The organism is Haemophilus parainfluenzae (assembly GCF_014931415.1).
GTDB lineage: Bacteria > Pseudomonadota > Gammaproteobacteria > Enterobacterales > Pasteurellaceae > Haemophilus_D > Haemophilus_D parainfluenzae_AF.
Map to the genome: position 1 here is coordinate 633,628 of NZ_CP063121.1, position 922,746 is coordinate 1,556,373.

Annotated in this window: 838 protein-coding genes, 41 tRNA genes, 13 rRNA genes, 1 other RNA gene, 8 pseudogenes, 4 riboswitches and 2 other annotated features (2 of these 907 cut by a window edge); of the genes and pseudogenes, 519 read left to right on the plus strand and 382 right to left on the minus strand. The window is 39.7% G+C overall.

Annotated features, from left to right (window positions below):
- Nucleotides 1-66, plus strand: the 3' portion of a protein-coding gene (locus tag INP93_RS03135) for a DNA-3-methyladenine glycosylase I (RefSeq protein ID WP_197545114.1). 486 nt of this gene lie to the left of the window's left edge; 66 of the gene's 552 nt are visible here — the last part of the coding sequence; its start codon lies off the left edge, out of view; its stop codon occupies nucleotides 64-66.
- A 46-nt stretch (nucleotides 67-112) separates the two neighbouring features.
- Nucleotides 113-2,455 carry an LPS assembly protein LptD gene (gene lptD / locus INP93_RS03140; protein ID WP_197545115.1) on the plus strand — a complete coding sequence of 781 codons (2,343 nt, stop codon included), beginning with the start codon at nucleotides 113-115 and terminating at the stop codon, nucleotides 2,453-2,455.
- A gap of 84 nt (nucleotides 2,456-2,539) precedes the next feature.
- On the opposite strand, the gene xerC is transcribed toward lptD, so the two are convergent.
- Both xerC and INP93_RS03150 read right to left on the minus strand, forming a co-directional pair.
- Nucleotides 2,540-3,427 (minus strand): tyrosine recombinase XerC, encoded by an 888-nt coding sequence (gene xerC / locus INP93_RS03145; RefSeq protein WP_197545116.1) that lies wholly within the window; start codon nucleotides 3,425-3,427, stop codon nucleotides 2,540-2,542.
- On the minus strand, nucleotides 3,427-3,861 hold the full coding sequence (locus tag INP93_RS03150) for a GNAT family N-acetyltransferase (RefSeq protein ID WP_070868226.1): 435 nt from the start codon (nucleotides 3,859-3,861) through the stop codon (nucleotides 3,427-3,429). Before INP93_RS03150 ends, xerC begins: the two co-directional genes overlap by 1 nt.
- Nucleotides 3,862-4,059: 198 nt before the next feature.
- On the opposite strand from INP93_RS03150, the gene tpiA reads away from it, so the two are divergent.
- Nucleotides 4,060-4,827, plus strand: a complete 768-nt coding sequence (gene tpiA / locus INP93_RS03155; RefSeq protein ID WP_197545117.1) for a triose-phosphate isomerase — start codon at nucleotides 4,060-4,062, stop codon at nucleotides 4,825-4,827.
- Nucleotides 4,828-4,888: 61 nt separating this feature from the next.
- Here tpiA and INP93_RS03160 read toward each other — a convergent pair whose 3' ends face one another.
- Nucleotides 4,889-5,647 (minus strand): glycosyltransferase family 2 protein, encoded by a 759-nt coding sequence (locus INP93_RS03160; RefSeq protein WP_197545118.1) that lies wholly within the window; start codon nucleotides 5,645-5,647, stop codon nucleotides 4,889-4,891.
- A 61-nt stretch (nucleotides 5,648-5,708) separates the two neighbouring features.
- On the opposite strand from INP93_RS03160, the gene waaA reads away from it, so the two are divergent.
- The 7 genes from waaA to INP93_RS03195 all read left to right on the plus strand — a co-directional run bounded on the left by waaA (nucleotide 5,709) and on the right by INP93_RS03195 (nucleotide 10,197).
- On the plus strand, nucleotides 5,709-7,004 hold the full coding sequence (waaA, locus tag INP93_RS03165; protein WP_197545119.1) for a lipid IV(A) 3-deoxy-D-manno-octulosonic acid transferase: 1,296 nt from the start codon (nucleotides 5,709-5,711) through the stop codon (nucleotides 7,002-7,004).
- Nucleotides 7,001-7,477: a pantetheine-phosphate adenylyltransferase gene (coaD, locus tag INP93_RS03170; protein ID WP_197545120.1), complete on the plus strand. Its 477-nt coding sequence runs from the start codon at nucleotides 7,001-7,003 to the stop codon at nucleotides 7,475-7,477. The genes waaA and coaD overlap by 4 nt, the downstream gene beginning before the upstream one ends.
- Nucleotides 7,474-7,686, plus strand: coding sequence for a YceK/YidQ family lipoprotein (locus INP93_RS03175; protein ID WP_049374416.1), 213 nt, complete (start codon nucleotides 7,474-7,476; stop codon nucleotides 7,684-7,686). Before coaD ends, INP93_RS03175 begins: the two co-directional genes overlap by 4 nt.
- Nucleotides 7,687-7,699: 13 nt before the next feature.
- Nucleotides 7,700-9,712, plus strand: a complete 2,013-nt coding sequence (gene rep, locus INP93_RS03180) for a DNA helicase Rep (protein WP_197545121.1) — start codon at nucleotides 7,700-7,702, stop codon at nucleotides 9,710-9,712.
- A gap of 160 nt (nucleotides 9,713-9,872) precedes the next feature.
- Nucleotides 9,873-9,966, plus strand: a tRNA-Ser gene (locus INP93_RS03185).
- A gap of 24 nt (nucleotides 9,967-9,990) precedes the next feature.
- Nucleotides 9,991-10,067, plus strand: a tRNA-Arg gene (locus INP93_RS03190).
- A 53-nt stretch (nucleotides 10,068-10,120) separates the two neighbouring features.
- Nucleotides 10,121-10,197: transfer RNA gene (locus tag INP93_RS03195), tRNA-Arg, on the plus strand.
- Between the two features lie 53 nt (nucleotides 10,198-10,250).
- On the opposite strand, the gene INP93_RS03200 is transcribed toward INP93_RS03195, so the two are convergent.
- Nucleotides 10,251-10,931, minus strand: coding sequence for a metallophosphoesterase family protein (locus tag INP93_RS03200; protein WP_197545122.1), 681 nt, complete (start codon nucleotides 10,929-10,931; stop codon nucleotides 10,251-10,253).
- A 1-nt stretch (nucleotide 10,932) separates the two neighbouring features.
- A complete protein-coding gene (gene nadR / locus INP93_RS03205) occupies nucleotides 10,933-12,042 on the minus strand; it encodes a multifunctional transcriptional regulator/nicotinamide-nucleotide adenylyltransferase/ribosylnicotinamide kinase NadR (RefSeq protein WP_197545123.1) in 1,110 nt (369 codons plus the stop codon).
- Nucleotides 12,043-12,169: 127 nt separating this feature from the next.
- A riboswitch (FMN riboswitch) is annotated at nucleotides 12,170-12,345 on the plus strand.
- 88 nt (nucleotides 12,346-12,433) lie between these two features.
- Between nadR and ribB the strand changes: the two genes are divergently transcribed.
- Complete coding sequence (gene ribB / locus INP93_RS03210; RefSeq protein WP_014064365.1) at nucleotides 12,434-13,081, plus strand: 3,4-dihydroxy-2-butanone-4-phosphate synthase; 648 nt, start codon at nucleotides 12,434-12,436, stop codon at nucleotides 13,079-13,081.
- A 70-nt stretch (nucleotides 13,082-13,151) separates the two neighbouring features.
- Here the strand turns inward: ribB and dusA are convergent, their stop codons facing one another.
- Both dusA and INP93_RS03220 read right to left on the minus strand, forming a co-directional pair.
- Nucleotides 13,152-14,138: a tRNA dihydrouridine(20/20a) synthase DusA gene (dusA, locus tag INP93_RS03215; RefSeq protein WP_197545124.1), complete on the minus strand. Its 987-nt coding sequence runs from the start codon at nucleotides 14,136-14,138 to the stop codon at nucleotides 13,152-13,154.
- Nucleotides 14,139-14,141: 3 nt separating this feature from the next.
- A complete protein-coding gene (locus INP93_RS03220) occupies nucleotides 14,142-15,527 on the minus strand; it encodes a chloride channel protein (protein WP_197545125.1) in 1,386 nt (461 codons plus the stop codon).
- A gap of 258 nt (nucleotides 15,528-15,785) precedes the next feature.
- Here INP93_RS03220 and rpsL point away from each other — a divergent pair, with 258 nt between their 5' ends.
- From rpsL to tuf, 4 genes are all read left to right on the plus strand, one after another.
- The gene (rpsL, locus tag INP93_RS03225; RefSeq protein ID WP_005543325.1) at nucleotides 15,786-16,160 is read left to right on the plus strand and encodes a 30S ribosomal protein S12; all 375 of its coding nucleotides are present in this window, start codon (nucleotides 15,786-15,788) and stop codon (nucleotides 16,158-16,160) included.
- A gap of 146 nt (nucleotides 16,161-16,306) precedes the next feature.
- Complete coding sequence (gene rpsG / locus INP93_RS03230; protein ID WP_005699184.1) at nucleotides 16,307-16,777, plus strand: 30S ribosomal protein S7; 471 nt, start codon at nucleotides 16,307-16,309, stop codon at nucleotides 16,775-16,777.
- An 84-nt stretch (nucleotides 16,778-16,861) separates the two neighbouring features.
- Nucleotides 16,862-18,964: an elongation factor G gene (gene fusA, locus INP93_RS03235; RefSeq protein WP_197545126.1), complete on the plus strand. Its 2,103-nt coding sequence runs from the start codon at nucleotides 16,862-16,864 to the stop codon at nucleotides 18,962-18,964.
- A 65-nt stretch (nucleotides 18,965-19,029) separates the two neighbouring features.
- Complete coding sequence (gene tuf / locus INP93_RS03240) at nucleotides 19,030-20,214, plus strand: elongation factor Tu (protein ID WP_005635637.1); 1,185 nt, start codon at nucleotides 19,030-19,032, stop codon at nucleotides 20,212-20,214.
- Nucleotides 20,215-20,365: 151 nt separating this feature from the next.
- Here the strand turns inward: tuf and INP93_RS03245 are convergent.
- A tRNA-Sec gene (locus INP93_RS03245) sits at nucleotides 20,366-20,460 on the minus strand.
- A 72-nt stretch (nucleotides 20,461-20,532) separates the two neighbouring features.
- On the opposite strand from INP93_RS03245, the gene selA reads away from it, so the two are divergent.
- Genes selA through INP93_RS03260 form a run of 3 tightly spaced genes read left to right on the plus strand, consistent with a single transcriptional unit; the run spans nucleotide 20,533 to nucleotide 24,684 of the window.
- Nucleotides 20,533-21,915, plus strand: a complete 1,383-nt coding sequence (gene selA / locus INP93_RS03250; RefSeq protein ID WP_197545127.1) for an L-seryl-tRNA(Sec) selenium transferase — start codon at nucleotides 20,533-20,535, stop codon at nucleotides 21,913-21,915.
- Nucleotides 21,912-23,771: a selenocysteine-specific translation elongation factor gene (gene selB, locus INP93_RS03255; protein ID WP_197545128.1), complete on the plus strand. Its 1,860-nt coding sequence runs from the start codon at nucleotides 21,912-21,914 to the stop codon at nucleotides 23,769-23,771. Before selA ends, selB begins: the two co-directional genes overlap by 4 nt.
- 7 nt (nucleotides 23,772-23,778) lie before the next feature.
- Nucleotides 23,779-24,684 (plus strand): RsiV family protein, encoded by a 906-nt coding sequence (locus tag INP93_RS03260; protein ID WP_197545129.1) that lies wholly within the window; start codon nucleotides 23,779-23,781, stop codon nucleotides 24,682-24,684.
- A 28-nt stretch (nucleotides 24,685-24,712) separates the two neighbouring features.
- On the opposite strand, the gene tusA is transcribed toward INP93_RS03260, so the two are convergent.
- Nucleotides 24,713-24,952 carry a sulfurtransferase TusA gene (gene tusA, locus INP93_RS03265; protein WP_005697464.1) on the minus strand — a complete coding sequence of 80 codons (240 nt, stop codon included), beginning with the start codon at nucleotides 24,950-24,952 and terminating at the stop codon, nucleotides 24,713-24,715.
- Between the two features lie 115 nt (nucleotides 24,953-25,067).
- Here tusA and INP93_RS03270 point away from each other — a divergent pair, with 115 nt between their 5' ends.
- From INP93_RS03270 to mazG, 11 genes are all read left to right on the plus strand, one after another.
- Nucleotides 25,068-25,679, plus strand: a complete 612-nt coding sequence (locus INP93_RS03270; RefSeq protein ID WP_197545130.1) for a YigZ family protein — start codon at nucleotides 25,068-25,070, stop codon at nucleotides 25,677-25,679.
- A gap of 10 nt (nucleotides 25,680-25,689) precedes the next feature.
- Nucleotides 25,690-27,153, plus strand: a complete 1,464-nt coding sequence (locus tag INP93_RS03275) for a TrkH family potassium uptake protein (protein WP_197545131.1) — start codon at nucleotides 25,690-25,692, stop codon at nucleotides 27,151-27,153.
- Nucleotides 27,153-27,659 (plus strand): menaquinone-dependent protoporphyrinogen IX dehydrogenase, encoded by a 507-nt coding sequence (gene hemG / locus INP93_RS03280; RefSeq protein ID WP_197545132.1) that lies wholly within the window; start codon nucleotides 27,153-27,155, stop codon nucleotides 27,657-27,659. The genes INP93_RS03275 and hemG overlap by 1 nt, the downstream gene beginning before the upstream one ends.
- A 339-nt stretch (nucleotides 27,660-27,998) precedes the next feature.
- A 16S ribosomal RNA gene (locus tag INP93_RS03285) occupies nucleotides 27,999-29,538 on the plus strand.
- Nucleotides 29,539-29,650: 112 nt separating this feature from the next.
- A tRNA-Glu gene (locus tag INP93_RS03290) sits at nucleotides 29,651-29,726 on the plus strand.
- A 180-nt stretch (nucleotides 29,727-29,906) separates the two neighbouring features.
- A 23S ribosomal RNA gene (locus INP93_RS03295) occupies nucleotides 29,907-32,804 on the plus strand.
- Between the two features lie 146 nt (nucleotides 32,805-32,950).
- Nucleotides 32,951-33,066, plus strand: a 5S ribosomal RNA gene (rrf, locus tag INP93_RS03300).
- 50 nt (nucleotides 33,067-33,116) lie between these two features.
- Nucleotides 33,117-33,232 (plus strand): 5S ribosomal RNA (gene rrf / locus INP93_RS03305).
- The 16S, 23S and 5S rRNA genes sit together here with 3 tRNA genes alongside, the layout of an rRNA operon.
- Before the next feature lie 14 nt (nucleotides 33,233-33,246).
- Nucleotides 33,247-33,323 (plus strand) — tRNA-Asp (locus INP93_RS03310).
- A 15-nt stretch (nucleotides 33,324-33,338) separates the two neighbouring features.
- Nucleotides 33,339-33,414, plus strand: a tRNA-Trp gene (locus INP93_RS03315).
- A gap of 98 nt (nucleotides 33,415-33,512) precedes the next feature.
- The gene (gene mazG / locus INP93_RS03320) at nucleotides 33,513-34,301 is read left to right on the plus strand and encodes a nucleoside triphosphate pyrophosphohydrolase (protein WP_197545133.1); all 789 of its coding nucleotides are present in this window, start codon (nucleotides 33,513-33,515) and stop codon (nucleotides 34,299-34,301) included.
- Between the two features lie 35 nt (nucleotides 34,302-34,336).
- Here mazG and INP93_RS03325 read toward each other — a convergent pair whose 3' ends face one another.
- Entirely contained in the window at nucleotides 34,337-35,131 is a 795-nt protein-coding gene (locus INP93_RS03325) for a sulfite exporter TauE/SafE family protein (protein ID WP_111388061.1), read from the minus strand.
- A 213-nt stretch (nucleotides 35,132-35,344) separates the two neighbouring features.
- On the opposite strand from INP93_RS03325, the gene INP93_RS03330 reads away from it, so the two are divergent.
- The 8 genes from INP93_RS03330 to INP93_RS03365 all read left to right on the plus strand — a co-directional run bounded on the left by INP93_RS03330 (nucleotide 35,345) and on the right by INP93_RS03365 (nucleotide 44,032).
- Nucleotides 35,345-37,057 (plus strand): solute:sodium symporter family transporter, encoded by a 1,713-nt coding sequence (locus tag INP93_RS03330; protein WP_197545134.1) that lies wholly within the window; start codon nucleotides 35,345-35,347, stop codon nucleotides 37,055-37,057.
- A 49-nt stretch (nucleotides 37,058-37,106) separates the two neighbouring features.
- Nucleotides 37,107-38,552 (plus strand): sulfatase family protein, encoded by a 1,446-nt coding sequence (locus INP93_RS03335; protein ID WP_197545135.1) that lies wholly within the window; start codon nucleotides 37,107-37,109, stop codon nucleotides 38,550-38,552.
- A gap of 38 nt (nucleotides 38,553-38,590) precedes the next feature.
- Nucleotides 38,591-39,178: a Crp/Fnr family transcriptional regulator gene (locus INP93_RS03340; RefSeq protein ID WP_197545136.1), complete on the plus strand. Its 588-nt coding sequence runs from the start codon at nucleotides 38,591-38,593 to the stop codon at nucleotides 39,176-39,178.
- A 21-nt stretch (nucleotides 39,179-39,199) separates the two neighbouring features.
- Nucleotides 39,200-40,345 (plus strand): anaerobic sulfatase maturase, encoded by a 1,146-nt coding sequence (locus INP93_RS03345; RefSeq protein ID WP_197545137.1) that lies wholly within the window; start codon nucleotides 39,200-39,202, stop codon nucleotides 40,343-40,345.
- Nucleotides 40,346-40,383: 38 nt separating this feature from the next.
- Entirely contained in the window at nucleotides 40,384-40,713 is a 330-nt protein-coding gene (locus INP93_RS03350; protein WP_197545138.1) for a DMT family transporter, read from the plus strand.
- Nucleotides 40,714-40,845: 132 nt separating this feature from the next.
- Nucleotides 40,846-42,510 carry a bifunctional metallophosphatase/5'-nucleotidase gene (locus INP93_RS03355; RefSeq protein ID WP_049365708.1) on the plus strand — a complete coding sequence of 555 codons (1,665 nt, stop codon included), beginning with the start codon at nucleotides 40,846-40,848 and terminating at the stop codon, nucleotides 42,508-42,510.
- Nucleotides 42,511-42,673: 163 nt separating this feature from the next.
- A complete protein-coding gene (gene rpe / locus INP93_RS03360) occupies nucleotides 42,674-43,345 on the plus strand; it encodes a ribulose-phosphate 3-epimerase (protein WP_193452041.1) in 672 nt (223 codons plus the stop codon).
- A 12-nt stretch (nucleotides 43,346-43,357) separates the two neighbouring features.
- Nucleotides 43,358-44,032, plus strand: coding sequence for a phosphoglycolate phosphatase (locus INP93_RS03365; RefSeq protein ID WP_193452042.1), 675 nt, complete (start codon nucleotides 43,358-43,360; stop codon nucleotides 44,030-44,032).
- 46 nt (nucleotides 44,033-44,078) lie between these two features.
- On the opposite strand, the gene INP93_RS03370 is transcribed toward INP93_RS03365, so the two are convergent.
- Complete coding sequence (locus INP93_RS03370) at nucleotides 44,079-44,876, minus strand: SAM-dependent methyltransferase (protein WP_197545139.1); 798 nt, start codon at nucleotides 44,874-44,876, stop codon at nucleotides 44,079-44,081.
- A 176-nt stretch (nucleotides 44,877-45,052) separates the two neighbouring features.
- Between INP93_RS03370 and purL the strand changes: the two genes are divergently transcribed.
- The 3 genes from purL to INP93_RS03385 all read left to right on the plus strand — a co-directional run bounded on the left by purL (nucleotide 45,053) and on the right by INP93_RS03385 (nucleotide 51,202).
- The gene (gene purL / locus INP93_RS03375) at nucleotides 45,053-48,946 is read left to right on the plus strand and encodes a phosphoribosylformylglycinamidine synthase (RefSeq protein ID WP_197545140.1); all 3,894 of its coding nucleotides are present in this window, start codon (nucleotides 45,053-45,055) and stop codon (nucleotides 48,944-48,946) included.
- Nucleotides 48,947-49,133: 187 nt separating this feature from the next.
- Nucleotides 49,134-49,763, plus strand: a complete 630-nt coding sequence (locus INP93_RS03380) for a YkgB family protein (RefSeq protein ID WP_005697450.1) — start codon at nucleotides 49,134-49,136, stop codon at nucleotides 49,761-49,763.
- Nucleotides 49,764-49,954: 191 nt separating this feature from the next.
- The gene (locus tag INP93_RS03385; protein WP_197545141.1) at nucleotides 49,955-51,202 is read left to right on the plus strand and encodes a hypothetical protein; all 1,248 of its coding nucleotides are present in this window, start codon (nucleotides 49,955-49,957) and stop codon (nucleotides 51,200-51,202) included.
- A gap of 127 nt (nucleotides 51,203-51,329) precedes the next feature.
- Here the strand turns inward: INP93_RS03385 and glpQ are convergent, their stop codons facing one another.
- From glpQ to glpT, 3 genes are all read right to left on the minus strand, one after another.
- Nucleotides 51,330-52,415, minus strand: coding sequence for a glycerophosphodiester phosphodiesterase (gene glpQ, locus INP93_RS03390; RefSeq protein ID WP_049371947.1), 1,086 nt, complete (start codon nucleotides 52,413-52,415; stop codon nucleotides 51,330-51,332).
- Nucleotides 52,416-52,432: 17 nt separating this feature from the next.
- Entirely contained in the window at nucleotides 52,433-53,344 is a 912-nt protein-coding gene (locus INP93_RS03395) for a hypothetical protein (RefSeq protein ID WP_049365712.1), read from the minus strand.
- A gap of 94 nt (nucleotides 53,345-53,438) precedes the next feature.
- A complete protein-coding gene (gene glpT / locus INP93_RS03400; RefSeq protein ID WP_049365713.1) occupies nucleotides 53,439-54,878 on the minus strand; it encodes a glycerol-3-phosphate transporter in 1,440 nt (479 codons plus the stop codon).
- A 291-nt stretch (nucleotides 54,879-55,169) separates the two neighbouring features.
- Here glpT and glpA point away from each other — a divergent pair, with 291 nt between their 5' ends.
- From glpA to INP93_RS03420, 4 genes are all read left to right on the plus strand, one after another.
- Nucleotides 55,170-56,861, plus strand: a complete 1,692-nt coding sequence (gene glpA, locus INP93_RS03405; RefSeq protein ID WP_032803913.1) for an anaerobic glycerol-3-phosphate dehydrogenase subunit A — start codon at nucleotides 55,170-55,172, stop codon at nucleotides 56,859-56,861.
- Nucleotides 56,851-58,140, plus strand: coding sequence for a glycerol-3-phosphate dehydrogenase subunit GlpB (gene glpB / locus INP93_RS03410; RefSeq protein ID WP_197545142.1), 1,290 nt, complete (start codon nucleotides 56,851-56,853; stop codon nucleotides 58,138-58,140). The genes glpA and glpB overlap by 11 nt, the downstream gene beginning before the upstream one ends.
- Nucleotides 58,141-58,149: 9 nt before the next feature.
- Complete coding sequence (gene glpC / locus INP93_RS03415; RefSeq protein ID WP_049385118.1) at nucleotides 58,150-59,427, plus strand: anaerobic glycerol-3-phosphate dehydrogenase subunit GlpC; 1,278 nt, start codon at nucleotides 58,150-58,152, stop codon at nucleotides 59,425-59,427.
- A gap of 70 nt (nucleotides 59,428-59,497) precedes the next feature.
- Nucleotides 59,498-60,589, plus strand: a complete 1,092-nt coding sequence (locus tag INP93_RS03420; protein ID WP_197545143.1) for an ElyC/SanA/YdcF family protein — start codon at nucleotides 59,498-59,500, stop codon at nucleotides 60,587-60,589.
- Nucleotides 60,590-60,653: 64 nt separating this feature from the next.
- Here the strand turns inward: INP93_RS03420 and asnA are convergent, their stop codons facing one another.
- The gene (gene asnA, locus INP93_RS03425; protein ID WP_054420329.1) at nucleotides 60,654-61,646 is read right to left on the minus strand and encodes an aspartate--ammonia ligase; all 993 of its coding nucleotides are present in this window, start codon (nucleotides 61,644-61,646) and stop codon (nucleotides 60,654-60,656) included.
- Nucleotides 61,647-61,802: 156 nt separating this feature from the next.
- On the opposite strand from asnA, the gene asnC reads away from it, so the two are divergent.
- Nucleotides 61,803-62,255 (plus strand): transcriptional regulator AsnC, encoded by a 453-nt coding sequence (asnC, locus tag INP93_RS03430; protein ID WP_005694780.1) that lies wholly within the window; start codon nucleotides 61,803-61,805, stop codon nucleotides 62,253-62,255.
- A gap of 52 nt (nucleotides 62,256-62,307) precedes the next feature.
- On the opposite strand, the gene INP93_RS03435 is transcribed toward asnC, so the two are convergent.
- Nucleotides 62,308-63,603 carry an NAD(P)/FAD-dependent oxidoreductase gene (locus INP93_RS03435; RefSeq protein ID WP_197545144.1) on the minus strand — a complete coding sequence of 432 codons (1,296 nt, stop codon included), beginning with the start codon at nucleotides 63,601-63,603 and terminating at the stop codon, nucleotides 62,308-62,310.
- Nucleotides 63,604-63,761: 158 nt separating this feature from the next.
- On the opposite strand from INP93_RS03435, the gene INP93_RS03440 reads away from it, so the two are divergent.
- Entirely contained in the window at nucleotides 63,762-64,817 is a 1,056-nt protein-coding gene (locus tag INP93_RS03440) for an extracellular solute-binding protein (protein WP_197545145.1), read from the plus strand.
- Nucleotides 64,818-64,878: 61 nt separating this feature from the next.
- The gene (locus INP93_RS03445; RefSeq protein WP_197545146.1) at nucleotides 64,879-65,292 is read left to right on the plus strand and encodes a PACE efflux transporter; all 414 of its coding nucleotides are present in this window, start codon (nucleotides 64,879-64,881) and stop codon (nucleotides 65,290-65,292) included.
- 102 nt (nucleotides 65,293-65,394) lie between these two features.
- Here the strand turns inward: INP93_RS03445 and purB are convergent, their stop codons facing one another.
- Together purB and hflD are read right to left on the minus strand one after the other, a co-directional pair.
- Nucleotides 65,395-66,762 (minus strand): adenylosuccinate lyase, encoded by a 1,368-nt coding sequence (purB, locus tag INP93_RS03450; protein ID WP_054420333.1) that lies wholly within the window; start codon nucleotides 66,760-66,762, stop codon nucleotides 65,395-65,397.
- Between the two features lie 16 nt (nucleotides 66,763-66,778).
- Nucleotides 66,779-67,402, minus strand: coding sequence for a high frequency lysogenization protein HflD (hflD, locus tag INP93_RS03455; protein ID WP_005694773.1), 624 nt, complete (start codon nucleotides 67,400-67,402; stop codon nucleotides 66,779-66,781).
- Nucleotides 67,403-67,542: 140 nt separating this feature from the next.
- Between hflD and trpS the strand changes: the two genes are divergently transcribed.
- The 5 genes from trpS (at nucleotide 67,543) to deoD (ending at nucleotide 71,913) form a co-directional block, all read left to right on the plus strand.
- A complete protein-coding gene (gene trpS / locus INP93_RS03460) occupies nucleotides 67,543-68,547 on the plus strand; it encodes a tryptophan--tRNA ligase (protein WP_075876143.1) in 1,005 nt (334 codons plus the stop codon).
- A 55-nt stretch (nucleotides 68,548-68,602) separates the two neighbouring features.
- Entirely contained in the window at nucleotides 68,603-68,893 is a 291-nt protein-coding gene (locus tag INP93_RS03465) for a YfcZ/YiiS family protein (RefSeq protein ID WP_005697358.1), read from the plus strand.
- Between the two features lie 32 nt (nucleotides 68,894-68,925).
- Nucleotides 68,926-69,714: a 4Fe-4S cluster-binding domain-containing protein gene (locus INP93_RS03470; protein WP_197545147.1), complete on the plus strand. Its 789-nt coding sequence runs from the start codon at nucleotides 68,926-68,928 to the stop codon at nucleotides 69,712-69,714.
- A 106-nt stretch (nucleotides 69,715-69,820) separates the two neighbouring features.
- Nucleotides 69,821-71,068, plus strand: a complete 1,248-nt coding sequence (locus INP93_RS03475; protein WP_049362430.1) for a NupC/NupG family nucleoside CNT transporter — start codon at nucleotides 69,821-69,823, stop codon at nucleotides 71,066-71,068.
- A gap of 128 nt (nucleotides 71,069-71,196) precedes the next feature.
- Nucleotides 71,197-71,913, plus strand: a complete 717-nt coding sequence (gene deoD, locus INP93_RS03480) for a purine-nucleoside phosphorylase (RefSeq protein WP_197545148.1) — start codon at nucleotides 71,197-71,199, stop codon at nucleotides 71,911-71,913.
- A gap of 63 nt (nucleotides 71,914-71,976) precedes the next feature.
- On the opposite strand, the gene greB is transcribed toward deoD, so the two are convergent.
- Entirely contained in the window at nucleotides 71,977-72,453 is a 477-nt protein-coding gene (gene greB, locus INP93_RS03485) for a transcription elongation factor GreB (RefSeq protein WP_197545149.1), read from the minus strand.
- 105 nt (nucleotides 72,454-72,558) lie between these two features.
- On the opposite strand from greB, the gene INP93_RS03490 reads away from it, so the two are divergent.
- The 4 genes from INP93_RS03490 to INP93_RS03505 all read left to right on the plus strand — a co-directional run bounded on the left by INP93_RS03490 (nucleotide 72,559) and on the right by INP93_RS03505 (nucleotide 76,916).
- Nucleotides 72,559-74,871 carry a Tex family protein gene (locus INP93_RS03490; protein WP_197545150.1) on the plus strand — a complete coding sequence of 771 codons (2,313 nt, stop codon included), beginning with the start codon at nucleotides 72,559-72,561 and terminating at the stop codon, nucleotides 74,869-74,871.
- 102 nt (nucleotides 74,872-74,973) lie between these two features.
- The gene (locus tag INP93_RS03495) at nucleotides 74,974-75,357 is read left to right on the plus strand and encodes a hypothetical protein (protein WP_197545151.1); all 384 of its coding nucleotides are present in this window, start codon (nucleotides 74,974-74,976) and stop codon (nucleotides 75,355-75,357) included.
- 105 nt (nucleotides 75,358-75,462) lie between these two features.
- A complete protein-coding gene (locus tag INP93_RS03500; RefSeq protein ID WP_197545152.1) occupies nucleotides 75,463-76,059 on the plus strand; it encodes an HNH endonuclease family protein in 597 nt (198 codons plus the stop codon).
- Nucleotides 76,060-76,064: 5 nt separating this feature from the next.
- Nucleotides 76,065-76,916 (plus strand): hypothetical protein, encoded by an 852-nt coding sequence (locus tag INP93_RS03505; RefSeq protein ID WP_232087616.1) that lies wholly within the window; start codon nucleotides 76,065-76,067, stop codon nucleotides 76,914-76,916.
- Nucleotides 76,917-77,005: 89 nt separating this feature from the next.
- Here INP93_RS03505 and glpK read toward each other — a convergent pair whose 3' ends face one another.
- Nucleotides 77,006-78,517, minus strand: coding sequence for a glycerol kinase GlpK (glpK, locus tag INP93_RS03510; protein ID WP_111315802.1), 1,512 nt, complete (start codon nucleotides 78,515-78,517; stop codon nucleotides 77,006-77,008).
- A gap of 372 nt (nucleotides 78,518-78,889) precedes the next feature.
- On the opposite strand from glpK, the gene INP93_RS03515 reads away from it, so the two are divergent.
- Nucleotides 78,890-79,633 carry an MIP/aquaporin family protein gene (locus INP93_RS03515; protein WP_197545154.1) on the plus strand — a complete coding sequence of 248 codons (744 nt, stop codon included), beginning with the start codon at nucleotides 78,890-78,892 and terminating at the stop codon, nucleotides 79,631-79,633.
- Between the two features lie 72 nt (nucleotides 79,634-79,705).
- On the opposite strand, the gene INP93_RS03520 is transcribed toward INP93_RS03515, so the two are convergent.
- From INP93_RS03520 to cysZ, 5 genes are all read right to left on the minus strand, one after another.
- On the minus strand, nucleotides 79,706-80,476 hold the full coding sequence (locus INP93_RS03520; protein WP_197545155.1) for an amino acid ABC transporter ATP-binding protein: 771 nt from the start codon (nucleotides 80,474-80,476) through the stop codon (nucleotides 79,706-79,708).
- A gap of 9 nt (nucleotides 80,477-80,485) precedes the next feature.
- Nucleotides 80,486-81,202 carry an amino acid ABC transporter permease gene (locus tag INP93_RS03525; RefSeq protein ID WP_197545156.1) on the minus strand — a complete coding sequence of 239 codons (717 nt, stop codon included), beginning with the start codon at nucleotides 81,200-81,202 and terminating at the stop codon, nucleotides 80,486-80,488.
- Nucleotides 81,186-81,959, minus strand: a complete 774-nt coding sequence (locus INP93_RS03530; RefSeq protein ID WP_049362446.1) for an amino acid ABC transporter substrate-binding protein — start codon at nucleotides 81,957-81,959, stop codon at nucleotides 81,186-81,188. Before INP93_RS03530 ends, INP93_RS03525 begins: the two co-directional genes overlap by 17 nt.
- Before the next feature lie 183 nt (nucleotides 81,960-82,142).
- A complete protein-coding gene (gene cysK / locus INP93_RS03535) occupies nucleotides 82,143-83,093 on the minus strand; it encodes a cysteine synthase A (RefSeq protein WP_197545157.1) in 951 nt (316 codons plus the stop codon).
- Between the two features lie 100 nt (nucleotides 83,094-83,193).
- Nucleotides 83,194-84,039 (minus strand): sulfate transporter CysZ, encoded by an 846-nt coding sequence (gene cysZ, locus INP93_RS03540; protein ID WP_049373827.1) that lies wholly within the window; start codon nucleotides 84,037-84,039, stop codon nucleotides 83,194-83,196.
- A 171-nt stretch (nucleotides 84,040-84,210) separates the two neighbouring features.
- Here cysZ and zipA point away from each other — a divergent pair, with 171 nt between their 5' ends.
- Both zipA and ligA read left to right on the plus strand, forming a co-directional pair.
- A complete protein-coding gene (gene zipA, locus INP93_RS03545; RefSeq protein WP_197545158.1) occupies nucleotides 84,211-85,245 on the plus strand; it encodes a cell division protein ZipA in 1,035 nt (344 codons plus the stop codon).
- An 82-nt stretch (nucleotides 85,246-85,327) separates the two neighbouring features.
- On the plus strand, nucleotides 85,328-87,331 hold the full coding sequence (gene ligA / locus INP93_RS03550; protein ID WP_232087617.1) for an NAD-dependent DNA ligase LigA: 2,004 nt from the start codon (nucleotides 85,328-85,330) through the stop codon (nucleotides 87,329-87,331).
- A 102-nt stretch (nucleotides 87,332-87,433) separates the two neighbouring features.
- On the opposite strand, the gene INP93_RS03555 is transcribed toward ligA, so the two are convergent.
- The 6 genes from INP93_RS03555 to tsaD all read right to left on the minus strand — a co-directional run bounded on the left by INP93_RS03555 (nucleotide 87,434) and on the right by tsaD (nucleotide 91,830).
- On the minus strand, nucleotides 87,434-87,997 hold the full coding sequence (locus tag INP93_RS03555; protein WP_032822367.1) for a hypothetical protein: 564 nt from the start codon (nucleotides 87,995-87,997) through the stop codon (nucleotides 87,434-87,436).
- Nucleotides 87,998-88,054: 57 nt separating this feature from the next.
- On the minus strand, nucleotides 88,055-88,441 hold the full coding sequence (locus INP93_RS03560) for a YgiW/YdeI family stress tolerance OB fold protein (protein ID WP_005694737.1): 387 nt from the start codon (nucleotides 88,439-88,441) through the stop codon (nucleotides 88,055-88,057).
- A 276-nt stretch (nucleotides 88,442-88,717) separates the two neighbouring features.
- Entirely contained in the window at nucleotides 88,718-89,938 is a 1,221-nt protein-coding gene (locus INP93_RS03565; protein ID WP_075876134.1) for an aromatic amino acid transporter, read from the minus strand.
- A 36-nt stretch (nucleotides 89,939-89,974) separates the two neighbouring features.
- On the minus strand, nucleotides 89,975-90,556 hold the full coding sequence (locus INP93_RS03570) for a thymidine kinase (RefSeq protein WP_065243624.1): 582 nt from the start codon (nucleotides 90,554-90,556) through the stop codon (nucleotides 89,975-89,977).
- A complete protein-coding gene (locus INP93_RS03575) occupies nucleotides 90,556-90,792 on the minus strand; it encodes a hypothetical protein (protein WP_197545159.1) in 237 nt (78 codons plus the stop codon). Before INP93_RS03575 ends, INP93_RS03570 begins: the two co-directional genes overlap by 1 nt.
- A gap of 9 nt (nucleotides 90,793-90,801) precedes the next feature.
- Nucleotides 90,802-91,830: a tRNA (adenosine(37)-N6)-threonylcarbamoyltransferase complex transferase subunit TsaD gene (tsaD, locus tag INP93_RS03580; RefSeq protein WP_197545160.1), complete on the minus strand. Its 1,029-nt coding sequence runs from the start codon at nucleotides 91,828-91,830 to the stop codon at nucleotides 90,802-90,804.
- 218 nt (nucleotides 91,831-92,048) lie between these two features.
- On the opposite strand from tsaD, the gene rpsU reads away from it, so the two are divergent.
- The 4 genes from rpsU to psiE all read left to right on the plus strand — a co-directional run bounded on the left by rpsU (nucleotide 92,049) and on the right by psiE (nucleotide 96,696).
- Nucleotides 92,049-92,264 carry a 30S ribosomal protein S21 gene (rpsU, locus tag INP93_RS03585; protein WP_005694732.1) on the plus strand — a complete coding sequence of 72 codons (216 nt, stop codon included), beginning with the start codon at nucleotides 92,049-92,051 and terminating at the stop codon, nucleotides 92,262-92,264.
- Between the two features lie 137 nt (nucleotides 92,265-92,401).
- A complete protein-coding gene (gene dnaG, locus INP93_RS03590) occupies nucleotides 92,402-94,186 on the plus strand; it encodes a DNA primase (protein WP_197545161.1) in 1,785 nt (594 codons plus the stop codon).
- 69 nt (nucleotides 94,187-94,255) lie between these two features.
- A complete protein-coding gene (rpoD, locus tag INP93_RS03595; RefSeq protein WP_197545162.1) occupies nucleotides 94,256-96,145 on the plus strand; it encodes an RNA polymerase sigma factor RpoD in 1,890 nt (629 codons plus the stop codon).
- Nucleotides 96,146-96,279: 134 nt separating this feature from the next.
- Nucleotides 96,280-96,696: a phosphate-starvation-inducible protein PsiE gene (gene psiE, locus INP93_RS03600; protein WP_178165508.1), complete on the plus strand. Its 417-nt coding sequence runs from the start codon at nucleotides 96,280-96,282 to the stop codon at nucleotides 96,694-96,696.
- A gap of 35 nt (nucleotides 96,697-96,731) precedes the next feature.
- On the opposite strand, the gene INP93_RS03605 is transcribed toward psiE, so the two are convergent.
- The 3 genes and pseudogenes from INP93_RS03605 to INP93_RS03610 form a co-directional block, all read right to left on the minus strand.
- Nucleotides 96,732-97,577: a 23S rRNA (adenine(2030)-N(6))-methyltransferase RlmJ gene (locus tag INP93_RS03605; protein ID WP_049373837.1), complete on the minus strand. Its 846-nt coding sequence runs from the start codon at nucleotides 97,575-97,577 to the stop codon at nucleotides 96,732-96,734.
- 66 nt (nucleotides 97,578-97,643) lie between these two features.
- A pseudogene (locus tag INP93_RS09750) lies at nucleotides 97,644-98,336 on the minus strand (penicillin-binding protein 1A); the annotation flags it as partial.
- Between the two features lie 75 nt (nucleotides 98,337-98,411).
- Nucleotides 98,412-100,262 (minus strand): annotated as a pseudogene (locus INP93_RS03610) (penicillin-binding protein 1A); the annotation flags it as partial.
- A 99-nt stretch (nucleotides 100,263-100,361) separates the two neighbouring features.
- Here INP93_RS03610 and INP93_RS03615 point away from each other — a divergent pair.
- From INP93_RS03615 to nfuA, 7 genes are all read left to right on the plus strand, one after another.
- Nucleotides 100,362-101,210, plus strand: a complete 849-nt coding sequence (locus INP93_RS03615) for a pilus assembly protein PilM (protein WP_197545163.1) — start codon at nucleotides 100,362-100,364, stop codon at nucleotides 101,208-101,210.
- Nucleotides 101,197-101,709 (plus strand): PilN domain-containing protein, encoded by a 513-nt coding sequence (locus tag INP93_RS03620; RefSeq protein WP_197545164.1) that lies wholly within the window; start codon nucleotides 101,197-101,199, stop codon nucleotides 101,707-101,709. The genes INP93_RS03615 and INP93_RS03620 overlap by 14 nt, the downstream gene beginning before the upstream one ends.
- A complete protein-coding gene (locus tag INP93_RS03625) occupies nucleotides 101,706-102,248 on the plus strand; it encodes a hypothetical protein (protein ID WP_049369637.1) in 543 nt (180 codons plus the stop codon). Before INP93_RS03620 ends, INP93_RS03625 begins: the two co-directional genes overlap by 4 nt.
- Nucleotides 102,248-102,631 (plus strand): pilus assembly protein PilP, encoded by a 384-nt coding sequence (locus tag INP93_RS03630; protein WP_197545165.1) that lies wholly within the window; start codon nucleotides 102,248-102,250, stop codon nucleotides 102,629-102,631. Before INP93_RS03625 ends, INP93_RS03630 begins: the two co-directional genes overlap by 1 nt.
- Before the next feature lies 1 nt (nucleotide 102,632).
- On the plus strand, nucleotides 102,633-104,015 hold the full coding sequence (locus INP93_RS03635) for a type IV pilus secretin PilQ (protein ID WP_049369641.1): 1,383 nt from the start codon (nucleotides 102,633-102,635) through the stop codon (nucleotides 104,013-104,015).
- A 19-nt stretch (nucleotides 104,016-104,034) separates the two neighbouring features.
- The gene (locus INP93_RS03640; RefSeq protein ID WP_049369643.1) at nucleotides 104,035-104,724 is read left to right on the plus strand and encodes a ComF family protein; all 690 of its coding nucleotides are present in this window, start codon (nucleotides 104,035-104,037) and stop codon (nucleotides 104,722-104,724) included.
- A 114-nt stretch (nucleotides 104,725-104,838) separates the two neighbouring features.
- Nucleotides 104,839-105,423: a Fe-S biogenesis protein NfuA gene (gene nfuA / locus INP93_RS03645; RefSeq protein WP_197545166.1), complete on the plus strand. Its 585-nt coding sequence runs from the start codon at nucleotides 104,839-104,841 to the stop codon at nucleotides 105,421-105,423.
- 43 nt (nucleotides 105,424-105,466) lie between these two features.
- On the opposite strand, the gene INP93_RS03650 is transcribed toward nfuA, so the two are convergent.
- Both INP93_RS03650 and yihA read right to left on the minus strand, forming a co-directional pair.
- Nucleotides 105,467-106,996 (minus strand): YifB family Mg chelatase-like AAA ATPase, encoded by a 1,530-nt coding sequence (locus tag INP93_RS03650; RefSeq protein ID WP_197545167.1) that lies wholly within the window; start codon nucleotides 106,994-106,996, stop codon nucleotides 105,467-105,469.
- 129 nt (nucleotides 106,997-107,125) lie between these two features.
- On the minus strand, nucleotides 107,126-107,740 hold the full coding sequence (gene yihA / locus INP93_RS03655; RefSeq protein WP_065243638.1) for a ribosome biogenesis GTP-binding protein YihA/YsxC: 615 nt from the start codon (nucleotides 107,738-107,740) through the stop codon (nucleotides 107,126-107,128).
- 113 nt (nucleotides 107,741-107,853) lie between these two features.
- On the opposite strand from yihA, the gene INP93_RS03660 reads away from it, so the two are divergent.
- Nucleotides 107,854-108,723: a VirK/YbjX family protein gene (locus INP93_RS03660; RefSeq protein WP_197545168.1), complete on the plus strand. Its 870-nt coding sequence runs from the start codon at nucleotides 107,854-107,856 to the stop codon at nucleotides 108,721-108,723.
- A 38-nt stretch (nucleotides 108,724-108,761) separates the two neighbouring features.
- Here the strand turns inward: INP93_RS03660 and oppF are convergent, their stop codons facing one another.
- From oppF to INP93_RS03685, 5 genes are all read right to left on the minus strand, one after another.
- Nucleotides 108,762-109,760 (minus strand): murein tripeptide/oligopeptide ABC transporter ATP binding protein OppF, encoded by a 999-nt coding sequence (oppF, locus tag INP93_RS03665; RefSeq protein WP_111327710.1) that lies wholly within the window; start codon nucleotides 109,758-109,760, stop codon nucleotides 108,762-108,764.
- Complete coding sequence (locus INP93_RS03670) at nucleotides 109,757-110,728, minus strand: ABC transporter ATP-binding protein (protein ID WP_111327711.1); 972 nt, start codon at nucleotides 110,726-110,728, stop codon at nucleotides 109,757-109,759. Before INP93_RS03670 ends, oppF begins: the two co-directional genes overlap by 4 nt.
- A 9-nt stretch (nucleotides 110,729-110,737) precedes the next feature.
- A complete protein-coding gene (gene oppC / locus INP93_RS03675) occupies nucleotides 110,738-111,673 on the minus strand; it encodes an oligopeptide ABC transporter permease OppC (RefSeq protein WP_111327712.1) in 936 nt (311 codons plus the stop codon).
- Between the two features lie 9 nt (nucleotides 111,674-111,682).
- Nucleotides 111,683-112,603: an oligopeptide ABC transporter permease OppB gene (gene oppB / locus INP93_RS03680; protein ID WP_005700169.1), complete on the minus strand. Its 921-nt coding sequence runs from the start codon at nucleotides 112,601-112,603 to the stop codon at nucleotides 111,683-111,685.
- Nucleotides 112,604-112,683: 80 nt separating this feature from the next.
- The gene (locus INP93_RS03685) at nucleotides 112,684-114,309 is read right to left on the minus strand and encodes an ABC transporter substrate-binding protein (protein WP_197545169.1); all 1,626 of its coding nucleotides are present in this window, start codon (nucleotides 114,307-114,309) and stop codon (nucleotides 112,684-112,686) included.
- A 292-nt stretch (nucleotides 114,310-114,601) separates the two neighbouring features.
- Between INP93_RS03685 and tal the strand changes: the two genes are divergently transcribed.
- From tal to rpoC, 8 genes are all read left to right on the plus strand, one after another.
- Entirely contained in the window at nucleotides 114,602-115,555 is a 954-nt protein-coding gene (tal, locus tag INP93_RS03690; protein ID WP_005694697.1) for a transaldolase, read from the plus strand.
- Between the two features lie 197 nt (nucleotides 115,556-115,752).
- Entirely contained in the window at nucleotides 115,753-116,376 is a 624-nt protein-coding gene (locus INP93_RS03695) for a YagU family protein (RefSeq protein WP_005700166.1), read from the plus strand.
- Nucleotides 116,377-116,575: 199 nt separating this feature from the next.
- Complete coding sequence (locus tag INP93_RS03700; RefSeq protein WP_049369660.1) at nucleotides 116,576-117,322, plus strand: MlaA family lipoprotein; 747 nt, start codon at nucleotides 116,576-116,578, stop codon at nucleotides 117,320-117,322.
- An 80-nt stretch (nucleotides 117,323-117,402) separates the two neighbouring features.
- Entirely contained in the window at nucleotides 117,403-117,792 is a 390-nt protein-coding gene (locus INP93_RS03705) for a RidA family protein (protein ID WP_197545170.1), read from the plus strand.
- 312 nt (nucleotides 117,793-118,104) lie between these two features.
- On the plus strand, nucleotides 118,105-118,596 hold the full coding sequence (gene rplJ / locus INP93_RS03710; protein WP_005694693.1) for a 50S ribosomal protein L10: 492 nt from the start codon (nucleotides 118,105-118,107) through the stop codon (nucleotides 118,594-118,596).
- A gap of 54 nt (nucleotides 118,597-118,650) precedes the next feature.
- Nucleotides 118,651-119,022, plus strand: a complete 372-nt coding sequence (gene rplL / locus INP93_RS03715; protein WP_005697375.1) for a 50S ribosomal protein L7/L12 — start codon at nucleotides 118,651-118,653, stop codon at nucleotides 119,020-119,022.
- A gap of 297 nt (nucleotides 119,023-119,319) precedes the next feature.
- Nucleotides 119,320-123,348 carry a DNA-directed RNA polymerase subunit beta gene (gene rpoB / locus INP93_RS03720; RefSeq protein ID WP_049369662.1) on the plus strand — a complete coding sequence of 1,343 codons (4,029 nt, stop codon included), beginning with the start codon at nucleotides 119,320-119,322 and terminating at the stop codon, nucleotides 123,346-123,348.
- A gap of 124 nt (nucleotides 123,349-123,472) precedes the next feature.
- The gene (gene rpoC / locus INP93_RS03725; protein ID WP_005697359.1) at nucleotides 123,473-127,723 is read left to right on the plus strand and encodes a DNA-directed RNA polymerase subunit beta'; all 4,251 of its coding nucleotides are present in this window, start codon (nucleotides 123,473-123,475) and stop codon (nucleotides 127,721-127,723) included.
- A 187-nt stretch (nucleotides 127,724-127,910) separates the two neighbouring features.
- Here the strand turns inward: rpoC and INP93_RS03730 are convergent, their stop codons facing one another.
- From INP93_RS03730 to metN, 3 genes are read right to left on the minus strand one after another with little or no spacing between them, the layout of a single operon-like run.
- Nucleotides 127,911-128,741 carry a MetQ/NlpA family lipoprotein gene (locus tag INP93_RS03730; protein WP_197545171.1) on the minus strand — a complete coding sequence of 277 codons (831 nt, stop codon included), beginning with the start codon at nucleotides 128,739-128,741 and terminating at the stop codon, nucleotides 127,911-127,913.
- Nucleotides 128,742-128,780: 39 nt separating this feature from the next.
- Nucleotides 128,781-129,473, minus strand: coding sequence for a methionine ABC transporter permease (locus INP93_RS03735; RefSeq protein ID WP_049373857.1), 693 nt, complete (start codon nucleotides 129,471-129,473; stop codon nucleotides 128,781-128,783).
- Entirely contained in the window at nucleotides 129,463-130,500 is a 1,038-nt protein-coding gene (gene metN, locus INP93_RS03740; protein WP_049373858.1) for a methionine ABC transporter ATP-binding protein MetN, read from the minus strand. Before metN ends, INP93_RS03735 begins: the two co-directional genes overlap by 11 nt.
- A 173-nt stretch (nucleotides 130,501-130,673) precedes the next feature.
- Between metN and gmhB the strand changes: the two genes are divergently transcribed.
- From gmhB to hemN, 8 genes are all read left to right on the plus strand, one after another.
- Nucleotides 130,674-131,228: a D-glycero-beta-D-manno-heptose 1,7-bisphosphate 7-phosphatase gene (gmhB, locus tag INP93_RS03745; RefSeq protein WP_049373859.1), complete on the plus strand. Its 555-nt coding sequence runs from the start codon at nucleotides 130,674-130,676 to the stop codon at nucleotides 131,226-131,228.
- Between the two features lie 331 nt (nucleotides 131,229-131,559).
- Nucleotides 131,560-133,099 (plus strand): 16S ribosomal RNA (locus INP93_RS03750).
- A gap of 112 nt (nucleotides 133,100-133,211) precedes the next feature.
- Nucleotides 133,212-133,287: transfer RNA gene (locus tag INP93_RS03755), tRNA-Glu, on the plus strand.
- A gap of 180 nt (nucleotides 133,288-133,467) precedes the next feature.
- A 23S ribosomal RNA gene (locus INP93_RS03760) occupies nucleotides 133,468-136,365 on the plus strand.
- 146 nt (nucleotides 136,366-136,511) lie between these two features.
- Nucleotides 136,512-136,627: ribosomal RNA gene (gene rrf, locus INP93_RS03765) — 5S ribosomal RNA — on the plus strand.
- A gap of 178 nt (nucleotides 136,628-136,805) precedes the next feature.
- Nucleotides 136,806-137,363, plus strand: a complete 558-nt coding sequence (yihI, locus tag INP93_RS03770; protein WP_197545172.1) for a Der GTPase-activating protein YihI — start codon at nucleotides 136,806-136,808, stop codon at nucleotides 137,361-137,363.
- A 5-nt stretch (nucleotides 137,364-137,368) separates the two neighbouring features.
- On the plus strand, nucleotides 137,369-137,812 hold the full coding sequence (locus tag INP93_RS03775; protein WP_197545173.1) for a DUF2489 domain-containing protein: 444 nt from the start codon (nucleotides 137,369-137,371) through the stop codon (nucleotides 137,810-137,812).
- Complete coding sequence (gene hemN, locus INP93_RS03780; RefSeq protein ID WP_197545174.1) at nucleotides 137,812-139,179, plus strand: oxygen-independent coproporphyrinogen III oxidase; 1,368 nt, start codon at nucleotides 137,812-137,814, stop codon at nucleotides 139,177-139,179. The genes INP93_RS03775 and hemN overlap by 1 nt, the downstream gene beginning before the upstream one ends.
- Nucleotides 139,180-139,235: 56 nt before the next feature.
- Here the strand turns inward: hemN and lysA are convergent, their stop codons facing one another.
- Nucleotides 139,236-140,486 carry a diaminopimelate decarboxylase gene (lysA, locus tag INP93_RS03785; RefSeq protein WP_197545175.1) on the minus strand — a complete coding sequence of 417 codons (1,251 nt, stop codon included), beginning with the start codon at nucleotides 140,484-140,486 and terminating at the stop codon, nucleotides 139,236-139,238.
- A gap of 27 nt (nucleotides 140,487-140,513) precedes the next feature.
- Nucleotides 140,514-140,639 (minus strand): LPS translocon maturation chaperone LptM, encoded by a 126-nt coding sequence (gene lptM / locus INP93_RS09690; RefSeq protein WP_005697346.1) that lies wholly within the window; start codon nucleotides 140,637-140,639, stop codon nucleotides 140,514-140,516.
- A 95-nt stretch (nucleotides 140,640-140,734) separates the two neighbouring features.
- Between lptM and cyaY the strand changes: the two genes are divergently transcribed.
- On the plus strand, nucleotides 140,735-141,040 hold the full coding sequence (gene cyaY, locus INP93_RS03790; protein ID WP_197545176.1) for an iron donor protein CyaY: 306 nt from the start codon (nucleotides 140,735-140,737) through the stop codon (nucleotides 141,038-141,040).
- Nucleotides 141,040-142,905: a DNA helicase RecQ gene (recQ, locus tag INP93_RS03795; protein ID WP_197545177.1), complete on the plus strand. Its 1,866-nt coding sequence runs from the start codon at nucleotides 141,040-141,042 to the stop codon at nucleotides 142,903-142,905. The genes cyaY and recQ overlap by 1 nt, the downstream gene beginning before the upstream one ends.
- Nucleotides 142,906-142,947: 42 nt before the next feature.
- Here the strand turns inward: recQ and INP93_RS03800 are convergent, their stop codons facing one another.
- Nucleotides 142,948-144,489, minus strand: a complete 1,542-nt coding sequence (locus INP93_RS03800) for a YjjI family glycine radical enzyme (protein WP_197545178.1) — start codon at nucleotides 144,487-144,489, stop codon at nucleotides 142,948-142,950.
- Nucleotides 144,490-144,679: 190 nt separating this feature from the next.
- Here INP93_RS03800 and yczE point away from each other — a divergent pair, with 190 nt between their 5' ends.
- Complete coding sequence (yczE, locus tag INP93_RS03805; RefSeq protein ID WP_197545179.1) at nucleotides 144,680-145,345, plus strand: membrane protein YczE; 666 nt, start codon at nucleotides 144,680-144,682, stop codon at nucleotides 145,343-145,345.
- On the opposite strand, the gene INP93_RS03810 is transcribed toward yczE, so the two are convergent.
- The 5 genes from INP93_RS03810 to INP93_RS03830 form a co-directional block, all read right to left on the minus strand.
- A complete protein-coding gene (locus tag INP93_RS03810; protein WP_197545316.1) occupies nucleotides 145,295-146,326 on the minus strand; it encodes a glycosyltransferase family 9 protein in 1,032 nt (343 codons plus the stop codon). The genes yczE and INP93_RS03810 overlap by 51 nt on opposite strands.
- On the minus strand, nucleotides 146,323-147,309 hold the full coding sequence (locus INP93_RS03815) for an O-antigen ligase family protein (RefSeq protein ID WP_232087618.1): 987 nt from the start codon (nucleotides 147,307-147,309) through the stop codon (nucleotides 146,323-146,325). Before INP93_RS03815 ends, INP93_RS03810 begins: the two co-directional genes overlap by 4 nt.
- Nucleotides 147,310-147,650: 341 nt before the next feature.
- Complete coding sequence (gene fbaA / locus INP93_RS03820; protein WP_054418981.1) at nucleotides 147,651-148,730, minus strand: class II fructose-bisphosphate aldolase; 1,080 nt, start codon at nucleotides 148,728-148,730, stop codon at nucleotides 147,651-147,653.
- A gap of 92 nt (nucleotides 148,731-148,822) precedes the next feature.
- Nucleotides 148,823-149,983, minus strand: coding sequence for a phosphoglycerate kinase (gene pgk, locus INP93_RS03825; RefSeq protein ID WP_197545181.1), 1,161 nt, complete (start codon nucleotides 149,981-149,983; stop codon nucleotides 148,823-148,825).
- Nucleotides 149,984-150,081: 98 nt separating this feature from the next.
- Nucleotides 150,082-150,795 (minus strand): ribonuclease T2 family protein, encoded by a 714-nt coding sequence (locus tag INP93_RS03830; protein ID WP_197545182.1) that lies wholly within the window; start codon nucleotides 150,793-150,795, stop codon nucleotides 150,082-150,084.
- Between the two features lie 75 nt (nucleotides 150,796-150,870).
- On the opposite strand from INP93_RS03830, the gene INP93_RS03835 reads away from it, so the two are divergent.
- The 7 genes from INP93_RS03835 to rpoH all read left to right on the plus strand — a co-directional run bounded on the left by INP93_RS03835 (nucleotide 150,871) and on the right by rpoH (nucleotide 156,868).
- Entirely contained in the window at nucleotides 150,871-151,131 is a 261-nt protein-coding gene (locus INP93_RS03835) for a YfhL family 4Fe-4S dicluster ferredoxin (RefSeq protein ID WP_014064693.1), read from the plus strand.
- 35 nt (nucleotides 151,132-151,166) lie between these two features.
- The gene (locus INP93_RS03840) at nucleotides 151,167-151,319 is read left to right on the plus strand and encodes a DUF1232 domain-containing protein (RefSeq protein WP_005696968.1); all 153 of its coding nucleotides are present in this window, start codon (nucleotides 151,167-151,169) and stop codon (nucleotides 151,317-151,319) included.
- Nucleotides 151,320-151,461: 142 nt separating this feature from the next.
- On the plus strand, nucleotides 151,462-152,676 hold the full coding sequence (locus INP93_RS03845; RefSeq protein ID WP_197545183.1) for an MFS transporter: 1,215 nt from the start codon (nucleotides 151,462-151,464) through the stop codon (nucleotides 152,674-152,676).
- A gap of 134 nt (nucleotides 152,677-152,810) precedes the next feature.
- Complete coding sequence (narQ, locus tag INP93_RS03850) at nucleotides 152,811-154,514, plus strand: nitrate/nitrite two-component system sensor histidine kinase NarQ (protein ID WP_049365257.1); 1,704 nt, start codon at nucleotides 152,811-152,813, stop codon at nucleotides 154,512-154,514.
- Between the two features lie 9 nt (nucleotides 154,515-154,523).
- The gene (murB, locus tag INP93_RS03855; RefSeq protein WP_197545184.1) at nucleotides 154,524-155,549 is read left to right on the plus strand and encodes a UDP-N-acetylmuramate dehydrogenase; all 1,026 of its coding nucleotides are present in this window, start codon (nucleotides 154,524-154,526) and stop codon (nucleotides 155,547-155,549) included.
- Between the two features lie 19 nt (nucleotides 155,550-155,568).
- On the plus strand, nucleotides 155,569-155,880 hold the full coding sequence (locus INP93_RS03860; protein WP_049356180.1) for a DUF2322 family protein: 312 nt from the start codon (nucleotides 155,569-155,571) through the stop codon (nucleotides 155,878-155,880).
- A gap of 145 nt (nucleotides 155,881-156,025) precedes the next feature.
- Nucleotides 156,026-156,868: an RNA polymerase sigma factor RpoH gene (rpoH, locus tag INP93_RS03865; RefSeq protein WP_197545185.1), complete on the plus strand. Its 843-nt coding sequence runs from the start codon at nucleotides 156,026-156,028 to the stop codon at nucleotides 156,866-156,868.
- A gap of 49 nt (nucleotides 156,869-156,917) precedes the next feature.
- Here rpoH and plsY read toward each other — a convergent pair whose 3' ends face one another.
- Entirely contained in the window at nucleotides 156,918-157,517 is a 600-nt protein-coding gene (gene plsY / locus INP93_RS03870; protein ID WP_197545186.1) for a glycerol-3-phosphate 1-O-acyltransferase PlsY, read from the minus strand.
- A 97-nt stretch (nucleotides 157,518-157,614) separates the two neighbouring features.
- On the opposite strand from plsY, the gene folB reads away from it, so the two are divergent.
- Nucleotides 157,615-157,971, plus strand: a complete 357-nt coding sequence (gene folB, locus INP93_RS03875) for a dihydroneopterin aldolase (RefSeq protein ID WP_049368269.1) — start codon at nucleotides 157,615-157,617, stop codon at nucleotides 157,969-157,971.
- 54 nt (nucleotides 157,972-158,025) lie between these two features.
- Here the strand turns inward: folB and INP93_RS03880 are convergent, their stop codons facing one another.
- Nucleotides 158,026-158,637, minus strand: a complete 612-nt coding sequence (locus INP93_RS03880; protein WP_197545187.1) for a cation diffusion facilitator family transporter — start codon at nucleotides 158,635-158,637, stop codon at nucleotides 158,026-158,028.
- Nucleotides 158,638-158,722: 85 nt separating this feature from the next.
- Here INP93_RS03880 and INP93_RS03885 point away from each other — a divergent pair, with 85 nt between their 5' ends.
- Complete coding sequence (locus tag INP93_RS03885) at nucleotides 158,723-159,106, plus strand: MerR family transcriptional regulator (protein ID WP_054419001.1); 384 nt, start codon at nucleotides 158,723-158,725, stop codon at nucleotides 159,104-159,106.
- A 50-nt stretch (nucleotides 159,107-159,156) separates the two neighbouring features.
- Here INP93_RS03885 and INP93_RS03890 read toward each other — a convergent pair whose 3' ends face one another.
- The 7 genes from INP93_RS03890 to INP93_RS03920 all read right to left on the minus strand — a co-directional run bounded on the left by INP93_RS03890 (nucleotide 159,157) and on the right by INP93_RS03920 (nucleotide 165,562).
- On the minus strand, nucleotides 159,157-160,254 hold the full coding sequence (locus tag INP93_RS03890; RefSeq protein WP_197545188.1) for an NnrS family protein: 1,098 nt from the start codon (nucleotides 160,252-160,254) through the stop codon (nucleotides 159,157-159,159).
- Nucleotides 160,247-160,939, minus strand: coding sequence for an ATP-binding cassette domain-containing protein (locus tag INP93_RS03895; RefSeq protein ID WP_197545189.1), 693 nt, complete (start codon nucleotides 160,937-160,939; stop codon nucleotides 160,247-160,249). Before INP93_RS03895 ends, INP93_RS03890 begins: the two co-directional genes overlap by 8 nt.
- Nucleotides 160,939-161,736: an ABC transporter permease gene (locus tag INP93_RS03900; RefSeq protein ID WP_197545190.1), complete on the minus strand. Its 798-nt coding sequence runs from the start codon at nucleotides 161,734-161,736 to the stop codon at nucleotides 160,939-160,941. Before INP93_RS03900 ends, INP93_RS03895 begins: the two co-directional genes overlap by 1 nt.
- 21 nt (nucleotides 161,737-161,757) lie before the next feature.
- Nucleotides 161,758-162,735, minus strand: coding sequence for an ABC transporter substrate-binding protein (locus INP93_RS03905; protein WP_197545191.1), 978 nt, complete (start codon nucleotides 162,733-162,735; stop codon nucleotides 161,758-161,760).
- A 181-nt stretch (nucleotides 162,736-162,916) separates the two neighbouring features.
- Complete coding sequence (locus INP93_RS03910) at nucleotides 162,917-163,402, minus strand: PM0630 family protein (RefSeq protein WP_197545192.1); 486 nt, start codon at nucleotides 163,400-163,402, stop codon at nucleotides 162,917-162,919.
- 26 nt (nucleotides 163,403-163,428) lie between these two features.
- The gene (locus INP93_RS03915; RefSeq protein WP_197545193.1) at nucleotides 163,429-164,838 is read right to left on the minus strand and encodes a multicopper oxidase domain-containing protein; all 1,410 of its coding nucleotides are present in this window, start codon (nucleotides 164,836-164,838) and stop codon (nucleotides 163,429-163,431) included.
- Between the two features lies 1 nt (nucleotide 164,839).
- A complete protein-coding gene (locus tag INP93_RS03920) occupies nucleotides 164,840-165,562 on the minus strand; it encodes a 1-acylglycerol-3-phosphate O-acyltransferase (protein ID WP_049373535.1) in 723 nt (240 codons plus the stop codon).
- A gap of 87 nt (nucleotides 165,563-165,649) precedes the next feature.
- Here INP93_RS03920 and lpxH point away from each other — a divergent pair, with 87 nt between their 5' ends.
- Nucleotides 165,650-166,354 carry a UDP-2,3-diacylglucosamine diphosphatase gene (lpxH, locus tag INP93_RS03925; RefSeq protein ID WP_070868555.1) on the plus strand — a complete coding sequence of 235 codons (705 nt, stop codon included), beginning with the start codon at nucleotides 165,650-165,652 and terminating at the stop codon, nucleotides 166,352-166,354.
- Nucleotides 166,355-166,418: 64 nt separating this feature from the next.
- On the opposite strand, the gene glmS is transcribed toward lpxH, so the two are convergent.
- The 6 genes from glmS to nudC all read right to left on the minus strand — a co-directional run bounded on the left by glmS (nucleotide 166,419) and on the right by nudC (nucleotide 172,093).
- Nucleotides 166,419-168,251, minus strand: coding sequence for a glutamine--fructose-6-phosphate transaminase (isomerizing) (gene glmS, locus INP93_RS03930; protein ID WP_014064713.1), 1,833 nt, complete (start codon nucleotides 168,249-168,251; stop codon nucleotides 166,419-166,421).
- Nucleotides 168,252-168,301: 50 nt separating this feature from the next.
- A complete protein-coding gene (locus tag INP93_RS03935; protein ID WP_197545194.1) occupies nucleotides 168,302-169,084 on the minus strand; it encodes a DeoR/GlpR family DNA-binding transcription regulator in 783 nt (260 codons plus the stop codon).
- A gap of 126 nt (nucleotides 169,085-169,210) precedes the next feature.
- A complete protein-coding gene (locus tag INP93_RS03940; protein ID WP_005696943.1) occupies nucleotides 169,211-169,483 on the minus strand; it encodes an HU family DNA-binding protein in 273 nt (90 codons plus the stop codon).
- A 138-nt stretch (nucleotides 169,484-169,621) separates the two neighbouring features.
- On the minus strand, nucleotides 169,622-170,212 hold the full coding sequence (locus INP93_RS03945) for a YjaG family protein (RefSeq protein ID WP_197545195.1): 591 nt from the start codon (nucleotides 170,210-170,212) through the stop codon (nucleotides 169,622-169,624).
- Nucleotides 170,213-170,223: 11 nt separating this feature from the next.
- On the minus strand, nucleotides 170,224-171,288 hold the full coding sequence (gene hemE / locus INP93_RS03950) for a uroporphyrinogen decarboxylase (RefSeq protein ID WP_197545196.1): 1,065 nt from the start codon (nucleotides 171,286-171,288) through the stop codon (nucleotides 170,224-170,226).
- 10 nt (nucleotides 171,289-171,298) lie between these two features.
- Nucleotides 171,299-172,093, minus strand: coding sequence for an NAD(+) diphosphatase (gene nudC / locus INP93_RS03955; protein ID WP_197545197.1), 795 nt, complete (start codon nucleotides 172,091-172,093; stop codon nucleotides 171,299-171,301).
- A 147-nt stretch (nucleotides 172,094-172,240) separates the two neighbouring features.
- Between nudC and INP93_RS03960 the strand changes: the two genes are divergently transcribed.
- The gene (locus INP93_RS03960; protein WP_049365274.1) at nucleotides 172,241-172,696 is read left to right on the plus strand and encodes a DUF3290 family protein; all 456 of its coding nucleotides are present in this window, start codon (nucleotides 172,241-172,243) and stop codon (nucleotides 172,694-172,696) included.
- A complete protein-coding gene (locus INP93_RS03965; RefSeq protein ID WP_193451241.1) occupies nucleotides 172,696-173,331 on the plus strand; it encodes a DUF421 domain-containing protein in 636 nt (211 codons plus the stop codon). Before INP93_RS03960 ends, INP93_RS03965 begins: the two co-directional genes overlap by 1 nt.
- A 42-nt stretch (nucleotides 173,332-173,373) precedes the next feature.
- On the opposite strand, the gene INP93_RS03970 is transcribed toward INP93_RS03965, so the two are convergent.
- Nucleotides 173,374-174,588 (minus strand): aromatic amino acid transporter, encoded by a 1,215-nt coding sequence (locus tag INP93_RS03970; protein ID WP_197545198.1) that lies wholly within the window; start codon nucleotides 174,586-174,588, stop codon nucleotides 173,374-173,376.
- A 176-nt stretch (nucleotides 174,589-174,764) separates the two neighbouring features.
- On the opposite strand from INP93_RS03970, the gene INP93_RS03975 reads away from it, so the two are divergent.
- The 4 genes from INP93_RS03975 to murQ all read left to right on the plus strand — a co-directional run bounded on the left by INP93_RS03975 (nucleotide 174,765) and on the right by murQ (nucleotide 178,633).
- A complete protein-coding gene (locus INP93_RS03975; RefSeq protein ID WP_197545199.1) occupies nucleotides 174,765-175,628 on the plus strand; it encodes a YicC/YloC family endoribonuclease in 864 nt (287 codons plus the stop codon).
- Nucleotides 175,629-175,636: 8 nt separating this feature from the next.
- Nucleotides 175,637-176,476, plus strand: a complete 840-nt coding sequence (gene ygfZ / locus INP93_RS03980; RefSeq protein WP_197545200.1) for a CAF17-like 4Fe-4S cluster assembly/insertion protein YgfZ — start codon at nucleotides 175,637-175,639, stop codon at nucleotides 176,474-176,476.
- 126 nt (nucleotides 176,477-176,602) lie between these two features.
- A complete protein-coding gene (locus tag INP93_RS03985; RefSeq protein ID WP_197545201.1) occupies nucleotides 176,603-177,721 on the plus strand; it encodes an anhydro-N-acetylmuramic acid kinase in 1,119 nt (372 codons plus the stop codon).
- 3 nt (nucleotides 177,722-177,724) lie between these two features.
- Nucleotides 177,725-178,633, plus strand: coding sequence for an N-acetylmuramic acid 6-phosphate etherase (gene murQ / locus INP93_RS03990; protein ID WP_197545202.1), 909 nt, complete (start codon nucleotides 177,725-177,727; stop codon nucleotides 178,631-178,633).
- Between the two features lie 61 nt (nucleotides 178,634-178,694).
- On the opposite strand, the gene INP93_RS03995 is transcribed toward murQ, so the two are convergent.
- Nucleotides 178,695-180,353 carry a phospho-sugar mutase gene (locus INP93_RS03995; RefSeq protein ID WP_197545203.1) on the minus strand — a complete coding sequence of 553 codons (1,659 nt, stop codon included), beginning with the start codon at nucleotides 180,351-180,353 and terminating at the stop codon, nucleotides 178,695-178,697.
- Nucleotides 180,354-180,543: 190 nt separating this feature from the next.
- The gene (locus INP93_RS04000; RefSeq protein WP_420026361.1) at nucleotides 180,544-181,113 is read right to left on the minus strand and encodes a DUF5358 domain-containing protein; all 570 of its coding nucleotides are present in this window, start codon (nucleotides 181,111-181,113) and stop codon (nucleotides 180,544-180,546) included.
- A gap of 152 nt (nucleotides 181,114-181,265) precedes the next feature.
- On the opposite strand from INP93_RS04000, the gene menB reads away from it, so the two are divergent.
- From menB to fis, 14 genes are all read left to right on the plus strand, one after another.
- A complete protein-coding gene (gene menB / locus INP93_RS04005) occupies nucleotides 181,266-182,123 on the plus strand; it encodes a 1,4-dihydroxy-2-naphthoyl-CoA synthase (RefSeq protein ID WP_197545204.1) in 858 nt (285 codons plus the stop codon).
- 69 nt (nucleotides 182,124-182,192) lie between these two features.
- On the plus strand, nucleotides 182,193-183,182 hold the full coding sequence (gene menC, locus INP93_RS04010) for an o-succinylbenzoate synthase (RefSeq protein ID WP_197545205.1): 990 nt from the start codon (nucleotides 182,193-182,195) through the stop codon (nucleotides 183,180-183,182).
- A gap of 60 nt (nucleotides 183,183-183,242) precedes the next feature.
- Nucleotides 183,243-183,695, plus strand: a complete 453-nt coding sequence (gene aroQ / locus INP93_RS04015) for a type II 3-dehydroquinate dehydratase (RefSeq protein ID WP_115911477.1) — start codon at nucleotides 183,243-183,245, stop codon at nucleotides 183,693-183,695.
- A gap of 159 nt (nucleotides 183,696-183,854) precedes the next feature.
- A complete protein-coding gene (gene accB, locus INP93_RS04020; protein WP_049363387.1) occupies nucleotides 183,855-184,313 on the plus strand; it encodes an acetyl-CoA carboxylase biotin carboxyl carrier protein in 459 nt (152 codons plus the stop codon).
- Nucleotides 184,314-184,373: 60 nt separating this feature from the next.
- A complete protein-coding gene (accC, locus tag INP93_RS04025; protein WP_197545206.1) occupies nucleotides 184,374-185,720 on the plus strand; it encodes an acetyl-CoA carboxylase biotin carboxylase subunit in 1,347 nt (448 codons plus the stop codon).
- 158 nt (nucleotides 185,721-185,878) lie between these two features.
- Nucleotides 185,879-186,721 (plus strand): Slam-dependent surface lipoprotein, encoded by an 843-nt coding sequence (locus tag INP93_RS04030; protein WP_197545207.1) that lies wholly within the window; start codon nucleotides 185,879-185,881, stop codon nucleotides 186,719-186,721.
- A 264-nt stretch (nucleotides 186,722-186,985) separates the two neighbouring features.
- Nucleotides 186,986-188,059, plus strand: a complete 1,074-nt coding sequence (locus INP93_RS04035) for a transferrin-binding protein-like solute binding protein (protein WP_197545208.1) — start codon at nucleotides 186,986-186,988, stop codon at nucleotides 188,057-188,059.
- A 64-nt stretch (nucleotides 188,060-188,123) separates the two neighbouring features.
- Nucleotides 188,124-189,572: a surface lipoprotein assembly modifier gene (locus INP93_RS04040; RefSeq protein ID WP_197545209.1), complete on the plus strand. Its 1,449-nt coding sequence runs from the start codon at nucleotides 188,124-188,126 to the stop codon at nucleotides 189,570-189,572.
- A gap of 14 nt (nucleotides 189,573-189,586) precedes the next feature.
- Nucleotides 189,587-189,841 (plus strand): YhdT family protein, encoded by a 255-nt coding sequence (locus INP93_RS04045; protein WP_049384736.1) that lies wholly within the window; start codon nucleotides 189,587-189,589, stop codon nucleotides 189,839-189,841.
- Nucleotides 189,841-191,265, plus strand: a complete 1,425-nt coding sequence (gene panF / locus INP93_RS04050; protein ID WP_014064733.1) for a sodium/pantothenate symporter — start codon at nucleotides 189,841-189,843, stop codon at nucleotides 191,263-191,265. The genes INP93_RS04045 and panF overlap by 1 nt, the downstream gene beginning before the upstream one ends.
- A gap of 16 nt (nucleotides 191,266-191,281) precedes the next feature.
- Nucleotides 191,282-192,157, plus strand: a complete 876-nt coding sequence (locus tag INP93_RS04055) for a DMT family transporter (protein ID WP_049384735.1) — start codon at nucleotides 191,282-191,284, stop codon at nucleotides 192,155-192,157.
- A gap of 12 nt (nucleotides 192,158-192,169) precedes the next feature.
- Complete coding sequence (prmA, locus tag INP93_RS04060; protein WP_197545210.1) at nucleotides 192,170-193,057, plus strand: 50S ribosomal protein L11 methyltransferase; 888 nt, start codon at nucleotides 192,170-192,172, stop codon at nucleotides 193,055-193,057.
- A 147-nt stretch (nucleotides 193,058-193,204) separates the two neighbouring features.
- On the plus strand, nucleotides 193,205-194,185 hold the full coding sequence (gene dusB, locus INP93_RS04065) for a tRNA dihydrouridine synthase DusB (RefSeq protein ID WP_197545211.1): 981 nt from the start codon (nucleotides 193,205-193,207) through the stop codon (nucleotides 194,183-194,185).
- On the plus strand, nucleotides 194,179-194,478 hold the full coding sequence (gene fis / locus INP93_RS04070) for a DNA-binding transcriptional regulator Fis (protein WP_005696908.1): 300 nt from the start codon (nucleotides 194,179-194,181) through the stop codon (nucleotides 194,476-194,478). Before dusB ends, fis begins: the two co-directional genes overlap by 7 nt.
- 52 nt (nucleotides 194,479-194,530) lie before the next feature.
- Here fis and INP93_RS04075 read toward each other — a convergent pair whose 3' ends face one another.
- From INP93_RS04075 to bcp, 4 genes are all read right to left on the minus strand, one after another.
- Nucleotides 194,531-195,331 (minus strand): energy transducer TonB, encoded by an 801-nt coding sequence (locus INP93_RS04075; RefSeq protein WP_197544151.1) that lies wholly within the window; start codon nucleotides 195,329-195,331, stop codon nucleotides 194,531-194,533.
- Entirely contained in the window at nucleotides 195,328-195,804 is a 477-nt protein-coding gene (gene exbD, locus INP93_RS04080; RefSeq protein WP_049368661.1) for a TonB system transport protein ExbD, read from the minus strand. The genes INP93_RS04075 and exbD overlap by 4 nt, the downstream gene beginning before the upstream one ends.
- Before the next feature lie 2 nt (nucleotides 195,805-195,806).
- Entirely contained in the window at nucleotides 195,807-196,259 is a 453-nt protein-coding gene (gene exbB, locus INP93_RS04085) for a TonB-system energizer ExbB (RefSeq protein ID WP_049368660.1), read from the minus strand.
- Between the two features lie 174 nt (nucleotides 196,260-196,433).
- Nucleotides 196,434-196,901 carry a thioredoxin-dependent thiol peroxidase gene (bcp, locus tag INP93_RS04090; RefSeq protein ID WP_197544152.1) on the minus strand — a complete coding sequence of 156 codons (468 nt, stop codon included), beginning with the start codon at nucleotides 196,899-196,901 and terminating at the stop codon, nucleotides 196,434-196,436.
- Nucleotides 196,902-197,017: 116 nt separating this feature from the next.
- Here bcp and dapA point away from each other — a divergent pair, with 116 nt between their 5' ends.
- Nucleotides 197,018-197,914 carry a 4-hydroxy-tetrahydrodipicolinate synthase gene (dapA, locus tag INP93_RS04095; RefSeq protein ID WP_178164328.1) on the plus strand — a complete coding sequence of 299 codons (897 nt, stop codon included), beginning with the start codon at nucleotides 197,018-197,020 and terminating at the stop codon, nucleotides 197,912-197,914.
- Nucleotides 197,915-198,015: 101 nt separating this feature from the next.
- The gene (bamC, locus tag INP93_RS04100; RefSeq protein ID WP_049373582.1) at nucleotides 198,016-199,017 is read left to right on the plus strand and encodes an NlpB/DapX family lipoprotein; all 1,002 of its coding nucleotides are present in this window, start codon (nucleotides 198,016-198,018) and stop codon (nucleotides 199,015-199,017) included.
- 62 nt (nucleotides 199,018-199,079) lie between these two features.
- On the opposite strand, the gene INP93_RS04105 is transcribed toward bamC, so the two are convergent.
- The 3 genes from INP93_RS04105 to arsC form a co-directional block, all read right to left on the minus strand.
- Nucleotides 199,080-199,376, minus strand: coding sequence for a DUF5377 family protein (locus INP93_RS04105; RefSeq protein WP_049365297.1), 297 nt, complete (start codon nucleotides 199,374-199,376; stop codon nucleotides 199,080-199,082).
- A 25-nt stretch (nucleotides 199,377-199,401) separates the two neighbouring features.
- Complete coding sequence (locus INP93_RS04110) at nucleotides 199,402-199,656, minus strand: alternative ribosome-rescue factor A (RefSeq protein ID WP_014064744.1); 255 nt, start codon at nucleotides 199,654-199,656, stop codon at nucleotides 199,402-199,404.
- A 65-nt stretch (nucleotides 199,657-199,721) separates the two neighbouring features.
- Nucleotides 199,722-200,072: an arsenate reductase (glutaredoxin) gene (gene arsC / locus INP93_RS04115; protein ID WP_049373584.1), complete on the minus strand. Its 351-nt coding sequence runs from the start codon at nucleotides 200,070-200,072 to the stop codon at nucleotides 199,722-199,724.
- A gap of 94 nt (nucleotides 200,073-200,166) precedes the next feature.
- Between arsC and INP93_RS04120 the strand changes: the two genes are divergently transcribed.
- Nucleotides 200,167-201,213 carry an AI-2E family transporter gene (locus INP93_RS04120; protein WP_049373586.1) on the plus strand — a complete coding sequence of 349 codons (1,047 nt, stop codon included), beginning with the start codon at nucleotides 200,167-200,169 and terminating at the stop codon, nucleotides 201,211-201,213.
- Nucleotides 201,214-201,249: 36 nt separating this feature from the next.
- Here INP93_RS04120 and tsaA read toward each other — a convergent pair whose 3' ends face one another.
- A complete protein-coding gene (gene tsaA, locus INP93_RS04125) occupies nucleotides 201,250-201,987 on the minus strand; it encodes a tRNA (N6-threonylcarbamoyladenosine(37)-N6)-methyltransferase TrmO (RefSeq protein WP_197545212.1) in 738 nt (245 codons plus the stop codon).
- 61 nt (nucleotides 201,988-202,048) lie between these two features.
- Here tsaA and INP93_RS04130 point away from each other — a divergent pair, with 61 nt between their 5' ends.
- The 3 genes from INP93_RS04130 to INP93_RS04140 all read left to right on the plus strand — a co-directional run bounded on the left by INP93_RS04130 (nucleotide 202,049) and on the right by INP93_RS04140 (nucleotide 205,055).
- Nucleotides 202,049-202,960 carry a 1,4-dihydroxy-2-naphthoate polyprenyltransferase gene (locus INP93_RS04130; RefSeq protein ID WP_197545213.1) on the plus strand — a complete coding sequence of 304 codons (912 nt, stop codon included), beginning with the start codon at nucleotides 202,049-202,051 and terminating at the stop codon, nucleotides 202,958-202,960.
- 45 nt (nucleotides 202,961-203,005) lie between these two features.
- Nucleotides 203,006-203,506 (plus strand): ribonuclease E activity regulator RraA, encoded by a 501-nt coding sequence (rraA, locus tag INP93_RS04135; RefSeq protein ID WP_049368652.1) that lies wholly within the window; start codon nucleotides 203,006-203,008, stop codon nucleotides 203,504-203,506.
- 163 nt (nucleotides 203,507-203,669) lie between these two features.
- Entirely contained in the window at nucleotides 203,670-205,055 is a 1,386-nt protein-coding gene (locus INP93_RS04140) for a DASS family sodium-coupled anion symporter (RefSeq protein WP_197545214.1), read from the plus strand.
- A gap of 64 nt (nucleotides 205,056-205,119) precedes the next feature.
- Here the strand turns inward: INP93_RS04140 and plsB are convergent, their stop codons facing one another.
- On the minus strand, nucleotides 205,120-207,576 hold the full coding sequence (gene plsB / locus INP93_RS04145) for a glycerol-3-phosphate 1-O-acyltransferase PlsB (RefSeq protein ID WP_197545215.1): 2,457 nt from the start codon (nucleotides 207,574-207,576) through the stop codon (nucleotides 205,120-205,122).
- Nucleotides 207,577-207,793: 217 nt separating this feature from the next.
- Here plsB and lexA point away from each other — a divergent pair, with 217 nt between their 5' ends.
- Together lexA and dapF are read left to right on the plus strand one after the other, a co-directional pair.
- Nucleotides 207,794-208,420, plus strand: coding sequence for a transcriptional repressor LexA (gene lexA / locus INP93_RS04150; protein ID WP_005698192.1), 627 nt, complete (start codon nucleotides 207,794-207,796; stop codon nucleotides 208,418-208,420).
- Nucleotides 208,421-208,541: 121 nt separating this feature from the next.
- On the plus strand, nucleotides 208,542-209,366 hold the full coding sequence (gene dapF / locus INP93_RS04155; protein WP_197545216.1) for a diaminopimelate epimerase: 825 nt from the start codon (nucleotides 208,542-208,544) through the stop codon (nucleotides 209,364-209,366).
- A 53-nt stretch (nucleotides 209,367-209,419) separates the two neighbouring features.
- Here the strand turns inward: dapF and INP93_RS04160 are convergent, their stop codons facing one another.
- The 6 genes from INP93_RS04160 to dauA form a co-directional block, all read right to left on the minus strand.
- Complete coding sequence (locus INP93_RS04160) at nucleotides 209,420-210,172, minus strand: carbonic anhydrase (RefSeq protein ID WP_197545217.1); 753 nt, start codon at nucleotides 210,170-210,172, stop codon at nucleotides 209,420-209,422.
- Nucleotides 210,173-210,325: 153 nt separating this feature from the next.
- A complete protein-coding gene (dusC, locus tag INP93_RS04165) occupies nucleotides 210,326-211,258 on the minus strand; it encodes a tRNA dihydrouridine(16) synthase DusC (protein ID WP_065242893.1) in 933 nt (310 codons plus the stop codon).
- A complete protein-coding gene (djlA, locus tag INP93_RS04170) occupies nucleotides 211,258-212,124 on the minus strand; it encodes a co-chaperone DjlA (protein ID WP_197545218.1) in 867 nt (288 codons plus the stop codon). The genes dusC and djlA overlap by 1 nt, the downstream gene beginning before the upstream one ends.
- Nucleotides 212,125-212,230: 106 nt before the next feature.
- Nucleotides 212,231-212,872, minus strand: a complete 642-nt coding sequence (gene pyrE, locus INP93_RS04175) for an orotate phosphoribosyltransferase (RefSeq protein WP_197545219.1) — start codon at nucleotides 212,870-212,872, stop codon at nucleotides 212,231-212,233.
- 9 nt (nucleotides 212,873-212,881) lie between these two features.
- Nucleotides 212,882-213,598 carry a ribonuclease PH gene (rph, locus tag INP93_RS04180; RefSeq protein WP_197545220.1) on the minus strand — a complete coding sequence of 239 codons (717 nt, stop codon included), beginning with the start codon at nucleotides 213,596-213,598 and terminating at the stop codon, nucleotides 212,882-212,884.
- Between the two features lie 63 nt (nucleotides 213,599-213,661).
- Nucleotides 213,662-215,404 (minus strand): C4-dicarboxylic acid transporter DauA, encoded by a 1,743-nt coding sequence (gene dauA, locus INP93_RS04185; RefSeq protein ID WP_197545221.1) that lies wholly within the window; start codon nucleotides 215,402-215,404, stop codon nucleotides 213,662-213,664.
- Nucleotides 215,405-215,529: 125 nt separating this feature from the next.
- Between dauA and INP93_RS04190 the strand changes: the two genes are divergently transcribed.
- Nucleotides 215,530-215,619: transfer RNA gene (locus INP93_RS04190), tRNA-Ser, on the plus strand.
- 118 nt (nucleotides 215,620-215,737) lie between these two features.
- Here INP93_RS04190 and INP93_RS04195 read toward each other — a convergent pair.
- The 3 genes from INP93_RS04195 to INP93_RS04205 form a co-directional block, all read right to left on the minus strand.
- Nucleotides 215,738-216,958 carry a YadA-like family protein gene (locus INP93_RS04195; protein WP_197545222.1) on the minus strand — a complete coding sequence of 407 codons (1,221 nt, stop codon included), beginning with the start codon at nucleotides 216,956-216,958 and terminating at the stop codon, nucleotides 215,738-215,740.
- Nucleotides 216,959-217,149: 191 nt separating this feature from the next.
- Nucleotides 217,150-217,226, minus strand: a tRNA-Arg gene (locus INP93_RS04200).
- Nucleotides 217,227-217,278: 52 nt separating this feature from the next.
- Nucleotides 217,279-217,355: transfer RNA gene (locus INP93_RS04205), tRNA-Pro, on the minus strand.
- Nucleotides 217,356-217,532: 177 nt separating this feature from the next.
- Between INP93_RS04205 and folD the strand changes: the two genes are divergently transcribed.
- Nucleotides 217,533-218,390, plus strand: a complete 858-nt coding sequence (gene folD / locus INP93_RS04210; protein ID WP_197545223.1) for a bifunctional methylenetetrahydrofolate dehydrogenase/methenyltetrahydrofolate cyclohydrolase FolD — start codon at nucleotides 217,533-217,535, stop codon at nucleotides 218,388-218,390.
- 41 nt (nucleotides 218,391-218,431) lie between these two features.
- On the opposite strand, the gene INP93_RS04215 is transcribed toward folD, so the two are convergent.
- The 3 genes from INP93_RS04215 to apaH form a co-directional block, all read right to left on the minus strand.
- The gene (locus INP93_RS04215) at nucleotides 218,432-219,766 is read right to left on the minus strand and encodes an NAD(P)/FAD-dependent oxidoreductase (RefSeq protein WP_005698634.1); all 1,335 of its coding nucleotides are present in this window, start codon (nucleotides 219,764-219,766) and stop codon (nucleotides 218,432-218,434) included.
- Between the two features lie 101 nt (nucleotides 219,767-219,867).
- Nucleotides 219,868-220,491, minus strand: coding sequence for a glucose-6-phosphate 1-dehydrogenase family protein (locus INP93_RS04220; RefSeq protein ID WP_197545224.1), 624 nt, complete (start codon nucleotides 220,489-220,491; stop codon nucleotides 219,868-219,870).
- A gap of 9 nt (nucleotides 220,492-220,500) precedes the next feature.
- Nucleotides 220,501-221,328: a bis(5'-nucleosyl)-tetraphosphatase (symmetrical) ApaH gene (gene apaH, locus INP93_RS04225; RefSeq protein ID WP_197545225.1), complete on the minus strand. Its 828-nt coding sequence runs from the start codon at nucleotides 221,326-221,328 to the stop codon at nucleotides 220,501-220,503.
- Nucleotides 221,329-221,489: 161 nt separating this feature from the next.
- Here apaH and INP93_RS04230 point away from each other — a divergent pair, with 161 nt between their 5' ends.
- Entirely contained in the window at nucleotides 221,490-222,338 is an 849-nt protein-coding gene (locus INP93_RS04230; protein ID WP_197545226.1) for a glycosyltransferase family 25 protein, read from the plus strand.
- A gap of 134 nt (nucleotides 222,339-222,472) precedes the next feature.
- Here INP93_RS04230 and INP93_RS04235 read toward each other — a convergent pair whose 3' ends face one another.
- Genes INP93_RS04235 through INP93_RS04250 form a run of 4 tightly spaced genes read right to left on the minus strand, consistent with a single transcriptional unit; the run spans nucleotide 222,473 to nucleotide 225,973 of the window.
- On the minus strand, nucleotides 222,473-223,363 hold the full coding sequence (locus INP93_RS04235) for a glycosyltransferase family 8 protein (protein WP_197545227.1): 891 nt from the start codon (nucleotides 223,361-223,363) through the stop codon (nucleotides 222,473-222,475).
- Nucleotide 223,364: 1 nt separating this feature from the next.
- Nucleotides 223,365-224,231, minus strand: a complete 867-nt coding sequence (rsmA, locus tag INP93_RS04240; RefSeq protein WP_197545228.1) for a 16S rRNA (adenine(1518)-N(6)/adenine(1519)-N(6))-dimethyltransferase RsmA — start codon at nucleotides 224,229-224,231, stop codon at nucleotides 223,365-223,367.
- Nucleotides 224,232-224,271: 40 nt separating this feature from the next.
- Nucleotides 224,272-225,303, minus strand: a complete 1,032-nt coding sequence (locus INP93_RS04245) for a glycosyltransferase family 9 protein (protein WP_197545229.1) — start codon at nucleotides 225,301-225,303, stop codon at nucleotides 224,272-224,274.
- Nucleotides 225,296-225,973 (minus strand): glycosyltransferase family 25 protein, encoded by a 678-nt coding sequence (locus INP93_RS04250; RefSeq protein WP_197545230.1) that lies wholly within the window; start codon nucleotides 225,971-225,973, stop codon nucleotides 225,296-225,298. The genes INP93_RS04245 and INP93_RS04250 overlap by 8 nt, the downstream gene beginning before the upstream one ends.
- Before the next feature lie 328 nt (nucleotides 225,974-226,301).
- Between INP93_RS04250 and infA the strand changes: the two genes are divergently transcribed.
- The 5 genes from infA (at nucleotide 226,302) to rplI (ending at nucleotide 228,106) form a co-directional block, all read left to right on the plus strand.
- On the plus strand, nucleotides 226,302-226,520 hold the full coding sequence (infA, locus tag INP93_RS04255) for a translation initiation factor IF-1 (RefSeq protein ID WP_005627617.1): 219 nt from the start codon (nucleotides 226,302-226,304) through the stop codon (nucleotides 226,518-226,520).
- Nucleotides 226,521-226,709: 189 nt separating this feature from the next.
- Entirely contained in the window at nucleotides 226,710-227,087 is a 378-nt protein-coding gene (gene rpsF / locus INP93_RS04260) for a 30S ribosomal protein S6 (RefSeq protein WP_005627620.1), read from the plus strand.
- Nucleotides 227,074-227,400: a primosomal replication protein N gene (gene priB / locus INP93_RS04265; protein ID WP_005627623.1), complete on the plus strand. Its 327-nt coding sequence runs from the start codon at nucleotides 227,074-227,076 to the stop codon at nucleotides 227,398-227,400. The genes rpsF and priB overlap by 14 nt, the downstream gene beginning before the upstream one ends.
- A gap of 11 nt (nucleotides 227,401-227,411) precedes the next feature.
- On the plus strand, nucleotides 227,412-227,642 hold the full coding sequence (gene rpsR, locus INP93_RS04270; protein ID WP_005696867.1) for a 30S ribosomal protein S18: 231 nt from the start codon (nucleotides 227,412-227,414) through the stop codon (nucleotides 227,640-227,642).
- A gap of 14 nt (nucleotides 227,643-227,656) precedes the next feature.
- Nucleotides 227,657-228,106 (plus strand): 50S ribosomal protein L9, encoded by a 450-nt coding sequence (gene rplI, locus INP93_RS04275; protein WP_049368816.1) that lies wholly within the window; start codon nucleotides 227,657-227,659, stop codon nucleotides 228,104-228,106.
- 146 nt (nucleotides 228,107-228,252) lie between these two features.
- On the opposite strand, the gene frdD is transcribed toward rplI, so the two are convergent.
- From frdD to frdA, 4 genes are read right to left on the minus strand one after another with little or no spacing between them, the layout of a single operon-like run.
- Complete coding sequence (gene frdD / locus INP93_RS04280) at nucleotides 228,253-228,597, minus strand: fumarate reductase subunit FrdD (RefSeq protein ID WP_005696863.1); 345 nt, start codon at nucleotides 228,595-228,597, stop codon at nucleotides 228,253-228,255.
- An 11-nt stretch (nucleotides 228,598-228,608) separates the two neighbouring features.
- On the minus strand, nucleotides 228,609-229,019 hold the full coding sequence (gene frdC / locus INP93_RS04285; RefSeq protein ID WP_005696862.1) for a fumarate reductase subunit FrdC: 411 nt from the start codon (nucleotides 229,017-229,019) through the stop codon (nucleotides 228,609-228,611).
- 10 nt (nucleotides 229,020-229,029) lie between these two features.
- Nucleotides 229,030-229,800 carry a succinate dehydrogenase/fumarate reductase iron-sulfur subunit gene (locus INP93_RS04290; RefSeq protein ID WP_005696861.1) on the minus strand — a complete coding sequence of 257 codons (771 nt, stop codon included), beginning with the start codon at nucleotides 229,798-229,800 and terminating at the stop codon, nucleotides 229,030-229,032.
- Nucleotides 229,793-231,592 (minus strand): fumarate reductase (quinol) flavoprotein subunit, encoded by a 1,800-nt coding sequence (gene frdA, locus INP93_RS04295; protein WP_032825757.1) that lies wholly within the window; start codon nucleotides 231,590-231,592, stop codon nucleotides 229,793-229,795. The genes INP93_RS04290 and frdA overlap by 8 nt, the downstream gene beginning before the upstream one ends.
- A gap of 278 nt (nucleotides 231,593-231,870) precedes the next feature.
- Here frdA and epmA point away from each other — a divergent pair, with 278 nt between their 5' ends.
- Together epmA and INP93_RS04305 are read left to right on the plus strand one after the other, a co-directional pair.
- Nucleotides 231,871-232,854: an elongation factor P--(R)-beta-lysine ligase gene (gene epmA / locus INP93_RS04300; RefSeq protein ID WP_197545231.1), complete on the plus strand. Its 984-nt coding sequence runs from the start codon at nucleotides 231,871-231,873 to the stop codon at nucleotides 232,852-232,854.
- Between the two features lie 310 nt (nucleotides 232,855-233,164).
- On the plus strand, nucleotides 233,165-234,229 hold the full coding sequence (locus INP93_RS04305; protein ID WP_197545232.1) for a porin: 1,065 nt from the start codon (nucleotides 233,165-233,167) through the stop codon (nucleotides 234,227-234,229).
- Between the two features lie 222 nt (nucleotides 234,230-234,451).
- On the opposite strand, the gene hemH is transcribed toward INP93_RS04305, so the two are convergent.
- Nucleotides 234,452-235,423, minus strand: coding sequence for a ferrochelatase (hemH, locus tag INP93_RS04310; RefSeq protein ID WP_197545233.1), 972 nt, complete (start codon nucleotides 235,421-235,423; stop codon nucleotides 234,452-234,454).
- Nucleotides 235,420-235,839, minus strand: coding sequence for a hotdog fold thioesterase (locus tag INP93_RS04315; RefSeq protein WP_049365336.1), 420 nt, complete (start codon nucleotides 235,837-235,839; stop codon nucleotides 235,420-235,422). Before INP93_RS04315 ends, hemH begins: the two co-directional genes overlap by 4 nt.
- Nucleotides 235,840-236,235: 396 nt before the next feature.
- Here INP93_RS04315 and INP93_RS04320 point away from each other — a divergent pair, with 396 nt between their 5' ends.
- A complete protein-coding gene (locus INP93_RS04320) occupies nucleotides 236,236-241,611 on the plus strand; it encodes a collagen-flanked surface repeat-containing protein (protein WP_197545234.1) in 5,376 nt (1,791 codons plus the stop codon).
- Between the two features lie 155 nt (nucleotides 241,612-241,766).
- Nucleotides 241,767-242,603 carry a glycosyltransferase family 8 protein gene (locus tag INP93_RS04325; RefSeq protein WP_197545235.1) on the plus strand — a complete coding sequence of 279 codons (837 nt, stop codon included), beginning with the start codon at nucleotides 241,767-241,769 and terminating at the stop codon, nucleotides 242,601-242,603.
- Between the two features lie 21 nt (nucleotides 242,604-242,624).
- On the opposite strand, the gene INP93_RS04330 is transcribed toward INP93_RS04325, so the two are convergent.
- Nucleotides 242,625-242,864: a hypothetical protein gene (locus tag INP93_RS04330; protein WP_232087619.1), complete on the minus strand. Its 240-nt coding sequence runs from the start codon at nucleotides 242,862-242,864 to the stop codon at nucleotides 242,625-242,627.
- 61 nt (nucleotides 242,865-242,925) lie between these two features.
- Nucleotides 242,926-244,053 carry a glycosyltransferase gene (locus tag INP93_RS04335; protein WP_197545236.1) on the minus strand — a complete coding sequence of 376 codons (1,128 nt, stop codon included), beginning with the start codon at nucleotides 244,051-244,053 and terminating at the stop codon, nucleotides 242,926-242,928.
- 218 nt (nucleotides 244,054-244,271) lie between these two features.
- On the opposite strand from INP93_RS04335, the gene gorA reads away from it, so the two are divergent.
- Nucleotides 244,272-245,642 (plus strand): glutathione-disulfide reductase, encoded by a 1,371-nt coding sequence (gene gorA / locus INP93_RS04340; protein ID WP_197545237.1) that lies wholly within the window; start codon nucleotides 244,272-244,274, stop codon nucleotides 245,640-245,642.
- Between the two features lie 68 nt (nucleotides 245,643-245,710).
- On the opposite strand, the gene INP93_RS04345 is transcribed toward gorA, so the two are convergent.
- The 3 genes from INP93_RS04345 to INP93_RS04355 all read right to left on the minus strand — a co-directional run bounded on the left by INP93_RS04345 (nucleotide 245,711) and on the right by INP93_RS04355 (nucleotide 248,799).
- The gene (locus tag INP93_RS04345; protein WP_070582978.1) at nucleotides 245,711-246,538 is read right to left on the minus strand and encodes a class II glutamine amidotransferase; all 828 of its coding nucleotides are present in this window, start codon (nucleotides 246,536-246,538) and stop codon (nucleotides 245,711-245,713) included.
- A gap of 222 nt (nucleotides 246,539-246,760) precedes the next feature.
- Nucleotides 246,761-248,077 (minus strand): MFS transporter, encoded by a 1,317-nt coding sequence (locus INP93_RS04350; protein ID WP_197545238.1) that lies wholly within the window; start codon nucleotides 248,075-248,077, stop codon nucleotides 246,761-246,763.
- Between the two features lie 14 nt (nucleotides 248,078-248,091).
- On the minus strand, nucleotides 248,092-248,799 hold the full coding sequence (locus tag INP93_RS04355) for a 7-cyano-7-deazaguanine/7-aminomethyl-7-deazaguanine transporter (RefSeq protein WP_049381572.1): 708 nt from the start codon (nucleotides 248,797-248,799) through the stop codon (nucleotides 248,092-248,094).
- A 239-nt stretch (nucleotides 248,800-249,038) separates the two neighbouring features.
- Between INP93_RS04355 and INP93_RS04360 the strand changes: the two genes are divergently transcribed.
- A complete protein-coding gene (locus INP93_RS04360; RefSeq protein ID WP_197545239.1) occupies nucleotides 249,039-251,279 on the plus strand; it encodes a FepA family TonB-dependent siderophore receptor in 2,241 nt (746 codons plus the stop codon).
- 132 nt (nucleotides 251,280-251,411) lie between these two features.
- On the opposite strand, the gene rpmE is transcribed toward INP93_RS04360, so the two are convergent.
- Complete coding sequence (rpmE, locus tag INP93_RS04365; RefSeq protein ID WP_005696847.1) at nucleotides 251,412-251,624, minus strand: 50S ribosomal protein L31; 213 nt, start codon at nucleotides 251,622-251,624, stop codon at nucleotides 251,412-251,414.
- Between the two features lie 193 nt (nucleotides 251,625-251,817).
- Between rpmE and mutY the strand changes: the two genes are divergently transcribed.
- From mutY to INP93_RS04400, 7 genes are all read left to right on the plus strand, one after another.
- Nucleotides 251,818-252,936: an A/G-specific adenine glycosylase gene (gene mutY, locus INP93_RS04370; protein WP_197545240.1), complete on the plus strand. Its 1,119-nt coding sequence runs from the start codon at nucleotides 251,818-251,820 to the stop codon at nucleotides 252,934-252,936.
- Nucleotides 252,929-253,201: an oxidative damage protection protein gene (locus INP93_RS04375; protein WP_049365232.1), complete on the plus strand. Its 273-nt coding sequence runs from the start codon at nucleotides 252,929-252,931 to the stop codon at nucleotides 253,199-253,201. Before mutY ends, INP93_RS04375 begins: the two co-directional genes overlap by 8 nt.
- A gap of 9 nt (nucleotides 253,202-253,210) precedes the next feature.
- Nucleotides 253,211-254,290: a membrane-bound lytic murein transglycosylase MltC gene (gene mltC / locus INP93_RS04380; RefSeq protein WP_005696844.1), complete on the plus strand. Its 1,080-nt coding sequence runs from the start codon at nucleotides 253,211-253,213 to the stop codon at nucleotides 254,288-254,290.
- A 228-nt stretch (nucleotides 254,291-254,518) separates the two neighbouring features.
- Nucleotides 254,519-254,594, plus strand: a tRNA-Phe gene (locus INP93_RS04385).
- Between the two features lie 2 nt (nucleotides 254,595-254,596).
- Nucleotides 254,597-254,672 (plus strand) — tRNA-Asn (locus INP93_RS04390).
- Between the two features lie 284 nt (nucleotides 254,673-254,956).
- Nucleotides 254,957-256,195 carry an HAAAP family serine/threonine permease gene (locus INP93_RS04395; RefSeq protein ID WP_197545241.1) on the plus strand — a complete coding sequence of 413 codons (1,239 nt, stop codon included), beginning with the start codon at nucleotides 254,957-254,959 and terminating at the stop codon, nucleotides 256,193-256,195.
- Nucleotides 256,196-256,230: 35 nt separating this feature from the next.
- Nucleotides 256,231-257,601: an L-serine ammonia-lyase gene (locus INP93_RS04400; protein WP_197545242.1), complete on the plus strand. Its 1,371-nt coding sequence runs from the start codon at nucleotides 256,231-256,233 to the stop codon at nucleotides 257,599-257,601.
- A 45-nt stretch (nucleotides 257,602-257,646) separates the two neighbouring features.
- Here the strand turns inward: INP93_RS04400 and INP93_RS04405 are convergent, their stop codons facing one another.
- Nucleotides 257,647-258,738, minus strand: coding sequence for a metallophosphoesterase (locus tag INP93_RS04405; RefSeq protein WP_197545243.1), 1,092 nt, complete (start codon nucleotides 258,736-258,738; stop codon nucleotides 257,647-257,649).
- Nucleotides 258,739-258,873: 135 nt separating this feature from the next.
- On the opposite strand from INP93_RS04405, the gene INP93_RS04410 reads away from it, so the two are divergent.
- The 6 genes from INP93_RS04410 to INP93_RS04435 all read left to right on the plus strand — a co-directional run bounded on the left by INP93_RS04410 (nucleotide 258,874) and on the right by INP93_RS04435 (nucleotide 263,940).
- Entirely contained in the window at nucleotides 258,874-259,203 is a 330-nt protein-coding gene (locus INP93_RS04410) for a YbaB/EbfC family nucleoid-associated protein (protein ID WP_005696839.1), read from the plus strand.
- Nucleotides 259,204-259,264: 61 nt separating this feature from the next.
- A complete protein-coding gene (recR, locus tag INP93_RS04415; protein ID WP_005696838.1) occupies nucleotides 259,265-259,867 on the plus strand; it encodes a recombination mediator RecR in 603 nt (200 codons plus the stop codon).
- Between the two features lie 4 nt (nucleotides 259,868-259,871).
- Entirely contained in the window at nucleotides 259,872-261,815 is a 1,944-nt protein-coding gene (locus INP93_RS04420) for a DNA topoisomerase III (RefSeq protein ID WP_197545244.1), read from the plus strand.
- A gap of 116 nt (nucleotides 261,816-261,931) precedes the next feature.
- Nucleotides 261,932-262,279, plus strand: coding sequence for a preprotein translocase subunit SecG (secG, locus tag INP93_RS04425; protein ID WP_197545245.1), 348 nt, complete (start codon nucleotides 261,932-261,934; stop codon nucleotides 262,277-262,279).
- A gap of 20 nt (nucleotides 262,280-262,299) precedes the next feature.
- Nucleotides 262,300-262,385 (plus strand) — tRNA-Leu (locus INP93_RS04430).
- Nucleotides 262,386-262,512: 127 nt separating this feature from the next.
- Nucleotides 262,513-263,940, plus strand: coding sequence for a sucrose-specific PTS transporter subunit IIBC (locus tag INP93_RS04435; RefSeq protein WP_197545246.1), 1,428 nt, complete (start codon nucleotides 262,513-262,515; stop codon nucleotides 263,938-263,940).
- Nucleotides 263,941-264,030: 90 nt separating this feature from the next.
- Here INP93_RS04435 and INP93_RS04440 read toward each other — a convergent pair whose 3' ends face one another.
- Entirely contained in the window at nucleotides 264,031-264,498 is a 468-nt protein-coding gene (locus tag INP93_RS04440) for a hypothetical protein (protein WP_197545247.1), read from the minus strand.
- Nucleotides 264,499-264,765: 267 nt separating this feature from the next.
- Here INP93_RS04440 and INP93_RS04445 point away from each other — a divergent pair, with 267 nt between their 5' ends.
- A complete protein-coding gene (locus INP93_RS04445; protein ID WP_197545248.1) occupies nucleotides 264,766-266,091 on the plus strand; it encodes a hypothetical protein in 1,326 nt (441 codons plus the stop codon).
- Between the two features lie 46 nt (nucleotides 266,092-266,137).
- Here INP93_RS04445 and metH read toward each other — a convergent pair whose 3' ends face one another.
- Nucleotides 266,138-269,827, minus strand: coding sequence for a methionine synthase (gene metH / locus INP93_RS04450; RefSeq protein WP_197545249.1), 3,690 nt, complete (start codon nucleotides 269,825-269,827; stop codon nucleotides 266,138-266,140).
- A 170-nt stretch (nucleotides 269,828-269,997) separates the two neighbouring features.
- Between metH and INP93_RS04455 the strand changes: the two genes are divergently transcribed.
- Nucleotides 269,998-270,615 (plus strand): hypothetical protein, encoded by a 618-nt coding sequence (locus tag INP93_RS04455; RefSeq protein ID WP_197545250.1) that lies wholly within the window; start codon nucleotides 269,998-270,000, stop codon nucleotides 270,613-270,615.
- Nucleotides 270,616-270,701: 86 nt separating this feature from the next.
- Here INP93_RS04455 and leuD read toward each other — a convergent pair whose 3' ends face one another.
- The 5 genes from leuD to leuA all read right to left on the minus strand — a co-directional run bounded on the left by leuD (nucleotide 270,702) and on the right by leuA (nucleotide 275,923).
- Entirely contained in the window at nucleotides 270,702-271,304 is a 603-nt protein-coding gene (leuD, locus tag INP93_RS04460; RefSeq protein ID WP_005696826.1) for a 3-isopropylmalate dehydratase small subunit, read from the minus strand.
- 10 nt (nucleotides 271,305-271,314) lie between these two features.
- On the minus strand, nucleotides 271,315-272,724 hold the full coding sequence (gene leuC, locus INP93_RS04465) for a 3-isopropylmalate dehydratase large subunit (protein ID WP_197545251.1): 1,410 nt from the start codon (nucleotides 272,722-272,724) through the stop codon (nucleotides 271,315-271,317).
- A 43-nt stretch (nucleotides 272,725-272,767) separates the two neighbouring features.
- On the minus strand, nucleotides 272,768-273,061 hold the full coding sequence (locus INP93_RS04470; RefSeq protein ID WP_049373133.1) for a YciI family protein: 294 nt from the start codon (nucleotides 273,059-273,061) through the stop codon (nucleotides 272,768-272,770).
- A gap of 78 nt (nucleotides 273,062-273,139) precedes the next feature.
- Nucleotides 273,140-274,216: a 3-isopropylmalate dehydrogenase gene (gene leuB / locus INP93_RS04475; RefSeq protein ID WP_197545252.1), complete on the minus strand. Its 1,077-nt coding sequence runs from the start codon at nucleotides 274,214-274,216 to the stop codon at nucleotides 273,140-273,142.
- 159 nt (nucleotides 274,217-274,375) lie between these two features.
- Nucleotides 274,376-275,923, minus strand: a complete 1,548-nt coding sequence (gene leuA / locus INP93_RS04480; protein ID WP_005696823.1) for a 2-isopropylmalate synthase — start codon at nucleotides 275,921-275,923, stop codon at nucleotides 274,376-274,378.
- Nucleotides 275,924-276,445: 522 nt separating this feature from the next.
- On the opposite strand from leuA, the gene dprA reads away from it, so the two are divergent.
- The 4 genes from dprA to pfkA all read left to right on the plus strand — a co-directional run bounded on the left by dprA (nucleotide 276,446) and on the right by pfkA (nucleotide 280,066).
- On the plus strand, nucleotides 276,446-277,564 hold the full coding sequence (gene dprA / locus INP93_RS04485) for a DNA-processing protein DprA (protein WP_197544194.1): 1,119 nt from the start codon (nucleotides 276,446-276,448) through the stop codon (nucleotides 277,562-277,564).
- Nucleotides 277,565-277,628: 64 nt separating this feature from the next.
- A complete protein-coding gene (yaaA, locus tag INP93_RS04490) occupies nucleotides 277,629-278,405 on the plus strand; it encodes a peroxide stress protein YaaA (protein ID WP_049375008.1) in 777 nt (258 codons plus the stop codon).
- The gene (locus INP93_RS04495) at nucleotides 278,398-278,988 is read left to right on the plus strand and encodes an HI_0983 family protein (RefSeq protein WP_197544195.1); all 591 of its coding nucleotides are present in this window, start codon (nucleotides 278,398-278,400) and stop codon (nucleotides 278,986-278,988) included. The genes yaaA and INP93_RS04495 overlap by 8 nt, the downstream gene beginning before the upstream one ends.
- A gap of 112 nt (nucleotides 278,989-279,100) precedes the next feature.
- Nucleotides 279,101-280,066: a 6-phosphofructokinase gene (gene pfkA / locus INP93_RS04500; protein ID WP_070591696.1), complete on the plus strand. Its 966-nt coding sequence runs from the start codon at nucleotides 279,101-279,103 to the stop codon at nucleotides 280,064-280,066.
- Nucleotides 280,067-280,143: 77 nt separating this feature from the next.
- Here the strand turns inward: pfkA and uhpC are convergent, their stop codons facing one another.
- Nucleotides 280,144-281,469: an MFS transporter family glucose-6-phosphate receptor UhpC gene (gene uhpC, locus INP93_RS04505; protein ID WP_197545253.1), complete on the minus strand. Its 1,326-nt coding sequence runs from the start codon at nucleotides 281,467-281,469 to the stop codon at nucleotides 280,144-280,146.
- Between the two features lie 203 nt (nucleotides 281,470-281,672).
- On the minus strand, nucleotides 281,673-282,158 hold the full coding sequence (gene folA / locus INP93_RS04510) for a type 3 dihydrofolate reductase (RefSeq protein ID WP_197545254.1): 486 nt from the start codon (nucleotides 282,156-282,158) through the stop codon (nucleotides 281,673-281,675).
- 141 nt (nucleotides 282,159-282,299) lie between these two features.
- Between folA and proB the strand changes: the two genes are divergently transcribed.
- Together proB and INP93_RS04520 are read left to right on the plus strand one after the other, a co-directional pair.
- On the plus strand, nucleotides 282,300-283,409 hold the full coding sequence (gene proB / locus INP93_RS04515; RefSeq protein ID WP_197545255.1) for a glutamate 5-kinase: 1,110 nt from the start codon (nucleotides 282,300-282,302) through the stop codon (nucleotides 283,407-283,409).
- Between the two features lie 112 nt (nucleotides 283,410-283,521).
- Nucleotides 283,522-283,902 (plus strand): hypothetical protein, encoded by a 381-nt coding sequence (locus INP93_RS04520; protein ID WP_049363267.1) that lies wholly within the window; start codon nucleotides 283,522-283,524, stop codon nucleotides 283,900-283,902.
- A 36-nt stretch (nucleotides 283,903-283,938) separates the two neighbouring features.
- Here the strand turns inward: INP93_RS04520 and bamJ are convergent, their stop codons facing one another.
- From bamJ to pssA, 3 genes are all read right to left on the minus strand, one after another.
- Nucleotides 283,939-284,571 carry a BamJ family beta-barrel-assembly machinery protein gene (bamJ, locus tag INP93_RS04525; RefSeq protein WP_197545256.1) on the minus strand — a complete coding sequence of 211 codons (633 nt, stop codon included), beginning with the start codon at nucleotides 284,569-284,571 and terminating at the stop codon, nucleotides 283,939-283,941.
- A gap of 21 nt (nucleotides 284,572-284,592) precedes the next feature.
- Nucleotides 284,593-285,462 carry an archaetidylserine decarboxylase gene (gene asd / locus INP93_RS04530; RefSeq protein WP_049363264.1) on the minus strand — a complete coding sequence of 290 codons (870 nt, stop codon included), beginning with the start codon at nucleotides 285,460-285,462 and terminating at the stop codon, nucleotides 284,593-284,595.
- 125 nt (nucleotides 285,463-285,587) lie between these two features.
- Nucleotides 285,588-286,955, minus strand: coding sequence for a CDP-diacylglycerol--serine O-phosphatidyltransferase (gene pssA / locus INP93_RS04535; RefSeq protein ID WP_049363263.1), 1,368 nt, complete (start codon nucleotides 286,953-286,955; stop codon nucleotides 285,588-285,590).
- A gap of 149 nt (nucleotides 286,956-287,104) precedes the next feature.
- Between pssA and INP93_RS04540 the strand changes: the two genes are divergently transcribed.
- Nucleotides 287,105-288,178: a TrmH family RNA methyltransferase gene (locus INP93_RS04540; RefSeq protein WP_197545257.1), complete on the plus strand. Its 1,074-nt coding sequence runs from the start codon at nucleotides 287,105-287,107 to the stop codon at nucleotides 288,176-288,178.
- Between the two features lie 170 nt (nucleotides 288,179-288,348).
- Complete coding sequence (gene gss / locus INP93_RS04545; RefSeq protein WP_197545258.1) at nucleotides 288,349-290,238, plus strand: bifunctional glutathionylspermidine amidase/synthase; 1,890 nt, start codon at nucleotides 288,349-288,351, stop codon at nucleotides 290,236-290,238.
- Between the two features lie 51 nt (nucleotides 290,239-290,289).
- Here gss and INP93_RS04550 read toward each other — a convergent pair whose 3' ends face one another.
- The 9 genes from INP93_RS04550 to trmB all read right to left on the minus strand — a co-directional run bounded on the left by INP93_RS04550 (nucleotide 290,290) and on the right by trmB (nucleotide 298,005).
- Nucleotides 290,290-290,928 carry a NapC/NirT family cytochrome c gene (locus tag INP93_RS04550; RefSeq protein WP_054419210.1) on the minus strand — a complete coding sequence of 213 codons (639 nt, stop codon included), beginning with the start codon at nucleotides 290,926-290,928 and terminating at the stop codon, nucleotides 290,290-290,292.
- A gap of 11 nt (nucleotides 290,929-290,939) precedes the next feature.
- Nucleotides 290,940-291,368, minus strand: a complete 429-nt coding sequence (locus INP93_RS04555) for a nitrate reductase cytochrome c-type subunit (RefSeq protein WP_054419212.1) — start codon at nucleotides 291,366-291,368, stop codon at nucleotides 290,940-290,942.
- Between the two features lie 21 nt (nucleotides 291,369-291,389).
- A complete protein-coding gene (napH, locus tag INP93_RS04560) occupies nucleotides 291,390-292,280 on the minus strand; it encodes a quinol dehydrogenase ferredoxin subunit NapH (protein WP_197545259.1) in 891 nt (296 codons plus the stop codon).
- Complete coding sequence (napG, locus tag INP93_RS04565) at nucleotides 292,280-293,185, minus strand: ferredoxin-type protein NapG (protein WP_049384758.1); 906 nt, start codon at nucleotides 293,183-293,185, stop codon at nucleotides 292,280-292,282. The genes napH and napG overlap by 1 nt, the downstream gene beginning before the upstream one ends.
- 116 nt (nucleotides 293,186-293,301) lie before the next feature.
- Entirely contained in the window at nucleotides 293,302-295,788 is a 2,487-nt protein-coding gene (napA, locus tag INP93_RS04570; protein ID WP_197545260.1) for a nitrate reductase catalytic subunit NapA, read from the minus strand.
- A gap of 63 nt (nucleotides 295,789-295,851) precedes the next feature.
- Nucleotides 295,852-296,115 carry a chaperone NapD gene (locus INP93_RS04575; protein ID WP_049367905.1) on the minus strand — a complete coding sequence of 88 codons (264 nt, stop codon included), beginning with the start codon at nucleotides 296,113-296,115 and terminating at the stop codon, nucleotides 295,852-295,854.
- Nucleotides 296,102-296,644 (minus strand): ferredoxin-type protein NapF, encoded by a 543-nt coding sequence (gene napF, locus INP93_RS04580; RefSeq protein ID WP_197545261.1) that lies wholly within the window; start codon nucleotides 296,642-296,644, stop codon nucleotides 296,102-296,104. Before napF ends, INP93_RS04575 begins: the two co-directional genes overlap by 14 nt.
- A gap of 222 nt (nucleotides 296,645-296,866) precedes the next feature.
- Nucleotides 296,867-297,208, minus strand: coding sequence for a YggL family protein (locus INP93_RS04585; protein WP_049368907.1), 342 nt, complete (start codon nucleotides 297,206-297,208; stop codon nucleotides 296,867-296,869).
- 50 nt (nucleotides 297,209-297,258) lie between these two features.
- Nucleotides 297,259-298,005 carry a tRNA (guanosine(46)-N7)-methyltransferase TrmB gene (trmB, locus tag INP93_RS04590; RefSeq protein WP_197545262.1) on the minus strand — a complete coding sequence of 249 codons (747 nt, stop codon included), beginning with the start codon at nucleotides 298,003-298,005 and terminating at the stop codon, nucleotides 297,259-297,261.
- Between the two features lie 113 nt (nucleotides 298,006-298,118).
- Here trmB and priA point away from each other — a divergent pair, with 113 nt between their 5' ends.
- The 5 genes from priA to acrB all read left to right on the plus strand — a co-directional run bounded on the left by priA (nucleotide 298,119) and on the right by acrB (nucleotide 306,334).
- Nucleotides 298,119-300,308 (plus strand): primosomal protein N', encoded by a 2,190-nt coding sequence (gene priA, locus INP93_RS04595; RefSeq protein WP_197545263.1) that lies wholly within the window; start codon nucleotides 298,119-298,121, stop codon nucleotides 300,306-300,308.
- Between the two features lie 93 nt (nucleotides 300,309-300,401).
- Nucleotides 300,402-301,253 (plus strand): cell division protein FtsN, encoded by an 852-nt coding sequence (ftsN, locus tag INP93_RS04600; RefSeq protein ID WP_197545264.1) that lies wholly within the window; start codon nucleotides 300,402-300,404, stop codon nucleotides 301,251-301,253.
- Nucleotides 301,254-301,410: 157 nt separating this feature from the next.
- Nucleotides 301,411-301,989: a TetR/AcrR family transcriptional regulator gene (locus INP93_RS04605; protein ID WP_197545265.1), complete on the plus strand. Its 579-nt coding sequence runs from the start codon at nucleotides 301,411-301,413 to the stop codon at nucleotides 301,987-301,989.
- Between the two features lie 30 nt (nucleotides 301,990-302,019).
- Nucleotides 302,020-303,216 carry a multidrug efflux RND transporter periplasmic adaptor subunit AcrA gene (gene acrA / locus INP93_RS04610; protein WP_049383209.1) on the plus strand — a complete coding sequence of 399 codons (1,197 nt, stop codon included), beginning with the start codon at nucleotides 302,020-302,022 and terminating at the stop codon, nucleotides 303,214-303,216.
- Nucleotides 303,217-303,229: 13 nt separating this feature from the next.
- Complete coding sequence (acrB, locus tag INP93_RS04615; RefSeq protein WP_197545266.1) at nucleotides 303,230-306,334, plus strand: multidrug efflux RND transporter permease subunit AcrB; 3,105 nt, start codon at nucleotides 303,230-303,232, stop codon at nucleotides 306,332-306,334.
- Between the two features lie 127 nt (nucleotides 306,335-306,461).
- Here acrB and INP93_RS04620 read toward each other — a convergent pair whose 3' ends face one another.
- Nucleotides 306,462-307,241, minus strand: a complete 780-nt coding sequence (locus INP93_RS04620; protein WP_005699798.1) for a M48 family metallopeptidase — start codon at nucleotides 307,239-307,241, stop codon at nucleotides 306,462-306,464.
- Between the two features lie 121 nt (nucleotides 307,242-307,362).
- Here INP93_RS04620 and mtr point away from each other — a divergent pair, with 121 nt between their 5' ends.
- From mtr to tsf, 4 genes are all read left to right on the plus strand, one after another.
- Entirely contained in the window at nucleotides 307,363-308,619 is a 1,257-nt protein-coding gene (gene mtr / locus INP93_RS04625; protein ID WP_070868695.1) for a tryptophan permease, read from the plus strand.
- Nucleotides 308,620-308,684: 65 nt separating this feature from the next.
- The gene (locus INP93_RS04630; RefSeq protein WP_197545267.1) at nucleotides 308,685-309,458 is read left to right on the plus strand and encodes a class I SAM-dependent methyltransferase; all 774 of its coding nucleotides are present in this window, start codon (nucleotides 308,685-308,687) and stop codon (nucleotides 309,456-309,458) included.
- Between the two features lie 169 nt (nucleotides 309,459-309,627).
- Entirely contained in the window at nucleotides 309,628-310,350 is a 723-nt protein-coding gene (rpsB, locus tag INP93_RS04635; protein WP_005698638.1) for a 30S ribosomal protein S2, read from the plus strand.
- A gap of 133 nt (nucleotides 310,351-310,483) precedes the next feature.
- A complete protein-coding gene (tsf, locus tag INP93_RS04640; RefSeq protein WP_005699805.1) occupies nucleotides 310,484-311,335 on the plus strand; it encodes a translation elongation factor Ts in 852 nt (283 codons plus the stop codon).
- A 71-nt stretch (nucleotides 311,336-311,406) separates the two neighbouring features.
- Here tsf and INP93_RS04645 read toward each other — a convergent pair whose 3' ends face one another.
- Nucleotides 311,407-312,966, minus strand: coding sequence for a phosphoethanolamine transferase (locus INP93_RS04645; protein WP_197545268.1), 1,560 nt, complete (start codon nucleotides 312,964-312,966; stop codon nucleotides 311,407-311,409).
- Between the two features lie 125 nt (nucleotides 312,967-313,091).
- On the opposite strand from INP93_RS04645, the gene pyrH reads away from it, so the two are divergent.
- The 14 genes from pyrH (at nucleotide 313,092) to INP93_RS04715 (ending at nucleotide 326,762) form a co-directional block, all read left to right on the plus strand.
- Nucleotides 313,092-313,805: a UMP kinase gene (pyrH, locus tag INP93_RS04650; protein ID WP_005698626.1), complete on the plus strand. Its 714-nt coding sequence runs from the start codon at nucleotides 313,092-313,094 to the stop codon at nucleotides 313,803-313,805.
- Nucleotides 313,806-313,929: 124 nt separating this feature from the next.
- A complete protein-coding gene (gene frr / locus INP93_RS04655) occupies nucleotides 313,930-314,487 on the plus strand; it encodes a ribosome recycling factor (protein WP_005696784.1) in 558 nt (185 codons plus the stop codon).
- Nucleotides 314,488-314,576: 89 nt separating this feature from the next.
- On the plus strand, nucleotides 314,577-315,776 hold the full coding sequence (gene ispC, locus INP93_RS04660; RefSeq protein WP_197545269.1) for a 1-deoxy-D-xylulose-5-phosphate reductoisomerase: 1,200 nt from the start codon (nucleotides 314,577-314,579) through the stop codon (nucleotides 315,774-315,776).
- Between the two features lie 40 nt (nucleotides 315,777-315,816).
- Nucleotides 315,817-316,536: a polyprenyl diphosphate synthase gene (uppS, locus tag INP93_RS04665; RefSeq protein ID WP_197545270.1), complete on the plus strand. Its 720-nt coding sequence runs from the start codon at nucleotides 315,817-315,819 to the stop codon at nucleotides 316,534-316,536.
- Between the two features lie 11 nt (nucleotides 316,537-316,547).
- Nucleotides 316,548-317,414, plus strand: a complete 867-nt coding sequence (locus tag INP93_RS04670) for a phosphatidate cytidylyltransferase (RefSeq protein ID WP_197545271.1) — start codon at nucleotides 316,548-316,550, stop codon at nucleotides 317,412-317,414.
- Between the two features lie 9 nt (nucleotides 317,415-317,423).
- Nucleotides 317,424-318,755 carry a sigma E protease regulator RseP gene (rseP, locus tag INP93_RS04675; RefSeq protein ID WP_197545272.1) on the plus strand — a complete coding sequence of 444 codons (1,332 nt, stop codon included), beginning with the start codon at nucleotides 317,424-317,426 and terminating at the stop codon, nucleotides 318,753-318,755.
- A gap of 26 nt (nucleotides 318,756-318,781) precedes the next feature.
- Nucleotides 318,782-321,160 carry an outer membrane protein assembly factor BamA gene (bamA, locus tag INP93_RS04680; RefSeq protein ID WP_070868706.1) on the plus strand — a complete coding sequence of 793 codons (2,379 nt, stop codon included), beginning with the start codon at nucleotides 318,782-318,784 and terminating at the stop codon, nucleotides 321,158-321,160.
- A gap of 103 nt (nucleotides 321,161-321,263) precedes the next feature.
- Nucleotides 321,264-321,872, plus strand: coding sequence for an OmpH/Skp family outer membrane protein (locus tag INP93_RS04685; RefSeq protein WP_049370886.1), 609 nt, complete (start codon nucleotides 321,264-321,266; stop codon nucleotides 321,870-321,872).
- A 12-nt stretch (nucleotides 321,873-321,884) separates the two neighbouring features.
- A complete protein-coding gene (lpxD, locus tag INP93_RS04690; protein WP_197545273.1) occupies nucleotides 321,885-322,910 on the plus strand; it encodes a UDP-3-O-(3-hydroxymyristoyl)glucosamine N-acyltransferase in 1,026 nt (341 codons plus the stop codon).
- Nucleotides 322,911-323,050: 140 nt separating this feature from the next.
- Nucleotides 323,051-323,455: a 3-hydroxyacyl-ACP dehydratase FabZ gene (fabZ, locus tag INP93_RS04695; protein WP_197545318.1), complete on the plus strand. Its 405-nt coding sequence runs from the start codon at nucleotides 323,051-323,053 to the stop codon at nucleotides 323,453-323,455.
- Between the two features lie 23 nt (nucleotides 323,456-323,478).
- Nucleotides 323,479-324,267, plus strand: a complete 789-nt coding sequence (gene lpxA / locus INP93_RS04700) for an acyl-ACP--UDP-N-acetylglucosamine O-acyltransferase (protein WP_049363211.1) — start codon at nucleotides 323,479-323,481, stop codon at nucleotides 324,265-324,267.
- Nucleotides 324,268-324,362: 95 nt separating this feature from the next.
- On the plus strand, nucleotides 324,363-325,532 hold the full coding sequence (gene lpxB / locus INP93_RS04705) for a lipid-A-disaccharide synthase (RefSeq protein ID WP_197545274.1): 1,170 nt from the start codon (nucleotides 324,363-324,365) through the stop codon (nucleotides 325,530-325,532).
- Nucleotides 325,525-326,127 (plus strand): ribonuclease HII, encoded by a 603-nt coding sequence (rnhB, locus tag INP93_RS04710; protein ID WP_197545275.1) that lies wholly within the window; start codon nucleotides 325,525-325,527, stop codon nucleotides 326,125-326,127. Before lpxB ends, rnhB begins: the two co-directional genes overlap by 8 nt.
- 35 nt (nucleotides 326,128-326,162) lie before the next feature.
- On the plus strand, nucleotides 326,163-326,762 hold the full coding sequence (locus tag INP93_RS04715) for a DJ-1/PfpI family protein (RefSeq protein ID WP_197545276.1): 600 nt from the start codon (nucleotides 326,163-326,165) through the stop codon (nucleotides 326,760-326,762).
- A 67-nt stretch (nucleotides 326,763-326,829) separates the two neighbouring features.
- On the opposite strand, the gene aspA is transcribed toward INP93_RS04715, so the two are convergent.
- The gene (aspA, locus tag INP93_RS04720; RefSeq protein ID WP_197545277.1) at nucleotides 326,830-328,248 is read right to left on the minus strand and encodes an aspartate ammonia-lyase; all 1,419 of its coding nucleotides are present in this window, start codon (nucleotides 328,246-328,248) and stop codon (nucleotides 326,830-326,832) included.
- Nucleotides 328,249-328,469: 221 nt separating this feature from the next.
- On the opposite strand from aspA, the gene INP93_RS04725 reads away from it, so the two are divergent.
- The 8 genes from INP93_RS04725 (at nucleotide 328,470) to galU (ending at nucleotide 337,116) form a co-directional block, all read left to right on the plus strand.
- Nucleotides 328,470-328,760, plus strand: a complete 291-nt coding sequence (locus INP93_RS04725; RefSeq protein ID WP_197545278.1) for a co-chaperone GroES — start codon at nucleotides 328,470-328,472, stop codon at nucleotides 328,758-328,760.
- Between the two features lie 22 nt (nucleotides 328,761-328,782).
- Nucleotides 328,783-330,429 (plus strand): chaperonin GroEL, encoded by a 1,647-nt coding sequence (gene groL / locus INP93_RS04730; RefSeq protein WP_005696764.1) that lies wholly within the window; start codon nucleotides 328,783-328,785, stop codon nucleotides 330,427-330,429.
- Between the two features lie 111 nt (nucleotides 330,430-330,540).
- Nucleotides 330,541-331,089, plus strand: coding sequence for a YecA/YgfB family protein (locus tag INP93_RS04735; protein WP_128787689.1), 549 nt, complete (start codon nucleotides 330,541-330,543; stop codon nucleotides 331,087-331,089).
- A 12-nt stretch (nucleotides 331,090-331,101) separates the two neighbouring features.
- On the plus strand, nucleotides 331,102-332,394 hold the full coding sequence (pepP, locus tag INP93_RS04740; RefSeq protein ID WP_197545279.1) for a Xaa-Pro aminopeptidase: 1,293 nt from the start codon (nucleotides 331,102-331,104) through the stop codon (nucleotides 332,392-332,394).
- A 103-nt stretch (nucleotides 332,395-332,497) separates the two neighbouring features.
- The gene (gene uspA, locus INP93_RS04745; protein ID WP_005698692.1) at nucleotides 332,498-332,923 is read left to right on the plus strand and encodes a universal stress protein UspA; all 426 of its coding nucleotides are present in this window, start codon (nucleotides 332,498-332,500) and stop codon (nucleotides 332,921-332,923) included.
- 187 nt (nucleotides 332,924-333,110) lie between these two features.
- Nucleotides 333,111-335,735: an alanine--tRNA ligase gene (gene alaS, locus INP93_RS04750; RefSeq protein ID WP_197545280.1), complete on the plus strand. Its 2,625-nt coding sequence runs from the start codon at nucleotides 333,111-333,113 to the stop codon at nucleotides 335,733-335,735.
- A 78-nt stretch (nucleotides 335,736-335,813) separates the two neighbouring features.
- Nucleotides 335,814-336,005, plus strand: coding sequence for a carbon storage regulator CsrA (csrA, locus tag INP93_RS04755; RefSeq protein ID WP_014064854.1), 192 nt, complete (start codon nucleotides 335,814-335,816; stop codon nucleotides 336,003-336,005).
- Between the two features lie 223 nt (nucleotides 336,006-336,228).
- On the plus strand, nucleotides 336,229-337,116 hold the full coding sequence (galU, locus tag INP93_RS04760) for a UTP--glucose-1-phosphate uridylyltransferase GalU (protein ID WP_197545281.1): 888 nt from the start codon (nucleotides 336,229-336,231) through the stop codon (nucleotides 337,114-337,116).
- Nucleotides 337,117-337,228: 112 nt separating this feature from the next.
- Here galU and aqpZ read toward each other — a convergent pair whose 3' ends face one another.
- The gene (aqpZ, locus tag INP93_RS04765; RefSeq protein ID WP_197545282.1) at nucleotides 337,229-337,918 is read right to left on the minus strand and encodes an aquaporin Z; all 690 of its coding nucleotides are present in this window, start codon (nucleotides 337,916-337,918) and stop codon (nucleotides 337,229-337,231) included.
- A 226-nt stretch (nucleotides 337,919-338,144) separates the two neighbouring features.
- On the opposite strand from aqpZ, the gene metJ reads away from it, so the two are divergent.
- A complete protein-coding gene (gene metJ, locus INP93_RS04770; RefSeq protein WP_005696757.1) occupies nucleotides 338,145-338,462 on the plus strand; it encodes a met regulon transcriptional regulator MetJ in 318 nt (105 codons plus the stop codon).
- 1 nt (nucleotide 338,463) lies between these two features.
- On the opposite strand, the gene cueR is transcribed toward metJ, so the two are convergent.
- Nucleotides 338,464-338,850: a Cu(I)-responsive transcriptional regulator gene (gene cueR, locus INP93_RS04775; RefSeq protein ID WP_005699815.1), complete on the minus strand. Its 387-nt coding sequence runs from the start codon at nucleotides 338,848-338,850 to the stop codon at nucleotides 338,464-338,466.
- 80 nt (nucleotides 338,851-338,930) lie between these two features.
- Between cueR and INP93_RS04780 the strand changes: the two genes are divergently transcribed.
- A complete protein-coding gene (locus INP93_RS04780; RefSeq protein WP_197542862.1) occupies nucleotides 338,931-339,140 on the plus strand; it encodes a heavy-metal-associated domain-containing protein in 210 nt (69 codons plus the stop codon).
- On the plus strand, nucleotides 339,127-341,295 hold the full coding sequence (locus tag INP93_RS04785) for a heavy metal translocating P-type ATPase (RefSeq protein WP_197545283.1): 2,169 nt from the start codon (nucleotides 339,127-339,129) through the stop codon (nucleotides 341,293-341,295). Before INP93_RS04780 ends, INP93_RS04785 begins: the two co-directional genes overlap by 14 nt.
- A gap of 37 nt (nucleotides 341,296-341,332) precedes the next feature.
- Here the strand turns inward: INP93_RS04785 and cpxA are convergent, their stop codons facing one another.
- From cpxA to yejK, 4 genes are all read right to left on the minus strand, one after another.
- Nucleotides 341,333-342,736 carry an envelope stress sensor histidine kinase CpxA gene (gene cpxA, locus INP93_RS04790; RefSeq protein WP_197545284.1) on the minus strand — a complete coding sequence of 468 codons (1,404 nt, stop codon included), beginning with the start codon at nucleotides 342,734-342,736 and terminating at the stop codon, nucleotides 341,333-341,335.
- The gene (locus tag INP93_RS04795) at nucleotides 342,736-343,446 is read right to left on the minus strand and encodes a response regulator (protein WP_197545285.1); all 711 of its coding nucleotides are present in this window, start codon (nucleotides 343,444-343,446) and stop codon (nucleotides 342,736-342,738) included. The genes cpxA and INP93_RS04795 overlap by 1 nt, the downstream gene beginning before the upstream one ends.
- A gap of 63 nt (nucleotides 343,447-343,509) precedes the next feature.
- Nucleotides 343,510-343,923 (minus strand): outer membrane protein assembly factor BamE, encoded by a 414-nt coding sequence (gene bamE, locus INP93_RS04800; protein WP_197545286.1) that lies wholly within the window; start codon nucleotides 343,921-343,923, stop codon nucleotides 343,510-343,512.
- A 62-nt stretch (nucleotides 343,924-343,985) separates the two neighbouring features.
- Entirely contained in the window at nucleotides 343,986-345,002 is a 1,017-nt protein-coding gene (gene yejK, locus INP93_RS04805) for a nucleoid-associated protein YejK (protein ID WP_197545287.1), read from the minus strand.
- Nucleotides 345,003-345,140: 138 nt separating this feature from the next.
- Here yejK and INP93_RS04810 point away from each other — a divergent pair, with 138 nt between their 5' ends.
- The 3 genes from INP93_RS04810 (at nucleotide 345,141) to INP93_RS04820 (ending at nucleotide 348,286) form a co-directional block, all read left to right on the plus strand.
- On the plus strand, nucleotides 345,141-345,359 hold the full coding sequence (locus tag INP93_RS04810; protein ID WP_005698664.1) for a YejL family protein: 219 nt from the start codon (nucleotides 345,141-345,143) through the stop codon (nucleotides 345,357-345,359).
- 1 nt (nucleotide 345,360) lies between these two features.
- Nucleotides 345,361-347,103, plus strand: a complete 1,743-nt coding sequence (locus INP93_RS04815) for a DUF3413 domain-containing protein (protein WP_197545288.1) — start codon at nucleotides 345,361-345,363, stop codon at nucleotides 347,101-347,103.
- Between the two features lie 190 nt (nucleotides 347,104-347,293).
- Nucleotides 347,294-348,286, plus strand: a complete 993-nt coding sequence (locus INP93_RS04820; protein ID WP_005696743.1) for an amidohydrolase family protein — start codon at nucleotides 347,294-347,296, stop codon at nucleotides 348,284-348,286.
- Nucleotides 348,287-348,404: 118 nt separating this feature from the next.
- Here INP93_RS04820 and INP93_RS04825 read toward each other — a convergent pair.
- The 4 genes from INP93_RS04825 to INP93_RS04840 form a co-directional block, all read right to left on the minus strand.
- Nucleotides 348,405-348,480 (minus strand) — tRNA-Val (locus tag INP93_RS04825).
- A gap of 47 nt (nucleotides 348,481-348,527) precedes the next feature.
- Nucleotides 348,528-348,603, minus strand: a tRNA-Val gene (locus INP93_RS04830).
- Nucleotides 348,604-348,662: 59 nt separating this feature from the next.
- A tRNA-Val gene (locus tag INP93_RS04835) sits at nucleotides 348,663-348,738 on the minus strand.
- A gap of 44 nt (nucleotides 348,739-348,782) precedes the next feature.
- Nucleotides 348,783-348,858: transfer RNA gene (locus tag INP93_RS04840), tRNA-Val, on the minus strand.
- 172 nt (nucleotides 348,859-349,030) lie between these two features.
- On the opposite strand from INP93_RS04840, the gene gltX reads away from it, so the two are divergent.
- Nucleotides 349,031-350,473 (plus strand): glutamate--tRNA ligase, encoded by a 1,443-nt coding sequence (gltX, locus tag INP93_RS04845; protein ID WP_197545289.1) that lies wholly within the window; start codon nucleotides 349,031-349,033, stop codon nucleotides 350,471-350,473.
- Between the two features lie 80 nt (nucleotides 350,474-350,553).
- Nucleotides 350,554-350,629 (plus strand) — tRNA-Ala (locus tag INP93_RS04850).
- 54 nt (nucleotides 350,630-350,683) lie between these two features.
- On the opposite strand, the gene mtgA is transcribed toward INP93_RS04850, so the two are convergent.
- The 10 genes from mtgA to INP93_RS04900 form a co-directional block, all read right to left on the minus strand.
- Nucleotides 350,684-351,430: a monofunctional biosynthetic peptidoglycan transglycosylase gene (gene mtgA, locus INP93_RS04855; RefSeq protein ID WP_197545290.1), complete on the minus strand. Its 747-nt coding sequence runs from the start codon at nucleotides 351,428-351,430 to the stop codon at nucleotides 350,684-350,686.
- Entirely contained in the window at nucleotides 351,408-351,716 is a 309-nt protein-coding gene (trpR, locus tag INP93_RS04860) for a trp operon repressor (protein WP_070868744.1), read from the minus strand. Before trpR ends, mtgA begins: the two co-directional genes overlap by 23 nt.
- 32 nt (nucleotides 351,717-351,748) lie before the next feature.
- Nucleotides 351,749-353,941 carry a transglycosylase SLT domain-containing protein gene (locus tag INP93_RS04865; protein ID WP_197545291.1) on the minus strand — a complete coding sequence of 731 codons (2,193 nt, stop codon included), beginning with the start codon at nucleotides 353,939-353,941 and terminating at the stop codon, nucleotides 351,749-351,751.
- Between the two features lie 66 nt (nucleotides 353,942-354,007).
- Complete coding sequence (locus INP93_RS04870) at nucleotides 354,008-354,304, minus strand: YciI family protein (RefSeq protein ID WP_070868746.1); 297 nt, start codon at nucleotides 354,302-354,304, stop codon at nucleotides 354,008-354,010.
- A gap of 11 nt (nucleotides 354,305-354,315) precedes the next feature.
- On the minus strand, nucleotides 354,316-354,786 hold the full coding sequence (gene yciA, locus INP93_RS04875) for an acyl-CoA thioester hydrolase YciA (protein WP_197545292.1): 471 nt from the start codon (nucleotides 354,784-354,786) through the stop codon (nucleotides 354,316-354,318).
- Nucleotides 354,786-355,340, minus strand: a complete 555-nt coding sequence (locus tag INP93_RS04880; RefSeq protein WP_049372960.1) for a septation protein A — start codon at nucleotides 355,338-355,340, stop codon at nucleotides 354,786-354,788. Before INP93_RS04880 ends, yciA begins: the two co-directional genes overlap by 1 nt.
- A 1-nt stretch (nucleotide 355,341) precedes the next feature.
- Complete coding sequence (locus tag INP93_RS04885) at nucleotides 355,342-356,097, minus strand: beta-methylgalactoside transporter (RefSeq protein ID WP_197545293.1); 756 nt, start codon at nucleotides 356,095-356,097, stop codon at nucleotides 355,342-355,344.
- A 111-nt stretch (nucleotides 356,098-356,208) separates the two neighbouring features.
- A complete protein-coding gene (purN, locus tag INP93_RS04890) occupies nucleotides 356,209-356,847 on the minus strand; it encodes a phosphoribosylglycinamide formyltransferase (RefSeq protein ID WP_197545294.1) in 639 nt (212 codons plus the stop codon).
- A gap of 68 nt (nucleotides 356,848-356,915) precedes the next feature.
- Complete coding sequence (purM, locus tag INP93_RS04895; RefSeq protein ID WP_197545295.1) at nucleotides 356,916-357,953, minus strand: phosphoribosylformylglycinamidine cyclo-ligase; 1,038 nt, start codon at nucleotides 357,951-357,953, stop codon at nucleotides 356,916-356,918.
- Between the two features lie 153 nt (nucleotides 357,954-358,106).
- Complete coding sequence (locus tag INP93_RS04900; RefSeq protein ID WP_049369142.1) at nucleotides 358,107-358,394, minus strand: YfcZ/YiiS family protein; 288 nt, start codon at nucleotides 358,392-358,394, stop codon at nucleotides 358,107-358,109.
- Nucleotides 358,395-358,603: 209 nt separating this feature from the next.
- Here INP93_RS04900 and INP93_RS04905 point away from each other — a divergent pair, with 209 nt between their 5' ends.
- The 3 genes from INP93_RS04905 to mutH all read left to right on the plus strand — a co-directional run bounded on the left by INP93_RS04905 (nucleotide 358,604) and on the right by mutH (nucleotide 361,272).
- Nucleotides 358,604-359,974: a porin gene (locus INP93_RS04905; RefSeq protein ID WP_197545296.1), complete on the plus strand. Its 1,371-nt coding sequence runs from the start codon at nucleotides 358,604-358,606 to the stop codon at nucleotides 359,972-359,974.
- A gap of 90 nt (nucleotides 359,975-360,064) precedes the next feature.
- Nucleotides 360,065-360,604, plus strand: coding sequence for a methylated-DNA--[protein]-cysteine S-methyltransferase (locus INP93_RS04910; RefSeq protein WP_197545297.1), 540 nt, complete (start codon nucleotides 360,065-360,067; stop codon nucleotides 360,602-360,604).
- Nucleotides 360,601-361,272: a DNA mismatch repair endonuclease MutH gene (mutH, locus tag INP93_RS04915; protein ID WP_197545298.1), complete on the plus strand. Its 672-nt coding sequence runs from the start codon at nucleotides 360,601-360,603 to the stop codon at nucleotides 361,270-361,272. The genes INP93_RS04910 and mutH overlap by 4 nt, the downstream gene beginning before the upstream one ends.
- Before the next feature lie 15 nt (nucleotides 361,273-361,287).
- On the opposite strand, the gene tilS is transcribed toward mutH, so the two are convergent.
- The 5 genes from tilS to znuC form a co-directional block, all read right to left on the minus strand.
- The gene (tilS, locus tag INP93_RS04920; RefSeq protein ID WP_197545299.1) at nucleotides 361,288-362,580 is read right to left on the minus strand and encodes a tRNA lysidine(34) synthetase TilS; all 1,293 of its coding nucleotides are present in this window, start codon (nucleotides 362,578-362,580) and stop codon (nucleotides 361,288-361,290) included.
- Complete coding sequence (gene pdxY / locus INP93_RS04925) at nucleotides 362,580-363,446, minus strand: pyridoxal kinase (RefSeq protein ID WP_049369150.1); 867 nt, start codon at nucleotides 363,444-363,446, stop codon at nucleotides 362,580-362,582. Before pdxY ends, tilS begins: the two co-directional genes overlap by 1 nt.
- Nucleotides 363,447-363,562: 116 nt before the next feature.
- Nucleotides 363,563-364,510 carry an acetyl-CoA carboxylase carboxyl transferase subunit alpha gene (accA, locus tag INP93_RS04930; protein WP_197545300.1) on the minus strand — a complete coding sequence of 316 codons (948 nt, stop codon included), beginning with the start codon at nucleotides 364,508-364,510 and terminating at the stop codon, nucleotides 363,563-363,565.
- Between the two features lie 88 nt (nucleotides 364,511-364,598).
- Nucleotides 364,599-365,384 (minus strand): zinc ABC transporter permease subunit ZnuB, encoded by a 786-nt coding sequence (gene znuB / locus INP93_RS04935; protein WP_049366407.1) that lies wholly within the window; start codon nucleotides 365,382-365,384, stop codon nucleotides 364,599-364,601.
- Between the two features lie 9 nt (nucleotides 365,385-365,393).
- On the minus strand, nucleotides 365,394-366,188 hold the full coding sequence (znuC, locus tag INP93_RS04940) for a zinc ABC transporter ATP-binding protein ZnuC (protein ID WP_197544315.1): 795 nt from the start codon (nucleotides 366,186-366,188) through the stop codon (nucleotides 365,394-365,396).
- A gap of 177 nt (nucleotides 366,189-366,365) precedes the next feature.
- Between znuC and mepM the strand changes: the two genes are divergently transcribed.
- The 6 genes from mepM to INP93_RS04970 all read left to right on the plus strand — a co-directional run bounded on the left by mepM (nucleotide 366,366) and on the right by INP93_RS04970 (nucleotide 372,630).
- On the plus strand, nucleotides 366,366-367,844 hold the full coding sequence (gene mepM, locus INP93_RS04945; protein WP_197544316.1) for a murein DD-endopeptidase MepM: 1,479 nt from the start codon (nucleotides 366,366-366,368) through the stop codon (nucleotides 367,842-367,844).
- Nucleotides 367,845-367,978: 134 nt separating this feature from the next.
- Nucleotides 367,979-368,932, plus strand: coding sequence for an ABC transporter permease (locus tag INP93_RS04950; RefSeq protein ID WP_065244208.1), 954 nt, complete (start codon nucleotides 367,979-367,981; stop codon nucleotides 368,930-368,932).
- On the plus strand, nucleotides 368,925-369,884 hold the full coding sequence (locus INP93_RS04955) for an iron chelate uptake ABC transporter family permease subunit (protein WP_049380439.1): 960 nt from the start codon (nucleotides 368,925-368,927) through the stop codon (nucleotides 369,882-369,884). Before INP93_RS04950 ends, INP93_RS04955 begins: the two co-directional genes overlap by 8 nt.
- Complete coding sequence (locus INP93_RS04960) at nucleotides 369,875-370,636, plus strand: iron ABC transporter ATP-binding protein (RefSeq protein WP_197544317.1); 762 nt, start codon at nucleotides 369,875-369,877, stop codon at nucleotides 370,634-370,636. Before INP93_RS04955 ends, INP93_RS04960 begins: the two co-directional genes overlap by 10 nt.
- A 14-nt stretch (nucleotides 370,637-370,650) precedes the next feature.
- Nucleotides 370,651-371,559, plus strand: coding sequence for a siderophore ABC transporter substrate-binding protein (locus INP93_RS04965; RefSeq protein WP_070583059.1), 909 nt, complete (start codon nucleotides 370,651-370,653; stop codon nucleotides 371,557-371,559).
- Between the two features lie 120 nt (nucleotides 371,560-371,679).
- Nucleotides 371,680-372,630 carry a sigma 54-interacting transcriptional regulator gene (locus tag INP93_RS04970; RefSeq protein WP_197544318.1) on the plus strand — a complete coding sequence of 317 codons (951 nt, stop codon included), beginning with the start codon at nucleotides 371,680-371,682 and terminating at the stop codon, nucleotides 372,628-372,630.
- Here INP93_RS04970 and hflX read toward each other — a convergent pair.
- From hflX to rluC, 3 genes are all read right to left on the minus strand, one after another.
- Entirely contained in the window at nucleotides 372,620-373,975 is a 1,356-nt protein-coding gene (hflX, locus tag INP93_RS04975; protein WP_197544319.1) for a ribosome rescue GTPase HflX, read from the minus strand. The genes INP93_RS04970 and hflX overlap by 11 nt on opposite strands.
- A 9-nt stretch (nucleotides 373,976-373,984) precedes the next feature.
- Nucleotides 373,985-374,269, minus strand: a complete 285-nt coding sequence (gene hfq, locus INP93_RS04980) for an RNA chaperone Hfq (RefSeq protein ID WP_005697164.1) — start codon at nucleotides 374,267-374,269, stop codon at nucleotides 373,985-373,987.
- Nucleotides 374,270-374,355: 86 nt separating this feature from the next.
- Entirely contained in the window at nucleotides 374,356-375,336 is a 981-nt protein-coding gene (gene rluC / locus INP93_RS04985) for a 23S rRNA pseudouridine(955/2504/2580) synthase RluC (protein WP_070583062.1), read from the minus strand.
- A 427-nt stretch (nucleotides 375,337-375,763) separates the two neighbouring features.
- On the opposite strand from rluC, the gene rne reads away from it, so the two are divergent.
- Both rne and INP93_RS04995 read left to right on the plus strand, forming a co-directional pair.
- Nucleotides 375,764-378,565: a ribonuclease E gene (gene rne / locus INP93_RS04990; RefSeq protein WP_197544320.1), complete on the plus strand. Its 2,802-nt coding sequence runs from the start codon at nucleotides 375,764-375,766 to the stop codon at nucleotides 378,563-378,565.
- Between the two features lie 155 nt (nucleotides 378,566-378,720).
- Nucleotides 378,721-378,810 (plus strand) — tRNA-Ser (locus INP93_RS04995).
- Between the two features lie 69 nt (nucleotides 378,811-378,879).
- Here INP93_RS04995 and priC read toward each other — a convergent pair.
- The 4 genes from priC to gloA form a co-directional block, all read right to left on the minus strand.
- Nucleotides 378,880-379,461, minus strand: a complete 582-nt coding sequence (gene priC / locus INP93_RS05000) for a primosomal replication protein PriC (RefSeq protein WP_197544321.1) — start codon at nucleotides 379,459-379,461, stop codon at nucleotides 378,880-378,882.
- 39 nt (nucleotides 379,462-379,500) lie between these two features.
- The gene (locus INP93_RS05005) at nucleotides 379,501-380,853 is read right to left on the minus strand and encodes a Na+/H+ antiporter family protein (protein WP_197544322.1); all 1,353 of its coding nucleotides are present in this window, start codon (nucleotides 380,851-380,853) and stop codon (nucleotides 379,501-379,503) included.
- Nucleotides 380,854-380,956: 103 nt separating this feature from the next.
- Nucleotides 380,957-381,084 (minus strand) — a sequence feature (His leader region).
- Between the two features lie 117 nt (nucleotides 381,085-381,201).
- Nucleotides 381,202-381,891, minus strand: a complete 690-nt coding sequence (gene rnt, locus INP93_RS05010; RefSeq protein WP_083327180.1) for a ribonuclease T — start codon at nucleotides 381,889-381,891, stop codon at nucleotides 381,202-381,204.
- Nucleotides 381,892-381,901: 10 nt separating this feature from the next.
- Complete coding sequence (gene gloA / locus INP93_RS05015; RefSeq protein WP_049372940.1) at nucleotides 381,902-382,309, minus strand: lactoylglutathione lyase; 408 nt, start codon at nucleotides 382,307-382,309, stop codon at nucleotides 381,902-381,904.
- 226 nt (nucleotides 382,310-382,535) lie between these two features.
- On the opposite strand from gloA, the gene INP93_RS05020 reads away from it, so the two are divergent.
- Nucleotides 382,536-384,245, plus strand: coding sequence for a pectate lyase family protein (locus INP93_RS05020; protein WP_232087600.1), 1,710 nt, complete (start codon nucleotides 382,536-382,538; stop codon nucleotides 384,243-384,245).
- 99 nt (nucleotides 384,246-384,344) lie between these two features.
- Here INP93_RS05020 and cmoA read toward each other — a convergent pair whose 3' ends face one another.
- Complete coding sequence (cmoA, locus tag INP93_RS05025; protein WP_197544324.1) at nucleotides 384,345-385,070, minus strand: carboxy-S-adenosyl-L-methionine synthase CmoA; 726 nt, start codon at nucleotides 385,068-385,070, stop codon at nucleotides 384,345-384,347.
- 184 nt (nucleotides 385,071-385,254) lie between these two features.
- Between cmoA and aspS the strand changes: the two genes are divergently transcribed.
- The 8 genes from aspS to ruvB all read left to right on the plus strand — a co-directional run bounded on the left by aspS (nucleotide 385,255) and on the right by ruvB (nucleotide 392,676).
- Nucleotides 385,255-387,021 carry an aspartate--tRNA ligase gene (gene aspS, locus INP93_RS05030; protein WP_197544325.1) on the plus strand — a complete coding sequence of 589 codons (1,767 nt, stop codon included), beginning with the start codon at nucleotides 385,255-385,257 and terminating at the stop codon, nucleotides 387,019-387,021.
- A 269-nt stretch (nucleotides 387,022-387,290) separates the two neighbouring features.
- On the plus strand, nucleotides 387,291-388,559 hold the full coding sequence (locus INP93_RS05035) for an NRAMP family divalent metal transporter (protein ID WP_197544326.1): 1,269 nt from the start codon (nucleotides 387,291-387,293) through the stop codon (nucleotides 388,557-388,559).
- Between the two features lie 101 nt (nucleotides 388,560-388,660).
- Nucleotides 388,661-389,119 carry a dihydroneopterin triphosphate diphosphatase gene (nudB, locus tag INP93_RS05040; RefSeq protein WP_197544327.1) on the plus strand — a complete coding sequence of 153 codons (459 nt, stop codon included), beginning with the start codon at nucleotides 388,661-388,663 and terminating at the stop codon, nucleotides 389,117-389,119.
- Between the two features lie 49 nt (nucleotides 389,120-389,168).
- A complete protein-coding gene (locus tag INP93_RS05045) occupies nucleotides 389,169-389,909 on the plus strand; it encodes a YebC/PmpR family DNA-binding transcriptional regulator (protein WP_005696686.1) in 741 nt (246 codons plus the stop codon).
- 17 nt (nucleotides 389,910-389,926) lie between these two features.
- Nucleotides 389,927-390,361: an ACP-like domain-containing protein gene (locus tag INP93_RS05050; protein WP_049372933.1), complete on the plus strand. Its 435-nt coding sequence runs from the start codon at nucleotides 389,927-389,929 to the stop codon at nucleotides 390,359-390,361.
- 51 nt (nucleotides 390,362-390,412) lie between these two features.
- On the plus strand, nucleotides 390,413-390,985 hold the full coding sequence (gene ruvC, locus INP93_RS05055; protein ID WP_005697069.1) for a crossover junction endodeoxyribonuclease RuvC: 573 nt from the start codon (nucleotides 390,413-390,415) through the stop codon (nucleotides 390,983-390,985).
- A 58-nt stretch (nucleotides 390,986-391,043) separates the two neighbouring features.
- A complete protein-coding gene (ruvA, locus tag INP93_RS05060; protein WP_049366387.1) occupies nucleotides 391,044-391,655 on the plus strand; it encodes a Holliday junction branch migration protein RuvA in 612 nt (203 codons plus the stop codon).
- A 13-nt stretch (nucleotides 391,656-391,668) separates the two neighbouring features.
- Nucleotides 391,669-392,676: a Holliday junction branch migration DNA helicase RuvB gene (gene ruvB, locus INP93_RS05065; protein ID WP_111326582.1), complete on the plus strand. Its 1,008-nt coding sequence runs from the start codon at nucleotides 391,669-391,671 to the stop codon at nucleotides 392,674-392,676.
- 55 nt (nucleotides 392,677-392,731) lie between these two features.
- On the opposite strand, the gene INP93_RS05070 is transcribed toward ruvB, so the two are convergent.
- Nucleotides 392,732-393,043, minus strand: a complete 312-nt coding sequence (locus INP93_RS05070; RefSeq protein WP_049366385.1) for a DUF5339 domain-containing protein — start codon at nucleotides 393,041-393,043, stop codon at nucleotides 392,732-392,734.
- 459 nt (nucleotides 393,044-393,502) lie between these two features.
- Between INP93_RS05070 and INP93_RS05075 the strand changes: the two genes are divergently transcribed.
- From INP93_RS05075 to iscX, 23 genes are all read left to right on the plus strand, one after another.
- Entirely contained in the window at nucleotides 393,503-395,068 is a 1,566-nt protein-coding gene (locus tag INP93_RS05075; RefSeq protein WP_070868773.1) for a cytochrome ubiquinol oxidase subunit I, read from the plus strand.
- A gap of 14 nt (nucleotides 395,069-395,082) precedes the next feature.
- Entirely contained in the window at nucleotides 395,083-396,222 is a 1,140-nt protein-coding gene (gene cydB, locus INP93_RS05080; protein WP_197544328.1) for a cytochrome d ubiquinol oxidase subunit II, read from the plus strand.
- An 11-nt stretch (nucleotides 396,223-396,233) separates the two neighbouring features.
- Nucleotides 396,234-396,332, plus strand: coding sequence for a cytochrome bd oxidase small subunit, CydX/CbdX family (locus INP93_RS05085; protein WP_101494276.1), 99 nt, complete (start codon nucleotides 396,234-396,236; stop codon nucleotides 396,330-396,332).
- A gap of 2 nt (nucleotides 396,333-396,334) precedes the next feature.
- Nucleotides 396,335-396,622, plus strand: coding sequence for a cyd operon protein YbgE (gene ybgE / locus INP93_RS05090; protein WP_014064910.1), 288 nt, complete (start codon nucleotides 396,335-396,337; stop codon nucleotides 396,620-396,622).
- Between the two features lie 71 nt (nucleotides 396,623-396,693).
- Nucleotides 396,694-397,122: a tol-pal system-associated acyl-CoA thioesterase gene (ybgC, locus tag INP93_RS05095; RefSeq protein ID WP_178162665.1), complete on the plus strand. Its 429-nt coding sequence runs from the start codon at nucleotides 396,694-396,696 to the stop codon at nucleotides 397,120-397,122.
- Between the two features lie 20 nt (nucleotides 397,123-397,142).
- On the plus strand, nucleotides 397,143-397,829 hold the full coding sequence (gene tolQ, locus INP93_RS05100; RefSeq protein ID WP_005696675.1) for a protein TolQ: 687 nt from the start codon (nucleotides 397,143-397,145) through the stop codon (nucleotides 397,827-397,829).
- A gap of 78 nt (nucleotides 397,830-397,907) precedes the next feature.
- Nucleotides 397,908-398,327 (plus strand): colicin uptake protein TolR, encoded by a 420-nt coding sequence (tolR, locus tag INP93_RS05105; protein ID WP_032803822.1) that lies wholly within the window; start codon nucleotides 397,908-397,910, stop codon nucleotides 398,325-398,327.
- 18 nt (nucleotides 398,328-398,345) lie between these two features.
- Nucleotides 398,346-399,617, plus strand: a complete 1,272-nt coding sequence (gene tolA, locus INP93_RS05110; protein WP_197544329.1) for a cell envelope integrity protein TolA — start codon at nucleotides 398,346-398,348, stop codon at nucleotides 399,615-399,617.
- 41 nt (nucleotides 399,618-399,658) lie between these two features.
- Nucleotides 399,659-400,942, plus strand: a complete 1,284-nt coding sequence (gene tolB / locus INP93_RS05115; protein WP_049364498.1) for a Tol-Pal system beta propeller repeat protein TolB — start codon at nucleotides 399,659-399,661, stop codon at nucleotides 400,940-400,942.
- Between the two features lie 24 nt (nucleotides 400,943-400,966).
- Nucleotides 400,967-401,434 carry a peptidoglycan-associated lipoprotein Pal gene (gene pal / locus INP93_RS05120; RefSeq protein WP_005696669.1) on the plus strand — a complete coding sequence of 156 codons (468 nt, stop codon included), beginning with the start codon at nucleotides 400,967-400,969 and terminating at the stop codon, nucleotides 401,432-401,434.
- Between the two features lie 176 nt (nucleotides 401,435-401,610).
- Nucleotides 401,611-401,686, plus strand: a tRNA-Lys gene (locus INP93_RS05125).
- A 25-nt stretch (nucleotides 401,687-401,711) separates the two neighbouring features.
- Nucleotides 401,712-401,787 (plus strand) — tRNA-Lys (locus INP93_RS05130).
- 30 nt (nucleotides 401,788-401,817) lie between these two features.
- Nucleotides 401,818-401,893 (plus strand) — tRNA-Lys (locus INP93_RS05135).
- A gap of 122 nt (nucleotides 401,894-402,015) precedes the next feature.
- Nucleotides 402,016-402,735 (plus strand): tRNA (cytosine(32)/uridine(32)-2'-O)-methyltransferase TrmJ, encoded by a 720-nt coding sequence (trmJ, locus tag INP93_RS05140; RefSeq protein WP_197544330.1) that lies wholly within the window; start codon nucleotides 402,016-402,018, stop codon nucleotides 402,733-402,735.
- Between the two features lie 59 nt (nucleotides 402,736-402,794).
- Nucleotides 402,795-403,250 carry a Fe-S cluster assembly transcriptional regulator IscR gene (gene iscR / locus INP93_RS05145; protein ID WP_049366379.1) on the plus strand — a complete coding sequence of 152 codons (456 nt, stop codon included), beginning with the start codon at nucleotides 402,795-402,797 and terminating at the stop codon, nucleotides 403,248-403,250.
- A gap of 63 nt (nucleotides 403,251-403,313) precedes the next feature.
- Complete coding sequence (locus INP93_RS05150) at nucleotides 403,314-404,528, plus strand: IscS subfamily cysteine desulfurase (RefSeq protein WP_197544331.1); 1,215 nt, start codon at nucleotides 403,314-403,316, stop codon at nucleotides 404,526-404,528.
- 54 nt (nucleotides 404,529-404,582) lie between these two features.
- Complete coding sequence (iscU, locus tag INP93_RS05155; protein ID WP_005696665.1) at nucleotides 404,583-404,966, plus strand: Fe-S cluster assembly scaffold IscU; 384 nt, start codon at nucleotides 404,583-404,585, stop codon at nucleotides 404,964-404,966.
- Nucleotides 404,967-405,016: 50 nt separating this feature from the next.
- On the plus strand, nucleotides 405,017-405,340 hold the full coding sequence (gene iscA, locus INP93_RS05160; RefSeq protein WP_032822628.1) for an iron-sulfur cluster assembly protein IscA: 324 nt from the start codon (nucleotides 405,017-405,019) through the stop codon (nucleotides 405,338-405,340).
- A 9-nt stretch (nucleotides 405,341-405,349) separates the two neighbouring features.
- Complete coding sequence (gene hscB, locus INP93_RS05165) at nucleotides 405,350-405,871, plus strand: Fe-S protein assembly co-chaperone HscB (RefSeq protein WP_197544332.1); 522 nt, start codon at nucleotides 405,350-405,352, stop codon at nucleotides 405,869-405,871.
- Nucleotides 405,872-405,944: 73 nt separating this feature from the next.
- The gene (locus INP93_RS05170; protein WP_197544333.1) at nucleotides 405,945-406,631 is read left to right on the plus strand and encodes a DUF2625 domain-containing protein; all 687 of its coding nucleotides are present in this window, start codon (nucleotides 405,945-405,947) and stop codon (nucleotides 406,629-406,631) included.
- A gap of 40 nt (nucleotides 406,632-406,671) precedes the next feature.
- Nucleotides 406,672-408,528, plus strand: coding sequence for a Fe-S protein assembly chaperone HscA (hscA, locus tag INP93_RS05175; protein ID WP_197544334.1), 1,857 nt, complete (start codon nucleotides 406,672-406,674; stop codon nucleotides 408,526-408,528).
- A gap of 45 nt (nucleotides 408,529-408,573) precedes the next feature.
- Complete coding sequence (gene fdx, locus INP93_RS05180; protein WP_049364506.1) at nucleotides 408,574-408,915, plus strand: ISC system 2Fe-2S type ferredoxin; 342 nt, start codon at nucleotides 408,574-408,576, stop codon at nucleotides 408,913-408,915.
- The gene (gene iscX, locus INP93_RS05185) at nucleotides 408,915-409,109 is read left to right on the plus strand and encodes a Fe-S cluster assembly protein IscX (RefSeq protein ID WP_049366368.1); all 195 of its coding nucleotides are present in this window, start codon (nucleotides 408,915-408,917) and stop codon (nucleotides 409,107-409,109) included. The genes fdx and iscX overlap by 1 nt, the downstream gene beginning before the upstream one ends.
- A 114-nt stretch (nucleotides 409,110-409,223) precedes the next feature.
- On the opposite strand, the gene mglC is transcribed toward iscX, so the two are convergent.
- From mglC to INP93_RS05205, 4 genes are all read right to left on the minus strand, one after another.
- The gene (gene mglC, locus INP93_RS05190) at nucleotides 409,224-410,234 is read right to left on the minus strand and encodes a galactose/methyl galactoside ABC transporter permease MglC (RefSeq protein ID WP_005696656.1); all 1,011 of its coding nucleotides are present in this window, start codon (nucleotides 410,232-410,234) and stop codon (nucleotides 409,224-409,226) included.
- 18 nt (nucleotides 410,235-410,252) lie between these two features.
- On the minus strand, nucleotides 410,253-411,767 hold the full coding sequence (gene mglA / locus INP93_RS05195; RefSeq protein WP_197544335.1) for a galactose/methyl galactoside ABC transporter ATP-binding protein MglA: 1,515 nt from the start codon (nucleotides 411,765-411,767) through the stop codon (nucleotides 410,253-410,255).
- Nucleotides 411,768-411,845: 78 nt separating this feature from the next.
- Nucleotides 411,846-412,841 (minus strand): galactose/glucose ABC transporter substrate-binding protein MglB, encoded by a 996-nt coding sequence (gene mglB / locus INP93_RS05200; protein WP_049364509.1) that lies wholly within the window; start codon nucleotides 412,839-412,841, stop codon nucleotides 411,846-411,848.
- A gap of 178 nt (nucleotides 412,842-413,019) precedes the next feature.
- Nucleotides 413,020-414,027, minus strand: coding sequence for a substrate-binding domain-containing protein (locus INP93_RS05205; protein ID WP_197544336.1), 1,008 nt, complete (start codon nucleotides 414,025-414,027; stop codon nucleotides 413,020-413,022).
- A 214-nt stretch (nucleotides 414,028-414,241) separates the two neighbouring features.
- Here INP93_RS05205 and galT point away from each other — a divergent pair, with 214 nt between their 5' ends.
- The 14 genes from galT (at nucleotide 414,242) to murA (ending at nucleotide 435,301) form a co-directional block, all read left to right on the plus strand.
- A complete protein-coding gene (gene galT, locus INP93_RS05210) occupies nucleotides 414,242-415,288 on the plus strand; it encodes a galactose-1-phosphate uridylyltransferase (RefSeq protein WP_197544337.1) in 1,047 nt (348 codons plus the stop codon).
- A gap of 54 nt (nucleotides 415,289-415,342) precedes the next feature.
- Nucleotides 415,343-416,497 carry a galactokinase gene (gene galK / locus INP93_RS05215; RefSeq protein WP_197544338.1) on the plus strand — a complete coding sequence of 385 codons (1,155 nt, stop codon included), beginning with the start codon at nucleotides 415,343-415,345 and terminating at the stop codon, nucleotides 416,495-416,497.
- On the plus strand, nucleotides 416,491-417,516 hold the full coding sequence (gene galM, locus INP93_RS05220; RefSeq protein WP_197544339.1) for a galactose-1-epimerase: 1,026 nt from the start codon (nucleotides 416,491-416,493) through the stop codon (nucleotides 417,514-417,516). Before galK ends, galM begins: the two co-directional genes overlap by 7 nt.
- Nucleotides 417,517-417,765: 249 nt before the next feature.
- The gene (locus INP93_RS05225; RefSeq protein WP_197544340.1) at nucleotides 417,766-419,538 is read left to right on the plus strand and encodes a ShlB/FhaC/HecB family hemolysin secretion/activation protein; all 1,773 of its coding nucleotides are present in this window, start codon (nucleotides 417,766-417,768) and stop codon (nucleotides 419,536-419,538) included.
- 71 nt (nucleotides 419,539-419,609) lie between these two features.
- Nucleotides 419,610-427,862, plus strand: a complete 8,253-nt coding sequence (locus tag INP93_RS05230) for a two-partner secretion domain-containing protein (RefSeq protein ID WP_197544341.1) — start codon at nucleotides 419,610-419,612, stop codon at nucleotides 427,860-427,862.
- A gap of 196 nt (nucleotides 427,863-428,058) precedes the next feature.
- Nucleotides 428,059-428,955, plus strand: a complete 897-nt coding sequence (gene corC / locus INP93_RS05235) for a CNNM family magnesium/cobalt transport protein CorC (protein ID WP_049369218.1) — start codon at nucleotides 428,059-428,061, stop codon at nucleotides 428,953-428,955.
- A 73-nt stretch (nucleotides 428,956-429,028) separates the two neighbouring features.
- Nucleotides 429,029-430,564, plus strand: coding sequence for an apolipoprotein N-acyltransferase (gene lnt / locus INP93_RS05240; protein WP_197544342.1), 1,536 nt, complete (start codon nucleotides 429,029-429,031; stop codon nucleotides 430,562-430,564).
- Nucleotides 430,565-430,636: 72 nt separating this feature from the next.
- The gene (gene mlaF / locus INP93_RS05245; protein WP_049369220.1) at nucleotides 430,637-431,431 is read left to right on the plus strand and encodes a phospholipid ABC transporter ATP-binding protein MlaF; all 795 of its coding nucleotides are present in this window, start codon (nucleotides 430,637-430,639) and stop codon (nucleotides 431,429-431,431) included.
- The gene (mlaE, locus tag INP93_RS05250) at nucleotides 431,428-432,213 is read left to right on the plus strand and encodes a lipid asymmetry maintenance ABC transporter permease subunit MlaE (protein WP_049366355.1); all 786 of its coding nucleotides are present in this window, start codon (nucleotides 431,428-431,430) and stop codon (nucleotides 432,211-432,213) included. The genes mlaF and mlaE overlap by 4 nt, the downstream gene beginning before the upstream one ends.
- A gap of 12 nt (nucleotides 432,214-432,225) precedes the next feature.
- Nucleotides 432,226-432,732: an outer membrane lipid asymmetry maintenance protein MlaD gene (mlaD, locus tag INP93_RS05255; RefSeq protein ID WP_197544343.1), complete on the plus strand. Its 507-nt coding sequence runs from the start codon at nucleotides 432,226-432,228 to the stop codon at nucleotides 432,730-432,732.
- Between the two features lie 21 nt (nucleotides 432,733-432,753).
- Nucleotides 432,754-433,401 carry a phospholipid-binding protein MlaC gene (gene mlaC, locus INP93_RS05260; protein ID WP_197544344.1) on the plus strand — a complete coding sequence of 216 codons (648 nt, stop codon included), beginning with the start codon at nucleotides 432,754-432,756 and terminating at the stop codon, nucleotides 433,399-433,401.
- A gap of 4 nt (nucleotides 433,402-433,405) precedes the next feature.
- Entirely contained in the window at nucleotides 433,406-433,741 is a 336-nt protein-coding gene (locus INP93_RS05265) for an STAS domain-containing protein (protein ID WP_005696639.1), read from the plus strand.
- Nucleotides 433,742-433,754: 13 nt separating this feature from the next.
- On the plus strand, nucleotides 433,755-434,012 hold the full coding sequence (locus tag INP93_RS05270) for a BolA family protein (RefSeq protein ID WP_049380103.1): 258 nt from the start codon (nucleotides 433,755-433,757) through the stop codon (nucleotides 434,010-434,012).
- Nucleotides 434,013-434,020: 8 nt separating this feature from the next.
- A complete protein-coding gene (gene murA / locus INP93_RS05275; protein ID WP_197544345.1) occupies nucleotides 434,021-435,301 on the plus strand; it encodes a UDP-N-acetylglucosamine 1-carboxyvinyltransferase in 1,281 nt (426 codons plus the stop codon).
- Nucleotides 435,302-435,358: 57 nt separating this feature from the next.
- Here the strand turns inward: murA and INP93_RS05280 are convergent, their stop codons facing one another.
- Nucleotides 435,359-436,063, minus strand: coding sequence for a YggS family pyridoxal phosphate-dependent enzyme (locus tag INP93_RS05280; protein ID WP_197544346.1), 705 nt, complete (start codon nucleotides 436,061-436,063; stop codon nucleotides 435,359-435,361).
- Between the two features lie 163 nt (nucleotides 436,064-436,226).
- Nucleotides 436,227-436,342, plus strand: a sequence feature (Thr leader region).
- Nucleotides 436,343-436,373: 31 nt separating this feature from the next.
- Between INP93_RS05280 and thrA the strand changes: the two genes are divergently transcribed.
- From thrA to thrC, 3 genes are all read left to right on the plus strand, one after another.
- On the plus strand, nucleotides 436,374-438,821 hold the full coding sequence (thrA, locus tag INP93_RS05285) for a bifunctional aspartate kinase/homoserine dehydrogenase I (protein WP_197544347.1): 2,448 nt from the start codon (nucleotides 436,374-436,376) through the stop codon (nucleotides 438,819-438,821).
- Nucleotides 438,822-438,833: 12 nt separating this feature from the next.
- Complete coding sequence (gene thrB / locus INP93_RS05290) at nucleotides 438,834-439,778, plus strand: homoserine kinase (RefSeq protein WP_197544348.1); 945 nt, start codon at nucleotides 438,834-438,836, stop codon at nucleotides 439,776-439,778.
- 77 nt (nucleotides 439,779-439,855) lie between these two features.
- Nucleotides 439,856-441,130, plus strand: coding sequence for a threonine synthase (gene thrC / locus INP93_RS05295; protein WP_197544349.1), 1,275 nt, complete (start codon nucleotides 439,856-439,858; stop codon nucleotides 441,128-441,130).
- An 81-nt stretch (nucleotides 441,131-441,211) separates the two neighbouring features.
- On the opposite strand, the gene INP93_RS05300 is transcribed toward thrC, so the two are convergent.
- The gene (locus INP93_RS05300) at nucleotides 441,212-442,705 is read right to left on the minus strand and encodes a PTS transporter subunit EIIC (protein ID WP_197544350.1); all 1,494 of its coding nucleotides are present in this window, start codon (nucleotides 442,703-442,705) and stop codon (nucleotides 441,212-441,214) included.
- Between the two features lie 172 nt (nucleotides 442,706-442,877).
- Here INP93_RS05300 and INP93_RS05305 point away from each other — a divergent pair, with 172 nt between their 5' ends.
- The 4 genes and pseudogenes from INP93_RS05305 (at nucleotide 442,878) to INP93_RS05320 (ending at nucleotide 447,464) form a co-directional block, all read left to right on the plus strand.
- Entirely contained in the window at nucleotides 442,878-443,588 is a 711-nt protein-coding gene (locus tag INP93_RS05305; protein WP_197544351.1) for a 4'-phosphopantetheinyl transferase family protein, read from the plus strand.
- Between the two features lie 128 nt (nucleotides 443,589-443,716).
- On the plus strand, nucleotides 443,717-444,958 hold the full coding sequence (hflK, locus tag INP93_RS05310) for an FtsH protease activity modulator HflK (protein ID WP_197544352.1): 1,242 nt from the start codon (nucleotides 443,717-443,719) through the stop codon (nucleotides 444,956-444,958).
- Nucleotides 444,958-445,845 carry a protease modulator HflC gene (gene hflC / locus INP93_RS05315; protein ID WP_197544353.1) on the plus strand — a complete coding sequence of 296 codons (888 nt, stop codon included), beginning with the start codon at nucleotides 444,958-444,960 and terminating at the stop codon, nucleotides 445,843-445,845. The genes hflK and hflC overlap by 1 nt, the downstream gene beginning before the upstream one ends.
- A gap of 231 nt (nucleotides 445,846-446,076) precedes the next feature.
- Nucleotides 446,077-447,464 (plus strand): annotated as a pseudogene (locus tag INP93_RS05320) (cytochrome-c peroxidase).
- Between the two features lie 477 nt (nucleotides 447,465-447,941).
- On the opposite strand, the gene INP93_RS05325 reads toward INP93_RS05320, so the two are convergent.
- Together INP93_RS05325 and mobH are read right to left on the minus strand one after the other, a co-directional pair.
- Entirely contained in the window at nucleotides 447,942-448,784 is an 843-nt protein-coding gene (locus INP93_RS05325; RefSeq protein ID WP_011271867.1) for a tyrosine-type recombinase/integrase, read from the minus strand.
- Between the two features lie 60 nt (nucleotides 448,785-448,844).
- The gene (mobH, locus tag INP93_RS05330) at nucleotides 448,845-450,746 is read right to left on the minus strand and encodes a MobH family relaxase (protein ID WP_049380302.1); all 1,902 of its coding nucleotides are present in this window, start codon (nucleotides 450,744-450,746) and stop codon (nucleotides 448,845-448,847) included.
- A gap of 298 nt (nucleotides 450,747-451,044) precedes the next feature.
- Between mobH and INP93_RS05335 the strand changes: the two genes are divergently transcribed.
- Nucleotides 451,045-451,653: a MuF-C-terminal domain-containing protein gene (locus tag INP93_RS05335; protein ID WP_076090446.1), complete on the plus strand. Its 609-nt coding sequence runs from the start codon at nucleotides 451,045-451,047 to the stop codon at nucleotides 451,651-451,653.
- Nucleotides 451,654-451,747: 94 nt separating this feature from the next.
- Here the strand turns inward: INP93_RS05335 and INP93_RS05340 are convergent, their stop codons facing one another.
- Nucleotides 451,748-452,035: a hypothetical protein gene (locus INP93_RS05340; RefSeq protein ID WP_032821675.1), complete on the minus strand. Its 288-nt coding sequence runs from the start codon at nucleotides 452,033-452,035 to the stop codon at nucleotides 451,748-451,750.
- Between the two features lie 248 nt (nucleotides 452,036-452,283).
- Here INP93_RS05340 and INP93_RS05345 point away from each other — a divergent pair, with 248 nt between their 5' ends.
- From INP93_RS05345 to INP93_RS05355, 3 genes are all read left to right on the plus strand, one after another.
- A complete protein-coding gene (locus INP93_RS05345) occupies nucleotides 452,284-452,475 on the plus strand; it encodes a hypothetical protein (RefSeq protein ID WP_005653495.1) in 192 nt (63 codons plus the stop codon).
- A 14-nt stretch (nucleotides 452,476-452,489) separates the two neighbouring features.
- Nucleotides 452,490-453,080 carry a recombinase family protein gene (locus INP93_RS05350; protein WP_105891673.1) on the plus strand — a complete coding sequence of 197 codons (591 nt, stop codon included), beginning with the start codon at nucleotides 452,490-452,492 and terminating at the stop codon, nucleotides 453,078-453,080.
- Between the two features lie 75 nt (nucleotides 453,081-453,155).
- The gene (locus tag INP93_RS05355; protein WP_105891672.1) at nucleotides 453,156-453,602 is read left to right on the plus strand and encodes a hypothetical protein; all 447 of its coding nucleotides are present in this window, start codon (nucleotides 453,156-453,158) and stop codon (nucleotides 453,600-453,602) included.
- 35 nt (nucleotides 453,603-453,637) lie between these two features.
- On the opposite strand, the gene INP93_RS05360 is transcribed toward INP93_RS05355, so the two are convergent.
- The 6 genes from INP93_RS05360 to INP93_RS05385 all read right to left on the minus strand — a co-directional run bounded on the left by INP93_RS05360 (nucleotide 453,638) and on the right by INP93_RS05385 (nucleotide 456,674).
- Nucleotides 453,638-454,399 (minus strand): N-6 DNA methylase, encoded by a 762-nt coding sequence (locus tag INP93_RS05360; protein WP_197544354.1) that lies wholly within the window; start codon nucleotides 454,397-454,399, stop codon nucleotides 453,638-453,640.
- 103 nt (nucleotides 454,400-454,502) lie between these two features.
- Nucleotides 454,503-455,456, minus strand: a complete 954-nt coding sequence (locus INP93_RS05365) for an ArdC family protein (RefSeq protein WP_197544355.1) — start codon at nucleotides 455,454-455,456, stop codon at nucleotides 454,503-454,505.
- A 130-nt stretch (nucleotides 455,457-455,586) separates the two neighbouring features.
- The gene (locus INP93_RS05370) at nucleotides 455,587-455,745 is read right to left on the minus strand and encodes a hypothetical protein (RefSeq protein ID WP_181144606.1); all 159 of its coding nucleotides are present in this window, start codon (nucleotides 455,743-455,745) and stop codon (nucleotides 455,587-455,589) included.
- A gap of 3 nt (nucleotides 455,746-455,748) precedes the next feature.
- Nucleotides 455,749-455,997, minus strand: a complete 249-nt coding sequence (locus INP93_RS05375) for a hypothetical protein (protein WP_005687602.1) — start codon at nucleotides 455,995-455,997, stop codon at nucleotides 455,749-455,751.
- 2 nt (nucleotides 455,998-455,999) lie between these two features.
- The gene (locus tag INP93_RS05380; RefSeq protein WP_005653503.1) at nucleotides 456,000-456,233 is read right to left on the minus strand and encodes a hypothetical protein; all 234 of its coding nucleotides are present in this window, start codon (nucleotides 456,231-456,233) and stop codon (nucleotides 456,000-456,002) included.
- A gap of 84 nt (nucleotides 456,234-456,317) precedes the next feature.
- Nucleotides 456,318-456,674, minus strand: a complete 357-nt coding sequence (locus INP93_RS05385; RefSeq protein WP_005653504.1) for a hypothetical protein — start codon at nucleotides 456,672-456,674, stop codon at nucleotides 456,318-456,320.
- Nucleotides 456,675-457,054: 380 nt separating this feature from the next.
- Here INP93_RS05385 and INP93_RS05390 point away from each other — a divergent pair, with 380 nt between their 5' ends.
- The 4 genes from INP93_RS05390 to INP93_RS05405 are packed head-to-tail and all read left to right on the plus strand — an operon-like array spanning nucleotide 457,055 to nucleotide 460,868.
- Complete coding sequence (locus tag INP93_RS05390; protein ID WP_005687600.1) at nucleotides 457,055-457,492, plus strand: TIGR03757 family integrating conjugative element protein; 438 nt, start codon at nucleotides 457,055-457,057, stop codon at nucleotides 457,490-457,492.
- Nucleotides 457,489-458,430 (plus strand): TIGR03756 family integrating conjugative element protein, encoded by a 942-nt coding sequence (locus INP93_RS05395; RefSeq protein ID WP_011271853.1) that lies wholly within the window; start codon nucleotides 457,489-457,491, stop codon nucleotides 458,428-458,430. Before INP93_RS05390 ends, INP93_RS05395 begins: the two co-directional genes overlap by 4 nt.
- Before the next feature lie 14 nt (nucleotides 458,431-458,444).
- Entirely contained in the window at nucleotides 458,445-460,445 is a 2,001-nt protein-coding gene (locus INP93_RS05400; protein ID WP_005687597.1) for an integrating conjugative element protein, read from the plus strand.
- A gap of 15 nt (nucleotides 460,446-460,460) precedes the next feature.
- Nucleotides 460,461-460,868: a hypothetical protein gene (locus INP93_RS05405; protein ID WP_005667853.1), complete on the plus strand. Its 408-nt coding sequence runs from the start codon at nucleotides 460,461-460,463 to the stop codon at nucleotides 460,866-460,868.
- Between the two features lie 44 nt (nucleotides 460,869-460,912).
- Here INP93_RS05405 and INP93_RS05410 read toward each other — a convergent pair whose 3' ends face one another.
- From INP93_RS05410 to INP93_RS05420, 3 genes are all read right to left on the minus strand, one after another.
- Nucleotides 460,913-461,092 (minus strand): hypothetical protein, encoded by a 180-nt coding sequence (locus INP93_RS05410; protein ID WP_005667851.1) that lies wholly within the window; start codon nucleotides 461,090-461,092, stop codon nucleotides 460,913-460,915.
- Nucleotides 461,093-461,315: 223 nt separating this feature from the next.
- Nucleotides 461,316-462,176 (minus strand): broad-spectrum class A beta-lactamase TEM-1, encoded by an 861-nt coding sequence (locus INP93_RS05415; RefSeq protein WP_000027057.1) that lies wholly within the window; start codon nucleotides 462,174-462,176, stop codon nucleotides 461,316-461,318.
- 47 nt (nucleotides 462,177-462,223) lie between these two features.
- The gene (locus tag INP93_RS05420) at nucleotides 462,224-462,781 is read right to left on the minus strand and encodes a recombinase family protein (protein WP_001235713.1); all 558 of its coding nucleotides are present in this window, start codon (nucleotides 462,779-462,781) and stop codon (nucleotides 462,224-462,226) included.
- 163 nt (nucleotides 462,782-462,944) lie between these two features.
- On the opposite strand from INP93_RS05420, the gene INP93_RS05425 reads away from it, so the two are divergent.
- Nucleotides 462,945-465,950 carry a Tn3-like element Tn3 family transposase gene (locus INP93_RS05425; RefSeq protein WP_001143760.1) on the plus strand — a complete coding sequence of 1,002 codons (3,006 nt, stop codon included), beginning with the start codon at nucleotides 462,945-462,947 and terminating at the stop codon, nucleotides 465,948-465,950.
- A gap of 157 nt (nucleotides 465,951-466,107) precedes the next feature.
- Complete coding sequence (locus tag INP93_RS05430; protein WP_005667844.1) at nucleotides 466,108-466,437, plus strand: hypothetical protein; 330 nt, start codon at nucleotides 466,108-466,110, stop codon at nucleotides 466,435-466,437.
- A 55-nt stretch (nucleotides 466,438-466,492) separates the two neighbouring features.
- On the opposite strand, the gene INP93_RS05435 is transcribed toward INP93_RS05430, so the two are convergent.
- The 25 genes from INP93_RS05435 to INP93_RS05555 form a co-directional block, all read right to left on the minus strand.
- Complete coding sequence (locus tag INP93_RS05435; RefSeq protein ID WP_011271852.1) at nucleotides 466,493-467,986, minus strand: conjugal transfer protein TraG N-terminal domain-containing protein; 1,494 nt, start codon at nucleotides 467,984-467,986, stop codon at nucleotides 466,493-466,495.
- An 8-nt stretch (nucleotides 467,987-467,994) separates the two neighbouring features.
- Complete coding sequence (locus INP93_RS05440) at nucleotides 467,995-468,318, minus strand: hypothetical protein (RefSeq protein ID WP_011271851.1); 324 nt, start codon at nucleotides 468,316-468,318, stop codon at nucleotides 467,995-467,997.
- A gap of 9 nt (nucleotides 468,319-468,327) precedes the next feature.
- The gene (locus tag INP93_RS05445; protein WP_005687593.1) at nucleotides 468,328-468,771 is read right to left on the minus strand and encodes a hypothetical protein; all 444 of its coding nucleotides are present in this window, start codon (nucleotides 468,769-468,771) and stop codon (nucleotides 468,328-468,330) included.
- Nucleotides 468,743-471,613 (minus strand): conjugative transfer ATPase, encoded by a 2,871-nt coding sequence (locus tag INP93_RS05450; protein ID WP_049370063.1) that lies wholly within the window; start codon nucleotides 471,611-471,613, stop codon nucleotides 468,743-468,745. The genes INP93_RS05445 and INP93_RS05450 overlap by 29 nt, the downstream gene beginning before the upstream one ends.
- 15 nt (nucleotides 471,614-471,628) lie before the next feature.
- Nucleotides 471,629-472,036, minus strand: coding sequence for a TIGR03751 family conjugal transfer lipoprotein (locus INP93_RS05455; RefSeq protein WP_005653518.1), 408 nt, complete (start codon nucleotides 472,034-472,036; stop codon nucleotides 471,629-471,631).
- Between the two features lie 9 nt (nucleotides 472,037-472,045).
- Nucleotides 472,046-473,446 carry a TIGR03752 family integrating conjugative element protein gene (locus INP93_RS05460; protein WP_014064977.1) on the minus strand — a complete coding sequence of 467 codons (1,401 nt, stop codon included), beginning with the start codon at nucleotides 473,444-473,446 and terminating at the stop codon, nucleotides 472,046-472,048.
- Between the two features lie 10 nt (nucleotides 473,447-473,456).
- A complete protein-coding gene (locus tag INP93_RS05465; protein WP_049370064.1) occupies nucleotides 473,457-474,326 on the minus strand; it encodes a TIGR03749 family integrating conjugative element protein in 870 nt (289 codons plus the stop codon).
- Complete coding sequence (locus tag INP93_RS05470) at nucleotides 474,326-474,970, minus strand: PFL_4703 family integrating conjugative element protein (protein ID WP_047922049.1); 645 nt, start codon at nucleotides 474,968-474,970, stop codon at nucleotides 474,326-474,328. Before INP93_RS05470 ends, INP93_RS05465 begins: the two co-directional genes overlap by 1 nt.
- 11 nt (nucleotides 474,971-474,981) lie before the next feature.
- A complete protein-coding gene (locus tag INP93_RS05475; protein ID WP_197544356.1) occupies nucleotides 474,982-475,353 on the minus strand; it encodes a TIGR03750 family conjugal transfer protein in 372 nt (123 codons plus the stop codon).
- 19 nt (nucleotides 475,354-475,372) lie between these two features.
- On the minus strand, nucleotides 475,373-475,774 hold the full coding sequence (locus tag INP93_RS05480) for a DUF2976 domain-containing protein (RefSeq protein WP_005653541.1): 402 nt from the start codon (nucleotides 475,772-475,774) through the stop codon (nucleotides 475,373-475,375).
- A gap of 19 nt (nucleotides 475,775-475,793) precedes the next feature.
- Nucleotides 475,794-476,039 (minus strand): DUF3262 family protein, encoded by a 246-nt coding sequence (locus INP93_RS05485; protein ID WP_005750915.1) that lies wholly within the window; start codon nucleotides 476,037-476,039, stop codon nucleotides 475,794-475,796.
- 3 nt (nucleotides 476,040-476,042) lie between these two features.
- Complete coding sequence (locus INP93_RS05490) at nucleotides 476,043-476,363, minus strand: integrative conjugative element protein, RAQPRD family (protein ID WP_005687583.1); 321 nt, start codon at nucleotides 476,361-476,363, stop codon at nucleotides 476,043-476,045.
- Between the two features lie 160 nt (nucleotides 476,364-476,523).
- A complete protein-coding gene (locus INP93_RS05495; protein WP_005687582.1) occupies nucleotides 476,524-477,210 on the minus strand; it encodes a TIGR03747 family integrating conjugative element membrane protein in 687 nt (228 codons plus the stop codon).
- Nucleotides 477,210-477,545 (minus strand): hypothetical protein, encoded by a 336-nt coding sequence (locus INP93_RS05500; RefSeq protein WP_049370066.1) that lies wholly within the window; start codon nucleotides 477,543-477,545, stop codon nucleotides 477,210-477,212. The genes INP93_RS05495 and INP93_RS05500 overlap by 1 nt, the downstream gene beginning before the upstream one ends.
- A complete protein-coding gene (traD, locus tag INP93_RS05505) occupies nucleotides 477,529-479,778 on the minus strand; it encodes a type IV conjugative transfer system coupling protein TraD (RefSeq protein WP_197544357.1) in 2,250 nt (749 codons plus the stop codon). Before traD ends, INP93_RS05500 begins: the two co-directional genes overlap by 17 nt.
- Nucleotides 479,775-480,281 carry an integrating conjugative element protein gene (locus INP93_RS05510; RefSeq protein ID WP_197544358.1) on the minus strand — a complete coding sequence of 169 codons (507 nt, stop codon included), beginning with the start codon at nucleotides 480,279-480,281 and terminating at the stop codon, nucleotides 479,775-479,777. Before INP93_RS05510 ends, traD begins: the two co-directional genes overlap by 4 nt.
- 15 nt (nucleotides 480,282-480,296) lie before the next feature.
- On the minus strand, nucleotides 480,297-481,055 hold the full coding sequence (locus INP93_RS05515; protein WP_197544359.1) for a transglycosylase SLT domain-containing protein: 759 nt from the start codon (nucleotides 481,053-481,055) through the stop codon (nucleotides 480,297-480,299).
- A complete protein-coding gene (locus INP93_RS05520) occupies nucleotides 481,034-481,774 on the minus strand; it encodes a TIGR03759 family integrating conjugative element protein (protein ID WP_049370069.1) in 741 nt (246 codons plus the stop codon). Before INP93_RS05520 ends, INP93_RS05515 begins: the two co-directional genes overlap by 22 nt.
- Nucleotides 481,775-481,777: 3 nt before the next feature.
- Nucleotides 481,778-482,404 carry a PFGI-1 class ICE element type IV pilus protein PilL2 gene (gene pilL2 / locus INP93_RS05525; protein ID WP_014064986.1) on the minus strand — a complete coding sequence of 209 codons (627 nt, stop codon included), beginning with the start codon at nucleotides 482,402-482,404 and terminating at the stop codon, nucleotides 481,778-481,780.
- A 98-nt stretch (nucleotides 482,405-482,502) separates the two neighbouring features.
- The gene (locus INP93_RS05530; RefSeq protein WP_197544360.1) at nucleotides 482,503-483,234 is read right to left on the minus strand and encodes a TraX family protein; all 732 of its coding nucleotides are present in this window, start codon (nucleotides 483,232-483,234) and stop codon (nucleotides 482,503-482,505) included.
- Nucleotides 483,235-483,324: 90 nt separating this feature from the next.
- On the minus strand, nucleotides 483,325-483,921 hold the full coding sequence (locus INP93_RS05535; RefSeq protein ID WP_049370071.1) for a hypothetical protein: 597 nt from the start codon (nucleotides 483,919-483,921) through the stop codon (nucleotides 483,325-483,327).
- Nucleotides 483,922-484,013: 92 nt separating this feature from the next.
- Nucleotides 484,014-484,484: a RadC family protein gene (gene radC / locus INP93_RS05540; RefSeq protein ID WP_197544361.1), complete on the minus strand. Its 471-nt coding sequence runs from the start codon at nucleotides 484,482-484,484 to the stop codon at nucleotides 484,014-484,016.
- A 138-nt stretch (nucleotides 484,485-484,622) separates the two neighbouring features.
- Nucleotides 484,623-485,264: a DUF3560 domain-containing protein gene (locus INP93_RS05545; RefSeq protein ID WP_102703741.1), complete on the minus strand. Its 642-nt coding sequence runs from the start codon at nucleotides 485,262-485,264 to the stop codon at nucleotides 484,623-484,625.
- A 114-nt stretch (nucleotides 485,265-485,378) separates the two neighbouring features.
- A complete protein-coding gene (locus tag INP93_RS05550) occupies nucleotides 485,379-485,807 on the minus strand; it encodes an STY4534 family ICE replication protein (protein ID WP_011271832.1) in 429 nt (142 codons plus the stop codon).
- Between the two features lie 884 nt (nucleotides 485,808-486,691).
- Nucleotides 486,692-488,737 (minus strand): DNA topoisomerase III, encoded by a 2,046-nt coding sequence (locus tag INP93_RS05555; protein ID WP_070868817.1) that lies wholly within the window; start codon nucleotides 488,735-488,737, stop codon nucleotides 486,692-486,694.
- 90 nt (nucleotides 488,738-488,827) lie between these two features.
- Here INP93_RS05555 and INP93_RS05560 point away from each other — a divergent pair, with 90 nt between their 5' ends.
- Nucleotides 488,828-489,385 carry a plasmid fertility inhibition factor family protein gene (locus INP93_RS05560; protein ID WP_011271830.1) on the plus strand — a complete coding sequence of 186 codons (558 nt, stop codon included), beginning with the start codon at nucleotides 488,828-488,830 and terminating at the stop codon, nucleotides 489,383-489,385.
- Nucleotides 489,386-489,600: 215 nt separating this feature from the next.
- On the opposite strand, the gene INP93_RS05565 is transcribed toward INP93_RS05560, so the two are convergent.
- The 12 genes from INP93_RS05565 to INP93_RS05620 form a co-directional block, all read right to left on the minus strand.
- Nucleotides 489,601-490,119 carry a membrane lipoprotein lipid attachment site-containing protein gene (locus tag INP93_RS05565; RefSeq protein WP_005687559.1) on the minus strand — a complete coding sequence of 173 codons (519 nt, stop codon included), beginning with the start codon at nucleotides 490,117-490,119 and terminating at the stop codon, nucleotides 489,601-489,603.
- A 26-nt stretch (nucleotides 490,120-490,145) separates the two neighbouring features.
- A complete protein-coding gene (locus INP93_RS05570; RefSeq protein WP_005687556.1) occupies nucleotides 490,146-490,568 on the minus strand; it encodes a single-stranded DNA-binding protein in 423 nt (140 codons plus the stop codon).
- Nucleotides 490,569-490,813: 245 nt separating this feature from the next.
- The gene (locus tag INP93_RS05575) at nucleotides 490,814-491,287 is read right to left on the minus strand and encodes a DUF3158 family protein (RefSeq protein ID WP_005653583.1); all 474 of its coding nucleotides are present in this window, start codon (nucleotides 491,285-491,287) and stop codon (nucleotides 490,814-490,816) included.
- 14 nt (nucleotides 491,288-491,301) lie between these two features.
- The gene (locus INP93_RS05580; RefSeq protein WP_014064999.1) at nucleotides 491,302-492,057 is read right to left on the minus strand and encodes a PFL_4669 family integrating conjugative element protein; all 756 of its coding nucleotides are present in this window, start codon (nucleotides 492,055-492,057) and stop codon (nucleotides 491,302-491,304) included.
- Nucleotides 492,058-492,245: 188 nt separating this feature from the next.
- Nucleotides 492,246-493,469, minus strand: coding sequence for an STY4528 family pathogenicity island replication protein (locus INP93_RS05585; protein ID WP_197544362.1), 1,224 nt, complete (start codon nucleotides 493,467-493,469; stop codon nucleotides 492,246-492,248).
- 149 nt (nucleotides 493,470-493,618) lie between these two features.
- Entirely contained in the window at nucleotides 493,619-494,170 is a 552-nt protein-coding gene (locus INP93_RS05590; protein ID WP_070583335.1) for a DUF2857 domain-containing protein, read from the minus strand.
- Entirely contained in the window at nucleotides 494,170-495,870 is a 1,701-nt protein-coding gene (locus INP93_RS05595; RefSeq protein ID WP_197544363.1) for a ParB family protein, read from the minus strand. The genes INP93_RS05590 and INP93_RS05595 overlap by 1 nt, the downstream gene beginning before the upstream one ends.
- On the minus strand, nucleotides 495,863-497,218 hold the full coding sequence (gene dnaB, locus INP93_RS05600) for a replicative DNA helicase (protein WP_146294048.1): 1,356 nt from the start codon (nucleotides 497,216-497,218) through the stop codon (nucleotides 495,863-495,865). Before dnaB ends, INP93_RS05595 begins: the two co-directional genes overlap by 8 nt.
- Nucleotide 497,219: 1 nt before the next feature.
- A complete protein-coding gene (locus INP93_RS05605) occupies nucleotides 497,220-498,056 on the minus strand; it encodes a ParA family protein (protein ID WP_005653598.1) in 837 nt (278 codons plus the stop codon).
- Between the two features lie 75 nt (nucleotides 498,057-498,131).
- Nucleotides 498,132-498,218 (minus strand) — tRNA-Leu (locus INP93_RS05610).
- 28 nt (nucleotides 498,219-498,246) lie between these two features.
- Nucleotides 498,247-498,320, minus strand: a tRNA-Cys gene (locus tag INP93_RS05615).
- Nucleotides 498,321-498,327: 7 nt separating this feature from the next.
- A tRNA-Gly gene (locus INP93_RS05620) sits at nucleotides 498,328-498,403 on the minus strand.
- Nucleotides 498,404-498,659: 256 nt separating this feature from the next.
- Between INP93_RS05620 and INP93_RS05625 the strand changes: the two genes are divergently transcribed.
- Nucleotides 498,660-499,769, plus strand: a complete 1,110-nt coding sequence (locus INP93_RS05625) for a methionine biosynthesis PLP-dependent protein (RefSeq protein ID WP_111326697.1) — start codon at nucleotides 498,660-498,662, stop codon at nucleotides 499,767-499,769.
- A 117-nt stretch (nucleotides 499,770-499,886) separates the two neighbouring features.
- Complete coding sequence (gene trxA, locus INP93_RS05630; RefSeq protein ID WP_005696559.1) at nucleotides 499,887-500,210, plus strand: thioredoxin; 324 nt, start codon at nucleotides 499,887-499,889, stop codon at nucleotides 500,208-500,210.
- A gap of 53 nt (nucleotides 500,211-500,263) precedes the next feature.
- Here trxA and INP93_RS05635 read toward each other — a convergent pair whose 3' ends face one another.
- Nucleotides 500,264-501,073, minus strand: a complete 810-nt coding sequence (locus INP93_RS05635) for a DNA ligase (protein WP_197544364.1) — start codon at nucleotides 501,071-501,073, stop codon at nucleotides 500,264-500,266.
- Nucleotides 501,074-501,272: 199 nt separating this feature from the next.
- On the opposite strand from INP93_RS05635, the gene lpcA reads away from it, so the two are divergent.
- The 16 genes from lpcA to INP93_RS05715 all read left to right on the plus strand — a co-directional run bounded on the left by lpcA (nucleotide 501,273) and on the right by INP93_RS05715 (nucleotide 516,368).
- Entirely contained in the window at nucleotides 501,273-501,857 is a 585-nt protein-coding gene (gene lpcA / locus INP93_RS05640) for a D-sedoheptulose 7-phosphate isomerase (protein ID WP_014065007.1), read from the plus strand.
- A gap of 149 nt (nucleotides 501,858-502,006) precedes the next feature.
- The gene (gene artP, locus INP93_RS05645) at nucleotides 502,007-502,744 is read left to right on the plus strand and encodes an arginine ABC transporter ATP-binding protein ArtP (RefSeq protein ID WP_049370083.1); all 738 of its coding nucleotides are present in this window, start codon (nucleotides 502,007-502,009) and stop codon (nucleotides 502,742-502,744) included.
- A gap of 11 nt (nucleotides 502,745-502,755) precedes the next feature.
- Nucleotides 502,756-503,475, plus strand: a complete 720-nt coding sequence (locus tag INP93_RS05650; protein WP_197544365.1) for an arginine ABC transporter substrate-binding protein — start codon at nucleotides 502,756-502,758, stop codon at nucleotides 503,473-503,475.
- A 3-nt stretch (nucleotides 503,476-503,478) separates the two neighbouring features.
- Nucleotides 503,479-504,150, plus strand: coding sequence for an arginine ABC transporter permease ArtQ (artQ, locus tag INP93_RS05655; protein WP_005696554.1), 672 nt, complete (start codon nucleotides 503,479-503,481; stop codon nucleotides 504,148-504,150).
- Nucleotides 504,150-504,833: an arginine ABC transporter permease ArtM gene (artM, locus tag INP93_RS05660; RefSeq protein ID WP_197544366.1), complete on the plus strand. Its 684-nt coding sequence runs from the start codon at nucleotides 504,150-504,152 to the stop codon at nucleotides 504,831-504,833. Before artQ ends, artM begins: the two co-directional genes overlap by 1 nt.
- An 89-nt stretch (nucleotides 504,834-504,922) precedes the next feature.
- On the plus strand, nucleotides 504,923-505,879 hold the full coding sequence (locus INP93_RS05665) for a helix-turn-helix transcriptional regulator (protein ID WP_197545319.1): 957 nt from the start codon (nucleotides 504,923-504,925) through the stop codon (nucleotides 505,877-505,879).
- A 58-nt stretch (nucleotides 505,880-505,937) separates the two neighbouring features.
- Nucleotides 505,938-506,828 (plus strand): 5' nucleotidase, NT5C type, encoded by an 891-nt coding sequence (locus INP93_RS05670; protein WP_197544367.1) that lies wholly within the window; start codon nucleotides 505,938-505,940, stop codon nucleotides 506,826-506,828.
- Nucleotides 506,829-506,831: 3 nt separating this feature from the next.
- Nucleotides 506,832-507,542 carry an SIR2 family NAD-dependent protein deacylase gene (locus INP93_RS05675; RefSeq protein ID WP_197544368.1) on the plus strand — a complete coding sequence of 237 codons (711 nt, stop codon included), beginning with the start codon at nucleotides 506,832-506,834 and terminating at the stop codon, nucleotides 507,540-507,542.
- 78 nt (nucleotides 507,543-507,620) lie between these two features.
- Nucleotides 507,621-508,115, plus strand: coding sequence for an opioid growth factor receptor-related protein (locus INP93_RS05680; protein WP_197544369.1), 495 nt, complete (start codon nucleotides 507,621-507,623; stop codon nucleotides 508,113-508,115).
- Nucleotides 508,116-508,128: 13 nt separating this feature from the next.
- Nucleotides 508,129-508,845 carry a hypothetical protein gene (locus INP93_RS05685; protein ID WP_197544370.1) on the plus strand — a complete coding sequence of 239 codons (717 nt, stop codon included), beginning with the start codon at nucleotides 508,129-508,131 and terminating at the stop codon, nucleotides 508,843-508,845.
- Nucleotides 508,846-509,224: 379 nt separating this feature from the next.
- Nucleotides 509,225-509,425 (plus strand): DNA translocase FtsK, encoded by a 201-nt coding sequence (locus INP93_RS05690; protein ID WP_197544371.1) that lies wholly within the window; start codon nucleotides 509,225-509,227, stop codon nucleotides 509,423-509,425.
- Complete coding sequence (locus tag INP93_RS05695; protein ID WP_049366194.1) at nucleotides 509,422-510,267, plus strand: SIR2 family NAD-dependent protein deacylase; 846 nt, start codon at nucleotides 509,422-509,424, stop codon at nucleotides 510,265-510,267. Before INP93_RS05690 ends, INP93_RS05695 begins: the two co-directional genes overlap by 4 nt.
- Nucleotides 510,267-511,019, plus strand: a complete 753-nt coding sequence (locus INP93_RS05700; protein ID WP_049366197.1) for a PP2C family protein-serine/threonine phosphatase — start codon at nucleotides 510,267-510,269, stop codon at nucleotides 511,017-511,019. The genes INP93_RS05695 and INP93_RS05700 overlap by 1 nt, the downstream gene beginning before the upstream one ends.
- 38 nt (nucleotides 511,020-511,057) lie before the next feature.
- Nucleotides 511,058-512,362, plus strand: coding sequence for a DUF262 domain-containing protein (locus tag INP93_RS05705; RefSeq protein ID WP_049366198.1), 1,305 nt, complete (start codon nucleotides 511,058-511,060; stop codon nucleotides 512,360-512,362).
- On the plus strand, nucleotides 512,349-514,223 hold the full coding sequence (locus INP93_RS05710; protein ID WP_049366299.1) for a DUF262 domain-containing protein: 1,875 nt from the start codon (nucleotides 512,349-512,351) through the stop codon (nucleotides 514,221-514,223). The genes INP93_RS05705 and INP93_RS05710 overlap by 14 nt, the downstream gene beginning before the upstream one ends.
- A 93-nt stretch (nucleotides 514,224-514,316) precedes the next feature.
- Nucleotides 514,317-516,368: an AAA family ATPase gene (locus INP93_RS05715; protein WP_049366200.1), complete on the plus strand. Its 2,052-nt coding sequence runs from the start codon at nucleotides 514,317-514,319 to the stop codon at nucleotides 516,366-516,368.
- 43 nt (nucleotides 516,369-516,411) lie between these two features.
- Here INP93_RS05715 and INP93_RS05720 read toward each other — a convergent pair whose 3' ends face one another.
- A complete protein-coding gene (locus tag INP93_RS05720; protein ID WP_049366202.1) occupies nucleotides 516,412-516,645 on the minus strand; it encodes a zinc ribbon domain-containing protein in 234 nt (77 codons plus the stop codon).
- 202 nt (nucleotides 516,646-516,847) lie between these two features.
- Between INP93_RS05720 and INP93_RS05725 the strand changes: the two genes are divergently transcribed.
- The 19 genes from INP93_RS05725 (at nucleotide 516,848) to pheA (ending at nucleotide 539,725) form a co-directional block, all read left to right on the plus strand.
- Nucleotides 516,848-518,422, plus strand: coding sequence for a carbon starvation CstA family protein (locus INP93_RS05725; protein WP_049366204.1), 1,575 nt, complete (start codon nucleotides 516,848-516,850; stop codon nucleotides 518,420-518,422).
- A gap of 209 nt (nucleotides 518,423-518,631) precedes the next feature.
- Entirely contained in the window at nucleotides 518,632-519,090 is a 459-nt protein-coding gene (mraZ, locus tag INP93_RS05730; protein ID WP_005696540.1) for a division/cell wall cluster transcriptional repressor MraZ, read from the plus strand.
- An 84-nt stretch (nucleotides 519,091-519,174) separates the two neighbouring features.
- Complete coding sequence (gene rsmH / locus INP93_RS05735; RefSeq protein WP_197544372.1) at nucleotides 519,175-520,143, plus strand: 16S rRNA (cytosine(1402)-N(4))-methyltransferase RsmH; 969 nt, start codon at nucleotides 519,175-519,177, stop codon at nucleotides 520,141-520,143.
- Nucleotide 520,144: 1 nt separating this feature from the next.
- The gene (ftsL, locus tag INP93_RS05740) at nucleotides 520,145-520,465 is read left to right on the plus strand and encodes a cell division protein FtsL (RefSeq protein ID WP_014065025.1); all 321 of its coding nucleotides are present in this window, start codon (nucleotides 520,145-520,147) and stop codon (nucleotides 520,463-520,465) included.
- A gap of 14 nt (nucleotides 520,466-520,479) precedes the next feature.
- Nucleotides 520,480-522,300 carry a penicillin-binding transpeptidase domain-containing protein gene (locus INP93_RS05745; protein ID WP_197544373.1) on the plus strand — a complete coding sequence of 607 codons (1,821 nt, stop codon included), beginning with the start codon at nucleotides 520,480-520,482 and terminating at the stop codon, nucleotides 522,298-522,300.
- A 14-nt stretch (nucleotides 522,301-522,314) separates the two neighbouring features.
- Nucleotides 522,315-523,784 (plus strand): UDP-N-acetylmuramoyl-L-alanyl-D-glutamate--2,6-diaminopimelate ligase, encoded by a 1,470-nt coding sequence (gene murE / locus INP93_RS05750; protein WP_197544374.1) that lies wholly within the window; start codon nucleotides 522,315-522,317, stop codon nucleotides 523,782-523,784.
- An 8-nt stretch (nucleotides 523,785-523,792) separates the two neighbouring features.
- On the plus strand, nucleotides 523,793-525,163 hold the full coding sequence (murF, locus tag INP93_RS05755; protein WP_197544375.1) for a UDP-N-acetylmuramoyl-tripeptide--D-alanyl-D-alanine ligase: 1,371 nt from the start codon (nucleotides 523,793-523,795) through the stop codon (nucleotides 525,161-525,163).
- A complete protein-coding gene (mraY, locus tag INP93_RS05760; protein WP_005696533.1) occupies nucleotides 525,157-526,239 on the plus strand; it encodes a phospho-N-acetylmuramoyl-pentapeptide-transferase in 1,083 nt (360 codons plus the stop codon). The genes murF and mraY overlap by 7 nt, the downstream gene beginning before the upstream one ends.
- Nucleotides 526,240-526,301: 62 nt before the next feature.
- Entirely contained in the window at nucleotides 526,302-527,615 is a 1,314-nt protein-coding gene (gene murD / locus INP93_RS05765) for a UDP-N-acetylmuramoyl-L-alanine--D-glutamate ligase (RefSeq protein ID WP_197544376.1), read from the plus strand.
- Between the two features lie 15 nt (nucleotides 527,616-527,630).
- Nucleotides 527,631-528,815 (plus strand): putative lipid II flippase FtsW, encoded by a 1,185-nt coding sequence (gene ftsW, locus INP93_RS05770; protein WP_049366214.1) that lies wholly within the window; start codon nucleotides 527,631-527,633, stop codon nucleotides 528,813-528,815.
- Nucleotides 528,816-528,823: 8 nt separating this feature from the next.
- On the plus strand, nucleotides 528,824-529,876 hold the full coding sequence (gene murG, locus INP93_RS05775) for an undecaprenyldiphospho-muramoylpentapeptide beta-N-acetylglucosaminyltransferase (protein WP_197544377.1): 1,053 nt from the start codon (nucleotides 528,824-528,826) through the stop codon (nucleotides 529,874-529,876).
- 71 nt (nucleotides 529,877-529,947) lie between these two features.
- Nucleotides 529,948-531,375 carry a UDP-N-acetylmuramate--L-alanine ligase gene (gene murC, locus INP93_RS05780; protein WP_197544378.1) on the plus strand — a complete coding sequence of 476 codons (1,428 nt, stop codon included), beginning with the start codon at nucleotides 529,948-529,950 and terminating at the stop codon, nucleotides 531,373-531,375.
- Between the two features lie 60 nt (nucleotides 531,376-531,435).
- Nucleotides 531,436-532,356: a D-alanine--D-alanine ligase gene (locus INP93_RS05785; RefSeq protein WP_197544379.1), complete on the plus strand. Its 921-nt coding sequence runs from the start codon at nucleotides 531,436-531,438 to the stop codon at nucleotides 532,354-532,356.
- On the plus strand, nucleotides 532,356-533,141 hold the full coding sequence (locus tag INP93_RS05790) for a cell division protein FtsQ/DivIB (protein WP_197544380.1): 786 nt from the start codon (nucleotides 532,356-532,358) through the stop codon (nucleotides 533,139-533,141). The genes INP93_RS05785 and INP93_RS05790 overlap by 1 nt, the downstream gene beginning before the upstream one ends.
- Before the next feature lie 28 nt (nucleotides 533,142-533,169).
- Complete coding sequence (gene ftsA, locus INP93_RS05795; RefSeq protein WP_005697680.1) at nucleotides 533,170-534,444, plus strand: cell division protein FtsA; 1,275 nt, start codon at nucleotides 533,170-533,172, stop codon at nucleotides 534,442-534,444.
- Between the two features lie 86 nt (nucleotides 534,445-534,530).
- A complete protein-coding gene (ftsZ, locus tag INP93_RS05800) occupies nucleotides 534,531-535,838 on the plus strand; it encodes a cell division protein FtsZ (protein WP_197544381.1) in 1,308 nt (435 codons plus the stop codon).
- Nucleotides 535,839-535,879: 41 nt separating this feature from the next.
- Nucleotides 535,880-536,797, plus strand: coding sequence for a UDP-3-O-acyl-N-acetylglucosamine deacetylase (lpxC, locus tag INP93_RS05805; RefSeq protein ID WP_049370105.1), 918 nt, complete (start codon nucleotides 535,880-535,882; stop codon nucleotides 536,795-536,797).
- Nucleotides 536,798-536,918: 121 nt separating this feature from the next.
- Nucleotides 536,919-538,559, plus strand: a complete 1,641-nt coding sequence (gene ushA / locus INP93_RS05810; protein WP_197544382.1) for a bifunctional UDP-sugar hydrolase/5'-nucleotidase UshA — start codon at nucleotides 536,919-536,921, stop codon at nucleotides 538,557-538,559.
- A gap of 8 nt (nucleotides 538,560-538,567) precedes the next feature.
- Nucleotides 538,568-539,725: a prephenate dehydratase gene (gene pheA, locus INP93_RS05815; RefSeq protein ID WP_197544383.1), complete on the plus strand. Its 1,158-nt coding sequence runs from the start codon at nucleotides 538,568-538,570 to the stop codon at nucleotides 539,723-539,725.
- Between the two features lie 68 nt (nucleotides 539,726-539,793).
- Here pheA and INP93_RS05820 read toward each other — a convergent pair whose 3' ends face one another.
- Nucleotides 539,794-540,120 (minus strand): zinc ribbon domain-containing protein YjdM, encoded by a 327-nt coding sequence (locus tag INP93_RS05820; protein WP_197544384.1) that lies wholly within the window; start codon nucleotides 540,118-540,120, stop codon nucleotides 539,794-539,796.
- A 111-nt stretch (nucleotides 540,121-540,231) separates the two neighbouring features.
- Here INP93_RS05820 and INP93_RS05825 point away from each other — a divergent pair, with 111 nt between their 5' ends.
- Nucleotides 540,232-540,792 carry a YtfJ family protein gene (locus tag INP93_RS05825; RefSeq protein ID WP_197544385.1) on the plus strand — a complete coding sequence of 187 codons (561 nt, stop codon included), beginning with the start codon at nucleotides 540,232-540,234 and terminating at the stop codon, nucleotides 540,790-540,792.
- A 33-nt stretch (nucleotides 540,793-540,825) separates the two neighbouring features.
- Here the strand turns inward: INP93_RS05825 and INP93_RS05830 are convergent, their stop codons facing one another.
- Both INP93_RS05830 and INP93_RS05835 read right to left on the minus strand, forming a co-directional pair.
- Nucleotides 540,826-540,993 carry a zf-HC2 domain-containing protein gene (locus tag INP93_RS05830; protein WP_049366225.1) on the minus strand — a complete coding sequence of 56 codons (168 nt, stop codon included), beginning with the start codon at nucleotides 540,991-540,993 and terminating at the stop codon, nucleotides 540,826-540,828.
- Nucleotides 540,994-541,004: 11 nt separating this feature from the next.
- On the minus strand, nucleotides 541,005-541,553 hold the full coding sequence (locus INP93_RS05835) for a sigma-70 family RNA polymerase sigma factor (protein WP_049370108.1): 549 nt from the start codon (nucleotides 541,551-541,553) through the stop codon (nucleotides 541,005-541,007).
- Between the two features lie 112 nt (nucleotides 541,554-541,665).
- Between INP93_RS05835 and INP93_RS05840 the strand changes: the two genes are divergently transcribed.
- On the plus strand, nucleotides 541,666-542,007 hold the full coding sequence (locus tag INP93_RS05840) for a hypothetical protein (protein WP_049370109.1): 342 nt from the start codon (nucleotides 541,666-541,668) through the stop codon (nucleotides 542,005-542,007).
- A 62-nt stretch (nucleotides 542,008-542,069) separates the two neighbouring features.
- Here INP93_RS05840 and cysS read toward each other — a convergent pair whose 3' ends face one another.
- Nucleotides 542,070-543,449, minus strand: coding sequence for a cysteine--tRNA ligase (cysS, locus tag INP93_RS05845; protein ID WP_197544386.1), 1,380 nt, complete (start codon nucleotides 543,447-543,449; stop codon nucleotides 542,070-542,072).
- A 107-nt stretch (nucleotides 543,450-543,556) separates the two neighbouring features.
- Here cysS and INP93_RS05850 point away from each other — a divergent pair, with 107 nt between their 5' ends.
- Both INP93_RS05850 and INP93_RS05855 read left to right on the plus strand, forming a co-directional pair.
- Nucleotides 543,557-544,066 (plus strand): peptidylprolyl isomerase, encoded by a 510-nt coding sequence (locus INP93_RS05850; protein WP_005699853.1) that lies wholly within the window; start codon nucleotides 543,557-543,559, stop codon nucleotides 544,064-544,066.
- Between the two features lie 59 nt (nucleotides 544,067-544,125).
- The gene (locus tag INP93_RS05855) at nucleotides 544,126-544,914 is read left to right on the plus strand and encodes a TatD family hydrolase (RefSeq protein ID WP_197544387.1); all 789 of its coding nucleotides are present in this window, start codon (nucleotides 544,126-544,128) and stop codon (nucleotides 544,912-544,914) included.
- On the opposite strand, the gene nrdG is transcribed toward INP93_RS05855, so the two are convergent.
- Nucleotides 544,911-545,378: an anaerobic ribonucleoside-triphosphate reductase-activating protein gene (gene nrdG / locus INP93_RS05860; RefSeq protein WP_111328542.1), complete on the minus strand. Its 468-nt coding sequence runs from the start codon at nucleotides 545,376-545,378 to the stop codon at nucleotides 544,911-544,913. The two genes, INP93_RS05855 and nrdG, sit on opposite strands and share 4 nt — an antisense overlap.
- 128 nt (nucleotides 545,379-545,506) lie before the next feature.
- Between nrdG and ffs the strand changes: the two genes are divergently transcribed.
- An RNA gene (ffs, locus tag INP93_RS05865) (signal recognition particle sRNA small type) lies at nucleotides 545,507-545,605 on the plus strand.
- A 26-nt stretch (nucleotides 545,606-545,631) separates the two neighbouring features.
- Here the strand turns inward: ffs and cydC are convergent.
- From cydC to grpE, 9 genes are all read right to left on the minus strand, one after another.
- The gene (gene cydC / locus INP93_RS05870; protein WP_197544388.1) at nucleotides 545,632-547,362 is read right to left on the minus strand and encodes a heme ABC transporter ATP-binding protein/permease CydC; all 1,731 of its coding nucleotides are present in this window, start codon (nucleotides 547,360-547,362) and stop codon (nucleotides 545,632-545,634) included.
- Nucleotides 547,362-549,122, minus strand: a complete 1,761-nt coding sequence (cydD, locus tag INP93_RS05875; RefSeq protein WP_197544389.1) for a heme ABC transporter permease/ATP-binding protein CydD — start codon at nucleotides 549,120-549,122, stop codon at nucleotides 547,362-547,364. Before cydD ends, cydC begins: the two co-directional genes overlap by 1 nt.
- Nucleotides 549,123-549,239: 117 nt before the next feature.
- On the minus strand, nucleotides 549,240-550,193 hold the full coding sequence (gene trxB / locus INP93_RS05880; protein ID WP_005699879.1) for a thioredoxin-disulfide reductase: 954 nt from the start codon (nucleotides 550,191-550,193) through the stop codon (nucleotides 549,240-549,242).
- An 89-nt stretch (nucleotides 550,194-550,282) separates the two neighbouring features.
- Nucleotides 550,283-551,140 carry a co-chaperone YbbN gene (locus tag INP93_RS05885; protein WP_197544390.1) on the minus strand — a complete coding sequence of 286 codons (858 nt, stop codon included), beginning with the start codon at nucleotides 551,138-551,140 and terminating at the stop codon, nucleotides 550,283-550,285.
- 119 nt (nucleotides 551,141-551,259) lie between these two features.
- On the minus strand, nucleotides 551,260-552,570 hold the full coding sequence (locus INP93_RS05890; protein WP_197544391.1) for a nucleobase:cation symporter-2 family protein: 1,311 nt from the start codon (nucleotides 552,568-552,570) through the stop codon (nucleotides 551,260-551,262).
- A 134-nt stretch (nucleotides 552,571-552,704) separates the two neighbouring features.
- A complete protein-coding gene (locus tag INP93_RS05895; RefSeq protein WP_197544392.1) occupies nucleotides 552,705-554,102 on the minus strand; it encodes a DASS family sodium-coupled anion symporter in 1,398 nt (465 codons plus the stop codon).
- Nucleotides 554,103-554,268: 166 nt separating this feature from the next.
- Nucleotides 554,269-554,850, minus strand: a complete 582-nt coding sequence (locus INP93_RS05900) for a uracil-DNA glycosylase family protein (protein ID WP_197544393.1) — start codon at nucleotides 554,848-554,850, stop codon at nucleotides 554,269-554,271.
- 74 nt (nucleotides 554,851-554,924) lie between these two features.
- Nucleotides 554,925-557,051 (minus strand): anaerobic ribonucleoside-triphosphate reductase, encoded by a 2,127-nt coding sequence (gene nrdD, locus INP93_RS05905; protein WP_197544394.1) that lies wholly within the window; start codon nucleotides 557,049-557,051, stop codon nucleotides 554,925-554,927.
- A gap of 267 nt (nucleotides 557,052-557,318) precedes the next feature.
- Nucleotides 557,319-557,894 carry a nucleotide exchange factor GrpE gene (gene grpE, locus INP93_RS05910; protein ID WP_014065056.1) on the minus strand — a complete coding sequence of 192 codons (576 nt, stop codon included), beginning with the start codon at nucleotides 557,892-557,894 and terminating at the stop codon, nucleotides 557,319-557,321.
- Nucleotides 557,895-558,024: 130 nt separating this feature from the next.
- Here grpE and INP93_RS05915 point away from each other — a divergent pair, with 130 nt between their 5' ends.
- The 8 genes from INP93_RS05915 to INP93_RS05950 all read left to right on the plus strand — a co-directional run bounded on the left by INP93_RS05915 (nucleotide 558,025) and on the right by INP93_RS05950 (nucleotide 565,486).
- Nucleotides 558,025-558,915, plus strand: coding sequence for an NAD(+) kinase (locus INP93_RS05915; RefSeq protein ID WP_005696488.1), 891 nt, complete (start codon nucleotides 558,025-558,027; stop codon nucleotides 558,913-558,915).
- A gap of 77 nt (nucleotides 558,916-558,992) precedes the next feature.
- Nucleotides 558,993-560,669, plus strand: a complete 1,677-nt coding sequence (gene recN / locus INP93_RS05920) for a DNA repair protein RecN (protein WP_197544395.1) — start codon at nucleotides 558,993-558,995, stop codon at nucleotides 560,667-560,669.
- A gap of 180 nt (nucleotides 560,670-560,849) precedes the next feature.
- On the plus strand, nucleotides 560,850-562,004 hold the full coding sequence (gene metK, locus INP93_RS05925) for a methionine adenosyltransferase (protein WP_005696483.1): 1,155 nt from the start codon (nucleotides 560,850-560,852) through the stop codon (nucleotides 562,002-562,004).
- Nucleotides 562,005-562,060: 56 nt separating this feature from the next.
- Nucleotides 562,061-562,576, plus strand: a complete 516-nt coding sequence (locus INP93_RS05930) for a SprT family zinc-dependent metalloprotease (RefSeq protein WP_197544396.1) — start codon at nucleotides 562,061-562,063, stop codon at nucleotides 562,574-562,576.
- A gap of 50 nt (nucleotides 562,577-562,626) precedes the next feature.
- The gene (locus INP93_RS05935) at nucleotides 562,627-563,145 is read left to right on the plus strand and encodes an opacity family porin (RefSeq protein ID WP_102703778.1); all 519 of its coding nucleotides are present in this window, start codon (nucleotides 562,627-562,629) and stop codon (nucleotides 563,143-563,145) included.
- 154 nt (nucleotides 563,146-563,299) lie between these two features.
- Nucleotides 563,300-563,644, plus strand: a complete 345-nt coding sequence (locus INP93_RS05940) for an ArsC family reductase (RefSeq protein WP_197544397.1) — start codon at nucleotides 563,300-563,302, stop codon at nucleotides 563,642-563,644.
- A gap of 26 nt (nucleotides 563,645-563,670) precedes the next feature.
- Nucleotides 563,671-564,804, plus strand: coding sequence for a succinyl-diaminopimelate desuccinylase (gene dapE, locus INP93_RS05945; protein ID WP_197544398.1), 1,134 nt, complete (start codon nucleotides 563,671-563,673; stop codon nucleotides 564,802-564,804).
- Between the two features lies 1 nt (nucleotide 564,805).
- Nucleotides 564,806-565,486: a M15 family metallopeptidase gene (locus INP93_RS05950; RefSeq protein WP_197544399.1), complete on the plus strand. Its 681-nt coding sequence runs from the start codon at nucleotides 564,806-564,808 to the stop codon at nucleotides 565,484-565,486.
- Between the two features lie 40 nt (nucleotides 565,487-565,526).
- On the opposite strand, the gene rapZ is transcribed toward INP93_RS05950, so the two are convergent.
- The 6 genes from rapZ to yjgA form a co-directional block, all read right to left on the minus strand.
- Nucleotides 565,527-566,384 carry an RNase adapter RapZ gene (gene rapZ / locus INP93_RS05955; RefSeq protein ID WP_197544400.1) on the minus strand — a complete coding sequence of 286 codons (858 nt, stop codon included), beginning with the start codon at nucleotides 566,382-566,384 and terminating at the stop codon, nucleotides 565,527-565,529.
- A gap of 31 nt (nucleotides 566,385-566,415) precedes the next feature.
- Complete coding sequence (ptsN, locus tag INP93_RS05960) at nucleotides 566,416-566,934, minus strand: PTS IIA-like nitrogen regulatory protein PtsN (RefSeq protein ID WP_197544401.1); 519 nt, start codon at nucleotides 566,932-566,934, stop codon at nucleotides 566,416-566,418.
- Nucleotides 566,935-566,937: 3 nt separating this feature from the next.
- Nucleotides 566,938-567,663, minus strand: coding sequence for an LPS export ABC transporter ATP-binding protein (gene lptB / locus INP93_RS05965; RefSeq protein ID WP_049364392.1), 726 nt, complete (start codon nucleotides 567,661-567,663; stop codon nucleotides 566,938-566,940).
- A gap of 3 nt (nucleotides 567,664-567,666) precedes the next feature.
- Nucleotides 567,667-568,185 (minus strand): lipopolysaccharide transport periplasmic protein LptA, encoded by a 519-nt coding sequence (gene lptA / locus INP93_RS05970; RefSeq protein WP_049367753.1) that lies wholly within the window; start codon nucleotides 568,183-568,185, stop codon nucleotides 567,667-567,669.
- On the minus strand, nucleotides 568,166-568,774 hold the full coding sequence (gene lptC, locus INP93_RS05975) for an LPS export ABC transporter periplasmic protein LptC (protein WP_197544402.1): 609 nt from the start codon (nucleotides 568,772-568,774) through the stop codon (nucleotides 568,166-568,168). Before lptC ends, lptA begins: the two co-directional genes overlap by 20 nt.
- 81 nt (nucleotides 568,775-568,855) lie before the next feature.
- On the minus strand, nucleotides 568,856-569,392 hold the full coding sequence (gene yjgA / locus INP93_RS05980; protein WP_005697713.1) for a ribosome biogenesis factor YjgA: 537 nt from the start codon (nucleotides 569,390-569,392) through the stop codon (nucleotides 568,856-568,858).
- 88 nt (nucleotides 569,393-569,480) lie between these two features.
- On the opposite strand from yjgA, the gene pmbA reads away from it, so the two are divergent.
- Both pmbA and hpt read left to right on the plus strand, forming a co-directional pair.
- Nucleotides 569,481-570,836 (plus strand): metalloprotease PmbA, encoded by a 1,356-nt coding sequence (gene pmbA / locus INP93_RS05985; protein WP_197544403.1) that lies wholly within the window; start codon nucleotides 569,481-569,483, stop codon nucleotides 570,834-570,836.
- Between the two features lie 203 nt (nucleotides 570,837-571,039).
- The gene (hpt, locus tag INP93_RS05990) at nucleotides 571,040-571,579 is read left to right on the plus strand and encodes a hypoxanthine phosphoribosyltransferase (protein ID WP_049371541.1); all 540 of its coding nucleotides are present in this window, start codon (nucleotides 571,040-571,042) and stop codon (nucleotides 571,577-571,579) included.
- A gap of 67 nt (nucleotides 571,580-571,646) precedes the next feature.
- On the opposite strand, the gene der is transcribed toward hpt, so the two are convergent.
- From der to dnaQ, 4 genes are all read right to left on the minus strand, one after another.
- Nucleotides 571,647-573,167 carry a ribosome biogenesis GTPase Der gene (der, locus tag INP93_RS05995; RefSeq protein WP_049384377.1) on the minus strand — a complete coding sequence of 507 codons (1,521 nt, stop codon included), beginning with the start codon at nucleotides 573,165-573,167 and terminating at the stop codon, nucleotides 571,647-571,649.
- Between the two features lie 111 nt (nucleotides 573,168-573,278).
- Nucleotides 573,279-573,355, minus strand: a tRNA-Asp gene (locus INP93_RS06000).
- A gap of 27 nt (nucleotides 573,356-573,382) precedes the next feature.
- Nucleotides 573,383-573,459 (minus strand) — tRNA-Asp (locus INP93_RS06005).
- 87 nt (nucleotides 573,460-573,546) lie between these two features.
- On the minus strand, nucleotides 573,547-574,308 hold the full coding sequence (gene dnaQ / locus INP93_RS06010) for a DNA polymerase III subunit epsilon (protein WP_197544404.1): 762 nt from the start codon (nucleotides 574,306-574,308) through the stop codon (nucleotides 573,547-573,549).
- A gap of 59 nt (nucleotides 574,309-574,367) precedes the next feature.
- Between dnaQ and rnhA the strand changes: the two genes are divergently transcribed.
- Nucleotides 574,368-574,829: a ribonuclease HI gene (gene rnhA, locus INP93_RS06015; RefSeq protein WP_197544405.1), complete on the plus strand. Its 462-nt coding sequence runs from the start codon at nucleotides 574,368-574,370 to the stop codon at nucleotides 574,827-574,829.
- A gap of 24 nt (nucleotides 574,830-574,853) precedes the next feature.
- Here rnhA and tesB read toward each other — a convergent pair whose 3' ends face one another.
- The 4 genes from tesB to INP93_RS06035 all read right to left on the minus strand — a co-directional run bounded on the left by tesB (nucleotide 574,854) and on the right by INP93_RS06035 (nucleotide 577,992).
- Nucleotides 574,854-575,714 carry an acyl-CoA thioesterase II gene (tesB, locus tag INP93_RS06020; RefSeq protein WP_197544406.1) on the minus strand — a complete coding sequence of 287 codons (861 nt, stop codon included), beginning with the start codon at nucleotides 575,712-575,714 and terminating at the stop codon, nucleotides 574,854-574,856.
- A 57-nt stretch (nucleotides 575,715-575,771) separates the two neighbouring features.
- Nucleotides 575,772-576,863, minus strand: a complete 1,092-nt coding sequence (ychF, locus tag INP93_RS06025) for a redox-regulated ATPase YchF (RefSeq protein ID WP_075874959.1) — start codon at nucleotides 576,861-576,863, stop codon at nucleotides 575,772-575,774.
- A gap of 67 nt (nucleotides 576,864-576,930) precedes the next feature.
- Nucleotides 576,931-577,515, minus strand: coding sequence for an aminoacyl-tRNA hydrolase (gene pth / locus INP93_RS06030; RefSeq protein WP_014065080.1), 585 nt, complete (start codon nucleotides 577,513-577,515; stop codon nucleotides 576,931-576,933).
- Between the two features lie 60 nt (nucleotides 577,516-577,575).
- Nucleotides 577,576-577,992 (minus strand): EamA family transporter, encoded by a 417-nt coding sequence (locus INP93_RS06035; RefSeq protein WP_014065081.1) that lies wholly within the window; start codon nucleotides 577,990-577,992, stop codon nucleotides 577,576-577,578.
- 81 nt (nucleotides 577,993-578,073) lie between these two features.
- Between INP93_RS06035 and INP93_RS06040 the strand changes: the two genes are divergently transcribed.
- From INP93_RS06040 to miaB, 6 genes are all read left to right on the plus strand, one after another.
- Nucleotides 578,074-578,400, plus strand: a complete 327-nt coding sequence (locus INP93_RS06040; protein WP_005696455.1) for an RnfH family protein — start codon at nucleotides 578,074-578,076, stop codon at nucleotides 578,398-578,400.
- 3 nt (nucleotides 578,401-578,403) lie between these two features.
- Nucleotides 578,404-579,615: a ribosomal protein uL16 3-hydroxylase gene (locus INP93_RS06045; RefSeq protein WP_197544407.1), complete on the plus strand. Its 1,212-nt coding sequence runs from the start codon at nucleotides 578,404-578,406 to the stop codon at nucleotides 579,613-579,615.
- Nucleotides 579,615-580,934, plus strand: a complete 1,320-nt coding sequence (gene xseA / locus INP93_RS06050; protein WP_197544408.1) for an exodeoxyribonuclease VII large subunit — start codon at nucleotides 579,615-579,617, stop codon at nucleotides 580,932-580,934. Before INP93_RS06045 ends, xseA begins: the two co-directional genes overlap by 1 nt.
- Nucleotides 580,935-581,093: 159 nt before the next feature.
- A complete protein-coding gene (nudF, locus tag INP93_RS06055; RefSeq protein ID WP_197545320.1) occupies nucleotides 581,094-581,717 on the plus strand; it encodes an ADP-ribose diphosphatase in 624 nt (207 codons plus the stop codon).
- A gap of 7 nt (nucleotides 581,718-581,724) precedes the next feature.
- The gene (gene cpdA, locus INP93_RS06060; protein ID WP_197544409.1) at nucleotides 581,725-582,549 is read left to right on the plus strand and encodes a 3',5'-cyclic-AMP phosphodiesterase; all 825 of its coding nucleotides are present in this window, start codon (nucleotides 581,725-581,727) and stop codon (nucleotides 582,547-582,549) included.
- Between the two features lie 150 nt (nucleotides 582,550-582,699).
- Nucleotides 582,700-584,124, plus strand: coding sequence for a tRNA (N6-isopentenyl adenosine(37)-C2)-methylthiotransferase MiaB (gene miaB, locus INP93_RS06065; protein ID WP_049371534.1), 1,425 nt, complete (start codon nucleotides 582,700-582,702; stop codon nucleotides 584,122-584,124).
- A 138-nt stretch (nucleotides 584,125-584,262) separates the two neighbouring features.
- Here the strand turns inward: miaB and INP93_RS06070 are convergent.
- The 5 genes from INP93_RS06070 to INP93_RS06090 all read right to left on the minus strand — a co-directional run bounded on the left by INP93_RS06070 (nucleotide 584,263) and on the right by INP93_RS06090 (nucleotide 585,929).
- Nucleotides 584,263-584,338: transfer RNA gene (locus INP93_RS06070), tRNA-Lys, on the minus strand.
- Nucleotides 584,339-584,356: 18 nt separating this feature from the next.
- Nucleotides 584,357-584,443, minus strand: a tRNA-Leu gene (locus INP93_RS06075).
- A gap of 4 nt (nucleotides 584,444-584,447) precedes the next feature.
- Nucleotides 584,448-584,523, minus strand: a tRNA-Gly gene (locus INP93_RS06080).
- A gap of 155 nt (nucleotides 584,524-584,678) precedes the next feature.
- Complete coding sequence (gene pgsA, locus INP93_RS06085) at nucleotides 584,679-585,236, minus strand: CDP-diacylglycerol--glycerol-3-phosphate 3-phosphatidyltransferase (RefSeq protein ID WP_049365349.1); 558 nt, start codon at nucleotides 585,234-585,236, stop codon at nucleotides 584,679-584,681.
- A 90-nt stretch (nucleotides 585,237-585,326) separates the two neighbouring features.
- A complete protein-coding gene (locus INP93_RS06090; RefSeq protein ID WP_197544410.1) occupies nucleotides 585,327-585,929 on the minus strand; it encodes a peroxiredoxin C in 603 nt (200 codons plus the stop codon).
- Between the two features lie 140 nt (nucleotides 585,930-586,069).
- Between INP93_RS06090 and metC the strand changes: the two genes are divergently transcribed.
- The 3 genes from metC (at nucleotide 586,070) to INP93_RS06105 (ending at nucleotide 589,288) form a co-directional block, all read left to right on the plus strand.
- Nucleotides 586,070-587,260 carry a cystathionine beta-lyase gene (metC, locus tag INP93_RS06095; RefSeq protein WP_197544411.1) on the plus strand — a complete coding sequence of 397 codons (1,191 nt, stop codon included), beginning with the start codon at nucleotides 586,070-586,072 and terminating at the stop codon, nucleotides 587,258-587,260.
- A gap of 91 nt (nucleotides 587,261-587,351) precedes the next feature.
- The gene (mpl, locus tag INP93_RS06100; protein WP_197544412.1) at nucleotides 587,352-588,707 is read left to right on the plus strand and encodes a UDP-N-acetylmuramate:L-alanyl-gamma-D-glutamyl-meso-diaminopimelate ligase; all 1,356 of its coding nucleotides are present in this window, start codon (nucleotides 587,352-587,354) and stop codon (nucleotides 588,705-588,707) included.
- Nucleotides 588,708-588,781: 74 nt separating this feature from the next.
- Complete coding sequence (locus tag INP93_RS06105; protein ID WP_197544413.1) at nucleotides 588,782-589,288, plus strand: DUF2301 domain-containing membrane protein; 507 nt, start codon at nucleotides 588,782-588,784, stop codon at nucleotides 589,286-589,288.
- Between the two features lie 113 nt (nucleotides 589,289-589,401).
- Here the strand turns inward: INP93_RS06105 and INP93_RS06110 are convergent.
- Nucleotides 589,402-589,478, minus strand: a tRNA-Met gene (locus tag INP93_RS06110).
- A gap of 191 nt (nucleotides 589,479-589,669) precedes the next feature.
- On the opposite strand from INP93_RS06110, the gene mltA reads away from it, so the two are divergent.
- From mltA to rlmKL, 4 genes are all read left to right on the plus strand, one after another.
- The gene (gene mltA / locus INP93_RS06115; RefSeq protein ID WP_049365357.1) at nucleotides 589,670-590,797 is read left to right on the plus strand and encodes a murein transglycosylase A; all 1,128 of its coding nucleotides are present in this window, start codon (nucleotides 589,670-589,672) and stop codon (nucleotides 590,795-590,797) included.
- A complete protein-coding gene (gene tcdA, locus INP93_RS06120) occupies nucleotides 590,797-591,558 on the plus strand; it encodes a tRNA cyclic N6-threonylcarbamoyladenosine(37) synthase TcdA (protein ID WP_197544414.1) in 762 nt (253 codons plus the stop codon). Before mltA ends, tcdA begins: the two co-directional genes overlap by 1 nt.
- Before the next feature lie 167 nt (nucleotides 591,559-591,725).
- Nucleotides 591,726-592,718, plus strand: a complete 993-nt coding sequence (gene znuA / locus INP93_RS06125; RefSeq protein ID WP_197544415.1) for a zinc ABC transporter substrate-binding protein ZnuA — start codon at nucleotides 591,726-591,728, stop codon at nucleotides 592,716-592,718.
- 291 nt (nucleotides 592,719-593,009) lie between these two features.
- The gene (rlmKL, locus tag INP93_RS06130; protein WP_005697231.1) at nucleotides 593,010-595,145 is read left to right on the plus strand and encodes a bifunctional 23S rRNA (guanine(2069)-N(7))-methyltransferase RlmK/23S rRNA (guanine(2445)-N(2))-methyltransferase RlmL; all 2,136 of its coding nucleotides are present in this window, start codon (nucleotides 593,010-593,012) and stop codon (nucleotides 595,143-595,145) included.
- Nucleotides 595,146-595,180: 35 nt separating this feature from the next.
- Here rlmKL and INP93_RS06135 read toward each other — a convergent pair whose 3' ends face one another.
- Nucleotides 595,181-597,085, minus strand: a complete 1,905-nt coding sequence (locus INP93_RS06135) for a monovalent cation:proton antiporter-2 (CPA2) family protein (protein ID WP_005697215.1) — start codon at nucleotides 597,083-597,085, stop codon at nucleotides 595,181-595,183.
- 167 nt (nucleotides 597,086-597,252) lie between these two features.
- Between INP93_RS06135 and INP93_RS06140 the strand changes: the two genes are divergently transcribed.
- From INP93_RS06140 to dcuC, 5 genes are all read left to right on the plus strand, one after another.
- Complete coding sequence (locus INP93_RS06140) at nucleotides 597,253-597,705, plus strand: DUF441 domain-containing protein (protein WP_005697212.1); 453 nt, start codon at nucleotides 597,253-597,255, stop codon at nucleotides 597,703-597,705.
- Nucleotides 597,706-598,095: a DUF423 domain-containing protein gene (locus INP93_RS06145; RefSeq protein ID WP_005697207.1), complete on the plus strand. Its 390-nt coding sequence runs from the start codon at nucleotides 597,706-597,708 to the stop codon at nucleotides 598,093-598,095.
- Nucleotides 598,092-602,003: an ATP-dependent RNA helicase HrpA gene (hrpA, locus tag INP93_RS06150; protein ID WP_197544416.1), complete on the plus strand. Its 3,912-nt coding sequence runs from the start codon at nucleotides 598,092-598,094 to the stop codon at nucleotides 602,001-602,003. Before INP93_RS06145 ends, hrpA begins: the two co-directional genes overlap by 4 nt.
- Before the next feature lie 22 nt (nucleotides 602,004-602,025).
- Complete coding sequence (locus tag INP93_RS06155; RefSeq protein ID WP_197544417.1) at nucleotides 602,026-602,907, plus strand: hypothetical protein; 882 nt, start codon at nucleotides 602,026-602,028, stop codon at nucleotides 602,905-602,907.
- A 268-nt stretch (nucleotides 602,908-603,175) separates the two neighbouring features.
- A complete protein-coding gene (dcuC, locus tag INP93_RS06160; RefSeq protein ID WP_070852996.1) occupies nucleotides 603,176-604,534 on the plus strand; it encodes an anaerobic C4-dicarboxylate transporter DcuC in 1,359 nt (452 codons plus the stop codon).
- 54 nt (nucleotides 604,535-604,588) lie between these two features.
- On the opposite strand, the gene folK is transcribed toward dcuC, so the two are convergent.
- The 3 genes from folK to dksA form a co-directional block, all read right to left on the minus strand.
- On the minus strand, nucleotides 604,589-605,092 hold the full coding sequence (gene folK / locus INP93_RS06165; RefSeq protein ID WP_197544418.1) for a 2-amino-4-hydroxy-6-hydroxymethyldihydropteridine diphosphokinase: 504 nt from the start codon (nucleotides 605,090-605,092) through the stop codon (nucleotides 604,589-604,591).
- Nucleotides 605,092-606,351: a polynucleotide adenylyltransferase PcnB gene (gene pcnB / locus INP93_RS06170; RefSeq protein ID WP_232087620.1), complete on the minus strand. Its 1,260-nt coding sequence runs from the start codon at nucleotides 606,349-606,351 to the stop codon at nucleotides 605,092-605,094. The genes folK and pcnB overlap by 1 nt, the downstream gene beginning before the upstream one ends.
- 333 nt (nucleotides 606,352-606,684) lie before the next feature.
- Complete coding sequence (gene dksA, locus INP93_RS06175) at nucleotides 606,685-607,122, minus strand: RNA polymerase-binding protein DksA (protein ID WP_049384440.1); 438 nt, start codon at nucleotides 607,120-607,122, stop codon at nucleotides 606,685-606,687.
- Between the two features lie 262 nt (nucleotides 607,123-607,384).
- Between dksA and INP93_RS06180 the strand changes: the two genes are divergently transcribed.
- The 7 genes from INP93_RS06180 to INP93_RS06210 all read left to right on the plus strand — a co-directional run bounded on the left by INP93_RS06180 (nucleotide 607,385) and on the right by INP93_RS06210 (nucleotide 616,209).
- On the plus strand, nucleotides 607,385-609,787 hold the full coding sequence (locus INP93_RS06180; protein ID WP_197544420.1) for a DNA internalization-related competence protein ComEC/Rec2: 2,403 nt from the start codon (nucleotides 607,385-607,387) through the stop codon (nucleotides 609,785-609,787).
- 50 nt (nucleotides 609,788-609,837) lie between these two features.
- Entirely contained in the window at nucleotides 609,838-611,586 is a 1,749-nt protein-coding gene (msbA, locus tag INP93_RS06185) for a lipid A ABC transporter ATP-binding protein/permease MsbA (protein ID WP_005697209.1), read from the plus strand.
- Nucleotides 611,587-611,639: 53 nt separating this feature from the next.
- Complete coding sequence (gene lpxK / locus INP93_RS06190; RefSeq protein ID WP_197544421.1) at nucleotides 611,640-612,620, plus strand: tetraacyldisaccharide 4'-kinase; 981 nt, start codon at nucleotides 611,640-611,642, stop codon at nucleotides 612,618-612,620.
- 16 nt (nucleotides 612,621-612,636) lie between these two features.
- Nucleotides 612,637-612,816 carry a Trm112 family protein gene (locus INP93_RS06195; protein ID WP_049372406.1) on the plus strand — a complete coding sequence of 60 codons (180 nt, stop codon included), beginning with the start codon at nucleotides 612,637-612,639 and terminating at the stop codon, nucleotides 612,814-612,816.
- 9 nt (nucleotides 612,817-612,825) lie between these two features.
- Nucleotides 612,826-613,584, plus strand: a complete 759-nt coding sequence (kdsB, locus tag INP93_RS06200; protein WP_049362145.1) for a 3-deoxy-manno-octulosonate cytidylyltransferase — start codon at nucleotides 612,826-612,828, stop codon at nucleotides 613,582-613,584.
- A gap of 9 nt (nucleotides 613,585-613,593) precedes the next feature.
- Entirely contained in the window at nucleotides 613,594-615,420 is a 1,827-nt protein-coding gene (gene uvrC / locus INP93_RS06205) for an excinuclease ABC subunit UvrC (protein WP_197544422.1), read from the plus strand.
- Nucleotides 615,421-615,489: 69 nt separating this feature from the next.
- Nucleotides 615,490-616,209, plus strand: coding sequence for a TerC family protein (locus tag INP93_RS06210; RefSeq protein WP_197544423.1), 720 nt, complete (start codon nucleotides 615,490-615,492; stop codon nucleotides 616,207-616,209).
- Nucleotides 616,210-616,245: 36 nt separating this feature from the next.
- Here INP93_RS06210 and INP93_RS06215 read toward each other — a convergent pair whose 3' ends face one another.
- From INP93_RS06215 to INP93_RS06225, 3 genes are all read right to left on the minus strand, one after another.
- A complete protein-coding gene (locus INP93_RS06215; protein WP_197544424.1) occupies nucleotides 616,246-617,298 on the minus strand; it encodes an ABC transporter ATP-binding protein in 1,053 nt (350 codons plus the stop codon).
- A 12-nt stretch (nucleotides 617,299-617,310) separates the two neighbouring features.
- The gene (locus INP93_RS06220; protein ID WP_197544425.1) at nucleotides 617,311-618,831 is read right to left on the minus strand and encodes an ABC transporter permease; all 1,521 of its coding nucleotides are present in this window, start codon (nucleotides 618,829-618,831) and stop codon (nucleotides 617,311-617,313) included.
- A gap of 83 nt (nucleotides 618,832-618,914) precedes the next feature.
- Entirely contained in the window at nucleotides 618,915-619,913 is a 999-nt protein-coding gene (locus INP93_RS06225; protein WP_049365385.1) for an iron ABC transporter substrate-binding protein, read from the minus strand.
- A gap of 207 nt (nucleotides 619,914-620,120) precedes the next feature.
- Here INP93_RS06225 and gshAB point away from each other — a divergent pair, with 207 nt between their 5' ends.
- The 4 genes from gshAB (at nucleotide 620,121) to INP93_RS06245 (ending at nucleotide 624,850) form a co-directional block, all read left to right on the plus strand.
- Nucleotides 620,121-622,394 (plus strand): bifunctional glutamate--cysteine ligase GshA/glutathione synthetase GshB, encoded by a 2,274-nt coding sequence (gene gshAB, locus INP93_RS06230; RefSeq protein WP_197544426.1) that lies wholly within the window; start codon nucleotides 620,121-620,123, stop codon nucleotides 622,392-622,394.
- Between the two features lie 97 nt (nucleotides 622,395-622,491).
- Entirely contained in the window at nucleotides 622,492-623,580 is a 1,089-nt protein-coding gene (locus INP93_RS06235; RefSeq protein WP_197544427.1) for a PhoH family protein, read from the plus strand.
- Nucleotide 623,581: 1 nt separating this feature from the next.
- Nucleotides 623,582-624,046 (plus strand): rRNA maturation RNase YbeY, encoded by a 465-nt coding sequence (ybeY, locus tag INP93_RS06240; RefSeq protein ID WP_014065120.1) that lies wholly within the window; start codon nucleotides 623,582-623,584, stop codon nucleotides 624,044-624,046.
- Between the two features lie 18 nt (nucleotides 624,047-624,064).
- Nucleotides 624,065-624,850 carry a Cof-type HAD-IIB family hydrolase gene (locus INP93_RS06245; protein WP_197544428.1) on the plus strand — a complete coding sequence of 262 codons (786 nt, stop codon included), beginning with the start codon at nucleotides 624,065-624,067 and terminating at the stop codon, nucleotides 624,848-624,850.
- A 40-nt stretch (nucleotides 624,851-624,890) separates the two neighbouring features.
- On the opposite strand, the gene hisC is transcribed toward INP93_RS06245, so the two are convergent.
- Both hisC and serC read right to left on the minus strand, forming a co-directional pair.
- Nucleotides 624,891-625,994, minus strand: coding sequence for a histidinol-phosphate transaminase (gene hisC, locus INP93_RS06250; RefSeq protein WP_197544429.1), 1,104 nt, complete (start codon nucleotides 625,992-625,994; stop codon nucleotides 624,891-624,893).
- A gap of 64 nt (nucleotides 625,995-626,058) precedes the next feature.
- Nucleotides 626,059-627,141: a 3-phosphoserine/phosphohydroxythreonine transaminase gene (gene serC / locus INP93_RS06255; RefSeq protein ID WP_197544430.1), complete on the minus strand. Its 1,083-nt coding sequence runs from the start codon at nucleotides 627,139-627,141 to the stop codon at nucleotides 626,059-626,061.
- A 178-nt stretch (nucleotides 627,142-627,319) separates the two neighbouring features.
- On the opposite strand from serC, the gene INP93_RS06260 reads away from it, so the two are divergent.
- Nucleotides 627,320-627,673: a DUF496 family protein gene (locus INP93_RS06260; RefSeq protein WP_014065125.1), complete on the plus strand. Its 354-nt coding sequence runs from the start codon at nucleotides 627,320-627,322 to the stop codon at nucleotides 627,671-627,673.
- A gap of 76 nt (nucleotides 627,674-627,749) precedes the next feature.
- Here the strand turns inward: INP93_RS06260 and INP93_RS06265 are convergent, their stop codons facing one another.
- Together INP93_RS06265 and rsmC are read right to left on the minus strand one after the other, a co-directional pair.
- On the minus strand, nucleotides 627,750-628,247 hold the full coding sequence (locus INP93_RS06265; RefSeq protein ID WP_197544431.1) for a YbhB/YbcL family Raf kinase inhibitor-like protein: 498 nt from the start codon (nucleotides 628,245-628,247) through the stop codon (nucleotides 627,750-627,752).
- 10 nt (nucleotides 628,248-628,257) lie between these two features.
- Nucleotides 628,258-629,250 (minus strand): 16S rRNA (guanine(1207)-N(2))-methyltransferase RsmC, encoded by a 993-nt coding sequence (gene rsmC, locus INP93_RS06270; protein WP_197544432.1) that lies wholly within the window; start codon nucleotides 629,248-629,250, stop codon nucleotides 628,258-628,260.
- 87 nt (nucleotides 629,251-629,337) lie between these two features.
- Between rsmC and INP93_RS06275 the strand changes: the two genes are divergently transcribed.
- The 3 genes from INP93_RS06275 to rimI are packed head-to-tail and all read left to right on the plus strand — an operon-like array spanning nucleotide 629,338 to nucleotide 630,785.
- Nucleotides 629,338-629,931 (plus strand): hypothetical protein, encoded by a 594-nt coding sequence (locus INP93_RS06275; RefSeq protein ID WP_197541873.1) that lies wholly within the window; start codon nucleotides 629,338-629,340, stop codon nucleotides 629,929-629,931.
- Nucleotides 629,932-629,934: 3 nt separating this feature from the next.
- The gene (locus INP93_RS06280) at nucleotides 629,935-630,339 is read left to right on the plus strand and encodes a DNA polymerase III subunit psi (RefSeq protein ID WP_014065129.1); all 405 of its coding nucleotides are present in this window, start codon (nucleotides 629,935-629,937) and stop codon (nucleotides 630,337-630,339) included.
- Nucleotides 630,340-630,344: 5 nt separating this feature from the next.
- Nucleotides 630,345-630,785 (plus strand): ribosomal protein S18-alanine N-acetyltransferase, encoded by a 441-nt coding sequence (gene rimI / locus INP93_RS06285; RefSeq protein ID WP_197545321.1) that lies wholly within the window; start codon nucleotides 630,345-630,347, stop codon nucleotides 630,783-630,785.
- A gap of 55 nt (nucleotides 630,786-630,840) precedes the next feature.
- Here rimI and fdhE read toward each other — a convergent pair whose 3' ends face one another.
- Genes fdhE through fdnG form a run of 4 tightly spaced genes read right to left on the minus strand, consistent with a single transcriptional unit; the run spans nucleotide 630,841 to nucleotide 636,538 of the window.
- A complete protein-coding gene (gene fdhE, locus INP93_RS06290; protein WP_197544433.1) occupies nucleotides 630,841-631,749 on the minus strand; it encodes a formate dehydrogenase accessory protein FdhE in 909 nt (302 codons plus the stop codon).
- Nucleotides 631,750-631,808: 59 nt separating this feature from the next.
- The gene (locus INP93_RS06295; RefSeq protein ID WP_049365400.1) at nucleotides 631,809-632,525 is read right to left on the minus strand and encodes a formate dehydrogenase subunit gamma; all 717 of its coding nucleotides are present in this window, start codon (nucleotides 632,523-632,525) and stop codon (nucleotides 631,809-631,811) included.
- A complete protein-coding gene (fdxH, locus tag INP93_RS06300) occupies nucleotides 632,518-633,453 on the minus strand; it encodes a formate dehydrogenase subunit beta (protein ID WP_005697790.1) in 936 nt (311 codons plus the stop codon). The genes INP93_RS06295 and fdxH overlap by 8 nt, the downstream gene beginning before the upstream one ends.
- Before the next feature lies 1 nt (nucleotide 633,454).
- Nucleotides 633,455-636,538, minus strand: a complete 3,084-nt coding sequence (gene fdnG / locus INP93_RS06305) for a formate dehydrogenase-N subunit alpha (protein WP_197544434.1) — start codon at nucleotides 636,536-636,538, stop codon at nucleotides 633,455-633,457.
- Between the two features lie 275 nt (nucleotides 636,539-636,813).
- Here fdnG and fdhD point away from each other — a divergent pair, with 275 nt between their 5' ends.
- The gene (gene fdhD / locus INP93_RS06310) at nucleotides 636,814-637,623 is read left to right on the plus strand and encodes a formate dehydrogenase accessory sulfurtransferase FdhD (RefSeq protein ID WP_197543061.1); all 810 of its coding nucleotides are present in this window, start codon (nucleotides 636,814-636,816) and stop codon (nucleotides 637,621-637,623) included.
- Between the two features lie 69 nt (nucleotides 637,624-637,692).
- On the opposite strand, the gene INP93_RS06315 is transcribed toward fdhD, so the two are convergent.
- Nucleotides 637,693-638,739, minus strand: a complete 1,047-nt coding sequence (locus INP93_RS06315) for an ABC transporter substrate-binding protein (RefSeq protein WP_197544435.1) — start codon at nucleotides 638,737-638,739, stop codon at nucleotides 637,693-637,695.
- 148 nt (nucleotides 638,740-638,887) lie between these two features.
- Here INP93_RS06315 and uvrD point away from each other — a divergent pair, with 148 nt between their 5' ends.
- The 5 genes from uvrD to INP93_RS06340 all read left to right on the plus strand — a co-directional run bounded on the left by uvrD (nucleotide 638,888) and on the right by INP93_RS06340 (nucleotide 645,056).
- A complete protein-coding gene (gene uvrD / locus INP93_RS06320) occupies nucleotides 638,888-641,065 on the plus strand; it encodes a DNA helicase II (RefSeq protein WP_197544436.1) in 2,178 nt (725 codons plus the stop codon).
- 109 nt (nucleotides 641,066-641,174) lie between these two features.
- Nucleotides 641,175-642,179 carry an ABC transporter permease subunit gene (locus INP93_RS06325; protein WP_197544437.1) on the plus strand — a complete coding sequence of 335 codons (1,005 nt, stop codon included), beginning with the start codon at nucleotides 641,175-641,177 and terminating at the stop codon, nucleotides 642,177-642,179.
- Nucleotides 642,180-642,191: 12 nt separating this feature from the next.
- A complete protein-coding gene (locus INP93_RS06330) occupies nucleotides 642,192-643,088 on the plus strand; it encodes an ABC transporter permease subunit (protein WP_049370181.1) in 897 nt (298 codons plus the stop codon).
- A gap of 8 nt (nucleotides 643,089-643,096) precedes the next feature.
- Complete coding sequence (gene dppD / locus INP93_RS06335; protein WP_197544438.1) at nucleotides 643,097-644,080, plus strand: dipeptide ABC transporter ATP-binding protein; 984 nt, start codon at nucleotides 643,097-643,099, stop codon at nucleotides 644,078-644,080.
- The gene (locus tag INP93_RS06340) at nucleotides 644,073-645,056 is read left to right on the plus strand and encodes a peptide ABC transporter ATP-binding protein (protein ID WP_197544439.1); all 984 of its coding nucleotides are present in this window, start codon (nucleotides 644,073-644,075) and stop codon (nucleotides 645,054-645,056) included. Before dppD ends, INP93_RS06340 begins: the two co-directional genes overlap by 8 nt.
- A gap of 49 nt (nucleotides 645,057-645,105) precedes the next feature.
- Here INP93_RS06340 and INP93_RS06345 read toward each other — a convergent pair whose 3' ends face one another.
- The 4 genes from INP93_RS06345 to udk are packed head-to-tail and all read right to left on the minus strand — an operon-like array spanning nucleotide 645,106 to nucleotide 648,706.
- Nucleotides 645,106-646,284, minus strand: a complete 1,179-nt coding sequence (locus tag INP93_RS06345; RefSeq protein WP_197544440.1) for a sugar transporter — start codon at nucleotides 646,282-646,284, stop codon at nucleotides 645,106-645,108.
- Nucleotides 646,284-647,471, minus strand: coding sequence for an AsmA-like C-terminal region-containing protein (locus INP93_RS06350; protein WP_197544441.1), 1,188 nt, complete (start codon nucleotides 647,469-647,471; stop codon nucleotides 646,284-646,286). Before INP93_RS06350 ends, INP93_RS06345 begins: the two co-directional genes overlap by 1 nt.
- Before the next feature lie 3 nt (nucleotides 647,472-647,474).
- On the minus strand, nucleotides 647,475-648,056 hold the full coding sequence (gene dcd, locus INP93_RS06355; protein ID WP_005696382.1) for a dCTP deaminase: 582 nt from the start codon (nucleotides 648,054-648,056) through the stop codon (nucleotides 647,475-647,477).
- Between the two features lie 8 nt (nucleotides 648,057-648,064).
- The gene (udk, locus tag INP93_RS06360; RefSeq protein WP_197544442.1) at nucleotides 648,065-648,706 is read right to left on the minus strand and encodes a uridine kinase; all 642 of its coding nucleotides are present in this window, start codon (nucleotides 648,704-648,706) and stop codon (nucleotides 648,065-648,067) included.
- Between the two features lie 185 nt (nucleotides 648,707-648,891).
- On the opposite strand from udk, the gene INP93_RS06365 reads away from it, so the two are divergent.
- From INP93_RS06365 to INP93_RS06405, 9 genes are all read left to right on the plus strand, one after another.
- Nucleotides 648,892-649,932: an ABC transporter substrate-binding protein gene (locus INP93_RS06365; RefSeq protein WP_005697792.1), complete on the plus strand. Its 1,041-nt coding sequence runs from the start codon at nucleotides 648,892-648,894 to the stop codon at nucleotides 649,930-649,932.
- A 75-nt stretch (nucleotides 649,933-650,007) separates the two neighbouring features.
- A complete protein-coding gene (locus tag INP93_RS06370) occupies nucleotides 650,008-651,045 on the plus strand; it encodes an ABC transporter substrate-binding protein (protein WP_070775814.1) in 1,038 nt (345 codons plus the stop codon).
- Nucleotides 651,046-651,056: 11 nt separating this feature from the next.
- Complete coding sequence (locus INP93_RS06375) at nucleotides 651,057-653,114, plus strand: ABC transporter permease (protein WP_070775815.1); 2,058 nt, start codon at nucleotides 651,057-651,059, stop codon at nucleotides 653,112-653,114.
- Nucleotides 653,115-653,138: 24 nt separating this feature from the next.
- On the plus strand, nucleotides 653,139-654,191 hold the full coding sequence (gene fbpC, locus INP93_RS06380; RefSeq protein WP_197544443.1) for a ferric ABC transporter ATP-binding protein: 1,053 nt from the start codon (nucleotides 653,139-653,141) through the stop codon (nucleotides 654,189-654,191).
- A 143-nt stretch (nucleotides 654,192-654,334) separates the two neighbouring features.
- Nucleotides 654,335-656,290: a site-specific recombinase gene (locus INP93_RS06385; protein ID WP_197544444.1), complete on the plus strand. Its 1,956-nt coding sequence runs from the start codon at nucleotides 654,335-654,337 to the stop codon at nucleotides 656,288-656,290.
- A gap of 114 nt (nucleotides 656,291-656,404) precedes the next feature.
- The gene (locus INP93_RS06390) at nucleotides 656,405-657,334 is read left to right on the plus strand and encodes a LysR family transcriptional regulator (protein ID WP_049370191.1); all 930 of its coding nucleotides are present in this window, start codon (nucleotides 656,405-656,407) and stop codon (nucleotides 657,332-657,334) included.
- 9 nt (nucleotides 657,335-657,343) lie between these two features.
- Nucleotides 657,344-658,069, plus strand: coding sequence for an azaleucine resistance protein AzlC (gene azlC / locus INP93_RS06395; protein ID WP_049362213.1), 726 nt, complete (start codon nucleotides 657,344-657,346; stop codon nucleotides 658,067-658,069).
- Nucleotides 658,066-658,395: a branched-chain amino acid transport AzlD family protein gene (locus tag INP93_RS06400; protein WP_049370192.1), complete on the plus strand. Its 330-nt coding sequence runs from the start codon at nucleotides 658,066-658,068 to the stop codon at nucleotides 658,393-658,395. Before azlC ends, INP93_RS06400 begins: the two co-directional genes overlap by 4 nt.
- A 121-nt stretch (nucleotides 658,396-658,516) precedes the next feature.
- Nucleotides 658,517-658,762: a YgjV family protein gene (locus INP93_RS06405; protein ID WP_049370193.1), complete on the plus strand. Its 246-nt coding sequence runs from the start codon at nucleotides 658,517-658,519 to the stop codon at nucleotides 658,760-658,762.
- A 21-nt stretch (nucleotides 658,763-658,783) separates the two neighbouring features.
- On the opposite strand, the gene INP93_RS06410 is transcribed toward INP93_RS06405, so the two are convergent.
- From INP93_RS06410 to guaB, 3 genes are all read right to left on the minus strand, one after another.
- Nucleotides 658,784-659,716, minus strand: coding sequence for an AEC family transporter (locus tag INP93_RS06410; protein WP_197544445.1), 933 nt, complete (start codon nucleotides 659,714-659,716; stop codon nucleotides 658,784-658,786).
- Nucleotides 659,717-659,792: 76 nt separating this feature from the next.
- Nucleotides 659,793-661,352, minus strand: coding sequence for a glutamine-hydrolyzing GMP synthase (gene guaA, locus INP93_RS06415; protein WP_197544446.1), 1,560 nt, complete (start codon nucleotides 661,350-661,352; stop codon nucleotides 659,793-659,795).
- A 110-nt stretch (nucleotides 661,353-661,462) separates the two neighbouring features.
- Complete coding sequence (gene guaB / locus INP93_RS06420) at nucleotides 661,463-662,926, minus strand: IMP dehydrogenase (RefSeq protein WP_197544447.1); 1,464 nt, start codon at nucleotides 662,924-662,926, stop codon at nucleotides 661,463-661,465.
- 133 nt (nucleotides 662,927-663,059) lie between these two features.
- Here guaB and birA point away from each other — a divergent pair, with 133 nt between their 5' ends.
- The gene (gene birA, locus INP93_RS06425; protein ID WP_420026352.1) at nucleotides 663,060-663,974 is read left to right on the plus strand and encodes a bifunctional biotin--[acetyl-CoA-carboxylase] ligase/biotin operon repressor BirA; all 915 of its coding nucleotides are present in this window, start codon (nucleotides 663,060-663,062) and stop codon (nucleotides 663,972-663,974) included.
- A gap of 39 nt (nucleotides 663,975-664,013) precedes the next feature.
- On the opposite strand, the gene INP93_RS06430 is transcribed toward birA, so the two are convergent.
- Nucleotides 664,014-664,835, minus strand: coding sequence for a DUF5718 family protein (locus INP93_RS06430; protein ID WP_197544449.1), 822 nt, complete (start codon nucleotides 664,833-664,835; stop codon nucleotides 664,014-664,016).
- Nucleotides 664,836-664,877: 42 nt separating this feature from the next.
- Between INP93_RS06430 and INP93_RS06435 the strand changes: the two genes are divergently transcribed.
- From INP93_RS06435 to mfd, 10 genes are all read left to right on the plus strand, one after another.
- The gene (locus INP93_RS06435) at nucleotides 664,878-665,057 is read left to right on the plus strand and encodes a hypothetical protein (RefSeq protein ID WP_197544450.1); all 180 of its coding nucleotides are present in this window, start codon (nucleotides 664,878-664,880) and stop codon (nucleotides 665,055-665,057) included.
- 151 nt (nucleotides 665,058-665,208) lie between these two features.
- Nucleotides 665,209-666,748: ribosomal RNA gene (locus tag INP93_RS06440) — 16S ribosomal RNA — on the plus strand.
- Between the two features lie 82 nt (nucleotides 666,749-666,830).
- Nucleotides 666,831-666,907: transfer RNA gene (locus INP93_RS06445), tRNA-Ile, on the plus strand.
- Nucleotides 666,908-666,960: 53 nt separating this feature from the next.
- A tRNA-Ala gene (locus INP93_RS06450) sits at nucleotides 666,961-667,036 on the plus strand.
- A gap of 231 nt (nucleotides 667,037-667,267) precedes the next feature.
- Nucleotides 667,268-670,165: ribosomal RNA gene (locus INP93_RS06455) — 23S ribosomal RNA — on the plus strand.
- A gap of 145 nt (nucleotides 670,166-670,310) precedes the next feature.
- Nucleotides 670,311-670,426 (plus strand): 5S ribosomal RNA (rrf, locus tag INP93_RS06460).
- Between the two features lie 102 nt (nucleotides 670,427-670,528).
- Nucleotides 670,529-672,295 carry an ATP-binding protein gene (locus INP93_RS06465; RefSeq protein ID WP_197544451.1) on the plus strand — a complete coding sequence of 589 codons (1,767 nt, stop codon included), beginning with the start codon at nucleotides 670,529-670,531 and terminating at the stop codon, nucleotides 672,293-672,295.
- Between the two features lie 3 nt (nucleotides 672,296-672,298).
- Nucleotides 672,299-674,143 carry a tRNA(Met) cytidine acetyltransferase TmcA gene (locus INP93_RS06470; RefSeq protein ID WP_197544452.1) on the plus strand — a complete coding sequence of 615 codons (1,845 nt, stop codon included), beginning with the start codon at nucleotides 672,299-672,301 and terminating at the stop codon, nucleotides 674,141-674,143.
- Nucleotides 674,140-674,313 carry a DUF5363 domain-containing protein gene (locus INP93_RS06475; protein ID WP_197544453.1) on the plus strand — a complete coding sequence of 58 codons (174 nt, stop codon included), beginning with the start codon at nucleotides 674,140-674,142 and terminating at the stop codon, nucleotides 674,311-674,313. Before INP93_RS06470 ends, INP93_RS06475 begins: the two co-directional genes overlap by 4 nt.
- Before the next feature lie 116 nt (nucleotides 674,314-674,429).
- Nucleotides 674,430-677,867: a transcription-repair coupling factor gene (mfd, locus tag INP93_RS06480; RefSeq protein ID WP_197544454.1), complete on the plus strand. Its 3,438-nt coding sequence runs from the start codon at nucleotides 674,430-674,432 to the stop codon at nucleotides 677,865-677,867.
- Between the two features lie 51 nt (nucleotides 677,868-677,918).
- Here mfd and gltS read toward each other — a convergent pair whose 3' ends face one another.
- The 5 genes from gltS to queC form a co-directional block, all read right to left on the minus strand.
- Entirely contained in the window at nucleotides 677,919-679,133 is a 1,215-nt protein-coding gene (gene gltS / locus INP93_RS06485; RefSeq protein ID WP_178162227.1) for a sodium/glutamate symporter, read from the minus strand.
- Nucleotides 679,134-679,169: 36 nt separating this feature from the next.
- Nucleotides 679,170-681,425, minus strand: coding sequence for a DNA topoisomerase IV subunit A (parC, locus tag INP93_RS06490; RefSeq protein WP_197544455.1), 2,256 nt, complete (start codon nucleotides 681,423-681,425; stop codon nucleotides 679,170-679,172).
- 11 nt (nucleotides 681,426-681,436) lie between these two features.
- Nucleotides 681,437-682,630, minus strand: a complete 1,194-nt coding sequence (gene nirK, locus INP93_RS06495; protein WP_197544456.1) for a copper-containing nitrite reductase — start codon at nucleotides 682,628-682,630, stop codon at nucleotides 681,437-681,439.
- A 16-nt stretch (nucleotides 682,631-682,646) separates the two neighbouring features.
- Nucleotides 682,647-684,545, minus strand: coding sequence for a DNA topoisomerase IV subunit B (parE, locus tag INP93_RS06500; RefSeq protein WP_197544457.1), 1,899 nt, complete (start codon nucleotides 684,543-684,545; stop codon nucleotides 682,647-682,649).
- Between the two features lie 195 nt (nucleotides 684,546-684,740).
- A complete protein-coding gene (gene queC / locus INP93_RS06505) occupies nucleotides 684,741-685,418 on the minus strand; it encodes a 7-cyano-7-deazaguanine synthase QueC (RefSeq protein ID WP_197544458.1) in 678 nt (225 codons plus the stop codon).
- Between the two features lies 1 nt (nucleotide 685,419).
- Nucleotides 685,420-685,464: riboswitch (PreQ1 riboswitch) on the minus strand.
- Nucleotides 685,465-685,588: 124 nt separating this feature from the next.
- On the opposite strand from queC, the gene INP93_RS06510 reads away from it, so the two are divergent.
- Entirely contained in the window at nucleotides 685,589-685,732 is a 144-nt protein-coding gene (locus tag INP93_RS06510; RefSeq protein WP_014065561.1) for a hypothetical protein, read from the plus strand.
- A 44-nt stretch (nucleotides 685,733-685,776) separates the two neighbouring features.
- On the opposite strand, the gene ribA is transcribed toward INP93_RS06510, so the two are convergent.
- Entirely contained in the window at nucleotides 685,777-686,424 is a 648-nt protein-coding gene (gene ribA / locus INP93_RS06515; RefSeq protein ID WP_197544459.1) for a GTP cyclohydrolase II, read from the minus strand.
- A gap of 67 nt (nucleotides 686,425-686,491) precedes the next feature.
- On the opposite strand from ribA, the gene INP93_RS06520 reads away from it, so the two are divergent.
- The 3 genes from INP93_RS06520 to INP93_RS06530 all read left to right on the plus strand — a co-directional run bounded on the left by INP93_RS06520 (nucleotide 686,492) and on the right by INP93_RS06530 (nucleotide 689,853).
- Entirely contained in the window at nucleotides 686,492-687,217 is a 726-nt protein-coding gene (locus INP93_RS06520; protein ID WP_049365786.1) for a phosphatase PAP2 family protein, read from the plus strand.
- Between the two features lie 143 nt (nucleotides 687,218-687,360).
- Nucleotides 687,361-688,278 carry an N-acetylglucosamine kinase gene (gene nagK, locus INP93_RS06525; RefSeq protein ID WP_070867755.1) on the plus strand — a complete coding sequence of 306 codons (918 nt, stop codon included), beginning with the start codon at nucleotides 687,361-687,363 and terminating at the stop codon, nucleotides 688,276-688,278.
- 135 nt (nucleotides 688,279-688,413) lie between these two features.
- Nucleotides 688,414-689,853, plus strand: coding sequence for an alanine/glycine:cation symporter family protein (locus INP93_RS06530; protein ID WP_197544460.1), 1,440 nt, complete (start codon nucleotides 688,414-688,416; stop codon nucleotides 689,851-689,853).
- A gap of 74 nt (nucleotides 689,854-689,927) precedes the next feature.
- On the opposite strand, the gene INP93_RS06535 is transcribed toward INP93_RS06530, so the two are convergent.
- From INP93_RS06535 to INP93_RS06545, 3 genes are read right to left on the minus strand one after another with little or no spacing between them, the layout of a single operon-like run.
- Nucleotides 689,928-691,118 carry a Bcr/CflA family multidrug efflux MFS transporter gene (locus INP93_RS06535; RefSeq protein ID WP_041918277.1) on the minus strand — a complete coding sequence of 397 codons (1,191 nt, stop codon included), beginning with the start codon at nucleotides 691,116-691,118 and terminating at the stop codon, nucleotides 689,928-689,930.
- 1 nt (nucleotide 691,119) lies between these two features.
- Nucleotides 691,120-691,818: a 16S rRNA pseudouridine(516) synthase RsuA gene (rsuA, locus tag INP93_RS06540; protein WP_197544461.1), complete on the minus strand. Its 699-nt coding sequence runs from the start codon at nucleotides 691,816-691,818 to the stop codon at nucleotides 691,120-691,122.
- Between the two features lie 9 nt (nucleotides 691,819-691,827).
- Entirely contained in the window at nucleotides 691,828-692,457 is a 630-nt protein-coding gene (locus INP93_RS06545; protein WP_049373356.1) for a DUF1919 domain-containing protein, read from the minus strand.
- Nucleotides 692,458-692,658: 201 nt separating this feature from the next.
- Here INP93_RS06545 and INP93_RS06550 point away from each other — a divergent pair, with 201 nt between their 5' ends.
- Nucleotides 692,659-693,933 carry a malic enzyme gene (locus INP93_RS06550; protein ID WP_005697259.1) on the plus strand — a complete coding sequence of 425 codons (1,275 nt, stop codon included), beginning with the start codon at nucleotides 692,659-692,661 and terminating at the stop codon, nucleotides 693,931-693,933.
- A 146-nt stretch (nucleotides 693,934-694,079) separates the two neighbouring features.
- Nucleotides 694,080-696,005 carry an LTA synthase family protein gene (locus tag INP93_RS06555; protein ID WP_197544462.1) on the plus strand — a complete coding sequence of 642 codons (1,926 nt, stop codon included), beginning with the start codon at nucleotides 694,080-694,082 and terminating at the stop codon, nucleotides 696,003-696,005.
- Nucleotides 696,006-696,073: 68 nt separating this feature from the next.
- Here the strand turns inward: INP93_RS06555 and ytfE are convergent, their stop codons facing one another.
- Nucleotides 696,074-696,748 carry an iron-sulfur cluster repair protein YtfE gene (gene ytfE / locus INP93_RS06560; RefSeq protein ID WP_197544463.1) on the minus strand — a complete coding sequence of 225 codons (675 nt, stop codon included), beginning with the start codon at nucleotides 696,746-696,748 and terminating at the stop codon, nucleotides 696,074-696,076.
- A gap of 214 nt (nucleotides 696,749-696,962) precedes the next feature.
- Between ytfE and INP93_RS06565 the strand changes: the two genes are divergently transcribed.
- Complete coding sequence (locus INP93_RS06565; protein WP_197544464.1) at nucleotides 696,963-697,814, plus strand: endonuclease/exonuclease/phosphatase family protein; 852 nt, start codon at nucleotides 696,963-696,965, stop codon at nucleotides 697,812-697,814.
- Between the two features lie 59 nt (nucleotides 697,815-697,873).
- Here INP93_RS06565 and INP93_RS06570 read toward each other — a convergent pair whose 3' ends face one another.
- The gene (locus INP93_RS06570; RefSeq protein WP_197544465.1) at nucleotides 697,874-699,349 is read right to left on the minus strand and encodes a leucyl aminopeptidase; all 1,476 of its coding nucleotides are present in this window, start codon (nucleotides 699,347-699,349) and stop codon (nucleotides 697,874-697,876) included.
- A gap of 105 nt (nucleotides 699,350-699,454) precedes the next feature.
- On the opposite strand from INP93_RS06570, the gene lptF reads away from it, so the two are divergent.
- Nucleotides 699,455-700,546 (plus strand): LPS export ABC transporter permease LptF, encoded by a 1,092-nt coding sequence (gene lptF, locus INP93_RS06575; RefSeq protein ID WP_197544466.1) that lies wholly within the window; start codon nucleotides 699,455-699,457, stop codon nucleotides 700,544-700,546.
- A 5-nt stretch (nucleotides 700,547-700,551) separates the two neighbouring features.
- Nucleotides 700,552-701,631 (plus strand): LPS export ABC transporter permease LptG, encoded by a 1,080-nt coding sequence (gene lptG / locus INP93_RS06580; protein WP_420026353.1) that lies wholly within the window; start codon nucleotides 700,552-700,554, stop codon nucleotides 701,629-701,631.
- Nucleotides 701,632-701,721: 90 nt separating this feature from the next.
- Here lptG and fbp read toward each other — a convergent pair whose 3' ends face one another.
- On the minus strand, nucleotides 701,722-702,726 hold the full coding sequence (gene fbp / locus INP93_RS06585) for a class 1 fructose-bisphosphatase (protein ID WP_049357539.1): 1,005 nt from the start codon (nucleotides 702,724-702,726) through the stop codon (nucleotides 701,722-701,724).
- Between the two features lie 209 nt (nucleotides 702,727-702,935).
- On the opposite strand from fbp, the gene pxpB reads away from it, so the two are divergent.
- The 6 genes from pxpB to INP93_RS06615 all read left to right on the plus strand — a co-directional run bounded on the left by pxpB (nucleotide 702,936) and on the right by INP93_RS06615 (nucleotide 709,309).
- A complete protein-coding gene (pxpB, locus tag INP93_RS06590) occupies nucleotides 702,936-703,577 on the plus strand; it encodes a 5-oxoprolinase subunit PxpB (protein ID WP_197544467.1) in 642 nt (213 codons plus the stop codon).
- Nucleotides 703,574-704,503 (plus strand): 5-oxoprolinase subunit C family protein, encoded by a 930-nt coding sequence (locus INP93_RS06595; RefSeq protein ID WP_197544468.1) that lies wholly within the window; start codon nucleotides 703,574-703,576, stop codon nucleotides 704,501-704,503. The genes pxpB and INP93_RS06595 overlap by 4 nt, the downstream gene beginning before the upstream one ends.
- On the plus strand, nucleotides 704,490-705,227 hold the full coding sequence (gene pxpA / locus INP93_RS06600; protein ID WP_197544469.1) for a 5-oxoprolinase subunit PxpA: 738 nt from the start codon (nucleotides 704,490-704,492) through the stop codon (nucleotides 705,225-705,227). Before INP93_RS06595 ends, pxpA begins: the two co-directional genes overlap by 14 nt.
- A gap of 48 nt (nucleotides 705,228-705,275) precedes the next feature.
- Nucleotides 705,276-706,469 carry an NRAMP family divalent metal transporter gene (locus tag INP93_RS06605; protein WP_197544470.1) on the plus strand — a complete coding sequence of 398 codons (1,194 nt, stop codon included), beginning with the start codon at nucleotides 705,276-705,278 and terminating at the stop codon, nucleotides 706,467-706,469.
- Between the two features lie 135 nt (nucleotides 706,470-706,604).
- On the plus strand, nucleotides 706,605-707,969 hold the full coding sequence (locus INP93_RS06610) for a patatin-like phospholipase family protein (RefSeq protein ID WP_197544471.1): 1,365 nt from the start codon (nucleotides 706,605-706,607) through the stop codon (nucleotides 707,967-707,969).
- Between the two features lie 194 nt (nucleotides 707,970-708,163).
- Nucleotides 708,164-709,309 carry a 5-methyltetrahydropteroyltriglutamate--homocysteine S-methyltransferase gene (locus INP93_RS06615; protein ID WP_197544472.1) on the plus strand — a complete coding sequence of 382 codons (1,146 nt, stop codon included), beginning with the start codon at nucleotides 708,164-708,166 and terminating at the stop codon, nucleotides 709,307-709,309.
- Between the two features lie 137 nt (nucleotides 709,310-709,446).
- Here INP93_RS06615 and lysS read toward each other — a convergent pair whose 3' ends face one another.
- The 12 genes and pseudogenes from lysS to INP93_RS06675 all read right to left on the minus strand — a co-directional run bounded on the left by lysS (nucleotide 709,447) and on the right by INP93_RS06675 (nucleotide 721,040).
- Nucleotides 709,447-710,955, minus strand: a complete 1,509-nt coding sequence (gene lysS / locus INP93_RS06620) for a lysine--tRNA ligase (RefSeq protein ID WP_049370475.1) — start codon at nucleotides 710,953-710,955, stop codon at nucleotides 709,447-709,449.
- Nucleotides 710,956-711,239: 284 nt separating this feature from the next.
- Complete coding sequence (gene nrdB, locus INP93_RS06625) at nucleotides 711,240-712,370, minus strand: class Ia ribonucleoside-diphosphate reductase subunit beta (RefSeq protein WP_014065539.1); 1,131 nt, start codon at nucleotides 712,368-712,370, stop codon at nucleotides 711,240-711,242.
- A 95-nt stretch (nucleotides 712,371-712,465) separates the two neighbouring features.
- Nucleotides 712,466-714,736: a class 1a ribonucleoside-diphosphate reductase subunit alpha gene (gene nrdA, locus INP93_RS06630; RefSeq protein ID WP_197544473.1), complete on the minus strand. Its 2,271-nt coding sequence runs from the start codon at nucleotides 714,734-714,736 to the stop codon at nucleotides 712,466-712,468.
- Nucleotides 714,737-715,011: 275 nt separating this feature from the next.
- Nucleotides 715,012-715,593, minus strand: coding sequence for a division/outer membrane stress-associated lipid-binding lipoprotein (gene dolP / locus INP93_RS06635; protein WP_049384187.1), 582 nt, complete (start codon nucleotides 715,591-715,593; stop codon nucleotides 715,012-715,014).
- Nucleotides 715,594-715,677: 84 nt separating this feature from the next.
- The gene (locus INP93_RS06640; RefSeq protein ID WP_049365806.1) at nucleotides 715,678-716,262 is read right to left on the minus strand and encodes a D-sedoheptulose-7-phosphate isomerase; all 585 of its coding nucleotides are present in this window, start codon (nucleotides 716,260-716,262) and stop codon (nucleotides 715,678-715,680) included.
- A 12-nt stretch (nucleotides 716,263-716,274) separates the two neighbouring features.
- Entirely contained in the window at nucleotides 716,275-716,634 is a 360-nt protein-coding gene (locus INP93_RS06645; protein ID WP_197544474.1) for a YraN family protein, read from the minus strand.
- Nucleotides 716,634-716,921, minus strand: a pseudogene (locus INP93_RS06650) (penicillin-binding protein activator); the annotation flags it as partial. The gene INP93_RS06645 and the pseudogene INP93_RS06650, both read right to left, overlap by 1 nt.
- Nucleotides 716,902-717,933, minus strand: a complete 1,032-nt coding sequence (locus INP93_RS06655) for a YeiH family protein (RefSeq protein ID WP_197544475.1) — start codon at nucleotides 717,931-717,933, stop codon at nucleotides 716,902-716,904. The pseudogene INP93_RS06650 and the gene INP93_RS06655, both read right to left, overlap by 20 nt.
- A gap of 11 nt (nucleotides 717,934-717,944) precedes the next feature.
- A pseudogene (locus INP93_RS06660) lies at nucleotides 717,945-718,322 on the minus strand (ATP-binding cassette domain-containing protein); the annotation flags it as partial.
- Nucleotides 718,323-718,358: 36 nt separating this feature from the next.
- Complete coding sequence (locus tag INP93_RS06665) at nucleotides 718,359-718,943, minus strand: D-sedoheptulose-7-phosphate isomerase (RefSeq protein ID WP_178410462.1); 585 nt, start codon at nucleotides 718,941-718,943, stop codon at nucleotides 718,359-718,361.
- A 12-nt stretch (nucleotides 718,944-718,955) separates the two neighbouring features.
- The gene (locus INP93_RS06670) at nucleotides 718,956-719,315 is read right to left on the minus strand and encodes a YraN family protein (protein ID WP_197544476.1); all 360 of its coding nucleotides are present in this window, start codon (nucleotides 719,313-719,315) and stop codon (nucleotides 718,956-718,958) included.
- Nucleotides 719,316-719,318: 3 nt separating this feature from the next.
- Nucleotides 719,319-721,040, minus strand: coding sequence for a penicillin-binding protein activator (locus tag INP93_RS06675; RefSeq protein WP_070583148.1), 1,722 nt, complete (start codon nucleotides 721,038-721,040; stop codon nucleotides 719,319-719,321).
- 69 nt (nucleotides 721,041-721,109) lie between these two features.
- On the opposite strand from INP93_RS06675, the gene rsmI reads away from it, so the two are divergent.
- The 6 genes from rsmI to INP93_RS09700 all read left to right on the plus strand — a co-directional run bounded on the left by rsmI (nucleotide 721,110) and on the right by INP93_RS09700 (nucleotide 727,760).
- Complete coding sequence (gene rsmI, locus INP93_RS06680; RefSeq protein ID WP_197544477.1) at nucleotides 721,110-721,958, plus strand: 16S rRNA (cytidine(1402)-2'-O)-methyltransferase; 849 nt, start codon at nucleotides 721,110-721,112, stop codon at nucleotides 721,956-721,958.
- 82 nt (nucleotides 721,959-722,040) lie between these two features.
- Nucleotides 722,041-723,489: a metalloprotease TldD gene (tldD, locus tag INP93_RS06685; protein WP_049373372.1), complete on the plus strand. Its 1,449-nt coding sequence runs from the start codon at nucleotides 722,041-722,043 to the stop codon at nucleotides 723,487-723,489.
- A gap of 306 nt (nucleotides 723,490-723,795) precedes the next feature.
- Nucleotides 723,796-725,337: a Re/Si-specific NAD(P)(+) transhydrogenase subunit alpha gene (pntA, locus tag INP93_RS06690; RefSeq protein WP_049367007.1), complete on the plus strand. Its 1,542-nt coding sequence runs from the start codon at nucleotides 723,796-723,798 to the stop codon at nucleotides 725,335-725,337.
- 10 nt (nucleotides 725,338-725,347) lie between these two features.
- Nucleotides 725,348-726,727, plus strand: coding sequence for a Re/Si-specific NAD(P)(+) transhydrogenase subunit beta (gene pntB, locus INP93_RS06695; RefSeq protein WP_049368844.1), 1,380 nt, complete (start codon nucleotides 725,348-725,350; stop codon nucleotides 726,725-726,727).
- Nucleotides 726,728-726,875: 148 nt separating this feature from the next.
- Nucleotides 726,876-727,235 carry a hypothetical protein gene (locus INP93_RS09695; protein WP_232087601.1) on the plus strand — a complete coding sequence of 120 codons (360 nt, stop codon included), beginning with the start codon at nucleotides 726,876-726,878 and terminating at the stop codon, nucleotides 727,233-727,235.
- Between the two features lie 165 nt (nucleotides 727,236-727,400).
- Entirely contained in the window at nucleotides 727,401-727,760 is a 360-nt protein-coding gene (locus INP93_RS09700) for a hypothetical protein (RefSeq protein ID WP_232087602.1), read from the plus strand.
- Nucleotides 727,761-727,849: 89 nt separating this feature from the next.
- Here the strand turns inward: INP93_RS09700 and yedF are convergent, their stop codons facing one another.
- From yedF to moeA, 4 genes are all read right to left on the minus strand, one after another.
- Nucleotides 727,850-728,119, minus strand: coding sequence for a sulfurtransferase-like selenium metabolism protein YedF (gene yedF / locus INP93_RS06710; RefSeq protein ID WP_005696304.1), 270 nt, complete (start codon nucleotides 728,117-728,119; stop codon nucleotides 727,850-727,852).
- A 40-nt stretch (nucleotides 728,120-728,159) separates the two neighbouring features.
- Entirely contained in the window at nucleotides 728,160-729,383 is a 1,224-nt protein-coding gene (gene yedE / locus INP93_RS06715; protein ID WP_197545325.1) for a selenium metabolism membrane protein YedE/FdhT, read from the minus strand.
- 225 nt (nucleotides 729,384-729,608) lie between these two features.
- Entirely contained in the window at nucleotides 729,609-730,331 is a 723-nt protein-coding gene (moeB, locus tag INP93_RS06720) for a molybdopterin-synthase adenylyltransferase MoeB (RefSeq protein WP_197544478.1), read from the minus strand.
- Nucleotides 730,331-731,548, minus strand: coding sequence for a molybdopterin molybdotransferase MoeA (gene moeA / locus INP93_RS06725; protein WP_197544479.1), 1,218 nt, complete (start codon nucleotides 731,546-731,548; stop codon nucleotides 730,331-730,333). Before moeA ends, moeB begins: the two co-directional genes overlap by 1 nt.
- Before the next feature lie 155 nt (nucleotides 731,549-731,703).
- Here moeA and folE point away from each other — a divergent pair, with 155 nt between their 5' ends.
- On the plus strand, nucleotides 731,704-732,360 hold the full coding sequence (gene folE, locus INP93_RS06730) for a GTP cyclohydrolase I FolE (protein WP_197544480.1): 657 nt from the start codon (nucleotides 731,704-731,706) through the stop codon (nucleotides 732,358-732,360).
- 40 nt (nucleotides 732,361-732,400) lie between these two features.
- On the opposite strand, the gene aroA is transcribed toward folE, so the two are convergent.
- From aroA to INP93_RS06745, 3 genes are all read right to left on the minus strand, one after another.
- Nucleotides 732,401-733,699: a 3-phosphoshikimate 1-carboxyvinyltransferase gene (gene aroA / locus INP93_RS06735; protein ID WP_049375990.1), complete on the minus strand. Its 1,299-nt coding sequence runs from the start codon at nucleotides 733,697-733,699 to the stop codon at nucleotides 732,401-732,403.
- Nucleotides 733,699-734,535: a formyltetrahydrofolate deformylase gene (gene purU / locus INP93_RS06740; protein ID WP_197544481.1), complete on the minus strand. Its 837-nt coding sequence runs from the start codon at nucleotides 734,533-734,535 to the stop codon at nucleotides 733,699-733,701. The genes aroA and purU overlap by 1 nt, the downstream gene beginning before the upstream one ends.
- A gap of 70 nt (nucleotides 734,536-734,605) precedes the next feature.
- Entirely contained in the window at nucleotides 734,606-735,010 is a 405-nt protein-coding gene (locus INP93_RS06745) for an H-NS family histone-like protein (RefSeq protein WP_049365820.1), read from the minus strand.
- 301 nt (nucleotides 735,011-735,311) lie between these two features.
- A riboswitch (Lysine riboswitch) is annotated at nucleotides 735,312-735,489 on the plus strand.
- Between the two features lie 60 nt (nucleotides 735,490-735,549).
- On the opposite strand from INP93_RS06745, the gene INP93_RS06750 reads away from it, so the two are divergent.
- A complete protein-coding gene (locus INP93_RS06750; RefSeq protein ID WP_049368836.1) occupies nucleotides 735,550-737,070 on the plus strand; it encodes a Na+/H+ antiporter NhaC family protein in 1,521 nt (506 codons plus the stop codon).
- Nucleotides 737,071-737,131: 61 nt separating this feature from the next.
- Here the strand turns inward: INP93_RS06750 and cls are convergent, their stop codons facing one another.
- Complete coding sequence (gene cls, locus INP93_RS06755; protein ID WP_197544482.1) at nucleotides 737,132-738,592, minus strand: cardiolipin synthase; 1,461 nt, start codon at nucleotides 738,590-738,592, stop codon at nucleotides 737,132-737,134.
- 18 nt (nucleotides 738,593-738,610) lie between these two features.
- Between cls and INP93_RS06760 the strand changes: the two genes are divergently transcribed.
- Nucleotides 738,611-739,288: a TIGR01621 family pseudouridine synthase gene (locus tag INP93_RS06760; RefSeq protein WP_197544483.1), complete on the plus strand. Its 678-nt coding sequence runs from the start codon at nucleotides 738,611-738,613 to the stop codon at nucleotides 739,286-739,288.
- A 10-nt stretch (nucleotides 739,289-739,298) separates the two neighbouring features.
- Here INP93_RS06760 and INP93_RS06765 read toward each other — a convergent pair whose 3' ends face one another.
- Nucleotides 739,299-740,609 carry a cation:proton antiporter gene (locus tag INP93_RS06765; protein WP_197544484.1) on the minus strand — a complete coding sequence of 437 codons (1,311 nt, stop codon included), beginning with the start codon at nucleotides 740,607-740,609 and terminating at the stop codon, nucleotides 739,299-739,301.
- A 232-nt stretch (nucleotides 740,610-740,841) separates the two neighbouring features.
- Here INP93_RS06765 and xthA point away from each other — a divergent pair, with 232 nt between their 5' ends.
- Both xthA and INP93_RS06775 read left to right on the plus strand, forming a co-directional pair.
- Nucleotides 740,842-741,645, plus strand: a complete 804-nt coding sequence (gene xthA / locus INP93_RS06770; RefSeq protein WP_178164097.1) for an exodeoxyribonuclease III — start codon at nucleotides 740,842-740,844, stop codon at nucleotides 741,643-741,645.
- Between the two features lie 9 nt (nucleotides 741,646-741,654).
- On the plus strand, nucleotides 741,655-742,428 hold the full coding sequence (locus tag INP93_RS06775) for a TIGR01619 family protein (protein ID WP_049365825.1): 774 nt from the start codon (nucleotides 741,655-741,657) through the stop codon (nucleotides 742,426-742,428).
- Nucleotides 742,429-742,560: 132 nt separating this feature from the next.
- On the opposite strand, the gene INP93_RS06780 is transcribed toward INP93_RS06775, so the two are convergent.
- Nucleotides 742,561-742,636: transfer RNA gene (locus tag INP93_RS06780), tRNA-Asn, on the minus strand.
- Between the two features lie 399 nt (nucleotides 742,637-743,035).
- Between INP93_RS06780 and uvrB the strand changes: the two genes are divergently transcribed.
- Complete coding sequence (gene uvrB / locus INP93_RS06785) at nucleotides 743,036-745,072, plus strand: excinuclease ABC subunit UvrB (protein ID WP_197544485.1); 2,037 nt, start codon at nucleotides 743,036-743,038, stop codon at nucleotides 745,070-745,072.
- Nucleotides 745,073-745,110: 38 nt separating this feature from the next.
- On the opposite strand, the gene INP93_RS06790 is transcribed toward uvrB, so the two are convergent.
- Entirely contained in the window at nucleotides 745,111-746,502 is a 1,392-nt protein-coding gene (locus INP93_RS06790; protein WP_197544486.1) for a DegQ family serine endoprotease, read from the minus strand.
- Nucleotides 746,503-746,916: 414 nt separating this feature from the next.
- On the opposite strand from INP93_RS06790, the gene aroG reads away from it, so the two are divergent.
- Both aroG and INP93_RS06800 read left to right on the plus strand, forming a co-directional pair.
- Complete coding sequence (gene aroG, locus INP93_RS06795; protein ID WP_197544487.1) at nucleotides 746,917-748,008, plus strand: 3-deoxy-7-phosphoheptulonate synthase AroG; 1,092 nt, start codon at nucleotides 746,917-746,919, stop codon at nucleotides 748,006-748,008.
- A gap of 120 nt (nucleotides 748,009-748,128) precedes the next feature.
- A complete protein-coding gene (locus tag INP93_RS06800) occupies nucleotides 748,129-749,046 on the plus strand; it encodes a LysO family transporter (protein ID WP_197543183.1) in 918 nt (305 codons plus the stop codon).
- A 78-nt stretch (nucleotides 749,047-749,124) separates the two neighbouring features.
- Here the strand turns inward: INP93_RS06800 and hypF are convergent, their stop codons facing one another.
- Both hypF and hybG read right to left on the minus strand, forming a co-directional pair.
- Nucleotides 749,125-751,392 (minus strand): carbamoyltransferase HypF, encoded by a 2,268-nt coding sequence (hypF, locus tag INP93_RS06805; RefSeq protein ID WP_197543184.1) that lies wholly within the window; start codon nucleotides 751,390-751,392, stop codon nucleotides 749,125-749,127.
- A 13-nt stretch (nucleotides 751,393-751,405) separates the two neighbouring features.
- Nucleotides 751,406-751,681: a hydrogenase maturation factor HybG gene (gene hybG, locus INP93_RS06810; RefSeq protein ID WP_005696275.1), complete on the minus strand. Its 276-nt coding sequence runs from the start codon at nucleotides 751,679-751,681 to the stop codon at nucleotides 751,406-751,408.
- 343 nt (nucleotides 751,682-752,024) lie between these two features.
- Here hybG and INP93_RS06815 point away from each other — a divergent pair, with 343 nt between their 5' ends.
- From INP93_RS06815 to fdhF, 12 genes are all read left to right on the plus strand, one after another.
- Entirely contained in the window at nucleotides 752,025-752,624 is a 600-nt protein-coding gene (locus INP93_RS06815) for a 4Fe-4S dicluster domain-containing protein (protein WP_049357467.1), read from the plus strand.
- Nucleotides 752,625-752,661: 37 nt separating this feature from the next.
- Nucleotides 752,662-754,683, plus strand: a complete 2,022-nt coding sequence (hyfB, locus tag INP93_RS06820; protein WP_197543185.1) for a hydrogenase 4 subunit B — start codon at nucleotides 752,662-752,664, stop codon at nucleotides 754,681-754,683.
- 10 nt (nucleotides 754,684-754,693) lie between these two features.
- Nucleotides 754,694-755,656 (plus strand): respiratory chain complex I subunit 1 family protein, encoded by a 963-nt coding sequence (locus INP93_RS06825; RefSeq protein WP_197544488.1) that lies wholly within the window; start codon nucleotides 754,694-754,696, stop codon nucleotides 755,654-755,656.
- An 11-nt stretch (nucleotides 755,657-755,667) separates the two neighbouring features.
- A complete protein-coding gene (locus INP93_RS06830) occupies nucleotides 755,668-757,113 on the plus strand; it encodes a hydrogenase 4 subunit D (RefSeq protein WP_197544489.1) in 1,446 nt (481 codons plus the stop codon).
- A 15-nt stretch (nucleotides 757,114-757,128) separates the two neighbouring features.
- The gene (gene hyfE, locus INP93_RS06835) at nucleotides 757,129-757,767 is read left to right on the plus strand and encodes a hydrogenase 4 membrane subunit (RefSeq protein ID WP_005697594.1); all 639 of its coding nucleotides are present in this window, start codon (nucleotides 757,129-757,131) and stop codon (nucleotides 757,765-757,767) included.
- Between the two features lie 4 nt (nucleotides 757,768-757,771).
- A complete protein-coding gene (locus INP93_RS06840; protein ID WP_070583125.1) occupies nucleotides 757,772-759,310 on the plus strand; it encodes a hydrogenase 4 subunit F in 1,539 nt (512 codons plus the stop codon).
- A gap of 20 nt (nucleotides 759,311-759,330) precedes the next feature.
- Nucleotides 759,331-761,061: a hydrogenase large subunit gene (locus INP93_RS06845; RefSeq protein WP_111387854.1), complete on the plus strand. Its 1,731-nt coding sequence runs from the start codon at nucleotides 759,331-759,333 to the stop codon at nucleotides 761,059-761,061.
- A gap of 12 nt (nucleotides 761,062-761,073) precedes the next feature.
- Entirely contained in the window at nucleotides 761,074-761,721 is a 648-nt protein-coding gene (locus tag INP93_RS06850) for a formate hydrogenlyase complex iron-sulfur subunit (protein ID WP_193451656.1), read from the plus strand.
- Nucleotides 761,718-762,494: an NADH-quinone oxidoreductase subunit B family protein gene (locus tag INP93_RS06855; protein WP_197544490.1), complete on the plus strand. Its 777-nt coding sequence runs from the start codon at nucleotides 761,718-761,720 to the stop codon at nucleotides 762,492-762,494. Before INP93_RS06850 ends, INP93_RS06855 begins: the two co-directional genes overlap by 4 nt.
- A 44-nt stretch (nucleotides 762,495-762,538) precedes the next feature.
- The gene (locus INP93_RS06860; protein WP_197544491.1) at nucleotides 762,539-762,946 is read left to right on the plus strand and encodes a formate hydrogenlyase maturation HycH family protein; all 408 of its coding nucleotides are present in this window, start codon (nucleotides 762,539-762,541) and stop codon (nucleotides 762,944-762,946) included.
- Nucleotides 762,947-762,971: 25 nt separating this feature from the next.
- Nucleotides 762,972-763,394 (plus strand): hydrogenase maturation peptidase HycI, encoded by a 423-nt coding sequence (gene hycI, locus INP93_RS06865; RefSeq protein ID WP_232087621.1) that lies wholly within the window; start codon nucleotides 762,972-762,974, stop codon nucleotides 763,392-763,394.
- Nucleotides 763,395-763,569: 175 nt separating this feature from the next.
- Nucleotides 763,570-765,729: a formate dehydrogenase subunit alpha gene (gene fdhF, locus INP93_RS06875; protein WP_231844663.1), complete on the plus strand. Its 2,160-nt coding sequence runs from the start codon at nucleotides 763,570-763,572 to the stop codon at nucleotides 765,727-765,729.
- Between the two features lie 84 nt (nucleotides 765,730-765,813).
- Here the strand turns inward: fdhF and INP93_RS06880 are convergent, their stop codons facing one another.
- The 5 genes from INP93_RS06880 to INP93_RS06900 are packed head-to-tail and all read right to left on the minus strand — an operon-like array spanning nucleotide 765,814 to nucleotide 768,895.
- Nucleotides 765,814-766,455 (minus strand): energy-coupling factor ABC transporter ATP-binding protein, encoded by a 642-nt coding sequence (locus INP93_RS06880; RefSeq protein WP_193451696.1) that lies wholly within the window; start codon nucleotides 766,453-766,455, stop codon nucleotides 765,814-765,816.
- The gene (locus INP93_RS06885; RefSeq protein ID WP_193451655.1) at nucleotides 766,455-767,099 is read right to left on the minus strand and encodes an energy-coupling factor transporter transmembrane component T family protein; all 645 of its coding nucleotides are present in this window, start codon (nucleotides 767,097-767,099) and stop codon (nucleotides 766,455-766,457) included. Before INP93_RS06885 ends, INP93_RS06880 begins: the two co-directional genes overlap by 1 nt.
- Nucleotides 767,096-767,707, minus strand: a complete 612-nt coding sequence (gene cbiM / locus INP93_RS06890; RefSeq protein WP_178164579.1) for a cobalt transporter CbiM — start codon at nucleotides 767,705-767,707, stop codon at nucleotides 767,096-767,098. The genes INP93_RS06885 and cbiM overlap by 4 nt, the downstream gene beginning before the upstream one ends.
- A 1-nt stretch (nucleotide 767,708) precedes the next feature.
- On the minus strand, nucleotides 767,709-768,212 hold the full coding sequence (locus INP93_RS06895; protein ID WP_049365596.1) for an HI_1622 family ECF transport-associated protein: 504 nt from the start codon (nucleotides 768,210-768,212) through the stop codon (nucleotides 767,709-767,711).
- On the minus strand, nucleotides 768,212-768,895 hold the full coding sequence (locus INP93_RS06900; protein ID WP_197542116.1) for a DUF4198 domain-containing protein: 684 nt from the start codon (nucleotides 768,893-768,895) through the stop codon (nucleotides 768,212-768,214). Before INP93_RS06900 ends, INP93_RS06895 begins: the two co-directional genes overlap by 1 nt.
- Nucleotides 768,896-768,980: 85 nt before the next feature.
- Here INP93_RS06900 and INP93_RS06905 point away from each other — a divergent pair, with 85 nt between their 5' ends.
- The 5 genes from INP93_RS06905 to hypE all read left to right on the plus strand — a co-directional run bounded on the left by INP93_RS06905 (nucleotide 768,981) and on the right by hypE (nucleotide 773,005).
- Complete coding sequence (locus tag INP93_RS06905; protein ID WP_049357439.1) at nucleotides 768,981-769,394, plus strand: MerR family transcriptional regulator; 414 nt, start codon at nucleotides 768,981-768,983, stop codon at nucleotides 769,392-769,394.
- A 136-nt stretch (nucleotides 769,395-769,530) separates the two neighbouring features.
- Nucleotides 769,531-769,872: a hydrogenase maturation nickel metallochaperone HypA gene (hypA, locus tag INP93_RS06910; RefSeq protein WP_197542115.1), complete on the plus strand. Its 342-nt coding sequence runs from the start codon at nucleotides 769,531-769,533 to the stop codon at nucleotides 769,870-769,872.
- A 186-nt stretch (nucleotides 769,873-770,058) separates the two neighbouring features.
- On the plus strand, nucleotides 770,059-770,865 hold the full coding sequence (gene hypB / locus INP93_RS06915) for a hydrogenase nickel incorporation protein HypB (RefSeq protein ID WP_005696252.1): 807 nt from the start codon (nucleotides 770,059-770,061) through the stop codon (nucleotides 770,863-770,865).
- Between the two features lie 9 nt (nucleotides 770,866-770,874).
- Nucleotides 770,875-771,987: a hydrogenase formation protein HypD gene (gene hypD / locus INP93_RS06920; protein ID WP_197544493.1), complete on the plus strand. Its 1,113-nt coding sequence runs from the start codon at nucleotides 770,875-770,877 to the stop codon at nucleotides 771,985-771,987.
- A 4-nt stretch (nucleotides 771,988-771,991) separates the two neighbouring features.
- Nucleotides 771,992-773,005 (plus strand): hydrogenase expression/formation protein HypE, encoded by a 1,014-nt coding sequence (gene hypE / locus INP93_RS06925; RefSeq protein WP_197544494.1) that lies wholly within the window; start codon nucleotides 771,992-771,994, stop codon nucleotides 773,003-773,005.
- A 67-nt stretch (nucleotides 773,006-773,072) separates the two neighbouring features.
- On the opposite strand, the gene INP93_RS06930 is transcribed toward hypE, so the two are convergent.
- Both INP93_RS06930 and INP93_RS09745 read right to left on the minus strand, forming a co-directional pair.
- On the minus strand, nucleotides 773,073-773,396 hold the full coding sequence (locus INP93_RS06930; protein ID WP_005697650.1) for an HI1450 family dsDNA-mimic protein: 324 nt from the start codon (nucleotides 773,394-773,396) through the stop codon (nucleotides 773,073-773,075).
- Between the two features lie 96 nt (nucleotides 773,397-773,492).
- Nucleotides 773,493-774,385, minus strand: a pseudogene (locus INP93_RS09745) (ABC transporter six-transmembrane domain-containing protein).
- A 103-nt stretch (nucleotides 774,386-774,488) separates the two neighbouring features.
- Between INP93_RS09745 and INP93_RS06940 the strand changes: the two are divergent.
- Nucleotides 774,489-774,920, plus strand: coding sequence for a MarR family winged helix-turn-helix transcriptional regulator (locus INP93_RS06940; protein WP_197544495.1), 432 nt, complete (start codon nucleotides 774,489-774,491; stop codon nucleotides 774,918-774,920).
- 56 nt (nucleotides 774,921-774,976) lie between these two features.
- On the opposite strand, the gene ppc is transcribed toward INP93_RS06940, so the two are convergent.
- Together ppc and purR are read right to left on the minus strand one after the other, a co-directional pair.
- Nucleotides 774,977-777,616, minus strand: a complete 2,640-nt coding sequence (gene ppc / locus INP93_RS06945; RefSeq protein WP_197544496.1) for a phosphoenolpyruvate carboxylase — start codon at nucleotides 777,614-777,616, stop codon at nucleotides 774,977-774,979.
- A gap of 173 nt (nucleotides 777,617-777,789) precedes the next feature.
- On the minus strand, nucleotides 777,790-778,800 hold the full coding sequence (gene purR / locus INP93_RS06950) for an HTH-type transcriptional repressor PurR (protein ID WP_049369309.1): 1,011 nt from the start codon (nucleotides 778,798-778,800) through the stop codon (nucleotides 777,790-777,792).
- 404 nt (nucleotides 778,801-779,204) lie between these two features.
- On the opposite strand from purR, the gene INP93_RS06955 reads away from it, so the two are divergent.
- From INP93_RS06955 to INP93_RS07005, 11 genes are all read left to right on the plus strand, one after another.
- Nucleotides 779,205-779,975, plus strand: coding sequence for a glycosyltransferase family 25 protein (locus INP93_RS06955; RefSeq protein WP_269473957.1), 771 nt, complete (start codon nucleotides 779,205-779,207; stop codon nucleotides 779,973-779,975).
- A gap of 7 nt (nucleotides 779,976-779,982) precedes the next feature.
- Nucleotides 779,983-781,182, plus strand: coding sequence for a hypothetical protein (locus tag INP93_RS06960; protein ID WP_197544497.1), 1,200 nt, complete (start codon nucleotides 779,983-779,985; stop codon nucleotides 781,180-781,182).
- Nucleotides 781,175-782,056 (plus strand): glycosyltransferase family 2 protein, encoded by an 882-nt coding sequence (locus INP93_RS06965; RefSeq protein WP_197544498.1) that lies wholly within the window; start codon nucleotides 781,175-781,177, stop codon nucleotides 782,054-782,056. The genes INP93_RS06960 and INP93_RS06965 overlap by 8 nt, the downstream gene beginning before the upstream one ends.
- A 22-nt stretch (nucleotides 782,057-782,078) precedes the next feature.
- Nucleotides 782,079-782,882, plus strand: coding sequence for a glycosyltransferase family 2 protein (locus tag INP93_RS06970; RefSeq protein WP_049373297.1), 804 nt, complete (start codon nucleotides 782,079-782,081; stop codon nucleotides 782,880-782,882).
- Nucleotides 782,883-782,915: 33 nt separating this feature from the next.
- On the plus strand, nucleotides 782,916-784,034 hold the full coding sequence (locus INP93_RS06975; protein WP_197544499.1) for a lytic murein transglycosylase: 1,119 nt from the start codon (nucleotides 782,916-782,918) through the stop codon (nucleotides 784,032-784,034).
- A gap of 79 nt (nucleotides 784,035-784,113) precedes the next feature.
- Entirely contained in the window at nucleotides 784,114-785,253 is a 1,140-nt protein-coding gene (locus INP93_RS06980) for a cytochrome-c peroxidase (protein ID WP_197544500.1), read from the plus strand.
- A 97-nt stretch (nucleotides 785,254-785,350) separates the two neighbouring features.
- The gene (locus INP93_RS06985; protein WP_197544501.1) at nucleotides 785,351-786,466 is read left to right on the plus strand and encodes an ABC transporter substrate-binding protein; all 1,116 of its coding nucleotides are present in this window, start codon (nucleotides 785,351-785,353) and stop codon (nucleotides 786,464-786,466) included.
- A gap of 15 nt (nucleotides 786,467-786,481) precedes the next feature.
- Nucleotides 786,482-787,531, plus strand: a complete 1,050-nt coding sequence (locus tag INP93_RS06990; protein ID WP_197544502.1) for a FecCD family ABC transporter permease — start codon at nucleotides 786,482-786,484, stop codon at nucleotides 787,529-787,531.
- Nucleotides 787,531-788,304 (plus strand): ABC transporter ATP-binding protein, encoded by a 774-nt coding sequence (locus tag INP93_RS06995; RefSeq protein ID WP_070775323.1) that lies wholly within the window; start codon nucleotides 787,531-787,533, stop codon nucleotides 788,302-788,304. Before INP93_RS06990 ends, INP93_RS06995 begins: the two co-directional genes overlap by 1 nt.
- A gap of 13 nt (nucleotides 788,305-788,317) precedes the next feature.
- On the plus strand, nucleotides 788,318-788,752 hold the full coding sequence (locus INP93_RS07000) for a pseudoazurin (protein WP_102704276.1): 435 nt from the start codon (nucleotides 788,318-788,320) through the stop codon (nucleotides 788,750-788,752).
- 70 nt (nucleotides 788,753-788,822) lie between these two features.
- Entirely contained in the window at nucleotides 788,823-789,644 is an 822-nt protein-coding gene (locus tag INP93_RS07005; RefSeq protein WP_197544503.1) for an ATP-grasp domain-containing protein, read from the plus strand.
- Nucleotides 789,645-789,699: 55 nt separating this feature from the next.
- On the opposite strand, the gene INP93_RS07010 is transcribed toward INP93_RS07005, so the two are convergent.
- The 12 genes from INP93_RS07010 to erpA all read right to left on the minus strand — a co-directional run bounded on the left by INP93_RS07010 (nucleotide 789,700) and on the right by erpA (nucleotide 801,665).
- Complete coding sequence (locus INP93_RS07010; protein WP_197544504.1) at nucleotides 789,700-790,323, minus strand: PM1805 family lipoprotein; 624 nt, start codon at nucleotides 790,321-790,323, stop codon at nucleotides 789,700-789,702.
- Between the two features lie 100 nt (nucleotides 790,324-790,423).
- Complete coding sequence (locus tag INP93_RS07015; protein ID WP_197544505.1) at nucleotides 790,424-790,747, minus strand: c-type cytochrome; 324 nt, start codon at nucleotides 790,745-790,747, stop codon at nucleotides 790,424-790,426.
- Between the two features lie 5 nt (nucleotides 790,748-790,752).
- The gene (locus tag INP93_RS07020; protein ID WP_197544506.1) at nucleotides 790,753-791,232 is read right to left on the minus strand and encodes a TlpA family protein disulfide reductase; all 480 of its coding nucleotides are present in this window, start codon (nucleotides 791,230-791,232) and stop codon (nucleotides 790,753-790,755) included.
- Complete coding sequence (locus INP93_RS07025; RefSeq protein WP_005696228.1) at nucleotides 791,222-791,893, minus strand: ABC transporter ATP-binding protein; 672 nt, start codon at nucleotides 791,891-791,893, stop codon at nucleotides 791,222-791,224. Before INP93_RS07025 ends, INP93_RS07020 begins: the two co-directional genes overlap by 11 nt.
- Before the next feature lies 1 nt (nucleotide 791,894).
- Nucleotides 791,895-793,028 carry an ABC transporter permease gene (locus tag INP93_RS07030; protein ID WP_197544507.1) on the minus strand — a complete coding sequence of 378 codons (1,134 nt, stop codon included), beginning with the start codon at nucleotides 793,026-793,028 and terminating at the stop codon, nucleotides 791,895-791,897.
- Entirely contained in the window at nucleotides 793,015-794,355 is a 1,341-nt protein-coding gene (locus INP93_RS07035; protein WP_197544508.1) for an ABC transporter permease, read from the minus strand. Before INP93_RS07035 ends, INP93_RS07030 begins: the two co-directional genes overlap by 14 nt.
- Nucleotides 794,355-795,749, minus strand: a complete 1,395-nt coding sequence (locus INP93_RS07040) for a Fe-S-containing protein (RefSeq protein WP_197544509.1) — start codon at nucleotides 795,747-795,749, stop codon at nucleotides 794,355-794,357. The genes INP93_RS07035 and INP93_RS07040 overlap by 1 nt, the downstream gene beginning before the upstream one ends.
- Nucleotides 795,750-795,864: 115 nt before the next feature.
- Nucleotides 795,865-796,386 carry an iron transporter gene (locus INP93_RS07045; RefSeq protein WP_049357398.1) on the minus strand — a complete coding sequence of 174 codons (522 nt, stop codon included), beginning with the start codon at nucleotides 796,384-796,386 and terminating at the stop codon, nucleotides 795,865-795,867.
- A gap of 28 nt (nucleotides 796,387-796,414) precedes the next feature.
- Nucleotides 796,415-798,319 carry an FTR1 family iron permease gene (locus tag INP93_RS07050; protein ID WP_197544510.1) on the minus strand — a complete coding sequence of 635 codons (1,905 nt, stop codon included), beginning with the start codon at nucleotides 798,317-798,319 and terminating at the stop codon, nucleotides 796,415-796,417.
- Between the two features lie 219 nt (nucleotides 798,320-798,538).
- Nucleotides 798,539-800,938 (minus strand): penicillin-binding protein 1B, encoded by a 2,400-nt coding sequence (gene mrcB / locus INP93_RS07055; RefSeq protein ID WP_197544511.1) that lies wholly within the window; start codon nucleotides 800,936-800,938, stop codon nucleotides 798,539-798,541.
- Nucleotides 800,939-800,962: 24 nt separating this feature from the next.
- A complete protein-coding gene (locus INP93_RS07060; protein WP_197545327.1) occupies nucleotides 800,963-801,316 on the minus strand; it encodes a YacL family protein in 354 nt (117 codons plus the stop codon).
- Nucleotide 801,317: 1 nt separating this feature from the next.
- Nucleotides 801,318-801,665: an iron-sulfur cluster insertion protein ErpA gene (gene erpA / locus INP93_RS07065; protein ID WP_005696219.1), complete on the minus strand. Its 348-nt coding sequence runs from the start codon at nucleotides 801,663-801,665 to the stop codon at nucleotides 801,318-801,320.
- Nucleotides 801,666-801,790: 125 nt separating this feature from the next.
- Between erpA and map the strand changes: the two genes are divergently transcribed.
- Together map and glnD are read left to right on the plus strand one after the other, a co-directional pair.
- The gene (gene map / locus INP93_RS07070; RefSeq protein ID WP_005696218.1) at nucleotides 801,791-802,594 is read left to right on the plus strand and encodes a type I methionyl aminopeptidase; all 804 of its coding nucleotides are present in this window, start codon (nucleotides 801,791-801,793) and stop codon (nucleotides 802,592-802,594) included.
- A 61-nt stretch (nucleotides 802,595-802,655) separates the two neighbouring features.
- Entirely contained in the window at nucleotides 802,656-805,241 is a 2,586-nt protein-coding gene (glnD, locus tag INP93_RS07075) for a bifunctional uridylyltransferase/uridylyl-removing protein GlnD (protein ID WP_197544512.1), read from the plus strand.
- A gap of 46 nt (nucleotides 805,242-805,287) precedes the next feature.
- Here the strand turns inward: glnD and hemL are convergent, their stop codons facing one another.
- Nucleotides 805,288-806,571: a glutamate-1-semialdehyde 2,1-aminomutase gene (hemL, locus tag INP93_RS07080; RefSeq protein WP_197544513.1), complete on the minus strand. Its 1,284-nt coding sequence runs from the start codon at nucleotides 806,569-806,571 to the stop codon at nucleotides 805,288-805,290.
- Nucleotides 806,572-806,692: 121 nt separating this feature from the next.
- Between hemL and wecA the strand changes: the two genes are divergently transcribed.
- From wecA to rnd, 14 genes are all read left to right on the plus strand, one after another.
- Nucleotides 806,693-807,757 carry a UDP-N-acetylglucosamine--undecaprenyl-phosphate N-acetylglucosaminephosphotransferase gene (gene wecA / locus INP93_RS07085; RefSeq protein ID WP_197544514.1) on the plus strand — a complete coding sequence of 355 codons (1,065 nt, stop codon included), beginning with the start codon at nucleotides 806,693-806,695 and terminating at the stop codon, nucleotides 807,755-807,757.
- Between the two features lie 182 nt (nucleotides 807,758-807,939).
- A tRNA-Arg gene (locus INP93_RS07090) sits at nucleotides 807,940-808,016 on the plus strand.
- A gap of 30 nt (nucleotides 808,017-808,046) precedes the next feature.
- Nucleotides 808,047-808,122 (plus strand) — tRNA-His (locus INP93_RS07095).
- 24 nt (nucleotides 808,123-808,146) lie between these two features.
- Nucleotides 808,147-808,223, plus strand: a tRNA-Pro gene (locus INP93_RS07100).
- A gap of 173 nt (nucleotides 808,224-808,396) precedes the next feature.
- Nucleotides 808,397-809,936, plus strand: a 16S ribosomal RNA gene (locus INP93_RS07105).
- Between the two features lie 82 nt (nucleotides 809,937-810,018).
- Nucleotides 810,019-810,095 (plus strand) — tRNA-Ile (locus tag INP93_RS07110).
- A gap of 53 nt (nucleotides 810,096-810,148) precedes the next feature.
- A tRNA-Ala gene (locus tag INP93_RS07115) sits at nucleotides 810,149-810,224 on the plus strand.
- A 231-nt stretch (nucleotides 810,225-810,455) separates the two neighbouring features.
- Nucleotides 810,456-813,353, plus strand: a 23S ribosomal RNA gene (locus tag INP93_RS07120).
- A 149-nt stretch (nucleotides 813,354-813,502) separates the two neighbouring features.
- A 5S ribosomal RNA gene (gene rrf / locus INP93_RS07125) occupies nucleotides 813,503-813,618 on the plus strand.
- A 132-nt stretch (nucleotides 813,619-813,750) separates the two neighbouring features.
- Nucleotides 813,751-815,673, plus strand: a complete 1,923-nt coding sequence (gene yoaA, locus INP93_RS07130; protein WP_420026354.1) for a DNA repair helicase YoaA — start codon at nucleotides 813,751-813,753, stop codon at nucleotides 815,671-815,673.
- A 2-nt stretch (nucleotides 815,674-815,675) separates the two neighbouring features.
- Entirely contained in the window at nucleotides 815,676-816,386 is a 711-nt protein-coding gene (gene tsaB, locus INP93_RS07135; RefSeq protein ID WP_197544515.1) for a tRNA (adenosine(37)-N6)-threonylcarbamoyltransferase complex dimerization subunit type 1 TsaB, read from the plus strand.
- 20 nt (nucleotides 816,387-816,406) lie between these two features.
- The gene (locus INP93_RS07140) at nucleotides 816,407-816,949 is read left to right on the plus strand and encodes a Slp family lipoprotein (RefSeq protein WP_049355859.1); all 543 of its coding nucleotides are present in this window, start codon (nucleotides 816,407-816,409) and stop codon (nucleotides 816,947-816,949) included.
- Between the two features lie 46 nt (nucleotides 816,950-816,995).
- Nucleotides 816,996-818,684, plus strand: a complete 1,689-nt coding sequence (gene fadD / locus INP93_RS07145; protein WP_197544516.1) for a long-chain-fatty-acid--CoA ligase FadD — start codon at nucleotides 816,996-816,998, stop codon at nucleotides 818,682-818,684.
- 69 nt (nucleotides 818,685-818,753) lie between these two features.
- Entirely contained in the window at nucleotides 818,754-819,905 is a 1,152-nt protein-coding gene (rnd, locus tag INP93_RS07150; protein ID WP_197544517.1) for a ribonuclease D, read from the plus strand.
- 87 nt (nucleotides 819,906-819,992) lie between these two features.
- Here the strand turns inward: rnd and pta are convergent.
- The 3 genes and pseudogenes from pta to INP93_RS07160 form a co-directional block, all read right to left on the minus strand.
- Nucleotides 819,993-820,982, minus strand: a pseudogene (gene pta, locus INP93_RS07155) (phosphate acetyltransferase); the annotation flags it as partial.
- A 183-nt stretch (nucleotides 820,983-821,165) separates the two neighbouring features.
- Nucleotides 821,166-821,444 (minus strand): annotated as a pseudogene (locus tag INP93_RS09755) (phosphate acetyltransferase); the annotation flags it as partial.
- A gap of 64 nt (nucleotides 821,445-821,508) precedes the next feature.
- Nucleotides 821,509-822,714, minus strand: a complete 1,206-nt coding sequence (locus tag INP93_RS07160; RefSeq protein ID WP_193451939.1) for an acetate kinase — start codon at nucleotides 822,712-822,714, stop codon at nucleotides 821,509-821,511.
- Between the two features lie 221 nt (nucleotides 822,715-822,935).
- Between INP93_RS07160 and yfbV the strand changes: the two genes are divergently transcribed.
- The 3 genes from yfbV to purF all read left to right on the plus strand — a co-directional run bounded on the left by yfbV (nucleotide 822,936) and on the right by purF (nucleotide 825,510).
- On the plus strand, nucleotides 822,936-823,382 hold the full coding sequence (yfbV, locus tag INP93_RS07165) for a terminus macrodomain insulation protein YfbV (RefSeq protein ID WP_197544519.1): 447 nt from the start codon (nucleotides 822,936-822,938) through the stop codon (nucleotides 823,380-823,382).
- 104 nt (nucleotides 823,383-823,486) lie between these two features.
- The gene (locus INP93_RS07170; RefSeq protein ID WP_005696203.1) at nucleotides 823,487-823,978 is read left to right on the plus strand and encodes a CvpA family protein; all 492 of its coding nucleotides are present in this window, start codon (nucleotides 823,487-823,489) and stop codon (nucleotides 823,976-823,978) included.
- A 14-nt stretch (nucleotides 823,979-823,992) separates the two neighbouring features.
- Complete coding sequence (gene purF / locus INP93_RS07175; RefSeq protein WP_197544520.1) at nucleotides 823,993-825,510, plus strand: amidophosphoribosyltransferase; 1,518 nt, start codon at nucleotides 823,993-823,995, stop codon at nucleotides 825,508-825,510.
- 125 nt (nucleotides 825,511-825,635) lie between these two features.
- Here purF and dacB read toward each other — a convergent pair whose 3' ends face one another.
- Nucleotides 825,636-827,075 (minus strand): serine-type D-Ala-D-Ala carboxypeptidase, encoded by a 1,440-nt coding sequence (gene dacB / locus INP93_RS07180; RefSeq protein WP_197544521.1) that lies wholly within the window; start codon nucleotides 827,073-827,075, stop codon nucleotides 825,636-825,638.
- A 152-nt stretch (nucleotides 827,076-827,227) separates the two neighbouring features.
- Between dacB and greA the strand changes: the two genes are divergently transcribed.
- A complete protein-coding gene (gene greA, locus INP93_RS07185) occupies nucleotides 827,228-827,704 on the plus strand; it encodes a transcription elongation factor GreA (protein WP_005697514.1) in 477 nt (158 codons plus the stop codon).
- A gap of 32 nt (nucleotides 827,705-827,736) precedes the next feature.
- On the opposite strand, the gene yhbY is transcribed toward greA, so the two are convergent.
- Nucleotides 827,737-828,036: a ribosome assembly RNA-binding protein YhbY gene (yhbY, locus tag INP93_RS07190; protein ID WP_005696198.1), complete on the minus strand. Its 300-nt coding sequence runs from the start codon at nucleotides 828,034-828,036 to the stop codon at nucleotides 827,737-827,739.
- Between the two features lie 166 nt (nucleotides 828,037-828,202).
- Between yhbY and rlmE the strand changes: the two genes are divergently transcribed.
- From rlmE to bioD, 9 genes are all read left to right on the plus strand, one after another.
- On the plus strand, nucleotides 828,203-828,835 hold the full coding sequence (gene rlmE / locus INP93_RS07195; RefSeq protein WP_005697532.1) for a 23S rRNA (uridine(2552)-2'-O)-methyltransferase RlmE: 633 nt from the start codon (nucleotides 828,203-828,205) through the stop codon (nucleotides 828,833-828,835).
- Between the two features lie 96 nt (nucleotides 828,836-828,931).
- The gene (gene ftsH / locus INP93_RS07200) at nucleotides 828,932-830,830 is read left to right on the plus strand and encodes an ATP-dependent zinc metalloprotease FtsH (RefSeq protein WP_197544522.1); all 1,899 of its coding nucleotides are present in this window, start codon (nucleotides 828,932-828,934) and stop codon (nucleotides 830,828-830,830) included.
- 114 nt (nucleotides 830,831-830,944) lie between these two features.
- A complete protein-coding gene (gene folP, locus INP93_RS07205; protein ID WP_197544523.1) occupies nucleotides 830,945-831,772 on the plus strand; it encodes a dihydropteroate synthase in 828 nt (275 codons plus the stop codon).
- A gap of 76 nt (nucleotides 831,773-831,848) precedes the next feature.
- The gene (glmM, locus tag INP93_RS07210) at nucleotides 831,849-833,183 is read left to right on the plus strand and encodes a phosphoglucosamine mutase (protein WP_049365547.1); all 1,335 of its coding nucleotides are present in this window, start codon (nucleotides 831,849-831,851) and stop codon (nucleotides 833,181-833,183) included.
- 70 nt (nucleotides 833,184-833,253) lie between these two features.
- Nucleotides 833,254-833,727, plus strand: a complete 474-nt coding sequence (gene sixA, locus INP93_RS07215) for a phosphohistidine phosphatase SixA (protein WP_049365546.1) — start codon at nucleotides 833,254-833,256, stop codon at nucleotides 833,725-833,727.
- Between the two features lie 180 nt (nucleotides 833,728-833,907).
- Nucleotides 833,908-835,347 carry a hypothetical protein gene (locus INP93_RS09715; protein ID WP_232087604.1) on the plus strand — a complete coding sequence of 480 codons (1,440 nt, stop codon included), beginning with the start codon at nucleotides 833,908-833,910 and terminating at the stop codon, nucleotides 835,345-835,347.
- A 300-nt stretch (nucleotides 835,348-835,647) separates the two neighbouring features.
- On the plus strand, nucleotides 835,648-836,193 hold the full coding sequence (locus tag INP93_RS07225; protein WP_049373402.1) for a histone: 546 nt from the start codon (nucleotides 835,648-835,650) through the stop codon (nucleotides 836,191-836,193).
- 69 nt (nucleotides 836,194-836,262) lie between these two features.
- Entirely contained in the window at nucleotides 836,263-836,529 is a 267-nt protein-coding gene (locus tag INP93_RS07230; RefSeq protein WP_049371326.1) for a YcgL domain-containing protein, read from the plus strand.
- Between the two features lie 102 nt (nucleotides 836,530-836,631).
- Nucleotides 836,632-837,366 carry a dethiobiotin synthase gene (gene bioD, locus INP93_RS07235; RefSeq protein ID WP_049383923.1) on the plus strand — a complete coding sequence of 245 codons (735 nt, stop codon included), beginning with the start codon at nucleotides 836,632-836,634 and terminating at the stop codon, nucleotides 837,364-837,366.
- A 54-nt stretch (nucleotides 837,367-837,420) separates the two neighbouring features.
- Here bioD and can read toward each other — a convergent pair whose 3' ends face one another.
- Nucleotides 837,421-838,113 carry a carbonate dehydratase gene (gene can, locus INP93_RS07240; protein WP_049366615.1) on the minus strand — a complete coding sequence of 231 codons (693 nt, stop codon included), beginning with the start codon at nucleotides 838,111-838,113 and terminating at the stop codon, nucleotides 837,421-837,423.
- Between the two features lie 128 nt (nucleotides 838,114-838,241).
- Complete coding sequence (asnS, locus tag INP93_RS07245; RefSeq protein WP_197544524.1) at nucleotides 838,242-839,645, minus strand: asparagine--tRNA ligase; 1,404 nt, start codon at nucleotides 839,643-839,645, stop codon at nucleotides 838,242-838,244.
- Nucleotides 839,646-839,785: 140 nt separating this feature from the next.
- On the opposite strand from asnS, the gene sohB reads away from it, so the two are divergent.
- Nucleotides 839,786-840,841, plus strand: coding sequence for a protease SohB (sohB, locus tag INP93_RS07250; RefSeq protein WP_197544525.1), 1,056 nt, complete (start codon nucleotides 839,786-839,788; stop codon nucleotides 840,839-840,841).
- 213 nt (nucleotides 840,842-841,054) lie between these two features.
- Nucleotides 841,055-841,912, plus strand: coding sequence for an OmpA family protein (locus INP93_RS07255; protein WP_178410069.1), 858 nt, complete (start codon nucleotides 841,055-841,057; stop codon nucleotides 841,910-841,912).
- 65 nt (nucleotides 841,913-841,977) lie between these two features.
- On the opposite strand, the gene INP93_RS07260 is transcribed toward INP93_RS07255, so the two are convergent.
- The gene (locus tag INP93_RS07260; protein WP_070867837.1) at nucleotides 841,978-842,841 is read right to left on the minus strand and encodes a fructosamine kinase family protein; all 864 of its coding nucleotides are present in this window, start codon (nucleotides 842,839-842,841) and stop codon (nucleotides 841,978-841,980) included.
- A 199-nt stretch (nucleotides 842,842-843,040) separates the two neighbouring features.
- Here INP93_RS07260 and pheS point away from each other — a divergent pair, with 199 nt between their 5' ends.
- From pheS to INP93_RS07280, 4 genes are all read left to right on the plus strand, one after another.
- Nucleotides 843,041-844,030 carry a phenylalanine--tRNA ligase subunit alpha gene (gene pheS / locus INP93_RS07265; protein WP_049365446.1) on the plus strand — a complete coding sequence of 330 codons (990 nt, stop codon included), beginning with the start codon at nucleotides 843,041-843,043 and terminating at the stop codon, nucleotides 844,028-844,030.
- An 81-nt stretch (nucleotides 844,031-844,111) separates the two neighbouring features.
- The gene (gene pheT, locus INP93_RS07270; RefSeq protein ID WP_197544526.1) at nucleotides 844,112-846,502 is read left to right on the plus strand and encodes a phenylalanine--tRNA ligase subunit beta; all 2,391 of its coding nucleotides are present in this window, start codon (nucleotides 844,112-844,114) and stop codon (nucleotides 846,500-846,502) included.
- 13 nt (nucleotides 846,503-846,515) lie between these two features.
- The gene (locus INP93_RS07275; protein ID WP_197544527.1) at nucleotides 846,516-846,815 is read left to right on the plus strand and encodes an integration host factor subunit alpha; all 300 of its coding nucleotides are present in this window, start codon (nucleotides 846,516-846,518) and stop codon (nucleotides 846,813-846,815) included.
- Nucleotides 846,816-846,862: 47 nt separating this feature from the next.
- Nucleotides 846,863-847,348, plus strand: a complete 486-nt coding sequence (locus tag INP93_RS07280) for a C40 family peptidase (RefSeq protein ID WP_005696176.1) — start codon at nucleotides 846,863-846,865, stop codon at nucleotides 847,346-847,348.
- Between the two features lie 43 nt (nucleotides 847,349-847,391).
- Here the strand turns inward: INP93_RS07280 and metF are convergent, their stop codons facing one another.
- Nucleotides 847,392-848,282 carry a methylenetetrahydrofolate reductase gene (metF, locus tag INP93_RS07285; protein WP_005697527.1) on the minus strand — a complete coding sequence of 297 codons (891 nt, stop codon included), beginning with the start codon at nucleotides 848,280-848,282 and terminating at the stop codon, nucleotides 847,392-847,394.
- A 329-nt stretch (nucleotides 848,283-848,611) separates the two neighbouring features.
- Between metF and rplM the strand changes: the two genes are divergently transcribed.
- The 4 genes from rplM to INP93_RS07305 all read left to right on the plus strand — a co-directional run bounded on the left by rplM (nucleotide 848,612) and on the right by INP93_RS07305 (nucleotide 850,763).
- The gene (gene rplM, locus INP93_RS07290; protein ID WP_197544528.1) at nucleotides 848,612-849,040 is read left to right on the plus strand and encodes a 50S ribosomal protein L13; all 429 of its coding nucleotides are present in this window, start codon (nucleotides 848,612-848,614) and stop codon (nucleotides 849,038-849,040) included.
- Between the two features lie 16 nt (nucleotides 849,041-849,056).
- Nucleotides 849,057-849,449 carry a 30S ribosomal protein S9 gene (rpsI, locus tag INP93_RS07295; RefSeq protein ID WP_005696173.1) on the plus strand — a complete coding sequence of 131 codons (393 nt, stop codon included), beginning with the start codon at nucleotides 849,057-849,059 and terminating at the stop codon, nucleotides 849,447-849,449.
- 229 nt (nucleotides 849,450-849,678) lie between these two features.
- Entirely contained in the window at nucleotides 849,679-850,317 is a 639-nt protein-coding gene (gene sspA / locus INP93_RS07300; RefSeq protein WP_005696172.1) for a stringent starvation protein SspA, read from the plus strand.
- Nucleotides 850,317-850,763: a ClpXP protease specificity-enhancing factor gene (locus tag INP93_RS07305; protein ID WP_197544529.1), complete on the plus strand. Its 447-nt coding sequence runs from the start codon at nucleotides 850,317-850,319 to the stop codon at nucleotides 850,761-850,763. The genes sspA and INP93_RS07305 overlap by 1 nt, the downstream gene beginning before the upstream one ends.
- Before the next feature lie 49 nt (nucleotides 850,764-850,812).
- On the opposite strand, the gene trpA is transcribed toward INP93_RS07305, so the two are convergent.
- From trpA to INP93_RS07350, 9 genes are all read right to left on the minus strand, one after another.
- Complete coding sequence (gene trpA, locus INP93_RS07310) at nucleotides 850,813-851,619, minus strand: tryptophan synthase subunit alpha (protein ID WP_197544530.1); 807 nt, start codon at nucleotides 851,617-851,619, stop codon at nucleotides 850,813-850,815.
- A complete protein-coding gene (gene trpB / locus INP93_RS07315) occupies nucleotides 851,619-852,815 on the minus strand; it encodes a tryptophan synthase subunit beta (protein WP_049363546.1) in 1,197 nt (398 codons plus the stop codon). Before trpB ends, trpA begins: the two co-directional genes overlap by 1 nt.
- Before the next feature lie 12 nt (nucleotides 852,816-852,827).
- On the minus strand, nucleotides 852,828-853,586 hold the full coding sequence (locus INP93_RS07320; RefSeq protein ID WP_197544531.1) for an SDR family oxidoreductase: 759 nt from the start codon (nucleotides 853,584-853,586) through the stop codon (nucleotides 852,828-852,830).
- Nucleotides 853,587-853,609: 23 nt separating this feature from the next.
- Entirely contained in the window at nucleotides 853,610-855,046 is a 1,437-nt protein-coding gene (trpCF, locus tag INP93_RS07325; RefSeq protein WP_197544532.1) for a bifunctional indole-3-glycerol-phosphate synthase TrpC/phosphoribosylanthranilate isomerase TrpF, read from the minus strand.
- A 41-nt stretch (nucleotides 855,047-855,087) separates the two neighbouring features.
- Nucleotides 855,088-856,089 carry an anthranilate phosphoribosyltransferase gene (gene trpD / locus INP93_RS07330; RefSeq protein ID WP_197544533.1) on the minus strand — a complete coding sequence of 334 codons (1,002 nt, stop codon included), beginning with the start codon at nucleotides 856,087-856,089 and terminating at the stop codon, nucleotides 855,088-855,090.
- A gap of 12 nt (nucleotides 856,090-856,101) precedes the next feature.
- Entirely contained in the window at nucleotides 856,102-856,488 is a 387-nt protein-coding gene (locus INP93_RS07335) for a tautomerase family protein (RefSeq protein ID WP_049380813.1), read from the minus strand.
- 11 nt (nucleotides 856,489-856,499) lie between these two features.
- Nucleotides 856,500-857,084 (minus strand): aminodeoxychorismate/anthranilate synthase component II, encoded by a 585-nt coding sequence (locus tag INP93_RS07340; RefSeq protein ID WP_005697516.1) that lies wholly within the window; start codon nucleotides 857,082-857,084, stop codon nucleotides 856,500-856,502.
- 12 nt (nucleotides 857,085-857,096) lie between these two features.
- Entirely contained in the window at nucleotides 857,097-858,647 is a 1,551-nt protein-coding gene (gene trpE, locus INP93_RS07345) for an anthranilate synthase component I (RefSeq protein WP_197544534.1), read from the minus strand.
- A 203-nt stretch (nucleotides 858,648-858,850) separates the two neighbouring features.
- Entirely contained in the window at nucleotides 858,851-859,432 is a 582-nt protein-coding gene (locus INP93_RS07350; RefSeq protein WP_197544535.1) for an FMN-dependent NADH-azoreductase, read from the minus strand.
- 260 nt (nucleotides 859,433-859,692) lie between these two features.
- Between INP93_RS07350 and thrS the strand changes: the two genes are divergently transcribed.
- The 5 genes from thrS (at nucleotide 859,693) to rplT (ending at nucleotide 864,072) form a co-directional block, all read left to right on the plus strand.
- The gene (gene thrS / locus INP93_RS07355; RefSeq protein ID WP_005697543.1) at nucleotides 859,693-861,624 is read left to right on the plus strand and encodes a threonine--tRNA ligase; all 1,932 of its coding nucleotides are present in this window, start codon (nucleotides 859,693-859,695) and stop codon (nucleotides 861,622-861,624) included.
- A gap of 127 nt (nucleotides 861,625-861,751) precedes the next feature.
- On the plus strand, nucleotides 861,752-862,570 hold the full coding sequence (locus INP93_RS07360; protein ID WP_197544536.1) for a D-hexose-6-phosphate mutarotase: 819 nt from the start codon (nucleotides 861,752-861,754) through the stop codon (nucleotides 862,568-862,570).
- Nucleotides 862,571-862,792: 222 nt separating this feature from the next.
- Complete coding sequence (gene infC, locus INP93_RS07365) at nucleotides 862,793-863,257, plus strand: translation initiation factor IF-3 (RefSeq protein ID WP_005696157.1); 465 nt, start codon at nucleotides 862,793-862,795, stop codon at nucleotides 863,255-863,257.
- 198 nt (nucleotides 863,258-863,455) lie between these two features.
- A complete protein-coding gene (gene rpmI, locus INP93_RS07370) occupies nucleotides 863,456-863,653 on the plus strand; it encodes a 50S ribosomal protein L35 (RefSeq protein WP_005596065.1) in 198 nt (65 codons plus the stop codon).
- Nucleotides 863,654-863,718: 65 nt separating this feature from the next.
- A complete protein-coding gene (gene rplT, locus INP93_RS07375; RefSeq protein ID WP_005596075.1) occupies nucleotides 863,719-864,072 on the plus strand; it encodes a 50S ribosomal protein L20 in 354 nt (117 codons plus the stop codon).
- A 244-nt stretch (nucleotides 864,073-864,316) separates the two neighbouring features.
- On the opposite strand, the gene dxs is transcribed toward rplT, so the two are convergent.
- The 3 genes from dxs to xseB all read right to left on the minus strand — a co-directional run bounded on the left by dxs (nucleotide 864,317) and on the right by xseB (nucleotide 867,379).
- Nucleotides 864,317-866,170, minus strand: a complete 1,854-nt coding sequence (gene dxs / locus INP93_RS07380; protein WP_197544537.1) for a 1-deoxy-D-xylulose-5-phosphate synthase — start codon at nucleotides 866,168-866,170, stop codon at nucleotides 864,317-864,319.
- Nucleotides 866,171-866,239: 69 nt separating this feature from the next.
- Entirely contained in the window at nucleotides 866,240-867,133 is an 894-nt protein-coding gene (gene ispA, locus INP93_RS07385; protein ID WP_197544538.1) for a (2E,6E)-farnesyl diphosphate synthase, read from the minus strand.
- Between the two features lie 3 nt (nucleotides 867,134-867,136).
- Nucleotides 867,137-867,379, minus strand: coding sequence for an exodeoxyribonuclease VII small subunit (gene xseB, locus INP93_RS07390; protein WP_197544539.1), 243 nt, complete (start codon nucleotides 867,377-867,379; stop codon nucleotides 867,137-867,139).
- Between the two features lie 167 nt (nucleotides 867,380-867,546).
- On the opposite strand from xseB, the gene thiI reads away from it, so the two are divergent.
- On the plus strand, nucleotides 867,547-868,998 hold the full coding sequence (thiI, locus tag INP93_RS07395; protein WP_197544540.1) for a tRNA uracil 4-sulfurtransferase ThiI: 1,452 nt from the start codon (nucleotides 867,547-867,549) through the stop codon (nucleotides 868,996-868,998).
- A 35-nt stretch (nucleotides 868,999-869,033) separates the two neighbouring features.
- Here thiI and INP93_RS07400 read toward each other — a convergent pair whose 3' ends face one another.
- The gene (locus INP93_RS07400; RefSeq protein WP_197544541.1) at nucleotides 869,034-869,978 is read right to left on the minus strand and encodes a gluconeogenesis factor YvcK family protein; all 945 of its coding nucleotides are present in this window, start codon (nucleotides 869,976-869,978) and stop codon (nucleotides 869,034-869,036) included.
- Between the two features lie 157 nt (nucleotides 869,979-870,135).
- Nucleotides 870,136-870,276, plus strand: a riboswitch (molybdenum cofactor riboswitch).
- On the opposite strand from INP93_RS07400, the gene moaA reads away from it, so the two are divergent.
- The 5 genes from moaA to INP93_RS07425 all read left to right on the plus strand — a co-directional run bounded on the left by moaA (nucleotide 870,265) and on the right by INP93_RS07425 (nucleotide 875,129).
- Nucleotides 870,265-871,278 carry a GTP 3',8-cyclase MoaA gene (moaA, locus tag INP93_RS07405; RefSeq protein ID WP_005696149.1) on the plus strand — a complete coding sequence of 338 codons (1,014 nt, stop codon included), beginning with the start codon at nucleotides 870,265-870,267 and terminating at the stop codon, nucleotides 871,276-871,278. (Overlaps the previous riboswitch by 12 nt.)
- Before the next feature lie 87 nt (nucleotides 871,279-871,365).
- Nucleotides 871,366-871,848: a cyclic pyranopterin monophosphate synthase MoaC gene (gene moaC / locus INP93_RS07410; protein ID WP_009499888.1), complete on the plus strand. Its 483-nt coding sequence runs from the start codon at nucleotides 871,366-871,368 to the stop codon at nucleotides 871,846-871,848.
- A 1-nt stretch (nucleotide 871,849) separates the two neighbouring features.
- A complete protein-coding gene (gene moaD, locus INP93_RS07415; RefSeq protein ID WP_005625813.1) occupies nucleotides 871,850-872,095 on the plus strand; it encodes a molybdopterin synthase sulfur carrier subunit in 246 nt (81 codons plus the stop codon).
- Nucleotides 872,096-872,548: a molybdopterin synthase catalytic subunit MoaE gene (gene moaE / locus INP93_RS07420; protein ID WP_005631888.1), complete on the plus strand. Its 453-nt coding sequence runs from the start codon at nucleotides 872,096-872,098 to the stop codon at nucleotides 872,546-872,548.
- A 289-nt stretch (nucleotides 872,549-872,837) separates the two neighbouring features.
- On the plus strand, nucleotides 872,838-875,129 hold the full coding sequence (locus INP93_RS07425; protein ID WP_197544542.1) for a YadA family autotransporter adhesin: 2,292 nt from the start codon (nucleotides 872,838-872,840) through the stop codon (nucleotides 875,127-875,129).
- Between the two features lie 99 nt (nucleotides 875,130-875,228).
- Here the strand turns inward: INP93_RS07425 and INP93_RS07430 are convergent, their stop codons facing one another.
- The 3 genes from INP93_RS07430 to purE all read right to left on the minus strand — a co-directional run bounded on the left by INP93_RS07430 (nucleotide 875,229) and on the right by purE (nucleotide 878,210).
- Entirely contained in the window at nucleotides 875,229-876,419 is a 1,191-nt protein-coding gene (locus tag INP93_RS07430; RefSeq protein WP_049368743.1) for an amino acid aminotransferase, read from the minus strand.
- A gap of 137 nt (nucleotides 876,420-876,556) precedes the next feature.
- A complete protein-coding gene (purK, locus tag INP93_RS07435; protein ID WP_197544543.1) occupies nucleotides 876,557-877,645 on the minus strand; it encodes a 5-(carboxyamino)imidazole ribonucleotide synthase in 1,089 nt (362 codons plus the stop codon).
- Between the two features lie 70 nt (nucleotides 877,646-877,715).
- Nucleotides 877,716-878,210: a 5-(carboxyamino)imidazole ribonucleotide mutase gene (gene purE / locus INP93_RS07440; RefSeq protein ID WP_197544544.1), complete on the minus strand. Its 495-nt coding sequence runs from the start codon at nucleotides 878,208-878,210 to the stop codon at nucleotides 877,716-877,718.
- 161 nt (nucleotides 878,211-878,371) lie between these two features.
- Here purE and pepN point away from each other — a divergent pair, with 161 nt between their 5' ends.
- The 4 genes from pepN to rnm all read left to right on the plus strand — a co-directional run bounded on the left by pepN (nucleotide 878,372) and on the right by rnm (nucleotide 883,536).
- Nucleotides 878,372-880,981, plus strand: coding sequence for an aminopeptidase N (gene pepN / locus INP93_RS07445; protein ID WP_197544545.1), 2,610 nt, complete (start codon nucleotides 878,372-878,374; stop codon nucleotides 880,979-880,981).
- A 69-nt stretch (nucleotides 880,982-881,050) separates the two neighbouring features.
- On the plus strand, nucleotides 881,051-882,070 hold the full coding sequence (gene pyrD / locus INP93_RS07450; RefSeq protein WP_049373431.1) for a quinone-dependent dihydroorotate dehydrogenase: 1,020 nt from the start codon (nucleotides 881,051-881,053) through the stop codon (nucleotides 882,068-882,070).
- A 12-nt stretch (nucleotides 882,071-882,082) separates the two neighbouring features.
- Nucleotides 882,083-882,703 carry a Type 1 glutamine amidotransferase-like domain-containing protein gene (locus tag INP93_RS07455; RefSeq protein WP_197544546.1) on the plus strand — a complete coding sequence of 207 codons (621 nt, stop codon included), beginning with the start codon at nucleotides 882,083-882,085 and terminating at the stop codon, nucleotides 882,701-882,703.
- Nucleotides 882,704-882,711: 8 nt separating this feature from the next.
- On the plus strand, nucleotides 882,712-883,536 hold the full coding sequence (gene rnm, locus INP93_RS07460) for an RNase RNM (protein WP_197544547.1): 825 nt from the start codon (nucleotides 882,712-882,714) through the stop codon (nucleotides 883,534-883,536).
- A gap of 28 nt (nucleotides 883,537-883,564) precedes the next feature.
- Here the strand turns inward: rnm and INP93_RS07465 are convergent, their stop codons facing one another.
- On the minus strand, nucleotides 883,565-884,464 hold the full coding sequence (locus INP93_RS07465) for a LysR family transcriptional regulator (RefSeq protein WP_197544548.1): 900 nt from the start codon (nucleotides 884,462-884,464) through the stop codon (nucleotides 883,565-883,567).
- Between the two features lie 97 nt (nucleotides 884,465-884,561).
- On the opposite strand from INP93_RS07465, the gene topA reads away from it, so the two are divergent.
- Nucleotides 884,562-887,168, plus strand: coding sequence for a type I DNA topoisomerase (topA, locus tag INP93_RS07470; RefSeq protein ID WP_197544549.1), 2,607 nt, complete (start codon nucleotides 884,562-884,564; stop codon nucleotides 887,166-887,168).
- A gap of 1 nt (nucleotide 887,169) precedes the next feature.
- Entirely contained in the window at nucleotides 887,170-887,730 is a 561-nt protein-coding gene (locus INP93_RS07475; protein WP_178163292.1) for an LOG family protein, read from the plus strand.
- Between the two features lie 37 nt (nucleotides 887,731-887,767).
- Here the strand turns inward: INP93_RS07475 and INP93_RS07480 are convergent, their stop codons facing one another.
- From INP93_RS07480 to INP93_RS07495, 4 genes are all read right to left on the minus strand, one after another.
- The gene (locus INP93_RS07480) at nucleotides 887,768-888,604 is read right to left on the minus strand and encodes a DUF4198 domain-containing protein (RefSeq protein ID WP_178163291.1); all 837 of its coding nucleotides are present in this window, start codon (nucleotides 888,602-888,604) and stop codon (nucleotides 887,768-887,770) included.
- Nucleotides 888,605-888,803: 199 nt separating this feature from the next.
- Nucleotides 888,804-889,727, minus strand: a complete 924-nt coding sequence (gene uspE / locus INP93_RS07485; protein ID WP_111386090.1) for a universal stress protein UspE — start codon at nucleotides 889,725-889,727, stop codon at nucleotides 888,804-888,806.
- A 136-nt stretch (nucleotides 889,728-889,863) separates the two neighbouring features.
- Nucleotides 889,864-890,637 (minus strand): fumarate/nitrate reduction transcriptional regulator Fnr, encoded by a 774-nt coding sequence (fnr, locus tag INP93_RS07490; RefSeq protein ID WP_049365484.1) that lies wholly within the window; start codon nucleotides 890,635-890,637, stop codon nucleotides 889,864-889,866.
- Nucleotides 890,638-890,915: 278 nt separating this feature from the next.
- Complete coding sequence (locus INP93_RS07495; protein WP_197544550.1) at nucleotides 890,916-892,652, minus strand: YadA-like family protein; 1,737 nt, start codon at nucleotides 892,650-892,652, stop codon at nucleotides 890,916-890,918.
- A gap of 426 nt (nucleotides 892,653-893,078) precedes the next feature.
- Here INP93_RS07495 and mukF point away from each other — a divergent pair, with 426 nt between their 5' ends.
- The 13 genes from mukF (at nucleotide 893,079) to metE (ending at nucleotide 908,852) form a co-directional block, all read left to right on the plus strand.
- The gene (gene mukF, locus INP93_RS07500; RefSeq protein ID WP_197544551.1) at nucleotides 893,079-894,413 is read left to right on the plus strand and encodes a chromosome partition protein MukF; all 1,335 of its coding nucleotides are present in this window, start codon (nucleotides 893,079-893,081) and stop codon (nucleotides 894,411-894,413) included.
- A gap of 46 nt (nucleotides 894,414-894,459) precedes the next feature.
- Nucleotides 894,460-895,212: a chromosome partition protein MukE gene (mukE, locus tag INP93_RS07505; protein ID WP_197544552.1), complete on the plus strand. Its 753-nt coding sequence runs from the start codon at nucleotides 894,460-894,462 to the stop codon at nucleotides 895,210-895,212.
- Nucleotides 895,212-899,729, plus strand: coding sequence for a chromosome partition protein MukB (gene mukB, locus INP93_RS07510; RefSeq protein ID WP_197544553.1), 4,518 nt, complete (start codon nucleotides 895,212-895,214; stop codon nucleotides 899,727-899,729). The genes mukE and mukB overlap by 1 nt, the downstream gene beginning before the upstream one ends.
- 68 nt (nucleotides 899,730-899,797) lie before the next feature.
- Nucleotides 899,798-900,670: a DMT family transporter gene (locus INP93_RS07515; RefSeq protein ID WP_193451855.1), complete on the plus strand. Its 873-nt coding sequence runs from the start codon at nucleotides 899,798-899,800 to the stop codon at nucleotides 900,668-900,670.
- Between the two features lie 2 nt (nucleotides 900,671-900,672).
- The gene (sbcB, locus tag INP93_RS07520) at nucleotides 900,673-902,094 is read left to right on the plus strand and encodes an exodeoxyribonuclease I (RefSeq protein WP_197544554.1); all 1,422 of its coding nucleotides are present in this window, start codon (nucleotides 900,673-900,675) and stop codon (nucleotides 902,092-902,094) included.
- Nucleotides 902,095-902,864: 770 nt separating this feature from the next.
- Nucleotides 902,865-903,350 carry a non-heme ferritin gene (gene ftnA, locus INP93_RS07525; RefSeq protein WP_005696115.1) on the plus strand — a complete coding sequence of 162 codons (486 nt, stop codon included), beginning with the start codon at nucleotides 902,865-902,867 and terminating at the stop codon, nucleotides 903,348-903,350.
- A 20-nt stretch (nucleotides 903,351-903,370) separates the two neighbouring features.
- The gene (gene ftnA / locus INP93_RS07530; protein WP_005696114.1) at nucleotides 903,371-903,871 is read left to right on the plus strand and encodes a non-heme ferritin; all 501 of its coding nucleotides are present in this window, start codon (nucleotides 903,371-903,373) and stop codon (nucleotides 903,869-903,871) included.
- A gap of 194 nt (nucleotides 903,872-904,065) precedes the next feature.
- A tRNA-Leu gene (locus tag INP93_RS07535) sits at nucleotides 904,066-904,151 on the plus strand.
- Between the two features lie 59 nt (nucleotides 904,152-904,210).
- Entirely contained in the window at nucleotides 904,211-905,140 is a 930-nt protein-coding gene (ttcA, locus tag INP93_RS07540; protein ID WP_197544555.1) for a tRNA 2-thiocytidine(32) synthetase TtcA, read from the plus strand.
- 1 nt (nucleotide 905,141) lies between these two features.
- Entirely contained in the window at nucleotides 905,142-905,471 is a 330-nt protein-coding gene (locus INP93_RS07545; protein ID WP_197544556.1) for a TusE/DsrC/DsvC family sulfur relay protein, read from the plus strand.
- Nucleotides 905,472-905,668: 197 nt separating this feature from the next.
- Entirely contained in the window at nucleotides 905,669-905,878 is a 210-nt protein-coding gene (locus INP93_RS07550; protein ID WP_007525241.1) for a TOBE domain-containing protein, read from the plus strand.
- 251 nt (nucleotides 905,879-906,129) lie between these two features.
- On the plus strand, nucleotides 906,130-906,390 hold the full coding sequence (locus tag INP93_RS07555) for a SemiSWEET family transporter (protein ID WP_049373448.1): 261 nt from the start codon (nucleotides 906,130-906,132) through the stop codon (nucleotides 906,388-906,390).
- 188 nt (nucleotides 906,391-906,578) lie between these two features.
- Complete coding sequence (metE, locus tag INP93_RS07560; RefSeq protein ID WP_197544557.1) at nucleotides 906,579-908,852, plus strand: 5-methyltetrahydropteroyltriglutamate--homocysteine S-methyltransferase; 2,274 nt, start codon at nucleotides 906,579-906,581, stop codon at nucleotides 908,850-908,852.
- Nucleotides 908,853-908,938: 86 nt separating this feature from the next.
- Here metE and cdd read toward each other — a convergent pair whose 3' ends face one another.
- The 7 genes from cdd to INP93_RS07595 all read right to left on the minus strand — a co-directional run bounded on the left by cdd (nucleotide 908,939) and on the right by INP93_RS07595 (nucleotide 916,609).
- Nucleotides 908,939-909,814, minus strand: coding sequence for a cytidine deaminase (gene cdd / locus INP93_RS07565; protein ID WP_197544558.1), 876 nt, complete (start codon nucleotides 909,812-909,814; stop codon nucleotides 908,939-908,941).
- 91 nt (nucleotides 909,815-909,905) lie between these two features.
- Nucleotides 909,906-910,448: an RNA 2'-phosphotransferase gene (locus INP93_RS07570; RefSeq protein ID WP_197544559.1), complete on the minus strand. Its 543-nt coding sequence runs from the start codon at nucleotides 910,446-910,448 to the stop codon at nucleotides 909,906-909,908.
- Nucleotide 910,449: 1 nt separating this feature from the next.
- The gene (locus tag INP93_RS07575; protein WP_070867877.1) at nucleotides 910,450-910,836 is read right to left on the minus strand and encodes an SMI1/KNR4 family protein; all 387 of its coding nucleotides are present in this window, start codon (nucleotides 910,834-910,836) and stop codon (nucleotides 910,450-910,452) included.
- A 139-nt stretch (nucleotides 910,837-910,975) separates the two neighbouring features.
- Entirely contained in the window at nucleotides 910,976-911,788 is an 813-nt protein-coding gene (locus tag INP93_RS07580) for an ABC transporter ATP-binding protein (RefSeq protein WP_005696082.1), read from the minus strand.
- Between the two features lies 1 nt (nucleotide 911,789).
- A complete protein-coding gene (locus INP93_RS07585) occupies nucleotides 911,790-913,766 on the minus strand; it encodes a dipeptide/oligopeptide/nickel ABC transporter permease/ATP-binding protein (protein WP_197544560.1) in 1,977 nt (658 codons plus the stop codon).
- Complete coding sequence (locus INP93_RS07590; protein WP_014065363.1) at nucleotides 913,766-914,719, minus strand: ABC transporter permease; 954 nt, start codon at nucleotides 914,717-914,719, stop codon at nucleotides 913,766-913,768. The genes INP93_RS07585 and INP93_RS07590 overlap by 1 nt, the downstream gene beginning before the upstream one ends.
- 291 nt (nucleotides 914,720-915,010) lie before the next feature.
- A complete protein-coding gene (locus INP93_RS07595) occupies nucleotides 915,011-916,609 on the minus strand; it encodes an ABC transporter substrate-binding protein (protein ID WP_197544561.1) in 1,599 nt (532 codons plus the stop codon).
- A gap of 352 nt (nucleotides 916,610-916,961) precedes the next feature.
- On the opposite strand from INP93_RS07595, the gene INP93_RS07600 reads away from it, so the two are divergent.
- A complete protein-coding gene (locus tag INP93_RS07600; RefSeq protein WP_197544562.1) occupies nucleotides 916,962-917,444 on the plus strand; it encodes a Dps family protein in 483 nt (160 codons plus the stop codon).
- 49 nt (nucleotides 917,445-917,493) lie between these two features.
- Here the strand turns inward: INP93_RS07600 and INP93_RS07605 are convergent, their stop codons facing one another.
- From INP93_RS07605 to recB, 5 genes are all read right to left on the minus strand, one after another.
- Nucleotides 917,494-917,955: a threonine/serine exporter family protein gene (locus INP93_RS07605; protein ID WP_197544563.1), complete on the minus strand. Its 462-nt coding sequence runs from the start codon at nucleotides 917,953-917,955 to the stop codon at nucleotides 917,494-917,496.
- 4 nt (nucleotides 917,956-917,959) lie between these two features.
- Complete coding sequence (locus INP93_RS07610) at nucleotides 917,960-918,730, minus strand: threonine/serine exporter family protein (protein WP_049384285.1); 771 nt, start codon at nucleotides 918,728-918,730, stop codon at nucleotides 917,960-917,962.
- Nucleotides 918,731-918,858: 128 nt separating this feature from the next.
- Nucleotides 918,859-919,506: a glutaredoxin 2 gene (grxB, locus tag INP93_RS07615; protein WP_197544564.1), complete on the minus strand. Its 648-nt coding sequence runs from the start codon at nucleotides 919,504-919,506 to the stop codon at nucleotides 918,859-918,861.
- A 3-nt stretch (nucleotides 919,507-919,509) separates the two neighbouring features.
- Nucleotides 919,510-921,444 (minus strand): exodeoxyribonuclease V subunit alpha, encoded by a 1,935-nt coding sequence (gene recD / locus INP93_RS07620; RefSeq protein ID WP_197544565.1) that lies wholly within the window; start codon nucleotides 921,442-921,444, stop codon nucleotides 919,510-919,512.
- Nucleotides 921,444-922,746, minus strand: the 3' portion of a protein-coding gene (gene recB / locus INP93_RS07625; RefSeq protein ID WP_197544566.1) for an exodeoxyribonuclease V subunit beta. Its footprint extends 2,339 nt past the window's final position; the window shows 1,303 of its 3,642 coding nt (coding positions 2,340-3,642); the start codon falls outside the window, past its right edge; it ends in the stop codon at nucleotides 921,444-921,446. Before recB ends, recD begins: the two co-directional genes overlap by 1 nt.

Here is a 922,746-nt window from a genome sequence, read left to right on the forward strand (position 1 = left end):
TGTTATGCCTTTATGCAATCTATGGGGTTAGTCAATGACCATATAAATGGCTGTTGTTGTAAATGATATTCCAGTATAATCCCTCTAATTTCATCTGAATAAGAACTGAATTATGAATAAAAAATATACCTTAATTTCAATCTCAATTCTGACCGCACTTTATAGTCAACAAAGTTTGGCCGATCTGCATGCTCAATGTTTGCTTGGTGTGCCTCATTTTACTGGTGAGGTCGTGAAAGGTGATGTCAATAATTTGCCGGTTTATATTGAAGCAGATAAAGCAGAGATTAATCAGCCAACTCAGGCAATTTATCAAGGCAATGTGGATTTGAAACAAGGAAACCGCCATTTGGTAGGGAATTCAGTTGAAGTCAAGCAAACAGGTGAGGGCAATCAAACTCAACGTTGGGCTTATTTGCGAGGCGGATTTGATTATAAAGATAATCAAATTAATCTATTAGGTAATGATGCGAGTTTTAATTTAGATAGTAAAAACGGTAACGTCACCGATGCAGACTACCAGCTTGTAGGACGTCAAGGTCGCGGTAAAGCACAAGAAATCGAGTTAGGTGATGATTACCGCTTAATGAAAAACGCAACATTTACCTCTTGTTTGCCAGATGATAATGCGTGGGCGGTCGATGCCTCTGAGATTCGTCAGCACATCAAAGAAGAATATGCTGAATTTTGGCATGCACGTTTTAAAGTATTAGGTGTGCCAGTGTTCTACACTCCTTATCTACAATTACCGATTGGTGATCGCCGCCGTTCAGGTTTATTAATGCCAACAGTCGGTCATTCTAGCCGTGATGGTTATTGGTATAAACAGCCAATTTATTGGAACATTGCACCAAATTACGATGCTACATTTGCACCAAAATATATGTCACGCCGTGGCTGGCAATTAAATGGTGAATTTCGTTATTTGACACCCGTTGGTGAAGGTAAACTTGCGGGAGAATATTTAGGACGTGATCGTTATGATGAATATACTAGCGATAGCCGTAAGCGTCATTTATTCTATTGGAAACATCATTCTTCTTTTCTTGAAAACTGGCGTTTAAACATCGATTACACAAAAGTGAGCGATAAACGTTATTTTACCGATTTTGATTCCGATTATGGTAGCAGTACTGATGGTTACGCAAACCAATATGCTCGTATTGCTTACTATAAACCAAATTACAACTTTGCGATTTCTGCGCGTCAATTCCAAATTTTTGATGAGGTTTCAGTGGGGCCTTACCGTGCAATGCCACAAATCGACTTTAATTATTACAAAAATGATTTAGCGAACGGTTGGGTAGATTTCAAGTTATTCTCACAAGCAGTACGTTTTGATAATGATAGTACCTTGATGCCGACAGCATGGCGTTTTCATGTTGAACCAAGTTTGGCAACAGCGATGTCAAATAAATATGGTAGCTTGAATATTGAGACTAAACTTTACGCGACCCATTATAACCAGAAAAAAGGCTCTTCTTCTTCGGCGGAAGACGTACAAAAATCGGTAAATCGTGTATTGCCACAATTAAAAGTAGATTTACAAACGGTTTTAGCGAGCAATAAAACTTTATTTGATGGTTATACACAAACGCTTGAACCTCATGTTCAATATCTGTATCGACCATACAAAGATCAAAGTAATATCGGTTCAAAACGTGTAAATAATTACCTTGGTTTTGGTTATGATTCCGCGTTAGTTCAACAAGATTATTATTCTTTGTTCCGAGATCGTCGTTATAGTGGTTTAGACCGTATTTCATCAGCAAACCAGGTGACAGTAGGGGGGACAACCCGTTTTTATGATAAAAATGCCGATGAGCGTTTCAATTTCTCAGCAGGACAAATTTATTATTTAACGGCATCAAAAATTGACGATAATCCAAATAATCGTACGCCAAAATCCTCTTCTTCTTGGGCCTTAGAGTCTAACTGGAAAATTAGCGATAAATGGAATTGGCGAGGTAGCTACCAATACGATACATTGTTAGATAAAGCCTCCTTAGCGAATAGCAGTTTAGAATTTAACCCGATGAAGAACAATCTGATTCAGTTAAATTATCGTTATGCAAGTAAAGAGTATATCAACCAAAACTTAGGTGCATCTGCTAACCGTTACCAACAAGATATTAAACAGGTTGGTGTTGTGGCTGCATGGGAAGTGTCGGATAACTGGGCTCTTGTTGGAAAATACTATCAAGATATTGCATTGAAAAAACCGGTTGAGCAATATGTGGGCGTGCAATATAACTCGTGCTGTTGGTCTTTAGGCGTTGGCGCAAGACGTTATGTGACGAGTCGCCAAAATCAACGTAACGATCAAGTGGTTTATGACAACAGCGTTGGTGTCACCTTCGAATTACGTGGTTTAGGTGAAAATGACCATCAAAGCGGTATTGAAGACATGCTGAAGAAAGGGAAACTTCCTTATATTCAAGCGTTTAGCTTATAGTGAAATGAATAAAGGCTACCAGAAGGTAGCCTTTTTGTTTAGAAGATCGGTTAAAAAAGACGATGATTTTTGACCGCACTTTGTTTATTTTTTTCGTTTTGCTCGAGGATGGGCTTGATCATACACTTCAGCAAGATGTTGGAAATTTAAATGCGTATAAATTTGCGTGGTGGACAAATTGCTGTGTCCTAAAAGCTCTTGAACAGCCCGCAAATCTGAACTCGCTTCCAACATGTGAGTGGCAAAAGAGTGACGCAGTTTATGCGGATTGAGATGGCTGTTTAATCCTTGTCGAATGCCCCAGGTTTCCATTCGTTTTTGAATAGAGCGATGAGTAAGGCGATTTCCCTGTTGGCTCACAAAAAGGGCGTCATTCTTTGGATTAAATAAAGGGCGTACTTTCAACCATTGCTGAATTGCATGAGAAGCATAGCGTCCAAAAGGCACAATACGTTCTTTGTTTCCTTTACCAATTACTCTGACTTCACGTACACGTGTGTTAATGCTATTGAGGTTTAAGCCTTGCAATTCAGATAAGCGAAGCCCTGAGCTATACATCAATTCCATCATCGCACGATCACGCAAATCAATGGGATCTTTACTGTCATTTGAAAGCAATTTTTGGACCTGTTCGGCATCAATATTTTTTGGTAAATGTTTGCCTTGTTTAGGTGCGGAGATACCTGTTGCCGGATTCACTTTCATTTGCCCTTGTTGTACAAGATATCTGAAAAACTGACGAAGAGCAGATAAACGTAATGCCAAGCTCTTTTCTTTTAAACCTTGCTTACGGCTTTCCGCCAAAATAAGGCGAACCACGCTTGGATTTACTTGCTGCCAGTGCTGAATACCTTTTTCAGCGAGAATCGCTAAAATGGCATCCAGTTGATGTTGATAATTGGTGAGGGTATGTGGGCTTACTTGGCGTTCAATTCGCAAGTAATCCCAATATTGATTGAGGAGTGTATGCATTAGAGAGTTAATTCAAACAAACTTTTTTTCGTGTTTAGCTTAAATCCTTCGCGTTCTAAAATACTCTGTTGAGCTTGGCTCAATTCCGCCACTAAACGGTTAGATTGTGTATAACGGACAAACTCTTTTGCTTTAGAAATAAGCGCTGCATAAATCTCGGCTTGATGTTTATCTTCTTTGACAAAAATATCAGTTAATTGCCAATAGCGTTGTAGTTGTAAAGAAGATAAGCGAGGATAAAGTTGAACAAAACCAATTGCCTGTGCGTTTTCGTTTACAGCAATAAAAAACATGCTTTCATTAAAACGCATACGATTTGTTAGAAAGGTTAAAGTGCGGTCAGGATTTTCACTCATTCCGTTGGCAAGTCGATAGGCTTCAAAGAGTGGAGCAAGCACTTCTATATTCCATTGTTCGGCTTTGAAAATTTTCATTGTTACCAGACCTATTTTCCGTTTATTTATAAAATTGGTTATTTTTTATCGGTTCCGTACGGTAGATTGTAGCTTTTTAGCACAAAATAATCATCATTTCCCCAAAAAAATTTTCAAAATGTGATTTTGCACAAAGAAATCTGTTCAAAGTTTGGTATAGTAAACATACTTTTATTTATTCAATATGGAGAAACAAAAATGGCACGTCGTCCTTTAGTGATGGGTAACTGGAAATTAAACGGTTCTAAAGCCTTTACCAAAGAATTAATCGAAGGATTAAAAGCTGAATTACAAGGTGTAACAGGTTGTGATGTGGCAATTGCCCCACCTGTTATGTACTTAGGTACAGCTGAAGCGGCACTTGTAGGCAGCCAAATTGCTTTAGGTGCACAAAACGTTGATGTGAATGTTAAAGGTGCTTTCACAGGTGATATTTCAACTGAAATGTTAAAAGATTTTGGTGCAAAATATATCATTATCGGTCACTCTGAGCGTCGTACTTACCATAAAGAAAGCGACGAATTCGTCGCGAAAAAATTTGGTGCATTAAAAGAAGCAGGTTTAGTGCCAGTATTATGTATCGGTGAAACTGAAGCTGAAAACGAAGCAGGTAAAACTGAAGAAGTATGTGCGCGTCAAATTGATGCAGTCATCAATGCATTAGGTGTAGAAGCATTTAATGATGCAGTGATTGCTTACGAACCAATTTGGGCAATCGGTACGGGCAAATCAGCAACTCCAGCACAAGCTCAAGCTGTTCACGCATTTATTCGTGGCCACATCGCAGCAAAATCACAAGCTGTAGCAGATCAAGTGATCATTCAATATGGCGGTTCAGTAAATGATGCTAACGCAGCAGAATTATTCACTCAACCAGATATCGATGGTGCGTTAGTGGGCGGAGCTTCACTTAAAGCGCCTGCGTTTGCAGTAATCGTGAAAGCAGCGGCAGCAGCGAAAAACTAATTTTCTTGTTCTAAAAGAGATAAAAAGTGCGGTTAATTTTAACCGCACTTTTTGTTTTTGATTAATGTTGATTGCGTTCCCACAAATCAGCATATTTCACAAAGGTGGAGTGGGCAGAAAGTACTGCAAGCAGAAAACCTTGTTTCCCATCTAAGAAACCAGCTTTTAAAATGTACATTTTCACAAAGCAGCCAATCGCATGACTAATACCTTGCCATAACGTTGCTTTTTTCCCCTTGGCTTGGCGTTGATCTGCCCAAGCTTTGGCGTAGCCCGCGGATTTCACCAAATAGTGATGAATACTTTTGTAGGTGAAATGCTCCAGATCGCCAGTTAATTTCTGTACTTTCGTGTTTTCAGGATAAACCACTTTTTCATGTACCAGAGAATCATTATATCCTGCATAATTTGTGCGATATAAACGCACCACACAATCCGGATACCAACCTGAATGACGAATCTCACGCCCAAACACTTCACTCACACGAGGAATATCATAAACCGTATTTGGCGTATCTTGTTGAACCGCTTGTTGAATGGATTCACGAAGTTTCGGAGTGACGCGTTCATCGGCATCTAACCACAAAACATAATCACTGGTGACATATTGTTGTGCACGTTGGCGTTGTTTGCCAAAGCCTGGCCAATCAGGATGCGAATAAAATTTTGCACCATATTGCTCAGCGATTTCTTGGGTATTATCAGTACTGCCTGAATCGACAATAATGATTTCATCTACCCAATCTTTTACCGTATCGAGGCATTGAGCGAGATCTGCCGCTTCATTTTTGACAATCATGGCAACGCTAATTGTTGGCATATTTTGATCCTTTTTTTGCTATACTAGCCGAAATTTTTGTAAGTATAACCGAATTTATTTTATGTGGCGTTTTTTTTATACCTGCTTGATGTATCTGATTCAGCCTTTTGTCCTGTTCTTCATGTTGCTACGAAGTCTCAAGGCGCCGAATTATCGTAAGCGTTTAGGCGAACGATATGGTATTTATGCGAATCTTGTTAAGCCTACAGAAGATGGGGTCGTCATTCATGCTGCATCGGTAGGTGAAGTGATTGCCGCTACACCGCTAGTAAAACGTATTCAGAAGGAATATCCACATTTACCAATCACGTTTACAACGGTTACACCAACAGGCTCTGAACGCGTAAAAGCCGCATTCGGGGAAAGTGTGACGCATTGTTATTTGCCTTACGATTTACCTTGTGTCATCAATCGTTTTATTGATTTTATTCAACCTAAAGTATTCATCGTGATTGAAACGGAGCTTTGGCCAAATTTGATTGATTGTTTGGCTCATCGAAATATTCCTTTCATTGTGGCGAATGCTCGTCTTTCTGCGCGTTCAGCGAGACGTTATGGCAAAGTTAAACAACATCTACAACGAATGTTTTCTCAAATCAGCTTGATTGCACCGCAAGATAGTATTAGCGGAAAGCGTTATTTAGAGTTAGGTTATGAGAAAGCTCGTCTGCAATTAACTGGTAATATTAAATATGATCTTGTAGTCAGTGACGAGTTACTCAAAGACATTGCGACACTTCATGAGAGCTGGGCGAAAGACCGTCAGATTTGGATTGCGGCAAGCACCCATGAAGGGGAAGAAGATCTTATTTTACAAGCGCATCATTTGTTACTAAAAAAACATCCAAACTTATTGTTATTGCTGGTGCCTCGTCATCCTGAACGTTTTAATCCGGTGGCAGATTTAATTGAAAAAGCCAACTTTAACTTTATTCGTCGTTCAACAGGTGAGATTCCTTCAGAGAGTACCCAAGTGATTCTAGGGGATACTATGGGTGAGTTGATGTTGATGTATGGTATTTCAGATATTGCCTTTGTCGGCGGAAGTTTGGTTAAACATGGTGGACATAATCCGCTTGAACCTTTAGCGTTTAAATTACCCGTTGTGAGTGGAAAGTATACCTTCAATTTCCCTGAAGTTTTTACCTCGTTGTTAGAGGTGCAAGGTGTATTGCAAATCAACTCAACAGAAAAAGCGTTGGCAGAGATTATTGATAAGTTATTGAATTCAAAAGAGGCTCGTCAGCGTTTAGGCAATGCAGGCTATGAGGTGTTAATTGAAAATCGTGGCGCATTACAGCGACTTTTAGATTTGCTTCATCCTTATTTAACCAATATTTCGGAGAACCATAAATGACAAGCGTAATTTACCCTGGCACGTTTGACCCGATTACCAATGGGCATTTGGATATTATTGCGCGAAGTGCGGTCATTTTCCCGAAAGTTTTTGTCGCGGTGGCGAATAGTCCAAGCAAAAAGCCATTGTTCTCATTGGAAGAACGCGTTGAGCTCGTGCGTCAATCGGTCGCTCATTTGTCTAATGTGGAAGTATTTGGATTCTCTGATTTACTGGCGAATGAAATTAAAGCGAAAAAAATTACTGCCATTATTCGTGGTGTGCGTACAACAACAGATTTCGAATATGAATTACAACTGGCTGCATTAAACCGTTTATTAACCGATGGTGTGGATAGTTTATTTTTTCCTCCAACAGAAAAATGGGCGTTTGTGTCTTCCACGATTGTTCGAGAAATTTATTTGCATCATGGCGATGTAAAAGAACTGGTGCCAGAAGCCGTTTATTTAGCCTTAAAAGCACGTCGTGAATGAAAAAAACACTTCTAATTTTAACCGCTCTTTCAGCGTTAACAGGTTGTGGTACAGTGGTGAAATTAATCGATCCATCGGAAAAATACACACCTTATGCTGGTGCGGCTTATGATTTAGAGATGGCACAAAAATGGGGCTTACCTATTTTAGATTTGCCACTGTCATTTTTATTAGATACCGCATTATTGCCTTATGCCTGGTCAAATTAATTTGCATTAAGATATGAAACTCAATCCTCAACAACAACAGGCTGTCGAATATGTCAGCGGGCCTTGCTTGGTGCTGGCTGGCGCAGGCTCTGGCAAAACTCGCGTGATCATCAATAAGATTGCTCATTTGATTGAACATTGTGGTTATTTGCCTAAACAGATCGCCGCAGTAACCTTTACCAACAAAGCCGCTCGTGAAATGAAAGAGCGTGTCGCCCATTCCATTGGTAAAGAAAAATCCAAAGGATTGATTGTTTCCACCTTCCATACCTTAGGTTTCGACATTATCAAACGGGAATATAAAGCTTTAGGCTTTAAATCAAATATGACCTTGTTTGATGAGCACGATCAACTTGCCTTACTAAAAGAACTGACGGCAGATGTGCTGCAGGAAGATAAAGACTTACTGCGTGAATTAATCTCGGTTATTTCCAACTGGAAGAATGATTTGGTTTCGCCAAAACAGGCTTATGCCCTAGCGAAAGATGCCAAATATCAAACCTTTGCAAAATGTTATGAGCGTTATGCGGCGCAAATCCGTGCTTATAATGCGTTGGATTTTGATGATTTGATTATGTTGCCAACTTTACTTTTCAAGCAGAACGAAGAAGTGCGGTCAAAATGGCAGGAGAAAATTCGCTATCTGTTGGTGGATGAATATCAAGATACCAACACCAGTCAATATGAACTCATCAAATTACTCGTCGGTGAGAGAGCTTGCTTTACGGTGGTAGGAGATGACGACCAATCCATTTATTCTTGGCGCGGTGCTCGACCGCAAAATATGGTGCGCTTGCGTGATGATTTTCCGCGTTTGCAAGTCATCAAATTGGAACAAAATTATCGTTCCACTCATCGTATTTTGCATTGTGCCAACATTTTAATTGATAACAACGAGCACGTATTCGACAAAAAGCTTTTTTCCAACTTGGGTGAAGGTGAAAAACTGCAAGTCATTGAAGCAAAAAATGAAGAGCATGAAGCTGAACGAATTGTCGCAGAATTGATCGCCCATCGCTTTAGCCGTAAAACTAAATTTAAGGATTATGCGATTTTGTATCGCGGTAACCATCAATCCCGCTTATTGGAAAAAGTGCTGATGCAAAACCGTATTCCATACAAAATTTCTGGCGGGACGTCTTTTTTCTCCCGCGCTGAAATTAAGGATATGATGGCCTACTTGCGTTTAGTGGTAAATCAAGACGATGATGCGGCCTTTTTGCGTATTGTGAATACACCGAAACGGGAAATTGGTACCGCAACATTGCAAAAACTAGGCGAGTTGGCGCAGGAAAAACATATCAGTTTATTTGAGGCGATTTTTGAGTTTGAACTGATGCAACGTGTTATACCGAAAGCCTATGATGCCTTGCAAAAATTTGGTCGTTGGATTGTGGAGTTAAACGATCAAAGTTTACGTTCCGATCCTGAAACCGCTGTGCGTTCTTTGCTCTCTTCATTGCATTACGAAGAATATTTGTATGAGTATGCCACCAGCCCGAAAGCCGCCGAAATGCAAAGTAAAAACGTGGCAACCTTATTTAGCTGGGTAGAGGAGATGCTCAAAGGCGATGAGGTGAATGAGCCGATGACTTTAAATCAAGTAGTTACCCGTTTAACCTTGCGCGATATGATGGAGCGAGGCGAAGACGATGATGAGAGTGATCAAGTGCAATTGATGACGCTGCATGCCTCTAAAGGTTTAGAGTTTCCTCATGTGTATTTAATCGGTATGGAAGAGGGGATTTTGCCGCATCAAACCAGTATTGATGAAGACAATGTGGAAGAAGAACGCCGTCTAGCTTATGTGGGCATCACGAGGGCACAACAAACGCTGACTTTTTCTCTTTGTCGTGAACGGCGTCAGTTTGGTGAGTTAATTCGTCCAGAGCCGAGTCGTTTCTTGGCAGAGTTGCCACAAGATGATGTGCAATGGGAAAAAGATAAGCCAAAATTAACGGCAGAGCAGAAGCAACAACAAACTTCTAGTCAGCTTGATCGTCTGCGGGCAATTTTAAAAGGCTAGAGATGATAAAAATTAAAGTGCGGTGAGAAATATATTTGTTTTTTCAACCGCACTTTATTTATGCAAAATGTAGATAAATCAAGCAACCAACATCGCTTTTTCAAAAAATGATTTGACATATTTTCAAAAAAACGTATTATACCGCCCACACACCGAATGTGGTGAGATGGCCGAGTAGGCTGAAGGCGCTCCCCTGCTAAGGGAGTATGGGGTCAAAAACTCCATCGAGGGTTCGAATCCCTCTCTCACCGCCATTTGTTGTTAGTTTTATTTATTCTGCACCCGTAGCTCAGCTGGATAGAGTACTCGGCTACGAACCGAGCGGTCAGAGGTTCGAATCCTCTCGGGTGCGCCATTTTAAATCGACTCTATCAGTTAGAATGGTCAGGAATAATAAAACATCACTACGCACCCGTAGCTCAGCTGGATAGAGTACTCGGCTACGAACCGAGCGGTCAAAGGTTCGAATCCTTTCGGGTGCGCCATCTTCTCTCTTCAAGCTTTTCTTTTTATCAAAAACAATTAATTACTAATTCAGTTATTTTTCTCGATCATCAATCGTTTTTAATAAATAATTTCCTTGTGCATCAGTAACACTTCTAAAACCGACATTCGTGATTTTATAAGGGTAATTTGTCTTGTACTCGACATTATCATGATGATGGCCATGGAACACGTGTCTTACCCCTAATTTTTCTGCGAGTTGATTAATTACGCGAAATCCCATTGGATGGGGCTTTGGTGCTTCGTGGCAAATCAGAATATCGGCTTGTTCGTTTTCAATGGCTTCGATATCGGAAGGGAAAATAGACGTTCGATGGCGCAATGGCACACCGCCACGCCAAATTTTTTCTTGAGAGCTATATTGGCAATAGTGGATGGGATCAAAATACATTGGCTTGTTTGGTGGCATCCAGATTTGTCCACGGAATACCCCTCCTAAGCCGGCAATGCGCTGCCCTTGAATTTCAACAACACGATTATGCAAATTACGCGATTTCCAATGTGAACCCCAAATCGCCTCAAATGCGGCGATGGTTTTACTGTCATGATTGCCGTGAATAAACCAAATATCACAATATTTTGCGAGTTTATCTAATTCATCAGGTGAAGAAAGTTGCAAGTCACCCAAAATAATGAGGGCAACATTGTTATTTTCTTGCACGAAAGGATAAAGATGTTCATAACTTCCGTGTGGATCGCCTGCGAATAAAAGCATTTTATTTCTCGGTAGTTAATGTGCGTTTAGTATGTGGTAAACCTTCAAGTTCTTCATCATTTAACACTTTTTCTACAACAGATTTTACTTGGTTATAACGGTCCAAATAACTTGGTGATTCAATTTCAATGTAAGGTACTTTGTATTTATCTAACAATTTCTTCAGTAATTGTTGGAATTGTTGACGTTGTTTTTGGTTACCTAAACTACGTAAGCCATCATCCACCCACTTTGTGTTGTTTTTCAATAAAATGGTGACATCAAATGGGTATTCTTTGATCATAGAATCCAAGAATGGATGGGCTTTGCCTTCGTATTGAATACAAAAAGCCTGCGTGGTAATGAAATCAGTATCAATAATCGCCACTTTATGAGCATGACGCACGGCATAATCAATATAGCGTTGGTGGCCTAGCGCCATTTGTGGATAGTCAGAATATTGCATGGCCTGCTCATCGCCACCTAATTTTTCAAAGACATATTCACGACCATATTCCCAGGCAGAGGTGGTATTAAATACGGCAGCCAGTTTGCTGACTAACACGCTTTTACCGCTGCTTTCACCACCTAAAATGGCAATGGTTTTCGCAAAGAACGGACGAACTTCTTTCGGAATGAACTTCCAATATTGGAAAGGTGTAGTACGAATTTTCGTTGCAGATACGTTAAAGAAAGAGCGGTCAGGATCCACTAAAGAAACCTCGAGACCCAAGTATTTTTCATATGGCGCTTTATCTTGTGGCTCACTACTAAATACCATCGTCGGGGTAAATTGTTTTTCTTCAAATAGATTTTTTACCGCTTCACTCCAAGCTTGCCAACCATTCGGATAACTTGGAATGCCATCCTCAACTAAATGATGAATAAAAATGTGATCGTTTTGATATTTAAAGATTTGTTGCATCCAACGAAGGCGATCTTGTACCGTCGGCATACGCTTCATTTTACTATCATAAAACAGCTTTAAATCACGTTCGGTATCGCTACAGACAATCACGTGAAGTTCATCCACTTTACTGAATGCTTCATAAATCATATTAATATGGCCGGTATGAACTGGGTAGAATTTCCCAAAAATCACACCCACTTTTTTATCGTGTTTGTTCGACATAATGTATCCTTCGCTAAATCGCCATTGCATAGTGGCAGTATAGCCCTATTTTATGCAATCTTTGTGCAAATAAAAACATTTTTCATTGAATGATTTTTTACCGTGACATTTTGCGTTATACTACGACCTGCATTCTCAGGGCAGGGTGAAATTCCCTACCGGTGGTAACAGCCCACGAGCACTTAAAAGTGCGGTCAATTTTGATTAAGTTTTTACAAAATTGTTTCGCTTTGTCCTTTTAAGGTTAGCAGATTTGGTGAAATTCCAAAGCCGACAGTATAGTCTGGATGAAAGAGAATAAAACGGATTGGGTTCCCAATTCCGTCCTATTTATTTGCATTTCTCAGCCCTGATTCTGGTTAATTTTAACGTAACAACAAAGGAAATTACGATGAATCAGTCAATTTTATCTGCATTTGGTGCGACCGGAGAAGAACGGGTGATTAACGCATTGAATGCATTCAAACAAGGCAATGGCGTATTGGTATTGGATGATGAAGATCGCGAAAATGAAGGCGATTTAATTTTCCCTGCAGAAACCATTACCCCAGAACAAATGGCAAAACTTATTCGTTATGGTAGCGGTATCGTGTGTTTATGTATCACCGATGAACAATGTAAACAGCTTGATTTGCCACCTATGGTTGAGCATAACAATAGCGTGAATAAAACCGCGTTTACCGTGACGATTGAAGCGGCAGAAGGTGTGTCAACAGGTGTATCGGCACAAGATCGTGTCACCACAATCAAAGCGGCAATTGCAGATCAGGCGAAACCCACAGATCTTCACCGTCCAGGACATGTTTTCCCATTACGTGCGGCAGAAGGTGGTGTTTTAACGCGTCGCGGTCATACTGAAGCGTCCGTTGATTTAGCGCGTTTAAGTGGTTTTAAACCAGCGGGTGTGATTTGTGAAATCACAAATGATGATGGCACTATGGCTCGCGCACCAGAAATTATCGAATTTGCGAAAAAATTTGGTTATGTAGTATTAACAATTGAAGATTTAGTAGCGTATCGCCAAAAACATCATTGCTAATTAAATACTCAGAAAACAAAAGTGCGGTTAGAAAATCTCTTAAATTCTGACCGCACTTTGTATTTTAGGCTTAATTGGTTTCCACAAAGCTTAATGCTGTTTCGACCACTTTGATTCCCGCGCCTTGCTTAAAGGCATTTTCACTTAAATAGCGTCGCCATTGTCTTGCCCCTTTGCAGTTTTGGAATGCGCCGAGCATATGTCGAACGATATGATTTAAATAAACACCTTGGCTCAGTTGTTTTTCAATATAAGGGAACATGGCTTCCACCGCTTGTCTTGGTGTGACGATATCCGCATTTGCATCAAAAAGCATTTGATCAATATAGCCCAACAATGATGGATTTTGATAAGCCTCACGCCCAACCATCACGCCATCCACAAATTGTAAATGATATTTCATTTCTTCGATGGTTTTAATGCCGCCATTAATAGCAATGGTTAACTGTGGAAAATCTTTCTTTAATTGATAAACACGATCATAATCCAAAGGGGGAATCTCGCGATTCTCTTTTGGACTTAATCCTGAAAGCCAGGCTTTTCGTGCATGAACAATAAATTCTTGGCAGCCTGCATGATGGACTTTTTCGATAAAGTCGCAGAGAAATTTATAGCTATCTAAGTCATCAATGCCAATACGCGTTTTCACGGTGACAGGAATATTCACAACATTTTGCATTTCAGCAATACATTCAGCTACTAAATCTGCTTTTGCCATCAAACACGCACCAAACATGCCATTTTGCACGCGATCGGAAGGGCAGCCCACATTCATATTAATTTCATGATAGCCTCTTTCTTCGGCTAATTTGGCACAATGCCTAAGTTGTGCGGGATCACTTCCGCCAAGTTGTAGGGCAACCGGGTTTTCTTGCAAATCAAAATCTAAATGATCGTATTTCGCATGAATAATGGCGGGAGCCGTGACCATTTCGGTATAAAGCAACGCATGTTTACTAAATTGGCGATGAAAATAGCGACAATGGCGTGTCGTCCAATCTAACATTGGCGCAACGGAAAAGCGTCCACGATAAAAGTGCGGTTGGTTTTCTGACATATTTTATTTCTCTTGAATCTCGTTACGGCGAAGATCTTCTGCTTGTTGTTCCTGCATTCGTTGACGGAAACGTCCAGCCGCAAAGTGGTAAAAAGGTTTCGGACTAAATTGGCGCGAAATTATGGAGGCAATGATACTGGAAATCAAGAGCCAAATCAGCACAGGTTGAGCCCCTGTCATTTCCATCACCACTACGCTGGCTGTCACAGGGGATTGTGTGCCGCCGGCTAAAAAGGCGGCCATACATAAAATGACGAGGAACCGTTGATCAACCATGCCATTGCTGATTTCCCATAACATGGTGCCAATGCCTGCACCGGTAGTGAGAGATGGCGTAAAAATTCCGCCCGCGATGCCATTCCAATAAGTCGTAACCGTTGCGAAGAGTTTTAGGATCCCTACTTCAGGTGAAACGAGTTGCCCTTCTAATGCTCTGGCGACCACATCATAACCTGTTCCATAGGTTTGCCCTTCGCTGTAAGTACCCATCGCGGCAAGTACTAAACCGAGTAATAAGGCAATGTAAATGGGGTGTTTGCGGATCCAATCACGCCATTTGAGTGGAGAGAGTCCCGCTAATCCTTTTGCAAGGAGTCGCCCAAATATACCACCCAGTACGCCACAAACTACGCCACAAACGGCAAGCCAAAGATATAAATAAGGAATAGTGGTCGCGCCTTTATAGGCTGGAAAGTAAGGGCTATTGCCTTGAATCGCTACCAAAATAAAACCCGCTGCTAATACCCCAAGTAATACGCGGCGTTCCCAGCGTAACATCACGCCTCGACCCAATTCTTCAATGGCAAAAATCACCCCAGCCAAAGGGGCATTAAATGCGGCAGCAAGACCACCTGCCGCACCGGTTGCGACGAGTTCATTCGTACTTAATCCACGGAAAGCAAAGTTATATTTACGACAGAAATTTCCCCAACTCAGCATAACAGCAGCACCGACTTGAACAGAAGGACCTTCACGCCCAACAGACGCACCGATAACCATTGCAAAAAAAGTAAGCGGAATTTTCCAAATGGTTTGGCGAAATTTAACCAGTTTCGTTTTATAGCCATTGTAAGGAAGATTAATGGAGGCAATCACTTGTGGAATACCGCTACCACCAACATAAGGCGTGTATTTAGCGGTAAACCAGGTGAGAAAAGCAAGACCAAGCGGTAAAATAATCCAAACGGCGAGAGGGTATTTGGCAGACCAATAGGCATTAAATTCAAGTCCGATATCGGCTAGCTTGGCAAATCCAAAGGAAAAGAGGGCAACAAACGTCGCACCAATCAGTAAACATACAAACTCGAGTGTTTTATGAGAGATACGATGCGTTTGTCGAAGCTTTTTGTGATAGAAATAACGTAAATGAAAAATAAATGAACGTAACATAATGATTGCCAACAAAATAATTCTGTTTGAAATTATAAAACCCTCATCATAGACAGGCAATTGATTTGGCAAAGTGTGGTCTGTTTTATCTGAATTTTTTGCTAAGCGATCCTTTGCGATCCTATTTCTGTTTAAATATTGACAATGCGAGGTGAAACCATTAAAATTCAGCGTCTATTTCTTCTGTCTATTGGATGGAGAGATAGATTTTGTAACAAACATTCTATTATGAATAACATTTAAACTGGAGCTTTTTTAATGGCAACTATCAACCAGCTAGTACGCAAACCGCGTGTGAAAAAGGTTGTAAAAAGTAACGTTCCTGCATTAGAGGCTTGCCCGCAGAAACGTGGTGTGTGCACTCGTGTATACACAACTACACCTAAAAAACCGAACTCAGCATTACGTAAAGTATGTCGTATTCGTTTAACTAATGGCTTTGAAGTAACTTCTTACATCGGCGGCGAAGGTCACAACCTTCAAGAGCACAGTGTTGTGCTTATCCGTGGTGGTCGTGTTAAAGACTTACCAGGTGTTCGTTACCACACTGTACGCGGCGCATTAGACTGTGCAGGCGTTAAAGATCGTAAACAAGGTCGTTCTAAATACGGCGTTAAACGTCCTAAAGCTTAATGGAACTCCGTTAAGTAAGGCCAAACGTCTAAATTAGTAAAAATTTAAATCAGAAACTCCAGTATCACATTAGCTCACTTTAAAGTGCGGTTAATTTTTATAGAGTTTTGGATATCCTGAAGATTAAATATACGGAGAAATTCGCAATGCCACGTCGTCGTAGTGTTGAACCACGCAAGATTCTTCCAGATCCGAAGTTCGGTTCAGAGTTACTTGCAAAATTTATTAATGTATTAATGGTAGACGGTAAAAAATCCGTTGCTGAAACCATCGTTTACGGTGCGTTAGACAAACTTGCAGAACGCACAGGTAAAGAACCTTTAGAAGCATTTGAAATTGCACTTGAAAACGTTCGCCCAACCGTTGAGGTTAAATCTCGTCGTGTTGGTGGTTCTACTTACCAAGTGCCAGTTGAAGTACGTCCAGTTCGTCGTAACGCATTAGGTATGCGTTGGATCGTTGAAGCTGCACGTAAACGCGGTGATAAATCAATGGCTTTACGTCTTGCAAATGAATTATCTGATGCATCAGATAACAAAGGCGCAGCAGTGAAAAAACGTGAAGACGTTCACCGTATGGCTGAAGCTAACAAAGCATTTGCTCACTTCCGTTGGTAATACGCTTTTAAAATTTAAGGGCTTCATCCTCGATGAAGCCTTACCCTTATATAAACAGATATTAAACTTAACAAGGTTATAATAATGGCTCGTACAACCCCTATTGAAAGATATCGTAATATCGGTATTAGTGCGCACATTGATGCTGGTAAAACTACTACCACTGAACGTATCTTATTCTACACTGGTGTAAGTCACAAAATTGGTGAAGTACACGATGGTGCAGCAACAATGGACTGGATGGAACAGGAACAAGAGCGTGGTATTACCATTACCTCTGCGGCAACTACCGCATTCTGGTCTGGTATGTCACAACAGTTCCCACAGCACCGTATTAACGTTATCGATACCCCGGGACACGTAGACTTTACTGTTGAAGTAGAACGTTCTATGCGTGTTCTTGATGGTGCGGTAATGGTTTACTGTGCAGTTGGTGGTGTTCAACCTCAGTCTGAAACTGTATGGCGTCAAGCTAACAAATATCAAGTTCCACGTATCGCGTTCGTAAACAAAATGGACCGTACTGGTGCTAACTTCTTACGTGTTGTTGAACAACTTAAAACTCGTTTAGGTGCGAATGCTGTTCCTCTTCAACTTCCAATCGGTGCAGAAGAAAGTTTCACTGGTGTTGTTGATTTGATCAAAATGAAAGCGATCAACTGGAACGAAGCTGACCAAGGTATGACCTTCACTTATGAAGATATTCCTGCAGATATGCAAGCAGCGTGTGAAGAATGGCGTCAAAACCTTGTTGATGCAGCAGCTGAAGCAACTGAAGAATTAATGGAAAAATATCTTGGTGGTGAAGACTTAAGCGAAGAAGAAATTAAAGCAGGTCTTCGTCAACGCTCATTAGCAAACGAAATCATCTTGGTAACTTGTGGTTCTGCATTCAAAAACAAAGGTGTTCAAGCAATGCTTGATGCAGTTGTTGAATACTTACCAGCACCAACTGATATTCCAGCAATCAAAGGTATCAACCCAGATGAAACTGAAGGTGAACGTCACGCAAGCGATGATGAGCCGTTCTCTTCATTAGCATTCAAAATTGCAACTGACCCATTCGTAGGTAACTTAACCTTCTTCCGTGTGTACTCAGGTGTAATTAACTCTGGTGATACAGTATTAAACTCTGTACGTCAAAAACGTGAACGTTTTGGTCGTATCGTACAGATGCACGCTAACAAACGTGAAGAAATCAAAGAAGTTCGTGCGGGCGATATCGCTGCAGCAATCGGCTTAAAAGATGTCACTACGGGTGATACATTATGTGCAATCGAAGCACCAATCATCCTTGAGCGTATGGAATTCCCAGAGCCAGTAATCTCTGTAGCAGTAGAACCTAAAACTAAAGCTGACCAAGAAAAAATGGGTCTTGCATTAGGTCGTCTTGCTCAAGAAGACCCTTCATTCCGTGTACACACTGATGAAGAATCTGGCGAAACCATTATTTCTGGTATGGGTGAGTTACACTTAGACATCATCGTTGACCGTATGAAACGTGAGTTTAAAGTGGAAGCTAACATCGGTAAACCACAAGTATCTTACCGTGAAACTATCCGCACTCGTGTTAACGATGTGGAAGGTAAACACGCAAAACAATCTGGTGGTCGCGGTCAATATGGTCACGTTGTTATTGACTTATACCCATTAGATCCAGAAGGTCCTGGTTACGAATTTGTAAACGAAATCAAAGGTGGTGTAATCCCTGGTGAATACATTCCTGCAGTTGATAAAGGTATCCAAGAACAGCTTAAATCTGGTCCATTAGCGGGTTATCCGGTAGTAGATATTGGTGTACGTTTACACTTCGGTTCATACCATGATGTTGACTCATCAGAATTAGCGTTTAAATTAGCGGCTTCTTTAGCATTTAAAGCAGCGTTCGCTAAAGCAAACCCAGTTCTACTTGAGCCAATCATGAAAGTTGAAGTAGAAACTCCACCTGAGTATGTGGGTGATGTAATCGGTGACTTAAGCCGTCGTCGTGCTATGGTTAACGGTCAAGAAGCGAATGAATTCGTTGTTAAAATCGATGCAGAAGTTCCACTTTCTGAAATGTTCGGTTATGCAACAGACTTACGTTCACAAACTCAAGGTCGTGCATCATACTCAATGGAACCGTTAAAATATGCTGAAGCGCCAACAAGTGTTGCTGCTGCAGTAATTGAAGCGCGTAAAAAATAATTTTTTGTAACAATCCGCTCTATAAGTCGAATGGCTTATAGAGCATTTTCTAGGAAACTAAACAAATGTCTAAAGAAAAATTTGAACGTACAAAACCGCACGTAAACGTGGGTACAATCGGCCACGTTGACCACGGTAAAACAACTTTAACAGCAGCAATCACAACCGTATTAGCAAAACACTACGGTGGTGCAGCTCGTGCATTCGACCAAATCGATAACGCGCCAGAAGAAAAAGCGCGTGGTATCACCATCAACACCTCACACGTTGAATACGATACTCCAACTCGTCACTACGCACACGTTGACTGCCCAGGACACGCGGACTATGTTAAAAACATGATTACCGGTGCGGCGCAAATGGACGGTGCTATTTTAGTAGTAGCAGCAACAGATGGTCCAATGCCACAAACTCGTGAGCACATCTTATTAGGTCGCCAAGTAGGTGTACCTTACATCATCGTATTCTTAAACAAATGCGACATGGTAGATGACGAAGAGTTATTAGAATTAGTAGAAATGGAAGTTCGTGAACTTCTTTCTCAATATGACTTCCCAGGTGACGATACTCCAATCGTACGTGGTTCTGCATTACAAGCATTAAACGGCGTTGCAGAATGGGAAGAAAAAATCCTTGAGTTAGCAAACCACTTAGATACTTACATTCCTGAACCAGAGCGTGCAATTGACCAACCGTTCCTTCTTCCAATCGAAGACGTGTTCTCAATTTCAGGTCGTGGTACAGTAGTAACAGGTCGTGTTGAGCGTGGTATCATCCGTACTGGTGATGAAGTTGAAATCGTTGGTATCAAACCAACAGCGAAAACAACAGTAACTGGTGTTGAAATGTTCCGTAAATTACTTGACGAAGGTCGTGCAGGTGAAAACATCGGTGCATTATTACGTGGTACCAAACGTGAAGAAATCGAACGTGGTCAAGTATTAGCGAAACCAGGTTCAATCACTCCACACACTGATTTCGAATCAGAAGTTTACGTATTATCAAAAGATGAAGGTGGTCGTCACACTCCATTCTTCAAAGGTTACCGTCCACAGTTCTATTTCCGTACAACTGACGTAACTGGTACAATCGAATTACCAGAAGGCGTGGAAATGGTAATGCCTGGTGATAACATCAAAATGACAGTAAGCTTAATCCACCCAATCGCGATGGATCAAGGTTTACGTTTCGCAATCCGTGAAGGTGGCCGTACAGTAGGTGCTGGCGTTGTTGCGAAAATCATCAAATAATTGATGTATTAACTGTAACAGTTAGATTAAGAAGGCGTATCGAAAGATACGCCTTTTTGTTTGCCTAAAATTCCGCAAAATTATAATGAAAATTCAAATTAAAAATGTGAATGTTAGGAAGAGAGAAATATTTGTTGGAGGAAAAAAAAAGTGGCGGAAGGTCATGGGAGTTGAACCCACCCGGGAACGCTGGCGTCCCCAACAGGATTTGAAGTCCTGCCACCTCACCGGAGATGACGACCTTCCGTTATTGAAATTGCGGTTACTTTAGCGTAAATTAGTTCGCAATTCAACGCCATTTTGAAATAGGAATTAAAAATGACCGCACTTTTTCAACAACTTCCTTCGGTAGATAAATTTTTAAAAACACCAGAAGGTGAAATGCTTTTAACTGAATTTGGTCATTCAGCCGTTGTACGCGAGTTGCGCCGATTATTGTCTGAAGGACGCGAGTTTATCAAACAACACCAAAACTTACCGCACTTTTTTGCCGATCATCTGAGTACATTGCATTATTTACAAGAACGATTGACTCAACAAAATCATGTGCAGATTAAATCAGTTCATAACTTAACGGGCACGGTATTACATACAAATTTAGGGCGAGCATTATGGGCTGAAAGTGCACAACAAGCGGCACTTCATGCGATGAAAGGTAACGTTGCGCTGGAATATGATTTGGAAGAAGGCAAACGCAGTCATCGAGATAATTATATTAGTGAACTACTTGCGCAACTTACCGGTGCAGAAGCTGCTTGTATTGTGAATAATAATGCGGCAGCCGTACTCTTGATGTTAGCTACTTTTGCAAAAGATAAAGAAGTGGTTATTTCTCGTGGTGAGTTAATTGAAATCGGTGGCGCATTTCGCATCCCTGACATTATGACTCAAGCAGGCTGTAAACTTGTTGAAGTGGGTACCACAAACCGCACACATTTGAAAGATTATCGTCAAGCAATTAATGAAAATACCGCCTTCTTAATGAAAGTACATTGCAGTAACTATCATATTAGTGGATTTACTGCTTCGGTTTCAGAACAAGAGTTGGTTGATCTTGGGCGAGAGTTTGATATTCCAGTAATTACGGATCTTGGTAGTGGTGCATTGATTGATCTAAGCCAATATGATTTACCAAATGAGCCAACGGTACAAGAAAAAGTTGCACAAGGCGTAAACTTGGTGTCATTCTCGGGTGATAAATTATTGGGCGGAACACAAGCTGGCATTATTGTTGGTAAAAAAGAGTGGATTGCTCAGTTACAAGCTCATCCATTAAAGCGCGTGTTGCGTTGTGATAAAGTGATTTTAGCCGGGCTTGAGGCAACATTACGCCTTTATCTCCAACCCGAAAAACTCACTGAAACGTTGCCAACTTTACATTTACTCACCCAATCGATGGATGTATTAAAAGAAAAAGCCGAACAACTTAAAGTCTGTTTAGCAAGCCGCTTAAAAGATTACCAGGTTGAAATTGAAGAAAGTTTTGCTCAGATTGGGAGTGGCTCTCAACCGATGGCGACGATTCCTTCTATTGCGGTAACGATTGCCGAAAAAACAGAGGCAAAATTGACCGCACTTTTAGCAATATTCAAAGCGTTAGAACAGCCGATAATTGGCCGTGTTGAGAAAGGAAAGATTTGGTTAGATTTACGTAGCGTGGCTGACTTTAAGGCATTATTAGATACGGTGGAAAAATTATGATCATAGTTACATCAGGGCACGTCGATCATGGTAAAACAGCCCTTTTAAAAGCACTGACAGGTACGAATACCGCCCATTTGCCGGAAGAAAAAAAACGTGGCATGACTATTGATTTAGGCTATGCCTATTTACCTTTAAAAGAGAAAGTGCTCGGGTTTATTGATGTACCTGGCCATGAAAAGTTTCTCGCCAACATGTTGGCCGGGCTTGGTGGTGTGCATTATGCCATGCTTATTGTTGCAGCCGATGAAGGGATTGCCGCACAAACTAAAGAACACTTAGCGATTTTACGTCAGCTTCAATTTACTGAAATCATGGTAGTGATTACCAAGGCTGACCGAGCAACAAATGAGCAAATTGAGGCACTAAAAACACAAATTCAGACAGATTATCCATTCTTAGCTGAATCTCATTATTTTATTACATCGGCACAAACGGGCTTAGGCATTGATGCGTTACGTGATTATTTAGCCAATTTACCGGAATTAGCCGAAATAAATAAACCGTTTCGTTATGCTATCGACCGTGTCTTTAGCGTGAAAGGGGCGGGGACAGTGGTAACGGGCACAGCATTTGCGGGTACTGTATCCATTGATGATGAACTCTTCCTTTCTACGGGACAAAAGGTTCGTGTTAAAAATATCCATGCTCAAAATACACCGAGCGAGAAAGGCTTGGCTGGTCAACGCTTAGCTCTCAATTTAAATGTCGATTTAGATCGTATTCCAATGCAACGCGGCGATTGGTTGTTAGCTTCAGAACCACTTGAGCCAACAGGTCGTATTACCATTGAAATTACGCCTGAAGTGAATTTGAAAGACAGTCAGCCTGTGCACATTTATCATGCAGCAAGCCGCACAACAGGTAAGCTTACTTTGCTTGAAAGCAAAAATGCAATGAAAAATGACCGCACTTTGGCGGAAGTCATTTTAGAGCAGCCATTATTTTTGGCCTTCGGGGATAAATTAATTTTACGTAGTGGCGATGCCAAAATATTAATTGGTGGGGCGAAGGTACTCGAAATTTATTCACCAAAACGTTATAAGCGTACAGAGGCTCGTCTAGCGTTCTTAGCTAAACTTAATCAGGCTCAAAGCGCCACACAACGCATCGGATTAACCTTACAAAAAGAGGCGGTTTCAGCTCAAGCGCTAATGTGGAGTGAGCAGCTAACTGAAAATCAACTGGCAGAAGCGTTGGCTGAAAACGGTGATATTCGTTTCCAAAATTGGTGTTTTAATCGTGATTATCAACGTGAAAAAACGCAGCAAATTTTGACCGCACTTGCTACCTATCATGAACAACATAATGATCAGCTTGGTTTAAGTAAAGCCCGTTTATACCGTATTGCGACACTAAACCAACCAGAAAATCTGATTTATCATTTCATTGAAGAAATGCTTGATGAAGGCCAATTGCAGCAAACTCGTGGTTGGTTACATTTGCCTTCACACAAAATCCAATTTTCAGCCGAAGAGCAACGCTTATGGCAAGCCGTATTAGCGGAGTTTGAGAAAGCACATGGTCAAGCCATTTGGGTGCGTGATATGGCAACAGCCTTGGCGCAAGATGAAAGTGTAATGCGTAACTTTATGTATAAAGCGGGTAAATTGGGCTATCTTACGCCAATCGTAAAAGACCGTTTTTTCCTGACTGAAAGCATTTATGCTTATGCTCGCTTAATTAAGGAAATGGCAGGCGAAGAAGGTAAAGTTGCCGTAAATGAATTACGTGATAAACTGAACTTTGGTCGAAAACTGACAGTGCAATTGATGGAATATTTTGATCGTACCGGCTTTTTACGCCGTAAAGGCAATGATCATATTCTACGTGATAAAGATACATTTGATTTATAGGTAATACATGAAAAAGACACTGATTTCAGCCTTAATTTTAACTGCACTTTTTACTACGGTAACAGGTTGCGAAGATAAAGAAGCGAAAGCAACGATTGAGCAACAAACACAGACAATTGCGCAACTGACGGCAGAAAATACGCAATTAAAAACTGAAAAAGAGAAGGCTGAGAAGGTTATTCCGGCAATTATTGCTCAAGATGATGTGATTTTTGATAAAGAGGAAACCATCAAATACCCTAAATCGACCAAAGAGGATGAATATGTTCCTACTGAAGGTAAACTTCATTACAGTATTTCTACACTAAAAACGAATATTGAGTGGCTAGATAAACTACTTTTAGAGCAAATTTCAAAAAATGCTGATGGTAAACCAAGAAGCCGCGAGCAGCTTATTGAGGATTACCAAAAAGCATATGATGAAGCTAAAAAAGAAATGTTGGAATCTCCGATAATGGGGATTGATGAAACCTTAGATTTAGCATTTAATCATCAAAGAGGTAAGCTTGCTGTATTTTTAATAAACTATTACAGCTATGGTGGTGGGGCTCATGGAGTTGGTGGCTACCATTATATTAATGTTGATTTAGAAACGAAAAAACTACTTTCATTTGATGATGTTTTTAAACCAAACCAGCAAGCTAAATTAAAAGAGTTGCTTTGGGAACGTTACACTCGATACGGCGAGGTAAAAGATGAGGAAGCATTTACATCAAAAGATGCTTTTGAGGTGACCGACAATTTCTATTTAGATCATGATGGAATTCATTTTGTATATAACGTGTATGAAATTGCGTCTTATGCAGAAGGACCACAGGAGCTGGTGATTGAGTGGTGGAATGCCTCTGCTTTATTGAAGCCTGAATTTCTTCAGAAACAGTATTATCCCATTTCGAGTAATACTGTCGAATAACAAAGTGCGGTCAGTATTGACCGCATTTTTATTGACCTTTTTTCACCCAGTATTTGAAAGGTGTGTCTTGGGTTTCACTCGCTAAAAGCGTATGTTCCATAAATTGGCAGAAGCTGGGAATATCGCGAGTAGTGGCAGGGTCGTCCGCTAAAATAAGCAATACTTCACCTTCATTCATGTGGCGAATGTTTTTTCTCACGAGCATTACAGGTTCAGGACAACGTAAACCAACGGTATCAAGGGTTTTATCGACAGTAATTTCAGTCATTGTTATTCATTAGTTTTATTGAAATTGAGCTACATCATACAATAATTATGGGGAAATTTCGATAAATCCGCTATCAATGATAAACTACGCAACAAATTTACTTGAATAATATTCCATGGCTGAATACCTTATCCCCAAAAGTGCGGTCGTTTTTGAAGAAGAAATTAAGAAAAGTCGATTTATCACGTATTTGCAACATACGGAAGGACTTGAACAAGCCAAAGCTTTTTGGGCAGAAATTAAAGCGCAGCACCCTAATGCCCGCCATCATTGTTGGGCGGCAGTGGCCGGCAAGCCAACGGATTCTCAACAATTAGGCTTTTCCGATGACGGTGAGCCAGCAGGTACTGCAGGGAAACCGATGCTGTCGGCTTTACAAGGTAGCCAAGTTGGTGAAATCAGTGCCGTTGTTGTTCGTTATTATGGCGGCATTTTATTAGGCACTGGCGGTTTAGTTCGTGCTTATGGAAATGGTGTGCAGCAAGCTTTAAAATTATTAGAAACTGAACGAAAAGTCGAACGTCAGTTATTCCAAGTTCATTGTGATTATGCACAATTAAATTGGCTCCAAATTTTATGTGAACAGCATCAAATTGAAATTTATCAGCAAGATTTTCAAGTGCAGATTACATTGCAGTTAGGCATTAGTGAAGATCAAATTAAACCTTTTGAACAAGCATTAATTGAGCGTTCGGCAGGAACGTTGAAATTAGAAGAAATGAATTAAGCGAGATATTGTGCATATTTTATCCATTATTCGGATTATCGGCATTTTGATCATGTGCTTTTCCGGTACGATGCTGATTCCAGCCTTTGTGGCGCTTATTTATGGTGATGGCGGCGGTAAAGCGTTTATGCAAGCTTTTGCATTAAGCTTAACCGTGGGCATATTGCTTTGGTGGCCTTGTCATCACCACAAACAAGAATTGCGGTCTCGAGATGGTTTCTTAATTGTGGTGGCATTTTGGTTCGTTTTGGGCGGTCTAGCAACCCTGCCATTGCTATTATTTGATTCACCTCATTTAACAGTGGCTTCCGCCGTCTTTGAAGCATTTTCCGGGTTAACAACCACGGGTGCCACTGTCATGACGGGATTAGATAATTTACCGAAAGCCATTCTGTTTTACCGCCAATTTTTACAATGGTTAGGCGGGATGGGGATCATCGTACTTGCGATTGCGATTATTCCTTTATTAGGTATTGGCGGAATGCAGTTATACCGTGCAGAAATGTCAGGCCCAATGAAAGATCAGAAAATTCAGCCACGGATAGCGGAGACGGCAAAGGCGCTGTGGTTTGTTTATTTCTTTTTAACCATGTCTTGTGCTTTGGCTTATTGGCTAGCGGGTATGACACCGTTCGATGCGATTACGCATAGTTTTTCAACCGTATCTATTGGCGGTTTTTCTACGCATGATGCCAGCATCGGCTATTTTAATAGTTCGGCGATTAATTTTATCACCGTCATTTTCCTGTGGATTTCGGCTTGTAACTTCGCATTGCACTTCAGAGCATTTTCGACTTTAGGGCGAGAAAATATTTTGAAGATTTATACAAAAGATCCAGAATTCCGCTTCTTTATGAGTATTCAAATTTTGCTTATCGTGGCTTGTACATTGGTGATGATAAGCCATCAATATTTTGACTCCTCATGGCAAGATTTTGAGCAAGTCGTATTCCAAGCGGTATCGATCTCAACAACAACAGGTTACACCACATCAAATTTCGCTGAGTGGCCTTCCTTTGTGCCGATGCTATTAATCATTGCCTCTTTTATTGGAGGCTGTGCGGGATCAGTTGGTGGCGGTTTGCGTGTTGCACGGATTTTAGTGTTATACCTTCAAGGTGCGAGAGAGCTGAAGCGATTTGTTCACCCAAATTTAGTGTATCCAATTAAATGGGGTAAAAATGTTCTTGATGAACGTGTGATTGGAAGTATTTGGGCCTTTTTCTCTGCATATCTATTGGTATTCACTATTTGTTTGTTAAGTGTGATTGCCTGCGGTGTTGCACCTTTTGATGCCTTTAATGCAGTGTTGGCAAGTATTAATAACCTTGGACCAGGCTTAGGTTCAGTAAGCAGTAATATGACAGCGATGCCAGATAGTGCTAAATGGGTACTAACTATTGCGATGGTGTGCGGTCGTTTAGAAATATTCACACTATTGGCGCTTTTCACACCGGCATTTTGGAAGGAATAATGAAAACATTAATTTTATATTCAAGCCACGATGGGCAAACAAAAAAGATTGCTGAATTTATGGCTCAGTATCTTGAAGGAGAAGTAGTGGTTTCACCGTTAACGGAGGAACTGGATCTTCCATTTTTTGATCGGGTGATTATTGGGGCATCCATTCGCTATGGTCATTTTAATAAACAGTTATACCATTTTGTGGAACGCCATCATGAATTGCTGAATGCAAAAAGTGCGGTCTTTTTTGGTGTAAATTTGACAGCGAGAAAAGAAGGAAAAGATACGCCAGAGGGAAATGTCTATGTGCGTAAGTTCCTTCAACGTATAAAATGGACGCCGGAAAAAGTTGGCGTGTTTGCAGGGGCATTGCTATATCCGCGCTATAAATGGATTGATCGTGTCATGATCCAATTGATTATGAAAATTACAAATGGCGAAACAGATACGACCAAAGAAATTGAATATACCGATTGGGGAAAAGTAAAGACATTTGCAGAAAGCCTGAATTCGTAGAATAAAACACCATAAAAATAGTGTTTTTTAGACGATTTGATTAAAAGATCTTCAACTAAGAAAAAATTTACGTTTTTTTACAAAAAGATCTTGCAAAGGTATCTGAAATGCCTATAATACGCCCCACACAACGACGCGCTGTTGTGACTCTTAAGAAAAACCAGTGCGTCGTTCTTTTTTGCTCTTTAACAATATATCAGACAATCTGTGTGGGCACTTGTTGATTGACTTGTTTTAAAAATATTTTTTAATTTTGAAGTCTTAATAGGTGCTAACTAGAAATTCATATACTTTTTAAGTAGTGACATTTTATGTCAGCAGTATTGAGCGATTGAACTTGAATTGAAGAGTTTGATCATGGCTCAGATTGAACGCTGGCGGCAGGCTTAACACATGCAAGTCGAACGGTAACATAAAGAAGCTTGCTTCTTTGATGACGAGTGGCGGACGGGTGAGTAATGCTTGGGAATCTAGCTTATGGAGGGGGATAACTACGGGAAACTGTAGCTAATACCGCGTAGTATCGAGAGATGAAAGTGTGGGACCTTCGGGCCACATGCCATAGGATGAGCCCAAGTGGGATTAGGTAGTTGGTGAGGTAAAGGCTCACCAAGCCGACGATCTCTAGCTGGTCTGAGAGGATGACCAGCCACACTGGGACTGAGACACGGCCCAGACTCCTACGGGAGGCAGCAGTGGGGAATATTGCGCAATGGGGGCAACCCTGACGCAGCCATGCCGCGTGAATGAAGAAGGCCTTCGGGTTGTAAAGTTCTTTCGGTAGCGAGGAAGGCATTTAGTTTAATAGACTAGGTGATTGACGTTAACTACAGAAGAAGCACCGGCTAACTCCGTGCCAGCAGCCGCGGTAATACGGAGGGTGCGAGCGTTAATCGGAATAACTGGGCGTAAAGGGCACGCAGGCGGTGACTTAAGTGAGGTGTGAAAGCCCCGGGCTTAACCTGGGAATTGCATTTCATACTGGGTCGCTAGAGTACTTTAGGGAGGGGTAGAATTCCACGTGTAGCGGTGAAATGCGTAGAGATGTGGAGGAATACCGAAGGCGAAGGCAGCCCCTTGGGAATGTACTGACGCTCATGTGCGAAAGCGTGGGGAGCAAACAGGATTAGATACCCTGGTAGTCCACGCTGTAAACGATGTCGATTTGGGGGTTGAGCTTTGAGCTTGGCGCCCGTAGCTAACGTGATAAATCGACCGCCTGGGGAGTACGGCCGCAAGGTTAAAACTCAAATGAATTGACGGGGGCCCGCACAAGCGGTGGAGCATGTGGTTTAATTCGATGCAACGCGAAGAACCTTACCTACTCTTGACATCCAGAGAACTTTCCAGAGATGGATTGGTGCCTTCGGGAACTCTGAGACAGGTGCTGCATGGCTGTCGTCAGCTCGTGTTGTGAAATGTTGGGTTAAGTCCCGCAACGAGCGCAACCCTTATCCTTTGTTGCCAGCGATTAGGTCGGGAACTCAAAGGAGACTGCCGGTGATAAACCGGAGGAAGGTGGGGATGACGTCAAGTCATCATGGCCCTTACGAGTAGGGCTACACACGTGCTACAATGGCGTATACAGAGGGAAGCGAGAGTGCGAGCTGGAGCGAATCTCACAAAGTACGTCTAAGTCCGGATTGGAGTCTGCAACTCGACTCCATGAAGTCGGAATCGCTAGTAATCGCAAATCAGAATGTTGCGGTGAATACGTTCCCGGGCCTTGTACACACCGCCCGTCACACCATGGGAGTGGGTTGTACCAGAAGTAGATAGCTTAACCTTTTGGAGGGCGTTTACCACGGTATGATTCATGACTGGGGTGAAGTCGTAACAAGGTAACCGTAGGGGAACCTGCGGTTGGATCACCTCCTTACCAAAAACGAGAGACAATAAGTGTCCACACAGATTGATTGATATATTGTAGAAAATGAATGAAGAGAGAAAAGTGCGTAAGCAAAGTGTAAGATAGAGTATCTTTATTTGTTGTCCCCATCGTCTAGAGGCCTAGGACATCGCCCTTTCACGGCGGTAACCGGGGTTCGAATCCCCGTGGGGACGCCAAATAAAGATAACTTTATTATCTTCTGTTCTTTAACAACCAGGAAACAAGCTGAAAAACTGAAGAGACTTTCAAGTCCTTTAAGGATAAGAAAAAGTCTGAGTAAGAAGAAAATCTTGATTGAACAAAAGCAATCAAGTGTTTAGTTGAAAACACAACATCGAGAATTTTTGAGGTTGTATAGTTAAGTGACTAAGCGTACAAGGTGGATGCCTTGGCAATCAGAGGCGAGGAAGGACGTGCTAATCTGCGAAAAGCTTGGATGAGTCGATAAGAGGCGTTTAATCCAAGATGTCCGAATGGGGAAACCCAGTAGATGAAGAATCTACTATCACTTACTGAATCCATAGGTAAGTGAGGCAAACCGGGAGAACTGAAACATCTAAGTACCCCGAGGAAAAGAAATCAACCGAGATTTCGTTAGTAGCGGCGAGCGAACGCGAAGGAGCCTGTTAGTGATAATGACAGAGACAGAGGAACAAGCTGGGAAGCTTGGCGATACAGGGTGATAGCCCCGTACTCGAAGTCCAGGTCATGGTACTAAGCTAACGACAAGTAGGGCGGGACACGTGATATCCTGTTTGAAGATGGGGGGACCATCCTCCAAGGCTAAATACTCCTGATTGACCGATAGTGAACCAGTACTGTGAAGGAAAGGCGAAAAGAACCCCGGTGAGGGGAGTGAAATAGAACCTGAAACCTTGTACGTACAAGCAGTGGGAGCCCTTTTGGGGTGACTGCGTACCTTTTGTATAATGGGTCAGCGACTTATATTTTGTAGCGAGGTTAACCGAATAGGGGAGCCGAAGGGAAACCGAGTCTTAACTGGGCGTCTAGTTGCAAGGTATAGACCCGAAACCCGGTGATCTAGCCATGGGCAGGTTGAAGGTTGGGTAACACTAACTGGAGGACCGAACCGACTAATGTTGAAAAATTAGCGGATGACTTGTGGCTGGGGGTGAAAGGCCAATCAAACCGGGAGATAGCTGGTTCTCCCCGAAATCTATTTAGGTAGAGCCTTGAGCGGACACCTTCGGGGGTAGAGCACTGTTTCGGCTAGGGGTCCATCCCGGATTACCAACCCGATGCAAACTACGAATACCGAAGAGTGATACTCAGGAGACACACGGCGGGTGCTAACGTCCGTCGTGGAGAGGGAAACAACCCAGACCGCCAGCTAAGGTCCCAAAGTCTATATTAAGTGGGAAACGAAGTGGGAAGGCTTAGACAGCTAGGATGTTGGCTTAGAAGCAGCCATCATTTAAAGAAAGCGTAATAGCTCACTAGTCGAGTCGGCCTGCGCGGAAGATGTAACGGGGCTCAAATATAGCACCGAAGCTGCGGCATCAGTAGCAATACTGTTGGGTAGGGGAGCGTTCTGTAAGCGGATGAAGGTGAATCGAGAGGTTTGCTGGACGTATCAGAAGTGCGAATGCTGACATAAGTAACGATAAAACGGGTGAAAAACCCGTTCGCCGGAAGACCAAGGGTTCCTGTCCAACGTTAATCGGGGCAGGGTGAGTCGGCCCCTAAGGCGAGGCTGAAAAGCGTAGTCGATGGGAAACGGGTTAATATTCCCGTACTTGGATAAACTGCGATGTGGGGACGGAGCAGGTTAGGTTATCGCACTGTTGGATATGTGCGTTTAAGTTGGTAGGTGAGAAGTTTAGGCAAATCCGGACTTCTTTAACACCGAGAGATGATGACGAGGCTCTACGGAGCTGAAGTAACCGATACCACACTTCCAGGAAAAGCCACTAAGCTTCAGGTTTATCTAAACCGTACTGAAAACCGACACAGGTGGTCAGGTAGAGAATACTCAGGCGCTTGAGAGAACTCGGGTGAAGGAACTAGGCAAAATAGCACCGTAACTTCGGGAGAAGGTGCGCCGGCGTAGATTGTAGTCCCTAGCGGGCGAAGGTTGAACCGGTCGAAGATACCAGCTGGCTGCAACTGTTTATTAAAAACACAGCACTCTGCAAACACGAAAGTGGACGTATAGGGTGTGATGCCTGCCCGGTGCTGGAAGGTTAATTGATGGTGTAATCGAAAGAGAAGCTCCTGATCGAAGCCCCAGTAAACGGCGGCCGTAACTATAACGGTCCTAAGGTAGCGAAATTCCTTGTCGGGTAAGTTCCGACCTGCACGAATGGCATAATGATGGCCAGGCTGTCTCCACCCGAGACTCAGTGAAATTGAAATCGCCGTGAAGATGCGGTGTACCCGCGGCTAGACGGAAAGACCCCGTGAACCTTTACTATAGCTTGACACTGAACATTGAATTTTGATGTGTAGGATAGGTGGGAGACTTAGAAGTAGTCACGCCAGTGATTATGGAGTCGTCCTTGAAATACCACCCTTTAACGTTTGATGTTCTAACGAAGATTACGAAACGTGGTCTCGGACAGTGTCTGGTGGGTAGTTTGACTGGGGCGGTCTCCTCCCAAAGAGTAACGGAGGAGCACGAAGGTTTGCTAATGACGGTCGGACATCGTCAGGTTAGTGCAATGGTATAAGCAAGCTTAACTGCGAGACAGACAAGTCGAGCAGGTACGAAAGTAGGTCATAGTGATCCGGTGGTTCTGAATGGAAGGGCCATCGCTCAACGGATAAAAGGTACTCCGGGGATAACAGGCTGATACCGCCCAAGAGTTCATATCGACGGCGGTGTTTGGCACCTCGATGTCGGCTCATCACATCCTGGGGCTGAAGTAGGTCCCAAGGGTATGGCTGTTCGCCATTTAAAGTGGTACGCGAGCTGGGTTTAGAACGTCGTGAGACAGTTCGGTCCCTATCTGCCGTGGGCGTTGGAGAATTGATTGGGGCTGCTCCTAGTACGAGAGGACCGGAGTGGACGCACCACTGGTGTTCCGGTTGTGTCGCCAGACGCATTGCCGGGTAGCTAAGTGCGGAAGAGATAAGTGCTGAAAGCATCTAAGCACGAAACTTGCCAAGAGATGAGTTCTCCCTGTTTTTAAGACAGTAAGGGTTGTTTAAGACTAAGACGTAGATAGGTCTGGTGTGTAAGCGGTGCGAGCCGTTGAGCTAACAGATACTAATTGCCCGAGAGGCTTAACTATACAACGCTCAAGGGTTTTGGGTGTTGGGTAAGACGAGACGAAACTCAGAGACGAAAGAGAAAGTTTTGAGGTTAAATCAGCTTGTTTGGTTGTGAGACACTAGAGATAGTGAGAGCAGAATAGAGAAAAGTTATTAAAGGAATAATCCTGGCGGCGATAGAGCGGTGGTCCCACCTGACCCCATACCGAACTCAGAAGTGAAACGCCGATGCGCCGATGGTAGTGTGGGGCTTCCCCATGTGAGAGTAGGACACCGCCAGGTACTTTTTATTTTGTTAGTTTATTTTTAGAGTAAATTAACAAAATAAAAATTTTGGCAGCAACAGTGCAATGGACCCACCTGAATCCATATCGAACTCAGAAGTGAAACATTGTTACGCCGATGGTAGTGTGGGGCTTCCCCATGTTAGAGTAGGTCACTGCCAATCATACCTCATTTAGCGGAGTGGTAGTTCAGCTGGTTAGAATACCTGCCTGTCACGCAGGGGGTCGCGGGTTCGAGTCCCGTCCATTCCGCCAATTCTTAATACCAATAGGGGCGTAGTTCAATTGGTAGAGCACCGGTCTCCAAAACCGGGTGTTGGGAGTTCGAGCCTCTCCGCCCCTGCCATTATTCCATATCAATTTATCTTTAATTTTTATAAGAATATTGTCTATTTTGCTATTCGTTTTATACTAATTGCATTTTAGTGTTTCAGAGATATTCTTATGCGTTATTCTATTCAAGATTTTATTCAATTAATTGCACAATTACGTAATCCTGATGGCGGCTGTCCTTGGGATCTTAAACAAAATTATGACTCCATGATTCCTTGTTTAACTGAAGAAACTTATGAAGTCATTGATGCCATCCAAAAGAAAGATATTGCTAATTTAAGGGAAGAGCTTGGTGATCTTTTATTACAGATAGTATTTTTCAGTCAGCTTGCTTCAGAGGATGGTTATTTCACATTTGATGATGTCCTTAATGATGTTTCTGAAAAGATTGTACGTCGCCATCCTCATGTATTTGGTGATGCAACAGCTGGAAATGAAGAAGAAGCTTTAGCCCGTTGGAACAGCATCAAAGCACAAGAAAAATCAGCTCAAAAGCAACAGTCTATTTTAGATAATGTTCCAAATGCTTTTCCTGCATTGTTAAGAGCACAGAAAATTCAAAAACAGTGTTCAAAGATTGGATTCGATTGGAATGAACTTGAGCCTGTATTTGCTAAAATTGAAGAAGAATTGAAGGAAGTACGAGATGAGGTCAACCAAACACCTCGCAATCAAGAAAGAATAGAAGAGGAAATTGGGGATTTATTTTTTGCGACAGTCAATTTGTCTCGTCACCTTAAATGTAACGCAGAAGAGGCTTTACGTAAGGCAAATAATAAATTTGAACAACGTTTTCGCAAAGTTGAAGGAAAAGCATTAGAACGAGGCGTATCACTTAAAGATCTTTCTTTAATCGAAATGGATATTCTGTGGGATGAAGTGAAAAAAGAAGAAAAATAACCGAAATGGCAGAGGGTGTTTTCCTCTGCCATTTTTTATTTTATGGAATGGATAAGTAACATATAAGCGCTGATTACTAATAAAATAATACCTAATAGTTTTTTGACTAAGTGCGGTGATAATTTACCTCGGATTTTCATTGAGAAAAATCCGGTTACAAAAGCACTTAGCACAACAATAATCACAATCGAAAAATTGACATAACCAATTTGCCAACCAAAGTGATAAGTCGAGCTTTTTGAAAGATAGCCATAAAGGCTACCTAACCCTCCAATAAACATCATCGCATTGGTATAAGGGGCAATTTGATGGGCTTTAACGGATTTTAATTGTCCAATTAAAGGCGCCATAATTGAGCCACCTCCAATGCCGGTCATGCCAGCAATAAATCCGCCTATAGTTGAAAGACCGATTCCTTTAATCGTGTCATCCGCTGTAGATTGCTGAATTATTGCAGTTTCTTTACTAAAAATAGTACGAATTGCTAATAGGGAAAGTGTGATAACAAACACACTGATGATGGCAATATCAGGTACATAAAAACTGGATTCGAATCCTAGCTGCACACCAATAATCATTCCCACAGACCAAATGAGCATCGCTTTGTAATTAATCGATACTTTTTGTTTGTAAAAATAAATTAAGTTAATAAAGGATGACCCCATGACAATCGTCAATGATGTTGCAGCAATCATTTGTAAAGGGAATTGTGGGAATAAGGTGTAGAGAATAGGTACCATCAATACGCCGCCACCAATGCCAAAAATAGCGGACATTATATTTGTCATCACACCACATAAAATTAAAATAAAAATTAACTGTAAACTCATTTCAAACTCCTTTTTTGTGGGAGTACGGCATTATTATTCTTTTGGATAAATAAATAATTTATGATCTTGCTCATAATTATCTATAAAAACAGACTTTATTTTAATTTTGTGATCCTTCTCACACAATCAGTATGACAATTATCATATGCTCTTTATACACCTAGCAGTAGTCTATAAATGGATATTAATAATGGCTTCTACAAGGAGGAGCGTATGCTATTAACGGTTTCGAGTTTCCTCATCGTAACAGTTTTGGTAGCCTATATTTCATGGCTACGGACGAAAAACGATGATTTAACCACCTCGAAAGGTTATTTCTTAGCGGGACGAGGATTAAGCGGTATTGTGATTGGTTGCTCAATGGTTTTAACTTCACTTTCTACTGAGCAATTGATTGGGGTGAATGCCGTTTCTTATCAAAACAACTTTTCTATTATTGCGTGGACAGTGCCAACTGTGATTCCGCTTTGTTTCTTGGCAATTTATATGTTGCCGAAATATTTGCGTAACGGTTATACCACCATTCCTGAGTTCTTTGAGAATCGCTTTGACCGTCAAACACGTTTGATTATGTCTGGATTATTCTTAGTCTTCTATCTTTTAATCGTGATTCCTACCGCACTTTATACTGGGGCGATTGCCTTTAATAAAATCTTCAATCTAGAAACGATCTTCGGATTAAGCTATGCACAGGCAATTGTCTATACCGTGATTGCTATCGGTGTAGTGGGTGCGATTTATGCAATTTTTGGTGGCTTAAAAGCGGTGGCAGTTTCCGATACTATCAATGCCGTAATTTTAGTGATTGGTGCATTGCTTGTGCCTGTATTTGCATTGCTTTATTTAGGTAATGGTAGCATTTCTGAAGGCTTGAATATTATCACCACCACTCACGTTGAAAAATGGAACGCCATTGGTAGCTCAACAGATTCTACTCCTTGGCCAACAATTTTTACCGGTATTATGGTTGTTCACTTCTTCTATTGGACAACGAACCAAGCCATCGTACAACGTTGTTTAGGGGCGAAGGATTTAGCATCGGGTCAAAAAGGGATTTTAATTGCAGCACTTTTCCTACTCACATTACCGATTATTCTTAATTTACCGGGTTTATTGAGTTTCCATATTTTAGGTGAAGGCTTAAATCCAATTGATACATCTTATCCATTGTTGGTTAATAAAGTGATGCCGACTGCATTGCAAGGCTTCTTTATTGCGGCACTTTTCGGTGCAATTTTAAGTACCTTTAACTCATTCTTAAACTCTGCAGCGACCATTTATTGTAAAGACTTATTACCATCTATCAGTAAAAAACAACGCACCGATCAAGAATTGATCGTCTATGCGAAAAAAGTCTCTACCATTATGGCGATTGTGACCATGATTATTGGACCGCTTTTGATGTTCGGTACAGATGGTATTTTCTTAATCACTAAACGCTTTGCTGGTTTTGTGAATATTCCGATTGTTGCGCTATTTGCTGTTGGTTTATTTAATAAAACAGTTTCTGGCTTGGCTGCACGTATTGCCTTACTTGTACACGTGGTACTTTATTTCAGTATTGTTTGGGTCTTCAATGTGAAAATCAATTTCGTGTATGTAATGGGCGGATTATTCGTATTTGATGTTGTTTTCATGTTGATTCTAGGTCAATTCTTAAAACGTGAACCTTATGTGGAAAATACCATCAATAAAGGCGATGTAGACTTAACCAATTGGAAATACATTAAAGTAACATCTGTTTCATTAATTCTTGGTTTAATTGCGCTTTATGCATTCTTATCACCAATTGGTATTGCTTCACCAGATGGCAATCCAATGTTAGTGTTGGAAGTATATGCGGTATTACAACTCATCGTGTTGATTGTCTTTAGACCAAAAAATGAAAAAACAGAACATCAATTACATCTTTCTAACCAACATTAAGCAGTCGGGCGTACATCACGTACGCCCTTAAAATAGATAAGGATTGTGTATGAACATTATCTATATTTTACTCGACCAAGTGCGAAAAGATATGTTGGGGGCTTATGGTCACCAGATCGTTAAAACCCCGAATATTGACCGTCTAGCTAAAGATGGCGTACGTTTTAATAATGCTTTTACGCCCGCTTCCGTTTGTGGGCCCGCTCGGACTTCGCTCTTTACCGGTTTAATGCCATCTACACATGGCATCATTCGTAATGGTGAAAAAGGCGGTACAGGTGAAGTGAGTGAAGCCGTTCCAAATATTGGTAAACTAGACGGCTATAACACCTATGTTGTGGGGAAATGGCACGTGGGTACAAAATCCGTGCCAGAAGATTATGGCATTAAAGGGCATAACTTTGATGGCTATGGTTATCCGGGCAGTGGTGTGTATAAAAATTTAGTGTTCAACCAACCACCGACACATTCCAATCGTTATAAAGAATGGTTAGATGAAAAAGGTTATGAGATTCCAGAAGTGAGTCGTGCTTATTTCGGGGATAACCCACATTTGCGTGTACAAGAACTTTGTGGTTTGCTTTCAGGCACAAAAGAACAAACCATCCCATATTTCATCATTGATGAAGCGAAAAGTTATATTAGTGAATCACTTGCTGAAAATACACCGTTCTTTACATGGATTAATTTCTGGGGACCGCATACGCCTTGTATCGTGCCAGAACCTTATTATTCCATGTATCGAAAAGAAGATGTGGTACTAGATGAAAGCTTCTTCAAGCCACTAGAAGGCAAACCAGGACACTATCGTACCATCTCTAAAATGTGGGGGATGTGGGAAGCGAGCGAAGATCATTGGAAAGAAGTCATCACAAAATTCTGGGGCTATATTACTTTAATTGATGATGCGATTGGCGAGTTGTTCACTTTTTTGGAAAACAAAGGCATTTATGACCGCACTTTTATTGTGGCAACCGCTGATCATGGTGATGCGATGGGCGCTCATCGAATGATTGAAAAAGGGGAGTTTATGTTTGATACCACTTACAACATTCCGATGATTATTAAAGACCCAAATTCAAACCGCGTTAATCAACAAGATGATAACCTTGTCTATCTCCATGATTTAACCTCAACAGTTTACGATCTCGCTCATCAGCCTATTCCTCAAGCTTTTGAAGGGGAAAGTATTTTACCGATCGTTCGTCAACATCAAGATAATCAACGCAAAGGGATATTGGCTCAGTTAGCAGGGCATTTCGTTTACTTTGAACAACGCATGTGGCACCGTAAAGATTATAAATTAGTGTTTAATGCTTCGGACATTTGTGAGCTTTATGATGTGAAAAACGATCCGGCTGAAATGCATAATTTGTTCTACAAGCCAGAATATGAAGCGGTCAAAAAAGAGATGCTGGAAGAAATGCGTCAAGAAATGAAACGCTTAAATGATCCATTAGAAAATTGGGTATATCGGATTATAAACGAAGTGTAAAACCAATAAAAAATTGACCGCACTTTTAAGGGACGATTATGGAAAATTGCGCAATCAAGCCTACTGAATTGTCACATTGTCAGTTTACTGAGCTGCATCACTTGCCGAAAGGTTCCTTCTTGTATCAACAAGGTGAGTCAGCACATGAATTTTATTATGTGCAAGCAGGCTTGGTTGGCTTATTTCATACCCTTGAAAATGGCAAGGAAAGCTTAGTGCGATTATATTCCAAGGGGGATTATTTTGGTTTTCGAACTTTGTTTTCGATGGCGGATAAACATTATCATTGCAATGCAAAAGTCTTAATTGATGCGGAGATTACTCGCATCAAACCTAATGTAGTGAGTGAATTTTTCACGCATAATACAGTGATGAGCCAATGTTTATTACAGATTTTGGCAGATGAACTACGCGAAGCAGAAGAACGTTTGGCAAAAAGTGCCTATTTGCGGACCTTAGATCGCGTGATGGATAGTTTGTATTTTCTCAAACAACATTTTCCTGATTATAATTGGACATATCGTGAAATTGCAGAATATGCCGGCTGTGAAACTGAAACCGCGATTCGTATTGCAAAAGAACTCAAACAAAATGGCGCATTAGACCGAATATCAGGTCGCAAATGATGTTATAACAAAGGATGGTTGATGTCTGTTTTTCCACCACAAGCTCATTTTCACTTAATGGCGAAACCAAGCAGTTTTCACTGTAACATTCAGTGTGAATATTGCTTTTATTTGGAAAAATCAGAACAGTTTGGGCAACATGCGCCTTTTATGTCGAAAGACACCTTAAAACATTACGTCAAAAACTATATCCAATCTCATGCTGGTAATGTGGTTGAATTTGCTTGGCAAGGGGGGGAGCCGACTCTCTTAGGCTTAGATTTTTATAAACAAGCCATTGAATATCAGCAGGAATTTGCTCAAGGCAAACAGATTACAAACGCCTTTCAAACCAATGGTATTGCTCTTAATCAGCAATGGGCTGCATTTTTCAAACAACATCATTTTCTCATTGGGCTTTCTATTGACGGTTTAAGTGCTGTGCATAATCGTTATCGTATTTCGGGTAACGGTAATCCCACTTTTGAAAAAGTCGTCAAAGCGTTAAATCTGCTACAAGAATATGGTGTGGAATTTAACACCTTAACCGTCATTAACGATCAAAACTGGCAAAAAGGAAGAGAAACCTATTTAGCTCTCAAACAGCTTGGTTCAACTTATATGCAGTTTATTCCTATCGTCGAACGTCATACCCAAACACAATCAGTAACCGATTTTTCAATACCATCAGAAGGCTACGGACAATTTCTTGTGGATGTCTTTCATGAATGGTATGCTCATGATGTGGGAAAAGTTTATGTGTCGCAGTTTGATAATTTGCTAGGACAATGGCTCGGTTATCCTTCCACAACTTGCGTTCATCAACCCACTTGCGGTCAATCTCTTGTCACAGAAGCCAATGGTGATGTGTATGCTTGCGACCATTTTGTGTATCCCGAGTACAAGATGGGGAATTTAACTCAGCAACCTTTAACGGAGATTGTACTTTCCAATAAACAGCAACAATTTGGTTTAGAAAAATCACAAAAATTGACCGCACTTTGTCGGCGTTGCGAGTTTCGTAAACTCTGTTATGGCGGCTGCACGAAACATCGTTTTATTTCTCTCGAAAATGAACCTAATCCACATAATTATTTATGTGCCTCTTACCGTTATTTCTTTGAGCAAACGGCACCTTATATGCAAGCCATGGCTCGTCAAATTTGGTTACATCCATCCGCTGCTTAAGGTAGAATGGTGTCTTTCTATTTTACTTTTTAATTGATATGAATCCTTGGACATTACTCGCTATCTCTATTTGCCTTGAAATCGTGGCAATGAATTTATTAAAAGTCAGTGATGGCTTTACCAAGCTTTTACCCACCGTTGGTTCATTAGCGCTATATGCCATTTCGTTTTATTTTGTCTCCATTGTTTTCCGAACCCTTTCCGTGGGCTTGGTTTACGCCATTTGGTCGGGCGTTGGTATTGTTCTGACCGCTATTGTGGCATATTTCGCATTTGGTCAGAAAATTGATACCGCTGGGCTGATAGGTATGGCGTTGATTATCAGTGGTGTTTTAGTGATTAACTTGTTTTCTCAAACAGGGCATTAATCCTCCAAATGAAATGTGATCAAGCTCACAAATTTTATTTTTCTTCAAAATAAAATTATGTAAGCAATCTATTCACCGCTATAATTCTCCGGCATTTTTAACCGCACTTTGTGCAACTTTAAAGGAAATTCTATGAAAAAATTACTTTGTTCATTATTTGCGCTTTCTGCTGTTAGCACAGCAATGGCACAAGAAGTGAATATTAAATTATTAGGGACCTCAGATGTTCACGGTCGTATCGTACCTTGGAGTTATGGTGCAGACGTAGAGGACAAATCTGGTTCTTATGCACAAATTGCAACTTATGTGAAAGATGTGCGTAAAAATAATAAGAACGTGGTGTTAGTGGAAGTCGGTGATGCGATCCAAGATAACCAAATCGATGTGTTCGCAAAAGATAAAAAATATTACAAAGATCACCCAATTCCAAAAGTATTAAACGAAATGAATTATGATATTTTCGTATTGGGTAACCACGAGTTTAACTTTGGGATGAAAGCATTAGATGAAATCCTAAAAGATATCAAAGCGAAAAAATTAACCGCAAACTTCTATCATAAGAAAAATGACAAACGTTATATCGATGCGACAACCATCATCGAAAAAGATGGCGTGAAGTTAGGGATTATTGGTTTAAGTACCCCAATGTCAGCAAAATTTGAAGAAGATACGGGCAACTTAAAAGACATGAAATTTACTTCGCCGACAGAAGAAGCACGTACACAAGTTGAGAAATTAAAAGCAAAAGGCGTGGATGCGATTATTGCGGTGACCCACATGGGTATCGATAATGAAAACAATATTCCTGATACTGGTATGCGTGATGTCATCAATGCAGTAGATGGTATTGATGTGGTTATCGCGGGTCACATGCACAAAGATGTACCAAGTGAAACCATTAAAAACACATTAATCACTGAACCACACCGTTACGGTACTGTGGTATCTGAAGTGGATTTAACTTTTGATATCAACGATAAAAAAGAAGTGAAATTGGTTAAGAAAGAATCCAAAACCGTTCCAGTTAAAGCACTTGAAGCAGATAAGAAAATTGTGGAAATCTACAAACCTTATCACGAGAAATTACGTGAGTTAAACAACGTAGTAATCGGTCAAACAGCGAATGAAATGGTACCTCAAGAAACTAAACACGGTGTATCTGCTGCATTCTCAAAAGATACCGGTTTATCTTCATTCATTAATGATGTTGAACAACATTACAGCGGTGCAGATGTGGTGACTTTCTCTTTCGACCATCAAAAAGCCCGTATGGATAAAGGTGACATCAAGAAAAAAGACATCATCTTTAACTATCGTTATGCAGGCGGTGATGTCACCGTTTATGAATTGACCGGTAAACAATTGAAAGAATATATGGAATGGTCTGCGAACTACTTCGATACCATCCAACCAGGTGATACTGAATACCGTTACAATGCGGAACGTAAAAAATCAAAATATGTGACTTACGACATTTTCGGTGGCGTAAATTACAAAATTGACTTACGTAATCCAAAAGGTAGCAAAATCGTTGATTTAACCCTTGCTGACGGTAAACCAGTGACAGATGATATGAAATTAAAAGTGGGCATGAACTCATATCGTTTCGCTCAATTAAACGGTAAAGGTGGCATTTGGGAAGGTCAAAAAATCCCAGTACTTTGGGAATCTAAAGTCGCAATGGGCCGTGAAAAAGGCACGATCCAAAATATGATGATCGATTACATCACCAATGTGAAAAAAGGCAAAATCGATGGTCAATCTCACAACCGTTGGGAAATCATTGGATTAAACTAATCGCTCATTTTAAAATACGATAATAACCAACCGCACTTTGAGGCAATTGAATCAAGTGCGGTTATTTTTTTCTTTGTTTTCAGCTAAAACTTGTAAATAATCAAGGTAAAATTAAGCCTAACGTAGTAAACTACAAGGACTTTTATCCTTTAGGAGATGACAAATGAAACCTTATTTAATCGCCCCTTCTATCCTTTCTGCAGATCTTGCTCGTCTTGGTGATGATGTGCAAAACGTGTTGAATGCCGGTGCGGATGTGATTCATTTTGATGTAATGGATAATCACTATGTGCCGAATTTAACCTTTGGCCCAGCCGTGTGTAAAGCTTTGCGAGATTATGGGATTAAAGCACCTATTGACGTGCATTTAATGGTGAAACCAGTCGATCGTATTATTCCTGATTTTGCCAAAGCAGGTGCAGATTACATTACGTTTCATCCTGAAGCCAGTGAACATATTGACCGCTCTCTACAACTCATTCGTGATCACGGCTGTAAAGCGGGTTTAGTGTTTAATCCTGCCACACCATTAAGTTATTTGGATTATGTATTAGATAAAGTGGATGTAATTTTGTTAATGTCCGTGAATCCAGGCTTTGGTGGACAATCCTTTTTACCTTCAACATTGAAAAAATTACAACAAGCTCGTCGTCTGATTGATGAAAGCGGTTTAGACATTCGTTTAGAAGTTGATGGTGGGGTAAAAGTGGATAATATTGCAGAAATCGCCGCCGCCGGTGCAGATATGTTTGTGGCAGGCTCAGCGATTTTTGGTAAACCAGATTATAAACAAATCATTGATCAAATGCGTATGCAATTAGCGTCAGTAAAATAAAAGGTAGTAGTAATGAAGACTCAATTTAAAGTTATCGGTTTTGATTTAGATGGTACGCTCGTGAATAGCTTGCCGGATTTAGCCTTATCAGTGAACTCAGCATTAGCGGATTTTGGTTTTGCACCAGCATCAGAAGCACAGGTTTTAACTTGGATTGGCAATGGCGCACCCGTATTAATTGCGCGCGCGTTAAAATGGACGGAAGAGCAAACAGGTAAGACATTCTCTGAGGCTGAAATCGAGCAAGTGAAAGAGCGTTTTAATGTGCATTATGCTGAAAATCTTTGCAATGTGAGTCGTTTATATCCAAATGTAAAAGAAACATTGGAAACCTTAAAGGCTCGTGGTTATACCTTGGCCGTAGTAACAAATAAACCCACTCGCCATGTTCAGCCTGTATTGGCGGCATTTAGCATCGATCATTTATTCAGTGAAATGCTTGGTGGACAATCATTACCGGCGATTAAACCACATCCAGGCCCATTGTATTATTTATGCGGTAAATTTGGTGTAGAACCTCGCCAAGTGTTATTTGTAGGTGACTCTCGAAATGACATTCTCGCGGCACATTCAGCAGGTTGTCCAGCTGTGGGATTAACTTACGGATACAACTATAATATCCCAATTGCTGAATCAAACCCTGATTGGGTGTTTGACGACTTTGCGAAGTTATTAGAGATTCTTTAATTCATCTTAAAGCGTAAAGTGCGGTCAAAAATGACCGCACTTTTTCTTAAACCTCCCACCAAATCAACGCCCATTTGCGTTGTCCGTGTTTTATCGGTTCATTATTTATTTGTTTTTGTTGATAGAATTGGGTTAAATCTTGTTTTTCTTTTTCGGTGAGATTGCCGAGAGAAAATTCCACAGAATTTAATAAATCCTCAAAGGTTTCACCTTGGAAATGACCTGATTCGGTTTCAATAAAACTGACATTCGCGTGAATACCTTTTTGGTAAAGGCGATTAACTAAATAAATATAAGTTGGAAAGCCCACATCATCACGGCCAATGGCTTCAAATACGCCTTCATCGAGAAAATGACGTTTGGTCACTGAGGTTAAAAAGACGCGTTTTTTAGCCTTGCTTTGCAGCTTTTCAATCATGTCATCCAAATCATCAACCAGCGTAGAACGAGAGGCGAGTATTACATCGGCTTGAGGCACATCATCCCAGTTATCGGACCATGATTTATGTAGAAGGGTAATATTATTCAGTTGATGCTTTTCTTTGTATTGCTGCACCATATCCAACATCCCTTGGCTGTAATCGAGAGCATACACAGCTTGACATTGTTGTGCTAAAGGAATCACAAACGTGCCGGGGCCACAGCCAATATCTAACACCGTTTCATCAGGTTGCACATTCATGACTTTAAGCAATGTCTCGTTATAACGGCTTGGTTTACCCACTAAATTCTCAGCCATTTTAGGCGCTTTTTTATCCCACTTTGTCGCTGGAAGATTATAGTGATTACAGGCTTTCAGATGTTGTTGATAGAGATCGTTGAAATTGATGTCATTGATGATCATAGTGGTGCCCCAAAGTGCGGTTAGTTTTCGGATTGTTTTTAAATTGCTTGATGATTATATGCTTTCTCCCACTTAAAATCATTTGAAAATGATTGACGCAAACGTTTTCGTTTTGGCGTATTTTCCTTTATAATAGCCCGCGATTTTCATCTCAAACACAACTCAAAGGTACCCGTATGTTTCAAACTTTTCGTGGCTCACCCGCCCTTTCTGAATTCCGTATTCAAGGTTTAATGCAAAAATTCCAACAAAATCAATTACCGGTAAAATCGGTTTACGCGGAATATTTGCATTTTGTGGAATTAAATCGACCGCTTGTTAGCGAGCAGGAAGCAAAACTAAAAGCATTGTTACATTACGGTCCAACCTTGGCAGAACATGATGCCAAAGGTGAAACCTTTATCGTGATTCCACGTGTTGGCACGATTTCTTCTTGGTCTTCTAAAGCGACGGACATTGCGCATAACTGTGGTTTAAATGAAGTAGAGCGCATTGAGCGTGGTTTGGCGTATTATTTTGAGTTAAGCCAACCGCTTGATGAAAAAACAACTGAAAAATTGACCGCACTTTTACACGACCGAATGATGGAAACCGTGGTGCGCAATCCGCAAGATGCGGAGATCTTATTCCGCCATCAAGATCCGAAACCGTTTAAAACGGTGGATATTTTAAAAGGCGGACGTGAAGCTTTGGTGACAGCCAACGTAGAATTAGGTTTGGCACTGGCAGAAGATGAAATTGATTATTTGGTGGAAAACTTCACCCAATTAGGGCGAAATCCGCACGATATTGAACTTTATATGTTCGCGCAAGCCAACTCTGAGCACTGTCGCCATAAAATCTTTAATGCGGATTGGATTATTGATGGCAAAAAACAGGATAAATCCCTGTTTAAAATGATTAAAAATACCTTTGAGAAAACCCCTGATTTCGTGCTTTCAGCCTATAAAGATAATGCTGCAGTAATGGAAGGCTCAAAAGTCGGCCGTTTCTTTGCGGATCAAGATGGGCAATATCGCTATCACAATGAAGATGCACATATCTTAATGAAAGTGGAAACCCACAACCACCCAACCGCAATTTCGCCATTCCCAGGGGCAGCAACAGGTTCAGGCGGTGAGATTCGTGATGAAGGTGCAACGGGTCGTGGTGCAAAACCAAAAGCAGGTTTAACCGGTTTCTCTGTATCAAACCTTATCATTCCAAACTTTGAACAGCCTTGGGAAAATCCGCTCTCCAAGCCAAACCGTATTGCATCAGCCTTAGATATTATGATTGAAGGTCCATTAGGTGGCGCTGCATTTAACAATGAATTTGGTCGCCCTGCGTTATTGGGTTATTTCCGTACCTATGAAGAGAAAGTTAATAGCTTCAATGGCGAAGAAGTGCGTGGTTATCATAAACCAATTATGTTAGCGGGTGGTATTGGCAACATTCGTGGCGAACACGTTCAAAAAGGTGAAATTCCAGTCGGTGCGAAATTGATCGTATTAGGTGGCCCAGCAATGAACATCGGCTTAGGCGGTGGCGCAGCGTCTTCGATGGACAGCGGGAAATCAAAAGAAGATCTGGATTTTGCCTCTGTGCAACGTGAAAACCCAGAAATGGAACGCCGTTGCCAAGAGGTGATTGACCGCTGCTGGCAATTAGGTGATGAAAACCCAATTCTCTTTATTCACGATGTGGGCGCAGGTGGTTTGTCTAACGCCATGCCTGAATTAGTACACGATGGCGAACGTGGTGGTAAATTTGATTTACGCTCCATCCTTTGCGATGAAAAAGGCATGTCGCCATTAGAAATTTGGTGTAACGAATCGCAAGAACGTTATGTCTTAGCGGTTGCGCCAGAAAAACTCGAATTATTTACCGCACTTTGTGAACGTGAGCGAGCGCCGTTTGCGGTCATTGGTGAGGCAACGGAAGAGAAACATTTAACCTTGCACGATAGCCATTTCGACAATAACCCAATTGATTTGCCAATGAATGTGTTATTAGGCAAAACCCCGAAAATGACGCGTGAGGTTTCGTCAAAAACTGTCGAAAATCGACCGCTTGCAATGGAAAATATTCAATTAAAAGAAGCCTTCCATCGCGTATTACGTTTACCGGTGGTGGCAGAAAAAACCTTCTTAATCACCATTGGCGACCGTTCGGTAACCGGTATGGTGGCGCGTGATCAAATGGTCGGCCCGTGGCAAATTCCCGTGTCTGATGTGGCCGTCACAACCGCTTCATTAGACAGCTATCACGGCGAAGCCATGGCAATGGGCGAACGTGCACCAGTAGCGTTATTAGACTTTGGTGCATCTGCACGTTTAGCGGTGGCTGAATCCATTACCAACATTGCGGGCACCAACATTGGTGATGTTAAACGCATTAAACTGTCTGCAAACTGGATGTCTGCGGCAGGTCATGGTGGTGAAGATGCCGGCTTATATGAAGCGGTGAAAGCGGTAGGTGAAGAACTTTGCCCGGCATTAGGCATTACCATTCCAGTGGGTAAAGACTCTATGTCGATGAAAACCACTTGGGAAGAAAATGGCGAGAAAAAATCCGTTACCGCTCCGCTTTCTTTAGTGATTTCATCTTTTGCGCGCGTGGAAGATGTACGTAAAACCGTGACACCACAATTACGCACAGACAAAGGCGCTAGCCGCTTATTGTTGATTGATTTAGGAGAAAGAAAAAATCGCTTAGGCGCGACCGCACTTGCGCAAGTGTATAAACAATTAGGTGACAAACCAGCCGATGTGGTGAACGTAGCCAAACTGAAAAACTTCTTCGATGCAATCCAAGCATTAGTAGCAGAACGTAAATTATTGGCTTACCACGACCGTTCAGACGGTGGTTTAATTACCACGCTTGCAGAAATGGCGTTTGCGGGTAACTGTGGCGTGGATGTGGATATTTCTGCCTTAGGTGACAATGACTTAGCCGTGTTATTCAACGAAGAATTAGGTGTGGTGATCCAAGTATCAGAAAGCGAATTAAGCGCTGTGCGTGAGGTATTAAAAGCCCATGACTTGCTTGGCTTAACTTATGAACTTGGTTCTGTAAGCTTAGAAGATCGTTTTGAAATCACGCGCGGTAGCAAAAAATTATTAAGTGAAAAACGCTCTGAATTACGCGGTATTTGGGCAGAGCTTACTCACCAAATGCAACGCTTACGTGATAATCCAGAATGTGCCGACCAAGAATTTGAAGCGAAAAAAGTAACAAATAATAAAGGTTTATCTGCTCACTTAACTTATGATGTGAATGAGGATATTGCTGCACCTTATATCAGCAAAGGTGTGAAACCAAAAGTAGCCGTATTGCGTGAACAAGGCGTAAACAGCCATGTTGAAATGGCAGCCGCGTTTGATCGCGCTGGCTTTGCGGCGATTGATGTTCACATGAGCGATTTAATGGCAGGCCGTTACAACTTAAACGACTTCAACGCGATGGTGGCCTGTGGTGGTTTCTCTTACGGTGATGTATTAGGCGCAGGTGGCGGCTGGGCGAAATCCATTTTATTTAACCCACAATTACGCGATCAATTCAGCCAATTCTTCGCCAATGAAAACACCCTTTCATTAGGTGTATGTAACGGTTGTCAATTTATCTCCACTCTTGCGGAAATCATCCCTGGTGCAGAAAATTGGCCACGTTTCGTGCGTAATAAGTCAGAACGTTTTGAAGCCCGTGCTGCGATGGTGAAAATCAACGACACCAACTCATTGTGGTTTAAAGGCATGGCAGGTTCACATATGCCGATTGCAGTTTCTCATGGCGAAGGTCGCGTAGAATTCAAAACACCTGAGAATTTGACCGCACTTCAAGCGCAAAACTTGATTGTGGCACAATATATCGACAGCCATTTGAATGTAACTGAAACTTACCCTGCTAACCCGAATGGTTCGGCATTGGGGATTACTGCCATTTCTAACGTCGATGGTCGTATTGCCGCGATGATGCCACACCCAGAACGTGTATTCCGTGCCGTGAGCAACTCATGGTATCCAGAAGATTGGTCTGAAGATGGTGCTTGGATGCGAATTTTTAGAAACGCGAGAGTGAATTTTAAATAATGTGAGATTGCTCACAGAAAATTAATTAAAAATAAGAGATACTATTAAATTGGTATCTCTTTTTTATTGCATAACCTGAGTAATAAAAAAATGCCAACAATATTAGAGAGTAATATTGTTAATGTTTATATAAAAATTCTTGGGCATTATGCCCGTAATATCAATTGAACTATATGAGGAGTTCTACATGAGTGCATTAGTTACATTGCTAGCTAATATTGTTGCGCCATTGCAACGTCAATTTATTAACTTTATCCGCATTGCGATTTGTGTTGTGATGGTTTGGATTGGAGGTTTAAAAGTTTGCCAATATGAGGCAGATGGTATCGCACACTTTGTGTCAAATAGTCCTTTCTTAAGTTTCCTTTACAAAAACGGTGCAAATGAAGTGACAAATGATAAGGGTGTTTTAGTGAAAGAATATACCTTATATAAAAATCCTGAAGGCAAAATGGTCGCAAAAAATATCGAATGGCATAAAGCCAACGGCACCTATACCGCTTCTTATATTATTGGTGCAATCATTGTGACAATTGGTATTTTAGTATTAGCGGGAATTTGGTCTCCAACATTAGGTTTATTCGGAGGCTTACTCACGTTTGGTATGTCGATAGTCACGCTGTCGTTCCTGATATTTACGCCAGAAACCTGGGTGCCGAATTTAGGTGGGGACTTCCCAACACCTAATTATGGCTTCCCATATCTCTCAGGTGCTGGCCGACTCGTGATTAAAGATATTATTATGATGGCAGGCGGCTTAGTTGCTGCAGCAGAATGTGCGAAACGCTATTTAGAGAATAAAAAGCAGTTTGCTTAATTATTTTGCATTGAAGTCTTGCTAAAAGGAAATTTACTAAGATAAAACTTAGTGATAAATAAACATCAAGATTATCTATTGTGGTGGTAAATACTAATTTTAGCAATGTATATATAATAAAGCTTAGATAATTTTATTTGAATAATGGGCAGTAACTGAATGGTTATTGCCTTTATTGTAGAGATGTCATTATGTTGAAGTATAAAAATAAACTTCATAAGTATAAAAGTGAAGATGGGATTTTAGATAAAATAATTAAGTATAAAAGCCTTTTAGGTATGCTTTCAGGTTTTTTTATTGCGTCTGGTGCGATATTGGTTTTTATTTATTGTTTTTTTTATATAAATTATATTCCATCTGAGCTAAACATTGGTGATTCATTGAGTTATATATTTATTTCATTAGGCTTTGGCTTAATGTATTTTGTTTTTATATTTTTACATTTGTATTGTGTATTTTGTTTTGTTCATAAGTGGCTATTAGGAGGCCATGAAAAAATCATATATTTTTTTGGTGTTATCACTCTCTGTTTGGTGGTTATTTTTGATTATTTTTTTATTGGGTTTGATTTTAGGTTCGTTTTTTTGATTTTCATGTATATTTTAATTATTCTTCTTGTTTTTTACACTTATATGATAGAGAGATTTAAGAATGGCCCGCTTTATATTTTTTCACTTTTTTTATTGTTATTTTTTCCTCTTTGTATTAACGGTGTTTTAAATTTATTCTTGGATAAGTCTCTATCTAATTTAGGTGTAAAAGTATATGATGCAAGCATAAAATTGTCAGATGAAGAGTTCTTATCTATAAGAAAAATTGCAAATGAGCAAGGTGTAACTTTAAAAACCTCTTGTAATATATTTGATAAAAACAAATTAATTCATGATGTAAATATATTATGGTCTATTGGTAAAGAGTCGTTAATAGAGATATCAGGGGAGAGTAATGAAGGGAATAGAAGAATAAGATTGACTGTAAATAATGATAATATGAAACCTATTAAAATTTCTTCTCCTAGAAAATGTATTTTTAAAGAATTTAGAAATATTAAATATGATGAGTTTAATAAAATTAAAGATTTTATATCTACATATAGACAAGACGAGATAAGTAAAGTAGAATTTTATATTTTTTTAGAGTCTGAGTCTTATAATGGAATGAAAAATAAAAATCTATCTGAAGTTTGGAGTGATTCTATATTGGAAAGTTTACCACTTAATATTCAGAGTGATATATTATCTTTTAAATATTTAGAAAAACTTGAATATGCTCAGTATTGCAGGGAAAATATTTTAGGTTCTTATGAGCTTCAAGATTGTAATAGTATTAATAAAGGAATTATCCTTGAGTTGGAATTAAAAAATAAAGTGCTAAAAAATAATCAGCTAGAGAAAGGTTGGTTTAAATTCGAAAGATTATTCAATTCTATATGGTTTTAGTCTGCATATACTAAATTTTTAGGAATATCTTTTAGTAAAATCACCTCTGTTTTTTACTCTTTTAATAAAAAACGGTCAAAAATCAAAATGAATTTTGACCGCTCTTTTTATTACTTTTACTTACGTATTATTTTTGTTTTTTCAAAAACTCAACGCCAGTATCTGGGAAGTCGGTGAATACACCTGTTGCACCAGATTTGTTCAATAACGCATCGTACATTTGATTTACGTCAGTGAAGAATTCAGGTAACGCATCTTTACGCACAGTGTATGGGTGTAATTCCACTTTGTATTGTGCGAGTTCTTTCACTAATGGGGTGTACACGATGTTACCTGGTTTAGATTTTTCTTTATCCACTAACATGTACCAGCCTGGGCCAACGCCGTCAGCGTATTTTACCACTTCAGCCATTGCACCTGGTTTGAACATCCAATCGTAATCGTAGTTCACCCATTTGCCTTTCGCGTCTTTTTCTTCAGTTTCATGCCAGTCGGTGTATGCTACTAATTGGACAAGTTTTAAATCCATGCCCATTTTTGGTAGCAATTCGTTTTTGATACGTTTTAACTCATTGAAGTCGAAGGTTTGTAAGTAAACCATGTCAGATTTCTTGTCGTAACCGTATTTTTTCAACACTTTAAGGGTTTCAACTGCAATGTCTTTGCCATTTTGGTGGTGGAACCAAGGCGCTTTGATTTCAGGGTAGATACCCACTTTTTTACCAGTCGATTTTTCTAAACCTTGGATGAATTCTAACTCATCTTCAAAAGTATGGATTTTGAAGTGTGATTTCCAAAGTGGGAAACGGCCCGGATATACTGCAACTTGTTTACCGTCTTTAGTTTCAAAGTTTTCAGTCATATTTAAACTTTGAATTTCTTTTAAGGTGAAGTCGATTACATAATAACGACCATCTTTACGATGACGATTTGGGAATTTTTGCGCCACGTCAGTTAAACCATCTAAGAAGTGGTCATGGATAACCACTAAACGACCATCTTTTGTCATCGCTAAGTCTTGTTCTAAGTAGTCTGCATGTTGTGCGAATGCAAGCGCTTTAGACTCAAGTGTATGCTCTGGTAAGTAACCACTTGCACCACGGTGAGCAATGATAATTTTGTCTGATTTCATAGTGTCCACAGAAGAGTGTGCGCTACATCCTGCAAGTACGCCTGCAGCTAATAAAGAAAGCGCTAAAGTTTTGAGTTTCATGGTGTGTTCTCCTTGATTTACTTATTACATCTTGGTTTCATGTCGTAAAAATAGATTTCACTAATTTCACGGTCATATCCTGGATAAAATCCTTTTGGCATCCCTAGCACAATTTGTTTGCCTCGGTTTGCATGGACAAGCAGTTGTTTCGTTTTCGGATTCACATTCAAGCCTTCGACTTCGCCGACATCTCGAATGTCATTCAATGTTTTTTCTAAAACGACGCGAGCTTCATTATTTTTATCTGAAATTTCTACACGATAAATATGATCGGGTTCTTTTTCATCTGCCGTACCATCATCAGATGTGACGTAGAGATCACCGTTGTAGGCATAAACCCCTTGAATCCATTGTGGAACAGGTTGTAAATGCACTTTACGTTTATATTTACCCGTTGAAAGATCGTATTCATATAAATAACGGCCACTTTCCTCACCAACCCAAGATGCCATCCAAACGGAATTATGAACGGTATCTACGGTGATGCCAGAAACTTCGACTTGACCTGACTCAGGATTAAAATCAACTGATCTTTTTAATGCGAGGGTTTCAGGATCGTGAATCGCAATTTGAATATTTTTACCTACGCCGGCATCAAACCATTCAGAGGAAACATAAAGTTCATTGTTGTAGATATCAATGTCGCCAATGTGGTTGGCTTCTTTTTGATAGCCGACAAAAGGATCTTTATTTTCTTTAATCAGTTTTCCATCCATATCGTATTTGGCGAGCGTTTTACTGCCCGATACGTATAAATATTTACCATCAGTGGTAATGCCTTGACGTCCGTTGACTTCGATCACTTTATCTAATTTATACGTATAAGCGGGGAGTGCTGAACGATAGGGCGCTTCACAAGTTTGATTTGCGAATGCTGCATTTGCCATAACTGCCGCGCCTAACATAATGGTTAATTTATTCAATTTCATCACATTATCTCCTTTTAAAGTGCGGTTAAAAATTCAGTTGTTTTTTGTAATAAAAAAGGCGGCAAGCCTTCGCCTGTCGCCTTTAATTTATAGATTATTTACCGTAGGTATCGCCTAATTTCGCTTTGTGTTTACCTTCTTCAACCATTACGATGAAGAGTAATAACACCGCTAAAACACCACCACCGATCATGACGTAGAAACCGCCGTCCCAGCCGTAGTGTTGTGCTGCCCAACCGATAACAGCTGACGCTGATACAGTACCACCTAAGTAACCGAATAAACCGGTGAAACCTGCTGCTGTACCTGCTGCTTTTTTCGGTGCAAGCTCAAGAGCGTGTAAGCCGATTAACATTACAGGACCGTAGATTAAGAAACCGATTAAGGTCATTAAGATGAAGTCAGTTAATTGATATGGGTTTTCATACCAAGCTGAGTAGTTTGCAAGCTCAGCTTCTGGTGTAGCTGGGTTCATCCAGTATGCTACAACTGCTGCTGTAGTTAAGATCATGAAGATGAAACCGGTTAAACCACGTTTACCTTTGAAGACTTTATCTGATACCCAACCACATAATAATGTACCTGGAACTGCTGCTAATTCATAGATTGTGTAAGCCCATGCGGTACCTTTGATGTTGAAGTGTTTTACTTCACTTAAGTAAACCGGAGACCATTTTAATACGCCGTAGCGGATTAAGTATACGAATACGTTAGCAATCGCGATGTACCATAACAATTTGTTTTTCAATACATAAGTTACGAAGATTTCTTTTGTGCTTAAATCGTTTTCGTAAGTTTTTTCGTTATAGTCATCTGGGTAGTCATTACGCCATTTTTCAATTGATGGTAAACCACAAGATTGTGGAGTATCACGCATGACGAAGTAAACTGGAATTGCACAGATCATTGCAGCAATACCCGGATAGTAGAGGGATTGTTGCCAAATATCTTTTGCTTGTGCTTCGACACCATGAGTGCTGAAGAAGACGGCACTTGCTAATAGCACCATTGCACCCGGCATCATACCACCGATGTTGTGCGCGGTATTCCAGATAGATACGATAGTACCGCGTTCTGATTTAGACCACCAGTGTACCATTGTACGACCACATGGAGGCCAACCCATACCTTGGAACCAACCATTTAAGAAGATCATTACCCACATGATGGCAATGCCTGAAGTTGCCCATGGGAATAAACCCATCATGGTCATACAAAGACCAGAAAGCAATAAACCAAATGGTAAGAATACACGAGGGTTCGAACGGTCAGACATACCTGCCATGACGAACTTAGATAAACCATAGGCAAGACCGGCAGCTGAGCCGATAACACCTAATTCCGCTTTTGAGTACAAGCCGGCTTGAATTAAACCAGGTTGTGCCAAGTCAAAGTTTGCACGTACAAAATAGTAAGCGGCATAACCAAAGAAGATCCCTGCAAACACTTGCCAACGTAAGCGTTTATACGTGGAATCAATTTTCTCCGCTGGAAGTTCCGCAATATGCGGAGCGGGTTTAAATGGTCCAAACATAATTTCTCTCCAAAATCATTTTAATTATGAGTCCACCCCCATGGTGGGGATAGCGTGCATGATAAAATAAAAATAGAAATTAAAAAGAGAAATAATTCAAAAATGTGATGCATTTCACAAAATATTTTTTAACAAATGAGCGAATTCGAAAATTGTGTGATCTATCTCACAAAACAGCTTTCTTTTTCGCTCAGAATGTTGTGAATTTAACCGCTCTCCCATACAATAGCCATGGAATTTGTAACAGTTTTTACGTTTCTTTTTATTAATATTTTGGCTTTGGGGGTAACAATGGGATTATCGCCTAATATGTATCGTGATGTGGGTGATTTTTCACCTATCTCGACGGATGTGATTATCATTGGTGGCGGTGCGACAGGTGCGGGGATTGCTCGTGACTGTGCATTGCGTGGAATTAACTGTATTTTATTAGAGCGTCGTGATATTGCGACAGGCGCAACAGGTCGTAACCACGGTTTGTTACATAGTGGTGCGCGTTATGCCGTAAACGATCAAGAATCAGCAGAAGAATGTATTAAAGAAAATAAAATTCTGCGCAATATCGCTCGTCACTGTGTGGATGAAACAGAAGGTTTATTTATCACCTTACCTGAAGATTCCCTTGATTATCAAAAAACCTTCATCGAAAGTTGTACCAAATCCGGTATTGAAGCTGTCGCCATTGATCCTAAACTTGCCCAAATTATGGAACCATCAGTAAACCCTGATTTAGTGGGTGCCGTTGTGGTGCCAGATGGTTCAATCGATCCTTTCCGTTTAACGGCTTCTAACGTGATGGATGCCACCGAAAATGGTGCGAAAATGTTCACTTATTGTGAAGTGAAAAGCTTAATTCGCGAAGGTGGCAAAGTCATCGGTGTGGATGTTTACGATCACAAAAATCGCGTAAATCGTAAATTCTTTGCGCCATTAGTCGTCAATGCCGGTGGTATTTGGGGACAAGGCATCGCAGAATATGCGGATCTCAAAATCAAAATGTTCCCGGCAAAAGGTGCATTACTTGTTATGGGGCACCGTATCAACAAAATGGTGATTAACCGTTGCCGTAAACCTGCGGATGCGGACATTCTTGTGCCAGGGGATACCATTTGTGTTATCGGTACAACCTCTAGCCGTATTCCTTACGATCAAATCGATAACATGGAAGTCACCCCAGAAGAAGTGGATATCTTATTCCGTGAAGGGGAAAAACTTGCACCAAGCTTGCGTCATACTCGTGTATTACGTGCTTATGCCGGTGTGCGTCCGTTAGTCGCGTCTGATGACGATCCATCAGGTCGTAACGTAAGTCGCGGTATCGTGTTGCTTGACCACGCAGAGCGTGATGGCTTAGATGGCTTTATCACTATCACTGGCGGTAAATTAATGACTTATCGCTTAATGGCTGAATGGGCAACGGATCTGGTTTGTAAAAAACTCAACAAAACCGCACGTTGTACGACTGCTGAGCGTCCATTGCCGGGTTCAACCGAAAGCCGCGCAGAAACCAATCAGAAAGTCATTTCACTTCCAAGTACGATTCGTTATTCAGCCGTGTATCGTCATGGTTCACGGGCAACTCGTTTATTAGATAAAGAACGTCTCGATCGTTCAATGGTGTGCGAATGTGAAGCCGTGACAGCGGGTGAAGTCCGTTATGCCGTTGATGAATTAAATGTGAATAACTTAGTGGATTTACGTCGCCGCACTCGTGTGGGTATGGGAACTTGCCAAGCTGAGCTTTGCGCATGCCGTGCGGCGGGCTTAATGAACCGTTTTGAAGTGGCAACACCTCGTCAATCAACCACACAATTAACCTCCTTTATGGAAGAGCGTTGGCGCGGTATTGAGCCTATTGCATGGGGTGAAGCGATTCGTGAAGCAGAATTTACTTCATGGATGTATGGCAGTGTGTTGGGCTTAAATGATGTTCAACCGCTTGAAACGGACAAACAGCAAGGGACGGATAACAATGAATTTTGATGTAGTGATTATTGGTGGCGGCCTTGCAGGTTTAACTTGCGGCATCGCCCTACAAGAACAAGGCAAACGTTGTGTCATTATCAATAACGGCCAAGCGGCGATTGATTTTGCATCTGGCTCATTAGATTTATTAAGCCGTTTACCAAACGGTGCGTTTGTTAAAAATATTCCTGAAAATTTGACCGCACTTGCAGCTCAATTACCACAACACCCTTATAGCATTATGGGTGCTGAACGCGTATTAGCGAAAGCGCAAGATTTCGAAAAGTTAGCGGAATCGTTGAATTTAGATTTAGTTGGCTCAAGTGAAGAAAATCATCTTCGCGTTACCGGTTTAGGGAGTTTACGTGGCGCATGGCTTTCACCAAATAGCGTGCCAACCGTGCAAGGCGAAACCCCATTCCCTTATAAAAAAATTGCGGTTTTAGGCATTGAAGGCTATCACGATTTCCAACCAGAATTATTGGCAGATAACCTTACGCTCAATCCACAATTTGCACATTGTGAAGTAAAAACAGGCTTTTTAAATATTCCAGAATTAGATCAGTTACGTGCAAACTCTCGTGAGTTCCGCAGTGTAAACATTGCTCAAGTTTTAGAATATAAACTGAAATTTGATGATCTTGTGGCTGAAATGAAAGAAGCTGCGAAAGGCACTGAAGCAATTTTCTTACCAGCTTGTTTCGGTTTAGAAAATCAAGAGTTTATGGAGTCACTTCGTAAAGCAACGGGCTTGCCATTATTTGAATTGCCAACTTTACCGCCGTCTTTATTAGGTATGCGTCAACGTATTCAATTACGTCATCGTTTTGAGATATTAGGCGGACTCATGATGAATGGTGATAGCGCATTAAAAGCACATTTTCATGGCAACAAAGTTCGTGCTATTCAAACGCGTTTGCACGAAGAGGAAGAAATCACGGCAGAGCATTTTGTCTTAGCTTCTGGCAGTTTCTTCAGTAAAGGTTTAGTTTCTGAATTCGATAAAATCTACGAACCCGTATTCCATTCTGACATCATCGGTGTGGAAGGTTTTAACGATACGGATCGCTTTACTTGGACTGATCACCGTTTCTCAAATCCACAACCGTACCAATCTGCGGGCGTGGCGATTAATGCGCAATGCCAAGTACAAAAGAGCGGTCAATTTTTAACGAATTTATATGCGGTGGGTAATGTGATTGGTGGTTTCAATGCCCTAGAGCTTGGTTGTGGTTCTGGCGTAGCAGTGGTAACAGCGCTTGCTGTTGCTGATGAAATTCTTCACAACACACATTAAGGAGGCGTTATGAACATTCAACAATTAATTGATAATGCAAAACAATCCCTTAATGCGCCACAACATCATCATGCATTTGATGAAAGCTTTGAGAGCTGCATTAAATGTACGGCGTGTACTGCAGTATGTCCGGTTTCGCGTCAAAATCCAAACTATCCAGGTCCAAAACAATCAGGCCCGGATGGTGAGCGTTTACGCTTAAAATCAGCCGAGCTTTATGATGAAGCATTGAAATACTGTACTAACTGTAAACGTTGTGAAATTGCCTGTCCGTCCGATGTAAAAATTGGTGACATTATCGTTCGCGCAAGAAACAAATACCTTGCTCAACAACACAAGCCAGCAGTGCAAAAATTACGTGATGCGATTTTAAGTAATACCGATATTATGGGTTCACTTAATACACCGCTTGCACCAATTGTGAATACAATTACAGGCTTGAAAGCGACAAAATTTGTGTTGGAAAAAGCGTTAAAAATCAGCCGTCATCGTACGTTACCAAAATATTCTTTTGGTACGTTCCGCAGCTGGTATATGAAAAAAATGTTGGAAAGCCAACAAAAATTCGAACGCAAAGTGGCGTATTATCACGGTTGTTATGTGAACTACAATAATCCACAATTGGGTAAAGAATTTATTCAAGTATTCAATGCCATGGACATTGGTGTTGTGTTATTGGAAAAGGAAAAATGCTGTGGCTTGCCATTGAGCGTGAACCAATTCCCAGAACGCGCGAAAAAAATTGCGCAATTTAACACCGATTATATCGGTAAAATGGTGGATGAAAATGGCTTGGATGTGATCAGCGAAGCATCAAGTTGTGCCTTAAATTTACGTGATGAATATCATCATATTTTAGGTATCGATAATGCGAAAGTTCGTCCGCATATCCACATGGTGACACCATTCTTATATCAACTCTTTAAAGAAGGTAAAACCTTACCGCTTAAACCATTGAAATTGCGAGTGGCTTATCACACCGCATGTCACGTGGATAAAGCAGGTTGGGCACCATACACCTTGGAAGTGTTAAAACAAATTCCAGGTTTAGAAGTGGTGATGCTCCCATCACAATGTTGTGGTATCGCAGGGACATACGGTTTCAAAGAAGAAAACTACGAGGTTTCCCAATCTATCGGTAAAAACTTATTCGATAACATCAATGCTGGCGGATTTGATTACGTGATCTCTGAATGCCAAACTTGTAAATGGCAGATCGATATGTCATCTAACGTGACTTGTATCCATCCATTGACGTTATTGTGTATGTCGATGAATCAAGCTTAGTGAAAAGAGCGGAAACTGATAAAAAAGTGACCGCTCTTTTTGTTATTCAATCCAATATGGAGAATTAATTATGCAAAAAATCTTCAAGGTTTCCTTACTTGCTGTGCTTTCATCCCTTGCGGTCAACAGCTTTGCCAGCACGGCAGAAGTGAAAGTGCTTGAGCCTCAATTAAATTACCAACAACTTCTTACTCAAAGACAGGTTGTGGATGAGTTGCTTGAACAAGCAGTGAAAATCCAAAACTCGCCGGCTCGTATGTCAAATGCAGGTTTTACGGCGAAACTTCCTTCTAATATGGAGCGTATTGCGGATCTTTTATTGGAAGCGTATAAGCTTGAGCCTTATCGTGTGGATTTTTTGTTTGGCGCAGCGAATGCCAATATTTATAACGGTAATACAGATAAAGCCATTGAGCTTTACCAAAAAGTGCTTGATGTGGCGCCAGATGATGTGAAAGCCCACACTTACTTGGCGGCATGGAATCGTTTTAAAGGCAATCAAGCGGAAGCGACAAAACATTTAGAACGCTTAAAACAACTTTCACCTGAAAGTGCAAGCAAATTAGAAAAAGTCTTTGCTGTTATTGATAAAGCGGCTAGTCAGCCAATTACTGATAAACTTGAAACCAAGTTACCAGAGCAATCGGCGATTATTACATTGGGTTACGCTTTAAATCCAGATGGCAGCATGCATGATATTTTGGTGCAACGCTTAGAAAAAACCTTGGAAATCGCGAATCAAAATCCAGATGCGTTAATTATTGTGACGGGCGGTGTGCCACAAAACAATAAAACAGAAGGTGATTTGATGAAACAATGGTTAATTGAGAAAGGCGTTGATGCAAGCCGTATTTATTCGGATAACTATGCACGTTCAACCGTCGAAAATGCGCTTTTCTCTCGTTACTCTTTAGCAAAACACAAAATCAAACATGCTGTGTTGATTAGCTCGGGTAGTCATGTTCGTCGTGGACAAGCGTTATTTGAAATTGCGACGCAAGAATCCGGTCCACAAGGCCTTGTGATTGAAACGGTCGCCGCATTAGATAAACCGTTAGATCAGTTACAAAAAATTACGGAGAAAGACTTGCTGGGTATTTATCGTGACAGCTTAAAAACCATGGGGTTGCCAATGTTTAATAGCGGTCCATTACAAGATTAATTAATCTTTCCAAAAAAACAAAAGTGCGGTGAAATTTCACCGCACTTTTTATTTTCTCTTTCGATTAAAGAATATGTTGATATTGTTCTAACATTTCTTTCGGCCATACGCTTGATTGCACTTCACCAATGTGTTTTTTGTGAAGTAAAAGCATTGCCATACGAGATTGACCGATACCACCACCGATGGTGAGAGGTAATTTGCCGTTTAATAAATCTTGGTGCCAATCCATTTTTAAGCGATCTTCATCACCGGTTAAACCAACTTGTAAACGTAATGCTGATTCATCCACACGAATACCCATTGAAGAAAGCTCAAACGCTTTACCTAACTCAGCGTTCCACACCAAAATATCGCCGTTTAAACCTTTGTAGCCGTTTTCAGATTCTGTTGTCCAGTCATCGTAGTCTGGTGCACGGCCATCATGTGGTTTACCGTCTGACAATTTGCCACCGATACCGACTAAGAAGACCGCGCCATATTCTTTACAAATGGCGTTTTCACGTTCTTTACTGCTTAAATCCGGGTAGCGTTTCACTAAATCTTCACTGTGAACGAAGGTGATTTCTTTCGGTAAGCTTGATGGAATGTCAAAGCGCGCTTCTACGGCTAATTCAGTTAAGCGGATTGCACGGTAAATAGAACGTACCGTTTCTTTTAAATAAGCAAAGTTACGGCGACCTTCAGGAATCACTTTTTCCCAGTCCCATTGGTCCACATAAACAGAGTGAGTTTGATCCAATGAATCTTCATCTGGACGTAATGCTTTCATATGAACAAATAAGCCTTCCCCTTCTTTGAAGTGGAAACGAGCGAGAGTATGGCGTTTCCATTTAGCTAATGAGTGAACCACTTCATAAACCGCATTTGGGATACATTTCACGTTTACTTGAACCGCTTTCTCAATGCCTGATAAGTTATCTTGCATACCGTTACCAACTTCACTAAGGATTGGACCCTGTACTTCGATAATGCCAAGTTGTTCAATCAAGTTTTGAGTAAAGGTGTTCTTCACAAAGCTAATTTCTTGTTGTTGTAAAATAAACGTCTTTTTCATATTTATCCTTCTTTTTGTAATAACTGGTAAGATTTGTTGCGCATTATTCAATGAAATGACAAATTATTTCAAGTAATTTCTTTACATTGTTTTAAATGTTGAATATTATCAAAAATAAAGAAGATATTTTGAAAAAGATCTAATAAGGAGTGTTTTATGAACAATATCGATACACTTGATCGCCAAATTCTCCGTGTGCTGACTAAAGATGCGCGTACACCTTATGCAGAGATGGCCAAAAACTTTGGCGTGAGCCCAGGTACGATTCATGTTCGCGTAGAGAAAATGCGTCAGTCTGGTCTGATTGAAGGCACAAAAGCGATTATTGATGAGCGTAAACTGGGTTATGATGTGTGCTGCTTTATTGGCATTATTTTGAAAAGCGCAAAAGATTACGAAAAAGTGATTAAAAAGCTAGAGACCTTTGATGAAGTGGTGGAAGCCTATTATACCACGGGTAACTATTCGATTTTTATTAAAGTAATGACACACACCATTGCTGAATTGCATTCCGTGCTGGCGACTAAGATCCAGTTAATTGATGAGATTCAATCAACAGAAACCTTGATTTCCATGCAAAATCCAATTTTGCGAGACATTAAACCTTAAATGTCATCGAAACAATAAAGGCGTGTTTGATACACGCCTTTGATTTTTTTGATTAACGATAACGATCGAGGAATTTGTAATAGAGTACGCCGATCTTGGTGGCTAAGTTTTTGAGGGATTTTCCACCGTAAAACGAAGGCACTTTCAACCCTTCAAAAATTCTCAAACGTTCGTCATTACCTAAAATTGCTTCTGCGATAATACGTCCAGCAAGTCCAGTGAGTGCGACGCCGTGTCCAGAATAGCCTTGTGCGAAATAAATGTGCGGTGAGATACGCCCGAAATGTGGGGTAGCGTTGAGTGTCATATCAATCGGTCCTGCCCAGCCATAGTCAATTTTGACGTTTTCCAATTGAGGGAAGACATGCAACATATTGCGACGCATAATTTGCACCATATCTTTTTCAGAACTCGAGTCACTGCCGAATAATAGACGGTTATCTGCACTCAAACGATAGTAATCGAGCAAAATATTGTTATCACAAACAGACATACCATTATTGATCACGGAATCAGCTGTAGCTTGATCTAAGGGTTCGGTTGCAATAATAAAGCTTTCTACTGGCAAAATTTTACGATTAATGCCGTGATGAATGGATTTTGGTAGCGCATCAATATAAGCGTTGGTGGCTAAAATAACATCTTGAGAAATGACCGCACTTTTATCGGTTTTGACTTCAATACAACCTGATTTTTCCACTAAATCCACAACGGGCGATTGTTCGTAAATCTGTACACCTAAATCCAAGCAGGCTTTTGCTAAACCTAAGCAATAATTTAATGGGTGTAGGTGGCCAGAATTGCTATCGTATAAACCGCCTACATAAATATCACTGCCTAGATGTTGTTTCAGTTTGGCTTTATCCCAAAGTTGCATTTTGTCATAGCCAAAAGTCGCGTGGCTAGCTTTTTCCATTTCAATGAGATCGTCCATACGACGTTCATTTAACGCCAATGTGGCATAGCCTTTTTTCCAATCACATTGAATGCCATATTTCGCAATGCGTTCATCAATAATATCAATGGCTTCGAGTGACATATCCCAAAGTTTTTTCGCTTTATCAAAGCCTACTTGAGCAATATATTCATCAATGCCTTCTTCAAAACCGTTGATGGCTTGACCGCCACTTCTACCAGATGCACCAAATCCGACTCGCGCGCCTTCTAGAACAATCACTTTTTTGCCTTTTTCTGCTAATTCAAGGGCAGCAGATAAGCCAAAGAAACCCGCACCGATGACACAAACATCCGCTTCTTCTTGCTGAGAGAGAGGCGGCAGTTCAAAGGTTTGATTCCGACTATCGAGGTAATAAGATTTGACGTGTTCTTGATGAGCAAATTCGAGCATAGTTGATGATTGATTAACATAAAACAGAGATAAGCGAAATCTTACCCTGATGGGAAAATATGTCAAACCTTTTACAAAAAAGGTGCTATACTCCCTAGGTTTACATAAGTAAACGATTGCTTAAGGTTTATTTTGATTGTCCTGAGGAGGTCAATAAATTGAAAAAAAATGCTGTTCAATACATTAAATCACTTTGTCTTTCTGCCGTCGCATTCGTCGCAACCTCTGCGGCATTTGCTGCTGAAAAACTTTATGTTTATAACTGGACTGACTATGTGCCATCTAATTTGGTTGCGGAATTTACCAAAGAAACGGGCATTGAAGTGATTTATTCGACATTTGAAAGTAATGAAGAAATGTATGCTAAATTGAAGCTGACCTCTAGTACAGGTAGTGGTTATGATTTAGTTTTCCCATCAAGCTATTACGTCAACAAAATGGCGAAAGAAGGCATGTTACAAGAGCTTGAGCACAGCAAATTAAGTAATTTTAAACAAATTCCAGCAAATTTATTAAACAAGGAATTTGACCCAAATAACAAATATTCTCTGCCTTACGTTTATGGCTTAACCGGTATCGGTGTGAATGCAGATGATATTGATCCAAGCAAAATTACGAGTTGGGCTGATTTCTGGAATCCAGAATATAAAGGTAAAGTATTATTAACCAGTGATGCGCGAGAAGTGTTCCATATTGCATTACTTTTAGATGGAAAATCACCAAATACCACGAATGAAGAAGACATTAAAGCGGCTTACGAGCGCTTAGTGAAATTGTTACCAAATGTGGTGACTTTTAACTCTGACTCGCCAGAAGTGCCGTTTGTTCAAGGTGAAGCTTCTATCGGTATGTTATGGAATGGTTCGGCTTATTTAGCACACAAAGAAAATCCAAGTATCCAATTTGTGTATCCAAAAGAAGGCGCGATTTTCTGGATGGATAACTACGCGATTCCAAAAGGTGCGAAAAATACAGAGGGCGCTTATAAATTTATCGACTTCTTACTTCGTCCTGAAAATGCGAAATTAGTGGTTGAAAAAATGGGCTTCTCAATGCCAAATGAAGGCGTGAAAGCGTTACTTTCACCTGAAATGGCGAATAACCCAACCTTGTTCCCATCTGCTGAAAACATTGAAAAAGGCATTATGCAAGGCGATGTGGGTGAAGCAGTGGACATTTACGAAAAATATTGGAATAAATTAAAAACCAATTAATCAAATATTGATGAAAAGTGCGGTGAATTTGACCGCACTTTTGCTTTGTAAAGGATGACAAATGAGTTTTCTTGAGCGACTTTTTCACGCAATCTTATTTGAAACCACGGTTGTGTTGCTTTCTGTTTTCGCTTTGTATTTCTTTACAGAAGAAAGTGTTTCTATTCTTTTTGGGTCCATGGTACTGGTTTCCTTAACTGCCATGCTATGGAACCTCGTTTTTAATTATTTTCTTGATAAAGTTTTTACGGGGCCGCGAGAAAAGCGAGGCGTCATATTTCGTACTTTACATGCCATTTCATTTGAGGGCGGTTTGCTTATTTTCACCGTGCCGATCATTGCTTACTTTTTAAAAGTGGATTGGATCACGGCTTGTATGATGGATTTCAGTTTAACGGTGGTGATCACCATTTATACCTTTATTTTTAATTGGGTGTATGATCACGCACGATTGCTGTTTATTAAGCGTGAATAATGCAATAGGTAAGAGAAGAAATAAAAAAGTGCGGTCAAAATCTCTGGGGTTTTTGACCGCACTTTGATTTTTTAAGGGCACTATGAAACACCCTTTTATTTCTTAAAGTTTTTCCACTAACTCAATGGCTGCACCAATGTAGGTGGCAGGAGTGAGTTGTTGTAAACGGGCTTTTTCATCGGCTGGGATATCCAGTTTTTCGATGAATTCACGCATTGCTTTTTCATCAACGCGTTTACCACGAGTCAGTTCTTTTAATTTTTCGTATGGTTTTTCAATACCATAGCGACGCATCACCGTTTGAATTGGCTCAGCTAAAACTTCCCAGTTTTGGTTGAGTTCATCACGGAGATGTTGTTCGTTCACTTCTAATTTGCTGATACCTTTACGCGTTGCGGCATACGCAATTAAGCAATAACCTAAACCCACACCTAAATTACGTAATACAGTGGAGTCGGTTAAGTCACGTTGCCAACGAGAAATCGGTAATTTTTGACCTAGGTGAGTCATCACCGCATTGGCTAAACCTAAGTTACCTTCTGAGTTTTCGAAGTCGATAGGATTTACTTTATGCGGCATGGTGGATGAACCAATTTCACCCGCAATAGTGCGCTGTTTAAAGTGATTTAACGCAATGTAACCCCATAAGTCACGGTCGAAGTCGATGATGATGGTATTAAAACGTACCACGGCATCAAAGTATTCAGCAATGTAATCATGTGGCTCAATTTGAGTAGTGTATGGGTTCCAGTCTAAACCCAATGAAGTGACAAACTCTTCGCTAAATTTGTGCCAGTTAATATTTGGATAAGCTGATAAGTGCGCATTGTAGTTACCTACTGCACCGTTGATTTTACCTAAGATTTCATTTTGTTGGAGTTGTTTGAATTGGCGTTTTAAACGGTAAACCACGTTCGCCATTTCTTTACCTACAGTACTAGGTGAGGCAGGTTGGCCGTGTGTACGAGAAAGTAATGGGATGGTTTTGTATTCGTTCGCTAGACGGGTGATTTCATCAATCAGTTTTTGCCATTCCGGTAAGATTACTTCTTCACGCGCCGTTTTTAACATTAAGGCATGAGAAAGGTTGTTAATATCTTCCGAGGTACAAGCAAAGTGGATAAATTCAGAAACTTTGGCTAATTCTGGTAAAGCTTCGCTTTTTTCTTTTAAGAAATACTCAACCGCTTTGACGTCATGATTCGTGGTACGCTCAATTTCTTTAATACGTTCAGCATCTTGAAGACTGAATTCTTCCACAATTTTATTAAGGTAATCGTTTGCTTCTTTTGACAAAGAAGAAACTTCTTGGATTTCAGCGGTCGCCGCCAATTTTTGTAACCAACGTACTTCCACGGTGACACGGAATTTGAGTAAGCCAAATTCACTGAAAATACCACGCAATGCAGTGGCTTTATCTTGATAACGACCGTCAATCGGGGAAAGAGCGGTTAATGCGGAAAGTTGCATAAGAGTTCTCCAAGGATTAATTTAAAGTTAAGTAGAGTTGTCGTGCCGCTTGCACTAATTTTTTACGATGAAATAACAGTTGCCATTTGCTGCCGCCGACTTGACGCCACAAAACGGCAGAACGAATGCCGGCAAGTAAACACGCACGAATTTTGTCTTGCACGCTTTGTTGCTGCAAATGATATGCCGAACCAATAATGTGGATGCGTTTGCCTAAAGGGCTAATCGTATCGACATAAATGTTTGCCATGATAGAAAACATCTCATCATCAAATTGATTGTCGTGATAAGCAAGTTGTTCCGGTAAACGAGCAATACGGCGGCCAAGTTCTTGTTTGATTTCAGGTTGTTTGTTTAATTTGCTCTCTAACGCTAACAAGCTACCCCAATAATTTAATAAATTTTTATCGTTTAATTGGGTGAGTTGCTCGATAAGCGTGTTTAATCCCACTTTAAGATGTTGAACATCACCGCCAAATACGGCTAATGTATCTTCAGGTTGAGTAATGAGAAGAGAATGAATGGTCGTTTGGAATGCATCTTGGTTATCAACTTCGCCTTTTTGAGCTAATTGACTGATTAATAAGACAGATTGACAAACACCGGCAAGTGCCAGAGCCATATCATTATAATTTTTCATTGGGATTATAGATTGTAAGCTGCAGAAATTTTGGGCGTAATATAGCATTTTTACACATTGTTTTGAACTCAATCATTAAAAAACGCCCTATCTTTTGTTATCATAGCGCCAATTCATTTTACAGAATAAAAGGATGACCAATGACAAAACCAATTGTATTCAGTGGCGTGCAGCCTTCCGGCGAATTAACTATCGGGAATTATTTAGGCGCACTTCGCAACTGGGTAAAAATGCAAGAAGATTATGAGTGTATTTTCTGTGTGGTGGATTTACATGCCATCACTGTACGTCAAGATCCTGCGGCGCTTCGTAAGGCGACTCTTGATGTGCTCGCCCTTTACTTGGCTTGTGGCATTGATCCGAATAAAAGCACAATCTTCGTGCAATCTCATGTACCAGAGCATACTCAACTAAGCTGGGTGTTAAACTGCTACACCTATTTTGGTGAAATGAGCCGTATGACTCAATTTAAAGATAAATCAGCACGTTATGCCGAAAATATTAACGTGGGTTTATTTGATTATCCGGTTTTAATGGCTGCAGATATCTTACTTTACCAAGCGAAAAGCGTGCCGGTAGGGGATGACCAAAAACAACATTTAGAAATTACCCGTGATATTGCTGCTCGTTTCAATGCGCTTTACGGTGATATTTTCACAATTCCTGAAATCTTCTTAGGCAAAGCCGGTGCGCGTATTATGTCTTTGCAAGATCCTGATAAAAAAATGTCTAAATCAGATGATAACCGTAATAACGTGGTGACCTTGCTTGAAGATCCAAAATCGGTGGCAAAAAAAATCAAACGTGCGGTAACAGACTCTGATGAACCACCTGTTGTACGTTATGACGTGAAAAACAAAGCGGGTGTGTCTAACTTATTAGATATCCTTTCTGCAGTGACGGATAAATCTGTGGCAGACCTTGAAAAAGAATTTGAAGGCAAAATGTACGGCCACTTAAAAACAGCGGTGGCTGACGAAGTGTCAAACTTACTTGCGGGTTTACAAGAACGTTTCTATCAATATCGTAACGATGAAGCACTTTTAGACGAGATTTTACGTCAAGGTGCAGAAAAGGCCCGTGCAAGAGCAAAAGAAACCCTTGCCAAAGTGTACGAAGCCGTCGGCTTTGTTGCAGCAAAATAATTTTAAACTTAATAAGCCGTGTTATATCACGGCTTTTTTAGATAAGGAGAAAAAGATGGCCATTCAAACTGAAAAACCAATTGAATGCGTAGGCTGTAATACTTTCGATATGAAATCATTGTTTGATAACAGTGATTGTAGTTTACCTATCGAACAGTTTTACGCGACTCGTCAAGATGCAGAAGGCGCATTGGAATATTTCACATTAAAAGCGCGTGATGTAGAAAGTGAACCTTGTCAAATTCAATCTGAAATTCAACAGGTTGAAGAGGGATATGTACTTAAAGCGGTTTTCACATTCTGCTGCCAAGCGGAATTAGTGATTTTCCAAATGAAGCTTGTGTAAGTGATAACTTACTTTAGAAAATAGCGTTTTTTGTGACCGCACTTTCTGATATTTATGTTCCCCTGCATCGTATTATTCCTTTTTCTAATGTAGAAGGGCAGGGGAATCGTACCAGTATTTTCTTACAAGGTTGTAAGTTAAACTGCCTTTATTGCCATAATCCAGAAACTATTCCTCGTTATGCAGAAGGCGCTCATCAAGTCAGCCTGCAGTATTTGTATGAGCAAGTAATGGATGCAGTACCTTTCATTCGTGGCGTAACCGTTTCTGGCGGTGAACCCACCATTCATCATAAAAAGCTCGTTCCATTGTTTCAAAAACTACGTGAGGAAGGGCTAACTTGCTATTTAGATAGCAGTGGTTTCTTTGAATTTGACGCAATTCGTCCTTTAATTGATGTCACAGACAAATTTCTCTTTGATTTGAAAGGAGAAGGACTAGGTTTACAGAGTTTGTGCTTTGATAGACAAAATCGCCAAGGCATCGTCCCTCAAAACATCATCCCTACTCACCAGCATATCAAGCAAGAAAACTTAGATCGCAATTTGAAGAACTTGGCGCAATTATTACCATTAAATAAAGTGGAAGAAGTGCGGTTAGTTTATGTGGCGAATTTTTTTGATGCAGAAAAGTTGGTGGAAAAGGTCGCTGCCTTATTGAAAGACTATCCGGATGTGTTATTCAAAATTATCCGAATGCACACAAAAGGTGCACGAGACGCCGAAGGACTCACCCCTTATGTCCCAACTGTTGAACAGACCCAAGCACTTGAAAACTATGCGAAATCTTGTGGTCTGACCAAAATTGTGACCATTTTATAAGCAAACATGACAAAAAGGAGTAAAAATATTCCGACTTTTTACCGAAAAACAAGTAGAATAGGACAATTTTATTCACTTACTTATCTAACCAACCTAGGGGAAAAAAATGGGTATTTTAGGTAGCGTTTTAGGCATTGTCGTATTACTGATCATTGCCGTATTATTTTCAAATAATCGTAAGGCGATTAATTTACGTACTGTATTAGGGGCTTTGGCGATCCAAATCGGATTTGCGGCCCTTATTTTGTATGTGCCGTTTGGCCGCGATGCATTACAAGCGACAGCAAATGGTGTATCAAATGTTATCGCTTATGGTAATGAAGGGATTAACTTCGTCTTTGGTGGCTTAGCAGATCCTTCAAATGCCGGCTTTATCTTTGCGGTGAAAGTGTTACCAATCATCGTCTTTTTCTCTGGTTTAATTTCTGTGCTTTACTATTTAGGCATCATGCAAGTGGTCATCAAAGTGATTGGTGGTGCATTGCAAGCTGCGTTAGGTACATCTAAAGCAGAATCAATGTCTGCAGCCGCGAATATCTTCGTTGGTCAAACTGAAGCACCTTTAGTGGTTCGCCCTTACATTAAAAATATGACCCAATCTGAATTGTTCGCTATTATGGCGGGTGGTACAGCTTCTATCGCGGGTTCAGTAATGGCAGGTTATGCAGGAATGGGCGTACCATTGACTTACTTAATCGCAGCATCTTTCATGGCTGCACCAGCAGGTTTATTATTTGCGAAAATTTTATTCCCACAAACTGAACAATTTAACGATAAACAACCTGAAACGGATGATAGCGAAAAACCAACCAACGTGCTTGAAGCCATGGCAGGTGGTGCGAGTGCAGGTATGCAATTAGCGTTAAACGTAGGTGCGATGTTAATCGCATTCGTGGGTTTAATCGCTTTAATTAACGGTATCTTAGGTGGCGTAGGCGGCTGGTTCGGTTACGGTGATTTAACATTACAATCAATCTTTGGTTGGATCTTCAAACCATTAGCTTACTTAATCGGTGTATCTTGGGATGAATCTGCCATCGCCGGTCAAATGATTGGTATGAAATTAGCTGTTAACGAATTCGTGGGTTACTTAGAGTTCGCGAAATACTTACAACCAGATACAGCAGTTGTATTAAGTGAAAAAACTAAAGCCATCATTACTTTCGCATTATGTGGTTTTGCTAACTTCAGCTCTATCGCAATCTTAATCGGCGGTATCGGTGGTATGGCACCAAATCGTCGTGGTGATGTGGCTCGCTTAGGTTTAAAAGCAGTTGTAGCGGGTACATTAGCTAACTTAATGAGTGCGACTATCGCAGGTTTATTCATCGAGTTAAGCGGCGTAGCAATGTAATTAAAATGTGGTGAATTTTGACCGCACTTTATCTCTCAACACCACGAATCATTCGTGGTGTTGTACTTTAAAGCAAGCGAAAACGTTTGCTTAAATGACTTTTTATTTATCAACAAGAGGAAAAAATAATGACTCCACATATTAACGCTCCTGAAGGCGCATTTGCAGATGTTGTATTAATGCCAGGCGATCCGCTTCGTGCAAAATATATTGCTGAAACATTCTTAGAAAATGCGAAAGAAGTGACTAACGTTCGCAATATGTTGGGTTATACCGGTACTTATAAAGGTCGTCGTATCTCTGTTATGGGTCACGGTATGGGTATCCCATCTTGCTCAATTTATGCGAAAGAATTAATTACTGAATACGGCGTGAAAAAAATCATCCGTGTTGGTTCTTGTGGTGCCGTACGTATGGACGTTAAAGTACGTGATGTTATTATCGGCCTTGGTGCATGTACTGATTCAAAAGTAAACCGTATCCGTTTCAAAGATAACGATTTTGCTGCAATTGCTGATTTTGATATGGCACAAGCAGCGGTTCAAGCAGCGAAAGAAAAAGGTAAGCAAGTTCGCGTAGGAAATCTTTTCTCTGCAGACCTATTCTACACGCCAGATTTCGAAATGTTTGATGTGATGGAAAAATACGGCATCTTAGGCGTAGAAATGGAAGCAGCTGGTATCTATGGCGTAGCAGCAGAATATGGTGCAAAAGCACTTTGTATCTGTACCGTTTCAGACCATATTCGTACACACGAACAAACTACTGCAGAAGAACGTCAATTAACCTTCAATGATATGATTGAAATTGCGTTAGAGTCTGTATTAATTGGTGATAAAGCATAATTATCCGATTGATAGAATAAAAAAGAGCGGTTAAATTGACCGCTCTTTTGTTTTTCTACTTCGCTATTTTTCATACCAAATTCGGTTCACATAGAGCACGACTTTGCCAGAGGGTGTTTCCACATGGATTTCATCATCAATGCTTTTCCCGATTAAAGCGCGTGCAACAGGAGAATCAATGGAAATCCAGTTTTTAGCGGGATCGAATTCATCGCAGCCAACAAGGCGATATTGCTTCACTTCACCTTCTTCATCTTCTAGCTCAACCCAGGCACCGAAAAACACTTTGCCTTCTTGTTTCGGGTGGTAATCCACGATTTGTAACACTTCTAAGCGTTTGGAAAGGAAACGCACACGGCGATCAATTTCACGTAAACGGCGTTTACCGTAAATATATTCTGCGTTTTCACTGCGGTCACCAAGCGCGGCGGCATCTGAAACCGCTTGGGTAACTTTTGGTCGTTCTTCTTTCCACAAAAATTTAAGTTCTTGGTCAAGGGCAAGCCAGCCTTGACGAGTAATGTAATTTGATTTTGCCATGATAAAAATAAAAGAATTTTTTTGAATTATATTTGAGCCTGTTGTCTAAAACCAGTATTCTATTCTCGTTTTTATCGAATCCTTTAATAACAAAGAAGTATGACAATGTTAAATCAACAAATTAGCCAAATTATTGCGGCAGAATTAACCGTTCAACCCCAACAAATCCTCGCCGCCATTCAATTATTAGATGATGGCAACACCATTCCATTTATTGCCCGTTATCGTAAAGAGGCGACAGGTGGCTTAGATGACACCCAACTTCGTCATTTTGAAACTCGTTTAATTTATTTACGTGAATTAGAAGATCGTCGTCAAACCATTTTGAAATCTATTGAAGAGCAAGGGAAATTGACCGATGAATTGCGTGATAAAATCCATGCGACACAAAGTAAAACCGAATTAGAAGATTTGTATTTGCCATATAAACCAAAACGTCGCACGAAAGGGCAAATTGCGATTGAAGCCGGTCTTGAACCATTGGCTGATTTACTGTGGAACGAGCCGAAGAATGATCCTGAAACGGCTGCAGCTGAATTTGTAAATGCCGATAAAGGCGTAACAGACACTAAAGTCGCACTTGATGGCGCGCGCTATATTTTAATGGAGCGTTTTGCTGAAGATGCGGGCTTATTAGCGAAAGTCCGTGATTATTTAGCGAAAAATGCCGTTATCGTATCCAAAGTGATCGAAGGCAAGGAAACGGAAGGCGCAAAATTCCAAGATTATTTCGACCACCAAGAATTATTGAAAAATGTGCCTTCTCACCGTGCATTAGCCATGTTCCGTGGGCGTAATGAGGGCATTTTACAATTAAGCTTAAATGCGGATCCTGATGCAGAAGAGGGAAGTCGCCAAAGTTATTGTGAAGAAATTATTCGTGATTATTTAGATGTCCGTTTCACGGGGCAGCCTGCAGATAAATGGCGTGAGCAAGTGATTGCGTGGACATGGAAAATTAAAGTTTCGTTACATTTAGAAACGGAATTAATGGCAAGTTTACGTGAAAAAGCGGAAGAAGAGGCCATTGATGTTTTTGCTAGAAATCTGACCGCACTTTTAATGGCCGCACCAGCTGGCGCGAAAAGCACTATGGGCTTGGACCCAGGCTTACGTACAGGTGTTAAAGTAGCTGTGGTGGATAACACAGGTAAATTATTAGATACCACCACCATTTATCCACACACGGGGCGTGAAGCCGAAGCGCAAGTGGTGATTTTCAGCTTGATCCGCAAACATAACGTAGAATTAATTGCCATTGGTAACGGTACAGCTTCTCGTGAAACTGAACGTTTTGCGAAAGAAGTGATTAAAGAAATCAAAGAAAATAAACCGCAAACCGTTGTAGTGAGCGAAGCGGGGGCGTCCGTTTATTCTGCTTCTGAATTTGCCGCAAATGAATTCCCGAATTTAGATGTATCTTTACGTGGAGCGGTGTCTATTGCTCGTCGTTTACAAGATCCATTGGCGGAGCTAGTGAAAATCGAACCGAAAGCCATTGGTGTAGGGCAATATCAACATGATGTAAACCAAACCCAGCTAGCGCGTAAACTTGATGCTGTGGTGGAAGACTGTGTAAACGCAGTAGGTGTGGATTTGAATACGGCATCAGCACCGTTACTTGCTCGCGTGGCGGGAATGACGAAAACCTTAGCGCAAAACATTGTGGAATATCGTGATGAAAATGGTCGTTTTGAAAGCCGTAGCGAATTGAAAAAAGTGCCGCGTTTAGGACCAAAAGCCTTTGAGCAGTGTGCAGGCTTTATGCGTATTGCAGGCGGGAAAAATCCACTTGATGCTTCGGGTGTTCACCCAGAAGCTTATCCTGTGGTCGAAAAAATCTTGCAAGCGACAGCACAATCTATCCAAGATTTAATGGGCAATGCGGGTGTGGTTCGTCAGCTTGATGCAAAACAATTTATTGATGAGCAATTTGGTTTACCAACTGTTCAAGATATTTTCAAAGAACTAGAAAAACCGGGGCGCGATCCGCGTGGTGAATTTAAAACTGCTGTATTTGCAGAAGGCGTGGAAGAAATCACTGATTTAAAACCAGGTATGATTTTAGAAGGTACTGTCACCAATGTGACTAACTTCGGTGCATTTGTGGATATTGGTGTTCACCAAGACGGTTTAGTACATATTTCATCATTAAGCGATAAATTCGTAGAAGATCCACATCAAGTGGTGAAAACGGGCGATATCGTGAAAGTGAAAGTCTTAGAAGTGGATGTGCCGCGTAAACGTATTGCGTTGACGATGCGATTAGATGAAAGTGCGGTCAAAAATGACGGTAAATCTGACCGCACTTTAAGTGCAAAACCAAGAAGTAATGCACCTCGCCAAGATCGTAATCCTAGAGGAAATAGTGCAATGGGTAATGCCTTTGCCGATGCGTTGAAAAATTGGAAAAAATAATTTCGTCATTTAGATGAACATTGTGGCCAAATAGGCGTACAATGAAGGGGATCTGGTCAATCATCCAATCCCCTTTTTTATTTCAACGAAAGGAATATTCTTATGGAAAAAGGTATTCTTGGGCCGCATGAAGGCAAGGAGCTGGAATTAATGTTAAGGGGCGAAAAGCAAGTGGCATTATTCAATCAGGAGCTCGGTATTCCTGACGCCTTTCTCCCCTATCTTGAGCTAGGAATTATTCATTCAAAAACAGTGCAACGTCATGTAAATGATGTTTGCTTAACCGATTTTATTGTCTATTTACCCCAATCTCTTGCACTCGCTGAACAAATGGAAGTACTGCTTCCTGCAAGCACTGTGAACGGTTTTGATCCAAAAGTGGAACGTGAAATCGGCCGAATTCTTGGCTACCGAGAAAAAGACATCGAGTACTATATTCAGCATTTTCAAGATAATTTAGAGAAGTATCGGCAGCAGTATAGTTAATAGATAAAATAAAAGTGCGGTCAAAAACATAAGAAATTTTGACCGCACTTTTGTATTTTCAGCGCTGCTTATCTTTAAGCTAGTTTTATAATTTTACATCCAATTTTGCATAAGCTCGTTCTACTTTTTGATAGAAATGGCTTACCATCTTTACAAGTGGTATCGCAACAGGCTACTGGAAAACTAGAAACAGTTTATAACATCGCCGTAGAAGAATTTAGCACTTACCATGTAGGGGAATTTGGTGTTTGGGTTCTCAATGCAAATTGTTGTGATTTTGTGAATGTAAAATATGGTGATATTGAGTCTAAATTTAAGCAAGGCGGTTGGGTTAATCCAAAAAATGATCGAGTGATGTATATCGATCCTTTCGATGGTAAATTTAAAGATTTTCCAGATGGAGCAAGAGCTTCGGTGGATCATATTTTGCCACAAAGCGCATTTAATAAAATTGATGGTTTTGATAAATTACCAAAACATGTTCAAAATGAATTAATTAATCACCCTATGAATTTACATCCTTTACCAAAGGAACTAAATTCATCTAAAGGTGCTAAAATTGAAACAAGAACGGAAAGTTGGCAGAGATATGTTAAGGAAAATAAAGATATATCACCAATATATAGAGCGTATTTAGAAAATACTCAAAGAAATATGGTGGCTTTAGTTGAGGAACAGATTAAAAAGAGAGGTCTTAAGTGAAATTTATGACTAAATCTGATTTATATAAAGAGTTTGACGAAGTCTATTTCAACTTATCAGAGCTATGCTTTGATAAAATAAACTTATTTTATCGAAAATTTGATGATTTTGACCCAATGAAATTTGATGGTTTAAATTTAGTAAATAAAGTTGAACCAGAAAATTATCTTATTGAACGATTTAAAGTTATACAGCCTGAGTCATATTCTCATTTATACGATGGAAGATTTTTTTATGCTATTAAAAGAAGTCAGATTCCAGTAATGAATGATATAACTGAATTTGGCGTAATAATTAATGATATTGTTTATTACATAAGTTATGACCCATTTTCATTCTCCAAGGGAGAATATAAGCTACATCATAAAAGCATTCCTTATGAATTGCTTAACTCTTGGTTATTTTTTAGTGATAAATGGATTGTCTCAGAGGATATAACTTCAAATATATATAAAAGTAATTTACCTTCATTATTATTAATGCCTCTTCATTCAATTATAGAAGGCTTTGAAGATAGTCATGGCGTTGCACTTCCTGAATATACAACATTTCTTGAGCAGAAATTTAATCATGCTTTTAGACAAAGTTATGACGATGATAAATTCAATGATGAAAAATATTTTGAATTAAGATGTTTACTTGATACCCGCTCTAATGATGATTGGAGTAAAACAGGGTATCAATTATTTGTGTCTTCACATAATGATGAACGTAATGTTTATGTGATACCTAGAGCAGATGTGATGGGTATTAAAAAGTTGACGAATCCAGCAGAGGCAATAGATCATTATGCTGCTCATTTATTCTCTCGTGCTGAGGGCGAGTTTGATTTTATGCAATATGCAGAAGATTTTTAATTAATACAATAAATTAAAGTGCGGTCTTTTTTAAAAGAGTTTTTAAACCTCTCAAAAAGTGACCGCACTTTATTATTGGCTAGGAAGGATTATTCTGCGTCTTCTTTTGCCCATTCTAATGAGCGTTTAACGGCTTTTTTCCAGCCTTTATAACGACGTTCACGTTTTTCTTCATCATTATCTGGAGTGAAAGTACGTTCTACACGTGCTTTGTCGTGAAGTTCGTCTAAATCTTTCCAGAAACCAACCGCAAGGCCTGCAAGGTAAGCCGCACCAAGTGCAGTCACTTCTTTCACCACTGGACGTTCTACGTTCACATCTAAAATATCCGCTTGGAATTGCATTAAGAAGTTATTGTTGGTTGCGCCGCCATCCACGCGTAAATATTGTAAGCGTTGACCTGAGTCAGATTGCATTGCTTCTAATACGTCACGGGTTTGGTAAGCGATAGATTCAAGGGTCGCACGTACAATATGGTTACGGTTAGAACCACGAGAAAGACCGAAAATTGCACCACGTGCATACGGATCCCAATATGGTGCGCCTAAACCGGTGAAGGCTGGAACAACGTACACACCGTTACTGTCAGGGACTTTTTGTGCAAAGTATTCGGAGTCGTGGCTGTCATGTACGATTTTGAGTTCATCACGTAACCATTGGATTGAAGCGCCAGCAATAAATACCGAACCTTCAAGGGCATATTCAGGCTCACCTTTGGCGTTACATGCGATGGTGGTTAATAGGCCATTTTTAGAGGTAATGGCTTTATCACCGGTGTGAAGCAACATAAAGCAGCCTGTACCATAGGTATTTTTTGCTTGGCCTGCGCGTGTGCATAGATGGCCGTAAAGTGCTGCTTGTTGGTCACCCGCAATACCCGCAACAGGAATACGCACGCCGCCTTTACCCCCGATGTTGGTTTTGCCATACACTTCGGACGAATTACGCACTTCAGGCAACATAGAACGTGGAATATTTAATAATTCCAACATTTTGTCATCCCATTTTTTCGTATGGATGTTAAATAGCATGGTACGGGATGCGTTGGTGTAATCCGTTACGTGAACACGACCTTGGGTTAATTTCCACACAAGCCAGGTATCTACGGTACCGAATAGAAGTTCACCGCGTTCCGCTTTTTCACGAGCACCTTCTACATTGTCTAAAATCCATTTCACTTTGGTACCTGAGAAATATGGGTCCACTACTAAACCTGTGGTGTTGCGGATATATTCTTCATGACCATCCGCTTTAAGTTTGTCTGTAATATCTGCAGTACGACGACATTGCCACACAATCGCATTATAAACCGGTGTGCCGGTTGCTTTTTCCCACACAATGGTGGTTTCACGCTGGTTAGTAATACCAATTGCCGCGATTTCATCTGAGGTAATGCCTGCTTTTGCAACTACTTCGTTTAATGTTGAACTTTGTGTTGCCCAAATTTCCATTGGATTATGTTCCACCCAGCCTGCGCGTGGATAAATTTGTGTAAATTCACGTTGGGCGATTTCGACAACATTCGCATTGTGATCTAATAATACTGCACGAGAGCTTGTGGTACCTTGGTCCAAAGCGATGATGTATTTTTTGTCTGTCATAGTTCTATTCCTTAGAGTGCTTGGCACTCTCATTAAATGAATGAAGAAATTTTGAGCTTAAACGAACAAATTGCGAACCTAACTTAATTGAATTCGAATCTAATTGGAACAAGTAATGTTTGGTTTTGTGATAGGTATCACAGATTTTTCGCTGAAGATATGCAACCGATTGCGTTAACGCACAAAATAATGTGATCCCTCTCTCATTTTTAGAAAATAGATCGGTTTCATCTATTGAATTAATTGGTTAAAACTAGATAATGAAGCCACTCACTTTGAGTATCTCAATATTTGATCAAACAACGAACTGAATTGCAAAGCAAGATTTCTTCAATGAAATCATTAAGTTAATCATTATTTGGAGATTCTCTTATGAATGCCTATTTTGCAGAATTTTTTGGCACGGCACTCTTAATCCTGTTAGGTAACGGTGTGGTAGCCAACGTATGTTTAAATAAAACGAAAGGGCAAAGTTCTGGTTGGATTGTGATTACTACCGCGTGGGCATTTGCGGTGTATGTGGCGGTTGTTGTAACGGGACCTTACAGTGGAGCACACTTAAATCCTGCGGTAACACTTGGTGTGGCAATGAAAGGCGCATTTGCTTGGGAACTGGTACCAGGCTACATTGCGGCACAAGTGGTGGGCGGCATGGTTGGTGCGTTGTTGGTTTACATTATGTATAAAGATCACTTTACAGCGACCGAAGAAGAGGGCTTAAAACGCGCTTGTTTCTGTACTGAACCTGCGATTCGTAACTATCCAATCAACTTAGTGAACGAAATTATTGGTACCTTCGTACTTGTCTTCGTGATTTTCTATCTTGCAGGGGCAAACATCACTTTACCTGGCACGGCAGAAAGCACGCCAATTGGTTTAGGTTCTATCGGGGCATTACCTGTGGCGATTTTAGTTTGGGCAATTGGTTTAAGCTTAGGTGGAACAACCGGTTATGCGATTAACCCTGCTCGAGATCTTGGGCCACGTTTAACCTTAGGTCTTTTCCTTGGTGGGACATTGAAAACTAAAGCTGACTGGGGATACAGTTGGGTGCCGGTTGTAGGTCCATTTATCGGTGCGGCTTTAGCAGCAGTATTCTACAACGCAATTATGTAATTCATTCAAATAGAAAGAGCGGTCAAAATTCATGATGTTTTTTGACCGCTCTTTTTATATTTAGGGGTTTGATTAAATACAATAATCTTCGAATTCCATTGGCATTTTAGCTTGCAATAAGAATTGTTTGGTACGTTCTTGTTGAGGGCAACTGAAGAAGTTTGTCGCTGTATTTTGTTCAACAACTTGACCATTTTCCATAAGAATTACACGATCTGCTACGTCTTTGGCAAAATTCAACTCATGTGTGACGATAATCATTGTCCAGCCTTCTTGTGCGAGCATTTTGAGTGCCTGTAACACTTCACCAACAAGTTCTGGGTCAAGAGCAGAAGTGGGCTCATCTAACAAGATAATATCGGGTTTAACTGCTAAAGCTCGGGCAATTCCGACGCGTTGCTGTTGACCACCAGAGAGTTGAGAGGGATATAAATCCGCTTTCGCTTTTAAACCAACTTTTTCCAATAATGCTAAGGCTTTTTCACGTGCAATCTCTTTCGGTTGTTTTTGTACAACTACCATGCCTTCCATCACATTTTCGAGTGCGGTGCGATGGGGAAAGAGATTGTATTGTTGGAACACCATTGAGGAACGACGCCGCAATTTTAGTTCATCGGATTTACTGATCTTCTTGCTGAAATCAATGGTTAAGCTTCCATCGGTAAATGCTAATATTCCTTTTTCTGGGCGTTCGAGTAAATTTAAACAGCGTAAAAAAGTCGTTTTGCCTGAACCTGACGGGCCCAGAATGGCAACCACTTCACCTTTATTAATTTCAAAATCAATGCCTTTTAATACATGGTGGCCATTAAAACTTTTCTGAATATTCGTGACTTTTAACATAACCAGTCCTTATAAATGGCGAGAAAGGCGTTTTTCTAAACGGGTTTGTCCCATCGATAGAACAAAACAGAATACCCAATAAATGAGAGCCGCTTCACTATAAATTAAAATAAACTCATAGTTTTCAGCCGTGATGTTTTGCGCTACACGGAATAACTCAGCGATCCAAACAAGTGACGCCAGAGACGTATCTTTCACTGTACTAATAAATGTATTTGATAGCGAAGGGACGGAAATGCGTAAAGCTTGCGGCATAATGGTGCGCACGAAAGCTTGTGTGTAATTCATGCCTATCGCATAAGAGGCTTCCCATTGACCTTTAGGAATCGCAAGAATAGAGGCTCTCACGGTTTCAGCGGCATAAGCACCAATATTAATGGAGAACGCAATAATTGCGGTTGGAAAAGGTTCAAGTTTGATACCGACTTCAGGTAAACCGTAGAAAATAATGAAGATCTGCACCAACATTGGCGTGCCGCGAATAATGGAAATATAAATGCGACAAATGCCCTGCAGAATTTTGGTCATTAAATTGGGATGTGGCAACGTGCAAATCACAGCGACGATAACCGCAATGAATAAACCACAAAAGAAGGAAATGACCGCAAGGGGAATCGTATATAAAATTGCCCCTTCCATCATAGGCCAAAACGAGCTGATTACATAATCAGCTCGTTCTGTGGTCATAAATGGAAGGCTGGCTAACCAATTATTGAGTAATGTCATCGCCAAACCATTTGATTGAAATTTGTTTTAAAGTTCCGTCTTTGCGTAGTTCTTCAAGTGCTTGGTTCACTTTTGCAATAAGTGGTTCTTCACCTTTCAAGAAAGCAAAACCAGTTGGGATTTTTTTATCACTTTCTACAGCAATCTTTAAGCCTGAGTTAGGTTGTTTTTTGAAGTAATCTAACACTGCGAGTTTATCATTTACTGTTGCATCAACACGACCTTGTTTTACCGCTTCAAGGTTTTGCGCCAAGCTATCAACGGTCACAATAATTGCACCATTATCACGTGCGTCTTTGCTCCAGTTACTGGTTGCAGATTGTGCAGATTTTTTACCTTTTAAATCAGGGAATGATTTAATGCTATCGTTATCGGCTTTCGTCACGATTACGCCAGCAGAGTAGTTATAAGGTGCACTGTAATCATATTTTTTTAAACGTTCTGGGCTTGGATTGGTTTGGTTAGCAATAACATCAAAGCGTTTTGCATTTAAACCTGCATACATACCGTCCCAAGCGGTTTCTTTAAATTCGACTTTCCAACCTAATTTTTGCGCTACTTTTTCGATAATTTCCACATCGAAACCGGTTAACTTGCCATCTTTGTCATGGAAAGTAAATGGCGCGTAAGTACCTTCAGTACCGACTAATAAGGTTTTAGTTTGTTCAACGCGATCAGCAATTTCACCGGCGTTAGCAAAAGTAGAAAGGGCTAATCCTGCCGCTAAAAGTGCGGTGCTAAAAAATGATTTTTTCATAAGTATTCCTTTTTTAGATAAATAACGAAAGTGAAATGAATTATAAGAAGCGAAAAAGAAAAGAAAAGTATTATTTATTTATGAATTATTTCTTTTTGTTATATCAAATAAAAACTGTTTAATTAATAAACAAAAAAAGGTCTGTAAAAACAGACCTTAGATTAAATGAATTCAATCAATAGATTAAGCTTCAATACCTTCAAATAACGCCGTACTTAAATAACGTTCTGATGCAGAAGGTAGGATTGCAACGATTAATTTATCTTGGAATTCAGGTAGTTTTGCTAAGCGGTCAGCCGCTGCCACAGCCGCACCAGAAGAAATACCCGCAAGAATGCCTTCTTCAGCCATTAAGCGACGAGCGGTCGCAATTGCCGTATCGCTATCTACAGTTTCCACGCGATCAATTAATGATAAATCTAAGTTTTTCGGAATGAAGCCCGCACCGATACCTTGAATTTTGTGTGGACCTGGTTTCACTTCTTGGCCAGCAAGGGTTTGGGTAATAACGGGTGATTCACTTGGTTCAACCGCCACAGAGGTGATTTTTTTACCGTGATCTAATTTGATCGCACGGGAAATACCGGTAATTGTACCACCGGTACCCACACCGGCAACTACGACATCAACTTTACCTTCCGTATCTTTCCAGATTTCTTCACCGGTAGTTTGACGGTGGATATCTGGGTTAGCCGGGTTTTCAAATTGTTTTAGCATCACATAATGATTTGGGTTAGATGCCACAATTTCTTCTGCTTTAGCAATCGCACCTTTCATCCCTTTAGAGCCTTCAGTGAGCACAAGATTCACGCCTAAACCACGTAATAAACGTTTACGTTCAAGACTCATGGTTTCAGGCATGGTTAAGGTGATTTTATAACCGCGTGCAGCAGCTACATAAGCTAAAGCAATACCGGTGTTACCGCTGGTTGCATCTACAATTTCTTTACCCGCTGTTAAAATGCCGTCTTTTTCTGCTTGCCAAATCATATTGGCACCAATACGGCATTTCACGCTAAAGCTTGGGTTGCGACCTTCAATTTTTACGACAACGTTACCATTGTGTCCGAAGTGTTTTAAACGAACTAATGGAGTATTACCGATTGAGTATGAGTTATCTGCATAAATTGTCATTTTACTGTCCTTTTATATTTTGGAATGAGTTGATGCAGTAGTTATAACACCGGTTTTTATATAAAAAAAATAGTTAATAGCTATATTTTATAACTAAATGCTATTTATTCACGATGTTATTTCCTGAAGGCTTAATTTCTGTACTCGTAGAACGTGTCACAATTTGTGTTGAACCTGAAGTGCGGTCAAAATTCATATCAAATTTTAATTGTGAGCGATAATTTTCGACCCACATTACTGTTGCACCACAGACTGCAACAGGAATAATCACTAAGTTCACGATCGGCAATGCGGTACAAAGGGTAATTAATGCCCCGAATGTCAGGCTTTGAGAACGTCTTTCGCCTAACGCATTTTTCATAATGCCAAAAGAAATTTTATGGTTATCAAACGGGTAGTCACAGTACTGAATCGCCATCATCCAACAAGTAAATAGGAAGGTGAGTACTGGAATAATGGTTTGTCCGATAACAGGGATAAAACTTAATAAGAACAAGCCCACAAATTTCGGTAAGCTGTACCATAGTTTTTGCCATTCACGATTTAGCATACGCGGCACATCTTTCATGATTTCAGCCAAACCATCATCATTAACAGCTTCACCGGTCAGCATTTTTTCGACTTTTTCTGCCAATAATCCATTAAACGGTGCGGCAATAAAGCCTGAAAGTGTCGTAAAGGCAAAATAGAAAAATAAGAGAATTGAGCCAATAGACAGCACGAGCAAAATCACACTTAAAAAGCTTAGCCAATCAGGAATAAAGCTCATCACCCAGTCGATCATCGTGGAGATTTGTGAAACAAATAGCCAAAATAAGCCTGTGAGTAGGACGACGTTAAGTAAAATCGGCATAATCACAAAACGGCGGAGGCCTTTTTGAGTAATGAAATGCCAACCCATCACGAAATGATTGAAAGCAGATTTTATTTCATTTTGATCGATCATCATTGTTCCTTTAAATTAAAAAGTAAAAAATACAAAATGTCACAGAAAGACAATATTTTTTGAGAAAAATTCCATCTCATCCCTTTTAATATCTTGTTTGCTTTCCTATTTTTTCACCTGTGGAAATGTGGTAGGATTAGCAAAAAATCATTGCGTTAAGGAGCAACAAGAATGGACTTAAATACCATTTTGATTATTTTAGGGGTAATTGCTTTAATTGCCTTAGTGGTACACGGATTATGGTCAAATCGCCGTGAGAAATCAAAATATTTTAAAAGCGCGAATACATTTAACCGCACTTCTAAAAACGGTGAGGTCAATCCTTTTTCGCAAGCCGCTGATCCTAATGCGGATATTCGTTTAACACATCGCGCTCAAACAGCACAGCCTGTACAACAAAGTGTTCAACCTAAAGTGGCACCACAGGCAGCAAGCCAACAGCAATTTAATTTTGACGAGCAACGTGCTCAAGTGGATGCGCGTCAAATAGAAAAAAGCGTGGATGATATTAAAATCTCCTTACCAAATCAGCCAGTTTATGAGATGAACACGGCGCAATCTGCTCCTGCGCCACAGCCTGAACCTGTGGTTTATCCTGAAACGAATGTACAACCGAAACCACGTGTGGCAGAAATGACAATCGAAGAGTTAGAAGCACAAAGCAATGATTTTGATGGTGTAAATTCTTCTTCGCCTGAATTACGTGAGCAGTTAGCCGAGATGTCATTAAATCCAACTCAAGAACCTGCTCATGAGAACGTACATTTTAACTATCACGAACCGGTAGAAGTGGAAAAACCAAAACAAACCACGGGATTTGTTCAACTTTATGTGATTTCAAATCAAAATCGTGAATTTTATGGTCCGCAGTTATCTCAATCGTTAGAAAACTTGGGATTCATTTTTGGCGAGCGTCAAATGTATCACCGCCACTTTGATTTAAGTGTGGCAAGCCCGGTTTTATTTAGCGTGGCAAACATTGAACAACCCGGAACGTTTGATTATTACAATATGGCCGAGTTTTCAACCATGGGTGTGGTACTCTTTATGCAGTTGCCATCTCCAGGTAATAATTTGGCGAACTTACGTATGATGATTCGCGCAGCGAAAACCATTGCAGAAGATTTAGGTGGCGTGGTGTTGACTGATCAGCAAGAGATTTTTGATGATGTAGCTGAGCAAGATTACTTATCTCGCATCGCATAAAACGCACGAAAAAATAACCGCACTTTGGGCGAGCCGATGGTTCGCCCATTTTAATTCAATGAGTAAACCGTTAGAGAACATTATGAGCCTTCAGCAACAAATTGATACATTACGTCAGGATCTTCGTCGTTATGAATATGAATATCACGTGTTGGATAATCCAACCATTCCTGATGCAGAATATGACCGTTTATTTCACCAACTTAAAGCCTTAGAAGCTGCTCATCCGGAACTCATTACGGCAGATTCACCTACTCAACGTGTGGGCGCCAAACCGCTGTCAGGCTTTGCTCAGATTCGTCATGAAATTCCAATGCTTTCTTTGGATAATGCTTTCTCAGATGAGGAATTTTATGCATTCGTAAAACGTATTGAAGATCGTCTTATTCGTTTGCCTGAACCTCTTACTTTCTGCTGTGAACCTAAGTTAGATGGTTTAGCGGTGAGTATTTTGTATGTGAATGGTGTGCTGACTCAAGCCGCGACTCGTGGTGATGGGACAACAGGGGAAGATATTACTGCGAATATCCGTACGATTAGAAATATTCCCTTGCAGCTTTTAATGGACAATCCGCCTACACGTTTAGAAGTACGTGGTGAAGTATTTATGCCACACGCAGGCTTTGAGCGTTTAAATCAACAGGCTCTAGAGAAAGGTGAGAAAACTTTTGCTAACCCACGTAATGCAGCAGCGGGATCGTTGCGCCAGCTTGATCCGAAAATTACAAGTAAACGCCCATTGGTATTGAATGCTTATGGTATTGGTATTGCGGAAGGGGTAGATTTGCCGAATACGCATTATGATCGTTTGCAATGGCTGAAGTCTATTGGGATTCCGGTAAACCCAGAAATCCGTTTATGTAACGGCACAGATGAAGTGTTGGATTTTTATCGTGATATTCAAAATAAACGCAGCTCTCTTGGTTACGATATTGATGGCACTGTGCTGAAAATAAATGATATTGCGTTACAAGAGAAATTAGGTTTTATCTCAAAAGCACCGCGTTGGGCAATTGCTTATAAATTCCCTGCGCAAGAAGAATTAACTCGCTTAAATGACGTGGAATTCCAAGTGGGAAGAACAGGGGCGATTACCCCAGTGGCTAAATTAGAACCGGTATTTGTGGCAGGTGTCACGGTGAGTAATGCTACATTGCATAATGGTGATGAAATTGAACGCTTGGATATTGCGATTGGAGATACGGTAGTGATTCGCCGTGCGGGAGATGTGATCCCTCAAATTATTGGCGTGTTGCACGATCGTCGCCCAGCGGATGCGAGACCGATCATTTTTCCTAAAACTTGTCCGGTATGTGATTCGGCCATTGTTCGTATTGAAGGCGAAGCGGTAGCGCGTTGTACGGGCGGTTTATTCTGTGCCGCACAGCGTAAAGAAGCGCTTAAACATTTCGTTTCTCGCAAGGCCATGGATATTGATGGCGTAGGGGGCAAATTAATCGAGCAGTTGGTGGATCGTGAATTAATTCATACGCCAGCCGATTTATTCAAGTTAGATTTAACCACATTGACTCGTTTAGAAAGAATGGGCGCAAAATCAGCTGAAAATGCCTTAGCGAGCCTTGAAAAAGCAAAACATACGACGTTAGCACGTTTTATTTTCGCCTTAGGAATTCGTGAGGTGGGAGAAGCTACAGCATTGAATTTAGCCAATCATTTTAAAACCCTGGAAGCCTTGCAAAATGCAGATTTAGAGGCCTTACAGCAAGTGCCAGATGTGGGAGAGGTGGTAGCAAATCGTATTTTGGCGTTTTGGCACGAACCACATAATGTCGCAGTGGTGAATGATTTAATCGCTCAAGGCGTACATTGGGAAACCGTGGAAACCAAAGAAGTGACAGAAAACCGCTTTAAAGGCAAAACGGTTGTATTAACCGGAACCTTAACTCAAATGGGACGTAATGAAGCTAAAGCCTTATTACAAGACATGGGCGCGAAAGTGAGCGGCTCGGTTTCAGCAAAAACAGATTTTGTGATTGCCGGTGATGCGGCGGGTTCTAAGCTCACAAAAGCACAAGAATTAGGTGTTACCGTTCTAACGGAAGAAGAATTTTTGGCTCAGATTTAACCGTCTCAATCGAAAAAAAAACTAAAAAAATGACCGCACTTCATCTCATCTCAAGATTAAGTGCGGTTTAACTTTTCTTCTTAATAAACGATAGCGGACATTTTAAGCTCTTAATTTACTGGCTCCACGTTCCAGTTGTTTTGCCAAGCATTCTTTTGAAGCAATAATCTGTTTACCAAAACGTTTATATAAACGTTGTTTTAATTTTGCCAACCCTTTCACTTTAGCACTTTTTTCTGCCCCAAATAACTGCTTAATATGGAGTGTCACCTGACCAATCTCTTGTAAGGCTATACCTGTTTTGGCTTTTAATTCGTTTAATTGGAACGTGATTTTTTCCTGTACATGCTGTTCCAATCGTTGCGTTAATTCTGTCGTATCGGCGGTTTCATTTTGACACAACTGTTCAAATTCGGCGATTTCTGTACTGAAATCTAGCTGTAACCCTTGTTCCAGTTCAATTAATACTGCCGTGCCGTATTCCAATTGTGATGTTAATTGCTGTTGGCTTTGAACTAATTGATTTTGAATGGCTTCACTTTGCTCAATACATTCATTTAATGACTGTTTCATTTCTGTTTGTTGCTGCATGGCAGAGGCTTTTATTGAATCAATTCGTTGTTGAATTTGCTGCATAAGATCTGACATTGTTTGTACGTTTTCCATTTTCTTCTCCTTTGGGATTTTTAACCGCACTTAAGAAAAGTGCGGTCATTTTGTTACTTATTTTTTGATGATTTGTTTCACATCCACTTCTGTTTTATTCCATTCTTTATCGACTTTACCAATAATTTGAATGTTATCTTGAGGTGCTATCGTTTCACCATTCCATGCTTTTTTGCTGACTTCAATTTGAATTTCTTTTCCACTTGCGTCTTTAAATAAGAAATCCTTTTTACCAATTTGTTTTACAATTTGTCCGTCTAAACGAACTGGAGTATCATCATTGGCATTTAATGCATCATCAACGGTTTTTACAATAACACTTTCATCGACAAAACCTTGTTGGGTGTTGTGCTTGTGACCATCATTAAATCCTTGTGCTATTGCGGTGTTATATACGGCAACAGAAGATAATGCGATAGCTGCAACAGTAAGTAATTTTTTCATAGTTTGTTCTCCTAAATAAGATAATCATAAAGTAAGTTGAAAGCTTTGCTTTCAGATGTATTAAATCATTCAAATCTTAATCTTTTCTTAAGTGATTAACATTTTTCAGATTTATTTATCGATTGGATTGTTTGCCTTTCGATGAGTGTATTTAAACAAGAGAATCTTAAGGAAAGATTAAGAGAGGTAAAAAAAATGAAAATTTTTTGAAAATAAAAAAATAGGGCGTTTAAGCCCTACTTTTATGAGAAAAATGCCCTGGAAATCTACCGCACTTTAGCCTGCTACTGCAGGTAAATAGCCTGCTTGAATTAAGAATGGCACGATCATAATCGCTACACCAATAACTAATGCAATCACTAAAGTCACATTACCACCGATTACACGATAAGGCAGATTCGGATTCGCTTGACGTGTTTTCCATGCTAGTCCGATAGGCAAAATTAAGCAGTAGAACGCACAGAGTAAACCTGCATAGCTTAATGCTGCGATAAAGCCTTCAGGATAATACAAGGCAAACGCAAGTGGTGGTGTGAAGGCTGCAACCGTCAGTGTCAAGCGATTGTGTGGCAATTTGTAACGTTTAAATAAATCGCCTAAACCTTCAAATACCCCGAGCATGACACCAAGGAAAGAGGTGATTAATGCAAGTGCAGAGAATACGCGTACGATTTCACCCATAATGTGGGAGTTCGTGATTTGACGTGTTGCATTGACCAAGCCGTTAAGGGTTGGATCCGCTTGTAATACTTGCACAAATTCATTTTGGCTTAATACACCGTGAGTCGCTAATTGCCACACTAAATAAGCTACAAGTGGAATCGCTGTACCAATTAAAATCGCTTTACGGAATTGAGTAACACTACCATCTAAATAGCTGTTTACGCTACCCATGATGATGTGGAAGCCAAAGGAGGTAAAGAAAATTGGTGCCGCAGAGATCACGAAAGCATAATTTAAAGGCAATGCCATCAGGTTATCGACAGATACTTTTGGTAACATCATGAACAACACAAAAGCAAAGGCAATTAATTTACCGATGAACAGAATACGGGTGGCACCATCAACGCCTCTTGTACCTACAACCACAAAGGCACCGAGTACGACGGTAAATAAAATGATTGAAAGTTCGGAGGAAAGACTTTCAAAGCCAAAAGCGGTTGGTAAACCCGATAATAATGAACCGCCCCCGGTGATATAGGCCGCAGAAAGGGCGTAAAGTAAAATGAGCAAACTAAAAGTCGCTAAGACACGCCCTGTAATGCCGAAGTATTTTTCGGCTAGAGTCGCTACGCCATCATTCAAGCGATCTGCAGTTTGGTAAACTTCAACAAAAAGCAAACCGCTGTAAACCAAAAGTGCCCATAAGCCGACTAATAAGAAAACGGTGTAACCAAAACCAATACCGGCAGAGGTTAATGGCATCGCGAGCATCCCTGCCCCGATGGTTGTGCCGGCAATGATTAAGGCACTGCCGAATGTTTTGTTTTTTAGCATAAAATTGTTCTCCGAGTATAAAATTGAAAAACGAGGTTAAAGCTGACCGCACTTTTCTTTGTAATGATAGCGGCAAACCGAAAGATAAGAGTCGTTTCCACCAATTTGGATTTGTTCCCCTTCCTTAATGACTTCACCTTGTTCATTTAAACGTAAAACGAAATTGGCTTTACGTCCACAATAACAGATTGTTTTTAATTCTTCTAGTTGATCTGCCCAAGCAAGTAAATACTTACTACCTTCAAATAGCTCTGCTTGGAAGTCGGTACGCAAGCCATAACAAAGCACAGGAATTTTCAGTTTATCCACGACATCGCTTAATTGATACACTTGCTGTTTCGTTAAAAACTGGGCTTCATCAACTAAAACACAATGAATTTTTTCTTGTTGTAAACGTTGGCTTACTTCGGCAAAAAGGTCACTCGTTGACGTAAATAAATTGGCGTCTTCATGAATACCAATACGCGACGTGACTTTGCCTAATCCAAAGCGGTCATCAATGGCTGCCGTATAAACCATGGTGTTCATATTGCGTTCACGATAGTTATAGGAAGACTGCAGCAACGTGGTTGATTTGCCCGCATTCATCGTAGAGTAGTAAAAATAGAGTTTTGCCATTATTTAATCACCCATTTCCAGAAATAATAGGCAATAAATCCTGCAACAGGTGGACAGGCTGCTAGCATAAAGGTCCCGTAAGTGGCGCCGCCTCCCACCATTTTTCCTGCTTCAGCAAGAGCGTCAACAATATCACTGCTTGGCGTGGTAAAAATCCATGCGCCAATAATCGCGAGTACTAAAAAACAAGCGATACCGGCTGCACGCATGGCTCTTACTTTAATCATATTTTCCATATTTATTCCTTAAATTGCAGGGAGTTCTGCCATCGCCCAACGAGGTTTAACATCAATGGCGAGATCGCTGTGCTGACCTTGTTTTAAGCGTAAAAAGCCCGTATAGGCAATCATGGCACCATTATCGGTACAAAATTGAGGTTGCGGATAAAATACTTCACCACCAAGATTTTTCATCATAGTGCCAAGGGTTTCACGTAATTTTTTGTTTGCACTCACCCCGCCAGCAATCACTAAACGCTTATAGCCGGTTTCTTTTAAGGCACGTTTACATTTAATTGCAAGTGTATCCACGACGGAATCTTGGAAGGCAAAGGCAATATCGGCTTTAGTTTGTTCGGTTAATTCGCCTTCTTGTTTGATCGCCTGATTAATGGTGTTAGCCGCTGAGGTTTTTAAGCCTGAAAAGCTAAAATCAAGACCTGGGCGATCTGTCATTGGACGTGGAAACACAAAACGATCTGGCGATCCTTTTTCGGCTAAACGTGAAAGTGCTGCACCGCCAGGGTAATCTAACCCTAATAATTTCGCGGTTTTATCAAAGGCTTCACCCGCGGCATCATCAATGGATTCGCCAATGACTTCATATTTTCCTACGCCATCAACGCGCACTAATTGCGTATGTCCACCTGAAACTAAGAGGGCAATAAATGGAAAGTGCGGTCGATTTTCATCAAGCATTGGCGCAAGTAGATGACCTTCCATGTGGTGTACGCCAATAGCTGGCACATTCCAGGCATAAGCCAGTGAACGTGCGATCGTTGCGCCCACTAATAATGCGCCCACTAAACCCGGGCCACTTGTATAGGCAATACCATCAATTTGGTCAGCGTTTAAATTGGCTTCTTCTAATGCAGCTTTGATTAATGGCGCCGTTTTGCGAATGTGATCGCGGGAAGCCAGCTCTGGCACTACACCACCGTAATCCGCATGCAAGGCTATTTGCGTGTAGAGCTGATTGGCAATTAAGCCTTTATCTTCATCATAAATCGCGACACCTGTTTCATCACAGGAGGTTTCGATCCCTAAAATACGCATTTTCTTCTCATTTTATTAAAAAAATTGGCAAAGATTTTACCTTGTTTAGTCCGCTTAAACCAGTTCAAACGCCAAATTTTCAGCAAATAGGCGATCTTTCCTTTGCTTTTGCAGGGAAGATCGATTAGAATTGCATCCTTTATTGAATTTGCCGTTCATTCGGCAGTAATAAAAATTTAAAATTGCAATTAAATTAAACTCATTGAGGTGATTGGCTTATGCCTGTAATTAAAGTACGTGAAAACGAATCATTTGACGTAGCTTTACGTCGTTTCAAACGCTCTTGCGAAAAAGCTGGTATTTTAGCAGAAGTTCGCGCTCGTGAATTCTATGAAAAACCAACTACAATCCGTAAACGTGAAAAAGCAACGCTTGCTAAACGTCACGCTAAACGTAATGCTCGCGAAAACGCGCGCAATACCCGTTTATACTAATTTGTAGTATTTTCTAACTCGAGTTAAGACAAACCGTGAAACCTTTTGGGTATCACGGTTTTGTTGCTTTAAATTCATCGAAAAAAAGTCACGCAAAATCAACCGCACTTTCGCATCGTATTCAAGGAGGCAAGGCAATGAAAGGCTCAATTCCACGCCAATTTATTGATGATCTGCTCACAAAATCGAATATTGTCGATGTGATTAATGCGCGCGTGAAACTCAAAAAAGCAGGACGAGATTATCAAGCTTGCTGTCCATTTCATCATGAAAAAACACCCTCCTTTACGGTAAGTGAAAAAAAACAATTCTATTATTGCTTCGGTTGTGGCGCGAAAGGCAATGCGATTTCATTTTTAATGGATTACGACAAGTTAGAATTTGTTGAAGCCGTTGAAGAACTTGCTGCTTCGGCAGGGCTTGAAGTGCCTTATGAAAAACGCCCAAACCAATTCGGTAATAAACCGGATGTGAGCTATCAGACAAAACGTAATTTATACGATTTGATGCAAGAGATTGCATCGTTTTATCAAGCTCAACTCCCGTTAAATATTCCTGCTCAAAGCTATCTTCAGCAACGTGGTTTATCGCCAGAAATTATTGCTCGTTTTCAAATTGGTTATGTACCCAATGCGATGGATACGGTGTTACGCCAATTCGGCAAAAATCGGGAAGAACAGAAAAAACTTTTTGATTTAGGTATGCTTTCTCGAAACGATCGTGGCAATGTGTACGATAAATTCCGTAATCGTATTATGTTTCCGATTCGGGATAAACGTGGTCGAACAGTTGCCTTTGGTGGACGTGTTTTAACGGATGAAAAACCCAAGTATTTGAACTCCCCCGAAACCATTACCTATCATAAAGGTAATGAGCTTTATGGTTTATATGAAGCTTTACAAATCAATGATGAGCCAGAAAAACTACTGGTGGTTGAAGGTTACATGGATGTGGTGGCATTAGCGCAATTTGGTGTGAATTATGCAGTGGCTTCTCTTGGTACATCGACGACCTCGGAACAAATTCAATTATTGTTCCGTTCAACAGAGCAAGTCATTTGCTGCTACGATGGTGATAGAGCAGGGCGTGATGCCGCTTGGCGCGCACTTGAAAACGCTTTGTCTTATCTGGAAGATGGACGACAAATCAAGTTTATTTTCCTACCAGATGGAGAAGACCCGGATACTTATATTCGTCAATATGGTAAAGAAAAGTTTGAAGAATATATTGATCAAGCTCAGTCTCTCACAGAATTTTTATTCGCACATTTAAGTCCACAGGTGGATTTTTCGACGCAAGAAGGACGAGGCAAATTAGTCGCACTCGCGGCGCCTTTAATTCGTCAAATTCCTGGTGATATGTTGCGTCTATCATTGCGAAATATGTTGGCACAAAAGCTTGGAATCTTTGATCAATCACAGCTTGAAAGCTTGATTCCAAATCAAATAGACAAGGCTGAACCCAAACCTAAAACGCCACAAAAAACCATTAAGAAAACGCCAATGCGTGTAGTGATTTCCCTGTTATTACAGAATTCACAATTAGTGAATCGCATTTCGGATGTGGGGTTACAAGCCTTAAAGCATGAAGCAGGTTACGAATTACTCGAAAAATTGACCGCACTTTGTCGTGAACGAGAAGGTATTACAACAGGGCAAATCTTAGAATATTTTCGTGATACAGAATTCAGCAAGCCCCTTGAAATATTAGCCTCTTGGGATCATCTATTAGATGACTTAGAAATCATTAATGCATTCTCTCAAAACTACCGTCGTTTGAATATTCAAGCGATTGAACGAGATATTGAAATGCTGATTGCAAAAGAAAGGGCGGAAGGCTTAACTGATCAAGAGCGAGCAATTTTAGTGAATTTGCTCAAGGGAAAAGAAGAGCAGAAAAAACAGTTAGTTAATCCGTCATAACAATGGTAAAATCTCCTGTTCAAAACAAGGGCTTTTATCTTCCAAAAATAACGCAAAACGGGAATAAAAATGGAACAAAATCAACAATCTACCGCAGAGCAATATTCAGAACAAATTGAACAGCTTATGGAATTGGGTCGTACGCAAGGTTATTTAACCTATGCGGAGATTAATGACTTACTTCCGGAAGATGTGATCGATCCAGAGTATTACGATAAGTTGTTGCAGACTTTACAGCATGATGCGGGTATTCCGGTTCTGGATGAAGCGCCGGAAAGTGACGAAATGATGTTGAATGACACTATTCCGGATGAAGATGCAGTGGAAGAAGCAACACAGATTTTATCCAATGTGGAATCTGAAATCGGCCGTACAACCGATCCTGTGCGTATGTATATGCGTGAAATGGGAACGGTTGATCTTCTTACCCGTGAAGATGAAATCAGCATTGCAAAACGTATTGAGGAAGGGATTGATGAAGTCCAAACAGCAATTGCGGCATACCCAGAAGCGTTAACTGAATTATTAGATAATTATGACCAAGTTGAAGTAGGCAATTACCGTTTAGCTGATTTAATCACAGGCTTTGTGGATCCAAATGTTCCAGAAGAGGAAACCGCAAACATTGATGAAAATTTTGCTGATGAAGATGAAAGTGCCGAATCTGCTGCAGATGTTGATGATGAGAGCGATGAGGAAGATGAAAGCGATAACAGCTCAAGTTCTGATGACAGTGATTCAGATAACAGTATCGATCCTGAAGTAGCGCGTGAAAGATTTGCTGCATTAAGAGAGCAGCATACTAAAACATTGGCGACCATAGCAAAACACGGTCGTAGTGGTAAACGTGCCAAAGATCAAATTGCTCAACTCGCCGATATTTTTAAACAATTTCGTTTAGTGCCAAAACAATTTGATGTACTTGTTTTATCAATGAAGAATATGATGAAACGTGTACGTGCAGAAGAGCGTCAACTACAAAAAGTATTAGTTGATATTGCAGGTATGCCAAAAGATGAATTTGAGGCGCTTATTGTTGCGAATGGCAGCAGTGATGCATGGGTAGCAAAAGCATTAAAATCAACAAAAGCTTGGGCAAAACGTTTACCAAAATATGAAGAACGTATTCGTTTATCTTTAGATAACTTAGCGAATATTGAGCAAAATACCAATCTTACCATTCAACAAATGCGTGAGATTTGTGATGCGGTATCTCGTGGTGAACAAAAAGCTCGCCGTGCGAAAAAAGAAATGGTTGAAGCCAACTTACGTTTGGTGATTTCTATTGCGAAAAAATATACCAACCGTGGTTTACAATTCTTGGATTTAATTCAAGAAGGGAATATCGGTTTGATGAAAGCGGTAGATAAATTTGAATACCGTCGTGGTTATAAATTCTCAACCTATGCAACTTGGTGGATTCGTCAGGCAATTACTCGTTCGATTGCGGATCAAGCTCGTACAATTCGTATTCCGGTTCATATGATTGAAACGATTAACAAATTAAATCGTATTTCTCGTCAAATGTTACAAGAAATGGGACGTGAAGCGACACCGGAAGAGCTTGCTGAGCGTATGGGAATGCCAGAAGATAAAATTCGTAAAGTGCTTAAAATTGCGAAAGAGCCAATTTCAATGGAAACGCCAATCGGTGATGACGATGATTCACATTTAGGTGACTTCATCGAGGATTCAACTCTTGAATTGCCATTAGATTCTGCCACTGCACAAAGCTTGAAAGTGGCGACTCATGAAGTGTTAGAAGGCTTAACCCCTCGAGAAGCTAAAGTGTTACGTATGCGTTTTGGTATTGATATGAATACCGACCATACACTTGAAGAAGTGGGTAAACAATTTGATGTAACCCGTGAGCGTATTCGTCAGATTGAAGCGAAAGCATTGCGTAAATTACGCCATCCAAGTCGTTCTGAAACCTTAAGAAGTTTCTTAGATGAGTAATTATTCATTCATATAAAAAAGAAAAGGCAGAAATATCTGCCTTTTTTATTTGATTAAATTTGGTTATTTACCACCAAATCACATTCCTTTAAAATACGCACTTTTCATCATTCAAAAAATAAAAAAGGAACTTTATGGAAGAATCTCAAGAACTAGAAAAGCTGCCTAGAGTAGTGACTGGTGTATTAAAAGTGATATTAAGTTTTTCACTTATTGCTTTGGCTTTAGTGTTGATTATTGCTTTAGCTAAAATCACCTATACCTTAGCAATTATGGTGTTTAATACATCAAGCGTAGTGCCTTATGATGTTGCCGAACAAGCCGTGATGTTTTTCTTATATTTCGGTTTTATTGGCCTTATCGTGCAATATTTTAAAAGTGGCTATCACTTTCCTTTGCGCTATTTTATTTACGCGGGGATTACCGCTATGTTGCGCCTGATTATTGTGAATCATGAGAGTTCGGTTGATACCATCTTATTCGCAGGCGCGATTTTAATTATGGTTATTGCACTTTGCTTAGTGTTGTATTCCAATAAAATTAAAATTTAAAAGTGCGGTCATTTTGACCGATATTTTGGAATGGATTATTCCGGTACAATCCATTCCACTGTCCAACTTCCCGTACCTTCAGGGACGAGCGTTTGGGTCAAATAAGGCAAAATAGATTTCATTTGCTGTTCTAATTGCCAAGGTGGGTTAATCACCACCATTCCACTTGCGGTCATACCACGTTGATCGCTATCAGGGCGAACCGCCAATTCAATTTTCAAAATTTTACGAATTCCTGTTGCTTCTAATCCTTTAAAAATGCGTTTTGTTTGTTGACGTAGAACCACTGGATACCAAATCGCATAAGTACCCGTAGCAAAGCGTTTATAACCTTCTTCTATAGCTTTCACTACCAAATCATAATCTTCTTTTAATTCATAAGGCGGATCAATAAGCACTAAGCCTCGGCGTTCTTTTGGTGGAAGCGTGGCTTTGAGTTGTTGGAAACCATTTTCTGATTTTGTGGTGATATTTTTAAATTCTTTGAAATTATTGCGTAATAATGGAAAATCACTTGGATGTAATTCTGTCAGTAATGCACGATCTTGAGGACGTAATAATTGCGCGGCAATCATAGGTGAGCCCGCATAATAACGTAATTCTTTACCGCCATAATTGAGCTTTTTAATGAGATCCACGTAGCGAGCAACTTCTTCGGGTAAATCTGTTCTTTCCCAAAGTCTCCCAATTCCCTCTTTGTATTCGCCGGTTTTTTCTGATTCGTTAGAACTTAAACGATAGCGTCCGACCCCAGAATGGGTATCGAGATAGTAAAAACCTTTTTCTTTCAGCGAAAGATTTTCCAATATCAGCATTAATACAATATGCTTTAATACATCAGCATGATTGCCTGCATGGAAACTGTGACGATAACTTAACATGATTTGTCCTTTTGACGTAAAAAAGTGCGGTCAAAATTAACCGCACTTTTAGTATTTAAATCAGGGTTAGAATAATTCTTCTGGTTGCGTTGCAGGAATTGCGTCTTTGGTTTTACCTGTTCCACCATTTAGACGTTGTTGCAACTCTGGTGGAACATAATAACCGCGCTCTTGCATTTCCGCAATGTAAGTACGTTTAGGCTCGGTACCAACGATAAAGTATTCTTTACGGCCACCACCTTCAGAAAGTAAACCAGAGTTACTATCAATGGTTTTTTCCATGATGTTTGGAGGAAGCTCAAGTTGACGTTCTGGCACATCAGAAAGTGCAGCTTTCATATAAGCAACCCAGGCAGGCATTGCGGTTTTCGCTCCCGCTTCACCTTTACCTAATATGCGTTTGTTATCATCGAAACCAACATAGGTTGTGGTGACTAAGTTTGCGCCAAAACCTGCGTACCAAGCTACTTTCGCACTATTAGTGGTACCGGTTTTACCACCGATATCACTACGTTTAATGCTTTGAGCAATACGCCAGCTGGTACCTTTCCAACTAAGTCCTTGCTCACCATAAATCGCCGTATTTAATGCACTACGAATTAAGAAGGCTAATTCACCACTAATCACACGAGGTGCGTATTCTTGTTTTGCTGCACCGTCTTTCGCATCCGCCATTAAATCAACAGAACCGTCATTTAATGCGGATGTTTGAAGTTCTGGCAAGTCAGGTACATTCTCAGGTTGCTGATCGCCCTCACCTTCATCTGTATCGGTGTTGCTATTACCTTTAGCGGATTTTAGGTTATCAGGGTTAGCCACTTCTGCGACATCTTTAAAGCCATCAATTTTATCTTTGGTTTCACCATAAATCACAGGAATGTCATTACAGGTAATACAAGCAATTTTAGGGTTCGCAATAAATAAATCTTTACCGGTATTATCTTGAATTTTTTCGATAAGGTAAGGATCAATTAAGAAACCACCATTATCAAAAACTGCGTAAGCACGCGCCATTTCCAATGGCGTGAAGGATGCAGCACCTAATGCAAGCGCTTCACTGGCAAAATATTGGTCACGTTTGAACCCAAATCGTTGTAAGAAGTCAGCCGTAAAGCCAACACCTGCAGTTTGTAGTGCTCGGATGGCAATCATATTTTTAGATTGACCTAAACCTACACGTAAACGCATAGGACCGTCATAACGATCAGGTGAGTTTTTAGGTTGCCACAAAGGTTGTCCTGGTTTTTGAATAGAGATAGGACTGTCTTGCAATACGCTTGAAAGCGTTAAACCTTTTTCTAACGCAGCCGCATAGATAAATGGTTTAATCGAAGAACCGACTTGCACTAAAGATTGGGTTGCTCGGTTAAATTTACTTTGTTCGTAGCTAAAACCACCCACCATGGCCTCAATTGCACCATTATCAGAGTTTAATGAAACTAATGCAGAGTTAGCTGCTGGAATTTGACCTAAAATCCATTCACCGTTATCACGTTTACGAATCCAAATTTGTTCGCCCACTTTAACCGGTGCTCTTCCCGCCCAACGCATTGCATTAGAAGAGAGCGTCATCGTTTCATTATTGGCTAAAAGTAATTCTGCCCCATTCTTACCTAATGCGGTTACCGCTGCTGGAATGAATGGTTCTGAATCAGGTAATTTTTTCAAGAAAGCGACAATGCGTTCATTATCCCATGGGGTTTCACCTTTTTTCCAAAGTGGTGCACCGCCACGCCAGCCATGACGCATGTCATAATCGATCAAGTTATTACGGACGGCTTTTTGAGCTTCCGCTTGATCTTTTGAAAGTACTGTCGTGAAAACTTTATAACCTTTAGTGTAAGCATCTTCTTCACCAAAGCGTTTTACCATTTCTTGACGAACCATTTCAGTCACATAGTCTGCACGGAACTCAAATTTAGCACCGTGATAGCTTGCTACAATTGGTTCTTTAATCGCTGCATCATATTCTGCTTTGGTGATCTTGTTTTCATCCAACATTCGGCTTAAAACCACATTTCGACGTTCTTCCGCACGTTTTGGCGAATACAGTGGATTCATGGTAGAAGGTGCTTTTGGCAAGCCAGCAATGATCGCCATTTCAGAAAGTGTTAATTCATCTAAGTTTTTACCAAAGTAGGTTTGAGCGGCGGCTGCAACGCCATAAGAGCGATACCCTAAGAAAATTTTATTCAAATAAAGTTCTAAAATTTCTTGTTTGCTTAAGGCATTTTCAATTTCAATGGCTAATACTGCTTCGCGAGCTTTACGAATAATGGTTTTTTCTGGCGTTAAGAAGAAGTTACGCGCAAGCTGTTGTGTAATGGTACTTGCCCCTTGAGATGCCCCACCATTGTTGACGGCAACAAAAATCGCACGAGCAATACCAACAGGGTCTAAGCCGTGATGTTCATAAAAACGGCTATCTTCTGTTGCTAAGAAGGCATCTTGCAGGCGCTGAGGTACATTTTCTAATTTCACTGGAATACGGCGTTGTTCACCGACTTCACCGATTAATTTGCCATCAGCCGTATAGATTTGCATTGGTTGTTGCAACTCAACGGTTTTTAGGCTTTCTACCGATGGTAAGGAGGATTTTAAGTGAAAATACAGTACACCACCGGCGACTAACCCCAGTATACATATCGTAAATAGGGTACTTAATATTAATTTTGCGATCCGCATCGTAAAATTCTCTCTGGTTTAATGAATATTCAAAAAATCAAAATTATGATCTTGGCTGCTAAGTATAAAAGATTAATCCCTTAAAGAATAGGAAAGAATATGGGAATTGCTCATAGAAAGCAGCGAAAACACCAAATTGGTGTGAGTAAACAACAAGATAACCTCTATTTTGTTTGGCTAGATGAATTCCACAAAGTTCAATCTATTTGCTTGAATGGACAACAAAAGGACATTTTTTCCCAGTTATTGCCTCATTTACCACAAAAAACGAACCAATGTTGTTTTATCGGCGCCATTTCACCCCATTTAACTTGGTCTAAGACGCTTATTTTACCGCAAACACTCAATGCTCAGGAGTGTGAACAACAATGTCGTTTCATTTTGCAAAAAGAATTACCGATTCCGTTGGATGAATTATGGTTTGATTATCTGACCACGCCATTAAAACAAGGTTTTCGTTTGGATATCACGGCGATTCGAAAAGAAAGTGCCAATGCAGAATTAGCAAAATATTTGCCGCTAAAATTGACCGCACTTGATTTACTGAATCACAGCATTTTGCGTGCATTTTATGCCATTTTAGGGCAAGAGCCGACGAACGCCTTGTTTTTATATCAAGATCAACAAGGTTGTCTCGCCGTTTGTGAACGCTTACAACAACGACAAGTCTTGCAATCTCAAAGTGATTTATCTGAGCTTTATCAACAATTTATCCAGCGTTTTCCTGAAACGATAGAACAGATTTATGTGTATCAAACGCCCGATATATTAAATTCACGCACAATCGAATTACTGCCTCAGGATTGGCTGCGAATTGAAACAGATTTACCTTTTATCGCTTTAGGCAATGCACTCTGGCAAACCGATTTAAAGCTAGTGGATTTATCCTCAAAAATGACCGCACTTTTGACTCCAAGTAATCGGGAGAGTGGTGATGTTAAGCCTTAATCTATTGCCTTGGCGCTTAGAACAACATCAAAAGGCTTTTCGTCGTTTTATATGGCAAGGTTTAATTTGGTTAGCTTGCTCAGTGTTGATTGTCGTTGGATTGAACCAACTCAATGAACAACAAGGGCAAGCCCTAAGTCAGACAAAAGAAAAACTGACACAAATTACTCATCAAGTTCATCAGAAACGCATTCAAGTTCAGCAACTACAAAGTAACTTAAAAGAACTGAATGAGCTGACAGAAATGGAGACGGAATATGTGTATCGAATGCTTAATTTATTAACTGAGTTGCCCTTACAACAAGGTGAGTTAGATGAATTTACGCTCAATGCGAAGCAAGTTGTCCTTTCTGGCATGACGGAAAATCAACAAGAATTTGAAGCAATACATCAATTTCTTAAACGCCATTTTACCGAGGTTAATTTAACCAAGTTTCAACCGGTGCAACAACAGTTATTCTTTCAGTTTGATATTCATTTATCGGAGCCTGTGCAATGAGGAACCTTATCAATGAGCTTATTCAAAGAAGTGCACAAAGTTGGTTTGGGCGATGGCTTCGATTACCTCAAATGGCCCATGCTGCCTTTTGGTTGTGTGCATTAAGTGCGGTTATTTTCTTACCTGTTTTTCGTTATGTTGAAAACAGTAATGAACAGTATCGGCTTGACGCAGAATTGAGTTTACAACAACAAGAGTGGGATAAACAGGAAAGGATTTTACAAACTTTAAGACAAAAGTCAGACAGCCGACAACTTTCTCCAGAATTGGCTAATTCTGTGTTGCCGATCAATCAGCATATTCAGGCGTTGTTAAATGGGCGACTTCGCACGTTAGATTTGCGTTGGGATTTTTCTCAACATACGTTGTTGCACTTATCATTACAAGGCTATTTTGTCGATTTACAACAATTTTTGACCGCACTTTTAAACGATGTTCCTAAACTTTCCTTAACGCAATTAAACATTGAAAAATTAGATGAAGAGGAAAATGCTTCTATTACATGTGAGTTAATTTTCCAATTAAATAAGGACAAATAATGAAAAAGTTCTTCTTAATCTTGATAGCGTTTTTTTCTGTATCGTCATTTTCGCAAGATCCTTTTGATCGTAAACAAAGAGAACAAACCGAATATCCAAAAGAGGGGCTCACCCTACCGCCAGTGTCGACTTGCGTATATTCGGTGCCGAGACTGGCGGAGGAACGCCCATTGGCTCAGCTACATATTGTAGGTGTCTTGCAATACGGTAAACAGGCAGAAGTGTTATTTAATGATGATGGGCATATTTTGTTGGTTCAAGTCGGGCAGAGAATTGGACAGGAAGGCTATTTAATCGAAAAAGTGAGTAAAGACAGCGTGACGCTTCAAGGTTATAAAGCTGGGCAATGTGAACAAACGACCTCAATCATAATGAGATTTTAAAATGGTAAAGCAGAAAATAAAAACAAAGTGCGGTCAGTTTTTAATGTGTTTTTTGATCCTATGGACAACGTACTCAGCGGCAGAAAATCGCGTCTTTTCACTTCGATTAAAACAGGCGCCAATGGTAGCAACTCTCCAGCAGGTTGCTCTTGAGCAAAATGCCAATTTAATGATTGATGATGAGCTAGAAGGAACGCTTTCATTGCAATTAGATAACGTGGATTTTGATCGTTTATTGCGTTCTGTGGCAAAAATCAAAGGGCTCTCTTTTTATCAAGAAAATAATATTTATTATTTGGGTAAGCCTTCTCAACATGAACAATATGCAGAGAAAATGACAGAACCTATGGCAATTAGCGGAGAAGGTTTGCCTAGTGAAACACCACTTGTGAGTACAACGGTTAAACTGCATTTTGCCAAGGCCTCTGATGTGATGAAATCTTTAACAACTGGTAGTGGTTCTTTGCTTTCACCTAGCGGCACGATTGCATTTGATGACCGAAGCAATGTATTACTGATTCAGGATGATGCACGTTCTGTCAAAAATATCAAAAAGTTAATCGCAGAGTTGGATAAACCCATTGAGCAAATCGTGATTGAGGCACGTATTGTGACGATTACTGATGAAAGCCTAAAAGAATTAGGTGTGCGTTGGGGCATTTTTAATCCTACTGAGGCAGCCCATCGAGTGGGTGGCAGTTTAGATGCGAACGGGTTTAGCAATATCAGTAATAATTTAAATGTGAATTTTGCGACAACGGTCACGCCAGCTGGCTCATTAGCTCTTCAAGTAGCTAAAATTAATGGTCGATTATTAGACCTAGAATTGACCGCACTTGAACGTGAAAATAACGTAGAAATTATTGCAAGCCCTCGCTTACTTACTACCAACAAGAAAAGCGCAAGCATCAAACAAGGGACAGAAATTCCTTATGTGGTGACAAATGGGAAAAATGACACTCAATCAGTGGAATTTCGAGAAGCGGTGTTGGGATTAGAAGTGACACCACATATTTCGAAGGATAATAATATTTTATTGGATTTATTAGTGAGTCAAAATTCTCCAGGGAATCGAGTGGCTTATGGGCAAAATGAAGTGGTATCCATTGATAAACAAGAAATTAATACGCAAGTGTTTGCCAAAGATGGCGAAACAATTGTATTAGGTGGTGTATTTCACGATACGATCACGAAAGGTGTCGATAAAGTACCATTATTGGGCGATATTCCAGGTATTAAGCGCTTATTTAGTAAGGAAAGTGAACGTCATCAAAAACGCGAACTCGTCATTTTTGTGACACCTCATATTTTAAAACAAGGTGAAAGAATGGAAATGGCTAAGAAAGAAAAGCATTTTAAGCAAGTTGAAAAAGTGAAAAAATAAAGTGCGGTCAATTTCTTTTATGTTTTCCCATTTTTTTCAGTTTAGCTGTGTGCATTGCAAGCGATCTATTCATCTTGGGCGAAATGGATTGTGCAGTCGATGTCAGAAGCAGATTAAAACTTTCCCTTATTGTGGGCGATGTGGTTCACCCTTGCAGCATTATGCAATGGGCTGTGGACATTGTTTGAAAAATGAACCTGCTTGGGATCGCATTGTGATCATTGGGCATTACCTCGAACCGCTTTCTTCACTTATTCATCGTTTTAAATTCCAAAAACAGTTTTGGTTAGATCGGAGTTTATCGCGTTTACTTTATCTTGCGGTGCGAGAGGCGAGACGAACGCATGGACTATCTCTGCCACAGGCGATTATTCCAGTACCGTTATATCATTTTCGACAGTGGCAACGGGGCTACAACCAAGCTGATTTATTAGCGAATTGGCTGAGCCGTTGGTGTGATGTACCTAACAGTCATCATGTGGTGAAACGGATTAAACATACCCACACTCAGCGAGGTTTAACGGCGAAAGATCGACGACAAAACCTTAGAAATGCTTTTGCAGTGAATACCAAAAAGCCTTTTCCTTATGAACGTGTAGCGTTGGTGGATGATGTGATTACAACCGGCTCAACGTTGGCAGAGATAGCCAAACAACTTCGAAAATTAGGTGTAAAAGAAATTCAAGTATGGGGCTTAGCTCGAGCCTAAAATCTATAAAGATAGGATTTGCCTATATCTATAAAAATAGGAATAAATGTAGAAAAAATTGCCGTATAGGAGTATCATTTCCGATATATTACATCAAGTATTAGGACTTTATTTATGGAACAAATTTTTATTTCAGAGGCTGCACAAGCGCATTTTCGGAAACTTTTAGATACACAAGAAGAAGGCACCAATATTCGTATTTTTGTTGTGAATCCTGGTACGCCGGGAGCAGAATGTGGCGTGTCTTATTGCCCGCTAAATTCAGTTGAAGCGACTGATACTGAAATGAAGTACGATACGTTTTCTGCATTTGTAGATGAAATCAGCTTACCGTTTTTAGAAGATGCGGAAATTGATTATGTAACCGAAGAGCTTGGTGCTCAACTGACTTTAAAAGCACCTAACGCCAAAATGCGTAAAGTTGCAGATGATGCGCCTTTAATTGAGCGCGTAGAGTATGTGATCCAAACACAAATCAACCCACAATTAGCCAGCCATGGCGGTAAAATCACGTTAATTGAAATTACTGATGATGGTTATGCTGTTCTACAATTCGGTGGTGGCTGTAACGGTTGTTCAATGGTGGATGTCACCTTAAAAGATGGTGTAGAGAAACAGTTAGTTTCGCTCTTCCCGAATGAATTAAAAGGTGCAAGAGACGTAACAGAACACCAACGTGGTGAACATTCTTATTATTAAGAATCGAAGACGAAAAAGGGCGAATCATTCGCCCTTTTATTTTTTAAGCAGCAGATAATTTCTGTAACAACCGATCCATCGCTCGATATCCTAGCGCTTCTGCTAAATGAGGTTGTTGTATTTCTTTTTCGCCATTTAAATCGGCAATTGTACGTGAGACTTTTAAAATCCGATGGTAGGCTCTCACTGAAAGCCCGAGTTTATTTAAAGCATTCTCTAGAAATAGCGCATCTTTATCCTGTAATTTACAGTCCCGTTCAATTTCTTTGCTTGAAAGATACGCATTGATTTTACCGGCTCGAGCAAGCTGGATTTCCCTTACTTTTAAGACTTTTTCTCGTACTTGTTGGCTTGTTTCGCCTCTATCTCCCGTATTTTGTAAACTACCTTGTGGTAGAAGAGGTACTTCAATAGATAAATCAAAACGATCTAAAAACGGCCCTGAAAGGCGGTTTAAATAACGCATCACTTGTTGTGGCGAGGTACGATTATGTGTTCCAGTATAATGCCCCGTTGGACTAGGATTCATTGCCGCAACTAATTGAAAGCGAGCAGGAAATTGGATTTTAGCATTGGCACGCGAAATAATAATTTCTCCACTTTCTAATGGTTGGCGAAGTGCATCAAGCACTTTACGCTCAAATTCAGGCAATTCATCAAGAAAAAGTACGCCGTTATGTGCGAGCGATATTTCGCCTGGTTTTGGAATGGTTCCTCCGCCAACTAAGGCAGGCAAAGAGGCGCTATGATGTGGCGCTCGAAATGGACGTTGTTTCCAATTGTGAAAATTTAACTCATTTTGGACTAAGCTCGTAACTGAAGCTGTTTCAATCGCTTCTAAGTCCGTCATTTCAGGGAGCAATGCCGTGAGACGACTTGCCAACATGGTTTTACCCGTACCGGGTGGACCTAAAAAGAGGAGATTATGCTGACCTGCGGCAGCTATTGTTAGTGCTCGTTTAGCATGTTGCTGACCAATAATATCGGTCAAATCTAAGTGATTTTTAGCTGAAAATCCGACCGCACTTTCTTGTGCGAATAATGAGGCCAAAGGTAATTTTTCTTGATTATTTAAGAATTGCACGACTTCCAAAAGGTTTTTAGCAAAATAAGTCTCTTGTTCTGAAACAAGCGAAGCCTCATTGGCATTTTGATAAGCGATAATGGGGGCTCGTTTCGCTTTTTGTGCCGCTAAAATGGCAGGAATGACACCGTGTACGCCACGTAATTCACCTGTTAATGCGAGTTCGCCAACGAATTCAAATTGTTTTAAACGGCTACCGTCGAGTTGATCTGATGCAGCCAAGATACCTATCGCAATGGGTAAATCAAATCGTCCCCCTTCTTTGGGTAAATCGGCTGGTGCAAGGTTGACGGTGATGCGTTTAGCAGGATATTTGAACTGGGCATTCATTAATGCACTTCTGACCCGATCTTGCGCTTCTTTTACGGTTTTTTCGGGGAGACCAACTAAGGTAAATCCAGGCTTCCCATTACTTAAATGTACCTCAATGGTAACAAGAGGGGCTTGTACACCCATTGAGGCACGGCTATAAACAATGGCAAGAGACATTCAGATTCCTTAAAGTGCGGTCAAAAATAATTAGATTTTCGCACTATAAAAAAAGCACAGAATGAAAGCATACATTCTGTGCTATTTTTGCGATCGAGATCGCAGAAATCATTTTTTCTTGATAAAAAACTACGAGAAAAGTGGGGCAAACCAACTATCTAATTTGGCCGCTAATTTATCAATACCAATTTTATTTTGTGCAGAAAAGGCTTCGACTTGAATATCACCTTGGAAGGGTAAAATCGCTTCACGCACCATTTTGACTTGTTTGCTACGCGCACTTTGGCTGAGTTTATCCGCTTTAGTTAAAAGTAACATAACTGGTAAATCAGCAGAAACAGCCCATTCGATCATTTGTTGATCGAGATCTTTTAAAGGATGGCGAATATCCATCAGAACAACAAGTCCGCCTAAACATTCACGCTTTTGCAAATATTCTCCGAGGGATTTTTGCCATTCAATTTTCATTTTTTCAGGAACGGCAGCATAGCCATAGCCAGGTAAATCCACTAGTTTACAATTCGGCTCAACCTCAAACAGGTTGATGAGCTGCGTACGACCTGGTGTTTTAGAAGTTCTGGCTAAGCTTTTTTGATTGGTTAATGCATTAAGTGCGGTTGATTTTCCGGCATTTGAACGTCCAGCAAAAGCAATTTCAATCCCTGTATCTTCTGGGATGGAACGAATATTGGGGGCGCTCGTAAGAAAATGTGTTTTATGATAATTCAGTTTAATTTCAGACATAATTGTTCCTTTCATCAATTGGCCCTAGCATATCACAAATAGAAAAATTGCTGAAATTATGCGAGAATGCGCACTTTGCATTGATTTAAAGCATTTTTTAATTATTTTTTACTATGGAATCTCAAGAGAATCAATATCGCTGGCCAAAAGCGGAAGCCATTTATCCCGATAGACCAGGGCGCTCTTATGCGCTTAAGCGCCTACGTTATCGTCTTCGATCTTTTTTACATCAAGGCTCAATTGTTCACTTTGAGCAATTTGTTAATCAGCATCCCTTTCTCGTCACATTATTAAATGAACATGCGGATTATAGTTATCCATTAGTTTATCGTTTTTTAGATAAACGTTTTAATAGCAAACAGCGTTTCCAAGCTATCTGCGACAATCTACTTTTTTTACCTGAAAAATTGACCGCACTTTCAGCACCTATTTATAAAACGCCGTTAAGTTTTGGTGAAGTGATTCCTGATTTCGAGATGACATTATCGATGACCACACACCAACCGATGGAAGGTTATTGGGTGCTGGAGTTATGGCATAAACCACGTAATGAATTAGTGTATTTACTTACTTTTGCCAAACTTGATGAGGCATTACTTATTTCTGTGGTGCAGGGGCCTAATTTTGAAGATTCCAAAGAGATGGTGAAGCAACTGACAAAAACTTGCCATGGTTTACGCCCTGCTTATTTAATGGTGGAAACGATGAAAGTATTGACGAAAGCGTTGGGTTTCAAGACGTTATTGGGCATTCCACAAAAATATCAAAATAAATCACGTTTTATTCAAAGCTCTCATTATGTTGTAGATTATGATGCGATTTTTGCTGAATCAGGCGGACAGTTGAAAGACTATTGGGAATTACCTTTAGAAATAGATAGAAATCTTGATGATGTGCCGAGTAAAAAGCGCTCCATGTATCGTAAGCGTTATGCGATGCTAGATGATTTGGCTAAAATAATCGAAGAAAAATTAGAATTGTAAAAATAAAAGTGCGGTGAATTTTAACCGCACTTTTTGTTTTATAAGACTTTCAAGCAAGCCACAAAATGGCTGTTGTTTTGGCTGGTGAAAGGTGGTTTTTGTTTCGCACAATTTTCATCAGCTTTCAGGCAGCGAGTTCGGAACACACAACCAGACGGTGGATTAATTGGTGAAGGTAGCTCGCCTTCAAGTAATTCGATGGATTTATTGCGTTCCAATTTCGGATCGGGAATCGGAACAGCAGACATTAAGGCTTTGGTATAAGGATGTTTAGTGTTGTTGTACACTTCCTCATCGCTGCCTAATTCCATGGCATTGCCTAAATACATGACTAATACGCGGTCAGAAATGTGTTTTACCACCGCCAAATCATGAGCGATGAAAATTAAGGAAAGCCCCATTTCTTTTTGTAGGGATTTCAATAAATTCACCACTTGAGCCTGAATCGACACATCTAACGCAGAAACGGGCTCATCACAAATGATCATTTTCGGCTCAATAATTAACGCGCGCGCAATACCGATACGCTGGCATTGACCACCAGAAAATTCATGCGGATAGCGGTTAATCAAGTTCGGTAAAAGCCCGACTTTCAACATCATGGCTTGTACTTTTTCTTTCACTTCAGCGGCACTTAAGTGCGGTTGGTAGATCTTTAATGGTTCGGCAATGATTTCGCCAATGTTCATTCGCGGGTTGAGAGAAGCGAGTGGGTCTTGGAAAATCATTTGGATATCTTTGCGAGTATCTTTCCATTGTTTAGCTGATTGTTTTCGTAAATTTTTACCAAGCCACAAGATCTCTCCTTCACTCGCTTCGACTAAGCCGATGATGGCACGTGCAAGCGTGGATTTACCACAGCCCGATTCACCTACTACACCGAGGGTTTCACCTTCATAAAGCTTAAAGGAAACATCCTTTACCGCTTTTAAGGTTTGAGGTTTGGCGAAGAAAAGGGATTTATCGTTTTTAATTTTAAAACTAACGCCTAAGTGATTGACTTCAAGGAGTAATTCTTTGTTATTTGAAATTGTCATAGGGTAAATTTCTCCACGGGTAACCAACAATTGCGTAATTGACTTTCATTAAATGCGGTCAGTTTAGGCGCAGTTTGGCATTGTTCGGTAGCAAATTGGCAACGAGGTGAGAATGGACAACCTTTTGGCAAATGCAATAAATTTGGTGGATTGCCTGGAATGGTGACCAAGTGTTCTTCATTGCCATCTAAGCGAGGAATCGCATCCATTAAGCCAATAGAATAGGGATGAGTTGGATGATAGAAAATTTGCTCTGCTGTGCCGTATTCCATGGTTCGTCCGGCATACATCACCATCACTTGATCGCAAATACCTGCCACGACACCAAGATCATGGGTAATCATAATAATCGCGGTATTAAACTCACGTTTTAACTCATTTAACAAAGTCATGATTTGCGCTTGAACGGTCACATCCAAAGCGGTGGTGGGCTCATCGGCAATGAGTAGTTTTGGACGGCATAATAAGGCCATCGCAATCATCACCCGTTGACGCATACCGCCTGAAAACTCGTGTGGATACATGCCCATGCGTTTTTTCGCTTCCGGCATTTTGACCGCATCCAGCATTTTCACGGATTCAGCAAAGGCAGTTTGTTTATCATAACCTTTGTGTAACTGTAGAACTTCCATGAGCTGTTCACCGATTTTCATGTAAGGGTTGAGAGAGGTCATCGGGTCTTGGAAAATCATGGAAATTTGCTCGGCACGGATTTTATTCAATTCATCCTTCGGTAAATTAACTAATTCTTTACCTTCAAAGATGGCGGAACCTTCCACTGTACCATTGGCCGCCAATAAGCCCATTAAGGCAAAGGCAGTTTGTGATTTGCCTGAACCACTTTCACCCACGATGCCGAGCGTGCTTCCCGCATTAAGTGTAAAGTTTAAATCATTCACCGCAGTGACGGTACCATCGGGTGTTTTGAAGCGAACGTAGAGATTTTTTACATCTAATAAAGGATTCATGATTCGCTCCTATCTATCTTTTGGATCGAGTGCATCACGCAACCCGTCACCGATAAAGTTAAAACAAAACAGTGTGAGACAAAGGAAAAATGCCGGGAAAATTAATAGCCAAGGCGAGACTTCCATTTGTGCTGCTCCATCACTTAATAGCGCACCCCAGCTACTCATCGGCTCTTGTGTTCCTAAGCCTAAGAAACTTAAGAATGATTCGAAAAGAATAAGTCCTGGCACTTCGAGTGAAGCATACACTGCTACTAAGCCCAATACGTTCGGAATAATGTGTTTGAAAATGATTTGGCGACGTGGCACGCCACAAACGATGGCGGCTTCGACGAATTCTTTATTTTTCAAACTAAGGGTTTGACCACGTACAATACGAGCAAGACCAAGCCAAGCAATGGCACCAATTGCGATGAAAATTAAGAAAATGTTTTGGCCAAAAAGGGTTACTAATAAAATGACGAAGAACATAAATGGAAATGAGCTAAGAATTTCCAAAAAGCGCATCATCAACATATCCGTTTTACCGCCTACATAGCCGGAAATCGCACCATAAATTGTGCCGATAGTCACAGAAATGAAAGCACCAGCAATACCGACCAATAATGAAATACGTCCACCAATAGCGGTACGTACCAGTAAGTCTCGACCAGAAGCATCCGTACCGAAGAAGTGATAGCCTTCCATTGTTGGTGGAGAGCTCATCATATTCCAATCGGTATCTTCATAGGTAAAGGGGAAGAACCAAGGTGCTACGGTAATAAAAACAATAATAAACGCTAGAATAATCAGACTGGCAACGGCCGCTTTGTTGCGGAAAAAACGGCGTTTCGCATCTTGCCATAGACTGCGGCCTTCCAGTTGCATTTCTTCAATACGGTCAGCCACGTGTTCCACAAAATCCGCATTTTTCTGATTAATCGGCTGAGTACGATAATCTGTCATAACTTATCCTTAATAACGAATTTTTGGATCGATGATGGCGTATAAAATATCCACAATCGCATTAAATAAAATGGTTAATGTGCCTACTAAAATGGTGAGACTCAAAACTAAAGAGTAATCACGGTTTAAGGCACCGTTTACAAATAACAAGCCCATGCCAGGCAAACCAAATACACTTTCGATGACCATTGAGCCGGTAATAATCCCTACGAAAGCCGGGCCCAAATAGGTAATCACAGGTAAAAGGGCGGGACGTAAAGCATGTTTTAAAATGATTCTTGAGGTTGAAAGCCCTTTGGCTTTAGCGGTACGAATAAAGTTGGAATGCAGTACTTCAATCATGGATCCGCGCATGATACGCGCAATCCCTGCAACATAAGCGATAGTTAATGAGGCAACGGGTAAAATAATGTACATTGCTGAACCGCCATTCCAACCGCCAGCGGGTAACCAACCCAAATAAATGGCGAAAATCAGTACTAAGACTGGTGCGAAGACAAAGCTTGGCATAATGACCCCAAGCATTGAAAAGCTCATTAGAATATAATCCCAGCGACTATTTTGATTGAGTGCGGCAAGCGTACCAGCTGTGACACCTAATACCACTGCAAAGGCGAAGGCGACCATCCCTAATTTTAAGGAAACAGGGAAGGCTGATGCGATTAAATCATTGACCGATTGATCTTTATATTTAAAAGAGGGACCAAAATCGCCTTTAGAAAGGTTTTCCAAATAAAGGAAATATTGTTTATGTAATGGTTCATTTAAATGATACTTCGCTTCGATATTTGCCATGACTTCTGGTGGATAAGCACGTTCCGATGTGAACGGGCTACCAGGGGCGAGACGCATCAGAAAGAAGGAAAAAGTAATCAAAATAAACAGCGTTGGTAAGGCCTCCAACAGCCGTTTAAAAATAAATTTGAGCATAATAACTCCAACCAAAATGGGCGAAAAGTGCGGTCAAAAAATACGATAATTTTTAACCGCACTTAAATACGAGCAACGAATTAATGTTTAATAATATAAAGGTTGCGTAAGTAAATGTGATCTTGTGGATCTTTGCCTGAATAGCCTTTTACATAAGGTTTCACTAAGCGTGGATTCACATAGTTAAAGATTGGCACGATACCGAAATCTTTTGCAAGAATTTCTTCGGCTTTCGCGTAGGCTTTTGCACGACCTTCCGCATCCGTTGCGACATAAGATTCAGCAATGGCTTTATCGTATTCTGGGTTTGCGTATTTCGCGGTATTGTTACTCGAATTAGATAAGAAATAGTTGCCGAATGTTGTGGCTTGGTTGTAATCCGCATTCCATCCAGCACGTGCTGCATCGTAACGACCTGCACGACGGCTATCAATGTAGGTTTTCCACTCTTGGTTTTCTAATTTCACATCAATTAAACCTTTGGTATTTGCTTTCCACATAGATGCCGCAGCAATGGCCACTTTTTTGTGGTTTTCATTGGTATTGTAAAGAATGCTGAATTTCAACGGATTCGCTTTGCTGTAACCAGCTTCTTCTAAGAGTTTAATGGCTTCTTCATTACGTTGTGCCATCGGTTCTTTTGAATAAGCAGGTTGTTGAATGAGCTGACCTTCTTCAATGTAAGTCGGCGTAAATACATAGGTTGGTGTTTGACCTTGACCTAAAACTTTATCGGTGATCACATTACGGTCAAGGGATAAGTTCAAGGCTTTACGAACATTCACGTTATCAAAAGGCGCTTTCTTATTGTTTAATTCATAAGAATAGGTTGCAAGCGTACGTGTCGTGAATACTTCGCCAGGCAATTCTTTCTGTAATTTAGCAAATTGTTCTGGTGGTAAGGCGTAGTTCGTCATATCTAAATCGCCTGCACGATAACGCGCTACATCAGTACTTGGGTTTTCAATCGCAAGGAATGTTGCACTGTTAATGACAGTCTCTTTATCGTTCCAGTAGAGTGGGTTGCGTTCAAATTCGATTTTTTCATTAATAATGTGGTTCGCCAGTTTATAGGCACCATTACCCACGTAGTTTTCTTTTTTCACCCATGCATCACCCAATTTTTCGACCACTTTTTGTGGTAATGGCAATAAGGATTGGTGAGTCGTTAAACTGACGGCATAAGGCACAGGATTGATTGCATGAACCACAAAGGTGTAATCATCTTTTGCTTCAACGCCTAATTCAGCCGGTTTTTTCTTACCGTCAATGATGTCTTGCGCATTTTCCACTTGTAAGTAACTTAAGTAACTTGCATAAGGCGCTGCTGTTGCAGGATCCACTAAACGACGCCAAGCAAATACGAAGTCGTGTGCGGTAACAGGATCACCATTTGACCATTTGGCATCTTTACGTAAATGGAATGTCCAAGTTTTAAAGTCTGGTGTGTTTTCCCAGCTTTCAGCTACACCCGGTTGAAGTTTACCTTCAGAGTCTGAGGTGACGAGGCCTTCAAGTAATTGATAAGCAACGGTAGATTCAGGTACACCTTCAGTTTTTTGTGGGTCAAAACTTTGTGGTTCAGCCCCGTTATTGATCACGATATGTTGTTTTTCATCTAATTGCGTTCCCTCAGGTACTATAACTGCTTGAGCAGAATAGGAAAGAGCAAGAGCAATTGCAGAGAAAAGTAGTTTGTGTTGCATTTGAGCCTCCTTGTCATTAGGCGATATTTTTATAAAGAGTCCTTCTCTTATTAGCTCAAAAATTCATGTTTGTAAAGATTTGTAAGGTGATTATTTAAAGAAAAATAACGTTTTGTGATTTGTATCTAATAAATCGCGAAAAAATTGCTAAAAGTGATGGTATGAGAGGATGAATCTAGAATATATTGGTTTTCCCTATCGTAAATATTTTCCTGGACGAATTACCCTTTTAAAGCTAATTATGCTATCGTAAGGCAGTTGAATTCAAACAAATCCATTCAAGGAGAATATAATGACAACTCAGTTAGATTCACTTCGTAGTATGACCGTCGTCGTGGCTGATACGGGCGATATTGATGCCATTAAAAAATACCAACCGCAAGATGCAACAACAAACCCATCTTTAATTTTAAGCGCTTCAGCATTACCACAATATGCACCATTAATTGATGAAGCGATTACTTATGCTAAAGCTCAAAGTGCGGATAAAGCACAACAATTAATTGATGCAGAAGATAAATTAGCGGTAAATATCGGTTTAGAAATTTTAAAAATTGTCCCAGGACGTATTTCAACTGAAGTGGATGCACGTCTCTCTTACGATACTCAAGCAACCGTTGAAAAAGCACGTAAACTTATCGCACTTTATAATGCGGCAGGTATTTCAAATGATCGTATTTTGATCAAAATTGCTTCAACATGGCAAGGTATTCGTGCAGCAGAAATTCTTGAAAAAGAAGGTATTAACTGTAACTTAACCTTATTATTCTCCGAAGCACAAGCACGTGCGTGTGCTGAAGCAGGGGTTTACTTGATTTCGCCATTCGTCGGTCGTATCTTAGACTGGTACAAAGCAAATACTGATAAAAAAGAATATGCTCCAGCAGAAGATCCAGGTGTTATTTCTGTAACCAAAATTTATAACTACTACAAAGAATATGGTTATAAAACCGTGGTGATGGGCGCAAGTTTCCGTAATGTCGGTGAAATTATTGAATTAGCAGGTTGTGACCGTTTAACTATTGCTCCTGCTTTACTTAAAGAATTACAAGAAAATTCAACCGCACTTGTGCGTAAACTAGACTACAAAGGTGAAGTAAAAGCAAAACCTCAACCATTAACTGAAGCAGAATTCTACTGGCAACATAACAGCGATGCGATGGCTGTTGAGAAATTAGCAGAGGGGATTCGCAAATTTGCAGTTGACCAAGAGAAATTAGAAGCAATGCTTTCAGCAAAACTTTAATTTAAAAAACATGAAAGTGCGGTTAGAAATAACCGCATTTTTTATTCTTACCATAAAATGTTCTAACTCTTAATAATTAGTTCTTGACTAACTCACCAAAGTCATTGAGAATTCAAGACAAGTTTTGCTAAAGCAAAATGGGAACCGCGACTTTTGATACAAAGTGCGGTCATTTTTTCTTTTTTCGGAGCAAATATATGTCAGGTATTTTTGAACAAACTCCTGCTAATCGTCGTCGTTATGGCGTAGCGATTTTTGTTGGTATTATTGCAGGTTTAATTTCTGCATTCGTAAAATGGGGTGCTGAGCATCCATTCCCACCGCGTAGCCCAATCGATTTCTTCGCAGCAGCATGTAAAGTAGACATCACAGGTTTAAGCCAAGATCAAATTCTTCAAGTGTGTTCACGTGCATTCTTAAACCCGCCGCACGTATTCTTACGTGATTATTTAGGTATTGACCCAACTCAAGCAGCATTCACTTTTGCAGATCATGGTTTTGACTGGATTGGCGTGACTCACATTACTTTCTCATTAGTATTTGCTATCGCTTACTGTTTAGTGGCAGAACGTTTTCCTAAAATCAAATTCTGGCAAGGTATTGGTGCAGGTTTAATCGCAGATATTTGTGTGCACTACATCACTTTCCCTGCATTAGGTTTAACACCACCTGTTGCAGAATGGCCGTTATATGAACATATTTCTGAATTAGTGGGACACATTTTCTGGTTCTGGACAATTGAGATTATTCGTCGTGATTTACGTAACCGTATTACTCGCGAGCCAGATGCAGAAATTCCATTAAAAAATGCAACTGAATAATTAATCTATATTGCAAAGGATGCCACCGAAAGGTGGCATTTTTGTTTATGTAGGGAACAAAAGTTATTTTTGGAAAACTAAAAAGCACCATGATTAAACATAGCTAACAGAAAAGTCATCTCTAGGTTTTAATAAATTTTTTGTAGTTATCTTTCAAGTTGGTTAGAATAAAGACAATTTTTTGTGATAGGAAAGTGGAATGAAAAAAACACCTTTACTTGCGGTCGGCTTAATGGCAACAGCTGTATTAACGGGTTGTGCAACCAAAGCAGATGGTGAACGCAATGATAAATTAGAAAGTTTTAACCGCACGATGTTTGATTTTAACTATAAAGTCATGGACCGTTATGTGTTAGAACCTGCAGCGAAAGGCTGGCGTGATTACGTGCCGACACCGGTCACAAAAGGTTTATCCAATGTGGCAAATAACTTAGATGAGCCAGTGAGCTTTGTGAACCGTTTATTAGAAGGTGAACCGAAAAAAGCCTTTGTTCACTTCAACCGTTTCTGGATTAACTCCACCTTTGGTATCGGTGGATTATTTGACTTTGCCAGTGCAAGCAAAGACTTGCAGGTTTATGATCAACGCAGTTTTGGTGAAACATTGGGCACCTACGGTGTAGATGCGGGCACTTATATTGTATTGCCAATTTATAATGCAACAACACCTCGTCAATTAACCGGTGCAGTGGTCGATGCGGCTTATACTTATCCGTTCTGGAATTGGGTAGGCGGTCCATGGTCACTGGTGAAATATGGTGTGCAAGCCGTAGATAAACGCTCGAAAACATTGGATCAAACAGAATTGCTCAATCAAGCTCAAGATCCTTATGTTACTTTCCGCGAAGCTTATTATCAGAATTTAGAATTTAAAGTGAATGATGGCAAAGTAAAAGAAAGCTCACAGAAAGAATTGTCTGATGATGTATTAAAAGAGATTGATTAAGAATACTCGTATAAGCGATAAAGTCACTTATATGTTAGGATAGCAAGCGTATTTATACGTCAATATTAAAGGAGAATATCATGACTAAAATCATTCATACAGAAAAAGCCCCGGCAGCAATCGGTCCTTATGTTCAAGCGGTAGATTTAGGTAATTTAGTTCTAACATCTGGCCAAATCCCAGTTAACCCTGCAACGGGTGAAGTGCCAAAAGATATTGTAGCTCAGGCACGTCAATCGTTAGAAAACGTGAAAGCGATTATTGAACAGGCTGGTTTGAAAGTTGGTGATATTGTGAAAACCACTGTATTTGTGAAAGATCTTAATGATTTTTCAGCAGTAAATGCAGAGTACGAGAAGTTCTTTAAAGAAAATAATCATCCGAATTTCCCAGCACGTTCTTGTGTAGAAGTTGCTCGATTACCAAAAGATGTAGGCTTAGAAATCGAAGCGATTGCGGTAAGAAAATGATAGGAAAGTGCGGTTAAAATCTGCAGATTTTTTCTACAATATGCTTTACAAGAGTGAGATTAATCACTATAATCTCGCTCCTAAATTACGCTTAGCGTAAAATTTCTGGTTGGTGCTTGACCTATTCAAGCCCCGTCCAAGACCGTAGGGAATGGTTAGCAATAATCGTCTTAATAATCCTACGTAGATGGTGAACAGAATAAGAATATTTCTTGCTTCTGGGCACCGAAGTCGTCCTAGTCTGAAAGATAACTCTTTCGATGAGGTAAATTAATTCCGAGAAATCGGAGTGTATTCAGGAGCTAAAAGCCAATGGCATTAAATCTTCAAGACAAACAAGCAATTGTTGCTGAAGTAAATGAAGCAGCCAAAGGTGCACTTTCAGCAGTAATCGCGGACTCTCGCGGTGTAACTGTTGATAAAATGACTGAATTACGTAAAGCAGCTCGTGAAGCTGGTGTAACAATGCGCGTTGTTCGTAATACTTTATTACGTCGTGCGGTTGAAGGCACTGATTTCGAATGCTTACAAGATACGTTTGTAGGTCCAACACTTATCGCATTCTCTAACGAACACCCAGGTGCAGCAGCACGTTTGTTCAAAGATTTTGCTAAAGCAAACGATAAGTTTGAAATTAAAGGTGCAGCCTTTGAAGGTAAGATCCAAGATGTTGAATTCTTAGCAACATTACCAACTTACGAAGAAGCAATTGCACGTTTAATGGGCACAATGAAAGAAGCTGCGGCAGGCAAACTTGTTCGCACTTTTGCGGCATTACGCGACAAATTACAAGAAGCAGCTTAATCATTAAGCGTTTCTTACTTCATTTAACTTTATTAATTTTAGGAATTGATTGTTATGTCATTAACTAACGAACAAATCATTGAAGCGATCGCTTCTAAATCTGTAACTGAAATCGTTGAATTAATCGCAGCGATGGAAGAAAAATTCGGTGTTTCTGCAGCAGCAGTAGCAGCAGCTCCAGCAGCTGGCGGTGCAGCAGCAGCGGCAGAAGAAAAAACTGAATTCGACGTAGTTCTTGCTGAAGCTGGTGCTAACAAAGTAGCAGTTATCAAAGCAGTACGTGGTGCAACTGGTTTAGGCTTAAAAGAAGCTAAAGACTTAGTTGAATCTGCTCCAGCTAACTTAAAAGAAGGCGTTTCTAAAGAAGAAGCTGAAGCACTTAAGAAAGAATTAGAAGAAGCTGGTGCAAAAGTAGAAATCAAATAATTTTTGATTCACTTATGTCCTGTTTCTCAGGCTTAATGGCTGGTGGTTTACCATCAGCCATTTTGTGCTATCAAAAACAGCACAAAAAAACAGATAGGCATTTTCCGTTTAATGGTATCTGTTTCCACTTAAATTAATCAGACGTTTTAATTTAAGTAGCCCACTACAGAAGTAAGGTTCAGAGTGCGGTATCCGAAACGGCGTCAATCTCCGATATAAATAAAAACGTCAATTAATTTGACCGCACTTTTTTTATATCAACTCGGTCTCACTAAAATTTACAGAGGAAAACCAATAATGGGTTACTCCTATACTGAGAAAAAACGAATTCGTAAAGACTTCGGCAAACGTCCGCAAGTTTTAAATGTACCTTATTTATTAACTATCCAATTAGATTCTTTTGATAAATTCATTCAAAAAGATCCTGAAGGTCAACAAGGCTTAGAAGCTGCATTCCGTTCTGTTTTTCCAATCGTAAGCAATAACGGTTATACAGAATTACAATATGTTGATTACCGTCTAGAAGAGCCAGAATTTGATGTACGTGAATGTCAAATTCGTGGTTCAACTTATGCAGCAGGCTTACGTGTAAAATTACGTTTAGTTAGCTACGATAAAGAGTCTTCATCACGCGCAGTCAAAGACATTAAAGAAAGCGAAGTATATATGGGTGAAATCCCATTAATGACTGACAACGGTACCTTTGTCATCAATGGTACTGAGCGTGTTATCGTTTCACAATTACACCGTAGCCCGGGCGTATTCTTTGATTCTGACAAAGGTAAAACACACTCTTCAGGTAAAGTGCTTTATAACGCACGCATTATCCCTTACCGTGGTTCTTGGTTAGATTTCGAATTTGATCCAAAAGATAACTTATATGCGCGTATTGACCGTCGTCGTAAATTACCGGCAACCATTATTTTACGTGCGTTAGGTTACACCGTTGAAGAAATCTTAAACTTATTCTTCGACAAAGTAACTTTCGAGATCGCTGGCAATAAATTACTCATGACATTAGTGCCAGAACGTTTACGTGGTGAAACGGCGACGTTTGATATCGAAGCAAATGGCAAAGTCTATGTAGAACGCGGTCGTCGTATCACTGCTCGTCACATCAAAGCATTAGAAAAAGATAATGTGACACAAGTTGAAGTGCCAACTGAATATATCGCAGGTAAAGTCGCAGCGAAAGATTACGTTGATCTTGAATCAGGTGAAATTATTTGCCCAGCAAATGGCGAGATTTCTTTAGAAGTCTTAGCGAAATTATCGCAAGCAGGCTATAAAGTGATCGAAACATTATTCACTAATGACTTAGATTACGGTCCGTATATTTCTGAAACATTACGTGTTGATCCAACTTACGATCGTGTAAGTGCATTATATGAAATCTATCGTATGATGCGTCCAGGTGAACCACCTACACCAGAATCTTCAGAAGCGTTATTCAATAACTTATTCTTCTCTGCAGAACGTTATGATTTATCTGCAGTAGGTCGAATGAAGTTTAATCGCTCGTTAGGTATTCCTGAAGGCGAGGGTACGGGGATTTTAAGTAACGACGATATCATTCGTGTGATGAAAAAACTCATCGACATCCGTAATGGTCGTGGTGAAGTGGATGATATCGACCACTTGGGTAACCGTCGTATTCGTTCTGTGGGTGAAATGGCAGAAAACCAATTCCGTATTGGTTTAGTTCGTGTAGAAAGAGCAGTTAAAGAGCGTTTATCTTTAGGCGATTTAGATGCGATCACGCCACAAGACTTAATTAATCCAAAACCAATTTCAGCGGCAGTGAAAGAATTCTTTGGTTCTTCACAACTTTCGCAATTCATGGACCAAAACAACCCATTATCAGAAGTAACACACAAACGTCGTATTTCTGCATTAGGTCCAGGCGGTTTAACGCGTGAACGTGCTGGCTTTGAGGTGCGTGACGTACATAACACTCACTATGGTCGTTTATGTCCAATCGAAACCCCTGAAGGTCCAAACATCGGTTTGATCAACTCACTTTCTGCGTTTGCTCGTACTAACGATTATGGTTTCTTAGAAACGCCATATCGTAAAGTGGTTGATGGTCAAGTAACCGAAGAAATCGAATATTTATCTGCAATTGATGAAGCAAACTACATCATTGCACAGGCGAACTCAAACCTTGATGAGAACAATCGCTTTACAGATGCATTCGTTACTGCACGTGGTGAACGTGGTGAATCAGGTCTTTATAAACCAGAAGAAATTCACTATATGGACGTTTCAACCCAACAAGTGGTATCTGTGGCAGCAGCGTTAATTCCATTCTTAGAGCATGACGATGCGAACCGTGCCTTAATGGGTGCGAACATGCAACGTCAAGCGGTTCCTACTTTACGTGCTGATAAGCCGTTAGTGGGTACAGGTATGGAAAAACCAATCGCACTAGACTCAGGTGTGGCGGTTGTCGCGAAACGTGGTGGTACAGTTCAATATGTTGATGCTTCTCGTATCGTTATCAAAGTAAATGAAGACGAAACCGTAGCAGGCGAAGCGGGTATCGATATTTATAACTTAATTAAATACACCCGTTCTAACCAAAATACCTGTATCAACCAAATTCCTTGTGTGAATTTAGGCGATCCAATTAACCGTGGTGAAGTGTTAGCAGATGGTCCTTCAACAGACTTAGGTGAATTAGCATTAGGTCAAAATATCCGTGTGGCATTCATGCCTTGGAACGGTTATAACTTTGAAGACTCAATGTTAGTTTCTGAGCGTGTTGTACAACAAGACCGCTTCACGACAATTCACATTCAAGAATTATCTTGTGTGGCGCGTGATACTAAATTAGGTTCTGAAGAAATCACTGCGGATATTCCAAATGTAGGTGAATCTGCATTAAGCAAATTGGATGAATCTGGTATCGTGTATGTGGGGGCTGAAGTAAAAGGTGGCGACATCTTAGTCGGTAAAGTCACCCCTAAAGGCGAAACTCAATTAACACCAGAAGAAAAATTGTTACGTGCAATCTTCGGTGAAAAAGCATCTGATGTGAAAGACTCTTCATTACGTGTACCAAATAGCGTAAGCGGTACTGTAATTGACGTTCAAGTCTTCACCCGTGATGGCGTAGAAAAAGACAAACGTGCATTAGAAATTGAAGAAATGCAGTTAAAACAAGCTAAGAAAGACCTTTCTGATGAATTAGAAATCTTAGAAGCTGGCCTGTTTGCTCGTGTGCGCAATGTCCTTATCGCTGGCGGTATTGATGCGGCTCAATTAGATAAAATGGATCGCACAAAATGGTTAGAACAAACCATTTCAGATGAAGAAAAACAAAACCAATTAGAACAGCTTGCTGAGCAATATGAAGAGTTACGTAAAGAGTTTGAACACAAACTTGAAGTAAAACGTAAGAAAATCATTAAAGGCGATGACCTAGCACCAGGCGTGTTAAAAGTGGTTAAAGTTTACCTAGCGGTGAAACGTCACATCCAACCGGGTGATAAAATGGCGGGTCGTCACGGTAACAAAGGTGTTATCTCAAAAATCAACCCTGTGGAAGACATGCCATACGATGAAAACGGTCAACCGGTTGAAATCGTATTGAACCCACTGGGTGTACCATCTCGTATGAACATCGGTCAGATCTTAGAGACCCACTTAGGCTTAGCTGCTAAAGGTATCGGTGATCAAATCAATGCGATGATCAAACAAAAACAAGATGTTGAGAAACTTCGTGGCTATATGCAAAAAGCATACGATTTAGGTCATGGCGCACAAAAAGTGGATTTAAGCACCTTTAGTGATGACGAAATCATGCGTTTAGCAGAAAACCTACGTAAAGGTTTACCGGTAGCAACACCAGTGTTTGATGGTGCTGATGAGCAAGAAATCAAAGAAATGTTGAAACTTGGTGGCTTACCAACTTCAGGTCAGATCACGTTATACGATGGCCGTACTGGTGAGAAATTCGAGCGTCCAGTAACCGTAGGTTATATGTACATGCTCAAATTGAACCACTTAGTTGATGACAAAATGCATGCTCGTTCAACAGGTTCTTATAGTCTTGTTACTCAACAACCACTTGGTGGTAAAGCACAATTCGGTGGTCAACGTTTCGGTGAGATGGAGGTATGGGCACTTGAAGCATATGGTGCGGCTTATACCTTACAAGAAATGTTAACTGTGAAATCCGATGACGTGAACGGCCGTACGAAGATGTATAAAAACATCGTCGGTGGCAACCAACAAATGGATCCGGGTACACCGGAATCTTTCAACGTAATTATGAAAGAAATCCGTTCACTTGGTTTGAATATCGAGCTAGACGAAGAGTAATCGACAAACCGGTCTTCCCCTGTTCGGCAGGGGAAGCAAAAGGAAGAAATCGCCGAAGTGCGGTTAAAAAACAAGATATTTTTGACCGCCCTTTGAAACCCTTAACTCCGACAGGAGACTATTTGTGAAAGACTTAGTTAAGTTTTTAAAAGCACAATCAAAAACCAGTGAAGATTTTGATGTGATTAAAATTGGGTTAGCTTCTCCAGACATGATCCGTTCTTGGTCATTTGGTGAAGTTAAAAAACCTGAAACAATCAACTATCGTACGTTCAAACCTGAGCGTGACGGTCTTTTCTGTGCACGTATTTTCGGGCCAGTAAAAGATTACGAATGTTTATGCGGTAAATATAAACGCTTAAAACACCGTGGTGTGATTTGTGAAAAATGTGGTGTTGAAGTAACACAAACTAAAGTGCGTCGTGAACGTATGGGCCACATTGAATTGGCTTGTCCAGTTGCACATATTTGGTTCTTAAAATCACTTCCGTCCCGTATCGGTTTATTACTTGATATGCCGTTACGTGATATTGAGCGTGTGCTTTACTTTGAAATGTACATCGTAACCGAACCGGGTATGACCGATTTGGAACGTGGACAGTTATTAACTGAAGAACAATTCCTTGATGCAGAAGACCGCTGGCAAGATGAATTCGAAGCGAAAATGGGTGCTGAAGCAATTCAAGATTTACTTAAAGGTATTGATCTTGAAGTGGAATGTGAAAAATTACGTGAAGAGTTACAAGAAACTAACTCTGAAACAAAACGTAAGAAAATCACTAAACGCTTAAAATTATTAGAAGCTTTCCAACAGTCTGGTAATAAACCAGAGTGGATGGTGATGACTGTATTACCAGTACTTCCACCAGATTTACGTCCGTTAGTACCATTAGATGGTGGTCGTTTTGCAACTTCTGACTTGAACGATTTATATCGTCGCGTGATCAACCGTAACAACCGTTTAAAACGTTTATTAGATTTAATCGCACCAGATATTATCGTGCGTAACGAAAAACGTATGTTACAAGAATCTGTTGATGCGTTATTAGATAATGGTCGTCGTGGTCGTGCGATTACGGGTTCTAACCGTCGTCCATTGAAATCACTTGCGGATATGATCAAAGGTAAACAAGGTCGTTTCCGTCAAAACTTATTAGGTAAACGTGTTGACTATTCAGGCCGTTCTGTAATCACTGTAGGTCCATACTTGCACTTACACCAATGTGGTTTACCGAAGAAAATGGCATTGGAATTATTCCGTCCGTTTATCTACGCAAAATTAGAAAGCCGTGGTTATGCAACTACAATCAAAGCGGCTAAGAAAATGGTTGAGCGTGAAGACGCGATCGTTTGGGATATCTTGGCAGAAGTTATTCGTGAGCACCCAATTCTATTGAACCGTGCACCGACACTTCACCGTTTAGGTATCCAAGCGTTTGAACCACTTCTAATCGAAGGTAAAGCAATCCAGTTACACCCGCTCGTTTGTGCGGCGTTCAACGCGGACTTCGATGGTGACCAAATGGCGGTTCACGTACCATTAACACTTGAAGCGCAGTTAGAAGCGCGTGCGTTAATGATGTCAACCAACAACGTACTTTCACCAGCAAACGGTGATCCTATTATCGTTCCATCACAAGACGTGGTATTAGGTCTTTACTATATGACCCGTGAAAAAGTGAACGGTAAAGGCGAAGGCATGTTATTGCAAGATCCACGCGAAGCTGAAAAAGCCTATCGCACAGGTGAAGCAGAGTTACATTCTCGCGTTAAAGTACGTATTACTGAATATGTGAAAAATGAAGCTGGCGAATTCGAAGAGAAAACCACATTAACCGATACCACTATCGGTCGTGCAATCTTATGGATGATCGCGCCAAAAGGTATGCCTTATTCATTGTTTAATCAAACATTAGGTAAAAAAGCAATTTCTAAACTTATCAACGAAGCTTATCGTCGTTTAGGTTTGAAAGAAGCGGTAATGTTTGCTGACCATATTATGTATACCGGTTTTGCTTATGCGGCTCGTTCAGGTTCTTCTGTGGGTATCGACGATATGGTTATCCCAGAGAAAAAATACGAAATTATTTCTGCAGCGGAAGCTGAAGTGGCTGAAATTCAAGAACAGTTCCAATCTGGTCTTGTAACAGCAGGTGAGCGTTATAACAAAGTAATCGATATTTGGGCTGCAGCAAATGAGCGCGTAGCGAAAGCAATGATGGAAAACTTATCTCAGGAAGAAGTCATCAACCGTGAAGGTAACCCTGAGAAACAAGCTTCTTTCAACAGTATCTTTATGATGGCAGACTCGGGTGCGCGTGGTTCTGCAGCTCAGATTCGTCAGTTAGCAGGTATGCGTGGTTTGATGGCGCGTCCAGATGGTTCGATCATCGAAACCCCAATTACAGCGAACTTCCGTGAAGGTTTGAACGTACTTCAGTACTTTATTTCAACCCACGGTGCGCGTAAAGGTTTGGCGGATACCGCATTAAAAACAGCAAACTCTGGTTACTTAACTCGTCGTTTAGTTGACGTAGCGCAAGACTTAGTGATCGTTGAAGATGACTGTGGTACACACGAAGGCTTAGTCATGACTCCATTAATTGAAGGTGGCGATGAGAAAGTTCCACTTCGCGAATTAGTGTTAGGTCGTGTTGTGGCTGAAGATGTGTATAAACCAGGTACAGAAGAAGTATTAATTGCACGTAACACTTTATTAGATGAAAAACTTTGTGATGTGTTAGATGCAAACTCAGTGGACAGCGTAAAAGTACGTTCTGTTGTAACTTGTGATACTGACTTCGGTGTATGTGCGAAATGTTACGGTCGTGACTTAGCGCGAGGTCACCTCATCAACCAAGGTGAAGCAGTTGGTGTTATCGCTGCTCAATCTATCGGTGAACCAGGTACACAGTTAACCATGCGTACGTTCCACATCGGTGGTGCAGCTTCTGCAGCAGCGAAAGAATCTAGCGTACAAATCAAAAACAACGGTACTTTACACCTTGCTAATGCGAAATTCGTTGTTAATGACGAAGGTAAATTAGTTTTAACTTCTCGTAATACTGAATTAACCGTAACTGATGCATTTGGTCGTACGAAAGAGCACTATAAAGTGCCTTACGGTACTGTATTGAATAAAGCAGACGGTCAAGAAGTATCCGCGGGTGAAACAGTGGCAAACTGGGATCCACATACTATGCCAGTTGTCTCTGAGGTATCAGGTTTTGTGAAATTCGTTGATATCGTGGATGGTTTAACTGTAACGCGTCAAACGGATGAATTAACCGGTCTTTCTTCTATCGTGGTACAAGACGTGGGTGAACGTGCAACAGCAGGTAAAGATTTACGTCCAACCATCAAATTAGTTGATGCAAAAGGTAACGATATCTTCTTACCTGAAACTGACGTTATTGCGCAATACTTCTTACCAGGTAAAGCAATCGTAAGTTTAGATGACGGTGCGGAAGTGAAAGTGGGTGAACCACTTGCACGTATTCCACAAGAATCTGTGGGTACTAAAGATATTACCGGTGGTCTTCCACGCGTTGCTGATTTATTCGAAGCACGTAAACCGAAAGAGCCTGCAATCTTGGCAGAAATTTCAGGTATCGTGTCCTTTGGTAAAGAAACCAAAGGTAAACGTCGCTTATTAATCACCCCAACTGAAGGTGAAATCTACGAAGAAATGATTCCAAAATGGCGTCAACTCAACGTATTTGAAGGTGAGATGGTTGAACGTGGTGACGTGATTTCTGATGGTGCAGAGACTCCGCATGATATCTTACGTTTACGCGGTGTTCGTGCTGTAACTGAATATATCGTGAACGAAGTGCAAGAAGTTTACCGCTTACAAGGGGTAAAAATTAACGATAAGCACATCGAAGTTATCGTACGTCAAATGTTACGTAAAGCAGTCATCACGAAAGCTTATGACAGCGAATTCCTTGAAGGGGAACAAGTTGAAGTGGCTCGCGTGAAAATTGTAAACCGTAAACGTGAAGCGGAAGGTAAACCACCAGTTGAATTCGAACGTGAATTACTTGGTATTACCAAAGCGTCATTGGCGACAGAATCCTTCATTTCTGCGGCATCGTTCCAAGAAACCACTCGCGTGCTTACTGAAGCAGCGGTGGCGGGTAAACGTGATGAATTACGCGGCTTGAAAGAGAACGTAATCGTAGGTCGTTTAATCCCTGCTGGTACTGGTTTTGCGTATCACCAAGGTCGTCACAAAAAACGTATTGTAGACGATGTTGTGATTAAATTGTCTGAAGACGATGAAGCAGCAATTGCTGATGAATTCGTGATGACAGCAGATGATGCAACAACTAACTTAGCAGAAATGCTTAATATGGCAGATGATGCGGAGTAATCGCTAATTGCTAAAAAAGAAAACCCGAGTTTAGGCTCGGGTTTTTTATTATCTTAATACAGAAAGTGCGGTCAGTTTTTGATGCGTTTTTCGTTTGGAAAAGTATCGTAAAAATGACCGCACTTTCTTTTAATCAATAAAAAAGCCACCTTATCGGTGGCTTTGAAATATTTTGCTTAAGATGAGATTACCAACCTTTTACAACGCCATCTTTAAAGTGTTTTTTCGCTTCTTGGTAAACTTCTTCAGTTTGGTATGCTTTCACGAAATCTTGGATCGCTTTGCTGTCTTTGTTATCAGTACGTGCAACGATGATGTTTACGTATGGAGAATCTTTATCTTCTACGAATACGCCATTATCTTGTGCATTTAAGCCAACTTGACCCGCATAAGTGTTATTTACAACAGCAAGATCAACATCATCTAATGCACGAGCTGCAACAGAGGTATCTACTTCAGAAATTTTTAAGTTTTTCGGATTTTCAACGATATCTGCGACAGTTGAAAGAAGATCGTTAGAATTTTTAAGTTTGATCAAACCTTGTTTCTCAAGAAGGATTAATGCACGACCACGGTTTGATGGGTCATTTGGCACCACAACTTTCGCACCGTCTTTTAATTCATTTACATTTTTGATGGTTTTAGAATAGCCAGCAAGCGGGTAAACAAAGGTATTACCAACAATCACTAAGTTGTTTAAGTTTTTTGCTTTTACATCTTCATCTAAATAAGGTTTGTGTTGCATTGCGTTAGCATCTAAATCACCTTTAGATACAGCAGTGTTTGGTAATGCGTAGTCATTGAATAAAACAAATTCAACATTTAAGTTGTATTTATCTTTTGCGACTTTTGCAGCAGTTTCTGCAACTTGGTGCTCAGGACCAGCCATTACACCAACTTTGATTGATGTTGGAGCAGGTGTAGTTGATGCTGCATCTGCTTTTTTCTCTTCTTTACAACCTGTTAATACTAATGTTGATGCGATAGCGGTGATAGCAAATAAGTTTTTTAATTTCATGTTTTTTCCTTGTTGTGAATAAAATGGTATAGAAAATAATTAACGGTGATCCACTCGTTTTGCGAGCGTGTCGCCTAATTTTTGACTGAGCATCACGATAATCACGATAACAATCGTTGCTGCCCAAGTTACCGATGGCATATTGCGATAGACACCATAGTTAATGGCAAGGCTTCCTAAACCGCCACCGCCTTGGGTTCCCGCCATGGCGGTATAGCCAATTAATGTCACGAAAGTGAGCGTAATCGCATTAATGAGCGTAGGTAGGGATTCAGGCAAATAGAATTTACGAATAATTTGCCAATTGGTTGCGCCCATAGCTTTTGCTGTTTCAGTCAAACCGGTTGGGATCTCAAAAAGTGCATTACTCGTAAGACGTGCAAAAAATGGCGTTGCGGCTGCACTTAATGAGACAATCGCTGCATTAGAACCAATACTGCCGCCAGGAAGCAACCAGCTCGTTAGCGGAATTAAAGCGAGTAATAAAATAATATAAGGAATTGAACGCCCGATATTAATAATGACGTTTAAAAACGCATTGAGTTTTTTGTTTTCTAAAATCGCCCCTTTATTGGTTAAAAAGGTTAAAAAACCCAGTGGTAAGCCTAATAAAGCGGCAATTAATGTCGATAATACTGACATATAAACCGTTTCAATGGTCGATACCGTTAATAAACTCGCAAAATTATCGGGGAATTGTTGGCTAAATGTTGCCCATAAATCATTGAACATAGCCTAGCACCTCTACTCGAACGTTATTTTCCATTAAATAAACTTTGGCTTGCGTAATCGCATCTTCATCACCTTCAACCTCCGCAATGGTAAAGCCAAATTTTACGCCACCGGCATAATCAATTTGTGAGGTTAAGATACTGAGCTCTACGCCAAATTTTTTCGATGCTTGAGAAAGTAATGGGGCATCGACGGAGCGACCAGTAAATTCAAATTTGATGATCGGATACGATTTGGCATGTTTTGGCGTATCAGATAAATTTTCTAAATATTCTTCCGGCAATGTAATGTGGAAAGTCGAACTGATAAATTCTTGGGCCAATTCTGTTTTCGGATTAGAGAAAATTTCGCTAACCGTGCCTTGTTCAATCAGACGGCCTTTATCAATTACGGCAACTTGATCGCAGATGCGTTTAACCACTTCCATTTCATGGGTAATAAGAAGAATGGTGATACCTAAAGTGCGGTTGATTTCTTTTAATAATTTTAGAATGGATTGAGTTGTAGCCGGATCTAATGCGCTAGTCGCTTCATCACAAAGTAAGACTTTTGGATCGCTTGCAAGTGCACGCGCAATAGCTACACGTTGTTTTTGACCACCAGAGAGATTAGCAGGATACACATTATGTTTATCACTTAATCCAACAAGCGCTAAAAGTGCGGTCGTTTTTTCTTGAATTTCTGCTTTCGGTTTATTTTCTAATTCAAGTGGCAATGCCACGTTTTCAAAAACGGTTCGAGAGGTCAACAAATTAAAATGTTGGAAAATCATGCCGATTTGACGGCGTGTTTTCACTAATTCTGCTTCAGAAAGTTGAGTCAGATCCACATCATCGATAATCACTGCACCGTGAGTCGGTCTTTCTAATAAGTTTACACAACGGATAAGTGTACTTTTACCAGCACCAGAGGCGCCAATGACACCGCAAATCTGTCCCTTAGGCACATGTAATGAAACATTATCAAGTGCGGTCAGTTTTTTATCTGGAAGTGTAAAAATCTTCGTAATGTTATTTAGCTTAATCATATAAGCCCTTGTTCTCAGTTAATATTTGAATTTCATTTGTATTCTAGACGTCTAGAATGCTGTGTCAATATCTTAGGGGATCTTTTTTAGACGGATCGGTTATGACTTATTATTGCTTATATTAAGGATAAAAGGGATAATTTTGTCTTAAGAAAAGATAAATGAGAAAATATATGAAGAAAGCTGTTTTTTTAGATCGTGATGGCACTTTAAATATCGACCATGGTTATGTCCATAAAATTGATGATTTCCAATTCATAGAAGGCAGCATTGATGCATTAAAAGCATTAAAAGAAATGGGATATCTTTTAGTTTTAGTGACCAATCAATCAGGCATTGCACGTGGATATTTTTCAGAAGATCAGTTTTTACAACTTACAGAATGGATGGATTGGTCGTTAGCTGATCGTGGTGTGGATTTAGATGGCATCTACTATTGTCCTCATCATCCAGAAGGGAAAGGCGAATATAAAGAAGACTGTGAATGCCGAAAACCGAAATCAGGCATGTTATTAGAGGCGATTAAAGCGCTGAGAATCGATCCTGCACAATCTATTATGGTCGGTGATAAGATTGAAGATCTTAAAGCAGGCATTGGTGCAAAAGTGAAAACGAATATTTTAGTGCGAACAGGCAAACCTATTACAGAAGAGGGTGAGAATCTCGCTGATTATGTTTTGGATTCCATTGCAGATTTGCCAAGAATAGCAAAACGATTAATTAAGTAACAAAAATGATCTATTTTTTGTGCGAATAGGCGAAAAGATCTTCAATCAATAAAAAATTTACATTTTTTTACAAAAAGATCTTGCAAAGGTGTCTGAAATGCCTATAATACGCCCCACACAACGACGCGCTGTTGTGACTCTTAAGAAAAAACAGTGCGTCGTTCTTTTTTGCTCTTTAACAATATATCAGACAATCTGTGTGGGCACTTGTTGATTGACTTGTTTTAAAAATATTTTTTAATTTTGAAGTCTTAATAGGTGCTAACTAGAAATTCATAATACTTTTTTAAGTAGTGACATTTTATGTCAGCAGTATTGAGCGATTGAACTTGAATTGAAGAGTTTGATCATGGCTCAGATTGAACGCTGGCGGCAGGCTTAACACATGCAAGTCGAACGGTAACATAAGGAAGCTTGCTTCTTTGATGACGAGTGGCGGACGGGTGAGTAATGCTTGGGAATCTAGCTTATGGAGGGGGATAACTACGGGAAACTGTAGCTAATACCGCGTAGAATCGAGAGATGAAAGTGTGGGACCTTCGGGCCACATGCCATAGGATGAGCCCAAGTGGGATTAGGTAGTTGGTGAGGTAAAGGCTCACCAAGCCGACGATCTCTAGCTGGTCTGAGAGGATGACCAGCCACACTGGGACTGAGACACGGCCCAGACTCCTACGGGAGGCAGCAGTGGGGAATATTGCGCAATGGGGGCAACCCTGACGCAGCCATGCCGCGTGAATGAAGAAGGCCTTCGGGTTGTAAAGTTCTTTCGGTAGCGAGGAAGGCATTTAGTTTAATAGACTAGGTGATTGACGTTAACTACAGAAGAAGCACCGGCTAACTCCGTGCCAGCAGCCGCGGTAATACGGAGGGTGCGAGCGTTAATCGGAATAACTGGGCGTAAAGGGCACGCAGGCGGTGACTTAAGTGAGGTGTGAAAGCCCCGGGCTTAACCTGGGAATTGCATTTCATACTGGGTCGCTAGAGTACTTTAGGGAGGGGTAGAATTCCACGTGTAGCGGTGAAATGCGTAGAGATGTGGAGGAATACCGAAGGCGAAGGCAGCCCCTTGGGAATGTACTGACGCTCATGTGCGAAAGCGTGGGGAGCAAACAGGATTAGATACCCTGGTAGTCCACGCTGTAAACGATGTCGATTTGGGGGTTGAGCTTTGAGCTTGGCGCCCGTAGCTAACGTGATAAATCGACCGCCTGGGGAGTACGGCCGCAAGGTTAAAACTCAAATGAATTGACGGGGGCCCGCACAAGCGGTGGAGCATGTGGTTTAATTCGATGCAACGCGAAGAACCTTACCTACTCTTGACATCCAGAGAACTTTCCAGAGATGGATTGGTGCCTTCGGGAACTCTGAGACAGGTGCTGCATGGCTGTCGTCAGCTCGTGTTGTGAAATGTTGGGTTAAGTCCCGCAACGAGCGCAACCCTTATCCTTTGTTGCCAGCGATTAGGTCGGGAACTCAAAGGAGACTGCCGGTGATAAACCGGAGGAAGGTGGGGATGACGTCAAGTCATCATGGCCCTTACGAGTAGGGCTACACACGTGCTACAATGGCGTATACAGAGGGAAGCGAGAGTGCGAGCTGGAGCGAATCTCACAAAGTACGTCTAAGTCCGGATTGGAGTCTGCAACTCGACTCCATGAAGTCGGAATCGCTAGTAATCGCAAATCAGAATGTTGCGGTGAATACGTTCCCGGGCCTTGTACACACCGCCCGTCACACCATGGGAGTGGGTTGTACCAGAAGTAGATAGCTTAACCTTTTGGAGGGCGTTTACCACGGTATGATTCATGACTGGGGTGAAGTCGTAACAAGGTAACCGTAGGGGAACCTGCGGTTGGATCACCTCCTTACCAAAAACGAGAGACAATAAGTGTCCACACAGATTGATTGATATATTGTAGAAAATGAATGAAGAGAGAAAAGTGCGTAAGCAAAGTGTAAGATAGAGTATCTTTATTTGTTGTCCCCATCGTCTAGAGGCCTAGGACATCGCCCTTTCACGGCGGTAACCGGGGTTCGAATCCCCGTGGGGACGCCAAATAAAGATAACTTTATTATCTTCTGTTCTTTAACAACCAGGAAACAAGCTGAAAAACTGAAGAGACTTTCAAGTCCTTTAAGGATAAGAAAAAGTCTGAGTAAGAAGAAAATCTTGATTGAACAAAAGCAATCAAGTGTTTAGTTGAAAACACAACATCGAGAATTTTTGAGGTTGTATAGTTAAGTGACTAAGCGTACAAGGTGGATGCCTTGGCAATCAGAGGCGAGGAAGGACGTGCTAATCTGCGAAAAGCTTGGATGAGTCGATAAGAGGCGTTTAATCCAAGATGTCCGAATGGGGAAACCCAGTAGATGAAGAATCTACTATCACTTACTGAATCCATAGGTAAGTGAGGCAAACCGGGAGAACTGAAACATCTAAGTACCCCGAGGAAAAGAAATCAACCGAGATTTCGTTAGTAGCGGCGAGCGAACGCGAAGGAGCCTGTTAGTGATAATGACAGAGACAGAGGAACAAGCTGGGAAGCTTGGCGATACAGGGTGATAGCCCCGTACTCGAAGTCCAGGTCATGGTACTAAGCTAACGACAAGTAGGGCGGGACACGTGATATCCTGTTTGAAGATGGGGGGACCATCCTCCAAGGCTAAATACTCCTGATTGACCGATAGTGAACCAGTACTGTGAAGGAAAGGCGAAAAGAACCCCGGTGAGGGGAGTGAAATAGAACCTGAAACCTTGTACGTACAAGCAGTGGGAGCCCTTTTGGGGTGACTGCGTACCTTTTGTATAATGGGTCAGCGACTTATATTTTGTAGCGAGGTTAACCGAATAGGGGAGCCGAAGGGAAACCGAGTCTTAACTGGGCGTCTAGTTGCAAGGTATAGACCCGAAACCCGGTGATCTAGCCATGGGCAGGTTGAAGGTTGGGTAACACTAACTGGAGGACCGAACCGACTAATGTTGAAAAATTAGCGGATGACTTGTGGCTGGGGGTGAAAGGCCAATCAAACCGGGAGATAGCTGGTTCTCCCCGAAATCTATTTAGGTAGAGCCTTGAGCGGACACCTTCGGGGGTAGAGCACTGTTTCGGCTAGGGGTCCATCCCGGATTACCAACCCGATGCAAACTACGAATACCGAAGAGTGATACTCAGGAGACACACGGCGGGTGCTAACGTCCGTCGTGGAGAGGGAAACAACCCAGACCGCCAGCTAAGGTCCCAAAGTCTATATTAAGTGGGAAACGAAGTGGGAAGGCTTAGACAGCTAGGATGTTGGCTTAGAAGCAGCCATCATTTAAAGAAAGCGTAATAGCTCACTAGTCGAGTCGGCCTGCGCGGAAGATGTAACGGGGCTCAAATATAGCACCGAAGCTGCGGCATCAGTAGCAATACTGTTGGGTAGGGGAGCGTTCTGTAAGCGGATGAAGGTGAATCGAGAGGTTTGCTGGACGTATCAGAAGTGCGAATGCTGACATAAGTAACGATAAAACGGGTGAAAAACCCGTTCGCCGGAAGACCAAGGGTTCCTGTCCAACGTTAATCGGGGCAGGGTGAGTCGGCCCCTAAGGCGAGGCTGAAAAGCGTAGTCGATGGGAAACGGGTTAATATTCCCGTACTTGGATAAACTGCGATGTGGGGACGGAGCAGGTTAGGTTATCGCACTGTTGGATATGTGCGTTTAAGTTGGTAGGTGAGAAGTTTAGGCAAATCCGGACTTCTTTAACACCGAGAGATGATGACGAGGCTCTACGGAGCTGAAGTAACCGATACCACACTTCCAGGAAAAGCCACTAAGCTTCAGGTTTATCTAAACCGTACTGAAAACCGACACAGGTGGTCAGGTAGAGAATACTCAGGCGCTTGAGAGAACTCGGGTGAAGGAACTAGGCAAAATAGCACCGTAACTTCGGGAGAAGGTGCGCCGGCGTAGATTGTAGTCCCTAGCGGGCGAAGGTTGAACCGGTCGAAGATACCAGCTGGCTGCAACTGTTTATTAAAAACACAGCACTCTGCAAACACGAAAGTGGACGTATAGGGTGTGATGCCTGCCCGGTGCTGGAAGGTTAATTGATGGTGTAATCGAAAGAGAAGCTCCTGATCGAAGCCCCAGTAAACGGCGGCCGTAACTATAACGGTCCTAAGGTAGCGAAATTCCTTGTCGGGTAAGTTCCGACCTGCACGAATGGCATAATGATGGCCAGGCTGTCTCCACCCGAGACTCAGTGAAATTGAAATCGCCGTGAAGATGCGGTGTACCCGCGGCTAGACGGAAAGACCCCGTGAACCTTTACTATAGCTTGACACTGAACATTGAATTTTGATGTGTAGGATAGGTGGGAGACTTAGAAGTAGTCACGCCAGTGATTATGGAGTCGTCCTTGAAATACCACCCTTTAACGTTTGATGTTCTAACGAAGATTACGAAACGTGGTCTCGGACAGTGTCTGGTGGGTAGTTTGACTGGGGCGGTCTCCTCCCAAAGAGTAACGGAGGAGCACGAAGGTTTGCTAATGACGGTCGGACATCGTCAGGTTAGTGCAATGGTATAAGCAAGCTTAACTGCGAGACAGACAAGTCGAGCAGGTACGAAAGTAGGTCATAGTGATCCGGTGGTTCTGAATGGAAGGGCCATCGCTCAACGGATAAAAGGTACTCCGGGGATAACAGGCTGATACCGCCCAAGAGTTCATATCGACGGCGGTGTTTGGCACCTCGATGTCGGCTCATCACATCCTGGGGCTGAAGTAGGTCCCAAGGGTATGGCTGTTCGCCATTTAAAGTGGTACGCGAGCTGGGTTTAGAACGTCGTGAGACAGTTCGGTCCCTATCTGCCGTGGGCGTTGGAGAATTGATTGGGGCTGCTCCTAGTACGAGAGGACCGGAGTGGACGCACCACTGGTGTTCCGGTTGTGTCGCCAGACGCATTGCCGGGTAGCTAAGTGCGGAAGAGATAAGTGCTGAAAGCATCTAAGCACGAAACTTGCCAAGAGATGAGTTCTCCCTGTTTTTAAGACAGTAAGGGTTGTTTAAGACTAAGACGTAGATAGGTCTGGTGTGTAAGCGGTGCGAGCCGTTGAGCTAACAGATACTAATTGCCCGAGAGGCTTAACTATACAACGCTCAAGGGTTTTGGGTGTTGGGTAAGACGAGACGAAACTCAGAGACGAAAGAGAAAGTTTTGAGGTTAAATCAGCTTGTTTGGTTGTGAGACACTAGAGATAGTGAGAGCAGAATAGAGAAAAGTTATTAAAGGAATAATCCTGGCGGCGATAGAGCGGTGGTCCCACCTGACCCCATACCGAACTCAGAAGTGAAACGCCGATGCGCCGATGGTAGTGTGGGGCTTCCCCATGTGAGAGTAGGACACCGCCAGGTACTGAATGTGAACCCCGAGCTAAATGGCTTGGGGTTTTTGTTTTTAGATTTGATTTTAATAAAGTAAAAGTGCGGTCAAAATCAGAATAGTTTTATTAAAGATGTTTAAATCTTTTAATGAGAAAATAGAGGTGGAATGGTACAATCACCAAAATTTTTTATAGGATAAATAACACAAATGGCTCGTAAAAAGAAAACTCGTAAAATTAGCGATATTATGCCAATTCGTAAATCAGATAAGAAACCTGAAGCACCGAAACTATCAGGTAAGAAATTAACACGTTATGAATTAGATGCTAAGGCAAGAGAAGATAAGAAAAAACGTAAACATAAAGGTTTAGCATCTGGTTCTCGTCATAGTAACGCAGAGCAAAATAAAAATAACCAAGTCGTTGAACAAAAAGATCCACGTATTGGCAGTCGTAAAAAGGTTCCACTGATTGTTGAATTTGTGAATAAGCCTGAGAAAGGGATGACAATTCCAGCAGTAAAAGAACCGAAAAAACTTGCGCCTGAAGTTGAGTTAGAACGTTTAGAAAATAATGAAATTCTAAATGAATTATTGGATGCCTTAGATGAAGGCAAAACGATTAGTAAAGCTGATCAACAATTTGTGGATGAATGCTTAGATCGTATTGCTCAATTAATGGAAGAATTAGGTATTCAAGATGAAGATGAGACAGAGGATGATCTCTATCGAACCTTCGAGAAAATTGATATAAACCAATTCAGATAATTGTCATGTGGCCGATTATTTTAAGTATTATTGCTTTGGGAATTATTGCTGGCGTATCATTTTATGCTTTCAAATTACTTAGGAAGTTACACCATCAAAACACTTTCATTAAACAGGCTAAAATAGCGCGTACAAAACGCCTAAAAGAGAGTATGGTAATTATCGCTAAAGCGATGCAAAATGGAGATTGTAACCATTCAGAAGGGGTAATTCGTTTATCAATGCTTTTACTCCCTTTTGGACAATCTTTGCAGCCATATCAAGCTATGTATGCACTTTATAATATTGTAAAAGAAATGCCTACGCATGAAGCTCGGAAAGCATTGTTAAAAAAAGAAAGAATGAAACTCGATCTTGAGCGAGAAAGTGCAGAAGCAAAATTTGAAGAAGAAATTATGTTGGAGTTACGTCAGTTTTTAAATGACGTAGAGAAATTTGGGGAAGCTTAATGTCTGAAATTATTTGGGATCTTGCGTTAATTCAAAAATATAACCAATCAGGACCTCGTTATACATCTTATCCAACTGCATTAGAATTTAATGAAAGTTACACAAACGAAGATTTTATTGCAGCGGCTAATCGTTATCCGGAAAGACCACTTTCCCTTTACGTACACATTCCGTTTTGTCACAAACTTTGCTATTTCTGTGGCTGTAATAAGGTGATTACTCGCCATCAACATAAGGCGGATATTTATCTTGATTACCTTGAAAAAGAAATCAAAGCGCGTTCAGAATTATTCAAAAATCGTGTTGCGACTCAAGTGCATTGGGGCGGCGGTACACCGACTTATTTGACAGAAGAGCAATCTGCTCGTTTGATGAAAATGCTTAAAGATCATTTTACGATTGCGGATAATGCAGAAGTTAGTATTGAGATGGACCCACGCGAAATTGAGCTAGACATGCTTGATCATTTACGCAATATTGGTTTTAACCGAATTAGCATGGGTGTACAAGATTTTAATAAAGCTGTTCAAAAAGCGGTAAACCGTGAACAAGATGAAGAGTTTGTGAATGCATTACTTGTTCGTGCTCGTGAGTTAGGTTTCCAATCGACTAACCTTGATTTAATTTATGGATTGCCACTTCAAAATGTGGAAAGCTTTATGTTTACATTACATAAAGTGATTGAATTAAATCCAGATCGTTTAAGTATCTTTAACTATGCCCATTTGCCAAGTCGATTTGCAGGACAAGCAAAAATTAAAGAAGATCAATTACCGCCACCGGAAACCAAATTAGAAATCTTACAGAAAACTATCGAAACCTTAGGTAATGCGGGTTATAAGTTTATCGGTATGGATCACTTTGCTAAACCTGATGATGAATTAGCGATTGCCCAAGAGAAAGGTATCTTACACCGAAATTTCCAAGGCTATACTACTCAGGAAGAATGTGATTTGCTCGGTTTAGGTGTATCAGCCATTAGTTTATTAGGTGATACATATGCTCAAAACCAAAAAGAATTAAAACATTATTATCATGATGTGGAAAATTCAGGAATCGCATTACATAAAGGTTTAGCGATGACAAAAGAAGATTGCTTACGCCGTGATGTGATTAAGCAATTGATTTGTAACTTTAAGCTTGATTTTGCACCAATTGAAAAACAATATAATATTGATTTCAAAAAGCACTTTGCTGAAGATTTACAATTATTACAGCCATTACTTGAAGATGGGTTAATTTCTGAAACGGAAACAGGCTTACAAGTTTCGCCTAAAGGTCGCTTATTAATCCGTAATATTTGTTTATGCTTTGATACCTATTCAAGAGCTGCGGCAAAACGACAACAATTCTCTCGAATTATTTAGTTATACAAAAAACGGTCAAGATACAATCCTCGACCGTTTTTTCTTTTTATCTATTTTTATTCTGCGATACTTTCTAGAGCCCATAACTCGCTGAGATTTTCTCTGCGACGAATTAAGTGAGCTTTGTTTCCATCCACTAACACTTCAGCCGTGCGTGGGCGAGAATTGTAGTTTGAGGACATGCTTGCACCATAAGCTCCAGCAGAACGTTGAGCAATATAATCCCCTTCAGCAATAGCGAGCTCACGCTGTTTACCTAGGAAGTCAGAGGTTTCGCATACCGGGCCAACAACATCATAAATGGCTTTTTCACGCCCTAAAGTGCGGTCAATTTCAATGATGTTCATATAGGCTTCATAGAGTGCCGGGCGAATCATATCGTTCATGCCAGTATCGGTAATCGCGAAGTTTCGGCTTTCATTACTTTTTAAGTATTGAACTTTAGCCACTAAAATCCCCGCATTCGCCGCGATCGCTCGACCTGGTTCTAGAATAATTTCGAGATCTTCATAATCTTTTAATTTATTCAGTAGCGCCGTCGCATAATCACTTGGATGAGGTGGCGTTTCATCAGTATAAGTTACGCCTAAACCACCACCGAGATCTAAGTGTTTTAATGTGATGCCATCTTCTTTTAATTGTTCCATTAAACGAATGAGGCGATCCGTTGCATCTAAGAAAGGTTGTAATTCAGTAAGCTGAGAGCCAATATGGCAATCCATACCCGTAATTTTTACATGAGGTAAGGTTGCAGCTAATTTATAGACTTCACGTGCTTCATCTACGCTCACACCAAATTTGTTTTCCTTTAATCCCGTAGAAATGTAAGGGTGGGTATGGGCATCAACATCGGGGTTCACGCGTAAAGAAATAGGGGCTACTTTGCCAATTTCACCCGCAATTTGGTTGATATGGTGTAATTCCGCAACAGATTCCACATTAAAACAACGAATTCCTACTTCTAATGCTCGCATAATTTCGGCACGAGATTTTGCCACGCCAGAAAAGACAACTTTTGATGCTTCTCCACCTGCTGCTAATACGCGTTCTAATTCGCCTTGCGAAACGATATCAAAACCAGAACCTAATTTTGCCATGACATTCAATATTCCAATATTAGAATTGGCTTTAACGGCATAACAAATTAAGTGTGGATGCTTTCCTAAAGCAGAATCAAAGGCATGCCAATGGCGTTCAAGTGTGGCACGAGAATAAATATAAAGCGGTGTGCCGAATTCTTCAGCGAGTTGTTTGACGGGCAAATCTTCAACATAAAGTTGCTCGTTTTTATATTGGAAAAAATCCATGACGAATCCTTTAAGTGCGGTCAGTTTTTATTGTGTTTTTTGTGTGTTTTGCGGCTGTTCTTTTTCAGGAAAATATAATGGCCCTTTTACACCACAACCTGTCGCTAAAGTACAGAATGCACTGAGTAATAAAATAGAAAGTAATTTTTTCATTTTTCAATCTCTCTAATAAGTAAAATCTGCCTTTGCCAACGAGGCGAAAGGCTTTATAATTCACGGCATTCTATCAGATTTAATCGGAAAATTTTATGAATGTTGCAGAATTTCACCAAAATATTGAACAGGTTTGGCAAAAAATTGAAGAAACGTTAGAGAATCAAGATTGCGATGTAGATTGCGAAACGCAAGGTTCGGTATTCACGATCACATTTGATGACCGTTCACAAATCGTTATCAATAAACAAGAACCACTTCTTGAGCTTTGGCTTGCGAGCCGTTTGGGTGGATTCCATTTTGCTTATAAAAATAATGATTGGGTGGCAAATGGTGGTAAACGCTTTTGGGATTCTTTAACCGAGGCGGTTGCCGCTCACGGAGAAACGGTAACATTCTAATGGCCGAACTCGCGGAACATGATCCGCAAAAAACAGACTTAAAAACGACCGCACTTAATACGTTGCGGTCTGTTTTTGGTTACCAATCTTTCCGCAAAGGGCAGGAAGAAGTGATTCATGCCGCACTAAGCGGTCAGGATGCCTTAGTGGTGATGGCTACAGGAAACGGTAAATCCTTGTGTTATCAAATTCCAGCACTTTGTTTTCCTGGTCTCACATTAGTGATTTCGCCTTTGATTTCTTTAATGAAAGATCAAGTAGATCAACTTCAAGCAAACGGTATTGAAGCCGATTTTCTAAACTCTAGTCAGACGCCAGAACAACAACAGCAAGTTGAAAATAAGCTGATTTCAGGACAATTAAAATTATTATATGTTTCGCCTGAAAAAGTGATGACAAACAGCTTTTTTCAGCTGATTTCTTATGCTCAAATTTCCTTTATCGCCATTGATGAAGCCCATTGTATTTCACAATGGGGCCATGATTTCCGCCCTGAATATACTCAGCTAGGTGGCTTAAAAGCGGCTTTTCCAAATGCGCCGATTATGGCATTAACGGCTACAGCGGATTACGCGACGAGACAGGATATTCTCACTCATCTTAAATTAGACAATCCTCATAAATACATTGGCAGTTTTGATCGTCCGAATATTCGTTATACGTTGGAAGAAAAGTTTAAGCCGATGGAGCAGCTTACGCGTTTTGTGTTGGCTCAGAAAGGCAAAAGCGGCATTGTGTATTGCAATAGTCGTTCGAAAGTAGAACGTATAGCCGAAACTTTGCGAAATAAAGGCGTGTCTGCTGCCGCGTATCATGCGGGAATGGAAACCACACTGCGAGAACGCGTCCAACAAGATTTTCAACGAGATAATGTTCAAGTTGTAGTTGCGACGATTGCGTTTGGCATGGGCATTAATAAATCTAATGTGCGTTTTGTCGCCCATTTTGATTTACCGAGAAGCATTGAATCGTATTATCAAGAAACCGGTCGCGCGGGACGGGATGATTTACCTGCAGAAGCGGTACTTTTCTACGAACCGGCTGATTATGCTTGGTTACAGAAAATTCTGCTGGAGAAACCAGAGACGCCACAACGTCAAATTGAGCAACATAAATTGGAAGCTATTGGTGAATTTGCGGAAAGTCAGACTTGCCGACGTTTAGTGTTACTCAATTATTTTGGTGAATATCGTCAAACGCCTTGTCAAAACTGTGATATTTGTCTTGACCCGCCAAAGAAATATGATGGCTTAATTGATGCACAAAAAGTGATGTCGACGATTTATCGTGTGGGACAGTGTTTCGGCGTGCAATATGTGATTGCGGTATTGCGAGGGATGCATAATCAAAAAATTGTAGAACGCCAACATGATAAGTTAAGTGTTTATGGCATTGGTAAAGATAAAAGCAAAGAACATTGGCAATCCGTGATTCGCCAGCTTATCCACCTTGGTTTTATTCAACAAGTGATCGGTGAGTTTAATAGTGCAACGCTTCAGCTCACAGAAAGCGCTCGCCCTGTTTTAAAAGGTGAAGTGCCGCTTGAATTGGCGATGCCACGCATTTCATCTATTAATAAAATTGTGCATACGTCCCATAAAAATACGGTAGCAAATTACGATAAAGATCTGTTTGCTCGTTTGCGTTTCTTAAGGAAGCAACTTGCGGATAAAGAAAATATTCCACCTTATATTGTCTTTAACGATGCAACGTTACAGGAAATGGCACAATATATGCCAACAAGTAATATTGAAATGTTACAAATTAATGGGGTGGGCGCGATCAAATTAGAACGCTTTGGGCAGCCGTTTATGGCATTGATTCGAGAGCACAAAGCGATTTTAGAAAAGGCTGAAAAAGAATAAGTGCGGTCAAAAAGCAAAGAATTTTTCGACCGCACTTTTTTTCTAGCTTGCACTTACATCTTGTTCATCGCGTAATTGACGGTCAAAGACTTGTGCACAATCATCGGTACCCGAACCATACCAAGTGGTATCACGTAATGCCACTTCACCTTTACGGTATTTTTCCACTTCGCTTTTCTTCACTAAATAGCCGGTGACACGAATTAAATCGGTGTTTTTGAGATAAGTCGTGATGTAGCGGTAACCTTGTGCAAATGAACCATCGATAATATCAACGACAGCATCTAAATGATCCACATAGGTTTGGTCAAAGGCAAACAAATCTCCCGTACCTGATGGGAAGTACTTATGGAATGGTGCCGATTGTTTTAAATGAGCTAATAATGTTGGTTCTTCACCCACACGAATACGATGCGCAGGCGCATTACGTTTATCTTCTTCATGATTGCTTGCACCCACTTGCGCATGTAATAAATAACGGTTGCCCGTGCGTTCAGCATACACGCCTTCATGGTTATCCGTGACTTCTTTCAATTTATCCATAATTAAAGTTGCAATTTCATCACCGCGTTGGCTTTTACCAAAGGTTTCGTTTAAGCCTTCTTGTTGCAATAAATGATTTGCTGCATCTGCGAGACCAACAATGGCAAACATTCCCGTAAAATTAGTCCGTTTGATAAACCCTTCTTTTTCGAGGAATGAGGTATTGAAGAAGTTGCTTTCTTCTACTACAAATTTATGGCGTTTATCCATAGTGGAAAGTGCACATTTTGCTACGCGAGGTAAAAGTTCATTGACCATTTCATCCACTGTTTTACAGGCGCGCGCGATAGTCCCTAAGCGCAAGCGAGTGAGGGTGTAAGCCCCACCACATTCAGGCAGTGCGTTATAGCAGCTTGCAATACCATATTGTTCGCCCAAGTCAGAAATGTAGTAAGCATCATTGGCAAAAGACGGTTTAGAAACCAATAAGCAGGCTTTTGCTGCTAATTCTGCAAATTCACGACTTGTTTTACTCTTATCGTAACGAATGGTCATATTTGGTGTTGGTGCTTCTAGCTCAATCACCGCTTTTAAAATCAAACGCCCTGCTTTGGTGTCATAAGGCCCAATATTGGCATGGCAGAATGAATCTGGCACAGTTTTATCCACATGATTTAAGAAACGTTTAATTTTGATGTAGTCTTGTTCTTCATCGGTAATAAACGGGTCAAGTAGCATGTCTAAACGCCCAATGTAAACTGGGAATGTGGTAATTGATGGCACGTGGGAATATAAAATCAATAAGCCATCTAATGCTTCATCAAGATCTTTGGGCGCTGGCAATTCAAGGAATTCACAGCCTTTTTTAATATACACATTGTAATCTGGCAAAATATAACGTGGGCGATAAATCGCGTAGCCTTCGTTTAAATCACAGATCATTTGATTTTGAAGGAATTGCCATTCTTCATTCGTATAGCCTAATAATTCACGAGGATCAAATAATCGCTCGGCGATATTGCCTAAACACATGAGTTTTTGTTGATAGGTGAGTGTATTGGATTTTACGGTATCCAAAATATCTTGAAGAGACGCAAGCATAATAATGTCCTAATTAAAAAGGGTAGCTTATTTTAAGTCAGTGAATGAGTGATGACAATTTTGACAATGTGATCTACATCACATTTATGATATTTATCAGTCAATTCGGTTATATCATATGACGTTAAAATGTTTGGGTTTTATCGGGTTTACCATTATGATGTCGGCGGTAAACATAAACAGGAATAATATGAAAAAAGCACGGGTGATTCCCCACACCAGTTGGGCAGCCAAATCGCTATGGTCAGTCGAAGGTAAAACCATGTCGATGCTCTTATTTGCATTGGCAATACTGGGCATTGGGGATGGTTTAATTGTGCTCGCTAATTTGGGCTCTTCACCTTGGACCGTGCTTTCTCAAGGTGTGGCATTACAAGCTAAGGTGAGTATCGGTTGGTCATCATTTTGGATTAGCTGTTTGGTAATGTTAGCCTGGATTCCCCTCAAATTAAAACTTGGGCTTGGCACCATTCTGAATATCATTGTGATTGCCTTTTTCCTTGGTTTAACCACGAAAATTGTGTCAGAACCAACCGCACTTTTTAGCCGAATTTTATTCGGTGGGATTGGGCTTTTGCTTTATGGATTAGGGACGGCATTGTATTTAACCTGTCATCAAGGAGCAGGCCCGCGGGATGGTTTAATGGTGGGGCTTTGTCAACGCCTTCATTTAAAAGTGGGGATTGTGAGAACAAGCCTTGAAGTGTCGGTTTGTGTGTTAGGTTATATTCTCGGCGGCACAGTTGGAATAGGTACCGTTGTTTTTGCCGCCGCAATAGGTTGGATTGTGCAGTTATGCTTAAATTCAATTGCTCGCTTGCCACATCTTCCGCACGAAGGGGACAATCTCCACTAAGGCATCATCAATAGAAATTAAGCCTAAGTTCATTTCGTCTTTCCCTTTTGGTGGACAGAAAGCAAGATGTTTGTCTGCATCGTTAATCGGTTTCCAACGACGAGGCTGAGATGAGCGACTGTTTGGATAGAATCCGATTGTTGGCACATTGAATGCACTGCTTAAATGCAATGGTCCAGTAGAACCCGCAATGAATAAATCCGCACAAGCCAGAGAGTGTGCAAAATCAATCAATCCTTTATTCTTATCGTAAACAACCACATTTGGGCTGTCGATTTTTGCCGCTAACTCATGGGCTTTTTCACTTTCACCCGGTCCTGCCGTTAAGATAATCTGGCAATCAAATTCGCTTAACAAACCTTGTATCAATTGAGCATATTGTGGTAATGAGAGACTTGTTGCTGAACCACCTGTTCCGCTATGCACAAATATCCATTTTTTATCTGCCGATAAACCGAATTGTTCTTGAAGAAAAACACGTTGATTTTTAACCGCACTTTCAGGAAGTGAAAGGTAAGGTGGTTTGGGTTCCACAATCGGCATGTTATGTTTCTTTAAGAACGCCCGAGCCAGATCTTGATTGTATTCTGCTTCAGATTTTTCTGAGCGTGAGCGGCGTTGTGTCAAACGATGGTTATAAAGGATTTGCACCCATTTTGTTGCGGGTGCAAGACGATAAGGAATCCCACTTTTCCATGCTAATTTACCGTTATGGGTATTGGAAAAGAAACTAATCATGCCATCAAATTGCTGCTCTTTGATTTCTTTAACAAGACGATTAAAATCCGCTTTGTCGTTCTTGGCACTATCAATGATGACATCATCTAAATGAGGGCAAATTTGTGCAAGCGGAGCGGTATAAGCTGGCACAAGTGCGGTCAGTTTTAGCTCGGGATTTGAGGCTTTCAACATCGCAAAAGCCGGAAACGCCTGAACAAAATCCCCCAGTTTATCATTACGAATGACTAAAATTTTCATTATTCTGCCTTTTGCTGTGTTCGTATTGCGGTATAAAACACAATCGTTAAGAAAAAGTAAAAAATAGTACCTGAATTATGTACCAAGAACCCTTGGCTTAAGCCATAGATCATCACAGATAAAATATGGGCAACGCCTAACGTTGCAATTAGCTTGATCTCATTATTTGCTGTTTTCAGGTTTTTCATAAAGCTACGTAGAGGGATAAATAAAACAGCAAGTAAGGCGAGCAAGCCAATAATTCCTCGTTTGGATAGGTCATCTAAATATTGGTTATGAGCATGAGTAAATTGCCCAATGTTACCTGTGGCAATTTTTTCTTTTGTTTCTTGTTTACGTTTTTCTGTTGCCCCTTGAATGCCCCAACCAAATAAAGGTTTTTCTTTTGCCATTTCAAGTGCACTTTTCCACATTTCAAAACGAGCCCCAAGAGAAGTATTTCCATCATGGTTATCCAAGTAAAGTTGAATATCTTTTTGAGCAACATCAATGCGTTCCATAATGCGGTTATTGGGCATTTGGCTAATACCAATGCTTGCTACGGCGATGATTCCAAAGAAAGTCAGGAAAAAACGTTTTGAAAGGGAATGGCGATAAATCCAAAGGATAACAATAAGTAAGATCGGTAATGCAACCCATCCTCCACGAGCGGTAGAAAGCAAACTTCCTACGATGCCACATAAGCCACCAATTACACTAAGAGCGGTCAGTTTCACCTCTCTTTTCTGATAAGCATATAGAGCAATAATCAGGCTCAAAATGCCTAATGACATAGAAATGTCACCGCCTTGAATATGCATAATTCGAGGATTTTGATCCGGATTAAGATTCAAGATAAATTTATCATAAAGCGCGATACAGACAGAAACAATACCACCAAGGGGGATAGCATAACTCAATACACAGGTTTTGATTGGATATTTTAATAATAAAAGTAAAACAGGAATTAAGAAAACAACGCGACTTGCCGTATCTAGATCACGCATTTTTCCCCCGTTAATGCAGAGGGAAAGTACAAATGTAAGAAAATAAAAAAGGTAGCTATAAATTAACCATTTATCAACTTTCGATAAGTTTAAAAGTGGTTTCTTGATTAAAGCATAAATGCCATAACTTAAACCGATTAACATCAATAGAGCAGGCGCAGCATTATATCCACCTTTGACAATAAATATCGAAAGAAAGAAAAGCGTTACCGCAAAGTTTATTAGGGTGGCTAACCAATTTTGTTTTGTTATTTGCATAGATAAGAGCCAACATTCGGGTTATGTAAAACTAAAAAACCGCACTAACAAAGTGCGGTTTCATTTTAGTCTATTTTTATGGATTATAAAACATCAACGCAGTTTAAGTCTTCGAAAGATTGTTCTAAGCGTTTAGACATTGACTCTTCCATTTTACGTAACCAAACACGTGGGTCGTAGTATTTTTTGTTTGGTACATCAGGACCTTCAGGGTTACCTAATTGACCTTGGAGGTATGCTTCGTTTGCTTTATAGAAACTTAAGATACCATTCCATGCCGCCCATTGAGTATCAGTATCGATATTCATTTTGATTGCACCATAGCTAATTGCTTCGCGGATTTCTTCGCGGCTAGAACCTGAACCACCGTGGAAGACGAAGTTGATTGGTTTAGCAGGAAGATTGCGTTCTTTTGCAACGAACTCTTGTGATGCACCTAAAATAGATGGTTTTAATTTTACGTTACCTGGTTTGTAAACACCGTGTACGTTACCGAATGCAGCCGCAACGGTAAAGTTAGGGCTTACTGGGTTTAATTGGTCGTAAACATAAAGCACATCAGATGGTTGAGTGTATAAGCGAGATTCATCGACATCTGAGTTATCTACACCATCTTCTTCACCACCGGTAATACCAATTTCGATTTCAAGGGTCATACCTAACTTGTCCATACGAGCAAGGTATTCACGGCAGATTGCCATGTTTTCTTCCATTGGTTCTTCAGATAAATCAAGCATGTGAGAAGAGAATAATGGACGACCAGTTTCTGCGAAGTGTTTTTCACCCGCTTCAAGTAAGCCATCGATCCATGGAAGTAATTTTTTCGCCGCATGGTCAGTATGAAGAATAACTGGCACACCGTATTCTTTGGCTAAAGTATGAACGTGTTTCGCACCTGCGATCGCACCTAAAACGTCTGGACGAGCACCGCTTGTTGGTTTGATACCTTTACCTGCGTAGAAAGCTGCACCACCGTTTGAGAATTGGATAATTACTGGTGCTTTCACACGTGCAGCGGTTTCCAATACAGCGTTTACGGAGTCAGAACCCACGCAGTTTACTGCAGGGATCGCGAAGTTGTTTGCTTTGGCATAAGCAAAGATTTTTTGAACATCTTCACCTGTTACTACGCCAGGTTTTACGATATCTAATAATTTAGCCATAGTTGTGTTTCCTTTTGTTTTGGAGGGCAAATCCCTCCGTTTGAAGAATCAATATTTATCCCCTCTGTGCAGAGGGGATAGAAGCCATTTAATTAACCGTTCGCACGTTTTTCAAGAATTTCTACTGCAGGTAATACTTTACCTTCAACGAATTCTAAGAATGCACCGCCACCGGTAGAGATATAAGAGATTTTATCTGCAATACCGAATAAATCGATAGCCGCTAAAGTATCACCACCACCAGCGATAGAGAATGCATCGCTGTTTGCAATCGCGTGAGAAATGATTTCAGTCCCTTTACGGAAGTTAGGGAATTCAAACACGCCAACTGGACCATTCCATAAAACAGTTTTTGCATTTTTGATGATTTCTGCTAATTGTTCTGCAGATTTGTCACCGATATCGAAGATAGATTCATCATCTTTCACTTCGGTCACTGATTTTTCTGTTGCAGATGCAGTTTCAGAGAATTCAGTACCTACACGTACATCAACTGGTACTGGAATGTCAGTGCTTGCTGCTAATTCTTTTGCTACAGGGATTAAATCTGCTTCATATAAAGATTTACCCACATTGTGGCCTGCTGCTGCGATGAAAGTATTCGCAATACCACCACCCACGATAATTTGGTCAGCAATTTTTGAAAGAGAGTTTAATACTTCTAATTTAGTGGAAACTTTTGAACCGCCTACGATCGCAACCATTGGACGAGCAGGTTCTTTTAATGCTTTACCTAACGCATCTAATTCTGCTGCAAGTAATGGACCTGCACAAGCAACCGGTGCAAACTCTGCTACGCCGTAAGTTGATGCTTGCGCACGGTGAGCTGTACCGAATGCATCCATTACGAATACGTCGCAAAGTGCGGCATATTTTTTACCTAATTCAGGATCGTTTTTCTTCTCACCTTTGTTCACACGTACGTTTTCTAAAACAACGATTTCGCCTTCTTTAACATCCACACCGTTTAAGTAGTCTTGCACTAAACGCACATTGAAACCTGCGTCTTTTAAGTAATCAACAACCGGTTGTAAAGAGTCTTCAGGTTTGAATTCACCTTCAGTTGGACGACCTAAGTGAGAGGTAACCATCACTTTTGCGCCTTTCTCTAAAGCCAGTTTTAACGTCGGGATAGTCGCACGAATACGCGCATCAGATGTCACTTTGCCATCTTTTACCGGTACGTTTAAGTCTGCGCGAATAAATACACGTTTACCTTTTAAATCTAAGTCGGTCATTTTGATTACTGACATAAGCTTTCCTCTTGGGTTAGTTAAAATTAAACGGGGATATTATACCTAGATCTTACTAGGTTGTAACGATGTAGATCAAATAAAAAAGCGAATTATGCTTATTTAGGGCAATCGATTACTTCCCACTGGCGATTGTAACAAATGAATAGTTCATTATGGCTCGCCCCTAAATAAACGCCTTTTAATTGCGGATTATGTTGCTTCATCCATTGAAATAATTCTTTACGGCTTAATTGTTCGTTTGGCAAAGAGAGTGATTCAAATAATGCTTTCTCTTGTTTGAAATAAGCTTCTGCTGAATCAAAAGCGCAGCTGCCGTGTTTTTCCCATTCGCCTTGCAATAATTTTGCGCCTGGTGAGATTGAAAGGTAAGGCTCGAGCGTTTCAATTGGAAGTGGCGCTAAATCACCCTTACAAAAACGAGGGTGATCCGTAACAGAACGTGCATTCGCATTTTGCGGCCATAAGCCATGCACTACCCAGCCAAATTGATTTTTTATATCACATTGATATTGTGCTGAATCAGGTAAATTATTGCCATATTGCTCACGTTGTTTTTCACAGAATGCTGGAGACCAAGATAAAGTCAACATATAGTAATCAACAGGAGCATTTTTGTTTTGTCCAATGGCATCATCACGCATGATGACATCATAATTCCCAAAATCTTTGGTATTTTTGACCGCGCTTTGACTTTGTTGTTGTGTGGTTTTTGGGGCGGGTTTGGTGTCTTTTTTGTGTTCAGTGAAATATTGCCAAATACTAAATGCGGCAAGGGCAATAAGGGAAAGAGTGGAAACCTGTTTTTTCATAAAAATCCTGTTTAAATTTTGTCAATTTTGCTTTTGTCGGCTATAATTCGCCGCTTTCTCATATAAAGGAATGGTATGGCGTTACTGATCACAAATAAATGCACAAACTGCGATATGTGTCTCCCCGAATGTCCGAATGAAGCAATTTCAATCGGCGAGGAGATCTATGTGATCGATCCTGTACTTTGTACGGAATGTGTTGGTCATTATGACACGCCAACTTGCCAAAAAGTTTGCCCGATTACAAACTGCATCAAGCCAGATCCTGAACATCAAGAAAGCGAAGAGCAGCTTTGGGAACGTTTTGTGATGATTCACCATTCGGATAAGTTGTAGAATTTACCTGATCTTTTTCTTTTCGTCCAATGACTATGAATAAAACGAAGTTAATTAAAATCGCCATCATTCTGATTTATTTGTTCAGTCCCATTGATATTTTGCCTGAAGCGGTACTTGGTCCATTAGGTTTAGTGGATGATGCGGCAGCCATTGCCTTATTAATTCGAATTTTATTGAAAAAATAAAAACTTGAATAAAATCAACCGCACTTTGCTTTTCTTATTCTTGCAAAATTCCGTCAATTTCTCTAAACTACGCGTCGGAAAATTTCTTTCCTCATCATTTCACTTTAAACGCTACCGGTGAGTAGCAAAAGGGACCTCAATCATGACAAACGTCAATCAATATAGCTGGAAAGCCTTGGTTGGATCAGCTGTCGGCTACGCGATGGATGGATTCGATCTTCTTATTCTTGGATTTATGCTTAGTGCCATTTCGGCAGATCTTAATTTAACTCCCGCACAATCTGGCTCATTAGTCACCTGGACACTTATTGGTGCCGTGGTGGGCGGTATTGTATTTGGTGCATTAAGCGATCGTTATGGGCGTGTACGCGTGCTGACTTGGACAATCGTCCTCTTCGCCGTATTTACCGGTTTATGTGCAATCGCACAAGGCTATTGGGATTTATTAATTTATCGCACCATCGCGGGTATCGGTTTAGGCGGTGAATTTGGTATCGGTATGGCATTAGCCATTGAAGCGTGGCCAGCAAAACACCGTGCAAAAGCTGCGTCTTATGTGGCGTTAGGTTGGCAAGTTGGTGTGTTAGCGGCTGCATTACTTACCCCTGTATTGCTTCCACATATCGGCTGGCGCGGCATGTTCGTTGTTGGTATCTTCCCAGCGTTTGTGGCCTGGTATTTACGTACCCGTTTACACGAACCTGAAATTTTCTCACAAAAACAGACCGAACTTTCAACCCAAAAAATATCGAAACTGGAATCTTTCCAACTCTTAGTAAAAGACAAAGCAACCACAAAAGTGAGCCTAGGTATAGTAGTGTTAACTTCCGTACAAAACTTCGGTTACTACGGCATTATGATTTGGATGCCAAACTTCTTATCTAAACAACTTGGCTTTAGTTTAACGAAATCAGGTTTATGGACGGCTGTTACCGTATGCGGCATGATGGCAGGGATTTGGATTTTTGGTCGTCTAGCCGATAGAATCGGACGTAAACCAAGTTTCTTATTATTCCAACTTGGTGCTGTGATCAGCATCATCACTTACTCTCAATTAACTGACCCAACGGCAATGTTGGTGGCCGGTGCCTTCTTGGGGATGTTTGTAAACGGCATGATGGGCGGTTATGGTGCATTAATGGCTGAAGCCTATCCGACAGAAGCACGAGCAACGGCACAAAATGTGTTGTTTAACTTAGGTCGTGCTGTTGGTGGGTTTGGACCAGTTGTTGTCGGAGCGATTGTCTCTGCGTACTCATTCAGTATTGCAATTGCTTTCTTGGCGGTGATTTATGTTATCGACATGGTGGCGACAGTCTTCTTAGTGCCAGAATTAAAAGGCAAAGAATTGAGCTAAGTGCGGTCAAAAAAATTCAAGTTTTTGAAAACATCGGGGTTAAAGCCGATGTTTTTTATTTGTGAAAAATCAGCCAATTTCAACCGCACTTTGTGCTAAACTATGGGCAATTTTCCTAATTTTGAAGAGTTATCGTGTACGCCAAACGTTCAGTTTCTACCCGTATTGCTAAATATTTATTTGTGGTCATTATCTTCATGGGCATTATTAGCTCGTTGAGTTTACTCGTGATGGCAAGCAATAAATCGGATGCGGAAGCCATTAATATCTCCGGTTCTTTGCGTATGCAAAGTTATCGACTATTAACGGAAATGGAACGTTCGCCGGATACAGTCGAACAGAATCTGGTGCGTTATCAACGTAGCCTCAATGCAGAGGCCTTGCTTTCTGTGCAGAATCAGCTTTTCGCACCTTCAGGGGTGAGGGAATCCTATCAAAAAATTCTACAACGCTGGGCGGTGATGTCTGATTTCGCCCGTGCGCATCAAATCGAAAAATATCATGCAGAACTGAAAAGTTATGTACAAGATGTCGACGATTTCGTGTTGGAATTACAACGCTTTGCTGAACAAAAATGGATTAGTGCGGTTTCAGTGCTATGCGTGTCGATGTTGTTAATTTTGGCCATGGTGTCTTATGTCATTTGGTATCTAAAGCGCGAAGTAGTGAAGCCTTTAGAGCTGATGACCAAAGCCAGTATGCAAGTGCAAATGGGGCAGTTTAAACATATCCAGCTTGATACAGAAAGTGGTAATGAGCTTGGTGTTTTGGCGAAAGTGTTTACGCAAATGTCCTCGGAATTAGGGCGACTTTATTCACGTTTAGAAGATGCCGTTAATGAGAAAACGCAAAAGTTGCGCCAAACTAACCGCTCTTTAACGACGCTTTATCAAAGCTCGCAGTTGCTTACGCCCACAAAGATTAATGATAAAATTCTCAGCCAAGTGCTCAATCATATTCGTGTCAGCGAACATTTACGCTACATTGAGTTAGAAATTTTTGGCTCGGAACATTGGGAAATTTCTTTTGGTCAAAAAGATCCTAAACAATCACTTCAAGTCGAAGAACTTTCTATTGAAAATGAAAACTTGGCTGTGCTCTCGTGGCAAGCCGGCTTGCCTTGTCCTGATCCCCGCATGATGAAAAACTTAGGACAAATGGTGGCAAAAGCGTTGTATTCGCACAAAACGCAACGCCAGCAAGAGCAACTCTTATTGATGGAAGAGCGGTCCATTATTGCACGGGAATTACATGACTCTTTGGCGCAAGTGCTGTCTTTCTTACAAATTCAATTAACGCTGTTAAAGCATAATTTGAAGAAAGAAGACGAGGAATCAAAAGAGAAAAGCATTGCGATCATTGGTGAATTTGAACAAGCTTTATCAGATGGGTATTCTCAATTACGAGAATTATTAGCGACCTTCCGTTTAACGGTACAAGAAGCCAACCTACAGGTTGCTTTGGAGCAAGTTATCGAAAGTTTACGTTCGCAAACGAAGATGCAAATGACGGTGGACTGCAGTTTGCCATCACAAAGTTTAAATCCACAAGAATTAGTGCACGTTCTGCAAATTGTGCGTGAAGCAACGCTGAATGCGATTAAACACTCAAAAGGTACGTTGATTGAGGTAAAAGCACACATCAATGCAGAAGGGGAATACGAAATTCTTGTGCAAGATAATGGCGTAGGGATTCCGACGTTAGACGAGCCAGAAGGGCATTATGGTTTAAATATCATGACTGAACGCAGTCGCCAATTAAATGCTCAGCTTACAATTTCAAAAAGGGAGCAAGGTGGTACGCAAGTAAAAATCACGCTTCCTCACACGTTTTTTTAAGGAAAGTTAATGCAAAGTTTACAACCGTTTCACACCTTCAATATTCCGGCAAATGCACGTGAAATCATTGAAGCCACATCGATTGAACAAATCCAACAAGCTTGGCAAAAAGCGCAAGCTGAAAATCTCCCTGTCTTATTTTTAGGTCAAGGCAGCAACATGCTGTTTTTAGAAGATTTCCAAGGTGTTGTAATTGTTAACCGTTTATCGGGTATTCAACATACAGAAGATAGAGATTACCATTATTTGCATGTTAATGGTGGCGAAAATTGGCATCAGTTAGTGGAATGGTCGCTTTCACAAGGAATTAATGGTTTAGAAAACCTTGCACTCATTCCAGGTTGTGCCGGTTCAGCACCGATTCAAAATATTGGTGCGTATGGTGTAGAATTTAAAGATGTATGTGGTTACGTGGAGGTGTTGAATCTCAACTCAGGCGAACAATTCCGCTTACAGGCAAGTGAATGTGAATTTGGTTATCGCGAAAGTATTTTTAAACACCGATATGCACAAGGTTATGTGATTACGGCGGTTGGATTGAAATTAGCCAAAAATTGGCAACCGATTTTAAAATATGGCTCATTAGTGAATTTTGATCCTCAAACCGTGACGGCAAAACAAGTGTTTGATGAAGTGTGCCATATTCGCCGCAGCAAATTGCCTGATCCAAAAGAGTTTGGTAATGCCGGCAGTTTCTTCAAAAATCCAGTGGTGAGTGCAGCACAATTTGCGAAAATCCAAAAACAGGTAGAAAATCTACCGCACTTTCCACAACCGGATGGTTCTGTGAAACTTGCTGCGGGTTGGTTAATCGATCAGTGCCATTTAAAAGGTTTTCAAATCGGTGGTGCAGCAGTTCATCAACAACAAGCGTTAGTACTGATTAATAAAGGTAATGCCACAGGTCAGGATGTTGTGAAGCTTGCGCATCATATCCGTCAAACCGTGGCAGATAAATTTGGTGTGTATTTACAGCCAGAGGTACGCTTTATGGGCGCAAATGGCGAAGTGAATTCAGAGCAAGCCATCAGTTAATTTATAGAGGAAAGCAATCATGAACTTTAAAGACATTTTAGAGACTTTACCAAGCATTGATCATCTAACAGGTTTAGACGTATTAAACGGTGAAACCGTGATTCATCATATTCCGGCAGCACCAGGTAAACTTGGCTCGCTCCGTCTTTATAATGCCTTAGCAGAAAAATTTAATGGGAAATTAGACCGCACTTCTGCGCAGCAAGGCATTGAATGGTTTGCCGAACATGTTGAAGATGCGAAACAAAACCCTGGAAAACATCCCAATATTGACTTATTGTTTAAAGTGGTGGCGGAAGATGTGGTTTATTCGCTTGTACCATTAAAATAATTTGAAAATTTTTAGTGATTAATCTGAACTTTCAATCGTTAAAAACTGTCAAATAAAACAAATTGAGGTATAATGACAATAGTTGTTATACAATAACAAATAACTAATGAGTCGGGGCGTTGCTCCGCATGCTGTGAGGAGAAGAATGAATAAAGAAACTCAAATGATGTTAGTACCTCAAGGTAGCATCGAAGGTTATATTCGAGCAGCAAACGAATATCCGATGCTAACTGCAGCGGAAGAAAAAAGCTTAGCAGAACGTTTGTATTATGACGGTGATATTGAAGCAGCGAAAAAATTAGTTTTATCACACTTACGTTTTGTTATTCATGTTGCACGTGGTTATTCAGGTTATGGATTACCACAAGCAGATTTAATTCAAGAAGGTAATATCGGATTAATGAAAGCGGTAAAACGTTTTAATCCAGAAGTGGGCGTTCGCCTTGTATCTTTTGCGGTGCATTGGATCAAAGCAGAAATCCACGAATATGTCCTTCGTAACTGGCGTATTGTGAAAGTCGCGACTACGAAAGCGCAACGTAAATTGTTCTTTAACCTACGTAAAACGAAACAACGTTTAGGTTGGTTCAATGAAAACGAAGTGGATATGGTGGCGAATGAGCTTGGCGTATCAAAAGAAGATGTCATCGAAATGGAATCTCGTATGACAGGGGCTGATGTGGGCTTTGATTTGCCAACAGACGATGATGACGAAGCTTATGTACCTTCTTTATATTTAGAAGATAAAAGCTCAAACTTTGCGGCAGAACTTGAAAGTGAAAACTTTGAAGAACAAGCGACAGAAAAATTAGGTACAGCCTTAGCAAATCTTGATGAACGTAGCCAAGAGATTATCAAAGCACGTTGGTTAGATGATGAAAAAGCGACTCTTCATGATCTTGCAGCAAAATATAATGTGTCTGCAGAACGTATTCGTCAGCTTGAAGCCAACGCATTGAAAAAGCTTAAAAGTGCGGTTGATTTCTAAGCCGTTTTGATAAAAAGAAAACCTGTCGATTATCGACAGGTTTTTTTATTTATTTCTTTTTGGATTTTCCCCACATTTTATCTTCTTGGCCTCGCCATAAGCGCTGGATATTGTCATGGTGGCGATAAATTAGTAAGCAACAAACTAAGGCAACGGGGAAGGTAAATTCAGGTTTAAGCCACCAAACATAAAATGGCACGAGAAGTGCCGTAATGACCGCACTTAATGAAGAATAGCGACTAATTAAGAAGACCAACAACCACGTCCCTAACGTTGTTCCCGCTACACCCCAAGAAATGGGCGCAATGGCACCGAATGCGGTCGCGACACCTTTCCCACCTTTAAATTGAAAGAAAATAGGGAAAATGTGTCCTAAACAGGCTCCTAATGCCACCATGCCTAATTCAAATTGCGTGAGCCCTAAATAATACCCCGCCCAAACCGGTAGCATCCCTTTTAACATATCGCAAATTAATACTGCGAGCGCCGCCCAACGTCCACCAATACGCAATACATTGGTTGCACCTGGATTATGAGAACCATTCTTTCGTGGGTCAGGTAAACCAGCAACCTTACAAATCAAAATTGCACTGGAAATCGAACCCAGTAAATAAGCAAAAATCATATAAAAAAGGGCAAATAGGCTCATTTTGTGCTCCACAATCTTGATTGTCTTTGAAAAACTTGTTCGTTATTTTAACCAAACTTGATAGCATAAGCCCACTATATTTTTACAGGAATGAGAGATGGATCGAATTTTTATTGAAGAATTAGTGGTCTTCGCACAAATTGGCGTGTATGACTGGGAACAGCAAATTAAACAAAAGCTTGTTTTTGATTTGGAAATGGCATGGGATTGTCGAAAAGCTGCAGAAATGGATGATGTGCAATACTGCCTAAATTATGCCGAAGTGAGCCAATTTATTTTAGATTATGTTCAAGCTAAGCCATTTTTATTGATTGAGCGAGTAGCTTATGAAGTAGCAGAGCAATTACAACAACGTTTTGGGATTTCATGGTTACGTCTGAAATTAAGCAAACCTAAAGCGGTTGCTCAAGCAAATAATGTCGGAATTATTGTAGAACGAGGCGAATTGAAATAATCGCGGAAAATTGACCGCACTTTGTTAATCTCAAAACAAAGTGCGGTTCATTTTTTAGATGTTTTTAAGCGCCAAACGGAACGCACTCATCCCACTTTTTAATACCAGTACGCTTAATATCATGCTTGCTAGTGGATCAACCCATAACCATCCCAGAAAATAGGCACTGAGACCCGAAAGAATGGCAATAATGGAACCGAATAAATCGGTCAGTACATGTAGATACGCCGCTTTGATATTGAGATTATCATGATCGCTGTTCAACATGATCTTTGCCACGAGAAGGTTCACCAATAATCCTAAAGATGCCACGCCAAGCATCGGTAATGCCATCATCTCGATGGGATTTTGCCAGCGTTGAATCGCCTCAAATAAAATCATCAATGCCACGACAATCAATGAGCCGCTATTAAGTAAGGCAATATATCGTTGTTTTTGAGCGGATAGAAACAACGCTAACAAGGCTAAAAATAACGATAAGCTATCATTTGCCATGTGTCCGGCATCAGCCATGAGCGCCAAACTGTTAAACCAATAGCCACCAACAAATTCGACAACCATAAAGCTCGTAATGATGGCAAAACTGAGCGCTAAGATTTTTTTATCTTGTGGAATATGCGCATGAGATGAATGGTCATGGTGTTCATGGGTATGATGTTCGGACATACTGCTCCTCATTGTGTCTTTGATTAATTTTGGATAAAGTATAAAGTCCGTAGCAACTACAAGGTCAAGGCTTAATTTTAACAAGATGAAGATTCATGAACTCAGTAAACAAAGCGGTATTCATTTAGAAACCATTCGCTATTATGAAAAAATGGGGTTAATGCCGGAGCCTAAACGTCTGGCAAACGGTTATCGAGATTATGATGAAGCCAGTTTGAAGCAATTAAAATTTATAAAAACCTGCCGAGCGTTAGATTTCAGCTTGGCGGAAATTAAATATTTTAATGCGTTGAAAACACAGCAATCTCAACATTGCGAAGTGGATAGCATGTTGGCGAAACATTTGGTTTCAGTTGAAGAAAAAATTGCCGAACTGACCGAAATTAAACATTTTCTACAAAGTTTAATTACCGAAGATGATCATCAAGCTGCAGATTGTAAAGCCATGGCTCAATTAAAAGCCTATTAAGTGCGGTCAAAAAATATTAAAAATCCGCACGTGGATGTGCGGATTGGTCATTATTCCGGATCATCTGTAAAGGCATTATTTCGGAATATAGGCACAAAGGTTGCAAGATACAGCACAAACACAATGGCAATTAAAATAGCGGGAATCGTGATAAAAAACAGCTCATCTACATACATTAAACAAGCTCGGGAAAGTGCCGCCGTGAAAAGACAAAGCACGGCAAGGCGACAGAGTTTTGGGTAATCCAGTTTCGTAAAGCCACTATGCCATAATCCCGCGGTGAGCCAAATCATCATCATACTGCCGAGAATCCCGCCGAGTGTCACCATGTGTAACGGATCGGCAGTAGGCTCATCAATTAATTTATCGATGCCCATCCACAAATAGCCAATCGCGGCGAACAATTGAAGGAAATAATAAGTGCGTACGTAATGTTTACGTAGGAGTTCGTGGTGATGTAATTCGCGTAACTTGGCCAGCAAGATAAAGCCAACGGCAAAGGCAGTAAAAGCAGCTGTTTGCGCAGGCAACCAGAGCTCTGCTGCGGTATGGATCAGCAAGAATGTAATTGCGATATTTTTATACACGACATTCGGGATAAATACGGGATCTTTTAATGTGCTTTCTTTCAGTGCTTCTGCGCCTAATAGAATGCTCACTCGAATCGATACAAACATCACTGCCGCCATATTCAAATGCACCTGTGCCCGCAATAATTTCAGGCTATCAGTCATGGCGTAAGCAGTCTGACAAACTGTAAATGCGGCAAGTAATATCAGTAAAGTAAAATTGTCGGTATTGCGATCCAACCAAAACAGCCAAGCACAAAAGAGTAACAGTGCGAGCCAATAAGCAGCCACTAAAAACGAGGCAGTTTGCGGGGAGAATGGCAATAACACCAATCCAGAAAGCAAGAGCACGGCTAAAATCGTCGCAATAGGTTTTAAATTACCTTTGTAATTTGTCCACTCAAGCATGGAAGCCGTCAGAAAACCGCCGTATGCAGCTGGTAGCATAAATTCTAAGAAAATTTTGCGATGTAGGATGAGATCATCGGGGCTGATGAAAAAGCTCAACGCCCCCACAATCGCAAGAATGGCTGCACCAACAAAAAAGGGTCGCATCGGATGGGTAAAGAAATTATTCATAATAATGGATTCCTTGAAATTCGCGTGCGACTACGGTTTCTTCAAAGGCTGAATTGCGTTCGGATAATGGCGTTGGCAAGGTAATCACATTTTGCACATCCATCCCTTTTGGAGAAAGCTGCATGATCTCTCGGCTTAATCGAGCCGCTTCAAAACGATCATGCGTCACTAAAATACAGGCCATGCCTTGTTGCTCAATTTTCTCGACTAACATGGTGGCTAAAATATCACGTAAATCGCGATCCAAACCGATAAAAGGTTCATCCAATAAGGCTAAATCACAGCCACATAGTAGTAGACGCAAAAATGCTACGCGTTTTGCCATTCCTCCCGATAATTCGGTCGGGTATTTATTCAAATCACCCGAAGAAAGTCCGATCTTTTCTGCCAGCGCAATGATTTCATTTTCATTAGGATTATCCATAAAAATGGCAATATTCTGCATGGCAGTGAGATTTTCTAATAGACGGTTTTCTTGAAACAGAAACCCCGTTTTACGGAATGTATTCTTGATTTCGCCCGATTTTGGCGTTTCTAAACCTGAAATCAAACGCAGCACTGTCGTTTTGCCACAACCGCTTGGGCCGAATAAAGTTTTCACTTCGCCCGGTTGTAAATCCATACTGAAATCGCGCACGATGGGATCACGGAGAATTTCAAAACGCACATTTTTTAAACTCAGCATTATCTTCTCCACGGCATAAACAGGATTTCCAATGGCTTGGTAATCAAATATTCAAAGAGGGAAACAAACACAATCACCAACAACACATAAGCCATGACCGTTGACGTATCTAACATGGCTCTGGCATCAGCAATTTTGGCACCTACACCCTCATTGGCACCCAAAAGCTCAGCCATAATCACGACTTTCACGCCCATGGCAACCGCGACGCCAATGCTGGAAATTACATAGCCTGTGAGATGGGGAACATACAAATAGCGGATTTTTTTCCACAACCCGAGTTTGTACGCATCAAACAATTCTTCATGTTGTTTGTTGACACTTGCCATGCCCATAGCTGCACTGGCAAAGGTCAGCGGGGCGACTAATACGATAATGGTAAATAGCACACTTGGATTGCCAAAGCCAAACCAAAATAATGCCATCACGACCCAAATAATTGGCGGCATGGCTAACAAAATCGTAATGACGGGTTTGAGCAATGCCATAGCGGTTTTAAAGCTGCCCGCAATCAGCCCAGCGGCTAAGCCAGCGACTAAGGCAATGGTAATACCCACCACAGCACGCCATAACGAAATGCCGATTTCGTTTTGTTGGAAATGCTCAAGCAGATCAAGGGCTTTTTGAAAAACATCCGCGGGAGCAGGCAGCATAAATTCACCAAATACTGCGCTGCCCCAAGCCCACAAGGCAACCACCATCATCGCCACACTCAAGCCGGTAAAGCCGCTCCAGAGATAGTCGATGATGTAAAACAGCACAGGTTGTGGTTTACGGATTTTGTCAGTTTTAATCATGTGTTGTGATTCTGTTTCAAATTAAGCCAAGAAGAATTTGTCATCTGGCAATTTACCACCTAACAGTTTTGGATTGAACTCCATCAAGGTTTCGTAGAATTGCATGATTTCATTTTTCAGTTCACTGGCTTTGGTTACTGTTAAGCGTGCACCGTCTAAACCCATTTCAATAGCGGCTTCTGGTGCTGGCAGATAATTAGCGCCAATTTCAGCCGCACTTTTGCGGTTAGCCATAATCCAGTTTAACGCATCACTTAAATCTTGATGGAATAGATCAAATTCTGCCTTATGTGCGTGGAAGTATTCTTCGTTAGCAATAATGCCAGCCATTGGAATAAGCGGTTTGGTGTTAAACGCTTGTCCCCATTCTTTCACTAAATCAAAGCCTCGCACAATCTCTGTACCGACAATTTTAGCTTTCTGCACAACGGCACTCGCCATCGGTTCTGGCAGAATGGCAGCATGGAAATCTTTAAGCAAGAACAAACCAATCGCCTCAGTTGGTGTGGCCGCATAAGTGATCTCTACTTTATTAATATCAATATTTAGTTTTTTCAGTAAAGCTTGTAATACGATGTCTGGCATATCGTTTTTAAATGGCACAAGGATTTTTTTACCTATTAATTCTTGCGGTGAAGTGATAGGCGTATCTTTACACATCAACTGCGTAATGCCATTAGTCAGAATATTCACCATGCCAACTTGTTGCCCTTGATTACGTAAATTCACGCCCACATTACTTGGGCTCATCATCACTTTAAATTGACCACTTGCTACACCTGCACGTAGTTGATCAGGTGAACGCCAAATCTCTAATGCGACATCCGCTTGTTTGGCTAATTTACCTTGTGCTGCCGCCACTGCAATGGTCACACTTGGCATCGCCGGTGCACCATAAATGGTAAATTGTTCTTTTGTTGCCGCAAAGAGAGAAGGCGACATGCCCGCTGCCGTAAGTGCTGCGCTCATTCTTAAAAAATCACGTCTATTCAGTGCCATAGCTATCTCCTTATGATGAAACAAGTCTAACGCCTATATTTTGATAATAGTTTTCATTAATTATCTTACTGGAGATGACTAAAGTAAAGAAAGACCGCCTGAAATTTGAATTTCAGACGGTCTTTGCCTTAGTCTTAAAACAGCACACATATAAGTGCGGTCGTTTTTTTGAGTGTTTTTCTTACTCAGTCACGTAGAAAATTTGTTTTTCAAATTCGTGTTTACCGATTTTGACAGTCAGCACATATTTGCCGATTGGATCTCTTCGGTCGAATGTCCAGCAGTTCATCATGTATTTACCATTTTCTAATGTTGGTCTGGTATAAGTGATGGTATGGAGTTTTTTATTTGGTGATGACACCACTTTCGCATTTTCAATCGAACTGGCGAATTCACTTTGGGCTTGAGCTTTAAAGGTTTCACTTACCGTTGCTTTTTTACCAAAATGACCTGTTGCGAGCCAACATACCTTCTCAGCTTTACTGGAACGAGAGGTTTCTTTTTTATTTAAATCAGGTGATGGCTCCTGAGTTCTATCAAACACAGAGAGATAAATAGTTGGCTCATTTGCCGTATCTTTAGCAGTGTCTTTTGATTCTGGTGATGCAGCAAATGTGGCTGTTGAAAATAGGGTTGCAATTAAAGCGAATGTTGAGATTTTTTTCATGTTAGATTCCTTTTTATATCATTATTTTATTGAACGATCATTATACCAAGGCATCCCATATCTGCCAGCATTAAATTGGATGAGCCAAATAAGAAGGGATGAGTATTTGACGAAGGTTGTTCAAATTTTACTAAAATTTGTGCTTTCTTTTTCACCCAAACCGTATCTTTCCAGGCTAGTTCCGACAAATCAACGTTGGTGTCATCTTGGCTTTCAATCACAAATTTAGCGCCTTGAATAGTGAAACCTACTGGTAGCGAGCTGTTGATGACCCAACGTTCGACGGTACCGACTTTAGCTGAAACATCAACACGGCGCGGGTCAAAGCGTTGTTTATTGATTAAGCCATTCGTTACATCCAATTCAAAGGTGCGTTCTTGGGCGATTTTACTCTCGAGTATAGCTGTGGCATCAGTATTGAATGACTCATTCATTTTTTTGCTGAATGCAGAGATTTCACCTTGTGGATGAAGTTCTAAAACGGTGTTATCTGCAAAATCATTACCTGAGCTGAACACATTTTTGATTTTGTCGAAGAAACCACGTTTAGCCCCAGAGATGAGTGATACACCTTCTCCTTCGCTTAAATTAACTAATACTTCTGCACGCTCACCCGGTGCAAGAATAAGAGAGTTAATCGCTTTACCTTGTGGTAAAAAACCTAAATCTCTTGCAACAAGCAACATGTCTTGTTCGTTATCTAAACGGAGATCATAGGCTCTTGCCAATGAGGCATTGAGTAAGCGTAAACGCACCCAGCCGCGAGGGACGTCAAGATAAGGCGCTTCTTGTCCATTCACAAGAAGACGATTACCGACAAAGTGCGGTTGATTTTGCTTAAATAATTGTAATCCGTCGCCGTTAAATTCCATGTCTTGTAAGATTAATGGAATATCGTCCACGCCGTATTTATGAGGAAGCTGTGATTTTAGGCTTTGATCATCTTCAATCAACCACATTCCTACAATGCCGCGATAGGTTTGATAAGCCGAGTTGGCCAGGGTTGCAGATCGATACCAGCAAGTTGCGGCAGGTTGCTCTATTGGGATAATCGGTGCCCAAGATTCCCCTTTTTTTAGGACTTTTGCAGCACCACCGAATAATTCGCCACTGGCTTGCAATCCTTGAATAGAGAGAGCAATGCTTTGTGGCAAATTGTTGTGATAATTGAGTTTTGCAAAGGAACCCGATTTGATGCGAATAGTGGGGCCAAGATAATTGCCGTTAAAGCCCCACACACTGACGCTATGGGAACCATCTAGCTTATAGCCGGTTTCTTCCATATTAAGAATAATGGGGCGACCACGTTTCGTTTCCATCAACGGTGGAATGGTTAATTTTTCACGGGATGCCGCTAATACCGATTGAGGTGTGGCAGCAAGTGCGGTTGAAATTGCGGTAGTTTTTAATAATTGGCGACGAGAAAGACGCAACATATTATTTTCCTTGTGCAATTTCAGCATCGAGTTCAGCGATGCGTTTTTCCATCAAATCGTGACAGTAAGTAGCAAGTTCGCGAACATTGTCTTTTGTGTAGGATGACACATCAATTGGATCCATCATTTCACAAATCACCTTACCATTATCCCAACGATTTAAATCAATTTTGTTGTGAGTCGTCGAACATACTACTGGCACGATTGGTACGCCAGCCGCAATTGCAGCATGGAATGCACCGGTTTTGAATGGCAATAAACCACGACCACGGCTACGTGTACCTTCAGGGAACATCCAAATTGACAGATTGTCTTTATTGATACGGCGAGCAAGTTCAGTCATGGTGCTGTGTGCTTTAGAACGATTTTCACGATCCAAGAAAATATTGCCGGTTACCCAATATAAAATACCGAAGAAAGGAATCCAAATTAGGCTTTTTTTACCCACACTTACCGTACGAGGTAATACCATGTAAGAGATGGTCACCATATCGAAATTATTTTGGTGGTTACCGATATAAATACAACGCGGCATATTCTCTTTATTTTGTGGAAAACGGTGTTCTACTTTTAAGCCAAATAAAGGGTATAAACGACCAAACCAGCGAGCCATAACGCCCACATTGCTTGGGTTTTTGAAACGAATAAAGGAATAGATCGTACCGAGCACACAAATTAAAATACAACAAAGTGCAACGATGAGAATTCTGGCGATTTTTAACATAGAAAATACCTAATTAAAATTTTTGGAAAGTATAGCAAATTACACAAAAATGTGTGCTAATCTAATGAAAAAAATGACGGAATAGTTATGAAACCCATTTATTTTATTGCAGATCTTCATTTAAGCGAAACGCATCCGGAATTAACCGCACTTTTTTGTGATTTTATGCAAAACCAAGCACAAGAATCGCAAGCGGTTTATATTTTGGGGGATCTTTTTGATTTTTGGATTGGTGACGATGAAACGTCACCTTTAATCTCACAAGTAAAACAGTTGATAAAAAACCTAACAGAAAAGGGCATAGCTTGTTATTTCATTCATGGTAATCGAGATTTCTTGGTAGGGAAAAAATTTGCACAAGATTGTGGTTTAACGTTATTGCCTGACTATCATTGTGTTGATCTTTATGGTGTGAAAACCTTAATTTGTCATGGTGATACCTTATGTATTGATGATGTGAAATATCAACAATTTCGCCGGAAGGTGCATCAAAAATGGCGACAAAGATTGTTTTTATGCTTGCCATTAAAAGTGCGGTTAAAAATTGCAGAGAAAATTCGCGCGAAGAGTAAACAAGATAAGCAATATAAGTCACTGGATATCATGGATGTGAATTTAGCGTTTACGGCACAAACCGTAAAAGAATTTGGCGTAAATCGATTAATTCACGGTCATACGCATCGAGAAGCCATTCATCAGGAAAAAGGGTACACGCGAATTGTGTTAGGCGATTGGCGAAAAGATTATGCTTCAATTCTGGAAGTAACAGAAAACGGTTATCGGTTTATTTAAACAAAAAGCACAGGATTAAACCTGTGCTTTTTTGTATTAAAACGTGCTGATTTTCAACCGCACTTTATTCTACGGTTACCGATTTCGCTAAGTTACGAGGTTGATCCACGTCAGTTCCTTTAATTAATGCCACATGGTATGACAATAATTGCATAGGAACGGTGTAGAAAATTGGCGCAATAATTTCATTCACTTTTGGCATCGTGATAATTTTCATGCCTTCGCTTGGTGTGAAGCCTGCTTCTTTATCAGCGAACACATAAAGTTGCCCACCACGAGCACGTACCTCTTCAATGTTTGATTTCACTTTTTCAAGTAATTCATTGTTTGGTGCGACCACGATAACCGGCATGTCTGCATCGATTAAGGCTAATGGACCGTGTTTTAATTCACCTGCCGCATAAGCTTCAGCATGGATATAAGAAATTTCTTTTAATTTCAATGAAGCTTCCATTGCGATAGGGTAGAACTCGCCACGACCTAAGAAAAGCGCATGGTTTTTCTCTGCGAAGTCTTCTGCTAATGCTTCGATGTCTTTATCAAATGCAAGGGCTTTTTCAACTTCAGCCGGAAGTGATTGTAACGCTTTTACAATTTCCACTTCTTGTTCGTTTGAGATATTGCCTTTTACTTTACCAATGGCAGTGACTAACATTAATAATGCGGCCAACTGAGTGGTAAAGGCTTTGGTTGATGCCACACCGACTTCAACGCCTGCACGTGTCATGAAGGCAAGATCAGATTCACGTACTAAAGATGAACTTGATACGTTACAGATCGTTAAGGCTGCCATGTAACCTTTTTCTTTTGCAAGACGAAGTGCGGCAAGAGTATCCGCTGTTTCACCAGATTGAGAGATAGTCACTAACAAGCTATTCGGACGAGTCACGAATTTGCGATAGCGGAATTCAGATGCGATTTCAACATCACAGCTTACGCCAGCAAGTGCTTCAAACCAGTAACGAGCAGTCATCCCTGCATTATAAGAGGTACCACAAGCCACAATTTGAATGTGTTCAACTTTTTCTAAAATTTCAGCTGCGCCATTACCAATAGCATCCACAATCACGTTGTTATGAAGGATACGACCTTCCATGGTGTTGATTAATGCATTTGGTTGCTCATAGATTTCTTTTTGCATGAAATGGCGGAATTTGCCTTTTTCTGCTGCATCATTTTCAAGGTTAGACTCGTGCACTTCACGTTCTACTTTTTGACCATTTGCATCGTAAATATCCACGGTACGACGTGTGATTTCTGCAATATCGCCTTCCTCTAAATAGATGAAACGACGAGTTACGCTTAATAGCGCAAGTTGGTCAGATGCAAGGAAGTTTTCACCAATTCCTAAACCAATCACTAACGGGCTGCCTGAACGCGCTGCCACTAAATGTTCTGGATGCTCGCGATCTAATACCACCATACCGTATGCACCAGTAAGTTGTTTTACGGTTTTTTGGACTGCTTCAAGAAGATTTGAGGCGGTACGCATTTCCCAATTAACAAGGTGAGCAATTACTTCGGTATCGGTTTGAGAATTAAACACATAACCACGTGATTTCAGTAATTCACGTAATTCTTCGTGATTTTCGATGATACCGTTATGGACAACAGCAAAGTTACCTGAAGTATGCGGATGAGCATTAGCTTCAGACGGTTCACCATGAGTTGCCCAACGGGTGTGAGCAATCCCTGTACCGCCGATTAATGGTTTTACTGCAACGGCTTCATCAAGGGCTTTTACTTTACCCAAGCAGCGTACGCGGTGTAATTCATGGTTTGGATCCACGACAGCAACACCTGCTGAGTCGTAACCACGATACTCTAAGCGGTGTAAACCATTAATTAAAATTTCTGCTACATCACGTTGTGCTACCGCACCAACAATACCACACATAGTTTTTCCTTATTTAATAAAATTAAAAGTCTTGTTTTTCTGACCGCACTTTATGCTACATCCACACAAATCACTTCCACACCTTGCGCCATTATGGCTTCTTTGTTGGCCTGAGATAATTTGTTATCGGTAATCAGCACATCAATTTGCTGCCAGGTTAATTCCACATTTGGCATTTTTCTGCCAATTTTTTGTGATTCCACCATCACAATCACTTCGCGAGATACCTCAGCCATCACTTGGCTTAAGCGAACCAACTCATTAAATGTCGTTGTACCCCGTTCTAAATCAATGCCATCAGCACCAATAAATAATTGGTCAAAATCATAAGAACGTAGCACTTGCTCGGCAATATTGCCTTGGAAGGATTCGGAACGCGTGTCCCAAGTGCCTCCCGTCATTAAGAGCGTCGGTTCATTTTCGAGTGAACGTAATGCGGTGGCCACCGAAAGCGAATTCGTCATCACAACCAAGCCTTGTTTACGATTAAGCTGTTTAATCAAGGCGGCGGTTGTGCTGCCACTATCCACAATAATGCGATTGTGATCACGAATACGTTCTGCAGCTGCCTTTGCTAAGACTAACTTTCGTTGCGAAAGTTCATTATCTTGTTCTTCTTCGATGATTTCTTGTGGCATTAAAATGGCACCACCGTATTTACGAAGAAGGAAACCATTACTTTCCAATGCAGTGAGATCTTTTCGAATCGTCACTTCAGAGGTGTCAAATAACTGTACGAGTTGCTCTACACTGACTTCACCTTGTTCTTGCAGAAGTTGCATGATGGCATGTCTGCGTTGTTGAGTATTTCGGTGTTGAATGTTTCGTTTCATTATTTATATTCCACAATAAGTTTTGGTTCGGAATTATATCGGCAAAATAATGATTGTAAAGCTAAAATTTAGGTAACAAAAAACCCTGACAAAGCAGGGTTTAATTAAAATCCGTTTTAAGACAAATTATTTGATTGCGTCTTTTAATGCTTTACCAGATACGAATGCAGGAACTTTAGATGCTGCGATTTTGATTTCTGCACCAGTTTGTGGGTTACGGCCAGTACGTGCTGCACGTTTGTTCACTTTGAATGTACCGAAACCGATTAATTGAACAGGTTCACCTTTTTTAAGGCTACCAGTGATAGCGGCTAAAGTAGCTTCTAATGCAGCTTTAGCTTGTTTTTTGTTTAATTCAGCTGCACTTGCAATTGCATCGATTAAATCTGTTTTGTTCATAAATTTGTACCTTCTGTTAAATTAAAATTTGACTCTATTTAAATAAGCGTAGCTTTTAACTGCTACGGCTTGGCAAAGTCTAATCGAACTTGGGGGGAAATAAAAGCCCGATTTGCAAAAATTGTGACAAATCTCACGTTATTGCTCAATTTTTATACCAATATTGGAGATTCCCTCCTGCTTTATCTCGTTGCGAAGGGATAAAATCAAGTCTACATCGCGTTTTTCACAGTCTTTAAGTAAGCGATAGATTTGCCATTGAAGGTCAAGTTCTTCTTCAATTTCTTCACGGCTTTTTAGCTCAGTCTCAGAAAGATCACGATCTTCTTGTGTTTCTAACAAAGAACAAACTGTGCCTAATGAAATTTGGCTAATTTGAACTGCTTTTTCTAGTGTCTCGCCCGCGATAATTGCGTGCAATAATTCACCTAACGCTTCACAAGCATCGAGAGCGGGTACTACACCAAAGAAGTCGTAATCATTCACATCAGGAATGATTTCTTCAAGTTTCTCTAATTGGTTCTCGAAATTAATCTTTGCCTCTTTAACTGTTAGAAATTCCCACACTAAGTTTAAAATGTTGTGATAGGTTTTGTCTGCAGGCTTTTGTTCCGTCATTTGGCAGAATAGGGCAAAATTAGGTGCCATACGCTCGCATAAGCAAGCCATAAAGGTCAGATGTTGCCAGCTTTCGAGATTTTCGAGACGCTTGTGAATCGGATTTCGCATTTTTTTCTCGCTTATTTATGATAGGCTTTAGAGAACTCATGAATTGCATCTACGAAGATTTTTGGTGCACTTTCAGGCACATCTTGGTGTATTCCATGACCTAAATTAAATACATGTCCGCTGCCTTGACCAAAATCAGCTAAAATTGACCGCACTTCTTGCTCAATACGCTCAGCTGGTGCATATAACACGCTTGGATCCATATTGCCTTGTAGTGCCACTTTATGGCCTACGCGTGCTTTCGCATCCGCTAAATTCACTGTCCAGTCTAATCCGAGCGCATCACAGCCTGTATTTGCCATGGCTTCTAACCATAAGCCGCCACCTTTGGTAAATAAAGTCACCGGCACTTTACGGCCATCGTATTCACGAATTAAACCATCGACGATTTTGTGCATATATTGCAAAGAGAAATCTAAATATTCACGATGACCTAACACACCGCCCCAAGTATCAAATACCATGACGGCTTGTGCACCGGCTTTGATTTGAGCGTTTAAGTATAAAATCACGGAATCTGCTACTTTATCTAATAAAAGATGCAAAGTTTGCGGTTCGGCATACATCATTTTTTTGATTTTATTGAAGGTTTTGCTGCTACCGCCTTCAACCATATAAGTCGCCAGTGTCCACGGGCTACCAGAGAAACCAATCAATGGCACTTCGCCTTTTAGTTCACGACGAATTGTGCGCACAGCATTCATCACATACTGAAGTTCGCCTTCAGGGTCAGGAATCGGTAAATTTTCGACTGCACTTTTGTTTTCAATTGGATGGGCAAACTTCGGGCCTTCACCTGCACCAAAACTTAATCCTAAGCCCATTGCATCAGGAATAGTCAGAATATCTGAAAATAAAATGGCTGCATCTAAAGCATAGCGACGAAGTGGTTGTAAGGTGACTTCACAAGCTAAATCCGCATTACGGCAAAGAGACATAAAATCGCCCGCTTCAGCGCGTGTTGCTTTATATTCAGGCAAATAGCGTCCCGCTTGGCGCATCATCCATACGGGTGTCATATCCACTGGTTCACGTAATAAAGCTTTTAAATAACGATCATTTTTTAATTCAGACATGGGCTTTCCTTTATTTATTTTGTTCCGCTTTGCAAAGCTCAAGCGTAGCATTAATTAATTTGAGTGCGATAGTACCTGTTGGCGGTAATTCTGGCAAGGGGGCAGCGCTAGAAAACCATTGTGCATCATGCAGTTCTGTTTCTTGCAGTTGAATTTCTCCGCTGTCGTAATCAGCTAAAAAGCCCACCATTTGTGAATTAGGGAATGCCCAAGGTTGGCTACCGAAATAGCGAATATTTTTAATGCGAATACCCGTTTCTTCAAAGACTTCGCGACGAACCGCATTTTCGAAGGTTTCACCCACTTCTACAAAACCGGCTAGCGTGGTGTAAATACCTGCTTTGCCTGGCGTGTAATGGCGTTTATGGTTGGCTAATAAAATCTCTGTGCCACGGCGAACGGCGACAATAATCGAAGGGCAAATAACTGGGTAAGTACGATAGCCGCAACTTGTGCATTGAACCGCTAGCTCATCGTGAGTTTGTTCCGCTTTTTGACCGCACTTTCCGCAGAATTGGTGGGTTTTCAAAAAATGATTGATTTCCACGCCTCGGCTTAATAAATGAAAATCTTCAGTCGGTAATGACAACAAACTCCGTAAGGAAAGGTATTCTCGTTCATCTTGATCATTTTCTGCCACAAGCCATAAAGGTTGTGATTTCCATTTCCCGAGCAACATTGCTTTTTGCGTTGTGAGGCCGAGTTCCTTTGCTGTTCCGAAAGGCAGATCATTTTCCTGCCAATAAAGTGTCGATCCTTTGGTGAGCAGCCAATATCCCTGATCTTCGGGCTGAATTGCTTTCATATTTTTCTCTTTTTGTTTCAAAAGTGCGGTCATTATAAAAGGGATTTTTCGGAAAAACGAATTTAATTTCTGTGATAAAGATAGCTAGTCAGTTTTCGTTGTGCTACAGTAGCAACCTGTTTTTCTCTTTAAAATTAGGAATGACAAATGTCTTTTTTCTCTTTTGCTTTTTTAGAAAATGCGATGTCTTTTGAAGGTTATTTTAAATATATCGCCATTTTTGTCTCGTTAGGTGCATTGCTTGTGGTGACAAGCTTATATTTACGTCATCGGTTACAAACCAAATATCGCGATCTCAGTATTATCTTTCTTTTATTAATTATTTTCTTGCTCGGTGTGCAATATAAGCAATATGAGCAAAATGAAGTCTATGCAGCTGATATCTCTAGCGTGGTGACATTTTTAAATTCGGTGAAAGATAGTCAAAATTTACAGAAAGAAGATATTCGTACCAATAGCCGTACATTAATGAACGGCATGATTTTAAATATTCGGGATCAGTATTTCGAAGTCCATTTTAATAATGATTTTTCAGCGTATACCTTATCCCCAATTAACTTAGTAAACCCTAATGTTACTGTGATTGATAAGGAGGATAAATAATGGATGGCTACACATTATTAGGCTTGAAATTGGCCATGGGTATTATTGGACTGGTACTCCAAATTAACTTAATGGGAAAAGGTAACCTTGCACCGACTTCCGCGATGGATCAGGTACAAAACTATGTGCTAGGTGGCATTATTGGTGGTGTGATTTATAGCGATAGTATTGGGGTATTCCAGTTCTCTCTCGTGCTCGTGCTTTGGACATTATTGGTTTTTACCCTCCGTTTTATCAAAAATCATAACAAATTAGTTAAATCTTTGATTGATGGTAAACCTGTTTGGGTGATTTCAAACGGCAAGGTAAAAACTGCTGAATGTATGAAAAACAGTATTACTGCTAATGACCTCATGTTTAAGTTACGTGCTGCCGGTATTTATGAAATCAAAACGGTTAAACGTGCGGTATTTGAACAAAATGGACAACTTTCGATTATTCGATACGGTGATGATGATTTACGTTATCCATTAATTATTGATGGACAATTAGATGATGATGTTTTAGAAATTATTGATCGTGATGAAGAATGGGTTAAAGCTGAGTTAGAAAAACAGAACCTGACGATTGAGCAAGTGTATATTGGCGAATACTTGAATGGTCAGTTAGTGGCACATTCATATGAAAACAAATAAAAAAGACCGCACCTAAAAAGTGCGGTCTTTTTTATGCTCATTTTAACCCACGACAAAAGGTAAATAACCGGCTCGGATAGCAAAAGGAATCGAAGTAATAATCACCCCAAGCACTAAGACGATCACTAACAATGCTTTCCCACCCCATACGCGGTATGGCAAGTTTGGATGAATTTTGCGTGCTTTCCAAACTAATGCTACTGGTAAAACCACTGCGTAGAACGCGAACATTTGACCGGCATAACCCAGTGCGAGAATAAAACCTTCTGGATAGAAAAGGGAGAAAAGCACCGGTGGAATAAAGGTCATTAAACCTAATGAAATGCGTCCTGCATGAATATCAAAAGATTGTTTGAGTAAGTCTTCGATACATTCTAATAAACCTAATGCCACCCCTAAGAATGAAGTCACCAACGCCAAAGTGGAGAAGATTTTTACCGCATTCGCAATAATTGGGCTTTGGGTGATTTCTAAGGTTGCTTTCACTAAGCCATTTAATGTGGCGTCTTCACGTAAAATTTGTAAGAACTCATTTTGGCTGAGTAAGCCGTGCGTAGAAAGCTGCCATAAAAAGTAAGCAAATAACGTGATGCCAGAACCGACTAAAATCGCAATGCGTAAGGATTTCACGTTGCCGTCTAAGTATTTATTTAAGCTAGGAATGGAACCATGGAAACCAAATGCTGTGAAAAATACAGGGCTTGCAGAAATAATTAAGGCATTATCAATCGGCATCGCCATTAAGTTATCAAATTTAATGTTTGGTAACATTAATGCGAGAACTAAGATAAAAGTGGCAATCATCACAAAGAATAAAACGCGATTGATTTTATCTACGCTATGGGTACCGATGACAATAAAACTGCCAAAGAAAATGGTGAATACAAGCACCGTGATCTTATTCATGGTGTCTTTATCGCCCATGGCTGGGAGTAAATCCATTAATAAGGAACCACCACCACTCACATAAGCGGCAATTAAGGCATATAAAAAGACAATTAAAACAGCAGTGGAAATAATTCGCCCTGCCTTACCAAAATATTGTGCAGCAAGTGTGCCGATCCCTGCATCACTGTCAGCGGTTTGATACAATTCCACGAATAACAACGCGGTGAATGTGAGTACCGCCCACAAGCCAATTAATAAGAAAACCGTCGCCGTTAAACCAATTCCTGCAGAGGTGAGCGGCATTGCCAACATCCCCGCACCAATCATGGTTCCTGCTACAAGCAAGGTACTTCCCACAGTCTTGTTCATTTTACTTTCCTTTGGTTGTAATGATAAATTTACGATGATTGTATTTTAATCTTTACATTGTGTAAAGTAGAAGAAACAAAATTCTTCTACAAAATGTACGGTAGAAATGACCGCACTTTCCCGATAAAATAGCCGGCAAATCAATTAAGACAAGAGACAATAGTAGGAGAGCGCTTATGATTTATAGTATGACAGCCTTTGCACGCTTTGAAATCAAGAAAGATTGGGGCGATGCAGTTTGGGAAATTCGTTCGGTTAACCAACGTTATTTGGAAAACTTTTTCCGCTTGCCAGAGCAATTCCGAGGTTTAGAAAATGCTTTGCGTGAGAAACTTCGTCAAAATCTCACCCGCGGTAAAATTGAATGTTCATTGCGTATTGATAGCAAAAAACAAGCAACGGCTGAGCTCAATTTAAATAAAGAATTAGCGAATCAAGTGATTCAATCTTTACAATGGATTAAGGCGCAAGCTGGCGAGGGTGAAATCAATTTAGCAGATGTATTGCGTTATCCTGGCGTGGTGGAATCGGCTGAGCAAGATCTAGATGCCATCAGTCAAGATTTGTTGACAGCTTTTGATGAATTGTTGGTGGAATTTATTGCAATGCGTGGCCGTGAAGGCGAAAAATTGCAAGCCATTATTCAACAGCGTCTTGATGGTATTACGGTAGAAGCTGAAAAAGTGCGGTCACAAATGCCAGCGGTTTTACAATGGCAGCGTGAGCGTTTATTGCAACGTTTTGAAGAAGCGAAGATTCAACTAGATCCACAACGTGTCGAACAAGAAATGATTTTATTGGCGCAACGTGTGGATGTGGCGGAGGAATTAGATCGTCTGCAAATGCACGTGAAAGAAACCAACAATATCTTGAAAAAAGGTGGAGCAGTGGGGCGTAAACTGGATTTTATGATGCAAGAACTGAATCGTGAATCTAACACGTTGGCATCAAAATCCATTAATGCTGATATCACCGCTTCTGCCGTGGAATTAAAAGTATTAATCGAACAAATGCGTGAGCAAATTCAAAACCTTGAATAGGGAAAATCATGGCAACATTTATTTCATTAAACCAATATGATTTGGTGGAAGTGGCGGGCGTAGATGCGGAGAAATATCTGCAAGGCCAATTAACTTGTGATGTGGTGCATTTGGCAGCAGGCGCTTCAACGCTTACAGCGCATTGTGATCCTAAAGGCAAAATGAACTCGTTGTTCCGCTTAATTAAGCTTTCTGCAGAGCAGTTTTTGATTTTAATGCCGAAAAATTTATTTGCTCCACTCGATCATTTAAAAAAATACGCCGTGTTTTCAAAAGTGACTTTTCAAGTATTGGACTGGCAAATTGTCGGCTTAATTGGTGAAAAGTGCGGTCGAATTCAAGCGCAAATTACCTTGGATATTGATGAAAATCGCACAATTTTGCTCAATCCTACACCGTTAGATGTCACCTTTAATGGCGATGAAAAACAATGGCTTTGTGCGGATATTCAAGCGGGCTTACCAAGCTTGAGTGCGGAAACACAAAATGAATTTATCCCACAGGCATTGAATCTACAAGCTATCGAACAAGCGATTTCTTTTACGAAAGGCTGTTATATCGGGCAGGAAACTGTCGCGCGAGCCAAATATCGTGGTGCCAATAAACGTGCGATGTATGTGTTTTCGGGGGAAACCACGGTTACACCGAAAATCGGCAGCGAAATAGAAATGCAGTTAGAAACAGCTTGGCGTAAAACAGGGACGATCGTAAGTGCGGTCAATTTTGACGGCGTGTTATGGTTGCAAGTGGTGATGAATAATGATTTAGAAGAAGGGACGCATTTCCGTTTACCTGAAGATGGCTCCGTTCTGAAAATTGAACCGTTACCTTATTCCATCAATAGCTAAAAAACGATTTAGTCATTGATGACTTATAAGAATCATAAATGATGAAAAGAGAGAACTACAATGTTCTCTCTTTTTTTATTTTTTTAAAATCCGCTATAATTCTGAAAAACTCATGAATTGAACACTATGACTTATTATCTTGGCATCATGTCTGGCACCAGCCTTGACGGAGTGGATATTGCCCTTATTGATATCCAATCTAATCAAACCAAATTAATTGCGGCAGATTTTACACCGATGTCGGCAAATTTACGCGAAAAAGTGACCGCACTTATTCAATCAGGCACAACTACATTACAGGCTCTGGGAGAACTTGACCATCAATTTGGTTTACTGTATGCCGATTGCGTAAATACCTTTTTACATAAATACCAGTTAAAACCAGAACAGATCGAAGCCATTGGCTGTCATGGACAAACAGTGTGGCATTCCCCAAAAGGTCAATTTCCGTTTACCATGCAAATCGGTGATATGAATTTATTAGCCGCTAAAACAGGTATTACGGTCGTTGGTGATTTGCGCCGTAAAGATATGGCATTCGGTGGACAAGGGGCGCCTTTAGTACCCGCCTTTCACCAAGCGGTATTTTTTGATCCTAACTGGGCAACAGTGGTGCTTAATATTGGCGGCATTAGTAATGTATCCTTATTGATACCCGAACAGCCTGTCATTGGCTTTGATACAGGAACCGGTAATACCTTGCTCGACCAATGGATCGAAAAGCATCAAAGAAAAGCTTATGACAAAAATGGTGAATGGGCGGAGTCAGGTCAAGTGAATTCAGATTTGTTAGCGGCATTATTAGATGAAGATTTCTTTCAATTGCCACCACCGAAAAGCACGGGGCGTGAATTATTTAATTTAGCTTGGTTAGAGAATAAAATTCAAAAAATAGTAGGCAAAACGACCGCACTTTTATCACAAGATGTGCAAGCCACTTTGGCAGAATTTACCGTGCAAAGTATCGTTTTAGCCCTTAACAATATTCAGACGACATTACCATGCCGATTACTTGTTTGTGGTGGTGGCGCTAAAAATCAGGCGATAATGAATGGCTTAAAACAAGCATTGCCAAGTTGGCGTATTCAGCTGACGACTGAATTAGATCTTGATATTGATTATGTGGAAGCGACAGCTTTTGCTTGGTTGGCCTATCGTCGTATGCATAATTTGCCGGCTAATTTGCCGAGTGTAACAGGCGCCACAAGTGCGGTCAGTTTAGGGGCAATTTTTCCAAAGGAATAAACTATGGCAGAGAATTTATTACAAACCCTTTCAACTTTAATTACTGAACAACGGAATTCCAATTCCATGCATGTGGATAGCTTGTCTGCATTAGAAATTGTGCAGTTAATGAATGAGGAAGATAAACAAGTGCCTTTGGCAATTGAGAAATGTTTACCTCAAATTGCCCAAGCGGTCGAACGTATTGTTGCAGCATTTCAACAAGGCGGTCGATTAGTCTATATTGGCGCTGGAACCAGTGGTCGATTAGGCGTACTCGATGCTTCTGAATGCCCGCCAACATTTGGTGTGTCACCTGAAATGGTGAAAGGTATTATTGCAGGCGGTGAGCGCGCATTACGTCATCCAATTGAGGGCGCAGAAGACAGCAAAACGCAAGCCGTGGTTGACTTACAAACCATTCAATTTTCCTCAAAAGATGTCTTGGTGGGTATTGCAGCTAGTGGCCGAACACCTTATGTGATTGGTGCATTGGAATATGCGAAAAGTTTAGGTTCTGTGACCGTTTCGATTGCAAGTAATCCGAATTCAGCGATGGCAAATATTGTGGATATTGCCATTGATACGGTAGTGGGGCCAGAAGTGCTGACTGGTTCGAGTCGTTTAAAATCGGGTACTGCCCAAAAATTAGTACTGAATATGCTCACTACGGCTTCCATGATCTTAATGGGCAAATGCTATCAAAACTTAATGGTGGATGTGCAGGCAAGCAATGAAAAGCTGAAAGCTCGTGCCATTCGTATCGTGATGCAAGCTACGGATTGCGATAAAGCGCTCGCAGAAGAGACATTAAAGCTTGCCGACCAAAATGCGAAATTAGCAATTATGATGATTCTGAGTGGACTAGATCGTGCTCAAGCAGAGGCTTTATTAGAAAAACATCAGGGCAAGTTACAACTTACATTGAAATAAGTAAAAATAAAAACGCTAGGCATCAAACCTAGCGTTTTTTATCATTTAATAGTTTGCTCAATTAGCAATCTTGTTTACCGTAAGCATCTTGACGCAGAATTTGACGAACGCCTTCATCAAATTGTGCTAAAACGTGATCCGCATCTTTTGGATCTTTACCGCGCGCATCAAGATAGAACTTGATTTTCGGTTCAGTACCAGATGGACGAACGATTAAGCGACTACCGTTTTCTAATACGAATACAAGGATGTCGCTTTGACGATCTGTTTTAGTGTGGTCGATGAATTGTGCCACTTTAACGCCACCTACTTCAGCTGGAGGTGTGTTACGAAGTGCGGCCATTAATTTACCAATTTCAGATAAATCGCTTACACGAATAGAAATTTGACCACTTACATAAGCACCGAATTCTTGCGTGAAGTCATTGGCGTAATCCGCTAAGGTTTTACCTTGTGCTTTTAAGTGACGCACTAAATCTAAGAACACGATCGCTGCAGAAATACCATCTTTATCGCGTACTTTATCAGGGTCAACTAAGTAACCAAGCGCTTCTTCGAAACCGAATAATAAGCCTTGAACTTTACCGATGTATTTGAAGCCGGTTAAGGTTTCTTCTGATTGGAAGCCGTATTTTTTCGCAATTTCAGCAAGCGCTGGAGAAGATACTAAAGAACACGCTAATACGCCTTTCTCACCTTTTGCATGATATTGTTTTGCTAAATACCAACCTAAGAAACAACCGACTACGTTACCGTGTAAAGGTTTCCAGTTACCTTGTGCATCTGGAACAGCTACCGCCAAGCGGTCTGCATCTGGGTCATTGGCAATAATGAATTCTGCATTGTATTCTTTTGCTACTTTAATAGCTAAATCTAATGCACCTTTTTCTTCCGGGTTAGGGAAGTTTACTGTTGGGAATGAGCCATCTGGCCATACTTGTTCTGCCACAATATGAGGTTGTGGAAGCCCCGCTTTGGTTAAGGTTTTGCTTAATACTTCATAGCCTACACCGTGCATTGCAGTATAAACGTAGTTAATGTCTGCTTCTGGTTCTTTCGCAAGAGAAGCGGTTTTTTCGATATAAGCGTTAACCACTTCATCATCTAACACCACATAATCTTGGCTACGAGGTAAATCTTTTACATTACCCGCTGCGACTTTGTCGATTAATGCAGCGATATCTTTATCTGCTGGAGAAACGATTTGGCCACCGCCGTTCGCTTTGCCTAAATACACTTTATAACCGTTATCTTCTGGTGGGTTGTGACTTGCTGTCACCATAACACCTGCGGTGGTATCAAAATATTGGATTGCGTAAGCTAATACTGGAGTTGGTAATTTACGAGGAAGTAAATAAGCTTTCACGCCTGCCCCCGCCATGATCTCAGCGGTATCACGTGCGAAAACATCAGAGTTTTTACGACCATCATAACCAATCACGATAGAAGGTTGTTTGTCGTAATCTTTTAAATAATCTGCTAAACCACCTGCTGCCTGAGCCACTAAAACACGGTTCATCCCCATAGGGCCTGCTTGTAATGGTCCACGAAGCCCAGCAGTACCAAATTGTAAACGGTCACTAAAGCGAGCTTGTAATTCAGATTGTGCTTTTTCATCACCATTTTTCGCCGCGGTTAAAAGTGCGGTTAATTCTGCATGAGTTTCTGCATCAGGATCTTGGTTTAACCAGTTTTGTGCAATATCAAAAAGCGTTGTCATGATGTTTTCTCCTTGTAAAAACTAATTCTTGTTAGACTAGCTGAAAATGACTTTAATTTAAATGACTATTTTGCTTTTTTACTGAAAATTTAAGCTTTTTTTGATCGCAACCGTTTTCTCTTGATATAAAAACGGCGTAAAAAATATTTACGCCGTGAATGAGATATAAATTTATATAAAATAATAAAAATTAGAGAAGAAGAGCAGAACCCCATTTGATAATATCAAAGAAGAATTTGTTCTGATTGGTGGCAATGCCATCACCCGTTTTCTTCAATGTGCCATCATCATTTTTGGTTTCATCCACCATACCATTTACATATTGCCCTTTCACGACATCCAAATCTTCTTTTGCCTGAGTACGTAAGACTTGGCAAGCTTTTGGCTCTAATGCATCGACATCACCAAGTTCTGCGCGGAATTTCTTAAATTGATATGTCGCATAATTCATCGATTTTTCATCTTTTTGAATCATTTTTACATAATCTTCACCGATGATTTTTTCTAACGGATAGAAAAAGACATATTGGGAATGAATATAGCTATCTTCTTTTGCAAAATGTTGTTGCTGAATACGAGTTAAATTTGGATAGATACATTGTTCAGCTTGTTTACTTGCTATAGCCCATGTTTTTGCATTGGCATCAGACAGAAGGTAGTCTGCTTGTGCGAATTCAGCAGGAATAGTTGATTGTGATGAACCAAATAAACTGCAAGCATTCAATAACATGATGCTGCTTAAAAAAATAATTTTTTTCACTTAAATTTCCTTATAACATCTAGAATGACAAAATTTTAACAACAACAATCTGATTGTAAAGTGATTCTCTAATTGAGAAGTGATTTTCTTTCCCGAACTAAAAAACTTCCGCTATAATGACCGCACTTTTTACACTTATAAAGGAAAGAACAATGCAAAATCCAAAAGATGATGTTTTATATGCACCAGTTGAGTGGGTTGACCATAGCGAAGGTTATACTGATATCCGTTTCCACAAATCGATTGATGGTATTGCAAAAATCACGATTAACCGTCCGGAAGTGCGTAATGCATTTCGTCCGCAAACAGTCAAAGAAATGATCCATGCGTTTTCTAACGCGCGTTTCGATGAAAAAATCGGCGTAATTGTATTAACCGGTGAGGGCGAAAAAGCATTCTGTTCTGGTGGTGACCAAAAAATTCGTGGCGACTACGGCGGTTACAAAGATGAAAGCGGTGTACATCACTTAAATGTATTGGATTTTCAACGTGATATTCGTACTTGTCCAAAACCAGTGGTGGCAATGGTCGCAGGTTATGCAATTGGTGGTGGTCACGTACTGCATATGTTATGTGATTTAACGATTGCGGCAGACAATGCGATTTTCGGTCAAACTGGCCCTAAAGTGGGTTCATTTGATGGTGGCTGGGGCGCAAGCTATATGGCGCGTTTAGTGGGTCAGAAAAAAGCCCGCGAAATTTGGTTCTTATGCCGCCAATATAATGCGCAAGAAGCATTAGATATGGGCTTAGTGAATACTGTTGTGCCTTATGCAGATTTAGAAAAAGAAACTGTGCGTTGGTGCCGTGAAATGTTACGTAACAGCCCAATTGCATTACGTTGCTTAAAAGCCGCATTAAATGCAGACTGTGATGGTCAATCAGGTTTACAAGAGCTCGCGGGTAACGCAACCATGCTGTTCTATATGACTGAAGAAGGTCAAGAAGGCCGTAACGCGTTTAACGAGAAACGCGCACCAGACTTCAGCAAATTCAGACGCAACCCTTAATTTGAACATAAAAGTGCGGTTAAAAATCAGTGTGTTTTTAACCGCACTTTTGTCATCAAGGAGAATAAGATGGAAACCAAATCATTTAATCTTTATCGTTATTCTATTCCTGTCGATAGTCAGTTAATTTTACGTGGACGTTTTTTAAAACGTCGTGAGGGGTTAATCGTGCGTGTTGCTTGTAGCCGTGATGGATGGGGAGAAATCGCACCTTTACCAGGGTTTAGCGAAGAAACCCTTGATCAAGCGCAAGAGCAAGCACTTGAATGGCTAACGAATTGGTGTCATGCGAGCTGTGAAGCGCCAAGGGTGCCCCTTGACGGTTGCTATCCTTCTGTTGCTTTCGGTATTAGCACGGCGATGGATGAGATGAAGCGTTATTTAAATGAGGAAGGTAACTATCATACTGCACCGTTGTGCTATGGCGATCCTGATGAATTATATGCAGAACTGAATCAAATGCCAGGTGACAAAGTGGCTAAAATTAAGGTCGGTATGTATGAAGCAAATCGTGATGGTTTGATTACGGATATGTTTCTTGAAGCTATTCCTGATTTGCAATTACGTCTAGATTCGAATCGTCAATGGACCTTAGAAAAGGCATTAAAATTTGCGGAGAAAGTAAAACTACAACATCGTTCTCGCATTCAATTTTTGGAAGAACCTTGTAAAACCCGTGAAGAAAGCCGCCAGTTTGCCGCTCAAACAGGCATAAATATTGCTTGGGATGAAAGTGTGCGAGAGCCAGATTTTCTTTTAGAAAAAGAACCGCACTTAAGCGCCATTGTGATTAAACCAACATTGATTGGCTCGCTGCAAGATTGTCAAAAGCTGATTGCACAAGCGCATAGTTTAGGTATAAAAGCGGTGATCAGCTCGAGTATTGAAAGTAGTCTTGGATTGACACAACTCGCTCGTATTGCAGCGCAATATACCCCCAATGTGACACCTGGACTGGATACATTGAACTTAATGCAACATCAGGTATTACGTGCATGGCCAGGCTCAGATTTACCGTTAATTGATTTGAATTCAGAATTTATTACCAAAATTGCATAGAGATACGACCACCATTACATAAAAAATCGCTATAATTCGCACAAGTTAAAGGATGTGAAAATGTCAAAAAAATTCAATATTTTGCTGTTAAATGGCCCGAACTTGAATATGTTGGGCGCAAGGGAACCAAAACATTATGGTTCACTTTCATTATCTGCCATTGAAGAAAATGTGGGTAAACTTGCTGCGCAGCATGATGTGAATTTGGAGTGTTTCCAAGCAAATAGCGAAGAAAAGTTAATTAATAAAATTCATCAAAGTTTTCAGAAAGTGGATTTTATTTTAATTAACCCAGCAGCTTATACGCATACCAGTGTTGCATTGCGCGATGCGTTGCTAGCGGTGTCAATTCCTTTTGTTGAAATTCATTTGTCTAATGTACATAAACGCGAGCCATTCCGTCATCATTCTTACTTTAGTGATGTGGCTGAAGGGGTAATTTGTGGCTTAGGTGCAAAAGGCTATGAGTTTGCTCTCCAATTTGCGTTAGATTTTTTAAATAAAAAAGCATAAAATTTCACAAAATTTACAGATTTTCGCAGAAATTTATCGCAAAGTGCGTGATTTTGCGGTAATCTTGCCGACACAAAAACAGGTTTCAAAATGACCGGACTTTGGAAATCAATTCTGAAAGTGCGGTTAACAATTCATTATTATTTTTAGGAAGAGCGTATGGACATTCGTAAAATCAAAAAACTGATTGAATTAGTAGAAGAATCGGGTATCACTGAATTAGAAGTGCAAGAAGAAGAAGGTACAGTACGTATTAGTCGTGCGGCACCAGCTGTTGCACCTGCTGCAATTCAATATGCAGCGGCGCCAGTCGCTCCGGTTGCGGCTCCGGCAGCAGTGCCAGCACCTGTATCACCTGCTGAAGCGCCAGCCGCTGAAGTTTCTGGCCACCAAGTGCGTTCACCAATGGTAGGTACGTTCTATCGTAGCCCAAGCCCAGAAGCGAAAGCTTTCGTTGAAGTGGGACAAACAGTCAAAGTAGGCGATGCACTTTGTATCGTTGAAGCAATGAAAATGATGAACCGTATCGAAGCAGACAAAGCTGGTGTGGTAAAAGCAATCTTAGTAAATGATGGCGAAGCAGTTGAATTTGATCAACCATTGATCGTTATCGAATAATCCCTATCAATCTGAAATGGCGAGCTTTCTCGCCATTTTTTCACCCAAGTGGAAATTGTTATGTTAGAAAAAGTTGTGATTGCTAACCGTGGTGAAATTGCACTGCGTATTTTGCGTGCCTGTAAAGAATTAGGCATTAAAACTGTGGCGGTTCACTCTACCGCCGATCGTGATTTAAAACACGTATTACTTGCAGATGAAACAGTTTGTATCGGACCTGCGCCATCTGTAAAAAGTTATTTAAATATTCCTGCCATTATTGCCGCAGCAGAAGTAACCGGTGCGGATGCGATTCACCCTGGTTATGGTTTCCTTTCTGAAAACGCAGATTTTGCAGAGCAAGTTGAGCGTTCTGGTTTTATTTTTATTGGCCCAACTGCAGACGTCATTCGTTTGATGGGGGATAAAGTTTCTGCAATTAAAGCAATGAAAAAAGCGGGCGTGCCTTGTGTACCGGGTTCTGATGGTCCTGTAGGTAGCGATATCGCGAAAAATAAAGAAATTGCAAAACGTATTGGTTATCCAATTATTATCAAAGCATCTGGCGGCGGCGGTGGTCGTGGTATGCGTGTCGTTCGTAGCGAAGATGCACTTGAAGAATCCATTGCGATGACAAAAGCTGAAGCAAAAGCAGCATTTAATAATGACATGGTTTATATGGAAAAATATTTAGAAAATCCACGCCATGTTGAAATTCAAGTTTTAGCGGATACACACGGTAATGCAATTTATCTTGCAGAACGTGATTGTTCTATGCAACGTCGCCACCAAAAAGTCGTGGAAGAAGCGCCTGCGCCAGGTATTACAGAAGAAGTTCGTCGTGATATTGGTTCTCGTTGTGCGAAGGCTTGTGTTGAAATTGGCTATCGCGGTGCAGGTACATTTGAATTCTTATATGAAAATGGTGAGTTCTATTTCATCGAAATGAATACTCGTATTCAAGTCGAACACCCAGTAACAGAAATGATTACTGGTGTGGATTTGGTGAAAGAACAATTGCGTATTGCGGCTGGTTTACCACTTTCTTATAAACAAGAAGATATTAAAGTGAAAGGTCATGCAATTGAATGTCGTATCAATGCAGAAGATCCAAAAACATTCTTACCATCTCCAGGTAAAGTGGTACACTTGCACTCACCAGGTGGTTTAGGCGTTCGTTGGGATTCTCATGTGTATGGTGGTTATACCGTTCCTCCGCATTATGATTCTATGATCGCAAAATTAATCACATACGGTGATACTCGTGATGTAGCAATCCGTCGTATGCAAAATGCATTATCAGAAACGATCATTGACGGTATCAAAACCAATATCCCTCTTCATGAAATTATTCTTGAAGATGAAAACTTCCAAAAAGGTGGTGCAAATATCCACTATTTAGAGAAGAAATTAGGAATGTATGATTAATTTATAAATTATTAAGGTAAAGACAAATATTGTCTTTACCTTATTTTTTATATAGGTATATATAATATTATTAATTTTATGATAAGATGCAAATATACATAAATTTATGTTACGTCTGTCTATTAATTGTGTTTCGTTAACAACCTAAGAGGTAAATTATGAAAAATACTATTTTAAAGTTTAGTTTAACAGCTTTAGCTGCATTAACATTAGCTGCTTGTGGAAGTAGTGGCGGTGGTGATGCTGGAAGTAGTAGTCAAGCTCCAACAAAAGATAAACAAACCGCTCAAGCGACTCAGACTACTAAAAATAAGAACAATGTAAGCGATTCAGCATCACCATCTTTAAATAATAAGACAGGTGGTGTAATCGTAATTGATTCAGATAATAAGGGAAATGTTACAACTAAAACTGTAGCGCTTACTTCAGCAAATTTATATAAAATTAATGTTGATGGAAAAGATATTCCTATCGGTTTTGGTCCAGGTATTAGTGCAAGAGGTTGGACAGTAGCTTCAGCCCAAACGATTAATGGTATGAAGTTAAATGGTAAATTAGAAGTTTGTTGTGGTTCTTATAGCAATGTTCGTTTTGGAGCAATTGAGAGCCAAGATCCTAGTCAAGATGATATCTTGTTTTATAACGGATACCCAACAACTTCAATGCCATCATCTGGTGTAGCATCCTATGTTGGAGATAGCATTATTACAGCAGATACAGATAAATTACCTGATGAAGATTATGTAAAGGGTTCTTCAAGCTTCACAGCTGATTTTGGTAATAAAAAATTAGCAGGGACGATTAGCGCTGCTAATGTTGATGTTGTGAAAATTGATGCAAATATTTCAGGAAATGGTTTTTCAGGTACTGCTAAATCAGATTTGTTAAATTCTCAAGGTACAGCTGAAGGAAAATTCTACGGCGAAAATGCGAAAGAATTAGGTGGTTTAGCTAAAGCTAATGATAACTCTTGGGGAGCGGCTTTTGCGGCTAAGAAATAGTTTTATCTATTTTTAACTACAGATATTGATAAAGTTAAATTCGCATTCCATTTGTAATATCTAACTTTTAAAAGGTGATAGAGGGTATCTATTATTTAGGTTAGAGACAAAGTTAAGGATGCGTGATAAAATCAAGCGGACAACGCAAGTTGGTCCGCTTTTTTATTAGAAGTGTTTAGTTTTTATATAATCTACAATTAATAATTTTTGAAAAAATTTTAAATCTATTTATAACTTAAATTTACTTTTTACCAGAGGAAAATAATGAAATTTAATCTCTCTAAACTAAGCTTAATTATTCTTACAAGTCTAACATTAGTAGCTTGTGGGAGTAGTAATACTCAACCTGTTGAGCAACCAAAGTCAGTTGAGCAACCAAAGTCAGTTGAGCAACCAAAGTCAGTTGAGCAACCAAAGTCAGTTGAGCAACCAAAGTCAGTTGAGCAACCAAAGTCAGTTGAGCAACCAAAGTCAGTTGAGCAACCAAAGTCAGTTGAGCAACCAAAGTCAGTTGAGCAACCAAAGTCAGTTGAGCAACCAAAGTCAGTTGAGCAGCCTAAACCAGTTGAGCAACCTAAACCAGTTGAGCAGCCTAAACCAGTTGAACAACCTAAACCAGTTGAACAACCTAAACCAGCTGAACAAATCGCGCTTAAACGAGTGGGGTTTGAGGTTAATAAAGAAGATAAAACAGTGACGTTCATTGAAAGACAAATACATGATGACAATAACGTTAATCTTGTTAATGTTGAAGGTCATGAAATTGAAATTATTCCATCAGGGTATTACGAACGTCCAGTCATTGGAACGAATGAGAAAGAAGTGCTACAGGCTGATTATCCTGAATTGCGTTCTGTTAGTGGCAAAAACTATAAAAATATTCGTTGGGGGAAATTTACGGAGCCTGCTTTAGGTTCTGATTATTATGTCGCATTTGGTGTAAATCCAACGACAGAAATGCCACAATCAGGTACTGCAAATTATACTGGAAATGGTATGCATGTAGAGAAGCGGGCTGATTACTTAGACTCTAACTTATCATTCGTAACACTAACGGCTAATTTTGCAGATAAAACATTAAATGGAACAATTTCTTTCGCTAAAACAGGCCATAAGGACGTTCTTGTATCAAATAATATTGCAGGGGGAGCTCTTTCTCCTAATGTACATTTTGATGATGTTTCCTTATCTGCCAAAATTCAAGACAATCAATTTAGTGGAACAAATAATCAAGGTGTTCAGGTTGAAGGGGGCTTCTATGGAAAAGATGCAGACGAAGTAGCCGGAACTTATCAAGGAAATGATAAATTTGGTGTTTTTGGTGCTAGAAAAAATTAGAAAATTTTTGTAAATTTTGAAGCAAGCCTTTGGCTTGCTTTATTTTTCTTTATAGGAATAAAAAATGACTTCACAATCGAAACTTGTTTTATTTTTAAGCTCCTCATTGTTGCTTAGTTCATTCTCTTTTGCAGCAGAGAAGTCTCCTCAACCTCGGGATGAGCGGTTTGATGATCAGCTTCAGCTTGCGAAACCGGATTTATCCACTCAAAAGCCACAAATTTCAAAAAAACGTGACGATAAACATACACTTTCTATTACGAAAGAAGAATTGGCAAAACATCCTGATTTGATCGTACGTGGATTGATTCCTGCAGTGTTGCAAAATAACAGTGAAGCCGTTCAACTATTATTGCCGTTGTATCAAAATTTGCCTAAACAAGATCCATTTTTACTTGAGTGGGCAAATGCGATTAATGCTCGCGAAGAGGGGCGTTTTTCAGAAGCAGTAACGCGTTATCGTACTCTATTTTCTCAAGATTCGACCATTCTGTCGTTACGTTATCAGTTAGCACAAGCACTCTTTTTAAACAATGATAATGAGGCTGCCAAAGATCAATTCCAAAAACTGAGAGCTGAACAAGTTTCGCCCGAGTCTATCGCCATGATCGACCAATATCTTTCGGCACTTAACCGCAGAGATCAGTGGAAGTTTCAAGGTGGTCTGAGTTTCTTAAACGAAAGTAATATTAACAATGCACCAAAAGCAGGTACTCGCATTGGAAATTGGAATGCCTGGGAGCGCGAAAGTGCAACAGGTTTTTCTTATTTTGCAGAAGCAGAGAAAAAATGGTCATTACCCCATAATTATTTCACTAAATTTTCTATTGAGGGAAGTGGGAAATATTACTGGGATAATAAAAAATATAATGAATTTAATGGTAGAGTTGGCACAGGATTCGGTTATCAAACCGCGCGTTTCGAGATGTCAGTAATGCCATTTACAGAAAGACGATGGTATGCAGGAGGTTCCTCGGGTAGTGAGTCAATGAAACAGTATTCGAAAAATTCAGGTGCTCGTTTAGATTTAACCTATTGGCTGAATGAAAAGTGGCAAATTTCAACCGCACTTGAATATGGTGAACAGCGTTATACCACTCGTAAACACTTGAATGGCAATAACTATCTTTGGTCAAATACGTTATCTTATTTTCCTAAGAGTGGTCAATTTTGGTTCGTAGGCGCTGATTATAATCGTGAAAATACACGAGATGAAGACAATGCTTATCAACGTAAAAATCTCCGTTTAGGTTGGGGACAAGAGTGGGGATGGGGTATTTCAACCCGCATTTCTCTTGCGTATGCACGTAGAACTTACAAAGGTGCTGATTTATTCAATATTCGTCAGAAAAATAATGAATATCAATCTGTAGTAACATTATGGCATAGAAATCTTTACTTCTGGGGAATCACGCCTAAAATTACGTGGTCTTATCAACGAGTTTCAAGTAATCACCCATTTTATAGCTACGACAAAAATCGTATTTTCCTTGAAATGGGTAAAACATTCTAACGGGGGAGTTCATAATGGATTTATCACAGCGGTATAAACAAGCGGCTGAGGAAGCTCGCTGGGCATTAGGTTTAGCAATTTTTTATGTGATTGGGTGGTGTGTGTGCGCTTATCTCCCGAAAGATTCACCCGGGCCGATAGGTTTTCCGTTATGGTTTGAATTATCTTGTATTTATTTACCCATTTTGTTTGTGGTCATTGGGTATTGGATTGTCAAAATTGTCTTTTTAGATATCCCGCTAGATGTTGAGTCAAAGGAGAATAAATAATGAATTTAGGTATTATTCTCCCTTTGGTCATCTACTTAGTCTTTATCTTTGGTGCAGCATTATTTGCTTATGTAAAACGTAGTAAAGGTGATTTCCTTACGGAATATTATGTAGGAAATCGCTCCATGACGGGCTTTGTGCTTGCGATGACAACGGCTTCCACTTATGCCAGTGCCAGTTCTTTTGTTGGAGGACCAGGGGCTGCCTATAAATATGGGCTAGGTTGGGTATTACTCGCCATGATCCAAGTGCCAGCGGTGTGGTTAGCCTTAGGTGCATTGGGCAAAAAGTTTGCATTACTTTCTCGCGAAACCAATGCACTCACCATCAATGATCTATTTCTCTATCGTTATAAAAATAAATATCTCGTTTGGATTTCCAGTCTAGCATTGTTGCTTGCCTTCTTTGCTGCCATGGTTGTGCAATTTATTGGTGGGGCGAGATTGCTCGAAACCACGATAGGTATTCCTTACACTCATGCCTTGCTTATTTTCGCCTTAACGGTTGGTATTTATACGTTTATTGGTGGTTTCCGAGCAGTCGTGTTAACCGATACGATTCAAGGTACAGTAATGATTTTTGGCACAATCGTGCTATTAGTGGGCGTTATTTACCATCTTGGTGGTGTAGAAAGTGCGGTCAATAAATTAACTGAAATTGATCCGAGCTTAGTAAGTCCTTACGGCCCGAATGAAATGCTTGATTTTCAATTTATGGCATCGTTTTGGATCCTAGTCTGTTTCGGTGTGGTTGGTTTACCACATACAGCCGTGCGTTGCATGGCTTTCAAAGACAGTAAAGCCTTACATCGAGGTATGCTCATTGGGACGATTGTCCTTTCTGTGATTATGTTAGGGATGCATTTGGCGGGTGCTTTAGGACGTGCCGTTGTGCCTGATTTGACCGTATCAGATAAAGTCATTCCAACCTTAATGTTGGAAGTGCTCCCACCTATTGTTGCAGGGATTTTCTTAGCGGCGCCGATGTCTGCGATCATGTCTACAGTTGATGCACAACTCATTCAATCCTCCTCAATTTTTGTGAAAGACTTATATCTTGCAAGCAAACCTGAAGCAGCGAAGAATGAAAAACGAATTAGCCGTATTTCATCAGTCATCACACTGATTTTATCGGCGTTGCTAATTCTCGCGGCACTGAATCCACCAGATATGATTATTTGGTTGAATCTATTTGCTTTCGGGGGATTAGAAGCCGCATTCCTTTGGGTGATTGTATTAGGCATTTATTGGGATAAAGCAAATGCAGCAGGGGCAATAAGTTCAATGGTGGTGGGATTAAGCAGTTATGTGCTTCTGACTCAATTTGGTATCAAACTATTTGGTTTTAATGCGATTGTGCCTGCACTTGTATTTGGTTTGATAGCTTTCATCTTGGGTAACCAATTCGGTACAAAAAAACAGTAAAAACGGACCGCACTTTATGGTTTATCAAATCCTAGCATTGTTTATTTGGAGTAGTGCCTTTGTAGCCGCTAAATACACCTTTACAATGATGGACACCATTTTGATGATCCAAGTTCGTTTATTCATGGCGGCAATTATTGTGATGCCACTCTTTTTTCGTCGTTGGAAAGGCGTGTCTAAACCGATGCGAAAACAGCTTTGGTGGCTAGGTTTTTTTAATTATACAGCCACCTTTTTGCTGCAATTTATTGGCTTAAAATATACGAGCGCGGCGAGCGCAACGACTATGATTGGATTAGAGCCGTTATGTGTGATTTTTATTGGGCATTTTTTCTTTCAAGATCGTGCGAAATGGTATCATTGGTTGTGTGGCGCTTTTGCCTTTTTAGGCGTGGCCATTTTAATTTTAGGTGGGCATGGCAATGAAGGCGCAAGTGAAATTAGTTTATTGGGTTGCTCATTAGTGGTTGCGGCAAGTATTGTATTTGCTTGTTGTTTACGTTGGACGAAAAAAGTGGTAGCAACGGTTTCTGCTCAAGCCTATACATCGATTTCTATCGTATTAGCGACCATCACCATGCTGCCATTTACTTTATTACTGACGGAAAGCTGGGATATCCATTTTAACTGGCTTGGTTTCTTCGGTTTGATTTATCTCGGCGTAGCATGCAGTTGGTTTGCCTTTTGGTTGTGGAATAAAGGCTTAAATTCAGTAGATGCAAAAATCTCTGGAATTTTGACCGCACTTGAGCCGATTTTCGGTGTCTTTTTGGCGGTATTATTGCTTAACGAAGAGGTTTCACTTGTTTCAGCACTTGGGATTATCATTATTGTGGCTTCAGCCCTAGGCGTAAGTTTATTACCGAAATGGTTACATAAAGAAATTAATTAAAAGGAAAAGAAGATGGCGTGGATTCAAATTCGCTTAAATAGTACAAATGAAAAAGCTGAGAAAATTAGCGATTTTTTAGAAGAAATTGGCTCAGTTTCGGTCACATTTATGGATAGCCAAGATACGCCGATTTTTGAACCACTTCCAGGCGAAACGCGTCTGTGGGGAAATACCGATGTGATCGCCTTGTTTGATGCAGAAACCGATATGAATGAAATTGTGAGCCTGCTAAAACAAGCACATCATCTAGATGAAAATACGCCTTACAAAATTGAGCAAATCGAGGATAAAGACTGGGAACGTGAATGGATGGATAACTTCCACCCAATGCAATTTGGCAAACGCTTATGGATTTGCCCAAGCTGGCGTGAAGTACCGGATCAAAATGCGGTGAATGTGATGCTTGATCCTGGTTTAGCTTTCGGGACAGGTACCCACCCGACAACCGCACTTTGTTTAGAGTGGTTAGATGGTTTAGATTTAATAGGCAAAACTGTCATCGATTTTGGCTGTGGCTCAGGCATTCTTGCCATTGCTGCTCTTAAATTAGGTGCGAAAAATGCGATCGGTATTGATATCGATCCACAAGCGATTCTCGCTAGTCGTAATAATGCGGAACAAAATGGGGTGGCAGACCGTCTTCAGCTTTTCTTATCCGATGATAAACCTGCCAATTTAAAAGCAGATGTCGTTGTGGCGAATATTCTTGCGGGCCCGTTAAAAGAACTTTACCCGATTATCTCCCAATTAGTGAAAGAGGGGGGCAATCTTGGATTATCGGGCATTTTAGAAACACAAGCACAATCGGTATGTGATGCTTATACACAATCCTTTGATTTAGATCCTGTTGCAGTGAAAGAGGAATGGTGCCGTATTACAGGTAAATTAAAATCGGCTTAATTTCTTTTTGTCAATTAAAAAAAGTGCATTTTTTGAACAAAATTCACTTTGCAAAAAAAAGAAAAATGCGTAATATAGCACCCCTTGTCGGTTGCTATTGTGACCTGACTTGATGGAGATAGGACTTGTAATTGGGGATAACATAAAATGCGAATTGGTTCTTACGAATTAAAAAATCGTATTTTATTGGCACCCATGGCAGGTATCACGGATCAGCCCTTTCGACGTTTATGTGCCCATTATGGTGCAGGATTAACGTTTTCAGAGATGATGTCTACTAATCCACAAGTTTGGCATACAGAGAAATCGAAACTTCGTTTAGCACATAGTGAAGAGTTAGGATTAAATGCGGTGCAAATCGCAGGTTCTGATCCTTTAGAAATGGCCCAAGCTGCAGCAATTAATGTAGCCTATGGTGCTGAAATTATCGACATCAATATGGGCTGTCCCGCAAAGAAAGTAAATCGAAAATTAGCGGGCTCTGCACTGCTTCAATTTCCTGATTTAGTGGAAAAAATTTTAAAAGAAGTGGTGAATGCCGTTGATGTGCCTGTGACGTTGAAAATTCGCACAGGTTGGGATAAGGCAAACCGAAACTGTGTGCAAATCGGCAAAATTGCAGAACAATCTGGTATTCAAGCTTTAACCATTCATGGGCGGACGAAAGAATGCTTATTTGAAGGGGAAGCGGAATACGACAATATTCGAGCAGTCAAACAATCCATTTCAATTCCTGTTATTGCGAATGGTGATATTGATTCTGCCTCGAAAGCGAAAAAGGTACTTGAGTACACAGGTGCCGATGCAATAATGATCGGTCGTGCTTCATTAGGCAATCCGTGGCTTTTCCGAGCAGTGGAAGCGCTAGTAGAACATGATACGATAATTCAAACACCAAGTTTACGTGAAAAGTGCGGTCATATTTTGCGTCATATTCAAGAACTTCATCAGTTCTATGGCGAGCAAAAAGGCTATCGAATAGCCCGCAAACATGTCGCTTGGTATTTACAGGGAATTCAACCCGATTCCGTTTTTAGACAGACTTTTAACGCAATTAATGAACCGAAAGAGCAATTAATTGTGCTGGAAGATTTTTTAAATTCAATTTTGGATAAAGAAAAATGTTAGAACAACAACGTAGTCCGTCTGAAGCGTTAACCGTTTCAGTTTTAAACTCTCAATCACAAGTAACAAACAAACCATTACGTGATTCAGTAAAACAAGCTTTACGCAATTACTTATCACAATTAGATGGTCAAGATGTGAATGATCTTTACGAATTAGTATTAGCGGAAGTTGAACACCCGATGTTAGATATGATTATGCAATACACCCGCGGTAACCAAACCCGTGCGGCAAACATGCTCGGTATTAACCGTGGTACATTGCGTAAGAAATTGAAAAAATACGGTATGGGCTAATTTAAGCTTAGCAAAAAGAAAGGCGAACATTATTGTTCGCCTTTTTATTTATCTATTGAATAGTGAAGCTAATTGGTACACTGACTGAAGAAGCAAATCCCGCGGGTTTTGGACCAACAGGTCTCGCACTTCTCACAGCCTCAAGCGCTGCATTATCTAAGCTTTCATCACCAGAGGAAGTTGTTACACGTTCTCCAGATAAGGAACCATCTGCTCCCACGCTAAAACTCACACTCACCACGCCTTGTTTACGCATCATCTTAGCACGAGCGGGATAGCGTTTGTGGCGTTCAATTTCACGTCGAATCGCTGCACGATAAGCATTCAGTTCATCCGTATTAGTACCAGAACCACCTTGAACACCATTTGTACCAGGTTGGCCTGTAGTCGTTGCTTTAGAATTCGCCGTAGCCGTTGAATTGATATTCTTATCACCAATCGGTAAATTCTTTGGCATCTCTACCGGTTTCTCTGTTTTTACCTCATTTTTAGGTTTTTCTTTGGGCTTCTCTTTCGGTTTTGGTTTCGGTTTTTCAATTGGTTTTTCTGGCTTTTTCTCAGGCTCTTTTTTCTTCTCGGGTTCCGGTTGCTTTGTCGGATCCGCGACAGTTTCCTGTTTTTCCTGTTCAGGCTCTGCCTGTTGAGGTTCAGGTTCCGGCTCTGGAGCTGGTTCTTCCACTCTCATTCCTTGAATCATTTCCATTGAAATCGTTGTAGAAATTTCGCCTTCCGCATTACTTGCCGCTTCACTTGGCTTATGCCAATTCCAAAGCAATGCGCCTACAATGGCACCATGAACCAATAGAGAAATAACCAAACCTAATAATGATCGTTTCGCTTGTTGGCTGTTCATTGATTATGTCCTACTCCAACGCCTCCACGTGCAACTCCGCCTAGTGTTGGCGTATTTTTTGTTTCATTTTCTTGCGTTGTTTTGTTTGGTGAACCTTTATCTTTCATCGAAACAATCGCGACATTTTTAATGTCGTTTTTCGATAACATGTCAGTAATCGTCACAAAATCCTGGAAAGAGGCTTCTGCATCAATTTTTAATGTGACTTTCTGATCTTTATTCCAGCTCGCGATCTCTTTTTCAAGGGCTTCTTGGGAGATCGGTTTATCATTAAAATAAAGTTGTTTATCTGCCGTCACGGTTAATAATTTGGCTAATTCATCTGATTTGAATGCGACCGTTGAACTGGCTTTGGGCACATTGACTTGAATTTTTCCTTGAGAAATAAAGGATGCGGTGATCAACACTATCGCTAATAACACCAACATAATGTCGATGAAAGGAATAATGTTGATTTCATCAAATTTTTTCACAATTATTCCTTATCTTTTTGAGCGTTTAACACTTTCCATTTTAAGCGGTTAACTTCCACTTTACGACCTAAACCGTTATAGAAAATCATGGAAGGGATTGCCACCAAAATACCCAAAGCAGTTGCTTTTAAGGCAAGAGAGAGATGCATCATGATTGCGCCAGCATCAACATCACCGCCCGCCTGACCAATTTGATAAAAGGTTAATAAGATACCAATTACCGTTCCTAACAAACCCACATAAGGTGCGTTTGCGCCAACGGTTGAAATGATTGTCATATTGCGATTTAAATCAATTTCAAGAGCGTGTATATTGGAATATTTAGCGACATTGACACGGCTTAAAAAGATAAAACGTTCAATCACAGTAGCAAGCATGATTACACTCATAAGAAGTAAAAGTCCGATAATGATGTAATCACTATATTGTTGTAAAAACTCAAAAAGTTTTGGCATCTGATAATCCCTTTGTGTGTTCTAAAAAATAAAAATGAATTGAGAATTAATTTCAATTAGGAGGGAATTTTATCAAATGGAAAATAGAGCGTAAATATAAATCAGAAAAATGATCATTTTTTTGACCGCACTTTGAGATAAATCATCGAAAGTGCGGTTGTTTTTAGAGGGGATTTAAAGGGATTGCAGGTAATCTAAGACAACTTGATGATGTTCGCCTGTTTTGAATTTATCAAAAACGTGTTGAATTTTGTCTTGTTCATCAATGAGGAAGCTAATACGATGAATACCATCATAAGTGCGCCCCATAAATTTCTTTTCCCCCCATACACCAAATTGCTCGGCAACCTGGTGATCTTCATCAGAAAGCAAGGTGAAATTGAGCGACTTTTTCTCAACAAATTGAGCGAGTTTTTTTGGGGAATCTGTACTGATGCCTAAAATAACCACACCTAATTTTTCTAATTCACTTTTGGTATCACGCAAACCGCATGCTTGAGTTGTACAGCCTGGTGTTAAAGCTTTTGGATAAAAATATATGAGTACTTTTTTGCCTTTAAAGTTGCTAAGTGAAACCGGTTGATTGTCTTGATTTAAAAGTGTGAATTGTGGTGCTAAGTCACCCGCTTGTAATGTTTTCATAAAAAATCCTTAAAAATGTAAAAAATGATTTGTAAATTCAAGCTATTTTAGCGATTATAACTAAGCATTTTCAAATGTTATGGTTAAAAAATAGGATAGATATAAATGGAGTGCTTATGACTACGCAAACCCCCTTATTTTCAGGCAGTATTGTTGCTTTAGTGACCCCAATGGATAATCATGGACACATTGATTTTGAAACGCTAGAAAAACTAGTTGAGTTTCATATCAATTCTGGCACAGATGCGATTGTTTCTGTGGGGACAACGGGTGAATCAGCCACTTTAAGCATTGATGAAAATGTACGAGTAATTGAGAAGACGGTTGAGTTCGCAAAAGGTCGTATTCCTATTATTGCAGGGGCGGGAGCAAATGCAACGAGCGAAGCCATTGTGATGACAAAGTTATTACATGATAGCGGTGTAGTGGGTTGCTTATCTGTGGTGCCTTACTACAATAAGCCAACTCAGGAAGGTATGTTCCAACACTTTAAAGCCATTGCAGAATGCACGGATTTACCACAACTTCTTTATAACGTACCAGGTCGTACGGGTAGTGATATGAAACCTGAAACCGTGGCACGCTTAGCAGAAATTGATAACATTGTAGGAATTAAAGAAGCGACGGGAGATGTCTCACGTGTTACTGCAATTAAAGAGCTTGCAGGTAAAGATTTCATTGTGTTAAGTGGTGATGATGCAACAGGACTAGAAGCGATGAAATTAGGCGCAGAGGGAGTTATTTCTGTGACAAATAACCTTGCAGCAAAAGATATGGCTGCAATGTGTCGCTATGCTTTAGCGGGCGATTTTGCGAAAGCGGAAGAAATTAATGCACGTTTAATGCCTTTACATAAAGATTTATTTATTGAATCAAATCCAATCCCGGTTAAATGGTCGGCATATCGTTTAGGTTTAATTAAGACTCCACATTTACGTTTACCTCTTACTGTGTTAAGTGAAAGCGCGCAAGTAAGAGTAGAAGAAGCATTAAAAATTGCTGGCTTAATTTAATAAATTAAAGGGTTGTTTTTACAGCCCTTTAAACTTTCGACTTTTTTATTTGTCAAAGAGCGGTCATTATTTTAATTATTTTTTATTGAAGGATTTAAGGAATGAAAAAAATCGTACTGAGTTTAGTCGCAGCAGCATTATTATCGGCGTGTTCAAACAGCGTAGAAAAAATGCAGACGGCTAATGACACTTATCAAAATTCTGATCGTGAAATACCGAGCTTTTCTCCTTTAGCAAGTGGTGGTGTAACATTGCCGCAAGCCGATCCGACTTATGAACTTCCTCAGCTTAATGCGAAAAAAGAACGCGTGGATATTCGTCCGCCTTCAACCCCATTAGCGATTATCAAAAATTCTTTGACACAATTTGATGGCGAACGTGCATTGATTGTTTATACGGATGCGCAAGCAGAGCTTTATAATCTCAAACAAATTGAGCGTTTATTAAAAGAAGAAGGCACGAATTCAACTTTAAATGGTGCAGTATTAATTAGCGATTGGGCGCCAACAGGTCGTGCAGATGATAAAGCCAATACAGAGATCCGTTATAAAATTGAACAAGTTACGGCGCAAGATGCAAGTGCGTTAGCGGTTTCTGTAGAGCAAATGCGTCGTGATGGTGTGATTTACACACCAAATCAAGCAGATAAACAACGCTATGCATCGGATCGTTTAAATCGTTTTGTTGCTGCGCTTACTAATGCTTATAACAAGCAACAACAAGATTTAAATAATGCTTCTGCAGGACCTTTCCAATCAGGTTTAATTACTGATACGAATGGTAGAATGGCATTAGGTATGGATGCAAGCTTTGGTCAAGCATGGCAACGTTTAGGTTCGGTTTTACCGAAATTAGGCTTTAAAGCTACATCGGAATCTGCTGGCCGTGGCTATCGCGAGTTAAAATATAAACCATTGGATAAACAAGAGTGGCTACGTTTAGGTGTGAATCCGCCTAATTTAGAAAAAGGTGTTTATCAAATGCAAATTTCTGCAGTGGGTAAACAAAGTGCGGTCGTGATCACTGATGAAGATGGCAAGGCATTACCAAATGAAGCGGCTCAATCCTTGTATTCAGCATTAAGTGTATTACTTGCACAATAATATGAGTTGAGAAATAAAAAGTGCGGTTCAATTTGACCGCACTTTTTTTATTGGTAGAGACGTTATTCAGCTTTTACGCCTAAGTTACCAATTTTTACACCAAGATTACCGAGAGAAACCGGATCCAGATAATCCCCTAAGAATTTGAATAACTCACTTAATTCTGTAAATGAGCGTTTGATTTTTACTTGATCTTCTACTTTACGCACAAATTCATAACGCACATTTTCGCCTTCAAAATAAGCCGTGAGCGTGAGATAAATGGTTTCAAAAAAATGGCTTTGAGCCCCTTCTTCACCCGGATCACTGATACGGACATTCCAAGTATTGTTAAATAAAACTTCTGTTTTGATTGACATATAGACTTCCTCTGTTTGTTATTTTTTATACTGAAATTGAAACGAAAAACCCGATGATAAAATTTCTGAAATCAAAAACTTTATCATCGGGCTTTTCAAACCAATTGCTCGCATATTTTGCTTTGCGTTGGTAACTGCCTTTACCTTTACGTTTTTTCTCAACGCGTTGGCGGAATAATTTGTCGTGTAATAGTGCCATCACGGCATTATCTTTCACGACACCTTTGGTGTGTTGATAAATGGGCTGATTTTCAACCGCACTTTTTGTTTTTTTCGTCATATTTACCTCTAAAAAATTGCCGTGAAGTCGTTCACGGCAAGTCATTATAGCGAAAATGAATAGAATTACAAAATGGTGAGTACGCTTTCAGGCGGTCGTCCAATTTTAGCTTTTTCACCTTTTACGACAATCGGGCGTTCTAATAGGGCTGAATTTTCACTGATGGCTTTTAATAAATCATCATTCGTTAATGCAGGATTAGCTAACCCTAATGATTGATAAAGCTCATCTTTGGTACGCATCATTTTTCTGACATCATCTAATCCTAATTTATTAGCCAGTTGCTGCAATGCTTCAACAGAGTAGTGTTGTTGTAAATAAAGTTCAATCGTCGGTTGAATGCCTTTTTCTTCTAATAAAGCTAAGGTTTCACGGCTTTTTGAGCAACGCGGATTATGATAAATCGTCACAGACATAACGTTTCCTTCTATTTTATGTTGAATGAGTGGATATAGGATTGATTTAAATTTTAACTTATAATGACAAAAAATACTTGTTTAGGAAGACTTTATGTTAGAAATGCTAAAAAATTGGTATAGCCGTCGCTTAAGCGATCCGCAGGCGATGGGGCTACTTGCCATTTTGTTGTTTGGCTTTATTGCGATTTATTTCTTTAGTGATTTAATCGCCCCGTTGCTGATTGCCATTGTATTAGCATATTTATTGGAAATGCCAATTAATTTCCTAACGAAAAAATTAAAATTTCCTCGAATGCTCGCCACTCTAGTCATTTTTGGTGGATTTATAACTTTGGCATTATTAATTTTCTTCGGGCTTGTACCTACACTATGGAATCAAACCATTTCTTTGTTAAGTGATTTACCGGCGATGTTCAATAAGTTACATGAATGGTTGTTAGCCCTTCCTGAGCATTATCCTGAACTCATTGACTATACCATGATTGACACCTTTTTCAGTGCTGCTCGAGCGAAGATTTTGGGCTTTGGTGAATCTGCGGTGAAATTGTCGATTACCTCATTAATGAACCTTGTATCACTGGGTATTTATGCGTTTTTAGTGCCATTAATGATGTTCTTTATGCTGAAAGATAAAACTGAGCTTCTTGCTGGCGTGAGCCGATTTTTACCTAAAAATCGTCTTTTAGCCTCTAAAGTATGGAATGAAATGCAGCAACAAATTGCGAATTATATTCATGGTAAGCTGTTGGAAATTTTGATTGTCGGCGTGGTGACTTATATCATCTTTTTAAGCTTTGGTTTGAATTATCCGCTCTTACTTTCTGTTGCCGTTGGGTTGTCTGTATTAGTGCCTTATATCGGCGCGGTATTGGTGACGATTCCTGTTGCGTTAGTGGCGATGTTCCAGTTTGGCATTTCCCCAACGTTTTGGTATTTAATTGTGGCCTTTGCGGTGAGTCAACTTCTAGATGGAAACTTGTTGGTACCGTATTTATTCTCTGAAGTCGTTAATTTACACCCTTTAGTAATCATTATTTCAGTGCTGATTTTTGGCGGATTATGGGGATTCTGGGGAGTATTCTTCGCGATTCCATTGGCAACGCTCGTCAAAGCTGTGATAAATGCATTGCCGGATTAGACAGGATTAAAACGATAAAAAGAAAGCTGACGAAAGTCAGCTTTTTTGTTCTTTTAATTTTTGGATATCCAGAATTTCGACACAATCTGTTGTCCCTGCTTTAATACGCCATTTAATATTAAATTCGTACAGACTAATACCATAAATACGATCGGTTTCTTTACCTTGTTGATAAGCGGGACGGGGATCTTGTGCGATCACTTCCGTAATAAATCTCGCTAAGTGCGGTCGGTTTTTGTGATATTTTTTCACCGCACTTTGGGCGATTTCTGTAAATTCTACGTTTAATTTTACAGGTGGTTTTTCTTGTGCAAAACTTGATTTTGCCTCAGGTTCGCTATCAGCATAGGCAATATAAGGCTTAATATCAAAAATAGGTGTGCCATCGACAAGATCCACGGAGCCCAAATGCAGAAAAACACGCCCATGAATACATTCCACTTGGCGTAATTCAACTTTGGATAAGCCTAGCGGATTTGGGCGATGTGTAGCGCGTGAGGCAAATACGCCGACACGTTGATTGCCTCCTAAACGAGGGGGGCGAACAGTGGATTGCCATTTCCCATGGGGTACTTTGTCGAATTGGAAAATAAGCCAAATATGGCTAAATTGCTCTAAGCCTCGCACCGCCTCTGGCGAATTATAAGGGGGGAGCAGTTCCACAATACCAATGCCATCCTGTACTAAATCTGGTTGGCGTGGCACCGAGAATTTTTCTTTGTAAGGCGTATGAATCACCGCAATTGGGTGAAGAGTCAGTGTTAAATCATTCATAAAAAGGCAATTTCCGTGTAGAATACGCCCTTTATTGTAATCAAAAGTGCGGTCAAAAAAAATGACAAATCATAAATTGAAAATGTGGTGGGAAACCGCTCGCCCAAAAACCTTGCCTTTGGCATTAGCTTCTATTTTTACCGGCTCTGCATTGGCATATTGGGCGGATAAAGAGAGTTTTAATCTCACCGTGATGTTACTTTGCTTACTTACTACCATTTTATTGCAAGTACTTTCTAACTTTGCTAACGATTACGGCGATCATCAAAAAGGGTCAGATACCGAAGAACGTATTGGGCCTTTACGTGGTATTCAGCAAGGTGCAATTTCCGCGAATGAGCTCAAATGGGGCTTAATTTTAATGGCGGTGGGGGCGTTTTTCTCAGGTGCATTCTTAATTGGTATCGCATATCAAAGTCTTACTGATTTATTGGCCTTTGCTGGTTTGGGTATTCTTGCCATTATTGCTGCCATTACTTATACCGTAGGCGCTAAACCTTATGGTTATTTAGGTTTAGGCGATTTGTCTGTTTTGCTCTTTTTTGGACTATTAGGTGTAGGTGGAACTTATTATCTACAAACTCACAGCATTGATAGCTTAATTACTTTACCTGCGCTAGGCTCTGGTTTATTAGCAACAGCCGTTTTAAATATCAATAATTTACGTGATATTGAGCAAGATGCGAAAGTCGGGAAAAATACCTTGGTGGTACGTATTGGTCCGAAGAAGGGACGTGTTTATCACTGTATTTTATTAAGCGTTGCCGCTTTATGTTATGTGTTATTTGCGTCATCAACAGCATTTAGCCCTTGGCATTTCTTATTTTTATTGGCATTTCCATTGTTATTAAAACACGCATTATTTGTTTATCGAAGCAAAGAGCCCGCAGTGTTGCGTCCGATGTTGGCTCAGATGTCTATGATTTCTTTATTTATCAATATCTTGTTTAGTTTAGGCTTGCTTATCGGCTAAATCGGCTTATACTAGAGAAAAAATTTTAACGACAAGGGGTACATTATGTATATCGATACTTCAGAACTTTGTGATATTTATGCTGATCAAGTGGATGTGGTTGAGCCAATTTTTTCTAGCTTTGGTGGCGTCAGCAATTTCTACGGCAAAGTGACGACAGTAAAATGTTTTGAAAATAATGGATTAATTGCCGAGATCCTTGAAGAAAATGGTGAAGGCAGAGTGCTTGTCGTAGATGGTGGTGGTGCAGTTCGCCGTGCTTTAATTGATGCTGAGCTTGCACAACTTGCCGCAGATAATGACTGGGCGGGCATCATTGTTTATGGTGCAGTGCGTCAAATTCAACAACTTGAAAATATTGATATTGGTATTCATGCGCTTGCCCCAATTCCAGTTGGTGCAGATGAAAATAATCATGGTGAAAGTGATCTTCCAGTGAATTTTGGTGGTGTAACATTCTTCCCTGAAGATTATATTTATGCCGATTTAACAGGTATCATTCTTTCACAGGAAGCATTAGATTTAGAAGACGTCGAAGAAGAATAATTTTGAAATTATTGACCTCTTTAAAGTGCGGTTAGAAATAACCGCACTTTTTTTGTTAAAATTTTTTTGAACAAGATCACATTTTAGACATTTGTTAGTTGAAAGTTTGTAACATTCATTTAACATCGAAAATAGTTCATTTGTAATCAGTTTGGAGGGACTCATGAACGAAACAAACACAACTAAAAATTATAAAAGTGGGATTATCTTTCTGCTGGCGATAGCCTGTTTTTTTATTTTATTAAAATCTTTACCTTTCGCACCTAAGGAAAATGCTGGTTTAGCATTATTAGCCTTTGTGGCGATTCTTTGGTTAACTGAGGCGTTACATGTCACCGTGACCGCTCTTTTGGTGCCATTACTTGCAATTGCTCTTGATTTGGTGACAACCAAACAAGCTTTAGTGGCGTTTGCTGATCCAACCATTTTCTTATTCTTTGGTGGTTTTGCTTTAGCGACAGCTTTGCACATACAAAAACTCGATAAAATGATTGCCAATAAAATCATGGCAATGGCACGTGGTAATTTGTTTGTCGCTGTGATGTATCTTTTTGCTATTACTGCTTTCCTTTCCATGTGGATGAGTAACACAGCAACAGCTGCCATGATGTTACCTTTAGCGATGGGGATCTTAAGCAAACTTGATAAAGAAAAAGAACATAATACTTATGTCTTCGTCTTATTAGGGATTGCGTATAGTGCAAGTATTGGTGGTATGGGAACATTAGTAGGTAGCCCACCAAATGCTATCGTTGCAAGTAACTTACATTTAACTTTCTCTGATTGGTTATGGTATGGTTTACCAATTATGCTCATTTTGATGCCGTTGATGATTGGTACACTTTTCATTGTCTTTAAACCAAGACTTCATTTACATTTTGAACAAAACTTTGAACGTATTGAAATGAATGGCCAACGTGTTTTAACGCTTGTGATTTTTGGTCTCATTGCGCTTTGTTGGGTATTTAGTAGTTATATTAATCCAATCATTTCAGGTGTATTTGGTCTTGCTAAAAATATCGGTAGTTTTGATAGCGTTGTCGCATTGCTTGCTGCTGTCATTATTTGTTCAACTGGTGTGGCAAATTGGAAACAAATCCAAGAAAGCACGGACTGGGGTGTATTAATGCTTTTCGGTGGTGGCTTAACTTTAAGCGCCGTGTTAAAAGATTCTGGTGCAAGTAAAGTATTAGCTGACGGTATTGTATTCTTAGTTCAAGGACAACATTACTATCTCATTGGTTTATTGGTCGCAACCTTCATTATTTTCTTAACTGAATTTACGTCCAATACTGCGAGTGCAGCATTATTAGTGCCAATCTTTATTTCTATCGCGCAATCTCTTGGTATGCCAGAAATTGGTCTTGCCTTAATCATCGGTTTAGGTGCTTCTTGTGCCTTTATGTTACCAGTGGCGACACCGCCAAATGCAATCGTATTTGGTACGGGACATGTTCGTCAGAGTGATATGGTGAAAGCTGGGTTTATCTTAAATATTGTGTGTATACTCGTTATCGCGACAATAGGATATTATTTCTGGTTGAATTAATCGTATAAAAGAAAAGGGCGCGTTGGATATCTTCAACACGCCCTTTTATTATTCCAAATAAAGATTATTCATCTTTATTTGATTTATCCTCTTCTTCTACTTCAATCTCAACGTCATCTGCTTTGTCTGCAGCACCGTTAATCGTTAAGCAAACTTCGCTAGAAATTAAATGCTCTAAGATTGTTGCTAGTTCGTGTAATTTTTCTTTATCATCATCGAAATAACCTTCTTCTTTTAAGTTAGCAATGAAGGCCGAGAAGACTGCTTTATCAAAGAACTCTGGTGCGTTAATACCGTGTAATACAGAAAGACGCTGTGCCACCAATTGGCTTTCTTTTTCTAATAAGCCACGAGCAATTCCAGGATCTTTACGTAAAATACTCACTGTGATGTAGTAACGTTGTAAGATTTCACGCATACCAGCAGACCAAAGTTGTAAAATACGAACTTTAGCGCGGTGAATCGATAAGAAATTATCATTGGCTTGGATAACATCCTGACGCGCAAATTCATCAATAATGGCTTCAATTTGTGTATTTAATTCTTCTTCATTGAAATGAAGGAAGAGTTCGCCTTTTAAGAATGGATAAATTTTACGAACCGCATCCAATAATAAATCTTTTTGAATCGCTTCATAATGTAAAACGATACTCGCAACAAGTGAAGGCAACACAAATAAGTGTTGAATATTATTGCGGTAATACGTCATAAGAACAGCCGAATTACGTTCTAAACGAATAATTTCCCCAAAGTTATCTTTTTCAACTAATACACCTACGCGATCTAAGCTTAATACGTGGTCAAGCATTGCTTTTGGTGTATCGGTTGGGATTACCACATCAGTAGAATATGGGACATTTTTCAACATCTCTTGATAACTAGAGAGTTGTTCTAATAGTTGTTCATGAGAAAGCGCACGCTGACGGGAAGATAGGAGTGCAGTCCCCACTAAATTCATCGCATTAACGGCTGCCGCTTTATTGATATTTACCATGACTTGATTAGAAACCGACCCAACCGCATGGTTAAACCAGTGAGGTTTATCTTCATGATGTTGTTCTTTCCATTCTGGATAATGGTGATTGAGGTAATTGGAAAGTGTGATTGGCTCACCGAAATTCACAAAGCCTTGACCTAAATTACGTAATTTTTTAATTACACGTAAAACTAAGCCGGCATTTTCTTTTTCTTTTGCAGCACCACGTAATTCTTTCGCGTAAGTATCTACTTCTAATACGTGCTCATAACCAATATACACGGGTACCACAGAAATTGGACGCGTTTGGTTATGTTGAAGTGCTTGTAGTGTCATTGACATCATACCGGTTTTCGGTGCAAGCAAGCGGCCTGTACGAGAACGACCACCTTCAATAAAGTATTCGACGGAGTAACCGCGGTGGAATAATTCCCCTAAATACTCACGGAAAATTGCAGAGTAAAGGCGGTTACCTTTAAACGTACGGCGAATAAAGAATGCCCCCCAGCTACGGAATAAAGGACCCGCTGGCCAGAAGTTTAAGTTGATTCCTGCTGCAATGTGTGGTGGTACAAGACCTTGGTGATAGAGCACATAAGAAAGTAACAAATAGTCAATGTGACTACGGTGACAAGGCACATAAACAATCTCATGTCCTTCTAATGCTAATTTACGCACGCGGTCCGCATTTTGTACATCAATACCGGAATATAGCTTGTTCCATAACCAACGTAAGAAACGATCCGCCGCACGAAGACTTGAATGGCTTACATTAGCCGCAATTTCATGAAGAATTTTTTCGGCTTCAGCATAGGCTTTCTCACGGCTGATATTTTTTGATTTTGCCTCATCTTCAATCGCATTTTGAATTGCTTGAGAATTTAAGAGTTTATTAAACATCGCTTCGCGGTTTGGCAAACGAGGTCCAGTCGCGGAAATGCGTTGTTTAGCAAAGTGCATTTTAGCCACGCGAGCCAGTTTTTGTGCAATTTTTTCATCTGAACCGTGCTCATTTACCATGTAACGCAAAGAAAGTGCCTGAGAAAAACGCACAAAAGTATCACGTCCAAACCAAATTGCCGCAAAGGTTTTTTGAAGACCATTTAATAAGCGAAGATTAGGTAAGCTTGCTTTATCTTCTTTACCTGGTGAACGCCCCCAAAGCACAGAAACCGGAATCAGTTGTACATCTAAATCAGCAACATCACGGTGCAACTCTAAATATTTATTGAAGACTTTGACAGTTTCATCTTTTGCGCCTTTTGATTTAAAAAAGCGGCGACCTTCGTCTAAATAGACATAACGTGGTAATGCTACGCCATCAATCACATTCTTTTCAGCTGGATCAGGTAAACCGACGCTCAAACAGTTACGACGGAAAATCACGAAGTCAGTTTGAGAGGTATAAGGTAAAACGTAAAGAATGGGTTGATTGATATTGAGTTGAAGCTCTTCGATGGGTTGAGCGGGAATAGGATTATTTTTTACTAGAACCGAAAGCGGTAATTCTAATAATTTACGATAAGTACTTACGATGCCAGACATAATTAATATTCTCTTTTTGTTAGACATTTCCAGGTATTGTCTGGCATTTTAACACATTCGACCAGTCAAATTCTAAAAATTTACATTTGAGATTTATGATGAACACGCAAAAATATGAAAAAATTGACCGCACTTTTATCGCTAGAAAATAGTTGTTGCAATCGCCATCTTTCTGTATATACTAACAGTTATTCTGTATAAAGTAACAGGAGTGTATATGAGACCATTAACAGCCAGACAACAAGAGGTTCTGGAACTCTTAAAACGCCATTTAGAAACCACGGGTATGCCGCCAACTCGTGCAGAAATTTCTCGTGAATTAGGCTTTAAATCCCCTAATGCGGCGGAAGAACATTTAAAAGCGCTTGCTCGGAAAGGTGCAATTGAAATTGTTGCGGGGGCTTCTCGCGGTATTCGAATTATTGATGACAGTGCAAATGATGAGGAAGAAGAAGGTTTACCACTCATTGGTCGCGTGGCCGCAGGGGAACCAATTTTAGCCGAGCAACATATTGAAGGTACCTACCGTGTTGATGCTAATATGTTTAAGCCACAAGCTGACTTTTTATTAAAAGTATACGGTCAATCCATGAAAGATATCGGCATTTTAGATGGCGATCTTCTTGCGGTTCATAGTACAAAAGATGTACGTAATGGACAGATTGTTGTCGCACGAATTGAAGATGAAGTGACAGTAAAACGCTTAGAACGCAAAGGTTCCGTTATTTATTTGCATGCAGAAAACGAAGAGTTCCAACCAATTGTGGTGAATCTTGAAGAACAGCCTCATTTTGAAATTGAAGGTATTGCAGTAGGGATTATCCGCAATAACGCTTGGATGTAATGATGAAAGTGCGGTGATAAAATAAAGTGTTTTTTGACCGCACTTTGTCTATTCTGGCTATTTGCCATTCGGCTTATTGCTCTCTATAATGCCAAAAAATTTTCAAATCAAGGAAGGAAACATGCAGTTTTCCAAAATGCATGGCCTTGGCAATGACTTTGTCGTTGTTGATGCTGTGACGCAAAATGCCTATTTTACCCCTGAAACCATTAAACGCTTAGCTGATCGTCATCGTGGCATTGGTTTTGATCAGCTTTTAATTGTTGAGCCACCTTATGATCCAGATTTAGATTTCCATTACCGTATTTTTAATGCAGATGGCAGTGAAGTATCGCAATGTGGAAACGGGGCAAGATGTTTTGCGCGTTTTGTGACTTTAAAAGGGCTGACCAATAAAAAGGATATTGCAGTAAGCACACAAAAAGGAAAAATGGTTTTAACGGTAAAAGAAGATGGGCAAATTCGCGTCAATATGGGCGAGCCGATTTGGGAGCCGAATAAAATACCTTTTACTGCAAACAAATTTGAAAAAAACTATATTCTACGTACCGATGTTCAAACGGTGCTTTGTGGTGCAGTATCAATGGGTAATCCGCATTGTGTTGTTCAAGTGGACAATATTGAAACGGCTAATGTAGCAGAATTAGGTCCATTATTAGAGAATCACGAACGTTTTCCAGAAAGGGTAAATGCTGGATTTATGCAAGTCGTCAACCGTAACCACATTAAGTTGCGTGTATATGAACGTGGTGCTGGTGAAACACAAGCTTGTGGCAGTGGGGCGTGTGCAGCGGCAGCTGTTGGGATTATGCAAGGTTTACTTGATAAAAAAGTGCAAGTTGATTTACCCGGTGGTAGCTTGCTTATTGAGTGGGAAGGCGTAGGTTCACCGCTTTATATGACTGGCGATGCGACTCATATCTATGATGGCAACATTCACCTTTAATCTTTTCTAATCTGAAGAAAAAATGCGTGGAAGATTATCCACGCATTTTTTATTTATTGTTCAACTTCCACATCACGCTGATTTAATGGTTGCGTTGGACGGTTGTTTTTCCCTTCCATTTCTTCTATCGCGGCAATTTGTGCTTTGCTTGCTTGAATTGGTGATTTAAAAATGGTCCAAGCCACGTTTTCACTACAAGGTGGAGTTGTGAGTGATCCATTTAAGCGGAAGCGTGCCATCTCTTTTGGCATTAGCGCTTTAATATCAATCTGTTGAGCCAATTTTTCTTTTTGTCCAACGGTGAGTTTTTTCTCAACTACCGGTGCTAATGCTGGATTCGCTTCGCCTTCATTGACCATTACGGCAACAACTGCCAAAGCTTTATCTTCACTTTGATGGACAAAATGAATTTCTAAAGGATAATGTTGGCGTTTAAAAGTATGTTCACTTGGTGTGTGAAAGTGAAATTGTTTTAAATAAAATGGTTTGTTGTTGAGCGTAATAAATGGTGCATTTTCTTGTGCAACGCTAACTTGCACGGTATGTCCATTGTTTTCTACTTGATACTCCGCAGGGAAGTAATTCATCTTAAGTGGTTTATTTGCCACTTTCATGCCGTTATCTGCTTCAAGATTAACAGGCGACTGAACTTTCCCTAGCTTACAGGTTTGATATTCGGTGAGCAAATCACCCCAATGTTCAGGGCTTTCTTTTCCATTATAAGACCAATGCGCTTTATGCGTTTGGGCAAATGATGATGCGCTTAATGCGATAAGTAAGCTAGAAAGCAATAGACGAGTCTTCATGAGGCACCTCTCCTTTTTTGTGGTATATGCCTCATCGATTCTACTGATTCTGTATGATAGCTTTTTGATTTTGGTCAAGTTTTGTTTGTGTGTAAGCACTCATCGTACGAGTGGGGTAATGCTAAAAAAGCCGTCTATTTTGACCGCACTTTTTTAGCTCTGACAGAGTCGCTCTCTCAGATCTTCTGCAGTTTTGCTGGTTTTAATTCGTTCAAAAACGATATCTGCTTCAGGATATTCTTTATTAAGATAGCGTAGCCATTGTTTGATCCGGGCAACATGATAAAAACCGGAATCATGGAAATTTTCCATTTCCGCATATTTTTGCAAGATTTTTTGAATATCCACCCAAGGCATTTTTTCGCAATTTTGTTTGAGTACAAGGCTTAAGTTTGGGATATTTAATGCACCACGCCCGACCATTAGATCTTCGCAACCTGTCGCTTTCAAACATGCTTGACCATCTTCCCAACGCCAAATTTCACCATTAGCAATCACTGGGATCGTCAAGCGAGATCTCACTTCACCGATTTTTTCCCAATTGATGCGATCGGCACGATAGCCATCGGCTTTAGTTCGACCGTGAATAGTGATTTCAGTGGCGCCACCTTGTTGTACGGCATCAGCAATTTCAAACGCTTGTGAAGTACAATCCCAACCTAATCTTACTTTCACACTGACAGGTAAATGACTAGGTACGGTTTGTCGCAAGGCTAGAGTCGCTTGATAAATTAATTCAGGTTGTTTGAGAAGTGCTGCTCCTCCGTTGCTCCCATTAACGGTTTTGGATGGACAGCCACAATTTAAATCAATACCATGTGAGCCAAGCTCAATGGCGCGATTAGCATTTTCAGCAAGACAGTTTGGATGTTGACCTAAAAGTTGGACACGAACAGGTGTTTTAGAAGGGGTAAAGCCCTGATTTTTGAGTTCAGGGCAAAGACGATAAAAGACTTTTTCGGGTAAGAGTTGATCCACCACGCGAACAAATTCGGTGATGCAAAGATCGTATTCATTCACTTCGGTTAAAAGCTGACGAACGAAAGGATCAAGCACTCCTTGCATAGGGGCGAGGATTACGCGCACTATTTCCAGCCTTTTGCTTTACAAATTAAATCGTAAGCAGCTTGGATTTGTTGCGCTTTTTCTTTAGCCATTTCCATCATTTCTGGCGGTAAGCCTTTTGCGACTAATTTATCTGGGTGATGTTCATTCATTAAACGACGATATGCACGTTTTACCGCATTGCGATCATCACTTTCACTCACGCCCAATACTTTATAAGCATCGCCTAATGTAGGGCCTGAAGATTGTTGGTATCCGCCTTGTTGTTGGTATTGGTAGCCACCTTGCTGTTGATAACCACCTTGTTGATATTGGCGATAGAATCCACCTTGGGTAAATTGGCGAGCCGCAATTTCCATTGCGAGCATTTGCTCAAACTGCATACGGGAAAGACCAAGCTCTTCGGCCACCACATAAAGCACTTCTTTTTCTGAGTCATGTAATTGAGAATCAGCAAATGCGGCTTGCACTTGTACGTGCAAGAACATTCTCAGCAAGTCAGCACGTTGTCCACATCCAATACGGAATTCGCGAATCACCTGACGTAGTGGAAAATCTGTTGCTTTACCTCGACTAAATGCCTCTTGAGCAAGTTTGCGATGACTCTCATCTAATTGCATCTGATTCATCAACTGATTTGCCAGTTGAATATCTTCTTCTGTCACTCGACCTTTGGATTTACTTAAATGTCCAAGTACCGCAAAAGTAGTTTGCATAAAGAGCGCTTGTCGGGTCGTTTTTTTCTTAAAAAAGCTAGAGTTAACCGAACCAAGCTCATAGAGTTTTTTATCTGCGATAGAGCCTAAAATAAGTCCAGCGATGGCGCCTAAAAAGCCACCCCATTTAAAACCGAGAAAAACGCCGATAATCTTTCCAAAAAAATACATTCTCTTCCCCTAAAGTGCGGTCAAAAGGTCTTTTGACAATAATGGGCAGACGCAAATGTCTGCCCCTACATTAATATGGCTTTATTCTTATTTTTCAAGTGATGAATTACACACCATAACTTTCACGATAAGCCCGCATCGCAGGTAAATATTGCTGATAATCGGGTTCTTTTTCAATGAATTGCATTAAATCATTCAAATCAATAATGGAAAGCACTTGGCACTGGTAGTCTCGTTCTACTTCTTGGATGGCAGAAAGTTCCCCTTTGCCTTTTTCCTGACGATTTAATGCAATAAAGACAGCGGCTAATTTCGCGTTATTGGTTTCAAGAAGCGCCATAGATTCACGAATGGCTGTGCCAGCTGTAATGACATCATCGACTAACAACACATTGCCGGTTAATGGGCTACCGATCAAATTACCGCCTTCACCGTGATCTTTGGCTTCTTTGCGGTTAAAGCAAACAGGTGTGTCACGGTTAAATTGATTGAATAGTGCAATGGAAACGCTCGTCGCAATTGGAATACCTTTGTAGGCAGGACCAAAAATGACATCAAAATCGACCGCACTTGATTGAATTGCCTTCGCATAGAATTCACCTAAACGAGCAAGATCTGCACCTGTGCTAAATAATCCTGCGTTAAAAAAATAAGGGCTTTTTCGACCTGATTTTAGTGCAAATTCACCAAATCTAAGCACGTTACGGCTCAAGGCGAATTTAATAAATTCGATTTTATAGCTTTCCATTTTTTGTTCCTATAAACCTAATGCTTCACGTTGTGCAGCGAAGATTTGTTCGCAGCCTTGTTTTGCTAAGCCTAATAAGGTGAGTAATTCTTCGTGGCTGAATGGTTCGCCTTCTGCGGTACCTTGTACTTCGATCATTCGACCATCTTCCATCATCACAACGTTCATATCTGTTTCGGCGGCTGAATCTTCTACATATTCCAAATCACATACAGTCTCACCCTCAACAATTCCAACCGAAATTGCAGCAACGAGACCTTTGATTGGATTGGCTTTTAATGTGCCGTTAGCGATTAAACCATTGATAGCATCACATAAAGCTACTGCTGCACCGGTGATAGAAGCTGTTCTTGTACCGCCATCCGCTTGAATCACATCGCAGTCTAAGGTAATAGAACGTTCGCCAAGAGCCTCTAAGTCAACCATTGCACGTAATGAACGTGCGATTAAACGTTGAATTTCCATGGTGCGTCCACCTTGTTTGCCTTTTGCCGCTTCACGTTGCATACGGCTGTGTGTAGAGCGAGGTAACATGCCATATTCTGCTGTCACCCAACCTTGATTCTGTCCTTTTAAGAAACGCGGTACGCTTTCATCGACACTCGCCGTACATAAAACTTTAGTATCACCAAATTCCACTAATACTGAGCCTTCAGCATGTTTCGTGTAATTACGGGTGATTTTAATTGGACGAGGCTGATGATTTTCACGATTATTTGGACGCATTCTGAATTCCTTTATTTTTATTGATAAAAAAAGCGTGCTTATTTTAGCACGCTTTTTAGTGTTTTATGGATTTGCTTGTTCAAACTCACGAATTTTATTAAACACATCTTGTAAATCTGTACCATAGTTAATTTTTTGCAATTCAGGCACAGAGTTAGATTTTACTAACATTCTGAGTGGTTGGAATTGCATATTGCACAAGTAGATTTGTTGATGTGGCAACATATGCTGTACAAAGTGGATGAGTGCATGAATGCCCCCTGTATCCAGAACAGTCACGGCATCGCATTGTAATACGATATGTTTGATCTCGTGATCGGTATGTACGGTTTTATCGTGCAAATCTGCAAAGAGTTTATCTGCAGCTGCAAAGAACAATGGACCGCTGATACGATAAGCTAACACATCATCTAAATCTTCTGGCACAGGTTGTTCAATCGTTTTTGTCATTTCTGCAATGGTGCGGATAAATAAGAGACTCGCTAATAATACGCCGACAGAGATGGCGATCACCATATCAAATAACACAGTGAGAATTAAGCAAGTGAACAACACAGCAATTTCATTTTTTGTTGAGCGACGCGCCAAACGAATGATTTCAGGTACATTCGCCATATGCCAAGCTACCATTAATAGCAATGCAGCCATAGAAGAGAGTGGCAAATAAGACAGGGCATTCGCAAAGAATAATAGCGAGAATAAAACTAAGAGTGCATGAATTACACTGGCTATTGGTGATACTGCTCCAGATTTAACGTTGGCTGCAGAACGTGCAATTGCTGCAGTTGCCGTAATGCCGCCTAAGAATGGTGAAATAATATTACCTAAACCTTGGGCGAGTAATTCATTATTGGAATGATGTTTGGTATCCGTCATATTATCTAAGATGACCGCACAAAGTAGCGATTCAATCGCCCCTAATACAGCCATTGAAAAGGCAGCAGGTAAGATATCTTGTATGCGATCAAAATTCCAATTGATGACTTCACCTTGGGCATTAGGAATATTCCAAGGTAAGGCAAATTCAGGCAAGACATTAGGGATACCATGTCCTGTTGTGCCATCAGATAAGGTGTATTGGAATGCCGTACCAATAGTTTCAACGGAGAAACCAAATTGCCCTAAGACTAATGCTATGAGTGTCCCAATAATGACCGCAGGTAAATGACCTGGCACGGGTAAACGAAGCTTATGCCATTGGGTGAGTACAAACAAGGTGACCACACCAACAGCGCTGTCTGCCCAGTTAATCGTCGGAAGTGCGGTCAAAATAGCTTGCACTTTTTCAATATAGTGAGGTGGCATCTGAGCAATGTCTAAACCTAAGAAATCTTTGATTTGCAGAGTACCGATGGTGATCCCAATTCCGCAGGTAAAGCCAAGTGTAACGGGGAGAGGAATGTACTCAATTAATCGCCCTAATCGAGACAACGCCATGATGACCAAAATAATCCCCGAGAGCAGTGTCGCCATAAGTAACCCGCTGAGCCCAAATTGTTGGGTAACGGGATATAAAATCACAACAAATGCCGCAGTTGGCCCAGAAATATTAAAACGTGATCCACCGGTTAATGCAATCACAATACCAGCCACGATAGCCGTATAAAGACCATGTTGTGGAGGAACACCGCTGGCAATGGCTAAAGCCATGGAGAGCGGAATCGCAATAACTCCTACAGTCAGACCCGCGATAATATCTTTAATCAATTTTTGTTTTCCGTAACCTTCACGGAAGGATTCTTTCAATGCGCTAAATGGTTTTACAGCCAGAAACACATTTTTAGAAAAGAGTAATTTGATTTGCATAAAAATACGACGATAGAAAAGAGATAAGTTTATATTTTAGCTAAAAGGAAAAGGATTTTTCATGTTCTAGCTCAAAAAACTTGACTAATCTTGGATAAATCTTTATATTTCACGCACTTCAAAACGGTGAGATGTCCGAGTGGTTGAAGGAGCACGCCTGGAAAGCGTGTATGTGCGAAAGTGCATCGGGGGTTCGAATCCCCCTCTCACCGCCATTCAAATTACAATCCTTTATAAATATCCGAGCATTTTTTAAATCATAGATTCTTGATATTTTATGGATATAAAAAAGCACGCATTAAGCGTGCTTTTGTTATTTATACGAGTGTTTAGTTAGCGCCAACGTATCCCAACACCTGCACCCGCACCAAAATCACCACGGCTACTTGCAGTACCGCCTACTTTAAATAGCAGTTTGCCATTATCAGAAGCTCGAGAATAACCGACTGCTAGCGCACTTTCATTACGGAAAGTTCCTGCACCCACACCAAGCACGCTTTCCCCAGAAGTAATTGCTTGGGGGACTTGTGTTAATGCAATAGCGCTGGAAATGCCTGCACGTAATTTTTTCACGTTGTGTTTCAAATCTGAGCGCAATGATTCAGTAGAACGTGTCATTTCAGAGCGTAAATCAGAAATCTCTTTTGTATTTGTCATCACTTGATTTGATAAGTGATCTAAACGTGAAGCGTTATTCGCAATATTTTGCACGTTATTGTTTACTTTATCAGCAAGTGCTTTGGTATTTTGAGTATTACTTGATGAATTATGGCTGATTCTATTTTTTAGATCATCGATATCAGTTCTGTTCGTTTGAATATTGTTCGTATTATTTTTTACTTGGTTATCTAGGTTATTTAGATTTTTTTGGGTATCCGTAACTCGCTCTTCTACACCCGTGATACGATTATCTAAATCTTTACGATTCTCTGTAATTCGTTCATCTAAATTTTTACGATTCTCCGTAATACGATTATCTAGATCTTTGCGATTTTCAGTAATTCTTTCATCCAGTGCTCGGCGATCTTCAGTAATGCGACCATCTAAACGACCCACTTCATCATTGATGCGATTATTTAGATTTTTATCTGTTTGGTTTAAACGTTCATCAACGCCAGTAATACGATTATTTAAATCTTTCTGAGCGTTGGTAATGCGCTCATCAAGACGACCCACTTCAGTTGTTACACGATTATCAATTTCAGTTTGAGTATTCGTAATTCGTTCATCTAATGCTCGGCGATTTTCTGTGATATCTTTATCTAAACGCCCCACTTCGTCATTAATGCGGTTGTTGAGATTTTTATCTGTTTCATTAATACGATCGTTTAAATTTTTGTCCGTTTGATTTAGTCGAACATCGACACCCGTGATGCGATCGTCAAGTTCTTTACGCTCATTTGTAATTCGATTATCAAGAACTGAACGAGTTTCAGTAATACGATCGTCGAGTCTTCCTACTTGAGCATAAACTTCAGTTTTTGTAGCGGTATCTTCTGCAAAAGCAAGAGATGCACTTCCAAATAAACATACAAATAAGAGTGTTTTTTTCATCAGGTTTAATTCCTTTAAATAAAAAATATCCGAAATATAATAAAAGTTTCATTCGGTATGAAACGAAATGAATAATACTAGTATGAAATAATTTGGTAAATATTTTAACGTAAAAATTTACAAAGATTTACATTGTAAAACAATGGCTTATAATTTTATGAGATGATTTGATTTTTTGAGAATGTATATAATGGCACGCCCTAAAGGATTCGAACCTTTGACCCACGCCTTAGAAGGGCGTTGCTCTATCCAGCTGAGCTAAGGGCGCATTTTAAGGGTTACATCTTTTGTATGGAATTTCGAGGGAAATATAAAAGAAGTGGTCGGCGAGATAGGATTTGAACCTACGACCCACTGGTCCCAAACCAGTTGCGCTACCAAGCTGCGCTACTCGCCGACGATTGAGCACAATTATAGTGAGCTTTTCTTTTCAGTCAATTAATTTTTTAGATTCCTCTTTCAATTGCTCAAAATTATTCCAGTTTTTCAACCGCACTTTTGTTGTCTTTGTAAAATAAGGCGTTGTCAGTTAAAATAGCAAACGTTTACTTAATGCTATCTTGAGGAAAAACGCATGACCGCTCAAATTATTTCAGGTACTGAACTATCAAAAAAAATTAAATCGGATGTTGCCAATAAAATTGAACATTATCGTGCTCAAGGCAAACGTGCACCAGGACTTGCGGTCATTTTGGTGGGGGCAGATCCCGCTTCTCAAGTCTATGTCGGCAGTAAACGAAAAAGTTGTGAGGAAATCGGGATGGTTTCAAAGTCCTATGATTTACCTGAAACCACTTCGGAAGCAGAACTACTGCAACTGATAGATCAATTGAATGCGGATGAAACGATTGATGGTATTCTTGTGCAACTTCCATTGCCTGAACAAATTAATAGCACATCAGTGATTGAGCGTATTAGTCCTGAAAAAGATGTAGATGGTTTCCACCCTTATAATGTGGGGCGTTTATGTCAGCGTATTCCGACCTTGCGTGCTTGCACCCCTTATGGTGTAATGAAATTATTAGAAACCACGGGCATTGATTTACATGGTAAACATGCGGTGATCGTCGGCGCATCAAATATTGTGGGGCGTCCGATGTCGCTTGAATTATTATTGGCAGGCGCTACTGTCACAGTGACGCACCGTTTCACCAAAGATTTAGAGCATCATATTCGTCAGGCAGATGTTTTAGTGGTAGCTGTGGGTAAACCTCGTTTTATTCCGGGCGATTGGATTAAAGAAGGGGCAACAGTCATTGATGTGGGGATTAACCGTATCAATGGCAAATTAGTGGGTGACGTGGAATATGATGTGGCGCTACAAAAAGCGGCTTATATTACGCCGGTACCGGGTGGAGTAGGACCAATGACAGTTGCCATGCTGATGTTTAATACACTTTATGCTTATGAGCATAACAATCAACTGGTTTAAGAAATAAAAAAGTGCGGTTAAATTTGACCGCACTTTTAGTCTTAATGTAATTTCAATCTTGGTTTTAAATAGTGGTTAAGTTTATCCACTAAAATAATCAAGCCGATCTTAATACATCCATGCAAAGCATGTTGATGCATACGATATAAAGACACATACGCAAATTGTGCAAATTTACCTTGAACAGTCAGAGGGTTTTTCCCAAATTTATTTGAGATGCTACCCAATGCGGTAAAGCTTGAAAGAGAAACCAAGGTTCCTTTATCGTTGTATTTGAATGCTTTTAATGGTTTTTGCTCAAAAAGTGCAAAGATATTTTTTGCACAAGCTTTTGCCATTTGGTGTGCCGCTTGCGCTCTTGGCGGAACTAATTTACCGTTTGGTTGCATTAATGCTGCACAGTCGCCAATGGCAAAAATACTATCATCTACCGTAGTTTGAAGGGTATCTTTTACCACTAATTGATTGATACGATTAAGCTCTAATCCATCGAATTGCTGTGTCACCGTTGAGGTGCGAACACCTGCCGCCCATACAATCAGATCAGCTTTGATTTCTTCCCCATCTTTGGTGATAAGCGTGTTAGGTTGGGCTTCTGTGATCATCGTATTTAATTTCACGTTTGCACCCATTTCTTGCAATTCATCTAATACTGCCGCAGATAAATTTTCAGGTAGAGCAGGCAATAAGCGCGGACCTGCTTCAACTAAGGTGACTTGTAAGCAAGAATTATCAATTTTACCGTAACCGTAAGAAGACAGGTCTTCAGTCGCGTGATAAAGTTCAGCAGTTAATTCCACACCAGTTGCGCCGCCGCCAACAATTGCAATATTGACTTTGTTTTCATCCACTAGTTTTTGTTTAAACTCTTCTTCACCGATATCATCTAATGCACGGTTCTCAGAGAATTTAAGGAATAATTCCAACATTCTTTGTTGAAAACGAAGCGCTTGATCAGAGCTATCTAAGAAAATACAGTTATCGGCGACGCCTTTTGTATTGAAATCATTCGATTTACTGCCGATTGCAATCACTAAGTAGTCATAAGGAATACGGCGCGCAACCACAAGCATATCGCCTTCTTGTCCATAAACAGGGGCAAGCTCAACATATTTTTGTTCACGATTAATGCGTGTGATTGAGCCTTGCTCGAAGCTAAAATGATGGTTTTTACCGTGAGCACGATAGCTCAGAGAATCCATACCATCATCCATGACACCTGTTGCAATTTCATGTAATAGAGGTTTCCACAAGTGGGTCGCATTGCGGTCAACAAGCGTTACTTTAGCTTGTTTCTTACGACCTAATTTGTCACCTAAAAATGTCGCTAATTCAATGCCGCCAGCGCCACCGCCAACGATCACGACGTTTTTCATAAAGTACTCCTAAAAGCAAAATTGTTAAAAATGTTAAACTAATGTAATGATAGCATAACAAATAAACAAGGCGAAAAAATTTAATGGAAATTGACCGCACTTTATTGATGACAGCGATCGTAAAGCGGTTGTAATTGTTGGATGGTTTGCGTGATAAATAAAACAGGATCAATTTGGCTTAGTTGATCTTTTTCAATACTTTTCCCAATACACCAAAAATCGTCCTCTGAACGCAAGAGAAGATCTTTTTCAGAAATAGTTTTCACTTGGCGAAAATCATCATATTCGCTTTCATCTTCTCGCCAAATATCAAAATCGGCAAATTGTTTGAAATCAAATTGATCAAGCCATTGATTATATTGTTGCAGATTAATTTGTGAGCGATCTGCGCGATAGCAATGCCAATCTAAACACACTCTTAACCGACGACGATTTAATAGCACCGAAAAAATGGCTGCAGAATTCTGATTAAACTCATATTTAAAATAAGCGAAGAAATGCGCGCGTACCTGCCAGCCATTGGTCCAGCTTTCAATATGTGGTTTCGCAAAAGGTGTGCCGAGTTGCTTTGCAACTTCTTGGATAATCGCTTTCCAATTATCCCAATGTAATTTGTAATTAGCTTTGATCGCAGGAATATCTTCCGGACAAAATTTCTTCATCTGGGCGAATTGGTAGAAAGGAATATTGAACAGTTCGCAAGATTCAGCATTAAGTGAGAGCATCGTGTTTCCTTAAAAATCACTGTAATTTTTGACCGCACTTTGTGTGAAGAACTTTTTGTCTTCCCAACGTAACATAGTCATTCGATTATTCCACACACAACCAGTGTCTAAGGCATAAATACCTTGTGGAGTTGGCTCATCCACTAAACTTGCCCAATGTCCAAATACAATGGGAATTTGTTTATAAAGTGGATTATCTAAATTAAACCAAGGCGTGAGTTCAGCTGGTGCATTTTTTAAAGGGGATTTACAGGCAAAATCAAAACGATGATCTAAATAACAAAAACGCATTCGAGTGAACGCATTAATAATATAACGATGACGTGCTAAGCCCTGTAAATCAGGCGACCAACGATCAGGCTGTTCAGAATACATATTTTCAATGAGATAATGAAAATCCCCATTTTGTAAAATCTGTTCCACTTCAGCTGCACAAGATTTCGCAGTTTCTAAATCCCAATCAGGCGAAATGCCTGCGTGTGCCATCAGGAAGTTTAATTCTTCATTATGCACAAGTAAGGGCTGATGGCGTAACCAATGAATCAGCTCATCAAAATCGGGCGCATTAAAAATGGCATTAACACGATCACGCGGTTTTACTTTTTTAATACCCAGTGCGGTCGCAATTAAGTGTAAATCGTGATTTCCTAGCACGGTTTGCGCGGCATTACCAAGTGATTTTACGAAACGAAGACATTCAAGTGATTTATCCCCACGCGCCACAAGATCCCCCACAAGATAAAGTTTATCTTGCGTAGGATTGAAATCTACACGCGCTAATAAAAGCTGTAATTCATCATAACAGCCTTGTAAATCACCAACGAAATAGGTTGCCATTCTTTCTACAATGCTCCAGTTGTGGTTATTAGGTTTTGGCAGTCTTTATGCTAAAAATTTACCATAAATTCTAGCATAGATTTTTTGTGAAGATACTATTCATTTCATGATCTTAAAATAGTAAGATAGCCTGCAATTTAAGGCAGATATGATGTTTTTCTATGTATTCTATTGAACATAAAAATGTAGTGATTAGTATTTCAACGGCGGATAAACGTCGAAATCACATTATCGATCAATTCGGTCAGAAACAAATTCCCTTTGAATTTTTTGATGCATTCACACCTTCTGATCGACTTGATGCTCATTTACAGCGTTATCTTCCAAATGTTGAAACCACATCAAAGCTCACGGCAGGAGAAAAGGGCTGTTTGGTGAGTCACTTTATGTTATGGAAAAAGTGTGTTGACGATAATTTAGATTATATTTCTATTTTTGAGGATGATATTCTGCTTGGAGATAATGCAGAACAATATCTTGCGAATGATGAATGGCTAAAAGAGCGGTTTGATTTTCAAGAGATTTTTGTTTTGCGTTTAGAAACATTTTTAATGCCTGTTCAACTGGAAAAACAGCAACAAATTTTACCTTTCCAAGAAAGAAACATTGATATTTTAAAATCAAAGCATTTTGGTACAGCTGGTTATATTATCTCTAATGGCGCAGCGAAATACCTCATTAATTTATTTGAAAACCTCGCGGTAGATGAAGTCAAAGCAATTGATGAGATCATGTTTAATGAACAGATTAATGTCGGCGTCTATCAAGTATATCAACTTAATCCTGCCATTTGTGTTCAAGAATTGCAGTTAAATCAAGAAAATAGCGTATTGGTAAGTGACTTGCAGCAGGAGCGTAAAAAAAATACGGCAGTGCACACCAAGAAAACATTGAAACAGCGTTTAATTCGGGTGAAGGAAAATATTATACGAGCGCTAAATAAAGAAAAATGGAAAGAACAACAGCGCCTGAAAGAAATGCAAGGTAAAGAAATTGTTCGTTTTATGTAGATAAGCTGATGAAATACTTTATATAGGCTTAATCTCTTAAGCCTATTCGTAAAAAGCGATTTACACGCAAAATCAAAGTAATGATACTTTAAGCCTTGAAAACCATCAATGAAGCTGGTTGTCATTTTAGAAAATTAAAAGATGTGATAGACAAATTTATATTTAATTTCTCTAATGAGCCTTCTTACTTTTGTTCTAAAGTCAACAACATCAAAATCAGCCTTAAAAGCAGGATAACTATTGCAGATTTCCTTAAATAGTGAATACCCTAAATTAGCTTTTAAGTGAGAACTTCGGCTAGACCAAAACTTATCTGGTCCAGGATAATGGTAAATAACTGCGGGAAATTGAATTTCTCGTTCTTTTCGATATTTTATATAGCCAGATTCAGATGGCGTGAAGTTAAATCTTGTATTTATAAGTTTAACATCGTCTTTGAAAATACCATTTAAGATATCCTGATCTTGATACTTTATAATGTCCTTATATTTATTTAACCACGTCAGACTCATCTCTAGAACATTCAGTTCTCGCCATCTTCGCATATTGATAAGAAGCACTCCAGCGTTAAAATAATGATGATTTTCTAAACCAATTTGGGCCTTGTAATCGGCTTGCTCAATTTCAATAAAGAAATCCTTACATGCGGCAAGTGAATACTGTTCGATATCAGTATTCCATAAATCATCTAATGAGCCATTTGTTAGCGTATCAACATCAATATAAAGTAACTTATCTACATCAGGGATATATTGAGTTATATTTAATCTGGCATAGGTTGCTAAAGAAATATAATTTATTGTAATGGGAAAGTTAGCAAATTCATCTTTATCCACACTTATAAACTTGATACTTTTTCCATGATTGCAAACGATATTTGCTATAATTTCTTTATTGATATTATCAATACCAAAATCCAAAATATAGAAACAAATTTCAGATTCAGAATTATTTTTTAATACACTTAATATGCTGACGGCTAAATATGGTGCATAGTTATTATCAGATGAAAACGCGATATTCATATTAGTCTTCACTTAACTCTAAAAATTTATCTCCATCTAAATCAGCTGGTGGATTATCCGCCAACCAGTTTGCTAAGCGCGCATAATCTGCGATAGCCAAATTTTCTGCACGTGCATTTAAATCAATACCAAGTGTGGTCAGATTTTCAGGTGAAAATAGTGTTGAGAGAGCATTACGCAATGTTTTACGACGTTGATTAAACGCTTGGGAGCAAACACGGTTCAGCCAATATAAATCTTTTACAGGGTGCGGTAATTCTTTATGCGGAATTAAACGCACAACGGCTGAATCTACTTTCGGTGCTGGTTTAAATGCAGAAGGTGGTACTTCAAGTACAGGCATCACTTGGCAGAAATATTGCGCCATAATGGTTAAACGACCGTAAGCTTTGCTATTTGGGCCTGCGCATAAGCGTTTTACTACTTCTTTTTGTAGCATGAAGTGCATGTCTTGAATCACATCGTGATACTTAAATAAGTGGAACATCAATGGGGTAGAAATGTTGTAAGGCAAGTTACCAAATACGCGTAATTTCTGACCTTTTTCCGCTGAATTCTCTTTTGTATAAAGCTCACCAAAATCAAATTGCATCGCATCCGTTTCAATGACGGTGAGTTTTTGATGTAAAAATGGATGATGACGTAAACGTTCGGCAAGATCTCGGTCAAGCTCGACCACCGTAAGATGATCGACAAGCTCTCCAACAGGCTCCGTTAATGCACCAAGCCCTGGGCCAATTTCTACTAAGAATTGATTCGGTTGTGGATGAATTGCCGCCACGATACCTTGAATCACAGAAGTATCATGTAAAAAGTTTTGTCCAAAGCGTTTACGGGCTGTATGGCCTAAGTGTTTTTTTGAGTTCATAAAATAGTCTAGTAAATGATAAAGTTTGTGGTTTATATCTTTAAATATCTAGCCACTCTGGTTTTATTTCTCTCGGGGAGATCTCATTAACATTATCATGGTAATGAAGAATATGGCATGCATTCTTAGAATTTGGATGCCAATGTGTAAAATTTTCTTTGTCTTGCGAGTAAAAACAAATCATAGGTTTATTTAACCCTGAAGCAATATGAATCGTTGATGTATCAACCGAAATAAGTAGGGCACAGTTTCTAATCAACTCAATTATATGGTAGATCGTTGTGTGAGGATTAGGGTAAACAAATACATTATCAAATTGATTAGCGATTCTACTTAAATGCTCATGAGTATCTGGTGTTGAGAGTAAGATCAATGGGCATTTACGATGATTTCTAATATATGCTAAGTAATCTATAACGTGAGTATCGTTAAATTTTCTATTTTTCCCCGCACCATAGAAGTTAATTGTAATGTAATTATTTAACTTGTTATCAGTAATAAATTGAAGAATTTCTTCTTTGGTTGAGCCATCTTGCGGAATGTCATAGCTATCATCACTTAGACTGATGTTTGACTGAGCTAAAGCCTCTTTGTAAATTTCTGAAAAATGGCCATCTTTATTAATATTTATATTAAAAATATTATAATCTGCTTTTCTATAGCCGATATAATTACGGGCATTGAGTATTCTCAATAGCAACAAGTCTCGGTTTCTAAGTACAAGAGTTGGATCAATGACAACATCGTATCTTTCTTTTCTAATAAACAGTGCCGTCTTGATGTAGTCGAGAATATTTCTTTTCTTTACAAGATAAATCTCATCAATGTTATGGTTTCTTTGAAACAGATAAGCGTTCTGTTTCGTGCAGATGACACCGATTTTTATCAACGGGTTAAATTTCTTTATTTCCCGAAAAACAAAAGAGCTAACGATATAATCGCCAATTTTCCCATCTTGTCGCAAAAATAAGAAACTCTTAGGATGTTCCAAACTTTGGGGATTAGCTGATCTTGATGATTTATCGAGTATCCATTTCCCTATTTTTAACCTTAGGGCTTTTAGCTTATTCATATCGATGTTCAATTTTGTCTATTTCTGAGTCACTGTTTAATCCTCTAAATACACACGGTGGTTCAATGCCATAGGCATCAACACGTGTTTTTTGGATTAATCCCGTCAGATAATCAGCAGGAAGTCTTATTGGATAAGCGTAGTTAAGTAATTTTTTAGCGCCCGATAGTGTAATTAAATAAGCGGTTGCATAGATAATACATCTTCTTGAATTTTTTGAAGGTGACTTGTAATGTGCAAGTCTATATCCTTCCACAATCCGTTTCTTAAAGAAATGTGATTTAACTTTTCCGTGATCAAAAAAGATCAGCTCATGATTTTTATTAATTTTATTGAGCGTATCCTCAACAATTTCCTTAAAGTGCTGTGAAACGATCGCATCGTCTTCAAGAATAATGGCACTTTCAATATTGTTTTCTACCATGTGCTCATAAACTTTAATATGGCTTATTGCACAGCCAATTTCGCCGAGCGTTAAGGGCTTAGGTGATAAATAGTGTTTCGGATAGAAATCATAATCAACAGATTCTAATACGGAAGCAGGCAGTTTTTTTCCATCTGTCGCATCAAAAAAAGTAAAGTCTAAGCCCAAACCAGAAAGGCGTTTAGCAATATTTTCTCTTCTTGTTGAATTTTTTAAACTAATTACAATTATTTTAGGTATAGCCATAAATAACCCTTGGGTTGAAGTCATTGGTTGACATACAAATTGACGAAAATCTAAGTAAAGTTTGCTTTAGCCTTTTTTGATAGAACAGTCCTCTTGGAAAGTGGATGTCATATAAGGCTTAGATCTTACTGGTTTCGAATGCTAAATTAAATTTCTACCAGATCTGCTTTTTGAAATATTATAATCGAATTATTGAAAAAATAATGGGGATTTCAACAAAATACCATTTTAATCTTTCGTCTAACATTAAAAACGGCTATAATTCGCCCGTTTTTCATTTATAGCCGCAAAAAGTGCGGTCAAAAAAATCATTATTTTAGAGGATAAAATGGCAAAAGAAGATTGCATTGAAATGCAAGGCACAATTTTGGAAACCTTACCAAATACCATGTTCCGCGTTGAGTTAGAAAATGGTCACGTGGTGACTGCACATATTTCTGGCAAAATGCGTAAAAACTACATTCGTATCTTAACGGGCGATAAAGTAACAGTAGAAATGACACCTTATGACTTAAGCAAAGGTCGTATCATTTTCCGTAGCCGTTAATTTAGAAATAAAAAGAAAAGCCGATATGTTGATATCGGCTTTTTTGTTTGAAAAGCGTACAAATTATTTGAAGTCTAGAAAAAAATCTGTATAATCAGCGCCCTTAGCCACGTTCATTTTTTCGTTCCTTGCCTTTGCAGATTGGTGGCTAATCTACGTCAAAGGCTGATTAACCCGTAAGGAGCAGTAATGCGTCACTACGAAATCGTGTTTATGGTTCATCCGGACCAAAGCGAGCAAGTACCAGGTATGATCGAACGTTACACAGGTTCTGTTAAAGAAGCTGGTGGTCAAGTTCATCGCCTAGAAGATTGGGGTCGTCGTCAATTAGCGTACCCAATTAACAAATTACACAAAGCACACTATGTGCTTATGAATGTAGAAGCGCCTCAACAAGTCATCGACGAGCTAGAAACGACTTTCCGTTATAACGATGCTGTATTACGCAGTCTTGTTATCCATACTAAGCACGCCGTAACCGAAGCGTCCCCAATGAAAGCGGCTAAAGAAGAACGTAAACCTTTAGCTGAAGTTGAAAACAACGATTTTGAGGATGCTGAAGAGTAATTCAAAACTTGATAATCGCTTCTCGTTAATCGGCACTGTGTGTCAATTACCCAAGCGAAGCAAAAGCCCTAACGGGATTGCGCATTGCCAGTTTTGGCTGGAACATCGTTCCGAACAAGTCGAAAGTGGTTTATCACGCCAAGCGTGGTTAAAGATGCCAGTTCAAGTCAGTGGCAATCAGTTAATAGAAAAAACTCAAAGCATTACGGTCGGCAGTAAACTTCTTGTGGTGGGGTTTATTACTTCACATAAAACCTCAAATGGTTTAACGCAGTTAGTATTACATGCCGAGCAAATCGAATTTATAGATTAGGAGACAGCCAAATGGCACGTTATTTCCGTCGTCGTAAGTTCTGCCGTTTCACAGCGGAAAATGTTGTTGAAATCGATTACAAAGATATCGCTACATTAAAGAACTACATTTCTGAAAGCGGCAAAATTGTACCAAGCCGCATTACCGGTACTCGTGCGAAGTACCAACGCCAATTAGCACGCGCAATCAAACGCGCTCGTTATTTAGCGTTATTACCTTACTCTGATTCTCATCACAATTAAGAAGGAGTTAGGAAATGCAAGTAATTCTTTTAGATAAAATCGTTCACCTAGGTAACGTAGGTGATCAAGTTAATGTTAAATCTGGTTTCGCTCGTAACTTCTTAATCCCTCAAGGTAAAGCAGTTATGGCAACTAAAGCTAACATTGAACACTTTGAAACTCGTCGTGCAGAGTTAGAAGCAGCGGCAGCAGCAAGTTTAGCAGCAGCTCAAGCTCGTGCAGCACAAGTGACTGCATTAGGTTCTGTAACTATCGCATCTAAAGCTGGTGAGGAAGGTCGTTTATTCGGCGCAATCACTACTCGTGATGTAGCAGAAGCAGTAACTGCAGCAGGCGTTGAAATCGCGAAAAGCGAAGTTCGTTTACCAAACGGTCCAATCCGTACTCTTGGTGATCACGATGTTCGTTTCCAACTTCACGGCGAAGTATTTGCAACATTAGATGTTATCGTTGTTGCAGAATAATTATCAAAGTATTTGATAAAAGAAAACCCGATGTAATGTCGGGTTTTTTGTTTTTCTAGATTAAGAAAATATTTTGGTTATTCGTCGAGAATAAAAAAGTGCGGTCATTTTTGACCGCACTTTTATTATCAATTTAGTGTTTTAAATTACAAACCTAATACAGCAAATAATACCCAGATTGTGTAAATCATGGCTAAACCGTAAAAGATAAATCCGCCTGCGGGCACGTGAATTTTAAGATCGTGCATTGCATGATGGATACGGTGTAAACCACACCACATTGGGAAAATGGTTAAAACTAAGATAACTAATTTTCCGATCCAAGAATAAGCGAATGTAATTAAGTTATGTGGATCAATTAATCCGAATGGTAACAATAAACCAAGGATTAAGATCACAACAGGGAAGAAAATCGCACTGACAGTCCCGCCAGCACCAAACATCAACCATACTGGTGGTTCACCAGAGCGTTTTGGATTTTGATCGACCATTTTTTCTCTCCCTACATATAAACTAAAATTAATGCGATAACACTAATCACAGCTGTCACTGCCCAAAGTGCATTTCTTAACACGTGATGTGGTAAACGTTCATTTTTAACAATGATGTTCATCACTTTTGGTGTCATCACGAAATAAGTTGCAGTGTGATATAAGGTCGCAATTAATGTGATGATATTTAAGAACACCACAATTGGATTTCTTAAGAAGCCAATGAAATCAACAATACCTAAGCCTGGTACAGGATTGCTTGCAAGGCAAAGTACACCGTAAAGCAATACGATACAGAACCATACAGCAAAGATAGAAGTTGCTTCACGTACCATATAAGCTTTGTAGAAATCCAATTTTTGCCACCAAGTAGCCGTCATTGGGCGAACATATTTTTTGCGTTTACTTACTGTTACTGACATATTCTTCCCCTTAGCCTTTTGGTTTTAGCATTGAGATAACATAATCTTTGGCACTTTCCACTTTGCCTTGGTTGATTGCAGAAGCTGGATCCACGTGTTTTGGACACACTTCAGAACAATAACCAACGAAAGTACAGCTCCAAACACCGTTTTTACCATTTAATAATGGCATACGTTGTGCTTTACCATGGTCACGGTTATCAAGGTTGTAACGGTGTGCCATTGTAATCGCTGCAGGGCCTAAGAATTCAGGGTTTAAACCAAATTGTGGACAGGCCGCATAGCATAAACCACAGTTGATACACATTGAGAATTGACGATATTTTTCAAGCTGTGCCGGCGTTTGTTTAGTACGGCTGACTTGCAATTCTTTTGATGGATGTGGTTTACCATCTAATGCTGGTGCTTCGTTACCAATAATATAAGGTTTAATTGCCTCTAAACTTTCAATAAAGTGGCTTAAATCAACCACTAAGTCGCGTTCAATAGGGAAGTTTGCTAATGGTTCAATACGCATATGGCCACTGTAATCACGTAAGAACGTTTTACAAGCCAATTTAGGTTTGTTATTCACCATCATCCCACAAGAACCGCAGATCGCCATACGGCAAGACCAGCGATAAGAAAGAGACGGTTCAAGTTTATCTTTAATGTAACCTAACGCATCTAAAAGAGAAGTTTGGTTATCATAAGGTACTTGATAAGAGCTTAAATGTGGCTCTTGATCGTTTTCTGGGTTGTAGCGTAATACTTCTACAGTCATTACCGGTGAATTAGCCATTTGCTTGCTCCTTAGCTTTCGCAGCCGCTTCTGCCGCTTCTGCTTCAGCACCATAAACACGTTTTGCTGGTTGAGATTTAGTGATTTTCACCGGGCTGTATTCAATACGCGGTGCATCATCGCCATTGTAGTAAGCAAGGGTGTGTTTTAAATAATTCACATCATCACGTTCAGTGTAGTCTAAGCGTTGGTGTGCACCACGAGACTCTTTACGTTCAATTGCAGAGTTGGCAATTGATTGTGCCACATCAAGGATGTAACCTAATTCTACGGTGTAAAGCACATCGGTATTGAATACGCTTGAACGGTCTGCAACACGAATACGTTTATAACGTTCTTTAAGCTCAGCAATTTTATCTACTGCTTTTTGCATGCTTTCTTGGTCACGGTAGATACCACAACCTTCTTCCATTACGGTACCCATTTCATCACGGATTTCAGACCAAGATTCGTTACCTTCTTGGTTATAAAGGGCTTCAAGGCGAGCCACAACATCTTGAGCTTGTGCATCAACTGCTGCACGGTTTGCAGGTTGTGCTTCTGCTGCACGTTGTGCGGCATATTCACCTGCAACACGGCCTAAAACCACTAATTCTGCAAGCGAGTTAGAACCTAAACGGTTTGCACCATGTAAGCCAGAAGATGCACATTCGCCTACAGCAAATAAACCTTTAATGCGAGTTTCGCTGTTGAAATCCACTTCGATACCACCCATGGTGTAGTGAACAACCGGGCGAACCGGAATTGGTTCATTAACTGGGTTTACACCTTCATAAGCACTTGCTAATTCACAAATGAATGGAAGACGTTCATGTAAATATTTTTCACCTAAGTGACGTAAGTCAAGGTGAACCACATCAACACCTTTTGCTGTTTTTAAGGTGTTGCCTTTTTTCCATTCTTGCCAGAAAGCTTGTGAAACTTTATCACGTGGACCAAGTTCCATATATTTGTTTTCAGGTTTGCCGATTGGGGTTTCAGGGCCTAGACCATAATCTTGTAAATAACGGTAGCCGTTTTTATTCACTAAGATACCGCCTTCACCACGACAACCTTCAGTCATTAAGATACCGGTGTTTGGTAAGCCGGTTGGGTGATATTGGACGAATTCCATATCACGAAGAGGAACACCGTGACGATATGCCATTGATAAACCATCACCAGTTACGATACCGCCGTTGGTGTTGAATTTAAATGCACGACAACCACCACCAGTTGCAATCACAACCGCATTTGCGTTGATTTGAACAAGTGAACCTTCCATCATATTCATCGCCACCATACCGCGAGCATGACCATCATCAACTAAGATGTCTAAAACGAAGTGCTCGTCAAAGCGTTGAATTTGTGGATATTGAATGGATGTTTGGAAAAGAGTATGTAATAAGTGGAAACCGGTTTTATCTGCCGCGAACCAAGTACGCTCGATTTTCATCCCACCGAAACGACGCACGTTCACATCACCATCAGCTTTACGGCTCCAAGGACAGCCCCAACGTTCAAGTTGAGTCATTTCTACTGGAGAATGTTCAACGAAGTATTCCACCACATCTTGTTCACATAACCAGTCACCACCGGCAACGGTATCGTGGAAGTGTTTATCGTAGGAATCTTCCTCTTTAATTACTGCGGCCGCACCACCTTCTGCTGCAACCGTATGGCTACGCATAGGATAAACCTTAGAAACTAATGCGATCTTTAAGTTAGGGTTTGCTTCTGCTGCTGCAATTGCTGCACGTAAACCGCCGCCACCGGCACCAACAATAGCAATATCGACATTAACCGTTTGCACGATATCCTCCAATCAATAGAAAGTAAAAAAATAAAATGCCCTAAATAAATAGGGGATATATTGCCATTCTGCCATTTTTGTTTACAAATTAGTAACCTTTTTTCCGGAATAAACGGATAAAATATCAAAAGTGTGATCTAACTCAAAAAAGTTACTTTTTTTATATTTTTTAGATGATAACCGTTTTCGTTTAAGAATGATTTAGTCGGATTATTGAGTTAAAAATCGCTCTTGTTTACAATAGCCTTATTCATTTTAAAGGTGAAAACGGAGAAAAAATGACCGCACTTAGTGATAAAAAAACAGAATGGCAACCTTCTGCATCAATTCAAAACTTATTGGCGCGAGCCAAAATCATTGCGGATATCCGCCAGTTTTTTACTGAACGGGGATTATTAGAAGTGGAAACCCCTGTTTTAAGTGAGTTTGGCGTAACAGATCTTCACCTTTCCACCTTTAATACGGAATTTGTTGCCCCTTTTGATGAACTCTCGAAAACGCTCTGGCTTTCTACCAGCCCCGAATATCACATGAAGCGTTTATTGGCGGCAGGCAGTGGGCCGATCTTTCAAATTGGCAAAGTATTCCGTAATGAAGAAGCAGGGAATCGCCATAATCCGGAATTCACCATGCTCGAATGGTATCGACCACACTTTGATATGTATCGTCTAATGAATGAAGTAGATGATTTGTTACAACAGATCCTCGATTGCAAACCGGCAGAAACCTTAAGTTATCAGTTTGTTTTCCAAGAATATGTCGGATTAGATCCATTATCAGCCTCTCGTCAAGAGCTGGTGGAAGCGGCGCGTAAACATAACTTTATGGCAGATGAAGATGAAGATCGTGATACCTTATTACAATTTCTATTCAGTGAAGTGGTGGAGCCTAAAATTGGGCAAGAGGCGCCTGTTGCGGTTTATCATTTCCCTTCTTCCCAAGCCGCTCTCGCACAACTTAGCCCAGAAGATAGCCGTGTGGCAGAACGTTTTGAGTTCTATTATAAAGGCTTAGAGTTAGCCAACGGTTTTCATGAACTCACGGATGCACGCGAACAACAATACCGCTTTGAAAAAGACAATCGCCTACGGGAAAAAGCAGGCTTGCCACAGCGTAAAATTGACTATCGTTTTCTCGGGGCGTTACAAGCAGGCATTCCCAATACCTCCGGTGTGGCTTTAGGGGTCGATCGATTAATTATGATTGCATTAGGCGCTGAAAGTATTAAAGAAGTGATTTCATTTTCGATAGAATGTGCTTAGTTTGCTCAAAAAGTATTCATTATTTCTTCTGAAATGAATAAAAAAGAAGAACAAATTGCTCAAAATTGAGCGATCATTGTATAGACAAAATTCTGAAAAGTTCGATGTGAAAGGATTTTTTGATTAAAAAATATCCTTTTTTGCGCAAAAAATGTGATCTTGATCCGATTTTAGAAAATTGAAACGGATCCTCCATTGACACTATAGGTTTATTTTGTAATATTTGCGACGTCTATTTCGGTGATTGAACTTTTTATGAAAAATTGCTTCAATCAAAAATCATAGGTAACAACCAAAAGGAATAACAATTATGAAAAAGACACTAGCAGCATTAATCGTTTCTGCAGTTGCAGCTTCAGCAGCAAACGCAGCAGTAGTTTATGATAACGAAGGTACTAAAGTTGAATTAGGCGGTTCTCTTCGTTTAATCATGGAAAAAGCGGATAAAAAAGAGTACGACGCCGCTAACCACTCAACCAAAAAAGCTAACTCTGCTTTACGTAATGCAGGTTCACGTTTTGTCGTTAAAGTAAAACACAATTTAGATAATGATTTCTATGCATTAGGTAACTTAGAGTTACGTTTTGATGATACAGCTTCACGTGATAAATTTGGTGGAGCTTATGCTAAACGTGCTTATGTAGGTTTAGGTAGTCAGTCAGTTGGTGAAATCAAATTTGGTCGTCAATTAACTATCGCGGATGATTTAAGTCAAGCAGTTGACTATGAATATGGTTTCATTCCAAAAGAAGATTATATTCGTACTTCAGGTACTGGTGTAGTTCGTTATGACTATAAAGGTATTGAAGGTTTACAATTAAGTGCAAACTATAACTTTGGTCAACGTCATAATGAGAAAGGTCAAGATTTACAGAAATTATCTGAACCAAAACCGTACATTAAAAATGCTTTTGCTTTAGGTGCATTATATACAGCTGGCGATCTTGATGCTCGTTTTGCTTATGGTCATACTAACTTTGAAACTGGAGCATCATACTCTGATCGTGTGGACGCTATCTTAGCGTCATTAGGTTATAAATTTGGTGATTTCAAATTAACTGGTGACTTCGGTTATGCGCACGAGAAAGATGGTGATTACAAATTAAATAAATTCTATGTGTCTCCAGGTTTTGCATATCAAGTATCTCCTGCATCTAAAGTGTACGGTAACTACCTATACGAACGTGCGAAAGGTGATGAAGGTGATAAAGCTAAAACTCACGGTTTCTTACTTGGTGCGGATTACCAACTTCATAAACAAGTTGTATTATTCGTAGAAGGTAAATATGTGACTACTAAAGAGTACGTTGCTGATACTCTCGATAAGAAAACTAAAGATAGAGCTATCGGTGTAGGTATGCGTGTATTCTTCTAATCTTTGATTAGATAAAAATCTTAAAAGGCGAATCGAAAGGTTCGCCTTTTTGTTTATCTTTTTAAATCTCCCCAAACCCCTCTTTACAAAAGAGGAGCTTTTTTATGATGTTGCTTTTAGTAGTTTTATTGGGAATATATTTGAGAGAGTTAAGAACGGAGAACGTTTATGGGCTATTAAGCTCCCCCTCTTTCGCAAAGAGGGGGCTGGGGGGAGATTTAATTATTTCAATCTATCCAAAACCAATTTCCCTATCATTTCAATATGGGCTTTTTCAGCATTCAAGGCAGGGATGTAGTGATAAGACACACCACCATGATTTAAGAATGTTTCTTTATTTTCAACCTCAATTTCTTCTAAGGTTTCTAAACAATCCACTGAAAAACCTGGGCAAATTACCGCTATTTTTTGAATCCCTTGAGAAGCGGCTTCTTCTAAAAAGTGATCGGTATAAGGTTGCAACCATTCTTCTCGGCCAAAGCGAGATTGGAAAGTCATATTCCATTGGTTTTCTGTCAAGCCTAATTTATCCACAATGGTAATGGTGGTTTGTTTGCAGTGCTGACGATAATAATCGCCCATATTCTCATAACGCAATGGAATGCCATGATAAGAAAAAAGCAAAAACTCATCGGGTTTTAACTGCACTTTAATCGAATCCACTAAGGCATTAATGTAGTTTTCATCAAGATGATAAGAATGAATAAACTCAAAAGGCACAATATTACGTTCTTGCGCAATGGCACGATTGAAGGCATCGATTAATGCGCCCGTTGTGGTACTAGAATATTGCGGATAAAGCGGCAACACAATCATGCGTTCCACGTCATTTTTAAGTAAATTTTTGACCGCACTTTGCATTGAAGGATTACCATAAGTCATGGCAATTTCGACTTGTGCATTAATGCCTTGTTCATTTAAATAAGCCTGTAAACCGGCTTGTTGTTGCTTTGTAATGGCTAGTAGGGGAGAGCCTTGTTCTGTCCAAATAGCTTGATAATTTTGAGCAATACGTTTAGAACGCATTGGTAAAATAATGGCTTTTAAAAGGGGATACCATTTCCAACGAGGCAAATCGACCACACGGGGATCCATTAAAAAATCCGCTAAATAACGGGAGATCGCAGCGGGTTGAGGGGCATCAGGCGTACCAAGGTTCGCTAAAATGATGCCAATTTTTTGAGTTGTAGTCATAAATGTTTGATATAAAGCGTTAATCGAGAAACGCAGCAAAGTTTATCTTGTTCATCGCGAATGTCAATTTGCCAAACATGGGTATTTTGACTTAAAGCAATTGGCGTTGCCTTTGCGGTAACAAAACCTTTTTTCGCTGGGCGAAGATGATTGGCGTTGATATCTAATCCCAAGGCAACTTGCCCTTCTTCTATACAGAGAAATCCTGCTAATGAACCAATGGTTTCAGCCAACGCCACAGACACACCGCCATGTAATAAACCGAAAGGCTGTGTGGTGCGATGATCAACTGGCATTTTTGCCTCAATCCAGTTTTCACCATAAGCCGAAATCTCAATGCCTAAATGCCCAACAGCGCAATGTTTTCCCATTTCATTAAGCTGCTCAAGGGTGAATGCTTTTTTCCAAATTGCCATGTACTTTTCCTTATCTTATTTGATGGCGTTAGTGTGATCTAATTCGACACTTTCGTAAAGAAAAAAGAAAGGCTAAGTTGTGCTTTTAGCCTCTAAATGTGTCTATTTTTTAAACAAAATTTTACATATCTTTAAATTTTTTGTAAAAAACGCCAGAAATCTTTACATATATTTACATAACTTAAAATTTACCTTAATTAATTGTAATTTTTAGTAAATATTTTTTTAGATGCTTCCTTTTTATACAAAGTTCGCTTAGAATAAAGTGTTCTGACCAGAAAGGTAAGGGGAACTGTTGTCAAAATTTGTGGTCGTCGCCTTTCTGACGTTGAATTTTTCGGCGCTGTTGCATCAGTGACAGCTTCTTAATCATCCTAATAAAAGGAATAATTTTATATGAACAAAGTGTTTAAAGTTATTTGGAATCATGCTACACAAACGTGGACTGCAGTTTCTGAACTTGGGCATGCTAAAGGTAAAACCAAATCTAAAAAAATCGTTAAATTGACCGCACTTGCGGGTGCTGTTCTTGGTGTAGTGGGTACTGCTCAAGCTGCAGTGGATGTAGATTCTAGTTCTATTACGATTGCATCTAATCATCCAACAGCAAATGAAGCCACAAAAGGCAAACAAAATATTAATATCGGTACCGGTGCTAATACTTACAGAAGCGCAAATGGCAAAGTATCTCATGATGCAATTGCAATTGGTTCTAACGCAACAGGTACGGGCGATGCTGCAGTGGCTATTGGTTTGGAAGCTAGTGCAACAGAACAAAATGGTGTTGCTATCGGTCATAAGGCAAAAAATACTTCACAAAGCTCAGTAGCAATTGGTGAAAATGCAACATCAAGTAAAGATATGGATGTGGCAGTTGGTAAGGGTGCTGCAGCTTCAGGTGGTGAATCTCTTGCTTTTGGTTCTGAGGCTAACTCAAGTGCTAAAGCTGCGATTTCCGTTGGTAAATCATCTGTTGCAGCAGGTGATTCTGCGGTAGCGACAGGTTATTTGGCAAATGCAGGTGCGGCTAATACTGTTGCTACAGGTAAGAGTGCTACTGCGAGTGTTGATAATGCAGTTGCTGTTGGTGTGCAAACTAATGCTAGTGCTCGTAATGCCATGGCATTAGGTGGTTATTCTTCAGCTTCTGGTGAGCGTGCAACAGCAGTGGGTGCAGCATCAAAAGCATCAGGCACTGCTTCATTTGCGGGTGGTACATCTGCAAATGCTTCTGGTACAAACTCTGTAGCTATCGGTGGCTCAATGACTCCAGCTGATGCTGCACAAGCAACAGGTGCTAATACAACTGCGATTGGTACAGGTGCAAAAGCAGAAAAAGATAATGCGGTTGCATTAGGTTCAGGGTCTACGACATCTGATTTTGTTCCAACTAGTTCAGCAACTGTTGGCACTTTAACTTATAGTGGTTTTGCAGGTAGCAATAGTTCATTAGGTAATGGTGCTGTAGTGTCAGTAGGTGGTCCAGTAACTCCGACTAATCAACTAGGTTCTGCACGCCAAATTCAAAATGTAGCAGCAGGTCGAATTGATGCTGCTTCAACCGATGCAGTGAATGGTTCACAACTTTATGTTGTAGCAAGTAAATTAGATGAAAAAATTCATAACCATCACTGGATTGCGAGTGGTAACCAAACAGCGGGCGCTCAACATGCCAATACAAGTATTTATAACAATGGTGTTGTTGATTTCCAAAATGGTAACGGTACGATTGCAACCGTAACGAATGAAACGTTAGATCAAAGCACTGGAACCAAAAAAACAGTGGTTAAATACCACGCAAATATCGTAGCTGGTGATAACACAACAGTTGACTATAACGCTGATGGTTCAGTTAAAATTAGTGCGAATGTATCTGGCGGTACAGATACTACTGCGAAAGTGATAACGGGTTCTCCAAATGCATTAATTGTAACGAATACAACAACAGATAATGTAACAACTTATAATGTAAGTGTAAAAACAGGTGATATTTCTACTACAACCGCAGGTGCAGCTACCTATGATAAAGATGGTGACAATGCAGCGAGTGGTAATTATGGTTCTCGTTTAACTAACGTAAGTACCGTAACAAATATCGTGAATAATGTTTCATGGCATTTGAATTCTGAAGCGGTACCAGGGACAAGTGGTACACTTATCACTGGTAGTGATACTGAAGCTTCAAATGTTCGTGCATCAAACACCGTAAACATTAATGCGGGTGACAACATTGCAATCAAACGTAACGGTAATACCATTGAAATCAGCTCAACTGGTGGTGCTAAAGGTGATACCGGTGCAACAGGTGCGAAAGGTGATACCGGTGCAGCAGGTGCGAAAGGTGATACTGGTGCAGCAGGTGCGAAAGGTGATACTGGTGATAGCATCACTGGTGAAGTTTTAGATAACGGCGACGGTACTCATACTATCACTATCACTAATTTAGGTGATGGCTCAGTGACCACTACTATCGTAAAAGACGGTAAAGACGGTAAAAACGGTAAAGACGGTGCAACTGGTGCAGCAGGTAAAAACGCTGAAGCAAGTGTTGTAAACAACGGTAACGGTACACACACAGTCACTATCGTAGATGGCAACGGTCAAACCACTTCAACAGTTGTTAAAGATGGTAAAAATGCAGAAGCATCTGTTACAAACAACGGTAATGGTACACATACATTAACTGTCGTAGATGGTAACGGTAACACTACCACCACTATCGTTAAAGATGGTGCAACTGGTGCGAAAGGTGATACTGGTGCAGCAGGTGCGAAAGGTGATACCGGTGCAGCAGGTGCGAAAGGTGCTGATGGTAAAAATGCTGAAGCAAGTGTTGTAAACAACGGTAACGGTACACACACAGTCACTATCGTAGATGGCAACGGTCAAACCACTTCAACAGTTGTTAAAGATGGTAAAAATGCTGAAGCATCTGTTACAAACAACGGTAATGGTACACATACATTAACTGTCGTGGATGGTAACGGTAACACTACCACCACTATCGTTAAAGATGGTGCAACCGGTGCAGCAGGTGCGAAAGGTGACACTGGTGCAACTGGTGAGAAAGGTGATAAAGGTGATAGCATTACAGGTGAGGTTGTAGATAACGGCGACGGTACTCATACTATCACTATCACTAATTTAGGTGATGGCTCAGTGACCACTACTATCGTAAAAGATGGTAAAGATGGTAAAGACGGTAAAGATGGTGCGACTGGTGCAGCAGGTAAAAACGCTGAAGCAAGTGTTGTAAACAACGGTAACGGTACACACACAGTCACTATCGTAGATGGCAACGGTCAAACCACTTCAACAGTTGTTAAAGATGGTAAAAATGCAGAAGCATCTGTTACAAACAACGGTAATGGTACACATACATTAACTGTCGTAGATGGTAACGGTAACACTACCACCACTATCGTTAAAGATGGTGCAACTGGTGCGAAAGGTGATACTGGTGCAGCAGGTGCGAAAGGTGATACCGGTGCGAAAGGTGCTGACGGTAAAAATGCTGAAGCAAGTGTTGTAAATAACGGTAACGGTACACACACAGTCACTATCGTGGATGGTAACGGTCAAACTACTTCAACAGTTGTTAAAGATGGTAAAAATGCTGAAGCATCTGTTACAAACAACGGTAACGGTACTCATACAGTAACTATCGTGGATGGTAACGGTCAAACCACTTCAACAGTTGTTAAAGATGGTAAAAATGCTGAAGCATCTGTTACAAACAACGGTAACGGTACACATACAGTCACTATCGTAGATGGTAACGGTAAAACGACCACCACTGTTGTTAAAGATGGTGCAAAAGGTGAAAAAGGTGATACCGGTGCGAAAGGTGCTGACGGTAAAAATGCTGAAGCAAGTGTTGTAAATAATGGTAACGGTACTCATACAGTCACTATCGTGGATGGTAACGGTCAAACCACTTCAACAGTTGTTAAAGATGGTAAAAATGCTGAAGCATCTGTTACAAACAACGGTAACGGTACTCATACAGTAACTATCGTTGATGGTAACGGTCAAACCACTTCAACAGTTGTTAAAGATGGTAAAGACGGTAAAGACGGTGTGATGACTTGGAATATCAAGTCTACTGGTGAGAAACCTGATGGTACCAAGGAAAACACTAAACAAAATATTAAGGACACCCATACTGTTGAAATGTCTGCAGGCAAAAATTTAACTATTGAACAAACAAATGATCCTAACGGGGTTGCAGGTGCAAAAGTTGAATTTGCCTTAAACAGCAATGTAACCAACTTAGATAAAGTTGTTGTTAATGGTAAAGATGGTGTAGATGGTAAAGATGGTGTAACCATTACTGCTCCTGGTGGTAAAGATGGTAACGACGGTTTAGACGGCAAAGTTGGAATCAGTGGTAAAGACGGCAAAGATGCAGTTTCTATCTCTGGTAAAGATGGCGTTGGTCAAATCGGCTTAACCGGACCGAAAGGTGCAGATGGTAAAGATGGTGCATCAGTAACCATTTCAACAGATAAAGGTACAACCACAGTAGCTGAACGCGATGGTGGTGAAAAGATTAACCGTGTTATCTATACTGATAAAGATAAAGATGGCAATGATATCAAACGTGAAATTGCAACGCTTGATGATGGCTTGAAATTCACAGGTGATGATGGTCAAACAGTTAATCGTACTTTAGGTTCTAACCTTAATATTAAGGGTGGTGCGACAGATTCAACAACAGCGAAAAACATTCGTGTGACCAAAGCTGCGGATGGTGAAGGCTTAGATGTGAATCTTGCGAATAACATTAAGTTAGATAACAATGGTAGCCTTAATATTGGTGGTACAACAGTTAAAGATGGTGATATCCAAATTGGCGATACTCACATTAAAAATGGTTCAGTAACCAATTTAGACCATCACATTGACAACCCAACAACAGTTGTGGATGACAGCGTGTTAAATATCACTGATGAGAAGAAAAAAGAAGCCGCAACAGTTGGTGATGTATTGAACTCAGGTTGGAACTTACAAGCAAATGGTAAACCGGTTGATGCAGTAACGCACGGCAACAACGTGAACTTTGCAAGTGATAAAGGTACTGTGACAGTTACAGCGAACTCAGATGGTAAAACATCTGTTGTAAACTTAGATGTTAACGTTGATAACGATACCATCACTGTGAATAATAAAGGACAATTAGTCGCTAGCGGTGCAACCAACTTTAATGTTGCAACTAAAGATGGTGGCAACAAAGTTGCTAAGAAAGGCGGTAGCTCAACAACGAAAATTACCGCAGGTAAAACAATTACTTACACTGCAGGTAAAAACATCGCGATTGAGCAAAATGGTGGCGACATCCTTGTTTCAACAACAAATGATGTAGACCACAACAGCGTAACCACAAATGACTTAACAGTTAACAAAGGTGGTAACATTGATATGGGTGGTAACCAAATTCACAACGTGAAAGCGGGTACTAAAGATACTGATGCGGTTAACGTATCTCAATTGAAACAATCAATTGGTGACGTACATAAACGTATCAATAAAGTGGGTAAAGAAGCTCGCGGCGGTATCGCAGGTGCTAACGCAGCAGCAGGTTTACCACAAGTTTACATCCCGGGTAAATCAATGGTTGCTGCTTCTGCAGGTACTTTCAAAGGTGAAAGTGCTGTAGCAGTAGGTTACTCACGTTCAAGCGACAATGGTAAAGTTATCTTTAAACTTCAAGGTAACGCAAATACCCAAGGCGACGTAGGTGGCTCTGTGGGTGTAGGTTACCAATGGTAATTTAACTTTCCATTAAGATAGATAAAAACCCAGCTTCGGCTGGGTTTTTTATTTGTACCAAATTAAGGATGAAATGGGATAGAGTGAGCACACAATAACATTTCTAAAAAATAGTTTTGTGATTAATTAGACAAACTTAAGGATATCTACCCTAAATGACCACTTCAGAAAAAATTAATATTGCGTTTGCGATTGATGCCAAATATACGCCCCATTTAGAAGCGTTGCTAAAATCCATTTGCTACTATAATAAGAATGTAAACTTTTATGTCTTACATAATGATATTCCACAAGAATGGTTTGAAGGGATTCAATGCAAATTAGAGAAAATGGGCTATAACCTATTTTGTATTCATATTTCTGACGATATTTTTAAAGATTATAAAACGTTGGAACATATTTCTTCGTCAAGCAGTTATTACCGACTCATGATCCCAAAACTGATTAATCAAGCACGCGTCTTGTATTTAGATGCAGATATTATTGTGAATGGATCATTATCTGATTTTTATTATAGCGATCTTAATGGCGCACCTGTTGGTGTTGTAAAGGATTATGGGATGGGGGAACACTTTCCGTTTCCTTATTTAGATGCATCCGTTTCCAAAAAATATTTCAACAGCGGTGTTCTACTTATTGATTGTGCTAAGTGGAGAAATGAGGGTTTAGTTAATACTTTATTGCAAACAGTTGAAGAGTATGGTGACCAGGTGCTATATGGGGATCAATGTATTTTGAATATCGTTTTACGAGAAAAGGCAAAATATTATAGTTTTACTGAAAATGCTCAGGTGCAATATATTGAAAAAATTAAACGTGAGCATGATATTACTCAAGTTAATCTCAATATTCCACCTCTTATTATCCATTATGCTGCAAAGCATAAGCCTTGGGATAATCATAACCCGACATTATTTGAACGTGAAAAATATTGGTTTTTCCGCCATCTAGATTGGTCTTATCTTATTATGCGACCGAATAAAATTTTATAGAGCGCTTACAAAACCCGATAATTAGCGTAATTTCTGTGCAAGGTCGAGAATGAGTTTCCCAAGTATAGGAAGTGGATCGTTATTTATTAGATGTTGATATTTCAATGCTAATTTCCTAGAGCGAAGAGGTTGTTGGCAAGCAATTTGTATTTGTTTCTCATCAGATGCACGATAGTTATAGGCAATTAGACGGAGTTCATCTAATAAGGTTAAATTATGTCGAATAAAAGTTTCAATAATATCACTTTCATTATGCACCATACTTAAGCCAACTAGTTTCTACTCATCTCCATTTACCTTATTATTAAACGGCTAATGTTTTTTAAAGGTGCTCTTTTGCAAACATCAAATTGTCTAGTAATAGTTTTCTATTTGGTTCTGGTACTGCTGGATTAAATAATAATTCGACGCAAAGATCATGGCAAAGCTGATAATTTCCCACCGAATTGGCACTCATAGCCAATTCCTCTTTAGCTTTCCATTCATAAACAGCGTGATCCACAAAAAGAATATCTTTACTTAGCGGGATGTTTGCCGCCACAGTTGCATAAATATAAGACAGTCTGGCTTTGTTGTGGTAGCGTAGTTGGCGAGCTAAATGATAAAGACTTTCCGCACGTTGTGGGCGATATTCATAAGTAGCCAATAATAAATTTTGTATTTCATTGAGTGATGCATTTAATTCAATTTTTAATAGGGCAATTTGGAGAAGTGAATAATAAACTTCTTCATACCATCCCCCTAAATTTGCACGTTTGGCATACCACTCAATGGCCTTTTCAGGCATATCTGCATCACGATAAGATTGTGCGGTATAAAACGCATAGCGATCTTTAAGATCTTCATCTTCAGGTGAATTGAAGGCTTTTTCTAACACTTGAGCATCTTGGAAATATTTTTGTGGATTGTTGCTACGCGCCCCAAAACGACCACTAATCACATAATAATCACCAAAGATTTTTTGCTCCACAACGGTTTTTTTACGTTGTTCGACAAATTCATGCAATACGCCACGCCAGTAGAATGAGCCATCATTACGAAACATAAGCGTACGGAAATAAACATTTGCACCCGTTACACTATTTGCCATGCGGAAATAATAGCGATCGCTCGTCAGTTCTTCAGGTAATACAAAATTTCCTTCAAAGCGATCATCAGCATCAAAGATTAATACATAATCTGTTTTTCCTTGTGCATGTTGTAGAGCACAATTTCGATTATGGGCAAAGTTTACCCATTCATCGTGATGAATTTCGCCTTGAATACCTTTTTCATCAAAGAATTGTTTGATAATGTCTGCAGTATTGTCGTCCGAGCCTGTATCACTAATGACATAATAATCTAATGGAACATGAGTAATAATGTTCTCTAATGTATCTCGGATGATAGCTGATTCATTTTTGACAATCATATTCAAACAGATTGTTTTTTTATCAGTTCTTTGAGGCATTTTTCTATCTCTTATGTTTATTATTCATTCAAATTTATTTCTCTTTAGAGTTGAAGAGCATTATAGCGAAAATACATTTTGCTTGCTGAAAATTATGCGAAAAATGACCGCACTTTTTCTCGCATATAGACAATTCCAATTACATCAATTTATAGCTTTCTCATTCAGTTTTAGGCACAATAGAACAAAATTCCAATGAGTAAAAAAGGATAATGAAAATGACTAAACATTATGATTATATTGCGATCGGTGGCGGCTCCGGCGGGATTGCCTCAATTAACCGTGCGGCAAGCTATGGCAAAAAATGTGCAATTATTGAAGCAAAACATCTCGGTGGCACTTGTGTGAACGTAGGTTGTGTACCGAAAAAAGTGATGTTCTATGGCGCACAAATTGCAGAAGCGATTAATAGCTATGCACCCGCTTATGGTTTTGATGTAGAAGTGAAAAAGTTTGATTACGCGAAATTAGTTGAGAGTCGTCAAGCTTATATCGATCGTATTCATACCTCTTACAATAATGTGTTAGCAAAAAATAATGTGGATGTTCTAAATGGTTTTGCGCGTTTTAAAGATGCGAAAACGATTGAAGTGAGCTATGCAGATGGTTCAACAGAATTAGTGACTGCAAATCATATCTTAATTGCTACAGGTGGCCGTCCAAGTATTCCAGCGGTAAAAGGTGCTGAATACGGAATTGATTCAAATGGTGTATTTGCTTTAAATGAATTACCAAAACGTGTTGCAGTAGTAGGTGCTGGTTATATTGCAGTTGAATTAGCGGGTGTTTTAAATAGCTTAGGCAGCGAAACCCATTTATTTGTTCGCCAACATGCCCCATTGCGTAATCAAGATCCATTAATTGTCGAAACCTTAGTTGAAGTGTTAGCACAAGATGGTATCCAATTGCATACAAAAGCGTTGCCTGAAGAAGTCGTGAAAAATGCCGATGGTTCGCTTACCTTGAAATTACAAGATGGTCGTGAAACCACAGTGGATACGTTAATTTGGGCGATTGGTCGTGAACCGGCAACGGATGTGATTAATCTTGAAGTAACCGGTGTGAAAACTAACTCACGCGGACAAATTATTGTTGATAAATACCAAAATACAAACGTACCTGGCATTTATGCGGTAGGTGATATTATCGAAGGTGGTATTGAATTAACACCAGTTGCTGTGGCGGCAGGTCGTCGTTTGTCTGAGCGTTTATTCAATAACAAACCAAATGAGCATTTGGATTACAATCTTGTGCCAACGGTTGTGTTCAGCCATCCGCCAATTGGTACAGTGGGTTTAACTGAACCGCAAGCGATTGAGCAATATGGCGAAGAAAATGTGAAAGTATATAAATCCTCTTTCACAGCAATGTACACCGCTGTCACTGAACATCGTCAACCTTGCCGCATGAAATTAGTGTGTGTCGGCAAAGAAGAGAAAATCGTGGGCTTACACGGCATTGGTTTCGGTGTGGATGAAATGATTCAAGGTTTTGCTGTGGCAATCAAAATGGGGGCAACTAAAGCAGACTTTGATAATACGGTGGCAATTCACCCAACAGGTTCTGAAGAGTTTGTGACAATGCGTTAATTGCAGATAAAAAAAGTGCGGTCAAAATCTCTGATGTTTTTGACCGCACTTTTTATTGTGATTTGTTATTAGGCTGCTGCGCGATTGCCTAATGTACCATCATCTTCCATTTCTTTAGCTACACCGACGACCTCAGCAATTTTGTCTCCTTCTTTGAAGAATACGAAACCACCATGTTCCATTTTAACCCAGGGTTCATCTTTGGTGAGCGGGAACGTCGTAATGATTGTGACTTTGTCGCCATCTTTTGCGTAATCATTAAAATCGATGACGCCATCATCATCAATTCGGTGAGCTTTACCAAAAGGAGCTTTACGCGTTAAGTAATGCAAATTGGTTGAGCAGTGGGCAATCATCCATTCTCCATTTGAAAGAATGAAGTTAAAGGTGCCTTTTTGTGATAGCTCTTTGGTAATATCTTGAATAGCTTCAAAAATTTCCATTTCAGACGGTTTACGACGGAAGCGATTTTTCAAATATTCCGCCATATAACAAAATGCGGCTTCTGAATCAGTTGAGCCAATCGGCTGACAGAAACTCTCAGACATATCTGGTAATTCTTTTAAATTACCGTTGTGAGCAAACACCCAGTTTTGTCCCCAAATTTCACGAATAAAGGGATGGGTGTTTTCAATGGTCACACCGCCTTGCGTTGCTTTACGAATGTGAGCAATCACATTGAGTGATTTAATTTTGTATTGTTTTACACAATCTGCAATAGGGGATTGTGACGCTGCGTGGTTATCGCGAAAAATACGCACACCACGACCTTCAAAAAAAGCGATACCGAAGCCATCTGAATGGCAATCAGTAAGACCTGCACGACGACGGAAACCTTCAAAAGAAAAGACAATATCCGTCGGCGTATTGCAGTTCATTCCGAGTAATTGGCACATAAATTCCTACAGCTTATTTTTATATTTTTTATAACCTTATAATGTGTGCTGATTTAACACCATAATGCGTTGAAATTCAAGATGGATAACAAAGGATTTTTAGAAGAAAATGTTACATAAAATAACCTGAAAATCTTTCTGATCTGAAGGCTAGAGATGAGCACTTTATTAAGGCAATAAAAAAGGCGTGTTTATCACGCCTTTTGCTATATTTTTTTAAGATTATGCTTTAATTTCTGAGCGGTTTTTTAAGAAAAAGAGTGCGACTGTTGAGATTAACATCACAAAGCCAACGCCAACATATAAACTCTGTTTATCCCAGCCCATATCTAATAATTGACCCGCAATCGTTGGAGCAAGAATAGCACCAATACGACCGATACCAATTGACCAGCCCACACCGGTGCTACGAATATCGGCATCATAAGTAAGTGGGTTTAAGGTATAAAGCCCGCTGATACAGCCATTCATGAGCGCACCAACTAAAATACCGAATACCATCGCAATCCATAAAACGGACGAGGATAAGATAAAGGTAATGATTGCAGCGGAAGATAATACGGTGAATAAAATCAACACGCCGCGTGCCGTCCACCGGCTAGCCAGTAAGCCATAGATTAGGGCACCACAAGTGCCGCCTAATGAGATCATCATCCCTACGCTTACACTTTGCTCTGTCGTCATACCCGCTTCTTTTAATAACGCAGGTGTCCATGAGCTAATAAAATAGAAACTGAACATGATCGCAAAGAAAGCCGTCCAAATTAACAGAGTGGAGTGTAAGTATTTTTCGCTGAATAATTGGCTAATAGGTAATTTAGTCTTAACTTTTTCCATTTTTTCTGGAAGTTTCCAATCACCGGCTAAACCAATTTTTTTTGCGATTAAATTTAACCGCACCTCTGCATTTTTAGGTTGTTTAGAAGTGAGAAAATCAATGGATTCCGGTAACCAAATAAATAAAACGACTAAAAGTAAACCGGTTAAGATAGCGCCCGCGAGAAATACTGAACGCCAGCCATACTCACCTTGCAACATTACCGCGAACATACCGCCTAATACTGCACCGACACCAAATCCTGCTGCATAGACACTGATTGCAAAGCTACGCCATTTGCGAGAAGAGTATTCGCTGGTGATCACGTTTGTACCCACTAAAATACCGCCAACACCAAGACCGGTGATAACGCGCCAGAAACCGAGCCACTGATATTGTGAAATAAATGCCGAACCTAACATCCCGATAGCAGAGAGTGATACTGCCATTAATAACACTGGGCGACGACCAATTTTATCTGCAAGTGGTGCAAGGAAAAGTGAGCCTGCGGTCATACCAAATAAGCCGGCACTTAATAAATAACCTAACTCAATCCCCGTGAGACCAAATTCGCCACGAATGGCTGTTGCCGTGAAGGCCAGGGCTAATACATCGAAGCCGTCAAGTAAATTCATAATGGCAGCCATCACCACAATCATCCATTGATAAGCCCCCATTGGGCTTTGTTCTATTTTGGCTCTAAGAGAAAGCGTTTCGGTCATTTTATTTCCTTAAGTTAAGCAAACTGACGAGAGCTTGCGAGAGATTGAAGTTTACGCAAAATCATGCTGAGTACCACGCCATAAGCGGGAACAAACAAGACGATGCCGACAAATAATTTAAATAAGTAATCGACAAATCCAAGGCTAAACCAATGTTCTGCCATAAATGGATCACTACTTTTATAAAACGCGACACAAAAGAACATAAAGGTATCGGCAAGGGAACCAAATGTCATTGAGCTGCTAGGTGCAATCCACCAAGTTTTTAATTGGCGTAAGCGGTTGAATACTAACACATCTAATAATTGACCGAAAACATAAGCACAGAAACTCGCAAATGCAATACGGAAAACAAACATATTGAATTCACTGAGAGCTCCTAAGCCTTGATATTGCCCATTAGAGAAAACAACCGACACAATGTAGCTGACGATAAGTGCTGGAATCATCACGATAAAAATGATCCAACGTGCCTCTTTCGCCCCAAATACACGTACTGTTAAATCAGTGGCTAAGAAAATGAATGGGAAAGTGAGTGTGCCCCATGTGCTGTGGAATGAGAAATCATCAGCAAAACCAAGTGCGGTCAATTTTAAATTGATTTCAAATGGAATTTGAACGAAATAGTTACTGGCTGTGATGATGAAGATGTGAAATAAGCTTAATAAAATTAAAGCAAAACGTTTTTGTTGATCATTGAAGATCGGAGTATTAATTTTCATTTTAAGACCTTTTTAGTTGGTTAATCGGGGGTAGGGAACCCGACATGAGAAATAAATCCGCCAAATTGGCGAGCCGTGAATAATACTAGAATTTATTGGGATTGCAAGAAAGTGCGGTCAAAAATTTAGGTATTTTATTTAAATTCAATAAAAATGATAAGAATTGTCATTTACACCAAAATTATATTGTACTAGAATTCTCGGGCATTATTATTCCACTATGCCAGGAGAGCATTTCAATGTATAAATCTAATCATTTAAAAACAACATCATTCTTCGCATTTAGTGCGTTAACAATCGCACTTTTTTCAAACTATTCTCATGCAGAAGAGAAACTTGAGGAAATTAAAGTTACTGCGGAAGATCAGGTAAAACAATCGCTTGGTTCTTCTCTTGTGACTGCAAAAGATTTAGAAAAACGCCCTGCGACAAATGATATTTCTGAAGTATTACGTACTATGCCAGGTGTGAATTTGACGGGTAACTCATCTACAGGACAACGCGGAAATAAACGTCAAATTGATATTCGCGGTATGGGACCTGAAAACACATTGATTTTAGTGGATGGTAAACCAGTCACCTCTCGTAATGCAGAACGTTATGGTGTGCGTGGTGAACGTAATTCTCGTGGCGACAGCAACTGGGTGCCGGTTGAAGCGATTGAAAAAATTGAAGTATTACGTGGTCCTTCAGCAGCACGTTATGGTTCAGGTGCAATGGGTGGGGTGGTGAATATCATCACTAAACCTGTTACCAATGATTTACACGGTAGCTTAAGTTATTACACCAATCAACCAGAAGACAGCGATGAAGGTGCAACGAACCGTGTCGGTTTTAATCTAAGCGGTGCGTTAATTAAAGATGTATTGCAATTCCGTTTATATGGTAACTGGAACAAAACGCAAGCGGATGAAGTCGGTATTAATGGCGATCCTGCTATTGCCGGTCGTGAAGGTGTACGTAATAAAGATATTAATGGCCGTTTAGTGTGGAATATCAATGAGAAAAATAAATTAACCTTGGATTCTGGTTTTAGTCGCCAAGGCAATATTTATAACGGTGATACGCAAAATAGTGCGACTGAGCTTTACAACAGTATTAAAGCGCCTTATACCAGACAACTTGCTAGCTCAAAGGCGGAAACTGCTCGCCTTTATCGTCAGAATTATGCGTTAACTTATGAAGGTAAGTTTGATCATTTTGATAACAAAACTTATATCGCGTTTGATAAAACTAAAAATAGCCGATTACCTGAAGGATTAGCTGGTGGGCCAGAGGGAAGCTATACTAGCACTACAGGTTTTACTAACTCAATTTTAAAAAATACACGTTTTAGTTCAGAATTCTATATTCCATTTACACTTGGTGTAGAACACATGGTGACCTTGGGATTTGAAGGTACACATAGCACCTTAGATGATAAGCAGTCAATGACACAAAATCTTGGAGAAAAAGTGATTTTTGTGACAAATGCTAAGGGGCAAAGAGTACCAAAAGTTATTACTGATCCAACAGAATCATTCCCAGGTATTACAAAAAATCGTGGTGGTTATTCTAGCCAGACCGAATGGGCTATCTTCCTAGAAGATAATATTTCGGTGACTGATAAGCTTATTTTAACACCTTCAGCTCGTTATGATCATAATAGTTATTCGGGATCGAATGTGAGTGGTGGGCTTAATTTCCTGTATGCTGTCACAGATAATGTGAATGTAAAAGGTGGAATTGCTAGAGCTTATAAAGCACCAAATCTTTATCAAACTAATCCAAACTACTTACTTTATACACGTGGACAAGGTTGCCCAACCGCAGGTGATTATTCATGTTATTTCCAAGGTAATGAAGATTTGAAACCAGAAACTAGCTGGAATAAAGAGATTGGGGTGGAATACAATAAAGACGGTTATCTTGCATCTATTACGTATTTCCGTAACGATTACCGTAACAAAATTGTGCCATCAAATAAACTTATTGGTGTGACTTCTAATAAAAATGAAGTATATCAATGGAGTAATGCGAATCGTGCGCTTGTTGAAGGTCTAGAGGGAAATTTAACCTTACCATTAATCGAGAATAAATTATCTTGGGTTAATAACTTCACTTATATGCACAAAACCAAAAATAAAGATACTGGCAATCCGCTTTCTATTGTGCCGAAATATACGTTAAATTCTAGCTTGAGCTATCAAATTACAGATGGTTTTGACGCAATGCTGACTTATACGCAATATGGTAAACAAACTGGTCGTAAAGTAAAAGAGATTAGAATGGAAAATGCGGCAGCATTAGCTAATTCAACTGAAATCGGTAGTTATGCCGTTTGGGGATTAAGTGCAGGCTATAACTGGAAAGATACGATTAGTGTGCGTATTGGTGTGAGCAACTTATTTGATAAACGTGTTTATCGTGAAAATAATGGAGCAAGCACTTACAATGAGCCTGGTCGAGCTTATTACGCAACAGTTAAATATTCATTTTAATTGAGCGTTTAGAACTGATAGAAAAAGTGCGGTCGATTTTGACCGCACTTTTTTATTGATTGAATTTTGAAAATGGTGAATTTCAGGTAATAAAAAACCCTGCATAGGCAGGGTTCTTCACACAGATTCAAATTATTTTGTACCTGGGATTTTGAAACGGCTGTTAAAGCGTTCAACACGACCACCAGTATCAACAACACGTTGTTTACCAGTGTAGAATGGGTGGCAGCTACCGCACACATCAAGGTTGATGTCTTTGCCTAAAGTAGAACGAGTTTTGATCACGTTACCGCAAGAACAAGTTGCAGTGATCTCTTTATATTCTGGGTGAATACCTTGTTTCATAGAAAACCTCAAATTGAAGCCACGCCGCTATAAATGCTTTCCACTTACACCGCGTGAGTTAATAATCGCCGACAATCCGGCACCAAATTAGACTGCGAATTATACTGAAAAAATCAAATTGATCAAGTGGTGTGCTTTAGTGATAGAATCATCGCAAAATTTTTGCTTATTTTAATCGCACTTTAGGAAAGTTATGTTAGCCCAATCCTCTGTTGATGCCCCTTTTGCCCATTCAGTTCTACAATGGTATGAAAAGTTTGGGCGTAAAAATTTGCCTTGGCAACAAAATAAAACCCTTTATGGTGTTTGGCTTTCCGAAGTAATGTTACAACAAACCCAAGTTTCTACTGTTATTCCTTATTTTGAACGCTTTATCAAAACCTTTCCTAATGTGACCGCACTTGCTAATGCATCACAAGATGAAGTGTTGCATCTGTGGACGGGACTAGGTTATTACGCACGTGCGAGAAATTTACATCAAGCCGCTCAAACCATTAGAGATGAATATCAAGGCGAATTTCCTACACAATTTGAGCAAGTTTGGGCATTAACGGGCGTGGGGCGATCGACGGCAGGTGCAATTTTATCTTCTGTGCAAAATCAACCTTATCCGATTTTAGACGGTAATGTGAAACGCGTCCTTTCTCGTTATTTTGCAGTAGAAGGTTGGCCTGGCGAGAAGAAAGTCGAAAATCAATTATGGCAGTTGAGCGAACAGGTTACACCAACAACGAGAGTCGCTGAGTTTAATCAAGCAATGATGGATATCGGTTCGGCGATTTGTACTCGAACAAAACCTAAATGCGATCTTTGTCCTTTAAGTAACGATTGTTTAGCCAATAAACTCGAAAAGTGGACAGAATTTCCTGGAAAGAAACCAAAAAAATCCTTGCCGGAAAAGCAGAGCTATTTTTTGATTTTATCTTATCAAGGAAAAGTCTGGTTGGAACAGCGTGAAAGCAAAGGCTTATGGGGCGGATTGTATTGTTTTCCTCAGTTTGATGATAAACAAACATTGCTGAATTATCTCAAAGAACAAGGGATTACCGAATATCAAGAATGGGTGACTTTTCGTCATACGTTTAGTCATTTTCATTTAGATATTCATCCTATTTATGTTGAAGTCGATCGAAAATTTGAAGAGAGCGATCGTTCAGATTGGAAAAAATTGTCAGAAAAAGGAAAAGAATCTCAATCTGGTCTATTAAGTGCGGTCAAATATTGGTATGATCCAACGTCACCTGAACAGATCGGGTTAGCTCAGCCTGTGAAAAATTTATTAACGCAATTTGTAAGGAATTATTATGGCTAGAACTGTTTTTTGCGAATATTTGAAACAAGATGCGGAAGGATTGGATTTTCAACTGTATCCCGGTGAATTAGGTAAACGTATTTTTAATTCAATTAGTAAACAAGCATGGGGCGAATGGATCAAAAAGCAAACCATGTTAGTGAACGAGAAAAAACTCAATATGATGAATGCCGAACATCGTAAATTATTAGAAGAAGAAATGGTGAATTTCTTATTTGAAGGCAAAGATGTGCATATTGAAGGTTACGTTCCCCCATCTAAATAACAAAAGATTATGAAAAAGTATTTATTATTGGCGCTACTTCCGCTTTTGTATGCTTGTAGCGATTCGCCAACCCATCGACGTGGCATTAATTATGATGAAGTGTTTTCGAAAGACACGCAAGGTTTAGATATTTTAACTGGTCAATTCTCCCATAATATCGATCGTATTTGGGGAGTGAATGAGCTTTTAGTCGCGAGCCGTAAAGACTACGTGAAATACACGGACTCTTTCTATACGCGTAGCCACGTAAGCTTTGACGAAGGTACAATTATTGTTGAAACTCAACAAGATCTTAACCGCTTACACAATGCGATTGTCCATACTTTATTAATGGGTTCTGATGCGAAAGGGATCGACTTGTTTGCTTCTGGTGATGTGCCGATTAGTACGCGTCCTTTCTTGTTAGGACAGGTCGTGGATAACAATGGTCAGCAAATTGCTAACCAAGTGATTGCAAGTAACTTTGCGACTTATTTAATCCAAAATAAATTACAAACTCGCCGCTTACAAAATGGTAACACCGTGCAATTTGTGGTGATCTCAATGATTGCAAACCACGTTGAAGTGCGTGCACAAAAATATATTCCATTAGTCCGTAAAGCCGCAGAACGCTATGGCATTGATGAAAGCTTGATTTTAGGTATTATGCAAACAGAATCCAGTTTCAACCCGTATGCGATCAGTTATGCGAATGCAATCGGCTTAATGCAAGTGGTACCAAGCACAGCAGGTCGCGATGTGTTTGCGATGAAAGGTAAAGGTGGACAACCATCTGCACGTTACCTTTATGATCCTGCAAATAACATTGATGCGGGTGTCTCTTACTTATGGATTCTGCAAAATCAATATTTAGATGGTATTACAAACCCTACCTCTAAACGTTTTGCAATGATTTCTGCCTACAACAGTGGTGCAGGTGCAGTATTACGCGTATTCGATGAGGATAAAGATGAGGCGATCTATAAGATCAACCAGATGTATCCAGAACAAGTGTATCGTATCTTAACGACTGCACACCCATCCTCACAAGCAAGAAACTACTTGTTGAAAGTGGATGCGGCGCAGAAGAAATTCCGCGTAAGACGATAATTTCTACGATGAAATACAATGCCCGAAAGAATTTTCGGGCATTATTTTTTGAGAAAGTGCGGTTATTTTTGATTGAGTTTTACAAAATACGTTCTTTTTATAGTCGTTTTGGTTATTAACCACTCAAACACACCAACTTTTTCACTTTTTTTGAATTTAATTGTTGACCGATACCCGAAAAAATAGTTTAATACGCTCCGTTGTCAGGCAGTAGCCAATAACGATAACGCCTCGATAGCTCAGTCGGTAGAGCAGGGGATTGAAAATCCCCGTGTCGGTGGTTCGATTCCGCCTCGAGGCACCATTTCCTCCTTAGTTCAGTCGGTAGAACGGTGGACTGTTAATCCATATGTCGCAGGTTCGAGTCCCGCAGGAGGAGCCAAATTCTAAGAAGCCGCTAAAGCAATTTAGCGGCTTTTTGCTTTTTTGAATTCAGCATTATTCTGTTGTTTTCCTCTCTTTAAAATTTGCTCAAATTTCTCACCGCAGTTTTTTGATCTAGATAAATATTTATGTAAAAAAGTTACATAAAATTGTTAACAAGATCACACTTTATTATTTTTCACTTTGCAATCAGCCTATAACCTTATCATAATTCTACCATTAATTTAATGAATGAATATTCATTGGATAAAGATTTTATAATTTAACTTTAGAGGGTAATGTATGGACACTACAACTAATAAAAAATGGAATAAATTTGATACAGCTTGGGTATTAAACTTATTTGGAACTGCGGTGGGCGCAGGGGTATTATTTTTACCAATTAATGCAGGGATGGGCGGTTTTTGGCCTTTGGTTGTGATGGCGATTTTAGTCGGACCGATGACATATTTTGCGCATCGTGGTTTGGCTTATTTCGTTCTGTCTTCTTCTAAACCAGGCAGCGATATTACCGAAGTGGTAGAAGAACATTTCGGCCCGACTGCTGGGAAATTAATTACATTATTATATTTCTTTGCGATCTTCCCAATTTTGTTGATTTATGGAAACGGGATTACCAATACGGTTGATTCTTTTATCGTCAACCAATTAGGCATGGCTTCACCAAACCGTGTGATTCTTTCTTTTGTATTAATTGCGATATTGATTTCAGTCATGTTGTTCAGTGAAAAAGTGATGTTGAAAATCACCGAATTACTCGTTTATCCATTGGTGTTGATTCTCTTTGCGTTATCGATTTATCTTATTCCTCAATGGAATGCTTCAATGCTTTATGAACTTCCTACTGCTGGTGGTTTTATTACGACATTGTGGTTAACCATCCCAGTATTGGTTTTCTCTTTTAACCATTCTCCGGCAATTTCATCTTTCACGCTTTCTCAACAACGTGAATATAAAGATTTTAATACAACGGAATATCACATTGGTCGTACAGAAAAAGGCACTTCAACCGTATTACTTTTCTTCGTGATGTTCTTTGTGTTTAGCTGTGTATTAACCTTAACACCAGCAGAGTTATTAGAAGCAAAAGCACAAAATATTAGTATCTTGTCTTATCTTGCTAACAAATTTGATAACCCATACATTTCTTATTTCGCACCATTAGTGGCTTTCTTCGCGATTACAAGCTCATTCTTTGGCCATTATTTAGGAGCACGTGAAGGTTTGGAAGGCTTATACCTCAAAATGAAAGGTGAAAGCGTGAATCGTAAAAAATTAAATTACGGTACTGCAATTTTCTTCTTATTGACTTTATGGGGTGTGGCAATCATTAATCCAAGTATTTTAGGTTTGATCGAATCCCTTGGCGGCCCAATCATTGCGATGATCCTTTTCATTATGCCGATGTATGCAATCCGCAATGTTCCAGCAATGAAACGCTATCAAGGTCGTTTTAGCAATATATTTGTTACAGTTATGGGATTAATTGCTATCTCCGCGGTCGTATATGGATTATTATAAGCGGCTTTTTAGTTTAGCTTAGGATTTTAAATAATATGATTAGTGTATTTGATATGTTTAAAGTGGGAGTTGGGCCATCCAGCTCCCATACTGTTGGCCCGATGAAAGCAGGCAAGCAGTTTATTGACGATTTAATCGAGCAAGGTAAATTTGATGCTGTTGCAACCTTGCATGTTGATGTGTATGGCTCTCTCTCAATGACGGGACATGGTCATAATACAGATATTGCGATCATTATGGGATTGGCCGGTTATCTACCGCATGATGTGGATATTGATTTAATCCCAACCTTTATCGAACAGGTTAAACAAACTAAAAAACTGTCGATTGCACAGGGCAAAAAAACGGTTAATTTCGATTGGGATGCCAATATGGTATTCCATAATTCCTTTTTATCATTGCATGAAAACGGTATGACCATTACTGCATTAGATGCTGATCGTAATGAGCTTTACCGTCAAACCTATTACTCTATTGGTGGTGGTTTTATCGTGGATGAAGCGCATTTTGGTCAAGAGGAAGAAAATCCGGTGACTGTGCCGTATCCTTATCAACATGCTGAAGATATTTTGAAACATTGTCAGGAGAGTGGCTTAATGCTCTCTACGGTGATGATGAAAAATGAATTAGCATTGCGTGATAAAAAAGAGGTTGAAGCACATTTACAGAATGTTTGGAAAACCATGAAAGATTGTATTAAACATGGTATTAAAACAGAAGGTGTATTACCAGGGCCTTTAAAAGTTGCTCGTCGTGCGCCATCACTTTATCGTCTCTTGGAGGCAAATAGCGGCCGTTTAGCCCATGACCCAATGTATGTGATCGACTGGGTGAATATGTTTGCCCTTGCAGTAAATGAAGAGAATGCGGCAGGTGGTCGCGTCGTAACAGCGCCAACAAATGGTGCGTGTGGTATTGTGCCAGCGGTACTTTCTTATTATGAAAAATTTGTCGCACCTTTAACGCCTGAAGTCATAGAACGCTACTTATTGGCTGCCGGTATGATTGGTTCCCTTTATAAGATGAATGCATCTATTTCGGGGGCAGAGGTCGGTTGCCAAGGTGAAGTAGGTGTGGCATGTTCAATGGCAGCAGCAGGTTTAACTGAAATCTTAGGTGGTACACCAGTACAAGTGTGTGTCGCAGCCGAAATTGCGATGGAACATAACTTGGGCTTAACTTGCGACCCGGTTGGTGGCCAAGTGCAAGTACCTTGTATTGAACGTAATGCCATTGCTTCGGTGAAAGCGATTAACGCTAGCCGTATGGCATTACGCCGAACCACGAATCCTCGCGTAACCTTGGATAAAGTGATCGAAACCATGTATGAAACAGGTAAAGACATGAATGCCAAATATCGCGAAACATCGAAAGGTGGCTTAGCGGTGAAAGTAGTGTGTTCTTAAGATTTCATTGATAATAAAAGAGCGGTCATTTTTGACCGCTCTTTTTTATTTCCCTTTCACGTCAATAATAATCACTTCCGACTGTGAACCTAAGCGCATTGGAATACCCCAGAAGCCATAACCAGAAGTGACAAAAACATGTGGATTGCCAATTTTTTCATGGCCATAATCCAAACGATACATCATTTTTGTGATTAAACTCGCGGGGAATACTTGCCCTTTATGTGCATGCCCTGAAACTTGAATATCAAGCGGGAGTGAAGCATGTTTTTCGATATCTGTTGGACGGTGATCCAATAGAATAATCGGTAAGTCAGTATTCACTTGTTTTAATAACGTCTCGGTACTTGGTCTATCGTGAGCAAGATTATCATTTCGTCCAATCAGTACCAATTCATTATTTAATGTTAATGTTTCATCTCTTAATACCGTAATACCGGCTTTGCGAATTTCTTGCTCAATTCGGTCTTGGTCACCAAATAAATCGTGATTGCCGAGTGTAGCATAAACGCCCATTGGAGCCTTGAGTTTAGCTAAATGAGGTTGCATTTTTTCGGCTAAATAGGCATTGACGTTATCGTCCATAATATCGCCAGGTAGTAAAATGATATCAACCTTTTCCTGCTGCATAATATCAGCCAATTTATCCAATTCTTTCCCGCCAAATAATTTGCCTAAATGGAGATCGCTTGCCATGCCAATTCGCAATGGTTTAATCGGTTTATCTAGCGTAATTTCATAATGAATAACACGTGTGATATAGGCGTTATACACACTTAAGGCAGTGATACCAATAAATAAAATCGGGTAAGCAATGCGTAAAGTGCGGTCGATTTTGGTGATGGATTTGGATTTTCGGAAAAGAAAATGAATACACCCTACGGCAATACTCGCAAAGGCTGAAAAAAGGAGTAGTGAGAGCATTAAAGCAATAAGTCGAAATACCGTAAAAAGCTTTAAAAAATGGCAAATAACTAAGACATTAGGAAGCAAAAAGCTGACAAAAGTAATTGCTCGTCTTGTCTTTTGAGAGAGCGGTTTGTTAAGCCACCAAATCAGCGTTTTATTAAAAATATAAATCAGCAGTTGTAACAAAATAATAGCTGCCGTAAATATGAAGTAATAACGAGTTTCCATCTGCAATTCCTAAATAAAAGTGCGGTTGTTTTTGACCCAGTTTTGAAGTGTGGAATAATAAATTTCTCTGTTCCCAAAGGCAAATTTTTTCGCTAAAATGCGGCTCGTTTTAGTTTACTTAAGAAGGAAAATCCCATGTTCGGAAAAGGCGGTTTAGGCGGCTTGATGAAACAAGCCCAACAAATGCAAGAAAAAATGCAAAAAATGCAGGAAGAAATTGCCCAATTAGAAGTAACAGGCGAAAGTGGTGCAGGTTTAGTAAAAATCACGATTAATGGTGCGCACAACTGCCGTCGTATTGAGATCGATCCTTCTTTAATGGAAGACGATAAAGAAATGTTGGAAGATTTAATCGCTGCCGCATTCAACGATGCAGTCCGTCGTGCAGAAGAATTGCAAAAAGAAAAAATGGCTTCTGTAACCGCAGGCATGCCATTACCGCCAGGAATGAAACTTCCATTTTAATTCATCGGGTGTGTGAATCTATAGGTTCACACATCATCTATTTTCTCCCATCATAAATATTATGCAAAGCAGTCCACTTTTAGAACATCTTATTGAAAACCTTCGTTGCTTGCCGGGTGTAGGCCCGAAATCAGCGCAGCGTATGGCTTATCATCTTTTACAGCGCAATCGTAGCGGTGGGATGAATTTAGCACGCGCGTTAACGGAAGCAATGTCTAAAATTGGGCATTGTTCACAGTGTCGTGATTTTACCGAAGAGGAAACGTGCAATATTTGTAACAATCCTCGTCGTCAAAATTCAGGCTTGCTTTGCGTGGTGGAAATGCCGGCGGATATTCAAGCGATTGAGCAAACCGGCCAATTTTCTGGACGTTATTTTGTCTTAATGGGACATTTATCGCCTTTAGATGGTATTGGTCCAAAAGAGATAGGTTTAGATTTATTGCAAAAACGTCTGGTAGAAGAGTCTTTCCATGAAGTGATTTTAGCGACCAATCCAACGGTGGAAGGCGATGCCACAGCTAATTATATTGCTGAAATTTGCCATCAACATAATATTAAAGTGAGCCGTATTGCTCATGGGATCCCTGTTGGAGGCGAGTTAGAAACCGTGGATGGCACTACCTTAACCCATTCTTTCTTAGGTCGTCGTCAGATCGACTAATCTTATGCGCCTGTTTATTGCCGAAAAACCTAATCTTGGGCGAGCGATTGCCGATGTATTGCCAAAACCTCATCAACGGGGTGATGGTTTTATTAAATGCGGCAATGATGATGTGGTGACTTGGTGCGTGGGGCATTTGCTCGAACAGGCAGAACCCGATGCCTATGATCCAAAATTCAAACAATGGCGTTTAGAACATTTACCTATCATTCCTGAAAAGTGGATTCTGTTACCGCGAAAGGAAGTAAAAAAACAACTTTCTGTGGTAGAAAAACTCATTCATCAAGCTGATATTTTAGTTAATGCAGGTGACCCGGATAGAGAAGGGCAGTTGTTGGTGGATGAAGTGTTTAGCTATGCCAATTTATCCGCCGAAAAACGTGATGGCATTTTGCGTTGTTTGATTAGCGATCTTAACCCAAGTGCGGTCGAAAAAGCGGTACAAAAACTCCAACCGAATCGTCATTTTATTCCATTGGCTACCTCTGCACTGGCGCGTGCTCGTGCCGATTGGCTTTATGGCATTAATATGACTCGCGCTTATACCATTCGTGGTCGCCAAGCCGGTTATGATGGTGTGCTTTCCGTTGGGCGAGTACAAACGCCCGTATTAGGCTTGATTGTTCGCCGCGATTTAGAAATTGAAAATTTCCAACCCAAAGACTTCTATGAAGTGTTGGCATGGGTGAAAGACGAGAAAACGTCTGAAAATCCGACCGCACTTTTTTCAGCACTTTGGCAACCAAGTAAGGCTTGTGAAGATTACCAAGATGAAGATGGTCGCGTGCTGTCTTTAGGCTTAGCCGAAAATGTGGTGAAGCGCATTACGGATCACCCTGCCGAAGTGACTGAATATGTGGATAAGCGAGAAAAAGAAACAGCGCCTTTGCCTTATTCCTTGTCAGCATTGCAGATTGATGCGGCAAAACGTTTTGGTATATCAGCGCAAAGCGTGTTGGATACCTGTCAGCGGTTATATGAAACCCATCGTTTGATTACCTATCCACGTTCTGATTGTCGCTATTTGCCGGAAGAGCATTTTGCTGAACGACATAAAGTGATGAATGCGATTTCACAGCATTGTCAGACTTACCAAACCTTGCCATCGGTGGTGGATAGCGAGCAACGTAATCGTTGTTGGAATGATAAAAAAGTGGAAGCGCACCATGCGATTATTCCGACGGCTAACACACGTTCGATCAATTTAAGTATTGATGAACAACGTATTTATGAATTGATTGCACGTCAGTATTTATTGCAATTCTGTCCCGATGCAGAATATCGTAAAAGTAAAATTACCTTAAGTATTGCAGGCGGTACTTTTGTTGCTCAAGCGCGCAACTTGCAAACCGCGGGGTGGAAAGAGTTGCTTGGTAAAGAAGACGAAGATGAAAATCAAGAGCCGCTATTGCCGATCGTGAAGAAAGGACAGATCCTGCATTGTGAACGAGGTGAAGTGGTGAGTAAAAAAACGCAACCGCCGAAACCTTTTACCGATGCGACATTGCTTTCGGCCATGACGGGTATTGCGCGCTTTGTGCAAGATAAAGAATTGAAAAAAATTCTGCGTGAAACAGATGGACTTGGCACAGAAGCCACGCGCGCAGGCATTATTGAATTGCTGTTTAAACGAGGCTTTTTGACGAAAAAAGGGCGTAATATTCACAGCACAGAAACGGGGCGGATCCTCATTTCAGCGCTACCGGATATTGCTACGCAACCTGATATGACAGCACATTGGGAAGCGCAATTAACGGATATCAGCCAAAAACAGGCGAGTTATCAGCAATTTATGTTTACACTCAATCAAATGCTACCGGATTTAGTGCGCTTTGTGGATTTCACCGCATTACGTCGTTTAAGTCAGATTTCAAAGGGTTTAAATGCGGCACCTGCAAAACGAAAAAGAGCGGTCAAAAAATCGGAAGATTTAAACGCTGAAAATTGATTAAACTTAATACAATTAAGTAAAAAAAATGGGAAAGCGCTTGCGAAAAGCGTGAATTTTATATAACATTTGCTCCCAGTTTTCTTGCGAAATCGCAATTTAGAGAAGAAAGAATAATGTACAATATTTTATTATTTGTTTATGTATTAATTTGTATCGCCTTAATCGGCTTTATCCTTGTTCAACAAGGTAAAGGTGCGAACGCAGGTGCGTCATTTGGTGGCGGTGCATCAGGTACCATGTTTGGTTCTGCAGGTGCAGGTAACTTTTTAACCCGTACCAGCGCAATCTTAGCAACTGGCTTTTTTGTGATTGCTTTAGTGTTGGGTAATATTAACTCTCACCGTGGTAATGTACAAAAAGGTTCATTTGACGATTTATCTCAAACTGCTGAACAAGTTCAACAACAGCAACAACAAACTGCTCCAGCAGTTGAAAACAAAAATAACGATATTCCGCAATAAGGAATAAAAACAGAATAAACGCTCTGGTGGTGGAATTGGTAGACACGCTATCTTGAGGGGGTAGTGGCCGCAGGCCGTGCGAGTTCAAGTCTCGCCCAGAGCACCAAATATAAACCGACTTAATCAAGTCGGTTTTTTTTCGTCTAAAATTTGCTTGAATAGCTAGTTATTATCCCCTGTTTTGGTTACAATCTGTCGATTTTCTTTTTCTAGAAACCCATTAGGAGAGCACTATGAACTTCCCTCAAATCGCCCAGCAAGTGATTGATAAGCTTGGCGGCAAAGAAAACATCGCCACAGCAGCACATTGTGCAACGCGTTTACGTATTGTGCTAAACGATGAAAGCAAAGTGGACAAAGAAGGCATTGATAACATTGAAGGCGTGAAAGGGCAGTTTGCTGTCGCCGGTCAATATCAAATTATCTTCGGTTCTGGCACAGTGAATAAAGTCCATGCTGAACTTACCAAATTGCTTGGTATCGGCGATGTGAGCAAAGCCGAAGTGGCAGAAGCGGCGTCAGGCAATCAAAACTTATTGCAACGTTTGGTGAAAGGCTTAGCGGATATTTTCGTGCCAATCATTCCAGCAATCGTCGCAGGCGGTTTGTTAATGGGTATTCACTCCATGCTTACAGCGAAAGGTTTCTTCGTTGATGAATTAAGCGTGATTGATATACACCCGGGTCTTGCGGATTTGGTGGACTTCATTAATACCATCGCAAACGCACCGTTTGTGTTCTTACCAGTATTACTTGGTTTCTCTGCGACTCGTAAATTCGGCGGTAACCCATTCTTAGGGGCAGCGCTTGGGATGTTATTAGTTCACCCTGCATTAGCAGATGGTTGGAACTACGCATTAACCCTTGCGCAAGGCAAAATCCAATACTGGAATGTATTCGGTCTTGAGATTGAAAAAGTCGGCTATCAAGGTACCGTTATCCCAACATTAGTTTCTGCTTGGGTGTTAGCAACCTTAGAAAAAACCTTCCGTAAGTTTGTGCCTTCTTACTTAGATAACCTCATTACCCCATTATTCTCACTCTTTATTGCGGGCTTCTTAGCGTTTACCGTAATCGGTCCAATTGGTCGTGAAGCGGGTTCATTAATTGCATCAGGCTTAACTTGGTTATATGACACCTTAGGTTTTGTTGGTGGCGCGATCTTCGGGGCATTCTATGCACCAATTGTTATCACGGGTATGCACCAAACCTTCATTGCGGTTGAAACACAATTATTAGCTGAAATGGCAAATACTGGCGGTACCTTTATTTTCCCAATCGCCGCAATGTCAAACATCGCACAAGGTGCAGCTTGTTTAGGTGTAGCAGTGGCATTAAAAGATCCAAAAGTACGCGGTTTAGCGGTGCCATCTGGTATTTCTGCACTATTAGGGATTACTGAACCGGCGATGTTCGGGGTGAACTTACGTTATCGTCAGGCGTTCTTTGCGGCGATGATTGGTTCAGGCTTAGCAAGTGCCTTTATCGCTTTCTTCAATGTAAAAGCCATTGCATTAGGCGCAGCAGGTTTCTTAGGTATTCCATCTATCAAACCAGATAGCCTTGCGATGTACTGCATCGGTATGATGATTTCATTTGTGGTGGCATTCACGCTTTCAGTCATTTTCGTGAAACGCGCACAAGCAAAAGCAAAAGCATAATCGCAATAAAAAAGAAAAAGCACGAGTTTAAGCTCGTGCTTTTTTGTTTGGAAAAAATGCGTCTAAAAATGACCGCACTTTCAGTGAGAGTTAGCCTTCTCGACAGTTTAACCAAGTGCTTCTCATGCCTTGATTATTCTTGTAGTACACAGAATTATTTTCACGAGCGATTAAATCAACATAACTGCCATCAATCGGCTCATAAGAGCGATAAATCACTTCAAAGCGGTTTCCACGTGCATTTAAGGTACGATTTTCCACATGATCAAACGGCACCGCTTTTCCACCATCTAATTGGAAATAAATTCCAAAGTTATCTTTCATTCGGCTTTCTCTTGAAAGTGGGAAGTAAGTGGTTAAATACGAACTTGAACCCGTTTCTGAATTACGACAAGAGTAATAATAACGTTTGTAATCTTTCGGATTGTTTAATTCTGCTTGGCTAATGTTATTTTTAAGGTATCGTGTTTTAACGCTTTTCTTTGGTTGCTGTGTTGTAGTACAAGCAAACAACCCTACAAATGCCGCTGTGAGTAATGCTATTTTAAATTTATTCATCGATAAAGTTCCGAGAGTAGAGTGAATTAGAAAGGGAGTATGATAGCGGAAAAATTTGGACTGTGCAAAAAGGGGATGAGATATTTGAGTTATGTATCTAGAAATACTTTATATTAAAAATAATGTTAATTTATTTTAATACATCGCAATATGAATTAAGTTTGAATTTAATTTAATGATTTATATCATAATATCTTTGAGTTAATGTGGTTGAGGATTTTTCTATTTGATAAAATACGTAAAATTATATTAACTAAAGGAACTTTTATGGGAAAACATTTATTAATAACAGGAGCTGGAGTGGATCGTTCAGAGGGAATTAATTTTCCTTTGGCTAATACTTTACTTGCAGATGTGGCTGGATATCTAGCTGATAAAGATAATTGTGTTGATTCAGAATTACGTAAGATGATTCCTGGCCTTCGTTTTAATTTTAATAATATGATTGCTAGAGCAGTAGATAAGGTGGCTACAAGAGAAATTCATGAGCAAAAACAAATGATTCAGAGAGTTCGTGAGGTGCTCAACAATCTAGAGGAAAATGATGATAAGAATAAGAAGTTAGCGCAATTATTAATCAAGTTATTTGAAAAACTAGCAACGATAGCTGAACAAAGCTATTTAGATGAAGAAACAGAAAGCCTAATTAGAGATGTGTTTCCTGATGATGCAGATGATATTATTGATAGTGATTCTATTTTAGATATACATAAGCTGTCTCTTTCTGACACTTTTAAGCTAGTGCTTAAACGAACTTTAAGAATGAGCTTAAAAGGTGATAATCCTATTGCTAGGGCAATTGGAGCGGATTTGTTAAATATAGAAACATTATTGATAGAGAAATTTTTAGGATTTTATAATGAAAATCCTGCAGATATTAAGAATTATATTTATATTTCTTGGTCTTTATGGGCTTATCTAGTACATAAACAACAAGAAGTTATTGGTAAAAATTCAGGTCTACCATTCTATAGTCAATTACACAAAGATATAAGAGCAGTAACATTAAATTATACTTATTTTCTTGAAAATCAATTGACAGGAAATAATGTTATATACTTTCATGGTGGGTTGGCAGAATATGTAAGAATGGATACAAGAGACTTATTGAATATAGAAAATATACTATCACTTAACCCGAGTGATTTTATTCGTGATGTTATTGCGCCAAGTATTAATTTAAATGATTATGATATATCAAAACAAGTTCATATAATTCCATCGCTAGTTCCACCTTTAAGGTTAAAGCCTGTATTATCAAATAAATATATTGAATTGTGGGCAAAATCAACAGAGTGGATTAAAGAGGCTGAACATATCGTCATTATAGGATATTCATTTAATAATGCTGATGAGCATTTTAATGACATATTAAGATGCTATCATAATAATAAAAAAATTGATATCGTTGTACCACATGCAGATGGTGACTATTTTAAAAATAGAATAGAAAAAGTATTTAATATTCCGCAGAATCAATTAACCAAAGTTACGGTTCAAAATAGATCTGCTCTTCAATGTAGGAATATTCGCTTAATTTCAGCTTGTGCTACAGAAATAGATGTTTCTGAATTGTTTGGATTAGGTTGTTAATAGTCATAAATGTATGAGGGGGAATAATTCTCCCCCTTTATGATTCCTACTTCATCGCCACACCCAGCCATTTCATCATCTCTCTCTCATCCCAACCTTTGCGTTTGGCATAATCTTGAGCTTGGTCTTCATCAATGCGACCTAAGGTGAAATAGTTACTTGCAGGGTGGGTGAAGTACCAGCCACAGACGGAAGCAGCCGGCCACATGGCGTAGCTTTCGGTGAGTTTCATGCCGATGCGTTGTTCCACTTCTAATAAATCCCAAATCAAGGCTTTTTCGGTATGTTCTGGGCAGCTTGGATAACCCGGTGCAGGGCGGATGCCGACATAGTTTTCATTGATTAAGCCTTGATTGTCGAATTCTTCTTGCGTGTAGCCCCAAATGCGGGTGCGAAGTTCGAAGTGTAGATATTCTGCCATGGCTTCCGCTAAGCGGTCGCCCACAGCTTGTAGTAAGATGGCATTGTAGTCATCGCCTGCTGCTTTATAGCCTTCTACTAATTCCATTTCTTCAATACCCGCGCAGACGGCGAACATGCCGAACCAGTCTTTTTTACCGCTTTCACGATCGGCAATAAAGTCGCTTAAGCAGAAGTTAAATGGGCTTTTGCTGTTTTTTCCACGTTCCGTTTGTTGGCGTAAACCGTAAGCGGTGCCAATAGGTTGTGTGCGTTCTTCATCAGCGAAAAGCATCACATCATCGCCTACACGTTCCGCAGGGAATATGCCTAAAATACCGCTTGGGTTGAGTTTGTGGTTTTGTTCTAATTCATCCAATACCACTTGTGCATCGTTCCACACTTTGCGTGCTTCTTCGCCGCCTTCTGGATAATCAAAGGCATCAGGGTAGCCACCCATTAAGCCCCAAATGCGGAAGAATGGTGACCAGTCGATAAATTTACGCAGCTCGGCAATCGGTACGTTTTTAAATTCCACAATACCGGTTTGGTTTGGTGTTGGTGGCACGTAATCTGCCCATTCACCACTAAAGCCATCAAAGCGATTTGAGCGAGCTTCTTCAATGCTGAGCTGTTTACGCAGTGGTTTACGGTTAGAGAAAGATTGCTGAATTTTTTCGTAATCCTTTTTAAATTGTTCCCACAATGCTGCTCGGCTTTCAGGATTCATCAATGCTGCACACACCGTCACTGCACGGGAGGCGTTAGAGGTATAAAATACGCCGTGTTCTTTATATTTTGGATAAAGTTTAATGGCTGTATGTTCTTTAGAAGTGGTCGCCCCGCCAATCATCACAGGCAGATTTAAGCCTAAGCGAGTCATTTCACCCAAGAAGTATTCCATTTCATCTAAAGAAGGGGTAATCAAACCACTTAACGCGATGATGTCCGCTTTTTCATCAATAGCGGTTTGAATGATTTTGTCCGCTGGCACCATCACGCCTAAGTCAATCACTTCAAAGTTATTACATTGCATCACCACGCTTACGATGTTTTTACCGATATCGTGCACGTCGCCTTTTACGGTGGCGATCACCACTTTACCGTTGCTTGAACCTTTTTGTTTGGTTGCGTTGATAAAAGGCTCTAAATACGCCACAGATTGTTTCATCACTCGTGCAGATTTCACCACTTGTGGCAGGAACATTTTACCGTCACCGAATAAATCGCCGACGACATCCATCCCTTCCATCAGCGGCCCTTCAATGACATCTAATGGGCTTGGTAATTGTTGGCGGGCTTCTTCAGTATCTTCCACAATGTAAGTGGTAATTCCTTTCACTAGCGCGTGTTTTAAACGTTCTTCCACCGGCCAAGTACGCCATTCTGCGACAGAATCGACCGCACTTTCATCGTTGCCTTGGTTACGATATTTTTCTGCAATATCGAGCAATTTTTCGGTAGCATCTGGGCTGCGGTTTAATACCGCATCTTCCACAATTTCACGTAATTCAGGATCGAGATCGTCATAAATTGCGAGCTGCCCCGCATTCACAATCCCCATATCCATGCCTTGTTTGATGGCGTGATAGAGGAAGACGGCGTGAATGGCTTCGCGCATCACGTTGTTACCACGGAATGAGAAAGAAACATTAGACACCCCGCCCGAGATTTTCGCATGTGGTAACGCGCGTTTAATACGGCCTGTAGCGTTGATGAAATCCACACCGTAGTTATTGTGCTCTTCAATCCCCGTACCGATAGCAAAAATATTCGGGTCGAAAATAATGTCTTCTGGCGGGAAGCCGACTTGGTTCACCAAAATGTCATAAGCACGGCTACAAATTTCAACTTTACGATCTTCGGTATCGGCCTGACCCACTTCGTCAAATGCCATCACCACCACGGCGGCACCGTATTTACGTACTAGTTTAGCATGGTCGATAAAGATTTCTTCGCCTTCTTTTAACGAGATGGAGTTCACAATCGGCTTACCTTGTACCGACTGCAAACCCGCTTCAATCACTTCCCATTTAGACGAGTCGATCATTACCGGCACTTTGGCTGCATCAGGTTCGGTCGCCATAATATTAAGGAAACGGGTCATACATTTTTTGCCGTCTAATAAGGCTTCGTCCATATTGACGTCGATCACTTGCGCACCGTTTTCCACTTGGTCAATAGCAATTTCAATGGCTTCGGCAAATTTGTCTTCTTTAATTAAGCGTTTGAATTTTGCCGAACCAGTCACGTTATTACGTTCGCCCACGTTCACGAATAGGCTTTCATCATCAATATTGAGTGGCTCTAAGCCCGATAAACGCATCGCAGTTTTAATTTCAGGCAATTTACGCGGCGCAATACCTTGCATTGCATCCGCAAATGCTTTGATATGTTCTGGCGTCGTACCACAACAACCCCCGACAATGTTCACAAAGCCACTTTCAGCCCATTCTTTAAGATGTGCAGCCATTTCTTCAGCCCCTAAATCGTAGCCACCAAAGGCATTTGGCAAGCCTGCATTTGGGTGAACGGATACATAGGTTTCGCTGATTTTAGACAGTTGTTCAACATATTGGCGAAGTTCTTTCGGGCCGAGCGCACAGTTTAGGCCGAATGTCAGTGGCTTAGCGTGGCGAAGTGAGTTGTAGAATGCTTCAGTGGTTTGCCCTGAAAGCGTACGACCGGAAGCATCGGTAATGGTGCCTGAAATCATAATCGGCAATTCCACACCTAATTCTTCAAATACCGTTTCAATGGCGAAAATAGCGGCTTTTGCGTTTAATGTGTCGAAAATAGTTTCGATCATGATTAAATCCGCACCACCTTCAATTAAGCCTTTAGTGGCTTCAGCATAAGCATCGACCAGTTCCATAAAGGTAATGTTACGGAAACCTGGGTCATTTACATCAGGAGAAATAGAGGCTGTACGGTTGGTGGGCCCTAACACACCTGCCACAAAGCGAGGTTTTTCTGGTGTGCTGTATTTATCTGCGGCTAAACGCGCTAATTTTGCCCCTGCAAAATTCAATTCGTAGGCAATAGACTGTAAATCATAATCCGCTTGCGCAATGGTGGTAGAGCTAAAGGTATTGGTTTCAATAATATCGGCGCCGGCTTGTAAATATTTCTCATGAATCGCAGAAATTAACAGCGGTTGGGTTAAGGTGAGCAAGTCATTATTGCCACGTAAATCAACCGCACTTTCTTTAAAACGCTCGCCTCTAAAATCAGCCTCGGTGAGTTTGTATTTTTGGATCATCGTCCCCATCGCACCATCTAAAATAAGGATGCGTTTCTCAAGGGCTTGTTTGAGTTGAGAGTTTTTGTTCAGCATAATTAAAATTCCGTAAAGCTAAGGATAGTAGAGAAATGATAGGGGGTAGATGAATAAGTGTCAAATCCAATACACTAAATGCTTTATCCTTGAAAATAAATAAAAATTTACTATAGTATTGATAACAGATTTTCTTAAAAAGAATATAACCATTTATTATTGAGGTCATTATGTGTAGAAAAATTTTTATTTCGTTTTTTTTAATTTTTATTTCTTTAAGTGATGTGATGGCAAGTGATTTCATAGATGTATCAAATTCTGATACAAATGTAAAAATGTTACCTAGCTCAGAAGCTGAACCTAAAATAAAAGATAATGATACTGAAATACAGATTATTGAAAAAAGAAAAATACAAGCATTTAATACTGCCGCTCGTTATATGAAAGCAAAATATTGTCTTTGGGAAACTGATTATGAAAAATTACCTAATAAAGAAAAAGCCAAACGAGTAATGTATGTACCTGAAATAGATAATAACGGTTATCATGCTTTTATTTTCATGGTTAAGGATGTTACATGCGGCACGGGGAATGCAGGGCCAGCATTTGAATTAGTTCATCTTTTAACTTATAGAAGTGATTTATATCCAGCTAAAGTAGAGGATAGCAATCAACATGTAGGAGATATAAATAGATATAAACAAGAGGGAAATAAAATGATTATAGAGCATATGTTACTTGCTGATGATGATGCTCGTACTTTCCCAACACTTAAGTATCGTGAAACATTTACCCTTCCTGATTTGAAACCTGTCAAAAAAGAATTTTTAGGAAAGGTTAAATATTAACGAGATAATTAATTTAAAGAAAAGAAAGGCGGACAAATTGTCCGCCGAATGGTTAGCAATATTTGCTGTCCGAGTAAAAAAACAGATTAACGTAAAAATGCCGGAATATTTTTTTCGTATTCACTGATGGCATCTTCGTGTTGTAACGTCAAACCGATGTTATCCAAGCCGTTTAACAAACAATGACGGCGGAATTCATCCAGTTCAAAGTGATAGACTTTGTCACCTACAGTGACAGTCATCGCTTCCAAATCCACATGGATTTGTTTGCCCTCATTTGCCCACACCCATTGGAAGATTTCTTCCACTTCTTCTTCGCTTAAACGAATCGGTAACATGTGGTTGTTTAAACTATTGTTATAGAAAATATCCGCAAAGCTTGGTGCGATCATCACTTTGAAACCGTAATCGGCTAATGCCCAAGGTGCGTGTTCACGTGAAGAACCACAACCAAGATTTTTACGCGCTAATAAAATGGTCGCGCCTTGATATTGTGGATAATTTAATACGAAATCTGGATTTGGCTTGGTACCTTCTACATCCAAATAACGCCATTCATGGAATAAGTGTTTGCCGAAACCTACGCGGGTAATGGCTTGTAAAAATTGTTTTGGAATAATTGCATCCGTGTCCACGTTTGCCGCATCCAATGGCACTACTAAGCCTGAAAGTTGTTTAAATCCTGCCATTTTCTGCTCCTTAGTTTAATGTGACGTCACGAATATCAACGAATTTACCGAACATTCCCGCTGCCGCAGCCATCGCAGGACTCACCAAGTGAGTACGACCATTACGGCCTTGGCGACCTTCAAAGTTACGGTTTGATGTAGAAGCACAGCGTTCCCATTCGCCTAAGCGGTCATCGTTCATCCCTAAGCACATTGAGCAACCTGGGTTACGCCATTCAGCGCCCGCTTCGATAAAGATTTTATCCAAGCCTTCTTTTTCTGCTTGTTCTTTCACTAAACCAGAGCCTGGTACCACTAAAATACGTTTTACATTGTCGGCTTTTTTACGACCTTTCATGACAGCCGCTGCGGCACGTAAATCTTCGATACGAGCATTGGTGCAAGAGCCAATAAACACTTGATCCACCGGAATGTCTTTTAAATCGGTATTCGGTTCTAAACCGATATAATTCAATGCTTTTTCTGCTGAAGCACGAGTCACAGGATCGGTCATTTCTGCTGGATTTGGCACTAATTGATCGATACCGATTACTTGGCCTGGGTTTGTTCCCCAAGTTACCTGTGGTGCAATGTCTTTGGCTTCTAACGTGATGACTGTGTCAAATTTTGCATCATCATCGGATTTTAAGGTTTTCCAATAAGCAACAGCATCATCCCAATCTTTACCTTTTGGTGCATGTGGACGACCTTTTAAGTATTCGAAAGTCGTTTCATCTGGTGCGATTAAGCCGGCTTTGGCACCCATTTCTATTGCCATATTACAAACGGTCATACGGCCTTCCATAGAAAGGTCACGAATGGCTTCACCACAGAATTCCACCACATGACCTGTACCGCCTGCCATGGTGGTTTTACCGATAATGGCAAGAATGATATCTTTTGCGGTAATGCCAGGTGCTACTTTTCCACGCACTTCAATTTTCATATTTTTCGCGCGAGCTTGTTTTAAGGTTTGTGTGGCTAATACATGTTCTACCTCGGATGTACCAATACCAAATGCTAAGGCGCCGAATGCCCCATGGGTGGCAGTATGGGAGTCACCACAAACGATAGTCATACCTGGTAAGGTTAAGCCTTGTTCAGGCCCCATGACATGCACAATACCTTGTTCTTTTGTGGTCATATCGAACAATTGAATACCGGTTGCTTTCGTGTTTTTTTCAAGTTCCAATACTTGAATTTTCGCTTGGCCTTCAAGTTTGTTCACATCACGTACTTGGGTAGAAATACTGTGATCCATGGTACCGAAAGTTTTACTGACTTGACGTACTTGGCGGCCAGCTACACGTAGACCATCAAAGGCTTGTGGACTGGTTACTTCATGGATTAAATGACGGTTAATATACAAAATCGGCGTTTCGCCTTCAGCTTCGTACACCACATGGGCATCGAATAGTTTCTCGTAGAGTGTTTTTGCCATAATTTTTCTCAATTCGTTAGGGGCTTTGTTAGAGTAGTAAGTTTTAAATTGTCTGTTGGTATTTTTCTAATCCATTCGCAACTTTAGATGGATAGAACTCTATCACTTGATAATCTGCTATTTGGTGTTGGTGAAATGGATCTTGTTCAATAATTTGATTTACTTCATCAAGATCTTTTGCATTCATAATAATGATTCCACCAGTTCTAGGTTCTTTACGCCCAGACATTAGAAACTTACCTTGTTGATAAAACTTATCTAAAAATGTTCTGTGTTCAGCTAGAAATTCTTCAATTTTCTCTAAAGGTTGAATATAGGTTAATGAAACGATAAACATATAATCTCCTTTGTTTCTAGGGCTGCTTGATCCTTTCTGTTAAATTTGTTGATGGTGGACAAAATGCCCACCCTGTTATTAGATCGCTTCAGCAATCAATGTACCCATTTGTGCAGTTGAAACAGGTGTAGAGTCATCGGCTAAATCACCCGTACGGTGACCATTTGCTAAGACTTTTTGCACGGCATTTTCAATCGCATCTGCCGCATCATTTAAGTTGAAGCTGTAACGCAACATCATCGCGGCAGAAAGAATTTGTGCGATTGGGTTAGCAATGCCTTTGCCTGCAATATCCGGTGCAGAACCGCCAGCCGGTTCATATAAACCGAAACCTTCTTCATTTAAGCTAGCAGATGGCAACATCCCCATAGAGCCCGTGATCATCGCCGCTTCATCAGAAATAATATCACCGAAAATGTTAGAGCAGAGGAGTACATCGAAAGATTCAGGCGCTTTGATTAACTGCATGGTCGCGTTGTCGATATAAATGTGATCTAAGGTGACTTCTGGATAGTCTTTCGCCACTTCTGTCACGGTTTCACGCCATAAGATTGAAGCTTGTAATACGTTAGCTTTATCGACAGAAGTGACGTGTTTACGACGTTTCATTGCCGCATCAAAAGCTGCACGTGCAATGCGTTCGATTTCATATTTGTAATAAACTTCTGTATCGAATGCTTTGGTTTGTGCGCCTTCACCTTCACGACCTTTAGGCTGACCGAAATAAATCCCACCCGTTAATTCACGTACAACCACCATATCAAACCCTTTCGCTGCAATATCTGCACGTAATGGACAGAATTTTTCGAGTCCTTTATAAAGGGTAGCAGGACGAAGATTGCAGAATAATTTAAAATGTTTACGCAATGGTAATAATGCACCGCGTTCTGGTTGTTGATCCGGTGGTAAATTTGTCCATTTAGGGCCGCCAACAGAGCCAAACAAAATCGCATCAGCCTCATCACAACCTTTTAAGGTGTCTGCCGGTAATGGGCAACCACAATGATCAATTGCAGCACCACCTACATAAAATTCATTGAAGTTAAGTTTAAAACCGAATTTTTCTTGGACTTTGTTTAATACTTTAATGGCTTCAGCCATGACTTCCGGACCGATACCGTCTCCTGGTAGAACAGCGATGTTGTATGATTGCATATTATTTTTCCTATTTCTTTCACACTAAAGTGCGGTTAATTTTCTCCCCTCTTTTGTAAAGAGGGACAGGGGGAGATTTTAACAATATAAAATTGCTGAGGTTGATGTTACTTCTGTCAAATCTCCCCTAACCCCTCTTTGCTAAAGAGGGGGATTGGATTAATGATGTTTGTGGCTTTTAATATCGGCGACTTTATGCGCACGATAAATAGCATTAATTGCATGAACTAAAGCAAGTGCGGAAGATTCAACGATGTCTGTCGCTAAACCAACGCCATGGAATTTACGGCCTTCGTGTTCAACCACGATATCCACCTGACCTAAGGCTTCAGCACCTTCGCCTTTTGCAGTTAAGTTATAGTGCGACATTTTGATATCTAAGCCGGTTAAATTCAAGATCGCATTGTAAACTGCATCAACCGGACCATTACCACCGATAGAAGAGGTGCTTAATTTTTTACCATCCAATTCCACTTGAACAAACGCAGTTGCTGGATATTCTTTAGTGGAATGTGCAGAAAGTTTATCTAACACTAAACGATCCTCATCCCCTTGTTGCATATCGATAAAGGCTAAAGCTTCTAAGTCATAATCGAATACTTGGCCTTTTTTGTCTGCTAATTTTAAGAAGGCTTCATACAATTTGTCTAAATCGTAATCTTGTTCGGTGTAGCCCATATCCGCCATGTGACCTTTTACCGCTGCGCGACCAGAACGTGCGGTTAAGTTCAATTTTTCTTTTTTCAAGCCAATAGTTTCTGGCGACATGATTTCGTAGGTATTTTGGTTTTTTAACATGCCATCTTGGTGAATACCGGATGAATGTGCAAAAGCATTTGAGCCTACAATCGCTTTATTCGGTTGGATTGGCATATTACAAAGTTGGCTCACCATTTGGCTGACACGGTGGATTTCTTGTGTGTTGATACGTGTATCCACGCCCATAAATTCTTGACGAACTTTCATTGCCATCACCACTTCTTCAAGAGAGGTGTTGCCTGCGCGTTCACCAATGCCGTTAATAGTACATTCAATTTGACGTGCACCATTTTGTACAGCGGTTAAGGAGTTAGCCGTTGCCATACCTAAGTCATTGTGACAATGTACGGAAATCACAGCTTTATCGATATTTGGTACGCGGTTACGTACTTCAGCAATAATATTGCCGAATTGATTAGGTAAGCAGAAACCAACAGTGTCAGGAATGTTTACAGTTGTTGCACCTGCATTAATTGCGGCTTCAACAATACGACAAATATTGTCGATACCGGTGCGGCCCGCATCTTCGCAAGAAAATTCTACGTCGTCTGTATAATTACGTGCATGTTTTACTGCTGCCACCGCCATTTCAACGACATCGTCAAAAGTACGTTTTAATTTGGCTTCAACGTGTAAGGCTGAAACTGCAATAAATGTATGGATACGAAACGCTTCTGCCACTTTTAAGGCTTCAGCTGCAGCATCAATATCTTTAATTACTGCACGGGAAAGTGCCGCAACACGACTATTTTTGATATGGCGTGCAATGGTTTGAACAGATTCAAAATCACCTTGAGAAGAAACCGGAAAACCGACTTCCATCACATCCACGCCGAGACGTTCAAGTGCTAAAGCAATCTGTAATTTCTCTTTAACGGTTAAGCTTGCTTTTAACGCTTGTTCGCCATCACGCAAGGTAGTATCAAAAATAATAACGCGATCTGTCATAATGTTTTCCTTCTTTTATCACTCAAAGTGCGGTCATTTTTACCGTGATTTTAAAACGAAAAAACCCGCAATCTTAAAAGTGCGGGTTGATAATAGATTTTTTACATAAAGGTGTTTTTTATCCACAACTTAGCCGCACAAAGAATGTGAGAGCAGGAGGTTGAGAGATAAAGAAACAGCTTGGTACATAAAAAGATAATCCTGTAAAAAATTCTGTAGAACGCTGTCCATATTACGGATAAAAATGTTGCTGTCAAATCATTTATCAGTGATTTATATCTAAAATGAATATCTCTACACAATCTTAAAAGTGTATTTCTCTTAATATAAGTTTTTTATCAGAATTAATCTCTAAAAATAGCTTTTAAGAAGCTGTTTTTGTCCTGTTTTATTCCTCGTTTCTGGTATGCCTATTTTTTCTAAAATTTTTTCTCTTTTTGCGATCTGAATCGCAGAATTAAGACAAACTTTTCATTTTTTGAGACAAATCTCGCCATAATTTTCTTTTTAAAGGAGAGAATTATGAGCGATTTTACGTCGATTTTGTTGCGATTAGCTCAAGTGCCCAAATTGGGCAGTGTGCGGATTCAACAAATTTTGGCCCATGTGAATATAGAAGAATTGTTAAATTATGATGAAGTGGCATTTCAACAAATGGGTTGGGAGGCTTTGCAGATTCGTCGTTGGTTTCAGCCAGAAATGAAATTTATTGAACCCGCTTTGAGCTGGGCAGAAAAAGAAGGCCATCATTTAATACACTGTTTTTCAGATGACTATCCTTTTTTACTCAAACAAATTAGTGGCTTTCCGCCCTTATTATTTGTGAAAGGTAATCTGATCGCACTTTCAGCACAGCAAATCGCCATGGTTGGAAGTCGTTATTGCTCCGCTTATGGGGAATATTGGGCAAAATATTTTGCGACAGAGCTTTCTCTCGCAGGATTAACGGTGACGAGTGGGTTGGCTGTAGGTATCGATGGATTTAGCCATCAGGCGGTGGTGGATATTCAAGGGCAGACCATTGCCGTATTGGGCAGCGGATTAGATCACATTTACCCCGCTAAACATCGCCGATTAGCCGAGCAAATTATCGAAAATAACGGGGCATTAGTTTCTGAATTTATCCCTACGCAAGCACCGATTGCTGAAAATTTTCCTCGTCGTAATCGCATTATTAGCGGGCTTTCATTAGGAACATTAGTCATTGAAGCCACAGAGAAAAGCGGTTCATTGATTACAGCACGCTATGCTTTAGAACAAAATCGCGATATTTTTGCCTTACCAGGGAATATTCAAAGTGAATACAGTCAAGGCTGCCATAAACTGATTAAGCAAGGGGCGATGTTGGTGGAAAATGTCAAAGATATTTTAGATAGCCTCAATCACAGCGTTGTTTTTCAGCCTCCAGTACATAATACGCAAATTAATAAGCCGATAGCTCAACCACTCACAGCAAAAACACTAGCCGTGGAACCAAGTCATCCTGAACTTTATCAACATATCAGTTATACACCAATAAGCCTTGATGATTTATCGGTTACATTGAATTTGCCGGTGGATTTGCTTTTAGTGCAGTTGTTAGATTTGGAGTTACAAGATTTAATCGTCAATGAGAATGGACTCTATAAGCGGATAGCATAAACGGGGTAGAGTAAGGAGACTATCCTGTGCTAAGATACGGCTCAGTGTTTAGAAAGGAGAACCTATGTTAGCCATTATTTCCCCGGCAAAAACCTTAGATTTTGAAAGTGCGGTCAGAAATCTTCCTGTTTCTCAACCGCACTTGACGGATTATAGTGAGCAACTGATTGAAATCTGTCGTCAATTATCTCCCCAAGATCTTTCTTCCTTAATGTCTATCAGCGATAAACTTGCGGGCTTAAATGCCGCTCGTTTTGCTGAATGGACAAAATCTCACAACGAAAAAAATTCACGCGCAGCCATTTGGGCATTCAAAGGTGATGTTTACACCGGTTTGGATGCGGATAGCTTATCTGATGAAGATGTGCAATTCGCACAACGCCATTTACGTATGCTTTCTGGCTTATATGGCTTACTTAAACCCCTTGATTTAATGCAACCTTACCGCTTGGAAATGGGCACGAAGTTAGCGAATCCAAAAGGGAAAGATCTTTATGCTTTTTGGGGTAACATCATCACTCAATCCGTGCAACAAGCGCTTGATGAGCAAGGCGATCGTATTTTGATCAATTTAGCCTCCGATGAATATTATAAATCAGTGAAAGAAAGCCAATTAGAGGCACAGATTGTTAAGCCTGTTTTCTTAGATAATAAGAATGGTAAATACAAAGTGGTCAGCTTTTATGCGAAAAAAGCCCGTGGTTTAATGTGTCGTTTTATCATTCAAAATCGTTTGGAACGTGTTGAACAACTGAAAGAGTTTGACCTAGGTGGTTATTGGTTTGATGCGACATCCTCAACTGAAAAAGAATTTGTATTTAAGCGAGATATCAATGAATAAAATCTTGGTTATATTGACCGCACTTTTACTCTCAGGTTGTGCGGCAAAAGTGAGTCAGCTTCAAACTCCTGAAAAAATTGAGTACAACGGCAAAACTTATAAACTTACTGCAAGCCAAGATTTGGATACGATTGCGCGCTATGTTTATCTTGCCGAGCCAGATACCTTAGAAAATTGGCAATCTCAAATTGAAGTGTTGCTTGATCGTGATTTATCCCGTTCTATTGAGCAACGCGTAGCATTGCGTGAGAAGGTATACCGTAATTTAGGCGTGACAGATTTCAAAATTCTTGCGAATTCAACGAATCCGAAAAAGCCCGCTACTGAGTTAAATGGTTATGTCATTTATGCTCCGACAGAACAAAATCCGTCCTGGCAAGTGGATATTGCTAAGGGCAAAAATGTGCCACGTTGTGGTTTCGTGCAATACCAATATTCCCAAAAAATGGAAATGAAAAAGTTTCAGCGCTTAAGCAAAGTAAAAATTGTGAAAAATTTACAAAAGTATCTTGTCGCAAAAGAAAGTAAAACATTACAAAAAGCGGATCTTTCTTGGAAATGTGAAAGTTATTTCAATCACTAAAATGTATAACTAGATCAAATCTCAAGTAAATTTTCAAAATTTTGCTAGAGCAGAAATTATGGATAGTGTAATCTTAGCACCAATTGTTCTTAAGAATTCAAAGTAGGTAAATATGATTAAAAAAATTGCTGTATTAACCAGTGGTGGTGATGCACCAGGTATGAATGCTGCCATCCGTGGCGTTGTTCGTGCAGCTCTTGCAGAAGGGCTTGAAGTATTTGGGATTTATGACGGTTATCAAGGCTTATATAATAATAAAATCCAACAGTTAAATCGTTATAGCGTATCGGATATAATTAACCGTGGTGGGACATTCTTAGGTTCTGCTCGTTTCCCTGAATTTAAGGATCCTGCCGTACGTGAGAAATGTGCAGAAATTTTACGTTCACATGGTATTGATGCCTTAGTTGTTATTGGTGGTGACGGTTCTTACATGGGGGCTAAATTGCTTACTGAAGAACATGGTTTCCCTTGCGTAGGTATCCCTGGCACAATTGATAACGATGTGGCTGGAACAGATTACACAATCGGTTATGAAACCGCACTACAAACAGCGGTGGATGCGATTGACCGTTTGCGTGACACTTCAAGTTCTCACCAACGTATTTCTATCGTGGAAATCATGGGTCGTCACTGTAGTGACTTAACCATTTCTGCAGGTATTGCTGGTGGTTGTGAATACATTGTGGCATCTGAAATGGAATTTAATCGTGAAGAATTAATTCGTCAAATTGAACGCAGTATTATTCGTGGAAAACGCCACGCCATCATTGCGATTACTGAGTTAATCACTGACGTGCATTCTCTCGCTCGTGAGATTGAGGCTCGCGTAGGTCATGAAACCCGTGCAACTGTATTAGGCCATATTCAACGTGGTGGTTCGCCTTGTGCCTTCGACCGTATTTTAGCTTCACGTATGGGCGTATATGCGGTAGATATATTGCTACAAGGTAAAGGTGGCTACTGTGTGGGTATTCAAAATGAAAAATTAGTTCATCACGATATTATTGATGCAATCAACAATATGCGCCGTGAATTTAAAGCAGATTGGTTAGAAATGGCTAAACGCTTAGAATAATTTTTTAAAGGTTATTTTAAACAAAATAAATCGGGCTAAAACAATGATTGTTTTAGCCCGATTTTTATATGCCTAGATTAGGCTTTTAGGTTATTTTTCTTACGTTGCAAGAAGTACACGAAAACGAGTAATAATGCACAAGCAAGAGACACAATAAACAAGCTACCAAAGAATCCATTCCAGTGGAGAGATTGAATAATCCACGCTAATGGGGCACCCGCCGCTGCCGCACCAATATAGGCGAAGAGACTAACGAAACCGGTAGAAGAACCTGAAGCATGTTTGTGGGAGTTTTCAGCTGCGGCCATGGCGATAAGGAATTGCGGACCAAAGATAAAGAATCCCATCAGGAAGAATAAGCCACACATCACAAAATAGTTATCGCTTGGGATGAACCATAATGCTAAGGAGGTTGAAATAATACCTAACACATAAATGATGTTCATTTGGGTACGGTTTCCGTTGAAGAACTTATCAGAGCCCCAGCCCGCAAAAAGTGCCCCTAAGAAACCGCCGATTTCAAAGAAAGAAACGGCTGAGTTTGCTTTAAGTAAGTCATAACCGTGGGTTTCTGTTAAATATAAGTTACCCCAGTCATTGATACCGGTACGGATGATATAAATAAAACACCAAGAAAATGCTAATGCCCAGATAATGCTGTTTTTGAACACATAAATTTTAAGAATTTCCCAGTTAGATAAACCTAAACCTTCACTTTCATGTTCTTTTTCAGCAATATCATTACGCCATTCACCGACTGTTGGAAGTCCCATAGATGTTGGGCGATCGCGTAATAAGAAACAAAGAGCAAAACCGATGACACAGGCAATAATCCCTGGCACGATCATGCCGTAACGCCATCCCCAATAAAGGGCAACGGCACCAGATAAAATTGGAATGAGTGCCCCACCTAAGTTATGTGAGGTGTTCCAAATAGCCCACCATAAACCACGTTCATTACGTGAGTACCAAGTATTCAGGATTTTTGAACATGGAGGCCAACCCCAACCTTGGAAAAAGGCATTGATCATCCAAAGGGTGATAAACATAAAGACAGATGAGCTCATACCGAATAGAATATTGACGACACCTGTCATCATTAAGCCTATCCCCATAAAGTAACGAGGGTTAGAGCGATCACCAAGTACACCCGATAAGAATTTAGATACACCGTAGGTGAGATAAAACGCAGTACCCATGATCCCGATATCAGCTTTTTGTAGCCCGAGCTCCGTCAGCATAGCAGGCATGACGAAGTTAAAACTTTTACGAGTAAAATAGAATACGGCATAGCCGATATAACTGGTAATCATCAAATGTAATCGCCAGTAACGATAAGTTTTATCGATCTCCTCTTTGCTTTTCGTAACCGGTAAATCCGGTGGTACACTGAAGATACCCATAATACTTCTCCTCTAATGATAATAAACCGTTCCAGTATATTACAAAGCCGGTTTTCAAAAGGGGACTCAGATCAAAAAATGGGGGATTTATAGGAAAAAATAGCTTGATGAATAGTTGATTTGATAATGAACGAATAAGTGCGGTCAGAAATTTTAGTTTTTTGACCGCACTTTATTAGGCTTAAGGATGGTTTGGGCGAGTTTTATGCTTTACGTTGCAAAATTAAAAAACGACAATCATAGAGATTGTCTTCATCAGCTTGACGATATTCTTCAAACTCGATGTTCCATTCAGACCAATTAATTTCAGGGAAGAAGGTATCGCCGTCAATGTCTGCTTGAATTTGTGTGAGATATAGTTTATCTGCTTTAGGTAAATATTGTTTAAATAACTCGCCGCCGCCAATCAACATAATTTCATCAAATTCTTTGACAAAATCGACCGCACTTTCAAAATTCTCTTTCCAGATGACACCTTCATATACGTAAGGCGTGCGTGAAAGGACGATATTGGTGCGTTTAGGTAATGGGCGACCGATGCTTTCAAAGGTTTTACGACCCATAATCACTGGTTTGCCCGTGGTATTTTTACGAAACCAGGCTAAATCAGCAGGTAAGTGCCAAGGCATTTGATTATCTTTTCCGATGACGTTATTTTTTGTTGTCGCAACGATCAAACTTAATGTCATATTTTCTATCCTATTTTTCTTTTTTTGCACTATATCATAGCTATTCACAAAATCTGTATATGAGGTTGGATTTTTCGTGATTTTTATTAATTTTAGTGCTAATTTAACCGCACTTTTCTATTTTTTCACTGAGGATAAACTATGTCGGCAAATCAGAAAACAATCGTCGTAAAATTTGGTACTAGCACATTAACACATGGTTCCCCAAAATTGAATGCATCCCACATGGTCGATATTGTTCGCCAGATTGCCCAACTTCATCAAGCAGGTTTTCGTGTAGTGATTGTGACATCAGGTGCGATTGCCGCTGGACGACATTATTTAAATCATCCTCAACTTCCTCCAACCATTGCGTCAAAACAGCTTTTAGCTGCTGTAGGGCAGAGTCAGCTTATTCAAGCCTGGGAAAAATTATTTGCGATTTATGATATTCATATTGGACAAATTTTATTAACTCGTGCCGATATTGAAGACCGTGAACGTTTTTTAAATGCACGCGATACATTACATGCGCTGTTGGACAATCATATTATTCCAGTGATTAATGAGAATGATGCGGTGGCAACGGCTGAGATTAAAGTAGGGGATAACGATAACTTATCAGCGCTAGTCGCGATTTTAGTGCAAGCGGAACAACTTTACTTATTAACGGATCAACAAGGCCTATATGAAAACGATCCGCGTAAAAATCCAGATGCGAAATTAATTCCTGTGGTTGAGCAAATTACCGATCATATTCGTTCTATTGCAGGCGGTAGCGGTACAAATCTTGGTACTGGCGGGATGAGTACAAAAATTATTGCAGCAGATGTGGCAACGCGTTCAGGTATTGAAACCATTATTGCGCCAGGCTGCCGACCTGATGTCATTGTTGATTTGGCTTACGATAAACCAATTGGCACGAAATTTATTGCTCATCACTCAGATCGTCTAGAAAGCCGTAAACAGTGGTTATTTGCAGCACCATCAGCAGGAATGCTGACGATTGATGAAGGTGCTGAAAATGCCATGTTAGTACAGAATAAATCGTTGCTGCCAGCAGGAATTACGGCTGTGGAAGGGCGTTTCTCACGCGGTGAAGTCGTCAAAATTAAGAATATCTCTGGTAAAGTGATTGCACTCGGTATGCCGCGTTATAACAGCGATGCGTTGGAATTAATCAAAGGAAAAAAATCCCAAGAAATTGAACAAATTCTTGGTTATGAGTATGGTGCAGTTGCATTACATCGTGATGACATGATTATGCTATAGCTTAAAATAGAAATCGGATCTCTTATATTTTCTGAACCTTCCTTTTATTTTGTCGGTCTATAAAAACATAAAAAGGGCAATAGCCCGATATTAAGTAGTAAAAGGAGACAACATGAGATTAATAGCGACCGTTTTAGCTGTTGGGCTATTAAGTGCTTGTACGCAGGGCTATTATGTAAAACATCGTAGCCCAATTTCAGTGAGCAAACACGTAAAGCGTTTAAATACGACGGTTTGTCATGATAAAGATGACTGGTATTTAGATGGTTATCGTGTAGGAAAAGATTTCCAAGCGCAAAGCCAATCTCAATTGAATAAACGAATTAACTTTTGTGGCCGACGTGTACCTGAGGAGCTGAGAACCGCATGGTTTAACGGTTTTGATGCAGGCTCAAATGGCGTTCAGATTGATATAGAGGGTTATGATGAGGATGCTCTCTTAACCTATGATTATGACGATGATGATCGTTATAGCGAAGACGACGAAGAATAAAAAAAGTGCGGTTAAAATTAACCGCACTTTTTCTTTTTAAAGGATATCGAGTAATTCAACTTCAAACACTAAGGTTGAGAATGGTGGGATAGATGCGCCCGCACCACGTTCACCGTAAGCCAGTTCGTGTGGAATAGTGAGTTTCCATTTAGAACCAACAGGCATCATTTGTAATGCTTCAACCCAACCACGAATTACGCCATTTACTGGGAATTCAGCTGGTGCACCACGAGCAACAGAACTGTCGAATACGGTACCATCTGGTAATGTACCTGTGTAGTGAACACGTACTTTATCAGTTGCAGATGGTTTGTTTCCGTTACCTTCGCTTAAAATTTCGTATTGTAAACCGCTGTCAGTGACGTTTACGCCTGCTTTTTTCGCGTTTTCTTCTAAGAATTTTTTACCTTCTTCTTCAATCGCTTTAAATTGCGCTTGTTGTGCTTCAGCCGCTTGTTCTTGAAGCGCTTGAACGGAATGCATTAAATCATTAATTTCTAATGCTGGTTGATTACGGTTTAAGGCATCGAAAATGCCTTTTGCTACCGCTTCAACAGAAATATCCATTTGGCTATCTGCTAATTGTTGACCGATTTGTAAACCGATACCGTAGCTGCCTTTTTCAGAAATACTTTCTAATTTTACTTGTTCAAAAATTTGAGCTGTCATGTTTTTTCCTTTGTTGTAAAACTATTTTTTCAATGCCAAGATTTCACCCATGCGAACAGGTTCATCAACACTTAAATGATCGGCAATTTTCACTTGGCCGGCTTGGAATAAGTTAATCACGGTAGAACCAAGTTGGAACCAACCCATTTCTTGACCCTTGCTTAATTTAACCGCATTTTCACCTTCATAAGTCCAGACTTTCACTTCGTTATGACGTGGCGGATTAATCACACCAGCCCAAACAGTACCGATACTCGCAGTGATTGTTGCGCCCACTAAGATTTGTACCATGGTACCGAATTCAGTATCAAAGACACAAATTACACGCTCATTACGCGCAAAGAGGTTCGGCACATGTTTCGCTAAAAACGGATTGACGGAGAATAAATCACCCGGTACGTAAATCATTTTGCGAAGAGTACCATCACATGGCATATGCACACGGTGATAATCACGTGGTGATAAATAAGTGGTGACGAATTCCCCATTTTTAAAGGTCTCGGTTAAATCTTTATTTTCCGCTAATAAATCATTTAAGCTGAAGAAGTGACCTTTTGCTTGTAATAGGCGGTCATCTTCAATGTGTCCACATTCACTTACACGACCATCCGCAGGGCAACAAAGTGCGGTTGGATTTTGGTTAATTGGTCGTGCATTTTCTTTTAATGGACGGATAAAGAATTCATTAAAACTGGCGTAATCACTGAAATTTTCTTTTTCAGCAATGCTCATATCAATGTTGTATTTTTTTGCAAACGCTTTAATCACAAAATGTGTCACTGCGCCCCATTTTTGTTTAGCTAACCAACCTGCTGCTTGTGTCATATAGATTTGAGGCATCACATATTGAAATGCAACTTTTAGGCGTTGCCAATAAGAAATTGGGTTCATTGATTTCTCCGATAAGATTAAAAAGTTGGGCGATTATAACAACTTATTTCACTTGTGCAATGTTAGTCGATGTTTTTGCGCAAGATGAAAGCAAGAAGCCGACATTTGCCGGCTTCTTTTTGTATTTATAAAATCATTTTGACCAATTTGTCTGCTTGAATCCGAGCAAACTTCTTCAACAGTTTTTGCACCGGTTCAGGATATTGCGTCAATTCTTCTAATTCAGAATAATCTTGCAATACTTTGGTATGTTGGCGGATATGTGATAATTCTTTTTCCGCTTGTGACAGAAGTTCTTGTTTTGGATCGTGGATTAATAATCCATTTTCCGCATCTAAACGCCATGCACGAGGATTCAGGTTGTTCCCTGTTAAAAGAATATACTGATTGTCCACCCAAATACCTTTGAGGTGATAGGTGTTATCGCCATCTTTCCATAAACGCACCGTTAAATGGCCATTTTTAATGTAAGCATCAAATTTTTCGCAGAAACGACGAAGATTACTTTCATATAAATAAGGCAATGCGCCTGCCATTTTAAATGGCTGCTCTGGTGGAATATAGAAATCGTTCGCGACTTTATCACCCACGATAATTTCGACACGTTTTCCTTGTTCTAATAAGCGGGCAAGTTTACTTCTTAGCGTGCGAGGGAAGTTGAAATAAGGCGTGCAAATCACCAATTTTTCCTGCACTTGTAAGAGTAAATCTTCGATAACTTGGTTTAATTCATTGCCCGATGCACCTAAACCAAAAAGTGGTGAAATGGTTAAAACATCGGAAAAACCAACCGCACTTTCCAACTGATATTCCGCATGGGCAGATAAGTTTTTACGATAAGCTTTTATTGCACTACGAATTTCTTTAGTGCGAGGGCGATTAGCCACATCTAATGGATGTACGGCACTGAAATCCAATAAATAATCATTGATGAAATTAACCATAGAATCCGCAAGTGCAGCATTATGGATTTTTTGATATCGGTCGTAACGGTATTTATCTTGCTGTTGTAAATACACGTTATTGATACTTGCGCCGCTATAAAGGACGGTATCATCAAACACAAAGCCTTTAATATGCAATACACCGAAGACTTCACGGGTATTAATAGGCACACCGAAGAACATATTTGGTTCATCGGGAAGTTGATAGGTTTGGCGTTGTTCACAATACCAATCAGCGTTAGTAGCAGATTTTTCTGCACCGAGTAAATTGCGTTGTCCGCGATGCCAATCCACTAAAATTTTCACATCCAATTCAGGATGATCTTGTTTTACGCGATAAATTTCATTGAGTATTTCTTGTCCCGCTTCATCTTTTTGCCAATAAAGTGCGGTCACGTAAATACGTTTTTTAGCTTGGCGAATTAATTCTATAATTTGTGCTTTGAATTCAAGCGGACTAAACAGAAACTCAACCTGTTCAGCCTGTAAAGGAAGAAAAGGCAAATTTTTTAAATTTTGTTCTGCTCGTTTAGCTTTATTGATTAACATAATCGATCTCTACACTAAAAATTAATGCTCTAGTTTACAATATTTCCTTTGTGGATTGATAGAAAAAAGGTTTTTTTTCGTTATAATGCTCACAAATTTTCGCATTTTTTGGCGAATTATTATCCAATTTTTCCTTCGAGAAGTAAATTATGAGCAATTCACGCAAACCATCATTCCAAACAAATTCCACCAAATCTTTTCAAGAGCGTAGCCCAAAACGTGCATTTAATGAAAAAGAACGTCGCTTTGATGATCGTCGCAATAATGAAAAACGTGAGGGAAATCGACCGCACTTTGATAAAAAAAAGGATGATCGTAAACCTTCTCGTGGCTTCCAACAGCAAGAAGTGAGAGAACCAAAAATTGCTGAACTTTCATTAAATAAAGCGAATGGTGAAAGTGGCTTAGTAAAAGTAACCGTGAAAAGCACTGGCGTGAGTTATAAACCGAAAGAAAAGAAAACGGGCGCATTATCACCACGAGCACCGGAGAAAATTAAAAAGAACCGCGCTGAAGAAATGAAAGTGTATGGTGAAAATGCGTGCTTAGAATTGTTTGCTGAGCGTCCGGAGAGCATTGTTCGCGTATGGGCAACGGTGCAAATGGCGCATCGAATTGGCGAGATTTTCAGTTATTTAGCCGCGAATAAAAAAGTGTATCACGTGGTGGACAGCGATGAGCTAAGCTTAGTAAGTGGCACTGAGCATCATGGTGGCATTTGTATGCTAGTGAAGAAGCAACGTACTTTCTCTTTACAAGGTTATTTAGATGTCCCGCGTCAAGAAGATTGTTTAGTGGTGCTTGATCAAGTTAATAATGCGCAAAACCTAGGTGGTGTTGTGCGTACTTGCGCTTTCTATGGCATTAAAAATGTGGTAACAAATCAAGTTGAACAGCTTTATGCACCGGCTGCGATGCGTGTGGCTGAAGGCGGAATGGAGCATATTCGTATTTTAGAAACAGAAAGTACGGAAATTGCGTTAGAGGCTTTACGTAAGGCGAGTTATCAGATTATTCATGTATCAACCAATAAACAGGGTATTGCGTTGGAACAACTCAAATTTGCAGCCAAAGTTGCATTAGTATTGAGTGAAGGCAGCACAGATGATATTCGTGAGAAAGAAGATGTGAATGTGCGTCTTTCTTTAAGTAATCCATTAAAAACCGGATTAAATATTGCGGTAAATACAGGAATTTTATTAGCACATTGGTATGTAAAATAACCTCAAGTGCGGTTATTTTTACACTTATTTTCAAGGCTGGCAGATGTCAGCCTTTTTTCTTTTTTAAAATGTGTGTCACTTAATTTTTCATCTTTCTTTCATAAAGTTTTTGGGGGAAGTTAAACAAAAGATCTATACTATTCCGAGTAGTTATTTAACAGGGAGTTTTTATGCCTGAACGTTCAGCCAATATTAGTACACATGATCCTTTCGGAAGTTTATTAGGTTATGCACCGGGTGGGATTGCGATTTATTCATCAGATTATCACACTGCTGATGAGAAAGAGTATCCGGATGATGCTGCCTTTCGCAGCTATTTAGGAAGAGAGTACATGGGCTACAAATGGCAGTGTGTAGAATTTGCTCGCCGTTATTTATATCTCAATCATGGCATGGTGTTTACTGATGTAGGAATGGCTTACGAGATCTTTTCTCTACGATTTTTACGTCAAGTGGTGAATGATGCCTTATTACCCTTACAAGCCTTTGCAAATGGTTGCAAACGTAAGCCTGAAGCAGGCGCCCTTTTAATTTGGCAAGAGGGGGGCGAATTTAAACATACGGGGCATGTGGCGATTATTACCGAAGTCTTAGAGGATAAAATCCGCATTGCTGAACAAAACGTGATTCACTCGCGCTTACCAAGCGGGCAGCAATGGACGCGTGAATTACCGATGACGGTTTCTGAAAGTGGTTATTTTCTGCATGATACCTTTGATGATACCGAAATTTTAGGTTGGATGATCCAAACGGAAGACACCGAATACAGTCTGCCACAGCCAACGCCAGAAAAAGAGAAACTTGAAATTCATGCAGAACATATTGAAAACAACGGTCAGTTTGAACATAAATGGCTGAATGAGAACAATGAATTTGAAGCTGCCTATGTGAAAGCCATGGGAGGGCATAAAGTTAGCCATTCTGACCAATATCGTTACTTTACAATGTCTGAAACAGCACAGCATGAGTTGATTCGTGCAACTAATGAATTACATTTAATGTATTTGCATGCCACAGATAAAGTTTTAAAAGACGATAAGTTATTAGAATATTTTAATATTCCAAAATTATTATGGCCTCGCTTACGTTTATCTTGGCAAAATCGCCGTTATCAAACCATTACGGGGCGTTTAGATTTCTGTATGGATAGTCGTGGATTGAAAGTGTATGAATACAACGCAGATTCAGCCTCTTGCCATGCGGAAGCCGGTGAGTTTATGAATCGATGGGCGATTCAAGGCGGATTGAATATTGGTGAAAATCCTGCTGATGGTTTACGTAATGCATTAGCGGATTGTTGGAAACACAGTGAAGCGACGCCGCTTGTTCATATTATGCAAGATCATGATGATGAAGAAGATTACCACTCATTGTTTATGCGTAATGCACTGGTTCAAGCAGGATTTCAAGCCAAAATTATTCATGGTACAGAGGGGCTACATTGGGATAGTCGTGGTCGTTTGATTGATGATGAAGATAACCAGATAAAAACGGTGTGGAAAACATGGGCTTGGGAAACCATGTTAGAGCAACTTCGTGAGGATGCGACAGGCATGGAAGTGGCTCCACCAATTCGTACGGGGTATCCTGAAGATAAAGTGCGGTTAATTGACGTGTTACTTCGTCCGGAAGTCTTAGTTTACGAGCCACTTTGGACAGCCATTCCAAGTAATAAAGCGATCTTACCTGTATTATGGTCATTATTCCCAAATCATCGTTATCTACTCGAAGCGGGATTTGAATTGACACCTGAACTGATTAAAAATGGTTACGCACAAAAACCAATTGCAGGTCGTCGAGGTGATAATGTGAAACTCATTGGTGAGTGTAAATCTGTACTCGATAGCACAGATGGTCGTTTTGATAAGCAGGAAAGTATTTATCAACAGCTTTGGTGTTTACCAAAAGTGGAAGACCAATATGTTCAGGTCTGTACTTTCACTGTTGGTGGGCATTATGGTGGTAGCTGTTTACGTTCAGACCCGAGTTTGGTCATTATGGGAAATAGCGATATGCAACCGTTAAGGGTATTATCGGATAAAGATTTCCTTAAGAAATAAAAATAAAATCGGCACTCAAAATGAGTGCCGATTTATTATTTCGCTACAAAATTATTTAGCATCTTTGTTATCAGCAGGTTTTTCATTTGCTTTTAACATATCCGCTGGAATAAAGCTTTGTTGTACTTTTTCCATGTGTGGAAGGTTATGCGCAATACCTTTGTGACAATCGATACAGGTTTTGTTTTGTTCCTGTGCAAGTGCGTGCATTTGTTGTGCCACAGTTTTTTGTTGAGTAAAGTCCATATCATTGAAGTTATGGCAGTTACGGCACTCTTGTGAGTTATTCGCTTTCATACGCGCCCATTCGCGTTCAGCCATTTCTAAACGATGTTTTTCGAATTTTTCTTTAGTATCTACTTTACCTGTAAAGTATGCATAAACTTCAGTCGATGCCTGCATTTTACGAACCATTTTTGGAATGAATTCATGTGGAACGTGACAGTCTGAACAAATTGCTTTCACACCTGAACGGTTACTAAAGTGGATTGACGCTTGGTACTCAGGTACAACGTCATTAGTATGACAGTCTGAACAGAATTGCTCTGTATTAGTTGTCGCCATTCCAGCATTAAACAGGTTAGTGCCAACGATAGTACCAATGATAGTTAATAAAATAACCCCACCAATTGCCATTTTGCTCGGAGAGCGTAACCAACGGCAAACTTTCTGAATGCTTGATTTAATCATGGTTTAGCTCCTTATTTACCTTGCATTTGACGAATAGTTTCAAATTTATTTTGAATAATTGGATTCACGTCAGTTTGTTGAACGTGGCATTGTAAACAGAAATAACGACGTGGCGAAGTGCCTTCTGTTTTTTGTCCGTCACGTGTTAAGAAATGGCTTTCAGGTACGCGAGGTGCCCCCGTTGTTGGAGCAACATCCGGAGAGTGACAGCCTAAACATTGGTTAGCATTTTTCGTCACTTGTAAACCACGAATGCTGTGTGGAACAAGTGGAGGTTGGTTAGGGAAGGTTACAGGAATATTACCAACATCTTTATAAGGATTCGTAAATGCTGGTGCAACACTTTCTGCTGTTTTATCAATGCTGTTTGCAACTTGCGGTGCATCAGCAAATGCCAATCCACTACATAAAGCCAGCATGAAAATAAATGATTTTTTCATGAAATCCACTCCATTAAATAATTAAATATTTTTAATTTTTATTTGTTTCTCAAAGCGAGAGCCAAATGTAAATACATTTTCTGCGCAAACGTCAATACAGCGTCCACAAGTAATACAATCTTTTGCCAATATAATTTGGCTATCTTCAGGTCCACCGTGTAAAGGAAGTCTTAATACTTGCGGTTCTGGGCAAACATTATAACAGTCCATACAACGGTCACAGCGATCACGATCAATTACATTAACTTTTATTAGGCTTTTACTGCCAATGACACCATAAATTGCACCAATCGGACAAAGGTGACCGCACCAACCATGTTCGGCAACAAGTAAGTCAAATAAAAAGATGACTGCAACTAACCAAAGGGTTGCACCTGTTCCAAAGACAAAGATGCGTCCAAGTGCTGCAACAGGATTTATCCACTCCCATAAGAGTGTGCCAGTCATTGCACTACCGACTAAAATCACCGCTAAAATCACATAACGAAGTTGGCGCGAAATTTTTAATGATTGTCTAATACCTAATTTTCTACGTAACCAAGCTGCAGCATCCGTTACCATATTCATTGGACAAACCCAACTACAGAAGGCTTTACTTGCAACGACTGCGTAGAATATCGCAATAATTAAGGCACCAACAATTGTCGTGATTTCAGGTAAGTAACCTGTCGCTAAACTTTCAGCGGTAATCAATGGATCTGTCAATGGCACAGTATCCAAAAGCATGCTTGAGCTGTAATTGCCTTTTAGAATCCAAACTTGCCAAATCGGGCCACTTAAGAACATTAAAATGATACTTAATTGACTGATTCGACGTAGAATTAAAAAGCGATAAGCATGCCACCAACCGAGTTTTTGGCGAGCTTCTAAGCCTGCATCTTTAGGCTTATTCGGGGTATATTTTTCAGCCATTATTTAACCCCCTTAATGTTTAAGTCCAGATTTGGGAATTGCTCTGCTTCCGGAACTGTTGTTGGATTTGGTACATAATCCATTGTTGCACGGTTTGGTGTTGCCACTTTTTGGTTCGGTTGAACTTGCATTGGCTGATAAACCGGCTCATGTGAGCCTTCCGGCATACGAGCATCCATTGCTGGACGTAAGCCATCCGGATGTTGCTCCTCAATTAAGGATTTTCCGGCGTTTTGTTTTTCTTTCCAGCCTAAGCGATAGTGGCGACCGAGTAGTCCTTTGGCGATATCCATCGGTAAGACTTTAATTGCCGCTTCTTCTAATACACAAGCTTGTTCGCATTTACCGCATCCGGTGCAAGCATCAGAGTGAACAGTTGGAATAAGCTTTGCATGAATTCCTGTACGATCATTGTGGATACGTTCAAGTGTAATCGCTTTATCTACTAATGGACAAACGCGGTAACACACATCACAACGCAACCCCTGCCAGTTAAGACAAGTTTCATGGTCTAGCAATACTGCTAACCCCATTCTCGCATCATTGATATCTTTGAGTTCTTTACTTAATGCACCACTTGGACAGGCATTCATGCATGGAATATCCGGACACATTTCGCAAGGTTTATCCCGAGCGATAAAATAAGGTGTGCCAGCCTCCATTGGTGAAATCAGCGAAGCTAAATGCAACATATCATATGGACAGGCTTGGACGCATTGTCCGCAACGGGTACAAGCTGCCAAGAAATCCTTTTCCGGTAAAGCGCCAGGTGGACGCAAGGCGATTCCTTCTTTAGCTTTAGCTTGTTGTTGCTGTAAGCCAAGAATAATACCAACCCCACATACTCCGGCAGCCGTTCTTGTCACATTTTTTAAAAACTGACGACGGTTAGGATCAAGTCTCATCTGCGTTTCCTTTTATAAGCGGTCTGATTTTGTAAAAATGTTGCAAAATTTGACCGCTCTTATTTTAAATTCCCTTCTCTTTAAAGAGAGGAGCGACTAGAAACGAAAGGAAAATCCTACGCTTTTTCCACTTTAACCGCACATTTTTTGAAGTCGGTTTCGCCTGAAATTGGATCGGTTGCATCCAATGTTAATTTGTTAGCAAGCTGACCCGCATCAAAGAAGGTGGTGTAAATTAAGCCCTGAGGACATTTGTTACGACCACGGGTATCTAAGTAAGTGATCATTTCACCACGACGAGTGATTAACTTCACTTTATCCCCATGACGTAAGCCATATTTTTTTGCATCCGCTGGGTGCATCCAAACTAAGTTGTTCGGGAACGCACGGTGTAATTCAGGTACACGACGAGTCATGGTACCAGTATGCCAGTGCTCAAGTACACGACCAGTACATAACCATAATGGATATTCTTCATCTGGTGATTCTGCAGGGTCTTCATAAGGCACACCTAAGATAATTGCTTTTTTATCTGGATAACCGTAGAACGCAACATCTTCGCCTGCTTTAACGTACGGGTCAAAGCCTTCACGGTAACGCCATAAGGTTTCTTTACCGTCAACAACCGGCCAACGTAAACCACGTACTTGGTGGTAAGTATCAAATGGTGCTAAGTCATGACCATGACCACGTCCGAAGTCAGCGTATTCTTCGAATAAGCCTTTTTGTAGGTAGTAACCAAAGTGATCTGCTTCATCATTGATGTATCCTGGAACATCCGTTGGTACTTTATATTTGTTTACTTCACCATTCTCGTAAAGTACTTCATATAAAGTCTTACCACGATATTCTGGCATTTGAGCTAATAATTCTTCGCCCCATACTTCATCTGTTTTGAAGTATTTAGAGAATTCCACAATTTGCCATAAGTCAGAACGAGACTCACCAGGACCTTTCACTTGTTGACGCCATAATTGGGTACGACGTTCTGCGTTACCATAGCCCCCTTCTTTTTCTACCCACATACAAGTAGGGAGAATTAGGTCTGCTGCAACTGCAGAAACGGATGGGTAAGGGTCTGAAACAACGATGAAGTTTTCAGGGTTACGCCAACCAGGGAAAATTTCGTCGTTAATGTTTGGACCACCTTGCATGTTGTTGGTACAAAGTTGCCATAAGAAGTTTAATTTACCATCTTTTAATGCACGGCTTTGTTGTACAGCTGCGTATCCAGGTACAGTTGGAATGGTACCTTTTGGTAATTTCCATTTTTTCTCAGCGATTTCAACGTGTTTAGGATTGGTTACTACCATGTCCGCTGGTAAACGGTGAACGAAAGTACCCACTTCACGCGCTGTACCACAAGCTGAAGGTTGACCAGTTAATGAGAACGGACCACAACCTGGTTTAGAAATTTTACCGGTTAATAAGTGTACGTTATAGATCATGTGGTTAACCCATACACCACGAGTGTGTTGGTTAAAGCCCATTGTCCAGTAAGAAACTAAGTTCTGTTCTGGATCCGCGTACATTTTCGCGAGGGTTTCAAGCTGATCTTTTGGTACACCAGAAATACGGTGTGCTTCGTCTAATGTATAAGGTGCAACGATTTTCTTGAATTCTTCGAAGTCAGAGTCATACATTTTACCTGCAGTTTTACGGTTTTTCGCTGCAACTTCAAGTGGGTGTTCTGGACGTAGACCATAACCGATATCAGTTTCACCACGTTTGAATTTAGTATGTTTATTAACGAAGTCCCAGTTTACTTTATCGTTTTGGATAATGTAGTTTGCAATGTAGTTAAGGATTGCAAGGTCTGCATGTGGATTAAATACGATAGGCACATCAGCTAATTCAAACGAACGGTGTTCGAATGTTGACATAACTACAACTTTCACGTTATCAGAAGAAAGACGACGGTCAGAAATACGAGACCATAAAATTGGGTGCATTTCCGCCATGTTTGAACCCCAAAGCACAAATGCATCGGTTTTCTCGATATCGTTATAGCAACCCATTGGTTCATCCATACCGAATGTACGCATAAACGCAACCGCTGCAGACGCCATACAGTGACGAGCATTAGGATCGATAGTATTTGAACGAAGACCAGCTTTCCAAAGTTTTACTTTTGCATAGCCTTCATAGATAGTAGTTTGACCGGAAGAGAACATCCCAACAGCATTTGGTTCTTTTTTCTTCAAGATGTCTTTGATTTTTTCCGCCATGATAGTGAAAGCTTGCTCCCAAGAAACTGGTGTAAAGTCACCTTCTTTATGGAATTTACCATCTTTCATACGTAATAACGGAGTTTGTACACGGTCTGCACCGTACATGATTTTAGAAAGGAAGTAACCTTTGATACAGTTTAAACCGCGGTTTACTTCTGCATCCGGGTCACCTTGAGTTGCGACAACTCGACCATCTTTGGTTCCTACCAATACGCTACATCCTGTACCACAGAAACGGCATGGGGCTTTATCCCATTTGATGCCCATATCTTCGGTCGCATTAACCTGTTTAACAGGGATGGTCATACCGGCAGCCGCTGCCGCTGCAAGTGCAGCATTGGCTTTCATAAAATCTCTACGATTAAGTTCCATAGTTTTCCCCACTCGTTGTTGAATGTTTTAGAATATACAAAAGAGTATGTATTCCTAAATTATTTATTTTTCATCTAAGTAATTCGAAATTAAAGAAACGACAATTACTCCTGGGATATCTTTAATTTCATCCATAAGATCCGCTAATGCTAATTGACGGTTACTTTCAAGGGTGACCACCAATTTGCCTTCATCAGATTTTTCGCCATGAATCTCAGCGGTTGGAATCGCTAAAATGGCTTCTTTGACTTGGTTAAGTTTTTCTGGTCTGGCTTGCACAACAATGCTGCATACATACCAGTTCTCATTTTCGCTAAATTGACTCATCGATATTTGTTTCAATATTAAAAATTTTTATTGCTTTTGTTGGGCAAACACTTAGGCAAGCACCACAACCATTACAGCTTTCTAAATCCAATATGGGTTTTGCTACGCCACCAAGTTGTAATCGAAAACGGATGGCATTCATCGGACAGCTATCTTGGCAACTTCGACATTCCACTCGATTTTCTGTGAGACATTGCGTTGTAATTTCAACTTTATGTGCCCAAGGCTCTTCTTCTAATGAACGAAAAATCGGTTGTTCACAGACTAAAACACATTTTTGGCAGAACGTGCATTCGCCCTTGTCAAATTGTATTTCAGGAAAACAGCCATCGCCTTTTACGATAATTTGGGTTTCACATACCAGTATGCAATCACCGCACCGCGTACATTTATCTGTAAAGTTGTTCTCGTTTATCGACCAAGGTGGACGGATAGCATTAATACCTTGAATTTTCGCGTTTTCAGAATGTAACGATTGTAAAAATTGCCCACGTAATAATTGTCTGCGAGAAGGATTTTCAATCGCCATATTTTTCTTTAAAGTTCGGTATTTTCAAGGGATGCATTATCTAGTGCTAATAAAAAAATAGTAACTACCTAAAAGGAGTAGTTTTTAAGAAATATACACTTTTGTTGAGATAGATCAATGATATTTTGAAAATATGTTATTAGTGTAAATAAATTGTTAAAATATAAGTGAAAATGATTATTAAATAGGGCGGAAGAACCGCCCTGAAGTGAGTTTAAAATATTATGCGTTTTGGGTTGGGTAATCCCACCAAATATCGAATAATTCACTGATTTCGATTTGTTGTAATTTATTTTCTTCTAACCATTTTTTCACTAATTGACGATGGCTTTCATCACATTTACCGATTTTCTCTAAGCAAACTAAGCCTTCCCAATGTAAATAGCCGCTACCTTCATAAGCTAAGCCGTTTGGTTGAATCACTTCAGCAATAAAACGATCAACGGTTTCATCGATAGTTTCGATGCTGGTACCTTCAGCAAATTGCCAATTCACTAAAAAGCCTAATTCTTGGAACTCTGCTAAGTGAAGTTTTTTACGTTGACGTTGATTACGAGTTGTCATTTCAATGTTCTCCTATGTTAAGGTAATGGGTATCGTCATCATCTCAATGATTATTTTTTCTTAAAGTATAAATCCCACACACCGTGGCCTAAGCGATGACCGCGCGCCTCAAATTTTGTGAGAGGGCGGAAATCAGGACGTGGAATATAATCTTGTTCGGCAGTATTGATTAAGTTTTCATTGGCTGAAAGCACTTCGAGCATTTGTTCCGCATAGTTTTCCCAGTCCGTTGCCATATGAATAAAACCATTTGGTTGTAATTTTTGCACGACTTGCTCTACAAAGTGCGGTTGAACAATACGGCGTTTATGATGTTTCGCTTTATGCCAAGGGTCAGGGAAGAAAAGTTGTAAGCCGCCCAATTCGCCGTCTTTTACACAATCACGTAGAATTTCAGTGGCATCATGGCAAATCACGCGAAGGTTTTTCACGCCTTTTTCTACCGCATAAGCAATACAGGCACCTACACCTGGTGTGTGTACTTCAATACCAAGATAATTTTTATCAGGATTTGCTTCTGCCATATCCACTAAAGATTTCCCCATTCCGAAGCCAATTTCTAATATAACGGGATTTGTATTGCCATAAATCGCGACAAAATCAAAAGGGGCATTTTGATAATCTAATCCAAGATCAGCCCAGTGATCATTCATCATATTTTTTTGAAAATCACTTAAGCGACCTGTCCGCAACACAAAGCTACGAACTTTACGTTTATAACGACCATCTTCTGTAAATTCAGCCGTTTCAACGGTTTTACGTTTTTGATCAGCAAAGGTTTTTTGCTCTTCTGTCATGGTTTTTATTCGCTCAATTAAAATTGGCGGCGATTATACACTAAAAGGCAAGGTTGTGGGATTTTTCCACCTAATTCCCGTATAATAGCGAAAATTTTTAATTGTTTTTTGTTATGAATATTGTCCGAGTTGCATTAGCCGTACCGCTCCCCCGATTTTTTGATTATCTCTATTCACCTGACTTGACACCAATCGTTGGTGGACGAGTGTTGGTGCCTTTTGGTTCGCAAAAACGAGTCGGGATCGTGGTGGATTTGCCGGCTTCTTCGGATGTAGCAAAAGAGAAGTTAAAACCAATTATTGATGTGCTTGATGCTGACTCACTTTTTAATTCCATAACGTGGGATTGGTTAGCTTGGTCGGCTAATTATTATCGCGCTGCCTTAGGCGATGTGTTGTTTCAAGCGTTGCCAGTCAAACTCCGCAATGGTGAAAGTGCGGTTAAAAATGACCGCACTTTTTGGCGTATTACGGAACTTGGAAAACAAGCATTAGAATCAGGCGAGCTAAAACGCGCTAAAAAACAAATTGAAGCCTTAAATTTATTGCTAATGCAAGATTTAGAAAAAGGTAACAATGAAATCAGTTTGGCAATTTGGTCAGCGCTTAAAGGCAAAGATTATGTAGAAGAGATTATTGTGCCTAGTGAACAAAAAAGTTGGCAACAAGCTCTTGGGGATAATCCTTTAGTTAATCTTGATAACCGATTGATCTTAAACAAGCAACAAGCCCTTGCATTTAGTCAGTTGCTTTTCCAAGAAGGCTTTAATGTGTGGTTGTTAGAGGGCGTGACCGGTTCGGGTAAGACTGAAATCTATCTGCAATATATTGAAGAAATCTTAAAGAAAGGCAAACAGGTTTTAGTGCTTGTTCCTGAAATTGGGCTTACCCCTCAGACAGTGAGACGGTTCAAAGCTCGCTTTAATGTGGAAATTGATGTATTGCATTCCAACTTGAACGATACTCAGCGCTTAAATGTTTGGGAGCGAGCAAGAACCGGGCAGAGTGCAATCGTGATAGGGACGAGATCAGCGCTCTTCACCCAGTTTTCAGATCTCGGCTTAATCATTTTAGATGAAGAGCATGACGGCTCGTTTAAACAGCAAGATGGTTGGCGTTATCATGCAAGAGATTTAGGCATTGTTTTAGCGCAAAAGCTCAATATCCCTATCTTATTAGGTTCTGCCACACCAAGTTTGGAAAGTGTGAATAACGTACAAAATGGTAAATATCATCATTTGGTCTTATCAAAAAGAGCCGGAAATTCGACCGCACTTCGCCAGTTTGTGATTGATTTAAAACATCAACGAATTCAAAACGGATTATCCGAACCTCTATTGCAACGTATGCAAGAACACTTAGAAAAAGGCAACCAAGTATTTTTGTTCCTTAATCGACGTGGATTCGCTCCCGTGTTGTTATGCCATGAATGTGGTTGGATTGATGAATGTCATCATTGCGAAAAACCTTATACTTATCACCAACATCAGCGCGTTTTACGCTGCCATCATTGTGGTGCTCAAAAAACAGTGCCGATGCAGTGTGGCCATTGCGGTTCAACGCATTTAGTGACCACGGGATTAGGTACAGAGCAGCTAGAAGAAACCTTAAAAGCACGTTTTCCTCAATATAATATTGCTCGTATCGATCGTGATAGCACTGCGCGAAAAGGTAAGCTTGAAGGTTATTTAGAGGATATTCAGCAAGGTAAAAGTCAGATTTTAATTGGCACACAAATGTTAGCCAAAGGACACCATTTCCCGAATGTCACTTTGGTTGCTTTAGTGAATGTGGATAATGCCTTGTTTTCCCTTGATTTCAGAGCCGAAGAACGTTTGGCGCAGCTTTATGTGCAAGTTGCGGGGCGCTCAGGCAGAGCCGAAAAACAGGGCGAAGTGGTTTTGCAGACACATTATCCGGATCATCCGTTATTAACCACCTTGCTTGAAAAGGGCTATCAAGCCTTTGCAGAAGAAACCTTGAAGCTACGTCATAATATGGGCTTGCCTCCATTTAGTTTCCAAGCCTTGTTTAAAACTCAATGTCGTCATTCTGAAGAGGCGGAAAATGCATTGTCGCAATTGGCGTCTTTCTTCTATGAGCAAAAAATTGAAGGCTTGCAAGTGTTGGGACCAATTCCTGCACCGTTCAGCAAAAAAGCGGGACAGTATCGTTGGCAGTTACTATTACAACACGCCTCTCGAAAACAATTACAGGCTGCATTGAGTCGATATTCCCCAGAGTTGATAAAGTCTTCTCAAGTGCGGTTGATTTTAGACGTGGATCCTTTGGATTTGAGTTAGCAAAAATTCCCTAGAAAAATGCACAGTTTTTCAGTAGAATTAAGCGTTTTTTATACTCTAAGTTTAATTTATCGAATATTTTAGGATTTTATCGTGGCTCATCGAGATTTTGCCGGTCGAAGCGGCTCAAAAAATAATAAAAAGAAAGCAAAGAAACGTTTTAATCGTAATACTTTAATTGGTCTTGCGTTGGTAGCAGTATTAGGTTTTGGTTTAGGGCTTTACTTCTTAAAAAGTAAAACACCTGAACCTGTCGTGACAACAACGGTTCAACCAGAAAAACCGCAACCAAAAAGTGTGTTGCCGAATCGTCCAGAAGAAGTATGGCACTATATTAAAGAATTAGAAACCCGTACGGTGCCGGTGGATAATAATCCTTCTTCTGTTGAAAAAAATATGCGTTTGACGGAAGAACAGCGTCAAGTGCTTATTCAAATGGAAAAAGAGCAAAAGGCGGCAGAAGAAGCGAAAAAATTAGAAGCTCAGCGTAAAGAGCAAGAAGCGGCAAATGCAGAAAAAGCCGCCGCTCAAGCACAACAAGCTCAATCAGCACAGACAGCTCAAACTCAGCCAGCTCAGCAAACAGCAAAACCAGAAGCGAAAAAGCCTGAATCAGTTAAAAAGCCTGAACCACCAAAAAAAGCGGAAGTAGTAAAAGCTGAACCGGTAAAAACAGAGCAACCGAAAAAAGCAGAACCAAAACCTGCTGAACAGCAAGTACAGGCTGGTGGTAAAAAATTTGGTTTACAATGTGGTGCATTTAAAAATCGTGCACAAGCAGAAAGCTTACAAGGTCGCCTTGCGATGGCGGGTGTGAATGCACAAATTGCGACAAGTGAAGAATGGAACCGCGTACGCGTGGGACCATTTGGTAGTCGAGATGCCGCAGCTGCTGCACAAGATAAAGCAAAATCTGTGGCAAGCTGTGTGGTGATTGGAATGTAATTAAGACTTTAAAAGTGCGGTTAAAAATGACCGCACTTTTTTTATATATTTCACTTGCCAAAAAACAAAAAAACAATAAAATGAACGTTCATTCATTTTAAGTATTCATCTTAAATGACCTTTCTCATATATAACCCTAAGAATTTAATTTTTTATTATGCGACAAGTAAAAGCCTCTAAAACGAAGCTTGATGTCAGCGAGCAGATCTTTGATGCAACAGATCGTCTTATGGCAAAAGAAGGATTACATCATCTTTCTATGCATAAGTTAGCCAAGGAAGCAGGCATCGCAGCTGGCACGATTTACCTTTATTTTAAGAGTAAAGACGAGTTATTAGCACAATTTGCTCGTCGAGTGTTCAATAAGTTTGTTGTGGCGATTGAAGAAGGTTTTGATGAAAACCAATCTTTTTTCGAGCAATACAGAAAAATGTGGTGTAATATTTGGCATTTTCTGCAAGAAAATCCAACGATTCTGTTAAACATGAATCAATATCGATCTTTGCCAGAGTTTATTGAAACCTGCAAAGAAATGGAGCATTCGTGTTGGGATCAGTTTTGTATAAAGGGACAAGCAGCAAATGTGTTAGCTGATTTAGATCCTCATCTGTTATTTTTGCTGAGTCTTAAAACCGCAATGGTTTTAGCCTCAGATATCAAATATCTCGGTACGGTAGTAACCGATGCGATGTTAGAATCTGTCATTGAACGCTCTTGGCGTGCAATTCAGAAGTAGTCATTTTATTGTCTTAATGGAGTTTTCCAAATGAGTATAACTCAAACTAATAGACCAAAGCGCTCACACGTTTTCTTTTTGAAATTAGCGTTAGGCGTATTTGTGTTAATTTTTGCTGCAATGATTTTTCTTAATCATATGAAAGCAAAAGGTATTGCTGATTTCTTAGCAAATAAACCTGAAACAGCTTCTCCTGTTACCGCAATGACAGTTAAGGCTTCAGAATGGACGCCGATCATTGAAACAACAGGTCTTGTTCGTCCAAATCAAGGGGCGATGTTAAGTGCACAAAGCGCTGGAACCGTGTCTAAAGTGCTCGTGCAAAATGGCCAAAGCGTGAAAAAGGGTGATTTGTTAGTTGAGTTAGATAGTTCCGTTGAGCGTGCAAGCTTACAAGCGGCTCAAGCTCAAGTGGTGTCATTACGTCAAACTTATCAACGTTATGCAAACCTTGCTGGCAGCGGTGCCGTTTCTCGTCAAGAATTAGATAACGCAAAATCAGCTTATGAAGCACAAGCGGCAAATATTGAGTCATTAAAAGCAACCATTGAGCGTCGCCAAATCGTCGCGCCATTTGATGGTAAAGCCGGTATCGTGAAAGTGAATGTTGGTCAATACGTTTCAAACGGTACTGAAATTGTGCGTGTTGAAGATCGTTCTTCTATGAAAGTGGATTTTGCGATTGCGCAAAACCTATTAGATAAATTGCATATTGGTCAAAAAGTAACGGCTACGGCAGATGCGCGTAAAGGTGAAACCTTTGCAGCAAAAGTTACTGCCATTGAGCCGGCAATTAATTCTTCAACCGGTTTAGTGGATGTTCAAGCAACATTTGAACCAGAAGATGGGGCAAAATTATTGTCCGGTATGTTTACTCGCTTACATGTGGCTTTGCCAACAGAACATAATCAAATTGTGGTGCCACAAGTGGCGGTGAGTTACAACATGTATGGCGAATCGCTTTATATTTTGACCGCACTTTCTGATGAAGATATTGAGAAATTAGGCGGCGCAGAGAAAGCGGCGAATATGTACCGTGCAAAATCAATCACCGTGTTTACAAAAGATCGTCAAGGCATTTATGCACAATTAAAAGGCGATGAAGTCAAAGTTGGCGATAAAATTGTGACTGGTGGTCAGCAAAACTTAAGTAATGGTGCATTGGTTTCTGTTGCAGATAAAGCGGGCGTGGGTACAGAACAACCTGCAAATAAAACGAATCTTTAATTAGGAAAAGCGAATGAGATTTACCGATATATTTATTCGTCGCCCTGTTTTGGCGGTTTCGATTAGCTTGTTAATCATTATTTTAGGTTTACAAGCGATCTCGAAATTGGCTGTGCGCGAATATCCGAAAATGACCACAACGGTAATTACGGTGACCACCGCATATCCAGGTGCAGATGCAAACTTAATTCAAGCATTTGTGACCTCGAAAATTGAAGAAGCGGTAGCACAAGCAGACAATGTGGACTATATGTCTTCAAGCTCTAGACCAAGTACGTCAACAGTTACCGTAAAAATGAAATTAAATACCGATCCGAATGCAGCCTTGGCAGACGTGTTAGCCAAAGTTAACTCGGTTCGTTCTGAATTGCCAAGTGGTATTGAAGATCCAACGGTTTCTTCCTCTACAGGTGGTTCGGGGATTATGTACATTAGTTTCCGTTCTAGCAAACTCGATGCAAGTCAAGTAACTGACTATATTCAACGCGTAGTCAAACCTCAGTTCTTTACCGTAGAAGGGGTAGCGAGCGTACAGATTTTTGGTGCATCAGAGTACGCACTTCGTGTTTGGTTAGATCCAGAAAAAATGGCAGCTCAAAACCTTTCAGCCACACAAGTGATGTCTGCATTATCAGCGAATAACGTTCAAACGGCAGCGGGTAATGATAATGGCTATTTTGTGACTTATAAAAACAAAGTAGAAACCACGACAAAATCCGTTGATGAATTAGGTAACTTAATTGTGACATCGAACGGTGATAAATTGGTGCGTTTACGCGATATCGCTGATATTGAGTTAAATAAATCAAGTGATAGCTCTCGAGCAGTCGCGAATGGTGCTGATTCTGTTGTATTAGCGATCAACCCAACTTCATCTGCGAACCCACTCACTGTTGCAGATAAAGTGCGTCCACTTTATGAGAGTATCAAAAATAATCTGCCAGATGCTATTCAATCTGACATTTTATATGATCGCACCATCGCGATTAATAATTCGATTGATGAGGTAGTAAAAACCATTATTGAAGCAACAGTAATCGTATTAGTCGTGATTACCATGTTTATCGGTTCATTCCGTGCAATTTTGATCCCAATTATTACCATTCCGATTTCATTAATCGGGGTAATTATGTTGCTTCAAACCTTAGATTTCTCCATTAACTTGATGACGTTGCTAGCATTGATTCTGGCAATCGGTTTGGTGGTGGATGATGCGATTGTGGTATTGGAAAACGTGGACCGTCACATTAAGTTAGGCGAAACTCCATTCCGTGCTGCTATTATTGGTACGCGTGAAATCGCTGTTCCGGTTATTTCCATGACCATTGCCTTGATTGCAGTATATTCTCCAATGGCGTTAATGGGGGGGATTACGGGTACATTGTTTAAAGAGTTCGCCTTAACCCTTGCAGGGGCGGTATTTATTTCAGGTATCGTGGCATTAACACTTTCACCAATGATGACCAGTAAGTTACTGAAATCGAATGCGGAGCCAAGTAAATTAGAGCAACGAGTAGAGCATACACTAAGCAAAGTAAATGCAGCTTATGCGTATGTCCTTGATTTGGTGATGGTTAATCGTAAATGTATGTTGATGTTTGCGGCGATTATCTTTGCGACCTTACCGGTATTGTTTAAATCACTTTCAAGTGAATTAACCCCACCAGAAGATAAAGGGGCATTTTTGGCGATTGGTTCAGCACCGTCTAACGTAAACGTGGATTATGTGCAAAATGCGATGGCACCTTATCAAGAGATTTTAAAAAATACGCCAGAAGTGCAGTTTGCCATGACAATTTCAGGTGCGCCAAGTTCTAACCAATCTTTAAACGTCATTACGTTAAAAGACTGGAAAGAACGTTCAAAAAGCCAAACTGAGATCTTAAATGAATTAAATGCGAAAGCGAAATCAATTCCTGAGGTATCTGTTCAAGGCTTCTCGTTCCCAGAAATTGATACAGGGGAGCAAGGACCTCCGATTGGTTTTGTGATCAGCACATCACAAGATTACGGCGATTTAGCAAATGTGGCCGGTAAATTCTTAGAGGATATGCAAAAATCCAGTAAGTTCGTTTATACCAATCTCGATCTTAAATTTGATACCGCTCAAATGCGCATTAAGATTGATCGTGAAAAAGCAGGGACTTACGGCATTACGATGCAACAAATCAGCCGAACTTTAGGTAGTTTCTTATCTGCCGCAACCATTGAACGTGTAGATATTGACGGCCGTGCTTATAAAATTATTTCCCAAGTAAAACGTGATAATCGTTTATCACCGGAAAGTTTTAATAAGTATTATGTGACAGCAGCAGATGGTACCTCTGTACCGTTAAGCAGCTTAGTGACAGCCACATTAGAGCCGCAACCAAGCTCATTACCACGTTTCAGCCAATTGAACTCAGCGGTAATCAGTGCAGTACCAATGCCAGGTACTTCAATTGGTGATGCAGTGCAATGGTTACAAGACAATGCGAAAAATACCTTGCCACAGGGTTACAACTATGACTTTAAAGGCGAGGCACGTCAGTTAGTACAAGAGGGTAGCTCACTTGCAGTAACGTTCTTACTTGCAGTAGTGATTATTTTCTTAGTCTTGGCGATTCAATTTGAATCAATTCGCGATCCAATCGTGATTATGATTTCTGTACCGTTAGCGGTGAGTGGTGCGTTATTAGCCTTAAATGCCTTCGGATTTGTAGGGATTGCAGGAACGACACTCAATATCTATTCACAAGTTGGTTTGATTACCTTAGTTGGTCTTATTACAAAACACGGTATTTTGATGTGTGAAGTGGCGAAAGAAGAGCAGTTAAACCATGGTAAAACACGTATTGAAGCGATTACAGCCGCAGCTAAAGTCCGTTTACGTCCAATTCTGATGACAACCGCTGCGATGATTGCCGGTCTTGTGCCGTTGCTTTATGCAACAGGTGCGGGTGCGGTATCCCGTTTCAGTATTGGTATCGTTATCGTAGCCGGTTTGGCAATTGGTACATTGTTTACCTTGTTCGTATTGCCAGTGATTTATTCTTACATTGCAAGCGAACACAAACCATTGCCGGAGTTCGATGAAAATGTGAAACCAATTGAAGGCCACATTAACGAACAACATTAATTAACAATGGCATAAAAATAAACCGCACGTTGATTCTTCAAGTGCGGTTTTCTTTTAAGCATTAAAAAAGCGAACATGATGCTCGCTTTTTATTTGTAAAGTGCGGTCAATTTTTTGACTATTTTATTTAGCCATTTTTATTTTTTGCCGCTTTATAAAGCTCCATCGCTTCTGGTAATAAGCGTTGTAAGTTTTCTTGACGAGATTCATCACTCGGGTGAGTAGAAGCTAACACATCAAGTGCGCCTTTAGAGCCACCAGAGGCTTTAGCCATTTTTTGCCATAAACCAGGCGCGACTTGTGGATTGTAACCTGAGCGAGCCATTAACATGAGGCCCACTTCATCGGCTTCAGTTTCAGCGCTACGAGAGTAAGGCTTATCTAAAGCAAAGTCTTTAGTCAGTGTGACTAAATCAGTCACGTCGGCTCCAACGACAACAGACAGAGCTGTTCCACCAATAGCGCCAGCAATCGCACTCATGGTGCCGAAGTTGGCTTTGGCTTTACCGTGCTCTTTTAAGGCGTGAGCCATTTCATGACCCATTACAACCGCGATTTCATTATCGTTTAGTTGTAAAGTATCCACTAATCCTGTGTAGAAAGCCATTTTTCCGCCTGGCATAGCCCAAGCATTGAGCTCTTTAGATTTAATGACATTGATTTGCCAATTAAACTTTAAGCCAGTTTCATTCGCTTGGTTTGCATAAGGCACCATTTTGTTAAAGACATGATGAATACGTCTTGCGGTATTTGATGTGGTATCAATCGCACCTTGTGAGCGAATTTTCCCCATTTCTTGTGTGTAGCTACTTGCTGCTTCTTGATTGATTGAGGCAGAATCCGCACAAGACGTGATAACCGCCCCTGCTAATACAGCAAAAGCAAAACTTTTGAGTTGTTTTTTCATAAATTATCCTTTTGTTGAGATGGCTGATTATATGAATTTATTGCGTTTTGTCGATACAAAAAGATTGTCTTTTAAATTTGCACTACTATAATAGTGCAAATTTTTATTTTAGGACTTAACGATGACAATAAAAAAATCTCCTTCTTTATTAGGCGGCGCCATGATTATTGCGGGTACCGCGATTGGTGCAGGTATGCTCGCTAATCCAACTTCGACGGCGGGCGTATGGTTTATCGGCTCTATTCTGGCTTTGGTTTACACCTGGTTTTGTATGACCACATCAGGTTTGATGATCTTAGAAGCCAACTTACATTATCCTACCGGCTCAAGCTTTGACACCATCGTGAAAGATTTGTTAGGAAAAGGTTGGAATATTATCAATGGTCTTTCCGTTGCTTTCGTGTTGTATATTTTAACCTATGCCTATATCACCTCTGGCGGCGGTATTACACAAAACTTGCTCAATCAAGCCTTGGGTTCCGCTGAAAGTGCGGTCGATATTGGACGTACTTCTGGTTCCTTGATTTTCTGTTTTATTCTTGCAGCTTTCGTCTGGCTTTCTACTAAAGCAGTGGATCGTTTCACAACCATTTTGATTGTTGGAATGGTGGTGGCTTTCTTCCTTTCTACCGCAGGCTTATTGAGCTCTGTAAAAACAGAGGTGTTATTCAATACCATTGCGGAAGGTGAACAAAGCTATTTGCCTTATTTATTGACCGCACTTCCAGTTTGCTTGGTGTCTTTTGGTTTCCACGGAAATGTACCGAGCCTCGTCAAATATTACGATCGTGATGGTCGTCGCGTGATGAAATCGATCTTTATTGGTACAGGTTTAGCCTTAGTGATTTACATTTTATGGCAGCTTGCGGTGCAAGGTAATTTACCGCGTACCGAGTTTGCTCCGGTGATTGCAAAAGGTGGCGATGTATCAGCATTATTAGAAGCGTTACACAAATACATTGAAGTAGAATACATTGCCGTTGTGTTGAATTTCTTTGCTTATATGGCTATTGCGACTTCATTCTTAGGGGTGACTTTAGGGTTATTTGATTATATTGCTGATTTATTTAAATTTGATGACAGCTTATTAGGCAGAACCAAAACCACATTGGTGACATTCTTACCGCCACTATTGTTAAGTTTACAATTCCCTTATGGCTTTGTGATCGCTATTGGTTATGCCGGATTAGCTGCAACCATTTGGGCAGCAATCGTACCAGCACTGCTTGCTAAAGCCAGTCGTCAAAAATTCCCAAATGCAACTTATAAAGTGTATGGCGGTAATTTTATGATTGGCTTTGTGATCTTATTCGGTGTGTTAAATATTGTGGCACAAGTAGGCGCAAACTTAGGATGGTTTGCAAGTTTCGCAGGATAAGTTTTCACGTTAATATAGTAGGGGCGTATCAAATACGCCCTTTTTAATTTTACATAGGAAATGAGATGAATAACAAAACGAGTGTTTACGATAAAGAAAACTTCTTTGCGCTTTATCAAAAACTTCGATCTAATCCCATCAGTCTCAATGAAATAGTGGAAAAGCCAACGATGCTTTCCCTGTTACCTGATTTGCAAGGGAAGAAATTACTCGACCTAGGCTGTGGCACTGGCGGGCATTTACAACTTTATCTAGAACGAGGTGCGAATAAAGTGATTGGAACCGATCTTTCCGAAAAAATGCTCGAACAAGCTGAAAAAGATCTGCAAAAGTGCGGTCAATTTTCTGGACGTTTTTCGTTATATCAGTTACCAATGGAAAAATTACCGGAATTGCCAGAAAGTGATTTTGATGTCATTACCAGCTCTTTTGCTTTTCATTATATTGAAGATTTTCCCGCTTTATTAGCTTCGATTGCCAACAAACTTAAGCCTAATGGTACATTAGTTTTTTCCCAGGAGCATCCGATTACCACTTGCCATAAAGAAGGGGAGCGCTGGGAAAAAAATGAGAAAAAACAGCAAGCCGCTTATCGTTTAAATCATTACCGTGATGAAGGGCTAAGAGAGAGAAATTGGTTTCAACAACCTTTTAAAACCTATCACCGCACGACGGCAACGATTATTAATGATTTAATTGCTGCAGGTTTTCAAATTGAACAAATGGCTGAACCCATGTTAGCTGATCAGCCACAATGGCATGATGAATTTAAAGATTTGCGGCATCGTCCCCCTTTATTGTTTATTAAAGCAAGAAAAGTAATAAATTTGATAAAATAAACTGGTTTTTGACCGCACTTTATGGTATAAATCGCACCGCTGTTTTTGGGTTTCAAAAGCAGCGTTTTTAATTATTAACAACACACACATATCATTAAGGCTTAATCGGGGTGCCAAACGGTCGATTAGCTGATATGTGGAGGCTCAACCCCAACAAAAGGAAAATATTATGGCACAAGTTTCAATGCGCGACATGATCAACGCGGGCGTACACTTCGGACACCAAACTCGTTACTGGAACCCACAAATGAAACCTTTCATTTTTGGTGCTCGTAACGGTGTTCATATCATCAACTTAGAAAAAACTTTACCTTTATTCAACGAAGCTTTAGCGGAATTAACCCGTATTGCTAGCAACAACGGTAAAGTATTATTCGTTGGTACTAAACGCGCGGCTCAAGAAGCAGTACAAGCTGCAGCATTAGACTGTCAACAATATTATGTAAACCACCGTTGGTTAGGTGGTATGTTGACTAACTGGAAAACCGTTCGTCAATCAATTAAACGTTTAAAAGATTTAGAAACTCAATCTCAAGACGGTACTTTTGACAAATTAACCAAAAAAGAAGCGTTAATGCGTACCCGTGAGATGGAAAAACTTGAATTAAGCCTTGGCGGTATCAAAGATATGGGCGGCTTACCAGATGCGTTATTCGTTATCGGTGCAGACCACGAACATATCGCTGTTAAAGAAGCAAACAACCTAGGTATTCCTGTGTTTGCTATCGTTGATACTAACTCAACTCCAGCTGGCGTAGATTTCGTTATCCCTGGTAACGATGATGCGACTCGTGCTATCCAACTTTACGTTTCTGCAGCTGCAGCAGCGGTTAAAGAAGGTCGTGGTAACGAAGCTCAAGTTGCTGAAGAATTAGCAGCTGACGCAGAATAATTTAAGTTTTGCAATAAGGCGAAGCCCTTAATAATCAAACGATTAATTGGCATAGGGGCTAAAGTTTAGCCCCTATATTTTTATCTAAAAGTGCGGTCAAAATGAATCGTACTTTCGACAGAGGATTTTTAAAATGGCTGAAATCACAGCATCATTAGTAAAAGAACTTCGTGAACGTACCGGTGCCGGTATGATGGAATGTAAAAAAGCATTAGTTGAAGCAAACGGTGATATCGAGTTAGCAATCGACAACATGCGTAAATCTGGTCAAGCTAAAGCTGCTAAAAAAGCAGGCCGTGTTGCAGCTGAAGGTGTTATCCTTGCTCGTGTACAAAATGGTTTCGGTGTATTAGTTGAAATGAACTGTGAAACTGACTTCGTAGCAAAAGATGCTGGCTTCTTAGGTTTAGCAAACGAAGTGGCTGATTTCGCAGCTGCACACAAAGGTACCACTATCGAAGCATTACAAGCACAATTTGAAGAAAAACGTGCTGCATTAGTGGCTAAAATCGGTGAGAACATGAACATCCGTCGTGTTGCTTACTTAGAAGGTCAAGTTATTGCTCAATACTTACACGGTGCAAAAATCGGTGTATTAGTTGCAGGTGAAGGTTCAGAAGATGAACTTAAAAAAGTGGCAATGCACGTAGCAGCATCTAAACCAGAATTCGTGAACCCAGAAGATGTACCTGCAGATGTTGTTGAACACGAGCGTCAAATTCAAATTGATATCGCAGTTAACTCTGGTAAACCAAAAGAAATCGCAGAGAAAATGGTTGAAGGCCGTATGAAGAAATTCACTGGTGAAGTTTCATTAACAGGTCAACCATTCGTAATGGATCCTTCTGTATCTGTAGGCGACTTCTTAAAATCAGTAAACACTTCTGTGTCTAACTTCATCCGTTTAGAAGTGGGTGAAGGTATCGAGAAAAAAGAAGAAGATTTCGCAGCTGAAGTTGCAAAAATCACTGGCGGTAACGCTTAATTTTCTCCATTGAGATATAAAAAAGCCGATATTGAATATCGGCTTTTTTGTTGTCTGAAATTTGAGATTTTCTATTTCTTTGGACGAATATCGATGGCAGGGTCTGCATCTTTACGATATTTTTCTTCAATTAGTTTTTTCAGTCCATAGTCATCTTTGTCAGCTTGTTCAGAGAATAAATCTTCTTCTAATGTGAGCTTCGGATTTTTAATTCCAATCCAATTAGCAATACCTTCTAAGAAATTCAAACCAGATTTAAAGGCTTTATATTCTTTACGTGCCGTATCATCAGATGAAATCTTAAAGAGCGGAATATTATGATGTAATTGGCTGTGACAGTTTTGGTTAAACAAGGTGACGCCATGTTTATCATCTTCCTGATGACATAAACCATGATCTGAAAAATAAATCATGGAGAAAGTGCGGTGTGTTTTTTGCTCGTTTTCTTTGAGCGTTTCATACACTTTCTTGATGAAATCATCGGTTTTCTTAATGGATGTAATATAGCAATTTAAGTATTCGTTCTTTTTCTCAATGTCATTATCATTGAAAATTTTCGGATAATCTTCAACGCGATCGCAAGCAAGCGGATGTGAACCATAAATGTGTAACACAATAAAGCGTTTACCTTGCGTTGGATCTTCTAAAACTTGAGCAAATTTAGGAATTAAATCAAAATCGCTGTAGTTTGTAGAATTAAAGCTCCCACCTTTTTTCAAGAAAATGGTTTCATCAGATTTTGAGGCAAGCGAAGCAACTGGCGTGTCATATTCACCTAAGAAACCTTGATTAGACAGCCAGTAGGTTTTCAGACCTGCAGACTTAATGAGATCCACTAAGCTTAAATCATAGTTTGGCTCCCACTTTTCTTTGTCTGGTAAAGTTAGCATCAAGCGCAATGAGGCGACAGTGTTGGTTCCAGCGGATGTCATGCCATCAATCAGTGTACCATTTGCAGATGACATAAATGGTGTGTCATTGACGGGGTATCCATACGCATGCAAGTAGTCTTTTCGTGCACTTTCACCCAAAATAATCACATAATCTTGGTATTTAGAATTTTCTAATGTGGATTGTCCCCAGCTGCTTTCCTGTGACATTTTTTTCAATTTTTGCCATTCATTAACAATTTCTACACTCGAATCTATTGTTTCTTTTAATGGCGCAGCAATCGGTAAGTTGTAGCCAATCAACAAGGTAGCGAGGGCAATGAATGTTTTATTGCGATAAAATTTTACGCCAAATTTGACCGCACTTTTGTAATGTAAAAAGACTAATAGTGGAATAGCCAATGCGGCTAAATAGCTACTTACTGGAATTTGTAGCAGAAATTCTTTGGTTTCCAACATATCTGTTGCAAGAACCGAAGCGATATATTGGTAGCTTGGCGCACCAAAATTTAAGCCTGTCGGCGTATAAATTGCGTGTAAGCAAACTAAGGGTAATAAAATAAAATAGAAAGATTTTCGGCTACTACTTAATAAAATAATGAAAATAGCCGTGAGTAAAATCAGACTAATAGATGGCTCAGGAAACATCCCTGAACCTCGTAAAATCAAATAACCGGCAGCAACGGCACAAGCCAAAGAAAAAAGTGCGGTTAAAATTTGTGAGGTTTTTGAAATCTTCATAAAGTTTACCTATAAAATCAAAACGGCGATATTTTATCGCACTTTTCTGACCAATTTCCATTTTTAACTTTTTCGCTCTTTTGCTAGAATAAGCCAAATTTTGTAACCGACAAAGGAAAAGACAAATGAGCCAACCAATTTACAAACGTATTTTATTGAAATTAAGTGGTGAAGCATTACAAGGAGATGAGGGTTTCGGTATCGATCCTTCAATCCTTGATCGTATGGCGTTAGAGATTAAAGAACTAATTGAAATGGGCGTGGAAGTTGGTGTTGTGCTCGGCGGTGGTAACTTATTCCGTGGCGCAAAATTAGCTAAAGCCGGCATGAATCGCGTGGTGGGCGACCATATGGGAATGCTTGCAACCGTGATGAATGGTTTGGCAATGCGTGATGCGCTTCACCGTGCAGATGTGAATGCAAAATTAATGTCTGCATTCCAATTAAATGGGATTTGCGATACCTATAACTGGTCTGAAGCCATCAAAATGTTGCGTGAAAAACGTGTAGTCATTTTCTCAGCCGGTACAGGTAGCCCGTTCTTTACTACAGATTCTGCAGCATGCTTGCGTGGTATCGAAATTGAAGCGGATATCGTGTTAAAAGCGACCAAAGTTGATGGTGTATATGATTGCGACCCAGCAAAAAATCCTAATGCGAAGCTATACCATAAATTATCTTATGCAGAAGTGATTGATAAAGAATTACAAGTAATGGATTTAGCTGCATTTACACTTGCGCGTGACCACGGTATGCCAATTCGTGTATTTAATATGTGTAAACCAGGTGCGTTACGTAAAGTGGTACTCGGTACAGAAGAAGGTACAACGATTAGTTAATTTTTTAAAGAATAAAATGGCGAGAGACAATCTCGCCTTTTTTATGAATAAATTTATTCAAAACTCCCTAAAAATCCAGTAAAATCACTGTGTTTTATCTTTATTTATTAAAAAGGACAGATGAATGATTAATGAAATCAAACAAGATGCTGAAGCTCGCATGGAAAAAAGCCTCGAAGCGTTGCGTGGGCATATTGCAAAAATCCGTACAGGCCGTGCACAACCAAGCTTATTAGACGCAATCCAAGTGGAATACTATGGTGCAGCGACACCACTTCGTCAATTAGCCAACGTTGTTGCAGAAGATGCACGTACTTTAGCGGTAACAGTATTTGACCGTTCTTTAATCAGTGCAGTAGAAAAAGCAATTTTAACCTCTGATTTAGGTTTAAACCCATCTTCAGCAGGTACAACAATTCGCGTGCCTCTTCCTCCATTAACTGAAGAACGCCGTCGTGATTTAATCAAAATCGTAAAAAGCGAAGGTGAGCAAGGTAAAGTTGCAATTCGTAATGTGCGTCGTGATGCAAATGATAAAATCAAAGCATTATTAAAAGACAAAGAAATCAGCGAAAACGATCAACACAAAGCAGAAGAAATCATTCAAAAAGTGACTGATAGCTATATCAAAAAAGTGGATGAGATCTTAGCAGATAAAGAAAAAGAATTAATGGATTTCTAATTGTCGAACCATGTTTTGGGGCAGACCAAGTGTCTGCCCTTGTTCTATTCTGATAAAAAAATAAAAGCACAAAGTGCGGTCGAAATTTTATGCAAAAACAAAATCTTGTTATTTTAGGAGCAACCGGTTCTATTGGTCATAGCACCCTTTCTGTTATCGAACATAATCCTGACAAATACCATGCCTTTGCGTTAGTAGGGGGCAAAAATGTTGAGACAATGTTTAAACAATGCGTGAAATTTCAACCGCACTTTGCTGCATTAGATGATGAAAATGCAGCAAAGGTATTGCGAGAAAAATTAGCTTCACACCACATTAGAACGGAAGTCTTAGCGGGACAGAAAGCCATTTGTGAGTTGGCAGCACATCCAGATGGAGATCAAGTTATGGCAGCCATTGTTGGGGCGGCGGGATTACTACCGACTCTTTCAGCAGTAAAAGCAAGTAAGAAAGTCTTGCTTGCGAATAAAGAATCGTTGGTGACTTGTGGCCAGCTCTTTATTGATGCAGTGAAACAATCAAAAGCAAAATTATTGCCTGTTGATAGTGAGCATAACGCGATTTTTCAATCCTTACCGCCGGAGGCACAAGAAAAGGTTGGATTTTGTCCTTTGAAAGAATTAGGGGTCAGTAAAATTGTCTTAACTGGTTCTGGTGGACCTTTCCGTTATACGCCATTAAATGAGTTTGAGCATATAACTCCCGCACAAGCCGTTGCTCATCCAAACTGGTCAATGGGCAAAAAAATCTCTGTGGATTCTGCCACGATGATAAATAAAGGTTTAGAGTACATTGAAGCGCGCTGGTTATTTAATGCATCAGCAGATGAAATGGAAGTGATTATTCATCCTCAATCTATTATTCATTCAATGGTGCGTTATGTCGATGGCTCGGTCATTGCTCAAATGGGTAACCCGGATATGCGTACTCCCATTGCGGAAACCATGGCTTATCCAAATCGTACAGTCAGTGGTGTGGAACCATTAGACTTCTTTAAAATCAAAGAATTGACATTTATCGAACCTGATTTTAATCGTTATCCAAATTTAAAATTAGCGATTGATGCGTTTGCAGAAGGGCAGTATGCGACAACCGCAATGAATGCAGCAAATGAAATTGCCGTACAAGCCTTTTTAGATGGCTATATTAAATTTACGGATATTGCGAAAATTAACCAAGCATCGGTTGAGAAAATGCCATCTTCTATTATTTCAAGCATTGATGATGTATTAGCTGTAGATAAGCAAGCCCGTGAATTAGCCGATTCGCTGATTAAAAAGTTGATGTAGAATACGCAAAAGTGCGGTCATAAAATTCGAATATTTTAGAATGAAAGAACTTGATAACAATAATATTCCCGAACATGTTGCTATTATTATGGATGGCAATGGGCGTTGGGCGAAACAACAAAATAAGCTGCGTATTTTTGGCCATACAAATGGTGTGGCGGCAGTGCGCCGTGCGGTGAGTTATGCACGACAAACTGGCGTTAAATTTTTGACGTTATATGCATTTAGCAGCGAAAACTGGAATCGCCCCGAGCAAGAAGTGAGTGCATTAATGACACTTTTTATGCAAGCACTTGATCGAGAAGTTAAAAAATTACACAAAAATAATATTCGTTTAAAGATCATCGGTGAGATTTCTCGTTTTAGTGAGAAATTGCAAGAGAAGATCGCAAAAGCAGAAAATTTAACGGAAAATAATACTGCACTGACTTTAAATATTGCGGCGAATTACGGTGGTTGTTGGGATATTGTTCAAGCGACTCAACAACTCGCTGAAAAAGTAAAAAATAATGAGATTTCGGTAAGTGATATTAATGAATCACTTTTCCAACAACATTTAGTGACACAAGATGAACCGCCGGTCGATTTACTAATTCGCACAAGCGGTGAGCAACGCATTAGTAATTTCTTGCTCTGGCAAATTGCATATGCGGAATTGTGTTTTTTAGATGTGCTTTGGCCAGATTTTAGTGAAAAAGATTTTAATCAGGCAATTGCCTGCTATCAACAACGTCATCGCCGTTTTGGCGGGACAGAATAAGCGGAGAACTTATGCTTAAAGAACGTGTATTATCAGCCATTGTGCTGATTGCTTTGGTATTATGTGCCTTGTTCTTATTTACCCCATTTTATTTTGCCCTAGCCTTAGGCTTTGTGGCGACGCTTGGTATTTGGGAGTGGGCTCAATTTGCTCGTTTTAAAAATCCTTTAGCTCGCCTTTGTATTGCGGCGTTTTTAGGCGCATTTATTTTCCTTTGGCTTTATAACGAAGGTAATTATTTAGATGCGGGTCGAGTATTTGAAAACTACTTACCGTTATTATTGCTAAACTCTGTTGGTTGGTGGGCACTTGCATTGGTGTTAGTGGTGACTTATCCAAGCTCAGCGAAGTTTTGGGGTAAAAATATTCCTTTACAACTCCTATTTGCGTTTTCTACGTTGATTCCTTTTGTGGCTGCTGTCTTACGCTTGCGTTTAGATAATTATACTGCTGATCCACATCATGGTTTGTTCTTATTGCTCTATGTATTTGTATTAGTATGGGCTGCTGACTCAGGTGCTTATTTTGCAGGACGAGCTTTTGGTAAGCATAAACTTGCACCGAAAGTATCACCGGGAAAAACATGGCAAGGCGTATTTGGTGGCATGATCACTGCGGCGATATTGGCATTTGTATTTATTCATTTCTCAGGTGAAACCTTATTAGGTAGCCGTGCAATGAGTGGTTTTATTGTGCTTTCAGTGGCAACTGTGGCTATTTCTGTATTGGGTGACTTAGCCGAAAGTATGTTTAAACGTGAATCAGGCATCAAAGACAGTAGTCAATTAATTCCAGGCCATGGTGGTATTTTAGATCGTATTGATAGCTTAACGGCGGCAGTACCATTCTTCACATACTTCTATTTCTTTGTGTTATAGGGAAAGAACATGTCATTTTTGTGGTCGCTTGGCTCATTTATTGTCGCAATTGCCGTGCTGGTAGCCGTACACGAATACGGCCACTTTTGGGCGGCAAGAAAGTGCGGTATTAAAGTTCATCGTTTTTCGATTGGCTTTGGTAAAGTGATTTGGCGACGCACAGATAAATTAGGCACCGAATTTGCTATTTCAGCCATTCCACTTGGTGGTTATGTCAAAATGCTTGATGGACGAAATGAAGACGTTCCCGCAGAATTAAAATCGCAGGCATTTGAAAGCAAATCAGTCACGCAACGTGCTTTTGTGATTGCTGCAGGTCCTTTGGCTAATTTTATTTTTGCGATTTTGGCATATTGGGTCATTTATGCCGTTGGAATTCCGAGTGTTAAACCGGTCATTGAAAATGTTACGCCAAATTCTCCCGCTGCGATGGCTCAAATTGAACCGAATAGCCAGATTTTAGCAATTGATGGAAAGAATGCACCCGATTGGGAAACCATTAATTTATTGCTCACTGATAAGTTAGGTTCTGATTCTGTTGAACTCACATTAACACCTTTTGGTGAAGACCAACCTTATCAACGAATCATTAATCTGCAAAATTGGACATTTGAACCAGATAAAGCAACATCATTTGAAACATTAGGGATCAATCCCGTTTCAAGTAAAGTGAACATGACATTATCAAAAGTGGTGGAGAACTCACCGGCTGAAAAAGCAGGTTTGTTGGTTGGCGATAAAATTTTAGCAGAAAATTCGACTGCACTTGACTGGAAAGCTTTTGTTGCACTGGTACAACAAGGTCAACCTTTTACAATCAAGGTCGAACGTAATCAAGAAATTTTTGACAAAATCTTGCAACCTGAGAAAAATCGAGATGGTAAATGGTTTGTTGGGTTAAGTCCGACGTTCTTAAAAGTTGGCGAACAGTATCGAACTGAATTAAAATATGGTATTCTTGATGCCCTACAAAAAGGTGTGGAAAAGACAGGCCAAATTTCGTGGTTTATTGTGAAGGCAATCGGGAAATTGTTTAGTGGAGAGCTTTCATTTTCCAGTTTGGCTGGGCCAATTTCAATTGCCCAAGGTGCAGGCGCATCTTCTAACGCTGGCGTGATTTATTTCTTAAGTTTTCTCGCGTTAATCAGTGTTAATTTAGGCATAATGAATTTATTTCCGTTGCCAGTTTTAGATGGTGGACATCTCGTATTTTTGGCGGCGGAAGCTATCAAAGGAAAACCTGTTTCAGAACGGGTACAAAATTTAAGTTATCGTATAGGGCTCACAATCTTGTTAATTCAAACAATTTTTGTGCTTTTTAATGATTTCTTACGTTTATAACTATTGTTTTTTATAGGATAAAGTCGATGAAAAAACTTCTAATCGCAAGTTTATTATTCGGTACTACAACGAGTGTATTTGCGGCACCATTTGTAGCAAAAGACATTCGTGTTGACGGTGCTCAAGGAGACTTAGAACAGCAAATTCTAGCAAGCCTTCCTGTTCGTAGTGGTCAGCGTGTAACGGATAAAGATGTAGCCAATATTGTACGTTCATTATTCGTAAGTGGACAGTTTGATGATGTTAAAGCTTTCCAAGATGGCGACGCATTAGTTGTGAGCGTTATTGCGAAACCAATCATTTCTGAAGTGAATATTAAAGGTAACTCAGTTATTCCAACAGAAGCATTAAAACAAAACCTTGATGCAAATGGTTTCAAAAGTGGTGATGTCTTAAATCGTGCGAAATTAGAAGAGTTTGCGAAAACCTTAAGAGAACATTATAAGAGTATAGGTCGTTATAATGCGAAAGTTGATCCGATCGTGACAACTTTACCAAATAACCGCGCAGAAATTACACTTCAAATTGATGAAGATGATACGGCAAAACTTCGTTCTGTTACTTTTAATGGAAATGAAGCGATTTCTAGCAGTAAGTTACAAGAACAAATGGAGCTTCAACCAGATTCTTGGTGGAAACTTTGGGGTAATAAGTTTGATGGTTCGCAGTTTGACAAAGATATTCAAGCTATCCAAGACTACTACCAAAATAATGGTTATGCCAAAGCCAGAGTGACAAAAACAGATGTTCAGTTAAATGAAGAACATACAAAAGCAGATGTGACCATTGATGTAAGTGAAGGTGAAAAATACAATTTAAGTTCTGCGCGTATTGTTGGTAACTTAGGTGGTATGGCTGATGAATTACAACCATTATTAGGTGAACTTCACTTAAACGATACATTCAGTCGTGCGGATGTGCAAAATGTTGAAAGCTTAATTAAAGATAAATTAGGTGAACGTGGTTACGGTAGTGCAACAGTAAATACTGTACCAACTTTTGATGATGCGAATAAAACATTAGCATTAACCTTTGTGGTTGATGCAGGACGTCGTTTATCTGTACGTCAAGTTCGCTTTGAAGGTAATACGGTTTCTGCAGATAGCACATTGCGTCAAGAAATGCGTCAGCAAGAAGGGACTTGGTATAACTCACAATTAGTTGAGTTAGGTAAAGTACGTTTAGATAGAACAGGTTTCTTTGAAAGTGTAGAAAATCGTGTTGAACCAATTCAAGGTTCTAATGATGAAGTCGATGTCGTATATAAAGTAAGAGAACGTAATACCGGTAGTATTAACTTTGGTATCGGTTATGGTACAGAGAGTGGTATTAGCTATCAAGCAAGCGTAAAACAAGACAACTTCTTGGGAACAGGTGCAGCGGTAAGTTTAGCCGGTACACGTAATGACTACGGTACAAGTGTAAACTTAGGTTATACAGAACCATACTTTACCAAAGATGGTGTAAGTTTGGGTGGAAACGTATTCTATGAAACTTACGATAACTCGAAAAGTGATACTTCATCAACCTATAAACGTACAACTTACGGTGGTAATGTTACATTAGGATTCCCAGTTAATGAGAATAACTCATATTATGTGGGATTAGGTTATACTTATAATAAAATCAGTAACTTCGCGTATGAATACAACCGTGATTTATACATGAAGTCAATGAATTTGACTGGAAACTCAATCAAAACTAATGATTTTGATTTCTCATTTGGTTGGAACTACAACAGTCTAAACCGTGGTTATTTCCCAACTAAAGGGGTTAAAGCAAGTTTAGGTGGTCGTGTCACCATTCCAGGATCTGATAATAAATATTATAAATTAAGTGCTGAACTTCAAGGTTTCTACCCATTAGATCGTGATCATCGTTGGGTATTATCTGGAAAAGCAACCGCTTCTTATGCAAATGGCTTAGGTGGTAAACGTGTACCGTTCTATCAACTTTATACGGCTGGTGGTATCGGTTCATTACGAGGCTTTGCTTACGGTGCGGTAGGTCCTAATGCGATTTATCAAGACAAATATGGCCAATGGTATCAAAGCACTGATGTCGTTGGTGGTAACGCGATGGCGACAGCAAGTGTCGAACTTATTGTTCCAACCCCATTTGTTGGAGATAAAAGTCAAAATAGCGTAAGAACCTCACTTTTCGTTGATGCAGCGAGCGTTTGGAATACAAAATGGAAATCAGATAAAGAAGGCTTAAAATCATCTCCGATTTATGCAACATTACCTGATTACAGCAAAGCAGGTCGAGTCCGTGCTTCAACTGGTGTTGCTTTCCAATGGCAATCACCAATCGGACCATTGGTATTCTCTTACGCGAAACCAATCAAAAAATATGAAAATGATGATGTAGAACAATTCCAATTTAGTATTGGTGGTTCTTTCTAATAAATTGAACTTTTACGTTCTATTTAAGTCAAAATCTTCGTTCTGTGTCAGTGAGTTAGCTGACACAGAAATATTTACTAAACTAATTTAAGGAAATTCAAATATGAAAAACGTAGTAAAAGTTACCGCACTTTCTTTAGGTCTTGCACTTGCATCAGGTTTTGCTGCTGCAGATGAAAATATCGCATTCATCAATGCGGGTTACTTATTCCAAAACCACCCGGATCGTCAAGCTGTAGCAGATAAGTTAGATGCAGAATTCAAACCAATGGCGGACAAACTTGCTGCAAGTAAGAAAGAAATTGATGACAAAATCGTAGCATCTCGTAAAAAAGTAGAAGCAAAAGTGGCTGCTTTACAAAAAGATGCACCTCGTTTACGTCAAGCTGAAATTCAAAAGCGCCAAGAAGAAATTACTAAATTTGGTTCAGATGAAGAAGCTGCATTAAATAAATTAATGGAAGAGCAAGATAAAAAAGTAGCAGAGTTCCAAGAGTTAAACGAAAAACGTCAAACTGAAGAGCGTGGTAAATTATTAGAAAGCATTCAAGTTGCGACTAATAACTTAGCAAAAGCAAAAGGTTATACTTATGTTTTAGATGCTAACTCTGTAGTATTTGCGGTAGATGGTAAAGATATTACTGAAGAAGTATTAAAATCTATTCCAGCAACTGAAAAAGCAGCGCCAGCAAAAACTGAAGAGAAAAAATAATAGGTTCTCATAATGCAAAAATCCTATTCTTTACAGGAATTAGCAGCAAAAGTCGGCGGTACCCTTCGCGGTAACGCCGACGTTGTCGTTAATAATATTGCCGCATTGTCAAAAGCAGAACCTAACCAACTTACCTTCATTTCTAATGCAAAATTCCGCCCTTTATTAGCGGAATCTAAAGCAGGTATTCTTGTCGTGTCAGAAGCGGATGTGGAGTTTTGCTCACCTGAAAGTAATTTACTTATCGTTAAAGATCCTTATGTTGCTTACGCAGTATTAGCTCAATATATGGATACCACTCCGAAAGCTGCTCAAAATATCCACCCAAGTGCGGTTATTTCTGAAAAAGCTTCAATTGGTGAAAATGTATCAATTGGTGCAAATGCCGTTATTGAAGAAGGTGTTGTATTAGACGATAACGTGATTATTGGCGCGGGTTGTTTTGTAGGTAAATTCACAAAAATTGGCGCGGGTACACAGCTTTGGGCAAACGTAAGCGTTTATCATGAAGTAGAAATTGGGCAAAATTGCTTAATTCAATCAGGTGCAGTCATTGGTAGTGATGGCTTTGGCTATGCGAATGATCGTGGTCGCTGGGTGAAAATTCCACAGGTAGGTCAAGTGATTATTGGTAATAATGTTGAAATCGGTGCTTGTACTTGTATTGACCGTGGTGCCTTAGACGCGACAGTCATAGAAGATAACGTTATTATTGATAATCTTTGTCAAATTGCCCATAACGTTCATATCGGCACAGGCACAGCGGTGGCTGGTGGTGTGATTATGGCGGGTAGCTTAAAAGTAGGTCGTTATTGCTTAATTGGCGGAGCAAGTGTGATTAATGGTCACATGGAAATCTGCGATAAAGTAACCGTGACAGGCATGGGTATGGTGATGCGCCCAATTACTGAGCCTGGCGTATACTCATCGGGCATTCCACTACAAACCAATAAAGAGTGGCGAAAAACAGCCGCACTTACCTTGGGAATTGATGGTATGAATAAACGATTGAAAGCCCTAGAGAAAAAGCTTGGCTAAGATTTTAAAACGTACCTTAGGGTGCGTTTTATTTTTATACAGAAATATCGTATAATCTCAATGTTTTATTATTATTTATTTTAAAGGTATTAGACGTGTCAGAGAATCAAGTAAGTAAAGTGATTGAAGCAAAAGAAATTATGACCTTATTGCCACATCGTTATCCATTTTTATTAGTGGATCGCGTGTTGGACTACAAAGAAGGTGAGTGGTTAAAAGCAATTAAAAATATCAGTGTAAACGAACCTTGCTTTACAGGCCATTTCCCGAGTGAACCGATTTTACCAGGTGTGTTAATTCTTGAAGCTTTGGCACAAGCAATGGGATTACTTGCATTTAAAACGCATGAATTAAAAGGTGGCGAATTATTCTATTTCGCAGGTATTGATGAAGCGCGCTTCAAACGCCCAGTATTACCTGGAGATCAAATGGAATTGAACGTTCAAGTGATTAAAGAACGTCGTGGTATTACAGCATTCACGGGTGTTGCAACCGTAAACGGTGAAGTAGCTTGTGAAGCCAAATTAATGTGTGCTCGTCGATAATTAAAGAAAATTAAGGGGTAAGTATGATCCACCCAAGTGCAAAAATTCACCCGACCGCGCTTGTTGCTGATGGCGCAGTTATTGGCGAAGATGTTGTTATCGGTCCTTTTTGTATTATTGAAGGGAGCGTTGAGATTAAAGCACGTACTGTTTTAAATTCTCACATTGTCGTGAAAGGCGATACCGTGATTGGTGAAGATAACCAGATTTATCAATTCGCCAGCATTGGTGAAGTGAACCAAGATTTAAAATATAAGGGCGAAGCAACAAAAACTATTATTGGTAATGGAAACCGTATTCGCGAGCATGTGACGATTCATCGCGGCACTATCCAAGGTGGTGGTGTAACACGTATTGGTAATAACAATTTACTCATGGTAAACGTACATGTTGCTCATGATTGCCAAATCAAGAATAACTGTATCTTAGCAAATAACGCAACACTTGCTGGTCATGTTGAATTAGATGATTTTGTGATTGTTGGTGGTATGTCTGCGATTCACCAATTTGTGATCGTTGGAGCACACGTTATGTTAGGTGGTGGTTCAATGGTTAGCCAAGATGTGCCGCCTTATGTGATGGCTCAGGGTAACCATGCTCAACCTTTCGGTGTTAACCTGGAAGGATTAAAACGTCGTGGTTTTGATAAACCAACCATGCACGCGATTCGTAACGTTTATAAAATGATTTACCGCAGTGGTAAAACCCTTGAAGAAGTCTTGCCAGAAATTGAACAAATTGCACAAACTGAATCTGCAATTAGTTTCTTTGTGGAGTTCTTCAAACGTTCTACTCGTGGCATTATTCGTTAATTAACGTTTCTTTTCTCATTAAGAGAAAATGATGAATAACAAAGAGACCGCACTATGATTTGTTCAAAGTGCGGTCGTTTTTTAGGATAAATTTAATGATTAAAGAAAATCCGATTATTGCGATTATTGCCGGCGAGGTCTCTGGCGATATTCTTGGTGCAGGTCTCATTCAAGCACTAAAGCGCCACTATCCGCAAGCTAAATTTGTCGGGATTGGTGGCGAGCGAATGATTGCTCAAGGCTTTGAAAGCTTTTTTGATATGGAAGAGCTCTCTGTCATGGGGCTAGTAGAAGTTCTCAAACATTTGCCGCGATTGCTAAAAATTCGTCGTAGTATCATCGAACAACTCTCTGACATTAAACCTGATATATTTATCGGTATTGATGCACCGGATTTTAATCTTACTGTTGAAATGAAATTAAAAGAAAAAGGGATTAAAACCATTCATTATGTTAGTCCATCTGTATGGGCTTGGCGTCAAAATCGTATTTATAAAATCGCTAAAGCGACCCATCAAGTCTTAGCTTTTCTTCCTTTTGAAAAAGCTTTTTATGATCGTTTTAATGTGCCTTGCCGTTTTATTGGCCATACCATGGCGGATGCGATTCCATTAAAACCAAATAGAACGGAAGCTTGCCAGACCTTAGGTATTGATGAAAAAGGACGTTATCTTGCTATTTTAGTGGGGAGTCGGGGGAGCGAAGTTGGGTTTCTTTCAGAACCATTTCTAAAAACCGCTTTGTTATTAAAAGAAAAATATCCAGACCTGCAGTTTTTAGTCCCTTTAGTGAATGAAAAACGTCGCCAACAATTTGAGGAAATAAAGGCTCAGATTGCTCCTGATCTTGATATGCATTTAATTGATGGTAAAGCTCGCCAAGTGATGATCGCAGCTGAGGCAACTTTACTTGCTTCAGGTACTGCTGCACTTGAAGCGATGTTGTGTAAATCTCCAATGGTGGTGGGCTATCGAATGAAACCTTTCACGTATTTCTTGGCAAAACGATTAGTCAAAACAAAATATATTTCATTGCCTAATTTGTTAGCGGATGAAATGCTTGTGCCAGAAATGATTCAAGAAGATTGCGAACCGCAAAAATTAGCAGAACAACTTGCTCAGTATTTAGGCGATGAGGAAAGTGCGGTCAAATCTCGCAGTGTTTTAATTCAACGTTTTACAGAGTTGCATAAATTAATTCAATGTGATGCGGATAGCCAAGCCGCACAAGCTGTGATTGATTTATTGGAGCAAAAACATGACTGATTTTGTTTATCCTGAAGGTTATCAATTATTTGCAGGAGTGGATGAAGTTGGCCGTGGCCCTTTAGTGGGCGCAGTTGTAACGGCAGCGGTAATTTTAGATCCTAATAATCCGATAGCCGGTTTGGCGGACTCTAAAAAGCTCAGCGAGAAAAAACGTCTTGCACTCGCAGCAGAAATTAAAGAGAAAGCCTTAGCTTGGGCAATGGGACGAGCAGAGCCTGATGAAATTGATGAGTTGAATATTCTGCATGCCTCTATGCTAGCAATGGAACGGGCCGTAAAAGCCTTAAAAATTCAACCGCACTTTGTGTTGGTGGATGGCAATCGCATTCCGCCTAACCTTGGCTTGCCTGCCCAAGCTGTGGTGAAAGGGGATTCACTTGTGGCTGAAATCAGCGCTGCCTCTATTTTGGCAAAAGTCGCACGGGATCAGGAAATGGAAGAATTAGATAAAAAACACCCTGAATATGCTTTTGCTCAACATAAAGGGTATCCGACCAAATTACACTTAGAAAAATTAGCGGAACTGGGGCCTTTACCTGAGTATCGTCGGAGTTTTTCACCTGTGAAGAAAGCGCTAGGCATAGAAGAGTAGTGAGCTTGAAATATTTTAAGATTGAAGGATATAAAATGGACATTTATTGCCTTATCTTTGATGACTATGAAACGTTAGATCTAATGGGGCCTGTTGAGTTTTTAGCAAGAGTCCCTAATGTTAAGCTTCACTATGTATCCCAAGTTGGTGGATTAATTCGTAGTAAGCAAGGATTTTATATTGAAACAGAAAAGCTAGAACATTTATTACCTCATAGTGTGTTATTGGTTGTTGGTGGACAGGGTACTCGTCAGTTAGTAAACGATGAACAATTTATTAATCAGCTTGGTAAATGGATTGATGAGTCAGAGGTTTGTCTCAGTGTTTGTACAGGTTCAGCATTATTGGCTTGTACGGGGAGATTAGATAGTTTAAAAGCGACTTCTAATAAAAAATCTTTTGAATGGGTAAAACAATGTTGTCAAGCTGTAAAATGGGAACCCGTTGCAAGATGGGTGAAAGATGGCAAGTTTTACACTTCATCAGGCGTTTCTGCTGGTATGGATATGGCGCTTGGGTTTATTGCTGATTATTATGGCAATGACTTGGCTCAAGACATTGCTAACCACACCGAATATCATTGGCAAAAAGATCCTAGTGTAGATAATTTTGCTCGAATCTATGGATATAAATAATAGATTTAGTTTTAGATTAAACAAAAGAGCGGTCAAAATTGACCGCTCTTTTTATACCTCAGCGAGATTATTTATTTAATTTCGCTTTATAAGTTGGGTTCATTAAGTTTTCTACAGAAAGGATATCATCCAATTGCTCTGCTGTTAATAAACCTTTTTCTAATACAACTTCACGTACGCCTTTACCAGTTTGAGCACAGATTTTACCCACTAAGTCGCCATTATGGTGACCGATAAATGGATTCAAGTAAGTCACGATACCGATTGAGTTGAATACGTAGTTTTCACAAATTTCTTTGTTTACAGTAATACCGTCTACACATTTATCGCGTAAGTTCACGCAAGCATTGGTTAAGATGTCGATAGATTCAAACATTGCTTGACCAATCACTGGTTCCATTACGTTTAATTGTAATTGACCCGCTTCAGATGCAAAAGTAACGGTAGTATCGTTACCAATTACTTTAAAGCATACTTGGTTCACCACTTCTGGAATAACTGGGTTTACTTTTGCAGGCATGATAGAAGAACCTGCTTGCAATTCAGGTAAGTTAATTTCTTTAATACCTGCACGTGGACCAGAAGAGAGTAAACGTAAGTCGTTACATACTTTAGATAGTTTTACTGCGGTACGTTTTAATGCACCATGAACCATGACATAAGCACCACAGTCAGATGTTGCTTCGATTAAGTTTTCAGCTGGTACGCAAGGTAATCCAGTTACCTCAGCAAGGTGTTTTACTACTAATTCTGTATAACCTTTTGGTGTATTTAAACCAGTACCGATTGCGGTTGCGCCAAGGTTTACTTCAAGGAGTAACTCAGCGGTGCGTTTTAAGTTACGTACTTCTTCTTCAAGTAATACGGCAAACGCTTTAAACTCTTGACCAACGGTCATCGGTACCGCATCTTGTAATTGGGTACGACCCATTTTTAAAACTTTAGCAAATTCTTTTGCTTTATTATCGAAGCCATCATGTAAGTATTGGATTTTGTCGATAAGTTTTAAAATGCTGTTATATACCGCAATACGGAAACCGGTAGGATATGCATCGTTGGTAGATTGGCTAGCGTTCACGTGGTCCATTGGGTTAATAACATCATATTCACCTTTTTTATGACCAATTTTTTCAAGCGCGAGGTTAGCAACTACTTCATTGGTATTCATATTGACAGAAGTACCCGCACCACCTTGATATACATCAGATGGGAATTGATCTAAGCATTTCCCCGTGGTAAGAATTTCATCACAAGCTGCTACAATCGCTTTTGCAATATCACTTGGAATAGCACCTAATTCACCATTCGCTAGGGCAGTTGCTTTTTTAACCATTACCATGCCGCGAACAAATTCCGGTACATCAGAAATGGTTACATTAGAAATATTGAAGTTTTCAACCGCTCTTAAGGTATGGATACCCCAGTATGCATCAGCTGGCACATCACGTTCACCTAATAAATCCACTTCTTTTCTGTATTGAGTCATTTTAATCACCTTTTTTGGTTGTTAATTAATTTGAGGTAATTATAGGAATTTACATAGAAAATAAATTTGACATGGATCACATTTCAAATAAGACGTATAAGAGATATTTTCATTTCTCGCATAAATTTTTTTAGGGTGAAATTTTTTTATTTATCCCCTTGAAACCGAAAAAGTTATCCCCACATTTAAAACACTTTATTTTAATAAGAAGGAAATTAATCATGAATATTCGTCCTTTACACGATCGTGTAATCATTAAACGTGAAGAAGTAGAAACTCGTTCAGCTGGCGGTATCGTATTAACTGGTTCAGCGGCGACTAAATCAACCCGTGCGAAAGTATTGGCAGTGGGTAAAGGTCGTATTTTGGAAAATGGTACCGTTCAACCTTTAGATGTAAAAGTTGGCGATACAGTCATTTTCAATGATGGTTATGGCGTGAAAAGTGAAAAAATCGATGGTAAAGAAGTGTTAATCATTTCTGAAAACGATATTTTGGCGATTGTGGAATAATTTAAATTAAGGAAAAAAGAAAATGGCAGCAAAAGACGTAAAATTTGGTAACGATGCACGCGTAAAAATGCTTAAAGGCGTGAATGTATTAGCAGATGCAGTAAAAGTGACCCTTGGCCCTAAAGGTCGTAATGTCATTTTAGATAAATCATTTGGTGCACCAACCATCACTAAAGATGGTGTATCGGTCGCACGTGAAATTGAATTAGAAGATAAATTTGAAAATATGGGCGCACAAATGGTGAAAGAGGTTGCCTCTAAAGCCAATGATGCAGCCGGTGATGGTACAACAACTGCAACAGTACTTGCTCAAGCTATTGTAAATGAAGGCTTAAAAGCTGTGGCTGCAGGTATGAACCCAATGGATTTAAAACGTGGTATCGATAAAGCGGTAAGTGCGGTTGTTTCTGAGCTTAAAAATCTATCTAAACCTTGCGAAACCTCTAAAGAGATTGAACAAGTTGGTACAATTTCTGCTAACTCTGACAGCATTGTGGGTCAATTAATTGCTCAAGCAATGGAAAAAGTGGGTAAAGAAGGCGTGATTACCGTAGAAGACGGTACAGGTCTTGACGATGAATTAGCGGTTGTGGAAGGGATGCAATTCGATCGTGGTTACTTATCACCTTATTTCATCAACAAACCAGAAACAGCAACGGTTGAATTAGATAACCCGTACATTCTTTTAGTGGATAAAAAAGTATCAAATATCCGTGAATTACTTCCAGTATTAGAAGGTGTGGCAAAAGCGGGTAAACCATTATTAATTATTGCTGAAGATATCGAAGGTGAAGCACTTGCAACTTTAGTCGTAAACACCATGCGTGGTATCGTGAAAGTGGCAGCAGTGAAAGCCCCTGGTTTTGGTGATCGTCGTAAAGCAATGTTACAAGATATTGCGATCTTAACAGCAGGTACCGTGATTTCTGAAGAAATCGGTATGGAACTTGAAAAAGCGACATTAGAAGATTTAGGTCAAGCGAAACGTGTAGTCATCAACAAAGATAATACTACTATTATTGATGGTGTGGGTGATGAAGCACAAATCAAAGGTCGTGTGGCTCAAATTCGTCAGCAAATCGAAGAATCTACTTCTGATTATGACAAAGAAAAACTTCAAGAACGCGTAGCTAAACTTGCCGGCGGTGTGGCTGTAATCAAAGTTGGTGCAGCAACAGAAGTTGAAATGAAAGAGAAAAAAGATCGTGTGGATGATGCATTACACGCAACTCGTGCAGCAGTTGAAGAAGGTATCGTTGCAGGTGGTGGTGTTGCATTAGTTCGTGCTGCAACCAAAGTAGCGGCAACCTTAAAAGGTGATAACGAAGAACAAGATGTAGGTATTAAACTTGCATTACGTGCAATGGAAGCGCCACTTCGTCAAATCGTCACTAACGCAGGTGAAGAAGCATCTGTTGTGGCAAGTGCGGTTAAAAATGGCGAAGGAAACTTCGGTTATAATGCAGGTACTGAACAGTACGGCGATATGATCGAAATGGGTATTTTAGACCCAACTAAAGTCACTCGTTCTGCGTTACAATTTGCGGCTTCTGTAGCGGGCTTAATGATCACGACAGAATGTATGGTGACCGACCTTCCAAAAGATGATAAAGCCGATTTAGGCGCTGCTGGAATGGGTGGTATGGGAGGCATGGGCGGAATGATGTAATTCCCCTTTGCAAAAGAAAGTGCGATCGTTTTTCTTTATAGAAATGCGATCGCATTTTTATTTGTGTGGTGCTACACTTTACTTGTTTTCGATGATTTTATAGGTATAACAATGACAATTTCCCAAACTGAACTCAATCAACAACTCAAATCTGCCGGTATTGGTATTAATGCAACTGAATTACATGGTTTTTTGAGTGGCTTAATTTGTGGTGGACTGAAAGACCAAAGCTGGTTACCGCTTTTATATCAATTCAGTAACGACAACCACGCTTATCCAACCGCATTAATTCAGCCAATTACCGAAATTTATGAGCAGATTGGTAAAACCTTATCGGATGTAGAAGGGTTTGATTTTGAATTGGGATTAACAGAAGATGAGAGTGTTTTTGCTCGCGCAGACAGCCTATCAGACTGGGCAAACCAATTTTTATTGGGTTTAGGGCTTGTTCAGCCTGAATTAGATAAAGAAAAAGGCGAAATTGGCGAAGCGGTAGATGATTTACAAGATATTTGTCAGCTTGGTTATGAAGAAGATGATGACGAAGAAGAGCTTGCCGAAGCCTTAGAAGAAATTATTGAATATGTTCGTACCATTGCCATGCTGTTTTACACCCATTTCAACGATGATGCACAAGAAATAAAACCGATATTACATTAAAAGGAGCGAAACATGGATCTCGCATACATGGCGGCATTACCGCAAGAAGAATTTACAGAACGTCGTCAAAAAGTATTCGCACAAATGCAGCCAAATTCTGCTTTATTGCTATTTTCCGAAATTGAAAAACGTCGCAATAACGACTGCGATTTTCCTTTCCGTCAAGACAGTTACTTTTGGTATTTAACGGGATTTAATGAGCCAAATGCAGCGTTGTTATTGATTAAAACGGAAGAGGCAGAAAAGGCAGTGGTATTTCTTCGTCCGCGAGATCCTTTGCTTGAAACGTGGAATGGTCGCCGATTAGGCGTTGAGCGCGCACCGCAAAAACTCAATGTCGATGAAGCCTATTCTATCGATGATTTTAAAACAGAATTTCCAAAATTAACGGAAAAATTGACCGCACTTTATCATGTGGCCGATCGTCATCCTTGGGGTGATAAATTATTAGCCGAAAGTGCGGTGAAATTTTACGCTGTTTTTGATTGGCAGCCGATGTTAAGTGAAATGCGCTTAATTAAATCACCAAATGAAATTCGATTAATGCAGCAAGCGGGACAAATTACAGCATTCGGACATATTAAAGCGATGCAAGTGACTCGTCCAAATCGTTTTGAATATGAAATTGAAAGCGAAATTCTGCATGAATTTAATCGTCATGGAGCAAGATTTCCATCTTATAACTCCATTGTTGCTGGTGGTGATAATGCCTGTATTTTGCACTACACCGAAAATGATCAACCATTAAAAGATGGCGATCTTGTGTTGATTGATGCAGGGTGTGAGTTTGCTATGTATGCAGGCGATATCACACGTACGTTCCCTGTGAATGGTAAATTTACCGAGCCACAACGTGAGATTTATGAATTAGTGTTAAAAGCACAAAAACGTGCGATTGAGTTATTAGTGCCAGGTAATTCAATTAAACTGGCGAATGACGAAGTAATTCGTATTAAAACTCAAGGCTTGGTGGATTTAGGCATTCTGAAAGGGGATGTAGATAAGCTGATTGAAGAAAAAGCTTATCGTCAATTTTATATGCATGGTTTAGGCCATTGGCTTGGTTTGGATGTGCACGATGTTGGCCGCTATGATGATGATCGTAGCCGCACGCTTGAAGTGGGGATGATCATCACTGTTGAGCCCGGTATTTATATTTCAGAAGAGGCGGATGTGCCAGCTCAATATAAAGGCATTGGCGTGCGTATTGAAGATAATTTGCTAATGACTGAATATGGTAATAAAAATCTGACTGCGGCGGCACCAAAAGAAATTGATGACATTGAAAATTTAATGAAAAATTGAGAAGAATTCTCAAAATTGTGATCTAGTGCAAGTTTTTTGTGCAGTTAAGGTGCTAATATACTGTTAGATAAAAAAGACCAATCAAATCAGTAAGGAGTCGATTATGTACAAACACGTTTTAGTTGCGGTAGATCTTTCTGACGAAAGTGAATTTCTACTCAAAAAAGCCGTGGGAATTGCAAAACGTAATGATGCGCAACTTTCCATTATTCATGTAGATGTAAACTTCTCGGATCTCTATACTGGTTTAATTGATGTCAATATGTCATCAATGCAAGATAGAATCTCGAGCGAAACCCAAAAAGCGCTAATTAATTTAGCAGAACATGCTGGTTATCCAATAAAAGAAAAATTGAGCGGTAGCGGTGATTTAGGTCAAGTTTTGACAGACGCTATTGATCAGTATGATGTAGATCTACTAGTGACAGGTCATCACCAAGATTTTTGGAGTAAATTGATGTCTTCAACACGTCAAGTGATGAATACCATTAAAATTGATATGTTGGTTGTGCCACTTCGCGACGAATAGTGATCAAAAATTATTTTTAGCCCTACTAAAATAACGTAAATTTTAACCGCACTTCTCAATTAATGCAGTAGAGTGCGGTTTTCTTTTTTAAGATCAGTGAAAAAGCCTTTTTCTCTAGGTCAAAATATGCAAGAATAGTGAGCTTTTTTATAAATCGTGATCGAGATAGAGACACAAGGTTTTATCAATGAAAACAACAGCAGAAATTAGACAGTCATTCCTTGATTTTTTCCATAGCAAGGGGCATCAGGTCGTCGCAAGTAGTTCACTTGTGCCTGAAAACGATCCGACATTGCTTTTTACCAATGCCGGGATGAACCAATTTAAAGACGTGTTCCTTGGTATGGACAAACGTCCTTACTCACGTGCGACAACTGCACAACGTTGTGTGCGCGCAGGTGGTAAGCATAATGACTTAGAAAACGTAGGTTATACAGCTCGTCACCATACTTTCTTTGAAATGCTCGGCAACTTCAGTTTTGGCGACTATTTCAAACATGATGCGATTAATTTTGCCTGGGAGTATTTGACTTCTCCACAATGGCTCGGGTTACCAAAAGAAAAATTATGGGTAACCGTGTATGAAACCGATAATGAAGCTTATGATATTTGGCATAAAGAAGTTGGTGTGCCAGCAGAACGTATTATTCGTATCGGTGATAACAAAGGTGCGCCTTATGCATCAGATAACTTCTGGGCAATGGGTGACACAGGTCCTTGTGGTCCATGTACTGAAATTTTCTACGATCACGGTGATCACATTTGGGGTGGCCCTCCAGGCTCTCCGGAAGAAGATGGTGACCGCTATATCGAAATTTGGAACGTGGTATTCATGCAATTTAACCGTCAAGCAGACGGTACAATGGAAAAATTACCACGTCCATCGGTTGATACTGGAATGGGTTTAGAGCGTATTTCTGCTGTATTACAGCACGTAAACTCTAACTATGAGATCGATATTTTCCAAAAATTAATTGCAAAAACAGCAGAAATCGTAGGAACAACAGATTTAACTAATAAATCATTACGCGTAATTGCTGACCACATTCGTTCTTGTGCATATTTAATTGCAGATGGCGTGATTCCATCAAACGAAGGCCGTGGTTATGTATTACGTCGTATTATCCGTCGAGCAGTGCGTCATGGCCACTTATTAGGTGCTAAAGAAGCGTTCTTCTATAAACTTGTGCCAACCTTAATTGAAGTCATGGCGGAAGCAGGCAAAGAAGTTAAAGAAAAACAAGCCAATGTCGAAAAATTACTTCGTTTAGAAGAAGAGCAATTTGCTCGTACATTAGAGCGCGGATTAAGCTTATTAGACGATGCGCTTGCTCAAGTGAAAGATGGTGTGTTGTCAGGTGAAGTTGCCTTTAAACTTTATGATACTTATGGCTTCCCACTTGATTTAACGGCAGATGTATGTCGTGAGCGTGATATTGCAATTGATGAAGCAGGTTTTGAGCGTGAAATGGAAGCACAACGCTTACGCGCACAATCTGCAAGCCAATTCGGCATGGATTACAACAATGTTATTCGTGTAGAAGGCGAAACAAAATTTGAAGGTTATACTGAATCAGAATCTTTAGCCAAAGTGACCGCACTTTTCCATGATGGAAAATCAGTAGAGAGTATTACTGCAGGCCAAAGTGCCGTGGTGATTTTAGAAAATACTCCATTCTATGCGGAATCAGGTGGTCAAATTGGTGACAGCGGTTATTTAACTTCTCAAGATGTTCAGTTTAATGTAAAAGATACTCAAAAATATGGTCAAGTATTCGGTCATATTGGTGAGTTAGAACAAGGCAGTTTAAAAGTCGGACAAACAGTCAATGCGGTTGTGGATGCAGCAAGACGTCATCAAACGTCACTTAACCATTCTGCAACACACTTATTACACGCCGCATTGCGTCAAGTTTTAGGTCACCATGTAGTGCAAAAAGGATCATTAGTATCTGATGCTGCGCTACGTTTTGACTTTGCTCATCCGGAAGCGATTACCAAAGCACAACTTAACGAAATTGAAACGTTGGTAAACCAAAAAGTACGTGAGAATTTTGTGGTTCAAACGGACGTAATGGATATCGAAGCGGCAAAAGCAAAAGGTGCAATGGCGTTATTCGGTGAAAAATATGCTGATGTGGTACGTGTTTTAACAATGGGTGATTTCTCCGTTGAACTTTGTGGTGGCATTCATGCTAAACGTACCGGTGATATCGGTTTATTTAAAATTGTGGCGGAAACTGCAGTTGCAGCAGGTGTTCGTCGTATTGAAGCGGTAACGGGTGAAAATGCAATTAATTGGTTACATAACCAACAACGTATTCTTACTCAAAGTGCAGATTTGTTTAAATCTGACGTTAATACCCTTGTTGAGAAAATTCAGCAACTTCAAGATAAAGCGAAGAAAGCAGAAAAAGAATTACAAGGATTAAAAGAAAAAGCCGCAATGCAAGCGGGTTCCGATTTAGTGAAAAGTGCGATTAAAATTAATGATGTTTCTGTAATCGTACATCAACTAGACGGAATTGAAACTAAATCGTTACGTGTGATGGTTGATGATTTAAAAAATCAACTTGGTTCAGGCGTAATTGTATTTGCATCTATTTTAGATGATAAAGTCAACCTCGTCGTTGGCGTAACAAGCGATTTAACTACTAAAGTGAAGGCTGGTGAGCTAGTGAATTTAATGGCTCAGCAAGTCGGTGGGAAAGGCGGTGGTCGCCCTGATATGGCAATGGCAGGAGGCTCCCAACCAGAAAATGTGAATCTAGCATTAACTGTCGCACAAAACTGGTTAAGCAATAATCTGTAGTACAAGCAGGTCGGTGGGATGCCGATCTTTACTTGATTGATAGGGATATCTAATAAATGCAAACTAAGGAGATAAAAGATGTTAATCTTAACTCGAAAAGTTGGCGAAAGTGTTCTCATTGGAGACGATATTTCTATCACGGTTTTGAGTGTACGTGGAAACCAAGTCAAACTCGGTGTGCAAGCGCCTAAAGAAGTATCTGTTCACCGAGAGGAAATTTACCAACGAATTCTGCAGTCAAAAGATGAACATATAGATGAGGCATCTTAGACCTAGAGTTTTATGAATGTTTTACATTCTATTTATAATTTAATTAACGTTTTTTCAAAAATTAAACCCATTGGTTTGCAAGATTTTAAATAACGGAAATTTGAGTTATAAAGGTAGAGAAGGAACTTTTCCAACTTAAATCTATCAAAATTTAATAAATAATGACCGCACTTTTGTGTTACAGAAGTGTGGTCATTGAATATTTAAACAAAAAGGAAATCTAATGAAAGCAATTATTCCTGTAGCCGGTCTCGGCACCCGTATGTTGCCAGCAACAAAAGCGATTCCAAAAGAAATGTTAACGCTTGTAGATAAACCACTGATTCAATATGTTGTGAATGAGTGTGTTGCAGCAGGCATCAAAGAAATCGTGTTAGTCACACATTCTTCTAAAAATGCGATTGAAAACCATTTTGATACGTCTTTTGAGTTGGAAACCATGCTTGAGAAGCGTGTTAAACGTCAGCTTCTAGAAGAGGTGCGTTCTATTTGCCCTAAAGATGTAACCATCATGCACGTTCGCCAAGGGAATGCGAAAGGTTTAGGTCATGCGGTGTTATGTGGTCGTCCAGTTGTTGGAAACGAGCCATTTGCAGTCGTGTTACCTGATGTGCTTTTAGCGGATTTTACAGCAAATCAAAAGAAAGAAAATCTTTCAGCAATGATTAAACGTTTTAAAGAAACACAAGCAAGCCAAATTATGGTAGCGCCTGTTGCAGCTGATGAAGTGAGTAGCTATGGTATTGCGGATTGTGGTGGTGTAGAGTTAAAAGGCGGTGAGAGCGTTAAAATTAATAGCATTGTTGAAAAACCATCTGTTGAAGAAGCTCCATCAAATCTTGCGGTTGTAGGTCGTTATGTATTCTCTGCGGCGATTTGGGATTTATTAGAAAAAACACCAGTTGGTGTGGGTGATGAAATTCAATTAACGGATGCAATCGATATGCTTATTGAGAAAGAGATCGTTGAAGCGTTCCATATGACAGGCAGAAGCTTTGACTGTGGTGACAAGATTGGCTATATGGAAGCTTTTGTAGAATATGGTCTTCGTCATGATAAATTAGGTAAAGAGTTTAAAGCTTTCCTAAAAGATCTTGTAAAAACTTTATAATTGACTGAAACCACCGAAAGGTGGTTTTTATTTATATATTTGGATTATATGATATAAAAGATAAAGAAGAAGGCATCGTGATGATGCCTTCTTTTTTCTATGAAACGAAATCTTAGTTATTTTTCGCTAATAAAGTGCGGTAGATAATACCACCTAAAATACCACCGATAATCGGCGCAACCCAGAATAACCATAATTGGTCGATTGCCCAAGAACCTTGGAATACCGCAACTGCAGTACTACGAGCCGGGTTTACAGAGGTATTTGATACAGGAATGCTGATTAAGTGGATTAAAGTTAAACCTAAACCAATTGCGATTGGCGCAAAACCTGCAGCTGCATTTTTATGCGTTGAACCCATGATGATTAATAAGAAGAATGCAGTCAATAATACTTCCGCTACGAATACCGCTTCTAAAGAATAACCTTCAGGAGAATGCTCACCATAACCGTTAGATGCAAAACCTGCAGTAACATCAAAGCCAACTTTACCTGATGCGATAAGATAAAGTGCAGCACCGGCTACTAAACCACCAACTACTTGAGAAACGATGTATGGAAGGGCATCCTTCGCAGAGAAACGACCGCCAGCCACTAAACCAAGTGTTACAGCAGGGTTAAAGTGACCACCAGAAATGTGACCTACAGCGTAAGCCATGGTTAATACGGTTAAACCGAAGGCAAATGCAACGCCCACATAACCGATACCTAGGTTGACAGAAGCGGCAAAGATTGCACTACCACAACCACCGAAAACTAACCAAAATGTGCCGAAGAATTCAGCAAAAAGTTTTTTTGACATAATAGACCTCAATATTAAATATGTCGTTATTTCAAATAACAATAATGTATTGCGAATGCAACAGGCATTTAGTCAAAGATAAGGGGTTTTGGTTCTGCAAATTATTGTAAATGTTTGTAAGTAAATGTAAGGGAAATAGCATGCTATACTTTTAGCCGTCTAGATTGTCATTTTGCTTATTTTTCATTAAAATACGGATAAATTATCAGGTTATTTAAGGTGCATTATGGCAAACTGGGATGGCAAATATATTAGCCCTTATGCAGAGCATGGCAAAAAGAGCGAACAGGTCAAAAAAATTACCGTTTCTATTCCAATTAAAGTATTGGAAATTTTGACGAATGAGCGTACGCGTCGTCAGTTGAAAAGTTTGCGCCATGCAACAAATAGTGAATTGCTTTGTGAGGCATTCTTACATGCTTTTACTGGTCAGCCATTACCGACTGATGCAGATTTAATGAAAGAGCGTCATGATGAGATTCCTGAAAATGCCAAAGAAATCATGCGCGATTTGGGTATTGATCCTGAAAGCTGGGAATATTAATTTATCCTTTTAATCCTTCTAAAATACTGCATTCAGGGCAATCATTGCCCTGACAAGCGTTATGCCATCGTTCCAATTCCTCTACCATTTTTTGCAAGTGATGAATTTGCTCATTCAATGTTTTAATATGCTGCGTAGTGAGTGCTTTAACTTCTCGGCTACTACGATTGGGATTATCCTGTAATTGCAAAAGTTGGTGAATTTGTTGGAGTGAAAACCCTACATCTCGAGAGTGGCGAATAAAACGTAATCGCTCTAAATCCTTTTCTTCATAATGACGATAACCGGAAAGGCTTCTTTGTGCAGGCTTTAATAAGCCAGACTTCTCATAATCTCGAATTTGTTTACTTGATAAACCCACTAATTTTGCCACTTCACTAATGTTCATAAAAAATCCTTGACCTTAACCTTATGTTAAGGTTTATAGTAAGCTTAATTTCAATCTATATCAATAATTAAGGAGTAAATATGAAATCAATTACATTACATGTAACAGGAATGACTTGTGGTGGTTGTGTGAAAAGCGTCACAAGAGTGTTGGAAGAACTTAATGGCGTAGAAAAAGCCGTAGTAACACTTGATGACGGTAAAGCGGTGATTACCTTTGATGAAAGTGCGGTTAGTATTGCACAATTAATTGAAACAATTGAAGACGCAGGTTTTTATGCAACAGAATAAAAAAATAGCCATTCAAATCGAGGGGATGACCTGCCAATCCTGTGCTAATCGGATTGAGAAAGTATTGAATCGAAATGATTTTGTCTCTGAAGCGGGCGTGAATTTTGCGGCAGAGGAAGCGCACGTAGTATTTGATTCATCTCAGGCTTCAGAACAAGATATTTTGACAATTATTCAAAAAGCGGGATTTAATGGCATTCTAAAGCAAAATGTGCTGCCTAGCGCACCTAATGAAACGAAGATTAGTCCGCGTTTATGGTTGCTTTTGTTCATTAACATTCCTTTTTTAATCGGAATGATCGGGATGATGTTTAATCATCATTCTTGGATGATTCCACCAATGTGGCAATTTGTTCTTGCGAGCATTGTGCAACTTTGGTTAGCCATTCCTTTTTATAAAGGTGCGATTGGTAGTATTCGAGGTGGTTTGGCCAATATGGATGTACTCGTGAGTACTGGTACGTTGGTGATTTATCTCTATTCGGCCTTTATGCTGTTTTATCATCAGTCAATGGGGCATGATGGCGCATCTCATGTCTATTTTGAAGTATCGGTGATGGTAATTGGTTTTGTCAGCCTAGGGAAATTTCTTGAGGAAAGAACGAAGAAACAAAGCTTAAACAGTTTAGGGCTATTATTACAACTCACCCCAAAACAAGTCAGTGTTCAACGTGAAAATCATTGGGAGACGATTCCTCTCGATCAAGTAAAAATAGGCGATATTTTACGAGCTAATCAAGGTGAACGTATTGCAGCTGATGGCGTAGTTGAACAGGGGAGTGGTTGGTGCGATGAGAGTCATTTAACCGGTGAATCTCAACCATTAGAAAAAATGTCTCAAAGTCCTGTGCTTGCGGGGGCAATGGTGACACAAGGTAGCCTTATTTATCGAGCCAATCAACTCGGTCAGCAAACCCTATTGGGCGATATGATGAAAGCGCTCTCAGAAGCGCAAGGTACAAAAGCGCCGATTGCTCGTTTTGCTGATAAAGTTGCTGCTGTATTTGTACCTGCCGTGTTATTGATTTCCGCGATAACATTTGGATTAACCTGGTGGATAAAAGGAGATTGGGTTACCGCCTTAATTCATTCGGTTGCTGTGTTAGTTATCGCTTGTCCTTGCGCATTAGGGCTTGCCACACCTGCTGCCATAATGGTCGGTATGGGCAAAGCAGTCAATGCAGGGATTTGGTTTAAAGATGCGGCATCTATGGAAGAGGCGGCGCATGTGGATACGGTGGTATTAGACAAAACAGGAACGCTAACTCAAGGAGAGCTCAAAATTGCCGCTGTTTGGCAACCACAAAGTGCGGTCTATTCTGAGGAAGATTTGTATCGTATTACGGCTTCCGTTGAGCAAAATGCCAATCATCCTTTAGCTAAAGCGATAGTCCTGGCTGCGCAGGAAAAATCACTTGAAATTCCGACCGCACTTTCAGTTCATTCAGAAGTGGGTATGGGCATCTCAGCTCATATTGACGGAATAGGTTTGGTTAAAGTCGGTAAGCCGACTTATTGTGAATTAACCTTACCAGATAATATGCCTCAAATTTGGCAAATTGCGAGTATTGTTGCGGTATCTGTAGATAACAGTCCAATCGGTGCTTTTGCATTAGCAGACAGTCTAAAAGAGGATAGTTTGCAAGCGATTCAACGCTTACATCAACATAATATTGATGTGGTGATGATGAGTGGTGATCAACAATCTGTCGTTGATTATGTTGCCCAGCAAGTAGGTGTGAAAACTGCACAGGGTAATTGCAGTCCACGTGACAAAGCGACTTATATTGAGAGATTACGTCAGCAAGGCAAAGTGGTCGCAATGGTTGGTGATGGTGTGAATGATGCACCCGCATTAGCAATGGCTAACGTAAGCTTTGCGATGAAATCGGGTTCTGATGTAGCAGAACAAACTGCATCGGCGACACTCATGCAGCATTCAGTTGATCAGTTAGTTGATGGGTTAATGATTTCCAGAGCAACATTAAAGAATATTAAGCAAAACTTATTCTTTGCTCTCATTTACAATGTACTAGGTATTCCACTTGCCGCATTGGGCTATTTAAGTCCTGTATTAGCGGGCGCAGCAATGGCGATGAGTTCACTTTCTGTGCTATCCAATGCATTGCGATTAAAACGAGTGAAAATTAGATAAGAAAAAGGCGATATGAAAATATCGCCTTTTGTTTGAACTAACTTTGTTTCCATACTGGAAGTTGAATCGTGACGGCAAGTCCACCTAAATTACTGGATTCCGCCCATACTTTTCCATTGTGTTCATTCACTACATTATAGACAATTGTTAAACCTAGTCCTGTTCCGCCAGTGGCACGTGTTCTGGTTTCATCAACTCGATAGAATGGTTTAAAGATTTTATCAAATTCTTCTGGTGGTAATCCCAAGCCATTATCATCTACTCGAATTTGCAGACAATTATCATCCTGTTCATTTTTATGTAAATCAATGGTTAAGAAAATACGATCTTTCGTGTATTTCAAGGCGTTTCGAATAATATTTTCAATCGCACTGGTGAGCAAACTTAGGTTGCCATAAATCATATGTTTTTCAGGATGTAAAATAGAAATATTGATATCGCAGGTAATATGGCGCTGTTCAGCTTCAAATAAGGCATCTTTTATCACATCATCCCAAAGCTGATTGATAGGGAATAAATTATGCTCCATTTGAGAATGCATTTGTTGACGAGAAATGAGTAACAACTCGCTAATCATTTTGTCCATTCGTTGGATTTCTTTCTCAATGCGTTTAACTGGCTCAATATCACCCGTTTGGTGACGAACCAGAGCAGTGGAAAGTTGCAAACGCGTCAACGGTGTTTTTAATTCATGAGAAATAGATGAAAGCAGATTGTGTTGATTCGAAATGAGATTATCAATCGCAATCGACATCTTGTTAAAACTTTGTCCTACTTCTCGTAATTCTGCTGGACCATGATTTGCTAATTCATTATCAACCTTAAAGTTTCCTAACGCCACGCTATTAGCCGCCTTTTGTAAATTGGTAATAGGTTTGACGATGGTATGCGTAAACCACCAAAGTAAAGGCGTTGTAATAATTAAGGTTAAGAGTAATAAGACCCAGGGATGGTCAAGCATATACCGTAAAATTTCTTGTTGGCCGTTTGCACGAGACACAAAGAATAATTCGGAGGATTGTTCAGCGTCACCAATATAGACTTTAAAAGGTCCTGCAATTTGAATATCTTTAAAGGTTTTACGTTGTGGTTGGGCAAAGTTACTGGACTCTTGGGCGAACTGAGCAATATGCATTCTTTCTTCGCCTAAAGCACCAAAAATTTCTTTTTCCGGTGTCATGATGACAGGACGAGCAGAGTCAAATTTATCGGTTGGAAGCACTGGTACGCCAGCGAGGATACCGGTGATTCTATTGTTACGAATGGATTCAACGAGTTTCTTTTGATAGCTCGATATTTCATTTTGATTCAAGTCAGAATATAAGCGGCTATCAAAATAAGGGAGTGCGACCAAAAGTGCGGTCATGGCAAAGAATGCCAACCAAAAAACGGTAAATGTGCGTATCGTGAGCTGATTTAAACTGAATTTCTTGATAAGCATTATTCACAAACCAACAAGTAACCACGACCACGTAGCGTTTTAAGCCACGGTAAGCCATTGTCTCTTTCTGGGAGTTTTTTGCGCAAGTTTGACATATGCATATCAATCGAGCGATCAAAAGGAGAAAGGTGTTTGCCAAGTACATTCATGCTTAATTCTTCGCGAGAGACAATTTGTCCAGGGCGAAGTACCAGTTTATGAAGTAGAGCAAATTCAGAGCCGGTTAGACCAAGATCTTGACCGTTATAAGAAGCTTGTTGAAGACCAGAATGAAGCACTAAACCACAGAATTCTAATGTATTTTCTTCTGATGAAAGTGCGGTCGAATTTTGTGTATTTTCTTTTTCTGTTGGTGTAGCACGACGTAAAATGGCTTTAATACGAGCAACTAGTTCACGATCGTTAAATGGTTTTGGTAAATAGTCATCGGCACCGAGTTCTAACCCAAGAACACGATCGATCTCTTCACCACGTGCGGTAAGCATCATCACAGGGACATTTGATGTTTGGCGAATTTTCTTGAGTGTTTCAATGCCGTTTAATACAGGCATCATGATATCTAATAAAACTAACTGGTGGCTTGCATTCAGCTTGTCTAACGCTTCTTGACCATTATTGGCAACTTCAACTTCAAAACCAGTCAGTCGTAAAACTTCAGCAAGTAAATCTGTTAGTTCAATATCATCATCAACTAATAGAATCTTTGACATTTTAATTCCCTTGTAATACAACGAACCTGCTTGATATGACAAGCAGGTGTTATTTTTTAATGATTACCAGAATTTCCACCAGCTTTTCTTACCTGCGTTTTCAGGAGTGCTGATAATAGTATTATTTTCGTCTTGTTTTGCCACTTCAGGTAATGGCTTATCTAATTCAGCACTGCTTACTAAACCATTCTGATCGAATTTTACTGTAAATGTGTGCTGTTCAGGTTTTTGGTAAGAGTGTTGTTCTAAGAACACGTAATACCAAGTTAGGTTACTATAAGGATCGATTAAAACCGGTGTGCCAAGCAAATATTGTACTTGTTGTGCGGTCATGCCTGGTTTAACTTGCGCCACAGTCGCTGCTTCTAAATAGTTACCTTGTGGAACATCAATACGATAAACGACTTTTTGCACTGTTGAACAAGAAGTTAAACTTAATGCTAAAACAACTGCACCTAAAAATGTTCTTAATTGCATATTTTTTACCTTTTACTGCAAAGTTATGTCGAATGATACCGAAACTTTATGATCTTGCCAAATTAATTATCGCACTTTAATGCTTTTTGAAGTTGATCTTTCAGATTTGGTGGTATCCCTTTGATTGTTAAAGTATCTGTAAGAGGATCCCATTCAATACGGTTATTTAATAAATCCGCATCAAAACTTAATGTCACACCTTTACCCGACCCCGAAAATTTCGTTAATGTTTTTAAGGCTGAGCGTACTGGTGGAATGGTTTCCTCCAAGCCGTAATCTTGCTCTTCTGTAAAGGTGACAAAAGGGCGCTCGTTTAGAGTCGGCAAATTCGCTGAAAGTTCAGTTAAGGCAATTTCATCACCGCTTGCTAATTGGCCTTTACAGTATTCAAAGACCTGTTTTTTTACTGCTTGAGTTTGTTCTTTGTTCAATTCACCTTGTTCACAGTAGTCACTGACTGCTTGTAAGAGGCATTGGTTTTGAACTTGTGGATTTAACCCTTCTTCTGCACCTAAGAAATCCATAAAGAAGTCACTAATTTTACGACCAACACGACCTTTAATGAAGGTGAGATAACGGTTTGAGTTTGCGTTTACTTGTAAATCCGTTAAGTTGATACGTGCCGCAATATCAAATTGTGTGATATCTAGATATTCCGTACGGCGAATTTCAAGATTTTCGTCAACTAACATGCTGATACGACTATCTAATAGTGCGATGAATAGGTAATCCGTCGCTAAAAAGTTATATTGGCATAGGATAAGCGTACCGCTGTCTGCAAAATTATATTTGCCCAATTCTTGTGCTAATAATTTTGTGGATTGTTGGCTGAAATTTAAAAAGTCGATTTCATTTTCTAATAAACGATTCAGATCTTGTGCAAAAATGGAATTCTCTTGGAAGACACCAAATGCTTTGCCTTTATTTTGATAACCTTGATGTAATTGCAACATCATTTGTTCGACTTCCGGCGTAATGGTGAGAAGTTCATCACGCAACACGCTTTCCATGGTAGTGGTTTCATTTTCAGCGTGCTTAATTAATTGATGTAGCACGATTTGATTAACCGTAATTCTCATAATTTTTTCCTTCGTAAAATTTACCTTAAATTATAACCGCACTTTTTAAGCAAGAAAAAAGAAATTATTCAGATTGGACAAATTATCGGGTATGATATGGGAAGTTTTTTGTATTTAGAACAGGCTTAAACATTCCAAATGGCTCAACATTCAAAGTATTCCGATGGGCAAGTTAATGCCATCATTAATGACATGATTAGCGTGCTTGAAACTCACAAAGCGCCCGTTGATCTTTCTCTTATCGCTTTAGGCAATATGGCCAGTAATTTATTGACCACTAGCGTGCCAGCCGCACAGCGTGAAGCTTTAGCTCAAGCCTTTGCCAACTCTCTAATGAATTCGGTAAAAATAAAATAAAATGTTTTGGTTTAAAAAGAGCAAATTCAACGGACGTGAATACCGTGAAGAAACCTCACGAAAAATTTCGTGGGGACATTGGTTTGCTTTTTTTAACATTATCATCGCAATTCTTATTGGCAGTCGTTATGCCTTTCTCATTGACTGGCCAGACACCTTACTCGGCAAAATTTATTTCTTCATCAGCTTATTAGGTCATTTCAGCTTTTGTGTTTTTGCCTTGTATTTGCTGGTTATTTTCCCGCTGAGTTTCATCATCAAAAATCACCGCACTTTTCGTGGGCTAACGGTAATTATTGCCACGATTTGCACCACATTACTGCTGTTTGATACAGAAGTTTTTAACCGCTTTAATATCCACCTTTCTTCTATTGTTTGGAATTTGTTAGTGAACCCTGAAAAGGGCGATCTCTCACGGGATTGGCAAATTTTCTTTGCGCCAATGCCGATTATTTTGCTAATCCAAATGCTTTTCTCCCGTTGGAGTTGGGAAAAATTACGTAGTTTAGAGCGTCAGAAATGGCTGAAGAAAGTTGGATTAGTGCTGACTTCCACGTTTGTCGCGACACACTTAATTTACGCTTGGGCGGATGCATTTTTATATCGTCCGATTACTATGCAGCGTTCAAACTTCCCACTTTCTTATCCAATGACCGCAAGAACCTTTTTGGAAAAACAAGGGTTTATTAATGCGGAAACATATTCTCAGCGATTGGAGCAAGAAGGGCGTTTGGATGCATTAAAAATTGATTATCCGAAAAAAGATCTTCAGTTTGAGCAAGTTGAAAACAAACCAAATATTCTCGTGATTACCGTTTCAGGCTTACGTTATGATGCACTAACGAGCGAGAAAATGCCTAAATTATTTGAGTTTGCCACAAGCTCTACTCAATTTACGAATCATTACAGCAGCGGCAATACGAATAATGCCGGCTTAGTAGGCTTATTCTATGGGCTGAATGCAAATTATACGGACAGTATTTTGAGTAATCACACACCGTCGGTATTAATTAAAAAGCTACAAGACGAGAAATATCAATTTGTTGCTTATTCGTCTACAGCATTTAAAGACAGCTTATTTAAACAAGCCTTGTTCCGTAATGTGAAATTACCTAAAGTGAAAGCCTCTTCGCCAAAAGAAGCGATAAATAGCGTTTTATCTCTCTTAAAAGAGGATAAACCTTGGTTTGCTTATGTGGATTTAGATATTGCAGATCAAACGGAAGAAAATTACACCAAATCGCTTGCGGATATTGATCAACAAATTGATGACACTTTAGCATCAGTTTCCTTAGATAATACGATTGTTATTATTACGGCAGAGCATGGTACAACGTTTAATAAGCTGGATGAAAAAGCGCAAGAAAACTATTTTGGTCGTGATGAAATCCAAGTGCCATTTATTGTTTACTGGAAAGATTTGCCGGTACAAGAAGTGACAAATTTAACAAGCCATACCGATTTATTGCCAGCATTGATGTCATCGATCTTTAAAGTGAAAAATCCAATTTCGGATTATGCACAAGGTCGCAATTTATTTGAGCTTAATGGCGATCCTTGGGTGTTGGCGTCGAATTTCCGTTGGAATGTCATTATTCAGCCGGATGGCACTCAATATCATATTGATCGCAAAGGAAACTATAAGAAATTTGACCGCACTTATACTGAGCAATCTTCAAGCCGCCCACCGCTCGGCTTGTTCTTAGATGTCTTCAAACAAGAGCGTTCTTTTGTCAATAAATAGATAGCTTTTTTGTGCTTAAAATCTTATACTTTGCACTCAGTTGAAAGACTGAAAAGATGTTATTAATTAAAATCTGCGAATTTTTCATAACATTGCAAACAATTCACAATAGACCCGATCCTTATTGGGCTTGCTTTTCAATTAATACACTTCTCGTCTCTCTTTTCCTTTCTTTTTTGGCGGAGTTATTATGAGAAATCACGTTCGTAGCTTTAAAACGTTTATTCGAGACGAAATCATTAAAAAAGGTGGCTGGGTCAATGCTCATGCCCACGCAGATCGTGCTTTTACAATGACACCTGAAAAAATTGGCATTTACCACAACAGCAATCTTCAACAAAAATGGGATTTAGTGGACGAAGTTAAACGTACATCAAGTGTTGATGATTATTACGCCCGTTTCTGTCAATCGATTGAGCTGATGATTTCCCAAGGGGTAACGGCATTTGGGACTTTTGTGGATATCGACCCGATTTGTGAAGACCGAGCCATCATTGCTGCACACAAAGCTCGCGAAGTTTATAAGCATGACATTATTTTGAAATTTGCGAATCAGACCTTAAAAGGGGTGATTGAGCCAGAAGCACGCAAATGGTTTGATATAGGCTCTGATATGGTGGATATGATTGGTGGTTTGCCTTATCGTGATGAGCTTGATTATGGTCGAGGTCTTGAAGCAATGGATATTTTACTTGATGCGGCTAAGTCTCGCGGCATTATGTGTCATGTGCACGTGGATCAATTCAACTCACCAAAAGAAAAAGAAACAGAGCAGCTTTGTGACAAAACCATCGAACATGGAATGGAAGGTCGAGTCGTGGCGATCCATGGTATTTCTATCGGTGCACATAGCAGAGAATATCGTTATAAACTTTATGAAAAAATGCGTCAGGCAAAAATGATGATGATTGCTTGCCCAATGGCATGGATTGATAGTAACCGAAAAGAAGATTTGATGCCTTTCCATAATGCCTTGACACCGGCAGATGAAATGATTCCAGAGGGGATTACAGTCGCGTTAGGTACGGATAATATCTGTGATTATATGGTGCCACTTTGTGAAGGGGATTTATGGCAAGAGTTAAGCTTGCTTGCTGCTGGCTGTCGCTTCCCACATCTTGATGCAATGGTTGATATCGCAAGTATCAATGGACGTAAAGTGTTAGGTTTAGAGCCTGTTTAATCCAAAAAATTAGATAGAAGTGCGGTCATAAAACGAAATGTTTTGTGGCCGTTTTTATTTATAAGATAAAACAGAAATAATGCTAATTTGACGGATTTAAATAAGGATTGTAAGAAAGTGGTGGGCGATACCGGTCTCGAACCAGTGACCCCCTCCTTGTAAGGGAGGTGCTCTCCCAACTGAGCTAATCGCCCGATGCACCTGAAAAGGTATTCGGATTTATTTAAACACTAAAATTAAGTGGTGGGCGATACCGGTCTCGAACCAGTGACCCCCTCCTTGTAAGGGAGGTGCTCTCCCAACTGAGCTAATCGCCCACATAAGAAAAGCGTTTAAATAATGGGAAAGTTTGAGCGGAAAGAACACTTTAGAAAAGTGGTGGGCGATACCGGTCTCGAACCAGTGACCCCCTCCTTGTAAGGGAGGTGCTCTCCCAACTGAGCTAATCGCCCGCTTGGTCAAACTTTTACAACATTAAAGCCAACTTTGGAAAAAGTGGTGGGCGATACCGGTCTCGAACCAGTGACCCCCTCCTTGTAAGGGAGGTGCTCTCCCAACTGAGCTAATCGCCCTTAATGCTGTGGATTGGCATTATAAGTATAATGAGATTTCAGTCAATATATTTTTATGAAAAAGCGTCTAGTTGTTGCAAAAATAGGCATAAAATCAGATTTTTTATTTAGAACTCACGCAAGTCGTAGTAAAATAAAGGTAATTTTTGTAAATGAATAGGTTATTAAGAAAATGAAAATTGATCCTCCTTTTGAATTAGATCCGAATGTCAAAGTACGTACGCGTTTTGCCCCAAGCCCGACAGGTTATCTGCACGTGGGCGGCGCACGTACAGCACTTTATTCTTGGTTATTTGCAAAACATAATAACGGTGAGTTTGTACTACGTATTGAAGATACTGATTTAGAGCGTTCTACACCGGAAGCAACAGCGGCAATCATTGAAGGGATGGAGTGGTTAAACCTAGCTTGGGAACATGGTCCTTATTATCAAACCAAACGCTTCGATCGTTACAATCAAGTGATTGATGAAATGATTGAGCAAGGCTTAGCTTATCGTTGTTATTGCTCTAAAGAACGCTTAGAAGATTTACGCCATACACAAGAGCAAAACAAAGAAAAACCACGTTATGACCGTCATTGTTTACATGATCATAGCCACTCATTGGATGAGCCACACGTTGTACGTTTTAGAAACCCAACAGAAGGTTCAGTCGTGTTTGATGATGCTGTGCGTGGTCGTATTGAAATCAGCAACAGTGAATTAGATGATTTAATTATTCGTCGTACCGACGGTTCACCAACCTATAACTTCTGTGTGGTGGTAGATGACTGGGATATGGGGATTACACATGTTGTTCGTGGTGAAGACCACATTAACAACACCCCACGTCAAATTAATATCTTAAAAGCGTTAGGCGCACCAATTCCAGTATATGCGCACGTTTCTATGATTAACGGTGATGATGGCCAAAAACTCTCCAAACGTCATGGTGCGGTAAGTGTGATGCAATATCGTGATGACGGTTATTTACCAGAAGCCTTAATCAACTATCTTGTTCGTTTAGGTTGGGGCCATGGTGACCAAGAGATCTTTACACGTGAAGAAATGATTAAATTCTTCGAATTAGATCACGTGAGTAAATCTGCAAGTGCGTTTAACACGGAAAAATTATTGTGGTTAAATCACCATTACATTCGTGAATTACCTCCTGAATATGTGGCAAAACACCTTGCATGGCACTATAAAGATCAAGGTATTGATACTTCAAATGGTCCAGCGCTAACTGAAATTGTGACGATGCTTGCAGAACGTTGCAAAACCTTAAAAGAAATGGCATCAGCAAGCCGTTATTTCTTCGAAGAGTTTGAAAGTTTTGATGAAGCAGCGGTGAAGAAACACTTTAAAGTAGCGGCGATTGAACCACTTGAAAAAGTAAAAGAAAAATTGACCGCACTTTCTAGCTGGGATTTACATTCTACGCATGAAGCGATTGAACAAACCGCGGTTGAATTAGAAGTGGGTATGGGGAAAGTCGGGATGCCATTACGTGTGGCTGTAACTGGCTCAGGTCAATCACCTTCAATGGATGTGACATTAGTGGGCATCGGCCGTGAACGTGTGTTAGCGCGTATCCAACGTGCCATTGATTTTATTAAATCTCAAAACGCTTAATATTTAGGCTGATAAGCGGGATTTGATTATTTCAATATTGACAGTTTATCAGCCGAAATTTATCATAGCTTGCGTTATTTGGGGATATAGCTCAGTTGGGAGAGCGCTTGAATGGCATTCAAGAGGTCGTCGGTTCGATCCCGATTATCTCCACCAAATTTAAAACCTTGAAACTTAAAGTGAGTTTCAAGGTTTTTTCTTTATAGAAATCTACATTTCTTTTAGATAATTCAAGCCTAATCCATTCATTTGTCCCATAATCCAGCTTTGTTTTTTACGAACTAACGCACTAGGCTTATTTACTTTATAGATGATAGGATTCGGTAAAACTGCAGCGAGTAATGCTGCTTCTGATTGCGTTAAATTCTTTGCCGATTTTTTGAAGTAATAACGGCTGGCAGCTTCCACACCAAAGATGCCATTACCAAATTCTGCAATGTTTAAATACACTTCTAAAATCCGTTCTTTGGACCAAAAGATTTCCATTAATGCCGTTGTGGGAACTTCCAATCCTTTGCGAAACCAACTTTGTCCATGCCAGAGAACGAGGTTTTTCGCAGTTTGTTGAGAAATCGTTGAAGCGCCTCGGGTTCGGTGAGATTTTTCATTAAATTTAAAGGCCTTTTGGATCGCCTCAAAATCAAAGCCCCAATGGTGGGGGAATTTCTGATCTTCAGCAGCAATCACCGCAAGTTGCATATTTGGTGAGATTTCATCAAGACTTACCCAATCATATTTGATTGAATAGCTAAAATCTAACTGTAATAAGTGTCCGATTTTTTGCTGTGCCATATAGGCAGAGAAGGGAACAGGGATAAAGCGGAAGCAAATGAAAAACGCTAGGATTGCGAGAGAAAAACGCCACGCAACCCGTTGCCAATTTTTTTTCCACCAAGATGGGCGAAAAAGAGGTAAAAGTGCGGTCAGAATTCGCTTAGTTTTTTGCAGCTTGCTCATCGAGTTGGCTTTTCACCCAGTTTATAAAATCCGGATCCATTGTTTTGAGCATATTAGAACCACGCGTAATGGTTGCCGCACTGGTATTGAGATTTTGCTGAATCTCTCGTTGTGAGAGGTTTTTATCCAATAACTGAGCCACGATTTGTAAACGCAAACCCACCGCATCGCGCTCATCAGGCGTGAGCAGAAGCGTTAAGAAATCTTGTGCTTTGCCTTGTTCAAATGCGGTTTGCAAAGTCGTGAGGAAAGCATTCCATTGTTCTAAATTGCGACTAATATACATATCAACAATCCTATACTATTAAACTAGTGCGACTAGTATAGCCGATCGTATTCCTCTTTGCTAAAGGTTTGTAATTTTTCTTTGTTTTGTAGGTTTTGATAGTAAAAATCGTAAGTTAATACGTTTTGAACATAACCCCGAGTTTCAAAGAATGGAATGGACGCAATAAATTCATCCATAGCCAATTTGCCATTGGCTCTCGCAAGCCATTTTTCTACACGGCTTGCTCCGGCATTATAGGCAGAGGCGATCAAAATGCGATTATTTGGATATTTAGCATTTAACTCATTTAAGTGAGCTGTACCGAGTAAAATATTATTAAGTGGTTTGAATAAATCTAACTCTCCGTTATAAGGAAGTTGCTGATTTTCTGCCGTTTTTTGTGCAGTACTCGGTAATAACTGCATTAATCCACGCGCATTCGCGGAAGATTGTGCCATTGGATTCCAAGCGCTTTCTTGGCGAGCAATGGCCATGGCGAAGGTTTTGGTGACACGATTATCCACAATGGCTTGAGGTTCTGTTGCGCTAAGGTTCACATTACTGAGGGCAATATCAAAATATTGACTGTAAGCATTTGGTAAGCGTAAGTCGATATAATCCCAAGCTTTTGCAATAATCGAGCCATCTACGCCCAATTCAAACCAATTTTGTTCATTCGCATATTGGCTTAACGCAAGTTGTTTCTCTTGCGGTAATTTTTCCAATAGAGAACGCCAGCGTTGTTTGGCTGCGCCTAATCGATCTAATTGACGTAGTTCTGCAACCTCAGCTAATTCAGTTACATATTTCTCTTGGATATTGGACTCTTGAGGAATTTTAGGCATTTCCAGTTTGTAGGAATGACCTAATTTGACGGCTGCTAACATTGGATAAAACCCACGTTCTCTCGATAAAGCTTCTAATCGTTGTTTCGCATCTTTATCGGATGCTTGAGCAGCTATTTTAGCCATCCAATAACGCCATTCTTGTTTTTGTTTTGCTTCATCTGAAAGTGCATTTAACCAGGCGAGTAAATCTGTTTGTTGCCAAATAGCCGTACGTAAACGACGTTCAATGAGGTTATCTGCATTGAGTTTAAGAATTTCCTGATCGCGCCATTGCACAAAATTAGGACTTTCGTTATCAAAGAAACGGCTAATAAAAGCGATTTTCCAATCACGTAATTCAGTTTCGTCTAATTGCCAAGTCTTAGCCCATTGCTCGTAAGGGATGAAGGTTGGCTCATTCATATTTTCCGGAATGGTTCGTAAATAACGAGCAAAACCTAGCATTACGGCAAATTTATGGATAATTTTATTCGTATTACCATCAATTAATGGCAGGCTCTCAGCGAGTGTTTTCAGATTTGCTGGATTTTTTAAGAGATCCAAATAAAGAGCCAAATCGATATTTACCTGAGCATTTTCTTTCGCACCATCAACTTTTTCTAATTCTTTAGCGAGTATTTCGAGACCTTTCGCATCATTTTTACTAAAAAGCATTTCTGCTTTTTGATAGATCTTCTCTTCAGTGCGTCCACCCTGTGAATACCAAGCCGTCCAAAGTTGAGCATCATTAGGAAGCTCCGCATTGTTAAGCCAAAGTTGTTCATACTCAGATAAAATAGCCGATTTATTCTTATCGTTTGATTGATTTTCTGCTGTTTGATTGGTATTGGCTGCTTCTATTTGATATTTAGCCGTGAGCACGGCAATTTGTGTTTCCAAATTATTTGGCGTGAGTTTGGTGAGAGCTTGAGTATCTTCAGCATTGATTAACAACGTAAAAATGCTTTGTTCTAATTTTCCACGTAGAAAATGAGAGGCATGTTGCTGAATAAATTGTTCAATGTCTGTTCGCAATGCATTCACTTCTTCTCGAGGCGTATCGCGATTAACGGTTTTTACACGTGCATCTAAATAAGCTGCCATAGCATCAGTTTGCAATGGATAGCCTTTTAAGGAATCAATCAAACTCAGGAATAACTTCGAATTATTAGAAACATGATTATTTTTGACCGCACTTTTTAGGAGCGATTCTAATTGCAGAAAAGTCGCACGTTGTTCAATCAGCTTTAATTCATGAGCATGCTGTTGCTGTGCCCATTTGGCTTGTTCTTCTGCAAGGTTAATTTGTGGCACAGTTTCATTTTTGCTTTTATGGGCATGCTGATTAGCCAAAGCTGAGCCTGAAAGTGCGGTTAAAATTAATAACGAAATTGTCGTGTGTTTAAGTGCTCGCATAGGAGATTCCATATAAAGAGAAAGACGGATATTTAGATCCGTCTTTGAGTGTAGAGTTCGTTTTATTTAGAAAACTTTTTTGAAAGGCTTCACAATCACATCACCGTAAACGCCCGCTTCTACGTAAGGATCTTGTGCCGCCCAGTCTTTTGCTGCAGACAGATTTTCGAATTGAGCAATCACAGTCGAGCCTGTAAAGCCAGATTCACCTGGATTTTCATCGTCAATGGCTGGATTGGGACCTGCTGTTAATAAGCGACCTTCTGCTTGTAATTGTTTTAAACGAGCAAGATGTTGCTCACGTACTGAAAGACGTTTTTCTAGAGAGCCAGGAACATCTTGGGCAAAAATTACGTAATACATCATTTCTCCTTTTAACAATTTAATTGTAATTCTTCGATAGAGGCTAATGCGCGTTCCAGTTCAAGATTACTTTCACGTGGAATAGCGCGAGATTTGCCGTCTTTTCCAACCGCGACAAAGGTAAATACGGCATCTGTCACGCAGTAACGTTCCCCAATTGGTTCGCTCGCAACTTTTTTCACCCATACTTCTACCTTGATTTTAATAGAAGAGCGACCCACACTGAGACATTGGCCGTAACAACACACCACGTCACCGACGGCGATAGGCTTAATGAAATTCATACTTTCTACGGCAACGGTAACGACACGACCATGAGCAATTTCTTTTGCTAGAATTGCTCCGCCCATATCCATTTGTGACATAATCCAGCCACCGAAAATATCACCGTTAGCGTTGGTGTCTGAAGGCATCGCTAAAGTACGTAATAATAATACGCCTTTAGATTGACGACCGTCTTTATCGATAAGATTTGAAACCATTATTTGTCCCCGTCATTTTTTTGATCATCTTTAGGTAAGTAACGGTAAATATAAGCACCGCTGACGATTGTTGCAACAAAGGTCATACCAAGTAAACCAAAAGATTTGAAATCAACCCAAGCATCTTCAGACATATTTTGGCTGATATAAATATTTACAAGCATACACAGAATGAAAAATCCTGCCCAGCCTACATTCAATTTGTTCCACACATTATCCGGTAATTGGATTTCTTTGCCTAATAACTTTTTCACCAGTGGCGTATTGAATTGGAATTGTGCAACCAATAACACAATGGCAAAGAGAGCATTAATAATGGTGACCTTCCATTGTAGATATTTGATTTCATTAAAATAAGCAGTAAGCAATCCAAAAAAGACGACAGCAATCGCCATGATTTTTTGTTGTTTCTCAATCACACCATATTTCAGTTTTAGCACAATCATTTGAACAATGGTTGCAATCACTAATACGATGGCAGCATCACGCACACCAAACATTTTGTAGGTGATGAAAAAGAGAACAAGAGGAATAAATTCAAGAAGTTGTTTCATGTTATGCCTTCATAAATAAGCTGTAAAAACGGTAAGTAAATACCAAAATAAACATTTGAAATAATGCAGCCAAGATGCCAACGAGAGCACTTAAAAATGATGAACCTAAGATTGCACCAATGGTGTTCACCACTAAAGGAAGAAGTAAATAAGTGAGTAAAGCATAAATAATTAATACGCCATTACGCTTAATACCCGCACGCCATACTTGTAAAGCACTTTGCCCGATAGATTGATTGGATGCAATGTAATGTACAGGCGATAAGCATAGGCGAACAAAGAAAAATAAACCAAATCCCATTGAAACAAAGGCTAGAGGGGAGAGGGCATTTTTGCTTAAAAATGAGCTCATAACATCAGCAAGGCCAAATAAAAGTGGCAAACTCATAAAAATATCTAAAACGACCACACCTAAAAAACGGCGTAATGTCAGCATGAGACCTTGATTAATCGGATTTTCATTTTGCTGACTAATATGATGAATAGTTGCCATGCCGAAGGTTGCAATAAAAGACATCAACAATTGTTGGAATAAAAAAGATCCAATCAGTGCAGTTGGCTCTACTTTGCTTAATGCATCAATAATGTCCTGTTGTGATGGATTAGGATTATCACCCAAACTTGGCATTGGTACGCTGACTAATGCATTAATTAATTGTGAAACGACGAAAAAACCAACGAAAATCAGCACGGTTTTTCGCTGATTACGCATAAAGTTGAGGCTATCTTGAAAAATCTGAGTAAAGTTAATTGGCATATTATATCCCACAATAATAAAACCCCGATTATACAGGGTTTATTGTTTTTTTCATAAAATCAGATTGTTTAATGGTGATTTGAGTCACTCTTTTCAAGATCGCATATTGCTTTACTCATTAGCGTAACCATTCAGTGGTAACGGCTTGCCGTCTAAATAAGCTTGATTTTCAATGAGTTTTAATCGATCTCCTACAAACCATTTAATCACTAAAGGATAAATGTGATATTCTTGTTCACGAGTTCGAAGCTCTATCTTCTCGACGGTATCACCAGGGAAAATAGGTACTTTAGCCTGTAATACAATGGCGCCGCCATCGATCTCTTCATTGACAAAATGCACGGTTGTACCGTGTTCGCTGTCGCCATTCTCAAGTGCTCTTTGATAAGTATCTAATCCAGGATATTTTGGTAGAAGAGAAGGATGAATATTTAAAATTTTCCCAGCAAAACGTTGTGTGAATGGTTTTGTTAAGATCTTCATGTAACCGGCTAATACAATGAGATCAACATTGAGATCCTCTAAATAGTCACCGATAGCCTTATCCATATCGAGATTGGACGTAAAATCTTGACGTAAAAAAACGCGGCTAGGAATGTCCGCACTTTTAGCGCGTTCTAAGCCAAATGAATCGATTTTATTACTGATGACAGTCATAATCTTTCCTGGAATAAACCCAGTTTGACAAGCCTCAATTATTGCTTGAAGATTTGATCCTTGCCCTGAAATAAGGACGGCAATTTTTTTCATATTATTCTACATAAAAGAAGGGCGAACCTTTCATTCTGAAATTTTCGCCCTGAAATGGAAAAGAGAAATTATTTAATAATAACTTGTGGTTCGTTATCTGTCGCACTTTCGATATGACCGATTAACCAGGCATTTTCACCGGATTGTTTTAAAATCGCTAAAGCGGTTTCCACTTGCGATTGTGGTAATGCAATCACCATGCCCACGCCACAGTTGAATGTGCGGTACATTTCATAGGTTTCAATGTTGCCTTTTTCTTGTAACCATTTGAACACCGGTTGCCATTCCCAGCTACTTTCATCAATAACCGCTTTTGTATTTTTCGGTAATACACGAGGGATATTTTCCCAGAAACCGCCACCCGTTAAGTGCGCAATAGCATGGACTTCCGTTTGTTTGATTAACGCGAGAACAGATTTTACATAGATTTTTGTCGGTGCAAGCACTTGTTCACTTAATGGACGACCATCTAACTGTTCAGTGGCTGGGTTTACGCCAGCAACATCAATCACTTTACGAATTAAAGAATAACCATTTGAATGTGGACCACTTGAACCAAGTGCAATTAAGGCATCACCTACTTTAACTTGACTACCATCAATGATTTCTGATTTTTCAACAACGCCTACACAGAAACCTGCAAGGTCATAATCACCAGTGTGATACATACCCGGCATCTCTGCGGTTTCGCCACCAACTAATGCACAACCAGATTGTACACATCCTTCAGCGATGCCTTTGACCACATCTGAAGCAACATCCACATCAAGTTTTCCTGTAGCATAGTAGTCTAAGAAGAATAATGGCTCTGCACCTTGTACGACTAAATCGTTAACACACATTGCAACCAAATCAATACCGATGGTATCGTGTTTTTTTAAGTCAATGGCTAAACGTAATTTGGTACCTACGCCGTCTGTGCCAGAAACAAGGATAGGTTCTTTATATTTGCCCGGAATAGCACATAATGCACCAAAGCCGCCTAATCCGCCGATGACTTCAGGACGAGTGGTTCGTTTCACGTGTGGTTTAATACGTTCAACTAATTCATTACCGGCATTAATATCCACGCCTGCATCTTTATAACTTAATGATGGTTTGCTCACAATGTTATCCTATATTTTTAGGTTAAATGATAAAACGGCGTGATTGTATCAGATTAAGCAAACGTTTGCGATAGTGATTTAATTGGGTTTTAACTAAAAAAATAACCGCACTTTATTTTAAAGGATAAAGTGCGGTTATTTTTTAACGTGTTTTTAGCGATTCGCTAATTCAAAAATCATCGCTTCAGCTTGGCAGCTAAATGTAAAGCGAGCTGTTAAATTTGCGCCATTTTCAGTTTCTGTGATTTCACTTTTAATTTCGCAAGGATCGCTTTCTGTTTTGCGAGCTTTTTCAATGAAACGATTAAGTGCTGCTTCAGCTTCAGCTTTATTCGCATAGGTTTGATGAATATCAACAGAACAATCTGAACCGTCAATAATCGTACCCACATCAACACAACTACAAGTGAGAGATTCTTCTGCTTTGCATGTTACTGTCATAGGATTTCCTTATTTAAAATTAAGATTGGTTCTATTCTAGCATTTTTAAAACGCTCTGCCAAAGTAGCCACATTTTTTTAATTTAAATATCATTTATTTATCACTGGTCGGAACACTTTAAAATTAATCTAAAATAATTTGCACTCCATTTATTGGAGTTTTAGAATCTCGCGGCTTTTTTCATTATTATTAATAACAAAAGGTTCCAAATGAGAAAATTTAATAAAACGCTATTAGCAATGACCACATTGTTAGCAGCAAGCGGTGCAAATGCAGCCGCATTCCAATTAGCAGAAGTTTCTACATCAGGTCTTGGTCGTGCTTATGCGGGTGAAGCAGCAATTGCTGATAATGCTTCAGTGGTTGCAACGAACCCTGCATTAATGAGCTTATTCAAAACTAATCAATTCTCTGTGGGTGGCGTTTATGTAGATTCTAAAATTCACATGAGTGGTCCAGTTACAGTTAATGCGCTAGGTCGTACTGTTGCAGTAGGTTCTGCAGATCATAACAGTGTTGTTCCAGGTTCATTGATTCCGAATATGTATTTTGTAGCACCAATTAATGACAAATTTGCCATTGGTGGTGGTATGAATGTGAATTTTGGATTAAAAAGTGAATATGAATCAGATTACAACGCGGGAGTATTCGGCGGTAAAACTGATTTAAGTGCGATTAACTTAAATTTAAGCGGTTCATATCGTGTATCTCAAGGTTTAACTGCTGGTGTGGGTTTAAATGCAGTTTATGCAAAAGCAGAAATTGAGCGTCGAGCGGGTATTTTAAGTGATGCAGTGAAAAATGCTGCGCCATTAGTTCCTGCATTAGTGAGAGCTGGACGAATTTCACCAAACGCGGCAGCTTCTTTAGCAAAATTACAAGGTGTGAACAAAGAAACTGTATTAACCCACTTACAAGATAAAAATGCATGGGGTTTTGGTTGGAATGCAGGTTTAATGTATGAGTTCAACGAAAATAACCGTGTTGGTTTAGCCTATCATTCAAAAGTTGATATTGACTTTGAAGATGATAACGCCGTGAGTGCAGGTCGTACTATTCGTGGGCAAGGCCCTGCTGCAGGTGGGTTAACATTACACTTACCCGATTATTTAGAATTATCAGGTTTCCACCAAGTTACAGATAATTTGGCATTACACTACAGCTACAAGTTTACACACTGGAGCCGTTTCAAAGAGTTACACGCAACCTTTAATGACGGTGAGCTTGCTTTCCATAAAGATGAAAAATACCGTAGCAATTCTCGTTATGCATTAGGTGCAACCTATAATGTAAATGATAAATTAACGCTTCGTGCCGGTATTGCTTATGATGAGGCTGCAGCACCAACAGAGCATGCAAGTGCATCTATTCCAGATACTGATCGTATGTGGTATAGCGTAGGGGCAACTTATAAATTTACCCCTAATCTTTCTATTGATGCGGGCTTTGCACACTTACGTGGTAAAAAAATTCACTTTACCGAAAGTCAATCAATTGGTGGCTTAGCGACAGTAACAGCAAATTATACCTCTAAAGCAAGTGCTAACCTTTACGGTTTAAACTTAAACTACAGTTTCTAATTTGTAAAAAATTTAGCATAATACGCAGCACACCGAATGCATGTTCGGTGTGCTTTTTTCTTATATCATTTCATAAAAAACGAGAGAAAAATGACCGCACTTTTTTATGCTTATATGGACTCACCAATTGGTCGGTTATTAATGCTTTCTGATGGTGAACATTTAACGAATTTAGATTGTGAATTAGAACAAACCACGCCAAATCCAAATTGGATTTTACGAGACGATTTACCGCTTTTTGAAAAAGTGCGCAGCGCTTTAATGCGTTATTTTAATGGCGAGCCAGAAAGTTTCTCTAATATCCCTTTATCACCTAAAGGTACCGCATTTCAACAAGCAATTTGGGCAGCATTGCGTCAAATTCCTTATGGCAAAACGGCGAGTTATGGTGGATTAGCAGAAAGCATTAATAACCCTAAGGCCGTGCGAGCTGTTGGCGGTGCAGTAGGAAGTAATCCCATTAGTATTATCATTCCATGTCATCGTGTATTAGGGAAAAAATGTGAAATTACCGGTTTTGGTGGTGGATTGCCGGTAAAACGCTTTTTATTGAAATTAGAGAATATTCCTTACATCGACAAAGGCGTAGAATACGTTAAACCGAAATTATTGAAGAAATACCACGAATGATCCCACAAACCGAACAAGCCTTATTAGAAAAAGCGCAATCTATTGCGGGGTTAACCTTTGGCGAACTTGCAGATGAGTTAAATATTTCCGTTCCACCAGATTTAAAACGTGATAAAGGTTGGGTTGGGCTCTTGCTTGAAACCGCTCTGGGGGCGACTGCAGGTAGTAAAGCAGAACAGGATTTTTCTCATCTAGGCATCGAATTAAAAACCTTACCTATTAATGCCGAAGGTTTTCCATTGGAAACCACCTTTGTGAGTCTTGCCCCCTTGGTGCAAAATTCAGGGGTAAATTGGGAAAATTCACACGTTCGTCATAAATTATCGAAAGTCTTGTGGATTCCCATTGAAGGCAGCCGAGACATTCCTTTGCGTGATCGCCATATTGGTCAGCCTATCTTATGGCAACCTTCGATTGAACAAGAACATCAATTACGCCAAGATTGGGAAGAGTTGATGGATTATATTGTGCTCGGGAAGTTGGATCAGATTACGGCGCGCATTGGTGAAGTTATGCAACTGCGTCCAAAAGGTGCAAACAGTAAAGCCATTACGAAAGGCATTGGTAAAAATGGGGAAGTGATTGATACCTTGCCGCTGGGGTTTTATTTACGGAAAGAATTTACGGCAGGCATTTTAAACGCTTTTCTTAATCATAAAAATGGGTGAATCATCACCCCTTTTTTATTTCTCTAAGTTTTGAAAAACACGGAAAAAACCCACCGCACTTTGTAAAGTCTCACCATAAAAAATGAGGGGGATACGATTTCGTTGCCAAGGCGGAACACCGAACTCTTGCCAAATTTTTTTCATGGTTTCGGCTGGGCGATTATGTTGTCGTTTTACTTTGCCAGTATAAGCAAATCGTATTTGAATAGGTTCTTGTGTATCAGCAAGTTGAACCTGTTTTTCGTTCCAATTGACTATAATGCCTATTGCATTGTGGATTGCATAAATTCTTCCGAGATTATCAGGCAAAAGAATCTGTTGATTTAATGGCATATCAAGGCAAGTTTGCGACAAATCAACGAATTTTCCTGTTAAATAGAGACATTGTTGATAGCGGCGAATAATATGCTCCCCAAGTTGAAATTGTGGGGATGCATCCGCTTTGGCCTGAATAACATCATCAATAATATGCATTAATTGAATCTGCGTTGGCATGGCAATTTGATTTTTAGCTAGCCACATTCGCAAAAGTGCGGTTTGTTTTTGCAATGAATATTCTAGAAAGTTTACGAGTGAAAACTGTTTTTGATCCTCAAGAAGATGCTGTTCAAAGCAAGTTTGTAATAATTCATTAATCAGTTGTTGTTGCTCAAAACAATGTTGTGCGGCACGCTGAACTGCATGATCAAAATGTCCCCAGCGTTGGCGTATTTCAGGCAAAATTTGGTTACGTAAGAAATTGCGATCGTAATGATTATCTTGATTGCTTTCGTCTTCGACCCAAGATAGATTTTCTTGCTGTACGTAATCTTCTAATTCACTTCGGCTAAAAGAAAGGAGTGGACGCAGAATAGGCATCCCGAATAATTGACTTTCTTTTTGCATGGCACCTAAACCTTGTAACCCTGCTCCGCGTTTTAGCGCCAGGAAAAAGGTTTCAGTTTGATCATTTAAATGATGTGCTGTGACCAGATATTCATCAGGCTGAATATGTGTTGAAATAGCCTGATAACGGGCTTCTCTTGCGCCAGCCTCAATACCATCATGCATTTCCACTTTGACTTTTTCAATAATAAGTGGAATCGCAAATTGTTCGCAGAGTTGTTGGCAATGAGCCGTCCAAGCATCCGCATTCGGGCTTAATCCGTGATGGATATGAATAGCTCGCAGGCTTAAGTGCGGTCGTTTTTCGCTGAGTTTTTTAACTAAAGAAAGCAGGGCAGTTGAATCCAAACCACCGCTAAAAGCAATGAGCAGCTTATTGGCGGTGGTTGGAATTTGTGCTTGGAATAATGAAAAAAGATCCATTAGGCAACTTTAACAGCTTTGTAGTTTGTACTTGGATTTAAGATTTCAAAACGAGCAGCAATCGGTTGGAGTTCGTAAGATTTCAAATCAAACGTAGTTTTCATTACGCCTGCAACAGCATTATTCATTTTTTCAAAAGCTTCAACATCATTGCCACAGTTTAAGTAATGCGCCAAGAAAGTCCCCGCAATTAAATCACCCACACCAACAGGTTCAAAGTTAAATTTATAAAGCGGACGACTTAAATGCCATACACCTTCAGGTGTCGCCATAATAATTTCAAAGGTATCAGGATCATTTAATTTACCTGCTTTACCTAAGTGTTTAACTAACACTTTTTTCACACCTTTAGCCACTAATGCATTGGCGGCCTTGAGCACATCGTCAAAGGTGTTGATAGGGAAGTCAGAAAGCGTACGAAGTTCAGAAAGATTTGGGGTCATGATGTCCGCACGTGGAATGGCTTTTTCAATTAAGCGTTCACGTACACCATCAGCTACTACGCAGACTTTTTCGGCATTTGGCATCACAGGATCGCACAAGTAAAGTGCATTGGGGTTACGAGCTTTGATTTTCTCTAAAGCATAGATAATTTGGTCAACTTGTTCAGCTGAACCTAAATAGCCAGAAAGTAACGCATCACATTCTTGTAGTTTTCCAATCGCATCTAAACCGTTGGCAATTTCACCAATTTGTTCTTGTGGAATCACCATGCCTGTCCATTTGCCATATTGGGTATGGTTAGAGAATTGCACGGTATTAAGTGCCCATACATCCACACCTAATAACTGCATTGGGAAAGTGGCAGATTTATTACCAGCAAATCCATAAACCACGTGAGATTGAATTGCTAATACATTTTTCATTTTGAACTCCTTTTACATTATTTTTATTTTAGCATTGATGCATTTTCTGACATCCATGCATTATTTCTCAAAACACAAAAAAGAACGGTTAAATTAACCGCTCTTTTTATATATTATTAACAATAGCCATAAGACATTAAACGTTCGTAACGTCTTTCTAATAAGCCATCTTTGTCGAAAGTATCTAATTCGTTTAGTTCTTCAACAAGACATTGTTTTAAATTGCGTGCCATTTCATGATAATTACGATGTGCACCACCTAATGGCTCTGGAACGATATTATCAATTAAACCTAACTCTTTTAAACGAGTTGCGGTTAAGCCCATGACTTCTGCTGCGGTAGAGGCTTTTTCTGCACTCTTCCATAAGATTGACGCACAACCTTCTGGTGAAATAACGGAATAAGTTGAATATTGCAACATATTCACTTTGTCACCTACACCAATGGCTAATGCACCACCGGAACCGCCTTCACCAATTACGGTACAGATAACAGGCACTTTTAAGGTAGACATTTCACGTAAGTTACGAGCAATCGCTTCAGATTGACCACGTTCTTCTGCACCAATGCCCGGGTAAGCCCCTGGTGTGTCGATAAAGGTAATGATAGGTAAGTTGAAACGCTCAGCCATTTGCATTAAACGTAACGCTTTACGATAGCCTTCAGGTGCTGGCATACCAAAGTTACGTGTTACTTTATCTTTTACTGTACGACCTTTTTGGTGACCGATAATCATTACTGGGCGACCATCTAAGCGAGCGAGACCACCTACGATTGCTTTATCATCTGCAAAGGCACGATCGCCCGCAAGCTCTTGGAAATCAGTAAAAATATGTTCGATATAATCAAGAGTGTATGGACGATTTGGGTGACGCGCCATACGAGAAACCTGCCATGCATCAAGATTTGCAAAGGTTTTTTTGGTTAATTCATCGCTTTTCTTTTGTAAGCGTTTAATTTCATCGTGTAAATCAATTTTGTCATCAGATGCTGAACGTAGTGCTTCAATTTTGGCTTCAAGTTCAGCAATTGGTAATTCAAAATCTAAATATTCTTGGCTCATTTCTTATCCTAAAAATATCGTCAAAAGTTGCCCGCACTTTATCAAGATTTAAGGTGTGGTGCAAATGGTTTTCACTGGTTGGAGCGGATTATAAATATTCCTTTTTTAGTAATGATAACAAAAACAAAAATGCGGAACAAATCACGACAGAAGGTCCTGCCGCTGTATCATAAAAAGCGGAAAGGAATAACCCGCCAATGACGGAAAGCATACTGATTAAAATCGCAATAAACACCATTTGCTCAGGCGTTTTGGCAAAACGTCTTGCTGTTGCGGCTGGAATAATTAAGAGGGATGTAATAATTAAAGCACCTACAAACTTCATACTTAAGGCAATGGTAAGTGCGGTCAAAATCATTAAGATAAATCGCATTTTTTTAATGTTAATGCCTTCCACTTGAGCCAGTTCAGGCGAAACGGTGGTGGAGAGTAAGGCTTGCCAGAAGTAAAGCAGTGTGCCTAATACAATGACGACACCCGCGCCAATGTAAGGTAAGTCGTTAAAATTAATGGCGAGCAAATCCCCAAAAAGATAACTCATTAAATCTACACGGACATTTTTAAGCAAGCCAACCGTGACTACACCAAGGGAAAGACAACTGTGTGCGATAATGCCTAAAAGGGTATCCACTGAAAATTGCGTGTTACTTTCGAGCCATACCATTAATACGGCGAGAATAATCGTCAAAATTACAATGGCAACATAAGGGTTAATTTGTAGGAAAATGCCTAACGCCACACCGAGTAAGGCTGAGTGGGAAAGGGTATCACCAAAATAAGCCATTTTACGCCACACCACAAAAGCACCGAGTGGTGCGGTAATTAAGGAAAGCAGTAAGCCCGTAAGCAAGGCGGGAAATAAAATCTCAAACATGATTTTTCCTTATTGTTGGCATTCTGATGGATTGGCACTGCAACTACAAACATCACCGTGCATATTATGGTGATGGTTATGGTGGTGCGTATAAAAGCCCATATTTTGTGAGATTTGATTGCCCCAAAGACGCATAAATTTGGGATCATTGGATAGGCTTTCTGGTGTGCCGGCACAGCAAATATGTTGATTGATGCACAACACTTCTTTACTGTCTGCCATCACGATATGTAAGTCATGAGAAACCATTAACACCGCGCAATTTAAGGTTTGTTGAGTACGGTGAATCAGCTGATAAAGTTCAGCTTGACCATTAATATCCACGCCTTGAGTCGGTTCATCTAGCACCAGTAAATTGGGTTTATTCAAAATCGCACGGGCCAATAATACACGTTGCATCTCACCGCCAGAGAGTTTTTGCATATTATTTTTTCTCAAATGAGTAATAGAGAGTTGCTCAAGTGCGGTTGATATTTCTTGCGTTTTAACACCTTTTTTGAGCGCCAGAAAACGCTCAACCGTCATCGGTAAGCTGTGATCGAGGTGAATTTTTTGTGGGACATAGCCAATTCTGACATTAGCGCTATAAATCACTTCACCAGATGTTGGTGTTTGTAATTTTAATAAGGTTTTTAAGAGGGTTGATTTTCCCCCACCATTTGGCCCAACAATGGTGATAATGGAATTGGGATAAATGCTGAGATTAATATCCCGCAATGCGGTCTTTTGTTCAAAGACCACATTGATATTTTTCAGTGTAATTAATGGTGTGAGTTGGGCTGGTTGAATGGCGCGAATCTGCATAATTCCCCCTTTAAAAATAGCTCACTAAAATAGCTCATTTCCTTATTTTTCTCAAGAAATTCTGACTATGCCTAATATTTAGGCATAAGATTTTACATTTTTAGGGTAAAATGAATTTTTCCCAGAGTTTGTAGTCTGAAAAACGAAAATCTTTTTTATTCATTTTAAAGGTATCAAATGGTTCAACACGTTAAATTAGCCAGAGATAGACGGAAACGAAAATCCCGCATAAAAGCGGCGATTTTTTTTGCCGCACTTTTGCTTATTTTAACGGGCATTTTCCTCGCCTTTAAAGATACTGCTGATTATGATCCTTCTCTGCAAAGTAATCTTGAACCAGAGATGGTGGATAACGTTCAATATCAATCTCTTACACCTGAAAAAACAGAATCGGGCAATCCTCAATCTCAAGAAGGTGAACACCCTGAAGCGAAACAACATGCTAATACGGAAGATGCAACCTCTTATGATGATGAACTTCAAGCCAAAGATGATGAAGTCGATGAAATCAAACCGCAATTTGATGATCTCAATGATTTACCAAAAGATGCTCAAGATGCGCTGAGCGGTATTTTAGATGTGGCCGATCAAGCATTACGTATCACCGATCAATTTAGCCATACTGTAGTACGTGGCGATTCATTAAAAGATGTACTAGAGCTTTCCGGTTTAGAAGATGATACGGCGAAAGATTTGATTGCCGCGTATCCTGAATTAAAAACGCTGCGTGCGGGTCAGCAGTTCTATTGGATTTTAGATAAAGAAGACCAACTAGAGTATTTAAACTGGTTGGTATCTGAAAAAGAAGAGCGCATTTATGAGCGCACTGAAGACGGCAAGTTTAAACGCCAAATCTTAGAGAAGAAAAGTATTTGGAAGAAAGAGGTGCTAAAAGGCACGATTAACGGATCCTTTGCTTCAAGTTTACGTGATTTAGGTTTGGATGGTCGTCAAATCAGCCAATTAAGTTCGGCATTACAATGGCAGGTAAGTCTCCAGAAACTCAGTAAAGGGACCAAGTTTGCGATTTTAGTGTCTCGCGAATATTTAGGCGATAAATTAACGGGCCAAGGTAACGTTGAAGCCATTCATATTATGGCGGATGGTAAGAGTTACTATGGTATTCAAGCGGCGAATGGTCGTTACTACGATAAACAAGGGGAAACTCTTGGCAAAGGCTTTGCGCGTTACCCATTGCAACGTCAAGCCCGTATTTCTTCACCATTTAACCCAAATCGTCGCCATCCGGTAACGGGACGTGTTCGCCCACATAAAGGGGTAGACTTTGCTGTTGCACCAGGTACGCCAGTTATTGCGCCAGCAGAAGGTGTGGTGGAAAAAGTGGCTTACCAAGCCGGTGGTGCAGGACGTTATGTGGTGATACGCCATGGTCGTGAATATCAAACGGTGTATATGCATTTAAGTCGTGCTTTAGTGCGTGCGGGCCAAACAGTGAAGAAAGGGGAGCGCATTGCATTAACAGGGAATACGGGTATCTCAACGGGGCCACACTTGCACTATGAGTTCCATATTAATGATCGTGCAGTAAACCCGCTTACGGTGAAATTACCGGGTACCAGCAGCGGTATGGCAACTGCAGAGCGTAAGCAATTCTTAGTCCGAGCGAAAGAAGTTGAAAGAACATTAAAATTATAGTGAATAAAATGCGGTCAAATTTGACCGCATTTTTTATAGGCCTAAAAAATTAGCTGAAAACTGACCGCACTTCATCTTTTCTCTTTTTCCTCAATATGCTATTCTCCTTGCATTTTAGAATTATTCTCATTTTTATGATTAAGAGACGTTATCTGATTTTTCTTTTGATAGTGCTTTCCTTTATTTCACTTTTTCTCGGGGTAAGTACCGTTAATTTGCAAGGGTTACTGAATTTTGAAGGTAATCAATGGCAGATCTTTCTAATCAGCCGCGTGCCTCGCTTAATCAGTATCTTGATTGCGGGTGCATCCTTGAGTATTTGTGGTTTAGTGATGCAGCAACTCAGTCGAAACCGATTTGTTTCACCTACCACTGCGGGCACAATGGACAGTGCAAGATTAGGCATTTTAATGGCGATGCTGTTTTTCCCAACAGCTTCAATGTTGTTAAAAACCACCATTGCGGTCATCGTGTCTTTCCTTGGCACATTGTTATTTATGACGATTCTGTCCCGTTTGAAATTCAAGGACACGATTTTTGTGCCATTAGTCGGGATTATGTTTGGTAATATCATCAGTTCAATTACCGCCTTTATTGCTTACAAAGAAGATTTATTACAAAACTTATCCGGGTGGCTACAAGGGGACTTTTCTCTTGTGATGTCTGGTCGCTATGAATTGTTGTATTTCAGTATTCCTACACTCATTGTGGCTTATTTATTTGCGCATCGTTTTTCTATTGTCGGGATGGGGAAAGATTTTGCGGTTAATCTAGGTCTAAATTACAACCAGGTACTTTATCTCGGATTGCTCATTGTGGCAGTGGTCTCTTCGATTATTATCGTGTCTGTTGGCGTGATTCCTTTCTTAGGGTTAATAATCCCGAATATCGTCACACTTTATTTAGGGGATAACTTGAAGAAAGTGTTATCTCATACGGCCTTGCTAGGCGCTGTATTTGTTTTATTTTGCGATATTTTAGGTCGAAGTGTGATTTATCCTTATGAGATTTCCATTAATGCCGTGGTTGGTGTATTTGGCAGTGGGATCTTCTTATTTTTATTATTAAAGCGGTATAGAAATGGCTAAGAAATCTTCTTCTCAACTGATTGTATTGTCGTTGTTAGCCATTGTTTCTCTTGCACTTTATTTAGGCTACAACTTACCAAACCGTTGGCAATATGCCTTGGAAAATCGTGCCTTATCATTAATTGCGATTGTGATTACAGGCGCGGCAATTGCACTTGCTACGATGATTTTCCAAACGGTCGTGAATAACCGAATTCTCACCCCGAGTATTTTAGGCTTAGACTCGCTGTATTTACTGATTCAAACGGCGATTATCTTCCTTTTCGGTTCAAGCACATTGCTTTCCATGAATTCCATTGCATTGTTTGTCTTGTGTACGGGATTAATGATGGCGTTTTCATTAGTGCTTTATCACTTCCTGTTTAAGAAAGAAAACCAAAATATTTTCTTCTTGTTGCTTGTTGGGATTATTTTCGGCACCTTCTTTGGTAGCTTAACGACCTTTATGGAAGTGTTGATTGATCCAAATGAATTTCAGATCGCACAAGATATTGGCTTCGCAAGTTTCAACCGAATCAATACTCAAATCTTGTGGGTGGCATTAGCCATTTTAGTGGCGACCATTGTTTTCAGCTTGAAATATTGGCATTGCTTTGATGTGTTGGCGTTAGGGCGAGAAAATGCCATTAACTTAGGAATCGATTATCAAAAGACTTTAAAAGTCCTCTTAATTCTCGTGGCAATTTTAACGTCAGTATCGACCGCACTTGTTGGCCCACTTACGTTCCTCGGGTTATTAGTGATGAACGTGACCTTTGAATTTGTTCGTGATTATCGCCACAAGGTACTCATTCCTGCCGCGATGTTAATTTCCATCATAACATTGGTTTTAGGGCAATTATTAGTGACCCATATTTTTACGTTCCGCACGACATTAAGCATCATCGTTAATTTTGTCGGAGGCGTGTACTTTATTTATTTGTTATTAAGAGCAAACAAAAAATGGCAATAGAAATTCGCAATATTACTAAAAGTTACGGAAGCAAAAAGGTGGTGGATAATGTGTCCGTCACCATTCCTACGGGGAAAATTACGTCTTTTATCGGGCCGAATGGCGCGGGGAAGAGTACGGTGCTGTCTATTATGAGCCGTTTGTTGAATGCGGATAGTGGTGAGATCTATCTCAACGGTGAATTGCTCAATCGTAAGAAAAGTAGCGATATTGCGAAACAACTTGCGATTTTAAAGCAAACTAACAACATTAATTTGCGTCTAACCATTGAAGATTTAGTCGCTTTTGGGCGTTTTCCTTATTGCAAAGGAAACTTAACCCAAACTGACCGCACTTTTATTGATAATGCTATTGCCTATATGAATTTAGATGATATCCGTCATCAATATATCGATAACTTAAGTGGTGGGCAGCGACAACGCGCTTATATTGCGATGACGCTTGCACAAGATACGGATTATATTTTGTTGGATGAGCCATTAAATAATCTGGATATGAAACATTCAGTGCAGATCATGCAAGTTTTGCGAAAATTAGCGACAGAACTCAACAAAACCGTGGTGATTGTGATTCACGATATTAATTTTGCCTCTTATTATTCAGACTACATTGTCGCCATGAAAAATGGAAAATTAGTGCATCAAGGGGAAGTTAACCACATTATGCAATCGCCCGTGCTACAAGATATTTATGATATGGCGATACCTATTCAGGATATCGACGACCATAAAATTGCCGTTTATTTTAGATAAATAAGGAAATTTTCATGAAAAAAACATTATCAACATTAGCACTTTCACTTTTTGCTTTGGTCGGTGTTGCTCAAGCAGCAGATATTACCGTTGAAAATGCCGCTGGAAAGCAGGTTGTGCCACAAAATCCACAGCGAGTCATTGTGCTTGATTTTGGTGCAGCAGACACACTTCGTGCATTAGGTGTGCAAGATAAAATCGTGGGTTTCCCACAAAGCGGAAAAATTCCAAGCTATCTTTCAGAATTTGCAGACAAAAAATATAAGAATGTCGGTGATTTGAAAGAACAATCATTGGAGCAAATTAATGAACTCAATCCTGATTTGATCATCGCGTCTAAACGTCAAGAAAAAATGATCGACAAATTTAAAGAAATTGCACCAGTATTTAATGTTGAAAATGATTACAACAATTACTACCCGAGTTTTCAACAAAATGTGACCGCACTTGGTCAGATCTTTGGTAAAGAAAATGTTGCGAAAGAAAAACTTTCAGCATTAGAAAGTAAGGTTGACCAAGTCGCCAAAGATGCGAAAGGCAAAACAGCCTTATTGGTATTGGTTAATGAAAGTAAAATCAGTGCCTTTGGTGATGGTTCTCGTTATGGTATGGTGTATCAAAAATTTGGTTTTAAACCGATTGATGACAGCATCAAATCGTCTACGCATGGACAAAGCGTTGGTTTTGAATATATCTTAGAAAAAAATCCAGACTTTTTACTTGTCGTGGATCGTACCGCGGCGATTACAGAAAAAGCCAACAATGCACAAAAAGTGTTGGATAACGATATCATCAAACAAACCAAAGCGTATAAAGATGGACACATTGTGTATCTTGATGCAGCGAATTGGTATCTTGCGTTTGGTGGTTTAGAAAGCATGGAAATCATCGCACAAGAACTTGATCGTGCAGTGAAAAAATAATACAAAAAACCATCTAAAGGGGCAGTCAAGGATTGCCCTTTTTATATGTAAATTAATCTTTACACATATCAATAAACTCCCTATCATATCGGCATCATTCAATAAATTTGAGCTTATTTTATGCTGACATTTAATCCACAAGATCCTTTCTCTTGCTTTGTCACTCAAAGCCTTTCCATGAAAAGTGCGGTCGAAAATGCGCAACGTTTTGCAATGTTTGATGTGCCGCTTTTAATTCAAGGTGAAACGGGCACGGGGAAAGACTTATTAGCCAAAGCTTGTCATTTTGCGAGCTTGCGTCGTGAGAAAAAATTCATTGCAGTAAACTGTGCAGGGTTGCCGGATGAAGATGCGGAAAGCGAAATGTTTGGGCGTAAAGTAGGTGACAGTGAAACCATTGGTTTTTTTGAATATGCTAACGAAGGCACGGTGTTGCTGGATGGCATTGCTGAGCTTTCATTAAGTTTACAGGCAAAATTATTGCGTTTTTTAACCGATGGTTCTTTCCGTCGCGTGGGCGAAGAAAAAGAACATCATGCTAATGTTCGAGTGATTTGTACCTCACAAGAACCGATGGAAAAGCTGTTAGAACAAGGGAAATTACGCAGTGATTTATTCCATCGTTTAAATGTTTTGGCGCTAAATGTGCCGCCATTGCGTGAGCGAGTGGAAGACATTCAACCTTTAACGGACGGTTTTTTACAAGAAATCAGCACACAGCTTAAGATTTCAATGCCAGAATATAATGCGGATTTTTTGAATTATTTGAAAGGGCAGTCTTGGCAAGGCAATGTGCGAGAACTATACAATGTCTTGTATCGAGCCTGTTCCTTAGCGAAAAATAACCAGCTTGATATTGAAAGTTTAAATTTAAAACCAGTACAAAGTGCGGTCATTTCTGCGGATGATTTTGGTGAGCAAACCCTGGATGAGATCATGGGACAATATGAGGCGAGTGTATTGCGCGTTTTTTATGCCCAGTATCCAAGTACGCGAAAATTGGCACAACGATTAGGCGTATCACATACAGCGATTGCCAATAAATTAAAACAATATGGTATTAGTAAATAATTTCTGACAGTTTAGGGAATTGTTTACAAAGTTTGAGCCATTCGACTTTATCAATTTGTACATTGAGGATAAATTCACCCTCATCTGAAATTTGTTCGTGACGAATGCTATCTAACTGATAGAGCGCGTGGCGAATTTTGCCCTCTTGTGGGAGCAGTGTGAGGGTGAAAGAAAGTATCTCATTTTTCAACCGCACTTTAATGGCTTTAAGTAGTAGATCTAATCCTTCACCTGAATGGGCTGAAAGATAAACGGCAACGGGCTTATTCTCGTCATCATATTCAATATGGGGCGCCACATTTTCCAATAAATCAATTTTGTTATACACCAACAATGCAGGCACTTTGTCTGCTTTAATTTCTTCCAACACTAAATTCACTGCTTCAATATTTTCGATCTTTCTAGCGTCTGCCGCATCAATGACGTGCAATAACAAACTAGCTTCTACCGTTTCTTGCAAGGTAGATTTAAAAGCGGAAACTAAATCATGGGGAAGTTGGCGAACGAAACCAACGGTATCCGCGAGAATGGCTGTACCAACATCCTGAATTTGTAAACGTCTTAATGTGGGATCGAGGGTGGCAAAAAGCTGATCCGCCGCATAGACATTGGCTTGCGTGATGAAATTGAAGAGTGTCGATTTCCCCGCATTGGTATAACCCACTAAGGAAATGGTCGGAATATCCGCTTTTTGTCGAGTTTGGCGATTTTGGTTGCGTTGTTTTTCGACTTTCGCCAAACGATTTTGCAACTGCGCAATACGAACCTTGATTAAACGGCGATCCGTTTCTAATTGCGTTTCCCCTGGACCACGTAATCCTACCGCACCTTTTTGCTGATCTAAGCCAGTTTTTCGACGAACTAAGCGAGTGGATAAATGCTTAAGCTGGGCTAATTCAACTTGTAATTTCCCTTCATGCGAGCGGGCTCGTTGGGCAAAGATATCTAAAATCACCCCAGTGCGATCCACCACTCGGCATTGGCAGATGCTTTCTAAATTACGGGTTTGTGCAGGGGTTAATTGATGATTCACCAAAACAACATCGGCATCTAAGGCTTCCACTACATCAGCAATTTCTTGTGCTTTTCCTTCACCGATAAAATATTTCGCTTGTGGTGTCGCTCGGCTCGTGGTGATGACTTGTAAAATCTCAACATTGGCAGATTCCGCTAAAAGTTGGAATTCTTGTAGATCTTCAATGTTTTTATTTTGAGAAAAGAAAACATGCACGACGACAGCTTTATCTTTTGCCGGTTGGCTATTGTCGCCTGTTTTAGATGACGAAAGTGCGGTTGAAATTTCAGGTGAATTTTCAACCGCACTTAAATTGATGAAATCGTTCATTGAACAGAATTATTCTGCTTGTGTTTCTACTTCCGCTACAGCATCAGAAGTTTGTGCTGCATGATGACCGCCATTATTATTGTGGTGAGAAACAGAACGAGCTGGAACCACAGTCGAAATTGCGTGTTTGTACACCATTTGATTAACCGTGTTTTTTAATAAAATCACGAATTGGTCGAATGATTCGATTTGACCCTGTAATTTAATCCCATTAACGAGATAAATCGAAACAGGAATACGTTCACGGCGTAACGCATTCAAATAAGGATCTTGTAATGATTGTCCTTTTGCCATTTTGCTATCCTTTGTTGTTATATGTTAATTAATGATAGAAACGAGTTGTCTCCGTCATCAAATATAACAATAAACATTTTTCTTGTCTATGGGTTTATCTCTTTGCTTTCACGCAGTTTTTTCAGAATTGTTTTCATTTTTTCGTCTAGTTGAGCATTGAAGCGTAATGTTTCACCCGTTTTAGGGTGCTCAAAGCGAATAGAAAACGCATGTAAAAACAAGCGATTAAGCCCGAGATCTTGCATGTATTTATCAAATTCTTTATCACCGTATTTATCATCCAGTGCAATCGGATGGCCTGCATATTGAGTATGAACTCGGATCTGATGGGTTCTTCCCGTTACAGGCGACGCTTTTACTAAGGTCGCATTTTGATAGCGTTCTTCAATGGCAAATCGCGTTTCCGAAGGTTTACCTTGTTCACTGACTTTAACAATGCGTTCGCCACTAGCCAGTTCATTTTTCAATAAAGGGGCTTGAACGACTTTTACATGAGATTGCCATTGGCCGCGTACGAGTGCGAGATAATCTTTTTGCACAGTTTTAACACGAAGTTGTTCGTGTAAATTGCGTAAGGCTGAGCGTTTCTTTGCCACTAATAAAATGCCCGATGTATCTCTGTCTAAACGGTGAACTAATTCCAAAAAACGGGCTTCAGGACGTAATGCCCGCAAGGCTTCAATCACGCCAAAATTCAAGCCACTCCCGCCATGAACCGCAATGCCGGAAGGTTTATTCAATACTAATAAACAGTCATCTTCAAAAATAATATGGCTTTCAAGGGAGGCGACTTTATTCAAGTTTTTAGAAATTGGGGCAGTATTTTTTTCAGAAACACGAACAGGTGGCACACGCACCACATCACCATTTTGCAATTTATATTCAGGTTTGATTCGCCCTTTGTTCACACGCACTTCGCCTTTACGTAGAATGCGATAAATCAAACTTTTTGGCACACCTTTTAATTTTGCCAATAAATAATTATCAATGCGTTGTCCTGCTTCATCCTCAGAAATCGTGAGCATTTTGACGGATTGATTGATGATTTTTTCTTGTTTTTCAGTCATTGAATCTGTCCTTTAAAAATTGGGCTGAATCATATCACAATATCCCTGGTGATAATAGCAAGAATGCCTTGCTAATTTAGCCCTGAATGTGGATAATAGAGCGTCTTTCTGCGCCTCAAATTTGGCATTTAGAAAGTAATTTTGTATGTTGGTCAAAACTCAATGCGGCAAATGGCATAAGACATTGATAATCAACATGTTTTTCTTGAAGATTGATGCTTCCTTGCAATGCGTAATTAACACATCGCATTGTTTTACGAAAATTGTCTTAGATAACAATTGAGTATGCTATCAATGCACCCAGCAACACACAGTCGTGAGATTGACTGTTCGCGAGAAACACGAGGTCGATGGCTAAGGTCAGTAAATCTGTAAAGTGCGGTTAATTTTCAAGGTATTTTAGATAATTCAAAACGAGAAATTGACAATGAAAAGAATGTTAATCAATGCGACTCAAAAAGAAGAGTTGCGCGTTGCGTTGGTCGATGGCCAGCGTTTATTCGACTTGGATATTGAAAGTCCGGGTCATGAACAGAAAAAAGCCAATATTTACAAAGGGAAAATCACTCGCGTAGAGCCGAGTTTAGAAGCAGCCTTTGTGGATTATGGGGCAGAGCGCCATGGTTTCCTTCCTTTAAAAGAAATTGCCCGCGAGTATTTCCCTGCTGATTATGTGTTCCAAGGTCGTCCAAATATCCGTGATATTTTGACCGAAGGCCAAGAAGTGATCGTTCAGGTGAACAAAGAAGAGCGTGGCAATAAAGGCGCAGCCTTAACCACTTTTGTTTCCCTTGCTGGTAGTTATTTGGTGATTATGCCAAACAATCCGCGTGCAGGTGGCATTTCTCGCCGTATTGAAGGCGATGAACGTATCGAATTAAAAGAAGCATTGAGTTCTTTAGATGTCCCGGAAGGCGTTGGTCTTATCGTGCGTACAGCGGGTGTAGGTAAATCACCAGAAGAATTACAATGGGACTTAAAAGTACTTTTACATCATTGGGAAGCGATCAAACAAGCTTCACAAAGCCGTCCAGCGCCATTCTTAATTCACCAAGAAAGTGATGTGATCGTTCGTGCGATCCGTGATTACTTGCGTCGTGATATCGGTGAGATCTTAATTGATAGCCCGAAAGTATTTGAAAAAGCGAAAGCACACATCAAACTTGTCCGTCCTGATTTCATCAATCGTGTGAAATTGTATCAAGGCGAAGTACCGTTATTTAGCCACTATCAAATTGAGTCACAAATTGAATCCGCCTTCCAACGTGAAGTACGTTTACCTTCTGGTGGTTCGATTGTCATTGATGTGACAGAAGCGTTAACAGCTATCGATATCAACTCGGCGCGTTCAACTCGTGGTGGTGATATTGAAGAAACGGCATTAAATACGAATCTTGAAGCAGCAGATGAAATTGCTCGTCAATTACGTTTACGTGACCTAGGTGGGTTAGTGGTTATCGATTTTATCGATATGACACCGGTTCGTCACCAACGTGAAGTAGAAAACCGTATCCGTGATGCGGTGCGTCAAGACCGTGCGCGTATTCAAATTAGCCGTATTTCTCGCTTCGGCTTATTGGAAATGTCACGTCAGCGTTTAAGCCCATCATTAGGTGAGTCTTCTCACCATGTTTGCCCACGCTGTCAAGGTACCGGTAAAGTGCGCGATAACGAAAGCTTATCGCTTTCAATCTTGCGTTTAATCGAAGAAGAAGCATTAAAAGAAAATACCAAACAAGTACACACTATTGTGCCGGTACAAATTGCGTCTTACTTACTTAACGAAAAACGTAAAGCAGTAAGCAGCATCGAAAAACGCCATGATGTAGAGATTATCGTGGTGCCAAATGAAGCGATGGAAACCCCGCACTTCAGCGTGTTCCGCGTGCGTGAAGGTGAAGAGCTGAACGAATTAAGCTACAACTTAGCAAAATTCCATGAAGCACAAGACGATGCATTCGTACCAGAAGAATCCCTTGTTTCACGTAATATTGAAACAGCAGCCGTGACATCTGAACAAGTGATGGAAAGTGCTGCAGTATCGCTATCGATCCCAACGGCAGCGCCAGCACCAGTTGAGCGTAAATCCGAAGGTCCTTCACTGTTTGCGAAAATTGTTGCAGCAATTAAAGGTTTATTTGCTTCTGAGCCAAAAGAAGAAGAGAAAAACCAAAACAATCGTAATAATCGTAACGGCAATCGTAATAATCGTCGTAATCAAGATCGTCGTAATAATCGTCGTTCTCGCAACGAAAATAGTGACAATGCGAAAAATACAGACGAAGAAAATGCACGTCCAACTCGTGAGCGTGTGAATAATCGTCGTAATCGTCGCAACGTTAATGAAGAGGTTATTGCTGAAAGTGCGGTTAATTTAGCGAATGTTTCTGATGATAATCGTCAAGAAGAAAAAGCAGATAAACCGGTAGCAGAACGTCGTCAACGTCGTGATTTACGTAAACGCGTTCGCATTGATGACAATGCAAATAACGCCAATGAGAATGTTGTTGAAGCAGTTGAAGTTCCTGCGATTAAAAATGAAGTGGTTGAAAACAACGCTGTTGATAATACAGAAGATAAACCACGTCAAGAACGTCAGCGCCGTACACCTCGTCATTTACGAGCATCGAATAATCAACGCCGTCGTCGTAATGAAGTGAAGTCCCCAATGCCATTATTTGCAGCGGTAGCTTCTCCAGAATTAGCAAGCGGTAAAGTATGCATCGATTATTCTACTGTGAATGCCCCGAAAGAAAATAATTTCTTATCGGTGGATGAGTTGCTTGAGCAAGAAAAAACGAAAAAAGGTGTGATTACGCCTGCAACAGGTATTGTTGTGGAAGAGAAATCAGTTGAAGCACAACCTGCGTTAGATTTCATTACTCAACCGGCAAATGAAGCGGTTCAACAGAAAGTACAAGAATCATTAGAACGTTTGCATCATAAATCAGAACCTGTTGCTCAAGTTGATACGGCAGAAGTTGAACCACAAGAAAAAGCAAAATTTGTAAGTTCTTATGTGTTCACTGGTCGTGCAGGTACGATTTCAGCCGTACCACATACAAAAGCAGCCATGACATTAGCGAAAGCACCTGATGATGAGTCTAAACCATTCCCAATTGTAGAATGGACGGAGTCTCGTTATTACTTTAATGGTAAAGGCGCGGCAGGCCATCATAGTGCAATTAGCCATATTTATTCTGAACCGACAAAAGCGAAAGCAGAGTAATATCTTAATCATAAAGACGGAATCAATAGGTTCCGTTTTTTATTTTGTGTATTTTTAAAACATTGTGATTTAAAAGTAGTCAATCAGATAATTTTTTTATTTTCTTGCTTGACGGGGTCGGGGAAAAAACGTATTATTCACCTCGCTTAAATCACGGAGGAATGGTCGAGTGGTTGAAGGCACCGGTCTTGAAAACCGGCGAGGGTTTACGCCCTCCGTGAGTTCGAATCTCACTTCCTCCGCCATCAAATTCAAAAAATCCCTAAGTCGAAAGATTTAGGGATTTTTGCTTTTCAGTCTATTTCAAAAAAATCTTATTTCTTGACCGCACTTTCTTGGGCTTCTTTGAAGGCAAGGTATTCTTCTAAGGTCTCAATGGCTTCTAAACATTTTTGACGACGCGTTAAATAAATTGCGGCTGTTTGCTTATGTACATCTCGTTGAATATCTGTTTGAGCCGTATTCGCTTGTGCTTTAGCTTCTTCGTATTTTTCCGTGAGTTGCTGCAAGGCTTCATAATATTTTTCTAGACGCTCTCTTGGCGGAAGTCGATGAATGCTATGCTGTGATTTACTGCTTGTAACTGGTTGTTCCATTTTTTTCGGTTGAATAGCTTTTTTATGTTTGCGATTTATGGCCTCACTCAATGCGGTACATTGCCCTAAAAGATGTTCAGCCATAAATACAATTTGTTCTTCATTTTGATGGGGAAGGTTACATAGCTTTGTTAAGCTTTTCTGGATTTCGTTGAGATAAAAGCCGACGGTTTCAAAATCTTCGGTAAATAAAGTGCGGTTAAATTTAGCGTTGATTTTTTTATCAGAGTCAGCTTGATAGGCTTGCGTTAGTTGCTGTACTTTTTGTTCGAGCGTATTGAGTAATGATTGAATAGACATAAAAAAATCCCCGCATAATGAATGCAGGGATTATAACGATTAAAGGGTCATGGCTGCAATCCAACCGAACGCTAATAATGGAATGTTGTAGTGAATAAAGGTTGGTACAACAGAATCCCAAATGTGGTCGTGTTTACCATCCATATTCAAACCGGATGTTGGACCAAGTGTGGAGTCAGAAGCCGGTGAACCTGCATCTCCTAATGCCGCCGCTACACCTACGATAGCCACTGTCGCAAGTGATGAGAAACCAAAAGAGAGACAAAGTGGTACATAGATTGAGGTGATAATTGGCACGGTTGAGAAAGAAGAACCAATACCCATGGTAATCAATAACCCAACGAGTAGCATTAAGAATGCCGCAACGCCTTTGCTTTGAATTACACCAGTTGAAAGTGCATCAACTAATTCTTTCACGCCACTTGTGGAATTAATGACATTAGCGAAACCAGAAGCCGCAATCATCACAAAGCCGATCATTGCCATTAAGCGTAAACCTTGTTGGAAAATGTCGTTACTTTCTTTGAGTTTGAAAATACCAAAAGCACCGAAAATTACTAAACCGACTAAACCACCAATGATAGTTGAACTTGTGAAAAGCTGTGTGGCAAAAGTCGCGACAATGGCGACCGCACTTGCGGTAATTTGAATTGGTTTAATGTTCGCAATGTGTTGTTCAATTTCACTTGTAGTTGGTTCTGCCGTTGTCACAACATACTCGCGCGGTTTGCGATAGGTAACAAATACGGCAGTGAGTAAACCAAGAATCATACCAATAACAGGGATAAGCATAGCGAAAGAAACTTCACCAACACTGGTTTGTAAACCGAGTGGAGCACCAGCCAGATTGATATTTTTTACTAAAACGCTTTCGATAAAGATTTTCCCGAAGCCAACCGGCAAGATCATATAGGTTGCGGTTAAACCAAAGGTAATAATACAAGCCACTGCACGACGATCGATTTTTAAACGGTTAAAAATAGAAAGTAAAGGCGGTACCACAATCGGAATAAACGCAATGTGTACTGGGAGCAAGTTTTGGGATGAAATTGAGAATAAAAGCAAAATACCAAGTAGCATATATTTAAACCAAGCTAAATTTTTGCCGGTTGGTGTTTTGTTCATTCGAGTAATAATTTTATAAGCAAGCAAATCAGTGATGCCAGATTTTGAAATCGCAATGGCAAATGCACCGAGCATCGCATAGTTCATGGCAACTTCAGCACCACCACCTAAACCACCTGTAAAGGCTTCAATGGTTTTGCTTAAACCTAAGTCTCCGCATAAACCAGCTGTAAGGGCCGAAATCACAAGTGCGATAACCACGTTCACGCGCAGTAAGCTTAACGCCAGTAGCACGACAATTGAAATAACAACGGGATTAGATAGCATATTGTTGTTCCTTATTGATTAATTAAAATAAAAAGGTCGCATAAAAGAAAATTGATTTAAGGTTAAATGTCGCATAGTAATAAACTCCTGTAAATTGATAATAAAACAAAACCCCTCGAAAGTTGCCTTCCGAGGGGTAAGATTTTTTTGATCTTTATCTTGTCAGCTCGGAAGAAATCTTCCAAGCACGCCAACAGCCTGAAAGATTATTCAGTTGAATGGCGATGATGGTGACGAAGGATAAAGTTCATTTGAAACTCTCTTATTTAGATAACTAAATCGAATTACTTTTTAAAATACGGTAAACCGAAAACGATTGCAAGCCTTTTTTCTAAAAAATTTTGAAAATTAAAGTGCGGTCTGATTTTCAGCTGTTTTTTCTGTTTCATTTGTTTGAGCAATATGCGGGAAACCACCAAGCTCTTTTAAATGATTCACCATATAGCAAAATAATTCTGCCGTACGCTCAGTATCATATAGCGCAGAGTGTGCTTGTTTACCATCAAAAGGAATTTTTGCTGCTTGGCATGCTTTGACGAGCACTGTTTGTCCAAACATAAAACCGGCAAGTGTTGCCGTATCAAACATCCCAAAAGGGTGGAATGGATTGCGTTTTACGCCCGTACGTTCTGCAGCAGCCATCACGAAACTTTGGTCAAAAGCCGCATTGTGCGCCACGATGATAGAACGCTGACATTCAGCATCTTTTTGTCCACGACGCACCATTTGGAACAAACCTGTGATGGCATCTAATTCAGATACTGCACCACGTAATGGATTGTGAATATCAATTCCATTGAATTTGAGAGATTCGGGATTAATATTTGCCCCCTCAAATGGTTCAATATGAAAATGGCATTTTTGGTCAGGTTGTAAATTGCCATTTTCATCCATTTTTAAGGTGATTGCCGCAAGCTCTAAAAGTGCATCTTTTTTGGCATCAAACCCAGCTGTTTCCACATCAATAATGACAGGGAAATAGCCACGGAACCGATTTTTTAATTGATGGTGATAAGGAATTTCAGGTGTATCTGACACAATGTATTCCTTAATTTCCTAAAGCTGATTTTGCACTTTTGTTTTCGATAAATTCGATCTTATAACCATCTGGATCTTCAACAAAGGCAATCACAGTTGTGCCACCTTTAACCGGGCCGGCTTCGCGAGTCACTTTACCGCCATGAGCACGTACCGCTTCACAAGTTGCGTAAATATCATCTACACCAATAGCAATATGCCCGTAAGCATTACCAAGATCATATTCAGTTACGCCCCAGTTGTATGTTAATTCAATTTCTGCAGCGCTTTCGCCATCTTCGTAACCTAAAAAAGCAAGCGTATATTTATACTCAGGGTTTTCACTTGTGCGTAATAAACGCATACCTAAAACATCTTGATAAAATTTAATAGAGCGGTCTAAATCACCTACTCGAAGCATTGTGTGTAAAATTTGCATTTTGTTCTCCTCCATTATCTTTAGGTTAAAAATTCTACCATAAAATGCAATTTGGCGCGAATGGAACTTAAATTTTAGATTCAAGGAAAATATTTTTTATACTTCTATTTTGTGAAATTAGTGTCATAATTTGAAAAATATAGACAGTGATGTTGAGTTCGTTATAAGAAAAAATGGTTCATGGATGTCACTATTAATTCAAACCAAAGTAAATATGGGTATTTATATGAAAAAGAATATTTTACTCTCAGTGTTTCTAGCATGTACGAGTATGTCTATTTGGGCACAATCATTGAACGATAATTCATCACATTCAGTAAATAAGGCTCACTCGAATGTTGAACATTCCGTAAATTTATATGCAACGAATAGTCAAACTACTAATAACAGCGCAAGTTCTAAAATTGCTGATAATGGAGTCAGTATTATTGAGGCAAAAGGGTGGTTAGAAAGTGTTTATGTTAAGTGGAAGCCTTTAGAAGGAGTCGATTCCTATCGTGTTTATATAAAAGGCGGACAATATACGGATTATATGCCTATCGATGCTGAATTGATACGAGCATATAATGGATATATGAGAGCAGATATTCCAGGGCTTAAGGCAAGTAGCTATTCATTGAAAGTGATGGCGATAAAAGGAGGAGCTGAAACCTTGTTTAGTGAAGTAACAGCTCTGCAAGTGAAAAATTACAGTCGAGAAGGTTTTGCCCATAAAGACTTCTCTGGAGTTGGAGCTTATAACGATGATGGTTCTCTGAAATCCAATGCAGTGGTTATCTATGTGAATAAAGACAATGCGAAGACTGTCACTGCTCATTTAAGTAATGGATCCTTTACTGGACTTCAATCTATTCTCAATGCTTATCAGAAAGGCAATGTTACTACGCCATTGGCATTAAGAGTTCTTGGTTTAATAAAAAATGGCGATACAGATACTTTTGGAAGTAGTTCTGAAGGCATTCAAATTAAAGGAAAGAAAGCCGATAGCGAAATGAACATTACCATCGAAGGTATTGGAGAAGATGCTACTATCTATGGTTTTGGTTTTTTAGTCAGAAATGCTAAAAGTATTGAGTTTCGTAATTTAGGAATTATGCGAGCGATGGATGATGGCATATCACTTGATACTGATAATTCTAATATTTGGATTCACCATATTGATGTCTTTTACGGTAAATCTGGAAGTGGTGATCATGCGAAAGGTGATGGTGCCATTGATGTGAAGACAAATTCTAAATTCGTTACAATTGATCATTGTCATTTCTGGGATACAGGAAAAACAAGCATGGCTGGAATGAAGAGTGAGTCTGGACCGAATTATATTACCTATCATCATAATTGGTTTGATCACAGTGATTCTCGTCATGCTCGAGTTCGCACAATGAGTGTACATATGTGGAATAATTTCTATGATGGTTGTGCTAAGTATGGTATTGGTGCAACGATGGGATCGAGCGTATTTTCTGAAAATAACTTTTTCCGGGCAACGAAAGAGCCTATTTTGATTTCTCGACAAGGTAATGATGCAAATGGTGCAGGTAAATTCTCTGGTGAAGCAGGTGGCATGATAAAAGAATATGGAAGTATTTTTGCAGAGAAGGGAACAGCAGAAAGTTATTCTCCAATTACCTATGCAGCTAACAATAAAAGCTTTGATTTCTTCCAAGCAACTTCTCGTGATGAGAAAGTACCATCTTCGGTAGTATCACTCAACGGAGGTAATACTTATAACAATTTTGATACGACTTCATCGTTAATGTATTCCTATACACCAGATGCAACATCTATGGTGCCTGAACGTGTAACTGGCTATTATGGTGCTGGTCGTCTTAATCATGGTTCGTTAAAATTTAAGTTTGATAATGCTGTAGAAGATAATAACTCGGCACCAATTCCTGCATTGGAAGCGTTAATAGATAATTATACGGGGAAATAATTGAGCTATCTTATTCCATAAGCCTAATTAACGTTAATTACATATAAAAAGTGCGGTCAAAAACTATGATGTTTTTTGACCGCACTTTATTTTTTTAGTTTATTTCACCGCAATCATCGAGCCAAAGTTAAAACACTGGAACCATAATTCGATGTGTGAAAATCCGATGTTTTTTAACCGCTCTTTGTGAATGTTAATTGAGTCAGTACGCATTACATTTTCAAGTGCGGTGCGTTTTTGGCTCACTTCAAGTTCGCTGTAACCGTTAGCACGTTTGAATTGGTGATGGAGGTCAATAAGCAGCTCATTCACTTTTTCATCTTCAAAACGGAATTTTTCAGAGAGCACCAATACACCATTTGGGTTTAAACCTTCGTAGATTTTTGTGAGCAAAGCTACGCGATCTTCCGGTGGTAAAAATTGCAATGTGAAGTTGAGTACCACCATTGACGCGTTCTTAATTTCAATTTGACGAATATCATCGCAAAGAATTTCTACAGGCACATCACTATGATAAGCCGCCACATGCTGACGGCAGCGTTCAACCATCGGGAGAGAATTATCGACACCGATAATTTTCACATTAGGTTGTTTGATATTACGGCGCATAGAAAGGGCTGCCGCACCGCGTGAACAGCCTAAATCATAGACTTGGCTGTCAGCCGTCACAAAGCGTTCCGCCAACATGCCAATTGCGGTGATAATGTTGGAGTAGCCTGGAATCGAGCGTTGGATCATATCGGGAAATACTTCCGCCACGCTTTCATCAAAAGTAAAATCGCCCAGTTTTTCAATCGGGGCGGCAAAAATTGTATCTTTCATCATGATTGAGTTCTGTTGTTGTCTTGAGAGAGCATTTATTTAGATAAAATGCAAAAAACTGCGGTCATTTTAGTGAAAGTTTTTAAAGGATCAAATAAATTTCGCTTTTCAATTTAAATGCCCCGTCTTTTTCCGTATAATCAACGCGTTAATTATCCATTTTTAGAAAAATGAAAGGAATATAGAAATGATGCGTACACATTATTGCGGTGCATTAAACCGCAACCATATTGGACAAGAGGTAACATTAAGCGGTTGGGTTCACCGTCGTCGTGATTTAGGTGGTTTAATTTTTATTGATATGCGTGATCGTGATGGTGTCGTGCAAGTTTGTTTTGACCCTAAATATCAAGAAGCGTTAACTGCAGCTTCAGGCTTACGTAATGAATTTTGTATTCAAATTAAAGGTGAAGTAATCGCGCGTCCTGACAATCAAATTAATAAAAATATGGCGACAGGCGAAGTGGAAGTGTTAGCAAAAGAATTACGCATCTACAATGCTTCTGATGTTTTACCGTTAGACTTCAACCAAAACAACACTGAAGAACAACGTTTAAAATACCGTTATTTAGATTTACGTCGTCCAGAAATGGCACAACGTTTGAAAACCCGTGCAAAAATCACCAGCTTTGTGCGTCGTTTTATGGATGACAATGGTTTCCTTGATATCGAAACCCCAATGCTAACCAAAGCCACACCAGAAGGAGCGCGTGACTATTTAGTGCCAAGCCGTGTACATAAAGGCAAATTCTATGCGTTGCCGCAATCACCACAGCTTTTCAAACAGCTTTTAATGATGTCTGGTTTTGATCGTTATTATCAAATCGTGAAATGTTTCCGTGATGAAGATTTACGTGCAGATCGTCAACCAGAATTTACCCAAATCGATGTGGAAACCTCTTTCTTAACTGCGCCAGAAGTGCGTGAAATTATGGAACGTATGGTGCACGGTTTATGGCAAAACATCATTGGTGTGGATTTAGGTAAATTCCCGCAAATGACCTGGCAAGAAGCGATGACTCGTTTTGGTTCAGATAAACCCGATTTGCGTAACCCGCTTGAATTAGTCGATGTGGCAGATATCGTTAAAGACGTTGAATTTAAAGTATTTAATGAGCCTGCAAACAATCCAAACGGTCGTGTTGCAGTCATTCGTGTACCAAATGGGACTGAAATCACTCGTAAACAAATTGATGAATATACACAATTTGTTGGCATTTACGGTGCAAAAGGTTTAGCTTGGGCGAAAGTAAATGACATTAATGCTGGTCTTGAAGGCGTACAAAGTCCGATCGCGAAATTCTTAAATGAAGAGGTATGGAAAGCCTTAGCTGAACGTGTGAAAGCTCAAACTGGCGATATTTTATTCTTTGGTGCAGACAAATGGCAAACTACTACGGATGCAATGGGCGCATTACGTTTGAAATTAGGTCGTGATCTTGGCTTAACTCGTTTAGATGAGTGGCAACCACTTTGGGTGATCGATTTCCCAATGTTTGAACGTGATGAAGAGGGTAATCTTGCAGCAATGCACCATCCATTCACTTCACCAAAAGATTTTACGCCGGAACAATTAGAAGCAGATCCAACAAGTGCGGTAGCAAATGCTTACGATATGGTGATCAACGGCTATGAAGTAGGTGGTGGTTCTGTCCGTATTTTTGATCCTAAAATGCAACAAACCGTATTCCGCATTCTGGGTATCAACGAACAAGAACAACGTGAAAAATTTGGTTTCTTATTAGATGCATTAAAATTTGGTACACCACCACATGCAGGTTTAGCATTTGGTTTAGACCGTTTAACCATGCTTTTAACTGGCACTGAAAATATCCGTGATGTGATTGCATTCCCGAAAACAACAGCTGCTGCTTGTTTAATGACAGAAGCACCAAGTTTTGCGAATCCGCAGGCATTAGGTGAGTTAAGTATTCAGGTTGTGAAATCTGAATAAGTTTAAAATTTATAATATAGGGTGCGGTCAATTTTGACCGCACTTTCTTTTTATTGAAAAAATTTTATTCACTTAAAGACATCAGTTTTTTGGTATGAATACGGGCAAAGTTTACTTGTTTTGAAGTTATATTCTGAAATATTGGAATAATTAGATTTTTATTTTTCACTAATGCTTTTAAGTGGATTTTATTTACTTTAATCAAGAATAAAATTCTATTATAAATAAGGTCTTTTTCGGTTTATGGTCAATTTATAAGAGAAAATTTTATGAGTGAAGTTTCAACTCCAGTAGAAAAATCAACGTGGGCGAGTAAATTCTCTGCCTTAGGTCCTGGAATCGTGATGGCATCAGCGGCTGTTGGTGGTTCACATATTATTGCATCCACCCAAGCTGGTGCGATCTATGGTTGGGAATTAGTGAGTATTGTTATTCTTGCTAATTTATTCAAATATCCTTTCTTCCGTTTCGGTGTTCAATATACCCTAGATACGGGTAATACTTTATTAGAAGGTTACCGTCAAAAAGGGAAATTCTATCTTTGGTTATTCCTTGCTTTAAACATTTTTGCGACTGTGATTAATACTGCGGCAGTAGGGTTATTAACAGCTGCAATTTTAACGTTTATCACCCCAATCCCACTACCAATGCCAGTATTGAGCTCATTAGTGATTCTTGTGACAACCGGCATTTTATTGTTTGGGAAATACCGTCTATTAGATAGCTTATCGAAAATCATCATGATTGCTTTAACGGTAACCACCGTGAGTGCTGTTGTGATTGCTTTTATGCGTAATGGTATCCATGGCGTAGCCGCGCCTGATTTTGTCGCGCCTTCTCCATGGGAATTAAGTAAATTAGCATTTTTAGTTGCTTTGATGGGGTGGATGCCTGCACCAATTGAAATTTCTGCAATTAACTCAATGTGGGTGGTAGCAAAACGTCGTTTAACCAAAGTGTCTTATCAAGATGGTTTGTTTGACTTCAATGTGGGTTACATCGGTACTGCCATTTTAGCTGTTGTTTTCTTAGCCCTTGGTGCATTGGTACAATATGGTTCGCCTGAAACCGTAGAGATGGTGGGCGGAAAATATATCGCACAACTTATCAATATGTATGCAAGTACTATCGGTGAATGGTCTCGCTTATTAATTGCCGTAATTGCGTTTATGTGTATGTTTGGTACAACAATTACAGTAATTGATGGCTATTCTCGTACTAATGTTGAATCTTTGCGTATCTTATTTGGCAAACAAGAAAGCTCTGTGAGAATTCTTAATATCGGTATGATTTTTGCAGCGTTATCTGGTTTAGCGATTATTTTCTACTTTAATAACGCAGTAGGCCCAATGTTAAAATTCGCGATGATTGCTTCATTTGTTTCTGCACCAATCTTTGCTTGGTTGAATTTATCTCTGACTAAGCATGCGAAACACAGTGTAAAAGGCGGATTATTGTGGTTATCCCTTATTGGTTTATTCTACTTAACCGCCTTTGCGGGATTATTTATCGCTCAACAAGCTGGCTGGTTAAACTAAAATAATTGAGATAATTACCGCACTTTAGTTTTAAAGTGCGGTAATTTTTTTGAAAGTTTTTAGTAGAAAAGGTATGATGCTGCCCATTCTCAATTATGTAAATGACGAGCTTGAAATATAAAAATAATCAATCGGTTCTCGTGGTAATTTATGCGGAAAGTACGCATCGTGTTCTGATGCTTCAGCGCCAAGATGATCCCGCCTTTTGGCAATCTGTTACGGGGACATTAGAAATCAATGAAACACCAAGAGAAACAGCAATTCGAGAGGTTTGGGAAGAAGTAGGATTAAAAATAGAAGAAAATTCGACCGCACTTTTTGATTGTAAAGAGAGTATAGAATTTGAAATTTTTCCGCATTTCCGCTATAAATACGCACCGAATGTGACTCACTGTCATGAACATTGGTTTTTATTGGCAGTTGAGCAGGAATTTAAACCGATATTAAGTGAGCATTTGGCGTATCAATGGGTTTCACCAGAAGATGCTATCCAAATGACGAAATCGCCGAATAATGCCGAGGCCATCAAAAAATATTTGATGAACGGCTTTCCTCTATAGAAAAGAGGATTCAATTTAAAAACGTTTTTAAGATAAGAAGGAAAACAACATGGCAGGCCATAGTAAGTGGGCAAATATTAAACACCGTAAAGCAGCACAAGATGCGCAACGCGGTAAAATTTTTACAAAATTAATTCGTGAATTGGTAACCGCTGCAAAAATTGGTGGCGGTGATGTTGGTGCGAACCCGCGTTTACGTGCAGCAGTAGATAAAGCTTTATCAAGCAATATGACTCGCGACACCATTAACCGTGCGATTGAACGCGGTGTGGGCGGTGGTGATGACACCAATATGGAAACAAGAATTTACGAAGGTTATGGTCCGGGTGGAACTGCTGTGATGGTTGAGTGTCTAAGTGACAACGCAAATCGAACCATTTCACAGGTTCGCCCAAGTTTCACTAAATGTGGTGGTAACTTAGGGACTGAAGGTTCTGTGGGCTATTTATTCAGCAAAAAAGGCTTGATTTTAATTAGCGAAGGTGAAGAAGATGCGTTAATGGAAGCGGCAATTGAAGCCGGTGCGGATGATGTTCAACCACAAGATGATGGTTCATTCGAAATCTATACTGCGTGGGAAGATTTAGGTTCTGTGCGCGATGCAATCGAAGCAGCAGGATTTAAAATTGATAACGCAGAAGTAACAATGATTCCATCAACAACGGTTGATCTTGATCTTGAAACTGCGCCTAAATTGTTGCGTTTAATTGACATGTTAGAAGACTGTGACGATGTACAAAACGTATATCATAACGGTGAAATTAGTGATGAAGTTGCAGCTCAGCTGTAATTTTAAGGAGATTTAGAATGAAATTAGCTAAAGTATTACCTGCAATGGCCGCTCTTGTTGTTTTATCAGCTTGTGCAAGCGATGCACCAAAAATGGAAAACAAGGCAGAGCAAACTGCAGCACCTACTGTAACGGATAAAACAGTTGTTTATACTTGTAATAAGAAAACTGTAACTGCAGTTTATCAATTCGAAAACCAAGAGCCAACAGCGGCAATGGTAATGGTAGGCAACAAAGTTGTTGCGAAAGATTTCGCTCGTGATGCAGCTCAAAAAGACTTCACTTCATTTACTTCAGGCAAATATGTTTGGAACGTAGATAGTGGTTTAACTTTAGATAAATTTGATTCTGTAGTGCCAGTAAATCTTTTAATCAAAGGCAAAAAAGCAGACAAAATTGTTGTGAAAAACTGTGATGTAGATGCAAAAGCAACTGCAAAAGCAAATCAATAATGAACACTAAAAAACGGCCGGCATTGACCGGCCGTTTATTTTTGAGAGTTTATGAGTATTATTTTAGGCATTGACCCAGGTTCTCGTGTAACGGGCTATGGTGTGATTAGACAAAATGGTCGCCATTTAGAATATCTCGGCAGTGGAGCAATCCGCACACAGGTAGAAGATTTACCTACACGCTTAAAACGAATTTATGCCGGTGTGACAGAAATCATCACACAATTTCAGCCCGATATGTTTGCCATTGAACAAGTGTTTATGGCTAAAAATGCGGATTCAGCTTTAAAACTGGGGCAAGCACGTGGTACTGCGATTGTGGCTGCTGTGAACCACGATTTACCAGTGTTTGAATATGCCGCTCGTTTGGTGAAACAGACTGTCGTTGGGATTGGTTCAGCAGATAAAGTTCAAGTTCAAGACATGGTGACACGAATTTTGAAGCTCTCAGATAAACCACAAGCAGATGCGGCAGATGCTTTGGCCATTGCGATCACTCATGCTCATACCATTCAACATTCTTTGCATATTGCTGGCTCGGTCAAAACGACAGAAACACACGAAAAAATGACCGCACTTTTAAAAACAAGGTACAGCCGAGGTCGATTTAGATTAAAAATTTAACTGGATTAATATCCAGTTTTATTTTATTCTATGCAAAATTTTTTTACATGGAAATCTTATGATCGGTCGTTTAAAAGGCATCTTATTAGAAAAACAACCTCCTGAAATTTTGCTTGATGTACAAGGCGTTGGTTACGAATTATTGTTACCAATGACCAGTTTTTATGACTTACCTGAAATCGGGCAAGAAACCACATTATTTACTCATCTTGTTGTGCGTGAAGATGCTCATCTTCTTTTTGGATTTGCCCAAAAAACTGACCGCACTTTATTCCGTGAATTAATTAAAACCAATGGTGTCGGTCCTAAATTGGCACTCGCAATTTTATCAGCTATGTCAGTAGAGCAGTTTGCTTATGCTATTGAGCGAGAAGAACTGTCAAAATTAGTTAAAATTCCTGGTGTGGGCAAGAAAACGGCTGAACGTTTATTGGTGGAGTTAAAAGGGAAGTTTAAGGATGTTCGTCAAAGTGATTTCTTTGTGGAGAGCAAACATATTCCTTCAACTTCAGAATTACGCCAAGCAGAAAGCTCAGCAGATGAAGCGATTGCTGCATTGATTGCATTAGGCTATAAACCAACAGATGCTGAAAAAATGGTGAAAAAAGTGGCTAAAGCAGACTTAACCAGTGAGCAATTAATTCGCGAAGCTTTAAAAGCCGCGTTATAAAGATTAAACAGATATGATCGAAGCAGATAGAATTATTAGCAGTCAGGCAAAGATTGATGAAGATGTCATCGATCGTGCGATTCGTCCAAAACTTTTAGCCGACTATGTGGGACAGCCACAAGTGCGAGAGCAGATGGATATTTTCATTAAGGCCGCAAAGTTACGTCAAGATGCCTTAGATCATCTGTTGATCTTTGGTCCTCCAGGTTTAGGAAAAACAACGCTAGCTAATATTGTGGCAAATGAAATGGGCGTGAATATTCGCACAACATCAGGTCCTGTGCTTGAAAAAGCTGGCGATTTAGCGGCAATGCTGACAAATCTTGAACCCCATGATGTGTTATTCATTGATGAAATTCACCGTCTTTCTCCTGCGATTGAAGAAGTGCTTTATCCAGCAATGGAAGATTATCAGCTGGATATTATGATTGGTGAAGGGCCAGCAGCACGTTCAATTAAATTGGACTTGCCACCTTTCACATTAATTGGCGCAACAACTCGGGCAGGTTCGTTAACTTCGCCATTACGCGATCGTTTTGGGATTGTTCAGCGTTTAGAATTTTATTCCGTTGAAGATTTAACTTCTATTGTGACAAGAAGTGCCTCTTGCTTAAATCTAGAATTAGAAGATAAAGCCGCTTTTGAAGTCGCTCGTCGTTCACGTGGTACGCCTCGTATTGCAAACCGTTTATTACGTCGCGTTCGAGATTTTGCTGATGTGCGTAATGATGGCATTATTTCGGCAGACATTGCTAAACAAGCGCTTTCAATGTTAGATGTAGATGATGCGGGCTTTGATTACTTAGATAGAAAATTACTTACCGCTGTGATTGAACGTTTTGATGGTGGTCCAGTTGGATTAGATAACTTGGCGGCGGCAATAGGTGAAGAACGAGACACTATAGAAGATGTATTAGAACCTTACTTGATTCAACAAGGCTTTTTGCAACGTACGCCTCGAGGTAGAATTGCGACTTCATTAACTTATCGACACTTTGGACTTCAGAAGCCATCAGAATAAGAGATATAAAAAAGGACATATTGATATCAATATGTCCTTTCTTTTTGAAACCTGCTTAGTTAGTTTCTTCAGTATAGCTCTTCATGCTATTTAATCTTGCTAAACCCACATCACAGCTTTTTTGTTGAGTTGCTAATTCCATTTCAAGAATTTGCTGTTTGCTTTGATTAAGTTTACTTTTGATTTTACCTACTTGAGTATGAGTGCCTGGCTGTTTTTCTGCTTGGGCAATCAAATTTTCTGTTTCTTTAAATAACTGTGTGCATTGTTGTGGAAGAGCAGCTTTGTTTTCTGTAATAGGTGCTGCAGTGGCAGATAACGCCATAGAACCGAAAAGTGCGGTCAAAATTACACAAATTTTCTTCATTGTAAATCCCTACAAATCTTTCCAAATATCATTAGGCTAAAAAATAGCAAAATCTTGTCGCCCTGTCTAGTGGTTATTTTGTCTATTTCTTTTCGATAAAGTTTCCTTGTGATAGAGATAAATTTTTTCATTCGAGATAAATATGCAAGATTTGATACAGATCAATTTCGCTATAGTTACGCTAAATAGGGTATTTTGTAACTTATATCAAAAAATGTGATCAATATAACGGTTTTTTCTATTTTTTATCCTCATAAATAGTAGTAGAATAGGGCAAAATTTTGAATGTTTATATTGTAATCGGTTACTGCATTCTGTTTTGAGAATAGAAAAGGCAATTATTACGTAAATAATTCAATGTTTCTTAACGATTTTTGTTGAGTAGTTTGGGGTGATTATTTGGGATTATCCTTGGTAATCATAAAGTGAAAATCTTGTAGATTTATACAAGGAGTTGAGATGTTAGACGTTGTTGATCTCTCACGCTTGCAGTTTGCGTTAACTGCGTTATATCACTTCATTTTTGTACCATTAACATTAGGTTTATCTTTCGTTCTTGTGATCATGGAAACCATTTATGTTAAAACGGGCAAAGAAGTATATAAAGATATGACTAAATTCTGGGGTAAGTTATTTGGTATTAACTTTGCTCTAGGGGTAACGACCGGTATTATCATGGAGTTCCAATTCGGGACAAACTGGTCTTATTATTCTCACTATGTAGGTGATATTTTCGGTGCACCATTAGCGATCGAAGCATTACTTGCATTCTTCTTAGAATCCACTTTCGTGGGTCTATTCTTCTTCGGTTGGGATCGTTTAACTAAAGGTAAACACTTACTCGCAACTTACTGCGTAGCCTTTGGTTCAAACCTTTCTGCAATGTGGATTTTAGTAGCAAATGGTTGGATGCAACATCCAGTAGCGGCAGAGTTTAACTTTGAAACCGTTCGTATGGAAATGACCAGCTTCTTAGATCTTTGGTTAAATCCAGTTGCTCAAAGTAAATTCTTACACACATTAACAGCGGGTTATACAACCGGTGCTATGTTTGTATTAGGTATCAGCGCATTCTATTTATTAAAAGGCCGCGATATCGGTTTTGCTAAACGTTCATTCTCTGTAGCGGCAACCTTTGGTTTTATCGCTGCATCAGCTGTATTAATTATGGGTGATGAATCAGGTTACGACATCGGTAAAGCACAACCTGTGAAATTAGCAGCAATGGAAGCTGAGTTTGAAACTCATCCTGCACCAGCCCCATTCCACCCAGTGGCGATTCCAAATACTGCAGAAATGAAAAATGATTTTGCGATTGAAATCCCATATTTAGGTGGTTTAATTGCAACGCGTTCTTTAGACACTGAAATCGTTGGTTTGAAAGAAATTCAAGCAAAAAATGAAGGTCGTGTTCGTAACGGTATGGTTGCTTATGATTTATTCACACAATTAAAAGCAGAGAAAAAATCAGCAGGCCAAGTAAATCCAGAAACTAAAGCAAAATTTGATGAAGTCAAAGGTGATTTAGGTTTTGGTTTATTATTAAAACGTTACACAGATAAAGTTGTAGATGCAACGGATGAACAAATTAAACAAGCAGCACGTGATACTATTCCAAACGTAGGTCCTAACTTCTGGGCATTCCGTGGTATGTTAGCGGCAGGTGGTTTAATTATCTTATTAGCTTTCGGTGCATTTGTTCAAAATTTACGTAACAAAGTGACTTCTTCTCGCTTATTACTTAAAGCATTGCTTTGGGGTATTCCATTGCCATTCTTAGCGATTGAATTTGGTTGGTTCTTAGCTGAATTTGGTCGTCAACCGTGGGCGATTTATGAAGTATTACCGGTAGGTGTGTCTGCCTCTAACTTGAGTGTAGGTGACTTATGGTTCTCTATCGGTTTAATTTGTGTACTTTACTTCTTCTTCATCATTGCGGAAATGTATTTGATGTTTAAATATGCACGTTTAGGTCCAAGTGCATTGAAAACCGGCAAATACTATTTTGAGCAATCATCTAAATAAGCAGGAGATGAATTATGCTTGATTATGAAATTCTACGTATTATTTGGTGGGTGCTAGTTATCGTATTGCTTATCGGTTTCTCTGTAACAGATGGCTTCGATATGGGCGTGACTGCACTTTTACCCGTAGCAGGTAAGAAAGAAGTAGAAAGACGTATTATGATTAACTCTATTGCTCCACACTGGGATGGTAACCAAGTTTGGTTATTAACTGCTGGTGGTGCAATCTTCGCGGCATGGCCGATTGTTTATTCTGTAGCGTTTTCAGGCTTCTATATTGCCTTATTCCTTGTGTTAGCTGCGTTATTCTTCCGTCCAATTGGTTTTGAATATCGTGCGAAAATTGATAATCCAACATGGCGCGCTGTGTGGGATTGGGGCTTATTTGCGGGTGGTTTTGTACCTGCATTAGTATTCGGTGTGGCATTTGGTAATTTATTACAAGGTGTACCATTTGAATTAAATGACCTTTCACAAGCTACTTACACCGGTTCTTTCTTTGCGTTATTAAATCCATTCGCATTACTTTGCGGTGTGTTAAGCCTTGCAATGTTAGTGACTCACGGTGCAAACTGGTTACAAATGAAAACCACTGCAGCATTGCGTGATCGTGCAAGAGCGATTACACAAATCGGTGCATTAGTAACATTAATTACTTTTGTACTTGCAGGTGTATGGCTTTCTTTCAAAGACGGCTATGTGGTGACTAGTACGATTGATCACTTTGCAGCATCAGCGCCAGCTTCAGGTAAACAAGTGGCAGTTGAGGCAGGTGCATGGTTCAAAAACTTCAATGAAAATCCAGCTTTATGGGCATTCCCAGTATTAGCTGTGGTTGGTGCATTATTAAATGTGGTTGCATCTAAAGCAAATCGTTGTGGTTTTGCGTTCTTCTTCTCTGTATTAACCATGGCTGGTGTGATTATTACTGCGGCAGTATCAATGTTCCCATTTGTAATGCCTTCAAGTACTCATCCAGAACAAAGCTTGTTAATGTGGGATGCAACGTCAAGTGAATTAACATTAACTCTAATGTTCTACTTGGCATTAGTATTTGTTACCATCTCATTGCTTTACACCATTTGGTCATACTACAAAATGTTTGGTCGCTTGGATGAAAGCTTTGTTGAAGACAACAAAAACTCATTATACTAAGGAGAAACAATATGTTATACGTAATTTGGGTAGTGGGTGTGTTGGCTGCAGTTATGGTGAGTGCTAAATTGACTATTGGCAAAGAAAAGTCAGGTAAATTTGACGAGTAATGATGATTAATTCACTCTATCAATTAAGTAATAAGGGTTCCTTGCGAACCCTTTCGTTTATTTTAGCGTTATTTTTAACCGCGGCTTTCTTTTTAAATTTAAATCAATTTTCGACCGCACTTCGAACTGCACATCCAGCTTGGATTCTTGCGATTTTTTGGGGATTGATTAATTTGTGGATCCACGGTATCGGATTTGATATTCGCCGAGCAATATGGCAGCTCGTTTTCTTGCCATTTATTGGTTATTTCACCACAATAATTGCTATTGTTCAGCATTGGTTTTTATAAGAACGATAGACAAATATTATTATTTGGAGCTTGCACATCTAATGAACAGGTTCTAAAATAAGCGGCTTGTTATGGCTGATAATTTGAGCATTATTTTGAATAACCAATGTTTTACCTTTCCGGTTCGTGTATATTATGAGGACACGGATGCTGGTGGAGTAGTATATCACGCACGTTACTTACATTTCTTTGAGCGTGCGCGAACTGAATATTTAAGAACGCTTAATTTTTCCCAACAATCATTATTGCAGGAACAACAATTAGCTTTTGTGGTCAAAACCATGTCTATTGACTATTGTATTCCGGCAAAATTGGATGATTATCTTATTGTCGAAACGGAAATAACGGCAGTGAAAGGAGCAACAATTCTCTTTGAACAGCGGTTAGTTCGTGAGGCAGTGGTGTTATCAAAGGCTACTGTTAAGGTAGCCTGTGTTGATCTAGGCAAAATGAAACCTGTCGCAATTCCTGAAGAATTAAAAGCGGCATTTTTAAAGTAAATAACTTTTCGGAGTATGCAATGACTGCAGAATTGAACTTTTTAGATCTTTTTCTAAAAGCGAGTATCGTTGTTCAACTTGTAATTGTGATCTTGATTTCGTTCTCAATTATTTCTTGGGCAATCATCATTCAACGTAGCCGTATTTTGACGAGTGCGTTAAAAGAAGCGAATACTTTTGAAGATCGTTTCTGGTCTGGTGAAGATTTAAATAAACTTTATGATGGTTTATCTAATCGTCGTGAAGTATTAACTGGTAGCGAACAAATTTTCTTTGTTGGTTTTAAAGAATTCTCTCGCTTAAAACAAGTGAATGCAGATGCCCCAGAAGCAATCATTAAAGGTACCACTCGTGCGATGAACCTTGCGATGAATCGTGAAGTAGAAGCACTTGAAAGTCGTGTACCTTTCTTAGCGACAGTGGCTTCTGTAAGTCCATATATCGGTTTATTTGGTACCGTTTGGGGGATCATGCATGCATTTATGGCATTAAGTGGTGCGAAACAAGCAACATTACAAATGGTTGCTCCAGGTATTGCAGAAGCCTTGATCGCAACAGCAATCGGTTTGTTTGCGGCGATTCCAGCTGTAATGGCGTATAACCGTTTAAGCTTACGTGTTAATGCGATTGAACAAAATTATGGTAACTTCATTGATGAATTCACCACAATTTTACATCGTCAAGCTTTTGGTAAAGCGCCCCATTAAAAATAAATGAAAAATTGACTGCACTTTGCAAATCAAACAAAAAGTGCGGTGGATTTTAGCGAAGTTTTAGAGGAAATTATGGCTCGTCGTCAGCGTAAAGACATTAAATCTGAAATTAACATCGTGCCATTTCTCGATGTTCTTTTAGTTTTGGTGTTAATTTTTATGGCAACCGCGCCGATTATCAGTCAGAGCGTTCAAGTGGAACTCCCTGATTCGGTGCAAAGTCAAAATGTATCAAATGAAGATAAAACACCGGTTATCTTAGAAGTAGCGGGTGTAGGGCAATATTCGATTTCTATTGGTGGTCAACGCCAAGAAGGCCTTAACGAAGAAATGGTAACCCAATTATCAAAACAAGAATTTGATAAAGACAATAACACAATGTTCTTAGTGGGCGGAGCAAAAGATGTACCTTATGAAGAAGTGATTAAAGCACTGAATTTACTACATCTTGCCGGCATTAAGTCTGTGGGTTTAATGACCAACCCGATTTAAGAATAAGTAGGTAAAACCGTGCAGAATAATCGACGAAAAAAACGTGCAAATGAGTTTGTCATCTCTATTGCGATGCACCTTGCATTGTTTGCTTTGTTGATTTGGAGCTCTCTTTATCAAACCGTTGAAATAATGGGTGGTGGAGAAGGTGAAGGTGATGCCATGGGAGCTGTGATGGTCGATACTGGCAGTGCAGCGCAGGAATGGGGACGTATTCAACAACAGAAAAAAGGTCAAACTGATAAACAGAAAAAACCAGAACCTGTAGTCGAAGAGAAAAAACCAGAGCCTGAACCTGAACCAAATCAGCAAGAAATTGCGAAACAAGAAGAGATTAAGCGTCAGCAGGAAATTCAACGTCAAAAAGAACTTGAAAAACAAAAGCAGCAAGAAATTGAAAAGCAAAAACAGCAACAAGAGCTTGCTCGTCAAGAGGCGTTAGAAAAACAAAAACAAGCTGAAGAAGCGAAAGCAAAACAAGCAGCTGAAGCGGCGAAATTAAAAGCTGATGCAGAGGCAAAACGTTTAGAAGCAGCTGCTAAACAGGCAGAGGAAGAGGCAAAAGCTAAAGCGCAAGCTGAAGCTCAAAAAGCGAAAGAAAAAGCGGAAGCAGATGCTAAAGCCAAGGCTGAGGCAAAAGCGAAAGCGGATGCCGAAGCAAAAGCGAAGGCTAAGGCAGAAGCCGATGCGAAAGCCAAAGCGGAAGCCGATGCGAAGGCGAAAGCAAAAGCTGAGGCTGATGCAAAAGCGAAAGCCGATGCTGAGGCGAAAGCAAAGGCTGAAGCAAAAGCTAAAGCGGATGCAGAAGCGAAAGCGAAGGCTGAAGCAAAAGCTAAGGCAGATGCAGAAGCGAAAGCAAAAGCTGATGCAGCAAAACGTAAAGCAGATCAAGCGGCTTTAGATGACTTCATGAACGGCGGAGATGTCGGTGGTGGTAGTGCATCTAAAGGTGGTAATGCAAATAAAGGCGGTACACAAGGCAGTGGTGCAGGACTTGGTGCTGGAGATGGTGGTAAAGTTGGTGACCAATATGCGGGTGTCATTAAACGTGAAATTCAACGCCGTTTCTTAAAAGACCCAAGCTTTGCCGGTAAAGTTTGTAGCATTAAAATCCAACTCGGTCGAGATGGTACTATTTTAGGCTATCAACGCGTTTCAGGACCTGATGATATTTGTACTGCAGCATTAAGTGCGGTAGCGAGAACGAAAAAAGTTCCAGCAGCACCATCTGATGCTATTTATGAGAAATATAAAGCGCCGACTATCGATTTTGATATCAATGCTCGATAATCGGTTTTAAGAAAGTAACAACGTTAAAATAAGGTGATTAAATGAAATTGATCAAACGTGTTATGGGGCTATTTGTGGTGATGTTTGCATTTGCAAGCACAGCAATGGCAGAAGATGAAGTTCGAATTGTGATTGATGAAGGTGTTGATGGCGCTCGTCCTATCGCAGTTGTTCCTTTCGCAGGTTCTGCACCTGAAAATATTGGTCAAATTGTTGCGGATGACTTACGTAATAGTGGTAAATTTAACCCAATTCCAGTAAGCCAAATGCCACAACAACCTACGACTGCAGCAGAAGTGAAACCAGAAGCTTGGACTGCTTTAGGTATTGATGCTGTTGTGGTAGGTCAAGTGACATCAACTGGTAGCGGTTATAACATTTCTTACCAATTGGTTGATACTGTAGGTGCATCAGGTACACCTGGTGCGGTACTTGCACAAAATAGCTATACAGTGACAAATAAATGGTTACGTTACGGTGCGCATACCGTGAGTGATGAAGTATTTGAAAAATTAACCGGTATTCGTGGTGCATTCAGAACTCGCATTGCTTATGTAGTGCAGAAAAATGGTGGTTCACAACCTTATGAAGTTCGTGTAGCAGATTATGATGGTTACAACCAATTTATCGTAAATCGTAGCTCACAACCAATTATGTCTCCAGCTTGGTCTCCAGATGGTAAACGTTTAGCGTATGTATCTTTTGAGAACAAAAAATCACAACTTGTTGTACAAGACTTAGGTTCAGGTTCTCGTAAAGTAGTTGCTTCTTTCCCAGGACATAACGGTGCGCCAGCATTCTCTCCGGACGGCTCTAAACTCGCATTTGCTTCTTCACAAGATGGTTTATTAAACATCTATGTAATGGGCTCAAATGGTGGTACACCTACTCAATTAACTCGCGGTGCGGGTAATAATACAGAACCATCATGGTCTCCAGATGGTAGCTCAATTCTCTTTACTTCAGATCGAGGCGGTTCGCCACAAGTTTATCGCATGAGTGCAAGTGGTGGCGGTGCGTCACCAGTTGGTGGTCGCGGTAGTGCGCAAATCAGTAGTGATGGTAAAACACTCGTGATGATCAACGGTAATAACAACGTGGTGAAACAAGATCTTACCAGTGGTAGTTCTGAAGTATTAAGTACATCTTTCTTAGGGGAAAGCCCAAGTATTTCTCCTAATGGTATCATGATTATTTACAGCTCTACACAAGGGCTAGGAAAGGTGTTACAATTAGTTTCTGCAGATGGTCGCTTTAAAGCGAGTCTTCCAGGAAGTAATGGCCAAGTGAAATTTCCAGCTTGGTCTCCATACTTGACTAAATAAAAAAACTCATTGAGGAGAAATCTAATGAACAAATTTGTTAAATCATTATTAGTTGCTGGTTCAGTAGCTGCATTAGCAGCATGTAGCTCATCAAACAACGATGCAGCAGGCAACGGTGCTAACAACGGTCAAACTTTCGGTGGTTACTCTGTTGAAGATCTTCAACAACGTTACAACACCGTTTACTTCGGTTTCGACAAATTCAACATCGAAGGTGAATACGTTCAAATCTTAGATGCTCATGCTGCATACTTAAATGCAACTCCAGCTTCTAAAGTTGTTGTTGAAGGTAACACTGACGAACGTGGTACTCCAGAGTACAACATCGCTTTAGGTCAACGTCGTGCTGACGCAGTTAAAGGTTTCTTAGCTGGTAAAGGTGTTGACGCTGGTAAAGTATCAACTGTTTCTTACGGTGAAGAAAAACCTGCAGTGTTAGGTCACGATGAAGCAGCATACTCTAAAAACCGTCGTGCTGTGTTAGCATACTAATTTTTAGAGAATTTTGATTCTTAGAAAAAGGGAGAGTAGAAATGCTCTCCTTTTTTATTTGTTTTAAGATATTGTCAGAAATTGACGAGTATTCACGCAATTAACACAATTTCTTCAGATTTTTCTTGCGTCAGAAAATAAAATCGGTAATATACGCACCTGTTACGAAATGATGTGGGTCGTTAGCTCAGTCGGTAGAGCAGCGGACTTTTAATCCGTTGGTCGAAGGTTCGAATCCTTCACGACCCACCACTTTTATTTCGAAGAATTCCCAAATGGGTCGTTAGCTCAGTCGGTAGAGCAGCGGACTTTTAATCCGTTGGTCGAAGGTTCGAATCCTTCACGACCCACCATCTATTTTACAAATCATGATTTAACCGGTTGGGTTGTTAGCTCAGTTGGTAGAGCAGCGGACTCTTAATCCGTCGGTCGAGAGTTCGAGCCTCTCACAGCCCACCAGTCAACATCTTATTCCTCCTGTTTGTTAATAAATTTACAAAAAAGTAAAATATTTTCAAAATTCTTGACTATATTTAGCGGTTATTATGGTAGAATATCCACAAAGTTAAGTCGGGCATAAAATGTTACAGAATATTCGAATTGTTTTGGTTGAAACATCACATAGCGGGAACATCGGTTCAGCGGCGCGTGCGATGAAAACAATGGGATTATCCAATCTTTATTTGGTCTCACCAAAATCGGTAGATGAGCAATCTATTGCATTAGCAGCAGGCGCTAATGATGTTGTGCGTAATGCCCACATTGTTCATACTTTTGAACAAGCAATAGAAGATTGCTCATTAGTGATTGGTACGAGTGCAAGATTACGTCATTTACAGAGTACGCTTATTGAGCCAAGAGAGTGTGCAGAGAAAGCCTGTGCACATCAAGGGCAAGTAGCGATCGTGTTCGGTCGTGAGCGTGTTGGACTCACAAATGAAGAATTACTTAAATGTCATTATCATTTAAATATCCCTGCTAACCCTGAATATTCTTCGCTCAATTTAGCGATGGCAGTACAGTTGGTAAGTTATGAAATGCGAATGGCATTTTTAGCAAAAGATAAAACGGAAAGTACACTTTCAACGATAGAAGATATCTATCCAACAGCACAAGAAATGGAGTATTTTTTTGCTCATACGGAACAGGTGTATCAGTCTCTTGGTTTTATTCAAAATCAAGGGGTTATACAAAAGTTAAGACGACTTTATAACCGTTCTTCTCTAGAAAAAAATGAATTAAATATTTTGCGAGGAATGTTAAGTGCGATTGAAAAACGCCTTAATCTGCAAAAAGAGTAAAATTGACTATCATAGTCAGATAGGTAAACTACCTAGATGGCGATTTATAGGGATGCTTTATGAAACTAACATCTAAAGGACGATATGCGGTTACCGCAATTTTAGATATCGCATTACATGCAGGAACAAACCCTGTTTGTTTAGCGGATATCTCAGAACGTCAAAATATTTCACTTTCTTATCTTGAGCAATTATTTGCAAAATTGCGTCGAGGAGGATTAGTAAAAAGCGTTCGCGGCCCAGGTGGTGGCTATCGTTTAGCGTTACCAACTGATCAAATTTCTATCGGTATGGTGATTTCAGCCGTAAATGAGAACATTAATGTGACAAGATGCCTTGGTAAAGGAAATTGTAAAGGTGGAGTGGAGTGTTTAACTCATACATTATGGCAAGATTTAAGTGATCGCATTTCTGATTTTTTAGATGAGATTACATTAGCTGAGCTTGTAGAGAAAAAAGCTGGGAAGCATAAAGCTCACAAAGATTTTGATGACTTAATTGTAGTCAACCAATAATGGGAAAGTAGATTAAAGTGCGGTCAAATTGATAGCATTTTTAGTAGTTATTTAGGAGTGAAAATGAAATTACCAATTTATTTAGATTATGCAGCAACATGTCCAGTGGATGAACGTGTTGCTAAAAAAATGATGGAATATTTAACCATTGATGGTGTATTCGGTAATCCAGCATCTCGTTCACATAAATTTGGCTGGCAAGCTGAAGAAGCGGTTGATATTGCACGTAATCAAATTGCGGATTTGATTGGTGCAGATTCACGTGAAATTGTGTTTACTTCAGGTGCAACGGAAGCAGATAACCTTGCAATTAAAGGTGCGGCACACTTTTATCAAACAAAAGGTAAGCACATTATCACCTGCAAAACTGAACACAAGGCTGTATTGGATACTTGCCGTCAATTAGAGCGTGAAGGCTTTGAAGTGACCTATTTAGATCCAGAAGAAGATGGTTTAATTGATCTTGAGAAATTCAAAGCAGCATTGCGTCCAGATACGATTCTTGTGTCAATTATGCACGTGAATAATGAGATTGGCGTGATTCAGGATATTAAAGCAATTGGTGAGTTTTGCCGTGCAAATAAAACGATTTTCCACGTAGATGCGACCCAAAGTGTCGGTAAAGTAGAAATTAATCTTGCTGAATTACCAGTTGATTTGATGTCAATGTCTAGCCACAAATTATACGGACCAAAAGGTATTGGGGCACTATATGTTTGCCGTAAACCTCGCGTTCGTTTAGAAGCCATTATCCATGGTGGTGGTCACGAGCGTGGTATGCGTTCAGGTACATTACCTGTACACCAAATTGTGGGTATGGGTGAAGCTTATCGTATTGCAAAAGAAGAAATGGCGACAGAGATTCCTCGTATCAGAGCTTTACGCGATCGCTTATATAATGGCTTGAAAGAAATTGAAGAAACCTATGTAAATGGTTCAATGGAGCACCGCGTAGCAAATAACTTAAACATCAGCTTTAACTATGTTGAAGGTGAATCCTTAATGATGGCATTACGTGATGTGGCAGTTTCTTCTGGTTCTGCTTGTACTTCTGCGAGTTTAGAGCCATCTTATGTGTTACGTGCATTAGGTCGTAATGATGAATTAGCACATAGCTCAATTCGTTTCACACTTGGTCGTTGGACAACGGAAGAAGAAATTGATTACACCATTAATTTAACACGTAATGCAGTAGCAAAACTTCGTGAATTATCGCCACTTTGGGATATGTTCAAAGAAGGCATTGATTTAAATACTATTGAGTGGTCAGCCCACTAATTTTAAAGGCGGCTAGTCCGCCTGATAGCAACTTATTTAGGAAAGGAACATAATATGGCGTACAGCGAAAAAGTTATCGATCATTATGAAAATCCACGCAACGTAGGTTCGATGGATAAAAAAGATAATTCAGTAGGAACGGGTATGGTTGGCGCACCGGCTTGTGGTGACGTTATGCAGTTACAAATCAAAGTAAATGATAGCGGCATTATTGAAGATGCGAAATTTAAAACTTATGGTTGTGGCTCAGCGATTGCATCAAGTTCTTTAATTACCGAATGGGTAAAAGGTAAATCTTTAGATGAGGCAGGCGCAATTAAAAACAGTCAAATTGCGGAAGAACTTGAATTACCGCCGGTAAAAGTTCACTGCTCAATTTTAGCAGAAGATGCAATTAAAGCCGCTATTGCTGACTATAAAAATAAACAAGGTAAGTAATCAAAGTGCGGTTGAAAATGACCGCACTTTATCAATTTAAGGATCAGAATATGTCTATAACACTCACTGAAAAAGCGGCACAACGAGTTCGCACTTTTCTTGAAAATCGTGGAAAAGGCATTGGTTTGCGCTTAGGTGTGAAAACATCGGGTTGTTCGGGTTTAGGTTATGTACTTGAATTCGTGGATGTGCTCAATGATGACGATCTTGTTTTTGAACAGCATGGCGTGAAAGTGGTAGTCGATCCAAAAAGCTTGGTTTATTTAGATGGCATTGAGCTAGATTATGTCAAAGAAGGCTTGAACGAAGGCTTTAAATATAACAATCCAAATGTGAAAGAATCATGTGGATGCGGTGAAAGTTTCCATGTTTAAGGAATAGAAATGACAAATCCTTTTGCTATTTTTGATTTACCCGTTGCTTTCAATGTTGATCAAGCTATTTTGTCTGAGCGTTATTTAGCACTTCAAAAGAGCTTACACCCAGATAATTTTGTTACAGCAGATGCGCAAGAACAACGCATTGCAATGCAAAAGTCGACAGAAGTTAATGATGCATTAAAAACCTTGAAAGACCCAATTTTACGTGCGGAAGCAATTATTGCGTTAAATACGGGAGAAGCACAGGATTTAGAACAAAAGAGTACACAAGATGTCACATTTTTGATGCAGCAATTAGAATGGCGAGAAGAGCTCGAAAATATTGAGCAAAGCCAGGATGAGAATGCATTAGAATCCTTTGCGAAACGTGTTAAAAAAGAAACAAAAGAAATGTTGACCGCACTTGAAGCACAGCTTAATGAGCAACAATGGTCAACTGCTGCACAATTCTGCGATAAATTACGTTTTCTAAAAAAATTGGCGGATGAAATTAGCCAAGTAGAAGAACGTCTATTTGAATTATAATCTTGAGGGCGTTTAATACGCCCTTTTCGCTATTGATAAATGGGCAACCGCCTCACACGAATGAAATCCGATTATGCAAACTTTAGAACAACTGACTGATGCCTCAAAATCTGCGTGGGGAACCATTTCCCAATGGATTGCGCGTGCTCGTAATCATTGTGACGTGATTAAAAAAGATCAATCTAGTGCAGAACGTGAGCTTTTCACCATGCAAATGCCCACTTCTTCTCCGATGGGGGCGGTAATTTATGAAACGGGTGGCATCTTAATCCATCATGGTTGGTTGCGTATATTAGGTTCTGGCAGCTTTAAATTACCACGTGGATTAATGGACTGGAATTTCAGCAAATCCTTTAATCAATCAGGTGATAAACCAAAATATTTGCTCGTTGCAGATGATGTCATTGGAGGGTATTTTGCCTTAAATGGTGGTTCTTTAGGGGATAATCTCGGCAAGATTTACTATTTTTCGCCGAAAGACTTAACTTGGCATGATTTAAATTTTACTTATACGGATTTCTTAGCTTGGGCATTAAATGGTGACATTGAAGCATTTTACCAAAATCTGTTTTGGCAAAATTGGCAAGAAGATGTAAAACAACTTGATGGTAATCATGTGATTGTTTTTACGCCAGAACTTTCGGAAGATAAGATAACTGATATTAATCAGCGTGAACGACGCGAAGTCAATATTGAAACGCATTACAATGCAAGTTTCACCGAACAAGATAAATTTGCGCAAGCTTATTCAGTCGCATAATCAGCTTTTAACGAATTAATTATTAGAGATAAAAAGAGATATGGCATTACTCCAAATTGCAGAGCCAGGACAAACGGCTGCACCCCATCAACATCGTCTTGCGGTAGGGATTGATTTAGGTACAACAAATTCTTTAGTTGCCGCAGTGCGTAGCGGTCAAGCCACCATTTTGAATGATGAACAAGACAGAAGCCTTGTACCTTCAGTGGTTTATTATGGTGAAAATGAAAAACTTGTGGGTAATGAAGCGTTTGCTAAAGCTGCAATTGATCCTAAAAATACGATTATTTCGGTCAAACGTCTGATTGGCCGTAGTCTTGCTGATGTGAAGTCGCGTTATACAAACTTGCCCTATGAGTTTGTAGCAAGTGAAAATGGCTTGCCGTTATTGGTGACTCATCAAGGTAAAAAAAGCCCGATTGAAGTTTCTGCAGATATTTTATCTCGTTTAAATCATATCGCTGAACAACGCCTTGCGGGTGAGCTTTCTGGCGTAGTGATTACGGTTCCCGCGTATTTTGATGATGCTCAACGCCAAAGTACAAAAGATGCAGCACGCCTTGCCGGGTTAAATGTATTACGTTTATTAAATGAACCCACTGCTGCAGCAGTGGCGTATGGCTTAGATAGTGGAAAAGAAGGCGTCATTGCTGTTTATGACTTAGGTGGTGGAACCTTTGATATTTCAATTTTACGCTTATCTAAAGGCGTGTTTGAAGTGTTAGCAACAGGTGGGGATACCGCTTTAGGTGGTGATGATTTTGACCATTTAATTGCAGATTGGATTGTTGAGCAAGCGGGTATTCAGCCACAAAATGTAAATGAGCAACGTGAGCTTTTGAGTTTAGCCACACAAACTAAAATTGTCTTAACAAGTGCACAAAGTGCGGTCATTTCTTGGCGAGGATTTGAAGGAGAGTTAAGTCGTGAGCAATTCAATGAATTAATTCATTCATTGGTTAAACGTTCTTTATTAACCTGCCGTCGAGCATTAAAAGATGCGAATGTTGAAGCTGAAGACGTGCAAGAGGTGGTCATGGTGGGAGGTTCAACTCGCGTGCCTTACGTTCGTGAACAAGTGGGCGAATTCTTCGGTAAAACACCATTAACATCGATTGATCCAGATAAAGTAGTAGCCTTAGGTGCAGCAATTCAAGCGGATATTTTAGTGGGCAATAAGAATGACAGTGATATGTTGTTACTCGATGTTGTGCCGCTTTCTTTAGGTATTGAAACCATGGGCGGTTTAGTGGAGAAAATTATTCCACGTAATACCACAATTCCTGTGGCACGCGCGCAAGAATTTACCACCTTTAAAGATGGTCAAACTGCGATGACTGTACATGTGGTACAAGGTGAACGTGAGTTAGTGGATGATTGCCGTTCTTTAGGTCGTTTTACATTGCGTGGTATTCCACCAATGGTAGCAGGTGCTGCACATATTCGTGTAACTTATCAAGTGGATGCGGATGGCTTATTAAGTGTGACTGCTATGGAAAAATCTACAAAAGTCCAAGCATCAATTCAAATTAAACCTTCTTATGGTTTAACCGATGAAGAAGTAACGGCAATGATTAAAGCTTCTTTTGATAATGCACAAGATGATATGCAAGCCCGCGAATTAGCTGAGCAGCGCGTTGAGGCTGACCGTGTGATTGAAAGCGTGATTGTGGCATTACAACAAGATGGGGCAGACTTATTAACCGAAACGGAATTTCACCAAATTGAAAATGCATTGAAACAATTAATGGATGTAAAAGAAGGCTCAGATCGTAATGCCATCGTTCAAGGAATCAAAGCCCTTGATATCGCGACACAAGAATTTGCGGCAAGACGAATGAATAAATCTATTCATCAAGCGCTGACAGGTAAATCTGTATCAGATATTGAGCAGTAAAGTGCGGTTATAAATTAACGAGTTTTTTATGTTGAGGAAAGTAATATGCCAAAAGTGATTTTTTTACCGAATGAAGAATTCTGCCCAGAGGGTATGGTGGTTGATGCAGCAGCTGGCGATAACTTATTGGAAGTAGCACATAATGCAGGCGTTGAAATCCACCACGCTTGTGATGGTTCTTGTGCTTGTACAACATGCCATGTGGTTATTCGTGAAGGGTTTGATTCATTAAATGAAGCAAGCGATCAAGAAGAAGATATGTTAGATAAAGCCTGGGGCTTAGAAATGGATAGCCGCCTTTCTTGCCAATGTATCGTGGGCGATGAAGATTTAGTGGTGGAAATCCCTAAATATAATATCAACCATGCGAATGAGGCGGCTCACTAATGAAATGGACTGATGCCCAACTTATCGCAGAAGAGCTTTATGATCGTAATCCAGATTTAGATCCTAAAACAGTACGTTTCACGGATTTACATAAATGGATTTGCGAATTGGACGGTTTTGATGATGATCCAATGAAATCTAACGAGAGTATTCTTGAAGCAATTTTATTGAAATGGTTAGATGAATACGAGTAATCGATTCGATTAAAAAAGCGAGCAGAGAGGCTCGCTTTTTTATTTTGAGAATTTACTTCAAAATAAAACCGCACTTTATTGCTAAAGTGCGGTTATTTTTATCGTTGTTTTTAATTATTTTTTCTTCGCGTATTTTAAGGAGTCGATAGCAACTGCAAGGATGATAATGCTACCTTTAATGATATATTGCCAGTAAGGGTTTACACCGATATAAGTTAAACCGTAGTTAATAACGGTGAAGATGATAACACCCGTGATTACACCGATAACAGTACCCACACCACCAGCGAAAGATACACCACCTACTACGCAGGCAGCAATCGCATCTAATTCATACATGAAACCAAGGTTGTTGGTTGCACTACCGATACGGCCAGCTTCTAACATACCACCGAATGCATAGAACATACCTGCAATCATGTAAATCACAACAAGGTTACGCGCTACGTTTACGCCAGATACTTTTGCTGCTTCAGGATTACCCCCGATAGCAAAGATATTTTTACCGAAGCGTGTTTTATTCCACATTACCCAAACTAAGAATGCACAAATTGCCGCATAAATAGTGATGTAGGATAATTTGAACGAACCAAGTCTGAAGAAGCCCTGTGCGAAGTTAGAGAAAGATTCGCTGAAGCCAGCAATTGGTGAACCACCCACGCCATCATAATAAAGTGAGTTAAAACCGTAAACGATGATCATGGTACCCATGGTTGCAATGAACGGGGTTACGTTGAGATAAGCGATAACTAAACCGTTCACTAAGCCGATTACAGCACCTACCGCACAAACAGTCAGGATAACTACCGGAATAGGAATTTCACCTAAATCAGGGAACACACGATTCATGTTTTCCATTGATTGTAAGAGGGTAGCAGAAATAACCGCTGCTAAACCTACTTGGCGACCAGCTGATAAGTCGGTACCTTGAGTGATAAGCAAGCCTGCAACACCAAGGGCGATAATGAGACGGACGGATGATTGAGTTAAAATGTTACTAAAGTTGCGAACATTCAAGAATGTTGGATCTTGTGCGATGATGATGCCAAGTAAAATCAACAACACAAAATAAATCGCATTTTGTTTTAAGAAATCGAATGATTTATTTTTTTGTAAGGCACTCATAATTTGTTCCTTTATGATTTATAAATATTTTGCGGCAAGTTGCAAAATTTCTTCTTGAGACGTTTTTGCCGTTTCAACGATGCCTGCAACACGACCATTACTCATGACCAAAATCCGGTCTGTTACGCCTAATAATTCCGGCATTTCTGATGAAATCATAATGATGCCTTTATCTTTTTTAGCGAGTTCTTGAATGAGCTGATAAATTTCAAATTTTGCCCCAATATCAATACCACGAGTTGGTTCATCGAGCATTAAGATATCTGGTTGGGTTAAAAGCCAACGACCGATAATCACTTTTTGTTGATTACCACCAGAAAGCGAGCCAATCGTTGTTTTATGAGAAGGGGTTTTCACGTTCATCGCATCAATCACCCACTGTGTATCGCTTGCCATTTTTTTGTTGCTGAGCAATTTCCAAGGAGTGAGATAAGATTTCATATTTGAAATCAAAGAGTTGAATTCAATACTTAGGTTTGAATAAATCCCGGTTGAACGACGTTCTTCAGTTACTAAAGCAAAACCGTGGTTAATCGCCTCAAGTGCGGTATGATTTTTCACGACTTTTCCGTTGAGCTTGATCGTCCCTTCTTTTAATTCGCGGACACCAAAAATGGCTTCCACAATATCGGTTCGTTTTGCACCAACAAGACCCGCAATACCTAAAATTTCACCTTTGCGTAAATTAAAGGAAACATCTTGAATAGACGGTTGGTTTACCGCTGTTAAATGTTCCACTTCAAGTGTGATTTCTTTTGGTACGTTTGTTTTTTCTGGGAAACGTTGTGTTAATTCACGGCCAACCATCATTGAAACGATTTCTTCCATGGTGGTGCCTTTAACTTGAACGGTATTGATCCATTTACCATCACGAAGAATAGTGATTTCATCACAAATTTTGAAGATTTCATCCATTTTGTGTGAAATATAGATAATGCCACAACCGCGATCTTTTAATTTTTGAATAATTTTGAAAAGATGTTCCACTTCTTTTTCTGAAAGTGAGGATGTTGGCTCATCCATAATTACGATTTTAGCGTTATAAGAGAACGCTTTCGCAATTTCGATCATCTGCATTTGTGAAACGGAAAGTTTGGCCACTTTTTCTCTTGGATCAACATCAATGTCCAATTCATCGAAAATCGCTTTGGTATCACGATACATTTTGGCGTGATCTACAAAAGGACCTTTAAGTGGGTAGCGACCCAACCATAGGTTATCCATTACACTGGTTTGACGCACCAAGTTAAGTTCTTGGTGAACCATTGAAATCCCATTTTCAAGGGCTTCTTTTGATGTTTTAAAATCAACAGGTTTGCCTAAGAATAAAATTTCACCTTCGTCTTTTGCATAAATTCCGAAGAGGCATTTTAATAATGTCGATTTACCCGCCCCGTTTTCGCCCATTAAGGCATGAACAGAGTGAGAACGAACTGTTAGATTGGCGTGATCAAGGGCTTTTACACCGGGGAAAGACTTACTGACATCCGTCATCGTCAGTAGTACATCACTGTCTTGGGTTTGAGTTGTCATATCCAACCTCATCAAAAAGGGGGAAAGGGAATTTGGGTTTCCTTTCCCCCTAAAATTAAAGAAAAGCAATAGACTTTCTTATTTTAAGAATTCACTTAGGTTATCTTTATCCACACCAACATAAGGAATACGTACAACACGGTTTTCTAATTTCCATTTTGTACCTTCTGTTGCTGCTTTACCGTTAGCAAGGTTTGCAGAAAGTTGAACAACTGCTTTACCTTGGTTAACACCATCGTTTAACACAGTACCAGCAATTTCACCTTTCTTAATTAATTGAAGTACTTCTGGTAATGCATCCACACCAAAGATTGGTAATTTTTTACCGTGTGCTTTGGTTGCTTCTAATGCACCTAATGCCATACCGTCATTGTTTGAAATAATCATTTCAATTTCGTTAGCTTTAGAGCTAGATAACCATGCATCCACTTTATCTTTAGCCATTGCTGCATCCCACATACCGGTATCAATAAATAATTGCTCGGTTGGAATACCTTTCGCATTTAATTGCTCAATCACATATTTAGTACGTGCTTCAGCATCTGGGTGACCTGGTTCACCTTTTAATAATACATATTGGATTTTACCGTCTTTGTTTAAGTCTAAGGCTGGCATTGCTTTCCATTGTTTTGCAATTAAATCCCCTTGGATTAAACCTGATTCTTTCGGATCGGTACCCACATAGTAAGCGTGATCATAGCTACCGATTGCTTTTGCACCAGGGTCTTTATTGAAGAAAACAACAGGAATGTCATCTTGTTTCGCTTTGTTGATAACAGTTGATGCTGCAGCTGGGTCCACTAAGTTAATGGCTAGGGCTTTTACACCTTTAGAAAGCAAACCATCTACTTGGTCGTTTTGAATAGATTGTGCATTTTGAGAGTCATTCATCAATAACTCAATGCCACCAAGGGCTTTCGCTTCTTTATCGATTTCTTTACGCATTAATGACATGAAGTTGTCATCATATTTATAAATGGTAACACCAATACGGTTATCGGCTGCGAAACCTGAAGTTGCTGAACCTAAACCGATTGCTAAAGCGACCGCACTTAATACTGCTGTTTTTTTCATAAAAACGCTCCTATTAGAGAAAGAGATTTTATTGTTGATTTTTATATACCAAATAGAGGAATGTTGCGTACATCTATTGCAACTGAATCCATCATAACGAAATCAAAATTGTTAATCTGTGATCAAACTCACATAAATGAAAACGATTACATAGCAATGTTTAAATTTGTGATCTCCATCACGGTTTCATTGCATTTTCTACAGAAAAACGTCTCACCAAGGTTGGATTAAATTGGACAACAGTCGGTGTGACAATAGACGAATCAACTAAGCTCAAAGCCAGTTTCGCCGCATAATTTGCCATTAAATCAATTGGATAGCGAATAGTGGTGAGCTTCGGAATCAAATATCGAGCAATTGGCATATCATCAAAGCCTACAATGGAAAACTGTTTCGGCACTTTGATATTGTTTTCATTTAAAACGGAAATTGCGCCCGCTGCCATCGTATCGTTATAGGCTACAACCGCTGTTAAGTTAGAGTTGTAGCTCAATAAATCAATCATGGCTTTTTCACCGCCTTCAAAATCAGGCGAATTATGCACAATGGCTTGTTCGACAATAGGAAAGTGATGATCTCTTAAAGCGGCCAAATAACCTTCTTTACGTTCGGTTTCATCTAAAATACCGTGATTAGATCCAATGTAGGCGATGTGCTTATGACCATAACGAATCAGCATTTCAGTCGCTAGATAGGTACCTTGGCGGTTATCAAGACTGACGCAACGATTTTCATAACCTGAAATCACACGGTTAATTACAACCATACCGGGTACATTTTCTAAATAATGTTGTAACTCTTCGTCAGAAAGGGCTTTGGAATGAACAACCAGGCAGCTACAACGCTTGCGTAGCAAGGTATCAATAGCTTCACGCTCTTTTTCTGCATGGTGGTATCCAATACCGATCAAAATCGTTTTTTGATGCTCTTCAGCCACTTTATCGACTGATTTGACCAAGATAGCAAAGAATGGATCCGTTACATCAGTAACCACCACGCCAATGGTATCAGTATTTTGTACCGCCAGAGCTTGTGCGTTTGCATTGGGTTGATAATTTAAAACCTCCATTGCGCGTTGAACTGAATAACGGGTTTTTTCACTTACGGAGGGAGAGTGATTAATAACCCGGGAAACAGTGGCAACCGACACGCAAGCTAATTCAGCAACATCTCGAATTGTAGGCATAACTGGGCTCTCATTCATTTTTTCATAGCAATTATCATAGTAAATTTGAATAAAATTGAAAGCGGTTACTTTCAAAAATGCTACATTCGTCACAAAAAAGAGATTGGACTAGCGCCTTATTTCCTGATTTTGTGATAATGATCACGGTTTATTTTTTTTAATTTGTTATCTTATGAGGAAAATTTTGTAATCGTTTACATTTTGGAGCAAAAATATGAGCGAAGCCGTATTTGAACCGACAGATCATCCGCATCGTCGTTATAATCCGTTAATTGACCAATGGGTTTTAGTCTCACCACATCGAGCTAAACGTCCATGGCAGGGGCAACAAGAAAAAGTGAGTGAGGAACAAAAGCCAAGCCACGATCCAAATTGTTATCTTTGCCCGCGTAATAAACGTATCACTGGCGAACCTAATCCGGATTACCATAAACCTTATGTATTCAAAAATGATTTCTCGGCTTTATTAGAAGATACACCAGCGCCAGAGCAATCAGCCGATCCTCTTTTCCAAATGAGCCAAGCTCGTGGTGAAAGCCGTGTTATTTGTTTTTCGCCAGATCACAGTAAAACATTGCCATTATTGACCGCACTTGAAATTGAAGAAGTGATTAAAGTGTGGCAAGCGCAATTGCGTGAACTGGGTCAAAAATATCAGTGGGTACAGATTTTCGAAAACAAAGGTGCGGCCATGGGATGCTCCAATCCACATCCGCACGGACAAATCTGGGCAAACAGCTTTTTACCGAATGAAGTCGCGCGTGAAGATGTTGCTCAACGAAATTATTATGAAAAGCATGGTTCTGTCCTTTTAGTGGATTACGTTCAAAAAGAATTAGAGAAAAAAGAACGTATTGTGGTAGAAACCGAGCATTGGGTTGCGGTGGTGCCTTATTGGGCGGTGTGGCCGTTTGAAACCTTATTATTGCCCAAAGTACATGTCAAACGCTTAACAGAATTAACTGAGGCTCAAACCAAAGATCTTGCCGTGATATTGAAAAAATTGGCAACAAAATACGATAACTTATTCGAAACGTCTTTCCCTTATTCAATGGGCTTCCATGCCGCACCATTTAATGGTGAAGATAACGAACATTGGCAGCTTCATGCGCATTTTTATCCACCATTGTTGCGTTCTGCTACGGTTCGCAAATTTATGGTGGGCTATGAAATGCTAGGTGAAAGCCAGCGAGACCTCACCGCAGAACAAGCAGCCGAAAGATTACATGCGTTAAGCGAAGTACATTATAAAGAACGTTAAGCAATAATTTCCCTCTTGAGTTAAGAGGGTGTGTCAAAGATAAAGGAAAATAATATGACTCCAGTCCAAAAATCCCAACACATTTTTACGCAAAAATATAACAAGCAACCGGAACTGACCGTGTATGCGCCTGGTCGTGTAAACATTATCGGCGAACATACTGACTACAATGATGGCTTTGTGATGCCTTGTGCAATCAATTATGGTACAGCCATTGCGGGATCAAAACGTGCTGATCATATTTGGAATGTTTATGCCGCAGATCTTGATCTAGAAGATACCTTCTCTCTTGATGAAGATTTTCCTCAAAGTGAGCAAAAATGGGCGAATTATGTGCGTGGTGTCGTGAAATTTATTCAAGAACGTTGCCCGCAATTTAAACAAGGCGCTGATTTAGTCATTTCAGGCAACGTGCCTCATTCTTCCGGTTTAAGTTCTTCTGCAGCACTTGAAGTGGCGACAGGTAAGTTTTGCCAACAACTCAGTGATTTACCTTTAACACATACAGAAATTGCTTTAATTGGTCAAAAAGCTGAAAACAAATTTGTAGGCGCAAATTGTGGAAACATGGATCAATTAATTTCGGCTTTAGGACAAAAAGATCATCTCTTAATGATTGATTGCCGTAGCTTAGAAACACAGCCAACACCTGTGCCGAAAGATGTCGCTGTTATTATTGTGAACTCAAATGTACCGCATGATTTGGTGACAGGTGAATACAACACACGCCGCTGGCAATGTGAAAAAGCCGCAGAGTTTTTTGGCGTAAAAGCCTTACGTGATGTGTCAGTAGAAGAATTCCAAAAAAGAGAAGCAGAATTGACCGCACTTAATGTTTTAGTGGCTAAACGCGCACGCCATGTGGTGACTGAAAACCAACGAGTACTTGATGCGGTTGAAGCATTAAAACATAACGATTTAACAAAATTAGGCGAATTAATGGGGCAATCTCACGAGTCCATGCGTGATGATTTTGAGATTACTGTGCCACAAATCGATTATCTTGTTGAACTCGCTCAATTAGTGATTGGTAAAACCGGTGGTGCGAGAATGACTGGTGGTGGTTTTGGTGGTTGCATTGTTGCCCTTGCTCCTCATGATAAAGTCGAAGCTGTGCGTAAAATTATTGCCGATAATTATAAAAAACAAACGGGCTTAAAAGAAGATTTCTACGTTTGCACTGCCTCACAAGGAGTGAGTCTATGCTAGAAAAAACGGTGTTCAATGCACCAGATGGACAGCCTTATCAACTTGTTCAACTCACCAATTCGAATGGCATGACCGTGCAATTTATGGATTGGGGAGCCACTTGGCTTTCTTGTAAAGTCCCTATGAATGGTGAGTTGCGAGAAGTATTACTCGGCTGCAAAGTGGAAGATTATCCTCATCAAACTGCTTATTTGGGTGCAAGCGTAGGACGCTATGCGAACCGTATTGCTAACGCCCAATTTAAATTAGGTGAGCGAACAATCCATCTAGTCGCCAATCAAGGCAATCATCAATTACATGGTGGTCAAGAAGGCTTTGATAAACGCCGTTGGAAAGTGGAAGAGTGCGGTCAGAATTTTGTGCGTTTTTCTCTTGTGTCTCCTGATGGTGATCAAGGTTTTGAAGGTAATGTACAAGTCACTGTGATTTACACGCTGACTGATGAAAATAGCGTAAAAATTGAATACGAAGCCGAAAGTGATAAAGATACCGCGCTTAATCTAATAAACCACGCTTATTTCAATTTAGAAAATGCCGAACAGGGCTGTGACGTACGAAATCACACATTACGCCTTAATGCGGATTTCTATCTGCCAGTTGATGGCGAAGGCATCCCCAATTCACCACTTAAACATGTGGTGAATACTAGCCTTGATTTTCGTGTGGCAAAACCAATCGCACAAGATTTCCAACAAGGCGATCAAGTGGTAACAAAAGGTTACGATCATTCCTTTATCGTCAATAAAGCATGGCAAAAGCCTTGTGTATTATTGACTTCCCCTAATGAAGATTTAAGCCTTGAAGTGCTCACATCCCAAGCCGCGTTACAGGTATATACGGGAAACTATCTTGCAGGTACCCCAACTCGTGAAGGTAGCACTTATCAAGATTTCAGCGGCATAGCCCTTGAAACGCAATGTCTTCCCGATACCCCCAACCATCCCGAATGGCAAAATTATGGCGGTATTCAAAAAGCAGGTGAACGCTATTACCAGTGGACAGAGTTTAGGTTTAAATAGTTAATCAGTTAATAAAAGTGCGGTTAAAAATAATAGTGTTTTTAACCGCACTTTATTTTATTCTCCTTATTTTAACTCATTTCATTATTATTTATATAAAGGTTAAATAACCTTAAAAAAATTACAGTTATTATTTTGTTGACTGTTTTGGTATGGTTTAATAAAATTACTATTGTTTAGTTTTTTGGTATGGTATTTAAATTTATTAAATCCAATAATTTTCAACATTTTAATAACCACAATTTTATTATGAATATATCTAGAGTGTTTGGAGTGGGATTATTTCTGGTGTCCCCTTTTATCTTAGCCAATCCTCCTTCTACAAATGCAAATGTAGAAAAGCAAATCGATGCCAAACAACAGAGGCAACAAGCTGAACAAGATGCGGCTATTTTAGCCCAGCAAACGCAATCTGCGAATGTGCGTTTAGAGGGTGAAAAAGAGGCCTCACTTGGCTTTCCACAAAATGAAGCACAATGTTTTCCTATCAATCAATTGGTGCTGACCGATTATCAAGCTGAAGAAGAAAATTCATCAGCTTCTTCCCTTAAATTAATCCAACCAAGCCAATTCTCTTGGGCATTAAAGTCGGTTTATGCTGAGCGTGATTTTGCGCTACCGGCTTGTATTGGCTCGGAGGGGATTAACGTCTTACTTCGCCGTATTCAAAATCGTTTAATTGATTTTGGTTATGTCACCACGCGCGTGGTGGTGGAGCCACAGGATTTACGTTCAGGCATGCTTGTACTCACTGTGATTCCGGGTAAAGTAGGTCGTATTCAATTACAAGACCAAAGTGCGATTCCGTTTGCCACCCGTGGTACCTTATGGTTTGCTATGCCAATGGCGCAGGGGGATATATTAAATATTCGCAATATTGAACAAGGTTTAGAAAACTTAAAACGTGTACCGAGTGCCGATGCGAATATGGAGCTTGTGCCAACGGATGCTGTAGGTGAAACCGATGTGGTGATTGCCTATAAGCAAAGCTTACCTTTCCATTTAACCCTGGGATTAGATGATTCAGGCAGTAAAGCTATGGGTCGTTTACAGGGCTCAGCCACGTTTTCTTGGGATAACGTGCTAACACTTAATGATATGTTCTATATCAGTGGTACACGTAGCTTTAAACGTGATAGCGATGATGCAGAAGGAGATTATGGCAGTAAAAATATCAGTCTCTATTATTCTATTCCTTGGAAGAACTATCTCTTAACGCTTTCCGGTTCAAAATATTCTTATCACCAAACGGTAGCGGGCGCGTTTGAGTCTTACACCTATTCGGGTGAAAGCCAACAAATGAAAGCCAATTTAAGTCGCTTATTATCTCGTGGAAGTCTTCATAAAACCTATGTGAATGCCGCGTTATGGACGAAAAAATCGCATAACTACATCAATGACACCGAAATTGAAGTGCAGCGTCGTCGTACCGCAGGTTGGGAAGTGGGACTTAATCACACCCAATACATTGGCGAAACAGTGTTACAACTGTTTGCGAACTATAAACGTGGTACAGGTGGGAATAAAGCCTTACCTGCTCCGGAAGAAGAGTTTGGTGAAGGCACTTCTCGCATGCAGATTTTTACTGCTGGCATTGATTTTACCTATCCTTTCACTATCGGCAATCAACCTTTCCGCTTTAATACCAGTTGGAGTGGACAATGGAACGGTACACCTTTAACACAACAAGATAAATTTAGTATTGGTGGTCGTTATACCGTGCGAGGATTTGATGGCGAGCTATCACTTTCCGGTGAAAAAGGTTGGTTATGGCGAAATGAGTTGGGTTGGGATATTGCCAATAAAGGACATGAGCTTTATTTAGGGATTGACCGAGGTAAGGTGCACTCTAGCCAAGAAGAACTTCAAATTGGTGATAGCTTAATGGGTGGCGCAATTGGACTTCGCGGTAAATTATGGGGCATTAACTATGATTATTTTGTGGGTGTTCCAATTAAAAAACCGGAAGGATTTAGAACCAGTCATGTGACAACCGGATTTAATGTGAGCTACCGTTTTTAATGCTCACGCTTTTAGATGAATAAATTGATTAAAACCAAACAGAATTTAAAACTTTAAAGGAAATTAAAAAAATGAATAAACGTCATTATAAAGTGATTTTTAGCCGTGTATTAAACCAGCTTGTGGTGGTATCTGAGTTGGCAAAATCTCAAGGTAAAGCACAAAGTGAAAATGTGAGCTCAGAACAAGAAAAAACAGGACTATTTTCAAGTACACTTTCACTTAATCCTATTCATTTTAGTTTAATGTTGGCATTAGGCTTTGTCTTCTTATCCCCTTCTGTTCATGCAGAAGATATGGCCATTCGTGCAGATAAATCTGCACCGGGTAATCAACAACCCACAGTACTTCAAACCGGCAATGGTTTACCGCAAGTAAATATTCAAACACCAAGTGCTGGTGGGGTATCACGTAACCAATATTCACAATTTGATGTGGCAGAGAAAGGTGCCGTGTTAAACAATGCTCGTAAAGCAGCACAAACACAAATGGCAGGCTGGGTGCAAGGTAACCCAAATCTTGCTCGTGGTGAAGCAAAAGTCATTCTTAACGAGGTGAACTCCGCTAATCCAAGCCGTTTAAAAGGTTATGTGGAAGTTGCAGGTAAAAAAGCGGATGTCGTGATTGCCAACCCAAGTGGTATCCAATGTGATGGCTGTGGTGTGATTAATGCTGGACGCACTACGCTGACAACCGGTAAAGCGGAAGTTGAAAATGGCGAGTTGAAAGGCTATCGCGTAAAAGGCGGTAAAGTGACTGTTGGTCAAAAAGGAATGGATAACAGCCAATCTGATTACACCGATATTATCGCGGAGAAAGCCGAAATTAAAGGTGGGGTTTGGTCGAAGAAAGGCATTAAAGTTACCACGGGTAAAAACAACGTTGACCGCACCAATGATTCAGTTGTGTACGTGGGTGATAAAAACACCGACAACACTGACCGCACTTCTGATACCCAAGGCGAAAACCAAAGCTACAGTGTGGATGTGAGCCAATTAGGTGGGATGTATGCTGAAAAAATCCATTTAGTGGATAACGGCCAAGGTCTTGGTGTACGCAATGCGGGGCACATTGGTGCATCTGCTGGAAGCGTGAAAATCGATAGCCAAGGTAAGATTGTGAATGAAGGCTTTATAGGTGGTAGCGAAAATGCCGAACTCAATGCGAAAAAGAATATTGAGAACCGTGGCACCGTTTATGCTAAAGCTCAGACCCAACTTAATGCTCAACACATTGATAACAAACAAGGTGTTATTGCGGGTAAACAAGTTCAGCTTAACGCAAATAATGTGGATAACCGCAAGCAATCGGATAAAGGCTCTTTAATTGTTGCAACAGAGAAAGCGAGCATTAAAGCGAAACATGTAGATAACCAAGGGACGAAAGCTGGCGGCAACACGGAACAAGGTATTCGTGGTGCTCAAGTGGCTATTACAGCTGAAAATCTTTCTAACCAACAAGGGGGCATCTACAGTGATGAGCATACCCAACTAGATGTTGCTCAAACAATTGATAACAAACAAGGTGAGATTGAAGCGGGTAAATCAATTGAGTTAAAAGCGAAGACGTTGGCAAATGAAGGTGATATCAAAACCAAAGGGGATTTGACGGTTCGTTTACAAGATAGTTTAACCTTAAATAACGCTTTCCAAGTTGGTGGTAATTTAGATTTTAAAACCGAAGGGGATTTTAAAAATAATAGCCAATTACGTGTAGGTAATAAGGTAGATGTTAAAGCGGCTAATGTAGAAAACACTCAAGATGCTGAAATTAGTGGTAATGAAACACGCATTAATACAAACACGTTGACTAACCGAGGCTTAATTGATGGTGCATTGACGGTGGCAAAAGCCGTGACCATCAATAACTTAGGTACCGGTCGTATTTATGGTGACCATGTGGCTTTACAGGGGGAGAATTTAAATAACCTTGAAGAAGGGGATAAATCCGCTGTAATTGCTGCACGTGAGCGTTTAGATGTGGGCGTGGATAAAGTTTTAAACCGCAATGAAAGTACTCTTTTAAGTATGGGTAAGATTTATGTGGGTAAAGCGTTGGATGAAAACAACCAAGCGACAGGTAAATCAGCGTATGTTCAAAACTACAATGGCGTGATTGAAGCGCTAAACCTTTACGACAATGCGAAAAGCAAAGCGATCACCTTTAATACTGGTAAGGTAGAGAATAAACATTTCTTCCTTGAGACAGAAAATGTGGATACCTCGTCTACACCGGTTTTTGAGTATCGAATTGGGAATGATTCGACTATCTACGGTAAAGACTCTGGGGTTTATAAAGTAAAACAAGATAATAAGAGTGGTCGCTGGGGACTAAACCGAAAAATAAGAGATCTTTATCATATTTTTTCACCGGATGGCAAAATCGAAAGTGATAACTGGCATGAGTATGATTATACCCGCACGGTGAATGAAACCGTGGTACTTAACCCAAAATATCAAGAAGGTAAGATTTTAAGTGGTGGCGGCATTGATTTTAATGATGCGCGTGTAGACAACCAAGACAGTAAAGTGATCGCTGGTGGGCTGATTCAAATTGCGGATGGCCAATTACATAATGATGAGTTGAAAGGTCGTACTATTGTAACGGATGCTGGTCGTTTAACGGCTTTTTATAAAGGTAAGAAAAAAAGAAAATGGGACAGATACGATACAACTAAAAGTGATACTAGTATTTATTACAAACAAAATGAAAGTGTGAAAGATTTAGGGGTATTTGCTTATAAAGAAAATGTAGCACCTGAATTTACCAATAATAGCGTGGCTAATAAAGGTGATGCGGGAGATGTTGTATTAAATCATCTGACTCAATCGTTGGATAAATCTTCGCTTTATCATGTGAATCCTAATGCACCAAAAGGCTATGTGATTGAAACCGACCCACGTTTTGCGAACAAGCAAAAATGGTTGAGTTCGGATTATATGTTCAATGCATTACGCTACGACTCAAATAATATGTTGAAACGTTTGGGGGATGGTTTTTATGAGTTGCGTTTAGTGAATGAACAAATTAACCAGTTAACCGGTCGTCGTTATCTTGAAGGTTATCAAAATGATTTAGAGCAATATCAAGGTTTGATGAATAACGGTGTTCATTACGCCAAAAAATTGAATTTAGTACCAGGTGTAGCGTTAACTGAAAAGCAAATGTCGGAACTCACTACTGATTTAGTGTGGATGGTGAATCAGGAAGTGACGCTTCCAAGCGGCAAGAAAATTAATGTGTTAACGCCGAAAATTTACTTAGCGTCTAACCGTACTCAAGTCACTCCAACGGGCTCAGTGATCTCGGGGGATAGTATTGTTGGTTCTGTGAAGGATATGACCAACGAAGGAACGGTGCTTGCTGCAAACCTAGTGAATTTATACGGTCAAAACTTAGAGAACAAAGGGTTGGTTTTGGCTGATAACGTCAACCTTAATGCTGAGCAAAAATTAGTAAACCTAGGCGGTAAGATTGTGGCTGCAGATAGCTTGTCTCTATACGGTGGAAAATCCGTAGAGCTTGGTGCAACCACAACAGAAACACAAAGCCAATTAGGTCGAACAGAAACAGGTAATAAACAAGTCGATCGCCAAAGTGAATTGAAGGTAACCGGCAAAGGTGGTGAGTTATCCATTCAAAGTGGTGGCGATATCACGATAAAAGCAGCGAATGTGAAATCGGCAGGCACTGTTGATGTAAATGCCAAAGGTAAGCTTTTGGTGACGACTGAGAAGCAAAACAGTAAAGAACACTATGACTTTAGCGATAACCATCATTATCACTTGGATAAAGAAGGTGAGGTTAGCTCTGTTATTGAGGGTAAAGAAGGCACTCGTTTAGTGGGGCAAGAAGAAACCACACTTCGTCAAGCTAAGGTTAATAGTGAAGAAGGGAGAACTATTATTGCCTCACAAGGTGAAGTGAAGCTTGAAGAAGGGCGAGATATTGAACATCTAGATCGCCGAAATAAACAAACATCGAAAGGTTTTTTAACCAAAGAAACCGAAGAAATGCGTCATCATCATGATTATGATCTTAGCAAAGGCAGTGAAGTAAATGGTAAGGATGTTATTGTTTATTCACAAGATGCAAATGCGACAGTTAAAGGCTCTTCGATTACTGCACAAGATGGTTTATTGGTGCAAGCTAAGAACGTTAATGTGAAAGAGGCGGAAAATCACGCTTATGTTGAAGAACATTACGAGAAAAAACGTTCTGGTTTAGCCTCAAGTTTTAAAGGTGGTGTAGCAAAAGTTGGTTATGAGAAAAGCAAGTCTAATCTAGACAGCAAATCCGTCAGCTTAGAAGCTGCAGGTAGCCAATTAACAGCTGGTACTGCAACTTTAGTCGCAGAAAATGTCTTGACTGTGCGAGGTTCTGATTTAAATAGTCAGGATCAATTTGATCTACATGCAAAACAAGTTAATCTAGAAGCGGCTAAGGAAATTCATCACACTGAAGTACACAAAACAAGTAAAACAAGTGGTTTTGGTTTAAGCATGGTTTACGATCCAACTGTGAAAGCGGTAGATCAATATAAACAACGCCAAAAACAAGGTGGTACAGAAACTGTTGTAGGAAAAATTAACTCTATTGCTGAAGCAGGTGCAGATTCAGTGGAGTTAATGAGCCGTGGCATTGTGCCGTATTTGGAGCACAAACGCAGTAAATCAGATAAAACTACAGTAGAAACAACAGCAAAAGTGACCGCACTTAATGCTGGCGGACAACTTAATGTAGTGGCATCTGAAGGTGATATTCGCACACAAGGTACACAAATTGCAGCAGAGAAAGGTGCAACATTCTTAGCTTCAAATAATATTGAGTTAGGAACAGCTGAGAATACTTATACTCAGCAGGCCAATACTTCAGATAAAGGATTTAGTTTAGGTGATGCGAATAAATACCTTTTTGGTGTACACACTCAACGTGAAAATGGCGATGCAACTCAAACACAAGAAGTATCAACGACTATTTCTGTAGGCGGTAATAACCAAATAGTGGCACAAAAAGGTGATATTCATGCTAAAGGTGCCAAAATTGTGTCTGAGAGGAAAAACCAATTATCTGCAGCGGGTAATGTTGTTTTAGATACAGCGGTTACTACACAAGAGACAACGCAGCAACGTAAAGGACATGCGGTAGGTGAGGCTGTTATTTCAGATTCTGAACGCTTCTATGGTTATAACCGTACTCGTTTTAACCAAGATGGTAACTTTACTCACCATGAAAAAGCGCAATTAGCGAGCTTAGGTGATAAGGTAGAAGTGTATGCCGGTAAAGATTATCGTCAAACATCAGCAGAAATTTTATCGAAAGATAAAGCGTCTATTAATGCACAAAATATTATTGTGGACTCAGCTTTTAATACTGATAAATATAAACAAAGTGAAAGCGACCTAAAATTTGGTCAATTCACTCGTGTGAAATCACCAATTATTGATTTAATCAATAGTATTGAAAGCACCATAAAAAATAAGAACGCCTCAGATCGTGTGCAAGCTGCAAATATCATGAGTGTTGCAGCACAAGCCTATAACTTGGCGTCTGCATTCCAAGGGCAAGGTGGAGCATCTTATTTAATTCGTGTGGAATCAGGTACAGGGGTGGCTCATAGCCGTAAGAAAGAAGACAGCTATCAACACACCAGCCAAGGCAACCTATTCAATGCGAAAGAAATTGAGTTTACTGCACGCGGTGATGGCAGCACAAATGCACAAGGTAATCCGCAGTTAGGGAATATTAATATCACCCATGCAGATATCACGTCTGTAGATGAAAAGGGTAACCGCTTAAAAGACAGTAGCGTAACCTTTAATGCTAATAATCTAACGATAGATCCAGGTAAGAGCACGGTAGATCAACATGCTCGTTCACAAAGTGCTGGTGTTGAAGTTGGGATGGCGGCAACAATTGGTGCGCAAACCGGTATTGGTATTTATGCTCGTGTAGGTGGTTCAAGCAGTAAAACTAATGTGGAAGGGGTGAACTACATCAATAGCCATCTTAATACTGAAACCTTGAATATCAATACTCAAGGTGATACTACCTTAACGGGTACAACAGCCAAAGCTAAAACGATCAACGCTAACGTAGGTGGAAATCTCAATATTGCGAGTGTACAAGATGAAAACAAATTTGAGACTAAATCAAGCGGCGGTGGTTTAGAAGTTGAGTTTGGCTGGGGAAATAACTGGCGTGTAAGCGGTTACGGTAATTCAGAGAAAGGGGAGTCAGGCTATAAACAAGTGAAAGAGCAAGCAGGATTATTTGCTGAAGAAGGCGGATATCATGTGAATGCGAAGAATGTTCACTTAAAAGGCGCAGCGATTACCAGTACGAACCCTGAAAATAGTGAATTATCAACCAATAAACTGACGTTTGAAGACATTCAAAATGAAAGTCACAGTGATGCTATGAGCATGTCATTTAGTGCAAGCTATAGTCGAAGCGGTGGTGCACCAAAAGATAATTCGTCATCAGGTGGGGCTCCATTTAGCCAAATTGGCTCGAAAATGATGGATAGCTTTTCATCAAATGGTCCAAAATCATCGTCAACAGACTTTGGTGGTGGTTTGCCAATGAATGAGTCTGACTCAGATAATTCGGTGACTCGTGCAACCTTAACTGAAGGCAAGATTACCTTAAATAAAGACACTGCACCGACGCAAACTACTGCGCAGGCTTTGGGTATTAATACGGATATTAATCAAGCTAACGGTGAGGTTGATAAACCAAAAGATGTTAATCAAATCTTAAGCGAGCAACGCCAAATTTCAGCCGCAGCAGGAAATATTAAAAGTGCGGTTAATACATACATGGAAAACCAACAGAAAGCTGTAATAAAAGAAATGATGGAGTTGCAAGCAGAAAGAGAAGTATTGGTTAAACGTAATGATAAAGCAGCATTAGAGAAAGTTGATGAACAATTAGGAATGCTGCTTAAAGAATCTGAAGAATGGGGTAATGAAGGTAAATATCGTCGTGCTTTGGATGCAATTACATCAGCTGGCATAGCAGCATTAAGTGGACAATCAGCACAGGGTATTGCTGTGACAGCTGCTTCACCTTACGTGAACCAAAAAATTAAAAATGCAACAACAGATGAACAGACTGGTAAAGTGAATAAAGTCACTAACATTGCTGCGCATGCTCTGTGGGGGGCTGTGGAAGGCAATGCTCTTGGAGGAAGTGGTACGGCTGGTGCTTTATCTGCTGCTAGTGCTGAATTAATGGCTCCACAGATTGCTAAAATACTTTATGACAAAACTCCAAATGAGTTAAGTGCATCAGAAAAACAACGTGTTATTGCATTAAGTGGTGTTGTTGGAAAGGCTATAGGAGGTATTACATCTGCAGCTAAAGGAGATGGGACCTATACGGTATCAAAAAATAGTGATATAGGTGGAAATATTGCCAAAAATGCGGTGGAGAATAATGCTTTATATACTAATGATATTGCAGAAATGTATCATGAATTGAAAAAGGCAAAAACAGCAGAGGAAAAGAAGGCGATTAAAGAAAAATTTGCAAGAAAAGGCGAGAAACGCCTTGATGCTATTAAAGTTCGTTGTGCTAATAATGGAGATGAGTGTTATTTGAATGAAATAGCTAAGCTCAGAAATGTTACTCAGCCAGCTGATGCTATAATAAAGAATGGGCTTTTTACAGATGAAGATATTCTTTATGCTTATGGAACAGCCTTAGAATCAAATAAGAAGGATTTAGCTTATTTAGAAAAACAACTATCTACAAAATGGAGAGTTATAGACGGTATAGTTGAATATCTTCCTAAACTACAGGATTTAGCGCGATGGGGAGTGCAGACAGGTGTGGCAAAATATCAGTCTCACCGAGCAGTATCTGCTAATAGTGTTGGTAAATCTTCAGTTACTAATAACTCAGTAACATCATCACAAGCCAAATCCAATAAAGGAGAAGAATCTACCCTTATTACTTGGCCGCGTGTAGAGAGCAATAAGGGAAAGCTTGTAGCAAATAGTCATAATGAATATTTAAATACTTTATCAGGTGCTAAAGCAAAAGATTTGCCAGATTTACGAGTAAAGATTGGAAAAGGAGTTTACCAAAATACATATGTAGATAGTTCAGGTAAAAAATTTAACAAAGTAACTTATGATCCTAATGTATGGACAAGTAAACAAATTCAAGATAAAGCTCGTGAAGCAGTGGCACAGGTAAATAATAAGGTTTATATAGGAGAAAATACGTCTAAAGGAGTGAATCGAAATATAGATGGCGTTCCATTTGTAGTAAAAAGGGTGGATGGTAAATTACAAGCTTATTTAGGTAAGAAGTAATTTATAACATTTATCTTACCTGGGAGTATTGTCTTCCTTGAAAAGATCATTGTTATTCTAAAAGAAAAGTGCGGTTAAAAATCACCCTGTTTTTAACCGCACTTTATTTTCAGCCATTTAGCTTAAGTTTTTTGCGATTTTTGTCAAAATATGCTACTTTTTACGCAGTCAATCCTACAGTAACACATTTAATTTTATGAACGAAGAACATTCGAGTAATCAAACTGAAACAACTAAAAAATCTTTTTTCCAATCACTTATTGGCCGCTTTTTCCAAGGTGAGCTGAAAAACCGTGAAGAACTCGTGGAAGTGATTCGCGATTCTGAACAAAACGATTTAATCGATCAAAACACTCGCGAGATGATTGAAGGGGTAATGGAAATCGCGGAGCTTCGCGTACGCGATATCATGATTCCTCGTTCGCAAATCGTATTTATTGAATCGAATCAAGATCTCGATGCCTGCTTGAATACCATTATTGAATCGGCCCACTCTCGCTTTCCTGTGATTGCAGATACGGATGATCGCGATAATATTGAAGGTATTTTACACGCGAAAGATTTGCTCAAGTTTTTACGTGAAGATGCGGAAGAGTTCGAACTTTCCAAGTTATTACGTCCTGTTGTGATCGTGCCGGAAAGTAAACGTGTCGATCGTATGCTAAAAGAGTTTCGTTCTGAACGTTTCCATATGGCGATTGTGGTGGATGAGTTTGGTGCGGTATCTGGTTTAGTCACTATCGAAGATATTCTCGAACAAATTGTGGGTGATATTGAAGACGAATTTGATGAGGAAGATGTCGCCGACATTCGTCAGCTTTCTCGTCATACTTATGCGGTGCGTGCATTAACGGACATTGATGATTTTAATGCACAATTTAATACGCATTTCGATGATGAAGAAGTGGATACCATTGGCGGTTTAATCATGCAAGCCTTTGGCTATTTGCCTAAACGTGGTGAGGAAATCACCTTAGAAAATATTCAATTTAAAGTAACTTCTGCCGATAGTCGTCGTTTAATTCAAGTACGAGTAACCGTGCCGGATGAGCATTTATCGGATATGGAAGGCGTGGAAGAACAAGCTGAATAAGCCACATCGTTTCACTGTATTCTAAGCCCCCTCTTTGCTGAAGAGGGGGAATATTTTTTATAGTATGGATAAAATGAATAAGTTAGTGATTTATCTTATTGCTCTGATTTCTGGTGTGATTGGCGTATTTGCTTTTTCGCCGTTTGATTATTGGGGATTAGCCTACGTATCGTTGGGCGGCTTACTTTTTGTGGCGAAGAATGCCAAAAAATCAACCGCACTTTTTGCTACTTTTTTGTGGTCGATGGGCTTTTTCTGTTTTGGTGTAAGTTGGTTAAATGTCAGTATTCATCAATTTGGTGGCGCTTCCCTTGGCGTGAGTTATCTCTTAGTCAGCCTACTTTCTGCTTACCTTGCACTTTATCCAATGCTTTTCACTTATTTAGTGCAACGTTTTCAGGTGCAAAGTGCGGTTATTTTTGCCGCGATTTGGACATTGACTGAATTCTTGCGTGGTTGGGTGTTTACCGGTTTTCCATGGTTGCAATTTGGTTATACCCAAATCGACAGTCCGTTTTACGGGATCGCGCCGATCTTTGGTGTCACGGGGATGACATTCTTTACCGTTTGGGCAAGTGCGGTTATTTTTAATTTTGTTTTTTCACTCTCAAAAAAACAATGGAATTTAGTCAGTGTGAATGCGTTGCTATTATTGGTTGTGGGTGGATTAAGTGCTTATGCAGGTAAGGTGAATTTTGTTCAACCCAAAAAAGAAGATAAAGGGCTAACTATCACGCTTGCACAAGGCAATATTGAGCAAAATTTAAAATGGGATCCTGAATATCTTTATGCCACAGTAGACATCTATCAAAAACAAATTTTGGCACATTTAGGCAAGTCTGATTTGATTATTTTGCCTGAGTCGGCATTGCCTACTCTTGAAAATGCCATTACGCCATTTTTTGAAGCTTTAGATAAAGTTGCGAAAGAGAAAAACACGGAAGTGATGATTGGCACCGTATATCGCGATGAACAAAGCGGTAAATTATTGAATTCGATTGTGACGGCAGGGAATCCTGATTTCCCTTATGAGTTGACGACAAAAAATCGTTACAGCAAACATCATCTCGTGCCATTTGGTGAATACGTGCCGTTAGAAAGTTTGTTGCGTCCACTTAATTCTGTCTTTAATTTGCCAATGTCTGCGTTCCAAAGTGGGGAAGCGGTACAACCGTCATTTATGGCGAAGCAACATGCTTTTGCACCGGCTATTTGTTATGAAATTATTTTTGGTGAGCAACTTCGTGAAAATCTGAAAAAAGAAACCGATTATTTGCTGACTATTTCTAATGATGCATGGTTTGGTGATAGCATTGGCCCTTGGCAACATTTACAAATGGCTAGAATGCGTGCGCTCGAATTAGGTAAACCATTAATTCGTGCAACGAATACGGGTATTTCAGTGTTTATTGATGCAAAAGGCAACATTGAAGCGAAAGCGCCTCAATTTGAGGAAACCACACTGACCCATAAAATGGTGCCAACAGAAGGCAAAACGCCTTATGCAGCATTAGGTAATTTACCTATTTATGTGTTGTCATTGATTTTTGTGTTATTACGTTGCTTCACGACGTTATTAAAACGTCGCTTGAACCTTTCACAAAAATAGCAGTCAAAACGACCGCACTTTTTTAACGTGAGAGGAAAATAAATTTCCTCTTGTAAAACCAATGAGATTTTAATGAATAAAAATCTAATCGAAGTCAAAAACCTGACCTTTAAACGAGGTGAGCGTGTGATTTACGATAACCTGAATTTGAAAGTCCAACAGGGTAAAATTACGGCCATTATGGGGCCGTCAGGGATCGGGAAAACCACGCTGCTGAAATTAATTGGTGGTCAGTTGTATCCTGAACAAGGCGAGATTTTGTTTGATGGACAAGATATTTGTCGTCTATCAAATCGCGAGCTTTACGAAGTACGTAAACGCATGGGAATGTTATTCCAATCAGGCGCTTTATTTACGGATATTTCCACGTTTGATAACGTGGCATTTCCGATTCGCGAGCATACCCGTTTGCCGGAAAGTTTAATTCGTCAAATTGTGTTGATGAAATTAGAAGCAGTAGGCTTACGCGGTGCGGCTGATTTGATGCCTTCTGAGCTTTCTGGTGGGATGGCGCGTCGTGCTGCATTGGCTCGAGCAATTGCACTTGATCCGGATTTAATTATGTTTGATGAGCCGTTTACAGGGCAAGATCCAATCAGCATGGGCGTGATCGTGAGCTTAATTAAACGATTGAATGAAGCACTGAATTTAACTTCTATCGTGGTTTCCCATGACGTGCAGGAAGTATTAAGCATTGCGGATTATGCCTATATTATTGCGGATAAACATGTGATTGCCGAAGGAACCTCAGAGCAACTGCTGGCGAGCCAAGATCCGCAAGTGGTTCAGTTCTTAAAAGGCGAAGCGGATGGTCCGGTAAAATTCCATTATCCGGCAGGTGATTATGTGGAGGAATTATTTAAATGATCGTTGATATGATTTCTTCACTAGGACGAAGCGTAATTAAATTTTTCCGAGCATTAGGCCGCTCAGGCTTTATGTTGTTTGGTGCGTTAGTGGGTAAGCCACAAATTCGTCAACATTTTCCTTTATTAGTGAAGCAATTACACGTATTAGGCGTACAGTCTTTATTGATTATCCTGCTTTCTGGTTTATTTATTGGAATGGTGTTGGGTTTACAAGGTTATGTGGTCTTAGTTGATTTTTCAGCAGAAACCAGCCTTGGACAACTTGTAGCGCTGTCTTTATTACGTGAATTAGGTCCAGTAGTGACCGCACTTTTATTTGCGGGTCGAGCAGGTTCTGCGTTAACGGCTGAAATTGGCTTAATGAAAGCCACAGAACAACTTTCCAGCCTTGAAATGATGGCGGTCGATCCATTACGTCGAGTGATTGCACCGCGTTTTTGGGCAGGGCTGATTGCTATGCCAATTCTTGCGCTTCTCTTTACCGCGATTGGTATTTGGGGTGGTGCGCTTGTCGGCGTAGATTGGAAAGGTGTTGATGCAGGTAGCTTTTGGTCAGTGATGCAAAATGCCGTCAGCTGGAGCTATGACATTCTAAACGGATTTATTAAAAGCGTATTTTTCGCTATTGCAGTGGTGTGGATTGCGTTATTCAATGGTTATGATTGTATTCCGACATCAGAAGGTATCAGTCAAGCCACAACCAGAACAGTTGTCCACGCATCACTTGTGGTTCTTGGGCTCGATTTCATCTTAACTGCCATTATGTTTGGGGCAGGCTAAAAGGGTATTTTTATGCGACAAACAATTAAATATGAATTTTGGGTAGGGCTATTTTTACTACTTGGTATCGCCGCGTTAGTGTTTTTAGGCTTACGCGTAGCAAACGTACAAGGTTTTGGTGAAACAAAATCTTATACAGTGACTGCAACTTTTGACAATATTGGTGGACTAAAAGTCCGTGCACCACTTAAACTTGGTGGGGTGGTCATTGGTCGCGTATCTGACATTACGTTAGACGAAAAATCTTACTTACCAAAAGTCAGTATCGCGATTAATGAAGAATATAAAGAAATTCCGGAAAATAGTTCGTTATCGATCAAAACATCGGGATTATTGGGCGAGCAATATATCGCCTTAACAATGGGTTTTGATGATGGTGAAACCGCGATGCTAAAAAACGGTAGCCAAATTCAAGACACAAAACCCGCAATGGTGTTGGAAGATTTAATCGGCCAATTCCTTTACGGTGATAAAAAAGCCGATGGCAATGCTGACAAAGCAGAACCTGAAGCCAAATAATAATCTTTATTTAGGAGATTTATGATGAAATTTACTCAGTTTAAAAAATGGTTTAGCGTAATGGCATTTGTAGTGACCGCACTTTTTGTGACTCAAACTGTACGTGCAGAAACGAGCCCTTATGTGTTGATGCAACAAGCATCAGATAAGTTATTTGCCGATATCAAAAACAATCAGGCAAAAATTAAAAAGGATCCAAACTATTTACGTACTATCGTGCGTAATGATTTATTACCTTACGTGCAAGTAAACTATGCAGGTTCTTTAGTGTTAGGTTCATACTTTAAATCAACCACACCAGAACAACGTGAAAAATTCTTTAAAGCATTCAGCGATTTTATCGAACAAGCTTACGCACAAGTGTTAACCGCTTACACCGATCAAAATATTCAAATTGAACCGGCTAAAGAAGTAGGCGACAAAAACCTTGTAAGCATTCGTGTAAACATCATGCAAAATGGTGGACAAGCGCCAATCAAATTAGATTTCAAATGGCGTAAAAACAGTAAAACTGGCGAATGGCAAGCTTATGACATGGTTGCAGAAGGCGTGAGCATGGTTGTCACCAAACAAAACGAATGGAGCGGTATCTTACGTCAACAAGGTATTGATGCTTTAACCGCTCAAATTCAAAAATCTGCCGCGGCACCCGTGACATTGAGCAAATAAGCGAATGACTGCGTTAAAGTGGGATTTAATCCAAAATAATGATAAGATAGCTCTCCAATTATCGGGGGAGCTATCCCGCAACACGTTGTTACCATTATGGCAGCAACGTGCTTCTTTTTTATCAGAAAAGCTAGCGAATCAAAGTACTATTGAATTTGATTTAACGAATATTAAACGAATTGATTCGGCTGGTTTTGCATTATTGTGTGATTTTCTACATGATAGTGAGCAGTTACCAAATAAAAAAGTGCGGTTGATAAATCCGCCGGAACAGTTATTAACCCTTGCTGATCTAGTGAATTTATCTCATTGGATTGGCACTTTTATTGATCATCATTAAAACGGAAATCCTAATGGAACTGCAAGAAATTGAACGTATTTTAAAAGAAAGCCTGAATGTAGATGAGGTTTATGCTCAAGGTGAAAATGCACACTTTGGTGTGATTGTGGTGAGCGATGAGATCGCTGCACTTTCTAAATTAAAACAGCAACAAACTATCTACGCGCCATTAATGCCTTATTTCCAAACTGGCGAAATTCACGCTTTAACCATTAAAACTTATACCACTGCAAAGTGGAAAATGGATCGTCTATTACATCAAGCAAGCTAGGATTTTCTATGGAAAAATTTCGTGTTTATGGCGGGCAATCTCGCTTAAGTGGTACTGTAACCATCTCTGGTGCAAAAAATGCTGCACTTCCTATTCTTTTTGCCGCAATTTTGGCGACTGAGCCGGTTAAATTAATAAATGTACCGGAACTCAAAGATATTGATACCACCTTAAAGATCTTACGTAAACTTGGCGTGGTGGCAGAGCGTGATGCTGAAGGTGCAGTATTACTAGATTGCTCTAAAATTGATCACTTCGTTGCGCCGTATGAATTAGTAAAAACCATGCGTGCTTCTATTTGGGCATTAGCACCGTTAGTGGCTCGTTTTCATCAAGGTCAAGTTTCTTTACCAGGTGGTTGCTCAATTGGTGCTCGTCCGGTTGATCTTCATATTAGTGGCTTAGAAAAACTTGGTGCAACTATTGAGCTTGACGAAGGTTATGTAAAAGCAGTTGTCGCAGAGCGTCTTGTAGGTACACGTATTGTGATGGAAAAAGTGAGTGTTGGTGCGACTTTATCTATCATGATGGCTGCAACGCTTGCTGAAGGTACAACAACGATTGAAAACGCCGCACGTGAGCCAGAAATTGTCGATACAGCTGATTTCCTCAACAAAATGGGCGCAAAAATTACAGGTGCTGGTACGGATCACATTGTCGTTGAAGGTGTTGAGCGTTTAACTGGCTGCGAGCATAGCATTGTGCCAGATCGTATTGAAACTGGTACATTCTTAATTGCAGGTGCTATTTCTGGTGGTCGCGTGGTATGTAAAAATACCAAAGCGGATACTATGGATGCCGTGATTGATAAACTTCGTGAAGCGGGTGCAGAAGTTGAAGTGACAGAAGATAGCATTATATTAGACATGCACGGTAATCGTCCGAAAGCTGTCAATATTCGTACTGCACCACACCCAGGTTTCCCAACCGATATGCAAGCTCAGTTTACCTTGTTAAACATGGTGGCAGAAGGTACAAGTATCATCACTGAAACCATCTTTGAAAACCGCTTTATGCATATTCCAGAATTAATTCGTATGGGTGGTAAAGCTGAAATTGAAGGTAATACTGCAGTGTGTCATGGTGTTGAGCATCTTTCTGGTGCCGAAGTGATGGCAACAGATTTACGTGCATCAATCAGCCTTGTATTAGCGGGTTGTATCGCAAGTGGTGAAACTATTGTTGATCGTATTTATCATATCGATCGTGGCTATGAGCACGTTGAAGATAAACTTCGTTGCTTAGGTGCGAAGATTGAACGTTTCTCTGAAAAGAGCGAAGAAGTTTAATTAAATCCAGATAAAAAAAGAGCGGTCAATATTGACCGCTTTTTTATTTTCGATTCATTATTTTTTCGAATAATCTCTCGCCCCAAAAATGGCTGTACCAATACGTACCATGGTTGAACCACATTTTATGGCACTTTGCATGTCATCGGTCATTCCCATCGAAAGCGTATCAATTTGTTGATGAGGGAAAGCGGCTTTAAGTTGCTTAAATAATTGTTCCATTTGGCTAAAAGCCGCTTCTTGTTCTGCAATATTGTCTGTTGGAGCAGGGATCGCCATTAATCCACGTAAACGTAAGTGCGGTAGATTTTCGATGTGTTTTGCAAGCTCAATCATTTCACTTGGTTGAATGCCTGATTTACTCGCTTCATCACTGATATTAATTTGAATTAAAACATTCAGCGGAGCTTTATTGGCAGGGCGTTGTTCATTTAAACGATCGGCAATTTTTGCACGTTCTAACGTTTGCATCCAATCGAAATGTTCAGCCACAAGACGCGTTTTATTGGATTGCAATGGGCCAATAAAATGCCATTCAAGCTGAATATTCTGTCCTTCAAAATACTGAATTTTGTCTACGCCTTCTTGAACGTAGTTTTCCCCAAATGCTTTTTGTCCTGCATGATAGGCTTCTAAAATTGCTTCATTGGGTTTAGTTTTAGAAACCGCTAATAAAGTGACCGCACTTTCAGGGCGATGTGCAAGTTGAGTGGAGGCTTGGATTTTTTGATGGATGGTTTCGAGTGCTTGTTGAATTGTCATAATTCCCTTCCTGACCAATGTGAAACTCTCTTCATTCTACACCAAAGCGATGATTTTTAGAAAAAATCTTCATTTTTTTGATTTTGTGTTTGACAAGCCCGCGCTTTTTCGGTATTTCTAAACACATCTTTTTTTCAAGGTTAAAACACAATGAAAAATAACCGCACTTTCACGATTACCACCATTATTATGACCATTACGACAATTAATGGGGCGGGTTAGTGCGTAACAAACAGGATCAAGAAAACCCGCATTCAGTTTAGTGCGGGTTTTTTAGTATTTAAAAATCACAACATCTGAGGATATTATCATGCGCGTATTAAAATTTGGTGGCACTTCATTAGCCAACCCTGAGCGTTTCTCGCAAGCGGCTCAATTAATCGAAAAAGCTCATTTGGAAGAGCAGGCAGCCGGTGTCTTATCTGCTCCTGCAAAAATTACTAATCATCTTGTTGCCCTCTCTGAAAAAGCCGCATTAAACCAACCTACTGATACCCACTTTAACGAAGCCATTGAGATTTTCTATAACATCATTAATGGTTTACACACTGAAAATAATAAATTTGATCTTGCGGGCACCAAAGCTCTCATTGATGCGGAATTTGCTCAAATTAAAGGCTTATTAGAAGAAATTCGCCAAGCAGGAAAAGTAGAAGATAAAGTTAAAGCAACCATTGACTGCCGTGGTGAAAAATTATCGATTGCGATGATGAAAGCGTGGTTTGAAGCACGTGGGTATAGTGTTCACATTGTTGATCCAGTTAAGCAATTATTAGCACAAGGTGGTTACTTAGAATCTTCAGTTGATATTGATGAATCGACAAAACGCGTTGATGCGAAAAGTATCGGTAAAGATAAAGTGGTTCTAATGGCTGGTTTTACCGCATGCAATGATAAAGGTGAATTAGTGTTATTAGGCCGTAATGGTTCTGATTATTCAGCAGCTTGTTTAGCCGCTTGTTTAGATGCGTCTGTTTGTGAAATTTGGACTGATGTGGATGGCGTTTATACTTGTGACCCTCGTTTAGTGCCAGATGCTCGTTTATTACCAAGCCTTTCTTATCGTGAAGCGATGGAACTTTCTTATTTTGGTGCGAAAGTAATCCATCCACGTACAATTGGCCCATTATTACCAAAACAAATCCCTTGTGTGATTAAAAACACCGGTAATTCATCTGCACCAGGTTCGATAATCGATGGTCATGTGAAATCTGAAGGGTTACAAGTGAAAGGGATTACTAATCTTGATAACGTGGCAATGTTCAATGTTTCAGGTCCTGGTATGCAAGGTATGGTGGGGATGGCAGCTCGCGTATTCTCAGCGATGTCAAAAGCCGGTATTTCAGTTATCTTAATTACTCAATCTTCTTCTGAATACAGTATTAGTTTCTGTGTACCGGTGAAATCAGCGGATGCAGCAAAAGCGGTTTTAGAACAAGAGTTTGCGACAGAATTAAAAGCGCATGACTTAGAACCTATTGAAGTCGCAAAAGATCTTTCTATCATCTCAGTTGTAGGTGATGGTATGAAACAAGCTAAAGGTATCGCGGCTCGTTTCTTCTCTGCATTGGCACAAGCGAATATCAGCTTAGTCGCAATTGCACAGGGTTCTTCTGAGCGTTCAATTTCAGCGGTAGTGGCGCAAAACAAAGCAATTGAAGCCGTGAAAGCCACTCACCAAGCGCTTTTTAATAACAAAAAAGTTGTTGATATGTTTCTAGTCGGCGTTGGTGGCGTTGGTGGTGAGTTAATTGAACAAATTAAACACCAAAAAGAATACCTCGCAAAGAAGGATATTGAAATCCGTGTTTGTGCCTTAGCGAATTCAACCAAAATGCTTTTGAATGAAAACGGATTGAATTTAGATAATTGGAAAGCCGATCTTGAAAATGCGACCCAACCTTCTGATTTCGATGTGTTGTTATCTTTCATTAAATTACACCACGTAGTGAACCCAGTCTTCGTAGATTGTACAACAGCTGAATCGGTCGCAGGACTTTATGCACGTGCGTTAAAAGAAGGCTTCCATGTGGTAACTCCAAATAAAAAAGCGAATACCCGTGAATTAGCTTATTACCACGAATTACGTCGCAATGCACAAGCGAGCCAACATAAATTCCTATACGAAACCAACGTAGGCGCTGGTTTACCGGTTATCGAAAACTTACAGAATTTATTGGCAGCAGGGGATGAGCTTGAGTATTTTGAAGGTATTTTGTCTGGCTCACTTTCTTTCATTTTCGGTAAATTAGAAGAAGGACTTTCTCTTTCAGAAGTGACTGCACTTGCACGTGAAAAAGGGTTTACAGAGCCCGATCCTCGTGATGATTTATCGGGTCAAGATGTGGCACGTAAATTACTGATTCTAGCGCGTGAAGCAGGTCTAGAACTTGAGCTTTCCGATGTGGAAGTGGAAGGTGTATTACCAAAAGGCTTCTCTGAAGGTAAATCTGCTGATGAATTTATGGCAATGCTGCCACAATTAGATGCGGAATTTAAAGCACGCGTTGAAGCCGCGAAAGCAGAGGGCAAAGTATTGCGTTACGTCGGTCAAATTAAAGATGGGCACTGCAAAGTATCAATTATCGCTGTGGATCAAAATAATCCATTGTACAAGGTGAAAGACGGTGAAAACGCACTTGCATTCTACACGCGTTATTATCAACCAATTCCGTTGTTATTACGTGGTTATGGTGCGGGTAACGCAGTGACTGCTGCTGGCATCTTTGCTGATATTTTAAGAACATTACACCACTAAAAAGGACATAACATGTTAAGAATTTATGCTCCCGCATCGAGTGCAAATATTAGTGTAGGATTTGACACATTAGGTGCAGCCATTTCACCGATTGATGGTTCATTATTAGGTGATGTCGTACAGATTGAGTCTATTCCAAGTGGTTTTGAGCTCGAAAGTGCGGGTTATTTTGTGCGTAAATTGCCAAAAGAACCGCAAAAAAATATCGTGTATCAGGCCTATGTATTGTTTAGTGAGCAATTAAAATTACGCAATGTGAGAGTCAAACCATTGCGTTTAACCCTTGAGAAAAATATGCCGATTGGTTCGGGATTGGGTTCAAGTGCGTGCTCTATCGTAGCAGCATTAGTGGCATTAAATAAATTCCACGATGAACCATTCTCAAAAATGGAACTGTTAGAAATGATGGGAGAGTTGGAAGGTCGTATTTCAGGTTCAATCCATTATGATAATGTGGCGCCTTGCTATCTTGGCGGGGTGCAATTTATGGTACAATCTCTCGGTAACATTTGCCAAAAACTACCATTTTTTGATAATTGGTATTGGGTCTTAGCTTATCCTGGCATTGAGGTTTCAACTGCTGAAGCGCGTGCAATTTTACCGAAAAGCTACACGCGTCAAGATGTGATTTCTCATGGTCGTCATTTAGGTGGTTTTGTGCACGCATGTCACACGCATCAAGAAAACCTTGCTGCGATGATGATGAAAGATGTGATTGCGGAACCTTATCGTGAGGCTTTATTACCCAACTTCGCGGAAGTGAAACAAGCTACGCGTGATTTAGGCGCGTTAGCAACGGGGATTTCAGGCTCTGGCCCAACGATTTTCTCCATCGCACCCGATTTACAAACAGCAACAAAACTGACGACTTATTTAGAAAATCATTATTTACAAAACAATGAAGGCTTTGTGCACGTTTGTAAGGTCGATAATGATGGCGCGAGAGAGCTCGGTTAAATAACAAATCGCTTTATCCCCTCTTTTATAAGAGGGGAATAACATTTTATTAAAACTCTATAATTAACGGATATACAATGAATTTATACAATATCAAACACCCTGAAGAACAAGTGAATTTTGCGCAAGCAGTACGTCAAGGACTTGGCAAAGATCAAGGTTTGTTCTTTCCAGAAACGATCCCCGCTTTAACTAATATTGACGAGTTATTAGCCTTACCATTGGTTGAACGTAGCCAAAAAATTCTTGCTGCATTAATCGGTGAAGAATTACCGAAGGCGACATTAGATGCGATGGTGAAAAATGCTTTCACTTTCCCAGCTCCATTGGAAAAAGTAGAGGACAATATTTATGCCCTTGAATTATTCCACGGTCCAACTTTAGCATTTAAAGACTTTGGTGGTCGTTTTATGGCGCAGGCGCTTGCTGCTGTGCGTGGTGATGGCAAAATTACTATTTTAACGGCAACATCAGGTGATACCGGTGCGGCAGTTGCCCACGCATTTTATGGGCTAGAAAACATCAATGTGGTGATTTTATATCCGAAAGGCAAAATCAGCCCATTACAAGAAAAACTATTCTGTACTTTAGGTGGCAATATTCGCACTGTGGCGATTAATGGTGATTTCGATGCCTGCCAAGCGTTAGTTAAACAAGCCTTTGATGATGCAGAACTGCGTCAATCGATTGGTTTAAACTCAGCAAATTCCATTAACATTAGCCGTTTATTGGCGCAAGTTTGTTATTACTTTGAAGCAGTAGCGCAATTACCAAAAGAAAAACGTGATAATGTCGTGGTTTCTGTACCAAGTGGTAACTTCGGTAACTTAACTGCGGGATTAATCGCTAAAACATTAGGTTTACCAATTAAACGCTTTATTGCAGCAACCAATGCGAACGATACCGTACCACGTTATTTAGAATCAGGTAATTGGGCACCTAAAGCGACTGTAGCCACGCTTTCTAATGCGATGGATGTAAGTCGTCCGAACAACTGGCCACGTGTCGAAGAGTTATTTAAACGTAATGGCTGGAGTTTAAGTGATTTAGGTTCTGGTATGTTAAGCGATAGCGAAACAGAAGAAACCTTAAAAGCGATGTACGCAAAAGGTTATTTATGTGAACCACACGGTGCAATCGCCTATCAAGTATTGAAAGATCAACTTAAAGCGGATGAAACCGGTATTTTCTTATGTACGGCACATCCAGCGAAATTTAAAGAGTCTGTGGAGCGTATTCTTTCGCTCGATCTTCCATTGCCAGAAGCGTTGGATAAACACAATAAATTGCCATTACTTTCTGATGAAATGGATGACGATTTTGCACAATTACGTGCATATTTGTTGAAATAATAAAAAAGTGCGGTTAATTTTGACCGCACTTTTGTTTTATCACTCAAAAGGGCGGGATAAACGCCCTTTATTTTTTAGGAGTTAATCTTCTTTTCCTAAGATTTGATTCACTTCACTCTTATAGAGTACAGCTTTAGCACCGAAAATGGCCTGTACGCCACCACCGACTTCAAGCACATCAATCGCACCTAATTTTCTCAATGTGGCTTTATCAACGGCTTTGACATCTTTAACTGAAACACGTAAGCGAGTAATACAAGCATCCACGTTTTCAATATTTTCAGCGCCACCTAATGCTGCAATAATTTTATGTGCATTTTCAGTCAGTGAGCTGGTTTCTTGCTCTGCATTTTCTTCGGTTTCTTCACCGCGTCCTGGTGTCATTACATTAAAGATGCGGATCAAGAAAACAAAAGAGAAATAATAGAGCAGCGCCCAAGGAATACCGACGAAAATCACACGCAACCAATGGGTGTTTTCATCACCTTGTAAAATACCGAAGAGCAAGAAATCAATAAAACCACCAGAGAAAGTATTCCCGATAGAGATATTTAAATAATCGGCAATAAAGAAAGATACACCATCTAAGAAAGCGTGGAATACATAAAGCCATGGTGCAACAAACAAGAACATAAATTCGATCGGTTCTGTAATGCCAGTAATGAATGATGTTAGGGCTGCACCAAGGAATAACCCACCAATTTGTGCACGACGTTTTTTCGGTACACAGTGATACATCGCTAAACAGGCTGCTGGTAAGCCAAACATCATGGTATCAAAACGGCCAGCAAAGAAACGGGTTCCTTCAGTAAATAAACCGTGGTGATTAGGATCGGCTAATTGAGCAAAAAAGATTTTTTGTGCACCAACAATCATCTCACCGTTGACCATTTCTACACCACCTAATTCAGAATACCAAAATAGTGGGTAAATCATGTGATGTAAGCCAACCGCACCAGATAATCGCATTAAGAAACCGTATAAGAATGTACCAAAGGTTCCCATGGATGCGATGCTTTTACCTGCTGAGACGAGCCATTGTTGGAAAGTTGGCCAAATGAGGAAGAAAGCTAATCCAACGAAAATAGCTGAAAAAGCAGTCACAATTGGCACAAAGCGAGAGCCGCCAAAGAAACCTAATACTTGTGGTAATTGGATGTTGTGATAGAGATTGTGTAATTTAACGGTAATCAAGCCCATCACCAATGCTCCAATCACACCCGTATCGATGCTTTTTACATCAGGAGAGAAAATCGGAATTAATGCAGCAATGGTGCCCGTCATAATGAGATAACCAACAACAGCAGCGAGAGCAGCAACGCCTTTGTCACGTTTAGCTAAGCCGATACCTAAACCAATACACAATAATAAAGCTAAATTAGCGAACACCACGCTACCAGCTGCAGACATAATCTGAAACAGACCTTGAAGTGCCTCATTATTTAAAATTGGATAGGCTTGCACCGTTGCTTTATTGGAAAGCGCACCACCGATCCCGAGTAAAAGACCCGCCGCAGGCAAAATAGCAATCGGCAGCATGAATGCTTTCCCGACTTGTTGAAGTTGTTTAAACATAGAACCTCCTGTTATTACTTTGATGAAATGTAACGTATTTAAGGAGAAAAATCTGTGAAATCACTCACAGTTTTAATCTAAGACGTTGTTTTGACAGATTTTTGCTTGTGTTGGCGCGCGGCGAATTTCCTTTTATAATGCTATCAAACGGATATGTTTATTTATTATTTGTATGACAACTTTTATTGCCTACGCCAATATTCAGCAACCTTTTTCTTTTGATGAAATCCCTACGGATCTTGTCCCTGAAAATTTACGTATAGAACCGCAGGGAAATTCTCGGATAACGCAACGTCATCAATGTCGTCGATTGGCGCATTTTTTACTTTGGCAGTTGCTAAAAAAAGCGGGAAAATCAACCGCACTTTTAGGGCAAATTTATCGTACGCAAAGTGGTAGACCACAATTTCCAGTGGAGAATATTGATTTTAATATTAGTCACTCGGGCGATTGGGTCGCTGTATTGCTGCATATTAATGAATCAGAAAAAAGTGTGGTCGGTATTGATATTGAATTTCCCAAAAAACGAAATTTTTCTGCACTCATGGCGCATTTTGCGCCACAAGCAGAGCAAGACTGGTTTGCTAAACAACTTAATGAGGAGCAGGCTTTTTATCGCTGTTGGTGTTTGCGTGAGGCGGTATTGAAATCACAAGGTGTTGGGATTGTAAAACTTTCAAGTGTGGTACATTTACCAGCGCGGTTACAGATCTTTTCAGATTATTGTCCGAAAGGGGAATTGATCTTTACCGATGAATTACCTTTTTATTTTGCTGCGTTTATTAATCAGTCAAAAATCCAACCGCACTTTTATCAATGGAATGGAAAAGAATTAGAAGAAAAAAATATAAAAAAATCCTTGATTTACCAAGTAAATGAATAAAAGAAAATCCTTGAAAATATTCAAGGATTTTTTATTTTGTAAAATTTGCATTGTCACTTGTATTTTCATAGACTAACCCCATTAATTTCGTTAAACTCATTAAAAATTTTAGACAAATGGAGAACGTAATGTCGCAAAACGGTCCAGATCAAGATCCTTGGGGTAAACCGGGACAGAGCAGCGGTCCAAAACAGTCGGATAATTCATCAGATAAGCAAAATGAAAATGGCTGGGGTTCGCGAGACAATAAAAATCAGGAACAATCACCTCCAGATATTGAAGAGGTATTTAATAATCTGTTGAAAAAATTAGGTGGTGGGAATAAGAAGGGTGGATCAAATAATACTTCGCCGAATATATCTTCATTTAATTTAGGTAAGATTTTACCGATCGCCGCAGTAATCGGAGGGATTATTTGGGGTGCAAGCGGTTTTTACACCATTAAAGAAGCTGAACGTGGCGTGACGTTACGTTTTGGCGAGTTTCATTCTATCGTTCAACCAGGCTTAAACTGGAAACCAACCTTTATTGATAAAGTGATTCCAGTGAATGTAGAGCAAGTTCGTGAGCTTAAAACACAAGGTGCGATGTTAACCAAAGATGAAAACATGGTTAAAGTGGAAATGACCGTGCAATATCGCGTGCAAAATCCTGAAAAATACCTGTTTAGCGTGAGCAATGCGGATAATAGTCTTGGACAAGCGACTGACAGTGCACTTCGTTATGTGATTGGTCATATGACTATGAATGATGTGCTGACAACCGGTCGTGCCGTGGTACGTGAAGATACATGGAAAGCCTTGAACGATATTATCAAACCTTATGATATGGGACTTGAAGTGATTGACGTGAACTTCCAATCTGCACGTCCACCAGAAGAAGTGAAAGATGCTTTCGATGATGCGATTAAAGCACAGGAAGACGAACAACGTTACATTCGTGAAGCGGAAGCTTATGCCCGCGAGAAAGAGCCAATCGCTCGTGGTGATGCTCAGCGTATCGTGGAAGAAGCAACCGCTTATAAAGATCGTGTTGTACTTGATGCGCAAGGGGAAGTGGAACGTTTACAACGTCTTCTACCTGAATTTAAAGTGGCCCCTGATTTGTTAAAAGAGCGTCTTTATATTCAAACCATGGAAAAAGTCATGGCAAATACACCTAAAGTGATGCTAGATAGCAATAATGGTAACAACTTAACCGTATTGCCATTAGAGCAATTAATGGGTAAAAAGACGACTAAGCCAGTGACCACTACTTCTGAAAGTGCGGTCAGTTCTGCGCCTGTTTCAACACAGGAACGTCGTGTAGAAACACAAGCGGTTCAACCAGTTCAATCAAATGAAGGTATTCGCCAAGGGAGATTTAACTAATGCGTAAATTTTTACTTCCGATTATTATGGTGATTGCTGCGGTGTTGTATTCCAGCGTGGTGGTTGTAACTGAGGGCACTCGTGGCATCATGTTGCGTTTTAACAAAGTACAACGTGATGCAGAAAACAAAGTGGTTGTATATGAACCAGGTTTGCATTTTAAATTACCTTTAATTGATAGTATTAAAGTGCTTGATGCGCGTATTCGCACCCTTGATGGTTCGGCTACTCGTTTTGTGACAGTCGAGAAAAAAGACTTGTTGGTGGATTCCTATGTGAAATGGAGAATCAGCGATTTTGGTCGTTTCTATACTGCAACGGGTGGTGGTGATTATAACCAAGCTTCAAGCTTATTAAGCCGTAAAGTGAATGATCGTCTGCGTTCAGAAATTGGTACTCGTACAATTAAAGATATCGTTTCAGGTACGCGTGGTGAATTAATGGCGGGGGCGAAAAAAGCGCTAAATTCAGGGCAGGATAGTACCTCTGAATTAGGGATTGAAGTCGTTGATGTTCGCGTAAAACAAATCAATTTACCGGATGAAGTCTCTTCTTCGATTTACCAACGTATGCGTGCAGAACGTGATGCGGTTGCCCGTGAACACCGTTCACAAGGTAAAGAAAAAGCAGCGTTCATTCAAGCGGATGTGGATCGTAAAGTCACCTTGATCTTAGCTAATGCAAATAAAACAGCACAAGAATTACGAGGTAATGGTGATGCGGCAGCAGCGAAATTATATTCTCAAGCTTTTGCCCAAGAACCACAGTTTTATAGCTTTATTCGTAGCTTAAAAGCCTATGAAAGCAGCTTTGAAGGTTCAGATAATATGATGATTTTGAAACCTGATAGTGATTTCTTCCGCTTTATGCAAGCGCCAAAGAAATAAGCAAGAGATCATGAAAAGTAAAGTGCGGTTAGAAATAACCGCATTTTTTTATTGCTTAATTTTAGAGGAATTCTCACTTATAAGATAAAAAGGCCTTTAATGCAATCAATCGAATCCATAGCCAAAGTTAATTAAATCCATACAAAATATAAGCCAATTTTTTGGCGTAATCACCTTACTTTAAGATTTACGTTTCTTTTTATGTTTATTGATCGTTTGGAGGATTATTAGATGAAAAAACTGATTATTGGCGGTGCAGCCATTGCTATCTTAGGTTATTTGGGCGTTGTGGGGTATCTACACCAATTTGATAAAGAGAATGCGACCCAACTTTTAATGGAAAATCGCTATACAGGCGAACAAGAAAAAGTGGCAAAAGCGTTGTTTGATAACAGCTGCCAATATTGCCATAGTCCAAGCACTCCTCTTCCATTTTATTCAAAATTCCCGATTGTGGGTGATGAAATGCAATCGGATATTCAAAGTGGGCTTCGTGCTTTCCGCCTAGATCGTTTACTTGAGGCTTAAAAGATCCGAGCAAATTATCTCAAGCAGATTTAGCAAAACTACAGCGTGTGCTTGAAAATAATGAAATGCCAATTGCTAAATTCAGACATCTCCACTGGGGAAGTAAACCAGATGAGCAAGAAAAAGTAGCATTGCTTAACTGGATTCGTGAAGCTCGTAAAATGTCTTTACCAAAAGAAACTCCCAATGTTGATGCAGATCGTTTAGTGCAACCTATTCCAGACAGTATTGCGACTGATGAAGCAAAAGTCGCGTTAGGCCATGATCTTTTCTTTGATGGTCGTTTATCTGGCGATGGTTCTATTCAATGTCACACTTGTCACCAATTAGATAAAGGTGGTGTGGATAGACTTGATACTTCAACAGGGATTGAAGGTAAAAAAGGTCCAATTAACGCACCAACCGTATTCAATGCTGCATTTAACTTTGTGCAATTCTGGGATGGCCGTGCAGCAGATTTAGCTGATCAAGCGAAAGGTCCTCCAACAAATCCAGTAGAAATGGGCTCGCACTCGTGGGATGCCATCGTGGCACGTTTTGAAATGGATGAAGAATTTAAAAAAGAATTCTTAAAAGAATATCCACAAGTGACGAAAGAAACCTTAACTCACGCAATTGGTGAATATGAAAAAACATTAATTACGCCAAATAGTGATTTTGACCGTTATCTGAAAGGGGATAAAACAGCTTTAACCGAGCAACAAGTTCACGGTTATGAGTTATTCAAACAGCATAAATGTGATACTTGTCATACTGGTGTAGCAATGGGCGGACAATCTTATGAGTACATGGGACTCTACGGCGATTACTTTAAAGATCGTGGTACGCCATTAACTGATGCCGATGAAGGTCGCTTTGCTCAAACTAAAGATCCGTTTGATATGCATCGTTTCAAAGTGCCAACCTTGCGCAATGTCGCGCTTACTGCACCATATTTCCATGATGCCTCAGCAAAAGAATTAAAAGATGCTGTGAGTGCAATGTTGAAATACCAAAGTAACGTGAAACAGCCTGCTCAAAAAGATGTGGAGGACATAACCTCTTTCTTAGAAAGTTTAACAGGTGAATTTAAAGGTGAAAAATTAAAATAATCCTTTAAACAATAAATAGAGACGACCGCAAGTGTGGTCGTTTTTTGTGGTTTTTAGTTAGATACCAAGTCATAAATGACTTAGTCAAAAAACAGAAAAGCTAAATTTTAGGTATAAAAAAAGCCGCTTACGCGACAATCTTCTTTTTATATTTAAAATGGTGCCCGAAGCCAGACTTGAACTGGCACGCCTCGAAAGGCGAGGGATTTTAAATCCCTTGTGTACATCATTTAAGTTTGAAAACTATTTGTTAAGTTTGAAAACTATTTGTTTAGACCAATTCCGTGTACCTAGCCAATACACCATGATCTACCCACTAACGCTCTGTGGATAGGTTAGATCTTACACAAAAATACTAGTTTGTAAAGCCTGAATGTACTAATTTTAAAAATATTTTTATAAGGATGAATAAGCTGAGAATGAGCGATTTAAATTTATTTTGCAAGGAACACCCTTAGATGCTCCTTGCATACCTATCTAAAGTAATTCTGTATATTCTCTTATTGAATCAATATTATCTTCAATATAGCTCAATGTAACTTTGACATCTTTATGTCCTAGTAATTGTTTGGCTATATATAGATTTTCAGGTTTTTTCATTAGATTTGTTGCTGCTGTATGCCTAAATCTGTGAGGGGAGCTAATAATTCCTGTATATTTTGAAATAACTTTGAAGATATAGCTCACCTGGTCATTGGTCATTTTCTCTCCTTTTCGTTTAACAGCATTTGAAAATAAATTAATGTTAAATAGTTGAGATTCTACAGGCTGATTCAATTTACTTAGTTCAGTTAATAATTTCTTTAGATAAGGATAAAGTGTAGTTGATATAGGAAGTATATGATACTCGTGATTTTTATTTATCTCAGATGGAATATGAATAACTTGATTCAGCAAATCTACATCTTTAATTCTTAATTTATTTAACTGAGAGCGTCTAATTGCCGTATAGCGGAAAGTCATAATTATGGTTTTAGTAAACCATAATGGGCGAAGAATAGAAGGAAGATGCTTTGATTCAGTGATTCCAAAGCTAAGTTTTTTTAAATCTGAAGAAGTATATACTTTCCTTTTCTTCTTTCCTTCTCTAATGAACAAACCATCGAAAGGGTTCTTTGTAAATGGAAGGAGTTGTTTTTCAATTCCAAATTTGAAAATAGTCTTTAGCTGACGAATATAGCTATTCCAAGTCACTTCAATGATAGATTGTCCAACAACTCTCTTTCTCCATTGGAGTATTAATGAGTCTGATATTTCATCAGGATATTGAATACTACAATTTTTCTGTAATTGTCTAATTGCTTTTTCATAGCTTTTAATAGTATCTATACGTAAATGACGGTATAAAAAAAATTACTAAGTAACATATCAAATGTGGTTCTATTCACTTTCATTTTCCTCAATAAGTGATAAATGCAAATTATCAATTGGAATTCTATTACCGAAAAAATAGTCGGTTTTATCAATCAAATACCCAATCAATTGAGAGGTTCTTCTTGGGCCAATAACCTTACAGCGCCAAAAATTAATACTATCATTGTTTGATTGACGGTATTTCTTGTGTAATTTAAGGTCTTGGAAACTATATTGCAAATTTTCGATATCTTTTTTAGTAAAGTTGGTAATGCCCTTACTATTGAAAAAGAGCTGAAAGATTCCAGGTGTTACAAGGAAAAGTTTGCCTTTGACTATATGTAATTTAGCATTTGAATTATTAATAGTTAGGGTATTCCCGATAATTCCGGATTTTAGCCATTCAACAAAAATCTCTCCTGAGACAGCCTCAGTTTCCTTTGTATCATCACCCACTGTTATAGATGGGGTAGAGGCGATTTTATTTATTTCGCTTTCTTGAGATGGTTTTTTATCAGTAGAGTCTTGAGGTTCTTCTACAGGTGAAAATAAATTCATTACCAAATCAGTCATATCCGTCTCGGTTTCTGAGTTTTGGGTATTGATTTGAGTGTTTTGAGAGGATGTATTTTCAGACAAATCCGGTTTATTCAGTGCACCTGTTATTGCAGGAAGCTGCATTTCAGATTCCATAATCACTGAATTTTCTTCTTTAGTATCTTCAACTGAATTTAATTGTTCTTCATTTTCAATATCGACTCGACCTAAAAATATACCTGGTCTGTCATTAAGATTTTCCCAAGCTACTTCCGGTTTAATTCTGAGTAAAGAAAATGCTTTAGGTGGGCACCAGCCTGAATCAGCTTTAATTCGACAATGCCAAATTGCTGTACCATCATTTGTACTTTCAATAATCCCCAGCGATTGCATTTCACTAAATAATTTAGGATTGTCAGCTGGAGCTGATATGCCTTGCTCCAATAAATAAGCTCGAATTTGGTCTGCAGTGGGTTTGCTCATTAACCATAGTGCATCCTCTGTAAGCCAACCATCAGATGGGCCTTTAGGTGTATTAATTTTAAATTTATGTTGCAGTAAATGACGTAAAGCCATGAGTAGTTGTTTTGCAAATGACGTTATAGGTTTCTGAGTCAGTTTTGATACGTCTCCACCTAGTGCAAGAGTTACACTATTTTGGTCTGCTTTTTGTACTATTTCAGATAATAAACCAGCTTTATCTTTATGATCAGCCATGGCATACATTAAAGCTGAAAAAGCTTCCGGGTATTCTGCTAACCATGCAAATGCTTCTTTAGGAATTAAATAGTTTGCAAGAAAACTACCCATAACCGGGTGAAGATCATAATCTCGCCCTTTAATATATTTGAATTTATAAGGTTGAGTTGGTACTCCTAACCAAGGAAACCAACGAGAACCATCTTTTAATTGTATATCTATATCAACAATAACTTTGCCAATGTCATGAACCAATGCAGCATAAATAACAGCAGCAGTCCAAGCATCACGTTGCTTAGATTGTTCTTCCGGAGCAGCATTTTGTGGCAATACATAACTTTGTCGTAATTTAGCTGAAAATGAAAGAACTTCTAGGCCATGATCAAGCATACCACCTAAATGTGAGTGATGATGTGATTCTGAGGCAGGTAATAATTGAACCATTTCAGCGTAGCGCTCGATAGGTTTTTTATAGAGCTCATTAAACATATCTTGCGTCATTGATACTTGTTGCCAAAGTAAATTTAAGTATTTTTGGCGTAATTCAGTTTCGAGTAATTCGGATGCGGGGAAGGGAGTAATCCAGCCATCATTATCTATTTTTGATGCTGAAAAACTGAGATTTTGTAGGTTTGTTATATCAGGTTGGGAGTGTTTTTTCCCTCTGATTTTATGGAATATAGATGAAAGCATAACTTATAACCTTTTTTGTGAAAGAATATTCATTTATACATTGAACTCAATAAATAAATAATTCTAAATCGAAGATAGATATTAAAGCCATTTTGAAAGCCTTTTGGCCTTTTCAGATAAGACCTTTCCTTTGGAAAGGTTACCTTTATTACATTACCCTTAATCCCGTTAGAACCCCTTTTACCCCTTTGGATTTTGATATGTTTAGTTATTAGAGCCATTGAGAATCATTCTATATTTGAATATTTCGAAGTATAAATTTACTTTAAAGTTATCAACTAACTGAAATTACTCATAAATGAAAAAATATATTATAATAATAGTAGTTAATAAAACGAGTAAAACTACAATGACCATACCAAATTATCTACTAAATAATTTCTTATCATTTTGCGATTTATCAAGTAGAGCTAACCACTCATCTAATAAAAATTCTAGTTTCAGATTTCCAACTCCACAATTTCTGATTGATAACTATGATTTTCCTGATCTGGATTTACATATTTCAGAAGCGACTATAACTAAGATAAGCAACTTTCATGGGGTGCCAATAGATTTTCTTAAAAAACTTCCAACTATTTTTAGTGAACATGAAGAATATATCTCTTATATATTTAAGTCGAATACTCAAGAAGATAGCTCAGTTGTGTGTACGTTTGATTTTGTTGGTTCTAAGCCTATAATAATAGCAATCAAGAAAAACAAACAGATAAATACCGATGATTATGTAAATTCAATAGCTAGTATTTATGAAAAAGATAATGCTGAGGTTATATTTAAAGAATGGAAACGTAAGGGGTTGCTACTATATAAAAATCCTAAAAAAGACTTGATTTTTCCAGTTAAAGAGCCTATCATAAAGGAGAAAAGAAAGATTAGGACTCAGCAATTAGAGCAAAAGGACTAAAATTTCCATCTTGGACTTAGCAATTAGAGCGAAAGGACAAAGAAAAAGCCAGTGTTATACTGGCTTTTTCTTTTATAAATGAATTTTACTATAATCAATTCTCTCCCATTTCTTCTATACTATCGTAATCGCCATAATCAATTTGTGGTTCATTAGTATCTTCTGATAACTGTGATTCTAATATTTGTCTATCCTCATCACCTAAAAATTTCCAGTAGTTACAAATCAACTCCTTTTCGCCATATTTTTCCCATACTCCTGGATAAAAATATTCTGCTTCAACGTGACAAATTCCCCCTTCGTGGGGGTCTCTTATATTAGCTATAGATTCAGTGCTTTGAATTGTAATAATGCATGTTATATAGAGTAGATAGCGTTTCATATTTGGGGCAGTATTTGAAAATTTAACCAATTCTAAACATCCGATTTTCTAGTAAGTAGTTTTATTTAGAAAGTCTTTTAAAAATAAAAACAGATTGTCAGTGAATACGAGAGGTAAAATGCTATGATTTAGTACAGAAACTTTGATTTATGTTTTTGGACTGTCTAAAAACTTGCTTTGTTAAAGTTTTGGGACTATACTGCATGGGTAGTCTAAAAAGTTTTGAGTTTTTAATAAAGGAGTTAATTATGGACTATGATTATCAAAAAGGTTTTGAAGAAGGTTATAGAATGATTATGGGAGCATCCGCATTGCTACCTCTAGCCCCTATTCAACCATTGACACCGCTTGGAAGCACTCCATTTAGAGAGGGATTAAAAGCTGGTATAAATTTAGCTAAAAGAAATAACCAACAGTCATTTAATAACATTTTTAAATAATTTTAAGAGAGAAGATGGCATTAATAGGATTTGCTCGAGTATCAACTCAACAGCAGGATCTAAGTGAACAGATTCAAGTATTAAAAGAATACGGCTGTAAGAAAATTTTTTCAGGGAAGCATTCCGGTAAAGCTGAGAAAAATAAAGCACAATTGGATGAACTACTGGATTATGCCCGAGAGGGTGATGTTGTTGCAGTAACTAAGCTTGACCGCCTAGGAAGGAGCCTTGCTCAGTGTTTGAATACACTTGAACTATTTAAGAATAAAAATATTGGTTTTGTTGCAATACAACAAGGAATAGATACCCGAACCCAAAACAATCCTATGGGGATGGCCTTAATTCAATTGTTAGGTATTTTTGCTGAATTGGAAAGAAGTTTTATTGTCGAGCGTACTCAGGAAGGGAAGCGAACAAAACTTGCTTCAGGTCATAAAAATGCATTAGGCGGCCGCCCACCTAAAGTGACAGATAAAATACGTAAAAAGATTTATGCGGATTTTAAAGCTAGTGATTCTATTTCAACAGTAATGAAACGATATGATTTATCTAAATCAACGGTGGCGAGACTAAAAGGTATTTATAATCGAGAAATAGAAAAATAAGACATTGAACTAAAACAATAAATTAATGTCTATAAAAAAATAATTATTTATCTAACAATCATAAAAGGAGAAAATATGGCTGATTTTTTAGAATTAGAAATCGTTAAATATCTAGAAAATGAAAATGCTGAAATCGTAGGTATCGAATGGGAAAATGTTTGTATCAATGTCGATAATATTTCCCATTATAAAAAGATTAATAATACACTCAGACGAACTTCAGACATAAAAGAGAATGCGCTATTATTTATAAATGATAAGGGAAAATCAGCTTTACTGGATAGTGCGTTATCAAATTCACAGAATGGCGACGCATTTTCAAAAGAAGATTTTAATCATTTTCTTAAAAATAATATAGATATGAGTGGAATCATTTTTGATGGCAAAGCCCAACCATCTCTTGATGCTATCGAACTTTATTTTAAAGCCGGTGTAAATCCATTAGGTAAGGAATATGAAGGAAAACCGATTATTTCATCTTGCGGACAATTTGCACTCGAAGGCATAACTTTAAAATCTTAGAACAAAAAGTGCTTACCCATAGGTAAGCACTTTTTTTAGTAAAACATTGGTTCATTTTCCCAATCAATGTCAAGCGGGGGGTCTTCTACTGGGTCAGGTTCAATAACTTGATATTCTGCTTCAGTATAGGAATCTGCACTCTCCAATTTTTTGTTCCAATTCCCCAATATGTGAGCTGGTGTGTATAAATGGTAATTCACCTCATCTTTAAGGGTATTACCAATAATGACTTCTCCCGGTATATGTAAGAGTGTCATTTGTATATAACACATTAATGCTGCAGTAAAATCCAAATCTCTTGCTTGAGCCCACATTTGTTGCTGAGGGTTGAAGTCCTCTTCGCGCAAATAATTATAAGCCTCAATAATCATTACACCTGATCCACAAGTTGGCTCTTGCAATGTCAAAAAGCCACGTTTTTTTATTAAACTATGACAATCTGATAGAGTTGCTGCTGCCATAAAGTGGGCAATGTGACCAGGCGTGAAATATTGAGCTTTATATTGATCACCTAAATCCAACGACATGAACACTGATCCTAGGAAATCATAGGTTTTATGCTCCAAAGCCTCAACAATAATGTTGAAAAGGCGACTGAGAGCTTGTTTTTCATCTTCATTATAATGCCCGCCAGCTGTCTGATAACGTTGTCTCAACGATTCATCTGCTTGTGCACCATATATAATGAGATAGAATTCCAGGGCAAAGATTGTAATAAAGTCGTAAAACACTTCTGAGCGTCGATATTGTGGTGCAATCGATTTAAAAAGTGCGGTAAATTTTTTCTCGAAATCCATAGATTACTCCTAAAATAACGGGAGCAATCCCCTTTGAGGATTACTCCCCAAAGGGTGGTTTATGAGAACTCTAACAAAAAACGTTAGAATAGTTTAATAGAAGCTAAGCCGCTAATTTTGCTTCTTCATTCGATGTTAATTCGAGAGCATTTAACAAGAATTGTGTTGCTTCACGTGCTTGAGAAGATGCTCGGAAAATAGCTTTTTTATCGGCTTTTAATGCGTTAATCCAATGTTCAATATACGCTGCATTTTGTGAAATATTATTGCAAACATTCACGTGCGCACAGGTAAAGGCACTTGTGAGTTCAGCTATTAATTCTTCAAATGCATATTGTTCAGAACCAAATTTATCAAATTTAGCTACACCGTCACGATTTAATCGGTCTTTATGCCCGGTGGCATGACCGCATTCATGCAGTAGAGTTGCATAGTAGTCGTCAGCTGTATTGAATTTTTTGAAATCCGGCATCACAATGCAATCTTTTCTCGGCATATAACAAGCACGATCTTGTGCTTTGTTATATAGCTGCATACCCATTTTATTGGGTAATACATCTAAATCCGGACGAGCTTGCATTTCAGAAGATTTTTCTGGTTCAGGATATTCTTCATAGTATTTTTCTAAGCCTTCACACTGTTCAATATTAAACACGTGATGACCACGAATAAATACAGATGACTTCATTTTCGGATCACCGTTTTCATCAAGTACAATGTTTCCGCTATCGTCTTTTTCTTCAAACATATTTTGTTTATAGAAAATAATAACTGTACTTTTCTCACCAGTTCGGACTTGGCCACCTAGATGATTTGCTCCTTGAAAAGTTACCCACTTGCGTTGAGTAAAGTTTTTTCTAATAGCGCTCATCCAAAGCAGAAGTACGTTGATCCCGGAGCATTGACGACCACTTTCACCGTTGCATGGAATAGCCATTTGTGGCCATCCACTATCCCAAGGTTTTTGCCATGGCATCACACCTTGTTCTAATGCTTCGAGAATTTGGTCTGTAATTTGTTGGTATAAATCTTTGGCAGGTTGAGTTCTTTTTTTCATGGTTGTTCTCCAATAAAAAAAGGGAACAACCCCCCGAATGGGAAATTGCTCCCAGTCGGGTAAAAGAAAACCTTGAACACGCCAATGGCATGATCAAGGTTTGTTGTAAAGGTTGCAGGTATTAATTCAGTTATGAATTAACACCAATGGAATGTGTTTTTTTGCTTTGTGCTTTTTGCTCTTGTTGACGTTTTAATGATCGCATGCCAATAAAAGCAACTGTTCCCATAAAAAACAGTACAAAGACAATTGCAAAGAGGAACCCATTCCAGTTTAACGTAATATTCATACGTTACGCTCCGTCTGTCTCCATTAAGTTGTTGCAATATTTAGCTAACAACACACCACAGAACCAAGCTATTCCGCCAAATATCATAATGATAATGGCAAGAAGTAGCGGAATATTGTCATTCTGAACAAACATTGCGACAAACGCAATACCTAAGATGTAAGTGCCGATTTTACGAAAATCTTCAGAAACCAGCAGCATTGTTTTTTTGTCCCAATTGGAACTAACAAGCTTGAGTAAACGCTTAATCATGTTTACCCCCTTACACTTAACAAATCTTTACGGTTTGCGTATGGCGAAACTGTAAAGAAGTGATATTTCTGTCCGTATTGACTAGGGATATTCACCATAATACGAGTAGAAGATACATCTTTTCCTCGATTTTCCCAGGCATTTAATGCTTGAGTGCGAACTTCCTCTATTAGAGATTCTGAGTCATTATGTTTGGCTAAATAAGCTAAACAACTGTTATGTAATGTCACTTTCATAAGTTTTCTCCTACAGCAAGGGAAACCTTTACCTCTAAGGGTAAAAATTCCCCTTAGGGTTGAAAATGAATAGCTTATGCAATGTTAATGCATAAGGTAGTAAAGAGTACCCACTGTACCAACAATACCGACAATCAAAAATAAAATGCTAAATAACGTTGTTCGTTTTAACCACGTTCTTTGCACATCATCAATAATTGCCTCATATTCTTCCGCTTGGCTATCTAGCATCATTTGTAATTCGCAAAGCCGACGAGCTTCTTCGTCTTCAATGCTTTGATTGATACCAGATGTCACTTGTTTGTATTTATCGGTTGCTTTGTTTTTAGCTGCAACGAAAAAACGGCCCAAGTGTTTTCCCACACGAAATGAAAATGTTGGAGTTTCAAGAGGGTTACTTGATGGAACATCATAGTGTTCCAATTGAGTGGATGAGGACATAGTCATTCTCCTAATGTGAAATAAAAAATTCCTTGGAAAAATGACATGCCCGAAGGGAATCATTTTCCCTCGGAAGGTCTTTAAGGTGGCATTCCTACGATTGCGTAGAGTATCCTTTCAGAATGCTGGATAACATTTTGGCTATGATTCTACTTGCACTAAGGCAAGGCGTTGCTTCTCAAGAATCGTGCAACTTATAAGAGCTGTTTGCACAGCGACTTATCAAGTCCAATCATACTTAATAAGGCTGTCGAATCTCTATTAAAAATTGTTTTTTGGAAATGGAGAATTTATCTCAAAATCAAAAAGAATTTTTTATATATTCCCCCCTGTCATTTCGTTAATGTTTCAACTATCCAATTTCATCGTAAGGGATGGTTATGTCTATAAAAAAATCACTGTTTCTTTTCGGTTTGTTACCACTATCAGTGTTCGCCCAGGGGCCTAATCCCATAATTACTGTTTATTCAACACAAGATTATCCAATTCTTCACGCAGAGCTTGCAAGCCAGGTGTATTTACTTGATCAAGTTGAGCAATGGGAAAATTTGATTAGTCAGCGATTGAGTGCGAATCCTAGTGTAGCAGCTCAGCAAGCATCTCAGATTTTTCAGTCTGCTGAATGGAAACAGTCTGAAGAGCAATTAAAGCGTTCTTATCAGGGCCTTATAAGTGGTTGGCAAAATGGAATCAAGAAGGTGCCTGCAGTTTTATTTCAATATCCGGGAAAAGAGGATAGTGTCATATATGGTGAAACCAATATTGCTCAGGCATTAAGTTTATGGCAACGAGAGATTACAAAAGAGGGGACAAGATGAAATTGAAAAAAATGACATTATCCGGGCTTTGTATTGCAATTGCGTTGACCAGTATTTCAGGACAAGCTTCGGAGTCCGGTCAATCTTCTTTAAACACTGCATCGATTATGGCATCAAGCGCTTCGACAAGTTGTTTAGATTATAAGGTCGTTGGTACTTGTTTTTGGCTATTTTGTACAAAATTCGGCTGTAAAATCCGGACATCTACGAAAATAAAACACTATATTCCCGAGGTAGTGGTTTCAAGTTATAACCATCAGGCTCAAAATCCTTGGGTGGAAATGAATTTCCTTAGCAATGGGGTAAAAGGTGGAGATTATCAATCACCACACAAAGACTATACGCAAGCAACATTTAAAAATGTTGATGTAATCGGTCATCCGCAGGGAGCGATTAGTCAAATGCTTAATAGTACAGGGTATTACTGCAAAAGTCAGACAACGCCTTTTGTGCCTTATTACTTGAGTGGTTTGGACTTTTTAGCGTGGCGATTTGGTGTTCCGGAAATGGTTTATCCTGAAGCGCTTATTCCAGGTATGAGAGAAATTAGAGCAAATGGAGACACTTGGGGAAATATTTATCCACGAGCGGGTACAGTAACACAAGTTCATGACTATAAAGCTTCAGCTGTAACAGCGCATCGAGTAGCGGATGTTGTGACAAATACTTTCCAACCACATGTATATATACCGATTGCGAAAAAAGATAATCAATCGAATGGTGAGTGGTTTCCCCCTCCAGTGAAAGAAGGGGATGAAAAGACACATAAATGGCAACAGCTTCACCCGGTTACTTCACAGTCTTGTGCTATTTTCCCTGATAACCCGCCAAGTATGCTATCTGAAAATGGTAGTTATGCCTGGGCATTATGGCGCCCTTACAAGTGCTGTAAAAAACGCGGACAAACATTTTTGTATAGTATTGATTGGTCTAATTAATAAAGGAATTGAGTATGAAATTAAATCATGCACTGAAAGCATCTTATATTGCTATATCGTGCGCAATCTTATCCTCAACCATGCCAGTATCAGCTTCTAATAGTAATCCGTTTGGATTTAATAAAGCCGATTCTATTTTGTCTGATATGGTGTTTTATCAAATTGGGGGCGGTGTAGGTTATATGGCTCCCCCGAGTCGAGGTACGATTCCTGCAGCTGAATTTGGGATTGGTTGGAAAGCTAACTTGATGTGCGGTAATTTTGACATTAAGACGAGTATTAAAAATCAGTTAAATGGTTTAACTGAAGGATTTAAAGATCTTTATAGTAACGTTATCGAATCAGCCACAGGAGCTGTGGCGAGTTTACCTGCAATGGTTATTCAACGAGCAAATCCTCAGTTATACGATATTCTTACGAATGGTTTATATCAAGGTAAAATTGATTTTAATAGCTTAAAAACCAGCTGTGAAGAAATGTCTAAGAAGCTTGCAGACGCAACTTTAAATGGTCGTTGGTCTCAAAGTTCGGATATGGAATCCTTTAAAGACATTACTTCAACTGAACCAGATGCTACTCGAGCTAAAAAGAGACTTGAGGAATCTCAAGGTAAGGAAGGTAAAGAGTGGGTCGGGGGTAAAAAACGCGGTGGCCAAGGACAAGAACCAATCAAAATTGTTGAGGATGTTGCAAAAGCTGGCTACAACATGCAAAACAAGCGTAATGTATTAGAATCAGGTCGAATCTCCGGTAGTAGTTGTAGCGGATTACTTTGTCAAACTTGGGATAATCCTAAAGATATGACAGATTGGTTAACGAATGTGATCGGTGAGAAGCAATTAACTACTTGTAAAACAGATTGTGGTACTGCTAGTAGCTCTCGAGCTGGTGTTGGTTTAACACCTGAAATTGAAAAAGAAAATATTAAGACGGTAACTCAATTACAAAAAGCGCTTAACATGAGCACTCCTTCCGTTGAAGTACTTGCAGAATTAAGTTCTACAACAGTTCCTGTAACTCGTGGCTTAATTGAGTCTTTACGAGAAGATCCCGATGCTCAAGTATTAGGGCAGCGTTTAGCCAGTGAAATTGCTGTAGCTAAAACAATGGAGAAAATGCTTCTTGCACGTCGAGCTGTTTTAACGGGTATGCGTGAGCCAAATGTGGCCAACAATAAAGATGCTCAAGAAGAGTTAGAAAAGATCCTCACTTTAATTGACCGAGAAATAGGTCAAATTAGAATGGAGATTGATCTACAAAAATCACTTACCGGGAATTCCGCAGTTGCAATCCTACAAAATAAAGAGCTACGTGAATATAACACTGGAACCGGAAATGTTACACGTGACAGTGTAGATAAACGGATTAGCGATTTAGCTAATGGTACGAATAGCAATGCTGCTGAATTGGCAGATGCTGACAATATCAATATTCCTCGTAACAATGTCACTTTAGAAGTGCCTCAGATGTCAAACTCCCTGTCTTACACCGGGACTGGCGGTACATCCGGAAATAGTAGAGGTAACACTTCTTATTCATCAGTTCCAGCAATTAAAGGGACTGCACTTGATCAAGCTACAGGGTTGTTGAAAAAATTTGAAGGGTTTAGTGATAAAGCATATTGGGATGTCAATGCTTATCGCACTGGATATGGTTCAGATACTATCACAAAAGCGGATGGTACAATTGTCAAAGTAACGAAAGATACTGTAGTTAGTCGCGCTGACGCAGAGCGTGATTTAGCACGTCGAACACAAGAATTTGCAAATAGAGCGAGAAATAACGTATCATCTTCAACATGGGATAAGTTACCGCCAAATGCCCAAGCCGCATTAACATCTTATGCCTATAACTATGGCTCATTAACAAAAGATGTGATTGCTGCAGCCCAGGCATCTGCGCAATCAGGCGATATGAACGCACTAGCAAATGCAGTAAGAAATCGTCAAAACAATAATAATGGTGTAAATGCTAAACGTCGTAACCAAGAAGCAGATTACATTTTAGGAAAATAAATAAAGGATATTTTTATGAAAAAATTACTCACTATTGGAGCGGTAGCTATGTTTGCAACGCCAGCTTTTGCAGCTAATAATATTTTTTCTTGTACAGCAGAGAACGGAAGCCCGGTGTCTGTAACAAAAAATGGTTCAGATTATGAATTCACTTATGGCCAGGTTTCTTTTAAAAATCCGGTAAAACAAGTTTTTGCTAATCAGGATTCTTATGTAGCTACTGGTTCAGGATTTATTACTAGCTCATTAGAAATGAGAAATAATGGCACAAGTTACACGATTCAATTTGTGCAACCACACAATAGTAACAGTATTGAAGAGCCAATGCTTTATATCACCAATGGCAGTAAAATGGATACGGTGAGCTGTAAAGCGGGTAGTGCAACTCAAAACTTTGAACGTCGCAGTATGAAAGCTTCATAAGCGTAAATAGAGATAAAATAAGCGGGATTTTCCCGCTTATTTTTTTAGTGGTATTCACTATTTTTAAAGATTTGTATTAAATTATTTAAAATCTCCTGTTCACATTCATTTCCGTTAATGATGTTCAGTTCATCATCAAGATGAGTAAGCATTTCATCAATTCCTAATTCATTCATTGCTATTTCATTTAAACTAATAAGCCATTCTTTAAAACGAGCTTTCATATCTCCTCCTGGTACGGTTTATTTTTATATTGCAGTGTTAAGGTACATTGAGGGGATAGATAAATCAGTAAAATTAGGGGTCTGACGCTCAGTGGAACGAAAACTCACGTTAAGGGATTTTGGTCATGAGATTATCAAAAAGGATCTTCACCTAGATCCTTTTAAATTAAAAATGAAGTTTTAAATCAATCTAAAGTATATATGAGTAAACTTGGTCTGACAGTTACCAATGCTTAATCAGTGAGGCACCTATCTCAGCGATCTGTCTATTTCGTTCATCCATAGTTGCCTGACTCCCCGTCGTGTAGATAACTACGATACGGGAGGGCTTACCATCTGGCCCCAGTGCTGCAATGATACCGCGAGACCCACGCTCACCGGCTCCAGATTTATCAGCAATAAACCAGCCAGCCGGAAGGGCCGAGCGCAGAAGTGGTCCTGCAACTTTATCCGCCTCCATCCAGTCTATTAATTGTTGCCGGGAAGCTAGAGTAAGTAGTTCGCCAGTTAATAGTTTGCGCAACGTTGTTGCCATTGCTGCAGGCATCGTGGTGTCACGCTCGTCGTTTGGTATGGCTTCATTCAGCTCCGGTTCCCAACGATCAAGGCGAGTTACATGATCCCCCATGTTGTGCAAAAAAGCGGTTAGCTCCTTCGGTCCTCCGATCGTTGTCAGAAGTAAGTTGGCAGCAGTGTTATCACTCATGGTTATGGCAGCACTGCATAATTCTCTTACTGTCATGCCATCCGTAAGATGCTTTTCTGTGACTGGTGAGTACTCAACCAAGTCATTCTGAGAATAGTGTATGCGGCGACCGAGTTGCTCTTGCCCGGCGTCAACACGGGATAATACCGCACCACATAGCAGAACTTTAAAAGTGCTCATCATTGGAAAACGTTCTTCGGGGCGAAAACTCTCAAGGATCTTACCGCTGTTGAGATCCAGTTCGATGTAACCCACTCGTGCACCCAACTGATCTTCAGCATCTTTTACTTTCACCAGCGTTTCTGGGTGAGCAAAAACAGGAAGGCAAAATGCCGCAAAAAAGGGAATAAGGGCGACACGAAAATGTTGAATACTCATACTCTTCCTTTTTCAATATTATTGAAACATTTACCAGGGTTATTGTATCATGAGGCCCTTTCGTCTTCAAGAATTTTATAAACCGTGGAGCGGGCAATACTGAGCTGATGAGCAATTTCCGTTGCACCAGTGCCCTTCTGATGAAGCGTCAGCACGACGTTCCTGTCCACGGTACGCCTGCGGCCAAATTTGATTCCTTTCAGCTTTGCTTCCTGTCGGCCCTCATTCGTGCGTTCTAGGATCCTCCGGCGTTCAGCCTGTGCCACAGCCGACAGGATGGTGACCACCATTTGCCCCATATCACCGTCGGTACTGATCCCGTCATCAATGAACCGGACTGCCACGCCCTGAGCGTCAAATTCCTTTATCAGTTGGATCATATCGGCAGTGTCGCGGCCAAGACGGTCGAGCTTCTTAACCAGAATGACATCACCTTCCTCCACCTTCATCCTCAGCAAATCCAGCCCTTCCCGGTCTGTTGAACTGCCGGATGCCTTATCGGTAAATATACGGTTTGCTTTCACACCTGCGTCTTTGAGTGCTCTGACCTGAAGATCAAGAGACTGCTGACTGGTTGAGACCCGAGCGTAACCAAAAAGTCGCATAAAAATGTACCTTAAATCGAATATCGGACAACTCATGTCTATTATTACAAATTTACGATTTAATAGACATATTAATGTAACAGTTTTACGATGTCCGATAATTTATAACATTTCGTACGGTTGGAAAAATGTTACTAAATGCCCGTCAGGCAGGGAGGCCGATATGCCCGTTGACTTTCTGACCACTGAGCAGACTGAAAGCTATGGCAGATTCACCGGTGAACCGGATGAGCTTCAGCTGGCACGATATTTTCACCTTGATGAAGCAGACAAGGAATTTATCGGAAAAAGCAGAGGTGATCACAACCGTCTGGGCATTGCCCTGCAAATTGGATGTGTCCGTTTTCTGGGCACCTTCCTCACCGATATGAATCATATTCCTTCCGGCGTCCGGCATTTTACCGCCAGACAGCTCGGGATTCGTGATATCACCGTTCTTGCAGAATACGGTCAGAGGGAAAATACCCGCCGTGAGCATGCAGCGCTGATACGTCAGCACTATCAGTATCGTGAATTTGCCTGGCCCTGGACATTTCGCCTTACCCGTCTTTTATATACCCGGAGCTGGATAAGCAACGAACGTCCTGGCCTGCTTTTCGATCTGGCGACAGGGTGGCTTATGCAACATCGTATTATTCTCCCCGGAGCCACTACGCTGACCCGGTTGATTTCAGAGGTAAGGGAAAAGGCGACGTTGCGCCTGTGGAACAAACTGGCACTGATACCGTCAGCCGAACAGCGTTCACAGCTGGAGATGCTGCTGGGGCCAACTGATTGCAGCCGCCTGTCTTTACTGGAATCACTGAAAAAGGGCCCTGTGACCATCAGTGGTCCGGCGTTTAATGAAGCAATTGAACGCTGGAAAACTCTGAACGATTTTGGCCTGCATGCTGAAAACCTGAGTACACTCCCGGCTGTGCGCCTGAAAAATCTCGCACGTTATGCTGGTATGACTTCGGTGTTCAATATTGCCAGGATGTCACCGCAGAAAAGGATGGCGGTTCTGGTTGCCTTTGTCCTTGCATGGGAAACGCTGGCGCTGGATGATGCATTGGACGTTCTGGACGCCATGCTGGCCGTTATCATCCGTGACGCCAGAAAGATTGGGCAGAAAAAACGGCTCCGCTCGCTGAAGGATCTGGATAAATCTGCATTGGCGCTCGCCAGCGCATGTTCGTACCTGCTGAAAGAAGAAACACCGGACGAATCGATTCGTGCTGAGGTGTTCAGCTACATCCCAAGGCAAAAGCTGGCTGAAATCATCACGCTTGTCCGTGAAATTGCCCGGCCCTCAGACGATAATTTTCATGAAGAAATGGTGGAGCAGTACGGGCGCGTTCGTCGTTTCCTGCCCCATCTGCTGAATACCGTTAAATTTTCATCCGCACCTGCCGGGGTTACCACTCTGAATGCCTGTGACTACCTCAGCCGGGAGTTCAGCTCACGGCGGCAGTTTTTTGACGACGCACCAACGGAAATTATCAGTCGGTCATGGAAACGGCTGGTGATTAACAAGGAAAAACATATCACCCGCAGGGGATACACGCTCTGCTTTCTCAGTAAACTGCAGGATAGTCTGAGGCGGAGGGATGTCTACGTTACCGGCAGTAACCGGTGGGGAGATCCTCGTGCAAGATTACTACAGGGTGCTGACTGGCAGGCAAACCGGATTAAGGTTTATCGTTCTTTGGGGCACCCGACAGACCCGCAGGAAGCAATAAAATCTCTGGGTCATCAGCTTGATAGTCGTTACAGACAGGTTGCTGCACGTCTTTGCGAAAATGAGGCTGTCGAACTCGATGTTTCTGGCCCGAAGCCCCGGTTGACAATTTCTCCCCTCGCCAGTCTTGATGAGCCGGACAGTCTGAAACGACTGAGCAAAATGATCAGTGATCTACTCCCTCCGGTGGATTTAACGGAGTTGCTGCTCGAAATTAACGCCCATACCGGATTTGCTGATGAGTTTTTCCATGCTAGTGAAGCCAGTGCCAGAGTTGATGATCTGCCCGTCAGCATCAGCGCCGTGCTGATGGCTGAAGCCTGCAATATCGGTCTGGAACCACTGATCAGATCAAATGTTCCTGCACTGACCCGACACCGGCTGAACTGGACAAAAGCGAACTATCTGCGGGCTGAAACTATCACCAGCGCTAATGCCAGACTGGTTGATTTTCAGGCAACGCTGCCACTGGCACAGATATGGGGTGGAGGAGAAGTGGCATCTGCAGATGGAATGCGCTTTGTTACGCCAGTCAGAACAATCAATGCCGGACCGAACCGCAAATACTTTGGTAATAACAGAGGGATCACCTGGTACAACTTTGTGTCCGATCAGTATTCCGGCTTTCATGGCATCGTTATACCGGGGACGCTGAGGGACTCTATCTTTGTGCTGGAAGGTCTTCTGGAACAGGAGACCGGGCTGAATCCAACCGAAATTATGACCGATACAGCAGGTGCCAGCGAACTTGTCTTTGGCCTTTTCTGGCTGCTGGGATACCAGTTTTCTCCACGCCTGGCTGATGCCGGTGCTTCGGTTTTCTGGCGAATGGACCATGATGCCGACTATGGCGTGCTGAATGATATTGCCAGAGGGCAATCAGATCCCCGAAAAATAGTCCTTCAGTGGGACGAAATGATCCGGACCGCTGGCTCCCTGAAGCTGGGCAAAGTACAGGTTTCAGTGCTGGTCCGTTCATTGCTGAAAAGTGAACGTCCTTCCGGACTGACTCAGGCAATCATTGAAGTGGGGCGCATCAACAAAACGCTGTATCTGCTTAATTATATTGATGATGAAGATTACCGCCGGCGCATTCTGACCCAGCTTAATCGGGGAGAAAGTCGCCATGCCGTTGCCAGAGCCATCTGTCACGGTCAAAAAGGTGAGATAAGAAAACGATATACCGACGGTCAGGAAGATCAACTGGGCACACTGGGGCTGGTCACTAACGCCGTCGTGTTATGGAACACTATTTATATGCAGGCAGCCCTGGATCATCTCCGGGCGCAGGGTGAAACACTGAATGATGAAGATATCGCACGCCTCTCCCCGCTTTGCCACGGACATATCAATATGCTCGGCCATTATTCCTTCACGCTGGCAGAACTGGTGACCAAAGGACATCTGAGACCATTAAAAGAGGCGTCAGAGGCAGAAAACGTTGCTTAACGTGAGTTTTCGTTCCACTGAGCGTCAGACCCCAATTAGTAAAATTTGCGACGTGGATCGCAAAAATCACATTTTTCCTGCTTAAAACGAGGTTTTAATAAAAGAATAATAAGAGTACAATGAGAGTAAGTCAGAGTATTTTAATAGGAGAGAGAATATGGACGCTCAAAAGTTTGGCCATACTGTCGGACAATTTTTTAAGAAAATTGACCGCACTTTGTCATTTCTCCCAGGAAAGCCTCGTAAAGCTGTTGTGACAGCTGCTGCTCTTGCTGCGAGTCCAATTTTGGCCGGAGTTATAATTTCCAAAACCAAGCCTTCTAAAAACATTGAATATTTAGATGAAGAGCCAGTAAGTGATACATCTTTGTTGTCAGAATTACTTGCAAATGATGATTCATCAGAAGAAGGAAAGTGGGATTATGGTTTTCAGGGGTTTGGCTATTATATTAACGGAGTAAAAGTTTACGGAGATGATGACGATTAATTATTTTCGTAAATAAAAAAGTCCATCTGTCTAACAGATGGACTTTTTTTATACGTTATATTTTTTTACTAATTTTATCTCCAAATTGCCCCCCTGATTTTTGGGATGATTCAGTTCCTTTCGCAATGGCAGCGCTAAGCTCGCCACCCACTCGAATTCCAGCCCAGGTCATTGCTCCAAACCATAAACCAGGTAAAATTATAAATAAACTCCCCATCACAAAGTTAGAAATAATGTCATCTTCTGCATTTTCTAAAAAGTGGATGTTTAGCATATTATGAGATGGAGAACTATACATAATTTCTATTAGGTATGAATCAAGCCATCTTGCTAACTCCCACCAAAATGTGGTTGTAATGAGTGCAAAATATACGAAGCTTAATGTCATTACAGTTTTAATAGCAAAGCCACTTAAAATCGTAATAATTGGAATTAAAATAATTACAGCCATAATCATAAAGGCTTGAACCATTGGTAGGGCTTGTCGCATTGCATCTAGGCCTGGGAATATAGCCAAACTTCCAACAGCCGTTCCTACAGTTGAGGTGAGTCGAGTAACCGCATTCCAAAATCCAGCATCCACGCTACCACCGTAACCTTGATACATTTTCCCTTTTGAAACATCTATGTTTTCAGAGCGTAAAAGTGTTCTCAATAAAGCTTCATCTTGGTTGTCGATAGAGTTAAAGAAATCACTCACCTGGGCAGATAAGTTTTGACGCATATCTGTAAGTAAGCGAGATTTTAATCCAGCTCCACTTTCATCCCACCATTGATCACAACTTGGGAAACCACCTTTTCCCGAATTAGGTAATGCCGCATCTCGATTTGCATCATAAGGGAACGTGCTAATAGGTTGCTGAGCCCTAAAACGAGGGTAGAGCTCGCTGTTATTAATAAGCAATTTACCACCTAACCAGGATGTTTCGCGGATTTGTGCCGGACTCAAGGCAAGTTGGCTTGTTTGTAATTTTTGACGAGCCGGGATATAGCATTGTTGCACAAATTGCTGCACTTCAGTTAATAATGCTGGGTTAGTGATTTTTTGATGTTGCACTTCAAATCTAACCTGACGTAAATCACGCTGGCAAGGCAATACTGCAGTCATACCATAAGTTAGACCTTTATCCACTTTGTGCATCAACATCCACCAAATAGGAATTCGGGCTTGTCTGTCTCCAAATGTTGTCGTAAATGGCGCATAGCCTGATTTATCCGGGGAAGCAGGAACTTTATAGCCACATTGAATAGATGAACGTTCATTGTATTCAAGGTTATTCAATGATACCGGGATAAGAGGGGCTAATGTCAAAACAACGATAAGCATTGCTGGAAGGAGTTCGATTGTGAGCCAGCGGATTAATAAATCCCCTTTCTCACCTTCATCATCCCCTTGTTTAGCTACGTCACGCCAAATTTTAAAGATCATTCCGATAAGCGGAAGAAGCCATAACCCTGTTCCAACAAATAACGCAAAAACTCCGTTATTAAGCAACCAACCAAGTAGAGTCAGGAAATATTCAAGATAACTGTCAACTGAGAATGTCATATTTCCCCCTAAGCTAAAGTAATCTGTGTAATCGCTTCAGCAAAAATTAAAATCATCGCAATTAACCATTTTGCTTTTGCCGGCATAGAAGATGGTTGGCGACGAGAAATGGAATAGACCATCAACATAATCGCACCATATAGTAATAATCGTACTGCAAACCATATCCACTGCGTTTTAATAAACCAAGCACGAATATCAACATTCTGAAGATATTGAGTTGCAAAGATGCCAATTGCAGTAAGGGCTAAAAATAAAAATAAAAGGATAGCAATAAAACGGAGTACATTTTTAAGCCATCCTCTTGATTGTGGCTTTTTACCTTGAGACATCAGGACTCCTTATTCATTACCCACAGTCTTATCCCCAAAAACTGGGGATAAGTCAGCAGGGGATTCCCAAATTGCAGCTAATTTCCAAAGCAAATATTGAATTAACCAATATGCATCAACGTGATCGGTTAATTCCACATTAAGTCTAGCTGGCCAGTTTTCGGAAGAAAACACAGGTAATTGGAAACGCCCGGAGATATTAAATAATAAATGCACTTCACCTTTATCTCCTTTAGCGTGTACTTTCCAACTTGATTGAGTAAATACACGCTGAGGAAATGCGCTTAATTGGCAGTTTGAACCAATTTTTGTCTTAATTTTTGCAATGAAATGCAGCACGTAGGCTTTCACCTCATCAGAGGTAAAAGCAAGTGATTGGATGCGAGGCCCAATGTCAAAAATACGATGAAAAGTCATATTAGGATTAGGCTGCGATTGAGTTAAGTTCGTCATTGACTGCAATCCCCCGTTTTTTGTCTAAGTCTTTAGCAACCATCAATGCCGCATCTAACTCAGTACAGTTATGTTCCATCATTAATTGTTTACGTTGTGCTTTCTCGTGTTTTTCAGTCATCCCTAGTGCTAAGTAAAGACTAGGTGGAACAACACGGAATAAGGCTTCCATATTGGTTGCGAGCACCACACCTTCAGTATATTTCTTATCTGCTTTTTTCGCAGATAACAACATCATTTTCTGAGCTTCGGATAAACGACGGAAACGGTTTACCTGTTCGACTTCATCATTAGAAAGGTTAAGTAATTCCCACCATTCAACCATGCTGAGTAATTTATCAGATTCATCAGGGAAGTCAGCCATATTCTGTGTAGCTAACCATAACCAAATACCCAATTTACGCCACATTTTAGAACCTTTAACCAGGAACTTAGCTAGAAGTGGATTTACGGTAATGATATGCGACTCATCCGTAATGTTCACGATAGGGCGGAAACTGTGTTGATATTTTTCACCTAAGGAGTTGATATGGTTAATTAGGGAAATATACGAAATCGCTAATTCTGCTTCATAACCATCACGTGCAAACATCGCCAAATCGACAAGTGTAATATCAGCCTCTGGCCAAATTTCCCCTTCACGGTTAAAGAATCGACCATTTACCCCGGTACAGAAAATATCCATTGCTTCGGCCATATCAGCAAGGCGAGATGCGCGCTCAGGACGAATATCCGGGCGACGGCTTAATTCCTCAAGTGCGGCTTTTACATCCCCGGTTAAAACTTGACGAGGTGGGGTCTCTTGTGAAGTTTTCTCTGCAGCTAATAAAATAGCCTGGCGAATAGCCGAGCGGTCAGCACGGCTCATTTTCTCATCTTCCTTCGCTTCTCCCCCGGTGATCATTAAGCGAGCGGTTAATTCCATTTCCGCAAGTAAGTCTCGTTGTTCCTCGCCTTCATCTTCATTATCGTCATCATCTTGAACTTCAAGATCGATATCCATTTCCAATAAACGATGCGCTTCAGAGAAGAGCGGTAAAGCGATGTTACTACTTGGCTCAAGAGATACCCGGTTAACCGTTAAACCGTAACGCTCCGCATAATCTGAAAACAATCCAAAAGAGTTACCTGCTTCTACAATAAACAAGCGAGGACGGTGCACAGCCATCAGTTGCGCCATTTGTGCGGTTAATGTTGCCGATTTACCTGAACCTGTAGGGCCTAAAATGAGCTTATGCGCATTTTTAGTCCGGTCTTTAGGGTTTAGTGGGTCAAAATCTAATGGGCTTCCACCGCGGTTAAAATAGGTGATTCCTGGGTGTCCCGTTCCTGTCTCACGGCCAAATACAGGTAACATATTCGCAATGTGTTGCACCCAATAATATTTGGTATAAAAACGAGATTTTGCATCTAATTGAGGATTAAAATTCATCGGTAGCCAGCGTAAATAGCTATTAAGAGGCGCAACTTCGTTGCCTTCTTTTACCGGCACTAAATTATTACTGAGTAAAACCGTTCTTAATTCTCTTGAGCGAATGCGTAGCTCTTGATCGTCTTTCCCTCTTACATAGAAAACCATGCCAGCTTGATAAAGCTTGTGTCCGTCTTTTAAATATTCAGTTACTGTGAGGGCATCTTGTTTTAAATAGATAGACTCATAGTTATTACCGACAGCTCGACTACTTAATTTGTCTAAATGCGCCTGTAATTTATCTTGAGGATGAATGACTACAGTGATAGCCATAATGGTTGATTCCGGCAATAAATCAAATAGTGCATTAATATTACGACCTCGAGTGACTTCGCCTGTCATGTGGCCAACATCTGGCTGCTTACGAATATTATCAACTACAATGACTTCGTGAGGTTGCTCATTAAAATACCAATAGCCATTTTTACTTTCCGGTGGCGTAAAAAAGAGATTTTCACTAAAATCTTGGTCTTGTAATGGTAGAGCAGAGTCATCCTTAGAGAGTGATAAAAGATCATAGCAAGCTTTATCATCGAGTCCGTTAAAATAGCGTGATGGATTTGGATTAAACCATTCTAATAACCAACGATGAATTTGAGTTTCATTTTGGCGTTCCATGGTTAATCCTGCTGTGATAAAAGCACTTTGAACACGATCACAAGCTGTATTTAATTTCTCGATTGTATCTGTCTCATTATTTCCAGCATAACGATAAATAACCATGCGTGTTTTACGCACTTTTCCAGCCCATGCCGTATTTGTTACCCGGTCATCAACAAAAAGCCCACCTGGTTTACCTACTGCTTTTAAGTGACGCTCCATTTCACCAAGCCACTGTTCTGTAAACTCACTACCGCTCGCTTCAGGTGAAGTGGTTTTAATGTACTGTCTCAGATTCTCAACATAACCGCTTAAATCCTTGTCATCCTGGCAATAGAATTGTACAACGTAAGGATTGGTATCAAGTTCATCGAAACTATCCTGTAAGGCATCTTTAACCAATGTGCGAACGCGATTAAGATAGTCGCTGCTTCTTCCCTCAGTTCCTATAGGCTTAATATCAAATACCGCACCTGCACTTTTAGCATCATCAAAAAGCATTACGCCTTCTTCTTCCAAATATTCCGCATAAGGAAGATTGGAGATAAAAGAGGGATCGCGCCCATAAAGCATTTTAACATGTTGCTCTCTGGTCATTTTTCTATTACGCATAACAGGAGTGATTTCAATCGTCTCTTCTACGTTATTGGTATCATCCTGCTGTGCTTCTTCCGGTGCAATGGATGTTAGGATAGGTTCCTTTTTAGGTTGAGGCTTATCACCCTTTTTAGCAGGGAAGAAAGCCTCTAACACGTCTTGGAATAATGCCATCGTTTCTTACCTCATCTAGTACATTCTTGTACGCTCACCCGGTTGGGCATATTGCACACGTCCATAAAATGGAATTACTGAAGAATAACCTGGTACAGGCATTTGCTCTGAGGAATCAGTTAAGTGCGGATAAACATACATCACTAAATCAGGGTTTGGTAAACGAGGGAAAAGGTTTTTCACCTCGTTTTCTGCTGTACGGGTATAAGTTTGTTGTTCACGAGATGAAACGTAATTTGGTGCATCAATAAGACGGCCATTCGGTGTCCGATAAGATGTAATATTGCTATCATTACCACCTTTATTCCAAATATCTTTCATCGTTGCATCGCCTGTTGGCAATAAATCACCTTGAGAAGTTGAGCAGCCAGTCAAAACACTACTTGCGGCTAAAATCACGCCCATCATCATTAAAACTTTCATTATTGCTCCTTAATCCAAGTTAGATTGTCTTGAGGCTTGTCCGTATTTCACTTTTCTAGACATGCGGTCATAATCAATATCAATTTGTTTTTCGATGTGTACAGCCACTTCTTTACCCGGTGGAACATATACCGCATCAAACATTTGGCCATAACGCTGGCGGAACCAGTCTGCAGTTTCTCTCAAACCGCCACCTAACGCTTGACCAAGAATATACTTACCGTTATTACCCGTTACCGCACCAATTACTGCACCGCCATCAACCACTGTTGTTGATTGAGATGATGATAAGCCTTGTGCAGCTGCGGAAGCCCCCGTTAAGAAAAAGTTGGTTGTTAGATATTCCGGAGCATTCGTTCTGCGTTCTCCAGGAATGCAAGGCACACCGTGCGGATCAGATAACCAGCCAATTTTATTGTTAGAATCATCCGTTGAAACAATGCGCCCATCGCTAAACACAAAAGTTAAGCTTTTCACATCACCACGAACACAAGATAGCGTCCAGTCACCGCTTGCTGTTCCAGAGACAATTGCGCCTTCAATATCCGGCAGTTCAATACCATTTGCAATTAAGTTATCTCGACCAATAAGCAATTTAAACGGATAAGGCTCGGTCACATTATTATCAATCGGCACACGCCCAACAAGCGCAGTCATAGCAACAGAATTAGTTAAAGTAGAGTTAGCTGCAATTGTGAAAAATGGTGTAGCGGTATTAAATATTGCATTATTACCTGTACTAGATTGCAATCCATCATTAGATTTTCGGATGTCATTCACATTGTTATCGAAGGTTTTGGGAAAACCGATTCCTGCACCATTTACACCAATACCTTGTAGAGCATTCCCTTGGCTGTCTGTAGTTGGCATATCACTAGGGTTCACCCAATTAATTCCCCCTCGAGTTTCAACCTGAGGGCCAGTTGTTGCTCCGTTTATTGGTAGAGGAGCATTGGGATTTGCCTGGGCATTTCCATTCCCTACAACTTGATTACCAGCTTGTACAACCTGATCTTTTAACGCATTAATCTCATTAATTAACGCCCCTGTTTCTGCTTGTACCGCCTGTTGAATTTGATAATCCGTATTATTTGCTTGATTTTTTAACTGCTCATTCTCTTTTACCAAGCGGTCATTTTGTAAAATCACTTCATCAAAGCGTTTGTTATTTTCCTTCACTTTACCAATAAGTGTTCTCACCGTATCTTTAGATGTATCACCCTCAAGCCCCATTGAGCGTAGCTCTTCCGGTGATAAATCTTTGAGAGAGAGATCTAAAGCATCTTCTTTTTTGGTTTCTGCTGTAGTTGTTGAGCTACTACCGGAGAAAAGAAATCCAGCCATCAGCGTCACGACAAGCGCGGTAATCCCACCAATAACATAGAACGCTTTATTTGCTTTCATTTGCATTGTTCTCTCCTTATTTCGTTTGAGTTGTCACTGTTGTGGTGACTTTTTTCAATTTTTTCGGTTTATATGAATTTGACTGAGGGATAACAGAATGATTAGGTGAACCTTCTGTCACAAGATATAACGTTGTGGTATCTTCAGGTGTACCATGCCCCCCAAGCCAATTATGCTGAAATGTTGCTGCATAGAATCGACCTTGAAGCTCTCGAGGATCTAAATCAATGCGAGATTGCCCCTGGTTTTGCAAGCGAATCGCAGTGACAACATATCCATCAAGTTGCCAGCTGAGTAATGGAGTAGCTCGCACAGGCAATGCAGGTAAGAGCGTTTTAAGCGGTGTAGGAAGGCGATGTGAAACTTGGCGCACACCTTCCAAAGGCTCAACTGAACGTAAAGGCGCATAAAACATTTGTGCGGCATAACGTGTTAATGCAGCTGGAGCGGGGAGTGCCGGACGCGCATTTGGTATTGGTTCGTTATATGCATTTGCATCTTGGCCATAAGCAGTTGTTTGTTTTTCAACTTTATTTTCATAAACAAAACGAATTGGCTCACTTGCATTGGCAACAGAATGCTTCGCTTGCACATCAAGTAAGATTATTTCTCCGGTTGCAACATCCATAAGCTGTAAGCGTGTTTTTGGGAAATCTGCAGTTGCTTTTAAATAAACCGCACCGCCAGTTGATTGAATGCGAAGCTTGCTATCTAATTCAGGTGGATAACCTACTTTTACATTTTTATCTACGAATAGAATACGTTCTTTTTCGATTTGTAAGTCAATAGGTAACGGTTTGCGCGCCCATTTCATTAACACATCGGCAGATGCCGTCATTGGTGAAAAGATAAAAGCCGCGCTCAGTAACAAAGTGAGTTTTTTCATTATTGGTTATCCCCTTCTCTAAATTCTTTTGCTTCTAAACGTAATGGAATTGAGCTGTAGCAGTTAAATCCCAATCCCCAAGGATTGTTCTGTAAATCTGTTTCCATGCGCACGATATTGACCGGGAAGCGGGTTAAAACACGTTTTACTGGTTCATCTTTGAAATACTCATCTACACTTAAATCAAGATTAACCGTCCAGCTATCGGGGCTATGAACAATCACACTATTATCTTTAAATCCACGTCCCACAATTTCATAAACACCACGTGCACGTTCCCGTAATTCACCGTTAGATAAACGGTCATAGTAGTCTTTCTTCAAAAATTCTTGGCAACTTGGCGTAATAAAGGCTTTATTTCTTTCAATATTTAATTTGTATTCTTCCTCGCCATTCTCCATCCAGCGGTTTAACTGCTGGAAGGTTTGATAAGCAAAGGCATAAACGGTTGATTTTGGCACTTCCCACCAAGGGCGTTGACTTCCCGCACGTAAATCCGGTGGGTTATAAATCATTAACCGACTTGGCGCGGTAAAAATAATGGCACATAGCACCAAACAAATCACAAGCAATGCACCGATAGCAATTCGCCCGGTCATGATTTCGCGATTTTTTTGATGAACAATCCCTTTTAAGTCTTTCATAATAAACTCTCTTATTTTTTAACTCGGCGAATAGCCCAAGTGCCTTGACGGGAGATAAAGCGATTCCCCCCTAATATTCCATCTAATTTAACCTCAATCATTCGATTCAAGTAGGCTTCCGGCTTACCTCGTTTAAGGCGCGCAATAATCACTTTGCCAATCACCACAGAAAGAATGCAAAACAACATGGCGAGAGACGGAATTAACAACCAAAAATCAAAGCCTAAGGCAAAACAACAAAGGAGGCCAAGCACTGCACCTAAGATAAATCCCATTGCTGCAGCCAACATAAATTCACTTACAGATAACCCGCCATACACACTCGATTCACGATTTAATCGAGTAGGAAGAAAGGGGATCGTTTGCTCTTTATCACTTGACATCTTGACCTCACAGAGATAATTAAAACAGACCGATAGCCAATTTCACCAACCAGAGGCTGAAGAAAATTAAAATGAAACCAAGAATAAGAGCGATAATAAATGGGCCCCATCCTTTTTTGTCATTTTCGTCAGTCGCTGCGTTATAGGTTTTAATTAATGCTTTAACCACTGTCATGATTGACCATGCTGCAAATAAAATTGCAAACAGGGTTGCCAATGATTTAGCAACAAGATAGATAATTTCCATCGGGTCTTTGGTATTGCTATCTACGCCTGGGATTTTAAAATCAGGGATTTTAGAGGCATTGATACCATTACCACCGCCTGTAGCAAATGCATTTTCAACGGATAACCAAAGTAAAGTTACTACCGCAAGAAAACGACTTGAAACATTCTGAAAGAAGGATTTAATCAACTTCATGAGATGTCCTTATGGTTTATTAAATAAAAAAGCTGACAACACATATAATTAATGCTGCGCCCCATAGAATCAGTTTAAAGAATGACCAAATGTCACCATCATTCACCATGCCTTTGTAGCCATGATTAGTTGACCACATATACGCAAGTAGTAATACGGCAATCAAAATAATGGCCAACATGATTTTCAGTTTTAGCGGATCTAAACCACTTACAGCATAAAAGCTGTCTAACGGTGAAACAGAAGGGAAATTAGCGTTACTCATGTCCTATTGACTCCGAAGATTAAGATAATCTTCTTTTAAGTTACGAATAGCTTTAGGATTTCTAGGAATAGCCCGGGAAGGGTTAATATATTGTTTAATCCCTGCCTGTACCGTAGCAATATCTTGATGTGCTGAAGCGTAATCAAAATATTCTCGACTTTTCGCAGAAACCTTTGCACTTGCAGCTGCTCGCTGTAATGAGAGTTTTGCTGCATCCAACTGTTTAATTGCTTGCGCTAAATGCTCTTGCTCTGTTGCTTGAGCACTTATAGCGCCAAACAATAACCCTATTGCTAGAGATAAACTGAAAATATTTTTAGTCACGGAGAACTCCTTACTTGAAACAGATTCCAAGCAAAGAGTGCCAAAGAAGAGAGGGAAATTTAATGAGAAACTCTTTTTAAATTCAAAACAGTTTTTAGTGATAAAAAAGGGCGCTTATTCTTGGAAAAATAAGCACCCATAATGACAACATAGAGGAATATTAAAGGTATTTTTTAAAGCTCGCTGCCGTTACACAGATGGATAGTCCAAATAGAAATGCAGCTGGCACCAAAATTATATTCGGGTAAATAGAAATTGGGATAGAAAGATACAATACCCATGCCGACAACATAATCGGGCCAATTAATCGACGTGCATGATGATAAAGAAAACTAGATTCTCTGCCCGCACCAAATTTGCGACGGTCACGCATCATTAACCCTTCAGTAAAGCCCGCAAATGCGGCTAACAAAAAGAGTGGGGAAGTAAAAACAATCACTACAAGTCGAATAACAAAGGTGATAAAAACATAAATCACTGACTCAATATAAGCTCGCCCATAATGATACACCCACAAACCTACGCCACTATGCTCACGAGGGTTGGCTAACCAATCTTTTACACCTGTTTTCACAAAAAGCCATTCATGTAATGACAAAATAAGACCTTCAGCCAGCTCTTTTGGAGAATGATAGAAAAGACCTCTCGTTAGACTATCAGAAAGCCATCCAAGCTCAGTTAGCATCATTTTTTGACTGTGTAAATGACCTTCTTCAGGCCATAAAAATGCAATACCTAACCATTCAAGAATAATACTCAAAATCAGGGAACCCAATAAGGCGGCTAATACCGCATTAATGTAGTAAAAAAGACCCTTTTTCTTTTTTTTGACTTGTTGTTCTGCCATTACTGTAATGTTCCCGCTGGAGATAATTTACAGTGAAAGAAAAGATAACCTTTTACTTCACCGTCTAAAAAAATTTGAATTGCCTGGATGCCATTTTCAGATTTTTTTACATCATTAGCCGTCCAAAGTGAGATGCCTTTATTTGCATACTTTTTCGCAAATTCATGTGTGGTATAACGCTGATTATTCCAATCTTCCAAATAAGGTAAAAAGTAATCAAGTAATTCATCAGCGTTTTCCAGCCCACAAGAACAGCTAGTGACTGAATTGAAATCTACGCTCATATCCGGAATATCAAGCAAGTTCATATCCGGCTGATTAATTATCTGTGTCATCAAAATCATCCTCATCTGTATCATCATTCTGATCAATATCTTCATCTTCCATATCTTCAGCAACTGGAGCTTCAACATCCCCGAAAAGCATTTCTTCTCCTGCGTGTGAAGGCGCTCGATTTAATGACATTGACTGAAAAGCGGTTGCTATATCTTGACTTGGCGCATAATCAGAAAATGCAGATTGCCACCAATTTGGAGAAATATGGTAGTTTTTGCGCATATAAGCCGTCAATTCTTGAAGTGATTCCGGCATCACATCATCTTTATCAACCGCAGGTAAAGGCATTCTTAATTTATAAAGCGTACTTCCTTCAAGAAGAGCAAATGCCTGACCTTTTGGTAGATTTGTAATATGTGCTGGCGATAACATTGGCACCATTTTTTCAGAAATACGTTCACCAGTATTAGACGTAAACGCCTTGCCATCATCCGGATTGCTGTTATCTGTCGTACTTGATGTCACCATGCTTTGATAAATTGTGACATCGTTGAGCTGACGCGTTAAAAACTCTGCAGTGGCCGGCTCTTTTACCCGGAACATTAAAAGTGTATTGAAGTTACCTGTTGTTTGTCCCGTTTTCGCTTTACTTCCAATACGAGCTTCAATATCTGAAAGTGTTTGAGTATAGGCTGTTACCTGCATTCCCGCACCACGACCTTTATTGATCAGTGGAATGAATTCATCCCCCATTAATTCATTAAACTCATCGCAATGAAGGTTGATTTTAGGCGGTTTGCTTTTAGTTTTAAATGCATCCGGCAACCCCTCATCTACGCCAAATTTATAAATATGACCAGCCATTGATACCAAATCAGCAAACATACTATTACCCACAGCTGCAGCGACAGTCGCATCAGATAGCGCGTCTAAACCAACGTAAACAATCCCTCTTTTACGAATAATAGATTCCCAATCAAAGATAGGGCGCTCATCATGAATATCAGTGTAATCAGGCGAGAGAAGCTCTGCAGTTTTACCTGTAGTGAGTTTTTCAAGTAACGGTAAAAGCGATGCCACAATTTTATCAAAATAGGTTTTATCGTAACGTACCGCACTTGATAATCCTTCAAGCACTGGGTCAAAAATCTTATTTTCTAAAATGTATTGGTTAATAACAGCAATCAGCGGTCTATCTTTCATCGAGAACGGTAAATTTTTTACATCTAAGTTAGCCGCAACCGAAGCCAACGTTGGCCATATTTTCTTATCGACAGCATCGAAATGAAGTTTGGCGTAGTCTAAGAAAAGTGCATCAATATTTTGTACAAAACGCGAGATTTGCACATAGTCCGGGCGTTTTCCCATTTCAACCAATGCACGGGAGACAATATTCACAAAACGCCACGCAAACTCTTTAAATGCTGCGCTATTTCCTGCACCACTTAATTGCCCGGAAATGCGTCCTGCCACCTCTGAAATTCGACCAAATCGACCAACCGGGTTATAACGAGCAGATATTTCAGGATGGCCTAGGTGAAATACATAAAATTCATTTTCACGCCCAGCACGTTTCGCTTCAGCATACATTCGCTTTAACATGTCAGGGTCGCCTTTCGGATCGAAAAAGACAACCACTTCACGCTCTTCAGGTGTTTTGCCTCGATGTATATCTTGTGTCACAAGCACTTCAGCAAAACGCGTTTTCCCTACACCAGTCGTACCAAATACTAAGGTATGACCGCCACGGTCGCCTAATGGAAGCATAATATCGCGTTCATTCGGCTCTACACCATGCATTACTGGAATACCGCCAACTGGCGGTAGCGGTCTTACTGGATTTAATGGAGAGTCCATTGAAGTGAGTCGAGATAACCAATTATCATGCACTTTTTCATAATCACGAGCGGCTTTAAACCACTTTCCATTTTTCCAATAAATCTGCCCATTTGCAGAGAAGCAGTCATAAAGACGTTGCGTATGCTTAGGCTCCCATTCAAAGCCTCGTCCTAAGAACAAGGCTTTTTTACTTACTGGAATTTGACGACTGGTCAAAGCATAGTGAGGGAGTCTGCGTAAATTTCGGTGATAGCGTACAATTTCCATTCCTTGACGAAAACGCATAATTCCCATACCTGCGAAAGCTGCCCCTAATCCATATCCAATAAGAGGATTTAATGCGAGCGACCAAGGCGCACCGCAACAAACAAAAGCACAAGTACCATGGACGGCAGCTGGGAAAAACTCAACAGGCGGTCTAAGCAAGCCTTCTAAAACGTGTTTTTGACTCATTGCGACAATCCTTCTGAAGTCAATAAAGCAGGGTAGTGAGCAAGATTCAATCTTGAAGCTAAGTCATCCCCTGGCGTTGGCATTAAGGTTAAATCCGGTGCTAATTGGCGTAACTCACTTAATTCGTTTGTTGTTTTAACGCTTACTACAAGTCCCATTGCTCCAATTTTTTTAAGGTAATTATAATTAGCGTGTAGCCAATTTTTAGATAAGTTATCTGTTCCAATAAGAAAAATAGGTAACATTCCAGGAAGATTCATTCGAACTGGTTGTATTTGGCCCGGTGTCATTCTATGTGAGATAACAGGTAAAATATCCGCTTCGGTCAATGTTGAAGGAACGCTGTTAGGGTAGGCTTGAACCATTGATTCGTCCGGTTGCAATGCTTCATAAAAACGGACTGCACTTTCTCCGCCAAAATCCCCAATAACTTTTAATTCAGCTTGAGCTTGAGTCACAACACCTAAACAGATCAAGGAAAGAAAAAAGGATTTATACTGCATAATTCTGTTCTCGTATTAATTGGTTGGATTTTGCCAACGAATAGCTTGTTGGTTGGTTTGATTTGACGCTGGCTCAACCCAACGCATAGCGGTTTCTGTTGGTGAAACCCAGTGTAAATTAGTTGGCAATGGTTTATTCTCAATCTGATAACGAGGTGAAGCGGAAGAACGCTGGAAATTGGCTATTTGTTTACTGACATTAAAACGCTCACTTTGATAAACAAGAAAGCCTTGTACCGACATTCCTTTTTTCATCCCGTTGCGCTTCATATTTAGAATATCTTCACGTGTTGCTCTACCTTGTAGCGCTCGATGTAAACCATCTATACCGATATTATGAGCAAGATATAAATTTTCATGGGATGGTTTTATGCCCCGCTCAAAAAACTGATTGATATGCCATCTCGCATAAAGTGCGGTTGCTAAAGTGTTTATCCGATTATTTTTGCGCGGGTCAAAAGGCGTATCTCGATTATAACGAGTGATCATTGTCATCCCTAAAGCTCGCCCCTCATCTGTTGTGGCAAGCCAATTCCAAGTGCCCCGGGTAAATTGCCCCACACCGGTTGCCCCGGTTGGGGAAACATTTCCATACCACCCATCTTCAATTTTCACTAAACCACGTAACATCGCTTCATCGACCTGGTAGCGATTAGATGCATCTTTAATATAGCCATCAATATCAGTTCCAAAGCCATTAAATGCAACGGAGTGAGTCGCAACTCCAAGACCGATTAAGCTAAATACGATTTTTAATAGACGATTTGTTGCCATTGCCCATCCTGTTGAATTTGGAATGCAGCAGGCATTTTGCCATCTGCATACTGTAACCAGGCTCCATTATCATGATTAAGGGTAATTAATTTTCTATTCACTTTATTTGGGTCGATGTTATGTTTTTTCGCCCAATTATAGATTTGCTCATTATTCTTCACGCCAACAAAATAAATATCTATAGGCGTTTTATCATTCACATATTGCAATACACGATCAGCATTCGCTTCACATTTGTCACAATTTTCTAGGCGAGTAAAATAAATCACCCGTCCAAACCGCTCTGAAATATGAGGTTCAACCTTAAATGGTTGCTCATTTGGATACATTTCAGCAAATACGCGATCATAAGTGCGTTGGAACTGCAGCTCTCGCTCCATGCGGTCGTGCATTTTTTTTGCCAGTAGTCGAGCATAACGCTCTCTTTCCTGCTCATTTCGAGACTCCACACCAAGCGAGGTTAAAGGGTCAAGACCTGGCGACCATATACCACGAGCACCTTGATTTAGCTCTTGGTAGCGTTGCCATTCTTGCTCAGTTAAACCCCACTCTTGAGACTTAGCTAATAACTCTTGTTGATTTAATTTATTTGTCACCAAGTTTTGTTGATTGAGGGATTGAGTAGCAAGTGTATTAGCCGCAGTGACTTCAGCAAATACAGCAGTAGAAAACATCCCTAATATCATCGCTACATAGGATATTTTTTTGACATGATTCATTGCTTATTCCTCGATGATTTCTGTTGTGGTTGTTGTCGTTGTTGTGGTTTCTACTTTCGGCTTTTCCCCTGTAGCACGTTCCGGTACAGCTGGGCGTAATTTAAAACAAACGGTACGAGAAACGTCATTGATAGTAATTTCATAAGCCGGCCCCGCTAACATTTGAAGGGCATCACGTAAAGCCATCGGGCCAAATTGATAATGTACTTTTGGTAATGGACGGGAATAAAGCGTAGAAAGTGTTGGTTCATTCTGACCAAAGCCATGACAAAGTGAAAGGCCTGTATCTTTTAATGTGGTACGTAATCCTTGTTCAACAGTTGCGGTCAAGGCACGTTTCTTTTTGCCTAACATATTGACGGAGACACTTTGGTCAAGAAGGTATTTTTGACCTTCTTCCGGAGAAAAATTAATTAAAGTATAACGACCTTCACGTAACACTTCTGTACGTTCAGGTTGATAGTCTGTGTAAATATCCGGACGGACTATGCGATCTTCCGGTTGTAAGACTTGATGTTGACCTTGTTGAATACTTGGATTTTCTAATGCTTGTTGTTCATCGGCTGTTTGTCTGTGCGCACAACCTGAAAGCACAACCAATGCAAACGTGGTTAATAGAATTTTTTTCATGATGAGGCTCCAATTAAGGTATTTAAATAATGTCTTAATATGGATAACTCTCAACTGAATTTGAATAATTTATTCTTCTTGAAGTAAAGATAGAAAAATTAGCTGATAAAAATATATTTTATTCCAACAATAATTGTTAAATGAACTGGGTAAAAAAGGTAAAAGAAAGCCTTAGGCATACGAGAGATTGAGAGATTACATTGACGAAGGCCTTTAGGGTGAAGAATAAATATTATTGTACCAATTACAACAGCGACGACACTAACTGTTTCAACAATAGTTTCCCCGAAATTATCAATAAAACTGTGATTGACGAAAAGTGCGAGCAATACACAGGTTAGCATCGTAATAAGACGATATTGAGTATCTTTTGTTTGCAAAAATAGGTAACAACCAATGCAATATGAAAGCCCAGGTAAACCATAATCAGAGAGTGCGGAAAGAATAATAAAAAAGCCCAATCCAAAAAACATGACCCAGCTATTTAAGTCTTGACGGTTTTTATATACCCATATTACCCCGATTACAGACAAAAACTGAAATAGGACATTTAAACGGTCATAATTAGGCTCGAAAAGCGTAAAACTGATTTCAGATAAAAATGCGGTTGCTATCATCCAAGTGAAATAACTTTTAAAGTTCACGTTATCTCGAGATAAATTAAGCGCGATGATAAATCCAAACGCCACGTAGGAAAATCGACCAATCACCCGGCACCAGGATAGAGCAGGGTAAGCATTTGAAAAGGCTACACCAATATGATCGATAATCATTGTAATGAGTGCTAACCATTTTAGACATTCAGTTTGAGAAGAGGTTAAATAAGGCATCGTTATACTATTAAAAAGAGTTTTATTTATCATACCCTAAAAAGGAAAAGCCTATCTACTTTATGTAGATAGGCTTTCAAGGTAAATAGATTAATATTCATATCCGAGCATAATCGTTGTAGAACTACGATCTGCTTCAGTGATGATAAAAACACTTTCTCCATCAACAAAATGCTGGCTCACAATGCGTTTATCCTTCTCTACGGCATGATCGTTTTCAATCCAATCTTCAACGCTGGTAGCACCCCAATCATAACTTAATTGTTTTTCAATTAAGCGATGAATGGTTGGCATTCCCAATAACTGTTTAGCGCAGATAGTACACGAAACATCCCCTAACTTAAGTGGTGTTCTTTTTGATTGATATATATCCCAATCAAAGTGTCCTCTTTGCTCATCTTCACTTTCATCAGAAAAAGAAATCTTAGTTGTTCGATTCCCGTCATCATCTACTGAAGTAGAGAGTTGAATGGTGTCTTTACCATTATCTGCTTGATAGAAATTCATGACAATTTCTGCAAGCGGATGTGGCGGTTTTTCAATCCAATCTTTATTCCCCAGCATGATAATGCAGCCATTTTGATGCCACGAGATGACCTCATTGATCTTTTCGGTAGTTAATTCCGCTAAGATACGACGAGAGACGAAGATTTTTCCAAGTTCTAAAATACGATTTTCCTTACACATAAGTGTTTCTCCTAAATTTTTAAAATGTAAAAAGTAAAGGGGATAACACTGCCATTGAGGGTGTTATCCCCCAATGGGTGAAAGGTTGTTAGCTAAATAAGATGATTATCAGTAAAGCAAAAAGACGCAGAACCAGAAACGATAAAGTGATCAAGTAATTTAATTTCCATTAATTCACAAGCTTCCTTTAATCTCTTGGTTATATATTTGTCAGCATCACTAGGCTCAACATTTCCAGTTGGATGATTGTGCCCAATGATAATTGCTGATGCATTTAGCTTTAATGCCTGTCGAATAATCTCCCGAATCGACACAGAAATTTCTGAAACAGATCCTTGAAACATCACCTCAGATTTAATCAATCTGTGGATTCTATCCAAGAAAAGTACCACGAAATTTTCTCTTTCTTCATTACCTATAATGGTTTGAAAATAGAGTTTAGCTATGGATGGCTCAGTAAATTCCTGTGCACCTTGGTAAAAGGGCTTTTTTTCCATCACTTTAGTTAAAATAACCTGTGCCTGTTCTAAAATAGCTTGTTGTTGCTCGTTTAATTCAAACATTCGATATTCCTTCTTAAATAGGGAATATCGCCCATAAGGGATATATCCCCTATGGGTGAAAGTGCGGTCAAATTAACACACACTTTAATGGTACATAGTTTTAATAGAGTCCACTTTATTTAAAAAGTCTGACTTGCATTACGCCCAAAGTAATTCGGCTAATTTTACTTTTTTCTCAAGCTCATTGACTGCTTTTTTAGCATAAGTGAGAGAAAAAGCATGTGTTCGCAATTCAGGTTTATCTTTAAGCTCTTGGTGTTTTTCTTTGGCTTTTTCCAATTCAAACTTAAAGAACTCAAGACTTTCCGGCATGGATAAATCAATTTTCCCTGCCATCTGTTCCCAATAAGCGATTTTACCGTCATAACTTTCTGCTTTACGCATTTCTTCAATAGACTTATCCATGCGTCTTGCATTACGTTCAATCAAGGCTCTATGACGTTTTTCGCTATGATGACCGATTTTAATCGGTTCCCCCAAGCGAAGAAATTCACGGCCTTCATTAGCAGCTTCACAATATTGTTCACTGCGTTTTAATGCATTATTAGCTGCGTTTTGATAACGCTCAGCTTTTTGTTCTGCACGAACTTGACTATTCACTCCATCACACCGGGTGAAGGAATAAAAATACGCATCCTCAGAGGTTTTTACGAGATTATGAATCTCCACTTCAGTCTCTTTACCGTATTTACTGGTTAAGATGATAACGTCACCTTTTTGGTGAGTATCAGGACATTTAGCAACAAAAACATTAGGGCACAATTTAGCGTAAGTATTCATAGGTTTCTCCTCAAATAGAAATAAAAAAGGAGAAACCACCCATAAGGGGAGTTTCCCCTTCAGGGTAAAGAAAAAGCCAACAAATCTTGTTGTTGGCTTTCATCAGTTTATAGGTTAGTCATTCCCTTGCTCATCTTGGCGTTTTGCTTGATATTTCAACTCACCATCAACTTTAATAAAGTTAATACGGTAGAGTCGTCCTTTAATCGACACGCCAGTATCACCTTTTTTGTGATATTCACTGTCTTTTGAATAAGTGAATGTGTCATACCACAAATCACTCATTACAAAGGAAACTAAGACTTTTTTCTTAGCTTCAACAGCTTCTTGACAGCGTTTGATTAAATTTACAGTTTCTTCACCGGATACGTTCATATCAAAAAAACGATATTCCGGAGAATCGGAAGAACCTGTAAGAGCAGCAATTCGACAAGCCCAAAATGCATCTCCTTTTTTCGGCTTGATTTCGCGAATATCGCTTAAATAACCAATGCCAGAAGTATGAAGATTGAAATATTTTGGTTGTGCGTTTTGAGTAGACATAATGTTTCTCCTAAGTAGTAAAAAAGCGGAGAAACATCCTTACCCAACACGGGAAAAATGTTTCCCGCCAAGGGTTAAATTGTGATTAAACTAGAATAAGTAATCTTATTTTAGGTTAAGGGTAGTTTAAGGTGGCACACCTACGAATTATTCGTAGATTCTCCTTTCAGTGTGCTGGAAAAAATTTTGGCTATGATTCTACTTGCGCTAAGGCAAGGCGTTGCTTCTCAAGAATCGTGCAACTTCTTAAAGGCTGTTTTCACAGCACCTTAAAAACTGTTGTTATTAAAATCTAAAGCAAACTTTAAATGTATAAAAAATTAAAAATTCTATTTGGAGATATTTTAGCCAAAAGAAAAGGTCACCCAGTTTCCTGAATGACCTTATAGTTTTGACTATAGATTGATTAAATAAAAATTAAGTAGGCCAAACTAATTTGATTCATAAAAATACTGATACGTTCGTTACCATATACGGATTTTTACGGCTCGCCTTATCCGATTACTTTGTGGCCATCAATCGGTTATATCTGTGGCATCAAATTGACACAAAGGGCACCCATTGTTTCACCGGTGGGCTCCGGTAAGGAGAAAGTAGCAAGCCATTGCGAATTTTCAAAATGCACTTTGCAATACACTTTAAAAATCCGCAATGGCCAGCGATTTGAAAAGTCGAGAGTAAATTGGGGCGTTACTCCATCATTACTCTGATTAACTAGGTGGCACACCTCACAAGGAGCGTTAATCAATGTGAGAAATTCCTTTCAGCGTGCTGGAATCATTTTTGGCTAGTGTGAATTGATAACCGACAATTCACGAACGGTCTTACGAAGGCTTTAGTATAGCACTATTTTTGAGGACTCGCCATTCACAGGCGCTTAAATCCTAGTTCAATAAGCTTCGTAAAGATGAAATTTGCTCACTCACACTTTTACTCGACTTTTTCTTTAAATTTTTTGTACTTTTAGTATTCTTCTTGCTATCAATATTTTCAATATGTTGGCAATTTGGATAAGCAGAACACCCAAAAAAAGCCCCATTTTTACCATTTCTTTTAATCATTGGTGCACCGCACTTAGGGCATTTACGAATTTCAATATTCCCCAAACTTATTCCCTTTTTAAGGCAATCAGCCATCAAATGCCGCACAAAGACTTCTTGTTTTTGCATAAACACTTCTAACGAAAGCGTTCTTTCAGCAATTTGATTGAGCGCTTGCTCCCAAAGTGCGGTTAAACCAGGATCTTTTAACATCTGAGGTAAATTATCAATTAGTGTCATTGCTTCATCTGTCGCTAATAGTGATTTACCTTTCTTTTTCAAGAAACCTTTATCAATCAAACCTTGAATCGTTCCCGCCCGAGTGGCTTCTGTACCAAGTCCTTCAGTTTCTCGTAAGCGTTGTTTTAAACGCTCATCAGTTACAAAGCGAGCTGCATTTTTCATTGCGGTGAGCAATGTGCCTTCCGTGAAGTGATTAGGTGGTGATGTTTGTAAGGTTTTTATTTCTGAATCAGAAATCTGACAGATTTGTCCTTGCTTTAACGTCGGCAAAGCTTGAGGTGCGTCATCATCTTCATCAAGTGATTTGCCAAATAGAATTTTCCAACCTGGAGCAATAAGCACATTCCCACGTGCACTTAATATATGTTGACCGCACTTCAAAATAATTTGTGTCTTATCTGTTTCAGAAACAGGTAAGAATTGAGCTAAATAACGACGACGTATGAGATCATAGAGCTTTAATTCTTCATCAGACATTTTGCTAATATCTGCTTTAATCATAGTCGGAATAATGCCATGGTGAGCAGTAATTTTTTTATCATTCCAAACTCGTGATTTTTGATTAAGGTTTAACATACCTGCAAGGGGTTGTAATCGATTATCGGATTGCAACAAACATTGGATAATTTGAGGCACTTCTGCAAACTGAGACTCCGGTAAATAACCACAATCTGTTCTAGGATAGGTTGTCGCTTTGTGAGTCTCATAAAGTGATTGAGCTATATCCAATACTCTTTGCGCACCCAGTCCATAAAGGCGGTTAGCTTCTGATTGTAAGTCACTTAATGCAAAGCAAAGTGGGGCATTTTGTCTTTCACGTTTAGTTTCAACTGATTCCACTTTCGCTTGGCCCAATTGACGAATTTGCTGATTTGCTGCTTGTATAACTTGGGCAGACAAACAAAGTCCATCAGGATCGCAATATTGCTCCGGAATAACGTATTGCGTAGCAAAATGCTGATTTCCATCAGAAAGCATTACTTGCAAAGCAAAATGTTGCTTAGGAATGAAGTTTTTTATCTCACGGTCACGATTAACAACCAAGCTTAATGTTGGAGTTTGTACCCGACCAACACTTAAAGGTTTCCCTTGATACCCTTGTTGTTGCGCTAATAAGGTATAGAGACGAGAGAAATTCATACCAATAAGCCAATCAGCTCGACTACGTGCAAGTCCCGCATAGTAAAGAGGTAGTGTCTCCTCATTATTTTTAAGTGCGCCCAAGGCTTTGCGAATACTGGTATCATCTAGTGCAGACAACCAAAGGCGTTTTATTTGCCCTCGAAATCCTGCCAAATCCAGCAATTCTCTTGCTATAGTTTCGCCCTCTCTATCAATATCGGTTGCAATGACAACAAGTTTAGCTTGTTTGATAAGTTTCATGACGACATTGAACTGTTTTTTTGTTTCTTTTTTAGGTGAAAGCCCCCATTTACCCGGGATAATTGGCAAGGTCTCAAATGCCCACTTTTTAAAGGCAGGATCATATTCTTCAGGATTAAATTGCTCTACTAGATGACCAATTCCCCAGGTAACTGTAAGCTGACCGTCAGGTGTTGATAAACAACCCTCACCACGCTTTGTCGCACCTAATACTTTTGCAATATCATTGCCTTGTGATGGTTTTTCACATAAAAATAATTTCATGATGTTTTCTCTCATTGATATTTGAGAGATATTTTCGATGTAATAAGATAAACCACAATTAGGAATTCTTTTTAAACTGAGGAGTAAATCATGATAAAACTGACCCCTTCATCAATTGGAGTGATGGTTGATACGCTTAGATATTCAGGTCGAGATAGATATATTATTTTTAGAATGAAAACGAGAGAGCAGAAAGTCGTGTATATGCGTTATCCACAGCATATTGAAAATATGGCTAATCAAGAGAACATGATTGTCATCGTAGATGCTCAAAAGTTTCTTTCTTTATGGCAGCGATCACCGTATGAGGTAGATAAAAATACATGTGCGGGCGATGAGTCAACATGGAGAAAAGATTATAAGTTTCATCATGCTGAAAACGGATTTGCTAAAAGTATGGATTCTCCAGTTCCACTTGCAGATGTAAATGTTCATATTAAAGATGGAGAAATAAGCTGTAGTCTTAATGATGGTATGACAAGAACGCTTTGGTTGCTTGCAAATGGTGTAAAGGAGTTTCCTATTTTGGTTAGAAACCATAAAGAGAAAGCTAAAATTCTGTCAAAGTATGCAAGCCCATTATCTTCACTTCATTTTGAGCCACTTAATTTATTTTTTGCAATTACAGGAGAAAAATACCCCTTGTAGCCAAGGGGTAAACGTTTGAGATATTAAACAATATGAGGAAAAGGAAAAGTTTGGATGGATCTCAAAAAACAAATTTGTTTCGTTATCTATCATACAAAATAATCATTATTATCGGTATCGAAATTTAAAAATAACTGAAATAAAAAAAGCCCCACTAAGGTTGGGGCAAAGGAGAATGAGGTATTGATTACCTACACTATGTTTATGTTGTCGTATTATTTAATTGCTTTTATCACTTCTGATTTAACAAATTGAGCAAAATCAGATTCATTTGAGGATGCAATCCAGGAAATTCTAACCTTGCCATCCTCTTTTGCAAGCGTTATGTCAATTTTTCGACCGCCAACATAGCTATTTGCCATGTGATAATAGACCCCAGGAGTCGCTTCATGAGCATGTCCTTCTTCATCTAAAAGCGATTCGTAACGTTGACGCTCATACCCGGATAATCCACTTAATGCTTCCTCCCGTGTTTTGAATTTTAAATTACGTTTAATTTTTACGTAAAGAGAGTCAATATTTTTAGATGATGTAATTGAATCCTCTACGTTATAGCGATGAGAACGAGAACTTTGAGTGTAAGCCACACCGGAAGAACTAGAGGAACTATTCCCCCCGCCAAGAACACTGCTGAGCTGACCTGCAACATTACCAACCGCATCATTCAATGAGTTTAATTCAGCACAACCACTTAAAGCAGCGACGGCAGATAAAACAAAAATTATTTTTTTCATCACGATTAACCTTAATTATATTGAGTTCAGAATGGTATTGAATCATCAAAAGCATTTGCCGATGCATCTTGTTGTGGCATTGGCTGAGAATTATTTGCACCATCTGCACTTTGAGGGCGAGTACCTAACATTTGCATTACATCACCTTGGATTTCCGTGGTATAACGATCTTGCCCGTTTTGATCTTGCCATTTACGAGTACGCAAGCGTCCTTCAATATAAACTTGCGCTCCTTTCTTGAGATATTGGCCGCAAATTTCAGCTAATTTGCGATAAAAAACGATTCGATGCCATTCAGTCACTTCACGACGTTCACCGGTGTTTTTATCCGTCCAAGCTTCGCTAGTTGCTACACTGATATTTGCAACTGCTTCACCATTCGGCATGCTTCGCATTTCAGGATCATTACCTAAATGTCCCACGATAATTACTTTATTAATTCCAGCCATATTGATTTCTCCTAAATCACAAAATTAACTGTCAAGATTGTGCATTTTTTACATCTAATCCTTAAGGGTAAATTCAGTAAAAAACACAGAGATTTTTTAACACAACCACGAAAGGCAAAGGCTTTTTTTCGTTAAGGTAAGGGGCTTGTCCCCTTACCTTTAAAAGGCCTTTTAGTGAGCCGATCACAAACTATATAAATTAGCCGATTACAAACTAGAAGATCCAACGTTCACAAATGTGAATGTTATAAATGATCTTCTATCTCTTTAATTTTATCTACCGCACTTGATACCTGTCTCATCATAAAATTTAGTACGGAGACCTGCAGATTAATCAAAATGCGTTCTTTCTCAGCTGAGACAAGTTTTTGTCGTAAGTCTGAAGATAACTGAGGATTATTAAATACCGGATTTAACACAGCATCACCAGTCTTAGAGGCTTGAAAACTGCGCCAGCGTAAAAACGTCCCACCGGATGATGAAGCTTTATCTCGGATCATGTGAATAGGTAATACACTAAGTTCACTTTTACGAACGTTCTGCAACATTTCATTCTGCTGCAACATTAAAGCTTCACGGACTGTAGCAAGGGATTCAGCTAGTAATTCATACTGTTGCACTGAGTCTAACTCACTGAATAACTGTTTCAGCGAGTCATTAAGTGGGGTTGTGCGTCCTAATTGTTTATACATATCAGAAGGAATGAGCACGTTATCCATAATCCCAATCTCCATTATTCAGTTTTATTTGCTGTAATTTTGACTTCAACAGAGCCATTATCATCTGATTCAGCAAGTGATGATTTTTTAATTGTTGGAGCAAATGTTGCACGTGTTGTACCGGAAAGCACATCAGGCGTTAAGGTATATTTCATACGTTTTACAGCAGCTTGATAGCGAGCGTTATTTTCAAGCGCATCTTGGCGTGTAATACCGGAATTTCGGTAATTCTCAAGCACACCAAATGCACGACGAATTAATTTAGCACCGGATTCTAACCAATCATACGCATCATCTTTTGTAAGTAATGCAATATGTGAAGCGGTCATCACTGTACGAGCTAACGAATCAAAATCAGCCAAAAGATACAATAATTGATAACCCAGCTGAGTATTCACAAAAATAGGGTATTGAATCGGAGCAATATTGGCGCAACGCTCAATTTGAAAGTTTTCAGGGATTTTCTCACTGTAGAGATTAACCATTCTCCAGGTCATATCTTGCATCTCTTTTCTAAACCCTAAGACTTTTTGTTCAAAACGAAGTAGATAATCATCAGCATAAGGATCATCTTGTTCGGCAGCTTGCTGAATTTGACTCAATAGAGATAGAGCATTAGGAATACTGAGAATTGATGATGTAACGACTTCCCCGGCTTCATTTTTAACTAAGTCACGACCATTCCAAAGACGTGTTGCATACTGAGTATGAAGCGTAAATGTAATCTCACTGCGTAACGGCCCAAGTTGTTGGTTGTATGTTGTTGTCATGTTATGTCACCTTTCATTATTTGATTAAAATTTGTACTTTGTAAAGCCCCTTTACAGTGGTTAATTTTTGTTCACTGTGCAACCCTAGCACACTGGTTAAAATTTGTACTTTGTAAAGCCCCTTTACAGTGGTTAATTTTTGTACTTTGTAGAATCCTTCTACACTATTCACTTTTTATACAGCTTATTCAATTGCAAATTGAAGCCTTAAATTGTCGAATGCGATCAGCTCTCGCTTTTCGCTCTTCTTCAGATTGCACTCGCATTGGTTTTATTGCGCTATCGGCTTTCACATTATTAACTAAGCTAGTTTCATCATGTTGTGATAACCGATTTTTTGATGATAATGATTGCGCTTGTGTAGCCAAAAATTGTTCATACAAATATGGTTTAAATTCACCACGGTGTGCACGTTGGATTAATGTCACTACATAGCCTTGTGGTTTTTTCACTTCACCTTTTATCACACGCTGTTCAAGCTCAAATAAAATCGCTTTACAGATTCCTAAATCAAGTCCACGCATTGCTTGCATAATTGCTGTTTTTTCCAATGATGAAAACTGAATATTAGTCGGCCAGTCAATTTCATCCGCATTACCAGTACAGTACGTATTTATATAAATACTAGTACTTGTACTGTACTGTGAAAAACCTGAGTTCCCTTTTGGAACTAAGTCTGAAATCAATGACTTATCATCATTTTGGGTACTGAGTTCCCTTTTGGAACTCTGCTTGATTTTACTGAGTTCCATTTTGGAACTAAGGTGATTTTTACTGAGTTCCCCTGTTTTTTCACTGAGTTCCTTATTGGAACTTAGTAAGTTTTCTTGAATAAATGTTGATTCTTCTTGCTCTGAAATATCCATTTTTGGACGTTTTTGATAGTCTTGAAGGCGAGCTCGCATCCAGTCAATGTGAGAAATATAATGCCACTGAGTATTATCCGAGAGCAGGTTTTCTACAATATGGTTTGCTACACCTCGCACAAAGTTATCTCGATGCTGAATGGATTTTTCAAGGAGTGCGATGTAATCATGGTTTAATTGAATCGTATCAATGATTGGCATAGGTTCATCATGAAGGATGTAAAAATTACCCAATACTTGACCTTGCTCATTACGTACAGTTTCACAAAGTGTTAGCCAACGAGTTAATCTAAGTAATAACAACGTTTGGCTAACTAGCTTACGCGAGAGTTCTGCTTCATCATAAGGTTTATCTGAAAGTAATTTTGCAAGCACTTCGTATGATGGGAACATGCCTGATTGAAATTCTCTTGCTTTGTATTTTATAAGTTGCCATGCCAATTTTGCTCTTGATGTTAAATAAGGATCAAATAGCAAACGAGTTGGAACTGTTTCATGCTGGTTGCCAAAAAAGAGCAACCCATGCTCTTGTAATTTTGTTTCCATAATTTAATTCTCTCTGAGAATATTTCATTTTTATTGTTGCAATGTGCTTAAACATCTTTACAATAGCCAATGAACTTTCCCAAGTTCCTTACTAACGATATGAATAACGCCCAACTTAACGTAACGCACTAGGTTGGGCGTTATGTTTTTTAAGCTGCATTCCAGCGGCTAACAAGTTTCCAGATTTCAGTTAAATTAATACCGGTTTCTTCCGCAATTAAAATTAACAGCTCTAGTCCTTCTGTTGATTCAATTGTTTGAACATCACCTTTATGATCTTGCCATAAGTCCCAAATTAATTTTTCTTCCTCTTCGGTTGCAGCTGGCTTACGTCCCATTGGTTCTTGTTTTCCAAGTAGGCTACGACGAGCAGATACTTTTGAAGTGGTTAAGCCGAAGTAGGAATTGAGCATTTGGATGGATGCACCTAACATTAATGCGCGATCAATAAGGCGACGTTCTTGTGACGACATGCGTACTCGAGCCACTAATCGCCAAAATGCATCGTGATTAATTTCAACTTTGGCAAAGGGAGCTTTGGTGTTAGCCAGTTCATAAACTTCCTCTGTGCTGAGTTTTTCAATTTCTTGCAATTCTTGTTTTGAGAAACCATAGTTCCGGCAAACATTGATATTGCCTTCTTGTAAATTAACCAAAATCTCATTCAATACCACTTGGTTTAAATTGCTGAACATGCTCATTATGCATCTCCTTCTGAACGAATATAGCGAACGAGGCGAATTAAACGGAATAATTTAACTAGCGTGGTATCATCAATTTCTTGAGTATTGAGTAAATATTCCGGTAATAAGGTGAAAGATGTCTGTGGGTGCACATCTGTTTGTAATAAATTTAAGAAGTCATAACACATCTGTGCTACACCGCTCACATCTTTATCTAATGGTTTTACGCGGTAAGTGTAATCAACAGGCTCTTTTACTACATGTTCAATGTAGTCAGTTAATCCAACACTTTCCGCAATGTCGAGTGCTAGTGAATAAGCTTCTACTTTATGCTGACGACCAGGATAAATTTTCCAAATATCATCAACTGGTTGACGGCCTACGCAAGCAAAGCCTAATCCATTTTCTTCTGCACGTTGTTGACGTTGCTCCTGAATGCTCATGCCAGGAGTAATGCCAAATTGTTGAGTTAAATTTTTAGCAAAATCAAAAGAAAGCCCTTCTGAATTAGCATTAGTTTCATCAAACTCTTCATCCTCTGTTTTATTATCTGCTTCATCCTCAAATGAAGGAGAAATTTCAACACTTGCTTGCTTTAATGCTGGCGCAGGTATTGATTTTTTTTCAGTAGTAGTCATTTTTGGAGTAGTGACTACACTAGGTTGAGATAATGTATCTAATGCGGTTTCTTGTGGCTGTGGTGTATTAAACGCTTGAACATCTTGGATGCTTTCTTGTACGCTTTGCTGTATTTCGTGTTGTTTTTGCGCCATTTTCTTGAATTTTTGCTCATCGAGATCAATTTCAAGGTAAAGGACTTCATAACTTACACGATCACCTAACATGGATGACATTTCATCAATGAGATGGTCTTGGAAGATTTTGATATGAAACGGTTGGTCATCATTACAACGAGCTAGGCTGTGTCCCCAAATTTCATCAAAGGTCACATCTAATTCAAATTGATAATTTTGCCAAATGGCTAAGGCGTTATTACGAATCGCAAGCAATTTATCAATTGGCGCATGACCTAAACCATTAAATAACACATCAGGAATATATGGATATAGGAAGTTTATGCACTTTTCCATCTTGGCAATTAAAGTATGAGATATGATATATCCGTCTTTTTCTAACTCAGTAGATAGTTCACGAGAAGAAAGTGCTTTTCCTAACTTTTTCTCGTAGTATTCTTTGGCTTGCTGAATTCCTAACGCCTTCTCAATAAAGGTTAAATCTGCACGTGTATCATTTTCAATTAAATGACCAATAAGCAAATCTAATTCCGCTTCTACGCTATCAGCACTTTCACCTTTCCAAGGTTTATATAAGCATTCAATAGACCAAAAACGTTGATCTTGAGTCTCTGTAAATAGTTCTTTTAATGCTTGAATACGAGTATTCCCACCGTCAGCAATGATATAGAAAGGTTCACCAGGTCGTTGAGTGATATTGGGTTTGTGATCAAGACCACGACGACGAATTGACTCTTTAATCATTTCAAAGTTAGGATTACGTGTCTTACGAGGGTTGTGTTCATAAGGGCGTAATTTATCTAACGTAACGGTAATGTATTTAGATTGCGCAGGATAATGTGTTGCTGTTGTTGTTTGATAAGCAGCAGACTGATTATTAATAGGTTGAACATTTAATCCTTTCGCAATCGCGTCTAATTGACTTTGTTGTTTTTTATTTTTAGCAATAAATGGATTATTCATAATATCTATCCTGTGTCGTTAAATTCTCAAAAATGCTGTATTGACCTTGAAACAGTGTTTTTACTGTGGCTAACGGGCCATTACGCTGTTTACCAATGATGATTTCCGCAATGCCTTTATCTTCTGTGTCAGGGTTATAGATTTCATCTCTATAAAGATGAATGATGACATCAGCATCTTGTTCAAGAGAGCCGGAGTCACGTAAGTCGGCATTGATTGGACGCTTATTAGCTCGATTTTCTAAACCTCGGTTTAGTTGAGATAATGCATAAATTGGGCATCCAGTTTCTTTGGCTAATTTCTTTAAATCATTGGATATTTCGGCAAGTTCTAAATTGCGATTTTCAGTTTTATTTCCAGTTCTCATTAGTTGGATATAATCAATGAAAATCGCTTTAGGTTTGCCGTATAGACGAGTGTTTTTACGTACTTTGGCGCGTAAACGATGAGGTGTTAAAGAAGCTTCATCATCAATTAACAAACGACCTTTCCAGTCTTTTTTAATTGTCCCCATTGCATTAGCAAGGCGAGTCCATTCTTCCTCTTCAAGCTCAGTCGCTTGACGAATAGATTGCAAGCTGACGCGAGAGCGCATTGCCATAAAACGTTCTAATAGTTGATCAGCTGGCATTTCTTGACTGTAAAATTGGATAGGGCTGTCAGGAAATTTATCTAACGTACTTGCGGCAATCGTTTGTGCAAAGGTTGTTTTACCCATTGCTGGACGAGCTGCAATAATGATAAGTTCTCCTGGTTGACCGCCTGTTGTTGCTCTATCTAATTCAATAATGCCTGTTGGTGTTCCACTAACTGGATCGGCATTAATAGAGGACGTTTCCATGCGAGAAAGGATTCGCTCGAAACTTGCATTAAGATCAGCAACACCATCCGTCTCTTGTTCGATGACAATATTGGTATATTGCTTATCAACACTTTCCTCAAAAGAAGTTAATTCAATCTCATCTTTTGAAGATTGCATTTCAGTTACAATAAACTGGCCCAGAGTCAAAAAACGACGTTGTTTGCTATAACGAGAAATAATCTCAGCATACGCAGTGATATTAGATGCAGAAGGGGTATTGTGAATAATGTCAGCTAAGTATGCTAATCCCCCTATCTGATCAATCAGTTTTTTATCTTTGAAATACTGCTCCAAAGTTAAAATATCAGCGGGTTTTCCTTGTGTTAATAGATGGCTAACACCTTCAAACAATACTTTATGAGCTGAGACATAAAAATCATCAGAGCGCAGTAAAGTTGCGATCTCATCAAATTTGTCATTATCAATAATGAGAGCACCAATGACCGCACTTTCCGCTTCAATAGAAGCAATAAGTTTATCAGTCATATTAGCCTTCCTTTTTCATTGGTTTATCAAAAAGTGTTTTAAATTGAGGGAGTAACAAGCAACACAGTTCTTTGATAACAGGATATTCAGCTTGGCTATGGCGATAAACTGGCAATGAATAAGTTGCAGCTTCTCTATATGCCACATGCGCAGGGATTGAAAAATCAAGGAAGGTTTTGCTTTCATCAAAATTGGTTTCAAATAGGACATGCAATTGATTGAGTACAAATTTCACGTCATTAGTATTATCAACGCAATTTGCGATAGCTTTGAGAGGTGGTAATTTGAAGCCAAATGATTCAAAGGTTTCTAAATCTTGATACATTCCGATAGTTCCACGGATAAATTCTTTCGCAGAAAGAATGTGTGGAAGAATAGGGCAGAATAGGATGTCAGCTGCTAAGACAGACATATCGACAGTAATGTCTCTAGTACCTCGAGTATCAACCACAATAACATCATAATTATCAATGTTTTTAATTAAGTGACTAAATCGAATTGCACCATCAGGGGCATTACGTAGAGTTTGACTTACATTGTTTGATGGGTCATTTGATTGAATTAAATCCAAATTTGGAATGGATGTTTTTGAAATGATATGGGAAGGTTCAATATCACGACGGGTTAAAAACTCATAAATACCACCGGGAGCTTCTTCAGTTAAAGCATAATAAGAGCTTAAGGTTGGTTGAGTATCAGTATCAATAAGAAGAGTTCTTAAACCGTGGTCAGCGCAGAACGCCCCAATATTGGCAGCATTTGTACTTTTTGCAGAACCGCCTTTAGTACAAGCGACAGTAATAATATAAGGTTTTTTAGAAATAGAAGAGAAGTCCATAATTCCTCACCTAACGATAATTAAAAATTAAAGTTAAGTATTGGACTAGGTACTGATTATTGGTTTGGAATTAGATGGTGCCCGAAGCCAGACTTGAACTGGCACGCCTCGAAAGGCGAGGGATTTTAAATCCCTTGTGTCTACCGATTCCACCACTCGGGCATCGAGTGATTAACTAACTGCGTGGTTATGGAGGCGTGTCCCGGAGTCGAACCGAGCTACATGGATTTGCAATCCAGTGCATAACCGCTTTGCTAACACGCCGTTAGTTTGGAGCGGGAAACGAGGCTCGAACTCGCGACCCCGACCTTGGCAAGGTCGTGCTCTACCAACTGAGCTATTCCCGCATACGCTGTTAGTGCGGTGAATTTTACGGAAATTTTAAATTCTGTCAATCGAAGATATGAAAAAAAAAATTCAAATGTTGAAAAAATCTTCGTTTCGGTTGAAATTACAGCAAAATTTGACACAAGAATATAATTTTAGCTTAGTTTTCAATTTCTACTTTTATCGTGATTGGGTTTGTGACAAAATTGGAGCGTTTTGTTCGCCATTAAATCAAGAAAAGCGCGGTCAAATTTTTGCATGTTTTAGAGGTAAATTATGACACAACAATATTCTATCGATACATTATTAGCTCAAGCGGGAAATCGCAGTGATGAGCGCACTGGTGCAGTTTCTACGCCAATTTATCTTTCAACAGCTTATGGTCACCATGGGATTGGTGAAAGTACCGGGTTTGATTATACGCGTACGAAAAACCCAACGCGTAGTGTTTTGGAAGATACCGTAGCAAAATTAGAAAATGGTGATCGTGGTTTTGCCTTTTCCTCCGGCATGGCGGCAATTCAAGTGCTGATGAACCTATTTAAAGGCCCTGATGAATGGATTGTGTCAAGTGATGTATACGGTGGGACTTACCGTTTATTGGATTTTGCCTATAAAAATAACAACAGTGTAAAACCTGTTTATGTGAATACTGCTTCTTTAGCTGAAATTGAAGCTGCGATTACAGCAAATACAAAAGCGATTTTTATTGAAACTCCATCTAATCCATTAATGGAAGAATGTGATGTGGTAGAAATTTCAAAATTAGCGAAAAAACACAACTTGTTAATGATTGTAGACAATACTTTCTTAACTCCTGTGCTATCTCGTCCATTAGATTTAGGCGCGGATATTGTAATCCACAGTGGCACAAAATATATTGCAGGTCACAATGATAGTTTAGTTGGCTTGATTATTGCAAAAGGACAAGAGCTTTGTGATCGTATCGCTTATATTCAAAATGGTGCAGGTGCAGTACTTTCGCCGTTTGATTCTTGGTTAACCGTGCGTGGAATGAAAACCCTTTCATTACGTATGAAACGCCATCAAGATAATGCGAAGGCGATTGCGGAATTTTTACGCGAACAACCACAAATTGATAGCGTGTTATATCCAAACAAAGGCGGAATGCTATCTTTCCGTTTGAAAGATGAAAATTGGGTAAATACGTTCTTAAAATCGATCAAGTTGATTACCTTTGCCGAAAGCTTAGGCGGAACAGAAAGTTTTATTACCTATCCAGCAACTCAAACCCATATGGATATTCCAGAAGCGGAGCGTGTTGCTCGTGGTATTACAAACACATTATTGCGTTTTTCTGTTGGCTTAGAAGATGTAGAAGACATCAAAGCCGATTTATTACAGGCATTTGCACAGCTTAAGTAATTAGTTTTTATCAATCGGACTAATCTGTGCAATCCAATATACCTTGTGTTATTATGCACAACATTAATTAACGTTAGGTGTTGATTCATCAGCACCTTATTAAATAAGGAAACAAAAATGAGCGAAGTATTACATATTAATGATGCAGATTTTGAAACAACCGTTGTGCAATCTGATATCCCTGTATTAGTAGATTTCTGGGCACCTTGGTGTGGCCCTTGCAAAATGATTGCACCAATTTTAGATGAAATCGCACCTGAATTCGCAGGTAAAGCAAAAATCGTTAAAATCAACGTAGATGACAACCAGTTAGTTGCAGGTCAATTTGGTGTACGTAGTATCCCAACTTTACTACTTTTCAAAAATGGCCAACTTGTTGCAACACAAGTGGGTGCATTACCAAAAAATCAATTAGCGGCGTTTATTAATCAACACCTATAATTGAGTTATTAAATCTAAGGAGCGGTCAAAAATACCGATGTTTTTGACCGCTCTTATTTTTTCTCTCGCCAATAAGTGGCAAAACGAGGTTTTCCAGAATTAGTTAATCCACGATATTTGTAAGTAATCGTGCTACCAATAGGCGGTGGATTTTCGCGCTCACTCAGATTAAATCCTGAACCGATTTTGAATTTTCCATGATGATTTTCACAGGTGAGCGATCCGAGTATATTCTCAAATTGTCCTTTCCCTTTGTGATGTGCTATCACGGTACATTCTTCATCATAAGTGCTTTTTAACTTTAAAATTTGTGTACTGCGTTTTCTTTCGTAAGGCGCATGAGGATTACGTAATACAATCCCTTCACCTTTTTTCCCTTCAATTTCATGCAAATACTCGAATAAATGTGTTTTATCTCGTATCGGAATTTGCGGAATAATCTTGATATAAGGCGTAGGGTGATCTTTCAAATAATCTTCTAAGGTTTTGAGCCGTTCAAAAAGGTTGCCTGATGCATTAGGCACATCAAAAACATAAAGTGTTAATTTTGCCCAATTATCACCTTTAAAGGATTTCGTGATAGAAGCAATTTCTTCAAATTGATTACGTTCACTAAAAAGCTCACCATCGATGGCAAAAGGCGGAAATTGCGCGGTAAAATAGGTCGGTGCGGGCAAGGGCAGCCCTTGACGACTTAATAATGTTTTGCCATCCCAATAACCTCGTATCCCATCCAATTTTTCAGACATTACCCAACCTTGAATATCTTGGTTTTCATAAGTGCCTAATAGCATTAAATCACGCTCGTTCGCCCAAGTTATTTGGTTGAATAGAAGGTAAAGTAATAAATAAACTACTCGCATAATCTCTCCTTTTTAAATTTATTGAGTTTAAAAAGTGCGGTCATTTTTTACAGCGTTTTTAGTTGAATCTGTGATCAGTATCGCAAAATAATGAGAAGTAAGCTGGAAAATAGAGAGATAAGAAAGAGCGCTAGATTATTTGAAATGAACACTATACAATGCCAACGCTATTTCGAATTTAATTTTTAAGGAGAATAAAATGTATTTTGATCAAATTAAAGCTGAGCTTGTGGAAGCTCAAGATGTATTAAATAAGTTTGTTTCAGATGATAACAACATCAAACTCATTGAAAAAGCGGCTAAATTATTAGCAGAAAGCTTTAAAAATGGCGGTAAAGTATTATCTTGTGGTAATGGTGGTTCTCACTGTGATGCTATGCACTTTGCAGAAGAACTAACCGGTCGTTATCGTGAAAACCGCCCAGGTTATCCTGCGATTGCAATTTCAGATGTAAGTCATTTAAGCTGTGTAAGTAATGACTTTGGTTATGAATATGTATTCTCTCGCTTTGTTGAAGCAGTGGGTAAAGAAGGCGATGTTTTATTTGGATTATCGACCTCTGGGAATTCTAAAAATATCTTAAATGCGATCGAAGCCGCGAAAGCAAAAGGCATGAAAGTGATTGCGATGACTGGTAAAGATGGCGGTAAAATGGCAGGCTTAGCGGATGTTGAAATTCGTGTGCCACACTTCGGTTATGCAGATCGTATTCAAGAAATCCACATCAAAGTGATTCATATTTTGATGATGTTAGTTGAATTTGAGATGGCGAAAGAGGCCTAATTCACGATAAGTGCGGTTTAAAATTCAATGATTTAAAGATCCCAAAAAGTTTTTTGGGATTTTTTTACAAAAACACTTGCATAATTAATCATTAAAAAGTAATATTTATTCATTCTTAAGAATAAAGAGAGGATAGCAGTAAACTTAGTATGGCGATTAGTGTTAAAAATTTGAATTTCTTTTATGGTTCATCACAGGCATTGTTTGATATCAATCTTGATGCACAAGAAGGCGATACCGTGGTGTTACTTGGACCAAGTGGCGCAGGAAAAAGTACGTTAATTCGTACACTAAATTTATTAGAAGTGCCGACCTCTGGCGAATTGCATATTGCGAATAATCATTTTGATTTGTCTCAAGCGAATAATAATCCGAAAGCCATTCGTCAACTTCGTCAAGATGTGGGCATGGTATTTCAACAGTACAATCTTTGGCCGCATTTGACGGTGATTGAAAACTTGATTGAAGCGCCCCAAAAAGTATTAGGTATTAGCGAAGAAGAAGCGAAAAAAGATGCATTAGAACTTTTAAAACGTTTACGTTTGGAAGAGCATGCCGATCGTTTTCCTCTTCACTTATCAGGCGGTCAGCAACAACGTGTTGCTATTGCTCGAGCATTAATGATGAAACCACAAGTGTTGCTGTTTGATGAACCAACGGCAGCACTGGATCCTGAAATTACAGCTCAAGTTGTTGATATCATTAAAGAACTTCAACAAACAGGTATTACTCAGGTGATTGTGACCCACGAAGTGAACGTGGCACAAAAAGTGGCGACTAAGGTCGTCTATATGGAACAAGGTAAGATTATTGAAATGGGCAGTGCAGATTGCTTCGATAATCCAAAAACCGAACAATTTAAACAATATCTTTCACACTCAGAATAAGGAAACACAACATGAAAAAATTACTTTTAAGCGCAATGTTAATGGGCTCAGCTTTTGCTGCAAATGCACAAGAAATCACTTTCGCTATGGAGCCTAGCTACCCGCCATTTGAAACAACAAATGAAAAAGGTGAAATTATCGGTTTTGATGTGGATGTAGCGAATGCAATTTGTAAAGAAATCCAAGCGACTTGTCATTTCAAAAGCCAATCTTTTGATGCATTAATTCCAAGCTTGAAAGCAAAACGTTTTGATGCAGCAATTTCTGCAATGGATATTACTGAAGCGCGTGCAAAACAAGTTTCATTTTCTAATGCGTATTATGACAGCACAGCCAGTTATGTCGCTTTAAAAGGCAAAGCAGATTTAACTTCAGCAAAAACAATTGGTGTTCAAAACGGAACAACATTCCAACAATATACCGCAGCAGAAACCAAGCAATATAATGCAAAATCTTACGCAAGCTTACAAGATGCGATCTTAGACTTAAAAAATGGTCGTATTGATATTATCTTCGGTGATACAGCCGTATTGTCTGATATGATTTCTAAAGAGCCTGAAATTCAATTTGTTGGCGAGAAAGTGACTAACAAAAAATATTTCGGTAATGGTTTAGGTATCGCGGTGAATAAATCAAGCAAAGAATTGCTAGAAAGCTTAAATAAAGGTTTAGAAACCGTGAAAGCAAATGGTGAATATCAAAAAATCTATGACAAATGGATGACAAAATAATCTATGTTTTATGATTATCTTACATTAATTGGACATGCAGCCCTAATGACCTTAGGGCTTGCTATTTGCTCGTTAATTGTCGGTTTATTGCTCAGTATTATTTTTACGGCTTTAGAAGCGAATAAATATGTCTTTATTGCGAAACCAGCTTCTGTTGTGATCGCTTTATTGCGTGGTTTACCGGAAATTTTAGTGGTTCTACTGATTTATTTTGGTTCAACCCAAGTAGTAGAAATGCTGACGGGTGAGTATATTGAATTCAGCGCCTTTGGTTGTGGTGTCTTTGCATTGTCTTTGATTTTTGCCTCTTATGCTTCACAAACCTTACGTGGTGCGATCCAAGCTATTCCAAAAGGGCAGTGGGAATCAGGTGCTGCGTTAGGATTAAGCCGTCCTTATACCTTCATTCATTTGATTATGCCACAAGTATGGCGACACGCTTTACCGGGCTTAAGCAATCAATGGTTAGTATTATTAAAAGATACGGCGTTGGTGTCGTTAATTGGTGTCGATGATTTAATGCGTCAGGCTGGATACATCAATACGAACACTCATGAGCCATTCACTTGGTATGGCATTGCTGCGTTAATTTATTTAGTGATTACGTTGATCAGCCAAGCAGGTATTCGCAAATTAGAATTACGTTTCACTCGATTTGAACGGGGAGTCGAATAATGTTTCAAGAGTATTTAGCTGTTATTGCTCAAGGTATTCCGACTAGCCTGTTGCTTACAGTTGTTGCATTGTTTATTGCCTTTTTCCTCGCATTGGGCTTAACCTTCTTGCTTTCTATTGGCAATAAATTAGTGAAAAGTGCGGTCAATTTATTCCTTGTTTTATTTACAGGTACCCCACTTTTAGTGCAATTTTTCTTAATTTATGCAGGCCCTGGCCAATTCCAATGGTTGGTGGACAGTCCATTATGGGGATTGTTCTCCAACGCATGGTTCTGTGCAGCATTAGCTTTAGCATTGAATAGTGCCGCTTATTCAACCCAATTATTCCACGGGGCAGTAAAAGCGATCTCTAAAGGCCAATGGGAAAGCTGTGCAGCATTAGGTTTAAGTCGTATGCAGACGTTAAAAATCCTAATTCCTTATGCATTAAAACGTGCACTTCCTTCTTATACCAATGAAATTATCTTGGTATTTAAAGGTACAGCATTAGCTTCTACCATCACGATCATGGATATCATGGGATATGCACGCCAACTTTATGGCACAGAATATGACGCACTCACTATCTACGGCATCGCAGGCGGTATTTACCTCATCATTACCGGCGTTGCCACTTTATTACTCCGTCAGTTAGAAAATAAAGTGTTAGCATTTGAACGTATTGATACCGCAAAAGCATAAAGTGCGGTCAAAAATAGAAACAAATCGGGCAGTTTAAAAATTGCCCGATTTTTTATATGATTAAAGAAAATATTCCTATTTATGAGGCAATTATGTCCGAATCATCTTCCCTAAAATTCCACCTCGAACTATTACGTTTAATTCCGAAAAACTATTCCATCAGCTCATTAGAACTGCGAGAGAAATTGCTTGCATTAGGCATTGAGCGTGATTTACGCAGTATTCAGCGTGCACTGAATACGTTATGTGAACAGTTTGAAATTGATTGCAATACCAATGATAAGCCCTATAGCTATCGTTGGAAGCCTGATGCAAAAGGCTTAGATATGCCAATTTTAAACGAACAGCAATCGTTAGTGTTGATGTTGGCAAAACAATATTTAACCGGTATTTTGCCAACCAATATTATGCAGTCGATGGACGGTTTTTTTAAACAGGCAGAATATAATTTAGCTTATGGTAAAAATCAGAAAAAGGAAGCCTCTGAATGGTTGAATAAAGCGGGGATTGCTCCAACTAGCCAGCCATTATTACCTGCAAAGATTGATCCTGAAGTATTCAATAAAGTAAGTATTGCTCTTTATCATAATAAATACATTAACATGAGCTATCGTAAGAATGATGGAAATATACGTGATGCTCAAGTTAAACCCCTTGCATTAGTGCAGCAAGGTCCAAGTACTTATTTGGTGGTTCAATATGAGAGTGGAGCGATTAGACATCTTGCATTACATCGATTTATTTCAGTTAATGTCAGTACGATGCAATTTGAACGCCCGAAATTTAGTCTAAAAACGCATATTGAAAGCCAAAACTTTGGTTTCAGTTCGGGTAAGAAAATTCGCCTAACTTTCCGTATTGATAAAAAAACAGGTGGTTTTTTGACAGAAACACCATTATCAACTGATCAAACTGTAAAAGATTGTGGTTGCGACTATGAAATTTCCGCGACCGTAATTGAGAGCGCTATGCTGGAATGGTGGATAGCGCATTTTGGGGAAGATTACCAAGAAATTGACCGAACTTATTTAGACGACAATGCCTAACGACATAAATTGTCGCTCCATCTTTTATCATTAAGCCATCAACAGAGAGGGCATTAAAATGAAGAAAATTGTTTATATTGATATGGACAATGTGATGGTCGATTTTCCGTCTGGTATTGCAAAATTAGATGAGAAAACCAAACTAGAGTATGAGGGGCGATATGATGAAGTTGAAGGTATTTTCAGTTTAATGGACCCCATGCCAAACGCGATTTCTGCTGTTCATAAATTGATGAAGAAATATCATATTTACGCACTTTCTACCGCTCCTTGGCATAATCCATCCGCTTGGAGCGATAAAGTAAAATGGATCCAGCATTATTTCGGCGAAGAAAAAGGCTCAGCATTATACAAGCGGTTAATTTTATCTCACCATAAAAACTTAAACCAAGGCGATTATTTAATTGATGATCGCACTAAAAATGGGGCGAATAAATTTGAAGGTAAACATTTGCATTTTGGTACTGAACAATTTGCTAACTGGAACTGCGTACTATCTTATTTGGACTGTGGCCCTTTTACGCCAAGTGATATTTTGCAAGATTGCTTGAAAAAGCCAGCCGCCCTCGTGCAAGTTGAAAATGAGGAGCAAAGTCGAATCATTGGTGCTTTTGCAGATCGCTATAAATGGCAAGTGTTTAATTTGGCATGTGTTTATGCAGATGAAACAGCAACCGAACAGAAAACGGTCTATTTAATTATCAGCCCTTATCTCAGTGATGAATTTAAAATGCGTATTGAAGCAATGAGTGCTCATATTCAAGCCGAATATGACGTGTTATTACGATCAAAATCACAGCTAAAACAATATTTCCAACGCCTTTCAGATAATCCATTCTTGCATATTGAAAGCTATAGTTATCAACCCCTTTATAAAGCAGGGAATATATTTGGCATGATGGCGAGAGATAGACAGATTGATGAAATTTTAGAAGAAAAAGGAGCCTGAAAAATGACAGCAAAAAATAAACCAATTTGCGTAGTATTAACCGGTGCTGGCATTAGTGCCGAAAGTGGTATTCCTACTTTTAGAGCGGAAGATGGCTTGTGGGCAGGGCATAAAGTAGAAGAAGTTTGCACGCCCGAAGCCTTAAAGAAAAACCGAGCAAAAGTATTAGAGTTTTATAATGAACGACGTCGTAATGCTCAAGCGGCAGAACCTAATGCAGCACATTTGGCTTTGGTTGAATTGGAAGCGTTTTATGAAGTTCATATAATCACTCAAAACGTGGATGATTTACATGAGCGAGCAGGAAGTACTAACGTACTCCATTTACATGGTGAATTGAATAAAGCTCGCAGCAGTTTTAATACCGATTACATTGTTCCATGTTTGGGTGATCAACTGTTAGAGGATAAGGATAATCACGGTCATCCAATGCGTCCACATATAGTCTTTTTTGGGGAAAATGTATCCATGTTTCCTAAAGCAGAAAAGTTAGTGAAAAAGGCAGATATTGTGATTGTTATTGGTACTTCATTACAAGTTTATCCAGCTAATGGATTGGTAAATCTCGCTCCATATGGTTCACTTATCTATTTGATCGATCCTAATCCAAATACAGGATTTGTCCGTAAGAAAGTGATTGCAATCAAAGAAAAAGCGGGTGAGGGCGTTCCGAAAGTGGTAGCTGAGTTATTAGGGAAAATTAAAAAATCATAGAAAACTGACCGCACTTTTCACATAAATAGCGAGTTTTATATCGCTATACTGTATGACTGATGAATTAACGAGAAACGTATGCATCCAGTAATTGAATTTTATTTAGAACAAAGAAAAAGCCAACATAATTTATCTTTGCAAGATATGTGGGCAATGCCAAAAAGAATGGTTGGTGATGCTTATTTATATATTCCTTGGCTTTTACCCGTTACTGAAAGTTCCAAATGGAATCGTTCAGTGCCAGTTTTTAATGAGAAAGATCGAATATTTTTTATTGAAAATGAAGCTATTCAAAAGAAATTTTTACATTCTATTGATTTTATTCTGGATTACTTCTGTTTATATCGTGAAGATAATAAAATATTACCAAAACCTGAATTGAGTGAACGTAAAGTTTGGCTACGTAATATCGGGCATGAAAGTAAGAAGATTTCTCGCATCATTCGTAGTTTAAATTATTGTGGTCATCCTGAGTTGGCTAAAAGTTTACAGCAACTGGCAATAAAATTAGGCCAAGAAAAAGGTGTAATTCAAGAAGAAACCATAGGGATTTGGACGAATCTACTTAAATAATGAGGATAGAATAATGGTAACAGATGAATTTAGAAAAATAGCGGTATCTTTCGCAGGAGGCGATGGTGGAAATCCTAAATCAGAAGTATGGTTTTGTGGATTAGAATGGGGGATTGGTGATGAAAGCTCGCCAGATGATTTTTATGAGAAATTTAGTTTAAGCCCTAAATTAATACCGCATTCTTGGGTAGAGGATGATTTTGATGGTAGTTGGACTACTCAATATAATAGAAAAATATGTTGGTTTTTGTGGTACTACTACAATTTGGATTGGAAAAATGGAGAAAGTGCGGAGCATTTTGTTAAAAAATACGATGTGCTTTACCCACAAGGTATTGGTTTCAAATTAAATATGCTACCAATCAATTTTAAAAATAGATCATCAATTAAATGGAATGATCAATTCATTAAGATGACAGGATTTGAAACATTCAACGAATATAGAGAGTGGTGCGTTGAAAATCGCGGTGCTTTTTATCGTCAACTTATAGATGAATGTCATCCTAAAGTTATTATTTGTACGGGAGTCACTGAAAAAGATAACTTTTTTAAGTTTTTTACTGGAGAAGCCGTATATGAAACTAAAGCGTTGAAAGAATTTAATATCTTCTATCGCAAGTACAATGATACTTTAATTTGTGTTTGCCCATTTTTTGGTGGCCCAAGTGGCATTAATTCTTACGACAAAATGGAAGCATTAGTAGAGTCAGTAAAAGAATTATGTAAATAATTTTTTTGTTAAGTTTAACGTTGATAGATAAATAGCGACTTCGGTTGCTATTTATCTTTCTCTTGCTTTAGCATATACATAATGAGATCCTTAGATAAACTACTAATCTCTAAAAAGTGTCATCTACATTATAATGTTTAACCCTGTCTTTTCATCCTTTCATTAAACTATCCGGAATTTCCGGATAATTGATTCTTTTAAGCTCTTTATTATCAAATCTATTCTAGATTTGTGAAGATTTTCTAAAAATAACCGCTTGTAATATTCACTAACGACACGCATTGTCGCTCTCCTCCCTATAATTTTTCTATAAAAGAGAGTTTTTTACCTCTTACAACACGCTTAAGCCCTTTTATAGAAACAACACAGGAGAAAACTTATGGCAATGAAAGTGACTTTTAAACGAGATCCGATTTTTGAGGATGTAAAAAAATTTGTACAACAACAAAAATTTGCCTCTTGCTCGATGATTCAACGCAAATTTAGTTTGGGCTTTAATCGAGCTGGGCGAATTTTAGAACAACTAGAAGAAGCAGGCGTTATTTCACCAATGAAAAATGGACAGAGAAAAGTATTATGAAAAATGATTTAAATTATGCAGTAGAACTTATTCGCAAGGCTGACGGCATTTTAATTACTGCTGGGGCAGGAATGAGTGTGGATTCAGGTTTGCCGGATTTTAGAAGTGTCGGCGGGTTTTGGAATGCCTACCCAATGTTTAAAGGCCGCAATATCAATTTTGAAGATATTGCGACGCCATTGGCTTATGAAACCCATCAAGAGTTAGCTTATTGGTTTTATGGGCATCGTTTATCGCAATATCGAGCAACAATCCCGCATGAGGGCTACCAAATTTTAAAACGTTGGGCAGAAAGCAAACCGTATGGTTATTTTGTTTTTACAAGTAATGTGGATGGGCATTTTCAGAAAGCAGGGTTTGAAGAAGGGCGCATTTATGAAGTACATGGCACATTAGAGCGTTTACAGTGCGTTCATAATTGCCGTGATTTAAGCTGGTCAGCAAAAGAATTTCAACCTGTGGTGGATAACGAAAAGTTGCGCTTATTGAGTGAGCCACCTCGTTGCCCTTATTGTCAACGTTTAGCAAGACAAAATGTGCTTATGTTTGATGATTATTTTTACAGCAGTAATTATCAAAATTTAAAACGAAATAAGCTCGATTTATGGTTAAAAGAAGTGCAAAATCTCGTCGTCATCGAACTGGGAGCGGGGAAAGCCATTCCAACTGTGCGTCGATTTTCTGAACGTACAGCAAAAGCAAAAAAGGGCGGATTTATCCGTATTAACCCACAAGATGCAGGCGTGCCGAAAATGCACTTTTTAAGTCTCGAAATGAAAGCGTTAGATGCCCTAAAAGCGATTGATAGCCTTCTAAATCCTTCTCAACAAGCGGTTGAATAATGGAAAATTTTTGCGAAATTACCTTCTGCCAACAAATTGGCAGCAACAAGCGACACAACCAAGATGCCCTTTTTAATGGAGAGGCGGTGTTTCAATATAAACTCAAAACGGCTGAAAAACGCCTTGAAAACCGACCGCACTTTATTGTGGGCGTGGCAGATGGTATTTCCAATAGCAACCGACCTGAAAAAGCGAGTAAATTGGCAATGCAATTATTAAGCCAAACGGAAAGCATAAGTCGTCAAACGATCTACGATTTACAATCCAGTTTATCAGCAGAATTAGCCGAGGATTATTTTGGCTCAGCAACCACTTTTGTGGCGGCTGAGATTGATCAAGCAACTCATAAAGCAAAAATCCTCAGCGTAGGCGATAGCCGTGCTTATTTAATTGATCCCCAAGGAAAATGGCAACAAATCACGCAAGATCATTCTATTCTGTCTGAATTATTGGAGGATTTTCCCGATAAAAAAGAAGAAGACTTTGCCACGATTTATGGCGGTGTTTCTTCTTGTTTAGTCGCGGATTATTCCGAATTTCAAGATAAAATTTTTTATCAAGAAATTGAAATTCAACAAGGGGAAAGTTTATTACTTTGTTCTGATGGATTAACAGATGGACTTTCTGCTGACGTGAGAGAAAAAGTTTGGAAACAATATGATAATGATAAATCTAGATTGACTGTTTACCGTAAGTTAATTGAAAAACAAAGATTTTATGATGATTTATCAGTTATAATCTGTGCGTTTTGATTTATATTATAAAAATATTCTAAGGAACCAAAATTATTATGAGTGAAGAAAAAGCAAAAATACTTAAGATTGATGATGTATTCAAATTAAAATTGAGTATTCCTGATTATCAAAGACCATACAAATGGACAGTGAAAAATGTTCAGCAACTTATTGATGATCTACTTACTCACTTCCGTGATAACAAAGTTTACCGAATAGGCACAATTGTTTTATATAAAAATGATGGTAAGTCTGAAATAGTTGATGGGCAACAGAGACTTACTACGCTATCACTACTGCTTTACAAATTGGGGAAGAAAGACATCTTATTTTTAAATGAGGAATTTAATCATAGTATTAGCAAATCTAATATTTTTGAAAATTATAGATTTATTAATAGCTACAATTTCCCTGAAGGATTTCAAGAATATATTCTAAAAATATGTGAAATGGTTCGTATTGAGCTTGATGATTTAGATGAAGCATTCCAATTTTTTGATTCACAAAATGCAAGAGGAAAACCTCTTGAATCATATGATCTCTTAAAAGCCTACCATTTAAGAGAGATGAGAGGAAAGACTGATCAAATTATTCATCAATGTGTTGAGCGCTGGGAGAAATCTGCGATGTCAGATGATATAAATAATTTAGATAAAATTATTAATTCTATTTTATTTAGATTGCGTCGTTGGCATTTCCAAGAACATGCAGAAGTATTCACAGCTGATGAATTGGAAACATTTAAAGGTGTTAGCGAAAATATTGAATATCCTTATTTAAATGGTATTTTGGCTGCTGGGGCGATACAGAAAATGTCTGCTAATAACCCTTTTTTATATCGTTCAATATCACTATTTCAATCAAATCAAACATTAGTTAATGGAGAGTATTTTTTTGATTACATTCAACATTATGCGGTGATTTATGAGCGGTTATTTAGAGAGGGTACAGGTTTATTAAGCTCATTGAATAAAATAAATGGTATAAGTTTGGAAGGTAATGTAGTTAAATTTTTAAATACTTATGCACATAGTTATCGAGTGGGTGATAAATATCTTAGAAATTTATTTGAGTGCATGCTGTTATTCTATTTTGATAAGTTTGGAGATAATAATTTTTCGGAGTTTATGACAAAGGCATTTCTTTGGGTTTATCGTTTGCGCTTTGAGTCTCAGCGTATTAGCTTTAAAACAATAGAAGATGCCGCTCTATCCAAGGATGGATTGCTCACTCATATTGAAAAGTCGATTACTCCTGCACAAGTTATGCGATTTATTCCAAAATTAGGTGAAATTAAATTTGACAATATAGATAAAAAAATAAAAGAAATTTGGAGTGTTAAAGATTATGCTGAAAAATAATTATGTAAAACCTTTTAAGATAAATGAGTTATTAAGTTACGATAAATACATTATTCCTATTTATCAGCGAAATTACGCATGGGGAGATAAGGAGATTAGTCTTCTTATTCAAGATCTTGGAAATGCTTGTCAAAAAGCAAAAGACAATTACTACATTGGTAGTTTAGTAGTCTATAAAAGAGAGAATGGAGATTTTGAAGTTATAGATGGTCAGCAACGATTAACAACACTAACGTTAATAATGTATCATTTATCTAAAAATACTTTTACTAGAAATGTTTATTTTGAGCATAGAAAGGATTCTGATTGGGCATTAGAGCATCTTGAATTAAAAAATCATATTCCTAGTATATTTAAAAAAGCTTTAGATTCAATTGAAAAACATTGGGCTATAGCTGCAGAAGCTGCGGCCCCAGAAGACTTAGTCGATTTCTTGCTCAAAAAAGTTGAAATTATTAGAACAGAAGTTCCTAAGGATACAGATCTTAATCATTATTTTGAGATTATGAATACGCGTGGAGAGCAACTTGAGAAGCATGAAATTCTTAAAGCATGCTTAATGAATAATCTACCCGAAAGGATTCAACGTTCGGTTTTTGCCCAAATTTGGGATGCTTGTTCTGATATGAGCCGATATGCAGTAATGGGGATAGAATCGAATCTTAGAAAGATTATTTTTGGTGCAGATTGGCAGGATAAGCCGAAAGTATTTGATGATATTATAAAATATTATGGAAATAACGCAGGAAATACTCAACAAAACACAGATAGTACAAGTAGCAAATCATCAATTCTTGCTCTAATAGAAGGGAGGGAGCCCAAAGTAGAACAAACACTACAAAATAACGAATTTACTGAAGGTAGTTTTAATTCAGTTATTGATTTTTCTAACTTCTTGATGCATGTATTCAGAATATATTTAGAAAAATATCATAGTACTAGAGAATTTAGAGATATTTCTTTAGACGAAAAAGAATTATTAAATGCCTTTGGTAAAGATTGGTCTAAAGAAACAGAAGTTGTTAAGTTTATTGATACATTATTATCTTGTCGGTATTTATTTGATAAATATGTAATTAAGTCAAGCACATTGCGTGCAGAGGATGAACATTGGTCTTTATGGAACATTGTAAAAGGCAATTCAAGCAACTATTACTATAAAAATACTTTTGGTAGTGATAAATCTGAATCAAATGATACAGATACCAATGAACAAACAAAAAACGCAATTATGTTACTTTCAATGTTCCATGTTTCTAACCCTTCTCGCATTTACAAAAACTGGTTATACGCTGTGTTACGTTGGTTATTTGATAATAGAGATGATATTAAACAAAGTGATTATATTAAATTTTTAGAAAAACTTTGTGATAAATTCTATTTTGGTAATAACTGCCAAGGAGAAGATATTACCGATATCATCTTAGGAAAAGAAATTGATTTTTTATCTAATAAAGAATGGAATGATGGCGTTTTAGTTCCTAACTTTGTGTTTAATCGATTAGATTATCAGTTATGGCAGAAGTACAAAGATAAGTATCCTAAGTTTCGATTTACGTTTAGAAGTTCAGTGGAACATCATTATCCTCAACATCCATCTGAAGAGCATGGATTAGAGAAGTTGGAGCAAGCGATCCTAGATAATTTTGGTAACTTATATTTGTTATCTCAAAGTAAAAATTCTCGTTTGAGTAATTTACCTCCAGAAGCAAAGTTAACATATTACCCTAATGGTGATTATGATAGCCTTAAACAGGCTTTAATGATGGAAAAAACAAAAGAGTTTAATAAATGGAAAGCAGAGGAAATATTAGAGCATGGAAAAGAGATGCTTATATTGTTAAATACTCCAGTTTCTTGAATATTTAATTCCTAACGACACAATCTGTCGCTCTACTTCTTAAACTATGCTCAAACCTATTAGGTTTGAGCATTTTTGATTGGAGTGATGATTATGTCTAAATTCAAACTTAACCCCCCATCAGTTTCCCCTTATACCGAAAAATTAATGTTGCAACTTTTATTGGAATATCGAGGATTTGCAGAGGTTTTTCATGAAGAAGTTTGGCACTATGACAATATTGCAGCGGCTTTAGGTTTACCGAGTGAAATGGAGCGTTGTGATGATTTTCGTGCGAAAGTAAAAAAATTATTACAAGCACGAAATAAAACGTTGCCAAAATTGACCGCTCTTTGCGTAAACGAGAATCCAATTATTGAACAAAATATTGATACGCTTACCCAGTTATTATCATTGAATGCTGCTGAGCAGACGCTTTTCCGTTTATCGGTTCAGCTACGCTTAGATGAGCCATTAAAAAAATTGAGCGAGGTATTACCAAAATCTAATTTTGTAGGGGTAAGTGAGGTATTATCAAATTTATTTGGTTTGCCAAAATCGGACATTATTTCTGCCTTAAATGATAAGGGAAAGCTATTAGGCTATGGCTTGCTTGAACGAAACTATAATCCGGATAGTCTCCATGATTATTTGGATTGGGGCAAAATGTTAGATTTTGATGAGTTTATTTCAGAACCATTAGATGAACAAACACTATTAAAATCTTGTACTCAGCCTGCGATTGAAACAAGTTTAAATTTAGACGATTTTGCTTATCTAGGAGAGATGAAAGCAATGATGCTGGATTATCTTCAGTCTTCATTTGCTACTCATAGAAAAGGTGTGAATATTTTAATTTATGGTGCGCCTGGTACAGGCAAAACGGAGTTGGCCACTTTGTTGGGGAAAGTGTTGAGCGTTTCGGTAAATAATATTACCTACATGGATGGAGATGGGGATGTGATTAGCGCTGAAGATCGTTTGAATAAATGTCGTTTTGCGCAAAAGGTGTTAGAAGGGCAATCTTCGTTATTGATTTTTGATGAAATAGAAGATGTTTTTCGTGCTAGTTTCTTTGAGCAATCAGTAGCACAGCAGAATAAAGCTTGGATGAATCAATTATTAGAAAATAACAATGTGCCGATGATTTGGCTATCTAATTCTGTTTTTGGCATAGATCCTGCTTTTTTACGTCGCTTTGATTTTATTTTAGAAATGCCGGATTTGCCGTTGAAAAATAAATCAGCACTCATTACGCAGTTAACCGAGGGAAAATTAAGTCCAGCCTATGTGCAGCATTTTGCCAAAGTACGGTCATTAACGCCGGCGATTTTAAGCCGCACAATTCGGGTGGCAAAGGAACTCAATACATCTAATTTTGCTGAGACTTTGCTCATGATGTTTAATCAAACATTAAAATCGCAAAATAAACCGAAAATTGAACCGCTTATTTTAGGTAAAGCCGACTATAACTTGAATTATGTGGCTTGTAACGACAATATTCATCGTATTAGTGAAGGGTTAAAACAGTCGAAAAAAGGACGGGTTTGTTGTTATGGTCCGCCGGGAACAGGAAAAACCGCTTGGGCAGCGTGGCTTGCGGAACAGTTGGATATGCCGCTATTGCTAAGACACGGCTCAGATTTGCTTAATTGTTATGTAGGCGAGACAGAAAAAAATATCGCTCAAGCTTTTGAGCAAGCGAAAGCTGACAACGCATTATTAGTACTAGATGAAGTGGATACGTTCTTATTTTCTCGAGAAGGAGCAGACCGAAGTTGGGAGCGTTCACAAGTGAATGAAATGTTGACACAAATTGAACGCTTTAAGGGTTTAATGGTGGTATCAACAAATTTAATTGAAGTGCTTGATCCTGCCGCCTTACGCCGTTTTGATTTGAAACTGAAGTTTGATTATTTAACGCTGCCACAACGTTTAGATTTTGCTAAACAACAAGCGGAAATTTTAGGGTTGCCATTGTTATCAGAAGAGGATTTAAGTCAGATTGAATCGCTTAATTTGCTGACACCTGGTGATTTTGCTGCAGTGGCTCGTCGTCACCAGTTTTCTCCTTTTCAAAAGGTGCAAGATTGGCTGAGCGCATTACAAGGTGAATGTGAAGTGAAACCAGCGTTTTCTGCAACGAGTAGACGGATTGGGTTCTAATTTAAGTGCGGTCAAAATTCTCATTGTTTTTTGACCGCACTTTTTATTCTCCAGTTAGCCAACTTGCCAATAAGATAACGATAGTAAAAATACCCAACCAAATAAGGTGAAGTTTAGTGCTTTTTCGATTAATTTCGGCGTTTTGTTGGCGTCGTTGTTCGAGTTTTTGTTTGTAAATTTCAAGATCTTCTTCTTTAAAAGAAAACCCACAATTTGGACAAAATTGCGCGGATTCGCTGATTTTTTTACGACATTCAGGGCAGCGGGTGAGAGCCATTGATGATCCTTTTTTAATTATTTTAATTTATAAACATATTGTAAGTGAAAAAAACGGAATGATAAACGTGACATGGATCACAAAATTGAAACAATGTAAAAATTAAAATTTTGATTTTGATGATTTTCACTTAGAATACCGCCGACGAAGTCTAGTATATGACTAAATTTCGGTATTCATTTATTCCTGAGGAGTATTTTTTATGTTGTGGTTTTTCTTCTGCGTGGCGTTATTGCTTGCAGGTTATTTCTTTTATAGTCGTGTAATTGAGCGCATTTTTGTGATCAATCCAAACCGTAAAACGCCAGCTTATACCATGAATGATGGCGTTGACTATATGCCAATGTCTAAAACTAAGATTTGGTTAATTCAATTATTAAACATTGCAGGTACAGGTCCAATCTTTGGTCCAATTCTTGGTGCGTTATACGGACCGGTTGCAATGCTTTGGATTGTAGTGGGTTGTATCTTTGCTGGTGCGGTACATGATTATTTCTGCGGAATGTTAAGTGTGCGTAATGGCGGTGCATCTATGCCGAACCTCGCAGGTAAATACTTAGGTCGTCCAGTTAAAGCATTTATTAATATCTTAGCTGTTGTACTTTTATTATTAGTGGGTGTGGTATTCGTTGCAAGTCCAGCTCAATTAATGGGTACGATTACAATGGATGTGTTCGGTGCAGCATCAGGTAGCATTTCTATTAGCAATGCGGAAGAAATCCATCAAGTAGCTGAAGCAGGTGGTATTACCGTTTGGGGTATGGATAAAGCGACAGTTATCAGTGTTTGGACTGGTATCATCTTCATTTACTATATTCTTGCGACATTACTTCCAGTTGATAAAATCATCGGTCGTATCTACCCATTCTTCGGTGCATTATTACTCTTTATGTCTGTAGGTATGGTATATGGTTTAGTAACTGCAGATCTTAGCTCAGCAGATCCAATTTCTTTCTATCGTTCTGTGGACGGTATGTCTTTTGAGAAATTCTTCCAAAACTTTGAAACCCGTGCAGATTTACCATTATGGCCACTCTTGTTCTTAACTATCTCTTGTGGTGCATTATCTGGTTTCCACGCAACACAAAGTCCGTTAATGGCACGTTGTACTGAAAACGAAAAAGAAGGGCGTTTCATTTTCTACGGTGCGATGATCGGTGAAGGTGTGATTGCATTAGTATGGTGTGCAGTTGGTTTAAGTTTCTATGATTCTTTACCAGATTTGTTAGCTGCGATTAAAGCGGGTTCGCCTTCTAAAGTGGTTTATGATTCTTCAATCCACTTCTTAGGTCTTGTTGGTGGTATTTTTGCAGTATTAGGTGTGGTTGTTCTTCCAATTACATCAGGCGATACAGCATTCCGTGCAGCACGCCTTGTTATTGCAGAATTTTTCCATTTAGAACAAAAAACCTTAGCTAAACGTTTAATTATTGCTGTGCCATTATTCGTGGTTGGTTATATCGTATCAAAAGTGGATTTCTCTATCTTATGGCGTTACTTCACTTGGGCGAACCAAACTACTGCGATGGTTATGTTATGGACTGCAGCAGCGTACTTATACCGTTATAATAAATTCCACTGGGTATGTACAATCCCTGCGGCATTTATCAGTACTGTATGTTTTACTTATCTTGCATACAACAAAATCGGTTTCGGTTTAGACTATCAATTATCTGTTTATATCGGCTTAGGCTTAACTGTTCTTTGCTTGGTATTATTCTTCACACAGCTTAAACCATTAGGTGATCGTGATGAAGAAGCGTATGTAAATAACTAATTAAATCGAGTTAAAAATTGAAAAACCGTTTGAGGGAAACCTTAGACGGTTTTTTTGTTTATTTTATTGCCAAAATTTACCAATCTTTACGTTTTAATTGCTTGCAAGTTAAGGCTACAACCGATAAACTTACGCAAAGTGGTGAAAAGTGGAATTTTGTGGAAAATTCTGCCAAATTTTTCTAAAAATAAACGTTTAAAGGTAGAGAAATGTTTCGTGGTGCAGCAGCGGTAAATTTAGATGCGAAGGGTCGTGTAGCGATTCCTACGCGTTATCGTGCTGAAATCATGGAAAAGAACCAAGGTCAAATGGTTTGTACCGTTGATATTCGTCAGCCTTGTTTATTACTTTATCCTTTAGATGAATGGGAAAAAATCGAACAAAAACTACTTTCACTTTCCAACTTTGACCCAAATCAACGCCGCTTACAACGTGTAATGCTTGGTTATGCCACAGAATGTGAAATGGATGCGCAAGGTCGTATCTTATTAAGTGGTCCATTACGTCAACACGCAAAATTAGAAAAAGGCTTAATGTTGGTCGGGCAGTTGAACAAATTTGAAATTTGGAGTGATACTGAATGGTACGCTCAAATTGATGAGGACATTGAAATTGGCTCAAGCGCTGAATTCGGTGCTTCTGAAGAACTAAAAATGCTGTCATTATAGAACAGCAGCACTAGCAGGATAAGCGGTGCTTGCGCCGCTCTATCTTCTCTTTATCGATTTTGATTTAACGTTTACTTTTTACTTATGACTACGCAAAATTCCTTTTCTGCACCTGAACATATCACGGTTTTGCTTCACGAAGCGGTGAATGGTTTGGCGTTGAAAGAAAACGGAATTTATATCGATGGTACCTTTGGTCGTGGTGGTCATTCTCGCCTTATTCTCTCGCAACTTTCTGAAAATGGTCGTTTGATTGCCGTTGATCGTGATCCACGTGCGATTGCTGAAGCTGAAAAAATTCAGGACCCTCGTTTTCATATTGAACATAATAGCTTTTCACACATTCCAGATATCTGTCAAAAACTCGATTTAGTTGGTAAAATTGACGGTATTTTGCTGGATTTAGGCGTATCATCTCCACAGCTTGATGAAGCAGAACGTGGTTTCAGTTTTATGAAAGATGGCCCGTTAGATATGCGCATGGATACCACACAAGGTTTATCAGCGGCAGAGTGGCTAAAACAGGTATCTGTTGATGATTTAACTTGGGTGTTAAAAACCTTCGGTGAAGAGCGTTTTGCAAAACGAATTGCGACTGCCATCGTAGAGTTCAACAAAAGTGCGGTCAAAAATGGCACAAAATGTTTAAGTCGTACTTCTCAACTCGCTGAATTAATTGCTCAAGCCGTACCGTTTAAAGATAAACATAAGCATCCAGCGACGCGTAGTTTCCAAGCCATTCGAATTTATATTAATGCGGAATTAGATGAATTAGAAAGTGTATTAAATTCTGCATTAGATATGTTGGCACCAGAAGGGCGTTTATCGATTATCAGTTTCCATTCACTTGAAGACAGAATGGTAAAACATTTTATGCGTAAACAAAGTAAAGGCGAGGATATCCCGAGAGGCTTACCATTACGTGAAGATCAAATTCAACGCAATCAAAAATTAAAAATCATTGGTAAAGCTATTCAGCCGAGTGAGGCAGAAATTTCGGCAAATCCACGTTCAAGAAGTGCGGTTTTACGTATTGCGGAAAGGGTGAAATAAGATGTTAGAAAATAGCGAACGTTATCCTTTACAACATATTCTCGTTGAAGATATTTTTTCTTCTAATAAATTAGTTGTCGTCTTACTTTTATTAATTTTAGCTTCTGCAATGGGCACGATTTGGATGACCCACCAAACACGAGGCTTAATTTCTGAAAACGGGCAGTTGGTATTACAACACCAAGCCCTTGAAAACGAATATCGCAATTTGCAATTACAAGAAGCAACCGAAAGTGATAATACAAGAGTTGAATCCATTGCAATCGGTACATTAAAAATGCAACGTGTTCAAAGTGAACAAGAAGTGGTTATTTTTGAATAGGGATTTTGAATAAAATGGTTAGATTTAATTCCTCTAAGAAACCAGGAAAGCCAAAGAAAACAATTAGAAAATTGGCTCAACCTGCGTCAGTAAAACCAAATAAACCGAAGATGGTATTTGAGAAATGCTTCCTTCGTGGTCGTTATCTTATTGCGACAAGTTTTATTTTCTTAGGCTTAGGCGCATTAGTGGCTCGTGCTGCTTATGTGCAATCTGTTAATTCTGAAACCCTTTCTGGCGAAGCTGACAAACGTTCATTACGTAAAGATGACGTCCTTTCTGTTCGCGGTTCAATTTTAGATCGTAATGGTCAATTGTTATCGGTGAGTGTACCGATGAGTGCCATTGTGGCTGAACCACGTTTAATGTTAAAAGAAAATGCATTAGATGATAAAGAACGCATTAAAGCCCTTGCAAACGAATTAAATATGACGCCAGCAGAGTTGGTGAAAAAAATTGAGAAAAATGCAAAATCAGGTTTCTTGTATTTAGCGCGTCAAGTAGAAGCGAGCAAGGCAAATTATATCCGTGAACTCAAAATTAAAGGTATCTCATTAGAGACAGAACCTCGTCGTTTTTATCCTCGTGTAGAAGAAGCAGCTCAATTAATCGGTTTTACCAACATCGATGGTAAAGGGATTGAAGGGGTTGAGGCAAGTTTCAACTCAATGTTAGTGGGGAAAGACGGTGCGCGTGTTGTACGTAAAGACAAACGTGGTAACGTGGTTGAGCATATTGCAGATGAGAAAAAATACGATGCACAAGATGTAACCTTAAGTATCGATGAAAAATTGCAATCCATGGTGTATCGTGAAATCAAAAAAGCGGTAACTGAGAACAAAGCTGAATCTGGTACTGCGGTGTTGGTTGATGTGCGTACGGGTGAAGTATTAGCAATGGCGACGGCGCCTTCTTACAACCCGAATAACTTGGCTAATGTGAAAGATGAATTAAAACGTAACCGTGCGATTACGGATACTTTCGAACCAGGTTCAACAGTAAAACCTTTCGTTGTTTTGACCGCACTTCAACGTGGCGCAGCGAGACGTGATGAAGTGATTAATACAGGTTCATTTACCGTAAGTGGTAAAGAAATTGTGGACGTGGCACCTCGCCCACAACAAACCTTAGATGAAATTTTGATTAACTCCAGTAACCGTGGTGTAAGCCGTCTTGCGTTACGTATGCCACCTTCTGCATTAATGGAAACTTACCAGAATGCGGGCTTAGGTAAAGATACAGAGTTAGGCTTAATTGGTGAACAACGTGGTGTATTAAATGCAAACCGTAAACGTTGGGCAGATATCGAACGTGCTACTGTGGCTTATGGTTATGGTATCACTTCAACACCATTACAAATTGCACGCGCTTATGCAACTTTAGGTAGCTTCGGGATTTATCGTCCGCTTTCTATCACGAAAGTTGATCCACCAGTCATTGGTCAACGTGTATTCTCAGAGAAAATCACGAAAGACGTAGTGGGCATGTTAGAAAAAGTCGCGATCAAAAATAAACGAGCGATGGTTGAAGGGTATCGTGTAGGCGCGAAAACCGGTACAGCGCGTAAAATTGAAAATGGTCACTATGTTAAGAAATATGTGGCATTTACAGCGGGTATTGCACCAATTAGCGATCCACGTTATGCATTAGTTATTTTGATTAACGATCCGAAAGCTGGACAGTACTATGGTGGTGCGGTATCTGCGCCAGTATTCTCAAGCATAATGGGCTATGCATTACGTGCGAATGGTATTGCGCCAGATGCAGAACCAACAGAAAAAACAGCAAGACGTACCGTTCGCTTAAGCGATCAAAAACTTGAAAAAATGAATTAAAAAAAGGCAAAACAATGAAAAAATTGACCGCACTTTTTGATCTTCCGGTGCTTTCAGACATTAATGTGAAGGCGATGGTGTTAGATAGCCGCAAAGTGACTCAAGGAGATCTATTTGTGGCAGTCAAAGGGCATCGTTTTGATGCGAGTCAATTTGTTCCTCAAGCTATTTCTTCTGGTGCAAGTGTGGTCGTTTTAGAGACAGATTTAGAAAACGAGCATTTGAACATCCAATGGCAAAATAATGTGCCAGTGATTCATTACTATCATTTATCTGTTCATCTTTCAGCATTGGCAGGTCAATTTTATGACAATCCTTCCGAAAAATTGACTTTAGTTGGTGTGACTGGAACAAACGGTAAAACTACGGTTTCTCAATTATTAGCGCAATGGGCTACGCTATTAGGCCACAAAGCCGCTGTCATGGGCACCATTGGCAATGGTTTATTAGGTCAAGTCAAAGAAGCAAAAAACACCACAGGTTCAGCCGTTGAAGTTCAAGAAAACCTCGCTGATTTTGTAGAGAATGGGGCAGATTTTGCTTCTATTGAAGTGTCTTCACATGGTTTAGTTCAACACCGTGTTGAAGCCCTTAAATTTAAAGCCGCCATTTTTACCAATTTAAGTCGTGATCATTTGGATTATCACGAGACAATGGAAAAGTATGCAGAAGCTAAAAAACGCTTTTTCATTGATTTAGCCCCCGAATTACAAATTCTCAATGCTGACGATCCAATTGGGGCTGCATGGTTAGGTGAATTACCAAATGGTATTGCAGTCAGCTGTCACCCAGATTTCCATCCAACATCTAAACAATGGCTTTATGCTACGCAAATTCGTTTTACTCATGAAGGTGCGGTAATTGATGTTGCATCAAGTTGGGGGAATGGCACATTACATAGCCCATTAATTGGCGCTTTTAACGTGAGTAATCTGCTGTTAGCCACAGCTGTTTTATTGGCTTTAGGTTATTCTTTCGATGATCTTATACGTACTGTTTCACAGCTAAAAGGAGTAAATGGAAGAATGGAATTGATTAAGAAAGCAGGCAAACCAACAGTTATCGTTGATTATGCCCATACTCCAGATGCATTGGAAAAAGCATTAAATGCCGCGCGTGAACATTGTAAAGGTAAACTTTGGTGTATCTTTGGATGTGGCGGTGATCGTGATGCAGGCAAGCGTCCTCTAATGGCAAAAGCGGCTGAGCAGTTTGCAGATTTAGTGATCGTAACCCAAGATAATCCGCGTACAGAAGACCCAAATAAAATTGAAGCAGATATACTTACTGGTTTTAGTCGCCTGGAAGACGTTGGTGTGATTCCGGATCGTGAAGAAGCTATCAAATTTACCATTGAGAATGCAGTTGAAAATGATGTGATTATTATTGCCGGTAAAGGGCATGAAAACTATCAGATCATTGGGGATAAAACACTTCATTTCTCCGATCAAGAAGTAGCTAAAGCCTATTTAACAAAAAAATAAAAAACAGAATGATTAAACTAACTACCCAACAGCTTGTTCAAATTTTAAATGCTGATCTTATTGGCGATGAGCAGGTCGTTGTTGAAAATATTAATACGGATACGCGTAAAGCTGTATATAACTCGCTTTTCTTTGCATTAAAAGGTGAGCATTTTGATGCACATCAATACTTAGATAAAGCCGTTGAGCAAGGTGCGACAGCCTTAGTAGTGCAACAAGCTAACACCGAAATAGCCACGCCACAATTAGTTGTTGCAGATACGCGCTTAGCCCTTGGTCAATTAGCAAAATGGTTACGTGAAAAAATTAATCCTCGTACCGTAGCGATGACAGGTTCATCGGGTAAAACTACGGTGAAAGAGATGACCGCATCCATTCTGCAACAAACAGCTGGCAATCCTGAAGCTGTGTTATTCACAAATGGTAATTTCAACAATGATATTGGCGTACCATTAACGTTATTACGCTTAACCGAACAACATAAATTTGCCGTTATTGAATTAGGTGCCAATCATCAAGGTGAAATTGATTACACCACGCATCTTGCTCAGCCTGAGGCCGCATTAGTGAATAATGTAGCGGCTGCACATTTAGAGGGATTTGGCTCCATTGAAGGTGTAGCTCGAGCTAAAGGTGAAATCTATCGCGGTTTAACCCCAAATGGTATGGCCATTATTAACAGCGAACATAATTATATTGAATTGTGGCAAAAAGAAATTGGCTCTCATGCCATTCAATATTTTAATGGTGGCGATTACAACGCTGAAAACGTAGAACATTCACCTAATGGCTCAACGTTTATGTTAGTTTCCCCAAAAGGTAGCATTGAGATTAATTTGCCTTATTTAGGTGAGCATAATGTAAAAAATGCGTTGGCAGCAACGGCTCTTGCTATGAATGTGGGCGCGAGTCTTGCTGATGTTAAAGCGGGTCTTGAACACCGTTCTCAAGTAAAAGGGCGTTTATTCCCGATTCAAGTGAATGAAAATCTGTTGCTATTAGATGATACTTACAATGCAAATGTGGATTCTTTACAAGCGGCGATTGATGTTTTAAAAGGTTACGATGCTTTCCGTATTCTACTTGTGGGGGATATGAAAGAATTAGGCGAGGATAGCCTAAAATGTCATCAAGCAGTGGGTGAGCATGCAAAACAAGCTCAATTAGATTTGGTGCTTTCTTACGGAACAGAAAGTGCGGTCATTTCTGAAGCTGTTTTGGGAAAACATTTTAAAGATAAAGCTGAATTGACAGCTTATGCGTTAGATATTATTAAACAGAAATTACAAGAAAACCAAAAAGTCGTCGTGTTAGCGAAAGGCTCTCGCTCAATGAAAATGGAAGAGACGATTTATTCATTAAAGGATAGCTTATGTTAGTTTGGCTTGCTGAATACTTAGTTCGCTATGAAACGGCATTTAATGCCATTTCCTATATTACCGTCCGTGCGATTTTGGCATTATTAACCGCACTTTTCATTTCTTTATGGATTGGTCCGAAAGTGATCAAACGCCTTCAAATTTTAAAATTTGGTCAAGAAGTGCGTAATGACGGTCCTGAAAGTCACTTTGCGAAAAAAGGTACGCCAACCATGGGCGGTGTGATGATTTTATTCTCCATCGGTGTGAGTACGTTATTATGGGCTAACTTAACGAATCCTTATGTTTGGATTTGTTTATTTGTGTTATTTGGCTATGGTGCAATTGGCTTTGTGGATGATTTCCGTAAAATCACGCGTAAAAATACAGATGGTTTAATTGCGCGTTGGAAATATTTCTGGATGTCAGTGGTGGCATTAGTAGCGATCATTTGGTTGTATTGGTTAGGTCATGATACCGATGCAACTCGTTTAGTGATTCCATTCTTCAAAGATATCATGCCGCAATTAGGTCTATTCTATATTGTGTTGTCTTACTTTGTGATTGTGGGTACAGGTAATGCAGTAAATTTAACCGATGGCTTAGATGGTCTTGCAATTATGCCAACGGCTTTAGTAGCTGGTGCATTTGCTTTGATTGCATGGGCGACCGGTAACGTTAATTTTGCAGAATACTTACATATTCCTTATATCAAATATAGTTCTGAAGTGGTGGTATTCTGTACTGCAATCGTAGGCGCAGGCTTAGGTTTCTTATGGTTTAACACTTATCCAGCTCAAGTCTTTATGGGTGATGTTGGCTCTCTAGCACTTGGTGGTGCACTTGGTGTTGTTGCCATCCTTGTTCGTCAAGAATTCTTATTAGTGATTATGGGCGGTGTATTTGTTGTTGAAGCCTTGTCTGTAATTTTACAAGTGGGTTCTTACAAATTAAGAAAACAACGTATTTTTAGAATGGCACCAATTCATCACCACTTTGAATTAAAAGGTTGGCCAGAACCTCGAGTGATTATTCGGTTTTGGATTATTTCCTTGATGTTGGTATTGATGGGGCTTGTAACGCTCAAACTAAGATAATTTTTGTAGGGTGCACTTGTTGCACCCTGCGTGCTCCCAGAATACGAGAGAAGAAAAACAACATGACAACTCTATATCAAAATAAAACTATCACCATCATAGGCCTCGGAAAAACAGGTCTTTCTTGCGTTGAATATCTTCAATCTCAACAAGCTAACATCCGAGTGATTGATACACGTCAACATCCAGCAGGTGCGGATAAATTACCTAAAAATGTTCCCTTACATACAGGTAGCCTAAATCAACAATGGTTACTTGAAAGCGATATTATTGTCATTAGCCCAGGGCTAGCAGTAAAAACACCTGAAATTCAGACCGCACTTTCAGCGGGTGTGGAAGTGATTGGGGATATCGAATTATTCTGTCGAGCTGCCACCAAGCCAATTGTCGGGATTACAGGCTCTAACGGTAAAAGCACTGTAACAACATTAGTCTATGAAATGGCGAAAGCTGCGGGAATAAAAGTGGGCATGGGTGGAAACATTGGCATCCCTGCGTTGTCATTATTAAATGAAGATTGCGATCTTTATGTATTAGAACTTTCCAGTTTCCAACTTGAAACCACTTATAGTTTGAAAGCGGCTGCAGCGACTGTGCTTAATGTGACTGAAGATCACATGGATCGCTATGTGGATTTAGAAGATTATCGACAAGCAAAATTACGCATTTACCACAATGCAGAAACAGCAGTAGTGAATTTAGAAGATAAACTCACTTTTGGCGAAGGTGAAAATCAGGCTAAGAAGGTGGTGTCTTTTGCTGAAAATCAAGCGGATTACTGGTTGAAAACCGAAAATGGTAAACAGTACTTAATGGCAAAAGAGGAAGTCATTTTACCTTGTGATGAAGCAACCTTGGTTGGTCGTCATAATTACATGAATATTTTAGCAGCAACGGCATTAGCGCAAGCAGTAGGCATAAATTTAGAGGCAATTCGTACCGCACTTCGTCAATTTAAAGGCTTAGATCATCGTTTCCAATTAGCGCATCAAGCGAATGGTGTTCGTTGGATTAATGATTCCAAAGCCACTAATGTAGGCAGCACCGTTGCAGCATTAGCGGGTTTATATGTTGAGGGAACGTTACACCTTTTATTAGGTGGTGATGGTAAAGGTGCAGATTTTTCTGAGTTAAAGGATTTAATCAATCAGCCTCATATTTCAACCTATTGCTTTGGTCGTGATGGCAAACAACTAGCCGCACTTTCAAGTCAAAGCCATTTGTTTGAAACTATGGAACAAGCCATTTCATTTTTACGTCCACATTTAAAATCAGGCGATATGGTGTTATTATCTCCTGCTTGTGCAAGTTTGGATCAATTTGCCTCTTTTGAAAAACGTGGCGAAGAGTTTACTCGTTTAGCAAAATTAGCTTAAAGAATTAGGGTAGTAATGGAATTTATCAATAAAATTAAACAAAATTATGAACAATGGGCGAGAGTGACGCCGCAAGGGTTGCTCTATGATCGCGCATTGTTTTGGCTTTTTGTCGTGCTATTGCTGATTGGTTTGGTGGCGGTAACTTCTGCTTCGATGCCTTACAGTGCACGCGTATTTAATGATACATTCTATTTTGCTAAACGTGATGCCGTGTATGTCTTACTTTCTTTAGCAACTTGTTATTTAACTCTCCAAATTTCTTCCTCTCAATGGGAAAAGTGGCACGCAAAAGTTTTCTTATTAGCTATTGTTTTACTAATACTGGTTCTTGGCATCGGGACTTCTGTTAATGGGGCTAAACGTTGGATTTCTTTAGGAATTTTAAATTTCCAGCCTGCGGAATTTGCGAAGTTAGCTTTAACTTGTTTCCTGGCGAGCTATTTTACGCGTCGTTATGATGAAGTACGTGGTAAAAAATTCAGTGCGGCTAAGCCTTTCATTGTGATGGGCGTATTAGGGATATTCTTACTAGCTCAGCCTGACTTAGGGAGTACCGTTGTACTTTTCGTTATTACCTTTGGCATGCTTTTTATTGTCGGTGCAAATTTTTGGCAATTTATTTTGCTAATTGGTACAGGCATACTTCTCTTTGTATGGCTGGTTCTCTCTGCCTCTTATCGTTTAAAACGTTTTACCGGTTTCTTAGAGCCATTTAAAGATCCATACGGAACAGGATTCCAGCTGACTAACTCTTTGATGGCCTTTGGTCGTGGTGAAATTAGCGGAGAAGGGCTCGGTAACTCCATTCAAAAACTCGATTATCTTCCTGAGGCTCATACTGACTTTATCATGGCGATTATTGGTGAAGAGTTCGGTTTTATTGGTATTTTAGTAGTTGTGATTCTCTTAGGGTTACTGATTTTCCGAGCGATGAAAATCGGACGAGAATCACTCATGTTAGAACAACGTTTCCGTGGCTTTTTTGCTTTAGGTATTAGTTTCTGGATTTTCTTCCAAGGTTTTGTCAATCTAGGCATGGCCTTAGGGATGTTACCAACAAAAGGTTTAACCTTTCCATTAGTGAGTTACGGTGGTTCAAGTATCATTATTATGTCGGCAACCGTAGGGATTTTATTGCGTATTGACCATGAAAATAGATTACAACGTGGCGGTCAAGCGCGTTTGAGAGATGATTAGGAATATTTATGAGTAAAAAATTATTAGTTATGGCGGGTGGTACTGGTGGACATGTTTTTCCCGCCATCGCGGTTGCTCAAACCTTACAAAAAGAAGGTTGGGAAATTTGTTGGTTAGGCACCAAAGATCGCATGGAAGCACAGCTTGTACCAAAACATGGTATTCCGATTCGTTTCATTCAAATTTCAGGGTTGCGTGGTAAAGGCATTAAAGCATTACTTGGTGCCCCTTTTGCTATTTTAAGAGCAGTATTGCAAGCTCGTAAAATTATTCAAGAATATCAACCTAATGCGGTATTGGGTATGGGCGGTTATGTATCTGGCCCGGGTGGCATCGCGGCAAAACTTTGTGGCGTGCCGGTTATTTTACATGAACAAAATGCCGTAGCGGGCTTAACTAATGAATGGTTAGCAAAAATTGCGACACGTGTATTACAAGCTTTCCCAACGGCATTTAAAGATGCCGAAGTTGTAGGAAACCCGGTTCGCCAAGATTTATTTGAAATGCCATCACCACAAGCGCGTTTTTCAGAGAGAAGTGGAAAACTGAGAGTGCTTGTCGTGGGGGGAAGTCAAGGGGCTCGAGTGCTCAATCAAACGATTCCACAAGTGGTTGCGCGTTTGGCAGATAAATTAGAAGTGCGTCATCAAGTGGGTAAAGGTTCAGTTGAAAGTGTGACCGCACTTTATGGTGAACACGCAGACTCTGTTAAAATTACAGAGTTTATCGATGATATGGCGGAAGCCTACGCATGGGCAGATGTGGTAATTTGTCGCTCTGGTGCTTTAACGGTATGTGAATTGGCTGCAGTAGGTGCGCCAGCGATTTTCGTGCCATTTCAGCATAAAGATCAACAGCAATATTTAAACGCGAAATATCTTGCCGATGTAGGTGCAGCAAAAATCGTTCAGCAAAATGAATTAAATGCGGATGTGTTAGTTGATTTCTTAGAAAAAACAGATCGTGAAACTTTGTTAGCGATGGCGATTAAAGCAAAAGAAATGTCAGCACCATTAGCGGCTAAACGTGTAGCTGACGTCATCGTAGAGAATGCGAAATAAGAACAGAGAAGTTAAGGGGAGTAAATAAACCCTTAATCTAAAAGTGCGGTTCAAAATAAAGGTGAAATAATATGAAACATATTTCGGACGAAATTAGAAAGATTATCCCTGAGATGCGTCGAGTTCAACAAATTCATTTCATTGGTATCGGTGGTGCCGGTATGAGTGGAATTGCCGAAATTTTATTAAATGAAGGTTATGATATCTCTGGTTCGGATATTGCAGATGGTGTTGTAACTCAGCGTCTAGCTCAAGCGGGCGCAAAAATTTTCATCGATCACCAAGCTGAAAATGTGCAAGGGGCAAGTGTAGTAGTTGTATCAAGTGCGATCCATGAAGATAACCCTGAATTAATCGCCGCAAAACAAAATCGTATTCCAGTGATTCAGCGAGCACAAATGTTGGCTGAAATTATGCGTTTCCGTCATGGTATTGCGGTAGCAGGTACCCATGGTAAAACCACTACTACAGCTATGATTTCGATGATTTATACTCAAGCGAAACTGGATCCAACTTTTGTTAATGGTGGTTTAGTTAAATCAGCCGGTAAAAATGCACATTTAGGTGCAAGCCGTTATTTAATCGCTGAAGCAGATGAAAGTGATGCCTCTTTCTTACACTTACAACCAATGGTTTCTGTGGTGACCAATATTGAACCGGATCATATGGATACCTATGAAGGTGACTTTGAGAAAATGAAAGCCACCTATGTAAAATTCTTACATAACTTGCCGTTCTATGGCTTAGCGGTGATGTGTGCTGATGATGCTGTGTTAATGGAACTAGCTCCTCAAGTTGGACGTCAAGTATTAACCTATGGTTTCAGTGAACATGCTGATTATCGTATCGAAGATTATGAACAAACGGGTTTCCAAGGTCATTACACCGTAGTTTGTCCAAGTGGTGAGCGTATTAATGTATTATTAAATGTACCGGGTAAACACAATGCGTTAAATGCAACCGCAGCACTTGCAGTCGCAAAAGAAGAAGGCATTGGCAATGAAGCGATTTTAGAAGCGCTTGCTGATTTCCAAGGTGCGGGCAGACGTTTTGACCAATTAGGCGAGTTTATTCGTCCAAATGGTAAAGTACGCTTAGTGGATGATTATGGCCATCACCCAACAGAAGTTGGCGTGACAATCAAAGCAGCACGTGAAGGCTGGGGAGATAAACGTATTGTGATGATTTTCCAACCTCACCGTTATTCACGTACTCGCGATTTATTTGATGATTTCGTGCAGGTATTATCCCAAGTGGATGCATTGATTATGTTAGATGTATATGCGGCAGGCGAAACGCCAATCGTAGGTGCAGATAGCAAAGCACTTTGTCGTTCTATTCGTAACCTAGGAAAAGTCGATCCAATTTTAGTTTCTGATACGGAACAACTTGGTGATGTATTAGATCAAATTATTCAAGATGGTGATTTAATTCTTGCCCAAGGTGCGGGAAGTGTAAGCAAAATTTCTCGTGGTTTAGCAGAGCGTTGGAAAGCATAAATACATCGAAAAAATAACCGCACTTTTCAATGAAGAATAAAAGGAAAACAGGATAAAACAATGAATTTAAAACAAGAAAAAATTGCCGTGTTGTTAGGCGGCACATCAGCTGAACGTGAAGTATCTCTTAATTCTGGTGCAGCTGTGTTAAATGCATTAGTGAGTCAAGGTTATAATGCGAACGGTATCGATCCTAAAGAATATAATGTCGCGAATTTAAAAGCAGATGGTTTTGATCGTGTCTTTAACATTTTACATGGTCGCGGTGGTGAAGATGGTACCATGCAAGGTTTATTAGAACAAATTGGTTTGCCTTACACTGGTTGTGGTGTGATGGCTTCCGCGTTAACCATGGATAAAATGCGCACTAAAATGTTATGGAAAGCCTTTGGTTTACCTGTCGCTGATATGGAGATCGTGACCAAAGAAAACGCTCACGAACTAAACCCACAAGCTGTGGTCGAAAAATTAGGTTTACCTTTGATGGTTAAGCCATCTCTTGAGGGGTCAAGTGTCGGTTTAACGAAAGTAAAAGCAGTCGAAGAATTAAAAAGTGCGGTCGATTATGCACTTAAATTTGATAACACCATTTTGATTGAAGAATGGTTGGCTGGCGATGAATTAACAGTGCCTGTTTTAGGTGGCGAAGTATTGCCTGCTGTTCGCATTGTGCCTGAAGGTGAGTTTTATGATTACGATGCGAAATATATTTCAGATAACACTCAATATTTTTGCCCTGCCGGTCTTTCAGCTGAGCGTGAGCAAGAATTAGCGAAATTAGTTAAACGTGCTTATGACGTTGTAGGATGTCGTGGCTGGAGCCGCATTGATGTGATGACTGATGCACAAGGTAATTTCCGTTTAGTCGAAGTAAACACAAATCCTGGCATGACAAGTCACAGTTTGTTCCCTAAATCAGCGTCAACAGTCGGTATTTCATTTGAACAACTCGTCGTGAAAATTTTGGAGTTGAGTGCGTAATGAATGTAATTAAGCGCAAAAATACACCGCCAACGCAATTTGGTCGCTCATCTAATGGAGAAGGTAAATTCCGTTTTATGCTGCAGATTAAACTTGCTTTGGTGTTACTTTGTGCGGGGTTAGGGTATTTCGTTTATTCAAACTGGCAAAATTGGCTGGAAAGCTTAGACGGTGATAGAAAAATCACTGCCTATGCATTAGTGGGCCAAAATGAATTTACTACTTATCCGGATGTGCAAGATGTATTACTCAAAATGGGTTCACTTAAGGGCTTCTGGGGACAGGACGTTAAGCAAATTCAAGAGCAGCTTGAAACAATTCCTTGGGTAAAAGGTGCGGTAGTTCGTAAAATTTGGCCAAATCGTTTAAGTATCTGGTTATCAGAATATCAGCCAGTCGCCATTTGGAACAAAACAGAGTTCGTCACAAAAGAGGGAACGGTTTTCCAATTGCCGATGGATAAGTTAAAAGAAAAAGCTTTACCTTATTTAGGTGGCCCAGATTATCAAAGCTTAAAAGTATTAGAAGCTTGGAATCAAATTTTTGCTGATTTTAAAGCGAAAAATTTGCTAGTTAAAGGTGTGACAATTGATGATCGTGGTGCGTGGCAAGTTACGTTAGATAATGATATAGTATTAAAACTTGGGCGCGGAGATTGGAAACCAAAATTAGATCGATTTGTAACGATTTATCCACAAATTGAAGTGCCTGAAGGTAAACGAATTGATTATGTAGATTTGCGCTATGCATCTGCATCAGCAGCGGTTGGATTGACAGAGAAATAAAAAATAATTCATTGGGTGTAATAAGAAAATGGCAAAAGAGTTGGAACCGAAAGTAATTGTAGGTCTTGAAGTTGGTACATCAAAAGTTGTTGCTGTCGTTGGGGAAGTCCTTCCTGATGGCGTAGTAAATGTACTTGGCGTGGGCAGTTGTCCATCAAAAGGGATTGATCGTGGCAGTATTACTGATTTAGATGCCGTTGTTAATTCTATCCAACGTGCCATTGAAGCAGCTGAATCAATGGCCGATTGTCAAATTATGAGCGTAACTCTTGCGATTACAGGTGAACATATTCAAAGTCTGAATGAGAGCGGCTTTGTTGCTATTTCTGAAAATGAAGTAACTCAAGATGAAATTGATGATGCTTTACATACAGCGAGTTCAGTGAAATTACCTGAGGGTCTTTCTTTATTACACATCATTCCACAAGAATATGCCGTAGATAAGCAAGTTAATATTAAAAATCCATTAGGTTTACAAGGTGTTCGTTTAAAAGCAAACGTACACTTAATTGCGTGTCACCAAGACTGGCAAAATAACTTAAAGAAAGCAGTTGAGCGTTGCGGATTACAAGTTGATAAAGTGGTGTTCTCCGGCTTTGCAGCAACACATTCTGTTTTAACTGAAGATGAAAAAGATCTTGGTGTTTGCTTAGTTGATTTCGGTGCAGGCACCATGAATATGATGGTTTATACCAATGGCTCATTGCGTTTCAGCAAGGTTATTCCTTACGCAGGAAATATTGTAACGAACGATATTGCTCATGCATGTACCGTTTCTCGTGCAGAGGCAGAGCGCATTAAAGTGAATTATGCGAGTGCATTATATCCGGCACGTTTACATGGTGATAAGAAAATTGAAGTGGCAAGTATTGGTGGTCGAGCACCACGTGCGTTAACAAAAAGTGATTTATCTTTAATCACTTCAGCAAGATATATTGAACTATTAGGCGTTGTTAAGGACGAATTAGATAAGCTCAAAGCAGATTTAGAAACCAAACATATTAAATTTGAATTAATTGCGGGTGTTGTTATCACCGGTGGTGGTGCACAGATTGAAGACTTAAAAGATTGTGCATCAAGTGTATTTGGTTGTCAGGTACGTATTGGTAGTCCATTAAATATTACGGGTTTAACAGATTATGTAAATCGCCCACAATATTCAACTGTGGTGGGATTATTACAATACCATCATCAAAATAGTGATAATGATCCTGTGGATAGTAACTATGGCGATGAAGCATTAGGCAAAAAATTCTGGAAAGGTCTTAAAAATATTTTCAATAAAGTGAAATCAGAATTTTGATCATTTTGGCTTTTTCATTTACAATAGAAAAAATTTAACTTTTATTAATGTGCTAGCAGAGTATTAGCAGTAACGGAGAACAGCAAATGTTATACCCAGAGTATGGTGATTTTGAAGAGCAAACAGGTGCACTGATTAAGGTTGTCGGTGTCGGTGGAGGCGGCGGTAACGCAGTTAACCACATGGTTGCTAACATGGTGCAACAGGAATTTAATGGTAATTTCTTGGGCGAAAGTGCAATTGATAGCGAAGAACACGGTAAAATCGTATTCTATGCGGTGAATACCGATGCGCAAGCATTACGCAAAAGCCAAGTTCAACAAACTGTACAAATCGGTGGGGCAACAACGAAAGGTCTTGGAGCGGGGGCAAACCCAAATGTAGGTCGTAAAGCGGCTGAAGATGACCAAGAAGAAATCCGTAAAATGCTTGAAGGTGCAGACATGGTCTTTATCGCTGCTGGTATGGGCGGTGGTACAGGTACTGGTGCCGCACCAATCGTCGCTAAAGTTGCGAAAGAATTAGGTATTTTAACCGTTGCTGTTGTTACTAAGCCATTTAGCTTTGAAGGCAAAAAACGTATGCAATTTGCTGAATTAGGGATTAAAGATCTTTCACAATATGTGGATTCAATGATCATTATTCCTAACCAACAAATCCAAAAAGTTCTCCCGAAAAATGCAACGTTAATTGATGCTTTTGCTGCTGCAAATGACGTATTACGTAACTCTGTTATGGGCATCTCCGATATGATTACATCTCCAGGTTTAATCAACGTGGACTTCGCAGACGTAAGAACAGTTATGTCGGAAATGGGCCAAGCAATGATTGGTTTCGGTTCAGCTCAAAGTGAACCAGGCGCAGGCCGTGCAGAAGAAGCAGCACGTCTTGCAATTAAAAATGATTTATTAGAGAAAGTCGATCTTTCTAACGCTAAGGGTATCCTTGTTAATATTACCTCAGGTATGGATCTCGGCTTTGACGAATTTAACGTGGTAGGTGACACAGTAGGTAGTTTTGCATCTGAAGACGCAACTATCGTAGTGGGTACCAGTTTAGTTCCTGAAATGAGCAATGAAATTCGTGTAACGATCGTTGCAACAGGTTTAGGTGATGTTGTTGCGGCTGAGCCAGTAGTGATTGCTCGTCCTCAAGCAGCTGTACAACAAGCGCCAGTTCAACAACCTGTAGCGCAAGAAACAATTCAGCCACAACCGCCAGTTGGTTTACATGGTTTAGATGCATTAAGACATAATCCACAGCCAGAACCAGTACAGGAACAAAATCTACAATACGGTAACTTAAATAAACCGCTTGATCCAAGCCGTTTAGAACAGTTAAGAAATAATCCTAATTTCTTTAATCCGGCATCATTTGGTCGTGATGAGAAATAAGAGTAGAAGTAATCTTGTTGTGAAGCAATAAGGTAAAAGAGATGATTAAACAAAGAACATTAAAACAAAGCATTAAAGTCACAGGTGTAGGCTTACATAGCGGTAAAAAAGTAACGTTAACGTTGCGTCCGGCTATGCCAAATACTGGTGTGATTTACTGCCGTACCGATCTTAATCCGCCAGTAACCTTCCCTGCGAATGCGGATTCAGTGCGCGATACAATGCTTTGTACTGCACTTGTGAATGAACAAGGTGTGCGTGTTTCAACCGTAGAACACTTAAACGCAGCATTAGCAGGTTTAGGTATCGATAATATTATTATTGAAGTTGATGCACCTGAAATTCCAATCATGGACGGTAGTGCAAGCCCATTCATTTACTTGCTTTTAGATGCAGGTATTGAAGAACAAAATGCACCGAAGAAATTTATTCGTATTAAGAAAAAGGTACGAGTAGAAGACGGTGACAAATGGGCAGAATTCAAACCTTATAATGGTTTCCGTTTAGATTTCACAATCGACTTTGATCATCCTGCGATTAGTAAAAATGTACGCAATTACGTGATGGATTTCTCAGCACAGGCATTCGTACATCAAATTAGTCGTGCAAGAACCTTTGGTTTCATGAAAGATATTGAGTATCTTCAATCTCAAGGTCTTGCATTAGGTGGTAGCCTAGATAATGCCATCGTATTAGATGATTACCGTATCTTAAATGAAGACGGATTACGCTTCAGAGATGAATTAGTACGTCATAAAATGCTTGATGCGATTGGCGATCTTTATATGTGTGGCTATAACATTATCGGTGATTTCAAAGCTTATAAATCTGGTCATGGCTTAAATAATAAGTTACTCCGTGCTGTACTTGCCGATCAGGAAGCGTGGGAATTTGTTACCTTTGAAGATAAGAAACAAGTTCCACAAGGTTATGTTGCACCTGCCCAGGTACTCATCTAACAATGTTTTGGTGAAAAGCTATACTTCTTTCGGGAGTATAGCTTTTTTATTTCCCATCTTGCTCTGTTATTTTTGTTTTCGGCGAAGGTAAAGAGCGGTCAAAAATAGAGATATTTTTATTATGAAAAAATTATTTACCGTGCTTCCTCTTGTGCTAGCAACTTCTGCTGCAATGGCATATGAACAAGATAAAACCTATCAATTTACCATATTGCACACAAATGATACGCACGGACATTTTTGGCCGAATGCAAGAGGCGAATATGGCTTTCCAGCACACAAAACAATTGTTAATCGCGTAAAAGCTGAAGTGGAGCAAAAAGGTGGCTCACTCGTTTTATTAAATGCAGGTGATTTTAATACTGGTGTACCTGAGTCAGATATGCAAACAGCAGAACCTGATATTAAAGCAATGAATGCAATGGGTTATGAAGCAACCGTATTAGGTAATCACGAGTTTGATAATCCATTACAAATTCTTGATATGCAAGAAAAATGGGCAAACTTCCCATTCTTATCTGCAAACGTGATTAATACTAAAACAGGTAAAACCTTAGTTAAGCCTTATACCATTTTAAATAAACAAGATCTTAAAATTGCCGTGGTGGGTTTAACCACAGAGGATACTGCAAAATTAGGTAACCCAGAATATCTTCACAATGTGAAGTTTGAAGACCCAACAACAGTAGCAAAAGCCACATTAAAAGAGCTAAATGAAAAAGTTAAGCCAGATGTAAAAATCGCTTTAACACATATGGGCTATTACTATGATGCGAAACATGGTTCAAATGCGCCGGGTGATGTGAGTCTTGCACGTAATTTAGATAAAGGCGCATTCGATATGATTATTGGTGGTCACAGCCATGATCCGATTTGCATGGATGATAAAGGTGTATGGATTAAAGATTATCAACCTACTCAACCATGTAAACCCGATTTCCAAAATGGTACTTGGATTATGCAAGCCTTTGAATGGGGTAAATATGTTGGTCGTGCAGACTTTGAGTTCAAAAATGGTGAATTAAAATTAGTGAATTATCAATTAATTCCAGTGAACTTGAAGAAAAAAGTGAAAAAAGAAGATGGCAAAACAGAATATGTGAATTATGCCGAAGAGATTCCACAAGATCCAGAAATGGAAAAACTTTTAAAATCTTACCAAGATAAAGGAGATGCTTTATTAAGCCAAAAAGTGGGGAAATTAAACGGTAAGTTAGAAGGTGATCGTACCATTATTCGTTTTGAACAAACTAACCTTGGTCACTTAATTGCAGAAGCACAACGCCAAAAAGCGAAAGCAGACATTGGTATCATGAACTCAGGTGGTATTCGTGATTCTATCCAAGAAGGTGATGTGACTTATAAAGACATTTTAAAAATTCATCCATTTGGTAATATTGTGAGCTATTTTGAATTAACCGGTAAAGAATTACTGGATTATTTAAATGTGGTGGCATTGAAAGAAGTGGATTCTGGTGCTTATGCACAATATTCAGGTATCAGCATGACAGTGAATCGTGCGGAGAAGAAAGTTGAAAATGTGAAAATTCAAGGCAAACCATTGGATTTAAATAAAACTTACCGTATTTCTGTACCAAGCTATAATGCAGCAGGTGGAGATGGTTATCCAGTCATGACAAAAAATCCAACTTTTGTTAACACAGGTTTTATTGATGCGGATGTTTTAAAAGAATTTTTTGAGAAAAATTCACCTATTAATGCTGAAAAATACATCCCTCATAATGAAGTAACCTTTAAGTAAGGAATGAAATGGCATTAGATTTATCAGAAATTCGTCAGCAAATTACGCAAATTGATCGCAGCTTGTTAAAGCTGCTGTCAGAGCGTCATCGCCTGGCATATGATGTAGTAAGAAGCAAAGAAGTGACGCAAAAAGCGTTACGCGATTTGGAGCGTGAGCAACAGCTCTTGCAAGAGCTTGTGCAATTTTCTGAAAGCCAAAATTATCAGCTTGAATCACAGTATATTACGTCAGTCTTCCAAAAGATTATTGAAGATTCTGTGTTAACACAACAAGTGTATTTACAGAAAAAACTCAATGAGCAACGAGAAGAAACGTTACATATCGCTTTCTTAGGCAAACGTGGTTCTTACTCTAATTTGGCTGCGCGTAACTATGCGGCTCGTTACCATCAACAATTTGCTGAAATCAGTTGCGATTCCTTTGCTCAAATTTTTGAAAAAGTTGAAAGTGGGGAAGCTGATTATGGTGTACTTCCTTTAGAAAACACCACATCAGGTGCAATTAATGAAGTTTATGATTTGCTTCAACATACTAGCTTATCATTGGTAGGGGAGTTGGCTTATCCTATCAAGCACTGTGTTTTAGTGAATGAGCAGGATGATTTAAGCAAAATTGATACACTTTATAGCCATCCACAGGTAATCCAGCAGTGTAGTCAATTTATTCAAAGTCTTGAGCGTGTGCATATTGAGTACTGCGAAAGTAGCTCTCATGCAATGCAGCTTGTGGCAAGCTTGAATAAACCTAATATTGCGGCATTAGGTAATGAAGATGGTGGCAAGCTTTACGGCTTACATGTGTTAAAACATAATATTGCTAACCAAGAGAACAATATCACTCGTTTTATTGTGGTAGCTAAACAAGCTCGAGAAGTTTCACCGCAAATTCATACGAAAACTTTATTGTTAATGACAACATCGCAACAAGCGGGTTCTCTAGTGGATGCTTTACTTGTGTTTAAAAAGCACGGTATTAATATGACCAAGCTTGAATCTCGTCCTATTTATGGCAAGCCTTGGGAAGAAATGTTCTATTTAGAAATTGAAGGAAATATTCATCATCCTGATACCCAAATTGCCTTGGAAGAGCTTAAACAATTCAGTAATTATCTGAAAGTACTTGGTTGTTACCCAAGTGAAATAGTGAAGCCTGCGAAGGTATAACGAAAATAAAAAAAGAGCGGTCGATTTAAAACAACGTTAAAATCGACCGCTCTTTTTATTGGGAAATCTTAAGCTTTTTTCAAGAACTCTGATTTCAACATGATTTTGCCACAATCGACGTTGTGATCTCCATTAACTAAACGGATATTTTTGAATTTTGTGCCTTTCTTCAACACTTCAGATGAACCTTTTAATTTTAAATCTTTAATTAAAAGCACATCATCACCATCGGCTAACAAGTTACCGTTGCTGTCTTTAACAATTAGTTGATCTTCATCGACTTCAACTGTTTCATTACCATTCCACTCATTACCACAATCAGGGCAAACAAAATTTACAGAATCATGATAAACATATTTGCCTTTACATTTTGGGCAAGCTGGCATTTGATCCATTTCTTTTTCCTTCTTTATCTGATTTAAGCCAAGTATAATGCGCACGGAGTATAACAAAAAAGTGACTATTCGCCAAAAAATGGGCAATTTCACGGAATTTATGAGGTATTTATGAAAAAAATTATGCTTTTGAGTACAGTGATGGGCAGTTTAATCTCAATCAATGCATTCGCGCACAATATCCAACCAAATCAACTTTTAGCCAATGTAACGGTTTCGGATAAAGGCGAAATCACTTTAAATGGCAATGATGTAGCGTATAAATCGTGGAGCTCAACGGCATTACCTGGCAAAGTCCGTGTGATTCAGCATATTGCAGGTAGAAGTGCGGCAAAAGAGAAAAATCAAGCGATGATCGAAGCCATCAAAGCTGCTCATTTTAACCAAGCCAAATATCAAACCACGACCATTATTAATGCTGATGATGCCGTTGTGGGCACGGGTATGTTTGTGAAAAGTAGCGCAGAAAAAGGCAAAAAAGAAAATGCCCATAGCCAAGTGATTTTAGATGATAAAAGTGCGGTCAAAAATGCGTGGGGATTACGTGAAAAAGACAGCGTGATTATTTTGCTTGATAAAACCGGCAAGGTGCAATTTGTGAAAGAAGGTAAATTGACGGATGATGAAGTCAAAGAAGTGATTTCACGTGCAACAGCATTAATGGCGAAGTAATAGAGTAATAAGCGGAAGTTCTCTTCCGCTTTTTTATCCTTTGAAATCCTTCATTAATTTTCTCAATGTGCCACAATTTCGTTGAAATTTACGGCAATGTGTACAGATGGCAAGATGCAAATTGAGCCCAATTTTTTCTTTAGTCATTAATGAGCGTTCTTGCGCATCTGAAATGAGTCGAGTCGCTTGGCGACATTTCATAAAATCACTCCTTAAAGTTTATGAGATAAGCAGTTTTGAAGTTGTAAGCGAGCACGATAGAGTGTCGTGTGCAAGTTACTTATGCTTAGTTGATTTTCTTGGCAAATTTCTTCGGAAGATAATTCCAAAAACTCTCTCATCATAAAAATCTTGGCTTGTTTGGCTGGCAGGCAAGTTAAGCAAGTTTCAAAAATCAGCCAGAATTCTTCAGAATAGACCGCACTTTCGCTCAGTTCGAGATCGAGTGGAGAATGTTCAGCTTTCCAGTGGCCCCCTTCATCAAAGAAATGATTAGTTTGTTCTTCATCTTCAATTTCGGTTTCTAGCACTAATTTGCCTTTCTGACGAAGAAAATCAATGATTTTATTTTTTAAGATAGCAAAGACCCAGGTCTTAAATGCCGCTTGTCGTTTAAATTGCTCAAGATGGTTAAATGCACTTAAAAAACTCTCTTGCACCAAATCTTCAGCTAATACAGAATCGCCCACCTGTAATGTGGCAAATTTCAGCATTTGCTCTCTAATTTGAGCCAAGTCTTTATTGGAAATTCCAGTTTTCATATTTTTTCCTTGAAAAAAGTGTAAGAAATAGATTTCTCATTCGTCTAATGATAATGAAAGGGGAAACCTTTCCATCCAATGCTAATTATTCACAAATTAAGGAAGATTCAAAATGAAAAATATTACTTCAAAAACAACCTTTACTGCTATTGCTGCACTTTTCTTCGCAACCAGTCTTTATGCGACCGATATGAAATCTAATGAAATGTCGATGGCAAAAGATTCCATGCCGATGACAAAAGATTCCATGCCGATGACAAAAGACGCTATGCCAATGCAAAATGACAAAATGGCATCTGATGGGATGATGAAATCTCATGATATGAAATCTCACGACATGAAAATGGATAATATGAAATCAGAAGGAATGAAATCTGATGATATGAAAACAAAAGAAATGAAAGCAAAAGAAATGAAGAAAAAAGCAAAAACAATGGAAAAACCGAAAATGTAATGCTTTCTTCTTAAAAGAAAAACTGCGGTCAATTTGACCGCAGTTTTTGTATCAAAGTGAGATTATTGTTTACGCCACGTCGTGCCGTTAGGGCCGTCTTCTAACACAATTCCCATTGCAGTGAGTTCATTACGAGCCGCATCTGCAGCAGCCCAATCTTTAGCAGCACGCGCTTCGTTGCGTTGTTTGATGAGCGCTTCAATTTTTGCGACTTCATCATCGTCAGAGCCCGCTTGTAAGAATTTTTCTGGATCTTGTTGAAGTAAACCTAAGATACCCGCTAATTCACGTAAACGAGCAGCAAGACCATTGGCTTTTTCTGTATCTTCAGTTTTCAATTTATTGATTTCACGAGCCATTTCAAATAAGACAGAAAGGGCATTCGGTGTATTGAAATCATCATCCATTGCCTCACGGAAGGCTTCCACAAAATTTTCACCACCAAAAGCAACCGCACTTTGATCGGTGCCACGTAAAGCGGTGTACAAACGTTCTAATGCACTTTGTGCTAAATTCAGGTTTTCTTCACTATAATTGAGTTGGCTGCGATAGTGTGCTGTTAATAAGAAATAACGCACCGCTTCTGCATTGTAGTGGTTTAATACATCACGAATAGTGAAGAAGTTGCCGAGGGATTTCGACATTTTTTCTTTATCTACCATAATCATGCCAGAATGGATCCAATAATTCACATATTGGCCCCCATGAGCACAGCAAGATTGGGCGATTTCATTTTCGTGATGCGGGAACATTAGGTCAGAACCGCCACCGTGAATATCAAAATGTTCGCCAAGTTGTTTGCAGTTCATTGCTGAACATTCAATGTGCCAACCTGGACGGCCCGCACCCCATGGTGATGGCCAGCTTGGTTCGTTTTCTTTCGACATTTTCCAAAGCACGAAATCCATTGGGTTTTTCTTGATTTCATTAATTTCAATACGTGCACCGGCTTGTAATTGGTCGAGATCTTGGCGCGATAATTTGCCGTATTCTTTAAAGCTTTCCACATCAAACATCACGTCGCCATTGTCTGCAACATAAGCATGGCCACGAGCAATCAATTTTTCCACAATTTCAATAATTTCAGGGATATGGTGTGTTGCACGAGGCTCAAAATCAGGGCGTAATACGTTTAATGCATCAAAATCTTTATACATTTCTTGCACCATACGATCCACAAGTTGATCGCAGGTTTCTTTGTTTTCTAATGCACGTTTAATGATTTTATCGTCTACATCCGTGATATTACGCACATAAGTCAAATCGTAGCCTAAAGAGCGTAAATAGCGAGCAATCACATCAAAACATACAAAGGTACGGCCGTGGCCAATATGGCATAAATCGTAAACGGTCACGCCGCACACATACATACCCACTTTTCCTTCATGGATAGGTTTGAACACTTCTTTTTCTCGAGTGAGGGTATTAAAGATCTTTAACATATTTTTTCTCTTCTGATTGGAATCCGACCGCACTTTTTCTGCTCATGGTGGCACTTTCTCGCCATTTGTGGAATAATGAATACCTTAATTTTCAAGAGGAAAACAACATGGTTACATTACACACAAATTTTGGCGATATTAAAATTAAACTTGATTTTGATAAAGCGCCAATCACCGCAGAAAACTTTTTAAATTATTGTAAAAACGGTTTCTATAATAACACAATTTTCCACCGTGTTATTGATGGATTTATGATCCAAGGTGGTGGTATGGAAAGCGGAATGCGTGAAAAAGCAACAAACGCACCGATCCAAAATGAAGCTAACAATCGTTTAAGCAATAAACGTGGCACAATCGCCATGGCGCGTACCTCTGATCCACATTCTGCAACGGCACAATTCTTTATTAACGTGGCAGATAATGACTTCTTAAACTACCGTTCAAAAGAGATGTTTGGCCGTGAAGTCGTGCAAGAATGGGGCTATGCCGTATTCGGTGAAGTGGTTGAAGGCATGGATGTGGTTGATAAAATCAAGAAAGTAAAAACCGGCAATAAAGGTTTCCACCAAGACGTTCCAACAGAAGATGTCGTGATTACATCAGTTTCTGTAGAATAATTAATTCGGTGTGTGGATGCGTAATCTACACACCTTTTTTTCTTAAGTGAAATAACACGATGCCTTTCTTCGATACACATACCCATCTTGATTATCTTCATCATGATACTGGTGAGCCATTAGCTCAGCTGGTGGATAACGCTAAGCAAGCTGATGTGCAGAAAATCTTGATTGTGGCGGTAAAAGAGTCGGATTTTAAAACGATCCAAAATATGACCGTACTTTTTCCTGAGCATCTTTATTGTGGACTTGGATTACATCCTCTTTATATCAAAGAGCATCAAGAGCATGATTTAGAGATATTGGATGCGGCATTATCCGTTCGTAATCAAAATTGTACAGCCGTAGCAGAAATAGGCTTAGAATGTGCGATTCCAGATTTATTAACGGATGAATTATGGCAAAAGCAGCAGCACTTTTTGGAAAGTCAGCTTTATTTAGCGAAGAAATACAATCTGTCGATCAATTTACATAGTCGTAAATCCCACGAGCAATTATTCCGCTTTTTGAAACAGGCTAATTTGACAAAATGTGGTGTGGTGCATGGTTTTTCAGGAAGTTACGATCAAGCAAAACGATTTGTGGATTTAGGCTATAAAATTGGCGTAGGCGGCACTATTACTTATGAACGCGCGAATAAAACGCGCCAAGCGATTGCGAAGTTGCCATTAGAGGCGTTGGTGTTAGAAACGGATACACCAGATATGCCGGTGTTTGGTTTTCAAGGACAACCTAATCGACCAGAACGGATTGTTCACACCTTTGAGGCGTTATGTCGTTTAAGAAGCGAAAATGCTGAAGTGATTAAAGAAACGGCTTGGCAGAATAGCTTAACCTTATTCGGTTAAACCTTAAAACGATAAATCACTTGATTGGCTGAACCACGCCAAACTAAGCTTGGGTCAGCCTGTTCTTGTATAAATTTTCCATCAATGAGCACGTCAATATAAGGCAACATTTGACGTTGATAATCATCAAGTTCGTCGAGTTTATATCCCGTCCACACCCAAATGTCCTTATCGGGGCATTCTTTTTTTACCCGTTTTACAAAAGGAAGTAAAGCTTCAACATTACGAGGATGCATCGGATCCCCACCTGAAAGCGTGAGCCCTTGACGTTTAATGCGCGTATCTTTTAAATCATTGATAATCTGTTGTTCCATCGCTTCATCAAATAATACGCCATTATCAAAAGACCAGCTCTTTTGATTGTAGCAACCACGGCAACCATGCGTACAACCGCTAACGAAAAGGGTACAACGGGTGCCTTCGCCATTTACAACATCAGTAGGGTAGTATTGGAGATAGTTCATGGTTTTTGCCTTAAAAGTGCGGTTGATTTTCTCGTCAAATTCACCGAATTGATAAATTAACCTTTGCAATACCGAGCCAATTCTTGCATAATAGCCCACCTAATCGCATTGCGATATCAATGGAAATCTTCTCGGTCTCTCGCAACGGTGTCCGGTTTACTCGGTCAGGTTCGGAAGAAAGCAGCCAAAGTCGGAATTTCTGTGTGCCGAGAATAAGCTGGGAAGATTTCCACCCAACTTATCCTTTCTTATTTTACACTCGCTCTACTAATTGTTTGAAGAAACCTTTTTCTAATTGCAATAATTCTGCATAAGTGCCTTTTTCAATTAGCTTCGCTTCATCAATCACACAAAGTTCATCAAATTGCTCAATCGCCGTTAAGCGGTGAGTCACCATAATTAAGGTTTTATTTTCAGCATGGGCAAGAATTAAACGCAGAATTTGGCGTTCAGTTTCGCGGTCTAAACCTTCAGTTGGCTCATCTAATAATAAAATTGGCGCATCATTAAGCAAAATACGCGCTAAGCCTAAACGACGCTGTTCTCCACCAGATAGTGGACGACCGCCATCACCTAACCAAATATCTAAGCCTTGTTCTTGTTCCAACAATTTGCCTAAACCAACTTGATTTAACACCTCGATCATTTTTTCATCAGGAATATTGACCGCACTTGCGAATTGCAGATTTTGACGAAGTGTATCGCTAAATACATGAACACGTTGCGTTAAAAAGCAGAATTGGCTGCGTAATGTATTTTCTGCATAATCAGCAATTGGCTTGCCAGCAAGGAATAATTCTCCTTGATTGGCATCATAATTACGCACTAAAAGCTGTAATAGCGTAGATTTTCCGCTACCTGTTTTACCTAAAATTGCGACTTTTTTACCTTTTTGAATGGTTAAATTCAAATTTTCTAAAGCACGATTTTGACGTTCAGGATAAGTGAAAGAAAGATCTTTCGCTTCAATTAATGTTGTGGCGTTTTGATCGAACTCTGCTTTGCCATTAAAGGTCACTAATGGTTGCTGTTCGATAATGTCAGTTACACGTTCAGCTGAAGCAATTACTTGCCCGATATGTAAGAATGCCGAGCCTAATGGCATTAAGATTTCAAATGAAGCTAAAGCAGCAAAAGTGAAAAGCGCAATAAACGCCATACGGTATTCATCGTTACCAAACTCAGCTTGTGAGCTAAACCACAACATTGCGGCAATAATCAAACCATTTAAGAAGAGTGAAAGAGCGGTTGAAAATCCACTTAAATTGGCTTCTTTTTGCTGGTCTGCTTGCCAGTTAGCCTCAGTTTTAGCCATGGTATCTTTCAATTTATCTTCGGCATTAAAGAGCAATAATTCCGCTTGAGCTTGAATAAACTCTAAGAATTGCGTGCGATAAAGTGCACGTGAATGCACGAGTTTGTCACCAAATCTTTTACCAAGTTGGTAGAAAATGGTTGGAATAACCAATACCAATAAAAGTAGGCTCACACCTAGACCTAAGGCTAAAGGTACATTGACGAAACTTAGACCAATGCACATAGCTAGAATCACAAAAATAGCCGTAATAAAAGGCGCAATTAAGCGAAGATAGAGACTATCCAGGGTATCTACATCAGACACTAAGCGGTTTAATAAATCGCTGTTACGATAACGATTTAACACCGCAGGGCTTAAGGGGATAATCTTCTCAAAAACTTGTACCCGTAATTTAGCCAAGATGCGGAAAGTCGCATCGTGAGTGACCAACTTTTCGAAATAGCGGAAAAGGGTGCGACTGATGGCAAGTCCACGTACAGAAGCAGATGGATAGAAGAAATTAAATAACGTGCCAAGACCTGCAATTGCTGTTGCCGCTAAAAACCAACCTGAAGTAGTTAGCAAGCCAATACTGGATGCGAGGCCAGTGATCATTAAAACCAAGCCTAAAAATAAAGGCAACTTGGCGAATTTAAATAAACGTAAAAAGGGAAGTAAGGCACGCATTATTGAATATCCTCTTTTCGTTGAGCCAATAATTCGGCAAAGAAGCCTTGATCTTTTAATTGGTTGAAATGGCCTTGTTGAACAATTTCACCTTCTTGCATCACTAAAATGTTGTCGCATTGTTTTAGATCTTCAATACGGTGTGTGATCATTAAGGTGGTTTGGTTATGGCTCATTTCTGCAAGGGCAGCAAGTACCAGATTTTCAGACTGAGCATCAAGGCTAGCCGTTGGCTCATCGAGTAATAATAAATTGCCTTTGCGTAGTAAAGCGCGTGCGATAGCTAAGCGTTGAGCTTGACCTACGGATACTCCAATCCCACCATCTTTAATTTCGCTCTCCAAGCCTAATTTCTCGGTAAACTCTTTCGCTTGCGCAGAAATCAAGGCTTGCTCAATTTGCTCTTCAGTTGCTTGAATATCGCCTAAAAGCAGGTTTTCTTTGATGCTACCTTGTAGCAGTAATGGGTTTTGACCTACCCACGCAATTTGTTTACGCCAGTCGCTTAAACGGCTTTGATTAAGTTCCACACCGTTAATTTTTAATCTGCCTTCATAAGGTAAGAAACCGAGTAATACATTGATTAAAGAGGTTTTTCCTGCACCACTTTGGCCCACAAGGGCAATATGGCTTTCTTTCGGAATATGGAATGAAAGAGGCTTCGTTAATGGTTGACCTTGTGGAGAAAGCGCCACTAAATTTTCAGCCTGAATTTCGACCGCACTTTGTGCTGGAATTTGTTCATTGCCTTGATGTGCAATTAAATAATCTGTTTCTAAGAAATCGACAATAGCATCAGCAGCACCAATACCTGCTGCACGATCGTGGTAGTAAGTCCCAAGATCACGCAATGGTTGATAAAACTCTGGTGCCAGAATTAAGCAGAAAAAGCCGGTAAATAAGGTCAGCGTGGTGCCATAAGTACCAAATTCGACTTGACCTAAATAGCTAAAACCAAAATACACCGCCATTAAAGCAATGGAAATGGAGGTGAAAAACTCTAACACGGCAGAAGAGAGAAACGCCATTTTAAGTACAGTCATGGTCGTTTCACGGAAGTCTTCTGTTGTATTTTCAATATGTTGAGTTTGTTCTGAAGTGCGGTTGAAAAGACGCAAGGTTTCTAAACCACGTAAGCGATCCAAAAATTGAGCACTTAAGCGAGAAAGGGTAGCCATATTTTTTTGGCTGCTATCTGCTGCCGCAATCCCTACCAGAATCATAAAAATAGGCACAAGCGGTGCAGTGACCATCAAAATCAATCCAGCCGCCCAGTTGAGTGGGAATACAGCAATTAAAATCACCATTGGTACAATGGCAGACAAACTTTGTTGTGGTAAGAAACGCGCATAGAAGTTATGCAGATTTTCCACTTGTTCAAGCATAATGCTTGCCCAACTACCGGCTGGTTTATTATTGATAGTTGCAGGACCAACTTGATGGATTTTGTCTAAGATCTTTTGGCGCATATGGTTGCGTAGTAATCGACCTGCTTTAAAGCCAATTTTTTCGCGTAGCCATAAAATGACCGCACGCAAAGCAAAAGTAATGATTAATGCAATAAAATAGGGAACCAGTTCAGCGCGATCGACATGTTGCATAATGAGCTTGTCGAGCAATGTCGCAAGAAAATAGGTTTGAGCCACCAGAATTAAGGATGACAGTGTGGCAAGGGCAATATTGGTGCGCATTAATTTTTTAACAGGTTGTTGCTGCGCACGAAGCCATTTTTGTAAATATTTTTGGCGAAGTTTATCCATTGTTTTTATTTATCCTAGGATAGGATCAGTTGGATGGAGGATTAAAAAATCTACCTTTGAAAAATAATAGGTGCGTGAAACCTTGTTTTACGCACCTTACATGAGAATTTAGCGCACTTATTCTTGTGCATCTAAATAACGTTCAGCATCTAATGCAGCCATACAGCCTGTACCTGCTGAAGTAATGGCTTGACGATAGTTATGATCCATCACATCACCTGCAGCAAATACGCCTTCTACAGAGGTCGCTGTAGCATTGCCTTCAAGACCTGATTTAACCACAATATAACCATTATTAAGTTCAAGCTGACCTTGGAAGATTTCAGTGTTTGGTGCATGACCGATAGCAATAAATAAACCGTCTAATTTCACGTCTTCTTTTTCGCCAGTTTTCACGTTTTCTAAACGTACACCAGTTACGCCCATGTTATCGCCTAACACTTCATTCAAAGTGCGGTCAGTATGAAGCACGATTTTGCCTTCTTCGACTTTTTTGTATAAGCGATCGATTAAGATTTTTTCCGCACGGAAGCTATCGCGACGGTGGATTAAGTGCACTTCAGAAGCAATATTAGCTAAATAAAGCGCTTCTTCAACCGCGGTATTTCCGCCACCCACAACAGCAACCGGTTTATTGCGATAGAAGAAACCATCACAGGTTGCACAAGCAGAAACACCACGGCCTTTATAAGCGGTTTCAGATTCTAATCCGATATAACGTGCTGATGCGCCTGTTGCGATGATTAATGCATCACAAGTAAAGGTTTGCATATCGCCATAAAGTTTGAATGGGCGAGAAGATAAATCGACTTTATTGATATGATCAAACACGATTTCTGTTTCAAATTTTTCAGCATGTTGCAACATACGTTGCATTAAACCTGGACCCGTGGTCATTTCAAAATCACCTGGCCAGTTTTCAATTTCATCCGTGGTAGTAAGTTGCCCGCCTTGTTGAAGACCGGTCACTAAAACAGGTTTTAAGTTTGCACGTGCGGCATAAATAGCGGCGGTATAACCTGCAGGGCCTGAACCTAAAATTAATAATTTGCTGTGTTTAACGTCTGACATAAAGAATCCTTTGTTTATAAAATAAAGCATGAGGCTTTTGGAATTCGTTCATTATAAAGCCTTCATGCATAAAAAAATAGTTGATCGTATTAGTAAAGCAATGAATACAGCAATCGGCGATATTTATTGGTGATAGGATCCGCATTGCCAATGGCTGATAAAATAGATAAAAACTGTTGTTTTACTTCACCATTTTCCGCAGAAAGATCTTGTTTAAGAATGCTAAATAATAAATCCAATGCTTCTTCGTTTCGATTAGCCTGATGTAGCTGTACTGCTAATTTCAACGCAATTTCAGGCGTTGGATTTTTTGCATAATCTGCTTGTAATTGCTGAATTTCTGGCGTATCAGCGGCTTTAATTAAAAGTTCGATCTGCGCTTGTAATCCATGCCAACGGCTATCGCGATCCTGAATAGGGATTTGCGCTAAAATATCTGCCGCAGGCTCTGTTTTTTTCATGGCGATATAGGTTTCCGCATAAAGTAATGCCACATCGCTGTTTTTCTTATCAGAAAGCTCCCAGGCATCTTTCAGTAATGGAAGGGCCGAGTTGTAATCTTCTACTTGTAAAAAATCCAAGGCTTTTTGGAATTTTAAATCTTCTTCTTTTGGCAAAATCGCACTCAAACGTTGCAATAAGCTGGCTTCATCTAATGCACCAGGGAATGCATCTATTGCTTGAGCCTCTTTGAAAAGATAGGTTGTTGGTAACGCTTGAATACGAAATTGAGCAGCAATCATTTGCTCTGTTTCACAATTGACTAAGCCGAGGATAAATTGTCCTTGATGTTGTTCTGCAACACGTTGTAGGACTGTTGCAAAATCAGCTGATTCTTTATGGCTTGGCGCATAAAAGTTAATGACAAGTGGTGTTTCAACAGAACGTTGCAACGTTTCAGTAAGGTTTTGTTCGTTGAGCTCAACGAAGAAAGGTAAATCTGCCATTTTTATTCCTTGATAAATGGAAAATGATGCCTGATTTTAACAAAGTGCGGTCAGTTTTAGAAATGTTTTACAGGAAAAGAAAAGGGCAGTGTTAATCCGCCCTTATTCGCAATCTATTTTTATTCTTTTGTTTCTTCCGCTTTATCTTCTGGAAGCATAAGGTTAAGAATTAAGGCAAGTAATGAGCCTACGGTAATGCCTGAACCGAGCACTTCTTTGAAAAAGTGCGGTAATTTATCAAGCAATTCAGGACGAGTTGTCACCGCTAAGCCACAGCCAATAGAAATGGCGATGATTAAACCATTGCGTTTACTACGTGCGACTTTATCCAACATTTGAATACCCGCAGCGATAATCATCGCGAACATCATTAAGCCTGCACCGCCTAATACTGGTAATGGAATTGATACAATTAATGCACCGAATACAGGGAATAAACCGGCTAAAGCGAGAAGCACACCGGTTAGTGCAACCACGTGACGACTTGCTACGCCAGTTAAGGAAATCACGCCGATATTTTGTGAGAATGACGAGAATGGCGTGGTGGACATAATGGCGGCTAAGGCTGATCCTAAACCATCAGCTAAAACTCCGCCGCGTAAATGTCTGCCAGTGATTTCGGTTTTGGTGGCATTACCTAGGGCTAAGAAGTTACCGCTTGATTCAACGATCGTCACTAAATAGGCAATAGACATACCGATAATGCCTGAAATAGGGAAGGCTAAACCAAAGTGTAGAGGTTGTGGAATCGCGAAAGTTTGTGCTTGTTTTACGCCTTCAAAGCTTACCCAGCCCATGGCTAAACAAACGATATAACCAGTCATCATCCCAATAACGATGGCGGCTGCAGAGAAAATCCCTTTACCCCATTGCACGAGAGCGACCACGATCACTAAGACAAAGCTCGCCATCATTAAATTTTCTGGCGTCGCATAATTCGCATCACCACGTTGACCACCTGCAAACCAGTCAACCGCAACTGGAATAAGGCTTAAGCCGATCATCATGACAACAGTCCCTGTCACAAGTGGTGGGAACAATTTACGAATATATGGCATGAAGAAACTGCCGATAATCATCACTAAGGAACCAATGAGAGAAGAACCTAAAATACCAGCGATGCCATATTCACTGAAACCGATGGCAAGTGCAGCAGCAACGAAAGTAAAACTGGTCCCCATCACACTTGGTAAACGAATACCAATAGGCCCCAAGCCTTTACATTGGATAACGGTTACTACACCAGAAATTAAAAGTGCTGCATTAACTAATGTAATGGTATCTTCAGTCGGTAATTTTAAGACGTTACCAATGACCAATGGTACAGCAATAATTCCCCCTAGTGCGGCGAGTAAATGCTGTGCGGCAAGGAGTAAACTCAATCCGAAAGGTGGTTTGTCTTCCACTGTATAAAGCAGGTTGTTATTCATTTGGTTTCCCTAAGTAAAAAAATTGTGCGAATTATACGTTAATTTTTATTTTAGGCAAACGTTTGCGTAGATAAAATAAAAAAGTGCGGTTAAAAATCATCTTGTTTTTAACCGCACTTATTAGGTTTTAAAGGTTACATCCAGAAGATATAAGCGATTGTCCCGATAATTAGCATACAGGTTAAATCAATAAATTTACCCACGCGGATCATTTCGGATTGTTTAACAAAACCTGTTGAGTACACAATCGCATTCGGTGGGGTACCAACCGGCATCATAAAAGCACAAGATGCCCCTAAGCCGATAATCATCGCAAAACCAAGCGGTGGCATATTCAGTGCTTGTGCAATCGAAATAAAGATTGGAACCAGTAAAGCTGCACTGGCTGTATTTGACGTAAACTCAGTTAAGCAGACAATAAAGGCTGCAACAATTAATGCCATCACATAGTAGTGACCGCCTTCAATAATGAAGACAATACCATCTGCCATGATTTTACTTGCGCCAGACTGAGTTAATACCGAGCTTAAGGTTAAACCGCCACCGAAGAGGAACAGCACCCCCCATTCTGTATTTTCTTGCACTTGTTTCCAACTTGCGATACCCGTTACACAAATGACAATTGCTGCGGAGAGTGCAACCATACTGTCAAAGCTGCCAATAGATTTTGGCAAACCTAATGATTGAGAAATAATTGGGTTAAGGTACCCACCAAAAATCCACAGAATTGCTACAGTGATAAAAATGACCAACGTTAAAACACGTTGTTTAGTCATGTGAATTTTTTCAAATTCAGCAGCAAAATGAAGGCCTAATTTTGGTTTAAATACAATATATAACCAACCAATAATAAGCGGGAATAAAATTAACATCACTGGTGTGCCATACATTAACCAGTCAGCAAAGTCTAAATGGAGCTGTGAAGCAGCAATGGCATTAGGCGGGCTTCCCACAAGTGTTCCCATTCCACCGATGGTCGCACTATAAGCGATCCCTAAAAGCACAAATACATAAGTATTATGTTCTTCTTTTTGATCTAATTGACTCAGAATGGTCATTGAAAGCGGAATCATCATCGCTGCAGTCGCTGTATTACTCATCCACATAGATAAAAATGCGGTTGCTAAGAAAAGGTAAAGCACAGCAACAAAGAGACGACCTTTTGCTAATTGCATGATTTTATTAGAAATCATTTTGTCGATCTTTTGCACATTTAATGCGGTAGCAATCGCAAAACCACCAAAGAATAAGAAAATGGTAGGATCAGCAAAGGCAACAAGCGCCTCTCGACTATTTACCAATCCGAGTAACACAGACAAAATAGGAACAAATAGCGCCGTGATAGTCACGTTTACCGCTTCTGTTAACCACAAAATAGCCACGAATGCCAATAATGCCAAGCCTTTATTGGCAGCAGGCTCAAAAGGAAGGACGTTTAATAAAACAAAAAAGAGAATCACATCAGCAAGGAATACTACTGCATTTTTATTCAAAGCTTTAGATTGCGAGTCCGTAATAGGGGTTTGTTGCATATATTTTTTTCCTATATATTTTTTCTATATATTTTAAGAAGTTGGCGATTCTAGCATAAGTGCGTTTAATCAGAAAATAGGGAGGTACTAAAAATTGATTAGTATTAAAGCAAAGAGCGGTCAAAATCAGATATTTTTGACCGCTCTTTATTCGTGGAATATTTGTTTAACGGGATAAAATCACTTTCACTTGCTTTTGTAATGTTGGTACTATTTCTTGTTCAAACCACGGATTTTTCTTGAGCCAAATTTGGTTGCGTGGAGAAGGATGAACGAGCGGGAGAAAGTGAGGGAGAAAATCACGGAAATGGTGAACCGTTTCAGTCACATTAAGCTCGTTTTCTGGTAAATAATATTTTTGTGCATATTGTCCAATGAGAATCGTCAACTCAATATTGGGTAGATTAGCGAGAATTGCTGGATGCCATTTTTCCGCAAAACCTTTGCGCGGTGGTAAATCACCGGATTTTCCTTTGCCAGGGTAATAAAAATCCATCGGGATGACAGCAAACATACCAGAATGATAAAAGGTATCGCGATCCACACCTAGCCATTCACGTAGGCGATCACCGCTTTTATCATTCCAATATAAACGACTTTCTTGCGCTTTAATTCCGGGGGCTTGTCCGACAATATTAATACGAGCCGTGGTTGGTGCGGCAAAAAGCGGTTCAATGCCTTGTGAAGTAAAAGATTGATTGTCGGGATCTTGCATAATGGATTGCGTAATTTGTGTAAGTGTTGGCATGGTACTTCCTTATTTATTGAAATAAAAATAGCTCACTTTTGATGAGCTATTTTATCATAATCAATGTTGTGACGTTATAGGTGTTTCACTCGACGTTTTACTTCTTCCTGTTTGCCCGCATTGAATGGACGAGCATCAGGACTGCCGAGATAACCACAAACCCGTCGGGTTACGGAGACTTTTGCACTGTCATGGTTGCCACATTTCGGACAAACAAAACCTTTACTTGTACAATTAAATTCTCCTGTGAAACCACATTCGTAACATTCATCAATTGGCGTGTTGGTGCCGTAATAAGGCACGCGATCATAGCTATAATCCCATACATCTTCGAGTGCTTTCAGGTTATGTTGAATGTTAGGGTATTCGCCATAACAAATGAAGCCACCACTTGCTAATTCAGGATAAGGCATTTCAAAGTCTAATTTATCGTATGGATTTACTTTTTTCTCTACATCTAAGTGATAGCTGTTAGTGTAGTAACCTTTATCGGTAACACCTTCAATGACACCAAATTGTTTGGTATCTAAACGACAGAAGCGATCGCACAAGTTTTCACTTGGTGTGGAATAAAGACTAAATGCATAGCCGGTTTCTTTCTGCCATTGTTTTACCGCTTCGCTTAAACGACGCACAATCGCGATGCCTTTTTCACGTAGTTGTTCATCGTCAAAAATATGTCCTTTTTTATACAGCGCATTGATGGTTTCGTGAATGCCAATATAGCCTAAAGAAATTGATGCTCGGCCATTTTTGAAAATATCGGCAACGTTATCATCAGCTTTTAATCGAACACCGCAAGCACCTTCCATATAAAGAATTGGCGCGACACGGGCTTTGGTATTTTCTAAGCGAGCAATACGGGTAAGCAAGGCTTTCTTGGCTAGGGCTAAGCGTTCATCTAAAGTGCGGTAGAATTTTTCTTCATTTCCTTGTGCTTCAAGAGCAATGCGAGGAAGGTTCAAACTCACCACACCTAAATTATTGCGACCATCATGCACTTCATGACCGTTTTCTTCATAAGCACCCAAGAAGCTACGACAACCCATTGGGGCTTTGAATGAGCCAGTGACTTTAACCACTTGATCATAGTTTAAAATATCTGGATACATGCGTTTTGAAGCACATTCTAATGCCAGTTTTTTAATATCATAGTTTGAATCTTGTTCGTTTTGGTTCACGCCTTTTTTAATGGTAAAGACCAGCTTAGGGAAGACCGGTGTTTTATGATTTTTACCCAAACCACGAATACGATTTTTTAAAATTGATTGCTGAATTAAACGTTCTTGCCAACTTGTGCCTAGGCCAAAACCAAAGGTAACAAACGGCGTTTGACCATTGGACGTATGGAGCGTGTTAACTTCATATTCAAGGGATTGAAACGCATCAAAACATTCTTTTTCGATTAGCGCTTTGGCATAACCTTCCGCATCCGGAATTTGCCATTGTGCAGCGTTTTTCAAATGTTTTTCAAAACTGAGTTGAACATAAGGCGCAAGCACTTCATCAATGCGATTAATGGTTGTACCGCCATAAATATGGCTGGCTACTTGAGCAATAATTTGTGCAGTAACCGCTGTTGCTGTGCCGATAGATTTAGGCGGTTCAATTTCAGCATTACCCATTTTAAAGCCATGCGAAAGCATGCCTTTTAGATCAACCAGCATACAGTTAAACATCGGGAAAAATGGCGCGTAATCTAAGTCGTGATAGTGGATTTCACCTTTTTCATGGGCTTCAACAACATCTCTTGGCAGAATGTGACGTTTGGCATAATGTTTGGCCACAATACCTGCCAGTAAATCACGCTGGGTCGGGATCACTTTTGCATCTTTATTCGCGTTTTCATTGAGTAATTCCACGTTGCTTTGTTCAATCAGACCTTCAATTTCTTTGGTTAATTGGCTGCGTTTTTCACGAGCAAGGTCGCGATCGTGACGATATTCAATATAAGCACGTGCAATTTGTGGATACTTGCTTGTCATTAAGTGATCTTCAACGATTTTTTGAATCTGGTTGATATCAATTTCATGCTGATAGTGACTAAAAATCTCGGTATTAGTTCGCTGACTCAGCTCATGGATATAAATTTCATCAACAATATTGACCGCACTTGCCGCTTTTCTGATTGCATTAGTAATACGTTGTAGGTCAAACCCAATTCGTGAACCATCACGCTTAATCACGAAGAAAGCATTCATTTTATGACTCCTATATAGGCTAACTTTAAAAAAAACGAAAGCACTATATATAGTTTTATTTAATAGATCAATACACAATATGTAGTGTTATTTTATGTTTTTTGATGCTTAAAATTGTGGAGTGACCTTGCTAAATCTGGAAATCAAGAGAGTTTTTATTGAGAATTATTCTCAAATTATTTTTTAATAAATTTGATCTATGTCAAGATTTTTGGCAATAAAAAAACGGACGAAAAATCGTCCGCTCTTTAAGTCATAGAAAAGAAATTAAGCTGCAACCATTACCATGGCTGGGCGAATCACTCGACCATTTAAGGTATAACCTTTTTGTAAAACGGTGGTGATTTGATTAGTTGTAAAGCCTTCTGCTGGTTGCATAGAGATAGCTTGGTGAAGATCCGGATTAAAGGTATCACCTACTGCACCAACAGGCTCGACACCAAAGCGAGAAACTGTTGAGAGTAACTCTTTTAAAGTCAGCTCGACGCCATCGAATAAGGCTTTGATGTTTTCATCTTCCTTATTGGCAGGCGTTGCAAGCGCACGCTCTAAGTTATCAATGGTATTTAAAATGTCTTTTGAGAATTTTTCGAGCGCAAATTTATGTGCTTTTTCGATGTCTTGTTCACTACGACGACGCATATTATCAATTTCAGCACGCGTACGGAGCAATAAATCTTGCTCTTTTTTAGAGGTTTCTTCTACTTGTGCTTTTAATTGTTCTTCAAGTTCTTGTACGCGAGCGATCGCTTCTTCTAACGGATCTTCCGTTGCGGTGGTTTCTTGCTGAACTTCTTCAACAAGTTCTTCATTTTCATTTAAGTTTTGTGCTTGTTCTGACATCTTTTTCTCCATTTATCAAAAATTAGTGCTATTTTAGCAAAACTGAATTGCTATGTAATATAATGGCTAAAATTTTAAATTCAAGTGCGGTCAGAAATCGATGAGTTTGCACTTGGGAGCAATCATAGTTATGGATGAATTAGTCAAGTCATTTAAAACCATCGCCTTGATGGGAAAACCACGTCGCGACATTAATTTGCAAATGCATAAAAACTTGTATCAATGGCTGAAAGAGCGAGGATATCAAGTTTTAGTCGAAAAAGAGGTGGGTGAAAAATTCGGTTTACCGGAAGAGGTGTTAGCAACGGTTGAAGAAATTGGAGAGCAAGCTCAACTCGTGATTGTAATCGGTGGTGATGGCAATATGCTAGGGCGTGCTCGCATTTTGGCTAAATATAATATTCCAATGATTGGTATTAACCGAGGCAACTTAGGCTTTTTGACCGATATTGACCCGAAAAATGCTTATGCACAGCTCGAAGCGTGTTTAGAACATGGTGAGTTTTTTGTGGAAGAGCGTTTTTTATTGGAAGCTAAAATTGAACGAAACGGCGAAATTATCTCCAGTAGCAATGCCGTAAATGAGGCGGTGATTCATCCGGCTAAAATTGCGCACATGATTGATTTCCATGTTTACATCAATGATAAATTCGCCTTTTCTCAACGTTCAGATGGTTTGATTGTTTCCACTCCCACGGGTTCAACCGCTTATTCGCTTTCCGCTGGCGGCCCGATTTTAACGCCAAATTTAAATGCGATTGCCCTTGTGCCGATGTTCCCACACACACTTTCTTCTCGACCATTAGTGATTGATGGAGACAGTAAAATTTCAATTCGTTTTGCGGAACATAATACTTCACAGTTGGAATTAGGCTGTGATAGTCAAATTGCGCTAGATTTTTCTCCTGATGATATCGTTCATATTGAAAAAAGCCCGCATAAACTGCGCCTATTACACCTGAAAAATTATAATTATTACAATGTATTAAGTACAAAATTAGGGTGGCTTAAAAATTTCTAATCTAAAAAGTTAAAAATCTCTTTACTGTATATTGCAACAGTTATAATATATGGATATACAGTTAAGGAGATTTTTTTATGTTAACCCAACTTACCATCAATAATTTTGCGATTGTTCGTCAATTAGAGATTGAATTAGCGAAAGGAATGTCTGTGATCACGGGGGAAACTGGCGCAGGAAAATCCATTGCTATTGATGCGTTGGGGTTATGCTTAGGGCAACGTATTGAAACGTCTATGGTTCGAGAAGGGCAGGAAAGAGCCGAAATCTGCGCCACCTTTTTTATTGAACCAACGAACCCCGCTTATCAATGGTTGCAAGAGCAAGAATTGCAAGATCCTGATAATCCCTCTGATTGTATTTTACGCCGTGTCATTAATGCAGATGGGCGTTCTAAAGCCTTTATTAATAGCACGCCAGTATCGGCTTCCCAATTAAAAGAAATTGGACAATATCTTATTCATATTAATGGACAGCACGCTTCACAATTATTATTGAAAAATGACTACCAACTTCAGTTGGTGGATACATTTGCACATCACCATGATTTGCTCGCACAAATGCGAGAAGATTATCGCGCGTGGAAAAATCTTCAAACGCAAGTTAAAACCTTTCAACAAAAAGTTGCTGAAAATGAAGCGAAGAAACAGCTTTTACAATATCAGGTAGAGGAGTTGGATGAGTTTGCCCTTCGGCCAAATGAATATTTGGAATTGGAAGAGGATCAACGTCGTCTATCAAATAGCGAACAGCTGACACAGTTATCACAATCAGCCTTACAGCTACTCAGTGAAAATGAGACGGTGAGTATCGATTCGATGCTTTATCGTGCGACACAGTACATTGATGAATTAAGCGAATTAGATCCTCGCTATGCTTCCGTTCAAACAATGTTGAATGATGCACTTATTCAAGTGCAAGAGGCGACAAGTGAAGTGCAGCATCTTGCTTCTCATATTGAGCAAGATCCGATGTTATTACAAGAGATTGAGCAACGTTTAGGGCAAGCTTTACAACTTGCACGTAAGCACAATGTGAAACCAGAAGAATTGGTGGATTGGCATCAAAAATTAAAAGCAGAATTGACCGCACTTTTAGATTTTTCAGAAAGTGAAGAACGCCTGATTTTAGAAGAAAAAGCTGCCTTTGAGAAAATGCAACATACGGCAAAACAATTACATGAAAGTCGTTGCCAAGCTGCAGGAAAATTAGCACAGCAGGTTACACATTCTATCAAAGGGCTTGCAATGGAGAATGCCGAGTTTTTCATTGAAGTGAATTCGGATTTAACTAAAGTTGCGTCAAATGGGGCAGATAATATCGTCTTTACTTTACGTAGTAATTTAGGACAACAAGCACAACCATTAGCAAAAGTGGCATCTGGTGGTGAGCTTTCTCGCATTTCATTAGTGATCCAAGTCTTAACGTCCGATCAATCGGCGATTCCGACGTTAATTTTTGATGAAGTTGATGTTGGCATTAGCGGTAAAACGGCGAGTGTAGTGGGTAAATTGTTGCGTCAATTAGGCGATAAGTGCCAAGTACTGTGTGTGACCCATTTACCACAAGTGGCGTGTCATGGGCATCATCAATTTAATGTTGAGAAATTTACCGTTGATGATAAAACAGAAACCAAAATGACCGCACTTTCTCAAGAAGAACGCGTTCCTGCTCTTGCAAGATTACTCGGTGGCAGTGAAATTACTGAGCTTGCCTTGGCGAATGCGCAAGAAATGTTGGATTTAGTGAAGTAAAATCAGGTAAATAAATGGGCGCTTGTCGCCCATTTAATGCATTAATGAGCTGAATTCTGTCGTTAAAGCTTAGGTTCTTCTTGTCACATTTCAAAAATACTTGATAGGAATGCTTGCTTATTAGTCAAAAAAGCGTATTATAGCCGTCTATACGTCAATACATCCAAAAGAAGAGAACTTATGTCTAGCTATTTATTTACTTCTGAATCGGTTTCAGAAGGACATCCAGATAAGATTGCCGATCAAATTTCTGATGCGGTACTTGATGAAATTTTAAAACAAGATCCTAAAGCTCGTGTGGCTTGCGAAACCTATGTAAAAACAGGGATGGCGTTAGTCGGTGGGGAAATTACGACATCAGCATGGGTTGATATTGAAAATCTCACTCGCCAGGTCATTTGTGATATTGGTTACAAGCACTCAGAGATGGGTTTTGATGGCAATTCTTGTGCGGTATTAAATGCGATTGGTAAGCAATCATCTGATATTAACCAAGGTGTAGATCGTGAGAATCCATTAGACCAAGGCGCGGGTGACCAAGGGATTATGTTTGGTTATGCGACAAATGAAACGGAAGTCTTGATGCCTGCGGCAATCACTTATGCGCATCGTTTAATGGAAAAACAAGCAGAAGTGCGTAAAAGTGGCAAATTAGCCTGGTTACGCCCTGATGCGAAAAGCCAAGTTACTTTAAAATACGAAGATAACAAAATCGTGGGTGTGGATGCAGTCGTCCTTTCTACACAACACAGTGAAGAAGTGTCACAAAAAGAAATTTACGAAGGTGTGATGGAAGAAATCATCAAGCCAATTTTGCCAAGTGAATGGTTATCTCAACAAACAAAATATTTCATCAACCCAACCGGCCGTTTTGTGATTGGCGGGCCTATGGGCGATTGTGGCTTAACAGGTCGTAAAATCATTGTCGATACATATGGTGGCGCAGCTCGTCATGGTGGTGGTGCATTTTCTGGTAAAGATCCATCAAAAGTAGACCGTTCAGCGGCTTATGCAGCACGTTATGTGGCAAAAAATATCGTTGCGGCAGGCCTTGCAGATCGTTGTGAAATTCAACTTTCTTATGCAATTGGTGTGGCAGAGCCAACTTCTATCATGGTAGAAACCTTTGGTACAGGAAAAGTATCAAACGAAGTATTAGTTAAGTTAGTGCGTGAATTCTTTGATTTGCGTCCTTATGGTTTAATTAAAATGTTAAATTTAATTCAACCAATTTATCGCCAAACTGCTGCGTATGGACACTTCGGTCGTGAACAGTTCCCATGGGAAAAAGTAGATCGCGCTGAAGAATTACGTGCAGCAGCAGGTCTTAAATAAGTAAATTAAGTGTATATGATAAAAACCGCTAATTTAGCGGTTTTTGTTTACTTAGTATGATGATGTCATCTCAAACTCAGTTTCGGCATTTAAAAATGCAGGTGCAACGCAAGCTTGCAGAAACATTACAACTCGCTGAAAATCACTTTCAAAGGAAGTTTCCAGTCCCGACAATCAGTTATGACTTGCGAGGTGTAAAGGCAGGCGTCGCATACTTGCAGAAAAATGAGATTAAATTTAACCGCACTTTGCTACTTGAGAACTCAGATGAATTTATTCGTCAGGTTGTTCCCCATGAATTAGCCCATCTTATTGTGTATCAAGTATTTGGTCGAGTGAAACCGCATGGACAGGAATGGCAAGCGGTGATGACTCAGTTATTTAATCTTCCAGCTGATACTTGTCATCAATTTGATGTAGAGAATGTGCAAGGCAAAATGTTTGCTTATCAATGTGAATGTCAGACCCATTACTTAACTATTCGTCGGCATAATCGTATTCAACGAGATAAAATTGCCTATTTATGTCGAAAATGTCAGGGAAAATTGGTTTTTCATAGTGAAAATTCATAAGCAGTGTGGTATATTTCTAGTGTTTTCAATCAAATAACAGGGGTTATCCAATGAAAAAATCATTATTAGCTATCGTTGTCGGTGCATTAGCGGTTGCTTCAACTGCAAATGCAGGTTTATATGCGGAAGGTGATCTTGGCCTTTCAAGAACTAAATTAAGCAATGGTGGTTCAAGCAAAACTAAAATTGAACCTCGTGTTGCAGTGGGTTACAAATTAGGTAATGTGCGTGTAGCAGGTGATTATACTCATCACGGTAAATTCCAAGGTACTCAGGTTCAAGGTTTAGGTGCGACAGTATTCTATGACTTCGATACCAACTCTCAAATTGAACCTTATGTTGGTGCTCGTCTTGCGGCTAACCGTTTCAAATTTGAAGACCGTGCAGAACAACGCTATAAAAGTTCTTCTGAAACCAAAGTGGGTTATGGTGTAGTTGCGGGTGCTAAATATAAATTAGCAGACAAAGTGTATGCAAACGGTGGTTTAGAATATAACCGTTTAGGTAGCTTTGACGATACTAAAGTGAATAACTATGGCGCTAAAGTGGGCGTAGGTTACGAATTCTAATTTCCCTTTTGAAAAGTGCGGTTGATTTTCACCGCACTTTTTCTTTTGGATGTATAAGTTTGTATAGGTTAATCTATTTGTGATTAATTCATGTAGCAGTTAAAATCCTCGTTCTAAATGAAATCGAGGATTTTTTATTTTTAGAGGTGAGAATATGATTATCGTTTATGGCATTAAAAACTGCGATACGGTGAAAAAAGCATTGAAGTGGCTAGCTGAACATAATATTGAACATAAATTGCATGATTACCGTGTAGATGGATTAGATACTCAATTCTTACAACAAGCAGAAGCCCAATTTGGTTGGGAAAATTTAGTCAATAAACGTAGTACGACTTGGCGTAATCTTGATGAAAATGTGAAAAATACACTCTCGAAATCTACCGCACTTTCCGTATTAGCTGAAAATCCAACGTTAATCAAACGCCCGATTATTTTGCAAGATGGTAAGGCATTGATTGGCTTCGACGAAAAAGAATATATTGCAGCATTTGCTTAAAAGAACAGTATTTCTTAGGAGTTTTTATGAAAGAAAAAGTGATTTCTTTAGCACAAGACCTCATTCGTCGCCCCTCTATTAGCCCAAATGATGAGGGCTGTCAGCAATTGATTGCTGAGCGTTTAGAAAAACTCGGCTTTCACATTGAATGGATGCCTTTCAACGATACCTTAAATTTATGGGCGAAGTATGGTAGTGGTGAGCCCGTTATCGCCTTTGCAGGGCATACCGATGTGGTGCCAACGGGCGATGAAACGCAATGGACTTATCCGCCGTTTTCTGCCGAAATTGTAGATGATGTGCTTTATGGTCGTGGTGCGGCAGATATGAAAGGCTCATTAGCAGCAATGATTGTGGCGGCGGAAGAATATGTGAAAGCCAATCCGAATCATAAGGGTATGATTGCTTTGTTGATTACTTCTGACGAAGAGGCTGCCGCGAAAGATGGCACCATGCGTGTTGTTGAAACCTTAATGGCGCGCGGTGAGAAAATCACTTATTGTATGGTAGGTGAGCCGTCTAGTTCGAAAATATTAGGCGATGTAGTTAAAAATGGTCGTCGAGGTTCGATTACAGGTAACCTCTATATTCAAGGTATTCAAGGTCATGTAGCTTATCCCCATTTAGCGGAAAATCCAATTCACAAAGCTGCGCCTTTCTTGCAGGAATTAACCGCCTATCAATGGGATAATGGCAACGAATTTTTCCCGCCGACCAGTTTGCAAATTGCGAATATTCATGCAGGCACAGGGAGTAATAATGTCATTCCTGGTGAGCTTTATGTGCAATTCAATTTACGTTATTGTACGGAAGTGACTGATGAAAGCATTAAGCAGAAAGTGGCAGAAATGCTCGAAAAGCATGGTTTGAAATACCGTATTGATTGGAATTTATCAGGTAAACCATTTTTAACGAAACCGGGTAAATTATTAGATGCATTAACGACGGCTATTAAGCAAACAACCGGTATTACACCACAAGCAGAAACAGGCGGTGGCACCTCTGATGGGCGTTTTATTGCTTTAATGGGGGCTGAAGTGGTGGAATTTGGGCCACTTAATGCGACGATTCATAAAGTAAATGAATGTGTGAGTGTAGATGATCTAGCCAAGTGCGGTCAGATTTATCATCAAATGTTAGTGAATTTATTGGACAAGTAAGATGAAATTAACGCCTGAAATGTTAACCGGCAAATCTCGTGAACATTTGATCAATTTGCCTACACCTCATTCTCCGAATCATTTTTTGCAAGCAGGGGCAATGAAAGCGTTTCAAGGATTGCAGCAAAGCGCGGCCAAAAATGGCTTTAATTTGCAACCTGCGAGTAGCTTTCGTGATTTTGAACGTCAACAACTCATTTGGAACGGTAAATTTAACGGTGAACGCAAGGTTCATGATGATGAGGGAAACCCATTAAATTTAGCGTCGTTAGATGATTTGCAAAAAGCACAAGCCATTTTACGCTGGTCAGCGCTTCCAGGGGGAAGTCGTCATCATTGGGGAACAGAAATCGATATTTTTGATCCTGATCTTTTACCTCAAGGTCAATCATTACAACTTGAACCTTGGGAATATGAAAGCGGTGGCTATTTCTTTGAATTAAGTGAATTTCTCACTGAAAATCTACCGCACTTTGATTTTACTTTGCCATTTATAAGCCAACCTGAAGGTAAAAAAGTTGGTCGAGAGCCTTGGCATATTAGCTATTTACCTTTAGCAGAACAGGCATCACGATTATTTACGCCAGATGTGCTATTGCAGGTTTGGCAGAATGAAAATGTGGCAGGAAAAGAAACGTTAATTACGCATTTACCAGAGATTTTTGAGCAATATGTGGTTTAACAAAAAACGCAGCAAGTCGCTGCGTTTTTTTATGGTTTGATTAATTCTTTTTATTCTTTTCCAAGGATTTATGTTGAATTTTCACATTCTTGCCTTTGGCTTGGAAATATTCACCAATTTGTTGAGCAATGTAAACAGAACGATGTTTACCTCCTGTACAGCCGATGGCAATAGTGAGATAGCTTCGGTTATTTTGCTCTAACATCGGTAACCATGCTTCAATGTAATTGCGTGTTTGGTAGATAAAATTATTCACTTCATCATGCGCAAGTAAAAATTGTGCAACAGGTTCATCAAGCCCCGTCATTGGGCGCAGTTCTGGGTTCCAGTGCGGGTTAGGTAGAAAACGCACATCAAAGACGTAATCGGCATCAAGCGGAATACCATATTTAAAGCCAAACGATTCAACCACGATTTTAAGTTCTTTATCTGTATTACCGCGTAAAACTTCTCTTAACCGTTCAGATAATGAATGAGTAGAAAGTGGTGCGGTATCAATAATAAAATTAGCATGTTGAATTAAAGGCTCAAGCTGTTGATATTCTAGATCAATCGCTGATTCAAGTGGGAGATCTTGTGCTGAAAGTGGATGAAGACGACGTGAATCGCTGTAACGGCGAATAAGTGTACTGCGATCGCTATCTAGAAAGATGATTTTGACGGAATAAGTGGCTTGAATATCTGTCAGAATCTTGTCTAAATCAGCACTTGAATGGGGAAGATTTCGAATATCGAGGCTGATGGCAACAGCCGTTTGAGTTTTGGCGAGAATATTGGTGAGTTGAGGAAGTAAATCGAGAGGGAGATTATCCACGCAATAATAGCCCATATCTTCCAAAGCTCGTAATGCGACAGATTTCCCCGCGCCGGAGCGACCGCTGATAATAATAATTTCCATCTGCGTGATTCCTTATGGTTAGTTGGTTAGGTTATACCTCTTGAGGTTCAATATTATCTAAATTTGTGTCGTCTTCAGATTCCTCTGAATGATCGGCACATTCAAAAATTTGCCAAATTTCATCCGTACTTTGTGCTGAACGAAGTTGTTTAATTAAGTTTTTATCAGTTAATTTTTCATTGAGTTCTGCCAGAACAGGAATATATTCTTGACAGTGATTTTCGGGTACGAGCACAGCAAAAACGATATCTACCGGCTTATTATCGGCAGCATCATATTCGACAGGCGTTTCTAATTGCATAAATACTGTTAGGATCTTATCTGAGACAGTAGTAGGTAACTTAGCTTTAGGCATAGCGACGCCATTGCCTAATCCTGAATTACCTAATTTTTCCCGCTCAAATAAACATTCAAAACAAGCCTGTTCACCATTTTCGCAGTGAAGTTTTTCCACAACGAAAGCGGCAATAGATTCAAATAATCGTTTCTTGCTAGAAAAAGCAACCCCCTGACGAATATCATCAGGGGAGAGCAATGTCGTAAATTTCATAGGTTATAGTTTAAATTGTTCGCCTAAATAGACACGTTTAACGTGCTCATCATTCATGACTTCTTCCGGTGTGCCGGTTGCGATAATTTTCCCTTCGCCAACAATGTAAGCGCGTTCACAAACATCAAGGGTTTCGCGTACGTTATGGTCGGTAATTAACACGCCTAAACCACGATTGCGGAGATCCGTGATGATTTTCTTAATATCCGTAACCGAAATAGGGTCGACACCGGCAAAAGGTTCATCTAATAAAATAAATTTTGGATTTGCCGCTAAGGCGCGTGCAATCTCCACTCGACGACGTTCACCACCTGAAAGAGATTGCCCCAGGCTATCACGAATATGGCTAATATTGAACTCATCAATTAACTCATCCGCTCTCTCTCGGCGTTGTTCTGCAGTGAGATCTTTACGAATTTCTAATACCGCCATGAGGTTTTCATAGACTGTTAAACGACGGAAAATAGAGGCTTCTTGTGGTAAATAGCCAATTCCTCGACGTGCACGTTCATGCATAGGTAATACGCTAATATCATCGCCATCAATGGTGATTTTTCCCTGATCGTGACGCACTAAACCGACGACCATGTAGAAAGTAGTGGTTTTACCCGCACCATTTGGACCAAGTAGGCCAACAATTTCATTGGAGTTTACGGTTAAACTCACATCAGAAACCACTTTTCGGCTTTTATAGCTTTTTGCGAGGAATTCAGCTTGTAATACAGACATCGGTTATTTTTTACCTTTTTGTTGTAATTGGGTAGGAATTAAGACGGTTTGCACACGTGATTTTCCATTACCATTGGCTTTTAACTGTTGTTTTTTCACATCATAAGTGATGCGTTCACCGTTAATTTTGCTATCCAATTGTTTTAATTCAGCATTACCGGTCAATGTTAAAAATTCAGTACCTAAATCGTAGTGAACTTTATTCGCTTTACCGTCAACCGGTTTACCATCATCAAGTTGCTGGTGGAAAGTAACAGGGCTACCAAATGCTTCGACGGTCTCTTTTTTGCCTGAATTTTCTGGCGGACGAGTAATAACCACTTTATTGGCTTTAATTAAAATGGAACCTTGTGTAATCACAACGTTATCCGTAAACGTTACCACGCTGTTTTCCATATCTAAAGATTGATTATCTGAGACGATATTGATCGGTTTATTAGTATCATCTTTTAACGCAAAAGCAGATAAAGAAGTCATCATTAACGCTGTTAAAAGCAGAATTTTATTGTTTGTTGATTTCATAATATGTTTTTACCTGTTCCTTTAGAGTTGCAACTTGCTGACGTAAATTTCCGACGAGCTTCAATCCGCTAGAATTAAAGTTTAATCCGTTAATTTTTACTTGTGTATCGGAAGTAATGTCTTGTGTTTTTAAATTAATTATTGCGGCTTCAGTCTCAACACGTTGTAGGCGAGATAAAGGATCAAGACTCTCGGCAACCACACCACCTTCAAGATAGAGCATTTGATCTTTTGTTAATTTTGCCTTTTGCGCGCTAAGTTTCCAATTTTGTTTTTCTAATTGAATTTTATCGGTTTTCGCTTCTTTATCTTTATTGTCCAAAGAGACATCAAAAAGATAGACTAACGGCGAAATAAAATCCGTATGACCGTCTTGTGTGTAATATTCCACTTTGTCGGAAATCGCGAGATACTGTTTTTTACCTTCAGGTGAGAATACAGTGGTTTCCATTTTATTACCGACGTATTCCGGGCTATCAGGCTTTTTAATTAGGCTTTGTAAATCACCATGATCTTGATTAAGCGAATAATACCAGCCTAATAAAGCCAGGGCGATGACACCTAAAATAATATTCCAACGAATATTCATAAATAACGTTCTTTCCTTCTTTAAAGGGTAACCAATCATAGCACTTTTTTGACACAATGTGCGGTCAAAAATAGCTGTATTTTAGTCTTCTAAAATGAGTGTTTTTAAGATCTGATAAATCTCGCGATAAGCTTTTGATGGCTTATTTTGTTCCTTCTCTTTTTGTGCTGCACGAATCAAATTACGTAAGTGTTGGCGGTCTGCAGAAGGATGTTCATTTAACAAATCAGTCAGAGCCGCATCACCTTTTGCAATCAATTCATCACGTAAGATTTCTAACTTATGCAGCATAGCTTGTTGCTGATTATGTTTGTTTTCAATTTTTTCTAAAGCTTCACGAATAGGCTCTGCATCAATTGAGCGTAAGAGCTTGCCGATGTATTGCAATTGGCGACGACGTGCCTCTTTTTGTAGACGTTGCGCTAATTCAATGGCATCTTTCAAGCTATCGTCTAGTGGAACCTTAGTCAGATTTGCTTTGGTTAAGTTCACCAATTTCTCGCCGAGCTGTTTTAAATCCTCAGCGTCGCGTTTGATTTCACTTTTACTTACCCAAATAATCTCTTCTTGGTCTTCATCTTCCCAATCAAAGGCTTCTTTTTTCTTACGTTTTGCCATTCTATTACCTTATGAAAAATTTGGTGCATTTTAGCATAAACTTTCAAAATAAGATAAAATGGCGCAAATTTTTAATAGGATTATCATTATGAAAACAGCAGAAAATTTAACCGCACTTTTAAAATCTCAAGAGCAAACATTGCGTGATGCAGTCAGTTTTGCGATTGAAACCGCACAGAAAGCGGGTGCCACCGCTGAAGTTGGCGTGACAAAAGTCAGTGGTTTATCGGTTTCAACCCGTCTGCAAGAGATTGAAAATGTTGAATTTACTAATGATGGGGCATTAGGCATTTCTGTTTATTTAGGCCAACAAAAAGGCAATGCCTCGACCTCAGATTTAAGCGAAGAAGCCATTAAAAACACCGTTGAAGCAGCGCTTGCTATTGCAAAATATACCTCGCCAGATGATTGTACAGGGCTAGCGGACAAAGAATTAATGGCTTTTGAAGCACCCGATTTAGCGCTTTATCATAGTGCAAATGTTGATGTCGAACAGGCTACAAAATTAGCTTTAGAAGCTGAAAAATCAGCGTTGGAATACGATGCTAAAATTGTGAATAGTAATGGCGCAAGCTTTAATTCGCATACTGGTGTGCGTGTTTATGGTAATACACATGGCATGCTACAAAGTTACTTATCTAGCCGCTATTCTTTATCCTGTTCGGTGATTGGTGGCGAGCTAGATCAACTTGAAAATGACTACGAATATACAGTTTCACGTGAGTTTGATGCGCTTTCTCCAGCGGATTGGGTAGGACAGAATTGTGCAAAAAAAGTGATTGCGCGTTTAAATCCACAAAAATTAACGACACGTGAAGTGCCGGTGATTTTCTTAAATGATGTAGCAACAGGATTAATCTCTCATTTAACGGGCGCGATTAGTGGCGGCAGCTTATATCGTAAATCCAGTTTCTTGCTCGATCATCTTGGAAAACAAGTATTGCCAGATTGGTTCCAAATTAGTGAGCGTCCGCATTTGTTAAAACGTTTAGCCTCCACGCCTTTTGATAGCGAAGGGGTGCGAACACAGGATCTTGAAATTATTCAAGATGGCGTATTGCAAACCTATTTGCTCACCAGTTACAGCGGTAGAAAAATGGGCATGCAAAGTACCGGTCATGCAGGCGGTATTCATAACTGGCTTGTGAAACCAAATTTAACGGGCGGATTGACCGCACTTTTACGTCAAATGGGCACCGGTTTATTGGTGACAGATGTCATGGGGCAAGGCGTAAATATTGTGACGGGGGATTATTCCCGTGGCGCAGCAGGCTTCTGGGTGGAGAATGGCGAGATCCAATATCCAGTTGCTGAAATTACGATTGCGGGTCAATTGCAGGATATGTTAAAAAATATTGTGGCAGTAGCAGATGATGTTGAACATCGTTCCAATATTCAAACCGGTTCAATCTTGTTAGATAAGATGAAAATTTCAGGAAATTAATAATTTTTTTAAAAATGATAATAATTCTTATTGACATGTAATTTCTTTCTGCTACTATACGCACATCTGTTTAGTAGCGATTGCAGATTGCTCCAACAGGTAGAGTAGAAAGTAAATTCGTTAGGGTTAAAAAGGCTGAAGGTTTAAACTTCAGCCTTTTTTATTGTAGAATACGCAAACGATTAAATAAAAAAGGAAAGACTATGAAAAAACACCACGTCGATATTATGATTTCAGAAGCGGATGTCCGTAGTCGCATAGCTGAACTTGGCGCGGAAATTACGCATTTTTATCAACAAAAAGCCATTGATAAACTGATTGTTGTTGGGCTTTTACGTGGTTCATTTATGTTCATGGCCGATCTCGTGCGTGAATTAAAATTACCGGTAGAAGTGGAGTTTATGACCACATCAAGTTATGGCGCTGGGATGACAAGCAATCACGATGTGAAAATTACGAAAGATCTCGAGGGCGATATTCGCAATGAACACGTGCTGATTGTTGAGGACATTATTGATACGGGCTATACCCTTGAAAAAGTACGTGGCATTTTAAATTTACGCGATCCTGCAAGCTTGGCGATTTGTACCTTATTAGATAAACCTTCTCGCCGAGAAGTGGAAGTACCGGTTGAATGGATTGGTTTTTCTATTCCGGATGAATTTGTTGTCGGCTATGGTATTGATTATGCTCAACGTTATCGTAATCTAGGCTATATTGGCAAAGTGGTTATAGACGAATAATTTATTTTTCAATAAAAAGAGCGGTCAAAATTCACAGTGATTTTTGACCGCTCTTTGTTTGTTAAGATTAGCGTTTCGCTTTTTTGATAAACTTCATTAAGCGTTTACGTTTACGTAATTGGTTTGGTGTGAGTTTATTTTTTCTACCCGCGAATGGGTTTGAACCTTCTTGGAATAGCAAGCGAATTGGCGAACCAATAATTTTCAAACTCTTACGATAATAATTAGATAAATAACGTTTGTATGAATCCGGTAATTTATCCATTTGGTTACCATGCACCACGATAATTGGTGGGTTATAACCACCTGGGTGAGCATATTTTAATTTAATACGACGACCGCCAATCATTGGTGGTTGGTGCTCATCCGTTGCCATTTGTAAGATTCGGGTGAGAAGGGACGTCGTCATTTTTTGTGTCGCACAAGCATAAGCTTCTTTAATCGAATCAAAAAGATTCCCCACGCCACTGCCGTGTAAAGCAGAAATAAAATGCACACGGGCAAAGTCGATGAAATCAAGACGGCGATCTAATTCAGATTTGACGCGATCTTTCACATCTTGATCTAAGCCGTCCCATTTATTCACGACGATCACGAGTGAGCGTCCTGCATTTAAGATAAAGCCAAGTAGAGAGAGATCTTGGTCTGAAATATTTTCACGCGCATCAATTGTGAGTAATACCACGTTTGCATCTTGAATTGCTTGCAAGGTTTTAATAACAGAGAATTTCTCAACGGCTAAATGCACTTTACCACGTTTACGCACACCCGCTGTATCAATCAAGGTGTATTGTTGCCCATCGCGTTCCATTGGAATGTAGATACTGTCACGTGTTGTGCCTGGCATGTCGTAAACCACCACGCGATCTTCACCTAAAATACGATTGGTTAATGTCGATTTACCAACGTTTGGACGGCCTACAATCGCAATTTTGATATTTTTATCTTGTTCTTCTTCAAGCTCTTCGTCTAATGCTTCATCAATCAATGAAGTATCTTCTTCTGAATCGAAGTCAAATTCGTGATCCCATTCATCTTTTTCTTCTTCATCAGAAGTGCGGTCATTTTCTGCTTCGTTTTCTTGTAATTTTTCCGCTAAAGGTGCAAGTACTTGCTCCATTAATTGAGTCACGCCACGGCCTTGTGATGCAGCAATTTGTTCAATTTCACCTAAGCCTAATTGATAGAATTCCGCACAGTGTGAATCAGCATCGATACCATCAGTTTTGTTTGCCACCACGACGGTTGTTTTATTAGTGCGTTGGCGTAAGTAGTTGGCAATGCCAATGTCTGCAGCTGTTAAACCTGCACGCGCATCCACTAAGAAAAGCACTACATCGGCTTCTTCAATCGCTAATAAGGATTGTTCCGCCATTTTTTCTTCAACGCCTTCTTCAGTGCCATCAATACCGCCGGTATCGATCACAATGAAATCATAGCCAGAAATATTGGCATGACCGTATTTACGATCTCGGGTTAAACCAGGGAAGTCAGCGACAAGCGCATCGCGAGTACGGGTTAAACGGTTGAATAGGGTGGATTTACCTACGTTTGGGCGACCCACTAAGGCAACGACAGGAGTTGTCATAAAAATATCTCTGTAAAGTGTAAATTTGGTTAATTATAGCGAATGTTGGCTGGCAGGTAAAATTCGGGCATAAAAAAAGCACCTTTTGGTGCTTCATTATCTCGGCTTAATTGGCGGAATGGACGGGACTCGAACCCGCGACCCCCTGCGTGACAGGCAGGTATTCTAACCAGCTGAACTACCACTCCGTGAGTATATTAAGACAAGTTTTAAATTGGCGGAATGGACGGGACTCGAACCCGCGACCCCCTGCGTGACAGGCAGGTATTCTAACCAGCTGAACTACCACTCCGCTAAGTGCTGGGTATAATAATGATGAACGTTAAAACCGTCAATCTTTTTTTTCTTTTTTATGTTTATCTGATTAATAGATAACCGATTAATGTGAGGTTTCGTCACCCGCACGAATAGACCAAAAACATTTGCCATCGCTTTTTTTATTGACCAATTTAATGAAATCCAAATGGGCTTGGAGTTCATCATCAGTGGGTTGTAACACTTTTAAATTTTGCGAAAAATTGACTACACTTTGAAGATCTTGCATATTAGCACCAGCTTGGATAATTGAACTATCCGCATGCTCTTCATCAAATAGACTGGTTTGACCGCCCGTCATGGATAAATAAACGTCAGCCAAAATCTCCGCATCCAGTAACGCACCGTGGAGTGTTCGTTTGCTGTTATCAATACCTAAACGATCACACAACGCATCTAAGCTATTACGTTTTCCCGGGTACATTTGGCGAGCCATTTGCAACGTATCGGTAACCAGGCAAATGTCGGTTGTTTTGATATCTAACCCAAGTTTACGGAATTCATAGTCCATAAAGCCCACGTCGAAGGGGGCGTTGTGAATCAGTAGTTCAGCACCACGAATGTATTCAATAAAGTCTTGTGCAATTGTTTTGAAATCCGGTTTATCCGCCAGCATTTCATCCGTAATACCGTGAACTTTAATGGCATCGGGATCAACCAAACGATCCGGCTTAATATAAATGTGAAAATTGTTGCCCGTATATTTACGGTTGATCATTTCCACCGCGCCAATTTCAATAATGCAATGTCCTTCGTAATGCGCACCAATTTGGTTCATACCGGTGGTTTCAGTATCCAGTACAATCTGGCGATCCGGATTTATCATTGTTCTACCTATCTGTTTCCTTTAAAATACTGCCTATTTTACACAAGCTCGAATTAGTTATGCAAAAACAGATTGAAATTTTTACGGATGGATCTTGCCTAGGCAATCCAGGAGCCGGTGGCATAGGGATTGTCCTGCGCTATAAACAGCACGAAAAACATATTTCAAAAGGGTATTTCAAAACCACCAATAATCGCATGGAATTACGAGCAGTGATTGAGGCTTTAAATAGCTTAAAAGAACCTTGCCATGTGACGCTTTATAGCGATAGCCAATATATGAAAAATGGCATCACACAATGGATTTACAATTGGAAGAAAAACAATTGGAAAGCCAGCACGGGCAAAACGGTAAAAAATCAGGATTTATGGATTGCGTTAGATCAGGCGATTCAAATCCATAACATTGATTGGCAGTGGGTAAAAGGCCATTCAGGCCATCGTGAAAATGAAATTTGTGATGAATTAGCCAAACAAGGGGCAGAAAATCCAACCTTCGAAGATATTGGTTACGAAGGCTAGTCTGCACCTTGTTTTAAAGTGAGGTTATTCTTGATAACGAATTAATCCTTCTTGCTGTGTGGTGGCTATTAATGTGCCGTCTACAGCAAAAATTTGTCCTCTTGCTAAACCTCGTCCCGCAAAAGCATTGTTACTTTCAATAGCATGTAAGTGCCAATTATTTAAATTGAAAGGGCGGTGGAACCAAATACTGTGGTCGATTGTAGCCACTTTCATCCCTTTCTGTAAAAAGCCTTTCCCATGTGGGTGAAGTGCGGTCAAAATACAGTGGAAATCAGAAAAATAGGCCAAGAGACATTGTTGAGTTTGCAAATCTAATGGTGCCTCTCCATTGGTTTTAAACCAAGCATATTGTTCAGGCGGCAGTTCACGACCATCAAATGGATTGTTCAAATATCGGCTATGAATCTGAAATGGTCGTTCTTGAGCAAATTTTTCACTCAAGCTTTCAGGCAAAGTCTGCGCTACTTTTAACATGATTTCGTGTTCATCAATACATTGCTCAGGGCCTGGTACTTGTGGCATAGCGGATTGATGATCGAAACCTTCTTCAGGTACTTGAAATGAGGCGGTGACGTGGCAAATCACATTTTTATGCTGAATGGCTTTTACGCGTAATGCAGAAAAGTTACGTCCTTCACGTAAAGTTTCCACGTCATAAATAATCGGGTATTGACTGTCGCCAGGTGCTAAAAAGTAAGCATGACAAGAATGGAGTACGCGCTCTGGTGGGGCAACCTGCATTGCAGCAGACAGAGATTGAGCGACTACTTGACCGCCAAACACTTGACGAAAACCTAAGTCTTCACTCGCACCGCGAAAGATAAGATCATCAATTTTTTCTAGTTTTAACAATTCGATGAGTTGATTTAATTTATCCGACATTGTTTTTTCCTTTTATGAATACAAAAAGACCGCATAGTTATGCGGTCTGAAGTGTTTTTATACGTTAAAGCGGAAGTGCATAACATCACCATCTTGGACGATGTAGTCCTTACCTTCTAAGCGCCATTTACCCGCTTCTTTTGCTCCGTTTTCACCTTTGAATTGGATGAAGTCATCGTAAGCAATTACTTCTGCACGGATGAAGCCTTTTTCAAAGTCTGTGTGGATGACAGCTGCTGCTTTAGGGGCGGTTGCACCAACTGAAACCGTCCAGGCGCGCACTTCTTTCACGCCCGCAGTAAAGTAGGTTTGAAGATTTAATAAAGCATAACCTGCACGAATTACACGGTTTAAGCCAGGTTCTTCAATGCCAAGATCTTGTAAGAATTCGATTTTTTCGTCGTCATCAAGCTCAGCAATTTCTGCTTCAATCGCCGCACATACAGGCACCACAACAGAGCCTTCTTTTTCAGCAAACTCACGTACTTTGTCTAAATACGGGTTATTTTCAAAACCGTCTTCATTTACGTTTGCAATGTACATGGTTGGTTTTAATGTGAGGAAGTTATAGCTTTTAATTGCTAATAACTCATCTTTATCTAACGCAACAGAACGAATCATGCCTGCTTCAGAAAGTACAGGAAGGATTTTTTCCATTACAGACAGCTCAAATTTTGCGTCTTTATCGCCACCTTTAGCACGTTTTTGTAAACGTTGGATAGCACGTTCGCAGCTGTCTAAGTCAGCAAGGGCTAATTCGGTATTAATGGTTTCGATATCGCTTAATGGATCGATTTTACCTGCAACGTGCACGATGTCATCATTTTCAAAACAACGAACAACATGACCAATTGCATCAGTTTCACGGATGTTAGCTAGGAATTTATTCCCTAAGCCTTCACCTTTACTTGCACCCGCAACCAAACCAGCGATATCCACAAACTCCATGGTGGTGGGCAACACACGTTCAGGTTTAACAATTTCCGCTAACGCATCTAAACGCGGATCCGGCATTGGTACCACGCCAGTATTGGGTTCGATGGTACAGAACGGATAGTTTGCCGCTTCGATACCGGCTTTGGTTAATGCATTAAAAAGGGTAGATTTGCCGACGTTTGGCAAACCAACGATACCACATTTAAATCCCATGATGTTTTCCTTATTGTAAGCGTAAGTGCGGTTAAAATTTATGGTGTTTTTTCACCGCACTTTTGAGTTAAATTTTAAAACTGTTTAAGCGATTGGTGGCTTTCACCATGCCTTCTTTGAAAAGCAATTCAATGCAATCGGTGGCTTCGTCTAACGCTTTATCGAGAGCTTCTCTTTCTGCAGGCGCAGGTTTGTTAAGCACAAAACCTGAAACTAAATCACGGTGTCCAGGATGGCCAATACCAATGCGTAAACGATAGAAATTATTGCTGTTACCAAGCTGAGCTACGATATCTTTTAAACCATTGTGTCCGCCATGTCCGCCACCTTGTTTTAATTTTACGGTGCCCGGCGGTAAGTCTAATTCATCGTGTAGCACTAAAATTTCTTCTGGTTTGATGCGATAAAAATTAGCAAGTGCCCCTACCGCTTTTCCACTTAAATTCATAAACGTCGTTGGCACTAAAAAACGAACTTCTTTGCCGTTAATCAGTGTTTTTCCTACATAACCGAAGAATTTATTTTCTGCATTAAGCGAAACATTAAAGCGACGAGCCAAACGCTCAATCAGCCATTCACCTGCATTGTGGCGGGTTTCCGCATATTTATCGCCAGGGTTTCCCAGCCCCACGATGAGTTTAATTTCAGACATAGTTTTCTGCTTGAGTAAAAATAGTGGCGTATTGTAGCGAAAAAGGGCTAATTTCTCAATCTATAAGGCTAAGACTAAAACACCTGAGAGAATTAATAGACTTCCTATAACTAATTTCATACTTAAAGGTTCGCCTAACAATACCACGCCTAAAATAATAGCAATCACCACACTGAGTTTATCAATGGGCGCAACCCAAGAGGCGGGGGCCATTTGCAACGCGCGATAATAACAAAGCCAAGATAGACCTGTAGCAACACCGGAAAGAATTAAAAAGGTGAGAGGTTTTGCCGCAATATGTTGTGGTAGTTGCCATTCGTTACGTGCGCTAATGATGCCTGCTGTAACGAGTAACACCACAATTGTGCGGATAAAGGTCGCGAGATTGCTGTTAATGCCTTCAACCCCTAATTTTCCTAAAATAGCGGTAAGCCCAGCGAAAAAGGCTGAACCAATGGCAAAAAATACCCAATTCATGATGAACTCCTGATTTTATCGTTAATATTGACCGCACTTTTCCGCTATAATAACGGAAAACTCATCAAGACAGAATAAGACATGAACCAAATTAATATTGAAATCGCCTATGCCTTACCGGATCGTTATTATTTGAAGTCCTTCAAAGTGGATGAAGGCACGATGATCCAAACGGCTATTTTGCAATCGGGCATTTTACAACAGTTTACCGAGATTGATTTGCGCGAGAATAAAGTCGGGATTTATTCCCGACCAGCCAAATTAACGGATCAATTAAAAGATGGCGATCGTATTGAGATTTACCGTCCATTATTAGCCGATCCTAAAGAAATTCGTCGTAAACGTGCAGCAGAACAAGCCAAAGCTGCACAAGAAAAAGCCCAACAAGAAAAACAGGAAAAGGAGTAAAAAATGACCGCACTTTCCAATCAATATTGTCTGCCTGATGGCATTACCCCTGAAATTTTCCTGCGTGATTATTGGCAGAAAAAACCATTGATTATTCGTAATGGTTTACCTGAAATTGTTGGTCAATTCGAGCCTGACGATATTATCGAATTAGCACAAGGCGAAGAGGTGACCGCACGTTTAGTGAAAACCTTTTCAGATGATAATTGGAAAGTGTTTTTCAGTCCCTTATCCGAAGAGGATTTTGCAGATGTACCAGAGAAATGGTCAGTGCTTGTCCAAAATTTAGAGCAATGGAGTACAGAACTCGGTCAGCTTTGGAATAAGTTTGGCTTTATCCCACAATGGCAACGTGATGATATTATGGTGTCCTATGCACCTAAAGGCGGTTCCGTTGGTAAGCATTATGACGAATATGATGTGTTCTTGGTGCAAGGCTATGGTTACCGTCGTTGGCAGTTAGGTAAATGGTGTGATTCTTCCACAGAATTTAAACCGAATCAGCCGATTCGTATTTTCGATGATATGGGCGAATTGGTGATTGATGAAGTGATGAATCCTGGCGATATTCTTTATATTCCGGCTCGTATGTCGCATTACGGTGTGGCAGAAGATGATTGTTTGACTTTTTCTTTTGGTTTGCGTTACCCGAATTTAGCAGACATTTTCGATAACGTGAACAAAGCGTTTTGTCATCAGGATCCTGAATTGAATTTAAGCGAATTCCAATTACCGTTACGCTTAACACAGTCAGAGCAGCGTACGGGCAAATTGGCGGATGAAAATATTCAAGCAATGAAAAAGCAATTCTTAGTGAAATTGGCAGAGTCAGAAGCCTTTGATGCCTTGTTCAAACAAGCGGTGGCAGGCACAGTGAGTTCACGTCGCTATGAAATGTTAGTATCCGATGAAATATCCGATCCTGACGAAGTGCGGTCAATTTTAGAAGAGGAACAAGGTGTGTTAATGCAGGACAATAACTGCAAATTACTTTACACCGAAAATCCGCTCCGCATCTATGCGAATGGCGAATGGTTGGATGAAGTGAATGTTATTGAAGCGGAAGTGTTGAAACGCCTTTCTGATGGTGAAGCGCTAGATTGGGCATTCTTAAATAATTTAGTGAATGATACAGAAGATCCTGCAAGTACAATGGAATTATTACTTGATTCGATTTGTAACTGGCTAGATGACGGTTGGGTGTTGATTGAATAATGTCTGAAAACATTTACTCCGTTTCCCAATTAAACAGCGCAGCCCGGCAAATGCTGGAAGGGAATTTTTCACAGATTTGGCTTACAGGGGAGATTTCTAATTTCACTCAACCTGTGTCAGGGCATTGGTATTTAACGCTGAAAGATGAAAATGCCCAAGTTCGCGGTGCGATGTTCCGAATGAAAAATTTGCGCGTGGGATTTCGTCCGCAAAACGGTATGCAGGTCTTGGTGCGGGCGAATGTCAGTTTATATGAACCTCGTGGTGATTATCAGCTGATTATTGAATCTATGCACCCTGCTGGCGAAGGATTATTGCAACAGCAATTTGAAGCGCTAAAAATGAAATTGGCGGCTGAAGGGTTGTTTGCACAAAACCTGAAGAAAAGCTTGCCAGACTTTGCTAAAGCGGTAGGTATTGTGACCTCTTCGACTGGCGCAGCGTTGCAGGATATTCTGCATATTTTGGCTCGCCGAGATCCCAGTTTGAAAGTGGTGATTTATCCAACGACAGTGCAAGGCAAAGAAGCAACGGCTGAAATTGTCCAAATGATTGAACTCGCTAATGCGCGTCAAGAAGTGGATGTGTTGATCGTCGGCCGAGGAGGTGGTTCCTTAGAAGATCTTTGGTGCTTTAACGAAGAAGAAGTCGCGCGTGCGATTTTCCGTTCTAATTTACCGATTATCAGTGCGATAGGTCACGAAACGGATATCACCATTGCCGATTTCGTGGCTGATTTACGTGCGCCGACACCCTCTGCTGCGGCGGAGTTAGTGAGTCGCAATCAGCAGGAATTACTTCAACAGTTAGCCTATAAACAACAGCGTTTGGAGATGGCGTTAGATCGTATTTTTAGTCATCAACAACAACGTTTACAACAGTTACGTTTACGCCTGCAAAATCAACATCCGCAAAATCAATTATTGATGCAGAAAGCCAGAACGGCGCAATTACATCATCGTTTAGTTTTGGCAATGCAGCGCCAAGTGGATAAAACGCAACAAAAATTGACCGCACTTTCAGCGCGCTTAAAACAAAATCCGTTGCCTTATCGCTTACAAAAACAATCTCAATATTTAGCCCAGTTAAAAGTGTGGTTAAATTTAGGGGCGAATCGTCAAGTCACGGAACGTCAAAATAAGTTGGCAACATTGTGTGGTAAGTTAGATGGATTAAGTCCATTAAAAGTATTAGCGCGAGGATATTCCATCGCAGAAGATGCCAAAGGACATGCCATTGTGAGTGTGAAGCAAGTCAAAACAGGCGACACCATTAAAACGAAAGTGGCCGATGGGAAAATTACCAGCCGCGTTTGTTAATTCAATAGATTCTTAATGTAAACCTATGATGAATAAGAAATCATCATAGGTTTTCTTTTTTTGTGACCGGCTTCAAAGTTTCGACAAAAAAACAGCGGGTTCAGTTTTTTTTATTTTTTTATGGGAGTATTATGCGACCTCGATACTAGGAGAGTAATGATGTCAGAAATTCAACAGTTTAGTCAGCATGATATAGAAGTTCTTAATGAAGAAACTGTTTATAAAGGTTTTTTTACACTTAAGAAAGTACAGTTTAAACATAAGCTTTTTGCCGGTGGCGAAAGTGGCGTTGTGACACGTGAATTATTAGTCAAAGGTGCCGCTTCTGCAGTGATTGCTTACGATCCGGAAGAAGATGCAGTGGTTTTAGTTGAGCAGGTACGTATTGGTGCATATCAACCTGAATCAGCTCGTTCCCCTTGGTTATTAGAATTGATCGCCGGGATGGTCGAAGAAGGCGAACAACCTGAAGAAGTGGCTTTGCGTGAAAGTGAAGAGGAAGCCGGTGTATCCGTTCAAGATCTCACACATTGTTTAAGCGTGTGGGATAGCCCGGGCGGTGTCGTTGAACGTATTCATTTGTTTGTCGGTCGAGTAGAGAGTTCGCAAGCCAAAGGGCTTCATGGTTTAGCTGAAGAGAATGAAGACATTCGTGTTCATGTGGTGAAACGTGAGCAAGCCTATCAATGGATGTGTGAAGGCAAAATTGATAATGGCATTGCAGTAATGGGCTTGCAATGGCTTCAATTAAATTACGCCCAATTGCAGCAACGCTGGCAATAGGAGTCCCATGAACAATAGATTTGAATACGAACCCGCGAGTGAAATTGTTAAATTATTACAAATTACCGATCCTCATTTATTTAAGGATACAAGCAAAGATTTATTAGGCATCAATACACACGAAAGCTTTTCTCAGGTGTTAAAAGAAATTCAGTCTGAGTCTTTTGACTATGATGTCGTGCTTGCAACGGGGGATTTGGTACAAGATAGTAGCGACGAAGGCTATTTACGATTTGTTGAAATGGTTAAACCGTTAAATAAATGGGTATTTTGGCTTCCGGGTAACCATGATTTCCAACCTAAAATGGTCGAACATTTAAGCCAACCGCCGATTAACGCGTCAAAACATTTACTTCTAGGTAAACATTGGCAAGTGATTTTGTTAGATAGCCAAGTATCCGGTGTGCCTCATGGTGAATTAAGTGCTTATCAATTAGATTGGTTAAAAACAAAATTAGCAGAAAATCCAGCGCGTCATAGCTTAGTCGTATTGCATCATCATTTATTACCAACGAATTCAGCATGGCTTGATCAGCATAACTTGCGTAATGCACATGGCTTCTCAGCCGTTCTTGCTCAATTCAACAATGTAAAAGGGATTTTATACGGGCATATTCATCAGCAGGTTGATGGCTATTGGCAGGGTTATCAAACCATGGCAACGCCAGCGACTTGTATTCAATTTAAGCCAGATAGCAATCATTTTGCGTTAGATACCTTACAACCAGGTTGGCGTGAAATTGAACTACACCCAGATGGACGAATTGAAACGAGAGTAAAACGAATCAAACAAAAAACATTCCTACCCAATATGGAAGAAGAAGGATACTAAACAAAGTGCGGTTAAAATTTAGATGATTTTAACCGCACTTTTTCTATACCGAAATGGGTAAAAGTCCATTTTACACTAGCCAGAATTGCCACAAATCTGTACAATAGCCGACCGATTTTATCTTTTTACTAATCTTTATTTTTAAGCAATATGACGCAAAAATTACATATTAAAACATGGGGCTGTCAGATGAATGAGTATGATTCATCAAAAATGGCCGATCTTCTCTTAAATACACATGGTTTGGAATTAACTGATATTCCAGAAGAAGCAGATGTGTTACTTCTTAACACCTGTTCTATCCGTGAAAAAGCACAAGAAAAAGTGTTCCATCAGTTAGGTCGTTGGAAAGAATTAAAAAAACAAAATCCAAACCTAGTCATCGGTGTGGGCGGTTGTGTGGCTTCACAAGAAGGTGAACATATTCGTCATCGTGCGCCTTACGTGGATATCGTATTTGGTCCGCAAACTTTACATCGTTTGCCTGAAATGATTAACCAAATTCGTGGCGGTAAAAGTTCGGTGGTGGATGTAAGTTTCCCAGAAATTGAGAAATTTGACCGTTTACCGGAACCTCGCGCAGAAGGTCCAACTGCGTTTGTGTCCATTATGGAAGGCTGTAATAAATATTGTACTTACTGCGTTGTGCCTTATACCCGTGGTGAGGAAGTAAGCCGTCCTGTTGATGATGTATTATTTGAAATTGCGCAGTTAGCCGATCAAGGTGTGCGTGAAATCAATTTATTAGGCCAAAACGTAAATGCGTATCGTGGCCCGACATTTGATGGCGGTATCTGTACATTTGCGGAATTATTGCGTTTAGTAGCATCTATTGACGGTATCGACCGTTTACGTTTTACCACGAGCCACCCAATCGAATTTACTGACGATATTATTGATGTGTATCGCGATACGCCTGAATTGGTGGACTTCGTACACTTACCGGTACAAGCTGGTTCTGACCGTATTTTAACCATGATGAAACGTGGCCATACCGCGTTAGAATATAAATCGATCATTCGTAAATTACGTGCGGTGCGTCCAAATATTCAAATTAGCTCAGATTTCATTGTTGGCTTCCCTGGTGAAACCAATGAAGAGTTTGAACAAACCATGAATCTCATCGCACAAGTGAATTTTGATATGAGCTTTAGCTTTATCTATTCCGCACGTCCAGGTACACCAGCAGCAGATATGCCAGATGATGTCACTGAAGAAGAGAAAAAACAACGTCTCTATCTTTTACAAGAGCGTATCAACCAACAAGCGGCACAATATAGTCGTCGGATGCTTGGCACAGAGCAACGCGTATTGGTGGAAGGGCCGTCTAAGAAAGATATTATGGAATTAACAGGACGTACTGAAAACAACCGTATTGTGAATTTCCAAGGCTCACCAGATATGATTGGTAAGTTTGTCGATATCAAGATTACCGATGTTTATACTAACTCTCTACGTGGTGAAGTGGTGCGTACTGAAGATCAAATGGGATTACGTATTGCACAATCACCACAAGAAGTGATGAACCGTACTCGTAAAGAAGATGAATTAGGCGTAGGACGTTATCACGGCTAATCATTTAAAGTGAATATGGATAAGTAACCGTACGAAAGTGCGGTTATTTTTTTATGTGTTTTTTAGAAAAGAGAGTAGGAAAGTCTTTATCCTAAATTTTAGGTATAAAAAAACACCCGTTAAGGTGCTGATTTAAAGTGGTGGGTCGTGAAGGATTCGAACCTTCGACCAACGGATTAAAAGTCCGCTGCTCTACCGACTGAGCTAACGACCCACTGGTATGGTTTTGAAATGGTGCCCGAAGCCAGACTTGAACTGGCACGCCTCGAAAGGCGAGGGATTTTAAATCCCTTGTGTCTACCGATTCCACCACTCGGGCAAATTGGAGCGGGAAACGAGGCTCGAACTCGCGACCCCGACCTTGGCAAGGTCGTGCTCTACCAACTGAGCTATTCCCGCGTTTGCTTGTTGCCAAACAACGGGGCGTATTTTACGGATTTATCTTATTGTGTCAAATAAAATTCGTAAAAAATTTTTTTGATTGGTTAAAAATAATTCAAAAACAAAAGGTGCGATTAAAATAACCGCACCTTTTATTTAAAATTTAGCCAATTCTATAATTCAATGTTATCTAACAAGCTGCCTTTAGCTGCTTTCAAGTATTGGAGCATTGACCACACTGTTAAAATTGCCGCCAAGTAGAGTAGTATGATCGCCAATGTTTCCATATAAACGTTATATCGCCAGAGTAATCCACCTAAAGCTAGCATTTGAGAGGTGGTTTTTACTTTTCCCAGCCATGAAACAGCCACTTTATTACGTTCACCCAACTCAGCCATCCATTCACGTAAAGCAGAGATAATGATTTCACGTGAAATCATAATAATCGCAGGGATGGTAATCCAGAAAGAATGTTGATATTCCACAATTAATACAAGTGCAGTAATAACCATTACTTTATCGGCTACAGGATCAAGGAAAGCACCGAAGCGAGTTGTTTGTTTTAATTTTCGAGCAAGATAGCCATCAAACCAGTCGGTAACACCCGCGATAAAGAAAATAAGAGTGGTAATAAAAGGCGCAGAAGGGATAGGCAAATAAAACGCCAAGACGAAGAATGGGATTAAAATCACTCGGAGAATCGTCAGGAAAATGGGAATATTATATTTCATAAAAATAACCGTACTCTGGTTAAAGATACGTTCATTTTAAAGGATCTACAAAAATAAAAAAAGCCACTTAATGTGGCTTTTTCTTAAAAATTAAAGTTTGTCAGCGTTTTGTTTCAAGTATTTAGCAACACCTTCAGGGCTGTCTTTCATACCTTCTTTGCCTTTTTCCCATTGAGCTGGGCAAACTTCACCGTGTTCTTCGTGGAATTGTAACGCATCTACCATACGTAACATTTCATCGATGTTACGACCTAATGGTAAGTCGTTTACGATTTGGTGACGAACAACACCGTTTTTGTCGATTAAGAATGAAGCACGTAATGCCACACCTTCTTCTGGGTGTTCGATACCGTATGCTTTAGCGATTTCGTGTTTAACGTCAGCTGCTAATGCATATTTAACTGCACCGATACCACCATTTTCAGTTGGGGTATTACGCCATGCATTGTGAGTGAATTCTGAGTCGATAGATACACCAACCACTTCAACACCACGTTTTTGGAATTCTTCATAACGGTGGTCAAATGCGATTAATTCAGATGGACAAACGAAAGTAAAGTCTAATGGGTAGAAGAATAATACCGCAGCTTTACCATTAACGTGTTTTTTGAAATTGAAGTTGTTAACGATTTCACCATTGCCTAAAACTGCAGAAGAAGTAAAATCTGGAGCTTGACGAGTTACTAATACCATAGTCATAATTCCTATATAAATGTTAATAAAAATTTTGCTAACGCAAAAACTCGGTAGTATTCTAAAAAAATTGACCGCACTTTAACAGCTGTTTTTATCTATTGAATTAATTAATATTGTCTAAGTTACAGGTGAAATATATGTCAGAACATCATACTTTATCAACCACACTGGTTCATGCCGGACGTAAAAAACGTTTTACCCAAGGGGCGGTAAACCCTGTGGTCCAACGTGCCTCTTCTTTAGTATTTGACACTATTGCAGATAAAAAACATTGCACAAAAAATCGTTATAAGGGAGAGCTTTTCTACGGACGCCGTGGCACGTTAACGCATTTTGCGCTTCAAGATTTAATGTGTGAAATGGAAGGGGGCGCTGGCTGTTATCTTTATCCTTGTGGCGCCGCAGCAGTAACTAATGCCATTTTATCATTTGTTGAAACGGGCGATCACGTTTTAATGATAGGGGCTGCCTATGAGCCAACACAAGATTTTTGCAATGTGATTTTGAAAAAAATGCATATTGATACGACCTATTATGATCCAATGATAGGTACTGATATTGCGAAACTTGTGCAGCCAAACACGAAAGTCTTATTTTTAGAGTCACCAAGTTCTTTAACAATGGAAGTACCCGATATTCCTGCGATTGTTAAAGCGGTTCGAGCCGTGAGCCCTGAAATCGTCATTATGATCGATAATACATGGGCGGGGGGCGTACTATTCAAAGCGTTAGAACATGGTATTGATATCTCCATTCAAGCTGGGACCAAATATTTAGTAGGGCATTCTGATATTATGATCGGTACCGCAGTAGCTAATGCACGTACTTGGGATAAATTGCGTGAACATTCTTATTTAATGGGACAAATGGTTGACGCTGATTCCGCTTATACGACAGCACGCGGTATTCGTACCTTAGGAGTGCGATTAAAACAACATCATGAAAGTAGTTTAAAAGTGGCCAAATGGTTAAGTGAACAACCACAAGTGAAAGCAGTGTATCATCCTGCGTTACCAAGCTGTCCAGGTCATGAAAACTTTAAACGTGATTTTACTGGTGCAAGCGGTTTATTCTCTTTTGAATTACATAAGCGTTTAAATGATGAAGAACTTTCCGCCTTTATGGATCATTTTGAGCTTTTCACGATGGCTTATTCTTGGGGCGGGTTTGAATCGCTCATTTTATGTAATCAACCAGAAGAAATTGCGAAAATTCGCCCGGGTATTGAACGTAAATTAACGGGCTCATTAATTCGTCTGCATATTGGATTTGAAGACACGGATGAATTAATCACCGATCTTCAAGCGGGCTTTGACCGAATCAAATAAGAAAGAGGGCTGTTTATGTAAACAGCCCTTATTTACTCAATCTTTGAGTTGATTTATCATAGTCAGCATTTTTAGCAACTAGAGAAGAACAATGAAACATATTCATATTTTAGGCATCTGTGGGACCTTTATGGGCGGTGTCGCGATGATTGCCAAACAAATGGGTTATAAAGTCACAGGCTCTGATACCAATGTTTACCCGCCAATGAGCACTTTTTTACAAGAGCAGGGTATTGAAATTATTCCTAATTATGATGTGGCTCAACTTCAGCCTGCACCCGATATGGTGATTGTCGGAAATGCCATGAAACGCGGTAATCCTTGCGTAGAATATGTTTTGGATAATGCCTTGCCTTATACATCAGGCCCGCAATGGTTACACGACCATTTATTGCGTAACCGTTGGGTGTTAGCGGTTTCAGGTACACATGGTAAAACTACTACAACGGGCATGTTGACTTGGATTTTAGAACAAAATGGGCTAAAACCAGGTTTCCTAATCGGTGGTATTGCGGGAAATTTTGGTACGTCAGCTCGTTTAGGGGAAAGTGAGTTCTTCGTGATTGAAGCGGATGAGTACGATACAGCATTCTTTGATAAACGTTCTAAATTTGTCCATTACAATCCGAAAACCTTAATTATTAACAATATCAGCTTCGATCATGCTGACATCTTCGATGATCTTCATGCGATCCAGCGTCAATTCCATCATATGATCCGCACCATTCCTTCTACAGGACGTGTTCTTTCTTTTGCTGATGAGCAGAGTGTAAAAGAAACGCTCAATATGGGTTGTTGGTCAGAACAGCAATTTATCGGTAAAGATAAGGAATGGTTTGCGGAACGTATTACTAATGATTGTTCTGAATTTGCCGTATTCCATCATGGCCAAAGAGTTGGTGAAGTGAAATGGAATATTGTCGGACAGCACAATATGCACAATGCTTTAATGGCGATTGCAGCGGCTTACCATGCGGGTGTCAAAATTGAAGATGCATGCCAGGCATTGGGCAGCTTTATCAATGCAAAACGTCGTTTAGAAGTGAAGGGGGAAGTCAACGGTATTACGGTTTATGATGACTTCGCTCACCATCCAGAAGCCATTCTTGCGACACTTACTGCGTTGCGTGACAAAGTTGGCGGTGGCGTACGTATTCTTGCGGTATTAGAGCCTCGTTCAAACACCATGAAAATGGGTGTGCATAAAGATGAAATTGCCCCAGCACTAGGACGTGCCGATGCCGTGTTTATGCTACAACCAGATAATATTCCATGGGATGTGGCTGAAATTGCAGGACAATGTGTGCAACCGGCACATTACACAGGAAATGTTGATAAATTAGTCGATATGATTGTGGCAGAAGCAAAACCAACGGATCACATTCTTGTGATGTCAAACGGTAGCTTTGGTGGCATTCATCAAAAGATTTTAGATCGATTAAAATAATCTCAATGTTAAGTGCGGTCAAAAATGAAAGTGTTTTTGACCGCACTTTTTATCATCAAAAATAAGGAAATCACATGGCCGATCCACATATTCAATCTCCAATGGATGTTTGGGATAAACTCACCGTCATTATTTATCGCACAGGCTTTGTCATTGCGGCGTTTAGCATCTTGGCTTTAACTTGGTATCCTCAACAGGCTCAGATGGCCGTGTTGATTGCAGCAACTTGCTGTGCATCATCCCTTCATATTTATTTAAAACATTTCCGCTTAACATTCCAATTTGCCACGTGGCTTGCACTCTTATGTGCGCTGTTAGGTTGGCATGAATTAGCGTTAGGTGGTGCATTGGTCACACTGGGCGGTTTATGTTTTAAAGAATACTTCTGTTTTAGAGTACCGCTATTAAATTTGCAACCTGCATTTGTCGCCGCACTTTGGTTTGCTTGGGTATTTGAAGGTGGTTGGATTGCTCGAATTTTATCGTTGCTTGTAGGCGGATTATTATTAATTCTTGCAGTTCAAAAATGGCGAATGCCATTGCATTTTGATATTGGCGATAAAACAAAGTATCAAATCTAATAAGATTAATAGATAAAGGCATAATGTTTCAAGACATTGTGCCTTTTTATTTCGATTAAATTTACTTTCATCTAAAAATGAAAAAAGCACCGAAATTTCGGTGCTTTGTAATTTGGTTGCGGGGGCCGGATTTGAACCGACGGCCTTCGGGTTATGAGCCCGACGAGCTACCAAGCTGCTCCACCCCGCGTCTGATGGCGAGTAATATACTCGTTTCAAAAATTATTGCAAGATTTAAACTGAATTTGACTTTCCGTTTGTTAAGAAAATAAACGATGTGAATATTAATTAATCATTTTATGAAATAGTGCTAGTCCTAAAAGGGAATTTTTGATAGCGTATGCAACTTTGTATTAGTTAGTTTAATTTAGGAAAATAAGAATGAAATTTCGTCAAAATCTCGCTGTAAAAATTCTTTCTGTGATGGCGGCTGTTTCAGTGCTTGCATCATGTGGATCGGCACCAAGTAAAGTCTCTTCAAAAAATAATTCTAGCTTGCCGCGTACTGCGACAGGCGACGATCCACAAAAATTCGGGGCAAAGTATAGTGGACGTACTTATCAACAAGCTATTTTAAGTCCCGTAGCTTCCGTGGAGAACAAAGGGGCGGTCGTTAACCAAGGTGATTTTTTAACACAGCTGACGAATGTTCGTGATTATTCAAATTCATTAACAAATCGCTTTGCGGCGAATTATGGCAAAATCACTAACTGGGTACTTGCAGGGGCCAATGTGAATGAATTAGCGCAATACGGCATCAACCCACAGATTATGAAAGGTTTCGATGGTTATCAAAACGTGTTGATGACAGGTTATTATTCGCCAGTGATTCATGCACGCCGTACTGCACAAGGTCAATATCAACATCCAATTTATGCGATGCCAAGCTATAAACGTTATAGCCGTGCAGAAATTTATAATGGTGCATTGGCAGGACAAGGCTTAGAGCTCGCTTACAGTGATTCAATGATGGATAACTTCCTACTAGGCGTGCAGGGGAGTGGCTATGTTGATTACGGTGATGGCAATTTAAATTATTTAGCCTATGCGGGTCAAAATGGTTATAAATATCAAGCGGTTGGTCGTTTATTAGTAGAAGATGGTGAAATTCCAAAAGAAAAAATGTCTATTCAAGCGATTCGTGAATGGGGGAAAGCAAACCCATCTCGAGTACGAGAATTGTTAGAACGTAACCCATCTTATGTTTTCTTTAAAAACGATCCGACAGGTAAAGTGAAGGGTTCTGCTGGTGTGCCTTTAGTGCCAATGGCTGCTGTTGCTTCTGATCGCAATGTGATTCCTTCTGGAACTGTATTATTGGTTGAAGTACCTGATATTGATAATGAGGGTAACTGGATGGGCACACACAAATTACACTTAATGGTGGCGCTTGATGTGGGTGGTGCAGTTAATGGTCACCACTTTGACTTATACCGTGGTATTGGCGATCAAGCGGGTCATATTGCGGGGTTATCAAAACACTATGGACGAGTTTGGGTACTACAATAATGGCTCTAGTCGATAACTACGAACAACGTTTTGGCGGCATTGGCCGCCTTTACACACCAGAAGGCTTGGCGCGTTTGCGTCAGGTTCATGTGTGCGTCATAGGTATTGGCGGCGTAGGTTCGTGGGTGGTGGAAGCATTGGCGCGAAGCGGTGTAGGGCAGATCACTATGATTGATATGGATGATATTTGTGTCACCAATATTAATCGTCAACTTCCTGCATTAAGCGGCAATATTGGCAAGCTTAAAACGGAAGTGATGGCCGAGCGCGTTAAGCTGATTAATCCCGAATGTGTGGTGAATATTATTGATGATTTCATCTCACCGGATAATCAAGCGGAATACTTAAATCGTGGTTATGATTATGTGATTGATGCCATTGATAGCGTGAAAACCAAAGCCGCGATGATTGCCTATTGCAAACGTAATAAAATCAAGATTATTACAATTGGTGGCGCAGGTGGTCAGACTGATCCTTCGAAAATTCAAATTGCTGATTTAAGTAAAACGATTCAAGATCCATTATTGGCAAAAGTGCGGTCAGTTTTACGTAAGGATTTCAATTTTACTCAAAATCCACAACGTAAGTTTGTAGTTGATGCAGTGTTTTCCAGCCAGCCTCTGATTTTCCCTAAAATGGGCGAAGGCTGTGAAGTCTCAGCCACCATGAATTGTGCAAATGGCTTTGGTGCAGCAACTATGATAACCGCAACCTTTGGCTTTTTTGCCGTTTCTAGGGTAATCGATAAGTTATTAAAATAAAGAAATGAAGCAACGTGAAAACGTTGCTTTTTCTTTATGAATGAAAGTATTTAACAAGATGAAGAAATATCACTTCATTTTTTTATTTGGAACGTTGCAATTTTATCAAAAAGGCGTAGTCTATGTTGGCTTTGAGAATAATTCCCAATGAAAGTAAGGAAACAAACATGAAACAAGTATTAAAAATGAGTGCAATTTCTACCGCACTTTTAACCCTTCCAATGATGGCAAATGCTGATGTATTGGCCTCCGTGAAACCGCTCGGTTTTATTACATCGTCTATTGCAAACGGTGTGACGGATACACAGGTTTTAGTACCAGCAGGTGCTTCTCCACATGATTACAGCTTAAAACTTTCAGATGTGCAAAAAGTGAAATCGGCAGATTTAGTGCTTTGGGTTGGTGAAGATATTGACGCTTTCTTAGAAAAACCGATTAGCCAAATTGACAGCAAAAAAGTCATCAATATTTCTGATATTCCAGAAATTAAACCGCTTTTAAGCAAAGTACATCATGAACATTATCATGAAGGCGATGAACACGAGCACGGTCATGATCATAAACATGGACACGATCATAAGCACGAACATGGTCATGATCATGACCATGACCATCACGACCACGATGTGGATGAAAATGGTTTAAGCGTGAACTGGCATTTATGGTATTCACCAGCCATCAGTCAAATTGTGGCACAAAAAGTGGCGGATAAATTAACGGAACAACATCCGGATAAAAAAGAGCTCATTGCGAAAAACTTAGCCGATTTTAACCGCACTTTGACTGAGCAAAGCGAGAAAATCAAAGCACAATTAGCGCCACTTAAAGATAAAGGCTTCTTTGTGTTCCATGATGCTTATAGTTATTTCAATGATGCTTATGGTTTAAATCAAACCGGTTATTTCACCATTAATCCATTAGTGGCACCAGGTGCAAAAACCATTGCTCACATCAAAGAAGAGATTGAAGAACACCATGTAAATTGTCTTTTTGCTGAACCTCAATTCACACCAAAAGTGATTGATTCGCTTGCGCAAAGTACAAAAGTTAATGTAGGTCGTTTAGATCCTATTGGCGATAATGTACAGCTTGGTCCAAATTCTTATGCGAATTTCCTTCAAGCCACCGCTGATAGCTATGCTCAATGTTTAAGTAAATAATCTTATTTACTTTTATCTTAAAAACAGCCGTTAAGGCTGTTTTTTTATTGCCCCATCTAAATCGCCCGAATGATTTTCAATTTTTAAGAAATTTTCGCTTGTTTGAGCGAAGCGAGTTCGAAAATTTCTGTAAAGAAAATTGAAAGAGAATGAGGATTAGCGATTTAATTGGGGGGTGTTTTCTTTTGCCTACTTTGCTTTGCACAAGCAAAGAAAAGTAGGTCGCCTTAGGCGAAATCCTAATTAAAACTATGCTATAATCCGCCCAATTTTTCCCTATCGAGAAAACGCATGAAACAATTATTTGCCACAACTGCCCGTGGTTTTGAAGAACTCTTAAAAGTCGAACTGACAGAGCTTGGTGCAACGGAATGTAAAATTGCACAAGGCGGTGTACATTTTCAAGCTGATGATGAAATACTTTATCGCAGCTTATTATGGTCACGTTTAGCTTCACGTATTTTGTTACCTATTGTAAATGGTAAGGTATATAGTGATTTAGACTTGTATTCAATTGTGACAGGGCAGGATTGGTTAAGTTGTTTCGATGAGAAAGCTACATTTTTTGTTGATTTTAACGGGACAAACCAAGAGATTCGCCATACCCAATTTGGTGCGATGCGTGTGAAAGATGCCATTGTGGATTATTTTGAACGCCAAGGGAAAGCACGTCCAAATGTGGATAAAGACTATCCAGATGTGCGAATTCATGTTTATTTGAATAAAGAAGAGCTCGTCGTTTCACTCGATTTAAGTGGCGAAGCATTACATTTACGAGGTTATCGCGAAGATACAGGCCAAGCGCCTTTACGTGAAACCTTAGCCGCTGCGATAGTGCTGCGTTCAGGTTGGAAAAAAGGGACGCCTTTAGTGGATCCAATGTGCGGTTCAGGTACCTTGTTAATCGAAGCGGCACAGATGGAAGCACAAATTGCACCGCAATTACATCGTTTACATTGGGGCTTTGATTGCTGGAAAGGGCATAATCAAGATGCTTGGGATAAGGTAAAAGCAGAAGCGGTACAGCAAGCTGAAACTTATTTTAATCAAAATCCAAAACCGTATTTTTATGGTTTCGATCTCGATCACCGCGTACTGAAAAAAGCGCAAAAGAATGCACAAAATGCAGGTGTGGCACATTTAATTCAGTGGAAACAAGGTGATGTCGCCGCATTAAAAAATCCAAGTCCAGATGAAGTGGGAACGGTGATTTGTAACCCGCCTTACGGTGAACGTTTAGGCACAACCCCTGCGTTGATTGCGTTGTATTCCGTATTCGGACAACGCCTTAAAAATGAATTTGGTGGTTGGAATGCGTCAATTTTCAGTAGTGAATCTACCTTGCTTGATTGCTTGCGTATGCGTTCTCATCGTCAATTTAAAGCGAAAAATGGTCCATTAGATTGTGTTCAGAAGAATTATCAAATTTCAGAACGCAAAGAAAGTGCGGTTGAAAATCCGCTTGAATTTGACCGCACTTCAACGGTAGCGGTGGATTTTGCGAATCGCTTACAGAAGAATATCAAGAAAATTGAAAAATGGGCGAAACAGCAAGGCCTTGATGCGTATCGTTTATATGATGCGGATTTACCGGAATACAATGTGGCCGTGGATCGCTATGGCGATCATATTGTGGTGCAAGAGTATGCCGCACCGAAAAATATTGATGAAAATAAAGCGCGTCAACGTTTATTGGATGCAGTGACTGCAACCTTACAAGTCACTAGTATTGAAACCAATAAACTGATTTTGAAAGTACGTCAAAAACAAAAAGGCACGAATCAATATGAAAAATTGGCCAATAAAGGCGAATATTTCTATGTAAATGAATACGGTGCACAGCTTTGGGTGAATTTAACGGATTACTTGGATACAGGATTATTCTTAGATCATCGATTAACCCGCAAAATGGTTGGTGAAATGGCAAAAGGTAAAGATTTCCTCAATCTTTTCGCTTATACCGGTTCCGCAACAGTGCATGCTGCATTAGGTTGGGCAAAATCGACAACAACCGTGGATATGTCAAACACCTATTTAAACTGGGCAGAGCAAAACCTGATTTTAAATGATATTGAAGGCAAGCAGCACAAGCTCATTCAGGCAGATTGTTTGCAGTGGTTAGAGAAATGTGATCGCCAGTTTGATTTGATTTTCGTGGATCCGCCAACATTCTCGAATTCTAAACGTATGGAAGACAGTTGGGATGTTCAACGTGACCACATCAAATTAATGCGTAATCTCAAACGTATTTTACGCCCTAACGGCACCATCGTGTTCTCGAACAATAAACGAGGTTTTAAAATGGATTTTGAGGCGTTAGATGAATTGGGATTAAGTGCGGTCGAAATTTCAGCGAAAACCTTACCACTTGATTTTGAGCGTAATAAACAAATCCACAATTGCTGGATTGTAACAATGAAAGCCTAACAAAAAGCCCGATAATGATTTATCGGGCTTTTTTATTATTCGACTTCTTTTTGTTTTTCGGCTTCAGAATCATCATGAAGAAGGGTTTCAACCGCTGCTTCGTCATTGGTGTCATCTTCTTTTTCTAAAATCTCAGCCGTTTCTTCGTTTAGTGCTTCAGCATCAGAATGTGGTTTAATGAAAGGTTTAGGCATCCAATATTTTCGGATGATGTCCGTAGAAAAACCATGCAAAACTTCTTCATTCAATCGTTCTTGATCTAAGTAACGAACTTCTGCAATCACTTCATCCGCTTCAATTTTATTGATACCTAATTGCATTAATGTTGCATGGCTGAGCGTAAGTGCAGACTCAAAGGTTTCACGTACAATAAAGTCTACGTCTCGTTTAATCAGGCTTACTGTTGTTTTACGGTCATAAGTTCGCGCCAAAATAGGGAGTTTCGGATAAGCATCTTTCAAGTTCTGAACAATGCTTTCAATACGATCTGTATCGTTAATCCCGATGACGACACATTTCGCTTTTTCGATACCGGCAGCACGTAACACATCAAGACGAATACCATCACCGTAATAAACTTTAAAACCAAATTTGGCTGCCGCACGGATGTTTTCGATGTTACGGTCAATCACCGATACGTTAATGCCACGAACAAGAAGCGATTGACAGACGATTTGACTGAAACGACCAAAACCAATCACGAGTACGCTATCTTCTAAATCCACAATTGGATCAAGATCGCTAGTATCTACTTTTTCCTCTTGATTTGTTGATTTACGTTGGTTGATTTTACGCATCAATAAACCAATCAATGGGGAGAATAGCATCGAAATAATGACAGCTGCAGTAAAAGTTGCATTTTGATCTTTTGTCATTACACCAGCCGTAGTCGCGGCAGAGAAAAGTACGAATGCAAATTCACCACCGTGCGCCATAATGGTCATTCGTCCAGCGGATTCTTTTCGATCAAGTTTCGTAATACGTGCAACAGTGTAAACGGCTAAGGCTTTGCCGATGATATAAAGGCACACGATACCTAATAACCAAAGTGCATTGTCGAACACCAAGGTTAAATCAAGTGACATCCCTACGCCCATAAAGAAAAGACCGAGCAATAGACCACGGAACGGTTCAATATCCGCTTCGAGTTGGTGACGGAATGCCGATTCTGAAAGCATCACACCGGCGACGAATGCGCCCATCGCCATTGAAAGTCCGCTCGCTTCCATGGCTAATGCAGCTCCTAATACCACAAGCAAGGCGGCAGCTGTCATCATTTCACGAATGTGAGCTTTTGAAATTAAGCGGAAAATAGGGTTCATTAACCATTTACCCGCAACCACTAAACCCACAACAGCACCGAGTGCAATAGCAATGGATGTCCAGTTGGTTTGATGTTCAATATGTTTGGTTTCAGGCGTTAAAAAGGCAATAGAAGCCAATAATGGCACAATGGATAAATCTTCAAAAATTAAGGTTGAAATCACCCGTTGGCCTTTTGGTGTATTCGTAATGCCGCGTTCTTCTAATACCTGCATTACGATAGCAGTAGAGGAGAGCGTAAAGCCCATACCTGCAATAAACGCGACTTCTTTAGGAAGATTTAATATATAGATACCGGCAAAGGTAAGCAGTGCACCACATAGCCCTACTTGTAGAAAACCTCGCCCAAAGATTGCTTTTCTCATTGCCCATAAGCGTTCGGGATGCATTTCCAAACCGATAATGAATAAGAACATCACCACGCCCAGTTCCGCCATATGGAGAACTGATTCCGCATCTTCTATCATGCCAAATACCGAAGGACCAATTAAACAGCCTGCCACTAAATAACCTAATACGCTACCTAAGCCAATACGCTTAAAAAGCGGCACGATGGTTACGCTGGTGGCGAGTAGAACAACAGTTTTAATCAATTCAGGGCTGACGACATTCGACATAGGGCAAAGGAACCTTAGTAAAAACAGGGAGGATGAGAAGTAAGTTCTTTTGTATTCTAGCTTTTTTTGGGTAAATAAAAAACACAGAAAAGCAAGAAATTGGTATAATTTACAAAAACTTTACATGCCAAAAATGGTCATTTTTCTGACCGCACTTTAGAGGTATTATGTCATTACAATTCAATATGGTAGCGTTGTTGTTGGTTTTCTTAATCATTTTAGGTTTAATGAGTCAAAACAGCGCAATCACCATCTCAGCGGCTGTGTTATTAATCATGCAGCAAACCTTATTATCCAAATACATTCCCATACTTGAACAATACGGGATAAAAATTGGGATCATCATTTTAACGATTGGTGTGCTTGCACCGTTAGTGTCGGGGAAAATCCAATTGCCTGATCTCAGCTCATTTTTAAACTGGAAAATGGGCATCTCTATTTTAATCGGGGCATTAGTGGCGTGGCTTGCAGGCAAAGGCGTGCCATTAATGGGAGAACAACCCGTTTTAGTGACTGGATTATTAATTGGTACGATTATTGGTGTGTCTTTCTTAGGTGGGATTCCGGTAGGTCCACTTATCGCCGCCGGTATTTTAGCGATATTAGTAGGAAAATTTTAGATGAAAAACAAATGGTTATTTATCGCTGGGTTGAGCGGTTTTTTGTGTGTGGCGATTGGTGCTTTTGCAGCACATGGATTAAGCAAGGTTTTAGAACCTAAAGAGCTAGCCTGGATTGAAACAGGTGTGAAATATCAAATGTTCCACACCATTGCGATTTTAGCGATTGGTATTTTGCAATTATGCCGTGAAGCATTGGTTAGAAATAAAATGGCTAATTTTGCTGCAGGCGCTTGGGCGTACGGTATTCTTCTTTTTAGTGGCAGCCTTTATGCACTTGCGCTTGGTGCAGGCAAGTTCCTTGTGTGGGTGACGCCGATTGGTGGAACGTTATTTTTAATTGGTTGGCTTTGCTTGGCTTACGGTGGTTTTAAAAGTAAATCAGTATGAAGAACAAATCAGTCAAACGTGAATTAAACCCGATACAACAATCTCTCTTTTCGAAACTCAAGGATATCATGCTGGTGGATCAACGTCGTTTATCCGCCCGCATTCATGGGATTGGAAAAATTAAAAGCCAAGAGGCTCAACAAGCTGTTGCCGCTGAAATCCAGCTGCAGATTGAACAGGCCCAATTACGTGTAGAAAATCGTAAAAGAGCGGTTAAAAATCCCATTGTTTTTCCAGAGAGTTTGCCCGTTAGCCAACGCAAAGCAGAAATTCAAAAACTGCTTTCTGAACATCAGGTCATTGTAGTGGCAGGGGAAACCGGTTCAGGTAAAACCACGCAGTTGCCGAAAATGTGTTTGGAATTAGGTTTCGGCAATTTGGGCATGATTGGCCATACTCAGCCGCGCCGTATTGCTGCTCGTTCGGTTGCAGCGCGTATTGCTGAAGAGTTGAATACGGAGCTTGGCGGTTTAGTTGGTTATAAGGTTCGTTTTAACGATCAAATCGGTGATGATACGCAAATCAAGTTGATGACCGACGGGATCCTGCTAGCAGAAATTCAAAACGATCGTTTCCTCAATCAATATTCTTGTTTGATTATTGATGAAGCCCACGAACGTAGCCTAAATAACGATTTTATTCTCGGTTATCTGAAACAGCTTTTACCACGTCGTCGTGATTTAAAACTCATCATCACTTCTGCGACCATTGATGTGGAACGTTTTTCCAAACATTTCAACAATGCCCCGATTATCGAAGTCTCGGGCAGAACCTATCCTGTGGAAGTGCGTTATCGCCCCGTAGTGGAAGAAGACGACCAAGATCAGCTACAAGGCATTCTCAATGCGGTGGATGAACTGCAGGCGGAAGGTCGTGGCGATATTTTGATCTTTATGAATGGTGAGCGTGAAATTCGCGATACTGCCGAAGCCTTACAAAAACAAAATCTAAAACATACGGAAATTCTACCGCTCTTTGCTCGCTTGTCTGCGCAAGAACAGAATAAAATTTTCCATCCAAGCGGTTTAAATCGCATCGTGTTGGCGACCAACGTCGCGGAAACCTCATTGACCGTGCCGGGCATTAAATATGTAATTGACCCCGGTACCGCGCGGATTTCCCGTTATAGCTATCGCACCAAAGTACAACGTTTACCGATTGAACCTATTTCACAGGCATCGGCTAATCAGCGTAAAGGTCGTTGTGGTCGTGTGAGCGAGGGGATTTGTATTCGTTTGTATTCGGAAGAGGATTTTAATTCTCGTCCGGAGTTTACCGATCCTGAAATTCTTCGCACCAATTTAGCCTCTGTTATTTTACAAATGACGGCATTGGGCTTAGATGATATTGAAGCTTTCCCGTTTGTTGATGCGCCAGATAAACGCCATATTCAAGATGGTATAAAACTGTTGGAAGAATTGGGTGCGTTTGAAATGGTTCGCACCAAAGCGGGCGAGAAACGTCAATTAACGGCAGTAGGTCGTCAATTAGCTCAACTCCCTGTGGACCCTCGTTTGGCGAAGATGTTGCTGACTGCTGTCTCACAAGGTGCATTGCATGAAGTGATGATTATTGTCGCCGCTTTATCCATTCAAGATCCTCGCGAGCGCCCACAAGAAAAACAACAAGCTTCCGATGAAAAACATCGTCGTTTTGCCGATAAAAAATCGGATTTCTTGGCTTTTCTCAATCTTTGGCGTTACCTACAAGAACAACAAAAAGAATTAAGTAAAAACCAATTCCGTCGTCAATGCCAAAAGGATTTCTTAAATTATTTACGTATTCGCGAATGGCAGGATATTTATCATCAAATTCGTCTAACAGTGCGTGAAATGGGCTTGCCGATTAATTCGGAAAAAGCAGAATATCAGCAAATTCATACCGCACTTTTAAGCGGCTTGCTTTCTCATATCGGTTTAAAAGAAGCGGAGAAACAACAATATCTTGGTGCACGTAATGCCCATTTTGCGATTTTCCCTAATTCTGTACTTTTCAAAAAACAGCCTAAATGGGTGATGGCGGCAGAGTTAGTGGAAACCTCCAAACTTTGGGGGCGAATGGTGGCGGAAATCGAGCCAGAATGGATTGAGCCACTTGCAGAGCACCTAATTAAAAAATCCTATTCAGAACCGCGTTGGTCGAAATCCCGTGGGGCGGTAATTGCCGATGAAAAAGTCACGCTTTACGGTGTGCCGATTGTGGCGGCGCGACCAGTGAATTACGGTGCTATTGATCCGACGGTAAGCCGTGAGATCTTTATTCAATCTGCTTTAGTTGAAGGGGATTGGAATACCAAACATAAATTCTTCAAAGAAAATCAACGACTCGTTCGAGAAGTAGAGGAATTAGAACACAAAAGCCGCCGCCGTGATATTTTGGTGGATGACCGCACGCTTTTTGAATTTTACGATCAGCGTATTGGTACGGAAGTGGTTTCCCAAAAACATTTTGATACCTGGTGGAAAAAGGCGCAGCAAAAAGATCCGGAATTGCTTCATTTTGAACGTTCATTCTTGATTAATGATGATGCGGAACAAGTGAGCAAATTGGATTTCCCGAATTTCTGGCATCAAGGCAATTTAAAACTCAAATTAACTTATCAATTTGAACCAGGTACTGATGCGGACGGCGTGACGGTTCATATTCCGTTGCCATTGCTCAACCAAGTGGAAATGACGGGCTTTGATTGGCAAATTCCGGGCTTGCGTGAAGAGCTGGTGATTGCGTTGATTAAATCGTTGCCGAAATCTTATCGTCGTAACTTCGTGCCAGCACCTAATTATGCCCAAGCTTTTTTAAGTCGCACAGTACCGTTGGAAAAACCGTTATTAGATACGCTGATTTATGAATTGCGTCGTATGACGGGCGTCACCGTAGAAGCTGAACATTGGAATTGGGAACAAATTCCAAGCCATTTGAAAATGACGTTCCGTGTGGTGGATGAAAACGGCAAGAAAATTGCCGAATCCATGAATTTGGATGAGCTGAAATTCAACTTAAAAGATCGCGTGCAAGAAAGTATTTCTGCCGTGGCCGATGATGGTATTGAACAAAGTGGGCTACATATTTGGAGCTTTGCAGAGTTGCCACAATGTTATGAGCAAAAACAACGTGGTTTTAGCGTCAAAGCGTTCCCGGCTATTGTAGATGAAAAAGATGCCGTAGGTATCAAACTGTTTGAAACAGAGTTCGAGCAAGCAGTAGCAATGCAACAAGGGCTGCGCCGCTTGTTGCTGCTCAATGTACCGTCACCAATTAAATATCTGCATGAAAAATTGCCGAATAAAGCCAAATTGGGGCTGTATTTTACCCCGTTCGGTCGAGTGTTGGATTTGATCGATGACTGTATCGCTTGTGCCGTGGATAAACTGATTGCCGATTTTGGCGGTTTTGTGTGGGATGAGGCAGGCTTTGAAAAATTGCGTGATTTCGTGCGGGAAAACCTTAACGAAGTGACCGTAGATATTGCACAAAAAGTGGAGCAAATTCTCTCCCTTAACCATGCCTTAAACCAACGTTTAAAAGGTAAAATGGATTTCACGATGGCCTTTGCATTTTCTGATATTAAGGCGCAGTTAAGCGGGTTGATTTATCCAGGCTTTGTGCAAAAGAGCGGTTATGATCGCCTACCGGATTTACAACGTTATTTACAAGCCATTGATAAACGTATCGATAAACTGGCTCAAGATGTGAATCGTGACCGTGCGGCTATGCTACGCGTGGAACAAGTGCAACAGGCTTACCAACAATTGCTCGCTAAACTGCCGAAATCTAAACCAATTTCCGATGAAGTCGCGGAAATTCGCTATATGATTGAGGAATTGCGTGTGAGTTTATTTGCGCAGCAGTTAGGCACGAAGTATCAGGTATCGGATAAGCGGATTTTGAATTTGATTAATGAAATGTAACTAAAACCATCTGAAGAATAATATGCAGATAAATTCTAAAGATATTAAATTTGCATTAAATAACTGGGCAAAATATATCATGGATACAAGGAATGTTAGTTATTCCTTGGATAGTCGCATTCCTATTTTTATTCAGTATTTGAATTATCGTTCAAAGATTGTTTTTCCTAAGCCAAGAAAAGTTACTTTTTCAAAATTATTTGAACAACAAGCTAACCAACATAGTAATAAAATTGCCATTGATAAATTAAAGATAGCTTTTGAAGAGGGAAAAGATGTCAATGCTTATTTAAGTAAGGACTCGTTAAATGCATCAAAGTTTGATGGCTTACTAGATTATTATGGAGTTAAGCATTTTCATCTAGGAGACTCCATAGAAAATGGTTTTGTGAAAAGAACCAAAGATCTTGCTTTAGTATTTGTTAATAATAATGAGGCATTCTTTTTGGCAATAAAACCTCATGGGGGAGATGCTTGGCATAATTCAGATATATTGGAAATATTAAATAGTGAAAAACCAAATTTTCTTAATCATGTAAAACTCCAAGGTGTATCCAATGAGGGAGATAAAATTGATAAACTTGATGATATAAAGCTTTTGCGTAAGTTTAATATTAATACTTTTATTCCTATACATGATGATTTCTTTTTTCCCCCAGGTGGTGGACGAACTGCTGCTGGTTGTAATGTTGAACATGTTATAGCAATGGATTCTATTGTGGAGTATTTAGAAGAATATTTTAGAGTATTGAATAGAATTATTTCGCTTGAAAAAATTCGTACGGAGTCCGTTTTGGGGCGTTTAAAAGAATTTAAAATTGATAGAATTTATTTATCAGAATCTAAGCTAGATATGAAAGATATACATGTTGATAAGTTTAGACTAAAAAATTATAGCGAGTAAGAATAAAGTAATTTATAAGGAGTTAAGTATTAGTGTTATTTAGGGCTTATTAACGAGAAACAGTTCCTAGATAGAGTCGCATTATCTATTTTAAAAAGACTGCACTTTTTTCAAACATTTCCAATCTCAAAAACTCAACCAAAACCAACCGCACTTTCTTCTCAAAATCTTTTTGTGATCTACCTCAAATTTTCGTATTGAACTGATTTACAACTGCCAATTCAATCGCTATCTTGCTGATATTATTATTTTAATAAAGAGGTAAATTATGGATCTGATTATAGGTTTGATTGCCATTGTTTTGGTGGCATATTATATCGTGAAAGGCTACTCAGCGACCGGCGTGTTGATGTTCGGTGGCTTGGTCTTGTTATTCATTTCAGTACTGATGGGACATTCGATTTTACCGGAAGGCGTAAAAAGCACCGGTTCCACCTATTTTGATATTTTAGAATATGTGAAATATCTACTCGGTAATCGTGGCGGCGGTTTAGGCTTGATGATCATGGTGTTATGTGGTTTCTCCGTGTACATGACTCATCTTGGCGCGAACGATGTGGTGGTGAAATTGGTTTCAAAACCACTGAAAAATATCCGTTCACCTTATATTTTAATGGTATTTGCTTATTTCCTTGCATGTTTGATGTCTTTTGCTGTGTCATCTGCAACAGGTTTAGGCGTGTTATTAATGGCGACATTATTCCCTGTCATGGTAAATGTGGGGATTTCACGTGGAGCGGCAGCGGCAATTTGCGCATCACCAATTTCGATTATTCTTTCCCCAACTTCGGGCGACGTGGTGCTTTCTGCTGAAATTTCAAAAATCCCTTTAGGTGAGTTTGCTTTTGGCACCGCATTGCCGGTTTCGATTTTTGCGATTCTAGGGATTGCTGTTGCTCACTTCTTCTGGCAGCGTTATTTAGATAAAAAAGAAGGTGTACAAGTAGAACGTTTGAATGCAGATGAAATTAAAACCACTGCACCAAACTACTATGCGATTTTGCCATTATTACCAATTATCGGCGTGTTGATTTTTGACGGTAAATGGGGCTTACCAAATTTACACATTGTTACTGTGATGGTGCTTTGCTTTATCATTACTGCAGTAGTGGATTTCTTACGTAGCTTTAACGCGAAACAAACCTTCGATAATCTCGTGGTGGCATATCGCGGTATGGCAGATGCCTTTGCGGGCGTGGTAATGCTTTTAGTGGCTGCAGGTGTATTTGCACAAAGTTTAAGTACAATCGGCTTTATCACTAATTTAATCGACTCTGCACAATCGTTTGGCGGTTCAGCCTTCTTTATGATGTTAGTGCTCGCGGTGATTACCATTTTAGCCACCATGGCGACAGGTTCTGGTAACGCGGCGTTCTATGCTTTTGCAGAATTAATTCCAAAATTAGCTACCCAAATGGGCGTCAATCCAGCGTTCTTAACCATTCCAATGTTACAAGCCTCTAACTTAGGTCGTGGTTTATCACCTGTTTCTGGTGTGGTTGTGGCGGTATCCGGTATGGGAAAAATCTCACCATTTGAAATCGTAAAACGTATGTCTGTCCCAATGTTGGTCGGTTTTATTTGTGTGATTATCGGCACAGAAATCTTTGTTTCCGTTGCCGCCTAATTTGATAGGTAAAAAAGAAGGGCTGATAGTGAATATCAGCCCTTTTGTTTTGATCTAAGTGCGGTCAATTTTCTCGCTGTTTTTGATTTTATGCATTTGATGATTTTCAAACGCTTTCACCAAATCTGCGACTTTTTCACCTTCCGGTAAAACCAAATCTTGTGCGATATCATTAAGCGGTACAATCACAAATTCGCGGTTTTTCATATCATAATGAGGCACGGTTAAGCGTTCATTTTGAATGATTTGATCGCCATAAAGCAGAATATCCAAATCCAGTGTACGCTCACCCCAACGACGTAAACGCACGCGACCTTGTTCATTTTCGATGCGTTGCAATTCATCGAGCAAAGCTAAAGGTGGGCGAGTGGTTTCGATCATCGCTACTGCATTTACATAATCCGGTTGATCCTGCGGGCCTAATGGTTTGCTTTGGTAAAATCCGCTCACCGATTTTAATTCGGTATTAGGCAGCGCAGAAATTGCCGCTAATGCCGAATTTAATTGTTCTGTAGGCGTATTTAAATTGCTGCCAAGGGCGATATACACTTGAACCATTAGTTAGCCGCCTTAGGTTTACGTCTGCGGTAATATTTTTTCTTTGGCGCTGGATGCAATTTTTGTTGCTCTTGAACCAACTGGCGACGTTGTTCTTGATTGCTGAGTTGGTACTCATGCCACCATTTTGCGAGCTCAACGGTTTCACCGCCTTCCACTTCAGCACGCATCGCCAATAAATCAAAGGCTGCACGGAATTTTTGATGTTCCATCGTGCGAGCAGGGTGAGAACCCGTGCGTTTAAGCAATTGTAGTTGCAACATCCAAATATCACGAATAACGGATGTATGACGACGAGGTGCGGCTAATGATCGGCATAATTGATCAAGCACTTCATTGCCTGCAAGGGCATAAGCATCGTGATTGTTTAATCCACCTTCATTTTTCAGCACATCCACTTTTTCACGCAATGGATACCAGAAGAATGCCGCAAATAAGAAGGCCGGATTAATGCGCAATTTATCGGCAATACGTTCATCAGTTGAATTTAACGAAGTTAAAATCATACGCTCCGCAAGGCTGTCTTCTTTTTCGGTGAAATAAGGCGTTAAGCTTGGAAAAAGCTGTTCAAATAAGCCATATTGACGAAGTAATTTATAGGTTTTTACGCCATTGCCAGACTGCAATAATTTTAAGCTTTCATCGAATAAACGCGCCGGTGGAATATTTTTCAGTAATGGCGCAAGCTCACGAATCGGCTGTTCACTTGGTTTTTCCAAGAACATATCCAATTTCGCCATAAAGCGCACAGAACGTAGCATACGCACAGGATCTTCTTGATAACGAGTCACTGGATCGCCAATCAGACGTAATTTCCCGTTTTTCAGATCATCAATCCCGTTGAAGTAATCACGCAAGGTATTATCTTGCGGATTGTAGTAAAGGGCATTTACAGTGAAATCACGGCGTTCGGCATCTTGTTCAATGGTGCCGTACACGTTATCACGTAGTAACATTCCTTTATCGCTTTGTTTCGCTTGATTTTCACTGCGCGCATCCGAATGGCTAGCACGGAATGTGGCCACTTCGATCACATCGCGTCCAAACATAATATGTGCAAGACGGAAACGACGACCAACTAAACGGCATTGACGTTGGAATACCGCTTGAATTTGCTCGGGACGTGCATTTGTTGCCACATCAAAATCTTTTGGATGTTTACCTAATAATAAATCACGCAAACAGCCCCCTACGATATAAGCCTCATAACCTTGGCGTTGCAATTTTTCTACCACGGTAATGGCATTACGGCTAAACATGCGTGGGTTAATGCCGAAATGAGAGGCTTTCACGCTATGCTTGTCGTAACGAGAGGCTTGAGTGTTGGTTTTTTTATGGTGAGGAGAGGACGGGGCGATCTTGGGTTGTGAACGCTCTGTTTTTGAAACGTTAGATTTTTTGCTTTTTGGCACCGTTTGGGGAACGGGCGAATTTATATTGGTTTCAGTTTCTTTTTTAGTTTTTTTACCAAATAAATTTTTTATATAAGTAAGAATAATTTACTCCATTCTCTATGTTCAATGCGCATTTGATAAAAACACGAAAAGTGCGGTTGTTTTTGACCGCACTTTTTGTTGGGTTACTTAAATAAATTAACCTGCAACTTGTTTTTCACGAATTTCAGCAAGAGTTTTGCAATCGATACAAAGATCAGCAGTAGGGCGAGCTTCTAAACGACGAATGCCAATTTCTTCGCCACAAGAATCGCAATAGCCGAAATCATCGGTATCTAATTTTTTCAATGTGTATTCAATCTTTTTCATTAATTTACGTTCGCGATCGCGGTTACGTAATTCAAGACTGAATTCTTCTTCTTGTGTCGCACGGTCAGCCGGATCAGGGAAGTTTGATGCTTCATCTTGCATATGAGCAACCGTTCTTGATGCTTCTTCCACAATTTGCTCGTGCCACGCAGTCAAAATTTTTCTGAAATGAAGAATCTGATCTTCATTCATGTATTCTTCATCTTTCTTTGGTTGATAAGGCTTAACACCGGCTAAATCCAGCAAACTTAGAGATGCCTTAGACATTGATAACTCCTAATGTAGTAAAGATTTAAACGACTTCCTGTCTTGTTGTTTTGATTGATTCTTATCAGCTAAAAAATAGCTGACATAAGAACCCTGTTTTTTAAGGGCGATATAAATAGCAGAACTTCACCTATTTAGCAAATAAATTTAGCCTAGAAATTTCAAATTTGCGATCGTGATCGCAAAAAACGGTATGCTCATTTGCTTATCTGTGAGGTTAAGGCTAGTTTGCCTTACTTTCTCGCTATAAATCACACTTAAAATGAAAATCACGCTATTTCAACTGTGCATGATGCTCATTGTCTCAGCCTTATCCTTGCTTATCGTGCCCGATTTTTTACTGTTCACTTGGCAACAGGCGGGACTGAGCATTTTAATGTTGGTTATGACCGCACTTTGTTTCCATTGGTTCAATTATTTTAAAGCCAGAAATTTTTGCATAAGTGGTATCTTGTTTTTGATTACTTTGGCTTATGCGCATTCACCAGCTTTATCGTTATTGGGACAAGCAGAGAAAATTTCAAGTTTACCGAATAAAATTACCTTAGATCTCCACATCTCAGAAATTCTTCATCAGCAAGATTATCAAACGTTGGTTGCGACAACCTCTTTATTTGATGGAAAAGAACAACAGATTTTTATTAATTGGAAAGCGCTGGAAAAGCCACAAGTAGGTGAAATTTGGCAGGCAGAAGTAAAACTTCGACCTATATCTGCAAGATTAAATCATGGAGGATTTGATCGACAGCAATGGTATTTTTCCAAAAGGATTATTGCCGTTGGATATGTGAAAAGTGCGGTCAAAATTGAAGACGATTTTTCTTATCGCACACATTTTCTACAGAATAGCCTCAAACAGACAGAAGGGCTTTCTTTACAAGGTTTGCTTATTGCATTGGCATTTGGTGAGCGGGCTTGGTTGGATAATAAAACGTGGTTGATTTACCAACAAACGAATACAGCACATTTAATTGCGATTTCAGGGCTTCATATTGGTTTAGCCATGGGGATAGGCTTTTTCTTTGCTCGATTATTGCAGCTCGTACTGCCTACACGCTTTATTTCACCCTGGTTTCCACTTTGCTTTGGTGTGTTGATTGCCTTAGGTTATGCCTATTTAGCCGGATTTAGTTTACCGACTTTCCGTGCAATGATGGCGTTGCTTTTTATTGCAATCCTTCAATGTTCTCGACGATATTACACGCCTTCGAAAATGCTTTGTTTAGTGGTGGCATTTTTGTTGTTTTGCGATTCGATTATGCCACTTTCGGTGAGCCTTTGGCTTTCAGTTGGTGCTGTTACTTGTTTGATTGTGTGGTACCGATATGTTCCCTTATCGATCTTTGAATGGCGACATCAAAAATTATCCCGCAAAGTGCGGTGGATTTTGGGCTTGTTTCATTTGCAGTTCGGGCTTCTAATTTTATTCACACCTATTCAGCTTTTCTTTTTTAATGGCTTTGCGTTAAATGGATTTTTGGCGAATTTAATCGCCGTGCCCTTGTATAGTTTCTTACTGGTACCCTTGATTCTTTTTGCGGTGTTAACGAATGGCGCATTTTCTTCTTGGCCTCTTTCAAATGCGATTGCTCAAGGTATTACGCAATGCCTCAGTTTTTTCCAGGGCTCGTATATGCCAATTTCGATGAATTTATCCCTCGTTTTGACTGCACTTTTAAGCTTTGTTTTTGGCAGCATGTTATGTGGATTGTATTTTGCATCTCAAACTCAAACAAAAAATACACCGTTAAAATCAAGTCGATTTTTTACATTAAATTACACAAAAATCTTATCGCCAAAAGCTTATAAGCAAGCTCTTTTAGGCGTTATTCTTATTTTTAGTGTTTGTATGAGTACGCTAGGGTATCGATATTTTACGAAACCCAAATGGCAGTTAGATACGTTAGATGTTGGTCAAGGTTTAGCAACCTTAATTGTAAAAGAAGGGAAAGGCGTGTTGTATGATACGGGCCCAGCTTGGCAGAGTGGAACAGGGGGCTCTTCCATGGCGGAATTGGAAATATTGCCTTATCTTCAACGGGAAGGGATTGAACTTGAAACCTTGATTTTAAGCCATGATGATAATGACCATTCAGGCGGTGCTAAAACGATTTTAACCGCATACCCAGAGATTGAGCTGATTACACCTTCTCGCAAAAGCTATGGCGAAATGCACCGCACTTTTTGTCTTCAGGGGAAACAATGGCAATGGCGAGGACTTGATTTTAAAGTTCTTTCACCTGCACAAATTACAGACAGGGCGGAAAATCCGCAATCTTGCGTAATTTTACTAACGGATGGGCAGTATCAGATCCTTTTAACCGGTGATGTTGATGTGGCAACAGAAAGATCTTTTGCTGAAAACCTCGGCAAGATTAACGTGTTACAGGTGGGGCATCATGGTAGTAAAACTTCAACAGGCGAGTTTTTACTGGGACAGACAAAACCGGATATAGCCTTAATTTCAAGTGGACGATGGAATGCGTGGAATTTTCCTCATCCAACCGTGATTGAACGGTTAAATCGTTATCAAAGTGCGGTCGAAAATAGCGCTATTTCAGGTCATATAAGGTTAAATTTTACTGAAAAGGGCATTGAAATTGAAAAAGCGAGAGGAGATTTTTCACCTTGGTTTGCCCGTGTAATTGGATTATCCCCGAAATAACAGGTACAATGCAGCCAATTTTTTTAAGATAATTGATGTAAGAATAAGCTATGCAAGATAAAGATTTCTCAACCACACAAACTTTTAAGCGTTTATGGCCGATGATTTCACCGTTTAAATCAGGCTTATTAGTCGCCGCTTTTGCTTTAATTTTTAATGCGTTGGCAGATTCAGGTTTGATTTATATGCTTAAGCCTTTGCTTGATGATGGTTTTGGAAAAGCCGATCATTCTTTCTTGAAAATGATGGCATTTGTTGTCGTTGGTATGATTATATTGCGTGGGGTGACCAACTTTGTCTCTACTTATTGCTTGGCGTGGGTATCCGGTAAAGTAGTGATGATTATGCGCCGCCGTTTGTTTAAACATTTAATGTTTATGCCAGTGAGCTTCTTTGATCGTAATTCAACAGGCAAATTGCTTTCTCGTATTACCTACGATTCAGAAATGATAGCGAACTCTTCATCTAGTTCATTAGTGACGATTGTTCGCGAAGGAGCCTATTTAATTTCGTTGCTTGTTGTGATGTTCTATACCAGTTGGGAATTAACACTTGTACTTTTCGTGATTGGCCCAATTATTGCAGTACTGATTCGCATGGTATCTAAGATTTTCCGTAAGCTTAGTAAAAACATGCAAGATTCCATGGGGGAATTGACCTCTGCAACGGAACAAATGCTAAAAGGGCATAAAGTGGTGCTGTCTTTTGGTGGACAATTAGTTGAAGAAGAGCGTTTCGATAAAGTCAGTAACGATATGCGTCGCAAAGGTATGAAGATGGTGACTGCTGATGCGATTTCAGATCCAGTTGTGCAAGTGATTGCTTCTTTGGCGTTAGCTGCTGTGCTTTATTTGGCAACCACACCATTAATTGCGGATGATAATTTAACTGCAGGTTCTTTCACTGTAGTATTTTCTTCCATGTTAGCGATGATGCGTCCGTTAAAATCCTTGACGAATGTTAACTCACAGTTCCAACGTGGTATGGCGGCTTGTCAGACATTATTTGCCATCTTAGATTTAGAAACAGAGAAAGATAATGGTACGTATAAAGCTGAACCCGCAAAAGGTGATTTAGAATTTAAAAATGTGAGTTTTGCTTATGAGGGTAAAGAAGAGAAAGCCTTAAATAATATCTCTTTTTATGTGCCTGCAGGCAAAACTGTGGCATTAGTGGGACGTTCAGGTTCGGGGAAATCAACGATTGCTAATTTAGTGACGCGTTTCTACGATATTGACGAAGGCGAGATTTTATTAGATGGCGTGAGAATTCAAGATTATCGTTTATCTAATTTACGTGAGAATTGTTCTGTTGTTTCTCAACAAGTGCATTTATTTAACGATACGATCGCCAATAATATTGCCTATGCGGCAGAAGACAAATATACACGTGAGCAAATTATCGAAGCAGCAAAAGCGGCTTATGCACTGGAATTTATCGAGAAACTGCCACAAGGTTTTGATACCGTTATTGGTGAAAATGGTGCAACCCTTTCAGGTGGTCAGCGTCAGCGTTTAGCCATTGCTCGTGCGTTATTACGTAATTCACCTGTCTTAATTTTAGATGAGGCGACGTCTGCACTCGATACAGAATCTGAACGTGCGATCCAATCTGCATTAGAGGAACTGAAGAAAGATCGTACGGTATTGGTTATCGCCCATCGTTTATCAACCATTGAAAATGCCGATGAAATCTTAGTCATTGAACATGGTGAAATTAAAGAGCGCGGCACGCATCAAGATTTATTAGCACTTGATGGTGCATATAAACAATTACACAGTATGCAGTTTAGCGGATAAAATAATAAGGGCGAACCAATGTGTTCGCCCAAAATCAATATAGGATAAATGAAATGCCTTTTTGGTACTCAAATTCAAAGCTTGCTTGGTTGCTTCTTCCTTTTTCACTGCTATTTTGGTTGATTAGCCAAATTCGCCGAGCATTATTTTCCCTAAATATCTTATCTTCTTATAAATCCCCGAAACCCGTCATTATTGTTGGCAATCTTTCTGTTGGTGGAAATGGTAAAACCCCTGTCGTTGTCTGGCTAGTTGAAGAGTTACAAAAACAAGGATTGCGTGTAGGCGTGATTTCTCGTGGCTATGGTAGCCAATCTAAAACCTATCCTTTACTTGTTACACCTGAAACAGATCCCGTTCAAGGGGGCGATGAACCTGTTTTAATCGCCAAAAGAACAGGTGTGCCTGTGGTGATTTCACCGAATCGTCAGCAAGCTATCGAATTACTTTTGAAAACACAGGATTGCGATCTGATTATTTCGGATGATGGATTACAACATTATAAGTTGCAACGTGATATTGAAATTGTGGTGATGGACGCAGAACGTGCTTTAGGAAACGGCTTTGTTTTACCAGCAGGCCCTTTGCGTGAATTGCCAAGTCGTTTAAAAAATGTGGACTTTGTGATTACTAATGGCGGAAAAAATGCTTATTCTGATGCCATTATGCAATTGGTTCCTCATTATGCAATTAATTTAGTGACGGCAGAAAAACGCTTACTAGGTGAATTTACTCAAGGTTCAGCCATCGCGGGAATTGGCAACCCACAACGCTTTTTTACAATGTTGGAAAATTTAAATATTCGTTTAGCCAATACGAAAGCTTTTCAAGATCATCAACATTTTGAGCCACAATTATTAGAAAAACTCGCTGAAAACCAACCGCTCTTTATGACCGAAAAGGACGCAGTAAAATGCCAAGCTTTTGCTAAAGAGAATTGGTGGTATGTTCCAGTTGATGCAGAGATTGTTGAAGCTGAAAACCAAGGTCAAAAACTTCCACAATTGTGGCAAAAAATTCGTCATTTGGTTTAACTTATTCGAGTGAAATATGCGTGAGAAACTTAATCCTCGATTATTAGACGTGATTGCTTGCCCACGGTGTTTGGCAAGATTGAAATACGATCAAGAAAATCAACGACTCATTTGCCCTTTTGAGCAAGTGGCGTATCCTATTGAAAACGGCGTGCCTGTATTGTTGGCAGAAAAAGCCGAAACATTGAAAGAATAAGGAATGATTATGTCATTTACAGTTATTATCCCTGCTCGTTTTGCATCGAGCCGCTTACCAGGTAAACCTTTAGCAGATATTGCTGGTAAACCTATGATTCAACATGTTTTTGAAAAAGCTCAACAATCAGGTGCGAGCCGAGTGATTATCGCAACAGATAACGAACAAGTTGAAAAGGCAGCAAAAGCTTTTGGGGCAGAAGTGTGTATGACATCAGAAGCACATAATTCTGGTACAGAGCGTTTAGCGGAAGTGGTAAGTAAGCTCGGTATTGCGGATGATGAGATCATTGTAAATATTCAAGGGGATGAGCCATTAATTCCTCCCGTTATTGTGAGTCAAGTGGCAGAAAATTTAGCGAAGTTTAACGTGAATATGGCGACGCTTGCGGTTAAAATTCACGAAGCGGAAGAGTTATTTAACCCAAATGCCGTGAAAGTCGTTACGGATAAAGATGGTTACGTTTTATATTTTTCCCGTTCAGTGATTCCTTACGATCGTGATCAGTTTATGCAATTAGCGGATACCTCAAAGGCACAACTGGCTGATGCGTATTTGCGCCATATTGGTATTTATGCTTACCGTGCGGGCTTTATTAAACAATATGTACAATGGGCACCAACGCAGTTAGAAAACCTAGAGAAATTAGAGCAGCTTCGTGTATTGTGGTACGGTGAGCGTATCCATGTGGAATTGGCGAAAGAAGTCCCGGCTGTTGGTGTGGATACAGCAGAAGATTTAGAAAAAGTGCGGTCAATTTTGGCGTAGTTTTTACTGATGTTTGATTCTAAAAAGTTTCTCTCTGACGTTTCTCATGAACCTGGTGTTTATCGTATGTATGACGATAAAGATCAGGTTATTTATGTGGGCAAAGCGAAAGATCTTAAAAAGCGCCTTTCCAGCTATTTTCGAAAAAACTTAAGCAGCAAAAAAACAGAAGCCTTGGTGTCGTCAATTCATCATATCGACACAACCATTACCTCTTCTGAAACAGAAGCATTATTGCTTGAGCATAACTTTATTAAACTTTATCAACCTCGTTATAACGTATTGTTGCGAGATGATAAATCCTATCCTTTTATTTTATTGACGAAAGAACGTCATCCTCGTATTACTTCTTATCGCGGAACGAAAAAAATTACAGGTGAGTATTTCGGGCCTTATCCTCATGCGGGGGCGGTGCGTGAAACCTTGTCGTTAATGCAAAAATTATTCCCTGTTCGTCAATGTGAAAATTCGGTTTATAACAATCGTTCCCGCCCTTGTTTACAATATCAAATCGGGCGTTGCTCAGCACCTTGTGTGCCAGGTTATGTGACTGATGAGGAATATAACCAACAAGTTGAATTAGCACGATTATTTTTGCAAGGGAAAGATCAGCAAGTATTAGATTACCTCATTGGCAAAATGGAACAGGCGAGCCGAGACTTGGATTTTGAAGGGGCAGCGCGTTATCGTGATCAAATTCAAGCCGTTCGAGCGGTTATCGAAAAACAATTTGTTTCCAATGAACGTTTGGACGATATGGATATTATGTCTATTGCGTATCAGCATGGTTTAGCTTGTGTTCAGGTGATGTTTATTCGTCAAGGTAAAGTATTGGGCAATCGCAGTTATTTTCCAAAAGTGCCTGCTAATACAGATTTATCCGAATTAACAGCAACGTTTGTTGGGCAGTTTTATTTGCAAGGTCATCAGGGTAGAAGTATTCCTAATAGTATTATTGTGGATCATAAACTAGATGAAAAAGCTGAGCTTGAAGCCCTGTTAACTGAACAAGCCGGTCGAAAAGTAGTGATACAAGAATCTGCTAAAGGCGATAAAGGTAAATATCTACAACTAGCGCAAATTAATGCCAAAGCAGCTTTGGCAACTCAGCTCAAACAATCTTCTCGAATGCACGAACGTTATCAAGCGCTTTGCGAATTGCTCGATATGCCTGAAATTAAACGTATGGAATGTTTTGATATTAGCCATACGATGGGAAATCAAACCGTGGCATCTTGCGTGGTATTTAACCAAGAAGGTCCGCTGAAATCAGACTACCGCCGTTTTAATATTGACGGTATTACGGGGGGGGATGACTATGCTGCGATGGAGCAAGCCTTAAAGAAACGTTACGACCGCGATCTTGATGAAGATAAAATTCCCGATATTATTTTTATTGATGGTGGTAAAGGGCAGCTTAATCGTGCCTTAGAGGTTTTTCATCATCTCAACGTAAAATGGGATAAAAATCGACCGCACTTAATTGGTGTGGCAAAAGGTGTGGATCGTCGAGCAGGACAAGAGGTGCTGATTATCAGCAAACAAGATCGTGAAATCCATTTGCCGGATGATAGTCTTGCACTGCATTTAATCCAACATATTCGAGATGAAAGCCATAATCATGCAATTAGCGGCCATCGTCAAAAACGCCAAAAAGCCTTTACCCAAAGTGGTTTAGAAACCATTGAAGGGGTAGGCGCTAAACGACGCCAAGCCTTGTTGAAATATTTAGGTGGATTACAAGGTGTCAAAAATGCCACATTGGATGAAATCGCCTCTGTACCCGGTATTTCTAAAGCGTTAGCGGAAAAGATTTTCGAGACCTTAAAAAGTTAGGAAAAATCTTGATTTTCTACGCGAACTGTCTATTATTTCAACCTTTCGGATTTTATATAGGAACATATTATGTTTGAATGGCTTGTTGATCCTGAAGCATGGATTTCATTGCTTACTTTGACCGCACTTGAAATCGTCTTGGGTATCGATAACATTATTTTTATTAGTATTTTAGTGGGACGTTTACCGGCGAATCAACGCCAATCTGGTCGTATTATCGGTCTTGGGTTAGCGATGATTACTCGTATTTTACTTCTTGTTTCCCTTTCTTGGATGATGAAATTAACGGAGCCGCTATTTACTTTAGTCGGTCAGGAAATTTCAGGTCGTGATTTGATTTTATTCCTTGGGGGCTTATTCCTGATTGTAAAAAGTATAGGTGAAATCAAAGAAGCGATGCATCCTGAAGCACATCATGAAGAAGAAACGAATAAGAAGAAAGTCAGTTACTTGGGCGTGTTAATCCAAATTGCTGTTTTAGATATTGTGTTTTCTTTAGACTCTGTGATTACGGCAGTAGGCATGGCAAACCACCTTCCAGTGATGATTTTGGCTATTATGCTTGCGGTTGGTGTCATGATGTTTGCGGCGAAACCAATTGGTGATTTTGTAGATACTCATCCAACATTGAAGATTTTGGCTTTAGCCTTCTTAATTTTAGTGGGCGTAAGTTTAATTGCTGAAAGTTTGGATATTCATATTCCAAAAGGCTACATTTACTTTGCAATGGGCTTCTCAGCAGTAGTTGAAATGCTCAACATTAAGATGCGAAAATCACTAGGACATTAATTATATAAAAAGGCGGAACAATGAGTTCCGCCTTTTTTAATCATTATAGAACACGCCTTTTCCATATAAATACAGGGTGACTTGTTCTCCAATTTGGTAATGATTAATGAGATCTTCATTAAGATTAAATTCATAACCGCCTACATCAATACAAAGATTAATAGCGCGTCCTCTCGATTCAATCTGTTTAATCTCACCTTTAAAAGATGCTGTCGGATCTTGGATTTTTTTTGCAAGAGAGAATTGCTCAGGGCGGAATAACACTTTCCCTTGCGTATGACCATTTCCTTTATTTTCTACAGCAACCTCACCTAATTGACAGGTCGCGATGGCATCATTTTTTAACGTTGCAGGGAAAATAATACTTTCTCCGATAAATGTTGCGATGGATAAATGCTGCGGTGACCAATACAACGTTTTAGGTGTCGCAATTTGGAGGATTCTTCCTTCTTGAATCACCGCAATTTTATCTGCATAACAGAGCGCTTCATCACGATCATGGGTCACAAATATAGCGGATGAGCCACTTTCTCTTAATACTTGTAACATATCGTAACGAATTTGATTTCTAAGATGCTCATCTAACGCACTAAATGGCTCATCAAACAGGATGAGTTCAGGGCTTGGTGCAAGTGCTCGAGCAAGTGCAACTCGCTGTTGTTGCCCGCCAGAAAGCTGATGAGGAAAACGATCAGCTAAGCTGCTAATGCCGGTTAGTTTCATTACCTCCAGTATGCGTTGTTTTTCCGCTTCTGTTTTTCCTTTGCCATCGCCTAAGCCATAAGCAATGTTGCGGTAAACATTTAAATGCGGAAATAACACGCCTTCTTGTACCACATAGCCTAATTTGCGTTGTTGGGTTGGCACATTGATATTGTCGTTAAAAATAGGTTGATTTTTTAACCAAATCTCACCACTTGTTGGTTGTTCAAAACCAGCAATGCTACGCAATAAGGTGGTTTTCCCACAACCAGATGCACCAAGAAGAAACAAAATTTCACCTTTCTCTAATTGTAGCGAGATATTGTGTAAAACCTGTTGTCCATTAAAGGATTTATTCAAATTTTTAATATCGAGTAATGTTGTCATTTTATCTTTTCGTTATTTAAAACCGTATCGTTTCAGTAAAAATACAGGAATCCCGGAAAATAGCACTAACATAATGGCATAAGGCGTGGCTGCCGCATATTGTGCATCGGATGTATATTCCCACACTGCGGTTGAAAGCGTTTTAATATCATTCGGTGTGAGTAATAGGGTTGCGGTGAGCTCTTTCATTAAGTTTAAAAAAACTAAAGCAAATGCGGCAGCAATTCCAGGTAACATAGCTGGAATAACTAAGGTACGGAAAATATAAAAGTTGCTACGGCCTAAGCTTTGCCCCACCTTTTCGATGTTATCAGACATCTGTTCAAGCGATCCTCGTAAGGTCGTTTGTGCCATTGGAAGATAAAGCATAAAGTAGGCGACCACAACCATCGCAAAGGTTTGATAAAGTGAATACGCATAGTTGATGGTAAAGAAAACCAACGATAATGCGATCACGAGCCCTGGTACTGCATGAAGTAGATAAGGGATTCGATCAAGCCAAATTGTCAATTTACTTCGATAGCGTACTGCCGCCCATACTAATGGTAAGGCACAAATAACCGTAAGTGTAGCCCCAAGCGTAGAGATGGTCAGTGAGTTTGTGAAAGCGGTAAAAAATTCCCCAAAATCGACCGCACTTTCAATGGAATTTCCTATTTTTAGCCAATAAATCAGCATGGTAATCGGCACCCCAATACTGAGCACAAAAATGGTTGTAAAGAAGCTCACGACTAAAATTTGTTTTCCAACAGAGAGCGTTTTCAATGGATAGGGGCGTATTACGCCTTTGCCGCTTTGATAGAGTGTTTGTGTGCCTCTAAAACGAATTTCACCCATCACTACAAGGATACAAATCACCATTAACACACCAGAAAGCAAAGCGGCGGTGTTGTTATTAAAGGCCATTTCATATTCTTGGAAAATGGCGGTGGTGAAAGTTTGGTAATTTAAAATGGATACCGCACCGAACTCCACTAGCATATGAAGGGCAATTAATAATACGCTACTGCCGATAGCGGGTTTGAGTTGCGGGAAAATCGCATGCCAAAATGTATAAGTTTGGCTTTTCGCCAGTGAAAGGCTCACTTCTTCTAAAGAGCGGTCGAGTCTTTTTAAGGTTGCTGCCACAGGAAGATAAGCGAGTGGGAAAGAACTCAGCGTCATAATGCCGATGGTTCCCCATAAGCCTTCCACTCTAAAGGTGAGGCTGATCCAGGTAAAACAGCTGACAAAGGCAGGAATACAAAGCGGAAGCGTCATGGCAACTTGGAAAAAGCCTTTTCCCCAAAAGCGAAAACGTTCTAATAAAAACGCACATAGTGTGCCGAGAATAATGGCAAAAAGCGTGACAAATACCATTAAAAGTAGGGTATTACTGAGCAATTCCCACATTCTTGGGCGCCAAAGTAATTCAATGCTGCGAGCCAATCCGACATCTGCAGCTCGCTCAATAACATATAAAAAAGGGAGTAATAATGGCAAACTAATCAGCACGATTAAGGCAACAAGCCAGCGAGGTGGGCGATTAGACACAAAAAATCCTTTGAAAATATCAGTGTAGAGTAAATAACAGAAGGGCGTGTATTACACGCCCTATATTGCATAGCAAATTAAACTTATTTCAAACCAGCTTCTTCAATAAGTTTGTTTGCGTTGTCTTTGTCTTCAGATGTTGTTGCAGAAACAACCGGCGCTTCTAATTTCGCATAAGGTTCCATGTTAAATGGAGAAACCACGTCGGTACGAAGTGGGTATTCTGCACGTACTGAAACAAATGCTTCTTGTCCTTCTTTACTTGCTAAGAAATCAACGAATTTTTTCGCTTCTTCTTTATTTTTAGAGCCTTTTAATACAGCCGCACCAGAATAGGTCACTAATGCACCAGGATCTTGATGACGAATAAAGTAAAGGCGTGTTTTGAGGTTATCAGCACCTTTTTCTTTCGCGAGTGCATACCAGTAGTAGTTGTTGATTAACGCTGCAGGAACTTCGCCATTTTCAACCGCTTGAAGTGCAACACTGTTTTTCGCATAAAGTTTGCCGTTTTCTTTTAGGCCTTTTAACCATTTAAGTGCGGCATCTTTACCTTTTAATTTGGTAATCGCAACAACTTGCTCTAAGAATGCACCTGAAGTCGGAACGTAACCAATTTTGTCTTTCCATTTTGGAGTTGCATAATCTAACACGGATTTTTCCATGTCTTTTTCAGATAGTTTGGTGTGATCATAAACCACAACACGAGAACGGCCGCTTAATGCGATCCAGTCTTTTTTCGGTGCAACAGGCACACCTTTGTGTGCAGTTTGTTTAATGGTGTCTGCAGAAAGCGGTTCTAATAAGCCCGCATCAGAGAGTGCCGCGAAAGGTGCAGTTTGTTCAGAATAGAATACATCTGCAGGGGTTTTATCTCCCTCTTCTTTCAATTGGCCCGCAAGTTGATCGCTTTTCGCGCTATTTAAGGTCACTTTAATGCCCGTTGCTTTTGTAAACGCATCGGCAACGGCTTTTGCACCTTCTTTATGTTGTCCGTTGTAAACGGTAATATCTGCAGAAGCGAAGCCTGCAAATGCCATTAAGCCGGTAAGGGCTGCAATTTGGAAATGCTTAATTTTCATGAAAACTCCTTTATGTGATTGGACAAATTGTCCATTTTTCTAAAAATAAGAATCGTCCCATTCTAATAACTCAGAATGGATAATGCAAATAATTCTCAGATATTTTTCTCTTATATCAAAATTTCATATTCCATTCTATTTTCTTACTTCGCTCCACGTTGTTTTTTCTCCATAATGTCAGGTGGGAATTTCTAATAAAGGACGGATATGAATATTCAGCAAATCATTAAACAACATCACCTCGAGCTCTTATTTCAGCAAGGATCATTTGGGATTGAAAAGGAAAGTCAACGGGTGCATGCGGATGGTTCAATAGTGACATCATTGCACCCCAAAGCCTTTGGTAATCGTCGTTTCCACCCTTACATTCAAACAGATTTTGCAGAAAGTCAGTTGGAGTTGGTGACTCCCCCGATGAAAAAATTAGAGGATACATTACGTTGGCTTTCAGCTATTCATGAAGTGACTTTGCGTACATTACCGGAGGATGAATTTATTTTTCCTTTTAGTATGCCTGCAGGGTTACCGCCAGAAGAGCAAATTAAGGTTGCACAATTAGATAATCAGGAAGATGTGGCTTATCGTGAGCATTTAGTTCAGTCTTACGGTAAATATAAGCAAATGGTCAGTGGTATTCATTACAATTTTCAAATTGACCCTAAGTTTATTGATGCCTTATTTCATGCACAAAATGAAACACAAAGTGCGGTTGATTTTCAAAATAATTTTTACCTGAAAATAGCGAAGAACTTCTTACGCTATCAATGGATTTTACTTTACTTGTTTTCTGCAACACCGACGGTAGAGGAAAAATATTTCAGAGACAATTCACCCCTTAAACCGCATCAATATGTGCGGAGTTTACGTTCAGGGAAATATGGTTATGTGAATGATCCGAAGATCTACGTCTCTTATGACAGTTTGCAAGAGTATGTTGAGACGTTAGAACACTGGGTGAAATCGGGCGATTTGATTGCAGAAAAAGAATTTTACTCGAGTGTACGCTTGCGTGGGGCTAAAAAAGCACGAGATTTACTTGAAAAAGGAATTCAATATTTAGAATTTCGTTTGTTTGATCTCAATCCGTTTGCACCTTATGGAATGGAACTTGCTGATGCGAAATTCATTCATTATTTTATTTTGTTCATGGCATGGCTTGATGATACCGCTGATCAAGAAGGCATAAAATTAGGCAAAGCACGTCTTGCTGAAGTGGCATGGGAAGATCCAAGAGAGCAAAGTGTTTATGCGGTAGAAGGGGAATTAGTTCTCCTTGAAATGCTCAAGATGCTTGAACAACTTAATGTGAATGATGAGATTAAAACGATTGTTAAAGACAAATTAGGGCAATTTGCGGATCCAAGTCAAACGCTTTGTGCAAAAGTGGTCGCGGCAATTGAGCAGATCGGTAGTTATCAACAATTAGGGGCTGATATTGCGCAATCCAATAAAGCAAAAGCCTTTGAACGTTTTTATGCATTAAGTGCGTTTGATAATATGGAGCTGTCCACACAGGCGTTATTATTTGATGCAATTCAAAAAGGATTAAAGATTGAGATTTTAGATGAACGCGATCAATTTCTCAGTCTTCAATTTGGCGACCATTTGGAATATGTGAAAAATGGTAATATGACTTCTCACGATAGTTATATTTCCCCGCTCATCATGGAAAATAAAGTAGTGACGAAGAAAGTCTTAGCGAAAGCAGGCTTTAATGTACCGCAAAGCATCGAGTTTACCGATGTGAAAAGTGCGGTCGAAAATTTCCCACTTTTTGAAAATCGAGCTGTCGTGATTAAGCCAAAATCAACGAATTTTGGTTTGGGGATCAGTATTTTCCAACAAGGTGTAACGGATAGAGATGATTTTGCAAAAGCAGTAGAAATTGCTTTCCGTGAAGATAAAGAGATCATGGTTGAAGATTATCTACTTGGCACCGAATACCGTTTCTTTGTGCTGGGTGATAAAACGTTAGCTGTTTTATTACGTGTGCCAGCAAATGTCATTGGAGATGGTGTACATACCGTTGCTGAATTAGTGGCGGCTAAAAATGATCATCCTTTACGGGGCGATGGCAGTCGTACACCATTGAAAAAAATCGCATTAGGGGATATTGAGCAGTTGCAGCTTAAGGAACAAGGCTTAACTGTGGATTCTATTCCAGAGAAAGATCAACTTGTCCAATTACGTGCGAATTCCAATATTAGTACAGGCGGCGATTCTATTGATATGACGGATGAAATGCATGCCAGTTACAAAGAAATTGCGGTCGGGATTAGCAAAGCTATGGGGGCGGCAGTGTGTGGCGTGGATTTGATTATTCCTGACTTGAAAAAGTCAGCTGAACCAAGTTTACGTTCGTGGGGGGTAATTGAGGCAAACTTTAATCCTATGATGATGATGCATATTTTTCCATTTAGTGGACAATCTCGACGATTGACAATGAATGTGATTAAGATGCTTTTCCCAGAATTGCCTTAATTTTGTATCGGGCTTCATCAGTTGGTGAAGCCCGTTTTACATTCATCATAATTAGGCTAAAATGGAGACAGTATTCACAATTCTAAAATGAAATTTAATGACAACTTTTACCTTAGAACCTCAAGAAAATGATCGTCTGCAATCCCTTTGCGGTGCATTTGATGAAAATATCAAACTGATTGAAAAAGAATTTAACCTCAATATTTCCCGTAATAATTTCACTTTTACTGTGAAATCAAATGATGAAAATCCCAAATCTCACCATGAACAATTAATTGAGCGTTCGGTTAAATTAATCCAAACATTATATGTGGAAACTGCCCCAATTAAAGGGAAAGTGAAAGGACTTGATTTAGAAGATGTGCATATTGCCTTGCAAGAGAGCAGAATGTTATCTCAAGCGGGAAGTGAGTCACGTAGTGAAAATCAGGTTTATAGCACCACAATTAAAACTAAGCGTGGTTTGATTAAACCGCGTGGTGAAAATCAAATTCAATATTTACATAATATTCTTACGCACGATATTAGTTTTGGAATTGGACCTGCTGGAACAGGGAAAACCTTTTTAGCCGTAGCAGCAGCTGTAGAGGCATTAGAGCGCCAAGAAATTCGTCGCATTTTGCTGACTCGTCCTGCGGTGGAAGCGGGCGAAAAATTAGGTTTCTTGCCCGGTGATTTAGGCCAAAAAATTGAACCTTATTTACGACCGCTTTATGATGCGTTATTTGAAATGCTTGGCTTTGAACGCGTACAAAAATTGATGGAGCGTAATGTGATTGAAATCGCGCCATTAGCTTATATGCGTGGGCGAACACTTAATGATAGCTTTATCATTCTAGATGAAAGCCAAAATACGACGGTCGAACAAATGAAAATGTTTTTAACCCGTATTGGTTTTAATTCTAAAGCCGTGATTACAGGGGATGTAACCCAAATCGATTTACCGCGCAGCACCAAATCGGGTTTACGCCACGCCATGGAAGTGTTAAGTAAAGTGTCGGAATTAAGCTTTAACTACTTTGAGAGTAAAGATATTGTGCGACATCCTGTGGTGGCAAAAGTGGTGCAAGCTTACGAAGAATGGGAAGCCCAAGATGAAATTCGCCGTCAAGAAATCGCTGCGCAGCGTCGAGCTGAACGTGAGCAAAAAGTGCGGTCAGAAAATGAAACGAATTTAGGAGAATAACATGGGCAATATGATTATTGATCTGCAATTGGCGAGCGAAAATACTGAAGGCTTGCCATCAGAAGCGCAAATTCTGCAATGGGCAACAGCCGCAGTGCAACCAGAAAGTGATAATGTGGAAATGACCGTGCGCATTGTTGATGAAGCAGAAAGTCATGATTTAAATTTGACTTATCGTGGAAAAGATCGTCCAACCAATGTGTTGTCTTTCCCTTTTGAATGCCCTGATGAAGTGGAATTACCGCTGTTGGGCGATTTAGTGATTTGTCGTCAAGTGGTGGAGCGTGAAGCTATCGAGCAAGAAAAGCCTTTAATGGCACATTGGGCGCATATGATTGTGCATGGCAGCTTACATTTGTTGGGGTACGATCACATTGACGATGATGAAGCTGAAGAAATGGAAAGTTTAGAAACTGAAATTATGCAGGGTTTAGGCTTTGCCGATCCTTACCTTTCCGAAAAATAATGACGATTTGGAGCAATTATGTATAAAGCCGTATTCAGCGATTTTGATGGTACTTTATTAACTTCCGATCATCGAATTTCGCCTAAAACCTTAGACGCAATTCAACGCATTACCAAACAAGGTATTCCATTTACACCAATCTCTGCGCGTTCACCGCTTGGTATTTGGCCTTATGCGAAACTCATTGAAAACTACAACATCATTGTGGCATTTAGTGGTGCCTTGATTTTAGATAAAAACGCCACGCCTATTTATTCAGTACAACTGGATCCTGCTGATATTCAAGCCATTAATCAAGTATTAGCAGACCATCCTGCGCTAGGTGTGAATTATTATACTTATGATGATTGTGTTGCTCGCGATTTAGATAATAAATGGGTGATTTACGAACGTAGCGTAACGGGCATCCAGATCGATCCTTATGATGAAAGTGCGGTTTATTCTCCGCATAAAATCCAAATCATTGGTGAAACAGACGAAGTGATTAGTATTGAGAAAATCCTAAAAGAGAAATTCCCACATTTAAGCATTTGCCGTTCTCATGCGAATTTCCTTGAAGTGATGCATAAATCCGCGACAAAAGGTAATGCAGTACGTTTTCTCGAAGATTACTTTCATGTGAAGATGGAAGAATGTGTTGCTTTCGGCGATAACTTTAACGATTTAGATATGTTAGAAAGCGTGGGATTAGGCGTGGCAATGGGGAATGCGCCTGATGAAATTAAACAAGCCGCTAATCGCGTCACTGCTTCGCATAATGATGATGGAATTGCATTAATATTGAATGAGATTTTTCCTGAATAAATAAAAGGGCGCTTTCTAGTTAAAAGAAAGCGCCTTATTTTTATTTTCCTAAATTCAGCACTTTAACGAGTGCAGTAAAAAATTTGTCATTTTCTTGCGGTAAGCCAATACTGATGCGTAAGTGATTTGGCATGCCATAACCTGCAATTGGGCGTACAATCACGCCTTCACGCAATAATGCATCATAAATTGGTGCGGCAGGCTGTTTAAAATCAATGGTAATAAAGTTACCTTTAGACGGAATAAAGTCTAAACCATATTCTTGACAGAAGGCTTCATAACGTTTCATTTCTTGGCGATTATTCTCAGCCACTTTTTCGACAAAAGCATCATCATTCATCACTGCAATCGCACTAGTTAAAGCGAGACTATTACAATTAAATGGCTGACGAACACGGTTTAATAAATCTGCAATTTCAGGATTAGAGACCGCGTAGCCAATGCGTAAACCTGCCAAACCATAAGCTTTTGATAGAGAACGTGAAACGATAAGGTTAGGGTATTTTTCCAGTAATGCAAAAGAATTAACCCGTTCACTAGGATGAGTAAATTCAGTATAAGCTTCATCTAATACCACAATAACATTTTCAGGGACTTTGGCCAAGAAAGCATCCAATTCAGCTTCCGTTAAGAAATTCCCTGTTGGATTGTTTGGATTGGCAATAAAAATCAGTTTGGTTTTATCTGAAAGTGCGGTCAAAAATCCGTTTAAATCGTGTCCCCAATCTTTAGCAGGAATTTCTTTTGCGACAGCGTTAATGGCTTTGGTCACTAAAGGGTAAACAATAAAGGCGTATTGTGAATAAATCACTTCATCATGCTCACCCGCAAAGGTATGAGCAAAGAGCTCTAATAAATCGTTAGAACCATTGCCAAGGGTGATTTGGTTTGGTTGCACACCAAATTTTTTTGCAATAGCTGTTTTAAGTTCAAAACCATTTGCATCAGGGTAGCGAGTTAAATGATCAAGTTGGGCTTGAATGGCTTTTTTCGCACTTTCAGGAAAGCCGAAAGGGTTTTCATTTGAGGCCAGTTTAACGATATCCGTAATGCCTAATTCGCGTTCGAGTTCTTCGATGGGTTTTCCTGCTTGGTAAGGCGAAAGAGATTTTACGCCTTGATTGGCAACATTGATGTATTGCATATGCTTTCCTTATAAAGACGAGCGGGCCTTTCAGCCCGCACGTTGAGTTTAATGAATCAGATAATTAGCTATTTTCAGCTTCAAATTTTCTCATGAATTCAATGAGCGCTTGTACGCCTTCTAATGGCATCGCATTATAGATAGAAGCACGCATACCACCTAGCACTTTGTGACCTTTTAAGGCTTGAAGACCGGCAGCTGTCGATTCTGCAACAAATTTAGCATCAAGTTCAGGATTGCCTGTCACAAATGTGACATTCATGGTTGAACGGTTTTCTTTAGCCACTACGTTACGATAGAGTTTGCTGCTATCAATGTAATCATAAAGGGTTTGTGCTTTCACGGCATTACGTTTTGCAATTTCTTTTAAGCCGCCAATTGCTTGAATGTGTTTGAAAACCAATGAACAGAGATACCAAGCAAAGGTTGGTGGGGTATTGATCATGGAATCAGCATCACGCTGTGTTGCATAATTCCAAATTGATGGAGTGGCTTGGCGAGAATGACCAATTAAATCATCACGAATAATCACGAGTGTAATCCCTGCTGGACCAAGGTTTTTTTGCGCACCGGCATAAATGACACCAAATTTGCTAATATCAATTTCACGAGAAAGAATGTTAGATGACATATCCGCTACAAGTACGGCATTGCCCACATTTGGTACATCAAAAATTTCAACACCGCTGATGGTTTCATTTGGGCAATAGTGAACGTAATCGTATTGTTCAGCGATTTTGCTGAAATCAAGATTGGTGATGTGAGTGTGATCACCATTTTCCACAATGGTAATTTCATCAATTTCAGCAAAGTTACGCGCTTCTTTTGCTGCGGTTGCAGACCAATGTCCGCTATTTAAGTAAAGTGCTTTGCCTTTCTCACCAATTAGGTTCATTGGTAATGCCGCAAATTGACCACGAGCCCCACCTTGTAGGAATAACACATGATAGTTATCTGGAATGTGATATACCTCGCGTAGATCTTTTTCTGCTTGAGCAATCAATTCCATAAAATATTTGCCACGGTGACTGACTTCCATTACCGATACACCTTGACCAAGCCAGTTGGTTAGCTCAGCTTGTGCTTTTTGTAGAACCTCAGGAAAAATCATGGCTGGACCAGCGCTAAAATTAAAGACTTTTGACATTGTGTTTCCTTATTTTATTTTGAATGGATTCTTCATTTTTACCACTACCGACTAGGATAATCAACTAAATCAAACAGTTTTTTGATCTAATCCATCAATTTAAATTTAAGCTTTTGACGGGGACGAAAAAAAAGGCTACATTACTCCGAGTTTGTTTTTAACTTTGAGAGAGTAGATCATGGGAAATGTAAGTAAATCCTTCCAAGAAGTATTAGAATATGTGCGTTTATATCGTTTAAAAAATAAACTTAAGCGCGACATTGAAGACAACAACCGCAAAATTCGTGATAACCAAAAACGTGTCTTATTATTAGATAACTTAAATCAATATATTCGTGATGATATGAGCATTGAAGATGTTCGTGCGATTATCGAAAATATGCGTGATGACTATGAAGGCCGTGTGGATGAGTACAACATTCGCAATGCGGAACTTTCAACTTTACGCCGTGAAACGAGCAATAAGATGAAAGAACAGAAAAAAGCGCACTCGAAATTAGTCAAAGACTCATCAAATAAAATCACATTATAAACCCTCAAAATAAATGACCGTACTTTATCGAAGTGCGGTCATTTTTTATGGTATTTTTAGGATGAGCTATAAATGATTAAACATCATAGGTGCCCATTATCACAGCTTGATCCAAAATATGCCCTTGCATCGCAAAATGTAGATCATTAAAACGGAATCCCGGTTTGAGGTTTAGTTTGGTATCGAGTGCATACACAATAAGCTCGTAACGATGTAAACAGTTTGGTGGTGCCATACCACCATAGAATGAGGCTTCTTCAATATCAAATTGACCTAATTTACTCGCCCAAGTGTTTGCACCCTGTACATAATCTGTTGCGATTTGGCTTTCATTTTCTTGAATAACCATACGTTCAAGATCTGCAATGAGCCAATGAATCCACACAAAGCCACTTGCCGTAATTGCGTCTTTATCTTCTAAGACAACTGCAAAGGATTTAGTGCCTTGAGGGGCATCGTGAATTTCAAATGGAATAGAGTAGGTCGGCATACCATTTGGGCTAAATTGTGTGCCGCGTTTGCCATATTTGTCTTCAAAAGCACCATTTTGAATGGCTGAACTGGTTACAAACATTGTTTTCTCCTTAATTTCTCACGGAATACACTTTAAATTTGGTGGTTTGAGCAAGGACTTCAAACTTACCGAAATGTTGCGCTAATAAATCGGGATAGGGCAGAAATGCATTAGCAACAATACGAAGTTCACCACCGGCCGTCAAATGCCATTTTGCTTGTTGAATAAGTTCTTTCACTGCACGATAAGCAGTATCGACTCCATCGTGGAAAGGCGGGTTTGAAATGATCAGATCAAATTTCCCTTCAATATGGGAAAACACATCGCTTGCGATAACCCGGCCTTCAAGTTGATTTTCAGCAAGCGTTTGGCGAGCAGATTGAATTGCCATTGCATGAATATCGGTCATTGTGACATCCGCTTTAGGGTGATGTTTTTTGATCATGGAACCAATGACACCCGCACCACAACCAACGTCCAATACTTTGCCTTGAATAGGTGAGGTTAAAGTTGAAAGCAGAAGTGATGTGCCACTATCAAGTTCATTAGCACTAAATACACTCGGCAAGCTGTAAATACGGAGATCGCCTAATGCATCATTTTGGTAGCATTTCCAATAAGATTGAAGGTCAAAGTGCGGTTGTTTTTGTAAGGAAAAATGATATAAGCCACAACGACGCGCTGAGTCAATTTTGCCAATTTCACCATAAGGTTCAAGCAGTTTTTCAGCTGAACGGACACCGCAACGATTTTCACCGATAATCAACACTTCTTGACCCATTTTACTTTTGGCGAGTAGTTGCATCAGCTGAAAATTCACTTCTTGTTTATTTTTCGTCCAATAATAAATAATCAAATCGGCTTGCGGCTGAAATTCAACCTCAAAATTGACCGCACTTTGGGTTTTGGCATAATCAAAATACCAACTCCAAACCTGCACAGATTGGCAATGTTTTTGCAATATTTGAGGGAAATCATCATTAATGCCGCCGGCAAGAAGAATTGATTTACCGCTAAAAAGGGGAAGATGGCGTTGTAAAACTTCGCTTTCGAGAGAAATCACGCTTTAAATCCTGTGGTTTATTGGTTAAAATTACGTGTTATTCTAACAAAAGAAAACGATTTAAACGTATTTATTAAGGAATTATTTATGAAAAAAATCATCACCGCAGTCGCAATGGCAAGTTTATTGTCTGGCTGTCAATTAATCGAACAACTTCAAGGTAGCAAACAAAAAACTTCAACCTTACCAACAACAAGCTCAAAAGTTGAATTACCTGCTGCACAAGCGCAAAGCTTAGATGCGCAATTTGAGCGAATCAAAAAGGGTAACGAAGAAGTCACATTTAATGGTGAGAAATTCTATAAACAAACGAAAGCCTTTGATAAATCAGAAGATCCGCGTTTCTTAAGTGGTGCGGCAAGTGTAGATCGTAGTAATCGTAAATTTATCACTAGTGAAACCTACTACCTAAAAGATGTTTCTCACGTTCCAGCATTAACGACAAAATATCTTGATGCAAATAAAAAAGTATGTGAGTTAAAAACGATTGGTAACGCTTCAGATGTTTACTATGCTTGTGATGGTAAAGATTTCCAACGTTTTATCGCCGTGATTTATCAAGCAAAAAACATTCTTTCTTTCCGTAGCTTAAAAGCGTATCAAGAAAAACCAACAGATGCGCAAGAAAAAGCAATTGTTAAAGGTTTAAGAGATTATCCGCTAGATACTATCGCTCGTTAATCTATGGATAGACGCAATCTTCTTTTAAATGAAATGGGAATAACCCGTTGGCAGCTCTATCGCCCAGAAGTATTGCAAGGGGCGGTAGGTGTGAGTGTTTCAGAACAAGTGAAATTTATTGTGGTGGTCAATGATAATCTCTCAAGTTCACCGCTTTTTGCAGATATTCGACTTGCGCTAGAGCTCAAAAAAGAAGATTGCCTTTGCCTGAATTTCGATCAAATTCAACATATCACGTTACAACATTCTGTACGGTATTGGTTATTGGCTGAAAATGCTGATGAAATCGACCGCACTTTGCCTTATTGCCTAAATGCAGAGCGAGTTTATCGCTCTGTTGATTGGCAACAATTCCAGCAAGATAGCCAAGCTAAACGTGAGCTTTGGCAACAAATCCAACAAATTTAATCATTATGCCTTCTCTTTTTTCTATTGAAGAATGCGATATGAATCGCTTATATGAAATTGAACAAGCAGCACACCTTGTGCCTTGGTCATTAGGAACATTGAAAAATAATGTCGGCGAGCGTTATCTCAATTTGAAATTAGTGGAGAAGGAGCAAGTGCTTGGTTTTGCTATTTGCCAAACGGTATTAGATGAAGCCACATTATTTAATATTGCGATAGATCCGGTTCAACAAGGAAAGGGCTATGGTTCGTTTTTATTGCAAGGTTTAATGGATAAGCTTAAAGAGAAAGGTATTCAAACGCTTTGGCTTGAAGTGCGTGAATCGAATCCTGCTCGTTTCCTTTATGAAAAGCTGGGATTTAATGAGGTTGATATTCGTAAGAATTATTATCCGAAACCAGATGGTGGACGAGAAAATGCTGTCGTGATGGCATGTTATCTCTAGCATGAAAAAGTGCGGTCAATTTTGGCCGCACTTTGTTTATTTGAAAAGTAAGACATTACACTTCTTCTGCTGGGAAGACAAATGGATTTAATCCACTGCGTGCGAAGCCTTTTTCTTCCATTTCAATATCTAAGAAAATTGATGCTAAATCATCGGCTACCGCTTCAACATTCGGATCTTTTTCTTGGAACATGATTTTTAAGTAGCTTTGGCAATCGCCACAGGTTTCTGCACGAACAAGAGCAAGCTCTTCATTTAATGACCACATTTCAAGATTTTTGTGTTCATTGCAGTTTGTACATTGTGCGCGCACTAAATTCCACTCACTTTCACAGAGATTGCAGTGCAAATAGCGTAAACCTTGTGAAGTACCGATATGTACCACGCTCGCAACAGGGGCAGAACCACAAACAGGGCAGTAATGCAAATTGTCGATGCCTTCTTGGCGGCTGTTATGAGGAATTTGTTGCGCCAGTTGTAACCAATAAAGAGAAAGCGCAGCCCAAATAAAGACGGCTTTATCGGTGCTTACTAAGTTATATTCTTGGCTTAAAAGATGGGTCGCCATTTCCTCAAGCTCTTTCTCTGAAGCTTTTTCTAGATTTTCAATGGTAGCAACAACCTGTTCATTCGCTTTTGGTTTAATGCTATGTAAAATTTCTTTAAGGTATTCAATCCAGATGCCTGAACGTTTAAATGTTTTAGCATTTAACGGTTCGATCTCACTTAAGTTATCGAATGACTGTTTTTCTAATGGATTTTTTTCAAATACGCTTAATTGGCTTTCCACAACATCTGCAGCAAAGAGTAAATAATCAGCCAATGGATGATCTTTCGCTAATTCTCTTAAACGTTTTGCACGACGTTGATAAAGATTTTTAGGGTTCGCAAACAAAACAGGTGGAATATCGTATGAATTCTTTTTTTGTTTGATTTCGTCTGCAGATAAGATTTTGATACTCATAATAGTCTCTTAAGTATTGATAAGAAAAAGTGCGGTCATTTTAACCGCACTTTTTGATTTTAGCCATTGATACCTTTGAACAATGCTTTGGTTTTTACTTTTTTACCTTCAGCTTCATTTTCAAGGTCTTCTTCTAGCTTAGGAAGTACTTCATCACGATACCATTTCGGGTGGTGTTTTTTCGCCCAGCGAACGGTTACCCAACCCTCAACGATTCCGCGGATTGAACCTTTAATCCAGAATGCCATATACATGTGTACCAAAATACCGGTGAACAACATGAATGCACTTAAAGAGTGAAGGAAAATCGCAAAACGTAATACCGGAATAGAGAAGTAGTGCGAGAAATACTGACGCCACATAATGATACCGGTTACAAGTAAAGTGACCATCGCCAAGTTCAATGTCCAGAATAACATTTTTTGACCAAGGTTATACTTGCCGTTATCTGCAACAGCGTGCTCATTCCCTTTTAATACTTCAACAATACCTTTTAACCAACGAATATCGTTTTTCTCTGGAATGTTGTGATCCCAGTAAAGATAGCCGAGGAAAATAAAGGCAACGAACATAATGATACCGGTGAACGGGTGAATTGCTCGAGCCAGTTGCGGAGTACCTAAAATTTCAGTTAACCACGCAAAATCTGGGAAGAAGAATGCCACACCAGTGAACATTGTCATAAAGAAGCAGATTACGAGTAACCAGTGGCTAAAACGAGCAGGCGTTCTATGACGAATGATTCGAGTATCATTGCTAATCTCAATCTTACTCATCTTTGCCCCCTTTTTTATCTTCTTCTTCAAATTCATGGTGATGATCTTCTACGTCTTCTTCAACGTTTGGACCCACAGCTAAGTAGTGAGCGATTTCAGCAAGTGCTAGACCACCCATTGCTACAGCCGCTACTGGTTTCAAGACATCTTTCCAAAGGGTGACGGTGAGGTCAACTTTTGGATCTTTTGGAAGACCAGAATAAAGCTCAGGTTTATCTGCATGGTGTAATACATACATTACGTGTGTACCACCTACGCCTTCAGGGTCGTAGATACCCGCATTTTCGTAACCACGTGCTTTTAAGTCAGCAACACGTTGTTCTGCGTAGAGTTTCATCTCTTCTTTAGAACCGAAACGAATTGCACCGGTTGGACAGGTTTTCACGCAAGCCGGTTCTTGGCCCACAGAAACACGATCCACACAAAGGGTACATTTGTACACACGGTTGTCTTCTGGGTTCATACGTGGAATGTTGAACGGACAACCTGCGATACAGTAACCACAACCGATACATTTATCAGATTGGAAATCCACGATACCGTTCGCATATTGGATAATTGCGCCTGGTGCAGGACAAGCTTTTAAACAGCCTGGTTCTGAACAGTGCATACAACCATCTTTACGGATTAACCATTCTAAACGATCATTTTCTTCAACTTCGTTAAAGCGCATTACTGTCCATGCTTTTGCATTGAGATCTACTGGGTTATCGTAAATCCCCACACACTGAGCATTAACATCAGAACGTATGTCATTCCACTCTGAACAGCCCACCTGACAGGCTTTACAACCGATACAGGTGGATACGTCGATTAATTTTGCAACTTCAACTTTATGATCACGCGCTTGAGGTGCTGGTGTTAAACCAGACGTAGCGGAGACCTTGATAATGTCTTGCGATTGAACGCCTTGACCACTTCCTGCCATATTATGCCTCCGCTTTCTCAATGTTTACCAAGAATGTTTTATATTCTGGTGTTTGAGTGACTGCTTCACCCCAAGATGGTGTTAAGGTGTTGGTGGAGAAACCACGATTACCTTTACCATTTAAGGCTTTCATATTCCAGTGAATTGGAATACCCACGTGATGTACGGTACGTCCATCGACTTCTAAATCTTTCAAACGTTTTGTTACCACTGCAACGGCTTTAATGTAGCCACGGCGAGAAGTAATTTTCACCATATCACCTTTTTGGATGCCTTTTTCTGCTGCTAATTTCTCACCAATTTCCACGAATTGTTGTGGTTGAGCGATGATATTTAACGCAGATTGAGCTGTCCAACTGTGGAAGTGCTCGGTCAAACGATAAGTCGTTGCCACATAAGGGAAGTCTTTGTTTGAACCGATAAATTCACGGTCTTCTTTATAAATACGAACAGTCGGATCAGAGACGACACTTGGGTGTAGTGGGTTAGTGTCAATCGGACTCTCAATTGGTTCATAGTGCTCCGGCATAGGACCATTCGCAATTTTATCTACCGCGAATAGACGGCCAACACCTTCCGCAGACATAATAAATGGACCTGCGTCAGAACCTGGTGGTTGTGTGCCATAGTCAGCGACATCTAACCAGTTCCAGTTTTTACCGTTCCATTTGATTAATTGACGGTGTTTATCCCAAGGGTTACCATTAATATCAAGTGAAGCACGGCTATAAAGAATACGACGGTTTGCTGGCCATGCGAAGCCCCAACCTAATGTACAACCTAAACCTGATGGGTCAGAGTTGTCACGGTTTGCGGTTTGGTTACCTTTTTCAGTCCATTGACCCACATAGATCCAGTTACCTGCAGAGGTTGTACCATCATCACGTAAGTGAGCGAATCCGTTAAGTAACTGACCTTTTTTATACATGACGTTGCCATCAGCATCGAGAAGATCAGCAAGCGCGTAGCCGTTTAATTCTTTCGCTAACTCTACAGAACTTGGTGAATGTGGCTGAGCATAGTTCCAAGTCATCGCCTCGAAAGATTCGATACCACGACCACCTTCTTTTTGATAAAGATGATGCATTTCTTCACGAATCATAGAAAGAATTTCAACATCTGGTAACGCTTCACCTGGTTGGTCACAGCCTTTCCAGTGCCATTGAGCCCAACGACCAGAGTTAGCAATCGAACCATCTTCTTCTGCGAAACAGGTGGTTGGTAAACGGAATACTTCAGTTTGAATATCTGCTGGAGTTACATTGTTTGATTCACCAAAGTTTTTCCAGAACTCAGAAGATTCAGTTTGAAGCGGATCCATTACGATTAAGAACTTCAATTTACTCATACCCGCAACAGTTTTGTTTTTATTCGGTAATGAGTTTAATACGTTGAAACCTTGTAAAATCCAACCGTTCAATTTGCCATCATTCATTAACTTAACATGAGTGATAGGGTCGTATAAGCGGTCTGCTTTTGGTAAGAAATCGAAACCCCAACCATTTTCTTTGGTTGCTTTATCACCATAGAACGTTTTCATCATACTCACGAAGAATTTCGATGTATTACGATAGTAGTTCACCTGGTTTGGTACGATATCTTTTGGCGTAATCGCATTAATGTATTGTTCGTAGGACGTATCTTTATCATTCGGCAAACGCATATAACCCGGTAAAGACATCGGCAATAAGCCCATATCTGTTGTACCTTGTACGTTTGAGTGTCCACGTAATGCATTAATACCGCCACCTGGCATCCCCATATTACCTAAGAGTAATTGGATCATTGCCATTGAACGAATGTTTTGTGTACCGATTGTGTGCTCAGTAAAGCCTAACGCATATAAGTGCGTCATGGTTTTATTCGGTGCAGAGGTTTTACCAATTTCTTCACAGATTTGTAAGAAGAGTTTTTGTTTAACGCCGGTAATACGTTCAACCATTTCTGGGGTATAGCGAGAAACGTGATCTTTCAAGATATTAATCACACAGCGTGGATCTTGTAAGGTCATATCACGTTTAGCATTACCATTTTCATCAAATTGGTAATTCCATTTAGATTTATCGTAAGTGCGTTTTTCTTCATCAAAACCTACGAATAAACCATCTTCAAATTTGAAACCTTCATCAACTAAGAATGAAGCATTGGTATAGTGTTTAACGTATTCGTGTTGAATTTGATTAGTTTCCAATAAGTAACGGATCACACCCATTAAGAATGCGATATCAGAACCGGAACGAATTGGTGCATGAAGGTCAGCTACAGAAGCTGTACGGTTAAAGCGAGGGTCAACCACGATGATTTTCGCACCGTTTTTCTTCGCTTCGATCGCCCAACGGAAGCCAACAGGGTGAGCTTCAGCAGGGTTACCACCTTGAACAATAATAAGATTGGCGTTTTTGATGTCAACCCAGTTGTTTGTCATGGCACCGCGACCAAATGATGGAGCAAGACTTGCTACCGTTGGTCCGTGTCAAGTATTCGCTTGGTTACACATCGGCACTATGCCCAACATTCGCACCCATTTATGAGTAAGAAGTGCGGCCTCGTTGCTCATGGCGGAGGCGGTCATAATACCTGTGGTTGTCCAACGGTTAACTGTTTTGCCACTTGCGTCTTTTTCAACAAAGTTAGCATCACGGTCATCTTTTAATAAACGAGAAACGCGTTTGATCGCTTCTTCCCAAGAAAGACGAACCCATTTGTCAGAACCCGGTGCACGATATTCAGGGTATAAAGCACGGCTTTCACTATTCACATAGTCTAATGCGCCCGCACCTTTAGGACATAATGCCCCGCGGCTTACCGGATGATCAGGGTCACCTTCAAGGTGGAATAATTTAGAACGGGTATTGGTGCCTGTATGGCTACTTAAAGTATCGTAAGGTTTGCCTGTGCTATATAACAACATACCACAGCTCACGGCACAATATGTACAGGTGTTACGGGATTCAAACGCCCGTAATAATTTGTACTCACGTGGCGCTGCTAAAACAGATGATGGTGCAAAGCCCAACATTGCCGCAGACGTCCCCGCCATACCACCTGCACAGATCTTAAAGAACTTACGTCTAGAGACCTGCATAATCACTCCTTCATAACGGCGAACCGTTAAGATATTTCGATAGTATAAATTCGTATAGATAATTTATTTGATTTCGTTAAAATAACGTATCAACCATTAAATCGGCTATAAAAATGACCAATTTAAACAGGGATAATTTTAACTATTTTTTAACCTGAAATCTATAATCAAAACTTGTTATAATCGTTTTAAAACTTGAGCCAGATCACAAAACAAGCATTTTTTGTTAAAAAAAAGTAACATTTTAGCTACAACCATTTTATTGGGAAAAAATAATGCACTGGATAATCCAAAAAACAATCAATTTTTTTAAAAAAACACCTGAAAATCCGACCGCACTTTTCATTGAAAAACAAGATAGTCTGGCTGCGGAAGTCCCTGTTTCTCTTGTCTATAATGGTATTGCGCATACCGTCATGATGTGTTCTCCACAAGATTTAGAGGATTTTGCTTTAGGCTTTTCATTGGCAGAAGGTATTATTGAGAAAAAAGCGGATATTTATGGCATTGATGTGGTGGAAGTATGCAATGGAATCGAAGTGCAAATTGAATTATCTAGCCGCCAATTTGTGGCATTAAAAGATCATCGCCGAACATTAACAGGCAGAACAGGATGTGGCATTTGCGGCACAGAACAAATCTCACAAGTTTATAAAAAATTGCCAAAATTAGACCGCACTTTCCAATTTAATTTAAATTTATTAGATGGTTGTTTAGCACAATTACAAGCCAATCAAGCACTCGGAAAAGAAACGGGCGCGACACATGCAGCCGCCTTTTTTGATTTATCGGGTAATTTACTGGCGATTCGAGAAGATGTTGGGCGACATGTTGCACTAGATAAATTAATTGGCTGGCATGCAAAACAAAATCAACCACAAGGATTTGTGTTGGTTTCGAGCCGAGCCAGTTATGAAATGGTTCAAAAATCGGTAGCTTGTGGTATCGAGTTACTTGTTGCGATTTCTGCTGCGACAGATCTCGCCGTGAATATGGCTGAACAACACAATCTTTCCCTTATCGGCTTTGCTCGCCCAGGAAAAGCCAATATCTATGCGGGTAAAGAGCGGTTGGTTTTAGCTTAGTTTTATCTATTAAAAACAAGTGCGGTCAAAAACACCATGATTTTTAACCGCACTTTTTGTTTATTTCTTTTATTCTTTTGGCGATTTACTCTCTAAGAGCACTTCAGAAACCCAGCGTTGGGTGAGGCGTTTACCTTCTTGATCTGTACCAAATTTCATAAAATCAATATCCACGAGTTTTAATTTGCTCGCCGGCAGGAAGCCTGGCGCCGGTTCAGCATGAATATTGGTTGGAAGTTGATAAGAGTCTGATTCTCGCCACGGAATTTCTTGTGCTTCTTTGCTTAGTACAAAATCCATAAACAGCTTAGCATTATCGAGGTTTCTTGCTCCTTTGATAATACTAGCTCCACCTAAAGAATAGCCTACGCCTTCGCACGGTAAAATCCCTTCAACGGGCGCACCGTTTTTCTTCTCACGTGGGTAAACCAACATGAAACCTAAATCAATTGCTACGGTACCGTTAGCCAAATAGTTGCTCGCAAGACCTGTTTTGGTATGTTGCATGAGATTAGGTTCTAATTTTTTTAAATAATCAAAAGCTTTTTCCTCTCCCCATAATGTGGAAAAAGTGCTGATAAGTGAATAACCCGTACCAGAAACACGGGGATCGGGATATTGAATTTGTCCTTGATATTCAGGCTTTATTAGATCTGCATAACATTTTGGCGCAGGAATATTCAATTCTTTTAATTTTTTAGTATTCACTCCAATGCCTAGCTCCATTAAGTAAATCACAGAGGTGAAATTACCACGTTGCTCCATTAAAGATTTAAATTGCGGCATGATATCTTTTTGTAATGGGGAGCGATAGGATTCAAGTAAGCCTAATTCTGCAGCTTGAAGATGCGGTTCAATGGTGCCGCCAAACCAGAAATCAGCTTGTGGGTTTTCTTTTTCAGCTTTAATTTTGCCTAATACAACGCCTGTACTATTACGTACAAATTGAGCATCTACATTGTATTTTTTACTAAAGGCTTGCGTGACTTTTTCGCATACTACGTTTTGTACACTGCAATACACGGTGAGTTTGCCTTCAGCCTGTGCGTGAGACGTGTACGCGAGAGCGGTTAGAGCTGAAAGTGCGGTTAATTTTAACGTGGTTTTTATTGACATTATGTCTCCTTTTACGTCGTCAATATTTAGTAATTATTTGATATTGCTAATATAAGCGGGCAGAGGAAATTTGTAAATATTGGGATTGTTTAAACGCATAATTCCCACTATAATCCCCTGTAAATTTAACCAGATTAAAATAAGAGCAATGGATATTTCAGAATTACTTGATGGCTTGAATGATAAACAACGTGAAGCAGTGGCAGCACCGCTTGGCAATTACCTTGTGCTTGCCGGTGCTGGAAGTGGTAAAACTCGCGTACTGACTCACCGTATTGCTTGGTTGATTGCTGTAGAAAATATTTCTGAAGGTAGCATTATGGCGGTAACCTTCACCAATAAAGCCGCTGCTGAAATGCGCCATCGTATTCAAGATACCTTATCCAAACATGCTCAATCGAATCTATTTGGCATGTGGATTGGCACATTCCATAGCATTGCTCATCGATTATTACGCGCTCACCATTTAGATGTGAACTTGCCACAAGATTTCCAAATTTTAGATTCTGAAGACCAACTTCGTTTAGTAAAACGCTTGATGAAATTACACAATTATGATGATAAAGCGTTTCCACCAAAGCAAGCGTGCTGGTATATCAATAATAAAAAAGATGAAGGTTTAAGACCACAAGATATCAATGATTTTGGTGATCGTCAGGAAAAAGAGTGGATTAAGATCTACCAAATTTATCAAGATACTTGCGATCGTGCAGGTTTGGTCGATTTTGCCGAATTACTAATTCGTGCCTATGAATTATTTGCTAAAAAGCCCGTGATTTTGCAACGCTATCAACAACGTTTTCAGCATATCTTGGTGGATGAGTTCCAAGATACCAACAAAATACAATATGCCTGGATCAAAATTCTTGCCGGCAATACGGGTAAAGTGATGATTGTGGGAGATGATGACCAATCTATTTATGGATGGCGTGGTGCACAGGTCGAAAATATTCAAAAATTCCTGAAAGATTTCAAGGCTGAAACCATTCGCTTGGAGCAAAATTATCGTTCTACCGGCAATATTTTGAAAAGTGCCAACCAACTTATTTCGAATAATAGTGATCGTCTCGGTAAGAATTTATGGACCGATGGTGAAATGGGCGAGCCAGTGGGTATTTATGCGGCATTTAATGAATTAGATGAGGCAAAATTTGTGGCTTCTCAGATTCAAAACTGGGTAGATGACGGTGGAAAATTAGATGATTGTGCTGTTTTATATCGTAGTAATAGCCAATCTCGTGTCATTGAAGAAGCCTTGATTCGTTGTCAAATTCCTTATCGTATTTACGGTGGGATGCGATTCTTTGAACGCCAAGAAATTAAAGATGCGTTGGCGTATTTACGCTTAATTAATAACCGTCAAGACGATGCCGCGTTTGAACGTGTAATTAATACGCCTACACGTGGTATTGGCGATCGTACTTTAGATGTGTTACGAAATTTAACCCGAGAACGTCAAATTACTTTATGGCAAGCTGTTCAAGTAGCCACACAAGAAAATATGCTAACGGGGCGAGCTTCAACTGCATTACTGCGTTTCCAAGAGTTGATTAATTCTTTACAGGTGGATACGGCTGAAATGCCATTGTTTGCACAGACAGATTTCGTGATTAAACATTCTGGCTTATACGACATGTATAAACAAGAAAAAGGCGAAAAAGGTGAAGTGCGTATTGAAAACTTAGAGGAATTGGTGACGGCAACCCGAGAATTTATCAAACCCGATGAAGCAGAGGATATGACCGATCTTACCGCCTTTTTAACTCACGCCTCTTTAGAAGCGGGAGAAGAGCAGGCCTCCCCTCATCAATCTTGTGTAGAAATGATGACCTTACACTCAGCAAAAGGCTTGGAGTTTCCACGCGTGTTTATGGTTGGGGTGGAAGAGGGGGTATTCCCAAGTTTCCGTTCATTTGAAGAGCCCGGTCGTTTAGAAGAAGAACGTCGTCTTGCTTATGTGGGTATTACTCGAGCTAAGCAAAAACTCACCATTTGTTATGCTGAAAGTCGTCGTGTTTATACAAAAGAAGAACGTCATTTGCCTTCACGTTTTATTACAGAATTACCATCAGAATGCATTCAAGAAATCCGCTTGCGTGGAACGGTGACTCGAGCATTAAACCAAGCGAAAGTGGGAAGTTTAAACACGAGTTTGCCTGAGAATGAATGGAAAATGGGACAAAAAGTGAAACATGAAAAGTTTGGTTTTGGCACAGTGATAAACGTTGAAGGCTCAGATAATAACACCCGTTTACAAATCGCTTTTCAAGCTCAAGGTATTAAGTGGTTAATTGCCCATTTGGCAAAATTAGAAAAAGTGCGGTAGAATCGGGAGGATTTTATTGCAGCGGGCATGAATATTGATGTTTATGCTCAAGGTGCCAAGTGCGAAAGCATTCGAAGAAATGACCGCACTTTTATCATGTGGGAAGTAGATGTTTAAATTTATTTTAAAACGTATTTTAATGGTGATTCCTACCTTTATCGCCATTACTTTTGTGACTTTTGCGCTCATTCATTTTATTCCAGGCGATCCTGTGGAGATTATGATGGGAGAGCGAGGTTTAACGCCAGAAGTTCATCAACAAATGATGAAACAACTTGGTCTCGATTTACCGTTGTATCAGCAATATTTCAATTATATTAGTAATGTAATACAAGGCGATTTCGGTGAATCATTCCGCACTCAACAACCTGTTCTGAGGGAGTTTTTCACACTTTTCCCTGCTACGTTTGAATTGGCTTTCTTTGCACTATTTTGGTCATTAATTGCCGGCATTACGCTAGGAACGATTGCTGCCGTCAAGAAAGATAGCTGGATTTCTCATACCGTGACAGCTATGTCATTAACGGGTTATTCCATGCCAATTTTCTGGTGGGGATTAATTTTGATCTTATATATTTCACCTTGGTTAGATTTACCACAAGGGGGACGTTTAGAAGACAGTTTCTGGATCGATACACCAACTGGTTTTATGTTAATTGATACTTGGCTTTCAGGCGTGCCTGGCGCCTTTTGGAATGCCATTAAGTCATTGATTCTACCATCTATTGTGTTAGGTACCATTCCACTTGCGGTGATTACCCGAATGACACGTTCTTCTATGTTGGAAGTGTTAGGTGAAGATTATATTCGTACCGCAAAAGCGAAAGGCTTAAGTTATACCCGAATTGTGATTGTACATGCGCTACGTAATGCGCTTATCCCTGTTGTAACAGTGGTGGGCTTGATTGTAGGACAGTTATTATCCGGTGCAGTTTTAACCGAAACAATTTTCTCATGGCCGGGTATTGGTAAATGGATTATCGATGCGATTTCTAATCGTGATTATCCGGTCTTACAAGGCGCCGTGTTGATTATCGCTACAATTATTATTGTGGTGAATTTGACGATCGATTTACTTTATGGCGTGGTAAACCCACGTATTCGCCATCAATAAGGAGCCTTATTAATGACGGAACAAACTTTATCTATTGAAACGATTGCACCTCGCACACCGTTGCAGGAGTTTTGGTTTTATTTCAAACAAAATAAAGGGGCTGTGATTGGGCTCACTTTTATTCTTGTTGTGGCATTAATCAGTATTTTTGCCCCTTGGATTGCACCTTTCGACCCTATCGAACAAAATCGTTCAGCGCTATTGTTACCGCCAGCTTGGTATGAAGGTGGTAATTCAGCCTATTTACTGGGTACGGATGACATTGGTCGAGATATTCTTTCTCGCATTATTTATGGTACGCGCATTTCTGTTTTTGCAGGTTTCATTATAGTCATTCTATCTTGTATTTTAGGAACGAGCCTTGGCTTGCTAGCCGGCTATTATGGCGGGGCATTAGATACATTAATTGTTCGTTTTATTGACATTATGTTGGCTATCCCAAACTTGCTTTTAACCATTGTGGTGGTATCAATCTTAGAGCCCTCTTTAACCAATGCGACGTTGGCGATTGCCGTGGTTTCGATTCCAAGTTATGTGCGTTTAACACGTGCAGCGGTATTAAATGAGAAAAACAGAGATTATGTCACCTCTTCGCGTGTAGCGGGAGCAAGCGTATTACGCTTAATGTTTATTGTGATTTTACCGAATTGCCTTGCACCGCTTATCGTGCAAATGACAATGGGGATTTCTAATGCAATTTTAGAATTAGCAACCTTAGGTTTCTTAGGTATTGGTGCAAAACCACCAACACCGGAATTGGGGACCATGTTATCTGAATCACGCAGCTTTATGCAGGCAGCAAACTGGTTGGTTACGATTCCAGGTTTAGTGATTTTATCGCTTGTTTTAGCATTTAACTTAATGGGCGACGGGTTGCGTGATGCGCTCGATCCAAAATTAAAACAATAGGGGGCAGGATGGCATTATTAGATGTAAAAGAACTTTCTGTTCACTTTGGTGATGAAAAAGCACCTTTTAAAGCGGTGGATCGTATTAGCTACCAAGTTAATCAAGGCGAAGTATTAGGTATTGTCGGCGAGTCTGGCTCAGGGAAATCAGTAAGTTCCCTTGCGGTAATGGGCTTAATTGATTTTCCTGGTCGAGTTTCAGCGCAGGGCTTGGCATTTGAAGGAAAAGATCTTTTAAGCTTACCGCCAAAAGAAAAGCGGGAATTAGTTGGGGCCGATATTGCCATGATCTTCCAAGACCCAATGACAAGCTTAAATCCCGCTTATACGGTGGGTTTCCAAATTATGGAAGCCATCAAAGCGCATCAAGGCGGCAGTAAAAAAGAACGCCGTGAACGTACTTTAGAGCTATTACGTTTAGTCGGCATACCTGATCCTGAATCACGTATTGATGTCTATCCGCATCAGCTTTCTGGCGGGATGAGCCAACGCGTTATGATTGCTATGGCGATAGCTTGTAAACCGAGATTGCTGATTGCAGATGAACCAACCACTGCACTGGATGTAACCATTCAAGCACAAATTGTAGATTTGTTGCTTGAGTTACAGCAAAAAGAATGTATGTCGTTGATTCTGATTACGCACGATCTTGCGTTAGTCGCAGAGGCGGCGCATCGTATTATTGTGATGTATGCGGGACAAGTAGTAGAAGAAGGACGAGCAGAAGATATTTTCCGTGAACCAAAACATCCTTATACTCAAGCATTATTACGTTCTTTACCGGAGTTTGCAGAAGGTAAATCTCGGTTACAATCGTTGCCCGGTGTAGTGCCAGGTAAATACGATCGCCCACAAGGTTGCTTGTTAAATCCACGTTGTCCGTATGCGACCGATCTTTGTCGAACTGTTGAACCTGAATTACGTCACGTAGGAAATCGACAAGTTAAATGTCATACCCCATTAAATGCCCAAGGAGAACCAAGCAATGTCTAATGTCGCGCAAGAAAATGCACCATTGCTCAATGCTATTGGGCTGAAAAAATATTATCCTGTGAAAAAAGGAATGTTTGCGAAAACACAGCAAGTGAAAGCATTAGATGGTGTGTCTTTTTCTCTAGAACGAGGCAAAACGCTTGCCGTGGTGGGGGAGTCAGGTTGTGGGAAATCGACACTTGGTCGTCTTTTGACGATGATAGAAGAGCCGACTGAAGGTGAGTTGTATTACAACGGGCAAAATTTCTTAGAGAATGATCACGAAACGAAAGCATTGCGCCGTCAGAAAATCCAAATCGTGTTTCAAAACCCTTATGCATCACTGAACCCGCGTAAGAAAATTGGCACAATTTTGGAAGAACCTTTAGTCATTAATACCAATTTATCGGCAAAAGAGCGTAAAGAAAAAGTATTGGCCATGATGGCAAAAGTGGGACTGCGTGCAGAGTTTTATAATCGCTATCCACATATGTTTTCGGGAGGACAGCGTCAACGTATCGCGATTGCCCGTGGTTTAATGCTTGAACCTGATGTGGTTGTGGCGGATGAACCCGTTTCTGCATTAGATGTGTCCGTTCGTGCGCAAGTGCTGAATTTGATGATGGATTTGCAAGCTGAGCTTGGTTTATCTTATGTATTTATTTCCCATGATCTTTCGGTGGTTGAGCATATTGCAGATGAGGTGATGGTAATGTATTTAGGTCGTTGTGTTGAAATGGGCACAAAAGAGCAGATCTTTAATAATCCTCAGCATCCTTATACACAAGCGTTACTTTCGGCGACACCGAGATTATCGCCTGAATTACGTCGTCAGCGGATTAAATTAAAGGGCGAATTGCCAAGCCCGATTAATCCACCAAAAGGTTGTGCATTTAATCCGCGTTGTTGGAAAGCGACCGATAAATGTCGAAATGAGCAACCGAAATTGGAAAAATATCCTGATGGTAAGCTAATCGCTTGTTTCCATCTCGATTAGAAAAGAAAAAAGAAAATGACCGCACTTATTGAGTAAGTGCGGTCATTTTTTAGACGTTTTGAGCGCGATAGCGGAAATTGAAGAAGACAAAGATGCCAAGTGCAATCATCGCTAATGCTGCCCCCGTAAAGCCAATATATTCAAGACCGACATGACGAGCGATTTGGTTACCAAACAGTGCACCTGCACCAATACCCGCATTGAAAATACCTGAATAAATGGCACTTGCGACGTCTGTTGCATCAGGAGCAAGTTGAAGTACGCGCATTTGTAAGGCGAGCCCGATACAAGAGATGCCAATACCCCAAATAAAGGCTAGGGTAAACATCGTGACTGTATAACTTGCAGAAACAAGCATAAAGGCTAAAGAGACTGCCAATAAAATCATTGCCGTACTGATAAATTGGATTGGACCAAAACGGTATAAGCGGTTAAAGATCACACTTGCGGTAATGCCAGACACCCCAAATACCAACAAAATTATTGTCGCAAGATTTGGATCGAGTTCGCCGATTTGAACCATAAAGGGTTCAATGTAGGTATAAGCGGTAAAGTGTGCTGAAACGATAAGTACCGTTGTGGCATAAAGTCCAATGAGTAATGGACGTTTTGCCAAAATCGGTAGGCTAGAAAGTGAGCCGGCATTTTTACTTGGTAGATTTGGTAATAAACGCATAATAAATACCATCACAACCAAAGCTAATGCGGCAATGATTGCGAAAGTAATACGCCAACCAACTAATTGACCGACTAAACGGCCTAATGGTAAGCCTAAAATAGTCGCAAGGGATGTACCGATAGCGAGCATACCAATTGCTTGTGTTTTCTTATTCTTCGGTGCCACACGCATCACTAATGATGCGGTAATTGCCCAGAAGAGGGAATGCGCTACCGCAATACACATACGGGCAATTAGCAGAATCCAATAATTCCATGCGATGACTGAGATAATATGACCGATGATAAAAATAACGAAAAGTTTCAGCAATAAGCCTTTACGTTCCATATCGCCTGTCGCGAGCATGGCGGGTAAAGACATAATCATAACCGTCCAAGCATAAACGGTCATCATTAAACCCACATCGGAGCTTTGCATATCAAAACTTTGTCCGATGTCTGTGAGTAACGCAACTGGCACAAATTCCGTGGTGTTAAAAATAAAAGCGGCGCAAGCCATGATGACTACGCGCCAATATTGGGTTCTTTCTGCTTTCTGATAAAATGACATTATTTTAATTTCTCTTTAATTAATTCTTTCAATTGATGACGAAAGTTTTGGTCAATATTCACCTTATACTGTGGTGAGTAGCAACTATCGAAAAAGCGAATAGGCAACGCTAGCTTTTTGTATTTTTCGTTAGTGGATCTTAAGGTTAAATTGACGTCACATTGTACATTATCTAAATCAATGGCTCCAGCACCTTCAGCTAAAAGTGCGGTTGTTTTTAAGTTCATTTTATCCACTTTAAGTAAGTGATTTTCGAATGAAAGACGCGATTCTAAACGCTCATAAGGCGTATTCATATTTCTACTTGCGGTTAAATCGCTGTTGTAATTAATCGGTAAATACTGTGCCGCCATATCTAATAAGTTCAATCCTAAAATTTCACCATTTTGAGCATCGAAATAGAATTCTCCTTTAGTGAGTTCTGAATTGGTTAGCGCAAGTTGGATATTAAAATCAGCCTTGCCTGTTAATGTATTCGGGAAATTTAGCAAGGCGATAAGTTGCTCCATTGGGAAATTTTTACCGGAAAAGTTGACCGCACTTTGTAGCTCTTTATGACTAAATTTAAAGGTGGCTAAACAATTCTGGCAATCAGGTTGCAAATAGGCATTGACAGTTTTAATTGGTTTTGAAAAATCAACATAAGTTTCGATATAACCGAGTGGCTGTTGATTTAAACGGGCATTAACAAATTGAATCAGATTTTTGTCTTGGTGATTTAGGTTAATATTTCCCTTGCTGAATGCAAATTGATATTTTGTGTTTGAGCCATAAATCGGTTTATCAAGAGAAAAACTAATCTCACTTTCACCTTTAAACGCAATGTTTTGGTTAAAAATATTTTTAAGTGAAAAATCAGTAAAACGACCATGAATATTGGTATGGTTTAAGGCTTGTTCACTGAGTTTAAAATGCGTGATTTGTACTTCTTCTAAAATCGGATTACCTGAAAAAAGCGGGAAAAGTGCAAATTTAGCTTCAAGGTTTTCAGCTGAAAGTTGATGATATTTCAAACCCGATAAATTTACCGTTGGTTGAGGTAGAAGGCTTAGTGAAAAATCATTTACTTGAATATCATATTGCGCTAAATGATCGGCTATGCTGTTTTTCAGCTGATTGAGTTGGATATAGAAAAAAGCAAAGATCGCAAACAGCACGATCAACAGGCTAATTGCGATCTTTTTCATAGATTAATCCTCATTAATTCGGCTCGCTACCGCATTTTGTTGATGTTTGTATTTCGCATCTTTACGGCTGGTATACGGGCGAGCTGCCGGGCCACTTAACACTTCAAAACTTAAAGCACCAATCACCATATTTGGACGTAATGCCAAAGGTAATTTGCCTGAGTTATAAAACTCTAACACAATTTTACCTTCCCAACCTGGATCAATACGATGAGCGGTCACGTGCACCATTAAACCTAAACGAGCAAGTGAAGAACGACCATCTAGCCAACCGATAATATTGGCAGGGAGTTTCACTGACTCCAATGTGGTTGCTAACGCCAACATACCAGGATGTAAGAAGAAGGCTTCATCATCACCGATAATAATTTCGTCACTCATCACTGATTCAAGTTGAGCAGATACTTCTTCTTTCGGGCCACTTAAATCAATATAAGGTGCGGAATGTTCACGAAATACGCGAAATGAATTGCCTAAACGCACATCAATGGTTGCCCCATTGATTTTGTCATTTTCAGGACGAGGCGTTAAAGAAATAATGCCATCATCTAGATAGCGTTCGATATCGGTATCGCAAAGACGCATGATTTTTCCTATTTTTGGTTTAATAAATGAAGAATTTGAGCTTTTAACATATTAATCGCAATACGGTTTTTACCACCGCGAGGAATCACGATATCCGCATATTGTTTTGATGGCTCAATAAATTGCAAGAACATTGGACGAACAGTTGCACGATATTGGTCAATAACAGATTGTAATGAACGACCACGTTCTTCCATATCACGTTGTAAACGACGGATAAAACAAATGTCTAATGGTGTATCCACGAAGACTGAAATATCGGCTAATTGGCGAACTCGCTCATCAGTAAGCAATAAGATCCCTTCTAAAATCACAATTTTTTTCGGCGTGAAGTGTTTGGTTTCACCTGTTCTGGTGTGTTCAACATAACTATAGACCGGAATATCCACGGCAGTTCCGTTTTTTAAGTCTTTTAAGTGTTGAATGAGTAAATCTCTGTCCATTGAATTCGGGTGGTCATAGTTCATTTTCACACGTTCACTCATTTCCAAATGACTTTGATCTTTGTAGTAGCTGTCTTCCGCAATGATACCAATTTCTTGGCAACCTAAGTCGTTACAAAGTTCTTTATGAACGGTGGAAGCAATGGAGCTTTTTCCTGAAGCGGATGCTCCCGTGATAGCGATGATAATACAAGATGAGTCTGACATAGAACGACCTCAAAAACGGAAGGTAAAAATTACAAGGATTATAAAGAAAAATCAGTTTAAATTCACCTTTCTTTTTTATTTAAATTTTTTAAATTTGTGAAGTAGTTCACGGAATTTTTTTTCGTTTTCGCTTACGATGTGCTCGTTTTTATTATTTCATCAGTGTTATTTATGAGGAGTGTACGATGAAAATGAATAAAATTTCTCTCTCCATTTCAACCGCACTTTTAGCTGCAGGCTTCATGACATCATCAGCTGTTAATGCTCAAGGGCGTTTAGTGGTGTATTGTAGTGCGACTAACATTCTTTGTGAAACAACAACGAAAGCCTTTGGTGAAAAATATGATGTGAAAACCTCATTTATTCGCAACGGTTCAGGCAGTACTTTTGCAAAAGTTGAAGCGGAAAAAAATAACCCACAAGCAGACGTTTGGTTTGGTGGTACATTCGACCCTCAAGCACAAGCGGCAGAGTTGGGTTTAATCGAACCTTATAAATCTAAACACATTGATGAAATTGTTGAACGTTTCCGTGATCCAGCGAAAACCAAAGGACATTATGTTTCTGCGATTTACATGGGTATCTTAGGTTTTGGTGTGAATACCGAGCGTTTAGCAAAATTAGGTATTAAAGAAGTACCAAAATGCTGGAAAGATTTAACCGATCCTCGCTTAAAAGGCGAAGTGCAAATTGCTGACCCACAAAGTGCAGGTACAGCATACACTGCGTTGGCTACTTTCGTTCAACTCTGGGGCGAAGAAAAAGCCTTTGATTTCTTAAAAGCATTACATCCAAACGTATCGCAATACACCAAATCAGGTGTAACCCCATCTCGTAATGCGGCACGTGGTGAAACCGCGGTAGGTATCGGCTTCTTACACGATTATGCACTTGAAAAACGTCAAGGTGCACCATTGGAATTAGTGGTGCCTTGTGAAGGTACCGGCTATGAGTTAGGTGGCGTAAGTATCTTAAAAGGTGCGCGTAACATCGATAACGCAAAATTATTCGTGGATTGGGCATTATCTAAAGAAGGTCAAGAGTTAGCGTGGAAACAAGGTGACTCTTTACAAATCTTAACCAACACCACAGCGGAACAATCGCCAACAGCGTTTGATCCAAACAAACTTAACCTGATCAATTATGACTTTGAAAAATACGGTGCAACTGAACAACGCAAAGCCTTAATTGAAAAATGGGTTCAAGACGTTAAATTAGCGAAATAGTTTATAGATGAATTAGGCGGGGATGTCCGCCTAATTTTTTAGCCAGTAGCTAAAAACATAAAAAGGAGTCAATCAATGAAAAAATCAACTATATCTTTGAGTCTGTCAGCTGTTTTGTTTAGCGGGATCTTTTTTACTAGTTCAGCAATTGCTGAAGGTCGGTTAGTAGTATATTGCAGCGCACAAAACTCAGTGTGTGAAAAACAAGTGCAATCTTTTGCGAAAAAATACAATGTAGATGCGAGTTTTATTCGTAATAGTTCAGGCAGTACACTAGCTAAAATAAAGGCTGAAACAAATAATCCACAAGCTGATGTGTGGTATGGTGGAACATTTGATACACATTCTCAGGCTGCCGAGATGGATTTGCTAACTGCATATCAATCACCAATGCTGACAGAAGTTATGCCTCAATTTAAAGATCCTGGACGTCGTAAAGGAAATTACAGCTCCGTAGTTTATATGGGGGTGTTGGGTTTTGGAGTGAATACAGAAAAATTGAAAAAATTAGGAATTACTGAAACTCCAAAATGCTGGAAAGATTTACTCGATCCTAGATTTAAGAATGAAATTCAAATTTCAGATCCTCAAAGTGCTGGAACTGCATATACCGCAATAGCAACATTTGTTCAGCTTTGGGGAGAGGATGAAGCATTTAATTATTTAAAAGCATTAGATAAAAATATTTCACAGTATCCTAAAGCTGGAACTGCACCTGCTCATAATTTAGCTCGAGGTGAAACAACAATAGGCATTGGTTTTTTACAAAACTATTCTTTTGAAAAACAGAATGGAGCACCTATTGAAGTAGTAGTTCCTTGTGAAGGGACTGGTTATGAACTTGGTGGAGTGAGTGTAATAAAAAATGCTAGAAATTTAAAAAATGCAGAATTATTTGTCGACTGGGTTATGTCTAAAGAGGCACAAGAAATTTCCTGGAAAGAAGCACAATCACATCACATTCTTACAAATGTAAATGCAACATCTTCACCTTATGCATTGAAATCTAATGAACTAAATTTAATTAATTATGATTTTAACAAATTTGGCGCATCAGATGTACGTAGTGGCTTGATCGATCGTTGGGTGAGAGAAGTTAAATTAAATAAATAAATGGAGGCTTTATGAGAAAGCAGTATTATTTTCTCAATTCCAATCTATTTTGGGTAATGCTTGCTATGGCAGGCTTTGCCCTTTTGCCTTCTATGGCATTATATTATGGTATTTTTGATTCAACAGAAGATGAGCTCCTCGCAGCTATGGGATGGAGCTCAATAAATTTTAGTTGGTTTTGGTTTGGTTCTTTATTTATTATTCCTATATTTTCTTTTTTATATAAAGGAAGAGGGACGGTACAACAAGGTAAAATCGAATTTTTCTTAGCTTGCTTAATTTTTTCTTTTGTAATGATTTCAGCAAGTATTACAAAATTCAGTCTAGGTTATTCCGAGTTTATTCTTACAATTGCTTTAATTGGTATTTCAACAAATGCTCTTGCTAAAATGAAAGTAATGCAAAGCGATAAATTTGTTATCGCGTCATTGCTAAGCATTGTATTACTCATATTCTTCTTTATTGTTTATCCTACTTTAGCCATTTTTATCTCAATGTTTTACAAAGGAGATGAATTTGTACCAGGGCAAGTATTCGATATTGTTAAACAGCCTTATGTTATACGTATTATCTTAAACTCACTTGCTGTAGCAGGAACAATTGGTGTTCTTGCAACTGCGTTTGGTTTAGTATTTGCACTTTATACCACCCGAATTGCAAAGCGTAGTGCAGTTATTGGTAAAATATTCTCTATTCTTCCAATTGTGACCCCGCCATTTGTTGTTGGTTTAGGGGTAACATTGATGCTTGGTCGTTCAGGATATATTACTCATTATTTAGTTGAATATTTAGGATTTGAAAGTAATTGGTTGTATGGTTTTACTGGAATTGTTATTGCTCATACACTTGCTTTGACACCAATGTCTTTTATGATATTAGAGGGGGCCTTAAAGTCTATTCATCCATCAATTGAAGAAGCCTCTTATACTTTGCGTGCAAATCGTTACCAAACTTTCTTCAATATCATTTTCCCATTACTAAAACCTGCATTAGCAAATTCTTTTTTAGTTGTTGCAATTCAGTCTATAGCTGATTTTAGTACCCCATTAGTTTTAGGGGGAAGCTTTGACGTTATTTCTTCACAAATTTACTTTTATATTGCCGGTTCTCAGTTAGATTATGCATCTGCAAGTACATTGGGAACAATACTTCTTATTTTCTCATTAGGTATCTTTATTATTCAATATTGGTGGATTGGTAATCGCTCATATACCACTGTGTCGGGTAAGTCTTATCGTGGTGATGTACAAGATCTTCCTGTAACAATGAAGTACACAATTACTTTTGTGTTAGCATTCTGGATACTATTTAATGTTCTGCTGTATGGTAGTATTTTTTACGGTAGTTTTACGGTGAACTGGGGTGTTGATTATACCTTGACACTTAAAAATTATATTACATTATTTGGTCAAGGCTTTAGTGATGGTGCATGGCCATCTCTAATTCAAACAGTTATTTTTGCTGCAACAGCAGCTCCAATAACAGCATTATTTGGCTTGCTTATTGCTTACATTACCGTAAGACGGGAATTTAAAGGTAAAAAAACTTTAGAGTTCCTAACTTTGTTATGTTTTGCCGTACCAGGTACAGTGGCAGGGGTATCCTATATATTAGCCTTTAATGATGCTCCAATTTATATAACAGGAACGGCATTAATTGTTATTTTATCAATGGTTATGCGTAATATGCCTGTAGGTATGCGAGCGGCTATTGCTGGATTAGGACAACTAGATAAATCTTTAGATGAGGCCTCTTTATCATTAAAAGGAAGCTCTTTTAAAACTATTTGTTTTATTGTTTTCCCTTTATTAAAACCAGCCTTGCTTTCAGCGCTTGTAACTAGCTTTGTTAGAGCAATGACTACAGTAAGTGCAATTGTATTTTTAGTTACAGCAGATACCCGTGTTGCTACATCTTATATTCTAAATCGCGTAGAAGATGGTGAATACGGAATTGCAATTGCATATGGTTCAATTCTGATAGTAGTTATGATGGCCATTATTTTATTCTTTGACTGGATTGTGGGTGATACCCGAATTTCCCGTTCTAAAGCGAAAAAAATGAATTAACTCGTTAAGTTGTAGGTAAATATTATGAGTAATAATGATTTCTTAGTATTAAAAAATATCACTAAATCTTTTGGTAAATCCACAGTCATTGATAATTTAGATTTAACCATTAAACGTGGCACCATGGTGACCTTATTAGGGCCATCTGGTTGTGGTAAAACCACTGTGTTACGTTTAGTGGCAGGCTTAGAAAACCCAACTTCAGGTCAAATTTTTATTGATGGTGAAGATGTAACCAAATCATCCATTCAAAATCGTGATATTTGTATCGTATTCCAGTCTTACGCATTGTTCCCACATATGAGTATCGGTGATAACGTAGGCTATGGTTTACGTATGCAAGGCGTAGGGAAAGAAGAACGCGCTAAACGTGTAAAAGAAGCGTTAGAGTTGGTTGACTTAGCGGGGTTTGAAGATCGTTTTGTGGATCAAATTTCGGGTGGTCAACAACAACGTGTGGCATTAGCACGTGCGTTAGTATTAAAACCAAAAGTATTACTTTTTGATGAACCATTAAGTAACTTGGATGCAAACTTACGTCGTTCTATGCGTGAAAAAATCCGTGAATTACAACAAAGTTTAGGTATTACCTCACTTTATGTGACTCACGACCAGACGGAAGCATTTGCGGTATCCGATGAAGTTATCGTCATGAATAAAGGTAAAATCATGCAAAAGGCGCCAGCGAAAGAGCTTTATTTGCGTCCAAATTCTTTATTCCTTGCAAACTTCATGGGCGAATCAAGTATCTTTGAAGGTAAATTAGAAAATAACACCATTGACGTGAATGGCTACAAATTGCCATTAAGTAATGCGGCGCAATTCAATTTACCGGATGGTGAATGCTTAGTGGGCGTACGTCCTGAAGCAATTTACTTAAAACCAGAAGGCGAGGCAGCACAACAATGTGAAATCAAGAGTGCAGTCTATATGGGGAATCACTGGGAAGTGGTGGCAATTTGGGCTGGCAAAGAATTGCTCATTAATACCAAACCAGAAGACTTCAATGCTGATCTCAAACAAGCTTATGTGAATTTCTCTGAACAAGGTATTTTCTTATTGAAGAAAGAGAAATAATACCAATTTAAAGGCGGATGGAAGCATACGCCTTTTCTTTTAAAACCCTTTCAAAATTGACCGCACTTTTCCTTTCATTTTATTTTTCCTAACAGATCTGTATAATACTACCCTTTGAATATAAACGATTACAGGAGGAAAGCATGATAAAACCTGATACTTTACCGCAATTTTTGCGTAATAAAGTCGAGGAAAATGATGCCTTTGGTCTTGTGGAAGGGCTGTGTCAATTATTACGTAGTAGCCCTACAGAAAAAATTTCTCCAACCTTACATTTATTTAAGTTTATCTTAAAGAACGATAAAGAATTAGGCTATTCTGTTTCGAAATTATTATGCGGTTGGTTATGTGATTTACGTCTTTATCCCTTGTTTATTAGTAGTGGCATTCTTACGCGTGGCGGTTTTGGGCAAGAAATGAAAACGCGTATTTATGAGCGTTTTAACCCGTCTTTTAAAGATATTAATGATTTACGTGATATTTTTTATTTATTGTTCAGTGATAAAAATGATGCCCGCTGGATTGATGCTGTTCCATTAAAAACATGGCGAGGCGTATTTGGCGTTTTAACACGTTATACAGAACAAAAAGATCGTGAACGTTTAAAAAATCATATTGAAAGTGAAGGGCTATTTGCCATTGAAATGCTTTCAATTTGGATTGCAGCTGAAGACATGGATCCTGAGTTGATGCGAATGGAGCCATCTTTGTTGAATGCGGATTCACCTTTCGTGGCATTGCATCATGAAGTGGTTGATTGGGTAGAGGCGCGTCGCCAAGCAACGGTTTTTGATGATAGCCATTTGCAGGTAATGTTTGATCAATGTAAGGCATTGATTATTGGCTTACAGAAACGTGGGGCGGTAGTGGGATCATCCTTAAATACGGCGTATTTATTGGAACGTCTTTCCCAGACTTTAGAACGATTAGAAACCTTGATGGCGATTTTTGTTTCAAATCGCTATTTGCCACGTCGAATCTTATTATTAACCGGTTGTTTTGCTCGTGCAGCTGCAGAACGACATAGTATTTCGCGACTATGGAAACAAAGCTCAGGATTGATGGCTCGTAGTGTTACGCAGAATGCCGGCGATCATGGTGAGCATTACATTACTCGAGATAAAAAAGAGTATTGGGCAATGTTTTATTCTGCCGCGGGTGGTGGTGTATTAATTGCACTGATGGCGTTATTTAAAACCTATCTAGGTAGCATCATTGATGACAAAGTCTGGAAAGGGATTGCAGAAGGTCTAAATTACGGCTTAGGTTTCATGGTGATCTTTATGTTGCATTTCACAGTTGCAACCAAACAGCCAGCCATGACTGCAGCCCGTTTTGCTGAGGCTGTTGAGAAAACGCCTCAAGGTAAAAGCGTCAATATGAAATTAGCCCAATTATTAGTGGATGTATTTCGTTCTCAAAGTATTGCTGTGCTCGGTAATGTGATCATTGCGATGGGCTTAGCCGCATTGATTGCGTTTGGGTACCAATATAAAACAGGTGAGCCATTGATGAATGCCGATCAAATCGCGTATCAGTTGCATAGCATTGATCCTTTCGCAGGAACCTTATGGTTTGCAGCCATTGCAGGTGTATGGTTATTTTGCTCAGGGATTATTTCGGGCTATTTTGATAACCGCAGCAATTATTTGAATATGCGCATGCGTTTAGCCCAACATCCGTTATTGAAAAAATTAATGTCTGAGAAGACTCGCGTGAAATTTGCTAATTATATGCATGAGAATTATGGTTCGCTTATCGGTAACCTTTGCTTTGGTATGTTGCTTGGGATTACCGGTGTGGTGGGGTACTTAACGCATCTTCCGTTAGATATTCGTCATGTGGCATTTTCATCTGCAAATGTGGGTTATATTGCAGTGAGCGGACAATTCACCTATTCATTACTTTTACAATGTATTGGTTTTGTATTGTTGATTGGTTTAGTGAATTTAATTGTCAGTTTTTCATTAACGCTTTGGGTTGCATTGCGTTCTTTGAATGCGGAAATTGATAGCTGGTGGCCAATTTGGCATGAAGTTTGTCAAATTGTGAAAAAACGTCCATTAAGTTTATTTCTTCCCGTTCAATTAGATAAATAATCATTCTAAGTGCGGTCAAAAATATCAACGTTTTTGACCGCACTTTCTTTTCGACAAATTTAATTTGCGTTATCATGTTGCTCATCTAATGCGATAACTTTATGAATTATTCTAATGAAACCCACATTTCTTGAACTTCGTCACCTAAGAACCTTGCTTGCGTTAAAGGAAACGGGCAGCGTTTCAATGGCGGCAAAACGTGTTTATTTAACACAATCGGCACTTTCTCACCAAATTAAGTTAATGGAAGAACAATTCGGTTTACCTCTTTTTGAGCGTAAAAGTAATCCGTTGCGTTTTACCGCAGCTGGAGATCGTTTGATTCGTCTTGCCAATGAAATTCTTCCGAAAGTGATTGATGCAGAACGTGAACTTGCACGCGTAAAACATGGTGATGCAGGGCAATTACGAATTGCAGTAGAGTGTCATACTTGCTTCGACTGGTTAATGCCGGCGATGGATGAGTTTCGTCAGCATTGGAGCCTAGTAGAATTGGATATCGTCTCGGGTTTCCATACCGATCCTGTAGGATTGTTATTATCTCATCGTGCAGATTGGGCGATTGTATCCGACATTGAACAAAACGATGATGTTTTATTTAAGCCTCTGTTTTCTTATGAAATGGTGGGGATCTGTTCTAAAGATCATCCATTAGCCAATAAAGAGGTTTGGCAGGCGGAAGATTTCGCTGAAGAAACTTGGGTAACCTATCCCGTGCCTGATGATATGTTAGATTTATATCGTCAAGTATTGAAACCGAAAGGTATTAATCCACCTCGTCGTACAACAGAGCTAACGATCGCTTTGATCCAGTTAGTAGCGAGTCGTCGTGGCATTGCTACCGTGCCTTATTGGGCAGCATTACCTTATTTAGAAAAAGGGTATGTGGTGGCGCGTAAAATTACAGAAGAAGGGTTGTACAGTAACCTTTATGCGGCAATTCGTAAAGAAGATGCTAATTTAGCTTATATCGAAGATTTCCATCAAACAGTAAAAGCACAAAGTTTTTCGACCTTACCTGGTTTGTCTGTTTTAGAGTTGTAGTAGGTCAATATGTCAGAAGTAGTGACAGAAAATCCCATCAAAGCCGCAGCAAAAGCGGCATTTCCTTACAGCATGCCAATGCTTGCCGGCTTTTTATTTTTAGGCATAGCATACGGTATTTACATGAAAGCACTTGGATTCGGTGTTTGGTTCCCTGTGGCAATGGCAGCACTCATTTATGCGGGATCAGTGGAATTTATTGCCGCTGCCGCCTTAGTTATGCCTTTTTCGCCTTTAAGTGTTGCGTTGGTTACGCTGATGGTCAGTGGGCGCCAAATTTTTTATGGCATTTCCATGTTAGAAAAATATGGTGCTCAACTCGGGAAAAAACGTTGGTATTTAATTAGTACCCTAGTCGATGAAAGTTTTTCCCTTAACTATATGGCGAAGATCCCCGATCATTTAGATAAAGGCTGGTATATGTTCTTTGTCAGTTTTTATCTCCATCTTTATTGGGTTGTAGGAGCCGGATTAGGTAATCTATTTGGTTCAATCATTCCTTTTGATTTAAAAGGGGTAGAGTTTGGTATGACTGCACTTTTCCTGGTGATTTTTGCTGAAAACTGGCTCAAAGAGAAGTCTCATGAGAGCTCATTATTAGGTTTAGGTGTGGCTTTTGCATCGCTATTAATTGTTGGGAAAGAGCACTTTTTAGTGCCAACACTCATTAGTATTTGGATTCTGTTAACCGTAAGACGTCCTAAACTTTCATCTAAATTGGAGGCACTAAAATGACATTGATGGAACAAATTATCACCATTGTGATTTGTATTGTGTGCGTGCAATTTACCCGATTATTGCCTTTCTGGATCTTTCCCGCCAATCGCCCGATTCCAGAATATGTTCGTTATCTAGGTAAAGTACTACCAGCCGCGATGTTTGGGATGTTAGTGGTGTATTGCTATAAAAATGTGGATGTGTTGAGTGGTTATCATGGCTTGCCAGATTTTATTGCGGGAGCTTTGGTATTGGGATTGCATTTCTGGAAAAAGAACATGTTTCTTTCTATCTCGGCTGGCACAATTTTTTATATGTTTTTAGTGCAAAAAGTCTTTATCTAAGCGAATGTTGAGCGAAATAAAAATTTCTTGATATTGCAATCGGTTGCCTTTATTTCGCCTCTTTTCCTCAATTCCAAAATCTTTTATGATGCCACCTCAATCATTGTTGACGGAGAGATTTATGGAATTTAATTTCATCGAATTATTAGGTTATTTGGCAACATTCTTTGTGGCTGCGTCTTTTTTATTTAAATCGATTGTTCACTTGAGAGTTGTTAATGCAATTGGAGCGGTACTTTTTGTCATTTACAGTTTGATCATCAAATCTTATCCAGTTGCGCTTCTAAACGCATTCTTAGTTTTCGTTAACTTATATCAACTTTATCGTTTGAAAAAAGAGCAGCCGGCATCAAAAGTGCTTAAATAATTGACCGCACTTTTCCACGATTTACCCCCATATTTGATATAACGCAATCACCAGTGGCATAGTAAACATACAAAGCAGCGTCGTTACACCATAAATGGCGCTGGCTTTCTGTGGATTGTTGTTATAAATCACTGCCATTTGTGTCACGGTTGAAGCGGATGGGCTCGTGGTTGCTAAAAAGCTAATCAACACAATAATTTCGCCTTTTTCAGCCCAATGCACAAACCCAATCAGTTTTATTAATACCAATAATGCAATCGGAATAAGTAACAAGCGCAAAAGTGTGACTAAATAAATGCGTTTGGATGATACGATGCTCCGTAAAGGAATTGCCGCAATCAGCATACCCGCAACAAGCATGGCATTCGGACCAATAAACAAGCCAATTGAAGAGAGTGTACCATTGATAATACTTGGTAATTTAATTTGAAAAGCAAATAAAAATGCTCCGACGAGAATTGACCAAATATTGATGTTTTTGGTAATCATCTTCAAAGATAAATTTCCTTTTCCTACAATAATCAAACGGCAATGCGTCCAAAATAGAAAGGTTTGCACCACAATGAAACAGCTAGCGTAAATGACCCATTCTTTACCAAATAACGACATCACAATCGGAATAATTAAGTTACCAGAATTGGAATAAATCGAAGTGGCATGTTCAATTGGATCAAGGTTTAATAGGCGCTTTAACAGACTGCCAATAATAATCAGAATAACCTGAAGAAACACCGCCATAAACAGTGAAAGCTGTAAACCTTGTAGAATTTCAGGTGTGTAATCAATTTGAAAAGCTTCAATCATCACAGCTGGACTGATGACATAAAGCCCAATAACGGAAAGCGTCTTGCTATCTTCAGATTTTAATAATTTTGATTTAACCAACCCATAACCAATAAGCACAATAAGTGTCAGTTCAATAATTTTAGTGCCGAGTAAAAATGCGATGTCCATAGTGAATATTGATGAGAGAAATTAGCGCTATGAAAGAAGAAAAGGGCAAATAATTTGCCCTTTAAATTGATTGATATTATTCCCATTCTATCGTTGCTGGTGGTTTTCCGCTAATGTCGTACACGACGCGGGAAATGCCATTCACTTCGTTAATGATGCGGTTAGACACTTTGCCTAATAAATCATAAGGTAAATGAGCCCAATGTGCGGTCATAAAGTCGATGGTTTCTACCGCACGTAGTGAGATAACCCAATCGTATTTACGGCCATCGCCCATCACACCTACAGATTTTACTGGTAAGAATACGCTGAAGGCTTGGCTGGTTTTTTCATACCAACCGCTGTTGCGTAATTCTTCGATAAAGATTGCATCCGCACGGCGTAATAAATCGCAGTATTCTTTTTTCACTTCGCCTAATACACGCACGCCTAAGCCCGGACCAGGGAATGGGTGACGGTTGATCATTTCAGCCGGTAAGCCTAATGCTAAACCGATTTTACGTACTTCGTCTTTAAACAATTCACGTAACGGTTCAACTAAGCCAAGTTTCATATAGTCTGGTAAGCCACCTACGTTGTGGTGTGATTTAATCACATGTGCTTTACCGGTTTTGCTTGCTGCCGATTCGATCACGTCAGGATAGATTGTGCCTTGTGCCAACCATTTTACATTAGTGAGTTTTTTTGATTCATCATCGAATACATCTACGAATACTTTACCGATGATTTTACGTTTTGCTTCAGGATCAGATACGCCTTCAAGTTCACCTAAGAAACGACTTTCCGCATCAACACGGGTAATGTTCAAGCCGAATTTATCGCCAAACATTTCCATTACTTGATCGCCTTCGTGTAAGCGGAGTAAACCGTTATCCACGAATACGCAATGTAAGTTTTTGCCGATAGCACGGTGTAAAAGTAGTGCAACCACAGAAGAGTCCACACCACCAGATAAACCTAAAATCACTTCATCATTGCCCACTTGCTCTTTAATGCGAGCTACTGCATCTTCGATAATGTTTTCTGCTGTCCATTTGGTTTCACAGCCACAAATGTTCACCACGAAATTCATTAACAATTCCAAACCTTTTTTAGTGTGAGTTACTTCAGGGTGGAATTGTACACCGTAGAAACGACGATTTTCGTCAGACATCGCAGCAATTGGACAGGTTGGAGTCGTACCGGTAACTTGGAAGTTTTCAGGTAAACGCGTTACTTTATCGCCATGGCTCATCCATACATCCAATTTGCTGTCACCATCATTTAAATGAGCGAAAAGTGCAGTCGGATTATCCATTAAAACCGATGCATAGCCGAATTCACGATGATCAGAGGTTTCAGTTAAACCACCAAGTTGCATCGCCATGGTTTGCATACCGTAACAAATACCCAATACAGGCACGCCTGCATTAAATACATATTCTGGTGCACGTGGGCTATTTTCTTCAGTGGTACTTTCTGGACCACCAGAAAGAATGATACCGTCTGGATTAAATTGACGGATTTGTTCTTCAGTTACATCCCACGCCCAAAGTTCGCAGTACACACCGATTTCACGCACACGACGCGCAATCAGCTGAGTATATTGTGAACCAAAGTCGAGGATCAGAATTTTATGGTTGTGGATATTTGTCATTTATAATGCTCTTATTATTGATAGTATAGACGGTCAATTTTCTCCAAAATTTTGCAAAAATCAACCGCACTTTAAAACAACAAAAGGTGGGCTAAAGCCCACCTTACGGATTAGCCCATACGATAGTTTGGCGCTTCTTTAGTAATGGTTACGTCATGAACGTGGCTTTCTTTAATACCTGCACCACTGATGCGAACGAATTCTGCTTTTGTACGTAATTCTTCGATGGTTGCACAGCCAGTTAAGCCCATGCAAGAACGTAAGCCACCCATTTGTTGGTGGATAATTTCTTTTAAGTAACCTTTGTATGGAATACGGCCTTCGATACCTTCTGGTACGAGTTTGTCTGCAGCGTTATCAGATTGGAAGTAGCGGTCTGATGATCCTTTCGCCATCGCACCTAATGAGCCCATACCACGGTAAGATTTAAATGCACGACCTTGATAAAGTTCGATTTCACCTGGCGCTTCTTCAGTACCTGCGAACATAGAACCAACCATTACACAGCTCGCACCTGCTGCGATAGCTTTTGCAATATCACCAGAGAAACGGATACCGCCGTCCGCGATAACTGGAATACCACGATCTTTTAATGCCGCAGCGGCATCTGCGATAGCGGTGATTTGTGGAACACCTACACCAGTCACGATACGAGTGGTACAGATAGAGCCAGGGCCGATACCTACTTTCACTGCGCTTGCGCCTGCGTCTGCAAGTGCGATTGCACCTTCAGCTGTTGCTACGTTACCCGCAACGATAGGCAAGTTTGGATATTTTGCGCGAGTTTCACGAACGCGGTGTAATACGCCTTCGGAATGACCGTGGGAAGAGTCGATTAACAATACATCTACGCCCGCTTTTACTAATGCATCAATACGTTCTTCATTACCTGGACCCGCACCTACAGCTGCACCGACGCGTAAACGACCAAATTCATCTTTACATGCGTTCGGTTTTTGTTCTGCTTTTTGGAAGTCTTTAACGGTGATCATGCCTTTTAATTTGAAAGCATCATCTACAACAAGTACTTTCTCTACGCGGTTTTTGTGCATTAATTCTAAAATCGTTTCACGACTTGCACCTTCTTTTACGGTGACTAAATCTTCTTTTTTTGTCATTAATTGTGAAACGGTTTTACTTAAATCTTTTACGAAGCGCGTGTCGCGACCAGTGATGATACCAATTAAGTTATTTTCAGCATCGACAACAGGGTAGCCAGCGAAGCCGTTTTTCTTCACCATTTCAGCAAGTGCTGCAAGGGTTAAATCTGGCGAAACAGTCACAGGTTCAGAAACAATACCACTTTCGAATTTTTTCACTTTACGAACACGATCCGCTTGGCGTTCGATCGTCATATTTTTGTGAATAAAGCCGATGCCACCTTCTTGTGCTAAAGAGATCGCTAATTTGGTTTCAGTGACAGTATCCATCGCAGCAGAAAGCATAGGAATATTTAAGCGAATTTCTTTGGTGAGTTGAGTTGAGAGGTTAGCTGTGTTCGGAAGAACAGTTGAATGAGCTGGGACGAGTAGAACGTCGTCAAAAGTAAGCGCTTCTTGTTTGATTCTAAGCATGGCAATATCTCGCTGTTAAAAGTTGTGTCAAAAAATATTGCGCTCGGATTATACAGATTTTTCATGTGGTTGAAAATGAATTTTTTCGCTTTTATGGTAAGATTCGCCAAGGTTTTTATGAGAAGGAATGAATATGCCAACGTTATTGGATTGTTTGTTTGATTGCCAACCTAAAGTGCGGTCAGATTTGATGTCGTTTTTAAATGTTACGCTAAATGAATTAGCGCAAGAAATGGCATTTTTGAAAGAAGCGGGATTGAATATTAGAGAAGAAAATGAGGTTTATCAGCTTTTGCCAGAAATGCCTTTGTTAAATCCGCAAGCAATTTCGACTGCACTTTTCCCTTATTCTGTGCATTATCATCGAACCATTTCTTCAACAAATGAATTTATATCAAGACAAATTGAGCAATTAAAAAAAGGTGATTTGTGTTTGGCTGAATATCAAACAGCTGGGCGTGGGCGTCGTGGTCGCCAATGGCTTTCACCGTTTGCTGGGCAGTTAATTTTCAGTTTTTATTGGACTATCGATCCTAAAAAAGCATTGGATGGATTAAGTTTGGTGATTGGTTTGGCTATTGCAGAAGCGTTAAATGTGAGAGTGAAATGGCCAAATGATATTTTGCTTTCAGGGCGAAAACTAGGTGGCATATTAGTAGAAATTATTAATAATAAGAATGGTTTATTAAACTTAGTGATTGGTATTGGAATTAATGTGAAGTTACCCCAATCAACCGAAATTAGTCAGCCGTATGCGCAGCTAACCGAACAGGATCCAAATATAGATCGTGAAACGATCCTTATTAAAGTGATTCAACGTATTTATTCTCGATTAGCTCAATTTGAAGAAAAGGGCATTGATGAGGAATTCATGCAACGATGGATAAACCATAATGAATTTTTTGGTGATGAAGTAAATGTTTTTACTGAACAAGGCTCGATTTCAGGTATAGAGCAGGGAATTGATAAACGTGGTTATTTAAAAGTCATAACTGATGAAGGCGAGCGGTATTTTAATGCCGGAGAGGTTTCTTTAAGAAGAAAGTAAAAAAGTGCGGTCAAAATTAACCGCACTTTTATATGTATGCTAAATCACTTTCTGAATAAGCGCTGAAATGTCGTCTGCAAATTTTTCATTTTTTGCCATTTGCTCAATTTCCTCAGCAGAATATTTTTCACCGTTATACACGACAACAATACTGAGATCATTAGGTTGCAAGAAATGCGTTTCACCGAACTCGGTATAACGAGTGGCGCCAATACTAATAATCGCTTGTTTTGGATGGTTTGCTAGCTCTAATAAAGAGGCAATATGATTCATCGGTCCTTCATCGGGTTGATTGTTCATTCTATCCACGATCCAATCTAATAATTGTTGGTGGAAATAGCTATAACCAATCGCGGGGCTGTCAATGCCGTAAGTATTGAGTTCGTCATTGCGTTTATGGAAGCAAGCGATACGATATTGATCAATTTCACTTCCTTTAACAAAAGATGAAAGTGGAATTAGTTTGGAAGAAATACCTTTACTTGTCGCGCCCCAGTTTTTCTTTTCACAGATTTTTTTCGCATTAGGTCGACGAATAGAGCAGTCATTATAGGCTGCAAAATAACGCGGGATAATTTTTTCAACTTGATCTCCTTTATAGATAAGCTCACAAATAAGTGCAATTTCAGGTTCAATTTGCAGATTATCTGCGCCTTGTGGAAAATTAATTTGATTGTGACTTAAAGGATAGGTAGAAAGAAAGCCCGCTTTTTCACTTGGTACATAAAAAGGGAAAATCGCTTTTGGTTGAATGGCATTTTCTGTCTTAACTTGAGTGAAATCAGCTGCTTCACCGGCTTGTTCTAAATGTCCCGCGAAATTGCCTGCTACACCGAAACCAATCATTTGCTCAAAATTCATAACTACCTCGTTAAAATGCTTACTCTTTGGAGGTAATTTACCTTGAATATTGAACAAAGACAATTCACTTTGATGATTAAATCATCAGACAAGAAAAAAATTGAATTTTTTTGTAAAAAAGCACTTGCAAAGAATTCTGAAATGCCTATAATACGCCCCACACAACGACGCGCTGTTGTGACTTTAAGAAAAACCGGTGCGTCGTTGTTTTTTGCTCTTTAACAATATATCAGACAATCTGTGTGGGCACTTGTTGATTGACTTGTTTTAAAAATATTTTTAATTTTGAAGTCTTAATAGGTGCTAACTAGAAATTCATATTACTTTTTTAAGTAGTGACATTTTATGTCAGCAGTATTGAGCGATTGAACTTGAATTGAAGAGTTTGATCATGGCTCAGATTGAACGCTGGCGGCAGGCTTAACACATGCAAGTCGAACGGTAACATAAAGAAGCTTGCTTCTTTGATGACGAGTGGCGGACGGGTGAGTAATGCTTGGGAATCTAGCTTATGGAGGGGGATAACTACGGGAAACTGTAGCTAATACCGCGTAGTATCGAGAGATGAAAGTGTGGGACCTTCGGGCCACATGCCATAGGATGAGCCCAAGTGGGATTAGGTAGTTGGTGAGGTAAAGGCTCACCAAGCCGACGATCTCTAGCTGGTCTGAGAGGATGACCAGCCACACTGGGACTGAGACACGGCCCAGACTCCTACGGGAGGCAGCAGTGGGGAATATTGCGCAATGGGGGCAACCCTGACGCAGCCATGCCGCGTGAATGAAGAAGGCCTTCGGGTTGTAAAGTTCTTTCGGTAGCGAGGAAGGCATTTAGTTTAATAGACTAGGTGATTGACGTTAACTACAGAAGAAGCACCGGCTAACTCCGTGCCAGCAGCCGCGGTAATACGGAGGGTGCGAGCGTTAATCGGAATAACTGGGCGTAAAGGGCACGCAGGCGGTGACTTAAGTGAGGTGTGAAAGCCCCGGGCTTAACCTGGGAATTGCATTTCATACTGGGTCGCTAGAGTACTTTAGGGAGGGGTAGAATTCCACGTGTAGCGGTGAAATGCGTAGAGATGTGGAGGAATACCGAAGGCGAAGGCAGCCCCTTGGGAATGTACTGACGCTCATGTGCGAAAGCGTGGGGAGCAAACAGGATTAGATACCCTGGTAGTCCACGCTGTAAACGATGTCGATTTGGGGGTTGAGCTTTGAGCTTGGCGCCCGTAGCTAACGTGATAAATCGACCGCCTGGGGAGTACGGCCGCAAGGTTAAAACTCAAATGAATTGACGGGGGCCCGCACAAGCGGTGGAGCATGTGGTTTAATTCGATGCAACGCGAAGAACCTTACCTACTCTTGACATCCAGAGAACTTTCCAGAGATGGATTGGTGCCTTCGGGAACTCTGAGACAGGTGCTGCATGGCTGTCGTCAGCTCGTGTTGTGAAATGTTGGGTTAAGTCCCGCAACGAGCGCAACCCTTATCCTTTGTTGCCAGCGATTAGGTCGGGAACTCAAAGGAGACTGCCGGTGATAAACCGGAGGAAGGTGGGGATGACGTCAAGTCATCATGGCCCTTACGAGTAGGGCTACACACGTGCTACAATGGCGTATACAGAGGGAAGCGAGAGTGCGAGCTGGAGCGAATCTCACAAAGTACGTCTAAGTCCGGATTGGAGTCTGCAACTCGACTCCATGAAGTCGGAATCGCTAGTAATCGCAAATCAGAATGTTGCGGTGAATACGTTCCCGGGCCTTGTACACACCGCCCGTCACACCATGGGAGTGGGTTGTACCAGAAGTAGATAGCTTAACCTTTTGGAGGGCGTTTACCACGGTATGATTCATGACTGGGGTGAAGTCGTAACAAGGTAACCGTAGGGGAACCTGCGGTTGGATCACCTCCTTACCAAAAACGAGAGACAATAAGTGTCCACACAGATTGATTGATATATTGTAGACAATATCGAGCAGAAAGCCGTTATTCCCTTGGGTCTGTAGCTCAGGTGGTTAGAGCGCACCCCTGATAAGGGTGAGGTCGGTGGTTCAAGTCCACTCAGACCCACCACTCAAACTGAGTGAGTGATTGAGGTGAATAAGGTAATAAATAAACGATGACATGGGGATATAGCTCAGCTGGGAGAGCGCCTGCCTTGCACGCAGGAGGTCAGCGGTTCGATCCCGCTTATCTCCACCACTTATCATCGTTAAGTAAATTGAGTTTTTATACTTAATGAGTTTATTTAACGATGATAACTGAAAATGTTATTTCTGTTCTTTAACAACCAGGAAACAAGCTGAAAAACTGAAGAGACTTTCAAGTCCTTTAAGGATAAGAAAAAGTCTGAGTAAGAAGAAAATCTTGATTGAACAAAAGCAATCAAGTGTTTAGTTGAAAACACAACATCAAGAATTTTTGAGGTTGTATAGTTAAGTGACTAAGCGTACAAGGTGGATGCCTTGGCAATCAGAGGCGAGGAAGGACGTGCTAATCTGCGAAAAGCTTGGATGAGTCGATAAGAGGCGTTTAATCCAAGATGTCCGAATGGGGAAACCCAGTAGATGAAGAATCTACTATCACTTACTGAATCCATAGGTAAGTGAGGCAAACCGGGAGAACTGAAACATCTAAGTACCCCGAGGAAAAGAAATCAACCGAGATTTCGTTAGTAGCGGCGAGCGAACGCGAAGGAGCCTGTTAGTGATAATGACAGAGACAGAGGAACAAGCTGGGAAGCTTGGCGATACAGGGTGATAGCCCCGTACTCGAAGTCCAGGTCATGGTACTAAGCTAACGACAAGTAGGGCGGGACACGTGATATCCTGTTTGAAGATGGGGGGACCATCCTCCAAGGCTAAATACTCCTGATTGACCGATAGTGAACCAGTACTGTGAAGGAAAGGCGAAAAGAACCCCGGTGAGGGGAGTGAAATAGAACCTGAAACCTTGTACGTACAAGCAGTGGGAGCCCTTTTGGGGTGACTGCGTACCTTTTGTATAATGGGTCAGCGACTTATATTTTGTAGCGAGGTTAACCGAATAGGGGAGCCGAAGGGAAACCGAGTCTTAACTGGGCGTCTAGTTGCAAGGTATAGACCCGAAACCCGGTGATCTAGCCATGGGCAGGTTGAAGGTTGGGTAACACTAACTGGAGGACCGAACCGACTAATGTTGAAAAATTAGCGGATGACTTGTGGCTGGGGGTGAAAGGCCAATCAAACCGGGAGATAGCTGGTTCTCCCCGAAATCTATTTAGGTAGAGCCTTGAGCGGACACCTTCGGGGGTAGAGCACTGTTTCGGCTAGGGGTCCATCCCGGATTACCAACCCGATGCAAACTACGAATACCGAAGAGTGATACTCAGGAGACACACGGCGGGTGCTAACGTCCGTCGTGGAGAGGGAAACAACCCAGACCGCCAGCTAAGGTCCCAAAGTCTATATTAAGTGGGAAACGAAGTGGGAAGGCTTAGACAGCTAGGATGTTGGCTTAGAAGCAGCCATCATTTAAAGAAAGCGTAATAGCTCACTAGTCGAGTCGGCCTGCGCGGAAGATGTAACGGGGCTCAAATATAGCACCGAAGCTGCGGCATCAGTAGCAATACTGTTGGGTAGGGGAGCGTTCTGTAAGCGGATGAAGGTGAATCGAGAGGTTTGCTGGACGTATCAGAAGTGCGAATGCTGACATAAGTAACGATAAAACGGGTGAAAAACCCGTTCGCCGGAAGACCAAGGGTTCCTGTCCAACGTTAATCGGGGCAGGGTGAGTCGGCCCCTAAGGCGAGGCTGAAAAGCGTAGTCGATGGGAAACGGGTTAATATTCCCGTACTTGGATAAACTGCGATGTGGGGACGGAGCAGGTTAGGTTATCGCACTGTTGGATATGTGCGTTTAAGTTGGTAGGTGAGAAGTTTAGGCAAATCCGGACTTCTTTAACACCGAGAGATGATGACGAGGCTCTACGGAGCTGAAGTAACCGATACCACACTTCCAGGAAAAGCCACTAAGCTTCAGGTTTATCTAAACCGTACTGAAAACCGACACAGGTGGTCAGGTAGAGAATACTCAGGCGCTTGAGAGAACTCGGGTGAAGGAACTAGGCAAAATAGCACCGTAACTTCGGGAGAAGGTGCGCCGGCGTAGATTGTAGTCCCTAGCGGGCGAAGGTTGAACCGGTCGAAGATACCAGCTGGCTGCAACTGTTTATTAAAAACACAGCACTCTGCAAACACGAAAGTGGACGTATAGGGTGTGATGCCTGCCCGGTGCTGGAAGGTTAATTGATGGTGTAATCGAAAGAGAAGCTCCTGATCGAAGCCCCAGTAAACGGCGGCCGTAACTATAACGGTCCTAAGGTAGCGAAATTCCTTGTCGGGTAAGTTCCGACCTGCACGAATGGCATAATGATGGCCAGGCTGTCTCCACCCGAGACTCAGTGAAATTGAAATCGCCGTGAAGATGCGGTGTACCCGCGGCTAGACGGAAAGACCCCGTGAACCTTTACTATAGCTTGACACTGAACATTGAATTTTGATGTGTAGGATAGGTGGGAGACTTAGAAGTAGTCACGCCAGTGATTATGGAGTCGTCCTTGAAATACCACCCTTTAACGTTTGATGTTCTAACGAAGATTACGAAACGTGGTCTCGGACAGTGTCTGGTGGGTAGTTTGACTGGGGCGGTCTCCTCCCAAAGAGTAACGGAGGAGCACGAAGGTTTGCTAATGACGGTCGGACATCGTCAGGTTAGTGCAATGGTATAAGCAAGCTTAACTGCGAGACAGACAAGTCGAGCAGGTACGAAAGTAGGTCATAGTGATCCGGTGGTTCTGAATGGAAGGGCCATCGCTCAACGGATAAAAGGTACTCCGGGGATAACAGGCTGATACCGCCCAAGAGTTCATATCGACGGCGGTGTTTGGCACCTCGATGTCGGCTCATCACATCCTGGGGCTGAAGTAGGTCCCAAGGGTATGGCTGTTCGCCATTTAAAGTGGTACGCGAGCTGGGTTTAGAACGTCGTGAGACAGTTCGGTCCCTATCTGCCGTGGGCGTTGGAGAATTGATTGGGGCTGCTCCTAGTACGAGAGGACCGGAGTGGACGCACCACTGGTGTTCCGGTTGTGTCGCCAGACGCATTGCCGGGTAGCTAAGTGCGGAAGAGATAAGTGCTGAAAGCATCTAAGCACGAAACTTGCCAAGAGATGAGTTCTCCCTGTTTTTAAGACAGTAAGGGTTGTTTAAGACTAAGACGTAGATAGGTCTGGTGTGTAAGCGGTGCGAGCCGTTGAGCTAACAGATACTAATTGCCCGAGAGGCTTAACTATACAACGCTCAAGGGTTTTTGAGGTTGTAAGACTAAAATAAAAGACTCAGAGAAGAAAGAGAAAGTTTTAAGGTGAATCAGCTTGTTTGGTTGTGAGCACTAGAGATAGTGAGAGCAGAGTAGAGAAAAGTTATTAAAGGAATAATCCTGGCGGCGATAGAGCGGTGGTCCCACCTGACCCCATACCGAACTCAGAAGTGAAACGCCGATGCGCCGATGGTAGTGTGGGGGTTCCCCATGTGAGAGTAGGACACCGCCAGGTACTGAATGAATAACCCCGAGCTGAATGGCTTGGGGTTTTTGTTTATGGATTTTTATTAAAAATTATATAGAATGATCTCAATTTTATTTCTCAATATAAACCATGAAAAACTTTAGATATTTTGCGCAACGTTATGTTGATTGGGTCATTCGATTAGGTCGAGTCCGTTTCTCTTTACTTGGTATCGTGATTCTTGCGATTTTAGCTATCTGTATACAAATCTTATTAAGTACATTACTTAGTGATGGTATTCACTGGAGTGACATTGTTCGCTCGATCACGTTTGGTTTATTTACCGCTCCTTTTGTTATTTATTTTTTTACGCTACTAGTTGAACGATTAGAACGTTCCCGTTTAGAGCTCTCTAAAACGCTTGCGCGATTAGAAAAAAATAGTCGTGATAAAAGTACCTTACTGGCGACGATTAGTCATGAATTACGTACGCCTTTAAATGGGATCATTGGGCTTAGTCGAATTTTATTGGATGATAAATTAACAGAACAACAGCAAAATTACCTCAATACAATTAATCTAAGTGCGGTCAGTTTAGGTCATATTTTTAGTGATATTATTGATTTAGATAAGATCGACTCCAAACGCATTGAATTAAATATTCAACCCTGTGATTTTCATTCGCTGCTTAATGATTTTTATAATTTTGGGACCTTGATGGCGGAACAAAAGGGGCTTAAATTCTCTTTAATACAGGATGAGAATTTACCTAATTGGCTTTATCTCGACCGTGCTCGTCTTAGCCAAATTCTTTGGAATTTAATTAGTAATGCCGTCAAATTCACTGATAAAGGTGAAGTTATTCTAAGGGTGCAGAAAATGCAAGATAATCAGTATCAATTTAGTGTTACTGATACCGGGGCTGGTATTGCACCTTGTGAACTAGATAAGATTTTTACCATGTATTATCAGGTTAAAGATAATATTCATCGTTCTGCAGGAAGTGGCATCGGCCTTGCGATTTCTAAGAATTTAGCTCAATTAATGCAAGGGGATTTAACGGTTGAAAGTGAATTGGAAAAAGGTTCAACCTTTTACTTAACGATCATTGCAGAAAAAGCTCAGGCTCATGATGGTAATGCTGAAAAAGCCATGCAGCATCTTTCTATTTTATTAGTAGAAGACGTTGAATTGAATGTGGTTGTGGCTAAAAGTATTCTTGAAAAGCAAGGCCATTATGTTGATGTAGCGATGAATGGTGAACAGGCTATCCAATTATTTGAGAAAAATACTTATGATATTGTTTTTCTTGATATTAAGTTACCAGATATGTCAGGCTTTGATATTGCATACTATTTACGTAAAAACTATGAAGAAGGGATTTATGATTTTCTCCCACCTTTAATTGCTTTTACGGCAAACGTTATGCACAGCGAAGAGGAATATCAAAATCAGGGTATGGATGGCGTGTTGCGTAAGCCTCTTTCTCTGACGGAATTACGTCAGTGTTTTAAAACATTCTTAGGTGATGATATCGAGACTACCTCTGATGAAGAAGAACTATCTCAAGTTCAAGAAGGTATTAATATTTCACTTATTGAGTTAATTGGAAAATCACAAGCTAAAGCTAATGTAGAGTTATTCAAACAGTGGATGCCAATTTATTTGGATGAATTGGAAACGGCGTATGAAGATTATCTTACAAACGCAGATATGCAACAGATGGTGTCAGATGTGGCACATAAAATAAAAGGGGCTGCAGCATCAGTGGGGCTTGTTAATGTTCAAAATATCGCCAAATTGGCTCAAGACACGTCATTACCTAATTGGGCATCTGATATTGCTTTATGGATAAAGCAACTCAGTAATGAATGGTTTCAAAATGTAGCTGAATTAGAAGCATATTTAGAAAAATAATTCATGACACGTCATTTTCAAATTTTGATCAGTGAGAATATGCCGTCTAATTTGCCGGCAAATACCTTGATCATTAATGAATTTTCTAAAATTCAAAATCTTCTTGGGCAAGAGTTTGAGACGATCTTGTTTGATGCACGTAAATGTATCCATTTAGAGGCGCTCGCCATTGCGGCTGGTACATTGAAAATGAATGGTGCCTTAATTGTCTTGCTATCAAATTGGGAGAAACTTCATTCCCAATTAGATGAAGATAGTCTTCGTTGGTCAGGTTCGCTTGAGACAATTGCAACGCCAAGATTTATGACATATTTTAAGCATTGTATTCATAAATATGGTTTTCCTGTTCTTTATCATCAAAATGATTTAAAATTTGATCGCACTTTTCAGCAGTCATTTGTAAATCATAATGCGACCTTAGATCAGCAGAAAATCATTGACCGAATCTTACAAAAAGAATCTGAACTCTACTTTCTTACCGCTAAACGAGGAAGAGGGAAATCAGCCCTCGCAGGCTTATTAGCAAATCAACTCGATACAAAAATTTACCTCACCGCGCCGAATAAAAGTGCGGTCAAAATTTTGTCTGAATTTTCAGAAAAAGAGATTATCTTTATTGCACCAGATGAGCTTTTCCTTGCTTTGCAACATGATCCTTCTTTTTCTGAGAATGCGTGGCTTTTTCTGGATGAAGCAGCAATGTTGCCGATTGCTCAACTTACTGCTTTTTCCCACCATTTTAAGCATATTTTATTTACGACGACCATACATAGTTATGAGGGAACAGGACGAGGCTTTGAGCTTAAATTTAAGCAAAAAATTAACCGCACTTTCTCTGACTTTGAGCTTATTGAACCGCTACGTTGGTCGAAAGATGATGCTTTAGAGGCATTTATCGATGAGCTTTTATTATTGAATGTAGAGGATGAGTTTAGACAAACAGCATACGATAAAAGCAAGTTCTGTCAAATTACTGAATGCTCACAAGAGGAAATACTTTCTTCATTGCCTCAATTCTATGGGTTGATGACATTAGCTCATTATCGTACATCACCATTAGATCTCCGGCGATTGTTTGATGCCAATTTACAGTGCTTTTTTACTGCTGAAAGCGAACAAAATTTACTGGGCGCAGTGTGGGCATTAGAAGAAGGTGGAATTGAGGATTCATCGCTTATAGAAGCTATTCAGCTGGGTATAAGACGCCCGAAAGGCAATCTCGTGCCACAAGCACTTTGTTTTCATGCTCAGCTACAAAAGGCTTGTGAATTACATTCTTTACGCATTTCAAGAATTGCGGTTCAGCCTATGTGGCAGCAACATGGTATTGGTAGACAACTCATTGAATATATTACACTAAATTCCGATGTGGATTATTTATCAGTGAGTTTCGGTTATACCAAAGAACTGGCTCAATTTTGGCAGAAGTGTGGTTTTTCTCTTGTTCATTTAGGCGAGCATTTAGAGGCGAGCAGTGGTTGTTACTCTGCGATTGCGCTAAAAGGGCTTTCTGCACAAGGGATTGAATTAGAAAAAAGAGCAAAGCAATCTTTTCAACGGAATATACCGTTATCTTTCCATCCACTTGCTCAGGTATTTAATACCACATCAGTAGATTGGGAATTGCTTGATGAAGATTGGTTAAGCCTAAAAAACTTCGCTTATTTTCACCGCTCTTTAGCTTCCGCTTTGCCGGCAATTCGTCGATTTTTAATGAATTTAGATGAAAAAGATTGTCCTTTAATGCGAGATTATTTCATCACAAAACAGATACCCTATAGTAAGAAAAATGGGTTAAAATCATTACGTTCTGAAATTGCACAAAAATTAAAAAAGGAGGCAAGATGAGCGAACAAGAAAAAAAAGGTTGGTTTCGCAAAGCCGTAGATGAATATAATAAATTTTGCAAAGAGCTTGGTTTAGATAAAGGAGCTTGTCGAGGTTGTATGCCACGTATCGAATTCGATGATGATGGGCATGTAAAAAAAGAGAAGCCACTTGAATCACTCAAAAAATAGGAGAAACAGGGTTATTAACCCTGTTTTTTTATACAGATAATTATTGAAAAGTAGAGTGAATTTGCTAAACTAACTCGCTGTCCAAATAAAAAAATGAGATAAAATTGACCGCACCTATGAAAACAACCTATTTTAATTTTGATATTCCCACTCAGCCAAATGACCATAAAATTCTTGGCAACGTATTAACGGGTGCTGATGCACTTGCGATTAGTGAAATTACTGAGCAATATGATGGATTGACAGTGGTCGTGGCACCAGATACTAAAAGTGCGGTTCGTTTATCACAAGTTTTACCGGATTTAACTTCTCAGCCCGTTCAGTTTTTTCCTGATTGGGAAACGTTGCCTTACGATTCTTTTTCGCCTCATCAAGAAATTATTTCTTCTCGTTTAAGTGCGCTATTTCATTTGCAAAATACTAAAAAAGGCATCTTTGTTTTGCCGATTAGCACATTAATGCAGCGAGTGTGTCCGCCGAAATATCTACAGCATAATGTCCTTTTGATTAAAAAAGGTGATCGTCTTGTCATTGAAAAATTGCGATTACAATTAGAGTCAGCAGGATATCGTTCCGTAGAGCAAGTACTAGAACATGGTGAATATGCTGTGCGCGGATCACTTTTAGATCTTTTCCCAATGGGAAGTGCAGTTCCATTTCGTTTAGATTTTTTTGATGATGAAATTGATTCGATTCGTACTTTTGATGTCGATACGCAGCGAACGTTAGATGAAATTCAATCTATTAATTTATTACCTGCACACGAATTTCCAACAGATGAGAAAGGCATTGAATTTTTCCGTACACAATTTAGAGAAACCTTTGGTGAAATTCGTCGTGATCCTGAGCATATTTATCAGCAAATCAGTAAAGGCACATTAATTTCAGGGATTGAATATTGGCAACCGTTATTCTTTGATGAAATGGCAACGTTGTTTGATTACTTACCCGAAAAAACGTTTTTTGTAGATATGGAAACAAATCAAGCACAAGGTGAACGTTTTTATCTTGATGCCAAACAGCGATATGAGCATCGAAAAGTTGATCCAATGCGTCCTCTTTTGCCGCCAGAACGTTTGTGGCTTAGTATTGATGCGGTAAATCATGCGTTAAAAAATTATCCTAAAATTAATTTTAAAGCAGAAAAAGTGCGGTCATCTGTTCGTCAGAAAAACTTAGCGGTGTCTGCATTACCAGCCGTGACTATTCAATCACAGCAAAAAGAACCGTTATCACAACTTCGACAGTTTATTGAACATTTCAAAGGAAATGTTTTATTTTCAGTTGAAACTGAAGGACGACGTGAAACTTTACTGGATTTACTTTCACCATTAAAAATTAAACCTAAACAGATTAAAACCTTATCTGAAGCCAATCAAGACAAGTTTAATCTTTGGGTAAGTCGTCTTGAGCAAGGTTTTATTCTTGATGAGGCTAAACTCGCCGTCATTACTGAACATGAAATTTTAGGCGAGCGTGTACAGCAACGTCAGCGTGATAAACGTAAAGCGGTGAATCCTGATACCTTAGTGCGTAATCTGGCTGAATTAAAAATTGGGCAGCCTGTGGTGCATTTAGATCATGGTGTGGGGCGTTACGGTGGGTTAGTCACGCTTGATACAGGTGGTTTAAAAGCGGAATATTTGCTAATTAACTATGCGAATGAATCTAAGCTTTATGTGCCGGTTGGTTCACTTCATTTAATTAGTCGCTATGTCGGTGGCTCAGATGAAACCGCACCATTACATAAATTAGGTAATGAATCATGGGCGAAAACCCGTCAAAAAGCTGCAGAAAAAATTCGTGATGTGGCCGCTGAATTACTTGATGTGTATGCCCAGCGAGAAGTGAAAAAAGGCTTTGAATTTAAATATGATCGTGAGGAATTTCAGCAATTTGCTGCAACTTTCCCTTTTGAAGAAACGCACGATCAAGACATGGCAATTAATGCTGTCATTTCGGATATGTGTCAGCCCAAAGCAATGGACCGTTTAGTTTGTGGTGATGTAGGTTTTGGGAAGACTGAAGTAGCGATGCGAGCCGCATTTTTGGCGGTCATGAACCATAAACAAGTGGCTGTATTAGTCCCTACAACCTTGCTAGCTCAACAGCATTACGAGAATTTTAAAGATCGTTTTGCTAATTTGCCGGTTAATGTGGAAGTGCTTTCTCGCTTTAAAACAGCTAAAGAGCAAAAACAAATCTTAGAAAATTTAGCCGAAGGAAAAGTCGATATTCTGATTGGCACCCATAAATTAATTCAATCCGATGTGAAGTTTTCTGATCTTGGCTTACTCATCATAGATGAAGAACATCGCTTTGGTGTGGGGCAAAAAGAGAAAATCAAACAACTTCGAGCGAATATTGATATTTTAACGCTTACCGCAACACCAATTCCTCGTACTTTGAATATGGCGATGAATGGTATTCGCGATCTTTCTATTATTGCGACACCCCCAGCTCGCCGAGTGAGTATCAAAACGTTTGTTCGCCAGAAAGATGATTTAATTATTCGTGAAGCCATCTTGCGTGAAATTTTACGTGGTGGGCAAGTTTATTATTTACATAATGATGTGGCGAGTATTGAAAATACGGCTGAAAAACTGACCGCACTTGTGCCAGAGGCTCGAGTTGTGATTGGACATGGTCAAATGCGAGAACGTGAACTTGAACGCGTGATGAGTGATTTTTATCATCAACGTTATAACGTTTTAGTCTGTTCCACCATTATTGAAACAGGGATTGACGTACCTACGGCAAATACGATCATTATTGAACGTGCAGATAATTTTGGCTTGGCACAGCTTCACCAGTTGCGTGGTCGAGTAGGGCGTTCTCACCATCAAGCTTATGCCTATTTGCTTACACCGCCGCCGAAATTAATGACGAAAGATGCGAAACGTCGTTTAGAGGCATTAGAAAGTTTAGATAATTTAGGTGCAGGTTTCATTCTTGCGACGCACGATTTAGAAATTCGCGGTGCAGGTGAATTATTAGGGAATGAACAAAGTGGGCAAATTGAAAGCATCGGTTTTTCACTTTATATGGAATTACTTGATGCAGCAGTGAAAGCCTTAAAAGAGGGCAGAGAACCTTCATTAGAAGAGATTACACATCAGCAAGCAGAAATTGAATTGCGTGTTCCAGCCTTATTGCCAGATGACTATCTTGGGGATGTGAATATGCGTTTGTCGTTCTATAAACGCATTGCCGCGGCCGAAAGTAAACAAGAGTTAGATGAACTAAAAGTTGAATTGATTGATCGCTTTGGTTTATTACCTGAAGCAACGAAAAATCTTTTACAAATTGCTGAAATACGTTTAATGGTGAAACCATTAAAAGTATTGAAGATTGATGCAGGTGCTCAAGGTGGCTTTATTGAATTCTCACCTTCAGCAAAAGTTGATCCTGAAAAATTCATTAAACTGATTCAACAAAATCCAATTGTTTATCGTTTTGATGGTCCATTAAAATTTAAGTTTGTGAAAGTGCTTCCAGAAAACAAAGCGCGGTTAGAATTTGTGATGGATTTAGTGAAGACACTTACTGAGTAGCAAGTAAATAAAAAGGCTGACAAAATGTCAGCCTTTCTTTTTAAAGTTTTATTAGTGAAGCGCTTCAACAACGCTTAAGAACATTTTTAAGATACCGGCATTTAATAAGTCGATAAAGAATGCCCCTACCATTGGTACGATTAAGAACGCTTTGTGAGATGGTCCGAAACGACTGGTAATCGCTTGCATGTTAGCAACGGCTGTTGGTGTTGCGCCGAGACCGAAACCACAGTGACCCGCACTTAATACAATCGCATCATAATCTTTACCCATCATACGGTATGTGACGTAGATAGCGAAGAAAGCCATGAAGACAACTTGAACCGCTAAGATAACTAATACATCTGTTGCAAGACCTGCTAATTCCCAAAGTTTGAGAGACATTAAAGCAATCGCTAAGAAGATAGATAAACCTACGCTACCTAATACGTCAATCGCTGAATCAGCCACTTGGAATTTGAATAAGTGGGTTAAGCTGTTGCGAATGATTACGCCTGTAAACAAACACCATACGAATGTAGGTAATTGAATGTGAGTACCTTTTGTTAAGCCATCTAAGTATTGACCAATGAGTAAACATAAAGAAAGCATCGCGATGGTTTCAATGATTGAGCGTGCATTCACTTTACGTTTATAAGTTGGGTGCTCAAATGCTTCTTGTACGTCATCTACTTCATCATTCTCTGGGTTTTCACCTTGTTTTTGATGATTTAATAAATAACGAGATACTGGACCACCTAAGATACCACCAAAGACTAAACCGAATGTGGCACATGCCATGGCGATTTCTGTCGCAGCCGGTAGATTAAATTCTTTAGTGAATGTTTCTGCCCATGCCGCACCTGTACCATGACCACCGGTTAGGGTAACTGAACCAGCAAGTAAGCCGTAAGCAGGATCAATGCCTAATAATTGAGTACCTACAATACCGATGACATTTTGGCAAACAATGAGTATTCCTGCCGCCAATAGGAAGATAACTAATGGTTTTCCGCCTTTAATTAAGCGAGCAAAGTTTGCACTTAAACCGATAGAGGAGAAGAATACCAACATCATAGATGTTTGTAAGCTTTTCTCAAAAGTGAATGAAGTGCCATTTACTTTGTATAAAATGGTTAATGCAATAGCCACAATAAAGCCGCCAACGACAGGCTCAGGGATATTAAATGTTTGTAAAACTCGAATGCGTTTTACTAGAAAAAAACCGAGTAATAATACAAAACTTGCTAAAGCAAGTGTTTGATAGGTATCAAAAACAATATTCACGAAATATCCTCCTATTTAGTTTGGTTTCGAGAATTCTTATGAGTTGTGTTCAGGTTCAACCACCACAATGTCAACATTACTATGTAATCCACGTGGTAATTGGGAGCCTTTTCTGCCGCGTTCCGCACGGAATTTTTGCAGATCTTCCGGTTTTAATGTGATTTTTCGTTTACCGGAATGGAACTCAAGGCTGGCTTGCTCTGAAATTAAGAACAATTTCACCAATAATTCTGACCGCGCTTTTGCATTCGCTGCTGGAATACTGATGATTTTGTTGCCTTTCCCTTTTGATAATGCCGGTAAATCCCGTACCGGAAAAATCAGCATTCGACCCGCTGATGTGAGGGACACAAGAAGTGAGGCCAACTCGGAAAGTTTCTCAGGTTTCAAGACTTTCGCATTTTCTGGCAAAGAAATCAAGGCTTTTCCTGCTTTATTGCGTGCAATTAAATCTTCAAATTTGCAAATAAAACCGTATCCTGCATCTGATGCCATCAATAATTCTTGTTTTTCAGGTTCCATAATAACCTGTTCAATCGTCGCACCGGCCGGTAATGTGAGTTTACCGGTGAGCGGTTCACCTTGTGAACGCGCAGAAGGTAAACTTAATGGATCTAAAGCATAACTACGACCCGTACTATCAATAAAGATCACAGGTTGATTACTTTTACCGCAAGCGTGCGCGAGATATTTATCGCCAGCTTTGTAGCTTAATCCTGCCGGATCAATGTCATGACCTTTTGCACAGCGTACCCAGCCCATTTCAGATAAGATGACGGTAACGGGTTCAGCAGGAGTCATTTCACTTTCAGAAATGGCTTTCGCTTCTTCACGTTCAACTAATTGAGACATTCTAGGGCTGGTGTATTTTTTCGCATCTTCTTGAATTTCTTTTTTGATCAAGGTATTTAAGCGACGCTCAGATCCTAAAATTAATTCTAAATTTGACCGCTCTTCTTCGAGTTTATCTTTCTCAGCTTGTAATTGATGCTCTTCTAATTTAGCTAAATGGCGCAAACGTAAGTTTAAAATGGCTTCAGCCTGTTCATCACTTAAGTTAAAACGAGCCATTAAAACTTGTTTCGGTTCATCTTCAGTACGAATAATCTCAATGACTTTATCAATATTGAGGAAAGCAATCATCAAGCCATCTAAAATGTGCAAACGAGCGAGTACTTTATCTAAACGATGTTGTAAACGACGCGTTACTGTTGTGCGACGGAATGTTAGCCATTCAGTGAGGACTTGAAGTAAGCCTTTCACGGCTGGTTTATGATCAAGCCCGATCATATTCATATTCACACGATAGCTTTTTTCAAGATCTGTCGTCGCAAATAAATGCGCCATTAAGGCATCCGTGTCAACGCGATTTGAACGAGGCACAAGCACGATACGCACAGGGTTTTCATAATCTGCTTCATCACGAATATCTTCCACCATTGGCAATTTTTTCGCCGTCATTTGCTCAGCGATTTGTGCAATGATTTTAGAGGGTGAAGATTGATGAGGAAGTGCACTAATGATGACTTCACCGTCTTCTTTATGCCATGTTGCACGCATTTTGATAGAACCACGACCGGTTTCGTACATTTTTCGAATATCATCTTTTGGTGAAATAATTTCCGCTTCAGTTGGGAAATCTGGGCCTTGAATGATATTGAGTACATCATCTAATCCTGCTTTTGGATTATCTAATAGCAGAACAGCGGCATCCGCTACTTCATTAATATTGTGTGGTGGAATATCGGTTGCCATCCCGACGGCAATTCCGGTGGTGCCGTTTAACAGAATATGAGGCAAACGTGCAGGCAAATATTGTGGTTCTTCTAAAGTACCATCAAAGTTTGGTTGGAAATCAACGGTGCCTTGGCCTAATTCAGTTAATAGAATCTCAGAAATTTTGGACAGACGAGATTCTGTATAACGCATTGCCGCGAATGATTTAGGATCATCTGGCGCCCCCCAGTTTCCTTGGCCATCCACTAAAGGATAACGGTAAGAAAAGGGCTGAGCCATTAATACCATGGCTTCATAACAGGCGGAGTCACCGTGTGGATGGAATTTACCTAACACATCACCGACGGTACGCGCAGATTTTTTAAATTTCGCTGCAGCATTTAAACCCAGTTCAGACATCGCATAAACAATACGACGTTGGACAGGCTTTAAGCCATCACCAATAAAAGGTAATGCACGATCCATGATGACGTACATTGAATAATTAAGATAAGCCTTTTCTGTAAAGGTGCGAAGTGGCATCTGCTCGATGCCTTCGTAATTAATATTGCTCATATTTTTTTAATCTATTTTCTGGTTGCACCGGAACTCGCATCAGAATGTTCGTGATGAGAATGCCCCATATCCATTCCTTTATGACTGTCAATTTCGTAAGGAACAGGTTGCGGTTTTTGTGGATTGGCTTCTTTAAAGGCTTCGTCTTTTAATTTGCCAGAATAAATAGTCGGATTTTTTTCGCCTTCGACCACGATTTGTCCCATCGTGCCTTTATTTACAGCACGGAAAATCGAGTGATCCATAAAGACATAAGTGCCCGGTACATCAATTCGAGTTTCCACCATGGTAGCACTGCCAGATGGAATCAAAGTTGTTTGAACATTATGATTAACAAGCGTACCGCCTTCCACATACACATTATCAAATACGGCACCAATTAAGTGGAAAGAAGAGCATAAATTTGGTCCAGCATTTCCTACAAATAGACGAATGCTTTCACCGGTTTTCGCTTTTAAGGCATTTCCGTCCATAGTTGCACCGACTTTACCGTTAAAGAGGACGTATTCAGGGCGTTCATCAATGGCCTTTTGCATACTGAATGGTTGCAAGCCAGGATCGCCAAATTCACCTTTGGTATAGAATTCACTTTGCATGATGTAGAATTCGCGATCCACTTTTGGCAAGCCTTCTTTTGGCTCAACTAAAACTAAACCATACATCCCCTTGGCAAGGTGAATATCCACAGGCTGACTGCCACAGTGGTATAGATAAATCCCCGAACGTAACGCTCTAAATTGGAAGGTTGATGTTCGCGTTGGTGGCGTTTCACTTGCGAGTGCTCCGCCCATTGGCACAGCGGCAGCATGAAAATCGATGCTGTGCGGCATCATTGAACTCGCTGAGTTGGAAAGTTGCACTTCCACCATATCACCTTCGCGTACACGAATGAATGGCGCAGGCACGCTACCATTTAATGTCCAGAATTTAAATTGCACACCATCCATTAAATCCATAATTTGCTCAAGTGCGGTCAGTTTTACCACGACTTTTGCTGGATAGTTACGTTCAATCGGTTTTGGCACATTTGGCGCAAGTGTTAGTTCAGCTTCAATTTCTGGTAAATTCTCAACTGCAGTAGTTGCTGTATTTGAGGCTTTTTCTTCCGCTTGAGCAGAAGGAATAAGGCTTAAACCAGCACCTAATGTAATTGTTGCTAGGCCTAGTGCACTGTTTTTAAAAAAATCTCGACGTTGTTCGTTCATGATTGACCTCAAATAATTAAACAGCTAAATCCACTTGGTCGCCATTGGTTTGTAACCAATTTTTGCGATCTTCCGCTCGTTTTTTGGCAAGTAACATATCCATTAATTCTAATGTTTCCGCGCCTTGATCTTCGCCTAGCTCATAGGTTAATTGAACTAAACGACGTGTATTCGGATCCATGGTGGTTTCACGTAATTGTGATGGATCCATTTCACCTAAACCTTTGAATCGTTGTACGTTTAAAGTGCCTTTTTTACCTTTTAAGCGTTCTAAAATTGCTTCTTTTTCGTTTTCATCGAGGGCATAAAAGACTTCTTTACCTAAGTCGATACGATAGAGTGGTGGCATTGCCACATAAACGTGTCCATCTTGAACCAATTTAGGGAAGTGACGTAAAAAGAGCGCACAGAGTAGGGTGGCGATATGCAAACCATCAGAGTCCGCATCGGCTAAAATACAGACTTTCCCGTAACGAAGTTGAGATAAGTCTTCATTATCAGGATCGATACCAAGCGCCACAGCAATATCATGAATTTCGGTTGAACCAAGCACTTGATCACTAGCAACTTCCCAAGTATTTAAGATTTTTCCGCGTAACGGTAGGATCGCTTGATATTCACGGTCTCGCGCCTGTTTGGCCGAGCCGCCCGCAGAGTCACCCTCTACTAAGAATAATTCAGTTTTTTCTAAATTTTGTGATGCACAATCGGCTAATTTACCCGGTAGAGCAGGACCACTCACTAATTTTTTACGCACAACTTTTTTGGCTGCATTCAGACGACGTTGTGCAGAACTGATCGCCATTTCAGCTAAGCGATCTGCATCCTGTACGTTTTGATTCAACCATAAACTGAAGGCATCTTTTAAAACACCCGCAACAAAGACCGCACTTTGACGGGAAGATAAACGTTCTTTTGTTTGGCCAGCAAATTGAGCATCTTGCATTTTCAGTGAAAGAATATAAGCACAGCGATCCCAAATATCATCTGCCGTTAATTTCACGCCACGTGGTAATTTATTGCGGAATTCGCAATATTCAGTCATGGCATTGAGCAAGCCTTGGCGAAGACCATTTACGTGTGTTCCGCCTTGTACCGTAGGAATCAAGTTTACATAGCTTTCTGCAATAAGCTCACCACCTTCCGGCAACCATAATAATGCCCAGCTTACCGCTTCGGTGGAGCCTTTAAATTCACCGACAAAAGGTTTTTCAGGTAAGATTTCAAAACCATTCACCGCTTCGGTTAAGTAATCCGATAAACCATCTTGATAACACCACACATCTTCGGTGTTATTCACTTTATCGACAAATTTAATTTCTAAGCCTGAACAAAGCACGGCTTTAGCACGCAATAAGTGGCGTAAACGGCTGACAGAAAAATTCTTGCTATCAAAATATTTTGGGTTTGGTTTGAAGTGGACGGTGGTACCGGTTGTACGTCTGCCACAAGTCCCGATGACTTCTAATTCTTCTACTTTTACGCCATTTTCAAAGGCAATTTTATACACTTCACCGTTACGTTTAACTTGAATATCAACGCGTTCAGAAAGGGCATTAACGACAGATATTCCCACCCCGTGTAAACCACCGGCAAATTCATAGTTTTTATTCGAGAATTTACCGCCAGCGTGAAGTTTAGTTAAGATCACTTCGACACCAGAAACGCCTTCCGTTGGGTGAATATCCACCGGCATCCCGCGTCCATTATCAATGACTTCAAGCGATTGATCAGCGTGTAAAATCACTTCAACTTTGGTGGCAAAACCTGCAAGGGCTTCGTCCACACTGTTATCAATAACTTCTTGTGCAAGATGATTTGGACGGGTAGTGTCCGTATACATGCCGGGGCGAATTTGCACCGGTTCGAGATCTTTCAGAACCGTAATTTCTTGAGCAGAATAATTTGTAGTCATTTTTAAAATTAGTTACTTATTTATAAAAAATTGGCGTGATTTTATCAAAAAATGACGCGTTTATAAAATCAAAGATAAGAAAAGGGAAGGATATTAGATTAACTAAAAGTGCGGTCAAAATTTGACGTGAATTTTGACCGCACTTTGGATTCATTTGAACCGATTTAATCTGCTATAGATTGAGTTATCTCAATACTAAGCTTTTGCTTTTGTGGCTAAATATTCCTGCAAGCCTTTATCTCTCAATTTGCAGCTCGGGCATTCTCCACAGCCTCCTTCAACACCTTCGTAGCAAGTGTGAGTATGCTGACGAATATAATCTAACGCTCCTAACTCATCGGCAAGAGCCCAGGTTTGGGCTTTAGTGAGATACATTAACGGTGTTTTTAAATTGAACGGATAATCCATGGCTAAATTAAGGGTGACATTCATGGATTTGATAAACACATCACGGCAATCGGGATAGCCACTGTAATCCGTTTCGCATACGCCTGTGATAATGTCATTAATGCCTTGTCCTTTAGCATAGATCGCGGCATACAATAAGAAGAGTGCGTTGCGGCCATCCACAAAAGTATTCGGTAATTCACCATCTTTTTGTTCAATATCAGCATTGGCATCCATTAAGGCATTATGGGTAATGGATTTGATAGCTGATGTATCAATCAACGTTTGTTTCACACCGAGATCCTGAGCGATCCAACAGGCTTTTTCTAATTCAATGGCATGTCGTTGACCGTATTGAAAGGTGACCGTTTCCACATTTTCCACGCCATATTCAGCAATGGCTTGAATTAAACAGGTTGTGGAATCTTGTCCACCAGAGAAGATCACAAGGGCTTTACGATTGTGATTAGGATTTGAAATATTCATAGGATACCTAGTTTTTTTATGTAGGAGGTTTGCGAACTACAAGTTAAAAATGAGGCGGTATTGTAGAAGTCAAAGATAAATTTTGCAAGAAAAGGACTAATTTAAGCAGGAAAATACGGAGAGAATTGTGATACAATTTTAACAACTTAGTTTTAAAAAAGGTAAACACAATGAAAAAATTAATTCTTATTGTTATTGGTGCATTAGTAATTTCAGCTTGCGCAAATAAAGACGTTTATTTTAATGGTTCGGAAGGATCCCATTCAGGCATGAAATTTGATAAAGACACTCGTCATTGGGGCGTTAATCAATAATTGTTTTGATAAAAGAAAAGCCATACTGTTGTATGGCTTTTTTATTAAATCACTTCTTCTTGGCAATGTGGGCAAGTCATTAAATGCTCTTCATTATTATGCACAATATAGTGGCCCATTTTTTTCGCTTTAGTATCAAGATATTTCGTATTGTAACGGTTTTCACCTACATTCAACGGTACACGTTCTACGATATTAATGCCCGCTTTTTTCATCGTTTCTACTTTTTGCGGGTTGTTTGTCATCAAGCGAACTTGTTTCACCCCTAATAATTCAAACATATCAGCACACACATTAAAGTTACGCTCATCGGCTTTAAAACCTAATGCAAGATTGGCTTCAATAGTATCCATGCCTTGATCTTGTAAGTAATAAGCACGAATTTTATTAATTAGACCAATACCACGGCCTTCTTCACGATGATAGATCAATACACCTCGACCCGCTTCACTAATTTGACGTAATGCGGCTGCAAGCTGGAAACCGCAATCACATTTTAAACTGTGTAATGCATCACCCGTTAAGCATTCAGAATGAATACGGGCGAGCACAGGCTCATCTTGGTTTGAAATATCACCCATTACTAATGCGATGTGTTCTTTTTTTGTATCGGGAAATTCAAATCCGACCATTTTAAATATGCCATATTCGGTAGGCAAATTGGCTTGGGCAACCAGTTGGATTTTTGACATAACTTATCCTTTTTTCAACTTTATTCTGCTAAAATATGCACTTTATTTTTATTATCAAGAGGCAACAATGTTTAAAAGGCTGTCATTATATACGTTATTCCTTTGTCTTGTACCATTTTTTGTTTGGGGTTTTGCTTATCATTGGCATGGAAACAACCAATTAATGGAATGGGATTATTGGCTTTATCTTTTAACCGAAACTGGTAGCGTACCTTACGCTTTAATTACCTGTGGTGTATTTGCTTTACTTTTCCGTTTTCTTTTTGAAAATCGTAAACAATGGATTATGGGCGTGATTGTAATGGGGCTGTCGGTATTATCCACACAAGTAATTAAAACAGGTTTAAAAACGGTTTTTGCCGAGCCACGTCCTTTTACCGTCTATTTAGCGGAAAAAACAGAAAGTACGACGGATGCCTTTTATCATCAAGATCGTTCAGAACGTGCGAAATTAGTGGATAAATTTTATTCGACCCAAGCCGATACGCCAGCATGGCTAAAAGCCCATTATGAAGATGAAACCGGTTATTCTTTCCCATCTGGTCATTCTATTTTTGCCGCTACTTGGCTTATGTTAGCCGTTGGATTTAGCCAATTATTAGGGAAGCGTTCTTTTAAAGCAGAATTGCTTATTGGTGCGATGACCATTTGGGGCGTATTAATGTTGATTAGCCGCGTACGCCTTGGAATGCATTATCCAATCGATTTATTTGTGGCGATAATTTCGGCGTGGATTGTTCATTTGATTATTTTTGGTTTCTTGCAGAAGAAAGGCTTGTTTAACAATAAATAGCATCAAAGACCGGTTTTAGTGATAAAGCCGGTCTTTTTATTGCTTGTAGAAAATATGATTTTTATCATGGATTTTCATTTTGATTTCAAGGAAAATACAGTCCAGACATTCCAACAATTTTGACCGCTCTTTGAGGAGACAATATGTATTACGGTATTGATATCGGTGGCACAAAGATTGAATTGGCTGCTTTTAATGAAAAATTAGAAAAACTTTATACCGAGCGCGTGCCAACGCCACAAACAGATTATCAAGATTGGTTACAAGCGATCAAAACGCTAGTAGAACGTGCTGATGCCCACTTTGGTGAAAAAGGCACAGTAGGTTTAGGTTTGCCTGGATTTGTTAATTTAACAACTGGGCTTGCTGAAGTGACGAATATTCGTGTTGCAGATAATAAGCCCATTTTAGCCGATCTTGAACGCGTTTTAGATCGTGAAGTGCGGGCAGAAAATGATGCAAATTGTTTTGCACTCTCTGAAGCCTGTGATGAAGAAAATACCCAATATCCTTCTGTGTTAGGGCTTATTTTGGGGACAGGCTTTGGTGGTGGTTTTGTAATTAATGGCAAAATTCACTCGGGACAAGTCGGGATGGCAGGGGAGTTAGGCCACCTTCAATTAAATTATCATGCCTTAAAGTTATTAGGCTGGGATAAAGCGCCAATTTACCAATGTGGTTGTGGCAATCAGGCCTGTTTAGATACGTATATTTCTGGTCGCGGCTTTGAAATGTTGTACCGTGATTTAAAAGGGGAAGAGTTATCCGCCAAAGAAATTATTGATCGCTTTTATGCGAAAGAGGAAAGTGCGGTTGATTTTGTTCGTATTTTTGTGGAGTTAGCGGCGATTTCTATTGGCAATATTATCACGGCATTTGATCCGCATATGATAGTGCTCGGTGGAGGGTTATCGAATTTTGATTATCTTTATGAAGCCTTACCAAAAGCATTACCCGCTCATTTAATGCGTAGTGCGAAAGTGCCACCAATTAAAAAAGCAAAACATGGTGATTCCGGTGGTGTTCGTGGAGCTGCAGCATTATTTTTAAACTGTGAATAGATTTAATCTAAAAATACAGTGAAAATTTGAATAAATTTTATATTATAGGATAAGAATCCAGTTTTTCTTTAAGAAAACTGGATTTTTTCTTTTGTCTCTCTACAATCAGAATATTGATTTTTTAGTGAGGTTTTTATGCTGACAGAATTTGGGAACTGGATTGAACAGGGATTAACATGGGTTATCGAACATTTTGATGAGCCATTATGGAATATCACCATTGTTATTTTATTAGGTGTAGGTCTATTTTTTACCATTACTACAGGGGTAGTGCAGTTACGTCTTTTCCCTACAAGTATACGTGAAATGTGGTTTGGACGTGCAGCAGAGGGAAATTCTTTAACGCCATTCCAAGCGTTTGCAACCGGGCTCGCCAGTCGAGTTGGCGTAGGTAATATCAGTGGTGTGGCAACAGCCATTGCACTTGGTGGCGAAGGGGCAGTATTCTGGATGTGGGTAACGGCATTTATTGGGATGTCGAGTGCTTTTGCGGAATCGACTTTAGCACAGGTATTCAAAATTCAAGATAAAGATGGTTCTTTCCGTGGTGGCCCCGCTTACTATATTACACAAGGTTTAAAATCACGTTGCTTAGCGGTAGCGTTTGCGGTATCACTTATTTTTACCTTTGGTTTTGCATTTAATTCAGTACAAGCAAACTCAATTGTGGAAGCAACCAAAAATGCTTGGAATTGGCAAGGTGAATATGTTGGTCTTGTTTTAGTGGTATTAACTGCTGTAATTATTTTCGGTGGTGTAAAACGTATTGCGACCATTTCTAGTAGCGTAGTACCGATGATGGCACTCTTTTATTTAATTATGGCGGTAATTATCTTAGGCATGCATATTGATATGATCCCGACGGTGATAGCTAATATTTACAAAAGTGCTTTTACTTTCCAATCAGCCGCTGGTGGTATGTTTGGTGCTTTAGTCTCCAAAGCCATGATGATGGGGATTAAACGTGGATTATTCTCCAATGAAGCGGGGATGGGCTCTGCCCCAAATGCCGCAGCAGCTGCTCATGTAAAACATCCGGTTAGCCAAGGCTTAGTGCAAATGCTTGGTGTGTTTGTGGATACCATGATCGTTTGTACTTGTACGGCAGTAATTATTCTGCTTTCTGATAACTATGGCAGTGAAACACTGAAAAGTATTTCCTTAACGCAAAACGCATTGCGTTATCATGTTGGGGAGTTTGGCGTACACTTCTTAGCTTTCATTTTATTGCTTTTCGCTTATTCCTCTATTATCGGTAACTATGCTTACGCAGAAAGTAACATTCGCTTTATTAAAAATAAACCTTGGTTTGTATGGGCATTCCGTTTATCGGTATTATTCTTCGTTTATTTCGGTTCGGTAAAATCAGGTAATGTTGTGTGGAATTTTGCGGATACTGTGATGGCTGTGATGGCAATTATTAACTTAGTCGCGATCGTTTTACTTTCCCCGATTGTGTGGAAGTTAATGAAAGACTATCAACGTCAATTAAAAGCAGGAAAAGAGCCTGAATTTAAAATTGACCTCTATCCTGAAATTAAAAAACGAGTATTAGATCATCGAATTTGGAAATAAATTTTGATGGAATATGAAAAAGGCGGGGAGTCCCGCCTTTATTGTTTTAAATTGATCTGAAAATTGACCGCACTTTATCGTTCATTTCGATAAGTCAGGAAGTAATAAGAGAGGGCTGAAATGACCACGCAAGCTGTCATTGTATAGAGCATTGGTGCCGCGGTTTCCATTTTAAAACTCGCTACCAAGGAGCCCATTACCGCGCCGACACCAAAACGTACACTTCCCATTAATGAATTTGCGGTACCCGCCATCGTTGGGAATTTCTCTAGAATAGAGGCTGTGGCATTGGAGGAGATTAATGGATTTTGTCCAACAAAAAAGGCCACACCAATTGCCATTGGCCAAAAACCGAAATCAAAAAGCGCGGTTAAAAATAACCAAATTCCGGATATGAATTGTACTGCAATACCAATTCGTAACATGGTTTCAGCACCTAATTTCAATACAAATTTCCCATTGAGGTAAGAAGCCGTTGTCATGATGGCAATATTGATCATAAAGAAATAACCGAATTCATCGACAGGGATGCCATAAATACCGATATAGACAATAGAGCCTGCTGTGACGAAAGCAAATAAACCGCCAAATCCAAAAGAGGCGGCCGCCATATAACCTAACACTTCTTTTTGTTTTGAAAGCATCATAAAGTTACGAGCAATGATATTTAGGCGTAGTGGAATACGATTTTCTTGCTTATGGGTTTCAGGAATAATGAAAAAGACGAGTAATGCTGCAAGAAATCCCATCGTACCAATCACATAAAAAATCATGTGCCAGTGGAAATACTTCACAATATATCCGCCAATCACAGGTGCAACAAGCGGCGCGATCATAAAGACAAGCGTGATGGTGGACATGACTCGAGAGAGTTGATCCTTGCTAAATAAATCCCGTAATAACGCCCCTGAAAGCACCACAGGCGCAGCACCAAAGAAACCTTGAATGAAACGCAGTGCAGTGAAGCTACCAATAGAATGGATGCCCGTTAAAATAATAGCCGTGATAGCCCCAATAATGACACCTAATAAAATAATGGGTTTGCGACCAAAACTATCGCCAAAGGGCCCCCAGAATAATTGCCCTGCTGCCATGCCGTAAGCAAAGAATGTCAGCGTGTGCTGAACTTGCTCTGAGTTGATATTTAAGTCTTCAGCAATATTTAAAAAGGACGGAATATACATATCCACGCCCAAAGGCGGTAGCATCGAGAGGATGCCGAGCGTGGCAATAAAGATAAAAGTAGGTTTAATATTTTGGCTCATATTATTTCACTAAATTGTCGATTTCTTCCTGAGTGAGTGGACGAAATTCGCCTTCTTCTAAGCTTTCATCTAATTCAACGTTACCTATTCTCCAACGGTGTAGCGCAACGACTTTATTACCAAGTGCAGCAAACATTCGTTTCACTTGATGATAGCGCCCTTCAGAGATAGTCAGATTCACGTTGTAATCATCTAATACTTCTAATTTCGCCGGCTTAGTGGGTTCTTTTTCACCACGTAGCAGAATGCCTTCTTCACAGGCTGAAGCATAATGGTTTTCAATTGGATCGGCTAAAGTGACTAAATAGGTTTTTTCACATTGATGTTTTGGTGAAGTTATACGATGTGACCATTGACCATCATCCGTTAATAGCACGAGTCCCGTGGTATCCACATCTAATCGTCCAGCGCTGTGTAACTTGCCAGAAAGAGGTGGTTCAAAGAACTGATAAATGGTTAGGTAGTCACCGTCATCGTGTGAGCAAACGTAGCCCTGTGGCTTATGTAACATAAAATATTGCCCTTCTTCTACCCAAGGCAACAATTCATCTTCAAAATAAATTTTATCTTCTTGGTTAACTTTGTTCGCACCATTTTTCACAATTTCACCATTAATTTTGACCGCACTTTGGCGAATAGCTTTGGTAGCTTGTGAACGGGTTAAACCTGTATTCTCGGCAATAAATTTATCTAGTCGCATCGTAAACTCTTATTTTTGATTGAACCAGCTGACGTAATCAAACTGGTCGTAATATTTTTCGCCATTCCAACCGGAAAAAGTAAATAAATCGCCCACTTCGCTTTCGTTTTCAAAGCCTTTAATGTAGAAAGCGGATTTTAATTCAGGATATGGCTTGTGGGTAAAGACGACTTTGTTTGGATAAGGCAAGTTATCGAAGGCTTGCAAGTCTTCATATTTTGCACCTTTTCCACCATCTTTATCTGTCATCATAATAAACAAATTATCGAGATCTAAACGCTGTGAGCGAGCTTCCCACTTTTCCCGAGCCTCTTGTTCGGAGTGGTAGTGCATAAAGTGCACTTTAAGATCACCTAATAGACCAACTGGGTACGGTTTTTCTGTTTGTATAAATTGAAGCGGTTGTGCTTGATAGAATGTGATGTTCTGTAGATAGCGAACAAAATCGCTAGGGTCTAAATAAAGGTTAACAAACGGAGAATTAAAAGGCTGATTGAGGTCGTGCAAAATAAATGCACCGACACAGTTTGCAGAAATCACTGACATACCTTGGTTGGTTAACCGTTTTTGAAAGGTTTTGTTAATCGCTTTCCGTTGTAATTTATTGATGGCACTTCTAAATTTAGAAAACAAACTCATTATTTACATCCTGCATGTTTTTTTGCGACATAGTAACGTTTTTGGCTCAAAATGTGAAGAAAAGACAAAAAGCGCGGTCGATTTCACTCATATTTTGTGATCATTTTGTAAAATTTTTGCGGTATATCACAAATTTCTCTAAAAAAGAGAGTATAATGGCGCAAATTTTATTTAGCCTAAGTGAAAATGGAGTATTTTTATATGAGCGAACAATTACGCCAAGCCGCATTAGATTTTCATGAATTCCCAATTCCGGGGAAAATTGCCGTTACCCCAACCAAATCGCTAGAAACCCAACATGATTTAGCCCTTGCTTATTCTCCAGGTGTTGCAGAGCCTTGCTTAGAAATTGAAAAAGATCCTTCTGCTGCAAGCCGTTATACCGCTCGCGCTAACTTGGTTGCTGTGATTTCAAATGGTACTGCCGTATTAGGTTTAGGAAATATTGGTGCACTCGCCTCAAAACCTGTTATGGAAGGGAAAGGGGTATTGTTCAAAAAATTTGCCGGCATCAATGTATTTGATATTGAAATCAATGAACATGATCCAGATAAATTAATCGATATCATCGCTTCACTAGAGCCAACGTTTGGTGGCATTAACCTTGAAGATATCAAAGCACCGGAATGTTTCCACATTGAAAAAGCGTTGCGTGAACGTATGGGAATTCCGGTATTCCATGATGACCAACACGGTACAGCCATTATCGTCGGTGCGGCTGCATTAAATGGTTTAGAAATTATTGGAAAAAATATCGCAGATGTTCGCTTAGTAGTAAATGGTGCTGGTGCTTCTGCTATTGCTTGTACTAACTTGCTTCGTGCATTAGGCTTCAAAAAAGAAAATATCACCATGTGTGACTCTAAAGGTGTGATTTTCAAAGGCCGTGGCGATAACATGGATGAAACCAAACAATTCTACGCCATTGAAGATAATGGTTGGCGCACATTAGCGGATGCCGTTAAGGGAGCCGATGTGTTCTTAGGTTGCTCTAAAGCAGGTGCATTAAAACCTGAAATGGTGAAAACCATGGCAGAAAATCCATTAATTCTTGCATTAGCTAACCCAGTACCTGAAATTACCCCAGATGAAGCGAAAGCAGTACGTCCGGATGCGATTGTTTGTACTGGCCGTTCAGACTTTCCAAACCAAGTTAATAATGTACTTTGTTTCCCATTCTTATTCCGTGGTGCTTTAGATGTGGGTGCAACAGCGATTAATGAGGAAATGAAATTAGCGGCTTCTCATGCAATTGCAAGTCTTGCGAAAGAACCAGTTCCGTTAGAAATTATTGCTAATTATGGTGCGTTATCTTTTGGACCTGATTATGTGATTCCAACACCATTTGATCCACGCTTATTGTTTACTGTCTCTTCTGCGGTAGCGAAAAAAGCGATGGAAACAGGTGTAGCAACTCGTCCAATTACAGATTGGGCAGCTTATGAAAAACAATTAAAAGCATTGGTTGCAGCTTAATCTTTCTCTTCCAAAGTGCGGTCAAAAATGATGATATTTTTAACCGCACTTTGTGTTTTTTTATCTGTCTATGGAAGGAATGGCACATTCACGTGCTTTAAATTAATCAGAGGGTAGCGATACCTTCAGGACTTATGAGTGTCAAAATGAAACAAACACGTTCTCCTTTATATCCTATTTTTCTCTTCGTCATCATTAATCTGATCATTTTCACCTTGTCTCGTCTTGGGCTTGCGATTTGGCAGGCAGACCGTGTCTCTGCGGTAGCGGGCTGGGGGCAATTATTCTTACAAGGCTTGCGTATGGATATCGTGGCTTTGTGTTATTTATTTGGTTTGCCTGCATTATTTACGGTGTTATTTCATAATAGCCGTATTTGGAAAATGATTTTACGCATTTGGCTCACTCTAGGTAGTGTGTTTATTCTATTTATGGAATTGGCTACGCCTGCATTTATCGAAACCTATGATTTCCGTCCAAACCGTCTCTTTATCGAATATCTAATTTATCCGAAAGAAGTCTTTTCAATGTTGATGGAAGGCCATTTAACTGCAGTCATTTTTAGCCTTATTTTTACCGTTACAGCTTTCTTCTGTTATTGGAAGCTATCTGGTTATGCGGTGAAAAATTTACGCCCAATGAGTTGGAAATTACGTCCTATTGTCGCATTGCTTGTGATTGCAGTTGCTTTTTTAGGGGCGCGTTCTAGTTTTCAGCACCGTGGTGTGAATCCTGCAATGGTGGCTTTTTCCTCTGATGGTTTAGTGAATTCGCTTGTGTTGAATTCAGGTTACTCCGTTCTTTATGCTGCCCAACAATTTAAAGACGAAGGGGCATCTTCTGAAGCCTATGGCAAAATGGATACCGATGAAATGTTGCGTATTGTCAAAGCAAGCCGTGGCCGTCCTGAAAGTGATTATATTTCAGAGAAGATTCCAACCTTAACGAAAAACCAAGCCACTTACCAAGGTAAACCGAAAAATATCGTCATTATTTTGGAAGAAAGTTTTGGTGCGCAATTTGTGGGTACGTTAGGCGGAAAACCACTTTCCCCCGAATTTGATAAATTAGCCAAAGAAGGCTGGTTATTTGAAAATCTTTATGCGACAGGTACGCGTTCTGTACGTGGTATTGAAGCTACTACAGCAGGTTTCACACCCACTCCAGCACGTGCGGTAGTGAAATTAAATAACAGTCAAAGTGGTTTCTTTACCATTGCAGATTTACTTGCTAAACAAGGTTATAACACTTCCTTCATTTATGGTGGTGAAAAGCACTTTGATAACATGGCAAGCTTCTTCTATGGTAACGGCTTCCAAAATATTATCGATCAAAAGGATTATCAAAATCCGAAATTTACTGCGACTTGGGGCGTGAGTGATGAGGACTTATTTGATAAAGCGAACGAAACCTTTACCCAATTACAGAATGAAGGAAAACCATTCTTTAGCTTAGTGTTCAGTTCAAGCAATCACGATCCTTTTGAATTTCCTGATGGCAAAATTGAGCTTTACGAACAACCGAAAGCAACCCGTAATAACAGCGCAAAATATGCGGATTATGCCATTGGTTATTTTTTCAAATTAGCGAAACAATCTAATTATTGGAAAGATACCGTGTTCTTGGTGATTGCAGACCATGATTCCCGTGCAGCGGGTGCAAGCTTAGTACCAATTAAGCATTTCCATATTCCAGCGTTAATTTTAGGGGATAATGTAGAGCCACGCCGAGATAGTCGTTTAGTGAGCCAAATTGATATGCCGACAACCTTGCTTTCTATTGCGGGTGTAAGTGGTAATTATCCGATGATTGGCTTTGATTTAACGAAAGATGTGAATCCAGATCGTGCTTTTATGCAATTCGATCAAACTCAAGCGTTAATGAAAGGTAATCATGATGTCGTTATCCAAACACCAAATAGCAAAGCAAAAGGCTATGTTTACGATAAGGAAAAAGACACATTAACTGAAAAAGAAGTGCCGGAAGAAATGAAAAAAGAAGCCTTGGCACATGCTTTACTTGGCAGCTATTTGTATAAAAACCGTTTATATAAAGGCAGTGAAGAGAAATAAAGTGCGGTCAGTTTTAGGCTAATTTTAAAGGGCGAATAATTTCGCCCTTTTCTTTATATGATTTTCGCTTAGTGATTTTCAGCAATAACACGTGGGAATAAAATATTATTTTCACGATGAATATGCATCATTAAATCGTCTGCAAATTCTTGAATACCACTGTAAAGTGCTCGCCATGTATTGCAAGCATCTGCTGGAGGCGTCATATTATTTGTTAATGATTTCAATACATCTAAATGTTCGCCGTGTTCTGCATGTTCCATTTCCATCATACGAATTGGCATTTGCGCCATCATATAATTACCAGCTTTGATCATTGGGAAAAGCACGTGCTCTTCTTTCATCATATGGTTGCTTAAATCTTCATAGACATTACGTAATTCAGCTGCGACACCAATCGGACAATCATCGCGATCGCCATGAACACTTTCTACGCGATCCGCTAACACGATTAATTCTTGAAGCTGTTCACGGTGACGTTGATGGTAGCGAACTAAAATATGATCGATAATTTCAGGATAAGTTGCATTAACCCAATATTCTTCAGGGTTTTCTGCTTTGCTGTTTTGAAGCTCGGTTAAGCGCGTTTCAATTTCTGCTAAATTTAATCCTTTTTCTGCTGCTGCGTTTGCGAGTGTATCGGAACCACCACAGCAGAAATCCAAATCATATTCACGAAGTAGAGAAGTTGAGCCGGGTACACTGACTGCGATTTCACTTAATTTTTTATTTCCAAAAGACATAATGAATCTCCTTATTGATGAGGTAGAGTTAAAAGTTGAGTGAAATACTAAGATAATAAATTAAAAATGCAACGGTTTTTTTAGCAAAGTATGATTTAAATCAAAGCAAAAAGTTAAAGTTACCTTGTTGTAGGTAGGTATTGATGAGTATTAAAAGTGAAAGTTGCATTGCTTTGATGAGGTGCTATTATTCGAGTATAGAGAGAGGATCATCATGAAGCGAATTTATCGATTTTTAGCTGTTGGATTACTATTGCTGATTTTAGGTGGCGGCTATTTATTTGCGAATTTAACAATTTTTAAACGTACATTTATCCAATTAAATACGTCACAAAAAGTCAATTATATTCCTTTTGAAAGCAAGTTAAATATGCAATGTGACAAGGCTGATAACTCAGTGGCTAAATTAGCCTCTTCACATTTTCGTTTGGTCAATTGGAATATGCATAAAGGGCAAGATAAGGGGTGGCAAGAAGATTTAGCGCGATTGTCTAATCAGGCTGATTTTGTGTTATTGCAAGAGGCGACGCAGCATCAAAATTTAAGTACATTTTCGACCGCACTTTTTGTGTCCTCTTTTTCTTTTAAAGATCTCTTATCCGGTGTCAAGACATTTACCCAAACACAGCCAGAATGGTATTGCGGTGGTGGCGTAGCTGAACCATTAATACAAATACCTAAAGTGGCTAGTGTGATGAGTTTTCCGTTAGAAAAAGGCAATAGCTTGCTACTGATTAATATGCATTTGATTAATTTTGAATGGGGAATTTCCACTTATCAAACCCAATTAGAGCAGCTCTTTTTCTTTGTTGAAAATCATCAAGGTCCCATCATCATGTCTGGTGATTTTAATGCATGGAATGAAACTCGTCTTAATTTAGTGAATAATCTGATGAAAAAATATGGCTTAGATTCTGTGGTACTCTCTCAAGATGAGCGGGTTAGATTTTTAGGTTATCCACTGGATTATATTTTTACGCGAGGCGTAAAAGTGATAAGTGCGACATCAGAAGTGGTTACTTCATCAGATCATAATCCATTACTGATGGAATTCGAATTGGAATAAAGTGTGGTCAGATTTTTAGAAAAATTTAGGGCTAACGTAATGTTAGCCCTATGTATTAATTATTTAGTTTGGTTAATTAAGAATTGTGTCAATAAAGGTACTGGACGACCTGTTGCACCTTTATTGGCGCCTTGAAGCCAAGCTGTCCCCGCAATATCTAAATGCGCCCAAGTATATTTTTTCGTAAAGTTAGAGAGGAATGCCCCCGCAGTAATTGCGCCGCCCCAGCGCCCCCCAATATTGGCTAAATCAGCAAATGGAGATTTTAATTGCTCTTGATATTCTTCACTCAACGGTAAACGCCAAGCTTTATCAGTAGTTTGTTGTGCGGCTTGTAATAACTGTTCAGCCAAGGCATAATCAGTTGAAACTAAGCCGCTGTTATGTTGGCCTAACGCCACCACGCAAGCACCAGTCAGGGTTGCGACATCAATCACATATTGCGGTTCAAAACGTTCTACATAGGTAAGCGCATCACAAAGTACTAAACGTCCTTCAGCGTCAGTATTTAATACTTCTACGGTTAAACCGTTCATCGTAGTGAGAATATCGCCTGGGCGGTAGGCATTGCCATCAGGTAAGTTTTCACAACCCGCTAATACACCAATGACATTTAATGGAAGATTTAATTCTGCAATCGCTTTCATTGTGCCGAAAACAGAGGCAGCACCGCACATATCGTATTTCATCTCATCCATATCTGCGGCTGGTTTTAAAGAAATACCGCCCGCATCAAAAGTCAATCCTTTGCCCACTAATACGATAGGTTTCGCATTTTTATCAGGTGCATTGTTGAAATGTAAAATAGACATATAAGCCGGATTTTGCGAACCTCGAGATACGGCTAAATACGCATTCATGCCAAGTTTTGTCATGTCTTCTTCATTAATCACATCTAAGGAAAGTGCGGTTGATGTTTCGGCTAAATTTTTAGCTTGTTCAGCTAAATAAGCCGGTGTACAAATATTAGGTGGCATATTCGCGATATTACGTGCAGCTTTTACACCATTTGCAATGGCTTGAGCTTCTGCAATAGCTTGCTGAGCTTGTGCATCATTGGTATTAAAAACAATTTCTTGAAGTGAGATAGCATCCGCTTTTTTACTTTTAAATTCATCAAATTGATAAAGATTATGTTCGATGGTTTCAACGGTAAAACGCACATTCCAAAATAGATCGCGATCTTTAATTTCCACATCCGTTAAATTATTCACTGCTTGTTGAATATTTAATTCTTTTAATGTTTGAGTCACGCGTTGAATGATTTGTTTAAATTGGCGTTCAGTCGTTTCCCCTTTTTTGCCACAACCTGCGACTAACACGCGTTTAGTTGTAAGATTCGGTAACGAATGAAGCAGAGTTGCTTGCCCAATTTTGCCTGAAAGATCTTGGCTTTGAGCTAACTGGCTGAGGTAGCCTTGTGTGATTTGATCGATTTCATTGAAACTTTTTGTCAATTCATTGTTCTCATAAATGCCGATAATAAGGCAATCGGTTGATTGAGAAAGTGCGGTTGAGTTTGCTTGATATTTCATGTTATTTCCTTATGTTGCTAATTTGCTATTTAAATCAGTCAAAATAAGGTATCATACGCCATCTAAATTAGCCAGTTTCCCGTGTTTTTTAGTTAGAAAAAAAGAATGATATTAACCCGATATTTAACAAAGGAAGTTTTTAAAAGCCAGATTGCAATTTTGTTTATTTTGCTTTTAATTTTCTTCAGCCAACAACTTGTTCGCGTACTTGGTTCAGCGGCAAATGGTAAAGTGCCCGCCGATCTTGTGTTCTCTTTACTCGGTTTAGGGATGCCGACAATGGCGCAATTAATGTTGCCATTATGTTTGTTTATCGCCATTTTACTGACTTTCGGTCGTCTTTATGCAGAAAGTGAAATTACGGTAATGCGTGCCTGTGGTGTGGGACAACGTATTCTTGTTCGCGTGGCGTTAATTCTTTCTTTACTCACAGCGGGTTTGGCTGCTTACAACGCTTTATGGCTTTCCCCATGGGCCATTCAAAAACAAGCGGCGATTGTCGAAGATGCTAAAGCAAACCCAACAATGGGGGCATTGGCTTCTGGTCAATTCATGTCCACAAGCAACAATAATTTCGTCTTATTCATTGATAAGATTAACGGTAATCAAATCAGTGATGTTTATCTTTTCCAAATGAAAGCCAAAGGTCAAACTAAACCGTCAGTAGTTACCGCTGAAAAAGGTGAGTTAAAAGCGTTACCGAATGGCGATCAAGTCTTGAATTTACAGAATACCTTGCGTGTAGAAGGCACATCCGTGCTTCCTGATTTCCGTATTACACATTTTGATGACTACCAAGCCTATTTAGGCCATCAAGAGACAAACACAGAAAGTGATGAGGCAGCTGAATTGTCTTTTGAGCAATTATTAAAAGATAAAAGTGCAGCAGCAAAAGCAGAGTTGCATTGGCGAATTACCTTAATTTTAGCGGTGCCTTTAATGGCACTTATTGCTGTACCAATGAGTAAAGTGAATCCTCGCCAAGGTCGTTTTGCGAAGATCTTACCGGCATTATTGCTTTATTTAATTTACTTCTTATTACAAAGCTCATTTAAATCTGCGGGTGGCGCAGGTAAGCTTGATGCAGGTTTGTTAATGCCGGTGGTAAATATCGCCTTTTTAATTTTAGGGATTGTGCTGAATAGTTGGGATAGCACTGTTATGCATAAATTCCGTCGTGTATTCAGAAAAGGATAATAACAATGTTGGTGAATACTCTTGATCGTTATATCGGTAAAAGCATCTTAGGGGCAATTTTTGCCACACTATTTACATTAGTTGGTCTTTCGGCAATCATCAAATTCGTAGAGCAATTTCGTAGCGTCGGGAAAGGTTCTTATGATATTTGGCAAGCTGTGGCTTATACAGGTTTAACGATGCCAAAAGATGTAGAAACCTTTTTCCCGATGGCTGCTTTGTTAGGTGCATTAATTGCGTTAGGTAATTTAGCCAGCCGCAGTGAATTAGTGGTAATGCAATCTGCGGGTTTTTCTCGCTTTAAAATTGGATTAGCAGTCATGAAAACGGCACTTCCACTAGTACTTTTTACCATGATTATTGGTGAGTGGGGGATTCCACAAACTGAACAGTTTGCCCGTGATATGCGTACTCGTGCACTTTCCGGTGGTTCAATGCTTTCAGTAAAAAATGGTGTATGGGCAAAAGATGGTAATAATTTCGTGTATGTTCGTCGTATTACCGATGATGCACAATTAGAAGATATTTACATCTATACCTTTGATGACCAGCGTAACCTCACCCATTTGAAGCATGCAAATCAAGCGCAATATTCTGCTGAAAATAATCAATGGCAGTTACGCCAAGTCAATAATTCAGTGGTATCAAAAGAGCAAATTACCACAACAAACCGTTTAACAGAAGATTGGGCAACAAGCTTAACACCAGATAAATTAGGCGCAGTTTCATTACGTCCAACATCATTATCCATTTCAGGCTTGTATGAATATATTGCGTTCTTAAAACAGACAGGACAGGATTCTCGCCGTTTTGAATTAACCTATTGGCGTAAGATTTTTCAGCCCCTTTCTGTAAGTGTGATGATGATGCTTGCGTTATCTTTCATCTTTGGTTCATTGCGTAGTGTTACTGCTGGGGCGAGAATCGTAACGGGGATTTGCTTTGGTTTCTTGTTCTATGTCGTCAATGAAATTTTTGGACAAATGAGTGTGGTATTTAATGCACCAGCTTTTTTAGGTGCACTGATGCCAAGTCTCTTGTTTATGGCGATTATTTGGTGGTTACTCGCCAGAAAACGAGACTAATTGATACAATAAACGAAAAAGGCGAGCTGAGAAGGTTCGCCTTTTTGTTCGCTAAAAAAGTGCGGTCAAAATTGACCGCACTTTAGGAATTTAATCTTCTTTAAATTCTCTCATCATTTCTTCTGCTTTTTTCACCATTTCTGCGGAACCGATGAAAAGTGGTACACGTTGGTGAAGTTCAGTTGGTTGAATATCTAAAATTCGATTGTAACCATCAGAGGCAATACCCCCCGCTTGTTCTGCTAAGAATGCCATTGGATTGCCTTCATAAAGCAAACGAAGCTTACCATTTGGATAGTTGGTTGCGCTTGGGTAAATGTAAATACCGCCTTTTAATAAGTTACGGTGGAAGTCTGCCACTAATGAACCGATATAGCGTGAGGCATAAGGACGGTTAGTTGCTTTATCTTCCTCTTGGCAGTATTTAATGTATTTTTTTACTCCTTGTGGGAATTTGAGATATTGTCCTTCGTTGATGGAGTAGATTTTACCCTCTTTTGGCATTTGCATATTTTCATGAGAAAGGCAGAATGTACCGATAGATGGATCGTAAGTGAAGCCATTCACCCCATGACCAGTGGTATAAACCAACATGGTAGACGAACCATATACGATATAACCCGCAGCCACTTGTTTATTACCCGGTTGCATAAAGTCTTCTAAGGTTACAGGTGAGCCAATCGGTGAAACACGGCGGTAAATAGAGAAGATCGTACCAACAGAAACGTTCACATCAATATTGGATGAACCATCAAGTGGGTCGGTCAAAATAATATATTTTGCATTGCGAGCACGTTCAGTATCAAAAGCGATAAAACTTTCTTCTTCCTCGGAAGCAAAACCCGCCACTTCTTCACGTGACATGAGGGCTGCATTCATGGTGTTATGGGCGAATAGATCCAATTTCATTTGGCTTTCACCCTGCACGTTTTCGACACCAGACTGACCAAGGATATTGGTTAAACCGGCTTTGTTGATATCACGATGAATGATTTTTGCTAATAAACGAATAGAAGACAAAATACCACTAAGTTCCCCTTTTGCATTTGGGTACTCCGCTTGGCGTTCAACAATAAATTCACTCAATGTTTTCATTTTTATTCCTTTTTTTATCATTGTTAAGTAACAGACACCTTGATTATACGCTATTTCATAATTTTGATTGAGATCAAAATATGAATAATGAGATCTGCATCACACTTTATTTTCAACACAAAACCTTGACAAAACCTATAAATATCCTTTAAAAGAGAGGTGTAACAAAAAAATAACAAACAACACAACATCATAATAAAGGGTATCCTATGAATATAACCCCGATCAGCGAGTCGGCGGTGGTTTGCTCTTTACCACCACCAGCTTCACTTCAACAACAACGCCAACTCTGGGCGTTTGCCAACCAACTACAGTCTGAGCAAGATATTGTAGAAGTTGTCGTGGGAATGAATAATCTCACGGTCTTCATGGATTTTTATGTGGATTTTGCACCGCTTATTCAACGTTTGGAACAATATTGGGCAGAATTGAAAGTCTCTACGTTTCAAGGTCGTCATATCGAAATCCCGGTGATTTATGGCGGTGAACGAGGCCAAGATTTATCTGAGGTCGCCAAATTACATAACACGACGCCCGAAAAGATCGTTCAAATGCACAGTGATCCTATCTATACCGTATATATGATTGGTTTCCAACCTGGTTTTCCTTATTTGGGCGGTTTGCCCGAATGCTTACACACGCCTCGTCGTGCCACACCAAGAACAGTTGTTCCTGCAGGTTCTGTGGGTATTGGTGGAGCTCAAACCGGTATTTATCCCTTTTCCTCTCCAGGTGGATGGCAATTAATCGGCCATACCAAACAAGCGCTTTTTGACAAAAATCAAGCACAACCCACTTTATTACAAGCTGGTGATACAGTGAAGTTTGTGGTGGAGGGCATTGAATTATGATTCATGTTATTGATGTGCAATCCCGCGCCACAATGCAGGATTTAGGTCGTTTTGGTTTACGTCGATTTGGCATTAGTCACTCTGGAGCAATGGATAAATTGGCGTTACGTGCAGGCAATATTCTACTGGGAAATCCAGAGGGAGCTCCAGCAATCGAAGTGCCTTTAGGTGGTCTTACATTACAATTTCAGCAAGATATGAATTTTTGTGTGACGGGGGCATTTTATGAAATGACCTTAGATGACAAACCGATTTTTGCCTATTGGCGTTATCAGGCGAGAGCGGGGCAAGTTCTGAAAATGGTACGTGCAAAAATTGGTATGTATGGCTATTTATGTGTTCAAGGTGGTTTTATCTTGCCCCAAGAATTGAATTCTTGTAGTACGGATCTTCGTGCTCAAATAGGCGGTGTAGAAGGGCGTTGTTTACAAGTTGGAGATCAATTACAAACGGTAAATGCTCCTATTTTACGTAGTGAAATTGGGATTGCACCTATTCCACTTAAGCATACGATTCATGCGTTACCGTCCTCTGAATATCAAGCGTTTAAACGAAAATCTCAATATTATTGGTGGCGAAGTAAATGGACGTTGCAAAGTAGCAGTGATCGCATGGGCTATCGTTTTCAAGGGCAAAAATTAGAATTAAAGCAACCGCTGGAAATGCTGTCTCACGCGATTCAATTTGGTAGCGTACAAGTTCCACCAAGTGGTCAACCAATTATTTTGATGGCTGATGCACAAACTACGGGCGGTTATCCCAAAATTGCCAATGTGATCGATGCGGATCTTGGTGCGTTGGCACAGGTACGTTTAGGCTCAACCATTCAATTCGAGGCAGTTAGTTTAGAACAGGCCGCAAAATTACGTCGTAAAAATGAGATATACCTCGATCAAATTAGGAGAATTGTCGATGAAAAAAATTGATTTAAATGCCGATATTGCTGAAGGTTTTCCTTTTGATGAGGCATTATTGAAATTACTTTCTTCTGCCAATATTGCTTGTGGTTTACATGCTGGTGGAGCAAAAGAAATGCAAAGTGCGGTTAGATTTGCGAAAGAAAATCAGGTACGCATTGGGGCTCATCCAGGCTTTCCAGATCGAGACAATTTTGGGCGTATTCAAATGGATTTACCTGAACAGGAATTAATTGCGCATTTGCGGTATCAGCTTGGTGCATTAAAAGCAATTTGTGATGGGGAAGGGGCGGAAATTAGTTATGTTAAGCCGCACGGTGCTTTATATAACCAAGCGGCAAAAGATGAAAAGCTTTCTCGCCTAATTGCTCAAACCGTTTATCAATTTGATCCAAATTTAAAATTAATGGGATTAGCGGGCAGCTTAATGTTACGTATAGCAGAGGAAGAAGGCTTGCAAACCATTTCAGAAGTGTTTGCAGATCGCCATTATATGCCTGATGGAAATTTAGTACCTCGTTCGCAACCGAATGCAATGGTGGAGTCTGATGAGGAAGCCATTCAACAAGTGTTACAAATGGTAACAGAAGGTCAAGTCAAGGCCATTGATGGAAGCCTTGTGCCAGTAAAAGCAGAAAGTATCTGTTTACATGGCGATAATCAACATTCTCTACAATTTGCGGCACGTATTGTGGAAGAATTAGAGAAAAATCATATAACAATAACGGCATAAGCCGAGTAAACATAACACACAACATCAACTTAATAAGGGAGGTGCTTTATGGCATCAATCACTCACCGCCGAAATGCTGTGCTGGGGGCGGCATTTTTAATGGCAACTTCAGCAATAGGTCCGGGCTTTTTAACTCAAACTGCAACTTTTACAAACACCTTATTAGCCAGTTTTGGCTTTGTGATTTTATTATCGATTTTGTTAGATATTGGTGCTCAGCTTAATATTTGGCGAATTGTGGTGGTATCAGGAAAGCGAGCGCAAGATGTTTCTAATGCGGTTTTTCCTGGCGCAGGATATTTCCTTGCGGCACTTATTGTGATGGGCGGACTTGCTTTTAACATTGGTAATGTGGGAGGAGCAGGACTTGGTTTAAACTCAATGTTCGGTATTGCACCAGAAACGGGAGCGATCATTAGCGGTATTATTGCCATTTTAATTTTCTTGCGTAAAGAAGCAGGATTATTAATGGATCGCTTTGCGCAATTAATGGGTTTTATCATGATTGCACTCACGTTTTATGTCATGTTTAAAACGGAACCACCTGTTGTTGAGGCGGCATATCGCACCTTCATTCCAGAGCAAATTGATCCGATTGCCATTGTGACATTAGTTGGGGGAACCGTAGGGGGATATATTACCTTTGCCGGAGCTCATCGTTTATTAGATGCAGGCATTCAAGGTGAAAAAGCGATGGCGGAAGTGAGTCGTAGTTCTGTTTCGGCTATTTTGATCGCCTCAACTATGCGAATTGTATTATTTCTCGCGGTACTGGGCATTGTGGTAAAAGGCGTTCCTCTTAATCCTAAAAACCCCGCTGAAACACCTTTTGAATATGTAGCTGGCAATTTCGGTCAAGTGTTATTTGGCGTCGTGATTTGGGCGGCTTCTATTACATCTGTTATCGGTGCGGCTTATACTTCAGTTTCTTTCCTCACAAGCCTTTGTCCAACCATTGAACGTAACCGTAATCGTTGGATTATCGCCTTTATCGTGATTTCTACGGTTGTTTTGGTGACAGTTGGAAAACCTGCAGCGGTATTAGTCTTTGTGGGAACATTGAATGGTTTAATTCTCCCAATTGCACTCGCATTAATTCTGTTAGCGGCTTACCGAAGTGATATTGTTGGAAGCTATAAACATCCAATTTGTTTAGCTTTTGCTGGCTGGGTTGTAGTGATTATTATGGCAATATTAAGTGGAAAAACCATAATTTCTTATGTATCTAGTTTTGTAAGTTAGTTTTTATTTCAAACTAAAGTGCGGTTAGAATTTACTGAGAGTTTTCAGTGTAATATTCAAAAATCAACCGCACTTTTTTTATCCCTAAATCTGTGTAGAATTAAAAGTATTCAATAACAATAAAGGAATACTGTTATGAAACTTACTCATTTTCCTTTCAAATCAAATTTACTTGCTGGCAGTATTGCTTTGCTTGCTGCTTGCAATTCAATTACTTATCATCCCACTAAAACGATTGAGCAAATAGATCCACAAAAGGGATATCGCTTGGAAAATGCGATGCAGCAGGCATTACAAAAAGAAAATTTGGTGATTATGACTTTTTCAGGTGGTGGCTCTCGTGCGGCATCTTTAGGTTATGGCGTGTTAGAGCAGTTCCAAAATGTCTCGGTGCGTCCAACAGAGAAAGGTAGCACCTTATTGCAAAATATTGATATTGTGTATGGGGTGTCTGGCGGCTCAGTATTAGCAGCCTATTTTGCTTTGGAGGGACAGGACATTATCCCTAAATTTAATAATTCTTTTTTGAAAAAGAATTTCCAGAAAAAAGTCATCAATGAAGTATTTTCAGTGAGTAATGTGCCTCGGCTTACTTCTCCACAGTTTGGTCGTAGCGATTTGTTGCAGGAACAGCTCAATCTTGCTTTATATCGTGGGAAAAAATTTGCAGATCTTGAACAACGTAAAGGACCTTTTGCTGTAATTAATGCCACCGACATGGTCGCTGGACAGGAGGTCTCTTTCACTCAAGATTTCTTTGATTGGCTTTGTGTAGATTTAAATGATGTTGAAATTGCAAGAGCTGTGGCAGCATCCAGTGCTGTTCCATTAATTTTTTCACCCATTACACAAAATAATCATGGTGGTGTTTGCCAAGCCGAGAGTAAAAAAGAATTATTGACACAAATGAAAGTAGGGAATCGTTTGTGGCTAAACAATTTTGAAACCATGAAAAAACGTACGGCTTCTTATCAAAATAATGAGGAAAAACCTTATTTACATTTGGTTGACGGTGGTTTAACGGATAATTTGGGCTTGGCAAGCTTGTTAGATATGTCGAATTTACTCACTGTCAAAAAATTGTATACAGAGCTGAAAAATTACAATTTACGCAATATTGTCGTGGTAAACGTCAATGCGCAAAATGAGCTCTCGAACCATATTGATAAGTCTGCTGATGTGCCAGGAATCAAAGAAGTGGTGAACACGGTGATAAATGTACCGATTGATAAAACAACGGAATCTACCGTGAAATATTCACAAAAATTTGCTGACCAATGGAATGCTTACGCTAAACATAAAAAAGGTGAAAAAATTAAAGCTTATTTTGTGAATTTAAGTTTGAAAGATTTGCCTGAGGGGCAATTAAAAAATGATGTGCTTAATATCGGAACATCTTTTTATTTACCCCAATCAGATGTGGACAAATTGCGTGAAGCTGCCAAGATTTTATTGGAACAATCGAAAGAATATCATAAGGCACTGAAAGCATTACAATAGCCTAATGATTAAAGTGCGGTTAAAATTTTCGGGAATATTAACCGCACTTTCCTTTTTTTAATTCTTTACATCAATTCTATTCATATAAAATCACAATAAAATTCACATCCATCTAGACGTCTAAATCTTTAATGAAGACGTTAATTTTGTTACACTCAGTCTATCTTAAAATTAATTAAATATAGGAAAGCAAAATGAGTAAACTTTTTCCCAATACCACTATTCGTACTTCTGCGCCATATCGTTTTGATATTGTAGGCAGCTTTTTACGTCCGGACGCTTTAAAACAGGCTCGTCATCAATGTAGTTGTGGCGATATTTCTTGTGCTGATTTAACACAAGTTGAAGATGCAGAAATTGCAAAATTGGTAGAGCATCAAAAAAATGTTGGATTACATGCGGTGACCGATGGTGAATTTCGTCGTACTTTTTGGCATTTAGATTTCTTAGCCGCATTAGATGGCGTGAAAGAAGTAGATGCTGAAAAATTCTCAGTGCAATTTAAACACGATAATGTACGTCCAAAAACGTTAAAAATTGTGGATAAAATCGGTTTTTCAGAGAGCCATCCATTTGTTGAACATTATCGCTCATTGCAAAAAATGGCAGGGGAGACTGAAGTTAAATTAACCATTCCTTCGCCGTCAATGCTTCATTTAATTTGTACAGTACGTGCTACAGATTATCAGCCGATTGAACGTTATAAAGATAACAATCAGTTATTATTAGATGATATTGCGGATGCTTATATTGATGCGATGAATATCTTCTATAAATTAGGCTGCCGTAACTTGCAGTTGGATGATACAAGTTGGGGCGAGTTCTGTGCAGAAGATAAACGTAAAACCTATACTGAACGCGGTTTAGATTTAGATCAAATTGCCAAAGATTATGTGTATATGTTAAATAAAATCGTGGCAGCAAAACCTGCTGATTTAGCAATTACAATGCATATTTGCCGTGGTAACTTCCGTTCAACTTGGTTCTCAGCGGGTGGTTATGAACCTATCGCAGAAACTTTATTTGGTCATTGTAATGTAGATGGTTTCTTCTTAGAGTACGACAGTGATCGTGCGGGAGATTTTAAACCTTTACGCTTTATTAAAAATCAACAAGTGGTGTTAGGATTAATCACCTCTAAATCGGGCGAATTAGAAAACCGTGATGAAATTATTGCTCGTATTAAAGAAGCGGCACAATATGTGGATATCAATCAACTTTGCTTAAGTCCACAATGTGGTTTTGCTTCAACAGAAGAAGGCAACATTCTGACTGAAGAACAACAATGGAAGAAACTTGAATTTATCCGCGATATCGTAGAAGAAGTTTGGGGTAAATAATTTCAAATTGGAATGTAAAAGAGATAATCGTGAAGGCGGTTATCTCTTTTTTTATGAAAGTGCGGTTAAAAATGACCGCACTTTTAGACAATAAAAAAGGAAGTCCGTAGACTTCCTTTTATGTTATTTCAACTTAATTATTTTTGACGCATCGCAGGGAATAGGATCACATCACGGATAGATGGTGCGTTAGCATAAAGCATTGCTAAGCGGTCGATACCTAAACCTTCACCAGCTGTTGGTGGTAAACCGTGTTCAAGTGCAACAACGAAGTCATCATCTTTAAACATCGCTTCATCGTCACCTGCTTCTTTTGCTGCAACTTGCGCATCAAAACGTTCATTTTGGTCTTCGGCATCGTTTAATTCTGAGAAGCCGTTACCAATTTCACGACCACCGATGAACAATTCAAAACGGTCTGTTACTTCTGGATTTTCATCGTTACGACGTGCAAGAGGTGAAATTTCTGCTGGATGCGCCATTAAGAAGGTTGGTTGAATTAAGTGATGTTCAGCCACTTCTTCAAAGATCGCATTTACGATAGAGCCGAGACCCCAAGATTTTTGTACTTCAATGCCTAAGCGTTCAGCGGTTGCTTTTGCACGATCGAAGTCATAAAGATCTTCTTTTACGATACCTTTATCTGCACCGTATTTGATAGTTGCATCATGTAATGTAATACGTTCAAATGGTTTGCCGAAGTCAAATTCTAAATCACCGTATTTCACAATGGTGGTACCAAGAATATCAATTGCTAATTTACGCAATAATTCTTCGGTATTATCCATTAAATCGTGATAATCAGCATAAGCTTGGTAGTATTCAAGCATGGTGAATTCTGGATTGTGACGGACAGAAACCCCTTCATTACGGAAGTTACGGTTTAATTCGAATACACGCTCAAAACCACCAACTACTAAACGTTTTAAGTAAAGTTCAGGTGCAATACGAAGATACATATCAACGTCTAATGCATTGTGGTGAGTGATAAATGGACGAGCAGATGCACCGCCTGGAATCACTTGTAGCATTGGAGTTTCAACTTCCATGAAGCCTTTAGAAATAAAGAACTCACGAATACCTGCCACCACTTTTGAACGAATCACAAAAGTACGACGAGATTCTTCATTAGAAATTAAATCTAAGTAACGTTGGCGATAACGGGCTTCCATGTCTGTTAAACCATGGAATTTGTTTGGTAACGGACGAAGCGCTTTGGTTAAAAGTTGAACTTCAGTGGTTTTGATGGTTAATTCATTGGTTTTGGTTTTGAAAAGTGTACCTTTCACCCCAATGATATCGCCTAAATCCCAGTTACCTACATCTTCAGCATAAACGCCTTCAGGAAGGTTATCACGAGCAACATATAATTGGATTTTGCCACTCATATCTTGCAAGGTAATAAAGGTAGCTTTACCCATTGCACGACGGGTCATAATACGACCAGCAACGGCAACTTCAATGGCTTTTTCTTTTAATACTTCACCATCTTCGGCTTCGTACTTATCATGTAAATCTTGAGCAAGGGCGTCACGACGGAATTGATTCGGGAACGCATTACCTTTTTTACGTAATGCGGCTAATTTTTCACGGCGAACGAGCATTTCGCCATTGAGATCTAATTCTTTCACTTCTTGTTCTGACATATCCTTTACCTCGCTAGTTTGTAATTAGAATGTGATTTATTGAAAATAAACAGGTTTCTTCTATTCTACCCATAGCATGGTTTTTTGTTAAGCCTTTTTTAATGAAGTCATCTGTTTTATGAGGAAAGTCTTAGTGATAAATGTAGGAAAGCGAAATTATGCTATTTTTTTAATCAAAACGTTTATCAGCATGTATTGAGATTCATGCAAACAAAAAGAGCGGTCAACTTTTCAAAGGTTTTAAACGCTGAAAATATTGACCGCTCTTAGCGTAGAATGATTAATTAAAGATCGAAATCACCGAAATCATTGGTATCGACTTTAGAGTCAATTTGACCAACAAGGTAAGAACTCACTTCTACTTCTTGTGGTGCCACTTGTACGTTGTCAGAAACAAGCCATGCATTAATCCATGGAATTGGGTTTGAACGTGCACCAAATGGTAATGGAAGACCAACGGCTTGCATACGGATATTAGTGATATATTCCACGTATTGCACCAAAATGTCTTTGTTCAATCCAATCATTGAACCGTCTTTGAACAAATAATCAGCCCATTCTTTTTCTTGTTCCGCTGCCGCTAAGAATAAATCATAGGCTTCTTGTTTACATTCTTCCGCAATTTCTGCCATTTCAGGATCGTCTTGACCTGCAGCCATAATGTTTAAAATGTGCTGTGTACCGGTTAAGTGTAGGGCTTCATCACGTGCGATAAATTTAATGATTTTCGCATTACCTTCCATTAATTGACGTTCTGCAAAGGCAAAGGAACAAGCAAAGGATACGTAGAAACGAATCGCTTCAAGTGCGTTCACACTCATCAAGCAAAGGTAAAGTTGTTTTTTCAGATTACGTAATGTCACCACACATTCTTTACCATCTACAGTATAAGTACCTTCACCATACAAGCTGTAAAGTTGGCTATCACGAATTAAATCATCGTAGTAAGAAGAAATGTCACGCGCACGTTTGATGATTTCTTCGTTCGTCACGATGTCATCAAACACGATAGATGGGTCGTTCACAATGTTACGAATAATGTGTGTGTAAGAACGAGAGTGGATGGTTTCTGAGAAGGTCCAAGTCTCGATCCAAGTTTCTAATTCAGGAATAGACACTAACGGTAATAATGCGACGTTAGGGCTACGGCCTTGAATAGAATCTAATAAGGTTTGATATTTTAAGTTACTGATGAAAATGTGTTTTTCATGTTCAGGTAACGCGGCATAGTCGATACGATCCTGAGACACATCCACTTCTTCCGGACGCCAGAAGAAGGAAAGTTGTTTTTCAATGAGCTTTTCAAACGTCTCATATTTTTGTTGATCGTAACGTGCAACGTTAACGTTTTGACCAAAGAACATAGGCTCTTTTAATTGGTCGTTTTTGGTTTGTGAGAAAGTAGTATATGCCATGTTATATCCTTACTTATAGCGGGCTTTTACCCACTTAATGATTGATTGCCTAAAAATATCAAAAGGCGGACTTGTAAACAAGCCCACCTAAATTATTAAATCTTACAAGCGCCACCCGCACAGCCATCATCTAAATCTTCTTGGCTGTCCTCAGCACCATCACGGGTGTTTTGATAGTAAAGGGTTTTTAAACCGTATTTGTAAGCGGTTAAAAGATCTTTTAACAACACTTTCATTGGCACTTTACCGTCTTCAAAACGTTTTGGATCGTAGTTGGTATTTGCAGAGATCGCTTGGTCTACGAATTTTTGCATAATGCCCACTAAGTGTAAGTAACCGTCATTGCTTGGAATGTCCCAAAGCAACTCGTAGTTATCACTTAGGTTTTCATAATCCGGTACAACTTGTCTTAAGATGCCATCTTTTGACGCTTTAATACTTATATGACCACGTGGCGGTTCGATACCATTTGTTGCGTTAGAAATCTGTGAAGAGGTTTCTGACGGCATTAATGCAGTTAAGGTTGAGTTACGTAAACCAAACTCTTTGATTTCGTGACGTAACGTTTCCCAATCATAATGTAATGGTTCTTGCGTTAAGCTATCGATATCTTTCTTATACGTATCGATTGGTAAAATACCTTTCGCGTAATTGGTTTCATTGAAGTATTCGCATGCACCTAATTCTTTCGCTAAGTTCATGGAGGCTTTCAATAGATAGTATTGAATCGCTTCAAATGTACGGTGAGTTAAATCGTTCGCTGAACCATCAGAATAACGCACACCATTTTTCGCTAAATAATACGCATAGTTAATTACACCAATACCAAGTGAACGACGACCTAATGAAGAGCGTTTTGCCGCTGGAACAGGGTAGTCTTGGTAATCTAGTAATGCATCTAATGCACGTACTGCAAGATCCGCTAAGTTATCTAACTCGTCTAAATCATCTAATTGACCCAAGTTGAACGCTGAAAGTGTACAAAGGGCAATTTCACCATTTTCATCATGGAAATGTTGTAATGGTTTAGTTGGTAATGCAATTTCTAAACATAAGTTAGATTGACGCACTGGGGCAACAAGCGGATCAAATGGTGAATGGGTATTACAGTGATCCACGTTTTGGATATAAATACGACCGGTTGATGCACGTTCTTGCATTAATAAAGAGAATAACTCAACGGCTTTTACAGCACGTTTGCGGATATTTGGATCCTGTTCGTATTTCACGTAAAGTTCTTCAAATTTATCTTGATCAGCAAAGAAAGCTTCATAAAGTCCAGGTACATCTGAAGGGCTAAATAAAGTAATGTCTGCGCCTTTAATTAAGCGTTGATACATTAATTTGTTTAACTGCACGCCGTAGTCCATGTGACGAACACGGTTATCTTCCACACCACGGTTATTTTTCAATACTAATAAGCTTTCAACTTCTAAGTGCCAAATCGGGTAGTAAACTGTCGCCGCACCACCACGTACGCCACCTTGTGAACAAGATTTAACGGCACTTTGGAAGTGTTTATAGAATGGAATACAGCCAGTGTGGAATGCTTCACCACCACGAATAGGGCTACCTAACGCACGAATTGCACCTGCATTTACTCCGATACCAGCTCGTTGTGAAACGTATTTCACGATTGCTGCAGAGGTAGCATTGATAGAGTCTAAGCTGTCACCACATTCAATCAATACGCAAGAGCTGAATTGACGAGTAGGCGTACGAACCCCCGCCATAATTGGCGTAGGTAAGGAAATTTTAAAGGTTGAGGTCGCATCATAGAAACGACGAATATAATCCAAACGGGTTTCTTGTGGATATTTTGAGAACAAGCTCGCTGCAACTAATAAATAAAGGAATTGTGCAGATTCATAAATCTCACCGGTTACACGGTTTTGAACTAAATATTTTCCTTCTAATTGTTTTACTGCGGCATAAGAAAAGGTCATATCACGCCAGTGATCAATAAACCCATCCATTTCATCCCATTCTTCACGAGTATAGTCGGCTAAAAGTGCAGGATCGTATTTGCCCATGCGCACTAATTTTTTCACATGATCGTATAAACGAGGCGGATCAAAATGGCCATACGCTTTTTTGCGTAAATGGAAAACCGCAAGACGTGCAGCAAGATATTGATAATCCGGGGTATCTTTACTGATTAGGTCTGCCGCTGCTTTAATAATCGTTTCGTGAATATCAGAGGTACGAATGCCTTCATAAAATTGAATATGAGAACGCAATTCAACTTGAGAAACAGACACGTTTTCCAAGCCTTCAGCCGCCCAAGTAATCACTCGGTGAATTTTGTCTAAATTGATTTGTTCAAGCGTACCATCGCGCTTTGTAACCATTAATCCTTTGTTCATGGGAGATAAAACCTGCTAGAGAGATGACTTTAAAAAAACACAAGATATAGTGTTATGAAAAATAACGATGCACAAGATAGAGTGTTTTAAAATTGAATTCAAGCAGTAAATTTTTTACTTACATTATTGACAAAAGATAAGTCATTTAAAACAAATAACTTTTTTTCGAAGTGATGTTTTTTTAAGCAGGATCTTTTTTGTAAATCTTTGTAAAGAAAAAAGTGCGGTCAAAAACGAGATGATTTTTGACCGCACTTTAAAGTTTAAAAATTTAATTAATTCAAGTATTTAAATACTTTGACGACTTTTTGAACACCGGTAACTTTACTTGCAATTTCTGCCGCTGAGTCACCTTGTGATTGAGTGACGTTTCCGAGTAAGAATACTTCACCATTTTCGGTGATCACTTTCACATCTGTGGCTTTTACATTATCGCCAACGAAGAGTTTTGATTTAATTTGTGTGGTAATCCAACTGTCTTTGGTAATTTGACCAAAGTTAATTTTATTGCCCACACGTAATTCATTATAGACATCATTCACACCGTCCACGCCTTTTGCAAGACTGGTTGCGGTTTCTTTCACGCCTTCACTCGGCACTTGACCAATCAATAATACACGTCCGCTATAAGAAACGGCATGTACACGACCTTCCGATTTAATTTGTGCATCTTTATCTAATGCATTTTCAACTTTTACTTCTAAAGTTTCATCATCGACTTGCGTCCCCATTGTACGAGGATCCGTTGCGACTTTAGCACCTGCTGCTGCACCGCCAAGTACAGCCGCCACACAGCCTTGTAACATAATAGATGCACCAAGTACGAAGGCGAGTTTTTTTAATGGGGTTAATTTCATCATTAATCTCCTTTTTATAAATGAGTGAGTTAATTAATTAGTCAATTAATTTTAGAAATAGTTTGGTTGGAAAAGCCTTTAATGTCAAGCTCTTGGAAAAAGTGTGCTATCAACAAGCTCACACAGTGCATTTATGACGAATAAATGATTTTCCAAAATACGCGCTTCTTTCGTTGCTGGAATAGAGATTTCTAAATCTGCTTCAGCTAACACACCTTGAATCGCATCATTATTTGCACCGGTTAAGGCAATGACCTGAATTTCTTTGTTGACGGCATTAGCAATCGTATTCAGTACCGCTTTTTCTGTTCCAAGCGGTGCAAAGGCGATCAATAAGTCACCAGGCTTCGCAATAGCGTTGAATTGATGTTGATACAGTTGATCGATAGGTTGATCAAAAACCAGCGAAGAACCGACCGCACTTTCAAGGCTAAGGTGTACGGATGGCAGGCTAGGACGCTCAAAATCGTAACGATTAAGCAAATTTGACACTAAGAACTGCGCATTCGCGTAAGAGCGAGCGACGCCACAGGCAATCACTTTATGACCACTTAACAAACATTGCATCACCATTTGTGTGGCGGTGGCAATGTTTTCTGATAATAGGCTAGAAGCAGAGATTTGAATCTGAATACTTTCGCTATAAATATCTTTAACTTTTTGTAACATAATCGGAAAAGGTTAATCGAGAAAATTAGGAATCCATTGAATATCTTGGGGCGTTTTGCCAAAGGCGATGAGATCAAAACGACAATCCGAATCTTCGAGGCTTAGGTTGCGTTTGGCAAGCCACAAATTTGCGGCATTTAGCCATTTTTGTTGTTTTTGCCAATCTACGCTTTCTATTGCTGAGCCAAAGGCATTATTAGAACGCTGGCGAACTTCAACAAAAACGATGGTTCCTTTGTCACTCATAATAAGATCAAGTTCACCACATTTGAAATTTTGATTAGCCGCAATAAATTTTAAGCCTTTTGATTCTAAAAAAAGGCGAGCTTGATGCTCAAAGCTCGCCCCTTGTTGACGTTTTAAAGAAAACATTAGTTTGCTACTGGTAAAATTGCACCATCTTGATATTGATACCAAGTCATATCTCGTTCAACATTACAATTTGTACCCGCACTTAAAATACCAGTTAAACCACTTAAGCGATATCCTGGTACTTGGCGTAATTCATTAAATTGATTGATGAGTAACCAAGCATCCGCCCCCATTGCATATAAACGCATTAATTGATATTCACCGCCAGTTGTTTTAGCGAGTTTTTGATATTGTGGTGAATTGGTTTCTTTAAAAAATGGAATATCACTAAATTGAACACCATTCATTTAATTTTGATATTCCATAGTTCACTAAAAATCCACCAACCACTAGCCATAAATAAATCAGTATCCCTAAAATCAGAGGTTTTAATCCAGCTTTCTTGATTGCGCTTGCTTGCGTAGTTAAGCCAAGGGCAGCCATCGCTGAAATTAATAAGAAAGAATCAATTTCAACTAATAATTTCACGAGTTCTTTTGGTAATAAATCAAAAGAATTAAAAATCGCAACGCCAATAAAAAGTACAGCAAACCAAGGAATTGTAATTTTGTGTGACGTATTTTCTGATACTCCATTACTACGTGTTAATAACCAAGAAAGCATTAATAAAAATGGTGCAAGCATCATCACTCGGATCATTTTGGAAATGACGGCAGTATTCGCCACGATAGGATCAATATTTTCCCCAATCGCATAAACTTGAGCCACTTCGTGTACACTAGAACCAACATAAATACCAAATTGATGGGCGTTAATTAAATGTTGTGACCACGTGTAGAACAAGGGGTAAGTAAAAATAGCAAGAGTTCCGAAAATGACCACTACGGCAATTGCCACTGAAACTTTATGGGATTCTGCTTTGGTAACAGGCTCTGCCGCCATCACTGCTGCTGCACCGCAAATGCTGCAACCTGCCCCAGTGAGATAAACCAATTGTTTATCCATTTTTAGATAACGAATGCCTAAAAGTGCGGTAAAAAAGAAGGTTGAAATTAGCATGATTGCATCAGTGACGACAGCATTTAATCCGACATCAGCAATATCGCCAAAAGTGAGGCGAAAACCATACAGCACAATGCCAGTGCGAAGAAGCGTGCCTTTCGCAAATAACACGCCTTTTTCCACTTGTGTTGAAAATTGCGGATAAATGGTATTGCCGATTGCCATTCCCAGCAAAATGGCAATAATTAAAGCACTGATATGATAATGATGGGAAAAATCAGTGTTTCCTAAATAGTTAGCAAGTATAGCGATAATCGCGATAAATATAAGTCCGAAATAAAAGGGACGGGCGTTCATTTTTTCTCTCCTTAGTGAGTGTTTTTGTCTTTTACCCAAGCAGTTTCATCTAAAATTTTGCCAAAATAACTTTCCACTAAACGACCAGTTACATCTGTTTGAGGAGCGGTAAATAGCGTTTTAGGCGTACCGCTCTTTATCATTTTCCCTTTATCCATCACGATGACTGTGTCTGCAATATGTTTAATCACGCCGAGGTCTTGGCCTACATAAATGTAAGAGATGTCTAAACGTTGCTGCAGATCAAGGGTTAAATTTAGTAATTGAATGCGCACCGAGGCATCCAAATTACCAAGTGCATCATCTATAATAATTATTTCAGGTTCTAAAATCAGCGCGCGTGCCAAAGCGACACGCTGTTTTTGGCTGATAGAAAGATTTTTGAGATTAAATTACTACTAGTTTGAAATTGATTTATTTTGCTGTCAAGCACTTGGGAACAAGGTATGGTCAACTAATTCACAAAGGGCATTGATAACAAAAAGATGGTTTTCTAGGACTCGACTTTCTTTGGTTGCCGGAATCGATATTTCTAAATCACTATCAGCTAAAATTCCTTGAATGGCGTCGTTATTAGAGCCAGTGAGTGCAATGACATTAACTTCTTTATTTACTGCATGAGAAATAGTGTTTAGCACAATTTTCTCTGTTCCCAAAGGTGCAAAAGCGATAAGTAAGTCACCTGGTTTGGCAACAGCATTAAATTGGTGACAATACAATTCTTCAGGCGAGTGTTCAAAAACAAGAGAAGAACCCACCGCACTTTCTAAACTCAAGAGCACAGAGGGAAAACTCGGTCTTGCTAAATCATATCGATTAAGCAAGTTAGATACGAGAAACTGCGCATTGGAATAAGATCGAGAGACGCCACAAGCGATCACTTTATTGCCGCCTAGCAAACATTGCATCACCATTTGGGTAGCGTTAGCAATATTTTCCGACAGCATGCTAGACGCAGCAATTTGAATTTGAATACTTTCGCTATAAATATCTTTTACTTTTTGTAACATTATAAAAAGCCATTAATCGAGAAAATTAGGAATCCATTGAATATCTTGTGGCGTTTTGCCAAAGGCGATTAAATCAAAACGACAATCGGCGTCTTCTAAACTCATGTCTTGTTTCATCAGCCATAAATTTGCGGCATTTAGCCATTTTTGTTGCTTTTGCCAATCTACACTTTCAACAGCAGATCCAAATGCTGAGTTGGAGCGTTGGCGTACTTCAACAAACACAATGGTTTGCCCGTCTTGCATAACGAGATCTAATTCACCGCATTTGAAATGTTGATTTGCTGCGATGAATTTGAGACCTTTAGACTCTAAGAAAAGGCGGGCTTGATGTTCAAAGCCCGCCCCTTGTTGACGTTTTAATGAAAACATGGATTAGTTCGCAACCGCTACCACGTTACCATCTTGTACTTGATACCATGTCATATCACGATCTACATCACAGTTTGAATCCGCGCTAAGTTGACCGGTTAAACCACTTAAGGTGTAACCTGGCACTTGGCGTAATTCATTAAAGTGATTGATGAGTAACCATGCATCAGAACCCATTGCATATAAACGCATTAATTGGAATTCACCACCGGTTGAGCCGGCCACTTTTTGATATTGTGAAGAATCGCTTTGTTTAAAGAATGGTATATCACTAAATTGGACGCCATTCATTTTCGCATAGTATTCTGGTGTATTACTTGCCGCGTTAGAACGAGAGCTTGCATAGATACGGACATTCGGATTGCTGGTATCTAAATAACCTTTAATTTCAGCCAATTCATCTGGTGAAGAGATGACATAAAGTGCACTTGTATCTTGCGGCGCACCTTGGAAGAAGTAGGTAATGTCAGCCGGTAAGTTATAGTAGCGAATATTCGCATCTGTACCCGCTAAACGTTGCCAACGCACGTTGAAAGCATTACCAACACGTTGTCCTAAATCATTTTGCGGCATGGCAACAATTGGATTGCGAATACCATCTTTCCACATTTTGTTCGCTGCAGACTCTGCTTCATCTTCTGGAGATAAACCGTAATAACAGACTTGGTTAATTGCTTGAGTATTTGCTGTTGCATTTAATGTGAGTACATCCATGCCTTGTACTGCGCTTGGATTCGCAATGATGGCATCGACATTTTGTTTAAGCAATGGACCCACTAACGCTTTAATACCCGATGCTTTTGCCTGTGCAATAATGTCATTAATCGGTGTAGTTGATGAGTCAAACACTTGTACCGGAATGGTTGAGTCACCTTTTGCATCATTGAAACCTGATTGAATCGTTGTACCTAAAATTTGGCCATCGCCGCTTAAAGGTAAGACTAAACCAATTTGAGCTAAATTCGTTTGTTGGAAGTTCAACAAGCTTTCTAGCTCTTTAGGGAAAAAGGTTGCCGCAACGTGATTTGGATAAGCTGATTTCCAGCTTTGTAACGCTTGGCTTAGTTGTACTGGCTGACGGATGTTGTCATTATAAGCTTTAATTAAGGTGAGCCAACCGCCTAATGCCACGCTACCTTCATCTGAGGCATTATTGATAACAGCGGCATTCGCAGAACGGAGTAACGACCAAGTTTTATCAACATTATCTTTACGACGTTGCATGTCTGTTAAATTTTCATCCATTTTGATGCGAGCTTTCACCGCTTCAATCACGTCTTTACGATTTTCTGCTGTTTGAGCAAAGGTTTCGTAATAACGAGATTTTTGTGATGGACTTAATTTAGTCAGATCGAGTGCACGTAATTTACCTTCAGCCACATCATTATTGCCTTTTGCTGCGGCGATGCGCGCTTCAATTAACGTGCGATCCAATTGTTGTGCTTCGTTTAAGTCAACTAACTCCGTTAATAGCTCTTCCGCTTGGGGTACTTTATTTTCAGAAATTAATACACGAGCTGCTAAGAGTTTGTATGTTTGTTGATCTTCTTTATCCTGTGTTTGCCCTAATTTGTTCATATAAAATTCAGAACTTGCATTGGCATCACGTTGTAATGTTTGGGTAAAGCTGCTACCAAATAAGTTAGAACAACCTGCTAACGCAACAGACAATAAAATCGGCATTAAACGTTTTTTAAAACGACCGCCTTGTAATAGAATAGACATATTCGCTCCATAATGAATAAATCAATAATGGGCGATCTTACTTATCTCACAATGTAAAAGCAAACAAAAATGAATGATTTAACCGGAATTTTATATATTGTCGCCACGCCAATCGGGAATTTACAAGATATTACACAACGTGCTTTAGACACCTTTTCACAAGTGGATTTAATTGCTGCGGAAGACACGCGCCACAGTGGTTTATTGCTCAGTCATTATGGTATCAAAAAGCCTTTTTTCGCCTTGCATGATCACAATGAACAAGAAAAAGCACATGTGTTGGTAGAAAAGCTAAAACAAGGCACCAATATTGCATTAATTTCTGATGCGGGAACCCCCTTAATTAGCGATCCGGGTTTTCATTTAGTGCGTCAATGTCGTGAGGCAGGCATTAAAGTGGTGCCGTTACCCGGCGCTTGTGCAGCAATTACGGCATTATGTGCATCGGGTATTGCATCTGACCGTTTTTGCTTTGAAGGTTTTTTACCTGCGAAAACCAAGGCACGTAAAGATAAGTTAGAAAACGTCGCAGAAGAAGACCGCACTTTAATCTTCTATGAATCAACTCACCGCATTTTAGATACCCTTGCCGATATGCAAGATGTATTAGGTGGCGAACGCTATGTTGTACTTGCCCGTGAAATTACGAAAACGTGGGAAACCATTGCAGGGGATAAATTAAGTGATCTTCGTCAATGGTTAAGTGAAGATCCGAATCGCACGAAAGGTGAGATGGTGTTAATCGTGGAAGGCAAACCCAAATCAGAAGATAGCGAAGAATTTTCACCACAAGCAATTAAAGCACTCACTTTAATAGCTAAAGAATTACCTTTAAAAAAAGCCTCAGCGATTGTGGCTGAACTTTATGGTTATAAGAAAAATGCCTTATACCAATTTGGATTGGATAATTTAGATTAGTCAAAAAACTATCCCACCTCTTCAGCAAAGAGGGGCGAGGGGAGATTTAGCAGAATTAATTTTTATAAATTTCGGAGAACAAATGTTAAAACAGGTTTCAGATACCTTACTTGCACCAAGCAATTTATCGCATCAATCATTGCTTAATATTTTTGATGTGATGTCGCATCGTCATATTGATTATGCGGATCTTTATTTTCAATTAAGCCAAGATGAAAGCTGGGTATTAGAAGACAGTATTATTAAAGAAGGTGGCTTTCATATTGATCGCGGTGTGGGTGTACGCGCAGTTTCTGGAGAGAAAACAGGCTTTGCGTATTCTGATCAAATCAATTTAGCCTCATTACAACAATGTGCTGAAGCTGTAAAAGGTATTGCGCAAATTAAAGAAGGCAATTTAATTTCGCCTCAAGCATTTAATGCGGTGAATGCGGTTCAGCGTTATGCAGCGATCAACCCGTTAGAAAGTTTAAGTAAAGAGAAAAAGATCGAGTTATTACACTTAGTGGATCGTACAGCGCGATCTGAAGATCCTCGTGTTACGCATGTTTCGGCAGCATTAAGTTCGATTTATGAAGAAGTATTGGTAGTTGCAACAGATGGCACACTTGCTGCAGATATTCGTCCACTTGTGCGTTTATCCATTTCTGTTCTCGTGGAAGAAGATGGCAAACGTGAGCGGGGTAGTTGCGGTTCAGGTGGACGCTTTGGCTTAGATTGGTTCTTTGAAGTGGTAAATGGGGACATTCGTGCCGTTAATTTTGCTAAAGAAGCGGTTCGTCAAGCCCTTGTAAATTTAAGTGCGGTTGCAGCGCCAGCAGGATTAATGCCTGTAGTTTTGGGAGCTGGTTGGCCAGGCGTGTTACTTCATGAAGCAGTAGGACACGGTTTAGAAGGGGATTTCAACCGTAAAGAAAGCTCTTTATTTACAGGAAAAATTGGTGAGTTAGTGACGTCGCCATTATGTACAATTGTGGATGACGGTACATTACAAAACCGCCGTGGTTCTTTAACCATTGATGATGAAGGTGTGCCAAGTCAATGTAACGTTTTAATCAAAGATGGGATTTTGCAAGGCTATATGCAAGATAAACTCAATGCACGATTAATGGGCGTGAAACCGACAGGAAATGGTCGTCGTGAATCTTATGCGCATTTGCCAATGCCGCGAATGACGAATACCTATATGTTGGCTGGTCAAAGTAAATTTGATGATTTAATCGCTTCTGTGGATCGCGGTATTTATGCACCGCACTTTGGTGGTGGGCAAGTGGATATTACCTCAGGTAAATTTGTGTTCTCAACTTCTGAAGCTTATCTCATTGAAAAAGGCAAAATCACGAAACCGGTTAAAGGTGCAACGTTAATTGGCAGCGGTATCGATGTGATGCAAAAAGTTTCCATGGTCGCGGATGAAACCGATTTGGATCTTGGAATTGGCGTTTGTGGCAAAGATGGCCAAAGCGTGCCGGTCGGTGTTGGTCAGCCTGCCTTGAAAATTGATGAAATCACCGTAGGTGGAACAAATTAAGCATGCAGCCCGATAAATCATATCGGGCTTTTTTGTCTATTTTATTTAAGTGCGGTCAGTTTTTCCGTTATTTTAATTCATCGCTTTCTCAGGAATATCATTGGGTTAAGTGAGCAATTCTGCATACGACATTTCCATATGAATACTTTTGTGATCCCTATCACAATATCTTGTAAAACCAGTTAAAAAATTTCCCCAAACAATCGCAATAAGTGATACATTTATCGTTGCATGACTTTTTGTCATTTAAGAGACAGGGACAGGCGTGAGTTTGTCTGAAATTTCATCAACCAGAGGGAAACATTTATGTTAATTGGTGTACCTAGAGAACTGCTTGAGAGCGAAAATCGTGTGGCGGCAACGCCAAAAACGGTTCAGCAGATCTTAAAACTGGGCTTTGACGTCATCGTAGAACACGATGCGGGATTCAAAGCAAGTTTTGAAGACCAAGCATTTATCGACGCCGGCGCAAAAATTGGCTCAAGTTCAGAAGTGTGGCATTCGGATGTGATTTTTAAAGTGAATCCACCAACGGATGCAGAAATTGATCAAATGAAGGAAGGTGCAACACTTGTGAGCTTCATTTGGCGTGCACAAAATCCGGATTTAATGAAAAAACTCACGTCGAAAAAAATTAATGTATTAGCGATGGATTCTGTGCCACGTATTTCCCGTGCGCAAGCGCTTGATGCATTAAGCTCTATGGCGAATATTTCTGGTTATCGTGCGGTGATTGAAGCGGCTCATGAATTTGGTAGTTTCTTCACTGGACAAATTACTGCAGCAGGTAAAGTGCCACCAGCAAAAGTGTTAGTCATTGGTGCGGGTGTAGCAGGTCTTGCCGCGATTGGTGCAGCCAATAGCCTTGGTGCGATTGTACGAGCTTTTGACTCTCGTCCAGAAGTAAAAGAACAAGTACAAAGTATGGGCGCGTCTTTCTTAGAAATTGATTTCAAAGAAGAAGGCGGTAGTGGCGATGGTTACGCGAAAGTGATGTCAGAAGAATTTAACCGCCGCGCGATGGAGCTTTATGCGGAACAAGCGAAAGAAGTGGATATCATTATTACCACTGCGGCAATTCCGGGTAAACCAGCCCCTCGCTTGATCACTAAAGAAATGGTTGATTCCATGAAACCGGGTTCTGTGGTGGTGGATTTAGCGGCTGCAACAGGCGGTAACTGTGCTTACACTGAAGCTGGCAAAGTAGTCACCACTGAAAACCAAGTGAAAGTGATTGGTTACACCGATTTCCCAAGCCGTTTACCGACACAATCTTCCCAACTTTACGGTACAAACTTAGTTAATTTATTAAAACTACTTTGTAAAGAAAAAGACGGCAAGATCAATATCGATTTTGACGATGTGGTATTACGCGGTGTGACTGTGGTACGTGATGGGGAAGAAATTCCACCGGCACAAATCCAAGTGTCCGCACAACCAAAACAAGAAGCAAAAGCGGCACAAAGTGCGGTTAAAAAAGAGGAAGAAAAACCGGCAGATCCTCGTATTAAATACGGTGTGATGGCGGGTGTTGGTGTGTTATTCCTCTGGCTTGCGTCTGTGGCGCCAGCGGCATTCCTTTCTCACTTCACCGTATTCGTATTGGCTTGTGTAGTTGGTTACTATGTGGTTTGGAACGTTAGCCACGCTTTACACACTCCACTTATGGCGGTAACCAATGCGATTTCAGGTATCATCATTGTGGGTGCATTATTGCAAATCAGACAGCCAACAGGCAACTTCTTCATTGATGTATTAGCCTTTGTGGCAATCTTGGTGGCAAGCATCAACATCTTTGGTGGTTTCCGTGTAACCCAACGTATGTTGGCGATGTTTAGAAAAGGTTAAGGAGAAGACGATGTCTGAAGGTTTAGTACAAGCAGCCTATATTATCGCTGCATTACTTTTCATTATGAGCTTAGCCGGTCTTTCTAAACATGAAACGGCAAAAGCCGGTTGTTGGTATGGTATTGTCGGTATGACAATTGCCCTTGTTGCAACCATTTTCGGCCCACAATCTGAAGGCACATTATGGATCATCATTGCGATGATCATCGGTGGTGTGATTGGTGTTCAACGTGCATTAAAAGTTGAAATGACTGAAATGCCAGAACTCGTTGCGATCCTTCATAGCTTTGTAGGTTTAGCAGCCGTACTCGTAGGCTTTAACAGCTACGGCTTAACACATGAAACTGATCCTGTGTTAATGAATATTCATAACGTTGAAGTATTTCTAGGGATCTTCATCGGTGCGGTAACATTTACGGGTTCTATCGTAGCATTTGGTAAATTAAGCGGAAAAATCAATTCAAAAGCATTAATGTTGCCACATCGCCATAAATTAAATTTAGCGGCATTAGTGGTTTCAGCTTTCTTGATGGTAGCATTCTTAAACAACCCAGATAATATCTTCCCAGTGTTACTTATGACCGCGATTGCACTTGCATTCGGCTGGCACTTAGTGGCATCTATCGGTGGTGCAGATATGCCGGTTGTGGTTTCAATGCTTAACTCTTATTCTGGTTGGGCAGCGGCTGCAGCAGGTTTCATGCTAAGCAATGATTTGCTTATCGTCACCGGTGCATTAGTGGGTTCTTCTGGTGCGATTCTTTCTTACATTATGTGTAAAGCGATGAACCGCTCATTCATCAGCGTTATTGCAGGTGGTTTTGGTAATGATGTTCAAGTATCTTCTGATGAAGAACAAGGCGAATACCGTGAAACAACCGCAGAAGAAGTGGCTGAATTACTCAAAAATGCAAGCTCTGTGATCATCACGCCAGGATATGGTATGGCGGTAGCACAAGCGCAATATCCAGTGGCTGAACTTACGGCGAAATTGCGTGAGCGTGGTATTAACGTGCGTTTTGGTATTCACCCTGTTGCAGGTCGTTTACCGGGTCATATGAACGTACTTTTAGCGGAAGCGAAAGTGCCTTATGACATCGTGCTTGAAATGGATGAAATCAATGATGATTTCGCGGATACTGATGTGGTATTGGTTATCGGTGCAAACGACACCGTAAACCCAGCTGCAATGGAAGATCCAAACAGCCCAATCGCAGGTATGCCAGTGTTAGAAGTATGGAAAGCACAAAACGTTATCGTATTCAAACGCTCGATGGCGGTAGGTTACGCAGGCGTTCAAAACCCATTATTCTTCAAAGAAAACACTCAAATGCTCTTTGGTGATGCAAAAGAACGTGTTGATGACATTCTTACTGCATTAAACAAATAAGCAAAAAACTGAAGTAAAACTGACCGCACTTTGAGAGATTAAAGTGCGGTTTTTTATATGTTTTTTAGTGCTTATATGATTAAATAACCTAACTTTAAGAAGTTATACACTAACTTTCTAAAATCAAAATAGGCGAGGAAACGATAAGATGAGATTTACATTACCACTACTATTATCTCTAACTTTGTTTGGTTGTTCTTTTGGCGGATTTCAACCTCCGCCACCACATGATCATTGGCGCTTACATAATGCGGATGCATTATTTCCTGATTCAGATCCTAATGTTTTAACTAAATTTCTTGATAGAAGAAAAAAAGATATGTCGGATTGTGGTATGGATTTTGTTACCGGTGAAAGTGATGATCCAGAGGTGAATCTTTGTTTAGAGAAAAAAGGCTGGTATTTAAAAGGTGGGCCTGTATGTGAAAATATACTAATGTGGGATAGTCCAATATGTACCCAATGGCGAAAAAAACACAGTAAACCTGATGCAAAACCTTGGAAGTAAGTATTGGGTATTACAACTTTCGTTTATTTCTCGATTTTTCTTTTCATAAAATATTAAAGTGCGGTTTTCTTTATGTTTCTTTAATATTTATATGATTAAGTAATCGAGTTCCAAGCAGTTATACACTAACTTCCCCAAAATCAAAATAGGCGAGGAAACGATAAAATGAGATTTACATTACTACTATTATTATCTCTAACTTTGTTTGGTTGTTCTTTTGGCGGGTTTCAGCCTCCGCCACCACATGATCATTGGCGCTTACATAATTCTAGGGTTTTATTTCCTAACTCAGATCCTCAAGGACGTATTAAATTTCTTGACAGAAGACAAAAAGATATGTCGGATTGCGGTATGGATTTTGTCAGTGGTGAAAGTGATAATCCAGAGGTGAATCTTTGTTTAGAGAAAAAAGGCTGGTATTTAGAAGGTGGTCCAATCTGTGAAGAAAGAACAATGTGGAATAGACCTGCATGTATCCAATGGCGAAAAAAACACAGCAAGCTTGATGCTAAGCCTTGGGGGTAAGTATTAGGTATCACAACTTTAGTTTATTTCTCGATTTTTCTTTCTATTCAACAAAAAAGTGCGGTCAAAATTGACCGCACTTTTTTACATTAACGTTGAATTAAATAACGTAATTTGGTGCCATCTTGCTCTACGCTTAATAGTGTGTAACCGTGGTTTTTAGTATCAACAGGAATGTTGTTGATAGATTGGGCACAGTCACTTAAGAGTTCTAAAATTTCGCCTTTTTGTAATTGTGGCATGGTTTCGAGCATCACGATTGCTGGATACGGGCAAGGTTCACCTAGCGTATCTAACGTGTAATCTGGGGTGATATCTTTTGGATCTTTATCTAATTTTTGAACAACGGTAAATGCCATAATAATGTCCTCTTTTTTGAATGAATTCGTTAATATTTAATTAGCAGCCACAAGCTTGTGGATTCGCTGCCGCAATTTTAGCTTTGGCTTTTTTCAAGAAGTGGCGTTCCCACCAAACTACGGCAATCAAGCAAAGAATAAGCAATCCGTAATTTACTAATAACCCGCCAACAGGGCCAAAGGATTTCAATAAGTTAAGTTTTTCATAATCTAACGCAAGCACTGGGGCAAGATCGTCCCATGCGTAGGCTAAATAGGTTGAACCAACAACATTGCCCACACCCACCCACATAAAGTGAACTTGACCTTCCATTGAGCGATACATCCAACCGGTTTCACATCCGCCCGCTAACACGATACCGAAGCCAAATAATAAACCACCGATAATTGCATTTGGACCCGCCCACATGATTTTGGCTGGTACGCCTAATTGAATGTAGCTAAATACGCCAAGCGTACCCACGATAATACCGAAGATGATTGCTTTTGCCATATAAGCACGGCCGGTTACCCATAAATCACGGAAAGCGGATGTAAAGCAGATTTGAGCACGTTCAATTAATAAGCCGAAAGCTAACCCACAAAGCATCGCAAAACCCAGTTTGACGGAGTTTGTCATCACATAAAGTGAAGCAATCAGGTAAGCAAAAAAGACCACCATACCAATCCAAAAACGACGATTCGCTTGTTTTGGATCGGTTTCTTGTAATTTTGCTGCGCCTTTTTTCAATTCTAATTTCACGCGGAACATCGGAAGTAAGGTGACTTTTACCCCTGCGTAAGTGCCCACGGCAGTGGCAATAGTGAAGAACCAAGCGTGAACAGAAAATTGAGGAATGCCTGTGAAGAGAGAGGCAAGGTTGCAGCCCATTGCTAAACGTGCACCAAAACCGGCTAATGCACCCCCAATGAGGGCTTGAACAATACGACGTTTGTGCGGTTGATTACGCCATTTTACGTTGTTTGCCCAAAGAGCAGCAGAAATACACCCCGCGAACATACCTAAAATCATCACGCCATCAATACGGGTGAAGATCGTGCCTTGCATGCCGATAATTTTATAATAGCTCCAGTCGGACACATCGACGCCTAGCGCTTGCAAAGCATGACCGCCCCAACGAGTAAATTCCCCCGTAACCGCCCAATAAGTGCCGGTTACCCCAAAGTAATAAGCTGAAATAAGCCCCGCAGCAATGACTGCCGCGACAGGATTCCAGTATTTAATCAAATAATTTTGTTTAAATTGTTGCAAAATCTCTTTCATGAGAGAGTTAATCCTTAAACTGATGAAATGATAATTTGCAAGTGTGGTATAAAATGAAGAGATTTTTGAAGTGTCTGCCATTTTCCTATACACAAAACTTGCGATATAAGACAAATGAATTGTCGAACAAGATAATAGCATTTGTTTTTGGGCAATGCACGAGGGGAAGGATAATTATTTGTGGGTAATTTTGAGAGAAGGACAGACTTGTGGTCTGTCCAACTATTAGACGGGTAATTTCATTTCTCGGATACGCATGGTTAATCCATCGATTAGCAATAAACGTCCACATAAATTTGAACCGATTTTTAACCGCACTTTAATGGCTTCTAAGGCTTGAATAGAGCCAACAACGCCCACAATTGGGGCTAGTACGCCCGCCTCTACACAACTTAAAACATTTTGCCCAAAGAGCTGGCTAAGTTGGCGATAGGTTGGGGTATTGGGTTCATAAGTAAAGACAGAAACTTGCCCTTCTAAACGGATCGCCGCACCAGAAATTAGCGGGATCTTCGCTTTTTCGCAACCACGATCGAGCGCATTACGAATATCCACGTTATCGGTACAATCTAATATCACATCAAAGTGCGGTATGATTTCCGCGAGTTTTTCTTCGGAAAGTTGTGCATTGATGGTTTCAATTTCGACATGAGGATTAATCTGCTGTAACGCGATTTTAGCCGATTCTACTTTAGGCATATTTAATCGGCTATCAGTATGCAACACCTGACGTTGCAAATTAGAAAGCGATACGGTGTCGAAATCCAACAAGGTTAAATAACCCACGCCAGCGGCGGCAAGATATTGACTTGCTGCACAGCCTAAACCGCCCAGACCGACAATTAACATGCGGCTGTCTTTGAGTTTTTCTTGTCCGTCAAAATCAACCGCTTTTAAGATGATTTGGCGGTTATAACGCAGTTCTTCTTCGTAGCTTAATTCAGCCATTATCGCCCCAATAGGTGATTAAACGGTTCAATGGTGACGATTTCGCCCGCAGCGACATTGCCGCGATCTTTTTCAAGACGAATAAAGCAGTTACTTTTCACAAAAGAACTGAATAAATGCGAGCCTTGGAAACCAACAGGGTGCACTTCAAGTTGACCATTTTCATTAATTTGATAGAAACCACGTTGGAAATCTAAACGTCCTGGTGATTTTTTCAAATTGGTTTGGGCAATTGCTTGAAAGTGCGGTTGTTTTTTCGGGTGTTTTTTACCGCTTAATTTGGCAATAGCCGGTTGAACCAATTGATAGAATGTCACTAATGCAGAAACCGGATTGCCAGGTAAACCGCAGAACCAAGCATTTTCTAATTTACCAAATGCAAATGGTTTGCCAGGTTTCATCGCAATTTTCCAGAAATTCACCTGACCGACTTTTTCTAATACAGTTTTCGTGAAGTCAGCCTCACCCACCGAAACGCCGCCGCTTGTGATCACAAGATCTGTCTGAGCTTGTGCTTTCACAAAAGCCGTTTCAAATTCGGCTTGGTTATCTGGCAGAATACCAAAATCAAGCACATCACAATTTAATTTTTCTAGTATTAATTTCACGGTGAAACGGTTGGTATCATAAATTTGTCCTGCTTGTAATGGTTGACCGACTGGGACTAATTCATCACCGGTTGAAAGCACGGCCACTTTTAATCGTGGGTAAGCTTTGACTTCTGCGATGCCTAATGAGGCGAGTAAAGGTAAAGAAACGGCATTTAACTCATCGCCTTGATGTAATACCACATCACCTTTTTTCACATCTTCACCAATACGGCGAATATTCTGATTGGCTTTAGGCAAGGCCGCAAAGGTAACAGAACCATCTTCATTGACGGTGACCTCTTCTTGCATAACCACCGCATCGGCACCTTCAGGAATCATTGCACCCGTCATAATTCTGACCGCACTTTGTGCTACCCATTCCCCTTGAAATGGATTACCCGCAAAGGATTTTCCCGCAACAGAAAGCGTCATGGATTGCTGTAAATCGGCTAAACGAACCGCATAGCCATCCATCGCGGAGTTATCAAAAGAAGGCACGTTAATTGGAGAAATCACATCTTCCGCACAGACACGATCCGCGGCTTCAGTTAAAGCCAGTGTTTCAGTTTTTGTTGGGAAGGGAAGTTGGTTGAGCATTTGCGCCAAGGCATCTTCAAGTGGCAACATAATCAATCCTTTGGGTTGAGCGAAATAAAAGTGGATATATTGTAGCCCGAAATACAATATGAAGGAAATTAATAAATTAGGGTGATTTTTCGCATTTTACGAATAATTCATCTTTTGCTAAAATGCCGCATTATTTTTTTATAAATGGAAAGTGAATGAACGCGATTTCACCTGATGCGGAAAATGTCCGCCGAGCCTTGGTAGCCAAAGGCATCGAAACCCCAATGATTGATCCGACTCAATGTAAAGATGAGCGCCGTGCGGTGATTGCTTCGCATATGCGTGAAGTGATGAAATTGATTGGGTTAGATCTGCGTGATGATAGCCTAGAAGAAACGCCAAATCGCTTAGCTAAAATGTTTATTGATGAAATTTTCAGTGGGATGGATTATGCCAATTTCCCGAAAATGACGAAAATTAAAAACCAAATGAAAGTGAGCGAAATGGTGCAGGTGAATGACATCACCTTGACCAGTACTTGCGAACATCATTTTGTGACGATTGATGGCAATGTTGCTGTGGCATATTATCCAAAAGATTGGGTAATTGGCTTGTCTAAAATCAATCGCATTGTGGCGTTTTTTGCACAGCGTCCACAAGTGCAAGAGCGTTTAACCGAACAGCTTTTAACGGCATTTCAAACCATTTTAGAAACCGATGATGTGGCAGTTTATGTGAAAGCGACACATTTCTGTGTGAAAGCTCGCGGAGTAAAAGATACCCATAGTTATACCGTGACATCAGCCTATGGCGGGGTCTTTTTAGAAGATCGCGAAACTCGCAAAGAATTTTTATCTTCTATTCAGAAGTAATGGAAAAAGCACCGAGCATTCGGTGCTTTTTGTTTAAGATTTAGTTTTTAACACTTAATTTCTCAAATTCATCGAAGAATGTTGGGAAGGTTTTAGCCGTACATTTCGGATCTAAAATCGTGACGGGGGTATCCGATAATGCAATTAACGCAAAGCACATTGCCATACGGTGATCGTTATAGGTCTCAATTTCGGAATGTTTAAATTGAGAAAGGGCAAGCGGTTGAATTCGAATAAAATCTTCACCTTCTTCAACCTCTGCACCGACTTTTCGTAACTCGGCAGCCATAGCTGAAAGGCGATCGGTCTCTTTCACTCGCCAGTTATAAATATTGCGAATAACGGTTTCACCCTTTGCAAATAAGGCGGTTGTCGCTATTGTCATGGCTGCATCAGGAATGTGGTTCATATCCATATCAATACCGTGGAGCTCAGCTTGTTCTGCTTGAATAAAATCTTCACCCCAAGTGATTTTGGCGCCCATTTTTTCTAGCACATTGGCAAATAGGCGGTCACCTTGAATAGAATGCTTACCTATTCCTGTCACTTTTACATTGCCTTTAATCGCGGCGGCAGCAAGGAAATAAGAGGCGGATGAAGCATCACCTTCTACCATATATTTGCCAGGTGAGACATAGGATTGGTTACCTTTTACCTTAAACACTTGATAATGTTGATTTTCAACCGAAACACCAAAATCTTTCATCATGGCGAGGGTAATATCAATATAAGGTTTTGAAACTAAATCACCCACAATATGGATATCTAAATCGCCTTCAGCAAGCGGTGCAGCCATTAAAAGTGCGGTCAAAAATTGAGAAGAAATTGAGCCATCAATTTTAACCAGGCCACCTTTAATCCCTTGATTGCGAATCGCAACTGGTGGGTAACCGTCATTTTCTAAATAACGAACATTGGCACCCGCTTGAAGAAGTGCATCTACCAAATGTTTAATTGGGCGTTCTTTCATACGAGGCTCACCGGTCAAAATGACTTCACCTTCTGTGTTGCCTTTTAAACAAAGCGCAGCCGTTAAAGGACGCATGGCCGTACCGGCATTGCCGAGGAACAGTGATAAGCCATTTTCAACCTGAAATGTGCCACCTAAGCCTTCAACTTCACAGCAAGTTTTATCTTCAGACAGCTGGTAATTCACACCTAAAGCTTTAAGAGCGTTTAGCATATGGCGAATGTCATCACTGTCTAACAAGTTAGTGACCGTTGTGGTGCCTTTAGCTAATGCAGCTAATAATAATGCACGGTTTGATAAACTTTTCGAGCCAGGTAAGTTGATTTCACCTTCAATGCGAGAAATTGGCTCTAAAGTGATTGCTTTCATTACAAGACCACCGTTTTATTTTTATACACAAAAATACGATCATGTAAGGCAAGATCAAGCGCACGACTTAATACGGTTTTTTCCACATCACGGCCTGCACGCATCATGGCATCGGCAGAGTAAGTGTGATCCACGTTAATCACATTTTGCATAATGATCGGACCTTGATCTAATTCATTATTAATAAAGTGAGCCGTTGCACCAATAATTTTCACACCGCGTTCATAGGCTTGTTGATAAGGTTTTGCCCCAATAAATGCGGGTAAGAATGAATGGTGAATATTAATCACACGATTTGGATAACGAGCGACGAATTCTGGATTTAATACACGCATATATTTTGCTAATACAATGTAATCAGGTGTATATTCATCAATTTTTTCAGCCAGTAATTTATCGTGTTCTACACGCGTGAGCCCTTCATGGCTGACACAATGGAATGGAATATCAAAGCGTTCAACTAATTCGCGTAAATTATTGTGATTACCAATTACTGCCGCAATTTCTACGTCTAACGCACCGTAGTAATTTTTCATTAAAATATCACCTAAGCAATGCGCTTCTTTGGTGACTAAAATTACGATACGTTTACGTTTTGCACTGATTAGGCGACAGTTTGTCCCTTTCGGCAAACTATAATTTAAATCAGCCAACAAGGTTTCTTCATTAAAAATCCCTTCCAATTCGGTACGCATAAAGAAATGTTTCGTTTCGAAATCAACGAACTCATTGTTATGAAGGATATTTAATTGATGTTTGTAACAAATATTGGTGATTTTGGCGATTAAGCCTTTATCATCAGGACAATCGGTCAGTAATATTTTCTTTTCTAACATAATGAATATTTTGCAAGATAAATAAAAAAAGAGAACCCATAAAAATGGGTTCTACATTGTTAATGTGAAATTAGATTTCAAAAGAAGCTAAAGAGGCACCTTTATCTAAGGCCTTTTGAATCACACGAGGTGTACGGCCTTGACCTGTCCATGTTCTTTCTTGACCAGTTTCATCGGTATATTTGTATTTTGCTGGGCGAGGTTCACGTTTTTTACGAATTGAAGAAGGCGCAATACCAATAATTGCGGTTAATTCTTCCGCAGTGATGCCTTCTTGCTTAATTAATTCTTTATATTTTGCGATACGCGCACGACGCTCTTGTTCCGCTTGTTCAATTTCAGCTGCTTGAGCACGTTTTTCTTCAACAGCAGCTTGTAATTTTAAAAGTGAACTTTCAGCTTGTTCTAATGTTAAATCGCGTACAGCGGCGCGTAAACTACGAAGGTTAGTTAAACCTTTTGTTAATTCGTTCATGATGTCCTCTTTTTTATGTGTGTGAATGCTTAATTATTTTAAGGAAGACAATAATAGCGAAAATAATATATTTGGTAAATATTAATTCGCCTAATTTAAAGGATTAATTGGTCTGATCTCATTATACTCCATATTATGGAGTGACTTGTTTTCTATACTATTGCAATCTCTTACTCATAAAATTGTGTAACAATGAATTAACAAATTAATACGTCATTTTTAATAAAAGAATAGATTTCACTGAAAGTGCAAGATTTTATTGGTAATTTTATTCATTTTAATGTAATCTCTCACCATCCTATACAACAGTAGAGGTGCGGTCATTATAAGTATTTTCCTGGAGTGGATAGCGTTGAAGGGAAAGGAAAGGAATGATTGCCGAAATCGAATAGGCGTCATCTTATTCGGTTGGTCACGTCTTCGAAAGGAACGTGACTGTCATAGTTTTTGTGTATTAACTATGGAGCGCTACGGTTCGGTCTGGTCATAATTGTGTCTTTTCTTGCCGTTGTCTCCATTAAATTATTAGGTATAACTTAATGGAACTAGTCGATTATTCTTCATCTATTTATTCAATTATACCCGCATTACTTGCGATTATTTTAGCAATTGCAACGCGTCGGGTTTTGGTGTCCCTTAGTGCAGGGATTATTGTCGGTGCGTTAATGTTGGTCGATTTCAACCCATTGAATGCGCTCATTTATTTAAAAGATAATGTTGTGGCATTGGTTTATAGTAGCGAAGAAGGCATGAATTCAAATATGAATATCGTGTTTTTCTTAGTTTTACTTGGCGTATTGACTGCACTTTTAACTGTGTCAGGCAGCAACCGTGCGTTTGCTGAATGGGCACAAAATAAAATTAAAGGTCGTCGTGGTGCGAAATTATTAGCAGCATCTTTAGTGTTTGTGACCTTTATTGATGATTACTTCCACAGTCTTGCTGTAGGCGCTATTGCTCGTCCAGTCACCGATCGTTTCAAAGTGTCTCGAGCAAAATTAGCGTACATTCTTGATTCTACTGCTGCACCAATGTGTGTCATGATGCCAGTATCAAGCTGGGGGGCATACATTATTACTCTCGTGGCTGGTTTATTGGCGACATATTCTATTACGTCTTATACACCGATGGGTGCATTCGTTGCCATGAGTTCAATGAACTACTATGCGATCTTCTCATTATTGATGGTATTCTTTGTTGCTTATTTTTCATTTGATATTGCATCAATGGCACGTCATGAAAAATTAGCTATGGAGCGCGATTATAAAGAAGAAGTCATTGAAGGTGTGAAAGGTAAAGTTCGTAATTTAATTTTACCGATTTTAGTCTTAATTACCGTCACTGTTTTTATGATGATTCATACGGGGAGTGAAGCCTTAGCGGCAGATGGAAAACCATTTAGCCTCTTAGGCGCATTTGAAAATACAACTGTCGGTATTTCGCTTGTGGTTGGGGGTTCAAGTGCGGTTGCGATGTCAACATTATTGATTATTCTTGAGCGCCAAGTTTCTTTACAAGAATACGGAAAAGCGTGGATTGCCGGTATTAAATCTATGTTAGGTGCAATTGCAATCCTGTTCTTTGCGTGGACAATCAATAAAGTGGTGGGGGATGCACAAACCGGTAAATACTTATCTTCTTTAGTGAGTGGTAGTATTCCAGTTCAATTTTTACCAGTGATTTTATTTATCCTTGGTTCAGCAATGGCATTCTCAACAGGGACAAGCTGGGGGACATTTGGCATTATGTTACCAATCGCTGCGGCAATGGCGACTAACTCAGCACCAGAATTATTACTTCCTTGTTTGTCTGCAGTTATGGCTGGCGCAGTATGTGGCGACCATTGTTCACCGGTTTCGGATACAACGATTCTGTCGTCAACTGGCGCAAAATGTAACCACATGGATCACGTCACCACACAATTACCTTATGCAGCAACTGTCGCAACAGCAAGTGCTGTGGGCTACATTGTGGTAGGCTTTACAGAATCAGGTTTAGCTGGATTTGTAACAACTGCGGTTGTTTTAGTGGCTTTAGTGTTTATCGTGAAAAAACGTTAATCATAAACGTGAAAAAGAAAGGGCGTACTTATGTACGCCCTTTTTGTATTTACAGTGAAAATTAGAGTAATGGACTAAACAAGAAAAATAACCGCTCGATGATTCGATGATAGAAAGGACGATTGATCCATTCTTGCATATTGAGTGCAGAAGAGTTCGCTAAATAATTTTCATGGAGTGTGGCCACTTCATTGGCAAAATTACGATCTTCTACGGCAACGGTGATTTCAAAGTTAAGCAGGAAACTGCGTAAATCCATATTTACCGTACCAACGAGTGCGAGCTTATTATCGATTAACACACTTTTTGTATGTAGAAGTCCTGCTTCAAAATGATAAATTTTGACACCAGCTTCGAGTAAATCATCAAAAAATGTTCGACTCGCCCAACGAACCATCAAGGAATCATTGTTTTTAGGTAAAATAAGCGTGATATCAACACCTCGGAATGCGGCAATGCGTAATGCTTCAGCAATATTGTGACTTGGCACAAAGTAAGGTGAAGTGATCACAATACTTTCTCTTGCAGCATAAATGACTGTTGCAAGAGATTGCGCAATTAAATCATCCGGGAACGCGGGACCGCTTGCAATCACTTGCACAGAATGGGTGTCGTTATCGTCAATTTCCACAAGTGGACAATTTGGCAATAAAAGAGGTAATTCTTCCATGGTTTCAATTTCCCAATCCCAAGCATGTAAGCTGTTTAAAATCGGTGAAACAGGACCGTTGATTCGCACCATCACGTCTATCCAATTGCCTACGTTGCTGTCTTGTTTGAAGAAATTTGGGTCCACCATATTCATACTGCCTGTATAGGCAATTTGATTATCAATGATGATGATTTTACGATGTTGACGTAAATCAATCCGGTTGAAGAACATACGGAATAAGTTTACGTGTAGCGCTTCTGTAATCTCAATGCCTTTTGTTCGCATTTCTTTACAAATAGGGCTTTTCAAAAAAGCATTACTGCCAACGGAATCGAGTAAAAGACAAACTTTAACTCCACGTTGCACGGCTTCTTCTAAGGCTTGTTTCACTTCATTAATCATGCCATCATTGCTCCAAATATAGAACACCATATTAATGGAATGATGTGCTTGTTGAATATCACGAATGATACTTCGAATGATGCTTTCTGGCGTGTCGAGAATATGTAATTCATTACCTCGAATGTTCGGAATACCTAAGCGGTGGTGGACTAGTTTAAATAAAGCACGATAACGAGGATCCTGGGAATGTGTAACCAGATCTTTTTGTTCTGACAGTTGCTGAAGCCATTGGGTATATTTAGGTTTTAACAATTGAAAGGCTTTGGCTCGGCGCGTACCGAGTTTAATCTCACCAAAAATTAAATAAGCAATGACGCCAATCAGTGGCACAAGGTAGATAATCATCAACCATGACAACGTAGCAGAAACCGCTTGTTTTTTGACGAGTAAACGCAAGGTGACAGAAATAACTGCTACCCAAATTAACACGGGAATAATATAAACCAGTATAATATGTTCAAAACTCATTAATTTTTGACCGCACTTATGAAATTAGCCATTATTTATCAGACCAATGATTTTATCATTATTTATAAGCCTTGTGGGATAAGTGTGCATAAAGATCAAAGTGAAATTGGTTTAACCACTTTGCTTGCTGAGCAGTTTGACGTGCCACAAGTCTGGCTTGTGCATCGGTTAGATAAAGTGACATCAGGTTTACTCATCTTTGCATTGAATGCTGAAAGTGCGGCTGAATTTTTCCGACTTTTTTCTGAACATCATATCCAAAAGACTTATCTTGCACTCAGCAATCAAAAGCCCAAAAAGAAGCAAGGATTGATTGTCGGCGATATGCAAAAGGCTCGTAATGGGGCTTGGAAACTTTGCCAATCGAAAGAAAATCCCGCAATTACGCGTTTTGAAAGTGTAAGTTGTGAGCCTAATTTACGATTATTTATCTTAAAGCCACAAACCGGTAAAACCCATCAATTGCGTGTGGCGATGAAAAGCTTAGGGAGTCCGATTTTAGGCGATACGCTTTATGGTAAAAACACTGAAAATATTGACCGCACTTATTTGCACGCTGCAAGATTGCAATTTGAATTTAAAGGTCAGGCATTTGATGTGTTTATCCCTCCGAAAGAAGGGGAGTGGTGGCATCGTGAAGGTGTCATGTCTCAGATTCAAAAAATAGGCTCAGCAAATGCTGAGCCAAAGATATAAACGTGATTGATTATTTCGCTAATCCGATACCTGTATAGCCGCGTTCACGCATGGTTGCTTCTTTTGATTTACGAATTAAGGTTTCAATTGTCATGCCTTGAACGAGAATTGAGAATGCCACTACCGCATACGTCATACCTAAAATAAGATCACGAACATCCATTTCTAATCCTTCAATATAAAATTGACCACTTGGAATAGAAAGTGCCATAGCGAGCGCTAGTCCACCTCGTAATGCGCCCCAAGTGAGCACTTTCATGGTGTAAGGGTTGTATTTACGGTAGCGTTTCATAACTTGGAATGGCAACCAAACGCTGGCATAGCGACAGATTAAGCACACTGGAATAGCAAGGAAAATTAAGATTAACCCTTGCCAAGACACATGAATCAATAAAATCGCTAAACCGATCAAGATAAAGAGTAAGGAGTTAAGGAAGTGATCGATCATTTCCCAAAAGTGATCTAAATAGCGTTGGCTTTGTTGAGAAAAGCCTGTGTATCTTGTCCAGTTACCAATTAAAATCCCTGCGACAACCATCGCTAATGCACCTGAAACATGTAAGAGATTAGCAAGCATAAAGCCCGCAGTGGGTACGATTAAGGTCAAAAGAATTTCTAACGAACCATCATCGGTGGCTGAAATCAGATAATGGGCGAAGAGACCTAAAACCAATCCAAATGCAATCCCACCTAAAGCTTCTTTAAAAAATAAATGGAGAATACCGCTTGCTGTCGGTTCATGCCCGCCAAATGCGACAGCAAAAACCGTAGTAAAAATTACCAAGCCAATTCCATCATTAAAAAGTGATTCGCCTTCCACTTGCATAGATAAGCGTTTTGGTGCTTTTAAGTTTTTGATAATGGCAAGTACGGCAATCGGGTCATCAGGCGATATGAGTGCACCAAATAAGATGCAGTAAATTAAATCAATATACCAACCGAAAAGTAAAGCTACGCCATAAAGTAGAAAACCAATAAAAAAGGTGGAGGCAAGCGTTGAGAACAGAGCGAAAGTGGTAATTTCCCATTTTTGATTGTTTAAGACTGGAAGTTTAATGCCCAAGGCGCCGGCAAAGAGCAAAAAGCCTAAAATCCCGTTCAATAAGAAATCTTTAAAATCAATGCGTTCGATAACGCGTGTTGCAATGTCATCCAAATTAAACCAGCCGAAATATCCCAATAACACCAGGAAAAGCGAGCCCGCCATGGAGGTGGCAGTGATGGCAATGGTATATTGGATATTATCGTTCAGTTTACGTGTAATAAAACTGATAAGAATGGCTATTGTGGTGAGAAAACACAAGTAAGTATAAATATTCATAAAATGATCCGAGTAAAGTAATAAAAGCGCCGCCAGTATAAGCAAGTTAGTTTTATTTATAAAGTGCGTTTTTAGGAAAAATTTTAATGAGAAAATAGGAGCAAATTCATTTGATTGCAACTGAAGAGTAATCACATTAATAGGCGTAACTTCTTCCATTACAAAGGAAAAGTGCGGTTAAGATTTCAATTATTTTGTATAATAGATCCAATTTTTCACATTAGGAACAAAAATGAAATTTATCTCTTTTAATATTAATGGCTTACGTGCTCGTCCTCATCAACTTGAAGCAATTATTGAAAAATACCAACCGGATGTGATTGGTTTACAAGAAATCAAAGTAGCAGATGAGGACTTTCCTTATACAATTACTGAAAATCTGGGTTATCACGTTTTTCATCACGGGCAAAAAGGCCACTATGGTGTAGCCTTATTAACTAAACAAGAACCAAAAGCGGTACGTCGTGGTTTTCCAACCGATAATGAAGATGCGCAAAAACGCATTATTATGGCAGATTTAGAAACCCCATTTGGTTTGTTAACGGTAATTAATGGCTATTTTCCACAAGGCGAAAGCCGTGCACATGAAACCAAGTTCCCGGCAAAAGAAAAATTTTATGCGGATCTTCAACGTTATTTAGAACAAGATCACGATAAAGCCAATCCGGTTTTAATTATGGGTGATATGAATATCAGCCCAAGCGATTTAGATATTGGTATCGGCGATGAAAACCGCAAACGTTGGTTGCGTACTGGTAAATGTTCATTCTTACCCGAAGAGCGTGAATGGTATCAACGCTTATACGATTATGGATTGGAAGATACGTTCCGTAAATTAAACCCAACAGTCAATGATAAATTCTCGTGGTTTGATTATCGCTCGAAAGGTTTTGATGATAACCGTGGATTACGTATCGATCATATTTTAGTGAATCATCAATTAGCAGAGCGTTGCGTGGACGTCGGCATTGCATTGGATATTCGTGCGATGGAAAAACCGTCCGATCACGCACCAATCTGGGCAGAGTTTAAGTAGGAAAGCAGCATGGATATGGCAAATTGGCAGAATTACCGTTCACAAGTGAATGGTATGCCTGCCGTGTTTACCGCAAATATTGAAGATTTAGATGTTTATCATGGTAAACATCTCAGTAAGGTTGTGCAATTTACCGTGCCTTATCAGGGAGATGAGGATGGTTTGCCGAATGAAGACGAATATGAAAAATTGATTAATCGTCTTTTTAAAATTCTTGCACAATTGACTGCACTTCCAAATGTATTCTTTGCAGGGCATTTTATTTGCAACCATCAGGCAAAAATGCATTTCTATTGTGAACACGATGCTTTGCTTAAAGAAACGCTTCAACAGCTTGATTTTGTCTCAGAAATCAATGTGCAGGATGATCCCAATTGGGATACCTATTTCGATTTCTTATTGGCTTCTCCATTAGAAATGAAATTAAATGCGACGGAAGAGATTTTGAGCATGCTGAATAGCAAAGGGCGTAATTTAAGTGATACTTATTTGATTGAGCATACATTCCATTTTGATGAAGAAGAAAAAATGTTTCCCTTTATGGATGAACTAACGCTTGGAAAAGTGTCTTTTAGTACGTTGAAATATTCAAGCCAAGCCATCCAGACGGAAGAAGATGAACAGCCTTATTTCATGGTGAAATTGGAGCAAGAGCTTTCATTAGACAGTAATGAGATCTTCGAGTGGGTAGAGCGCTTTGAAAAATTAGCTATGGAGTTTTCAGGCGACTATATTGGCTGGGAATGTGATAACTTAATGGATGACCGCTCATCATTAAATTAGCCTGATAATTCATCAAATAAGCATTGATTAGATAAAAATAAAGCCCATCAACACGATGGGCTTAAATTCTTTTGGCTACAAATTTAGGATTCGTAAAAGGAGACAAACGAAAGCTAAACCAAAAGAGAAATTTGGCTCCTCCTGCGGGACTCGAACCTGCGACATATGGATTAACAGTCCACCGTTCTACCGACTGAACTAAGGAGGAATAAATTTGGTATCACAAAGAATAGGCGCGCATTTTAATGAGCGACCTGTTGCTTGTCAATACTCAAAATGAAAAAAATGACAAAAAAATTTACCATTTTTGCTATCCACAAAGCCTGTGGATAACTTTGTGGATTGTTTTTGTTTAAAATGGTCAACCACTGGTGCAGACTGGCTTTGTCTCAAATTGTTCATCTATTAGCCATTCGTTGATATTTATTTAAATATCAATATGTTATATAAAGTCCAGCAAAAAAAATAAAATATTTTTCAATTTTGAAGTGTTTAAGACTTGACACGCCTAAGTGTGTGTAAAACTTGGATTTTTATCGCTCAATTTGGAGTAATAAATGTGCTAAAATAGCCACACTTCTAAAACAGTAAAAAATTGACCACACTTATGGCAGAGAAAATTAATACTAAGCCTTTTATCCTTCATTCTGATTTTAAACCTTCCGGTGATCAACCCCAAGCAATCGAAAAATTAGTCGAAAATTTAGAGGATGGTTTGGCCCATCAAACCCTTCTAGGGGTAACGGGGTCAGGCAAAACATTTACTATTGCAAATGTCATAGCGACATTAAACCGCCCGGCGATGTTACTTGCCCCAAATAAAACCCTTGCCGCTCAGCTTTATGCGGAAATGAAAGCGTTCTTTCCTGAAAACGCAGTGGAATATTTCGTTTCATACTATGATTATTATCAGCCGGAAGCTTATGTACCGAGTAGTGATACCTTTATCGAGAAAGATGCTTCTATTAATGATCAGATTGAACAGATGCGTCTTTCGGCTACGAAGTCGTTCTTAGAGCGTCGAGATACTATTGTAGTGGCGTCTGTATCCGCGATTTATGGTTTGGGTGATCCAGATAGCTATTTGCAGATGATGTTGCATTTACAGCAAGGGGCCATTATCGATCAACGTCAGATTTTAGCGAAGTTGGCGGAATTACAATACACAAGAAATGATCAAGCCTTTCAGCGCGGTACATTCCGGGTGCGCGGTGAGGTGATTGATATTTTTCCTGCAGAATCTGACGATCGAGCGGTACGAATTGAATTATTTGATGATGAAATTGAACGCCTAAGCTTATTTGATCCTTTAACTGGCACAAGTTTTGGTGCTGTTCCGCGTTTTACGGTGTATCCGAAAACCCACTATGTGACGCCAAGAGAGCGTATTTTAGATGCTATTGAAAAAATCAAAGCGGAACTTGTGCAACGCCGTGAATATTTCATCAAGGAACATAAATTGCTGGAAGAACAGCGCATAACCCAACGTACGCAATTTGACATTGAGATGATGAATGAGCTTGGCTATTGCTCAGGAATCGAAAACTATTCACGCTATCTTTCTGGCAGAAATGAGGGGGAGCCGCCTCCGACATTATTTGATTATATGCCGTCTGATGCGATTTTGATTATTGATGAATCACACGTGACCGTGCCGCAAATTGGTGGAATGTATCGTGGTGACCGTTCTCGTAAAGAAACCTTGGTGGAATATGGTTTCCGTTTGCCTTCAGCATTGGATAACCGTCCATTACGCTTTGAAGAGTTTGAGCATTTAGCGCCGCAGACGATTTACGTTTCTGCAACACCAGGCCCTTATGAGTTAGAAAAATCGGGTAGTGAAATAGTTGATCAGGTTGTGCGTCCAACAGGCTTACTTGATCCGCAAATTGAAATTCGTCCAGTGTCCATTCAAGTGGATGATTTGCTGTCTGAAGCACGTCAAAGAGCGGACAAAAATGAGCGTGTTTTAGTGACTACGTTGACGAAGAAAATGGCGGAAGATTTAACGGATTACTTAGATGAACATGGCATTCGTGTACGTTATCTGCACTCAGATATTGATACGGTTGAGCGTGTAGAGATTATTCGTGATTTACGTTTAGGTGAATTTGATGTATTGGTTGGTATCAACTTGTTACGTGAGGGCTTGGATATTCCAGAAGTTTCTCTTGTGGCGATTTTAGATGCCGATAAAGAAGGTTTCTTGCGTTCTGAGCGTTCCTTAATTCAAACCATCGGTCGTGCAGCTAGAAACTTGAATGGTAAAGCGATTTTGTATGCTGATAGCATCACTAAATCTATGGAAAAAGCCATTACCGAAACCAATCGCCGTCGTGAAAAACAAATGAAATACAATGAAGAGCACTGTATTGTTCCACAGGCATTGAATAAGAAAGTCGGCGAGTTGTTAGATATTGGTCAAGGTGCAAATCAAAAAGCAAAATCGAAACAGCGTGGAAAAACGGCAGCTGAGCCGACCGCACTTTATAATGCACCTAAATCAGCCAAAGAATTCCAACAACAAATTAAGAAATTGGAACAACAAATGTATAAATTTGCTCAAGATCTCGAATTTGAAAAAGCCGCCGCAGTACGCGATCAGCTTCATCAATTGAGAGAGCAGTTTATGATATCGGAATAAAGAAAAAGAGCGGTCAAATTGACCGCTCTTTTTTCATTTTATTGCACCAATAAGTAGAAGTTGTTTTTACCACGTAAGATATTGAGTGCAACAGCAGATGGTTTTTCATCTAGCGCTTTACGTAAATCTTGCGTACTTTCAATTGGCTGACGGTTGATGCCGATGATGATATCACCCGATTTTAAACCGCGTTGTGCCGCCATTGAATTTGGCTGTACTTTACTAATTTCTACACCTTTAACACCTTTTGCATCATAGTTGTTTAAGGTTGCACCATCTAATGCAGGAAGCTCAGTTTTGCTTGCAGTTTGAGAACCATCATCTGCTTGTAAAGTCACTTTTACGTTGTCAGTTTTGCCATCACGTAAGTAAGTGAGTTCAATTTCTTTACCCGCACCAGAGGTCGCAATTTTTGCACGCATTTCGGCGAAACTTGAGATTTTTTGACCATTCATTGCGGTAATCACATCACCCGCTTTTAAGCCTGCTTTTTCGGCGGCAGAATTTGGAATGACTTCACTCACAAATGCACCTTGTTGCGCACTGACATTAAAGGCTTTCGCTAAATCTGCATTTAATTCGCCACCTTTAATACCGAGTAAACCACGGCGTACCTCACCAAATTCTAAGATTTGTTGAACGAGATTGTTTGCTTGGTTGCTTGGAATTGCAAAGGCAATCCCGGCGTTACCGCCACTTGGAGAAATAATCGCGGTATTAATACCAATTAATTCACCTTGTAAATTCAATAATGCACCACCAGAGTTACCACGGTTTACCGCAGCATCGGTTTGAATATAGTTTTCATAAGCGCCGCTATCTGAACCAGTAGAACGACCAAGTGCTGAAACAATACCAGAGGTTACGGTTTGACCTAAACCAAATGGGTTACCGATAGCAACGGTAAAATCACCTACACGTAATTTATCGGAATCAGCCATTTTGATTGCGGTGAGGTTTGTTGGTTTTTCGATTTGTACTAAAGCGATATCAGATTGTTCATCTTTTCCAACGAGTTTTGCTTTGAACTCACGTCCGTCTTGCAATTTTACGGTGATTTTATCCGCACCATCTACCACGTGATTGTTAGTTAAAACATAGCCTTTATCTGCATTGATGATCACGCCAGAACCTAAACCACGGAAGTTGCGTGATGAGCCACGGTCTCCACCAAATTGTTCACCAAATTGATCACCAAAGAAAAATTTAAATTCTTCTGGAATATCATCAGGTAATGCTGAACGGCTGTTTGCTTTTGCTTTGCCTTCAACTGAAAGAGTCACAACTGCTGCTTGCGCTTTTTCTAACATTGGCGCTAGGCTACCTTGTTCTACGATTTCATTTGGAATAGCCGCTTGAACGGATAAAGAGGTACCAAACACACTTAAACCTAATGCTATACCGGTTAATACAAAATTTCTTTTCTTCATAGAGTTCTCCAAGTAAAAATAAATGACTGAATAAGTATTCAATCAGACAAAAAAATGAGGGGAATGTTCAGTAAAAACAAGGGCATTGAAAAAATATTTTTTAAAAGTGCAGTTGAAATTGAAATTGTGTTTTTTGCCCGCATTTATCTAAACCTCTTTGTTAATTTGAAGGATAAAAGAATCATTCTGTTTAAATAGGGCTGGTACAACCTATTTTTACGTCAAAAACCTTGCCAGCCAAGGCGGAAATATAGTTTAATAACGCCCTGTTTTACTGCTTTGGTAGTACAAATTTTACGCAATTACATAATAATTGTGTAAGAATTCAAGTGAACTAGTTTACTAGTACAAAAAATAGGTGTAGAGTAACGCCATTAGATTTAAGCACAACATTTAAGATTTAGAGAGTGACATATGGCGACGAAGAAAGAAGAAATCGAAGTAAAAGTTGCAAATGATGATACCCGAATTGAAAAAGTCGATCAGGTATTGCCCCCAATTGCCTTATTAGAAAAATTTCCAGCAAGTCAAGAGGCGGCTGATTTAGTTCATAAAACCCGCCTACACGCACACAATATTATTCATGGAAAAGATGACCGTTTACTTGTGGTAATTGGTCCTTGTTCTATTCATGATCCTAAAGCCGCATTAGATTACGCAAAACGTTTAAAAGTATTACGTGATAAATATAAAGATACACTTGAAGTAGTAATGCGCGTTTACTTTGAAAAACCGCGTACAACAGTAGGTTGGAAAGGTTTAATTAACGATCCTTATTTAAATGATACATATCGTTTAAATGATGGTTTGCGTATTGCACGTAAATTATTATCCGATATTAACAACTTAGGCGTACCATCAGCAGGTGAGTTCTTAGATATGATCACACCACAATATGTGGCTGATTTCATGAGCTGGGGCGCAATTGGTGCGAGAACAACGGAATCTCAAGTTCACCGTGAGCTGGCTTCAGGTTTATCTTGTGCAGTAGGCTTTAAAAATGGCACAAATGGTGGTGTGAAAGTCGCCTTAGATGCAATGGGGGCGGCAGAAGCTTCGCATTACTTCTTGTCTGTGACAAAATTTGGTCATTCTGCCATTGTTTCAACAAAAGGAAATGAAGACTGCCACATCATTTTACGTGGTGGGGATAAAGGTCCTAACTATAAAGCAGAAGACGTTGCAAAAGTTTGTGCAGAGATCGAAAAATCAGGTCGTATTCCACATGTCATGGTTGATTTCAGCCATGCAAATAGTAGCAAACAATTCAAAAAACAAATGGAAGTTTGTGAAGATGTTTGCCGACAAATTGCAGGTGGTTCAAAACAGATCTTTGGTGTTATGGTAGAAAGTCATATTGTTGAAGGTCGTCAAGATTTAGTCGATGGTAAAGCGCAGACTTACGGACAAAGTATCACTGATGCTTGCATCGGTTGGGAAGATACAGAAATCGTGTTAAAACAGTTATCTGATGCGGTGTTAGCACGTCGTAAAGTAAATGGCTAATCAGTTTTATTTTAGATGATTATAAGTGCGGTCAATTTTGACCGCACTTTTTTATGCGCTTTGAAAAAAGGGGAGAAAAGGGGTATGCTAGCTTCAATGGAATAAGAAAGGAGATGTACGATGCAGGATATGATAAATGGCTTATTAATTGTCTTAATACCGATGGTGTTAGGCTATTTATTAAAGGTCAATAATAAATCCTATATTGCAAAAATAAATCATATCGTGATGTTTTTGCTTTACATTATTCTTTTCTTAATGGGCTATTTACTTGGTCAGTTAGATGATTTAGAGCATAAACTGCCGATTATTGGCACAACTGCGGTGACGCTATCGGCGATCATTTTGGGATCCAATATGATTGGCTTGATGCTTTATGACCGCTTCAACCCAGCTGAGCCACTTAAATCACGAGGTAAAATTGATTCTCGCTGGCACTCCTTAATTGACTCGCTCAAACTTTCCGGCACAGTGGTGATCGGCACCCTTTGTGGTTTCTTATTCAAATCCTATCTCATGTTGCCTACTGGAATTAATCTGTATGTATTGATCGTACTGATTTTCTTTGTGGGGATTCAGTTAAGAAATAACGGCATTTCCTTGAAAGAAGCTCTGTTCAATAAACGAGGTTTCCAAACGGGGATGGTGTTTACTTTTACTTCATTACTAGGCGGTATCATTGCTGCTTTCGTTTTAGCGATGCCAATTACGCAAGGACTGGCGTTTGCCTCTGGAATGGGGTGGTATTCGTTATCCAGTGTAGTATTGACCAATGCATGGGGACCTGTACAGGGCAGTATTGCCTTTTTTAATGACTTATCCCGTGAAATTGTCAGTTTATTTGTCATCCCATTATTTATGCGTCATTTCCGTTCGACTGCAATTGGGATTACAGGTGCGACAGCAATAGATTGCACTTTGCCAATTATTCAAAAAGCGGGAGGTATTGAAGTCACGCCAATTGCGATTTCATTTGGTTTTGTAACGAATATTCTGCCACCGTTACTATTGGTTTTCTTTTCCAGTATTCCGCTATAAAAAAGAAATACAAAAAACAAAAGAGTTAATCGTTACTTTTCGATTAACTCTTTTTCTTATATTTAATATTAGAGATTATCAGTTTCTATGCATGGCAATAACTGCCTGACCTAAACTGAGTCCGCCATCACCCATTGGTAGTTTATGCGCACTTAGTACATGGAATTCGCTCAGATTTTCTTTTAATAATCGTCGTAGTAGTTGGTTATGCATCACGCCGCCAGATAGCACGATAGTACGACATTGATGTTCGCGAGCTTGGCTTGTTGCAAGTTCAGCAAAACCTTGAGCGAGAGCATAGTGAAAGGCGAAGGCTTTATCTTCAACAGGGGCATGGTAATTTAACCAACTTTGCCAGAAATAAGCCAAATCCACTTTATTGCCGATAAGTGGCATTTTTACTGGAATATTGACCTCATTTTGTGCTTGTGTCGCCAAAGATGAGGTATTTGCTAGTGCTTCTAAATGGCAGGCAGCTTCGCCCTCCCAAGAAACAATGGTTGGTGCAATACCGAGAGCATAAGCTACGGCATCAAATAAACGACCCGCAGATGATATAGGTGGGCAATTGAGTCCACGTTCAATGGCATTGACTAATATTTGCCAATTCGGTTCTGTACAGGTTTGGGTGAGAATTTCTTGCCATTGTGGCACAAATTGATGCAGGTGAGCCAGCCAGTTGCGCCAAGGTTGTTTAGCTGCAAGATCGCCTCCTGGCAGAGCCACAGCAGGCAGACCACCTAAATATTGACTATGTTGATAGTCAACGAGTAGACATTCGCCCCCCCAAAGTTGTCTATTTTCACCCATGCCGATACCGTCAAGTGCAAGACCGATTACAGGTTCATCGCAATGGTGTTCGGCCATTACGCTGACAATATGAGCATGATGATGAAGTACTTCGATTGGTGTGATTTGTTGCTGTTCAGCAAGTTGTTTCCCAATAGAAGATGAAAAATAGCCAGGGTGAGCATCCACCGTGATGATGTCTGGTTTAAATTGGTAAATCTGCTGAAATAATGCAAGGTTTTCACTTAATTGTGACCGCACTTGCTCGTTTGCTGTATCACCAATATGTTGGCTTAGTACGGCTTTATTGTGACGTAGTAAGCAGAATGTATTTTTCAGATCAGAACCCAACGCCAACACATTTTTTGTGCTTTGTGTTTCAAGTGGTATTTCATCTGGCACGTAGCCACGAGCACGACGTAGCGTTTCTAATCCATCGAAGGCAACACGAACAAGGCTATCATCGGCGCGTTGTAAAATATCGCGATTGTGGCAAAGATAAAAATCAGCCAAGTCAGCTAATTCTTCCACAGCATGTTCATTTTTCAATACAGGAGGTTGACCGCTTGCGTTAGCAGAGGTCATGACTAGCGGACGATTAACCGCACGTAACAACAAATGTTGTAGTGGATTACTTGGAAGCATGACGCCGATTTCTTGCAAGTTAGGCGCAATATTATCAGCAATATTGGGTACTTTATGTTTTGCTAGCAGTACAATCGGAGCTGCACTGCTGGTTAGCAATTCTGTTTCTTGAGAACTCAAATCCTGTAAAAACTGCAGATCAGGCACCATAATGGCTAATGGTTTTGTGGGACGATGTTTCCGTTGACGTAATAAATCAACCGTCTCTTGATTATTCGCATCACAGGCCAGATGAAAACCGCCTAAGCCTTTAACCGCGACGATGTGACCTTGTTGCAATAAAAGTGCGGTCTGTTTTAGCGCGGTTTCATGAGTAGCAAGGGTTTGTTCTCGATCTTGTAACCAGATATGGGGTCCACAGACTGAACAAGCATTAGGTTGAGCATGAAAACGACGATCAGCGGGATCTTTATATTCTTTTTCACATTGTGGACAAAGCGGAAAAACAGACATCGCCGTGTTTTTTCGGTCGTAAGGAATTGCCTTGATGATGGTAAAACGAGGACCGCAATGGGTACAATTGGTAAAGGGGTAGTGATAACGTCGATTGTTGGGATCGAATAAGTCAGCTAAACAATGTGGACAGGTTGCTGCATCGGGAATAATTTGCGTGTCCATTTGATTGTTTTCGCTTTCCCGGATAGTAAAGCTTGTTACTGTGGCTGCTTCAGGCCAATCTATGGTGCGCTGAGTAATGTCAGTAATTTGCGCTAGAGGTGGGAGTTTATTTTGTAGGTCGGATAAAAATTGCTCAAGTGCATTTGCTGGTGGAGAGACAAAACGAATTAACACGCCTTGTCCATCATTATTGACATCTCCATTTAATCCATATTGATTTGCCAGAAGCCAGACAAAAGGGCGAAATCCCACGCCCTGAACTTTTCCTTTTATGCGTAATTCGATCCCTTGCATAACGCAATCCTGTTTATTTTTGATTGAGACCAAGAAAATCGCCGACTTCGTGTTCTAGCTGGCTCATGGCAATTAAGGCTTCTTGAGTCTGTTTGGCTTCTTCTTCATCAATAATTGTCATGGCAAAACCCACATGTACGAGAACCCATTTGCCAACTAGAGGTTTTGGGTCATCCTGACAAATTAATGAAATATTAACTTCTCTTTTTACTCCGCAGACATCGACTACAGCAAGCTGTAATGCGCTGTCAGCTACTTGAATGATCTGTCCCGGAATACCTAAACACATAATCTGTCCTTAGTTAGAATGTTTATGAGATGAATTGTTTATTGTGAGGCAATAAACATACTGCGAAAAGAAATTTTATCACGTAACCATTTAAATTTGTATAGCGATATTTCAAATAGGGTGATGTTCATTTGTTGAAAATTTGTTCACATTTTTAACATAAAATTATTATGTTTCACCGTTATTTAACAGGGACATCACAGTAATAGAAAAACAATGGAAATCTTTTGATCTTAATCACAAATTTTCGAATTACTTCTTGAGCTTTACTTTTCGACAGGAGTATCCTTACTTCTAGAGTGGTTATTGTAGAAACGTTATTTACATACAAGGAGGGGAATGTATGAATCGTTTTGTAATCGGTGATCCGAAGGATTGCATTGGATGCAACACCTGTATGGCCGCTTGTAGCGAAGTGCATAAAGCTTTCGGATTACAATCTTTTCCACGTTTACAAGTCATGCGTAATGATGATGTAACCGTGCCAATTCTCTGTCGTCATTGTGATGATTCACCATGTGCTACCGTATGTCCTGTACATGCGATTACACATATTGATGACACTATTCAACTTAACGAAAGTCTCTGTATCGGTTGTAAACTTTGTGGTATTGCTTGCCCATTCGGTGCAATTACCCAACATGGTTCTGCACCGATTGACGCACCAACCTATTATGAGGGATTCTCTTTCACTGATGCGGTAAAACGAGATATTCGTACTGCACCAGATAATACGGATTTACACAATATGCTGGCATGGCAACCAGGCGTAAAAGCCATTGCTGTGAAATGCGATCTTTGCTATTTCCGTGAAGATGGTCCGGCTTGTGTACAAACCTGTCCGACCAAAACGTTATTTATTATTAGTGATGAGAGTATCAAACAGGCTAACGAAAGAAAACGTGAAATGGCAATGGTTTCTTCGCCTGCTATCCCAAGATAATTAGTGTGTTTTAACTTGTAATCAATGGAGTGATATTATGAGTTTACCTATCAATTTACTCATCACGACCCTGTTGATTTATGTCGTAGGTGCGTTTATTTCGCTCGCAGTGAGACGAAACGAACAACTTTCAATCAATATATCCGGCGTGACCGGTGTACTTGCTGGAGTGTTAGGTATTGTTGCCTGCATCCCCGTTCTGATCAGCAGCGACACAGTCGTTGATGTTTTCAAAACCCCATTTGAATTTGCCACGTTCTCCATCCGTATTGACGGATTGGCTGCGTTTATGGTGTGTGTCATTTCTTTATTAGTTATTGTGACCGCACTTTATTCTTTCTCTTATGTAAAAGAATACAAAGGTAAAGGCGCAGGTTCCATGGGCTTCTTTATGAATTTATTTATCGCTTCCATGGTTGCGTTAGTTACCAGCGATAATGCATTCTACTTCCTTGTATTCTTTGAAATGATGTCATTGGCATCTTATTTCTTAGTCCTTACCGAACAAGATGACAATGCCGTAAATGCAGGCTTGCTTTATTTCTTTATTGCGCATGCCGGTTCGGTATTAATTATGATCGCCTTCTTCATTTTCTACTGCTATGCCGGTAGTTTTGAATTTAGTGCATTCCGTCAAACCACTTTGCCGGCACCGCTTGCCTTTACTGCCTTTATTTTGGCATTTTTAGGTTTTGGCGCAAAAGCAGGTATGATTCCATTACACAGTTGGTTACCGAAAGCTCACCCGGCTGCACCTTCTCATGCATCCGCAATGATGTCTGGTGTGATGGTTAAAATCGGTATCTTCGGGATCATCAAAGTTGGTGTGGATCTTCTCGGTTCTACTAATGTTTGGTATGGCGTTATTGTACTTGCCTTTGGTGCGGTGTCTTCCGTGCTTGGCGTACTTTATGCCTTGGCAGAACATGACATCAAAAAACTCTTGGCTTATCACACAGTAGAAAATATCGGCATCATTATGATGGGTGTGGGCGTCGGTATGATTGGTATCGCGACACATCATCCCGTATTGGCTACTGTGGGCTTGCTTGGTGGGTTATATCACTTACTTAACCATGCCGTGTTCAAAGGCTTGTTATTCTTAGGTGCGGGTTCTGTGATGTATCGTTTGCATACTAAAGACATGGACTTAATGGGCGGCTTAGGCAAACTTATGCCTTACACTGCATTCTGTTTCTTAATCGGTACCATGGCGATTTCTGCATTGCCACCGTTTAATGGTTTTGTCAGTGAATGGTTTACTTATCAATCTTTATTCACCTTAAGCCAAAGTGATGATTTCGTCTTAAAACTTGCCGGTCCTATCGCCATCATTATGTTGGCATTGACTGGTGCGTTAGCGGCACTTTGTTTCGTGAAAGTGTACGGTATCAGCTTCGGTGGTGCACCACGTAGTGAAAAAGCAGCTAATGCACGCGAAGTACCAAAACCAATGGTGATTGCGATGGCTGTGTTAGCGTTATGCTGTGTGTTGTTAGGTGTGGGAGCATCAGTAGTGACCCCAATAATTGCGAAAATTTCGACCGCACTTGCTCATAGCGAACCGCTCATGTTGGCTCAAAATGGCGTAGTGGTTGCACAAGCTGAACCGCATACTGCACTTTCAACACCAATGGTGACTATCATGTTATTGGCATTTTTCTTCTTGCCATTTAGTTTCTATGCATTCACCAAAAATCAACGTTTATCCGATCGTGCAAAAGGCAATCCATGGGCTTGTGGTTATGCTTATGAACAAGATATGGCTGCCTCAGCGGGTAGTTTCACTCGTCCGTTACGTACGATTTTCAAATCGCTTTATACCTTGCGTGAAGTGTTGGATCCTGCACCTTTAGGTGATAAAGGCATCCAAGCGGTAATTAAAGGCGCAACAAAAGCTGAACCTTTCTGGGAAGAAAAAATGACGATGCCTATCGCTCGTTTTATTCCGTGGTTAGGAACAAAAATCCAATGGTTGCAACAAGGTGACTTCCGTGTGTACTGCGTGTACTTCGTGATTGCCTTGGTGGCAATACTACTTTCCATTGCGTTGATGTAGGAGGTTGAAGATGATTACGTTACCTTCAGAAATTGCAACATCTGCCGGAATGTTTGTTTTTGCCATCGTGCAAGCCTTGATTTTGCTTGCCCTTGCACCGTTATTTTCCGGTATTTCACGTATGATCCGAGCACGAATTCAATCTCGTCGCGGTCCGGGTGTGTTACAAGATTACCGCGATATTGCGAAATTAATGAAACGTCAAAACATTTGGCCTGACAATGCGGGTTGGGTTTCTAAAGTGATGCCTTATGTGCTAATCAGCACGGTGATGGTAGTCGCCATGAGCTTGCCTTTATTTACCCGTGTTGCACCGTTTGGCGCAGGCAGTGATTTAATCACCGTGATTTACCTATTCGCCTTGTTCCGTTTCTTCTTTTCAATTGCAGGTTTGGATTCAAACAGCACATTCTCAAGTTTAGGGGCAAGTCGTGAAGTCACATTAGGTGTCTTGGTAGAACCAATTCTCATGTTGGCATTCCTTGTGATTGCTTTAATTGCTGGTTCAACCAATTTTGCGGTTATCAGTAATGCTCTTTCCGATAATACTTGGCAATATCCAATTGCGACAGTGATTGCTATCGCTGCAGCATTCTTCGCCGTGTTTATTGAAATGGGTAAAATTCCATTCGACTTGGCAGAAGCAGAACAAGAATTACAAGAAGGTCCATTGACTGAATATTCTGGTCCAGCACTCGCCTTATTAAAAATCGGCTTAAGTTTAAAATCTATGGTTGTGGCATCTATCTTTGTGAGCGTGTTGCTTCCTTTCGGTATCCCGACAGAGATGAGCTTAAGTGCGGTCATTTTAGGTGGCATTTTATTCTTTGTGAAATTATTAGTGGTGTTCGTATTGGCTTGTGTCTTTGAAAACACACTTTCTCGTACCCGCTTTATGTTAACAGGACGTTTAACCGTGGTCGGCTTCGGCATTTCTGTGTTGGCGTTTGTATTTTACTTCACTGGGTTGTAAGGAGGACAAATATGGAACGTTTAGCTCTGATTACAATCATTTTACCTTTCGTAGGGGCGTTTATTGTTGGTTTGAACAAAAAACATTTTGCTCAAATTGCCACAGTATTTGCTGCGCTTGCTACGCTGGGAACCTTGTTAGTCGCAGGACAATGGTTTGCCGATGGTCATCAAAGCGTTACTTATGACATCGTCGCTTTTGATAAAACCGCGATCTTTGGTGTAACGCTTGATGCAGTCAGTACATTAATTGCCTTTGCCGTTGTGGCCTTAGGTTTCTTAATCTGCTTATATTCTTGTGGTTACTTAACCGATAAAAACCGTGAACACCCACATAATGGGTTACCACGTTTTTATGCATTCTTGCTTATTTTTATCGGTGCCATGTCTGGCTTAGTCTATTCCTCAACTTTAGCAGGACAATTATTGTTCTTCGAAATTACTGGGGGATGTTCTTGGGCATTAATCAGTTATTACCAAACACCAAAAGCTCAAGCAGCCGCAATGAAAGCCTTGATTATCACCCACGTGGGGGCAATTGGGTTATATATTGCCGCAGCCTATTTATTCAGCCAATCAGGTACTTTCTCTATCACTGCATTAGAGCATTTAGACCCGAGTGCGAAAACCATCGTGTTATTCGGTGTGATGTTTGCTGCGTGGGGTAAATCAGCACAATTACCAATGCAAATTTGGTTGCCGAATGCGATGGAAGCACCAACACCGGTGAGTGCGTATTTGCACGCCGCATCAATGGTTAAAGTTGGGGTGTATATCTTCGCTCGTTCTGTTATGTCTGCTGGTGAGATTCCACATATTGTGGGTGAAGTCGGCATCATCATGGCGATGATTACCTTAATTTACGGCTTCTTGATGTACTTGCCACAAACTGACTTAAAACGTTTATTGGCATATTCAACCATTACCCAACTTTCTTATATTTTCATTGGGATTTCTCTTGCTGCATTAGGCTCTAAATTGGCCTTTGTGGCAGCGATTAGCTACATCTTCAACCATGCTTTCGCGAAAAGCTTATTCTTCTTGGTTGCTGGTTCATTAAGTTATGCGACAGGAACCCGTTCAATGCCATTGTTACGAGGTATTATGCGTACAATGCCAGTGGTCGGTGCAGGATTTGGTGTTGCAGCATTAGCGATTGCCGGGGTGCCGCCGTTTAATGGATTCTTCAGTAAATATCCATTATTTGCGGCCGGATTTGAATTAGGTCATGAATATGGCTGGATTACTTGGTTAATGGTACTTGCTTTAGTTGAATCAACTGCGACATTCGTGTGGTTGTTGTATAAATTCGGACAATGTGTCATCGGTAAACCATCAGAAGCAGTTGCTGAAGCACAACCAATTACGTTTTCAATGAGTATCGTATTAGTGATTCTCATGGTAATGTCTGTATGCTCTAGCTTCATTGCTGCATATTGGCTAGGTTTGGCGGGTTAGGTTAAGGAGGACTCTATGTTAATGATAAATGGACTTGCGTGTTTACTCATTATTACCTCTCTTTGCGTAATTATGGTTCGAACCGCCAAAAAAGCTGCGTTATTTTACAGTTTGCAATCGTTGGTATTGGTATTGTTGTTTGTCTATCTTGCCAATGAAATGCAAGCCCATGAACTTTATATGTGGTCAATTAGCGCATTTATTACCAAAGTGGTTTTGGTGCCAGCGATTTTAATCTATGCGATGAAAAAAGTTGATGAAAGTCAAACTCCAGCTGGAATAAATGTCGCTTGGTTGATCCCGATCACAGCAGTGATAGTCACATTGTGCTACTTTGTTGTTGTCCCAATCGATTTGCCATTGGTTGCACATCTTAAACCGGCATTATCAGTGTCATTAAGTCACTTCTTATTAGGTTTAGTGTGCATTGTTAGCCAACGCAATATCGTAAAACAAGTATTCGGTTATTGTTTGATGGAAAACGGTTCTCATCTCACATTAGCCTTATTGGCAAATAAAGCACCTGAGTTAGTGGAAATCGGAATTGCCACTGATGCTATCTTTGCCGTCATCATAATGGTGGTGTTGGTAAACAAAATTTACCGTACATTCCATTCATTAGATGCAAAACAACTTATGAGTTTGAAGGGGTAACGCTATGTATGAACAATGGATAATCGCGTTATTAATCGCACCTTTAGCAATATCACTTGCCAGTTTCGCTTGTGGCGTGACAAAAGCACGGACAATTTGTACCGCACTTCATGTTACAGGTTTGATTTTGATGTTAGCATTTGCCTTACAAATTATTAATGGCGTGCTAACTCAGGGGGAAATCAGTGCATTAAATAACTGGGTTTACATCGACAGTCTATCTGCTATTTTCTTAGGTCTCATCGCTATTGTCGGAACATTAGCCGGTATTTATTCTATCGGCTACATTGGTACGGAATATCGTGAAGGGCATCTTGATTTTAAAACATACTGCAATTATTACGGCTTTTTGCATTTGTTTTTCTTCACCATGATTATTTCTGTGATCACCAATAATGTGATTTTGATGTGGGCAGCCATTGAAGCAACCACATTAAGTTCTGCATTCTTGGTCGGCACATACAAACAAAAAACCTCTCTTGAGGCTGCATGGAAATACATTATTATCTGTTCAGTTGGGGTGGCGTTTGGATTGTATGGCACGATTTTAACGTTCTCTAATGGAACAAATCTTTTAGCTGATCCAAGCCAAGCTATTTTCTGGACAGAAATCAATCAACAGGCAGCTGGTTTGAATCCAATGCTCATGTATCTTGCTTTTGCCTTTATTTTGGTTGGGTTTGGTACTAAATGCGGTCTATTTCCAATGCATACTTGGTTGTCTGATGCACACAGTGAGGCGCCAAGTCCAGTGAGTGCGATTCTATCAGCTGTATTATTGAATTGTGCCATGTTGGTGGTATTGCGTTATTACATCTTAGTTTCTAAAGCAGTTGGTTCTACATACCCGCAAACCTTATTGTTGGTATTTGGTTTACTCTCTGTATTAGTGGCGGCGTTGTTTATTATCGTCCAATTCGACATCAAACGTTTATTGGCATATTCCAGTATTGAAAACATGGGGTTAATTAGCTTTGCCTTTGGTTTAGGTGGCCCAATCGGTGTATTTGCGGGTTTATTACATACCATCAACCATAGTTTAGCGAAAACCTTGTTATTCTGTGCTTCAGGTAACATATTATTAAAATATAAAACCCGTGATATGAACCAAGTACGTGGTTTATGGCGTGTAGCACCAATGACGGCGGTGTTATTTGCCGGTGGTGCATTAGCACTAGGTGGTATCCCACCATTTAACGTGTTCGTCAGTGAATTCAGTATTGCTGTTGCCGGTATTTACGCAGGTAAAACTTGGTTAATGGTGTTCTGTTTAATTTTACTCACTATCGTGTTAGCGGGATTGTCTTTAATGGTATTAAAAACCGTATTAGGCAAACAACCGAATAATGTTGAAGTGGGGGATGTGAACAAAGTTTCACTCGTGGCGATGGCAATTTTACTGTTATTCATGTTTATTATGGGTATTCATATTGCCGAACCAATTTTGCAGTTATTAAAAAGTGCGGTCGGAATTGTACTCGGATCTGAACAAGTGTCTTTTGGTGAAATGTTAGTTTTACCTTGGCAAAGTTTAGCGCAATGATCGACAGGAGGGATAAATATATGGAATTAACTAAAAATACATCAGTCGATCCAGCCAAAATGATTGGCAAAAATTACATTGAAGCAGTCAATGCAAAATTTCCAAATACCATTTTGGATGAGGAGTGGTCAACACCAAATCAGGTTACTCTTACCATTAAAACCAATATGTTACCTGATGTTGTTGAATACCTTTATTATCAACATGAAGGTTGGTTACCTTTGGTATTCGGGAATGATGAGCGTTCAATTCATGGCAATTATGCAGTGTACTACGTGCTTTCCATGGAAGGGGAAGTGAAAACTTTTATCACCATTAAAGCTTTAGTTGATCCTGTGAGCCTAGAATTTCCGTCTGTGACACCAAAAGTCAAAGCGGCGGTTTGGGGCGAACGTGAATTATTCGATATGTATGGTTTGAAAGCCGTCGGGTTACCTGACCAACGCCGCTTAGTGTTGCCAGATGATTGGCCGGATGATCTTTATCCATTACGTAAAGACTCCATGGATTACCGTTTACGTCCCGATCCGACAACCGCAACAGAAACATACGAATTTATTAACGAAAAAGGCGAAGCACGTATCGTTCCACTTGGTCCGTTACATATCACTTCCGATGAACCTGGACACTTCCGTTTGTTCGTGGATGGGGAAGACATCATTGATGCGGATTATCGTTTGTTCTATGTACACCGTGGTATGGAAAAATTAGCAGAAACTCGCATGGATTACGACCAAGTTAACTTCCTGGCTGACCGTGTATGTGGGATTTGTGGTTTCACACATAGTGTGGCCTATGCCAATTCCGTCGAAAGTGCTTTAGGGATTCAAATTCCAAAACGCGCTGAATGGATTCGTGCGATTTTATTAGAAGTAGAACGTTTACATAGTCACTTATTAAACTTAGGTCTATCTAGCCACTTTACCGGCTTTGATACTGGCTTTATGCAATTCTTCCGCGTTCGTGAGAAATCTATGACCTTGGCAGAAGTGCTAACCGGTGCACGTAAAACCTATGGTATTAACCTTATCGGTGGTGTGCGTCGCGATATGTTGAAACATCAACGTGAGCAATGTATCAAACTTATCGGCGAAATGCGTGAAGAACTCAAAACCTTGACTGATATTTTATTAAATACACCGAATATGGAACAACGTACGGTAGGTGTCGGTGTATTGGCAAAAGATATCGCTCGTGACTTTAGTCCGGTTGGTCCAATGATTCGTGGTTCTGGCTTTGCTCGTGATGTGCGTAAAGTACATCCGTTCTCCGGTTATGGCGATGTTCCTTTCAATCTCTTCACTGAAGCCAATGGTGACGTATTATCCCGTGTGAAAGTGCGGATTAATGAAGTGTTTGAATCCATGAATATTATTGATTACATGGTGGATAACTTGCCAAGTGGTGAAATCTTAAAAGAAGGTTTCAATTATACGCCTGGACGTTTTGCTTTAGGGATTACCGAAGCACCACGTGGTGAGGATATTCACTGGTCAATGCTAGGCGACAACCAAAAACTTTTCCGTTGGCGTTGTCGTGCCGCGACTTATGCTAACTGGCCAACCTTGCGCTATATGTTGCGTGGCAATACAGTGTCTGATGCGCCACTTATTATTGGTAGTCTTGACCCTTGCTATTCTTGTACCGACCGTGTCACCGTGGTGGATGTGCGTAAACGCAAAGCGAAAACCGTAGATTATAAAGAGATTGAACGCTACGGTATTGAACGTAAAAATTCACCATTGAAATAGGGGAGGCGGAAAATGTTTAAATTACTAAAAACAGTATTTAAAGCAGGTGATGTCACCACCAAATATCCGTTCAAACCTTATGAAGTCGATGAGGATTTTAGAGGAAAACCGGAACTCAATTCTGATCAATGTATTGTTTGTGCGGCTTGTACCATTGCCTGTCCAGCTAATGCGTTGACCATGAGAACGGATCCGGTGACAGGCGACCGTACCTGGTCATTATTTCTTGGTCGTTGTATTTTCTGTGGTCGTTGTGAAGAAGTTTGCCCAACTAAGGCGATTCGCTTATCACAAGATTTTGAACTCTCAGTGACCAATAAACAGGATCTTTTCCAAGAAACAACCTTTGCTACAGTAACTTGTCAGGAATGTGGTAAACCGTTTATTTCTTATAAAGAATTGAATTACACCATTGATTTATTCAAACAAACTTTAGATAAACCTGAATTAGTGAAACAAAAATTGGCAGAGTTGCATACTTGTCCGGTTTGTAAACGTCAGCACAGCTTAGAAAAAACCGCGAATATGGAATCCAATATGCGGATGAAATTAATCGACTTTAAAGAGCCGGTTCGCTTGAATTTCAAAAATGCGCTCGAGCAACGAGAACAAAGTGCGGTTGATTTACCTAACGTTTTAGCAGGAGGCGAAAGACGATGAACACACAAATTCCAATGCCGGTCAATGGCATATCAACACCGTTTAGTATTGATGAAAATATTGCCAAAATGAAACAAACGTTGCTGAAAGATATTCAACGTTCAGCTTACGTTTATCGTGTGGACTGCGGCGGTTGTAATGGGTGTGAAATCGAAATTTTCAGTACCATTACGCCAACATTCGATGCAGAACGTTTTGGTATTAAAGTGGTAGCCTCACCTCGTCATGCGGACATTTTATTGTTCACCGGTGCGGTTACCCGTGCGATGCGTACGCCAGCAATGCGTGCTTACCAAGCTGCACCGGATCCTAAAATCTGTATTTCTTACGGTGCTTGCGGTTGTGGCGGCGGTATTTTCCACGATCTCTATTGTGTTTGGGGCGGTAGTGATCAAATTGTACCAATTGATGTGTATATCCCTGGCTGTCCTCCAACCCCTGCAGCGACAATTTATGGATTCGCGGTAGCACTTGGTTTGCTTGATCAAAAGCTCAAAGGTAAACAAGAAAAAGCTGATCCTAACGCAGAAGCTAAATTACGTTTCCCAACCATTCCGTTGGATTTGCGTATTAGTCTTGAACGAGAAGCTCGTCGTCTAGCCGGTTATCGTCAAGGTGGCAACATTGCTAACCAATTTATGGCAATGATGGCCGAAGATGATAAGGTGCCATTCGGTGTACGTTTAGGTGAATACCTAGAACGCGAAGCCGATCCGCGTTTAAGCGAAATCGTCAATCGTTTGCATGCGATTAGTATGCCGTTTTCGGGATAATTAATTACGGGGCAAGTGATTGCCCCTATAAAAATGGGAATGTTATGACAACAAAAGTCTTTTTCTATTTATTAAACGAACGTTTCGTCGAAAACGATGAACAAGTGCCAGAGCAAGCAAAACAGGTAATGTATTACTCTTTGGCGATTGGTCACCATGTTGGCGTGATAGATTGTTTTAAAAAGTTACTAATTTGCGATTACGACGATTATCAACGTTTTGTAGAGAGCTTTCCAGAAGGGGATGCTAAACGCAAATTTGCCGGCTTAATGCGATTTGGTGAAATTGTGATTGACTCCAGCCATGTCAATTTATTGGCGAAAGCAATGGATGAGAACAAAGCCAATTTTGCCCCAGAACATCAAGAGTGGGTCGAAATTCTAATGGATACGTTAGCGTCGATTCAGCGTGAACCTGTGATGTATATTATGGTGAAACGTCGTGACGAATAATGTGATCTTAACGGTTGGCAACAGTATGATGGGGGATGACGGTGCGGGTCCTTATCTCTATCAGCTATTGAATGAAAATCCATTGCCAAATTGGACCGCACTTGACGGTGGCTCAGCACCGGAAAATGTTGCACATATTGTGCGAAACATGAAACCCGATTTGCTTTTAATTTTCGATGCGGCTGATATGGAATTAGCGCCGGGCAAAATCCGAATCATTGAAAAAGAGAGCATTGCTGAAATGTTTTTCATGAGTACGCATAATATGCCGCTCAATTACCTCATTGAACAACTGGAACAAGATATTAAACAAATTGTTTTCGTGGGGCTTCAACCCGATCTGGTTTCCTTTGGTTTTCCGATGACAGAAAGCGTAAAAGAGTCTGTGCAATTTATGTATGATTTTTTAAAAGAGGGAAGATCGCTTGAAGATATTCCTGTTTTGTAAAAAAGTGAGGGTGATTTTCTAAACATATTTAAAAATATTACGAAAACCTGTTTTATATCAATAAATCCATGTTTTTTGTAAGACTATGAACTGATTTTGGGTGTAATATATACCCAGAATTAATTATTCTAATTCTATCTCTAACCTCGTGTTGTACTAAAATAAGGACGTTACTATGGCTATTAAAAAAGTAATTACCGTATGTCCGTATTGTGCCTCAGGTTGTAAAATCCATCTTTTGGTGGAAAACAACAAAATTGTGGGAGCTGAAGGTGCAAACGGCAAGACAAACGAAGGGGAGTTATGCCTAAAAGGATATTATGGCTGGGATTTTGTGCATGATACAAAAATCCTGACTCCTCGCCTAACTCAACCGATGATCCGCTACAAACGTGGCGAACCATTCACACCAGTGAGCTGGGAAGAAGCGATTTCTTACACAGCAAGACGTCTCAGTGAAATCAAAGAAAAGTACGGTAACGAATCGATTATGGTAACGGGTTCTTCCCGTGGACCAGGTAACGAAGTGAACTTCGTTATGCAAAAATTCGCCCGTGCGGTATTAGGAAATAACAACATTGACTGTTGTGCGCGCGTGTGACACGGCCCTTCTGTAACAGGTCTGCTCAAATCGGTCGGTAACGGCGCAATGTCCAACTCAATTGTTGAGATTGAAGATACCAAATGCGTATTCATTTTTGGCTATAATGCCTCCACTTCACACCCTATTGTGGCGCGTCGGATTAACCACGCCAAAGCAAAAGGGGCGAAAATCATTGTTTGTGACCCTCGTAAAATCGAAACAGCCCGTATTGCGGATATTTATGCACCGCTTGCTAACGGGTCTAACGTCGCATTCTTGAATGCGATGATGAATGTGATTTTAGAAGAAGGATTACAAGATCAAAAATTTATTGATGAACACACCGAAAACTTCGATGCGTTCTATGAAACCGTGAAAGCTTATACACCGGAATCCACTCAACACATCACCGGTATTGAACCTGAAATGTTGCGTGAAATTGCCCGCACTTATGCAAAAGCGGAAACTGCTACTATCTTATGGGGTATGGGCGTTTGCCAATTCCGTCAAGGTGTAGAAACCGTACGTGCATTAGCAAGCTTGGCAATGCTTACCGGTAACTTAGGTAAACCAAATGTTGGGGTGAACCCAGTACGTGGTCAAAACAACGTACAGGGCGCATGCGATATGGGTGCGTTATTCAACACATTACCAGGCTATCAAAGTTTTGCTGACCCAGAAATTAATGCAAAATTTGCGAAAGCTTGGGGCGTACCGTCTATTCCAAGCAAACCAGGTGTACCGTTGAGTGAAGTACCTGAAGCGATCATGGAAGATAAAATTAAAGCATTCTATATCATGGGTGAAGATACATTACAAACTGAGCCTGATATTAATGCTGTTAAAAAAGCCTTCGAGAAAGTTGAGCTTCTTATCGTTCAAGATATTTTCATGACTCAAACAGCCGCAGAAGCAGATATTTTATTACCTGCGACTTCTTGTGCTGAACATGAAGGTGTATATAGTGCTGCTGACCGTGGTTTCCAACGTTTCTATAAAGCCGTTGAACCAACCGGCAACGTCAAGGATGACTGGGTAATCATTAGCGAACTTGCTACAGCAATGGGCTACCCAATGCACTATAACAATACCAAAGAAATTTGGGATGAACTTCGTTCGCTTTGTCCAATTTATAAAGGGGCAACTTACGAAAAAATGGAAGGCTTGGGTTATATTCAATGGCCATGTACTGATGAAGGCCCTGAAGATCAAGGCACAACATACTTGTATAAAGGCCAAATCTTCGACCGTCCGAACGGCAAAGCTGAGTTCTTCGCCTGTGACTGGGAGCCACCGATGGAAGATCTTTCTGAAGAGTTCCCATTGGTACTTTCTACCGTGCGTGAAGTGGGTCACTATTCCTGCCGTTCAATGACCGGTAACTGCCGAGCTCTTGCTGCACTTGCGGATGAGCCGGGATTCGTACAAATGAACGATCAAGATGCCAAAGAATTGGGCATTAAAAACAACGACTTGGTTTGGATTGCCTCATCACGTGGTAAAGTTATTTCTCGCGCAGATGTGAGCACTCGTACTAACAAAGGCGCTTGTTATATGACCTATCAATGGTGGATCGGTAAATGTAACGAATTAACCGCTGAACATTTGAACCCGGGTTCTAGAACGCCGGAATACAAATATAGCGCGGTTCGTATTGATAAAATCGAAGACCAAGCCTGGGCTGAACGCTATGTGGTAACTGAATACGCGAAATTAAAAAATCGCTTAAAAGAAACCGCACTTGTGGCTTGATTAGCGTCATAAATGAATGACGGGCGAACTTAAATGGTTCGCCCGTTTTTTATTGAATTATTTCCTTACGCATTATGAATGCATTTAGCCATCATTATCTGTAGCTAAAGATAAACAGGAATCCGCAAGTGTTTCACTAAAGCGTAAATCATGTGAAGCAATAAGCATTGGCAACTGTAATTCGCGTAAAAGTGCGGTCAGTTTGGCGATATTTTTTACATCGAGTCCATTAGTTGGTTCATCTAATAATAATACTTTGGGTTGCATCGCCAGTACGCCGGCTAGCGCAGTAAAATTCTGTTCACCACCAGATAAGGTATTCACAGAACGATCTTTTAATCCAACAATATTTAGACGTTCCAACTGTTGTAATGCAATTTGATAGGCTTCATCTCTGTTCAATCCTTGATTGAGAGGACCAAAGGCCACATCATCAAGTACAGTTGGGCCGAAAAGTTGATCGCCAGCATGCTGGAAACAGATGCCTATTTTTCCACGCAATGGTACAAAATCCTTTTCTTGTCGACATACATTACCGAACCAGCGAATTTCTCCTTGTTGGTAAAGTATAAAACCTAATAGGCAATGTAATAGGGTGGATTTTCCACAACCAATATCACCTTGTAAAAAAAGACGATGGCCTTCAGGGAGTTCAAAAGAAAGGTTATCAATAATCACACGCTGCTCGCGCATGATTTGTAATTGTTTGACTTCGAGGACGTTCATCAAGATTTATCCTGTGTTTTTTTCACATCATGCAGCTGAAAGCCACGAGCTTTTAGCGCCATTTCTGTTTTTTCCGCTTTAACGAGGGCATGAATTAATAATAATGCCACACGCTGCGCCGCGATAAATAAGGTTCTGCCATTAAGTTTTGGCTGGTAGCCACGTGCTCGCATTGCCATATCCATCTTTTTATGTACTTCACTGAACACTGAAATATAGCGAACAGTGAGAACAAAGAGATGAAGTAGTTTTTCAGGTAATGGCAAACGGCACAATGCCTGCAATAAAAGGCTCTCGTTCATATCCATTAACAAGAGTCGGGTTAAACTTAAAATCAAATTAAAACGTAGCGTGATGAGCAGTGCGAGCTGAATACCCATAGGATTTAATACTAAACCTTGCTCGGTGATTTTCCAGCTTAAGGTTAACCAAACGAGTAGCGTAAAGAGATTTAGTTTAAGCCAATATTTGAAATAACTGACAAGGGATTTTCGATAGCATATTAGCGCAATAAGTAATCCGCCGAATACGATTAGATTAAGGATAATAAGCGCTGAACCATGTGTCATTGTGCTGACGATAAGTCCACACAAAAACACATAAATCAATCGTAAGTGCGGTTGAAAAATAGCAAGGAAATTCATTTCACCACACTGAGCGCTGTTGGATACATTTTGTTTAACAATAAGACCACACCGACACTGACGATACTGTCGATAATAAATACGGGGATATGTGATATCACCAGAAGCATGATCAGATCGCTATAGGCTTTACCTCCATCCAATGCTAAGACTAGAGAGGCGAGCAAGGCTGAACCGCCAACACCGATTACACCAGCTCCAATTCCTGCTGTAATTTGAGTACGACGGGAATTGTCATGCTCAAGTCTTTTTGCAAATAGCCAATGTACAAGAAGAGCAGGTAATGCCATTATGCATAAATTGACACCTAATACGGCAAATCCACCAAAGGAAAAGAGCAGGGCTTGTAGGACTAATGCGATTAAAAAAGCAGGGAAAACAGCCCAGCCAAGAAACAGGCCGGCCATGCCGTTTAAGATGAGATGCACGCTACCAATGCCTACCGGTACATGAATGGTGCCAGCAACAAAAAAAGCAGCAGCAAACAATGCTGTTAGCGGCAATTGCTGCGAATTGAGTCGTTTAAGACCAATCATTACGCAGACTAATGCGACAGCTGCACCACCAAGCAATACGGGTGTATGCAACACACCTTCCGATAAATGCATATTATCTTTCCTTAGATTGCGACGCACGCGTCATTTTTGAGGCTCTAATCAATGCCCATAAGCCAAAAATACCAACAATATAGCCGATACCGCCAATAATATCGTGCAGGTAAATTTTGTCTTTTAATTTAGAAATATCTTCGCGGACCAACATCAATGCATTGTCACTGTTATTAGTGGTTTGCGCAGATACTCTGTTGGCAACAATTGAGGCTCGATGTCCTTCTTCACCTTCTATCACTACTTTAATGGCACCTTCGGCAGTGGTATTGATCGGATAGGCAAATTGCCCATCGCGATCCGTTTTACCTTCCAATAGAGGGGAGTCCTGACCAGCTTGCAAAATCTCCATATAGGTTTCTGCCGCTGGGGTCATATCGGAATAATAGGCTTTGCCGGAAACTGTGCGTCCATCATATTGTGCAAAAACATGCAAACTATGAGCCAATGCTGATGGTGCGCACAGCCAGGTGAAAAGTGCGGTTAAAAATACAACTCTTTTCATTATTTCGCGTCAAAAGTTAGCATATATTCAACACTACGTTTGTTATAGTCAGGGTTGTCTTTAACCGGCTCGTCAAATTCAGCCCAGACTTTGTTATAGCCCGCTTTAGGGGTGAATTGTGCAATACCTTTTTCATTGGTTAAGTTGAATGGGTGATCTTCGCCTAAACCCACTTTGATGCCTTGCACCGGTTTACCTTTTACTAACACAAGAATATCGAGTGGTTGTCCCGCTTTCGGTTCACTTTGTGGGATCAATTCATAATCCATGTTGTGTGATTTATTTGCTTGCGCATCCCAGTGTAAAATCGCTTTGCCGAATTTGACTGGGTTAACACTGAGTACAGCTTCAGGTGCTTGCTGTTTGGTTTTCTCGACATATTTACCGCTTGGCAATTTTGACCAAACGCCATTATCAAAGCGAATAAATGCGATGGCAGCATCAGGTGCAGCAAAGTGTGCTTCGCCTTCTTTAAAGTTTACTGTGGCATTTTGCAATTGGCCTTTAGCATCAAGTAGGCGTACCGCTTTTAATTTACTTTGAGGATAGGTTTCGGTTTCCTCATGACCAAATTTAACTACATATTGCCCTTTTACATCCTTAACGGGCTCCAACCAAACATTATGTGCATTAGCGAGTGAAGTACCGAATAGTGCAGTGATAAGTAATGCTGTTTTTTTCATGGAAGTTCTCCTTTTCTAACATGTGAATACTGTGATAAAGTATAAAATATGAAGTAACTTCAGAGTCAAGTGTAATTTTAAAAAAATGAAAATTGGTCAGCTAGCCAACATTGTTGGCTGTACGGTGGAAGCCGTACGTTTCTATGAAAAACAAGGATTGATCGAACCCGCCAAGCGGACAAGTGGTAATTTTCGCGTTTATACGGAAGAGCATTTGAAACAACTTTCTTTTATTTGTTATTGCCGCAGTTTGGATATTTCACTAAAAGAAATCAAAATGTTGCTGAATCCGCAATGTGCCACTCAAGAGCAAGAAAGAGAAATCAATGAGCTGTTAGATCGACATATTCGAGAAGTATCAAAACGGATCCATGAATTAGCTCACTTACGAATTCGCTTAATTCAGCTCAAAGGTAAATGTAGCCATTTTGAGCAAAACAATGATTTAATGAATACTTTATTGCAGCACAGTGGCATTAATTTTGTGCCGCTAAAATGATTTCTTGTACGAGTACCAGTAAAAATTTTTCAAACAACGTTTAAATATCGAACAACGAAACACAGAAATGCTGAAAATAAACATCAAAAAAGAGTAAAATTGGAACAGACTGCTTTTTTATTTTAAGGAGAAAATCATGCATGAGATGTCTCTCTGTCAGAATATTATGGACATTATTGATCAACAACAGAAAAAGCATGAAATCCATGAAGTGACAGATATTTGGCTAGAAATTGGGGCGCTGTCTTGTGTCGAGCAAAGTGCGGTAGAATTTTGCTTTGAAATTATGCGCAAAGATACCGTTGCTGAAAACTGTCAGTTACATTTTATTCATTTACCTGCGATTGCATGGTGCTGGCAATGTCAAAAGGAAGTTGAGATTGAAGCCTATCAAGATTGCTGTCCACATTGTCACAGTGCATGTTTACAACGTCGAAGTGGCACCGAATTTAGAGTGAAAGAAATTGCCGTAAAATAGCAAGACGTCTAAATTGGCAAATTTAACCTGATCTTTTGGATATAAAATACGCTAACTACTTGATAGTATGTATTTATCTCTCTTCAAAGAATATATTTAAGATAGAGAATATGGTATTCTAACGCATGTGAATTACCATAGATTCTAAGTATTTACAGAATAAACGAAACATTATTGAGGTGACTTATGTGTACAACCTGTGGCTGTGGCCATCCAGACCAAGTCAGAATCGGAGAATTACCGCATGTTCATAATGATTCCAATGCGCAACATGCAACAAAACTACCTAATTTTTCTCACTCCTCCTTCCGCATGCCAGACTCTCCACAACAAGAAGAAACCCAGCAACGGTTACTGAAAGTAGAACAAGATATTCTTGGTGCAAACAATCAATTAGCCGATATGAATCGTCGCTTTTTTGCCAATCAACACATTTTGGCACTTAATCTTGTTTCAAGTCCAGGTTCAGGCAAAACAACCTTGTTGACGACCACGCTAAACGCATTAAAAAATGACTATCCTTGTTATGTGATCGAAGGGGATCAACAAACAGAAAATGATGCGGATCGTATTCGTCAAACAGGTGTGCCAGCGATTCAAGTTAATACAGGCAAAGGTTGTCACTTAGATGCACAAATGATAGGTAATGCATTGGTGAAATTGCAGCCACAGGAAAATAGCCTGATGTTTATTGAAAATGTCGGAAATCTAGTTTGTCCGTCAGAATTTGATTTAGGTGAGCATGCCAAAGTGGTGATCTTATCTGTAACGGAAGGCGAAGATAAACCGCTAAAATATCCACATATGTTTGCAGCCTCTAAATTAATGATTTTAAATAAAGTGGATTTATTGCCGTACTTAAATTTCGATGTGGAAAAATGTATTGCTTATGCGAAACAAGTGAATCCAACAATTGAGGTTATCCAGTTGTCTTCTCAAAGTGGAGAAGGGTTACAGCAATGGCTAGACTGGTTAAAAGCGCAAGAACGATAGGAGCATCAAATGCAGTTTGTTGATGAATTTCGTGATCCTGAACTGGCTAAAAGTCTGTTACAGCGACTACAAAAAATAATGGAAAACCAACCGCACTTTACACCAGAAAATCCGTTATATTTGATGGAGGTCTGTGGCGGACATACTCATACTATTTTTAAATTTGGGTTGGATCGTTTATTACCCAAAAGCATTGAATTTATTCACGGTCCAGGCTGCCCGGTGTGTGTATTACCGATGGGACGAATTGATGTATGTATTGAGATTGCTCGTCGCCCAGAAGTCATTTTCTGTACTTTCGGTGATGCCATGCGAGTACGTGGACGTTTAGGTTCATTATTAGAAGCCAAAGCACAGGGTGCGGATGTTCGTATCGTTTATTCACCGCTTGATGCATTGAATATCGCATCAAATAATCCAGATAAAAAAGTGGTGTTCTTTTCACTCGGTTTTGAAACAACCATGCCGAGTGCTGCAATTACCTTGCAACAAGCGAAAAAACAACAGGTAAAAAACTTTTTTGTGGTATGTCAAAATATCACTATCATCCCAACATTACACAGCTTATTGTCACAAGGACAAGTCAAAATTGACGGCTTTCTTGCACCAGGTCATGTAAGCATGGTGATTGGTTCTGATCCTTATCAGGAATTGTGTGATACCTACCATAAGCCTTTTGTAATCACTGGTTTTGAGCCTTTAGATATCCTACAAGCAATTTTAATGTTGGTGACACAGATTGTTGAAAAACGCTGTGAAGTGGAAAATCAGTATAAACGTATCGTACACCAACATGGCAATGAGTTAGCACAACAGGCAATCAGTGAAGTGTTCCGCTTGAAAGCCAGTAGCGAATGGCGTGGATTAGGCGAAATTGCCGAATCGGGCGTAGAACTGACAGATGATTATCAATGCTTTGATGCAGAAGCGCATTTTGCTTGTCAGCCACATCAAGTTGCCGATGATCCTGATTCTCGTTGCGGAGATGTATTAATCGGCAAATGTAAGCCGGCGGATTGTCCATTATTTGCTAAAAAATGTAATCCTGACAATGCCTATGGTGCATTGATGGTATCTTCCGAAGGGGCATGCGCAGCCTATTATCAATATAGACGGGAATAAAACAATGACTGATTTTATTACAATGGCACACGGAAATGGTGGTGCCACAATGCAAGAGTTGATCCGCGATTATTTTGTTGAGGCATTTGATAATCCGATACTTTCACAAGGCGAAGATCAGGCTCGTATTGCTTTACAAGAGTTAAATGCTTTAGGTGGAACATTGTCATTTTCTACCGATAGCTTTGTGATTGATCCGATTTTTTTCCCAGGTGGAGATATTGGTAAACTCGCTGTTTGTGGCACCGCTAACGATGTCGCGGTATGCGGTGCCGTACCAAAATATTTATCCTGTGGGTTTATTTTGGAAGAAGGCTTACCACTAGAAACTTTAAAAAAATTGATTCAATCGATGGCAAAAGCCTGCCAGTCAGCCGGTATTCAAGTGGTTACCGGTGATACCAAAGTAGTACAAAAAGGCGCGATAGATAAAGTGTTTATCAATACAGCAGGTATTGGAGTGATTCCAAACGGACTCGATTGGGGCGTGCATCGTATTCAACCAGGTGATCAGATTATTGTGAGTGGTACTTTAGGTGATCATGGCGCAACCATTTTGAATTTACGTGAAAATCTTGGTATTCAAACGGATTTACACAGTGATTGTGCTGTGCTTGCTCCACTCATTGATTGCATTCGTCCAATTGAAGGGGTGAAAGCTGTACGCGATGCGACCCGTGGTGGTGTAAATGCGGTACTTCATGAATTTGCACAGGCACAAAAAGTAGGGATTCAAATTGATGAAACGGTATTACCAATTCGTCAGGAAGTGCGCGGTATTTGTGAATTACTCGGTTTGGATGCGTTAAATTTTGCCAATGAAGGCAAATTGGTAATTGTGGCGGACAAAGAAAAAACAGCTGAAATTCTGACCGCACTTCGTCGCCATCCATTAGGTGAAAATGCGACCGTAATCGGCGAGGTAACGACTGATGGTAAAGTTCGAGCAGTTGGTCTTTTCGGTCAAAGTCGTTTATTAGACTTACCACGCAACGAACCTTTACCACGAATCTGTTAAGCAAAAACCGGTTTAATTTAAAATTAAACCGGTTTTAGTTTGTAAATTGATATGTGTGAGAAGAGTGCTATTTTTTCCAAATAACGTGGAATTCACGATCTTCTTCTCGGTGTGAAATTAAGAATTTCGCAAACACATCATCCATTTCATCTTTCTCATTTACTAATCCGACCCAAACTTCAGCAAAAGCCTCAGGATCGATTAACACCCCAATTTCTTGTTCCCAATCATCCGCTGTTTCGACAAACTCAACCGCACCACGATCTTCAAATTGCAGATTGAATAGCATAATATCAGCGGGATCGAGATTTTCCCCCGCCATCTCTAAGAAAATATCATAAGCAAGATCAATCGCTGCATCGGGATCGAGTTTTTGAATATCAGTTGTCATTGGGTTTTCCTTCATTAAGTCAATTGCGCGTATGATACCGCAAGAAACAGAAAACAAAAAGTACGGTCAAATTCATCTATATTTTGCTTATAGTAGTTAAACCTCAACTCGTTTTCCTATATCTTTTAAATTAGAAAATTGCTCGAGTAATCGAGGGGCATCATCAAGGCTAATCGCAAATGTCCAAAGATAAGTAATTACTGCATAAATATGCCCAGCTTGCACACCTTTAGTTGTGGCTAAATTAACTACAGTGACGCCAAATAAAATAGCTGATGCGATGCCAATCCATAAATAACCGCTTGCTTCACGATTAGATAAACGGATACGTAAATGAGCAAGCCAGTCATAATGTTTATTTAAGTGATAATTACTTTTTTGTTCAATTACGTGACTTCTTTTTCTAACCGATCGTTAAGCTTTAAATAAAGCAAATCATTGGTTTTTAAGTATTTAGGTAATAAAAGACCAAAAAATACCAATATTAGACAAGCCGTTATGCCTGACCAAAATTCTAGCCACAATAGCATTATAGCCGCACCAACGATGGAAAAACTCGACATAATTAATGTTGGTAGATGTTGTTCAAAAAAGTCCACAAATTGACGTGATAATGCTACACGAGCAGTAATTGCTGAGGTATTTAATCCTTTCTCACGTTGGCTAACGATAACTGGCACTGCAAGCTCTGCATAAATACGAGCAAAACTACGAGTATCTACAGCACGGCGAGCTGCACCAATTCCCCAAATGATAAGCACTAAAAGGGAATAGCTAAGTGAAAGCAACACATCACCATTCATTATTGCATTAACAGCAAAGCCCCCAAAAACGGGATAAGTAATAAAGAGAATGTTCTCTAATGTGACCAAGCTGAAAGTAAAGAAAAGACGTTTTTTGTTGTTTTTGGCGATTGATTTAATATTTTCTATCGCATTTGAAGTCATTTTAGTCATAAAAATATAGTCCAATAATTTACTAAATTGCATAAATTATAGTCTCAAAAGTTACTAAAATAAAGTAAATTTTAAGACTATATTTTTATGTTTGAAATGATAGAATAAGACAAACAGAGAAAGTTGAGGGATAGAAATGAATAATTTTGAGTTGCTTGGTAAGCACATTTCAGAAATTGATGAGGTGCTGGATACATGGATCGATCTTAAGTTTGCACTTAATTACAATCATTTTGCAGTGCTTTATTGTTTAGCTAGTGCTGAAAATGGACAATGCACACAAAAGCAAATTTGTGATGAATGGTATATGCCAAAACAAACGGTGTTTAATATTTGCAAAGAATTTCGAGAAAAAGGCTGGATTGAATTTTATCCGAGTTCAACAGATAAACGTGAAAGGATTATGCAATTAACAAATGCAGGTAAATTGCAAGCAGAACCGGTTTATAGAGCGACGACAGAAATGTTTGAGAACGCATTTAATATATTTGGAAAAGAGAAATCTTCTCAACTTTTTGCATTAATGTCTGAATTTTCCCAAATCTGTCGAGATGTAATGAATAAATAAAAAGTGCGGTCAAATTCGCTGTTGTTTTTGACCGCACTTACTTTTAGTTGCCGTAACTAGCCCGTATTTCGCATACCTGCGGCAATACCTGTGATGGTAATCATCAGGGCTTGTTCTACATCAGGGCTTGGGTTTTCAGGCGACTCACGGAAACGACGAAGCAATTCCACTTGAAGGAGATTGAGCGGATCCGTATAAACATTACGTAATGCAATAGAATCCGCGATCCACGGTAAGTCCGCCATTAATTCATCTTTGTGAGAAAGAGAAAGCACAGTTTTAATATCTGCATTGAGTTGATTACGCAGATTTTCACCTAAGTACCAAAGCTCTTTTTTCACCAAGTTATGATCATATTGCTCAGAAAGCCACGTATCGGTTTTACTGAACACCATTTCTAACATCCCCACACGAGTAGAGAAGAATGGCCAAGCTTTGCACATTTCTTCAATAATATGACCTTTGCCTTCATCCATAATTTTTTGAATAGCTGCACCCGCACCAAGCCATGCTGGTAGCATTAAGCGGTTTTGCATCCAAGCAAAAATCCATGGAATGGCACGTAAGCTTTCTACGCCCCCATTTGGATTACGTTTTGCAGGGCGAGAGCCAAGTGGTAGTTTAGACAGTTCTTGTTCTGGTGTGGCACTGCGGAAATAAGGCACGAAGTCTTTATCACCACGAACAACACTACGGTAAATGTCGCATGAAGTAGCGGAAAGTTCATCCATCACAGTACGCCATTCTGCTTTAGGTTCTGGTGGTGGGAGTAAGTTTGCTTCTAAAATCGCGCTCGCGTAAAGATCAAAGGTTTCAACCGCAACTTCGGGTAAACCAAGTTTAAAGCGGATCATTTCCCCTTGTTCAGTCACACGTAAACCATTTTTAAGTGAGCGCGGTGGCTGAGAAAGTAATGCCGCATGTGCAGGTGCACCACCTCGACCGATTGTACCACCACGACCATGGAATAAAGTGAGCTCAATACCTAGTTCTTCGGTTAAGTTGACTAATGCTTCTTGAGCACGATATTGTGCCCATGAAGCTGCCATCATACCTGCATCTTTAGCAGAGTCAGAATAACCAATCATCACCATTTGATGATTGTTAATCACGCCACGATACCAACCAATATTGAATAATTGACGCATGACTCCTTCAGAAGCATCTAAGTCATCTAAGGTTTCAAAGAGTGGCACGACAGGAATATGATAAGGCACACCCGCTTCTTTTAATAATAAATGCACGGCAAGCACATCAGAGGCACTTCTTGCCATGGAAATAATATAGCAAGCAATTACGCCTTGCTTTTGTTGGGCAATGACTTTACACGTCTCTAAAATTTCTTGGGTTTCAGCAGATGGCTCCCAATGGGTTGGAATTAATGGGCGACGAGAATTTAACTCGCGTACTAAGAAAGATTGTTTTTCTGCTTCGCTCCATTGTGCATAATCGCCAATGCCAAGATAACGGGTGATTTCAGCAATAGCATCGGTATGACGGGTACTTTCTTGACGGATATCCATTTGTGAAAGAGTGACACCAAAACAACGAATACGATGCAAAATATCTAATAATGAACCATTAGCGATAATCCGCATGCCACACGCCATTAATGATTGATAGCAATCATAGAGCGGTTCCCAAAGTTGATTATCTTCCATGATGATATCCGCTTGGCTTACGCGTGGCGGACGATTTGCCAGGCAATCATCAAAGTAATCAAGAGTGGCGATAAGTTTTGCACGAAGTGCTTTGACTACAAAACGATAAGGCTCTAAATGCTCACCATATTTTGCGGTAAATTCTGGTGTGCATTTCACCATAGATAATTCATCAGCAAGAGATTTAATGTCATTTAAGAATAAATCTGCTGCTTTCCAACGAGCAAAATAGAGTACTTGTTGAGTAATTTTTGAAGTAACAAATGGGTTGCCATCACGGTCACCACCCATCCAAGAAGAAATTCGGACAGGACGTAAGCCTACTGGTAAATCGTACCCCAAAAATTCACGAGCATGTTCATTTAATTGACGTAAGAATTCCGGCACCCCTTGCCATAGGCTGTTTTCAATCATGGCGTATCCCCATTTTGCTTCATCGAATGGCGTAGGGCGAACGGTACGGATTTCATTGGTATGCCATGCTTCAGCAATTAAACGAAGTAGCAAGCGTTCAATAATGCCGCGTTCTTTAGGTGTCAAATCATCGTGCTCTAATTTGCTTAAGCATTTATTGATCTCAACGTGTTTGTGGATTAACGAACGTCGTGTGGTTTCGGTTGGGTGTGCGGTTAATACTAGCTCAATGAGCAAGTTTTCAACGGTTTTGTAAACTTCTTCTTTTGAAATATTTAATGCTTTTAAGCGTTGGAATAAAGCACTTAATGAACGATTAGAAGATTGTAAATCTTTGTGTTGGCGAGAGACCGTTTGGTATTGTTCAGCGATATTAGTTAAGTTAAGGAAATGGCTGAATGCTCGTGCAACAGGAATAATATTTTCATTTGAAATGGTGGAAAGGGTATCCAACAATGTTTTACGTGCTTGGCTATCGCCTGCTCGAGATTGTTTTGACAATTGGCGAACATTTTCAATTAAAGTGAGAATGTCTTCGCCTTGTGCATCATTAATGGTTTCTCCAAGAAAACGCCCTAGCATATTAATGTTATGGCGGAGAGTGCGATACTCATCAGTCATATGAACTCCGATAAAGAAAAAAATAAAACTAGGGGAGATATAACCAAAAATATGTATCGGGATCAAATGCTATACGTCAAAAACTTGCATTAAATCAAAAAAGGCTAAAATAAGTAAAAAAATGATCGCACTTTTTTAGATAAAATTCAAAGTGCGGTCAAAAAGTTTAATGTTTATTTAAGGTTGCGAACTGATTTTCGAATGACGAGTTCAGGATGGATCGCAATGCGGTGTTTTTCGTGATTATCGTTATCTTTATTGGCAATACGCTCAAATAAAAGATTAACCGCTTGTGCACCTAAACGAGACTTAGATTGATGAATTGTCGTGAGTGGCGGTGCATAGAAACGTGATGAGTGAATATTATCATAACCAATAATCGAGATATCATCAGGCACACGCAAGCCTTTTTCCGTAATCGCAGAAATTGCACCTAACGCCATCACATCATTACAACAGAATACGGCAGTAGGTAGGCTGTCTTGTGCAAGAATTTTATTCATACATTCGTAACCGTCTTCTGGTTCGAAGAAACCTTCCATAATCCAATTTTCATGGATTGGTAGATTGGCTTCATTCATGGCTTTTACAAAACCTTCATAACGGGTTCTTGCAGTGGTTTTATCTAATTCACCCGCAATAAGACCGATCGCTTTATGACCACAATCAATTAAATGTTTCGTGGCAAGGTAACCGCCCGTAAAACTGTTATCTTCAATGATATCGGTATCTGTATTTGGACCCCAATCCATTACCACCATCGGCACAGACGAGAAACTAGAAAGTACATCGAGCGAATGTTGTGTGTATTCAGAACACATGACCAATAAACCATCTACACGTTTTTTGGCAAGCATTTCGACGTGGTTTTTAATTTTTTCAGGATCATTTTGTGTATTACACAAAAAAAGTGAATAGCCTTGACGATAACAATGATCTTCAACGGCATGAATGATTTCAGCAAAATAAGGGGATTCACTGGTGGTAACAATCATCCCAATGGATTTTGTCGTGTTGACTTTCAAACTCCGAGCAACAGCACTTGGTGAGTATTTCAAGCTTTTAATGGCTTGCATCACCGCCTCTTCGGTTTCTTTTGCTACAAAACGGGTTTTATTAATTACATGGGAAACAGTGGTGGTGGAAACACCGGCCATTTTCGCGACATCTTTAATTGTTGCCATAATTTTGCCTCTAGAGAATTTTTACCATTATAAAGATTGTCGCTAAATAGGTTAAGTAAATTATAAAAAATTTTTGAAAAAACGGGCTTTATTGTTAGAATGGGATATCTTTAACTAAACAAGTGGGAAATTAAAATGAGTGATTTTGGTTACGCAATGTTAGCTGTAGTGCTTTCTTTAAGTGTTGTAGTCGGTTTAGCGACTGCAATTTTCTAATTGAAAGAAATAACATATTAATCCGTTTAAAATAGACCGCGCTTTAAGCATTTAAAGTGCGGTTATTTTTTTAAGGCTTTTTAAAGTTGTGTTAAAAGCCATGCCATAGGACTATTTCTTTAGTATAATTTGCAACTATTTCCGTTTGTTGTAATCAAAATACTGCAAAAACCAAATTTGAGATAATTATGAATAAATATTTGATTTCACTAGATAAAGATGTTCAGCGTCGTGAGCTGTTTTTTGCTCAACCGGATACAGCAGATTTCGTTGTCTTTTCAGCGATTAATACCATGCAAAAAGAGTGGGATGAATTGGCAGAAGTATTCAATCCAACAAAATTTGAACAGCATTATGGACGCAACGTCACAAAAGGCGAAATTGGTTGTACATTAAGTCATTTAGCAGTGTATCGTCAGATCGTAGAAGATCAAAATGTGACGGAAAATGACTATGCATTGGTGTGTGAAGATGACGCTTTATTCAATTCAAATTTATCACCAAAAACAATCGCACTCTTAACCGAAAAATGTGATGCGGATATTGTATTAATCGGGCAGTCAAAAATTGCTGAATTTAATGATGTGGAATTAGAGATCAATTATCCAACCACTTTTTCATTCTTGCGCCAAACTATTGGTGATGTCACCGTGGCTTATCCATATAAAAGTTATTTTGCAGGTACGGTGGCATACTTAATCAAAAAATCAGCGGCACGTGCATTTTTGAAACAACTCGAACAAGAAAAACCGTTTTGGCTTGCTGATGATTTCTTATTATTTGAAACCCAATTCCAGATTAATAACAATGTGGTTCGTCCGCTTGTAGCCATTGAAAATCCACAATTAGTGAGTAATTTGGAAGCGATTCGTGGTTCAAAATCTAATAATTTAGTGAAGAAATTAATTAAATATCCACTCAAAAAAATCTTAGCAGTGAAAAAGAATTTAGGAAAATAACGTAAAAATGACCGCACTTTTTAATCTTTTTTATCTTTACGATCCTTGGCTGTTTCATGTTGTACGAATGTCATTCGTCGCTGGTTTAGCAGCATTGGCTGTATTGGCTTATCAGTATTTTAAAAAGCAGAAACCACAAGGTATCACTGTACCAGTAGATAGTTTAGCCGTTATCATTGGGCTGATTGCATTTAGTGTGATTCCGCTTTTAGTCAATGGTACGCGAGATTTTTCTGTCATCACCATGTATGTGAAAGAGCTGATTTTATTTATCTTCGGCGTGGGACTTTATAATGCCTTCTATGCCAATGTAAATGGTCAACAGAAAGTCGTTCGTGATTTACAACTTGGTGTGGTGGTGCAGTTTATCGTGGGCGTGATTGGCTTACTCGGTGTATCATTTATGATTGATTTCTTGCTTTCGACCAATGCGGTGTTGCCCGCACGTTTTTATGGTTCAGAGCAGGAGTATCGCTTATATAACATCACCGCAACCGCCTTTTTCCAACTGAGTTTATTCTATTTGATGCTGTTGCATTTCTTACTGGCTTACAACGCTAAACATAATACGCTTCCAAGTATTCTGGTATTTTTAATGTTATGTATCGGATTAATTTCAGGACGTACATTCCTTCTGTTATCAGTTGTGAGCATTTTAGTGTATTTCAAATGGCGTTATGTTCCATCACTCATTGCATTTGCTATTTTGGTATTATTACTGGCCTATTTCTTACCTGAAAATCCTTATGTGGCACATGCTTTAGAGCCTGTGATTAATTTATTACACGGTGCAGGATTTGTCAGTTCGTCAACGGATACATTGATGAAAAACCATCTCTTTATGCCAACACTTAAGCAGTTCATTTATGGCGATGGTATGTATATGACAGGTGAGTTAGAAGTTGGCCGTTATTATGGGCATACGGACTCTGGTTTCTTACGCCAAATTCTTTATGGCGGCGTGTCTTATGCTTTAGTGTGTTTTGCCGTGACATTCTATTTTGTACGCAAAGTTGCCTTAAACTGGTTTGATGGCAGCTGGAAATTTATCCTTTCTGCCTTTGTGATTTTAACGTTCTGTAATATCAAAGCCGACACCTTTGCTTTCCCGGGCATTATGTTTGTCATGTTAATGTTCTTATCGCTTTTTGGCACGCACGGTAAACAACTTATTTTATTTAAACAAAAGGAGCCGAAAGATGTTTAGTATCATCGTGCCTTCTTATAATCGGAAAGAAGAAATTCCTGCGTTATTGGAAAGTTTAACCAAACAAACCACTTATAATTTTGATGTGGTGATTGTGGATGATTGCTCGAAAGAACCCGTTGAAGTGATACAATCTTATCCATTTGCAGTTAAAGTTATTCGTAACGAAACCAATCAAGGAGCAGCAGAAAGCCGTAATATCGGCGCAAGAAATGCCGATAATGATTGGTTGTTATTCCTTGATGACGATGATCGTTTTGCAAATGATAAATGTCATAAATTAGCCGATGTGATTACCGAGCATGCTGATGTTAACTTTGTTTACCATCCAGCTAAATGTGAAATGGTGAATGAAGGTTTTAGCTATGTGACCAACCCGATTGAGCCGCAAGAGATTAGCGTAGAGCGAATTTTACTGGCGAATAAAATTGGTGGTATGCCGATGATTGGGGTGAAAAAAGAACTGTTTTTAAAAATTGGTGGATTATCGACCGCACTTCGTTCCTTGGAAGACTATGATTTCTTGTTGAAGCTTGTGCAAGATCCAACGTTTAAAGCGTACAAAGTGGCTGAGCCGTTGACTTATTGTACGTTCCATACCAAGCGTTCTAGCGTATCAACAGATACGACTAATACGCAAAAAGCGATTGATTATATCCGTGAAAATTATGTGAAAACGGCAGATCAAGAAAAGAATTTTGCCATCAACGCACAATATATGCTGGCTTACCCACATATTATGAATTTATCCCGTAAAGCCGCTTTTTACTATTTTGAGATTTTTAAATTAACGAAAAGTATTAAGCAGCTAATTATTGCCTTTGTGGTTTTAATTTCCCCAAAATTGGCAATTAATTTGAAACGGTTTATGTAGATAACTTATTAGATAGAGAAGTATGAAATTTTCAGTTTTAATGTCCTTATATATTAAGGAAAACCCACAATATTTAAGAGAATGTTTTGAAAGTTTAGTGGCTCAAACCCATCCAGCAGATGAGATTGTGTTGGTGTTTGATGGTGCGGTAACGCCAGAATTGGAAGCCGTGGTTTCTGAATTCGAAACCAAATTACCCTTAAACTTAGTGAACTTGCCAAAGAACTTAGGCTTAGGTAAAGCGCTCAATGAAGGATTAAAACATTGTTCGCACGATTGGGTCTTCCGTATGGATACCGATGATATTTGTGTGCCTGAGCGTTTTGCGAAACAAGTGGCGTTTATTGAGCAACATCCGGATACAATTATTTTCGGAGGACAGATTGCTGAGTTTGGCGAAAATATTCAAGACATCGTGGCATATCGTAACGTGCCGACTGAAGCACAAGATATCGTTAAATTTACCCAAAAACGTTGTCCGTTCAATCACATGACGGTGGCATATCAAAAAAGTGCGGTTATTAATTGTGGTGGATATGAGGATTTACAGGAAGATTATTACCTGTGGATTAAGCTCGTGGCGCAAGGTCAAAAAGTGGCAAACTTGCCGGACATTTTAGTTTATGCCCGCGTGGGTAATGGCATGGTAGGGCGTCGTCGTGGTTTAAACCAAGCGAAAGCAGAATGGCGTTTATTTAAATTGAAACATCGCTTAGGTATTCAAGGCTTATTTTCAGGCTTATTCACCTTTGCCTTGCGCTCAGGTTCTCGCTTATTACCAACCTCATTATTGAAAGCTGTTTATAACAAATTTTTACGCAAATAATGCGATATTTTGATCATTAAAAAAGGAAAAGAAATGAATTTAATCTCAACGTTAAAAATGACGGCATTATCGACCGCACTTTTATTGGCGGGTTGTTCAAGTAATACGACAACAACGACAACGTCATCCACGAAAAGTATTCCGTCAGTAAGCAGTAATGCTGTTTATAGCAAACCAAGAACTTTAGATAACTTTAATGATTATGTTCAGTTCTTAAAAGGCAAAGCGGCTGCTGAAGGCGTATCGTTGTCAGTATTGAATGCACAAAATAATATTCAATATATGCAAAAGGCTGTAGATTTGGATCGTGCACAAGCGGGGAGAAGCCAACGTAATGCGGATCAACCACAGTTACCGAACCCAAACGGTACAACGAATTATTTGAATAAAGTACTGACCCAAAACAAAGTAGACATTGCCGAAGAGCGTTATTGGGAAGTCCAAGCGCCATTACAACAAGCAAGCCAACGCTATGGCGTTCAACAAGAATATATTCTTGCTTTATGGGGTATGGAAAGTAGTTTTGGCTATTATCAAGGTAGCTATGATGTACTATCAGCTTTAGCCACATTAGCCTTTGATGGTAGACGTGAAGCCTTATTTAGCAAAGAATTTGTGAATGCGATGAAAATGTTAGAACGTGATCATATTCAACGCAATAAAATGTTAGGCTCTTGGGCTGGCGCAATGGGGCAAACCCAATTCATGCCAAGTGCATTCTTAAATTATGCAGCAGATGGCAATAATGATGGTGTGAAGGACATTTGGACGAACCAATTTGATGCGTTTGCTTCAATTGCAAATTATCTTCACACTGTAGGTTGGGATAACAAATTGCCTTGGGGCGTTGAAGTCACATTAAATCAACCATTAGATTTATCGCTTTCTGGTATTGAGAAGAATAAAGCACGTTCACTCAGCGACTGGCAGTCTAAAGGTGTCACTTTAGCGAGCTTTAGCCAACAAGAACAAAATAAACTTGCCGCGCTTTCTCAAGCTGATCTTTGGCTAGTTCGTCCTGATAAAGAAGTTGGTCGCGCATTCTTGGTTTCCAATAATTACCGAACGATTTTAGATTGGAACAAATCAAATTACTTCGGCGTGAGCATCGGTATGTTTGCTGATCGCATTAAGATGGCCACCGGCTTGTAGAAAATTATTTTCCTTTTATAATCCAACAAAGTTTTGTTGGATTATTTTTTATCTATAATTTGAATATTTGGAGAACACGATGCAAAAAAAATGGCTTTCTATTTTATTGTTTGCCCCCCTGATGCAAAGTAATCATGTATTGGCTGATCAAGCAGTGAAAAAAGAATTGGATTATAAAGCACTCGGTGAAGTGTTGTTTTTTGATAAATCGATTTCTTTTAATAAAACACAAAGCTGTTCAACCTGTCATAGTCCAGATACCGCTTTTGTGGATCAACGTAAGAATTCTGCAAATCAAATGGTCTCAGAAGGGGATAATCCTCATCTTCATGGTAATCGCAATGCCAATACAGCACTTTATGCAATGTTCTCACCGGATTTTCATTTTGATAAAAAAATTCAAGATTATGTAGGTGGACAGTTCTGGGATGGTCGTGCGAAAGATTTAGCCGAGCAAGCAGGCGGACCACCAGTAAACCCAGTAGAAATGGGTATGCCAGATAAGAAAGCTATTGTTGAACGTTTAAAAGCAGATCCGACCTATTACAAACCTATTACAGATCTTTATGGCGAAAGTATTTGGGCAGATACCGACAAGATTTATGCCATCATGGAAAAAGCCATTGGCGAGTTCGAAAAACAGGAATTATTTGCGCCATTCTCTTCAAAATATGATCGTGCTTTAAAAGGTGAAGCAGAATTGACCGCACTTGAATCTGAAGGTAAGGCATTATTTTTCGATAAAACACGCACAAATTGTAGTAACTGCCACCAATCAAGTGAAGCAAATTCAGCAAAAGAAACTTTTACGAATTACCGCTATTTCAATATCGGCGTACCAAGTAATCAAAAATTAATTAAGCACAACAAATTAGCTGCCGATTTTGTGGATAATGGACTATTGGATAATCCGATGGTGAAAGGCGATGAAAAGCAAAAAGGCAAATTTAAAGTGCCAACGTTGCGTAACATTGGTGTTACTGCGCCTTATATGCATAACGGTGTTTTCCGCGATTTAAAAACCGTTTTACTATTTAAAGACAGTTTCAATAATCCTAATCGTAAAGTGAATCCTGAAACAGGGAAAGCGTGGGATAAAGCCGAATATGCTCAAACCATTAATCCTGATGTTTTAAAAGCAAAACCGCTTACAGATGAAGAGATTAATGCGTTAGAAGCATTCTTAAAAACATTAACTGACGAAGCTTACGAAGAATAAGTAATCGCCTGAGTTGAATTTAGCAATCGTTTTCGGTATTATTCGCACCGATAATTATTATCATTTATTTTTAAATTTTACTCAGGAGATTTTTCTTATGAAAAAACGTTTTTCAACTTTAGCGATTGCGACTATTCTTGGTTTAACTGCAGGTTTTGCCAATGCTGACCCCGTGAAAGTAAAAGATATACTTGATCGTGAAGTCACTGTTGATTTACCGGCAAAACGCGTGGTACTTGGTTTTTATTATCAAGATTATATGGCAGTTGGTGGTGACAAAGCGTTAGATAACGTTGTCGGTTTTTCTAAGAAAGTATGGTCTTCTTGGGCACCAGCAAGCTGGGAGTTATTCAGCAAAGCGTTGCCAAAATTGAATCAATTAGATGATGTGGGTGAAGTAGAAGAAGGCACATTCTCTGTGGAAAAAGTGCTTTCATTAAAACCTGATCTTTTAGTCTTAGCAGATTGGCAGTACGAAATGCTAGGATCTGATTTAGATGCTATTAATGAAGCGGGTATTCCAATTGTCGTCTTAGATTACAACGCTCAAACCTTAGATAAACACATTAAATCTACTGAAATTATTGGCGAATTAACCGGTCAGAAAGATCGCGCAGCAAAAATTGTGAAAGAATACAAAGACATTGTTGAACATATCCAGACTACGGTTAAAAATGCAAAATTAGCAAAACAACCGAAAGTGTATGTGGAGTTTGGTCGTGGTGGCCCAGCTGAACAAGGGATGACGTTCTTCTCTAGCATGTGGGGCTCAATGATTAGCCTTGTTGGTGCAGAAAACGTGGCGCCTGCAGAAATTGGCAAATGGGGTACGTTGGCTGCAGAGAAAGTGTTAGCCGCGAAACCGGATGCAATTATTATTACAGGCCGTGAAACTGAATTGAAGAAAAATCAAGACGGTATGGTAATGGGCTTCGGTATTGAAAAAGCAGAAGCAGAACGTCGTTTAAACGCATTCAAACATCGTGCGGGTTGGGCTGAATTACCAGCAGTGAAAAACAACCGTGTTTATGCAGCCTATCATGCGAACTCTCGTACTTTATCAGACAGTGCTTCTGTTCAGTTTGTGGCTAAAGCGGCGTATCCTGATCTTTTCAAAGATTTAGATCCGCAACAAACTTACTTAAACTTCTATAAAAACTACTTACCGGTTACGCCGGAAGGTACGATTTATCTTTTCCCTGAAAGCAAATAAGGGAAACGTTAATTCATGAAAAACAATTCTGTTGTAGCAGATATTGTGGCTAACCAGCGTAAGCTTGAACGCAAACGCTGGTTTGTTATTTTATCTTTTCTTGCTATTGGCGTGGTCAGTCTTATCCTTGATGTGATGACAGGTCCTGCGATGCTATCCGTGTCGGAAGTCGTGAATGCTTTATTCGGCATCGGTGAAGTCGATAAAATGACGAACAATATTGTGCATAATTTACGTTTGCCCATGGCATTGATGGCACTTGTAGTGGGAGCAACATTGGCTGTTGGTGGGGCAGAGATCCAAACTTTATTAAATAATCCTATGGCGAGTCCTTATACATTAGGTCTCGCGGCTGCGGCAGGTTTTGGTGCCTCTATAGTGATTGCTTTCGGGAGTTTTGGTTTACCCGTACAAGTAGCTGTGCCAATTGGCGCATTTGTCATGACCATGCTTGCCTCGGGGATTCTTTTCTTATTTGCCTCTAAACGTCGTTTTAGCTCTGAAATGCTCGTGTTGGTAGGGATCGCATTGCTCTTTATTTTCCAATCCTTACTTTCATTGGTGCAATTTATTTCGGCGCCGGAAGTCTCGCAACAAATCCTATTCTGGCTATTTGGTAGTCTAAATAAAGCGACGTGGCAAAGCTTAATCATCATTATTATTGTAACTACAATTTGTGTCGCATTACTTTCAAAAGAGCTTTGGAAATTGACCGCACTTCGTTTAGGAGAAGATCGAGCGGCAAGTCTTGGCATCAATTTGCAAGTATTACGTATTAAGGTTTTAGTTCTTGTCGCAATGATGACGGCGACAGCAATCAGTTTCGTGGGCGTGATTGGCTTTATCGGCTTAGTTGCACCACATGTTGCTCGAATGTTGCTTGGTGAAGATCAACGTTTCTTCTTACCGGGAGCCATGTTAGTCGGTGCAGCATTCTTATCCCTTTCTTCGGTATTATCCAAAGTCATTATCCCTGGCGCATTATTCCCCGTGGGGATCGTCACCTCGTTTATTGGGGTACCTTTCTTCTTTTGGATTATTTTAAATAACAAGAGAGGACAATAATGTTAGAATTAAAGAATCTTACGGTAAAACGAGGTGATCTCACCGTAGCCGATCACATTAATGTCCGTTTTGAGGAAGGCAAAGTGTATACGGTACTTGGGCCAAACGGCACAGGAAAATCCTCCATGCTGAAAACCATTTTTGGTGAATTGCCACATGAAGGAATGATTACCTATCAAGGTAAACAGCTAGAACGGACGAAATTAGCAGATTGGCGTAAACCAATTGGCTATATGCCTCAAGATAGCCGAGTAGATGCAAGCTTAACCGCACTTGAAGTCGTCCTTTTAGGACGAATGGATAGTCTAACGATGCGAGTAAGTGATGAGCTTCTTACTGAAGCGGCAAGTATTATGACACAATTAGGTATTGGTCATTTAGCCCATCGTGATATCCTGAATCTCAGTGGAGGGCAGCGCCAAATGGTGATGTTCGCTCAGGTTTTATTGCGTGAACCACAGATTTTAATGTTAGATGAGCCAGTGAGTGCGTTAGATATGCATCATCAGCTTAATCTCTTAGAAGAAGTTTACACCTATACGAAACAGAAAAATCTGATTACTATAATGGTATTACATGATTTAAGTCTTGCTGCTCAATTTTCAGATGAGTTGATTTTACTTGGTGAAGGTAAAGTGCAAGGCGTGGGAGATGCTCATCATGTTTTACAAGTAGAAACCATTAATCGTTTATATCGTGTAAACGTTGAATTATTACAATGTAGTGCAGGTTTGCCAGTGGTTCGTCCACAACGTAAATCAGCGCATTCTTAAGAAGGAAATGAAAATGAAAAAAATCGCACTTGCAGCATTATTAGGATTAAGTTTTGCTGCTCAAGCCACACATTATGACATCAAAATGTTGAATTCAAACAGTGAAGGCTCAATGGTTTTTGAACCGGGTTATTTAAAAGTACAACCGGGTGATACGGTGACATTTCGTGCAGAAAATAAAAGCCACTTTGTACATAGCAAAGCGATTCCTGAAGGTGCTCAAAAATTCCAATCTGAAGAAGATCAGGAACTCACAATCACTTTAGATAAAGAAGGTGTTTATGTTTATACCTGCCCAGTACATCGTTCAATGAATATGAATGGTGTGATTCAAGTGGGTGATAATCTACCAAATAAAGAACAAGCTGAGAAAGTGGTGAAAGATCTTGAGAAGAAATCAATGACGAATAAAGGTCGTCTTGAAAAATATTTTGCTCAAGTAAAATAGTCGCTGAAATCGATGCGCCAGTTAAATAATTGGCGCATCTTCTTTATGTTTAAATCCGTTATTATTTACTATGCTTACGATTACCACTTGTAAAACGTATCCTTCGGTCCCTCAAAATCTTATTCCTGTTCAAACACAACTTTCTAATCAAGGTATTCCTACTCAATTTTTGCCTTGGCAAGAAACATTACAGAGTCATTTTATTCTGCCTTTAGCAGCATGGGATTATGCGAATTTCTACAATGAATTTATTCAATGGATTAAACAGCATAAGAATGCGTTCATCAATCCTGCGGAATTAATGTTATGGAATAGCCATAAAGGCTATCTATGTGATTTGCAGAATTGGGGCATCAATGTTATTCCAACCCTTATTTGTTCAGCAAAAACATCTGAAATTTTGACCGCACTTGAACGCCAAGATTGGCCTGAATTTGTTATTAAACCCGCTGTAGGGCAAAGTGGTAATTTGGTGACAAAACTAAAACAAAGTGAAGCATTCCCCGATCTTTCTGCGTATGGTGAGCAAGTTGTGTTACAGCCGTTTATTCCTGAAGTAGCCACAAATGGTGAAACCAGTTTGATTTTTTTCAATGGCGTATTTAGCCATGCTATTCGCCGACAGCCACCTCAAAATGAATGGCGAGCGAATTCACAATATAAAGTTGAAATTATCCCTGTTGAGGTTGATCGTCATATTATTGAAACAGCACGCTATGTTTTACATAAATTGCCAGAGATGCCTGTCTATGCGCGAGTAGATGGAACGATTATTAACAATACATTTTTATTGAATGAATTAGAGTTGATTGAGCCTGCGTTATATTTAGATCGTTGGGATGGGGTGACAGAGCGATTTGTGGATGTGTTGAAAAGCAGAATACTAAAATAAGCGTATAAAAAAACCTTACTTTTTACAGTAAGGTTTTTTTCATCTTAACGATTAATTATTTTGCAGCTGGAGCGGCTGGAGCAGCTGGTGCTGCAGGTGCAAATTTTTGTGCTAAATCAGCACCGTCTTTTTGTAATTTAGCTACTGCAGCTTGTAGTTTTTCAACTTTAGCTTGGTAAGCTTTAGTTTGCTCTTCAGTTGGCGCTTTAGTTGCTAAGTTTAATTGATCAACTAATAATTCGCTTGATAATGCAAGCACTTCTTTATTTTGATCTTTAATGCTTTTCACTGAAGGTGCAGCAATATCTAATTTGTCTAAGCTTGCAATTGTATCTTCAACAGTTTTGTTGAAGGTTTTGATTGCTTCTTCAATTTTTTTATCATCTTTTGCTTGAACAGCAGCTGTTAAATCAGATTGAAGTTTTTGTTGAGCAGCCATTTGAGCTTGCGCTTGGCTTGCGTTCCATTCAAGTAATTTGTTGTAGTCAGCTTGTTCTTGAGCTGGTGTAGCTTCAGCTGGTTTTGCTGCTTCAGCAGGTTGAGCCGCTTCTTGTTTAGCTTCAGGCGCAGGCTGAGTGGTTTCAGGTTTTGCTGGAGCCGGTTTATCTGCTGGTTTATCACAAGCAGTTAAGAATAATGCAAATAATGCAGTTGCGCTGATTTTAGTGAATTTGTTCATAAAAAATCCTTTATTGATATAATAAAAATTTCTTAGCTTGTAAAACTAAGCCCCTTCTAAGACCGTATATTTTAGAATTAGTTTAAAAAAAATTCAAAAACTATTTTAGTGTTTGAATATATTCACTTAAATTATGAATATCTTGCTCACTTAAACGTTGTTTTGCCGGGCTTCCTGCACTAGGAATATTTCCTGCTTTTCGTTCTAAAAGTGCGGTTGAAATTTCTTCTGGTTGTAGCTGATTAATAATTTTTGATTCACCCATTGCTGGTTTTTCGCCTTGTTTCCCATGACAAGTAGCACAAGAGCGTTTATATACCTTTTCTGCTTTAGCTAAATCAGCTTCAGCAGAAAGCGCGGGTGTGGCAAATAAAAAGCCTAAAGTTGGTAGAAGTGTAGAGAGTAAGTAAATTCGTTTTTGCATTTGGGCTAGCCTTTAAATAATTTATCTAAATCTGCTACAGGAATCGCCCCTTCATATTTAGCCTGAATATTGCCTTCAGGTGTGATCACAAAACTTGTTGGCGTGCCAATAAGCTGATAGCGTTCCGCTGTGATTTTTAATTGGTCTTTGATAACCGGCAACGTAAGCTGACGTTTGGCGACTACAGCCTTGGTATCCACTTTATCCCCATCTACGTTAATAGCGATAAGTTGAACCTTATTTGGATTAGCTTCAGCCAATTTTTCAAATTCTTTTAACTCAGCGACACATCGACCACAGGTTTCAGACCAGAATGTCAGTAAGCGAGTGCCTTTCCAATCCTCAAGTTTCACTTCTTTACCTTGTAAATCATAGGCTGCAATATCTGGTGCTTTTTGACCAATTGCAGCAACCTCATCTTTACAAGAAACACTGCCGAAAATGACCGCACTTATTGCGAGTAGTTTTACGAATTTATTTTTCATTAATGTCCTCTTTTACAAATTTTCCGTGATGGAGATAAATAACACGATCGGTTAACTCGCCCAATTCTGGATTGTGTGTCACCATCACAATGGTTCTCCCTTGGCGATTTAATTCTTGTAGTAAATCCAGTACAAGCGCTTCATTTTTTTCGTCGAGATTACCCGTAGGTTCATCGGCAAAAATGACTGGTGGTTGGTTCACCAACGCGCGAGCAATACATACCCGTTGTTGTTCCCCCCCAGAAAGTTGGCTTGGACGGTGATCTATACGATGACCCAATCCTACTTGTTCGAGTACTGCTTTAGCCGCTGCTTCATCAATCACACTGTGATAGTGCTGTGCGAGCATCACATTTTCAAGTGCGGTCAAATAAGGGATCAAATGGAATTGTTGGAAGACTAAACCAATTTTTTCTGCACGAAAACGCTGACGACCGATTTCATCCAATTGTGCCGCATCGACACCATCTAGAATGACTTTACCTTCACTAGCCGTATCTAAGCCGGTCAGAATATTCATCAGCGTGGTTTTACCGGAACCTGATGCACCCATTATCGCAATAAATTCACCTTGGCGAATTTTAATATTAATATCTTCTAAAGCGGTGACTTGCCCGAATCGTTTATATAAATGTTGCGTTTCAATTACAAATTCACTCATTTTATTCCCCTTTTAATACATTTGCGGTTTGGATATTTAAAGCTCGTTTGGTTGGTACAATCACCGCAATAAAGGCAACCAATAACGATAAGACGATAGTAATTGGAATAACCGGTAGACGCATATCAATGTAAGATTTAAATACGGTTAATCCAAGTAATTGTGCCAAGATGTAGCCGAGAATCAGGCCCGCGACAATTGCACAAAGTGCTATGATGAGAATCTCGGTACTAATCTGTTTAATGATGTCACTTTGTTTGGCACCTAAGGCTTTTTGTAGTGCAAATTCTTTTGCTCGCTCACCAACAATCGCAATCAACGTGGTGTTCACACATAGGGTGGCGAGAATCAAAATGACCAATGAGATTAATCCCATCAATCCTTTGATTTTATCTAAAATCTGTCCTTCAGAAGCGGAGACTTTTCGAATCGGTCGAGCAGTCAAATCGGGTTGATGTTGCATAATGTCTTGGGCAAATTGTGCGACATTACCTTGTTCATTTTTTACATTGAGCAAGGCGTTGTTGGCTAATCCTTCTTTATCCAACCAATTTTGGGCAAACTCTAAATTCACGATTAACATGTTGTCTGTGGCATCACCTGCCTCAACAATACCTTTTATCGTGAATTCATGTTTTTCAACCGCATTTTTAGACAGCGTTAATTTACTTCCAACACCTAAATTAAGGCGTTCTGCTAAGCTTTTCCCAATCATGGCATTGCGATCATCAAAATTCACATTAATGGCTGAGCCGGTAATTTGCCAATAAGGTGCAAGCACACGCATATCTTCAAACCACACGCCCATAATCACAATTTTTTCTAAATCACTTCGCGCAACACCATATAAATAAGGACTGGCAGCGGTAATGAAATTATCCGGTGCATTGTGCAGAATTTGCTTTAATTGGCGTTCTTTCATCAATCCACCATTGGCCGCACCAATGTAAAAGTTTGCCCCAAAGGTACGGAGCTCTTGGCTCATTTTGGTATTAATATCGAAATAGACCGCTGCCATTGCCGTCACAATGGACGCACCAACAGTCAGTGCAGAGAAAATAATAAATACTCGTTGTAAACGTAGGCGTAATGCTTGGAAGATTAAACGCCAAAACATACTTTTATTGGCGGCCATAGAGCACCTCCACAGGGTAAAGTTTGGCAATACGATGAGCAGGGAACCAAGTACCCACTACAGCAATTAAAATAGACAGCATCAATACGCAAGGGATTACAATCCAAGCAAAACTTAGCGGAACACCAAATAGAGCCGAACCAATAAATCTTGCTAAGCCCCAACCTGCAATACAACCAAGCGAGCCACCAATTAAGGCACTAATAATGGCTTCGCAATAAAACAATAACGCGATTTGCCATTGGTATGCGCCTAACGCTTTCATTAAACCAATTTCTTTTGAACGCTCAATGATCCCTGTACTCATTAATGAGGCAATCCCCATGGCTGCCGCGATTAAAGCGGCGAGAGTCACGACAGCAAGCAATAACTGGATTTTCCCAATGACGACACCTTCTGATGCAGCAACCTGCCAAATTGGTCGAACAATAGCGCCTGAGATAGCTTCTTCTAATTGGTGTGAAATAGAAGAGACATAAGCCGTACAATACCAACGATCGTACTCTTCCGCATCCAATGCATCGGTATTGGCACGAGCCTTACGAGAAAGATCATTTTCAGGTACGGTAAGCGCAGAGACTTTAACTGATTGAATTTTTCCTTCTAAGCCCAGTAATTTTTGCACTGCGTTGAGCGGCATGACTAATTGATTATCTTCAGCCCCACCCGTAGATAAAATACCGGTAATCTCGACCGCACTTTGATTATCTAGCTCATTAGTTTGATAGCGAAGCTGGATTTTATCACCTTGTTTTAGGCCAGTTCGTTGAGCCAATTGCTCACCAATCAATGCAGGAATAAATTCTCCTTCAGGTGTTTCAAGATCGTTGACCCATTCCCCTTGCACATGCCAATAAGGACTAATAATTTTTTGTCCTGTGTGGTAATCATCTTCATCTGGTACAGGGATGTTGTGATCGAAAAACGTACCTAACACATTAATTTGTCCAAGTGCGGTTGATTTATCGTGAGTGTTTGTGGAAAGCGTTTCCGCTTTCACATCTGCACTTAATAACGGTGCAAAACCTACGATATTATTTCGCCAGAAAATATCTTTAATATTCGGCAGCTCTTTTTCATCGAGAAAATCTTGGCTACTTAAATCTGCGTTATGACTGAGTTCATCAGGCAAGGCTGCATTACTTGCAGGTTCAACTAAAATATTGGCTCCGTAAGATTTGAGCTCTTTTGCCATTTTATCGCCAATATCAATGGATACCGCCAAGAGCGCAGAGACTAAGCCCGCCGCTAAGAAAATGGTAATCACAGCCAACAGTTTACGTTTAATGCTGAAGCGCCAAGATTGAAATAACATTCTTGCTAGCATTATTCCCCCTTACCTAAATATTTTTCAGGGTTATCACGGAATAAATCAAGATTTTTCTCACTTTCAAAGAAGTAAGTTTTACCTTCGTAATTATATTTGTGCTCTGTTTTAGTGTTTTTCATTTGGGCGCCACTAATCGGATCTTTTACATCTATTTCAACAATCGTGCTAAATAAATTTAACCCTTCTTCTAAGCTGGTTCGATTAATGAGAATTTCAGTCTCAGTTTGTTGCCAATCTTCAATTGGAACAGGATTACAGCCACCCGGTTTACCAATAGATGGAATAAACATATGTACGCCGCATCCCACACAAACGACTTGGTTACCTTCCATCACATAGCCTTGGTCACCACAAAGCAAGCAGGCATCAAATACCGCAGCTAGACTCAATTTATCTGGTTGACGATTAATGACAAAGAAACGTACGGCTTTACCGTCATCAGCAATCCAGACAAAACGATGTAATTTGCCATCTTTTACTTGCTCAATTGGAATATGGACTTGTTGCTTTTCATCTAAGGTCAGAGGAATAGCTTCTGACAGTTGTGGCGGACGAGAAGCAATTTGCTCCCAATAAAGCTGCGTAGCAAAAATAATTGCTAAGGCCAAATAGCCCCACCCAAGTAAGCGAGAGGAGGTACGCAATGCGGCTAATTTTTGGCGTTTTTCAATCGGTTCTTGTGTCGCATTAACTTGTTGCTTGCGTGATAAATGAATTTTGCCGTAGAAGATGGCTAGTACGACGAAGAGTAAGGCTGCACAGATGTAATTTAACCAACGAGTGATTTCGCCTGATTTTGCAACAAAGCTTAAACGTAGTTTGGTGAGTTCAAGCACTTGAAGTTTCATTAAAATTAATAAGAGTTCGCCAATAAGTGGAACCAGTAAGCCAATTAAGAGAAGGCTCATCACACCTTTTAAAAGTGCGGTCGATTTTTGTTGTGTTTTTCCCGCTTGTTTTAAAAGTAAATCGATCCAACCTTGTAAGCATAAACAAAAAACAAAGGCAAAAATGACCGCACTTATGTGCAAGATAGAGTCCGTGTTGATGACATCTGTGGAAACGAGAGCGGTAATGTTGGGATCTTTTGCCCAGAAGCTTCCAGCGATGAGCATTAATACCGTTTGCCAAAAGGCAGGTAAGCGACCTTTGCCGAAAATTAAACATAAGGCAAAGATAATCAATAGTGCCAATATCACGGCATTGACGATTAAATTGGTTATTTGTCCCACAGGTAAACTAAGGCGCAGTACGATACCGGCAATAAAACCGAATAGGCTAAGCCAAATTATTTTTTTTGCACTTACAGTGGATTGTTTACTGTGATAAACACCGAGCAATAATGAAAAAGATAAAAGTGCTTGAAGCAGGAAAGTAAAAAAATAATTCATAGTTTGACCATTTAATAGGATAAAACAGACGATATTTTAAGGTTAAATGAAATGCTATTGCCTTCCCCTGACAAACAGGGGAAGGCAAGTCGGTAAAATCAATATTTACCTGAGATTATTTGATGCCAGTGAATTTGAATTCATAACTTACATCAAATGGTTTCCACCAACGGCCTACACCCGTTTCAGAGTCAGTATGGCGGTGCATACCTGCTTTTGATGGTGGGTCGATGTGGTAAGTTAATTTATAGTTACCCACGCCCATCATTTTCACGTTAGCACCGTAGTGAGGACCGTCACCCGCTACCATTGGCATGAAGGTACCTTCTTGTTTTTCACCCGTATCAGCATTTACTAAAGTATAGTTGATGGTTAAGTAAGGCATCCATTCACCATCACCAAAGCCATTTTTGTTACCTTTTACTGCGTGGATATCTGCTTCTAAGTGGATATCTGATTTCGCAGCAGGTAAACCCATACCACGTGGTTCCATATCGATTGGTTTGAGGTAAACCGCCGCAATTTCCATTTCATTCATGGTTACCGCTTCACCAATTGGATATTCTTGGAATGCGTTAGCAGTAGACGCGGTGAAAATACCCGCAAATAATGCTGTTGCTAAAAGTGCTTTTTTCATTGTTTTTCTCCTAAAGGATTGTTGGGTATTACGCGGCTTTTTTGCTTTGATATTTCATAATAAACAGAGCAAATACGGCTGCGACGAGTAAGATTGCTTGTGGTATTAGGGTTTCCATATAAGGATAAATACCTAACCACGAAATTTCAGGCACACCGCTAATCAGCGTTGGCTCGAAAAGTTTGCCTTCAATGAGTTCTAAAACAGATTTACCGGCGAATACAAAGGCCATTAAATACATGAAAGAACCCGTGAACATAAAGAATGGTTTAAGCGGTAATTTCACCACGGTATAACGCATCACGAAGTAGCAAATGGTGAGAATAATTGCACCAACAATGATACCTGCGAAAAGGTAGATGAAACTGACCGCACTTTTCGCATCACCTACAAGGGCATAGTAGAATAATACGGTTTCCGCCCCTTCGCGATATACGGCTAAGAAGCTGGTAAGCCATAGGCCAATGAGTGAGCCAGTAGTGAGGGCAGTAGAGAGTTTGCCTTCTAAATAACGTTTCCAGTTTTGTGCTTCGACTTTCGACAATAACCAGTAACTCATCATAAAGAGCATGACGACGGCAAAAATCATTGTAAAGCCTTCGAGCAATTCGCGGTTTTGACCAGAGTTTTCAAAGATAAGTTGGAAGATAAATGCGGTAACCACACTAGCAATTAACGCCACATAAACCGACTGACGGATAACAGGTAATTTATCTTGGTGGTTATTTTTAATTAAGTAAGTCACGATAGCAGCAACAATTAATAAGGCTTCTAAACCTTCACGAAGAATGATTAAAAGGCTATATAAGAACATAGACCAATCGCTTTGTTCTTCGCCCTGTAACATTTCAACCGCTTTAGTTAGATTCTGGTTTAGACCATCGGCTTGAGCTTGTAACTTATCACCTTGTTCAGCTTTCATTAAACTCACGAGACGAGTAAAGTAGCCTTCAAGTTCAGCTTTAAAGTTACTATCACGAGAACCCACTTTATTTTCCATTCCTGTACTTTCAAACACGTCGAAATAGGTGTCTTGTACGGAAAGAATCGCTTTTTTGCTTTCACCTTGTTGATAGAGCGCAATAGCTTGTTGGATGCGTTGGTTGATCTCTTGTTTAATCTTATTCCAATCTTGTTCTTGTTGATTATCAGTTGCTTGCTGTGCTGCATTCGATTGAACATTTTGTTCTTCACGTGTCGTTGGCAGGTTAGGCAAGTTTTCTTCAATATCTTGTAATAATTGCGTGCTTTGATAACCAATCTCTGTGATTTGATCGGCTTGTTCACTTAAACGGATGATGTTGTAAAACTGTTGATTAATCGCGGCTGAGATTTCTGCGGAGCGATTTTGGCGAATGGACATTTCCATTTCTGAGTTTTTATAGCCATCATATTGTGCTTGTTGGAACAATTTTTTGGCATTGGCAAGATCACCATTTTGATAAGCATCGATCCCTTGAGCGATCAAGTCATCAATGGTTTTAAAACTTTGTTGCCAATAAGGGGCAATCGCTTGATTATCATAAACACCATGTTGTCCGTCAGCATTGAGTTGATGGCCTTCAACCAATGATGGCAGTACTTCTTGTAATTCTTTTTTGAGTTGATCGATTTTAGCTTGAATCTCTTGTTGTGAACTGCCTTCACCGATCATTTTACGGATCTCGCCAAAAGTCGCTTCCATTTGGTAACTTTTTTGTGCAGAGAAATTGATACGAATTGGGCCTTCTAGATTTTCAAAGACTTCAAAATAAGCCATTTGCACTTCAGTACGGGCGTCATCTGTATTGCCTTGCTGGAGCAGTTGAGACGTTTTATCTAAGCGAGCCGTAATATCATCAACCCATTGTTGATAGTTATCTTGTGCAAAGAGTGAAGAAGAAAAGGCGAGTGAAAAAATTAAAAAGAAAAATCGAATAGAACGGAATAGCATCGTCTATTTACCTCATTACCTCAAATGAAATTAATTCCTATTTATAATTATCCTTTGATATCAGTGAAATGACAATAAATAATTCTAATTTTTGTGATGGAGATCAAAAAATTCACACGAGTTGGAAATCTAGAGACGGTTATTTTATGCGAAAAAGAATAAAGCGCCTTTGCTCGGCGCTTTATGGAGATACAAAAGTGCGGTCAGAAATAAGCCTATTTATTGAGCCGGTGTAGCTTCTTCAACAGGCGCTTTATTATCTAACACATCCCATACACTTTCTTGTTTTGGTGATTCGGGTTGTTCAGGTTGTGGCGATTGCGTGGTTTGCGCCGCGGTAGCGGTCGCAGTACTCGTCGTTTGTGCTGAAGCGCAGAAATTTTGATCTTTATTTGCCCAAACTGGGATTGTTCGGCTGCTACCACAACTCCAACTACCGTAAGCATTGATGCCAACCCATTTAATGGTAGAAGGTTGACCAAGTTTCAGTTTTTCAATAACCACACGGTTTAAGTAATCTTTATAGATTTGTAATGCACCAGAGGCACCGGTTAATTTGGTTTCACCGTTATCATCACGACCTAACCAAATGGTGCTGACATTTTTACCGTCAATACCGACAAACCACGTATCACGAGCATCGTTGGTTGTCCCTGTTTTACCCGCAAGACGAAGATCTGCATAATCATTTTGTAAGCTACGTGCGGTACCACGTTCTACGGTTTGTTGCATCGCATATAAGGTTTGATAAGCTGCTTCTCTCGGCACTACTTGATCCGGCACCGTATTGTGTTCGTAAATAATATTGCCTTGGCGATCGGTAATGCTTTGAATAGTGCTTAACTCAATTTTACCACCTTGATTGGCAATGGTTTGGTAGAGTTTTGTCACATCATAAGGTGAAATACTGTAAGAGCCAAGCAAGGTTGCCGGGACTTTTGGAATTGTCACATTGTCCCAACCCATGGCTTTTTGTGTATCAATGACTTTGCTTAAGCCAACTTTCATCCCAATGTTTACCGTTGGAATATTCAAGGAGCGGGCAAGGGCATCCATCAACATCACTGAACCGCTGTATTTACGATCGTAGTTACGAGGTTGCCAAGGTTGGCTACCTTTAACATAAATCGTGATTGGCTGGTTTTGAATCGGTGTATTTAAACGGAATTGTTCCGGATTCATAAGGGCAGTCAAATAAATGGATGGCTTTACCAAAGAACCAATTTGACGTTTTGACATTAAGGCACGGTTAAAGCCCGCATATTCTGTTTGTAATCCACCCACAATTGCACGTATTTCACCCAAGTGATAATCCGCGACAATCATTGCACCTTCTAAATAGGGATTTTTAGTTTGTACTTGCAATTGATTGACCGTATTCACCACAGCATTTTCAGCTTGTTCCTGTTGTTTTAAATCCATTGTGGAGAAAATGCGTGCACCAAGTAGTGCAGAGGTTTTATTTTCCCCTAATTGACGACGAAGATCCGCTTGTAATGTTTGAATGAAAGCAGGGTATTTACGTGAAATTTGTCCTTTAGCTTGCACGCCTAATGGACGTTTACTTAACATCTCATACAATTCATCCCCAATCATTTGGTGATCAAGCATCAGCTTTAATACCACATTTCGGCGATCGAGTGCATATTGTGGATTTCGCCATGGATTATAAAGGGATGGGCCTTTCACCATGCCAACTAAAAGGGCAATTTGATCGAGACTAATTTCACGGATAGAACGACCAAAATAGAATTGGCTCGCTAATGCAAAACCGTGAATTTGGGTATCGCCATTTTGACCAAGGTAAATCTCGTTCAGATAAGTTTCTAAGATACGATTTTTATCATATCGCCAATCTAACACCAATGACATCAAGGCTTCATTAGCTTTACGTGTCAAAGAGCGTTCGCTTGATAAAAATAAGTTTTTAACTAATTGCTGAGTGAGCGTACTACCGCCTTGAACCGTTTGACCCGCTCTAATATTAGCTATCATTGCACGTACAATACCGATAGGGTTAATCCCGTTATGATCGTAAAAACGGCGATCCTCTGTGAGTAATAAGGCATCAATGAGTAAACGAGGGTAATGCTGTAATGGAATCGCTAAACGCTCTTCATTGTCTGATTCCAACATGGCAATTAATTTAGGCGCAAGACGGAATTCATCAACCGCTTTGACGTTGACTAAATCTTCAATACGAGAAAGTTTGTTATCGGTAAAACGCAGACGTAACACGCGTTGTGGTTCAGGCTTATCAGGATAAGGGAACGCACGACGAAGTAACACGATAGTATCGTCTTCGAGTTTAAAATCGCCCGGTGCTGCAATCATAGTAGTTTGACGGTATTCGTTATCCAATAAGATTTGAATCACTTCGTCAAAAGAAAGGTTATCAGACAGTTTTACGCTTTCTAAGCGACTATACACTTCTGCCGGTAAACGCCAAATCTGGCCATCCATTTTTGAGCGAATTTGCCAGTCTAAATAGCCACCATAAAATACGGCAAGCGTCCCTAAAGTAAAGGCCGCTTTGGCTAAAAAGATTTTACAAGAACGACGCTTATTTGGCGCTTGTGTTTCTTGTTGTTCTGATGAGGTGTTTTCCGTTTCCGACATAATAGTTAGCTTCAGAGAATGAGGTTAAGCAATAAATTCAAAATAGGCATTAAGAAAGTGAATGAAGTCTGTTGTTCCGCAGAAGGCGATACTTTCTTCATCATAATAATGGAAGTCGTCTTCTAAAATTTCATCTGTTTCAATTGCAAGGTTGTTGGCGCGAATCATCACTTCATCGGTATTGATAAAAAGCGTGTATTCGGAACCAATCAGCGTGACTTCATCATTATTTTTAATCTGCTCACAGGCAGAAAGTGCGGTCAAAAACGCTTGAGAATTTGACCGCACTTCTGAATTAAACCAATTGGCTAGAGCAATGTGTTCCATCGAACATTTGGCATGCACATTGCCTAGATAATGGGTAAATTGAAAATCCATGTTAGATGCTGAATGAAGAACCGCAACCACAGGTACTGGTTGCATTTGGATTGTTCACCACAAAACGAGAACCTTCCAAGCCTTCAGTGTAATCCACGGTGCCGCCAATTAAGTATTGTAAACTCATTGGGTCAATCACTAATTGCACACCGGCTTTTTCAATGGTTAAGTCACCTTCATTGACTTTATCGTCAAAGGTGAAACCGTATTGGAAACCGCTGCAACCGCCACCGGTAATATAAACGCGTAATTTTAATTCGTTGTTTTCTTCTTCGCTAATTAAACTTTTTACTTTATTGGCTGCCGCATCAGTAAAAGTTAGCGGTACGGCCATATCTAAATCTGACATATCTCTATCCCCACTTTCCTAAAAATAATCCTTGTATTATCTAATAACCTGTTAATTCATTCAAGATTTTTCACGGAATTAGTGCTATTATATGCGAATAAATCTGAATTAAATAAGGAGAAATAATGGGTATTCCATTAAGAACTGAAGAAGAAATTGTTAAGTTACGTGAAGCGTGTAAATTAGCGTCAGATGTGTTGGTTATGATAGAACCTTATGTCAAAGAAGGGGTGACCACAGGTGAGTTGGATCGCATTTGTCACGATTATATGGTGAATGTACAAAAAGTGATTCCTGCGTGCTTAAATTATCATGGTTTTCCGAAAGCAACCTGTATTTCTATAAATGAAGTGGTTTGCCATGGTATTCCAAGCGACGATAAAAAATTAAAACGTGGTGATATTGTTAATATTGATGTGACTGTGATTAAAGACGGTTATTTCGGTGATAATTCGAAGATGTATGTCGTGGGTGAAACCAATATTCGTAGCCAAAAATTGGTTGAAGCGGCACAAGAAGCGCTTTATGTGGGATTACGTACGGTTAAGCCGGGTATTCGTTTAAACGAAATTGGTAAAGCGGTACAAAAATATACTGAAAGCCAAGGATTTAGTGTAGTGCGTGAGTACTGTGGTCACGGCGTGGGAACTGAATTCCACTGTGAACCGCAAGTCTTACACTATTATGCTGATGATGGTGGTGTGATTTTAAAACCAGGTATGGTATTCACCATTGAGCCAATGATTAATGCGGGTAAAAAAGAAGTGCGCATTATGGGCGATGGTTGGACGGTAAAAACCAAAGACCGTAGCCATTCAGCGCAATATGAACACCAAATTGTTGTGACAGAAACTGGTTGTGAAGTGATGACTATTCGTGATGAAGAAATTGCAGAAGGTCGAATTCAACGTATGATGAATAACCTTTAAGTTCAGCTAAAAGCCTACGATAGTGGGCTTTTTTTATAATTGTTTTGTTTGTGGAATACCTATGCTTTTTCCTTATCATTTCGACTCTCCACTCACGCCAAGTGCGGTCAAAATTCAGCGTGAAAATTTGAAGGAATTTGAACGTCAGCACTTTACTGATTATTCCGTTTTTGAGCTGATTGCTAACCGTACACAGTTTTGTGATGATTTGTTAAAACAGCTTTGGCAGCAATTTGAATTAGATAAAGCTAATCTCACCTTAATTGCAGTAGGCGGTTATGGCAGACAAGAAATCTTTCCTTTATCTGACCTAGATGTTCTTATTCTTTCAAAAGACGAAAGAGAGTCTGAAACGGAAGAAAAAATTGCTCAATTTGTGCAGTTCTTGTGGGATTGTGGATTTGACGTAGGGCATAGTGTTCGTTCTTTAGAAGAATGTGAAAAGGAAGGCAAACAGGACATTACTATTGCCACCAATTTGCTTGAATCTCGTTATTTATCGGGTGATTTATCCCTTTTTAATGCTTTAGGGGAAATATTGAAAAAGCCAGATTTTTGGGCGATAAAACGATTCTTTGACGCTAAAGTACAAGAGCAAATTGAACGTTATCAGCGCTATCACAACACCAGTTACAATTTAGAGCCCGATTTAAAATACAGCCCAGGTGGTTTGCGGGATCTTCATCTTTTATATTGGATCGCATTACGACACACTGGGGAAATGACCCTTGATGGTATTTTGAAAAGTGGCTTTATTTATCCATCAGAACACCAACAATTATTAGAAAGCCAAGAATTTTTATTTAAAGTGCGGTTTGCTTTACACTTGATTTTAAAACGTTATGACAACCGTTTGTTGTTTGATCGTCAAATCAAAGTGAGCGAGATGCTTGGTTTTGAAGGCGACGGAAACCGTGGTGTCGAAAAAATGATGAAACGTTTTTTCCAAGCTTTACGAACGATTTCTCGTTTGACCGATATCCTGATTAAGCATTATAAAGAGCATTTTTTATCAACAAATGGCGAGGTTTCTATTCATCCTTTGGATGATAATTTTGAGCTAGTAAATCAAAGTTTGTGTTTACGTAAAAATGATCTGTTTTTACGTTATCCAGATCGTATTTTGGATCTTTTTTTCTATCTAACACAGCATGCTCAAGCCGAAATTCATTCTTCAACATTACGCCAATTACAGATTGCGTTGGAAAGTTTGACGCAGAAATTATGTGATATTCCTGAAGCAAGAGAGAAATTTATTCGGTTATTTAATCAACCGAAAGCCATTCAGCGAGCATTTCTCCCAATGCACCAATATGGTGTGTTAACGGCTTATTTGCCACAATGGCAGGGAATTGAAGGTTTGATGCAATTCGATCTTTTCCATATTTACACCGTGGATGAGCACACTTTGCGAGTGATGTTGAAATTGGAGAGTTTCTTAGCTGAAGACGAAGCAGAATCCCATCCCATTTGCCATCAAATATTTAGTCATATTTCTGACCGCACTTTGCTTTATGTTGCCGCACTTTTCCATGATATAGCGAAAGGCCGAGGAGGGGATCATGCAGAGTTAGGGGCTGAAGATATAGCTGAATTTGCTCATTTGCATGGCTTTGATCGTCGAGAAATTGAAACGATGGCTTGGCTAGTGAGAGAGCATTTGCTCATGTCAATCACTGCACAGCGTCGAGATATTCATGATCCAGAAGTTGTGATGAGCTTTGCGGAAAGTGTACAAAATCATGTGCGTTTAGATTATCTCACTTGTTTGACGGTTGCCGATATTTGTGCAACAAACGGTACCTTGTGGAATAGCTGGAAACGTTCTCTTTTTGCCTCTTTATACGATTATACGTCGCAACAATTCCGACAAGGGATGAATTTATTATTAGATAATAAAGAAAAGATCCTTGAAAACCGCCAATTGGCGCTGGCAATTTTATCCGAAGATCAACCAGAATTATCGAAAGAAAAAATTTTAGCACTCTGGCAACATTGTCCTGATGATTATTTTTTACGAAATAGCCCAAAACAAATTGCATGGCATACCGAGTTATTAACTGAATTTGATGGTGAAGTACTGGTTAAAATTAGTAATCGTTTTTCTAGCGGTGGGACTGAAATTTTCGTTTATTGCTCTGATCAAGCTAACTTATTTAATAAAGTGGTTTCAACCATTGGCGCGAAAAAATTCAGTATTCATGATGCCCAAATTTTAACATCGGATGATGGGTATGTATTCGACAGCTTTATCATCACAGAATTAAATGGTGAATTGGTTCGTTCAGAACGTCGCCGAGAATTAGAAACAGTATTAACCTCTGTTTTATTAGGAGAAAAATTGCCATCCATGTCTTTTGCAAATAATCGACAGTTGCAACATTTCACTGTAAAAACAGATGTACGTTTTTTGAAAGAAAGTAAAAAAGAGCATACGGAGTTAGAAATCGTTGCTTTAGACAAACCCGGTTTATTGGCTCAAATCAGTCAAATTTTTACTGAGTTAAAACTTAATCTTTGTAATGCAAAAATCACGACAGTGGGAGAAAAAGCAGAAGACTTTTTTATTTTAACAAACGAGAAAGGCACAGCATTAACTGAAGAGGAAAGGGGATTGTTAGAAAACGTACTCTATGAACGTTTATAATATGAAATAAAAAAGTGCGGTGAAAATTGACCGCACTTTTTATGTTTTAAGCAACTGCTGCAAATGCAATATCTGCGGCAGCAAGCGTTTTTTCAATGTCTTCATTTGTATGAGCTAAAGACATAAAGCCCGCTTCAAAAGCAGAAGGCGCAAGGTAAACGCCTTGCTCGAGCATTTTGTGGAAGAACACTTTGAATTTTTCGGTATCACATTTCATGACTTCTGCATAAGAGGTCACTTGTTTTTGGTCAGTGAAGAAAATACCAAACATTCCGCCTACATGATTAATCACGAATGGCACATTGTGTTTTTGGGCTAATGCTTTTAAGCCATCACAAAGTTTTGTGGTTAATTCCGCAAGATGTTGTTCGTTACCAGCTTTTTTCAATTCAGTTAAACAAGCTAAACCTGCAGCCATTGCAATCGGGTTACCAGAAAGGGTGCCAGCTTGGTACACTGGACCGGTCGGTGCAAGGTGTTGCATAATTACTTTTTTACCACCCACGGCACCCACTGGCATACCGCCACCAATTACCTTACCTAATGTGGTGAGATCCGGTGTTACACCATAATAAGCTTGTGCGCCTGCAAGTGAAACACGGAAACCTGTCATGACTTCATCAATAATGAAAAGTGCACCATATTGGTCACAGATTTCGCGAATGCCTTGTAAGAAATCTTCTTTTGGCGGAATACAGTTCATGTTGCCTGCGACAGGTTCAATAATCACACAAGCAATATCGTTAGGAAATTCTTCAAATAATTTTTTAACAGAATCAAGATTGTTATATTCTGCAGTTAAAGTGTGTTTTGCAAAATCTTCAGGCACACCTGGCGAGCTTGGTTGACCAAGTGTTAACGCCCCCGATCCTGCCTTTACTAGAAGTGAATCAGAATGGCCGTGGTAACAACCTTCAAATTTTAAGATTTTGCTTCTATTTGTATAACCACGCGCAAGACGAATAGCTGTCATGGTTGCTTCAGTACCTGAACTCACCATACGAACCATTTCAATTGATGGCACAATTTCACAGACCAATTCTGCTAAATCAATTTCAGAGGGAGTTGGCGCACCAAAGCTTAAACCATTCTCCGCTGCTTTTAATACAGCATCTAAAATAGCAGGGTGATTGTGACCTAAAATCATTGGCCCCCAAGAACCCACATAATCGATATATTGTTTGCCTTCGGTATCGTAAATGTAAGCGCCTTTGGCTTTTTGAATAAATACGGGTGTGCCACCTACGCCTTTAAAAGCACGAACAGGGGAGTTTACACCACCAGGAATAACTTCTTGTGCACGAGAGAAAAGTGCGGTTGATTTTGTCATGATTTTTAATCCTTATATTAAAAGTGGGCATATTGTACTAAAAAACTGAATTTGAGAAAAATCTTTGTGTGCTGATTTTTCTTTATGTTATCCTTTGCAAAAAATTTTTAGGATACAAACTATGCTAAGTCTTATTGTAACTTTCTTAGGAGCATTTTTAACCTTGCTTGTGATGCGACCAATTGCGAATAAAATTGGCTTGGTTGATAAACCAAATTATCGTAAGCGTCACCAAGGTGCGATTCCACTTATTGGCGGTGTTTCTCTTTTTATGGGAAACCTTTGCTATTATTTAATGGAGTGGGATCAACTTCGTTTACCTTATCTTTATATATTCAGTATCTTTGTTCTGCTCGCAATCGGTATCTTAGATGACCGCTTTGATATTAGCCCTTTCTTGCGTGCAGGAATTCAAGCGGTGCTTGCGATTTTAATGATCGACTTAGGTAATGTTTATTTAGATCATTTAGGCCAAATTCTCGGGCCATTCCAATTAACACTTGGTTCTATCGGATTGATTATTACCGTATTTGCCACAATCGCGATTATTAATGCCTTTAATATGATTGATGGTATTGATGGATTGCTAGGAGGGTTGTCAATTGTTTCATTTGCTGCCATCGGTATCTTGATGTTCCGTGATGGACAGATGGATATGGCATATTGGAGTTTTGCCTTAATTGTAGCGATTTTACCTTATCTATTATTAAACTTAGGGATTCCGTTCGGGCCAAAATATAAAGTGTTCATGGGCGATGCAGGAAGTACTTTAATCGGCTTTACTATTATTTGGATTCTACTTTTAAGTACGCAAGGAAAAGGACATCCGATGAATCCAGTGACCGCACTTTGGATTATTGCTGTTCCTTTAATTGATATGGTGGCCATCATTTATCGCCGTTTACGCAAAGGGAAAAGTCCATTCCGTCCGGATCGCTTACACGTACACCACTTAATGGTTCGTGCTGGATTAACCTCTCGCCAAGCCTTTTTATTAATTACTTTCTTTGCGGCCATTTGTGCCACAATTGGGATCTTAGGCGAAGTCTTCTATATTAATGAATGGGCAATGTTTATTGCGTTTATTGTATTATTCTTCCTTTATGCTTATTCAATTACAAAAGCATGGAAAATCACCCGATGGGTACGAAGAATGAAACGTCGCGCACGTCGTAACAAGCAATAAATGAAATAAAGAGGATAGCAATTTGCTATCCTTTTTTATGTTTTAGCACTAAAAATAAACGAATACATAATAAATTCTATACAAATTGAACAAAAATTTATCTTTTGATATTTTTTTTCAAAAAAGTGCTAGACAAGATATTTGGAAATCATTAATATACACCCCTGCAACAACGCAGTAACGCGTTCGTAGCTCAGTTGGATAGAGCGTTGGCCTCCGGAGCCAAAGGTCGCAAGTTCGAATCTTGTCGAGCGCGCCAGAAGTCAATGCGATAAACAACTAATCAATGGTGGCTATAGCTCAGTTGGTAGAGCCCTGGATTGTGATTCCAGTTGTCGTGGGTTCGAATCCCATTAGCCACCCCATCTTCTCATTGTTGAGAAATCTGACGGCGAGTAGCGCAGCTTGGTAGCGCAACTGGTTTGGGACCAGTGGGTCGTAGGTTCAAATCCTATCTCGCCGACCAATTTATTTTTTTGCTCTTTAACAATATATCAGACAATCTGTGTGGGCACTTGTTGATTGACTTGTTTTAAAAATATTTTTTAATTTTGAAGTCTTAATAGGTGCTAACTAGAAATTCATAATACTTTTTTAAGTAGTGACATTTTATGTCAGCAGTATTGAGCGATTGAACTTGAATTGAAGAGTTTGATCATGGCTCAGATTGAACGCTGGCGGCAGGCTTAACACATGCAAGTCGAACGGTAACATAAAGAAGCTTGCTTCTTTGATGACGAGTGGCGGACGGGTGAGTAATGCTTGGGAATCTAGCTTATGGAGGGGGATAACTACGGGAAACTGTAGCTAATACCGCGTAGTATCGAGAGATGAAAGTGTGGGACCTTCGGGCCACATGCCATAGGATGAGCCCAAGTGGGATTAGGTAGTTGGTGAGGTAAAGGCTCACCAAGCCGACGATCTCTAGCTGGTCTGAGAGGATGACCAGCCACACTGGGACTGAGACACGGCCCAGACTCCTACGGGAGGCAGCAGTGGGGAATATTGCGCAATGGGGGCAACCCTGACGCAGCCATGCCGCGTGAATGAAGAAGGCCTTCGGGTTGTAAAGTTCTTTCGGTAGCGAGGAAGGCATTTAGTTTAATAGACTAGGTGATTGACGTTAACTACAGAAGAAGCACCGGCTAACTCCGTGCCAGCAGCCGCGGTAATACGGAGGGTGCGAGCGTTAATCGGAATAACTGGGCGTAAAGGGCACGCAGGCGGTGACTTAAGTGAGGTGTGAAAGCCCCGGGCTTAACCTGGGAATTGCATTTCATACTGGGTCGCTAGAGTACTTTAGGGAGGGGTAGAATTCCACGTGTAGCGGTGAAATGCGTAGAGATGTGGAGGAATACCGAAGGCGAAGGCAGCCCCTTGGGAATGTACTGACGCTCATGTGCGAAAGCGTGGGGAGCAAACAGGATTAGATACCCTGGTAGTCCACGCTGTAAACGATGTCGATTTGGGGGTTGAGCTTTGAGCTTGGCGCCCGTAGCTAACGTGATAAATCGACCGCCTGGGGAGTACGGCCGCAAGGTTAAAACTCAAATGAATTGACGGGGGCCCGCACAAGCGGTGGAGCATGTGGTTTAATTCGATGCAACGCGAAGAACCTTACCTACTCTTGACATCCAGAGAACTTTCCAGAGATGGATTGGTGCCTTCGGGAACTCTGAGACAGGTGCTGCATGGCTGTCGTCAGCTCGTGTTGTGAAATGTTGGGTTAAGTCCCGCAACGAGCGCAACCCTTATCCTTTGTTGCCAGCGATTAGGTCGGGAACTCAAAGGAGACTGCCGGTGATAAACCGGAGGAAGGTGGGGATGACGTCAAGTCATCATGGCCCTTACGAGTAGGGCTACACACGTGCTACAATGGCGTATACAGAGGGAAGCGAGAGTGCGAGCTGGAGCGAATCTCACAAAGTACGTCTAAGTCCGGATTGGAGTCTGCAACTCGACTCCATGAAGTCGGAATCGCTAGTAATCGCAAATCAGAATGTTGCGGTGAATACGTTCCCGGGCCTTGTACACACCGCCCGTCACACCATGGGAGTGGGTTGTACCAGAAGTAGATAGCTTAACCTTTTGGAGGGCGTTTACCACGGTATGATTCATGACTGGGGTGAAGTCGTAACAAGGTAACCGTAGGGGAACCTGCGGTTGGATCACCTCCTTACCAAAAACGAGAGACAATAAGTGTCCACACAGATTGATTGATATATTGTAGACAATATCGAGCAGAAAGCCGTTATTCCCTTGGGTCTGTAGCTCAGGTGGTTAGAGCGCACCCCTGATAAGGGTGAGGTCGGTGGTTCAAGTCCACTCAGACCCACCACTCAAACTGAGTGAGTGATTGAGGTGAATAAGGTAATAAATAAACGATGACATGGGGATATAGCTCAGCTGGGAGAGCGCCTGCCTTGCACGCAGGAGGTCAGCGGTTCGATCCCGCTTATCTCCACCACTTATCATCGTTAAGTAAATTGAGTTTTTATACTTAATGAGTTTATTTAACGATGATAACTGAAAATGTTATTTCTGTTCTTTAACAACCAGGAAACAAGCTGAAAAACTGAAGAGACTTTCAAGTCCTTTAAGGATAAGAAAAAGTCTGAGTAAGAAGAAAATCTTGATTGAACAAAAGCAATCAAGTGTTTAGTTGAAAACACAACATCAAGAATTTTTGAGGTTGTATAGTTAAGTGACTAAGCGTACAAGGTGGATGCCTTGGCAATCAGAGGCGAGGAAGGACGTGCTAATCTGCGAAAAGCTTGGATGAGTCGATAAGAGGCGTTTAATCCAAGATGTCCGAATGGGGAAACCCAGTAGATGAAGAATCTACTATCACTTACTGAATCCATAGGTAAGTGAGGCAAACCGGGAGAACTGAAACATCTAAGTACCCCGAGGAAAAGAAATCAACCGAGATTTCGTTAGTAGCGGCGAGCGAACGCGAAGGAGCCTGTTAGTGATAATGACAGAGACAGAGGAACAAGCTGGGAAGCTTGGCGATACAGGGTGATAGCCCCGTACTCGAAGTCCAGGTCATGGTACTAAGCTAACGACAAGTAGGGCGGGACACGTGATATCCTGTTTGAAGATGGGGGGACCATCCTCCAAGGCTAAATACTCCTGATTGACCGATAGTGAACCAGTACTGTGAAGGAAAGGCGAAAAGAACCCCGGTGAGGGGAGTGAAATAGAACCTGAAACCTTGTACGTACAAGCAGTGGGAGCCCTTTTGGGGTGACTGCGTACCTTTTGTATAATGGGTCAGCGACTTATATTTTGTAGCGAGGTTAACCGAATAGGGGAGCCGAAGGGAAACCGAGTCTTAACTGGGCGTCTAGTTGCAAGGTATAGACCCGAAACCCGGTGATCTAGCCATGGGCAGGTTGAAGGTTGGGTAACACTAACTGGAGGACCGAACCGACTAATGTTGAAAAATTAGCGGATGACTTGTGGCTGGGGGTGAAAGGCCAATCAAACCGGGAGATAGCTGGTTCTCCCCGAAATCTATTTAGGTAGAGCCTTGAGCGGACACCTTCGGGGGTAGAGCACTGTTTCGGCTAGGGGTCCATCCCGGATTACCAACCCGATGCAAACTACGAATACCGAAGAGTGATACTCAGGAGACACACGGCGGGTGCTAACGTCCGTCGTGGAGAGGGAAACAACCCAGACCGCCAGCTAAGGTCCCAAAGTCTATATTAAGTGGGAAACGAAGTGGGAAGGCTTAGACAGCTAGGATGTTGGCTTAGAAGCAGCCATCATTTAAAGAAAGCGTAATAGCTCACTAGTCGAGTCGGCCTGCGCGGAAGATGTAACGGGGCTCAAATATAGCACCGAAGCTGCGGCATCAGTAGCAATACTGTTGGGTAGGGGAGCGTTCTGTAAGCGGATGAAGGTGAATCGAGAGGTTTGCTGGACGTATCAGAAGTGCGAATGCTGACATAAGTAACGATAAAACGGGTGAAAAACCCGTTCGCCGGAAGACCAAGGGTTCCTGTCCAACGTTAATCGGGGCAGGGTGAGTCGGCCCCTAAGGCGAGGCTGAAAAGCGTAGTCGATGGGAAACGGGTTAATATTCCCGTACTTGGATAAACTGCGATGTGGGGACGGAGCAGGTTAGGTTATCGCACTGTTGGATATGTGCGTTTAAGTTGGTAGGTGAGAAGTTTAGGCAAATCCGGACTTCTTTAACACCGAGAGATGATGACGAGGCTCTACGGAGCTGAAGTAACCGATACCACACTTCCAGGAAAAGCCACTAAGCTTCAGGTTTATCTAAACCGTACTGAAAACCGACACAGGTGGTCAGGTAGAGAATACTCAGGCGCTTGAGAGAACTCGGGTGAAGGAACTAGGCAAAATAGCACCGTAACTTCGGGAGAAGGTGCGCCGGCGTAGATTGTAGTCCCTAGCGGGCGAAGGTTGAACCGGTCGAAGATACCAGCTGGCTGCAACTGTTTATTAAAAACACAGCACTCTGCAAACACGAAAGTGGACGTATAGGGTGTGATGCCTGCCCGGTGCTGGAAGGTTAATTGATGGTGTAATCGAAAGAGAAGCTCCTGATCGAAGCCCCAGTAAACGGCGGCCGTAACTATAACGGTCCTAAGGTAGCGAAATTCCTTGTCGGGTAAGTTCCGACCTGCACGAATGGCATAATGATGGCCAGGCTGTCTCCACCCGAGACTCAGTGAAATTGAAATCGCCGTGAAGATGCGGTGTACCCGCGGCTAGACGGAAAGACCCCGTGAACCTTTACTATAGCTTGACACTGAACATTGAATTTTGATGTGTAGGATAGGTGGGAGACTTAGAAGTAGTCACGCCAGTGATTATGGAGTCGTCCTTGAAATACCACCCTTTAACGTTTGATGTTCTAACGAAGATTACGAAACGTGGTCTCGGACAGTGTCTGGTGGGTAGTTTGACTGGGGCGGTCTCCTCCCAAAGAGTAACGGAGGAGCACGAAGGTTTGCTAATGACGGTCGGACATCGTCAGGTTAGTGCAATGGTATAAGCAAGCTTAACTGCGAGACAGACAAGTCGAGCAGGTACGAAAGTAGGTCATAGTGATCCGGTGGTTCTGAATGGAAGGGCCATCGCTCAACGGATAAAAGGTACTCCGGGGATAACAGGCTGATACCGCCCAAGAGTTCATATCGACGGCGGTGTTTGGCACCTCGATGTCGGCTCATCACATCCTGGGGCTGAAGTAGGTCCCAAGGGTATGGCTGTTCGCCATTTAAAGTGGTACGCGAGCTGGGTTTAGAACGTCGTGAGACAGTTCGGTCCCTATCTGCCGTGGGCGTTGGAGAATTGATTGGGGCTGCTCCTAGTACGAGAGGACCGGAGTGGACGCACCACTGGTGTTCCGGTTGTGTCGCCAGACGCATTGCCGGGTAGCTAAGTGCGGAAGAGATAAGTGCTGAAAGCATCTAAGCACGAAACTTGCCAAGAGATGAGTTCTCCCTGTTTTTAAGACAGTAAGGGTTGTTTAAGACTAAGACGTAGATAGGTCTGGTGTGTAAGCGGTGCGAGCCGTTGAGCTAACAGATACTAATTGCCCGAGAGGCTTAACTATACAACGCTCAAGGGTTTTGGGTGTTGGGTAAGACGAGAAGAAACTCAGAGAAGAAAGAGAAAGTTTTTAGGTTTAATCAGCTTGTTTGGTTGTGAGCACTAGAGATAGTGAGAGCAGAAAGAGATAGAAGAAGTTATTAAAGGAATAATCCTGGCGGCGATAGAGCGGTGGTCCCACCTGACCCCATACCGAACTCAGAAGTGAAACGCCGATGCGCCGATGGTAGTGTGGGGCTTCCCCATGTGAGAGTAGGACACCGCCAGGTAGTGAATGTAGAACCCCGAGCTGAATAGCTTGGGGTTTTTTGTTTATGGAGTTTTATATAAAATATTAGAATTCATACATAAATGAGCCTAATAATGATAAAATCCTCGCCTATTTCTAGATAGCAATAATTATGAAAAAACAGATAAGTAAGATCTTTTCCAGTGATGGCGAATTGAGTAAGAATATTAAAGGATTTAAGCCACGAGCAGAACAACTCGAAATGGCTCAATCTGTAGGATATGCTATTCAACATAAGCGACCGCTTGTTGTAGAAGCTGGAACAGGTACTGGAAAGACTTTTGCTTATTTGGCGCCGGCACTCATTGCTGGAAAGAAAACGATTATTTCAACCGGCTCTAAAAATCTACAAGATCAGCTCTTTTCAAGAGATCTACCTGCCATAAAAAAAGCCTTAAATTATTCTGGAAAAATTGCGTTATTGAAAGGGCGATCCAATTATTTATGTTTGGAGCGTCTGGATCAAGTTATTGCTCAAGGTGTACTTGGGGATAAATCTGTTTTAGCCGATTTAAGTAAAGTAAGAAAATGGAATAATGCAACGAAAACAGGTGATTTAACAGAATGTATTGAATTGGCTGAAGATAGCCCAATTTTGCCTCAATTGACGAGTACGGCAGAAAGTTGTTTGGGAACAGATTGCCCTAACTACGCTGAATGCTATGTAGCACAAGCTCGTAAAAAAGCGTTAAATGCAGATCTCGTTGTTGTAAATCACCATCTTTTCTTTGCTGATATGGCGGTAAAAGAAAGTGGCTTTGGTGAGCTTATCCCTAATGCAGAAGTTATTATTTTTGATGAAGCACATCAACTTCCCGATATAGCTAGTCAGTATTTTGGCCAATCATTAACATCTCGCCAACTATTTGATTTATGTAAAGATATCAATATTGTTTATCGAACAGAATTGAAAGATATGCCACAGCTTGGCACAACGGCAGATACATTGCTTAAAGTTATTCAAGATTTCCGTCTTCTTCTTGGGGAAGGAAATCAGCGAGGAAATTGGCGTGAGCTATTTAAGCAAAGTGCGGTCAAAAAATCGGTTGAATTATTACAAGAAAAAATTGAGTTTCTTTCTGAAGTTATCAAGATTGCATTAGGGCGCTCTCAGACTTTGGATAGTATTTTTGAACGTACTGAAAGTATCAAGAATCAATTAATTCGTCTTTGTGATACGGCCATTGTTGGCTATTGTTATTGGTACGAAAGTATGGGACGACAATTTGGTTTACATATTACGCCACTTACTGTTGCAGATAAATTTGGTGAACAGCTAAATAATAAAGAAGCCGCTTGGATTTTCACCTCGGCGACGCTTGAAGTTGGCGGCACTTTTAATCATTTCTGTCAGCGCCTTGGTATTGAGCAAGCAGAACAAAAAATTCTTCACAGTCCTTTTGATTATCCTAATCAATCATTACTTTGCGTGCCACGTTATTTACCAGCAACGAATCAAAATAATACGTTACAATCTCTTGGTGAAATGTTGTTGCCTATCATTGAAGCGAATAAAGGGCGATGCTTTGTGCTTTGTACTTCCTATTTAATGATGAGAGGCTTGGCAGAGTATTTTAGAGAAAATAGTGAGCTTTCTATCTTATTACAAGGTGAAATGCCTAAAGCTAAATTACTCGAACAATTTATTCATGAAACCCATAGTGTATTGGTTGCCACCTCTAGCTTTTGGGAAGGCGTGGATGTCCGTGGTGATGCACTTTCCTTAGTCATTATTGATAAATTGCCTTTTACCGCACCAGATGAACCTTTACTAAAAGCACGCATTGAAGATTGCCGATTACAAGGTGGCGATCCATTTAATGATATACAGATCCCTGAAGCGGTTATTACGCTGAAACAAGGTGTAGGGCGCCTAATTCGAGATGTAACGGATCGTGGTGCGGTAATTATTTGTGATAATCGTCTTGTGATGCGAAATTACGGCGAAACCTTTCTAAAAAGTTTACCTAATTCAACCCGTACCCGAGATCTCAACAAAGTGGTACAATTCTTACAAAATGAGAAAATGGATTAATAATGAAAAATATCACTTTATTAGCACTTGATACTTCAACAGAAGCCTGTTCTGTTGCTCTTTGGCATAAAGGCGAAAAAACACATCTAGATGAATTAGCACAACGTACACATACAAAACGTATTCTTCCAATGGTTGATGAGTTACTTGCCAATTCAGGTATCAATTTGAAACAAGTGGATGTGTTAGCATTTGGACGCGGCCCGGGTAGTTTTACTGGTGTTCGTATCGGTGCAGGGATTGCTCAAGGGCTTGCATTTGGTGCTGATTTACCTGTTATTGCGGTATCAAATTTAACAGCAATGGCTCAGGCTGCATTTGAATTACATCAAGCCGAAAATGTCGCAGCTACCATTGATGCGAGAATGAATGAAGTTTATTTTTCTCAAGTAAAACGAGAAAAAGTGCGGTCAGAATTGGGGGAGTTTTTCCAATGGAACCCAGTCATTGAAGAACAAGTTTGCCAACCAGAAAAAGTGCTTGAACAGTTTTCAGATTTAACCGCCTATCGAGTCGGAACCGGTTGGGCTGCGTATCCTCAATTTAAAGACAGTGGTTTAGATGGGAGCGATATTATTTTACCTTCTGCACAATATATGCTTGAGCTTGCTTTAACAGATTATGCTCAAAATAAAGTCATATCCGCCTTAGAAATTGAACCTGTTTATTTGCGTAATGAAGTAACTTGGAAAAAATTACCTGGGCGTGAATAATTTTCAAAAAGGAGTTGAAGATGAATAAAAAAACGATCTTAGTTTTGACCGCACTTTCGGCCACATTAGTGGGATGTGTCAATGCACCGAAAGGGCTGGAAAAAGAGCAGTTTACTTTAAAATCATTGTCTTCAATTCAACCGAGTGATTATAGCTGTCAGTGCAAATCAATTCGTTTAGGTGGAAAAGTATTAACCGCACAAGCCTTGCCGAATAAAACTAAAATTGAAGTATTAAGCTATCCAGTTTATTCAACCTCAGCAAAACCGATGATTGATGAACAACCTAATGGACGTTTTATCACTTATCTTGATGGCTTTGTAGAACCTGAAAGCTTAAAAGATCAATTTATTACAATTGGTGGTACCTTGCTGAAAACAGAACAAGGCAAGGTTGATCAAGCCAACTATATTTATCCGGTTATTAAAACCAATCATTATCGTGTCTGGAAGCTTTCACAAAGTTATTATTATCCAGATGATATGTGGGATGATTGGGGCTTTTTCGGTAGACGACCGTATTATTGGTATGGCGAGCCTGAAATTCGCTATTATCTCTATTAACTACATGATAAAATTAAGAAAATTTTCCAAAGAATAAGGATAAAAAATGGAAAAAGTTTGGTTTCAAAATTATCCAGAAGGTTCACCAACCACGCTGGATACATCCAAGTATGATTCGATTCTCGATATTTTAGATAAAGCAATTCGTGAGCACCCAGACCGTCCCGCCTATATCAACATGGGGCAGGTTTTAACATTTCGTAAATTAGAAGAGCGTAGCCGTGCATTTGCCGCTTATTTACAAAATGAATTAAGGTTAGAACGTGGTGAGCGTGTTGCATTGATGATGCCGAATTTATTGCAATATCCTATTGCGCTTTTTGGTATCTTACGTGCGGGTTTAGTTGTGGTAAACGTAAATCCACTTTATACCCCACGTGAATTAGAACATCAGTTACAAGATAGCGGCGCAACAGCCATTGTTGTGGTTTCAAACTTTGCTTCAACCTTAGAAAAAATTGTATTTAATACTAAAGTGAAGCACGTGATTTTAACAAGAATGGGCGATCAGCTTTCTTTTGGTAAGCGTAATTTGGTCAATTTTGTTGTGAAATATGTTAAAAAGTTAGTGCCAAAATATAAATTACCGAATGCCGTCACTTTCCGTGAAGTATTGAGTATTGGTAAATTTCGCCAATATGTTCGTCCTCAAGTAGATCGTGAAGATCTAGCCTTCCTACAATATACAGGCGGAACGACAGGTGTTGCTAAGGGCGCTATGCTGACACATGGCAACATTATTACTAATATTTTCCAAGCTAAGTGGATTGCAGAGCCATTTATTGGCGATCATGCGAAGCAACGCATTGCTGTACTGGCTTTACCGCTTTATCATGTTTTTGCCTTAACGGTAAACTGTTTACTCTTCTTAGAGCTTGGCGTTACCGCGCTCTTAATTACGAACCCACGTGATATTGATGGTTTTGTTAAAGAGCTCAAAAAATACCGCTTTGAAGCGATTACAGGGGTAAATACCTTATTTAATGCGCTGCTTAATAATGAAAATTTCAAAGAAGTGGATTTTTCACGATTAAAACTTTCTGTTGGCGGCGGTATGGCGATCCAACAATCAGTCGCAACACGTTGGCATGATTTAACCGGCTGTAACATTATTGAAGGTTACGGCATGACAGAATGCTCACCGCTAATTGCCGCTTGTCCGATTAATGTAGTGAAACACAATGGTACAATCGGTGTACCAGTGCCAAATACTGATATTAAGATTATCAAAGACGATGGCTCAGAAGCACAACTTGGTGAAGCCGGAGAGCTTTGGGTTAAAGGTGAACAAGTCATGCGTGGGTATTGGCAACGTCCTGAAGCGACTGCTGAAGTGCTTAAAGATGGCTGGATGGCAACGGGGGACATCGTCATTATGGACGAGAGCTATAGCCTCCGTATTGTTGACCGCAAAAAAGATATGATCTTGGTTTCAGGCTTTAACGTTTATCCAAATGAAATCGAAGATGTGGTGATGCTAAATTATAAAGTCGCTGAAGTGGTCGCTATCGGCGTGCCACACGAAGTGTCAGGAGAAACCATTAAAATCTTCGTTGTGAAGAAAGATGATAGCCTCACGAGAGATGAATTACGCCAGCATTGCAGACAGCATCTCACAGGTTATAAAGTCCCGAAAGATATTGAGTTTCGTGATGAATTGCCGAAAAGTAATGTAGGCAAAATTTTAAGACGCATATTGCGTGATGAAGAAATAGCAAAACGCGCGCAACATTAATTAAATCAGGGATATGTGTTCATATCCCTGTTTAGTCTGTACCTCTATTTGAAAATACATCCTATTACAATGATAAAAGAATGCCAAAATCAACCGCACTTTACGTTAATTCAAAATAATGAAGAACTGGCTCAGGTTTGTCAGTTAGCTCGTCAGCAAAGTGCGGTTGCTTTAGATACCGAATTTATGCGAGTATCGACCTATTATCCTAAATTAGGATTAATTCAACTTTATGATGGTGAACGTGTTTCATTAATCGATCCTTTATCCATTACTGATTTTTCACCTTTTGTGGAATTATTACGCGATCAGCAGGTGACAAAAATTTTGCATGCTTGTAATGAAGATTTATTGGTTTTCTTACAAGAGTTTGATGTACTTCCACAACCTATGATGGATACGCAAATTATGGCGCGTTTTTTAGGTTTTGCTAATTCAGCGGGCCTAGCCAAATTGGTGTTGCATTATTTGGGCGTTGAAATGGATAAAGGGGCGACCCGTACAAACTGGTTGAAACGTCCACTTTCACCCGTACAGCTACAATATGCTGCAGGGGATGTATGGTATCTCTTGCCGGTCTATCAAAAAATGCAAATAGAATTAGTGCAATCATCTTGGCTTCAAGCGGTAATTGATGATTGCCAGCTTGCGATCTCGAAAACCAGTAAATTAGACGATCGCGATCCAAATAAAGCTTATTTGGATATTCCGAATGTTTGGAAATTGAATCCGCTCGAATTAGCGCGTTTACAACTATTGGCAAAGTGGCGACAAGAAACCGCAATGGCACGAAATTTAGCCCTTTCTTATGTGGTGAAATCTGACAACCTTTGGAAAGTCGCAAAAAACAATCCTCGCAATACATCAGAAATGTTAGCGCTTGGATTATCTGAAAATGAAGTCCGTGTGCGTGGCAAAAAGATGCTTCAATTGTTAGCACAAAGCCGCCGAATTTCTCCTTATGATTATCCTAAGCGTTTAGTGCGTATTGTGGATGATCCTCGTTATAAAAAGGCAATTCGATTGTTACAAGAAAAAGCTTATGAACTGACACCAAAAGGGTTAACTCTTGATATTCTGGCAAGTAAACGAAATTTAGAAGATCTCATTAAATGGGTTTGGCTAAAAAATGAAGATATGTCAAAACAACCTGATCTGCTTTTAGGATGGAGAAGAGAAATTGGCATGAAGCTGGTTGAATACTTAAAATCCGTAGAGTAGTCATTAAAAACAACCCTAAAAATAACCGCACTTTGAATCATCAAAAGTGCGGTTATTTTCTTTAGTGTTTTACAACACAGGCTTTAATTAAGCTTGAGTTGCTTGGATTGCAGTTAATGCGATGGTGTAGATGATATCATCCACTAATGCACCACGAGATAAGTCATTAACCGGTTTACGCATACCTTGAAGCATTGGGCCTACAGCGACTAAATCTGCAGAACGTTGAACCGCTTTATAACCGATATTACCTGCGTTGATATCAGGGAATACAAATACGTTTGCTTGACCTGCTACTTTAGAGTTTGGTGCTTTAGAAGCGGCTACATCTTTCATCACAGCTGCATCGTATTGTAATGGACCGTCGATTAATAAATCAGGACGTTTTTCTTGTGCAATACGGGTAGCTTCTTTCACTTTCTCTACAGATTGACCTGAACCAGAAGTACCGGTTGAGTAAGAAAGCATTGCGACTTTCGGATTTAAACCAAATGCTTTTGCTGATTCAGCTGATTGGATTGCGATTTCAGCAAGTTGTTCAGCAGTTGGTTCTGGGTTTACAGCACAGTCACCATACACTAATACTTGGTCTGGTAATAACATGAAGAATACAGACGAGATAATTGAGCTACCTGGTGCTGTTTTGATGATTTGCATCGGTGGACGAATCGTATTTGCAGTGGTGTGAACGGCACCAGAGACTAAACCATCTACTTCGCCTGCTTCTAACATCATCGTACCTAATACAACGGTGTCTTCTAATTGTGCACGAGCTTGTTCTTCAGTTAAACCTTTAGATTTACGTAATTCAACTAAACGAGCAACGTAGTTTTCACGTACGTCAGCTGGATTGATGATTGTTACGTCAGCACCTAAAGTCACGCCTTGTTCTGCTGCAACTTTTTTCACTGATTCTGGATCCGCTAATAATACCGATTTTGCGATACCACGTTCAGCACAGATTGCTGCCGCTTTAACAGTGCGAGGTTCATCACCTTCTGGTAATACGATGGTTTTACCTGCTTTGCGTGCTAAATCAGTTAATTTAAAACGGAATGCTGCTGGAGAAATACGTGCTTCACGAGCAAGTGGTGCAGAGATTGCATTCGCTAATGCTTGTGCATCTAAAGCTTTAATTTTGCCTGCTTGCGCACTAAATACACCTAAGATTTCAGCGTTGTTCACACCGCCAAATTCTGAAGCAACGGCTTCTACTAATGTGCCTTCTTCATTGTTTGCCACTAAGATAATTTGTGCATCTAAGGTTTGCGCAATCGCGAAGTTTAAGCTATTTGCAAAAGGCGCTTGAGCTGAAGGTTGAACACCTTTAACAATCACTAGATTTGCATTTAATGCTTGGAAATCAGCAACGATTTTTTCTAACAACACGTCTTTTTGATTATTTGCGATTAATGCTTGAGCGGTTTTTACATCTTCTACTGCATTGAATACGACAGCGCCTGTTGTTTTAGCTGCGTCTAGTGCTGCTGCTAAATTTGCTTCTGCGCTAGTTGGAATAAGAATAACTGCTTTAGTCATTTTGATATACCTTTTAATGAATGAAAAAACCTGCTGATTTCTCAGCAGGTTTGAAGAAAGTTGATTAGCCCGCTAAACGTGCTGTATCTTGTGCAATTACTAATTCTTCGTTAGTTGGAAGAACGATTGCTTTGAATGCAGAGTCATCAGCAGTGATCACGCCTGATTTACCAAAGCGAGCAGCAAGGTTACGTTCTTTGTCTAATTTGATGCCGAATAATTTTAAGTGGCCTAACGCTAATTCACGAACATGAGCAGAGTTTTCACCGATACCACCCGTAAATGCGATGGCATCTAAGTGATCATCACCTAAAACGGCCATGTATGCACCGATGTATTTCGCTAAACGGTAGCTGTAAACATCTAATGCACGTTTTGCTTCTGGTTTAGAGGCATCGTCGTAGTTATCTTCTGCATAACGGCAGTCGCTCGTTACTTCAGTTAAACCTAAAAGACCTGATTTTTTCACTAAAGTCTCTTCGATTTGATCCATTGACATGCCTAAGTTTTTGTATAGGTAGAAAACGATCGCAGGGTCAATATCACCACAACGTGTACCCATCACTAAACCTTCTAACGGGGTTAAACCCATAGAGGTATCGATACATTTACCATGACGAACCACAGAAACCGAACCACCGTTACCTAAGTGACAGATAATTGCGTTTACTTGGTCTGCTGGTTTGCCTACGTATTCCGCGACTTCGCGAGAAACGAAGTAGTGGCTGGTACCGTGTGCACCGTAGCGACGTACGCCATGTTCTTTGTAAAGTGAGTATGGAAGTGCATATAAGTATGCTTCTTCAGGCATAGTTTGGTGGAATGCTGTATCAAATACGACAACGTTCTTATCTTTTAAGTGTGGGAATGTTTTGAATGCTTCACGGATACCGATTAAGTGAGCCGGGTTGTGAAGTGGAGCAAATTGTGCTGCATCTTCAATACCTTTAACTACTTCATCTGTTACAACAACAGATTGGGTGTATTTCTCACCACCGTGAACGATACGGTGACCAATCGAGGTGATAGAGTTTTTAAGCTCATCAGTCATAATGTTTGACGCGATGAAGTTAAGTGCTTCTGTGTGCGCTGCACCAGCACCTAAATTTGCGCTACCTTTTTCACCGTTAAGTTTCCATTTAATACGAGCTTCAGGAAGATAAAATGCTTCTGCTAAGCCTGATAATTTTTCTTCACCTGTTGCAGGATCAAGGATTGCAAATTTTAATGAAGAACTACCACAGTTAAGGATGAGAACAAGTTTTGACATAGGAACCCTATTTTTGATTGAGGTTAATAAAAATCCATCCAAAAGAACGGAGTATAAATCCCATATAGAATACACCTTTTAGCGTATAAAATAAATTAACTGGAGGGTAAAAATACGATCTTTTATTAGAAAAGTTGAAAATTTCAACAGTTTCTAGTTAAGGATGACAATTAAACCTAAACTAGAGTATTATAAGCGAGGTTATTTTCAAGGATGTTTTCATGTCATCATTTTTTTCAACCTTAAAACAAGGGCAAATTTATTTGCAAACGTGGCCATTAGAAGCGAAGCTCAGCATGATTTTCCCCGAAAATCGCATTATTAAAGCCACGAAATTTGCTCAGAAGTTCATGCCTTTTATGGCAGTATTTTCGATGGTTTGGCAACAGTTTTATGCCAAGGCGGATCTTACTGCATTAGCGATTGCTATTTTGACCGCACTTTGTGCATTAGTGATACCATTGCAAGGCTTATACTGGTTGGGAAAACGTGCAAAATCACCGTTAGAAGCGCAAAGTTCTCAGTGGTTTTATGAGATTAGTGAACGTTTAAGAAAACAACATGAAAGTTTGCCAACTGTGCAAGATAAACCGACATATCAGCACTTGGCAGAAGTACTGCAAAAGGCACAGCAAAAATTAGACAAAGCATTTTGGCAGGAAATCTAGCCAACAGCTTCAAATTTAATTGACGCAAACGTTTTCCTTTTGTTGTTTTTTATGTAAAATACTGCGGTCGCAATGGCGGCCCTTTTTAATTGAGAGACTATTTAATGATTGATTACATTATCATTGGCATCATCGCATTTTCGATTATCGTGAGTTTATTACGTGGTTTTGTGCGAGAGGTGATGTCCCTTGCAAGTTGGGTCGTTGCATTTATTGTCGCTAGCCAATTTTATCCTTATCTCGCCACTTATCTTACTCAAATCGAATCTGACTATGTGCGTAACGGCACCGCAATCGGCATTTTATTTGTTTTAACCTTAATCGTAGGTGGCATTGTTAATTATGTGATTAGCCAATTAGTGGATAAAACAGGACTTACCGGAACAGATCGTGTTCTCGGTGCGGCATTTGGCTTAATTCGTGGCGCATTAATCGTTGCTGCGATCTTATTCTTCCTGGATACCTTCACTAACTTTGAACAAACCGATTGGTGGAAAGAATCAAAATTAATTCCTCATTTCGGCTTCATTATTGAATGGTTCTTCCAACAACTACAAGCAAGTTCTAGTTTTTTAAACTCAACTTTTAAACAATAAGGTAGTCAATCAGTATGTGTGGAATTGTCGGTATCGTTAGCCAAAATCCGGTTAATGAATCCATTTATGCAGCATTAACGTTATTACAGCATCGAGGTCAAGATGCGGCGGGGATTGTCACAATAGATGATGAAAACCGCTTTCGTTTGCGTAAGGCTAATGGTCTTGTAAGCGATGTATTCAGACAAGAACATATGTTACGTTTACAAGGTCATGCAGGCCTCGGACATGTACGTTATCCAACAGCCGGCAGTTCAAGTGTATCTGAAGCTCAGCCTTTCTATGTTAACTCACCTTATGGTTTAAGTCTTGTTCACAATGGTAACTTAACCAACTCAACCGAATTAAAAGATAAATTATTTAAAGAAGCGCGTCGTCATGTAAATACCAATTCGGATTCAGAACTTCTTCTCAATATTCTTGCTAATCATTTGGATAGAGTGAATAAATACCACCTCGATCCGCAAGATATTTTTAATGCAATTCGTGCGACACACAAAGATATTCGTGGTGCTTATGCATGTTTAGCGATGATTATTGGACATGGTATGGTGGCATTTCGCGATCCGTTTGGTATTCGCCCACTCGTGTTAGGTAAACGAGAAGAAAATGGTTCTGTGGAATATATGTTTGCCTCTGAAAGTGTGGCATTAGACGTCGCAGGTTTTGAATTAGTGCGTGATGTTGCGCCAGGCGAAGCGATTTATGTGACCTTTGATGGCCAGCTTTATGCAGAGCAGTGTGCGGAAAGTGCGGTCTTAAATCCGTGTATTTTTGAATACGTGTACTTTGCTCGTCCTGATTCAACAATAGACGGTGTGTCTGTCTATGCCGCACGAGTTCACATGGGTGAACATTTAGGTAAAAAAATTGCAAAAGAATGGGTTGAGGAAGCTGATAACATTGATGTTGTTATTCCAGTACCTGAAACTTCAACAGACATTGCTTTACAGATTGCGAAAATCTTAGGCAAACCTTATCGTCAAGGTTTTGTGAAAAACCGCTATGTTGGTCGTACATTTATTATGCCAGGCCAAGCTCAACGTATTAGTTCAGTCCGTCGCAAGCTCAATACGATTAAAGCAGAATTTAAAGATAAAAATGTGCTATTAGTCGATGATTCTATTGTTCGAGGTACAACATCTGAACAAATTGTGAGTATGGCTAGAGCAGCAGGTGCGAAGAAAATTTACTTTGCATCAGCCGCACCAGAAATTCGTTACCCAAATGTGTACGGCATCGATATGCCAACAAAACAAGAACTCATTGCCTATGGCCGTAATGTTGATGAAATTGCGAAATTGATTGGTGTAGATAAATTGGTTTTCCAAGATCTTGAATCGCTAACTGAATCAGTGCGTCAAGAAAACCCAGCGATTCAAGGCTTTGATTGTTCGGTCTTTACTGGCGAATATATCACTGGCGATATCACTCCGGAATACCTTGATAGCATAGCTTCTCAACGTAATGATTCAGCAAAGAAAAAACGGGAAAAAGATGCAAGCAACCTTGAAATTCATAATGAAGGTTAATCGCGTTTAAGATCGTAAAAAAGCACTAAATTCAATGAAGCGTTTAGTGCTTTTTCTTTCTGATTAAATATAAAGAAAAATGACCGCACTTATGTATTCAAAGTGCGGTCATTTTTATAGGCGTTTTAGTCTTTATAAAGATCGTTATAAAGCGTACTTTCAAATTGTACAAGTGGAGCACGCTTTGTTTTACTTTCTAAATCACCGGTTGAATAGCCATTGATAAATTGAACGAAAGCCACTTTTTCACCTCGCGCATTGGTCATAAAACCGGCAAGGTTATAGACACCTTTCAATGAGCCAGTTTTAGCGATGACATTTTTTACCAGTGGTGGATTAATTAAGCTACCACGACCACTGATTGTGCCATCCACACCTGCAATTGGGAAAGTTTCCATTAAGTGTAATTTATCTTCGTTTTTGGCGATGTATTCCAAGACTGAAAGCATGGTTTTCGGTGCAACTAAATTATGACGAGAAAGACCCGAACCATCAGCTAAGATGCTGTTACCAAATTTAATGCCTTGTTTTTGCAATACGGATTTCACTGCTAATGTGCCTAATTGGAATGAAGCAGGGCGTTTATAGTAGTTGTAGGCTACGGCTCTGAATAAGGCATCGGCAATTTGGTTATCCGATTTTTTCATCATTTTTTTCAATAGCTCAGGCAACGGTTTAGATAAATGCTGGGCGAGTTTTTGTCCTTGCTGTGGTTTTTGAGGTTGTTTTACCTGACCGGTAAATTCAATACCAAGACGTTTTAATTGACGTTGAATAATCGCAGCAGCATAGGCATCAGGATCTTGCACGGCGAAGCTTAGCCCAAATGGTTTAGTTTGGCGCGCGATACAGCCTTTTACTTGATAGCGATTATTGTCGTGAACAACAACGTCTAACTGGCAATAACCGGCTTCTTGCTGATCCACAATATAAACTTGTCCGAAAACTTGAATAGGGAATTGAGCGGGAACGTTAATTTTGACGGTTTCACCCACAGGTTGATTTGCATCCAGTTCTGCATAAAAACAGTTATTATCGATATTTGCTGCAGCTGGAGGGGAGTTAAAGCACATTGTAAGATCGTTCCAAACCCAACCTAACCCACGATCATGGCTAGCAAATACAGAGGTATCTAAAATAAGATCACCATTGATTTTCTGAATGCCTTGTTTTTTTAAATTAGCTAATAGGCTATAAAGTTGTCCGCTGGTCAGATCGGGATCGCCAGTAAATTGCACAACAAGATCGCCTTCTAAAACATTATTCTGAATTTTTCCGTTACTTAAAAGTGAGGTTTCAAATTGGAAGGCATCACCTAATACTAATTTAGCCGCGACAGCTGTGAAAACTTTTTGTGTACTGGCTGGCAACATAAAGGTTGAGCCATTGTAATCCGCGATAATTTGATCTTTACTGAGGTTTTTGGCAATGATACTGGCAGAAGCACCTTCAGGTAGGTATTGGGTAATAGAAGCCACATTAACTTCAGCCATAGAGGAAAACGAAAAGCCGAGTGTGATAAATGCCGCTTTAAGTGCGGTTGAAATAGAAGATTTTTTAGTCATTTTTAGTTCTGTTATGGTTGCTATTTTTCTCAAGACGAATAATAATAAGCTCCGAACTCAATAGAGTAAATCATTTTTTATTTTTCATTGACTGCGGCAAGGTTGCAAGACGTTGTCGTGGTTTTGTTTTTACCAAATTTCAAGGAAAAAGAATGAAACAAATTCCAATGACCGTGCGCGGTGCGGAGCTATTACGTCAAGAATTAGATTTCTTAAAGAATGAGCGTCGCCCTGAAATTATCAAGGCGATTGCTGAAGCACGTGAGCATGGTGACTTAAAAGAAAATGCAGAATATCACGCTGCGCGTGAACAACAAGGTTTTTGCGAAGGGCGTATTCAAGAAATTGAAAGCAAACTTGCAAATTGTCAGGTTATCGATGTCACTAAATTACCAAATAACGGAAAAGTTATTTTTGGTGCGACAGTTGTATTAGTGAATACCGATACTGATGAAGAAGTTACTTACCAAATTGTGGGCGATGATGAGGCAGATATTAAATCAGGTTTGATTTCTGTGAATTCACCGATTGCTCGTGGCTTGGTAGGGAAAGAGTTGGATGATACCGTAAATATTACCACACCAGGTGGAACGGTTGAGTTCGAGATTATTGAAGTAAATTACATCTAAAAAAACATCCCCTCAAATTGAGGGGATAACAATTATTTACGAGGCAGCTGGATTTTACCTTCCTCGCTTGGTCGATAAAGTACCAAAATATGTCCGATGGTTTGAACGTTAGATGATTTGGTTTCACGAACAATCGCATCAATGATTAATTGTTTGGTTTCGCGATCTGCGCCAGCAATTTTTACTTTGATTAATTCGTGATGATTTAATGCATTATCGATTTCGGCTAATACCCCTTCGGTTAAGCCGTTACCGCCAAGCATGACGACAGGACTAAGGTGATGAGCGAGTCCTTTTAAAAATTGTTTTTGTTTTGTTGATAATATTGTCATAAGGAATCCTTTAAATAGATGAATATGAGTCAAAAAAAGACCGAAAAGAGCGGTCAGAAAAAACGTGGTTTTTCAGCACTTTTTGGTAAGTCTAGCCTTGAATTTGGCAGATTGTACCCAAATATAGACGAAACTACTACAAAAAATAGTACAAAAGAAAGAGATTATGGGAAAGAAAAAACGTTCGGCGAGTTCTTCTCGTTGGCTAAACGAACATTTTAAAGATCCGTTTGTTCAGAAAGCACATAAACAAAAATTACGCTCACGTGCTTACTTTAAGTTAGATGAAATTCAACAAACGGATAAATTGTTTAAACCGGGAATGACTGTGGTGGATCTCGGTGCCGCACCAGGTGGTTGGTCACAGTATGTTGTGAGCCAAATTGGTGGTAAAGGTCGAGTGATTGCTTGTGATATTTTGGATATGAACCCAATTGTCGGCGTGGATTTCTTGCAAGGCGATTTTCGTGACGAAAATGTGCTGAATGCATTATTAGAACGAGTTGGTGAAGCAAAAGTTGATGTAGTGATGTCTGATATGGCGCCAAATTTTAGCGGCATGCCATCTGTTGATATTCCTCGTGCAATGTATTTAGTTGAACTGGCTTTAGATATGTGTAAGCAAGTTTTGGCGAAAAAAGGCAGTTTTGTTGTCAAAGTATTCCAAGGAGAAGGTTTTGACGAGTATCTGCGCGAAATTCGTTCACTCTTTAGTGTCGTAAAAGTGCGTAAGCCTGAAGCCTCTCGTGGGCGTTCTCGCGAAGTTTATATTGTAGCAAGCGGTTATAAAGGCGAATAGATAATTGCTTTGATAGCTTTTCATTGTGTCGGGGATGAGATAGTATCTCGTTTAATTTTAATTAACTTAAGAAAGGCAGGTTAAACCTTGAACGATATGGTCAAAAATCTAGTTCTATGGGTTGTGGTAGCAATTGTCATGATGACAGCTTACCAAAGTTTTAATTCCAATGGCGTGAGTGACTCAACAGATTACACAACCTTTGTGTATGATGTGAGTAACAGTCAAGTGAAAGAAGCGCGCTTTGATGCGAATGAAATCACTGTGACTAAAAATGACGGTTCTAAATATATGACCGTGATGCCACCGTTGGAAGACAAAAAGCTCTTAGATGACTTATTAAATAAAAAAGTTAAAATCGAAGGTACGCCTTTTGAAAAACGCAGTTTATTATCACAAATTTTAATTTCGTGGTTTCCAATGTTATTCCTTGTAGGGGTATGGATTTTCTTCATGCGTCAAATGCAAGGCGGTGGCGGGAAAGCTATGAGCTTCGGTAAAAGCCGCGCTAAAATGCTGACCCAAGATCAAATTAAGGTGACTTTTGCAGATGTTGCAGGTTGTGATGAAGCAAAAGAAGAAGTGGCTGAAATAGTTGACTTCTTGCGTGAACCGAAAAAATTCCAAAACCTTGGTGGTAAAATTCCAAAAGGGATTTTGATGGTAGGTCCTCCAGGTACAGGTAAAACCTTATTAGCGAAAGCTATTGCAGGTGAAGCAAAAGTGCCTTTCTTTACCATTTCAGGTTCTGACTTTGTAGAGATGTTTGTGGGGGTTGGTGCTTCTCGTGTTCGTGATATGTTCGAGCAAGCGAAGAAAAATGCACCATGCTTAATCTTTATTGATGAAATTGATGCAGTAGGTCGCCAACGTGGTGCCGGTTTAGGTGGTGGACACGATGAGCGTGAACAAACCCTTAACCAAATGTTAGTTGAAATGGATGGTTTCGGTGGTAACGAAGGCGTAATCGTTATTGCAGCAACTAACCGTCCAGATGTACTTGACCCAGCATTAACGCGTCCAGGCCGTTTTGACCGTCAAGTTGTTGTCGGTTTACCGGATGTCAAAGGCCGTGAGCAAATTCTAAAAGTTCACATGCGAAAAGTCCCTGTGGCTGATGATGTCGATGCCATGACACTTGCTCGTGGTACACCAGGTTATTCAGGTGCGGATTTAGCGAACTTAGTGAATGAAGCGGCATTATTTGCTGCACGTAGCAATAAACGTACTGTATCGATGCTTGAGTTTGAAAAAGCCAAAGATAAGATCAATATGGGACCTGAACGCCGTACCATGATCATGACGGATAAACAAAAAGAATCGACAGCGTACCATGAAGCTGGTCACGCCATTGTGGGTTACTTAGTGCCTGAACATGATCCGGTACATAAAGTGACGATTATTCCTCGTGGCCGAGCATTAGGTGTAACTTTCTTCTTACCTGAAGGCGATCAAATTAGTATCAGCCAAAAACAGTTAGAAAGTAAACTTTCAACACTTTATGCGGGACGCTTAGCAGAAGATTTGATTTACGGTGAAGAAAATATTTCTACCGGTGCATCTAACGATATTAAAGTGGCAACCAATATTGCACGTAATATGGTGACCCAATGGGGCTTCTCAGATAAACTCGGTCCGATTCTTTATACTGAAGATGAAGGCGAAGTATTCTTAGGGCGCTCAATGGCGAAAGCAAAACATATGTCTGACGAAACAGCACATGCAATTGATGAAGAAGTTCGTGCGATCGTAAATCGTAACTATGCGAGAGCAAGACAGATTTTGATCGACAATATGGATATTCTTCATGCCATGAAAGATGCGTTAGTGAAATATGAAACCATTGAAGAAGAACAAATCAAGCAATTGATGAATCGTGAACCTGTTACACCACCATCTGGTTGGGAAGATAACAAAGACACGAAACCAACAGCAAAACCGCAGGAAGAGAAAACTGAAAGTGCGGTTAATCATTCAGAAGATCCTGAAGCATAAAAATAAAGCCTTCCTAATTTGGAAGGCTTTTTTATTTATTATTTCGTTCTTTTCATGACTATATTCCGTTATAATCTAACCTTTCAAATTTGATTTAAAAATTGACCGCACTTTATGAAACTTTATGCTAATAACAAATGTCTAGATTTATCATTCCCCCAAATTATGGGAATTTTGAATTTCACACCTGATTCATTTTCTGATAGCGGGCAGTTTTTCAGTCTAGACAAAGCATTATTTCAAGTTGAAAAAATGCTGAAAGAAGGTGCAACAATTATTGATATTGGCGGCGAGTCAACTCGTCCGATGGCAGAGGAAGTGTCTGAAGCTGAAGAATTGCAACGGGTGATACCTTTGGTTGAAGCCGTGCAAAAATGTTTTGATTGTTGGATTTCAGTGGATACCTCTAAAGCAATTGTAATGCAAGAAGCGGCTAAGGTCGGCATGGATTTAATCAATGATATTCGTGCGCTACGTGAACCTGGTGCACTCGAAATAGCAGGACAGTTGAATTTACCCACTTGTATTATGCACATGCAAGGACAACCTCGTACAATGCAAACTAATCCACATTACGATGATGTGGTTCAAGATGTTTATCAGTTTTTAATTGATAGAACTCAAGCTTGTTTAGCAGCAGGCATTGCCAAAGAAAATATTATTTGGGATATGGGGTTTGGTTTTGGTAAAACAGTAGAGCATAACTACAAGCTTTTACAACAGTTGGCTCACTTCTGTGAAAGTGGATATCCTGTTTTAGCAGGGCTTTCACGTAAATCGATGATTGGTGCTGTATTAGATAAGCCCGTGACTGAACGTGTTGTAGGAAGTGTAGTTGGGGCATTAATTGCGGCTCAAAATGGTGCGACAATTTTGCGTGTACATGATGTAGCTGCAACGGCAGATGCCTTGAAGGTATGGCAGGCAACGCAACAAGCGTAAAAAACTAACAGATTTTATATGTTGTAGAACTAATGATTTCTGCAACATCATTATTCAAATTTAATAAGGAATAAACATGGCAAATCGTAAATATTTTGGTACTGATGGTGTACGCGGTAAAGTAGGTACTTATCCAATCACACCTGATTTCGCATTGAAATTAGGTTGGGCTGCAGGTAAGGTTTTAGCCTCTCAAGGTTCTCGCACGGTATTAATCGGGAAAGATACTCGTATTTCAGGTTATATGTTGGAATCTGCACTTGAAGCAGGTTTAGCTGCGGCAGGATTAACTGCTGCATTTACCGGTCCAATGCCAACCCCTGCCGTGGCGTATTTAACCCGCACTTTCCGTTTAGAAGCGGGTATTGTCATTTCGGCATCACATAACCCTTATTATGATAACGGGATTAAATTCTTCTCTTCACAAGGCACAAAATTACCAGATGATATTGAAGAAGCGATTGAAGCCATGCTTGATCAGCCAATGGATTGTGTGGAGTCTGCTGATTTAGGTAAAGCAAGCCGTATCAGTGATGCCGCAGGACGTTATATTGAATTTTGTAAAAGCACTTTCCCTGCGCATTTAGGTTTAGATGGTTATAAAATTGTGGTGGATTGCGCAAATGGTGCGACCTATCATATTGCGCCAAATGTATTACGTGAGTTAGGTGCGGAAGTGATTGAAATTGGTACAGATCCAAACGGAATCAATATCAATGAAAAATGTGGTGCAACCGATGTAAAAGCGTTACAGGAAAAAGTGCTTGAAACTAAAGCTGATGTAGGTCTCGCTTATGATGGTGATGGTGACCGTATTATGATGGTGGATCACTTAGGTAATAAAGTAGATGGTGACCAGATCCTTTTCATTATTGCTCGTGAAGCTTTACGTTCAGGTCAGCTAAAAGGTGGAGTAGTCGGCACATTAATGAGTAATATGAGCCTAGAAATTGCGTTAAAAATGTTAGGTGTACCTTTTGTGCGAGCTAACGTTGGCGACCGTTATGTGTTAGAAAAAATGGTAGAACATAGCTGGACGCTAGGCGGAGAAAACTCAGGCCATATCATTATTGCTGATAAAAATACGACAGGTGATGGTATTATTGCATCACTAGCTGTATTAAGTGCAATGGTTCAACATCGTTTATCTTTAAACGAGCTTGCAAGTGCGGTGAAATTATTCCCTCAAGTACTCATTAATGTTCGTTTTGCTGGTGGTGATAATCCATTAGAAAGTGAAGCGGTAAAAGCGGTAGCTGCAGATGTGGAAAAACGTTTAGAAGGCAAAGGTCGAATTTTACTGCGTAAGTCTGGTACTGAGCCTCTTATTCGCGTCATGGTCGAATGTGAAGACGGTGTACTTGCAAAACAATGTGCAGAAGAAATTGCAGAAGCAGTGAAAGCGAATTAATAAAGTGGGGGCTTGCCCCCATTTTTGATCCATAAAATTTATCTTTTATTATTTTTAGGAAAGCAAAGACATGAAAATTTTTATTATGCGTCATGGAGAAGCTGAAGTTGTCTCTTCATCAGACGAGGCTCGGCATTTAACCGACTATGGACGCAAACAATCAATATTACAAGGTCAATGGCTTAAAAACCATCTAAATTCAACCGCACTTTCAGTTCAAAAAGTAATTGTCAGCCCTTATGTAAGAGCACAAGAAACGTTTGAGCTTGTAAATTCAGCCTTAGGTAACACGCTTAATGATATTGAAATTTGGAGTGGGATTACACCTTATGGTAATGCTACATTGGTAGCTGATTATCTATCTGTTTTGCAAGAAGAAGGTACTGAAAGTGTTTTACTCGTTTCTCATTTACCTTTAGTAGGCAGTATTGTTTCAGAGCTTTACGGTAAGCGAAATCCAATTAGTTTTTACCCTTCAACGATTGTTCAAATTGAGTGGAATGGTGAAAAAGGCACCATTGAAGCTTTCCATTATCCAAAATAGAATGGCTAAAATACGAAAAACAAAGTTTATATGATTTACTTTTTAAAAGCAGTCAAAAATAAGCAACACCTAAAAATGTATATTTTTAGGTGTTTTTTTAAAATTTTTTTGATAGACTGAAAATGAGCTATAAATGAATAGCTTAAATTAAGCCATCATAATGACACAAGGGGAGTAGCTATGAACAATAAAATCGGAGATAAAGCAACTGAAGTAAAAGATACGACAGTGAATGCTGCAACACAAGTTAAAGATGCATTATTTGCAGCGGCTAACTATATTAAAGATGCTGTGACACATAAAGCGTCTGAGGCAAAAGAAGTGGTTGAAGACAAAGCTACTGAAGTGAAAGATGTAACTGAAGATAAAGTATCTGAAGTAAGAAAAGCAGTTTCTGAAGCAAAGGAAGCAATCGATGATAAAGCTACTGAAATGAAAAAAGCAATCGATGACAAATTTTCTGAAGTAAAAAGAGCCGTCGAAGATAAAGCATCAGAAGTGAAAAAAACAGTTTCAGAAGCTACAGATGAAGCGGCAGATAAAGCAGCAGAGCTAAAAGATGCAGCTGAAGACAAAGTTGCTGAAGTGAAAGATGCGGCTGAAGATAAAGCAAAAGAAGTAAAAAAAGCAGTTTCAGAAGCAAAAGATGAAGCTGCAGATAAAGCATCTGAGCTAAAAGATGCAGCTGAAGATAAAACTGTAGAAGCAAAAGAAGCGGCTTCAGAAGCAAAAGATACAGTTGTAGACAAAGTAGTTAAATTCAAAGATGCAGTTGTAGATAAAGTTGCTGAAGTAAAAAATGCAGTTTTTGAAGCAAAAGATGAAGCTGCTGATAAAGCGGCTGAGTTAAAAGATGAAGCTGAAGATAAAGCTGCTGAAGTGAAAGATGCGGCTGAAGATAAAGCAAAAGAAGTAAAAAAAGCAGTTTCAGAAGCAAAAGATGAAGCTGCAGATAAAGCATCTGAGCTAAAAGATGCAGCTGAAGATAAAACTGTAGAAGCAAAAGAAGCGGCTTCAGAAGCAAAAGATACAGTTGTAGACAAAGTAGTTAAATTCAAAGATGCAGTTGTAGATAAAGTTGCTGAAGTAAAAAATGCAGTTTTTGAAGCAAAAGATGAAGCTGCTGATAAAGCGGCTGAGTTAAAAGATGAAGCTGAAGATAAAGCTGCTGAAGTGAAAGATGCGGCTGAAGATAAAGCTGTAGAAGCAGAAGAAGCGACTTCAGAAGTAAAAGATGCGGTGGAAGATAAAGCATCAGAAGTGAAAAAAGTAGTTTCAGAAGCAAAAGATGAAGCTGCAGATAAAGCATCTGAGCTAAAAGATGCAGCTGAAGATAAAGCTGTAAAAGCAAAAGAAGCTGTCGAAGATAAAGTTGCTGAAGTAAAAGATTCGCTTTCAGAGGCAAAAGATGTAATGTCTTCTAAAGTTGAAGCTGCAAAAGATGCCACAGTAAGCGCGGCAGTACAAGTTAAAGATGCTGTGGTTGCAGCAGCTAACTATGTTAAACATGTTGCGGAAAATAAAATGACTGAAGCAAAAGATGCTGTGTGCTCTAAAGCAGAGGAAGTAAAAAATGTAGATTCTGAAACAAAAGATCAATCTGCAGCCGTAAAAAAGTAACTGAAAAGTAAAAGCAATAGTTAAGGATTATTCAAATTAACTGAGTGGGATTGTTCAAAAAAAACACAAAAAAGTGATTTTTTATCTTTACAAAAAATAAAATTTTTATAATGAACTTTTTTACAAATCTTTTAATTTCATTGGGTTATAGTTGTTTTAGAGAGATTTTATAAAAAACTATATCTTTAGAAATGTAAATTTTTTTGAAAGATGTTTTATTTTAAGTTTTTTTTACGTAAACTAGATCACACAAAGCAGATAGCTTTGGATTAATTCTTAATTATAAAATGGAGAATGACAATGAAAAAATCAGTATTAGCCGTATTAGTATTAGGTGCATCTTTAGCCGTAACTGGTTGTTTCGATAAACAAGAAACAGCTCAAAAAGTTGAAGCAGCAAAAGATGCAACAGCAAATGCAGCAACACAAATTAAAGATGCAGCAAAAGAAGTTGCAACTGATGTTAAAAATGCAGCAATTGACGCAAAAGATTCAGCTGCAAATAAAATGGCTGAAACAAAAGAAGCAGTAGCTGATAAAGCTTCTGAAATGAAAGATGCTGCTGCAAATAAAATGGCTAAGGCAAAAGATGCAGTGTCTTCTAAAATGGAAGAAGTAAAAAATGCAGCTTCTGAAGCAAAAGATGCAGCAGCAGATAAAGCAGTTGAAATGAAAGATGCTGCAGCAAATAAAATGGCTGAAGCAAAAGATGCGATGTCTTCTAAAATGGAAGCAGTAAAAAACTCAGCTTCAGAAACAAAAGATGCGGCAGCTGATAAAGCGGCTGAAGCAAAAGATGCGGCAGCAAATAAAGCAGCTGAAGTAAAAGAAGCTGTGACTAAATAATTAAACTTTCGTAAAATAAAACCTATCAGAGATTATCTGGTAGGTTTTTTCTTTTTGGAGCAATATGAAATGTTATGTGCAATTTATAAAAGTAAACGTAAACCAGGCTGCTATCTTTATATTTCCAAACGAGATGATTTTTCAGCTGTACCGGATATATTAATGCAGAGTTTTGGTAAGCCTCAATTTCTTATGCCTTTCAATTTGAGGGGGAGTAAACCGCTTGTTCATGCAGATAAAGATGAGGTTATGGGGAAAATTACTCAGCAAGGATTTTATCTTCAAATGCCAAAACAAGATGATGGCTTGTTTAATAGTTTGAGTGAGATCAAATAAGCCTTTTATTTTTTCCTAAAAATCTCCAAATCTTGCTTTATCTCAATATTTTCTTCAAAAAACTCCTTTAGAATTGACCGCACTTTTAAAAGGAGAATGAAAATGAGTAGTTTCTTTGTGGCAGGTACAGATACCGATGTGGGCAAGACCACCGCCTGCCGTGCCATTATTCAGGCATTACAAGCAAAGGGCGTGCGAATTGTGGGTTATAAGCCGATTGCTTGTAGCTGTGAAGAGGGTATTTATCCTGTCGAAAATCAGTCTAATGAATCCCAAACAGATTATGATGCTGAAAATAATTCAGACGTGTTAGCTTTAATGGATGCAACGAATGAGTCCGTATCTTATCAAGAAGTAAATAGCTATACTTTTGCTCATTCCTTGCCGATGCTGACTCGAGATAAATCACGCATTAAATTAAGTAAGATTAATCAAGCCTTAACAACATTAATTCAAAAATATCAATCTGTTGTCGTGGAAGGTTCATTTGGGTTACTCACACCAATGGCAGAAGGTAAGAGTTTTGCTGATTGGGTTGTTGAGCATAAAATGCCAGTTGTGTTGGTTGTTGGTATTAAAGAAGGCTGTATTAATCATGCATTGCTGACAGCTCAAGTGATTAAACAGCTTGGCGTTCCTTTATTAGGCTGGATTGCAAATCGAATTAATCCTTGTTTAGGGCATTATAAAGAGGTGGTAGATATTTTAGAGGCTCAGATTGATGCGCCTTTGCTAGGTAAGATCCCTTATATTCATAAACCAGAATCCCAAGAGCTAGGACATTATTTAACGAATATTGATCGTTTGATGTATATGCAAACAGAGTTAGTTAAATAGTCAGTTTGAAATAAAAAGTGCGGTTAAATTTCATTAGATTTAACCGCACTTTTTTTATTCTTCGTTTTCTGGAAGTTCTTTTTTTAGGATATCTTCTTCTGCGAGGCTAGATAGGCGAGCAATCGCATTACGGTAAGAGATTTCAAGAGTTTCCCGACTGGTTGCAATAACACCTTGATCTACTAAGAATCCATCATTTACATCATATACCCAGCCATGTAGGGAGAGTTTTTGTCCACGTTCCCAAGCGCTTTTTACGATAGATGTGCGTCCTAGGTTATAAACTTGCTCTGCAACATTTAATTTAGTGAGCATATCTGAACGTTTTTCTGCTGAAAGATTGCCTAATAGATGCCCGTGTTTAAACCAAATATCACGAATATGGAGCAACCAGTTATTGATTAACCCTAGATCGTGATCTTGCATCGCTGCTTTAATACCACCACAATTTGTATGACCGCAAATAATAATATGTTCAATTTTGAGTACATCAACGGCATATTGTACAACTGAAAGGCAGTTAAAATCCGTATGAATAACTTGGTTAGCAACATTACGATGAACAAATAATTCGCCCGGTTCAAGATTTGTGAGTTTTTCAGCAGGAACACGGCTATCAGAGCAGCCAATCCAAAGATAATGAGGTGTTTGGTGATCGGCAAGTTCTTTAAAATAAGTGGAATTTTCTTCTTTCATTCTTTGCGCCCAGCTATAGTTGTTTGCAAAGAGTTGTTTAATTTTGTCCATTTCTACTTTCCTTAATATGATGTATTTGAAAGATTGATTCAAACACAATAAATAAAATAGGGGATAAATTTATCGCCTAAAATGATGACCGCACTTTAAAGAAAGTGCGGTCAATTTAAACAATATTTTTAGAAATTTGCATTTCTTGGTGCACGAGGGAATGGAATCACATCGCGAATATTTTGTACGCCAGTTACATAAACAATTAAGCGTTCAAAACCAAGACCGAAACCTGAATGTGGTACAGTACCATATTTACGAAGATCACGATACCACCAGTAATCTTCAGGATTTAAGCCCATTTCTTCCATACGTTTATCTAATACGTCTAAACGTTCTTCACGTTGTGAACCACCGATGATTTCACCAATTCCAGGCGCGAGAACATCCATTGCAGCTACAGTTTTGCCATCGTCATTTAAACGCATATAGAAGGCTTTGATATCTTTCGGATAGTTTTTCACGACAACAGGTGATTTGAAATATTCTTCTGCTAAGAAACGCTCATGCTCAGAAGATAAATCGATACCCCAAGAAACAGGGAACTCGAATTTCTTACCTGATTTTAATAACACGTCGATCGCATCGGTATAGTCGATTTGAGCAAAATCAGAGTTTACAAAGTTTTCTAAACGAGTAATCACATCTTTATCTACGTGTTTTTCAAAGAATTTTAAGTCATCTTTTCGCTCAGCAAGCACGGCACGGAATACGTATTTCAACATGTCTTCTGCTAATTTAGCATTGTCAGCAAGCGTTGCGAAAGCGACTTCAGGTTCAACCATCCAGAATTCAGCAAGGTGACGAGTTGTATTTGAATTTTCAGCACGGAATGTAGGACCAAAAGTATAGATTTTGCTTAATGCACAGGCATAAGTTTCACCGTTTAATTGTCCTGAAACCGTTAAAAATGACTCTTTTCCGAAGAAGTCTTGGCTGAAATCAACTTTACCATCTTCACCACGAGGAAGGTTTTCTAAATCAAGCGTTGAAACGCGGAACATTTCACCCGCACCTTCAGTATCTGAAGCGGTAATTAATGGGGTAGCGACCCAATAGAAGCCTTGTTCATGGAAGAAACGATGAATAGCTTGTGCTAAGCAGTGACGAACACGCGCCACGGCACCGATAATATTGGTACGAGGACGTAAGTGAGCTACTTCACGTAAGTATTCAATTGAGTGACGTTTTGCTGCCATTGGATAAGTATCAGGATCTTCTACAAACCCTGTCACTTCTACTTTTTCAGCTTGAAGTTCAACAGCTTGACCTTCAGCAGGTGACTCAACAATGGTCCCGGTTACGATAACAGAACAGCCTGTTGTTAAGCGTAATACTTCACTTTCATAATTTTCAATATCGTTATTGATGATGACTTGAATAGGATCAAAGCAAGAGCCGTCATAAACAGCGAGGAAAGAAAGACCAGCTTTGGAATCACGACGGGTACGAACCCAGCCGCGTACGGTAACTTTTTCGCCAATAGCGATTTTACCTTGTAACACATCAACAATGGATGCAACTTTAGACATATAAACCTCTGTAATTCATTATAAATTAGGCAATAAAACTGCGTTAGTTTACCTTAAATCGCAAAATTTTCCATAAAAAGTTAGTGTAAATCAGGCTTGCACAGTAAAATAATGCCTTCACTTTATTTTAGGAGAAAACTATGTGGTCTGATATTTTGACCGGCTATGGCATTTTTATTTTGGAGATTTTAACGATTTTACTTGTGATTGCCGCTATTGTCGCAATGGTTATTTCGGCAAAACAGCGTAATGCAATACATCATGGTGAGTTGGTCGTGACAGATCTTTCAGAAGAATTTAAGGAAACAGTAAAGCATTTACGTGATTTCCAGCTTTCAGAAGAAGAACTTAAACAAGCCGAAAAAGCGGAGAAAAAAGCGAAAAAGCAAGAAGCAAAGGCATTAAAAGCGAAATTAAAAAATGGTGAGAAAGAAACGCCTAAACCTTGTGTTTATGTGCTCGATTTTAAAGGTGATATTTCGGCATCCGAAACGACCGCACTTCGAGAGGAAATTTCGGCAATTATTAATGTAGCAAAAGTTGATGATGAGGTCTTACTACGTTTAGAAAGCTCGGGTGGTGTTGTTCATGGTTATGGTTTGGCCGCCTCGCAGTTAGCTCGCTTAAAACAACAAGGAATTAAATTAACAGTTGCAGTAGATAAAGTTGCGGCAAGTGGTGGGTATATGATGGCTTGTGTGGCAGATAAAATTGTTTCCGCACCTTTTGCGATCATCGGTTCTATTGGTGTTGTAGCTCAAATTCCCAATATTCATCGTTTATTGAAAAAACATGATGTCGATGTTGATGTGATGACAGCAGGAGAATTTAAACGCACCGTTACAGTATTAGGTGAAAATACTGAAAAAGGAAAACAGAAATTCCAAGTAGAACTTGAAGAAACTCACCAATTATTTAAACAATTTGTGGCTCAAAATCGACCGCACTTAGATGTGGATAAAGTCGCAACTGGTGAGCATTGGTTCGGTCAGCAAGCGCTAGATCTTCAGTTAGTCGATGAGTTAGCAACCAGTGATGATATTATTCTCGAAAAAATGAAAGATAAGTCTGTGATCGCTGTGAAATATAAAGTGAAAAAGCCACTTTTACACAAAATAGGTAAGCAAGCTGAAGAGAGTATTGAGGGAATTATTCATCGAAATTTAACAAAAAATGGACAGGATTTTATTCAATAAGAAAAAAATTTACTTATTTGACAACTCTTTACACAACTTTACAAAAAAGTTCCATAAAAAATCATTTTTTAATGTTTTTTTATTTACAAGTTAAAGAATTATGACTACCATACGCCATGAAACTTTTTATAGTTTTATTTGTAAAATTTATAAAGTTTAGTTGTGTAGGTTCTTCTTGCAAGGATTGCACCTTAACAGTAAAAAGGTAAAGAAATGAAATTATCTCGTATTTTATTATCTGCAGTAGCAGTAGCGACAGTTGCTGCTTGTGGTAACTTAAGCAAAGTTACAGAAGCTGGTACTCCAGAATATAAAGAAGTTGATGGTCAACAAGTACCACAACTTGTATGGCCTAAGATTGATAAAGCAGGCTTCAACCATGATGGTAGCCAATTTGGTTCATGGCCAAACTGGGACAACGTTCGTATGATCGAACGTGGTATGAACAAAGACCAATTATATAACCTAATCGGTCGTCCACACTTCTCTGAAGGTTTATACGGTGTTGAAGAGTGGGATTATGCGTTCAACTATCGTGAAAATGGTGTTCACAAAATTTGTCAATACAAAATATTATTTGACAAAAACCACAATGCTCAAAGCTTCTTCTGGTATCCAAATGGTTGTAACGGAAACTCAGCATTTACTTTAAGTGGTGACTTCTTATTCGACTTCGATAAAGATACTTTAACTCCACGTGGTAAAGAAGTTGTTGATAACGTTGCTGCACAATTAAAAGAAACTGGTGCTAAAGAAGTTAAAGTTGCAGGTTACACTGACCGTTTAGGTTCTGATGCTTACAACTTAGATCTTTCTCAACGTCGTGCTAACCGTGTTAAAGCTCGTTTAATTCAAGATGGCGTAACATCTGAAATTACAGCTGTTGGTTACGGTAAAGTACCACAAGTTAAAGCTTGTAACGGTTACAAACACGCAAGTAAAGCTGAGAAAGACTGTTTACGTCCAAACCGTCGTGTAGAAATCACTGCTTCTGGTTCTGTATTAAAATTACAAGAAGGTGGTCAAGTTAACGGTGGAACTCAAGGTCCAGCACCTCTTTATCAAAAATAATAGATAGAGAAGATAGAAAGAGCGTAATGAAAATTACGCTCTTTTTTTATCTGATGTTTAAGAAATTATTCAAGTAGAAGTTCTTCAATCAATTTAGTGGTTAAGCTAATATAACTTCCATTAAAACGATGGCTGAAATTTAGTAAATAATAGAGCTGATAAAGGTGTTTTCTTTCTTCAAAACCTTCTTTATCAAGTGGGAAAGTGCGGTCATAAATTTCATAGAATTCAGCTGAGAACGGTTGGAAAAGCTCACTGAATGCTAAATCACATTCTCTATCTCCCCAGTAACAAGCAGGATCATAAGTAAAGGTTTGATTTCCTACAATAGCGGTATTCTCAATCCATAAGTTACCATGTAACAAAGAAGGTTTAGGATTATGTTTTGAAAGTTTGTGTTTTACTTTTTCAATAATTAAATCAATATCACCAAAGTCTAAACCTTTATCTTTGCAGAGTTGTAATTGCCATCCAATACGCTGTTCTGCAAAAAACTTCGCCCAACTTCCATTCCATTTATTTGGCTGATACTCAGGACCAAGCCAAGTATCAAAATCTAATCCATAGTTTTTAGTGCCAGACACTTGATGGAGTTTTGCTAATTCTTCAGCAAAGTGTGACGTTGCATTGGTTTGTTGAGTAATAGGAAGCGCTTCTAGTAATAAGAAACTATGGTTTTGAGAACAGCCTATGCCATACACTTGCGGAAGTCGGATTGTATTGGTTTTGCCTAGTAGGTTTAATTGGTCAGCTTCTGCACGAAACATTGAACGATAGGACCGTTCATTCACTTTAACAAAGACCGGTTGGATTCCATCCGTAATGAGCCAAGTTTCATTTACTTCGCCACCAGGCACTTTGTTTTTTTCTTTGATGTTATAGTAAGCACCAAATTGATCAGCTAAGACTTGAGAAATTGATTTCCACATAATACGCCTCCTAGACATGGTCGATTCTTCTTCATTCTAACGAAAGTGTTAAAAATTACTGTGATATATCTCAAAAAATAGCAAAAATTTTTGTCATTTTTCCTCTGAAACATCAATTCACTAATAAACGCGTGATTTTTTAATGAGTTAGTATTATCATTAGGTGTATTTTAGTTAGAAAAGATAATCAGGGGAAACTATGCAACATCTGAAAGATCTTGTTGAGAAAGCAAAATCGGCGATTGAACAAATCGAAAATAAAAGTTTAACCACATTAGATGAAATTCGTGTGGAATATTTTGGTAAAAAAGGGCATTTTACCCAACTTATGCAGGAATTGCGTAATGTTGCAGCGGAAGAGCGTCCCGCAATGGGCGCTAAAATCAATGAAGCGAAACAAGCTGCGTTAGATTTTTTAAATGCTAAAAAAGCAGAATGGGAGCAAGCTGAACTCAATGCGAAATTAGAGAAAGAACGTATTGATGTGAGCCTTCCAGGTCGTAAAACAGAAACTGGTGGTTTACACCCAGTGACCATTACCATCAATCGCGTAACAAAATTCTTTTCAGAGTTAGGTTTTTCTGTGGAAACCGGTCCCGAAATTGAAAGTGATTATTACAATTTCGATGCATTAAATATCCCTAAACATCACCCAGCACGTGCTGATCACGATACATTCTGGTTTAATCCTGAGTTATTACTTCGTACACAAACCTCTGGTGTACAAATTCGTACCATGGAAAAAATGCAGCCTCCTATTCGTATTATGGCGCCAGGTCGTGTATATCGTAACGACTACGATCAAACGCACACACCAATGTTCCATCAAATTGAATTGCTTTATGTAGATAAAAAAGCAAACTTCACCGAGTTAAAAGGCTTATTACACGATTTCTTACGTGCATTTTTTGAAGAGGATTTACAAGTTCGTTTCCGTCCTTCTTATTTCCCATTTACTGAACCTTCTGCAGAAGTTGATGTAATGGGTAAAAATGGTAAATGGTTAGAAGTACTAGGTTGTGGTATGGTGCATCCTAATGTGTTACGTAACGTAGGTATTGATCCAAATGAATATTCTGGCTTCGCAGTAGGCATGGGGGTTGAGCGTTTAACCATGTTACGCTACAACGTCACAGATTTACGTTCATTCTTTGAAAACGACTTACGTTTTTTAAAACAATTTAAGTAATTAACCGTTTGGTTAAGGTTAAATTGACGATAATGATTAATTTAGAACGTAACACGTTCATCAATAAAGGATACAGAGATAATGAAATTTAGCGAAAATTGGGTGAGAGAATGGGTTAATCCATCAATTTCAACAGAGCAGTTATGTGATCAAATCACGATGCTTGGCTTAGAAGTAGATGGCGTTGAAAAGGTAGCTGGTGACTTTACCGGTGTGGTTGTAGGTGAAGTTGTTGAATGTGCTCAACACCCAGATGCAGACAAATTACGAGTCACTAAAGTAAATGTTGGTGGCGACCGTTTATTAGATATCGTTTGTGGTGCACCAAATTGCCGTCAAGGTTTAAAAGTGGCATGTGCAACTGAAGGTGCGGTATTACCTGGTGATTTTAAAATTAAGAAGACTAAATTACGTGGCCAACCTTCAGAAGGGATGCTTTGTTCATTCTCTGAATTAGGCATTGATGTAGATGCAGATGGTATTATTGAGCTACCGTTAGATGCACCAGTAGGTACAAATCTACGTGAATATTTAGATTTAGATGATAAAGCAATTGAAATCAGCTTAACGCCAAACCGTGCAGATTGTTTAAGTATTGCAGGTGTTGCACGTGAAGTTGGTGTGGTGAATAAACAAGTTGTTAATCAACCGCACTTTGATACCGTACCTGCAACGATTTCAGATAAAGTTCAAATTGAATTAAAAGCGCCAGAAGCATGCCCTCGTTATTTATTGCGCGTGGTGAAAAATGTGAATGTTAAAGCGCAATCACCAATTTGGTTACAAGAAAAATTACGTCGTTGTGGTATTCGTTCTATCGATCCTATTGTGGATATTACCAACTATGTTTTACTTGAATTAGGTCAACCAATGCATGCTTTTGATGCATCAAAAGTATCTCAACCTGTTCAAGTACGTTTAGCCAATAACGGCGAAGAACTTGTTTTATTAGATGGTACAACCGCAAAATTACAACCGAATACTTTAGTGATTGCAGACCAAACTGGTCCATTAGCAATGGCAGGTATCTTTGGTGGTCAAGCTAGCGGTGTTGATGCTGAAACAACAAAAGATGTAATTTTAGAAGCAGCATTCTTTGCACCACTAGCGATTGCGGGACGTGCAAGACAATACGGTTTACACACTGATTCTTCACATCGTTTTGAACGCGGTGTTGATTTTACGCTACAACGTCACGCAATGGAACGTGCAACAGCATTGTTACTTGAGATTTGTGGCGGTGAAGCAGGCGAAATTTGTGAAGTGGTGAGTGAGCAATATTTACCAAAAGTCAATGAAGTCACTTTACGTCGTGAAAAATTAGATAGCTTATTAGGACATCATATCGAAACTGAAACCGTGACCGAGATTTTTGAGCGTTTAGGTTTTGCGGTGAAATATGCTAATGGTGTTTGGACTGTAACTTCAGCAAGCTGGCGTTTTGATATTGAAATCGAAGAAGATCTCATTGAAGAAGTCGCACGTATTTATGGCTATAACAGCATTCCAAATAATGCACCATTAGCACATCTTCGTATGCGTGAGCATAAAGAGTCTGATTTAGATTTAAGCCGAATTAAAACCGCTCTTGTGGATGCAGATTATCAAGAGGCGATTACTTATAGCTTCGTTGATCCAAAAGTACAAACTTTACTTCATCCAGAAATTGAAGTACTTGTATTACCAAATCCAATTTCAGTTGAAATGTCAGCTATGCGCGTTTCATTGTTAAGTGGATTACTCGGTGCAGTACTATACAACCAAAATCGTCAACAAAACCGCGTGCGTTTATTTGAAACGGGATTACGTTTTGTTCCTGATGCCAATGCAGAATTTGGTGTGCGCCAAGAATTTGTTCTTGCAGGTGTGATTACCGGTACAGCAAAATCAGAATGTTGGACAGGTAAAGCAGAAACGGTTGATTTCTTTGATCTTAAAGGTGATTTAGAAAGTATTCTTTCTCTTACCGAAGTGGGGAATCGAGTTAAATTCGTGGCAAAAGCATACAGTGCCTTGCACCCAGGTCAATCTGCTGCAATTGAATTAGATGGAAAAGAAATTGGTTTTATTGGAACTATTCATCCACTTATTGCTCAAAAACTAGGATTAAATGGCAAAGCGGTTGTTTTTGAAATTTTATGGGATGCCATTGCAAATCGTCGTGTGGTTCAAGCCAAAGAGATTTCAAAATTCCCTGCGAACCGTCGTGACTTAGCTTTAGTTGTTTCAGATAATGTCCCTGCAGGCGATATTATTGATGCATGTAAACAAGCCGGCGGAGAAAAATTAACACAAGTCAATTTATTCGACGTATATCAAGGCATTGGCGTTGCTAGCGGACATAAGAGCTTAGCAATTAGTTTAACCATTCAAGATAATGAAAAAACGCTTGAAGATGATGAGATTAATGCGGTAATCTCTGCTGTATTAAACGAAGTTAAACAACGCTTTAATGCGGAGCTTAGAGACTAAACAGGAGACTAACATGGCAACGATTACAAAAATTGATATTACTGAATACTTATTAGATAAGTATCAATTACAAAAAGCGGAAGCTAAAGCATTAGTGGAAGACTTTTTTGAGGAAATTCGTTTATCGTTAGAATCTGGTGGTGAAGTGAAATTATCCGGTTTTGGTAATTTTGAACTTCGTAATAAAGCTTCCCGTCCAGGGCGTAATCCAAAAACAGGTGAAAGCATTCCTGTTTCTGCGCGCCGTGTAGTGGCATTCAAGCCAGGGCAGAAATTACGTGCTCGCGTGGAAAATACCAAGTCAAAACAATAGTAATAAAAGTGCGGTCGTTTTTGACCGCACTTTTGTCAGGATTGAACATGAATAAGATTAAATGTGCTTTTTTAGTCGCAGGAAGTTTTTTGCTTTTTGCTTGTTCAAGTGGTGTTCGTGAAGAATATGCTATGAACTATAAAGGTCAGATTGGAGATCCGATTATAGCGATTGCTATGTTAAGTGAACAACAATATGAATGGGCGGGTACACCTTATGTGTTAGGTGGGCAGTCTCGTGGTGGTATTGATTGTTCTGGTTTTGTGCAAAAGACCTTTATTGATCGTTTTAATATCAACCTTCCTCGAACAACGAAAGATCAAGCGGGTTACGGAAAACTTGTTCGTAAAGAAGATATCCAAACAGGCGATTTAATTTTCTTTAAAACGGGACGCGGACCAAATGGCTATCATGTGGGGATTTATGTGAAAGAAGATAAATTTTTACACGCTTCAACTAAAGGTGGCGTGATTTATTCTTCGATGAATAGCCCTTATTGGAAAAAAGCTTTTTGGCAAGTTAGACGAGTATAGTGGAAATAAAAAAGTGCGGTTAATTTTAAACCGCACTTTTTCTTTATGGATTTGTTGTAGGGCGAATGCCTAATGTGTGGCAAATCGCATAAGTGAGTTCACTACGATTTAATGTGTAGAAGTGGAAGTCATTTACGCCTTCACGAGAAAGGATTTTTACCATATCCATTGCCACACTCGCTGCGACGAGATTGCGAGTAGTAGGATCATCATCTAATCCTTCATACGCTTTAGCCAACCATGCTGGAATTTTTACATTCGTAAATGATGCCATTTTTTGAAGTTGTTTGAAGTTAGTGACAGGTAGAATACCCGGAACAATTTCAGCCTCAATACCAATGGATGCACAGCGGTCTCGGAAGCGAAGATAACTATCAATATCAAAGAAGAATTGAGTAATGACATGATTAGCACCTGCATCAATTTTACGTTTCAAATTGATTAAATCTGCTTGTGCTGATTTTGCTTCAGGGTGAACTTCAGGATATGCTGCAACTGAGATATCAAAATCTGCTACAGAGCGGAGTAGTTCAACTAAATCAGCCGCATAGAAAGGTTTTTTAGCATAGCCTTTTGGCTCATCACCGCGTAAAGCTACAATGCGACGAATACCGCTATCCCAATAATCTTTTGCAATTTCTTTTAATTCTTCAGGTGTGGCATCAATACCCGTTAAATGTGGTGCAGCTTCTATACCTGTTTCTGCTTTAATGGCTTTCACGATGCTATGTGTACGATCACGTTCGCCAGAGTTTGCGCCATAGGTGACGGAAACAAATTTAGGATTTAATACTTTTAAGCGATGAATGGAATCCCAAAGCATGCTTTCCATTTTTTCATTTTTAGGCGGAAAGAATTCAAAGGAGACATTAATTTTTTTGTTAGTATCAGCAAGATGTTGATTTAAAGTGTTAATTTCGTTTGCGTAGCTCATAGCGTGCCTTCTTACATTTTTTATTAGAATGCGCTTATCATAAGATAAGAACTAATATGCGTCAATTTCAATGATTTCATCAAAATAATGAATGAAATTAATGATTGTTTGTTGTGCGTTGTATTTTAAAAGAAAATCAATTTATTTGCACAAAAAGTTAGCATTTTTTCTAAAAATAGGTATAATACGCCGACCCTGTAAATGCACGGATTCCCACCGTGCATTATTTTATCAAGATCACACTCGAAGGGGTGGCGATTAAGATTAATGGTTGTGTTTCAATTAATATGGAACACTGGGTATCAAACTTATATTTTGGTAATTAATTAATGAAAACTTTTGTAGCAAAACCGGAAACAGTAAAACGTGACTGGTATGTGGTAGATGCGACAGGTAAAACTTTAGGTCGTTTAGCTACTGAATTAGCACGCTGTCTTCGTGGTAAACACAAGGCTGAGTACACTCCACACGTAGATACTGGTGATTACATCATCGTTATCAACGCAGACAAAGTGGCAGTAACTGGTCGTAAAGAAACAGATAAACTTTACTACTGGCACACTGGCTATGTAGGTGGTATCAAACAAGCGACTTTCAAAGAAATGATCGCTCGCCGTCCTGAAGCGGTGATTGAAATTGCGGTTAAAGGTATGTTGCCAAAAGGTCCATTAGGCCGTGCAATGTTCCGTAAATTAAAAGTGTATGCGGGTGCAGAACACCAACACGCAGCACAACAACCACAAGTATTAGACATTTAATCACGAGGTTTAGGAAATGGCAGAGAATCAAAACTACGGCACTGGTCGCCGCAAAAGCTCTTCAGCTCGTGTATTTATCAAACCGGGCAGTGGTAAAATCACTATCAACCAACGTGAATTAGACGTATATTTCGGTCGCGAAACAGCTCGTATGATCGTACGTCAACCGTTAGAATTAGTGGAATTAACTGATAAATTAGACCTATACATCACTGTTAAAGGTGGTGGTATTTCTGGTCAAGCGGGTGCAATCCGTCACGGTATCACTCGTGCATTAATGGAATATGATGAGACTTTACGTCCTGCTCTTCGTGCAGCTGGCTTCGTTACTCGTGACGCACGTCGCGTTGAACGTAAAAAAGTTGGTTTACACAAAGCACGTCGTCGTCCACAATACTCCAAACGTTAATTTTTTATTATCGTTTCAAGAAAGCAGAGAGCAATCTCTGCTTTTTTTATGTCTGTAAAAACAAATTAATTTAAAATTACCTCTCTTTGATTTCTTGTTTATTGTTTGTAATTAATTGATTTTAAAAAGAAAATAAGAAAATATTGGCAATTTGGCTCTCGGTTATGTTAAAATAATCGCCCACTTTTAGTAGAAGTATATAGATTATTTTGGATCTTCGGAGGAATAAATGTCCAATGCATCAAGTAAACGTTCAGTAATGACTCTTTTTTCAAATAAAAATGACATTTACTGCCATCAGGTAAAAATTGTCTTAGCTGAAAAAGGTGTTGCTTACGAAAACGAAGAAGTTGATTTGCAAGCATTATCAGAAGATTTAATGGAATTAAATCCTTATGGCACATTACCAACATTGGTGGATCGTGATTTAGTATTATTCAGCTCACGCATTATTATGGAATATCTTGATGAGCGTTTTCCACATCCTCCACTTATGCCAGTTTATCCCGTTTCTCGAGCGAAAAGCCGTCTTTTAATGTTACGTATAGAACAAGATTGGTACCCAACATTAGAAATTGCTGAAAAAGGCACAGAAGTTGAACGTGAAGAAGCGTTAAAACAGTTAAAAGAAGAATTGTTAGCGGTATCAGTTATCTTCCAACAAACTCCTTATTTTATGAGCGAAGAGTTTGGCTTGGTTGACTGCTATGTTGCACCATTATTATGGAAACTACGTAATATGGGCGTTGAATTCAGTGGTACAGGAAGCAAAGCAATCAAAGGCTATATGGATCGTGTATTTAGCCGTGATTCATTTTTACAATCTGTAGGTGAAGCTGCACCTAAAAATTTAATGGATGATAAATAATGACCCACACACCTTCTCCAAAACGCCCTTATTTACTAAGAGCCTATTATGATTGGCTAGTGGATAACGATTTCACCCCATATTTAGTGGTGGATGCTAATTATTATGGTACCAATGTGCCTGTAGAATACGTGAAAGATGGGCAAATCGTCTTAAATCTTTCAGCAGGGGCGACTGGGAATTTGCAATTAACCAATGACTTTATTCAGTTTAATGCACGTTTCCAAGGTGTGGCTCGTGAGTTATATATTCCAATGGGCGCCGCTTTAGCCATTTATGCGCGTGAAAATGGTGATGGCGTTATGTTTGAGCCTGAAGAAATTTACGATGAACTCAATCGTGAGCCGACATCAGAACAGCCATTAAGTTTTGCTGAAGCGGTAGATAAGCCTAAGACAGAAAAGAAACCACAGAAGTCAGCATCTCATTTACGAATTGTGGATTAATGAAAGAAAAATAAAAGTGCGGTTAATTTTAACCGCACTTTTTTATTAATTATTTTGTTGCCGTTTTCATATTGCGAACAAATTCGGCAAGTTCAGATAAGCATTGAGCCTGATTATCTAAGTTTCGTTCAATGATTTTTACCGTTGCAGAGCCTGAAATTGCGCCTGTTGCACCCAGTTGAAGGGCTTCTTTCACTTGAGCTGGTTGAGCAATACCAAAACCTTGTAGAATTGGTGGAGCCTTATGGGCTTTAAGTTGTTCTACGAGTGTATCTAAGTTCGCAGCGTGAGCTTGGTTTTCCGCACTTGTTACACCTGCACGAGAAACTAAATAGGTATAACCTTCGCTATTTTCAGCAACGCCTTGTACCGTTTTGGCATCAGCATTTGGTGGGCAAATAAAGACAGGTTGAATGCCATGCTTTTTAGCGGCTTGAATATAGTCTTCTTTTGCCAATAGTGGAATATCTGCCACTAAAACCGCATCTACACCGACTTCTGCACAACGTTGATAGAAATTATCTAAGCCTTTTGCAAAAATTAAATTCGCACAAAGGAGTAAGCTAATCGGAATTTCTGGATATTTTGACCGCACTTTAGCGAGTAATTTAAAGCTGTCTTCAGTGCTATGGCCAGCATTGAGTGCACGGTTATTAGCTGCCTGGATAACGGGACCGTCTAATAGTGGATCAGAAAATGGAAAACCTAATTCCAAAGCATCTGCGCCATTTTCGACTAACGTGCAAATAATTTCAAAAGAGCGATCAAATGTTGGATCGCATAATGTCACGAAAGGTACAAAAGCCCCTTCTTTTTTCGCTGCAAGTTCTGCAAATTTAGTTTCAAAACGGCTCATTATTGCATTCCTTTTTCTTTTAAAACTTTATCAACGGTGAAAATATCTTTATCACCACGACCAGAGAGATTCACCACTAAAATTTGTTCTTTATTCGGTTCTTGATGAACCATTTTTAATGCGTGTGCTAATGCATGCGAACTTTCCAATGCAGGAATAATCCCTTCATGTTTTGCTAATTCTTGGAAAGCATTTAACGCTTCATCATCTGTAATGCTTGGGTATTCTGCACGACCAATACTTTGCAAGTAAGCATGTTGTGGGCCTACAGAAGGGAAGTCTAATCCCGCAGAAATAGAGTAGGATTCTTCCACTTGACCATCTTCAGTTTGCATTAAAGGTGATTTCATACCGAAATAAATACCGACTTTTGCATGACCTAATGGTGCACCATGTTCACCACTTTCGATACCATGACCAGCAGGTTCTACGCCAATTAAGCGTACGCCTTTTTCATCAATAAAATCGGTAAACATACCAATGGCATTCGAACCACCACCGACTGCAGCAATAACAGCATCCGGTAAGCGACCTTCTTTTTCTAAAATTTGACGTTTAGTTTCTTCACCAATCATTTTTTGGAATTCACGCACAATGGTTGGGAATGGATGAGGACCTGCCGCCGTACCCAATAAATAATGGGTATTTTCATAATTAGCTGACCAATCACGCATTGCTTCACAACACGCATCTTTCAATGAGCAAGAACCTTTTTGTACAGGAATCACTTCTGCGCCCATTAAACGCATACGGAAGACGTTTGGTGATTGGCGTTCTACGTCTTTTGCCCCCATATAAACACGGCAAGGCATATCTAACATTGCACAAGCTAGAGCTGTTGCTACACCATGTTGGCCCGCACCGGTTTCCGCGATAATGCGTGTTTTACCCATGCGTTTTGCCAATAAAATTTGACCTAACACTTGGTTGGTTTTATGGGCACCACCGTGAAGTAAATCTTCACGTTTTAAATAAATTTTTGCTTTTGTGCCTTTGGTTAAATTACGGCAAAGGGTAAGTGCGGTTGGTCTGCCCGCGTAATTTTTAAGTAAATCTTGAAATTCACGTTGGAATTCAGGATCGTCTTTTGCTTCAACAAAGGCTTTTTCTAGCTGTTGTAGTACCGGTACGAGAATTTCCGGTACGTACATTCCGCCAAATTCACCGAAATAAGGGTTTAAAAGGGTTTCTGACATAATATTTCCTTGTTATTTTTGAATTCTTGCGACATTAAGTGGTGCAAAGGTTTGTGCGGTAGGCATCACTTCAATGCGATTAATATTGACATGTTCAGGTTGTTGATTTAGCCATAGAACAATATTAGCAATATCTTGTGGATTGACATATTCCACATTTTCATAGAGTTTTTCTGCTCGGGCATCATCACCTTTAAAGCGAACATTAGAAAATTCAGTTCCACCACAAAGACCTGGCTCAACATTGGTCACGCGAATTTGTGTGCCTGCAAGATCGGCTCGAAGATTTAAACTAAATTGTTTGATAAAAGCTTTAGTACCACCGTATATATTGCCACCTGGATAAGGATAAGTCCCCGCAATTGATCCTAAATTAATAATATGGCCTGAATTGCGTTCTACCATTTGTGGTAAAACAAGACGAGTGATGGTGACGAGACCTTTAATATTGGTATCAATCATTTGCATCCAATCGTCTAAACTCGCTTTATCTGCACTTTCTAAGCCCAATGCTAATCCTGCATTATTCACCAATAAATCAATGGATTGCCAACTAGCGGGAAGAGAATGGAACGCATCTTCTGTTGCTTGGCGATCTGAAATATCAAAGGCAAGAAAATGGAAGTTATCACCTAATTCTTGTTGTAATTGTTCCAAACGAGCTACGCGGCGCCCCGTGCCAATTACACGATAGCCATTTTCAATGAGTGTGCGACAAATTGCCGCACCAAATCCGGCAGTTGCGCCAGTTACTAACGCTGTTCTTTGCATAATACGTCCCCTTAGCAATCAGATTAATTTGACAAAATCGTCTTAAAAACTGACCGCACTTTTTCGCTATCTTTCACGCCAGCGGCAGTTTCTACACCAGAATTGAGATCAACCCCTAAGCAACCTTGCTTAATGGCTTGTTCAATATTGTCAGGTGAAATGCCACCAGCCAAAATAATTTTGTGCTTTAAGTTTTCAGGAATGAGTGACCAATTAAAGGTTTTTCCTGTACCACCTTGTTGATTAGCAGATTGGCTATCGAAAATATAGCGAGTGATATTTAAATCATCAGTAAAATCAACCGCACTTTGTGCTTCAGTATTCACCGAAATGGCTTTCCAAATTTGTATTTCTTCAGGCAGTTGGTGACGGAGCTCGGTAATAAATTCAGCGGTTTCTGAACCATGTAGCTGAACGGCATAAAGCTGCAATTGTTTAGCGATTTTTACAATAAAATCAATTTCTTGATTCTGGAATACGCCCACAAAACGAAGTGGTGATGCTGTCACTAATTCTTGGGCTTGACGTAGGCTCACACAGCGTTTTGAATGTTCGACGAAAATTAAGCCGCCGTATAATGCTCCGTTTGCGTAAACCTCTTTGACATCTTGCGTGCGAGTTAAACCGCATACTTTATTTTCTCCAAAAATCACTTCACGCACAGCATTATTTAAATCAGCACTGCCCATTAGGCTACTACCAATTAAAAAGCCATGTGCCACTTTTTGCAAATCACGAATTTGGCTGTGATTATAAATCCCTGATTCGCTGATAATACGTGCATCAGCAGGAATGCGATCGGCATATTTTTGTGTGAGTTCTACCACGCGGTTTAAATCAACGGTGAGATCGTGAAGATTACGATTGTTGACGCCGATAATTTTTGCTCCTAAAGCAAGGGCACGCTCAAACTCTTTTTCATTGCTGGTTTCTGTCAATACGCCCATGCCAAGAGAATGCGCCAGATCAGCTAGTACGCGATAGGTTTCGTCATTTACTACCGAAAGCATCAACAAAATAGCATCAGCTTGATAGTGGCGCGCGAGATAAACCTGATATTCGCTGATCATAAAATCTTTACACAATACAGGTCGTGAGACAACGTCACGTACTTGCGGCAAATAGTCAAATTTACCTTGGAAGTATTTCTCATCCGTTAGCACAGAAACAGCTGATGCATAATGTTTATATACATTGGCGATTTCATCTAAATTAAATTCATTACGAATTAATCCTTTAGAAGGGGACGCTTTCTTACATTCCAAAATATAAGCGGGCTTTTGATGGGTACCTTTAGCCAATGCATCATAAAAAGAGCGGTCAGATTTTTGAATGTTTTCTTTAAATTGTGAAAGTGGAAATTCAGCTTCCTTTGCTTTAACCCATTGTGCTTTGTCTAAGACGATTTTTTGCAGTACCGTCGCAGAGTCAATTGGTTTAGTGAAATCTTGCGTGATCATAATCTTTCTTCTTATTATGGCTTATCAAATCAGCCTTTATCTTAATATTTAGTCAAATGTTGTAATGTCTCAAACGCTTTGTCTGATGCAAGATGAGCCAATACATTTTGAACATTTTGTTTTAAGTCATCATGACCAAATAACTTCAGCAATAATGCCACATTCGCCGCTACCGCATTAGCGTGTTCCGCTTTGCCTTTACCTTGTAAAAGTGCGGTCAGATATTGGGCATTTTCTTGTGGTTCGCCACCATGTAAACTTTCTAAAGATTGTGTTTTTAAACCAAAGTCTTCTGGGGTTAAAGTGAAGTAGTCAATTTTGCCGTTTTTAATTTCAGCGACTTGGGTTTCGCCGTGTACAGCGACTTCATCTAGACCCGCGCCATGAACTACAAAAGTATGTTGATGACCTAATGCGACAGCAGTTTCTGCATAGGTTTTCACTAATTCAGGGGCATACACGCCAAGTAAATGATAAGTTGGGCGAGCTGGATTGATTAATGGACCTAAAATATTAAAAAGCGTACGTGTTTTTAATGCCGCACGAACTGGGGCAACATGTTTAAACCCACTGTGATATTGTTGAGCAAATAAGAAACATACCCCAATATCGTCAAGTGCTTGGCGAGCTTGTTCTGGCGTGACGTTGACATTCACCCCGAGAGCAGTTAATACATCACTGGCACCGGATTTGCTTGATACACTGCGATTACCATGTTTGGCTACTTTGGCCCCCATAGAGGCTGCAACAATGGCACTCGCCGTAGAGATATTAATCGTGTTTTGACCATCACCACCTGTTCCCACGATATCCGCAAAAGGGTAGTCAGGGCGAGGGAATGATTTGGCATTTTGCAAAGACGCAGATACCGCACCACTTAATTCATCAATAGTGGCACCACGTACTTTTAACGCAATCAGCATGGCAGCGATTTGTTCATTATTGAGTTCGCCTTGCATAATGGCATTAAAAATGACCGCACTTTCTTCTTTGTTAAGTGTTTTTCCGTTGTAAAGTTGTTCTAATAATTGAGCTGTTTGCATAATCAATCTTCCTTATACGTTAAGATCATAGACTAAGTCTCGAGCTTCATCACCAGTCATACCTCGGAAGCCCCAACAATGAGCCGGTTGTTCCTTAATGGTGATTTCCACATCATAGGATTTAATACCTATTTTGTATTCCAATTCGCTAAATAGCATTTTGATCAAACGTTTTTTAGTTCCTTCTAAACGTCCCTGCATAAGATTAATTTCGATTGCGATATAGTTTTCGCTACGATCTTCTGGATAGAAAAAATCTTCTTTATCCAAACACTCGAATCGAATTGTATGCTTGCCATGCGGAATATCCAAGCCTAAATTAAGGCTGTCATAAATGGCCTTAGCAATAGCTTTACGACGTGGGGTAAGAGTTTCTTTTAATCCATATACGGTAATCATTTTTTTCTTCCTTAATCTCTGTTTAATAACCATTCCACAGATTGTTGTAATAATTTCGAACCTTGCACAGTAAGGATGCTTTCTGGGTGGAATTGGAAAGCACAAATTGGCAAGGTTTTATGACGAATTGCCATCACAATACCATTGTAATCTGCATTGACAATAAATTCGTCAGGCAGATTTTTACCCATTAAAGAGTGATAACGTGCCACTGGCATTGGGTTGGCAATGTCTTTAAACATGGCTTGGTTATCGTGTTGAATGCGCGATACTTTACCATGTAATACTTCGCCTGCATGTACAACCTCTCCACCAAAGGCTTGAATAAGCGCTTGATGGCCCAAGCAAATCCCGATAATTGGCACATCATTTTTTAAACGTTCAATGAGTGGGAGCAAGATGCCTGCTTCTGCCGGAGTACCTGGTCCAGGAGAAAGTGCAAGAATCGTATCCGGTGTATTTAATGCCTCTTGCACCACTTGTTCTAAATTGGTGTCATTACGATAAATTTTTACGTTATGCCCAAGCACACGGAATTGATCCACTAAGTTATAAGTGAATGAATCGAAATTATCTAAAAAGAGAATATTAGCCATAATTTATCGTCCTTATTTTGCTTGGGTATTGATTTGTTTGATTGCTTTAAGCACTGCAGCCGCTTTATGGCGAGTTTCATCTGCTTCCATTTGAGGATCAGAATCTAATACTTCACCACAACCCGCTTGAATATGGGCAATGCCATTTTGTACAAAAGCAGAACGAATCACGATACAGGTATCAAAACGGCCGTCAGATGTAAGATAACCGACTGCACCACCGTAGCTATGACGTTTTTGCTGTTCAAATTGATAAATTAACTGCATGGCTTTAATTTTAGGCGCACCAGTTAACGTCCCCATATTCATACAAGCTTGATAAGCGTGTAAGGCATCAAGTTCAGGACGAAGTTTACCCACCACGCGAGAAACCAAATGCATGATGTGCGAATAGCGATCCACTTGCATTAATTCGGCGACTTTACGTGTACCGCTTTGGCAAACACGAGCAATGTCATTACGCGCTAAATCCACCAACATTAAATGTTCAGCTTGCTCTTTATGATCAAGACGTAATTCTAATTCCAAGCGTGCATCCAATTCTGGGTCAATATTACCATGCGCATCAAAACCACGTGGGCGAGAACCTGCAATTGGGTAAATTTCTAATTGGTGATTATCCGGTGCATATTTCAACGCACTTTCTGGTGATGCGCCGAATAAAATGAACTCCTCATCGTTCATGTAGAACATATAAGGACTTGGATTGTTAAGTTTTAATTGTGCGTAGCTCGCAAGCGTATTCGGGCAAGCTAATGAAAAACGGCGGGATGGCACGATTTGGAACACATCACCAATATTAATATGATGTTTTAACGCTTTAACGATACCTGTAAATTCAGGATCTTCAAAGTTGGTGCTGACCTCATCACTTGCCGCTTTAATGGAAAGTACGCCATCAATATTTTTTAATTTTTGTGCAATAGAAAGTGCTGTTTTCGCGACTTCCACTTGTTCTTCTTGACTAAAACAGAAGCTTTTTAAGGTAGCTTGTTGGCTTTGATGATCGATGGTAATTAAGTTTTCTGCGAGATAGAAACTGTAATCCGGGCAGTGAATACCATCATCTTTTAATTCAACACCTTGCATTGGAATAAAATTTGCCACCAAGTCATAAGCAAATAAACCACCTAAAAAGACAGGCGTGCTGCTATGTTGATAATGGTTAGAAATGACACGAAGTCCATCAAAAATGGTTGCAGCTTGTAATTTACTGTCTTCATCTAATTGATTATCGAGCGGTGCAAATTGCACAGAAAATTCATCATCAAAATTGACCGCACTTACAGTACCGAGTTGGCTTAATACGGGATGAATTTCTTTTAACACTTGTTTACCGTTCGCATTTAGCGCTCTAAATGTCACTTGATTGCCTAAGCAAGTAATTTTAACGGCCGCATTAATTAGAATAAGACTTTGTAAGCTATTTTTGCTACCAATTTCAGCAGAGTCGAGGAGGAGAGAATTTGAGTTCTGTTGGCATAATGTATTAAAAATTGTGGTGGTGTCGGCATGATAGGGAACCGGTTGAGAGGTCACCGCAATAAATGGGGTGTTTTTCATAATGAATCCTTTATTTTGAACTTTTGCACTATTAAACTAGTACACAATGCATAAGTCAAGAAAATAATCAAAAAATTGGCGTAATTTTACAATATTTTTTTAATTTTTAACCAGTAAGATTAGAAATAGAGATTTTATGTCAGAAAAAAAGCCATTTCGAGGCATATCTCAAAATGGCTTAATAGAGGGAATAGATTCATAGATTAGAGAGAAGCAACGATCTCATCGATTTTATTTCTTGCTGAACGTTGTGCTTTTTCAATCGCTTCAGCACCTAATCCGATACCTTTTGCATAAGCAAACTGAACATCGGTAATGCCAACAAAACCTAAAATCGCTTTTAAGTAATTTGTCACATTATTGTTTTCATCATACATGCCACCAAAGCTTGCTAACACAATCGCTTTTTTACCTTGAAGTAAACCTTCAGGGCCATTTGCGGTGTATTGGAAAGTTACACGAGGGCGAGCAATAAAATCAAAATAAGATTTAAGTTGTGTTGGGATACCTAAGTTATACATTGGCGCACCAATTACAATGATATCTGCTGCTTTTAATTCAGCCACTAACTCATCAGATAAGGCTAAAAGAGCATTTTCTTCTGCTGTTTTAGGTTCGCCACGTACTGCTGTTGCTGCCGTTGCATCAAAATGGGGAAGGGGTTGCGCCGCTAAATCACGTACCACAATGTTGTGACCTATTAATTTTTCAATGGTGTAATCGGCTAATTTATTACTTTGAGAGTTATCTGCAAGGATGCTTGATTTTAATACTAATACGTTCATAGAGTTTCCTTTAATTTGTATTTATCAAAAGTGCGGTCATTTTATCGGAAATTTTGAATAGATAAAGTCTCTATCAGGAAAATCATTGTTTACTCATTGGAAAGAATTCACCGAGATATTAACAAGTGTGGTGGAAAGTGCTAAAATTCTCCGCCGCACTTGGTTTGCTCAATAGTGGGAGTGAATGAAAGTGCGGTTTGTTTTTAATTATTATTTGCATGTTGCCTTTCGTATGGGCGACCACTGTATAAGGAAAAATTATGCCTATTATTACTTTACCGGACGGTTCTAAACGTGAATTTGATCGTCCTGTTTCTGTGTTAGAAGTGGCTCAAGATATCGGAGCTGGTCTTGCCAAAGCAACCATTGCGGGTCGTGTAAACGGCGTACGTCATGATGCCTGTGACATCATTAATGAAGATGCCAACCTTGAAATTATTACAGCAAAAGATGAAGACGGTTTAGAAATTATTCGTCACTCTTGCGCACACTTGCTTGGTCACGCCATCAAACAATTATTCCCAGATGTCAAAATGGCAATTGGTCCAACGATTGAAAATGGCTTCTATTATGACGTGGATCTAGACCGTTCTTTAACGCAAGAAGACATTGATGCTATTGAAAAACGTATGCTTGAATTGGCGAAAACCAATTATGACGTAATTAAAACTCCGGTAAGCTGGCAAGAAGCAAGAGATACTTTTGAAAAACGTGGTGAGCCATACAAAATGGCAATCTTAGATGAAAACATCGAACGCACTGCGACTCCTGCGCTTTATCATCACGAAGAATACATTGATATGTGTCGTGGACCACATGTGCCAAATATGCGTTTCTGCCACAACTTCAAATTAATGAAAGTTGCAGGTGCTTACTGGCGTGGTGATAGCAAAAATAAAATGTTACAACGTATCTATGGTACGGCTTGGGCAGATAAAAAACAATTAGCGGAATACTTAACTCGCTTAGAAGAAGCAGCAAAACGTGACCACCGTAAAATCGGTAAAGCGTTAGATTTATATCATATGCAAGAAGAAGCACCGGGTATGGTGTTCTGGCATAACGATGGTTGGACAATTTTCCGTGAATTGGAAACCTTCGTACGTACTAAATTAAAAGAATACGATTATCAAGAAGTGAAAGGTCCGTTTATGATGGACCGTGTGTTATGGGAAAAAACAGGTCACTGGCAAAACTACGGCGATTTGATGTTTACTACACAATCAGAAAACCGTGAATATGCGATTAAACCAATGAACTGCCCGGGACACGTTCAAATCTTTAACCAAGGTTTAAAATCTTACCGTGATTTACCAATCCGTATGGCAGAATTTGGTTCTTGTCACCGTAACGAACCATCGGGTTCTTTACACGGTTTAATGCGTGTACGTGGCTTCACTCAAGATGATGCACACATTTTCTGTACTGAAGACCAAATTGAAAGTGAAGTAACCAGCTGTATTAAAATGGTTTACGACATTTACAGCACTTTCGGTTTCCAAAATATTCAGGTGAAATTATCTACTCGTCCTGAAAAACGTATCGGTGCAGATGATATGTGGGATCGTGCAGAAGCAGGTCTTGCAGCAGCATTAGCGCATAACGGTCTTGAATATGAAATTCAAGAAGGTGAAGGGGCATTCTACGGTCCGAAAATTGAGTTTGCATTACGTGACTGTTTAGATCGTGAATGGCAATGTGGTACTATCCAATTAGACTTTGCATTACCTGGTCGTCTAAATGCGTCTTATGTGGCGGAAGACAATGATCGTCGTACTCCAGTTATGATTCACCGTGCGATTTTAGGTTCGATTGAACGTTTCATTGGTATCATTACTGAAGAGTATGCCGGTTTCTTCCCTGCATGGTTAGCACCAGTTCAAGCGGTTGTGATGAATATTACAGACAGCCAAGCTGATTACGTGCAAAAAGTCGTGAAACAACTTTCTGATGCTGGATTACGCGTTAAAGCAGATTTACGTAATGAGAAAGTTGGCTTCAAGATCCGCGAACACACCTTACGTCGCGTGCCTTATATGCTAGTTTGCGGTGATAAAGAAATCGCAGAAGGCAAAGTGGCTGTACGTACCCGTAAAGGTGCAGATTTAGGTACTTTCACTATTGAAGAATTTGCTGAAATCTTAAAATCTCAAGTAAGACAACGTGAGTTGAAATTGTTGGGTGAAGAGTAATTGACTCTTTAAAATCTTAATTAAAAATGACCGCACTTTGATGTGCGGTTTTTTTATATTCACGGTATAAAAATAAACTCCAGTATCTCTTTCTTCTATATAATAGCCTTATCACAAGGAGGCGAATATGACAGCTCAAATTCAACAATTAACACCAGAATTAACTTTGGAACGTATCAATGAAATCCCTGTTTTAACCTTAAATCACCCTGTAGGATTGGCTCGAATTGCATTACAAGGGGCACAGCTATTAAATTGGAAACCTAAGGGGGCAGAGCAGGACGTCTTTTGGTTAAGTGAGATTGAACCTTTCACACGAGGTGTTGCAATTCGTGGTGGTGTACCGCTTTGTTACCCTTGGTTTGGTAGCGTAAAAAAACCTTCACACGGTACAGCACGTTTACGTTTGTGGCAATTAAGTGACTATGATCTGCAAGCGAATAAAGTGCGGTTAGAATTTTCGCTCTTTTCTGAATATGGTGTGATTGAAGCCAAAATGAAAATGGAATTTACCGATAAATGCACAATGACTTTAACACATTTGAGACAAGAACCTGCTCAAGCGGCATTACACAGTTATTTTAATATTGGTGATATTTCACAAATTGAAGTCCAAAATTTACCAAGTCGTTGTTATGACTCATTACAAGGTAAACATACAGACGTTCCTTCGATTAGAAGAATAGAACAAGGCGTCGATTGTATTTATACATTAGAGGAAGATAACACATTCTTGGTGGATAAGGCATTTAATCGACGTATTCAAATTACCCATCATCATGCCGATTCAATTGTGCTATGGAATCCTTGGGAAAAAACGCCAAGTGCAATGAAAGCAGATGGATATCGAAATATGGTGTGTATTGAAACCGCAAGATTAGAGAAATTACTTCAATTTGGTGAAAGTATTTCTGCTGAAATAAGTGCTTTACCCGCTGATATTTAAAGGAATAGAAATCCTTGTTGCATAAACGTGGCAAATACTATAAAATTTTGCCCGTTTTTTGTTTGTTTTTATAGCAAATGATTTAATAAATCTTCTGTTTGAATACAGTCGATTTTTTCTTAAATAAATAGAAGGAATAACATTATCAAAACCGTAAAAAAAGCTCCGGCAGCTAACCGCCCGAATCGCATTAACGATGAAATTCGAGTAAAAGAAGTTCGTTTGATTGACCAAGATGGTGAACAAGCGGGGATTGTATCAATTCAACAGGCCTTAGATATGGCAGAACAAGCAGCGCTTGATTTGGTTGAGATCAGTCCGAATGCCGAACCACCGGTTTGTCGTATTATGAACTACGGCAAGTTCCTCTATGAGAAGAGCAAAACTGCAAAAGAACAGAAGAAAAAACAAAAAGTCGTACAAGTGAAGGAAATTAAATTCCGCCCAGGTACTGACGAAGGTGACTACCAGGTTAAATTACGTAGCTTAATCCGTTTCTTAGAAGATGGCGATAAAGCCAAAATTACCGTACGTTTCCGTGGTCGTGAAATGGCTCACCAAGATATCGGTTTAGACGTATTAGAACGTGTTAAAAACGATTTGGCTGACATTTCTGTGGTGGAATCTGCACCGGGTAAATTAGAAGGTCGCCAAGCAGTAATGGTGTTAGCACCTAAGAAAAAATAATTTTTTATTTAGATCTAATCTAGATAATCGAATTTTCACTTCGGTGAGAATACAACTGCACATTGGGCAAACTACGCAGCCTAATTGCTTTTGGAGAAGGGCAATTCAATTTGCCATATTGGAATAATTAGTGCCTACAAGTAATCTTCGGATTCGCCTAATTATGTGTTTAACTTAAAATGCGGAGTTATTTTAACAATGCCTAAAATTAAAACAGTACGTGGTGCTGCTAAGCGTTTCAAAAAAACAGCTTCTGGCGGTTTCAAACGTAAACAATCTCACTTACGTCATATTTTGACTAAAAAGACAACTAAACGTAAACGTCATTTACGTCATAAATCAATGGTTGCGAAAGCAGACCAAGTTTTAGTAGTAGCTTGCTTACCATACGCATAAGCCGTTATTTAAGCAAAACGTACGATTAGTTAAATTAGTTAAAATATTACATAGGAGATTAAATAATGGCTCGTGTAAAACGTGGTGTTATTGCAAGAGCACGCCATAAGAAAGTTCTTAAGGCTGCTAAAGGTTATTATGGTGCACGTTCACGCGTGTATCGCGTTGCTTTCCAAGCGGTGATCAAAGCTGGTCAATACGCATATCGTGACCGTCGTCAACGTAAACGTCAATTCCGTCAATTATGGATTGCACGTATCAACGCTGCGGCTCGTCAAAATGGTTTATCTTACAGCAAATTCATCAACGGTTTGAAAAAAGCGTCTGTTGAAATCGACCGTAAGATCCTTGCTGATATCGCTGTATTCGACAAAGTAGCGTTCGCTGCATTAGTTGAAAAAGCAAAATCTGCACTTTAATTTTTTAAAGTTTAGATTCAAAAAATTAGGACGCTGAAAAGCGTCCTTTTTTATTACCTCCAAAAAAGAAAAAACCGCTACTCAAAACTTGAATAGCGGGGAGGTCTTAATTTATAAGAAACTTCAAAAAGATAACTGCAATATGCAGTGCACTAGCAATGTATCAGACTGTGTGTTTTTGAAATAGTTCGATATTTTTGAAAAAATTTTTAAAAATATCAAAATTAAACCAAAATGAACGAATTTAGCCCTTTATAAAGGCAATAATTTGCTCTTCAATCCCTTTTTCATCTAATTTAATTTCAGCAAGTGCTTCTTGTTGTGTGCCTTGCGGAATAAAGATATCAGGTAAACCAAGCTGTAAAAGTGCGGTTGTTTTTCCATGAGAATTTAGCACTTCTGAAACAGCAGAGCCAGCACCACCTTGAATCGCATTTTCTTCCAATGTCACAATGAAGTCGTGGGTATTCGCTACTTCTAGAATACGAGCTTCATCAATTGGTTTCACAAAGCGCATATCGACAACAGTCGCATTGAGTTTTTCTGCCACAGATAAAGCGGCAGGTAAGAGTGTGCCAAAATTCAGAATCGCGATTTTTTCACCATGACGAACCATTTTTGAACGACCAATTTCTAATTCAGCAAGTGGGGTTAATTCTACGCCGATTGCATTTCCACGCGGATAACGTACCGCAGCCGGTTTACCACATTTATAACCGGTATAAAGCATTTGGCGACATTCATTTTCATCACTTGGTGTCATAATGATCATATTTGGAATGCAGCGCATAAAACTTAAATCAAACGCACCTTGGTGAGTTTGACCATCAGCACCTACAATACCAGCTCGGTCAATGGCAAAAAGAACTGGTAAGTTTTGAATGGCGACATCGTGAATAAGCTGATCATAAGCACGTTGTAAGAAGGTAGAATAAATTGCCACAACCGGTTTATAACCGCCAATTGCAAGACCAGCAGCAAAAGTGACAGCATGTTGTTCGGCGATGGCCACATCAAAATATTGTTGCGGGAATCGCTCTGAAAATTCAACCATACCAGAACCTTCACGCATTGCAGGAGTGATGCCCACTAATTTATCGTCTTGTTCTGCCATTTCACATAACCAATCGCCAAAGATTTTTGAATAGGTTGGTTTGGCGTTTGATTTAGGCAGTTGTCCACTGATTGGGTCAAATTTAGGTACACCATGGAAGCCAATTGGATCTTTTTCTGCAGGCTCGTAACCTTTCCCTTTTTTGGTTTTAATGTGTAAGAATTGGGGCCCTTTGAGATCGCGCATATTGCTTAAAGTAGCAATTAACTCATCAATGTTATGTCCATCAATTGGTCCAATATAGTTAAAACCGAGCTCTTCAAAAAGCGTACTTTCTGGAGAGAACATTACACCTTTCATGTGTTCTTCGGTTTTCTTCATAAAGTTTTTAACGGTCGGTACTTTATCTAAGATTTTTTTACTGCCGTCACGAACGGTTGAATATAATGAGCCAGAGAAAATACGTGCAAGGTGATTATTTAATGCACCGACATTTTCAGAAATCGACATTTCATTATCATTTAAAATGACCAACATATCAGTATGCAAAGAACCCGCATGATTTAAGGCTTCAAATGCCATACCCGCAGTGATTGCACCATCACCAATTACACAAACGGTTTTGCGACCTGCATTTTCACGTTCTGCCGCAACAGCAATCCCTAGTCCTGCACTGATAGAAGTAGAAGAGTGACCAACACTTAATACATCAAATTCACTTTCTTCACGCCAAGGGAAAGGATGAATGCCGCCTTTTTGGCGAATGGTGGACATTTGATCACGACGCCCTGTCAAAATTTTGTGTGGATAAGCTTGATGGCCCACATCCCAAATTAATTGATCAAAAGGGGTTTTAAAAATATAGTGTAGTGCAACTGTCAATTCAACGGTACCAAGACCAGATGCTAAATGACCACTGGTTTGACTAACGGATTCCAACAGATAACTCCGTAACTCCTGACAAAGTTGCGGAAGCTGATCTTTATTTAAAAGACGCAAATCTTCCGGCGAATTAATTAAGGATAAAAGAGGATAGTTGTTCATATATTCGTTAGTCCTAAAATGTGAAAAAAGTGACCGCACTTTGAGAAATTAGAGTCTGTGCTGTCACCATTAACTTTTACGATTGACAATAAATTCAGCTAATGCACGCAATGCAGTGGTATCAAAAGGTAAATTGTCTAATTCATGTAAGGCGGTTTGATAGAGTTCTTGTGCTTTTTGTTTCGCGCCCTCTAATCCTAACAATTTTGGATAAGTGCTTTTATCTAAGCCTAAATCAGATCCCACCGGTTTACCGATTTCCGCACTGTCACCTTCAATATCTAAAATGTCATCTTGTACTTGGAAAGCTAAACCAATAGCTTGTGAATAACGTTCTAGTTGTTGCTCTAATTCTTTGTTTTCAAAGTGAGGCGAACATATAAAACCCAGTTTTAATGCAGCTGTTAGCAATGCACCCGTTTTATTGCGATGAATAAGCTCTAATTCGGCTAAATTAACTTGTTTGTGCTCTGAAATTAAATCTAAACTTTGCCCTAGACACATGCCTTGTACGCCAGATGCTTGAGCCAATACTTTCACTAATTGCAATTTTTGTTCAGCAGAAAGAGAAGGGGCTTCAGTAAGAATTTCAAAGGCAAAAGTTTGTAACGCATCGCCAGCTAAAATGGCCGTGGCTTCATCAAAAGCGATATGACAAGTTGGTTGACCTCGACGAAGTTCATCGTTGTCCATGGCAGGCAAATCATCATGGATTAAAGAATAGGCGTGAATAGCTTCAATGGCTGCGGCCGCGTAATCTAAAGCAGTTGTTTCTGCACCCAGCATTTTTCCCGTTGCATAGACAAGGAAAGGGCGAACGCGTTTGCCGCCTAGTAATAAGCCATATTTCATGGCATCACGCAAAGGGGCATTATAAGAGTCAATTTCTTCAAATTGATTGGCTAAAAACTGATTAATGCGATCTTGAACTTGTTTGAGTTTAGTGCCGAATTGATAACTCATGGATTACTCGTCCCCTTGATAATCACTTAATGGGGCGGTTTCGCTTTTTTGTAACAAAATTTGAATACGTTGTTCTGCTTGTTGCAAGCGTTCTTGACCAAGTTGAGCCAATCTAATGCCGTTCTCAAATTCTTTCAGCGCATCTTCCAATGGTAATTCACCGCTTTCAAGTTTTGTCACAATGGTTTCTAATTGTGCAAGTGTTGTTTCAAAATCTGGTTCAGCATTTGCTGGTTTACGCGCCATTAAATTATCCTTTTCAGATGAATAAATTGCTCCGTATTGTACTTGATTTTTATAGGGATGTTAAAAACTTATTTCAAAGTGCGGTCAGTTTTTCGTGAGAATTTGAACTTTGTGGGATCTGGAATTTAGCGTACAATACGGCCATTTTTTATTATTCACAGATTATTATGAAATTTATCGTTAAACTTTTTCCTGAAATTATGATTAAAAGCGAAACCGTGCGTAAGCGTTTCGCGAAAATTTTGACCTCTAATATCCGCAATATTTTACAAAAATACGATGAAGAAACAGCGGTTGTTCGTCATTGGGATTACATCGAAGTGCGGTCAAAAAATGAAGCCAATCGTGAAGAGTTGATTGCACTTTTACAACGTATTCCAGGTATTCATCATTTTTTAGAAGTAGAAGAAAAACCGTTTACCGATTTACATCATATCTTTGAGTTGACCTTAGTGGATGTTGCAGCTCAACTTGAAAACAAAACCTTTTGCGTACGTGTAAAACGGAAAGGTAAACATGATTTCAGTTCCATTGAAGCAGAACGTTATATCGGTGGTGGCTTAAATCAGCATATTGAAAGTGCAAAAGTACGCTTAAAAAATCCTGATGTGACGGTGCGTATTGATATTGAAGATGACAAAATGATGCTGGTGAAAGCCCGTCATGTAGGTCTTGGTGGTTATCCAATTGGGACACAAGAAGACGTACTTTCATTGATTTCAGGTGGCTTTGACTCAGGCGTATCCAGTTATATGCTTATTCGCCGTGGTTCACGTGTGCATTATTGTTTCTTCAATTTGGGTGGAGCAGCCCATGAAATTGGCGTGAAACAAATGACTTACCATATTTGGAATCGCTATAGCTCATCCCATAAAGTCCGCTTTATTGCCATTCCTTTTGAAGGCGTAGTGGGCGAGATTTTAGAGAAAGTAGATAACGGTCAAATGGGCGTCGTGTTAAAACGAATGATGGTGCGTGCTGCAAGTAAAGTCGCACAACGTTTTGATATTCAAGCTATCGTTACCGGTGAGGCACTCGGACAAGTTTCGAGCCAAACTTTAACCAATTTACGTTTAATTGATGAAGCCTCCGATGCATTAGTCTTACGTCCACTTATTACCCATGATAAAGAACAGATCATCGCGATGGCGAAAGAGATCGGTACGGATGATATTGCTAAATCCATGCCTGAATTCTGTGGGGTGATTTCTAAAAATCCAACGATTAAAGCGGTACGTGAAAAAATTCTTGAAGAAGAAAATCACTTTGATTTTGGTGTGTTAGAAAGTGCGGTTGAAAATGCACAATATTTAGATATTCGTCAGATTGCAGAAGAAACTGAGAAAGAAGTGGTGGAAGTGGATACCATTTCGGTGCTTGGGGAAAACGATATTATTTTAGATATTCGTAGCCCAGAAGAGACAGATGAAAATCCATTTGAATCAGATGAACATCAAGTGATGCAATTGCCATTTTACAAATTATCTTCACAATTTGGTTCATTAGATCAAAGTAAAAACTATGTGCTTTATTGTGAGCGAGGCGTGATGAGTAAACTGCAAGCGCTTTATTTAAAAGAAAATGGTTTCACGAATGTGAGAGTTTTCGGGAAAAAATAAGCCAAAAAATGACCGCACTTTAACGTGCGGTTTTTTTATTCATAATCTAATTCACCCACTAATTCATCGATAGCTTTAGCAAGTAACGTTCTATCATGACGATAGCTAATATCATCTGCATTCAAGCGTTTAGCTAAGATTTTAACGGAAGAAATGGTGGACAAATCGACCGCACTTTTTTCGCGATAAGGTGTAATGACACCATCAATAATGGGTTCGCCAACAATTTCATGAATTTTCTGAATTCGATCAGCCAGTGAAAGCTGAGAGGCAGCGCCAATTTCTACCCCTAAGTTATCAATAAAAATCACTTTCGCTTTGCTATCACGCAGGGCAGTAGCTAATTCAGGTAGCAATAGCGGAGGCATAATGCTCGTCATAAAACTTCCTGGACCAAGTAAAATGACTTCCGCTTGTTCCAATGCTTGGATAGCTTCTTGTGCGGCTTTAACCATAGGCACTAAGAAAAGTGATTGGGGTAATTCTGTTAAATTATCAATGCTCACTTCACCGACAATACTGGAGCCTGAACCTAAACTCGCCGCAAGGTGAACAGGTTCTTCTGACATCGGAATAATGTGAGATTTAACTTTGAGTAATTCACGAATCAAGTTGATGGCTTCAATAGGGCGAATATGCATATCTTCTAAGGCTTTGAGCATTAAATTGCCTAAATTATGCCCAGAAAGTTCACCTTCGCCAGTAAAGCGGTATTCAAATAATGCGGAGGCTGTACTTGGCTCAATGATGATTTGGTTTAAGCAATTACGTAGATCGCCCCACGCAATACCACCTTGTTCTTGACGAATGCGACCTGTTGAACCGCCGTTATCTGTGGTGGTGACAATACCGGTTAAACGCTCTTTCATAAAACTAAGCGCCGATAATACACGCCCTAATCCATGCCCACCACCAATGGCAACAATATGTTTGATTTCGTCTAAATGTTCATGACGGCTGTGACGAGATAAATCAGACATTTTTCTTCCTTTTTTACCTATAAATTATTATAAAAAATAATGTTATATATTTTCTTATATAAGTTAATTCTGTTATTTTTATCAATATAGTCGGGTTATTCTACCAAATTATTGCTATTAACCGCTTGCTTTTATTACAATACCAACACAATTTATTTTTAACGCATAACTCCGAGCTTGTTTAGCCTAAGTTTCAAAGAAATACGGCGGCAAGCCAATAACGCGGTACGTTATTCAGGGATACGCTGGAAACGGTTTATCCTCTCCATATTTAGAAAGGTGTAAAATGCAATCCATTCCTATCAAGAACGTAGGAGAGTCTCGCTTAGTCGATCCTTTCCAACGCCAATATTACTATCTACGACTGTCGATTACCGATCAGTGTAATTTTCGTTGTACCTATTGTTTACCTGATGGTTATCAACCCGAAGCTAACAAGCCAAGTTTCTTAACCTTAAAAGAAATTACCCATCTTGCTCAAGCGTTTGCTGAAATGGGCACAGAGAAAATCCGTTTAACGGGTGGTGAACCGACTTTACGCAAAGATTTTATTTCTATTGCTGAAAGCATTGCTAATATTGATGGTATTCGTCAATTAGCTGTCACGACAAACGGCTATCGCATGGCAAAAGATGTGGCTGATTGGAAGAAAGCAGGGATTACGTCCATTAACGTCAGTGTTGATAGCTTAGATCCAAAAATGTTCCACCAAATTACGGGTATCAATAAATTTGATGACGTGATGCGTGGTATCGATCGTGCATTTGAAGTGGGCTACAACAAAGTTAAAGTCAATTCAGTTTTGATGAAAAATTTGAATGACAAAGAGTTTGAACAATTCCTTGTTTGGGTGAAAGATCGCCCAATTCAAATGCGTTTTATCGAACTCATGCAAACAGGCGAAATGGATAGTTTCTTTGATAAATTCCATCTTTCAGGACAAGTATTAGCGGATAAATTGCTGCAAAACGGTTGGCAATTACAACACAAATCTCATACTGATGGTCCTGCTAAAGTATTTACGCACCCTGATTATGCTGGCGAAATTGGTTTAATTATGCCTTATGAGAAGAATTTCTGCGCAAGCTGCAATCGTCTCAGAGTGTCAGCGAAAGGCAAACTTCATCTTTGTTTATTTGGTGAAGAAGGCATTGAATTACGTGATTTATTGCAATCACATGAGCAGCAAGATATTTTGCAAGCCCGTATTTTTGCCGCACTTCAAGGCAAACGTGAACATCATTATTTGCATATTGGTGATAGTGGCGTAAGAAATCATTTAGCTTCTATCGGTGGCTAAAAGTAAATAAGTGAATAAACGATTCACTTATTTTGCTTTTGTCACATATGTAAAACATTCAATATTTTAACCGCACTTTATTTTATTATGACTACATTTACGCATATTAATTCTCAAGGTGAAGCCAATATGGTGGATGTTTCTGCAAAAGCAGAGACTGTTCGTGAAGCTCGTGCTGAAGCCATTGTGACCATGTCAAAAGAAACTCTTTCCATGATTGTGGAAGGCAAACATCACAAAGGTGATGTATTTGCTACAGCACGTATTGCAGGTATTCAAGCGGCAAAACGTACTTGGGAACTTATCCCGCTTTGCCATCCCTTATTACTTTCTAAAGTAGAAGTGAATTTAGAACCGTTACTTGAAACCAATCAAGTTCGCATTCAATCTCTTTGCAAATTAACCGGAAAAACCGGCGTAGAAATGGAAGCATTAACGGCAGCAAGCGTAGCAGCCTTAACCATTTACGATATGTGTAAAGCCGTACAAAAAGACATGGTAATTGAGCACGTTCGCCTGTTAGAAAAGAGCGGTGGAAAATCCGGTCATTTTATTGCGGAGGAAAAATAAGATGTTAAATGTTTTATTTTTTGCTCAAACTCGAGAGTTAATTGGGGAAGATTCTATTCAGCTTGAAGGCGATTTTGCGACAGCAGAAGCGGTGCGTGAACATCTCGCTCAAAAAGGTGATAGATGGGCGTTAGCGTTAGAAAAAGGGAAGCTCTTAGTCGCCATTAATCAAACCTTGATGCCATTAGAAAGTGCGGTCAAAAATGGCGATGAAATTGCATTTTTCCCACCGGTAACGGGGGGCTAAATGACGGATATTCAAATTTCAGTACAAGAACAACCGTTTGATCAAAATGCCGTTTACCAATGGCTTTCTGAGCAACATTCAGTTGGCGCAACGGTTATTTTCGTAGGTAAAGTTCGCGATCTTAATTTAGGTGATGAAGTGTCCAGCTTATACTTAGAACATTATCCCGCCATGACAGAAAAAGCCTTACGTGAAATTGTAGAACAGGCTAAAGCCCGTTGGGATATCCAGCGAGTGTCTGTGATACATCGAGTAGGACTTTTGCATACCGGCGATGAAATTGTTTTAGTCGGCATCAGTTCTGCTCACCGAGGTGATGCTTACCACGCTAATGAATTTATTATGGACTTTTTAAAATCCAAAGCGCCGTTCTGGAAAAAAGAACAAACTAATCAAGGCGAACGTTGGATTGAAGCAAGAGAAAGCGATAAAGAAGCGTTAGAGAAGTGGTAATTCAATATAAAAAAATGGTCATTTTTATGGCCTTTTTTACTTTTATCAGCAGAATAAGTATATAATTATACATATGTTTTAAGTTATTAATTTATCTTTAATTTATCTTTAATTTATCTTTAATTTATCTTTACATTACATTTAACTTCTCCATAAAAAACTATTCTTTGTAAGCTTTTGTAAAATCTTGTAAATTATCTGTTAATTGCTGAGTTTCCTATTATACTTATTCGGAATCAAGATTTTGTTTGTCTTGATTAGTTATTTTTAGATTATAGGAAACTTTAATATGAATCATGTTTTTAAAATTATTTGGAATACAGTAAACCAATGCTGGATTGCTGTTTCAGAACTAAGCAAATCTGTGGGTAAATCATCTCAAACCGATAAACGTAAAGCATTAAATGTAATCATTGGCGCTGCAGTTTTAGCAGGTGCAACTACAAGCGCGATGGCTGAAACTAATGTAGTATTAAATAATGATGGAAATATTGTTGGTGGAACTAATGTGAGTGCTGTAGCCGGAGTTGGTACAACAGGAGATTCTGTCGTTTTAGGCAAAAAAGCAAAATCAGAAGCAACAGAGAGCATTGTAATTGGTAATAACGTGACAAATAAAGCACGTTGGTCAATAACATTAGGAAATAATGCAACAAGTCAATCAGGATATGGTGTCACTCTTGGGGATCGCGCATCAAGTGGCACTGGTTCAAACTCGGTTGCTATCGGTTTAATGGCAAAAACCTCTAATGAGAAAGCTGGGGGGAATAGTCAAACCGCAGTTGGTGTAGCATCTTATGCTGATGGTGAAGCAGCTTCAGCCTTTGGTGCAAATGCAAATGCAACCGGTTCAACCGCGACTGCTATTGGTCGAGCAGCGAAAGCTCTCGCAAAAAGTGCATCGGCTTTTGGGGATAGTGCATCCGCTTCTGCATGGGGGGCGACTGCATTAGGCCTTAGTGCATCTGCTAGAGCAGATAATTCTATTGCAGTGGGCTCAGCTGCAGTAACCGAGGGGCGAGGATCAACAGCATTAGGAGGTCGTTCTTATGCAGGTGCTCAAAGTGCGACGGCTTTAGGTACCTTAGCTAATGCAAGTGCAATCGTTTCGACCGCTGTTGGTAACGATGCGAAAGCGAGTGCTGTTGAAGCTTCTGCCTTAGGTAATGGTGCAAATGCAAGTGGAGGTGCTGCATTAGCTCTAGGAGCTAAATCCAATGCTTCAGCAACTAATGCACTTGCTATCGGACAAACAAGTAAAGCTTCTAAGATGAATGCTGTTGCTATTGGTCAAGCGAGTAATGCCTCTGCAGTTAATGCTATTGCTCTTGGTCAAGCGAGTAATGCCTCTGCAGTTAGTGCTGTTGTGATTGGTACTCAAGCTAAAGGTACGCATGAAAACTCTGTGACATTAGGTTCTTATTCAAGCAGCGCGGCTAATGATTTTGATCCGACAGCAAAAGCTTTATCTTCTTTTGATGATAAGGCGAAAGGTACAACAGTTAATTACAATGGTACTTTTTCAACTCAAAAAGGTGCAGTATCTGTCGGTGATGGAAAACTTGTTCGCCAAATCCAAAACGTAGGTGCAGGTCGAATTACGGCTACTTCAAACGATGCCGTAAATGGTAGCCAGTTATATCAAGCCTATTACAATGCGGGCTTTAACATTCAAAACAATGATAAAGAAACATCACGTATTAATACCCATGGCAAAGTGAATTTTGTAAATGGTGAAAATACCGAAGTCGTTGTAAAAGATGGTGAGAATGCAGCAGAAATTAAAGTGAATGCAAAAGACACTTCAGCATCAGTTGAAGCAGGTTCTGATGCAATTACTGTAACGGTGGGCGAACCAACCAAAGTTACTGGAAAAGACGGTATGACTGTAACCACAGTAACCAATTATAAAGTGGATCTCTCACAAAAAACCAAAGATGAAATCAAAAATGCAGGTGGTCGTGGATTTAACGTGACTGCAAGTGCATCTGAAGGTACTGTTGTAAATGAAGTGGCAGAAGAAACGGTTCAATCTACTGCAACAAAAATGGATAAATTGACACTTGATGCGGGTAAAAATATTAAATTAACCCACAAAAAAGGAAAAGTGTTAAGCGTTGCTGTGTCTGATACACCAACATTCAAAAATGTAACTACAACAGGTGACGTTAACGTTGGTGGTACAATCCATGCACATGGTGGATTAGATATGCACAATAATCGTATTGTAAATGTGGCTGATCCTAAAGACCCAACTGATGCAGTAAATAAACGCTATGTTGATAATGCAGTGAAAAACATTAATAACAACATCAATCGTTTAGACAACAAAATTGATCACGTTGATCGTCGTTTACGTGCAGGTATCGCAGGTGCGACAGCGATTTCTTTCTTACAACGTCCAAATGAAGCAGGTAAAAGCTTAGTTTCTGTTGGTGTAGGTGGTTATCGTAATGAAAATGCCATCGCAGTTGGTTATGGTCGAAATTCTGATAACAACAAAATTTCGATTAAAGTTGGTGCAAGTATCAATACCCGCAGTGATGTAAACTGGGGTGGTAGCATCGGTTATCAATGGTAATTGTTTGATAAAAAGGCAGAGTAAAATCTGCCTTTTCTTTTGTTATCTTGAGATGAAAAAAGTGCGGTCAAATTCGACTGCACTTTTTGTTTTTATTGATTAAAGCACTTTGACAATACTTTCACATAAATAACGAATATTGTCTTCAGTGATACCAGCCACATTAATACGACCAGAACGAACCGCGTAAATCGCAAATTCTTCTTTTAAGCGATCAACTTGTTCAGGTGATAAGCCACTGAAAGAGAACATACCGTTTTGTTCCATGATAAAGCTGAAATCTTGTTCTGCACCATATTCTTTTAATAACTGAACGAATAAATGACGCATTTTTTTGATGCGTTCACGCATTTCAGTCAATTCATTTTCCCATTCTTGACGAAGTTGTGGATCATTTAACACCGTTGCTACAGTTGCACCACCGTGAGATGCTGGGTTAGAGTAGAGGGTACGAATAATTGATTTTACTTGTGTTAATGCAGTTGAAGCAATTTCTGCATTTTCAGCGACAAGCGTAAAGGCACCTACACGCTCATTGTATAAACCAAAGTTTTTAGAGAATGAGCTCGCCACTAATAATTCTTTATGGTTTGCCGCAAAAGCACGTAAACCGTAAGCATCTTGATCTAAGCCATTGGCTAAACCTTGATAAGCAAAGTCAAAGAGTGGTAACCAGCCGTTTTTCGCTGAAAGCGCGGCTAATTCTTGCCATTGCTCAGGAGTTGGGTCAATACCGGTTGGGTTGTGGCAGCAACCGTGTAAAAGCACCACATCACCTTCGCTTGCTTGGCTTAAATCTTCAAGTAAATGTTCCCAGTCAAGGGCTTTGCGTTCAGCATCATAATAACGATATTCACGAATCGTCATGCCCACCGCATTGAAAATGGCATTGTGGTTTGGCCATGTTGGTGTACTAATCCACACATTTTGTGCTTTGGTTTGGCGTTTAATGAATTCCGCAGCAATGCGTAATGCACCTGTGCCCCCTAAGCTTTGCGCAGTTCTTGCACGGTTTGCTTTAATGACTTCTGAATCTTTACCAAAAAGGAGTTCTTTTGTGCGTTCGTTATAATCTGCAATACCATCGATAGTCAGATAGTTTTTCGTTTTTTCGTTATCAAATAAGCGTTTTTCGGCTTCTTTTACCGCACGCATAATCGGCGTTGTACCTTGTGCATCTTTATAAACGCCAATACCTAAATTGATTTTATTTTCACGTGTTTCAGATTTGAATGCTTCGCCTAAGCCTAAGATAGGATCGGCCGGAGCCGCTTTGATATGTTCAAACATAGCTTTTCCTTATGTATGTGTTGTGAGATAAATAACTTATACTTCAGTCAATGGATTTTATCAAGAAGAACCTAATAAAAATCAACCGCACTTTGATGTTTTTAGATATTCATCAAAAAGTGCGGTTGTTTTTTCGATTATTTTAATTTCTCAATCGCCCAATTTAAACCGGATTGATAGTCTTCAGGGAGTTCGTGGCGAAGTTTTTCGAGCTGTTGAATAATGACCGTTTTATCAGGATGCGTAATATTGATATGACCTAATTTCCGACCTGGACGAACTTCCTTACCATACCAATGTAACTGAGAGAAAGGCGTATTCAACCATTGCGGATTATGTTCTGTACCAATTAAATTAACCATGACACTTGGTGCAATGGGTTGTAATGACGGAGTGGGTAAATCTAATAAGGCTCGCAGATGCAATTCAAATTGACTAATAGCGCAACCTAATTGTGTCCAATGGCCACTGTTATGCACACGAGGGGCAAGCTCATTAATTAATAATTTATTCCCCACAACAAAGCATTCCATTGCCATTACACCCACATATTCAAGTTTATCCATGATTTTTCCGAGCATAGACTCAGCCTGAATTTGTTGGTTTTGTTGTTGAGGGAATGAAATGTCTGTCACACTGTAACGTAAAATACCATTTTGCTGTAGGTTATGAGTTACTGGATAGAAACGTTTTTCACCATTTTTAAATCTTGCGCCTACGATAGACACTTCATAATCAAAAGGAATGAATTTTTCTGCGATAACTTCACCGAATAAATCGTCCGTAATATCATGTTGATTATTTTCAGTGATAATCCATTGGCCGCGACCGTCATAACCACCGGTACGACGTTTTACCACGACTTTTTCGCCTACGTTTTTAAATACTTCAGGCCATTGCGTTTTATCTTTTAATAAACACCATGGCGAGGTAGAGAGATTGAGTTCATCCAGTAAAGACTTTTGGGTAAAACGATCAGCCAATAAGCCAAAAACATTCTGATTAACGAAATTTTTATGATGACCTAATAATTCGGTCAAAGGTGTTTTTTCCCAACGTTCAATTTCTGCAGTAATAATGGCATCTTTAGGTAAATCAAATACAGGTGCATTAAACTCAAGCGGTTGAACATGAATGTCTAATGGTGCACCGGCGTAACGTAACATTCTGCCAAGTTGACCATTACCGAGTACATAAACAGTAGGATATAGGGTAGAGTTTTGCATAAAATTTCTCATCAAATCTAGCTAAAAAAACAACCGCACTTTGAAAAGTGCGGTCAAATTTTAAGGTATTTTATATACGTGGATCAGGATTATCCAATACCATATTGGTTTGATTTTCGCGGAATACATGTAGGCGAGCGAATAACGCATTATCCCAACCTGCAAGAATTTGTGCGGCGAGTAATCCTGCATTAGCAGCACCAGCAGGGCCAATCGCTAAGGTACCGACAGGAATGCCCTTAGGCATTTGCACGATAGAATAGAGACTATCAACACCACTTAACATCGAGCTTTTAACAGGTACCCCAAGAACTGGCACAAGTGTTTTGGCTGCAATCATACCCGGTAAATGCGCTGCACCACCTGCACCCGCAATAATCACTTTGTAACCATTCTTTTGTGCATTTTCGGCAAATTCAAACAGCTTGTCAGGGGTACGATGTGCGGAAACCACTTCAACGTGATATGCCACATTGAGTTCATCTAAAATTTGAGTTGCTTCTTGCATGGTCGCCCAATCGCTTTTTGAGCCCATAACAATGGCAATTTGTGCGGTATTTGACATATTTTCAAAAATTTATCTGATAAAAAACGATGCGTAGAATAGCATATTTGTCTACTTTTAAGCAATCGTTTGCTATGCGGTAAAGGCTGAAAATTCCATTGCAAGTTTTGTCATAAAATCTTATCCTAATATGAGTTTTTTTCTTAGAAATAGAGCAGATTATGTTAGCTAAAGCGAAATATAGAAAAGATTACAAACAACCTGATTTTACGGTTACGGATATTTTCCTTGATTTTCAATTAGATCCTAACCATACCGTTGTTACAGCAAAGACAACCTTCCAACGTTTAAATGATGAAGCCACACATCTACGATTAGATGGTCATGGTTTCCAATTTGCCTCCATTAAATTCAATGGCGAAGATTTCAAACATTATCATCAAGACAATGAAAGCTTAACATTAGATTTAACCAATCAAACTGCAGGCAATTTTGAACTTGAAATTGTGACAAATCTTGAGCCAGCACAAAACACTTCTTTACAAGGGCTTTATCAATCTGGCGAGGGCATTTGTACACAATGTGAAGCAGAAGGTTTCCGTCAAATCACCTATATGCTTGACCGTCCAGATGTATTGGCGCGCTATACAACCAAAATTACTGCAGATAAGACTAAATATCCTTACTTGCTTTCTAATGGTAACCGCATTGCAAGTGGTGAGTTAGAGGATGGTCGTCATTGGGTTGAATGGAATGACCCATTTCCGAAACCAAGCTATTTATTCGCTTTAGTGGCTGGTGATTTTGATTTATTACAAGATACCTTTACGACAAAAAGTGGTCGTGAAGTAGCTTTAGAGCTTTATGTTGACCGTGGCAATCTTGATCGTGCTTCTTGGGCTATGGAAAGTCTGAAAAAAGCGATGAAATGGGATGAAGACCGTTTCAATTTAGAATACGACTTAGATATTTACATGATTGTTGCCGTGGATTTCTTCAATATGGGTGCCATGGAAAATAAAGGGTTGAATATTTTTAACTCCAAATTTGTGTTGGCAAATCCACAAACCGCAACCGATGATGATTATCTCGCCATTGAAAGCGTGATTGCACACGAATATTTCCATAACTGGACAGGAAACCGTGTAACTTGCCGTGATTGGTTCCAATTAAGTTTGAAAGAAGGTTTAACAGTTTTCCGTGATCAAGAATTTTCATCTGATACGGGCTCTCGTGCCGTTAATCGCATTAATAACGTGAAATTCTTACGTACGGTACAATTTGCCGAAGATGCAAGCCCAATGTCACACCCAATTCGCCCTGAAAAAGTCATTGAAATGAATAACTTCTATACCGTGACCGTATATGAAAAAGGGGCAGAAGTGATTCGTATGTTGCACACCTTATTAGGTGAACAAGGTTTCCAAAAAGGGATGCAACTTTATATTGCAGAAAATGACGGTAAAGCGGCAACCTGTGAAGATTTTGTTTCCGCAATGGAACGTGCGAATGATGTTGATTTAGCACAATTCCGCCGTTGGTATAGCCAATCAGGTACGCCAGAACTATTGATTAGCGATGCTTATGATGAACAAACTCATACTTATCGTTTAACCGTTTCGCAATCTACGCCGCCAACTGCGGACCAAATGGAAAAAGTAAACTTACATATTCCATTGAAGATTGCACTTTATGATGCCAAAGGCACCAAACAAATGTTACAGCATAACGGTGAGTTGCTAAGCGATGTGCTAAATGTGACAGAAAAAGACCAAGTGTTTGAGTTCCATGGTATTTATGGTCGCCCAATTCCTGCGTTATTATGTGATTTCTCTGCACCGGTGAAACTCGATTATGATTACACCACAGAGCAGTTATTAGGTTTACTTAAATTTGCGGATAACCAATTTGCTCGTTGGGATGCGGCACAAATGCTGTTTACTCAAGAATTGCGTCGTAACGTGGCTCATTTCCAACAAGGTGAAGCCTTTGACATTTCACCTGATGTTTTAACCGCACTTGCACATGTATTGGAAAATTACGAACAGGATATCGAATTAGCTACATTAATTCTAACCTTGCCAAAAGACATTGAGTTTGCAGAAAGCTTTAAAACGATTGATCCAGATGGCATTGCAGCCGCAAGAGAATTTATGTTGGTGCAAATTGCAGAATACTTGAAAGAAGATTTATTGCGTATTTACACCCATATTCGTCTTGAAGATTATCGAGTAACACAAGAAGATATTGCCTTACGAGCAATGCGTAATCTGTGTTTAAGTTATTTGGCTTACACTAATCTTGGCAACAATATCGTTCAAAAACATTACAATAATGCCAATAATATGACTGATACGTTGGCTGCATTAAATATGGCTACTAAAGCGGCATTACCTTGTCGTGATGCCTTGTTAGCAGATTTTGAACAAAAATGGCAATATGACGGCTTAGTCATGGATAAATGGTTTGCTTTACAAGCAACTCGCCCTGATGAAAATGTATTGGAAATTGTACAAGTACTAATGGATCATCCAAGTTTTAACTTCAACAATCCAAACCGTTTACGTTCATTAGTGGGTAGCTTTGCAAATCACAACTTAAAAGCATTCCATCATATTAGTGGTTCTGGCTATCGTTTCTTAACAGATGTTTTAATTCGTTTAAATGAAACAAATCCACAAGTGGCTGCGCGTTTAATTGAGCCATTAATTCGTTTCTCTCGTTTTGATGCTCAACGCCAAACCTTAATGAAACGCGCTTTAGAACGATTAAGTGCTGTTGAAGATCTTTCAAAAGATTTATTTGAGAAGATTGAAAAAGCCTTGCAATAAAACAAAAAGTGCGGTTAATTTTGACCGCACTTTCCATTTACAGTGAACTATCCTGAGAGATAAACGAGTATGTATTCTTTGATCCGTAAAGCCATCTTTTCCCTTGATCCTGAAACTGCCCATGATTTAGTGATTAAATCATTGCATTTAGCGGGTAAATCGCCTTTTCAATTTTTATTGAAGCAACTTTTGGCCTGTCCACAAGGTACGCCTAAGCAAGTGATGGGCATTACCTTTAAAAATCCTATTGGGTTAGCAGCGGGGGCAGATAAAAATGCCGAAGCCATTGATGGATTTGGTGCGATGGGATTTGGTTTTATTGAAGTCGGTACAGTTACGCCTTTAGCGCAAGAGGGAAATGCGAAACCTCGTCAATTCCGTTTAGTGGAAGGGGAAGGGATTATTAACCGTAATGGATTCAATAATTATGGCATTGATTATGCGATTGAGAATGTTAAAAAGGCAAAATTTGATGGCGTAGTTGGGATTAATATTGGCAAAAATAAAGTTACACCGCTTGAAAAGGGTAAAGATGATTACTTATTTTGCTTAAATAAAGCCTATAACTATGCGGATTATATTACGGTAAATATTTCATCACCGAACACTCCGGATTTACGCCAATTACAGTATGGTGATTACTTTGATGATTTATTGCAAAGTATAAAACAGCGTCAAAAAGTATTAGCTGAGCAATATAACAAATATGTACCGATTGCAGTAAAAATCGCACCTGATTTATCCGAGAGCGAACTCGTTCAAATTGCAGATACGTTACTTCGTCATCAAATGGATGGGGTAATTGCGACTAACACGACCATTTCACGCGACAACGTCACAGGTTTGAAAAATGCGGAACAACAAGGCGGCTTAAGTGGAAAACCGTTACAGCAGAAAAGTACAGAAATTATTCGAAGATTGCATCAAGAACTGAAAGGGCAAATCCCGATTATTGGGAGTGGTGGTATTGATGGTGTACAAAATGCACAAGAGAAAATTGAAGCGGGAGCAGAATTGTTACAAGTTTATTCGGGCTTGATTTATCACGGTCCAAGCTTAGTTAAAGGCTTGGTTCAGGCGATTAAGTAAGAGAGAAATAATATGAAAACATTATTTCTAGCCTCTTATTTTGCAGGCGTAGAAAATCTTTTCAGACAATTTTTAAAACAGCATTTTTTATTACATAAAGTGCTATTTATTCCTACTGCTGGTAATGTTGAAAGCTATGTTGAATACATCAATGAGGCAAAAGATATTTTTCATAAATTAGGTTTTGAAGTCGATGTTTTGGATATCGCCCAAGAAACAGAAGAGATCATTAAAGAGAAATTAAATTATACGCCGAGCCTTTATGTTTCCGGTGGTAATACTTTTTATCTATTACAAGAGTTGAAAAGAAAGCATTTATTACCACATATAAAAAAACGAATTGATGAGGGTATGCTTTACCTTGGTGAATCTGCCGGTGCTATTATTACCGCCAGTGACATCGAGTATAATCAAATTATGGATGACAAAAATATAGCTATCGATTTGACCAATTATTCAGCTTTAAATTTAGTCGATTTTGCAATTATTCCACATTATGGTGAGTTTCCTTTTGAAGAGAGTTCAAAGAAAACTGTTCAGATCTATCAACCCAAATTGAATTTACTCCCTTTAACAAATAGCCAAGCTGTAATTGTTGATGAAGATAATTACACTATTCAAACTAATTTATAGGAAAGCCGATGATCAAATATGATTTACATTGCCACAGTACAGCTTCAGATGGTGTTTTAACGCCTACGGAGCTTGTGCAACGAGCTCATGAGCAAGGTGTCAATGTGCTTGCTTTATGTGATCATGACACCGTGATGGGCATTGATGAAGCCAAACTCGAAGCAGATAAATTAGGTATTGAGCTAATCAATGGCGTGGAAATTTCAACGAATTGGGAAGGCCGTGGCATCCATATTGTCGGATTAAATTTTGATAAAACGCATCCCAAAATGACCGCACTTTTAGCTGAACAAAAATCATTGAGAGAAAAAAGAGCGGTCGAAATTGGCCATAAATTAGAAAAAGTAGGCATTCCAAATGCCTATGAAGGTGCAAAAGCGTTAGCCAATGGGGAAGTGACTCGTGCGCATTATGCGCGTTATTTGGTACAGATTGGGAAGGTTTCAAATGATGGGCAAGCTTTTAAGCGTTATCTAGGCGGTGGTAAATCTTGTTTTGTCAAAGCTGAATGGGTGGATATTCCAACGGCGATTGATACGATTCATGCGGCAGGTGGCGTTGCAGTTATTGCTCACCCTATGCGTTATAACATGACAGGAAAATGGATTCGTCGATTAATTGTTGATTTCAAACAATGGGGCGGTGATGGCATGGAAGTCGCAGATAGTGGACAAACTAAAGATCAACGTCAGTACCTTGCGCGTTTAGCTAATGAATATGACTTAGCCGCCTCTTTAGGCTCGGATTTTCATTTTCCTTGTGGATGGATTGAATTAGGAAAAAATTTATTTTTACCTGAAGAGGTCAAACCAATTTGGACATTATTTAAATAATAAAGGGCGGTTAATCCGCCTTTATTTTTTATATTTGGCTGTTTTCACACAAACCAAGACTTGCTAGAAATTCAATAAATGCGCGAACTTTAGCCGGTAAATGACGACGATTTGGATAAACCACATAAATATCTAAAGGTTTTTGTTTATATTCAGACAAAATTTCAATCAATTCGCCTGAAGCAAGTGCATCTTTTACAAAGAAACTAGGTGAATTGCTAATACCCAAGCCTGCTTTCGTCATTTCTAACAACGCCATCCCATTATTGGAAACTACTTTAGATTGAATTTTATAACGTTGAATTTGATTGGCTTTTGTTGATTGCCAATGCACTTGATTTAACGATGATTTATAAAGTAAACCTTGATGATATTCTAAATCGTCAGGTGTGAGCGGTGTGCCTCGTGCTTCTAAATAACTTGGCGAAGCAACAAAATGCATAGGGGAGCTACTAATTTTACGCGCAACAAGTGAGCTATCTTGCATATAGCCGATACGTAATGCTAAGTCATAACCTTCCGCAACGAGATCAACACGTTTATCTTCAAACTCAATTTCAACGTGTAAATTGGGATGAAGTTCAATAAATTTAGGTAAGTTAGGCGAAATATAAAGCAAGCCAAAATCACGTGGTACAGAGATTAATAAATTACCTTGCAAGCTCGTTGCCATATTACTGATACTAGAGTCAGCCTCGCTTAAATCTAATAGAATAGATTGGCAACGTTGGTAATAAAGCATCCCAGCTTCAGTTGGCACAATTTTTCGCGTTGTACGTTGTAATAATCGTGTTTTTAAATGCTCTTCTAATTGTGAAACTAATTTACTCGCCATTGCCACAGAAATATTCTGTTGGTTGGCGGCTTGTGTAAAACTTTGCGTTTCGATCACTTTACAGAAAACCGAAATTGCATTGAGTTTATCCATTTATAAATCCTTTTTGAAAAAAAGCTTGATTTTATCGGCGTAAGTTTGCAGTATATCGCCAATTTTACAGAATTCTAGTTATATTTTAGGTAAGCAAATGAGCAAATCTTTAGTGATTGTGGAATCGCCGGCCAAAGCGAAAACCATCAATAAATATTTAGGTAGCCAGTATGTGGTGAAATCCAGCGTAGGGCATATTTGTGATTTGCCTACTGCAGGGAGTAGCACAGGCGAGAAGGCTAAACCCGTTTCCACTAAAGGATTAAGTGCGGAAGAAAAAAACAAAATTAAAGCAGAAAAAGACCGTGCTGCCTTAGTGAAACGAATGGGAATTGATCCTTATCATGATTGGAAAGCCAATTACCAAATTCTACCAGGCAAAGAAAAAGTAGTAGCCGAATTAAAATCCCTCGCTAAAAAATCTGACCATGTTTATCTCGCAACCGACTTGGATAGAGAAGGAGAGGCTATCGCGTGGCATTTACGCGAAGTCATTGGTGGCGATGATAGTCGTTTTAGTCGCGTTGTATTTAATGAGATTACGAAGAAAGCGATTGAAAAAGCATTCCAGCATCCTGCCCACATTAATATGGATCAGGTTAATGCTCAGCAAACCCGTCGTTTCTTAGACCGCGTGGTAGGCTTTATGGTGTCGCCATTATTATGGAAGAAAGTGGCGCGCGGTTTATCTGCAGGGCGAGTACAATCTGTTGCCGTGAAATTGGTGGTAGAGCGTGAACGTGAAATCAAAGCATTCCAACCGGAAGAGTTTTGGGAAATTGAAGCGCTAACCCAAACGAGCAAGAAAGAAGACTTGCGTTTGGATGTGGTGCAATATAAAGGCAAGAAATTTGAGCCGAAAAATGAAAAAGAAGCACAAAGTGCGGTCGATTTCTTAAATAAATCACATTACGTTGTCACAGATTTAGAAACAAAACCAACAGGTTCTAAACCAAGAGCACCATTTATTACTTCAACCTTACAACAAACTGCAAGTACGCGTTTAGGTTTTGGGGTGAAGAAAACCATGATGTTGGCACAACGTTTATATGAAGCCGGTTACATCACTTATATGCGTACGGACTCTACCAACTTGAGTCAAGATGCATTAAATATGGCTCGCTCTTATATTGAAAGTCATTTTGGCAAAGATTATTTGCCCGCTAAGCCGAATTTCTACTCGAGCAAAGAAAATGCACAAGAAGCACACGAAGCGATTCGTCCTTCTGATGTAAAAACGCTCGCAGATCATTTAAGTGGCATGGATAAAGATGCTGTGCGCTTGTATGATTTAATCTGGCGTCAATTTGTAGCTTGCCAAATGCCGGCTGCACAATATGACAGTACAACGGTTACCGTCATGGCGGGCGATTATGAATTGAAAGCCAAAGGCCGTATTTTACGTTTTGATGGTTGGACAAAAGTCTTACCACAATTAGGTAAGAATCCGGAAGACCAAATTTTACCGGCTGTGAGTTTAAACGAAACATTAGCACTAAAAACAGTTTCGCCAAGCCAACACTTTACCAAACCGCCAGCTCGTTTTACCGAAGCAGCATTGGTTAAAGAATTGGAGAAACGTGGTATTGGTCGCCCTTCGACTTATGCGGCAATTATTTCAACTATTCAAGAACGTGGTTATGTTCGCATTGAAAATCGCCGTTTCTATGCCGAGAAAATGGGTGAAATCGTTACTGATCGCTTAAATCAATCTTTTACTGATTTGATGAGCTACGATTTCACTGCCAACATGGAGAACGTACTGGACCAAATTGCATCCGGTGAGAAAAATTGGAAGGCGGAGTTAAACCAATTCTTCAAAGATTTTTCTACCCAACTTTCTACGGCTGAATTAGACGAGTTAGAAGGTGGAATGAAGCCGAATAGTCTTGTACTCACCGATATTGATTGTCCGACTTGTAGCCGTAAAATGGCGATTCGCACAGCAAGTACCGGTGTATTCCTTGGTTGTTCTGGTTATGCTTTACCACCGAAAGAGCGTTGTAAAACGACGATTAATCTCATTCCAGAAGCAGAATTACTCAATGTATTGGATGAGGCTTCTGAAACTAAAGCCTTAATGGATCGTAAACGTTGCCCGAAATGTGGCACAGCGATGGATAGCTATATCATTGACCCACATCGTAAATTACATATTTGTGGTAACAATCCAAATTGTGATGGTTATTTGGTTGAACAAGGCCAATTTAAAATTAAAGGCTATGACGGCCCGATTGTAGAATGTGACAAGTGTGGTGCAGATATGCACTTAAAACTCGGTCGTTTTGGTAAATACATGGGCTGTACCAACTGTGATAACACCCGTAAGATTTTGAAAAATGGCGAGGTTGCACCGCCAAAAGAAGAGCCGGTTCATTTCCCTGAATTGAAATGTGAAAAATCTGATGCGTATTTTGTATTACGTGATGGTGCAAGTGGGGTGTTTATGTCTGCACATAACTTCCCGAAATCACGTGAAACACGACCGGCAAAAGTGGCGGAATTAGCGCTTTATCGTGATCGTTTACCAGAAAAATTACGTTATTTAGCCGATGCGCCACAAAAAGACCCAGAGGGTAATGAAGCGATTATCCGTTTCAGCCGTAAAGAAAAACATCAATATGTGACATCTGAAAAGAATGGCAAAGCCACAAAATGGATTGTGGATTATATTGATGGAAAATGGGTAGAACGGAAAAAGTAGGATGAACGTCACGGTTTATTGCGGTGCAAGTTTAGGCAATGATTCTGCCTATCAGGCTGCCGCAGAAAAATTAGGAAAATGGATTGCTGATGGCCAACGTACTTTAGTTTATGGTGGTGGAAAATTGGGATTAATGGGCGTGGTTGCAGATACTGTGCTCGCTCATCAAGGCAAAGTAATTGGCATTATCCCTCAATTTTTACAAGACAGAGAAGTTTCACATCCTAATTTAACCAAGACCGTGGTGGTTGAAAGCATGTCTGAGCGAAAAAATAAAATGGTTGAGCTTGGCGATGCTTATGTTGCCTTGCCTGGCGGACCTGGCACTTTAGAAGAAATTGCTGAAGTGATTTCTTGGGCTAGAATTGGAAAAAATAACAATCCTTGTATTCTATTTAATGAAAAGGGTTATTTCGATTCATTAAAGTCCTTTTTTAGCCATATGGTGAAAGAAGGCTTTTTTACTCAAGGTGATTTTGAGAAAATTTTATTCTCGAATGATCTTCAAGAAATCGAAAGCTTTATTGAACACTATCAACCTCCAGCATTAAGAACATATTAAAAAAGTGCGGTTAAATTTGTCCGCACTTTTTTTGTGATTAATGGTGATGATGTTCTGGTTTTGGTGGCAGTTTAGCACGCGCTTTACCAACAGGTAAAATTAACGTTGCGTAATTTGCTGATTGTTGACACACTTTTTGATCTTCAAATGGTTCTTTATGAATCACTTTAAGTTTCCAAATACCTTCAATTAATGGGATAAAGTTAACTTTACCTTCACTATCTGTTTTACCTGAAAACGCTTGTGGTTCACGGTGAGATGTCGCTGCTTCCATATCTTTTACGACAAAGGTATCAGACGTTGCAATAATCGTTTCGCCCGAAAGTGGTTTGTCTTTATAGAAAATTTGCAGAGGGAAAGCTTCGCCCGCTTTAATTGTTTTTGGATCTTTGAGTGGCACAATTTCAAGTGGTAAACCGATGCGTGTCATTGCCATCTCTGCATTCAATGGTTTCTTACCAACCACAGTAAAGGCTTTACCAAACATTTGAGTTTGTTCGCAATAGAATGCATTTGGTGTACCTTGTAAGTTATCCATTTTCCAACCTTCATTATTTTGTGACCAGAAAGTGGGTTTATAAGTTGCCGTTACCCAATATGAACCGTCTTTTAACGGTTTTTCTGATTGATATTGGTAGTTTTCACCTTTTTGTACTAAGGTTTGCATTTCACCATCTTGATTGATGAGTTCCATCGGTGGAAAAATAGCAAGACGTTTTTCAGGAATTCTTTCAACGTAAGGGTAGTCACCATAAGCTAAATCAGCTTTTAAAACGGAATTGGAAGCAAGTTGTGCCGGTGTTGCAACCCAAACTTCATGAGCTTGCGCGAGCGCAGAGAAACCAAGTAGTGTTGCAATTAATGTTTTTTTCATTGTCTTTCCTTTTTAATTAATAAATCAATTTATAGAAAGTCTTCGATAGGGCGGATGAGTATAGCGAAAAAGAAATAATGAGACGAATAGAAAAAGTTGATTTTGTGAGAAACTTCACATTTTTTTAACAAAAAAGTGCGGTCATTAAAACGATTGTTTTTTTGACCGCACTTAATTTTAAATTAAAGGCTAAATTGGCTTATTTTTTAGAAGGTTTAATCGCTAATAGGTTACAGCTTAATTTACTAATCACATGTTCCGCTGTATTACCTAATAACGCTGCAGATAGACCCGTTCTTCCCACTGTACCTAAAATCACTAATTCAGCTTCAATTTCTTTCGCCACTTCAGGAATCACTTCTTCAGGGAAACCTTCGCGTACGTGGGTATGATCTTCATCAATACCAAATTTTTGACGTAAGGCTTTCATATTGATGAGGTGTTGCCCACGAATGCCATTTTCATAACCTGAAGTATTAAATTCAGGTAAATCAATCGCCATATTAATTGGCGCAACAGGGTAGGCCGCCACTAAATGTACGTTACCACGGTTTAAGTTTTCCGCTAAATTCATACCCGTTGAAACTAATTCTTGGTTGAATTCATCTTGATATTCTTGTTCACCCGATACATTCACTGCGATTAAAATGCGGCGTTGATGTTTCCAGTCACCATCACGCACCATTAATACTGGAATTGGACATTTACGTAATAATTGCCAATCTACTGGTGTGAAAATCAGTGAAGTGAAGCTTTCTTCATCTTTGGTGTATTTTACAACGAGGTCATATTGATTTTTTTCAACTTCTTCACGAATTGCATCCGCTTCATTGCTGCTCCATACAATGTGAGATTCAAACTCAATTTCTGGATCTGCATATTTATCTAAATAAAATTGTACGGCTTGACGTTGTTGCTCAATGGCTGTTTCATGCATTTGACTACGTTCTTCTGAAGAAAGAAGTGCAGACATTTCATAAGATAAGTCATAGACACTCAACAAGGTGGTGATTTTTACTTTTGTTTCATTTTGTTGTTCTTTAACAAGACGAACGGCACGAGCGAGCGCATATTGTTTTTCGTTATCAGGGTTAAGTACAACAAGAATATTATTAAATTTCATAAAGCCTCCAAGACATGAGATATCAATAGGATAGAAAAGATTTTAAGTGATGACAAGAACCTATTATAAAAAAAGTGATTTTGTACAAGTTTTTTGTCTCAAATACTAAAAAAGCGTGAAAACTCACGCTTTTTATCTATTCCACTAACTGGATTTTGGTTTTATGTACACCTGTTAAATCAATCAAGGCATTAATATCATTAATGGTAATGTATTTACCTTGAACAGAGAGTACACCTAATTTTTGGAAACGACCGAGCAAACGACTGATCGTCTCAACAGTTAGGCCGAGGTAATTACCAATATCGCTGCGAGTCATGGTTAAACGGAATTCTTTCGCTGAGAAACCTCGAGCAGAATAGCGTTTAGATAGGTTATGGATGAATGCGGCTAAACGTTCTTCAGCATTCATTTTAGACAGTAATAAAATCATTTCTTGATCGCTTTTGATTTCACTACTCATTAAACGCATAATTTGCTGACGAAGCTTAGGCATTTTGCCGGATAGGTCATCTAAGATATCAAAGGGAATTTCACATACCATAGCGGTTTCCAATGCTTGTGCAAAACTTGGATGTTGCATATTCGTGATCGCATCAAAGCCCACTAAATCGCCTGGTAAGTGAAAAGAGGTAATTTGTTCTTCGCCCGCTTCACTAATGGTATAAGTTTTAATGGTACCGGAACGAATCGCATAAATAGAATTAAGCGTGTCGCCCGCTTTAAAAAGGACTTGAGATTTTTGTATAGGCTTTTTACGCTCGATAATATTATCAAGCTGATCAAGCTCATGTTCGTTCAATGTGAAAGGAATACAAAGTTGACTAATGCTGCAATCCTGGCAATGAATCGCACAACCACCAGATTGAACTCTGCGCCCTGATTTGGTTTCTGAAACGAAATTCTTCATTAGTTCCTCAAATCGATAAATATAGTGTAAAATTGATCTAACGCAATTATTCTACCACTAAATAGTCAATTTAAGAAGTTATCTACGAGTAAATAGGTATGGCAGCAGAAAAATTAACCAAAAAACGTTTAATACAAATTATTATCATGTTGATTATTTTGGTCAGTGCATTTGTTTGGCGATATATATTGCAATAAGTGCGGTCAAATTTTTGATTGTTTTGAGAAGAAAAAAAGAGCCACGATTTTGTGGCTCTTTGTTTTAACATGTAAGTCAGATTACCATTCGTAACCGACACCCGCACCCACAGTAAATTGACCGCGAGTATCTGCAGCACCATTTACGTTGGTTGACCAGTGACCGTTATCAGAGTTACGAGATGCTTTAATTGCGATCGCGCTTTCACCACGGTGATGAGCGACCCCAGTTGACACCATGCTCTTTCCATCTTTACGTGCAGATGGAGCAGAAGCGATTGCAGCAACACCAGCAATACCAGCACGAGTTTTGCGATCAACTTTGTTCACTTTATTATCAACATAACGTTTGTTTGCTGCATCAGTTGGGGCTTTTGGATCCGCAACATTAGTGATGTTTTTATCACCTGCATTAATGCCATTCTGATTGATTTGAACGCTTGAATTATTGACAGTGTAAGAATCCGCCTTGATGTCTTTTGCTGTACTAACAGTATAAGTTTTCACTTGGTTAGCATCATCATAAGCTTCTTCTACATTAATATTATCGCCCGCTTTTACTTTTACGTCAGACGTACGCACACGAATATTATCAATACGCGTTTTGTTTTTGCCTACTTGGTCTGCAACCATATAAAGTTGAGAACCGTTAATTGCATCGGTAGAAGTGGCAGAAATTTCACCTGCACTTACGTTAATAATTTGACGTGTATGTGGCGTAATAGTTACTGTACGACCTGGAGTTGAGTGATCTGGTGGAGTGTAAGTTTCAGTTTTGTCTGAACCAACAGAAACAACGGCTATATTATTACTGTTACCAGCAAAACCACTATATGTAATACCGTTGACGGTTGCCGTGGTTACGTTTGTTGCTGAACGAGTAATCGTGCCAGAGCCTAAGGCAACAGAGTTATCATCTTTTGCATAAGAGTCTTTCGATAAGGCTACGCTTTTTTCGCCTTTAGCATTAGCTGAATCGCCTAGTGCAGTAGACCATTTACCTGTAGATGTTGCTGATGCACCAATAGCAACAGCAGAGCCGCCTGTAACAGTTGAATCGTTACCAATCGCTACAGCTGAATCGCCAGAGGCTACAGAACCAGTACCTACAGCCAATGAGCTTGTACCACTAGCATTGGCTTGTGAACCATAAGCATTACTATTTTGACCACTTGCTTTTGCCGCTTGACCAATTGCAATAGTTTCGTTTGCTAATGCACTAGCAGCAGTACCAATTGCAGTAGCATTAGCTGAACTTGCAGTAGCATTGAAGCCAATTACAGTTGCATTTGTGGTTGTATCATCAGTAACTTTATTGTCTTTACCTACAGCAAGAATATTTTTACCTACAACGTTATTGTTTAAACCAAATATGGCAACTGATTCTGTATTGGCATCTGCTGTTCTCGTTTCTTTAGGAGTTTCGTTATTATATTTTCCTGCGATATTATTGGCACCAAACCCCACTGAGCTGTCAGCATAAATTTTATTCGCATCACCAAAACTTTGTGTTTGTTTACCATATGCATCATTGCCATCACCAAATGCATTTGCATGTTGACCTTTTACAAGATTTTGGTTACCAAAAGCTGAACTAGAACCTTGATCCTGTGGTGCAGCAATAGAATAAACGTGGTTATCCTGACCGATAGTGGTATGGCTTGGGCTCTCAACATTAGTATCGTCAGCTGAATTTGTAAAAGCAGATGAGCCAGAGTAGTCCACATTTGGATTTGGCGTAGTTGTTACAGCATTCGCTACAGCAACATTCACCCCAATAATTAATGCCGTGATAGCATTAAATTTAAAATTTTTCATAATGTCCTCGCTTGAGTTTCTTCTTTAATTACATAAATGTGATAAAAGAATTTCATTAGAGCAGTGTAAATATACATAAATACTATAATAGGACGCATTGAAGAATGGATTAACTATATGATTTGTAATGTCTTATTAGAGATTGCAAATGTCATTTTTCTCTATTCAGTAAACGATTGCGTACCCAGGCAACGATTATAGATAGGTTTTTTTGCATAGAAAAGTAAATGAGTATGGTTATTTTGTAAAGAATTGTAAATTTTGTCTGAATATTGTTCGATTATTAGAAAATATATTTCCTTATTTTAGTTAAGGATATTTTAAATTTAAAAAGAGCGGTCAATTTGCAAGAAGATTTTCAAGATTGAGAAAAAATCCTGTATAATCTCAGAAATTTTTTGTTCAATTTTAAGCTTTTGTAACCGAATGATCGAAACCTCACAAACTATTCCTGAACTCGTCTCATGGGCGAAAGAGCGGGAATTTTCGTTAAATCTGCCGACAGAGCGCTTAGTGTTTTTGCTGGCAATCGCCATCTATAACAACGAACGTTTGGACGGTGAGATGCTAGAAGCAGATTTAGTGGATATTTTCCGCCATACAGCCAATGCCTTTGACCAATCAACGGATGCGATTGCCACCCGTGCCAATAATGCTATCAATGAATTGGTAAAACAGCGTTTTCTTAATCGTTTCAGTAGTGAATTTACCGAAGGACTTTCCATTTATCGTCTCACCCCACTAGGTGTTGGCGTATCAGATTATTATATTCGTCAGCGTGAATTTTCTGCGTTGCGTCTTTCTGTGCAGCTTTCTATTGTAGCTGATGAAATTCAGCGTGCATCCGATGCTGCAGAAGAAGGTGCTGCAAAAGGGGAGAATGAGCACTTTTGGCGCCGTAATGTTTTCGCTCCGTTAAAATATTCTGTGGCAGAGATTTTCGATAGTATTGATTTATCACAACGTGTGATGGATGAAAATCAGCAAAGCATTAAAGAAGAAATTGCGAATTTACTTACCAAAGATTGGCAGGCAGCAATTTCTAGTTGTGAACGTTTATTAGATGAAACTTCAGGCAATTTACGTGAGTTACAAGACACCTTAAATGCAGCAGGTGATAAGTTACAGGCACAATTATTACGTATTCAAGATTGTGTGATAGGCCATGATGAGCTGTATTTTATTGAACAATTAATTACTGATTTGCAATCCAAGCTAGACCGCATTATTAGCTGGGGACAACAAGCCATTGATTTATGGATTGGTTATGACCGTCACGTGCATAAATTTATCCGTACCGCCATTGATATGGATAAAAACCGCGTATTCTCACAACGCTTACGTAATTCTATCCATAGTTACTTCGATCATCCTTGGTTCTTGTGGACAGCTCAAGCGGAACGTTTGGTCGATCTGCGTGATGAAGAAATGGTATTACGTGAAGATGATGCATTGGGCGAATTACCTGAAGAGTTGCAATATGAATCTTTGGCGGATTTACATGATCAAATCGTCGAACATATGCAAAGCTTATTAATTCAATACCGTGAAAATAATCGTCCAATTGATTTGAGCTTAGTCTTAAAAGAACAATTAGAAGCTTATCCGCTTTCCCGTCATTTTGATGTAGCACGTATTATTGTGGATCAAGCAGTGCGTTTAGGTATGGCAAATGATGATTTAGCCGGTATTTATCCGCAATGGCAGGAAATTAACGATTACGGCGCAGAAGTGCAAGCGCATGTAATTGATAAATATTAATTTCGTGGCTTACCCAAAAACGAATTCATAAAATGAGAAATTAACCATGACAGATATTCAAGATGTAATTTCCCCGAAATTGGCAAATGCCATTGCAAATCCTATTTTCCCGACAGTGGACAGCTTGTTGCGTTCAGGTCGTCATATCAGCACAGATCAATTAGATAATCATGCTTTTTTGATGGATTTCCAAAATGAGTTAGATGGCTTTTACCGCCGTTACAACGTGGAATTGATCCGTGCACCGGAAGGCTTTTTCTATTTACGTCCAAAAGCGACGACCTTAATTGCCCGTTCAGTGCTTTCCGAATTAGAAATGTTAGTAGGAAAAGTGCTTTGCTATTTGTATTTAAGCCCAGAACGTTTGGCACAGCAAGGTATCTTCAGTACGCAAGAAGTCTATGACGAATTACTCAACTTAGCAGACGAAGGCAAATTATTGAAAGCCGTCAATCAACGTTCCAGCGGTTCAGATTTAGATAAGCAAAAATTATCTGAAAAAGTACGTGCAGCGATCGGCCGTTTACGCCGTTTAGGCATGATTCATACCGTAGGTGAACAGCATAGCGGTAAATTTACTATTTCAGAATCAGTTTTCCGTTTTGGGGCTGAAGTCCGTTCTGGTGATGATCCATTAGAAGCACAAGCTCGCTTAATTCGTGATGGGGAAGCAGCCACACCGCAATCTCTTGAATTGGAAAAACAAGCAAAAGCGGCAAGTCATGCTGATGACCTCAATGATGAAGAAAGTGCGGTCGAAATTGATGAAGAATTTGATGATGCAGGAGAACAAGAATAATGTCTGATGTATTAGAACTTGAAAACGAAATCTATCAAGACGAACCTGAGCAATCAACTGAACAGGTTGAAGAAGAATTTATTGCTCCTGTATTAAACCAACATAGTGGAGTAGAACGAGGTAAATTTCGTTCACTCACCTTAATTAACTGGAATGGTTTCTTTGCCCGCACCTTTGATTTGGATGAATTGGTGACCACACTTTCCGGTGGTAACGGTGCCGGTAAATCCACAACCATGGCGGGTTTTGTCACAGCATTAATTCCAGACTTAACCTTATTGCATTTCCGTAATACCACAGAAGCCGGCTCGACAGGCGGTTCGCGTGATAAAGGTTTGCACGGTAAATTGCGTCCAGGTGTATGTTATGCGGTATTGGATACCATCAATTCTCGTCACCAACGAATTCTCGTAGGTGTGCGTCTGCAACAAATTGCGGGTCGTGATAAGAAAGTGGATTTAAAAACCTTCTCGATTCAAGGAGTGGAATTATCCTTAAATCCGACCGCACTTTTCACCGAAACAGTCGGTGAACGTCAAGCTCGCGTACTCAATTTAAATGAATTAAAAGACAAAATTGAAAATCTTGGTGCGCAATTCAAGCAATATCATTCCATCACCGATTATCACGGCATGATGTTTGATTTAGGTATTATTCCAAAACGCTTACGTAGCGCCTCAGACCGTAGCAAATTCTATAAATTAATCGAAGCTTCTTTATACGGTGGTATTTCCAGCGCTATTACCCGTTCTTTACGTGATTACTTATTGCCAGAAAACCTTGGTGTGCGCAAAGCCTTCCAAGATATGGAAAGTGCGTTACGTGAAAACCGCATGACCCTTGAAGCAATTAAAGTTACCCAATCTGACCGTGATTTATTCAAACATTTAATCACCGAAACCACTAATTATGTGGCATCAGATTATATGCGTAATGCCAATGAACGTCGTGGCAATATCGAAGCGGCTTTAGGTTTCCGCCGTGATTGGTATAAAGCAAAAGCTGAACAAGAGTTATCACAACATCGCTTAATTGATTTAAGCCGTGAAGCTGCAGAATTGGCAGAAAATGAACGTACTTTAGAAGTAGATCACCAAAGTGCGGCTGATCATCTGAACTTGGTATTAAATGCGTTACGCCATCAAGAAAAAGTATCGCGCTATCAAGAAGATGTGGCTGAACTTACAGAAAAATTAGAAGAACAAAAAATGGTTGTGGAAACCGCAACCGAACAGCTTGAAGAAAGCCAAGCACAATTTGAGCAAACGGAACTTGAAATTGATCAAGTACGTGCGCAACTTGCGGATTATCAACAAGCATTAGATGCACAACAAACCCGTGCATTGCAATATCAACAAGCAATTGCTGCACTTGAAAAAGCGAAAACCTTATGTGGTTTAGCGGATTTAAGCGTGAAAAATGCGGAAGATTATCAAGCGGAATTTGCTGCCCATGCTGAAAGCCTTACCGAGCAAGTGCTTGAGTTAGAACATAAAATGTCTATTTCTGAAGCAGCAAAATCACAATTCGATAAAGCTTATCAGTTGGTATGTAAAATTGCTGGTAATATGACGCGTTCAAGTGCTTGGGAAAGCGCTAAAGAATTATTGCGTGAATATCCAACACAAAAAATTCAGGCGCAACAAACCCCACAATTACGCGCGAAATTACATGAGTTAGAACAGCGCTATGCTCAACAACAAAGTGCGGTTAAATTATTGGCTGATTTTAATCAACGAGCTGATTTATCTTTAGAAACTGCTGATGAACTCGAAGCATACCACGCTGAACAAGAAGAACTCATTGAAAGTTTGAATGAAGAACTTGCTGAGCAAGTAGAAAATCGTTCAACCTTGCGTCAAAAACGTGAAAGTTTGACCGCACTTTACGAAGAAAATGCGCGTAAAGCACCGGCTTGGTTAACTGCTCAAGCGGCTTTAGAACGCTTACAAGAGCAAAGTGCTGAAACCTTCGAGCATAGCCAAGATGTAATGCATTTTATGCAGTCACAATTGGTGAAAGAGCGTGAGCTGACTATTCAACGTGACAATTTAGAGAAGCAACGTCAACAATTAGATGAGCAAATTTCTCGTTTAAGCCAACCAGATGGTTCGGAAGATGCTCGCTTGAATGTGCTTGCAGAACGCTTTGGCGGTGTATTGCTTTCTGAATTGTATGATGATGTACCAATTGAAGATGCACCTTATTTCTCTGCACTTTATGGTCCTGCACGTCATGCTATTGTTGTACGTGATCTCAATACGGTACGAGAACAATTAGCTAATTTAGAAGATTGTCCAGACGATTTATATTTAATCGAAGGTGACCCAAATGCCTTTGATGACAGCGTACTTTCAGCCCAAGAGCTTGAAATGGGCGTTGTGGTGCAAGTGTCTGATCGTGAATTGCGTTATTCAAAATTCCCGCAAATTCCATTATTCGGCCGTGCAGCACGTGAAAAACATCTAGAAGAATTACAAGCTAAACGTGATGAAATTGCGGAAGAATACGCACAAATCGCCTTTGATGTACAAAAATGTCAACGTTTACACGAACACTTTAGTCAATTTGTTGGCTTACATCTAGCGCTTGCGTTCCAACCAAACCCAGAAGAGGTGATGGCGGAAATCAATCAAGAACGCAATGAAATTGATCGCGAGCTCAATCAATTCTCAAGCACCGAACAACAAATTCGCATTAAATTGGATAATGCCAAAGAAAAAATGCAATTGCTGAATAAGTTAATGCCGCAGCTTAACTTGCTTGCTGATGAAGAATTACTTGATCGTATTGAAGAATGCCGTGAACAATTAGATATTGCAGAACAAGATGAAAGCTTTATTCGTCAACATGGCGTTGCGTTGTCACAATTAGAGCCGATTGCCAATACCTTACAAAGTGATCCAGAAAACTATGAACGCTTAAAAGCTGATTTAACCCAAGCGATTGAACGTCAAAAACAAGTACAGCAACGTGTATTTGCTTTAGCGGATGTGGTGCAACGTAAAAATCACTTTAGTTATGAAGATGCTGGTCAAGCAGAAACATCAGAGCTTAATGAGCAACTGCGTCAACGTTTGGAACAATTACAGGCTCAGCGTGATGCTCAACGTGAACAATTACGTCAAAAACAAAGCCAATTTGCACAATACAACCAAGTATTTATCCAATTGCAAAGTTCTTATGACAGTAAAAATCAATTGTTAAAAGAATTAATTGCTGAGATTGGTGAATTGGGCGTGCGTGCTGATGAAGGGGCAGAGGAACGTGCAAGAAATCGCCGTGATGAGTTGTATCAACAACTTTCAACCAGCCGTCAACGTCGTTCTTATGTCGAAAAACAATTAACACTCATTGAAAGTGAAGCGGATAACTTGAATAAACGTATTCGCAAAGCAGAACGTGATTATAAAACTCAACGTGAATTAGTTGTGGCAGCGAAAGTCAGCTGGTGCGTGGTTCTGCGTTTATCTCGTAATTCCGATGTGGAAAAACGACTCAATCGCCGTGAATTAGCTTATTTATCTGCTGATGAACTACGTTCAATGTCGGATAAAGCCTTAGGTGCGTTACGCACTGCGGTGGCTGATAATGAATATCTCCGCGATGCATTGCGTATTTCTGAAGACAGTCGTAAACCGGAAAATAAAGTTCGCTTCTTTATTGCCGTGTATCAACATCTTCGTGAACGTATCCGTCAGGATATTATTAAAACGGATGATCCGATTGATGCAATTGAGCAAATGGAAATTGAGCTTAATCGCTTAACAGAAGAATTGACTGGCCGTGAGAAAAAATTGGCAATCAGTTCTGAAAGTGTGGCGAATATTATGCGTAAAACCATTCAACGTGAACAAAATCGTATTCGCATGTTGAACCAAGGTCTACAAAATATTGCCTTCGGTCAAGTGAAATCTGTACGTTTAGTAGTCAATATTCGCGATACACATGCGATGTTGCTTGATGCGTTATCAGGTAAACAGGAAGAATATCAAGATTTATTTAGTGATAATCGTATTACCTTCTCTGAAGCCATTGCGAAACTTTATCAACGCATTAACCCGCATATTGATATGGGCCAACGCACAGCACAAACTATCGGTGAAGAATTATTAGATTACCGTAATTACCTTGAGCTAGAAGTTGAAGTCTTCCGTGGTGCAGATGGCTGGTTACGTGCTGAAAGTGGGGCATTATCGACCGGTGAAGCGATCGGTACTGGTATGTCTATCTTATTAATGGTTGTACAAAGTTGGGAAGAGGAAAGCCGCCGAATTCGCGGTAAAGACATCGTACCGTGCCGCTTACTATTCTTGGATGAGGCTGCGCGTTTGGATGGTAAATCCATTTCCACCTTGTTCGAACTTTGTGAACGTTTGGACATGCAATTACTTATCGCTGCACCGGAGAATATTAGTCCTGAGAAAGGAACAACCTACAAACTGGTGCGTAAAATTGCTGGCAACCAAGAACAAGTTCATGTGGTTGGTTTGCGTGGCTTTGGCGCAACAGAGTAGTTTTTTAAAGCGGTCAAAGCATTGGCCGCTTTTTTCATTGTTATTTTTATGAGAATTTAGGACGAATTATGCACAATCTTATTTTTGCCATTCTATGTAGTGTTGCCGTATCGGTATTACTCAAAGTTGCGCGCAAGAAAAATATCATTATTGAACAAGCCATTGCGTTTAACTATATCGTCACCATTTCATTAAGCTATTTCTTACTCAAACCTGATTTCAAAGGATTAGAATTTACTGAATATCTAGCACAAAGTGATAGCACACCTATTTTCCTGGCATTAGGTATTTTATTACCAACCGTATTTATCATTATGTCTAAAGCGGTGGAATTTGCCGGAATTGTTCGTTCTGATGCAGCACAACGCTTATCGTTATTTCTACCGATTGTTGCCTCTTTTATTATATTCCATGAAACATTAAGTCAGCCCAAAATTGTTGGCATTATTTTAGCATTCATCGGTTTATTCTGTATTTTGAATAAATCGAATGAACAAAGTGCGGTCACTTTTAAAGGCATTTTAGGCCTGATCGGTGTTTGGTTTGGCTATGGCACTATTGATATCTTATTCAAACAAGTGGCAAAAAGCGGGGGAGCATTCCCAACCACATTATTCATTGCTTTCTCATTAGCCGCTTGTGTCATGTTTCTGTATTTATTCCTAAAACGCACTCAGTGGACAGTGCCAAGCTTTATTGGTGGAATCATTTTAGGTGTATTGAATTTCTTCAACATCCTGTTTTACATTAAAGCGCACCAAAGTTTCGGGCAAAATCCAACCTTAGTTTTTGCAGGAATGAATATTGGTGTTATTTGTTTAGGCACCATCACAGGCGCATTTTTCTTTAAAGAAAAAATCAGCAAAATAAACTGGTTTGGCGTACTTATCAGTCTTTCAGCAATTTTCTGTTTATATTATTTAGATAAAATTTTGGCTTAATTATGGCAAACGATTTTAGTTTTTTTATCTACGATTACGAAAGTTTTGGTATCAATCCGGCAAGTGATCGTCCAGCTCAATTTGCCGGTATTCGTACCGATGCAGATTTTAATATTATTGGCGAGCCTGTTATGTTGTATTGCAAGCAAACCAATGATTATTTGCCCGCACCGGAAGCCGTAATGGTCACAGGAATCACGCCACAAGAATGTAATGAAAAGGGGATTTCAGAACCTGAATTTGCTGCAAAAATTCTAGCTGAGTTTTCACAACCTAATACTTGTGTGATGGGTTACAACAACATTCGTTATGACGATGAAATGACTCGTTATACCTTTTACCGTAACTTCATCGATCCCTATGAATATAGCTGGAAAAATGGCAATTCTCGTTGGGATTTACTGGATTTGGTACGAGCCTGTTATGCTTTGCGTCCAGAGGGAATTAATTGGGCTTATGACGATGATGGTATGCCAAGCTTTCGCTTAGAAAAACTAACCAAAGCAAATGGTATTGAGCATGAAAATGCCCATGATGCGATGGCGGATGTGTATGCAACCATCGCCATGGCTAAATTAATCAAAGAAAAGCAGCCTAAATTATTTCAATTCTTCTTTGAGCATAGAGGTAAAAAGGAAATTGAGAAACTGGTCGACACTGCGGAAATGACACCATTAGTGCACGTTTCGGGCATGCTAGGCAATTATCGCGGCAATTGTGCTTGGGTGGCACCATTAGCATGGCATCCAACTAATCAAAATGCCGTAATCGTCTGTGATTTATCAGGTGATATTGATAATTTACTCAGTAAAAGTGCGGTTGATTTGCGACAAGATTTATATACCAAGAAAAGTGAGCTAGAAGAAAGGGGAGTTTCATCAGTTCCATTAAAATTGGTTCATATTAATAAATGCCCAATTTTGGCGCCTGCAAAAACATTACTGCCAGAAAATGCAGCTCGTTTAGGGATAGACAGACAACAATGCTTAGATAATTTAGCAAAATTGCGCCAATCCTTAGATATACGCGAGAAAGTTATTGAAATCTTCTCAGAAGAACGAGAATTTGAGCCGAGTGATAATGTAGAAACGGAACTTTATAACGGTTTCTTTAGCAATGCGGATAAAAACAATATGGCTATTTTACGCGATTTACCACCTGAAAAATTAGCTGAGCATGGTTTAGCATTTGAAGATAAACGAATTCCTGAATTGTTATTCCATTATCGTGCCAGACATTTCTATAAAACTCTAAATCGTGCAGAACAAATCAAATGGCAAAAATATCGCCAACGTAAATTAGAACAAAGTGCGGTTAAATTTGAGGAAAGTCTACAACGGTTAGCGGAGGAATATTCGGATAATCCAACCAAACTGAATTTACTACAACAGGTTTATGAATACGGAGCAAAACTGTTATCTTAACCTTATACATATCGTGACATAGTCACACAAATACCATTCATCAAAAACGTAAATCTTAATCCCTGAGATTTACGTTTTTCTTTTTTAAATCTGATGATATTCACCTCATAAAATAACGCAGAATTCACGTAGCGTTGTCATTATTTGATACATATAAACGTCTTTATTTTTTCCTTACATAACAACTTTAGAGTGTGTAAATCATTATTTAATCTTATTGCAAAGTGTTGCGAGACTAGATTTCGCATCGTTTGAATGGTATCCGTGACCTGTGCATAACTCTGTGATCTTATTAATACGTAGCCTTTACTAACCTTGTAATTGATTTCGCATAATGTATATTATGTTAAATTAAATATATGGATATGTCACAAATCAAAACAGATAACTATCCTACTTTTATACACTGGTTAAAATAAGGTGATTTTGGGTTATGGATATAAAAGAAATAAATGGATGTCTTTGAAATGGAATAATTAGAATTAGTCTGAAATTTTGAGATAACGCTACGTGAGTTCTGAATACAATTACGTACATCAATTCACCAGATTTCATCATTCTTGATCTGATAATGAGAATTTATTTTACAAACACCTCACAAATGAGAATAATTAACATTGATTTTTCTTTTATTATTAGTGGTTTATAAAAATATTTTTCAAAAAAATACTTGATTATTCTCATTTGTGAGATTAGAATGTACACCGATGACAAGTTAAGCAGTCTTGTTTTTATTTTTAATCTCTACTTAATAAGGAAAGGAGTTGGTTATGCTTAATAAAGCAATCGCAGATAAGTTAAATGAACAAATCAATTTAGAGTTCTACTCTTCTAATGTTTATTTACAAATGAGTTCTTGGTGTAGCAAACACGGTTACGAAGGTGCTGCAGCATTTTTACTTCGTCATGCTGATGAAGAATTAGAACATATGCAAAAATTATTCCAATATGTAAGTGAAACAAGTGGTATGCCACTTTTAGGTAAAATTGATGCACCTAAAAATGACTACAAATCACTTAAAGAAGTGTTTGAAACCACACTTGAACACGAAAAATTCATTACTTCTAAAATTAATGAATTAGTTGAAGTAACATTTGCAAACAAAGACTATTCTACTTTTAACTTCTTACAATGGTACGTTGCAGAACAACACGAAGAAGAAAAATTATTCAATAGCATTATTGATAAATTTAACTTGGTAGGTGAAGACGGTCGTTCGCTTTACTTTATCGATCGTGATTTAGCAACATTATAATTTTAAAAGGAGAATACAAAATGTTATCATCAAACGTAATCAAATTATTAAATGATCAAATGAACCTTGAGTTCTACTCTTCAAACCTTTACTTACAAATGAGCGCATGGTGCGAACAAAACGGTTTTGAAGGTGCTGCTAAATTCTTATCAGCTCACGCTGCAGAAGAAATGCAACACATGCGTAAATTATTCACTTATTTAAATGAAACAGGTGCATTAGCGGTAATCACAGCAATTGAAGCGCCTGCGCATGAGTACAAATCATTAAAAGAAATCATTGAATTAACTTATGAACACGAAAAATTGATCACAAGTAAAATCAATGAATTAGTGGGTAAAACTTTTGAAGAAAAAGACTACTCTGCGTTCAATTTCTTACAATGGTATGTTGCAGAACAACACGAAGAAGAGAAATTATTCAGCGGTATTTTAGACAAATTAAATCTTCTTGGCGAAGATGGCAAAGGTTTATTCTTAATTGATAAAGATTTAGGTAACCTTGCAGGTCAAACCGCTTAATTAGATAATCATAAAGCTTAGTAGAAATACTAAGCTTTTATTTTACCTATAATTTGTGACAACGTATCAAATTATTTTAAACTTCCCTTTTATCTTTGAATACAATTTGATGAAATTTAAAACAACCACACGTTTTTAATGAAATTTTACTTGCAACGAAGTAAGATAAACGTATAATTCAGAACAACCCAAATGCCTGGGTGGCGAAATTGGTAGACGCAGCGGATTCAAAATCCGCCGGTGAATAACCGTGTCGGTTCGAGTCCGACCCTAGGCACCACAGAATTTATAAGCTCTGAAGTTGATTCAGGGCTTTTTTATTAGCTAAACTAAATCAATATGACAGAACAAAACCAAGATAAAAAACAGACTTATAATTTCAATAAATTGCAAAAACGTCTTCGCCGTAATGTTGGCAATGCAATTGCTGATTTTGGCATGATTGAAGATGGTGATAAAGTGATGGTTTGTCTTTCTGGTGGTAAAGACAGCTATACGCTTCTCGATATTTTGTTGAATTTACAACAAAGTGCACCGATTAAATTTGATATTGTTGCCGTCAATTTAGACCAAAAACAGCCTGGTTTTCCTGAGCATGTTTTACCTGAATATCTGCAAAGTATCGGTGTAGATTATAAAATCGTTGAAGAAAATACTTACGGCATCGTAAAAGAGAAAATCCTAGAAGGCAAAACAACGTGCTCTCTCTGCTCTCGCCTACGCCGTGGTATTTTATACCGTACAGCAACCGAACTTGGTGCAACCAAAATTGCACTTGGACACCATCGTGATGATATGCTGGCTACCCTGTTCCTGAATATGTTCTACGGTGGAAAATTAAAATCTATGCCACCGAAATTAATTTCAGATGACGGCAAGCAAATTGTGATTCGTCCATTGGCTTATTGTAAAGAAAAAGATATTGAAAAATATGCCGTAGCCAAAGAATTCCCAATTATCCCTTGTAATTTGTGTGGGTCTCAACCTAATTTACAACGTCAAGTAGTAAAAGAAATGCTGAATACTTGGGACCGTCAATATCCTGGACGTTTAGAAACCATGTTTAGTGCGATGCAAAACATTACGCTGTCACACTTATGTGACCCAAAACTCTTTGATTTTAAAAGTATTAAGCACGGTCAAGCACTTGATGGTATTGAAGGAGATACCGCTTTTGATGAAGAGCGTATCGAACCAATGAAATTTGATGATGAAGATGCATCTGACTATTCCGATAATGAAATGATCAGCTTTAAAGAAGTGAATTAATATGATTACCGTACAAGGAAAACAAATCGAAACCGACGCCTCTGGCTATTTACTTAATATTGCTGATTGGAATGAAGAGGTGGCAAAACACATTGCTCAGCTAGAAGGTGTAGAATTGACTGACGCTCACTGGGAAGTGATTTATTTTGTGCGTGATTTCTATCAAGAATATAACACCTCCCCTGCGATTAGAATGCTGGTAAAAGCCATGTCAGAAAAATTAGGTGCCGATAAAGGTAATAGCCGCTATTTACAACGACTCTTCCCTGACGGACCTGCTAAACAAGCAACCAAACTGGCGGGTCTGCCAAAGCCAGCTAAATGCTTATAGAATAACGTAACCGCGCGATAAAGTGCGGTTATTTTTTACCTAAATCTAGTCAAATGAATTAATTACGATTACGCGTTAAGCAAAGAAAATGCTGAGTAAATATTAAAAAGGTTATCACCTATTAAGTAGTATTTTCAAATTATATATTTATCTATATAATGTCTACTCTTTTTAACTTAAACATAAGGAAATGCTAAATGAAAATTAGTGCAAGAAACCAACTTAAAGGTACTGTAAAATCAATCGAAACTGGTTCTGTGAACGCAATCGTACACATTGATATCGGTAACGGTAACGTAATTTCTTCTACCATCTCTATCGATGCAGTAAAAGAATTAGGTTTAGCTGTTGGTAAAGAAGCATATGCGATTATCAAAGCAACTTCTGTAATGGTTGGTGTTGAATAATCTCAACTGAACTGTTCAGAATTCTATATAACCGCGCTTTAAAGTGCGGTTATTTTTTTGTCTTTTTTCTCTCTAATCTCTTTATTCCCCTTCTAATAAAATGCATTTTATCCTTAACCAAAATGAAACAATCTTTGCTACATCTTGTTATTTATTGACTTTTAATTAATTATATTGTATAATTTTCACATATTATCAATTTTTAGTTAATAATCTAGTTTCGGATTATTCTGTTAAACTTAGGAGAGCAAATGACAAATCAACGTTTTATTACTATTTTAGGCTATGTCGCAACATTTACTTCAGTTTGTATGTATGTTTCTTACTTGCAACAAATTGGTCTAAATTTATCAGGTCAAAAAGGTGGTTGGTTACAACCTTTTGCTACGACAATCAACTGTAGTTTATGGGTAGCTTATGGCTTGTTGAAAGAAAAACGCGATCTGCCTATTTCATTAGCCAATGCGCCTGGTGTCATACTTGGGTTGATTACTTTCGTCACCGCCTTATAACACTATAAAACCTCATACAAAAAAGACCGCACTTTTTAGAAATTTTAAAGTGCGGTCTTTTTATTTATTAATTTAATTCATTTAAAACCTGAAAATTATGAAGTTGTGTAATCTTCTTTTCTATTGCATTCTATAACCGAACAGACGTTTAGACGTCTAAACCAAACAAAACAATAGAAGGATTCATTATGACAACATTTCATTTAGCAGGATTTCCGCGCGTAGGCGCAAAGCGTGAACTTAAATTTGCTCAAGAGCGTTACTGGCGTGGTGAAATTGCAGAAGCGGATTTATTAGATATTGCAAAAAGATTACGTGAACTTAACTGGCAACACCAAGCCAAGGCAAATGCTGATTTTGTTGCGGTGGCTGATTTCACACTTTACGATCACATTTTAGATTTACAAGTGGCAACCGGTGCGATTCCTGCTCGCTTTGGTTTCGATAGCCAAAATTTAACACTCGATCAATATTTCCAATTGGCGCGTGGTAACAAAACACAATTTGCCATTGAAATGACAAAATGGTTCGATACCAACTACCATTATCTCGTCCCTGAATTCCATAAAGAGACACAATTTAAAGCGAATCCAGCACATTATGTGACACAAATTCGTGAAGCTAAAGCACTTGGGTATCAAGTTAAACCAACAATCGTTGGTCCACTCACTTTCCTTTGGTTAGGTAAAGAAAAAGGGGCTGCATTTAATCGCTTTGATTTATTAGCAAAACTCGTGCCAGTTTATGTTGAAATTTTAAATGCGTTAGCTGCGGAAGGCGTGGAATACATTCAAATTGATGAACCTGCTCTCACCTTAGATTTACCGGTAGAATGGATTGCCGCTTATAAAGCGGTTTACGCCACTTTTGCTGAACAAGTTAAAGCAAAATTATTGCTTGCAACTTATTTCGGTTCTGTGGCAGAACATGCTGATTTGTTAAAAGCCTTACCTGTAGCAGGTTTACATATTGATTTAGTACGTGCACCTGAACAACTTACTGCCTTTGCAGATTACGACAAAATCTTATCCGTCGGCATCATTGATGGTCGTAATATCTGGCGTGCAAACTTAAATCAAGTGTTAGATGTGGTTGAGCCATTAAAAGCGAAATTAGGTGATCGTTTATGGATTGCGCCAAGCTGCTCTCTCCTTCATACACCTTATGATTTAGAAGTTGAAACACAGCTACAAGCCAATAAGCCTGAACTTTATCAATGGTTGGCTTTCACGTTACAAAAAATTCAAGAATTACGCGTTATTAAGACTGCGCTAGAGCAAGGCCGCGAAGCGGTTCAAGCAGAATTAGCTGCTTCTCAAACTGCTGCAGATGCACGCAAAAACTCACGTGAAATTCACCGCACTTGTGTAGCTGAACGTTTAGCAAATCTACCAAAAAATGCTGACCAACGTAAATCGGCATTTGCGGAACGCATTAAATTACAAAATGCGTGGTTAAATCTACCACTTCTGCCAACGACGAATATTGGTTCTTTCCCACAAACGACAGCAATTCGTCATGCTCGTGCTGCCTTCAAAAAAGGCGAACTTAGCTTAGCGGATTACGAAGCTGCAATGAAAAAAGAAATTGAATTCGTTGTACGTGAACAAGAAAAATTAGACTTAGATGTATTGGTACATGGCGAAGCAGAACGTAACGACATGGTGGAATATTTCGGCGAATTACTCGATGGTTTTGCTTTCACCAAATTCGGTTGGGTACAAAGTTATGGTTCACGTTGTGTGAAACCGCCAGTGATTTACGGTGATGTTACTCGTCCAGAACCCATGACGGTACGTTGGTCGCAATATGCCCAAAGCCTTACCAAGAAAGTCATGAAAGGCATGCTGACTGGTCCTGTCACGATCTTACAATGGTCTTTCGTGCGTAACGATATTTCTCGTGAAACGGTCTGTAAACAAATTGCTGTTGCACTTTCTGATGAAGTATTAGATTTAGAAAAGGCTGGCATCAAAGTGATTCAAATTGATGAACCGGCTATTCGTGAAGGTTTACCATTAAAACGTGCAGATTGGGATGCTTATTTGAAATGGGCGGGCGAAGCCTTCCGTTTAAGCTCAATGGGTTGCCAAGATGATACACAAATTCATACGCACATGTGTTATTCCGAATTTAACGACATTCTACCTGCTATTGCAGCCTTAGATGCCGATGTCATTACTATAGAAACCTCGCGTTCTGACATGGAATTACTCACCGCATTTGGTGATTTCAAATACCCGAATGATATTGGTCCTGGCGTATATGACATTCATAGTCCACGTGTGCCTGCAGCAGAAGAAATTGAACATCTTCTTCGCAAAGCATTACAAGTGGTGCCGAAAGAACGTTTATGGGTAAACCCAGACTGTGGTTTGAAAACACGCGGTTGGCCAGAAACAATTGCGGCATTAAAAGTGATGGTTGATGTCACGAAAAAATTACGTGCTGAATTAGCATAAAATCAGTAAAAAGAAAGGCGAACATGAGAGGTTATCTCTGTTCGCCTTTTCTTTTGGTTAAAAAACTAATTCATTTTTGACCGCACTTACAGGCTAATATATTCCATTTTCACCTTGCAGAGACTCTTTAATAACTGCTCTGCCATCTTACGATGACTTAAACGCAATGGTTTCTCTGCAAATACTACGCGCTCAATTTTCGATACATCCAGTTGATTTAAATAAGCAAAATTAATCGCTGTTTGCATAGCGGGTAAGCTTGGGTTGAATGCCACATTTTCTGCATATCGACCACAAATCATTTCTCCATTCTTAAATAAAATGCCTACACCATGAGGGCTTTTAGAATAAGGTGAATGAGCTCGGTTTGCCCCTAAAATGGCTTTATTTGCCACTTCATCTTCTGTTGTTAATGTAAAACCTTGTTCTTCTTTGTTTAATAGAAGCAAATCAACCCCTAAATCTTTTGGGCCAAAGCTATCGGGTAAATATTGGGGAAGTGGATTATTTTGGCTATGTGGCAAATGGATTTTCAAATCTTTCGCTTGATAAAGCTCATTCATAAATTGACGACAGTGACCACAAGGCGTGTAATTCACCACGATATCCGTGATGCGAGGTTCATTGCGTAACCATGCATGGCTAATCGCACTTTGTTCAGCATGGATGGTTTGAGCCATGCTACTACCCTGAAACTCTTGGTTCGCACCAAAGTAAAAATCACCACTTTCACCAATCGCAATTGCTCCAACATGAAATTCTGAAATGGGCGTGTGGCTATAACAAGCTGCTACTGGCAAAAGTGCCAAACCTAATTGAACAGGCGTAAGCTTAAATTCATCACAAATTGACCGCACTTTTTCAGCCGGTAAAAAACCTTTCCATTCTTGTTCTTCTAATGCAGAAAGCATTGCATTTGAAAGTGGTGAATCGGCTAATGCTTGTTGAATTTTTTGTTGCATATTAAATCTCCTTATTTTTATATGCCCATTCTACGCTATTTGGAGAAACTTCACCGCAAAAATGATCATATAATGCAAATATTCTTAATCATTAATTATCTTTTATAAACTCAGGCGAAATGTAATCTGATAACCAGACTTTTTCATTGCCAATATAAAATTTGATACCCTTAGATTGTGCTAGTTCTGTATCAATTTTTAGAAGAATTGTCTCTCCTTTTTTTCTATTCCCAACCAATGTTGCTGTCTCAACATCCTCAGATAAATGTACATATTGACGAGACATTGGTTTCAATCCATTTAATTTAATATCATCTAAATAATTTATACTTGTCCCATGGTATAAATACTTTGGTGGATAACCAATTTCTTTAGAAATTTTCATTGGAATTGAATGCCCGTAGAAAGCTCTTATTTTTCCATTTTTAATCTCATGCCTTTTCTTTTCCGATAAGTCGATCATTTTAACTAAATCGTCTTCGGTTAACGTATTCCATTTTTCATCACTATTTCTAAATGATGAAATTAATTGTTTGACAGAAACCCAACCTTCAGAATCCAATTCTAGTTCATATTCCCATGGGGCATGACGAAGCGCATAGGAAACCTCTTTACTTAAATTTAAATAGTCCATTTTAATACTCTTTTGCACTTTTGATTTCTTCCGCTAACCACTCATCAAAATCCTTACATTCATATTTATTGTCTTTATTACCAAGATCATGAACATAAACTCTCGGATTTCCAGAGTAATCCGTCAATTTGAAACAAGCTGCCCAATCACCATCTCTAGCGAATGATATTAAATCAGCTACACCTGTCAGTTTTTCTATTGCTTTACTATAAAGATAAACACTGTCCTCTATCTCTGAATTCTCATAATCAGGATCTTCAAACCACCAAGGAAAATATTCCAATTCATTTATCTTTTCCATATTACTCGATAAATCAATATAAGACTGAGGAAACTTAAAGTTTTCAGGTAATTGTTCTTTGGGATATAAATTAAATTTAGTTTGCATAATGGCTCCACAATTACAATTCATCTGTAAAGATAAGCAATCTTTTATCTAAGTTTTCAAGTCTATGCAAGAAAAATCATAAAAAAATAACCGCACTTTAAAAGTGCGGTCATAAATTAAGATATTTTATTTACTCGTTTTATAACAATGATGGAGCCACACCAAGTAGTTTCCGGGTGTAATCCACTGTAGGGTGATTGAAAATATCTTCTGTACTACCCGTTTCCAAAATTTGACCGCCGTACATCACGACAATGCGATCAGAGACTTGGCGTACGGTTTGGATATCATGAGAGATAAACACCATGGCAAGATTGAGTTCTTTTTTCAAATCCGCCAATAAGTTTAATACCTGAGCACGAACGGATACGTCTAATGCAGAAGTCGGTTCATCCGCCACAATCAGTTTGGGATTCAGCGCTAAGGCACGTGCAATCGCCACACGTTGTTTTTGTCCACCTGATAAACGAGTTGGCTCAACTTGTGCTGCAGAACGTGGTAAACCTACGCGAGAAAGCAAGTCATACACACGTTTTTCCCGCTCATGGGGTTGTAACACATTGTGAATATCCATCGGGTCACGCAAAATATCCAACACTTTCATACGAGGATTCAACGCTGTTGCTGGGTCTTGGAAAATCACCGATACTTGACGACCGAATTGTTTTCTCGCTTCTGAGCTACCATATTGCATTTGTAAGCCGTTGAATTTCACTAAACCTGATGTCGGTTTAAGCAGCCCAATGATCACGTTGGCTAAGGTAGATTTCCCGCAGCCAGACTCCCCAACTAAACCAATGGTTTCCCCCGCTTTAATGCCAAGACTCACATTGTTTACTGCTGTGAATTTTTTACGTCCAAACAATGAACCGTCGCGAGAAGGAAATTGCACCACGATATTTTCTAAATCGATGATGTTTTGTTCTTTAATGACTTTAATACTACTGCTCATATTATGCTCCTTTCGCTTCCGTTACAGGCTTAGCTAGATGAGAAGCCCACAAGTGAGACGGCTCGCCTTCCACAGCGGTTAATACCAATTTTTGTTCTGGATTTGCATCTGGTCGTAGTGAACGACTTGCAAAACGGTCACCTGCAGCAAAGTCGTAAGGTGATGGTACACTGCCCGGAATTTGATATAAACGTTTCGCACGGACTTCAGTTGAAAGTACAGAGCCCAATAAGCCACGTGTATATTCGTGAGTTGGATTAGCAAGCAATAAGGATGTTGGTGCCATTTCGACCACTTGTCCTGCATACATTACGGTAATGTGGTGAGCTAATTGAGCAACCAATGCTAAATCGTGGCTAACAAACACCATTGCAAACCCCAGTTTTTCACGTAATTCATTCAATAATTTCACCACTTCTGCTTGAACGGTTACGTCTAATGCAGTTGTTGGTTCATCGGCGATTAATAATTTCGGCTCACGAGTTAATGCCATTGCAATTACCACACGTTGACGTTGACCACCAGAGAGCTCATGCGGATAACGGTTCAATACTTTTTCAGGATCAAGGTGTACCCATTCCAACAATTTTTCTGCGGTATGGTGGCTGCCACGTTTGATGAGCTGTGCCATTTGATCTTTGATACGCATTGATGGGTTTAACGCACTTAAAGAGTCTTGGTAAATCATCGCAATTTCAGAGCCACGCAATTCACTTAAATTGTGAGAATTAAGCAAGCTATGTTGTTTGCCACTGCGGTCGGTGAAAAGCACTTCCCCAGTGATTTTGGCTGTTTTTGGTAACAAGCCCATGATAGAGAATGCGGTAATAGATTTACCACAACCAGACTCACCTACTAATCCCATAGTTTCACCTTCATTTACGGTGAAGCTGATATTATCAACCAATGGAATTTCACCATAACGATTCGGGAAACGAATAGATAAGTTTTTCACTTGTAAAATCGGTTTTGCATTTGGATCTAATTGCATACGATTAGTACGTGTGATTTCTTTTTCATGTAATTTGAGTAAGTAACGTTTTAACGCAAGACCTTCAGAAAGCGCCTCTTGTACGTCGGTAGAAAGACGTTCATCTGATTTACCTTCTGGTTTTTTACCGCCTTTCAAGCGCGGGTTAACCAATGCATCAGTAAGACCTTCTGCTAAGATATTTAAGGCTAATACAGTTAAAAGAATCATCACACCAGCAAAGGTTGTTGCCCACCATGCACCGTTTAATACGATATTACGACCTTCAGAAAGAATGTTACCCCATGAAGGATGCGGTGGTTGTACACCTGCGCCTAAGAAAGAAAGCGAGGCTTCGAATACAATGGCATCAGCCACCATTACGGTTGCAAAAACTAAAACTGGTGCTGCTGTATTGCGTACAACGTGTTTAAGAAGAATATAAGTACGGCTACCACCAATAACGCGTTCAGCACGCACATAGTCTTCATCCCATTGTGATACCACGTTCGCACGAACCACTCGAGCAAGTTGCGGAGTATAAACCACGGCAATGGTGATGATAATGACCGGTACAGAGTTACCAAAGGTTGCTAATAACACTGCCGCTAATGCGATACCTGGGAAGGCCATTAAAATATCCATTAAGCGCATGATAATTTCATTGCCCCATTTCTCAGATGTCGCTGCCGTTGCACCTAAAATACTACCGAAAATAATGGCACAAGCTACCGCACCTAAACCGATAAATAAGGAGGTTTGCGCACCGTACACAATACGAGAGAAAATATCACGACCAAGTCGATCAGTCCCAAACCAATATTCCGCACTTGGAGCACGCATACGTGCGATCACTTCTAATGGATCATGTGTTGCGACCCAAGGGGCAAACACCGCCACTAAAGCAACGAAAACTAAGAATAATAATGAAATTTTTGATGCGGTGGAAAGTGCTCGGAATCTCGCACCGCTTGCAGCTAATCGATCTGCTAAACCTTGACGAAACATTATAGACTCCGAATTTTAGGGTTAATCAACACATAGAGAATATCAACGATAATATTCACTAAAACGAAGGTAAAGGCGATTGTCAAAACCACACCTTGTACTAAGTGCAAGTCATGGTTGACGATGCCGTTAAAAATCAATTTACCCATGCCAGGTAAGTCAAAGATTTGTTCAATAACCACAGCTCCACCAAGTAAGTAACCTACACGTAAGCCTAATACAGTCACAGGTGTAATTAAAGCATTGCGTAATACGTTGTGGCGAATAACGGTTGCATAAGGCACACCATTACCAATCGCTGTTCTCACATAGTCTTTATCCATTTCTTCAACCATGGTTGTACGCACCACACGAATTAATGACGCACATACTGGCACAGCAAGCGCAAGAGATGGCAAAATCATGGAATTGATATACCCCATTGGGCTTTCGCTGAATGGTACAAAACCACCAGAAGGCAACCAATCTAATTCCAAAGAGAACCATTGAATAAGTAAGATACCTAACCAGAATGATGGGGTCGCCACCGCTGCAACAGAGATTAAACGAATCACTTGGTCAACCCAGCTATCACGATAAAGCGCGGCAAGTACACCTAATGAGAAAGACACCACTGCCGCAAACACCACACCAATTAAGGTAAGTTGTAAAGTGATTGGGAAAGATTTCGCTAACATGCTACTGATCGGTAATTCTGGAGGCATTGTCACCCCAAAATCTAATACAAGTAAATTACCTAAGAAACGAAAATATTGAACAAAGAGTGGATCATTTAAACCATGTGATTCACGGTAAAGTTGTTTTGCTGCTTCACTGGCACTTTCGCCTAATGCCACTGTAGCAGGATCACCCGGCGTGAATTGAAGCACTACAAAGACGAGTGCTGTTACACCAAGTATCATGACCGGCAAAGCCATCAATCGGCGTAACAATAATCGAAGTATCATTTCCATCTGACCTCTCCTATTCTATTTTGAGAAATTCATTAAATTAAAAATGAAGTGAAACAATCAAATTAAAAAACAAAATGATTTATACAAATCATAATATCCGCTCTATACCCTGTCAATCCAAGTACCTAGGGCAAAGTTCAAATCTGTGATCGGCTTCACAAAGATTTTTTTGAAATAAAATAGAGAGCAAAAATGATTGAAAAACAGGGGAAAAAATGACCGCACTTTGGTGTTAAAAAGAAAGAAAAAAGGCTGTTGATTGCTCAACAGCCCAAACATTAAAAAGTACTTTTATTTACGGCCCACACCGAGGAAAGATAAACCGGTTGTCGCCAATGGTTGATAGCCTTCAAGACTGCTATCATCCCATGCAGAAGGAAGTTTACGATGAACAATCGGATAAAGTGGTACTTCAGCCGCAATAATGTTAATCGCTTCTTCCCATGATTTTTTCGCTTCAGCGTGATCTTTTGCTCTCACAGCTGTATTGAGCAATTCAGTCACTTTCGCAAATTCAGGGGTGTTGCTCCAGCGGAAACGACGTTTCGGCCATACATCACCACGATACCACCAGCTTAAAAGCAAGTCTAAGTCATTACCAAACACGGATGGGTCACCCGGTGCAATTGCCACTTCATACACACCTGGATCCACGTTGTTGCTGTATAACGCACCAGATTGTAAGTGTTGTAAAGTCACTTTCACACCTGGAATCTTGTTCCAAGACTCTAAAATTAATGGTGCAGATTCTTTCACCCAGTCGTGGTCGGTTGCGAGCAATTCAAATTTAAGCTCAGTCACACCTGCTTCTTTCAATAATGCCGCTGCTTTTTCCGGATCATAAGGATATTGAGTTGATGCCTTAATATAATCTGGGTGAGTGGTTTGTAAGTATGATGTTGCCGCTTCTGCATTACCATCAAATACAATATCAACAAGTTTGTCTGTGTTTAAACCATAGTGCAACGCTTGACGTACTTTGGGATTATTAAACGGAGCTTTCTCACAGTTAAACATTAAGAATAGCAAGCCGAAAGATTGAACGGATTGCACTTGTTGTTTTTTATTTTTTAAACGGCTAATGTCTAAATAAGGTACACTTTCCATTGCTTGAGTACGTTTAGACTCTTGTGCAGTTACACGAGCTGCGGCATCAGAAAGTAATAACCAAGACATTTTTTCAACTTGTGCTGGATATTTACCATTGTAAGGTTCATAAGCTTCAAAAACGATTTTGTCATCTTTCACTGCTGAAACAAATTTGAATGGACCTGAACCAATTGGGTGTGCATCAAATGCAGATTGTCCCACTTTATCGATCACATGTTTCGGTACAATTTTCACACAAGTTAAGCGGTTAGCAAATAAAGCAAATGGATATTTCAGTTTGAATTCCACCACTTTATCATCCACAGCTTTCACACTTTCAATGAAATCAATAAACATCACGAATAAAGATTTATTGGCTGGATCCATAATACGATTGAAAGAATACACAACGTCTTCAGTGGTGACTGGTGCGCCATCATGGAAGGTTGCGCCTTCACGTAAAGTAATACGCCATGTTTTTTCATCAACTTGTTCTGGCTCTTTTCCTGCTAAAGCAAGATAAGGTTCACGAGTTGCAGGATGCAAATCCACCAAACCTTCAAAAATATGCAAGTTTGCGGCATAAGGTGAAGCACCGCTTGATGTCATTGGATCAAAACCAGTAGAAAGTGGATAAGCAATCCCCGCTTCAATGGTTTTACCTTTAATGTCTGCAGCAAAGGCTTTTGGTGCAAATGTGCCTAATGTGCCACTAAATGCAAGACCTGCCCCCACGCCAGCCATTAGCTTCATAAAATGACGACGAGATTCATTTGTTTCAAAGGAAAAATGCTTTGTCATACTAAACTCCTGATGAGTAATAAAATCACATTTTGGTTTTTAAACCTAGCCAAACATTTCATTCGAAAATGAAGTAAAGCAATCAAATCTTAGAATAAAATGATTTCTATCAATCATAATCATCTTCGATTCATTCTGTCAAAGGGGAAATATTGAATGTGTGATCTACTTCACAGAGTTTTTTGCAATTTAAAATAAAAGTTTTTAACTATGCATAATTTATTATAAATAGATTTTAGCTATTGAATCGCTAGATAATATGAAATAGCCATCAGAAAAAACAATGCTTATAATGACCGCACTTCCCAAGCAAGGGAACAACATTTTAATCAACAATAAAGAGGAAAATACTATGCCAAAAACATCAATCGGTTTAGATAAAAAAGCATCTGAAAAATTAGCAGCAAAATTAAACGAATTATTAGCAACCTATCAAGTATTCTATACCAACGTACGTGGTTACCACTGGAATATCAAAGGTGTGAACTTCTTTGAATTACACGCAAAATTTGAAGAAATCTACACGGATTTAGTGGAAAAAGTCGATGAAGTGGCAGAACGTATCTTAACTTTAGGTTACACACCACATAACGGTTATTCACAATACTTCAAAGACTCACGTATTAAAGAAGAGTTAGGAGTAAGTGATGCACAATCTTGCTTAAAAGGCACATTAGAAGGATTAAAAGTATTACTTGAGCAACAACGTGAAATTCTTGAATTAGCAGGTGAATCTGATGATGAAGGTACAGCGTCTCAAATGAGCGACTACATCAAAGAGCAAGAAAAACTTGTTTGGATGTTCCAAGCCGCTTGCCAAACTTGCTATGCTTAATTAAATATTGATTAAATACGAAAGCCGACTGATGTCGGCTTTTTATTTTCTATACTACAGGCTTTTGTCGATAGAACAATAGCCCTGGTAAAGCTAAGCCCAAAACAAGGGCTCCCAAAATAAAGCTGGTATTGATAAAAGAGCTGATCATTTGCTCAAATAATTTATCGGAAAATCCATAATGATGAATTTGTACGATAGCAATCATCGCTTTATAAGCATGAACACCCGGAATCATTGGAATAATTGCCGCAACGGTAAAGACTTTTGGATGGGCTAAATAGCGATGAGATAAATGCACACCAATAAAACCAATCAAACAAGTGGCAAAAAAAGTGGCAAAAACAATCGGGACTCCAAAGTGTAATAATAACGTTCTCGTGACATGCCCAAGTGCACCTAAAATAGCACAATACTTTAAGGCCTTAGGTGGAACATTAAATACCAAGGCAAATCCTACTGCAGGAATGGCTGCAAAAAGCATATCGTCGAGTAAATTCAGTAAAAACATCTTATTACCCCACCCAAGAAACAATATTTAAAAGATTTAATGCAAAGACGATGCCTAAACAAGCACCAAAGGTAAGAACCGTAGCGATGGTCCATCGTCCTATTCCCATATTGACATACCCTTTTAAAATATCTGCAAGTGAGTTAATTAATGGGAATCCTGGGACAAGTAATAAAACGCTAGAAGCTAATGCGATATGAGGATCATTGCCTAAACTATATTTCAAACTGACACCGGAAATCAGTGAGGCAACAAAAGCGGTAATGGCAAAAACGATGAGTGGATTGTAATGACGCTTAGAAATTTCTTGTCGAACAAACATCGCAATGGCAGAAGCAATAAAGGTAATTGCACAAATTGTGATATCTCCACCAGAAAGGTGAGCAAAAGAGGCACAAGATAAACCAATCATAAACACCACCAAATAACGGTTATATTTTAGTGGTTTTAATTTATCTAGTTTCTTTTGAGCCATGGACAAATCATACAAGTGATGCTCTACGGCAACCACAATGTGCTGAACATCCGTAACGATTTGCATATTAATGCCTTTATCGACATTCTTCCGCACAGTAGTAATACAATGTTGCTTAGAAAGTGTGGTCAATAAGACGGCATTTGCCGTCAAAGCACACTCCACGCTTTCAATGCCTAAAGCTACACCTAATCGCTGAGCCATTTGTACGACGACAGCACTTTCTGCCCCATGCTGTAATAATAACAAAGCGGTTTCCACACAAATACGGGTAACCGCTCGTTGGTATTCCTGATCCATATCTCTGCGCTCTTATAAAGTAAACCTTAGAGATTATAGATCGATGAATAAAAAATACTGAAAAAATGACCGTATCTATGATCCAAGTCAAAAGTTCAGTATCTCCAAAGCCTATGACTTAACAGAGATTAAATGGCTTTATCAAAATACAGCGGCACATTGCTTAACTTAGCCATATTCGTGATATAAGCTAAAACTGCTGGTGGAAATTTGATGCCTTTCACACAAGTCAGATTTCGCAATACCGGGAAAACGATAATATCTTCAAGAGAAAGTTGGCCGTTTAAGGCATTTTTAGATTGAATTAATACCGCTAATTTCTCTAAATCACCTTTTAAGCGAGCAAGATAGGTTTCAGTCTTCGCAATATTTTCAGAAAAATCACCAATAAATTCCGTTTTCTTTTTAGTGAAATAATCGACCGCACTTTGGGTTTCAAATTCTGCTAAACCAATTTGCGTAAAGCGTGCAGTCGTAAGATGACCATAATAACTGCCAACTTCTTTTAACCATGCTTCAATTTCAGGACGAACGTATTCAGATAAGATTTTTTCACCAAAATGTTTATCAACATAATGCACGATATCCAAACTTTCCGGCATCGCAGTACCATCTTCTTTGACAAGAATTGGCACAACCTTTTTGCCCACTAAACCAATTGGCGTTGCTTCATCATCATTTGCCAGCACTACAAGTTCTACCGGTAAATTTTTTAAACCAAAAATCATGCGGACACGTACACAAAACGGGCAATGATCGTAAACATATAATTTCATTTTTTACTCCTCTTTTTCCTGTAATAATTTTCCTAAACCACTTTGTCTTTTTACCGTATTTCTGACCGCACTTTGCCAGATTTTTTCATTAGCAAATACGGAAAGTTGATTTTTCGCACGGGTAACACCGGTAAATACCAGCTCTCGTGAAAGCACTGGATTAGGTTCTGTTGGCAATACCATTACCGTATGATCAAACTCCGAACCTTGGGATTTATGAATCGTCATCATAAATGCAGGCTCGTGAGCGGGAATACGACTGGTAGAAACTTCTCGATTGCCGAACCACACTTTGCCCTTAGCTAAACACAAGCCAATATCACCGTTATACAGTTTCACGTTATGATCGTTTTCGGTAATCATAATTGGCTTACCAATATACCAATCGTCCTCTTGGCGGAACCAAAGTAGTTTTTCTGCACGCAATGCTAAAGCAATTTCTCGATTTAACTCTTCCACACCTAATGCCGAAGCACGAAGTGCAGTCAAAAAACGAACGGAATTAAAACGGTCTAAAATTGCTTCCGCATAAGTTTTTTCGTTGCCCTTTTCATCTATAAATTTTGCATTGAGATCTTTCTTTTGAGCAAAATAAGTTTGAAGCTGGGTTAAATAAACACGGTAATTTTCGACCGCACTTTTCACCACTTGTCGAACAGATTCTTTAACGTCTTGCTCTTCATCAAAATGATGGAAATGCAACTCTTGTGGATATTCCGCAAAGGTTGCTACACTGCCCTCACCTTTTCCTTGTTGAATTTGCTCAGCAAGTTGTTTAATGCCCGAATCATCTCGGAAGCGACGACTAAAGGTTAAATGACAAATGGCATCACGCATCGGACTATGTTCATCTGAAGTTGGAACGGTATAGCCTGTTGTTGCATGGATATAATCTGCTTGAGCAGGGCTATAATCTTGCGTTAAAAACTGTGCTATTTCCCCTAATACCGCTCCCGCTTCCACTGAAGCTAATTGAGCTTGGTCACCCAATAAAATCAAACGCGTTTCGGGTTTCAACGCTTGCACCAGTTTCGCCATCATCGGCAAATCAATCATCGAGGTTTCATCCACCACTAGCACATCAATTTGCAGTGGATTATGTGCATGATATTTCACGCTATCGGTAAAAGGGCGAACGCCTAGTAAACGATGCAACGTTTCTGCGGTTTTAGGAATAGATGCACGTAACTCATCTGAAATCGGCATTTGTGCCAAAGCGTTTTCGATAGATTCCGTTAAACGAGCTGCAGCTTTCCCTGTTGGCGCAACCAATTTAATGTGAAGTTTGCCACCAAATAATTCCTGTAATACACATAATAATCGAGTGACGGTCGTGGTTTTCCCTGTTCCCGGTCCACCTGTAATCACAGAAAATGGACTTTTCACTGCTGTTGCGACTGCTACTTTTTGCCAATCAACTTGCGCTTGTTGTTGAGGAAAATAACGATCTAATAATGTCCGAATTTGTTGCGGTTCTACCGATAAAGTGCGGTCATTTTTCAATGCGTTTTTAATATATTGCGCCACGCGGAATTCATCTTGCCAAGCACGATAGAAATAAATCGCCCCAAATTGAAATGCGAGAGGCGCAATCTGATTTTCAGGATCTTGTGTAAAAGCAATATGTTCCACTAAGGCTGATTGCCATTTTGATACAGGAAGAGAACCAATCTTTTCATTGATAAGTGATAAAAAATCCATTTCAGTATGACGATAAGCCAAGCCGAATAAATTACGTTCTAAAAAGCGATCTAATACACAACAAGTATTGCCTTGCGTATAGCTCCAGTTACAAAGTGCGGCTAATAAAATCGCTAAATTTTGTACGGGTTCGGCATAGCCTTTATCTTTTTGTTTATCCGCAATTAATTGAGCAAAATAATAATCGCCTTGAGTAATCACACCTTGTTCTTGCAAGGATTTTAATAGGCTTAACATTAAAATAATTCCTCTAATTGTTGGATTAATTGCCAATCTGGTTTATCAAAAAAGATGCCCGATTGTGGCGAACCATTCATTCCTCGTAAAAATGCATAAACCACACCACCAAAATCTCGGTTGTAATCGTAGTGAGGCAAACGTGTTTTTAAATAACGGTGTAATGCCACCACATACAACAAATATTGCCAATCATAATGATGCTCTAACATGGCTTTTTTCAATGCGGCTTGATCGTAATCCTTTAATGTTTCACCTAAGAAATTCGATTTGTAATCAAGCAAATAATATTTATCTTGATGACAGAAAACTAAGTCCATCGTGCCTCGCACCATGCCTTGAATATCATCAAACTGTAACGGTTCTGATGGCAAATGATGCAAGGTTGCTAACGCTCGATTAAAACCTGCCACATCAAAATGGCTTGTGATATTGAGATAAAACGCCAACTCTTTTAAGCATTGTTTTTCGTTAATTTGTGCAAGGGTAAAATCATCGTTTGGCAAAATTGGCGTGCTGAGTATTTGTTCAAACCACTGTTGAACTGCTACAAACTGCTCTTCCGCAAGATTCAAATCCTGACATAGCTTTTCAATGTTTTCTTTCTCAGCCAGTTGAGCAAAAGGCACCTTTTCAAAATAACGATGCAATAACGTACCGATTTGTGTTCCCCGTGGGAAATCTAGAACCATTTCATCATTATCATGAGCAAGTGCGGTCAGATTTTCAGGGATATTTTCTGTTGAAATCAACGCATCATAATCTTTCGCATCATCAAAAATGAGCGATTTCTTCACCGCACTTTCATTCAAATAAGCTTTGCGTTGATGTGTTTGTTCAATGCCACTAAAGCTCGTCACTCGCCAATCTTGTTCAATTTCACCCCGGAAAGTTTCCGCACTTAAATTTTCTTGAGAAACATTTAAGGTAAGTGGTTCACTGGTTTGTAAAACATCGGTTAATTCAATCGCTACATCATTTGGTAAGAGCTGCTTAAATTTTTCCAATAACGGTTGGGTATCCCAATTATTTGGCAAATCGAGTTTTCGACTAATTTCACCTTGCGTTAAAACATACAATAAAGCATTCCATTTTTTATCAAAGGCTTTTGGTAACACAAAGGCCATTTGGTATTTTGCTCGGGTTAATGCCACATAAAGCAAACGCAATTCTTCCGCAAAAACTTCTTCTGTTAAATCATCCAAATGTTGATCTTGCATATCCCACAAGGTTTTCTCTTCATCACTGTCGTAATATAAATTAAACAGTTTCTTTTTAGTTGGGTCTTTTGCTGCATTTCCT

Excerpts from the sequence above, each read along its gene's own strand:
- trpR (WP_070868744.1), bottom strand. The coding sequence starts at position 351,716 with ATGTATATTAGTCGCAATTTAGAACAATGGAATGCTTTCCTCACGACT.
- gshAB (WP_197544426.1), top strand. The coding sequence starts at position 620,121 with ATGAATATTCAGCAAATCATTAAACAACATCACCTCGAGCTCTTATTT.
- galM (WP_197544339.1), top strand. The coding sequence starts at position 416,491 with ATGCTAGAAAAAACGGTGTTCAATGCACCAGATGGACAGCCTTATCAA.
- INP93_RS05790 (WP_197544380.1), top strand. The coding sequence starts at position 532,356 with ATGAATGTAATTAAGCGCAAAAATACACCGCCAACGCAATTTGGTCGC.
- INP93_RS05915 (WP_005696488.1), top strand. The coding sequence starts at position 558,025 with ATGGATGAATTAGTCAAGTCATTTAAAACCATCGCCTTGATGGGAAAA.
- proB (WP_197545255.1), top strand. The coding sequence starts at position 282,300 with ATGTCGGCAAATCAGAAAACAATCGTCGTAAAATTTGGTACTAGCACA.
- pcnB (WP_232087620.1), bottom strand. The coding sequence starts at position 606,351 with ATGTTTAGCCGTAATGCCATTACCGTGGTAGAAAAATTGCAACGCCAA.
- INP93_RS03920 (WP_049373535.1), bottom strand. The coding sequence starts at position 165,562 with ATGTTAAAAATCGCCAGAATTCTCATCGTTGCACTTTGTTGTATTTTA.
- lptA (WP_049367753.1), bottom strand. The coding sequence starts at position 568,185 with ATGAAATCAACAAACAATAAAATTCTGCTTTTAACAGCGTTAATGATG.
- hemG (WP_197545132.1), top strand. The coding sequence starts at position 27,153 with ATGAAAACATTAATTTTATATTCAAGCCACGATGGGCAAACAAAAAAG.
- yjgA (WP_005697713.1), bottom strand. The coding sequence starts at position 569,392 with ATGGCAAAACGTAAGAAAAAAGAAGCCTTTGATTGGGAAGATGAAGAC.
- INP93_RS07140 (WP_049355859.1), top strand. The coding sequence starts at position 816,407 with ATGAATAAAAAAACGATCTTAGTTTTGACCGCACTTTCGGCCACATTA.
- recD (WP_197544565.1), bottom strand. The coding sequence starts at position 921,444 with ATGTTAAGCCTATTAAAATCCTTGCAAGAACAAGGTGTGATTACTCAA.
- INP93_RS04235 (WP_197545227.1), bottom strand. The coding sequence starts at position 223,363 with ATGAATATCGCGTTTTCATCTGATAATAACTATGCACCATATTTAGCC.
- INP93_RS06280 (WP_014065129.1), top strand. The coding sequence starts at position 629,935 with ATGGATAGACGCAATCTTCTTTTAAATGAAATGGGAATAACCCGTTGG.
- rsmI (WP_197544477.1), top strand. The coding sequence starts at position 721,110 with ATGAATGATTTAACCGGAATTTTATATATTGTCGCCACGCCAATCGGG.
- INP93_RS03270 (WP_197545130.1), top strand. The coding sequence starts at position 25,068 with ATGGCTGAATACCTTATCCCCAAAAGTGCGGTCGTTTTTGAAGAAGAA.
- coaD (WP_197545120.1), top strand. The coding sequence starts at position 7,001 with ATGACAAGCGTAATTTACCCTGGCACGTTTGACCCGATTACCAATGGG.
- znuC (WP_197544315.1), bottom strand. The coding sequence starts at position 366,188 with ATGCAGATTCGCGCCATTCAACCAGCCCAACTCACACCATTAATTACA.
- birA (WP_420026352.1), top strand. The coding sequence starts at position 663,060 with ATGCCAACGTTATTGGATTGTTTGTTTGATTGCCAACCTAAAGTGCGG.
- INP93_RS05625 (WP_111326697.1), top strand. The coding sequence starts at position 498,660 with ATGACACAACAATATTCTATCGATACATTATTAGCTCAAGCGGGAAAT.
- INP93_RS04870 (WP_070868746.1), bottom strand. The coding sequence starts at position 354,304 with ATGTATTACGTAATTTTTGCCCAAGATGTTCCTGGCTCTCTAGAAAAA.
- INP93_RS06510 (WP_014065561.1), top strand. The coding sequence starts at position 685,589 with ATGAAAAAATTAATTCTTATTGTTATTGGTGCATTAGTAATTTCAGCT.
- INP93_RS06520 (WP_049365786.1), top strand. The coding sequence starts at position 686,492 with ATGTTTAAAAGGCTGTCATTATATACGTTATTCCTTTGTCTTGTACCA.
- ftnA (WP_005696115.1), top strand. The coding sequence starts at position 902,865 with ATGCTTAATAAAGCAATCGCAGATAAGTTAAATGAACAAATCAATTTA.
- INP93_RS06140 (WP_005697212.1), top strand. The coding sequence starts at position 597,253 with ATGTCATTACAATTCAATATGGTAGCGTTGTTGTTGGTTTTCTTAATC.
- purE (WP_197544544.1), bottom strand. The coding sequence starts at position 878,210 with ATGTCAAATACCGCACAAATTGCCATTGTTATGGGCTCAAAAAGCGAT.
- msbA (WP_005697209.1), top strand. The coding sequence starts at position 609,838 with ATGCAAGATAAAGATTTCTCAACCACACAAACTTTTAAGCGTTTATGG.
- INP93_RS03380 (WP_005697450.1), top strand. The coding sequence starts at position 49,134 with ATGAGTGCATTAGTTACATTGCTAGCTAATATTGTTGCGCCATTGCAA.
- rnhB (WP_197545275.1), top strand. The coding sequence starts at position 325,525 with ATGACTGATTTTGTTTATCCTGAAGGTTATCAATTATTTGCAGGAGTG.
- INP93_RS03975 (WP_197545199.1), top strand. The coding sequence starts at position 174,765 with ATGATTTATAGTATGACAGCCTTTGCACGCTTTGAAATCAAGAAAGAT.
- INP93_RS06265 (WP_197544431.1), bottom strand. The coding sequence starts at position 628,247 with ATGTTTGTAACCAGTTCAGCCATTCAAAATGGTGCTTTTGAAGACAAA.
- cmoA (WP_197544324.1), bottom strand. The coding sequence starts at position 385,070 with ATGATGAAAGATACAATTTTTGCCGCCCCGATTGAAAAACTGGGCGAT.
- INP93_RS05695 (WP_049366194.1), top strand. The coding sequence starts at position 509,422 with ATGAAAAATGATTTAAATTATGCAGTAGAACTTATTCGCAAGGCTGAC.
- INP93_RS04795 (WP_197545285.1), bottom strand. The coding sequence starts at position 343,446 with ATGTCAAAGATTCTATTAGTTGATGATGATATTGAACTAACAGATTTA.
- INP93_RS04360 (WP_197545239.1), top strand. The coding sequence starts at position 249,039 with ATGTATAAATCTAATCATTTAAAAACAACATCATTCTTCGCATTTAGT.
- INP93_RS04030 (WP_197545207.1), top strand. The coding sequence starts at position 185,879 with ATGAAAAATACTATTTTAAAGTTTAGTTTAACAGCTTTAGCTGCATTA.
- INP93_RS04880 (WP_049372960.1), bottom strand. The coding sequence starts at position 355,340 with ATGAAACAACTTCTTGAATTTATTCCTCTTGTTCTCTTTTTCATCACC.
- INP93_RS04885 (WP_197545293.1), bottom strand. The coding sequence starts at position 356,097 with ATGCCAATTAACTTTACTCAGATTTTTCAAGATAGCCTCAACTTTATG.
- rimI (WP_197545321.1), top strand. The coding sequence starts at position 630,345 with ATGCCTTCTCTTTTTTCTATTGAAGAATGCGATATGAATCGCTTATAT.
- INP93_RS06885 (WP_193451655.1), bottom strand. The coding sequence starts at position 767,099 with ATGAATTTCCTTGCTATTTTTCAACCGCACTTACGATTGATTTATGTG.
- lpxC (WP_049370105.1), top strand. The coding sequence starts at position 535,880 with ATGATTAAACAAAGAACATTAAAACAAAGCATTAAAGTCACAGGTGTA.
- INP93_RS06475 (WP_197544453.1), top strand. The coding sequence starts at position 674,140 with ATGAGCGAACAAGAAAAAAAAGGTTGGTTTCGCAAAGCCGTAGATGAA.
- INP93_RS03350 (WP_197545138.1), top strand. The coding sequence starts at position 40,384 with ATGAATCCTTGGACATTACTCGCTATCTCTATTTGCCTTGAAATCGTG.
- INP93_RS03560 (WP_005694737.1), bottom strand. The coding sequence starts at position 88,441 with ATGAAAAAATTACTTACTGTTGCAGCTATCGCATTATCTTCTGTTGCC.
- INP93_RS06645 (WP_197544474.1), bottom strand. The coding sequence starts at position 716,634 with ATGTTTTCTTTAAAACGTCAACAAGGGGCGAGCTTTGAGCATCAAGCT.
- INP93_RS03175 (WP_049374416.1), top strand. The coding sequence starts at position 7,474 with ATGAAAAAAACACTTCTAATTTTAACCGCTCTTTCAGCGTTAACAGGT.
- INP93_RS03555 (WP_032822367.1), bottom strand. The coding sequence starts at position 87,997 with ATGGAAAACGTACAAACAATGTCAGATCTTATGCAGCAAATTCAACAA.
- INP93_RS06295 (WP_049365400.1), bottom strand. The coding sequence starts at position 632,525 with ATGAGTAAGATTGAGATTAGCAATGATACTCGAATCATTCGTCATAGA.
- INP93_RS05375 (WP_005687602.1), bottom strand. The coding sequence starts at position 455,997 with ATGATTAAGCGTTTACTCAAGCTTGTTAGTTCCAATTGGGACAAAAAA.
- INP93_RS04245 (WP_197545229.1), bottom strand. The coding sequence starts at position 225,303 with ATGAATAAGCTAAAAGCCCTAAGGTTAAAAATAGGGAAATGGATACTC.
- INP93_RS06570 (WP_197544465.1), bottom strand. The coding sequence starts at position 699,349 with ATGAAATATCAAGCAAACTCAACCGCACTTTCTCAATCAACCGATTGC.
- murF (WP_197544375.1), top strand. The coding sequence starts at position 523,793 with ATGATTAAACTAACTACCCAACAGCTTGTTCAAATTTTAAATGCTGAT.
- mukE (WP_197544552.1), top strand. The coding sequence starts at position 894,460 with ATGACAGATATTCAAGATGTAATTTCCCCGAAATTGGCAAATGCCATT.
- INP93_RS03515 (WP_197545154.1), top strand. The coding sequence starts at position 78,890 with ATGAATGCCTATTTTGCAGAATTTTTTGGCACGGCACTCTTAATCCTG.
- pntA (WP_049367007.1), top strand. The coding sequence starts at position 723,796 with ATGTTAATTGGTGTACCTAGAGAACTGCTTGAGAGCGAAAATCGTGTG.
- hemH (WP_197545233.1), bottom strand. The coding sequence starts at position 235,423 with ATGACTACAACTCAAAAAATTGGCATCATTTTAGCGAACCTTGGTACG.
- INP93_RS04910 (WP_197545297.1), top strand. The coding sequence starts at position 360,065 with ATGACCGCACTTTTTTATGCTTATATGGACTCACCAATTGGTCGGTTA.
- cyaY (WP_197545176.1), top strand. The coding sequence starts at position 140,735 with ATGAATGTTGCAGAATTTCACCAAAATATTGAACAGGTTTGGCAAAAA.
- hflC (WP_197544353.1), top strand. The coding sequence starts at position 444,958 with ATGCGTAAATTTTTACTTCCGATTATTATGGTGATTGCTGCGGTGTTG.
- INP93_RS05900 (WP_197544393.1), bottom strand. The coding sequence starts at position 554,850 with ATGCCAACACTTACACAAATTACGCAATCCATTATGCAAGATCCCGAC.
- INP93_RS03880 (WP_197545187.1), bottom strand. The coding sequence starts at position 158,637 with ATGTCCGAACATCATACCCATGAACACCATGACCATTCATCTCATGCG.
- cysK (WP_197545157.1), bottom strand. The coding sequence starts at position 83,093 with ATGACAATTTATGCAGATAACTCATACTCAATCGGTAATACTCCATTA.
- INP93_RS09695 (WP_232087601.1), top strand. The coding sequence starts at position 726,876 with ATGAGATTTACATTACCACTACTATTATCTCTAACTTTGTTTGGTTGT.
- murQ (WP_197545202.1), top strand. The coding sequence starts at position 177,725 with ATGGCAGAGAATTTATTACAAACCCTTTCAACTTTAATTACTGAACAA.
- glpT (WP_049365713.1), bottom strand. The coding sequence starts at position 54,878 with ATGTTTGGACCATTTAAACCCGCTCCGCATATTGCGGAACTTCCAGCG.
- dapF (WP_197545216.1), top strand. The coding sequence starts at position 208,542 with ATGCAGTTTTCCAAAATGCATGGCCTTGGCAATGACTTTGTCGTTGTT.
- lpxB (WP_197545274.1), top strand. The coding sequence starts at position 324,363 with ATGATTAAAGAAAATCCGATTATTGCGATTATTGCCGGCGAGGTCTCT.
- INP93_RS07605 (WP_197544563.1), bottom strand. The coding sequence starts at position 917,955 with ATGTTTTTACTGAATTTACTCGACGATATGCTTTTTGCAGCCATTCCT.
- murE (WP_197544374.1), top strand. The coding sequence starts at position 522,315 with ATGAAAAAATTGACCGCACTTTTTGATCTTCCGGTGCTTTCAGACATT.
- ychF (WP_075874959.1), bottom strand. The coding sequence starts at position 576,863 with ATGGGATTTAAATGTGGTATCGTTGGTTTGCCAAACGTCGGCAAATCT.
- nrdG (WP_111328542.1), bottom strand. The coding sequence starts at position 545,378 with ATGAACTATCTCCAATACTACCCTACTGATGTTGTAAATGGCGAAGGC.
- dnaG (WP_197545161.1), top strand. The coding sequence starts at position 92,402 with ATGAAAGGCTCAATTCCACGCCAATTTATTGATGATCTGCTCACAAAA.
- deoD (WP_197545148.1), top strand. The coding sequence starts at position 71,197 with ATGACTCCACATATTAACGCTCCTGAAGGCGCATTTGCAGATGTTGTA.
- rpoB (WP_049369662.1), top strand. The coding sequence starts at position 119,320 with ATGGGTTACTCCTATACTGAGAAAAAACGAATTCGTAAAGACTTCGGC.
- INP93_RS06245 (WP_197544428.1), top strand. The coding sequence starts at position 624,065 with ATGTATAAAGCCGTATTCAGCGATTTTGATGGTACTTTATTAACTTCC.
- INP93_RS04045 (WP_049384736.1), top strand. The coding sequence starts at position 189,587 with ATGGATTTATCACAGCGGTATAAACAAGCGGCTGAGGAAGCTCGCTGG.
- fdhD (WP_197543061.1), top strand. The coding sequence starts at position 636,814 with ATGCACTGGATAATCCAAAAAACAATCAATTTTTTTAAAAAAACACCT.
- INP93_RS03685 (WP_197545169.1), bottom strand. The coding sequence starts at position 114,309 with ATGCAACACAAACTACTTTTCTCTGCAATTGCTCTTGCTCTTTCCTAT.
- nirK (WP_197544456.1), bottom strand. The coding sequence starts at position 682,630 with ATGAACGAACAACGTCGAGATTTTTTTAAAAACAGTGCACTAGGCCTA.
- INP93_RS05410 (WP_005667851.1), bottom strand. The coding sequence starts at position 461,092 with ATGAAAGCTCGTTTTAAAGAATGGCTTATTAGTTTAAATGAAATAGCA.
- moaA (WP_005696149.1), top strand. The coding sequence starts at position 870,265 with ATGCAATCCATTCCTATCAAGAACGTAGGAGAGTCTCGCTTAGTCGAT.
- INP93_RS05390 (WP_005687600.1), top strand. The coding sequence starts at position 457,055 with ATGTCTATAAAAAAATCACTGTTTCTTTTCGGTTTGTTACCACTATCA.
- mtr (WP_070868695.1), top strand. The coding sequence starts at position 307,363 with ATGACAATAAAAAAATCTCCTTCTTTATTAGGCGGCGCCATGATTATT.
- INP93_RS03565 (WP_075876134.1), bottom strand. The coding sequence starts at position 89,938 with ATGCTAAAAAACAAAACATTCGGCAGTGCCTTAATCATTGCCGGCACA.
- INP93_RS05825 (WP_197544385.1), top strand. The coding sequence starts at position 540,232 with ATGAAAAAAATTATGCTTTTGAGTACAGTGATGGGCAGTTTAATCTCA.
- rpmI (WP_005596065.1), top strand. The coding sequence starts at position 863,456 with ATGCCTAAAATTAAAACAGTACGTGGTGCTGCTAAGCGTTTCAAAAAA.
- INP93_RS03840 (WP_005696968.1), top strand. The coding sequence starts at position 151,167 with ATGAATAAAACGAAGTTAATTAAAATCGCCATCATTCTGATTTATTTG.
- udk (WP_197544442.1), bottom strand. The coding sequence starts at position 648,706 with ATGTCAGACTCATCTTGTATTATCATCGCTATCACGGGAGCATCCGCT.
- mrcB (WP_197544511.1), bottom strand. The coding sequence starts at position 800,938 with ATGTCGGAAACGGAAAACACCTCATCAGAACAACAAGAAACACAAGCG.
- INP93_RS06365 (WP_005697792.1), top strand. The coding sequence starts at position 648,892 with ATGAAAATGAATAAAATTTCTCTCTCCATTTCAACCGCACTTTTAGCT.
- plsB (WP_197545215.1), bottom strand. The coding sequence starts at position 207,576 with ATGTCTGGCATCGTAAGTACTTATCGTAAATTATTAGAATTACCGCTT.
- INP93_RS03695 (WP_005700166.1), top strand. The coding sequence starts at position 115,753 with ATGTCAGGTATTTTTGAACAAACTCCTGCTAATCGTCGTCGTTATGGC.
- INP93_RS05885 (WP_197544390.1), bottom strand. The coding sequence starts at position 551,140 with ATGGCAGATTTACCTTTCTTCGTTGAGCTCAACGAACAAAACCTTACT.
- pgsA (WP_049365349.1), bottom strand. The coding sequence starts at position 585,236 with ATGAAATATAATATTCCCATTTTCCTGACGATTCTCCGAGTGATTTTA.
- INP93_RS06375 (WP_070775815.1), top strand. The coding sequence starts at position 651,057 with ATGAGAAAGCAGTATTATTTTCTCAATTCCAATCTATTTTGGGTAATG.
- INP93_RS06430 (WP_197544449.1), bottom strand. The coding sequence starts at position 664,835 with ATGAATTTTGAGCAAATGATTGGTTTCGGTGTAGCAGGCAATTTCGCG.
- INP93_RS07515 (WP_193451855.1), top strand. The coding sequence starts at position 899,798 with ATGCACAATCTTATTTTTGCCATTCTATGTAGTGTTGCCGTATCGGTA.
- nudC (WP_197545197.1), bottom strand. The coding sequence starts at position 172,093 with ATGAAAGCAATTCAGCCCGAAGATCAGGGATATTGGCTGCTCACCAAA.
- INP93_RS05535 (WP_049370071.1), bottom strand. The coding sequence starts at position 483,921 with ATGTGTAAGGAAAATCGTATTTTAGAACTTGGAAAAATCTTCGTCTCT.
- bamA (WP_070868706.1), top strand. The coding sequence starts at position 318,782 with ATGAAAAAACTTCTAATCGCAAGTTTATTATTCGGTACTACAACGAGT.
- mltC (WP_005696844.1), top strand. The coding sequence starts at position 253,211 with ATGAAAAAGTATTTATTATTGGCGCTACTTCCGCTTTTGTATGCTTGT.
- INP93_RS06195 (WP_049372406.1), top strand. The coding sequence starts at position 612,637 with ATGCGTGAGAAACTTAATCCTCGATTATTAGACGTGATTGCTTGCCCA.
- purK (WP_197544543.1), bottom strand. The coding sequence starts at position 877,645 with ATGCAAAACTCTACCCTATATCCTACTGTTTATGTACTCGGTAATGGT.
- INP93_RS05595 (WP_197544363.1), bottom strand. The coding sequence starts at position 495,870 with ATGAATAATCCATTTATTGCTAAAAATAAAAAACAACAAAGTCAATTA.
- znuB (WP_049366407.1), bottom strand. The coding sequence starts at position 365,384 with ATGTTTGAGATTTTATTTCCCGCCTTGCTTACGGGCTTACTGCTTTCC.
- INP93_RS04620 (WP_005699798.1), bottom strand. The coding sequence starts at position 307,241 with ATGAAAAAACAACTCAAAAGTTTTGCTTTTGCTGTATTAGCAGGGGCG.
- INP93_RS03150 (WP_070868226.1), bottom strand. The coding sequence starts at position 3,861 with ATGAAAATTTTCAAAGCCGAACAATGGAATATAGAAGTGCTTGCTCCA.
- INP93_RS04555 (WP_054419212.1), bottom strand. The coding sequence starts at position 291,368 with ATGAAAAAATCATTTATTTTCATGCTGGCTTTATGTAGTGGATTGGCA.
- INP93_RS05005 (WP_197544322.1), bottom strand. The coding sequence starts at position 380,853 with ATGCTATCTAATCCCGTTGTTATTTCAATTGTCGTGCTACTGGCGTTA.
- ispC (WP_197545269.1), top strand. The coding sequence starts at position 314,577 with ATGCAAAAACAAAATCTTGTTATTTTAGGAGCAACCGGTTCTATTGGT.
- INP93_RS06215 (WP_197544424.1), bottom strand. The coding sequence starts at position 617,298 with ATGACAACATTACTCGATATTAAAAATTTGAATAAATCCTTTAATGGA.
- INP93_RS05575 (WP_005653583.1), bottom strand. The coding sequence starts at position 491,287 with ATGGATAACGTGCTCATTCCTTCTGATATGTATAAACAATTAGGACGC.
- metH (WP_197545249.1), bottom strand. The coding sequence starts at position 269,827 with ATGCTGAACAAAAACTCTCAACTCAAACAAGCCCTTGAGAAACGCATC.
- INP93_RS07030 (WP_197544507.1), bottom strand. The coding sequence starts at position 793,028 with ATGGCCGCCAATAAAAGTATGTTTTGGCGTTTAATCTTCCAAGCATTA.
- INP93_RS05425 (WP_001143760.1), top strand. The coding sequence starts at position 462,945 with ATGCCCGTTGACTTTCTGACCACTGAGCAGACTGAAAGCTATGGCAGA.
- INP93_RS05785 (WP_197544379.1), top strand. The coding sequence starts at position 531,436 with ATGAATTTAAAACAAGAAAAAATTGCCGTGTTGTTAGGCGGCACATCA.
- INP93_RS03465 (WP_005697358.1), top strand. The coding sequence starts at position 68,603 with ATGGCCATTCAAACTGAAAAACCAATTGAATGCGTAGGCTGTAATACT.
- INP93_RS05725 (WP_049366204.1), top strand. The coding sequence starts at position 516,848 with ATGTTGTGGTTTTTCTTCTGCGTGGCGTTATTGCTTGCAGGTTATTTC.
- frdC (WP_005696862.1), bottom strand. The coding sequence starts at position 229,019 with ATGTCAGTAACAGTAAGTAAACGCAAAAAATATGTTCGCCCAATGACG.
- INP93_RS06565 (WP_197544464.1), top strand. The coding sequence starts at position 696,963 with ATGAAGCGAATTTATCGATTTTTAGCTGTTGGATTACTATTGCTGATT.
- purR (WP_049369309.1), bottom strand. The coding sequence starts at position 778,800 with ATGGCAACAATTAAAGATGTCGCGAAAATGGCCGGTGTTTCCACCACC.
- pepP (WP_197545279.1), top strand. The coding sequence starts at position 331,102 with ATGGATCTCGCATACATGGCGGCATTACCGCAAGAAGAATTTACAGAA.
- INP93_RS06815 (WP_049357467.1), top strand. The coding sequence starts at position 752,025 with ATGAATCGTTTTGTAATCGGTGATCCGAAGGATTGCATTGGATGCAAC.
- INP93_RS09715 (WP_232087604.1), top strand. The coding sequence starts at position 833,908 with ATGAACAATAAAATCGGAGATAAAGCAACTGAAGTAAAAGATACGACA.
- INP93_RS03335 (WP_197545135.1), top strand. The coding sequence starts at position 37,107 with ATGAACATTATCTATATTTTACTCGACCAAGTGCGAAAAGATATGTTG.
- rpsU (WP_005694732.1), top strand. The coding sequence starts at position 92,049 with ATGCCTGTAATTAAAGTACGTGAAAACGAATCATTTGACGTAGCTTTA.
- INP93_RS05675 (WP_197544368.1), top strand. The coding sequence starts at position 506,832 with ATGACAGCAAAAAATAAACCAATTTGCGTAGTATTAACCGGTGCTGGC.
- INP93_RS03965 (WP_193451241.1), top strand. The coding sequence starts at position 172,696 with ATGGATGGCTACACATTATTAGGCTTGAAATTGGCCATGGGTATTATT.
- INP93_RS06965 (WP_197544498.1), top strand. The coding sequence starts at position 781,175 with ATGTTTAGTATCATCGTGCCTTCTTATAATCGGAAAGAAGAAATTCCT.
- INP93_RS07160 (WP_193451939.1), bottom strand. The coding sequence starts at position 822,714 with ATGTCAAAACTTGTTCTCATCCTTAACTGTGGTAGTTCTTCATTAAAA.
- tuf (WP_005635637.1), top strand. The coding sequence starts at position 19,030 with ATGTCTAAAGAAAAATTTGAACGTACAAAACCGCACGTAAACGTGGGT.
- INP93_RS05940 (WP_197544397.1), top strand. The coding sequence starts at position 563,300 with ATGATTATCGTTTATGGCATTAAAAACTGCGATACGGTGAAAAAAGCA.
- rpe (WP_193452041.1), top strand. The coding sequence starts at position 42,674 with ATGAAACCTTATTTAATCGCCCCTTCTATCCTTTCTGCAGATCTTGCT.
- yihI (WP_197545172.1), top strand. The coding sequence starts at position 136,806 with ATGGCTCGTAAAAAGAAAACTCGTAAAATTAGCGATATTATGCCAATT.
- uvrB (WP_197544485.1), top strand. The coding sequence starts at position 743,036 with ATGGCAGAGAAAATTAATACTAAGCCTTTTATCCTTCATTCTGATTTT.
- mlaC (WP_197544344.1), top strand. The coding sequence starts at position 432,754 with ATGATGAAATTTACTCAGTTTAAAAAATGGTTTAGCGTAATGGCATTT.
- INP93_RS06855 (WP_197544490.1), top strand. The coding sequence starts at position 761,718 with ATGAACACACAAATTCCAATGCCGGTCAATGGCATATCAACACCGTTT.
- trxB (WP_005699879.1), bottom strand. The coding sequence starts at position 550,193 with ATGTCAGACGTTAAACACAGCAAATTATTAATTTTAGGTTCAGGCCCT.
- INP93_RS06850 (WP_193451656.1), top strand. The coding sequence starts at position 761,074 with ATGTTTAAATTACTAAAAACAGTATTTAAAGCAGGTGATGTCACCACC.
- sspA (WP_005696172.1), top strand. The coding sequence starts at position 849,679 with ATGTCCAATGCATCAAGTAAACGTTCAGTAATGACTCTTTTTTCAAAT.
- INP93_RS05530 (WP_197544360.1), bottom strand. The coding sequence starts at position 483,234 with ATGCCTTATTTAACCTCTTCTCAAACTGAATGTCTAAAATGGTTAGCA.
- fis (WP_005696908.1), top strand. The coding sequence starts at position 194,179 with ATGTTAGAACAACAACGTAGTCCGTCTGAAGCGTTAACCGTTTCAGTT.
- folD (WP_197545223.1), top strand. The coding sequence starts at position 217,533 with ATGACCGCTCAAATTATTTCAGGTACTGAACTATCAAAAAAAATTAAA.
- INP93_RS05400 (WP_005687597.1), top strand. The coding sequence starts at position 458,445 with ATGAAATTAAATCATGCACTGAAAGCATCTTATATTGCTATATCGTGC.
- greB (WP_197545149.1), bottom strand. The coding sequence starts at position 72,453 with ATGGCAAAATCAAATTACATTACTCGTCAAGGCTGGCTTGCCCTTGAC.
- accC (WP_197545206.1), top strand. The coding sequence starts at position 184,374 with ATGTTAGAAAAAGTTGTGATTGCTAACCGTGGTGAAATTGCACTGCGT.
- INP93_RS03395 (WP_049365712.1), bottom strand. The coding sequence starts at position 53,344 with ATGAAATTGAATAAATTAACCATTATGTTAGGCGCGGCAGTTATGGCA.
- INP93_RS06610 (WP_197544471.1), top strand. The coding sequence starts at position 706,605 with ATGAAACTTACTCATTTTCCTTTCAAATCAAATTTACTTGCTGGCAGT.
- pilL2 (WP_014064986.1), bottom strand. The coding sequence starts at position 482,404 with ATGAAAAAAATTCTATTAACCACGTTTGCATTGGTTGTGCTTTCAGGT.
- znuA (WP_197544415.1), top strand. The coding sequence starts at position 591,726 with ATGAAACAAGTATTAAAAATGAGTGCAATTTCTACCGCACTTTTAACC.
- INP93_RS06145 (WP_005697207.1), top strand. The coding sequence starts at position 597,706 with ATGAAAAACAAATGGTTATTTATCGCTGGGTTGAGCGGTTTTTTGTGT.
- INP93_RS03420 (WP_197545143.1), top strand. The coding sequence starts at position 59,498 with ATGCAAAAAATCTTCAAGGTTTCCTTACTTGCTGTGCTTTCATCCCTT.
- INP93_RS07575 (WP_070867877.1), bottom strand. The coding sequence starts at position 910,836 with ATGCAAACTAAATTTAATTTATATCCCAAAGAACAATTACCTGAAAAC.
- INP93_RS04440 (WP_197545247.1), bottom strand. The coding sequence starts at position 264,498 with ATGAATAAATTTAAAATAGCATTACTCACAGCGGCATTTGTAGGGTTG.
- INP93_RS05460 (WP_014064977.1), bottom strand. The coding sequence starts at position 473,446 with ATGCAAATGAAAGCAAATAAAGCGTTCTATGTTATTGGTGGGATTACC.
- rpsL (WP_005543325.1), top strand. The coding sequence starts at position 15,786 with ATGGCAACTATCAACCAGCTAGTACGCAAACCGCGTGTGAAAAAGGTT.
- INP93_RS03575 (WP_197545159.1), bottom strand. The coding sequence starts at position 90,792 with ATGGAAAATATGATTAAAGTAAGAGCCATGCGTGCAGCCGGTATCGCT.
- INP93_RS03905 (WP_197545191.1), bottom strand. The coding sequence starts at position 162,735 with ATGGCACTGAATAGACGTGATTTTTTAAGAATGAGCGCAGCACTTACG.
- nadR (WP_197545123.1), bottom strand. The coding sequence starts at position 12,042 with ATGTCGAACAAACACGATAAAAAAGTGGGTGTGATTTTTGGGAAATTC.
- rplM (WP_197544528.1), top strand. The coding sequence starts at position 848,612 with ATGAAAACTTTTGTAGCAAAACCGGAAACAGTAAAACGTGACTGGTAT.
- INP93_RS05370 (WP_181144606.1), bottom strand. The coding sequence starts at position 455,745 with ATGAATATTACGTTAAACTGGAATGGGTTCCTCTTTGCAATTGTCTTT.
- yejK (WP_197545287.1), bottom strand. The coding sequence starts at position 345,002 with ATGAGAATTACGGTTAATCAAATCGTGCTACATCAATTAATTAAGCAC.
- INP93_RS07015 (WP_197544505.1), bottom strand. The coding sequence starts at position 790,747 with ATGCAAAAACGAATTTACTTACTCTCTACACTTCTACCAACTTTAGGC.
- INP93_RS05265 (WP_005696639.1), top strand. The coding sequence starts at position 433,406 with ATGACTGCGTTAAAGTGGGATTTAATCCAAAATAATGATAAGATAGCT.
- glmS (WP_014064713.1), bottom strand. The coding sequence starts at position 168,251 with ATGTGTGGTATTGTTGGTGCGGTAGCACAACGTGATGTAGCAGAAATT.
- INP93_RS04905 (WP_197545296.1), top strand. The coding sequence starts at position 358,604 with ATGAGAAAATTTAATAAAACGCTATTAGCAATGACCACATTGTTAGCA.
- cbiM (WP_178164579.1), bottom strand. The coding sequence starts at position 767,707 with ATGCATTTATCGGAAGGTGTGTTGCATACACCCGTATTGCTTGGTGGT.
- ppc (WP_197544496.1), bottom strand. The coding sequence starts at position 777,616 with ATGACTGATGAGTATCGCACTCTCCGCCATAACATTAATATGCTAGGG.
- purB (WP_054420333.1), bottom strand. The coding sequence starts at position 66,762 with ATGCAACTTTCCGCATTAACCGCTCTTTCCCCGATTGACGGTCGTTAT.
- INP93_RS05470 (WP_047922049.1), bottom strand. The coding sequence starts at position 474,970 with ATGAAAGACTTAAAAGGGATTGTTCATCAAAAAAATCGCGAAATCATG.
- dusA (WP_197545124.1), bottom strand. The coding sequence starts at position 14,138 with ATGTCAGAAAACCAACCGCACTTTTATCGTGGACGCTTTTCCGTTGCG.
- INP93_RS05300 (WP_197544350.1), bottom strand. The coding sequence starts at position 442,705 with ATGTTTAAACAACTTCAACAAGTCGGGAAAGCATTCATGCTGCCGATT.
- dppD (WP_197544438.1), top strand. The coding sequence starts at position 643,097 with ATGGCATTATTAGATGTAAAAGAACTTTCTGTTCACTTTGGTGATGAA.
- INP93_RS07400 (WP_197544541.1), bottom strand. The coding sequence starts at position 869,978 with ATGTCTGATTTATCTCGTCACAGCCGTCATGAACATTTAGACGAAATC.
- INP93_RS03345 (WP_197545137.1), top strand. The coding sequence starts at position 39,200 with ATGTCTGTTTTTCCACCACAAGCTCATTTTCACTTAATGGCGAAACCA.
- fnr (WP_049365484.1), bottom strand. The coding sequence starts at position 890,637 with ATGAAGAATTTCGTTTCAGAAACCAAATCAGGGCGCAGAGTTCAATCT.
- ftsA (WP_005697680.1), top strand. The coding sequence starts at position 533,170 with ATGGCAAAAGAGTTGGAACCGAAAGTAATTGTAGGTCTTGAAGTTGGT.
- thrB (WP_197544348.1), top strand. The coding sequence starts at position 438,834 with ATGTTAAGAATTTATGCTCCCGCATCGAGTGCAAATATTAGTGTAGGA.
- INP93_RS05515 (WP_197544359.1), bottom strand. The coding sequence starts at position 481,055 with ATGGCAACAAATCGTCTATTAAAAATCGTATTTAGCTTAATCGGTCTT.
- INP93_RS05545 (WP_102703741.1), bottom strand. The coding sequence starts at position 485,264 with ATGAATACTTACGCTAAATTGTGCCCTAATGTTTTTGTTGCTAAATGT.
- INP93_RS05350 (WP_105891673.1), top strand. The coding sequence starts at position 452,490 with ATGGCATTAATAGGATTTGCTCGAGTATCAACTCAACAGCAGGATCTA.
- dauA (WP_197545221.1), bottom strand. The coding sequence starts at position 215,404 with ATGCAAATCAAATTACTCTTTTCTAAAAATGTGTTTCTGGCTGTAAAA.
- INP93_RS03835 (WP_014064693.1), top strand. The coding sequence starts at position 150,871 with ATGGCGTTACTGATCACAAATAAATGCACAAACTGCGATATGTGTCTC.
- menB (WP_197545204.1), top strand. The coding sequence starts at position 181,266 with ATGCAAAATCCAAAAGATGATGTTTTATATGCACCAGTTGAGTGGGTT.
- uspA (WP_005698692.1), top strand. The coding sequence starts at position 332,498 with ATGTACAAACACGTTTTAGTTGCGGTAGATCTTTCTGACGAAAGTGAA.
- INP93_RS07000 (WP_102704276.1), top strand. The coding sequence starts at position 788,318 with ATGAAAAAAATCGCACTTGCAGCATTATTAGGATTAAGTTTTGCTGCT.
- lptG (WP_420026353.1), top strand. The coding sequence starts at position 700,552 with ATGTTGGTGAATACTCTTGATCGTTATATCGGTAAAAGCATCTTAGGG.
- INP93_RS06955 (WP_269473957.1), top strand. The coding sequence starts at position 779,205 with ATGAATAAATATTTGATTTCACTAGATAAAGATGTTCAGCGTCGTGAG.
- hflK (WP_197544352.1), top strand. The coding sequence starts at position 443,717 with ATGTCGCAAAACGGTCCAGATCAAGATCCTTGGGGTAAACCGGGACAG.
- topA (WP_197544549.1), top strand. The coding sequence starts at position 884,562 with ATGAGCAAATCTTTAGTGATTGTGGAATCGCCGGCCAAAGCGAAAACC.
- INP93_RS04420 (WP_197545244.1), top strand. The coding sequence starts at position 259,872 with ATGCGCCTGTTTATTGCCGAAAAACCTAATCTTGGGCGAGCGATTGCC.
- uvrC (WP_197544422.1), top strand. The coding sequence starts at position 613,594 with ATGTTTGATTCTAAAAAGTTTCTCTCTGACGTTTCTCATGAACCTGGT.
- INP93_RS05420 (WP_001235713.1), bottom strand. The coding sequence starts at position 462,781 with ATGCGACTTTTTGGTTACGCTCGGGTCTCAACCAGTCAGCAGTCTCTT.
- napF (WP_197545261.1), bottom strand. The coding sequence starts at position 296,644 with ATGGCGATTGAAAATCCTTCTCGCAGACAATTATTACGTGGGCAATTT.
- INP93_RS04250 (WP_197545230.1), bottom strand. The coding sequence starts at position 225,973 with ATGGCTATACCTAAAATAATTGTAATTAGTTTAAAAAATTCAACAAGA.
- dapA (WP_178164328.1), top strand. The coding sequence starts at position 197,018 with ATGACTACGCAAACCCCCTTATTTTCAGGCAGTATTGTTGCTTTAGTG.
- asnA (WP_054420329.1), bottom strand. The coding sequence starts at position 61,646 with ATGAAAAAGACGTTTATTTTACAACAACAAGAAATTAGCTTTGTGAAG.
- INP93_RS03260 (WP_197545129.1), top strand. The coding sequence starts at position 23,779 with ATGAAAAAGACACTGATTTCAGCCTTAATTTTAACTGCACTTTTTACT.
- rraA (WP_049368652.1), top strand. The coding sequence starts at position 203,006 with ATGTATATCGATACTTCAGAACTTTGTGATATTTATGCTGATCAAGTG.
- INP93_RS05385 (WP_005653504.1), bottom strand. The coding sequence starts at position 456,674 with ATGTCCTCATCCACTCAATTGGAACACTATGATGTTCCATCAAGTAAC.
- hypA (WP_197542115.1), top strand. The coding sequence starts at position 769,531 with ATGCATGAGATGTCTCTCTGTCAGAATATTATGGACATTATTGATCAA.
- INP93_RS05715 (WP_049366200.1), top strand. The coding sequence starts at position 514,317 with ATGTCTAAATTCAAACTTAACCCCCCATCAGTTTCCCCTTATACCGAA.
- INP93_RS06180 (WP_197544420.1), top strand. The coding sequence starts at position 607,385 with ATGAAAATCACGCTATTTCAACTGTGCATGATGCTCATTGTCTCAGCC.
- INP93_RS03845 (WP_197545183.1), top strand. The coding sequence starts at position 151,462 with ATGACAAACGTCAATCAATATAGCTGGAAAGCCTTGGTTGGATCAGCT.
- recR (WP_005696838.1), top strand. The coding sequence starts at position 259,265 with ATGCAAAGCAGTCCACTTTTAGAACATCTTATTGAAAACCTTCGTTGC.
- lexA (WP_005698192.1), top strand. The coding sequence starts at position 207,794 with ATGAGACCATTAACAGCCAGACAACAAGAGGTTCTGGAACTCTTAAAA.
- INP93_RS07255 (WP_178410069.1), top strand. The coding sequence starts at position 841,055 with ATGAAATTATCTCGTATTTTATTATCTGCAGTAGCAGTAGCGACAGTT.
- INP93_RS04120 (WP_049373586.1), top strand. The coding sequence starts at position 200,167 with ATGTTAGAAATGCTAAAAAATTGGTATAGCCGTCGCTTAAGCGATCCG.
- INP93_RS04970 (WP_197544318.1), top strand. The coding sequence starts at position 371,680 with ATGCTGACATTTAATCCACAAGATCCTTTCTCTTGCTTTGTCACTCAA.
- accA (WP_197545300.1), bottom strand. The coding sequence starts at position 364,510 with ATGAGCCAAGAATATTTAGATTTTGAATTACCAATTGCTGAACTTGAA.
- yciA (WP_197545292.1), bottom strand. The coding sequence starts at position 354,786 with ATGGTTTCAAATCTTATCGATAAAGACGGTCGTCAATCTAAAGGCGTA.
- ygfZ (WP_197545200.1), top strand. The coding sequence starts at position 175,637 with ATGGCAACATTTATTTCATTAAACCAATATGATTTGGTGGAAGTGGCG.
- yczE (WP_197545179.1), top strand. The coding sequence starts at position 144,680 with ATGAAAAAAGCACGGGTGATTCCCCACACCAGTTGGGCAGCCAAATCG.
- INP93_RS06980 (WP_197544500.1), top strand. The coding sequence starts at position 784,114 with ATGCAAAAAAAATGGCTTTCTATTTTATTGTTTGCCCCCCTGATGCAA.
- gss (WP_197545258.1), top strand. The coding sequence starts at position 288,349 with ATGCCTGAACGTTCAGCCAATATTAGTACACATGATCCTTTCGGAAGT.
- secG (WP_197545245.1), top strand. The coding sequence starts at position 261,932 with ATGTACAATATTTTATTATTTGTTTATGTATTAATTTGTATCGCCTTA.
- trpD (WP_197544533.1), bottom strand. The coding sequence starts at position 856,089 with ATGCAAACAGCTCAATTATTAGAACAACTTTACAACGGAAAAACACTT.
- INP93_RS06675 (WP_070583148.1), bottom strand. The coding sequence starts at position 721,040 with ATGTCTATTCTATTACAAGGCGGTCGTTTTAAAAAACGTTTAATGCCG.
- rseP (WP_197545272.1), top strand. The coding sequence starts at position 317,424 with ATGTCATTTTTGTGGTCGCTTGGCTCATTTATTGTCGCAATTGCCGTG.
- INP93_RS05495 (WP_005687582.1), bottom strand. The coding sequence starts at position 477,210 with ATGGCAGAACAACAAGTCAAAAAAAAGAAAAAGGGTCTTTTTTACTAC.
- rsmH (WP_197544372.1), top strand. The coding sequence starts at position 519,175 with ATGACTACGCAAAATTCCTTTTCTGCACCTGAACATATCACGGTTTTG.
- hrpA (WP_197544416.1), top strand. The coding sequence starts at position 598,092 with ATGAAGAACAAATCAGTCAAACGTGAATTAAACCCGATACAACAATCT.
- xthA (WP_178164097.1), top strand. The coding sequence starts at position 740,842 with ATGAAATTTATCTCTTTTAATATTAATGGCTTACGTGCTCGTCCTCAT.
- INP93_RS05670 (WP_197544367.1), top strand. The coding sequence starts at position 505,938 with ATGAAGAAAATTGTTTATATTGATATGGACAATGTGATGGTCGATTTT.
- INP93_RS07610 (WP_049384285.1), bottom strand. The coding sequence starts at position 918,730 with ATGGATCAGGAATACCAACGAGCGGTTACCCGTATTTGTGTGGAAACC.
- INP93_RS05205 (WP_197544336.1), bottom strand. The coding sequence starts at position 414,027 with ATGCCTACAATTCGAGATGTTGCTGAATTAGCTTGCGTGTCGGTTGCC.
- INP93_RS06155 (WP_197544417.1), top strand. The coding sequence starts at position 602,026 with ATGCAGATAAATTCTAAAGATATTAAATTTGCATTAAATAACTGGGCA.
- ftsW (WP_049366214.1), top strand. The coding sequence starts at position 527,631 with ATGGAATTTATCAATAAAATTAAACAAAATTATGAACAATGGGCGAGA.
- INP93_RS03895 (WP_197545189.1), bottom strand. The coding sequence starts at position 160,939 with ATGCTGAGTTTAAAAAATGTGCGTTTTGAAATTCTCCGTGATCCCATC.
- INP93_RS05590 (WP_070583335.1), bottom strand. The coding sequence starts at position 494,170 with ATGAGCATGTTCAGCAATTTAAACCAAGTGGTATTGAATGAGATTTTG.
- INP93_RS07475 (WP_178163292.1), top strand. The coding sequence starts at position 887,170 with ATGAACGTCACGGTTTATTGCGGTGCAAGTTTAGGCAATGATTCTGCC.
- INP93_RS07170 (WP_005696203.1), top strand. The coding sequence starts at position 823,487 with ATGATTGATTACATTATCATTGGCATCATCGCATTTTCGATTATCGTG.
- queC (WP_197544458.1), bottom strand. The coding sequence starts at position 685,418 with ATGAATATTTCAAATCCTAATCACAATCGTAAAGCCCTTGTGATCTTC.
- INP93_RS05635 (WP_197544364.1), bottom strand. The coding sequence starts at position 501,073 with ATGCGAGTAGTTTATTTATTACTTTACCTTCTATTCAACCAAATAACT.
- INP93_RS07340 (WP_005697516.1), bottom strand. The coding sequence starts at position 857,084 with ATGGCTAATATTCTCTTTTTAGATAATTTCGATTCATTCACTTATAAC.
- INP93_RS06960 (WP_197544497.1), top strand. The coding sequence starts at position 779,983 with ATGACCGCACTTTTTAATCTTTTTTATCTTTACGATCCTTGGCTGTTT.
- INP93_RS05720 (WP_049366202.1), bottom strand. The coding sequence starts at position 516,645 with ATGGCTCTCACCCGCTGCCCTGAATGTCGTAAAAAAATCAGCGAATCC.
- parE (WP_197544457.1), bottom strand. The coding sequence starts at position 684,545 with ATGACTACAAATTATTCTGCTCAAGAAATTACGGTTCTGAAAGATCTC.
- bioD (WP_049383923.1), top strand. The coding sequence starts at position 836,632 with ATGAGTAGTTTCTTTGTGGCAGGTACAGATACCGATGTGGGCAAGACC.
- rplL (WP_005697375.1), top strand. The coding sequence starts at position 118,651 with ATGTCATTAACTAACGAACAAATCATTGAAGCGATCGCTTCTAAATCT.
- corC (WP_049369218.1), top strand. The coding sequence starts at position 428,059 with ATGAACGAAGAACATTCGAGTAATCAAACTGAAACAACTAAAAAATCT.
- INP93_RS05445 (WP_005687593.1), bottom strand. The coding sequence starts at position 468,771 with ATGACGAACTTAACTCAATCGCAGCCTAATCCTAATATGACTTTTCAT.
- tilS (WP_197545299.1), bottom strand. The coding sequence starts at position 362,580 with ATGGATCTTTTTTCATTATTCCAAGCACAAATTCCAACCACCGCCAAT.
- INP93_RS07225 (WP_049373402.1), top strand. The coding sequence starts at position 835,648 with ATGAAAAAATCAGTATTAGCCGTATTAGTATTAGGTGCATCTTTAGCC.
- rep (WP_197545121.1), top strand. The coding sequence starts at position 7,700 with ATGAAACTCAATCCTCAACAACAACAGGCTGTCGAATATGTCAGCGGG.
- INP93_RS07020 (WP_197544506.1), bottom strand. The coding sequence starts at position 791,232 with ATGAAAAATAAATTCGTAAAACTACTCGCAATAAGTGCGGTCATTTTC.
- priA (WP_197545263.1), top strand. The coding sequence starts at position 298,119 with ATGAATATTGTCCGAGTTGCATTAGCCGTACCGCTCCCCCGATTTTTT.
- pth (WP_014065080.1), bottom strand. The coding sequence starts at position 577,515 with ATGTCTGAAATTAAACTCATCGTGGGGCTGGGAAACCCTGGCGATAAA.
- leuA (WP_005696823.1), bottom strand. The coding sequence starts at position 275,923 with ATGACAGATCGCGTTATTATTTTTGATACTACCTTGCGTGATGGCGAA.
- INP93_RS05555 (WP_070868817.1), bottom strand. The coding sequence starts at position 488,737 with ATGAAATTATTTTTATGTGAAAAACCATCACAAGGCAATGATATTGCA.
- rluC (WP_070583062.1), bottom strand. The coding sequence starts at position 375,336 with ATGACTGAAAAACAAGAAAAAATCATCAATCAATCCGTCAAAATGCTC.
- INP93_RS05855 (WP_197544387.1), top strand. The coding sequence starts at position 544,126 with ATGCCTTTCTTCGATACACATACCCATCTTGATTATCTTCATCATGAT.
- INP93_RS03620 (WP_197545164.1), top strand. The coding sequence starts at position 101,197 with ATGTTAAGCCTTAATCTATTGCCTTGGCGCTTAGAACAACATCAAAAG.
- INP93_RS07260 (WP_070867837.1), bottom strand. The coding sequence starts at position 842,841 with ATGTGGAAATCAATTTCTCAAGTCTTAGCTGATCAATTTGGTGCTTAC.
- rpmE (WP_005696847.1), bottom strand. The coding sequence starts at position 251,624 with ATGAAACAAGGTATTCACCCAGAATATAAAGAGATCACTGCAACTTGT.
- INP93_RS06840 (WP_070583125.1), top strand. The coding sequence starts at position 757,772 with ATGTATGAACAATGGATAATCGCGTTATTAATCGCACCTTTAGCAATA.
- INP93_RS06410 (WP_197544445.1), bottom strand. The coding sequence starts at position 659,716 with ATGGACATCGCATTTTTACTCGGCACTAAAATTATTGAACTGACACTT.
- lptC (WP_197544402.1), bottom strand. The coding sequence starts at position 568,774 with ATGAATATTCGTTGGAATATTATTTTAGGTGTCATCGCCCTGGCTTTA.
- thrS (WP_005697543.1), top strand. The coding sequence starts at position 859,693 with ATGCCTATTATTACTTTACCGGACGGTTCTAAACGTGAATTTGATCGT.
- lysS (WP_049370475.1), bottom strand. The coding sequence starts at position 710,955 with ATGTCAGAACAAGAAGTGAAAGAATTAGATCTCAATGGCGAAATGCTC.
- INP93_RS04335 (WP_197545236.1), bottom strand. The coding sequence starts at position 244,053 with ATGCCTCAAAGAACTGATAAAAAAACAATCTGTTTGAATATGATTGTC.
- INP93_RS04810 (WP_005698664.1), top strand. The coding sequence starts at position 345,141 with ATGGCTCAACATTCAAAGTATTCCGATGGGCAAGTTAATGCCATCATT.
- aroG (WP_197544487.1), top strand. The coding sequence starts at position 746,917 with ATGGCGACGAAGAAAGAAGAAATCGAAGTAAAAGTTGCAAATGATGAT.
- INP93_RS05585 (WP_197544362.1), bottom strand. The coding sequence starts at position 493,469 with ATGGAAACAAAATTACAAGAGCATGGGTTGCTCTTTTTTGGCAACCAG.
- INP93_RS04645 (WP_197545268.1), bottom strand. The coding sequence starts at position 312,966 with ATGAAGATTTCAAAAACCTCACAAATTTTAACCGCACTTTTTTCTTTG.
- ftsH (WP_197544522.1), top strand. The coding sequence starts at position 828,932 with ATGGTCAAAAATCTAGTTCTATGGGTTGTGGTAGCAATTGTCATGATG.
- INP93_RS05605 (WP_005653598.1), bottom strand. The coding sequence starts at position 498,056 with ATGGACTTCTCTTCTATTTCTAAAAAACCTTATATTATTACTGTCGCT.
- glpB (WP_197545142.1), top strand. The coding sequence starts at position 56,851 with ATGAATTTTGATGTAGTGATTATTGGTGGCGGCCTTGCAGGTTTAACT.
- INP93_RS04305 (WP_197545232.1), top strand. The coding sequence starts at position 233,165 with ATGAAAAAGACACTAGCAGCATTAATCGTTTCTGCAGTTGCAGCTTCA.
- INP93_RS05035 (WP_197544326.1), top strand. The coding sequence starts at position 387,291 with ATGAGTGAAGTTTCAACTCCAGTAGAAAAATCAACGTGGGCGAGTAAA.
- aroA (WP_049375990.1), bottom strand. The coding sequence starts at position 733,699 with ATGAAAGCAATCACTTTAGAGCCAATTTCTCGCATTGAAGGTGAAATC.
- miaB (WP_049371534.1), top strand. The coding sequence starts at position 582,700 with ATGACGCAAAAATTACATATTAAAACATGGGGCTGTCAGATGAATGAG.
- INP93_RS06800 (WP_197543183.1), top strand. The coding sequence starts at position 748,129 with ATGCAGGATATGATAAATGGCTTATTAATTGTCTTAATACCGATGGTG.
- folB (WP_049368269.1), top strand. The coding sequence starts at position 157,615 with ATGGATCGAATTTTTATTGAAGAATTAGTGGTCTTCGCACAAATTGGC.
- murG (WP_197544377.1), top strand. The coding sequence starts at position 528,824 with ATGAGTAAAAAATTATTAGTTATGGCGGGTGGTACTGGTGGACATGTT.
- fdhE (WP_197544433.1), bottom strand. The coding sequence starts at position 631,749 with ATGAGTATCAAAATCTTATCTGCAGACGAAATCAAACAAAAAAAGAAT.
- folP (WP_197544523.1), top strand. The coding sequence starts at position 830,945 with ATGAAACTTTATGCTAATAACAAATGTCTAGATTTATCATTCCCCCAA.
- hisC (WP_197544429.1), bottom strand. The coding sequence starts at position 625,994 with ATGCAATACATCAATGTTGCCAATCAAGGCGTAAAATCTCTTTCGCCT.
- INP93_RS03615 (WP_197545163.1), top strand. The coding sequence starts at position 100,362 with ATGGGAATTGCTCATAGAAAGCAGCGAAAACACCAAATTGGTGTGAGT.
- azlC (WP_049362213.1), top strand. The coding sequence starts at position 657,344 with ATGTCAGAAGTAGTGACAGAAAATCCCATCAAAGCCGCAGCAAAAGCG.
- uppS (WP_197545270.1), top strand. The coding sequence starts at position 315,817 with ATGAAAGAACTTGATAACAATAATATTCCCGAACATGTTGCTATTATT.
- INP93_RS04330 (WP_232087619.1), bottom strand. The coding sequence starts at position 242,864 with ATGGTGCATAATGAAAGTGATATTATTGAAACTTTTATTCGACATAAT.
- INP93_RS05360 (WP_197544354.1), bottom strand. The coding sequence starts at position 454,399 with ATGGATTTCGAGAAAAAATTTACCGCACTTTTTAAATCGATTGCACCA.
- INP93_RS06470 (WP_197544452.1), top strand. The coding sequence starts at position 672,299 with ATGACACGTCATTTTCAAATTTTGATCAGTGAGAATATGCCGTCTAAT.
- rplJ (WP_005694693.1), top strand. The coding sequence starts at position 118,105 with ATGGCATTAAATCTTCAAGACAAACAAGCAATTGTTGCTGAAGTAAAT.
- arsC (WP_049373584.1), bottom strand. The coding sequence starts at position 200,072 with ATGTCTGTGACGATTTATCATAATCCGCGTTGCTCAAAAAGCCGTGAA.
- INP93_RS06970 (WP_049373297.1), top strand. The coding sequence starts at position 782,079 with ATGAAATTTTCAGTTTTAATGTCCTTATATATTAAGGAAAACCCACAA.
- INP93_RS04325 (WP_197545235.1), top strand. The coding sequence starts at position 241,767 with ATGACCACTTCAGAAAAAATTAATATTGCGTTTGCGATTGATGCCAAA.
- rsmA (WP_197545228.1), bottom strand. The coding sequence starts at position 224,231 with ATGAACTCAAAAAAACACTTAGGCCATACAGCCCGTAAACGCTTTGGA.
- INP93_RS03385 (WP_197545141.1), top strand. The coding sequence starts at position 49,955 with ATGTTGAAGTATAAAAATAAACTTCATAAGTATAAAAGTGAAGATGGG.
- lptD (WP_197545115.1), top strand. The coding sequence starts at position 113 with ATGAATAAAAAATATACCTTAATTTCAATCTCAATTCTGACCGCACTT.
- INP93_RS06905 (WP_049357439.1), top strand. The coding sequence starts at position 768,981 with ATGAAAATTGGTCAGCTAGCCAACATTGTTGGCTGTACGGTGGAAGCC.
- asnC (WP_005694780.1), top strand. The coding sequence starts at position 61,803 with ATGAACAATATCGATACACTTGATCGCCAAATTCTCCGTGTGCTGACT.
- folE (WP_197544480.1), top strand. The coding sequence starts at position 731,704 with ATGAACGCGATTTCACCTGATGCGGAAAATGTCCGCCGAGCCTTGGTA.
- metJ (WP_005696757.1), top strand. The coding sequence starts at position 338,145 with ATGGCAAACTGGGATGGCAAATATATTAGCCCTTATGCAGAGCATGGC.
- purN (WP_197545294.1), bottom strand. The coding sequence starts at position 356,847 with ATGAAAAAAATTGCCGTCCTTATTTCAGGGCAAGGATCAAATCTTCAA.
- pheT (WP_197544526.1), top strand. The coding sequence starts at position 844,112 with ATGAAATTTAGCGAAAATTGGGTGAGAGAATGGGTTAATCCATCAATT.
- nrdB (WP_014065539.1), bottom strand. The coding sequence starts at position 712,370 with ATGGCATATACTACTTTCTCACAAACCAAAAACGACCAATTAAAAGAG.
- murB (WP_197545184.1), top strand. The coding sequence starts at position 154,524 with ATGCAAAGTTTACAACCGTTTCACACCTTCAATATTCCGGCAAATGCA.
- tsaD (WP_197545160.1), bottom strand. The coding sequence starts at position 91,830 with ATGCGTATTTTAGGGATCGAAACCTCCTGTGATGAAACAGGTGTCGCG.
- cueR (WP_005699815.1), bottom strand. The coding sequence starts at position 338,850 with ATGAACATTAGTGAAGTGGCAAAATTAGTGGGTTTATCAAGTAAACAA.
- INP93_RS07590 (WP_014065363.1), bottom strand. The coding sequence starts at position 914,719 with ATGGAAATGATACTTCGATTATTGTTACGCCGATTGATGGCTTTGCCG.
- INP93_RS05830 (WP_049366225.1), bottom strand. The coding sequence starts at position 540,993 with ATGAAATGTCGCCAAGCGACTCGACTCATTTCAGATGCGCAAGAACGC.
- INP93_RS05225 (WP_197544340.1), top strand. The coding sequence starts at position 417,766 with ATGAATATATCTAGAGTGTTTGGAGTGGGATTATTTCTGGTGTCCCCT.
- cls (WP_197544482.1), bottom strand. The coding sequence starts at position 738,592 with ATGAGTTTTGAACATATTATACTGGTTTATATTATTCCCGTGTTAATT.
- INP93_RS03970 (WP_197545198.1), bottom strand. The coding sequence starts at position 174,588 with ATGAACAAGACTGTGGGAAGTACCTTGCTTGTAGCAGGAACCATGATT.
- INP93_RS04715 (WP_197545276.1), top strand. The coding sequence starts at position 326,163 with ATGGACATTTATTGCCTTATCTTTGATGACTATGAAACGTTAGATCTA.
- INP93_RS04455 (WP_197545250.1), top strand. The coding sequence starts at position 269,998 with ATGTGTAGAAAAATTTTTATTTCGTTTTTTTTAATTTTTATTTCTTTA.
- dcuC (WP_070852996.1), top strand. The coding sequence starts at position 603,176 with ATGGATCTGATTATAGGTTTGATTGCCATTGTTTTGGTGGCATATTAT.
- INP93_RS04355 (WP_049381572.1), bottom strand. The coding sequence starts at position 248,799 with ATGAAAATTAATACTCCGATCTTCAATGATCAACAAAAACGTTTTGCT.
- mraZ (WP_005696540.1), top strand. The coding sequence starts at position 518,632 with ATGTTTCGTGGTGCAGCAGCGGTAAATTTAGATGCGAAGGGTCGTGTA.
- INP93_RS07550 (WP_007525241.1), top strand. The coding sequence starts at position 905,669 with ATGAAAATTAGTGCAAGAAACCAACTTAAAGGTACTGTAAAATCAATC.
- INP93_RS03860 (WP_049356180.1), top strand. The coding sequence starts at position 155,569 with ATGAACTTTAAAGACATTTTAGAGACTTTACCAAGCATTGATCATCTA.
- lptB (WP_049364392.1), bottom strand. The coding sequence starts at position 567,663 with ATGTCTGTATTACAAGCTGAATTCCTCGCAAAAAGCTATAAAAGCCGA.
- INP93_RS03940 (WP_005696943.1), bottom strand. The coding sequence starts at position 169,483 with ATGAACAAAACAGATTTAATCGATGCAATTGCAAGTGCAGCTGAATTA.
- rpsR (WP_005696867.1), top strand. The coding sequence starts at position 227,412 with ATGGCACGTTATTTCCGTCGTCGTAAGTTCTGCCGTTTCACAGCGGAA.
- INP93_RS07455 (WP_197544546.1), top strand. The coding sequence starts at position 882,083 with ATGAAAACATTATTTCTAGCCTCTTATTTTGCAGGCGTAGAAAATCTT.
- folK (WP_197544418.1), bottom strand. The coding sequence starts at position 605,092 with ATGGTTCAAGTGTATATCGCCCTTGGCAGCAATTTAAATACGCCTACA.
- INP93_RS06670 (WP_197544476.1), bottom strand. The coding sequence starts at position 719,315 with ATGTTTTCATTAAAACGTCAACAAGGGGCGGGCTTTGAACATCAAGCC.
- lptF (WP_197544466.1), top strand. The coding sequence starts at position 699,455 with ATGATATTAACCCGATATTTAACAAAGGAAGTTTTTAAAAGCCAGATT.
- lysA (WP_197545175.1), bottom strand. The coding sequence starts at position 140,486 with ATGGATTTTTTCCAATATAAAAACGAGCAACTTTATGTTGAAGATTTG.
- oppC (WP_111327712.1), bottom strand. The coding sequence starts at position 111,673 with ATGACAGATTATCGTACTCAGCCGATTAATCAGAAAAATGCGGATTTT.
- INP93_RS07275 (WP_197544527.1), top strand. The coding sequence starts at position 846,516 with ATGGCAACGATTACAAAAATTGATATTACTGAATACTTATTAGATAAG.
- murC (WP_197544378.1), top strand. The coding sequence starts at position 529,948 with ATGAAACATATTTCGGACGAAATTAGAAAGATTATCCCTGAGATGCGT.
- INP93_RS04220 (WP_197545224.1), bottom strand. The coding sequence starts at position 220,491 with ATGCTCTCACTTAATGCTGAATCTTGCGAACTGTTCAATATTCCTTTC.
- infA (WP_005627617.1), top strand. The coding sequence starts at position 226,302 with ATGGCAAAAGAAGATTGCATTGAAATGCAAGGCACAATTTTGGAAACC.
- guaA (WP_197544446.1), bottom strand. The coding sequence starts at position 661,352 with ATGACAAATATCCACAACCATAAAATTCTGATCCTCGACTTTGGTTCA.
- mlaD (WP_197544343.1), top strand. The coding sequence starts at position 432,226 with ATGCGACAAACAATTAAATATGAATTTTGGGTAGGGCTATTTTTACTA.
- thrC (WP_197544349.1), top strand. The coding sequence starts at position 439,856 with ATGAATTTATACAATATCAAACACCCTGAAGAACAAGTGAATTTTGCG.
- INP93_RS05500 (WP_049370066.1), bottom strand. The coding sequence starts at position 477,545 with ATGACACAGATAATTAATCAGCCGGATATGAACTTGCTTGATATTCCG.
- INP93_RS07580 (WP_005696082.1), bottom strand. The coding sequence starts at position 911,788 with ATGAGCAGTAGTATTAAAGTCATTAAAGAACAAAACATCATCGATTTA.
- INP93_RS04345 (WP_070582978.1), bottom strand. The coding sequence starts at position 246,538 with ATGTGCCAATTACTCGGAATGAACTGCAATACGCCGACGGATATTGTC.
- ispA (WP_197544538.1), bottom strand. The coding sequence starts at position 867,133 with ATGAGTTATCAATTCGGCACTAAACTCAAACAAGTTCAAGATCGCATT.
- INP93_RS04445 (WP_197545248.1), top strand. The coding sequence starts at position 264,766 with ATGGGAAAACATTTATTAATAACAGGAGCTGGAGTGGATCGTTCAGAG.
- INP93_RS05380 (WP_005653503.1), bottom strand. The coding sequence starts at position 456,233 with ATGAAAGTGACATTACATAACAGTTGTTTAGCTTATTTAGCCAAACAT.
- moaE (WP_005631888.1), top strand. The coding sequence starts at position 872,096 with ATGACGGATATTCAAATTTCAGTACAAGAACAACCGTTTGATCAAAAT.
- hpt (WP_049371541.1), top strand. The coding sequence starts at position 571,040 with ATGAAAAAACACCACGTCGATATTATGATTTCAGAAGCGGATGTCCGT.
- radC (WP_197544361.1), bottom strand. The coding sequence starts at position 484,484 with ATGTTTGAATTAAACGAGCAACAACAAGCTATTTTAGAACAGGCACAG.
- INP93_RS03625 (WP_049369637.1), top strand. The coding sequence starts at position 101,706 with ATGAGGAACCTTATCAATGAGCTTATTCAAAGAAGTGCACAAAGTTGG.
- hypF (WP_197543184.1), bottom strand. The coding sequence starts at position 751,392 with ATGCAAGGGATCGAATTACGCATAAAAGGAAAAGTTCAGGGCGTGGGA.
- INP93_RS03490 (WP_197545150.1), top strand. The coding sequence starts at position 72,559 with ATGTTAAATCAACAAATTAGCCAAATTATTGCGGCAGAATTAACCGTT.
- galU (WP_197545281.1), top strand. The coding sequence starts at position 336,229 with ATGAAAGCAATTATTCCTGTAGCCGGTCTCGGCACCCGTATGTTGCCA.
- INP93_RS03495 (WP_197545151.1), top strand. The coding sequence starts at position 74,974 with ATGGAAAAAGGTATTCTTGGGCCGCATGAAGGCAAGGAGCTGGAATTA.
- hemL (WP_197544513.1), bottom strand. The coding sequence starts at position 806,571 with ATGACAAAATCAACCGCACTTTTCTCTCGTGCACAAGAAGTTATTCCT.
- INP93_RS06640 (WP_049365806.1), bottom strand. The coding sequence starts at position 716,262 with ATGTTACAAAAAGTTAAAGATATTTATAGCGAAAGTATTCAGATTCAA.
- INP93_RS06135 (WP_005697215.1), bottom strand. The coding sequence starts at position 597,085 with ATGTCGAATGTCGTCAGCCCTGAATTGATTAAAACTGTTGTTCTACTC.
- napG (WP_049384758.1), bottom strand. The coding sequence starts at position 293,185 with ATGAGACTTGATCCTAACCGTCGTCAGTTTTTAAAAAATGTGACAAGA.
- INP93_RS05570 (WP_005687556.1), bottom strand. The coding sequence starts at position 490,568 with ATGGCTGGAATTAATAAAGTAATTATCGTGGGACATTTAGGTAATGAT.
- INP93_RS04075 (WP_197544151.1), bottom strand. The coding sequence starts at position 195,331 with ATGAACAGCCAACAAGCGAAACGATCATTATTAGGTTTGGTTATTTCT.
- glpC (WP_049385118.1), top strand. The coding sequence starts at position 58,150 with ATGAACATTCAACAATTAATTGATAATGCAAAACAATCCCTTAATGCG.
- INP93_RS04785 (WP_197545283.1), top strand. The coding sequence starts at position 339,127 with ATGCAACAGAATAAAAAAATAGCCATTCAAATCGAGGGGATGACCTGC.
- INP93_RS03910 (WP_197545192.1), bottom strand. The coding sequence starts at position 163,402 with ATGAAAAAAATCTCAACATTCGCTTTAATTGCAACCCTATTTTCAACA.
- trmJ (WP_197544330.1), top strand. The coding sequence starts at position 402,016 with ATGTTACAGAATATTCGAATTGTTTTGGTTGAAACATCACATAGCGGG.
- pxpA (WP_197544469.1), top strand. The coding sequence starts at position 704,490 with ATGAAAAAAATTGATTTAAATGCCGATATTGCTGAAGGTTTTCCTTTT.
- dolP (WP_049384187.1), bottom strand. The coding sequence starts at position 715,593 with ATGAAATTAACCCCATTAAAAAAACTCGCCTTCGTACTTGGTGCATCT.
- dnaQ (WP_197544404.1), bottom strand. The coding sequence starts at position 574,308 with ATGATAAATCCGGATCGCCAGATTGTACTGGATACTGAAACCACCGGT.
- tal (WP_005694697.1), top strand. The coding sequence starts at position 114,602 with ATGACAACTCAGTTAGATTCACTTCGTAGTATGACCGTCGTCGTGGCT.
- priB (WP_005627623.1), top strand. The coding sequence starts at position 227,074 with ATGCTGAAGAGTAATTCAAAACTTGATAATCGCTTCTCGTTAATCGGC.
- ushA (WP_197544382.1), top strand. The coding sequence starts at position 536,919 with ATGAAAAAATTATTTACCGTGCTTCCTCTTGTGCTAGCAACTTCTGCT.
- serC (WP_197544430.1), bottom strand. The coding sequence starts at position 627,141 with ATGTCAAAAGTCTTTAATTTTAGCGCTGGTCCAGCCATGATTTTTCCT.
- INP93_RS04965 (WP_070583059.1), top strand. The coding sequence starts at position 370,651 with ATGAAAAAAACATTATCAACATTAGCACTTTCACTTTTTGCTTTGGTC.
- cydD (WP_197544389.1), bottom strand. The coding sequence starts at position 549,122 with ATGGATAAACTTCGCCAAAAATATTTACAAAAATGGCTTCGTGCGCAG.
- INP93_RS05070 (WP_049366385.1), bottom strand. The coding sequence starts at position 393,043 with ATGAAGAAAATTTGTGTAATTTTGACCGCACTTTTCGGTTCTATGGCG.
- zipA (WP_197545158.1), top strand. The coding sequence starts at position 84,211 with ATGGACTTAAATACCATTTTGATTATTTTAGGGGTAATTGCTTTAATT.
- wecA (WP_197544514.1), top strand. The coding sequence starts at position 806,693 with ATGCTAAGTCTTATTGTAACTTTCTTAGGAGCATTTTTAACCTTGCTT.
- moaC (WP_009499888.1), top strand. The coding sequence starts at position 871,366 with ATGACTACATTTACGCATATTAATTCTCAAGGTGAAGCCAATATGGTG.
- fabZ (WP_197545318.1), top strand. The coding sequence starts at position 323,051 with ATGACCTTATTGCCACATCGTTATCCATTTTTATTAGTGGATCGCGTG.
- lptM (WP_005697346.1), bottom strand. The coding sequence starts at position 140,639 with ATGAAAAAATTACTTTCTATTTTATTACTCAGTGCATTCTGTACTTTA.
- tolB (WP_049364498.1), top strand. The coding sequence starts at position 399,659 with ATGAAATTGATCAAACGTGTTATGGGGCTATTTGTGGTGATGTTTGCA.
- INP93_RS03605 (WP_049373837.1), bottom strand. The coding sequence starts at position 97,577 with ATGTTAAGTTATCGTCACAGTTTCCATGCAGGCAATCATGCTGATGTA.
- INP93_RS05550 (WP_011271832.1), bottom strand. The coding sequence starts at position 485,807 with ATGTCTACTCAAAACGCACAACCAAAATATTTCAATCTTCATACTTCT.
- INP93_RS07025 (WP_005696228.1), bottom strand. The coding sequence starts at position 791,893 with ATGAGTGAATTTGTAATTGAAACGCAACATTTATATAAACGATTCGGG.
- mlaF (WP_049369220.1), top strand. The coding sequence starts at position 430,637 with ATGAATAAAAATCTAATCGAAGTCAAAAACCTGACCTTTAAACGAGGT.
- INP93_RS06615 (WP_197544472.1), top strand. The coding sequence starts at position 708,164 with ATGAGTAAACTTTTTCCCAATACCACTATTCGTACTTCTGCGCCATAT.
- ribA (WP_197544459.1), bottom strand. The coding sequence starts at position 686,424 with ATGTCAAAAATCCAACTGGTTGCCCAAGCCAATTTGCCTACCGAATAT.
- INP93_RS04290 (WP_005696861.1), bottom strand. The coding sequence starts at position 229,800 with ATGGCTAATTCACCGGTAATGACTGTAGAAGTATTACGCTACAACCCA.
- pntB (WP_049368844.1), top strand. The coding sequence starts at position 725,348 with ATGTCTGAAGGTTTAGTACAAGCAGCCTATATTATCGCTGCATTACTT.
- INP93_RS03325 (WP_111388061.1), bottom strand. The coding sequence starts at position 35,131 with ATGAGTTTACAGTTAATTTTTATTTTAATTTTATGTGGTGTGATGACA.
- exbB (WP_049368660.1), bottom strand. The coding sequence starts at position 196,259 with ATGCCAAAACTTTTTGAGTTTTTACAACAATATAGTGATTACATCATT.
- INP93_RS05150 (WP_197544331.1), top strand. The coding sequence starts at position 403,314 with ATGAAATTACCAATTTATTTAGATTATGCAGCAACATGTCCAGTGGAT.
- INP93_RS05455 (WP_005653518.1), bottom strand. The coding sequence starts at position 472,036 with ATGAAAGTTTTAATGATGATGGGCGTGATTTTAGCCGCAAGTAGTGTT.
- INP93_RS04865 (WP_197545291.1), bottom strand. The coding sequence starts at position 353,941 with ATGCGAGCACTTAAACACACGACAATTTCGTTATTAATTTTAACCGCA.
- INP93_RS04315 (WP_049365336.1), bottom strand. The coding sequence starts at position 235,839 with ATGGCAATTTGGAAAAAAGCATTCACCCTTGAGCAGCTTAATGAAATG.
- dapE (WP_197544398.1), top strand. The coding sequence starts at position 563,671 with ATGAAAGAAAAAGTGATTTCTTTAGCACAAGACCTCATTCGTCGCCCC.
- INP93_RS04160 (WP_197545217.1), bottom strand. The coding sequence starts at position 210,172 with ATGAAGACTCGTCTATTGCTTTCTAGCTTACTTATCGCATTAAGCGCA.
- hscB (WP_197544332.1), top strand. The coding sequence starts at position 405,350 with ATGACAAATCCTTTTGCTATTTTTGATTTACCCGTTGCTTTCAATGTT.
- INP93_RS03200 (WP_197545122.1), bottom strand. The coding sequence starts at position 10,931 with ATGCTTTTATTCGCAGGCGATCCACACGGAAGTTATGAACATCTTTAT.
- mpl (WP_197544412.1), top strand. The coding sequence starts at position 587,352 with ATGAAACATATTCATATTTTAGGCATCTGTGGGACCTTTATGGGCGGT.
- INP93_RS03445 (WP_197545146.1), top strand. The coding sequence starts at position 64,879 with ATGAGTTTTCTTGAGCGACTTTTTCACGCAATCTTATTTGAAACCACG.
- bamC (WP_049373582.1), top strand. The coding sequence starts at position 198,016 with ATGAAAAAAATCGTACTGAGTTTAGTCGCAGCAGCATTATTATCGGCG.
- INP93_RS05890 (WP_197544391.1), bottom strand. The coding sequence starts at position 552,570 with ATGAATAACAACCTGCTTTATACAGTGGAAGACAAACCACCTTTCGGA.
- INP93_RS03640 (WP_049369643.1), top strand. The coding sequence starts at position 104,035 with ATGTTTTCCCATTTTTTTCAGTTTAGCTGTGTGCATTGCAAGCGATCT.
- dksA (WP_049384440.1), bottom strand. The coding sequence starts at position 607,122 with ATGTCTAAGGCATCTCTAAGTTTGCTGGATTTAGCCGGTGTTAAGCCT.
- cydB (WP_197544328.1), top strand. The coding sequence starts at position 395,083 with ATGCTTGATTATGAAATTCTACGTATTATTTGGTGGGTGCTAGTTATC.
- INP93_RS05355 (WP_105891672.1), top strand. The coding sequence starts at position 453,156 with ATGGCTGATTTTTTAGAATTAGAAATCGTTAAATATCTAGAAAATGAA.
- thiI (WP_197544540.1), top strand. The coding sequence starts at position 867,547 with ATGAAATTTATCGTTAAACTTTTTCCTGAAATTATGATTAAAAGCGAA.
- INP93_RS07595 (WP_197544561.1), bottom strand. The coding sequence starts at position 916,609 with ATGACAAAGCATTTTTCCTTTGAAACAAATGAATCTCGTCGTCATTTT.
- INP93_RS04585 (WP_049368907.1), bottom strand. The coding sequence starts at position 297,208 with ATGACAACTCGTAATCAACGTCAACGTAAAAAACTTCACTTAGCAGAG.
- INP93_RS06940 (WP_197544495.1), top strand. The coding sequence starts at position 774,489 with ATGAATAATTTTGAGTTGCTTGGTAAGCACATTTCAGAAATTGATGAG.
- tldD (WP_049373372.1), top strand. The coding sequence starts at position 722,041 with ATGTTAAAACAGGTTTCAGATACCTTACTTGCACCAAGCAATTTATCG.
- INP93_RS04395 (WP_197545241.1), top strand. The coding sequence starts at position 254,957 with ATGGACACTACAACTAATAAAAAATGGAATAAATTTGATACAGCTTGG.
- INP93_RS05650 (WP_197544365.1), top strand. The coding sequence starts at position 502,756 with ATGAAAAAATTACTTTTAAGCGCAATGTTAATGGGCTCAGCTTTTGCT.
- tolQ (WP_005696675.1), top strand. The coding sequence starts at position 397,143 with ATGACTGCAGAATTGAACTTTTTAGATCTTTTTCTAAAAGCGAGTATC.
- INP93_RS05680 (WP_197544369.1), top strand. The coding sequence starts at position 507,621 with ATGCATCCAGTAATTGAATTTTATTTAGAACAAAGAAAAAGCCAACAT.
- ribB (WP_014064365.1), top strand. The coding sequence starts at position 12,434 with ATGAATCAGTCAATTTTATCTGCATTTGGTGCGACCGGAGAAGAACGG.
- trpCF (WP_197544532.1), bottom strand. The coding sequence starts at position 855,046 with ATGATCACGCAAGATTTCACTAAACCAATTGACTCTGCGACGGTACTG.
- INP93_RS04900 (WP_049369142.1), bottom strand. The coding sequence starts at position 358,394 with ATGACAGTAACATGCAAAGCAGAAGAATCTCTCACTTGTAGTTGTGTT.
- INP93_RS05950 (WP_197544399.1), top strand. The coding sequence starts at position 564,806 with ATGAAATTAACGCCTGAAATGTTAACCGGCAAATCTCGTGAACATTTG.
- INP93_RS07555 (WP_049373448.1), top strand. The coding sequence starts at position 906,130 with ATGACAAATCAACGTTTTATTACTATTTTAGGCTATGTCGCAACATTT.
- djlA (WP_197545218.1), bottom strand. The coding sequence starts at position 212,124 with ATGTATTTTTTTGGAAAGATTATCGGCGTTTTTCTCGGTTTTAAATGG.
- INP93_RS05560 (WP_011271830.1), top strand. The coding sequence starts at position 488,828 with ATGATAAAACTGACCCCTTCATCAATTGGAGTGATGGTTGATACGCTT.
- INP93_RS05415 (WP_000027057.1), bottom strand. The coding sequence starts at position 462,176 with ATGAGTATTCAACATTTTCGTGTCGCCCTTATTCCCTTTTTTGCGGCA.
- tusA (WP_005697464.1), bottom strand. The coding sequence starts at position 24,952 with ATGACTGAAATTACTGTCGATAAAACCCTTGATACCGTTGGTTTACGT.
- INP93_RS06345 (WP_197544440.1), bottom strand. The coding sequence starts at position 646,284 with ATGTCATTTTATCAGAAAGCAGAAAGAACCCAATATTGGCGCGTAGTC.
- uhpC (WP_197545253.1), bottom strand. The coding sequence starts at position 281,469 with ATGGGTATCTTCAGTGTACCACCGGATTTACCGGTTACGAAAAGCAAA.
- INP93_RS06350 (WP_197544441.1), bottom strand. The coding sequence starts at position 647,471 with ATGAAAAAGATCGCAATTAGCCTGTTGATCGTGCTGTTTGCGATCTTT.
- recN (WP_197544395.1), top strand. The coding sequence starts at position 558,993 with ATGTTAACCCAACTTACCATCAATAATTTTGCGATTGTTCGTCAATTA.
- INP93_RS06370 (WP_070775814.1), top strand. The coding sequence starts at position 650,008 with ATGAAAAAATCAACTATATCTTTGAGTCTGTCAGCTGTTTTGTTTAGC.
- mltA (WP_049365357.1), top strand. The coding sequence starts at position 589,670 with ATGAAATTTCGTCAAAATCTCGCTGTAAAAATTCTTTCTGTGATGGCG.
- INP93_RS07430 (WP_049368743.1), bottom strand. The coding sequence starts at position 876,419 with ATGTTTGAACATATCAAAGCGGCTCCGGCCGATCCTATCTTAGGCTTA.
- INP93_RS07050 (WP_197544510.1), bottom strand. The coding sequence starts at position 798,319 with ATGCTATTCCGTTCTATTCGATTTTTCTTTTTAATTTTTTCACTCGCC.
- lpxK (WP_197544421.1), top strand. The coding sequence starts at position 611,640 with ATGCCTTTTTGGTACTCAAATTCAAAGCTTGCTTGGTTGCTTCTTCCT.
- rpoD (WP_197545162.1), top strand. The coding sequence starts at position 94,256 with ATGGAACAAAATCAACAATCTACCGCAGAGCAATATTCAGAACAAATT.
- grxB (WP_197544564.1), bottom strand. The coding sequence starts at position 919,506 with ATGAAATTATATGTTTACGATCATTGCCCGTTTTGTGTACGTGTCCGC.
- INP93_RS05935 (WP_102703778.1), top strand. The coding sequence starts at position 562,627 with ATGAAAAAATCATTATTAGCTATCGTTGTCGGTGCATTAGCGGTTGCT.
- map (WP_005696218.1), top strand. The coding sequence starts at position 801,791 with ATGGGTATTCCATTAAGAACTGAAGAAGAAATTGTTAAGTTACGTGAA.
- INP93_RS03330 (WP_197545134.1), top strand. The coding sequence starts at position 35,345 with ATGCTATTAACGGTTTCGAGTTTCCTCATCGTAACAGTTTTGGTAGCC.
- INP93_RS06830 (WP_197544489.1), top strand. The coding sequence starts at position 755,668 with ATGGAACGTTTAGCTCTGATTACAATCATTTTACCTTTCGTAGGGGCG.
- INP93_RS05465 (WP_049370064.1), bottom strand. The coding sequence starts at position 474,326 with ATGAAAAAACTCACTTTGTTACTGAGCGCGGCTTTTATCTTTTCACCA.
- iscU (WP_005696665.1), top strand. The coding sequence starts at position 404,583 with ATGGCGTACAGCGAAAAAGTTATCGATCATTATGAAAATCCACGCAAC.
- galK (WP_197544338.1), top strand. The coding sequence starts at position 415,343 with ATGACTCCAGTCCAAAAATCCCAACACATTTTTACGCAAAAATATAAC.
- sixA (WP_049365546.1), top strand. The coding sequence starts at position 833,254 with ATGAAAATTTTTATTATGCGTCATGGAGAAGCTGAAGTTGTCTCTTCA.
- galT (WP_197544337.1), top strand. The coding sequence starts at position 414,242 with ATGAGCGAAGCCGTATTTGAACCGACAGATCATCCGCATCGTCGTTAT.
- INP93_RS06775 (WP_049365825.1), top strand. The coding sequence starts at position 741,655 with ATGGATATGGCAAATTGGCAGAATTACCGTTCACAAGTGAATGGTATG.
- pal (WP_005696669.1), top strand. The coding sequence starts at position 400,967 with ATGAACAAATTTGTTAAATCATTATTAGTTGCTGGTTCAGTAGCTGCA.
- metF (WP_005697527.1), bottom strand. The coding sequence starts at position 848,282 with ATGAGCTACGCAAACGAAATTAACACTTTAAATCAACATCTTGCTGAT.
- INP93_RS06385 (WP_197544444.1), top strand. The coding sequence starts at position 654,335 with ATGATAAAACCTGATACTTTACCGCAATTTTTGCGTAATAAAGTCGAG.
- lpxH (WP_070868555.1), top strand. The coding sequence starts at position 165,650 with ATGAAACCCATTTATTTTATTGCAGATCTTCATTTAAGCGAAACGCAT.
- INP93_RS03570 (WP_065243624.1), bottom strand. The coding sequence starts at position 90,556 with ATGGCAAAACTCTATTTTTACTACTCTACGATGAATGCGGGCAAATCA.
- yoaA (WP_420026354.1), top strand. The coding sequence starts at position 813,751 with ATGAAAAAACAGATAAGTAAGATCTTTTCCAGTGATGGCGAATTGAGT.
- ytfE (WP_197544463.1), bottom strand. The coding sequence starts at position 696,748 with ATGTCTTTTGGAAATAAAAAATTAAGTGAAATCGCAGTCAGTGTACCC.
- thrA (WP_197544347.1), top strand. The coding sequence starts at position 436,374 with ATGCGCGTATTAAAATTTGGTGGCACTTCATTAGCCAACCCTGAGCGT.
- tolR (WP_032803822.1), top strand. The coding sequence starts at position 397,908 with ATGGCTCGTCGTCAGCGTAAAGACATTAAATCTGAAATTAACATCGTG.
- INP93_RS04735 (WP_128787689.1), top strand. The coding sequence starts at position 330,541 with ATGACAATTTCCCAAACTGAACTCAATCAACAACTCAAATCTGCCGGT.
- INP93_RS07005 (WP_197544503.1), top strand. The coding sequence starts at position 788,823 with ATGCTTACGATTACCACTTGTAAAACGTATCCTTCGGTCCCTCAAAAT.
- hypB (WP_005696252.1), top strand. The coding sequence starts at position 770,059 with ATGTGTACAACCTGTGGCTGTGGCCATCCAGACCAAGTCAGAATCGGA.
- guaB (WP_197544447.1), bottom strand. The coding sequence starts at position 662,926 with ATGCTTAGAATCAAACAAGAAGCGCTTACTTTTGACGACGTTCTACTC.
- hyfB (WP_197543185.1), top strand. The coding sequence starts at position 752,662 with ATGAGTTTACCTATCAATTTACTCATCACGACCCTGTTGATTTATGTC.
- dxs (WP_197544537.1), bottom strand. The coding sequence starts at position 866,170 with ATGAACAACTATCCTCTTTTATCCTTAATTAATTCGCCGGAAGATTTG.
- INP93_RS06930 (WP_005697650.1), bottom strand. The coding sequence starts at position 773,396 with ATGACAACTGATATTCAAAAACTCGATCCCGATGCAGCGATTGATCTT.
- INP93_RS06790 (WP_197544486.1), bottom strand. The coding sequence starts at position 746,502 with ATGAAGAAAAGAAATTTTGTATTAACCGGTATAGCATTAGGTTTAAGT.
- recQ (WP_197545177.1), top strand. The coding sequence starts at position 141,040 with ATGGCCGAACTCGCGGAACATGATCCGCAAAAAACAGACTTAAAAACG.
- INP93_RS06760 (WP_197544483.1), top strand. The coding sequence starts at position 738,611 with ATGAAATTAGCCATTATTTATCAGACCAATGATTTTATCATTATTTAT.
- yedF (WP_005696304.1), bottom strand. The coding sequence starts at position 728,119 with ATGGCATTTACCGTTGTTCAAAAATTAGATAAAGATCCAAAAGATATC.
- aqpZ (WP_197545282.1), bottom strand. The coding sequence starts at position 337,918 with ATGTCAAAAAAACTTTTTGCTGAATTCTTCGGCACATTTTGGTTAGTT.
- metN (WP_049373858.1), bottom strand. The coding sequence starts at position 130,500 with ATGATTAAGCTAAATAACATTACGAAGATTTTTACACTTCCAGATAAA.
- INP93_RS06530 (WP_197544460.1), top strand. The coding sequence starts at position 688,414 with ATGCTGACAGAATTTGGGAACTGGATTGAACAGGGATTAACATGGGTT.
- gltX (WP_197545289.1), top strand. The coding sequence starts at position 349,031 with ATGAAAATTGATCCTCCTTTTGAATTAGATCCGAATGTCAAAGTACGT.
- tsaB (WP_197544515.1), top strand. The coding sequence starts at position 815,676 with ATGAAAAATATCACTTTATTAGCACTTGATACTTCAACAGAAGCCTGT.
- INP93_RS04725 (WP_197545278.1), top strand. The coding sequence starts at position 328,470 with ATGAATATTCGTCCTTTACACGATCGTGTAATCATTAAACGTGAAGAA.
- accB (WP_049363387.1), top strand. The coding sequence starts at position 183,855 with ATGGACATTCGTAAAATCAAAAAACTGATTGAATTAGTAGAAGAATCG.
- mtgA (WP_197545290.1), bottom strand. The coding sequence starts at position 351,430 with ATGAGCAAGCTGCAAAAAACTAAGCGAATTCTGACCGCACTTTTACCT.
- apaH (WP_197545225.1), bottom strand. The coding sequence starts at position 221,328 with ATGGCAACCTATTTCGTTGGTGATTTACAAGGCTGTTATGATGAATTA.
- INP93_RS05710 (WP_049366299.1), top strand. The coding sequence starts at position 512,349 with ATGCTGAAAAATAATTATGTAAAACCTTTTAAGATAAATGAGTTATTA.
- selB (WP_197545128.1), top strand. The coding sequence starts at position 21,912 with ATGATCATAGTTACATCAGGGCACGTCGATCATGGTAAAACAGCCCTT.
- INP93_RS03635 (WP_049369641.1), top strand. The coding sequence starts at position 102,633 with ATGGTAAAGCAGAAAATAAAAACAAAGTGCGGTCAGTTTTTAATGTGT.
- panF (WP_014064733.1), top strand. The coding sequence starts at position 189,841 with ATGAATTTAGGTATTATTCTCCCTTTGGTCATCTACTTAGTCTTTATC.
- nrdA (WP_197544473.1), bottom strand. The coding sequence starts at position 714,736 with ATGAACAAAGGATTAATGGTTACAAAGCGCGATGGTACGCTTGAACAA.
- INP93_RS07035 (WP_197544508.1), bottom strand. The coding sequence starts at position 794,355 with ATGCTAGCAAGAATGTTATTTCAATCTTGGCGCTTCAGCATTAAACGT.
- INP93_RS07480 (WP_178163291.1), bottom strand. The coding sequence starts at position 888,604 with ATGAAAAAAACATTAATTGCAACACTACTTGGTTTCTCTGCGCTCGCG.
- INP93_RS04630 (WP_197545267.1), top strand. The coding sequence starts at position 308,685 with ATGAATAACAAAACGAGTGTTTACGATAAAGAAAACTTCTTTGCGCTT.
- INP93_RS06550 (WP_005697259.1), top strand. The coding sequence starts at position 692,659 with ATGAGCGAACAATTACGCCAAGCCGCATTAGATTTTCATGAATTCCCA.
- INP93_RS06750 (WP_049368836.1), top strand. The coding sequence starts at position 735,550 with ATGGAACTAGTCGATTATTCTTCATCTATTTATTCAATTATACCCGCA.
- gorA (WP_197545237.1), top strand. The coding sequence starts at position 244,272 with ATGACTAAACATTATGATTATATTGCGATCGGTGGCGGCTCCGGCGGG.
- INP93_RS06390 (WP_049370191.1), top strand. The coding sequence starts at position 656,405 with ATGAAACCCACATTTCTTGAACTTCGTCACCTAAGAACCTTGCTTGCG.
- INP93_RS07425 (WP_197544542.1), top strand. The coding sequence starts at position 872,838 with ATGAATCATGTTTTTAAAATTATTTGGAATACAGTAAACCAATGCTGG.
- pfkA (WP_070591696.1), top strand. The coding sequence starts at position 279,101 with ATGATTAAAAAAATTGCTGTATTAACCAGTGGTGGTGATGCACCAGGT.
- metC (WP_197544411.1), top strand. The coding sequence starts at position 586,070 with ATGTCAGAACATCATACTTTATCAACCACACTGGTTCATGCCGGACGT.
- moeB (WP_197544478.1), bottom strand. The coding sequence starts at position 730,331 with ATGGCTGAATTAAGCTACGAAGAAGAACTGCGTTATAACCGCCAAATC.
- INP93_RS04320 (WP_197545234.1), top strand. The coding sequence starts at position 236,236 with ATGAACAAAGTGTTTAAAGTTATTTGGAATCATGCTACACAAACGTGG.
- INP93_RS04470 (WP_049373133.1), bottom strand. The coding sequence starts at position 273,061 with ATGTTTATCGTTTCATTAACCTATATTCAACCTTTAGAGAAAATTGAA.
- INP93_RS05020 (WP_232087600.1), top strand. The coding sequence starts at position 382,536 with ATGAAAAAGAATATTTTACTCTCAGTGTTTCTAGCATGTACGAGTATG.
- priC (WP_197544321.1), bottom strand. The coding sequence starts at position 379,461 with ATGTCTATTCAATCATTACTCAATACGCTCGAACAAAAAGTACAGCAA.
- mglB (WP_049364509.1), bottom strand. The coding sequence starts at position 412,841 with ATGAAAAAAACAGCAGTATTAAGTGCGGTCGCTTTAGCAATCGGTTTA.
- INP93_RS04815 (WP_197545288.1), top strand. The coding sequence starts at position 345,361 with ATGTTTTGGTTTAAAAAGAGCAAATTCAACGGACGTGAATACCGTGAA.
- traD (WP_197544357.1), bottom strand. The coding sequence starts at position 479,778 with ATGAGTCAAAAACACGTTTTAGAAGGCTTGCTTAGACCGCCTGTTGAG.
- INP93_RS05520 (WP_049370069.1), bottom strand. The coding sequence starts at position 481,774 with ATGAATCATGTCAAAAAAATATCCTATGTAGCGATGATATTAGGGATG.
- ybgC (WP_178162665.1), top strand. The coding sequence starts at position 396,694 with ATGGCTGATAATTTGAGCATTATTTTGAATAACCAATGTTTTACCTTT.
- INP93_RS07010 (WP_197544504.1), bottom strand. The coding sequence starts at position 790,323 with ATGAACAAATTCACTAAAATCAGCGCAACTGCATTATTTGCATTATTC.
- INP93_RS07060 (WP_197545327.1), bottom strand. The coding sequence starts at position 801,316 with ATGGATTTTCAATTTACCCATTATCTAGGCAATGTGCATGCCAAATGT.
- lpcA (WP_014065007.1), top strand. The coding sequence starts at position 501,273 with ATGTATTTTGATCAAATTAAAGCTGAGCTTGTGGAAGCTCAAGATGTA.
- glpQ (WP_049371947.1), bottom strand. The coding sequence starts at position 52,415 with ATGAAACTCAAAACTTTAGCGCTTTCTTTATTAGCTGCAGGCGTACTT.
- moeA (WP_197544479.1), bottom strand. The coding sequence starts at position 731,548 with ATGTTGCCACTTGAAGATGCCTTGGCGCAAATGCTCAACCAACTTCCC.
- csrA (WP_014064854.1), top strand. The coding sequence starts at position 335,814 with ATGTTAATCTTAACTCGAAAAGTTGGCGAAAGTGTTCTCATTGGAGAC.
- nudB (WP_197544327.1), top strand. The coding sequence starts at position 388,661 with ATGACGAGCTTGAAATATAAAAATAATCAATCGGTTCTCGTGGTAATT.
- mepM (WP_197544316.1), top strand. The coding sequence starts at position 366,366 with ATGGTTCAACACGTTAAATTAGCCAGAGATAGACGGAAACGAAAATCC.
- mglC (WP_005696656.1), bottom strand. The coding sequence starts at position 410,234 with ATGAGTGCCTTACAAAAAAATAAATCATTCGATTTCTTAAAACAAAAT.
- INP93_RS05270 (WP_049380103.1), top strand. The coding sequence starts at position 433,755 with ATGGAACTGCAAGAAATTGAACGTATTTTAAAAGAAAGCCTGAATGTA.
- ftsL (WP_014065025.1), top strand. The coding sequence starts at position 520,145 with ATGTTAGAAAATAGCGAACGTTATCCTTTACAACATATTCTCGTTGAA.
- aspS (WP_197544325.1), top strand. The coding sequence starts at position 385,255 with ATGATGCGTACACATTATTGCGGTGCATTAAACCGCAACCATATTGGA.
- INP93_RS06260 (WP_014065125.1), top strand. The coding sequence starts at position 627,320 with ATGGGAAATGTAAGTAAATCCTTCCAAGAAGTATTAGAATATGTGCGT.
- INP93_RS07360 (WP_197544536.1), top strand. The coding sequence starts at position 861,752 with ATGACAGCTCAAATTCAACAATTAACACCAGAATTAACTTTGGAACGT.
- INP93_RS06235 (WP_197544427.1), top strand. The coding sequence starts at position 622,492 with ATGACAACTTTTACCTTAGAACCTCAAGAAAATGATCGTCTGCAATCC.
- napA (WP_197545260.1), bottom strand. The coding sequence starts at position 295,788 with ATGGAACTTAATCGTAGAGATTTTATGAAAGCCAATGCTGCACTTGCA.
- ptsN (WP_197544401.1), bottom strand. The coding sequence starts at position 566,934 with ATGAAATTTACGACATTGCTCTCCCCTGATGATATTCGTCAGGGGGTT.
- leuC (WP_197545251.1), bottom strand. The coding sequence starts at position 272,724 with ATGGCAAAAACACTCTACGAGAAACTATTCGATGCCCATGTGGTGTAC.
- sbcB (WP_197544554.1), top strand. The coding sequence starts at position 900,673 with ATGGCAAACGATTTTAGTTTTTTTATCTACGATTACGAAAGTTTTGGT.
- mazG (WP_197545133.1), top strand. The coding sequence starts at position 33,513 with ATGCGTTATTCTATTCAAGATTTTATTCAATTAATTGCACAATTACGT.
- INP93_RS06895 (WP_049365596.1), bottom strand. The coding sequence starts at position 768,212 with ATGAAAAGAGTTGTATTTTTAACCGCACTTTTCACCTGGCTGTGCGCA.
- INP93_RS06545 (WP_049373356.1), bottom strand. The coding sequence starts at position 692,457 with ATGAGTTTGTTTTCTAAATTTAGAAGTGCCATCAATAAATTACAACGG.
- INP93_RS03365 (WP_193452042.1), top strand. The coding sequence starts at position 43,358 with ATGAAGACTCAATTTAAAGTTATCGGTTTTGATTTAGATGGTACGCTC.
- der (WP_049384377.1), bottom strand. The coding sequence starts at position 573,167 with ATGACAACTCCTGTCGTTGCCTTAGTGGGTCGCCCAAACGTAGGTAAA.
- nfuA (WP_197545166.1), top strand. The coding sequence starts at position 104,839 with ATGGAACAAATTTTTATTTCAGAGGCTGCACAAGCGCATTTTCGGAAA.
- pheA (WP_197544383.1), top strand. The coding sequence starts at position 538,568 with ATGGCATTAGATTTATCAGAAATTCGTCAGCAAATTACGCAAATTGAT.
- hemE (WP_197545196.1), bottom strand. The coding sequence starts at position 171,288 with ATGTCTGAATTAAAAAATGATCGTTATTTAAAAGCTTTATTACGTGAA.
- INP93_RS07465 (WP_197544548.1), bottom strand. The coding sequence starts at position 884,464 with ATGGATAAACTCAATGCAATTTCGGTTTTCTGTAAAGTGATCGAAACG.
- INP93_RS06880 (WP_193451696.1), bottom strand. The coding sequence starts at position 766,455 with ATGAACGTCCTCGAAGTCAAACAATTACAAATCATGCGCGAGCAGCGT.
- psiE (WP_178165508.1), top strand. The coding sequence starts at position 96,280 with ATGGAAGAATCTCAAGAACTAGAAAAGCTGCCTAGAGTAGTGACTGGT.
- rlmKL (WP_005697231.1), top strand. The coding sequence starts at position 593,010 with ATGAAACAATTATTTGCCACAACTGCCCGTGGTTTTGAAGAACTCTTA.
- hybG (WP_005696275.1), bottom strand. The coding sequence starts at position 751,681 with ATGTGTTTAGGTATTCCGGGACAGATCATTCAAGTAGCTGACAGCGCA.
- ttcA (WP_197544555.1), top strand. The coding sequence starts at position 904,211 with ATGACAGAACAAAACCAAGATAAAAAACAGACTTATAATTTCAATAAA.
- greA (WP_005697514.1), top strand. The coding sequence starts at position 827,228 with ATGAAACAAATTCCAATGACCGTGCGCGGTGCGGAGCTATTACGTCAA.
- INP93_RS06975 (WP_197544499.1), top strand. The coding sequence starts at position 782,916 with ATGAATTTAATCTCAACGTTAAAAATGACGGCATTATCGACCGCACTT.
- rnm (WP_197544547.1), top strand. The coding sequence starts at position 882,712 with ATGATCAAATATGATTTACATTGCCACAGTACAGCTTCAGATGGTGTT.
- nagK (WP_070867755.1), top strand. The coding sequence starts at position 687,361 with ATGTATTACGGTATTGATATCGGTGGCACAAAGATTGAATTGGCTGCT.
- INP93_RS03830 (WP_197545182.1), bottom strand. The coding sequence starts at position 150,795 with ATGAAAAAACAGGTTTCCACTCTTTCCCTTATTGCCCTTGCCGCATTT.
- hypD (WP_197544493.1), top strand. The coding sequence starts at position 770,875 with ATGCAGTTTGTTGATGAATTTCGTGATCCTGAACTGGCTAAAAGTCTG.
- INP93_RS05930 (WP_197544396.1), top strand. The coding sequence starts at position 562,061 with ATGATGATGTCATCTCAAACTCAGTTTCGGCATTTAAAAATGCAGGTG.
- selA (WP_197545127.1), top strand. The coding sequence starts at position 20,533 with ATGACCGCACTTTTTCAACAACTTCCTTCGGTAGATAAATTTTTAAAA.
- INP93_RS06655 (WP_197544475.1), bottom strand. The coding sequence starts at position 717,933 with ATGAACGCCCGTCCCTTTTATTTCGGACTTATATTTATCGCGATTATC.
- INP93_RS05820 (WP_197544384.1), bottom strand. The coding sequence starts at position 540,120 with ATGGATCAAATGCCAGCTTGCCCAAAATGTAAAGGCAAATATGTTTAT.
- INP93_RS03885 (WP_054419001.1), top strand. The coding sequence starts at position 158,723 with ATGAAGATTCATGAACTCAGTAAACAAAGCGGTATTCATTTAGAAACC.
- asnS (WP_197544524.1), bottom strand. The coding sequence starts at position 839,645 with ATGTCTAAAGTTGCATCCATTGTTGATGTGTTACAAGGTAAAATCGCT.
- INP93_RS05450 (WP_049370063.1), bottom strand. The coding sequence starts at position 471,613 with ATGGCATTATTCCAAGACGTGTTAGAGGCTTTCTTCCCTGCTAAAAAG.
- iscR (WP_049366379.1), top strand. The coding sequence starts at position 402,795 with ATGAAACTAACATCTAAAGGACGATATGCGGTTACCGCAATTTTAGAT.
- aspA (WP_197545277.1), bottom strand. The coding sequence starts at position 328,248 with ATGACTCAATACAGAAAAGAAGTGGATTTATTAGGTGAACGTGATGTG.
- INP93_RS03525 (WP_197545156.1), bottom strand. The coding sequence starts at position 81,202 with ATGACATTACTCAATAATTGGTTAGCCAGCCTTCCATTTATGACCACA.
- INP93_RS04350 (WP_197545238.1), bottom strand. The coding sequence starts at position 248,077 with ATGACCGAAACGCTTTCTCTTAGAGCCAAAATAGAACAAAGCCCAATG.
- glmM (WP_049365547.1), top strand. The coding sequence starts at position 831,849 with ATGGCAAATCGTAAATATTTTGGTACTGATGGTGTACGCGGTAAAGTA.
- dacB (WP_197544521.1), bottom strand. The coding sequence starts at position 827,075 with ATGACTAAAAAATCTTCTATTTCAACCGCACTTAAAGCGGCATTTATC.
- rplT (WP_005596075.1), top strand. The coding sequence starts at position 863,719 with ATGGCTCGTGTAAAACGTGGTGTTATTGCAAGAGCACGCCATAAGAAA.
- INP93_RS05305 (WP_197544351.1), top strand. The coding sequence starts at position 442,878 with ATGACAACTTTTATTGCCTACGCCAATATTCAGCAACCTTTTTCTTTT.
- acrA (WP_049383209.1), top strand. The coding sequence starts at position 302,020 with ATGAGTATAACTCAAACTAATAGACCAAAGCGCTCACACGTTTTCTTT.
- tsaA (WP_197545212.1), bottom strand. The coding sequence starts at position 201,987 with ATGAATGATTTAACACTGACTCTTCACCCAATTGCGGTGATTCATACG.
- INP93_RS04495 (WP_197544195.1), top strand. The coding sequence starts at position 278,398 with ATGAATAAAATCTTGGTTATATTGACCGCACTTTTACTCTCAGGTTGT.
- INP93_RS06665 (WP_178410462.1), bottom strand. The coding sequence starts at position 718,943 with ATGTTACAAAAAGTAAAAGATATTTATAGCGAAAGTATTCAAATTCAA.
- INP93_RS04055 (WP_049384735.1), top strand. The coding sequence starts at position 191,282 with ATGGTTTATCAAATCCTAGCATTGTTTATTTGGAGTAGTGCCTTTGTA.
- hycI (WP_232087621.1), top strand. The coding sequence starts at position 762,972 with ATGATGGGGGATGACGGTGCGGGTCCTTATCTCTATCAGCTATTGAAT.
- INP93_RS06225 (WP_049365385.1), bottom strand. The coding sequence starts at position 619,913 with ATGAAAATTAAGCATTTCCAAATTGCAGCCCTTACCGGCTTAATGGCA.
- oppF (WP_111327710.1), bottom strand. The coding sequence starts at position 109,760 with ATGACAATTTCAAATAACAAAGAATTACTCCTTGAAGTCAATCACTTA.
- hflD (WP_005694773.1), bottom strand. The coding sequence starts at position 67,402 with ATGAAAAATTATAATGATATGGCTCTGGCACTTGCCGGTGTTTGTCAA.
- INP93_RS07545 (WP_197544556.1), top strand. The coding sequence starts at position 905,142 with ATGATTACCGTACAAGGAAAACAAATCGAAACCGACGCCTCTGGCTAT.
- INP93_RS03220 (WP_197545125.1), bottom strand. The coding sequence starts at position 15,527 with ATGTTACGTTCATTTATTTTTCATTTACGTTATTTCTATCACAAAAAG.
- alaS (WP_197545280.1), top strand. The coding sequence starts at position 333,111 with ATGAAAACAACAGCAGAAATTAGACAGTCATTCCTTGATTTTTTCCAT.
- INP93_RS03650 (WP_197545167.1), bottom strand. The coding sequence starts at position 106,996 with ATGTCTCTTGCCATTGTTTATAGCCGTGCCTCAATGGGTGTACAAGCC.
- dcd (WP_005696382.1), bottom strand. The coding sequence starts at position 648,056 with ATGCGTCTTTGCGATACCGATATCGAACGCTATCTAGATGATGGCATT.
- dprA (WP_197544194.1), top strand. The coding sequence starts at position 276,446 with ATGAGCGATTTTACGTCGATTTTGTTGCGATTAGCTCAAGTGCCCAAA.
- INP93_RS03995 (WP_197545203.1), bottom strand. The coding sequence starts at position 180,353 with ATGACAACGCTTTTTGATATTGCACAAAACTGGTTAAACCAAGATCCT.
- pheS (WP_049365446.1), top strand. The coding sequence starts at position 843,041 with ATGCAACATCTGAAAGATCTTGTTGAGAAAGCAAAATCGGCGATTGAA.
- yihA (WP_065243638.1), bottom strand. The coding sequence starts at position 107,740 with ATGTCTGAAATTAAACTGAATTATCATAAAACACATTTTCTTACGAGC.
- trpS (WP_075876143.1), top strand. The coding sequence starts at position 67,543 with ATGACAAAACCAATTGTATTCAGTGGCGTGCAGCCTTCCGGCGAATTA.
- INP93_RS07045 (WP_049357398.1), bottom strand. The coding sequence starts at position 796,386 with ATGAAAAAAGCACTTTTAGCAACAGCATTATTTGCGGGTATTTTCACC.
- INP93_RS04130 (WP_197545213.1), top strand. The coding sequence starts at position 202,049 with ATGACAAATCATAAATTGAAAATGTGGTGGGAAACCGCTCGCCCAAAA.
- rpoH (WP_197545185.1), top strand. The coding sequence starts at position 156,026 with ATGAATAAAGAAACTCAAATGATGTTAGTACCTCAAGGTAGCATCGAA.
- tsf (WP_005699805.1), top strand. The coding sequence starts at position 310,484 with ATGGCTGAAATCACAGCATCATTAGTAAAAGAACTTCGTGAACGTACC.
- can (WP_049366615.1), bottom strand. The coding sequence starts at position 838,113 with ATGGACAAAATTAAACAACTCTTTGCAAACAACTATAGCTGGGCGCAA.
- INP93_RS03705 (WP_197545170.1), top strand. The coding sequence starts at position 117,403 with ATGACTAAAATCATTCATACAGAAAAAGCCCCGGCAGCAATCGGTCCT.
- INP93_RS07320 (WP_197544531.1), bottom strand. The coding sequence starts at position 853,586 with ATGCAAAGAACAGCGTTAGTAACTGGCGCAACTGCCGGATTTGGTGCG.
- folA (WP_197545254.1), bottom strand. The coding sequence starts at position 282,158 with ATGACATTAAGTTTGATCGTTGCGACAACAAAAAATAACGTCATCGGA.
- INP93_RS04110 (WP_014064744.1), bottom strand. The coding sequence starts at position 199,656 with ATGACGAAAAAAACAAAAAGTGCGGTTGAAAATCAGCCCATTTATCAA.
- INP93_RS04550 (WP_054419210.1), bottom strand. The coding sequence starts at position 290,928 with ATGATTAAATCAAGCATTCAGAAAGTTTGCCGTTGGTTACGCTCTCCG.
- INP93_RS05430 (WP_005667844.1), top strand. The coding sequence starts at position 466,108 with ATGGACGCTCAAAAGTTTGGCCATACTGTCGGACAATTTTTTAAGAAA.
- INP93_RS07305 (WP_197544529.1), top strand. The coding sequence starts at position 850,317 with ATGACCCACACACCTTCTCCAAAACGCCCTTATTTACTAAGAGCCTAT.
- purU (WP_197544481.1), bottom strand. The coding sequence starts at position 734,535 with ATGTTAGAAAAGAAAATATTACTGACCGATTGTCCTGATGATAAAGGC.
- hflX (WP_197544319.1), bottom strand. The coding sequence starts at position 373,975 with ATGAACGATTTCATCAATTTAAGTGCGGTTGAAAATTCACCTGAAATT.
- glpA (WP_032803913.1), top strand. The coding sequence starts at position 55,170 with ATGGGATTATCGCCTAATATGTATCGTGATGTGGGTGATTTTTCACCT.
- mukB (WP_197544553.1), top strand. The coding sequence starts at position 895,212 with ATGTCTGATGTATTAGAACTTGAAAACGAAATCTATCAAGACGAACCT.
- hypE (WP_197544494.1), top strand. The coding sequence starts at position 771,992 with ATGACTGATTTTATTACAATGGCACACGGAAATGGTGGTGCCACAATG.
- INP93_RS04215 (WP_005698634.1), bottom strand. The coding sequence starts at position 219,766 with ATGAAAAACGTCGTGATCGTTGGCGGTGGCGCTGGCGGCATTGAATTA.
- INP93_RS05045 (WP_005696686.1), top strand. The coding sequence starts at position 389,169 with ATGGCAGGCCATAGTAAGTGGGCAAATATTAAACACCGTAAAGCAGCA.
- sohB (WP_197544525.1), top strand. The coding sequence starts at position 839,786 with ATGTGGTCTGATATTTTGACCGGCTATGGCATTTTTATTTTGGAGATT.
- napH (WP_197545259.1), bottom strand. The coding sequence starts at position 292,280 with ATGGCTGAAAAATATACCCCGAATAAGCCTAAAGATGCAGGCTTAGAA.
- bamE (WP_197545286.1), bottom strand. The coding sequence starts at position 343,923 with ATGCAATTAAGAACATTTTTAGGTGCAGTTGTTTTAGCATTAAGTTTA.
- INP93_RS03340 (WP_197545136.1), top strand. The coding sequence starts at position 38,591 with ATGGAAAATTGCGCAATCAAGCCTACTGAATTGTCACATTGTCAGTTT.
- INP93_RS05700 (WP_049366197.1), top strand. The coding sequence starts at position 510,267 with ATGGAAAATTTTTGCGAAATTACCTTCTGCCAACAAATTGGCAGCAAC.
- INP93_RS03735 (WP_049373857.1), bottom strand. The coding sequence starts at position 129,473 with ATGTTCAATGATTTATGGGCAACATTTAGCCAACAATTCCCCGATAAT.
- ruvA (WP_049366387.1), top strand. The coding sequence starts at position 391,044 with ATGATCGGTCGTTTAAAAGGCATCTTATTAGAAAAACAACCTCCTGAA.
- iscA (WP_032822628.1), top strand. The coding sequence starts at position 405,017 with ATGTCTATAACACTCACTGAAAAAGCGGCACAACGAGTTCGCACTTTT.
- trmB (WP_197545262.1), bottom strand. The coding sequence starts at position 298,005 with ATGACAGAAGAGCAAAAAACCTTTGCTGATCAAAAACGTAAAACCGTT.
- yaaA (WP_049375008.1), top strand. The coding sequence starts at position 277,629 with ATGTTAGCCATTATTTCCCCGGCAAAAACCTTAGATTTTGAAAGTGCG.
- INP93_RS03530 (WP_049362446.1), bottom strand. The coding sequence starts at position 81,959 with ATGAAAAAATCATTTTTTAGCACCGCACTTTTAGCGGCAGGATTAGCC.
- ftnA (WP_005696114.1), top strand. The coding sequence starts at position 903,371 with ATGTTATCATCAAACGTAATCAAATTATTAAATGATCAAATGAACCTT.
- INP93_RS03355 (WP_049365708.1), top strand. The coding sequence starts at position 40,846 with ATGAAAAAATTACTTTGTTCATTATTTGCGCTTTCTGCTGTTAGCACA.
- aroQ (WP_115911477.1), top strand. The coding sequence starts at position 183,243 with ATGTCAAAAAAATTCAATATTTTGCTGTTAAATGGCCCGAACTTGAAT.
- INP93_RS06040 (WP_005696455.1), top strand. The coding sequence starts at position 578,074 with ATGAACCAAATTAATATTGAAATCGCCTATGCCTTACCGGATCGTTAT.
- metE (WP_197544557.1), top strand. The coding sequence starts at position 906,579 with ATGACAACATTTCATTTAGCAGGATTTCCGCGCGTAGGCGCAAAGCGT.
- pyrE (WP_197545219.1), bottom strand. The coding sequence starts at position 212,872 with ATGGAAAGCTATAAAATCGAATTTATTAAATTCGCCTTGAGCCGTAAC.
- INP93_RS03945 (WP_197545195.1), bottom strand. The coding sequence starts at position 170,212 with ATGCGAAATCCGATTCACAAGCGTCTCGAAAATCTCGAAAGCTGGCAA.
- INP93_RS05685 (WP_197544370.1), top strand. The coding sequence starts at position 508,129 with ATGGTAACAGATGAATTTAGAAAAATAGCGGTATCTTTCGCAGGAGGC.
- grpE (WP_014065056.1), bottom strand. The coding sequence starts at position 557,894 with ATGTCAGAACAAGCACAAAACTTAAATGAAAATGAAGAACTTGTTGAA.
- oppB (WP_005700169.1), bottom strand. The coding sequence starts at position 112,603 with ATGCTCAAATTTATTTTTAAACGGCTGTTGGAGGCCTTACCAACGCTG.
- INP93_RS03775 (WP_197545173.1), top strand. The coding sequence starts at position 137,369 with ATGTGGCCGATTATTTTAAGTATTATTGCTTTGGGAATTATTGCTGGC.
- INP93_RS04140 (WP_197545214.1), top strand. The coding sequence starts at position 203,670 with ATGAACGAAACAAACACAACTAAAAATTATAAAAGTGGGATTATCTTT.
- cysS (WP_197544386.1), bottom strand. The coding sequence starts at position 543,449 with ATGTTAAAGATCTTTAATACCCTCACTCGAGAAAAAGAAGTGTTCAAA.
- INP93_RS05230 (WP_197544341.1), top strand. The coding sequence starts at position 419,610 with ATGAATAAACGTCATTATAAAGTGATTTTTAGCCGTGTATTAAACCAG.
- INP93_RS05510 (WP_197544358.1), bottom strand. The coding sequence starts at position 480,281 with ATGCAGTATAAATCCTTTTTTCTTTCCTTGATCTGTTTAGGTGTTGTG.
- pyrD (WP_049373431.1), top strand. The coding sequence starts at position 881,051 with ATGTATTCTTTGATCCGTAAAGCCATCTTTTCCCTTGATCCTGAAACT.
- INP93_RS04820 (WP_005696743.1), top strand. The coding sequence starts at position 347,294 with ATGAGAAATCACGTTCGTAGCTTTAAAACGTTTATTCGAGACGAAATC.
- rpsB (WP_005698638.1), top strand. The coding sequence starts at position 309,628 with ATGGCACAAGTTTCAATGCGCGACATGATCAACGCGGGCGTACACTTC.
- dnaB (WP_146294048.1), bottom strand. The coding sequence starts at position 497,218 with ATGACTGATAAACTTATTGCTTCTATTGAAGCGGAAAGTGCGGTCATT.
- fbpC (WP_197544443.1), top strand. The coding sequence starts at position 653,139 with ATGAGTAATAATGATTTCTTAGTATTAAAAAATATCACTAAATCTTTT.
- INP93_RS07040 (WP_197544509.1), bottom strand. The coding sequence starts at position 795,749 with ATGAATTATTTTTTTACTTTCCTGCTTCAAGCACTTTTATCTTTTTCA.
- acrB (WP_197545266.1), top strand. The coding sequence starts at position 303,230 with ATGAGATTTACCGATATATTTATTCGTCGCCCTGTTTTGGCGGTTTCG.
- uvrD (WP_197544436.1), top strand. The coding sequence starts at position 638,888 with ATGGATATTTCAGAATTACTTGATGGCTTGAATGATAAACAACGTGAA.
- mraY (WP_005696533.1), top strand. The coding sequence starts at position 525,157 with ATGTTAGTTTGGCTTGCTGAATACTTAGTTCGCTATGAAACGGCATTT.
- INP93_RS04605 (WP_197545265.1), top strand. The coding sequence starts at position 301,411 with ATGCGACAAGTAAAAGCCTCTAAAACGAAGCTTGATGTCAGCGAGCAG.
- tcdA (WP_197544414.1), top strand. The coding sequence starts at position 590,797 with ATGGCTCTAGTCGATAACTACGAACAACGTTTTGGCGGCATTGGCCGC.
- rlmE (WP_005697532.1), top strand. The coding sequence starts at position 828,203 with ATGGGAAAGAAAAAACGTTCGGCGAGTTCTTCTCGTTGGCTAAACGAA.
- rnhA (WP_197544405.1), top strand. The coding sequence starts at position 574,368 with ATGCAAAAACAGATTGAAATTTTTACGGATGGATCTTGCCTAGGCAAT.
- menC (WP_197545205.1), top strand. The coding sequence starts at position 182,193 with ATGGAAACCAAATCATTTAATCTTTATCGTTATTCTATTCCTGTCGAT.
- trpE (WP_197544534.1), bottom strand. The coding sequence starts at position 858,647 with ATGAAAAACACCCCATTTATTGCGGTGACCTCTCAACCGGTTCCCTAT.
- INP93_RS06405 (WP_049370193.1), top strand. The coding sequence starts at position 658,517 with ATGGAATTTAATTTCATCGAATTATTAGGTTATTTGGCAACATTCTTT.
- INP93_RS06340 (WP_197544439.1), top strand. The coding sequence starts at position 644,073 with ATGTCTAATGTCGCGCAAGAAAATGCACCATTGCTCAATGCTATTGGG.
- leuB (WP_197545252.1), bottom strand. The coding sequence starts at position 274,216 with ATGCAATCATACAACATCGCTGTTCTACCAGGAGACGGTATCGGTCCG.
- INP93_RS05170 (WP_197544333.1), top strand. The coding sequence starts at position 405,945 with ATGCAAACTTTAGAACAACTGACTGATGCCTCAAAATCTGCGTGGGGA.
- INP93_RS04040 (WP_197545209.1), top strand. The coding sequence starts at position 188,124 with ATGACTTCACAATCGAAACTTGTTTTATTTTTAAGCTCCTCATTGTTG.
- INP93_RS03475 (WP_049362430.1), top strand. The coding sequence starts at position 69,821 with ATGGGTATTTTAGGTAGCGTTTTAGGCATTGTCGTATTACTGATCATT.
- cysZ (WP_049373827.1), bottom strand. The coding sequence starts at position 84,039 with ATGATCGATCAAAATGAAATAAAATCTGCTTTCAATCATTTCGTGATG.
- INP93_RS06990 (WP_197544502.1), top strand. The coding sequence starts at position 786,482 with ATGAAAAACAATTCTGTTGTAGCAGATATTGTGGCTAACCAGCGTAAG.
- mukF (WP_197544551.1), top strand. The coding sequence starts at position 893,079 with ATGATCGAAACCTCACAAACTATTCCTGAACTCGTCTCATGGGCGAAA.
- leuD (WP_005696826.1), bottom strand. The coding sequence starts at position 271,304 with ATGGCAGGATTTAAACAACTTTCAGGCTTAGTAGTGCCATTGGATGCG.
- xerC (WP_197545116.1), bottom strand. The coding sequence starts at position 3,427 with ATGCATACACTCCTCAATCAATATTGGGATTACTTGCGAATTGAACGC.
- bcp (WP_197544152.1), bottom strand. The coding sequence starts at position 196,901 with ATGAAAACATTACAAGCGGGTGACTTAGCACCACAATTCACACTTTTA.
- tesB (WP_197544406.1), bottom strand. The coding sequence starts at position 575,714 with ATGTCGGATAAATTAAATCAACTCATCGAATTGTTAAAACTAGAAAAA.
- INP93_RS05690 (WP_197544371.1), top strand. The coding sequence starts at position 509,225 with ATGGCAATGAAAGTGACTTTTAAACGAGATCCGATTTTTGAGGATGTA.
- INP93_RS06330 (WP_049370181.1), top strand. The coding sequence starts at position 642,192 with ATGACGGAACAAACTTTATCTATTGAAACGATTGCACCTCGCACACCG.
- groL (WP_005696764.1), top strand. The coding sequence starts at position 328,783 with ATGGCAGCAAAAGACGTAAAATTTGGTAACGATGCACGCGTAAAAATG.
- ybgE (WP_014064910.1), top strand. The coding sequence starts at position 396,335 with ATGATTAATTCACTCTATCAATTAAGTAATAAGGGTTCCTTGCGAACC.
- INP93_RS07495 (WP_197544550.1), bottom strand. The coding sequence starts at position 892,652 with ATGAAAAATTTTAAATTTAATGCTATCACGGCATTAATTATTGGGGTG.
- xseA (WP_197544408.1), top strand. The coding sequence starts at position 579,615 with ATGTCTGAAAACATTTACTCCGTTTCCCAATTAAACAGCGCAGCCCGG.
- INP93_RS05850 (WP_005699853.1), top strand. The coding sequence starts at position 543,557 with ATGGTTACATTACACACAAATTTTGGCGATATTAAAATTAAACTTGAT.
- rpsI (WP_005696173.1), top strand. The coding sequence starts at position 849,057 with ATGGCAGAGAATCAAAACTACGGCACTGGTCGCCGCAAAAGCTCTTCA.
- rne (WP_197544320.1), top strand. The coding sequence starts at position 375,764 with ATGAAAAGAATGTTAATCAATGCGACTCAAAAAGAAGAGTTGCGCGTT.
- ybeY (WP_014065120.1), top strand. The coding sequence starts at position 623,582 with ATGGGCAATATGATTATTGATCTGCAATTGGCGAGCGAAAATACTGAA.
- cdd (WP_197544558.1), bottom strand. The coding sequence starts at position 909,814 with ATGCAACAAAAAATTCAACAAGCATTAGCCGATTCACCACTTTCAAAT.
- INP93_RS06465 (WP_197544451.1), top strand. The coding sequence starts at position 670,529 with ATGAAAAACTTTAGATATTTTGCGCAACGTTATGTTGATTGGGTCATT.
- INP93_RS06035 (WP_014065081.1), bottom strand. The coding sequence starts at position 577,992 with ATGAATTGGGTATTTTTTGCCATTGGTTCAGCCTTTTTCGCTGGGCTT.
- INP93_RS04035 (WP_197545208.1), top strand. The coding sequence starts at position 186,986 with ATGAAATTTAATCTCTCTAAACTAAGCTTAATTATTCTTACAAGTCTA.
- rapZ (WP_197544400.1), bottom strand. The coding sequence starts at position 566,384 with ATGGAAATTATTATTATCAGCGGTCGCTCCGGCGCGGGGAAATCTGTC.
- INP93_RS05745 (WP_197544373.1), top strand. The coding sequence starts at position 520,480 with ATGGTTAGATTTAATTCCTCTAAGAAACCAGGAAAGCCAAAGAAAACA.
- cpdA (WP_197544409.1), top strand. The coding sequence starts at position 581,725 with ATGAACAATAGATTTGAATACGAACCCGCGAGTGAAATTGTTAAATTA.
- INP93_RS04685 (WP_049370886.1), top strand. The coding sequence starts at position 321,264 with ATGAAAAACGTAGTAAAAGTTACCGCACTTTCTTTAGGTCTTGCACTT.
- INP93_RS06745 (WP_049365820.1), bottom strand. The coding sequence starts at position 735,010 with ATGAACGAATTAACAAAAGGTTTAACTAACCTTCGTAGTTTACGCGCC.
- INP93_RS04375 (WP_049365232.1), top strand. The coding sequence starts at position 252,929 with ATGGCTAGAACTGTTTTTTGCGAATATTTGAAACAAGATGCGGAAGGA.
- INP93_RS04230 (WP_197545226.1), top strand. The coding sequence starts at position 221,490 with ATGTATTCTATTGAACATAAAAATGTAGTGATTAGTATTTCAACGGCG.
- fbp (WP_049357539.1), bottom strand. The coding sequence starts at position 702,726 with ATGAAAACATTGAGTGAATTTATTGTTGAACGCCAAGCGGAGTACCCA.
- nrdD (WP_197544394.1), bottom strand. The coding sequence starts at position 557,051 with ATGAATGCTTTCTTCGTGATTAAGCGTGATGGTTCACGAATTGGGTTT.
- parC (WP_197544455.1), bottom strand. The coding sequence starts at position 681,425 with ATGAGCAATATTAATTACGAAGGCATCGAGCAGATGCCACTTCGCACC.
- hfq (WP_005697164.1), bottom strand. The coding sequence starts at position 374,269 with ATGGCAAAAGGACAATCATTACAAGATCCTTATTTGAATGCGTTACGC.
- fusA (WP_197545126.1), top strand. The coding sequence starts at position 16,862 with ATGGCTCGTACAACCCCTATTGAAAGATATCGTAATATCGGTATTAGT.
- trxA (WP_005696559.1), top strand. The coding sequence starts at position 499,887 with ATGAGCGAAGTATTACATATTAATGATGCAGATTTTGAAACAACCGTT.
- gloA (WP_049372940.1), bottom strand. The coding sequence starts at position 382,309 with ATGCAAATTTTACACACAATGCTTCGAGTAGGTGATTTAGACCGCTCT.
- INP93_RS03520 (WP_197545155.1), bottom strand. The coding sequence starts at position 80,476 with ATGTTAAAAGTCACGAATATTCAGAAAAGTTTTAATGGCCACCATGTA.
- INP93_RS03160 (WP_197545118.1), bottom strand. The coding sequence starts at position 5,647 with ATGCCAACAATTAGCGTTGCCATGATTGTCAAAAATGAAGCGGCAGAT.
- mobH (WP_049380302.1), bottom strand. The coding sequence starts at position 450,746 with ATGCTTTCATCTATATTCCATAAAATCAGAGGGAAAAAACACTCCCAA.
- INP93_RS03935 (WP_197545194.1), bottom strand. The coding sequence starts at position 169,084 with ATGAAACGAAACATTCAACACCGAAATACTCAACAACGCAGACATGCC.
- prmA (WP_197545210.1), top strand. The coding sequence starts at position 192,170 with ATGGCGTGGATTCAAATTCGCTTAAATAGTACAAATGAAAAAGCTGAG.
- pxpB (WP_197544467.1), top strand. The coding sequence starts at position 702,936 with ATGAATATAACCCCGATCAGCGAGTCGGCGGTGGTTTGCTCTTTACCA.
- rsuA (WP_197544461.1), bottom strand. The coding sequence starts at position 691,818 with ATGCGACTAGATAAATTTATTGCCGAGAATACAGGTTTAACCCGTTCA.
- INP93_RS05280 (WP_197544346.1), bottom strand. The coding sequence starts at position 436,063 with ATGACAATTCAACAAGCACTCGAAACCATCCATCAAAAAATCCAAGCC.
- INP93_RS06845 (WP_111387854.1), top strand. The coding sequence starts at position 759,331 with ATGGAATTAACTAAAAATACATCAGTCGATCCAGCCAAAATGATTGGC.
- INP93_RS04410 (WP_005696839.1), top strand. The coding sequence starts at position 258,874 with ATGTTCGGAAAAGGCGGTTTAGGCGGCTTGATGAAACAAGCCCAACAA.
- INP93_RS04960 (WP_197544317.1), top strand. The coding sequence starts at position 369,875 with ATGGCAATAGAAATTCGCAATATTACTAAAAGTTACGGAAGCAAAAAG.
- artQ (WP_005696554.1), top strand. The coding sequence starts at position 503,479 with ATGTTTTATGATTATCTTACATTAATTGGACATGCAGCCCTAATGACC.
- INP93_RS05840 (WP_049370109.1), top strand. The coding sequence starts at position 541,666 with ATGAAAAATATTACTTCAAAAACAACCTTTACTGCTATTGCTGCACTT.
- ftsZ (WP_197544381.1), top strand. The coding sequence starts at position 534,531 with ATGTTATACCCAGAGTATGGTGATTTTGAAGAGCAAACAGGTGCACTG.
- INP93_RS07280 (WP_005696176.1), top strand. The coding sequence starts at position 846,863 with ATGAATAAGATTAAATGTGCTTTTTTAGTCGCAGGAAGTTTTTTGCTT.
- gmhB (WP_049373859.1), top strand. The coding sequence starts at position 130,674 with ATGAAGAAAGCTGTTTTTTTAGATCGTGATGGCACTTTAAATATCGAC.
- yedE (WP_197545325.1), bottom strand. The coding sequence starts at position 729,383 with ATGAAAGAGATTTTGCAACAATTTAAACAAAATTATTTGATTAAATAC.
- fbaA (WP_054418981.1), bottom strand. The coding sequence starts at position 148,730 with ATGGCTAAATTATTAGATATCGTAAAACCTGGCGTAGTAACAGGTGAA.
- INP93_RS06275 (WP_197541873.1), top strand. The coding sequence starts at position 629,338 with ATGAAAAAAATCATCACCGCAGTCGCAATGGCAAGTTTATTGTCTGGC.
- trpB (WP_049363546.1), bottom strand. The coding sequence starts at position 852,815 with ATGTCAGAAACCCTTTTAAACCCTTATTTCGGTGAATTTGGCGGAATG.
- INP93_RS03630 (WP_197545165.1), top strand. The coding sequence starts at position 102,248 with ATGAAAAAGTTCTTCTTAATCTTGATAGCGTTTTTTTCTGTATCGTCA.
- INP93_RS05365 (WP_197544355.1), bottom strand. The coding sequence starts at position 455,456 with ATGAAAAAAAGAACTCAACCTGCCAAAGATTTATACCAACAAATTACA.
- rplI (WP_049368816.1), top strand. The coding sequence starts at position 227,657 with ATGCAAGTAATTCTTTTAGATAAAATCGTTCACCTAGGTAACGTAGGT.
- xseB (WP_197544539.1), bottom strand. The coding sequence starts at position 867,379 with ATGGCGCGTAAACCAGCAAATGCTGAACCAGATTTTGAAACAACACTT.
- frr (WP_005696784.1), top strand. The coding sequence starts at position 313,930 with ATGATTAATGAAATCAAACAAGATGCTGAAGCTCGCATGGAAAAAAGC.
- purF (WP_197544520.1), top strand. The coding sequence starts at position 823,993 with ATGTGTGGAATTGTCGGTATCGTTAGCCAAAATCCGGTTAATGAATCC.
- INP93_RS03730 (WP_197545171.1), bottom strand. The coding sequence starts at position 128,741 with ATGAAATTAAAAAACTTATTTGCTATCACCGCTATCGCATCAACATTA.
- ligA (WP_232087617.1), top strand. The coding sequence starts at position 85,328 with ATGAGCCTTCAGCAACAAATTGATACATTACGTCAGGATCTTCGTCGT.
- INP93_RS03435 (WP_197545144.1), bottom strand. The coding sequence starts at position 63,603 with ATGCTCGAATTTGCTCATCAAGAACACGTCAAATCTTATTACCTCGAT.
- INP93_RS06400 (WP_049370192.1), top strand. The coding sequence starts at position 658,066 with ATGACATTGATGGAACAAATTATCACCATTGTGATTTGTATTGTGTGC.
- yhbY (WP_005696198.1), bottom strand. The coding sequence starts at position 828,036 with ATGACAATATTATCAACAAAACAAAAACAATTTTTAAAAGGACTCGCT.
- INP93_RS05340 (WP_032821675.1), bottom strand. The coding sequence starts at position 452,035 with ATGAAACGCTATCTACTCTATATAACATGCATTATTACAATTCAAAGC.
- hyfE (WP_005697594.1), top strand. The coding sequence starts at position 757,129 with ATGTTAATGATAAATGGACTTGCGTGTTTACTCATTATTACCTCTCTT.
- kdsB (WP_049362145.1), top strand. The coding sequence starts at position 612,826 with ATGTCATTTACAGTTATTATCCCTGCTCGTTTTGCATCGAGCCGCTTA.
- hemN (WP_197545174.1), top strand. The coding sequence starts at position 137,812 with ATGTCTGAAATTATTTGGGATCTTGCGTTAATTCAAAAATATAACCAA.
- fadD (WP_197544516.1), top strand. The coding sequence starts at position 816,996 with ATGGAAAAAGTTTGGTTTCAAAATTATCCAGAAGGTTCACCAACCACG.
- INP93_RS03815 (WP_232087618.1), bottom strand. The coding sequence starts at position 147,309 with ATGCGTGATCTAGATACGGCAAGTCGCGTTGTTTTCTTAATTCCTGTT.
- frdD (WP_005696863.1), bottom strand. The coding sequence starts at position 228,597 with ATGGTCGATCAAAATCCAAAACGCTCTGGTGAACCACCAGTATGGTTG.
- fdx (WP_049364506.1), top strand. The coding sequence starts at position 408,574 with ATGCCAAAAGTGATTTTTTTACCGAATGAAGAATTCTGCCCAGAGGGT.
- ruvC (WP_005697069.1), top strand. The coding sequence starts at position 390,413 with ATGAGTATTATTTTAGGCATTGACCCAGGTTCTCGTGTAACGGGCTAT.
- tpiA (WP_197545117.1), top strand. The coding sequence starts at position 4,060 with ATGGCACGTCGTCCTTTAGTGATGGGTAACTGGAAATTAAACGGTTCT.
- plsY (WP_197545186.1), bottom strand. The coding sequence starts at position 157,517 with ATGAGCCTATTTGCCCTTTTTTATATGATTTTTGCTTATTTACTGGGT.
- INP93_RS05440 (WP_011271851.1), bottom strand. The coding sequence starts at position 468,318 with ATGTCTCAAGGTAAAAAGCCACAATCAAGAGGATGGCTTAAAAATGTA.
- INP93_RS04400 (WP_197545242.1), top strand. The coding sequence starts at position 256,231 with ATGATTAGTGTATTTGATATGTTTAAAGTGGGAGTTGGGCCATCCAGC.
- INP93_RS04105 (WP_049365297.1), bottom strand. The coding sequence starts at position 199,376 with ATGTCAATCAAAACAGAAGTTTTATTTAACAATACTTGGAATGTCCGT.
- INP93_RS06315 (WP_197544435.1), bottom strand. The coding sequence starts at position 638,739 with ATGTCAATAAAAACCACGTTAAAATTAACCGCACTTTCAGCTCTAACC.
- metK (WP_005696483.1), top strand. The coding sequence starts at position 560,850 with ATGTCTAGCTATTTATTTACTTCTGAATCGGTTTCAGAAGGACATCCA.
- bamJ (WP_197545256.1), bottom strand. The coding sequence starts at position 284,571 with ATGACAGCTCAAATTTTTGAACAAGTAAAATTAGAAAGTATTTCTGAA.
- murD (WP_197544376.1), top strand. The coding sequence starts at position 526,302 with ATGACAACTCTATATCAAAATAAAACTATCACCATCATAGGCCTCGGA.
- hscA (WP_197544334.1), top strand. The coding sequence starts at position 406,672 with ATGGCATTACTCCAAATTGCAGAGCCAGGACAAACGGCTGCACCCCAT.
- INP93_RS03960 (WP_049365274.1), top strand. The coding sequence starts at position 172,241 with ATGTCTTTTTTCTCTTTTGCTTTTTTAGAAAATGCGATGTCTTTTGAA.
- pgk (WP_197545181.1), bottom strand. The coding sequence starts at position 149,983 with ATGTCAGTAATCAAAATGACCGACTTAGATTTAAAAGGTAAACGTGTA.
- INP93_RS06045 (WP_197544407.1), top strand. The coding sequence starts at position 578,404 with ATGACCGCACTTTCCAATCAATATTGTCTGCCTGATGGCATTACCCCT.
- asd (WP_049363264.1), bottom strand. The coding sequence starts at position 285,462 with ATGAACCCAATTTCTTATTGGCAACGCCTAAAAGTTGCATTTCAATAT.
- pdxY (WP_049369150.1), bottom strand. The coding sequence starts at position 363,446 with ATGAAAAATGTATTAGCAATTCAATCTCACGTGGTTTATGGATTTGCT.
- INP93_RS06090 (WP_197544410.1), bottom strand. The coding sequence starts at position 585,929 with ATGGTATTAGTAACTCGTCAAGCTCCAGATTTTACTTCTTCTGCAGTT.
- nudF (WP_197545320.1), top strand. The coding sequence starts at position 581,094 with ATGTCAGAAATTCAACAGTTTAGTCAGCATGATATAGAAGTTCTTAAT.
- erpA (WP_005696219.1), bottom strand. The coding sequence starts at position 801,665 with ATGTCAGATTTAGATATGGCCGTACCGCTAACTTTTACTGATGCGGCA.
- cydC (WP_197544388.1), bottom strand. The coding sequence starts at position 547,362 with ATGCGTGCCTTACTTCCCTTTTTACGTTTATTTAAATTCGCCAAGTTG.
- artP (WP_049370083.1), top strand. The coding sequence starts at position 502,007 with ATGGCGATTAGTGTTAAAAATTTGAATTTCTTTTATGGTTCATCACAG.
- dusB (WP_197545211.1), top strand. The coding sequence starts at position 193,205 with ATGCGAATTGGTTCTTACGAATTAAAAAATCGTATTTTATTGGCACCC.
- INP93_RS03985 (WP_197545201.1), top strand. The coding sequence starts at position 176,603 with ATGACTTATTATCTTGGCATCATGTCTGGCACCAGCCTTGACGGAGTG.
- artM (WP_197544366.1), top strand. The coding sequence starts at position 504,150 with ATGTTTCAAGAGTATTTAGCTGTTATTGCTCAAGGTATTCCGACTAGC.
- mfd (WP_197544454.1), top strand. The coding sequence starts at position 674,430 with ATGAAAACAACCTATTTTAATTTTGATATTCCCACTCAGCCAAATGAC.
- INP93_RS06535 (WP_041918277.1), bottom strand. The coding sequence starts at position 691,118 with ATGAGCCAAAATATTAAACCTACTTTTATCTTTATTGCCACGCTCGGC.
- lpxD (WP_197545273.1), top strand. The coding sequence starts at position 321,885 with ATGCAAAAATCCTATTCTTTACAGGAATTAGCAGCAAAAGTCGGCGGT.
- INP93_RS03700 (WP_049369660.1), top strand. The coding sequence starts at position 116,576 with ATGAAAAAAACACCTTTACTTGCGGTCGGCTTAATGGCAACAGCTGTA.
- INP93_RS04405 (WP_197545243.1), bottom strand. The coding sequence starts at position 258,738 with ATGGAAACTCGTTATTACTTCATATTTACGGCAGCTATTATTTTGTTA.
- yfbV (WP_197544519.1), top strand. The coding sequence starts at position 822,936 with ATGTCATCATTTTTTTCAACCTTAAAACAAGGGCAAATTTATTTGCAA.
- cpxA (WP_197545284.1), bottom strand. The coding sequence starts at position 342,736 with ATGCTTATCAAGAAATTCAGTTTAAATCAGCTCACGATACGCACATTT.
- INP93_RS06900 (WP_197542116.1), bottom strand. The coding sequence starts at position 768,895 with ATGAAAAAAACAGCATTACTTATCACTGCACTATTCGGTACTTCACTC.
- INP93_RS05580 (WP_014064999.1), bottom strand. The coding sequence starts at position 492,057 with ATGACAACAACATACAACCAACAACTTGGGCCGTTACGCAGTGAGATT.
- glpK (WP_111315802.1), bottom strand. The coding sequence starts at position 78,517 with ATGACAGACAAAAAATACATCATCGCTTTGGACCAAGGTACCACAAGC.
- INP93_RS03800 (WP_197545178.1), bottom strand. The coding sequence starts at position 144,489 with ATGCTTGCGTCTCTTCAAGATATTTTGGATACCGTAAAATCCAATACA.
- INP93_RS04950 (WP_065244208.1), top strand. The coding sequence starts at position 367,979 with ATGATTAAGAGACGTTATCTGATTTTTCTTTTGATAGTGCTTTCCTTT.
- INP93_RS05480 (WP_005653541.1), bottom strand. The coding sequence starts at position 475,774 with ATGAAGTTGATTAAATCCTTCTTTCAGAATGTTTCAAGTCGTTTTCTT.
- rnd (WP_197544517.1), top strand. The coding sequence starts at position 818,754 with ATGATAAAAGAATGCCAAAATCAACCGCACTTTACGTTAATTCAAAAT.
- pepN (WP_197544545.1), top strand. The coding sequence starts at position 878,372 with ATGTTAGCTAAAGCGAAATATAGAAAAGATTACAAACAACCTGATTTT.
- INP93_RS03890 (WP_197545188.1), bottom strand. The coding sequence starts at position 160,254 with ATGAATAATTTCTTTACCCATCCGATGCGACCCTTTTTTGTTGGTGCA.
- pssA (WP_049363263.1), bottom strand. The coding sequence starts at position 286,955 with ATGTTAATCAATAAAGCTAAACGAGCAGAACAAAATTTAAAAAATTTG.
- INP93_RS07585 (WP_197544560.1), bottom strand. The coding sequence starts at position 913,766 with ATGTTTCGTCAAGGTTTAGCAGATCGATTAGCTGCAAGCGGTGCGAGA.
- waaA (WP_197545119.1), top strand. The coding sequence starts at position 5,709 with ATGTGGCGTTTTTTTTATACCTGCTTGATGTATCTGATTCAGCCTTTT.
- INP93_RS05345 (WP_005653495.1), top strand. The coding sequence starts at position 452,284 with ATGGACTATGATTATCAAAAAGGTTTTGAAGAAGGTTATAGAATGATT.
- INP93_RS05405 (WP_005667853.1), top strand. The coding sequence starts at position 460,461 with ATGAAAAAATTACTCACTATTGGAGCGGTAGCTATGTTTGCAACGCCA.
- INP93_RS05565 (WP_005687559.1), bottom strand. The coding sequence starts at position 490,119 with ATGAAAAAAATAATTTTTGTTTTATCTGCCGTCGCTGCTTTAAGTGGT.
- trpA (WP_197544530.1), bottom strand. The coding sequence starts at position 851,619 with ATGAGCCGTTTTGAAACTAAATTTGCAGAACTTGCAGCGAAAAAAGAA.
- INP93_RS09700 (WP_232087602.1), top strand. The coding sequence starts at position 727,401 with ATGAGATTTACATTACTACTATTATTATCTCTAACTTTGTTTGGTTGT.
- INP93_RS04670 (WP_197545271.1), top strand. The coding sequence starts at position 316,548 with ATGCTTAAAGAACGTGTATTATCAGCCATTGTGCTGATTGCTTTGGTA.
- INP93_RS05895 (WP_197544392.1), bottom strand. The coding sequence starts at position 554,102 with ATGCAACAAACCCCTATTACGGACTCGCAATCTAAAGCTTTGAATAAA.
- INP93_RS06210 (WP_197544423.1), top strand. The coding sequence starts at position 615,490 with ATGTTTGAATGGCTTGTTGATCCTGAAGCATGGATTTCATTGCTTACT.
- ruvB (WP_111326582.1), top strand. The coding sequence starts at position 391,669 with ATGATCGAAGCAGATAGAATTATTAGCAGTCAGGCAAAGATTGATGAA.
- murA (WP_197544345.1), top strand. The coding sequence starts at position 434,021 with ATGGAAAAATTTCGTGTTTATGGCGGGCAATCTCGCTTAAGTGGTACT.
- INP93_RS06860 (WP_197544491.1), top strand. The coding sequence starts at position 762,539 with ATGACAACAAAAGTCTTTTTCTATTTATTAAACGAACGTTTCGTCGAA.
- INP93_RS07600 (WP_197544562.1), top strand. The coding sequence starts at position 916,962 with ATGCCAAAAACATCAATCGGTTTAGATAAAAAAGCATCTGAAAAATTA.
- INP93_RS07350 (WP_197544535.1), bottom strand. The coding sequence starts at position 859,432 with ATGAACGTATTAGTATTAAAATCAAGCATCCTTGCAGATAACTCTCAA.
- INP93_RS06985 (WP_197544501.1), top strand. The coding sequence starts at position 785,351 with ATGAAAAAACGTTTTTCAACTTTAGCGATTGCGACTATTCTTGGTTTA.
- INP93_RS05395 (WP_011271853.1), top strand. The coding sequence starts at position 457,489 with ATGAAATTGAAAAAAATGACATTATCCGGGCTTTGTATTGCAATTGCG.
- moaD (WP_005625813.1), top strand. The coding sequence starts at position 871,850 with ATGTTAAATGTTTTATTTTTTGCTCAAACTCGAGAGTTAATTGGGGAA.
- mglA (WP_197544335.1), bottom strand. The coding sequence starts at position 411,767 with ATGACAACTCAAACCCAAGACAGTGATGTACTACTGACGATGACGGAT.
- INP93_RS06825 (WP_197544488.1), top strand. The coding sequence starts at position 754,694 with ATGATTACGTTACCTTCAGAAATTGCAACATCTGCCGGAATGTTTGTT.
- INP93_RS07335 (WP_049380813.1), bottom strand. The coding sequence starts at position 856,488 with ATGATTACCGTATATGGATTAAAAGAAACTCTTACCCCACGTCGTAAA.
- mlaE (WP_049366355.1), top strand. The coding sequence starts at position 431,428 with ATGATCGTTGATATGATTTCTTCACTAGGACGAAGCGTAATTAAATTT.
- fdxH (WP_005697790.1), bottom strand. The coding sequence starts at position 633,453 with ATGGCAGGAAGTGGTCAAGGCGTTCAATCGCAAGACATTATCAAGGTC.
- INP93_RS05050 (WP_049372933.1), top strand. The coding sequence starts at position 389,927 with ATGAAATTAGCTAAAGTATTACCTGCAATGGCCGCTCTTGTTGTTTTA.
- INP93_RS06325 (WP_197544437.1), top strand. The coding sequence starts at position 641,175 with ATGTTTAAATTTATTTTAAAACGTATTTTAATGGTGATTCCTACCTTT.
- iscX (WP_049366368.1), top strand. The coding sequence starts at position 408,915 with ATGAAATGGACTGATGCCCAACTTATCGCAGAAGAGCTTTATGATCGT.
- INP93_RS05075 (WP_070868773.1), top strand. The coding sequence starts at position 393,503 with ATGTTAGACGTTGTTGATCTCTCACGCTTGCAGTTTGCGTTAACTGCG.
- INP93_RS03670 (WP_111327711.1), bottom strand. The coding sequence starts at position 110,728 with ATGAATCCTTTATTAGATGTAAAAAATCTCTACGTTCGCTTCAAAACA.
- rph (WP_197545220.1), bottom strand. The coding sequence starts at position 213,598 with ATGCGTCCAAATAATCGTGAAAATCATCAGCCTCGTCCAATTAAAATC.
- lpxA (WP_049363211.1), top strand. The coding sequence starts at position 323,479 with ATGATCCACCCAAGTGCAAAAATTCACCCGACCGCGCTTGTTGCTGAT.
- mutH (WP_197545298.1), top strand. The coding sequence starts at position 360,601 with ATGATCCCACAAACCGAACAAGCCTTATTAGAAAAAGCGCAATCTATT.
- INP93_RS04955 (WP_049380439.1), top strand. The coding sequence starts at position 368,925 with ATGGCTAAGAAATCTTCTTCTCAACTGATTGTATTGTCGTTGTTAGCC.
- INP93_RS04520 (WP_049363267.1), top strand. The coding sequence starts at position 283,522 with ATGAGATTAATAGCGACCGTTTTAGCTGTTGGGCTATTAAGTGCTTGT.
- INP93_RS07230 (WP_049371326.1), top strand. The coding sequence starts at position 836,263 with ATGTTATGTGCAATTTATAAAAGTAAACGTAAACCAGGCTGCTATCTT.
- INP93_RS04195 (WP_197545222.1), bottom strand. The coding sequence starts at position 216,958 with ATGAAAAAAACACTCTTATTTGTATGTTTATTTGGAAGTGCATCTCTT.
- INP93_RS04540 (WP_197545257.1), top strand. The coding sequence starts at position 287,105 with ATGAGCAATTCACGCAAACCATCATTCCAAACAAATTCCACCAAATCT.
- INP93_RS05085 (WP_101494276.1), top strand. The coding sequence starts at position 396,234 with ATGTTATACGTAATTTGGGTAGTGGGTGTGTTGGCTGCAGTTATGGTG.
- INP93_RS05485 (WP_005750915.1), bottom strand. The coding sequence starts at position 476,039 with ATGAGTAACGCTAATTTCCCTTCTGTTTCACCGTTAGACAGCTTTTAT.
- pyrH (WP_005698626.1), top strand. The coding sequence starts at position 313,092 with ATGAGCCAACCAATTTACAAACGTATTTTATTGAAATTAAGTGGTGAA.
- uspE (WP_111386090.1), bottom strand. The coding sequence starts at position 889,727 with ATGAAATTTAATAATATTCTTGTTGTACTTAACCCTGATAACGAAAAA.
- rpsG (WP_005699184.1), top strand. The coding sequence starts at position 16,307 with ATGCCACGTCGTCGTAGTGTTGAACCACGCAAGATTCTTCCAGATCCG.
- INP93_RS05475 (WP_197544356.1), bottom strand. The coding sequence starts at position 475,353 with ATGTCAAGTGATAAAGAGCAAACGATCCCCTTTCTTCCTACTCGATTA.
- INP93_RS05335 (WP_076090446.1), top strand. The coding sequence starts at position 451,045 with ATGAAAAAATATATTATAATAATAGTAGTTAATAAAACGAGTAAAACT.
- INP93_RS04575 (WP_049367905.1), bottom strand. The coding sequence starts at position 296,115 with ATGAGTCAATTTAGCGAAAATGAGAACTGGTATGTATGCAGCATTGTT.
- INP93_RS04435 (WP_197545246.1), top strand. The coding sequence starts at position 262,513 with ATGAACTTCCCTCAAATCGCCCAGCAAGTGATTGATAAGCTTGGCGGC.
- INP93_RS06105 (WP_197544413.1), top strand. The coding sequence starts at position 588,782 with ATGGCCGATCCACATATTCAATCTCCAATGGATGTTTGGGATAAACTC.
- INP93_RS04780 (WP_197542862.1), top strand. The coding sequence starts at position 338,931 with ATGAAATCAATTACATTACATGTAACAGGAATGACTTGTGGTGGTTGT.
- INP93_RS06605 (WP_197544470.1), top strand. The coding sequence starts at position 705,276 with ATGGCATCAATCACTCACCGCCGAAATGCTGTGCTGGGGGCGGCATTT.
- INP93_RS05835 (WP_049370108.1), bottom strand. The coding sequence starts at position 541,553 with ATGAAAACTGGAATTTCCAATAAAGACTTGGCTCAAATTAGAGAGCAA.
- INP93_RS03505 (WP_232087616.1), top strand. The coding sequence starts at position 76,065 with ATGACTAAATCTGATTTATATAAAGAGTTTGACGAAGTCTATTTCAAC.
- INP93_RS05705 (WP_049366198.1), top strand. The coding sequence starts at position 511,058 with ATGAGTGAAGAAAAAGCAAAAATACTTAAGATTGATGATGTATTCAAA.
- INP93_RS06765 (WP_197544484.1), bottom strand. The coding sequence starts at position 740,609 with ATGAATATTTATACTTACTTGTGTTTTCTCACCACAATAGCCATTCTT.
- INP93_RS03915 (WP_197545193.1), bottom strand. The coding sequence starts at position 164,838 with ATGTTGCGTCTTTCTCGTCGCCAATTATTAAAAACTACCGCAATTTCA.
- epmA (WP_197545231.1), top strand. The coding sequence starts at position 231,871 with ATGACCGCACTTAGTGATAAAAAAACAGAATGGCAACCTTCTGCATCA.
- INP93_RS05435 (WP_011271852.1), bottom strand. The coding sequence starts at position 467,986 with ATGACATTCTCAGTTGACAGTTATCTTGAATATTTCCTGACTCTACTT.
- INP93_RS06555 (WP_197544462.1), top strand. The coding sequence starts at position 694,080 with ATGAAACAAACACGTTCTCCTTTATATCCTATTTTTCTCTTCGTCATC.
- INP93_RS03370 (WP_197545139.1), bottom strand. The coding sequence starts at position 44,876 with ATGATCATCAATGACATCAATTTCAACGATCTCTATCAACAACATCTG.
- INP93_RS03660 (WP_197545168.1), top strand. The coding sequence starts at position 107,854 with ATGGAATCTCAAGAGAATCAATATCGCTGGCCAAAAGCGGAAGCCATT.
- rpsF (WP_005627620.1), top strand. The coding sequence starts at position 226,710 with ATGCGTCACTACGAAATCGTGTTTATGGTTCATCCGGACCAAAGCGAG.
- mutY (WP_197545240.1), top strand. The coding sequence starts at position 251,818 with ATGTTAGCCCAATCCTCTGTTGATGCCCCTTTTGCCCATTCAGTTCTA.
- purL (WP_197545140.1), top strand. The coding sequence starts at position 45,053 with ATGTTTCAAACTTTTCGTGGCTCACCCGCCCTTTCTGAATTCCGTATT.
- glnD (WP_197544512.1), top strand. The coding sequence starts at position 802,656 with ATGCTTTTTCCTTATCATTTCGACTCTCCACTCACGCCAAGTGCGGTC.
- INP93_RS06595 (WP_197544468.1), top strand. The coding sequence starts at position 703,574 with ATGATTCATGTTATTGATGTGCAATCCCGCGCCACAATGCAGGATTTA.
- pmbA (WP_197544403.1), top strand. The coding sequence starts at position 569,481 with ATGAAAACAGCAGAAAATTTAACCGCACTTTTAAAATCTCAAGAGCAA.
- lnt (WP_197544342.1), top strand. The coding sequence starts at position 429,029 with ATGAATAAGTTAGTGATTTATCTTATTGCTCTGATTTCTGGTGTGATT.
- INP93_RS07570 (WP_197544559.1), bottom strand. The coding sequence starts at position 910,448 with ATGGACTATTTAAATTTAAGTAAAGAGGTTTCCTATGCGCTTCGTCAT.
- INP93_RS03900 (WP_197545190.1), bottom strand. The coding sequence starts at position 161,736 with ATGATTAAAACTGACAAAATCCGTAAACCACAACCTGTGCTGTTTTAC.
- INP93_RS06995 (WP_070775323.1), top strand. The coding sequence starts at position 787,531 with ATGTTAGAATTAAAGAATCTTACGGTAAAACGAGGTGATCTCACCGTA.